Source organism: Pseudomonas sp. NMS19W (genome assembly GCF_051554255.1).
In the GTDB taxonomy this organism is placed as follows: domain Bacteria; phylum Pseudomonadota; class Gammaproteobacteria; order Pseudomonadales; family Pseudomonadaceae; genus Aquipseudomonas; species Aquipseudomonas kribbensis.
The window spans coordinates 3537649-4185000 of the sequence record NZ_CP136718.1 but is presented as its reverse complement, the minus strand read 5'-3'; the positions used below and the strand labels follow the sequence as shown (position 1 = coordinate 4185000).

Genomic DNA, 647352 nt, shown 5'->3' with positions numbered 1-647352 from the left:
AATGGGTGTGAAAAACACCCACGCCGAAAGACCAAGGTTTCCTGCGCAACGTTAATCGACGCAGGGTTAGTCGGTCCCTAAGGCGAGGCTGAAAAGCGTAGTCGATGGAAAACAGGTTAATATTCCTGTACTTCTGGTTATTGCGATGGAGGGACGGAGAAGGCTAGGCCAGCTTGGCGTTGGTTGTCCAAGTTTAAGGTGGTAGGCTGAGATCTTAGGTAAATCCGGGATCTTAAGGCCGAGAGCTGATGACGAGTTGCCTTTAGGCGACGAAGTGGTTGATGCCATGCTTCCAAGAAAAGCTTCTAAGCTTCAGATAACCAGGAACCGTACCCCAAACCGACACAGGTGGTTGGGTAGAGAATACCAAGGCGCTTGAGAGAACTCGGGTGAAGGAACTAGGCAAAATGGCACCGTAACTTCGGGAGAAGGTGCGCCGGTGAGGGTGAAGGACTTGCTCCGTAAGCCCATGCCGGTCGAAGATACCAGGCCGCTGCGACTGTTTATTAAAAACACAGCACTCTGCAAACACGAAAGTGGACGTATAGGGTGTGACGCCTGCCCGGTGCCGGAAGGTTAATTGATGGGGTTAGCTAACGCGAAGCTCTTGATCGAAGCCCCGGTAAACGGCGGCCGTAACTATAACGGTCCTAAGGTAGCGAAATTCCTTGTCGGGTAAGTTCCGACCTGCACGAATGGCGTAACGATGGCGGCGCTGTCTCCACCCGAGACTCAGTGAAATTGAAATCGCTGTGAAGATGCAGTGTATCCGCGGCTAGACGGAAAGACCCCGTGAACCTTTACTATAGCTTTGCACTGGACTTTGAATTTGCTTGTGTAGGATAGGTGGGAGGCTTTGAAGCGTGGACGCCAGTTCGCGTGGAGCCATCCTTGAAATACCACCCTGGCAACTTTGAGGTTCTAACTCAGGTCCGTTATCCGGATCGAGGACAGTGTATGGTGGGTAGTTTGACTGGGGCGGTCTCCTCCTAAAGAGTAACGGAGGAGTACGAAGGTGCGCTCAGACCGGTCGGAAATCGGTCGTAGAGTATAAAGGCAAAAGCGCGCTTGACTGCGAGACAGACACGTCGAGCAGGTACGAAAGTAGGTCTTAGTGATCCGGTGGTTCTGTATGGAAGGGCCATCGCTCAACGGATAAAAGGTACTCCGGGGATAACAGGCTGATACCGCCCAAGAGTTCATATCGACGGCGGTGTTTGGCACCTCGATGTCGGCTCATCACATCCTGGGGCTGAAGCCGGTCCCAAGGGTATGGCTGTTCGCCATTTAAAGTGGTACGCGAGCTGGGTTTAGAACGTCGTGAGACAGTTCGGTCCCTATCTGCCGTGGACGTTTGAGATTTGAGAGGGGCTGCTCCTAGTACGAGAGGACCGGAGTGGACGAACCTCTGGTGTTCCGGTTGTCACGCCAGTGGCATTGCCGGGTAGCTATGTTCGGAAAAGATAACCGCTGAAAGCATCTAAGCGGGAAACTTGCCTCAAGATGAGATCTCACTGGAACCTTGAGTTCCCTGAAGGGCCGTCGAAGACTACGACGTTGATAGGTTGGGTGTGTAAGCGCTGTGAGGCGTTGAGCTAACCAATACTAATTGCCCGTGAGGCTTGACCATATAACACCCAAGCAATCTGCAGACTCGAAAGAGGCCAGATTGCGGTGTGTGAAGACGAAAGAACCGAAAGTTCGACGCTTACAAAACACCGAAAACTATCCCATACCCAATTTGCTGAAGCGAGGCCAACCGGTCACGAGTCAGTACCCGAATTTCTTGACGACCATAGAGCGTTGGAACCACCTGATCCCATCCCGAACTCAGAAGTGAAACGATGCATCGCCGATGGTAGTGTGGGGTTTCCCCATGTGAGAGTAGGTCATCGTCAAGATTAAATTCCGAAACCCCAATTGCGAAAGCAGTTGGGGTTTTGTTTTGCCTGCAGGAAAGTGCTCGGCGCAGGGGCCGACTGTCGCGATCGCAACCATTGGGGAAATCCCTCTGAAATGACCGCCCGGTTTTTGGTATGGTGCAGCTCGTTTTTTAACGGACTGATGTCACGCCCAAGGATCGGCGCTCATTTTTGTCAAAGAGTTGCTGCAGAAATGCCTGAACCAATACCCATCAAGGATCACGAGAAAGAGAAGCGCCTGGTCAACAAGCGATTGATCGCCTGTGCCTTGTTCGTCGTTGCGATCAGCTGCGCGCTGGTGGTTCGCCTATACATCCTGCAAGTGGTGGAGTTCGACTACCACTCGACCATTTCGGAAAACAATCGTGTCCACGTCTTGCCCATCCCGCCAACGCGAGGGCTGATCTACGACCGCAACGGTGTACTGCTGGCCGATAACCGCCCCAGCTACAACCTGACGATCACTCGCGAACGTGCCACGAACGTCAATGAGGAGCTGGACGAAGTCATCAGCCTCCTGCATCTGCCCGCAGAGGACCGCATGGTCTTCGACAAAGCCATGAAACAGTCGCGCCATCCGTTTACGCCGGTAACGCTGTTCTATGAGCTGACCGAGGAGCAGATCGCCGTACTGGCCGTCAACGAGTTCCGCTTGCCGGGCCTGGATGTCGAACCGCAGTTCATCCGCAACTATCCGTTGGGTGCGCACTTCGCCCACTCGATCGGCTATGTCGGTCGCATCAACGAAAAAGAATCCAAGACCCTCGATTCAGTCGAATACCGCGGAACCCAATCCATCGGCAAGACGGGCGTAGAGCGTTTCTACGAAGCACAACTGCACGGCCACGTCGGTTACGAGGAAGTGGAAACCAACGCTCAGGGCCGCGTATTGCGTGTCCTCAAACACACCGATCCAGTGCCCGGCAAAAACATCGTCCTGAGTCTCGACGTCAAGCTCCAAGAGGCCGCCGAAGCTGCATTGGGCGACCGTCGTGGCTCAGTGGTTGCGCTGGACCCATCGACCGGCGAAGTGCTGGCCATGGTGAGTAACCCGAGCTTCGATCCCAACCTGTTCGTGACCGGTATCAGCTCCAAGGAGTACTCGGCGCTGCGTGACTCCATTGATCGGCCGCTGTTCAACCGCGTGCTGCGCGGCTTGTACGCGCCCGGTTCGACGATCAAACCCGAGGTGGCGATTGCCGGGCTCGACGCCGGCGTGGTCACGCCACAAACCCGCGTCTTCGATCCGGGCTACTACCAGCTGCCGGACTTCGACCACAAATACCGGAACTGGAACCACAGCGGCGACGGCTGGGTGGACATGGATGCGGCGATCATGCGCTCCAACGACACCTACTTCTACGACCTGGCGCACAAGCTCGGCATCGATCGCCTGCACGACTACATGGCGATGTTCGGACTTGGCGAAAAAGTCTCCCTGGATATGTTCGAAGAGTCTCCCGGCCTGATGCCGTCCCAGGCGTGGAAGCGCGCCACCCGGCGTCAAGCCTGGTTCCCCGGTGAGACGGTGATCCTCGGTATCGGCCAGGGCTACATGCAGGTCACGCCGCTGCAACTGGCTCAGGCTACTGCGTTGATCGCCAACAAGGGTGTCTGGAACCGCCCGCACCTGGCCAAGACCGTCGATGGTGTTGCCCCGGTGGATGAACACCCGATGCCGAACATTCTGCTCAAGGATCCGCGCGACTGGGATCAGGTCAACCACGGCATGCAGATGGTGATGCACGACGCCCGAGGTATCGCCCGCGCCGCTGCAGCCGGTGCGCAATACCGCATCGCCGGCAAGAGTGGTACGGCGCAGGTAGTGGCGATCAAGCAGGGTGAGCGCTACAACCGCGAGAAAACCCTCGAGCGCCATCGTGACAACGCCTTGTTCGTCGGATTTGCCCCGGCCGAACATCCGAAGATCGCGATCTCGGTGATGATCGAGAACGGCGAGGCCGGTGGCCGAGTCGCAGGGCCTGTAGTGCGGCAAATCATGGACGCCTGGCTACTCGACCAGGACGGTCACCTCAAGCCGCAGTACGCGGCGCCGACCAAGGCACCGGGCGATCCTCACGTGTAAACCTCATCAGCTTCACAGCACAGGCTCACGCAGGCTGAGCATGTGCTGGAAGCTGTCGAGGAACACGGTTTCCGCCTGAGTCATCTTCTGATCGCGATTCCACAGCAGCTGGATATCGAAATCCACCACACCGTCTTCTGGCGGCAATCGCCACAGCAAGCCCTGCTCGACATCCCGACGAACCAGATGAGTCGGCAGACAGCCAATGCCGAATCCTGCACAGATCAAGCGGTAAATCTCTTCGAAACTGGTGGAGGAGGCGACGATCTTGCCGGTAAAACCCTGTTGGTCACGAAACAGCGTCAACGGCGAAAGATTGCCGCCGAGCTGATCGCTGGTGAAGCTGACAAAATTCTCCGCCGCCAGTTGTTCCAGTGTCAGATTCTGCTGCCCGAACAGTCGATGCCGCTGCCCGCAAAAGTACGCATAGCGCTCACGAAACAGCACTCGTTGCTCCAGTCGAGGCTGTGGCAAGCGACATAAACCGACACCGACCGTGGCGGTCTTTTGCAGCAGTGAACTGATGATGTTCGAGCTGCCCATCACTTCGACTTCCAGCTCGATTTTCGGGTGAGTTTCGTGGAAGTCCGCAAGAAACTCATCGTAATGCCGCGCCTGCACACCACTGACGGTGAGGATGCGGATCTTGCCCACCACGTCGTCATGGCGGTTCTCTAATACGGTGCCCAAGCGGGAAATATCGCCGTAGATATCCGCTGCAATCCGCAGGACTTCTTCCCCGGTCTCCGTCAGATCAAAGCGCCGCCCGCTGCGCGCAATCAGCACACAATCCAGTTGTTCTTCGAGACGTTTCAACGCCTGACTGACCGCCGACTGAGTGATATGCAGTCGGGCAGCGGCGCGGCTCATACTGCCTTCCTGACCGATCACCAGATACGTGCGCAGCAGGTTCCAGTCGAGCCGGTCGTTGAGAAAACGTCGGCCGATCCAGGGATTCGAGGTCGAGTTCATGCAGTAGCCACGCTAATAGTAAAGATAAGATTTTGAAAATTGACTAATCCTGTCACGGAAGCGATAAAGCCCACAAGCGCCACAGAGCGCGACCGTCAGCCGCCTCGACACCTGCCCAAAACTATAAATACACAGGGTTCTTGCATGCACACCACCGCTCAGCCGCGTCGCGCCGCGGCCGCTGCCTTCATTGGCACGACCATCGAATTCTACGATTTCTACATCTACGCCACCGCCGCCGCACTGGTGCTCGGGCAAGTGTTCTTTCCCAGCAGCGACCCGGTGACCAGCACGCTCGCAGCGTTCGGCAGTTTCGCCGTTGGTTTCATCGCCCGCCCGATGGCCGGTATGGTGTTCGGACACCTGGGCGACCGACTCGGCCGCAAGAAAATGCTGCTGGTGACCATGGCACTGATGGGCTTGGCCACCGCTGGCATCGGTCTGCTGCCGAGTTACGCCAGCGTCGGCATCTGGGCGCCGATCGGGTTGATTGTTCTCCGTTTGATCCAGGGCATTTCCGTTGGCGGCGAGTGGGGCGGGGCGGTGCTGATGGCCAGCGAGCACGCCCCGGCCAAACGCAAGACGTTCTATGCCTCGTTCGCCCAGCTCGGCAGCCCGGCGGGTTTGCTGTTGGCACTGATCGCGTTCCGTCTGGTCACGTCGCTGTCGCCGGAAGACTTCCTCGCCTGGGGCTGGCGTCTACCGTTTCTCGCCAGCGGTGCGCTGATGATGGTCGGGTTGATGATCCGTTCCGGGGTCCATGAATCGCCGGAATTCGCCAAGGCCAAGGACAATAACGAAACCGCGAAATACCCGGTGAAGGATGTTATTCGTCAGTGCTGGCGACAGATCCTGTTCGCAGCCGCCGCAGTCACCATCGGCTCGGCCGGTTTCTTCTTCACCAACACTTTCATGATCACCTACGTCACCCAATATCAGGGCATTCCACGAGCGACCATTCTCGACTGCCTGTTCCTGGTGACGATCATCCAATTGCTCTCGCAACCGTTGTCGGCGCTGCTGGCCGAACGCATCGGCGAAGGGCGGTTCCTGATGCTGGTGGCGTTGCTGTGCATGGTCACGCCGTACCCGATGTTCCTGTTGGTCGGCACTCAGAACATCCTGTTGATGACCCTCGGCATCGCTGTCGCGGTGGTGATTCTCTCGGCGCTGTATGCGGTGATCGCCGGGTACATGACCCAGGCCTTCCCGGTGCATCTGCGCTATTCGGGCATTTCCATCGCTTACCAGTTGAGCTGCGCTGTTGCGGGGGGCACCACGCCGCTGATCGGCACGCTGCTGGCCAGCAAGTTTTCCGGACAATGGCTGCCGTTGGCGGTGTTCTTCACGCTGCTGTCCGCCCTGTCGCTGATCGGTGTCTGTGGCCTCGCGCGTCTGCGGGCCAACCCGGTCGTCCTTCACACAAGCAAAGAGGTGTATTCGTGAGTAAACCCGCCCACATCGACCCGATCGAATGGCAAGCCCGTTGCGAGCTCGCCGCGCTGTACCGCTTGATCGCGCACTTTCGCATGACCGACCTGATCGACACCCACATCACCCTGCGGATTCCGGGGCCGGAGCATCATTTCCTGATCAACCGGTACGGCGTGATCTTCGACCGCATGCGCGCCTCCGATCTGGTGCGCATCGACCAGGACGGGCGCATCGTCGACCCTGAATACGCCGGCCATCGGGTCAACGCCGCCGGCTTCGTGATCCATTCGGCAATCCACATGGCCCGACCGGATCTGAACTGCGTGATCCACACCCACACCGCTGCGGGCATGGCCGTCGCCGCGCAGAAACAGGGCCTGCTGCCGATCAGTCAGCACGCGCTGAAGTTCTACGGAAAACTTGCTTATCACACCTACGAAGGCATCGCTCTGTCGCTGGATGAACGCGAGCGTTTGATCGCCGATCTCGGCCCGCATCGGGCGATGATCCTGCGCAATCACGGTTTGCTGGTCGGTGGTTCCGGCGTGGCCCAGGCATTCCAGGAAATCCACTTTCTGGAGCGTGCCTGTCAGGCTCAAGTGCAGGCGTTGGCCGGTGGTTGTGAGTTGCATTTCCCGTCGCCGGAAGTCTGCACCCACACCGCCGAACAGTTCGACCGCGATGAACAGGACAACATCATCGACCTGGCCTGGGAGGCCGCACTGACCCTGATCGAATCCCAGCGCGAGTCCTATCTGTCATGAACACCGTTGCACTGATGTCCCGTGACATGCTGTTGCTCAAACAATTGCAGGAAGCCTTTGCCCGCCGCGCGCCGCAGCTCTCGGCGGTACTGGCCGATGATCCCCGGGCGGTGAATGCGCAGATCGCAGCGTGCTGGTTTCCGCTACCGGACAGCCTCGCCGCGTTGCCCAATCTGCAAGTGATTCACTCGGTCGCCGCCGGCATCGATCATCTGGAGCACGATCCGTCGTGCCCGGATCTGCCGGTGTGCCGGGTGGTCGATCCCGGCCATCGCCAGGGCATGACCGAATACGTGCGCTGGGCGGTGATTCACTACCATCGCGGCTTCGATCAAGTCCTTGAGCAACAGCGCCAACAGCATTGGGAGCGACCGCTGCAACGCCCGGCCCATGAGTTCCGGATCGGTGTGATGGGCCTCGGCTCACTCGGCAGCGCAATCGCCCAAGACCTGTCAACCGCCGGTTACGACGTACGTGGCTGGGCGCGCAGCAGCAAGGATCTGCCGGGCGTGCAGACCTTCGCCGGCACTGATGCCTTCAATCCATTTCTCGACGGCGTGGAATTGCTGATCAATCTGTTGCCGCTCACTCACGAAACACGCGGCATACTCAACCGCCAGACTTTCGAACGGTTAGCCAACGGCGCGGCACTGATCAATGTTGGCCGCGGCGGGCACCTGAACATCGAGGATCTGCAGCAGGCACTGGCCCGTGGAAAACTGCGCGGGGCGCTGCTCGATGTCTTCGAACAGGAACCGCTGCCCGCCGATCATCCACTGTGGAAAACCCCGGGCGTGACCATCACCCCGCACATGGCTTCGGCGGCGTCTCATGACTGCATCGCCGAGCAGATCGCCGAGAACTTCCGCCGTCTGAATGCCGGCGAACCATTGCTGAACAGCGCGGATCGGCTGCTCGGTTACTGATCCGCCAGACAGGCCTGCAAGCGCTCGATGAACAGCGTCTCGGCACGGCTCATGCGCTGCTCGCGGTTCCACAGCAGATGAATGTCGACATCAGCGATCCCTTCGTGGGGCGGCAGGCGCCAGAGCAATCCGGCCTCGACGTCCGCCGCCACCACGTGCTCCGGCAGGCAGCCGATGCCGAATCCGGCGATCACTAGTCGCCGCACTTCTTCCAGACTCGGCGATGAGGCGACGATGCGTCCGCTGAAGCCCTGTTGATCACGGAAAATCGTCAGCGGCGAAAGCATCCCGCCAATCTGGTCGCTGGTGAAACTGACGAAATTCTCCCGTTGCAAATCGCCCTCGACGACGTCCTTCCGACCAAATAATGCGTGGTGTTTGCCACAGAAAAACGCATAGCGTTGACGCAGGAACAGACGCTGTTCCAGACGCGGTTGTGGGCGGCGATTGAGGCTCAGGCCGAGGGTCGCGGTTTTCTCTTGCAGGGCGCTGACGATGTCCGAACTGCGCATCACATCGACCTCCAGATCCACCCGTGGATACTGCCGATGAAAGTCCGCGAGAAAGTCATCGAAACGCTCGGAGAAGATCCGGCTGATGATCAGCAGCCGCACCTTGCCGATCACTTCGTCGGCCGGTTGCCCCAGCAGGCTGCTGACTTGGGACATCTGTCCGTAGATCTCGCCGGCCAAGTCGAAGATCTGCTCGCCGACTTCGGTGAGGGCAAAGCGCGGACCGCGCCGGGCAATCAACTGGCGACCCAGTTGCTCCTCCAGACGTTTCAGCGCCTGGCTCACCGCCGGTTGGGTCAGGTGCAGACGCGCGGCGGCACGGCTGATGCTCAGCTCCTGGCCGATCACCCGGAAGGTGCGCAGCAGGTTCCAGTCGAGGCGGTCGTTGAGCAGGCGCTGGACGTCGCGTTCGGCCATGGGAATTCTCGATTATAAGGTGAGGTAATAGTCGGAATAATAAATAGAAAATTGACTAATCATAGCCCCGGGACGATAAATCACCCTCAGACAGGCGCCGTAAGAGTGCCTCGGATTTGCCGTTTCCCTCCTGCCAGAAAAACAATCAAAGGAGCCCGACCCCATGAAGCCCCACGCTTCGAACCAGCCGCGCCGTGCGGCCGCCGCAGCCTTCATCGGCACCATGATCGAGTGGTACGACTTTTACATCTACGCCACCGCCGCCGCGCTGGTGTTCGGCGCGCTGTTCTTTCCTTCCGACGATCCGCTGTTCAGCACCATGGCCGCGTTCGGCACCTTCGCCGTGGGCTTCTTCGCCCGGCCGTTGGGCGGAATCATTTTCGGCCATATCGGCGACCGCATCGGCCGCAAAAAATCGCTGATCATCACGCTGTTGATGATGGGCGTAGTGACGGTGTGCATCGGTCTGTTGCCGACTTATTCGCAGATTGGCGCGGCGGCACCGGTGCTGCTGATTCTGCTGCGTATCGTCCAGGGTATCGCCGTCGGTGGCGAGTGGGGCGGGGCGGTGTTGATGGCCGGCGAACATGCGCCAAAGGGTCGGCGCAATTTCTTCGCGTCGTTTGCGCAACTGGGCAGCCCGGCGGGGTTGATCCTGTCGCTGCTGGCCTTCAGTGCCGTGACCCGTTTGCCTGAAGAGGATCTGATGAGCTGGGGCTGGCGTCTGCCGTTCCTCGCCAGTGCGCTGTTGCTGCTGGTGGGCCTGGCAATTCGCCTGGGCGTGAATGAGTCGCCGGAATTCCTCGCCAGCCGCGAGCAGGCCACCCAGCAAATCAAGAAAGAACAGGCGCCGGTCATGGAAGTGCTGCGCACGGCGTGGCGTCCGCTGCTGCTGTGCATCGGCGCCAACACGCTGGGCATCGCCGGGGTGTATTTCACCAACACCTTCATGATCGCCTACACCACTCAGCAACTGGCGCTGCCGCGTTCGCTGATTCTCGAATGCCTGTTCTTTGTTGCGATCATTCAGTTCTGCATCCAGCCGCTGGCGGCGTGGATGGCGGAGAAAATCGGCGCGACGCGATTCCTGTGCCTGGTGTCGCTGCTGGCGATGGCCTCGCCGTATCCGATGTTCGTGCTGGTCAGCTCGGCCCAGGCGCCGCTGATCATCCTCGGCATCGCCCTGGCGGTGGTGTGCATGGCGTCGTTCTACGCGGTGATCGCCGGTTACGTCAGCGGCATGTTTGAGACCCGTGTTCGCTATACCGCAATCTCGCTCGCCTATCAGATTTGCGGTGCGGTGGCCGGCGGCCTGACGCCGCTGATCGGCACGATGCTGGCGCACAAATTCACCGGGCAGTGGTGGCCGATGGCAGTGTTCTACAGCCTGATTGCCGGCATTTCGCTGGTCTGCGTGCTGTCCCTCGCCCGTCGTCACGCCAGCGCCCATCGCGCGGAAATGGCCCGTGCCTAACCCGGAATTTCAGGAGAACCTCATGTTGAAAATCAATGGCGAACGCCTGTGGGCGAGCCTGATGGCCATGGCCGAAATCGGTGCGACAGCCCGGGGCGGCAGCTGCCGTCTGGCATTGAGCGAAGAAGACAAGGCCGGTCGTGAACTGTTCGCCCACTGGTGCCGTGAAGCCGGCATGACCTTGAGCGTGGATGCCATCGGCAACCTGTTCGCCCGCCGCGCCGGCACCGATCCGGACGCCGCGCCGGTGATGATGGGCAGCCACCTCGACACCCAGCCCGAGGGCGGGCGTTTCGATGGCGTCTACGGCGTGCTCGCTGGGCTGGAAGTCGTGCGTTGCCTCAACGACCTCAACATCCAGACCCGCAAACCGCTGGAAGTGGCGGTGTGGACCAACGAAGAAGGCGCGCGCTTCACGCCGGCCATGTTCGGCTCGGCGGTGTTTACCGGGATCATGGATCTAAGTGCTGCGCTGGCTGTTCGTGATGCAAATGGCATCAGCGTTGCCGAGGCCTTGCAGCGGACCGGTTACGCCGGTGAGCGTCCGTTGGGCGGCGCGGTGGATACGTATTTTGAAGCGCACATCGAGCAGGGCCCGATCCTTGAAGACAACGCCAAGAGCATCGGCGTGGTCACGGGTGGTCAGGCGATCCGCTGGCTCGACGTGCGCGTGGAAGGCATGGCCGCCCATGCCGGCACCACGCCGATGCCGCTGCGTAAAGACGCCTTGTACGGCGTGGCGCGGATGATCCAGGCAATCGAAGGTCTGGCGGCAGATTTTGCCCCCGAAGGCTTGACCACGGTTGGGGAACTGAGCATCAACAAGTCCTCGCGCAACACCATTCCGGGGCTGGTGAATTTCACCGTCGATCTGCGTCATCACCGCGACGACGCCATTGCTGCCATGGAGCAACAGGTCCGTGCCCGGTTGCAGGCCATCGCCGACGGTCGTGGCCTGAACCTGACGATCACCCCGCACTGGATCAGTCCGTCCACGCCGTTCGACGCCGAGTGCGTGGCGGCCGTGCAAGAGGCGGTGGATGCGCTGGGCTACGCTCAGCAGTCGATTGTCAGCGGCGCGGGGCATGACGCGATTCACCTGGCGCGCTACTGCCCGACGGCGATGGTGTTCATTCCGTGCGTCGGAGGCTTGAGCCATAACGAGGCCGAAGATGTGTTGCCCGAAGACGTGAAGCAGGGCACCGATGTTTTGCTCAACGCCGTGCTGGCCCGCGCCGGTCGAATCGAACAAGGAGTCTGAAGCATGCGCAGCTTTTTCCATCCCGAACAATTGCTCCACCACCCACGCAGTTATTACTCGCGCGGGCAGATGCGCACGCCGCAGGAAGTCCCCGAGCGCGCGCAACGTCTGGTGCAAGCCGCTCACGGTCTGGGCTTTAGTGTCGAGCAGCCCGCCGATGCCGGCCTCGCACCGTTGCTGGCGGTGCATGGCGCGCCGTATCTGACGTTCCTTCAGGAAGCCCATGCACGCTGGAAAGAAATCCCGGAAGACTGGGGTGACGAAGTGATGTCGAACATCTTCGTCCGCGAGCCGAATGCCTTGCGCGGCATCCTCGCCCAGGCTGCGCGTTACCTGGCGGACGGCAGTTGCCCGGTCGGCGAGCAGACCTGGCGTTCGGCTTATTGGTCAGCGCAAAGCGCAGTGGCCGGGGCTCAGGCGCTGATCGATGGCGAACCGGCGGCCTACGCCTTGTGCCGTCCGCCGGGACATCACGCTCGGGCCGAGGCGGCGGGCGGTTTTTGCTACGTGAATAACGCAGCGGTGGCGGCGCAGGTGCTGCGCGACAAGTTTGAAAAGGTCGCGGTGCTCGACACCGACATGCACCACGGCCAGGGCATCCAGGAAATCTTCTACGACCGCGACGACGTGCTCTACGTCTCGGTGCATGGCGATCCGACCAACTTCTATCCGGGCGTCGCCGGGTTTGCCGATGAACGCGGCAGCGGCGCGGGGGAGGGCTTCAACCTCAACCTGCCGATGGCTCATGGTTCAAGCGAGGCGGACTTCCTCGGGCAACTGGACGTCGCTTTGAGCGCGGTACGCGAGTTCGGCGCCGAGGTGCTGGTGCTGTCGCTGGGCTTCGATATCTATGAACTGGACCCGCAAAGCAAAGTCGCCGTCACCCGTGAAGGCTTCGCAACACTGGGTGAGCGCATTCGCAGCCTTGGCCTGCCGTGCCTGATCGTGCAGGAGGGCGGCTATCACCTGGAAAGTCTCGAAGACAACGCCCGGGCGTTTTTCGTGAATACCGAGGTTTGGCAGTGCTGAGACGATCCACCTGACGAAGCGCCCTGCGGTGCTTGCCATCGCCCTGACGTTAACGTAAACATTGGCGTCAGGGCGCTGAAGTAACGAAGCGCAAAGCGGACCGCTCCGGAGCGCTTGATGACTCTAATAAAAACAACCGATCCCAAGTCTCACCACGAAGCCCGGCTGGCCCGGGAAAAACTCCATCTCGAAGGGCAGGTCCCGGATGGCGTGTTGCGTGCGGAGATAGATGCTTCGTGGCGGCGCAGCCTGAGCCACGGCGTGCATTTCAATGGCAAGCATGAGCTGGCGCTGGAATCGAGCGCGAGTCTCGATGTGTTGCTGGCGAGCAATCGCCTGCTGATCGATGCGGCGATTCCGGCCATCGATTACCTGGCCGAGCGTCAGGGCAAGGAAGGCCTGATCATCCTCGCCAATTCCGACGCCACCATTCTCGCGGTCGAAGGACGTGCCGACCGGCTCAAGGGCAGCGGTTTGCAGGACATCACCCTCGGCGCCTGCTGGAGCGAAGCCGCCCGTGGCACCAACGCCCTCGGCACGGCACTGGTGGAAGCGCGGCCCACCCTGATCGATTGCGGCGAGCATTACCTCGATCGCCTCACGGATTTTTCCTGCACCTCGGTGCCGATCCATTGCCCTCAGGGCGAAATTCTCGGTGTCCTCGACCTGACCCGCGAAGGCCCGCTCGGCCGCGTCCACGACAGCACCGCGCTGCTGAGCATGGCGGTCAGCCAGATCGAGAGCCGGGTGTTCAACAACAGCTTTCCCGATCAAATTGTTCTCGCCTTCCACAGTCGCCGACAGTATCTGGAGTCGCCGTGGCAAGGCTTGCTCGCGGTGAGTCTCGGCGGGCAGATTCTGGCGGTCAGCGCCCAGGCCTGTCAGTTGCTGCGGGCCGAGCGTTCGGTACTGGTCGGCAAGCGCTGTGAGGAATTCCTCGGGGTCGATGGCGTGCAATTGCTGACCCGCCTGCAACAGGGCGGCGTCGGCAGTGTGCAGACCGCCAAGGGCGAGTTTTTCTACAAGACCCTGCGTGCTCCGGCGCGCTCGGTCAACCTCGGCGGCCCGCCACGCAGCGTGGCGAAAACCGCCAAGGCGCCACCGGATCTGGAGGCTCTGGCCAGCAACAACGCCCGTTATGCCCGAGCTCTGCGCATGGCCCGCCAAGGTCTGGCCAATGAGTTGCCGGTGTTGCTGCTCGGCGAAACCGGGACCGGTAAAGAAGTGATCGCCCGCGCCCTGCACCTGGCCGGCAGCCGCAGCGACAAACCGTTTGTAGCCGTGAACTGCGCGGCAATTCCCGAAGGCCTGATCGAGTCGGAACTGTTCGGCTACCGCGAAGGCGCGTTCACCGGATCGCGTCGTGGCGGGATGATCGGGCGTCTGCAACAAGCCCATGGCGGCACGTTGTTCCTCGATGAAATCGGCGACATGCCGCTGGCCTTGCAGGCGCGTTTGCTGCGCGTTTTGCAGGATCGCAAGGTCGCGCCGCTGGGTGCCGGGGAGGAGCAGGACATCGACGTCGCGCTGATCTGCGCCACGCACCGCGACCTCAAGCGTCAGGTCGAGGACAAGCAATTCCGCGAAGATCTGTTCTACCGGGTCAACGGCATCAGCGTGATGCTCCCGGCCCTGCGTGAGCGCGATGACTTCGCTGCGCTGGTCACTCGCCTGCTGAGCAAACTCGACGCGCCGAACGCCGTGCTGCACGACGACCTCAATCGCCTGCTCAGCGCGTATCACTGGCCGGGCAACATCCGCCAACTGGAAATGGTCTTGCGCACCGCTTTGGCGATGCGCGAACCCGGTGAAACCGTGCTGACCCTCGATCACTTGCCGGACAGCATGCTCGACGAACTCTCTGCCACCGAGAAACCCCAGACCGGCAGCATTCGCGAAAACGAACTGGAGATGATCCGCCAGTCCCTCGACACCCATCAGGGCAACGTCTCGGCCGCCGCCGACGCCCTGGGCATCAGCCGCGCAACCCTGTACCGCAAACTCAAACAGTTGCGCTCGTGATGCAGCGCCTGTTCGTGCGGCTGATCGACAGCCACAACCCCGCCGCGCTGCAAGCGGCGTTGCGCTGGCTCTACGGGTTCGTAAGGCCGCAACGGCTGGCGATTGCCGGCCTGCTCGGTCTGTCGGTGTGCGCCTCGCTGCTGGTGCTGGTGCAGCCGTGGCTGGTCAAGCTGCTGATCGACGATGGCCTGCTGGCGCGCAATTTCCCGATGCTGGTGCTGATCGCAGTGCTGATGATCATCGCCGGGTTGCTCGGCACGGCGTTGTCGGGGATCAACCGTTATCTGCACACGCGGCTGTCCGGGCGCATTCTGTTTGCCCTGCGTGACGACCTTTATCGGCATTTGCAGAAGCTGTCGCCAAGCTTCTACGGCCAGCGGCGGATCGGTGATCTGATGTCGCGGCTCGACGGCGATGTGGCGGAGATCCAGCGCTTCGCCGTGGACTCGTTGTTCTCGGCGGTATCGAGTGTGATCGGCCTGGTGGTGGCAATCGCTATGTTGTTCACGCTGTCGTGGAAACTCTCGCTGCTGGCGCTGGTGCTGATCCCGCTCGATGTGCTGTGGCTGCGCTGGATGCGCCGCAAGGTCGAGCGCGATGTGCGGCAGTTGCGCGAGCGCTCGGCGGACATGTCGTCATTCATGGTCGAGACCCTGCCGGTGATGAAATTCATCCAGTCCGCCGGCCAGCAACAGCGTGAAGCGCGGCGTCTGGAAAGCCTCGGGCAGGGCTACATGAACCAGTTGCTGCGCCTGCAAGTCACCGAGTTTTTCACCCAGGCCGTGCCCGGTACGTTGACGTCGTTGTCCCGTGCCTGTGCGTTTTTGATCGGCGGCTATTGGGTGGTGCAAGGCACCTGGCAACTCGGTGCACTGATCGCGTTTTCCACCTACCTGGGGATGGCGGTTGGACCGGTGCAGAGCCTGTTGGGGTTGTACGTGGCGATCCAGCGCATGACTGTCAGCCTGGGGCGGGTCATGGAGTTGCGCGGCGAAGAACCCACGGTGTTTTCACCGGTCACGCCGAAACCGTTTCCGTCTTCGGGCGAGCTGCGTTTCGACGCGGTGCACTTCAGCCATCCGGGCCGACCAAGCACATTGAGCGGCATTGAAGCAACGATTCCCTACGGTCTGAAAGTCGCCTTGAGCGGCGGTTCCGGCGTCGGCAAATCGACGTTGATCGATCTGCTGCAACGGCATCACGATCCGCAGTCCGGGCGAGTGCTGCTTGGCGAAGTGGATCTGCGTGAACTGGAGCTATTCGAGCTGCGCCGACGCATCGCCGTGGTCAGCCAGGACATCGTGCTGTTTCGCGGCAGCCTCGCCGACAACCTGGCTTACGCGGTGCCGGACGCCAGCCGCGCAGCCATCGCCGAGGTCGCACGGCTGGCGCAACTCGACAGCCTGATCGCGTCACTGCCCGAAGGCCTCGACAGTCCGCTGGGCGAGCGCGGTCAGCAGTTGTCCGGCGGGCAAAAACAGCGCATCGCGATTGCCCGGGCGCTATTGCAGGATCCGTTGATTCTGGTGCTCGACGAAGCCACGTCGGCCGTCGACGAAGCCACCGAGCGCGAGGTGATCGAAGCCATCGACCGGTTGTTTGCCGGGCGCACGCGGATTCTGATCAGCCATCGTCCGTCGACCCTGGCCGATGCCGATCTGCGCTTCGAATTGCTCGACGGTGTACTCATTTCGAAAACGGTGCTGCATGAAGCCTGAATTGCGTATCGGCGTGGTCGACAGCGGGCACTCGGCGGCGCAACGGGTGCAGGTGATTGCCGGGCGACGGTTCTCATTGCTGGAAGATGGTCTGGCGGAATCGGATTTGCGTGACGATCCCCTTGGCCATGGCAGCGCGGTGATCGAGGCGATCAGTCGTCGCACACCTGCCGCGCAGATCTGTGTAGCTCAAGTATTTGATCAGCGCGGCGTCACCAGCGCCTTGCAGATTTCTGCGGCTATCGATTGGCTGGTGGCGCAGGACGTGCGGCTGATCAATCTGAGCCTTGGCCTGCGGCAGGATCGCAGTCTGTTGCGCGAAGCGTGTGCGGCGGCAGTGGCCCTAGGTGTGTTGCTGTGTGCATCGAGCCCGGCGCAGGGGGCGGCGGTGTTTCCGGCCAGTTATCCGCAAGTATTGCGGGTGACCGGCGATGCCCGTTGCACCGATGAACAGTGGTCCTGGCTCGACAGCGCGCAGGCGGATTTTGCTGCCTGTGTTCGTGGCACCTACCCGGGGCAGTCCGGCGCCAGCCTGGGGTGTGCCGCGTTGAGCGGTCACATCGCCGGCTATCTGCTGGAACACCCGCTAGCGAGCAATGCCGAGGTCATCGCCTGGCTGAAACAGCACGCTCGTTATCGCGGCCCTGAACGGCGTTTTGGCCCATGACACCGATCCTGATTCTCGGTGCCGGGCCGGCCGGTGCAGCGGTGGCGTTGGGGTTGCGGCGGCTGGGTTACACCGTGACGCTGATCAGCGAATGGCGCCGGTTTTCGGCGCTCGAAGGCGTGTCGCAACGGGTGCTGGAGGCGTTGCGCGGTGCCGGGTTGGATCATGCGCTGGCGGACGCCACGTTGCCATCCCGGCGACAGGTTTCGTGGAATGGCCAGCAGCATGCGCAGAACATCGAGTTTCTGCTGGATCGCCCGGCCTTTGATCGCGGTCTGCGTGAAGACTTGCGAGTGGCCGGGGTCGAGGTGATTGAAGGGCGAATCCTCAATGTCCAGTCCTCGGTGGATGGTCATTGGGTTGAACTCGATGGCGGTCATCTGCTGACGGCGGATTTCCTGGTGGAGGCTCGGGGGCGACAGGCGCCGGCGCTCGGCAAAGGGCTGCGCGGGCCGGAGACGGTCAGTCTGCTCAATCGCTGGCAGGGTGCGCCGGGTGTGACGGCCAGCGCCGTGGAAAGCCTTGAAGACGGTTGGGCGTGGATGGCCCGGCGGGACGACGGCCAATGTTATTGGCAATGGACCGTGGACGTAGCCAGTGCCGGGTTGCCGGGAAAGGCGCAGATGCTCGATCACTGCCGTGCGCGGCGACAGGCCTCGGATTTTGCTCAAGCTTTCTTTGCTGGCGGCGTGGAGTCGGAGCTGCAACTGCACGCTCGCAGCAGTACGGCGATTCTCGCGTCACAGGTCTGCGGTGAAAACTGGATTCGTGTCGGTGACGCGGCGATGGCGGTGGATCCGCTGTCGGGCAACGGGATATTTCAGTCGCTGTCGTCGGCGTTGCAGGCGCCGGTGGTGATCAACACACTGTTGCGCAAACCTGAGCGGGCGTTGCTGGCCCAGCGTTTTCACCGTCAGCGTGTGGAGCAGTTGTTCCTGCGCTTTGCGCGGATCGGCCGGGACTTTTATGCCGATGAACAGCGCTGGCTAGATCAACCGTTCTGGCAGGCGCGGCGGCAATGGCCCGATGCTGAAGTGGCGCATGCGGCGGCAGATTTTGCAGCATTGCGCATCGAGCGAATGCCGGTGCTGCGTGACGGATTTGTCGACAAGGCCGAGGTGGTGATCACGGCGGATCAGCCGCTGGGGATTTGGCATGTGCAAGGCGTGGAGCTGGCGCCGCTGGTACGGCGGTTGCGCGATGAGCCGGCGGATCAGGTGCTGGCGGGGTTGACGCTCGAGCAGGGGCGAGCCGTTCGCGGGTGGCTGTTGGCTCAGGGTTTCAGACCCTGAGCCATGAGCCCAGTCATTACAACTTGATCAACACCGACTTCAACTCGGTGTAATGCTCGATCGCCGCATACCCCATCTCGCGCCCGACCCCGGACATCTTGTAGCCGCCAAACGGCAGCGCCGGGTCCAGCGCACTGTGGCAGTTGACCCACACCGATCCCGACTTGATCCGTGGAATCATCCGGTGCACCGCCGCCAGGTCGTTCGACCAGATGCTGGCGCCCAACCCGTAAGGGCTGTCATTGGCCATGCGTAGCGCATCGGCTTCGTCATCGAATGGAATCGCCACTAGCACCGGTCCGAAAATTTCTTCCTGAACCAGCGAATGCCGTTGATCGACATCGACAATCACCGTCGGTTTGACGAAGAACCCCGGCCCGAACTGCTCGCCACCGCAGGCGATGGTCGCGCCGCTTTCCCGGCCCATTTCGATGTAGTTGTAGACCCGCTCCTGCTGGCGCGCGGAAATCAGCGGGCCCATATCGATGCTCGGGTCGAGGCCGTTGCCGAGTTTCATCGCATTGGCGATGTCGCTGATGTCGGCCACCACGTTGTCGAAATGCTTGCGCTGTACGTACAGGCGCGAGCCTGCGCAGCAGACTTGGCCCTGATTGAAGAAAATCGCACTGGCCGCACCTGCTGCAGCGGTTTTCAGGTCGGCATCGGCCATGACGATGGTCGGTGATTTGCCGCCCAGTTCCAGGGTGACGCGGGTCATGGAGTCCATGGCGATCTTGCCGATCTGCTTGCCGACGGCGGTGGAGCCGGTGAAGGTCAGCTTGTCGACCAGCGGGTTGTGAGTCAGCGCGGAACCGGCCGTGATCCCGGTGCCGGTGACCACGTTGAACACGCCTTCCGGATAACCCGCCTCCAGCACCAGCTCCGCCAGTTTCAGCGCGGTCAGCGGGGTTTCGTCAGCCGGTTTGAGCACCACGGTGCAACCGGTGGCCAGCGCCGGGCCGAGTTTCCAGCAGGCCAAAAGCAGCGGGAAGTTCCAGGCGACGATGGCACCGACCACGCCCACGGCTTCGCGGCGGATGAAACTGTGGAACTGATCGCCGGGCATCAACGGTAGCGAAACGTCGACGCTGGAACCTTCAATCTTGGTCGCCCACCCGGCCATGTAGCGCAGGAAGTCGATGGCCAGTTGCACGTCCATCACTTGCGCCACGGCGGCGCTCTTGCCGTTGTTCAGGCATTCCAGTTGCGCCAGCAGTTCGGCGTCGCGCTGCATCAGGTCGGCAAGTTTCCACAACAAGTTTTGCCGTTCACGCGGACGGGTGCGGCTCCAGGCGGAATCATCGAAAGCCTGACGAGCGGCGAGCACCGCGCGGTCGACATCTTCCGGCGTGGCGCGAGGCACCACACACAGCACTTCGCCGGTGGCCGGGTTGTGCAGCGGCATGGTCTGGCCGTCGGCAGCTTCGACCCAGTCACCGCCGATCAGCATGCGCGGCGGGCGCTGGATGAAAGCCGAGGTGGCGGGGAGCAGATAGGGCAGGGGCATGGCGAAACCTCTTGTTGTTCGATGGGATCGACAAGGGCTTTCGCAATGCTTGTGCCAAATGCTCGAAGGTCGCGCACAGCCCCGTTTCACGGCCTGACGGGGGAAGTGTTCGATTGATAATGAGCGTGAATTTGTCTCAAAACGCGACAGTCATTGAGATGTAGGATACGCGTCCTACAAAGCCAATGCCGCTGCGACGGGGGCTGGGCGAAATCGCTCCGTTTCAGGGGTAGGAAAAGTCGCGCGTCTGACAGTTTTTACCGACTGGTGGAGGCATGAGGTACGAGCTAAGTTGCTTTGTGTATAGGGTTTTCCTGCCATGGATTTGGCGGGTCAGTGTTTTCACAAGGATGTCGATGAACAACTTAACCATTCGGTGGCTGACCAATTTCATGATAGGCGTGGGGACTGGATTTCTGGTGACGGGGTTTGCGGCGCTGTTGATCGGCGATCTGACCGATGTTGATACGATTCGGGCAGGTGCCTTGATGGCTACAAGCAGTATTTTCTTGATCGCCACCTCTTTCGCAGTTGCCATGCTCGAGGATAAATCATGACGGCTTTAATTCTGTGTTTTTGGTCATTGGGCTTTAGTTTGCTAATCACGTATGCGTTTTACCGCGAGCGTCGAATTCAAGCTGCCCTGCGTGATTCCGGGTCATTGGCAGCCAAGGCCGACACGCAAGCTGAATGTTCGATGGTTTGCGAGTTTTGTGGGCGTTACAAGGTTCACCCGGACAATTCCGTTCGCTAGGATCAGGCCATCAAGCCAATACAGGGCCCCGTCATGTACGGGGCTTGTTTATCAGTCACCTGGAGATTTCATCGCAGCTGATGCTGTCGGTTCCGCACGAACTGTCGCGCGACGCAATGTCGCCGAAGCCGCAACAACTATGCTTGTCTCAGACTGAAACAACTGTCGCGAAATTGGACGCAGGCAAGCATCGCCAGCACCGTCACTTCGCCTTGATCTTCACGTAACTGCTTGATTGAAAAGCTTATCGGCAAGCTGGCACGCTCCGTGTATTGCTCACCTCAGACGTTTCGCTTGCCTCCGTCCGTGCATCGCCGCGAACGGCAGAAACCATAAAAACGATAAGCCACAAAAATAAGAAAGCACCGTGCGAGGTTCGACGTTGATGAAGAGAAAACTCCGATCAGGCATGAGCGCCAGCCTGCTGGCCGTGGCCGCATGCGTGGCCCTGCATTCGCCCCACAGCCTGGCAGCCCGTGACGCCCAGACCATCCTCAAGGAAACCTGCCAGGGCTGTCACACCCCTGAAGCCGGCGACCAGTTGAGCCGCATCAGCCACCAGCGCAAGACCCCGGAAGGCTGGCTGATGAGCATTGCCCGCATGCAGACCATGCACGGTTTGCAGATCAGCGATGAAGACCGCCGCACGCTGGTCAAATACCTCGCCGACACCCAGGGCCTGGCGCCCAGCGAAACCGATGGCGTGCGTTACGCGCTGGAGCGACGGTTGAACACCGTCGAGCAGTTCGACGAGAAAACCGCGCAGATGTGCGGTCGCTGCCACTCCGGTGCGCGGATCGCTTTGCAACGGCGTCCGGCTCAGGAATGGGAGCGTCTGGTGAATTTTCACCTCGGCCAATGGCCGTCGCTGGAGTATCAGGCGCTGGCCCGCGACCGCGACTGGTTCGATATCGCCGGCAAGGAAATGGTCCCGCTGCTGGCCAAACGTTATCCGCTGGACAACCCGGCGTGGCAGGCCTGGGTCAAAGCCAAGCCGAAGGCCGAAGCGCTGGTCGGCGACTGGAGTTTCAGCGGCCACCTGCCGGGCAAGGGTGAACTGGCCGGCATCATGAGCGTCACCGCCGATGGCAGCGACACCTTCAAGGTTGCCGTCAAAGGTCTGTATGCCGATGGCAGCCCGTTCAACGGCGATGGCAGCGCGATTCTCTACAGCGGCTACGAATGGCGCGGCAACGTGACCGTCGATGGCGTGACCATGCGTCAGGTGTTCGCCGCACAAGGCAACGCGATGCAGGGCCGAATGTTCGAGGCCGAGCACGATGAGCGCGGTCTGGATTTCGTCGCTGCCAAACAGGGCTCCCAGCGTTTGCTGGCAGTGCAGCCGGGTTACGTGAAGGCCGGCAGCGAAACCGAAGTGACCCTGATCGGCAGCGGCCTGAGCGGCAAGCCGAATTTCGGCAAAGGCGTGGACGTGGTCGAAGTGGTCGAGCAGAACGCCGAGCGGATCAAGGTCAAGGTCAAAGCCGCGGCCAATGCCCAACCGGGCCTGCGCGCCGTCAGCGTCGGCAGCCTGAAAGGCCCGAGCCTGTCGGTGTACAGCACGATTGCCTCGGTCAAAGTGGTGCCGGAATTCTCGGTGGCGCGGATCGGCGACGGCGGCGGTTCGACGCCGAAAGTCCAGGGCCGTTTCGATGCCGAAGCCTGGGGCAAGGGCGCCGACGGCAAGCCGTATCGCATCGGCGTGTTCCCGGCGCAATGGAAAGTCGAAGCCTTCGACGAGCGCGCCAAAGAGGACGAAGACGTCAAGTTCGCCGGCACCATGCAGGCCGACGCGGGCGTGTTCACCCCGGGCGATGCCGGACCGAATCCGGCACGCAAGATGTCCACCAACAATGCCGGCAACCTCAAGGTGATCGCCGCCGTCGACGATGCAGGGAAATCCCTGACCGGCGAAGGCCACCTGATCGTCACCGTGCAACGCTGGAACAATCCACCCATTCCCTGATGTTGAAACGTGAGTTTTTCTGAACGACAGCGATTCAGACACTTTTCGGAATGACCGCAAGTCCCGCCAGGCGGGGCTTGCACAGGAGGTTTGCAATGGGCGCTATCTTGAATCTGGTCGAACGTAATCTGCACGAAGTGCACGTCGACGCCGACCGCATGCTGTTTCACATCCCCAGCAGTTCGCTGTTCGCCAGCGATGAACTGACCGGCACCATCATCGATGCGTTGCGCGGCCCTGGCTGCTCATCGGAAGACCTGATCCAGCGCCTCGGCGCGCGGTTCAACGGCGAGGAAATCAACGAGACCCTGCGCGAGCTGATCTCGCTGGAACTGGTCAGCGACGGCTCGCCGCTGACCCCGGACATCGCGGTCAAACGCGTCGAGCGCACCGCGATCAACACCGTGGTACTCAACGTCAACACCGGCTGCAACCTGAGCTGCACCTACTGCTACAAGGAAGACCTCGACAAGCCGTCCGCCGGCAAGAAAATGGATGTCGAAACCGCCATCGCGTCAGTGGAAATGCTGCTGCGTGAATCCCCCGACGAAGAACGTTTCACCGTGGTGTTTTTCGGCGGCGAGCCGCTGAGCAATCGCAAGCTGATCGAGTACATGGTCGATTACTGTGAGAAGCGTTTTGCCGAGGCCGGCAAGTTCGTCGAGTTCGTGATGACCACCAACGCCACGCTGCTCACCGAAGAAACCGTGGACTATCTGAATGCCCACCGCTTCGGATTGTCAGTGAGCATCGACGGACCGAAAACCGTGCACGACCGCAACCGTATCACCGTGGGCGGGCAGGGCACCTATGACGTGGTGCGGCGCAAGGCCGAAATGCTGCTGTCACGCTACAACAGCCGCCCGGTCGGTGCGCGGGTGACCCTGACCACCGGCGTCACCGACGTTGAAACCATCTGGGATCACCTGTTCAACGAGCTGGGGTTTGCCGAAGTCGGATTTGCCCCGGTGACGTCCGGCGATATCAGCAGCTTCAACCTGACCAACGACGAATTGATCGAAGTCTTCGCCAGCATGAAACGCCTCGGTCAGCGTTATCTGGAGGCTGCGCTGGAACACCGCAACATCGGGTTCTCCAACCTGCATCAGCTGATCACCGATATCCACGAGGGCCACAAAAAAGCCCTGCCGTGCGGCGCCGGGCTGAAGATGCTGGCGGTGGATCACAAGGGCGAACTGAACCTGTGCCACCGCTTCACCGGCTCGTCTCTGCCGACTTTCGGCAACGTCCACAGCGGGGTGAAACAGGTCGAGTTGAACGACTTTCTGTCCCAGCGCCTGGATCGCACCAACACCGGTTGCCATGACTGTCAGATCCGCAACCTGTGCTCCGGTGGCTGCTACCACGAGAGCTATGCCCGCTACGGCGACCCGGCCCACCCGACTTATCACTACTGCGAACTGATGCGTGACTGGGTCGACTTCGGCATCGAGGTCTACACCCGGATCATGGCCGCCAACCCTGCGTTCATCAGCAGCTACATCACTCCGCGCAAGGCTCACTGATATGAAACATCTCAAGGCAATCAATAACAAAGCGTTGAAGCTGGATCAGGCCGCGGACGAGAACCGCATTGAAGAGGTGGTGGCGATGAGCTCGGTCGCCGGCTGTGCCTCGACCACCGACCCGGGCTGGGAAATCGATGCGTTCGGTGGCGTATCGTCGCTGTGCCAGCCGATGGAAGCCGACCTGTATGGCTGCTCCGATCCGTGCTGGTGGCCGGCTCAGGTGCCGGACATGATGAGCACCTACCCGGACTGGAACAAGGATGCCCAGGCGTCCAACGACAACTGGCGCAACCTCGGCACTGTCTTCCCGAAAGACAAGTGATCCATAAGAAGAAGGATTCCAGCATGCACAACATCAAAGCCTGCGGCCTTGCCGCACTCGCGGTTCTGAGCGCCTGTGCGCTCCCGGTTCTGGCCGATGAAAACACCGCGCTGCAAGACGGTCACGAGTACATGTTGACCACCAATTACCCGAACAACCTGCACGTCATCGACCTGTCGACCGACAGCTTGTACAAGACCTGCAAGATGCCCGATGCCTTCGGCCCCGGCACCGTGCAGCTGTCGCCGGATCGCAAGACCGCGTACGTGCTGAACAACCATTACGCCGACGTTTACGGTGTCGAGCTGGACAGCTGCAAGCAGGTGTTCCACGCCAGCATCACCCAGCAGCCGGGCGAGAAGGCACGGTCGATGTTTGCCTTCACCGTTAGCCACGACGGCAAGGAACTGTACACCATCGCCAACCCGACTCTGATGCTCAACGACCATTACGAGGTCAAACAGCCGCGGCTGGACGTCTACGCCACCGACGCCGGAATGAACGCCAAACCGGTGCGCAGCTTCCCGGCGCCACGACAGTTGACGATCATGCAGAGCGGCGATGACGGCACGTTGTATGTGGCTGGCGCCGATGTGTACAAGGTCGATGTGAAGAGCGGCAAGTTCGACGTGCTGATCCCCAGCCGCCACTGGAAACGCCCGAACTACAGCGCCCCGGACGTGCTCTACGTGTGGAACCAGCAGACTTACCGCCACGATTTCTCGCTGCTGTACACGGCAGCGAAGTTCAAGGACAAGAAACAGGATCCGACCAGCGCTGAATACCTGTACGGCTTGTTCAGCGTTGATCTGAAAACCGGCAAGACCGAAACCACCGACTTCGGCCCGCTGACCGAAATCTATTTCAGTGGCATGCGCTCACCGAAGGATCCGAACCTGATGTTCGGTGTGCTCAACCGTCTGGCCAAGTACGACATCAAGCAGAAGAAGCTGATTCAGGCGGCCACGCTGGACCATTCCTACTACTGCATTTCGTTCAACAAGGATGGCAGCAAGATCTACCTGGCCGGGACGTTCAACGATGTGGCGATCTTCGATGCCGAGACCATGAAGCAGACTGGGAGCATCAAGTTGCCGGGTGGGGATATGGCGATTACTACGGCGCAGGTATTTGTTCGGTAATCAGGGCGTCAGGGATGACGCCTTCGCGAGCAAGCCCGCTCCCACATTTGAAATGCGGTTCAAATGTGGGAGCGGGCTTGCTCGCGAAGGGGCCCTCTAAACCGCTACAAAAATCAGGCCCCTGGCACCGGGCAACCCACATCCCCTTCCTCACACTTCAAATACTGCTTGAGCGCCTCGGTTCGATCCTTGGTCACGCGCGTAATGCATGAGCTGTAGATCATCGGGTACATACTCCCGCCCTTTACCCCGGATGCCGAAAATTCGCATTCGGCATCGCGAAAATCAATCCACGCCCGCTGAGCACTGACCAGCAGTTTTTTGCTGGCAGGCTCGCCTTTCAGGCGCGCGGCAATTTGCTGATACACCGCGTTCAGCTCTTTATCCGCCGCTTTGTTCTCTTGCCCGGCACACTGATTCATCGTCGCCTGATCGCTGGCATTGGCGCAGTCCACGGCAGCGTGGGCAACGGAAGTGAAAAGAAAAGGTGTCAGGGCCAGGAGCAGGCGTAGGGACATGAGTCATCTCGCTTTGATGAATGAAGGTGTCGGGCAGTTTAGCGACTTCGTGGCGCTATCAAGACTTGAGCTGTCTTGATGCGTTCAACAACCGTTCGGCAGTCGCTGCAATTTCAGCTCCGTCATGCAGCTTTTCCAGCCACCCGGACGGAATTCCCTGAACGCCATAATGGGCACCAGCCAACTGGCCGACAATAGCGGCCGTAGTGTCCGCATCATCGCCCAGATTCGCCGCCCGCAGGACGGCCGCGGCAAAACTGTCGGTGTGCTGGAAGCACCATAACGCCGCTTCCAGAGATTCGACGCAGTAGCCACTGCCGCGAATCTCCCTTTCAGACTTGTTCAGGTAATCGCCACGGGCAATCGCCGCCACCTTGGGCTGGTTGAAGGCACTTTGCGAGAGGTTGCGCATTTCCGCTTTTGATGCGCCTTCCAGGGCCTTGGCGAGCAACTCGGCAAACAACTGGCAGCATTCGACCGCCTCGGGCGCCGCGTGCGTGGTGCGTGAACTGTCGGCGGCGAATCGCCTGATTTGCCGAGCATCGGGGAAATAAAACATTACAACGGGCACCAGACGCATCAGCGAGCCGTTGCCTGCGCTGTAGGGATCAGTGGAGCCGGCAAACGGCTCTCCGGTGTGTTGATAGCGATCCAGCGCCTGACTCACGGTCATGCCGATATCGAAACATTCGCCGGTCGAACTCAGATAACCCCAGTGCCACCAGTTCAGATAGCGGCCCATTTGGTCGGCAGCATCGAATGCGTTTTTGTTCAGCAGGCTTTCTGCCAGACATAGCGCCATAGAGGTGTCGTCGGTCCATTGGCCCGGTTTCAGGTTGAACGGCCCGCCACCGACCATGTCGGTCAGGGACAGGAAGCTGCCCCGAGGCTGAAACTCGACGGTGGTTCCCACCGCATCGCCGCAGGCCAGACCGAGGAGGGCGCCTCGGTAACGTTCGGGGAGGGAGGGCTGCATGATGACGTCCTTGTGTCGTTCAATTCGCTGGGAACGTTATCAGTTTCACAGTGTTGATCCGTTCGGTTTCTGACGAACCGGCACCCCAACATACTGCCGGATATTTCCATTAGCTCAGACAGTTGCACTGGATTGATACAACTTCGCATTGGACATGTGGTCATACAAGCCTACTGTTCAAAACAGGAGGTGACGTATGAAACCAGTACCTAACAGCTTTGAACGTAAAATCATGCTCCGCTCGCCGCGCTCCCATGTCTGGCGTGCGCTGGTCGATGCCGAGGCGTTTGGCCAGTGGTTTGGCGTGGCCCTGGAAGGCCGGCGGTTTATCGCCGGCGAGTGGACGCAGGGGCAGGTCACGTACCCCGGTTATGAACATGTGCTCTGGAACGTGCTGGTGGAGCGAGTCGAGCCCCAGCAGTTGTTTTCCTTCCGCTGGCACCCGTATGCGGTGAACCCGAAAATCGACTACTCCCAGGAACCGACCACGCTGGTCAAATTCGAGCTGCAGGACTATGAGAATGGCACGCTGCTTAAGGTTTCCGAGTCAGGTTTCGCGCATATTCCCGATGTGCGTCAGAAAGAGGCCTACTACATGGACAGCCGTGGCTGGGAAGAGCAGTTGAGCAGGCTCGAACACTTTCTCGCCGAAACAGACAGGGCACGCGAGCGTGAAGGTGGCTGATAACGAGTGGTTTGACCCGTGGTTGAAGCGTTGGGCGCTGATGCCGGACGGCGTTCCGATCATCACGCCGGGCAGCAAGCTGTTGCCGGTGCGTCAGGGCGACGTACCGGCGATGCTGAAGGTCGCGGTGGACGACGAGGAAAAGTACGGCAACTTGCTGATGACCTGGTGGGATGGCGATGGCGCCGCCCGGGTGCTCGCTCATCACGAGGACGGCCTGTTGCTGGAGCGGGCCATGGGCCGGCGTTCGTTGATGCACATGGCGCTCAATGGCGAGGATGACGAGGCCACCCGGATCATGTGCCGGGCATTGGCGCGGCTGCATGCGCCGCGCCCTACGAAACCACCAACACTGGTGGAGCTGGCGCCGTGGTTTGCCTCGCTGCGAGTGGCCGCCACCCGATACGGCGACCAATATTCTATCTGCCTGCAAATGGCTGAAACCTTGCTCGCCGAGCCCCGTGACATCGTGGTTCTGCACGGCGACATGCACCACGACAACGTCCTCGATTTCGGCCCACGCGGCTGGCTGGCGATTGACCCGAAACGGGTGCGGGGCGAGCGTGGTTTTGACTATGCCAACCTGATCTGCAATCCGGAACTGCCGACGGCTGCCGATCCTGAACGCTTTCAACGGCAAGTCGATGTGATCTGTGAAACGGCGGGACTTGAGCGAAAATGCCTTCTGCAATGGGTACTGGCGTTTGCCGGACTGTCTGCCGCGTGGTTCATGGAGGATGACGACCAGAAAGCCGCCGTCGGACAGCTGAAAGTCGCGGATCTGGCGGCTTCTGCACTCAACGCCCGACACGCCTAAGGGTTTTCGGAAGGGGTGCTATGGCGAATGTCTTACACGCGCTGGTAGCTTTTTCGACTATTGCCGATTGGATCCACAGCGTAATCTAGCTTCATCAACTGAAGCACAGGGAGTGTTTCAGGATCATGGATGATCGACCATATGCAAGGATCGCTGCCGACAGGGAGTCGATAATGGTCTTGGGAAAAACCCGCTTCGGCGGGTTTTTTTTCGTCCGTAGAAAAGTGTCGCTCACAAACAAAAACACCGCCGATATGGCGGTGTTTCTGCATCTGCAGGTCTTACGAAGCGATCAACTGCCGCAACACGTAATGCAGGATCCCGCCGGACTTGAAGTACTCCACCTCGTTCAAGGTATCGATGCGGCACAACACTTCGATTTTCTCCTGACGCCCGTCTTCACGGGTGATCAACAGGGTCAGATTCATCCGTGGCGTCAGTTCGACACCGGTCAAACCCTGAATCTCCAGGGTTTCCTTGCCGGTGAGGTTCAGGCTCTTGCGGTTCTGATCCAGCTTGAACTGCAGCGGCAGCACGCCCATGCCCACCAGGTTGGAACGGTGAATCCGCTCGAAGCTTTCGGCAATCACCGCTTTCACCCCCAGCAGATTGGTGCCCTTGGCGGCCCAGTCACGGCTGGAACCGGTGCCATATTCTTGCCCGGCAACCACCACCAGCGGCGTGCCCGAGGCCTGATAGCGCATGGCCGCGTCGTAGATCGCCAGTTTTTCGCCGGTCGGAATGTAGATCGTATTGCCGCCTTCTTCGCCACCGAGCATTTCATTGCGGATACGGATGTTGGCGAACGTGCCGCGCATCATCACTTCATGGTTACCCCGGCGGGAGCCGTAGGAGTTGAAGTCCCGCGGTTCCACACCTTTTTCCCGCAGATAACGCCCGGCCGGGCTGTCAGCCTTGATGTTGCCGGCGGGGGAGATGTGGTCAGTGGTCACCGAATCGCCCAGTAACGCCAGTACTCGCGCACCTTTCACGTCGGTGATCACCGGCAAAGGCCCGGCAATGTCATCGAAGAACGGCGGGTGCTGGATGTAGGTCGAGTCATCCTGCCAGACATAGGTGGCGGCTTGCGGTACTTCGATGGCTTGCCACTGTTCGTCACCGGCAAACACCTCGGCATATTCCTTGTGGAACATCGCCGTGTTGACCTGATTCACCGCGTCGGCGATTTCCTTGCTGCTCGGCCAGATATCGCGCAGGTAGACCGGTTTGCCTTGCTTGTCTTCACCCAGCGGTTCGCTGCTGATGTCCGTGCGCACCGTGCCGGCCAGGGCGTAGGCGACGACCAGTGGTGGCGAGGCCAGCCAGTTGGTTTTCACCAGGGGATGCACCCGGCCTTCAAAATTGCGGTTACCGGACAGCACCGACGCCACGGTCAGGTCGGCTTTCTGGATGGCTTTTTCGATGGGTTCCGGCAGCGGCCCGGAGTTGCCGATGCAAGTGGTGCAGCCATAGCCCACCAACGAAAACCCGAGTTGATCGAGGTACTGCGTCAGTCCGGCAGCCTTGTAATAGTCAGTGACGACTTTGGAGCCCGGTGCCAGTGAGCTTTTCACCCACGGTTTACGGGTCAGGCCTTTCTCCACGGCTTTTTTCGCCAGCAGACCGGCGGCCATCATCACGCTCGGGTTGGAAGTGTTGGTGCAGGACGTGATCGCGGCAATCACCACTGCGCCGTTTTTCAGGCGATAGGTGTGGCCGTCGTACTCGTAATCGGTTTCACCGACCAGATCGGCATTGCCCACCGCGACACCGCCGCCGCCCTCGCTTTCCAGACGTCCTTCGTCCTTGCTGACGGGTTTGAACTGCAAGTCGAGGAAATCGCTGAACGCCTGGCCGACATTCGGCAGCGAGACGCGATCCTGCGGGCGTTTCGGCCCGGCGAGGCTGGCTTCGACGCTGCCCATGTCCAGCGCCAGGCTGTCGGTGAACACCGGTTCCTGACCGGGCAGGCGCCACAGGCCCTGGGCCTTGGTGTAGGCCTCGACCAGTTTCACCACTTCGGTGGGGCGACCGGACAGGCGCAGGTATTCCAGCGTCACGTCATCGACCGGGAAGAAACCGCAGGTCGCGCCATATTCCGGAGCCATGTTGGCGATAGTCGCGCGGTCGGCCAGCGGCAGGTCGGCGAGGCCGTCACCGTAGAACTCGACGAATTTGCCGACCACGCCTTTCTTGCGCAGCATCTGCGTCACGGTCAGCACCAGGTCGGTGGCGGTGATGCCTTCCTTGAGCTTGCCGGTGAGTTTGAAACCGATCACCTCAGGAATCAGCATCGATACCGGTTGCCCGAGCATCGCCGCTTCGGCTTCGATACCGCCGACGCCCCAGCCAAGTACGCCGAGGCCGTTGATCATGGTGGTGTGGGAGTCAGTGCCGACCAGCGTGTCGGGGAAGGCATAGGTGCGGCCGTCTTCATCCTTGGTCCACACCGTACGTCCGAGGTATTCGAGGTTGACCTGATGGCAGATCCCGGTGCCCGGCGGCACCACGCTGAAGTTGTCGAAGGCGCTCTGACCCCAGCGCAGAAAGGCGTAGCGTTCGCCGTTGCGCTGCATTTCGATGTCGACGTTCTGTTCGAACGCGCTGGCGCTGGCGAACTTGTCGACCATCACCGAGTGGTCGATCACCAGATCCACAGGTGACAGCGGGTTGATTCGCTGCGGATCGCCGCCGGCCTTGGCCATGGCGGCGCGCATCGCGGCCAGATCGACCACGGCGGGTACGCCGGTAAAGTCCTGCATCAGCACGCGGGCAGGGCGGTACTGGATTTCCCGGTCGGAGCGACGCTCCTTGAGCCACGCGGCAATCGCCTTGAGGTCGGCGCCGGTGACAGTTTTTTCATCTTCCCAGCGCAGCAGGTTTTCCAGCAGGACTTTCAGCGACATCGGCAGCTTGTCGAGATCGCCCAAGGTCTTGGCGGCATCCGGCAAGCTGAAATAGTGGTAAGTCTTGTCGTCGACTTTCAGGGTTTTAAGGGATTTCAGACTATCGAGGGACGGCATTACGATCACTCCTTTGAGTCCGCACGGCTACGGACTGAGGGGACGGGCAGAGCTATCAACGTAGCCCTGTTTTCAGTAGCTGGCTAATAACTGGACTCTATGGGCAAGTCCAAGGTTCCGACATCGGCTATCATGCGCCGGTTTTCGTGACAGGCTTTGCTTTGACGCAAGCCTGGACATCGCGCAGGGGATGAATGACCGCCCTCTGCCCAGGAGTAAGAATGAACACCCTATTCATGCATTGCCGGCCGGGCTTCGAAGGCGAAGTCTGCTCGGAAATTTCCGACCTCGCCGCCCAACTGAACGTGGCCGGCTACGCCAAGGCCAAACCGGCGACCGCTTGCGCCGAGTTCGTCTGCACCGAAGAAGACGGCGCCGAGCGCCTGATGCGTGGCCAGCGTTTCGCCGAGCTGATCTTCCCGCGCCAATGGGCTCGCGGGGTTTTCATCGATCTGCCGGAAACCGACCGTATCAGCGTGATCCTCGCGCACATGGCCGAATTCCCGGTGTGCGGCAGCTTGTGGCTGGAAGTCGTCGACACCAACGACGGCAAGGAACTGTCCAATTTCTGCAAGAAGTTCGAAGGCCCGCTGCGCAAGGCGCTGACCGGCGCCGGAAAACTGGTGGACGACGCCGACAAGCCGCGCCTGTTGCTGACCTTCAAGAGCGGCCGTGAGGTGTTCCTCGGCCTGGCCGATGCCGGTAACTCGGCGATGTGGCCGATGGGCATTCCGCGGTTGAAGTTCCCGCGTGAGGCGCCGAGCCGTTCGACCCTGAAGCTGGAAGAAGCCTGGCACCACTTTATCCCCCGGGATCAGTGGGACGAGCGCCTGCACAGCGACATGACCGGCGTCGACCTCGGCGCGGCGCCGGGCGGCTGGACATGGCAACTGGTCAATCGCGGCATGCTGGTGACGGCCATAGACAACGGCCCGATGGCCGAAAGCCTGATGGACACCGGTCTGGTGCAGCACTTGATGGCTGACGGTTTCACCTTCAAGCCCAAGCAGCCGGTGGACTGGATGGTCTGCGACATCGTCGAGAAACCGGCGCGCAACGCCGCGATGCTTGAAGAGTGGATCGGCGAGGGGCATTGCCGGGAAGCGGTGGTCAACCTCAAGTTGCCGATGAAGCAGCGTTACGCCGAAGTGAAGCGTCTGCTCGAACGCATTGCCGATGGTTTCAAGGCACGCGGGATCAAGGTCGATATCGGCTGCAAGCAGCTTTACCACGACCGCGAGGAAGTGACCTGCCATTTGCGCCGCCATGACGTGAAGAAAGCCAAAGCCCGCTGAGCGCGCGACAGGTGACCGAACACCCGGCATTGGGCGACAATGCCGGCCAGTTTCAGGAGTGAATCATGAGTGAAATGATCGATACGCCGGTCGACGGCACCCTCGACGCTACGGGCCTCAATTGCCCGGAGCCGGTGATGATGCTACACCAGCACATCCGTGACCTGGTGCCCGGCGGCCTGCTCAAGGTGATCGCCACCGACCCGTCGACCCGTCGCGACATCCCCAAGTTCTGCGTATTTCTCGACCATGAACTGGTGGGGCAGCACGAAGAGGCCGGGACCTATCTGTACTGGATTCGCAAGAAGTCCGGCTGATCGGAAGGCAAAAAAAGACCTGCAATTGCAGGTCTTTTTTTATGGCCGGTCAGCCCATCGAGCGGCTGATGCGGATGCGTTTGCGTGCGCTGCGCGTCAGGCGGATCGACAGCATCAGTGCCGCACAGCTCAGGCCGACGATCAGGCCTTCCCACAAGCCGCTCGGGCCGCGTGGCTCACCGAACCAGTCGGTCAGGCCGAGGGCGTAACCCACCGGCAGGCCGATGCCCCAGTAGGCGAACAGGGTCAGGATCATCGTCACCCGCGTGTCCTGATAACCGCGCAGGGCGCCGGCGGCGGTGACCTGGATCGCGTCGGAGAACTGGAACAGCGCCGAGTACACGATCAGCATCGCGGCGATGTGAATCACCATCGGATCCGAGGTGTAGATCGCTGCGATATGCTCGCGCATCAGCAACATCATGCTCGCCGACAGACAGGCGTAGGCCAGCGCAGTCCCCATGCCGACACCCGCCGCAAAACGCGCTTCGCGAGGTTCTTCACGGCCCAGGGCCTGGCCGACACGCACGGTCACGGCCATGCCCAGCGAGTACGGAATCATGAACACTAGCGAGCTGACGTTCAGCGCGATCTGGTGCCCGGCCACCACCGTGGCGCCGAGGCTGCCGATCAGCAGCGCGATTACCGCGAAAATGCTCGACTCGGCAAACACTGCAATACCAATTGGCAGACCGATGGCCAGCAGACGTTTGATCACCGCCCATTGCGGCCAGTCGAAACGGCTGAACAGTTCGCTCGACTTGTAGGCCGGCGCCCAGCGCTCATAACCGGCCAGACCCAGCGCCATGACCCACATCACGATTGCCGTGGCCCAGCCGCAACCGACGCCGCCCATGGCCGGCACACCGAAGTGGCCATAAATGAACACGTAGTTGAGCGGAATGTTCAGCGCCAGGCCGCACAGGCCCAACACCATCGCCGGCCGGGTGCGGCCGAGGCCGTCACTGGTGCAGCGCAGCACATGGTAGAAGGCCACCGCCGGCAGGCCGCTGGCAATGCCGTGCAGGTACTGCATGCACGGGCCGATCAGTTCCGGATCGACTTTCATCAGGTGCAGGATCGGTTCGGCGCAGAACAGTAGGGTGGTCGCCATCAGTCCGACCGCCAGCGCCAGCCACAAGGCCTGGCGCACGATCGGGCCGATCTCGCTGTGGGTGCCGGCGCCGAAGCGCTGGGCGACTTTCGGCGTGGTGGCCAGCAGGGTGCCGGTCATCAGCAGAAACACCGGTACCCAGATCGAGTTGCCCAGTGCCACGGCCGCCAGATCCTTTGGCCCGACGCGCCCGGCCATCACCGCATCGACGAAGCCCATGGCGGTGGTTGCCAGCTGCGCGATCATGATCGGCAGGGCCAGGCCGAGCAGATTCTTCAGCTCCAGGCGAACCCGGGCAGGGCGGTTGAGGGAAACGGCGGCAGGGCGTTCGGTTACGGAGTTCACAGGCAAAGCGTCCACAGGGGTTGATGCGCAAGGCCGGGCATTCTACGCCGCTGACGTTATGGTCAGGAAAAATCCTCTGTTGCGGATTTGTAATCAACAGCCTGCTGGCTCATCGCAGTCCCAGCGCCTACACTGCCGGTCCGCCCAAGGAGCCCCGCCATGCTGATTGTTGCCGACGAAAATATCCCGCTGCTCGATGCCTTTTTTGCCGGTTTCGGCGAGATCCGCCGGGTGCCGGGCCGTTCCATTGACCGGGCCACGGTCGAACAGGCCGACGTGTTGCTGGTGCGCTCGGTGACCAACGTCAACCGCGCGTTGCTCGAAGGCAGCCAGGTTCGTTTTGTCGGTACCTGCACCATCGGCACCGATCATCTGGATCTCGAATACTTCAACGAGGCCGGCATCACCTGGTCCAGCGCGCCGGGCTGCAATGCTCGTGGTGTGGTGGATTATGTGCTGGGCAGCCTGATGACCCTGGCTGAAATCGAAGGTGTCGATTTGAGTGAACGCACCTATGGCGTGATCGGCGCCGGTGAAGTGGGCGGTCGCTTGATCAAGGTGCTGAAAGGGCTGGGCTGGAGCGTGAAAGTCTGCGATCCGCCGCGTCAGGCGGCCGAGGGCGGCGACTATGTCAGCCTGGAGCAGATCATCCAGCAGTGCGACGTGATCAGTCTGCACACCCCGCTGACCCGCAGTGGTGAAGGCGCGACCTGGCACTTGTTCGACGAGCAACGTTTGCAGCAACTCAAGCCCGGCGCCTGGCTGATCAATGCCGCCCGTGGCCCGGTGGTGGATAACGCCGCGTTGCGCGAAGTGCTGCTGGAGCGTGAAGACCTGCAAGCGGTCCTCGATGTGTGGGAAGCCGAGCCTGAAGTCGATGTCGCCTTGGCCGAGCTCTGTGTGCTGGCGACTCCGCATATCGCCGGTTACAGCCTCGATGGCAAGCAACGCGGCACGGCGCAGATCTATCAGGCTTACTGCGATTACATCGGTCAGCCGGCCAGCATTCAGCTTGGCGACCTGTTGCCGGCACCGTGGTTGTCGGAAGTTTCCCTGCATGCCGACAGCGATCCGGCCTGGGCCCTGGCGATGTTGTGCCGGGGCGTGTACGACCCGCGCCGGGACGATGCGGATTTTCGCCGCACTTTGTTGGGTAGCGTCGGTGAGCAGCGTGCAGCGTTCGATGTGTTGCGCAAGCAGTATCCGGTACGCCGCGAGATTGAAGGGCTGAAAGTAAGAATCGAGGGGGATTCACCCGCCCTGCGGCAGATCGTGTCGGCGCTGGGCGCTGTGGCCGTATAAATCGCGGGCAGAAAAAACCCGGCCTACGGGGGCCGGGTCAGGAAGACGGTGGCTACATCACTTTTGTTCGGCAGGCTTGACCAATCGCTTCTCCAGTTCGCGGCAAGCGTTCTGGATCATGTCTTCAGTGATTGGCACTTCGCGCCCATCCTTATCGATAATCGAGCAACCCAGAGGTTGGCCGGGCTTGGTGCGGATCACTTGAATCTTGTCGTCGCTGCTGTGTTGCAAGGACATGGCCTGTCTCCTCATCAGGTTGTGTAAGCACAATAAAACCGTCAGGTGACCAGGCTGTGACAACTCCCTTCGATCTTTCCGGAACGGTATCTTCACTCAAGCAGAATTGACCGTTCGTCTCAACCCGGGCATTAGACCGATAGCATCTAGGGGGTAGTCTGGCCGGTCATAATTAACCTGACTCATTGTGATTTGCAGAGTTCCACCCCATTGAGTGTCCAGGCTGGCCCCATTAATCAGCATACGACGTGAACCTGAATGATCCCGATGCTTTCCTCGCGCCACCGCCGGGCCCTGCGCCTGACCAGTCATTTTCTCGCTCCTTATCGCTGGCAGGCCTTCGGCGCACTGCTCGCGCTGATCGTCACCGCCGGCATCACCTTATCGATGGGGCAGGGCATCAAGCTGCTGGTCGATCAGGGTTTCATGACCCAGTCGCCGCATTTGCTCAACCAGTCCATTGGCCTGTTCATGCTCTTGGTGCTGGGGCTCGCAGTCGGTACTTTTGCCCGGTTCTATCTGGTGTCATGGATCGGCGAGCGGGTGGTGGCCGACATCCGTCGGCAGGTGTTCAACCATCTGGTTTACCTGCATCCCGGGTTCTACGAGGACAATCGCAGTTCGGAAATCCAGTCGCGCCTGACCGCTGACACGACGTTGCTGCAATCGGTGATCGGTTCGTCGCTGTCGCTGTTCTTGCGCAATCTTTTGATGGTCATTGGCGGCGTCGTGCTGCTGTTCATCACCAATGCCAAGCTCACCAGTATCGTGGTGATTGCGCTGCCGCTGGTGATTGCGCCGATCCTGATTTTCGGGCGACGTGTGCGTAATCTTTCGCGATTGAGCCAGGACCGGATCGCCGACATTGGCAGCTATGTCTCGGAAACCCTTGGCCAGATCAAGACCGTTCAGGCTTATAACCATCAGGTGCAGGATGAACAGCGTTTCGCCTCGACCGTCGAGCAGGCGTTCGAGACCGCGCGCAAACGGATTTTCCAGCGGGCCTGGCTGATCACGCTGGTGATCGTGCTGGTGCTCGGCGCCGTCGCGGTGATGTTGTGGGTCGGGGGGATGGACGTGATTGCCGGGCGGATTTCTGCCGGTGAACTGGCGGCGTTCGTGTTCTACAGCCTGATCGTCGGCAGTGCGTTTGGCACGTTGAGCGAAGTGATCGGCGAACTGCAGCGCGCAGCGGGCGCCGCCGAGCGCATCGCCGAATTGTTGCGTTCGGAGAACATCATCCAGCCGCCGAAAGCCGGACTGGTGACCTTGCCGGCGCGGGTCAAAGGCGAGCTGGCGTTGCAGGACGTGCGTTTTTCCTACCCTTCGCGTCCCGAAAGCTTTGCCGTTGACGGCTTGAGTCTGACGGTCAACGCGGGCGAAACCCTTGCGCTTGTAGGCCCGTCCGGTGCGGGCAAGTCCACGGTGTATGACTTGCTGCTGCGTTTCTATGATCCGCGCGAAGGGCAAATCCTGATCGATGGCGTGCCGCTGACAAGTCTTGATCCCCTGGACCTGCGCCGCTGTTTTGCACTGGTTTCGCAGACTCCGGCGCTGTTCTTCGGCAGCGTCGAAGAAAACATTCGCTACGGTTGCCCGACTGCCACCCTGGAGCAGGTGCAGGAAGCCGCGAAAATCGCCCACGCCCACGACTTTATCGAACAAATGCCCGACGGCTACCAGACCCATCTGGGCGACGGTGGTCTCGGCCTGTCCGGTGGGCAACGCCAGCGCCTGGCCATCGCCCGGGCGTTGCTGGTCGACGCGCCGATCCTGCTGCTGGACGAAGCCACCAGCGCCCTCGATGCCCAGAGCGAACACCTGATCCAGCAAGCCCTGCCCAGTCTGATGCAAAACCGCACCACCCTGGTGATCGCCCACCGCTTGGCCACCGTGAAAAACGCCGACCGGATTGCGGTGATGGACCAGGGCAAGCTAGTGGCGATCGGTACGCATCAGGAGCTGATCGCCAGCAATCCGCTGTATGCGCGGTTGGCGGCGTTGCAGTTCAGTGATGGGCATCTGGCTTCGACCGACCCAGTAACCGACTAAGTAAGCGACCTAGTAACCGACCCAGTAGAGCGTCATAAAAAATGCCCGCATCTCTCGATGCGGGCATTTTTGTTTACGGCGATCTTTGCACGATCACTGATCGTCAAAGTACCGCTCATGCCAGTCCACCAGCGGCTGCGGCGAGTTGAGTTTCTGGCCGTAGATCACCGAGTAGGACAGCACGTTCTGCACGTATTGGCGGGTTTCGTCGAACGGGATGCTTTCGACCCACACGTCGAAGCTCAGGTGGTCGGCACCGCGCAGCCACTGGCGCACGCGGCCCGGGCCGGCGTTGTAGGCGGCGGAGGCGAGCACGCGGTTGCCATTGAACTGGCTGTGTACCTGGCTCAGGTAGGCGGCGCCGAGCTGGATGTTCTTGTCCGGATCGAGCACCTGCTGCGGCGAGGCCAGCGGAATGCTGAACTTGCGCGCGGTTTCCTTGGCGGTGCCGGGCATCAGTTGCATCAGGCCGCTGGCACCGACGCCGGAGCGGGCGTCGTCCATGAAGGCGCTTTCCTGACGGGTAATGGCGAACACCCAGCTCGAGTGCAGGCCACGGACCTTGGCTTCACGCACGAGGGTGTCGCGGTGGGCCATCGGGAAGCGGATGTCCAGGTCGTCCCAGTATTGCGCCTGGCTGATGGTGCGGATCGCCGGGAAATACCATTTCAGGTCGTAAGCCAGTTTGGCCTGGGCGACCATCTCGTCGCGGTTGAAGTGACGGCTGACGTGGTACCACTCTCGACGTCCGTCGACGATCTGCCCGCGGGCGTGGAATTCCAGTGCGCGGCGCACGCCGGGGGTGTTGCGCACCTTGTTGATGGTGGCCTGGCTGAGCACCAACGGTTTGTTGACCAGCGAATAAGGCAGTTGCGAGCGATCGGCGGCCAGGAAACCGTAGAAATCCCGCTCCCGTGCGAGGCTCTTGTACAGCGTCTGTGCTTCAGGGTTCTGTGGTTGCGCCAGTTCCAGGCTGCGGGCCTGCCAGTAGCGCCAGCGGTTGGTGGTGGCCAGATCCTGCGGCAGGCGGCGGGTCAACTGATAGGCATCGTCCCAGCGTGCCAGGCGCAGCAGCAGGCGCAGGCGCCATTCGGAAACGGTGTTGTCGCGCAGTTCCGGGTCATATTTGGTCATCACGTCCAGCGCGCGGCTGTCGAAGCGACGGGCCAGGGTCAGGCCGATTTCCCGGGCGATGGCGACTTTTTCATCCCGCGAGAAATGCATGCTGCTGGCGTAGCCATCAAGCAGATCCATGGCCTTGTCCGGATCCTGGCGGGCCAGACGGCGCAGGCCGAGGCTGACGATGTCCGACATCGGTTCGTCGGCCGGGGTGAAGCGCGATGGCTGGTTGAGCAGTTCCGGTTTCTGCGCAACATCCACCAGCAGACGCCCGCGTGGCGACAGTGTGGTCAGGCCGTTGACCAGGCTGTTGGCCAACGGATAGTTACGCGCCTGGGCGGCGAGTTTGGTGCGCTCCCAGCGTTTTTGCTCGGTCAACTGGCCGTCGGCGGCCCAGATCCCGAACAGCGCGTCACACGCGGCGGGTTGCGATTTGCCGGTCAGCCACAGTTTGTCGGCATTGGCGTAACCCTCGGCCTTGTGGCCGCTGCTGATCTGGTACTGCGCGTTCAGGCAGTCCAGTTCGGTGAAGTTAAGCTTCGGATCGTAATACTTGACGAAAGTCGCCCAGTCGCCACGGTCGGCGAGCCAGCGCAACCAGCGCAGCTTCATCCAGTTGGCCTGGGGCAGGTCACCGTGTTCGGCGAGGAATTTCTCGATTTCCGCGTTGCTGGCAGTCTTCAGGCGGGCGGTCAGCTCGTCGTAGGCCAGGTACGGCTCCAGCGGATAATCGGCGAGTGCCTGGCTGTAACGGAAATACGGGCCGGTATCGCCCTTGGCCAGGGCGCGCTTGGCCTCATCGTAATACTGGCGCTGGGTGGACAGGTCCACCGCCTGGGCGGATTGAGCAGCAGCGGCGGTGAGTAGCAAACAGGACAAAACACTGAGAAGGCGACTGCGCATGAGACATCCGGGCAGAGAAATCATGACAAGTGCCAGCGTGGGTGGCACTGAATTGTCTGTAGCTTAGCCTTTTGCCAGCAGACGGCGAAAGCTTTGCCGGCCTTGCGGCACAAGTTCGCAACAAATGTTGTGCAGAGTACGTCAGCGGCGAAATTGCCGGCCTGTTCGGCCCTCGATTCAGGTAGAATGCGCGCCCGGTTTTTGGAGAAGCTCATGACCCTGCTCAAATTCAGCGATGTGTCCCTTGCATTCGGCGCGATGCCGTTGTTGGACAAGGTGTCCTGGCAGATCGCCCGTGGTGAGCGGGTGTGCATCATCGGTCGCAACGGCACTGGCAAGTCCAGCATGATGAAACTGGTCAAGGGCGACCAGAAGCCTGACGACGGCGCCGTGTGGCGTGCCCCCGGTCTGAAAATCGGTGAATTGCCGCAGGAACTGCCGGTGGCCGACGAGCGGACCGTGTTCGACGTGGTGGCCGAAGGCCTCGACGGCGTGGGTGCGCTGCTTGCCGAATACCATCACCTGAGCCAGAACATCGTCACCGACGCTGATCTGGAAAAGCTGATGCACGTCCAGCATGACCTCGAAGCCCGTGACGGCTGGCGCTTGCAGACCCTGGTCGACAGCACTCTGAGCCGCCTGCAACTGCCGGCCGACAAGACCCTCGCCGAGTTGTCCGGCGGCTGGCGTCGTCGTGTGCTGCTGGCCCAGGCGCTGGTGTCCGAGCCGGATCTGCTGCTGCTCGACGAACCGACCAACCACCTGGACATCGGTGCGATTGCCTGGCTCGAAGAAGCACTGAAGGATTTCCAGGGCGCCGTGCTGTTCATCACGCACGACCGTTCCTTCCTGCAAAACCTGGCCACCCGCATTCTTGAACTGGATCGCGGTGGCCTGATCGACTGGAACGGCGACTACGCCAGTTTCCTGGTCCACAAAGAAGCCGAACTGGCCGCTGAAGAAACCGCCAACGCGCTGTTCGACAAGCGTCTGGCTCAGGAAGAAGTGTGGATTCGTCAGGGTATCAAGGCCCGTCGCACCCGTAACGAAGGCCGCGTGCGTGCGCTGAAGGCCCTGCGTGTCGAGCGCAGCGAACGTCGTGAACGCACCGGCAAGGCCAACATCCAGCTGGAAACAGCGGAGAAGTCCGGCAAGCAAGTGATGGTGCTGGATAACGTGAGTTTCGCGCATCCGGGCGGCCCGTTCCTGATCCGCGATTTCTCCATGGTGCTGCAGCGCGGCGATCGTATCGGCCTGCTCGGCGCCAACGGCACCGGTAAAACCACCCTGCTGAAACTGATGCTCAGCGGTCTGCAACCAACCAGCGGCAAGGTGGAAGAGGGCACCAAGATCGACGTGGCCTACTTCGACCAGTTGCGCCATCAGCTGGATCTGGAAAAGACCGTGGTCGACAACGTCGCCGAAGGTCGCGATTTCATCGATATCAATGGCCAGAGCCGCCACGTGCTGAGCTACCTCGGCGATTTCCTGTTCAGCCCGCAGCGTGCCCGCACGCCGGTAAAGGCGCTGTCCGGAGGCGAGCGTGCGCGTCTGCTGCTGGCCAAACTATTCAGCAAGCCTGCAAACCTGCTGGTGCTCGACGAACCGACCAACGACCTCGACGTGGAAACCCTCGAGCTGCTCGAAGAGGTGCTGCTGACCTTCAACGGCACCGTGCTGATGGTCAGCCACGACCGGGCATTCCTCGATAACGTGGTAACCAGCACTCTTGTCTTCGAAGGTGAGGGCAAGGTTCGCGAATACGTCGGCGGCTATCAGGACTGGATCCGCCAGGGCGGTTCGCCGCGTCTGTTGGGCGTGACTGAAAGCAAATCCGGCAAGGCCGACCTGAACTCGGCGGTGGTCACTGCTGAACCGGCCCCGGTTGCCGCGCCTGTCGCTGCGGCCCCGGCTGCGAAGAAGAAACTGAGCTACAAGCTTCAGCGCGAGCTGGAAGCGTTGCCGGGCGACATCGACGCCAAAGAGCAGCAGATTGCTGCGGTCGAGGCTGAAATGGCTGAAGCCGGTTTCTACCAGCGTCCGCCGGCCGAAACGGCCAAGGTGATTGCTTCTCTGGAGCAGTTGCAGGCTGAGCTGGATGCGCTGGTGGAGCGTTGGGCGGAGCTGGACGCCTGATTGTTTCCAGGTATGAAAAAGCCCGGCGTCCAGTGATGGACGCCGGGCTTTTTAGCTTTTCACAAGTGCCTGGGATCAGCGTTTGACCAGGTGCACCGCCAGCACATCGCAAGGTGCGCCGTGCAGGACATCGTTGGCGGTCGAGCCCAATAGCAGCGCCAGACCATGTCGGCCATGGCTGCCGACCACGATCAGGTCGCATTCCTGTTCCTTGGCGAAGTGGTGGATTTCCTGACGTGGCTGGCCGTAGGTCAGGTGGCAGTTGGAGCCTTCCAGTTCGGTGTATTTGTGCTTCAGGCGCTCAAGGCGTTCCTTGGCTTGATCGAACTGCTGCTGTTGCAGTTGTGACAGATCCATCGGCACGTCACCGCCAAAGGCCATGGCCATCGGTTCGACGATATGCACCAGCGACAGCTTGGCGCCATTGCTCACCGACAGCTCTCGGGCGCGGTGGATCACAGGGTCGCACTCTTCGGTCAGATCTACGGCGACCAGGATATGGTGGTAGGGCATGAGGTGCTCCTCGTGAGGGATCAATATTGTTAAGTATGGCTGGTTTCAAGCGCATTGGTTCCAAAGTGACGCAATGGGCTCATGACAAAACGGGAGTACACATATGACGGTCTGGCTGGTGGTGTCAATCCTGCTGGTGGTGTTGAGCCCCTTGGCGTGGTTGCGTCCGTCCCGTGCACAGAGTGGTCGGATAGCCTTGCGCACCGAGGCCCGGCGCATCGGGCTGGCCATGCAGCTGGCGCCCCAGGAGTGGCCGCACTGGCTGAGCCAGGAGCCGCCAAACCCGTGCGCGCAATACCATCGGCCACGGCGCGGCAAGCAGCCGGCGTGCTGGACGTATTGGCAGAAATCCCCGGGCGTGTGGGTCAATCAGTGGCAGGAAGTCTGTGAAGATGCGCTTCTGCTCAATCATTTCGAAAAATTGCCGGGCAACGTTTTCAAGGTTGAAGCCGACAAGCAGATGATCGCGCTCTATTGGGGCGAGAAGGGTGACGCTTCGGTTCTGCTGGACATTGATGCCACGCTGAAAGCGCTGGCATGACTCACGGACGTTTCGCGCTGCAACGGTGCGAAACGTCTGGCAGACGAGCAATAAAAAGCCCGACATGATTCATCGGGCGGGGTTGGCCAGGCAGGCCGGAAATTCTTTTTGGCGTTGAACCGGAGTGAGCCGGTCAGCAAAAGTGCGCCTGTTTTCCTTTGTAGTCCAGCCAGCGTAGCCTGTTAAACAAGGCTTGCGGCGAATTAGGGCGACTTTTCTAACTATTCATCTTATGAATGCCCTGGCATGCAAGCATGCGTGGGCGGGCTGCGTCTTACAGAAATGACCGCAAAGTCGCATTTCAACCCGTATTTAGGGCGATTGACAATTGTCGGAAATTCCGTGAAGGTGGCGTACCCAAATCAAACGGGCGTATGAATTGAGCGTTTGTATTGCAGACTGCTCCTACAGAATCCCGACTATCGCGTTGGCGGGTGTGCCGGGTGGATTGGTGTCAGCATTGACGAAAAAGCGTCCTGCCGAGCCATTCGCCTGCGTCCGACGTGTACTGTTCAGCTTCCATATCGTGGAGATCAGTTGATGATTTACGAAGGTAAAGCCATCACGGTTAAAGCTCTTGAAAGTGGCATCGTCGAATTGAAATTCGACCTCAAGGGTGAGTCCGTCAACAAGTTCAACCGTCTTACCCTGAACGAACTGCGTCAGGCCGTAGACACCATCAAGGCAGATGCTTCGATCAAGGGCGTGATCGTCAGCAGTGGCAAGGACGTGTTCATCGTCGGCGCCGACATCACCGAATTTGTCGACAACTTCAAGCTGCCGGATGCCGAGCTGGTTGCAGGCAATCTCGAAGCCAACAAGATCTTCAGCGATTTCGAAGACCTCAACGTTCCGACCGTGGCCGCAATCAACGGCATCGCCCTGGGTGGCGGTCTGGAAATGTGCCTGGCGGCGGACTACCGCGTCATGTCCACCAAGGCCAAGATCGGTCTGCCGGAAGTCAAGCTGGGTATCTACCCGGGCTTCGGCGGTACCGTGCGTCTGCCGCGCCTGATCGGTGCAGACAATGCCATCGAGTGGATTGCCGCCGGCAAGGAAAACCGTCCTGAAGACGCGCTGAAAGTCGGCGCCGTCGATGCCGTGGTTGCCCCTGAAAAGCTGCAGGAAGCCGCTGTTGAGCTGATCAAGCGCGCCATCTCCGGCGAGTTCGACTACAAGGCCAAGCGTCAGCCGAAGCTGGAAAAGCTCAAGCTGAACGCTATTGAGCAAATGATGGCTTTCGAAACCGCCAAGGGTTTCGTGGCTGGCCAGGCCGGCCCGAACTACCCGGCCCCGGTTGAAGCGATCAAGACCATCCAGAAAGCCGCGAACTTCGGTCGTGACAAGGCGCTGGAAGTCGAAGCCGCAGGTTTCGTGAAACTGGCCAAGACCTCTGCCGCGCAGAGCTTGATCGGTCTGTTCCTGAACGATCAGGAACTGAAGAAAAAGGCCAAGGCCTACGACGAAATCGCCAAGGACGTGAAACAGGCCGCCGTACTGGGCGCCGGCATCATGGGTGGCGGTATCGCCTATCAGTCGGCCTCCAAAGGCACGCCGATCCTGATGAAGGACATCAACGAGCACGGCATCGAGCAAGGTCTGGCGGAAGCCGCCAAGCTGCTGGTCGGCCGCGTTGATAAAGGCCGTATGACTGCCGCGAAAATGGCTGAAGTGCTCAACGGCATTCGTCCTACGCTGTCCTACGGCGATTTCGGTCACGTTGACCTGGTCGTTGAAGCCGTGGTCGAGAATCCGAAGGTCAAGCAAGCCGTTCTGGCGGAAGTCGAAGCTCAGGTCAAAGAGGACACTATCCTCGCGTCCAACACTTCGACCATTTCCATCAGCCTGCTGGCCAAGGCCCTCAAGCGTCCGGAAAACTTCGTCGGCATGCACTTCTTCAACCCGGTGCACATGATGCCGCTGGTGGAAGTGATCCGTGGCGAGAAGTCCAGCGAGCTGGCTGTTGCCACCACCGTTGCCTACGCCAAAAAAATGGGCAAGAACCCGATCGTCGTCAACGACTGCCCGGGCTTCCTGGTCAACCGCGTACTGTTCCCGTACTTCGGCGGTTTCGCCAAGCTGGTCAGTGCCGGTGTGGACTTCGTCCGTATCGACAAGATCATGGAAAAATTCGGCTGGCCGATGGGCCCGGCGTACCTGATGGACGTGGTCGGCATCGACACCGGCCACCACGGTCGTGACGTAATGGCTGAAGGCTTCCCGGACCGCATGAAGGACGATCGTCGTTCGGCCATCGACGTGCTTTACGAAGCCAAGCGTCTGGGTCAGAAGAACGGCAAGGGCTTCTACGCCTACGAGGCCGACAAGAAAGGCAAGCAGAAGAAGGTTGCCGATCCGTCGGTACTGGAAGTGCTCAAGCCGATCGTCTACGAGCAGCGTGAAGTCACTGACGAAGACATCATCAACTGGATGATGATCCCGCTGTGCCTGGAAACCGTGCGTTGCCTGGAAGACGGCATCGTCGAAACCGCCGCCGAAGCCGACATGGGTCTGGTCTACGGCATTGGTTTCCCTCCATTCCGTGGCGGTGCGCTGCGCTACATCGACTCGATCGGTGTTGCCGAGTTCGTTGCCCTGGCCGACCAGTACGCTGATTTGGGCGCGCTGTACCACCCGACCGCGAAGCTGCGCGAAATGGCCAAGAACGGCCAGAGCTTCTTCGGTTAAGCGCCCCCAACTAGAGTGAGAGTGAACTTATGAGCTTGAATCCTAGAGACGTCGTGATTGTCGACTTCGGTCGTACTCCGATGGGCCGCTCCAAGGGCGGCATGCACCGCAACACCCGCGCCGAAGACATGTCGGCGCACCTGATCAGCAAACTGCTGGAACGCAACACCAAGGTCGATCCTGCAGAAGTCGAGGACGTGATCTGGGGCTGTGTGAACCAGACCCTGGAGCAGGGCTGGAACATCGCGCGCATGGCGTCGCTGATGACCCAGATCCCGCACACTTCGGCCGGCCAGACCGTCAGCCGTCTGTGCGGCTCGTCGATGAGCGCCCTGCACACCGCTGCGCAAGCGATCATGACCGGCAACGGTGACGTATTCGTGGTTGGTGGCGTCGAGCATATGGGCCACGTGAGCATGATGCACGGTGTCGATCCGAACCCGCACATGTCCCTTTACGCGGCAAAAGCCTCGGGCATGATGGGCCTGACCGCTGAAATGCTGGGCAAAATGCACGGCATCACTCGCGAACAGCAGGACGCCTTTGGCGTGCGTTCCCACCAGTTGGCCCACAAGGCAACCGTGGAAGGCAAGTTCAAGGACGAAATCATCCCGATGCAGGGCTATGACGAGAACGGTTTCCTGAAAACCTTCGACTACGACGAAACCATTCGTCCGGAAACCACCCTGGAAAGCCTGGCGGCTCTGAAGCCGGCGTTCAATCCAAAGGGCGGCACCGTGACTGCCGGTACTTCGTCGCAGATCACTGATGGTGCTTCGTGCATGATCGTGATGTCGGCGCAGCGTGCACAGGACCTGGGCATCCAGCCAATGGCCGTGATTCGTTCGATGGCGGTGGCAGGTGTGGACCCGGCGATCATGGGCTATGGTCCGGTACCCGCGACTCAGAAAGCACTGAAACGTGCCGGCCTGGGTATCAACGATATCGACTTCTTCGAGCTCAACGAAGCGTTCGCCGCACAGGCCCTGCCAGTGCTGAAAGACCTGAAAGTGCTCGACAAGATGAATGAGAAGGTTAACCTGCACGGCGGCGCGATCGCCCTGGGTCACCCGTTCGGTTGCTCCGGTGCCCGTATTTCCGGCACCTTGCTGAACGTGATGAAGCAGAATGGCGGCACCTTCGGGGTGGCCACCATGTGCATTGGCCTCGGCCAAGGCATCTCCACCGTCTTCGAACGCGTTTAAGCGTCTCGTCGATGGAAGCCGGGGCCAAGTGCCCCGGTTTTTGTTTTTGCGGATTTATTTTTGTTTTTATTTTGAAAAAATTTGAGTGAGGGCCGAAGCATGCCGATACAACCTGGGCTCTACCAACATTACAAAGGTCCGCAGTACCGCGTATTCAGTGTCGCGCGGCATTCCGAGACCGAAGAAGAAGTGGTCTTTTACCAAGCCCTGTATGGCGATTACGGCTTCTGGGTACGTCCCTTGAGCATGTTCCTGGAGTCCGTCGAGGTTGACGGGGAGCAGGTCCCACGCTTTGCTTTGGTGCAAGCCGAACCGAGCCTTTTTTCGAAGCCGTAAGGCGAGTGCGCGCAAAACCCTGCGCTTGACCTCACCTTGTAGCCACTATATATAGCGGTGCCGCGTCAGGCGCCAACCGCCTTTCACTTCTAGAATTCAGGAATTTTCTGATCCATGGGCAAATCGCTGGTCATTGTGGAATCCCCGGCTAAGGCCAAGACCATCAACAAGTATCTGGGCAACCAATACGTGGTGAAGTCGAGTATCGGCCATATCCGAGACCTGCCCACCAGCGGTTCGGCTAGCGCCAGCAAGGAGCCTGCCGCCAAGCGTGGCAAGGCAGCTGCGGGCGAAGCGCCAGCGCTGTCGCCGAAAGAGAAGGCGCGCAAGCAGCTGGTCTCGCGCATGGGTGTCGATCCGGATCATGGCTGGAAGGCCAAGTACGAGATCCTCCCGGGCAAGGAAAAGGTCATCGAAGAGCTGCGCCGGCTCGCCAAGGATGCTGACACCATCTATCTCGCAACCGACTTGGATCGCGAGGGGGAAGCCATTGCCTGGCACCTGCGCGAAGCCATCGGTGGTGACGAAAGCCGCTACAAGCGCGTGGTGTTCAACGAAATCACCAAGAAAGCGATTCAGGAAGCGTTCTCGGAGCCGGGCGAGCTCGATATCGATCGAGTGAACGCGCAGCAGGCCCGCCGTTTCCTTGACCGCGTCGTCGGTTACATGGTCTCGCCGCTACTGTGGGCCAAGATCGCTCGTGGTCTGTCCGCCGGTCGTGTGCAGTCGGTGGCCGTGAAGCTGGTGGTGGAGCGTGAGCGTGAAATTCGCGCGTTCATCCCGGAAGAGTACTGGGAAGTGCATGCCGACCTCGGCACTGCAAAAGGCTCGACCGTGCGTTTCGAAGTGGCCCGTGAAAAGGGCGAAGCTTTCAAGCCGCTCAACGAAGCGCAGGCCATGGCGGCGCTGGAGAAGCTGAAGTCTTCCAGCTACAGCATCGTCAAACGTGAAGACAAGCCGACCAGCAGCAAGCCGTCGGCGCCGTTCATCACCTCCACGCTACAGCAGGCCGCGAGCAACCGCCTGGGCTTCGGCGTGAAGAAAACCATGATGATGGCCCAGCGTCTGTACGAAGCCGGCTACATCACTTATATGCGTACCGACTCGACCAACCTCTCGGCCGATGCCGTGGCGATGGCGCGTACTTATATCGAAGACGAGTTCGGCAAGAAGTACCTGCCGGAAACGCCGAACGTCTACAGCAGCAAGGAAGGCGCACAAGAGGCTCACGAAGCGATTCGTCCTTCCGACGCCAACACCACGCCAAGCAAGCTCGCTGGCATGGAGCGTGACGCTGAGCGCCTCTACGAGCTGATCTGGCGCCAGTTCCTGGCTTGCCAGATGCTGCCGGCGCAATACCTGTCGACCACCGTCAGCGTGGCCGCTGGCGACTTCGAGCTGCGTGCCAAGGGCCGTATCCTGAAGTTCGACGGCTACACCCGCGTTCTGCCGCAAATCACCAAGCCTGGCGATGACGACGTCCTGCCGGACATGGCGCAGGGTGACGTGATGAAGCTGATCAAGCTTGATCCGACCCAGCATTTCACCAAGCCGCCGGCCCGTTACTCGGAAGCCAGTCTGGTGAAAGAAATGGAAAAGCGCGGCATCGGTCGTCCTTCGACCTACGCGGCGATCATTTCGACCATTCAGGATCGCGGTTACGTGACCCTGCACAACCGTCGTTTCTATTCGGAAAAGATGGGCGACATCGTTACCGAGCGTCTGTCCGAGAGCTTCTCGAACCTCATGGACTACGGCTTCACCGCCGGCATGGAAGAGAATCTCGATGACGTGGCTCAGGGCGAACGTGACTGGAAGAACGTGCTTGACGAGTTCTACGGTGACTTCAAGAAAAAACTCGAAGTGGCCGAGAACCCGGAAGCCGGCATGCGTGCCAACCAGCCGGTGATGACCGATATTCCGTGCACCACTTGCGGTCGTCCGATGCAGATTCGTACTGCATCGACTGGCGTGTTCCTCGGTTGCTCGGGCTACAGCCTGCCACCGAAAGAGCGCTGCAAGGCCACGGTCAACCTGGTGCCGGGCGATGAAATTGCTGCGGACGACGAGGGCGAATCGGAATCCCTGGTGCTGCGCGGCAAGCATCGTTGCCCGATCTGCAGCACGGCGATGGACGCCTACCTGCTCGACGAAAAGCGCAAGCTGCACATCTGCGGCAACAACCCGGATTGCGCCGGCTACGAAATCGAAGAGGGCAGCTACCGCATCAAGGGCTATGAAGGTCCGAGCCTGGAATGCGACAAGTGCGGCAGCGAGATGCAGCTCAAGACCGGCCGTTTCGGCAAGTTCTTCGGTTGCACCAATCCGACTTGCAAGAACACTCGCAAGCTGCTGAAAAGCGGTGACGCGGCGCCGCCGAAGATGGATCCGGTGAAGATGCCTGAGCTGAAATGCGAAAAGGTCAACGACACCTATATCCTGCGCGACGGTGCTTCAGGCCTGTTCCTGGCGGCGAGCCAGTTCCCGAAAAACCGCGAGACCCGTGCTCCGCTGGTGATCGAGATTCTGCCACACAAGGACGAGATCGATCCGAAGTACCACTTCCTGTGCGAAGCGCCGCAGAAGGATCCAGATGGTCTGCCGGCAGTGATCCGCTACAGCCGCAAGACCAAGGAGCAATACGTCCAGACCGAAGTCGACGGCAAGCCGACTGGCTGGAAAGCGTTCTTCGACGGTGGCAAGTGGACCGTTGAAGACAAGCGTCCGGCGAAAGCCAAGGCTTGAGCAAGCGCTGATCCGAGGCTGTCTTGACCGGGTGACTTCAACACAAAAGGCCGCATGACAACCTTCTGGTTTTCATGCGGCCTTTTTTGTTTAAAGCTTGCGGTCGGGTTGGTTGATCCATGACACTGTCCGACCTGTATGAAGAAATTATTTCGCTGCGGAGAGTGCCGATATGGCCCACGAGCTCTATACCCGTACCAATCAGAAGATCTATTTCGCGGGTCTATCGCTGGAAGCGCTGGCCAGGGCTGAAGAGGGGCGGGCGATGAATTCGCTGGCCTTGATTCAGGCCGGGCGCGAATCGGCGCTGTTTCATCTATATGGAGCATTGCTGGGGTTGTGTCACGAAATTGCCGGGTTCTACCGCCTACCGCAGGCTAACGCGCCGCGAGCGGAAACGCTGTTGACCCGCGAAGTGCTTGAGTCGATTGCGATTCCAGAGTTGGCCGAGATGGTCGAGTTGGCGGGTAATCCGGAAACCTGGCTGGCTAAATTGCTGGCAGCGCATTCGGCGCTGTTTCAGCCACCGCGAGTGCCACACAAGCCAAAAGGCGATGTGACCCAGCCGCTGATTCAGGCGGTCAATCTGGATGAAGAGCAAGCCCCGGAGGAGTTGAGTCGTGAAGAGCTGGAGAGCTGGCGGCAGAATCTGAAGAGTCTGGCGATCCGTTTCCGTGAAGGCCTGAACGAGTGCTGATGGCTTCTTGACCGGCGGCGACGAGATGCATGCTGCTGGTCAAGATCCTGAGCGAATCCTGAACGATCTCTATATAATCCCTGCCTTTCGTGGAGAACAGACCTATATGCCAACGTCCTTTCTAGAAATTGTCGAGCTACCAGACGGCCGAATCGAACTGCGCAGGGCCGAGGACGAGGGTTCTCTGGTGACTCTGGATTTCTCCGAGGATGCCAAGGCATTTCTGCAGGGCCAGCACGTTGAAATTGCCAAGGCGATGCTCAGCGTTGGTGTGCAGATGGCTGGTCGAATGGTTGAGGGCGAGTTTGATAAGGAAGAGGGGCCGCGAGTTCTTCATTGAGCACCGCCCGTCGATTATCGCTTCGGTTCGGCTTCTCTGTCCTTTGAGAAGCCCCGCGCTCAAAGCAGCGCGTATCAAGTCAGCCCAATCGAATATTCAGACTTTGAGCGTCCCCGGTGCGGGCGGCGCTGATCAGTTGTTGGCGTGAGCCTGAGTTGAGCGGGTTCAACCATGTCACCACCGTATGGCTACGACCCAGGCGCAGGGCTTCGCAAGCCAGTTGCTGGGCACTCTGAGTCCCGCGCGGTTGCAGCAACAGAATGCGTTCACGATTCAGTCCTGCATCCCGCAGCCAGGCCTGAGTCAGGCTCGCTGGTGGCGCAATCAGGGTCAGCCAGCGCGCATCCTGATCCTCACTCAATTCACGAAGAATCGGTGCCAGCAAGTTCAGGCAGTTCCCGGCCGCACCGCGCAGCGACAGTTCACTAAACGCTTCGGGTTCGACATTCCATGGGCGTTCGGCTACATCCTTGAGGATGGGGGCCAATGGTTGCGCCAGAAAAGCCTCGAACAACGGCAGTTGTGTTTGCTGAGGTACGTGTGGGAACTGCATAAAGCCTCCTTTAGCGGCGGATTACGCCGACACTCAAGCCTTCGATCACCAGTTCCTGATCTTTCAGGTCGACTTCGATAGGGGCGAACTCGGGGTTCTCGGCGATCAACCAGACTTTGCTGCCATCGCGCTTGAAGCGTTTGACGGTCACCTCGTCGCCGATCCGGGCAACGACGATCTGGCCGTTGCGTGCTTCCCGGGTCGTGTGAACTGCCAGCAGGTCACCGTCGAAAATACCGATGTCCTTCATGCTCATCCCGTGGACGCGCAGCAAGTAGTCGGCGCGAGGATGGAAAAAGGCCGGGTTGATGTTGCAGGACTCTTCGATGTGCTGCTGGGCGAGAATCGGCGCACCGGCAGCCACTCGGCCGATGATCGGCAGGGTGGATTCGTCGACCTTGGCTTCAAAACCGGGGATTCGAATGCCCCTGGAGGCGCCGGGAGTCATTTCGATCGCGCCTTTGCGGGCGAGCGCCTTGAGATGCTCTTCGGCCGCGTTGGGCGATTTGAAACCCAGTTCCTGAGCGATTTCCGCACGGGTCGGCGGGTAGCCGTTGTCTTCGAGGCAGCGTTTGATAAAGGCCAGAATCTCGGCTTGGCGTGGCGTCAGCTTAAGCATATTGATCGCTCTGTTTTTTTATACAGTGACTGGGATTATATACAGTGAAGCGGTCTTGGCAATGATCGTTTTTTGCCAGGCCGCCGGACGGTCAGTGACGGCGTCGATTAATGTGGCGTCCTTGTTGTGGTTAAATATCTGACCGACCATTCCCAAAACGAACCGGCAGGCTTGACAAGGCCCAGGCTGAAACGTATGTTTCAAACAAGTGTTTGTCAGGCGGAGTAGCCATGGCCCAGTCGGAAACCGTTGAACGCATTCTTGATGCTGCAGAACAGCTGTTCGCGGAAAAAGGTTTCGCCGAAACCTCATTGCGTCTGATCACCAGCAAGGCCGGGGTCAACCTCGCAGCGGTGAACTATCACTTCGGTTCGAAGAAGGCGCTGATTCAGGCGGTTTTCTCGCGTTTTCTCGGTCCGTTCTGCATCAGCCTCGATAAAGAGCTGGAGCGCCGTCAGGCCAAGCCTGAGAACAAGCCTTCACTTGAAGAATTACTGGAAATCCTCGTCGAACAAGCGCTGGTGGTTCAGCCTCGCAGCGGCAACGATCTGTCGATTTTCATGCGCCTGCTGGGGCTGGCCTTCAGCCAGAGCCAGGGTCATCTGCGTCGTTACCTGGAAGACATGTACGGCAAGGTTTTCCGCCGCTACATGCTGCTGGTAAACGAAGCCGCCCCGCGCATTCCTCCTATCGAACTGTTCTGGCGTGTGCACTTCATGCTCGGCGCAGCGGCATTCAGCATGTCGGGTATCAAGGCCCTGCGCGCGATTGCCGAGACTGATTTCGGCGTCAACACCTCCATCGAGCAGGTGATGCGTCTGATGGTGCCGTTCCTGGCCGCCGGCATGCGTGCCGAAACCGGTGTCACCGATGCCGCGATGGCCACCGCGCAGTTGCGTCCTCGCAGCAAATCGACACCGGCGCCTGCCAAGGTTTAACTGTCCATGGGTGGGCGTGGCAGCGGACATCCGCTAAGCTAGCCGCCCATGCCGACTCTCGTTCTGAACCCGTTACTCATTGAAATCACCGACCTGCCGGGCAATGCCGCTGGTGGTGTTTTCGTGGGTGACGGGTTTTTCGTTTTCAAGGAATCTCTATGACTGCTGGCCTGCAAGGCTCGTTGATGGTGGACGTCGCCGGTACCTGGCTGACGGCCGAAGATCGCCAATTGTTGCGTCAGCCCGAAGTGGGCGGCCTGATCATTTTTGCTCGCAACATCGAGCATCCACGGCAGGTGCGCGAGTTGAGTGCGGCAATCCGCGCGGTTCGACCTGATCTGTTGCTGGCGGTGGACCAGGAGGGCGGGCGTGTCCAGCGTCTGCGCCAAGGCTTCGTGCGTCTGCCAGCCATGCGGGCGATTGCTGATAACCCGAATGCCGAGTACCTGGCCGAGCAATGCGGCTGGATCATGGCTACAGAAGTGCTGGCAGTCGGGCTCGACCTGAGCTTCGCCCCTGTGCTGGATCTGGATTACCAGCGCAGCGCCGTCGTCGGTACCCGTTCGTTCGAAGGGAATCCGGAGCGCGCTGCGCTGCTCGCCGGTGCATTCATCCGCGGCATGAACAGCGCTGGCATGGCTGCCACTGGCAAGCATTTCCCCGGTCACGGCTGGGCGGAAGCCGACTCCCATGTCGCCATCCCCAACGACGAGCGCAGCCTCGAAGAGATCCGCGCCAACGACCTGGTGCCGTTCGCCAGACTCAGCAAGCAACTGGCCGCCGTCATGCCGGCTCACGTCATTTATCCGCAAGTCGACGCACAGCCCGCCGGATTCTCCCGGCGCTGGTTGCAGGACATCCTGCGCGGCGAGTTGCAGTTCGATGGCGTGATCTTCAGTGATGACCTGTCCATGGCTGGCGCGCATGTGGTTGGCGATGCAGCCAGTCGTATCGAGGCCGCACTCAGCGCCGGTTGCGATATGGGCCTGGTGTGCAACGACCGTGCAGCCGCCGAACTGGCCCTGAGCGCCGCGCAGCGCATGAAGGTCAAGCCGTCGCCACGCATCGCGCGGATGCGCGGCCAGGCGTTCGCCAATACCGAATACCGTCAGGATCCGCGCTGGCTGACCGCTGTCGGCGCACTCAAAGACGCTCAACTGATCGATTAAGGATTTTTCGCTATGACGGTTTACGCAATCATCGGCGGCACTGGCCTGACCCAACTGGAAGGCCTGACCATTCGTCAGTCGCTGGCAGTGGATACGCCTTATGGTGCGCCATCGGCTGAAGTCCAGATCGGTGAATACGCCGGCAAGGAAGTGCTTTTCCTGGCTCGCCACGGCCACCCGCATCGCTTTCCGCCGCACAAGGTCAACTATCGCGCCAACCTGTGGGCGTTGAAGCAGGCGGGGGCCGAAGCAATCATTGCGGTCAACGCAGTGGGTGGGATTCATCCTGCAATGGGCACCGGACATTTCTGCGTACCGCATCAGATCGTGGACTACACCAGCGGTCGCGAACACACCTATTTCGCCGATGATCTGGAACATGTCACACACATCGACTTCAGCTTTCCCTACAGCGAGCCACTGCGTCAGCAACTGATTGCTGCGCTGGCCGCCGAAGGCTGCGAATACAGCGATCAAGGCGTTTACGCCTGCACCCAGGGCCCGCGACTGGAAACCGTGGCCGAGATCGTGCGTCTGGAGCGTGACGGTTGCGACATCGTCGGCATGACCGGCATGCCGGAAGCGGCGCTGGCTCGCGAGCTGGATCTGGATTACGCCTGCCTGTCGCTGGTGGTGAACCCGGCGGCGGGCAAGACCACTGAAGTGATCACCATGGCCGAGATCGAGCAGGCGCTGCATGACGGCATGGGCAAGGTGAAATCGACGTTGGCGCGTGTGCTCAAGGGCTGAGTCTGGCTCCGCAATGGCTTGAACGGACAGGCGCTGAGGATCTCAGCGCTTGTCGAACTTGTCCGGCAGCGGCGCAAACAGTGCTTCGATATCATCACTCTGCAACTTCCAGTCCCCGGCCTTGCGTCCATCCAGCACGCCGGCCGCCAGGTCGGATTTTTCCTTTTGAAGGTGCTGAATCTTCTCCTCGACCGTGCCCCGGGCAATCATCTTGTAAACGAATACCGGCTTCTCCTGACCAATACGATAAGCACGGTCGGTGGCCTGGTTTTCGGTCGCCGGGTTCCACCATGGGTCGTAGTGAATTACCGTGTCCGCTTCTGTCAGGTTCAGACCAACACCGCCAGCCTTCAGGCTGATGAGAAAGATCTGACGCTTGCCGCTCTGGAATTCCTTCACCGGTGTGCGCCGATCCCGGGTTTGCCCGGTCAGCAATGCATAGGGGACATTGCGCTTTTTCAGCTCGTCCTCGATCAACGACAGCATTGAAGTGAACTGCGAAAACAGCAGAATCCGCCGACCTTCCTCAAACAACTCCTCGAGCATTTCCATCAGGCTGTCGAGCTTGCCCGATGTGCTGCCGCGAGCGGGCAGGGTGGCGTCGTTGACCAGGCGCAAGTCGCAGCAGACCTGACGCAACTTGAGCAGCGCTTCGAGAATGATGATCTGGCTGCGCGCCACGCCCTTGCGAGTGATCTCGTCGCGCACCTTCTTGTCCATGGCCAGGCGCATGGTTTCGTAAACGTCGCGCTGGGCCTCGTTGAGATCGACCCAGTGGATGATCTCGGTTTTCGGCGGCAGCTCGGTCGCGACCTGTTCCTTGGTGCGGCGCAGCAGGAAAGGTTTGATCCGACCGTTGAGGTGTTGAAGTCTGACTTCGCTGGCGCGCTTTTCGATCGGCACGCGGTAATCGGCGTTGAAGCTTTTGACGTCGCCGAGCCACCCGGGCAGCAGGAAGTGAAACAGCGACCATAGTTCGCCGAGGTGGTTTTCCAGCGGCGTACCGCTCAGGCACAGGCGCTGGCGGGCGTTCAGTTCGCGGGCAGCCTGAGCGGCCTTGCTGTTCGGGTTCTTGATGTATTGCGCCTCATCCAGCACCAGCACATGCAGCGGTTGCTGCGCCAGGCGCTCGACATCCTTGGGCAGCAGCGCATAAGTCGTGAGGATCAGGTCGTAATCGGCCAGATGCTCAAAATGCTTTTTGCGGCTGGCGCCGTACAGGGCAACCACTTTGAGCTGAGGCGTGAAGTGCGCCGCTTCGTCCAGCCAGTTGGGGATCAGACTGGTAGGCATCACCACCATGCACGGGCGATCCAGTCGCCCGGCGTTTTTCTCGCTGAGAATATGCGCCAGAGTCTGTAGGGTTTTGCCCAGGCCCATGTCGTCCGCGAGAATCCCGCCCACCTCAAGTTGCCGCAGCGACTGCATCCAGCTCAAGCCTTCGAGCTGATAAGGGCGCAGTGTCGCGTTCAGCCCTTGTGGCGCTTCGGCGCTGTAGTCACGGATGTCGCGCAAGCGTTGGGCGAAGCTGCGGATCTGCTCCCCGCCTTCCCAAAGCAGGGGAATGCCTTCCAGCGAATTCAGGCGTGTGGCGTCAGCCTTGCTCAGTCGCAGGGTGGTTTCGCCCGGCTCCTGCAGATAGAACTCGCCCAGTGTTGCCAGCACCGGTTTCAACCGGCCAAGGGGCAGGGCGACTTGCAGCGGCCCGTGCTCACTGTTGCGTTGCGGAATGTTTACCAGAATCAGCTCATCGTCCCGTCGTCGGGCAAGGCGTTCAGGGTTGAGGATTTCCGTGTGCGAGCGCATCAGATTGAGCAGTATCGGCAGCAGGCTCAGGCGTTCGCCATTGACGATGATGCCCAGTTCCAGATCGAACCAGTCCCGTTCCGGCGTCTGCTCGACCGTGGCATACCAGTCATCGACGGCTGTCAGGTCGAAGCCGAATTCATCGTCGACCAACAGCTCCCAGCCTTGGGTGCGTAGCTTCGGCAGGTCGTTCAGGGTAAACGTCAGCCAGGCGCTGTCGTTGACCATTTCATAGAGTTCGCCAGCGCTTTCCGGCAGCGCCTTGCTCTGTCTTGTGGCAATGCGGAAGCCGAGAATCCGCAGTTGTTCGCGGTAGCTTTGCTCGATGTCCGGATGGCGTTTGACCCGCAGGGTCTGCGCTTCCTGGCGAATCAGGATGTCGCTGTTTTTCTGGCCGCTGACGTATTCGTCGAGGTAACTGAAAGACAATGCCGCACGATGCTGGATGTAACGCTGCATCTTGCCGTTGCGCGGTTCGAAGGCGCTGAACTCGACACTGGCCAGCCACAGGCGCGGCACCGGTTGCACGTTGTCCACCAGCACTTGCGGCGGCGCTTTCGGGCTGCGGTTTTCCAGTACGGCCTGGAGTTTTTCCAGCAGTTCGGCGTCCTTGGCGGCGGCCGGGTATTCGAGGGTTTCCTGCACCTGCAGCAAGACCGCCGCGCAGTGTTTGCAGTTGCTGTGAACCGGGCAGGTGCAGGTGGCATCGACCATCAGCAGGGTGCCCTTGGCCGACTCGCGTAGATGAATCGTCTGACGATAGATGTTGCCGCCAGAGCCTTCGCAGCTGGCGGTAATGGTCGCATCGCCGACCTGCACGATCCGCACACGGTTTTCCAAAGCGTAACGGCGGCCACGCTCCAGGCTTTGTTCCTGAACCGGCTGACCCAGGAGGAGGCCAGCGGTTTACTTAGAGGCGGGGACATAAGGACTTCGTTCAGTCCGGAATGGATTCAGGTGCTTCCCGAGGCGCAGGCGCCGTCAGTGAAGAGATCTTGATCAGCAGGGCCAGGTGGCCGTTGTCCAGGTAGTTGAGCTGGCCATTTTTGGTGTGGCTGTCCTGCTTCAGGCGTTCGCTGGCGCTGACCATGCCGTTGGCGTCGATCTGGTTGACCCAGAAATCGGCGTTTACATCGGTGAAACGCCCGAGCTTCATTTCGAGCGTGCCCTCGATGGGGAACTGGCCGAACTGCTCTTTCCCGTCGCTGATGGCAACTTTCGTCGGCGACTCGCCCAAAGTCTGTTGCCAGGCCTTGTGCATCAGCACGCTGTATTCACCGCTGGCGGTAAGTTTGCTGGCGACTTCGCCCAATGCCGGTGTGCGCTGGCTGGCATCGTCCAGACGCCGGGCACCGGCGGCCCAGTCTTCCGGCGCGGCGCGACTGATGATCGCCGGAACAGCGTTTTGGCGTACCAGAATCATTTCAACTTGATAAAGGTCATCGGCAAATGCCGAGGGTGCCGCCAGCGTTATCAAGAATGGTGTCAGCAGCAAAGTCAGAGAGCGAAACAGGCGCATGCGGCGTCCTTCAAGCAGTTTTCGGGAGGAGGCGCTCGAACAGCGCCTCTACAGTATTAAAGCGCTCTTCCGGGCGCTCCATCGGCACCTGGAATTTGAACATTGTGGCGCCTTCGAATTTGTAGCGTTTTGGCTGGCTCTGGATCAGTTTGATCAGGGTCATCGGGTCGACCGGCGTTTGCGCGGCGAACTCTATGCGTCCACCTTGCGGGCCACCATCGACCTTCTTGATGCCCAGCTGCTCGGCTTGCAATTTCAGCGCCGTGATGCGCACCAGATTCTTGGTCGGTTCCGGCAGCAGGCCGAAGCGGTCGATCATCTCCACTTGCAAATCCTTCAGGCCTTCCTCGTCGGTGGCCGAAGCGATGCGCTTGTACAGGATCAGGCGCGCGTGCACGTCCGGCAGATAATCTTCCGGAATCAGCGCCGGCACCCGCAGGTTGACTTCCGGGCCGCCGCCGAGCGGTTGATCGAGGTTCGGCTGTTCGCCCTTGCGGATCGACTTCACCGCGCGCTCGAGCATTTCCATGTACAGCGTGAAGCCGACCGCCTGAATCTGCCCGCTCTGACCGTCGCCCAGCAGTTCGCCGGCGCCACGGATTTCCAGGTCGTTGGTGGCCAGCACGAAGCCCGCGCCAAGGTCCTGTGTGTTGGCAATCGCCTCCAGGCGTTTTTCCGCATCGCCGGTGATCTGTTGACGAGGCGGGGTCAGCAGGTACGCGTAGGCCTGGTGGTGGCTACGACCCACGCGACCGCGCAACTGGTGCAACTGCGCCAAGCCGAACTTGTCGGCGCGCTCGATGATGATGGTGTTGGCGCTCGGCACATCGATGCCGGTCTCGATGATGGTCGAGGCAATCAGCACGTTGAAGCGCTTGTGATAGAAGTCGCTCATCACCTGTTCGAGTTCGCGTTCGCGCATCTGCCCGTGACCGATGCCGATCCGCGCTTCCGGCACCAGTTCGGCCAGCTCGGCGGCGCACTTCTCGATGGTCTTCACATCGTTGTGCAGGTAATAAACCTGACCGCCGCGCAGCAACTCACGCAGCAAGGCTTCCTTGACCGTGCTCTTGTTCTGCTCCATGACAAAGGTGCGCACCGACAAGCGTCGCGCTGGCGGCGTGGCGATGATCGACAGGTCGCGCATGCCCGACACCGCCATGTTCAGCGTGCGCGGAATCGGCGTGGCGGTCAGTGTCAGAATGTCGACTTCGCTGCGCAGGGCCTTGAGCTGTTCCTTCTGACGGACACCGAAACGGTGCTCTTCGTCGATGATCACCAGCCCGAGGTTTTTGATCTTGACGTCGTCCTGCAGCAGCTTGTGGGTGCCGATGACGATGTCGATGTTGCCCTCGGCCAGTTCGGCCACCGCCGCGTTCACTTCCTTGGCCGACTTGAAGCGGCTCATCACTTCCACGGTCACCGGCCAGTCGGCGAAGCGGTCGCGGAAGCTGTTATAGTGCTGTTGGGCGAGCAGGGTGGTCGGCACCAGGATCGCCACTTGCTTGCCGCCATGCACCGCGATGAACGCGGCGCGCATGGCCACTTCGGTCTTGCCGAAGCCCACGTCGCCGCAGACCAGTCGATCCATCGGTTTCGGCGCGAGCATGTCTTCGCGCACGGCTTCGATGGTGGATTGCTGGTCCGGGGTTTCTTCGAACGGGAAGCCGGCGCTGAACGTTGCGTAATCGGCTTTCGGATCGGCAAACGCATAACCTTCGCGGGCGGCGCGACGGGCATAGATGTCGAGCAGCTCGGCAGCCACGTCGCGCACCTGTTCGGCAGCCTTGCGCTTGGCTTTCTGCCAGGTCTCGGAGCCGAGTCGGTGCAGCGGGGCCAGTGCGTCGTCGCTGCCGGTGTAGCGGGCGATCAGGTGCAGGTTGGCCACCGGCACGTAGAGCTTGGCGTTCTCGGCGTATTCGAGGGTCAGGAACTCGGCAGCCTGATTGTCGATTTCCAGAATCGTCAGGCCGAGATAGCGGCCGACACCGTGGTCGATGTGCACCACCGGCGCGCCTTCGCGCAGCTCGGTGAGGTTCTTGATCACCGCATCGTTGTTGGCGTCGGCGCGTTTTTCGCGACGGCGACGCTGCATCACGCGCTGGCCGAACAACGGGCTTTCCGCGACCAGTGCCAGTGCCGGGTCATCCAGCATCAGGCCTTCGTCGAGCGGGGCAATGGTGATTGCCAGGCGATCCTTGCTCGCGACGAAGTCCGGCCAGCTGTCGACGGTTTTCGGTCGCAGCTTCAGACGGTCCAGCAGCTCCAGCAGCACTTCGCGTCGACCTGCGGATTCGGCGGTGAACAGCACGCGCCCCGGGAACTCGTCGAGGAATGCCGAGAGCGCGGCCAGCGGTTGCGTAGCCTTGGCTTCGATCGCCAGATTCGGCAAGGCCTGCGCCGGGAAGCGCTCACGGCCGACGCCGGTTTCCACATCCTGCTGGCTGGCGACCACGCGCGGCCAGTTCTTCAGGCGGGCGAAGCAGTCTTCCACCGGCAGGAACAGTTCGGCGGGCGGCAATAAAGGACGCGATGGATCGACGCGGCGTTCTTCATAACGATTGCGCACGTCGTTCCAGAAGTTTTCCGCCGCTTGCTCGATGCCCGGCAGCGAGAACACCTGGGTGTCCTGGGGCAGGTAATCGAACAGAGTCGAAGTTTCTTCGAAGAACAGCGGCAGGTAGTACTCGATGCCGGCCGGGGTAATACCGCTGCTCAGATCCTGAAAGATCGGGCAGCGGCGGAAGTCGACGTCGAAACGCTCGCGAAAGCGGGCCTTGAAGCGGGTGACCGCTTCTTTCTGCAGCGGGAACTCCTTGGCCGGCAGCAGCTTGACCGAATCGACCTTGTCGATGGAGCGCTGGTTTTCCGGGTCGAAGGTGCGCAGGGTTTCGATTTCGTCGTCGAACAGATCGATGCGATACGGCAGTTTGCTGCCCATCGGGAACAGGTCGATCAGTGCGCCGCGTACGGTGAACTCGCCGTGTTCGTAAACCGTATCGACGTAGCGATAGCCGCTGGCTTCAAGCCGCGAGCGCATTTGCTCGACGTCGAGCTTCTGACCGACATCCAGCACCAGGCTGCTGCCAAGCAGGAATTTGGTCGGCGCCAGGCGATGCAGGGCCGTGGTGATCGGCACCACCAGCACGCCATGCTCCAGCTCCGGCAGTCTATAAAGGCTGGCGATGCGCTGGGAGATGATGTCCTGGTGCGGCGAGAACAGGTCGTAGGGCAGGGTTTCCCAGTCCGGGAAATGCAGCACCGGCAAATCCGGGGCGAAGAAACTCAGCTCCTGCTCCAGCCGTTCGGCACTCTGGCTGTCGGCGGTCAGCAGTAACGTGAAGCGCTTGGCAGCGCTGGCAGCCTCGGCAATCGCCAGGCTCAGGGCGGCACCGGGGAGGTTGCCCCAGTGCTGTTTACCTGCCGCGGCAGGGAGAAGCGGTAGACGCAGAACAGGCACGGAAGGTTGAGCTCCAGGCGTTGCGACAAAGTCGGTAATTGTAGCGGCGTCCGGTGCCGCCTGTCAGTTGCAGACTGCGTCTATCTGCACGGTTTTGGCGAAATGTAGTGGTAACCATAAAAACCAGCACTTTTTTGACGGTTATGTAGTGCCGAAAGTAGGTGGTGTTACGGAGGGTTACAGACATCGTCTAACAGTCGTCGAAAAACCGGCCGCGCTGGAAGCCCCGGTTTTACTGGGCTGGCGGAGAGCGTTATTTTTTTGGAGCGAATTTTGTTACCGATTGCGCGACAAGCGCGCATTGCTACAAGAGGTTCTCGGCGGCATAATGTAGCCCCTTTTTTCTGCCCCTACATGTGGAAGGTTCCCGTGACTCAGAAGCCCGACCAGTGTCTTGGTGAATGGATCGACCGTGAAGCACTCGCAGAAGCGATGATTCCGCTTATCGGTCAGCTCTACCGCAATAACAACGTGGTGAGCTCGATCTATGGCCGCAGCCTGATCAACCAGTCTGTCATCGCGATTCTCAAAGCTCACCGCTTTGCTCGCCATCGTTCTTCCGACGATAGCGAACTCTCCGTCCACGAAACATTCCCTCTGCTGAAGGCCATGAGCGAGCTCAAGCTCGGCGCGGCTTCGGTGGACCTGGGCAAGTTGGCGTTCAAATTCCGCGCTGAAGGCAATGGCCGCACGGCCGAACAATTCGTTCGCGAAGAGTTGGCCGATGTTGTGGGTCAGCAAAACGCCTCCGCGCGTAAAGGCACTGATGTCGTGCTGTACGGCTTCGGTCGTATCGGCCGTCTGCTGGCGCGCATCCTGATCGAAAAAACCGGTGGTGGCGACGGCCTGCGTCTGCGCGCCATTGTCGTGCGCAAAGGCGCCGAGAACGATCTGGTCAAGCGTGCCAGCCTGCTGCGTCGTGACTCGGTACACGGCCCGTTCGATGGCACTATCACCATCGACGAAGAAAACAACACCATCACCGCCAACGGCAACCTGATCCAGGTGATCTACGCCAAGAGCCCGAGCGAAGTCGACTACACCCAGTACGGCATCGAAAACGCGCTGATCGTAGACAATACCGGTGTATGGCGTGATGCCGACGGTCTGGGCCAGCACCTGGCCTGCCCGGGCGCCGCCCGCGTGATTCTCACCGCACCGGGTAAGGGCGCGCTGAAGAACATCGTTCACGGCATCAACCACGGCGACATCACTGCTGACGACAAGATCATCTCGGCGGCGTCCTGCACCACCAACGCCATCGTACCGGTGCTCAAGGCCGTCAACGACCAGTACGGCATCGTCAACGGGCACGTCGAAACCGTTCACTCGTTCACCAACGACCAGAACCTGATCGACAACTTCCACAAGGGCAGCCGTCGTGGCCGCGCCGCGCCGCTGAACATGGTTATCACCGAGACCGGTGCCGCCACTGCCGCTGCCAAGGCGCTGCCAGTGCTCAAGGGCAAGCTGACCGGCAACGCGATTCGCGTACCTACGCCGAACGTGTCGATGGCCATTTTGAACCTGAACCTGGAAAAGGCCACCACTCGCGAAGAAATCAACGAGTACCTGCGCCAGATGGCCATGCACTCGGATCTGCACAAGCAGATCGATTACGTCAGCTCGCAGGAAGTGGTTTCCACTGACTTCGTGGGCTCGCGTCACGCCGGTGTCGTGGATGCCGAGGCAACCATCACCCAGGACAACCGCGTTGTTCTGTACGTCTGGTACGACAACGAGTTCGGTTACAGCTGCCAGGTGGTTCGCGTGATGGAAGACATGGCCGGTGTAAACCCGCCAGCATTCCCGCGCTAAGCCTTAGCTGCAAATGAAAACGCCCCGACATTGTCGGGGCGTTTTTGTTTGTGCGCGATTCGGGTTAGCGAGGGATAGCGGCTTGTGCCGTGCGCAGTTCGTGCTTGTTGCCACGGAACAGCACCAGGGTCGCGACCAGGCCCAATACGGCTGCGCCACTGAGCCAGATCCCCGGTGCCGCCTTGTTGTCGAGCACATGGATCAGGTAAGTGCAGGCAGCTGGCGTGAAGCCACCGAACGTCGCTGTGGCCAGGCTGTAGGCCAGCGAGAAACCGGTCGTACGCACTTCCACCGGCATGATTTCGGTCAGCGCCACCACCATCGCGCCGTTGTACGAACCGTACAGGAAGGACAGCCACAGCTCGACGATCAGCAGATGGCTGAAGCTCGGGTTCGCCACCAACCAGGACAGCGCCGGGTAGGCGGTCAGGATTGCCAGGATCGTTGCCCCCAGCAGCAGCGGTTTGCGGCCGATCTTGTCGGAAAGTGCGCCCATCACCGGCAGCCAGAAGAAGTTCGACAGGCCGATGCACACCGTTACCAGCAACGCATCGAAGTCCGACAGGTGCAGTTCCGCCTTGCCGAAGGTCGGGGTGTAGGCGGTGATCAGGTAGAACGACACGGTGGTCATCACCACCAGCGCCATGCCGGCAAGGACGATGCCGAAGTTCTGACCGATCGAGCGGACGATTTCCTGCAGGGTAGGGCGATGTTTACGCGCCTGGAATTCCGGTGTTTCCTCCAGCGAGCGACGAATGACGAAGATCACCGGAACGATCATGCAGCCGATCAGGAATGGCACGCGCCAGCCCCAGTCGCCCATCTGGTCCGGGCTCAGCCAGTGGTTGAGGCCGACACCCAGCAGGCCGGCGAACACCACAGCCGCTTGCTGACTGGCGGACTGCCAGCTGACGAAGAAGCCTTTGCGTCCCGGTGTGGCGATTTCCGCCAGGTACACCGACACGCCGCCCAGTTCCACGCCGGCGGAGAAACCTTGCAGCAACCGGCCGAACAATACGATCAGCGGCGCGGCGACACCGAGCGTGGCATAACCAGGGACGCAGGCAATCAGCACGGTGCCGGCCGCCATCAGTGCGAGGGTAATGATCAACCCCTGACGACGACCATGGCGGTCAATGTAGGCGCCAAGGAAGATCGCCCCCAGCGGGCGCATCAAAAAGCCTGCACCGAACGTGGCGAGCGAAAGCATCAGGGAGGCGAAAGCACTATCAGTCGGGAAGAAGGTCTTGGCGATGGCCGTGGCGTAGAAGCCGTAGACCATGAAGTCGAACATCTCGAGAAAGTTGCCGCTGACAACGCGAAAAATCGCTTTGCCTTTGCCCGTGGAGGAGGACATGTTCAGGTACTCACTTTTTTGATTTTGTATGAAAGCGGTGCAGCCGTTTGGGAGCGAGCGGGCTCTGTGGCCATAATGGCCGGCGCGGTTTTGCTCGGAGATGAAGAATTGTTAACTGGACGGTTTGTGGTTTTCGTGAGTCTGCTCGGCGTTTTGTCCGGCTGCGGCAATGGCGACTCCATGGAGAGCTTCGGTGGCCCGACCATGGGCAGCACGTATTCGATCAAGTACGTGCGTCGGGCCAATCTGCCGGCGCCGCAGGATGTCCGCGTCGAAGTGGAGAAGATCCTCGCCGACGTGGATCAGCAAATGTCCACCTACCGCGCCGACTCCGATATTTCGCGTTTCAACGCATTGCCCGCCGATCGCTGTCAGACCATGCCCGCACCGATCCTTGAACTGGTGCGGGTTGGCGAGCAGCTGTCACAACAAAGCGAAGGTTCCTACGACCTGACCGTCGAGCCACTGCTCAATCTCTGGGGTTTCGGTCCACAGGGTCGTGAAGAAAAAGTACCGAGCGCCGATGCGCTGGCCGAGGTGCAGAAGCGGGTGGGTTACCGGCATTTGCGTATCGAAGGCGACCGGTTGTGCAAGGACGCGGCGGTCGAGGTCGATTTCAACAGCATCGCTGCCGGTTATGCGGTCGACACCATTGCTGCGCGACTTGATGCCATGGGCATTCATGATTACCTCGCCGAGGCCACGGGCGAGCTCAAGGCGTCCGGGAAGAAGCTCGATGGCTCGTCCTGGCGCATTGCCCTGGAGGAGCCGCGTGACGATCAGCAAGTGGCAGAACGCGTCATTAATGTCGATGGCTATGGACTCTCCACGTCTGGCGACTACCGCAACTATTTTCAACAGGACGGAACACGTTATTCCCACACCTTCGATGCCCGCACTGGAGCGCCCGTCGTACACGACCTGGCGTCAGTCACGGTAATTCATCCTTCAGCCTTGATGGCCGACGGACTATCGACACTGTTGCTGATTCTCGGCCCGGAAAAGGCCTGGGACTATGCCGAAAAACACGACATTGGTGCATTCTTTGTGATTCGTGCCGATACAGGTTTCGTCACCCGCACCAGTCCGGCGTTCGAACGGCTCAGTGGCGCAAAAAATTGACCCGGAGCAATGCGAAAGCTGGCGTTGTAGTGCAGGCAAAAGTAGCCTACGACGCGACCAAGGGTTAATGTGCGCGGCGTTGACGCTTCTATAGACTGTGTCCGGGTTTTCAACTGGCCCCCAATTGTTCCTTCGCGCCGTCGTTCGGCGTGATTTAGCCGCCGGTGCTGCTGGCACCGCGGCCTGTTCTGAGGAGTACGCATGGCTGTCTACAACTACGACGTGGTGGTGCTGGGTTCCGGCCCGGCGGGAGAAGGCGCGGCAATGAACGCCGCCAAAGCAGGGCGCAAGGTGGCGATGGTCGACAGCCGTCGCCAGGTCGGCGGTAACTGCACCCACCTGGGCACCATCCCGTCCAAGGCCCTGCGTCACTCGGTGCGGCAGATCATGCAGTTCAACACCAACCCGATGTTCCGTGCTATCGGTGAGCCGCGCTGGTTCTCCTTCCCGGACGTGTTGAAGAGCGCCGAGAAAGTCATCTCCAAGCAGGTCGCCTCGCGTACCGGCTACTACGCCCGTAACCGCGTCGACGTGTTCTTCGGCACCGGCAGCTTCGCCGACGAGCAGACCATCGAAGTGGTCTGCGCCAACGGCGTGGTCGAGAAACTGGTGGCCAAGCACATCATCATTGCCACCGGTTCGCGCCCTTATCGCCCGGCGGACATCGATTTCCACCACCCGCGTATCTACGATAGCGACACCATCCTCAGCCTCGGCCACACCCCGCGCAAACTGATCGTTTACGGCGCCGGTGTGATCGGTTGCGAATATGCATCGATCTTCAGTGGTCTGGGCGTGCTGGTCGAGCTGGTGGACAACCGCGGTCAGTTGCTGAGCTTCCTCGACTCGGAAATCTCCCAGGCGTTGAGCTACCACTTCAGCAACAACAACATCACCGTGCGTCACAACGAAGAGTATGACCGCGTCGAAGGCGTGGACAACGGAGTGATCCTGCACCTGAAGTCCGGCAAGAAGATCAAGGCCGACGCCTTGCTCTGGTGCAACGGCCGGACCGGCAACACCGATCAGTTGGGGCTGGAAAACATCGGCGTCAAGGTCAACAGCCGCGGCCAGATCGAAGTCGACGAGAACTACCGCACCTGCGTGCAGAACATCTATGGCGCCGGCGACGTGATCGGCTGGCCAAGCCTGGCCAGTGCCGCCCACGACCAGGGTCGCTCGGCGGCCGGCAGCATTGTCGACAATGGCAGCTGGCGTTTCGTGAATGACGTGCCGACCGGTATCTACACCATTCCGGAGATCAGCTCGATCGGCAAGAACGAGCAGGAACTGACTCAGGCCAAAGTGCCGTACGAAGTGGGCAAGGCGTTCTTCAAGAGCATGGCGCGTGCGCAGATCGCCGGCGAGCCGCAAGGCATGCTGAAGATCCTGTTCCACCGCGAAACCCTGCAGGTGCTGGGCGTTCACTGCTTCGGTTATCAGGCGTCGGAGATCGTGCACATCGGTCAGGCGATCATGAACCAGCCGGGTGAGCTCAATACCCTGAAGTACTTCGTCAACACCACGTTCAACTACCCGACCATGGCCGAAGCCTATCGGGTAGCGGCATACGATGGCCTCAACCGGCTTTTTTGAGCGGCTCCGGCCGGTGGCCTGAGCCGGCCGGGGAGACCGATTTCAGCAATTCCCGAGGGTGGCAGTGGCCAAACCGGGAAAGTCTGTAATCAGGCTGTCAACGCCGAAGTCGGCGAGTCTGCGCATCAGCGCAGGCTCGTTGACGGTCCACACCGACACATGCAGCCCCTGACGCTGCGCCTTCTGCAGGCGTTCCGGAGTACACAGCGTCCAGTTCAACGCCAGAATCTCACAGCCGTAGCTTGCCGCGACCTTCAGCGGGTCGAGCCAGGCATACTCGGCCACCAGGCCCCGTGACACGTCCGGCACCAGATCCAGCGCCGCCTTCAACACTTCCCGAGAGCTCGAGGTGATCGTCACCTTGTCGAGCAGTCCGTGCCTGACCGCCATTTCACGGATGGCCAGAACGGTGGTGGCAGCGCGGGTGCGTGAAGCGCTTTTGACTTCGAGCTGCCAGTGATCGAAATCACATTTTTCGAACAGTTCTTCCAGGGTCGGAATCGGGCACGGCTTGATCCAGCCCGGGCCGCCCTTGCGGGCGTCGTAGGTCACCAGATCGGCGGCGGTGTGCTCGACCACCTTGCCACGGCGCTCGGTGGTGCGCTTGAGGGTCGGGTCGTGGATGACCATCAGCTCGCCGTCCTTGGACAGGTGCAGATCCAGTTCGCAACGGCGTACGCCGTGCTTGAGACATTCCTGAAAGCTGGTCAGGGTGTTTTCCGGTGCTTCGCCCTTGGCGCCGCGGTGGCCGTAGATAAGGGTCACGGTTCTTCCTTAATTAGATGCCTGATTCGTTCTGTTCGCGGGCCAGGCGTCGTTCCTGGGCCTGCTTTTGCAAGATATAGCGGGCGAGCAACTGGCGTTGGGCATCGGTCAAGTGTTCGAACTCGGTGCCGATGTCGTAGCCGTCGCCTTTGCGGTCGCAATGGGTGACCCGGGCGCGCAGCAGCAGGCCGTGGGCCTGTGGCATCAACACCATTTTTACCGACAGGCGCGAGCCGGCGGCTATCGGTGTCGGGTTCTGGAAGTCGACACCGCCCTCGGAAATGATCACCGGTTGCGGCTCGCCGATCTGTCCCAGTGCGGTCAGGGCGATGACCTGGCTGAGCAGGTCGATGCGTTTGTTCTGGGATTTCAGGAATGCCGCGATGGCACGGTCGCGTTCGTTGATCTGTCGCAACAGGTGCTGAGATTCGAATTCGCTCAGGTGCAGTTCACTGAGCACGTTGAATAACGGGGAAGCATCCTGCAACACTTCCTGGCCTGCGGCTTCGGCAGCGGACAGAGGCCGAATTTCCAGTGCGATCGAATCCTCGATACGGTAGTATTCGCGGCGATCTTCTTCATCTAATGTCGACATGGCGAACCCATGGTAGCGGCGGTGGTCTGAGTGTAAAGCTGGTTATCGACCCCCGCCACAAGGACGTTCCTTTTCCCTCCGAACAAGCCCCGACATGTTCAGACCTCTCTTCGTATTTATCGGCACGCGTTACACCCGTGCAAAGCGTCGCAATCATTTTGTGTCGTTCATTTCCCTGACTTCGATGATCGGGCTCGCCCTTGGCGTGGTCGTGATGATCGTTGTGCTGTCGGTGATGAACGGCTTCGATCATGAAATGCGCACCCGCGTGCTGGGTATGGTGCCCCACGCGACCATCGAATCCGGTGAAGCCATCAGCGACTGGCCGAGCCTGGCCGCCAAGGTCAAGCAGAACCCGCAGGTGGCGGCCGTCGCGCCGTTCACCCAGATGCAGGGCCTGCTGACCAATAACGGCCAGGTGTCCAAGGTGTTGCTCAATGCCATCGATCCGGCGCTGGAGCGCAACGTCTCGATCATCGACAACTTCATGAAGCAGGGCAAACTCGACGATCTGACGCCGGGCAGCTTCGGCATCGTGATCGGCGACAAGGCCGCGACCAAGCTCGGCGTAGGCATCGGTGACAAGATCACTTTCGTCGCGCCGGAGGTCAGCGTGACCCCGGCCGGGATGTTCCCGCGCATGAAACGCTTTACCGTGGTCGGCATCTTTCATGTCGGTGCCGGTGAACTGGACGGTTACCTGGGCGTCACCAACCTGCAGGATCTGGCGAAGATGCACCGCTGGAAGCCGGATCAGGTGCAGGGCCTGCGTCTGAAGTTCGACGATCTGTTCCAGGCACCGCGTGAAGCGTGGAACATCGCCCAGCGCCTCGGCGAAGACCATTATTACGCCCGCGACTGGACCCGCACCCACGGCAACCTGTATCAGGCGATCCGCATGGAAAAAGCCATGATCGGCCTGCTGTTGCTGCTGATCGTCGCGGTTGCCGCGTTCAACATCATTTCCACACTGGTGATGGTGGTGAACGACAAGAAGGGCGACATCGCCATTCTGCGCACGCTGGGCGCCACGCCGGGCACGATCATGCGCACGTTCATGGTGCAGGGCACGGTGATCGGCGTGGTCGGTACGGCCATCGGCGCCGTGGTCGGCATCCTTGCGGCGCTCAACGTCAGCGCCGCGATTTCGGCACTCGAAGGCTTGATCGGGCACAAGTTCCTCAATGCCGACGTGTATTTCATCGATTACCTGCCATCGCAGGTGCAGAGCCAGGATGTGATCATGGTCTGCGCCGCTGCGTTGGTCCTGAGTTTCCTCGCCACCCTGTATCCAGCCTGGCGTGCCGCACGCACCCAGCCGGCGGAGGCGCTACGTTATGAGTGAGTCGGGCATGAGTGAAAAAGCAATCCTGAGCTGCCGCAACCTGGGCAAGTCCTACGAGGAAGGCCCGGAGTCGGTGGAAGTGCTGGCCAACCTGCAACTGGAGTTGCACCCGGGCGAGCGCGTGGCGATCGTCGGCAAATCCGGTTCGGGCAAAAGTACCTTGCTCAATCTGCTGGGCGGTCTCGATACGCCGACCAAGGGCAGCGTCTGGCTCGACGGTGAAGAGCTGTCGGCGCTGAGCGAGAAGAAGCGCGGCCTGCTGCGTAACCGTGCGCTCGGCTTCGTGTATCAGTTCCACCACCTGCTGCCGGAATTTACCGCGCTGGAAAACGTCTGCATGCCGCTGCTGATCGGCAAGACCGCAATCCCCGAGGCGCGTCAGCGGGCCACGGCGTTGCTGGAGCGAGTGGGTCTGGGCCATCGCCTGGAACACAAACCGGCCGAGCTGTCCGGCGGCGAGCGCCAGCGCGTGGCCATTGCCCGTGCACTGGTGAACAACCCGGGACTGGTGATGCTCGACGAGCCGACCGGCAACCTCGACTCCCACACCGCCGAAGGCATCCAGGACCTGATGCTGGAACTCAGCACCTCGATGCGCACGGCGTTCCTGGTGGTGACTCACGACATGAACCTGGCTCGCCAGATGGACCGCGTCCTGCAGCTGCAGGAAGGTTGCCTGACCCCCATCTGACGGCTTGAAACCCGATGCCTGAAAAGGCGTCGGGTCTTTTATTTTTATACGGTGCCCCAGCGAATGTTCAGACCGTTATCGATCTTTATCGGCACGCGCTATACCCGCGCCAAGCGCCGCAATCGCTTTGTTTCATTCATCTCGATGACCTCGATGATCGGTCTCGCCCTCGGCGTGCTGGCGATGATCGTGGTGCTGTCGGTGATGAACGGCTTCCAGCGCGAGATGAGCTCGCGGATTCTCGGCATGGTGCCTCACGCGACCATCGTCGGCGTCAAGCCGATCGATGACTGGCAGCCGGTGGCCGCCGCCGCGCTGAAGAGTCCGGAGGTGACCGCCGCCGTGCCGTTCACCGAGATGGAAGGCATGCTGTCCTACAAGGGCATGATGCAGCCGATCCAGATCAGTGGCGTCGACCCGGCCCAGGAAGGCAAGGTGTCGATCGTGGCCCAGCACATTGTTCAGGGCCGTCTCGATGCCTTGAAGCCGGGTGAGTTCGGCGTGGTGCTGGGTGAAATCACGGCCCGGCGCTTCCGCCTGAACGTCGGCGACAAGATCACCCTGATCGTGCCGGAAGTCAGCACCGCACCCGGCGGCATCACTCCGCGCATGCAGCGCCTGAATGTGGTCGGCATCTTCAAGGTCGGCGCCGAGCTGGACGGTTCCATGGGCCTGATCCATGTGGCCGACGCCGCGACCATGCAGCACTGGGAGCCGAATCAGGTGCAGAGCGTGCGTCTGGCGGTGAAAGACCTGTACGCCGCGCCGAAGGTTTCGTCCGACATCGCTACCGGTCTGGGCACCGACTTCAAGGCTGACGACTGGACCCACACCCAGGGCAGCCTGTTCAGCGCGATGAAAATGGAAAAGACCATGATCGGCCTGTTGCTGCTGATGATCGTCGCGGTGGCGGCGTTCAACATCATCGCGACCCTGATCATGGTGGTGAACGACAAGGGCGCGGACATCGCGATCCTGCGCACCATCGGCGCCACGCCACGGCAGATCATGGCGATTTTCATGGTCCAGGGCACGGTGATCGGTATCGTCGGCACCATCATTGGTGGCGTGCTGGGCGTGATTGCTGCGCTGAACGTCAGTGAGATGGTGGGCTGGGTCGAGCGAGTGACCGGGCAGCACATCTTCAGTTCCGACGTGTATTTCGTCAGCAACCTGCCCTCGGAATTGCAGGGCGGTGACGTGCTGCTGATCTGCTCGGCGGGCTTCATTCTCAGCTTCCTGGCCACAGTCTACCCGGCGTGGCGGGCGGCGAAGATCGAGCCGGCGCACGCGTTGCGTTACTCGTAAGTTCACCCATTGAGGCCGGCATTGCCGGCCTCAATCGTTTTGCGGCAACTCAATCACAAACCGCGTCCAGCCCTGAGCCGATTCGCAATGAATCTGCCCGCCATGGGCCCTGATGATCGACTGAGTGATCGCCAGCCCCAATCCCGCATGTTCGCTGCTGCCTTCCTGGCGTGCCGGATCAGCCCGGTAAAAACGGTCGAACAAACGCGGCAACAACTCCGAAGAAATCCCCTCGCCACTGTTCTCGACGGTCACTCTCAAGGATTTCGCCTGCTCGGCTATCTGCACGCGCACATCGCCCGCTGCCGGGGTAAAGCGCAAAGCGTTATCCAGCAGATTCGACAGCGCCCGGCGCAGCATCGCGCGGTCACCTTCAAACCGACCCTCACCGTCACGGCTCAGGCTGACCTGAGCGTCTTCGGCCAGCGGTGCGAAAAACTCCAGCAACGCATCAGCTTCTTCCGCCAGTTCCAACGGTTCACGCTTGGGCACCAGCAATCCGTGGTCGGCCTTGGCCAGATAAAGCATGTCGTTGACCAGTTGCGCCATCCATTGCAGCTCTTCGAGGTTGCTGTGCAGGGCCTCGCGATAGTCTTCGAGTGGGCGAGGGCGGGTGAGGGTGACCTGTGTGTGGGTCAGCAGGTTCGACAGCGGGGTGCGCAGTTCATGGGCGATGTCGGCGGAGAATGCCGAGAGACGCTGAAAAGAATCATCGAGACGTCCGAGCATGGCGTTGAAGCTGTGGGCCAGTTCCGTGAGTTCTGCAGGCATTTGCGCTTCCGGCAGTCGGGCATTCAGCGATTGGGCGGAAATCCCGCGTGCCACGGCGCTCATGCGGCGCAACGGACGCAAACCGCTGCGTGCCGCCCAGGCGCCCAACAGGGCGGTGGCCAGCGCCGACAGACCGACGGTCAGCCAGATCAGATGCTGCATGCGTTGCAGGAAGTGCTGGTGATGGGTGATGTCCAGCAGCAAGGTCAATTGCGCGGAGTCAGGTTGTTCCGGCTGTAGCGGGGCGTTGAGCAGGCGATAATCCGTGCCGTTGTCGTTGACGGTGGCCAGACCGGGCTGCTGCGGCAGGTTTGCCGGCATTTGCAGGGAACGGCCGAACCAGCGCTGCCCCTCTGGGCCGCTTATGCGTAACGAGACATCGCCCTGTTGGCTCAACTCATCGGTGATATGTGCAGCGTTGCTGCCACTCAGCAACGTCTGACGCACATTGATCAGCTTGCTTTCGAGCAATTGCTGATCGAGTTCAATGAAGTGCGCCTCGCTGGCCCGATTGAAAACCACGCCCGCCACCAGCGAAACCGTCGCGGTGCACGCGGCGAACAGCAACGCCAGTCGACTGCCGAGTGACAGGCGGCGCATCAGGCAGGACGCTCTTCAAGCACGTAACCCATGCCACGCACGGTGTGGATCAGTTTTTCGGGAAACTCGTCGTCGATCTTCAGGCGCAGGCGGCGGATCGCCACTTCGATCACATTGGTATCGCTGTCGAAGTTCATGTCCCAGACCTGCGAGGCGATCAGGGATTTGGGCAGCACTTCCCCCTGGCGGCGCAGGAGCATTTCCAGCAGGGCAAACTCTTTCGCCGTGAGGTCGATGCGCTGGCCGCTGCGTTCGACCCGGCGGCGAATCAGGTCCAGGCGCAGATCGGCCAGTTGCAGGCAGGTTTCCTGCGGTGTGGTGCTGCCACGTCTTAGTAGGCTGCGCACCCGTGCCAACAGTTCGGAGAAAGCGAACGGCTTGACCAGATAGTCGTCGGCGCCCAGTTCGAGGCCGTGAACCCGGTCTTCCACGGTGTCTTTGGCGGTCAGAAACAGGATCGGCGTTTCCAGCCCGGCACTGCGTACCGCTTGCAGAATCTGCCAGCCATTGCGCCCGGGCAGCATCACGTCGAGGATCAGCAGGGCGTAGTCACCGCTCAACGCCAGTTGTTGTCCGGTGTTGCCGTCCGCCACCAGTTCAGTGTTGAAACCGGCCTCGGTCAGGCCCTGACGCAGGTAGTGGCCGGTTTTCGGTTGGTCTTCGACGATCAGCAGTTTCATGGGCAACTCGGGGTTGTAGGATCGAAAGCTTTATACCGTGGGACATTGTCACAAGCGCCAACCTGACAAAGTTGTAATCTGCCTGTCAGGTAGCTGCCAGCGCGGGCGGGCTAGAGTTTCCCACAGGCTGAACCTTTTCTTGTTGGAGTATGACTATGTTTTTGCGCAACCCTCTGGCCGTCGCCGCCTGTTTGCTGGCGTTGAGTTCATCCGTCTGGGCCGACCCTGCGCACACGTATGACTTCGGCCAGCCGGCCCCGGCCGCCAAGGCCAGTCGCAGCATTGAAGTGGTGATGGGTGACATGTCGTTCGATCCGAAGGCCATCGACATCAAGGCCGGTGAGACCATTCGTTTTGTTTTGGTGAATAAAGGCCAGTTGCTGCACGAATTCAACCTCGGCGATGCAGCGATGCATGCCAAACATCAGCAGGAAATGTTGCAGATGCAGCAAAGCGGCATGCTGACGCCGACCGGCATGAAAGAAATGTCCCACGATATGGCGGGGATGGATCATGCGTCGATGGGGCACGTCATGAAGCACGACGACCCCAACAGCGTGCTGGTCGAACCGGGCAAGACCGCCGAGTTGACCTGGACCTTCAGCAAGGCGACCAGCCTGGAGTTCGCCTGCAACATTCCCGGGCATTACCAGGCCGGAATGGTCGGCAAACTGACTGTCAGTCAGTAAGCACTCAAAGGCGGGAGCAAAGGCTGATAGAATCCGCTGATTATTCAGTCAGGTTTCCGCCATGCATCCCGCAGCCGAACATTCGCCGCTGGGCAAGTCCAGCGAATACATCGCCACTTACACACCGTCCCTGCTGTTCCCGATTCCGCGCACCGCGAAGTGGGCGGAGCTGGGCCTGACCGCCGAAACCCTGCCGTATAAAGGTGTGGATTTCTGGAACTGCTTCGAACTGTCGTGGCTGCTGCCGTCGGGCAAACCGGTGGTGGCGATCGGCGAATTCAGCATTCCGGCGGACTCGCCGAACATCATCGAATCCAAGTCGTTCAAGCTGTACCTGAACTCGTTGAACCAGACCCAGTTCGCCGATACAGCGAGCCTGGAAGAGACGCTGGTCAAGGACTTGTCCGCCGCTGCCGGCAAACCGGTGGGCGTGCGGGTACGCAGCCTGAAAGAGGTTGAAGCCGAAGGCGTGGTCGCGTTGCCGGGCGTGTGCATCGACGATCTGGATATCAGCGTCAGCAACTACGAACATCCGCGTCCTGAACTGCTGCGCTGTGATGATTCGCGAGTGGTGGAGGAGAGCGTGCACAGCCATCTGCTCAAATCCAACTGCCCGGTGACCAGCCAGCCGGACTGGGGCAGCGTGGTGGTGGAGTACCGTGGCGCGGCGCTGGATCACGCCAGTCTGCTGGAGTACATCGTCAGCTTCCGCCAGCATTCGGACTTCCACGAGCAATGCGTGGAGCGGATTTTCCTCGATCTGCAGCGTTTGCTGAAACCGGAAAAACTCACGGTGTTTGCACGTTATGTGCGCCGGGGCGGGCTGGATATCAACCCGTACCGCAGCACGGAAAGTGTGCAGTTGCCGAACCATCGTCTGGTTCGTCAGTAACCCGCCTCGCGGACATGAAAAAGCCCTGCCATCACTGGCAGGGCTTTTTTTGCATTCGCGAGCTTCAGATTCCCATGCTGACCAGGGAATTCACGATGTTGCGCAGGGTGCCGGCGATAGTGGGGTGTTCGAGTTCGAAGCGTTCGACGGCCAGGTTCACGCCATCGGCGAGATTGGAATCTTGGGTTTTGGTTTCCAGTTCAAGTTCCAGTTCGATCTGTTGCATCAGTGCGTGCAGGTCTGCGCGCTCGGCTTCCGACAGCGGCGGATTCTGATCCAGTTGCTCGCGCAGGGTATTGAGCTGTTCTTGCAGTTCGCGGGCGGGCATGGTGTTTTCCTTTTATCGAGAGGCACTGGCATAGACCGCAGCCGTGCGCCAAAGGTCTATGGCTCTCCTTAAGACTAATCCACTCTGCTGCAACCTGCATGATCCCGGTCAGGGCTTTTCGCCTTTGAGCCGGCGCAGGCTGATGTCGGCCAGGCAGGTGTCGAGTTCGCCCAGATGGTCGATCACCGAGTGCACGCCCAGGCCGAACAGTTGCACGGTGGCCTTGCCGCGCAGTTGTTCGCGTTCTTTCTGGCTGAGGGCTTGCCATTCGTTCGGGGCCACGCCGCAGAGTGAGCCGCAGGACGCCAGGCCAATGGTCCACAGCCCGGCATTCAAGCCCGATTGCAGCAGACGCGGTTCGCCACTGACCAACACGCAGCCGTCCAGTCGATCGACATTCAACGACATCAGGGCTTGCCAGCAGGCATTCGGTGCCGGCCAGGGATTGTGTGTTGCCGAATGTTGCGAAGGTTTGATCCAGCCCGGCAATCCGGATGCCAGCACCTGGGTCAGGGCAGGAGGTAAATCATCGAGCCAGGCGCAGGGGATCAGTTGGCGCTGCAGGCTGTGCAGGCTGTCGAGCGCGCCCGGCGTGGCGTCGGCGTGCTCCGTGCCGGGGCTGGCGTGATGACGGGCGCGGGCGCCGAAGTCCACCAGGCAGCCGCTGAGCCCGAACAGCACGGCTGTCAGGTTGGGTGCTGAAAGGGGCAAGGCTTCGGCTTGAGGCATGGAAAACGTCCCTGAAATAGAAGTCAGGCTAAGCATGGCCGGTGACAGTTGGATGACAAGTGCGTGACGATGCGTCCTACAGAGGTGTTCACGCCGGAAATGCCTAAAACCTTGTTTCCGTCTTATACTGCACCTCTTATGACCGTGGCCCGCATGCCGCGTATGTACAATCCAAGGAGTTTTTCTATGCGCTGGAGCAACCCTCTCGCTCAGCTTTGTGTATGCGCCAGCGTGATGCTGGTTCCGTTCGTTGCCCAGGCGGCAACGGAAGAAGACCCTTGGGAAAGCGTCAACCGTCCGATCTTCCAGTTCAACGACTTTGTTGATACCTACGCGCTGAAACCTCTGGCGCAGGGCTATGAATATGTAACGCCGCAATTCCTGGAAGACGGCATCCACAACATGTTCCGCAACGTGGGTGACATCACCAACCTGGCGAACAACATCCTGCAGGCCAAACCGGCCGCTGCCGGTGTCGACACCGCGCGTCTGATCTTCAACACCACCTTCGGCCTGCTGGGCTTCTTCGATGTGGGCACCAAGATGGGCCTGCAGCGCAGCGACGAAGACTTCGGCCAGACCCTCGGCTACTGGGGTGTCAGCAGCGGTCCGTACGTGATGCTGCCGTTGCTCGGCCCGAGCACCCTGCGTGATGCACCGTCCAAGTACGTGGATACCTACACCGCACCGTACCGCTACATGAACGACATCCCGGCGCGTAACACCATCTACGGCCTGAACATCGTCGACACCCGCGCCAGCCTGCTGTCCAGCGAGAAGCTGATCAGCGGCGACAAGTACACCTTCATCCGCAATGCCTACCTGCAGAACCGCGAGTTCAAGGTCAAGGACGGTCACGTCGAAGACGATTTCTGATTTCGACTTGTGAACCCCGAAAGGCGGCCAAAAGGTCGCCTTTTTTTGTCCGCGCGTCCTTCCATTGAGTTACGGTTTCGAACGTTCTTATAACTCTCTGTGATTTGACAAACAAAGTCGTCAAGTGGCGATCCGCGCATGCTTGAAACGCTCGAAGGATGGGAGTACCGTCTGCGCCTTAGAAGGGCACCTCTGGTGCATCCGTGTGCGGGGCAAACGCTCCGAAGCGGTGCAGCAGAGAGGCTAGAAAGCGAATCCAGTAGTCTGCGCCGGGCCTTTGCCCCGCCTGCTACGCCAACCTAATTCTGGCGCCGTTTGCCCACATGCCAAAAACCAGTGCCACGCTGCTGATAATCGATGATGACGAAGTAGTGCGCGCGAGCCTCGCGGCCTATTTGGAAGACAGTGGTTTCAGCGTCTTGCAGGCCAGTAACGGCCAGCAGGGTCTCCAGGTATTCGAGCAAGACAAGCCCGACTTGGTCATCTGCGATCTGCGCATGCCGCAGATGGGCGGTCTCGAACTCATTCGTCAGGTCACCGAGCGGTCACCTCAGACGCCTGTGATCGTGGTTTCCGGTGCCGGCGTGATGAACGACGCGGTCGAGGCCCTGCGCCTGGGCGCGGCGGATTACCTGATCAAGCCTCTCGAAGATCTGGCCGTGCTCGAGCACTCCGTGCGCCGGGCCCTGGATCGTGCGCGTCTGCTGCTGGAAAACCAGCGTTACCGCGAGAAACTGGAAAAGGCCAACCGGGAGCTCGAAGCGAGCCTGAACCTGCTCCAGGAAGACCAGAACGCCGGTCGCCAGGTGCAGATGAACATGCTGCCGGAAAGCCCCTGGACCATCGACGCGTTCAAGTTCGCTCACCAGATCATTCCGTCGTTGTACCTGTCGGGTGATTTTGTCGACTATTTCCGGGTGGACGAGCGGCGGGTCGCGTTCTATCTGGCGGATGTGTCGGGCCATGGCGCCTCTTCGGCGTTCGTCACGGTGCTGCTGAAGTTCATGACCACGCGCCTGTTGTTCGAGTCCAAGCGCAACGGCACCTTGCCGGAATTCAAGCCTTCGGAAGTTCTTGGTCATATCAACCGGGGGCTGATCAGTTGTAAGCTGGGTAAACACGTCACAATGGTCGGTGGAGTCATCGACGAGGAGACCGGTTTGTTGACCTATAGCATCGGCGGCCATCTGCCGTTGCCTGTGTTGTACACGCCTGACAGTGTTCGCTACCTCGAGGGGCGCGGTCTGCCCGTGGGGCTTTTCAATGAAGCCACCTACGAAGACCACGTGCTTGAGCTGCCACCGACGTTCAGCCTGACGCTGATGTCTGATGGCATTCTGGATCTTTTGCCAGAACCCACACTCAAAGAGAAAGAAGCTGCCTTGCCCCAACGGGTCAAGTCGGCGGGCGGCAGCCTGGATGGCCTGCGGCAGGTTTTTGGATTGGCCACGCTAGGGGAGATGCCGGATGATATCGCCTTGTTGGTGTTGAGCAGGAATCTTTAATGAGTACCGGTAGAATCCAGTTCGCCGAGCAGGATGGCACCTTCGTCCTGAAGTTCGTCGGTGAAGTTCGCCTGACCCTGTGTTCGGCGTTGGATGCGACTATTGAAAAGATCTTCACCGCGCTGAATTTCAACGCGATCGTGATCGATCTGACCGAAACCCGCAGCATCGACAGCACCACGCTGGGCCTGCTGGCCAAACTGTCGATCCTGTCGCGGCAGAAGGTCGGCCTGCTGCCGACCGTGGTCACCACCCACGATGACATCACTCGTCTGCTGCAATCGATGGGTTTCGAGCAGGTGTTCAATATCGTCAACCATCCCGTGCCTTGCCCGGAATGCCTCGATGACCTGCCGGATCAGGATCAGTCGGAGGAGGTTGTGCGGATCAAGGTGCTGGAAGCGCACAAGATCCTCATGGGCCTGAACGACTCCAACCGCGAAGCCTTTCATGATCTGGTGAATGCCCTCGAAAGGCATTGATTTCCCGGCCATCAGGCACAAAAAAGGGCGAACCTGTGAGGGTTCGCCCTTTTTGCGTTTGCCGTCAGCCCATTACAGCTTGGCTTGCAGCAGCGCCTCGAGTTTTTCCTGGTCGCGGGCAAACTGACGGATGCCTTCGGCCAGTTTCTCGGTGGCCATCGCGTCTTCGTTTGACAACCAGCGGAACTGCGATTCGTTGAGGCTCAGGCGTGCTTCGCCGGCGTGACCCGGGGCCAGTTTGCGCTCCAGTTTGCCGGTGTCTGCCGCCAGCTTGTCGATCAGGTCAGGGCTGATGGTCAGGCGGTCGCAGCCGGCCAGTTGCTCAATCTGATTGAGGTTGCGGAAGCTCGCGCCCATGACCACGGTCTTGTAGTCATTGGCCTTGTAGTAGTTGTAGATGCGCGTCACCGACTGTACGCCCGGATCATCGGCGCCGGTGTAGTCGTTGCCGTTGGCCTTCTTGTACCAGTCGTAGATGCGGCCCACGAACGGCGAAATCAGGAACACGCCGGCATCGGCGCAAGCAGCGGCCTGGGCGAAGGAGAACAGCAGGGTCAGATTGGTCTGGATGCCTTCCTTTTCCAGCACTTCGGCGGCGCGGATACCTTCCCAGGTGGAGGCGATCTTGATCAGCACGCGGTCGCGGCCGACGCCGGCCTTGTCGTACAGCTCGATCAGACGGTGCGCACGCTTGAGCATCGCGTCCTTGTCGAACGACAGGCGGGCATCCACTTCGGTGGAGATGCGGCCCGGGATCACTTTGAGGATTTCCTGACCCACCGCGACGCCGAAACGGTCGCTGGCCAGGCCGACATCGCCCTTGCAGTCGCGAACGGCGGCGTTCAACAGCTCGGCATAGGCCGGAATGGCCGCTGCCTTGAGCAGCAGGGAAGGGTTGGTGGTGGCGTCGACCGGCTTGACCCGGGCAATCGCTTCGAAGTCGCCGGTGTCGGCAACCACGGTGGTGAACTGTTTGAGTTGTTCCAGCTTGGAAGTCATGAGCGTGCTCTGTCCTATGGGTCTGACGACATTACCCGAGCGCTGACAGCCACTCAAGGGCATGTGGATGTATCGATAGCCCCGCAGGCAACAACCTGAAAACGGCTGTTTGAAAGGGCGGGGCGCGGTATCGATAGATACGATGCCGAATCGCAGCACAGGTTCAAAGCAACTGACTGATGAATATGAACGCTACTCGGACTCCAGTTGCGTCCTGGCGGCCGCTTCCGCCGGTTTTGGTTGCCCGCCTGCGGTCTGTAAGCCGAAGTTCTTTTCGCGGTCATCGCTGCCCGCATCATTGTTTTTCCACTCGTAGATCGACGTCAGTGGAATCTGCAGCCGTTTCACATCGGCAATGAACGCCGCGACCTTGGTGGCCTGCCCGTCGGGACCGCCGTTGGAGGCCAGTGCCGAAATCCCCCATTCACTGATGACGCCCGGCAGATGGAAATTCTGCTGGATGAAGGTCTGCGCATTGCCGATCTGCGTCGCCGTCATGCCATAGGGATGGTAGGAAATGGCGCTCAGGCATTTCGGATACGCACCGAGAATGCTGTTCAACGCTACGGTCGAGGCCGAACCGGCGCTCGGTGGACGGGCGAAGCCGAAACCGATCACGGGAGTGCTGGTGGGATTGTCTTGCAGCGCCTTGCACATCGAGCTCATGAACGGTGCAAAGGTGGTGCTGAAATTGCCCGTGGGCCAGTAGGTGTCCAGATCCGGTTCATTCCAGATTTCAATCGCGACCAGCTGAGAACCGTACGTCTGCTCCAGGCTGTTCACTGCACCGGCAAACGCCGTGCCGGCGGTGGCAGGGTCTGTCGAAAGCGGTTTGATGGCGCGCACCGTCATCAGCACCGGCAACCCGGCGGATCCGGCAGCGGCAAACGCATCGCCGAGCTGTTTCTGATAGGTCTTGTCGCCCAGGCTGTCGCTCCACGCGCCCAGGCGCACGAAGCTGAAGCCCGCTGCCTTGATTTGCGCAGCATCGGAAGCGCTAAAGCTCTGGACCTTGACCTGGATGCCGACCGTTCGGTGGGGCAGTGCGGGGAATAGCTCGCTGGCATCAACCTGAGCCGTTGAGCCGAACAACAAAAGGGAAAGGGCGCCGAGACGTTTGAGATGTGCTGCTTTCATGTCTGCTCTCCTGATGAGAAATGACATCTAGCCAATGTTTATCTCGTTACTTTCATGCGATGCCGAAAAGGCCGAAAAGTGCACGAATGTTATTTTTTGTCGGAAAACGTTCAGTGAAAGAGGCGCCGAAAATCACAGTTATTTTTAGTCCGGTAATTCTGGTTGGGTGACTTTTGGAGCCCGTGGTACTTAATGCACCGGTACTAACAGGCGAAACTGTTTCCGAGTGCAGGAAAGTTCTGTGGATTCATTTAAGTTCACGGGACATGTTGGCCGATTGACATTACACGGGAAAGTAAACCTTGTTCAAAAAGATCCTTGTCGTCTGCGTGGGCAATATTTGCCGAAGTCCGACAGCAGAGCTCTTGCTGCGAAACGCGCTGGCACCCTCGACGATTACGGTCAGTTCCGCAGGTCTGGCGGCACGGGTCGGCGAGTCCATGGAAGCCACGGCCCGCCAGGTTATCGAAGATCGTGGGCACAGTGCCGACGGGTTCAAGGCGCGGCAACTGACTTCGGACATCGTCAATGAATCGGACCTGATTCTGGTCATGGAAAAAGAGCATGTAAAACAGGTACTGAAGATTGCCTCTCACGCCAGGGGCAAAGTGTTTCTTCTTGGCAAGTGGCAGAGCGAGCGAGAAATAGCAGATCCGTATCGTCAGGGGCAGGCCGCTTTTATTCATGCCCACGCATTGATTGAAGATGCTGTCAGCTCATGGGCGCAACGCTTGGCGCGTTGATGAATATTCTTCAGATCAGTGAATGGTAAGAAAGACTTATGCAGTTACCGTCAGTAATCGGCACCCGCGACAACGATCAAGACAGTATTGATCTTCTCGGCATATTCGGCAGTTTGATTGATCAGAAATGGTTGATCGGTGCCTTCACCGGCGCGTTCATGATGACCGGCGTCGCCTATGCGATTCTGGCCACACCAGTGTATCTGGCCAACGCGCTGGTGCAGGTCGAGCCGAAAAAGAACGACATGCTCGGCTTCTCCGATCTCAACAGCATGCTGGGGGGCAGTCGCCGTCCGTTACAGAGATCGGCATCATCAAATCCCGTGCGGTAATCGGCAAGACCGTCGACGATCTGCGCCTGGACATTGACGTCACCCCCAATACTTTCCCGGTGATTGGCGGTTTTCTCTCCCGCCGCTATCGCGGTGAAACCGAACTCAGCGTCGCGCCGCCACGTTTCGGGCTGAGCAGCTACGCGTGGGGCGGTGAGCGTCTGGAGTTTGCCCGGCTCGATCTGCCCAAGGAACTGCTGGGCAAGAAACTCAGCCTGATCGCCGGCGAGCAGCAGCGCTTCCAGTTGTTCGACGACAATGACAATCTGCTGGCAGAAGGCACTGCCGGTGAAGCCTTCGCACAGGATGGCGTAGAAGGGCAGATCACGCATTTGCAGGCCAACCCAGGCACCCGATTCGAAGTGGTGCGCTACCCACGGATCGTGACCATTCAGGGCTATCAGGACGCGCTGGATATTTCCGAACAGGGCAAGGAGTCGGGGATTATCCGTCTGGCCCTGGCCAGCACCGACGCCGCTGAAGCGGTGAAGATCCTCAACAAGATCGCCTCGCTGTACGTGGACCAGAACGTACGCCGTACCTCGGCCGAAGCCGCGCAGAGCCTGGCCTTCCTGCAAAGCCAGTTGCCGCAGGTCAAACGCGACCTGGCCAAGGCCAGCGATGCGCTCAATGCCTACCAGACGCGCGGCAAGACCGTGAACATCTCCCTGGAAACCCAATCGGTGCTCGGCCAGTCCGTCGCCCTCGAAACGCGGATTTCCGAGCTGAAAATGCAGCAGGCAGAGATGGATCGCAAGTTCACCAGGCAGCATCCGGCCTATCGGGCACTGATGACCCAGATCGCTGAATTGACCCAGCAACAGAAGTCCCTGGAAGGCAAGGTTGGCGACCTGCCGGCCACGCAACAGGAACTGCTCAACCTGACCCGCGATGTCGAAGTGGCTTCGCAGATCTACACCCAGTTGCTGAACAAGTCCCAGGAACTGGACATCATCCGCGCGGGCGCCGTGGGCAACGTGCGTCTGGTGGATTCGGCGGATGTCGACCTGACCAGTCCGGTCAAACCAAAGAAAGCCCTGATCGTGCTGATCGCGACCTTCCTCGGTGCCTTCGTCGGCGTGGCGCTGGTGCTGTTGCGCAAGTCCTTGAGCAAGGGCCTGGAAGGGCCGGAAGCCATCGAGCAGCTCGGCTTGCCGGTCTATGCATCAATCCCTTACAGCGCCCTGCAACAGGAAGAGGACACCAAGAAAGTCCGTGCCAAGGTCACGGCGGACACTCCGGCCTATCTGCTGGCCCTGCGCAATCCGACGGACCTGTCCATCGAGTCGATCCGCAGCCTGCGCACTTGCCTGCATTTCGCGGCGCTGGATTCGACCAACAACCGCATCATGATTTCCGGCCCGAGTCCGCAGGTCGGCAAGACCTTTGTGTCGTCCAACCTCGCGGCGGTCATGGCCCAGAGCGGCCAGCGTGTGGTGTTGATCGATGCCGACATGCGCAAGGGGCATCTGCACAAGACGCTGAACACGCCGATCACCAACGGCTTGTCGGACCTGCTGGTCAAGCGCTGCACTTTGGAGCAGGCGATCAACAAGGTCGAAGTCGACAACCTGCATTTCATCAGCCGGGGCCAGGTGCCGCCCAATCCTTCCGAACTGCTGATGCACGCCAATTTCCGCGAACTGCTGGCGGAACTCAGCGAGCGCTACGACGTGGTGATCATCGACACGCCGCCGCTGCTGGCGGTGACGGACGCGGCGATTGTCGGTCGCGAAGCGGGCATCAGCCTGATCGTCGCGCGCTTCGGGGTGAACCCAGCCAAAGAGGTCGAACTGACGATTCGCCGCTTCGCCCAGAACGGCATCGAGTTGAAAGGCGCGGTGTTCAACGGCGTCGAGAAGCGTGCGGCCAGTTACTACGGCAACGGCGGCTACGGCTATTACAACTACGAATACGCGTCCGACAAATCCTGAGCTTCAGCGATTGTTCTTACAGGCAACAAAGTGGGTGGGTTGTGAAAAAAATACTGCACGTGGCTGAAACGATTAAAGGTGGCGTGGCGACGGTGATCCGCACGATTTCGGCGTCTCCGGACGATGAGCAAGCCAACTACGAGCTGGTGTATCTGGTGCCGCAGGATCAGGAAAAGGAACTGCACGGCATCGCCCCGCAACAGATCCGCACTTTCGAGCGAACCGGGCGCAATGTGCCGTCGTTGCTGCGTTTTGCCTGGCGACTGATGCAAGTGATGCTCAAGGAAAAACCTGATGTGGTGCACCTGCACAGCACGTTTTCCGGGGTGATCGGCCGTTGCGTGTGCGTGCTTCTGCGGCCGTGGCGCAAACCGAAAATCGTCTACTGCCCGCATGCCTTTTCGTTCCTGATGGAAAGCTCGCCGATCAAGCAGAAAGTCTATGCGTGGATCGAACGCGTGTTGCAGAAGGTCACCGACACGATCATTTGCGTCAGCCAGTACGAGCTGGATAAAGCAGCAGCGTTCGGCATCGAGCGCAAACGCATGCGACTGATCTACAACGGCATTCATCCCAAGGATGACCAGCGCAAGGCCGAGGATCCACAGCCGATTCACCTCCTGTTCGTCGGTCGACTCGACTATCAGAAAGGCTTCGACGTGCTGCTCAAGGCCTACGCCAAGACCGGGCGCAACGACCTGAAACTGACGGTGGTCGGCAGTGCGGTCAACGAGGCGACGGTCGAGTGCCCGCCAATGGACGGTGTTCAGTACCTGCCGTGGGTCACGCCGGCCGAGGTCAACGCGCTGTATCAGCAGGCCGATGCGCTGATTGTCCCGAGCCGCTGGGAAGGCTTTGCCATGGTGCCGCTGGAAGGCATGGCGCTGGGCCTGCCGGTGATCGCCAGCGACTGCACGTCGTTGCCGGAGCTGGTGACCCACGGGGTGTCCGGTTACGTGTTCCCCACCGGTGACCACCACGCGCTGGCCGATCGCCTGAAGCAGATCCAGAAACCCGCATTGTCAGCCCTCGGCATCGAAGGCCGGCGCATCGTCCGCGAGCGCTTCAGCGCCGCGTTGATGATCCGCCAGACCTACGACGTGTATTCCGCTCCCTCCTATTAAGTAGAACGCCGCTCATGAACGTAACGATTTTGCATGGCTACAGTGCCTCCAATTCCGGTGATGGTCTGCTGGTGGATCTGGCCATTGCGCTGGTGCAGCGCAACTTTGGCGAAGACACCGCGATCAGCGTCGTGGCCTCCGATCCGGATTCCTTCAAATACCTGCCGCACCCGCGCTTTGACGCGCCGGTCATGGCAGCCAAGGGCCTGGGCCGGGTCAAGCAGGCGGTATTCCTCAATCAGTCCTACGCCGGGCTGGCGGATCTGCTGAAGAAAACCGATCTGATCGTCGGCGTTGGTGGCGGCTACATGCGCTCCAAAAGTGCCTTCGAGCACATCAAGCTGAAACTGGGCCACGCCAAGCAACTGGAAACCGCGATCCTCAGCAAAGTCCCATCGGTGTACCTGCCGCAAAGCATCGGACCGTTCCATGGTGACAGCGACAGAATCGTCGGCCACTACGCCAGCGCCGATGCGGTGTTCGTGCGCGATAACCGCTCCTCGGCGTTGTTCGATGCCTGCGAGAATGTCTACCGCGCACCAGATCTGGCGGTGCAGGCCCTGGCCGGCAAAATCCTGCAGCAACCCAAGTTCACTCGCTGCGCCTCAACGCCGGCCACGGTGTGCGTGGTGCTGCGTAAACCGCCGGCCTGGAGCAAGGAAAAGAAGCTCGCCTACGTCGCCAACCTGAAGGTGCTGCTGCAGCGCTTGAAGAACAAAAGCAAAGTGGTCTGCGCGGTGCAGAGCGCTGTGCGCGGCAACGATGACGGCGCGTTCTATCGCGAATTGGGCATCACCGAAGACCTGCTGTCGTTGAAGGCCACGATTGCCAAATATCAGCCGGATCTGGTGATTTCCGTGCGTCTGCACGGGGCGATCGAATCGCTGCTCTCCGGCGTGCCGGCGTACCACATCAGCTACGAGCGCAAAGGCTTTGGTGCCTATCAGGACATGGGCGTCGAGGACTGGGTGATCAACGGTGGCGACATCGATGTCGACACCATCATCGACACGGTTTACGCGCCTGACGCGCTGTCGAATTTCGGCAAACGCCTGACCGACACCTGCCGTGAAATCGAAGCCAAAACCGTGGCCATGGACGACATCATCAAGGGCGTCATTCGATGATATTCCGCTTGTTGCTGCGCGGCGGAGCACTGGGCGCGAAGTTCCTGCTGGTGCTCGCCATCACCCATTACCTCGGTTACGAGGCGCTGGGCTTTTACGGCGTGGTGGTCGCGGCGTCGTTGATTGCGTCGAAGTTCTACAGCGTCGGTTTCAGTTCCGAGATCAATCGGTTGATCAGCGTGGGCGGCAGTTCGCGCCGGGTGGTGGACAAGGTTCTGCTGCTGTACCTGGCCGTAGGTTTGCTGTTGTCGGTGCTGACGGTGCTGATCTATTCACTTTTTCAGCAGGTCGAGGCGACGGCTGCACTGATCGCCTGTGTGACCCTGGTCCTGCTGACCGAGCATCTGTCGTTCGAAATCAACTCGTTCGTGTTTTCCGCGCAGAAAGCCACGGCGGGGGCGCTGCTGTTCTTCATCAAGACCGGCCTCTGGGCACTGCTGGCCGTGGGCGGAATGATGCTCGGCTGGGTGTCGGGGATCGCCAGCGTGTTGTGGCTGTGGGTCATCGCCAACGTGTTGGTGATCGTCGCCGGTTACCTGATTGTGGTGAACGTCCATCGCGGGCGCGAAGAGGGGACGCTGGCGACGGCGACCGTGTGGAAAGCCGGATTGCCGTTCTACCTGGGCACCGGCCTGATCGCCGTGAGTCAGTACGCCGAGCGCTTTCTGATCATTGATCTGGAGCCCTACGCCAGCCTCGGTAAATATGTGTACGCCTGGTCGGCGGCCAACACCTTGCAGGCGCTGTCCTATGCGGTGGTGGCGGTGGTCGGCATCCCGGTGCTCGCCAAGCGTTACCAGGCCGATCAGCAACCATTTACGGTCAGGCAATTGTTCGTGAACAAATGGGTCGCGCGTTCGCTGGTGGTGTCAGCGGCCGTCGCGGTGGCGATTTATCTGTTCTTCAATGTCGTGCTCGATTACGTCGGTGCAGCGGTGCCACGCCCGGACAACGGAATTCTTGGCGTGCTGATCTTTTCCTTCGCCCTGCGAGCCATCGGCGACATCGTCTGGGGCGGGTTGATCGCATCGAAAAACAGCCGGGTCTCCCTCGCCAGTTCGGCCCTTTGCCTGCTGATTTCGGTGCCGGTCAGCTACGTGCTGATCAAGCACTATTCGATTTATGGCGCGGCTTGGGGCAACGTCTTCGGGATCATTGTGCAGCTCGGCGTGATTGCGCTGCTGACCCGTGCAACGCGCGCGAAAAAGGCTGTCGTGTCATGGGCCTGAAACTGCCGTGCATCGAGTTTCGCGGCAAGAAACTCGATTCCTCTCTCTCGTTCCTGATCCTGTTCACCGGCCTGTTTCTGTCGGTGGCCATGCCGCTGCTGATCCCCCGCGATCCCGGCCCGGATGCGATGACCCTGTGGTCGTCCTATGCCCGGGCCGATAACTGCAATTTCTGGAACCCGTTCTCGCCGGATCGCTCGTCCTACGAGTGTTCGGCGTTCCTGCTGCGGCCCACCGGGATCAACCTGACCAACGCCTGGGCCTACGGGATGTTCTGCAATTTCTTCCTCACGGCGATTCCGGTGGTAGTGTTCCGGCGCATGCCGCTGGCGATCTTCGGGACCCTGTGCCTGTGGGGCGTGGTGCGTTCGTTCTTTCTGGAAAACCTGACCAAGGAAATCATCGTGTCGGTGGCGGTGCTGAGCATTCTGTTCAGTTCGCTGACGCGCAAATATCGCGGCGGGTTTTTCCTGTCGGCGGTGATCTACGGTGTACTGATCCGGCCCTACTGGATTCTGTTTTCGCTGTCCTGGGTCGGCGTCTGCATGATGAAGAAGTACGTGTCGCGCATGACCTTCTTCCTGATGCTGTTCCTGTTCTACCTGGCAGTGGCCATGGCCATCCAGTTGGCGCTGGGCTTTCCGGTGTCATCGATTCGCGCCAGTAACAACGAACTGCGCACGGCGGGCGAGGAGGGGTCCAAGTCGCTGATCGTCTCGTGGCTCAGTGGCAGCGACTTCGTTTCGCAGGCCCTGGACTCGATGATCATTTTCTTCCGGCTATCGTTCCCGGTTGAGCTGATCCTGCTCTCCGGGCCGGGCCAGGTGATCTTCGTGGCGCTGATGATCATGACCGCGCTGTTGTTGTTCAAAGTCATCACCTCGACCGATTACAAAGGCGCGCCGATCCAGACCAAACCCAAGGAACTGATCGCGATTCCCCTGGCGTTTCTGCTGGTTCAAGGCTTGTTCGAACCGGACTTCGGCTCGTTCGCCCGACACTTTTCGATGGTGGTGCCGGTGTTGTTCGTGGGCCTGGGGTTGATGCTGCGGGCGAACAAACCGGTGCGGGTCGAATCAAGAATTCTGAATTGAGGCGGGTGCTTTATGTCGAGCAAGAAAAAGTCCCTGGAGATCGAAACCCTGCGCGGGCTCGCTTGCCTGTTGCTGGTGCTCTATCACGTGATCGGCCCGTTGGGCGGCGGTTTGAAAATCGACATCGGCTCGCCGTTTCGGGTGATCGCCGATTCGATGGTGTACGTGCGTATGCCGCTGTTTACTTTCATTTCCGGCTACATCTATTCCATCTACAAGATTCGCGGCAATGACTTTTCGGCGTTCTTCACCGGCAAGGTGCGGCGGCTGATCGTGCCGCTGTTTTGCGTGGGCGTGCCGTTCTCGGTGTTGCAGGCAGTGGGGCCGGGTGTGAACAAGGATGTCGGTGTGATCGATGCGCTGTTGTCGTTCTATGTGCCGGTCAACCACTTCTGGTTCCTGCAGGCGGTGTTCATCATTTTCATGTTTGTCGGCCTGCTGGAATGGCGTGGTTGGCTGCGCTCGGCGACGCGTCTGTACCTGCTGTTCGCGTTTTCTGCAGCGGTGTTTCTGTTGCCGCCGTTCAAGTTCGATGCGTTCGGCATCAACGGTGCGACCTATCTGTTGCCGTTCTTTGTGGCGGGGATGATCGGCCAGGAAAATGTCAGTGCATTGAAGCAACGATTCAAAGTCGTCGGCCCGCTGGTGTTCGTGCTGATTTCTCTGACGCTGTTGTATATCGCGGCGCTGGATCGTGAGCTGATCATTGATCGCCGCAGTCTGATCGGTCTGACGGTGGGGTGCGTGTCCTGTTTCGCGCTGCTGTCGAGTGACATGCGTTCGAAGGCGCTGACCTGGCTCGGTGGTTACTCTTACGCGATTTTCCTGTTTCATGTGTTGTTCGCCGCCACCTCGCGCTCGGTGCTGGGGCGTCTGGGCATCAAGGACGAAAGCGTGCTGGTGTTCTGCGGCGTGGCGTGCGGGTTGCTCGGGCCGGTGTTGCTGTCGACGATCTTCAGCCGGTTCAACTTCACGTCGGTGCTGTTTCTGGGCGAGCGTGCGGCGGCGAAAAAACCGGCGGGGAACGTCTCCCCGGCGCAGGTTTCGGCTAAAGGAAGTGCCTGATGGTTGCAGTGGATGACGCAGCGCCGGTCGCGGCATCGGTGGTTGAAGTCGGCGATGCTCGTGAGCGGTTTGCCCAGTGGCGCGAAGGCAAGGCCGGGAAGGTGTTGTCGGTCTCGGTGATCGGCGACAGCTACAGCGCCGGGCAGGATTTTTACCTCAATAAACTGGTGCAGCGGCTGGTCGGCGAGGTCGGGTTTGCCGGCCCCGGTTATGTCGGCTTCAACCATGGCGCGGCGCTGGGCGGCAGCCATTTCAAGTACACCCGCAGCAGTGAAAAATACTTCGGCGGCGACTGGAAGGTGTCGGACCTCGGCGTGGCCAGTCCTGACAGCCGTACCGTGACGGGAAGTCCCGGTGCATGGCTGCAGGTCGATGCGCATCCGAGCGCAGCGATAAACACCGCTGTCACTCAGGCAAAGTTACTTTTTCTGGGCAACGGCGAATCCAGTGAACTGCGCTATCGCTGGTCGCCCTCGGCGGACTGGCAGCCGCTGAGTCTCTCCGGCGCGGGCGTTCAGGAAGTCCCGTTACCGGGCACATCCGCCGCGACGGATTGGTCGTTCAGGCTGGAAGTGGTGAAAGGCGCGCCAACCCTGTTCGGCCTGTGGATGAGCAACGAGCAGGCCGGTTTGCGGGTGTCGAAACTGGCGGCGTCGGGTGCGGCATCCGGCGATTTTTATCATGCCGACGGTCAGTGGCAGACGCAGTGGAAAGCGGTGGTGTCGAAGATTCCGGCTGACATCTACCTGATCATGCTCGGCGGCAACGATCAGGGTTTCGGCGTGAAGCCCGAGCAGTACCTGAAGAACGTTCAGGGGCTGGTCGGAATGATCCGCGAGATTCAGCCGGCAGCGAGCGTCAACCTGATCATGCGCCAGGACACCACGCGTTCCAGCGCCTATCCGATGTCGGCCTACGCGCAGATTCTGGAGCCCTGGGCTCGCGAGCAGCATCTGGGTTTCGCCAATCTGCAATGCGCGTTCGGTACGGACGTCAAACGTTACGCGGCGGCGATGATCGGTCCGGACAAGATACATCCGGTGCCGGCCACGGGCGGGAAGGTGATTGCCGATTACTTCTATCGGATGATCGTCGGCGGCAACCACGGGACTTCCTGCGGCGCCGCCTCGAAATAAGAACTCAACCCTTGTCGAAGGTGTCGACGTGACCCAGAAGCTCTGCGGTCTTCTGCGGCATCAACTGCGTCACACAACGGGTTTCCACATTGATGATGATTGCCGGCTCGTTGCAGCAGAGGCGCACGCGGAATCGCCAGTCGCCGAGAATCACCTTCAGGCCGTCGCGGTCATCGACCTCCAGCGCCTGCTCGCCATAGATCCGTTTCAGATGGGCGAGCAGGGGATAGGGATCACGCAGCGGCCGGCGAATGTCGCCGGACGATGGAAACACGCCGATCCGCTCCACCAGCAGAATCGTCCCGAGCCAGGATTCATTGGCGCTGGGCAACGGCTGATGACGAGACAACCAGCTCATCACCCCGAGGTTGCCCACCTCCCGTTCAATGTCTGTCGAATGTTGTGCAATGTTCATGGTTGCCTCGCCGGATGTGGGTGGGGCGCCTTTCAGCGGCCCTTGAGGTAGACGTTGTCGTAGCAGAAGTTGGTCGCCTGCAGGTAACCCTCGGCGTCACCGCAGTCAAAGCGCAGGCCCTTGAACTTGTAGGCCAGCACGCAACCGTTCTGCGCCTGTTTCATCAGGGCGTCGGTGATCTGGATTTCGCCGCCCTTGCCGGGCTCGGTGTCGGCAATCAGGTCGAAGATGTCGGGTGTCAGGATGTAGCGGCCGATGATCGCCAGGTTGGACGGAGCGTCCTGCGGCGCCGGTTTTTCCACCATGTGATTGACCCGGTAAATGCCCTCGGAAATCGCTTCGCCCGCGATCACGCCGTACTTGTGGGTCTGGTCCCGGGGGACTTCCTGGATGGCGACGATCGAGCAGCGGAATTTCTTGTAGAGCTCGATCATCTGGGTGAGCACGCCGTCACCTTCCAGGTTTAGGCACAGGTCGTCCGCCAGGACCACGGCGAAGGGCTCGTCGCCGATCAGTGGGCGACCACTGAGAATTGCGTGGCCCAGGCCTTTCATTTCCACCTGACGGGTGTAGGAGAAGGTGCAGGTGTCGATCAGTTCGCGAGTGCCGGCCAGGAACTTCTCTTTTTCGGTGCCGCGAATCTGGTGTTCGAGTTCGTAGCTGATGTCGAAGTGGTCTTCGAGTGCGCGCTTGCCCCGACCGGTGACGATCGCCATGTGCTGCAGACCGGCGTCCCGTGCTTCTTCAACGGCGTACTCGATCAACGGCTTGTTGACGATCGGCAGCATCTCTTTCGGCATGGCTTTGGTGGCCGGCAAGAAACGCGTGCCGTAGCCGGCAGCGGGGAACAAACATTTACGAATCATAGAAGTTTCCTGGACATTCATGGCATACAGCCATCGGTTACATTGCAATAAGGAAAAGTTGCAAGTTGATGAAGCTGTACTTTAATACCTGAGTCAGGTTATGAGTGACAACGTTAGCTTAGTGTAAAAGGGGATAATGTTATTAGATGTCGGTTTGATAAATAACAGTTATTTTTAGTCGGTATCTGTTGATAGTGGTGAAAGTGCGGGAGTGCTAATAAGTACCGGGCAATACAGTTTGGCCTTTAAAAATATTTTTGGCCAGCGATGGAACTGTTTTTGTTTTGGGTTGTTGTCGCCCTGTTTGTGTGAAGCAAGACACACATTAAACAAGTTGGGCTTGACACGCTAGTTGGCACTTTTCCCACTATGGACCGCGCTATGAAGATTCTGGTAACGGGTGGCGCCGGGTATATCGGCTCGCACACCACACTCGCATTGCTTGAAGCAGGTTATGAAGTTGTCGTTCTGGATAATCTTTGCAACAGCAGCGACGCGGCACTGCACGCCGTGGAAGGCATTTGCGGCAAAAGTGCGCTGATGATTCGCGGCGATGTGTGCGACCGGGCGTTGCTGGACCGGATATTCCAGCAGCATTCAATTGACGCCGTCCTGCATTTTGCCGGGCTTAAAGCGGTCGGCGAGAGCGTGCGCAAACCGCTCGAATATTACGAAACCAACGTCAGCGGCAGCATCACGCTGTGCCAGGCGATGGCGGCGGCGGGGGTCTTCCGGCTGGTGTTCAGCTCTTCTGCCACTGTTTACGGCGAGCCTGAGCAGATGCCGATCCGCGAGGATTTTCCGACCGGCATTCCGACCAATCCCTACGGCCAATCCAAGCTGATCGTCGAAAACGTTCTGCGCGACCTGAGCCAGGCCGAGCCGCGCTGGAGCATCGCGCTGCTGCGTTACTTCAACCCGATCGGCGCCCATGCCAGCGGTCACATGGGCGAAGACCCGAGCGGCATCCCCAATAACCTGCTGCCGTACATCAGCCAGGTAGCGGTCGGCAGCCTGCAGGAGTTGTCGGTCTTCGGCGACGATTACCCCACGGCAGACGGCACAGGTGTGCGCGATTACATCCACGTCGTCGATCTGGCGGACGGGCACCTGAAGGCCTTGCAGGCCATCGACGGGCGCACCGGCATTCATACCTGGAACCTCGGCACCGGCGACGGTTACAGCGTGATGCAAGTGCTGCGAGCCTTCGAACAGGCGTGCGGCAAGCCAGTGCCGTTTCGGGTGATGCCACGGCGTTCGGGTGATATTGCCGAAAGTTGGGCCGACGCTTCCAAAGCGGAAAAAGAACTGGGCTGGAAAGCCACACGCAACTTGCAGGACATGGTTACCGATACCTGGCGCTGGCAATCGAATCATCCCCGGGGTTACCTGGAATGATGGCCATTTAGTCCAATGTTATTTTCGGTCAGGTTGTTAGATATCGTCGGGAAATTACACTGGCAATGCCTTTTGCAAGTCCGTAGATATAAACCTGCCGTTCGACTTTTATCAGTTGCGTAGGACTGTGAAAGAACAACGGATCTTGTTCGCGCTTTTTGCGACTTGAACTCTACCACCTCTAACGAAACACCCGATGTAACGGTGCAATGTTAGAAAGGAGTTGATATGAAAAAAGTGATGGCGATTGCCTTGTTGACGATGTTGAGCAACTGGGCATCCGCAGCTGAAGCGCCGCTTACAGCGGTAACCAATGTATCGGGCAGTGTCGCGGCTTCTACAGCGCCCGCTGCCAGTACTGCAATGGTTGCCAGTGCCGTAGCGGCGTCCAACAGTGGTGGAAGTGCCAACGGCGGTACAACGGGTACCACCGGTACCACGGGTACAACCGGCACGCACAACTAACTGAAGTAACTGTTGGTGCAGTACAAGGTCGCCCGACGAAAGTCGGGTGACTTTGTTTTGGATTCGCCCTTGAATAGCGTAGTGCCATTATGACTCGTAGTTTTTCTCTTTTAATGCTGGCAAGTCTCGCTCTGCAAGGTTGCATGTTTTCCCCCGGTCAACACCTGAGCACCTTTGGCATCACTCGCCAGGGCGCCAGCGAAAGCAGCCGGGTCGAGTTGATTCCGATCACCCCCAAGCTGATCTCCATGAACCGCGCCACGCAAAAGCGTGAGTCAGTGCCCACGGAATTGCTGGCGACGCCAGCCGAGTACCGCATCGGCAACAACGACGTGCTGTACATCACCGTGTGGGATCACCCCGAGCTGACCGCGCCGTCGGGCGCGCAGCAGCAGATCGACGCCAACGGCCGTCTGGTGCGCTCCGACGGCACGCTGTATTACCCGTACATCAAGGAAGTCCAGGCCGCCGGCCGGACCATCCAGCAACTGCGCGACGACATCGAACAGCGGCTGTCGGCGTTCATCGCCGAGCCGCAAGTGGACGTCGCCGTGTTGCGTTTCGCCAGCCAGAAAGTCGTAGTTACCGGCGCGGTCGCCAAGGCTGGCCCGCAAGCGATTTCCACCAACCCGCTGAGCGTGGTCGAAGCCCTTGGTTCGGCGGGCATCGACACCAACAATGCCGACCTGTCCGGCTTGTTGCTGACGCGCAACGGGCGGGTCTATCCGCTGAATCTGGATACCCTCAACCAGCAGGATTCCGAGTTGCAGAACGTCTACCTCCAGGGTGGCGACAAACTGTATCTGCCGTACAACGACAACAAGCGCATCTACGTGATGGGCGAGGTCAACCAGCCGCGCGCCCTGAGCTTCAAGACGGCGACGATGAACCTGTCCGACGTGCTCGGTTCGGTCGGCGGCCTGAGCCAGACCACCGCCAACGGCAACGCCGTGTACGTCATTCGCGGGGTGGAAAATCTTGATGTCGAACCGGCAAAAATCTATCAACTGGAAGCCGAATCACCGACTGCCATGGTCCTTGCCACGCACTTCGAAGTGCGTCCCCAGGACGTCGTTTATGTAGGGCCTGCCAACGTGACTCGCTGGAACCGTCTGATCAGCCAGTTGGTGCCGTCGGCATCGATTGTCGGCACCGGCGCTTCCGCTGCGAAGAACTGGAGCGAATTCACCAACAACAGCAAATAAGGCCCGCCGACTTTGAAAATTTTGAATGTTGGCGTCTGCCTGATGGCGGCCTTGTTGCTGTGTGGCTGTAATCCGCTGATGGTTGCGTCGGTGACCAACCTCAAGTCGGCGGTGGTCGGCCCGGATGATATCGACGTGACGCCGGCCCAGGTGGCCGAGGTCAATTATCCGCAACTCAAACTCACCACGCCGTCCGGTTCCGGTGTGCTGGCGCTGGTGCGCAAGCGTGATGATCTGCAGTTCTGGGTGGCGTCCGGCAAGCAGGTCCTGCTGTTGCGTGACGGTCTCGCGGTACGCAGCATCGGCCTGGGCGCGGAGGGCGACCTGGACGGCACGCGTCTGTCCGATGCCTCGCCGTTCAAGCGCGGTCTGCAACACGTTACCGATGGCCAGACCAGCCAGCGCTGGATCGACCTCTACAAGGGCCAGGAAGTCGGACTGATCGTCAACAGCCGCTTCACCCGCAAATCCGTGGAAACCCTGAAGATTCTGAACAAGGAATACGCCGTGCTGCGTGTCGATGAACGTATCGACGTCCCGGCCATCGGCCTGCGGGCAACCAATCGTTATTGGGTCGACCCGGTGGACGGTTTCATTGTGCAGAGCGAGCAGCAACTGACCTCGCAACTGCGGGTGAAGATCGTGCAGCTGACTCCTGATCGCAGGCATTTGCCATGAAGCGCTTGAGGGTTCTGTCGGCGGGTTTGATGTTGCTCGCCGGCGCGAGTCAGGCGGCGGTCACCGTCAGCGGCGATGTCGCCAACCCCGGGCCGGTGACATTGCCGCCGGGCGGCCGATTGACCGATGTGATCAGCGAGGCCGTACCCAATGCCGAGGGTTACTGGCTGGCCGGTGTGCTGCTGCGGCAGTCGCTGCTTGAGGAGCAGACCCGGCTCAAGGTCGGCGTGCTGTTCGATCTGGACGTGTTGCAGCGCATGGCCGATCTGTTCGATCGACCGAGCCGCAAAGCCCTGGCGGTGCGCATGGCCGAGGACGTACGGCAGATGCCGGTCACCGGGCGCCAGATCGCGGACTTGGACCCGGTGGCGCTGGAAGTCGGCTTCGCCCGCAACATTCGTCTCGACGATGGCGATCGCCTGATCTATCCACCGCGCGTCGATGAAGTCGAAGTGTTGGGCGCGGTCGCCGGGAAATGCCGACTGCCTTATCAGCCGTTGCTCGAGGCTCGTGAATACCTCAGTAGCTGCATGCTGCTGGAGGACGATGCCGACGCCGATTACCTGTGGCTGATCCAGCCCAACGGGGTTTCGCGGCGCGTTGGCATTGCCCACTGGAATCGTGAGAGCGGGCAGTTCCCCGTTGCCGGCAGCAAGATTCTGGTGCCGTTGAAGAACGATGATCTGGATCCGCCTATCCCTGAACTGAATCAGCAGTTGGCCGAATTTATTGCCACGCAGTTGGCTGAGGTGGTTCGTTGAATTTGCGTTTTGCAGCTGTGTTGTTATTGCCGTGCGGCCTGGTCCATGCCGAGCCGCGTATTACCCAGGGCGATTTCGGTGGCACCGGTCTGTTGCAGACGCCCACCGCACGCATGTCCCCGGCCGGCGAGTTGAGCGTCAACGCCAACCGCACCGAGCCCTACAGCCGCTACAGCGTTTCGTTGCAGCCGCTGGACTGGCTCGAAGGCTCGTTTCGCTACACCGCCATTACCAACCGTCCCTACGGCCCGGAATCCATGAGCGGCAACCAGAGCTATAAGGACAAGGCGGTCGACGTCAAAGTCCGGCTCTGGGAGGAAACCCACTGGGCGCCCGACGTTGCTCTGGGCTTTCGAGACGTCGGCGGTACGGGTTTGTTCGCCAGTGAATTCCTTGTGGCCAACAAGCGCTACGACAACCTGGATTTCAGCGCCGGCATCGCCTGGGGCTACATCGGTAATCGCGGCGATATCGACAACCCGTTCGGCTATCTCGATGATCGCTTCAAGACGCGCCCGTCCCTGAAAGGCACCGGTGACGTCAACGCCGGTTCGTACTTTCGCGGCCAGCCGTCGTTCTTCGGCGGCGTGAGTTACCAGACGCCCTGGGATCGCCTGAGCCTGAAACTCGAATACGAAGGCAACGATTACAAGCACGAACCCAAGGACAACGTGATCAAGCAGGACTCGCCGATCAACCTTGGCGCGGTGTTCAAGGTGACCGACTCCCTCGACGTGAGCGCCGCGTGGGAGCGGGGCAACACGGCGATGTTCGGCGTCACCTTCCACACCAATTTCGTCAGCCGCAAGGCGCCGGCCAAGACCTTCGATCCACCGCCGGAGCCGCTGCCGGCGAAGGCACCGACTACGTCGATGGATCAGGTTGACTGGGCGAACGTATCGCAGCGTCTGCAACAGAATGCCGGTTATCGGGTCGAGCGCATTGCCCAGCGCGATTCCGAGTTGATCGTGTATGGCGAGCAGCAGCGCTACTTCCATTCCTCCAAAGCGGTGGGGCGTGCGAGCCGGGTGCTGGACAACAGCGTCAACGACGACATCGACTGGTTCACCCTGGTGAACAAGCGTTACGACCTGCCGCTGGAAGAAACCAGCGTGCCGCGCCAGACCTTCCGCGAAGTGATCAACAACGAGGAACCGCTGCAAACGTTGCACCGCACCACCGAGGTCAACCCGGCGATGCCGCACAACGAAAAGACGCTCTACACCCAGCCGCTGCAGCACTTCAGTTATGGCGCCGGCCTGGGCTTCAAGCAGAACGTCGGTGGCCCGGATGGTTTGCTCTATCAATTCAGCGCCGACCTCGACGCCGAATTCCGCTTCAATCGCAACACCTGGTGGAGCGGCATGCTCAGCCAGAACCTGACGAACAACTTCGACAAGTTCAAATACGACGCACCCAGCGGCTTGCCGCGCGTGCGTACGGATCTGCGTCAGTACCTGACCACGTCCGACACCACCATGCCGTTATTTCAGGTCAGCCATGCCGAGCAACTGGACAAGGATCTGTACGGCATGGTCTACGGCGGTTATCTGGAGTCGATGTTCGCCGGGGTGGGCGGCGAGGTGCTGTTCCGTCCGACCGGTGAGCGCTGGGCGATCGGTGCGGATCTGAACTACGTGCGTCAGCGTGAATTCGATCAGGGTTTCGGCCTGCGTGATTATTCGGTGCTGACCGGTCATATCACCGGTTACACGGATTTGCCTTACGAAACACTGGCGGCGGTCAGCGTCGGCCGTTATCTGGCCGGCGACTTTGGCGGCACGCTGGATATCTCCCGGGAGTTTTCCAACGGCGTGCGCTTCGGTGCCTGGGCGACCATCACCACGGCGGGCAGTACGGAATACGGCGAAGGTAGTTTCGACAAGGGCATTTATCTGTCGATTCCGTTCGACGAGATGATGAGCATGTCGACCATGCGCCGGGCCAACCTGGTCTGGGCGCCGCTGACCCGTGACGGTGGTGCGAGGCTCAGCCGCAGCTTCCAGCTGCACTCGATGACCGATAGCCGTGAAGACGACATGTTCTATCGCAACTTCGGGAAGATTACCGAGTAGGTCCGGGAGAGCGGGAAGCCAGAACGGGAGCCCTTGGGCTCCCGTTTTGGTTTGGTGTGGATGTCTTTGTTGATCCTTCTACCGTTGCCACAGGTTATCGGGTAATACCTGATCTTCAGCATTACCCGGAACCTTGTGGGAGCGAGCCTGCTCGCGATTGGCGTGAGTCCTGTCGACACCGATTCAACTGACCCACCGTACTCGCAAGCTACCCGCCAGCCCCCAAATCCCGCCCACAAAAAAGGGACTTTCGTCCCCTTGCGGTCCTGCCTTGTGAAGCTCTGCGTCTCAGTAAATATCCTTCGACAACAGGGTAAAGGGCGTCTTCACCAGAATCTTCACATCCAGCCACAGCGACCAGTTGTTGATGTACTTGAGGTCGATCTCGACACGCTTTTCCATCTTGTCCAGGGTATCGGTCTCGCCACGGCAGCCGCTGATCTGTGCCAGGCCAGTGATGCCCGGTTTGATTCGGTGACGCGCCATGTAGGCGAGGATCTTGCCCGAGTAATAGTTGTTGTGCGCCACGGCGTGCGGGCGTGGGCCGACCAGGGCCATGTGGCCTTGCAGCACGTTGAACAGTTGCGGCAGTTCATCCAGCGACGTGCGGCGGATGAAGCGCCCGACGGCGGTGATGCGCGAATCGTTGCGGCTGGCCTGTTTGACTTCGCGGTCATCGTGGACGCGCATCGAGCGGAACTTCCAGACCTGAATCACCTTGCCGTTCCAGCCGTGGCGATCCTGCTTGAAAAACACCGGGCCGGGAGAACTGAGTTTCACCGCCAGCGAGATCAGCAGCAGCACCGGACTCAACAGAACGATGGCCAGCAGTGCGACGCTTTTCTCCATCAGGCTCTTGCTCAGGGCGGCGGTCGGGCGGCTGGTCAGCGGGCTTTCATTGAGGTAGATCGCCGGCAGGCCGTCCACGACTTTTACCGAGTGATTGAGCAGCGTCAGGCTGTTCAGGTCCGGCACCCAGACCACGTCGACGTTGGCATCCAGCAGATCGACATACATCGCTTCGATCTTCGCCGCTTCGGACAGCGACAGCGTGATGTAGAGACGGCGGATATCGTGGCGTTTGATCAGCTCCAGCAAGTTTTCCTGATCGCCGACGACCCGTGGTGCGTCTGCGTCCAGAGCGGGCAGGGTGCCATTGCTGACCAGACCTACCAGCGGCAGATTTTCGTGTTCGCTGAGTTTCTTCGCCAGGCCCAGAGCCAGTTCGCCGGTGCCGACGATCAGGGTCTTGTGCTCGCTTTTGCGTGAACGCTGGTAGTACTTCGAAAACGCATGCAGTGGCGCATACAGCAGCGCCTGACCCAAGAAACCGTACACCGCCCAGTCAAGAATCACCTGGCGGGAAAACAGCTCGTCGGCCTTGCAGATGAACGCGATGAACGTCAGCCCGGCCATGGTCATCGACCAGCCCATCAGCAGCCGTCCGAGACCGGTCAGGTAGTTGTCACGCTTTCGGTAGGCGCCGCTGAACGTGTAGGCCGGAACCGAAGCCAGCACGGCCAGCATGGTGCACATCCGGTAATAGAACTCGACCGTTCCCGTGTGCTGCTCAGCCAATACAAATAACAGTGAAACAATAAAGCACTGTGCCAGTGCCCATTGGCCCCAGAAGGTAAGTCCCTTGAGGCCGGTGTTTCGGTTGATACGTAGAGTGAGATCCATATGCGATATCCCCAAAAGACTTCCATTCAGGTTTCGACAGTTGAAATCCGAGTTATCAAACAGACTTGTTTTTGTTGTGGGTGCCGGTGTCTTGAGGTAACAACATCGGTATTCCGAACTGTCGTCAGTGAATAGACTAAGTTATTGGGGAAGATGCTGTCTGACGAGTTCTAACAAGATGGCAGAGTGCCAATCAATTGATTGGGGAAATAATCAAACGTTAGAAAAGGTCAAAGGGCAAAGGGTGAACAAACAATAATCTGTTTGCTATCGTAGGAAGGGTGAGGAGGGAAGCATTACCGAAAAGGAGATTCAAACAAGCAAAGTGCGTTTTTATTTTTGTTGTTGCACTTGCTTCGATTTCTGGATGTGGAGGCTGTGCTTAGGCAACAACTTCCTGGATCAGGCAATAACCACGATTGCGCACGGCACGAAACAGCCGTTCACCATTGCTGGCACTTTTGAACTTGTCTTGAAGACGGCTCAGGCACATTTCCAGCCCGCGATATTGTTCCGGTTCCCGGCCGATGCTGAGGATCAGATCGTCGCGACTGACAACGCGTTCTTCGTGGTGCAGCATCTTTCTGACCAGTGCGGTTTCGAGGCCGGTGAGGCTGATCTCGACACCTTCCTTGACGAGTGCGCCCTGGTCATTGTCCAGATGCCAGGCCTGTGTGCAGGGAGCATTGCCTTCAAGGGAGCTGTTGTCTTCTGTCAGTGTTGGCGTGTTCTGGAGCGAGTTTACCGATTGTGCCGCCAGCCACTCGGACTCGAGGGTGGCCAATATACGCTGTGTATCGTGTTCAATACTGCGAGCGACGCTTTTCCTTGTGCCGCGTGGGTAAGTGAACTCCATGAGCGTGGGAGTGGAAGAGGGCGAAGCAACACCTTCAACAAACATTTGTGCCTGAGACGTACCGAACGAATTGAAACGTTCACTGGAGAGAATGCTCTCGAGTTCACGTTGCGAGGCGGAGTTATTGGTCACGACAACAAAATATTTTCTAGGAGGGTTGTACTGGTTTCCATGTCTCTCTCCTGAATAACGCACCAAATTTGGCTAAAAGGTAATCGGCAGACGAGTTATAACGCGCTCGGAAATAATCGACAGGCAGGGTCTGGGCCCAATTATGGCCCGCGACAAGTTCCACTGGGTCTGCTTTTAGAGTAATGATTTATTGTTATGTTTAAGTGTTGCAGCGCTCATTCAATTGACATCTTTTTATTAGGCAGGTGTTGCGAGTAAAGCGGTGAGACTTTGGATTGTTGTAGCGTTGCATCAGACGTTCCCTCGTATGCTGCAAATGGTGATTTCCTGACTCAGGCGGTCGAGATCAACCCCCTCATCAGGCGGTAGCCATACCCGCGAATGCTCTGTATGGCGTTCGTACCGTACACGTCCTTGATTTTCCCACGCAAGCGGCTGATGGATTTTTCCAGTGCGCGCGGGTCGTAGAAATGCGTGTTGAGCCCCATGATGCCGGCAATTTCGTCATGGCTGAGAATGTGATTGCTGGTTTGCGAAAACGCTTCCAGGATCTTCATCTCGGCAAAGGAAATGTCCAGTTTCTTGCTGGTGTCGGAGAGGCAGATACGGGTCGGGTCCAGTATCAGATCAATGTCACGCAGCCATTCTTCACTGCTGAAGAACTCATTCAGCAACTCGCCACCCTCATCGGAAAGGGTATTGAGCTTGATACAGAAGTCTGCCCCGGCAAGATGGTATTTGATCTTGTTGTGGGCGCCGCGACCGGTAATCACCGCACAAATGATCGGCTTCAAGTTCTCGGTGCGCAGGTTCTCCACCAGCGCCAGATTGTCTTCCAGTGCTTGCGGAGTATCGATGATGATGAAAATGGCGCGATAGGCGCCGTGATATTCGTTTGGTTGATATGAACTAGTGAAAGAGCCGGCTTCCAGCGCCAGACCGGTCTGCACATGCTGGGCAATTAGCGCTCTGAAGTGTTCGGCCACAGCACGGGTACGCGCCAGGGCAAGAACACCTGGCGCGTCGTTTGTCTGGTGCGAGCTTCTAGTCGCTAAGTTCCCTGTAAGCATCATGCCTTGACTCGAAAAAGTGCGGACATCGGGATGTTAAAGCACCGGTTCTCATCTGTGACTGACAATTGGTAACATTCGCGCGATTTTTAGACGTGGCTCCCGAGTTTTTTAACAATAATTAAGCTTTTCAAGCTTTTAGTTGATTTTCTCGGGGTGCTGAACTAACGAAACGAACGTCGTTAGATGGTGGCGATGTGCAATGGTGCCACTATTTTGTAATTATGGCGACCGGTTTTTATGTCCTATGGCCAGTATGGTTCGTCGCCAGAATCAGGGGAGTGTGAGGTGGGTCACATTTTAGGGGTGCAAGGTTATTTTTGCCACTAAGTGAACAAGTTCACAGACAGACGATTATTAACGTGGCTTGAGTGTGTCTTTTGATAAGACATATTCTCCGTCACCAAATCGGGCAATGACTGTAGATCTGCCAATTGTTTAATTGCAGATACTCAACGCCTGAATGCAGTTGACCGGGCGCTCTTGAAGAGCGTTCTGACGGAGGATTAATGGATTTACTGACCTTGTTCAAGGTGTTGGTTTTAGGTGCGGTAGAAGGTCTCACCGAGTTCTTGCCCATCTCCAGTACGGGCCACCAGATTATCGTTGCCGACCTGCTCGACTTCGGTGGCGAACGCGCGATGGCGTTCAACATCATTATTCAACTGGGCGCCATTCTCGCCGTCGTCTGGGAGTTTCGCCCGAAGATCTTTGAGATCGTCAAAGGCCTGCCGACCCAGCGCAATGCACAACGTTTCACCCTTAATCTGCTGATCGCATTTTTCCCGGCAGTGATTCTCGGCGTGTTATTCGCCGATGCCATTCATCATTACCTGTTCAACCCGATCACCGTGGCGGTCGCATTGGTGGTGGGCGGTATCGTGATGTTGTGGGCCGAAAAACGAAATCATGTGGTGAGTGTCGAGCACGTCGACGACATGGCCTGGTCCGACGCGCTGAAGATCGGTTTCGTACAGTGCCTGGCGATGATTCCCGGCACCTCGCGCTCCGGCTCCACCATCATCGGCGGCCTGCTGTTCGGCCTGTCGCGCAAAGCCGCCACGGAGTTCTCGTTCTTCCTGGCAATGCCGACCATGGTCGGCGCGGCGGTGTATTCCGGCTACAAATACCGCGACCTGTTCCAGGCAGGCGACCTGCCGGTCTTCGCCCTGGGCTTCGTCACCGCATTCGTGTTCGCAATGATCGCCGTACGCGGCCTGCTCAAGTTCATTGCGAACCACAGCTACGCCGCGTTTGCCTGGTACCGGATTGCGTTTGGTTTGCTGATCCTGGCGACGTGGGTGTTTGGCTGGGTGAACTGGACGGAAGCGGCGGCCTGATCAATGACTGCTGATCAGCGCGGCGACGGCGAGATCGCTTAAGTCCGTATCTGGTGATTCCTGACGAAAACGCTGCAAGGCTGACGTGAAATATGCGGCTTGCAGCATGCCGTCGCTGGCGAGGAAATAACGTGCTGCTTCTATTTCCTCTACCGAATACACACGTTTTTTCAGTCCGGAAATGTCCGACATCCCATCGACCGTGACCATTGTCGTCGTGAAAACCAGAAAACCAGACATCTGGGTAGATTGAAAAGGGCCATCTCCCCCCTCACCGCACCCCTTCAAAAAATCACAGGATGCATAGGCGTTTGTATAGAGAGTCGAGAGTAAAGCGAGGAGGGTGAAACGCTTGAATAAAACACAGCTGAAAGCGGGCATAACCAAAAGACATCCTGTCAGTACAGCAAAACACCGGGCAACGCTCATTCGTTGCCCGCACAATCAACGCATCAATCAACGACCCGCCAGCAACTCCGCCGCCTGATCCAGCAACGCCAGCGGATCCTTGGCCTTGTGAATATCCACCGACAACAACTGCCGAAACTTGCGCGCCCCCGGGAAACCGGTGCCCAGACCCAGCACATGACGCGTGATGTGATGCATCGCCCCGCCCGTCGCCAGATGCGCGGCAATATAAGGCCGCAACTGCGCCAGCGCCTCGGCCCGGCTGATCACCGGCGCGGTACTGCCGAACAACTGCTGATCCACCTCGGCCAGCAAGTAAGGATTGTGATACGCCTCGCGCCCCAGCATCACCCCGTCAAAGGTCTGCAAATGCTCGTGGCAGGCTTCCATCGTCTTGATCCCGCCGTTCAGAATGATCTCCAGCTCTGGAAAATCCGCCTTCAACCGCGCTGCCACGTCATAACGCAGGGGCGGAATGTCCCGGTTCTCCTTCGGCGACAACCCCTCCAGAATCGCAATCCGCGCATGCACCGTAAAACTCGTGCACCCGGCATCCCGCACCGTGCCGACGAAATCGCACAGCTCCTCATAACTGTCCCGCCCATTGATCCCGATCCGGTGCTTCACCGTCACCGGAATCGACACCGCATCACGCATCGCCTTCACACAATCCGCCACCAACTGCGGATGCCCCATCAGGCACGCACCGATCATATTGTTCTGCACCCGATCACTCGGGCAGCCAACGTTCAGATTCACCTCGTCGTAACCATGCTCCTGCGCCATGCGCGCGCAAGCAGCCAGGTCCAGCGGAACACTACCGCCCAACTGCAAGGCCAAAGGGTGTTCGGCTTCGTTGTGACGGAGGAAACGTTCGTGATCGCCGTTGAGCAGAGCGCCGGTGGTGACCATCTCGGTGTAGAGCAGGGCGTTTTTCGACAATAGGCGTAGGAAGTACCGGCAATGGCGGTCAGTCCAATCCATCATCGGCGCGACGGAGAAACGGCGGGAGAGTGGGGCGGGTGTGGCGGTGATTGGGGGCATTGGGGGTACGGAATCGGTGTGGCTGGGAGGTGGGGGAGTTTATCAGGAATGGAAGAGTGGGGCTTAAGGGGTATCTGAGTGGTGTGCTGACGGGGTTTGGAGGCTGACAAGGGGCGGGTCCTTCAGTCCCCATTCTTCTATGGTGCCGACGCGGATGAGGTTTTCGATATGGCGGGAAAGAGTGCCTAAGTCGTTTATGGCGTCGATGGTGGTGCTACTCGAGCGTGCGTACAGCTTCGTGTCTTTGTATGCTTAGGTACTACAACCGAGGATGCTCTAGTTCGATTTAATGGGTTCTCCTGATAAAAATGGAGTTTTATGACAAGCACTGAAACCGGTTCGAAAAGGCTATACCGCATTCTGGATTTCACTCGGGTAGTTCAAATATTTGAACGTGAGGAATTATATTTTGCGAATCCTGGTAAGTGGGATGATCCGTACGAACGTCGTATAAGTCACTCACGATCTCATGCGATTTTTGCTCAGTGCTGGTGTCAACTGGGGATTTCTGATGCGATGTGGCGGATATACTCGAAAAATGGAATGGGAGTTAGAATTTCAACTACAGACAAAAAACTTAAAGCTGCAGTTAAAGCGTTTGTCAAAGATAAAGGATATATATTTAGACTTGGTGAGGTTGACTATAAATCGCAGACTGATCTCAATGTTGAAGCAAGAGAAATCGCTGCAGAGTTACGAGAGGATTTTAAAATACAGCGGGCTGTAGACGTTCTGTATATGAAGCGAGAAGCTTTCCGGCATGAAAGTGAATGGAGAGCAACTATATTTTGCCCTGATGAAAAGCGTGTTAATGCTAAAGATGGCGTCGCTGTTAAGATTGACCCTCATAAGCTGATTGATAGAATTTTGCTTGACCCAAGAGCGCCCGAAGAGCTTGTTGACGCGTTCAAGTTTTATTTCGAAAAGAAGCTAGGTTTTAAGGGGCCTGTTATTCGATCTGTTTTGTATAAATCTCCAAAGCCGCTAGAGGTGGATGACGAGTTTATAACGTCTTCCGATCTTTAAGATTCAAAGGGGAATTGATCTGTTTTTTAATAAATAAATCTGTTCTCCTTTTTTCTTCATGGAAAGCCAAATCGGTGGTCTTTTGGTGAAGGTCGGAAAAAAAGGGAAAAAGGGGCGGATTTATTTGTTTTAAGCGGAAAATAAAATCGTCCCCATTTTTTTAGATTATTTTCGATAGTGCCTGGAGATTTCTTTCCATATGTATCTGTATCGAAACTCAAGCCAACGTATCAGCAGTTTGTCTATTTGGCGTCGATAACGGCTGCGCTTTCGGGCTTTCAAATTTTCCCTAATGTCAGACGTTAGTTGTTCTAGGTTGAAAGCAGACCAGATCATCGGGATGACTGTCTCAAGGTTCGAATGGCAGACAGGTGCGACTTCCTCGTAGAGAATTCGCTTTATCTCTTGCGGGTCGTAATCTTCGGTCTGGCGCGCGATGGATTCGTAGTTGACCTCGTTGTCTACAAACGCATCGGACAGTGCCCAATAGACGTGGGAGCGCTCCTTCTCAGTTGTTAACGCCCAGTCACGCTTGGTGGAGGATGTCTTCCGAGTAGTTGGTTCAGCCATTTTTGACGTCCTGTCATGTGATGGTGTCAGCCTTGCTTCTAAGGGCGGCCGTGAATGTAGCTGTGAAACAGCATCAAAAGGGGACAGGGGACAGGGGACAGGGGACAGATTTATTTTAATTGATGAATATATCTGTCTTAATTTTTTACTGTTTAATTGGTTGTTTTTTTTATGCTTTTTAAGATTTCTTTCCAAATATAGCGATAGCTGTAACGAAGCCAAAGAGACTTCAGTTTGTCAAAAGTTCGCCGCACTTTACTCCGTTGACGAGCTCGCAGTTCTTTTTCAATCTCGTCTAACAGCCACTCATCCTTGAATCCCGTCCAGATGGGAGGTACGGGCGTCTCAAGATTGCCAAAGCACACGGGAGCCACTTCTGAATACAGTATGTCTTCAACAATTTTCAGATCGTAGGATTTAATTCGCTCCGCGATGTATGCATAGTCGACTTCGTTATCAACGAAGGCTTCAGCCAATGCTATCTGGATCTTGGCTTTATCTTCCGGAGTTAAAATACTTCCCAATGGGAAAGCTCCTCTAATTCTTCGTCAAAGGTATCTGCGACTACGCTTCCGGCGATGCCACCTGCCATGCTGCCTAATAAGACCACAGCTACGGCGCATGCTGGCGCTGCTGGACCGCAAATTGCGCTCACACCCAGGCCTGCAAGGAAGCCGCCGGCGGCTCCAGCGCCTAGGATTGTTGCTTGTCGCGCGGTTTCTTTTACTTTGTTGTCGGCGTTCAGTATTTCGTAGGTAGCAAGGGCGGCCGTCATGATGATCCCGACCTTGCCCATGACGGTCATGATTTTTGTACCGGCTGTAAATTTAGTGTTGTCTCGGCCTGATCCTTCGAGGGCTTTATAAAGGATTTCTTTCTGCTGGGTCTTTGAAAGTTGGTTGTAATTTTTGTTGAAGCCGGTTCGAGATTTTTCATCAAGAATATCAGCATGCGTTTTTCCGCCTTTTTTCTTTTTTTCGGCAACGGCAACGCCTTGGGCGGAAGTGAATTTACGATGCTCAAACATTATTTTGTTGCGCATTCCGTTGCTGAATTTTGTACCGTCTTCAACGGTGATATTGCCAGCTCTAACGTCTGCCAATACCTGTTGCGCCATTCGTTTGATATTGCGCTGGTAGCTGGCGCGGACGCGTTCATCTTTGATCGCGTAAATCGAAAAACGTGTGGCGGCGCCTTCCATTCCCGCGATGGCCATTTCAAGTGGAGACTGGCTGAGAGTGTGTTCACTTTTGACAATATAAGAGCCGGTTACTAGGTACGGTTCAACAATAGGGGGGACCAACAATAGGGGGACAGATCTATTTAATCCGGAGGCGATGGCTTTGGGGCCGTGTCCGGGCATGGGGCAACTGGTGGGATCGGTGAGGCGTGCGGCGGGCTTTGCCATGTGTGACTTCCTGTCATCGGATTAGCTGGCACCGACTGTATCAGACTTGCTTTGGCGGGTGTCTGACGGCGACTTGCTCGGTGTATGTCGCCAATTTAAACAGCGAAATCCAAGAGTGTTTAAACGAAGCTCTCTGACACGACTTTGGACCTACACATCCTTGCGCCACCCCCTACACCTAAGACAGAATCCGCCGGCTTGTGCGTCTAGGCCGTGGCTTTTATCGTTCTCGGGTCACTGAAAACCAGTGATCGGGTTTGGTAGCCCGAGTGTTAGATGTACAGCGTCACCGTCTCCGGTCGTGCTTTCGATCGGGGTCTATGGTGGTCATGTACAGGGCGTCTTCGGGCGCGCCGGCTCCTAACACCCGGTCTACCAACCTGTTCATGGCCGCCACCCTTCGTTTGGTAGCGAAAGGGTGAAGCCTTCACTAAGAGTGTTAGGAGTTTCATCCATGATCAAACCAACCCCAAACCCACCCGAAACCGATCCGATTTCACCTTATCAATTCCCAGACTCCAAAAAGCTCAACGAAGCCGCCGAACGCGCCCTCGACCACTACCTCACCCCGCAACAACGCATCATGGGCAGTCACACCGAACACGACCCCATGTTCCTGGCCAACCCCGCCTACACCAGCGAATCCCTGTTGGCCAACGCCAGTGAGTCCCTGGATTCCGCCAGTGAAATGCTCAGTAACTTCGCCGCGATTCTGGAACCCGGTCATCGCAAAACCGCGCTGGGTATCGCGCAAGTGGTGATGGTTGCGGGGCTAGCGGTGAATCAGGCGCTGGATCACGTCGAGCCGAGGACGTAAGCGCAGAGAGAAACCACCGCTCTACCTGAACCCGCGCTGTCGATGGCGAAAGTTTCATGTTGTCGGCGCGCGGGGGCGCCTAGGATGCAGCGATAAGATCGTTTCATCCCAGGGGAGCCGTGCCATGAGTGCCAATGTCGTCAAAGTGCTGTTGATCGCTGCAGCTGTCTCGGTATTGAGTGCCTGTTCGGGCTCCGGTGGGTTGACCACCACCAGTTGTTTTTCTTCCGATTGCCAATCGCCGGAAGGCCGCGCCAGCGCCAATACGCTGAAGTTCGGCGGCACCGGTATTGGGGCCAGCCTCAACCAGTACAGCTCCGGCATGTTGCATGACGATTGAATAGAAAAGGGCGCCCATCGCGGGCGCCCTTTTTCGTATGGCCTAGATCGCGCCGATGCGCTCGACAACTTTCTGCAACGCCGGTCGTTTGGCCAGCCACTCATCCTTGGTAATTCCCAGCAGCACCACATCAATCCGCTCGCCGTCCTTGAGGATGTTCTGTCGTCTGATACCCTCCAGCTCAAATCCGAACTTCTGATGCATTTTCACCACGGCCGGATTGCTCGCCAGTACTTCGCAATTGAGCTTTTCCAGCCCTGCTTCGGCAAACGCGTAATCCAGCATCCAGAACTCGACCACGCTGCCCAGGCCTTTGCCTTGCAGTTGAACGTCGAGGTAAAACGCCCAATCAGCCGTCTTCTGTACGGTGTTGATTGCATTGAGTGAAACAACGCCAACCGCGCGCTCATCCTTGAGCACGACAAACACTTGCTGGCGCGAATTGCCTTTGAGGGACGTCAGCCAGTTTGCATGTTCCTGGTCGCTGATTTCGTGGGAGGTGTACATGTATTTGCGCACGTCTTCCTGGTTTCGAAGGGTGCGGACGTGGGCCTGGATGGCGGGATTGGCTTCGGTGAGGGGGACGAACTGCATGGTGCTTTCCTTGTCTCGCGGGCGCCTGAGCTGAGCCCGCGGGGCCTATCGTTGATGTTTCAGGTTGTGTTCCCGGGCAGGCGCGCGGGAGGGGTGGGATTTGGGGGTATCGTTTTTTCCAGAGCAATTGCGAAATAAACACCAAATGTTTCAAGGTGTTATTGAACTGTATCAGTGTTTTGCTCATAAAACGGCCGTCAATGGCCGGGCGCTGTTCGCCAGGTTGCAGATCGCTCGGGGTGTAGAGGTGGCTGGCAAGTTTGAGGCCGTTGCCGAGGAGCTGACGCGAGTTTTCATAGGAGCTCTCCACGGGTTTGTGCGGTGCCGCATCGGGCGGCAGACGACGCACAGATTGCCGTCGAGGGAGGGGGGCAAATAGAGCGCACGGTTCCTGGGAAAAATTTTCCTATGATAAAAGCTGCCTTCCTTGATTTGTACCCGCGCGCCATGATCGCCCCATGAATACAGAAAACAGCCCCAACGACCTCGGAGAATTCCTCCGGGCCCGTCGTTCCGAGCTTGAGCCGACGCAGTCCGGATTACCCAACGATGCAGGACGTACGTGCCGCGTCGCCGGTTTGCGCCGCGAAGAAGTGGCGATGCTTGCGGGCATCAGTGTCGATTACTGCACGCGGCTGGAGCAGGGCGTCTGTCACCGCTGGCAGATCGTTTCCTGCGCCGAAAGCCCGGATCAGGCGATCATCGGCCTGACGGCGGCGCCGGGCAGTGCGACCGACGAGGCCCTGAATCGACTCACGGCAGGTATCTTTCCCAGAAACGCAAAACGCCCGATGCAGTGCACCGGGCGTTTTGAGGGCGAAACGAGTGTAGACCGGTTTCAGAACCAGCCAGGCTACCTGGTGTGGTGACGAATCACTTATAGGCGCGGGGTGTCTGGATCGACTCGTAATGTGCGAGTGCGGCCAGCGCTTCGACATAACCGGCGATCTCGTGAGCTGCCTCGTCGTAGGCCTTGCGGCGTGCGGCCTGCTCCAGTGTCTGCGGTGCGCCGGTAGCGCCTCCGTAAGCGCGCGCCGCATTGCGGTACTTGGCCAGCGCGGCCAGGGCTGGGCCGAACAGTGTGACGTTCAGCGGTTCGAGAGGCTCGCTGTGCTTTTCGGGGATGCTCATTGCAGGATCACTTGCCTATATGGACTTTACGGATTGCTTTAGGAACTTTGATTTTTACGCGTCTACAGCCTGGCTGCCTTTCAGTTTTTGCCGGCGACGCAGTTCTCTGATTTGCAGACCAATGACGTAGACCACGGATCCAGCCAGGTACAACGGCCAGAACACGATCAGCACTACCTGGATCCAGACGTCCAGGGCATCGGCATTTTCATGAAATAAGGTCTTGATCACCCACGACATGACTGGATTTCGCTGGATTGGATGATCGTGGTCATCGATCCAGTTCCAGATCAGTTTCCAGACTTCGGCCAGCAACAGGACGGCTAACCAGACACCGATGAAAACGAGACTGGGAAGTGCGAGGTGCTTGAGTTCCACGAAAAACCTACTCCATGCCGTCACCGCGGCTACGATTTAATGGTGCTGGTATACGCTTCCATGCAGCGCATCTTGTAGGAAGATTCGCACAGGGGTCGCCATCATATCGCCAGATAAGTCACGATGCTTACAAAAAAGTATATTTTTTTTGAACTTTTCTCCCGAGTGTTGAACCGCGAGTCAGCACCTCGACCTCAGCCCCCCGGATTCACTGAACCTGCGGTCCCGCAAGCCATTCACCGAGGATGTTCTGATATTTCCCGGTGACCTTGCTCAAGTGCAGCCACTGATCGACATACAGCTTCCAGCTCATGTCATCACGGGGCAGCAAGTAAGCCTTTTCCCCGTACTGCATGAATTGCTCCGGATTGACCGCGCACAAACCGGGTTTCTGTTTTTGCTGATACCTCGCTTCGGAGGTGTCGGTGATCATCACGTCGGCCTTGTTGTCGAGCAGTTGCTGGAAGATCGTCACGTTGTCATGCAAAGCCAGTTGGGCTTTGGGCAGGAAGGCGTGGACGAAGGCTTCGTTGGTGCCGCCGGCGGGTTCGACCAGGCGCACGTTCGGCTGGTTGATCTGCTCGATGGTCTGGTACTTGGACTGGTCGGCGCAACGCACCAGCGGGATCTTGCCGTCGACGTCGAGGGTGTTGCTGAAGTAGGCCTTTTTCTGCCGCTCCAGGGTCACCGAAATCCCGCCCATGCCGATGTCGCATTTGCCGGCCTGCATGTCCGGCATCAGGGTTTTCCAGGTGGTCTGCACCCACTCGATCTTCACGCCGAGACTGTCGGCCAGCGATTGCGCCATGGCGATGTCGATGCCTTCGAAACCGCCGTCTTCGCGTTTGAAGGTGTAGGGCTTGTAGTCGCCGGTAGTGCAGACGCGCAACTGGCCTTGTTGCTGGATGGTGTCCAGGTGTGAAACCGGCTCTTGCGCATGAGCGGTGCCGGCCAGCGCCAGCAGACCGCAGAAGATCAACGTATTTTTTCGAATTGTCATTGTGATCGGGCTTGTGCAGTGGGAGTGCCGGCCAGTGTAGTGAAAGGGTTTGCCGGGTGTCATCCGGCGTCCGGCCCGAGCGTCCCCAGCCATGCCACCAACCCCACAATCAACAGCGCAATAACCAGCTCAAATAACACGCTGCGGCGTAGAGCATTGGTCGCCACCTGATGTTGCCCCGCGCGCAACGATTGTTCCAGCAACGGCCCGAGGTGAAAGCGGTTCAGCGCCGCTAAAACCAGCATGCCGGCGAACAGCACGATCTTGATCGCCAGCAGTATCCCGTAGGTGCCGAGCAAGACGTCGCCCGACTTCGGGCCGACGATGAACAGGTAGTTCGCCACGCCGGTCACCGAGAGGATGAGCACAATCGTCGCGCCCACGCCTTCGAAACGTTTGACGGCATCGGCCAGCGACCGAATACGCGCTTCGCTGTACAGAGCGTCGAGCCGCGACATCAAGATCAGCGCCAACATGGCGCCCATCCACGCACCCGCCGCGAGCAGGTGCAGGATGTCGCTGAGCAGGTGCCAGGCGCCATCCATCGCGCCGTGTCCGCTCCAGGCCAGAGAGGCGAGGGCGAGTGCGCCGGCCATCGACGCCAGCCACAACCCCGGCCAGATCATCAAGACGATCAGCGCAAACATCCGCACCGCCCACGCCACGCCGACATCGGTTTCAAACAGCATCATTTGCAGGTGTGGCCACAGTGCCGCGAATTCCGTTTCGCCACTCATGGTGCGGGTCATCAGCACCAGTCCGGTCACTGACAGCAATGCCCCGATCAACACCATCCCGCGCAGCATCGGCCGAAACCGCAGCGTCGCGCCAACGTTGTACAACCCGAACAACGCCACCCCGAACAACAACAGCAAATCCACGTACAACGCCATCCGCAGGAGAATGTTGATCAGGTCGGCCATCGATCACTTCACTTTGAACGTGACGTTGCCGGTGATCGGGTGAGTGTCCGACGACACCGCGCGCCATTCGACCTTGTAGGTGCCGGCGGGCAATGGCGAGAGCGGGCTGACGAGCATGGTTTTCGGGTCGCTGCCGGCGCTGACCTTGGCCTTCATCGGCATTGGCGAGTGGGCCATGCCGGGCATTTCGGTCATCACCAGTTTGGCGCCGGAGAACTGGGTCATCAGGTTCTCGGAAAAGTGCAGTTCGATCTTTTCCGGTGGTGCGCCGTCCGCGCCTTCGGGCGGGGTCGACGACAGCAGTTTCGGGTGGGCCTGTGCCAACGAGCTCAGGAGCAAACCGGTGGCGAGGACGAGGGAAATTTTCAATGTGCGCATGCAAGACCTCTGTGTTGTTTTTTAAAGGAATTCAGAACCACATCCGCACACCAAGGACGAGTCGCGCTTCGCTGCGATCCTCGCCTTCTTCCCGTGCGTAATCGGCGGTGTTGCCGTAGGTGCGGTTCCAGGTCACGCCGATGTACGGCGCGAATTCACGACGGATTTCATAGCGCAGACGCAAGCCGGCTTCGGTGTTCGCAAGGCCCGAGCCGATTCCGCGTTGCGGGTCGTTTTTGCCGTAGACGTTGAGTTCGGCGGTGGGCTGCAGGAACAGCCGATTGGTCAGCAGGATGTCGTAGTCACCCTCCAGCCGTACCGCGCTCTGGCCGTTTTCGCCGAGGAACGCCGTGGCTTCGGCTTCGAAGTTGTACAGCGCCATGCCCTGCAGACCGAACGCGGCCCAGGTTTGCGGGGCGCCGGGTTTGAAGTCCTGGCGCACGCCGCTGACCACGTCCCACCACGGTGAGATCGCGTGGCCCCAGAGCGCCTGGATTTCCGCATCTTCGGTCTTGCCGTTGCTGCGTTCGCCTTCGAGCGCAGCCACAGGCGATCGATGTCGCCGCCGATCCAGCCGGACACATCCCAGGCCAGGGTGCTGGCGTCGTCGCCGTTCTGCCATTCGAGTTTGTCGGCGAGGAAGTAAGTGTTGATCGAGCTGTCGTGCACCTGGTGGCCGCCATGGCTGGTGAACACGGCGGCGCGGTCGGCGTCGGTCAACTTCGGGATCGGCGTGCGGCTTTCGGTCGGCGCGGCGGGCTGCATCATGCCGTCGTCCATGCTTTGCAGATCGCCCATCTGGCTGTGGTCCATGCCCTGCATGTCGCTGGCGGCGAACGCCGAAGACAGCGACAGAAGTGACAACGAAAACACGGCAAATCGAGTCATGGTCGGCGTCCTCATTCTTCCACCCGCACTTCACGGAACATGCCCATTTCCATGTGATAAAGCAGATGACAGTGAAAGGCCCAACGGCCCAACGCATCGGCGGTCACGCGATAACTGCGGCGCGTGCCGGGGGGCATGTCGATGGTGTGTTTGCGCACCTGGAAGTTGCCGTCTTCGTCTTCCAGATCGCTCCACATGCCGTGCAGGTGGATGGGGTGGGTCATCATCGTGTCGTTGACCAGCACCAGGCGGATGCGCTCGCCGTACTTCAGGCGCAGCGGCTCGGCGTCGGAGAACTTGATGCCGTTGAACGACCAGGCGAATTTCTCCATGTGGCCGGTGAGGTGCAGCTCGATCGTGCGGCCCGGATCGCGGCCGTTGGGGTCTTCGAAGGTGCTGCGCAGGTCGGCGTAGCTCAGCACGCGGCGCCCGTTGTTGCGCAGGCCGAGGCCGGGGTCGTCGAGTTTCGGCGCGGTGGTCATGGCTTGCATGTCCACCAATGGGTTGTCCTTTTCGCTGTCGGGGTGCGACTGCATCGGGCCCATGTTCATGCTGGCGTGGTCCATGGCGCTCATGTCCATTGAGCCATGATTCATTCCACCAGAGCCCATGCCGCCCATGCCCATGTCGTCCATGGCCACCAGCGGGCGCGGGTCCAGCGCCGGCACCGGGGCCGACAAACCGGCGCGGGCGGCGAGGGTGCCGCGGGCGTAGCCGGTGCGGTCCATGGCCTGGGCGAACAGGGTGTAGGCGTCGGCGGCGGGCTCGACGATTACGTCATAGGTTTCCGCCACGGCGATGCGCAGTTCATCGACGGTCACCGGTTTGACATGCAGGCCGTCGGCGGCGACCACGGTCATTTTCAATCCGGGGATGCGCACGTCGAAGTAGGTCATGGCCGAGCCGTTGATCAGCCGCAACCTCAGTTTTTCACCGGGGCGGAACAGGCCGGTCCAGTTGGAATCGGGGGCGTGGCCATTCATCAGGAAGGTATACGTGGCGCCGCTGACATCGGCGATGTCGGTGGGATTCATCTTCATCTGCGCCCACATCGTGCGATCAGCGACGGTGGCGCCCCAGCCTTTTTCGCCGACGTCCTGGATGAAATCGCCGACGGTGCGCTTGTGGTAGTTGTAGTAGTCGGACTGTTTTTTCAGGGTTTTCATCAGGCTGGCCGGGTCTTCGTCGGTCCAGTCGCTGAGCATCACCACGTGCTCGCGGTCGTACTGGAACGGCTCCGGCTCCCGGGCGTCGATCACCAGCGGCCCGTAGACGCCGGCCTGTTCCTGCAACCCGGAATGACTGTGATACCAGTAGGTGCCGTGCTGGCGAACCTTGAATTGATAGACGTACACGCCACCGGGCTCGATGCCCTTGAAGCTCAGGCCCGGCACGCCGTCCATGTTGGCCGGCAGCAGAATGCCGTGCCAGTGGATCGAGGTGTCGGCCTTGAGCCGGTTGCGCACCCGCAGCGTCACAGTGTCGCCTTCGCGCCAGCGCAACAGCGGGCCGGGCACGCCGCCGTTGATGGTCATCGCGGTGCGCGACTGACCGGTGAAGTTGACCGGGGTTTCGCCGATGAACAGCTCGAAGTCGGTGCCGGTCAGTTCGTTGAGTTGACCGGGGCTGTTGAGTGCCCACGCTGGTGTGCGCCACAGGCCGAGGCCGCCGAGCAGACCGCCGGCGGCCAGGCCTTTGACGAAGGTGCGTCTTGAGGTGTTGGAAAGCATGCGCTGGAAGTCCCCGTTTGACCAATGACGGGGAGGCTAACCAGCGGCAGCTTTCAGTTGGCTGAGGCGCGGATTACAGTTGCGTCAGGTTGAACCTACAACCCGAGTCCTTCCTGGACTACCAGCAGCAGGTTGTTTTCCGTCAGTGCAATCGCGTCCAGTTGTTGGCCGGTCTCGATGGTCTGCAACCACCAGTGACTCTCGCCGTGTTCGTCGACGGTGCGCAGCAGCGATGTTTCCTTTCCCGGCAGGTTGATCTGCACACGCCCGGCGCCGTCTTCGGTAAATCGCGCAATGGGATCGAACGTCAGGCTGTGATGGTTGGCTTCGATGATCAACTGGTCGATGGCGTAGTCGTGGGGCTCGCCGTCCGGTGAACTTTCGCAAACATGGGTAGGATTTCGCCGAATCTTCAGTCCCACCTCGGTGACCGGTTGCAACCAGCCCTCGATGCGGTGATACAGGTCGTACACCACCGCTGGCCAGCAATCGATTTCCAGTTCGGCGCAGGTGATGTCGTCCGCGTGAGTGTGCCGGGTTTGCTTGAGCTTCGCGGCGAGTTCGTCTGCTTTACTCATTTCGGGATCCCTGTTTGTGGTGTCTGCTTATTAATCGTAGACCTTTCAACGTAGTACAGCTTTGCCTTGCGTCATGCGCCTGCAACACTGGCATGACTCAATCAGCCTCTGACCATTTGACGGTCAGACCACAAAAAACCACGGACGCACGCGTCCCAAGGAACGGGAACATGAAAAAGCTTTTTACAATTATGGCGCTGATTGCGCTGACGGTCGGTAGCATCGGCCTGAGTTCGGCGCGCCAGTCACACACCAACAAGGCACCGACGGAGTCGGTGGCGGGAGTGTTCGATTACTACCTGCTGACGCTGTCCTGGTCGCCGACGTTCTGCCTCACCCACAAGGACGACCCGCAATGCACCGGCAAGGGCTACGGTTTTGTCCTGCACGGCCTGTGGCCGCAATACGCCAAGGGCGGCTGGCCGGAATCCTGCCCGCCGCTGACCACGCTCTCGGCCGCTGAAACAGCCAAGGGCATGACATTGTTCCCGACGAAAAAACTCCTCGATCACGAATGGAGCAAGCACGGCACCTGCAGTGGTCTCGGCGCAATGGGCTACTTCGACGAAGCGGACAAAGCCGTGGCGGCGGTGACAATTCCGCAAGAGCTGCAACCGTTCAGCAACTCTTATTACTTCGAAGCGCAGGAAATCGCCGACCTGTTCCGCAAGAGCAACCCGGGCATCCCGGTCGACGGCATCGCCGTGATCTGCAGCGGCCCGGAACTCTCGGAAGTACGGGTGTGCATGGGCAAGGACCTGCAATTCGGCGCTTGCGGCAAGGGCGTGAAAACCCAGTGCCGGGCGGGGGATATTCGGGTACCGCCGTCGCGATAACGCAATCGGTCACCGGCCATAAAAAACAGGCGCCTTTCAGGCGCCTGTTTTTTTTGCGTGCAGATTTGATCAGCGTCGCGACTTTGTTCATGCTGCGCCCCCCACGGATGATGACGCGATACTGCAAGGAGCTTTTTCATGAGCGGAAAACCCGCTGCCCGAGTGACCGACCCGACAGCCTGCCCATTACCGGGACATGGCACCAACCCGATTGTCAGTGGTTCGCCGAACGTGAATTTCGACGGGCTGCCCGCTGCGCGTATGACGGACAAGTCGGCGTGCGGCAGCCCGATTACCGGTGGCGTTTCCTCGACGGTTTTCATCAATGGTCTGAACGCCGCCACCCTGGACAGCACCGGTGGTCACGGGAATGTGGTCATTGGTGGATCCGGCACGGTCATCATTGGCGATACCGTGACGAACGCACCCTTCAGCGGGCTGCTGCCAATGCCCGTGCACTTCACCGACAAATTGCAGTTGGTGAACGATACCACCAGTGAACCGATGCCGAATCATCCTACATGATCCAGCGTGCGGACGGTCGGATGGAGCACGGCGTGTCCGATGCTGGCGGTTTCACCCACACGATCAGTTCGCATCTTCCGGAATCCATCAAACTGTTTCTGGAGGAATGAGGCATGTGTGCGGAAACGGTTACGTGCGAGAAAGGCAACAATTACAAGCTGCACAAGGAACATACACTGACGGACAAGAAGGATGTCAGTGTGAAGGCTGTTCCGGTGGAGAGTACCAAGGCGGTTGTTGTGTTTGTCGGAGGCGCTGGGGATAAGGAGAGTTACTATTTTTCTGGGCCATATGGAAACATTCAAGAAGCACGTAAGTACTTCGATCAGCGCGTTCAGGATTTGGAAACGGAGGGGAAATATAAATCGGATTGGCTGGGGTACAACCAAGTCAAAGGAAAGAAAGATATTCAGCGGTATGTTCTGGGCCTGATCCCTTACAAGAGCTGCCCCGTATATATCGTGGGTCACAGCCTCGGTGGCTGGAATGGCGCGCACCTGACAAAGATCATGTCTGAGTGGGGATACCGGGTTCAGATGCTGGTTACCCTTGATCCTGTGGGAGAGGGCGCTTTGGTCTGGTTGGGCTCAGATATTTATTTTGATCGTCCTGACCCGGTTGCGGCCAATTGGGTGAACATCAAGGCTACGCCCAGCAAAAGAGACTCTTCAGATGGTGTCGCCGACTTTGGCGAGAAATGGCTTATCACTTGTGGCCCGTCACTGAACGTGAATGTGGATACCAATCATGCAAACGCTTTGGGTCTGTTTACCGCACGTATTGCGGGAAACAAGTCTGCTGGTGATCTGCTGTTTGACTCGATCATGGAGGAATTTTCCTGATGTTTAGATTGTTCGTTTGCCTGCTTATCGTGATCTGTTCGGGTTGTGCAAAAGACCATGCATGGCCTCCAGCGAACTTGAGCTATGTCTCAGTTGAGAGAGACAGGTCTTTATATGTAATCAGATATCAGTCGAATGTTGATGTCTTGGATCTTTTTGGCCGGGGAGAAAGGGTAGGAATGGCTTCAGGCATGCTTCATTGTGCCTTGGCTGAAGATCAGGATTTCTCGGTTGGTAACGCGATTCGGTTTTCAGCGTTTGGCCTGATATCGCCCGATAAAAGAGACGGAGCCCCAGCGGGATACTCTTATCTGACCCATGCTTTCATTTCCGAGACCTCTAGCGACCGAAGCTCGGAAAGATACTTGTCAGTGGCAGAAATCAACCACCTTCTCTCCGGCAAACAACAAATCCCCTGCAAAGTCGTCGTCACCGCTTACGGCTACAAACCCTACTACTCAAACACGATGAACCTCCCGGTCGCAGACCTGCTGCGCGAAGTCAACAAGCCCTGAGCTCAGTGCCAATTGGGGGATCAAGTTAATCCCCCCGCATCCACCCCCAGTTCCCCCCGCAGAAACTCCACCAACCCTCGCTGCAACCCGCTCAACACCCCCTCGCGGCTGACCAGCGCCAATTCCGTCGGCGGCAGCGGCGGCAAGTCCGTGCACACCCGATGCTCCGGCAACACTGCTGATGCTGGCAATACTGAAACGCCGAGTCCGGAAGCCACCGCCGCTTGAATGCCGGTCAGGCTGTGGCTGCCGAAGGCTACACGCCAAGGGCGTTGCGCCACGTCGAGTAGGCGGATTGCCCGTTGCCGGTACAGGCAGCCTTGGGGAAACAGCGCCAGCGGCAGTACGCCACCGGATGAATCGAACTCCGCACCCTTGACCCAAACCAGTCGTTCCGGCCACGTCGCCCAAGCGGGGCCGCTGTCGGGTTCGCGTTTGATCAGGGCGATGTCGATTTCGCCGCCGTCGAGGCGTTGGCGCAGATCGAGGCTCATGCCGCTGATGGTTTCCAGTCGCGCTTGCGGATGACTGCGGGTGAAGCCGGCGAGGATCAGCGCCATGCGCCGGGCGTCGAAGTCTTCCGGCATGCCGATACGCAGGATTTCCAGATCCAGATCGCTGGCCAGGGCTTCACTGGCCTCGGCCGACAAGGCCAGCAGGCGGCGCGCGTAATGAATCAGCAGTTCGCCGTGCTCGGTGACACTGACGTTCAGGCCGGTACGGTCGCGCAACAGCAGGGCGTGGCCGACCAGGTCTTCGAGTTTTCGTACCTGTTGGCTGACCGTGGATTGGGTGCGATGGACGCGTTCGGCGGCGCGGGTGAAGCTGCCTTCATCGACCACGCAGACGAAGGTTTTCAGCAATTCCAGATCCAGCATGGCAGCGGTCTCGATATTTGTTTGGCAACTGACGGTTGGCTATTTATTTAATTTCACACTATCACCCCGGGTTCATAAGCTGAAGTCCTCACTTGCAGAGGAATGCCCTCATGACGTTGATCAACACACCGCGCCCGCAATGGCTGACCTTCGATTGCTACGGCACCTTGATTCAATGGGACGAAGGCCTGCGCGCCGTGGCCGGGCGGATCCTGAGCGAGAAGGGCGAACACCGGGTCGGTGCCGGGCGCCTGATCGAACTCTACGACCGCCACGAACATCGTCTGGAGCAGACGCCGCCACACCGCTCGTTTCGCGAGCTGAGCACTCTCGGCCTGCAACTGGCACTGGAGGAACTAGGGCTGGCGAGTGCCAGTCAAGACAGCCAGCGCCTGGCCGCCGCAATCCCGCAGATGCCGCCGTTTCCCGAAGTCGTCGACACCCTCGCGCAGCTCAAGGCCAGGGGTTTCAAGCTGTGCATCGTCTCCAACACCGATGACGACATCATCGCCGGCAATGTCGCTCAACTCGGCGGCCATATTGACCGTGTAGTCACCGCGCAACAGGCCGGCGCCTATAAGCCGGCGCCCCGGCTGTTCGACTACGCTCATGAGCAATTGGGCGTCAGCCGCGAGCAGGTGGTGCACATCTGCGCCAGCCCCATGCTCGATCACACGGCAGCCCGCGACATGCATTTTCGCTGCGTATGGATCGACCGCGGGACCGGTCGTCAGTTGCTGCCGGACTATCGGCCCGACGCGATCCTCAACACGCTGGACGAAGTGTTGCCGCTGTTCTCGTCCCTCGGCTGGTAATGAACCTCGCCCGCCATCAAGGAGTTTCGCCATGGCCCATACCCTGACCGGCAGCGCCCGAGCTGCACGTTTCACCTCAATGAACCTCGACAGCGAAGCCATCATCACCGCCCGCCAGGAGCTGGCGGCGTGCTTTCAACTGGCGGCGCTGCACGGTTTGGAAGAGGGCATCTGCAATCACTTTTCGGCGATGTTGCCGGGGCACGATGACCTGTTTCTGGTCAACCCGTACGGCTATGCGTTTTCCGAAGTCACGGCGCACAACCTGCTGGTCTGCGATTTCGAAGGGAATGTGGTGGACGGCGAGGGCCAGCCAGAGGCTACGGCGTTTTACATTCATGCACCCTGCACCAGCGACTGCCTCGGGTGAAGGTCGCGTTCCATACGCACATGCCGAATGCGACGGCGTTGTGCCTGCTGGAGGGGCCGCCACTGTTGTGGCTGAGCCAGACCGCACTGAAGTTTTATGGGCGCACAGCGGTGGACGAGCACTACAACGGGCTGGCGCTGGACGAACGTGAAGGTGACCGCATCGCCGGGGTGATGGGTGATGCCGACATTCTGTTCCTGAAGAATCACGGCGTGATCGTCGCCGCGCCGACCATCGCCGAGGCCTGGGACGATCTGTATTACCTGGAGCGTGCCGCCCAGGTGCAACTATTGGCGATGGCCACGCAACGGGTACTGAAACCGGTGCCGCACGCGGTTGCGCAACGGGCGTACGAGCAGATGCGCGAAGGCGATCCCGAAAGTGCGCGGGCGCATCTGCACAGTGCAATGCGGCGGTTGTCGAGCCGGGGGTGAAGGCGAGGAAAACGGACAGGCAAAAATAAATCGTCTCGCAGGTCATCCATTTCCACTGCGCGCCGATATCAACGGGGTCGGGATTGTCTCGGTGGCGCTTGGTTGCCCCCTACAACCCGGTGGGCTACGCTCACAAAAAACAAGGGTTTCGGGCCTTTGCCCCTGTCGTACCTGCCCAGGACACGCTTTTGCCTATCCCCATTCACGATCCGCATCAGGCCCCCGGCGGCACTCTCAAGCGTTTGCCCCTGCGCAAGGCGGCGGTGTTGTTCATCGTTGCCGTGTGTCTGTGCCTGTCCGGTCTGCTGTATTTGCAGATTGAACAGTCGCGGCGGCAGGATCTGGCGAATGCGCAGATGGCCTCGGCCAACCTGACCCGGGCGATGGCGCAGCAGGCCGAAGACACGTTTCTGGCCGCTGATCTGGTGATGACCAGCCTGGTCGACTGGATTCAGGAAGACGGTTATGGCGCGGCGCAGAGACCGCGTTTGCAGAGAACCTTCGCACGCCGGGTGCAGCAACTGGAGCAGTTGCACGGCATGTTCCTGTTCGATCGCGAAGGGCAGTGGGTGATCACCTCATTCCCTGATCTGCCCCGCGGCAACGGCGTGGCGGATCGCGAGTACTTCAAATATCACCAGCAGAATGTGTCGTCCGTGGCGCACATCGGCCCGGCGATCCGCAGTCGCGAAAACGGTGAGTGGATCATCCCGATTTCCAAGCGAGTGAACGACCACGCCGGCAATTTTCAGGGTGTGCTGATGGCCGGCATCAAGATGTCGTACTTCGACCAGTTCTTCAAAAGCTTCAGCCTGGATGACAACGGCACCATGTTCCTCGGCCTGACCAACGGCACTTTGCTTGCGCGCCGGCCGTTCGACGAGTCCTTGATCGGCACCTCGCTGGCCAAGGGTGAGATCTACCAGACGTTGCTCCCCAACGCTGCTGCCGGCACGGCAATGATCGATTCGGTGGTCGACGGGGTCACGCGCCTTTATGGCTATCGGCAGCTCGAAAGTTATCCGCTGGTGGTGTCTGCCTCTTCATCCCGGGACACGATTCTCAAGGGCTGGCATGACCGTGCCTTTCAATCCAGCGTGATCGTGGCGCTGGTGATGCTCGGTGTGGGGCTGTTTGGCTGGGTGTTCATCCATCAGGTGCGCGACGGCGAGCGGATCGAGAAAAACCTGATCAAGGCCCAGCGGGCGCTGGAACTGATTGCCACGCACGACAGCCTGACCGGGCTGGCCAACCGGCGCCTGTTCGAGCAGTCGCTGGAGATTGAGTTCGCCCGGGGTGCCCGGCAGTCGAGCCCGGTCAGCCTGATCATGCTCGATATCGATTTCTTCAAACGCTACAACGATGCCTACGGCCATGTGGCCGGCGACCATTGCCTGACTCAGGTTGCTCTGGTGGTGAAGAACTGCTGCCAGCGCAAATCCGATCTGGCGGTGCGCTACGGCGGCGAAGAGTTCGCGGTGCTGTTGCCGGACACTGACATCAACGGTGCGCTGGCGATTGCCGGGCAGATCCGCCGCAGCGTCATGGACAAACACATCACCCACAGCGGATCGCCCTCCGGTTACCTCACCGTGAGCCTGGGCTGCTATTCGTTCATTCCGCTGGGCAACGACAGCCCGGAACTGTTCATCCAGCGTGCCGATGCGGCGCTGTATCAGGCCAAGCACGCGGGCCGCAATCGTGCGGCGGTGTTGTCCATGGACGGTGGAGTTGGTGAGTTGATGCGTTCGGATCGCTGACGGAAGAAGGGTTCAGACACAGGCCATGATGCGCTCACCATGGCCTGCTCTTGTTCGTTCAGCCGCCGGTACCGGCTCCAGAACCACCCGTTCCGCCACCCGCTGCGCCCGTTCCACCACCGGCGCCCGAACCTGAGCCGCTGGCGCTGCCGTTGGTTCCTGTTCCTGTTTTCATCCCGTCGGACGGGCCGTCGTTAGGTCGTTTAGTGGTGTTGTCCGGCGGCATGCTCGTTCCGCCGTTGGCGCCGGACTGGGTGCCCGACGTGTTGGCACCGTCATTGGCGGCAAAACTGGCGGCGGACGCTGTGGCCAACAAACCGGCCAGCAGCATCGAGGTCAAAGTGCGCGTTTTCATGGTACGTCTCCAGAAAGGGGATTTACCTGATATTGGTCTGAAGCGCGCATCGCTTGGTGCCGACCGGGTGACCAGTGGTATTCAGAAATCCACGGTCGCCGAAACCTTCAGCGTGCGCGGCGCGCCCTGGGTCAGGTAGCCGCCATTGGCCGAGGCCCAATAGGCTTCGTTGGCGACGTTTTCCAGATTGGCCCGCAGGGTGATCTGCTTTTCATCGAGTTTGAAGGCGTAGCGCGAGCCGAGATCGAAGCGGTTCCACGACGGGATGCTTTGGGTGTTGGCCGCGTTCAGGTACTGGCCGCCGGTGCGCAACATGCGGGCGCTGAGTGCCGCGCCTTCAAGACCTGGAACGTCCCAGTCGGCGCCGATGTTGAACTGGAAGCGTGGCACGCCGATGGCGCGGTTGCCGTCGTTGACGCCGTTGCTGCTGCCGTCGAGTTCAGTCTTCATCACGGTCGCGCCGCTGAGCAGGCGCAGGCCGTCGACAGGTTCACCGTAGACATTGAGTTCCACGCCCTTGTTGGTCTGCTGGCCGTCGACCCGGAAGATCCCGTCCTGGGTGTAGCTCGATGGTTGCTCGATGCGGTAGACGCCGAGGCTGGCGCCATAGCTGCCCATGTCCAGCCGTACGCCAGCCTCGACCTGTTTGCTGCGCACCGGGGCGAAGGTTTCGTCGCGGTTGATCGCGCTGGTCGGCGGCGTCGGGCCCTTGGCCAGGCCTTCGATGCGGTTGGCGTAGAACGACACGTGTTCCCAGGGCTTGATCACCAGACCGTAGACCGGAGTGGTGATCGATTTGTCGTAACTCGAGGTGCGCGCCCCGGTGGCGGTGGCCCAGCCATCGACTTTCATTTGCTGGCGGCGCAGACCGAGGGTCAGCAGCACACGGTCGTCGAGGAAGCCGAGGGTGTCGGAAATCGCTTCGCTGCGCAGGGTGTTCTTGCCGACGACACGCGGATCGTTGATGTCACCGGCGAACGAGGTGGCCGGCGGACGCGGCTTGTCGGTGACGTTGTACAGATTGGTGCTGTAGCGCGAGGCGTTGCCGATGGTTTCGAACGCCGAGCGCTGCTCGCCCCAGATGCCCGCCCAGCCGAGGTTCAACTGATGGCTGACGGGGCCGGTGTCGAAGTGACCGTTGAGGCCGGCCATTGCACTTTGGTTGTCCTCGTCGTGGGGCGGATAGAGCATGCCGCCACGGGCGTTGCCGTTGAGGTCGGTGACGGTCAGCGACGAGTACACGCCGTTTTCCCGGGTGTGCTTGGCGCCACCGGACACGTAGGCGGTCCAGTTATCGTTCAGGTCGTATTCGGCGCGGGCCATGCCGAAGGTGTCCTCGAGCTGCGAGTAGCTCCAGCTCTGGGCGTAGCTGGCGTTGGCGTGCGGCACCTTGGGGGCTTTGCTCAGGCTTGAGTCGACATAGATCACCGAGCGGCCCTGATTGATCACCTGCTTCTGATAGCCGAAGTCCGTCGAGACTCGCAGGCGTTCGCCGCGATAGTCGAGGCCAACGCTGAACAGCGACGAGCGCTGGTCTTCTTCATCGACGGCGGTGTCGCCTTCGCGCTGCATCAGGTTGACCCGCGCGCCGAAGCGGTTGTCTTCGCCAAAACGCTGGCCGAGGTCCAGATGCGTGCCGACCCGGCCGTCGGCGCTGTAGTCGAGGGTGATGCTGCGCGTTGGCGTGTCCATCGCGCGTTTCGGTTGCAGGTTGATCCCGCCGCCGATGCCGCTGCCGCTCGGAGTCACGCCGTTGACGAACGCATTCGGGCCCTTGAACAGCTCGACGCGATCCAGCGCTTCGGTGGCGATGATCTGCCGGGGCAGCACGCCGTACAGGCCGTTATAGGAAATGTCATCGGAGGCCAGCGGCAGACCACGGATCATGAACATCTGCGAGAAGTTGCCGAAGCCGTTGGACTGGCGCACCGAGGCATCGTTGAGCAACACATCGCCAATGGTTTGCGCCTGTTGGTCGGCCATGGTCTTGGCGGTGTAACTGGTGACGCTGAAGGGCAGGTCGTTGACCGCTTGATTACCGAGCATGCCGACCTGCGCGCGGCGGGCGACCTGTTCGCCGCCGTAGGTGTCATCGCTGCTGTCGCGGAGGGCGCTGATGGTGGTGGCGCCCAGTTCCAGCGCGCCGTCCGCCGCGACTTTCGGCGCCACGGTGTAGCCGTTGTCGCCGGTGCTGATCAGTTCGAAACCGCTGCCTTCCAGCAACCGGGCAAAACCGCTTTGCGCGGTGTAATTGCCTTGCAGGCCCGGGCTCTGACGATTACCGAGTTGCGCCGGATCGAACGACAGCGGCACGCCGACGCTGACCGCAAATTGCGCCAGCACATGGCTGAGCAGGCCGGGGCCGATGTTGACGTTCTGGCTGACACTTTCGCTGGCGCTGTTGGAGGCGAGGCCGACAGTCGGCAACAGTGCGCCGAAAGCCAGGGCCAGGCTCAGGGCTTTGAGTGGAAAAGTGGCGGGACGGGGCGAGGGCAATGCGGTCATTCGGCGATCCTGTCGGGCGCGTGGAATTAAAGGTCTATCCACTCACCGAACGAGGCGCGAAAAGGTATCAGTGAACATTGAAATTATTTTCCGAAGGCTCAGACGCGGGGCTCTACCGACAGCCAGTAATGGGTCAGGCTGTTGATGTTCAGCGGCAGGGTGTCACTGAGCAGACGCAGGCTGGCGTCGGTGTCGCGCAGGGAAAACGCCCCGGACACACGCATCGCCGCGACGTCCGGATGACAGCGCAGCACGCCCCGGCGATAGCGGCTCAACTCTCCAAGCAATTCATCCAGACGCATGTTGCTGGCCAGCAGCATGCCCTTGTCCCAGGCCAGGCTGGCGGTGTCAAAGGTTTCGGCGCTGTCGAAGCCGTTCAACTTGAAGCGCTGGCGTTCGCCGGCCTTGATGATCGCGTTTTGCTTGAGCAATTCCGGGGTGATTTGCACCTGGCCCTCCAGCACCGACACCAGGCTGCGCGAACCCTCGGTGCGCACGCAGAACCGCGTGCCGAGCGCGCGGGCGAGGCCTTGTGGGGTTTCAACAATGAACGGGCGGGCGGCAGCATCGCTGGCGGTGTTGATCAGCACTTCGCCGTTGAGTAACAAGACCCGGCGCTCGACCGGGCTATAAGCGATGTTCACGGCGCTGTCGGTGTTGAGCAGCAGTTGAGTGCCGTCCGGCAATTGCAGGTTCTTCTGCTCGCCGACGGCGGTGCGCTGGTCGGCGGTCCATTGCTGCCACGGCACATGTTGCGAGGCGATGCCTAACGGCCCGGCCATCAATAGCAGGCCGAGACGGGTGAGGGTCTGTCGACGACTGAGGCCTTCTTTGCGTGAGGCACGTTGCAGGGTCTGGATCGCGACGTTGGCCGGCACGCTGCGCAAATCCCCCAGCAAAGCTTCGGCCCGTTGCCAGGCGATGGCGTGTTCGGCGCTGCGGCTGCGCCATTGGGCGATGGCCTGATGATCGGACGGCGAGGCGGTGCCCGAATGCAACTGCACCAGCCAGTCGGCGGCTTCGCCGAGAATCTGCGGATTGATCATCGACGAACTCATCAGGCGACACTCAGGCAGGCAATGAACGCGGCGCGCATGTGGCGCTTCACGGTGATCAGCGAAACGTTCAGCCGCGTGGCGATCTGCGCGTAGGTCAGGCCTTCGATCTGCGACAGCAGGAAGGTGTCGCGGGTCTGCGGCGGCAACTCGCGCAGCAAGGCTTCGATGCGCCACAAGGTTTCGAGAATCAGGTAGCGGGTTTCCGGTGACGGCACTTCGGCGGCGGGCAGGCTGGCGATGGTTTCCAGGTAGGCGCGCTCGATGTCCTGGCGCCGCCAGCGGTCGATCACCAGACCTTTGGCGATGTGCGTCAGCAGTGCCCGGGGTTCGCTGCCCAGCGGTTTGACCACCTTACGGCTGAGCAGGCGCAAAAACGTATCGTGCGCCAGGTCGGCCGCATCGCAGCGATTGCCCAGCTTGCGCTGCAACCAGCCCTGCAGCCACCCGTGGTGTTCGCTGTAGAGCGTCTGGACTTGCTGATTCAATGGCGGATCGAAAGACGACATGGGCGGCAGATACTCGTTGCGGGCATCCGATGCCTGGCTGCAATTAGAGTGCAATTAAGAATGGATCGCATTCTAGTGGCGCGGAACGAGCGCTGGCAATTGCCCTGTTGCACTTTCTTTTCTGGCGCCAGAAAGGAGTGGCCTACCCGTCTTCCGGGAGATTGGCTATTTGTTTGGCCCGGCCCCGGGACTAACGTAGCCACACATTCACTCGCCCCGGAGAACCACCATGAAACCTCGTGCCGATTTCTACACCGCCTCCCCAGATGCCCTGAAAGCGATGATCGCCCTGGAAACCGCGGTCTCGAAACTGCCGCTGGAAAAGACCCTGATCGAACTGGTGAAACTGCGCGCTTCGCAAATCAACGGCTGCGCGTTCTGCATCGACATGCACACCGCTGACGCAATCAAGGGCGGCGAAACTCCACGCCGGTTGTTCGCCGTGACGGCCTGGCGTGAAGCGCCGTTCTTCACCGACCGCGAGCGCGCCGCACTGCTGTGGACCGAATCCCTGACCCAGTTGAGCCTGACCCACGCCCCGGACGCAGATTACGAAGCCGTCGCTGCCCAGTTCTCGCCAAAAGAAATGGTCGACCTGACCGTGGCGATCAGCACCATCAACAGCTGGAACCGTCTGGCCGTGGGCTTCCGTAAAACCCCGCAAGCCTGATCAGTCAATGTGCATCGGCACTCGGCGCGGCCGGTGGTTGCACCTTGCGCATCAAGGGCACCATCGCCGTGGCGATCACGAAGCACACCATGATCATCAGGAATGTGTCGCCGTAGGTTTGGGTCTGCGCCTCGCGGTAGGTCAGCAGCCATAACTGATGCAGGCCGGCGGTGATGCCCACGTCACCGCTCTGACCCAGTGCGGCGAAGTTGCCGCCGACCTGGGCCAGCCACTGGTTCAAGGCTTCGTTGCTGCTGTTCAGATGCTCGGCCAACCGGGTGAAGTGCAGGTTGGTGCGGTCGTTGAGAATGGTCGCGCACGCGGCAATCCCGATTGCACCGCCCAGGTTGCGCATCAGGTTGAACAGGCCTGAGGCGTGCTTCAACCGTGCCGGCGCCAACCCACCCAATGTCAACGTCACCGCCGGCGGCACCGCCAGTTGCTGGGCAATCCCGCGCAGGGCTTGCGGCAGCATCAACTGCCCGGCACCCCAGTCGTGGGTGATCGGACTGAATTCCCACATCGACAACGCGAACAACGCCAGGCCCGCCATCATGATCCAGCGCAGGTCGATGCGATTGGCCAGAAAGGCGTACAGCGGAATCGCCATGATCTGGAACACCCCGGTGGAAAAAACCGCCAGCCCAATGTCCAGCGCCCCGTAACCACGCACCCGGCCGAGAAACAGCGGCGTCAGGTAAATCGTCGCGAACAGGCCGATGCCGGTGACGAAGGAAAAGAAGCAGCCGAGGGCGAAATTGCGATCCTTGAGGGCGCGCAGATCGACGATCGGATTGGCCACGTGCAGCGTGCGGCCGACAAACGCCACACCTGCCAGCGCACTGATCCACGCGGTGGTGAGGATGGTCTGGTCGCTGAACCAGTTCCAGCGCGGGCCTTCTTCGAGGGTGTATTCCAGGCAACCGAGAAACAGCGCCAGAAACACAATGCTCAGATAATCCGCGCCCTTGAGCAGCGACAGTTCCGGCTGGTCGATCTTGACCAGCATCGGCACTGCCACGGCAACGAAAATCCCCGGCACCAGGTTGATGTAGAACAGCCAGTGCCAGGACGAAACATCGGTGATCCAGCCACCGATCACCGGGCCCAGTGTCGGCGCCAGCGAAGCCACGGCGCCGATGGTCGCGGCAGCAATCACCCGTTGTTTGCCGGTGAAGAAAAAGAACGCGGTGGTGAACACCAGCGGAATCATCGAGCCGCCGAGAAACCCTTGCAGCGCCCGAAAGGCAATCATGCTCTGGATGTTCCAGGCCGCGCCACACAACAGGCTGGCGAGGGTAAAGCCGACTGCCGAGGCGCAAAACAACCAGCGCGTGGAGAACACCCGTGACAGCCAGCCCGACAGCGGAATCACGATGATCTCGGCGATCAGGTAACTGGTCTGCACCCACGCCGTTTCATCGGTGCCGGCGGACAGCCCGCCGCCGATATCCCGCAGCGAGGCCGAGACGATCTGGATGTCCAGCAGCGCGATGAACATGCCGATGCACATGGTGGCGAAGGCGAACACTTTGGTCGCCGTCGCCATTTCGGCGGCATTGAACGGCTGTGCAGGGACGGCGAGGGCGCGGCTCATGGCGCGCTGGCCACGGCGGTGGTTTCAGGTTGGGCGCGGGTGTCGACTTCCGCAGTCACCGACAGGCCCGGACGCAGATGACCGAGCACGCTGTCGGCGGGGTCAAGGAGGATCCGCACCGGCACCCGCTGGACGATTTTGGTGAAGTTGCCCGTGGCGTTTTCCGGCGGCAGCACGCTGAACTGCGAACCGGTGGCCGGGGCGAGGCTGTCGAGGCGGCCATGGAATTCCTGGCCGGACAACACGTCGGCGCGGATGCTCACGCGCTGGCCGGGTTTCATCCGCGCCAACTGGTCTTCCTTGAAATTGGCATCGACCCACAGACCGCTGGCCGGCACCACCGACAACTGTTGCGAACCGGCCTGGGCATAAGCGCCGACCCGCGCTCGACGGTTACCGATCACGCCGTCGACCGGGGCGCGCAATTCGGTGTAGCCGAGGTTGAGTTGCGCCAGATCCCGTTCGGCCCGGGCTTGCTGGAGGGCGGCGCGGGCCTGTTGTTTCTGGGTTTCGATCACCGAGAGCTGGCGTTGCGCAGCGAGCAATTCGGCCTGGGCCTTGGCACTCAGGGCTTGGGCTGTCTTGAAGGTGGCGTCGGCCCGTTGTGCGGCTTCCACCGAGACTGCATTGGTGGTGACCAGACGTTTGTAGCGTGCGTTGTCGTCCCGTGAACGAGCGGTTTCGGCACCGGCGGCATCGATGCCGGCACGGGCCTGGCCGATCACCGCTTGTTGCAGTTGTTCAGTGGCGTCGAGGTTGGCCAACAGCGCTTCTTCGGCGGCGACAGCGCCTTCGGCCTTGGCCAGATTGGCGCGGTAGTCCCGGGCGTCGAGGCGGATCAGCACGTCGCCGGCCTTCACGGACTGGTTGTCGCTGACCAGCACCTCTTCGATGTAACCGGCGACTTTCGGCCCGATCACCGTGACATCGCCGCCGATGTAGGCATCGTCGGTTTCTTCGAGAAAGCGCCCGGTGCCCCACCAATGCGCGGCATACAGCCCGGCGAACACCAGCGCGGCCAGCCCCGCAGTGGGCAACAGCAGGCGTTTGAGCAGGGGAGGTTTGGGGGCGCTGACCGGAACGGCGAGGTCGGGTTCAACGGTGGGCATGCTGGTCATGGCGTAATACCTGCGAAGCGAGGGTGTTATTACGGCTGTAATATGACGTGAGTAATATTTTGTGGCAATTGATTTTTATCGCCGGTCGTCAGTTGCTTATCTGAGCCAGGTGCCGGGTGTGCTGCCGGTCATGGATTTGAAGAACGCTATGAATGCGCTGTCGCTGGCGAAGCCCAGTTCAAACGCGCAATAGCCGAGGTTGCGTCCGGTGGAGAGCAGTTCCATGGCGCGCATCAATCGCCACTGCTGGCGCCATTGCTGATAGCTCATGCCGGTTTCGCGCTGGAAGATCCGGCCGATGGTGCGGCTGCTGGCGCCGATCTGTTGCTCGAGCACTTGCAGTTCCGGCGGCAGTCGCTCGGGGTGTGTCAGCAGGGGAGCCAGGCGTTTGTCTTGCGGCAGGGGCAGGAGCATCGGTTGCTGGGCCGCTTCGCGGATTTCACTCAGGCACAGCCCCAGCAGATGAACGAATTTGCCCTGCTGCCAATCGGTGCCGAAATCAGCAATTGCCATCGGTTCCAGCACCGCGCGCAGCAGTGGGCTGACCTCGATCACGCAGACCTGTTGCGGCAGTTCGCGGCACAACTCGGGCGTCAGGTAGATGGAGCGGTAATCAACGCTTTGCTGCATCACCGCCCGATGCGTGACGCCACCGGGAATCCACGCCGCCCGCGATGGCGGCAGCAGGCACAACTGCTGCGCCAGGGTGATGCGGGTGCAGCCCTGACGGGTGTAGAGCAATTGCCCGCGCTGATGCCGATGCAGGCCGGAGTCGTGATCGCCGAGAGTAGAGGCGATACCGATCACCGGCGCCGGGAAGCGATCCGGGTCAAAACGCTCGTGGGCTTCAAGCCAGGCCATGGGTTGTCCGATTTCAACGATAAATTGTCTGGGTTCGGATAATACGCCAGCCACGGCTTTTTAAACTCCTCGGCGTTTTTGTTGAGGAGTCATGGTTATGAGCCATAGAACGTTTTTGATGTTGGCGATTGCTCTGCTGATGTTTCCGCAGATCGCCCAAACGTTGTTCAGCCCGGCGCTGGGGGATATTGGCCGTACGTTCGATGTTGCTCCGCGAGTGGCGGCGCAGACATTGTCGGTGTACTTCCTGGCGTTTGCCTTTGGCGTGGTGACGTGGGGGCGGGTATGTGACCGGATTGGCCGGCGGCCTTCGATGCTCGCCGGTCTGGCGATTTATGCGGTTGCCTGCGTGCTGGGCTTGAGTGTTCGCAGTTTCAACGGCTTGTTGATGGCCCAGGCACTGGCGGCATTTGGCGCTGCTGTTGGCTCGGTGGTGACCCAGACTTTATTGCGCGATCGTTTTCGCGGCACCGAACTGGCCCAGGTGTTTTCTCTGGTGGGCATGGCGCTGGCAGCCAGCCCGGCCATCGGTCTGTTCAGCGGGGCGAGTCTGGTTCAAGGCTTCGGCTATCGCGGCGTGCTCGTTGCGTTGTTGCTGCTGACATCGATCTTGTGGATCTGGAGTTGGCGCACCTTGCCGGAAACCCGTCCGCCACAACTTACATCCGTCGGCCTGTTCGCAACCATGGGCGACATGTTGCGTGATCCCGGTATCTGGCGTTCGGCGCTGTGGATCGCATCGTTCAACGTCGCGTTGTTCAGCTATTACAGCCTCGGACCTTTCCGGTTCGAACGTCTCGGTTTGAGCGGTGAGTGGTTCGGCTACAGCGGCGTGATGCTCGCGTTGGCCTCAGGGTTTGGAGCATGGCTGAACAAAAAATTGCTGCAAATCGGTTGCCGCCCGCTGCAGTTGATTCGCCTGGCAGCGCTGACCGGTTTGCTCGGTGGCATCGGCGTGTGGCTGCTGCAGGCGCACGTTTGGTTCGTGCTGCCGATGCTGCTTGTGGTACTGGCGTTTGGCATGGCAATCCCGAATATCCTCGGCGCAGCCTTGCGCAATTACACGGATCGTTTGGGTACCGCCGGCGCATTGCTGGGGCTGTTTTATTACCTGCTGATCGGGGCGGGATTGATGTTGGCCGCCTGGTCTCAGGCCCTCGGGGAAACCCTGATGGTCTGCAACTTGCTGGCGTTATCGCTGGCGATCCGCGCTAAAAAGGCATTTGTTTAAGAAATGTAAGCGATGTAGGAAGCGTCTTGCATTTGTGTAGGAAGGCTCTGACTATCACTGCAATTGATGGGATGGCATTAAGCCATTTGATTGCAAGGATGTTGAGTGCCGTATTCGATTCGCGCTGTTTCTCGTCGTAGTTATTTGCCTCGTCCGCTGTTGTCGGCCTTGTTGTTGAGTGTGTGTGCGCCCAGCGTTCTTGCCGCCGAACTGTCGAATCCAGGCCAGGAAGTGCTGCGCCAGCAGCAACAGCAACAGCGCGATCTGCAACAACTGCAACTCGAACAGCGCAAGCGGCAACTGGAGCGCGGCGCGTTCGGCCCGACGCCTGCCAAACCGGCCCTTCCCGATTCGATCAAACCCGACGAACGCTGCTGGCCCCTGAGCGGTACGCGCATCGGCGGCGTCACGCTGATCGACAAAGACAAACTCAACGCCCGCATCCAGCCGCTGCTGGCGCCGTGCATGGGCGTCGGCCAGATCAACCACCTGCTGGCGACCATCACCGCGCTCTACGTGGAGAAGGGCTACATCGCCAGCCGGCCATATCTGAGCAGCGCGCCGGCCGCGGGGCAGTCGCTGGATATCCTGATCGACGAAGGCTACATCGAGTCCATCGAACTGGCCGACCAGAGCCTGCCGGTGTCCCTCGGTGGAGCATTTCCGGGCATGCTCGGCAAGCCGTTGAACCTGCGGGATCTGGAGCAGGGGCTGGATCAGTTGAACCGTCTGCGCTCCCTTGATCTGACCGCTGACATCGCCCCCGGCAGCCAGCCCGGCGCCTCAAAGATCATCTTGCGCTCGCGTACTTCCGGGCAGTCACGCTGGGCACTTGGTGCCGGTTTCGACAACCTCGGCAGCGCCAGCACCGGGCGCGACCGCAACACGCTGACCCTGAGCCTCGACAGCCCGCTCGAACTCAACGACCTGTTGAGCGTGAGTGCCAGCGACACCCTCAACCAGGGCGACCGCTACAACCGCAACGCCAGCCTCTATTACGCAATTCCCTACGGCTATTGGACGTTCAGTACGTTTGCCAGCCACGCCGAATACCGTGCGCCGTTCAAACTTTCGGGCACGACGCTGTACAGCACCGGCATCACCGATCAGCTCAGCCTGCGCGCGGACCGCGTGTTGTGGCGCGACCAGAGCCATCAGCTCAGCGCCAACCTGCAACTGGCGCGCAAAGATGTCGACAGCTATCTGGAAAACGTCCGCCTCGGTATTCAGAGCCCGACCCTGACCGTGGCGGAGGCCGGGCTCAATCTGTTCTGGCTCGACCGCGCGGTGTGGAATCTGGATTTCAACTACGCCCAGGGCCTGCGCTGGCTCGGCGCCGACGACGATGCCGATCATCAGGTCAAGAACCTGCCCAAGGCACAGTTTCGCAAGTACCGCGCCGGCCTCAGCCAATGGCGCAACGGCCAGCTCGGCGCGCAAGCCTGGCAATGGCAGAGCCAACTGAACGTGCAGTACAGCCCGGATCCGTTGCCGGCCATCGAACAACTGCTCGGCACCGACGATTCCGCCGTGCGCGGTTACCGGGTCAGCAGCGCGTCCGGCGCCAGCGGTGCGATCTGGCGCAACACTTTGCGCCTGCCGCTGCGCAGCGATTTGCCGGTGCAGCTCACCCCGCGTGTCGGCCTCGACCACGGCTGGATCAAGGCTGACCACGGCGCTCCGCTTCAACGCCTGAGCGGCGCCAGCATCGGCCTCAACCTGGGCTGGAAAAACCTGCAGGTGGATGTCGATTACCAACGCAGCCTGAACACCCCGTCCGGCCTGCACCGCGAGCCTGAAACCTGGCTGATGCGGGTCGGATTACAGATATGAACGTCAGTGAACAACAGCCATCGGACCTGAGCGCGACAGCCGTGGCCTTCAACTCAACGCGCAACGTGATGCCGCACTACATGGAGAGTTTTTTATGCCAATGAATACCTTTGCGTTTCATCTTTCCCCACGGGGCAAACTGCGCTGGGCCATCGCCAGCCTGTTCCTGGTCGCTCACCTGCCGGGCGCCATGGCCGGCGGTGTGGTGGTCGCACCCGGCCCCGGCGGCACCGCGCAACTGCAAACCCAGGGCGGCGTCCCGATCGTCAACATCGTCGCGCCCAACGGTTCGGGCCTGTCGCACAACCAGTTCCTCGACTACAACGTCGACCGCCAGGGCCTGGTCCTGAACAACGCCTTGCAGGCCGGGCAATCGCAGCTCGCCGGGCAACTGGCGGCCAACCCGCAATTGCAGGGGCAGGCCGCGAGCGTGATCCTCAACGAAGTGATCAGCCGCAACCCGTCGGCCATCAACGGCGCTCAGGAAATCTTCGGTCGCGCTGCCGACTACGTGCTCGCCAACCCGAACGGCATTTCGGTGAACGGCGGCAGTTTCATCAACACACCGAACGCCAATCTGGTGGTCGGTCGTCCCGAGCTGAACGACGGCAAGCTGCAAGCCCTGAGCACCCGCGACGCCACCGGACAATTGCAGATTCAGGGCGGCGGCCTGCGTAATGGCGAAGGCTCGATCAACCTGATCGCACCGCGCATCGACAGCCAGGGCGCAATCACTGCCCGTGATCAACTGAACCTCACCGTCGGGCGCAATCAGATCGACTACGCCAGCGGTCAGGTGAAAGCCGTGGACCCGGCAGGCAACACCACCGATCAACGAATCGACGCCAGCCTGTTCGGCGCGATGCAGGCCGGGCGCATCAACATTGTCAGCACCGCCGAAGGCGCGGGTGTAAAGGTCGGGGCTGTGCAAGTCGCCGGGCGTGACGGCGTACAGATCCGTTCGGCTGGCGACCTGAGCGTCAGCGGTCAGGCGATCCCGGACAGCCTCGACGTGACCCGCGCCGGCATTCGCAGCAGCCAGGGCGACGTCGGCCTGCACAGCGGCAAGGACCTGACGTTGGCCGCCACCGATGTCAGCGGTCGCGACGTCAAGGTCGATGCCAAGCGCAACCTGACCCTGACCACTGTCGAAAGCCGCAAGCTCCAGGAGCAGCGCGAAAACTGGAACAACAGCACCATCGGCATCACCTGGGAAACCTACGAGCGCACCAAGACCGACAGCGATTCGCGCCAGCACGGCAGCCAGATCATTGCCAGCCGAGACGCGCAACTGTCGTCCGGCAAAGACACCGAACTGAAAGCCGCCAGGGTCGACGCGAAAAACAACCTCAGCGTGCAAAGCGGTGGCGACCTGCGCCTGACCGCCGCCACTGAAAGCCACGTGCAAACCGATCAGGGCAAGCACCGCAAACACCTGTGGAAAGCCGATTGGGACAGCAGCAGCGAAGAGCAGCGCAGCGTCACCAGCCAGTTGAAGGGCGGCAACATCGCCCTGCAAACCGCTGCGCTGCTGCGCTCCGAAGGCGCCGAAATCGACAGCGCCGGTGACCTGCAACTGGCCGGCAAACAGGTGGAAATCACCACCGCGACCCGCACCAACCGCAGCAGCGACAATCGCTATTCCGGTGACCTGGTCGGCGGCGGTTTCTTCGGCAAGACCGGCGACGCCGACAAGGGCCAGACCCAACATCAGGGCAGCAAGATCAACGCCGCCGGCAAACTGCTGGTCAAGGCTGACGACGTGCGCATCAGCGGCAGCCAGGTGCGTGGCGCCAAAGACGCCAGCGTAATCAGCGACAACGGTTCGCTGACCATCGACGGCGTGCAGGACACTTCGCACAGCAACAATCACGACAAGGACAGCAAGTTCTTCGGCATCACCAAGGACGAGTCCCGGCAGAACAGCAAGGACAGCACCACGGTGCGCAGCGAGCTGGCGTCCGACAGCAACCTCAAGCTGAAAAGCGCCAAGGACATCGAAGTCGCCGGCTCCACGGTCAAGGCTGGCGCTTCGCTGACGGCGGATGCGGCGGGTGATGTGAATGTGCATTCCACCCAGAACACCCACGACAGCAGCAACAGCACCCAGACTCGTGGCTTCGACGCTTACGCCAAGGAGCAGACGGCGGAGCAGTATCGCGCCGGCGTGCATTACGAAGACAAGGCGAAAACCGTCACTGCCAACGACGTCACGCAGCAGGGTTCCAGCCTTAGCGGCGGCACCGTGCAGGTGAAGGCGGGCGGCGACGTGACGCTCAAGGGCGCCGAGGTGAAATCCACCGCTGGCGACACCACGCTGAGCGGCAAGAACGTCTCGTTGTTGGCCGAGCAGGACAGCCACAGCACCTCGACCGAAACCCGCAGCACCGGCGGCGGTTTCTACTACACCGGCGGCCTCGACCGCGCCGGCAGCGGCGTGGATTTCTCGCACAGCACCTCGCAAGACACCACCGGCAAAACCACCGCGCAAACCACCGGCGTGCAGAGCAGCGGCAGTCTGAACATCAACGCTGACAAACTCGCCACCGAAGGCGCGCAACTCAAGTCCGGCAACGGCCTGAACGTTGCCGCCAACGAAGTGGACAACCGTGCTGCCAGCAACACCGAGAGCAGCACCCACAAGGAGAGCAACTGGTCGGCGGACATCGGCGCCAACGTCGAGTACAAAGACATCGCCCGGCCGATTGCCGGCGCGGTGAAAGAAGTGCTCGACGGCAAGGTGCCGGACAAGGACGCACTGGCCAATCTCGGTCAGCCGAACGTCGGTATCGACGTGGCGGTCGGTCACGCCAGCGCCGATAAGACCGAGCAGAACAGCAACGCCGTGGTCAGCCGGTTCGACGGCCAGACCGTGGACGTGAAGGTCGGCGGCACGCTGCACGATCAAGGCACGCAGTACAACGCCAGCGCCGGCAAAGTGAACATCAGTGCCGACAAACTGGTGGCCGATGCCGCGAACAACACCCGCAGCAGCACCGACAACGCGGTCGATGCCAAGGTCGATGTGCGCGTCTACACCAAGACCGGTGAGGACGTGAACGTGGCCGGCAGCGGCGCGGGTGGCAGCAGCCAGTCGAGCAAGGACAGTTCCACGGCCGTGGTCGGCGGTTACGCCGGCAATCAGGGTGTGAACATCAATGTCACCCGCGACGCACAATTCGAAGGCAGCCGTTTCGACGGCGGTCAGGGCGGTGTCAGCGTCAAGACCGGTGGTGACCTGGCCCTGAATCAGGCCAACGACCGCCAGAGCAGCGACAGCTCCAGCCTGCGCGGCAACGGCTCGCTGACCGTCGGCACCTTGCCGGGCACCGACGGCACCAACGTCGATCTCGGCGCTGGCTTCCAGCTCGATCACAAAGGCAACCAGACCACCGACACCCAGGCCCACGTCGCCAGCCTCAGCGGCAACGGTCCGGTACAACTGAGCAGCGGCGGCAATCAGGTTCAGCAGGGCACGAAGATCGACAGCGCTGGCGCTATCGACCTGAAGGCTGATGGCAAGCTCGACCTGCAAGCGGCCACTGATTCGCACATCGCCACAGGCAGCAATCTCGGCGGCGGTCTGAAGGCCGGCGGTAGCAAAACCAGCAGCGAGAAGAGCCGCGATCAGGGCGGCAACCTCAGTGGCAACTTCAACATCGGCCGGGTCAACGAGAACACGCAAACCCTTACCGGTGGCCAGCTCAACAGCCAGAACGGCATCGCTTTGAGCGGTGATTCGGTGCGCCTGCAAGGCACTCAGGTCACTGCGCCAAACGTCGGCATCGACGCGCAGAAGGGCGGTTTCGTTCAGGAGTCCGCTCAGTCCACCGACAGCCGCAACAACTGGAATGTGGCGTTGAATGCCGGTGGCAATCTGAGCAAAAGCACGCCGACCGCCGCCGATGAAAAAGTCAGCAGCGATCACGGCTTCAATGCCGGGGCCAAGGTGGGCGTGGATTACCTGCAAGGCACCACTCAGCAGAACAGCCAGATCAAGGCTGACACTGTGGTGCTGAACAGCGCGGGTGATGCGAGCCTGAGCGGTGCGCGGATTGATGCGCGCAATGTCAGCGGCAACGTGGCCGGTGATCTGTCGGTCGAAAGCCGTCAGGACTCCAGCACTCACGCCAAGGTCGATGTCGATCTGGGCCTGACCGCCAAGAAAACCCCGGCCGACGACAAAGGCAAACTGGCCGGCACCGACTACAAGCCGACGCTGAAAGCCGAAGGCGAATACGCGCACAAGGATAGCGTCAAACAGGCTTCCGGCATCAGCGGTAGCCAGGGTGTGAACCTGACCGTCGGCGGTGCTACGCAGCTGACCGGCGCGCGGATTTCTGCCACTGAAGGCAAGGTCGATCTGGGTGGTTCGAAGGTCAGCAGCAGCGACCTGAGCAACCGCGACTACGGCGTGAAAGCCGGCCTGGACCTGCCGCACAAAACCGAAGAAAACGCACCGAAGGTGTCCCTTGAAAACGGCAACCTGAAAGTCGGCCCGGTGACCTTGAGCGGTCATCTGGACAGTCAGTCCCTGCAAGCGGGGATTGACGAAAGAGGTTGATTCACCGTCAGTGAAACCGGCGGGGGCGAGCCAGCTCGCTCCCGCTTCTGATGTGCGCCTTTCTCAAAACGGCAGCCACTGTCGTTTCCCGTCAAGTCGATGAATGCATGCGCTCTACACTCGGGTGAAACCGGGAGGCCGCGCCATGCACGACAACGTCCAACACCTGAGAATCCAGCTGGCCTGCGCCCTGCGCTGGGCCGCGCGCTTGAACCTGCACGAGTCCATCGCCAATCATTTCAGCGTGGCCACTTCAGCGGATGGCCGCGAGTTTCTGATCAATCCTTACGGCAAGCATTTCTCGCGAATCCGCGCCAGTGACCTGCTGTTGCTCGACGCCGACGACCCGGCCAGTCTCGATCGCCCGGACGCCCCGGACATCACCGCCTGGGCCTTGCACAGCGCCTTGCACCGTAATCAGCCTCAGGCTCGTTGCATCCTCCATACCCACAGCAAATACGCGACGACCCTGGCTTGCCTGAAGGACTCGCACCTGCCACCGATCGAGCAGAACAGCATGCGGTTCTTCGAGCGGGTGGCGATTGATGACGGCTTCGATGGCATGGGGCTGGGTGAAGAAGCGGAGCGCGTGAGCAGGCTGCTCGGCGACAAACCGATCCTGCTGATGGGCAATCACGGATTGCTGGTCGCGGCGCCGAGCGTGGCCCAGGCGTTTGATGATCTGTATTACTTCGAGCGGGCTTGTGAGGTGTATATCACCGCACTGGCGACCGGACTTGAGTTGCGGGTGGCCAGCGATGAAGTGGCGCGCAAGACGTGTCGGCAGTGGCTGGATTATCCGGGGTTTGCCGACAAGCATTTCATCGCATTGATGGGCATCCTCGATGAGGAAGAACCGGCGTACCGGCAGTGACTCATTCCGGTGCCGAATGCGCCTTGCTCAACGGCTGGCGCATCACCGGTGCGCTCCACGCCTGACGCCGGTCCTCGCTCGGCGGGCAGCCGAAACGTGCGCGGTAAGTGCGGGAGAAATGCTCCAGCGAGCCAAACCCGGAACACGCTGCCACCTGGGCCACGCTCATTTGCGTCTGTTGCAGCAGGTTGTGCGCCCGGGCCAGGCGCAGGGTGATGTAGTACTTGAGCGGCGAGAGCCCGGTCTGATGTTTGAACTGGCGCTCCAGTTGCCGCCGCGACAAACCGACTTCACTGGCAATCGCCTCGCAGTCCAGCGGTTCTTCCAGCGCCTTTTCCATCAACTGCACGGCGCGGCGGATCTTGTTGCCGTACATCCCGCTGTTGCCCAGGCCGCCGTCGAGCTGATTGTCCGCCGGGGCGCGCATCTGGCCCATCAACAGATGCAGGCCGATCTCCCGGCCAGATCCGCATCGAAGCGCTGGCCGATCCAGCCCAGCAGCATGTCGAGAATGGTGGTCGCGCCGGCGCAGGTCAGGCGCTGGCGTTCAAGGGTGTAGAGCTGCGGTCGGGCGCGGACCTTGGGGTAACTTTCCTGAAAGCCTTGCAGGTTGTCCCAATGCACCGCCGCTTCGTAGCCGTCGAGCACACCGGCAGCGGCCAGCAGTTCGGTACCGGTTTCCACGCCGATCAACACCGCACCGAACAGCGCCTGCTTGCGCAACCAACTCTTGAGCGCGGGATTGCGGCTGTGTTGATGCACCTCGAAACTGGCCAGCACCACGCAGGCGTCGAAGGCCTGCTCAGTGTTCAAACCGTCCTCGGCGATGCTTGCCAGACCGTTGCTGGCCGCCACCGGGCCCGGCTGCAAGGACAACAGCGTCCATTCGAACAGCGTGCGCTGACTCAGCCAGTTGGCGATGGCCAGCGGTTCCAGCACCGCCGCCAGACCGAAGTTGGAAAACGCCGGCAACAGCAGCACCGCCACTCGCAGCGGTGCTTCATTGCGCGGTACAGCTTCAGCGGATCGGGTCATCGCCATCTCTGCTTTATCGTTGTTCGGTCTGCCAGTGCGGATGGGTCCACACCGGTACATCGGCGACTGGCAGCGGGGCGAGGTTGCGGATCAGGTCGCTGGCCTTTTCCGCGATCATCACCGTCGGCGCGTTGGTGTTGCCGCTGACGATCACCGGCATGATCGATGCGTCCACGACGCGCAAACCGTCGAGGCCGTGCACCCGCAGCTGCGGATCGACCACGGCTTCAGGGTCGCCAATCGGCCCCATCTTGCAGGTGCCGCTGGCATGGTAGCCGGTTTCCGTGACTTGCCGCGCCCAGGCGTCAAGCTCGGCGTCGGTCTGCACCGAGCGGCCCGGCACCAGTTCTTCACCCTTGAACGGAGCCATGGCCGGCTGGTCGAGGATCTCGCGCACCAGCCGTGCGCCGGCGCGCATGTCGGCTCGGTCCTGCGCGGTCTTCAGGTAGTTGAACAGAATCCTTGGCGGCCGCCGGGGTTCGGCGCTGTGCAATGTCACGCTGCCGAGGCTGGTGGGGCGCATCAGGTCGATGTGGATCTGGAACGCGTGGGTCGGCACCAGCTCGACGCTGCCGGGTTGCACCGCCAGCGGCATGAAGGTCAGTTGCAGGTCCGGGTGCTCGACGCCGGCCCGTGATCGCAGGAATGCACCGGCCTCGAAATGATTGCTTGCCGCCAGACCATCGTGACGCACGAACCAGCGCGCACCGATCCACCATTTGCCCGGCGCGGTGGTCCAGCGATACAGCGACACCGGTTGCTTGCAGCGAAATTGCACCACGGCATCCGGGTGATCGTTGAGGCGTTTGCCGACGCCGGGCAGGTCGTGCACGACGCTGATCCCGAGATCGCGCAACTCTGCCGCCGGTCCCACGCCCGAGAGCAGCAGCAATTGCGGTGAGTTGATCGCTCCGGCGGTCAGCAGCACTTCACGCCGGGCGCGGACAGTGTTCGTTTCGCCGTTCTGTTCATAGTCAATTCCGACCGCTCGCCGTCCCTCGAACAGGATGCGCAGCACCAAAGCATCGGTGACCACCCGCACGTTGCCCCGAGCCAACGCTTCGCTCAGATAACCGCGCGAAGTGCTCCAGCGCCGACCGTTGCGCGTGGTGCGATCCACCGGACCGAAGGCTTCCTGACGATAGCCGTTCAGGTCCTCGCTGACGCCATAACCGGCCTCGGCCCCGGCCGCGATGAACGCTGCGCACAGCGGTGTGCCGACTTCGCCAGGGGTGACGTGCAAATGGCCACCGGCACCACGATAGTCATCGCCGCCATCGGCGTGAGTCTGCGCACGCTTGAAGTACGGCAGCACCTCGCGATAGCTCCAGCCGGTGCAGCCCTGTTCGGCCCAGCCGTCGTAATCCCGGGCATGGCCACGGATGTAGACCATGCCGTTGATCGATGATGAGCCGCCGAGGGTGCGGCCTCTTGGCGTACCGATCCGCCGCCCGTCAAGGTACGGCTCCGGCTCCGACTGATAACGCCAGTTGTAGCGCGATCCGCCCACCACAAGGCCCACGGCGGACGGCATGTCGATCGTCCAGCTCTTGTCCTCGGGGCCGGCCTCCAGCAGCAGGATGCGCACGTTCGGGTCTTCGCTCAGGCGATTGGCCAACACGCAACCGGCCGAGCCGGCGCCCACGATCAGGTAATCAAACCCGGTTTCGTCCATGGTTTGCTCCGTTCTGACAAATGACGAGGGAAGGGCGGATCAGTCCACGGAATGGCCGTGAATGCCGTTGAACACCAGGCGATGAAAGTGATGCACCAGATGCTCGCTTTCATTGCTGCGCTGGGCGTCGATCATGTAGCGGCCCTGGTCGTAACCGAGCGAGCGCAGGCCTTTTTGCACCGAGATGTTCAGGGCGATGTCCTCGGGGCCGAGGTCTTCGTTCATCCACTTCATGCACGCCGTGCTGACGGCGGCGGTCTCGGGGTTGCTGGAGTAGTAACCGAAGCGCAACAGCGAGCGCTCGGCATCCAGCGGAATCATGATGAACGAGCCGAGAAACTCGGAGAACGGGAAGGTATAGAAGGTGTTGTTCGGCCACATGCCGATGTTGAAGAAGCATTCCTGCGGGTTCAGTTCGCTTTTCAGCGGCACGCCATAGGCCTCGGTCGCCGAGAGATTGGCTGGTGCGGCGTAGGTCCACCAGTTGTCGCGTTTGATCAACTGATAACCCTTGAAGTCGATCAACCGGGCGAGGTCGATGTGGCACGGACCGGACAATTTGAAGTGATAGCCCTCGATGGAATTGTCCATGATCACTTTCCAGTTGGCCGGCACGATGACGTCCTGTTCCTCGATCAGGCGCATGTCGGTCAGATCCGGGAACACCCGGCGCATTTCTTCGTCGGCACCGGGGAACAGATCCCGCAGCGACGGCGCATTCGGGTCGAGGCTGAAGTAGATGAAACCGCCGAGTTCTTCGGTGCGCACCTGGGGAATGTTGAACTGCGCCAGCTCGAAATTCTTCATCCGCTCGCAACGGGCGCACCGCGCAGGCTGCCGTCCATTTCGTAGCACCACGAGTGATAGGCGCAGCGCACCACGCCGCCGGTGGTGCCACGGCGTTCTTCGAGCAAGCGATTGCCGCGATGCTGGCAGACGTTGTGAAAGCCGTGGATCTGCCCCTGTCGGTTCTTCGCCACCACCACGCTCTGGTCGAACAGATCGGTGACCACGAACTGCCCCGGTTCGGCGAACTCACTGACATGCCCGGCGACATGCCAGGCCTTCATGAAGATGTTGTCGCGCTCGGCACGGAACAGGCTGTCGTCGTAGAAATAACGCGAGGGCAGGGTGAAGGCCTGCTCCGGATCCTGCTGATCCCAGGCGTCGACCGGGCTGTGCTGCTTGCGGGTCTGGAAACTGTGCATGAGGCGATCTCCACGGCGTGTTGTTGTGGGATCTAATCTAGGGTGCGGGGCGGTGTGGGGATTGATGGATTGCGACCAGTTGCAGGGCGGAATGATCAATCGCACGCTGGACCGGGGAGGCCTTGACAGCCCTGCGATAATGAAACTTCACCGCGATCATGATGCAGAGGAAATTTCTCCATGGACAATCAAGCACTCAAGGCTTTGTTCGACCAGCAGTCCGCTGTCTATGACAAACAGTGGAGCGGCATGGCGCCCGTTCGTGATGCTCTTTATTTGCTGCTGGATTCGGTGTTCGCGGGCCTGCCGGAAAATGCCCGGATACTCTGTGTCGGCGTGGGCACCGGTGTGGAAATGGCACACCTGGCCCAGCGGTTTCCCGGCTGGCAATTCACCGGGGTCGACCCTTCGGGCGCGATGCTCGACGTGTGTCGTCAAAGAGCAACCGAAGGCGGCTTCCTGGCCCGTTGCCGTTTTCACGAAGGTTATCTCGATACGCTGACGGATGAATCCGCTTACGACGGGGCGACCTGTTTTCTGGTGTCGCAGTTTTTGCTCGACCCACAAGCCCGTATCGGCTTTTTCCACGAGATTGCCCGTCGTCTGGTGCCGGGCGGGATTCTGGCGAACGCTGATCTCGCTTCTGACACCGCGTCGCCGGCCTATGAAGCATTGCTGCGTCACTGGATGACACTGATGGCTTCGGCCCAGGTGCCGGAGGAGATGCTCGAACGAGCGCGAGCGGCGTATGCCAGCGATGTGGCGATCCTGCCGGCGCCGCAGGTTGCCGGACTGATCGAGTCGGCCGGCTTCGAGGCGCCGGTGCAGTTCTTTCAGGCGGGGTTGATGCATGGGTGGTTTTGCTCGCGCAAAGCGGAGATTGCCGCGAGTTAGAGCGCTGGAGTTATTGGGGGAAAACAGTTTGGTCGGCATTCCCGAGGAATCCATTGCTTCGGCTTAATAGGAAGCATTACTATTCACGCCCCTTTCCTCAGCACGCCGCAATGATCCCCATGCTGCCCCGCAGACCCGGCTTTCTCGAGCATTACGAAGAGTTGATCGGCACCTGGACCCGTCGCCTGCGCAATCGCTCGCAGGCCGAGGATCTGGCGCACGACACCTTTGTGCGGGTGCTCGAATCCGATTCGTCTGCGGTGCAGCAACCCCGGGCGTATTTGCATCAGACGGCGCGCAACATCGCGGTGGACGGCTATCGGCGTGAGGACCGGCGGGGTGCCATGGAGTCGGAGGCGATCGATCTCAGTGAGTCGCCGACCGGCGACCCGGAGCATTACATGCATGCGATCCAGCTGGCCGACTCCATCGAACGCGCACTCACCGAATTGCCGGTCAACTGCCGGCGGATTTTCGTCTGGCAGAAGATCGAAGGCCTGACCCAGGCAGAAATCGCCGAACGCCTGGGCCTGTCCAAGAACATGGTGGAAAAGTATATGATCCGCACCCTGCGGCATCTGCGTGATCGCCTGGACGGGGCGCAATCATGAGCCGCGGCGTCTTTTCATCCCCAGCCAAACAGGACATTCCATGATGGATACTCGTGATTGCGCGTGCGGGCAAACAACGGTGCGCGATGAGGCGGCACGCTGGTTTGTGCGTTTGCAGGAGCCTGCTGTCGACGCCGAACAATATCGGAACTTCGAAGCGTGGCTGAACGAACATCCGCAGCACCGTGACGAATTCCAGTTGCTGCAAGGCCTGTGGACGGCGGCGGATCTGCTGCCGGCGCCACGGCTCAAGGCTCTGTGTGAAACCCCGCCAGCACGTCGCGAACGCCGTCCGTTGCTGCGTTATGCGGTGGCGGCCAGTGTGGTCGCGGTGGCTCTCGGGCTCGGTCTGTTCAGTGGCTTGAATCACCCGGCAGGTTACAGCGCCGAATTCGCAACGGCACTGGGCGAGCGCAGGCATGTCGCCTTGCCGGACGGCTCGGTGATTGATCTCAACAGCCGCAGCCGCCTGCAGGTGCGTTTCGAGAAGGATCGGCGCCTGATCGAGTTGACCGAAGGCGAGGCGATGTTCAGCGTCGAGCACGATACCTCGCGGCCATTCGTGGTAGAGGCCGGCAGCGGCAAGGTCACGGTCACCGGCACCCGCTTCGACGTGCGCCGCGACGTGACGCAAACCCGGATCGCCGTAGAGCAGGGCACTGTCAAGGTGCAGGGGCGGCATGCGCCGGACAATGAATTCATCAACCTGACGGCCGGCCTCGGCACCCATGTCGACGCCCATGGCGTTGTGGCTCAGGCCTACGCGGTCAACCCGGCGGAGCTGACGGCCTGGCGCAGCGGCAAACTGGTGTTCAACAACGCCAGTCTCAGTGAAGTGGTCGAAGAGGTGTCCCGTTACCGCGACAAGCCATTGACCGTCGCCAACCCGACTGTGGCCAGTCTGCGCCTGACCAGCGTGTTCAAATCCGACAACACCGACGCCTTGCTCAAGGCCTTGCCGAACATCCTTCCGGTGGCTGTGCGAACCCACGCCGACGGCAGTCAGGAAATAATTTCAAAATAAAATTCAGGTTTTTTTCGAGTTCGTCGTCTTCCTGTTCAACTGCAACTGGTTTGCATTAACAGCCGCACACTCTTGCGATCCACAGGACTCCGTACGACGTGAAAAACTCCTCTGCCAACAACAAAAAATCCCCCTGGTTGCCGCTGGCGCTCGCGCTCGCGGTCAACGCCGCGATGCCTCTGGCATTTGCCGCCGACGCCATTCATATCCGCGCGCAGCCACTGGGCCAGGCGCTGAGCGAACTGGGTCAGCAAACCTCGCTGCAAGTGTTTTTCAGCCCGGACCTGGTCGCCGGCAAACAGGCCCCGGCGGTCGATGGCAATCTTTCGCCGGAGGACGCGCTGCGCCAGTTGCTGCAGGGCAGCGGTCTGAACTATCAGATCAATGAAGGCTCGGTGACTCTGTCGCCAGCGCCGACCGCAGCCGCCAACGGCCCACTGGAGCTGGGCGTGACCGACATCAAGATGGTCGGTGACTGGCTTGGCGACGCCGATGCCGCCGTGGTGCAGAACCACCCCGGCGCACGCACGGTGATCCGCCGTGAAGCCATGGTCGAGCAGGGCGCAATGAACGTCAGCGACGTCCTCAAGCGTGTGCCGGGCGTGCAGGTGCAGGACTCCAACGGCACCGGTGGCAGCGATATCTCGCTGAACGTCGGCGTACGTGGCCTGACTTCGCGCCTGTCGCCGCGCTCCACGGTACTGATCGATGGTGTACCGGCGGCGTTCGCGCCGTACGGTCAGCCACAACTGTCGATGGCACCGATTTCCTCCGGCAACCTCGACAGCATCGACGTCGTGCGCGGCGCCGGTTCCGTGCGTTACGGGCCACAGAACGTCGGCGGCGTGATCAACTTCGTGACCCGTGCCATCCCGGAAAAAGCCACCGGCGAGATCGGCACTACCCTGGAAACCACTCGCTACGGCGGCTGGAAACACATCGACACCGCGTTCCTTGGCGGCACCGCCGACAACGGCATGGGCGTGGCGCTGTTGTACTCCGGCGTCAACGGCAACGGTTACCGCGAGCGCAACAACGGCAACGATATCGATGACGTGCTGCTCAAGACCCACTGGGCGCCGACCGATCAGGACGATTTCAGCCTCAATTTCCACTACTACGATGCCAGCGCCGACATGCCCGGCGGCCTGACGCAGAAGCAGTACGATGACAAGCCATACGACTCGGTGCGCGACTACGACAACTTCAGCGGCCGCCGCAAGGACGTGTCGTTCAAGTGGATCCGCCAGATCGACGAGCGCACCCAGGCCGAAGTGCTGACCTATTACACCGACAGCTTCCGTGGCAGCACCATCGCCGCCCGCGACCAGAAAACCCTGAGTTCGTACCCGCGTTCCTACTACACGCTGGGTATCGAACCACGTGTCTCGCGGGTATTCGATGTCGGTCCGACCACTCAGGAAGTCAGCGTCGGTTATCGCTACCTGAAAGAGGCCATGCACGAGCAGTCGAGCCGTCTGGCGCTGGTCAACAATGAGCCGGTGGTCACCAAGACGTCCGACGGCCACGTGTTCCAGGACCGTACCGGCGGCACCGAGGCCAACTCGGTCTACGTCGACAACAAGATCGACGTCGGCAAATGGACCATCACTCCAGGCATTCGCTTCGAGCACATCAACACCGACTGGCACGACCGCGCCGTGCTCGACACTGCCGGCAAACGCGTGCCGGAAAAAAACCGCAGCATCGAGAGCAACGAACCGCTGCCGGCGCTGAGCGTGATGTATCACCTGTCGGATGCGTGGAAGTTGTTCGCCAACTACGAAACCTCGTTCGGCAGCCTGCAGTATTTCCAGCTGGGGCAGGGCGGCTCGGGTGACCAGACCGCCAACGGCCTGGAGCCGGAAAAGGCCAAGACCTACGAGATCGGCACCCGCTACAACGATGACGTGTGGGGCGGTGAAGTGACGCTGTTCTACATCGACTTCGACGACGAACTGCAATACATCAGCAACGACGTGGGCTGGACCAACCTCGGCGCCACCAAGCACCAGGGCATCGAGGCTTCTGTGCATTACGACATGGCGGCGCTCGATCCGCGCCTCGATGGCCTGACCGCCAATGCCGGTTTCACCTACACTCGCGCGACCTATGAAGGCGAGATTCCAGGCTTCAAGGGCCGTGACCTGCCGTTCTACTCGCGTCAGGTGGCGACCGTCGGGCTGCGTTACGACATCAACCGCTGGACTTACAACATCGACGGTTTCGCCCAGTCCAAGCAGCGTTCACCGGGTACCGGCGTGAATGCCGATGGCAGCTTCAGCAACAACTACATCACCGAAGGCACGGCGGACGGCCAGTACGGCGACATCCCGGGTTATGTGACCTGGAACGTGCGCGGCGGCTATGACTTCGGTGCGCAGCTGTCGAACCTGAAGCTCGGCGCCGGGGTGAAAAACATCTTCGACAAGCAGTACTTCACCCGCTCCAGCGACAACAACTCGGGGATGTATGTCGGCGCGCCGCGTACGTTCTTCGTGCAGGCCAGCGTCGGTTTCTGACGCTGTTTGGCTCGTTCCCACGCTGCGTGGGAGCGAGCCGGTTCAGACCTTGAGGGCTTTGCCGCCTATCGCCACCGCCACCAGCAGCGTCGCCATCAACCCGAAGGCGAAGCTCAGGCTGCTGGCATGGGCGACAAACCCGATCACCGCCGGCCCCGCCAGAATCCCTGCATAACCCAGCGTGGTGATCGCAGGCACCGCGATGCTTTCCGGCATCACCGTCTGCTTGCCCACCGCCGTGTACAGCACCGGCACGATGTTCGAGCAGCCAGCACCGACCAGTGCATAACCGACCAGTGCCGCTTCCCAGCTTGGGGCGAACGTCGCCAGAAACAATCCCGCCGCCGCCAGCAGACCGCCAAACAGAATGATCCGCGTCGCACCCAGTGCGCGAACGATCCGGTCACCGGTCAAACGGCCCGCAGTCATCGTCAGCGCGAACGCGGCATAACCCAGCCCTGCATAGGCCGTATCGATCCCGCGCTCCTGCGCCAGAAACACCGCGCTCCAGTCCAGCGCCGCGCCTTCGGTGAGGAACACGATGAAGCACATGCCGCCGATGAACAGCACGATTCCGTGAGGGATCGCGAACGCCGGCCCCGAGCTTTCACTGCCGTAAGGCAACATGTGCGGCACAGCCTTGAACAGCGCCGCGATCAGCACCACGACCACCACCAGCATCGCCGCCAATGGCGACAACCCAAGGCCGAGCAGGGCGCTGACGCCTGCCGCGCCAACGATCCCGCCGAGGCTGAACAGGCCGTGAAACCCCGACATCATGTTCTTGCCGCTGGCCCGCTCGACGATCACCGCTTGCAGGTTCACCGTCGAATCCACCGTGCCGAGCCCGGCGCCGAACATGAACAACGTAGCGATCAACGCAGGTATCGACGACACCGTCGCCAGCAACGGCAACGCTGCACAGATCAGCAACGTGCCGCCGGTAGCCACGCGCCGGCAGCCGAACCGCGTGGCCAGAATCCCCGCCAGCGGCATTGCCAGAATCGAACCCACCCCCAGACACAACAGCAACAGACCCAACGTCCCTTCATCGAGCCCGGCCCGCGCCTTGGCGTAGGGCACCAGCGGCGCCCATGCGGCGATACCGAGCCCGGCGATGAAGAAGGCGATGCGCGTGGACATCTGTTGCAGGCGTCCAGGGACGAAGGTGTCTTTGGGCGTGAGACTGGTCATGGGAATCCTTGGCAAAAAACGTTTCAGCAGTGGGCATCCTTGCACAGCTCGCCCTTGCGGTGAATTGCGTTTTACAGTGACGTTTCAGATAGCAGGAAAACAAGGGCCGGTTCATGACGCAGTTCTACGATGCACGGGGCAATATCTACGGAGTGATTTCACCGCAGGCGCTGCGAGACTCCGGGATCGATCTGCCCGACACAGCCACGCAGTGTGCCTTGTCTCGACAGGTGTGGAGCCGCGCCGCGATTGCGCTGTGTTGTGACTGGCCCGATGGTCAGCGACCTGCCGGCAGCAAGGTCCACCGCAGCGATGGTTTGCTGATCGGCCCGTTCCAGGCCTCACCACCCTTTGATCTGCTGATCGTCAACACCGACGGCACGTTGGCCGAGCGCAGTGGCAACGGCTTGACGATTTTCTCTCAGGCCCTGCTTGAAGAAGGGCTGATGCCGGAAGAGGGCGCTTCGTTGCAGGTGCATTACGACAAACAGGATGCGTCATCGCCAGTGCCCGTTTCCGTCAGACCGGCAGAGGTGGCCGGCGTGCAAGGCTTCTGGCTGGATCTCGGGCAACCCGGTTTCGGTCCGGCAGTCGTCGGTGCAGTTGGTGTTGAACCCGTGCAGTTCAACAACGTGGAAGTCAGCCGCGTCCGGCCATTGGCGCAACTCGATCCTGCCTGGGCACACAGCCAGTTCGTGCGCATCGGCAATCCCCATTGCGTGACGCTGGTGCAGGACGAAGCCGCACTGCCGAGCAACGCGCAGATGCTTGAGTCGCCGCTGGCCGACAGCCTGACCGCCATCGCCTTCGCCATGCCCGTCGGCGCCGGCCAGCCATGCCCGGCCGGGGTCAATCTGCAATGGGCGATGCACGCAGGCGATCAACGCATCGCCGCGCAAGTATTCGAACGGGGCGAAGGCCCGACGGCGTCTTCCGGCACCAGCGCCAGTGCAGTGGCGTGTGCGGCGTGGCGGGCGGGCTGGGTGTCGGCGGGAGAGGTGCAGGTGGTCATGCCGGGTGGAACGGCACCGGTATTACTGGAAGAAGAGGGCGGTGAACTGACTGGCGTGCGTCTGTTCGGCACCGCGCATCAGGCGAAATGGTGAAGTCCCTTTCATGATCGTCCCCCCGGGAACGATGGATCCCTTGGACTTCACTGTGAGCCGGTTCGCTGCCGTTGTCGCCTGTCAGATCTGACAGGGCGGCTCTATCGTTTTGCGATAAGGCCGCCCCGGCCCATAACCATGAGTTCCCTCGATTCAGTGCGCCTTGAACAGTTTCACTGCAACCACGGCATCGGTGCCCACCGTCAGATACAGCAGTGTCTGCGGAGTGGTCTGCGCACCCTTGAAACATTCGACGATGACTGTTTGCGCCCCGCAGGCCTGTATCGCCAGCCGGTCAGCGTCGCGCAGTTGCCGTTTCACCGCCGCACTGACCGGGATCGGTGGGTGACTCTCGCGAACCGCTGTGCAGAATTTCACAGAGATTTCTCTTGGCGTGGGCGGTGGCGGGGAGGTAAGGCCTGCTTCTGCAAATAAATGATTGAGCTGCTCCGCCGCACTGACGGCTCGCGGAAAACCGGCAAAGGCTGAGGCTTGCAGCAGCACCTCGGTCATTTCGCCGGGCGCCAGGCCCGATGCGAGCCCGGTCTTGAGGTGCACGCTCAGCGGTGGCCCGACCATGCCCGATGCCACAACGGAGGCAAATGACACCGCTTCGCGCAATCGCGGGTCGAGACCGGGGCGCGAATGCAAATGCCCGTACACCACGCCAACCGCCAGTTTGGCCAATGCGGGAACGGTATGAAACAAGGCATCGAGCCGGGCGCCACCATCGGGCACCAGATCGATAAACGTATGGCGGCCTTCGCGATACAGCGTGGCCATGGGATGGGAAGCAGTTTTGGGGTTCATGTCGCGTCCTCATGCAGCAATGAGGATGGCAGCGGAGCAACTACGCGCGAACTACGGCATGACAGGGCGTCCATCGGGAAAGGTCGGCGCCGTTGCGACGCCGACCTCTACACCTTAGACGAACTCCACCACCGGCATCTGCCGCTTCACCAACACCTTGCCGTCACGGATCGAATACAGTGGCAGACCCTGGCTGCGGATCACTTCGTAATCACTGTCCGCTGACAGGATCAGCAGGTTGGCCGGGCGGCCCTGTTCCAGACCATAGCGCTCGCCCAGATGCATGGCTTTGGCGCTGTTGTCGGTGACCAGGTCCAGTGCGCTTTGCAGGTTGCGGTAACCGAGCATGTGGCAGATGTGCAGCCCGGCTTCGAGCACGCGCAGGATGTTGCCATTGCCCAGCGGATACCACGGGTCGACGATCGAATCCTGACCGAAGCAGACGTTCATGCCCGCTTCGAGCAACTCGTTCACACGGGTCACGCCACGGCGTTTCGGGAAGTTGTCGAAGCGGCCTTGCAGGTGAATGCTTTCGGTAGGGCAGGAGACAAAACTGATGCCCGAGTGCCCGAGCAGGCGGAACAGTTTGGCGCAGTAGGCGTTGTCGTAGGAGCCCATCGCGGTGGTGTGGCTGGCCGTCACGCGTGCGCCCATGTCGCGGCTGCGGGCCTCTTCGGCGAGCACTTCGAGGAAGCGTGAGTGCGGGTCGTCGGTTTCGTCGCAGTGTACGTCCACCAGGCAGCCAGTGCGTTCGGCCAGGTCCATCAGAAACTTCACCGAGCTGACGCCCTGATCGCGGGTGTATTCGAAATGCGGAATCCCGCCGACCACATCGGCGCCCATGCGGATCGCTTCTTCCATCAACTCGCGGCCATTGCGGAACGATTCGATGCCTTCCTGGGGAAACGCGACGATTTGCAGGTCGATCAGGTGACGGCTTTCCTCGCGTACTTCGAGCATCGCCTTGAGCGCGGTGAGTTGCGGGTCGGTGACGTCGACGTGGGTGCGCACATGCTGGATACCGTGGGCGGCCAAGGTCTGAATGGTTTTCTTGGCCCGGGCCTTGGTGTCTTCCTGGGTGATGGTGACCTTGCGCTCGCCCCAGCATTCGATGCCTTCGAACAACGTGCCGCTCATGTTCCAGCGCGGCTCGCCGGCGGTCAGGGTGGCGTCGAGGTGAATGTGCGGCTCGACGAAGGGCGGCACCACCAGATTGCCGCCGGCGTCGAGGTCGTCGGGACCCAGGGTCGGCGCTTCGGTCTGGCGCGCGATGCTGCGGATCAGGCCGTCTTCCAGGTGCAGTTCGTGCAGACCTTCCTGGTTGCGCAGGCGGGCGTTGATGATGTGCATCAGGCAAATCCTTCTTATAGGTCTTGTAGTGGCGCGCTGGCGCGGCGGGCGCCCAGCAGGCCGGTGACGATGACATACGTTAGCGCGGCAGCGGCGATCCCCACCAGCGGCGCGATCCACGGCGAGTGAAACGCAGCAACGGTGCCAACCGCGTAGGCCCCGAGCCCCGGCCAGTTGAAGGCCGGCAGCCGTGCGTCGGCCAGACGTGGATAGTGACCGCGCCAGCGGAAGAAAAAGTCGGCCATGATGACCCCGCCAATCGGTGGAATCACGGTGCCGAGCAGGATCAGATAAGGCACCAGCATGTCATACATGCCCAACAGCGCGAGCAGCGTGCCGATCACCGCACCGGCCAGGGTCACGGTCTTGCGGCGCCCGGTGCGCAGCAGGTTGCAGCCGGCGACGGCGAAGTTGTAGATGGTGTTGTCCTGGGTGCTCCAGATGTTCAGCAACAGCATGGCCATCGCCGCCATGGCGAAACCTTGCAGCAGCAACACTTCAACCACGTCGGGCTGCTGATAGACGATCGCGCCATAGGCACCGATCAGCACCATCAGACCGTTGCCAATGAAAAAGCCGATCAGGCTGGCCAGTACGGCGACCCGTGCCGAGCGTGAGAAACGCGTCCAGTTGGTGGCCTGGGTCGCGCCGCTGACGAAGGTGCCGAACACCAGGGTGATGGCGGTGGACCAGTCCAGCGAACCGGTCGGCACCACGGCCAGCAGACCATCAAGGCCACCGACCTTCACCGTGGCCACCCACATTGACAGCATCAGCAGCAACATCATGGCCGGCACCGCGATGTACGACAGAATCTCCAGCCCTCGATAACCGACATACGCCGTGGCGCAGAACGCCAAGCCGAACAGCACCATCAGCCCGAGCACCGTGCCGTCGTCCAGGGCGAAATATTTGCCGAGCACCACCGCTGCCGTGGCGGTGCCCCAGGCGTACCAGCCGATCTGGGTGAAACCCAGGATCAGGTCGCTGAGCTTGCTGCCCACTTCGCCGAAGCAGAAACGGCCCATCAGCACCGAGTTCAGGCCGCTCTTGTAGGCGATGTAACCCAGCGTTGCGGCGTACAGGCCCAGCAGCAGATTGCCGATGATGATCACCGTCATCATCTCGCCAAAGTCGAACGCTACGCCGAGCTTGCCGCCGGCAAACATGGTCGCGGTGAAGAAGGTGAAGCCCAGCAGCACCATCGCCGTCGAGGCCAGGCCTTTGCGCGCGTGCATGGGGACTTCGCTGAGGGGGTAGTCGTTGCCGGGATCGTTCTGCGTCATGGCGGGCGTTCCTTGCTGGAAAGGGAGGGCGCGAGGAGGTTGCAGCGGTCGTGCCAGTCACGGATTGACGGGGTTATGTATAGACGAGGTGGCGGATTTGGCGCGAAAGCAGTGCGCCTGCCTTCGCTGAAGCACAATGTGGGAGCCATCAGGCCGGTTGTTTTTCGGCTCAGAGAAAACGCAGCAGAGCGGCGACAATGGCCTCGGGTGCATCCTCCTGCACCAGATGCCCGGCATTCGGAATCGGGTGAAACTGCGATCCCGGAATCATGTTGTGCAACTCGCGTCCGCGTTCAATGGGAATCCACTGATCCTCCTCGCCCCAGAGAATCTGCACCGGGCAGCGAATCGTCGGGTACAGCGGCTGCACCTCCTGCGTGTAGCGCTGGTCCATCTGCGCGATCTGCCGGTAGAACGCCGCTTGCCCCGGATCACCCAGCCACGGCTGCACGTAGGGAGCCAGTTCATCGTCGGGAATGTCCCGGTGAATGGCCCCGCGAATGTAAGCCGGCACGATGGCGCGCTGGATGTAATCCGGCAGGCCGCTGAACGCCGCTTCATGCTGGCGCACATGCTGCACGAATGGCGAGCCCCAGGGCGTCAGCGCCACCGGGTCGATCAGGGTCAGGGTGCGGTAATCCTTGCCGTTGAGCAGGTGCGCGCGCAGGGCGGTGGCGCCACCGAAGTCGTGGGCGACCACGTCGGGGCGTTGCAGGCCCCAGTGATCCAGCAGTTGCGCGAGCAATTCGTTCTGCACGCCGAGGGAGACGTCGGCGTCCGGTTGCTCGGAGCGCCCGTAGCCCAGCAAGTCGAAGTAATGCACCCGATGCGTGGCAAAAAAATGCGGCGCGATGCGGTGCCACACACAGGAAGAGAAGGGCGTGCCGTGCACGAACACCAGCGGCGGGCCGTCGCCGCGTACCCCGTGGCGAATCTGTCGCCCGTTGAAATCAAAGACCTGATCCAGCAGCCAGTCCGTCATGGGCCTATCCTCTTGGCGGTTCGAGCCAAAAAGCATAGGCGTAAAAAAACCACCGGTCTCGGTGGTTTTTTGTGTCGCGGGATTTACTCGCCGCGATAGATGCAACCGCTGGTGCAGGTCTCGTGGATGCGGATCGCACTGAGTTCCGGCAGCAGGGGCTTCAATTCATTCCAGATGAACTTGGCCAGCACTTCGCTGGTCGGGTTCTCGAGGCCCGGAATGTCGTTCAGGTAGTTGTGATCCAGACGCTCGTACAGCGGCTTGAAAATCGCCTTGATCTCGGAGAAGTCACGGATCCAGCCAGTGTGCGGGTCGAGGTCGCCGCTCAGGTGAATCGCCACTTTGAACGAGTGACCGTGCAGGCGTCCGCACTTGTGGCCGTCCGGTACGTGGGGCAGGCGGTGGGCGGATTCGAACGTAAATTCCTTGAAGATTTCCACAGTGATTTCAGCTCTGTTCAGATGGCGTTCGCCGCAGCGAATTCGGGCAGGCGGCGAGTTTATCAGCTTGTTCCCGGCTGTGCTGACTAAAGGGTCAGCAAGCGCTCGGCGAGGCGACCATTGGCAGTCAGTTCGAGAAACTCGTCGCCCAGCCGGCGGCTCTCGTCCATCGCCGCGCGCCAGTATTTTTGCCGGCTCGGTGCATCGCCCATGAAACGCTTGAAGTCGTTACGGTCGGGGAGTTTGCCGTAGGGCAGGCGCGCCAGGTATTCCTTGACGGCGCGAGCAACAGCACGTCCTGCAAGCGCTCCACTGAGGCTTTGCGCCACGGCAGGGTCTTGTCGAACCAGCCCGGGATCACCCGGTCGGTGAAGTGCGGATAGAGCACGATGCCGTCGCCGCTGTAGGGCAGGTCGAGGTGATAGTCCAGCAGGCCGCCGTCACGAAAGGTGCCGGCGCCGGCACCCGGCAGGTCGCGCACGCCTTCCATGACCATCGGGATCGACCCCGATGCCAGCAGCGCCTGACGCAGATTGCCGGCATTGAGGGCAACGAAGCGCGACGGGAAATCGTTCAACGCGTGTACCGGCGGCGCCAGACGCGGGTCGTGGATGATCAGCCGTTCGAAGTGCCGCGACAGCCGCGCCCGGCCCCGCAGGTTGTCGGCGATCACCGAGCCCAGCGCCAGCCCGAGCCGGCCACGATGGTCGTCCGCCAGCCCGCCGTGGCTTTTGACCACCATGATGTTCAAGCGGTAATGGGCATTGTCGAGCAATACCGCATCGCGGCCGTCGAGCAGGTCGTCGAGCATGCGCTGCGAACTGCGGCTGACGTCGCTGATGGTTACGCCCTTGTTGAAGTTCTGCTCGGTGTACAGATGACCGAGGCGGCGAATACCTTCGGCGGCGTCCGGCAAACAGGCGCTGGCGAAGCGCCAGGAACCGACCGACGCACCGATCAGCGAACGCTCGCGCGGAGCCGCCGGCAGCCACTCGCCGAACAGCGCCAGATCCAGCCCCTGAATCCCCAGCGCCTTCGGCCCGCCGGCCGCACCGGGCAAAGTGCCGACATCGGCAGCGTTCAGGCCCTGGGCGCGGATGCGTGCCATGGCACGTGGGCCAGCCTTGAGGGTGAGGGCAGGGAACTTGATGTGGATGGCTGTCATACCGGTCTCGATCGTTAGCAAGCGAAAGATTATAAGCACATGTTGCCGGCCTTGCTGAAACTGGCCTGGTGATGGCCATTCAGCTTCAGTTAAGTTCGAATCACTAAGGTGGCGCTCAGGAAGAAATATCGGAAATCAGGAAAACCCATGAAAATTCTCGCGCCCCTGTTCATCGCGCTGCTCCTTTACAGTCTGACCTCCAACCTCGCCCATACCCGCGATCTGCTGGCGGATGAAGCCCGAAAACTGATCGACGCTGGTACCATTGTGCCGATTGAAACGGTCAAGGCCACGGTCATGACTCGCCATCCGGATTCGACCGTCATCGATATCGAACTGGAAAAGCGTTACGGCATTTATCTGTACCAGATCGAGCTGAAAGATTCGCAAGGCGTGGAATGGGAAATGGAACTGGACGCGAGCGACGGGCTGCTGCGCAGGGATCATCAGGACACTTAATGAAACTGTTTTTGCCGTATTCATCGACGCGCGCCACGGGACTTCTGGCCCTGGCGCTTGTTACGTTCTGCTCGGTGACGCTTGCTCGCGACCTGAATCAGGACGAAGCCCTGCGCCTGCGTCAGCAAGGCGTGATTCTGCCGTTGGAGCAGGTGCTGCATAACGCGATGGAACGCTACCCCGGTGCCAAATTGCTGGAAGCCGAGCTGGAAGAGAAACACGATGTGTACATCTATGAAATCGAGCTCCTGACCGCCGAAGGCGAGGCCCGCGAGCTGCATTTCGAAGCCGCCACCGGCCGTTTGCTGAAAGACAAGGAAGATTGATCGATGCGTTTGCTTCTGGTGGAAGACCACGTCCCCCTGGCCGATGAGCTGATCGCCGGCCTGCAACGGCAGGGTTATGCCGTGGATTGGCTGGCGGACGGTCGCGATGCGGTCTATCAGGGCCGCAGCGAACCGTACGACCTGATCGTTCTCGACCTCGGCCTGCCGGGGGTGCCGGGCCTTGAAGTGCTGGCGCAATGGCGCGCCGGCGGGCTGGCGATACCGGTGCTGATCCTCACGGCCCGGGATTCCTGGGCCGAACGCATCGAGGGCCTGAAGGCCGGCGCCGATGATTACCTGACCAAACCTTTTCACCCGGAAGAACTGCATCTGCGCATCCAGTCGCTGCTGCGCCGCTCCAAGGGGCAGGCCAACCAGCCGACGCTCAAGGCCGCGGGACTGCACCTGGACGAGGGCCGCCAGTGTGTCGTGCGTGACGGCGCCGACATTCAACTGACCGCCGCCGAATTCCGCCTGCTGCGTTACTTCATGCTGCACCCGGAGCAGATTCTTTCCAAAAGCCACCTCGCCGAACACCTCTACGACGGCGAGACCGAGCGCGATTCCAATGTGCTGGAAGTCCACGTCAACCACCTGCGGCGCAAACTCGGCAAAAGCGTGATCGAAACCCGTCGCGGCCAGGGTTATCTGTTCGGCGGACAGGCTTCGTGAGATCGATCCAGCGCCGCTTGAGCCTGGGCCTGATCAGCGTGATGGTAGTCGTCGGCGTGGTGCTGGCGCAAACCAGCCTGTGGTTGTTCGAAGTCGGTTTGCAGCGTTACCTCGAAGCCGGTCTGCGCAATGACAGTGAAAGCCTGCTGGTGGCACTGGTCCGTGGACCGCAAGGCTTGCAACTGGATGAGCGACACCTGTCGCCAGCCTACCAACGGCCGTTTTCCGGCCATTATTTCCGCATCGACTTTGCCGACAGTCACTGGCGTTCACGCTCCTTGTGGGATCAGGACCTGCCGCTGCTGCCGGAGCCCGGTCTGCACAGCAATCTGCAACTGGGGCCGGACGGGCAGCAACTGCTGGTGTTGCGTTCCGACTATCGACGGCTCGGCCAGTCGATCTCGATCAGTGTTGCCCAGGATTACACCCCGGTGCGCGAGAGCTTCCAGCGCATGCGCCAGATCGGTCTGGGACTTGGGCTGGCCGGGCTGCTGCTGATCCTGATTCTGCAGCGGCTGACCGTGCGCCGCGCCTTGCGACCGCTGGAAAAGGCTCGCGAACAGATCGCCCAGTTACAGCAAGGCCAGCGCTCACAACTCGATGAGCAAGTGCCGGCAGAACTGGAACCGCTGGTGGCGCAAATCAACCATTTGCTGGCCCATACCGAAGACAGCCTCAAGCGTTCGCGCAATGCCCTGGGCAATCTCGGGCACGCGCTGAAAACCCCGCTGGCGGTGCTGTTGAGTCTGGCCTCGAACGAAAAACTCGATGCCCATCCCGAGCTGCGCAAGATCCTCAAGGAACAACTGGAACAGGTTCAGCAACGCCTGAACCGCGAGCTCAACCGTGCGCGGCTTTCCGGTGACGCGCTGCCGGGCGCGCTGTTCGATTGCGACGCGGAACTGCCGGGGTTGCTGGCGACATTGAATATGATCCACGGCGAACACCTTTCGCTGAGTTACGTAGCGCCATCGGGACTGCAATTACCGTGGGATCGTGAAGACCTGCTGGAACTGCTCGGCAATCTGCTGGACAACGCCTGCAAGTGGGCGGATGCCGAGGTGCGGTTGAGCGTGGTCGAGACGGCTGAAGGTTTTGTGCTGAGCGTGGAAGACGATGGGCCGGGGATTCCCGAGGCGCAGCGCCATCAGGTGTTCAGTCGGGGCACGCGGCTGGATGAGCAGACCCATGGGCATGGGTTGGGGCTGGGGATTGTGCGGGATATTGTCGAGACTTGGGGCGGGGTTTTGGTGTTGGGGGAGAGTGAGTGGGGTGGGTTGAAGGTGGAGATTCAGTTGCCCCGGCGGTGAACCCGCCCCCACAGGAATCTGTGGTGAGCGGGTTTGAGCGTCAGACCCGAAACTGATCCATCAAACTCTGCTGCTGATTCGCCAGGCTATTGAGCGACTGACTCACCCGCGCCGACTCATTCGCCTGCCCCGACAGCGATTCCGTCACGTCACGAATCGTCGCCACGTTGTTGTTGATCTCTTCGGCCACCGCGCTCTGCTCTTCAGCGGCGCTGGCGATCCGCAGGTTCATGTCGCTGATCACCGTCACCGCATCGCCGATCTGGCGCAACGCGGTTACGGCCTGGCCGACCTGTTCGACGCTGCCCTGGGCCTGACGATGGCTGTTGCCCATCGAACCGACTACGTCCTGGGTGCCACTTTGCAATTGCTCGATCACCTGGCGGGTTTCTTCCACCGATTCCTGGGTGCGGCGGGCGAGGTTGCGCACTTCGTCGGCCACCACCGCAAAGCCACGACCGGCCTCACCGGCGCGGGCGGCCTCGATCGCGGCGTTGAGTGCCAGCAAGTTGGTCTGCTCGGCGATGGCGCGGATGGTTTCCAGCACCGTGCCGATCTTCTCGCTGTTGGCGGCCAGGCCTTCGACCTGAACCATCGCCGCGCTCATGTCGGCGGCCAGGGTGTCGATGCTGGCGGTGGTGCGGTCGATCACGGTCAGGCCCTGACGCGTGGCGCGGTCGGCATCCTTGGCCGCTTCAGCAGCTTGCGCAGCGCTGCGGGCCACGTCCTGGGCGGTGGCGCTCATTTCGTGGGACGCGGTGGCGACCTGATCGACCTGACGGTATTGCTGCTCCATGCCGGCGCTGGTCTGGGTCGCAATGGCCGAGGACTGGTCGGCAGTGTTGCGCGCATCCTGCACCGAGCGTTTCACCTCGGCGATGATCGGTTGCAGCTTGTCGAGGAAGCGGTTGAACCAACCGGCCAGTTGGCCGAGTTCGTCTTTCTTGTCATAGGCCAGACGACGGGTCAGGTCGCCTTCGCCGCTGGCGATGTCTTCCAGCATGTGCGCCACGCCGAGAATCGGCTTGGTCACGCTGCGTGCCATCAGCCACACCAGCAGCAGACCGAGCAGTGCTGCAAGCACGCCGAGGCTCAGTTCGATCAGGGTGCCCGAGGTGTTGCTGGCATCCAGTTGTTGCTTGAGCGCTTCGGCGCGACTCACCAGCACTTTTTCCGGCACATCGAGCAGCACGCCCCACGACGGGCCACCGGGAATCGGCTGGAACGGCGACAGCACTTTCAGCTGCGCATTGCTGTGCAGGCTGCTGACGGTGTGGCTCGAAGCGAGCAGGCGCAGCAGTTCGGCGCCGCTGGTGGTGTCTACGGCATCGAGACGCTGGCTGAGTTTGTTGGCGTCCGGGCTGTAACCGGCGAGCAGGCCGGCGGGGCTGATGATGCTCACGGCGGTCTGGCCGTCATAGAGCTTTTTGCTGGCGCCCTGGCTGATCGCCTGCAGGCTGTTGAGGTTGATGTCTACCGACAGCGAGGCGATGACTTTGCCGTTGACCATCAGCGGGAACACGATGCTGGTCATCAGCACCTTTTGCCCGTCGATCACATAGAAGTACGGCTCGATCACGCACGGTTTGAGCGTGGTGCGCGGGCAGGTAAACCAGGCATTGGCGGCCTGGCCGCTGGGGCCGGTGCTGGTGTCGGCCATGTCGCTTTCCGGCAGCGCCATCGAGGTCACTTTGCCCGGGGTCGGCTGCGACCAATACAGGGCGAAGCGGCCCTTGTCGTTGCTGCCTAATTCACTTTGTCCGGCGAACAGCTCGTCCTTGCCGTCCAGCGCATTGGCTTCGAACACCAGCGACAGGCCGAGCAGTTCCGGGTTGGCCTGCAACGCCGATTTCACCTGACGGGTCATGTCTTCGCGCAGGTCGAAGGCATCGAGAAAGCGCTTCTCGGCCTGTTCGCGCAGGAACAGCACCTGACGCGAGAAGCCGTGGCCATATTGGTAGGCGTCCATGAACTGCTGGCGAATGCCCGCGGCCTGAACTTCGCCCTGGGACTCGATGCGCGCCTGAGCCGATTCGGTGAGCATCTCCATGCTGGAGGCTTTGACCAGTTCGGAACTGTGCTCCATGCGATACAGCGAAAGACCCACCAACAGGGTCACGATACCAGCCAGGCAGAGGCCGGCGAGCAGGGTGATTTTCCATTGGATGGAAAGTTGTCTGAGCGACATGGAGACGTCCTTATTCGATAAATATCTGAGACTTTGCACTGTAACGGCCACGAAGCAGCTTTCTTGAGCTACAAGCCACAAGTCGCGAGCTTAAAACACAAAAGCTTGCAGCTTGTGGCTTGCAGCTTGCCGCTGCTTCCTTCACAGTGCGCGCCCTTCTAATAAGACCCTCTATGCAAATCCGCTGGCGACCTTCGTGGCTTGCCGGCCGGACTCATCCTGTCTGGCGGTGAATGGCTTTACCGTCGTGTTTTTGAGGTAGTGAAATGAATGCAGTGATTGCTGCGGTCGGCGTCATGCTGATCCTCAGCCTGTCCCGGGTGCATGTGGTGATCGCGTTGATCGTCGGTGCGCTGGTCGGTGGCCTGACCGGCGGCCTGGGCATCGACGCCACGCTCAAGGCCTTCAACAGTGGCCTGGGCGGCGGGGCGACGGTGGCGTTGTCCTACGCGTTGCTCGGCGCTTTCGCCGTGGCGATTGCCAAGTCCGGCCTGGCCCATGCGCTGGCCGACAAGGCCCTGGCGATGGTCGATCGTCAGCACGCATCCGGTGGCGGCAGCGTCAAATGGCTGCTGATCGGCCTGCTGTGGGTGGTGGCGATCGCTTCGCAGAACATCCTGCCGATCCACATTGCGTTCATTCCATTGCTGGTGCCGCCGCTTCTATATGTATTGACCAAACTGCAGCTGGATCGCCGGCTGATTGCCTGTGTCATGACCTTTGGCCTGATCACGCCGTACATGTTCCTGCCAGTGGGCTTCGGCAATATTTTCCTCAACGAAATCCTGCTGGCCAATGTCGCTCGCAGCGGCGTGGACGTCAGCGGCATCAACGTCACTCATGCGATGGGGATCCCGGCGCTGGGCATGCTGGCCGGCCTGGGCATGGCCTTCATCAGCTATCGCAAGAAGCGCGTCTACGATCTGGGGAAAATCGAGCAGGTCGAACAAGTGGCGGTGCAATACAACCCGCGCAGCCTGATGATCGCCGGTGTTGCCATTGCAGCAGCCTTCATCATTCAGTTGCTGCTGGACTCGATGATTATCGGTGCGTTGTCCGGTTTCCTGATCTTTTCGGCGTCAGGCATCGTCAAATGGCGCGAGACCGATGATCTGTTCACCGAAGGCATGAAAATGATGGCGATGATCGGCTTCATCATGATCGCTGCCTCCGGTTTCGCCGAAGTGATGAAAGCCACGGGCGAGGTGCAGACGCTGGTCGAGTCTTCAGCGTCGTGGATCAACCACAGCAAAGGCATCGGTGCCTTGCTGATGCTGCTGGTCGGATTGCTGGTGACCATGGGCATCGGCTCTTCGTTCTCCACGGTGCCGATCCTCGCGGCGATTTTCGTGCCGCTGTGCGTACAGCTAGGCTTCAGTCCGATTGCCATCGTCTGCATCGTCGGTACGGCCGGCGCGTTGGGCGATGCCGGTTCGCCGGCTTCGACTCGACCCTCGGCCCGACCTCCGGCCTGAACATCGACGGCCAGCATCACCACATCTGGGACACCGTGGTGCCGACCTTCCTGCACTACAACCTGCCATTGCTGGCGTTCGGCTGGGTGGCCGCGATGGTTTTGTAACACCCCAAACCGGATCGTTACTGCTCAGAACGTGGTAACGATCTGGTTAGACCTCAGCTCAACTTTTGCTTTCGCGTGCCGTTAACGCCTTTAACCACGCCAATAAAACCAAAAGAGTGAGCCCCTATGCGCCTGAGTCTCAAGGCTAAAGTCCTGTCCCTTGCCGTCCTTCCGGTCTTGCTCTTTGCGCTGGTGATCAGCCTGACCACGCTGTTCATCCTCCAGGAACAGGCGCACAAGGAAGTCGAACAGACCCGCGAACGCCTGCTCGGCGATGCCAAGGCCACTCTGGCCAGCTATGTCGCAGTGGCCATGACCACCATCAAACCGCTGTACGACGCAGCCGTTCCCGGTGACACCGACGCACGGGCGCAGGTGATCAAGCTGCTCTCGGGCATCAAGTACGGCAAGGACGGCTACTTCTTCGGCTACGATTCCGAGACCGTGCGCCTGTTCAAGTCCACCGATCCCGAAGGCGTGGGCAAAAGCTTCAAGGACAACCGCGACCCGAACGGCGTCTACGTCAATCGCGACCTGGTGAAAGTGGCGAAAGACGGCACCCACTACCTGCAATACAGCTCGCCGCTGCCGGGCAACGCGCAAGTGTTGGTGCCGAAACTCGGCTACACCGAATACCTGGCGAAGTGGGACATGGCGGTCGGTACGTCGGTCAACCTCGACGGTATCGAGGCGCAAGTGGCGTTGGTCCAGGCCCAGGTTCAGGAGCGCATGGAAGGTGTGGTGCTGAGCATCGTCGGCGTGGCGGTGGTCGTGTTGCTGCTGATCGCGGTGGCGGGGCTGGTGCTGGCCAATACCATTCTGCGGCCGCTGAACCTGATGAAAGCCAACCTCGATGACATCGCCGCCGGCGAGGGCGACCTGACCCGGCGCCTGACCATCACCAGTCAGGACGAACTCGGCGAACTGGCCGGTTCGTTCAACCGCTTCGTCGACAAGATCCACGGCCTGGTGCGGCAGATCACCGAGATGACCACACAACTGACCGGGCTGGTGACGCAAGTCTCGGATCAGGCCCAGCGTTCGGATCAGGCCATGGAGCGTCAGCGTCACGAAACCGATCAGGTGGCCACGGCGATCAACGAAATGTCCGCCGCCGCGCAAGAAGTCGCCAAGAGCGCACAGAACGCCGCCGTCGCCGCGCAGCAGACCGACGAAGAAGGCCAGACCGCCAAGCGCGTGGTGGCCGGCAGCATCAAGCAGATTCATGCGTTGGTGGACGACATCCGCAGCAGCGGTGTGTCCCTCGACAGCCTGCAGCAGGACGTGTCGTCGATTGTCGGCGTGCTTGGGGTGATTCGCTCGATTGCCGAGCAGACCAACCTGCTGGCGCTAAACGCCGCAATCGAAGCGGCCCGGGCCGGCGAGGCCGGGCGCGGGTTTGCGGTGGTGGCTGACGAGGTGCGGGCGCTGGCGTCGCGCACGCAGATCAGCACGCAGGAAATTCAGGGCATGATCGACCGTTTGCAGGCCGGTACGCAGTCGGCGGTTGAAGCGATGCGCCGGTCCAGCGAGGCGGGTGACGGTACCTCGGCCCAGGCCAATCAGGCGGGGGCATCGCTGGATGCTATGGCGGATTTGATTGCGACGATTAACTCGATGAACGCGCAGATTGCCAGTGCTGCCGAGGAGCAGACGGCTGTGGCGGAAGAGATCAACCGTAGCGTGCATCAGATTGCGGTGGCGGTGGATAACGTGGCGGATGAGACACAGTTGGGGGCGCAGACTTCGCGCAGCCTGGCGGATCTGGGGCAACGGCTGGGCAAGCTGGTCGGACAGTTCCGTATCTGACCCCTGAAAGCCCCCTCACCCTAGCCCTCCCGAAACGTCGGACCGCCCGGAGGGAGAGGGGACCGACCGCAGTGTCTTGCGTCATACATCGACCTGAAAAATCGTGTCGATTATGGATTCAAAGCCGATCGCTCACGTCGGCGTATCTCTCGAATATCCCCCAATCGGTCCCCTCTCCCTCCGGGAGAGGGCTAGGGTGAGGGTAGGCTTTTGATCTTCAGGGGCGATCCCAATAAGGCACCTCCCCAAAACACTCAACAAAGAAATCAATCACCGTCCGAACCTTCACCGACAACCGCCGACTCCCCGGCCACAGCACCGCAATCTGCTGCGGCTCCACACTGTTCGACACCTGATAATCCCCCAGCACCGGCACCAGCGTGCCCTCACGCACCGCCTCGCCAATCAGCCATGACGGAAACATCACCAGCCCCAGCCCCTGTTCGGCAGCCTGGGTCAGGGTGTCGGCGTGATTGCCGGTGATCGGGCCTTTGACCGAGTACGGCGTCCACTCGCCCTGATCCTGCCGGAAAAACCAGCGCTGCTGACCGGTCGCACCCTTGTAGGCCAGACATTGATGGCGGGCGAGGTCTTCAGGATGCTGCGGCGTGCCGAAACGTTTGAGATAGGCCGGGCTGGCCGCGACCTGAAACCGGTGCGGCGCGAGGATCCGCGCCTGCATGCTCGAATCGTGCAACGGGCCGATGCGGAACAGCAGGTCGGCGCCTTCCTGCAGCGGGTCGATGTAGTGATCGGTCTGCTGGATGTCCAGTTGCATCTTCGGATAGCGCTCGCACAAACGGCCCAGCCATGGCGTCAGATGGCGCTGGCCGAAGACCACCGGGGCATTGATCCGCACCAGTCCGGTGGGTTCGCTTTGCTGTTCCTGCAACGCCTGTTCGGCTTCCTCCAGTTGCACCAGCACCAGCCGCGCGTGGTGGCCGAGCATGCGCCCGGCTTCGGTCGGCGTTACCGCCCGGGTGTGGCGGTAAAGCAGTTGCTGGTTCAGTGCCTGTTCCATCAACTGGATCTGTCGGGAAATCGAGGAGGGCGCCACGCCTTCGCGGCGGGCGACTTCGGAAAAACTGCCGTGGTCGAGCACCGCCACAAACAGCCTTAGCGCCTTGAATCCCAGTTCGTTGAGCCCGTGCATTGAGTGTCCTGCTATGCGAGTTGCGCAAAAGTGTTGTCCGGATGCTCCCATTTATCGCACAGCTGCGCCAGCCGATAATCCGCGCCATCGTTTCCTTCAGAGGTTTTGTGAATGCAGTCGTTTGATGAAGTGAGTGCCGCGCCGGCTCCGGTCGCCCGGCCGGGTTTGCGCTTGTTGCTGTTGCCGCTGGTGATTCTGGCCGGCATGGGCCTGTCGGTGGAGGCCGGGTTGCTCGGGCCGTTGGGTGAGCAGGTCGGGCATCTGTGGGCGACCTTGAGCATCTTCGGCGTCGGCTCGGCGATTCTGTTTTTGCTGTTGCTGTTTGCGGGGCCGCAGAAAGGTCCGGCGCTGACCGATCTGCCGCGCTGGCAGTTGATCGGCGGGTTTCTGGGGCCGATGTACGTGGTGGTGCTGACCCTGGCGACGCCGCATATCGGGATTGCGATGACCATGATTGCGATTCTGTCGGGGCAGGTGGGCAAGAGTGTGCTGATCGACCATTTCGGCTGGTTTGGCGCTACGCGCAAGAAGGTCAACGGCGAGCGCTGGCTGGCGTTGGGGTTGATTGTGGCGGCACTGATTTTGATTGCGCGGGGTTGATGAGATGAGTCTGGTGATTTTGTTGGCGGTGGTGGTGTTGGCCGGTGCGGTGTTGAGTGTGCAGGCGGCGATCAATGGGCGATTGGGGGAGACCGTTGGTGTTCTGCGCAGCAGCCTTCTGACTTTCGTGGTCGGCGCGGTGAGTACGGGGCTGCTGATCCTGTTTTTCGAACCTGCGCAGGCGGTGAGTCTGCTTGAGGTGCCGAAATGGCAACTCAGTGGTGCGTTGTTTGGCGTGGTTTACATGATGGTCATGGTGGGAGCGGTGCCGCGCGTCGGTACGGCCGTGGCGACGGTGGCCGTGATTGTCGGGCAGTTGGGGATGGGGATGCTGATCGACAATTTCGGTTGGCTGGGGAATTCCGCCATCGAGCTGTCGGGCGCGCGGATTCTGGCGATGGTCTGTCTGGGGCTGGCGCTGGTATTCATGTATCGCAGCAGTGTGCGTCAGGCGGACTGACAGCTTCTACACTGGTGGTACGGCCTGGATATCAGGCCTCGGACAACCACCACCAAAGGAGTCTGTTCCATGGCCGATAGAAAATGCGATTGCCCGGGATGTAGCTGCAAGATCAAGGAAGGCGAGCATTCCTACGTGGCGCACGGCAAGCACTATTGCTGTGAAGCCTGCGCTCATCATCACAAGGGTGGTGAAGAGTGCTCTGGCAAGGGTTGCCATTGCGCGCACCCGAAATAACGGGCTGCATGAAAAAGTGGAGCCTAGTCGGGCTCCACTTGCAGTTTCAGGCTGTCGTCGTCCAGGCGTTCGGTGTGGCGGACGGTGCCTTGCAGGCGTCGGCCTTCGACCCGGACGTCGACGGTAACGGCCTGTTCGAGGTCTTCCGGCTGCGGGGGCGGACGCGCAGGGCGAAGCAGTAGGGATCGTTTTCGACGGGTTCCAGGCCAACCGGGCAGTCGATGCTTCGGGTGACCCGGCCGGTTGCGGTGTCCAGGCTGTAGTCCAGATGCGCCGGGCTGCTGATGGTCGTCATGTGTGTTCCCCCGAAAGAGTCCCCGCCTGCGCGCAAGCTTAGCTTGCCGGTCGCCACGTGACGTTTTCCACGCCGAATTTTTCTGCCATCGGCTTGCTGGTCTTTTGCACTTTCTCCCGGCCGAAGCGCGGGATGCGGCCCACCCCGGCGTCGCAGCTTGCCCAGTGCCACGCCTCGGTGTTGTCCATTTTGTCCGAGCGGATAATGAACGACTTTGGCGTGCCGTGAAGGGTGTAATCGATAACGTACAGTTTTGCGTTGTTCATAAAGCCGTTCTTCCTCCCTGTGGTAATAGAAGGATCGCTGCGCATCGGGAAAATTCACTCGGATTGTCCGACGGTATCTATCAATGGCGAGGAACCGGGCGCACTGGTTACCATGACGCCTTCGCCAACCCTGATGAATGTTCGCCATGGCCCTCGCTGCGCCCCCCGATCTGAGTGATACCGATGTGCCGGTGCAGCCGCTGGCGCGCACCTATCCGCGTGGGTTGTTCATCGAGCCGCACGAGCATGTCTGGGGGCAGTTGCTGTATGCGATGAGCGGCGTGATGTGGGTCGAAACCCCGCACGAGGCGCTGGTGGTGCCGCCGCAGCGGGCGGTGTGGTTGCCGCCGGGCGTGCCCCACGGGATTCGCGTGGTGTCGGATTTGCAGATGCGCAATATCTACCTGCGCCCGGCGCTGGCGGCGACGCTGGATGACACGGTGCAGGTGATCGAGGTCGGCGGTCTGCTGCGCGAGCTGATCGTCGGGCTGGTGGAGCAGGGCGACAGCGGTGATGCCGAGTATTACGAGGCGTTGGTCGGGCTGGCGCTGCTGGAGCTGAAACGCGCAAGGCGTTCACAGTTGAAGATCCCGCTGCCGGACGATGCCGACCGGCGGTTGATGAGTCTGTGTCAGGCGGTGATGGCCGCGCCATCGCTGGACATTCCTTTCGAGCAACATGCCGAGAACGCCGGAGCCAGCGTGCGAACGTTGGCGCGGTTGTTCAAGGACGGGTTGGGCATGGGCTTCGCCGAGTGGCGGCGTCAGGTGCAATTGGCGACGGCTGTGGCCGAATTGATCCAGGGCGTGCCTGTCAGCGCGATTGCCCGGGAGCTGGGTTATTCGCCGAGCAGTTTCAGCGACATGTTCCGTCGTGAGTTGGGTATCGCGCCTTCGCAGTTCGGTGCCGGGCAGCTTCCGGGCTGATTTGGCCGAAATTCAGAAGTCCTTGGCCGGTGCTTTCGCACAGCCTTCCCTAGACTTTGCCCATTCCCTTTATGTGGCGGAGTGATCCCATGAACTACCTGATTTCCCTGGGCATCGGTCTGGGCGTCGGCCTGTTGTATGGCGCGCTGGATTTCCGTTCCCCGGCGCCACCGGCCATCGCGCTGGTCGGCCTGTTGGGCATGCTGGCGGGCGAGCAGTTGTGGCCGCTGGGCCGGCAACTGGTCAGCGGCTGGTTGTCCTGAATTTCCTTTTTTCATTCGGTGGATGAACTCATGAAAGCACTGCAATTCGATAAAACCGGCGACCTGTCTTCCCTGCGCCTCGTCGAGGTGCCGACGCCGGTGCCGGGGGCCGACGAGGTGCTGGTGCAGATCAAGGCGGCGGGCCTCAATCCCAGCGATGTGAAGAACGTGCTCGGGCGTTTCCCGTACACCACGCTGCCGCGTATTCCAGGGCGGGACTTTGCCGGGGTGGTGGTCGAAGGGCCGCAGGCGTTGATCGGTCAGGAAGTCTGGGGCACCGGGCGCGAGCTGGGCTTTTTCGCCGATGGCTCCCATGCGCAGTTCGTCAAACTGCCGGCGAATGGCGTGGCGCACAAACCTTCGCACCTGAGTTTCACTCAGGCCGCCAGCCTCGGCGTGCCTTACACCACGGCGTGGGATGCGCTGGAACGCAGTCTGGTGAATGCCGAAACCCGTTTGCTGGTGATCGGTGGCGGGGCGGTGGCGACGGCAGCCTTGGCGCTGGCCAAAGTGCGTGGCGCGCAGTTACTGGCGGCGGCGCGGCGGCCGGAGCAGGTCAAGGATTTGCAGGCGCAGGGTTATCAGACGATCCAGCTGGACAAGCCTGAAGAACTCGGCGCGCAGGTCAACGCGGTGTACCGCGGCGGTGCCGATGTGATTTTCGACACCACCGGGTTCTGGCTGCCTGCCTCGGTGCCGGCGCTGGCACCGTTCGGACGCATTGCGATCATCGCTGCGCCGGTGGACGGTCATGTGCAACTGCCGGCGCTGGCCCTGTATCGCAAGGGTGGCTCCGTGGTCGGCATCAACTCGTTGCTGTACGGCGTTGAAGCCTGTGCGGCGATGCTCGAGCAGTTCGGCCGGTTCTTCGACGAAGACCTGCTGCCACTGCCGCAAGGACTGGTCGAAGCACCGCTGGTCGAAGGACTGGCGCGCTATGCCGATGTGAATCAGGGCAGCGGCGACAAGGTCATCCTGATGCCTTGATCCTTATGCGTCCGGCACGCCGTGCTCCCACGCCGACCAGTGCTTGAGGATGTCCTGCACCAGCGGATTCCCCGTGCGGTAGAGGTTTTCCAGTGCCGGTACGAATCCGCCCTGATCGGCGTACTTGAGCAGGTTGTCCACTTCGCTGCCGCCCGGCGCCGGGCGGTCGAAGTCGGAGCCGGCGCGCACCACGGCCAGGCGCTGCACGTCCACCAGGCCCTCGCGGCTGGCGCGCAACAACGCCTCGTAGGTGGAGTTGTCTTCCTGTTGGGTGGTGCAGTATTCACCCTTGTTGTCGGTCAGCACTTTGGTCCAGACCTCGGCACGTTCGCTCAGACGGGTGCCGGAGAACCAGGTGTTGCCCGCCAGCGTGTCGCAGCGGGTGACCACCGGCGGCTGATTGGCCGGTGCTGCCGGGTATTTCTGGCGCCACGCGGCCGACTCCTTGCTCTCGCTCAGTTCGACCTTGTGGCTCAGGGCGAAGGCCTTGGCCTGCAGTTTCGGGTTGAGTTCGAAGACCTCGGTCTTGTAGTCCAGCGGCGGTTTTTCGTTCGGGCCTTTGGTGTTGATGCCGAGGTAACCGGTCGGCCAGCTCGAGGGCGCATCGCGTGAATCCAGTTCCCACTGGGTGCCGAACTCCACCAGATAGTGCGCCCAGGCGGCGGTGCCGATGGTCCCGTGTTTCGGGCTGATGCCGGCAATCCCGGCGATCAGGAAGTAGCTTTTGCGCAGGTCGAATTTCGGTGACAGCGCCAGTGCCAGGGTCGAGGCAGCGGCGTTGGTCTGGCCCATGCCGGTGGTCATCAGGCACACCTGCTGCGTGTTGCAGCGGATGGTCGGGTACTCGGCCGACAGGCCCGGTACGCGGATTTCCTGCTTGAGTTCGAGGCGCTCGATCCAGTTTTGCGCCTCCGGGGCGAACATGGTGATCAGCACCACTTTCGGTTGAATCGGCGCCTCAGCCGCCCAGGCGGTGGAGGAGAGCAGGGCCGCAGCGGCCAGTGATACACGCGTCATTGCTTTCATGATGGCTCCTGAATTCAGAACTGATAACCGATGCCGGCGTAGTAACCCCAGCCATTGGAACGTGCGCGGAAGTTGCCGTCGCCGAAGTTCAGCTCGCTGCCGTCCTCCCAGTTGCCGCCGTTGTGGAAGTAACGGCCGACCAGGGTGAAACGCAGGTGGGTGAACGAGTACAGCAACACGTTGGTCGCCACCGTGGCATTGGCGGTGCGCGCCGGGTTGTCCTTGTGCAGGTCCGAGCCGAAGTCGAAGTTGGTGAAGCCAATGTAGGTCAGCGAGGCACCGTTGCTGAATTTGTCGATCGGCACGATGTACTTGAGCTGCGCACGGTAGCCGTCCCACGAGTATTCATTGCTGGCGCCGTAGTTTTCCCACTGGTAGCGCCCGTACAGGTTGGCCGACAGATTGACCCGTGAGTGGGTGTCGATGTCGGTCCCCAGACCGCTGTACAGCGTGTTGGCGCGGTTTTCCTTGCGGCTGCCGTGGTCGTAAATCCAGTCGAACGCCACGTACCATTCCTTGAACGGCCCGATGGCCAGGCTGCGGCCGGCGAGGTAGTCGATGGAAATGCGCGGTTCGTGCTCCATGAACACCGGCGAGCCGTGATCCCACACGCCTTTGTCGTGGCTGTTGCCGATGTTGAAGATCTTCGGAATGTCGATGTAGCCGTACAGCTCGAACGGACCTTTACGCCCGAAGTATTCGTATTCCAGGTAGATATCGTCGGCCGGTTGCGGGCCGAAGCTGATGTCTTTGCTGCCGATCAGCATCAGGTCCTGGTTGTACCAGTCCGACAGGTACGCGCCTTTTTTCGGCGGGCTGGCTTCGGGGCTGAGGGCTTCGCCCTGGGCGGATTCCTCAGGCAAGGCAGGTTGCGCCAGCGCAGGGTGGCTGAGAAATCCGGTAACGCCGGCCAGTAGCAGGGAAACAGCAAACGGTCGCGCACCACGACGGTGGCGGCAGGAAGAAACGTGCATTCAAAGTCCTTTTTGCGGATCAGGGCCCGGTTTTTCGGGGCTGTACGGTTTTGTTACGAAAATGCGGTCAACAGCGACTCGCAAACGTTTGCACAAGCCGTACCAATTTTCGCAATGCCCTGAAAAATCGATCAATTCGGTGGTTTATCTGGCGCCTCGGTCAGGTGCAGGCCAGGCCCGAATCAAGCACCTCAAAACCTTGTTCAGAACGGCTGGAAGTATCACCGCAGCGCCTTATCGCACAAAAGTATTAACACTATTTAATCAATGCCCCATCGCAGGGCATCAACTAGCGTGTGTCTGGAATAGACGGTTTATCTGATGACCGTCATACGCTTGATACGCGTGTTGGATCTTGCCGCCTTCGCACGCCTTCAAGGATGAAATTGGCCACGAAAGGAGTAACCCGTGGAAGCAAGGTTTGGTGTCGCCCTCGTTTCGCGCTTTTCCCCACTTTCCCTTGCAGTGCACCTGAGCGTCGCCGGACTTCTGTTCGGCGGGGTCAGCGAGCAGGCGTTCGCCACCTGCTCGGCCGCGGGCTCGACGATCACCTGTTCGGGTGTTCCGACCCTGCCGCTGTTCCTCAATGACTACAGCAGCGCCAGCAGCGGCGTGACGGTCAACGTCACCAATGGCGCGCAGATGAACGCGACGCTGGGCGGCAAGGTGATCAACCTGACCGGGGCCAACATCAATCTGAACAACTCCGGGACCCTCGACCCGGCCTTGCTCGGCCTGGTTTCGATTCTCAGTGGCGGTGCGTTCATCGGTACCGGCGCGACCAGCACGGTGAGCATCGCCAACAACACCACCGGGATCATTCGCGGCACCGGCATGTTGCTCGGCCTCAACCTGACCAGCATCGACGGTCTGGGGATTGCCGTGAACAACTCGGTGTCGGGCACCACGACCATCACCAACGACGGCACGATTACCTCGACCGGGCTGTCGGTCGGCGGCATTACCCTGGCTGATACCCCGGTGGTCGGGGTGTATGGCGGTTCGCAGGTCAACATGACCAACAGCGCCAGCGGCACGATCAACGGCCGGATGGCATTCGAAACGTCAGTGGCGGGCAACACCTTCACCAACGCCGGTAACATCACCGGCGGTTTGTCGATGGGGGCGGGCAGCACCAACACTTTCTACGCAATCACCGGTTCCAGCGTTAACGTCGGTGACGGTGTGCAAGTCTCCGTCGGACTCGGTGGCCTGATCGGCGTCAACCTGACCTTCGCCCCGACCGGGACGATCGATGGCGGCGCAGCCGGTACCAACACGCTGATCCTGCAAAACCCGATCGGCCTCGGCGGCGGCACCACCGGGACCGGCACGGCGTCCAGCGCGACCTACGTCAACTTCAACAACCTGACCCTCAACAGCGGCACCTGGACCTTGCAGGGCCCGTTGGTCAGCGGTGCGACCACCCTCAATGGCGGTGTCGCGCAGTTCAACGACAACGGCGCGTTCGGCAGCGGTGTGCTGACGTCCAATGGCGGGATCCTTCAGGCCAGCAACGCCGGTTTGACCCTGGCCAACCAGATCAACCTCGGTGCCGGCGGCCTGACCCTGCAGGGCATCAACGGCACGACCCTGAACGGTGTGATTTCCGGTTCTGGCGGCCTGACCAAGATCGGTAGCGGCCAGCTCAACCTCAACGGTATCAACACTTACACCGGCAACACCGTGCTCAACGGCGGTGTAGTGCTGGTGGGCAACAACCAGGCATTCAGCACCGGCGGCATCACCGTTGGCGGTTCTTCGAGCATTTCGGCGACGGCGCCGATTTCGCTGGCCAACGCGATCACGCTCAACAGCACCCTGACCGCGACCGGCACCGGTGCGCTGACCCTGGGCGGGGTGATCAGCGGCGCCGCCAACCTGACCAAGACCGGCAGCGGCAGCCTGACCCTCAACGGCATCAACACCTACACCGGGATCACCAGCCTCAGCGCCGGCACCTTGCGCGTGGGCAACAACAACGCCCTGGGCACCGGGGTCCTCAACACCAGCAACGGCACCAGCCTCGACAGCACCGGCAACGTGACCCTGGCCAACAACGTCGGCATCACCGGTGCGTTGAACGTGCTCGGCAGCAATGCCCTGACTTTGGCCGGCATCGTCTCCGGCACCGGCGCGATCACCAAGAGCGGCAGCGCCAGCCTGACCCTGACCGGCAACAACACCAACAGTGGCACCACCGCGCTCAACGGCGGCACCTTGTTCGTCGGCAGCAACACCGCCCTCGGCACCGGCGCATTGAACGCAGCGGCCGGCACCACACTGGATGCGACCACGGCGGTGACGCTGGCCAACGCTGTGGCACTGGCGGGAGGGCTGACCATCGGCGGCACTCAGGCGCTTGGCCTGAGCGGCGTCATCAGCGGCGCCGGCAGCCTGATCAAGGGCGGCACCGCGAACCTGACCCTCAGCGGCAACAACACCTTCTCCGGTGGTACGACGCTGAATAACGGGACGCTGATCGTCGGCTCCAACACCGCGCTCGGGACCGGCGCGCTGACCACGGCGGCAGGCACCACCCTCGATGCCAGCACCGCCGTGGCCCTGAGTAACGCCGTCGCCCTCGGCGGCAACCTGAACATCGCCGGCACCTCTAACCTGACCCTCGGTGGCGTGGTCAGCGGCAGCGGCGGACTGACCAAGAACGGCGCGGCCAACCTGATTCTCAACGGTGCCAACACCTTCAGCGGCGGCACCACGCTGAACGCCGGTACCCTGACCGTCGGCAACGCTGCCGCATTGGGCAGCGGCGACTTGACCGTCGCCAATGCCGCGACCCTCGACAGCAACACCTCGGTCATCCTCAACAACAACGTCGCCCTCAACGGCAACCTGTCCATCGCTGGCAGCAACGGCTTGATCCTGGGCGGCGTGCTCAGTGGCGCCAGTCAGCTGATCAAGAACGGCACCGCCAACCTGACCGTCAACGGCGCCAACACCTTCACCGGTGGCACCACGCTCAACGCCGGCAGCCTGACCGTCGGCAACGGCGCGGCACTCGGTACCGGCACGCTGACCGTGGGGGAGCGCAACGCTCAACAGCAGCGCCAACGTGACGCTGAACAACGCGATTGCGCTGAACGCCAACCTGACTGCCGGCGGCGCCAACCCGCTGACCCTCGGCGGCGTGATCAGCGGTGGCAGCAACCTGATCAAGACCGGTTCTTCGACCCTGACCCTGACCGGCAACAACACCTACACCGGCGCTACATCGCTGAACGCCGGGACACTGATCGTCGGCTCCAACACTGCGCTCGGCACCGGCGTACTCAACGCCGGCAACAACACCACGCTGGACGCCAGCACTGCGACCAGCCTGGCCAACAACGTCAACCTCGGCGGCAACGTGACCATCGGCGGCAGCAACGCGCTGACCCTCGCGGGCGTGGTCTCCGGTGTCGGCGGCCTGACCAAAAGCGGCCCCGCCGACCTGATTCTCAACGGCGCCAACACCTACTTCGGCAACACCGCACTCAACGTCGGCAAGCTGATTGTCGGCAGCAACACCGCGCTCGGCAGCGGCGCATTGAACGCCGCGGCGGGCACCACGCTGGACACCAACACCGCCGTCACGCTGGGCAATCAGGTCAACCTGGCCGGTGCGATGAACGTGGGTGGCAGCGCAGACCTGACCCTCACTGGCACTGTCGCCGGAGCCGGCAGTCTGGTGAAAAACGGCGCGGCCAATCTCAACCTCAATGGCACCAACACTTACGTCGGCGGTACCACGCTGAATGCCGGTACAGTGACCGCCGGCAACAGCTCGGCCCTCGGCACCGGCGCCCTGACCGTCGGTGGCGCAGCAACCCTCGACAGCAGTTCGCCGCTGGTCAGCCTGGCCAACGCGGTCGTGCTGAATGCGGCACTGAGCGTCGGCGGCACCCAGGACCTGACCCTCGGCGGTGTGGTCAGCGGCGCCGGCCAGTTGATCAAGAACGGCGCGGCCAACCTGACCGTCAACGGCACCAACACCTACAGCGGCGGCAGCACCCTCAACGCCGGTACGCTGACACTGGGCTCGGCCGCTGCGTTGGGCAGTGGCGGCCTGACCGTCGGTGGCGCTTCGACGCTGGACACCAGCGCCGGCATGAGCATCGGCAACAACATCACCCTCAACGCCGGCCTGACCCTGGCCGGCAGCAATACCCTGAACCTCAGCGGCGTGATTGATGGCGCCGGCAGTCTGACCAAGGACGGCTTCGGCGACCTGACACTCAGCGGCAACAACACCTTCACCGGTGCGCTGAACATCGCCTCCGGCAGCGTCACCACCGTGAGCAGCGGGGCTCTGGGCAACACCTCCGGCGCCAACATCAGCGCCGGCGCCAATCTCTATCTCAACAGCAGCGCCAGCCTCAACGGGCTGAGCGGCAGCGGCAGTGTGCAGATCGCCGGCGGTAACACCCTGACCGTGGGCGGCGTGAACAGCACCAGCACCTTCGACGGCGACCTCGGCGGCAGCGGTGCGCTGACCAAGGTCGGTACCGGGACGCTGAACCTCACCGGCAGCAGCGGCATTACCGGCAATACCAATGTCAACGCCGGCACGCTGAATCTCACCGGTTCCCTGGCCAGCACTCAGCTCAACGTCAACAACGGCGCCACGCTCACAGGTACCGGTTCGGCGCTTGGCGTCATCACCGTCAACAGCGGTGGTCATCTGGCGTTGTCCTCGGGCAATACCTTTTCCACCTCGTCGCTGATCCTCACCGCCAACAGCAACGTCGACGCAAGCCTCGCCACACCATCGACCAGTTCGCTGATGAACATCGGCGGCAACCTGACCCTCGACGGTAATCTCAACGTCACCGATGCCGGCGGTTTCGGTGTCGGCGTCTATCGGCTGTTCAACTTCATCGGTGCACTGACCGACAACGGCCTGACCGTGGCCGGCGTGCCGGTGGGTTACGGCCTCGGCGACATCCTCGTGCAGACCCTGGGTAATCAGGTGAATCTGGTAGTGTCGGCGCCGAACACCAACCTGCGTTTCTGGGACGGCAGCCAGACAATCCCGAACGGCACGGTGGATGGCGGCACGGGTACCTGGGATGCCGGCGGCACCAACTGGACCAATTCCAACGGCACGCTGAACCAGACCTGGGCCGGCGACTTCGCGGTGTTCCAAGGCACGGCGGGCACGGTGTCGGTCAACGGCACGCAACTGTTCACCGGAATGCAATTCCTCACCAATGGCTACAACGTGGTGAACGGTACGTCGGGTCTGCTGACCGCGGTCAACGGCAGTGGTGGCACCACGGCGATGCGGGTCGATCCGGGCGTGACTGCCACGGTCGGTGTGAACATCGATGGCGGCGGCATTCTCAACAAACTCGACGCCGGCACCCTGGTGCTCAACGGCGCCAACAGCTACACCGGCGGCACCCAACTGGATGGCGGCACCCTGGTTGTCGGCAGCAACACCGCACTGGGCACCGGCGCGCTGATCGCCAATGCCGGCACGCAACTCGACAGCAACACCGCCGTGACCCTGACTAATGCGACCACGCTGAATGGCAACCTCACCGTGCTCGGCAGCAATGCGCTGACCCTCAACGGTGTCATTTCCGGCACCGGCGGCTTGATCAAGAACGGTTCGGCCAGCCTGACCCTCGGTGGCAACAACGCCTTCCTCGGCCGGTGGCACTGAACGCGGGCGGTCTGATTCTGGCGTCGAACAGCGCGCTGGGCTCGGCCACCCTGAACGCGGCCAACGGCACCACACTCGATGCCAGCGGCGCCTTCAGCGCGAGCAACGCGATCAACCTGGCGGGCAACCTTGCTATCGTCGGCAGCAACGACCTGACATTGTCCGGCGCCATCAACGGCGCCGGCAACCTGACCAAGAACGGCGCGGCCAACCTGATCCTGAGCGGCGCCAACAACTTCCTCGGCGGCGTCACCCTCAATGCCGGCACCTTGACCGCCGGCAGCAACGGCGCCCTCGGTCTGGGCAACCTGACCGTGGCCGGTGCCTCGGCGCTGGACAGCAACACCTCGGTGTCGCTGGGCAACAACGTGGTGCTCAACGCCAACCTGACCAACACCGGTAACAGCGACGTTGCCCTCAGCGGCGTAGTCAGCGGCACCGGTGGACTGATCAAGAACGGCGCCTCCAACCTGACCCTCAATGGCATTAACACCTACAGCGGTGGTACCACGCTGAATGCCGGCACCGTGACTCTCGGCACCTCGGCGGGCTTGGGCTCCGGCGCGGTGACCGTGGCGGGCGCGTCGACCCTCGACACCACGGCGCCGCTGGTGTTGGCCAACAACCTCAACGTCAATGCCAACCTCAGCGTGGCGGGCAACAACAACCTGACCCTCGGTGGCGTGATCGCCGGGGCGGGCACCCTGACCAAGAACGGTCTGGCCGACCTGACGCTGACCGGCAACAACACCTTCAGCGGCACCTTCGATGTGCAGGCCGGCAGCCTCACCACTCTGGGCAACTCGGCACTGGGCAGCAACGCCGGGGTCAATCTCGGCGCTGCGGCGACCCTGAACCTCGGCGGTTCCGGCAGCCTCGCCAGCCTGACCGGTAGCGGTACAGCGCTGATCGGCGGCGGCAACACCCTGAGCATCGGCGGCAACAACGCCAGCAGCATTTTCGACGGTGTACTCACCGGCACCGGCGAACTGAGCAAACTCGGCACCGGAACGCTGACCCTGACCGGCCTCAACAGCCTGACCGGCAACACCACGGTCAACGCCGGCACCTTGAACGTCAGCGGTTCGCTGGACAGCGCCAGCGTACTGGTCAATAGCGGCGGCACCCTGACCGGCGGCGGCTCGCTCGGCGGGGCGGTGACCGTGGCGGATGGCGGTCATCTGGCCGGCGCCACCGGCAGCACCCTGTCGGTCAACTCGCTGGTGTTCAACGCCAACTCCAACTTCGACGTCGGCCTCGGCGCACCGGTGTCCGGTGGCGGTAACGCGCTGGTCAACGTCGGCGGCAACCTGACCCTCGACGGCACCCTTAACGTCAGCGACATCGGCGGTTTCGGCAGCGGCGTGTACCGGTTGATCAACTACACCGGCGGCCTGACCGACAACGGCATGCTGATCGGCACTGTGCCGGGCAGCGTCACGCCGGGCGACCTGACCCTGCAAACCGCGCTGGCCAACCAGATCAACCTGCTGGTCACCGCACCGGGCGTCACCGTGCAATTCTGGGACGGCAACCAACTGATCGCCAACGGTTCGGTGGATGGCGGCAGCGGCACCTGGGGTACCGGGACCACCAACTGGACCGACGTCAACGGCACCACCAATCAGGCCTGGACCAACAACTTCGCGGTGTTCCAGGGCGCGGCAGGCACCGTGACCGTCAACGGCGCGCAAACCATCACCGGCATGCAGTTCGTCACCGATGGCTACAGCCTGCAGAACGGCACGGCGGGTTCGCTGAATCTGGTCAACGGTTCGCTGGGCAATGCCACCGTGCGGGTCGATCCGAACGCTACGGCGACCATCGGTGTCGCACTCAATGGCGCCGGCACGCTGGGTAAATACGATACCGGCACCCTGGTGCTCAACGCCGCCAACGGTTACACCGGCGGCACCGCGCTCAACGGCGGCAAGATTGTGGTCGGCAACAATGCGGCCCTTGGCAACGGCGTATTGACCGCCGCCAACGGCACGGCGCTGGACAGCAACACGGCGGTCAGCCTGGCCAATGATGTGGTGCTCAACGGTGGGCTCACCGTTGCCGGCTCCAACGCATTGACCCTCGGCGGCGTGGTCAGCGGCAGCGGCAGCCTGATCAAGACCGGCGCATCGAGCTTGACGCTCAATGGCAGCAACACCTACAGCGGCGGTACCCAGCTCGCTGGCGGTACGCTGGTTCTGGGCAACAACAGCGCGATCAGCAGCGGTGCTCTGACTGTGTCGGGTAACGGCACTCTCGACAGCACCTCGGCGCTGCAACTGGCCAACGCCATCAACCTGGGCGCGGAACTGACCCTGGCCGGCAACCAGAACACCACGCTGATCGGTGCGGTCACCGGCAGCGGCAGCCTGGTGAAAAACGGCAATGGCGATCTGTTGCTCAGCGGTGCCAACACCTACAGCGGCGGCACCACGCTGAACGGCGGCACTACCCGTGGCGACACCAGCAGCCTGCAAGGCGCCATCGTCAACAACGCGACGCTTACCTTCGAGCAGAACAGCGACGGCAGCTACACCGGCAATTTGACCGGCGCCGGCATTCTGAACAAAACCGGCACCGGTGCCTTGCTGCTGACCGGCAACAACACCTTCACCGGCAACACCTCGGTTCAGGCCGGTACGCTGAACGTCAATGGCGTACTCAACAGTGCCAGTGTCAATGTCGCCAGCGGCGCGAAGATCGGGGGCGGCGGCCAGTTCGGTGGGGCTGTGCAACTGGCCAGCGGTGCGACCCTGCTGGGTGGCGGCAGCGCGACGCCGTTGTCGGTCGGATCCCTGGCGCTGTCTTCGGGGAGCAATCTGGACTTCACCCTCGGCTCGGCCGCCAGCTCCACGACCGTGGTCAACGTTGCCGGCAACCTGACCCTCGACGGCACGCTGAACATCACTAACTCCGGCGGCTTCGGCACCGGTGTGTATCAACTGTTCACCTACGGCGGCACGCTGACCGACAACGGTCTGGTCTACGGCAGCCTGCCGGTTTCTGCAGCCAACCTGACGTTGCAAACCTCGCTGGCCAATCAGATCAACCTGCTGGTTCAGAACACGCCTGGCGAGGTGCAGTTCTGGAACGGTGGCAAGACCAACCCGGACGGCAGCATCGGCGGCGGCAGCGGCGTGTGGGGGCCAGGCACCAACTGGACCGACCCGACCGGCACTCAGGCGCAGGGCTCCAACGGCCAGTTCGCGGTGTTTGGCGGGCAGGGCGGTACGGTCACCGTGCAGGGCAATCAGCAATTCACGGGACTGCAATTCCTTGTCAACGGTTACAGCCTGGTGCCGGATGCCGGCGATACGCTGACGCCGGTCAACGGTGCGGGCGGTACACCGGCACCGATCCGCGTCAACGCCGGTGCCAGCACGCAAATCGATGTGCCGCTGGTTGGCACTGGCGGGATCGAGAAACTCGACGCCGGCACGCTGATCCTGACCGGTGCCAACACCTACAGCGGTGGCACCACCGTCAGCGGCGGTACGCTGATCGGTAACACCACCAGCCTGCAAGGCAATATCGTCGACAACGCTTCGCTGGTGTTCCAGCAGAACACCAATGGCCAGTTCAACGGTCGTCTCAGCGGTATCGGTGCGATGGCCAAACGCGGTGCCGGAACCTTGTTGTTGACCGGTGACCAGCCGTTCAGCGGCACCGTTTCGGTCGATCAGGGCGTGCTGCAAGTCGGCAGCCGTGCGGCTCGGGCTTCCCTGGGCGGCCAGGTAACGGTGGCCAACGGCGCGGGTCTGAGCGGTAACGGCAGCGTCGGTTCGGTGGTCAACCACGGTGTGGTGGCCTCCGGTGGCGGTGACGGTACCCTGAGTGTGGCGGGCAACCTGACCAACGCCCCGGACGGTGTGCTGGCTCTGACGGTCAGCTCGCCAACCGCTACGCCTCTGGCCGTCGGCGGCACGGCAACCCTGGGCGGTGGCCTGCAAGTGAACAGCCTGGCGCCGTTCACCGGCAACACCGTGTACTCGCTGATCACCGCCGGCGGCGGCGTGAATGGCACCTTCAGCGCCGCCGATCTGCCGCAGTACGCGTTCCTCGACACGGCGCTGGTGTACAGCCCTGACGCGGTGAACCTGGTGGTCAGCCGCAACGGCAATTCGTTCGCCGACGTCGCCGCCACCCGCAACCAGCGCAACACCGCCTCGGCGTTGATGCGCAACGGTCCGGCGGGTGCTGCGTTGCAGAATGAAATCGTCAACCTCAGCGTAGCCGGTGCGCGTCACGCCTTCGACAGTCTGTCCGGGGAAATCCATGCCAGCACCGCCAGTGCGGTCCTCGAGGATTCACGTTTCGTGCGTGAAGCGGTCAATGACCGGATGCGTCAACCGACTTGCAGCGCGTCGGACGATCCACGTCGGACCCTGGCACCGAGCGACACCCAGTTGAGCAGCAACGGTTGCCACGGTGAAATGGTCGGCTGGGCCCGCGCCATCGGTGCCTGGGGCGACATGGGCGGCGACAGCAACACGGCGAAAGTCGATCGCAGCCTCGGCGGTTTCATGCTTGGCACCGACAAGCAGCTCGACGATCAATGGCGCGCCGGGATGGCCGCGGGTTACACCCGTGGCAACCTCAACGCCCACGATCGCAACTCCGATGCCAAGGTCGACAGCTACCACCTGGCGGCGTACCTGAGTTCGCAGTTCGATGCCCTGGCCGTGCGCCTCGGCGCGGCTTACAGCTGGCACAGCATCGAGACCAAACGCGACGTCAGCGTCGGTGCCTACAACGACCGTCTGAAGGCCGACTACGACGCCCGCAGTGCCCAGGTGTTCGGTGAAGTGGGTTATGCCATCAATGCAGCCGGCGTGGCCATCGAACCGTTCGCCGGCCTGGCCTACGTCAACTACGACAGCGATACCGCCAAGGAAAAAGGCGGGGTGGGGCGCCTGAAGGGCGATGCCGATCAGGACATCACCTACTCGACCCTCGGCGTGCGCATCGGCAAGTTGGTGACCCTGGCCAACGGCAGTCAACTGACCCCGCGCGCAGCCATCGGCTGGCGGCATGCCTACGGCGACACCAAGCCGGATGCCGACCTGACCTTCATCGACGGCGGTGCGTCGTTCAGCACCCAGGGTGTGCCGATCGCCAAGGACAGTGCGCTGCTCGAAGCCGGCGTGGACTTCCAGATCAGCCCGACCGGCAAGCTCGGCATCGGCTATTCGGGCCAGGTGTCCAGCGACAACAACGACAGCGCGATGACCATCAGCTTCAGCCAAAGCTTCTGATCGTGGTCGAAGCACTTTGACCGCCCGAAAGGGCGGTTTTTTTTGCTCGGCAATCCCCTCTGCTAGAATCCGCCCCATTCCCAGCCAGAGGTTGCCCCATGAGCGAACCCATCCGTCTGACCCAATACAGCCACGGTGCCGGTTGCGGCTGCAAGATTTCGCCGCAGGTGCTGGAAGTGATCCTTGCCGGCAGCGGCGCGCAGAACCTCGACCCGAAGCTGTGGGTCGGCAACGCCTCGCGCGATGACGCGGCGGTGTATGAAATCGATGCCGAACGCGGTGTGGTGTCGACCACCGACTTCTTCATGCCGATCGTCGACGATCCGTTCGATTTCGGCCGTATCGCGGCGACCAACGCCATCAGCGATATCTACGCCATGGGCGGTGACCCGTTGATGGCCATCGCCATTCTCGGCTGGCCGGTGAACGTGCTGGCGCCGGAAGTGGCGCGAGAAGTGATTCGCGGTGGTCGTGCGGTGTGCGACGCGGCGGGTATTCCCCTGGCCGGTGGCCATTCGATCGATGCGCCGGAACCGATCTTCGGCCTGGCCGTCACCGGTCTGGTGGAAAAGCGCTTCATGAAACGCAACGACACCGCCACCGCCGGATGCCTGCTGTACCTGACCAAACCGCTGGGGATCGGCATCCTCACCACCGCAGAAAAGAAGGGCAAGCTGCGTAACGCCGACATCGGTGTGGCCCGCGACTGGATGTGCACGCTGAACAAGCCCGGCAGCCGTTTCGGCAAACTGGCCGGCGTCACCGCGATGACCGACGTCACCGGTTTCGGCCTGCTCGGGCATCTGGTGGAAATGGCCGATGGCAGCGACCTCACCGCGCGCATCGCCTATGACCGCGTGCCGCGTCTGGACAGCGTCGAGTACTACCTTGATCAGGGCTGTGTACCCGGCGGCACCTTGCGCAATTTCGACAGCTATTCAAGCAAGCTCGGGCGCGTGCAGGAACTGCACAAGCGAGTGCTGTGCGATCCGCAGACCAGTGGCGGCCTGCTACTGGCCGTGACCCCGGAAGGCAACGCCGAATTCCTCGCCGTGGCCGCAGAGCTGGGCCTGAATCTCGCGCCGATCGGCGAACTGGTCGAGCGACAGACCCACGCAGTCGAGGTGATTTGATGCTCCGCGACTGCACCGATTACCGCGACATTTTCCTCAACGACCGACCGCTGATGGATGCCCGCGCGCCGGTCGAGTTTCACAAGGGCGCGTTCCCCGGGGCGGTCAATCTGCCGCTGATGAATGACCTCGAACGGCAAAAGATCGGCACCTGCTACAAACAGCATGGTCAGCAGGCCGCCATCGAGCTGGGCCACCATCTGGTGTCCGGCGCGGTGAAGGCCGAACGCATCGAGGCCTGGGCCGAATTCGCCCGGGCCCATCCTGACGGTTATCTCTATTGTTTTCGCGGTGGCCTGCGCTCGCAGATCACCCAGCAGTGGCTCAAGAGCGAGGCCGGGATCGACTATCCGCGCATCGGTGGCGGTTACAAGGCCCTGCGCAACTTCCTGATCGACACCCTCGAACAAGCGGTAACCCAATGTGATTTCGTGCTGCTGGGCGGCATGACCGGCACCGGCAAGACCGAACTGCTGGTGCAATTGCGCAACGGTCTGGATCTGGAAGGCCACGCCAACCATCGCGGCTCCAGCTTCGGCAAGCGCGCCACCGGCCAGCCATCGAACATCGACTTCGAAAACCGCCTGGCCATCGACCTCCTCAAGAAACGCGACGCCGGTATCGACCAGTTCGTCCTCGAAGACGAGAGCCGGGTGGTAGGCAGTTGCGCGGTGCCGCTGCCGTTGTATCAGGGCATGCAGCAGTACCCGATGGTCTGGCTGGAGGACAGTTTTGACGACCGGGTGCAGCGAATCCTGCGTGATTACGTGGTGGACCTGTCGGCCGAGTTTTCGACGGTGCATGGCGAGCAGGGTTTCGAGCTGTTCTCCGAACGTTTGCTCGAGAGCCTGAACAATGTGCAGAAACGTCTGGGCGGCGAACGCCACCGGCGGATGCTGCTGTTGATGGAGGACGCACTGGCCGAGCAGGGGCGCAGCGGTTCGGTGGACTTGCACCGGGGCTGGATCGAAGGCTTGCTGCGTGAATATTACGATCCGATGTATGTGTTTCAACGCGAGAAGAAGGGCGCGCGGATCGAGTTTGCGGGAGAGCGCGGGGCAGTGATCGAGTATCTGCGCCAGCGGTTGAATCAGAAGCGCTGAAGCGAGAGCCCCGGCAGGGGCTCCAAGGTACTCAGGTCGGGCAAGTGACCTTGCCGTTGTCCAGCCCTTGCTTGTAGCTGTGGCTTTGCAGGCTGGCCTTGCCGTTGTGCCAGGTCAGGGTCAGCACGTACAGCGAGTCATAGTCACCGGACGCCCAGTCTTCGGTGATGGTCTGCTTTTCGCCCACTGCTTTGCCGGCGACCTTGTTAATCAGCTCCGGCAGGTAACCGTGGGACCACGCGGTGTAGATGATCGAGTTGTGGTACTTGTCGGCGATCAGTTCCCGGGCCAGATCGCTGGTGTCATTGGCCGAGAACTCGATGTTCACCGGCAGGCCGAGCTTGATCGCGGCGGGGCTGATGGTCATCAGGGGGCGAATGTAGCTGTAGGAGTTGTCCAGCTCGCCTTCCTCGACATTGCGCGTCGGGTTGGCGGCGAACACGTAGTCGGCCTTGCCGAATTTTTCCGGCAGCAGGGTCGACAGCTCGATGGCGCGGTTCAGGCCCTGGCAGTTGAGCTGGCCGAGCCCGCCCGCGGGTTTTTCCCCGTGGCGCAGGAAGATCAGGGTCTGGGTGCCGTCCACCGGTTGCGCTCGGCTTTCGCTGGATTCGAGGGACAGGAACAGCGCGCTCATCGCCAGCAGCGAGGGCAGGACAACGTAGGTGCGATGTTTGAAGCGTCTGGCGACTTTCATCAAGTTCGTCATGAAATAAAGGGTCTTCAGTCTGTTCGGTTAAGGCTGACAAACCTCTGCACCGCAGGCTGCCGGGGCCGGGTGTTTTCCCTGTCTTGATCGGCTTTCTTGGAGCCCCCGCAGGCCTTTTGGTTCGATCCGTTTGCCGGGCGAACTCTAGCGGGACCGCTGAATGGCTGTTCAGAAGGTTAGCGACAGGATGTTGCGGATTTAAGTAAGTCTGGAGGTCGGGACAAAAAGAACCCGAGCCAGCGTGAAAAACGTGGATTATGCTCAGGCCTTTCATTTTGTGACTGGATGCTACCCATGACCGATCTGTCCGCGTTCCCGATCACCCAGAAGTGGCCGGCGCAGTACCCTGACTGGATTCAGCTCTATTCCTTGCCGACCCCCAACGGCGTCAAGGTCTCGATCATGCTCGAAGAGATCGGTCTGCCCTACGAGCCGCACCGCGTGGGCTTCGACACCAACGACCAGATGTCCCCGGAGTTCCTGTCGCTGAACCCGAACAACAAGATCCCGGCGATCCTCGATCCTCACGGCCCCGAGGACAAACCGCTGCCGTTGTTCGAGTCCGGCGCGATCCTGATTTACCTCGCCGACAAAAGCGGCCAGTTGCTGGCCCAGGACGGCGCACTGCGCTACGAAACCATTCAGTGGCTGATGTTCCAGATGGGCGGCATAGGCCCGATGTTCGGCCAGCTCGGCTTCTTCAACAAATTCGCCGGCAAGGACTACGAAGACAAGCGTCCCCGCGACCGCTACGTCGACGAAAGCAAACGCCTGCTCAGCGTCCTCAACACCCGCCTCGAAGGGCGCGACTGGATCATGGGCGAGCGCTACACCATCGCCGACATCGCCACGTTCCCGTGGGTGCGCAACCTGATCGGGTTCTACGAGGCGGGCGATCTGGTCGGCATCAAGGACTTCCCGAACGTCACCCGGGTGCTGGAGCGCTTCCTGGCACGGCCGGCAGTGGTGCGCGGGTTGACCATCCCTTCATAAGTCGGTGTGAGCCGGGTGCGCACATTATTGCGCGCCCGGTAATGCACTGTTGATTGATCCAGGTTTGTACCCCGTCCCCCGCAAGGCATAAGCTTCGCCCCCTACGACTTTCGTCTCATCTGCCCGTTTTTCAGGAAAGGCCCCATGTCCAGTCAGTTCCCCGAAGCACGTCCACGCCGTCTGCGCCGCAATGCGAGCCTGCGCAGCCTGTTCCAGGAAACCGAGTTTTCGCTCAACGATCTGGTGCTGCCGATCTTCGTCGAAGAAGAAATCGACGACTTTGTGCCGATCAAAAGCATGCCCGGCGTGATGCGCATTCCGGAGCGCAAACTGGCCAGCGAGATCGAGCGTTACGCCCGTGCCGGGATCAAGTCGGTGATGACCTTCGGCGTGTCCCATCACCTGGACGCCAACGGCAGCGACACCTGGCGCGAAAACGGTCTGGTGTCGCGCATGTCGCGGATCGCCAAGGACGCCGTGCCGGAAATGATCGTGATGTCCGACACCTGCTTCTGCGAATACACCGACCACGGCCATTGCGGCGTGATGCACAACCATGAAGTCGACAACGACCAGACCCTGATCAACCTCGGCAAGCAAGCCGTGGCCGCCGCCCGTGCCGGTGCCGATGTGATCGCGCCGTCGGCGGCAATGGACGGCCAGGTGCGGGCGATTCGCCGGGCACTGGACGATGCCGGGTTCACGCAGATTCCGATCATGGCCTACTCGACCAAATTCGCCTCGGCGCTCTACGGCCCGTTCCGCGAGGCCGGTGGCAGCGCGCTGAAGGGCGACCGCAAAAGCTATCAGATGAACCCGATGAACCGCCGCGAAGCCCTGCGCGAATCGTTGCTCGACGAGCAGGAAGGTGCCGATGCACTGATGGTCAAACCGGCCGGCGCGTACCTCGACATCATCCGCGACATCCGCGAAGCCTCGAACCTGCCGCTGTCGGCGTATCAGGTCAGCGGCGAGTACGCGATGATCAAGTTCGGCGCCCAGGCCGGGGCCATCGACGAAGATCGCGTGGTGCGCGAAAGCCTCGGTGCGATCAAACGCGCGGGTGCGGATCTGATCTTCACCTACTTTGCGATGGACCTGGCGCTGGCCGGGATCTGATCGATCAGGGGCAATTGAAAAACGGCCGGATCCCGTGATCACGAAAATACCGTTCGATCACCTTCGGATCCGCACTGTTGTCGGCAATCGCCACGTAGGTATCCGGGCGCAGCAGGTAAAAGCCGTTGCGCCCCAGTCCCGCCGTTTCAAACGCTGGCCGCCAGTCGAACACGTGCAGCGGCAAGTGATGTTCATTGCACCAGGCGATCATTTCGTCGCTGGTGTCGCCGTACACATGCACCTGCCAGCACGGGTTACGCAACGGTTCGTAATTGTCCCCCTCGCCATCATGGGCCCACGGCAAACGGTCGCCGCCGTGTACATGCCCGGCCACGCCTTCGCTCAATGCCATGCCCCGATAGTTGACGGTGATTTGCGATACCGTGCGAAACAGGAATTCTCGGCTGGTCTCGAATGAGGCCATTTTCGGGATCACGAAGGGTGCCAGTCGTGTGCGCAACAGATCGGCCATGCGGCCCTCGGCAGTCACAAAACTGAAGACTTTGTCAGTGGTCGAGACCAGCCGTCGGGCGAAGGCGATGCGCTCGGTTTCGTAGCTGTCGAGCAGCTTTGGCGTGGCTGCGCCGCCGAGCACCGCCGCGAGTTTCCAGGCCAGGTTGATCGCATCGCCGATGCCGGTGTTCATGCCCTGACCGCCGGCGGGGCTGTGCACGTGGGCCGCGTCGCCAAGCAGAAACGCCCGGCCCTTGCGAAAGTGATCCGCCACCCGGTGATGCACGCGATAGGTGGAGAACCAGTTGACGTCCTCGATGTGCACGTTCAAGTGCTCGATGGCGCGGCTGCTGACGTCGGAAAACTCCAGGGTTTCGGCGCGATCCGCACGTTCGTCGCGCACCGTGCCGATCAGCCGCGCGCGACCTTCGCCGGCCAGCGGGAACACCGCGAGAAAATCCGCCTCATCCAGATCCAGATGCAACTCGCCGTTGAGTGCCGGGCCGCTGGCCTGCACGTCGGCGACATAGAAAATCTGCTGATAGGTGCCACCGGGGAAACCGGTGTCGAGGGTCTTGCGCACCACCGACCGGGCACCGTCACAACCCGCCAGATAGCAGGCCTGGCAAATCTCCTGCTCGCCATCCGGCAGACGCAAATGGGCGGTGAGGCCGTCGCCGTTTTCCGTGAAGCTCTCCAGCGTCGTGTTGCGCTCGACGGTCACGTCATAGTCTTCGAGGCGGTCGATCAGCAGTCGCTCGTGTTCGTCCTGCGGGTAGATTTCCAGGAAAGCATAGGGCGTCAGCCCTTCGCCTATGCGGTTGAGCGGCAGTTGCGCCACGGCTTTGCCCTTGACCCAGAAATTCGCCGCCGCCACCCGATGCCCGTTGCGCACCACGGCTTCGGCGAGGTCCAGTTGCCGGTACAGTTCAAGCGTTCGCGCCTGCACCGCCAGCGCCCGCGAGGTCGTGCCGGGGCTAGAAGTCTTGTCGAGGATGCGCACGCGCACGCCCAGTTTGCTCAGCCACAGGGCCAGTACCAGTCCGGTGGGCCCCGCGCCGATGATCAGAACGTCACTGCGGTTCATGGTCTGTCCTCCTCGCGTGCCCTTTGCCACTGAGTGTGCAGCAGCAAGTATGGATCAGCGGGCGGACACGGCCAGTTGGCCTGCCAAACGGGACGATGGAACAGCGTCGCCGGCCCGCAGTCCTATCCTGCAACCCGGGATTGGGCGTAGGGTAAACCCGGCTCAACGGACTTTATGGAGCGTTATGCAAAGCCCTCGAATATTTCTCAGCCTCGTCGCGCTGCTGGTGCTGGCCGGTTGCGCCGGGCAGCGCAGCCAGGAACCGGCTCCGCGCCCGCCGGCCGAGGTCAAGGCGCAGATCGTGCGCCTGCTGCCGGCGAAAACCGCCGACCGCCAGGGCTGGGCCACGGACATCTACACCGCGTTCGCCGCCCAGGGCATCAGCCCGACCACGCAAAACCTGTGTTCGGTGCTGGCCGTTGCCGAGCAGGAGTCCAACTTTCAGGTCGACCCGCCGGTACCCGGCCTGGGCAAGATCGCCCGCGACGAGATCGACCGCCGCGCTGCCAAAGTGCACATCCCGAGCCTGCTGGTCAGTGGCGCCTTGCAGGTGCGTTCGCCCAACGGCAAGAGCTACAGCGAACGCCTGAGCGCGGCTCGTACCGAGAAAGACCTGAGCGCGATTTTCGATGACTTCATCGGCATGGTGCCGATGGGGCGCACGCTGTTTGGCGGCTTCAACCCGGTGCACACGGCCGGGCCGATGCAGGTCAGCATCGAATTCGCCGAGCAGCACGCCAAGGGATATCCGTATCCGGTCAACGGCACGATTCGCCACGAAGTGTTCACCCGTCGAGGCGGCATGTACTTCGGCATCGCCCATTTGCTGGGGTATCCGGTGAGTTATCGCGAACCGCTGTACCGTTTCGCCGACTTCAATGCCGGGTGGTACGCCAGTCGCAACGCGGCGTTTCAGAATGCGGTCAGTCGCGTGTCGGGTGTGCCGCTGGCGCTGGATGGTGACCTGATTCGCTACGACTCGATCATGCCGGGCACCACCGAACTGGCGGTGCGCAAGCTTGGCAAGTCATTGGGCATGCGCAATCCGGTGATCCGTGAGCAACTGGAGAAGGGCAACACCCTGGGATTCGAGGAGACCAAGCTGTATCAACGGGTCTTCGAACTGGCGGACAAGGCCGAAGGCAAATCATTGCCCCGGGCGGTGCTGCCGGGGATTGTCCTGCAAAGCCCCAAGATCACCCGCAAACTGACCACGGCGTGGTTCGCCAAGCGGGTCGATGAGCGTTATCGGCGCTGCATGGCCCGGGACTGACGCTTCAGTCATCGGCTCGCGGCGGCGATATCCGCCGCGCCTTCTACACTCCTGAGCAGACGGGGAGTCGCTATTTCGAGGGGGAATATGTATCAACTTTACGGCCACAGGAATTCAGGGGCGGCGGCTATCGAGGCAGCGCTCGAACTGTGCCAGATCGCTTATCGCTTCATCGACACCGAAGCCAGCGCCGAAGCGGCGCAGGAACTGGCCAGGCTCAATCCGCTCAAGCAGATTCCGACCCTGCAACTGCCCGATGGCAGTGCGCTCACCGAAAGCGCTGCGATCCTGATTCACCTGGGACTGAGCTTTCCCAAGTCAGGCCTGCTGCCGGTCGATGCCGCCGACCGTGACCAGGCGATTCGCGGCCTGGTGTACATCGTCAGCAATTGCTATGCGGCCATCGGCATCATCGATTACCCCGAGCGCTGGCTGGTGATGCCGGACGAAGCGGCACGGCAGAACCTGATGGCCGGCGCCCGGGAGCGATTGCACTGGATGTGGGAAGTGTTCGCCGACCAGTTTTCCGCCGAGCTGTATCTGGACGATGAAACACCGGGCGCGCTGGATGTGTTGGCGGCAGTGGTGACGCGATGGGCCGGCACCCGCGAACACCTGCGCCAGGCCCGGCCGGGGTTTTATGCGTGGCTGCAACGCATCGACCGGCACCCGGTGCTGGCGCCGGTTTTTGCAAGGCACTGGCCCGGTTGATCATTCCCCGCGAATGTACTGCTCCAGCTGTTTGATCAGCTCGGCCTGTTCGGCAATCGCTTCCTTGACCAGGTCGCCGATCGACAGCAGGCCCAGCAGTTTGCCGTTTTCCACCACCGGCAAGTGACGCAGGCGTTTGTCGGACATGATGCTCAGGCAGGTGTCGACGGTCTGGTGGGTGTCCACCGTGATCACGTTCGCCACCATGATGTCGCGCACCGGCGTGCCCACCGATGAGCGCCCGTGGAGCACCAGTTTGCGTGCGTAATCGCGCTCGCTGATGATGCCCACTACTTTTTCGTCTTCCACCACGAGCAAGGCGCCGACGTTTTTCTCGGCCATCTTCATCAGCGCTTCGAGCACCATGTGATCGGGCTTGATCTGGTGCACTTCCTGATTTTTCTGATCTTTGAGCTTAAGCAGCTGGGCGACGGTTTTCATGGCGGTTACTCAGGTGTTGTCGTTGTTCTCCAAGCATCGTAGACCGTGGCGCACAGAGCAAGGTCGCAAAACGGCAGATAACACGCAAAAAACGTCATTTCCCGGTAAATGGCTTCAACCCACTGCCGATTGCAGGTGTGACCGCAAGCACTCACAAGTTTCGAAACAGAGCCCGGAGCGAACGGCGCTGCGCTTTTTGTAGACTCCAGGGCCCTGAATGTCATGGAAGACAGCTTTAACATGCAAAACATACGGATCAGTCGCCAACAATCGCCCGACAACGCAACGGCCCGATCAATCGCAGGTTCAATTCCTTCCTGGTTGTTGAAGTCCAGAGACGCTCATCGTCTTGCCATGCGGACGGCGGCCAGGCGTGATTTGCCCTGGTATCACGAGGCGTCGGCAGCGCATCGCATGGCCCTCAAAAAGGCACTTGCGGCCAGTTGGCAGTCACGCAACGAGTCCGACAGGGTTTTTGGTCGTATCAAGGAAATCGAAGCGTTCGCCGAACCGTTGTTGGTCGAGGCGCTCAAGACCCGATTCAACGTCACGGTAGATATCAGAACTACCTTCCTCAGAACGTATCGTTCAACGGGCTTGGCGAGGGGATTCGAAGTCCGGACAGTGTCCTTGCTCGAAGCGGCGCTGAACAACTTCGAAGCAAAGGAAATCCGCGCTGGCTATTTCGACGCCGCCAGCCATTTCATTACCCGACCTTCGGTGACGGGACAGTTCGAGATCGTACCGATCAAGTCACGGCTTTCGGTCGAGGCCTTTGTCTCGCTCTGTCGCGAGCTGGACATCGGGCGTCGATACCAGACTTATCTCGACGGTTTTTTTGACTTCACTCAACCGTTGGTCAAGGCGCGGCTGAAACTGGCTTTCCAGGCCTGTGAAAAAGACGCTCTGGTGGTGGCCAGCGAACTCGCGCTCATGAAAGGAGACATTGATTCGCAGACCCATGCACTGCTTTTACGGCTGGCACAAGGAGATCGGTCGCTAACGCTCGGCGCAAAATCCCTGCATTGTCATACAGTCACGATGTTGGGCGTCGATCTGAGTTCAATCCTTCTGATCGCGGGAGATCTCGAGGGCAGTCGTTCGGTCGAACCCGTCATTGCCTACGTCCCTCATGACCCCCATCACCCGATCAGGCGCTATCCCTCGGCTGCACGATTCGCTGCAGTGTTGACTGAGCAGTTGCGGACTCCGGCTTACCAGCAGTTTTTCAGTCGTTTCGTTCCCCATCGGCACCGTGGAAATTTTTTCTTTCAGCTCAATGAGCGGCTTGTAGAAATGCAATGGCATGCGTCCGTCCCTGGCACGCAACAGCCGACGTGGCGCCCCGAGCCGGTTGCCAATCCAGATTTGAGACTGGTTGGTGCAAGAATTGCCGGTGACGTCTGGGACCACGCTTTTACCCGCCACTTGAACCAGTTGTTTGCCGACGCCAGGACCCGGGCCGTTCCTACCGGCGATGAAGACGCGAAGTCGCGTTGGGCACGTTGGGACAGCTTTCAGAAAGTCGTCGTCACGGTGCTGGAAGTCGGTGCATTCGTCGCAGCCCCTTTTGTGCCGGTGCTGGGCGAGCTGATGCTGGCCTGTACCGCCTATCAGCTGCTGGATGAAACGTTCGAAGGCATCGTGGAGTGGTCCGAGGGGCAGCGTTCCGAAGCGGCGGAGCATGTGCTCGGTGTGGTTGAAGACCTGATTCAGTTAGGGGCACTGGCAGCGGCGGGTAGTGTGCTGGGGGCTCTGAAACCGCTCGAGTCATCACCGTGGATCGAACGGATGGAGGTCGTTGATTCAGGCGAGGGTCGATCACGTTTACGCATCGCAGAACCAGAAACGATCCTCCCGCAGGACCCGGTGCGAATCGACGAGACGCCGCTGGGTACGGGAGATATGCCAAGTCTGGAGCAGAGGTTCAAAACGCTGTATCCGCAATCGACCGAAGAGTCGTTCAATGCCTTTGCCCGGGAGTCGGGCACACCTTCTCAGTTACGGCAACGCATTGATGAGCACGAACAAAGCTTTCAGGCACTGAACGACACTCTGGACGGGTGGGTGGCCATCGAAAGGGGCGATTTGTTACCGATGGATCAGCGCTACCACAAGGGGCGTTTTGCCGAGGCGATCAAGCGCTGCTGGCAAGCAGCTCATACTCCGTGGATGGACGGCTTCACTCTGGATCTGGACTTTCACTGGACCAGTGACTTCCTGGAATATTTGCCTGCGCTTGACGTCGAATTCCCGCATGTCAGTGCCTTGCAGTTTCGCTATGCGGAATTACGCGCCGATATCAGTCGTTTCCTCGGCTACTTCCCAAAGTTGAAGATTCTGGATCTAAGCGAAAATTCACTGACTGCGTTACCGCGTCTGCAAGGCAATCTGCGAATGCTGGAGACGCTGGCGTTGAGCAACAATCAGTTGACCCTGACTACAGAAAATGTAGTTGAACTTGGCCGCTTGACTTGTTTACAGACCCTGAGACTTGGCGGTAATCCGGAGTTGGCGAAGGTTCCAGACGTTAGTGCGATGGTAGAGCTTCAGGTGCTGGATCTGCACGACACCGGTATCACCGAGTGGCCGGCGGGCCTGTTCACTGTGCCCCGTCCACGGGCCTTTGATCTGGATCTCCAGGGCAATTCAATTGTACGGGTTCCTCAGGTGACACTTGGTTCTGAGCAGGCACGGCTGATCGCGCGAACCCGTTTGAGTCGTGACCGTTTGTCCGATGAATGCCGTGATCAATTTCAGGCCATCATGCGCTCGGTGGGCTATGACCCCGCCCGTAGCTATCCACCCAAAGGTGAACAGGCCAGTGTGCATTGGCTTGAAGGGGTGACGGATGAACCACGCCGGCACAAGCAAACGCGATGGGATAAGTTGGAGCGGGAGCCCGGCTCACAGGGATTTTTCGAGGTATTGGAGAAACTCACAGAGTCGGCCGATTACGTCGATGACGTCAGTCGTCCGGAGCTCACCGAACGGGTATGGCGAATGCTCGACGCTGCGACACAGGACACACCACTGCGAGAAGAACTGTTTCTCATGGCCAGCAACCCTGACTCCTGTGCAGATGCCGGGGCGCAGATTTTCAATGAGATGGGAATCAAAATTCTGGTGTATGAAGCTTGGCACTCCGGTAGTTCTGAGCAGATCGAATCCAACTTGTTGCGACTGGCTAAAGGTAAATCTCGCCTGGATCATGTAAATGACATTGCTCGCGCAGAACTTCAGGCCCGATTGCAGGCAGGTGAAACCTTTATTGCGATTGATGAAGACGGCGGCATCAGCGGTACCCTTGATGAAGTGGAAATCTATCTGGCGTTTCAAACCGGTCTGGCCGAACGGCTTGACCTGCCGTGGCAGTCGCGGGGCATGCTGTTCCGCAATCTTGCCGAAGTCAGTGAAGCGCAGATCGAGGAGGCCTATCAATCGGTGCTGGCGATAGAGGAGGGTGACGGACTTATAGACCGCATAGTCGGACAGCGTTTCTGGCGCAAGTACCTGAAAGGGAAACATGCTTTGGCGTTCGAGCAAAATACACAGGAGTACAACGTGAAGGTTGAGGCGCTGCTTGATCGCTATATAGCAGGCACCCTTGCACAGCAAGCGTATGAGCGCGAGCTTGTCGTACTGTTTGAAGGGCGCAAGCAGCTGATGAAGACGCTGACAAGGCAAATCATTGACAGCATAAATTAATGACTTGAGGCCTATGGGACCTTCCTGACTTCGATCACCTGCCAATGTTAGGGCCTTCGACTGCGTTGGCAGGTGACTAGCAACTTGCTTTATCCCGGGTAGTTTGTGACCGCTGTTTTCCATTTATCATAGGTTAAATCAACTCGTCCTGATGGAACGTTTATGCCGGGTTCATCTTTATAAGTATCTACGATGATGTTTGCACAATTGAAACATGCCGGAAATGAAACAGCTGCTGTCTGGTTCTGTAGATTCTGAGTAATGATCGTCAGGTTTTGCAGATTGCGCTCCAGATCTGGAGTCAATAGTGCGACAGTGTTCAGCACTCTGACTTCCGCATGAAATGCTGGGAGCCCGGCAAACTGGGGAATAAATCCGCCGGCGTTTTTGATGTGGTTTTTGGTGAGTTCTATCGTCAAAGGGTGTAGTACAGAGCCTTCATATTGAATTCCTCTCATGGATATGGGGGTATTACTTCCGGCTTTGTAAATATTGATCGGATATTTTTGATCGTTGTAGGCATCAACGTAGGAGGCTTTCAGTTCAGGGATGAAACGTTCGGCATCAATTTTCAGAATGCCGAGCTGAGCAGGATGGTTGGCAAGATTAGGGTTACGAGGTTTGTAGATAGTTACCGATTTATAAGCCTCAACGTCTTTGTCTGGTATTGAAATGTTGAACATATCGGTAATCGTCAGTTCGTGCGCCGGAGTGCCGTCCGAGTAGTGCGCGCCCGCATGGGCGGTCAGCCTGTTCAACTCTCTTTTTGTGAATTTCGCGTCTGGATATGTTTGCAGATGTTGAGCTTCTTCCCGCGCTATGACGTCCGGTTTGCCCTTTCTTGGGGGCAAAGGGTTCCTGAAGGCGCCCGTTAAAATAGACGTTGTTCTGTTACTCATCTTTGCGCTCAGATCTCCATTCAACCCGAATTGATCATCCAAACTTATCGGATTGTTTTTGACCATCGCATACAAATTCCATCCGTCCACCGCTCCTGTCGGGTCTGGACTCGTCCAGCGCTGCAGCCACGGTGCGTAATAACGTCGCCCGTAGTAATACAGGCCGCTGTCATCCATCTCCTGACCTGAATAGCGGATCGTCTTGTAGCTGACCTCAAGCTCCGAGTCTGCGGTCAAGAAGGCTGTGCCGCCGAACGGGTAGTATTCCTCACGGCTGATCAGACGGGCTGCCTGATCAAGTTCAATCAGGCTCGACCGTTGAGCGTCGTCGAGGCAATAACGCAGTTGATCGTTGGCGATCCCGCCGGGTTGTTTGTCCAGCCAGTGCAGGCAGCGTATGTTGCCGATCTCCTGCGGCAACGTGATGACATGCAGTCGCTCACCGTTGTCGCGGCTGCGAATCTCCAGACCGGGCAGATACAGGACTTCGTGAAAGTGAGTGGTCGAAGGTGTATAGGTCTGGTGATGTTTGTAGACCCTGATGCCTGCGCGGTAGCGATAGACCTCCCGGTCGTCGGGTGCGGTCTCGCGTTCAATCAGTGTGACGCTGGCCAATTCATTGTAGAGATTCCACTCCATTGGCATGCCCGGCTGAAGCTGTCGAAGATTGCCATGAGGGTCGAACAGCGTAGAAAAGTCCGGATCGGGATCTCCCTCCTGCCATTGCACACCCCGATTGCTGGAGGGCTGGATGAACATCTGCCGGGTATAGCCGCCCACCGCACGGGAATGAACCAGTTTGATCAGGTTGCCACCCGTGTCGTAATCATAGGTCTGGCGGTAATTGAGGTGCCGGGAAGGATCGCTTGGGGCCGGGCGGCCGGGAATGCCCGGGGCGGGCGGTGCATCGTGGCCGGTCGCGCTGGCGAGGCGGTAGAGCGAGTCGTAAGTGAAGTGGCGTTCTCCATCGATGGACTGGTTGGAAAAGAACTTCCGCTTGAATGTCAGATCCTTGATGCTCAGTACATTGCCGGTTCTGTCATGGGAGTAATGCAGATTCTGCCGAAGGGCCTGGCCCGGTATCCCGGACCTGATGCCTGTCACCCAGCCGTTGGCGTCATCATGGATCCATTGGCGCACCACCCCGTTGCCCAACGCGTATTCAATGGGCTTGCCCTCGGCGTTGTAGTGAGCCTGCCTGAGTATTTCCTGCACGACGCTGCTGTTGGCCAGCTGCAAGGTCAACAGTTTCAATTGTCCGGCAACGTCGTAGAGCGATTGCTGCCGATTTCCACCGGCATCTGTCTGGCTGAACGGCCTGCCGTCGGCATCGTATTGCCAACGAGTGGTGTAGACATTGCCATCCAATAGCGTCTGCTGCTCTGCAAAGGGCAGGTATTTCAAGCTGAAGGGACCGAATGCCGTTGAAGCCGATGTGTCGACCTTATTGATCAATTGACCGCGCACATTCAGATCGGGGGCGGCATCTGCCGGGCCATAGGTCAGCACCTCGACGTCAGGCAGGTTGTTCAATGCAATCGTCCGCAAACGCAGTTGCGTGTCATAGGTATTGCGCCAACGATTGCCGCGCTCATCCCAGCGATCAAGCACTTCGCCGGCAAGCCCGTAAAGTTTCACCTGCCGGCCGGAGTCAACGCTGTCCACCTTGAGTGGATATCCAGACAATCCGTAAACGGTTGTCAGATTGGCTTTCGAACTGCTGTCGGACAGGCGCGGATCCCGGTTTTCCCGGGGTCTGCCCAGCGCATCGTGATGGTGTCGGGTGATCAGAGCCTCCACGGGCGTGCCGGGCAACTTGCGCAGGTAGGCTACTTCCCGGGCAACCAGGCCCCGGCCGTCAAAGGCACTGATCGAGGGCGTACGCCAGTGAACGCTGATGTCCATGTTTCGGCTCCGATGGCGCAACTGCGCCAGCAGGGGTCCAGAATTTACAGAGGCTGATGCTATCAACGTCACGGCGCGTCGTAACCTGTCAGATTTGACAGGTGCGTTGGGTGTCAAGCACGCCAACACGAATGCACGAGGGCGCGTAGAATCGCCTCTTCGAATCATTTCCCGAGGTCGCAGTGGTGGATTTACAGCAGGGCTTCGTCCTGACCCGGCATTGGCGCGATACCCCGGCCGGCACCGAAGTCGAGTTCTGGCTGGCGACCGACGCCGGGCCGCGCCGCGTGCGCCTGCCGCATCAGCCGTCGGTGGCGTTCATCCCGGCTGTGCAGCGCGAGCAGGCCGAGCGGGTGCTGGCGGACGAAAAGAACGTCGAACTGCGCCCCCTGGCCCTGCAGGATTTCGAGCATCGCCCGGTGCTCGGTCTGTATTGCCAGCAGCACGGTCAGCTGATGCGTCTGGAAACGGCGCTCAACCGCCACAGTGTCGATGTCTTCGAAGCCGATGTGCGACCACCCGAGCGCTACCTGATGGAGCGTTTCATCACGGCACCGGTGTGGTTCAGCGGCACGCCCGATGCCGACGGTGTGCTGCTCGACGCCCACCTCAAGCCTTCACCCGACTATCGTCCGCAACTGCGACTGGTCTCGCTGGACATCGAAACCACCGAGCAGGGCGAGCTGTATTCCATCGCCCTGGAAGGTTGCGGTGAGCGACAGGTGTACATGCTCGGCGCGCCGAACGGTGATGACAGCCTTGTCGACTTCGATCTTGAGTACTGCGAATCGCGCACGCTGATTTTGAAAAAACTCAATGAGTGGTTCGCCCGCCACGACCCCGACGCGATCATCGGCTGGAACCTCGTGCAGTTCGACCTGCGCATCCTCCATGAACACGCCCGGCGCCTCGGCGTGCCGCTCAAGCTCGGGCGTGGCGGCGAGGAAATGCAGTGGCGCGAACACGGCAGCCGCACTCATTACTTCGCGGCAGCGGCGGGACGGTTGATCATCGATGGCATCGAATCCCTGCGTTCGGCGACCTGGAGTTTCCCGTCGTTCAGCCTGGAAAACGTCGCCCAGACCCTGCTCGGCGAGGGCAAGTCCATCGACAACCCGTACCAGCGCATGGACGAGATCAACCGCATGTTCGCCGAGAACAAACCGGCACTGGCCAAGTACAACCTCAAGGACTGCGAGCTGGTCACGCGGATCTTCGCCAAAACCGAACTGCTGAAATTTTTGCTGGAGCGCGCCAGCGTCACCGGTCTGCCGGCGGATCGCAGCGGTGGTTCGGTGGCGGCGTTCACCCATTTGTACATGCCGTTGATGCACCGTCAGGGTTTCGTGGCGCCGAACCTCGGCACCAATCCACCGCAGGCCAGCCCCGGCGGGTTTGTCATGGACTCGCAGCCGGGTCTGTACGAATCTGTACTGGTGCTCGACTACAAGAGCCTTTATCCGTCGATCATCCGTACCTTCCTGATCGACCCGGTGGGGTTGATCGAAGGTTTGCAGCACCCGAATGACGCCGATTCGGTGCCGGGTTTTCGCGGCGCTCGTTTCTCCCGCACTCGGCATTGCCTGCCGTCCATCGTCGCGCGGGTCGCCGAGGGTAGGGAGACTGCCAAACGCGAACACAACGCGCCGTTGTCCCAGGCGTTGAAGATCATCATGAACGCCTTCTACGGCGTACTCGGCTCCAGCGGTTGCCGGTTTTTCGATACGCGGCTGGCATCGTCGATCACCTTGCGCGGTCACGAAATCATGCTGCGCACCCGGCAGTTGATCGAGGCGCAAGGGCATGCGGTGATCTATGGCGATACCGACTCGACATTCGTCTGGCTGCGTCGCCCCCACGGTCAGGAAGAGGCGGCGACCATCGGCCGAGCGCTGGTGCAGCACGTCAACGACTGGTGGCGCGAGCATGTGCGCGAGCAATACGGGCTGGAAAGCGCCCTCGAATTGCAGTTCGAAACCCACTACAAACGCTTTTTGATGCCGACCATTCGCGGCGCCGAGGAGGGCAGCAAAAAACGCTACGCCGGTCTGGTGACCCGCGCCGACGGTAGCGAAGAAATGGTCTACAAAGGCCTGGAAACCGTGCGCACCGACTGGTCGCTGCTGGCCCGGCAATTCCAGCAGGAGCTGTACGAGCGGATCTTCCAGCGCAAGCCGTATCAGGATTACGTGCGCGAGTACGTGCGCAAGACCCTGGCCGGCGAGTTCGACGAGCGACTGGTCTACCGCAAGCGCCTGCGCCGAACCCTCGACGACTACGAACGCAATGTTCCGCCCCACGTGCGTGCGGCGCGACTGGCTGACGATTACAACGCGCAGCATGGGCGGCCACGGCAATACCAGAACGGCGGCTGGATCAGCTACGTCATCACTCTGGCCGGCCCCGAACCGCTGGAGGTGCGCCGCGCAGCCATCGACTACGACCACTACATCACCCGCCAGCTGCAACCGGTGGCGGATGCGATCCTGCCGTTTGTCGACGACGATTTCTCAACCCTGATCGGGGGGCAACTGGGCCTGTTTTGAGTCCAGCAACTGCAGGGTCCATTCATCCTGAATGCCGTGGAAGTAACGCTCCAGCGCCTGATGCCAGAGGCTGTCGTCGTCCGCGAACTGGGCGAACAGGGTCATCGATGAGTGGAATTTCAGGTCGTCCGGGTGGCCGAAAATCTCGGCAATCGAACGCTGCGGCACGTTCAGCACAAGCTGCGCGCAGGTGCGCAGCCGGGCGCCGAGCAGCTCATGGGCCAGATAAGCCCTGGCTTCACCGGCGGAGCTGATGGCGAAGCGCCGGGACATCTCACTGCCGCCGAGCCCGGCGAACTGCGGGAACACAAACCACATCCAGTGGCTGCGCTTGCGACCCTCGCCGAGCTCGCGCTGGACCCGCTCGAACACCGGGTCCTGGGCGAGCACGAAACGTTGCAGGTTGAATGGATCGTCCTGATCAGTGCTTCTCATGGCGAAGCCCTCTGTCAGTCGGCGGTGGCTCAGACCATGGCCAGCCGCTGCTTGCGTTGTGGCGCGTGAAACGCCTGGTCCAGCGCCGCCAGATCCCCGGCATCGAGTTGCAGCTGCGCCGCTTGTGCATTGAGCTGCACGTGTTCCGGGCGCACGGCCTTGGGAATCGCAATCACCCCATCCTGACGCAGAATCCACGCCAGCGAAACCTGTGCCGGGGTCACGCCGTGACGAGCGGCAATCTGTTTCAGCACCGGCTCGGCGAGCATCGCGCCGCCCTGGCCGATCGGGCAGTACGCCATCAGCGGCATGCGTTGTTGCTGGCACCACGGCAGCAGGTCGAATTCGATGCCGCGCTCTTCCAGGTTGTACAGCACCTGATTGGTCGCGCAGGCCGATGAAGACAGTTCTTCGAGATCGTCGACATCGAAATTCGACACGCCCCAGCGACCGATCTTGCCGTCCTCGCGCAGGCGCTCGAAGGCCTCGACGGTTTCCTCCAGCGGATACTGGCCGCGCCAATGCAGCAGATAGAGATCGATGTAATCGATGTCGAGGCGGCGCAGGCTGCGTTCGCAGGCCTGGGGAATGCCTTTGCGGCTGGCATTGTGCGGGTAGACCTTGCTCACCAGGAACACCTGATCGCGCAGGCCGGCGATGGCTTCACCGACCACGCTTTCGGCACCGCCCTCGGCGTACATTTCGGCGGTGTCGATCAGGGTCATGCCCAGCTCGATGCCGCTGCGCAGGGCCGCCACTTCACGCTTGTGCGCCGAGCGGTCTTCGCCCATGCGCCAGGTGCCCTGGCCAATCACCGGAACCTGCACGCCAGCCAGTTCGAGGGTACGCATTCAAACCTCCTATCTGAAAACGGTCGATACCTTTAAGTGGGCAGCAGGATAGCCCATGGGTTCCAAATGAGGTGTGTCGGCCCGTTGAGGCGATTATGGCGAGGTTCTGTTGTTGCGATGTATTGAAAGGGTGTTTAGGAAGTGCGCAAGAAGTTGCGCAGTTGTCCGTAATAAAATCACGGTCAAAACCCCGGCAGGCCTTGCCAATCAAGGCTTCCAGCCACGTGCGCAAGAAGTTGCACAGTACTGCGCAACTTCTTGCGCACTTTTTCGCTGTTTCCTACAGCAAAGGATGGAAAATTCTCACGCGAGATTCGTAAGCCCTTGATGGGTAATGGCCATGTGATGGCTGGCACGACTTTTGACTCCTCCTTTGCCGCCTGGACAGGCAATCACGCCTTCCGGTCCTGTCTTTTGAGCAAGGAGAGCATCCCATGGCAACACCAGCGTACATGTCGGTTACCGGCGAAAAACAAGGCCTGATCACTGCCGGCGCCTTCACTGCCGACTCCGTTGGCAACACCTACCAGGAAGGCCACGAAGACCAGGTCATGGTTCAGGCTTTCACCCACGACGTGATCATCCCGCGTGACCCGCAATCCGGTCAGCCAACCGGTCAGCGCGTGCACAAGCCAGTCGTGATCACCAAGGTCTACGACAAGGCTTCGCCTCTGCTGCAAGCGGCTCTGACCTCCGGCGAGCGCATGAGCGAAATCGTTATCCAGTGGTACCGCACTTCGGCTCAAGGTACCCAAGAGCACTACTACACCACCAAACTGGAAGACGCGATCATCGTCGCCATCAACAACAAAATGCACAACTGCCAGGATCCAGGCAACGCGCACTTCACCCACCTGGAAGAAGTGCAGTTCACCTACCGCAAAATCACCTGGACCCACGAAGTATCCGGTACTTCGGGTTCCGATGACTGGCGTGCTCCAGTCGTTTAATTACGGCTGATGGTTGTACCGCTTCGGCCGGTTTCGCCGGTCGAGGCACCTTTACAACTCAAGGATTTTTCGACGTCAGATCCTTACCGACCTGGCGTGTGTTGCAGCACTGCGCGAGGGACAAGGGAATGTTCTCACCGGCCAATCAGCCCCATTTCAATCTGACCATCGATGGCGCGGACAGCGATTTCCAGGTGCTGTCGTTCACCGGTCGGGAAGCCCTCAACACGCCCTTCGAATTCGAGCTGGAACTGGTCAGCGAAAAGGCCTCGATCAACCTCGAAAGCCTGCTGCACAAACTGGCGTTTCTTCAGCTGTCGCCGAGCGGCACCGGGATTCACGGGCTGATCTACAGCATCGCCCAGGGCGAGGCGGGCAAGCGCCTGACCCGCTACAAGATCTCTCTGCGCCCGCAGCTTTCCTACCTCGCGCACCGGTTCAACCAGCGTATTTTCCAGCAGATGACCGTACAGCAGATCATCAGTCAGGTGCTGGAAGAGCACGGCATCCTCGCCAGCGATTACCACTTCCAGCTGAGCGCGGTTTATCCCGAGCGCATCTACTGCACGCAGTACGACGAATCGGACCTGCACTTCGTCCAGCGCCTGTGCGAAGAGGAGGGGATTCACTACCACTTCCAGCACACCGCCAGCGGCCACAAACTGACCTTCGGTGATGACCAGACGGTGTTCCCGAAACTCGCGCCCGTGGCCTATCAGCAGGACTCCGGGCTGGTGGCGGACAAACCGGTGGTCAAGCGTTTCGGCCTGCGCCTGGCCACCCGCACCAGCCGCACCACGGGGCGCGATTACGACTTCATCAAACCGAAGATCGAGCTGGAAAGCGATGCCAAGAGCAGCGCTCAGCCGGACCTCGAGGATTACGATTACCCGGGCCGTTTCGTGGACCGCGAGCGCGGCAAACATCTGGCCAACCGTAACCTTGAACGCCACCGCAGCGACTATCGGCTGGCCGAGGGCAACAGCGACCAGCCGATCCTCGTCAGCGGGCATTTTCTGGCCCTGACCGACCACGCCAACCCGACGTGGAACGACCTCTGGCTGCTCACGGAAATCTTCCACGAAGGCAAGCAGCCGCAAGTGCTGGAAGAGTCGGTGACCAGCGACACCACCGACGACAAGGACGATTTCCACCAAGGCTATCGCAACCGTTTCAACGCCATCCCGTGGGACGTGCCCTACCGCCCGCCGCTGGATCACCCGAAACCCAAGGTCCTAGGTTCACAAAGCGCCGTGGTCACCGGCCCGGAAGGTGAAGAAATCTTCTGCGACCAATATGGCCGGGTGAAGGTGCAGTTCTTCTGGGACCGCGAAGGCCAGCACGACGACAAGACCACCTGCTGGATGCGCGTGGCCTCCAGTTGGGCGGCCGAAACCTTTGGCTCGATCAACATTCCGCGGGTCGGCATGGAAGTGCTGATCACCTTCCTCGAAGGCGATCCCGACCAGCCGCTGATCACCGGTTGCCTTTACCACGGCGCCAACCTGCCGCCGTACAAACTGCCGGACTTCAAGACCCTGGCCACGGTCAAGAGCAAGGAATACAAGGGCAGCCGCGCCAACGAACTGCGCATCGACGACACCACCAGTGAGATCAGCATCGCGCTGCGCAGTGACCACGGCGCCAGTGCGATCAACCTCGGTTACCTGACCCATCCGCGCCCGAGCGGCGGCCAGCCACGCGGTGAAGGGTTCGAACTACGCACCGATCGCCACGGCGCCGTGCGTGCCGGAGCCGGTTTGTTGATCACCACCGAACCGCGCCCGAACGAATCCAAGCACCACAAGGACCTGCCGGAAACCGCCGAACGCCTGGCCACCGCCAGCGATCAGCAGGACGGTTTTGCTACGCAGGCCAAAGAGCTGCAAGCCCAAGAGGCGGGCGATCAGGACGACGTGGCCAAAGCGCTGCACGCGCAGCACCAAGGCGTACTCGGCTCGGGACCTGCGAACCTCACCGCCAACGAATTCCCCGAGTTCACCGAACCGCATCTGGTGTTGGCGAGCCCGGCCGGCATCGCCCTGACCACACCGCGTTCCAGCCACATCGCCACTGGCGAACACCTGGCGCTGAGCAGCACCGGCCACACCAGTTTTTCCATCGGCAAACGCCTGCTCGCGAGTGCCAGTCGGGGCATGCGCCTGTTCGTGCAGAGCATGGGCTGGCGTCTGGTGGCGGCCTCCGGCGACATCGACGTCAAGGCGCTGAAGGACAGCATCAACCTGCTGGCCAAACTCAACATCACCGCCAACGCCGACCGAATCACCATCACCGCCAAGACCGAACTGGTGATCCAGGGCGGCGGCAGCGCCACGACCTACAACGCCGGCGGCATCACCCACGCCACCAGCGGTCCGTACACCGCCCACGCGGCGAACTTCGCCTACACCGGAGCGAAATCCCTGGCCGGCGTGTTCCCCGAGCCGCCGAAGCCAGGCAAGGGCAACCTCGAACTGTTCAACCAGTACGCCGGGCGTCAGGGCATCAAGGAGGGTGATTACGAAGTCATCGATGCCCTCGGCAAAAGCATCAAGGGCAAGCTCGATGGCAAGGGCTTCGCCAGCGTTGCCGGCGCCGCACCGGGGCCGGCGCGCGTGCTGTTCGGCAAGGATCCGGCAGACACCTGGAGTGAAGGCAGCTACATCGGCAAGCCGGAATGGCCGTTGAATCCACCGGGGGCCGAAGACGTGCCAAGTCAGGTGCAGGCGATGGTGGCGCAGGCGTTGCCGAGCAAGAACTGGGACATGTTGGAGAAGGGTAAGGAATTGGCACAGACAGGGATGGGTGCAATGCAAACGGCGCAGCAGGTGAAGGGCGTGATGCAGGGCGGGGTGGCCGGGTTGCCGAAATTGGCGAGTGCGGCGATGCCGAGTGCGTCGGGGATTCTCGGGGCGGCGAGCAAGGCGGGCAAGTTGCCAACGCTTCCGGCTCCAGCCCTGCCAAAAACTTCTATTAAAACCCCGGGCCTGCCGGCGGGTGAGATGCTGTCATGACCACTGAAACTGCTGTTGTGAAACGTGAGCCTCAGGTTGCCGTCGTTCCGCTCAATGTTATCGACGCAAAGGATGTTGGACGCGGAGCGGCTAAATTCGATGCCTGGCTCCAATCCATCAGCGGAGGTGTTGTTACGCTTGACCGGATTAAAAATGTTGCGGGCTCGTTGCCGGTGGTTGGCAACATCATGGCGCTGGTCGACGCATTGGGTGACATCGTTACGTTATCCAAGAGCAAAAAGCGCGAAGTGCTCGATTGGGTCAGTCTGGGCATCAACTTGATAGGCGTGCTGCCTGCACCACCTAGCATGGCTGCGGCACGCATGAGTCTGCGGCCCACGTTGTTCCTGGTCAGACAGGAGTTGCGTAGCAGCGCAAAGATGTTGCTCGGCGACTCATTGATCGAAGTCTTGATTGGTCATCTGAATGCCACGATCGTCGGTACTATTGACGACTTCGCGAAACAGGCCCAGGGAAAGTTGGCCGGCATACTTTCTGATGCAGGCAAGCTTGGTGAGAGTGCGATCAACGAGATTGCGAAAGGACTTGAAACCGTTGTCAAAGGGGAGCTCGATACAAAGGGCTCTGTGCAGGCTGCGAAGAAGCAGATCAGCGCTGCTGGCGACAAACTGCTCAGTGATCCGAAGGCTGCCATAGGCAACATTTTCGGAGCGGTATTCAGCGCATACAAAGCTGCTGGTAAAGGGCTGGCCAATAGCGCCTCGCGGGCTCTGATGCCTGACGAGGTCAAACACCTGGTACTGAGCCATACCTCTACCTTGCGAGCAATGGGGCCGGAACTGCGCGGTCAACTGACCAAGCTGAGTGACCCAGGTGTCCAGCATTCGATCGGTTGGTTGCTCGTCATGCTGACTGGGGCCGTTGCCAGCTGGCGCAAGCGTAATGCTCATGGACAGAGCGCCAGTGTCAAACCGGGTGCGACCAGTAAAGCTCAACGTCAGGGTACTGATGGTCAACTGGGCGCGAGCAGTAAGGAAAGCCCGGCAAGTCAGGCCGCGAAGGGGGATAAGAACGGTTGCTGTACCGGTACTTGCAACAGTATCAACTTTGCACTGGGCTCAGAATCCTTGAGCCACACCGACTTCAGCCTGCCCGGTCCATTCCCGATTGAATGGGTGCGTACTTACAGCTCTCGATTTGATGCATTTGACACGAGCGAGTTGGGAGCACGGTGGGTGACGGAGTTTTCCACCCGGTTTGACTGTCGGGGTGACGGATTAGTGTTTTTTGGCGCCGACGGTCGAAGTATTGACTTTCCATTGCCCAAGGTTGGCCAATTCCAATACAGCGCCGTTGAAAACGTCACACTCGTACGCTTGAGCGAAGATCAACTTTTGGTTTGCTTTGGTTTCGAGCGAAAAGAAACCTATGTGCGCCGTGGTCGCAGTTACTGGCTGACGAATGTGGTGATGCGTAATGGTGCCGGGTTGATGCTGCATTACGAGCATCGCCACGGTGATGTCTCTGTTCTTTCAGATCTGATCACTTATCAGGATGACGTGACTCAGGTTCTCCTACATGTAGGTACTCTCATCGACGACCATGGCCGGATAACAGGCCTTTGGGAAATTTGCGATGGTGCACCCCGTCGGCAACTCTGCAGCTATCAGTACGATGACTTCGGGGACTTGGTTCAGGCACAAGACGAGAACGGGGCGACCTGGGAATACCAATACCAACACCATCTACTCACCCGATATACCGATCGCACCGGCCGTGGCATGAATCTGCAATGGCAAGGGCACACCGCTGATGCCAAAGCTGTTCGCGAATGGGCTGACGACGGCAGTTTCGATACTCGCCTGGATTGGGACGAAAACATTCGTCTCACGTACGTTACTGACGCACACGGCAACGAGACCTGGCACTACTACGACATTTTGGGCTACACCTATCGAATTCGATACCCGGACGAACGATCGGAGTGGTTCTTCCGCGATGAAGCCAAAAATGTGATTCGTCACGTTCATACCGACGGAAGTACTGAACGTTACAGTTATGACGAGCGAGGTAACTTGCTCGAGCACATAAGTCCCGACGGAAGTGTGGCTCACTACGCTTATGACGATCAGAATCAGTTGATCAGGATCAGCGATGCGGAGGGGGGCAGTGGGAACGCGCCTACGATGACGCTGGAAATCTGGTGGAGTCCGTCGATCCATTGGGCAATAAGACGGAGTATGCCTATGACAAGGCTGGTCGACCTGTTGCTATCAAGGATGCCAATGGCAACGAAAAGAAACTCGAATACAACGATGCAGGCTTGTTGCTGAAATACACAGACTGTTCGGGTAAGGCCAGTGCCTGGGAATACAACGAACGCGGTCAGATGATCTGCTTCACTGATGCAGCAGGACAGAGTACTGAATACCAGTACGAGTCGGGACATGTTGTACTTGTTACGCATTCCGATAAAACTGAAGAACACTTTAAACGCGACGCCGAAGGGCGTTTGCTGACCCATGTTGATGGCCTGGATCGCTGCACGACCTGGACTTACACGGCAGCGGGCTTGATCGCCGAGAGAGTCGATGCTTGCGAACAGAGTCTTTGTTATCGCTGGGATCGGCTGGGGCGCCTGGTGGCACTCGAAAACGAAAACAATCAACGTACCCAGTTCCATTACGATCCGGCAGGACGACTCCTTGAGGAGACGGGGTTCGACGGTCGCACGACTCGATATCAGTACGATCCCGAAACTGGCCGATTGGCTCATGCTGTATCCGCAGAGCGCGTTATCTCAATGACGTTCGATCCGAAGGGACGATTGATCGGGCGTCACGCGAGTCTTGGCGAGACAGCTCAAAGCGAGACCTTTGCTTACGACGGCAATGGAAACATGGTCATGGCCACGAACGATCAGAGCCGCCTGCAGTGGTTCTATGATCCGGCGGGCAATCTGACGAGAGAGCACCAGCACTATCTGGGTCTTGAGCAGCCGACAGTTGCTATCTGGAAGCATGAGTATGACGTGCTCAATCAATGCGTTGCGACGACTCGCCCAGACGGTCACCGTGTCAGTTGGCTGACCTATGGCAGTGGCCACTTGCTTGCGCTGCGTCTGGATGAGCACGAGCTGGTCGGGTATGAGCGTGACGACCTGCATCGAGAGGTTGCCCGTCATCAGGGCAACCATTTATTGCAAACGCAGAAGTGGGACCCTGCTGGTCGTCTGCAAGAGCAATTACTGGCGCGAGTGGATGACAAGTCCACATTGCTCAAGCGCGAATACAAGTATGACGCTGTCGGCCAATTGTCCGAGCTCAACGATAGTCGCCGAGGCCCAGCAGTCTATCGCTATGATCCGGTCGGGCGTTTGCTCAGTGCCGTGAGCCGTAATGGGTTGGAGACATTCTCTTTCGACCCGGCCAGTAACCTGCTCGATGAAAAGGCTTCAGAGGTACGCAGGCCTCTGGAACTCGATCCTCCACGCAGCAAGCTTCTGGATAACCTGATACGCGAGTATGCCGGTACCCACTATGAATACGACGAGCGCGGAAATCAGACGCTGCGTTGGCACAATGGCAACCGCAGTCAAATGCGGTGGGATTTGTTTGATCGACTGGTTCATTTTGAAGACTCTCGTCTCTCTGTCGAGTTTGCTTACGATGCGCTGGGGCGTCGGATTTACAAGAATTCGACGGCGCACTTCAAGCATCGTCACGAAGCCGGTTCGCACTGGAATCGAAATGAACAGGGACGCATACAGCGTGAGCTCGGTTGCAGCCTGACACTCTACGGCTGGGATGGAGACAATTTGTCGTGGGAAAGCAACCCTGCCGACATGGACGGCGGTACCGGGCGTACCGTGCATTACATTTATGAGCCGGGCACGTTTATACCCATAGCGCAGGCGCTTCGACAGAGTCCGATCAATTTGGTTGGTCAGCCTGAGTACCTCGGGAGTTACAGCCTCGATGATGACCCGTTATGGGCTCATGAGCCGAAGGCGCAACCCTTCGATGTGTTGGCCTGGTATCAGTGTGATCATCTGGGGACTCCCCTCGAGCTGACAGACCAAAAGGGGCAGGTGGTGTGGGCAGCTCGTTACCAGGCGTGGGGACAAGTAAAGGAAGAGAAGACCGGTTTTGCTGTCCAGCACGGATTGACCAACCCCATACGTTTCCAGGGGCAATATCACGACCATGAAACGGGTCTGCACTATAACCGCTACAGATACTACGATCCGCAGGTCGGGCGCTTCATCTCGAAGGATCCGATAGGCCTGGCTGGTGGTATCAACCTTCACCAATACGCACCTAATCCAACCCAGTGGATCGACCCGCTTGGTCTGGTGAAAAAAGCCCCGTCAAAGGTCGCACTGAAAGATGGTCATGGAGCATCGGCTCAAGACATGGCGGCGAGCAAGGTCGGTGGTGGCAGTCGGAAAGGGCAGTCTGCTTGCCGCAAAAAGCTTATTGCCAAGAGCAAGCCTGTGGGTGTCTACAAGTGCTGGCGTTGTGGACATACCTCTACAAACCCGGATGACATGCACTTGGGCCACAAGAACGTGGCGACGTCCAATGGTGGCAACCTCGCCGATGTAAACGTGGATCTTGAGGGTGCATCCTGTAACCTGAGCGCTGGGAACAGTGGTTACGTGAAAGAAGGTATGTCGTGTGTTGAACGTGGAAGCTGCGGAGCACCGTATGGACGATAGAAGCGCACCTGTTTTGATTCAAGTATTCGTCGCAGATGACGATGGCCCGGTGTACGAGGAACTGCCGGCTCGACAGGTTGCGGAGGATACATATGAGCTGCTTTCCTCTCCGGGCCTGGCGCTGAATCTGGCACGGGGTGATGTGATCTCGATCAAGAACAAAAACGCCCATGCAGACGTGTTGAAGCGAGGTGGCAATTTTTGCATCCACATTTATGCCGATTACATTCCCCCTGAGGAAATAGACGGACTTGAACGAGGTGTCGGTCTTGAGCTGGGTGGAACACTGGACGGTGTACATGAGGGCAACCTCTCGCTAGCCGTCCCGGCGATCAATGGGATGGATAAGATCAATCAGTTTTTTGATCGGTTTAGCGAGAAAACCGGCATCCAATGGTATTACGCAAACATCTATAAAAACATTGATGACGACGAGGACGAGACGCTTCTGAACTGGTGGCTACAGAGTTGAAGTGATGGGCGAAGAACAACACGGTGGTCGGAGGAAAATCTCTTGAGCGAGCTTGAAACGACCACTCCTGACTCGTCTCAGAGAATACTCTGAGAAAAATATGGGCTCGCCATCCAGCCCCCTGAGGACATGGTTGCTGTCGCCCTGAAGACACTCGGCCGATCTCCCATTTACGGCAGTAGAGTGGAGCCGCCCGAGGGAGGAAATGTAAGTTGGTTCATAGTATTGCGCTGCGGCGGATGATTTTTACCAGGCTGTCCATGTTCGCCACTTGAATGAAATTCTGCCGCAGAAGGTGAGCTTTCTTTCTCTGCCCACAGGGGCAAAAATTATTACTGATGCGCAAGGGTATGAAGACGTATGGATGACTGAGAAACGATAAATATAGGAACCGGAGGAAAACCGGTTTCAATGCTGCTCAACACAACGTTGAAGTATGAGTAGTCAATACTTGTCAATGGAGTGACGTGATGAAAGACGCAATCCGCTTGGGCGACTCCACCACTCACGGTGGCCAGGTGCTCGAAGCATTCTCCCAAACCAACCTCAACGGTAAGCCAATTGCCGGGGTGGGTCACAAAGTCAGCTGTCCCTTATGCAAAGGGGTTTTCCCTATTGCCGAGGGCAGCAGCACCTACACCGTCGATGGCGTGCCCATCGCGCTGGACGGTATGAAAACCGCCTGTGGAGCCGCGTTGATTTCCAGTGGCCCGAAAGGCGCCGTAATCAGCTGAGTCCCTGAATTTCGGTTACTTCTGTCTGCCTTGATCGATATTTAGAGTGGGCAGGGCCAGTCCAAGGCTTCAAAAAGCAAAAAGGTCGCAGCCTGCGACAGCTCCGCATGAGGGTTGATTTTCCCCTGTAGACGCTGCCGCAGGCTGCGATCTTTTGCTTTTACTTCGCAGAAAACTTCAACACCACGCTCTGGCTGTAGGTCTGTCCCGGATCCAGACGGGTGCTCGGGAAGTTCGGCTGGTTCGGCGAGTCCGGATAATGCTGGGTCTCCAGGGTGAACGCACCCCAGTGAGGATAGACCTTGCCACCCTTGCCCTTGACCGTGCCGTCGAGGAAGTTGCTGGTGTAGAACTGCACGCCGGGTTCATTGGTGTACAGCTGGAGGTGGCGGCCGGATTGCGGGTCGCTGACTTCGGCGGCGAGTTTGCTGACGTCACCCTTGGTGTCCAGTGCCCAGTTGAAATCGAAACCGCCGTGTTGCGGTTCGGCGAATTTCAGTTGCGGGTGATCGACCTTGATGTGCTGGCCGATGGCGGTGGGTTTGGTGAAGTCCATCGGCGTGCCGGCCACGGGGGCCAGTTCGCCGGTCGGGATCAGTTTGGCGGTGACCGGGGTGTAATGGCTGGCATGCAGGGTGGCGACTTGCTTGAGGATGTCGCCGTTGCCAGCGCCGGCGAGGTTGAAGTAGCTGTGGTTGGTCAGGTTGAGCACTGTCGGTTTGTCGGTGCTGGCCTTGTAGTCAATGCGCAGTTCGTTGCTGTCAGTCAGGCGGTAGGTCACTTCGGTGGTGAGGTTGCCGGGGAAACCCATTTCGCCATCCGCCGACAAATACGTCAGGGTCACGCCCACCGAATCCTTGTCTTTGGTTTCCGTTGCCTTCCAGACCTTTTTGTCGAAGCCCTGAGTGCCGCCGTGCAAGGCATTGGTCTTGTCGTTCTGCGGCACTTGATAGCGTTTGCCGTCGAGCTCGAAGGCGCCATCGGCCAGGCGATTGCCGAAGCGGCCGATGGTCGCGCCGAAGTACGCGGTGCCTTTCTGGTAACCCTGTACATCGTCGAAGCCGAGGACGATGTCGTCGAGCTTGCCGTGCTTGTCCGGCACTTGCAGCGCCTGCAAGGTCGCGCCGTACGTGATGACCGTGGCCTGCATGCCGTGGCTGTTGCGCAGGATGTATTGCTCGACGGGTGTGCCGTCATTGGTTTTGCCGAAGGCTTTTTGTTCGCTGGACAGGCCGGCGGCCTGGGCGGTGAAGGTGGCGATCATCAGGGACAGTCCGACGCCGCAGAGTGAATGTCGGGATTGAAGCATGGTTGACCTTCCTTTTTGTTGTTGTTTTCAAAATCACTAAATAGTCATTCTAATTGTCGTTTGAATGAAAATTTATAGACGATTAAACGTTTATTGCAAAAATAAAGTCGGACTAAATGGTGAGTCATCAAACGCCGAAAGTCGGGAAACCGCTGCGGCACTGCACTTTTGCGCAATCCCCGGCTCTATCCATGGCCAGGTTGCGGTGACTCCCGCCGCACAGGAATGTGTCCGTCAAAGAATTCATGCCGAGAGTTTTGCCCCACATCGCTGCATTCATTCATCGCCTGTGCCTGTTGCTGGCTTGTCTGTCGACGCTGTTGCTCGGCGCTTGCAGTCATCAAGACGGCAACAATTTCATCAACCAGATGCGCGAGGGCAGGCCTCAGGAGTTTCTCCAGACCAGCGTCGACCGCATGGCCACCCTGGCGATGCGCGACAACCTCGACAGCCTCTATCGCCTGATGGGCAAGTTGTACCTGCGCAACCCGGACGAGTTGCGCAAATCCGGCTTCCTCGACATTCGCACGGCGGTCAAGCAAGTGCGGTTGGCCATTGAGCAGCAGCAACCGCTGCCGACCCTTGGCGGCAAAAAAGACCTGGCGGCACTGAGCTATGCGATGAGCCCGGAGTTTCTCGGTGACCGGGTCGGCGCCTTCATCTATGCCATCGGCAGCATGCTGGTCACCGCCCACGGCAATCGCACCGAGTTCTACATGACCGATGCGATCAACCCGACCTTCGTCAACAACGCCGCGCGCAACATCGAAAAAGCCACGTGGATCCTCGCCCAGCGGCAGAACAAGGAAGGCCAGCCGCTGCTGTTTTCCAACGAGATTTCGGAGGAGGGCAGCAACCTGAGCTTCGCCACGGAGTACGGCAAAGTCGTGGCGCGCCTCGATCTGCTGACCCAGATGCTCGACGAACGCTACCGGCGCATCGGGCTGAACTACGCCCAGAGCCTGCTGTTTTTGAATTTTTTGCCAGTGCAGTGAGTCAAGTCGGGTAGAGTGGCGGACGGCAAGATTTGTATACAATCTTTCGTCCGATTTGACTCAAAGGGAGCTGCACCCGTCATGACCGACCCCGCAAGCGCCGAATACACGAGCCTGGAAAGGGCCAGCCGCACCGACAAACTGCCTTACGCCGCGTTGCTGGCGTTTGCCATGACCGGCTTCATCGCCATCCTTACCGAAACACTACCGGCGGGTCTGTTGCCGCAGATCGGCGCGGGCCTCAACGTCAGTGAAGTGCTGGCCGGGCAACTGGTGACACTGTATGCGCTGGGCTCGATTGTCGCGGCGATTCCGCTGACGGTCGCCACCCGAGGCTGGGGGCGCAAGCGGGTATTGTTGATGACGGTCGGCGGGTTTCTGCTGTTCAACACCGTCACCACGTTTTCCACTCATTACGGCGTGACCCTGGCGTCGCGGTTTCTGGCCGGGATGGCGGCAGGGCTTTCCTGGGGGATCATGGCCGGTTACGCGCGCGGGATCGTGCCGGTGCATCAGCAGGGCCGGGCGCTGGCGATTGCCATGCTCGGCACCCCGGTGGCGTTGTCGCTGGGCACGCCGGCCGGCACCTGGCTGGGCAATGTGATCGGCTGGCGCGCCTCGTTCGGGATCATGTCGGCATTGGCTCTGGTGTTGGCGGCGTGGATCGTCATCGCGGTGCCGGATCGTCCGGGCCAGGCTCGCGCCGAGCGTTTGCCGCTGATGCAGTCACTGCGCTTGCCCGGCGTGCGCCCGGTACTGTTCGTGGTTCTGACCTGGATGCTCGGCCACAACATTCTCTACACCTATATCGCCCCGTTCCTGATGCAGGCCGGCCTCGCCGAGCGTGTCGATCTGGTGCTGCTGGTGTTCGGTCTGTGCTCGCTGCTGGGGATCTGGATCATCGGCCTGCTGGTGGATCGCTGGTTGCGCGGACTGGCCCTGATCAGCCTCGCGGTGTTTGCCGTGACCGCACTGGTGCTGGCGCTGGCCGCACCGTCGCCGTGGCTGATCTATGCCTGCATGGCGGTGTGGGGATTGTCGTTCGGCGGTTCGGCCACATTGCTGCTCACCGCCGCAGCGGACTCTGCCGGTGAACATGTCGATGTGGTGCAGGCGATGCTCACCACTTCGTGGAACGTGGCGATTGCCGGCGGCGGATTGTTTGGCGGGCTGCTGCTGGACCGGGCGGGGGCGATGTCGTTTCCGTGGGCGCTGTTGATTTTGTCGCTGATTGCGCTGGTCACGGTGTTGATCAATTCCACCCACAGTTTCAAACCTGGCCGGCGACAGCACTGAAGCACGAAATGGCATAACGATAGATCGGATCGATATAGGTGGTTATAAGAAAAATCGCTATGCTGCGGGCCAGATTTTTCCTGTCGTCTTCTGGATGTCTTCATGGAATTGGCAAATTTCGGCCTGGTGATTGCCGGGCTGGTGGTGGGCTTTATCGTCGGCATGACCGGGGTCGGAGGTGGTTCGTTGATGACGCCGATCCTGCTGTGGTTCGGCATCAATCCGGCCACGGCGGTGGGCACTGACCTGCTGTACGCCGCCATTACCAAATCCAGCGGCGTGCTGGTGCACAGGAAGAACAAGAACATCGACTGGGCCATCACCGGCTGGCTGACCCTGGGCAGTGTCCCGGCGGTGGCGATGACCTTGTGGTTCCTCAGCACCCTGCACACCGCGCCGGACGCGATGAACGCAATCATCAAGCAAGCACTGGGCTTCGTGCTGTTCGCCACGGCGCTGGCAATTCTGTTCAAGAAGCGCCTGCTGGAATTCGCCCATAAACGCGCCGGCGGCAACTACAACCCCAGCGGCACGCGCTTGAATATCATGACGGTGATCACCGGCCTGATCCTCGGCACCATGGTCGCCCTGACCTCCATCGGCGCTGGCGCCCTCGGCACCGTTGCGCTGTTCATCCTTTACCCGCTGCTGCCGACCCGCCGCCTGGTCGGCACCGAAATCGCCCACGCCGTACCGCTGACTCTGGTCGCCGGTCTCGGCCATGCAAGCATGGGCAACATGGACTGGGGCGTGCTGGGCTTCCTGCTGGTGGGTTCGTTGCCGGGCATCTGGCTTGGCAGCCATCTCACCGGGCGGGTCTCCGATGAACTGCTGCGTCCGTGCCTGGCGACGATGCTGGTGTTGATCGGTTACAAGCTGGCGTTCTGATCGGCAGGCAGCCATGAGCGAAACAACATTCCATTGCAATGGCCGCCTCGCCATCACGGTCGAGCCTCGAGAAATGCGCATGAGCCACTGGCTGTATGCGCCGCGGGTGGTCGATCGACAGCGCAATCAGACGCTGCTGGACTTGAGCGCAAGCCAGTGGGATCTGATCTCCAGCGAAGAAACAGACGACGGCATCGACCTGTTGCTGCGCAAGTATCCGGGCGACATGCCTGCGGTGACCTTGAGCGTCAGACTCGTTGACGGAGCGCTGCGGCTTGAAGGCCGACGTGTTGATTCGTCCGGGCTGGAAGCGGCGCTGGATTCGGCACTGCTCCAGGCGAGCACCTCTGGCTGAATCGTCATCCCGATACGGTCATAAAAGGTAATCAAATGCGCGACATGATCGAGCGCATCCGGTTGCGCAAAATCGTTGCTGACCTACGCTTTGAACAAGGCGAAACATATTTGCCGGGCAACCCCGGAACAATCGCCACGATGCGCAATCATTAGAGCGTGGATATCAAAAGGAGATGCGCATGCTCATCAGGTCATTGACCCTGACACTCTTGCTGGCGATTGCCGGCCCCTGTTCGCCGCCGACGGCGATTCCCTCTGGACGTCGACAAGGGCATCAACCGCCCGGTGATCGTGATCGCTTCCAGTACGGTCGATTCTTATTGGGTCAGCCTGAAAAAAGCGCTGGACGACCCGGCCAACAAACAAGGCATCGCCGACCGCAAGATCAAGGTTTACACCATCCTGAGCATGAGCGGTCAGGTCGATGGCAAAAGCATGGAGCAGCAGCAGACCATGGCGCTGCTGCGCTCGCTGAAACTGGGCGCCGGGGCGTATCCGAAGGTCTTTCTGGTGGGCAAGGATGGTGAGACCAAACTGACGGCTTCGGGGGAGGAAGCTGCGACGGTCGACCTGAAGAAAATTTTCGACACCATCGATGCGCTGCCTGCCGCCGAGAAAGAAACTACTTCCACTGTGGTCACGGCCCCGGCTGCTGCAGAACCGGCACCGGCCAAGGGTGCGAAAGGGACCAAACCGGCGAAGCCAACCAAACCGGCCAAGCCGCCGGAAATGCCGGATGATTGATTGAGGCAGGCTCTGAATGAAAATGGCGAACGTTTTAGCGTTCGCCATTTTTTTGCCCTCAGTGTTTTGATCTGAAGATGACCGCAGGCGGTCACGGCTGAAATTCCAACACAGTTCTGCGATGCCGGTTCCTATGTTTTTGATCCACATCTGGCCGGCATCGAATTTTCAAAGGCTGTTGCGTTCGTAAAGCTCGTCGTCATTCAGCACGTAAACCAGTGCATCTTTTGCCTCGCTTACGATCAAGGGAGACTGGGTCGTCAGCACGAATTGGCAGTTTTGAAATGTTTTACTCAATTGCTGAATAAGGTTGATCTGCCATTCCGGATGCAGATGAAGGTCCACTTCATCGATGAGGACGATGCCTTCGCCGTGGAGCGGATTGCCCAGTGACGGGTTCATCATGGCCAGTCGGCGGGCGATGTCACCGATCAGCGCCAGCATCGATTTTTCGCCTTGCGACAATTGGGCGACATTGAAAGTGACGCCGTCCTTGTCGATCGCCATTTGCAGGCGAGGTTGTCGCTGTATTCGCAGGTTGGTGAAGCCCGGCATGAAGGCCGCGATGGCGCAGCGGACGGCCGTCAGTTGGGAGTCACGAGACGAAGCCTTGAGCTCCGATAACGTCTTCCAGGCTTCGCTCTCAGCACCAAGCTTTTGAGCTATTTCGTTCAATGCTGAATCGGAAATGCCGGACTCGTTTTCGCTGTCTTCACGCTCTCGAAACCATTCAAAGAAGCGGCGAAAGTCGGTGCTGTGTTTCAGTGAGTTGTCGTAGCCCGCCAGTTGATCGAAGGTTTGTCCGCTGTTGATTTGCAGCGGGACTTCGAGAACTGATCGCTCAACCGGATAGTAGGCGATCAGGGGGAGTGAGGCGTTGTCATCGGCAGTCAGCAGGGTGCGATAGTGATCGGCGAGCAGATTTACGTCTTCCAGGGAGCTGCGTAGAGCCGTCTTCCCTTCCTGCTTGCTGTGTGACATACCCCATACGAATACATCGTCTTCTTCATCCGGATCAGACTCCGGATTGACTCGCGGATGTGCAGGTTCTGCTACCGCGATCGAGACGATGGCAGCTGGGGTTCCATTGCGAATGTCTTCCTCTGCGATATGGCTGCCATTGCCCTTCCGGGTGCGAATTCTTGCAATCAGCCAGCTCAGGCAGGTGGTGAGCGCTTTCAGCAGGGTGGTTTTACCGGCGCCGTTAATTCCCACGAAAACTGTGACGTTGGAATGGGATCCGAAGAGAGGAGCCAAATGAACGGTGATGTCATTGAACCGACCTACATTCGTGAGTTTGAGGCTGTCGATCTTCATTCATTCCCCTCTGTGTTTCAGTCGGTCAGGTGTTTGGCGAACGTCCTTTCATCCGCGATATCCCGGCAATGCGGTGCAGTTTAGATGCATCTCTTTCAGCCGGTCACGTTTGAAAATCATTGCTGAATGTGCCCGGAAATTTACGCGGTAACACCCTTCAAACCCGTCGGACGTTTCCTTCAAAACGCGGCGGCGTTGGTGAACTGGTGGCTTGAGTTATAGGCCGATAATCTATTTGGGTCGCTGCAAAATCAGCCTCCGGATGTGGAAGTCCGATGATCACCGAGAACGTATTTGCGCCAGTACCCGTTGGCGTGTTCCTTTAGTTATCGAGATATTCACACATGGAAAAATCAGATCCAAACGCACCCGAAACGCCGACGAACACAGACTCTCCCAAACCCCGCTACATCCCCATCACCGGCATCGACTGCCAGATTCCCTGTCTACTGATCGATCGCGAAGCTCCGGTAGACGTCTCCACGGCACCGCCGCCTACCGCTTGCGCAGCGTGACGCAGTTGTTGGAAACACTTTCATTGAGCGACGGCACCAGCCACGACGCCTTGCTGCTGCAGGATTTCGCCCGGGTGCTGGCAATCCCTCTGCGCGACAGCTGCGACCTGATGGATGTACTGGGCTGGAAGCTACAGGCATAGTTTTCAAACCCCCAAACAAAAACGGGCAACCTTCTTGGATCGCCCATTTTTCATTGCGTGATTACCGGGTCAATTCACCCAGAATCCTGTGCGCGATTTTCACCCGCTCTCCATTCGGGTAGTTGCGGTTCGCCAGAATCACGATCCCGACGTTCTTCGACGGCACGAACGCGACATACGCGCCGAAGCCACCGGTGGCGCCGGTCTTGTTCAGCAGCACATTCGCCGGCTCAGGTTGTGGCGGATTCAGCCATTTGACCTTGTGCGGTTCCATGGCCATCGGCGTCGAGTTGCCGTCCAGCAGGCGGTCGAGGCTGATCGGGTAGGCGTAGCGTTCCCAGCCCAGGCCCTGGGTCATGTCGCCGACGGTGTAGTAGCCGGTGTGGGTGAGGGCGATGGCTTTTTGCAGGGGTGTTTCGAGTTTGGCGCTGTCGAGGTTGGCCTGGACGAATTGCAGCAGATCTGAGGTGCTGGTTTTCACGCCGTAGGCTTCGGAATCGAGTGCGCCGGGGCTGACTCGAATCGGTTTGTTGTTCTTGTCATAGCCCTGGGCGTAGAGCTTTTGTTCAGACGCGGGCACCGACAGGAAGGTGTGCTTGAGCCCGAGTTTCGGCAGCAGGGTTTCGGTCATGATCTGATCGAACGGCTGGCCGAGGCTTTTCGCCGCCAAGTAACCGAACAGGCCGATGCTCGGGTTGGAATACAGGCGCTGGCTGCCGGCCGGATAAGTCGGTTTCCACTGTTGGTAATAGCCGAGCATCTTGTTGGAAGAGTCCGCGGCATCCGGGAATTGCAGCGGCAGGCCGCCGGCGCTGTAGGTGCCCAGTTGCAGCAGGCTGATCTGGTCGAAGGCACTGCCTTTCAGCTCGGGCCAGTGCTGGCTGGCCTTGTCGGAGAATTGCAGTTTGCCGCTGGCCTGGGCGTAGGCGCCGAGGGTTGCGGTGAAGGTTTTGCTCACCGAGCCGATTTCGAACAGGGTGTTTTCACTCACCGCTTGCCCGGTGCTCTTGTCGGCAACACCGTAGTTAAAGTAATGCGCTTTGCCATCGACGGTCACGGCCACGGCCAGACCGGCGATGTCCTGTTGCTGCATGACCGGTGTCACGGCAGCCTTTACCAGCGCCTGCAACTGATCGTCGGTTTGCGGGGCGGCCAGGCAGGTGGCGGCGCTGAAGAAAAAGTCCGAAAGCGCTGAGGGACTTGAGTTTGTTCAGGTTGATCGAAGGCATGCTTGATCCACTCTCCATGAGTGTTGATGGTGTTATCCCGCTACACTGCGAGCGTTTTCCGTCGGGCCGGCTGATCGGCGCCGCCAAATCTAGGCAGTCCGGCGTCTTTCGACAAACGATGAAAACTCGGACGAGCCATTAGAAAAATTTGGGACTGGGCATGATTCGACCTCAATTGCCTTTGAATGCTTTACGCGCCTTCGAAGCTTCTGCGCGTCATTTGAGCTTCACTCGCGCCGCCGTGGAGCTGTGCGTGACCCAGGCCGCCGTCAGCCATCAGGTCAAAAGCCTTGAGGCGCAACTCGGCGTGATCCTGTTCAAACGCTTGCCCCGTGGGCTGATGCTGACCGGCGAGGGCGAAACCCTGCTGCCGGTGCTGACCACGTCGTTCGATCATATCGCGCAGATGCTCGAGCGTCTGGCGGGCGGGCAGTATCGGGAAATGCTCACGGTCGGCGCGGTGGGCACTTTCGCGGTGGGCTGGTTGTTGCCGAGGCTGGCGGACTTTCAGGCGAAACATCCGCTCATCGATTTGCGGCTGTCGACCAACAACAACCGGGTGGACGTGGCCGCCGAAGGACTGGATTACGCGATCCGGTTTGGCGCCGGGGCGTGGCACGGTATCGAGGCGACCCGTTTGCTGGAGGCACCGCTGACCGTGCTCTGTGTGCCGGAAATCGCCCGGCAATTGCACACGCCGGGGGATCTTTTGCAGCAGCGTCTGCTGCGTTCCTATCGCACCGATGAGTGGCCGGAATGGTTTCATGCGGCGGGTCTGGCGACCCATGCCGCGCCGCCCCAGAGCATCGTGTTCGACTCGTCGCTGGCGATGATGGAGGCGGCGTTGCAGGGCGGCGGGGTGGCACTGGCGCCGCCTTTGATGTTTGCCCGGCAACTGGCGGCGGACCTGATCCGCCAACCCTTTGCCATCGAAATCACCACCGGCAGCTATTGGCTGACGCGGTTGCAGTCACGGCCGGAGACGTCGGCGATGGCGGCGTTCAGGCACTGGTTGCTGGAGGCCGCGCAGGCTTAGCGCACCAGGCACGGCCGCTTGTTATCGAACGTCCAGCCCGGAATCAGAAACTGCATCGCCACGCTGTCATCCCGCGCGCCCAGCCCCATGCCTTTATAGAGTTCGTGGGCCCTGGCCACCTGATCCATGTCCAGTTCCACGCCCAGTCCCGGTTTCTTCGGCACCTGCACGCAGCCGTCGACGATTTGCAGCGGTGCCTTGGTCAGGCGCTGGCCGTCCTGCCAGATCCAGTGGGTGTCGATGGCAGTGATGTCGCCCGGTGCTGCGGCCGCGACGTGGGTGAACATCGCCAGGGAAATGTCGAAGTGGTTGTTGGAGTGCGAGCCCCAGGTCAGGCCCCATTCGTGACACATCTGTGCCACGCGCACCGAACCCTGCATGGTCCAGAAATGCGGGTCGGCCAGCGGGATGTCCACCGACTGCAACTGGATTGCGTGACCCATCTCGCGCCAGTCGGTGGCGATCATGTTGGTGGCGGTTTTCAGGCCGGTGGCGCGGCGGAATTCAGCCATCACTTCACGGCCCGAATAACCGTTTTCCGCACCGCACGGGTCTTCGGCGTAGGCCAGCACATGATGCTGGTCGCGGCACAGACGGATCGCTTCTTTCAGTGACCACGCCCCGTTCGGATCGAGGGTAATGCGGGCGTCGGGGAAGCGCTCGGCCAGTGCGGTCACCGCTTCGATTTCGGCGTCGCCGCTGAGCACGCCGCCCTTGAGCTTGAAGTCCTTGAAGCCGTAACGCGCATGGGCGGCCTCGGCCAGACGCACCACGGCGTCGGCGGTCATGGCTTTCTCGTGACGTACGCGGAACCAGTCGTTGTCGGCATCCGGTTCGCTGCGGTAGGCGAGGTCGGTTTCCCGGCGGTCGCCCACGTAGAACAGATAACCGAGCATCTTCACTTCGTCGCGCTGCTGGCCTTCGCCGAGCAAAGCGGCCACCGGCACGTTCAGGTGCTGGCCGAGCAGATCGAGCAGGGCGGCTTCGAGGCCGGTGACCGCGTGAATGGTGATGCGCAGGTCGAACGTCTGCAGGCCACGGCCGCCGGCGTCGCGGTCAGCGAAGGTCTGGCGCACCTGGTTGAGGATCTTCTGATACGTGCCGATGGGGCTGCCGACCACCAGGCTGCGGGCGTCTTCCAGCGTTTGGCGGATGCGTTCGCCACCGGGCACTTCACCGACGCCGGTGTGGCCGGCGTTGTCCTTGAGGATGACGATGTTGCGGGTGAAAAACGGCCCGTGGGCGCCGCTCAGGTTGAGCAGCATGCCGTCGTGGCCGGCCACCGGGATGACTTGCATCTCGGTAATGATCGGGGCTTTGGCGATGTCGTGTGCGGTCATTTGGCGTTGTCCTTTCAAGCGTGTTTCGGCGCGGCATCGGCCACGGCGACGTCAGGTGCGGATTTGGGTGTCATGCGGGCGGCGAACACGATGATCGCGGCGATGATCGAGGTCGCGGCCAGACCATAGAGGCCGCCCTGGATCGAACCGGTGTGTTGTTCCAGCAAGCCGAACGTGGTGGGGGCGACGAAGCCGCCGAGGTTGCCCACCGAGTTGATCAACGCGATCACGGCAGCGGCGATCCGCGCATCGAGATAGGCCTGCGGGATCGGCCAGAACAGCGACGACGCGGATTTGAAACCCAGTGCGGCGAAGCAGATCGCGACGAAGGCAAAAATCGGCCCGCCAGTGGTGGACATGAACATTCCCGCAGCGGCGATCAGCAATGCCGTGGCCACCCACGCCTGCTGGTGTTTCCATTTCGCCGAGAACGAGGCGAATGCGTACATGCCGATGATCGACAGCAGCCACGGAATCGAGTTGAACAGGCCGACCTGGAAGTCGCTCATCTCGCCCATCTTTTTGATGATGCTCGGCAGCCAGAACGTCGCAGCGTAGATCGTCAATTGAATGAAGAAGTAGATCAGGCAGAACAGGATGATCTGGCGATCCTTGAGCAGTTTGCCCAGCGACGGCCGGATCGGTGTTGCGGCTTCGCGGGCCTTCTGTTCATCGTCGATGGCCTTGACCAGCGCATCCTGCTCGGCGTGGGTCAGCCATTTGGCGTCGTGGGGTTTGGCGTCGAGCCAGAACCAGACGAATACGCACAGGCCGACCGAGAACATCCCTTCAATGAAATACATCCATTGCCAGCCGTGCAGACCCAGGCCTTCGATCTGCAACAGCAGGCCGGACAGCGGGCCGGAAATCAGCGAGGCCACGGCCGAACCGCTGAGGAAGATCGCAATCGCCTTGCCGCGCTCGGCCCCCGGCAACCAGCGGGTGAAGTAGTAGATCACCCCGGGAAAGAACCCGGCCTCGGCCACGCCGAGCAGAAAACGCAGGATGTAGAAGTGGGTTTCGTTCTGGATGAACGCCATGCCGGCGGCCACCAGGCCCCAGGTGAGCATGATGCGGGTCAGCCAGATTCGCGCGCCGACCTTTTGCAGCAGCATGTTGGAAGGGACTTCGAACAGCGCGTAACCGATGAAGAACAGCCCGGCACCGAACCCATAGGCAGCGGCACCGATGCCGAGGTCATGTTCCATGTGGGTGCGGACGAAACCGATGTTCACCCGGTCAATGTAATTGACGATGAACATGATGACGAACAGCGGCAGGACGTGGCGTTTGACTTTGGCAATGGCGGAGGACAGCACCGAATCGGCGCCCTCGTGCATCCCGGCAATGGATGATTTCACTTGGTTTTCTCCCACTCGTTATTTTTATGCGGGGTGTGGCTGGGTGCTGCGTTGTTGATAGACATCATACAACTAGATTTTTTTGTCCTACAAGCGGGAGTGCTCAATCAAATTTATCTACGGCGAAGGGTTTTTATGCTTTTCTGGATTTTAAATGCCGTATTTGTTGGGCTTTAAAGGGGTGATGTGGGCCGATATGCAGAGTGCCAGGCCAGCGAATGTGGAGTGTTGGCGTGAAACCATTGAAAGTTTTCAAAGGAAAATCACTTGTTGTCATACAAGTTGAGCGCCTTAAATCATAGGAGCTCATACAAGTCATCGCCTGCAGTGCTACGATCGGCTTGCCCCGTTCACCGGATCCGACCATGCAAGAAGACCTCGACGCCCCCGCCCGCAAACGCGCCCACAACCTGGCCCATGACCTGGTGGAAAAACTCACCCAGAGCATCCTGCTCGGCCAGATGTTGCCCGGTGACAAGTTGCCGTCGGAGAACTCGATCGTTCAGGAGCACGGCGTCAGTCGCACCGTGGTGCGTGAGGCGATTTCCAAGTTGCAGGCGTCAGGGCTGGTGGAGACGCGGCACGGCATCGGCACGTTCGTGATCGAGCGCGCGCCGGAGCAGGGGCTGCGGCTGAATGTCGACACCGCGCTGGGCGTGCGCAGCATTCTCGAATTGCGCATGGGCCTCGAGACGCAAGCGGCGGCACTGGCCGCGCAACGTCGCAGCGAACAACAACTGGTGCAGATGCGCCAGGCGCTGGACGACTATCAGCGTCTATTGGCCAACAACGACAGTTGTGTCGAGGCCGACCGCCGCTTTCACCTGTTGATTGCCGAAGCCACCGGCAATGTCTGCTTCACCGAAATCATGCAGCACCTGGGCAGCGCGATGATTCCGCGCACCCGGGTCAATGCGGCCGAGCGCGGGGCGGTGGATTTGAGCAAGCTCGGGCAATTGGCGAATCTGGAGCATGAGGCGATTTTCAACGCGATCAAACGCCAGGATCAGGAAGCGGCGCGTGCTGCGATGTGGCTGCACCTGAGCAACAGTCGCGACCGGTTTTCGGCGGGCGGCGCCTGACGCCGCCGCGACTCAAGTCTCAATGGCCCGGACCACCGCCGGCCGCTCCAGATTCAACGCCAGCACACTGATCAACACCACCGCCGAACCCACCAGCACCAGCAGTGTCGGGCGTTCACCGAGGCCCACGGAAGCAATCCCCATTGCGGTCGGCGGAATCAGGTACAGCGTCATCGTCGCCCGGCTCAGATCGACATGCTTGAGCACGAACGCCCACGCCAGATAGGCAAGGGCGCTGGGAAATACCCCCAGAGCGAGCACCGCCCATTGCACCCGCAGCGGCGCACTGGCCACGCTGTCGGCCAGCCCCGGCAAGTAGATCAACAGCAACAGCGTGCCGGACCATACCGTGTAGCAAACCAGCGTCAGCCCGTCATAGCGCCGGGCGTGGTGTTTTTGCAGGGCGAAGTAAACGCTCCACGAAACGGCGGCCAGCAGAATCAGCAAACCGTGGGCATCGATACTGCCGAGGCCGCGATCGCCGCTCACCACAATCACCACGCCGACGAATCCCGTCAGCACACAACCCCAGCGCCAGACGCTGACCCGATCCTTGAACAGAAACCGCGCCAGCAGCGTGCTGAACAGCGGCGTCGATTGCGCCAGCACACTGGACGCGCCGGCGCTGACGCTTTGCTGGCCGATGTTCAGCACGACGTGATGCAGGCTCACGGCAAAAAAAGCCCAGGGCCAATAACAATGGCAAGTCTTGCAGGCGCGGCAGGTGAATGCCCTTGAAGCCTGCAATCACCGCCATGAACAGCGACGCCAACAGAAACCGCAGCAACGCCAGATGACCCGGATCGTAGGCTTGCAGGCCGATATGGATGCCGGTCGGCGAATAGGCCCAGCAGCCGACGACGAAGGCCATGGCCAACAGGATTTTCAAAGGCGAAGTGGAAGGCATGAACGAGGCACCGAGAGGGTTGATGCGCCGAGTATCCGGGTGGCTAATCATTCGCCACAACTGACTTATACTGCGCGAACCGTTCACTCAGAGTGATGATTATGGAGCTGGCGCAAATCCGCATGTTCAAGACCGTGGCCGAAGTCGGCAGCATCGCCAAAGCCGCTGAAAAGCTGTTTTGCGTGCCGTCGAACATTACGGCGCGGATCAAATCCCTGGAAGCGGAACTGGGGGTTGCGCTGTTTCTGCGCGAGGGGCGGGGGTTGCGGATCAGTCCGGCGGGACAGACCTTTCTCGCTTACGCGGAAAAAATTCTGGCACTGACGGCTGAAGCCAAACGCGCCGTCGATCCCGCCGCCGAGCCGTCCGGGCCGCTGCGCATTGGCGCCATCGAATCTTCGGCCACCGGGCGCCTGCCGCGCCTGCTGGCGAAATTTCACAAGCGCTATCCGAATGTGGCGCTGGAACTGACCACCGGCACCTGGGGCCAGTTGCTCGACGATACGGTCAGTCATCGTCTGGACGGCGCGATCGTCGCGGTGGACGTCGAGCGCTCCCAGCTCAAGCGTACGCCGATGTATCGCGAGGAATTGTTGCTGATCGCTTCAACTTCTTTCGGGCCGGTACGCAACTTCGACGATTTGCAGGACAAGACCGTGTTCATGTGGCCACAAGGCTGTCCGTATCGCGCCGCGCTGGAGCATTGGCTGTTGCGACAGGGCCTGGCGTTGCCGATTGTCAGCCTGGCCAGTTACGGGGCGATTGTCGGTTGCGTGAGTGCCGGCGCCGGCGTAGCGCTGGTGCCCAAGGGCGTATTCGAGCAATACGCCAAAGGCGCGGGGTGTGCGGGTTACGAATTCCCGGAGCTGACGGCCATCGACAACTTGTTCTACTGGCATGAAAACGCCGGGGTGCACCCGGCGCGTGAGGCGTTTGTGGCGATGTTGCGCGAGGAGTTTGCCTGAGCCGGATCAGGTCCCGCTCACGTCACGCATTAACAAGCCGAAGCGTAAATCCACCGCATCCGGAATCGGCAGGTACACGGTGTGCCCGTCCCCCGGCGCGATGTCGATAGCTTCGCCCTTGAGGCTCTGCAATTCATGCAGATCAAAATGGAAGTTGCCCTTGGGCGTCATCAGTTCCAGATGATCGCCCAGGGCAAAGCGGTTCTTCACTTTCACCTCGGCCAGCCGATCCCGGCGCTCGCCGGTCAGCTCGCCAACGAATTGCTGACGTTCTGACACCGAGCTGCCGTTCTGGTAGTTCTGGTATTCATCATGCACGTGCCGGCGCAGGAAGCCCTCGGTGTAGCCGCGTTGGGCGAGGGATTCCAGATCGGTCATCAGGCTGCGGTCGAACTCGCGGCCGGCCACCGCGTCGTCAATGGCTCGGCGGTAGACCTGGGTGGTGCGCGCGCAATAGAAGTGGGATTTGGTCCGGCCTTCGATCTTCAGCGAGTGCACGCCCATGCGGGTCAGACGCTCGACGTGCTGCACCGCGCGCAGGTCCTTGGCGTTCATGATGTAGGTGCCGTGCTCGTCTTCGAAGGCCGGCATCATCTCGCCGGGACGATTGGCTTCCTGCAACAGGAACACTTGATCGGTAGGGGCGCCGAGGCCGAGGGTCGGTTGCGGTTCGAAGGTCTGTACGATTTCGCCGAGCTGGTTTTCGGTGGCTTCCTGTGCCGAATATTTCCAGCGGCAGGCGTTGGTGCAGGTGCCCTGATTGGCGTCGCGCTTGTTCATGTAGCCCGAGAGCAGGCAGCGACCGGAATAGGCCATGCACAGTGCGCCGTGGACGAACACTTCCAGCTCCATGCCCGGCACCTGTTCGCGGATCTCGCCGATCTCTTCCAACGACAGTTCCCGGACAGGATGATCCGGCTCAGCCCCTGTTGCTGCCAGAACTCGACGCTCGCCCAGTTCACCGTGTTGGCCTGCACCGACAGGTGAATCGGCATCTGCGGAAAGTGCCGGCGCACCAGCATGATCAGGCCGGGGTCGGACATGATCAGCGCGTCCGGTGCCATGTCGATCACTGGCGCCAGATCCTTGAGGAAGGTCTTGAGCTTGGCGTTGTGCGGCGCGATGTTGACCACCACGTAGAAACGCTTGCCCTGGGCCTGGGCTTCACGAATGCCGAGGGCGAGGTTGGCGTGGTCGAACTCGTTGTTGCGCACCCGCAGGCTGTAGCGCGGCTGGCCGGCATAAACCGCATCGGCGCCGTAGGCGAAGGCGTAGCGCATGTTTTTCAGGGTGCCGGCGGGGGCGAGCAATTCCGGGGTGAAGGAGGGCGTCATGGCGGTGTCGGTCGCAAAAGCGCGGGAGGGTAAACGAGGCGCGGCGAGGGTCTATTGATCTGGATCTATGCTCCATGAACAAAGATGGCACTCGCGCGGACGCGGGCTGACTAAGTTGGGCGGGTGCGCGTGGCGCCTGACTGACATGGACCGGACATGAACCAAAAGAGTCTGCAATTCAAATCCCTCACCGTGCTGTTGCTGCTGGTGACAGTCGCCTTTATCTGGATCCTGCTGCCGTTCTACGGCGCGGTGTTCTGGGCGGTAATCCTCGGCATTGTGTTCGCGCCGATGCAGCGCCGGTTGCAGCAGAAGTTCGGCTGGCAACGCAACCTGACTTCACTGTGCACCCTGAGTGTCTGCGTGGTGATCGCGATTCTGCCGGTGATCGTCATCAGTGTGTTGCTGGTGCAGGAAGGGGCGACGCTCTACGACAATATCGAAAGCGGCAAGCTCGACATTGGCGCCTATCTGGCGCAGTTCAAGCACAGCCTGCCGCCGTACTTTCAGCATCTGCTCGACCGTTTCGGCATGGGCGAACTCAATGCCTTGCGCGAGAAAATCGTCAAGGCAGCGATGCAGGGCAGTCAGGTGCTGGCGACCCAGGCGTTCAGTTTCGGCCAGGGCACCTTCGATTTCGTGGTGAGTTTTTTCATCATGCTGTATTTGCTGTTCTTCTTTCTGCGCGATGGCGCCGAACTGGCGCGCAAGGTGCGCACGGCGGTGCCGCTGGAAGAGCATCACAAACGGCGTCTGCAACTGAAGTTCAATCGGGTGGTGCGCGCCACGGTCAAAGGCAACCTGCTGGTGGCCATCACGCAAGGTGCGTTGGGCGGGGCAATTTTCTGGTTTCTCGACATTCCCAGCGCGCTGCTCTGGGCGGTGTTGATGGCGTTTCTGTCGCTGCTGCCGGCGGTGGGGGCCGGGATCGTCTGGGCGCCGGTGGCGGTTTACTTCCTGCTCAGCGGAATGATCTGGCAGGGTGTGGTGCTGGGGCTGTTCGGGGTGTTCGTGATCGGCCTGGTGGATAACGTGCTGCGTCCGGTGCTGGTGGGCAAGGACACGCGCATGCCGGATTACATGATCCTGATCTCGACCCTGGGCGGGATGGCGGTGTTCGGTCTCAATGGTTTCGTGATCGGGCCGCTGATCGCTGCATTGTTCATGTCGAGCTGGGCGCTGTTCGTCGAAACCAGACCGAAGGTGCAGTTGCCTTAAGCCTTGAACGGGCCGTTGATCAGCTGTTGCGACAGCGCCTGGGCGGCTGGCAAAGAGGTGAGCGGGCCGCTGACCGGTTCGCCGTCGCGCACCAGATACCAGCAGGCGAGCAGTCCAAGCTCTCTGAGGGATGCGGGGACCGCGCTGCCGACAACGGACATGATTTGAACCTGAGCCATGAAAAGTACCTCCATCAATCTATGGAGCTACCTTAGGGGCTTGGCCGTTTCAGGGACAATCAACGCTTTCGATAGTGGACATTGATGCCGTTGAGGGCCGGATCAATCGACCACTTGATCGAGCATGTGCACGATCTCGTGTTCGTTGAGCAAACCCTTGCGCACCAGGTTTTCCGCCAGCAGCGACACAAACTTCGCCGTGCGGTGGCCTTCCAGGTGCTTGAGCTCGGTCAGGGCGTTGTACACCTTGCTCGAGGTGCATAAACCGACGATGCGGTGCGGATTCTGTGTTGGCATTCCTGTCGTCCTTGTTTTTATCAACCTGTTGTATGCGGACGGATTCAGATTGCGGTTCCGTCATGACAAATCGATGACCGTTTTGTGTTTCGGCCCGACGGTCGAGTCCATCATGCCGACTTTAACGGGTGAAACTGTCTCCACAGCGACCTTGGCGAGATTTTTTCAGACGTTGGCCGACGGACGGTTGGCTTTCTTGAGGCCAATAAAAAGCCCCGCTTTAAAAGCGGGGCTCTGTCTGTGTGCTTACCAGCGACCACCGTAGTAGTGCGGGTGGCCGTAATAACCACGGGGCGGACCGTAGTAGACCGGGCCTGGTACATAAACCGGTTGTTGTACGTAAACCGGGGCCGGCTGGTAGTAGACCGGTGGTGGCGGTTGTTGCACGTACACCGGCGCCGGTTGAGCGTAAACAGGCTGTTGAACATACACCGGACGATCCTGGTTGATGAGCGCCGAGCCGATGATGGCCGAGCCGACGATCGCACCAAATACCGCCGGGCCCTGCCAGCCACCGCCGTGGGCTTCTGCCTGACCCGTGATCGCGAATGCACCAATCAACAAGGCCACGATGGGGAGTTTACGAATCATGATTAATCCTCGGTTCTTCGACCCGGCGTCCGGGCCTGCATCAGGCTCGGGATAGCGCGGGGATACTTCTAAGACAGCAACATTTGGAAAAACAGCACGGCGGCTGGGTAAATTTTGTGTAAGGTCTGTACCGGCTTGCTTACCGGGTTTCAGGCAGCGGCTGTGATGCCCGGAACAGGCCGCCTTATGATCGTTCAGAACCCGATGGTCTGGCTAATCCCGTCCATCCGAAAGTGCATTCGAAGGAGACTCCCATGCAGATGAACCCCAACAAAGACACCCAATTGTGCATGTCCCTGTCTGGGCGTCCCGGGAATTTCGGTCTGCGTTTTCATAACCATTTGTACGAACAACTGGACCTGAATTTCTACTACAAGGCCTTCAGCAGCCAGGATCTGCCAGGCGCCGTCGGCGGGATCCGGGCGCTGGGCATCCGCGGTTGCGGGGTGTCGATGCCGTTCAAGGAGGCCTGCATTGCCCTGGTCGATGAGCTGGATGCCTCGGCAGCGGCAATCCAGTCGATCAACACCATCGTCAACACCAACGGCCATCTCAAGGCCTACAACACCGATTACATCGCCATCGCCCAGTTGCTGGACACCCACGCGGTGCCGAAGGACTCGACTTTCGCCCTGCGCGGCAGCGGCGGTATGGCCAAGGCCGTGGCCAGCGCCTTGCGCGATGGTGGCTACAAGAACGGTCTGATCGTCGCCCGCAACGAGCGCGCCGGCCGTGCGCTGGCCGATTCCCTGGGCTATCGCTGGCAGGCGGAATTGGGTGAGGAGCGCCCGCAGATGCTGATCAACGTCACTCCGGTGGGCATGGACGGTGGCCCGGAAGCGGGGCAACTGGCGTTTGAGGTGGATGTGATCAAGTCTGCTGACACCGTGTTCGATGTGGTGGCGATCCCCTCGGAAACCCCGCTGATCGTGCGCGGCCGCGCCGAAGGCAAAAAAGTCATCACCGGGCTGGAAGTGATCGCGATCCAGGCGCTGGAGCAGTTCGTGCTGTACACCGGCGTGCGGCCGACGGTCGAGCAGTTCGATGCCGCGGTGGCGTTTGCCCGCAGCTGATTGATCTCGGTGTCGGGGTTGGTCATTGCCTATACTGCCGGATCAGCAGGCACAGACTTGCCCCACGACAAAAACCGAGGTTTGCATGCACCCGCCCATTCTCAACCTGAATGATGTCGAACTCGAACCGTTGCCCGAAGCCCTGGCCCCCGAAGGCGAAACCGCCGGGCGCTATCAGCAGCGGTTCGCCCGAATCGGCCAGCAACTGGGCGCGCAGAAGCTCGGTTATCGCCTGTATGCGCTGCCGCCGGGCATGCGCGGCAGTCCGTTCCACAGCCATCGGGTCAATGAAGAGATGTTCTACGTGGTGGCCGGGGAAGGGGAGGTGCGTCTGGGGGCCGAGCGTTTCCCGATCCGCGCCGGCGACGTGATCGCCTGCCCGCCGGGCGGCCCGGAAAAAGCGCATCAAATCATCAACACCAGCTCGCAGGAGCTGCGCTATCTGGCGGTCAGCACCCAGCAGCAACCGGACATCTGCGAGTACCCGGACTCGAACAAATACGCGGTGATGGATAACTTCAGCATCGATGCCGAGGGCAATGCCTCGGGGTTCGTCGCGGTGGCGCGGCAGTCGGACGGGGTGGATTACTGGGACGGCGAGTAACGCCGCCCCATTACGCTTATTCGAGGCGGGCCAGACGCTCTTCCAGCGCCGCAATCCGCGCTTCCAGCTCTTCGATGCGCTCCACTGACACACCGCTGGCAGCGCCGCGATCACTCGGATTCTGTCGTGCCGCAATAATCGCCTCGATGTCCGCCGGATCACCCAGTGCATGGGTGTAGCGATCTTCGCGCTGGCCGGCCTGACGCGGAATCAGCACCGCCAGATCCCGGGCGATCAGGCGTTCCAGTTGATGCACCACTTGTTCGGCGTCTTCGAATTCATGCATGCGACCGCTGCGGGTCAACAGTTCGTTGACGGTCTGCGGGCCGCGCAGGAACATCAGCCCGGTCAGAATCATCTGTGCCGGCACCAGCTCCAGCGCCTTGTCGACCTTGTGCTCCCAGCGGTCGGCGCGGCTGCCCATCACGAGCTTGGCGAAACCGCGACCTTCGAGGGCACGCAGGCTCTGGCCGACCTGGCCCTGGGTCAGGTTCATCACCGGTTCCCGGCTGGTTTTCTGATTGCAGGCCAGCACCAGCGCGTTGAGGGTCAGCGGATAGGTTTCCGGGCTGGTGGCCTGTTTCTCGATCAGCGAACCCAGAATGCGGATTTCCGTGGCGTTGAGCCGTGGTTCGTTGACGTTGGTTTCAAGTTCTGTGGACATCGCGCGTTCCCTCTGCAGTCGAAGGCGCCTAGCCTAATCCTTGCTGGATAAAAGACAAGTCGCGCGGCCCGCGAGCATGGCTATAATCGCCCCACGATTCACCCAGCCACCACGTGAGACTGCCATGACCATTTCCCTGTATGCCGCATCCGTCCCGGTTTTCCAACAAATGCTCAACGCCCTGAGCGATGTGCTGAAAAAGGCCGAAACCCACGCCACCGCGAAAAACATCGACCCGAATGCCTTCCTGCAAGCGCGTCTGTACCCGGACATGTTCCCGCTGGTGCGTCAGGTGCAGATCGCCGTGGACTTCGCCAAAGGCGTTTCCTCGCGTCTGGCTGAAGTCGAAATCCCGAAATACGACGACAGCGAAACCACCTTCGCCGAGCTGCAAGCGCTGATCGCCAAGGTTCTGGCCTTCATCGGCGAGATCAAGCCTGAGCAAATCAATGGCAAGGAAGGCATCGAGATCGTGACCCGTCCGGGCACCCCGAAAGAGAAGCGCTTCAGCGGCCAGGCTTACCTGCTGAGCTACGGCCTGCCGCAGTTCTTCTTCCACGTCACCACCGCTTACGACCTGCTGCGTCACAACGGTGTTGAAATCGGCAAGCGCGATTACATGGGCGCGTTCTAAACCCGACGCATAAAAAAGCCCGCCAAGGTTTGCGCCTTGGCGGGCTTTTTTGTTGCGCTCGGTGTTTACGCCGGACGTTGGGCTTTCTGCTCTTCGCCCAGGCAAGCCGCAGCGGTGAACAGCACGTCGGTGGAGGAATTCAGCGCCGTCTCGGCCGAATCCTGCAGTACGCCAATGATGAAGCCGACAGCCACCACCTGCATGGCGATTTCGCTCGGAATGCCGAACAGGCTGCACGCCAGCGGGATCAGCAGCAGCGAACCGCCGGCTACACCGGACGCACCGCACGCGCAGATTGCGGCGACAACGCTGAGCAGGATCGCGGTCGGGATGTCCACGGCAATGCCCAAGGTATGCACGGCAGCGAGGGTCAGCACGGTGATCGTGATCGACGCACCGGCCATGTTGATGGTCGCGCCCAGCGGAATCGAGACCGAATAGGTGTCTTCGTGCAGGCCCAGGCGTTTGCTCAGTTCCAGGTTGACCGGAATGTTCGCCGCCGAGCTGCGGGTGAAGAACGCGGTGATGCCGCTTTCACGCAGGCATTTCAGCGTCAGTGGGTACGGGTTGCGGCGCAGCTTCCAGAACACGATCAGCGGGTTCATCACCAGCGCCACGAAGGCCATGCAGCCCAACAGCACCGCCAACAAATGGGCGTAGCCGACCAGTGCGCCAAAACCGGAAGTGGCCAGGGTCGAAGCCACCAGGCCGAAAATCCCCAGCGGCGCGAAACGGATCACCACGCGCACGATCAGGGTCACGCCGTTGGACAAATCGCTGACCACTTCCCGGGTGGTATCACCGGCGTGGCGGATGGCGACGCCCATGCCGATGGCCCAGGCCAGAATGCCGATGAAGTTGGCGTTCATCAGTGCAGTGACCGGGTTATCGACCACGCTCAGCAGCAGGCTTTGCAGGACTTCACCGATGCCGCCCGGTGCCGTCACGGCGACGTTGTCGGTGGACAGCACCAGATGCGACGGGAACAGGGTGCTGGCAACCACGGCCACCGCCGCAGCGCCAAAGGTGCCCAGCAGATAGAGGAACAGAATCGGCCGGATATGGGTTTCCTGGCCGTGCTTGTGGTTGGCAATCGATGCCATGACCAGCACGAATACCAGAATCGGTGCCACGGCTTTGAGCGCCGAGACGAACACCTTGCCGATGAACGCGGTGCCTTTGGCGGCCTCCGGTGCGAGCAGCGCCAGGGCGATGCCGGCAATCAGGCCGATCAGGATCTGCGTGACCAGGCTGAGGCTTTTCAGGCGTTGCATTAAAGAAGGGGATGAAGCGGTCATAACGGCATCTCTGCTTTTTATAGGGTGCAAGGTTGCGTGATCCGGGCGATGAATCGGGGGCAGGCCACAGACACGAACCGAAAGGAATGGCGCGACAGCCACGCCGTTAAACGGGCGGCTGAACAGGGTGTACGTTTTTCAGGGCGCGGACTTTATCACAGCGTAGGCCTTATCCTTCAGGCCTGTGACGATCTGCCACCGAAACGTTCGGCAACATAGACAGGTTTGTGCAAGTCACTCGGGAAACACTCTGTTAAGATTGCGCATCCTTATTTTCAAGTTCTGCCGGCGGGCCTTCGGGTCAACGCTGGTGTCGTCGTTTTGCTGGAGTTCCTCATGCTGTTGCCCATCCTTCTGTTGTCTGCCGCCGGATTCACGGTGCTGACCACGGAGTTCGTCATCGTCGGCCTGTTGCCGGCGATTGCCCGAGATCTGGCCGTCACCATCCCGCAAGCCGGGTTGCTGGTGACTCTATTCGCTTTCACCGTGGCCATGTTCGGTCCTTTCTTGACCGCCTATTTCGCCCGCTTCGAACGGCGCAAACTGTTCATCACCATCCTGATCATGTTCGGTCTGGCCAACACCGTAGCGGCATTGGCGCCGAACATCTGGGTCATGGCCCTCGCGCGGTTGATCCCGGCGCTGGGGTTGCCGGTGTTCTGGGCCCTGGCCAGTGAAACGGCCGTGGACATCGTCGGCCCGGACTTCGCCGGTCGCGCCATTGCCAAGATCGGCTTCGGCATCGTCTGCGCCACGGTGTTCGGCATTCCCGTCGGCACGCTGATTTCCGACGCGTTCGGCTGGCGCAGCGCGTTCGCCATTCTGGCGGTGATCGCGTTCGCCAAGGCCTTGCTGCTGTTTGTCTACCTGCCGAAAACCAGCCTGCACCAGCATCAGGTCAGCTTCGCTTCGCAGTTCAAGATCCTGCGCAGCCCGCTGATGCTTGGCCATGTATTGCTGTCGATCCTGGTGTTCAGCGGCATGTTCACGGCTTACACCTATCTAGCGGACATTCTCGAGCGTCTGGCCGGCTTCAATGGCACCGTGGTCGGTTGGTGCCTGATGGGCTTTGGCGCGGTCGGCCTGATCGGCAACTCGCTGGGCGGTCGCGCGGTGGATCGCCATCCGCTGATGGCTTCGGTGATGTTCTGTGCGTTCATGATCCCCGGGATGGTGGCGCTGGTGCCGAACATCAATTCGTCGCTGGGTCTGGCGGCGGCGATGGGTATCTGGGGTGTGACCCAGGCGGCGCTGTTTCTGGTCAGCCACGTGCGCTTGATGAAAGCTGCACCTGAAGCGCCGGCCTTCGCCGCGTCGTTGAACATTGCCGGGGCCAATCTCGGGATTGGTCTGGGCGCGATCATTGGCGGTCGAGTGATCGATAGTGCCGGCCTGGGCTTCGTAGGCTTCGCGGCCGCCGCGTTCATCCTGCTGTCGATATTCCTCGCCATGGTGTTGATGGTGCTCAAGCCGCGCGAGGTCTGCGCGCAGGCTTAAAACTCGGTAAACAGCTCGCGTCGGGCACCTTCGGTAATCGCTTTGATGCCGGGGTGCTTGACCTTGCGCTCCACCGAAATCGCGTAAAACGACTCGCTCACCGCATCGGTCTGACCGATCAACTCGACGCCGTACTGGCGCTTCACCTCATCGGCAATCACGCTCGGCCCGATGAAGATCCCGCTCCCGGATTGGCCGAACGCCTGCATCAGGGCGCTGTCATCGAACTCCCCGACAATTCTTGGCTGAATCTGCTGCTCGGCGAACCAGCGCTGCAAACGGCTGCGCACCACGGTCTCTGCGCCGGGGATCAACAGCGGCGCGCCGTGCAGGCTGCGCGGAAAATCCTGACCGTATAACGCCGCCAGCTCGGCGGTGGCAAAGAAACTGATCCCGCATTCTCCGAGTTTCTGGCTATAGCCCTTGATGTCCAGGTGCGACGGCATCGGGCTGTCGGAGATCACCAGGTCCAGGCGCTGGATCGCCAGATCCGCCAGTAATCGCTCTAGTTTGTCTTCGCGGCAGGTGATGCGCAGTGGCTCGCTCAATTCCATGGTCGGTGCGATCAGGCGATAGACGATGGACTTGGGCACCACGTCCGCCACGCCGACCCGGAACAGGATCTGCTGTTCGTTGGGCTGGGCACGCAGCATCAGTTCCAGTTCGCCACCGAGTTGAAACATCTGCTCGGCGTAGGGCAGGGCCTGGCGCCCGGCTTCGGTGAGTTCGAGTTGCCGGCCGACCCGCTGGAACAGCTCGATGCCGTAGGTCTGTTCCAGCAGGGAAATCTGCCCGCTGATGGTTTGCGGCGTGAGGTTCAGTTGCTCGCAGGCACGCACGATGCTTCCAGTCTTCGCTACAACCCAGAAGTAATGCAGTTGTCGGTAATTGAGCATGGCGTTCGGTCCGTCAAATACAGTTCGTATAAATCGAAGTATAGCCGCTAAAAATACGAATTTTCCTGAAGTGTTTGTCTCCCTAGAATGCCCAGCCATCGACGGGCGGTCTGCGACCCTCTCTGTTCATTCGAAGGAAACCTTATGAAATACACGATCCCGGCACTGATGTTTACGTCTTTACTGCTTATGACCGGTTGCGACCAGGCCGAAAAAAGCGCCCAGCAATTGATGGGCAAGGCCGCCGAAAGCGCCAAGCAGGCGATCGACGACACGCACAAAGCCGCCGAGCAGGCGCTCAGCGAGGCCACTGGCGGCCTGATCGAGAAAAAAGAAGCCCCGGAAAAAGATGCGGAAAAATCCGAATCTTCCTCCAAGACCATTTAAACCGTCTTACAAGAGTCAGGACTGACCCATGGAATACCTGTTAGAACTCGCTTCCAGCCCGACGGCCTGGATTGCCTTGGCCACACTGGTGGTGATGGAAATCGTGCTCGGCATCGATAACCTGATCTTCATCTCGATCCTGACCAACAAGCTGCCCGAGCAGTACCGGCAGAAGGCTCGCCGCCTCGGTATCGGCATGGCGCTGATCATGCGTCTGGCGCTGTTGAGCACTATCGCCTTCATCGTGCAGTTGACCGCGCCGGTCATCGAGATCCTGGGCCAGGCGTTCTCCTGGAAGGACATGATCCTGATCGCCGGTGGCCTGTTCCTGGTGTGGAAGGCGACGACCGAGATCCATCACAGCATGGACCCGGTGCCGGACGATCCGAAGTCGGCGACCTCGACGGTAACCCTGGGCTTTGCCGCCGCCATCGGGCAGATCCTGATGCTGGACATGGTGTTCTCGATCGACAGCATCATCACCGCGGTCGGCATGACCGAACACTTGCCGATCATGGTGATCGCGGTGGTGGTTTCGGTACTGGTGATGCTGTTTGCGGCTGACCCGCTGGCCAAGTTCATCAACGACAACCCGTCGGTGGTGATGCTGGCCCTGGGCTTCCTGATCATGATCGGCATGACGCTGATCGCCGAAGGCTTCGGCGCCCACGTACCGAAAGGTTATGTGTATGCCGCCATGGCGTTCTCGGCTGCGATCGAGGTGTTGAACATGATGTCCCGTCGCGCCAAGCAGAAGAAACTGGCTGCCCAGGCGTAATCGCTGGAAAATCGAAGGCCGCGTCACTCGAAAGAGTCACGCGGCCTTTTTCGTTTGAATCGGTTGAAAGACGTCAGTGCGCGGTGGCGTGACGGGCGCTGTGTTTTTCGATCTTCTTGATCGGTGCAGGTTGCACAGGGTGGTGATGGCGGCGGGAAATCCGCAGCACGCCCCACAACATGGCGGCGGCCACGGCCAGCCAGCCGGCAATCAACATCACAATGGTCATGGTCAGGCTCATCGGTGCCTCCTCTTTGCCCTGCATCGGGCGCTCACTCTTTTGCTGTCTTTCGAGTGACAGTCTAGTCGCTGGCGTGTTTCAGGCTATTGACCAAAGGTCGGTGGTGACCAATCACTTCGCTCTATGCAGCCGATGCATCTGCCCCTTTGGGCTATACCGCAGCGTTGCGCCGTCCTATGATCCTCGACCAAGCCGGAACACGATGACCGGTAACTGATCAAGAGAGTGACGATGGTGCAGCTATTTTCGCGGATTCGCATGGCACTGCTGGTGGCCGGTTGTGTGACAGCTTTGGTGGGGTGTGCGGGCAGTGTGGCGCCGGAAGTCCAGCGCCTGCCGGAACGTGTTGAACTCAGCGGCACCTTCTATCGGGGCGAAGCCAATCAGAGCGGGCCGCAGGTGTTGGCCAGTCTGCTGTCGCAGCAAGGCATCGTGATCACCCCGGGGTTGCTGGAAAAACCTTTGCACTTGCCGGGCGCCGAGGACAAGCTTCAGCAGAACATGCAGAACCTGGCCCGCGAATACGGCATGGTCGTGTACCCGGTAGATGCCCGTTTGCCGGCGCTGCTGACCCAGGTGGCGGCGGGTTACCCGGTGATGGTGCGTTTCAGCGAAGGATCGGCGTTCTGGGCCGAGCCGCGGTACGCGATCCTTTCCGGCTATGACCGCAAGAAGCAGAAGGTTCTGCTGCGCGCCGGGATGAATCGTCGTGAACTGATGAGTTTCAGTTCTTTCGAGTCGGCGCTCGAAAAGTCGGGTGGCTGGGCGGTATTGATTCAGAAGCCATCGCAGCTCCCGGCAGCGGTCGATCGTCAGCGTTGGCTGAAAGCCGCTGATGAACTGGCGCAGGCTGGCCAGGAACGCGAAGCGGCGCAGGCGCGCAAGGCGTTGGCGGGGCAGTGAGGTTCCGTCCGTCTCCTGACGGGCACCCTGGCGCGCAGCTACGCTCTTAAGGGTAACGCCCGGTTTTTTCGGGTGATTACCCGAATGAGAGGTGCGTATGAGTACCGATTCGAGCTTCGACGACCATAAACCGGACAGCGTGCCGACCACGCCGGAGCCGGACGTTGATCCAGTGCTGGATCCGGACAGTCCGCTACGCGATCCATTGGCGCGTCCTGCGGTAGTAACCCCGGAACATCGGCGCGACCCCAGTGCCGGCGACGGTATTCCCGATGATGACCAGATGCCGCTGCCCAACGACTGAACCGGCAGACGAAAAAAAGCCCCGAAGATTCGGGGCTTTTTCTTGTGTCGCGAATTACTTGGACGCTTCGACTACGCCGCTCTGGCGACCCTTGAGGTTTTTCTCGGCCTTGTATTGCTGGGCCACCGCCGGAACGTTGGTGCTCCGACCGGTTTCCACCCAGCTGCGGATGCGGCTGGCATCGGCGAAGTGGGTGTACTTGCCGAACGCATCGAGAATCACCAGGGCGACCGGGCGGTTGCTCATCCGGGTCACGAGCACCAGGCAATGGCCGGCCGGATTGGTGAAGCCGGTCTTGGTGATCTTGATGTCCCAGTCGGCCTTGTTCACCAGGTGGTCGGTGTTACGGAAACCCAGGGTGTAATTGGGTTTGCGGAACGAGACGGTTTTTTCCTTGGTGGTGGTGAGTTCGGTCAGGATCGGATGCTTTTGCGCAGCCATCAGCAATTTGCTCAGGTCGCGCGCGGTGGATACGTTTCGCTCCGACAGGCCGGTTGGTTCCACAAAGTGGGTGCTGGTCATGCCCAGCGCCTTGGCCTTGGCGTTCATCGCCGCGATGAAGGCTGCATAACCGCCCGGATAGTGATGGGCGAGACTGGCGGCGGCGCGGTTTTCCGAGGACATCAAAGCGATCAGCAGCATTTCGCGGCGCGGCAGTTCGCTGCGCAGTTTGACCCGGGAAAACACGCCTTTCATTTCCGGGGTGTGGCTGATGTCGACGTCAATCCATTCGTCCATGTTCTGGTGGGCTTCAACCACGACCAGGCCGGTCATCAACTTGCTGACGGAAGCGATCGGCACGATCACGTCCGGATTGCTGGAGTAGATGACTTTGTTGGTCTGCAGATCCATCAGCAGGGCGCTGCCGGAGGCAATCTTCAACTGTGAAGCGTCTCGTGGGGCAGCGGTGGTTTCGGCGGCGTTGACCGTTGGCGTGAGGAGCGTGCCTGAAAATGCAAAAACCAGGCTCAGGATGGACAGACGAATATTCACGCGGGCGAACTCATGAAGGTTGGAAATGCCGTTTTTTGTAACGGACTGTGTCGTAAAACGACGCATTCTAGGAGTATGGCTGAAGATCTGTCGATGGTTGTTTGAAGGGCATGAAAAAGTCGTGAAAAGCCCTGTAAAAATAGGGGTTTCCGGCGAACGGTAAAGGTTTTTTCGAGGATATGAAAAACCCCGCACAAGGCGGGGTTCTTTTGGAGCGGAAAAAGCGCTTTAAGCGTGCAGGGTTTCTGCCGCGTAGAGGGTGTTTTCCAGCAGGCAGGCACGGGTCATCGGGCCGACGCCGCCCGGTACTGGTGTGATCCAGCCGGCGCGGGGCAGGGCGGTTTCGTACACGACGTCACCGACCAATTTGCCGTCGTCCTGTCGGTTGATGCCGACGTCGATCACGATCGCGCCTTCCTTGATCCACTCACCCTTGACCAGACCCGGCTTGCCGGCGGCAACCACCACCAGATCGGCGCGGCCGACGTGGCCGGCCAGATCTTTGGTGAAGCGGTGGGTCACGGTCACGGTGCAGCCGGCCAGCAGCAGCTCCATGGCCATCGGGCGACCGACGATGTTGGAAGCGCCGACAACCACTGCATCCATACCGTACAGATCGACACCGGTGCTTTCCAGCAGGGTCATGATGCCTTTCGGCGTGCACGGACGCAGCAGCGGAATGCGCTGGGCCAGGCGACCGACGTTATAAGGATGGAAACCGTCGACGTCCTTGTCCGGGCGGATGCGTTCCAGCAGCTTGGACGCGTCCAGGTGCTCAGGCAGAGGAAGTTGAAGCAGAACGCCGTCGATTGCCGGGTCGTCGTTCAGTCGATCGATCAGATCGGTCAGTGCTTCCTGAGTGGTTTCGGAAGGCAGGTCGTAGGCTTGGGAGAGGAAGCCGACCTCTTCACAGTCTTTACGCTTGTGCGAGACATAAACCTGAGAGGCAGGATCGCTGCCGACCAGGATCACCGCGAGGCCGGGAGTGCGCAAGCCTTGCTCGCGACGTTCGGCTACCCGTTGGGCGATCTGCTGGCGCAGGCTGGCGGCGATTGATTTGCCGTCGATTAGTTGTGCAGTCATTGCGCGTGATTAACCATCGAGAGGGGAAAAAAAGAGAACGCATTCTCGCATGTCAAACGGTGAGGGCAAAGGCGCTTGGTCAGCAAATTCCCCTAAGCCCTTTAATTAAATGAATTTTTTTCAAAAAGGATTTGACGACCTGCAGGTCGCTCTATACTATTCGTCGCACTTGTCGGGCACAGCCTAGCACTGGTTAAGAAGGTCGAGCGAAATCAAGGTTTTGCGAGACTGGAAAGCACTTAGTTTGTAGTCCTCCAAGGGTACAGCTAACAAGGCGCCCGTAGCTCAGCTGGATAGAGCATCCGCCTTCTAAGCGGATGGTCGCAGGTTCGAGTCCTGCCGGGTGCGCCATTAGGCAGCTTTGGCACAAGTAACGCGATATGGTGGGCGTAGCTCAGTTGGTAGAGCACGGGATTGTGACTCCCGTTGTCGTGGGTTCGATCCCCATCGTCCACCCCATATTTCGAAAGGCGCCAGATGTAACAGTCTGGCGCCTTTGCTTTAAAAAGCTTCATCCGCGGATGTGGTGGAATTGGTAGACACACTGGATTTAGGTTCCAGCGCCGCGAGGCGTAAGAGTTCGAGTCTCTTCATCCGCACCAATCAAAGCTTCATTCATGCCGTTGGTAGGGTGAAGTTCTACAAAGAAGTTGTTTGGCTTCTTTGACACGCAATATGGTGGGCGTAGCTCAGTTGGTAGAGCACGGGATTGTGACTCCCGTTGTCGTGGGTTCGATCCCCATCGTCCACCCCATATTTCGAAAGGCGCCAGATTTAACAGTCTGGCGCCTTTTTTGTTTTAGGAATTCGAGTTTCTGGCGACTGCTGGTTTCGGGTCGCAGGGCGGGGCGCTTCGTCGTATCAATGTTGCTCGATGATGCCGCGCTGCCCGCCGACCTTGCTTGCGAGGTTGGCTGTCAGGGAGATGATTCAACTACCTCTATATATAGAAGAGGTTGGTGCAGAGCCCTGGCTTGATTGGCTGTATTTGCTAACAGGGCGAGGCGCAACCGTTTGTCCCCGCCTTCAATTTGCCTGCTGTTTTTTTACCCGTTTTCAGTAGGGTGACTTCTTGAGTTTGACCTACTAGAATGCTTGCCCTTGATTCTTGGGTCGGAAACGGCCGGCTAACGTCTGTGCAACGAGGAATATCCATGCAAGTTTCTGTTGAAAATACTACTGCTCTTGAGCGCCGCATGAGCATCACCGTGCCGGCTGAGCGCATCGAGACTCAGGTCAACAAGCGTCTGCAGCAGACTGCCCAGAAGGCCAAGATTGCTGGCTTCCGTCCAGGCAAAGTGCCTATGAGCGAAATCAAGCGCCGTTTTGGTGCTGATGCGCGTCAGGAAGCGATCGGCGATGTGATCCAGTCCTCCTTCTACGAAGCTGTGGTTGAGCAGAAGCTGAACCCGGCCGGTTCGCCGTCGATCGAGCCTAAGTCGCTCGAAGCTGGCAAGGACCTGGAATACGTAGCCGTGTTCGAAGTGTTCCCTGAGTTCACCGTTGCCGGTTTCGAAGGCATCACCGTTGAGCGTCTGAGCGCTGAAGTGGCTGACGCCGATCTGGACAAGATGCTGGACATCCTGCGCAAGCAGAACACCCGTTTCGAAGTGGCCGATCGCGCTGCCCAGAACGAAGACCAACTGAACATCGATTTCGTTGGCAAGGTTGACGGCGAAGTGTTCGCTGGCGGCTCCGCCAAGGGCACTCAGCTGGTACTGGGTTCCGGCCGCATGATCCCTGGCTTCGAAGAGGGCCTGGTTGGCGCCAAGGCCGGCGAAGAGCGCGTTCTGAACCTGACCTTCCCAGAGGACTATCAGAACCTGGACCTGGCTGGCAAAACCGCCGAGTTCACTGTGACCGTCAACACCGTTTCCGAGCCAAAACTGCCTGAGCTGAACGAAGAGTTCTTCGCCCAGTTCGGCATCAAGGAAAGCGGCATCGACGGTTTCCGCACCGAAGTTCGCAAGAACATGGAGCGTGAACTGCGTCAGGCCATCAAATCCAAGGTCAAGAATCAGGTAATGGACGGTCTGCTGGCCACCAACCCGATCGAAGTGCCTAAGGCTCTGCTGTCCAACGAAGTTGACCGTCTGCGCGTGCAGGCTGTTCAGCAGTTCGGCGGCAACATCAAGCCTGACCAACTGCCGGCCGAGCTGTTCGAAGAGCAAGCCAAGCGTCGCGTTGTCCTGGGTCTGATCGTGGCTGAAGTGGTCAAGCAATTCGACCTGAAGCCAGACGAAGCCCGCGTTCGCGAAATGATTCAGGAAATGGCTTCGGCTTACCAAGAGCCTGAGCAGGTCGTGTCCTGGTACTACAAGAACGAGCAACAACTGAACGAAGTCCGTTCGGTTGTGCTGGAAGAACAAGTTGTGGATACTGTTCTGCAGAAAGCTAGCGTGACCGACAAATCGGTCTCTTACGAAGAAGCGGTCAAGCCGGTAGAAGCTCCAAAAGCCGACTGATTGTTTCTGCGTTAGAAGCACACACCATAAGCCAGCCTTCGAGCTGGCTTATGCGTATTCAAGACATGACTATTTGGGAGTGACTGCAGAGCATGTTCCGTAATTCCTATATTCAGCAGAACTCTGATATCCAGGCCGCCGGCGGCCTGGTCCCGATGGTTGTCGAGCAATCTGCTCGTGGCGAGCGCGCCTATGACATCTACTCGCGTCTTCTCAAGGAGCGGGTGATCTTTCTGGTGGGTCCGGTAGAGGACTACATGGCCAACCTGATCTGCGCGCAATTGCTGTTCCTTGAAGCGGAAAACCCGGACAAGGACATCCATCTTTACATCAACTCCCCGGGCGGCTCGGTTACTGCAGGCATGTCGATCTACGACACCATGCAGTTCATCAAGCCAAACGTGTCGACCACCTGCATCGGTCAGGCCTGCAGCATGGGCGCGTTCCTGCTGACCGCAGGTGCACCGGGCAAGCGTTACTGCCTGCCGAACTCGCGAGTGATGATTCACCAGCCACTGGGCGGTTTCCAGGGCCAGGCGTCGGATATCGAAATCCACGCCAAGGAAATCCTCTTCATCCGCGAGCGTCTGAACACGCTGATGGCCAAGCACAGCGGTCGCACTCTGGAAGAAATCGAGCGCGACACCAACCGCGACAACTTCATGAGTGCAGAAGCTGCGAAGGAATACGGCCTGATCGACGAAGTGATCAACCAGCGTCCAGCTTAAAATAAGCAGCTCAAAACAGGCCTGATCGGCTGGTCCGATCAGTGGCGGGCTTGAAAAAGCCCGCAATAGCCTTCATCTTGTGTTGCAAGCCTATCGGATTTGGATCGAACGAATGACTGACACCCGCAACGGCGAGGACAACGGCAAGCTGCTCTATTGCTCCTTCTGTGGCAAAAGCCAGCATGAAGTGCGCAAATTGATTGCCGGCCCCTCGGTCTTTATCTGCGACGAGTGCGTCGACCTGTGCAACGACATCATCCGCGAGGAGGTGCAGGAAGCACAGGCCGAAAGCAGCGCGCATAAATTGCCTTCGCCTAAAGAAATCAGCGGCATCCTTGACCAGTACGTCATTGGTCAGGAGCGTGCGAAGAAGGTTCTCGCGGTAGCGGTGTACAACCACTACAAGCGTCTGAACCAGCGTGACAAAAAGGCTGACGACGTCGAACTCGGCAAGAGCAACATCCTGCTGATCGGCCCGACAGGCTCCGGTAAAACCCTGCTGGCCGAAACCCTGGCCCGCTTGCTGAACGTTCCGTTCACCATCGCCGACGCAACCACCCTCACCGAGGCGGGTTACGTGGGTGAAGACGTCGAGAACATCATTCAGAAGCTGCTGCAGAAGTGCGATTACGACGTGGAAAAGGCCCAGATGGGCATTGTCTACATCGATGAAATCGACAAGATTTCGCGCAAGTCCGACAACCCGTCGATCACCCGGGACGTTTCCGGTGAAGGCGTGCAGCAGGCCTTGCTCAAGTTGATCGAAGGCACGGTCGCTTCCGTTCCGCCGCAAGGTGGCCGCAAGCATCCGCAGCAGGAATTCCTGCAGGTCGACACCCGTAACATCCTGTTCATCTGCGGTGGTGCGTTCTCCGGTCTGGAGAAAGTGATTCAGAACCGTTCCACCAAGGGTGGCATCGGTTTCAACGCAGAAGTGCGCAGCAAGGAAGAAGGCAAGAAGGTTGGTGAATCCCTGCGTGAAGTCGAGCCTGACGATCTGGTCAAGTTCGGTCTGATCCCGGAATTCGTCGGTCGTCTGCCGGTTCTTGCGACGCTGGACGAGCTGGATGAGGCTGCATTGATGCAGATTCTCACCGAGCCGAAAAATGCCCTGACCAAACAGTACGCCAAGCTGTTCGAGATGGAAGGCGTGGATCTGGAATTCCGTTCCGACGCGCTGAAATCGGTCGCCAAACGTGCCCTGGAGCGTAAAACCGGTGCCCGTGGCCTGCGTTCGATTCTCGAAGGTGTGCTGCTCGACACGATGTATGAAATCCCCTCGCAGTCCGAGGTGAGCAAAGTCGTGATCGATGAAAGCGTGATCGAAGGCAAGTCCAAGCCACTGTATATCTACGAAAACAGTGAGCCGACGGCCAAGGCAGCGCCGGACGCGTAAGTGTCCACCCTGCCGGAACAAAGAAGGGGCCTTCGGGCCTCTTTTTTTTATGTCGTTTTTTACATCCGCTTTGCGCTTGTTTTTTTTCAAGGCAGCCCCCATCTTGGTTTCAAGCTTAATTCCATCTGATTACGGCCATATGGCCGCCGTAGAGGCGAAATCATGAAGACCACCATCGAATTGCCTCTCCTGCCATTGCGTGATGTCGTTGTGTATCCGCACATGGTTATCCCGCTGTTCGTGGGGCGCGAGAAATCCATCGAAGCCCTCGAGGCCGCGATGACGGGCGACAAGCAGATCCTCCTGCTGGCCCAGAGAAACCCGGCTGACGACGATCCTGGCGAAGACGCTCTGTATCGCGTCGGTACCATTGCCACCGTTCTGCAACTGCTCAAGCTGCCTGACGGCACCGTCAAGGTTCTGGTCGAAGGCGAGCAGCGGGGTACTGTCGAGCGTTTCAGCGAGGTCGATGGCCACTGCCGTGCCGAAGTCTCCCTGATCGACGAAGTCGACGCCGCCGAGCGCGAGTCCGAAGTCTTCGTGCGCACGCTGCTGTCGCAATTCGAACAATATGTTCAGCTGGGCAAGAAAGTCCCGGCTGAAGTCCTGTCGTCGCTCAACAGCATCGATGAGCCGGGCCGTCTGGTAGACACCATGGCTGCGCACATGGCGCTGAAGATCGAGCAGAAGCAGGAAATCCTCGAAATCATCGACCTGGCTGCTCGGGTCGAGCACGTCCTGGCTCTGCTGGACGCCGAAATCGACCTGCTGCAGGTCGAAAAGCGCATCCGCGGCCGCGTCAAGAAGCAAATGGAGCGCAGTCAGCGCGAGTACTACCTGAATGAGCAGATGAAGGCCATTCAGAAGGAGCTCGGCGACAGCGACGAAGGCCACAACGAAATCGAAGACCTGAAAAAGCGCATCGACGCTGCCGGTCTGCCGAAAGACGCCCTGGCCAAGGCCACCGCCGAGCTGAACAAGCTCAAGCAGATGTCGCCGATGTCGGCCGAAGCCACCGTCGTGCGTTCCTACATCGACTGGCTGGTGCAGGTGCCGTGGAAGGCCCAGAGCAAGGTACGCCTGGATCTGGCCCGTGCCGAAGACATTCTCGACGCCGACCACTACGGCCTGGAAGAGGTCAAGGAACGCATCCTTGAGTACCTCGCCGTGCAGAAGCGTGTGAAGAAGATTCGTGGCCCGGTGTTGTGCCTGGTCGGTCCTCCGGGCGTAGGTAAAACCTCGCTGGCGGAGTCGATTGCCCATGCCACCAACCGTAAATTCGTGCGCATGGCCCTCGGTGGCGTGCGTGACGAAGCGGAAATCCGTGGTCACCGTCGGACTTACATCGGTTCGATGCCAGGAAGATTGATTCAAAAGATGACAAAAGTGGGCGTCCGCAACCCGCTGTTCCTGCTCGATGAAATCGACAAAATGGGCAGCGACATGCGTGGCGATCCAGCGTCGGCGTTGCTGGAAGTGCTCGATCCGGAGCAGAACCACAACTTCAACGATCACTATCTGGAAGTCGATTACGACCTGTCGGATGTGATGTTCCTCTGCACCTCGAACTCGATGAACATTCCGCCGGCGCTGCTGGACCGGATGGAAGTGATCCGTCTGCCGGGCTACACCGAAGACGAAAAGATCAACATCGCCGTCAAGTACCTGTCGCCAAAGCAGATTGCCGCCAATGGCCTGAAGAAAGGCGAGCTGGAATTTGATGAAGAAGCGATCCGCGACATCATCCGTTACTACACCCGTGAAGCAGGTGTGCGTGGCCTCGAGCGGCAGATTGCCAAGGTCTGCCGCAAGGCGGTCAAAGAGCATGCACTGGAAAAACGCTTCTCGGTGAAAGTGACAGCTGATCTGCTGGAGCACTTCCTTGGCGTGCGCAAGTTCCGCTACGGTCTGGCCGAGCAGCAGGATCAGATCGGTCAGGTGACCGGCCTGGCCTGGACTCAGGTCGGCGGTGAATTGCTCACCATCGAAGCGGCCGTCGTGCCGGGTAAAGGGCAACTGATCAAGACCGGTTCGCTGGGCGACGTAATGGTCGAATCGATCACTGCGGCCCTGACCGTTGTGCGCAGCCGTGCCAAGAGCCTGGGCATTCCCTGGACTTCCACGAGAAACGCGACACCCATATTCACATGCCGGAAGGTGCTACCCCGAAAGACGGTCCGAGCGCCGGTGTAGGCATGTGCACCGCGCTGGTGTCCGCTTTGACGGGTATTCCTGTGCGCGCCGATGTCGCCATGACCGGCGAGATCACCCTGCGTGGTCAAGTCCTTGCCATTGGTGGCCTGAAGGAAAAACTCCTCGCCGCACACCGTGGTGGAATCAAGGTCGTGATTATTCCGGAAGAGAACGTGCGTGATCTGAAGGAGATTCCTGACAATATCAAGCAGGATCTGCAGATTAAACCGGTTAAATGGATTGACGAGGTCCTGCAAATTGCGCTGCAATACGCGCCGGAGCCCTTGCCGGATGTGGCTCCGGAGATTGTCGCGAAGGATGAAAAACGCGAGTCCGATTCCAAGGAAAGAATTAGCACGCATTAATACGTCTTTGGCTGGGGGGCTTGTTGACAGTTTTTTAGAGCCCTTGTTATAAAGCGGCTCTTAAGTGTCTGTAGGCCATTCAGCACTCGTTTTTGCTTTCACCAAAAAACTTAGAATCATCTCAAAATAGATATAAGGGGACTTAGAGTGAACAAGTCGGAACTGATTGATGCTATCGCTGCATCCGCTGATATCCCGAAAGCTGCTGCTGGCCGTGCGCTGGACGCTGTAATCGAATCCGTCACTGGCGCTCTGAAGGCTGGCGACTCCGTAGTTCTGGTAGGTTTCGGTACTTTCTCGGTAACCGATCGTCCAGCTCGCATCGGTCGTAACCCACAGACCGGCAAGACTCTGGAAATCGCGGCAGCCAAGAAGCCAGGTTTCAAAGCCGGTAAAGCCCTGAAAGAAGCCGTCAACTAAGTTTGATTCAGGTTTTTACCCATCCGGGTCGGGGTCATGCCTGACTTGGCAGCGGAGCGGTAGAGCAGGCAGTCTGGAATAATTGCCTGCTACACCGGGATCGAGGGTTCGAGCCCTGTCCGCTCCGCCAGTTACGAGAAGGCGCATCCTCGGATGCGCCTTTCTTCTATCCGGATTCTACCCACGCTCCACGGTTGCCTAATTTTTGAAGTTCAACCGTTTCTGGGGACGCATGCTGCAGAATATCAGGGACAATTCACAAGGCTGGATTGCCAAGACCATTATCGGGGTCATCGTTGCACTGATGGCCCTGACCGGTTTCGATGCCATTTTCAAGGCCACGACTCACACCAACGAGGCGGCCAAGGTCAATGGTGAAGAAATCAGCCAGAACGAGCTGAGCCAGGCCGTTGACATGCAACGCCGTCAGTTGATGCAACAGCTGGGCAAGGACTTCGATGCTTCCTTGCTCGACGAAAAAATGCTGCGCGAATCGGCCCTCAAGGGTCTGATCGATCGCAAGCTGCTGCTGCAAGGCGCAGAAAAATCGAAGTTCGCCTTCTCCGACGCGGCGCTGGACCAGGTGATCCTGCAAACGCCTGAGTTCCAGGTTGACGGCAAGTTCAGTTCCGACCGTTTCGACCAGGTGATCCGTCAGCTGGGCTACAGCCGCATGCAATTCCGCCAGATGCTGGCTCAGGAAATGCTGATCGGTCAGCTGCGCGCCGGTGTAGCGGGCAGCGGTTTCGTGACTGACGCTCAAGTGCTGGCCTTCGCCCGTCTGGAAAAACAGACCCGTGATTTCGCCTCGCTGAACATCAAGGCTGATCCGGCGGCTGTGAAGCTGACCGACGATGAGGTCAAGGCTTACTACGACGAACACGCCAAGGAATTCATGACCCCGGATCAGGTGGTCATCGATTACCTCGAGCTGAAGAAGGCTTCGTTCTTCGACCAGGTTGCCGTCAAGGACGAAGACCTGCAGGCGGCGTACCAGAAAGAAATCGCCAACCTGTCGGAACAGCGTCGTGCGGCGCACATTCTGATCGAAGTGAACGACAAGACCACTGAGGCCCAGGCCAAGGCGAAGATCGAGGAAGTCCAGGCACGTCTGGCCAAGGGCGAGAAATTCGAAGCGCTAGCCAAGGAGTTCTCGCAGGATCCGGGCTCGGCCAACAATGGCGGCGACCTGGGTTATGCCGGTCCTGGTGTCTACGACCCGGCCTTCGAGAAAGCTCTGTATTCGTTGAACAAGGATCAAGTGTCCGAGCCGGTTCGCACCGATTTCGGTTTCCACCTGATCAAGCTGCTGGGCGTCGAAGCGCCGGAAGTGCCGACCTTCGCCAGCCTGAAAGACAAGCTGACCCACGAGCTGAAAGCCCAGCAGGTCGAGCAGCGTTTCGTCGAAGCGACCAAGCAGTTGGAAGACTCCTCGTTCGAGGCGTCCGACCTGGCGCAGCCGGCGCAGGATCTGAAACTGACCGTACACACCTCCAAGCCGTTTGGCCGTGAGGGTGGCGAAGGTGTTGCAGCCAACCGCGCCGTGGTGACTGCCGCGTTCAGCAACGAAGTGCTGGATGATGGTGCCAACAGCACCGCCATCGAGCTGGATCCGGATACCGTGATCGTGTTGCGTGCCAAGGAACACCTCAAGCCTGCGCAACTGCCGCTGGAAGCCGTGGCGACTGCCATTCGCACCCAGTTGGCCAAAGAGCACGCCAGCGCGGCTGCCAAGACCAAGGCGGAGCAACTGATCGCCGGTCTGCGTGACGGCAAGACCCCGCTGGACAAGGCTATCGACGGTCAGAACTGGAAAGTGACCCAGGCCGCCACCCGCGCCCAGGAAGGTGTCGATCCTGCAGTGCTGCAAGCGCTGTTCCGCATGCCGAAACCGGCCGCCAAGGACAAGCCGACTTTCAGCAGCGTGACACTGCCTGATGGCAGCCTGACCATCGTGCGTCTGAACGCTGTGAACGAAGCTGCTGCGCCGACCGATGAAGAGAAAGCGCAATACCGTCGCTTCCTCGCTTCGCGTGAAGGTCAGCAAGACTTCGCGGCGTACCGCAAGCAGCTGGAAAGCGAAGCGGACATCAAGCGTTTCTGATGCCTGACTGAGCGATAAAAAAAGCCCCGGATGAAAGTCCGGGGCTTTTTTTGCCCGCTATTCAGCGCGTGGGAATCCATGTTGCCGGGCATTTGCGGTCGCCCAGAGGGTCAGAATCAACAAGCCCGCAACGATCCAGGGAAAGGCGCTGACGCCCGGATTCGCCAGCAACAGGCCACCCGCCAGTCCGCCACCGGCAATGCCGACATTCCACAGGGTCACCAGCATCGATTGTGCGGTGTCGGCGGCGTCCTTCGCGGTTTTTGCCGAGGCCGTCTGCAGCAGCGAAGGCATTGCGCCAAAGGCCAGCCCCCATACCGCCGTGGCGGCGTAGACCACGCCGGGCATTTCCCGCCACAGAGCCAGGGTCACGGCGGAAAGCATGAACAATGTGGTGCTGATCAGTACCAGCTCCCGCAGCCAGCGATCAATCAGGCTGCCGACGATCCACAGACTTAGCACCGACGCCAGGCCGAACACCAGTAACACCCGGTCGATTTCGGCACCGAGCCCGGAGGGTTCGAGGAACGGTGCGATGTAGGTGTACAGAAGATTGTGAGCGACCACATAGGACAGCGTCACAAACAACACGGATCGCACGCCCGGCAGGGTAAACACCTGACGCAGGGGCAGGCGCTTTTCGGTACGTTCGCCGGCAAAGTCTGGCACTTGCCAGCGTACCCAGATAACCAGCAGCACGGTCATTGCGCTCATGATCGCGAAGCTCAGCCGCCAACCGACCACCGTGCCGAGCAGCGTGCCGGCCGGTATGCCCAACGAAAGCGCGAGCGGGGCGCCAAGCATGGCCACGGTGATGGCACGACCTTGCAGATGCGGGGCAACCATTCGGCTCGCATACCCTGCCAGCAACGCCCAGAGCAGCCCGGCAAACACGCCGGCAATAAAGCGCGCAATCAATGTCAGCCAGTACCACTCCGACAACGCGGTGATGCTGTTGGCGATGGCAAAACCACCAATAGCCGATAACAACAGTGGTCGGCGACGCCAGCCTCGGGTGGCGATGGTCAGCGGAATGGCCGCCAGCATCGATCCGATGGCGTACAGCGTGACCAGTTGCCCGATCAGTGCCTGAGAGACATCGAGCCCTGCGCTCATCTGCGGTAACAGTCCAGCGGGCATGGCTTCGGTCAGCACGGTAATGAATCCGGCGGTGGCCAGTGCGAGCAGGGCACCCAACGGTAATCGCTCTGCGGGTTCGACCGGGTTGGCAAGCGTTGCAGAAGTGAGTTGTGCATCGTTCATGAGCCAGCATCCATTTTGCCGAGGGAGATGAAGGCCACAGGGTAGGGCGCTGCGCATTCGGGAAAAACAGGTTAGGGTTCCGAACATCTCGGACAGGAATGTCGTGAATCAGGGGGGAAGAATGGACAGTCTGGGCAGCATTTCGGTGTTCGTGCAGGTGGCGGAAACTCGCAGTTTTACTGAAGCGGGACGTTTGCAGGGCGTGTCTTCCTCGGCGGTCGGAAAAAGCATTGCACGTCTGGAAGCCCGGCTCGGCGTGAGGCTGTTTCATCGCACCACCCGCAGCATCACGCTAACCAGTGAAGGCGCGCTGTTTCTCGAACGCTGTCGCAAGATTCTCGCCGAGGTCGAGGCGGCTGAATTCGAGTTGTGTGATGCCGCATCGGCGCCTCACGGCAAGTTGCGGGTCAGCTTGCCCCAGGTGCATGAACTGGTGATGCCGGTCATGAATGAATTCATGGCGCTGTACCCGCAGATCGAGCTGGATCTGGACCTGACCGATCGCATGGTCGATGTCGTCGAGGAAGGCTTCGATGCGGTCATCCGCACAGGAAAACCTCGGGATTCGCGACTCATGGCCCGGCCGCTGGGAGAATTTCACATGGTGCTGGTGGCCAGTCCCGGGTATCTGCGCGAGCGCGGTGTGCCGCTGGTCCCCGCCGATCTGGCAGAGCACGCTTGTCTGCGCCACACGTTTCACGCCACGGGCAAACTGGAACCCTGGCCGCTGAAGCGCGAGGAGGGTGTTCCCGAGCCGAGCTTGCCGACACGCCTGGTCAGCACATCAATTGAAGCGGTCAGCCATGCGGCACTGGCCGGCCTGGGCATCGCCTGCCTGCCGGACTTCATGACCCATGAGGCGCAAAGGCAGGGGCGCCTGCAGCGGGTGCTGGATGAGCATCTGGAGCATGTCGGACAGTTCTGGGTGCTATGGCCATCAAGTCGCCATGCAACCGCCAAATTGCGGGTGTTCATTGATCATTTGTCGGCGCGACTTTTTCCGGTCGCCGAGGGTCAGTAGAGTTGTAACTGTTTTAAGACACTAATCCGTACGCCGCGGGGCAGCGATCTGTTGCACAATACGCCCCGGACCGTTTTCCCTCAGGATGTTTAATGTTGAATTCTATTCCCGTGCGTTTTTTCGGGTTGGCGTTGTTGCTGACCGCCGCTGCCGGCTGCTCCAAGGACAAACCTATCTACGAGCATGAGAACTTCGACGACTCCGGCACCTTTTCGCGTAACTATCCGGTCACCGATTCCGCCAGTTGCGAAGCGGCGCGCCGTGCGTTGCTCAGCCAGGGTTACATCATCACCAGCAGTGACCCGAAACTGGTCAGCGGACACAAGAGCTTCCAGCAGACCGGTGAAACCCACATGGAGATCAGCTTCAACGTGGTGTGTACCGATGACGGCAGCTCCGCGCACCACGCGACCGTATTCGCCAACGCCCTGCAGGACCGCTACGCGCTGAAGAAGACCAACAACTCGGCCAGCCTCGGGGTTGGCGTGCTGGGCTCGGTGTCGATGCCGATCGGCTCCTCTGACGACTCGATGGTCAAGGTGGCCAGCGAAACCGTATCCTCGCAGAAGTTCTACGAGCGCTTCTTCACCCTGGTCGAGCTGTTCCTGCCGGCCGATGCGAAGAAAGCCGCCCACATCACCGAGAAGCCGAAGGCCGATCTGGGCGTACCGGAACCCAAGGCGGCCCCTGCGCCGGCAGCGTTGGCCCCGGCGCCGGCTGCTGAAGCGACACCTGCCGCCGCGCCTGCAGCGCCTGCCGCGACTCCGGCGCCTGCGGCTGCAGAACCGACGCCGGTCAGCTCGAGCCGGTCGTTCCACCGGCCGAAGCGGCACCGATCACCCCGGCACCGGGTTCGGAACTGGTGCCAACACCAGGGCCGGCAACTGAAGTCATCACGCCACCGGCCAACCCGACCGACCTGCCGCCACCTTCCGAGCCGATCCCGGCCATGCCTGCCTCCGGGCAGTGATCTTCGCGCCGTGGATTCGACAGTTGTCGGACCCATGGCGTTATCACCGAAAAAACCTGCGATAAATTCCTGACCGCCTGCTACGTTTGTTTCATGAAGGCCGTGTTTCATTTTTCCTTCATACGGGCACTTTATGCTCGAGGCACTGGTCATTTGCTCCAGGCCATTTCAGCAAAGCAGTGAGGGGGGATTACACGATGGATGACTATCAAGAAGAACTGCTTGAATTCCAGGCCTACGAACTGGATTCGCCGGAGCCTGCGGAAGACGCCACCGAGCTCTGAAGCTTCAGCCCGTCTTGCGGTGACTGCGGCGAAACTCGCCCGGTGTCTGGCCATTCCAGCGCTTGAAGGCGCGCTGGAAAGCTTCGGCCGAGGCAAACCCCAGCAGGTAGGCGATTTCACCGAACGCCAGTTCGGTGTCGCGGATGTAGGTCATCGCCAGGTCACGGCGGGTGTCGTTGAGGATCGCACGAAACTGCGTGCCTTCTTCGGCCAGCTTTCGCCTTAACGTCCAGGTCGGCAGCTTCAGGCGTGCCGCCACTTCTTCCAGGTCGGGTTCCCGGCCGCCATTGAGCAACGGTCCGAGCAATTGCGTGATGCGTTCACGCAGGCTGCGGGTGCGGGTCAGTTGTTCCAGTTCCCGTTCACACAGTTGCAGCAGATGTTTCCAGGTGCTGGGGCAATGTTCCGGGTTGCGTGCGGCCAGGCTGGGGAGGCTCAGGCGCAGTTGATTGTGTTCGGCGCCGAACTGGATCGGGCACTCGCCGAGCACGGCGTAGGCGTCGCGGTAGTCCGGTGTGTCGAACTCGATTTCGATTCGTTCCGCGCGCAACGGTTCGGGGCTGACGCTGGACAACTGATGCAGCCACCCGGCGATGATCGAATCCACCACAAAGCGGTTATACGCGTTGTACGGGCTGATCGAGTAAAAGCGCAGCCACGCGCCGCTGGCGTCCTCGTGGAAACTCGACTGGCCACGATAATTGGAGCCGTACAACGGTTCGAAGCGCGTCAGGCAGCGGGCCGCCTCGCGCACGGTCGGCGCCTGCGCTGCCGTGACGCCCGCCAGTCCGGCCTGACTCAGACGACTGAGCTGGCCCATGCGCAAGCCGAGGGCCGGATCGCCGGTCAACTGAATTGCACCATGACCCAGGCGCATGTAGCGCGGGATCGACAGGCGTGCGCCGGCCTCGGCCAGTCTTGCGGTGTCGAGCCCATATTGTTCGAGCAACGGCTGCGGATCGGCGTCATGGCTGCGCACGGCATCGGCCAGGCTATGGACGAAGCCCACCGACAGATCCCCGAGACGCATCGGCAGCGGCTTCATGGTCTACAACCAGAGATTGAGCAGGCGTGCGCCACGGGCTTCGCCGTCGGCGAACTGCTGGCCATTGCTGCTGAGGAAACTCTGCCCGGAACTCGGTTTGTCCCAGAACTGCCCGCGCAGGAACACGCTCATGCCGGCAATCGCCCGGCTCGCTGGTGGTTGTGCCGTCAGGGTCAAACGGTGCCAGGCCTGGCCTTCGCTGACCTCTCCCGGTTTGAGGCTGACCGAGTCCGGCACGTTCAAGCCTCTGTAACCCTGCCAGGGCTGGTCCCACACACCATGACCAATGACGAACGCAGGCACCGCGATCATTTGCGCACCTTGCTCGTCGAGCCTGCGGTAGTTGTCCGGATACCAGCTGTCGCTACCGATCAGCACACCAAGGCGTCCGGCGGGGGTGTCGACCACATTGATCTGTGAAGCTTCGCCGGTGCCGGTCGCTTGATCCTGATCGAAGATCGGGCGCATCTGCCGCTGTGGCTGGCCGAGCGGGGCGCCGTCACGACCGAACACCACGCTGGTGTTGTACAGCGCGCCGCTGCCGGCCTTGAGTCGGCCGTCGATGATGTTCGGTTCCGGCAGCACGATCGAGCCGGCCACCAGCGTGATATGAAATTCCTGGCCAGGCCGCCGAACAGCAACTGATAGTCCTTGGCCATGTCTCGGGATTTCATCCGCAGGTGGGCGTCATCCAGACGGCTGCTGCCTTTGGCGGTGAGCCAGGCGCGGGCGAACTGCAACGGGTTGCTGGCGGCCAGCCAGTTCATTGCCTCTTCGAGGGTGGGGGCCTGGTACAACTCGTCTTTTTCGCCGCTGATCATCAGCCAGGTGCCGACATGCTCGGGCAGCACCACGATGGTTTTGTCATTGAGCAAACCCTGATCCTGCGCCTGCTGCAGATAGGCCGCGAGTTTGCGGTGCAGGCGTTCGGAGCTTTGGTAGTCGGTGGGGAACAGTTCCGGCTGAATGCCCAGCAGATTGCCACGATCGGCGCGGGTGCCCTGATCGACCGCCAGTTTGATCCGCAGGTCCGACAGGTAATGACCGGCCGGGCGGTCAGCCGCCCACATGGCGTAGAAGGTGAGCGCGGCAACGAGCGCCATGGAAAAGGTCAGGTACAGAAGTTTGCGCATGAAATCCAACAACAGCCGGGTACAGAGTGTGGGACTAGGGTAGGGCTCATGCCTGCGCTTGCCAAGGGGCGCTGCGCATTTGGATCAATAACTTGTCAGTTACGGTCATTGAGTGACAGCGATGCGACTCTTAGGCTGTCGAACATGACTGACGGGGGACGCAGAGCTCCCGCATTTTCCGTGATCGCTCGCTGTGGAGTTACCGATGACCGCCACTTACCCGCACCTGCTGGCCCCGCTGGACCTGGGATTCACCACGCTGCGCAACCGCACCCTGATGGGCTCGATGCACACCGGCCTGGAAGAGAAACCAGGTGGTTTCGAGCGCATGGCGGCGTATTTTGCCGAGCGCGCCCGTGGTGGCGTCGGCCTGATGGTGACCGGCGGTATCGGTCCGAACGACGAGGGCGGCGTGTACTCCGGTGCCGCCAAGCTGACCACCGAGAAAGAAGCCCTCAAGCACCGCATCGTCACCCGTGCCGTACATGAAGCGGGCGGCAAGATCTGCATGCAGATCCTCCACGCCGGCCGTTATGCCTACAGCCCGAAACAGGTCGCACCGAGCGCAATCCAGGCGCCGATCAACCCGTTCAAGCCCAAAGAGCTGGACGAGGAAGGTATCGAGAAACAGATCAGCGATTTCGTCACCTGCTCGGTACTGGCCCAGACCGCCGAGTACGACGGCGTGGAAATCATGGGTTCCGAAGGCTACTTCATCAACCAGTTCCTCGCGGCCCACACCAACCACCGCACCGACCGCTGGGGCGGCAGTTACGAAAACCGCATGCGCCTGCCGGTGGAAATCGTTCGCCGGGTGCGTGAAGCGGTTGGCCCGAACTTCATCATTATCTTCCGTCTGTCGATGCTCGATCTGGTGGAAGGCGGCAGCACCTGGGAAGAGATCGTCACCCTGGCCAAAGCCATCGAGCAGGCCGGTGCGACCATCATCAACACCGGTATCGGCTGGCACGAAGCGCGGATTCCGACCATCGCCACCAAAGTGCCGCGTGCGGCGTTCAGCAAGGTCACGGCCAAGCTGCGCGGTTCGGTGAGCATTCCGCTGATCACCACCAACCGCATCAACACCCCGGAAGTCGCCGAGCAGATCCTGGCCGAAGGCGATGCCGACATGGTGTCGATGGCGCGGCCGTTCCTCGCCGACCCGGATTTCGTCAACAAGGCCGCCGAAGGCCGCGCCGACGAAATCAACACCTGCATAGGCTGCAACCAGGCCTGCCTCGATCACACCTTCGGCGGCAAGCTCACCAGTTGCCTGGTCAACCCGCGTGCCTGCCACGAGACTGAACTCAACTATCTGCCGGTCATGCAGATCAAGAAGATTGCCGTGGTCGGTGCCGGCCCTGCGGGCCTGTCCGCTGCCACCGTGGCTGCCGAACGCGGCCATCAGGTGACGCTGTTCGATTCGGCCAGCGAAATCGGTGGCCAGTTCAACGTCGCCAAGCGCGTACCGGGCAAGGAAGAGTTCTACGAAACCCTGCGCTATTTCAAACGCAAACTGCAGACCACCAACGTCGAGGTGTGCCTGAACACCCGCGTCGATGTGGCAAAACTGGTCGAGGGCGGTTACGACGAAGTCATCCTGGCCACCGGCATTGCACCGCGAGTGCCGGCAATTCCAGGTGTCGAGAACGCCAAAGTGCTGAGCTACCTGGATGTGCTGCTTGAGCGCAAACCGGTGGGCAAGCGCGTGGCGGTGATCGGCGCCGGCGGTATCGGTTTCGACGTCTCGGAATTCCTCGTCCATGAAGGCGTGGCCACCAGCCAGGACCGTGCTGCGTTCTGGAAAGAGTGGGGCATCGACACCAATCTGGAAGCCCGTGGTGGCGTGGCCGGGATCAAGGCTGCACCGCACGCACCGGCCCGTGACGTGTTCCTGCTGCAACGCAAGAAATCCAAGGTCGGCGACGGTCTTGGCAAGACCACCGGTTGGATTCACCGTACCGGTCTGAAGAACAAGCAGGTGCAGATGCTCAACAGCGTCGAATACCTGAAGATCGATGACGAAGGCCTGCACATCCGCATCGGCGAAACCGGCGAGCCGCAAGTGCTGCCGGTGGACAACATCGTCATCTGCGCCGGCCAGGATCCGCTGCGTGAGTTGCACGACGGTCTGGTGGCTGCCGGGCAGAACGTGCACCTGATCGGTGGCGCCGATGTGGCGGCCGAGCTGGATGCCAAGCGTGCGATCAATCAGGGCTCGCGTCTGGCCGCCGAGCTCTGATCCACCCTAGAATGCCGGCTCTTTCTACAGAGCCGGCCTTCATGTTTCTGCCTCCCACCGACTGGCTGGCCCCAGCCCCCTCGAACCGCTTCATCTGGACTGGCTCAGTGCCGCCGGCATTGAAGTGGCGATCCTGCGTCTGGACCGGATCGATCCGCTGATCAGCGGCAACAAGTGGTTCAAACTCGTCGAACATCTGAAAGCCGCTGACCGTGCAGGTGCCGAAGGCATCATCAGCCTGGGCGGTGCGCACTCCAGTCATCTGCATGCGCTGGCCGCGGCGGGCAAACGCCTGGGATTCACAACGGTCGGGCTATTGCGCGGGCATCCGCAGGACACACCGACGATCAGGGATCTGCAGGATTTCGGCATGCAGTTGCACTGGCTCGGGTTTGGCGGCTATCGGGCGCGGCATGAACCGGGGTTCTGGCAGCCGTGGCGGGAGCAGTACCCGACGCTGCATCCGGTGCCCGAAGGTGGCGGCGGGTTGCCCGGTGCGCAGGGTTGCGCATCACTGAAGAATCAAGTGAGTAATCAACTCGGCAAGCTCGGTTGGGACAACCATGACGGCTGGTGGCTGGCCTGTGGCACCGGCACCACGCTCGCGGGACTGGTGCTGGCAGAGGCGGGTGAACACCCAGTGTATGGCGCAATGGCCGTGCCCGATGATCACGGCGTCGCGGCCAACGTCGAGGCGATTGTCGGTGATATCGGCGGCTACGAGCTGATCGACGCCAGCCGAGGCGGCTTCGCCAAAGTCGATGCGCCATTGCTTGAATTCATCGCGCAGACCGAACAGGTCAGTGGCGTTCCCCTCGAACCGCTGTACACCGGCAAGGCCTTGCTCGTGCTCAAACAAAACATCGAGGCGGGCCGTTTCAAGCGTGGAGCGCGCCTGGTCTTCATCCACACCGGCGGCTTGCAGGGCCGGCGTGGATTCGACGGTCAACCCTGATTGCGCTTGGGCATCATCCGCAGCAGCGTGTTATCGCCCACCACGTAATGGTGATACAGCCCGGCCAGTGCATGCAGGCCGATCAGCCAGTAGCCGATGTTGCCGATCAGTACGTGCCAGTGTTCAACCTGTTTGGCGAAGGCTTTGTCCTCGTGCACCAGCAACGGCAGGTCGAAACCGTAGAACATCACTTGATGCCCCTCGGCGCTGGTGATCAACCAACCGAGGATCGGCATGGCGATCATGAACAGGTACAACACCCAGTGCATCAGCCGGGCCAGTGCGGTCTGCCACTGCGGTGAGGCGGGGAAGATCTTCGGCGCCGGGCCGATGCTGCGGGCCAGCAGGCGAAACCACACCAGCACGAACACGGTCAGGCCAAGCATGTAATGCACTTCGCGGATCAGCGAGCGGCCGCCACTGCCCTTGGGAAAGATACCTCGCAATTCCATGCTGGCATACACCAGCACCAACAACACCAGCATCAACCAGTGCAACAGGACTGACACGGTGCTGTAGCGTGATTCGGAACTTGTCCACGGCATACGGTATTTCCTCACGGATCAGGGGCGAAACGTGCCGTTCTTGAGCGACGGCATGCTTTAACTGTAATCCGCTTTGGCCGAATTGCCCGCGTCTAAAAACTCTTTCATTGCGCGAAATCAGGGGTTTGCCCAAAAAAAACGCCAGTGTCGGGCAGACACTGGCGTTTTTGTTTGCTGCAGGCCGCGTTATCAGCTGCTTTGCGGCATCTCACCCTTGGCCAGGCGCTTGTTGATGTCGGCGATCACTTCCGGCAGGTCGGTGATGGTGTCGATCATGTAGTGCGGACGCGAGCCTTCGAACAGGGCGTGGATACGCTTGCGTTCGCTGGCCAGGGCGTCGCTGCCCAGTGCGCGGTAGCCTTCGTAATCCAGGCCCAGCGCGTTACCGGAGCAGATCAGCGCCACGGTCCACATCCCGGCGCGACGACCTTCGAGAATCCCCGGTACGGTGTCGTCGATCTTCACGCAGGCGGCGACATCGTCGATGCCCAGCGCAATCACGTTGGCCAGGGCCTGGGCCGGCCATGGGCGGCCGTTCGGCACTTCGTCGGTGGCTACCACATGGTCGGCGATGTAGCCGTTGGTGGCGGCCAGTGCCACGACCTTGTCCATGACCTGCTTCGGATAACCGGAGCAGGAACCGATCTTGATCCCTTGCTGGCGCAGGTTGGCGATGGTCTCCAGTGCGCCGGGAATCAGCGCCGAGTGCTCGGCGATTTTTTCGATCTGCAGCGGCATGAAGCGGTTGTAGATCGCGGTCACGTCATCGTCGGTCGGGGTGCGGCCGAATGCCTTGCGATAACGCTCGGCAACCTGCGGCTGGTCGCACAGGGTGCGGATGTGATCCCACTTGCCCATGCCCATCGGGCCCCGGGCTTCTTCGATGGAAACCTGGACATCGAATTCGGCGAAGGCTTCGACGAAAATTTGGGTCGGTGCGAAAGAACCGAAGTCGACGACGGTACCGGCCCAGTCGAGGATGGCGGCTTGCAGTTTGCTTGGGTTGTTGTAGTTCATGCTGGTCAGAATCCTGTGTTGGCAATGCAATTCAAATGAGGGAGCGGGCCGGGTGAATCAGATGTCGAGCACTTCCATCTCGCGCAACACTTCACCCACCGCCGCGACGGCTTCGCGCATCTGCGCCGGGGTGACGTGGCCGATGCAGCCGACGCGGAAGGTTTCGACCTGGGTCAACTTGCCGGGGTAGAGGATGTAACCCTTGGCCTTGACCCGTTCGTAGAAGTCCTTGAACTGGTAGCGCGGATCTTTCGGTGCGTGGAAGGTCGCGATGATCGGCGCCTGAATCGCGGCAGGCAGGAAGCTGCGCAAGCCGAGTTTGCCCATCTCTTCCATCAACGCCTGGCAGTTGGCGGCGTAACGCGCATGCCGGGCCGGCAGGCCGCCTTCTTCGTTGTATTGCAGCAGGGCTTCGTGCAGCGCCGCCACCACGTGGGTCGGCGGGGTGAAGCGCCACTGGCCGGTCTTTTTCATGTAGCTGTGCTGGTCGAACAGGTCCATCGCCAACGAATGCGAGTTACCGGCGGCTGCGGCCAGGGATTCCTTGCGGGCGAACACGAAGCCCATGCCCGGTACGCCTTCCAGGCATTTGCCCGAGGCGGCGATCAGGGCATCGAACGGGACTTTCTGCGCATCCACCGGCAACGCGCCGAAGGAACTCATGGCGTCGATGATCAGGCGTTTGCCGTGCTGTTCGACAACCTGGGCAATTTCCGGCAGCGGATTGAGGATGCCGGTGCTGGTTTCGCAGTGGATCAGCGCGACGTGGGTGATGTCGCTGTCGGCGCGCAGCAGGCGGTCGACGTCGGCGGCGGTGGTCGGTTCGTCTTCAGCGGTTTCAAAGGTGCTGAACGAGCGGCCGAGGACTTCGCAGATTTTCGCCAGACGCTTGCCGTAGGCGCCGTTGATCAGCACCAGCACCTTGCCGTCGCGAGGGACGAGGGTGCCGATGGCGGCTTCGACGGCGAAGGTGCCGCTGCCCTGCAAAGGCACGCAGTGGTGGCTGTCGGCGCCGTTGAGGATGGCCAGCAGTTGCTCGCAGAGGCTGGCGGTCAGTTGATTGAAGCGGTCATCCCATGAACCCCAGTCGACCATCATCGCCTGACGGGTGCGGGCCGAGGTGGTCAACGGGCCGGGAGTGAGCAGGATGGGTGCGGCAGTACTCATTCGTGTGTCCTCGCGATAGCGCTGTGGGATGAAGCTACGGGGCATACGTTGCAATTCGGCGGATCATCAATCAAATTGTTTGTTGTTATGCCAGCCATCAGTGAGGGTTATTCATGAACCTGTTCCAGCTCCGAGCCTTCGACGCCGTGGCCCGGGAAGGCAGCTTCACCCGTGCCGCAGCGCGGTTGTTCATCAGCCAGCCGGCGGTCACCGGGCACATCAAGGCGCTGGAGGAGCATTACCAGATCACCCTGTTGCGACGGACGGCACGCCGGGTCGAGTTGACGGAGGAGGGCACCAAACTGGCGGCAATCACCCGGGCGATGTTCGGCATGGCCGAAGAGGCCCAGGCGCTGTTGGAAGCCAATCGGCAGTTGCTGACCGGGCGTCTGGAGGTCGCGGCGGACGGCCCGCACATGGTCATGCCGATGCTTGCCAGCCTGCGGGCGCGCTATCCGGGGATCACGGTGAATCTGCGGTTGGGCAATGCCCAGGAAACCTTGGCGGCGTTGTTGTCCGAACATGCCGATGTGGCGGTGCTGACCGAGGTGGAACCGCGCAAGGGCCTGCATCTTCAAGCGTTGAGTGAATCGCGGATTTGCGCGCTGGTGCCGGCCGCGCACCCGTGGGCGGCTCGCAGTGGCGAGGTCAGGCTCAAGGAACTGGATCAGGTGATCATGGTCTTGCGCGAACCGAGTTCGATAACCCGGCGCACGTTCGATCAGGCCTGTGCGCAGGCGTCGGTCAGCCCACGGGTGTTGCTGGAGCTGGACAGCCGCGAGGCGGTGACGGAGGCGGTGGCAGCTGAGTTGGGAGTTGGGGTGGTGTCATCGGTGGAGGTCAGCCACGATCCCCGTGTCGTCGCGATTCCCATTGCGGGAGAGGGGCTGGTGAACCGACACATGATCGGCTGCGTGGAGCGGCGGCGGGATTTGCGCTTGATTCAGGCGTTCTTCGGTTTGGCGCCGGTCTGAACAAGACTTTCGCGCACCATCTCGAGAAACGTCGCCACCACCCGCCGCGAACTCTGCTCACGCAGGCACACCAGTGTCTCGGTCAACCGCCGGGTGCAATCGGTGATCGGCAGGGCGCAGACCCGTGAGTCCGCGCCAAACTCCGCCGCCGACACCACGCCCACGCCAATCCCCACCACCACCGCTTCCCGCGCCGCTTCCCGGCCTTCGACCTGGATCGCCGGGCGGATGCGGAACCCGGCGCGGGCCATTTCTTCTTCCAGGGTCTGACGAGTCACCGAACCGTGTTCGCGCAACACCAGCGGCGTGTCATCGAGGTCGGCCAGGCAGATCGACTCGCGCTCGGCCCACGGATGATTGCGCGAGACGAACGCCACCATCGGATCGTTGCGCAACGGCACGCACAGCAGGCGTTCATCGCTGACATCGCGCCCGAGCAATGCCAGATCGGCCTGATAGTTAAACAGGCGGAACAACGATTCATCGGTATTGCCGGTCTCGATCTTTACGCTGATCCCCGGGTAGCGTTCGCAGAACCGGGCGATCTGCGGCAGCACATGCACCGGCGCGTCCACCGCCAGAATCAGGCTGCCGGTCTGCAAGGCCTGGGACTCCTGCAACAACTCCTGGGCTTCGGCCTCGACCACGAACAGGCGCTGGGTGATTGCCAGGAGGCGTTCGCCCAGATCCGTCAGGCGTACCGAGCGTTTGTTGCGATGGAACAGGAGCACACCGAAGCGTTCTTCGAGCTTGCGCACCTGATCGGAAATCGCCGGTTGCGTCAGATAAAGCCGCTCGGCGGCCTTGGTGAAGCTTCCGTGCACGGCCACGGCGTGAAAGGCTTTGAGCTGGGCGTGGGAAACCGACATGACTGACTCCAGTAACAAGCTGAGCTTATGTGTGAAATACGATAAATCGATTTTATTTATTAAACAGTAATTGCTTTGATCCGCTCACGCCAACGCTGACTGCCCGGTCGGGCAGCGACGCTGGCCATGAGCCTGTGCGTGCAACAGCAGGACTCATCTGACCGGTATCGCCGAAGGGACGGGGTGATATCGCAGTGCTCAACAATAAAAAACACAGGCGTTTACTTAACGATTCTGCCGGCACACTCACACCCTGAGGTCAGAACCACAATGAACAAGCACATCGGCACCATTGCGCGTTGGCGCATGCAGATCTTCGCTGTCACCTGGCTCGCTTACGCCGCGTTCTATTTCACCCGCAAAGCCTTTTCGGTGGCCAAACTGGGCATCGCCGAAGACCCGAGTTTCATGCTCGACAAAATGGCCATGGCCAACCTCGACGCGATTTATCTGGCGGCCTACGCCATCGGCCAGTTCACCTGGGGCATGCTCGCCGACCGCTTCGGCCCGCGGGTCGTGGTGCTCGGCGGTTTGCTGATTTCCGCCGCTGCCGCGCTGGTGATGGGCAGCTTCGCGACTCTGCCGATCTTCGCCACCTGCATGCTGATTCAGGGCCTGGCGCAATCCACCGGCTGGTCGGGATTGTGCAAGAACCTCGGCAGTTTCTTCCCCGCCGAACAGCGCGGGCGAGTGCTCGGGTTATGGAGTTCCTGCTATGCGTTTGGCGGCCTGGTGGCGTCGCCGTTCGCCGGTTGGTGGGCTTACACGCTGATCGGTTCGTGGCACGCGGCGTTCATTTCCAGTGCGGCGGTGGTGGCCGTGGTGGCGCTGTTGTTCTTCATCTTTCAGCGCAACAAACCGGAAGATGTCGGCCTGCCCGCCGTGGAGCCGGAACCGGTCATCAGTGCCGAAGAAGCCGAAGCCAACAGCAAACTCAGCGTCTGGGAACCGCTCAAGGAAATCCTGCGCAACCGCACGGTGTTGGTGCTGGGGCTGGCGTACTTTCTGCTGAAACCGGCGCGTTACGCGATTCTGTTGTGGGGCCCGGTGATCGTCTTTGAACAAATGCCGACGGTCGGCAAGGTCGGGGCGGCGATCATTCCGACCGCGTTCGAACTGGCCGGGCTGCTCGGGCCGATCATGATCGGCATGGCCTCGGACAAACTGTTCGGCGCCCGGCGCATGCCGGCCTGCGTCCTGAGCCTGCTGGCGCTGACCGTGACCCTCGCGCTGTTCATGGGCGCCTTGCACACCGGCAGCGTGATGTTGGTAGTCGCGTTGTTGTTCGTGATGGGCCTGACCCTGTACGGCCCGGACTCGATGATCAGCGGTGCAGCCGCCATCGATTTCGGCAAGGCCAAGGCCGGTGCCACGGCGGCGGGATTCGTCAACGGCTGCGGCTCGGTCGGCGCGGTACTCGGCGGATTGCTGCCGGGCTATTTCGATTCGGTGACGGTGTTCATCGTGTTCGCCGGTTGCGCGCTGTTTTCCGCGCTGGTGCTGATACCACACTGGAACAGCCGCCCGGTCGGCGTCATGGAGCCCCGTGCCTCGGTGCCCAATCGGGCCCTGACCATCAAACCTCTGCGTAACTGAAAAACCTGCCTCGCGGCCTGCTGCGGCATTCGCGGCAGGCTGTGCCGTGGCCGATTGACTGGAGAATGTTCATGAGACCGTTTTGGCTGGAGCAGGCCTTACAACTCGATTCGTCCGAACCGTGTCCGCCGCTGCAAGGCGAAGTGCGCACCGACGTGTGCATCGTCGGGGGTGGTTACACCGGGTTGTGGACGGCGATCATGCTCAAGCAGCAGAACCCCGAACTCGATGTGTTGCTGATCGAGGCCGACATCTGCGGCGCCGGCGCCAGTGGGCGCAACGGTGGTTGTGCGCTGTCGTGGTCGGCGAAGTATTTCACCCTGGAACGGTTGTTCGGCGTCGAAGAGGCGGTGCGGCTGGTCAAGGAGTCCGAGCGCAGCATCCACGCCATCGGCGAGTTCTGCGAGCAGTACGGCGTCGATGCCGATTACCGGCTCGACGGCACGCTTTACACCGCGACCAACCGGGCGCAGTGCGGCTCGACCGATGCGGTGATTGCCGCGCTCGAGCGCAACGGCATCAACTCGTTCACCCAGCGTCCGATCGCCGATGTTCAGCGCATGGCCGGTTCCGACAAGCATCTGGAAGGCTGGTTTTCGCCGGCGGCCGCCAGTGTCCAGCCGGGCAAACTGGTGCGCGGGCTGCGGCGAGTCGCATTGCAGCTGGGCGTGAAAATTCACGAGAACACGGCGATGACCGGATTGGAGGAAGGGCGTCCGGCGCGCATTCAGACGGTCAGTGGCAGCGTAGTCGCCGACCGCGTGGTGCTGGCGATGAATGCGTGGATGGCCCGGGCCTTTCCGCAGTTCGAGCGCAGCGTGGCGATCGTTTCCAGTGACATGCTGATCACCGAACCGCGTCCGGAACTGTTGCAGGAAATCGGCCTGACCAGCGGCGTGACCGTGCTCGATTCGCGGATCTTCGTGCACTACTACCACAACACCCCGGACGGCCGGATCATGCTCGGCAAGGGCGGCAACACCTTCGCTTATGGCGGGCGGATGCTGCCGGTATTCGATCAGCCATCGCCTTACGCCGGGTTGCTCAAGCGCAGCCTCGACGATTTCTTCCCGGCCTTCGCCGATGTGAAAGTCGACGCAACGTGGAACGGCCCGTCGGATCGCTCGGTCACCGGCCTGCCGTTTTTCGGCCAGATGAGTGCCAGCGGCAATGTGTTCTACGGTTTCGGTTATTCCGGCAGCGGTGTCGGGCCATGCCACATGGGCGGGCAGATTCTCGCCTCGCTGGTGCAAGGCCTCGACAACCCGTGGACGCGTTCGCCGTTGGTCAACGGACCACTGGGCTATTTCCCGCCGGAGCCGATCCGTTATCTCGGCTCGCTGATGGTGCGCAACGCCATTCGCCGCAAGGAGCGCGCCGAGGATCACGGGCGGCGGCCACGGCATCTCGATGTGCGCCTGGCGAAATTCGCCGCCGCTGCCGGCAAGGCCGACAAGGGTTGAACGTCAGGACGAAGGCGGGGTGCGGTTGAGCAGCCAGTCGAGCAGCAGTCCGTCATCCTGTTGCTCCGGGGCTTGTCGCGCCGTACGGGCCTGGCTGGCGTCCAGGCACAGAATCGGCCGGTCCGGATCGCTGTCGAGAAAGCTCACCCACACTTCGCTACCGGCGCGAGGCAGCGCCTCCTGGCAATCGGACCGCTCCCCCGACCATGGCAATTGTCAGCCATAACTGGTCACTGTCGGCCTCCAGACCTCGCCGAGGCCATAACCGGACGGCAATACGCCCCTGATCATCCAGCTCGGGCGGCTGTCCGCGTGCGCCGAGTACCTGTGCGGGCTGATACCCGGGAATACTCGGGCGCGGCTGCCTGAGCGGCGGGCGAAACTCGGTCGACCACGGCTGCGCAGTAAAGTCGTTGTGATAGCGGCGGGATTCAGGCGCCGGGTCGAGAATCGAAGGTTGCTGTCCCTGATGCTGTAAATCGGTGATCAGCCACTGGTCGTTGAATGTGCCCACCGGATGATCCGTAATCTGCAACAAGCGACCACTGAGCAGTTGTGTGCAGTCGCTGCGGCCCTGAATGCACCGATGCTGGCAACGCTGGCGTTCCAGTTGGCGCCGGCTGCGTTGATCGGCGTAGCGTCGACTGCTTTGCAGGAAACCACGTTCGGGCCAGGTGTCCGCCAGCGGGTGGTTGGCGGCCTCATATTCGTTGCTTAGTTGCCCACGATCGCGGACGTTGGGTGAGACCTGAGCCATGACAGCGTCGTGGCGCTGGAAAAGGGCGCTGAGAGCGGGTGATGGTGGCTCGACTTCTGTATTGAAGGGCACTGGCAGTGGAGGCTGGGGCATGCTCAGACTGTCATCGGCAAACACGACGACATGGCCGTCCGGCTGATGTTCGAAGTGGTAGTGAATGCCTTCTTCCTCACACAGCCGGTGCAACAGTGCCAGGTCGGACTCGTCGTACTGGATGCAGAACGGGCGCGGTGGATAGTGTCCGGTCCTCAGGTCGAGCCGATAACCGTTCGGTGGCAGTCTATGTTCTGCGAGCAACTGTTCGAGAATGTCTGGCACGCTCGACTGTGTGAATACCCGGCGTCGCGCCTGCTGTTCCAGTTGTTGCAGGTGCGGTACCAGCTCCAGCCGGTAACTGATCCGGTGGGCTCCGCGATGCTCGCAACTGGCGCTGTGCAGGATGCCGTGGATGCCATGATCGTCACTCAGTTGCAGATAGGCTGAGCGGTGCAGCAAGGTGGCGGGAGCCAGAGCCGGGGCCAGGCCAATGACGTCTATCTCGAAGCGATAGGGCCGGTTCAGTGCCTCGTGGCCGCGAAAACGCAGCACCGTCAGGCACAGACCTCCGTCGATGAGCGTCAGGGTGAAGGGACTTTCCTTGTCATTGAGCATTCGGACGGGCTCTGTCGGGTAATACGGGCCACAGAGGGTACGAAACCGCAGTGCGAAATGGTCATGACAAACCGGTTTTTCAGAATCGCCCTACAAGGTGCGTAGAAGATGTCGACACGTGACGGAATTTTTGGTCGATTGCCGACTTTAGGCCGTATAAACTTGGCGCCACGCGTCGGCCAATAGATGTCTCGGCGCCACAGATCAAGAGAGTGAGTAATGGGCGCACAGTGGAAGGTTAAACACAAAGAAGCGGCAGCCAACGCCAAGGGCAAGATCTTCGGCAAACTGGTGAAAGAAATCACCATCGCTGCCCGCAACGGTGCCGATACCGCCACCAACGCACACCTGCGTCTGGTGGTCGAACAGGCCAAGAAAGCTTCGATGCCCAAGGAAACCCTGGATCGCGCGATCAAGAAAGGCGCGGGCCTGCTGGGTGAGACCGTTCAGTACCATCGCGTGACTTACGAAGGTTTCGCTCCGCACCAGGTTCCGTTGATCGTCGAGTGCGTCACCGACAACATCAACCGCACCGTGGCGGAAATCCGCGTGGCGTTCCGCAAGGGCCAGTTGGGCGCTTCCGGTTCTGTAGCGTGGGACTTCAACCACGTCGGCATGATCGAAGCCTCGCCGGACACCCCGGACGCCGATCCGGAAATGGCCGCGATCGAAGCCGGTGCCCAGGACTTCGAGCCGGGCGAAGACGGTGCGACCCTGTTCCTGACCGACCCGACCGACCTCGACGCCGTGCAGAAAGCCCTGCCGGAGCAAGGCTTCACCGTGTTGTCGGCCAAGCTGGGCTACCAGCCGAAGAACCCGGTCAGCGGCCTGAGCGACGAGCAGATGGCGGAAGTCGAAGCGTTCCTCGAAGGCCTCGACAACCACGACGACGTGCAGGAAATGTTCGTCGGCCTGGCCGGCTGATCCGCTGCGTCAATGATGCCGCCATCGCGAGCCCGGCTCGCGATGGCGGTGTAGCGGTTACAACGATTCCAGCTGCTGCACGACCTCGCTGAACCCCGGCCGCGCCAGCACATCCGGCTGACAGCAGCGCTGTTCCAGTGCCTCCAGCCGCACACGCCGATCCGCACTCAGCCCCGAGTCGATGCGCGCCAGCAATTCCCCCAGCAAAATCCCGAAGGCACGCACTTCGATGCGTTGCAGCGCGCGGGTTTCCAGGTTGTCGGTGGTGGCATGGAATGATGCCGCGCCAAAATCCCCCAGCAGACAGTCCCCCTGATCATTCAACAGAATGTTGTGACCATACAGGTCGCCATGGGTGATGCCCTGTTCATGCAGATGTTCGGCGACCGACGCAATCCCATTGGCGATGCGCAGGGCGACATCGGCACTGAACCGGCAGTCATCGGTGTAGATATCCCGCGAACAGGAGGCCAGGCTCGGCAATGCGGCGAGGTTGCGATAGCTCGGATCGATCAGTTGCATCACCAGCCCTTGCTGGCCCTCGGGATGATTGCCGATGCGGCCCTCGACCCGGATCAGGTTCGGGTGCAGCCCGGCCGTGATGCAGGCGTTCATTTCGTGCAGCGGTGAGCCGTCGCTGGTCATCTCGCCCTTGTAGAGCTTTACCGCGACAGAACGCTCAGGCTGGCCGACCGGCTGCCACGACGCACGGGAAATGACCCCGGACGCGCCTTCGCCCAGTCGCTGTTCGAGATGCAGGCTCGACCAGTCGATCAACGGCGTGGCTTCCAGCGCGGCGGCATCGGCCTCGGTCTCCAGCGGATTGCCGGCGTAGGCCAGCCAGGTCAGGCTCGGCAGGGTCAGCAGCCACTGCGGCAGTTCCGTCAACTGGTTGGCGGCGATGCGGATCAATTCCAGCCGATGGCACTGACTCAGTGATGGCGGCAACGCGCGCAGACGGTTACCGGCAAGCATGAGCTTTTGCAGGAGCGGCCGCTCGCCCAGTTCGGCTGGCAGGGTTTCGATGAGGTTGTCGGTCAGGATCAGCCAGCGCAGCTTCGGTGGCAGTGCAGCGCCGGACACTCGGACGATTCCGTTGGCCTTGAAGCCGATCATGCTCAGGGCCTGGCACTGACCGAGGCACTCGGGCAACTCTGTGAATTGGTTGTCGGAACAGAACAGCACCCGCAGACGAGACAAACGATGCAAATCGTCCGGCAGGCTGCTCAGGGCGTTACCACTGAGGTTGAGCACTTCCAGGGAATCGGCCAGGTCGAAGATCTCGCGGGGGAACTCGGTCAAGCCTTCGACCAGATCCAGCCGGGTGATACCCGACAGTTCGCCGGCGCGCAATTGAGCAAGGGTGTGCATGTAAAAAGGTCGCTATCGAGAGGGCGCCGTGACGCCGGGAATAACCGGCATGATAACGGCAAATCAGGCCGGTTCGCGCACTTCCGCCAATTGCCCCAGCCGGCTGCGGGTGCGGGCCAGGTCGATGGCGTTGCCGGCCAGGCTTTCATGCAGAGGCTGGCGCCCGAGCAGCGTCAGGTGTTTGTCCTGGTCGTAGAGCACGTCGATCAGGTTGATGAAGCGATGCTGGACGGCGATCGAGCATTCGTCCAGCTCCGGCAGTTCATCGATGATCCAGTGGTCGAAGCGCCGGCACAGTTCCAGATAATCCATCACGGCCGTGGGCTGTTCGCACAGGTCATTGAAGGTGAAACCGACGCGGCGACCTTCGCACAGACGCGCCTGCAAGACCCGGTTGCCAACCGTTATCGGTTGCGGCGCGGTATCCCGTGGCGGCAAATCCAGCGCCAGCCGTTGTGCCGGTGTGGCCGGCCACACGTAATGACCCTGGGTGAACAGCTGATGCGCGTGATTGCGCGCCTGGCTGCGGTAGTCGTGGGGGCCGCCGACTTCCATGACCTGCATGCGCGCGTTGATCAGGTCGATCACCGGTTTGAACCGCGCGTGATACAGCGGGTTGGGCAACAGGCCTTCCGGCGGATAGTTGGAGGTCACCAGCAACAGGATCCCACGCTGGAACAAGGCCTTGTACAACCGGGTGATGAGCATCGCGTCGCCGATGTCATGCACATGGAATTCGTCGAAGCACAGCACTCGGCAGTCCTGCAGCAATTCATCAAGAGTGGCGGCGAGGGCGTCGTCCAGTTCGCGATGCCGGAACATCCCCTGATGCAGGCGGGCGAAGAACTCATGGAAGTGCAGGCGTTGTTTCTGCTGGATCGGCAAGGCCTGGAAAAAGCCGTCGAGCAACCAGCTCTTGCCACGCCCGACGGCGCCGTGCAGGTACAGACTGGGCGGGGTTTGCGCGGCTGGACCGAACAACATTCCGGCCTGTTGTGCCATGCAGTCGATCACCCGCTGCTGGCTGTGGCTGAGGGTATAACCCTGGCCATGGGCCTTGAGCCGGAAGTAATCGCGGACTGACTGGGCGCTGGCGCAATGGCCGGCACTGGCCAGATTTCGCTTGCCGAACAAACGGCGCAACCCTGAAAGGCGCTGGGACAGACGCGAACGTTCGGGCGGTCGGGCGGGCACGGTGAGGTCACTCCGTCATCGTCGGGCCGGCTCCCCCGAGCGCGGCGGCATAGTGTAACCAGATGGGTAGTTTGCCTTCCACTGCGCTTTATCGGCCAACGGTCTTTCTGGACAGCAATCTGCGGCGCGTACAGGTTTTTTGAGTGCCATGGGGTAATGGATCGACAACTTTTCGAAACATATCCCGCACGTTCAGTGGATCCAATCGACTGGCGCAATCGGCGTCCGTTGCTAACCTGAAACACTGTAACGGCAGAGACGCTGTCGCCATCAAGGATCGGACGGTGAATGCAAGGGTGGTCTGGGCATTGCTGGGCGGGCTCGCAACACCGGTGCAGGCGGCCGACCTGCAGGTCGAAGTGCGGGTCGATGTGCAGCGCGGTTGCCAGTTGATCGGTCAGCAGCGCGGAGCCGGTATCGAGCAACTGGGCGTGCTCGACTTTGGCAGCACCGCGCGCCTTGACGATCCGGCCGGGCCACTCGGGGCAGCACTGATGAGTTCTCGATTGCCGCGCCTGGAATGCAACCCCGACACGCCGTATCAACTGCGCGTCGATGGCGGACTGCATGGCGGGACCGGAGAAGTGCGCTACATGACGGGCGAGGCAGGTGGAAAAGCCATTCCTTACCGTTTGTATCAGGACGCCGCGCGGCGGGTGCCGCTGGTGGTGGACGTGCCGGTCAGCGGACGGGTGCCGGACAGCGGTTCGGTGGACCTGCCGCTGTATGGCCGGATCGAGCGGATGGCCGAGGTGCCGAGAACCGGTCGGTATTCGGATCTGGTCAAGGTGACGGTGACCTGGTGATCGACCGGGAGCATGTGCGGAAGGAGCGTTCAATGACGAACGCGGTCAGGGATCGGAAGGAGTAGGGATGCAATGACAGGCAAGCACTGGCTGGTCATCACCGCAGGCGCATTGTTGCTCACCGAGGATGCCCAGGCGGCCATCAACGGGCAGATTCACGCTCGGTTGACCCTGATCGCCGGCTGCGAAGTGACCAATACATCCAGCCCCGCCAGCCCGGTGGGGGATTTCGGCAAACTCGATTTCGGCCAGCAGGGCCCGACCTGGAACGCCCCCATCAAGGCCAGCCTGGCCAACGACAGCAGCGGCAGGCTCAACGTGGCCTGCAACCCTTCGGTGACCGGTTTCACCGTGAGCATCGACGGCGGCACTCATGGCGACGGCAATACCCGTCGCCTGAGCAACGGTCGCCAGACCATCCCCTATCAACTGTTTCTCGATGCCTCGGTCAGCCAGAGCTACAGCATCGGCCAACAACACAATTTCGCTGTCACCAGCGGCGCGCAGATACCCATCCCGGTATTTGGCTCGGTGGTGGCGAACACCCGTGCGGTACCGGCCGGTGTCTATACCGACACCCTGACGGTGACGCTCGATTGGTAAACCGTAGAGGAAGGACACCATGGGTACGATTGCATCAAGGATAGGTTTGTCGTTGCTCGGCCTGACGCTGGCCACCAGCGCCAATGCCGCTACCACGGTCACCGGTCAGATCACTTCCAGCCTGATCCTGATCAGCAGTTGCCAGGTCAACGGTTCCGGCGGTTCCACAGGCCTGAACTTCGGTGCCCTGAACTTCGGCACAGCCAACAGCCTGTTCACCACCGCGACCGGGCAAGTGCTGGGCGGCGGTGGCGGGGCGTTGTCGATTCTCTGCTCGGCCGGCACCACGCCGTCGGTCAAGGTGCGGGCCGGCGCCCACGACGGGTTGTCGCCTGGCGGTACCCGTGCGCTTTACGACGGTGTTGCCAACTACGTGCCCTACGACCTGTACACCGATGCTGGGCACTCGCAATTGCTGGCTATCGACGGCGTGATCAACCTCGCCGCCAGTACCGGCGTGGCGCAAACGGTGAACATCTACGGTCAGGCGGTGGGCAAGGCCGGCCTGCCGGCGGGCACTTACACCGACACGATTTCCGTTGAACTGACGTTCTAGTGCCATGAACCAGCATGGCTGTGCAGTGCTGCTACTGCTGTGCGCGGGGGCTGTGCCGTTGCCGCTGGCGGCGGTGACCAGCCAGAGCTTTCAGGTCAGCGCGACGATCACACCGGGCTGCCTGGTGGTGGGGGGCGTGTCGAACTATGGCGGACTGAATTTCGGTTCGAGTTCGGCCCTGGCCACCGGCACGGTGCAAGTGGCATTGACCGGTGGCGTGCAGTTGCAATGCACGCCGGGGGTGACGCTGAACATGACGGTCGATGGCGGCCAGTACAACAGCGGCGGGCGGCGCATGCAGATCAGTGGCGGCAGCGCGAAGGTGGCGTATGCACTGTTTCGTGACGCGGCCTACAGCCAGAGCCTGGGCATCGGTCAGAGCGTGGCGGTGGCTTATAGCGACGCCAATAACATCAGCCTGCCGATCTACGGTCAGGTGCAGTTGCCGGGCAATCAGCCTGGGGGGGCGTACAGCGACGTGTTGCAGGTGCAGCTGTCGTGGTGATTAAAGGCACAAGGAGCGGGTGTATGGGGTTTATCACGTCACGGCAATGGCTCGTGCGTTGCGCGATGTTGATGTGGGTTTTACTTGCAACGGCCAAGGCACAGGCGGCCAGTTCGGTGCTGATCTGGCCGATCGATCCGGTGCTCGAAGCCGATCAGCAGGCCAGTGCGTTATGGCTGGAAAATCGTGGCAGTGAAACCGCCAACCTGCAGATCCGCGTGTTTGGCTGGAGCCAGAACGGCTTCCAGGAGCAATACCAGAACCAGCGTGACGTGATCGGCAGTCCGCCTGTGGCGAAGATCGAGCCGGGGCAGAAACAACTGGTGCGCCTGACCCGGACCAAAGACGTGCCGCCCGGCCAGGAGCTGGCCTACCGGATCATCATCGACGAAATTCCCTCGGCCCAGCCACCTGTCGCGGATGCAGGAAAGACGGCTGCGGCCATTCGCTTCCAGATGCGCTATTCGGTGCCCCTGTTTGCTTACGGTGCCGGCTTGTGGAGCAAGGAGGACACCACCCGTCAGCGTGATCCCAAGGGTATCGGCCTGCCGCAATTGAGCTGGCGCACGGTCTCGGTCGACGGCAAACCCTATGTGGAAGTGCGCAACCAGGGCGCGGTGCATGCGCGGCTGACCGATGTCGCGCTCAAGCAGGGCGGGCAGAGCAAGCCGTTGGCGGAGGGGCTGTTGGGTTATGTGCTGCCCGGCGCAGTCATGCGCTGGCCGGCGCCGGGGTCAACCACGGGAGAACTGGCCGGTCGGATCAATGGCGCGGCACAGGTACAGAGCATCGCGCCGTCGAAGTAAGGATTTCGGCCTGCGGGCCGGGTAGTGCGGGGCCGCCGGGCAAGCGACAGGCCGGCGGGCAGCAGCGGTTTCAGGAGGAACCAGTCCATTGACGGACGAAACACGCTAATGGGTCCGGGATGGGCTCGCCGTATTCAGCGTCCGTTGTGGCTTGTCACCGGCGCGTGTTGCCTGATGTTCATTCATCCATCCGGGGCCGGCGAACTGCCGCCGCCTCCCAGCGGCATGGAGGCCGTCAGCGATGCACAGTTGTTTCTGGAACTGGTGGTCAACCAGATGAATACCGGACGCGTAGTGGCGGTGGAGCAGCGCGGCGGGCGGTTGTTCCTGCCGGCCAGTGTATTGCGCGACACCGGCATGACACTGCCCGAGAGTGCCGGTACCGAAGTCGATCTCGACGGTCTGCCGGGGCTGCACAGCGACTACGACAGCGTCGGCCAGCGACTGCTACTCGACGTGCCGCCGGACTGGCTGCCGGAGCAGTTCATCGGCAATCGTCAGGTCTATCCACGTACCCCGGCGCTGAGCAGTTTCGGCGCGCTGTTCAACTATGACCTGTACCTCAACGACACCGATGACGCCGGGACTTATCTGGCGGCATGGAACGAGGTGCGGGTGTTCGACAGTTGGGGCACGCTCTCCAACACCGGGCAGTATCGGCGCACCTTGTCGGGGGATTCGGTCAGTACGCTGAGCAACGGTTATCTGCGCTACGACACCACGTGGCGTTACTCCGACGACGAGCGGATGCTGACTTACGAGGCGGGGGACGTGGTCAGCGGCGCCTTGCCGTGGAGCAGTTCGGTGCGTCTGGGGGGCGTGCAGTTCTCCCGGGATTTTGCGGTGCGCCCGGATCTGGTGACCTATCCGCTGCCACAGTTCGCCGGTGAAGCGGCTGTGCCGTCCTCGGTGGACCTGTTCATCAACGGCTACAAGTCCAGTAGCACCGATTTGCAACCGGGCCCGTACACCCTGACCAACATCCCGTTCATCAACGGTGCGGGCGAAGCCGTGGTGGTGACCACCGATGCGCTGGGTCGGCAGGTATCGACCACCGTGCCGTTCTATGTCACCAGCAGCCTGTTACAGAAGGGCTTGAGCGATTTCTCGATCAGCGCCGGTACGCTGCGCCGGGATTACGGGCTGAAGGACTTCAGCTACGGACCAGGTGTAACGTCCGGCAGCCTGCGTTATGGCATCAGCGACAGCTTCACGCTGGAAAGCCACGCCGAAGCAGCCGATTCACTGACCCTCGGCGGCCTCGGCGGCAATCTGCGGCTGGGCAATTTCGGGGTGCTCAACAGTGCGATCAGCCAGAGCCGTTTCGACGGCGACGGTGGTCAGCAATACAGCCTCGGTTATCAGTACAGCGCCCAGCGCTTCAGCTTTTCCTGGCAACGGTTGCAACGCCGCGACCAGTACGCCGACCTCACGGTGGTCGACAGTCCTTACACCAGCCTCAGCAAGCGCAGCGAGCAGGCGACCCTGAGCCTCAACCTTGAGCGCTGGGGCAGTCTGGGTGTCGGTTATTTCGATATCCGGGCGGCGGACGATTCCCGCACGCGGTTGCTCAACCTGAGCTGGAGCAAGCCGTTGTGGCGCAACAGCAGTTTCTACCTGTCGGCCAACCGCGAAATCGGCGACGCCAACTGGGCGGTGCAGGCGCAATTGGTGATCCCCTTCGACCTGCGCGGCAGTCTCGCCATCAGCAGCGAACGCAGCAAGACCGGGCAGACTCAACAACGCGTCAACTACAGCCGCGCCGTACCGTCCGAGGGCGGGGTGGGCTTCAACCTCGGTTACGCCAACGGCGACGGTCCTGATTACCGTCAGGCTGACGTGACGTGGCGTCTGCAATCGGTGCAATTGCAGGCCGGTGTCTACGGCACTTCGGACGCTGAAACCCGCTGGGCCGACGCCAGCGGTTCGCTGGTGTGGATGGATCACCAAGTGTTCGCGGCCAATCGCATCGATGATGCCTTCGTCGTGGTCAGCACCGATGGTTACGCGGATGTGCCGGTGCGTTACGAGAACCAGCAGGAAGGCCAGACCGACCGCAACGGCCATTTGCTGGTGCCATGGAGCAGCGCCTACTACCGTGGCAAATATGAAATCGATCCGTTGAACCTGCCGGCCAACGTGTGCAGCCCGAATGTCGAACAGCGCATTGCCGTGCGCCGTGGCAGTGGCTATCTGCTGGAATTTCCGCTGAGCCGGGTGATTGCCGCGAGCATCGTGCTGGTGGATGCGCAGCAGCAGGAATTGCCTCTGGGCAGCGGCGTACTCCATGAGGAGAGTGGCACGCGCACGGTGGTGGGCTGGGACGGGCTGGTCTACCTGGAAAACCTGCAGGCGCAGAACTCGCTAAGGGTGACGCTGGCCGATGGCAAGACCTGTCAGGCGCAGTTCAAAGTTGACCTGCAACAGGATCAGATCCCGCTGATCGGGCCGCTGGTGTGTCAATGACGTGGGTACGGCTCTGTCTGTGGCTGGCACTGATGCTGCCGGGGGCAGCGCAGGCGCTGTGTTCGGTGGTCACCACCACGCCGGCGGCGTTCGGCACGATCAGCTCGATTGCGGTGCGCACCACGTCGCAACCCAGTTCCACACTCAACGGCGGGTTGAGCTGTACGGGGTCGCTGTTGTCGCTGCTGGCCAACAACGATCACTTCTGGGCCACGATTACCTCCACCCAGAGCGGCTTGCTCGGGCCCACCGGAGACGTCATCGGCTACACGATCTACGCCAACAACAGCACCAGTTACCCGCTGACCCGGGGCACGGCTTATGACTTCGCCCGCAACGGCATTATCGATGCGCTGGGATTGCTGGGCGGCACGGTGCCGAAAACCGTGCCGCTGTACCTCGGCACCACGATTGGCAGCAACGTGGCAGCCGGGGTGTACACCGAAACCCTGAGTATTTTCTGGAACTGGAATTACTGTTCGGGCATCGGCGTCGGCGGGCTCTGCCTGGGTCGCGACATCAACAGCGGCACCACGACCCTGACGGTCAACCTGACCGTGTCCAACGATTGCACCATCACCGCGCCCAACATCGCGTTCGGCAGCGCTCCGGTGATCAGCGCGTTTACCCCGGTGACCGGGCAGACCATCAATCTGGCCTGCACCAAGGGCAGTGCCTACACCGTGGGTTTGGGCGACGGGCAGAATCCAGTGAGTGCGGGCGGGCGGCGACGGATGATCTCGGGCAGTAACTATCTGGCCTACGACATTTTCAAAAGCGCCGGCACCACACGCTGGGGCAGTGTCGGCGCAGCACGTCGGGCCAGCACCGATGCCGAGGTCAATCCCGGCAATGGTCTGGGCACTGGCAGCCAGATCTTCAACTACAACGCGAAGATCTACACCGACCAGAGCACGCCGCCCGCCGGCACCTATCTGGACAATGTGGTGCTGGATGTCGGGTTCTGAGCCGGTCAGAAGCGCTCGGTGTGCTGGAGCAACGGCGCCGCCGGGGTGTCGGTCGGGCTGACCATGGCGTAGTTGTAACCGTCGCCGGACCAGTACTCGGCCTGCAGATCCCCGTCGCGACGGCTACCCCTTGGCAGGAAGGTGTTTTTCGGCCCCGGCGGGCGCACGTAGAAACTGACTTTGTGCCCGTTTTGATCCTCATACATAACCATCGCTGCCGGGCCTTCATCGGTACTCAGCAGGCGCCCGCTGACCGGTTGAAATCCGGCTGCCGTCAGGTCCGGCAGCCGGCTGGCCTGCGTGAAATAGCGGTCGAGCCACCGCTGCATGTCAGCTGCGCCGCCGTCCTTGTAGTCCGCCGGCAGAATCCCTTGCTGAGCGATCAGTCGGTACGCCTGCAGGGCATCGCTCATCGGCGCTATCGAGCGCACGAGGGTCATTTCCCGGGCCTGCCAGCCACTGACACCGCCGAGGCTGACCGCTATCAGCAACACGGCGGCGCTGGCCCAACGTCGGCGTGATCGATGCTTGAGCCGCTGGCGGATCAGCGCCGGGTCCAGATCCGGGTTGGCCGGTTGTTGCAAGGCGCCACCGAGGGCCGCGCGCAGGTGCTGGGCATCCTGTTGCCAGGCGCGGATCAACGCGGCGTCTTCCGGGTGGCTGGCCAGCCAGTTTTCCAGCACACGCCGGTCGGCGTCGCTGAGCTGGTGGTCGATGTAGGCGTGCAAATCACGCTCACTGGGGGGCAGGCTGATCATTTGAGTATCCGCAAGGAAGGGCTGCTGATTTCGCCGTCGCTGAGCTGGCGCAAAGCCTGGCGGGCGCGGGACAGGCGCGACATCACGGTGCCGGTGGGGACGTCGAGGATCTCGGCGACCTCCTTATAGGTCAAGCCTTCCACCGACACCATCAGCAACAGGGCGCGCTGTTCGGTGGGCAGGCGATCGAAGGCTTGCAGGGTCGATCGGGCAATGACGGTGCGTTCCACCGAGGGTTCGGCGTCATCACGACCAGTGAAGAATTCGAGCATCCGGGCGTAGCGCCGGGAACGCCGGTGCGCATCGAGGAACTGGCGGTACAGGATCGAAAACAGCCACGCGCGCAGATCGCCCTCGGCGCGCTTGTCACCCCAACTGGAGAGGGCACGTTCAAGGCTGGCCTGGACCAGGTCGTCGGCGCTGCTGGCGTTGCGCGTCAACGACACGGCAAAGCGCCGCAATCTGGGAATGATTTCTCTCAGTTGTTCGTCGAATTCGCTCATGAAGTTCTGCTAGTCACTACGCTGTGGACTAGGAAGACGCCCGGCATTCGAGGTTATTCCACGTTCGGAAAAATAAATACCGGGCCGTGGAATAAATCCTGATGGCGTGCGTCTTGCTGATTCTTCCTACTTGTGGCCGATGGCCCTGGAGTCTTTCATGGTTGATCGCAGCTCACCGCCCGGCGGCCCACAACGCCCGCCATTGAGTGCCGCGAGCCTGGTGTTGCGTCTCGGCGGTATCGCCGTGGTTGTCGCAGCCGTGGCCGGGGCGTTTGCCTACGTTCACGGTAACTTTGACCCGCAACGACTGACGCCCAAGGCGTTGGTCGATGTGCTGGAAAAGAATAACGGCGTGCATCCGGGGTTTCGTCGCAATCACGCCAAGGGTGTTTGCGTCATCGGCCATTTCGAAAGCAGTGGCGAGGCGCGCCCTTACTCTGTCGCGCAAGTGTTCAATGAGCCACGTACTCCGGTAGTCGGGCGGTTCGCGCTGCCGGCGGGTAATCCTTATGCACCGGACACCGCTGTACCGATTCGTAGCCTGGCGCTGCGTTTCACTCAGGCCAACGGCCAGCAGTGGCGCACCGGGATGAACAGCATGCCGGTGTTCCCGGTGGGCACCCCGGAAGCGTTCTATCAGTTGCAGCAGGCGCAGTCGCCGGATCCGGCAACGGGCAAACCGGATCCGACCAAGGTCCCTGCGTTCTTTGCCTCACACCCGGAAGCCGTACCGTTCCTGACCTGGGTGAAGTCGGCCAAGCCGTCGGCCAGCTATGCCACGGAAACCTACAACAGTATCAATGCGTTCTATCTGGTTGATGCCAGCGGCAAGAAGCAGGCCGTACGCTGGAGCATGGCGCCGTTGGCGCAGGATACAGCGGGCGCTACGGCTCCGGAAGGTAGCGACTTTCTCGAAAAGGACTTGGTGCAACGTCTGGCCGAAGGGCCGCTGCGCTTTCAGTTGAACATTACGTTGGCCAATTCTGACGACCCGGTAAACGACGCGAGCAAGGTCTGGCCTGCCGGTCGCAAAATGCTGAACGCCGGCACCCTTGTGCTGGAAAAGACTCAGCCGCAGCTCAGTGGCGAATGCCGTGACATGAACTACGACCCACTGATCCTGCCCGCCGGGATTGAAGGTTCCGACGACCCGTTGCTCGCGGCTCGTTCAGCCGGCTACGCCGATTCCTACCTGCGTCGCACCAGCGAAGTCAGTCAATTGCCCACTGGCAAACAGGAGGCACGCCCATGAGAACGCCACCGACGCATTTCAATCCGCTGGCGCGACTGCTGCACTGGCTGATGGCATTCATGATCATCGCCATGTTGTTCATCGGGGCCGGCATGGTCACTTCGGTGTCGGCGCGGCATGAATGGCTGATCAACCTGCACAAGCCGCTGGGTATTGCGATCCTGTTGCTGGTGATCGTGCGCATTCTGGTGCGACTGGGCACGCGTCAGCCGCCACTGCCGGAGGATCTGCCGGGCTGGCAGGTGATGGCAGCCAAGGCGTCGCACCTGTTGCTGTACGCCTTGATGCTGGTGTTGCCACTGCTGGGCTGGGCGATGATCAGCGCGGCGGGCGATCCGGTGATGCTTGGCCATTCGTTGCAACTGCCGTCGATCCTGCCGGTAGATGCCCAGGTGTTTGCGCTGTTGCGCAAGGCGCATGGTTATCTGGCGTATCTGTTGTTTCTGACCGTGCTGCTGCACCTGGCGGCGGCGCTGTTCCATGGTTGGGTGCGTCGCGACGAAGTGCTCGACAGCATGCTGCGGGGACGCAATCGCAACTGACTGCAGACGTTAATCCGGCGTGGCGAGGGAGCACATTTGCTCGCCACGTTTTTGCGGTGCCAATGTTCGCCACCAGTACAGTAGCGCGACGATGTTGATTCCAGCACCCAGCCAGCAGACACCCGGCCATCCTGCCCAGGCGTACATGGCTGTCGAGGCGATTGAGCCCAGGGCGCTGCCAATCGAGTAAAACAGCATGTAGCCGGCGGTCAGTCGGCTTTGTGCCTCTGGGCGGACGCTGTAGATCATGCTTTGGCTGGTGACATGCACAGCCTGCAAACCCAGATCCAGGGTGATCACGCCGAGCAACAGCGCCCATAATGAGGATTGGGTGAATGCAATCGGCAGCCAGGAGCCGAGCATCAACAGCAGGGACAGGCCGCTGACCCATTGCCCGAATCCGCGATCCGCCAAGTGTCCGGCTCTTGCGGCGGCCAATGCGCCAGCTGCGCCGGCCAGTCCGAACAATCCAATTTCGCTGTGAGAAAGCGAAAGCGGCGGGGCGGCAAGCGGCAAAACCATTGGCGTCCACAGGACCATGGCACTGGCGAAGGTCAGCAGGGCCAGAATCGCCCGTTGCCGCAGCACTGTTTCCTCTCGAAACAGGCTGAACACCGAGGTAATCAACGCGGCGTAGGAGGTTGCCGGTTGCGGGCTCTCGTCCTTGGGCAGTACACGAAACAACAACAGCGCCATGACCAGCGTCAGCCCCGCCGACAACAGATAAATCGCCCGCCAACCGGCCAGATCCGCCATCCCGCCCGCCACGGTGCGTGCGAGCAAAATGCCGACCACGATGCCGCTGGTGATCACGCCGACGACACGACCGCGTTGCGCCGGAATGGCCAGGGTTGCCGCATAGGCCACCAACACCTGAGTAACGACGGCGAGCAGGCCGGTCAGGGTCATGCCGATCAGCAGCCAGATGCTGTTAGTTGCCAGGGCGATCATCAGCAATGCTGCGGCCGACAGCAGGGTTTGCGTGACAATCAAGCGTCGACGGTTGAGCAGATCGCCGAGCGGCACGAGCAAAACCAGCCCGACGCCGTAGCCGACCTGGGTCAGCGTGATGACGATGCCGATGCTCGCGGGCGACAGGTTGAAGGCGTCGGCCATGGCGTCCAGCAACGGTTGCGCGTAATACACGTTGCCCACGGCCAGGCCGCAGGCAATGGCGAACAGCAGTACGACACCACTGCCGAGATTTTGCGCGTTCATGTCCTGATTCCTTTTCTGGTTTCAAATGGAAACTGGAATGACGGTAGATAATCTGGTTTTGTTTTGCAACCTGATTGGGTAAAAGTGCGGCGCAAAAAAAGATCGCAGACAGGGCTGCGATCTTTCATGGGGCGAGAAACAGGGGGGATCAGCGCAGGGTGTCGACCATGTCGGCGATGGTGGTCAGCACGTCCTTGCCCAGTTGTTTCGAGCGTTGGCCCGACCAACCGGTGAGCGGGTTCGGCGCATCGTCGTGATCCTTGAACGGCATTTCCAGGGTCAACGACAGGCAGTCGAATTTCTGACCGACGCTGTTGCAGGCCAGGGTCATGTTGGCCTGACCCGGTTCGTCGCGGGTGTAGCCGTACTTGGTCTGGAAGTCTTTGGTGGTGTGTTTCAGATGGCTGCGGAAGTGCTCTTCGAGTTTCTCGATCCGTGGCGTATAGCCCGGATTGCCTTCGCAACCGGCGGTGAATACGTGGGGAATTTCTTCGTCGCCGTGTACGTCGAGGAACAGATCGACGCCGTACTTTTCCATCTGCTGCTGTACGAAAAGGACTTCCGGGCTGACTTCCTGACTGGCGCTCTGCCAGGCCCGGTTCAGGTCCTGGCCCATTGCGTTGGTGCGCAGGTGGCCGTGGAAGGCTCCGTCCGGGTTCATGTTCGGCACCAGATACAGATCGGCACTTTCCAGCAGTTTGTTCAGCACTGGATCGTTGTGATGTTCCAGACGTTCGATCACGCCCTCCATGAACCATTCGGCCATGTGTTCACCCGGGTGTTGCTGGGCGATGATCCAGATCTTGCGTCGACCTTCTGCGCCGGAGCCTTTGCGCAGCAGCTGGATGTCGCGGCCTTCGACGCTTTTGCCAGTGGCCAATAGTTCGGTGCCGGCCTTGGTCAGTGCTTGCTCGATCAGCCAGTCATGGCGACCGCGGCTGTAAGGTTCGAAGTAGGCGAACCAGGCGTGGGTCTGCTCGGCTTCAAGGCAGAAGCGCAGGCTGTCGCCTTCGAATTGGGTCGGAATGCGGAACCAGTTGACGTGGTCGTAGGAAGCGACGGCCTGATAGCCGGTCCAGGCCTTGTTGTAGGAGGACTGGCTGACGTTGACCAGGCGGAACCAGTGTTCCTGATGAACATGCAGGCCGCTGGCCTTGAAGTGGAACCACTGGAAGTGGGCGCTGCGGGTATCTGGCCGAATTGCCAGAACCGGGTTGAGCGGGTTGCTGATGTCGATGACTTGGATGTTGCCGCTGTCGAAGTTGGCGCTGATGTCGAACGAAGATTTGGCCACGGTCATAATCGGTTCCTGAATATGATTTTTATGGCGGCTACTTTACACGCAAGACAGGGGTGAAACCGAGGGAAATTGCGGGGTGTGGCGGGGGGCGTCTTCCATGACGCGGGTGCAGCTTAGTAGCTGTGCGATTGATTCTCAAGTGCTAATTGGCATTACTTTTCCCCAATGCGGACGGGGTTCCCTTGCCAAGCGATATTCTTTTGATATCATCCGCGCCACCGAATTTGCAGCACCCAAAGACTTCATTAGCCTGAAGCCACAAGCCAGAAAACTGGCAAAAAAAGACCCGGCAAAAAGCCGGGTCAAAAACCGTGATTAGCCTGATGAGGAGATAGTCCAGAAGACCGACCTAAGGTCTCTGGTCCATCGACTGATCTCGCGACCAGTTGCTTGCAATAATAATCATTATCATTTGCAAGTCAAACGTTTTTATCTGCGCGATTGGAAAATTCTTTCCTGTCCGTCTTCAGCGAACACCGCCGTCCAGCGAGTGATCGACCATCGCCCGTGCCATGTCCACCATGTGCACGACCGAAAACGCCAGATCCCGACTGACGCCTTGCAAGCCGTCTGCAGCCTTGAATGCGGTGGCCGCTGCACATCGCAGCAAATCCGAGGCGTGGACCAGGGATTCTTCGCCACTCAAATTACTGTTCACGCCGAAAAAACGTTCTTCCACTTCCTGTTCTGACACAGCTGGTTTCAAGTAATAGTCCAATGCCCGCTGTGCGGCAGCGCAACCCTGTGGAGACTTGAAAGTGGTATCCATTTGAAGGTCGGGCAGGTCGTTGCTGGTGATATTCATGGTGAAAGGTCACTCCTTGGTCGATTCAAATCCGTGACTCAAGAATAGTACCTAGAGTATTTGTGACCAGAATTTAAATACTACAATATGTGTTTTGCCGGCCGAAGGCGGGCACGTATGGTGCCGCACATGGATAAATGGATTGAATTGGTCAAGGCCAAAATGAGTGAACTCAATGTCACTCAAGTCGAGCTCGGCGAGCGCGTCGGCATGTCTCAGGGCGGTATCGGCCATTGGCTGAACAAACGCCGTGAGCCCGGCATCACGCAGATGAACCGCGTGCTGAAAGCGCTGGGTATGGAGTATCTCGAAGTCGCGGTGGTGATCCGCGAACCGCAAGTCGACAAGGACGACGAAATGCCGCTGGCGCAGAAGTACAACCCTTACTTCCGCTACCCGGTCAGCGATTGGAAGACGCCTATCGAGGCCCGTGAAGCCCAACCGGCCTATTCGAGCGGCAAGGACAAGCGACGTTTCGAACTGACGGATTACCACGCCCGTGGCCCGGCGTTCTGGCTCACAGTGGTGGGCAATTCGATGACCGCGCCTACCGGGCAGAGCATCGGCGAGGGGATGATGATCCTGGTGGACCCGGCGCTGGAGGCAGAACCCGGAAAACTGGTGATCGCCCAGTGGCCGGACAGCGACGAGGCGATTTTCCGCAAACTGATCGAAGAGGGCGGCCAGCGTTACCTGGTGCCGCTCAATCCGACCTGGCCGAAAACCTTGTTTACCGACGAGTGCCGAGTTATCGGTGTCGTGGTTCAGGCATCGGCCAAATACTAGTCAGATCGATCCTCGCCAGGCGTAGGATCGATCCACTTCTCAAGCCTCTTCCAGCTCGACCAGTGCACAGCCTTCGCTGACCATTTCGCCTTCCTGGCAATACAGCGCCTTGATCACGCCGGCATGGGGCGCGCGGATGCTGTGTTCCATCTTCATCGCTTCCAGCACCACCAGTTGTGCTCCGGCTTCAACCGATTGCCCGGCCTCCACCAGCACTCGCACGATGCTGCCGTTCATCGGCGCAGTCAGCCCGCCCTGATGACTGTGACTGGCTTCGACAGCGCTGATAGGGTCGTACGTTTCAACGCGCCGCAATTCGCCGTCCCATTGCAGAAACAGAACCTCTCCACGACGAATCGCCCGCAGCTGTCGACGCAAACCATCACGCTCGATCACCAATTGCTCGCCGATCAGTTTTGCATTGCCGCCAGCACCGAGCGTCAGCGCCCGATCCTGCCCCTCGCAGCTCAAATGTAGAGTGATTTCTCGTGGCAAACCTGCGCGCAAACCACTGTGAGTTGCCCAAGGCGAAGCCGGATCATCCACCCGAGCCGTCCCCGACAAGCTCTGCGCAAAAGCCTGCGCGGCCGCATCCCAGAACTCATCGCTCAGCGCGGCAGGCGCTGGCAGCAACTGTTCCTGATAACGCGGAATGAACCCGGTATCCAGTTCCGCCGCCGCGAATGCGGGATGGCCGATGATGCGCCGCAGAAAGTTGATGTTGGTCTTCAACCCGCCGATCGCGAACTCATCGAGCATGCTCAGCAGCCGCAAACGCGCCTGCTCACGATCCTCGCCCCAGGCAATCAGCTTGCCGAGCATCGGGTCATAGAACGGCGAGATCTCGTCGCCTTCCTCGACGCCACTGTCCACACGGCGCCCCGGGCCGGCGGCGGATTCGCGATACAGCTCCAGACGTCCGGTCGCCGGCAGGAAATCATTGGAAGGATCTTCCGCATACAACCGAACCTCAATCGCATGCCCGTTCAATGGCACCTGATCCTGAGTGATCGGCAACGCCTCACCACGGGCGACACGAATCTGCCAGGCCACCAGATCGAGCCCGGTGATGGCTTCGGTGACCGGGTGTTCGACCTGCAGCCGTGTGTTCATCTCCATGAAGAAGAATTCGCCGCGAGCATCCAGCAGAAACTCCACCGTACCGGCGCCGACGTAACCGATGGCCTGCGCCGAACGCACCGCTGCTTCACCCATCGCCCGACGCAGTTCCGGGCTCAGCCCTGGTGCCGGAGCTTCTTCGACCACTTTCTGATGCCGGCGCTGAATCGAGCAGTCGCGCTCATTCAAATACAGGCAATTGCCATGCTGATCAGCAAACACCTGGATTTCCACGTGACGCGGCTTGAGCAGGTATTTCTCCACCAGCATCCGCGAATCGCCGAACGACGACTGCGCTTCACGCTGTGCCGAAGCCAACGCTTCAGCCAATTGGCTGACATCTTCAACAACCTTCATGCCCTTGCCGCCACCGCCGGCAGTGGCTTTGAGCAGCACCGGATAACCGATGCGTTCGCAAGCATCACGGAAGGTGTCCAGATCCTGAGCTTCGCCGTGATAACCCGGCACCAGTGGCACGCCAGCAGTTTCCATCAATGCCTTGGCGGCGGATTTGCTGCCCATCGCATCGATGGCGGAGGCGGGCGGGCCGAGAAAAATCAGGCCGGCCGCTTCGATGGCGCGGGCAAAACCGGCGTTCTCCGAAAGAAAGCCATAACCCGGATGAATCGCCTGAGCGCCACTGGCCTTGGCCGCTGCGATCAGTTTGTCGATTTGCAGGTAGCTGTCAGCCGCTTTGCTGCCGCCTAGATCGACGCGGATATCCGCTTCACGGCTGTGCCGCGCTTCACGGTCGGTGGCGCTGTGCACGGCGACGGTGGTCAGGCCCAGCGCCTTGGCGGTGCGCATGACCCGGCAAGCGATTTCGCCACGGTTGGCCACCAGCAGGGTGGTGAGAACAGGTGAGCTCATCAACGCGGCTCCTTGGTGGTGGTTGCGGCTTGCCAGCTCGGCGGGCGCTTCTGCAAAAAGGCCCGCAGACCTTCCTGGCCTTCCGGGCTGACGCGGATGCGGGCGATGGCATTTTCGGTGTAGCGACGCAGGGCCGGCGTCAGCGCGCCGTTGCCGACTTCACGCAGCAGATCCTTGCTGGCGCGCATGGCGGCGGGGCTGTTGAGCAGCAGGTTGTCGATCCATTGTTCGACTTTCTGTTCAAGCTCGGTCGCCGGATAGCTTTCGGACAACAAACCGATTTCCCGCGCCCGCTGCCCGCCGAAACGCTCGGCCGTCAGCGCATAACGCCGCGCAGCGCGCTCGCCGATGGCTTGCACCACGAACGGGCTGATCACCGCTGGCGCAAGACCGATGCGCACTTCCGACAGACAGAACTGCGCGTCGTCGGCGCCAATCGCCATGTCGCAGCAACTGATCAGGCCCAGCGCACCGCCGAACGCCGCGCCTTGCACCACGGCCACGGTCGGGATTTTCAGCTTGGCGAGGTTGTACATCAGCTCTGCCAGTTCCCGGGCGTCGTCGAGGTTGGTGTGGTAATCGAGTTCGGCCGATTGCTGCATCCAGGCCAGATCCGCGCCGGCACTGAAGTGTTTGCCGCGTCCGCGCACCAGCAGGAAACGCAGGCTGGCGTCGCTGGCGACCTTGTCCAGCGCCAGGATCAATTCGCGGATCATCTCGGCGTTGAACGCGTTGTTCTTTTCTTCGCGGCTCAGCCACAGGGTCGCGAAACCCCGTGGATCGCTCTGCAATTCGAGGGTGTTGAAGTCGCTCATGAGGTTCTCCCGATCACATCCGGAACACGCCGAAGCGGCTCGGTTCGATAGGCGCGTTCAACGACGCGGACAAGGCCAGAGCCAGTACATCGCGGGTCTGCGCCGGGTCGATGACGCCGTCGTCCCACAGCCGTGCGCTGGAATAGTAGGGGTGACCCTGCTCTTCGTACTGGTCGAGAATCGGTTTTTTGATCTCGCTTTCTTGCTCGGCGCTGAAGGTCTGGCCGCTGCGTTCGGCCTGCTCGCGCTTGACCTGAACCAGCACGCCGGCGGCCTGTTCGGCACCCATCACGCCGATTCGCGCATTCGGCCACATCCACAGGAAACGCGGATCGTAGGCCCGCCCGCACATGCCGTAGTTACCGGCGCCGAAGCTGCCGCCGATGATCACGGTGAATTTCGGCACCTTGGCGCACGCCACGGCGGTCACCAGTTTCGCGCCGTGTTTGGCGATGCCACCGGCCTCGTACTTCTGACCGACCATGAAGCCGGTGATGTTCTGCAGGAACAGCAGCGGGATACCGCGCTGGCAGGCCAGTTCGATGAAGTGCGCGCCTTTTTGTGCGGCTTCGGCGAACAGGATGCCGTTGTTGGCGAGGATCGCGATCGGGTAGCCGTGCAAATGGGCGAAGCCGCACACCAACGTGGTGCCGAACAAGGCTTTGAATTCATCGAACACCGAACCGTCGACCAGTCGCGCAATCACTTCGCGCACGTCGAACGGCTGCTTGGCGTCCGCCGACACCACACCGTACAACTCATCGCTGGCGTACAGCGGCGCAATCGGCGTGCGCTGCTGCACTTCACCGAGCTTGCGCCAGTTGAGGTTGGCGACGCTGCGGCGGGCGAGGGCGAGGGCGTGCTCGTCGCTTTCGGCGTAATGGTCGGCGACCCCGGAAATCTTGCAATGCACATCGGCCCCGCCGAGGTCTTCGGCGCTGACCACTTCACCGGTCGCGGCTTTCACCAAGGGTGGGCCGGCGAGGAAAATCGTCGCCTGATTGCGCACCATGATTGCTTCGTCAGCCATCGCCGGCACGTAAGCGCCGCCAGCGGTGCAGGAGCCCATGACCACGGCAATCTGCGGAATGCCCATGGCGCTCATGTTGGCCTGGTTGAAGAAGATCCGCCCAAAATGCTCGCGATCCGGGAACACCTCGTCCTGACGCGGCAGGTTGGCGCCGCCCGAGTCCACCAGATAGATGCATGGCAGGCGGTTTTGCTGGGCGATGGTTTGGGCGCGCAGGTGTTTCTTCACGGTCAGCGGATAGTACGAGCCACCTTTCACCGTCGCATCGTTGGCGACGATCATGCACTCGACGCCCTCCACGCGACCGATCCCGGCAATCACGCCAGCGGCCGGCACGTCCTCGCCATAAACGGCATGGGCGGCCAGTTGGCTGATTTCCAGAAACGGCGAGCCCGGATCGAGCAAGCGGTTGATCCGCTCACGGGGCAGCAGTTTGCCCCGCGAGGTGTGCCGTTCCTGAGCTTTCGCGCCACCGCCCTGTGCCACTTGGGCGAGCAGGGTGTGCAGGGCGTCGACCTGTGTGAGCATCGCCGCGCTGTTGGCGGCGAACTCCGCTGAACGGGGGTTGAGCTGGGTATGCAGAATCATCGGCTACTCCGTAGCAGCTTCAAGTTTCAAGCTACAAGCTACAAGTTGAAGCAAGGGCACGTTCTTCTTGCCGCTTGAAGCTTGCAGCTTGCCACTGGCGAAATTCATTTCGTCTCGTTGAACAGTTCGCGACCGATCAGCATGCGACGGATCTCACTGGTGCCGGCGCCGATTTCGTACAGCTTGGCGTCACGCAGCAGACGGCCGGCGGGGAATTCGTTGATGTAACCGTTGCCGCCGAGAATCTGGATCGCGTCCAGGGCCATTTGCGTAGCGCGTTCGGCGGTGTAGAGGATCACGCCGGCGGCGTCCTTGCGCGTGGTTTCGTTGCGCTCGCAGGCCTGGGCCACGGCGTAGAGGTAGGCGCGGCTGGCATTGAGCTGCGTGTACATGTCGGCGACTTTGCCTTGGATCAGCTGGAATTCGCCGATGCTCTGGCCGAACTGTTTGCGGTCGTGGATGTACGGCACGATCAAATCCATGCACGACTGCATGATCCCGGTCGGGCCACCGGACAGCACGACGCGCTCGTAATCGAGGCCGCTCATCAGCACTTTCACGCCGCCGTTGAGCACGCCGAGGATGTTTTCTTCCGGCACTTCGACGTCATCGAAGAACAGTTCGCAGGTGTTGGAGCCGCGCATGCCGAGCTTGTCGAACTTGTTGCTGCGGCTGAAGCCTTTCCAGTCGCGCTCGACGATGAACGCGGTGATGCCATGCGGGCCTTTTTCCAGATCGGTCTTGGCGTAGATCACGTAGGTGTTGGCGTCGGGGCCGTTGGTGATCCAGGTCTTGCTGCCGTTGAGCACGAAACGGTCGCCGCGTTTGTCGGCGCGCAATTTCATCGAAACCACGTCGGAACCGGCGTTCGGCTCGCTCATCGCGAGGGCGCCAACGTGTTCGCCGCTGATCAGCTTCGGCAGGTACTTGGCTTTCTGTTCGTGGTTGCCGTTGCGGTTGATCTGGTTCACGCAGAGGTTGGAGTGAGCGCCGTAGGACAAAGCGACCGAAGCCGAGCCACGGCTGATTTCTTCCATCGCCACCACGTGCGCCAGGTAACCCAGACCAGCGCCGCCGTACTCTTCCGGCACGGTGATGCCGAGCAGTCCCATATCACCGAACTTGCGCCACAGATCGGCCGGGAACAGGTTGTCGCTGTCGATCTGCGCGGCGCGCGGGGCGATCTCTTTGGCAACGAAGGACTGAACTTGATCGCGCAGCATGTCGATGGTTTCGCCGAGGGCAAAGTTCAGGGATGGGTAGCTCATGGGTCACCTTTTGGCTTTTTTGTAGGGCGGGGAGGGCGGCGGTTTGGCTCTCACCTTTACGTTAACGTAAGCCTGTGACGAATGGCTGTCAATCACCCTTTACGTTAACGTCAACTTGAGCGAGAGTAGGGCCAGTTCTGAACGGTCGGAGCTCATATGGCTCCGGTCCAACACCCACTAATAAAGACAATAGGGGTCGTCATGGATCAACCCAGTGCAAACCCGCAGCGCAGCTACACCCGTGGTTCCCAGGACAAAGCCTTGCTGGCGATGACCATCGGGCAGAAGTTCGACGAGACCGTCGCGCAGTACCCGGGCGACGAGGCGCTGGTGGTGCGCCATCAGCAGCTGCGTTACACCTGGCGGCAACTGGCCGACGCGGTGGACGTGCATGCCAGAGCGTTGCTGGCGTTGGGTTTGCAGGCCGGTGACCGGCTCGGCATCTGGGCGCCGAATTGCGCACAGTGGTGCATCACTCAGTTCGCCACTGCGAAGATCGGCGTGATCCTGGTCAACATCAACCCGGCCTACCGCAGCTCTGAACTCGAATACGTGCTCAAGCAATCCGGCTGCCAATGGCTGGTCTGCGCCGGTGCCTTCAAATCTTCGAACTACCACGGCATGCTGCAAGGCTTGCTCCCGGAGCTGGCCGAGCAATCCATCGGCGAACTGCACAGCGAGCGCCTGCCGGAGTTGCGTGGCCTGATCAGCCTTGATTCCCAGCCGCCTTCGGGTTTTCTCCCGTGGTCGCAACTGGCAGATCTGGCCGCCAGTGTCTCTCCAGAACAATTGCGTGAACGCAGCGACAGCCTGCACTTCGATCAACCGGTCAACATCCAGTACACCTCCGGCACCACCGGTTTCCCCAAGGGCGCGACCCTCAGTCACTACAACATCCTCAACAACGGTTACATGGTCGGCGAAAGCCTCGGCCTGACCGCCGCCGATCGCCTGGTGATCCCGGTGCCGCTGTATCACTGCTTCGGCATGGTCATGGGCAACCTCGGCTGCATCACCCACGGCAGCACGATGATTTATCCCAACGATGCCTTCGATCCGCTGCTGACCTTGAACACCGTCGCCGAAGAAAAGGCCACCGCGCTGTACGGCGTGCCGACCATGTTCATCGCCATGCTCGATCAGCCGCAGCGCGCCGAGTTCGACCTGTCGACCCTGCGCACCGGCATCATGGCCGGCGCCACCTGCCCGATCGAGGTGATGCGCCGGGTCATCAGCGAAATGCACATGAGCGAAGTGCAAATCGCCTACGGCATGACCGAAACCAGCCCCGTGTCCCTGCAGACCGGGCCATCGGACGAACTGGAACTGCGCGTCACCACCGTCGGCCGCACCCAGCCGCAACTCGAAAGCAAAATCATCGATGAGGCCGGCAACCCGGTGCCACGCGGCACCATCGGTGAACTGTGCACCCGTGGCTACAGCGTGATGCTCGGCTACTGGAACAACCCGCAGGCCACCGCCGAAGCCATCGACGCAGCAGGTTGGATGCACACCGGCGACCTGGCGAGCATGAATGAAGAGGGTTACGTGTGCATCGCCGGCCGTAACAAGGACATGATCATCCGAGGCGGCGAAAACATTTACCCGCGTGAACTGGAAGAGTTCTTCTTCACCCATCCAGCGGTGGCGGACGTGCAGGTGATCGGCATTCCCTGCTCGCGCTACGGCGAGGAAATCGTCGCCTGGATCAAATTCCATCCTGGCCACAGCGCCACCGAACAAGAGCTGCAAGCGTGGTGCAAGGAGCGCATCGCCCACTTCAAGACGCCGCGTTACTTCAAGTTTGTGGAGGAGTTTCCGATGACGGTGACGGGCAAGATCCAGAAATTCCGGATGCGCGAGATCAGTATCGAGGAGTTGCGTAGCAACGAGGGCTGACACAGTTTCAACGTTCTATATCGATCAGAGCCTTCGAAGCCAGGGCGCGGACCCTGGCTTCGAAAGCGGCGCTTATTGCTTCTCTTCTATATTTTCCAACGCCTGATTCACTGCCAATTCCCCCAACATCACCACTTGCGCAATGCCCAGCAGGGTCTTGCGGTTCGGCCCTTCCAGCAGGCCGGCAAAGTCACCGAGCATGACCGTGGCTGATGCCAGGGATTCGCAGGCGTTGGCCAGCAGGGATTCCGTGTCGGTTTGCGGGTTGACCCTGAACATGTCATTGGGGGTGTAAGGCGTGGCCATGATCTTGGCTGCGGGGGTCAGGTAATAGTCGAGGGCGCGTTCGGCCGCGTCGTGGAGTTTTCTTGAATCGGGAAATTCGTAGGGGGACACCGGATCTTCTAACGGTGGAATGACGGTCTGGGACATCAGCTGAAACTCCGGACAAGAGTCGCTTGAGGATTGTGTAGACGGCTGCCAAACAGTGAGGGGACAAACCCCTCACCGAGGCGGCAACTACCGCGAGACGTGATGGTTATCCAGCACACGATTGACCAGCAGCTCACTCAGCATGATCACCTGCTGCAGTATCTGCATCGCCTTGCGCTGCGACGGATCGACGGTGTCGCCGATATCCCGGGCCATGTCACTGGCCGACGACAGCGTTTCGCACGCTTCGACCAGCAGCGTTTCGTCATCCACCGTTGGATTGACCAGATAGATCCTGCCCGGCTTGCGCGATGGCTTGGACGTCTTCTGCGCCCCAGGATCAAGGTAATGATTGATCGCCCGCTCGGTTGCCGTTTTTATGTTTTCGGCTTCGAGTGCGGCGTCATAGGGGATTGAATCGGTTTCTGGCGGGTTGGGTGTGGCTTTGAACATATGTGTAACTCCTATCGCAGACTTCAAGGAGCCATCACCCACGCTACCAAACAATGGGTGGCGGCCATACGCGGGTTGGTAGACCGGCTGCAATAGGAACCCGGCGCTCACGAATGAGCCCCACGCATGACCACCATAAAACAGAGCCCCAAAAAGGGACTGCATACGGTGTTGCCATACAGCTATTACAGACGGGCTACCAAACCCGATCACTGTTTTTCAGTGACAGGGAAACGATATAGCCCGCCCCATAGCCGCGTAAGCCGGCGGATTCTGGCGTATGCGTAGGCAACGACGCAAGGTGTTGTAGCCCTTATGGCGTAACGGTTCGTGTACTTTAAACGCCCATGCGCCGTCGTGTTTACACACAGCGAAAGCCGTGAACCCTCCGTGTTTTTGTTGAGGTTTGTATGTGGGGGAGCTGGATGTTGAGACGCGGCATCAATTGCCTCACTGAAATCTTGCCGAGTGAGCGCTTGCAGGAAGATCGAGATGGGGGAGGAGATCAGTCGCGGACAATTTCAGAACGCCAGACAGCACAAAGGGGAGCCGAAGCTCCCCTTTAATTTTGTCGTCGCGTGCTCTTTTTTATTATTGAGGGTCGGTCTGTTGTTGTTTTTGGCAACCGTGGCCCTTTACCGCTGTTTTTGGCGACCCCCATCCGGGGTCAAGAGCAAACGTATTTTTTTGAGCGCTGATCTGCTTTCTCGCCAGGCGATCCAACCGATTCGGGAGCTACCTGAAGGTAGTTTTATTGTTCTCTGCCCGGTTGCGGGTCATTCCGAGGAATACCCTGAAAAGCACACCTTCTCCAAAAAAATCTGTTAGCTGCGTCTCTGCCGTGTTGTTTTTGTTATGTCAGAGTCGGTACGTCTTATTTTTATTGGTTTGCTGCTTTTTATTCTTGTTATGCCATAGAGATAGCAGAAGCCGTGCCAACTTTTCAAAACCCTTGTAAATCAAGGGTTTGAGATTTTTTAAGGATTTTTCCTTCAGGCAAAACCAGACAATTTGTTTCCGTGTTACTCGCCTATGCCCACGTTTCGGACACAGCGGTAACACCTTCGTCCTCACTGTGCGCTACGGGCCTTGGCCACTCGCGAACCGGTCGGGCGACCCAGCACCGCACTGATCTGCTGGCCGGCGGCAATCAAGGCGTCGAGGTCGATGCCGGTCTCGATGCCCAGGCCGTTGAGCAGGTACACCACGTCTTCGGTGGCGACGTTACCGCTGGCGCCTTTGGCGTACGGGCAGCCGCCGAGGCCGGCGATCGAGCTGTCGAACACTGCGATGCCTTCCAGCAGGCTGGCGTAGATGTTGGCCATGGCCTGACCGTAGGTGTCGTGGAAGTGGCCAGCGAGTTTCTCTCGCGGCACTTGCTTCGACACTACTTCGAACAGACGGCGGGTGGCGCCAGCAGTGCCGGTGCCGATGGTGTCGCCCAGCGAAACTTCGTAGCAGCCCATCGCGTACAGCTCGCGGGCCACCATGGCCACCTGTTCCGGGGCGACCTCGCCTTCATAAGGGCAACCCAACACGCAGGACACGTAACCGCGCACGGTAACGCCGTGCTGTTTCGCGGATTCCATGATCGGTGCGAACCGCGCCAGGCTCTCGCTGATCGAGCAATTGATGTTGCGCTGCGAAAACGCTTCGGACGCAGCCGCAAACACCGCGACTTCTTTCACTCCCGCCGCCAGCGCATCTTCAAAACCGCGCAGGTTCGGCGCCAGTGCGCCGTAGGTCACGCCGGGCTTGCGCTGAATCTGCGCAAACACGTCGGCGGAACCCGCCATCTGCGGCACCCATTTGGGCGAAACGAAACTACCGACTTCTATATAGCCGAGGCCGGCGGCGCTCAGCGCGTCGACCAGTTGCACCTTGTCGGCAACGCTGATGGGCTGGGCTTCGTTCTGCAGGCCGTCACGGGGGCCGACTTCGATCAGGCGTACTTGGGAGGGGAGGGACATGGCGTTGACCTGTTGTAATTATCGGGAGGCTACTGCGCGACTTGCTGACTCTTGAGCGTCTGCTCCAGCGCCTGCACGCAGCGTTCTTCGGCGGTGTCGAGTTCCAGCTTCATCTGTTCGATGTCCAGCAGCTGCTGTTCAAGCTGTTCCCGGCGCTCGCTGATTTTCGCCAGCATGCTGTTGAGTTGTTTGGTGTTACCGCTGGAAGGGTCGTAGAGCTCGATCAGTTCGCGGCACTCGGCCAGGGAAAAACCGATGCGCTTGCCCCGCAGGATCAGCTTCAGGCTGACCTTGTCGCGCGGCGAATAGATGCGTTCCTGGCCTCGGCGCTCTGGGCTGAGCAGGCCTTGTTCTTCATAGAAGCGGATCGCCCGGGTGGTGATGTCCAGCTCGCGGGCGAGGTCGGAAATGCTGTAGGTCTGGCTGCTCATGAAAGCGCTCGAAATAAGGTCTTGGCGCTAAGCTAATGGCAGGTTGACGTTTACGTCAAGTGGCGGGCGCCTGCAGCTTGTCGAGCTTCTTCTCGTGCGCCGTCACTTGCTGGCATAGCTCGATCATCTGCTCGCGCATCCAGCGGTTGGCCGGGTCCTGGTCGGTGCTTTCGTGCCAGTACAGATGGGTTTCCACGGGTGGCACATCGTTGACCGGCAGATTGAACGCATGCAGCTCATGGCGTCGGGCGAAACGCTCCGGCACGGTCATCACCATGTCGGTCTGCTGCAATACCTGGGACGCCATCAGATAGTGCTGCGAGCGCAGGGCGATCTTGCGCTGGATGCCCATTTTACCCAGCGCCAGATCGACGTGGCCCAGGCCACTGCGACGGCTGGAAATATGAATGTGGGTCAGCGACAGGTAATCGTCGAGGGTGAATTTTTCCTTGGTCGCCAGCGGATGCCCTTTGCGCATCGCGCAGACGTAACGGTCTTCCATCAGCTTGACGTGGCGCACCTGCGGGTCGGTGTTGAGCGGTGCATCCACGGCGAAATCGAGACGTCCGGCGGCCAGTTCCTCGGTGGTTTCCCGGCGTTTGGACAGGAAGCTTTCGATGATCACCGTCGGCGCCAGGCGACGCAGACGCTGGAACAGTGGCGGCAGAATCACCGCTTCGGTCAGGTCGGTCATGCTGATGCGGTAGGTCTTGACCGCTTGCGAAGGGTTGAAGATGCGGCTTTCCTGAACCGAAACCCGCAGCAACGACAGCGCGTTGCGCACCGGGCCGATGATGTTTTGCGCCATGGGCGTCGGCACCATGCCCTGAGCCGTACGTACGAAGAGCGGGTCGTTGAAGGTCTCGCGCAACCGCGCCAATGCGTTGGACACCGCTGGCTGGGTAATGCCGACAATCTGCCCGGCGCGGGTCAGGTTGGCTTCGGTGTAGATCGCGTCGAAGACGATGAAAAGGTTGAGGTCGACCTTGCTCAGATTCATTACGCGGCTCTCTTTTTATAGGTGGATGGCGCGGGTCAGGGCGGCCAGGAAAATCAACCAATCATATATCGGTGATGAATGTTTATACACGCCGAGAATAGGCTAGGTAAATTATCAGCGCTGTTCTAGCATCGATTGCATGACCTAAACAACCTCTGCCACAGAAGGTAATTGCTCATGGATTTCGCTTATTCGCCCAAGGTTCAGGAACTGCGTGAGCGCGTGACCGCGTTCATGGACACTTACGTTTACCCGGCCGAAGCCGTGTTCGAACGGCAGGTTGCCGAGGGCGATCGCTGGCAGCCGACCGCAATCATGGAAGAGCTCAAGGCCAAGGCCAAGGCTGAAGGCCTGTGGAATTTGTTTCTGCCTGAGTCGGAACTGGGCGCTGGCCTGACCAACCTCGAATACGCGCCCTTGGCGGAAATCATGGGCCGTTCGTTGCTCGGTCCCGAGCCGTTCAACTGCTCGGCACCGGACACCGGCAATATGGAAGTGCTGGTGCGTTATGCCAACGAAGAACAGAAACAGCGCTGGCTCGAACCGCTGCTGCGCGGTGAAATCCGCTCGGCGTTCGCCATGACCGAGCCGGACGTCGCGTCCTCCGACGCCACCAACATGGCCGCCCGCGCCGTGCGCGATGGTGACGAGTGGGTGATCAACGGCAAGAAATGGTGGACCTCCGGCGCCTGCGATCCGCGCTGCAAGATCCTGATCTTCATGGGCCTGAGCAACCCCGACGCCCCGCGCCACGCCCAGCACTCGATGATACTGGTGCCGGTCGACACCCCCGGCGTGAAGATCGTCCGTCCGCTGCCGGTGTTCGGTTACGACGACGCACCGCACGGTCACGCCGAAGTGCTGTTCGACAACGTGCGGGTGCCTTACGAAAACGTCCTGCTCGGTGAAGGACGGGGCTTCGAAATCGCTCAGGGTCGCCTCGGCCCAGGCCGGATTCACCACTGCATGCGTTCGATCGGCATGGCCGAGCGCGCGCTGGAACTGATGTGCAAACGTTCGGTGAGCCGCACCGCGTTCGGCAAACCGTTGGCACGTCTGGGCGGTAACGTCGACAAGATCGCCGACTCGCGGATGGAAATCGACATGGCTCGCCTGCTGACCCTGAAAGCGGCGTACATGATGGACACCGTGGGTAACAAAGTCGCCAAGAGCGAAATCGCGCAGATCAAGGTCGTCGCGCCAAACGTCGCGTTGCGGGTGATCGACCGGGCGATCCAGATCCATGGCGGGGCAGGGGTGTCGAACGATTTCCCGCTGGCCTACATGTACGCCATGCAACGCACCCTGCGCCTGGCCGACGGCCCGGACGAAGTGCACCGCGCGGCGATCGGCAAGTTCGAAATCGGCAAGTACGTGCCGAAGGAAATGCTGCGTAGCGAGCGCTGATCCAAAAGCGCGTTACTGATCGTTCCCACGCAGAGCGTGGGAACGATCAGGACATCAGATTCAGTAAACCCAAACCTCAACCCGCCGATTCTTGATCCTGCCTTCATCCCCGCTGTTGGTCGCCACCGGCATCAGCGCGCCAAACCCGCGCACTTCGCGCAACACCACGCCGTTCTTCACCAGTTCCCGGCGTACCGCCATCGCCCGCAGCTTCGACAGCAAATCCGCCCGCGCCGGGTCATCCTTGGCATCGCCAAATCCCACCAGTGTTACCGCGCGGTCAGTCTTGTCGTGGTGCTTTATATAGTCGAACACCCGGGCCAGATCCTGCCGGGCCTTGTTGTCGAGGCTGGCGCTGCCTTCTTCGAAACGAAAATTCACCGTAAGACGTTGGGCATGCCGGCTGAGGGATTGATAACCCTCGGGCATCAGCGCATTCGGCGTGACCGAGATGGCGTGCACGGTCTGGGCGATAAAACCGTTGGCCGCGACAATCGCCTGGCCCTGGCGGCTTTGCGCAAAGTCCACCAAGGCGGTGGCCCACGGATTTTGATTATCGGGTGGCAAATAGAAGAACAGCCGACGGGACAGTGGATAGTCTTCGGTGGCAATCAGGCTGGCCAGTGGCAGCATGGCCTGGGACTGCCCGTCGACGATGGCCACGGCCTTGGCTTGGCGCACGTAAGGCAGGCCGATAAAACCGATGCCCTGCGGATCGGCGCTCACGGCGTCGGACAATTGCTCGCTCGACTCGAAACGTTTCGCCGAACTGTTCAGCGTTTTCCCACGACGGCTGAGGACCAGTTCCTTGAACGTGTCGTAGGTGCCGGACTGATCATCCCGCGCATACAGATGAATTGTCCCACCCTTGCCGCCGAGTTCTTCCCACGTCTTCGCCTCGCCGCTGAAGATCCGCGCCAGTTGTTCGGTGTTCAGTTGATTCAGCGGATTGTCGGGGTGAAGGATGATCGCCAGGCCATCGATGGCGATGACTTGCTCGGCGCCGGGGCTTTTCAGATCGCCAAGTGAAACAAGGCTGGCGAGTTCGCTGTCCTTGATCGGGCGGGAAGAGGCGGCCAGATCGGCGCTGTTGCTTTTGAGTGCCGAGAAACCGGTGCTGGAACCATGGGCGGCGATTTCCACCACGACCCGTCTACCTTGAGCCGTGAGGCCGACGACCCGTTGTTCGTTAGCGGTGTCTGGCGTTTCGCTATGGACTCTCAAAAGTCCCTGCTCTTTGAGCAGGCCTTCCACCAGCGCCGGGCCGAGGGCTGCGCCGATGGTGTTGGAACCCTGGATGCGCAATACCGCGCCGTTCTCGGGAATGGGCAATGCAGCGGCCGAAACCTGCAGCCAGGCACTCAGGAGAAAGACGAACAGAACGCGCAGGGTCATGCCGGCACCGAATGCAGCCAAGGGGATTGCCGGGGAGATTAAGTCAGGGACGTTTCTGAAAGATGACAGTGTTCAGGCTGTAGGAGCGAACTCCCACAGCCATTTGCGGTGATTGCGCTATCAGCTCAATTCAAGCCAGATCGGCGCGTGATCCGAAGGCTTTTCCATCCCGCGCAGTTCATAGTCGACACCGGCGGCTTTCACCCGTGGCAGCAAGCCATGGGACGCCAGGATCACGTCGATGCGCAGACCGCGTTTCGGCTCGTCTTCAAAACCACGGCTGCGGTAGTCGAACCAGCTGAAGACGTCGGCCACGTCCGGGTTCAGGTGACGGAAGCTGTCGGTCAGGCCCCAGTTTTTCAGGCGGGCCATCCACTCGCGTTCTTCCGGCAGGAAGCTGCATTTGCCGGTTTTCAGCCAGCGCTTCATGTTGTCCGGGCCGATGCCGATGTCGCAGTCTTCCGGGGAAATGTTCACGTCGCCCATCACCACCAGCGGCTGTTCATTGTTGAACTGGCTTTCCAGCAGCGCTTGCAGATCGCTGTAGAAGCGCTGTTTGGCCGGGAACTTGGTCGGGTGGTCACGGCTTTCGCCCTGTGGGAAATAGCCGTTCATGATCGTCACCGGCACGCCATTGGCGTCGGCGAAAGTGCCCCAGATAAAGCGCCGCTGCGCGTCTTCTTCATCGGTGGCGAAGCCTTTGTGCACGGCAATCGGCTCCTGGCGCGAGAGCAGGGCAACGCCGTAATGGCCTTTCTGGCCGTGGAAATACACGTGATAACCCAGGGCCCGCACTTCTTCCAGCGGGAACTGGTCGTCGTGGACCTTGGTTTCCTGCAGGCCGATGACGTCCGGCTGATGCTTTTCGATCAGCGCCGCCAGCTGATGCGGGCGAGCCCGCAGTCCGTTGATGTTGAAGGAAACGATCTTCATGGTCGGCAGTCCTGGCAAAAGGGCGATGCTAGCTGACATGTAGGATCTGGGCCAGCGTGGCGGTAGTCCATATGCGCTGCTAATGTCTTTCGGGTGTGGGAACGATCCCTTCAGCCCAAGGCTCGTATAACAAGAACGGGGCCTGTTGAGTCCCGTCCAGGGAGAATCACCGTCATGCCTGAAACCTCGACCGCCATCGCCGACATCCACATGCTCGACCGCGGCTATTCCCGTGAAGCGCGATCCCTGCTGTATCAGGCTTACCGTCACGAGCCGACCTTCGCTTACCTGTTCGAGGCCGAACGCCCGGGTTACGAACAACGGGTGCGTGCCACGGTGCGAGAGCTGGTCAAACAGCATTTCCTGCAGGATCTGCCGGCCATCGGCTTGTTGGTCAATGATCGGTTGATCGGCATTGCCCTGATCGCGCCGCCGCAACGGCGTCTGGGCGTCACCGAGAGTTGGGCCTGGCGTTTGCGTATGGTGCTGAGCACCGGTTTCCGCTGCACCCGGCGTTATCTGGAGTATCACGCCGCCGTTGAAGCCTGCGTGCCGACCGATTCGGTGCACATGCTGCCGTTGCTGGGTGTGCATCCACAATTTCAGGGCAAGCACTTTGGCGAGCAACTGCTGCAAGCCGTGCACAACTGGTGTGCAGTGGACGAAAGCTCCCAGGGCGTGATCCTCGACACCGGCAACCCGCGTTACCTGGAATTTTACAAACGTCAGGGTTATGAGGAGATCGGCGAAGTCGCCGTCGGCCCGGTACGTGAGCACGTGTTTTTCCACGCCAATCCACAGGTGTTACAAACTGCAACGGCATAACCATCGAACTTTTTCAGAAAAGTCTGGTTCTATCACGCTCCCAAGCACGTGATAGCATCCGCCCCTATGAAGTTTCCAGGAAGATTTACCAGTGGCGTGCTCATGCTGTTAACCAGCTGCGCGGCGCTGGCGCAAAGTGAATTGGATGTGCGGGTCAAACCGTCCAACGATGAACTCAAGGCCAATATAGAAGGCTATATCGGCAGCCTCGGCGATCGTGACGAAGAAGCCTTGCAGCGCTTCAGTCGCGGTGCCGAAGAGCAGGCGCGCAAGGCCGCCCAGGCCTTGGGCTACTACCAGCCGCAGATCGACAGCGAAGTGAAGGGCGGTGAAAAACCGCGCCTGGTACTGAAGATCGATCCCGGCGAGCCGATTCGCCTGCGCAATGTCACCGTACGGGTCGACGGACCTGCTGCCGCCCTCAAATCCTTTCGTGTACCGAAAAGCGACGTGCTCAAGCCCGGCGCGGTGCTCAACCATGGCCGCTACGAAGACGCCAAGCGCCTGATCCAGAATCAGGCCTCGCGTTTCGGATTTTTCAGCGGCCATTTCACCAGTCAGAAACTGATGGTCGATCCCCGCGCCGGGGTCGCCGATGTCGAATTGATCTACGAAAGCGGCCCGCGTTATGCGCTGGGCAAAGTCAGTTTCGAAGGCGATACGCCGTTCGACGAAGACCTGCTGCAACGCATGGTGCCGTTCAAACCGGGGAGCCTTACGACTCCGAGCTGATCGCCGAACTCAATCGCGACCTGCAATCGAGCGGCTATTTCGAGGGCGTACGGGTCGACGCGGCGCCGACCGCCGCCAAGGACGACGTGATCCCCGTTGCGGTCAAACTCGATACCCGCAAGCCGCGCACCATGGGCCTCGGTCTCGGTTACTCCACCGACGTCGGCCCGCGGATCAAGGCCAACTGGACCCGTCACTGGGTCAACCCGCAAGGCGACAGTTACGGCTGGGAGGCCGAACTCTCGGCGCCACGGCAGAACGTCGGCCTGTTCTACGACATTCCGCTGGATCCGCCGCTGACCGACAAACTGCGTTGGGCTGGTGGTTATCAGTACGAAGACATCGATGGCTCCGACACCCTGAGCAAACTGCTGACCTTCGGCCCGGAATGGCACAGCAAGTTGCCGAGCGGCTGGCAGCGGGTGATTTCGCTGAAATGGCAGCGCGAGGAATACCAGCTCGGTGACGATTCGGGCCTGAGTACCTTGCTGATGCCCGGCATCAGTTATTCCTACCTGAAAAGCGACAATCGCATTGACCCGCACAATGGGTATCGCCTGACCTTCGAAAGCAAGGTGGCAAAAGAAGGCCTCGGCTCGGACAACAATCTGCTGTACGGCACGGCGCTGATCAAAGGCCTGACCACGGTGTTCGACAACCACCGATTCCTCGGACGTGTCCAGGTCGGTGGCAGCGCCACCAACGGTTACAACTCGGTGCCGCCATCGCTGCGGTTCTTCGCCGGTGGCGACCAGAGTGTGCGCGGTTACGACTATCAGAGCCTGTCCCCGGAGAACTCCAAAGGCGACCGCATCGGTGGGCGCTACATGGTGGCCGGCAGCGTCGAGTACCAATACTCGATCGCCGAAAAATGGCGGGTCGCGACCTTCGTCGACCAGGGCAACTCTTTCAACAAACTCGAACTGCCGAACCTCAAGACCGGGGTCGGTATCGGTGTGCGCTGGGTCTCGCCGGTGGGGCCGATCCGCCTCGACCTGGCCCATGCGCTGGACGACGATGGCGGCATCCGGCTGCACTTTTCTATGGGGCCTGAGCTGTGAAGCGTGGTTTGAAAATTTCGGCGCTGGCGCTGTTGTCGCTGGTGCTGCTGATTGTATTGAGTATTGCCGCCGTGCTCGGCACCCAGGCTGGTAGCCGTTGGGTGCTGGGTCTGGTTCCGGGTTTGAGTGTCGACAATTTCCAGGGTCGCCTCGGTGGGCAGTGGAGCGCCGATCATTTGCTCTGGCAGCAGGATGGCAGCCGCGTCGAACTCAATAAACCGATCTTCGAATGGTCGCCGCTGTGCCTGACACGCATGACGCTGTGCATCGAACAGCTCAAGGCTGATCAGGTCATTCTGCAATTCCCGCCCGGCGAAGAAACCACCGAAAGCGGTCCGATCAAACTCCCGGACCTGCAATTGCCGGTGGCCATCGAGTTGGGTGACGTGCAAGTCGGCAGCCTGCTGTTCAACGGAAGCGAACAGCTCAAAGGCCTGCAACTGGCGGCGCACTGGACCGCCAAGGGCATGCAGATCGACAGCGTGAAACTGCAACGCGACGACCTGAGCCTGAACCTCTCCGGCCTGTTGCAGCCCACCGGCAACTGGCCGTTGAACATCGCCGGTGATCTGACCCTGCCGTCACCGGGCACCGGCCCATGGACGCTGGCGCTCAAAGTCGACGGTGATCTGCTCAAGACTCTCAATCTGCACGCCGACAGCCGTGGCTACTTCGACGGCCAGTTGAGCGGCGAACTGCAACCGCTGGCGGAAAACCTGCCGGCCAAGGTGCGGATTACCTCGGAGGCGTTCAAGCCGAGCGCCGATCTGCCGGACACCCTGCAACTCAATCAACTGGTATTGACCGGCGAAGGCGACCTGAAAAACGGTTACCAATTGCTCGGCAATGCGACGTTGCCTGCGGATAAAGGCCCGGTAGCGCTGTTGCTCAAGGGCAAGGTCGACGCCAAGGGCGCACAGATCGCCGGCCTTGATCTGACCGCCAATGACAAACAAAGCCTCAAGCTCACCGGCAATGTCGACTGGAGTAAAGGCCTCAGCGCCCAGGCCAATATCAACTGGCTGGATTTTCCCTGGCACCGGCTCTATCCGGAGATCGACGAGCCGCAGGTCACGTTGCGTACCTTCACCGGCGAAGTCTCCTACACCGACGGCCAATACCTCGGCAATTTCGCCGCCGCACTGGATGGCCCGGCCGGGGCGTTCAGCCTGAGCAGTCCGTTCAGTGGCAATCTCAAGCAGATCTTCCTGCCGCAATTCAAACTCGAAGCGGGGCAGGGCAAGGCCGAAGGGCATGTGAACGTGCAGTTTGCCGACGGTATTGCCTGGGACACGGCGCTGGAATTGTCTGCGCTCAATCCGGCGTACTGGATGGCGGAATTGCCGGGCACACTGGCCGGGCCGCTGAAAAGTACCGGCGAAATGAAGAACGAGCGCCTGAGCCTCAACGCCGACCTCGACCTCAAAGGCAAACTGCGCGGGCAACCGGCGGTGCTGCAAGCCAAGGCTGATGGCGCCGGTGAACAGTGGAATCTGAATGCCCTGCAAATCCGTCTCGGCGATAACAGCATCAACGGCAAAGGCAGCCTGCAACAGAAGCTCGCCGGGCAGATCGACATCAAGCTGCCGCGTCTGGCCCAGCTCTGGCCTCAGTTGCGCGGGCAGGTCAACGGTCGGGTCGATGTCGCCGGTACGCTGAAAGCCCCGCAAGGCAAACTCGATCTGCAAGGCTCGCAACTGGTGTTCCAGGACAATCGCCTGCAAAGCCTCAACCTCGACGCCACCCTCGACAGCGCGCAGCGGGCGAAAATCGATCTGAAGGGCAGCGGCATTCAGGCTGGGGACACGAGCCTGGGTGTGCTGACCGTCAGCGCGCAGGGCGATATCAAAAATCAGAAGCTCAACCTCGACCTGCTCGGTCCGAAGCTGAAACTCGCGCTGGGGCTGGACGGCAATCTGGACAAAGGCAACTGGCGCGGGCGTCTGGCCAGCGGTGACATTCAGGCCGGCGGTCAGGACTGGAAGCTGCAAAACCCGGCGAAGCTCGAGCGTCTGGCCGACGGCAAGATCAACTTCGGCGCCCATTGCTGGATGTCCGGCAATGCCAGCCTGTGCGGCGAAGACCAGCGCTTGATGCCGGAGCCGAAGCTGCGTTACCACCTCAAGCAATTCCCGATCGAAAGCCTGGCGCAATGGCTGCCCAAGGATTTCGCCTGGCAGGGCAAGCTCAATGCCGACCTGCAACTGGACCTGCCGGCCAGCGGCCCGAACGGCCAGATCAGCGTCGATGCCAGCGGCGGCACTTTGCGCATGAAGGAAAAGGACCAGTGGCTGGACTTCCCGTACCAGACCCTCAAGCTCACCAGCAAACTCACGCCGAAACGCATCGACACCGACCTCAACTTCGTCGGTGGCAAACTCGGTGAGCTGATGGTGCAGGCGCAGCTCAATCCGCTGCCGAAGAACAAACCGCTGAACGGCTCGTTCCGCCTCAGCGGGCTGGATCTGTCGGTGGCGCGGCCGTTCGTGCCGATGGTCGAGAAACTCACCGGGCGCCTGAACGGCAGCGGCACGATTTCCGGCGGCCTGCTCGCGCCGCTGGTCAACGGCACCGTGCAACTCAGTGACGGTGAAGTGTCCGGCCCGGAACTGCCGTTGCAGTTGCAGGATCTGCGACTGCAAGCGGTGATCGCCGGCGAATCGGTGCGCCTGGACGGCGGTTGGAAAAGCGGCAAGACCGGGCAGGGCAGCCTCAGCGGCAACGTCGCCTGGGGCCAGGCGCTGATGGTGGATCTGGCGCTCAAAGGCACGCAACTGCCGGTCACCGTCGAACCCTACGCCAAGCTTGAAGTGGCGCCGGACCTGAAGATTTCCATGGCCGGCGACGAACTGGCGATCGCCGGCAAGGTGTTGGTGCCCCGAGGCGAAATCACTGTGCGCGAACTGCCGCCATCGACGGTAAAAGTCTCCGATGACACGATCATCGTCGGCGCGCAAACCGAAGAGGGCAAACCACCGATGGCCATGAAGATGGACATCGATGTGGTGGTCGGCGAGGACAAACTGAGCTTTGCCGGATTCGGCCTGACCGCCAATCTGCAAGGGCACGTGCACATCGGCGACAACATGGACACCCGTGGCGAGCTGTGGCTCAACGACGGTCGTTACCGCGCCTACGGCCAGCGCCTGACGGTGCGCCGTGCGCGTCTGTTGTTTGCCGGGCCGATCGATCAGCCGTATCTGGATATCGAAGCGATTCGCCAGACCGACGATGTGATCGCCGGCATCCGCCTGAGCGGCAGCGCCGAGCAACCGACCACGCAGATCTTCTCGGAGCCGGCGATGAGCCAGGAGCAGGCGTTGTCCTATCTGGTGCTGGGGCGTCCGCTGAGCAGCAACGGCGAAGACAACAACATGCTCGCGCAAGCGGCGCTGGGTCTGGGGCTGATGGGCAGTTCCGGGGTGACCAGCAACCTGGCCAAGGATCTGGGCATTCAGGATTTCCAGCTCGACACCCAGGGCAGCGGCAACACCACCAGCGTGGTGGCCAGCGGCAATATCTCGGAGAAGCTCAGCCTGCGTTATGGCGTCGGCGTGTTCGAGCCGGCCAACACCATTGCCTTGCGCTACAAGTTGAGCAAAAAGGTCTACCTCGAAGCCGCCAGCGGCGTGGCCAGTTCGCTGGACATCTTCTACAAGCGGGACTTCTAGGCCTCGCTCCCACAGAGCCGGATCGTGTCACCACGATCCGGCTTTTTTTTGATGTATTAGACTGACCTCAGCTTCAAGGCTGCAGATTGCGACTGCCCGAAACGTCCCAGGGGCGCCCTATGGTCCGTTTGAGTATGGTCTTGCTCGGTAACGACTTTGTCCGCCGACGCTGGTCAGCACTGGCGTTGACCGGCATCGTCTGGGGCGCGGCCGGAGTGGCGATCTTCATCGATGCACTGGATGGCGTTCTGTACTTCCCGCTGCATGTGTTCGGCTATCTGTTGTTGCTCGAAGCCCTGATTATTCTGCTGGTGCCGGCCCCGCAAACCGGCACGGCGGCGGCGTTGCGCAAGGCGCGGGGGCTGGCTTTTCTGCTGTTGGGGCTGCTGATCGTCGACCGGCAACATGCTGCCGGGCTGATTCTCGCGGTGCTGTTCGGTGCGGCTTTTCTGCTCGACGGCGGTTTTCGACTGGCGGCTGCGGTGGTGGTGCGTTTTGTCGGTTGGCAAATGTCACTGCTGGCAGGGTTGTTCGAGATCGGTTTCGCGCTGTTCATCCTCGAACCCTATCCGACGCTTTACAAGGGGACGGTGCCGTTCTGCATTGGCATGAGCATTTTTCTCTCGGGTTGCGCCTTGTTGCAGCAGGCCTTGCGGTTCAGGAACGGGCATTCGCCGGTGACGCCTTCCCCGGTGTACGTACCGACAAACGGTGGTGCGCTGGTGATCCACGTCTGGACACCCAGCGGCACGGTTGACGACACCCTGGTGCGTAACCGGTTGCTCAACCGTTACATCGCCGCCGTCGATATCAACGGCGTTATCTCCGCCGGCCATGCGGCACTGGAATATGGGCCGGACCTCTATATCAGCCATTATCCGCTGGACGACATTGATCGTTCGGCGGGGGATTTCGTGCGGTTGCTGCGGGCGACGCCGAACAACGATGTTCCAGGCAGGTTTCTGCAGGACTATGCAAGCGAGGTCGCCGACTGGTGCCCGTCCTCGGTTCAGGTCAGTTTCGTGCATTACGACGCCGCACGGCTGCAGGCGTTCTGGGCGAATTATCGGCAGAACACCATCTACAACCTCACCAGTCGCAATTGCTCGAGTGCCGTCGCGCATAGCCTGGAAGCGGCGCTGGAAGGTGCGATGAACCGCGGCCATTCGAGCATGCTGGACTTTGCCCGGGTCATCATCAGCCCCGAGTTCTGGGTCGCGGCCCAGGTGCGCAAGCGCGCCGAAGCCATGGCCTGGACGCCGGGGTTGGTGCTCGATTATGCACTGGCATTGCATGCTGCCATCGAGCCGGCGCCCCCGGGTTGGCACGGTATTTACGCGGGAGCCCGACGCGCCTGCGGTTATGTGGCGACCGCTTTGCGTGGACAGGAAATCCATCCCCTTCAGCCACCCTCGATGAATCATCCCTCCGACAAATCCTGAACGGCTTCATGCCGAGTCGCTGCCCGGCAGAAAAACCCAGTCCGCCGGTCAACTAATTACAAAGCAACCTAACTATTACGTTGACATTCGCTGCCTAGGCAGTAACATCTCGACATACATTCACTGCCTAGGCAGTTATTAGGTGCGCACATGAAGCATTTCACCCCGGACGAATTCAAGCATTGCCATCTCGGCCTGTTACTCGGCCGTGCAGCCCTGCTCAAGGACAGGATCATCGACACCCACATGGAACCCCACGGCATCACCGCCGCGCAGTTCAAGGTGTTGATCATCATGGCCCAGTACGGCGTCGACACCCCGGCCGAGCTGTGCCGGCACCTGTCGCTGGACAGCGGTTCGATGACCCGCATGCTCGACCGTCTGGAGCAGAAAGACTTCCTGGTGCGCCAGCGCAGCGAAGGCGATCGCCGTCAGGTGCAGTTGAAGCTCACCGGGCAAGGTCAGGCGCTGGCCGATCGTCTGCCGCACATCGGTGCCGATGCCATGAACGAGTTGGCCGGCGGCATTACTCCGGACGAGTTGAAAACCCTGGAATACATCCTCAAGAAAATTTTGCTGGCGGCCGGTGACCCCATCACCATCCAGCGGTTAGGTGAACACAATGAGCGGTAAAACCTTGCGCAGCAGCCTGACACTGGTGCTGTCGGCGATGATTCTCGCCGGTTGCGCCAACTACAGTGGCCTCGATACCCATGGCAAAAACCTTGATGCGAAAAACCTCAAGGTCGGCCAATCCCTCAATGGCGTGACCCTGTCCCCGGCCGCGTGGCCGAAGAGCGACTGGTGGACCAGCCTCGGCGATCCGCAGCTCGACGGCCTGATCCGCGAAGCGCTGCACGACAGCCCGGACATGCAGATCGCCGACGCCCGCGCCCATCAGGCCAGCGCCGCCGCGTATGCCGCCGATGCCGAACGTTATCCGACCCTCGACGCCAGCGCCGGCATTACCCGTTCGCGCCTGGCCAAGGATCAGGACCCGCGAGGGCAGGGCGATGCCTACGCCACCGTGCGCAACATCAGCGCCGGCTTCAATTACAACTTCGACCTCTGGGGCGGTCAGCGTGACGCCTGGGAAGCTGCGCTCGGTCAGGCTCGCGCGGCTGAGGTCGACCGTCAGGCCGCGCAATTGACCCTCGCCGCCGACGTGGCCCGGGCCTACAGCGATCTGGGTCAGGCCCATATCGTTTATGACCTGGCCAACGAAGACCTCAAGCGCACCAAGCAAATGCTCGACCTGAGCCAGCGTCGTTTGAGCTCGGGGATCGACAGCCAGTACCAGTTCCAGCAGACCCAAAGCCTGGAAGCCAGCTCCGAAGCCAGCCTGATCGACGCCGAAAAGCGCCTGAACAGCGCGAAAATCGCTCTGGCCGTATTGCTCGGCAAAGGCCCGGATCGCGGCAATGAAATCGCCCGGCCGAAAGTCCTGCAGGCCAGTGCCGTCGCTGTTCCATCTGTTCTGCCCGCGGAACTGCTCGGCCGTCGCCCGGATCTGGTCGCCGCACGCTGGCGTGTCGAGGCCGCGAGCAAGGACATCGACTCGGCCAAAACCCGTTTCTATCCCAACTTGAACCTGTCGGCCTCCGCTGGTGCCGAATCGTTATTGGGTGACGCGATGTTCGGGTCCGCCAGTCGCTTCTTCAACATCGCCCCGACCCTTTCGCTGCCGATCTTCGATGGCGGACGCCTGCGCGCCAACCTCGATGCTCGCGATGCCGATTACGACCTGGCCGTGGCGCAGTACAACAAAAGCCTGGTGAAAGCCCTGGGCGATGTCGGCGACACCATCAACCAGTTGCGTGACATCGGCCGGCAGATCGGCGCTCAGCAGCACGCGACCGAGATTGCCCAGGATTCTTACAACACCGTGGTCCAGCGTTACGGTTCCGGAATCGGCAACTACCTGGACGTGCTCAGCATCGAGCAGCAATTGCTGCAGGCCCAGCGTCAGCTGGCGACCCTGAATGCCGAGCAGATCGACCTGTCGATTCAACTGATGCAAGCGCTGGGTGGCGGCTTTCAGGGGCAGACCCTGACCGCAAGCAACGCCAGCCCAGCCACCACGCACAACTAATTCAAGGTATTTGTCATGGCCACTGCCGAAAACACTCAAGCTCAAGACAACACCCCCGACACCGGCAATCCGCGCAAACGCAAAGTGATGCTGCTGGTGCTGGCCGTCGTGGTTGCCCTCGCCGGTGCCGGCGTCTGGGCGTATCACGAATTCATCGGTCGCTGGAATGAAAGCACCGACGACGCCTACGTCAACGGCAACGTCGTGGAAATCACCCCGCTGGTCACCGGCACCGTGGTCAGCATCGGCGCCGACGATGGCGATCTGGTCCACGAAGGTCAGGTACTGGTCAACTTCGACCCGAACGACGCCGAAGTCGGCCTGCAAAGTGCCCAGGCCAAACTGGCCCGCACCGTGCGCCAGGTTCGCGGTCTGTACAGCAACGTCGACGGCATGAAAGCCCAGGTCAACGCGCAACAGGCGAACGTGCAGAAAGCCCAGGACAACTACAACCGCCGGAAAAACCTCGCCGCCGGCGGCGCGATTTCCCAGGAAGAACTGTCCCACGCTCGCGACGACCTGACCTCGGCGCAAAACGCTCTGGCCAACGCCCAGCAACAACTGAAAACCACCAGCGCGCTGGTGGATGACACCGTGGTTTCGTCGCACCCGGACGTGATGTCGGCCGCGGCCGATCTGCGCCAGGCCTACCTGACCAACGCTCGCAGCACCCTGATCGCACCGGTTACCGGTTACGTCGCCAAGCGCACCGTGCAACTCGGCCAGCGCGTGCAGCCGGGCACCGCGCTGATGGCGGTGATCCCGCTGGATCAGCTGTGGATCGACGCCAACTTCAAGGAAACCCAGCTGCGCGACATGCGCATCGGCCAACCGGTGGACATCGAATCCGACATCTACGGCAGCGATGTGAAATTCAGTGGCACCGTCGACAGCCTCGGCGCGGGCACCGGCAGCGCGTTCGCCCTGTTGCCGGCGCAGAACGCCACCGGTAACTGGATCAAGATCGTGCAGCGTGTACCGGTGCGGATCCACATCAACGCCGAAGAACTGGCCAAACATCCACTGCGCGTCGGTCTGTCGACCAATGTCGAGGTCAACCTGCACGACCAGAGCGGCCCGGTACTGGCCCAGCAGCCGCCGCAACAGGCCTCGTTCAGCACCAGCGTCTACGACCGCCAACTGGGCGAAGCCGACGCGATGATCGCGCAACTGATCCACGACAACAGCGCTGCAGTCAGCAAGACCGCGCAACGCTGATTCGCCAATCCCTTCGCTGCGCCCCGTAACGGGCGCGGCGCCCGTCTCCGCTCCAGAAAATTCGGCTCCAAAGGATTCGCGATGAGCAATAACGCCTCTTTTTCGCCGCCCAGCCTGTTGCTCAGCACCATCGGCCTGTCGCTGGCGACCTTCATGCAAGTGCTCGACACCACCATCGCCAACGTGGCGCTGCCGACCATCTCCGGCAACCTTGGTGTGAGTTCGGAGCAGGGCACCTGGGTCATCACCTCGTTCGCCGTGAGCAACGCCATCGCGCTGCCGCTCACCGGCTGGTTGAGCCGGCGTTTCGGCGAGGTGAAGCTGTTTCTCTGGGCCACCATGCTGTTCGTGCTGGCCTCGTTCCTCTGCGGTATTTCCACTTCGATGCCCGAGCTGATCGGCTTCCGGGTCCTGCAAGGACTGGTGGCCGGGCCGCTGTACCCGATGACCCAGACGCTGCTGATCGCGGTGTATCCGCCCGCCAGGCGCGGCATGGCCCTGGCGTTACTGGCGATGGTCACGGTGGTGGCGCCGATTGCCGGCCCGATTCTCGGCGGCTGGATCACCGACAGTTACAGCTGGCCGTGGATCTTCTTCATCAACGTGCCGATTGGCGTGTTCGCGGTGATGGTCGTGCGTTCGCAACTGGCCAAGCGTCCGGTAGTGACCAGCCGTCAGCCGATGGACTACGTCGGGTTGATTACGCTGATCATCGGCGTCGGTGCGTTGCAGGTGATTCTCGACAAAGGCAATGACCTGGACTGGTTCGAATCGAACTTCATCATCATCGGCGCGGCGATTTCGGTGATCGCGCTGGCGGTGTTCGTGATCTGGGAAATGACCGACCAGCATCCGGTGGTCAATCTGCGCCTGTTCGCCCACCGCAACTTCCGCATCGGCACATTGGTGCTGGTGTTGGGTTACGCCGGGTTCTTCGGCATCAACCTGATCCTGCCGCAGTGGCTGCAGACCCAGATGGGCTACACCGCGACCTGGGCCGGTCTGGCGGTGGCGCCGATCGGCATTCTGCCGGTGGTGCTGTCACCGTTTGTCGGCAAGTACGCGCACAAGTTCGACCTGCGCCTGCTGGCCGGGCTGGCGTTCCTGGCGATCGGCCTGAGCTGCTTCATGCGCGCCGAGTTCACCAATGAAGTGGACTTCCAGCACATCGCCCTGGTGCAGTTGTTCATGGGGATTGGCGTGGCGCTGTTCTTCATGCCGACCCTTAGCATCCTGATGTCGGACCTGCCGCCAAGCCAGATTGCTGACGGCGCCGGTTTGGCGACGTTCCTGCGGACACTGGGTGGCAGCTTTGCGGCGTCGCTGACCACGTGGATCTGGATTCGCCGGGCGGACCAGCATCATGCGTACATGAGTGAAAGCATCAGCACCTATGAGCCGGCGACCCGGGAAGCGTTGAATCAGTTGGGCGGGGCGGGTAATCCGGCGTATGCGCAGCTGGATCATGTGCTGACCAGTCAGGCGTACATGCTCTCCACCGTGGATTACTTCACGCTGCTGGGGTGGGGGTTTATGGGGTTGATTCTGATTGTTTGGCTGGCCAAGCCGCCGTTTGCCGCTAAAGCAGGCCCTGCCGCCAGCGGTCACTGAGTCGACGAGATCGTTCCCACGCAGAGCGTGGGAACGATCATGCGGTTGGGGCGGGCAGTGCCGGCGGCGCTGCGAAATCGAACGGCGCCAACACAAACCCATTCTCATCCACCTGCAACGCCCAGCCCTGACGATCCCAGTCCCCCAGCACAATCCGCTTCGCCGCCTGATCGCCGATCTGCAACTTGTGGATGGCCGGGCGGTGGGTGTGCCCGTGGACCAGGGTTTTCACCCCGTATTCCTGCATGATCCGCGGAATTTCTTCCGGCGTGACATCGACGATGTCATTGGCCTTCATCCGCGTCTGCGCCCGGCTCTCACTGCGCAGCTTGCGCGCCAGTTTGTGGCGGGTGCTCAACGGCAGGTGCCGCAGGATGAACAGGGTGACCGGATTACGCAGGTAACGACGCAGCTTCATATAGGCTTCGTCGCGGGTGCAGAGGCTGTCGCCGTGCATCAGCAGCACTGGCTCGCCGTAAAACTGCACGACACTCGGATCCTTCAACAGCGTGCAGCCGGCTTCCTTGCAGAAAGCCTTGCCGAGCAGAAAGTCGCGATTGCCGTGCATCAGAAAAATGGCCGTGCCGCTGTCGCTCAATTCGCGCAGGGCCTGGCAGATGGAACGCTGGAAAGGGGTCATGGCATCGTCGCCGATCCACGCCTCGAAAAAGTCGCCCAGGATGTACAGAGCACTCGCCGAGCGGGCGCGTCCGGCGAGCAAATCCAGAAACGCCCGGGTAATGTCCGGGCGCTCCTCTTCCAGATGCAAGTCTGAAATCAGCAATATCACGCTTCGATGATCTCGGCTTTCTCGATGATCACGTCGTCGCTTGGTACGTCCTGGTGGCCAGCCTTGGAGCCGGTCGAGACTTTCTTGATGCTGTCGACAACTTCAGTACCGGCGGTCACTTTACCGAATACCGCGTAGCCCCAGCCTTGAACGTTCTTGCCGCTGTGGTTCAGGAAGCTGTTGTCGGCCACGTTGATGAAGAACTGCGCGGAAGCCGAATGCGGCTCCATGGTGCGGGCCATGGCGATGGTGTACTTGTCGTTGGAAAGACCGTTATCGGCTTCGTTCTGGATGCTTGGACGCTTGTCTTTCTTTTCCTTCATGCCTGGCTCGAAACCGCCGCCCTGGATCATGAAGTTACCGATGACACGGTGGAAAACGGTGTTTTCGTAGTGACCGGCTTTGACGTACTCGATGAAGTTGGCCACGGTGATCGGGGCCTTTTCAGCGTTCAGTTCGATGACGATGTCACCGTGGTTGGTGGTCAGTTTGACTTGAGTCATGGTCAGTACTCTTTATAGGGAATTCGTGGTCTTGGAGGCTAAAGCCCCGCAACCGGTTCAGCCTGTTTAGGCCAAGGTGCGCAGTTTAGCGTGACAGGCGCGAATTTCGAGGCAGTTTTTCAATTGCCGGCGATTAAATGCGCGCCTTTATAGGAGTGTGCTCTGTCAGGCCCTTGACAGCATCGGCTATGATAGCGGCTTTGTTTTGTCTGGCCCCCTTTGCGGCCGCGCACATGTAAGTCAAGGATCCTATGAGCAAGCCCACTGTCGACCCTACCTCGAATGCCAAGTCCGGCCCTGCCGTGCCGGTCAATTTCCTGCGGCCGATCATCCAGGCAGACCTGGACTCGGGCAAGCACACCCAGATCGTCACCCGTTTCCCGCCTGAGCCCAATGGCTACCTGCACATCGGCCACGCCAAGTCGATCTGCGTGAACTTCGGCCTGGCCCAGGAGTTCGGCGGCGTCACGCACCTGCGTTTCGACGACACCAACCCGGCCAAGGAAGACCAGGAATACATCGACGCGATCGAAAGCGACGTCAAATGGCTAGGCTTCGAATGGTCCGGCGAAGTGCGCTACGCCTCGCAATATTTCGACCAGTTGCACGACTGGGCCGTCGAGCTGATCAAGGCCGGCAAGGCCTACGTCGACGACCTGACGCCTGAACAGGCCAAGGAATACCGCGGCAGCCTGACCGAGCCGGGCAAGAACAGCCCGTTCCGCGACCGTTCGGTGGAAGAGAACCTGGACTGGTTCGCCCGCATGCGCGCCGGTGAGTTCCCGGATGGCGCCCGCGTACTGCGCGCCAAGATCGACATGGCCTCGCCGAACATGAACCTGCGCGACCCGATCATGTACCGCATCCGCCACGCCCATCACCATCAGACCGGTGACAAGTGGTGCATCTACCCGAACTATGACTTCACCCACGGTCAGTCGGACGCCATCGAAGGCATTACCCACTCGATCTGCACCCTGGAGTTCGAAAGCCATCGTCCGCTGTACGAGTGGTTTCTCGACGCACTGCCAGTGCCGGCGCACCCGCGTCAGTACGAATTCAGCCGTCTGAACCTCAACTACACCATCACCAGCAAGCGCAAGCTCAAGCAACTGGTTGACGAGAAACACGTCAATGGCTGGGACGATCCGCGCATGTCCACGCTGTCGGGCTTCCGCCGCCGTGGCTACACCCCGGCGTCGATCCGCAACTTCTGCGACATGATCGGCACCAACCGTTCCGACGGTGTGGTCGACTTCGGCATGCTCGAGTTCAGCATCCGTCAGGACCTGGACGCGAACGCTCCGCGCGCCATGTGCGTGCTGCGTCCGTTGAAGGTCGTGATCACCAACTATCCGGAAGACCAGGTCGAAAACCTCGAACTGCCGCGTCATCCGCAGAAAGAAGAGCTCGGCGTGCGCCAGCTGCCGTTCGCCCGTGAAATCTACATCGACCGCGATGACTTCATGGAAGAGCCGCCAAAAGGCTACAAGCGCCTGGAGCCGAACGGCGAAGTGCGTCTGCGCGGCAGCTACGTGATCCGTGCCGACGAAGCGATCAAGGACGCCGACGGCAACATCGTCGAGCTGCGTTGCTCCTACGATCCGGACACCCTGGGCAAGAACCCTGAAGGCCGCAAGGTCAAGGGCGTGATCCACTGGGTGCCGGCCGCTGCCAGCGTCGAGTGCGAAGTGCGTCTGTACGATCGCCTGTTCCGTTCTCCGAACCCGGAGAAGGCCGAGGACAGCGCGAGTTTCCTGGACAACATCAACCCTGACTCACTGCAAGTGCTGACCGGTTGTCGTGCTGAACCCTCGCTGGGCAATGCACAGCCGGAAGACCGTTTCCAGTTCGAGCGCGAAGGCTACTTCGTCGCGGATATCAAGGACTCGAAACCAGGTCAGCCGGTATTCAACCGTACCGTGACCCTGCGTGATTCGTGGGGCCAGTGATCAAGTCTTAAGGAATGACCGTGCTTTCGATCTACAACACGCTCACCAAGAGCAAAGAAGTCTTCAAGCCGCTGGATGGCAACAAGGTGCGCATGTACGTCTGCGGGATGACCGTGTACGACTACTGCCACCTGGGCCACGGCCGCAGCATGGTCGCGTTCGACCTGGTGACCCGCTGGTTGCGGTTCAGCGGTTATGACCTGACCTACGTGCGCAACATCACCGACATCGACGACAAGATCATCAACCGGGCCAACGAGAACGGCGAGTCGTTCGAAGCGTTGACCGAGCGCATGATCGCCGCGATGCACGAAGACGAAGCGCGCCTGAACATCCAGAAGCCGGACATGGAACCGCGCGCCACGGATCACATCCCGGGCATGCACGCGATGATCCAGACCCTGATCGACAAGGGTTTCGCCTACGCCCCGGGCAATGGCGACGTGTATTACCGCGTCGGCAAGTTCATGGGCTACGGCAAGCTCTCGCGCAAGAAGATCGAAGACCTGCGCATCGGTGCGCGGATCGAGGTCGACGAAGCCAAGGAAGATCCGCTGGACTTCGTGCTGTGGAAAGGCGTCAAACCGGGCGAGCCGAGCTGGGAATCGCCGTGGGGCGCCGGGCGTCCGGGCTGGCACATCGAGTGCTCGGTGATGTCCACCTGCTGCCTCGGTGAGACCTTCGACATTCATGGCGGCGGCAGCGACCTGGAGTTTCCGCACCACGAAAACGAAATCGCCCAGAGCGAAGCGGCCACCGGCAAGACCTACGCCAACGCGTGGATGCATTGCGGCATGATCCGTATCAATGGCGAGAAGATGTCCAAGTCCTTGAACAACTTCTTCACCATTCGCGACGTGCTCGACAAGTACCACCCGGAGGTCGTGCGTTATCTGCTGGTGTCGAGCCACTACCGCAGCGCGATCAACTACTCGGAAGACAACCTCAAGGACGCCAAGGGCGCCCTGGAGCGTTTCTACCACGCGTTGAAAGGTCTGCCGAACGTGGCGCCGGCTGGCGGCGAAGCGTTCGTCGAGCGTTTCACCACGGTGATGAACGACGACTTCGGCACGCCGGAAGCCTGTGCGGTGCTGTTCGAGATGGTGCGTGAGATCAACCGTCTGCGCGAGAGCGATCTCGATGCGGCGGCCGGTCTGGCAGCGCGCCTGAAAGAACTGGCCAGCGTGCTGGGTGTGTTGCAGCTCGAAGCCGATGACTTCCTGCAGGCCGGCGCCGAAGGGCGTGTCGATGCAGCCGAAGTCGAAGCGCTGATCGCTGCGCGTCTGGCGGCTCGTGCCGGCAAGGACTGGGCCGAATCCGACCGCATCCGCGACCAGCTCACCGCCATGGGCGTGGTGCTGGAAGACGGCAAGGGCGGTACGACCTGGCGCCTGGCTGACTGATTGCTGTGATTGGCTTCAAAACAAAACCCGCCTTGTGCGGGTTTTTGTTTTTCTGCTGTTTGGGAGATTTGTGCTGTTCCGAGATTACGCCCTCACCCTAACCCTCTCCCCCAGGAGAGGGGACCGATTGGGGGATGCTGGAGGCATTCGGTGGACTGAAAATAATGCTTTGAATCCATAATCGACAGGATCTTTCAGGTCGATGTAGTACGCCAGACACCTCGGTCAGCTCCCTCTCCCCCTGGGAGAGGGTTGGGGGAGGGGTTGCTTTTGGCGTTCGCGTAGGTCCTGATGTTGCACGCAGCAGGAAGCTCATTAGCGGCGAATCCAACAACGGAGAAATCATGGCAAACCACTATCGCGAACTCCTGACAACCCCCGGCGCAACGGGGTTGGTGCTCGCGAGCGCTATCGCACGATTACCGCAGGCGATGATCGGCATTGGCATCATTACCATGTTGGTGGAGCAAACCGGTATCTACTGGCTGGCCGGTGCAGTCGCCGGGACGTTCACCCTCGCCAATGCACTGATCGGCCCGTCCATCTCGAAACTCGTCGATCAGCGTGGCCAGAGCCGTGTGTTGCCCGTCGTGACGACTTTCAGCATCGGCATGTTGCTGGCGCTGATCTTTGCCGTTTATATGAGGGCGCCGGCGGCATTGCTTTTTGTGCTGGCTGCATTGGCGGGCACCATGCCGAGCATGCCGTCGATGATCCGTGCCCGCTGGACGCAACTGTTCCGGGGCAAGCCGCAGCTGCACACGGCGTTCTCTCTGGATACGGTGCTGACCGAACTCGCTTACATCATCGGCCCACCCTTGGCGATCGGTTTGAGCGTGAGCCTTTTTGCCGAAGCCGGGCCGCTGGTCGCGGTCGGGCTGCTGGCCGTCGGGGTGACGGCGTTTGTCCTGCAGCGTCAGACCGAACCCAAGGTTGTTGTGGGTCAAACGAGGCATACGGGGTCAACCCTGCTGATTCCCGGCGTTCCCACCATCGTGCTGGCGCTGTTGGCGATGGGGGCAATCGGAGGCTCGATCGATGTCGCCGTTGTCGCCTTCGCCAATGCGCAAGGCTGGCCTGCCTCAGCGACCTTCATCCTCGCCGCCTATGCGTTCGGCTCGCTGGTGGCGGGCCTGACGTTTGGTGCCTTGAGGGTTTCCCTGCCGATAGAAAAGCAGTTCTTTATCGGGATCCTGGTCACGGCCATCACCGGGGTATTGCCACTGTTCTCACCTGACGTTTATGTCCTCTCGGCGATGCTGTTTATCGCCGGCATATCGTTTGCGCCAACCATGGTCGTGGTCATGAAGCTGGGGACGATCATCATCCCGCCATCGAGGATTACCGAAGGGCTGACCTGGATGACCACCGGCATCAGCATCGGCGTCGCCCTGGGTGGTTTGCTCTCGGGTTTGATCGTTGATGCCTATGGCGCTCGGGCAGGTTTCGGCGTCGCCGTTTTCGCCGGGCTGGGGATGCTGATAGTGGTGCTGGCCGGGCTGCGTACCTTGGGTGCCGTATCAACGAGTGTTGAGCCGACCTGCCAGTAACCTGCGTTGTACGAAGGCACAAAAAACAAAACCCGCACCAGGCGGGTTTCGTTTATTGAGGTGGACCTTAACTCAAGAGCCCGGTGCTGACCGCGACAATCAGGAAAACCCCCAGTAACGCGCGGTAAATCACGAATGGCCAGGTGGAAAACTTCTCCAGAAAACGCATCAGGCCCCAGATCGCGAAAAACGCGGAGATACTGGCAATCACCAGACCGAAAATCAGGTGCGCCCAGGCCTGCGCCGGCAATTGCGCATGGAACAACACCCACAACTCCTTCAACCCCGCCAGCGCGATGGCCGGCAGCCCGAGCAGGAAGGAGAAGCGTGCGGCTTCCTCACGTTTGAAGTTAAGGAACAACGCCGCCGTCAGCGTCGAGCCGGAGCGCGAAACGCCGGGAATCAGCGCCCCGATCTGAGCGATACCCACGATCAGCGCATCGCGCAGACGCATTTCGCCCACTGTGCGGCGATGGCGACAGGTGAGTTCGGCGATGGCCAGCAGCACCGCCATCACCACGCAGGAAATCCCGATCACCATCAAACCGCGCAACGGCGAGTTGCAGGCATTGAGCGTCGACGACAGGGCGATGCCGGCAATACCGATGGGGATGGTCGCCAGCACGATGGCCACCGCGAGGATGAACCACTGATTGTTGAAATCCCGTTGTCGCACCGCCTCCAGACTGCCGGTCGCGACCTGTCTCACGTCGCGCCAGAAATAACTGACCACCGCAGCCAGCGCGGCCAGTTGCATGGCGGCGGAAAACGCCGAGCCGGGATCCGGCCAGCCAAGAAGGGCCGGAACGATGCGCATGTGGGCGGTGGAGGAAACGGGCAACAGCTCGGTGATGCCTTGAATGACGCCGAGGATGCCGATTTGCAGGTAATCCAGCGAGGCGAAGCCGATATCAAGGCCGGTAGAACAGATGTTGGTCAAAGAACTTACCCTGTGAGGATCAGGAAGAGGGGGCGAAAACCTGAAACATTTCGTCACAGTCTAGCGGGTACGGTCAATGGGTGCAGTGAAGGGTTTTTTAGGGTGATCGGGCTGACGCCTTCGCGAGCGGCAGTCAGCCCTCAGCCTGGCGCAAGCGCTTATAAAGGGTATTGCGGCTAACCCCCAACCGCCGCGCCAGATGGGAAATATTGCCCCCGGCCGCCAGCAGTTCCCGATTCAACGCCTCGCTGTCATTCAGATCGATCCCCAACGGTTCTGGCGTATCCAGCGGCTCCATCTCCAGATCGACAAAAAAATCATCCGGCAGATGCTCCGGTCGCACCGGTTGCTCTTCGGCCATGGCCAGTGCGACCTGCATCACGCTGCTGACCTGACGCAGATTCCCGGGCCATGGGTGACGATCGAACAACTCCAGCACTTCGCGGCTCAATCCCGCCCATTGCGTGGGTTCGCGATGCTGTTCCCACAAGCGTTTGAACAGCGCTTGCCTGTCACTGCGCTCGCGCAGCGGCGGTAACTCCAGGGTCAGGCCGCCGATGCGGTAGTACAAATCCTCGCGAAAGCGCCCCAGTTGCACCTGCTCGCGCAACGAGCGGTTGGTGGCGGAGATGATCCGCAGATCTACCGGAAACAACTCGCTGCTGCCCACCGGTTGCACGCAACGCTCCTGCAACACCCGCAGCAGGCGGGCCTGAGTCGGCAGCGGCATGTCGCCGATCTCGTCGAGGAACAACGTGCCCTTGTCGGCCTTGCGAATCAGGCCGATGCTGCCTTTCTGGTTGGCGCCGGTGAACGCGCCTTTCTCGTAGCCGAACAGCTCGGACTCCACCAGTTCGGCGGGGATCGCTGCGCAATTCACGGCGATGAACGCCTGTTTGCTGCGGGAACTGGCCTGGTGCAGGGCTTTGACGAAGACTTCCTTGCCGACCCCGGTTTCACCGTGGATCAACAGCGGAATGTCTTTTTCCAGTAGGCGCTCGGCCTGACGCACGGCTTTTTCCACGCGGCTGTCGCCGAAGTGCAGGGTGTTGAGGCTGATCGCCGTAGGTGGGACAGGTTTGGTTTCTTCGGCAAACACCCGCGCTTGAATCGGTGCCTGTTTAGGCCGTTTCAACAGGCACTGGAATCGATTGCGCCCCGAGGTCTGCAAGGAAAACGGCAAGCCGTCCGGCTGATTCAGCAACTCCAGCAACGACACCTTGAACAGACTCTCGACACTCACCCGCGACAGCCGCACGCCCAACAGATTGTCGGCCCGGCGGTTGGCCGACAACACTTCACCGCTCTCATCGAAAATCAGCAGTCCTGCCCACTGGCTGTCGAGGTTGTTCAACCCGGTGTTGAAGGTCAGTTGAAAGTGCTGGCCGTGGAACAAGTTGAGGATCAGCCGGTTCTCCACGGTCTGGCTCATCATCTTGACCATGCCGAGGGTATGGGAGGGCGGCAGGTAGCTGTCGCTGGACACATCGAGCACCGCGATGACCTTGCGTTCGGCGTTGAAGATCGGCGCGGCGGAACCGGTCATGAAGCGGTTGGCCTTGAGGAAATGCTCGTCGTGCTCGATGTGCACCGCCTGCTCGCAAGCCAGCGCCGTGCCGATGGCATTGGTGCCGCTGGCGTGTTCCATCCAGCTTGCCCCGGCCTGAAAACCCCGCGCCAGATTCGGCTCGATAAAGCGCTGGGTGCCCCAGGACGTCAGCACCTGGCCCTGATTGTCGGCCAGCATGATCAGGCAGTTGGAGTTGCTCAGGATGTTCTCGTAGTACGGCAGCACTTCCTGATGGGTGGTCTGCACCAGCGAATGGTGACTGTCGAGCAACTGCGCGATACCGGAGGCGGGCAACTGGTCGAACGCCGGTGCACTTTGATGCTTGAGACCGAAGGCGCGGCAACGGGACCAGGAGTCCTGGACGATAGCTTCGTGGGAAAGCGGCGGGGCAGGTGCGGACATGGCAGTCAGCCTCTGAAAGCAGCGTTTTTATTATTGTTATGAGGCCCGTCGGGGCCTGAAAAGCATCGATAGAGTGTTGTTCACTATTGTTCATTGTCAATCGTTGAACTGTTCAAATGTGTTCAGCAATGAAGGTGGTTTGCTCGCGTTTTCAGCGATTTTTGCGGCGAATCAACGGCTTGGGATTTCTGGCACGAATGTCGCTCTGTTGACACGTCGCTTGACTCCAATAATAAAAAAGGCCGAGCCATGTCACTCACCCTGGAGCACGTCAGCCGCACCGTCGAGGGCCAGACCTGGATCGATGATGCGAACCTGAAATTCGAAGCCGGATCCTTCAACGTCCTGCTCGGGCGCACGCTGTCCGGCAAGACCAGCCTCATGCGCCTGATGGCCGGTCTGGACAAGCCCGACAGCGGCCGGATCCTGATGAACGGTGTCGACGTCACTCAGCGCCCGGTGCGTCTGCGCAACGTGTCGATGGTGTATCAGCAGTTCATCAACTACCCGACCATGACGGTGTTTGAAAACATCGCCTCGCCGCTGCGCCAGGCCGGGATCTCCAACGAGCAGATCCAGAGCAAGGTGCAGGACACCGCGAAGATGCTGCGCATCGAGAAATTCCTGAAACGCTATCCGCTGGAGCTGTCCGGCGGTCAGCAACAGCGCACCGCCATGGCCCGGGCGTTGGTGAAAGATGCGGAGCTGATCCTGTTCGATGAGCCGCTGGTCAACCTCGACTACAAACTGCGTGAAGAACTGCGTCAGGAAATGCGCGAGCTGTTCAAGGCGCGCCACACCATCGCCATCTATGCCACCACCGAGCCTAACGAAGCGCTGGCGCTGGGCGGTACCACCACCATTCTTCACGAAGGCCGGGTGATCCAGAGCGGCCCGTCGACCGAGGTCTATCACCAGCCACAAACGGTGCTGGCGGCGGAATTGTTCTCCGAGCCGCCGATCAACCTGATGCCGGGGCGCATCGCCGGTAACGAAGTGAGTTTCGCCAACTTCGTGCACTTCCCGTTAAACGTCGACCTGCGCCCGGTGGGCGAGGGCGAGTTCCGTTTTGGCGTGCGCCCCAGCCACATCTCGCTGGTGCCGAGCAACGACGACGACCTCGAATTGGCGGTGACCGTCGAGGTGGCGGAGATCAGCGGTTCGGAAACCTTCCTGCACGTGCGCAACGAGCATTTCCTGCTGGTGCTGCACTTGCCCGGCGTTCACGAATACGACGTCGATGCGCCGATCCGCATCTATATCCCGACCCATAAACTGTTTGTGTTCGATGCGCAGGGCCGTCTGGTGCAGGCGCCGGGCCGGCGTGTCGCGAGGGTTGCCTGATGGCCGAAATCCGTTTGCAGCACCTTGCTCACAGTTACAGCAAAAGTCCGAGCGGGCCGGAAGACTACGCCATCCGCGAGATGGACCACATCTGGGAGCAGGGCGGCGCCTATGCCTTGCTCGGGCCGTCGGGTTGCGGCAAGTCGACCTTGCTCAACATCATTTCCGGCTTGCTCAGCCCGTCCCAGGGTCATGTGCTGTTCGACGGCAAAGCGGTCAACGACCTGACCCCGGAGAAGCGCAACATCGCCCAGGTTTTCCAGTTCCCGGTGGTTTACGACACCATGACCGTGTTCGACAACCTGGCCTTTCCGCTGCGCAACCAGGGCATGGCCGAGGCCAAAGTCCACAGCAAAGTGCAGGAAATCGCCGAGGTTCTCGACCTGCAAAACCTGCTGGGCAAGAAAGCACGCAACCTCACCGCCGACGAAAAACAGAAAGTCTCCATGGGCCGTGGCCTGGTGCGCGACGACGTCTCGGCGATCCTCTTCGATGAGCCGCTGACGGTGATCGACCCGCACCTGAAATGGAAACTGCGGCGCAAGCTCAAGCAGATTCACGAGCAATTCAACATCACCATGGTCTACGTCACCCACGATCAACTGGAGGCCTCGACCTTCGCCGACAAGATTGCGGTGATGTACGGCGGCCAGATCGTCCAGTTCGGCACCCCCGAGAATTGTTCGAGCGCCCGAGCCACACCTTTGTCGGCTACTTCATCGGCAGCCCCGGAATGAACCTGATCGAGGTGCAGCCGCAACCGGGCGGGGTGGGTTTCAACTCGACCCACCTGCCGCTGTCCGACGCCTTGCAACGCCATATCGAACACGGCCAATGGAAAAATCTGAAGGTCGGCATCCGCCCCGAGTTCATTCATGTGTGGGACGAGCCGTTCGATGACGCGATGCAGGCGCGGGTCGTACACGTCGAAGACCTTGGCACCTACAAGATCATGACCCTGGATCTGGACGGCGCACCGCTGAAAGTGCGTCTGGCCGAAGACAAACCGGTGCCCCAGGGCACGGCGTACATCAGCTTTCCGGCGCAGTGGCTGATGGTCTACGCCGATGAATTCCTGCTCGAAGCCAGCGAAGAGGTGCGGCCATGAACAAGGTGCAGAACAACAAGGCCTGGTGGCTGGTGTTACCGGTGTTTCTGCTGGTGGCCTTCAGTGCGGTGATCCCGATGATGACCGTGGTTAATTACTCGGTGCAGGACATTTTCGATCAGTCCAGCCGCTACTTCGTCGGCGCCGACTGGTACAAGCAGGTGCTGCTTGATCCGCGTCTGCATGACTCGTTGCTGCGCCAGTTCATCTATTCGGCGTGCGTGCTGCTGATCGAAATTCCGCTGGGAATCGCCATCGCCCTGACCATGCCGACCAAGGGCCGCTGGTCCTCGGTGGTGCTGATCGTGCTGGCGATTCCGCTGCTGATTCCATGGAACGTGGTTGGCACCATTTGGCAGATCTTCGGCCGCGCCGATATCGGTTTGATGGGATCGAGCCTCAATGCCATGGGCATCAGCTACAACTACGCGGCCAACACCATGGATGCGTGGGTCACGGTGCTGGTGATGGACGTGTGGCACTGGACGTCGCTGGTGGCGCTGCTGTGTTTCTCCGGGCTGCGGGCGATTCCCGATGTGTATTACCAGGCGGCGCGGATCGACCGGGCTTCGGCCTGGGCGGTGTTCCGTCACATCCAGTTGCCCAAACTGAAGAGCGTGCTGCTGATCGCGGTGATGTTGCGCTTCATGGACAGTTTCATGATCTACACCGAGCCGTTCGTGCTCACCGGCGGCGGGCCGGGCAATGCCACGACCTTTCTGAGTCAGACGCTGACCCAGATGGCCGTAGGCCAATTCGACCTGGGGCCGGCGGCAGCCTTTTCGCTGGTGTACTTCCTGATCATCCTGCTGGTGTCCTGGCTGTTCTATACCGCCATGACCCACAACGATGCCAACCGCTGAGGCCCGGCCATGAGCAAAAGAAAGCTTGTTCCGCTGCTGCTCTACATCCTGTTCCTGCTGGTGCCGATCTACTGGCTGCTGAACATGTCGTTCAAGAGCAACACCGAAATCCTCGGCGGCCTGACGCTGTTTCCCCAGGATTTCACGTTGCGCAACTACAAGGTGATCTTTACCGATCCGAGCTGGTACACCGGTTATCTCAACTCGCTGTACTACGTGAGCCTGAATACGGTGATTTCCCTGAGCGTGGCATTGCCGGCGGCTTACGCGTTTTCCCGTTACCGCTTTCTCGGTGACAAACACCTGTTCTTCTGGCTGCTGACCAACCGCATGGCGCCGCCGGCCGTGTTTCTGCTGCCGTTCTTTCAGCTGTATTCGTCGATTGGCCTGTTCGATACCCACATCGCGGTAGCGCTGGCGCACTGCCTGTTCAACGTGCCGCTGGCGGTGTGGATTCTCGAAGGATTCATGTCCGGCGTGCCCAAGGAAATCGATGAAACCGCCTACATCGACGGCTACAGCTTCCCGAAATTCTTCGTGAAAATTTTCATCCCGCTGATCGGTTCCGGGATCGGGGTGACGGCGTTTTTCTGCTTCATGTTTTCCTGGGTCGAACTGCTGCTGGCGCGCACGCTGACGTCGGTGAACGCCAAGCCGATCGCGGCGGTGATGACACGCACGGTGTCGGCGTCCGGCATCGACTGGGGCGTGCTGGCGGCGGCGGGGGTGCTGACCATCCTGCCGGGCATGCTGGTGATCTGGTTTGTTCGCAACCACGTGGCCAAGGGCTTTGCCCTGGGCCGGGTCTGAGGAACTGATGATGGAATGGATGAGCTGGACCGTCCCGACGGCGGCGTTTTTCATCGTGATTGGCTTGATTCTGGTGGGCATGACCACCTGGGAACTGCGCTCGCCGAGCATCCTGCGGCGCGGGTTTCTGCCGATTGCCACCACCCGTGGCGATCGCTTGTTCATCGGTCTTCTCGGCAGCGCCTACCTGCATCTGCTGGTGATCGGCGTGACCGACTGGAGCATCTGGGTAGCGTCCGCGTTGTCCCTGGTGTGGCTGTTGGCTGTGATGCGTTGGGGCTAGTCGAATCGCTCGGCAATCGTGCTCCAGAACTTAAACAGGAGGTCTCTATGTTCGACAAAAACAATAAGCTGCGACATAGCATTTCATTGGCAGCCATGCTGGCACTCAGCGGTTTGAGCGCAACCGCCTGGGCCGATGCGTACGAAGACGCGGCAAAAAAATGGATCGGCGCCGAGTTCAAGCCGTCGACCCTGACACCGGAGCAGCAACTTGAGGAACTGAAGTGGTTCATCAAGGCCGCCGAGCCGTTTCGAGGGATGGACATCAAGGTCGTCTCGGAAACTCTGACCACCCACGAATATGAATCCAAGGTGCTGGCCAAGGCCTTCAGCGAAATCACCGGGATCAAGCTCACTCACGACCTGCTGCAGGAAGGCGACGTCGTGGAAAAAATGCAGACCGTGATGCAGTCGGACAAGAACATCTATGACGGCTGGGTCAACGACTCGGACCTGATCGGTACGCACTTTCGCTATGGCAAGACCGAGTCGATCACCGACCTGATGGCCAACGAAGGCAAGAACTTCACCTCGCCGACCCTCGACATCAAGGACTTCATCGGCATTTCCTTCACCACCGCGCCGGACGGCAAGATCTATCAATTGCCCGATCAGCAATTCGCCAACCTGTACTGGTTCCGCGCCGACTGGTTCGAACGTGCCGACCTGAAAGCCAGGTTCAAGGAAAAATACGGCTATGACCTGGGCGTGCCGGTGAACTGGTCCGCCTATGAAGACATCGCCAAATTCTTCAGTGAAGACGTCAAGGAAATCGACGGCAAGCGCATCTATGGGCACATGGACTACGGCAAGAAAGACCCGTCGCTGGGCTGGCGCTTCACCGATGCCTGGTTCTCCATGGCCGGTGGCGGCGACAAGGGCCTGCCCAACGGTTTGCCGGTGGACGAGTGGGGCATCCGCGTCGAGGACTGCCACCCGGTGGGTTCCAGCGTGACCCGCGGCGGCGACACTAACGGCCCGGCGGCGGTATTCGCCACGCAGAAATACGTCGACTGGCTCAAGGCCTACGCGCCACCGGAAGCGGCAGGCATGACCTTCTCCGAGTCCGGCCCGGTGCCGTCCCAGGGCAACATCGCTCAGCAGATTTTCTGGTACACCGCGTTCACTGCCGACATGACCAAACCGGGCCTGCCGGTGGTCAACGCTGATGGCACGCCGAAATGGCGGATGGCGCCGTCGCCACGCGGACCGTACTGGGAAGAGGGGATGAAGCTGGGGTATCAGGACGTGGGTTCCTGGACCTTCATGAAATCCACGCCTGAGAAACAGAAACTCGCGGCCTGGCTGTACGCGCAGTTCGTGACCTCGAAAACCGTGTCGCTGAAGAAAACCATCGTCGGCCTGACGCCGATCCGCGAGTCGGACATCAACTCGCAAGCCATGACCGACCTGGCACCGAAACTCGGCGGTCTGGTCGAGTTCTACCGCAGCCCGGCCCGGGTGCAATGGACGCCGACCGGCACCAACGTACCGGACTATCCACGTCTGGCGCAACTGTGGTGGAGCCACATCGCCGAAGCTGCCAGCGGCGACAAGACCCCGCAACAGGCGCTCGACGGCCTGGCCAAGGATCAGGACGCGATCATGACCCGTCTGGAACGCTCCAAGGCCCAGGCCACCTGCGCGCCGAAAATGAACCCCGAGCGCGATGCGCAATACTGGTTCGACCAACCGGGTGCACCGAAGCCGAAACTGGCCAACGAGAAACCGAAAGGCGAGACCGTGAGCTACAACGAACTGCTCAAGTCGTGGGAGGCGGCACGCAAGTAAGCGTTTTTGCGGGACAGGACGGCACCTTCGGGTGCCGTTTTTTTCAGCCCTCGATTTCACGTTTCACCGCCCGGCGCACGGTTTTGAGGATGGCGCTTTCGAAGGCGTTGTGCCCGGCATGCAGCAGTCGGCAGTGAATGTCCATACGTTGTCTGAGCCAGCGCACGCTGGCCATGCCGAAGGTATCGCGGACGCCCTGGATCAGCAGGGTGTTGTCGTCGAGGGTCAGTCTCTGGTCCCTTGGCTGAAAGAAATAGCCTTGAAGGTGGTAATGCAATTCCAGACGGACGGCGAGTACCGCTTCCTGATCGACGAAGCTCTCCAGTGTGCCGGGGCAAACCGTCTGGCCCGTGCGGCGCAGAACAGCATTCAGCCATTCGATGGCGGCAACGCGCTGTTGCAACGGGCAGCCTTCGCCGAGTATCCGGAAGATATCCCGGGCGCGATGGCGTGACACGATTTGCGGCAGTTGTACCGGCCCCTCATTGAGTGCCCGGTCGTACGCCCGGACATTGGCTGTAAAAGGTACGAAAACCGAAACCAGTGTGGTTTTCAGCAGGTGCTGCGGATAGCGCTGCTGATACTGGATTGCCAGCCAACTGCCCCACGAAACGCCGAGCACACTGATCTTTTCGAAGCCGAAATGCTGGCGCAGAGCGTCGATGTCTTCGACACACAGGCCTGTGGTGTTGTCGCGCAATTCGCCGTAAGGCGTCGAGCGCCCGCAACCGCGTTGGTCAAACAGGATGATGTCGAAACGGCGCAGGTCGAAGAATTCCAGGTGATGGCGGCTGATTCGCCCGCCGGGGCCTCCATGCAGGAAAAACACCGGTTCGCCCCCAGTGATCCCATGCCGTTCCCAATAGAGTTGATGACCGTCGTCGGTTGGATAAAAGCCTCTGCCTTGCAGGGAAAAAGTCATGCTGAGTCGGCCGTCAGGTGATAACGGGTTTATGGATCGGGTTTGTGTTCATGCATCCAATGGCGCTCATGGTGTGTGTTTCCTGGTTGTCTGGTGAGTGAACGGTTTCAAGCAGGCGCCGAATCTAGAAGCACAGCGATGATGAGGTCAAAGATGTCCGGAGGTTTCCATTCGCGGTTTTTGGGAGCGTCGAGATACTTACTGACAAATCGTGATTGGACACGCCACGACCGACACAAAGGCTTGTTTTAGTGGGGTAGTACGGGGTGGCTGAACGCGAGCGAAGCGACGATGCATTAGTTTTCAACAAGGTTTTGTTTCATGCCTTCGTAAGACGTTTCATCGCTAGGTCGACGCAAATTCGCACTGATAGGTTTGCGAAGATTTATGGCGGATGTGTGCGGTGATTTTTCCGATGGAGATTGAGAAAACACCGCACAAATCTGCTTGAAGGTTTTAGTGCTTTTCCGCAACTAGGGAAAACCCAGACTGAAAACCGTCATCGCCCCTGGACGGCTTTGCACCTGCGCGGTGCCTGAATGCAGGCTCATGATCGAGCGCACGATGGCCAGCCCCAGTCCCGTGCTGCCCTGTGAGCGGGTGCGGCTGCTGTCGACCCGATAGAAACGGTCGAACAGATGTGGCAAGTGCTGCGCTTCGATACCCGCGCCGGGATTGCTGACCCGCAGTGCCACGTGTGTCGGTGACTGTTCAATGAACAGCGAAACGGTTTTGCCGGGCGGGCAGTGGCGCAGGGCATTGGACAGCAAGTTCGATATCGCCCGCTGGATCATCAAACGGTCACCCGATACCTGCGCGCTGCCGACCACCTTCAGATGGATCTGCCTGTCCTGCGCCGACAGGGAAAACAGGTCGGCTACCCGGAACGCCTCTTCTTCCAGTGCAATCGATTCGAACGACGCGTGCGCCATCGGCTGACTGGCCTGGGCCAGAAACAGCATGTCCGAGACAATCCGCGCGACGCGCTCCAGTTCCTCAGTGCACGATACCAACACGTCCTTGTAGTCCTCGACCGAGCGCTCTCGCGAGAGCGTGACCTGCGCCTTGCCCATCAGGTTGTTGATCGGCGTACGCAGTTCGTGGGCCAGATCATCGGAGAACTGCGACAACTGTTGCACGCCGCTGTCCAGGCGATCGAGCATGACGTTGATGCCTTGCGCCAGTTCGCTGAGCTCTTGGGGCATGTTCACCACTGACATCCGATGGTTGAGGTCCTGGGTGGTCACCTGGGCCGCCACCTTGCGAAACTCGCGCAGTGGCGCCAGTCCGCGCTGCACCGCACCCCACGCGGTGAGGCCGATGAACACCAGCAGCAACGGCAAGGCCATCAGCGTCGAGCGCAGGTAGGCGCTGAGTAGCGCCTGGTCGTGGGCGTTATCCATCGACAACAGCACCGGCACGTTGCTGCCGTCCTTCAGACGAATCAGCTTCGAGGCGGTGAGAAACTTTGCGCCTTCAGCATCGGCGCTGTCGGTGTAAGTCAGTTGATCGGTCGTCACCCGCACCGCTTTCAATTCAACCCGTGGGTCCGTCAATCCTGTTCCGGACTTGAGCAATGGCGAGCGCAAATTGCCCCGGTCATAAATCGTCAGCGTCAGGTTGTCATGCCCCATGACCTGATCGAGCAGAATGTGCGGCTTGCCACTGACCTCATTGGCATCGACGTACAGCGACAGGCTGTGCTCGACCTGCGCCATCTTCTTTTCCAGGCTGTCCCGGGACAACGCGTTCAGTTCATGGGTCAGGGCGAAATACGCGAGGATCGCCAGGAACACCACCAGCAGCGCACCGAGAATGCTGACGGTCAGGCCCAGTCGCAGCGACAGGCTGGCCGGCTTCATTCCCGTGCCTCCAGCACATAGCCGACGCCGCGCAGGGTGTGGATCAGCTTGCTGTCGAACGGGTCATCGATCTTCGCTCGCAAGCGGCGGATCGAGACCTCGACCACGTTGGTGTCGCAGTCGAAGTTCATGTCCCACACCAGCGATATGATCTGGGTGCGAGTCAGCACTTCACCGGACTGGCGCATCAGCAGGTGCAGCAGGGCGAATTCCTTGGTGGTCAGGTCGATGCGCTGCTGGCCACGAAACGCCCGGTGACGGCCCGGATCGAGCTCCAGATCAGCGACCTTGAGCACCTGCGGCACCGGAATGTTCTCGCTACGGCGCATCAGGGTGCGCACCCGGGCCAGCAGTTCCGGAAACTCGAACGGCTTGACCAGATAGTCGTCGGCACCCAGATCCAGGCCCCGGATCTTGTCCGCCAGCCGCCCGCGTGCGGTGAGCATCATCACCCGGGTGGAGTGCGTGCGACGCAGTTGTTCCAGCACACCCCAACCGTCGAGTTCCGGCAGGTTCACATCCAGAATGATCAGGTCATAAACCTGTTGTTGTGCCAGGTGCAAACCGTCAGCGCCATTAACGGCGAGGTCAACGATATAGCCACTTTCGGTCAGACCCTGATGCAAGTATTCGGCAGCTTTAAGCTCGTCCTCGACGACAAGGATTCGCATGATCTATCACCACTTTTATTCAATGGATATTTAATTAAGGTGGCCAGGAAAGTTGTTGTTTTTGTAAGGTCTTCCGGACGGTTTCTGTTACTGGATGGCGTGCAAGGTAAAGGCTGTAGTGGCTACAGAGTCAACGTTCAAGCCCTTTAAACCGGCTATCCGCGACAGCCTGTCGCAGCAGCAGAGCGGTTTTTTCATGACATCGATTTCGGCAAGTGCTGTTCGGCAGATAACTAATCAGTATTTGTTTCCATGTGTTGCTACAACGCCATTCGAATCCGGAATCCTAGAGCAAAACAACTTCGATGAACTGTTGATAACGGATTTGTAATTTTCCAGTCACCTTGTCGATAAGTTCAAAACCCTACCGTGGCGCAATCAAAGATTCTTGATTAAAGGAAGTCTTCCATTGCCCGGTTTAATAGAACGGACGGCGCGCTCACGCCTGAAAAAAACCGCCAGCGGCCTCTTGTTGCTGGCCTGTACAGGTCTTGCCAGTGCATCGACCCTGACCCTGGATCAGGCCCTGCAAACCGCCTTCGCGGGTAACCCGGATCTGGCGGCTGCGCAGTGGGAAATCGGCATTGCCGAAGGTGACCGCAAACAGGCGGGCCTGATCCCCAATCCAGAGGTTTCGTGGGAGGCCGAAGACACCCGGCGCCAGTCGCGCACCACCACGGTGATGCTCAGTCAGCCGATCGAGCTGGGCGGCAAGCGTGGCGCGCGGATTGATGTGGCGAGCCGTGCGCAGGATGCCGCCGGCCTCGAGCTGGAGCGCAAGCGCAACGCGTTGCGCGCCGATGTCATCCAGGCGTTCAACGGTGCGCAAACTGCGCAGCAACGTTTGCAACTGAGCCGTCAGTCACTACAACTCGCCGAGCACGGCTTGCGTGTGGCCCAAGGGCGGATCGAGGCGGGCAAGTCATCGCCGGTGGAAGGCACGCGGGCGCAAGTACAGCTCTCGGAAGTACGCCTGGAGCTGAGCCGCGCCGAGCGTGATCAGGCCAATGCGTACCAGCAACTGGCGCAGGTCATGGGCGCACCGTTACCGATTTCGACCACGGTGCAAAGCGCTGCTCAAAGCCTGCCCGGCGTACCACCGCCCACCCGTTTGCTTGAGCGTCTGAATGAAACGGCGGAGCTGCGTCTGGCGCAATTGCAGATCGATCAGCGCGAGGCATCGCTGGGGCTGGAGAAGTCCCAGCGGATTCCCGATCTCACCGTCAGCATCGGCAGTCAGTACAGCGAAACCGAGCGCGAGCGGGTCAACGTGGTCGGGCTGTCGATGCCGATTCCGTTGTTCAACCGCAATCAGGGCAATGTGCTGGCGGCGGCGCGGCGTGCCGATCAGGCACGGGACCTGCGCAACGCCACCGAGCTGCGTCTGCGCACGGAAATCCAGACCACCCTTGAGCAATGGCAGACCGCCAACGGCGAAATCCAGGCGTTCGACCGGACCATCCTGCCTGCCGCACAAAGTGCGGTCGACAGCGCCACTCGCGGATTCGAAATGGGCAAGTTCGGCTTCCTCGACGTGCTCGACGCCCAGCGCACGCTGATCAGCGCCCGCACCCAATACATCCAGGCGGTGAGCGAGGCGACCGACGCCCGGGTCCGCATCGAACGCATTTTCGGCGACCTCGGCGTCAGCCGTTGAATTTCAATTTTCTGATCACTGCGCGACGGCACGGCGCAGAGGAGTTTCCATGGATAAAAAACTGATCGTGGTCGCTGCGGCGACCTTGGCGTTGGGCATTGGTATCGGCTCGATGTGGGCGGGCAACTCGGGCATCGATGCGCATGCCGATGAAGCCTCTGAACATGCGGATCACGCAGAAGAGGGCGCCGCTGCCGAAGGCGAGCATGGCGAAGAAGGACACATTGAATTGACGGCGGAGCAGATCACGGCCGCGGGGATTCAACTGGCCGAAGCGAAGGCGCAAAGCATCAGTCTTGGCTTGCCGTTCCCCGGCGAAGTGCGCTTCGACGAGGACCGCACCGCCCATGTGGTGCCGCGTGTACCGGGGGTGGTCGAGTCGGTGTCGGTCAATCTTGGTCAGTCGGTGAAGAAGGGTCAGTTGCTGGCCGTGATCGCCAGTCAGCAGATTTCCGATCAGCGCAGCGAACAGGCAGCCGCGCAGCGCCGGCTGACCTTGGCGCGCACGACGTTCGAGCGCGAGAAGAAACTGTGGCAGGACAAGATCTCCGCCGAGCAGGATTTCCTCCAGGCGCGCCAGGCCCTGGAAGAGGCTGAAATTGCCGTGAGCAACGCCCGGCAAAAGATCAGCGTGCTCAGCGGCAGTGTGGTCGCCACCGGCGGCAATCGCTATGAACTGCGGGCGCCGTTCGATGGCGTGGTGGTGGAAAAACACCTGACGCCGGGGGAAGTGGTCGATGAAACCACGGCGGCCTTCACGCTCTCGGACTTGTCGCGGGTGTGGGTCACCTTCGGCGTTTCTCCAAAAGATCTCAACAAGGTGCAAGTCGGCAAACCCGTCACCGTCAGCGCGGCGGAACTGAATGCTGAAGTCAGCGGCACCGTGGCTTACGTCGGCAGTCTGCTCGGTGAACAGACCCGCACCGCGACTGTGCGCGTCACCCTGGAAAACCCGCAAGGCTCATGGCGCCCCGGCCTGTTTGTTACTGCGCTGGTCGCCACCGACAGCCGTCAGGCAAAGGTCGCCGTACCGGAAAACGCGATCCAGACTGTCGAGGACAAACCCACGGTATTCGTGCGCACCGACGACGGCTTCAAGGCGCAAGCGGTGGAACTGGGCAGTCGCGCGGCGGGGCAGGTGGAAGTCACCGCCGGACTGGAACCGGGCGTGCAAGTCGCCAGCGCCGGCAGCTTCGTCCTCAAATCGGAGCTGGGCAAAGCCTCGGCCGAGCACAGTCATTAATCGCGGAAGACTCCCATGTTCGAACGCCTGATCCAGTTTGCCATCGAGCAGCGCATCATCGTGCTGCTCGCCGTTCTGCTCATGGCCGGCCTCGGCATCGCCAGTTATCAGAAACTGCCGATCGACGCCGTGCCTGATATCACCAACGTCCAGGTGCAGATCAACACCGGCGCGGCCGGGTTCTCGCCGCTGGAAACCGAGCAACGCATCACTTTCCCGATTGAAACCGCGATGGCCGGCCTTCCGGCGCTGGAGCAGACCCGCTCGCTGTCGCGCTCGGGGCTTTCGCAAGTCACGGTGATCTTCAAGGACGGCACCGACCTGTTCTTTGCCCGGCAACTGGTCAACGAGCGGTTGCAGTCCGCCAAGGAGCAATTGCCCGAAGGCGTGGAGGCGGTGATGGGGCCGATCTCCACCGGGCTCGGCGAGATCTTTTTATGGACGGTCGAGACCAGGGAGGGCGCGCTGAAAGATGACGGTACGCCCTACACGCCGACCGATCTGCGGGTGATCCAGGACTGGATCATCAAGCCGCAACTGCGCAACGTCCCCGGCGTGGCCGAGATCAACACCATCGGCGGTTTTGCCAAGGAGTACCAGATTGCCCCCGATCCGAAAAAACTAGCGGCCTACAAACTGACCCTGACCGATCTGGTGACGGCGCTGGAGCGCAACAACGCCAACGTCGGCGCCGGCTACATCGAACGCAGCGGCGAGCAATTGCTGATTCGCGCACCGGGGCAAGTGGCGAGCACCGAGGACATTGCCAACATCGTCATGGCCAACGTCGACGGCACGCCGATCCGCATCAAGAACGTTGCCACCGTGGGTATTGGCCGTGAACTGCGCTCCGGCGCCGCCACAGAAAATGGCCGCGAAGTAGTTCTGGGGACGGTGTTCATGCTGATCGGCGAAAACAGTCGCACGGTTTCCCAGGCTGTCGCTGCCAAGCTCGAACAGATCAACAAGTCATTGCCCAACGGCGTGATCGCGGTGCCGGTGTACGACCGCACGCATCTGGTCGACAAGGCCATCGCTACGGTAAAGAAGAACCTCGTCGAAGGTGCGATTCTGGTGATCGCGATCCTCTTCCTGTTCCTCGGCAACATCCGCGCTGCGCTGATTACCGCGATGGTGATTCCGCTGTCGATGCTGTTCACCTTCACCGGGATGTTCAGTAACAAGGTCAGTGCCAACCTGATGAGCCTTGGTGCGCTGGACTTCGGCATCATCGTCGACGGTGCAGTGGTGATCGTCGAAAACACCCTGCGACGGCTGGCCCATGCGCAGCAGCATCATGGGCGGCTGCTGACCCGATCCGAGCGTTTCCATGAAGTGTTCGCGGCAGCGAAAGAGGCACGGCGACCGCTGATTTTCGGCCAGTTGATCATCATGGTCGTGTACTTGCCGATATTCGCCCTGAGCGGCGTCGAAGGGAAAATGTTCCATCCGATGGCGTTCACCGTGGTCATCGCGTTGCTGGGCGCCATGCTCTTGTCTGTCACCTTTGTGCCTGCCGCGATTGCGCTGTTCGTGACCGGCAAGGTCAAGGAAGAAGAGGGCGTGGTGATGCGCGGCGCACGTCGCATGTATGCACCGGCGCTGAACTGGGTGATGTCGCATCGTGCTGTGGCGGTCGGCGCGGCGCTGGGTGTGATCGTGCTCAGTGGCGTGGTCACCAGCCGCATGGGCAGCGAGTTTGTGCCGAGTCTCAGCGAAGGCGATTTTGCCTTGCAGGCGTTGCGTGTGCCGGGCACCAGCCTGACGCAATCGGTGGACATGCAGCAGCGACTGGAAACGTTGATCCTTAATAAAGTGCCGGAAGTCGAGCGCGTGTTTGCCCGCACCGGCACGGCGGAAATCGCCTCCGACCCGATGCCGCCAAACATCTCCGACAGCTACGTGATGCTCAAGCCCAAGGACCAATGGCCGGATCCGGGCAAGTCCCGGGAAACCCTGATGGCCGAGCTGCAACAGGCCGCCGCGACGTTGCCGGGCAGCAACTATGAACTGTCGCAGCCGATCCAGTTACGCTTCAACGAGCTGATTTCCGGCGTGCGCAGCGACGTGGCGGTCAAGGTGTTCGGCGATGACATGGACGTGCTCAACGCCACGGCGGCGAAGATTGCTGCTGCCATGCAGAAGGTCAACGGCGCGTCCGAGGTCAAGGTCGAGCAAACCACCGGTCTGCCGGTGCTGACCATCAATATCGACCGCGACAAGGCGGCGCGTTATGGGCTCAATGTCGGCGATGTGCAGGACACCATTGCGGTGGCCGTCGGCGGGCAGAAGGCCGGGACGATGTACGAGGGCGACCGGCGCTTCGACATGGTGGTGCGCCTATCCGACGCCATGCGCAAGGACATCGAAGGGTTGTCGGCGTTGCTGATTCCGGTGCCCGCGGCGGGTGGTGATGCCGCCAGTCAGATCGGTTTCATTGCACTGAAGGACGTCGCCAGCCTCGATCTGGTGCTGGGGCCGAATCAGGTCAGCCGCGAGAACGGCAAGCGCCTGGTGATCGTCAGCGCCAACGTGCGCGGGCGGGATATCGGCTCGTTCGTCGCCGAGGCGGGCGAAGTGATCGAGCGCGATGTGCCGGTGCCGGCGGGTTACTGGACCACCTGGGGCGGGCAGTTCGAGCAACTGCAATCGGCGGCCAAGCGTTTGCAGATCGTGGTGCCGGTGGCGTTGCTGCTGGTGTTCGGGTTGCTGTTCATGATGTTCAACAACCTCAAGGACGGTTTGCTGGTGTTTACCGGGATTCCGTTCGCACTGACTGGCGGGGTCATGGCGTTGTGGTTGCGGGACATTCCGCTGTCGATCTCGGCGGGTGTCGGGTTTATCGCGTTGTCCGGTGTGGCGGTGCTCAATGGCCTGGTGATGATCGCGTTCATCCGCAATCTGCGGGAGGAAGGGCGTTCGCTGTCCGAGGCGATCAACGTCGGCGCGCTGACACGGTTGCGACCTGTGTTGATGACTGCACTGGTGGCGTCCCTGGGCTTCATTCCGATGGCCCTGGCAACCGGGACGGGGGCCGAGGTGCAGCGGCCGCTGGCGACGGTGGTGATCGGCGGGATCCTGTCCTCGACCATTCTCACGCTGCTGATCCTGCCGGCGCTGTATCAGATTGCCCATCGCCGGGATGAAGAGGCTGCCTAGTCATTTTTTGCTTTAACAACAGGCCCGCAATTGCGGGCCTTTCTACATAACGGATATGTAATTTCGGCGCCACCGTCACGAAAGGTTCGGATTGTTACCTTGATCCCGTCAGTTACTTAAATGAGGAATCAAACATGAAACCTGTACAGATCGGTGCGTTTTTGTTGGCGTTGGCGGTGTCTTCCCTGGCGATGGCCGAAGGTGGGGGCGACCGCACTTTCGACCGGATGATGACCAACAATGACCGCTCCATGGAGTTGTTCGTTGCCAAGGAAAAGGCCCGGGATCCCGTTGTCGTCAATGACAAAAAAGGCGACAGCACACAGGACCTTTGAGCCCGCGGCACTGAGACAAGCCCGCTGTCGCATGCCGGTGTCGGGCTTTTTTTATGGAGGAGAAAACATGAAGTTGATCAAGTGGATGGCCTTCGCCGGCGTCATGACGATGTCCTTGAATGTGCTGGCCGAGGGGGCGGTGATCGAACCTTCGAGCGCGCGTTCAGCGCTAACGCAAAGGCCATGGAGCAATACGCGGCCGAACGAGGCAAAGCAGCTCCGGTGGTGAAGGACTACGAATACGGGATGAAGCTGGACGTGGTGAAAATAGTCAGCGTGGTGAAACCGCAGCCGGCCTGCAACGTCGTGCCCACCGCGATGACCTATGAAGACTCGAACGGGCAGCTCAATACGCTCAAATACAGCGTGGCAGGTGTTTGCCGAAACAGTGGCGGCTGATGCTGCGCACCGCCATGGTGTGCAGCCTGTCATCACGGCTGTGCGCGGAAGACTTTCGGGTCTGCCGCGCTTCGCCGTTTCCGGGCTATTTGACCGGCAATGGTTGTGTGTTCGTGCCGGCTGCTTCGGGGAGCGCTTCATGGCTGAGTTTGCGGCGGGCAATTTCGGCTCCACGCTGGCGCAGCGGCGTTTCGACCAGGCGGTAATTGAGCTCGCTCAGCACCACCAGCAGCCCCACCGACGTCAGCAACAGCTCAAGGGTAAAACGCCCGTCGAGGGGCACGCCCTGACTGGCGGCTACACGGGTCCAGATTTCGGTACTCAAGTGATTGGTGAAAACATGGATCACGTAAAGTCCATAGGACCGTGAGCCGAGCCACTGCATGAGACCGCGCATGAAAACCGGGCAGTAGATGTAGCCTTTCTGGTAACTCGCCAGCCAGACAATCAGCACCGCAACGATCGCAACGATACCGACTGCAATCGGCATGGCAATCAGCTGAATCGCGACGGAACCCAGCATGTAGAGCAGGAACAGTGTGCACAGCAGCGGTTTGAGCGTTCCCTGACCCAGCCCGACAGGTTCTATCTGTCGATAGAGGCGGGTTCGGGTAAACAGGCACAGGAGAATTCCCCAGAGCATTGCATCCAGACGAAAGTGCGTGAGTATGCTTCCGGGGTCGGGATAGGGGTTGCGATCGATACCGAACTGCAGGGCAATGAGCGCGAACAGGGCAATGATTCGCCAGCGGGGGACGTGACAAACAGCAGAAACAACGGGAATACGAAGTAGAACTGCTCTTCAAGCGCCAGGCTCCAGTATTGCGGGCTGGGGCCCAGCAGCGAGTTGAAATGCATCCCCAGATTACCGCTGAAGGTCGCGACGGCGGTGAAGCTGCGCAGATTGTCATACCACGAGCCAAAGGCGTTCGACTGGTTGTAAACGATGGAAAACAACAGCGGCACGAGTATCCAGAGCCAGGCTGTGGGCAACAGGCGGTAGGCACGGCGCAACCAGAAACACACCGTTGCCAGACCAGACTGACCTTGCGCGCGATGGTTGTCGAAATAATCCAGATAGGCCTTGCTGACGACGAAGCCGGAAATGCAGAAAAACAGATCGACCCCGGTCCAGGGCATGAAGATCGAGAAGATTCTCAGCAGGGTATCGGTATGGAACGGCAGCATCATGGTGACGTGACACAGGAAGGTCATGACAACCGCGGCCCCTCTCAAGTATTCGATTTCCAGGTTTTTACGGTTACTCATCAATCCCTCGTTATTCTTGTTTTTCAACGCAGGCGAAGATGGCAGTTCACTCTCTGTGCGGTCAAGAAAACGATCTTTTATCAAGGCAAAAAAAAGCGCCCCGAAGGACGCCAAAGGATTCACCTCTTACCAAAGGAGCAAGGAGCTTCTAAAGGTGAATGTGTGTTGCTCGTGAAACTCAGAGAATCGCCAGCGGGTATTCGACGATCACCCGTACTTCATCCAGATCCGACTCGAATGCCGTGGCGCGGGTGGTGGCCTGGCGCAGACGCAGCGACAGGTCTTTCATCGAACCGCTCTGCACCACGTATTTGACTTCGATGTCACGCTCCCAGCGCTTCTGGTCGGTCAGCGGATTGCCTTCGGCATCGCGGCGCATGTACACGGCGTTGGCGTTGGAGTAATCGGCGTCGGTGCCGCGGGCATAGCGGGTCATGAACGACAGGCCCGGCACGCCGTAAGTGCTCATGTCGAGGTCGTAGCGCACCATCCAAGAACGCTCTTTGGGCGAGTTGAAGTCGCTGTACTGGATCGAGTTGTCGAGGAAGATCGAATCGGACTGGCGCAGGTAATCGAAGTCGTCGTTGCCGTTGTTGCGCTGGTGGGAGAGGGCAACGGAATGCGCGCCGAGTTTCACGCCGACCCGGCCGCTCCAGATGTTGTTGTCGAATTTACCGAGCAGTTGTTTGCCTTCATCGACCGCCTTGTAATAGTTCAGGCCGCCGAACAGCGACAGGTCATCCGACAGCGGATACGTCCAGGCGCTGCCGGCGTAGTACTGGTTCCAGGCATCTTTCAGGCGACTGGAGTACAGGCTGAAACTGAGGTTTTTGTTCAGCGCATAATCGCCACCGCCATAAGCGATCCAGGGCGAGTTGACCGGGCCGGCATAGAAGGTCGCGAAGTTTTCGCGCATGTCGCTGGACACCGGCTGGCTCATCGCATGCAACCGGCCACCTTGGATCGACAGCCCCTCGATGCTGGTGTTGGTCGCCGTCACACCGCGAAAGCTTTCCGGCAGCAACCGTGAATCACCCGCTGCAACCACCGGGTTGGCCGGGAACACATCGCCGATTTTCACCACCGTATCGAAGGCCCGCACTTTGGCCGCACCACCGACCTTGGTGTATTCGTCCCGTGCTTTGCCTTCGCTGTCGACCGGCAAAACATCGAACGAACTGCGGCCACCGTTGCGGCCGTCACCGGTGTCGAGTTTCAGACCGATCATGGCAAACGCATCGACACCGACCCCAACGGTGCCTTGGGTGAAACCGGATTCGAACTTGCTGATGACCGCATGGACCCAGGCCTCGGAATAACCATTGCCCGTGGGGCTGGACTGGCCGTTGCGGTGATCACGATTGAAATAGAAGTTACGGTTGAGCACCGTCAGACTGCTGCCTTCGATAAACCCTTCGGGTTTGTCTTCTGCAAACACCGTGGACGGCCCGGCACCGACGACCACTGCTAAAGCGGCCATCGATATTTTTGTGTTGTTAACCATCAATCACTCCTGAGTTCGGCAGAACGGGAACGTGCTTCGGCGTGGGTTTTATTGTTCGACGGGCAAGGGCCCGCCGGGAGAGTCGCCGGGTGACATCGTTGCAGGCTGCGGATAACGGGGAGGTGATTGGGGGATTACAATTTCGTTAGATCCCGGAAGTCAGGTCAGAGCCGCAAGGTGGTCGATCGTTTGTGGAAAACGCTCGACCAGTCGAATGAGTGTCGTCGCTTGGGCATTTGGCGTTGCTCGACCTTGTTCCCAGTTTTCGAGGGTTCGAGTGTTGGTTCGCAGGTACATGGCGAAAACTGACCGGGAGAGGTTGAGTTGCTGGCGGATCGCAACCAATTCCTCGGCCGTGATCGGCAATAGTTTTGGTAACTGGACTTTGTGGGTGCGAAGGGTGACCTTGCCCTGGCGCTCGTCGGCCAGAGCCTCAAGGCCCTCCATCAGTTCGGAAAAAATGTCACGTTTCATATTTGGGTTCTCGTGTTGATTTCTTTATCCAGCGCCTGTTTGAAGACTCTTTTCTGGGAAGGCAACAGATCGTCTTGCTCGTTTTTGCTGTACACGGTGAACAGCCAGAATTGGTCGAAACCGGACCACCAGTAATAAATCACTCGTAATCCGCTGCGCTTGCCTTTACCGCGTCGTTGGTCGCTGAAGCGGATTTTGCGCAGCCCGCCCGTGCCTTCGATGAGATCGCCCGCTTCGGGATTTTTCAGCAACTCCAACTGAAAGCTGCGGAACAGATCATCATCCAGGTAATCGTCCCGGTGTTTCTGGAACGCGGGTAATTCGATAAAAAGAGCATCCATGTTCTGTACGCTACCTACGTATAGTTTTGTCCCGATGATCGAATTGGTCAAGGCCTCCAGGCCATCCTTTTCGCCCCCTTTTCAACGGTAGTCATCAATCGTAAAAACACCTGTAGGACGAATCGGCCAGTATGGCGGGAGCATTCGACTGAATAGGGAGGAACCTTGCAATTGACGTGACTGAACAATCCGCAGCACTATCCAGCCATGACTGCCCAACACCGAATGACCATGATGTGCTCCGCTATGACCGCTTCCGGCGGGCCATAGGGTCATGCATGTCTGGTCAATGACGTGTTACCCAAAGCCCCGCCAGAAATGGACGGGGCTTTTTCATTGCCTGTCCGCACATGGCTCATGGAGAGAGAAATGTTCGAAATCAAAAGAGCCAACCCGGTGGATGCCTGGATAGCGTTCGAGATCCGGCGACTGGCGATCCGTCACCAATGCATCGGTGCCTACAGCGAACAGCAGATGCTCGACTGGACAAACGGCTCGGCGCAGGACGGTTACGACACGCTCATGCAAAAGCATTTCTATCTGGGTTACGTTGAGGGTGAGCCGGTGGCAACCGGCATGCTCGATCTGGAGCATCGTGAAGTCGGCGCCATCTTCATCCACCCGGATTTCATGCGGCGCGGTCTGGGTAAACGGATGCTGAGCTTTCTTGAGGCGCTGGCACGGGATCTGGGAGTGGCAGAGGTTTGCCTGGATGCGACTTTGAATGCCGCCGATTTCTACAGGCGCTGCGGTTACGTCGGGGAGGGGAGTGCGGTTTATCAATCGCCTTCAGGTCTTCAACTGGCCTGCGTTCCGATGGTGAAGAAACTGTGATGGCATAAACGCAAAAACGGCACCCGAAGGTGCCGTTCCTGTTTGCAGCCATTCCAGCAGAGCAATCAGCCCGCCAGGCCCGCCTGCTGAACCAGGGTCAGCAATGGTTGCGGGTAGACGCCGAGGAAGAACGCGACCACGGCGATGGCCAGCAGCATTACGCCGCCTGCCTTTTGTTCCCAATGCAGCTGGGCGTCGTGGCGGCGCAGGTTCGGCTCGATCAGGTACAGGGTGACCATCACGCGCAGGTAGTAGAACACGCCGATGGCGCTGCCCAGTACCAGCGAACCGACCAGCCACCATTGGTGCGACTCGACACCAGTGGCGATGATGTAGAACTTGCCGATGAAGCCTGCAGTCAGCGGGATACCGGCCAGGGACAGCATCATCACGGTCAGTACGGCGGTCAGGTACGGACGGCGCCAGAACAGGCCGCGGTACTCGTACAGCGCGTCTGCGTCACGGCCGTTGTACGGCGAGGACATCAGGGTGATCACGCCGAAGGCACCGAGGCTGGTGATCACGTAGGTGACCAGGTACACGCCGATGGCTTCCACTGCCAGACCCTTGCTCGCCACCAGTGCGATCAGCAGGTAGCCGAAGTGCGCGATGGACGAGTAACCGAGCAGACGCTTGAGGTTGCTCTGGGTCAGGGCCAGCAGGTTACCGAACAGGATCGAGGCGATGGCGATGATGGTCAGCACGTTGCTCAGCACGCCACTGCTTGCGGCAGGGGAGATCTGGAACAGACGAACCATTACCGCGAACACAGCCACTTTCGACGCGGTGGCGAGGAACGCGGCCACCGGTGCCGGAGCACCTTCGTACACGTCCGGCGTCCACAGGTGGAACGGTACCAGCGACAGTTTGAACGCCAGACCGATCAGCATCATGCCCAGGCCCAGTTGCGCCAGCGAGCTCGGCAGATTGGTGGTGGCCAGTGCCTGACCGATACCTACGAAGCTCAGGGAACCCGAGTCTGCGTACAGCAGCGCCATACCGAACAGCAGGAACGCGGAACCGGCGGCCGACAGCACCATGTACTTGATGCCGGCTTCCAGCGAACGCTTGTTGAAGAAGGCGTAGGCCACCAGACCGTAGACCGGTACCGACAGCAGTTCCAGACCGATGAACAACCCGGCCAGGTGCTGCGCGCTGACCAGAACCAGGCCACCGGCGGCGGCCATCAGGATCAGCAGGTACAGTTCTTCACGGTTGCCCGGGTAACCCGAACCGCCATCGCCGAGGTAGGCGTGGGCGAGGGTGACGCAGGCGAGGGTGGCGACCAGGATCAGCGCCATGTAAAGGCAGGCAAAGGTGTCGATCTGCAGCAATGGCGTCACGGCCAGAGGCGCGACTTTCAGGGCTGGCAGGATCGACAGCAAGGCCAGGTTCAGACCCGCCACCGAAATCAGGAAGGTCTGCGAGTGGTTGCGGCGCCAGGCGATTGCCAGCATCACCACGATAATGGTGAGGCTGGTGATCAACAGTGGCGCTAGCGCAATAAAGTGTTGAATCGTGAATTCCATAGCGCTCTTACCGGGCCGAAGCGAGTTGAGTGAAGGCGGTGCCGAGCCACTGCTGCACGCCATGCATCGTGGCGGCAGAAGTGTCGAGGAACGGTTGCGGGTAGACGCCGAGGTAGATCAGCAGTACCGCAAGGCCCAGCACCATGATCAGTTCGCGACCGTCCATGCCGTGCAGGATCGAATCCGATTTGGACGGACCGAAGTAGGCACGGTGGATCATGATCAGCGAGTAGACCGAACCGAACACCAGACCGGAGGTGGCAATCGCGGTGATCCATGGAGCACTGGCGAACGTACCGATCAGGATCAGGAACTCGCCGACGAAGTTACCGGTACCCGGCAGACCCAGCGAGGCGGCTGCGAAGAACAGGCTGATCGCCGGCAGGTAAGCGATACGCGACCACAGACCGCCCATCTCACGCATGTCACGAGTGTGCAGACGCTCGTACAGCTGACCGCTCAGGATAAACAGTGCCGCCGCCGACAGACCGTGGGCCAGCATCTGGATCACGGCACCTTGCAGCGCCAGTTGGCTGCCGGAGTAGATGCCGATCAGTACGAAGCCCATGTGGGAAACGGACGAGAAGGCGATCAGACGCTTGATGTCGGTTTGCGCGAACGCCAGGAACGCACCGTAGAAGATCCCGATCAGACCGAGGGTCATGGCGATCGGCGCGAACTCGGCCGAGGCGTTCGGGAACAGCGGCAGGGCGAAACGCAGCAGACCGTAGGCCGCGGTTTTCAGCAAGATACCGGCGAGGTCGACGGAACCTGCAGTCGGCGCCTGGGCGTGAGCGTCAGGCAGCCAGGAGTGGAACGGAACCACCGGCAGCTTGACCGCGAAGGCGATGAAGAAGCCGAGCATCAGAATGTACTCGGTGGTCATCGACATCTTGGTCTTCAACAGGTCGGCGTAGTTGAAGGTGATCACGCCGGTGCTGTTGTAGTTGACCAGGACCAGACCGAGGATCGCCACCAGCATGATCAGGCCGGAAGCCTGAGTGAAGATGAAGAACTTGGTCGCCGCGTAGATACGGGTTTTCTTGCCGTCCGAAGAACTGTGACCCCAGAGCGCGATGAGGAAGTACATCGGCACCAGCATCATTTCCCAGAAGAAGAAGAACATGAACAGGTCGAGGGCGAGGAACACGCCGACAACGCCGCCCAGGATCCACATCAGGTTCAGGTGGAAGAAGCCAACGTGACGCTGGATCTCTTTCCACGAGCAGAGTACCGACAGGATACCCAGCAGACCGGTCAGCAGGATCATCAGCAGCGACAGGCCGTCGAGGGCCAGGTGCACGTTGATGCCGAAGCGCTGGATCCAGACATGCTTGAACTCAAGCGCCCAGGTCGGATCGGCGCCAGGCGCCGGAGCAAATGAATAGTCACCGTGGGCCCACAGCCAGAGGCCGAGGGCGAGTTCCAGGGTCATGGTCAACAGCGCAATCCAGCGGGGGAGGGTAGCGCCGAAGCGCTCACCCATCCAGCACAGCAGGCCGCCGATGAAGGGGATCAGGATTAGCCAAGGCAGAATCATGACGGGCTCGTTTCCTTTCGCAAATTCGCAAGGTTCATATCAGACCGCTACCAGCACGACAGCGCCGATTACCAGTACGGCACCAGCAGCCATCGAAGCAGCGTACCAACGCAGTTGACCGGTTTCGGTACGGCTCAGGGCAGTGTGACCACCCTTGGCCATGCGCGGGATCAGACCGATGGTCTGGTCGAGCGGGTCTTTGCGCAGCATGTGGCTGATCGCAAGGTACGGCTTGACGAACAGTTTGTCGTAGATCCAGTCGAAGCCCCAGGCAGCGAACCACCAGGCCGAAAGGAGACGGCCGATGCTGCTGTTGGCGATCGCGGTCACGAAGCGACGCTTGCCGAGGAACAGCAGGGCCGCCAGCAGGATACCGGCCAGGGCGATGGCGCCCGAGGCGATTTCCAGACTGTGCTTGGCTTCGCCACCGGCATGGCCAACGCTTTCCGGCAGTACGCCGTGCAGCGGTGGAACGATCATGGCGCCGACGAAAGTCGACAGCACGATCAGCACCGACAGCGGCAGCCAGTGAGCGATGCCGTGACCGGCGTGAGCTTCGGTCTTGGCTTCACCGTGGAACGCGATGAAGATCAGGCGGAAGGTGTACAGCGAGGTCATGAACGCACCGACCAGACCGGCGTACAACAGACCGTTGTGGCCGCTGGCGAACGCTTCCCAGAGGATTTCGTCCTTGGAGTAGAAGCCTGCGGTCACCAGCGGCAGGGCGGCCAGGGCGGCACCACCGACGATGAAGCTGGCGTAGGCCAGCGGCAGTTTCTTCCACAGACCGCCCATCTTGAAGATGTTCTGCTCGTGGTGGCAGGCAACGATCACCGCACCGGAAGCAAGGAACAGCAGGGCCTTGAAGAAGGCGTGGGTCATCAGGTGGAAGATCGCGCCTTCCCAGGCACCAACGCCCAGCGCCAGGAACATGTAGCCGATCTGGCTCATGGTCGAGTAGGCGAGGATACGTTTGATGTCGGTTTGAACCAGTGCGGCAAAACCTGCCAGAACCAGGGTTACACCGCCGACGATGCCGACAAGGTGCAGGATGTCCGGCGCCAGGGCGAACAGGCCGTGGGTACGGGCGATCAGGTAGACACCCGCAGTAACCATCGTTGCAGCGTGGATCAGTGCCGAAACCGGGGTAGGACCGGCCATCGCGTCCGCGAGCCAGGTCTGCAGCGGCAGTTGAGCCGATTTACCGACCGCACCACCCAGCAGCATCAGGGTTGCCAGCACGATCCAGAAATCGCCGACCTTGAAGTGCTCGGGCGCCTTCACCAGCAGTTCCTGGACGTTCAGCGTGCCCAGTTGCTGGAACAGGATGAACAGGCCGATGGCCATGAACACGTCGCCGATACGGGTGACGATGAAGGCTTTCAGTGCGGCGTTACCGTTGTTGCGGTTGCTGTAGTAGAAACCGATCAACAGGTACGAGCACAGGCCCACGCCTTCCCAACCGAAGTAGATGAACAGCAGGTTATCGCCCAGCACCAGGAACAGCATGCTGGCGATGAACAGGTTGGTATAGGCGAAGAAGCGCGAGTAACCGGCTTCACCGCGCATGTACCAGGAGGCGAACAGGTGGATCAGGAAACCCACACCGACCACCACACCGAGCATGGTCACGGACAGGCCGTCCAGGTACAGGGCGAAGTTAGGCTGGAAGCCTTCCACCGAGATCCACTTCCACAGCACATGCACGTACACGCCACCTTCCGGTGGAGCGACGTTGAACTGCCAGATCACGTAGGCGGCGACGATGGCAGACAGGCCGATGGAGCCGACACCGATCAGCGCCGACAGGTTTTCCGAGAGGCGGCCGCGCGAGAACGACAGCAACAGGAACCCGATCAGAGGGAATACGAAAGTCAGAAAGAGTAGGTTCATCCGCGCATCTCACTGGCAGCGTCGATATCGAGCGTGTGGAAGCGGCGATACAGTTGCAGCAGGATCGCCAGGCCAATACTGGCTTCGGCGGCTGCAAGGCTGATCACCAGGATGAACATGATCTGTCCATCCGGTTGCGCCCAGCGGGCGCCCGCAACGATGAAGGCCAGTGCAGAGGCGTTCATCATCACTTCCAGACTCATCAACACGAACAAAATGTTGCGGCGGACCATCAGGCCGACCAGACCAAGGCAGAACAGGATGCCGGCAACGGCCAGACCATGTTCGAGAGGGATAGCAGGCATGTCTTACTCCTTCGCCTCGTTACGGCCCAAATGGAACGCCGTGACGGCTGCAGCGAGCAGCAGCATCGAGGCGAGTTCGACCACCAGCAGGTACGGACCGAACAGGCTGATGCCCACGGCTTTCGCGTCCACGGTGGTTTGACCGATGGCCTGACCGCTCTGGTGAGCGAACAGCACATACAGCAGTTCGGCCAGCAGCAGGGCGGCGAGAATCACCGGTCCTGCCCAGATGCCGGGCTTGAGCCAGGTGCGTTCCTGCTGAACCGAGGCAGGCCCCAGGTTCAGCATCATCACCACGAACACGAACAGCACCATGATGGCGCCGGCGTAGGCAATCACTTCCAGCACGCCGGCGAACGGTGCGCCGAGGGCGAAGAAGGTCATGGCCACGGAGATCAGCGAAATGATCAGGTAGAGCAGGGCGTGCACAGGATTGGTGTTGGTGACCACACGCAGTGTGGACACAACAGCGATACCCGATGCGAAATAGAAAGCGAATTCCATCGTTCTTCCTTAAGGCAGCAAGCTCTTCACGTTGATCGGCTCGGCTTCGTTTTGTGCGGCGCCTTTCGGCTTGCCCGCAACGGCCATACCTGCAACACGATAGAAGTTGTAATCAGGGTTTTTGCCGGGGCCGGAGATCAAAAGATCTTCTTTCTCGTACACCAGGTCCTGACGTTTGAACTCGGCCATCTCGAAATCCGGGGTCAGCTGGATCGCGGTGGTCGGGCAGGCTTCCTCGCAGAGACCGCAGAAAATGCAGCGCGAGAAGTTGATACGGAAGAAGTCCGGGTACCAGCGACCGTCTTCGGTTTCAGCTTTCTGCAGCGAGATGCAACCCACCGGGCATGCCACGGCGCACAGGTTGCAGGCTACGCAGCGTTCTTCGCCATCGGGGTCGCGGGTCAGGACGATGCGGCCACGGTAGCGTGGCGGCAGGTAGACCGGCTCTTCCGGGTATTGCAGGGTGTCGCGCTTGCGAAAGCCATGACCGAAGATCATGACCAGGCTGCGCAACTGGGTACCGGTACCCTTAATGATGTCGCCAATATATTTGAACATGGGTCAAATCCTCACTGAACCGCAACTGCAGGCGTGTTCCACAACACGATTGCAGCGGTCACCAGCAAATTGATCAGGGTCAGTGGCAGGCAGAATTTCCAGCTGAAGTCCATCACCTGGTCATAACGCGGACGCGGGATCGAAGCGCGCAGCAGGATGAACAGCATGATGAAGAACGCGGTCTTCAGTGCGAACCAGACGAAGGACAGTTGCGGCAGGATGCCGAACGGACCGTGCCAGCCACCGAAGAACAGGGTGACCAGCAGCGCCGAGATCAGGATGATGCCGATGTATTCACCGACGAAGAACATGCCCCATTTCATACCGGCGTATTCAATGTGGTAACCGTCGGCCAGTTCCTGTTCCGCTTCCGGCTGGTCGAACGGGTGACGGTGAGTCACGGCCACGCCAGCGATGAAGAAGGTACAGAAGCCGAAGAACTGCGGAATGATGAACCACAGGTTCTGCGCCTGGTACTCGACGATGTCGCGCATGTTGAACGAGCCGACCTGCACCACGATGCCCATCAGGGCCAGGCCCATGAACACTTCGTAGGACACGGTCTGCGCCGAGGCACGCAAGCTGCCCAGCAGGGCGAACTTGTTGTTGCTCGACCAGCCGGCGAACAGCACCGCGTAGACCGACAGACCGGCCATGGCGAAGAAGAACAGCAGGCCGATGTTCAGATCCGCCACGCCCCAGGTCGGGGTGATCGGGATGATCGCGAACGCGATCAGCAGGGCGGACATGGCCACCACCGGTGCCAGGGTGAAGATCACCTTGTCGGCAAACGGCGGGGTCCAGTCTTCCTTGAAGAACATCTTCAGCATGTCAGCAGCGATCTGGAACATGCCGAACGGGCCGACGCGGTTCGGACCGTAACGGTCCTGCCACCAGCCCAGCAGGCGACGTTCGACAAAGCTGAGCAACGCGCCTGCGACCACAACGGCCAGCAGGATCACGATGGCTTTGATGACCGTCAGGATCACATCGATCACTTCAGGGGTGAACCAGGTCATTGCGCTGCCTCCTGCAGACCATCAACGGATACGCCGGCGAATGCCGGTGGAATGCCGGCGATGCCCGCAGGCAATGCCACCAGACCTGCGCCCAGCTCTTCATTGATGCGCAGCGGCAGACGCAGGGTCTGGCCGGCAACGTTGAGGCTCAGCAGTGCGCCGTCGTTGACGCCCAGACGGTCGGCTTCGGACTTGGCCAGAGCGACGTAGGCCGCCGGGATGCGTTCCTGAACCGGAGCGGCTTTCGAAGAGTTCTCTTCGCTGCCGAACAGGTGGAAGAACGGCACGGCTTGCCAGGTGCCCGGCGCCGGGTTGAATGCGCGTGGCGCGGCGGCGAACCAGTTCAGCGAATCACCGGTGCTTTCGATCAGGCGGGTGCCCGGATCGCCAGCGCGCAGATGACCGCCGACTTCGTCCTCGAACTTGTTCCAGGCTTGCGGCGAGTTCCAGCCCGGCGACCAGGCGAACGGCACTTGCTGACGCGGTTCGGCGGAGCCCGAGTAACCTTCCATCGAGAAGGCGAACGCGGTGTCCTTGTCTTGCGGGGTGCGCGGTTCGTGAACGCTGATGTTGGCGCGCATTGCAGTGCGGCCGGAGTAGCGCAGCGGTTCACGGGCCAGTTTCATGCCCTTGATACGGAACGCGGCGGACGGTGCAGCGTCGACGATGCCGGCCAGTTGCGCGGTGCTCGAGGCTACGGCGGAGGTGACGTGGTCGAGTTGCGTCCAGTCGATCGGCTGGTTCAGCAGGGTGGCGCGCAGGGCGTGCAGCCAGCGCCAGCCTTCGTGGACCAGAATGCTCGCGTCCATGTATTGCGGGTCGAAAACCTGGAAGAAGCGTTGGGCGCGACCTTCCTGGCTGACCAGCGTACCGTCGCCTTCAGCGAAGCTGGCGGCTGGCAGAACCAGGTGCGCGCGGTCGCTGGTGGCCGTCTTCTGATGGTCGGCAACGATCACCACTTTCGCAGCGTTCAGTGCCGCATCGACCTTGGCTTTCGAGGTGCGGGTGTACAGATCGTTTTCCAGCACGACGATGGCGTCGGCCTTGCCGTCGATGACCGCTTGCAGCGCGGCATCAACCGATTCGCCACCGAGCATGGCCAGGCCGAGGCTGTTGGCTTCCGGCACGATCAGGCTGATCGAACCGTTCTTCTCGCGCAGCTTCAGGGCCTTGGCGATGTTCGCAGCCGCTTCGATCAGGGCTTTGGAGCCCAGCGAAGTACCGGCGATGATCAGCGGGCGCTTGGCGGCGAGCAGTGCATCGGCGATGCGCTTGGCCAGTTCCAGGGCTTCGGCGTCCAGACCTTCGACGGCAGGGGCGCTGGCGTCCAGGGCGTGAGCCACGGCGAAACCGATGCGCGCCAGATCGTCAGGAGCGGCGTGTACACACTCTTCGGCGATGTCGTCGAGCTTGGTTTCAGCCAGGCTGGCGATGAACAGCGGGTTCAGCTCGTGCTGACCGATGTTCTTCACGGCGGCGTCGAGCCAAGGCTGGACGCGCATGGCTTCGGCCATGTCTTCGGCCTTGCCTTTTACCGACTGACGCAGGGCCAGGGCCATGCGGGCGGCGGTCTGGGTCAGGTCTTCACCGAGGACGAACACGGCGTCGTGGTCTTCGATGTCGCGCATGTTCGGCACTGGCAGCGGGCTGTCTTTCAGCACTTGCAGGACCAGACGGATGCGTTCCAGTTCGGAGGCTTCGATACCGGAGTAGAAGTGCTCGGCGCCTACCAGTTCACGCAACGCGTAGTTGCTTTCGAGGCTGGCACGCGGCGAACCGATACCGACGATATTGCGACCGCGCAGCAGGTCGGCGGCCTTGTCCAGCGCGTCGTCCAGGCTCAGCTTGGTGCCGTCGGCCAGCAATGGCTGACGTGGACGGTCGGTGCGGTTGACGTAGCCATAACCGAAACGGCCACGGTCGCACAGGAAGTACTGGTTCACCGAACCGTTGTAACGGTTTTCGATGCGACGCAGCTCGCCGTAACGCTCACCCGGGGAGATGTTGCAACCGCTGGAGCAGCCATGGCAGATGCTCGGCGAGAACTGCATGTCCCATTTACGGTTGTAGCGCTCGGAGTGAGTCTTGTCGGTGAACACACCGGTCGGGCAGACCTCGGTGAGGTTGCCGGAGAACTCGCTTTCGAGGGTGCCGTCTTCAACGCGACCGAAGTACACGTTGTCGTGGGCGCCGTACACACCGAGGTCGGTGCCGCCGGCGTAGTCCTTGTAGAAACGCACGCAGCGGTAGCAAGCGATGCAGCGGTTCATTTCGTGGGAAATGAACGGGCCCAGTTGCTGATTCTGGTGGGTGCGTTTGGTGAAGCGATAACGGCGCTCGTTGTGGCCGGTCATCACAGTCATGTCTTGCAGGTGGCAGTGACCGCCTTCCTCGCAGACCGGGCAGTCGTGCGGGTGGTTGGTCATCAGCCATTCGACGACACTGGCGCGGAACGCCTTGGATTCTTCATCGTCGATGGAGATCCAGGTGTTGTCGGTGGCCGGGGTCATGCAGGACATGACGATGCGACCACGGGTGTCGTTCTCGTCGGTGTACTGCTTGACCGCGCACTGGCGGCAGGCCCCGACGCTACCTAGCGCGGGGTGCCAGCAGAAATAAGGGATGTCGAGGCCCAGCGACAGACATGCCTGTAACAGGTTGTCTGCCCCGTCGACTTCGAGCGCTTTGCCGTCTACGTGGATAGTGGCCATGGTTCAAAGGTCTTCGTTGGCCCGGTGTCAGCGGGCGTGGCTAATGGAATCTTGTTATCCGTCCGAATCCAGTCAGCCCCGAAAGGCGTCATCGGACGAAAGGCGAAGGGCACGGACCCTTCGCCTTTTTTTAAGCGTTTACGCGCCGACTACAATCGGCTTCGCCAGAGGCGGGACGGCGGCGCTTGCAGGCGCGATACCGGCTTCGAACTCTGGACGGAAGTATTTGATGGCACTGCCCAACGGCTCCACGGCACCCGGTGCGTGAGCACAGAAGGTCTTGCCCGGGCCGAGGAAGTTGACCAGACCCAGCAGGGTCTCGATGTCACCTGGCTGGCCGCGGCCTTGTTCGATGGCCATCAGCAGCTTGACGCTCCATGGCAGGCCATCACGGCAAGGGGTGCAGAAACCGCAGGATTCGCGAGCGAAGAACTGCTCCATGTTGCGCAGCAGGGACACCATGTTGACGCTGTCGTCCACCGCCATGGCCAGGCCGGTACCCATACGGGTGCCCACTTTGGCGATGCCGCCGGCGTACATTTGTGCGTCGAGGTGTTCCGGCAACAGGAAACCGGTACCGGCGCCGCCTGGCTGCCAGGCCTTGAGCTTGTAACCGTCGCGCATGCCGCCGGCGTAGTCTTCGAACAGCTCGCGACCGGTCACGCCGAATGGCAGTTCCCACAGGCCCGGGTTCTTGACCTTGCCGGAGAAGCCCATGAGCTTGGTGCCCATGTCTTCGCTGCCGTCGCGAGCCAACGATTTGTACCAGTCCACGCCGTCGGCGATGATCGCCGGCACGTTGCACAGGGTTTCAACGTTATTCACGCAGGTCGGCTTGCCCCACACGCCAACGGCGGCAGGGAAGGGCGGCTTGGAGCGCGGGTTGGCGCGGCGGCCTTCGAGGGAGTTGATCAGTGCGGTTTCTTCACCGCAGATGTAACGCCCGGCGCCGGTGTGGACGAACAGCTCGAAATCGAAGCCGCTGCCCAGGATGTTCTTGCCCAGCAGGCCCGCTGCCTTGGCTTCTTCCACGGCACGGTTCAGGTGCTTGGCGGCGGTGGTGTACTCGCCACGCAGGAAGATGTAGCCACGGTAGGTTTTCAGCGCGCGGGCGCTGATCAGCATGCCTTCGATCAACAGATGGGGCAGTTGCTCCATCAGCATGCGGTCTTTCCAGGTGTTCGGCTCCATTTCATCCGCGTTGCACAGCAGGTAGCGGATGTTGATGGATTCGTCTTTTGGCATCAGGCCCCACTTCACGCCAGTGGGGAAGCCTGCACCGCCGCGACCTTTGAGGCCGGCGTCTTTCACGGTCTGGACGATGGCGTCCTGATCCATGTCGGCGAAGGCTTTGCGCGCAGCGGCGTAACCGTTCTTGGCCTGGTACTCGTCGAGCCACACGGCTTCGCCGTCGTCACGCAGGCGCCAGGTCAGCGGGTGAGTCTCGGCCGAACGCTGGATGCGGTTGGCCGGACCGAAAGAAGTCAGGGTCATACGTAGCCCTCGAGCAGTTTGGCGACGCCGGCAGGCTGGACATCGCCAAAGGTGTCGTCATCGATCATCAGCGCCGGTGCCTTGTCGCAGTTGCCGAGGCAGCAGACCGGCAGCAGGGTGAAACGACCGTCGGCGGTGGTCTGACCCAGGCCGATACCCAGGTTGTTCTGGATTTCGCTGACCACCGACTCGTGGCCGCCGATGTAGCAGACCATGCTGTCGCAGACGCGAATGATGTGACGGCCGACCGGCTGACGGAAGATCTGGCTGTAGAACGTGGCCACGCCTTCAACGTCGCTGGCCGGGATGCCGAGGATCTCGCCGATGGCGTACAGAGCGCCGTCCGGCACCCAGCCGCGTTCCTTCTGAACGATCTTCAGGGCTTCGATCGACGCCGCGCGCGGGTCTTCGTAGTGATGCAGCTCGTGCTCGATGGCCGAGCGCTCGGTTTCACTCAAGGTGAAACGGTCTGTCTGGATAAGCGTGCTGTTCATGCTTAGCGGTCCACGTCGGCCATAACGAAGTCGATACTACCCAGGTACGCAATCAGGTCCGCGACCATGCTGCCTTTGATCACCGAAGGGATCTGCTGCAGGTGGGCGAAGCTCGGAGTACGGATCCGGGTACGGTAGCTCATGGTGCCGCCGTCGCTCGTCAGGTAATAACTGTTGATGCCCTTGGTCGCTTCGATCATCTGGAAGGATTCGTTGGCCGGCATGACCGGGCCCCACGAAACCTGCAGGAAGTGCGTGATCAGGGTTTCGATGTGCTGCAGCGTGCGCTCTTTCGGTGGCGGCGTGGTCAGCGGGTGATCCGCCTTGTACGGGCCTTCCGGCATGTTGCGCAGACACTGGTCGATGATCCTGACGCTCTGGCGCATCTCTTCGACGCGAACCATGCAGCGGTCGTAGGCATCGCCGTTGGCGGCCAGCGGCACTTCGAACTCGAAGTTCTCGTAGCCGGAGTATGGGCGCGCTTTACGCAGGTCGAAGTCGCAACCGGTGGAACGCAGGCCGGCACCGGTGACGCCCCATTCCAGGGCCTCTTTGGTGTTGTACTGGGCAACGCCGATGGTACGACCCTTGAGGATGCTGTTCTGCAGGGCGGCCTTGGTGTATTCGTCGAGGCGCTTTGGCAGCCATTCAACGAAGTCTTTCACCAGTTTGTCCCAGCCGCGCGGCAGGTCGTGGGCGACGCCACCGATGCGGTACCAGGCCGGGTGCAGACGGAAACCGGTGATGGCTTCGATCACCGTGTACGCCTTCTGGCGGTCGGTGAAGGTGAAGAACACCGGGGTCATGGCGCCGACGTCCTGGATGTAGGTACCCAGGAACAGCAGGTGGCTGGTGATCCGGAAGAACTCGGCCATCATGATGCGGATGACGTCGACCTTCTCCGGCACCTTGATGCCGGCCAGCTTCTCGACCGAGAGCACGTACGGCAGGTTGTTCATCACGCCGCCGAGGTAGTCGATACGGTCGGTGTACGGAATGAAACTGTGCCAGGACTGACGCTCGGCCATCTTCTCGGCGCCACGGTGGTGGTAGCCGATGTCCGGAACGCAGTCGACGATCTCTTCACCGTCCAGTTGCAGGATGATACGGAACGCACCGTGAGCCGAAGGGTGGTTTGGACCGAGGTTGAGGAACATGTAGTCCTCGTTCGGGCCGGAACGCTTCATGCCCCAGTCTTCAGGGCGGAAGCGCGCGGCTTCTTCCTCGAGCTGTTGCTTGGCGAGGTTCAGGCTGAACGGATCGAATTCGGTGGCGCGCGCCGGGAAGTCCTTGCGCAGCGGGTGACCTTCCCAGGTCGGCGGCATCATGATGCGCGACAGGTGAGGGTGACCTTTGAAGTCGATGCCGTACATGTCCCAGACTTCGCGCTCGTACCAGTTGGCGTTCGGCCAGATGCTGGTGACGGTCGGCAAGCTGAGGTCGCTCTCGGACAAGGCGACCTTGATCATCACGTCACTATTACGTTCCAGCGACATGAGGTGATAGAACACGGTGAAGTCGGCGCCCGATGGCAGCCCTTGACGCTTGGTGCGCAGACGCTCGTCCACGCCGTGCAGGTCATAGAGCATGACGTACGGCTTGGGCAGGTTGCGCAGGAAAGTCAGGACTTCAACGAGTTTGGCGCGGGCCACCCACAGCACCGGCATGCCGGTGCGGGTCGGCTGAGCGGTGAACGCTTCGGCGCCAAAACGGTTGTTCAGTTCGACGACCACATCCTGGTCGTCTGCCTTGTAAGGCGGGATGTACAGAGCACTGCCTGTAGTCATGGTTATTTTTTCGCTTTCGGTCAACGTAAAGAATGAAGCCAGCTTCTCGTTTCTTTGAAACAGATCTGGATCAGACTTCGTCAGGGCTACGCAGATTGGTGACTGCGATTCGCTGTTCGCGGCGCTGTTCCTTCTGCGAAGGCATGTCGGCGCGATAAACGCCTTGATCGCCAACGACCCAGGAAAGTGGGCGACGCTCCTGGCCAATGGATTCCTGCAACAGCATCAAGCCTTGCAGAAATGCTTCTGGACGGGGCGGGCAGCCAGGTACGTAGACGTCCACGGGCAGGAACTTGTCCACCCCTTGAACCACGGAGTAGATGTCGTACATGCCACCGGAGTTGGCGCACGAACCCATGGAGATAACCCATTTCGGCTCGAGCATCTGCTCGTAGAGACGCTGAATGATCGGCGCCATCTTGATGAAGCAGGTCCCGGCGATAACCATGAAGTCGGCCTGACGCGGTGATGCCCGGATAACTTCGGCGCCGAAGCGCGCGATGTCGTGGGGCGCCGTGAAGGCGGTGGTCATTTCCACGTAGCAGCACGAAAGACCGAAGTTGTACGGCCACAGGGAGTTCTTACGTCCCCAGTTGACCGCGCCACTCAGCACGTCTTCCAGCTTGCCCATGAAAATGTTTTTGTGGACTTGATCTTCTAACGGATCGGAAACGGTTTCCCGCTGGCCGATCGGATACTGCTCGTTAGGAGCATCGGGGTCGATTCTGGTGAGATTGTATTGCATTGCCAAAGCCTCATTGTTTCAGCTTCGCCTGCCGCTTGCGACGAGCTTCCGGAGCCCAGTCAAGGGCGCCCACTCGGAACAGGTAGACAAGACCTGCCAACAGAATTGCTATGAAAACGAGAGCTTCGACGAATCCGGTCCAGCCGCTTTCGCGGACGGACACAGACCATGCAAAGAGAAAGAGGGCTTCGATATCGAAGATCACGAACAGCATCGCGACCAGATAGAATTTGGCTGAGAGTCGCAAGCGGGCGCCACCGGTAGGTAGCATGCCGGACTCGAACGGTTCGTTTTTGCTGCGGCCCCAGGCTTTTGACCCGAGGAGGCTGGAGACGCCGAGCATGAAGGCACACAGGCCGACTACACCCAGAAGGAAAATGGCAAAGCCCCAGTTGTGGGCCATGAGTCCTGTCGCTTCGGGCATGCTGGAAATCCTTAACAGAGAGCAAAGGTCTCTGAGCTTGATAAAGAAATAAGGCAGTGACGATATGTCGCAGCAATCAATCGCGCTGATTTTATGGCTAAACACCCTGCAAGTAAAATTCCTATAGCGAAATTATTTATTGGAATAAGGACATAGCGCACCTCTATGGCCCTGTAGCCCATGCGTTGCGGGCATTAGCCGGGATTTCACGAATTATGTTTTGTAGGAAATGTAACGAACATAGTTGCCGCTAAATGATAATTAGTATCGTTTGGAGTGGTTTTGTAACTGTTTAGCGACTGGGCAGTTGGGAAGTTGTCTTATATCCGCGTTACTGCAAGTAGCGGCGGCGCCCGTTTTAACCGATTTTTGTGACGCGGATACCGCTCTGGATCAATGTTTCGCCTGAAAGGCTGTGCCAGCTCTGGGGCGTTCAGCGGGTCGCAGGCAAAAAAAACGCCCCGAACCAGTCGGGGCGTCAGTCTTTCGGCTATGCGGTTAGCTTTCTATACGGTCCGCACAGGCCGTTTACTCGGTGAAGTCGATCAGTGGAACTGTTCTTCTTCGGTCGAACCGGTCAGCGCGGTTACCGAGGACGTGCCACCCTGGATCACGGTGGTCATGTCATCGAAGTAGCCAGTGCCCACTTCCTGCTGGTGCGCCACGAAGGTGTAACCCTTGGCGGCGTCAGCGAATTCCTGCTCCTGCAGCTTCACGTAGGCAGTCATGTCGTTGCGGGCGTAGTCGTGCGCCAGGTTGAACATGCTGTGCCACATGTTGTGAATGCCGGCCAGGGTGATGAACTGGTGCTTGTAACCCATGGCGGACAGTTCGCGCTGGAACTTGGCGATGGTCGCGTCGTCCAGGTTTTTCTTCCAGTTGAAGGAAGGCGAGCAGTTGTACGACAGGATCTGGTCCGGGTATTCCTTCTTGATCGCTTCAGCGAAGCGACGGGCTTCGTCCAGGTCCGGCTTGGCGGTTTCGCACCAGATCAGGTCGGCGTACGGCGCGTAGGCCAGGCCACGGGCGATTGCCTGGTCCAGACCGGCACGCACCTTGTAAAAACCTTCCTGAGTGCGGGTGCCGGTTACGAACGGCTGGTCGTACGGGTCGCAGTCGGAAGTCAGCAGGTCGGCAGCGTTGGCGTCGGTACGGGCCAGGATGATGGTCGGTACACCGGCAACGTCGGCAGCCAGACGAGCAGCGGTCAGCTTCTGCACGGCTTCCTGGGTTGGAACCAGTACCTTGCCGCCCATGTGGCCGCATTTCTTCACGGAAGCCAGCTGGTCTTCGAAGTGAACGCCGGCGGCGCCTGCTTCGATCATGCTCTTCATCAGCTCGTAGGCGTTCAGTACGCCGCCGAAACCGGCTTCGGCGTCAGCCACGATCGGCGCGAAGTAGTCGATGTAGCCTTCGTCGCCCGGGTTCTTGCCGGCTTTCCACTGGATCTGGTCGGCACGACGGAACGAGTTGTTGATGCGCTTGACCACGGTTGGAACCGAGTCCACCGGGTACAGCGACTGATCCGGGTACATCGATTCGGCGGAGTTGTTGTCCGCAGCGACTTGCCAGCCCGACAGGTAGATTGCCTGGATACCGGCTTTAACCTGCTGTACAGCCTGGCCGCCGGTCAGGGCGCCCATGCAGTTGACGAAATCTTTCTCTGGGCGGAAGGACGGCTTGGCACCCTGGGTGACCAGGTTCCACAGCTTCTCGGCGCCCATTTTCGCAAAAGTGTGCTCTGGTTGAACCGAGCCACGCAGACGGACGACGTCAGCAGCGGAGTAATTGCGAGTCACGCCTTTCCAGCGCGGGTTTTCAGCCCAGTCTTTTTCAAGGGCTGCAATTTGCTGTTCGCGTGTCAGTGCCATGGAGATAAACCTCGTCGCGTCTTTATGAAAAGTTGTTCTGCGGTGGAAAATTCCTTGCGCTCGCTGACCAGAAGCTTAGGTGGTCAGGTCGGGTTCGGCGGGGCAGGCGACGGGATGAACGATGGGCTCGAGGGGAAGTGAGCAGGTAAAGGCGAACTGGCGGGCGCATTCGGGCGTCGTGGGCCTTTGTGCGAACTACAGTGTAAAGCCGGGTTACCTAATTACGCTTCCGTCCCTCGGGACAACTTCGTTCCAGTCGGCAACCTCGTCAAACACACCTTGTGGGCGGTACAGACACGAAACGGCTCGCGGGGATGGTTGCGAGCATCGCTTCGAAGGCCCTTGCCAGGGCCTCTGATTAGCGGGAGCGAGGCCATCATGCCTTCGCTTTTTTGGCTCGTCAAACGTTTTGTAGTGCTTTTTTTAAAGCACTACATCTTTCGTCTAATACGACTAATCAGTCAGTTTTTGGTGCTTTAGTCCAACGTATCGACTTTCACCCGCAACGTCATGTCATCCCGGCCTTGAGTCGAGTAGCTGCGGGCCAGGCCCTGTTTGTCGGCCTGAGTTTCGCGGTTCACGCCGGCCAGGGTGATCCATTCGCCCAAGCGTCCGGTGACAGTTGTGTCGGTGCTTTGCACGTTCACTACATCGGGACGTTCCTGGCTCATGCGGTCACGGTTGGTACTGATTGCCAGGTGAACGGTGTCACCGGTGACGCTGGCAGTGACGTAGAAGCCCTGGGTGACATTGCGATATTGGGTCTGGCTGCTGTAATCGCCGTAAGAGTTGGTCTGGCTGCTGGTGATCGGCACGCTCTGGCCGACCTGGATCAGGGCGGGTGCGCCTTCGCTGGCCTGAATCTGCTGAATGCCGCCGTCACGGCTGGCAGTGCTGTAGTTGATGATCCTGGTTTGCTGGTCGCCGGTGTTCTGTTGATTGTTTTCGTTGGTGTCGACAGTGATCAGCAGGCGTTTGGGGGCGGTATCGAGCTGCGTGAGCAGGGCTTTCAATGCCTGGATCTTGTCCGGCTCGGACTTGACGATCAGTTGATTGCCATAGGCGCTGACCTGGCCGTCCTTGCCGATGAAGTCCTGAGCCACCGGCAGCATGTCGGCGCTGGTGTGGTACTTGAGAGGCACGATTTCTGTGGCTGCCAGCACCGAAAAGCTGCAACCGAGCAGCAGGGTGGTGAGCAGGGTGCGTAGGGACATGTCCGTTATCTCCGCTTTCGAAAGGCTTGATATTGCCAGTTTGTCGGCCCGGGGTGGGGCAAGTTGAATCCTAGACAGCAAAACGCCCCGGCATCGGTCGATGGCGGGGCGTTTTTTGGTGCTCATCAAGCGTTATGCAGAATGGCGAACCATGTCGACATGCGGAATCCCGGCTTCCAGGAACTCTTCGCTGACCAGATTGAACCCCAGACGCTCATAGAACGCCGTGGCCTGCACCTGCGCGCTGAGCATCTGCTGCTTCAGTCCGCGAGTTTCAGCTTCGGCGATAACCGCCTGCATCAGCGCATCGCCGACCTTCAGTCCGCGCCAGTCCTTGAGCACCGAAACCCGGCCGATGTGCCCGTCGGGCAGCAGGCGGGCGGTGCCGATCGGAAAGTCGCCTTCGAAGGCCAGGAAATGCACCGCCGTTGCGTCATCGGCGTCCCACTCAAGCTCGGGTGGGACCGATTGTTCGGCAATGAACACCGTTTCGCGAATGCGGCGGATCTCGGCGTTGTCCTTTTGCCAGTCTGCAACACGTACGCGAATCTTATTCATCGTCGGCGAACCCCAGGCTGCCCTGTTTGACCAGTTCGCACAGCAGGCCACGACCATCTTCGTCGCTCAGCCAGTCGCCGAGGTTGTCGGTGTGCAGGGCGTCAGCCGAGCAGATCAGCTTCAGCAGCTCGCGCAGCTTGCCCGGCAGGTAACGGCTCTGGCCGCTGGCGAACAGCAGCAGATCGTCATCGACTTCCGACCACGCCAGGCGTGCGCTCGGGTTGCGGATCAGGATGGCGCCGTCTTCGAGGGCGCTGAGGAAGTCTTCTTCTTCGACTTCTTCCGGGCCGACCACCAGCTCTGGATAACGCGGCTCGGTCATGTACTGGCCGAACCAGGTCAGCAGCAGACGTTCGTCGCTCATGTGCTCGGCGAGCAGTGCTTTCAGGCGGCCGAGTGCATCGTGCTGGATCTGGTGCGGATCATCGCTGACCGGCTTCGCATCGGCATCGGTGTAACGCTCTTCGTCAGTCAGGAACTGGCTGAGGAAGTCGGTGAAGTGGGTCAGCACTTCGGCGGCGCTTGGTGCGCGGAAGCCGACCGAGTAGGTCATGCAGTCATCGACGGCCACGCCGCAGTGGGCCAGGCGCGGCGGCAGGTAGAGCATGTCGCCCGGTTCCAGGACCCACTCTTCGGTCTCGTGGAATTCGGCGAGGATGCGCAGGTCCGCATGTTGCAGCAGCGGGCTTTCGGAGTCGCACATCTGGCCGATTTTCCAGTTGCGCTTGCCGTGGCCTTGCAGCAGGAACACGTCGTAGTTGTCGAAGTGCGGGCCGACGCTGCCACCCGGGGCGGCGAAGCTGATCATCACGTCATCGACGCGCCAGCTCGGCAGGAAGCGGAAGTTTTCCAGCAGCTCGCTGACTTCCGGCACGAACTGATCGACGGCCTGCACCAGCAGGGTCCACTCGCGCTCCGGCAGTTTGCTGAATTCGTCTTCGGCGAACGGTCCGCGGCGCAGTTCCCATGGGCGCTCGCCGTGTTCGATCACCAGGCGCGATTCGACTTCTTCTTCCAGGGCCAGGCCGGCGAGTTCGTCGGCGTCGATCGGGCTTTCGAAATCAGGAATCGCCTGACGGATCAGCAGTGGTTTTTTCTGCCAGTAATCGCGCATGAATTCGCGCGCCGTAAGACCACCCAGAAGTTGAAGAGGAATATCGGGATTCATATGTAACCTATTGAAAAAAAGCATTTTTCAGACGGGAATAAAAACGCCCGGCGCGGCCGGGCGTCTCAAACGGGTCAAGCAGTCGATCAGATGCGTTTGGCTTGCGCTACAGCGTTGCCGATGTAGTTGGCCGGAGTCAGTTGCTTGAGCTCGGCTTTCGCAGCGGCCGGCATGTCCAGGCCATCGATGAAAGTCTGCAGCGCTTCAGGGCTGATGCCCTTGCCGCGAGTCAGTTCTTTCAGCTTCTCGTACGGGTTTTCGATGTTGTAGCGACGCATCACGGTCTGGATCGGCTCGGCCAGGACTTCCCAGCAAGCGTCCAGATCGGCAGCGATCTTGTCAGCGTTCAGTTCGAGCTTGCTGATGCCTTTGAGGCTGGCTTCGTACGCGATCACGCTGTGAGCGAAGCCGACGCCGAGGTTACGCAGTACGGTGGAGTCGGTCAGGTCGCGCTGCCAGCGGGAGATCGGCAGTTTGCTCGCCAGGTGCTGGAACAGCGCGTTGGCGATGCCCAGGTTGCCTTCGGAGTTTTCGAAGTCGATCGGGTTGACCTTGTGCGGCATGGTCGACGAACCGATTTCACCGGCGATGGTGCGCTGCTTGAAGTAACCCAGGGAGATGTAGCCCCAGATGTCACGGTCGAAGTCGATCAGGATGGTGTTGAAGCGCGCAATGGCGTCGAACAGCTCGGCGATGTAGTCGTGCGGCTCGATCTGCGTAGTGTACGGGTTGAAGGCCAGACCCAGCTCGTCTTCGATGAAGGCGCGGGCGTTGGCTTCCCAGTCGATCTGCGGGTAGGCCGACAGGTGAGCGTTGTAGTTGCCGACGGCGCCGTTGATCTTGCCCAGCAGCGGAACGGCAGCGACCTGAGCGATCTGACGCTCGAGGCGGTAAACCACGTTCGCCAGCTCTTTGCCCAAGGTGGTCGGGGAAGCCGGCTGACCGTGGGTGCGCGACAGCATTGGCACGTCGGCAAAGCGCAGGGCCAGTTCGCGGATGGCGTTGGCGGTCTGGCGCATCAGCGGCAGCATCACGTCGTCACGGCCTTCGCGCAGCATCAGGGCGTGGGACAGGTTGTTGATGTCCTCGCTGGTGCAGGCGAAGTGGATGAATTCGCTGACCTTGGCCAGTTCCGGCAGCTTGGCCGCCTGCTCCTTGAGCAGGTACTCGATCGCTTTCACGTCGTGGTTGGTGGTGCGCTCGATCTCTTTCACGCGCTCGGCGTGCTCCAGCGAGAAGTTCTCGGCCAGTTCGTTCAGAACGGCGTTGGCTTCGGCGGAGAAGGCTGGCACTTCCGGGATGCCGGCGTGAGCAGCCAGGCGCTGGAGCCAGCGTACTTCAACCAGAACGCGGGCACGGATCAGGCCGTACTCGCTGAAAATCGGGCGCAGGGCCTGGGTTTTGCCGGCGTAGCGGCCGTCAACAGGGGAAACCGCAGTGAGCGAAGAGAGCTGCATGGGGTGTTCTCGGACAGTCGGGCAACGAAATGGGGCGCGTATCATACATGAAAAAATCCGCCGGTCCGTCGCCAACTGACCGGCGTATTACGCGTTACAGACTACAAAGCTTTTATTGCGCGGCGATTTACTCGCTGCGCATCAACGGATACAGCTCTTTGAGCAGCTTGCGACGACTGATCACCAACTGCCAGCGATGACCGCCGAGCTGACGCCACAGGCGTGCCGAACGAATGCCGGCGAGCAGCAGGGCGCGAATCTTCGAGGCGTTGCTCGGCTGCTGCAGGTTGCGCATGTCGCCGTGCACCTGAATGCGTTGGCGCAGCGTGCTCAGGGTGTCCTGATACAACGCGCCACACGCGGCAATGACGTTTTCGTGGGCCGGGCCGAAATGCTCGACCTGCGACTGGATCTGCGGCAGACGCTTGCCGATCACGTCGAGCATGTCGTTGCGCTTGGCCAGTTGCCGCTCGAGGCCGAGCATCGACAAGGCGTAGCGCAATGGCTCGCGCTGCAAGGTGCTCGGGTCGCGTTCGAGGGCACCGATCAGCGCGCGGTAACCCTCGCGCAGATTGATGTCGTCGCCACCGTACACGTCCAGCGTGTCTTTCGGATCGCGAACCAGCAGGCTGCCGAGCATGCAGCTCAGGCCGGCCTCGTTGGTCTGGCCGGTCTTGGCGATCCGGTCGACCAGTACGGCGGCGAGAAACACGCCACCCAGAGCCGTCAATTGCTCCTGAGTCGGGTTCATGCCTGGCCGCTCCACGGCTCGGCGACTTCGATCACGCCGCCACCGAGGCAGATTTCTCCGTCATAGAACACCACTGACTGGCCCGGCGTGACCGCGCGTTGCGGCTCGTCGAACACGGCACGATAACCGGTCGCGGTTTTTCCCAGGGTGCAGGCCTGATCGCTCTGGCGATAACGGACCTTGGCAGTCAGGCGCAGCGGCTGGCTCAAATCGATCGGGTTGACCCAATAGATTTCCGAGGCGAGCAGGGCGCCGGAGAACAGCCACGGATGGTTGTTGCCCTGGCCGACGATCAGCTCGTTGGTATCCAGATCCTTGCGCAGCACGTACCACGGCTCGTCGCCGGCGTCTTTCAGACCGCCGATGCCCAGGCCCTGGCGTTGACCGATGGTGTGGTACATCAGACCGTGGTGACGGCCGATGACTTCGCCTTCGGTGGTCTTGATCTCGCCCGGTTGCGCCGGCAGGTATTGCTTGAGGAAATCGCTGAAACGACGCTCGCCGATGAAGCAGATCCCGGTGGAATCCTTCTTCTTGGCGGTGGCCAGCTCGTATTTCTCGGCAATCGCACGGACTTCCGGTTTTTCCAGCTCGCCGACCGGGAACAGGGTCTTGGCGATCTGTTCGCCGCCGACGGCGTGCAGGAAGTAGCTCTGGTCCTTGTTCGGATCCAGGCCCTTGAGCAGTTCGGTGCGGCCATCGATGTCGCGGCGGCGCACGTAGTGGCCGGTGGCGATCAGGTCGGCGCCGAGCATCATGGCGTAGTCGAGGAACGCCTTGAACTTGATCTCGCGGTTGCACAGGATGTCCGGGTTCGGCGTGCGGCCGGCCTTGTATTCGGCCAGGAAATGCTCGAACACGTTGTCCCAGTACTCGGCGGCGAAGTTGGCGGTGTGCAGCTTGATACCGATCTTGTCGCACACGGCCTGAGCATCCGCCAGGTCGTCCATGGCGGTGCAGTATTCCGTTCCGTCGTCTTCTTCCCAGTTCTTCATGAACAGGCCTTCCACCTCATAACCCTGCTCGATCAGCAGGAGAGCGGAAACGGAAGAGTCCACGCCGCCGGACATGCCGACAATGACGCGCTTCTTGGATGTGTCAGAAGGGGCTGGATCACGCATAGGGATTCAATGAGTGTCTTGAAAAAGGACGCGATTCTATCAGGCTCACGGCCTCAAGGCTAAAGGGAAGGGCGGATCAGTTCGAGACCGAAGCGATTGCCGGCCAGATAATCATCGATGCAGCGGATGATCAGCTCGCTGCGCCAGTTGTCGCGCTGGGCCAATAATTCGTCGCGGGTCAGCCACTTGGCGCCGACGATGCCGTCGTCCAGTTGGTAATCCGGGCGGTGTTTGATGGCTTTGGCGCTGAAGCATACGCGCTGGTAAGTCACGCCGTTGCTCGGCGCGGTGTACAGATAAATGCCGATGACGGCGGTGGGTTCGACGTCCCAGCCGGTTTCTTCGAGGGTTTCCCGCACGGCGGCTTCGATCAGGGTTTCGTCCGGATCCAGATGGCCGGCGGGCTGATTGAGCACGTTACGGCCAGCCTTGTGTTCCTCGACCATCAGGAAACGACCATTGTCCTCGACGATAGTGGCGACGGTGATGTGGGGGAGCCATTGCATTGATTGAATCTCCTGGGCGGAAGGCAGAAACACAAACCCCGGCGCATGGCCGGGGTTTGTGATGTTCCCTTTACAACCTTATACCAGCGCAGCGATGGCCGCGTTGAGGGTTGCGCTCGGGCGCATGGCCTTGCTGATCAGCTCGGCATTGGCGTGGTAATAACCGCCGATGTCCACTGGCTTGCCTTGAACGGCGTTGAGCTCGGCGACGATGGTCGCTTCGTTCTCGGTCAGGGTCTTGGCCAGGGTTGCGAACTGCGCTTGCAGTGCGGCGTCTTCGGTCTGGGCAGCCAGGGCTTGTGCCCAGTACATGGCCAGATAGAAGTGGCTGCCGCGGTTGTCGATGTTGCCGACTTTGCGCGATGGCGACTTGTTGTTGTCCAGGAACTGGCCGGTGGCCTGGTCCAGGGTCTTGGACAGAACCAGCGCTTTCGGGTTGTTGTAGTTCACACCCAGGTGTTCGAGAGAGGCGGCCAGGGCCAGGAATTCACCCAGCGAATCCCAGCGCAGGAAGTTCTCTTCGACCAGTTGCTGCACGTGCTTCGGAGCCGAACCGCCGGCGCCGGTTTCGAACAGGCCACCGCCGTTCATCAGCGGCACGATCGACAGCATCTTGGCGCTGGTGCCCAGCTCCATGATCGGGAACAGGTCGGTCAGGTAGTCGCGCAGTACGTTGCCGGTCACCGAAATAGTGTCCTTGCCTTCGCGAGTGCGCTGCAGGGTGTATTTCATGGCATCGACCGGCGCCATGATCTGGATGTCCAGACCGGCGGTGTCGTGATCCTTCAGGTAAGCCTGAACCTTCTCGATCACCACGCCGTCGTGGGCACGCATCGGGTCCAGCCAGAAAATGGCCGGAGTGCTGCTTGCGCGAGCGCGGTTGACAGCCAGTTTGACCCAGTCCTGGATCGGCGCGTCTTTGGTCTGGCACATGCGGAAGATGTCGCCGGCTTCGACAGCCTGTTCCATCAGCAGGGTGCCCTTGCTGTCGGTCACGCGAACCACGCCATCGGCCTTGATCTGGAAAGTCTTGTCGTGGGAACCGTATTCTTCAGCCTTTTTGGCCATCAGACCAACGTTTGGCACGCTGCCCATGGTGGTCGGATCGAAAGCGCCATTGGCTTTGCAATCTTCGATCACGGCCTGATAGATGGTGGCGTAGCAGCGATCCGGGATCACGGCCTTGGTGTCGTGCAGTTGGCCGTCGGTGCCCCACATCTTGCCGGAGTCACGGATCATGGCCGGCATCGAGGCGTCGACGATGACGTCGCTCGGCACGTGCAGGTTGGTGATGCCTTTGTCGGAGTTGACCATCGCCAGCGACGGACGAACGGCGTAGACCGCTTGCACGTCAGCTTCGATCTGGGCTTGCTGCTCGGCCGGCAGGGATTTGATGCGGGCGTACAGGTCGCCGATGCCGTTGTTCAGGTTGAAGCCGATTTCGGCCAGCACGTCGGCGTGCTTGGTCAGGGCGTCCTTGTAGAACTCGGCAACGATCTGGCCGAACATGATCGGGTCGGAGACCTTCATCATGGTGGCTTTCAGGTGAACCGACAGCAACACGCCTTGTTGCTTGGCGCTGTCGATTTCAGCGGCGATGAACGCGCGCAGGGCTTTTTTGCTCATCACGGAGCAGTCGAGGATCTCGCCCGCCTGAACGGTGGTTTTTTCCTTCAGGACGGTAGCGGTACCGTCTTTGGCGATCAGCTCGATCTTCACAGCGTCAGCGGCGTCGATCAGGGCAGCCTTTTCGCTGCCGTAGAAATCGCCGGTGCTCATGTGAGCGACGTGGGACTTGGAGTCCTTGGCCCAGGCGCCCATTTTGTGCGGGTGCTTGCGAGCGTAGTTCTTGACCGACAGCGGAGCGCGGCGGTCGGAGTTGCCTTCACGCAGAACCGGGTTCACGGCGCTGCCCTTGACCTTGTCGTAACGCGCCTTGGCGTCTTTGTCGGCGTCGCTGGTCACGGTTTCCGGGTAGTCCGGCAGGTTGTAGCCCTGGGCTTGCAATTCTTTGATCGCGGCTTGCAGTTGCGGAACCGAGGCGCTGATGTTCGGCAGCTTGATGATGTTGGCTTCAGGCGTAACGGCCAGGTCGCCCAGTTCGGCGAGGTGGTCGGCTACGGCTTTGTCGCCCAGTTGCTCGGGGAAGCTGGCCAGAATACGTGCTGCAAGAGAGATATCGCGGGTTTCCACGGCGATATCGGCCGAAGCGGTGTAAGCCTCGATGATCGGCAGCAGGGAATAGGTGGCGAGGGCTGGAGCTTCGTCGGTGAAGGTATAGATGATCTTCGAGCGGGTGGGCATATTCGGATTAACTCTCTCTTCTTTGCTAAAGCGTGCGCAGAAACTCGAGGGGCGCCGGGTAAGCGCGTTCGTTCAAAGTCATCCATGAACCGAATGTCGAGAATCTTCGCGGTGATGTTGGGTGCATCAGTAGAGCGTCAAGCAGTCGGACTGCGGTAACAACCCGACCAATCAGGCGGAAAGTCTCGTGCTAGAGAGGCCAGCCGTCGTGACCCTTTGGTCAGCGGGCGGCATTATACATAGGTAGCTGGCAATCTGCCGATGGTTCATATGCAACGATTCTCGTCCATTGGTCTAAAGGTCGCAGGGCGGGGTGGGGCGTAGAGTCGCCGTGAATGCTTGAGATTGGCGCTTTTCCCTTTGCTTTCAGGCTTGTACGAAACGAGATGTGGCCGCGCCCGGAACAGAGGGTTTGCGTGTTGATTCAACTGGGTTACGCTCGAACCAAGCCAGATGTTCAATCCAAACAATGGAGTTCAGCATGGGTTACAAGAAGATTCAGGTTCCAGCCGTCGGCGACAAAATCACCGTCAACGCAGACCATTCTCTCAATGTCCCTGATAACCCGATCATTCCCTTCATTGAAGGTGACGGCATTGGCGTCGACGTCAGCCCTGTGATGATCAAAGTGGTTGATGCTGCCGTGGCCAAGGCCTACGGGGGCAAGCGCAAGATTTCCTGGATGGAGGTTTATGCTGGCGAAAAAGCAACTCAAGTCTATGACCAGGACACCTGGCTGCCCCAGGAAACCCTGGACGCCGTTAAAGATTACGTGGTTTCCATCAAGGGCCCGCTGACCACCCCGGTCGGTGGCGGCATCCGCTCCCTCAACGTTGCCCTGCGTCAACAGCTCGATCTCTATGTCTGCCTGCGCCCTGTGGTGTGGTTCGAAGGCGTGCCAAGCCCGGTGAAAAAGCCTGGCGACGTCGACATGGTGATCTTCCGCGAGAACTCCGAAGACATTTATGCCGGTATCGAATGGAAGGCCGGCTCTCCCGAGGCCACCAAGGTCATCAAGTTCCTGAAAGAAGAAATGGGCGTCACCAAGATCCGTTTCGACCAGGATTGCGGTATCGGCATCAAGCCGGTTTCGAAAGAAGGCACCAAGCGTCTGGTACGCAAGGCCCTGCAATACGTGGTGGACAATGACCGCAAGTCGCTGACCATCGTGCACAAGGGCAACATCATGAAATTCACTGAAGGTGCCTTCAAGGACTGGGGCTATGAAGTGGCGCGGGATGAATTCGGCGCCGAGCTGCTGGATGGCGGCCCGTGGATGAAATTCAAGAACCCGAAAACCGGTCGCGAAGTCATCGTCAAGGACGCCATCGCCGACGCCATGCTCCAGCAGATTCTGCTGCGCCCGGCCGAATACGATGTGATCGCCACCCTTAACTTGAACGGTGACTACCTGTCCGACGCCCTGGCGGCGGAAGTGGGCGGTATCGGTATCGCGCCGGGCGCCAACCTGTCCGACACCGTAGCCATGTTCGAGGCGACTCACGGTACCGCGCCGAAGTATGCCGGCAAGGACCAGGTCAACCCGGGCTCGGTGATTCTGTCCGCCGAGATGATGCTGCGCCACCTGGGTTGGACCGAGGCGGCTGATCTGATCATCAAGGGCACCAACGGCGCGATCAAGGCCAAGACCGTGACCTACGACTTCGAACGTCTGATGGAAGGCGCCACGCTGGTGTCGTCGTCGGGCTTCGGTGAGGCGATCGTCAAGCACATGTAAGAAAGGCAGCTGCAACGAAACCGCCCGGCTCGAGTGATCGAGCCGGGCGGTTTGTTTTCTGGCAGGTGTTCTGGTTGCTTCAGCTGGTCACTGACTGGTGATGAGCTGTTGGCGAGACGGCGTCTTTTGCGGCCTCGACATTCTGAATTTTTGTGGCGTGCAGGCCTTTGGGCCCTTGCACGATCTCGAATTTGACGATTTGCCCGGCTTTGAGGGTTTTGTATCCGTCCATTTCAATGGCGGAGTAGTGCGCAAAGAAATCGATTTCCTTGCCGTCCTCATCTTTCCCCTCGCGGGCGTCGGTGTTGATGAAACCGAACCCCTTGGCATTGTTGAACCATTTCACCTTGCCGACAACCATGCTCAAATCCCTCTGCAACAGTCTCCATCGCTGGAGTATCATCCAATTCATCCGCAATCGAATCCGTTAAAAAGATTGACTCCGCGGATCTTTTTTACCCACTGTGGGTTCTATTGGTTGTAACACCGTTTTCCCGATAGTCAAGGTGACCGGGCAGTCGGAGTTGAAAACGTGTCAAGCCGCCCCCACCACTGTATTTGCACAACTGACGAACCTTTCTTTCCATGCATGCAATCAGCCAGATTCGACTAACATTCAATCAGGATCGCCCGCTTCTCCAAAAGGATCTCCCACAGGAGCACGACGACGATTCGGCAGGCGTTGCTGTTCAGGAAGCAAAGCCTGCGTTACAGGCGCCGCCGATGTACAAGGTGGTTTTGTTTAATGATGACTACACACCGATGGATTTCGTCGTCGAAGTGCTCGAGGTGTTTTTTAACCTGAATCGCGAGCTGGCGACCAAGGTCATGCTGGCCGTCCACACAGAAGGGCGGGCAGTATGTGGAGTGTTTACCCGCGACATCGCCGAGACAAAGGCCATGCAGGTCAACCAGTACGCCAGGGAAAGCCAGCATCCGCTACTCTGTGAAATCGAGAAGGACGGTTAATCGCCGACCACTTGGGTATGAGGTGAAGCTATGTTAAACCGCGAGCTCGAAGTCACCCTCAATCTTGCCTTCAAGGAGGCTCGTTCGAAGCGTCATGAGTTCATGACCGTCGAACACCTGCTGCTGGCCCTATTGGACAATGAGGCTGCCGCCACCGTATTGCGTGCCTGCGGCGCAAACCTCGACAAACTCAAGCACGACCTGCAGGAGTTCATCGACTCCACCACGCCGCTGATCCCCGTCCATGACGAAGATCGCGAAACCCAGCCAACCCTGGGCTTCCAGCGTGTGCTGCAACGTGCTGTCTTTCATGTACAGAGCTCGGGCAAGCGCGAAGTAACCGGCGCCAATGTGCTGGTTGCAATCTTCAGTGAGCAAGAGAGTCAGGCAGTGTTCCTGCTGAAGCAGCAGAGCGTTGCACGAATCGATGTCGTCAACTATATCGCCCATGGCATTTCCAAAGTGCCGGGGCATGGCGATCACTCTGAAGGTGAACAAGATATGCAGGACGACGAGGGCGGTGAGTCTTCTTCTTCAGGCAATCCGCTGGATGCGTATGCCAGCAACCTCAACGAACTCGCACGCCAGGGCCGGATCGATCCGCTGGTCGGGCGTGAAACGGAAGTCGAGCGTGTCGCGCAGATTCTCGCGCGGCGTCGCAAGAACAATCCGTTGCTGGTAGGCGAGGCAGGCGTGGGTAAAACCGCGATTGCCGAAGGCCTGGCCAAGCGCATTGTCGACAACCAGGTGCCGGACCTGCTGGCCAACAGCGTCGTTTATTCCCTCGATCTGGGCGCCTTGCTCGCAGGCACCAAATATCGCGGTGATTTCGAGAAGCGCTTCAAGGCGTTGCTCGGAGAGCTGAAAAAACGTCCGCAGGCGATTCTGTTCATCGACGAGATTCACACCATCATCGGTGCGGGTGCTGCGTCCGGTGGCGTCATGGATGCCTCGAACCTGCTCAAGCCGCTGCTGTCGTCGGGTGACATTCGCTGCATCGGTTCGACCACGTTCCAGGAATTCCGTGGCATCTTCGAAAAAGACCGTGCCCTGGCACGTCGCTTTCAGAAGGTCGATGTGGTCGAGCCGTCGGTGGAAGACACCATCGGTATCCTGCGTGGCCTGAAAGGGCGTTTCGAGCAGCACCACAACATCGAGTACAGCGATGAGTCGTTGCGCGCCGCAGCAGAGCTGGCCTCGCGCTACATCAATGACCGGCATATGCCGGACAAGGCCATCGATGTGATCGACGAGGCGGGCGCCTACCAGCGTCTGCAACCGGTCGACAAGCGCGTGAAGCGCATCGACGTGCCGCAGGTCGAGGACATCGTGGCGAAGATCGCACGTATTCCGCCAAAACACGTCACCAGTTCCGACAAGGAGCTGCTGCGTAACCTGGAGCGCGACCTGAAGCTGACGGTGTTTGGTCAGGATGCGGCGATCGATTCGCTGTCGACTGCGATCAAGCTGTCCCGTGCGGGCCTCAAGTCGCCGGACAAGCCAGTCGGTTCGTTCCTGTTCGCCGGGCCTACCGGTGTCGGTAAAACCGAGGCTGCGCGGCAATTGGCCAAGGCGCTGGGGATCGAACTGGTTCGCTTCGACATGTCCGAGTACATGGAGCGCCACACCGTATCGCGTCTGATCGGTGCGCCTCCGGGGTATGTCGGTTTCGATCAGGGCGGTCTGTTGACCGAGGCGATTACCAAGCAACCGCATTGCGTGTTGCTGCTCGATGAAATCGAGAAAGCGCATCCGGAAGTCTTCAACCTGCTGCTGCAGGTGATGGATCACGGTACGCTGACCGACAACAACGGGCGCAAGGCGGATTTCCGCAACGTGATCGTGATCATGACCACCAACGCCGGTGCCGAAACTGCGGCGCGTGCTTCGATCGGTTTCACTCATCAGGACCACTCGTCCGATGCGATGGAAGTGATCAAGAAGAGCTTCACGCCGGAATTCCGCAACCGCCTGGACACCATCATTCAATTTGGTCGCCTCAGTCACGAGGTCATCAAAAGCGTGGTGGACAAGTTCCTCACCGAACTTCAGGCGCAGCTGGAAGACAAGCGGGTGCTGCTGGAAGTTACCGACGCGGCGCGCAGCTGGCTCGCGGCCGGTGGTTACGACTCGGCAATGGGCGCTCGCCCAATGGCGCGTCTGATCCAGGACAAGATCAAGCGTCCACTGGCGGAGGAGATTCTGTTTGGCGAACTGGCCGAGCATGGCGGTGTGGTTCACATCGACATCAAGGATGGTGAGTTGACGTTTGACTTCGAGACTACGGCGGAAATGGCCTGATGGTTGTTGGTCTGTTGTAAAGCGAAAGGCGCCTTCGGGCGCCTTTTTGTTGTCTGGTTGTTGGGTGTGAATATCCGTTTCTTCGGGTGCTGCGGCTTATGGTTCCGCCCTTACGGCGGGTCACTTTTGGCAAACGCCCGGAATGCCGGCCCAGCCAAAAGTAACCAAAAGGTCTCTACCCTGACGTACGGCCCCTCGCTGAGGCTCGGGGTTCCTTCGCTCCGGGATCGATCCGGGGGCATCGCCTACGGTTTGCTTCGCTGCACCTCCTCTCGATGCATGCGGCTTCGCCGCACGGTCGCTGCGCTCCCACCCCCGGATCAATCCCTCCACTCAGCCTGTCGACGGGCCCTGCGATCAAAAGCGGTACTCGAGCTAACGCTCATCGTTTTGAGTGGGGATGAGCGGGGCGTGTTCGGCTTTGGTTTTGTGGTGGGTTTACCCCTCACCCCAACCCTCTCCCCGAGGAGAGGGAGCCGATTTCTGTGCTTTTCAAAGCCTGAGTTCGACTCGGTATTGCACGTCGGCGTAGCTCTGCCATACGCCTCGATCAGTTCCCTCTCCCTCCGGGAGAGGGCTAGGGTGAGGGGCTCTTGATCTGGCTTTCGCTCTGGCTCTGGCTTTTGATTTTTTGCCCCTTCGGCAGGCCGAGCGGAGGTGTCCATCAGGGGGTAGGCGCGCAGCGACCGTGCGGCGAAGCCGCATACATCGAGAGGAGGTGCAGCGAAGCAAACCGTAGGCGATGCCCCCTGATGGACATCGTAGCGAGGAACACTGAGCCTAAGCGAAGTGCCGTACGCCGGGGCCAAGACTTTTTGGTTACTTTTGGCTGGGCCGGCATTCCGGGCGTTTGTCAAAAGTGACTCGCTGTAAGAGCGAAACCGCCAGCGGCAGCTCCCGAAGCAACGGATATGCCCCCAAAACTCAAGCGCAAAGAACCAAAACCCAGACAAACAAAAACGCCCGGCATTAAGCCGGGCGTCTTGTATTGACTTGATTAGCGAGCGCGGTAAGTAATACGCCCTTTGCTCAAGTCATAGGGCGTCAGCTCGACGCGCACTTTGTCACCGGTAAGAATACGAATGTAGTTCTTGCGCATCTTGCCGGAAATATGCGCGGTTACGACGTGCCCATTTTCCAACTCCACACGAAACATGGTGTTGGGCAGGGTGTCGACGACAGTGCCTTCCATTTCGAAGCTGTCTTCTTTCGACATGCAGTAAAGCCCTCGGTATCCAATGAATGGCCCGGTGCAACTGCGCCAGGCAAAAGCGGCGTGCATTGTGCCCGAAAAATGGGGTTTACGCCAAGGGGTTTAGGGCTTGCATTCAGTTCAGGATGACCCAGCGCTGATTAATCAGCAGTTCGATAGGTCGATATTGGGTCTTGTAGTTCATCTTTTTGCAGTTTTTGATCCAGTAACCCAGGTACACCGCGTCGAGCCCCAGCCGCTGGGCTTCGCCGATCTGCCAGAGGATGGCGTAGCGTCCCAGGCTGCGACGTTCTTCCTCTGGTTCGTAAAAGGTGTAGACCGCCGACAGGCCGTTGGGCAGCAGGTCGGTGACAGCGACGGCGAGCAACCGTCCGTCGAGCCGGAACTCGTAGAAGCGTGAGAAGGGCAGGTCGCGAACCAGAAAAGTCGAGAATTGATCACGGCTCGGCGGGTACATGTCGCCGTCGGCATGACGCTGTTCGATGTAGCGCTGATAAAGATCGAAATACTCTTCGCTGAAGGCCGGTTTGACCGGGCGTACCTGCAAGTCGGCGTTGCGTTTGAAAATGCGCTTTTGTTGGCGATTCGGGTTGAACTGCGCGACCGGAATGCGCGCAGGCACGCAGGCATTGCAGTTCTGGCAATGCGGGCGGTACAGATGATCGCCGCTGCGACGAAAGCCCATTTCCGACAGGTCTGCGTAGACATGCACATCCATGGGCTGGCTCGGATCGAGAAACAGGGTCGTGGCCTGTTCCTCGGGCAGATAACTGCAGGAATGAGGCTGAGTGGCATAAAACTTCAACCGCGCCAACTCGGTCATGATCAACCCTCAGGGAAGCTGGTGAATTAAGTGTAAGCCACGCGCGCAAAAGTCGCTCAGCAAACCCAGGTGGCCAGGTTGGGCCGATCGAGGTGCCGGGCCAGATATTCGGCAAAGGCGGGGCGGGAAATTGCCCGCGCGCCCAGGCTGTGCAGATGATCGGTAGGCATCTGGCAGTCGATCAGCACGAACCCCGAGTCTTTCAGGTGCCGCACCAGCGTGGCAAAGCCGTACTTGGAGGCATTGTCGGCACGACTGAACATCGATTCGCCGAAAAACAGCTGCCCCATCGCCAGACCATAGAGGCCGCCGACCAGTTTGCCCTCATCCCACACTTCCACTGAATGGGCGAAGCCCCGCTGGTGCAGTTCAATGTAGGCATCCTGCATCGCCTCGGTGATCCAGGTGCCATCGGCGTAATCCCGTGGTGCGGCGCAGGCGCGGATAACCGCTTCGAAGTCCTGATCGAAGGTCACTTGGTAGCGTTGCTGGCGCAGCAGTTTGCCGAGGCTGCGCGAGATATGCAGTTCGTCGGGAAACAATACGGTGCGCGGATCCGGCGACCACCAGAGGATGGGCTGTCCTTCGGAGAACCACGGAAAGCAACCGTGGCGATAGGCCTGGATCAGGCGATCGGCGGACAGATCACCGCCGGCCGCCAGCAATCCGTTGGGATCGCGCATGGCCTTTTCCAGTGGCGGGAAAGTCAGTGAATTGCGTTGTAACCAAGTCAGCATGGCGTCCAGGCTTGCAGAAGGGGAGGGCGGTGGGCGGCGGGGCCCGTTGCAAAGTGTGCCGTTAAATGACGCGAATGTCCTCCCGAACCTGCGCGAAGTCGACGCTGCTGCAACTTGCCTTCCGGGATGCGGTCGTAGACGGGCGACGAGCTTGAGGGTGCATGCTTCGCCACGTTCATCAAATACACCTCATAAGCCTTTGTCACAAAAGACAATGCATGCTCAAATTGCGTCGCAGGTTTGGTCTGCTTGGCTATCCTTGAACATGGGGTTCGAAGCATGGCATCGAACGCGCAAACCCGTACAATGCCGGGCTGTTACAGAATATTCGCAGTGTGCCGTGTTTATAAAAGACCGGGCGCAGTGTTAAAAGTAGTCTCAGTTGCGCCCGTCAATTTTTTACCTGCCTGGATTGGGCAGTTTTTTATCGTCATTCAATAGATGGACGCGCCGCTAGCGCAGGAAAAGAAGCGTTTTGAAGAAATCCACTGCAGCACCAAAAACAGTCGTCCCGCTCTGGCGTCAGCAATTGCACTACCGGCTCAAGGAAGGTGCATTGATCGCCATCGGCGCTCTGTGCCTGTTCCTGATGATGGCCTTGCTGACCTACGGCAAGGACGATCCGGGCTGGAGCCACAACAGCAAGATCGACGACGTGCAGAATTTCGGCGGCCCGGCGGGCTCCTACAGCGCCGACATCCTGTTCATGGTGCTGGGTTACTTCGCGTATATCTTCCCGTTGCTGCTGGCGATCAAGGCGTATCAGATCTTCCGTCAGCGCCACGAGCCATGGCAGTGGAGCGGCTGGCTGTTTTCCTGGCGCCTGATCGGCCTGGTGTTTCTGGTGCTGTCCGGCGCGGCGCTGGCGCACATTCATTTTCATGCGGCCACCGCATTGCCGGCCGGCGCAGGCGGGGCGCTGGGCGAAAGCCTCGGTGACCTGGCCCGCAACGCCCTGAACATTCAGGGCAGCACATTGCTGTTCATTGCCCTGTTCCTGTTCGGCCTGACCGTGTTCACCGACCTGTCGTGGTTCAAGGTGATGGATGTCACCGGCAAGATTACCCTCGACCTGTTCGAACTGTTCCAGGGCGCGATCAATCGCTGGTGGTCGGCGCGTACCGAGCGCAAGCAACTGGTGGCGCAACTGCGTGAAGTCGATGACCGGGTGCACGACGTGGTCGCACCGACCGTCACCGACAAGCGCGAGCAGGCCAAGGTCAAGGAGCGCCTGATCGAGCGCGAGCAGGCCCTGAGCAAACACATGTCCGAGCGCGAGAAGCAGGTTCCGCCGGTCATCGCCCCGGCCCCGGTCAAGGCGCCGGAGCCGAGCAAGCGCGTGCAGAAAGAGAAGCAGGTGCCGTTGTTCGTCGACAGCGCCGTGGAAGGCACCTTGCCGCCGATTTCGATCCTCGATCCTGCGGAAAAGAAACAACTCAACTATTCGCCCGAGTCCCTGGCAGCGGTCGGCCACTTGTTGGAGATCAAGCTCAAGGAGTTCGGCGTCGAAGTCACCGTGGACTCGATCCATCCGGGCCCGGTCATTACCCGTTACGAAATCCAGCCGGCTGCCGGTGTGAAGGTCAGCCGTATCGCCAACCTGGCGAAAGACCTTGCACGTTCGCTGGCGGTGACCAGTGTGCGGGTGGTGGAAGTGATTCCGGGCAAGACCACCGTCGGTATCGAGATCCCCAACGAAGACCGCCAGATCGTGCGCTTCTCCGAAGTGCTGTCGACGCCCGAGTACGACAACTTCAAATCGCCGGTCACCCTGGCCCTGGGCCACGACATCGGCGGTAAACCGGTCATCACCGACCTGGCGAAGATGCCGCACCTGCTGGTGGCCGGTACCACCGGTTCCGGTAAGTCGGTGGGCGTGAACGCGATGATCCTGTCGATCCTGTTCAAGTCCGGCCCGGACGACGCCAAGCTGATCATGATCGACCCGAAAATGTTGGAACTGTCGATCTACGAAGGCATTCCGCACCTGCTGTGCCCGGTCGTGACCGACATGAAGGACGCTGCCAACGCCCTGCGCTGGAGCGTTGCCGAGATGGAGCGTCGCTACAAGCTGATGGCGAAGATGGGCGTGCGAAACCTGTCCGGCTTCAACGCCAAGGTCAAGGAAGCCCAGGACGCCGGCGAGCCGTTGAGCGATCCGCTGTACAAGCGCGAAAGCATCCACGACGAAGCGCCGCTGTTGCAGAAGCTGCCGACCATCGTTGTGGTCGTGGACGAATTCGCCGACATGATGATGATCGTCGGCAAGAAGGTTGAAGAACTGATCGCCCGTATCGCCCAGAAGGCGCGTGCGGCCGGTATCCACCTGATCCTCGCGACCCAGCGTCCGTCGGTGGACGTGATCACCGGTCTGATCAAGGCCAACATCCCGACACGCATGGCGTTCCAGGTTTCGAGCAAGATCGACTCCCGGACCATCATCGACCAGGGCGGTGCCGAACAACTGCTCGGCCACGGTGACATGCTCTACATGCCGCCGGGCACCAGCCTGCCGATCCGGGTTCACGGCGCCTTCGTTTCCGACGATGAAGTGCATCGGGTGGTGGAAGCCTGGAAACTGCGCGGCGCGCCGGAATACAACGACGACATCCTCAACGGCGTCGAAGAGGCGGGCAGTGGTTTCGAAGGCAGCAGCGGCGGCGGTGACGGTGACGATCCGGAAGCCGACGCGCTGTACGACGAAGCCGTGCAGTTCGTGCTGGAAAGCCGTCGTGCCTCCATTTCCGCTGTACAGCGCAAGCTGAAGATCGGCTACAACCGTGCCGCGCGCATGATCGAAGCCATGGAAATGGCCGGCGTCGTGACGTCCATGAACACCAACGGTTCCCGCGAAGTCCTGGCCCCTGGCCCGGTGCGCGACTGATTCAAATGCAATGGACGGTGCATGAGGCGCCGTCCACTTTCCCACGCGTATTCAAGAGGACTCCCATGCGTCTTATCCGCATGCTGCTGCCGGTACTGGCTCTGACCACCCTCACGGCTCACGCCGATGACAAGGATGTGGCTCGCCTGACCCAATTGCTGGAAACATCCAAGACCCTGACGGCCAATTTCTCCCAGCTGACCCTCGACGGCAGCGGCACCCAGTTGCAGGAAACCACCGGCGACATGACCCTGCAGCGCCCGGGCTTGTTCTACTGGCACACCAATGCGCCGGCCGAGCAGACCATGGTCTCCGACGGCAAGAAAGTCACCCTGTGGGACCCGGACCTGGAGCAGGCCACCATCAAGAAACTGGACGAGCGTCTGACCCAGACACCGGCCCTGTTGCTGTCCGGTGACGTATCGAAGATCAGCCAGAGCTTCGACATCACTGCTAAAGAGGCGGGCGGCGTGATCGACTTCACCTTGAAGCCAAAAACCAAGGACACCCTGTTCGACAGCCTGCGTCTGTCGTTCCGCAACGGTCTGGTCAATGACATGCAACTGATCGACAGCGTCGGCCAGCGCACCAACATCCTGTTCACCGGGGTGAAGGCCAACGAAGCGGTCCCGGCCTCGAAGTTCAAGTTCGACATCCCCAAGGGTGCCGATGTGATCCAGGAATAAACACAGAGGTTTCAACGCTACGTGATGGATCTGTTTCGCAGTGCGCCGATTGCCCAGCCACTGGCCGCCCGCTTGCGGGCGACCAATCTGGATGAGTACGTCGGTCAGGAACACGTGCTCGCTCGCGGCAAACCACTGCGCGAAGCGCTGGAGCAGGGCGCCTTGCATTCGATGATCTTCTGGGGCCCGCCGGGCGTGGGGAAGACCACCCTGGCTCGGCTGCTGGCGGAAGTCTCGGATGCGCACTTCGAAACGGTCTCGGCCGTGTTGGCTGGCGTCAAAGAGATCCGTCAGGCGGTGGAAATCGCCAAGCAGCAGGCCGGCCAGTACGGCAAGCGCACGATCCTGTTTGTCGATGAAGTGCACCGCTTCAACAAGTCCCAGCAGGATGCGTTTCTGCCGTACGTTGAAGACGGCACGCTGATCTTCATCGGCGCGACCACCGAAAACCCGTCCTTCGAATTGAACAATGCATTGCTGTCGCGGGCGCGAGTCTATGTACTCAAGAGTCTCGACGAAGCGGCGTTGCGCAAACTGGTGCACCGCGCGCTCACCGAAGACCGTGGCCTGGGCAAACGTCATCTGACCCTCAGTGATGAAGGCTTTCAGATGTTGCTGTCTGCCGCCGATGGCGATGGCCGGCGTTTGCTCAACCTGCTGGAAAACGCCTCGGACCTGGCCGAAGACAACAGCGAGATGGGTACCGAGCTGCTGCAAAGCCTGCTCGGCGACACTCGCCGGCGTTTCGACAAGGGCGGCGAAGCGTTCTATGACCAGATTTCCGCGCTGCACAAATCGGTGCGCGGTTCGAACCCGGACGGCGCGTTGTACTGGTTCGCGCGGATGATCGATGGCGGCTGCGATCCGCTGTATCTGGCCCGCCGCGTGGTGCGCATGGCCAGCGAAGACATCGGCAATGCCGACCCCCGCGCCCTGAGCCTGTGCCTGGCCGCGTGGGAAGTGCAGGAGCGTCTTGGCAGCCCCGAAGGTGAACTCGCCGTGGCCCAGGCCATCACGTACCTGGCCTGCGCTCCGAAAAGCAATGCGGTGTACATGGGCTTCAAGACCGCGCTGCGCGCCGCCGCCGAACACGGTTCGCTGGAAGTGCCGCTGCATCTGCGCAACGCACCGACCAAACTGATGAAGCAATTGGGTTACGGCGACGAATACCGCTACGCCCATGACGAGCCGGACGCCTATGCGGCCGGCGAAGACTATTTCCCGGAAGAACTCGACCCGATTCCCTTCTACCAACCGGTGCCCCGTGGCCTGGAGTTGAAGATCGGCGAGAAGCTCAACCACCTTGCTCAACTCGATCGTTTAAGCCCCCGGCAGCGGAGAAAATAGTGGTCCCATTGATCGTTGCAGTCTCCGTCGGCGGGGTTGCCGGCACCTTGTTGCGCTTCGCCACCGGCAATTGGGTCAACGCCAATTGGCCGCGGCACTTCTATACCGCGACGCTGGCCGTTAATATCGTGGGCTGCCTGTTGATCGGCGTGTTGTACGGCCTGTTTTTGATACGCCCGGAAGTACCCATCGAGGTACGTGCCGGGTTGATGGTCGGCTTCCTCGGGGGCTGACGACTTTTTCATCCTTTTCACTGGATACGGTGCGTCTGCTGGAAAGCGGGCAAGTGCCGCTGGCCCTGGGCTATGCGGCTATCAGCGTATTCGGCGGGCTGCTCGCAACGTGGGCCGGCCTGTCCCTGACCAAACTTTGATAACGAGAAACCGACATGCTCGATTCCAAACTGTTACGTAGCAACCTCCAGGACGTAGCGGACCGCCTGGCTTCCCGTGGCTTTGCCCTGGATGTCGCGCGCATCGAAGCGCTGGAAGAACAGCGCAAGACCGTCCAGACCCGCACCGAAGCACTGCAGGCTGAGCGTAACGCGCGTTCCAAATCCATCGGTCAGGCCAAGCAGCGCGGCGAAGACATCGCGCCGCTGATGGCGGACGTCGAGCGCATGGCGGGCGAACTGAGCGCCGGTAAAGTCGAGCTGGACGCGATCCAGACCGAACTGGATTCGATCCTGCTGGGCATCCCAAACCTGCCGCACGAATCGGTACCGGTCGGCGAAGACGAAGACGGCAACGTCGAAGTCCGTCGCTGGGGCACCCCGAAAGCCTTCGACTTCCCGGTTCAGGATCACGTGGCTCTGGGCGAGAAATTTGGCTGGCTCGACTTTGAAACCGCCGCCAAGCTGTCCGGCGCACGTTTCGCGCTGCTGCGCGGCCCGATTGCCCGTCTGCACCGCGCACTGGCGCAGTTCATGATCAACCTGCACGTCACCGAGCACGGCTATGAAGAGGCTTACACGCCTTATCTGGTTCAGGCTCCTGCGCTGCAAGGCACCGGTCAACTGCCGAAGTTCGAAGAGGACCTGTTCAAGATCGCTCGCGAAGGCGAAGCCGATCTGTACCTGATCCCGACCGCCGAAGTGTCGCTGACCAATATCGTGGCCGGTGAAATCGTCGATTCGAAACAGCTGCCGATCAAGTTCGTCGCCCACACTCCGTGCTTCCGCAGCGAAGCCGGCGCGTCGGGTCGTGACACTCGCGGCATGATTCGCCAGCACCAGTTCGACAAAGTTGAAATGGTGCAGATCGTCGAGCCGTCGAAGTCGATGGAAGCGCTGGAAGGCCTGACCGCCAACGCCGAGAAAGTCCTGCAACTGCTGGAGCTGCCTTACCGCACCCTGGCGCTGTGCACCGGCGACATGGGCTTCAGCGCGGTCAAGACTTACGACCTGGAAGTGTGGATCCCGAGCCAGGACAAATACCGTGAAATCTCGTCGTGCTCCAACTGCGGCGACTTCCAGGCCCGCCGCATGCAGGCGCGTTTTCGCAACCCGGAAACCGGCAAGCCTGAGCTGGTGCATACCCTGAACGGTTCCGGTCTCGCGGTCGGTCGTACCTTGGTGGCCGTGCTGGAAAACTACCAGCAGGCCGACGGTTCGATCCGTGTACCGGACGTGCTGAAGCCCTACATGGGTGGCCTCGAGGTCATCGGCTAAATGAAATATCTGCCGCTGTTTCACAACCTGCGCGGCAGTCGTGTGTTGGTTGTCGGTGGGGGAGATTGCCTTGCGCAAATCCCGCCTGCTGGCCGATGCCGGTGCGCTGCTGCGGGTGGTCGCACCTGAAATCGAAGCGCAATTGCGCGAACTGGTTGCCGTCAGCGGTGGCGAATGCCTGTTGCGCGGTTACGCCGAGACGGATCTGGACGGTTGCGGGCTGATCATTGCCGCCACCGACGACGAAGCCTTGAACGCACAAGTTTCCGCCGATGCTCATCGGCGTTGCGTGCCGGTCAACGTGGTGGATGCGCCGGCGCTGTGCAGCGTGATCTTCCCGGCCATCGTCGATCGTTCACCGTTGATCATCGCGGTGTCCAGCGGCGGCGATGCGCCGGTGCTGGCCCGGCTGATTCGCGCCAAGATCGAAACCTGGATTCCTTCGACCTACGGCCATCTGGCCGGTCTGGCCGCACGGTTTCGCGATCAGGTCAAAGGCCTGTTTCCCGATGTGCAGCAGCGTCGTGCCTTTTGGGAAGATGTATTTCAAGGGCCGATTGCCGACCGGCAACTGGCCGGGCAGGGCGCCGAGGCCGAGCGTCTGTTGCAGGCGAAGATCGACGGCGAAGCGAGTATTACCACTGGCGAGGTGTATCTGGTGGGCGCAGGGCCGGGTGATCCGGATCTGCTGACCTTCCGTGCCTTGCGCCTGATGCAGCAAGCCGATGTGGTGCTGTATGACCGCTTGGTCGCTCCGGCGATTCTTGAGCTGTGCCGTCGCGATGCCGAGCGGGTTTACGTCGGCAAGCGTCGCGCCGATCACGCCGTGCCGCAGGATCAGATCAACCAGCAACTGGTGGATCTGGCCAAGGCCGGCAAGCGCGTAGTGCGGTTGAAGGGCGGGGATCCGTTCATCTTCGGCCGTGGCGGCGAAGAGATCGAGGAATTGGCGGCCCACGGCATTCCGTTCCAGGTGGTGCCGGGCATCACCGCAGCCAGCGGTTGTGCGGCGTATGCCGGGATTCCACTGACTCATCGCGATTACGCGCAGTCGGTACGTTTCGTCACCGGGCACCTGAAGGACGGTTCCACCGATCTGCCGTGGGCCGACCTCGTCGCGCCGGCGCAGACGCTGGTGTTCTACATGGGCCTGGTGGGGTTGCCGGTCATCTGCGAGCAGTTGATCAAGCATGGGCGTGCGGCCGATACCCCGGCAGCGTTGATCCAGCAGGGCACCACGGTCAATCAGCGGGTCTTCACCGGCACCCTGGCCGACCTGCCGCGTCTTGTGGCGGAGCATGAAGTGCATGCGCCGACACTGGTGATCGTCGGCGAAGTGGTGCAACTGCGTGAGAAACTGGCGTGGTTCGAGGGCGCTCAGGGTCAGGTCTGACTTTGAGGGGATCGTTCCCACGCGGTGGGAACGATCCTGCTCTCAACCTCTGCGCCAAACCCCTTTCCCGCCCAACCGGTCCCGGTCATGGGCAACTTTGAAATCCTGCTTCGGCCCCTTTGGCACAACCCCGGTCGGGTTGATGGTCTTGTGGCTGCCGTAGTAGTGATTCTTGATGTGCTGGAAATCCACGGTCTCGGCAACACCCGGCCACTGGTACATCTCACGCAGCCAGTTCGACAGATTCGGATAATCGCTGATCCGCCGCAGATTGCATTTGAAGTGCCCGTGATACACGGCGTCGAAACGAATCAGCGTGGTGAACAACCGCACGTCCGCCTCGGTCAGGTATTCGCCGGTCAGATAACGGTTGGCGCCCAGCACCTGCTCCAGATGATCCAGTTCGGCAAACACATCGTCGAATGCTTCTTCATAGGCTTTTTGCGAAGTGGCGAACCCGGCGCGATACACGCCGTTGTTCACGGCGGGGTAGATCCGCTCGTTCAGCGCATCGATCTCGCTGCGCAATGGCGCCGGATAGAAGTCCAGATCGTTGCCGGTCAAGTCATCGAAGGCACTGTTGAACATGCGGATGATCTCCGCCGATTCGTTGCTGACGATGCGCTTGAGTTTCTTGTCCCACAGCACCGGCACGGTGACGCGGCCGGTGTAGTCGGCGGTGTCAGCGGTGTAGCGCTGATGCATGAAGTCGAAGTGGTCGAGTTTGTCGCCGGTCGAGCCGAGGTTCTGGTCGAAGGTCCAGCCGTTTTCAAGCATCAGCCAGCTGACGACGGAAACATCGATCAGGCTTTCCAGGCCCTTGAGCTTGCGCAGGATCAGCGTGCGGTGCGCCCAAGGGCAGGCGAGGGAGACGTAGAGGTGATAACGCCCGGCTTCGGCGGCAAAACCGCCTTCACCGCTCGGGCCCGGCTCGCCGTTACGAGTGACCCAGTTACGGCGCTGCGCCTGTTCGCGCTGGAACGCGCCGTCCTTGCTGCTTTCGTACCACTTGTCCTGCCAGCGGCCGTCGACGAGTAAACCCATGATCAAGACTCCAGAAACCAATAATCGTTGGAGTGGAGTCTATTCCGATGAGTTCGAACAAAAAGCGCAAAGATCGGGCGTGAATGATCGGTTAAATCGATTTGTTCCGTGCAGCCCAGTATTGCTCGGCGGTTTCGAACGCCTGTTCCCGGCTTTGGCCAAGGCCACGCAATGCCAACGCCATGGTCGAAATCAGCGCCATTTGCGGGTAGCTGTCGACCACATCGCCGCGCCAGACGGTCTTCAGATGCTCGACATCCAGCGACGCCGGTTTGACGTGACGCTGCGCCGACAACTGCGGCCATTCCTCGTCCCAGCTCTCGCCGCCAGTGGTGCCGTACAAGTGACTGTCGGCATCCGGGTTGATCTCGATTTCGCCGCCGTCGCCCTTGATCACGATCGCCGTATCGCCGAGCAGACCGCTGGCATCGCGGTGCACCGCTTGGTAGCCGGGGTGGAAAATGCTCTGCAAACCGCAACGCGCGCCCAACGGATTGAGAATCCGTGCCAGCGAGTGGATCGGCGAGCGCAGGCCGAGGGTGTTGCGCAGGTCGATCATCCGTTGCAGTTGCGGCGCCCAGTCCACCAGCGGCATGAAGGCCAGGCCACCGTTATCCAGCGCCGCGCCGACCTGTTGCCAGTTGCGGCACAGCGGAATGTTCAGCTCGACGAGCAATTGTTCGGAATACAACCGCCCGGCCGTGTGCGCGCCGCCGCCGTGCATGAAGATGCGCACGCCGTTCTGCGCCAGGCACTTGGCCGCCAGCAGATACCACGGCAGGTGACGCTTCTTGCCGGCATAGGTCGGCCAGTCCAGATCCACGTTCAGCGCTGGCGCCTGCAGGCGTTCACGCAGGGCCTCGGTGAAACCGGCCATTTCCTCGGCGCTTTCCTCCTTGTGCCGCAGCAACATCAGGAAGGCGCCGAGCTGGGTTTCTTCGACGGCTTCGTCGAGCACCATGCCCATGGCTTCCCGGGCTTCCTCGCGGGTCAGGTCGCGGGCGCCGCGCTTGCCCTTGCCGAGGATGCGCACGAACTGGGCGAACGGATGCTCGGCGGGCGTTTCGAGGGTCAGCGCTGGATAGTCGGTCATAGGCAATTCGTCGGTTTGGGCAGGCCCGCCAGTTTCGCGGCGAGTTTGGCAGGGGTGCCTTTGAACAGTCGGTTCAGGTGCAGGCTGTTGCCTTTCTCCGCGCCGAGCTTGAGCGCGGTGTACTTGATCAGCGGCCGGGTGGCCGGCGACAACTGGAATTCGGCGTAGAAGCTGCGCAGCAGTTCGAGGACCTCCCAGTGTTCCGGGCTCAGTTCGATGTCTTCGGCAGCGGCGAGGGCGCTGGCGACTTCTGCCGACCAGTCGTTGAGATCGACCAGGAAGCCGTCCTTGTCCAGTTCGATGGCGCGAGCGCCGACGGTCAGCGCATTCATAACCAGGAATTGACCTTGTCGTGGTGGATCGACAGTTCGACGAAGGCCGGATAATCGATGGCCTCGGCCCAGTCTGGAACCTGCACGGCACGGGCTTGCGCATCTTCGGCCAGCACGAACAGTTTCACCCGGCGGGTTTCCAGCGCACTGAACGGCGCGGTGTCGGGTTGCAGCGCGTAAGCGGCATCACCGCACAGCAGCAGCGCGTCGGCAGTGCCGAGCAGACGCAGGCAACTGGTCAGGCGTTCGTCGCCGAACGGGGAATGAGACAACACATGCAAAGTCGACATCAGAGGGTGATCACCTGGTCGTAACGGTCAATGAGGGCGGTGATTTGCTCGGCGGCCAATGGCTGCGCCTCGTCCAGCGAACGATCGCCGAGGCCGCGAACACTGGCGCTGTCGGCGCAGTAGAACAACTCTTCGACACCGAACATCGGCAGCGCTTGCAGGTTGGCGCTCAGGTCTTTCTGTTGCAGGGCCTTGGCATTTTGCCCGGCGGCCAGTTGCAACACGCCGTCGTCGAGAAACAGCAGGCCGATCGGCAGATCGAAGGCACCGCCGGCCAACACAATGTCCAGCGCTTCACGGGCGCCGGGCCCGGACCATGGCGATTGACGGCTGATGATCAGAAGGGATTTGGCCATGTCATGCGCCTCCGAAGCAGATAAGGCGGTCGGCATCCTGCACCGCGTCATGCAACTGGCCGAGTCCGGACAATTCCCACGGTGCGCTGACGGCCACGGCATCGCGCTGATAACGCCCGCCTTCCTCGGCATTCAGCACGCCACGGCGCAGGGCGGCGGCGATGCACACCACGCCGTCGAGGTTTTGTTCGGTGATGAAGGTTCGCCACTGCTTGGGCAGGTCCAGTTCGTCCTGGGGCGTGACCACGGCGTCGGAAGCGTTGTAGACCCCGTCCTGATAGAAAAACAGCCGGACAATTTCATGCCCGCCGGCCAGCGCAGCCTGCGCGAACAGCAAGGCGCGGCGCGAGGAGGGCGCATGGGCGGCGGAAAACAGTGCGATGGCGAACTTCATGACGGACTCGATCAGCAAAACTGCGGCCATGATAAAGCTTTCTCGGCGGGGCGGCGAAGTCGATGTTGCCGCAGACGTCAGCGCGGCATGTAACCCAACTGCCAGCGCCGAGGGATTTTCAGCGAGACCAGGCCGATCAATGCAGCCAGCAAACCACTGGCGTACAGCGCTTTGAGCCCCAGGTGATGCTCCAGCACGGCACCGAGGATGGCGCCAATGAACATGCCGCTCCACGGCACCAGTTGCACGCGCCAGCCATTGCGTCGCTCGCCCATGATCCAGCGCCCCAGACCGCGGCCGAACCGTGAAAGTGCACCGGTGACATAAGTCAGCCCGACCGCCAGACCGTTCACTTCCTCTACCGCAGCATTGAGCATGCCCATGGCAATGATCGCCGCTAGGAGTGCCGGGAGTTGCACCTCGGACGGCCAGGCGGCGGCCCCGCAGAGCAGCGTCGCGATGCACAGCAGCAACGGCAGTGCGCGGCGCCCGCCGAGGCGACCGATCACCACACCGAGGGCGTTGCCGACGATGAACGTGGCGACGAGGATCACCAGCCGTAGCGTCAGACTCACATCGCCATCACTGATCGCCACCGCCAGCCGTGTGGTATTGCCGCTCATGAATGAAACGAAGTCGCCACTGGCCATGAAGCCGATGGCATCGGTCATCCCCGCCAGCACCGAGAGCGCAGCCACCATTGCCAGCCCTATGCGACCGCGCCATTTTTGCGTGTGCAAGTGGCCGGGGCTGGCGCGGTGAGTCGAGGCGGTTGGCAGCATTGGCGCAGATGTCCTTGCTTAGAGGTCAGGGTTCTATGCCATAAAGGTCGCAATATTCCAACCAGTCCATCCCAGCCATCTCCGCCACCTCGCGGTGCACTTCCAGGCGTTGCGCCTGATATTCCTCGGGAGTGGCTGCGGTCAGTTGCAGCGTCAGTTCCCAGGCGAACAAACCCTGGCTTTCGGCCTCGGCTTCGAAGGCTTCGTGCAGACGTTCCTCGCGGTACTGCGCCGGGGTTTCGCCCTTGGCCTGGGCCAGCAGCGGATTGAGATGGTCGAGGGTTTCGCGCAGCTCGGGGCGTGCGTCGAGAAACAGTTTCAGAGCATGTTCATGTCGCTGGTCGGTAGGCGCCATGGGGGTTCCTTGTGGGGCTGATGACCTTAATGTGCCGCAGCTGTCGGCGGGTGTCGCGCGCTAAATGCAGTAAAGCAGAACGATTTTGTGCGTTGCGGTGATACAGTCCGCTTTTTTCCGAATGAGCGAATGCAATGCGAATGCTGATGGTGGCACTGGCGGCAACCCTGCTGGCCGGTTGCGCGGGTTCGGTGATGGAAGACGCCCGCACTCAAACTCCTTACAAGGTCCTGAATTCGGACAAACCTGAAAAAGTCGTGGCCGAATGTGTGCAATTCGCCTGGCAGGACGAAGCGGTGTTCGGCGTGGATGCGGCGGCCTATCTGCAACCGGGCAAGAAGGGCGGCTCGACGGTTTATACCCGTTCGGCAGAGTCGTTCGTCGACTTGACCACTGATGCGTCCGGCACGGTGCTGAATTACTACGCGCAGAAGGACGACTTTGTCGCCAAGCGCCGGTTGGCAGCGTTGGCGACCTGTCTGTAACGAGCGGTTTAGTCCGCTGAAGTGTCTACGACCCTCGCCAGTCTGCTGGCGAGGGCGGCCGCTGAACTCAATCAATCAAGCGTTTCTGGAAAAAGTGCCGCTTGTGTCCCAGCGGATAATCCTTGATCTCGCCACACTCGACATAGCCAAGCTTCTTGTAGAACCCGGGCGCCTGAAACTCAAAGGTGTCGAGCCAGATTCCCACGCAGTCTTTTTCTCGCGCAAATTCCTCGACCATGTGCATCAGTTTCGAGCCGATACCCTGGCCCCGGCCTTCTTCCGGCACGGCCAGCAACTCGATGAACAGCCACCGATAGAACGTGTGCCCATAAAGGCCACCGAGGATCGCATCGTTATCGTCGCGCACCAGCAGCGCAACCGGCTCGTACAGCGAAGGCCCGGCCTTGGCGATGTTATAGGCACGCAGGGGCGCCAGGATGGCTGCGCGCTGTTCTTCGGTGGGGTCCTGTGACAGCTCGATCCGCAACGTCATGTTGTCTTCCTTGTAGTAATGAGTTCGCAGCCTATCGTGCGGCAGTCGATTGAAGCAATCGCCCGGAACCGTTGCTCCCGCGCCGGGGTCTAGCCCTTGAAGGCGTTCATTCCGAATGCGTCTGCCGAGGAGATTCCATGAATATTTTCGAAGCCCTTCGCGAGAGCCACGACCGCCAGCGCGGCTATGCCAAGACCTTGATCAAGACCAGCGGCGACACCCCGGAGCGCGTCGAAGCCTACAAGCAACTGAAGGCCGAGCTGCAAGCCCACGAGACAGCTGAAGAGCGCCATTTCTACATCCCGTTGATGGAGTTCGACAACGGCGTCGACCTCAGTCGCCACGCCATCGCCGAACACCATGAAATGGACGAAATGATGGAGGAGCTCGACGAGACCGAAATGTCCAGTCCAGCCTGGCTGGCCACGGCGAAAAAGCTCTCGGACAAAGTCCATCACCACTTGAAGGAAGAGGAGCAGAAGTTCTTCCAGATGGCCGGCAAGCTGCTCGACGACAAACAGAAAGAACAGCTCGCCGGGCAGTATGAAAAGGAGTTCAAGGCGCAACTTCCCTGAATGCTTGAATGCAGGTTTTTGTAATGACGCCGTGTAGGTTTTTTGCCATGCGTTGGGTGAGCGTCGTCGCAATGTACTGTATTTATATCCAGTGTTTTCGGTGTTTTACGGATGTCACTGCGGCAGGCTGCGACAAAACCGCCGATGGACAAAAAATCCCCCTCCGTTAGCTTGAAGACCTCTCCCCGGAAAGGAGAGTTCTTAAATCAATGGAGTGAAAAACATGAATCAACCACAAGCTCAAACCCAACTGCGACACGGTCGCGTCATTTCCCCTGCAAGCCGCGGTGCGGTGGCTATCGAACGAGGATTGCTCGGTGGCTGGCAGGTCAACGAGATGGAAGGTGGCAAGAACTTCCCGGCACTGGTGGCCGGCCCGTTCCCGGCGCCTTTCGAGTCGGATAACCCGAGTGTCGTGCCTCCGGCCGACGGGCACATTCTCAGCGGCGGCAAGGACGACGCCCGTGACTGTGTGAACTTCACCGACGAGGAAATGAGCAAGAAGCTCGGTCGCCCGTTCACCTGGCCGCTGCTCAACGTCACCCCTGGCCAGACCCTCGAAGTGAAATGGGAATACACCGCGCCGCACACCACTCGCGGTTACCGCTGGCTGATCACCAAGGATGGCTGGGACCCGAAACAACGCATCACTCGTGCGCAACTGGAAACAAAACCGTTCGCCGAGGACTTCTATCCGCAAGTGCCGTACTACAGTCATTCGGCGGAGCTGAAGGCTAAGGTCAATCACGCGGTGAAACTTCCGGCCAACAAGCAAGGTCGTCACGTCATCGTCCTGATGTGGATCGTCGCCAACACCGGCAACGCCTTCTATCAGGCCTTCGATGTGGACTTCAAATAAGTCCGCAACACCTACCTACACGTTCTGAAGGATTAGAACATGTCAAATATCGACTTCACGTTAATGCAAAACCAGGCGAGCGACGCGGCTTCGCTGATGCCGAGCATCGCCGGCAAGAAGATCCTCATGGGCTTCTGGCACAACTGGCCCGCCGGCCCGAGCGATGGCTACCAGCGCGGTCAGTTCGCCAACATCGCTCTGGAAAACGTGCCCAAGGACTACAACGTGGTTGCGGTCGCGTTCATGAAGGGCAGCGGGATTCCGACCTTCAAGCCGTTCAACGTCTCCGATGCCGAGTTCCGCCGTCAGGTCGGCGTACTCAACAGTCAGGGCCGGGCGGTGCTGATTTCCCTCGGCGGCGCCGATGCGCACATCGAATTGCGTGTCGGTCAGGAGCAACCGCTGGCCAATGAAATCATCCGCCTGGTGGAAACCTACGGCTTCGACGGGCTGGACATCGATCTTGAACAGAGCGCGATTGATTTCGCTGCCAACAAGACCGTGCTGCCGGCCGCCCTGAAACTGGTCAAGGATCACTACGCAGGCCAAGGCAAGCATTTCATCATCAGCATGGCGCCGGAGTTTCCATACCTGACCACCTCCGGCAAATACGTCGGTTACCTGCAGGCACTGGAAGGCTACTACGACTTCATCGCGCCGCAGTTCTACAACCAGGGCGGTGACGGCGTCTGGGTCCCCGAGGCCAATAACGGCAACGGGGCGTGGATCGCGCAGAACAACGATGCGATGAAAGAGGATTTCCTCTACTACCTGACCGAAAGTCTGGTGACCGGCACGCGCGGGTTCACGAAGATCCCTGCGGACAAGTTCGTCATCGGCCTGCCAGCCAACGTTGACGCCGCTGCCACCGGTTACGTGATCGACAAGAATGCGGTCGGCAACGCGATGAAACGCCTGGCGGTCAAAGGGCACCCGATCAAGGGCCTGATGACCTGGTCGGTGAACTGGGACAACGGCACCAGCAAGGATCGCGTGCCGTACAACTGGGAGTTCAGCCGGCGTTATGGACCGCTGATCAACGGCGTGGCGGCTGCCACGCAGGTGCCAGATACCGCAATGGCCGACATGGCCCGTCAGCGGTAATCGAATGAAAAAGCCCGGTAGCGCTGCCGGGCTTTTTTTCGCCTAACATGGGGCTTTTCCGGTCAAGACAAAGGATGAAGCGTCATGCCCAACACCGCCGAGCGGATCAACATCATCGACACTCAGGTGTTATCCCACGACTGGTATCTGCTGAAGAAAATCACCTTCGACTACCTGCGCAACAACGGTGAATGGCAACGCCAGACCCGCGAAGTCTACGACCGCGGCAATGGTGCGGCGATTCTGTTGTTCAATCGTGAGAAGCGCACGGTGGTGCTGACTCGTCAGTTCCGCTTGCCGGTGTTCGTCAACGGTCATGACGGTCTGTTGATCGAGGTGGCTGCCGGACTGCTGGAAGGCGCGGCGCCGGAGCAGCGCATCCGTGACGAGGCTGAAGAAGAAACCGGTTACCGTGTGCACGATGTGAGGAAGGTGTTCGAGGCGTACATGAGTCCGGGCTCGGTGACCGAGAAGCTGCACTTCTTCGTTGCCGAATACGATGCGGCGTCAAAGGTCAGCGACGGTGGTGGCCTGGAGGAGGAAACCGAGGAACTGGAAGTTCTGGAATGGCGCTTCGATGATGCAATGGCAGCGTTTCATCGTGGCGAGATCTGCGATGCCAAGACCATCATGCTGTTGCAGTACGCCGCGATGAATAACTTTTTCGACGCTTAAAACAGCTCGCCGGTTTTGCCGATGTCTGACCACTGGCCACCTTCCAGTGTCAGCAAGCGCTCCTTGGCTTCAAGGCCGCCGGCAAACCCGGTCAGTTTTCCCGAAGCACCAATCACCCGGTGGCAGGGCGCGATGATCGATATCGGGTTTCTGCCGTTCGCCGCACCGACGGCACGTACCGCGCTGGGATGGCCGATCTGTTCGGCAATCTGGCTGTAAGTGCGGGTTTCGCCGAACGGAATGGTCAGCAACGCGGCCCAGACTTTTTTCTGGAACTCGGTGCCGGCAAAGTCCAGCTCCAGGTCGAACGCACTTCGCGTTCCTGCAAAATATTCTTCCAGCTGTCGCGCGGTTTTCAGCAACACCGGATTGTCGGGTGCTTCGGTCATTGGTCCGAGGCGCACCCGGTTCGGTTTGTCGTTTTCCCAGAGGATGGCGGCCAGTCGTGAACCGTTCGCGACCAGCTTCAACTCGCCGACGGGCGAGGGCAGGGTGATGAACGTGTAGGCCATGGGAAAAACTCCGGGTCGGGTCGGCAACAGCGCCCAGCATACTGCCGGATCGGGGAGGCGCAAACCGCAATCACGACCATACTGGCTGATGCTCTTGAAGCGCTTTCCTACCTTATAAAAAGAAGAGACCGACTCATGAAGTACGAACCTTTTGCCAAATCGCTGATTGCGACCTCATTGGCGCTCAGCTGCCTCATGGCCCACGCCGCTTCGGTTGCCCCGGTCGCCGCCGAAAACGGCATGGTGGTCACCGCCCAGCACCTGGCCACCCACGTGGGTGTCGATGTCTTGAAAAGTGGTGGCAACGCGGTGGATGCGGCGGTCGCCGTGGGCTACGCACTGGCGGTGGTTTACCCGGCGGCGGGCAACCTCGGCGGTGGTGGTTTCATGACCATTCAACTGGCGGACGGACGCAAGACCTTCCTCGACTTCCGGGAAAAAGCCCCGCTGGCCGCGACGGCCAATATGTACCTCGACAAGGATGGCAACGTCATTCCTGATCTGAGTACCCGTGGCCACCTCGCGGTGGGCGTTCCGGGCACTGTCTCCGGCTTGGAACTGGCACTGACCAAGTACGGCACCAAGCCGCGCAAGGACATGATCGCCCCGGCCATCAAACTGGCGGAAGAAGGCTTCGAGCTGGAGCAGGGTGACGTCGATCTGCTGGACTACGCCACCGACGTGTTCAAGAAGGACATGAAAGATTCCGGCTCGATCTTCCTCCACAACGGCGAGCCGATGCAGGTCGGGCAGAAACTGGTGCAGAAGGATCTCGGCAAGACCCTGCGTACCATTTCCGAGAAAGGCGCCGATGGTTTCTATAAAGGCTGGGTCGCGGACGCCATCGTCACCTCCAGCCAGGCCAACAAGGGCATCATCACCCAGGCCGACCTCGACAAATACAAGACCCGCGAACTGGCCCCGGTGGAATGCGATTATCGCGGCTACCACGTGGTGTCGGCGCCGCCGCCAAGCTCCGGCGGAGTGGTGATCTGCCAGATCATGAACATCCTCGAAGGCTATCCGATGAAGGACCTGGGCTTCCATTCGGCCCAGGGCATGCACTACCAGATCGAGGCGATGCGCCACGCCTACGTGGATCGCAACAGCTATCTGGGCGATCCGGATTTTGTGAAAAACCCGATCGAGCACCTGCTGGACAAGAACTACGCGACCAAGCTGCGCAACGCGATCGAGCCCCAGAAGGCCGGTGTGTCGGCTGAGCTGAAACCTGGCGTTGCGCCTCATGAAGGCAGCAACACCACGCACTATTCGATCGTCGACAAATGGGGCAACGCGGTATCGGTCACCTACACCCTCAACGACTGGTTCGGTGCGGGCGTGATGGCGAGCAAGACCGGGGTGATCCTCAACGATGAAATGGACGACTTCACCTCGAAAGTCGGCGTGCCGAACATGTACGGCCTGGTGCAGGGTGAAGCCAACGCCATCGCGCCCGGCAAGGCACCCTTGTCGTCGATGAGCCCGACCATCGTCACCAAGGACGGCAAAGTGGTGATGGTGGTGGGCACGCCGGGCGGCAGCCGCATCATCACCGCGACCCTGCTGACCATGCTCAATGTCATCGACTACGGCATGGGCCTGCAGGAAGCGGTCGATGCACCGCGCTTCCACCAGCAGTGGATGCCGGAGCAGACCAACCTCGAAGACTACGCCGCCAGCCCCGACACCAAGAAAATTCTCGAGAGCTGGGGCCACAAGTTTGCGGGCCCGCAGGATGCCAACCACATCGCTGCGATTCTGGTCGGTGCACCGTCGCTGGGCGGTAAACCGGTGGGCAAGAACCGCTTCTACGGTGCCAATGATCCACGGCGCAACACCGGGTTGTCTTTGGGTTACTGAGAAGGGTAAAAAGGGGGCGGGCACACGTCCGCCCCTGTCTCAAGGACCGATCAAGGAAGGCTCACCATGACCACCGCATTGCTGATCATCGATGTCCAGCGCGCCCTGTGCACAGGCGAATACGAGTGCCACGACATCAAACGGGTGATCGACACCATCAATGGCCTCAGCGCCCGGGCGCGCAAGGCTGGCGTCACAGTCGTGCTGATCCAGCATAACGAGAAGGACAGCCCGCTTGCCTACGGCGCCGAGGGCTGGCAACTGGCCGATGGCCTGAATACCGCACCGAGTGACCTGCACGTCGACAAAACCGCCAACGACTCGTTCTACCAGACCAACCTGCAAAAGCTGATCCCCCGGGAAGACTTCGATCGCCTCGTGATCTGCGGCTTGCAAACCGATTACTGCGTCAACGCCACCGTGCGCCAGGCCCATCAACTGGGCTACGACGTGGAACTGGCGGCCGATGCGCATTCCACCGTCGACAACGGCAACATGAGCGCGGAAGACATCATCGCCGAACACAACAAGGACTGGTCGCACCTGACCGGTTCGGTGGCGCGGATTGATGTGAAGCCGGCGGCCGAGATTGTTTTCTGACGGGGTATCGCAGTCTTTGTGGGTCACGCCATTTGCAAGCGCCGCACCACGGCCTGAAACCGCTCCGAAGCCACCCACTGCGTATCCGCATCCTCCACCAGCAACATGATCCCCAGGTAATGCTCCAGGTGCAGGGTAATCATCTGACCGTCCACCGCCAGGTCCCAGTAACACTGATCCAGGCCGCTGGCCTGGGTCTTCCAGGTTCCGTTGAGCGTCTGCTGGAGCTCAGCGGCGATGCGCTTGAAGAGTTCTCCGTCCGAACTGTCCGACAGGTGAATATCTGACTCGGCCATGTGTTGCTCCTTGAATAACGGCAAGCGTGGGCGCAGGCATACTCCCACGGCCTGAAATCAAGTCGCAAACATCAACCTGCGAACATCACTCACCGGCTCGGACACCACACCGCCCAGCACCAGCCGCGTAATGGTATCCGCCGCCCTTTCGTAGTCCTCATCCTGCGGCACTTCGCGCCCGATGATGCGCCCCATCTGCCAGCCGATATTGGTGTAGGTGCGCGTCGCCGACCAGATGAACAACATCAAATGCTCGGGATCCACCGGGGCCAGCAAGCCACGCTCGATCCAACTGCGCAGACACTCGACATTGCGCCGGGCTTCGGCGTGCAACAGATCGCGGCATTCGTCGGGCAACTGGCGACCACCCAGCAGCAGTTCACCACTGAACACCTTGGCAATCGCCGGATGCTCGCGGGCGATGCGGATGCGCGCCGCGACGTAGGCACGCAGGCCGATCAGCGGGTCATCACTTTCGCGCAATACCGCCGAGGCCTCCAACAGTGGTTCGACAAAGCCGAGCAGTACTTTGCCGTAGAGGTTTTCCTTGCTCTGGAAGTAGTAATAGAGATTGGCCTTGGGCACCCCGGCGCGGGCGGCGATGTCGCGGGTCTGGGTCGCGTCGAAGCCGTTGGCGGCAAACTCTTCGCTGGCGGCCTTGAGGATCAGTTGCTGGTTGCGTTCGCGGATGCTGCTCATGGACGGCGTTGAAAGTCTGGCGATTTCGGGTTCGCAATATACAAAACTATATAGCGATTAAGCCAGCGAACTCGACGGACAGCGCTATGCTGCTGCAATCATTTGACGGGATCGGGGAGGGGATATGAGTCTTCAGGCAATACGCGCCAGTGCGGAACATCTGGATGCGGTGGCCTCACTGTTCGACGGCTATCGCGGCTTTTATGGCCAGCCATCGAACCTGGCGCAATCGCGGGCCTTCATCGCCGAGCGCCTGGCCGGCAATGAATCGGCGATTTTTCTGGTTGAAGATGAAAACGGCGAAGCGCTGGGGTTCGTGCAGTTGTACCCGACGTTTTCATCGATAGACGCCCACCGCACCTGGTTGCTCAGCGACCTGTTCACCACGCCGGCCGCTCGAGGCCGTGGTATCGGGCGATTGCTGATGAACACCGCCCGCGACTTCGCCGTGGAAACCGGTGCCAAGGGCCTGGTGCTGGAAACCGCCACCGACAATTTCACGGCTCAGGGTTTGTACGAATCCCTTGGCTGGGTGCGTGACACAGGCTATTACACCTACAACCTGGACCTGCGACAGGGCTGATCCGGTCAGTCGGCCGGGGCCAGCAATCGTTCGATCTGCGCCAGTTCCCAGGTGCTGAGCAGGCTGACCGGGTCGGTGCCGAAACGTTGAGTGGTGTCGAGCGTCCACACGCGACCTTCCGGGCACCAGCATTGCAGGCAGTGGTGCAGGCGTTGGCCGTCAAAGTCGAGCGACAGGAACCAGCCGTCGATCTCGACCGACATCTGGCCGACCCCGGATTCCTGTGCAATACGCCGTAATGCGCAAACGCCCAATGCCGCATCACGCAGGCGCTGGCAGACTTCGCGGGTGGATAGCGGTGACATGTTCAGATCCGTCGATCAACGAAGCGCGCAAGCATAAAGCGCCGGGCCGTCCCTGTCAGCGACCGCTGGCCCGTGCCCGGGCAATTGCGTAACATCCGCAACCCTCTTTTTCCCGCGAATACAGCGGCCGTCAGTATCGGCCGCGCTGTCAGGTAAACCATGAAACCGATTCGTCTGCGCGCCGATGTCCTGGCCGGACTCACCACCTCGTTCGCCCTGTTGCCCGAATGCATTGCGTTCGCGCTGGTGGCTCATCTCAATCCGCTGATGGGCCTTTATGGCGCCTTCATTATTTGCACGCTGACCGCATTGTTCGGCGGCCGGCCGGGCATGGTGTCCGGGGCGGCCGGTTCGATGGCGGTGGTGATCGTCGCGCTGGTGGTGCAGCACGGTGTGCAGTATCTGCTGGCGACGGTGTTGCTCGGTGGCCTGATCATGATGGCCTTCGGGCTGCTGCGCCTGGGCAAACTGGTGCGCATGGTGCCGCATCCGGTGATGCTCGGGTTCGTCAACGGTCTGGCGATCATCATTGCGCTGGCGCAACTGGAGCATTTCAAGAGCGGCGAGCAGTGGCTCAGCGGCACGCCGTTGTACCTGATGACCGGGCTGGTGCTGCTGACCATGGCCATCGTCTACATCCTGCCGCGCCTGACCCGCGCCGTTCCGCCGGCCCTGGTGGCGATCCTCGGCGTCGGGGCGCTTGTCTATCTGCTGGGCTTGCCGACCCGCACCCTCGGCGACATGGCGCACATTGCCGGTGGTCTGCCGACGTTCGCGTTGCCGGACATCCCGTACAACCTCGAAACCCTGCGCATCATCGCGCCTTACGCGATCCTGATGGCGCTGGTCGGCCTGCTGGAGACCCTGCTGACCCTCAACCTCACCGACGAAATCACCGAAACCCGTGGCTACCCGGATCGCGAATGCGTGGCGCTGGGCGCGGCGAACATGGTCTCCGGCGCGTTCGGCGGCATGGGCGGTTGCGCGATGATCGGCCAGACCGTGATCAACCTCAGCTCCGGCGGACGCGGACGATTGTCCGGTGTTGTGGCGGGCGTGCTGATTCTGCTGTTCATTCTGTTTCTGTCGCCGCTGATCGAGCGGATTCCGCTGGCGGCGCTGGTGGGGGTGATGTTCGTGGTGTCGCAACAGACGTTTGCCTGGGCCTCATTGCGAGTGCTGAACAAAGTGCCGCTCAACGATGTGCTGGTGATCATCGCGGTCACCACCATCACGGTGTTCACCGATCTGGCCACGGCAGTGCTGTGCGGGATCATCATCGCGGCGCTGAATTTTGCCTGGCAGCAGGCACGCGAGTTGTACGCCGATGAACATCTGGAAGCCGACGGCAGCAAACTCTATCGCCTGCACGGCACGCTGTTTTTCGCCTCGACCACGCCGTTCCTCAATCAGTTCGACCCGGCCAACGATCCACAGCGGGTAACCCTGGACTGCCGGCACCTGAGCTTTGTCGACTACTCGGCCATCGCCGCGCTGAAAACCCTGCGTGAACGCTACGCCAAGGCCGGCAAGCAGTTGCAGGTGTTTCACCTGTCCGAGCGCTGCAAGAAATTGCTGAAGCGCGCCGGGGTCGATCACGACTGAGATCGACCCCGGTCACGGATCAGGCATCGATTGCCGGGAAGTCGATGTCGGTCAGTGCAGTGTTGTTGAGGTAGTTGGTCAGGGTCTGCACGGCGACGATGGCGATCACTTCGATGATCTTCTTGTCGTCGATGCCGGCAGCGCGGGCGGCGGCGATCTGTTCATCGCTCAGATGGCCACGGGTTTCCGTCAGTTGATGGGCGAGGGCGGCGAAGGCATTCAGCCGACCATGACGCGCGTCGATGATTTCTTCTGCTGCCAGCCCGGCCTTGCTGGCAAACAAGGTGTGCGCTGCCAGGCAGTAATCGCAGCCGTTGACCTGCGACGTGGCAAGGTACACCGCCTCTTTTTCCTTGGCGCTCAGGGACGTCTTGCCCAGCGCGGCGGAGGCTTGCACGTAGGCATCCAGTGCAGCGGGGGCAACCGCCAGGGTCTTGAACAGGTTGGGCAGGAAACCGATTTTTTTCTGCACGCCTTCCAGGGTCGGGCGGGTGGCGTCGGTGGCGTTTTCAAGGGTGATCGGGGCAATGCGGCTCATGGTGATTCTCCGAAAGCCCGGTGCGAAGTGCGCCGGGGATGGAGGTCATGTTATTGAGCGAGGCTGGTGCCTTGGGTGCAAATCGTCGAGGATATGCGACAGATCGTCCAAACCTGTTGTCGAGGATTCGTCCATGGATCGCTTGTCCACGTTGCTCAGCCACTTCGGCGTGAATGCCGGCACCTTCCACAGCGGTACTTTCTGCGGCATCAGTGCCTACGGTGGCGATCAGGTCTGCGGTCATGTGCATCTGTTGCAGGCCGGGCAAGTGCTGCTCAAGCCGGGGAATGACCCCGAACTCACCCTCAGTGAACCAACGCTGATCTTTTTCCCACGCCCGTTTTCCCATCGACTGTTCGCCGACGAGAGCATGGGCGCGCAATTGGTGTGTGCCTCCCTGACCTTCGATGGCGGTGCGGGCAATGCGCTGGCGGCGGCGCTGCCGGATTATCTGGTGCTGAAACTCGCTGACCTGCCGGAAATGACCAGCACTCTGGAATGGCTGTTCAAGGAGGCATTCGATGGTCATTGCGGGCGCGAAGCGGTGATGGATCGACTGTTCGAACTGTTGGTAATTCTGCTGCTGCGCCATCTGATCAGCAGTCGCAACCAGCAGCCGGGCATGATGGCGGGACTGGCCGACCCGAAGATTTCCCGCGCACTGAGCCTGATGCATGACCAACCGGCCAAGGCCTGGAGCGTCGCCGAACTGGCCGCGACCGTGCATGTGTCCCGTGCCGGTTTCGCCGAGCATTTCCGGCGAGTGGTGGGGCAGACGCCGGTGGATTATCTGGTGAGCTGGCGCATCAGCCTCGCGCAGAAACGTCTGCGCGAAGGTCGACCGATTGCCTTGATTGCCGAAGAAGTCGGCTATGAAAGTCCTTCGGCGCTGGCCCGGGCGTTTCGACGCAAGACCGGGCTCAGTCCACGGGAGTGGAAAGCGGGAGTGAGTTGAAGGTCATTTGGCGAATTTCTTCGCCCCGGCCACACAGAGAATCACGCCCAACGTGACCACCAGCATGCCGACGCTGACGTGTTCATGCAGCAACGTCGCCGCCAGCGCCAGACCGAAAAACGGCTGCAGCAATTGCAACTGCCCGACCGCCGCAATCCCGCCCTGGGCCAGGCCGCGATACCAGAACACAAAACCGATCAGCATGCTGAACAGCGAAACGTACGCCAGGCACACCCACGCCGACACGCTGATGCCGCTGAACGAGGCGGGCGCCCGCCATACGCTGAGCACGGCCATCACCGGCAGCGACAACACCAGCGCCCAGCAGATCACCTGCCAGCCGCCGAGGCTGCGCGACAGTTTGGCGCCTTCGGCATAACCGAGGCCGCAGGCGAGAATCGCCGCCAGCATCAACAGATCTCCGGTGGGTGAGGCGGTCAGTCCTTGTGAAACCGCAAAACCGACCACCAGCGAGCTGCCCAGCACCGAAAAGATCCAGAACACCGGGCGCGGTCGTTCACCACCGCGCAGCACGCCAAAAATCGCCGTCGCCAACGGCAGCAATCCTACAAACACAATGGAATGCGCCGACGTCACATATTGCAGCGCGAGGGCGGTCAATAGCGGGAAGCCCACGACCACGCCCAGTGCCACGATCAACAACGAGAACCACTGATCCCGCGCCGGGCGTCGTTCACGAAACAGCCACAACAGGCACAACGCCAAGACCCCGGCGATGGTGGCGCGGATGACGGTGAGAAATACCGGGTCGAATTCCAGCACCGCCAGCCGCGTGGCCGGCAGCGAACCGCTGAAAATCACGACGCCGATGAAACCGTTGATCCAGCCACTGGTTTTTTCCAGGGCCGGTGCGGGCAGATTCGTGGTTCGTTCCATGTCGGTCATGCTCAAAAGTGGGGTTGCTTGCGGCTCATCCTAGGGTTGAGAATCAGCACAATCAAAGAATTGTCATGGATACATCCCGACATGCCGCGCTCCCGGTACAAGACCCTCGTTGATACCTATGCTGCCGACATTCGCAGCGGTCGCCTGTTGCCCGGCACGCGTTTGCCGACCCATCGACAACTGGCCGCCAGCGAAGGGCTGGCGCTGGTCACGGCGTCGCGGGTGTATGCGGAGCTTGAGGCCATGGGACTGGTCAGCGGCGAAACCGGGCGCGGCACGTTTGTCCGGGAAACCTCGTTGTTGCCGGGGCAGGGCATTGATCAGAAGGACATTGCTGTCGGCATGATCGACCTCAACTTCAACTACCCGTCGCTGCCGGGGCAGGCCGATCTATTGCGCGCCGCTTTACGGCAATTGGCGCTGTCCGGCGACCTCGAAGCGCTGCTGCGTTATCAACCCCACGCCGGACGCCAGCATGAAAGGGCCTCGGTTGCCCGGCATTTGCAGGCCCGAGGCTTGAACGTCGACGCCGAGCAGGTGTTAATAGTCAACGGCGCCCAGCAAGGGCTGGCGGTGACGCTGATGGCACAGCTCAACCCCGGCGATGTGATCGCGGCCGATGCGCTGACCTATTCGGGCTTCAAGGTGCTCGCCGAAGCGTTGCACCTTGAAGTGGTCGCGATCCCGGTGACCGGGAGCGGCCCGGATCTGGCGGCGCTCGACAGACTCTGCCGCAGTCGCCCGGTGCGCGCCGTGTACAGCATGCCGACCCTGCACAATCCGCTGGGCTGGGTGATGCCGATGGATCAGCGCGAACAATTGGTGGCGATTGCCCGGCAGCATGATCTGACGATCATCGAAGACGCTGCCTACGCCTTTCTGGTCGATAACCCGCCGCCACCGCTGGCGGATCTGGCGCCGGAGCGCACGGTGTACGTCTCGGGACTTTCGAAAAACATCGCCACGGGCCTGCGCGTCGGCTTCATCGCCGCGCCGCTGAAAATCGTCCCGGCACTGGAACGCATCATCCGCGCCACCACCTGGAATACGCCGGGGGTGATGACCGCGATGGCCTGCGGCTGGCTCGACGACGGCACAGTCACCTTGCTGGAGGCGCAAAAGCGCGATGACGCCCGGGCCCGTCAGGCGCTGGCAGCTGAAATCCTGAAAGGCCTGCCGATGGTTGGTCATCCGTCTTCGTATTTCCTCTGGCTGCCTCTGCCGGAGGACGCAAGGTCCGATCAGGTGGTGATCGAGCTGATGAAGGCGCAGATCTCGGTCACCAACGCCGAGCCGTTCACCGTATCGGCCCATGTGCCCCACGCGATCCGGCTGGCGCTGGGCTCGGTGGACATGCTTGTCCTGCGTCAAGCCTTGCTCAAAGTCCGGCAGGTGATCGCGGCTTACCTGTAGCGCAACGCTCCCCGCAGGATTACCCTTGGCGCCGCCGAAGATCTGGATGCTCCCGATGAAAAACACCGCGTTACTGACCCTCGCCCTGATCCTCAACGCAGGTCTGTTCAGCACACCCGCGCTGGCGGCCGGCGACGCCGAGGCAGGCGGCAAAATCTTCCCGCGCCTGTGCGGCGGCTGCCACCAGGTCGGCGAATCCGCCCGCCCCGGATTCGGCCCGCAACTCAACGGTATCATCGGCCGTCCGGCGGGGACGTCGGCGAACTATGTGTACTCCGATGCGATGAAGAACTCCGGTATCACCTGGAACCGCGAAACGCTGACGGCGTATCTGAAAGATCCGAAAGGCGTGGTGCCGGGGACGCGGATGATCTTCTGGGGGCTGAGTGATGAGGAGAAGATTGATAATTTGTTGGCGTATCTTCAGTCATTTCCCAATCAATGAGCTTAATGGCGGGGACCGCGCAACGCCGTTCCCGCGTTCAATTTTCCTGCTCGGCCTGACCGGCAAACCACCCCATCACCACCCCACACGCCGGATGCGCTGCCGCTGACGGCTGCAGGCACAACGAGTAAATCCCCCTGTTTTCAGCGGCTGTCCGAACGGCACCACCAACACCCCACGCTCGATGGACTCAGCCGCGAGCGTCATGTCCGTCACCGCCACACCCAATCCCCGCGCCGCCGCATCCAGTGCCAGTTCATCGAGATTGAACGGGATGTGCCGGTAATCCTCCAGCGGTTTGCCGTCGTTCGCGGCCAGCCATTCGATCCACGCCTGGCGATCCGCCGAGCGATGCAGCAAGGCAAAACGCTGCAGTTCTTCGACTGAAAGGGGGCGTCCACCAAACCGGGGGCGCACACCGGCACCAGGGTTTCCTGAAACAGCGTCAGGCAGTCCGGATCACTCGATGCCGTCGGCAAATAAAGGATGTACGCGTCGCTGTCACTGGTGGGCTCGACGACTTCGGTGGCGACGGTTTCGATGGCCAGCGAGACCTCGGGATGGTGCAGATAGAAGTCGCTGAGCCTGGGCAGCAACCAACGCACCGCGAGCGACACATGCAGGCGAATGCGGAACGGGCGCTTCTGCGGCGTGAGGCGTTCTTCGAGGTTTTTGAGTTGCTCGAAAATGCTCCGCGCGCTGGCCAGGACCTGTTCACCTTCCGGGGTCAGGTGCAGGTTGCGACTGGTGCGCACGAACAGCGCCACATTGAAGTGGCTTTCCAGTTGCTGGATCTGCCGGCTCACGGCGCTTTGGGTCAGGCACAACGTCTGCGCGGCCTGAGTGAAGCTGCCGCATCGGGCGACTTCGACCAGTGCCTGCATGGCTTGCAGGGACGGGACGTGGCGAATTTTATCCATGCGTTTTCAGAATGGCTCGATGATTTCTTAGCGTTGGTGAGGCGTTTGAAGACCCTATAGATTCTAGTTCTGGCGGCAATCTCCACAACACGGGCATGCGATTCACGCATGGGTATCCCAAGAAGGCAAGCCGCCGAACGACAGTCTTACGAGGTGATGCATGGACAATATCTGTGGCTGGATCGCGCAAGCCGGAAGCGCCCCGGCACGTGGCCGCCTGAGCGGGGCGCAAAAAGCCGACTGGCTGGTGATCGGGGCCGGCATCACCGGGCTCAGCGCCGCGCATAACCTCGCGCAATTGCACCCCCAGGCGCGGATTGTGGTGGTGGATCGGCAATCGGCGGCGCAGGGTGCTTCGGCGCGCAACTCGGGATTCGTGGTCGCCCATGAACACCCGGCCGACAGCGAACTGATCGGCGCCGCAGGCTTTGCCGGGTTTGAAGTCGACACGGCAATTTCCCGCGCCGCCAGCGAAGAAGTCCGCCAACGCATAGCCCGACACGCCATCGACTGCGACTTTCGTGACAGCGGTTATTTCTTTGCCGTCAACGACCCGGCCAAGCTCAATCAGGTCGACGCAAAACTGGCCACGCTGCGCGCCCTCGGTGCCCGCGCCGAGTTTCTGCAAGGCGAGGCGCTGAGCCAGAAGCTCGGCACTCGCCACTATCAGGCGGCGATCTGGTGCGGCAATGGCAATGCGCTGCTGCAACCGGCCAAGTATGTGAAGGGTTTGCTCAATGCGCTCCCGGACAACGTCACGGTGTTCGAGAACACCGATATTTCCGGTCTTGAGCGCGTGGGCCAAGGGCGCCTGCGTGCCCAAGGCGCCGAAGGCAGTATCGAAGCGAAACAGGTGCTGGTGTGCCTCAATGCCTTCATTCCCCGCGTCGGCATCCGCGACAGCGCCACGTTCCCGATGGAGTTGACTGCCAGTCTCACGCGTCCGCTCACGGATCAGGAATTCGCGGCCATCGGTTCGGTCGAGCCGTGGGGCGTGCTGTCGACCCGGCCGCTGGGCGCGACCGTGCGGTTGACCCCGGACCGCCGGGTGATGATCCGCAACACCGCCGAATACCGCACGCGAGACCTGTCCAACAGCGAACTGGTTTTGCGTCGGCAACACCATGTGCGCGGTCTGCAACGGCGTTTTCCGTTCCTTGGCGAACAAGACATTCGCTACACCTGGACCGGTCACCTGAGTGCGAGCCGTAGCGGCCAGGCCTATTTCGACCGGGTTGAGGAGGGCGTTTTCGCCGTGGCCGGTTGCAACGGTTCAGGCGTGGCGCGCGGAACCCTGTGGGGACGACTGTTGGTGGAGTTGGCATCGGGCGTCGACTCGCCCTTGCTGCAATCGGTGATGCAACGGGCCGAACCCGGCTGGCTGCCGCCGCGACCTTTCTTCGATATCGGTGCCATGCTTCGCATGCGCGTGGAGGCGGTCAGGGCCAGAACAGAAATCTGAAATTCCGCACATCCCACAAGAACAAAAGCCACTCAATTCAGGTGACAGAACATGCGCGTCCACACACTTCCCCTGGCGGTCCTGCTCGCGACGGCATCGACCGGCGCCCTGGCCGACGAAGCGGTCAACATTTCCAACTGGAACGGCTACATCGCCGACGACACCCTGGCCAACTTCACCCAAGCCACCGGCATCAAGGCCACTTACGACATCCATGACAGCAACGAAGTGCTGGAATCCAAGTTGATGACCGGCAATACCGGTTACGACGTGGTCAGTCCGTCAAACCACTTTCTGTCGCGGCTGATCAAGGCCGGCGCGATCCAGAAACTCGACAAGTCGCAACTGCCGAACTGGAAGAACCTCGATCCGCAGTTGATGAAGAAACTCGAAGTCAACGATCCGGGCAATCAATACGGTTATCCGTACATGTGGGGCACCGCCGGCATCGGTTACAACGTCGAGAAGATCAAGGCGATCTTCGGCAACACGGACGTTACCCGCTCGTGGAAGATGTTCTTCGAAGAGGACAACATCAAGAAGTTGAGCCAGTGCGGCGTGGCGATCATCGACAACCCGACCCAGGTGTTGCCGATCACCCTCAACTACCTGGGCCTGCCGCCACACAGCCATGAACCGGCGGATTACCAAAAAGCCGAGGCGGCCTTGTTCAAGATTCACCCTTACGTGCAGTACTTCCACGCGTCGAAGTACATCAGCGATCTGGCCAACGGCAACGTCTGTGCGGTGATCGGTTTCAACGGCGATGTGGTCCAGGCTGCGGCCAGTGCCAAGGAAGCGAAAAACGGTATCGACATCGCCTATTCGATCCCGGACGAAGGCACAACGCTGTGGTTCGACATGGTGGTCATGCCCAGGAACGCGCCCCACCAGAAGAACGGCTACACCTACATGAACTACCTGCTTGAGCCGAAAGTGATCGCCAACATCAGCAACAGCATTCACTACGCCAACCCCAACGCGGCAGCGAATGAGTTCCTGACGCCGGCGGTGGAGCAGGATCAGGCGATCTACCCGCCGAAAGAGGTGATGGACAAGTTGTTCACCGTGGAAGAGTTGCCGGCGGCGATTGCGCGGTTGACGACGCGGCTGTGGACCAAATTGAAGACCAATACCTGAAAAGACTCGTGATGCGCTGCTGGCAGCGCTTCATGAAACATTTCCAGATTGATACCAATGTGCCATTGCCTCCAGTAAAGTGTGCGCCGCCCGAGAGATGGATCCCGGGCGTTTACCCATGGAGTCTTGCAGTGAAATACCTCAGCAAAGTAGTCGCCGCCGCACTGTTCGGTGTGGTTCTGGCAGGTTGCACCGGCACCCCGATGAATACCAAGCACTACGACAGCAATCAGTACACCGTGATTGGCCACAGCGAAGCGACCGCCACCGGCCTGATGCTGTTCGGCGTGATCCCGATCCGGCAGAACAGCCGTTTCGTCCGCGCTCAAGAGGCCGCCATCCAGGCCAAGGGCGGCGATGCCATGATCAACACCCAGGTTCAGGAAAACTGGTTCTGGGCATGGGTTCTGAGCGGCTACACCACCAAGGTCTCCGGTGATGTGGTCAAGCTGAAAACCGTTCAGTAAGCGACGGTTGGATGTGAAAAAGCCCGGCTGATCAGGCCGGGCTTTTCTTTGTCTTGCGAAAGCGTTTTCAGGTCATGCGACGCGGCGTTCGATCAGACGATCCGAGCCGCCTTCAGCAACGCGGCGCTCTTGCAGACGATCCGAGCCACCTTCGGCAACGCGGCGTTCCAGCAGACGATCCGAGCCACCTTCGGCAACGCGGCGTTCCAGCAGACGATCCGAGCCACCTTCGGCAACACGGCGTTCGATCAGACGATCCGAGCCACCTTCGGCAACACGGCGTTCGATCAGACGATCCGAGCCACCTTCGGCAACACGGCGTTCGATCAGACGATCCGAACCACCTTCGGCAACACGGCGTTCGATCAGACGATCCGAACCACCTTCGGCAACACGGCGTTCGATCAGACGATCCGAACCACCTTCAGCTACACGCTGTTCGATCAATCGATCCGAACCGCCTTCGGCGATCATGGTGTGAGCGGGTTTGGCTGCAAAAGCGTTGACTGCAAGTACCGAGAAAGCGATGCCGAGAAGGATTTGGCGTTTCATGATCGTGTGCTCCGGGGTGTTGTTGGGTTGGTATGGAGCAGATGTTACGCCCGGGATTTTTTATGAGAACTTCATTGACGTGATGGTGACTATCGACGCCAGCGATGGATGCGTGGGCCCCGATTCACGGGGCTGTTGTCCGAATACAGAGTTCGCCGGTGGCACGGATCAGGGCCAGTTCATGCAACGCGTCGTGGGTCAAACCGCTGCGCGCCTTGGCCAGCCATGTCGGGCAATTCGAGTCATGACGATAGGGCGTAAAGTCGGCGTATTGCTGCAACAGCCGGGTTTGCAGCTCATCCAGGCGCGGACGAATCTGCTTGCCCAGGTCCGGACGCGGCGTGCCCGGCGCAGCGCCGGCCGCCTGCCACTTCGCGAGCAAACCGTATTGCACCAGTTTGTTGGCTTCCATTTGCGCGGCGATCAATTGCGCTACGTCTTCCGGATCGAGTTTGCGTTCGGTGGCCAGCGCCCGGGCATTGGCGATGACCTGGGCTTCCCGTGGGCTGTCCTGGATCGGCTTGCCGCTGTCCCATTTGGTCAGGGCGACGAGATCGCCGATGTTCAGACGTTCGTTCAGGGTTGCCAGCAATGGCTGCAGAGTCTCTGGAGCTGGAGAGGAAGTGGCAGCGCCGGCGATGCCGGCACATAGAGACAAAAGAACGACTGTAGCTAAACGCAAGGCGCGAGGCATGGAGCATGATCTCAAAGGTTATGGACAAGCCTGCGGTTTATCACGGTTAAGCAGAAGAGGGCAGATGCGATTTGCATTCAACTCCGTTCGCTGGCGACCGATACAGGCTTGTCTCTATTTTATGGCTCGGTGCTGATCTCCGAGAAAAAAGGAATTTCGATGCCTCGCAATCTGATGTCTCTGATGATTTTCTTTGTGTGTTCAATCGCTGTTGCCGAGACGGAGCCGCCCGGTACTGACTCGTTCAATCAGTACCTGACTGCATCCTGGGACTGGCAGACGCTGTCGAAGGAGCTTCTGTTGATGGCGACCGAAGACAACCCGGACAAGGCAAAAGCGAAAGCTGTGGGGGAAAAAATTCTTGAGAACAAAAACAAGGCTGAACGCTATCTGACTCAGTCGATCACGGAAGGTAATGCCGCCGCTGTATTTTACAAAGCCCGGATGACGGAGTTCGGCGACCCGATGAATCCCGATCTGCAAAAAAAACGTGAGAAGGCCTGCGAACTCTATGGCGATTCCGCCAGAAAAGGTCTGTTGGTCGGCGCCATCGTTTACGCAAAGTGCAGTGACACGGTTCCCAAGACGCCTCGTTACGACGAGAGCCGGGTACTTTTGCGTAATGCGTTGAACGCCGAGGACGCCTATCTGGGGTATTACCCATTTGCCGTCAGCCATGCGTACTGTTTTGAACGAACAGTTGAACCGCCAAAGGCTGATGAAGATCCACTCGCAAGGATAAGGTTACTGGCACAACCCACGTTGCTCGAAGCAGATCAGGCACGTGCCGAAGGCTTCTATTATCTGGCCGCCGATTACTCGTCCCCTGTCAGCGCTCAATCGCAACAGGATCTGCAGCACGCACTTGAGGCTGGGTGCCAGACAGACGGTTTACGGCTGAAACAAAAGAGTCAAAGCCCGAAGCAGCAATAGCTGGCGTGAGGGAAAACAATCAGCGATGAAGATGAATCTGTCGAGCCTTGAGGGGCACAGATGAAAACTTCTGCAATATCCGAGAAGTTCATTGCTCATCGCTCGGAAGTCACCGAAGCTATCCTCAACCTGTTCCCGGCAGTCGAGATGGACCTCCCTTCAATGCAAACCACCGCCCCAACACCGCTTTGGAAAACCTACCTGCTGTTCCTCGCCCCCATGGTGCTGTCGAACTTTCTGCAATCCATGTCGGGCACGGTCAACAGCATCTACATCGGCCAGATGCTTGGCACCCAGGCGCTGGCGGCGGTATCGGGGATGTTTCCGATCATCTTTTTCTTCATCGCGCTGGTCATCGGTCTGGGGGCCGGGGCAGGGGTGTTGATCGGTCAGGCCTGGGGCGCGCGTGAGTCGCATATGGTGAAGGCGATTGCCGGGGCGACGCTGTTGCTGGGGGTGTTGATCGGGCTGGTCGCGGCGGTGTTTGGCAGTGTGTTTGCGCGTCAGGCGTTGCAAGGGTTGGGTACGCCGGCGGATGTGCTGGATGACGCGGTTTCCTACGCCCGGGTGATGATGTGGACCTTGCCGTTTGTGCTGGTGTACGTGCTGTTCACCCAGCTGTTGCGCGGGGTGAGCGACACGCTGTCGCCGATGCTCGCGCTGCTGCTGTCGACCGTTGTCGGTCTGGCGCTGACCCCGGCGTTCATTCGCGGCTGGTTCGGCTTGCCGCAACTGGGCATTCAGAGCGCGGCGTTCGCCGGTCTGGCCGGTACGCTGGCGGCGATGGCGTGGCTGGCGTGGAGCCTGATCCGCAAGGGCCATCCGCTGGCGCCGGATCGGGAGTTCTTTGCGTCGTTGCGTCTGGACGGCGCGATTCTCGGCAAGGTGTTGCGCATCGGCCTGCCGACCGGGGTGCAGATGATCGTGCTGTCGCTGTCGGAGCTGGTGATCCTGGCACTGGTCAACCAGCACGGCTCCCAGGCAACGGCGGCCTATGGCGCAGTGACGCAGATCGTCAACTACGTGCAGTTTCCGGCGCTGTCGATTGCGATCACCGCGTCGATCCTCGGTGCCCAGGCGATCGGTGCCGGACGGCTGGAACGGATGGGGCCGATCCTGCGCACCGGGTTGTGGATCAACGTGTGCCTGACCGGTGGCCTGATCGTGCTCGGGTATCTGTTGTCGCACTGGTTGCTGGGGCTGTTCCTCACCGAAGACTCGACCCGGGCCATGGCCGAGCACCTGCTGCACATCATGCTGTGGAGCCTGTTGATCTTCGGCTTCCAGGCGATCATCGGCGGCATCATGCGCGCCAGCGGCACCGTGCTGGTGCCCGTCGCGATCGCGATCATTTGCGTGGTCGGCGTGCAGTTGCCGGCGGCGTACTGGCTGGACGGGCAGTTTGGTTTGCAGGGCGTGTGGATGGCGTTTCCGGTGGCGTATCTGGGGATGCTGGTACTGCAGACGCTGTATTACAAACTGGTCTGGCAGCATCAGAAAATCGAGCGGCTGGTGTAGGACTTACCGTCAGAATGCGCAGGGCCGTTCCCGGAGGAACGGCCCTTTTTTGCTTTCAGCGGCCAGCGTGAATCAGCGGCCGCTGGTGATGCCACGGCAACACCCGCTCCAGTTGCGCGGCCAGACGCAACAGAACATCGTCAGCCCCGAAGTGTGCCGCCAGTTGCACACCGATTGGCAGGCCGCTGTGTGACATCCCCAATGGCAGAGAGATGGCCGGTGTTCCCGCAACGTTGAACACCGGGGTGAAGGGCGAATGCTCGAACACTCGCGCCGTCCATTGCAGACCATCCAGCATGTCGGCGTCTCGATTGTAGAGGCCGATGGCTTGCGGCAGTTGCGGCAGGGTCGGGGTCAGCAGGATGTCGATGGACTCGAACCACGCGGCCACTTGCCGGGCGACGCTGTTGCGCACTTCCAGCGCGGCGGCGAAATCCGTGCCGCGCGATTGCTGGCCGAACGCGTAACAGGCGAGGGTGGCCGGTTCCAGGGTATTGCGATCGACTGGCCGCCGGGTAGCGGCGGCGAGATGGTCGATCCAGCGCACCAGACTCGCACACCAGATGTGCGCGTTGGCCTCGACGAACGCGTCCCACGACAGACCGAGCGGCGCTCGCACGGTTTCAACCTGATGGCCGAGGGATTCAAGCTCACGGGCAACACGGGCGGTGGCATCACTGATCTCGGGATCGACGCTGGCCCCGTTCCACGGTGCATCGAGCAAACCGATACGCAAGCGTCCTGGGTCGCGGCCGACCTGAGCCAGAAAACCTTCGGCCGGTGCCGCCGTGTAATAAGGATCTCCCGGCGCACAGCCCTGCACCACATCCATCAGCGCCGCGCTGTCGCGCACCGTCCGCGACAGGCCCAACTGCACGCCGAGCCCGGCGAACACCTCGTCCATCAATGGTCCGTGGGAGCTTCGGCCGCGCGTCGGTTTGAGGCCCACCAGCCCGTTGAAGGCGGCCGGAACGCGGATTGATCCTGCCGCGTCGGTGGCATGGGCGATCGGCACGATGCCCGCTGCGACCGCCGCACCGGCGCCGCCGCTTGAGCCCCCGGCGGACAGTTGCGGGTTCCACGGGTTGCGGGTCGGGCCTTGCAGGAGGGAGTCGGTTTCGGTGCTGAACGCCATTTCCGGGGTGGTGGTTCGGCCCAGATTGATGAGCCCGGCGGCGTTGAAGCGTTGCATCAGCGTGGAATCGCTTTGCGCGACCAGGCCTTGCGCGAGTCGGCTACCCAATTCATTGCGGCGCCCGGCTGCGGTGATCGCCAGGTCCTTGATCAGAAACGGCACCCCGGCCAAGGGGCCGCTGCCCGTGGTCGCGGTCGGTGTCCAATGCTCGATGACGGCGTTGATCGCCGGGTTGACCTGCTGTATCGCTTCGAGGGCCAGAGCGGTCAGCTCTTTGGCGTGGACTTCGCCTGAGGCAACCAATTGCGCGAGGCCGATGCCGTCATGTTCGGCGTATTCGTTGAGGTTCATGGATAGCACTCCGAGAGGGAGCGTCGATATTAGGTCGCAGGGTCTCAACTGATTAGCCCATAATCGCGGCATGAAATGTGCCATCAATGGCACAGTCAATTGCCCTCAGGCAGGCCCGAAATGATCCGTGACTTAAATGACACGCTGGTGTTTGTCTGCGTGGTGCGCCTCGGCAGTTTCACCGCCGCCGCCCATGCCTTGCAGATTCCGAAGACCACGGTCAGCCGCCGGGTGCGCGAGCTGGAACAGGCCATCGGGGTGCAGCTGCTGCGTCGCACCACCCGTCAGTTGAGCCTGACCGAGGCCGGGGCGGTGTATTACGAGCAGTGCAAATCCATCGACGACACACTCGAGCACGCCGAACGGGCGGTGCATCAATTGCGGGACGGGCCCCGTGGCTGGTTGCGGGTGACGGTGCCGTTTTCATTCGGGGTGAGTTGGTTTGCGCCGCTGCTGGCGGGGTTTCGTCAGGCGTACCCGGAAATTCGCCTGGAGATTCTTGCGTCCCACGTGCCGATGGATCTGGTGGGCGAGGAGATCGATGTTGCACTGCGGCTGGGGGCACTGCCGGACTCGAGTCTGATCGCCCGGCGACTGGCCAGTTTTGCCACGGGCATTTACGCGGCCCCGGAATGCCTCGCCCGCCACGGTACACCGCAAACGCCGGAAGAATTGCTTCACCATCAGACGTTGACGCTGCATCAGGCCCGGCGCGATGTCGGTTATGTCTGGCCATTGCGTCGGGAAGGGGCGCGACTGAAAGATTATCGTGTCGAGCCCGCTATCCTGGCCAACGACCCGGCGCTGTTGCACGATGCGTTGCTCGCCGGCGAGGGATTGAGTCTGGCGATGGACCAGAGCATGAAAGCGGATGTGCAGGCCGGACGCCTGATCCGGGTGTTGCCGGAGTGGATCGGTCCGCCGCAGGATCTCAACGCGGTCACGGCTCGCGAGCATCTGCCATCGCCCAAGGTGACGGCGTTGATCGGTTACCTGAAGACGCACATGCCGGACGGAGTGGCGTAAGCGGCGGTTGTTTGCTTAAGTCAATCGAGGCCCACCGAGGCGCCGGAGCATCCCATGTCGATTCGATTGTTGTTGGCTGCCGTGTGTTGCCTGATCGTCATACCGACGGCGCAGGCGGTGGAGTACACCCGGGTCAATACCGCCGCCAGCCAGATCAGCTTCACCTACAACCAGATGGGCTCGCGGATGTACGGCACGTTCGGCAAGTTCGACGCGACGCTGGACTTCGACACTGCCAATCTGAGCAACGCCCGCACCACGTTGCACATCGACCTCACCAGCATCGACGCCGGCAGCGAAGACGCCAATACCGAACTGGTAAAACCGGCGTGGTTCGACACGCAAAAGTTTCCGACGGCAGTGTTCGAATCGACCGGTTTCAGCCGGGTCGATGAAAATCATTACCTGGTGGCCGGCCGGCTCACCCTCAAAGGCATCACGCGCGAAGTGCAGGTGCCGGTGCATCTGAAACCGGACAACAGCATCGGCATCTTCGACGGTGAACTGGTGCTCAAGCGCGATGCCTTTGGCCTCGGTGCCGGCGAGTGGGCCGACACCGTGGTCTCGAACGACATCGCGATCAAGTTCAAGGTCGTTGCACCGGCCCAGTGACCGGACTCAATACGCCCGCCAGTGCCCCGGCACCCAGCGCCATTGGTTGCCGGCCCAGCGGTAATGCCCGGCGACCCAGTGATAGCCCGGCGCAGGCATCGCCGGAACCACTTCGACGATCGGTGGTGGGCGGTGCGGGCGCACCGGTTCGACGACGCAACCCGACAGGGTGATTGCCACCAGCGTGGCAGTGATCAAGGTTTTTAGGGTTTTCGACATGGTGATGTTCCTGGTGGGTAACGTTGGCGGACGGTTGCGCGATCAACGCACCCAATGGCCTTCAATCCAGTACCAGTTCGGTCCGCGCGCCTGCCAGTGGCCCGGTTCCCAGCGTGCGCCGCGGTGACGCACCGGTTGCCAGTGACCGGGCATCCAGACATAACCCCGGCCTTCCCAGCGCCAGTGGCCGCGATCCCAGGCATAACCTGCCCGTGGACCGGGCATCGGTTCCATGCGCATCGGTGGCGGTGCTTCGCGGATGATCATTTCGGGTTGGGCAAACACAGGGGAACTGGCCAGCGCGGCCAGCGTCACGGGCACCAGCAGCAGGGCTTTTCGCCATTTCAACAGGGAACGCAGAACGTTCATGACAACTCCTCAGGGCCTGCGTCGGGAAAATGAACGCAGTTGAAGAATTGGACGCCAAACGGGCGAAAAGTCCGCTCACCGGCAGATGAAATTTTTGTCAGGCTTGCACAAGGTATGATGTCGCGGTTCGCCGGTCGCTCAACCCGCCCGGCAACCTGTGTTTTACCGCCGGAGTTCACCCGCCATGCCCCGCATCACCCACTACAAATCCCCGTGCCCCGAAGGCGTCAACAGCCAGATCCTGCAGATGGTGGTCGACTACCTGACCGACATCAGCGCCATCGGTCTCGGCCCGAGCAACCTGTTGTACAACGTCTATCAGTACGCGGTCGGCTACGAGGTGCATTTGTATCTGGAGGCGCTGAACGGCGAGAAGGGCACCGAAGTGGAACTGCTGGTGGCCACCGACGACGATGATCCGGAACAGGTAATCGGCTTCTTGTTGTACTTGCCGGTGCAGGGCGATTGGGAGGCGTGCAATGTGGCCTATCTGGCGGTCGATCAGCAGCATCGCCGCCAGGGCGTGGCCCGTGCGTTGATTGCTGACATGGTTGCGCGTTACCCCCATGCCGAACTGACGTGCAGCGTAGGTAAAGTCCCGTATTTCGAGGCGCTGGGCTTTGAAGTGCTGGGCCAGTTGGAGACTCAAGTGCTGATGAGCACCCGGCATTACCGCAGCAACGGTTTGCGCGGTTTTATCGACACCACGCCGATCTACCGCTCGCTGGAGGTGCAGCAGATTCACACCTACCTGCTGCAGAAGCACGGCAAACGGGCGATGGTCGATGCCGAAAAACAGCGTGACCGGCACCTGGACCAAGTCACCCGTCACACCGAAAAATTTGTCCGCCAGCGCCTGACCGTGCACTGAGTCGGCCAACGGCAAAAAAGCCCTTGTTGCGAATGACCGCAACAAGGGCTTTTTTTGTGCCCGTGATTTCAGGACAGCTTCACGTTCATGGTGATTCGTGCCGTGAACACCTTCTTGCCCTCGGCGTCGTGGATGTCCACCGGCACGATCTTGTCGCCTTCGGTCTGCCAGTCCAGCCCTTCGCCATCGGCCACCGCGGTCACGTCGGATTTGGCCTTGGCCAGGTACTCGACGGTCATGCCTTTGGGAATCCAGCGGGCGCCGGCGGGGATCGACACGTCCGTCATCATCCCGGCCGCGAGTTCGGCGGCGTTGCACATGGCAATGGCGTGTACGGTGCCGAGATGGTTGGTGATCTCGCGGCGGAACGGCACCTGCACCGTCGCCGAGCCTGCGCGCAGATCACTGACCAACGGATTGATGCTGCTGAAATACGGCGCGACCTGACAAGCCATCTGGCTGAACGCTTGTGGGCCTGCGCTGGTGAACATGCTGAGAAACTGACTCATGGTGAAGCCTCGCGATTAGGGGAATTTACAGAATGATGTTCCGTTACAGAATATTGTTCTGTAACGGAACGGTATTCTGTCCGTGGGAAATCTGTCAACCTAGGCGCGTTTCGATCACCGGCACGGCCGTGCCTTTCAACCGGATTCACAAGGCCTTCAACCCCATGGACACCGCAGATCTACTCGAGCGCAGCTACCCCGGACGCCGGGCCGAACTCAAGCGCGACATCTTTCGCCAGGCCTTGCGCCTGTTCAACGAGCAGGGGATCGAGGCCACCACCATCGAAATGATCCGCGCCGAGTGCGACACCAGCGTCGGCGCGATCTACCACCATTTCGGCAACAAGGAAGGACTGGTGGCCGCGTTGTTTTTCACTGCGCTGGAAGATCAGGCGCGCTTGCGCGACGCCTATCTGGCCGAGGCGACAACGACCGAGGAGGGCGTGCAGGCATTGGTCTACAGCTATGTGGACTGGGTGGAAAACCAGCCGGAATGGGCGCGGTTCCAGTATCACGCGCGTTATGCCGTGACCCGGGGGCCGCACAAGGACGAGCTCGCCGACCGTAACAGGACGCGCAACCAGGGTCTGCGCACCTGGCTGAGCGAATCCGGGCGCGCCGCCGAACTCAATGAATGTCCGGCCGAGTTGCTGCCGTCGCTGATCGTCGGTCAGGCTGACAGCTACTGCCGCGCGTGGTTGTCGGGAAGAGTGCAGGGCAGTCCGAAGGCTTATCGCGAGTTGCTGGCGCAGGCCACGTGGCGCTCGATTCGCCGCGAACCGGAACGCTGATTTTCAGAGACAAAAAAAGAGCCTCAAGACTCTTTGATGGGGAGGAAGTAGAGCCCGTGAGGCTCAAGATGCGCGTGAAACAAGGTGCGGGCTTGATTGGGGTTCAGGGCACCCGCACCTACGCAGCGGTTTGGCGAACCAAGCGGCTGCGTATCTCCATCCTAGGAAGGTGCCCGGGCGGTCTCAAGTACCGTCAGTCACTTGCTTTGCGGCGCTGGCGGCGGCCCTTTCGACCATTGCGGTGATGGTTGCAAACAACTCGTCGCGGGCCTGCGCCGCGCTGATTTCGCCGGTGGCCGCAGCTTGAGATAGCGCCTCGGCGGCACCGAGCATGGCGCGCAATCCCGCTTGGGTAATGTCGCCACCGTCAGCGAACGGCAACAGCACACGGCGGCATTTCTCCAGGAAAATCGCCTCGTATTCGCGCTTGATCTTCTCCAGTTCCGGCGAACTGGCCAGGGCGGCGATCACCCCGGGAATCTCCTTGCCCTGAGTCAACACACAGTCGACATACGACGTGGCAATCACCGAGGCAGTGCCGCTCAATGTCGCCTCGCAATTGTCCAGCGCGGCGTCCATCAGTGCGGTCTGGCGCCTGTCGAAATCCTGATACAGCGCCGCCAGCAAACCGGCGCGGGTGGTGAAGTGGTCATACACCACCGGTTTGGTCACACCGGCCTTTTCCGCCAGATAGCCCAGGGTCAGGGCGTCGGTGCCTTCTTCGCGAATCAATTGCCAGGCCATGTCGAGCAACTGGCGCTGGCGGTCTTCCCGGGACAGGCGTCGGCGGGGTTGAGCGGATTCGGGGATTTCAGTGGTTGACATTGCTTATATACCAAACGTAACTTACTGAAGGTAACTTACTAAGTGTAGCTTATCAAAAGGATAAGCCCTTGGTCAGCAATCACCAACCGGAGATTTCCCCATGCACGCATTGATTGTTGTGGCTCATGACGATCCCCGTTCGCTGACTCATGCGCTGGCGCAGAAAATCGCCAAAGGCCTGTCGGAGAACGATCCGTCCAACACCTTCGAAATTGCTGACTTGCACGCCGAGGAATTCGACCCGCGTTTCGGCGTGGCCGACTGGGCGGTGCATCACCGTGAGTCAGCACCACCGGCAGACGTTTTGGCCGAGCAGGCTCGGATCGACCGCGCCGATGCGCTGGTGCTGGTCTATCCGGTGTTCTGGTGGTCGATGCCGGCGCTGCTCAAGGGCTGGATCGACCGGGTGTTCAGCAATGGCTGGGCGTTTGATTTCGACGGCGATTCGACCCTGAAGAAACTCGGACGCCTGCGCGTGCATCTGGTCGCACTCGGCGGGGCGGATGCACGGACCTACGACCGCCACGGCTACGGTGCGGCGATGAAGGCGCAGATCGATCACGGGATTTTCGATTACTGCGGGGCGACGGTGGCGGGCTCGGCGATGTTGCTGGAGTCCGAGTCGGGCGATCCTGCGGTGCAGTTGCAGGCCGCGCTCGAACTCGGACAAGGGCTTTTTCGCTAGTCGATGCGTTTGAAGACCAGCGCTTTCAGACCGCTTTCCGGATCAATATCCGGAAACTCCGGCGGGTTCTCCAGCCGCTGCTCGAAACGCAGGCTCGGCGCTTCCTGGGTCACGCCGTCGATCAGGAAGTCCGAACCGAACGACGGATCGTTCATGCACGCCAGCACCGTACCTTGCGCCGTCAGCAGTTCCGGCAGGCGGCGCAGCACGCGCTGGTAATCTTTGGTCAGCAGGAAGCTGCCTTTCTGGAACGACGGCGGGTCGATGATCACCAGATCGTACGGGCCGCTGTTGATCACTTTGCCCCAGGACTTGAACAGGTCGTGGCCGAGGAAACTCACCTTGCTCAGGTCATGCCCGTTGAGACGGTGATTGTCGCGGCCCCGGCTCAGTGCGGCACGGGACATGTCGAGGTTGACCACATGGCTGGCACCGCCCTCGATGGCCGCTACCGAAAAACCGCAGGTGTAGGCGAACAGGTTCAGCACCCGCTTGCCCGCTGCCTGCTCGCGCACCCAATTGCGCCCGTAGCGCATGTCGAGGAACAGCCCGGCGTTCTGCTTGCGGCCCAGATCCACGCGGTATTTCAGCCCGCCCTCGACGATGGTCATCTCGTCGATCTCGTCCCCCAGCAGCCATTCGGCGGTGCTTTGCGGCAGGTAACGGTGCTGGATCAACAGGGTGTGGGCGCCGGACTGTTGCCATGGCGCCGAGCCGGTGATTTCCAGCAACAGACGCTTGAGTTCTTCCAGTTGCGAAGCCTCGGGTTCCTTGAACAGCGACACCAGCACCACGCCTTGCATCCAGTCCACCGTGACTTGCTCCAGCCCCGGCCAGCAGCGTCCACGACCATGGAACAGGCGCCGGGTTTCGGCCAGGGCCGAGGTCAGCGCGGTGAGCAGATGGGCGTGGAGAACGGCGAGGGCTTGAGGGTTCATCAATCGGGATCGGCCAGCAAAAGGGCGGGCATTTTAACCACAAAAGCGCCGTGGCGATGGCCCGCCGAGCGGCGTTATCGAAAAGACCTGTATCAAAAATGAATTTATGTACAAGGCGCTGCTCATACCAGATAAGCAGCGGGATCATGCCGCTAAATCGTTCATGCAATTCAGGGAGTGCCAGTTCATGTGTCCAATTCCGACGTCGAGCGCGCACCTTCCTGGCGGGTTGATTCTGGTAGTGGAAGACGATCCGTTGATTCTGGAGTTTCTGTGCGAAATTCTTCAGGAGGAAGGGTTCAAGGTCGAGCCGCAGACCAGTGCCGATGCGGCGTCGCAATACCTGGAAGAGCACGCGCCGGAAGTCGCGCTGCTGCTCACCGACATCACCATGCCCGGCACCCTCAACGGCGCGGACCTGGCCAACCTGGTGGGCGAGCGCTGGCCGGAGAAACCGGTGATGGTCATGTCCGGCTATGAAACGCCGGAAACCTCCGGCGTCCGCCATCCGGTGGCGTTCATCAAGAAGCCCTGGGCCATCGGTCAGTTGCTCGATTGTGTGGACGGCGCCTTCAAATCCAAGGCGCCGCGTCTGCACTGAGGCCGGTGGCAGATGCTACATTGCCGGGCACATTTGCCCGGCTCTGCCTAAGGATGCGATCCCTTGTCTGCTCACGATGCTGTTTTCAATCGCGCGTTTGGCGCGTTCCTGTTCGACATGGACGGTACCGTCCTCAACTCCATCGCCGCCGCCGAGCGGATCTGGGCGGCCTGGGCCGAGCGTCATGGCGTGGATGTTGAGTCGTTCCTGCCGACCATCCACGGCGTGCGCGCCGTCGACACCATCACACGTCTGAACCTGCCGGGGGTGGACGCCGAGGCGCAAGCGGCGTTCATCACCGAAGCGGAAATCGAAGACGTTGAAGGCATTGTCGAGATTCCGGGTGCGGCGGCGTTTCTCAAGTCGTTGCCGGCAAATCAGTGGGCCATGGTGACCTCGGCGCCAAGGGATCTGGCGTTGCGGCGGATGGCGGCGGCGGGGATTCCGGAGCCGGCGGTGATGATCACTGCCGAAGACGTGACGGCAGGTAAACCAGACCCTGCTGGCTATCGACTGGCTGCGAACCGTCTGGGACTGAAACCGACCGATTGCCTGATATTCGAAGACGCGACTGTCGGTATTCAGGCCGCTGAGGCAGCCGGTGCGCCATTGATGATCATCACGTCGACCCACCAGCATCCGATCGAGACTGCACACGCGACCATCGCCAGCTACCGCGAGGTTGCGCTGAGTATCGACAGCGACGGCCAGTTGCGTCTGCAACCTCAGTAAACGCCCGGCAACAACCGCCAGCTGCGCGCGCAATAGGCGTCGTATTCGGCGCCGAACTGGGTGCGCAGCAAGGCTTCTTCCGAGTGGATACGGGCGATCAGCGGGATCAGCGTGAGCGCCGCCAGCAGGATCCCGACCACCGAACGAAATGCCAGGGCCCAGCCCAGTGCGTTGACGACCAGCCCCAGATAGCTGGGATTGCGCAGGCGTGTGTAGATGCCATCGGTTACCAGACGGTGCCCCGGCTGAATCGCCACCAGTCCGCTGAACCGATGCCCGAGTACGAACACCGGCCATAGCCGCAATGCCCCACCGACGATGAACAGCAACGCCCCCAGCCAGCGGGTGCCTTCGCTGCCCACGGTCCAGAAACCGATACGATCGCACCAGGCCGGGAGAAAACCACTGACCAGTCCGATCACGCCGAACGCCGGAAGCACCCAGCGATTGGCCCGGTCCTCGCGCTCGCCGGAGCTGAGGTTCACTTCGCTGAACAACGACACCACCACCATCACCAGCGTCGCCAGGGCCACGACCACCAGTGATCCGTGGGAGAAGAACACCGCCACGCCACCGATGCCCCACATCGCCAGACCCAGATAGGCAAGGGTGGCGAGCACCGCGACGACGGTCATTTGCGCTGACATTTTCATAGGCACCTCACGGCTGTTCCGTTCAGTGTAGATCCCGGCACGATCCCCGGCGTTTACCGTTCAGGGAACAGGGTGGACTAAGCTTCAGACAGGGACGTTTCGCTTTCATCCGTCCACGCTCCGACGCAGCGGTCGCCCGGACGTGGCCTCAACAGGAGCCCGCCATGCTGCACATCCGCACGCCGTTGATCCTCCATCCGACTCTGTCGACCACCTCCCGGCGTATCTGGTTGAAACTGGAAAACCTGCAACCCAGCGGCTCTTTCAAACTGCGGGGCATGGGCTTGTTGTGCAGTCAGGCGGCGGCGCAGGGCAAGCGCAAAGTCGTCTGCCCGTCCGGTGGCAACGCCGGCCTCGCCACGGCGGTGGCGGCGGCCAGTCTGGGTTTGCAAGCCTGCATCGTGGTACCGCACACCACCCCCGAAGCGACCCGTGCCCGCATCCGCCGCACCGGCGCCGAAGTCATCGTCCATGGCAAGGTCTGGGACGAAGCCAACCAGCGAGCGCGGGAGCTGGCCAGCGCGGCAGACACCGAATATGTCCCGGCCTTCGACCACCCGGTGTTGTGGGAGGGGCACAGCACCATGATCGATGAAATCCTCCAAGACTGCCCGCAGGTCGACACTGTGGTCACCTCGGTCGGCGGCGGGGGATTGCTCGCAGGGATTCTCACCGGACTGCTGCGCCATGATCGGCGTGACTGCCGGATCATCGCCTGCGAAACCCTGGGCGCTGCCTCGTTTGCCGCCGCCGTCGAGGCCGGCCACCCGGTGCGCCTGAGCAAGATCGACACCGTCGCCACCTCCCTGGGCGCCGCGCAGGTAGCGAAGTGGCCGGTGCAGCACATCGGCGAGTTCGATCACGAATGCCTGGTGCTGTCCGATGACGACGCGATCATGGGCGTGGTGCGTTATGCCAGTGATTTGCGGCAACTGGTGGAGCCGGCGTGCGGGGTGTCGCTGGCGGTGGCTTATCTTGATCATCCGGCGTTGGCGGAGGCTCGGGATGTGGTGATTGTTGTTTGTGGCGGGGTGAGTATCAGTGCGCAGTTGGTGGCGGGGTGGGCGCGTTTCGGGATTTGAATGCTCGGATTTCTGTGTCGACCGCTTTCCCTCACCCCAGCCCTCTCCCGGAGGGAGAGGGGGCCGACCGCAGTGTCTTGAGGGATACATCGACCTGAAAAACCGAGTCGATTATGGATTCACTGCAGATCTTTCAGGTCGATGTATTACGGCAATATCCCCCAATCAGTTCCCTCTCCCTCCGGGAGAGGGCTAGGGTGAGGGCGATTTCTGGATCAGGACCGCGATCTCAGATCCTCCGCGATCCTGACAATCTGCTCCAAAACATCCCCCATCTGCTGAATCACCTCAAGATTACTGAACCGCACCACCTCAATCCCAAGCCGCTGAAGATAGAGCGTCCGCCGCCGATCATGAACCTCTCCCGCCTCCTCATAATGCTGACCCCCATCCAGCTCCACCGCCAACCTCAACTCCACGCAATAAAAATCCAGTACAAACGGCGGAATCGGCACCTGCCGCCGAAATTTCAGCCCCGCCACCTGCCGCGCACGCAGCCTTTGCCAGAGCATCTGCTCGCAATCGGTCTGGCTGGCGCGCAACCGGTGGGCGAATCGGCGTTGGTCGAGGGTAGGGCGATTTTGCATGCTTCACGTCCTTGTGAAGTGGGATGGAAGATTCACTGTAGACCGGACAAACCGTCAGTGCCGGATCAACCTGATCATGGATTCACACTAGATTTTTCAGGTCGCTGCATCACGTCAATATCTCCCGATCAGTTCCCTCTCCCTCGGGGAGAGGGTTAGGCGGGCGGCGTTCCGATGAGGGGCCAGCGGATTATCTGGCGCCCGAGATGTCCGAGCCCGTCAGCACCGTCCTGAATGTCTCCACCAACGGCCGCAAATTGACCCGATGCCAAGCCGCCCACAACGGCGTGGTAAACGCCAGCCAAGGCACCTCCCGCAACACCACACCCGGCGGGGCGTTGTGGCTCAGGCCTCTCTGGATCATTGCAATCCCCAGCCCCGAAGCGACCAGCCCCAGCGCGGTAAACGGCTCGGTCGCCTGCATCCGCACATCCGGGGTGAAGCCGGCACGCAGACAGGCGCTGAGGAAGTCGTCGCACGCATCCTGGCGCGGTTGCACGCCGATCCATTCCTGAGTGGCCAGATCCTCCGGGCTCAGCGAAGCCTGAGTCGCCAGCGGATGCTGTTCCGGCAGCGCCAGCAGCATCGGGTCATCCAGTACCTGAAAACCCAGCAGATCCGGATCGTCCGCCGCCGGCGGTTCACTGACCAGCGCAATATCGAGGCTGCGCTGACGCAGCCCTTCAAGCTGTTCAGCGGAGTTGAGGTTGTACAGCGCAACATGCACGTTCGGCCGATCCACCCGCAGCACACGCAAGGCGTTGGGCAGGACGCCCGCGTGCATGGCGTTTTCGATGTAACCGATGCACAAACCACCTTCTTCGCCCCGGCCCAGGCGCTTGCCGAGGGATTCCAGGCGATTGGCGTGGGTCAGCAGGGCGCGGGTTTCGGCGAGGAATGTCTGGCCGTCACGGGTCAGACGGATGCGTTGCTGGCTGCGTTCGAACAGGGTCAGACCCAGGCGCTCTTCGAGCTGGGCGATCTGTCGGCTCAGGGGCGACTGGGAAATATGCAGGCGCTCGGCCGCGCGGCCGACGTGCTCTTCTTCGGCGACGACCACGAAGTAGCGCAATTGGCGGAAATCGATCATGTCAGACCTTTAGGGACTCAAGTGCTGCGCATTATGTCTTGGACGGTCTGAGTGTCGCAATCTAGGATCTGCTCAACGGTCAACCACGACCCAGACACTACGAGGAAATCCCCATGAGTTTGAAAGACAAACTGCCCGGCCAGCTCGGCTTCGGCACTGCGCCACTGGGCAACATGTTCCGCGCCATTCCTGAAGAAGAAGCCCAGGCCACCGTGCATGCGGCGTGGGATGCCGGCGTGCGTTATTTCGACACCGCGCCGTTCTACGGCTCGGGCCTGTCGGAAATCCGCCTCGGCGAAGCGCTGTCCCGCTACAAGCGCGACGACTATGTGCTGAGCACCAAAGTCGGCCGGGTGATTCTCGATGAAGTCGAAGACGCCGCCGCCCGGGATCTGGGCGAAAAAAGCGGGGTGTTCGAACACGGCCGCCCGAACAAGATCGTCAACGACTACAGCGCCGACGCCACGCTGCGCTCGATCGAAGACAGCCTCGAACGCCTGAAAACCGATCGCCTCGACATCGTCTGGGTCCACGACATCGCTCAGGATTTCTACGGCGATCAATGGCTGGAGTACTTCAACCAGGCCCGCACCGGCGCCTTCAAAGTCCTGACCCGTCTGCGTGAAGAAGGCGTGATCAAGGGCTGGGGCCTTGGCGTGAACAAGGTCGAACCCTGCGAATTGACCCTTGATCTGGCCGAAGCGCAGCCCGACGGCTTTCTGCTGGCCGGCCGCTACACTCTTCTCGACCACGAACGGGCCCTGCAGCGCCTGATGGATTCGGCGCGGGCGCAGAACGTTGAAATCGTTGTCGGCGGCCCTTATAGCTCGGGGATTCTGGCCGGTGGCGCGCACTTCGAATACCAGAAGGCCAGCCCTGAGATCGTTGCCAAGGTCGAGCAGATCAAACGCATCGCGGCGGCCCATGGTGTGGATGTAAAAGCAGCGGCGCTGCAATTCTCCCTGGCCAATCCGGCGGTGGCGGCGGTGATTCCCGGCGCGAGCAAACCCGGGCGGATCGCCGAAGACGTAGCAGCGCTGTCGGAGGTGATTCCTGCCGGTTTCTGGCAGGCCATGCGTGAAGCGAAACTGGTGTCCGAACGTGCACCATTACCTATCGATGAGGTGAAAGCATGAAGATCGATCTGAGCGGAAAACTGGCGATTGTCAGCGGCAGCACGGCGGGAATCGGTTTGGGCATCAGCCAGTCGCTGGCCGAGGCAGGTGCCACGGTGGTGGTGATCGGTCGCGACGCGGCCAAGGTCGAACAGGCACTGGCGAGCATTCGCGACAAAGTGCCGGGCGCGAAACTGCGCGGCCTGACGGCGGATCTGGGCACGGCCGAAGGTGCGCAGAAACTGTTCGCCGCCGAACCGAAAGCCGACATCCTGGTGAACAACCTCGGGATCTACAACGCCGTGGATTTCTTCGATGCGCCGGACGATGAATGGACGCGCTTCTATGAAATCAACGTGATCTCCGGCGTGCGCCTGTCGCGGCATTACGTGCCGGCGATGGTCGAGCAGGGCTGGGGCCGGGTGATTTTCCTGTCTTCGGAATCCGGCGTGGCGACCCCGGCCGACATGATCAATTACGGCGTGACCAAAAGCGCCAACCTCGCGGTGTCTCATGGTCTGGCCAAACGGCTGGCGGGCACTGGCGTCACGGTCAATGCGATCCTGCCGGGGCCGACCTTCACCGACGGCGTGGAAGAGATGCTCAAGGATGCCGCTGCCGAATCCGGTCGCAGCCTGCGGGACGAAGCCGACGCGTTTGTGCGCCGGGCCCGTCCGACCTCGATCATCCAGCGCGTGGCCAATGTCGAAGAAGTCGCGCACCTGGTGACCTACATCGCTTCACCGCTGTCCTCGGCCACCACCGGCGCCGCACTGCGCGTCGACGGCGGTGTGGTCGACAGCCTGGCAATCTGAATTTTTGAGAGAGACATTTATTTATGGCAACAGCAACAGCATCCATCGACATCCCGGCTTCGGCCGATCAGGTCTGGCAATTGATCGGCGGCTTCAACACGCTGCCGGACTGGCTGCCGTTCATTCCCAAGAGTGAACTGAGTGAAGGCGGGCGTGTACGCAGCCTGCAAACCGCCGACGGCGGGGTAGTGGTCGAGCGTCTGGAAAGCTTCGATAACGCCGGCAAGACTTACAGCTATTCGATCCTGCAGGCACCGTTTCCCGCCACCGATTATCTGGCGACGATTCGCGTCGAAGCCCAGGGTCAGGGCGCGAAGGTGACGTGGTCGGGGCGCTTCACGGCCAAGGGCGTGAGCGATGAGGAAGTGGTGGCGCTGTTCAGCGGCATCTATCAGGGTGGACTGGAGGCGCTGCGGGCCAATTACCCGGCCTGAGTTTCATGATCGTTCCCACGCAACGTGGGAACGATCACTGCCAAAAGTCAGGACTGTGAAATCAGACTCTGCCGACAATCCAGCACCAGTTTCGCCCCGCCCAGATCGCTGCGACCCACCTCAAGACTGAACCCGTGCAGGCTGACAATCGCTGCAACGATCGACAGCCCCAGTCCGAAACCGCTTTGCGGTTGCCCACCCTCTGCACGATAGAAACGCTGGAACACTGCTTCGCGTTCCGACTCGGGAATGCCGGGACCGGAATCGTGCACCTCGATCCGTGTATGCCCCGCATCATTCACCCCCGCAAAATCACCGTGCCTCCCGGTGGAGTGAACTTGATCGAGTTGCTCAACAGGTTGGCCAGCGCCTCGAACAACAGCGCTCGATCACCATTGAGCATCGGCAGGGTTTCCGGCATGTTCAGCTCGAAGCGCAGTTCGTCTTCTTCGGCCAGCGGCAGGTAGAACTCATGCAGTTCCTGTAGCAGCCGCACCGGATCGAGCTCGACGAAGCCGGAACGGCGCTGGCGATCTTCCAGTTCGGAAATCCTCAGCAAACCCCGAAAACGCGCCATCAGCGTATCCGCCTCGGCCAGCACCAGATCCAGTTGCGCGGCCTCCGGCGAGCCTTCGCCGGCCTGTTGCTGCATGCGATACAACTGCGCCCGCAGGCGGGTCAGCGGGGTGCGCAGGTCGTGGGCGATGTTGTCGCACACGCCTTTGACTTCGTTCATCAGGCGCTCGATGCGGTCGAGCATGGCGTTGACGATGGCGGCGAGCATGTCCAGTTCATCGCGGCGATTGGACACGGGCAAGCGGTGAGTCAGGTCACCGGCAACGATTGACTGGGCACTGGCCTGAATCGCGCGGATCCGCCGCAACGGCCGGCGTCGCAGCAAATGCCAGCCGATGATCCCCGGCACGATCGTCAGCGAAACACCCCAGAGCAGGGCGCGCAGAATGATCCGGGTCACGGCGAACAGCGAACCGTTGTCGCGCACCAGCACCAGCCAGCGACCGTCGCGGGTCGGCGTGGCGACCGCATCGCAGCTGTCGGCGGGCAGGGTCGGGTCGTCGGATTCGGAGCAGTCGCGCAGCTCGTGGATCTTGCCGTCCAGCGGCAGGCCGGCAGGCATCTGCTGCAAGGCCCCGCCGAGGTAGGTGTGGTCGGCGGCGAACAGGCCGTAGGCGTCGATGCCGCGAATGTCGAAGGTCATGCTGGCGGCGAGTGCGTCTTCCAGTTGCTCACCACGAAAGTGCGAAAACAGATGCTGACGCTGCATCAGCGAATGCTTGGCCAGGTTGTCGAGGTAACCGGACACCTCGAAATACATGACCCCCATGAGGATCCCGCTCCAGGCCACGAACAACGAACTGTAAAGCGCCAGCAGTCGGCTGCTGGAGGAACGCCAACCGTCAGACGGGTTCGGCAATGACATAACCCGAGCCTCGCACCGTGCGGATCAACGGGACATTGCCCGGCGGGTCGATCTTCTTGCGCAGACGACCGATGTGCACGTCGATCAGGTTGGTGCCCGGGTCGAAGTGATAACCCCAGACTTCCTCGAAAATCATCATCCGCGACAGGATCTGGCCGCTGTTGCGCATCAGGAATTCCAGCAACTTGTATTCGGTCGGCAGCAGCGTCAGCACCTGCTCGGCGCGGCTGGCTTCATGGCTGATCAGGTCCAGTTCCAGGTCCGCCACACGCAGGGTGGTGGGCTGGGTGCCACCGTTGTTCTGGCGGCGCAGCAACACTTCGACCCGGGCAGCCATCTCATCGGTGGCGAAGGGTTTGGTCAGGTAATCGTCACCGCCGGCGCGCAGGCCGCGTACGCGTTCGTCGACATCGGACAGGGCACTGATCATCAGGATCGGCGTGGACACACCCATCGTGCGCAAGGTAGTGACGATGGCCAGGCCATCGAGTTCGGGCAGCATGCGGTCGAGGGTAATCAGGTCGTAATTGCCGCTGACGGCGCGGTCGAGGCCTTCGCGGCCGTTGTCGACCCAATCCACGTCGAGGCCGTGGCTGCTCAGTTCGGCGACGATTTCCCGGGCGGTCACGGCGTCGTCTTCGATGGTGAGGATGCGAGTCATGGTGGGCCTGCTGATCGGTTCAAACGGAATGGCAGCATTTTGCCAAGATTTTGCAATAACGCTTTAAATTAACTTTCATGTTGTAGTTGATACAAACGGCCAGGGCCGGTTTTTTGTGCCAATGCATAAAACCCGCTGCGATTGCACCGTTGTTGCAAATTGCATGGTCCCGGGAAGTTCATTCTTTTTAACTCATTGAATTTCAACGATTTATTTAATGTTGTCGACTGGCACGGTCACTGCAATTCATCTGCTGACGAGTTGTAACACCATTTTTCATGCCGGGAGCAGAACAACAATGAATAGATCCTCTGATGGGTTTTATCCTGCCTTTGATGGCGAGTCGAGCAACGTCTCAGGGGTGTCCTGGGGCGCGATCTTCGCCGGGGCCGCAGCCGCTGCGGCACTGTCGATGATTCTTGTGCTGCTCGGCTTCGGTCTGGGCTTCTCTGCTGTTTCACCGTGGGCCGGGGAGGGTGTCAGCGCCAAGGGCCTGGGCATTTCGACAATCGTGTGGCTGGCGGCTACGCAAATCATCGCTTCCGGCCTGGGTGGCTACATTGCCGGTCGCCTGCGGGTGAAGTGGGCGAACATGCACGGTGACGAGGTGTATTTCCGCGACACCGCCCACGGCTTCCTCGCCTGGTGCGTGGCCACGCTGGTCACCGCTACCTTGGTGGTCGGCTCGGTCAGCAGCATCATCAGTGGTGGCGTGCAGGCCGGTGCGAGTGTCGCCGGTGGCGCGGCCAGTGCCATGACTCAGGCCGCCGGTACGGCTGCGGCCAACACCAGCAGCGATCAGTACGGTTACTTCGTCGACAGCCTGTTCCGCGATGACCGTCCTGCCGCCGTCAGTGATGACGCCGCTCGCGGCACCGTGACCCGGATCTTCGCCCAGAGCCTGGCCAACGGTCAGCTCAGCCCTGAGGATCGTACCTACCTTGCGCAACTCGTGGCGCAACGCACCAACCTGAGCCAGGCCGATGCCGAACGTCGCGTCGATGAAATCTACGCCCGCACGCAAAAAGCCATAGCCGACGCCAAGGTCAAGGCCCAGCAGGCCGCTGACACCGCCGCCAAAGTCGCTGCCTGGACCTCGCTGTGGATGTTCATCGCGCTGCTGGCCGGTGCGTTCTTCGCCAGCCTGTCGGCCACCTTCGGCGGTCGCCGCCGGGATGCCGTCGAGTACGTCGAAGTCGACACCTACACCACGACCACTGTGCCCCCAGTCCGTTAATCAAGGAGCATCACCATGCGCTCATTACTGCTGTTTTTCCTCGGCGTGCCAATCCCGATCATCATCCTGATCGCCCTGTTCGTGCACTGATCCCTCTGGGGCTTATGCCTCGGCCGCTTCCATCTTCGGGTGGAAGCGGCTTTTTGCTGTCCTGCCGATGGAGCGGCACAGAACCGTACAGTCATTTCCATGGCCTGGATCAATATTCGTCGGCGCGATATCCCCTACCGTGAAATTTCCCGGCCCTTGCCGCTGGATCGACTACATTGCTTGCGCGCACTTTGCTGCGCGATCAGAGCAGACCTGCCGGCCCGATAGAGAGATAACTTCCACGAGCCGGCGAGGTGTAGTGCAGCAAGGAGCTGTTTCAACCTCACCTGAACCTTTTCACGGATGATCATCGCAATGCACTGCCTAGAAAGAACCTTCGATATCCAGCCTTTGACGCAGGCGGATATGACTGTCCACATCAACGGCCAGCCGGTCACCGCCGCCATCGGCGAAACCGTGCTCAGCGTCATTCAGTCCCTCGGCGTGCGCCAGGTCGCGCGCAACGATCACAACCAGGTCAGCGGTGCCTATTGCGGCATGGGCGTGTGCCAGTGCTGCCTGGTGAAAATCAACGGCCGGCACAAGCGCCGCGCCTGCCAGACCGTGGTGCGTGACGGCATGCAGGTCGAAACCCAGGTCAACCGCATTCACGGACAGGAGGCGCCATGAGCCAGCATCCGGTCATTGTCGGCGGTGGGCCGGCGGGCATGGCGGCGGCCATCGAACTGGCGCGCCATGGCGTGCGCAGCACATTGCTGGAAGAGGCGTCGCGCCTTGGCGGCGTGGTCTATCGCGGGCCGCTGCGTGACGGTGTGCAGCTGGATTATCTGGGGCCGCGTTACTCCGAAGCGCTGAGCAAACTGCACGGCGACTTTCAGGAGCAGGCCGGGCTGATCGATGTGCGTCTGCATCACCGTGTAGTCGGCGCCGAAGGCACGCGTTCGCTGGTGGTGCTCGATGGCGATGAGCGACTGCATGAAATCAGCTATCCGCAACTGGTGATGGCCGCCGGTTGTCACGAACGCAGCGTGCCGTTTCCCGGCTGGACACTGCCCGGCGTGATCATGCTCGGCGGCCTGCAATTACAGATCAAAAGCGGCGTGGTCAAACCTCAGGGGCCGGTGGTCATCGCCGGCACCGGGCCGCTGTTGCCACTGGTGGCGACCCAGCTGCACGCGTCCGGCGTGAGCGTTGTCGGCGTCTACGAGGCCTGCGCGTTCGGCAAGATTGCCAAGGAAAGCCTGGCGCTGCTGAACAAGCCGCAACTGTTCCTCGACGGCTTGAGCATGCTCGCCTACCTGAAGCTGCACGGCATTCCGATGAACTATGGCTGGGGCGTCGTTGAGGCGCACGGCGAAGGCGAACTGAAAAGCGTCAGCGTGGCGCCGTACTCGGCGACGTGGGAGCCGGACATGAGCCGCGTCGAGCGCTTCGAAGCGAAGACGCTCGCGGTTGGCTACGGCTTCATTCCGCGTACGCAGTTGAGTCAGCAAATGGGCCTGGATCACGGCTTCAGTGATGACGGTTACCTGCGCGCCAATTCCAACATCTGGCAGCAGAGCAGCGAACCGCATGTGCACCTGGCCGGCGACATGGGCGGGATTCGCGGCGGTGAAGCGGCGATGCTGGCCGGCAAGATCGCCGCCACTTCGATCCTGTTGCAACGCGGTGTGCTGGAAGAAGAACTGGCGCGGGTCCGCCGCGACCGTTATCTGGGCAAACTCAAAGCCATCGTGCGTTTCCGTGCGGCGGTGGATCGCTACACCGAGCGCGGCGTCGGGCAGATCGCATTGCCAGCGGCCGACACCGTGATCTGCCGTTGCGAACACGCCACCCGCGCCGACATCGACCGGGCGCTGGAGCAGGGCGTGCAAGACATCGCCAGCCTGAAAATGCGTACCCGCGTGAGCATGGGCGACTGTCAGGGGCGGATGTGCGTCGGTTATTGCAGCGACCGCCTGCGTCAGGCCACCGGGCGCAAGGATGTCGGCTGGCTTCGGCCGCGATTCCCGGTCGATCCGATTCCCTTTTCCGCGTTCCAGTCCCTCGGCACGGAGGCCGTTTCCCATGAGTAAGTTCTATGACGTGGTCATCGCCGGCGGCGGTGTGATCGGCGCGTCCATCGCCTATCAGTTGTCCAAGCGCAAAAACCTCAAGGTCGCGATGATCGACGCCAAGCGACCGGGCAACGCGACCCGCGCCTCGGCCGGTGGCTTGTGGGCCATCGGCGAATCCGTTGGCTTGGGCTGCGGGGTGATTTTCTTCCGCATGATGTCGGCCAATCGCAAGCGCGAAACCCAGGGCGCGGCGGTGGCGGTGGATTCCAGCACGCCGCATATCCTGCCGCCGTCGTTCTTCGACTTTGCCTTGCAGTCCAACGCGCTGTACCCGGCGCTGCACCGTGAGCTGAAGGACAACCACGGGATGGATTTCAAGTTCGAAAAGACCGGGCTCAAGTTCGTCATCTATGACGATGAGGACCGGTTGTACGCCGAGCACATCGTCGGCTGCATTCCGCATCTGGCGGATCAGGTGCGCTGGCTGGATCAGGCGGCGTTGCGCGAGTCCGAGCCGAGCGTCAGCCATGAGGCGCGCGGTGCGCTGGAGTTTCTCTGCGACCACCAAGTCAGCCCGTTTCGCCTCGCCGACGCCTACGCCGAAGGCGCCCGGCAGAATGGCGTGGACATGTACGTCAACACCAACATCACCGGCGTTCTGCATCACGGCACGCGGGTGACCGGCGTACAAACGGCCGAAGCCGGGGTGTTCCACTGCAAGACCCTGATCAACGCCGCTGGCGCCTGGGCAGCGGACTTGAGTGAATGGGCGACCGGCATCCGCATTCCGGTGAAACCGGTGAAAGGCCAGATCCTGCTGACCGAACGCCTGCCGAAAATCCTCAACGGTTGCCTGACCACCAGCGATTGCTACATGGCGCAGAAGGACAACGGCGAAATCCTGATCGGCAGCACCACCGAGGACAAAGGCTTCGACGTCACCACCACCTGGCCGGAAATCGCCGGGCTGGTGCAGGGCGCGGTGCGATGCCTGCCGGAACTGGCGGACATCAACCTCAAACGCACCTGGGCCGGATTGCGGCCGGGCTCGCCGGATGAGTTGCCGATTCTCGGGCCGATGGCCGGGGTGGAGGGTTACCTGAACGCCTGCGGGCACTTCCGCACCGGGGTGCTGACGTCGGCGATCACCGGGGTGTTGCTGGACAAACTGGTCAACGATGAACCGCTGCCGCTGGACATCACGCCGTTTCTGGCGGACCGGTTTGCAGTGGCGCCTGTGCAGGAAGAGCGGGCGCTGGAGATGGCCTGATCAGAACCTTCCCGCGCAGTGCGCGGGAAGGCTTGATGGCGGGGCTCAGGACTTGCCGGATTGTTCTTCCAGTTGATCCGACTCGAACAGTCTGGCCAGTTCCGCCCGTGCTTCCTGGGCGGTCTGCAGGACTTTGGCCGCGTCGTCGTACACCGCGTGTTGAGCCTCGAGCACCTGTTCGTCGTGGTGCTTGAAGCGCTTGATCCGCGCATCGGCCTGGGCCTGGGTCAAACCGAGGCCAACCAAGGTGCGACGGCTCATTTCCAGGCTTGAGTAGTAGGTCTCCCGGATCGGGTCGGCACCGACATCCACCAGGCGATGAACGTGCTGCCGGTTACGGGCCCGGGCGATGATTTTCATGTGCGGGTAGAGCTTGCGCACGATCTCGGCAGTCTTGATGTTGGTCTCCGGATCGTCCGTGGCAATCACGAAATACTCCGCTTCCCCGACCTTGGCCGCACTGAGGATTTCCGGGCGCATCGGGTCGCCGTAGAACACCGGCACACCGCCAAAGCTGCGCGACAGTTCGATGGTTTCCACCGAGGTATCCAGCGCCACGAACTTGATGTTCTGCGCCCGCAGGATCCGCGCCACGATCTGGCCCATCCGGCCCATGCCGGCGATCACCACCCGTGGGGTTTCGGTGTCGATCTGGCGGAATTTTTCCGGCACTTCCACCGGCTGCACCTTCGGGCTGACCAGCCGTGCACAGATCAACAGCAGCAACGGCGTGACGGCCATCGACAGGGTGATGGTCAGCACCAGCAAATCGTACAGACGCGGTTCGAACAGGCCCTGATCGCGACCGATCTTGAACACCACAAAGGCAAACTCACCGCCCGCCGCCAGCACGATGCCAAGGCGAATCGCACTGACTTTGCTCAACCCGCCAGCCAGACGTCCGACCACAAACAGCAACGGCAACTTCAGGGCGATCAGCAGCAGCGTCAGCCCCAGCACTGTGATCGGCGCGCTGAACAACAGGCTGAGATTCGCCCCCATGCCGACGCTGATGAAGAACAGTCCCAGCAGCAGGCCTTTGAACGGTTCGATCTGCGCTTCCAGTTCATGGCGATATTCCGAGTCCGCCAGCAGCAACCCGGCGAGGAACGCGCCCAGCGCCATCGACACACCGACCATGTCCATCATCCACGCCGTGCCGATCACCACCAGCAACGCGGTGGCGGTGGAGACTTCCGGCAGACCGGTTTTCGCCACGATGCGGAACACCGGGCGCAACAGATAACGGCCACCGATCACCACCACAGCGATGCTGCCCAGCACCTGCAAACTGTGGCGCACATCGTCGGCGGTACTGGTGTGGTGATCGACACCCGCGAGCATCGGCACCAGAGCGATCAGCGGGATCGCAGCGATGTCCTGGAACAGCAGAATTGCAAACGCCAGGCGACCGTGGGGGCTGGTCAGTTCCTTGCGTTCTGCCAGGCTTTGCAGACCGAACGCAGTGGACGACAGGGCCAGACCGAGGCCCAGAACAATCGCGCTGTTCAACGGCTGGCCGAATACCGACAGTGCAAGCACGCCGATCACCGAACCGGTCAGCAGTACCTGCGCCAGACCGACGCCGAACACCGATTTGCGCATCACCCACAAGCGTCGCGGCGACAGCTCAAGACCGATGATGAACAGCAGCAACACCACGCCCAGTTCCGAGATATGGCTGACGCTCTGTGGATTGCCGATCAGGCCCAGCACCGACGGGCCGATGATCACCCCGGCAAACAGATAACCGAGCACCGCGCCCAGTTGCAGACGCTTGGCCAGGGGAACGGTGAGCACCGCCGCGAACAGAAACACGACAGCGGCTTGCAACAGGTTGCCTTCATGGGGCATGACACAACTCCATAACACGGTACGACGGGAGGGCAAGGATAAAGGCTCGCCCCATGCCATACCACCTGCGGGGGAAACTGATGTGGTGGGTGGTGATTTCTGATGAGGCTGTTCATCTTTGAACCGCCAGGCCGTATCTGGTCATGTAAAGTTCTACTTTGGTCTTAGAGAGTTGGAGAGTATTTCTCTGGAACAAGGACTCCAAAGTTCGTATTTGTGGGGAGGGTTTTATCCGGTCATGTAACTTGTATGACGAGTGTAATGTTGCGAATAGGGGGGCTTGAATCGCCGGTATTGCTCAATAAAAGCAGCGGCTGATTCGATAAATCAAAGTCTTTTTTATGGTTCTTGAAAACAGTGCAGGGTGGTTGTGTGGACTAGATAGTTCATGATTTTCTTTTGTTTATGAAACTTTCGTAACAATGATTGACAATGCAATTCTTCCGAACTTACTATTTTCCCCGCAAAAGCAGGTCGTTAAATGATCGTTGCAGGGAATTTGCAAATAACGATTGTTTATCCCGTTTCACCGCAAACAAGAAGTCTGCGGCGAGGCGGTTTCGATCACGCGCCTGTGTTGTGCTGGCCGCCTGGCAAGGTGCCGCGCAAGTATCAGGTCTCATTCGACAGGGTGGGCAGGAAAGCCCGCTTGAAGTTAAGTTTTCATAAGGATTTGAAACCTTGTACTCGAATTCCAAGGGGGCAGCACGCCCGCTATTTATGCCTGTCCGGCTCGCTTGCAACACGCCCCGCGTGGCAGCTGGCAAGCGTTTGCCCGCTGACGCGGCGCCCATCTTCAAAACATCCAACAACGTAATGTGCACTCGGCATCTCTCGACGTCGAACGTGCGCACTTTGCCCTTTGTCCGGCGAGCTACCGAGCATTCGTTCACTTTCAGCTCGCGTTTCAGGCTGCGGGCCGGGCACTTCTGATTTCCAGAATTTCAGTCAAACGTCTTTAAAGCACACTCTTGGTGACGGCCAGGTGCTGGACTTGATTTGAAACGTACGCACGAACTTTGGATTTTGTGTCCGGGCTTTTTTATTTATTTAAACCTACGGCAGTGGTCGGGAATTATTGGTTTTCGAATTTGCCGATGACTTGCGCAAGCGTACCGGGAAAGTTGTGCTCAGGGGTTGTTGGCTTGACGGAATAGTGGCGTCAATGATTTTGCGATGAATGAATATTCGAGCGGTTGCGAACCGCTTGTTTCAGGTCATGCAAGAGGGACCTGATGGCGAAGGTGTAACTCTCGGGATCTGAAGGAAGATCGCTGTAAGTACTGAATTCGCATTCGCTGTAGTGGGTAAGCAAGCACATTTAACGTGAAGTTTTCATAAGGATTTGAAACTGTGTACTCAGACGCCATTGATCCGGAACACCTGCGGCTTCAGTCCGACAAACACGCACAGGGGACGCCCACGGCAGCCGCCGGGAAAGGGGCCGATTCAGCATCGCCGTCGGGCCGCCGGCCAGAGGCTCACTCAATCTATTCCCGTGAATCCGCGACGCCAAACGGGCGCATCTTCCTGAGTGGTCAGCAGGCGCTCGTGAGGTTGCTTCTGTCCCAGTCGGCGCTGGATCGGGCCAACGGCCTGCGAACCGCCGGGTTCGTCAGCGGCTATCGCGGCTCGCCTCTGGGTGGCGTGGATCGGGAGTTGATGAAAAGCAAAGACGTGCTGGAAAGCGCAGATATCCGCTTTCTGCCTGCCATCAACGAAGATCTGGCGGCTACGGCACTGATCGGCACTCAACGCGTCGAGACCGATCCGAAGAAGCGTTACGACGGTGTCTTCGGGCTTTGGTACGGCAAAGGCCCTGGCGTCGACCGCTCCGGGGACGCGATCAAGCACGGCAACTTTTACGGATCATCGCCCAACGGGGGCGTCCTGGTGGTCACCGGCGATGACCATGGCTGCGTATCGTCGTCGATGTCCCATCAGTCCGACCGCACCCTGATGGCCTGGGGGCTGCCGGTAATTCACCCGGCCGGGCTGGCCGACTACGAACGCTGTGGCCTGTGGGGCTGGGCGTTGTCGCGGGTGTCCGGACTATGGGTCGGCTTCAAGGCCATCACCGAGACCGTTGAGGCCACCACCTCCGTCGCGTCGTCCCCGTTGCCAGTATTTGTCACGCCCGAAATCGACCCGGGGCCGGACGGCCTGCACTGGCGCTGGCCCGACCTGCCGGGCATGCAAATCGAGCGGCGGCTTCCCTATAAGTTCGACGCTGCCCGTGCATTTGCGCTGGCCAACCCGATCGACGTCGTCGTGACGGCACCGCAGCAGCCGAGGCTGGTGATCGGCGCAATCGGCAAGGCCTATGGCGATGTGCGCCAGGCCTTGCAGCAGGGCGGGGTTTCGCTGGAGCAGCTGGAAAGTGCCGGTGTGGCACTGTTGAAGATCAATCTGGTCTACCCGCTGTCACCGGTGCTGGAGGCCTGGGCGAAGCAGGCCGATCAGGTGCTGATCGTCGAAGAGAAGCAAGCCATCGTCGAAGAGCAGCTCAAGCAAGCGCTCTACAACGCAGAGTCCGGGCAGCGTGCTGTCATCCTGGGCAAGCGTGACGAAAGCGGTGCACCGTTGATTTCGGATCACGAAGAACTGAGGCCGTCGCGCCTTGCGACGATGCTTCAACAACGATTGCAAGGTCTGGGCATCACGCTGAGAGTGCCCGAGTACTGGTATCTGCCTGCGGTTAGCCGGACTCATGACTGGATCCGCCGTACGCCGTATCTGTGTTCGGGGTGCCCGCACAACACCTCCACCCGTGTGCCGGAAGGCAGCGAAGCGCGGCTCGGCATCGGCTGCCACGCGATGGCGGCGCGCATGCCCGAACGTGCAACCAGCGGCAGCGTGCAGATGGGGGGAGAAGGGGTCGACTGGCTGGGGCAGGCGCCTTTTGTCGAAACCCCTCACATATTCCAGAACATCGGCGACGGTACGTTTTTCCATTCTGGCTATCTGGCAATCCGTCAGGCCATTGCGGCCGGCGCGACCATCACCTACAAGCTGCTGCACAACGATGCGGTGGCCATGACTGGCGGCCAGCCGATCGACGGCAAGCTGACGGTCAAGAAAGCCGTCGAACTGATGCAGGCCGAAGGCGCCCACCGGGTCGTGGTGGTGGCAGACGATCCGCAACGCTTCGAAGCGCGGGGCAGCCTTCCGCAGGGCGTCGAACTGTTACATCGTGAGCGGCTGGAAGAGGTTCAGCGACAGTTGCGCGAAACACGGGGTGTCAGTGTGCTGGTGTTCGATCAGGTCTGCGCCATCGAGGGACGTCGGCGCAAGAAGCAGTTGCCGGCGCCTGTCATGAAAACCGAAGTAGTGATCAACGAAGCGGTGTGCGAAGGCTGTGGCGACTGTCAGGTCAAGTCCAATTGCCTGTCCGTGACGCCGGTCGCGACCCCGTTCGGCACCAAACGCCGGATTGATCCCCACGGATGCAACACCGATCTGTCCTGCATCAAGGGCTTCTGCCCGAGCTTCGTCACGGTGACCGGCAAACCACGGGCGCAATACCGTCGGCAGGCCGACAGCCGCCAGGTTCTGGCCCGCGCTGAGGCATTGGCGCTGCCGTCTTCGCGCTCACTCGAAACCCCGTATGAAATGCTGCTGGCAGGCATCGGCGGCACCGGAATCGTGACGGTGGCGCGCACAGTTGCCCTGGCTGCCCATCTGGACGGCCGGGCGGTCAGCGTGCTCGATTTCACCGGGTTCGCCCAGAAGGGCGGGTCGGTACTCAGCCATGTGCGACTGGCCAACGCGGCCGACGTGCTGCACCAGCATCGCATCGACCTGGGTGGTGCCGACCTGTTGCTTGCGGCCGATCTGGTGGTCGCCAGCGAAGACGATGCATTGACGACATTGCGGGCAGGTAAAACAGTGGTCATCGCCAACACCGCCCAGACCCAGACGGGAGCGATGCTGCGCAATACCGAATTGCGCATCGAAACCGCCGCGATTCAAGCCTTCCTCAAACAACGGGTGGGCGCCGAGCACTACCACGCGCTGGATGCGGCACAACTGGCCAACAGCCTCGTCGATCCGATGCAGGCCAACATGCTGTTGCTGGGTTATGCCTGGCAGCGGGGGACGGTGCCGGTGTCGCTGCAAGCGCTGAAAGACGCCATCGATCAGGCCGGCAGCGCCGCCGCCAACCAACTGGCGTTCGCCTGGGGGCGGCTGTGGGCTCAGGAGCCGGCGTTCGTCATGCCATATCTCGACCCGGCGAGTAACGACGTGTCACCGGTGTCGATCATTGACCTCTCAGCTCGGCGCGAAGGCATCGAACGGCTGGTCGAGACCCGCAGTGTGTTCCTGACCCACTATCAGGACGCGGCCTATGCGGCACGCTACCGTCAGGTGATCGACCGGCTTCGGTCAATGCCTGCGATCGGCGACGACAGTCCGCTCACCGAGGCCGTGGCGCGCAACCTGTTCAAGTTGATGGCCTACAAGGACGAGTACGAAGTCGCGCGGCTGCTCACCGACAGTCGCTTCATCGCACCACTCAAAACCCGCTTCGAGAGTGGCGTCAGGCTCAAGTTCCACTTCGCATTGCCCCTGATGCGCAACCGCAAGGACGGCAACGGCGAGCCGAAGAAAATCGCCGTCTCCGGTTGGGTGTTGCCGTTGCTGAAGGTGTTGGCCAAGGGCCGCGTGTTGCGTCACACCCGCTTCGATCCGCTGGGATGGTCCGCCGAGCGCCGTGAGGAGCGGCGCCTGTTGCTCGACTACGAGCAGACGCTGCAACGCCTGCTGCCAAACCTGAGCGCGGAGAACCTGCCGTTGTTTGTGGAATGGGCGAATCTGCCGGACTCGATTCGTGGCTATGGCCACGTCAAGGAACGGTCGATCGCCGCCGCACGACAGCGGGAAAAAGAGCTGATCGTGCAAATCGTCGCGGGCACCCACAGCCTGTCGGCGGCCCCGGTCGTCGAGACCTGGCTGCCGCAATCGACCCTCGCCCCGCAGGCCCGCAAAGACGAAGCGCGGGACGTCAAGCAGGCCTCGTAGCCGGCGGGGTTTCACCTGCCTTCAAGACAACAACGACCAGAATGAGTGGACCCGACATGAACAACGAATGCATTTCACCGGAGCTTTTGCACAAAGGCTCGGCCGATGACGTACTGATCTGCGCCCCGAGGGTCGCGCTGCCGCTACACATCGACGAAGCGCTGCTGCAGGCTGGCGACAATGACCTGCTGGCGCGCCGGTTTTCGGCCGGCAGCGGCTCGCAGCGAAGCTTTGAGCTGACACCCGATGTACAGAAAAGGAGCCGCATGGGCGGCACCGAGGCGGACGACGAATGGGGCCGGGTGAGGGCGCTGCCGTACCAGATCGTCACTCCGGCCCTGCTGGAGAACGCGGCTGCCAACGTCAGCCCGGAGCAGGCGGTGGCGCGTCTGTGCGATTCGGTTCCGGCCATCCGCCGTGCCAGTTCGTTCCGCTTCATCAACAACGCCGACAACTACTTTTTCTACCGCAAGTCCCACGAACATGTGCCCGGCACCATGTTCATCGAAGCGGCGCGCCAGGCGGTGTATCACCATCTGTATCACCACACCGGTTATGCGCGGGGCGATGTGACCGTCAGCGTCAATGAACTGAACGCGAGCTTCTTCGCCTATGCGGAGTTGATGTACCCGATCGAACTGGTGGTCGACAACATGACCCCGACCGACAGTACATCGCCGAAGAAAATCTTCTTCCGGGTGGCGTTCTATCAGCGGCAGACCCTGTTCGCCACCATCGATACCAAGGCTACGGTGATCGACATCCGCCTGTTCGAGAAAACCCGGAACATCTTCATTCAGTCCAGCGACTGGTTCGCGCCCATCCACCCCGCGAAACTGGTGTGCAGCGTCAGCGATGGCCAGGGCCGCGAGGCCGATGTGGAGTTGCTCGGCCTGGGCAAGAACGGCTGCGTGACGACGATGCCGGAGATTGACTTCATCGACTCGGCCAGGCTGCACATCCGTTATGAAGGCAAGCTGGAATTTTCCTCCGCCATCCTCAGTGGCGGCCAAGGTCGGCACGCGTCGTGGGAATTCCCGGCACTGGGGTTCGACGACCTGCAGACCCTGAGCGACATGATCAAGCGTGGCTTCGTTCATCTGGACGAGGCGGCCCTCGGGGCGTTGCGCGCATGAGCAATGACATCGACGAGCCGATGGTGGCCACCGGCGTGCTGCAACTGGGCGCGCAGGTGGTTGCGAAAAACCGGATGTACTTTTCGTCCCTGGGCATGGATCTGTGTGACGAACACGGCTTTCCCCGGCCGGCGTTCTTTGCGGTCTACCGATCGTTGATGGACGGCGGGGCCGGTTTCGGCTTTCTCGGCAACGCGAGCGTGGACGCCGACGCACGCTACAACAGTCGTGGCCTGAAGCTGACGTCGCCGGTGCACGCCGACGCCTTGCGTCCGTTGTTCGAGGCTGCTCGACAGCGAAGCTTTCCGCTGGGCGTGCAGCTGCAGCACTACGGCCCGCAGTCGATGCCGTCGGAGCAGGGCATCATTCTCAGTCCGAGCGGTATCGCGTCCGCTGCGATGCTCAAGGCCTATCCCCAGGCGCGGGCCGTGGCGATGTCGCACACGCAGATTCTGCGCTGCGTCGATCAATTCTCGGCTGCCGCCCGGCTCGCACAAGCGGCCGGTGCCGCCCTGATCCAGGTCCAGGCATCGAACGGCTATCTGGTCAGCAGTTTCCTGTCGCCACGAACCAACCACCGCGACGATGAATGGGGCGGCAGCCCGCTCAAACGGGCCCGGTTGCTGCTGGCCATCGTCGAAGGTATCCGTGCGGCCACCGGCGATCAGGTGCCGGTCACTGTGCGTCTGGGCATCGATGACGGGCTGGGTGAGGAAGGCCAGCGCGCGAGTCTGCTGGGCGATGTGGTGGTCGCGCTCGAGGCCGCCGGAGTGGCGGCCATCACCTGTTCCACAGGGGTCAGCGAAACTTTTCCGTTCTTTTTCAGGAACAAGGCGCAGGCGCTGGCCCTGTCGCGTGCGGGCTGCCGCTACCTCAAAGGTTTTGTGCAGATTCCGGTGGGTTTCACCGGTTCGGTCAGCGATGTGTCGCAAGCCAATGAAATCATCGAGAGCGGCGATGCCGATTTCGTCGGATTCGGCCGCGCCATGCTGGCCGACAACCATTTCATCGCCAAGGAACTCGCCGGTCAGGCCGGACGGGTCAACCGTTGCCGGGGCGATGCGTTCTGTTTCCGTGACAAGAAGGATCCCATGGCCGAGCGGGTGTACTGCTGCGTCAATCCTGACTACCGCCGGCCGGAAAAACTGCAATTGCACTATGAGGAAAGTCTGAAATGAACTTCACCGGAAAAATTGCCCTGGTTGTCGGGGGTACGCGCGGCATCGGTTTCAACGTCAGCCAGAAGCTCGTCGAAGCCGGTTGCATCTGCTACATCACCGGTCGCAACGAGGATGACGGCCTGACCGCGCAAAGCCGGCTCGGCGAACGCTGCACGTTCATCAAAAGCGATGTCACGGACGAGGCGTCGGTGGCCGAGCTGTTCAGGATCATCAACGACCGCCACGGGCGACTCGATCTGGCGGTGAACAACGCCGGCGTCACCTCGAAGCACGCACCGATCCGTGACATGGATTTCGCCGACTGGAAACGCGTGCTGGAGATCAACCTGCTGGGCCCGCTGTTGTTGCTCAAGCACCAGACGAACCTGATCTCGAAGCATCCGGGTGGCTCGATCGTCAACGTGTCGTCCTGTGCCGGCCTGCTGGGCGTCGCCAAACAGAGTGCCTATTCCACCAGCAAGGCCGCCCTGAACATGCTGACCCAGGTCTGCGCCATCGAGTCTGCGGAAGCGGCATTGCCGGAGCGCCATCCGGTTCGCGTCAACGCGGTGTGCCCTGGCCCGACGATGGGCGGCATGAACTCGGAAGAACGCTTGAAGGCCAACCCGGAGTCCACGAAACACAAACTTCAGGTCACGGTCATGAAACGATTCGCCGATCCGAGTGAAATTTCTGCGGCGATCCTGTGGCTGCTCAGCGATGCTTCGTCGTTCGTCACCGGCACTGTGATGCCGGTGGACGGCGGTTTCTCGGCCGGTAAATTCTGATGAGCACCACAGAGCGCGAGCTGTCTCATCCAACAGGCAAACGGGTGTTTATCACCGGCGTGAGCAGCGGCATCGGCGAGGCGCTGACCGAGTTGCACCTGAAACACGGCTATACCGTGTTCGGCACTTCCAGGCGCGAACCCTACCGCTTCATGTCGCATCCGAACTTCCGGTTCCGGTCATTCGATCTTTCGAAAACCGACGAAATGGGCGAGCTGTTCATAGGACCGTTCGCCGAGATCCTGAGCCAGGGTGTCGATGTGCTCTTTCTCAACGCAGGGATCAGCGGCAACGTGCCGGCCCGGGGCGAGGAGTTTTCGGTGGCGGAGGTACAGCATGTGCTTAACGTCAACGTGCTGGCGAACAAAGCCATTCTGGATCTGATCCTGGCCTCGGCTCATCGCCCGGCCACCTGCGTGCTGTCGGCTTCGATGGCCGGTGTGCGGTTTCGCGCGGGCACGCTGACCTACAGCCTGTCGAAAGCGGCGCTGGCGGCACTGGGCGGTGTCTACGCCGAAGAAAACCCGGACATCTTCTTTGCCGTGCTGGGCCTGTGCAACGTCGACACCGGGCTGTCGCGACAAGTGAGCTTCAGCCAGAGGACCGCCGATTTCCCTGACTTGCGTTCCTTGCAACAGCGGGCCCTTGCTCCCGGTTACATGATCTCCGCCGCCCAGCGTGCCGAGGACATCCGCGAGGTGATCGGTGCACCTGCCGACTATGGCTTGAAAAGCGGCGTGTTCGTCGACATGAGGACCGTGCTGACCCGTCAACCGAAGGCGAGCGAGCCGCTACCCCAAGCCTAGCGAACCCGTTGACGCACCCCCAATAAAGGAATGTTGGAATGCTGAACGAAGTCAAAACCCTGGTCGAAACCGCTGTGCGGCAACAGGATCTGTTACTGAGCGAACCCATCGACCTGTCCCGTGGTGAAGACAGCCCGTTGTATGGCGTCGAAGGCACCATCGACTCCATGACCCTGGTCTCGATCATCGTCGACACCGAAGAAAAGATCCGCCACCGATTCGGCGCCGAAGTGCACCTCGCCGATACCTCCGACCTGCCTGCGACCGCCACGCCGTTCGCGACACTCGGCACGCTGTGCGCGTATGTCATGAACCGGTTGGAGTCAGCCCTGACGGCGGCCGGTACAGAGGCTCTGGCCAATTGACTCAACGGTCGCCGTCGCAGGGCGGCGCCTTTATCGAGAGGTGGACATGCAAGTCGAAACGTTTCTGGAACATCTGAAGGCCGGCGCGGACAGGCCGGCGATCATCAGCGACGAAGGTCGCTTCACTTACGCCGAACTGTGCCGACAGATCGACGTCTATGCCGAGTCGCTGGCGGCGCAATCGGTCAGCGATTGCTGTGTGCTGCTGGTCGACAACTACAGCTTTAACAGCGTCTGCCTGTTGTTCGCTCTATGGCGGCGCAACAATGTCGTGGCGTTGTCGGTGCCCAAGAGCGGCGAGCAGCTGGTGAATCTGGCGCACGCTGCCGGTGCACGGTTTACCGTGACGGGGAACGGGCCACAAGGTTACTCGGTGGTGGCGAACGATGGCGCTGCGGTGCCGTCGACTGTCGGCGGTCTCGTGTCGCGCCGGCAGGCCGGTTTCATTGTGTTCTCGTCCGGCTCGACCGGGCCGGCCAAGGGCGTCGTGCACGACGTCGCACGTTTCTTCGAGCGTTATCTGAAGGCCGAGCAGTGTGGCGCGATTCTGGCGTTCCTGCTGTTCGACCACATCGGCGGACTGGTCACCGTCCTGCAGGCACTGGCCACCCACGGGACGCTGGTTTTGCCCAATGAGCGTTCGCCTCAGGAAGTCGGGCGCTGTATCGAAACGTTCAAGGTGCAAACGCTGCATGTGTCGCCGACGCTGTTGAACTTGGCGACGATCACCGGCGTGTTCCAGACCTGGGACATCCGCAGCCTGCAACGTATCTATTTCGGCTCCGAGCCGAGTTCGCCCGAAGCCATTCAACGCATCGCCCGCACATTGCCGCAGGTGCGGCTGAACCAGTTGTACGGCATGTCGGAAATCGGTGTGTTGCCCTGTCGGGGTCTGGATGGCGACAGCGCCTGGATGACCGTCGAGGATCCGGCCTACAGCCTGCGGGTGGTCGACGGCATTCTGCAGGTGCGCGGAGCGACCAATATGCTCGGTTACCTGAGCGGCCCAGGCGAGCTGTCCGATGATGGTTATCTGATTACCCAGGACCTGGCGGAAGAACGCGACGGCTACTTCAGGGTCAGCGGGCGGGCGGTCGATGTGATCAACGTCGGCGGCAAGAAGGTGTTTCCGTCTCACGTGGAGAGCGTGTTGATGGGCATCGACAACGTTTCTGACGTCGTGGTCTACGGTCAGCCCAACCCGTTGCTCGGTCAGATCGTGGCCGCGCGGTTCACCTTGCTGGAACCGGAAACGCTGGAAGCGTTCAAGCCGCGACTGTATGCAGCGATCCGCGACGTGTTGGCACCGGAGCAGTTGCCCCGGCTGATCTCCGTCAGCGACACGCCACTGTTCACCAGCCGCTTCAAGAAAATGCGCCACCCTGGCGTCCTCAGCGGGTCGTAAGACCTGATTACCACGTTATAAGGAAATGACAACATGGCCGTACTCGAAGCAATGCGCGCAAGCATCGCGGAAATCCTGACCCTGCCGCTGGATGAACTGAAGGGCGATGTCCGTTTGGAGAACAGCGACAACTGGGACTCGATGGCCAGGATCGGCATTGTCGCCCTGGTGTTCGAATCGACCGGCGTGACGGTGTCTGGCGAAGAGATGGACCGTATCGTGACGGTGCAGGACATCTTCGATCTGGTATCCCTGAAAATGAAGGAAACCGCATGACCCTGCGCACCCTTTGCGGAGTGACCGTGCGTGCGGTCACGTCCGCGTTGCCCGAACGGCGCGTGGGGCTGGACGACTTCGCCGAACTGTTCGGCGCCAAGGAAGTGGCCCGCATCGCCAAAAGCACCGGCATCGAATCGATCAGGAAGCCGGATCGCTGGACACGTCCGACCTGGTGATCGCCGCGTGCCGTCACCTGCTGGATCAGGGTGTGTGCGCAGCGCAGGAGATCGATGGTCTGATCGTCGTGACCCAGACCCCGGACTCGTGGGTGCCGGGTGTCGGTTTCCTGGTCCAGCAGGCGCTCGGACTGCCTCAGCACTGTCTGGTGCTGAACGTTTCCGCCGGTTGCTCGGGGTACGTCACTGCGCTGGTTCAGGCCGGCGCGCTGATCGCCGCCGGCGCCTGCAAAAAGGTATTGCTGTGCACCGGGGATGTGACCACCAAGCTGCTGGACGGTCGCGACCGGCATGTGAAGATGCTGTTTGGCGATGCGGCTTCAGCCACTCTGCTGGAGGCGGGCGAGGGGACGTTCGAGTTTCTGTGTGGAGCCGACGGCAGTGGTCGTGAGGCTCTGGAATCAGACATCGCCTACACGCCTGAGGGTGACAGCCAGACCCGCGCCTCGATCCAGCGTCTGCAGATGGACGGTACGGCGGTGATGAACTTTGCACTGAACCGGGTACCGCAGACCGTCAAGTCGCTGCTTGACGCGACGGGGTTGACGCCGGCGTCGCTCGACTTACTGGTGCTGCACCAGGCAAACGGGTTCATGCTCAACTACCTGCGGCGGATGATCGGCGTCGCGCCGGAGAAGATGCCGATCGACATCGACGATGTCGGCAACACCAGCTCCACATCGATTCCGATTGTCCTGTCTCGCCACGGTGCGGTTGGCACAGCGCAGGCACAGAACGTTGTGTTGTGCGGATTCGGTGCCGGTCTGTCCTGGGGCGCATTGAAACTCGACCTTCGGCGCACGCTCGCCGTGCCGCCGTGCTACGTGCCTGAAGAAGCCACGCAGGCCGCCGGCCCCGGCGAACGTCTGGAAGCCTGACGGGCCAATGCTGTCGGAGCTTTCGGGGATGTCTGCGGGCATTCCCGAAAGGACTCCGGATCTCTCCACCGGATGAAAAGGGACACCATTGCATGTTCGGGACATTCTGGAAAACACTCGGGATCTTTGGCGACGGAACCGATGCCCACGGGATTTCACCTTCACCGTTTCTTCCGCGATTCAACTTTTACGAAGTCCACCAATCGGGCGCGATTGATGCTCAGCCCGATGCCATCATTGCCGCGGTGTGTGCCCTGGACATGCGCGCGGACCGGGTGGCCGATGCCTTGCTGACCCTGCGCGAGCTGCCGGCAAAGCTGATCAGAACCATCGGCAACCGACCGCAACCCGCGCCCGCGCCGTTCGGTTTTGACACCTTCACCTTGCTGCGGCGCACTGACCACGAAGTGTCCCTGGGATTGGCGGGGCGTTTCTGGCGCCCGGATCTGGACGCTTGCCTTGTGGCCGATGCTCCGGCGTTCATGGCGCTGGACGATCCCCGCGTCGCCAGGCTGGTGTTGCGTTTTCAAGTCATCGAGCAAGCAGAAGGCGTACGTACGTTATGCACCGAAACGTTCGTGTTCTGCCCCAACACTCGAACCAGATGGTTGTTTACACCGTATTGGCTGGCGATCCGCCTGGCCAGCGGCTGGATCCGGCGTCGAACCCTGGCATCGATCCAGCGGCAATTTCCGGCACCCATCCCATAGGCCGGGGAGGGCCACCCTAAGGAGAGAGTCGAGGTTCTGTAATAATTTGCATCAATTGGTTACATTTATAGCCTCTGCGAATCAATTCCTCCCGAGTCTTCCATGGCCATCAACTTCGACCTCAACGACCTGCAAGCCTTTCGCGCGGTGGTCGAGCAGGGCAGTTTCCGCAAGGCCGCGGACACCGTGCGCATCTCGCAACCGGCCTTGAGCCGACGCATCGAAAAGCTTGAAGACGCCCTCGGCGTGAAGCTGTTCGAACGCACCACGCGCAAAGTCAGCCTGACCCAGGCCGGACGCGGTTTCATGCCAAGTGTCGAGCGTTTGCTGGACGATCTTGATGTGGCTTTGCTTGGTATCAGCGAAGTCGCCTCCAACCGTCAGGGCCACGTCACCGTCGCTTGCGTGCCGTCGGCGGCTTACTACTTCATGCCACGGGTGGTCGCCCGCTATCACCAGCAGTTCCCGCGTATCAAAGTCAAAGTCCTCGACTCCAGCGCCCACGACGTCCTGACGGCAGTGGTCAACGGCGAGGCGGATTTCGGTCTGAGTTTCATGGGCACTCAGGAGGTGGGCGTGGATTTCGAGCCGCTGGTGCAGGAGAGCTACGTGGTGGCCTGTCGTCGCGATCACCCTTTGGCCGGGCGCAGCAGCGTCAGTTGGGACGAGTTTTACCAGCAGGATTACATCTCGCTGGACAAGACGTCGGGCAATCGCTTTTTGCTCGATCAGGCGCTGGCGAAAGTGGTGCCGCAACGGCCGAGCATCTGCGAAACCCTGCACGTGACGACGATGATCGGTCTGGTGGAGGCGGGACTGGGTGTGGCGGCGGTGCCGTTGATGGCGATGCCGGCGGCGGATCATCCGATCCTGACGCGGGTGCCGCTGACCGAGCCGCAAGTGATGCGCAGTGTCGGCATCATCAAGCGCCGGGGTCGTACCCTGACCCCGGCGGCACTGGAACTGGAGCGGCTGGTGGTGGAAATGAAGGTCCAGCCGCCGAAGGTCAGCGCTTGACCGAATCCAGCCCGGTAGCCTGTACGTCGGCCTGGGCGGCAGGCGCGGCCAGATAGGCAAGCAACGCCTTGGCTTCCTGCGGATGCTGGGCACCCACCGGAATCCCCGCCGCGAAACGCGTTACCGATTGCACCGATTCCGGGATCTTCCCGACATACGTCACCCCCGGCACCGGCAGCAACTCGCTGACCTGCTGGAAACCCAGTTGATAGTCACCGGTGGCAACCACCGAGCCTACCGGAATTTTCGGGATCATCTTCGCCTTGGGTTTCAGCTGATCTTCGACGCCGAGCTTCTTGAACAACTGCTGCTCGATGTACACGCCGCTGGCGCTGTCGGAGTAGGCCACCGATTGGGCATCGAGCAGGGTTTTCTTCAGGGCATCGACGTTGCTGATGTCCGGTTTCGGCGCGCCTTCGCGCACTACCAGGCCGATCCGCGAATCCGCCAGTTCCACCCGCGAGGCCGGGTCGACCTTGCCTTGCTTGATCAAGTCGTCGAGGGCGTAGCCGACCATGATCACCACGTCGGCCTGCTCACCCCGGGCCAGGCGATTGGGGATCGCCTCCGGGGCCTTGCCCATCGACGGGCCGAGAATGGTGTCGAGGGTGTTGCCGGTGTTCGCGGCGAATTTCGGCCCGAGAATTTTGTAGGCGGCGGTGAAACCGCCGGAGGTCATTACCCGCAGTTCTTCAGCCTGGGCCGCAACGTTGAACGCAAGGCCGGCGAGCAGGGCAGTAACCGTCATGAGTTTTTTCATGATGCTCTCCTCAAACAGCGACAGGTTGCAGACGACCGCCCGCACGGCGATACAGATACAGCGTCGCGCACAACGCACACAGCGCGCCGACACTCATCCAGTAACCCGGCGCAGCCTTGTCGCCGGTGTACTGGATCAGGAAAGTCGACATTGCCGGGGTGAAGCCGCCGAAGATCGCGGTGGCAAGGCTGTAGGCCAACGAGAAACCGGCCACACGCACCTCAACCGGCATGATCTCGGTCAGCGCCGGAATCATCGCGCCGTTGTACATGCCGTAGATGAACGATAGCCACAGCAGCGACAGCAACATGTGGCTGAAGCTCGGCGCCTGCACCAGATACGACAGCGCCGGATAGGTGGTCGCCAGAGCCAGCAACGACATGGTGATCAACAGCGGGCGACGACCGAAACGGTCCGACAACGCGCCGCCAATCGGCAGCCAGAAGAAGTTCGAAACGCCCACCAGCAGCGTCACCAGCAACGCATCCGAGGTGCTCAGGTGCAGCACGGTTTTACCGAAGGTCGGCGCGTACACGGTGATCAGGTAGAACGCGGTGGTAGTCAGGGCAACCATCAACATCCCGCCGATGACCACGACCCAGTTCTGGCCGAGGGTGCGGAACACCTCTTTCATGCTCGGGCGATGTTTGCGGGTGGCGAACTCTTCGGTTTCCGCCAGGTTGCGACGCAGCAGGAAGATGAACGGCACGATCATGCAACCAACGAAAAACGGAATCCGCCAGCCCCAATCGGCAATCACATCCGGCGCCATCCACTGGTTCAGGGCAAAGCCCAGCGCGGCGGCAACGATGATCGCAACCTGTTGGCTGGCCGACTGCCAGGCGGTGAAGAAACCCTTGCGGCCCGGGGTGGCGATCTCCGACAGATACACCGACACACCGCCCAGTTCTGCGCCAGCCGAGAAGCCCTGCAGCAAGCGCCCGACCAGCACCAGCGCCGGGGCGAACAGACCAATGGTTTCGTATCCGGGCACCAGCACAATCAATATCGTGCCGCTGGCCATGATCGACAGGGTGACGATCAAGCCCTTGCGACGACCGACGTCATCGATGTACGCACCGAGCACAATGGCCCCCAGCGGACGCATCAAAAAGCCTGCGCCGAACACCGCGAACGTCATCATCAGGGAAGCGAACTCACTGCTCGCCGGAAAGAACACCGCCGCGATCTGCGTGGCGTAGAAGCCGAACAGAAAGAAGTCGAACTGTTCGAGGAAGTTACCCGAGGTCACCCGGAAAATGGCACCGGCTCGCGAGCCGCCGTGTGGGATTGAGGCTGTCATCGAAAAATACTCCACCGCTTTTATGACGTGCGCGACGGGGAGGCGGCGCACGGTTTTTATTGGGGCGGATAGTGGCGCAGGGGGATCGATCTGTTAATTGCATAGTTGGCATGGATTGATGCGTATGCTGGATCAATGCATCTGGAGGGGCGACTACACTTTCGAATCCGGCATCATCAAAAAACAAGGAATGATTCCAGAACCCCGCAGTCGGAGTTCAGGTATCACACATCTGAAGGAGGTTCACCGATGAACAATAAGACCCTGATCGCCAGCCTGGCCCTCGTCGCCGGCATCGCCGGGATCACCCCACTCGTTCAAGCGGCGCAACCCTCGACCGATACCGTCGAACGCTCGCCCACCGACGGCCGCGAACTGAAGGTCAACGACCGCGCCCCGGACGTCTATCAGCGCAGCGAAAAAGCCATCAAGAACTGGAAACAGAAAGGCCTCAAGCAACCCGATCCGCAGGCGCAGTGGGTGCAGATGAACGACAAGTACGTGATGGTGATGATCACCAACGGGACGATTGTGGATATCAAGCCGGTGGAGCGTTAACGCTCACATTCCAAATCCCGGTGCACTTGCCCGCACCGGGCTTTCGCCACCCAACCGATACTGATTATTCCCGCTGCGCTTGGCCTCATACATCGCCAGATCCGCAATATGCAGCAGCCGATCCATGGTCGGCGCATGGTCGGGGAATACCGCCACGCCGAGGCTGGTGCCGATGTGGCGTTGGTCGTTGCCGATGGTGATCGGCGGGGACAGTTCGATGAAAATTTTCTGACAGATGCTGCGGGCTTCGTCCTGCAGGTTCAGGCCGGGGGCGAGGCCTTGGAGAATGACCACGAATTCGTCGCCGCCGATCCGCGCGACGGTATCGCTGACTCGCAGGATACGTTTCAGCCGTGTGGCTGTGGTGATCAGGACGCGGTCGCCGGCGGCATGGCCGTAACGGTCGTTGATGCTTTTGAAACCGTTGAGATCGATAAACACCAGCGCCACCCGGGTCTCGGTAACGCGGGCATGTTCCAGTGCTTCTGACAGGCGTTCTTCCAGCACCAGTCGATTGGGCAAACCGGTCAGCGGATCGAAGTGAGCCAGGTGCTGAAGGTAACTGGCCGAGGCCTTTTCTTCGGTGATATCGCGCACCACGCCCATCATCTTGATCATGGCGTCATGATCGTTCTTCACCACGTTGCCGGTTTCCCGCAGCCAGCGAATCGTGCCGTCGGGCCAGACCACGCGGTATTCCTCGTCGTGGTTTTCACCGGTTTCCAGGCAACGCAATTCCCCGGCGCGCACCTTGGCGCGATCGTCCGGGTGGACGCAGGAGCAGAACAAGGCGTAGGAGGGCGTCACTTCGCCGATCTTGAACCCGAACATGCCGAAGATCGCGTCGGACCAATAGAGTCGATCCGTGTCGACTTCCCAGTCCCAAGTACCGATCCGCGCAAAATACTGACTGCGCTTGAAGCGCTCGGCATCGCCATCCTGGCGGATGTTCTGGCCTTCGGCCGCGCGAGTGAGCAATTCACGGTATTCGGCAAGTTGCCGACGCAGGGCACGCTCGCGACGAATCAACACGGCGATCACGACCATCAGCACAACGACAAGGGCAAAGCCGATCCAGAGTTGAGTCATTCAAGCATCGCTGACATGGCGTATCGATTCGGGGTTGGTGGCGGGTGGCTATCATTCATCACGGCCAACGCTGGGTCAAACGGTTGCCAATGTCCGGCATTTCTGGGAAAACGGCGGCCAGCGGAACAATAGAGTGAATGTTATGAATGATGAACTGCAGATAATCGAACTTCAGCCCGGCGACGGAAAAGCCGCCGTCAAAGGCGCATTGATCACCACCCAATACACCGGTTGGCTGGAAGACGGCACCGAATTCGATTCGTCCTGGAGCCGGGGCAAACCGTTTCAATGCGTGATCGGCACGGGCCGGGTGATCAAGGGCTGGGACCAAGGGATCATGGGCATGCAGGTCGGCGGCAAACGCAAACTGCTGGTGCCGGCGCACCTGGGGTACGGCGAGCGGACGATGGGCAAGATTCCGCCGAATTCGAATCTGGTGTTCGAGATTGAGTTGTTGGAGGTTTTGACGCGGGAGGATTGAATCTCGCGGGACGAGGGCGTTGTGATGAGGGAAGTCCCTGATCACAACGTCCGGCATGCAAGGATTCGATGAGTCAGGTGAATGCCTCAATATCGTCAAGCGTGTCTGCGATCACGCCTTCCAGCGAGGGGAAGCTTTTCTTTACATCTTCCAGCGCTGAGAGAACGGCATCTTTGTCCAGCTCGCCGTACCTGCGAGCGATGTGGCCGAGAGCGGTAATGGCGGAGGAGACTACGGCTTCATTACTGCTGGCGAAATACTTCAAGCAAGTCTGTTGGGCCCAAATCCTGTCTTCTTCATTGAGGCCAATAGAAATCAGAGCCTGGATAACGTCTGTGTCTGTGCGGCTTTGAAGAAGTCTCACTGCTTCATCATGGCTAATAGACGGGTCTTTATAGGTCAAGCTCACTTCTTGGCTCCCAGAATGTTGCCTTTGTTATCCGTTTTCTTGGCTTTGATTAGCGCGTTTTTCACAGTGAATGCAAAAAATGAACCCGCTGCCTCCGATCACGGAGCAGCGGGTTTTTTCTTGCCTTTTACCTGAGGCGTTACGCAGCCATCGCCATCTCATCCAGCGTCGCGGCAACCGTGCTGGTCAGGCTCGGAAATCTGCGTTTGACGCTGTTAAGTGCCGGCATTACGCGTTCCCGGTCCAGTTTGCCGTGATCGCGGGCGAGCTGGACGAGGGCCTCGAGGGCGGCGGTGACGATGGATTTTCTTTCGCTTTCGAGCAGCAGCAGACAGGCTTTTTCGGCCCATTGGCTGTCTTTCTCGTTGAGGCCGATGGAGATCAGGGCGGCGACGACGTGTGCATCGGATTTGCTTTCCATGGTGTGTTCCTCAGGTCGTGGCATCGAGGGTGTCCAGCGCCCGGTTCACGGCGAGTTCGCCACACATCACCACTTGGGCGATGCCCAGGACGGTGCTGCGGTAGGGCGGGTCCAGCAGCGCGGCGAAGTCGCTGAGCATCACGCTGGCCGAGGCCATCGATTCGCAGGCGTGGGCCAGCAAGGCATGTTGATCGATGTGGGGGGCGATGAGGAACATGCGGCCGGGGCAGTGCTGTTTCGGGGCGGTGGGTTTCAGGTAATGGTCGAGGGCGCGCTCGGCGGCTTCGTGGAGTTTTTTGAGTCGGTTGTGGAGTAGGGAGAGGTTGGGTCGGATTCGGACGATACGTCTGTTTCCGGAGGATTAGGCGTTGGCTTGATCATTTGCTTGGAAACCTCCAATAGAGGCTGACACGTTCTTGCGACTAAACAATAGGTGGCAGCTGTACGCAGGTTAGTCGACCAGTATCCAAGCACTACTGGCGCGCCCTAGAGCGCCCTACGCACAGCCGCCATTGAGTTCAGGCGTGGGAATGCCTGACTGAAAAACAGCTTGCGAGCTTGGATAAAACGCCGAGCGACTAAACCCGTTCACTGACCATTCAGTGATGCGAATCAAGTTACGGGGAGGCTCCAAACCGCACAAGCCGGCGGATTCTGGCGTAGTTGTAGGCAAAGGCGCAAGGCAATGTAGCCTCCCGGATGGGGGCAAAATGATGCGTCATTTTTCAGTCCGCCATCGCGAGCAAGCTCGCTCCCACAGGGTTCTGTGTCGGCTTGTCAGGTGTGCCGGCTCGCGCATTTCTGCTTTGTGATACTGGATATTTAATAAGCCACTTCTAGCTTGATTTATATCGGTTTCGATATAGCCTGCATGGCACATCCAGCAAAAGGAAACAGGCTAAACCATGAAGGATCATCAAAATCCACCCCAACGTTTCGCAAGCGTCTGGGATGCACTGGAAGACACGCCGCAGGAAGCGGCCAACATGCGCCTGCGGGCCAAACTGATGCGTACGCTCTGCGAAACGATTCGTGCCTGGGAGCTTTCGCAAAAGGAGGCGGCCAAACGTCTTGGCATCACCCAGCCGCGCCTCAACGACGTACTCAACGGCAAAATCGACAAGTTCTCTCTCGATGCGCTGGTCAACCTGTCGGCCGCAGCGCAACTGGACGTAGACCTCTGCTTCTCGTCGTCCCCGCCACTGCAATGGGCCTGACAGACGAGGGTTCCCAGCGGCCCTGCATCTGAAAATCCTTCTAGAGGCGGCGCTGTCTGAAGCGCCGCCTCATTCTCCCAAATCAAATTTTCAAGCTGCGACGGACGGTCTAAACCAGGCCTTGCCCCTTCCGACCGGAACAGCGACCATGCTCGCCATATAGGGGTAGGGGGTATAGGTATGTCGCACACGCATGAACACAAAGGCGAGTTGCTCAACCGCGTCCGACGCATTGCCGGGCAGGTTCAGGCGGTTGAGCGGGCACTGGAGTCCGAGGCCGATTGTGCCAAGACGTTGCACCTGATGGCGGCGATTCGCGGCGCGGTCAATGGCTTGATGGAGCAGTTCATCGAGGCCCACGCCCGCGAGCATGTCGCCCATCCCGACCTCAGCGACGAAGCCCGAGCCCTGGGCGTGGAAGAGTTGCTGCAAGCCATCCGCCGCTATTCCAAGTGAGCACCGACACCATGAATCTGACGACGCGTTCTGACGACTTTTCCCACGACCACCAGTTCCTCGGCGCGTCCCATGACGACAACGCCCGTCGCACCTTGTGGGTGGTGGCGCTGACGTTCGTGATGATGATCGGCGAAATTGCCGCCGGTTACCTCACGGGTTCCATGGCGCTGCTGGCCGACGGTTTCCACATGGCGACCCACGCCGGCGCCCTTGGTATCGCGGCGGCGGCCTATGGTTTTGCCCGGCGCAATGCCAACAACCGTCGCTACAGTTTCGGCACCGGCAAGGTCGGCGATCTGGCGGGTTTTGCCTCGGCCATGGTGCTGGGGCTGGTGTCGCTGGGCATTGCCGGGGAGTCGGTTTTCCGTCTGTTCGAGCCCACCAGAGTGGCGTTCGGGGAGGCTACCTTGATTGCCGTGGTCGGCCTGGGCGTCAACCTGCTCAGCGCTTTTTTGCTGGCCGGCCATCACGGTCATCATGACCACGGCCATAGCCACGATCATGGTCATCATCACCATCACGACAACAACCTGCGTTCAGCTTACGCGCACGTACTCGCCGATGCGTTGACCTCGGTGCTGGCGATTGCCGCGCTGCTGGCCGGTCGTTATCTGGGCTGGGTCTGGATGGACCCGGTGATGGGCATTGTCGGTTCCATCGTCATCGCCAAATGGGCCTGGAACCTGATGCGTGACAGCGCCGCCGTGCTGCTCGACACCACCGATGAACCGGTGGCCGAGGAAATCCGTGAGCTGCTGGAAACCTCCGACGACGTGCGCATCAGCGACCTGCACGTCTGGCAGGTCGGCCCGCAGGCGCGGGCGGCGATTGTCAGCGTAGTCGCGGCGGCTGGCGTGACTGCCGAAGCGATTCGCGAGCGGCTGGCACCGGTGCATGAGTTGTCGCACCTGACCATCGAATTACGTAGCGCTTAAGTCGTCGCCTCGCAGAACAATGGAATCCGCCCATTGAGGGAAGGGCGGTAATGCCAGGTGAACCGGCTCAGGTCGATGTCATGGGCGAGGATTTCACCGACGGTGGCGCTGGCAATGGTCATCGCCATCCTTTGCCCTGGGCATTGGTGACGACCGCTGCCGAACGTGAAGCTGCGGCGGTTCGGGCGATCCGGCAGAAATTGATCCGGGTTTTCATTAAGTGCCGGATCGCGGTTGGCCGAGGCGAGCAACACCAGAATCACGTCACCTGCTTCAAAGCGAACGCCGTCGATTTCGCAGGTGTTCGCGACAAATCGTCGGGTGTTCTGCACTGAAGGATCGAAGCGCTGGACTTCGGCAAGCAGCGAATCGACTGACACGTCGCGTAATTCCGGCTGACGCCGCAACGCCACCAGCGCATTGCCGATCAGGCCGGCGGTGGCTTCGAATGTCTGCGAGCAAAGTCCGATGAGGTTGGCGATCAGCACGTCCTCTTTGCCTGAAAAGCGCTGTTGAATGTCGGCGAGAAACGGGTTCGGATCTGCCAGTAATTCAATGAAGTAACCGTGCAATTGCTCGGCCGCTCGATGGGCTGCCGCCAGTTGCAGGTCATTGCTCAACGGCGAAAGGCACGCTGAAAAATCGGCGGTCAGCTCACTGATCGTCCGCGCTTGTGCCGGAGTGAATCCGAGCAAAGCCGCGACCACGCATACCGGCCCGCGAAACATGCCCTTATATAAGCCGTCGGCATCGTTTGTGATCAACCGCGCGGCGACCAGCGCTTTGACATCTTCGTCATTGATAAGCCCCAGCGGCGGCTCAACGGCCGAACGCGGGCAACGCTGAGCTTCGCCATCATTCATCCGCATCAACTGGCCGAACACCTTGCCCGCCATGCCATCGGCAATCGCCTTGGGCACCGGCTCCTGCACCGGACGCACCCGGCAATCCGCATGCGCCAAAACCGCGCAAACCGCCCGGGCACTGCTGGCCACCCACAGTTTCAGTCCGTGATGAAAGGTCAGCCCGCCCGCCGCGCGCAGTTCGGCGTAGTAAGGGTAGGGATCGGCGTGAGTCGCAGCGATGATCGGGTCCATGGATCGCAACCTTGTCGGTGGGGAAAGTGTTGCTACTATCTCCAGTCCTTGGGGGCGATGATTCGTCCGGGAGCGAAATATGCACGCAGAACATCAAGACATCGGCGTCTCGCAAGTGGCCGCCGCCATCGCGGAACCGGCGCGAACCAAAATGCTGTGCTCGCTGATGGACGGCCACGCCCGCACCGCCACGGAGCTGGCGACCCTCGCCGACGTCAGCGCCTCCACCGCCAGCGCACACCTGGCCAAACTCAAGGACCTGGCGCTGGTGCGCCTGCACGTGCAGGGCCGCCACCGTTATTACAGCCTCGCCGACAAGCGCGTGGCTCAGGCCCTCGAAGCGCTGATGGTGATCGGCCAGAACCCCGCACCGACCTTCAAACCCCACACGCCCGATCGCCTGCAATTTGCCCGCACCTGCTACGACCATATGGCCGGCACGCTGGCGGTGTTGCTGCATGACCGGTTGCTGGAGGGCGGTTGGCTGGTGGAAACCGATGAGCGGGCGTACCGCTTGAGCGAGAGCGGAGAGGCGCTGTTCGAAGGGTTGGGAGTCGAGGTCAGGGATCTTTCGACGTTACGCCGACGGTTCGCTTGCCCATGCCTGGACTGGAGCATGCGCCGGCCGCATCTGGGTGGATCGCTTGGAGCGGCGCTGTTGCAGATGGCGTTGAAGCGCAAATGGGTGACGCAGTATCTGGACAGCCGGGCGCTGACTTTGACGGCGGCGGGGCGTAAGGAGATGACGGCGCGGTTCGGGGTGAAATGGCCCGATATGACGCAGCCTGTCTCCGTGCGTAAATCCCCGGCCATCGCGCCCGCCAGCCGCGTGCAGTAAGCGCGACCGACGAAGGGTTGTTTTACGCCTTGTCGCCCGTGAGCGGACTCTATACTGTATATGCGAACAGTATAAGGTCCATGCCATGCAACTCATCGACAAGCTCAGCATCCTCGCCGACGCCGCCAAGTACGACGCCTCCTGCGCCAGCAGTGGTGCGCCCAAGCGCAGCTCCGAGGGCAAGAGCGGGCTGGGTTCGACCGATGGCATGGGCATCTGTCACAGCTACACGCCGGACGGGCGTTGTGTGTCACTGCTCAAGGTGCTGCTGACCAATTTCTGTCTCTACGACTGCCAGTACTGCGTCAATCGCCGTTCCAGCGACGTGCCGCGGGCGCGTTTTACGCCGGAGGAAGTGGTGACGCTGACCCTGGATTTCTACCGGCGCAATTGCGTCAGTGGATTGTTCCTCAGTTCGGGGATCATCCGTTCGGCGGACTACACCATGGAGCAACTGGTGCGTGTTGCGAAGCTGTTGCGTGAGGAGCATGAATTCCGTGGCTACATCCATCTCAAGACCATTCCCGAAGCGGATCCCGCGCTGATCGAAGAAGCCGGGCGCTATGCCGACCGCTTGAGCGTCAACATCGAATTGCCTACCGATGCCAGTTTGCAGACGCTGGCGCCGGAGAAGCAGATCGGCTCGATCAAGCAGGCGATGAACACCATCTACACCGGCGTGCAGACCGTGCTCAACGAACCCCGCGCCCCGAAGTTCGCCCCGGCCGGGCAGAGCACGCAGATGATTGTCGGTGCCGATGACACCGACGACAGCACCATCCTCCACAGTGCTCAGGCGTTGTATGGCAACTTCCGCCTGCGTCGGGTCTATTACTCGGCGTTCAGCCCGATTCCCGACAGCCCGAAAAGCGTGCCGCTGGCCGCGCCGCCGCTGATGCGTGAGCACCGCTTGTATCAGGCTGATTTCCTTTTGCGCGGCTATGGCTATACCGCTGGTGAATTGCTCAAGGGGCCGGGCAATCTGGCGTTGGACATCGACCCGAAACTGGCCTGGGCGCTGCAGAATCGCGAGGTGTTTCCGCTGGACCTCAATCGCGCCGAGCCGGCGTTGATCTCACGCATTCCCGGCATCGGCCTGCGTACCACCGAACGTCTGGTGGAACTGCGTCGACAACGGCGCATTCGTTACGAAGACGTGGCCCGCATGCGCTGCGTATTGGCCAAAGCCAAGCCATTCATCATCACCAGCGACTATCACCCGCAGCAGGCAGAAGTCACCAGCCAGATGCTCTATCAACAGTTGCGCGACCGGCCGATGCCGCAGCAGATGGGGTTGTGGGGATGATCAATCTCGATTGCGATGACTTGTTCGACACCTGGCGCCAACAGGCCCGCTGGCTGCTCAGCCATGAAATCGATCCGAGTCTGGTGAGCTGGGCGTCGGAAGGGGTAAGTGATCTGTTTGCCAGTGACGTGTCGGTGCCTGAAGGGCAGGGACCTTTTCAGGCGCGTATTCCGCGTGCATTGCTCGACACCCTGGAACAAGCGTCACGCTACCGTGGCGATCAGCGTTGGAGCCTGCTTTATGAGGTGCTCTGGCGCGTCAGCCATGGCGATCGCACGGCAATGATGGCCGGCGACAAACTCGGCAGTGAGTTACAGCGGCGGATCAAACAGGTGCAGCGTGAAGCCCATCATTTGCATGCGTTCGTGCGCTTCATCGAGCGACCGCCAGAGCTGCCGGGCCCGCAATACGTGGCGTGGCACGAACCGGCCCACGACATTCTGCACAGCGCCAGTGAACACTTCATCGGCCGCATGGGGCGCCATCGCTGGCTGATCGCTACGCCCCGCGACGGGGTTTATTACGATGGCGAACAGTTGATCCATCAGCGCCAGTGCCCGCTGGAATGGCAGCAATTGGCGCAGAACGTCGACGATCCGCAGGGCGAGTTGTGGCTGGCGTACTACAGCCACATCTTCAACCCGGCGCGATTGAACGAGAAGGTCATGCAAGGGCATTTGCCCATGCGCTTCTGGAAGAATCTGCCGGAGGGGGAATTGATCCCCGGATTGATTACCCAGGCGCGCATGGGCAAGCAGCAGAACGGGCAGGCCGGCGGCATCGCCGGGCGTGGCGGAAAGCGCATTGCCTTGAAACAGGTGGAGCGTGAATCGTCCGTTCAGCGCGTCGCCGAAGCCATCAACAAACCAAATCCGGCAAAGGTCACCCCCGAGACTTTCGCCGTCAGCCAGGACCCTTTCGGGCTCGACAGCCAGCCTTTGGCGGCATTGGCGAGCAGCGCATAGCTGCCGTGCACCAGAATCACCAGCACGGCATAAGAGGCCACCAGTTTGAAGAACTGTGGGAGGAAAGCCTGTGCGGTGTCGATGAACTGCGGGAACACCGCCAGAAAGAAGAAGATGGCTTTGGGATTGAGAAATTGCAGGGACGCGGCTTCCAGAAAACGGTAGCTCGGGCGCGATGGGCGGACGTCTTGCAGCGTACGGAAACGATCCGAACGCCAGCTCTTGAAACCCAGGTACAACAGGTAAGCGGCGCCGGCGTATTTCAGCACGGTAAAAGCCCTCGCCGAGGCGCTGAGGATCAGGCCGACACTGGTTGCACTGACGGCGGCAACCACGAAGGCTCCCGAGGCAATTCCCAGAATCCCTGGCACCGCGCCGGCCCAGCCCAGGCGTACGGCGTTGGACAGGGTCAACACCACGCCCGGGCCGGGGCTTAAAATGGTCAGGGTGGCAAAGAGTACAAAGAGTCCGTAGCTGTGCATGTCTGGCTCCGTCGGGGCTCGTGTTTGGGCGTGCGGGCAGATTGGCGTGGCGACAGACGTGTGACAAACGCTTTAAATGCAGCGCATACGTGACTAAATTAGACCCATGAACAAATCACTCCCGCCGCTCAATGCGGTTCGTGCCTTTGCGGTCGCCGCCCGTCACCAGAGTTTCACGCTGGCGGCCGAAGAACTGCACGTGAGCCACAGTGCCGTCAGCCGGCACATCAAATTGCTGGAAGAACACCTGGGTGTGTTGCTGTTCGAGCGGCGTATCCGGCAATCGCTACTGACGCCTGCCGGCCAGCGTTTTTATCAGCAGGTCAGCGCCGGTCTGGCGCAGATTGCCGACGCGGCTGCCGAGTTGCGGCAGCAGGCCGCACGGCCGACCGTGACCATCAACACCCGACCGTCCTTTGCCCAGTTGTGGCTGATGCCTCGGTTGGATGACTTCACGGCAGAACATCCAGACATCGAACCGCAGGTGATCACCCAGACCCGCTCTCCGGATCCTGCGCGAGACAGCTTCGACATCGTCATCCGCCGTGGCCGCGACGACTGGGCGCCGACCATCGAATCGCACGCGCTGTTTGAAGATGAGTTGCTGATGGTGGCGGCGCCCGAGCTGATCGAGCGAATCCCCTTGGCGGACCTTGCGGATCTGGGCCGGCACACTTTGCTGACCGTCAGGGCCCGACGCGAAGACTGGCACCACTGGGCGCTGCGTTTTGGCCAGAGTCAGAGTTCCAGCCAGGAGATTCGTCAGTTCGATTACATGCACCGAGTCATGGAGGCCGCCGTGGCGGGTGAGGGCGTCGCATTGTGCCCGACCACGTTGCTGGGCACGCACCTGTCGAGTGGTCGACTGGTCTGTCCGTTGCCTGATTTACGGATGCCGCTGCCCCGTTATTACTACGGCGTTGCACCGCAGGCCTCTGCAGCGGCCCAGGTGTTTCTGGCGTGGCTGCAAAAACAGACCCCATGAAAAAGCCCCCATCGATCACTCGATGGGGGCTTTTTTGCATCTGGGCGTCAGATCAAACCTTGACGATCCAGCCGGCTGGCGCTTCGACGTCGCCGGTCTGTACGCCGGTCAGCTCTTTGTAGAGCTTCTGGGTCACAGGGCCGACTTCGGTTTCGCTGTGGAACACGTGCAGGTGGTCGTTGTAGCTGATGCCGCCGATCGGGGTGATCACCGCAGCGGTACCGCAGGCGCCGGCTTCCTTGAAATCCGACAGCTTGTCGATGAACACGTCGCCTTCGACCACTTCCAGGCCCAGACGGGACTTGGCCAGTTCGATCAGGGACAGACGGGTGATGCCCGGCAGTACCGACGGCGAGTTCGGGGTCACGAACTTGTTGTCGTGGGTGATCCCGAAGAAGTTGGCCGAACCGACTTCCTCGATCTTCTTGTGGGTCAGCGGATCCAGGTAGATCGCGTCAGCGAAGTGCGCTTTCTTGGCCTGGGAGCCCGGCATCAGGCTGGCGGCGTAGTTGCCACCGACCTTGGCGGCACCGGTGCCTTGTGGCGCGGCGCGGTCGAAGCTGGAAATCTGGAAGTTGTGCGGGGTCAGGCCGCCCTTGAAGTAGGCGCCGACCGGGATCGCGAATACCGAGAAGATGAACTCCGGCGCGGTACGCACGCCGATGTTGTCACCCACGCCGATCACGAACGGACGCAGGTACAGCGCGCCGCCGGTGCCGTAAGGCGGGATGAAGCGCTCGTTGGCGCGAACCACTTCCTTGCACGCTTCGATGAATTGCTCGGTGGACACATGCGGCATCAGCAGGCGGGCGCAGCTGCGCTGCATGCGCGCGGCGTTCTGGTCCGGACGGAACAGGTTGATCGAGCCGTCCTTGCAACGATAGGCCTTCAGGCCTTCGAAGCATTGCTGGCCATAGTGAAGGGCAGTGGAACCTTCGCTGATGTGCAGCACGTTGTCTTCGGTCAGGGTGCCTTTGTCCCACTCGCCGTTGCGAAAGTACGACAGATAGCGTTTATCGGTCTTGATGTAGTCAAAACCCAGCTTGTCCCAATTGATGCTTTCGTTACCCATGACACCCTCTATCACTTAACAACCGTCGAAACGGTTCAAGGCTTCTGACGTTTTTTTGGATGGGCACAACAATACTTCATTCTTGAGCGGTTTCGCAGCCCGGGCGATGGGGGAGCAGCAGATTTATTAGCCTGCTTATGAAAAAACTTCCCCGCGTCGGTTCTTTTGATCGTTCCCACGCGGAGCGTGGGAACGATCTGAGGCTGAGAGTTACAGGTGCAACGCATGCCCGAGGGCACGCAACGCCGCTTCCTGCACCGCTTCACCCAGGGTCGGGTGCGCATGGATGGTGCCGCCGATGTCTTCCAGTCGCGCGCCCATTTCCAGGCTTTGGGCGAACGCGGCCGACAGCTCCGAGACCCCGACACCCACTGCCTGCCAACCGACAATCACATGATTGTCCCGACGAGCGACCACCCGCACGAATCCGGTTTTCGATTCCAGGGTCATCGCCCGGCCATTGGCCGCGAACGGGAAGTTCGACACGATGCAGTCCAGCCCAGCGGCTTTCGCTTCGTCCGGCGTCTTGCCGACGACCACCAGTTCCGGGTCGGTGAAGCACACGGCGGCGATGGCGGTCGGGTTGAACTCGCGGGTCTTGCCGCTGATCAGCTCGGCGACCATCTCGCCCTGGGCCATGGCGCGGTGGGCCAGCATTGGCTCGCCGCTCAGGTCGCCGATGGCGTAGACGTTGCGCATGCTGGTCTGGCAACGACTGTCGATCTTGATCGCCGAGCCGTTCATGTCCAGGTTCAGCGCTTCGAGGTTCCAGCCCTGGGTATTGGGTTTGCGACCGACGGCCACCAGCACCTGATCGGTTTCCAGGTTCAGGGTGTCGCCATTCGGATCACGCACCTGCAAGGTGCCGTCGAAACCCAGCACGCTGTGCTTCAGGTACAGCTTCACGCCCAGTTGCTTCAGCGCTTCGTGCACCGGTTGGGTCAGCTCGGCATCGTAGGCCGGCAGGATGCGATCCTGCGCCTCGACCACACTGACCTCGGCGCCGAGCTTGCGATAGGCAATGCCCAGCTCCAGACCGATGTAACCACCGCCGACCACGATCAGGCGTTTCGGAACCGACTTCGGCGCCAGCGCCTCAGTTGACGAAATGATAGGCCCGCCAATCGGCAGGATCGGCAGGTTGACGCTTTTCGAACCGGTGGCCAGTACCAGATGTTCGCACTGGATCCGGGTGTCGCCGACTTCAACGGTCTTGCCGTCGATGACCTTGGCCCAGCCGTTGATGACCTGAACCTTGTTTTTCTTGAGCAGCGCGGCGACGCCAGTGGTCAGGCGATCGACGATGCCGTCCTTCCATTCGACGCTTTTAGTGATGTCGAGGGTCGGCGCGGAAACGCTGATGCCCAGTGCCGAATGCTGATTGTGATGCTGAGTCTGGTGAAACTGCTCGGCCACATGAATCAGCGCTTTCGACGGAATGCAGCCGATGTTCAGGCAAGTACCGCCCAGCGATTCACCCTCGACCAGAATGGTCGAAATGCCCAGTTGCCCGGCACGAATGGCCGTTACATAACCGCCGGGGCCGCCGCCGATGATCAGCAGCGTGGTGTTCAGAGATTGCATGCCATCACTCCACAAACAGGGTCGCGGGTTGTTCGAGCAGACCACGAATGGCCTGGATGAAGAGCGCCGCGTCCATGCCGTCGACCACGCGGTGATCGAAAGAACTGGAGAGGTTCATCATCTTGCGGATCACCACCTGGCCTTTGACGACCATCGGGCGTTCGACGATTTTGTTCACGCCGACGATGGCCACTTCCGGCAGGTTGAGCACCGGGGTGCTGACGATGCCGCCAAGGGCGCCGAGGCTGGTCAGGGTGATGGTCGAACCGGACAGCTCATCGCGGCTCGCCTTGCCATTGCGGGCGGCGGTGGCAAGGCGGGAGATTTCCGCCGCGCTGTCCCAGAGGCTGCGCGCTTCGGCGTGACGCACCACCGGTACCATCAGGCCGACATCGCTTTGGGTGGCGACGCCGACATGCACCGCGCCGAGGCGAGTGATGACCTGGGCTTCGTCGTCGTAACGGGCGTTCATCTGCGGGAAGTCGCGCAGGGCGACGACCAATGCACGTACGAGGAACGGCAGCAGGGTCAGCTTGCCACGGCTGGCGCCGTGTTTTTCGTTCAGGTGGGCGCGCAGTTCTTCAATCGCGGTGACGTCGATTTCCTCGACATAACTGAAGTGCGCAGCACGCTGAGTGGCGTCCTGCATGCGCTGGGCAATCTTGCGGCGCATGCCGATCACTGGAATCTGTTCTTCATCGTTGCGCTGGGCGTAAGCGGCGGTGACCGGCGCCGAAGCGTTCGACTGACCTTGGGCCAGATAAGCCTCGAGGTCTTCGTGCAACACGCGACCGGCCGGACCGGAACCGCGCACCAGACGCAATTGAATGCCCAGGTCCAGCGCATGTTTGCGCACGGCCGGCGAGGCCAGTGGGCGCTCATCGGCTTCCCGGGCCACCATCGGGCCCTGGCAAACCGGAGCCATACGTGGCGCGGCAGGTTTGCTTTCAACGACCGCTTCAACTTTCGGTGCGGCAGGTGTTTCTTTCGCTGCAACAGGCGCCGGTTTGTCGGACTCTTTCAGATTGCCCGCACCTTCAACCTCGATGCTGATCAGCACACTGCCGACCGCCATCACTTCGCCCGGCTGACCGCCGAGCGCAATCACCTTGCCGTGTACCGGCGACGGAATATCCACCATCGCCTTGTCGGTCATCACATCCGCCAGCACTTGATCTTCAACGACCAGATCGCCGACCTTGACGTGCCACTGCGACAGTTCTACTTCTGCGATGCCTTCGCCGATGTCCGGCATCTTGATAACGTGCGTGCCCATTCAGACCTCCATGACCCGTTTCAGCGCCGCACCCACTCGGGACGGCCCTGGGAAATACGCCCACTCTTGCGCGTGCGGGTAGGGGGTGTCCCAACCGGTGACGCGTTCGATCGGCGCTTCCAGGTGGTGGAAGCAATGCTCTTGCACCAGCGACACCAGTTCGGCGCCGAAACCGCAGGTGCGGGTGGCTTCGTGTACCACGACGCAGCGGCCGGTTTTCTTCACGGATTTGACGATGGTTTCCAGGTCCAGCGGCCACAGGCTGCGCAGGTCGATGACTTCAGCGTCCACGCCGCTTTCTTCGGCGGCGACTTGCGACACGTAGACGGTGGTGCCGTAGGTCAGCACGGTGACGTCCTTGCCCGGACGGGCGATGGCGGCGACGTCCAGCGGCACGGTGTAGTAACCGTCAGGCACCTGTGCTGCCGGGTGTTTCGACCAAGGGGTTACCGGGCGTTCGTGGTGGCCGTCGAACGGGCCGTTGTACAGGCGTTTCGGCTCCAGGAAAATCACCGGGTCATCGTTTTCGATGGAGGCGATCAGCAGGCCTTTGGCGTCATACGGGTTGGACGGCATGACGGTGCGCAGGCCGCAGACCTGGGTGAACAGGGCTTCGATACTCTGGCTGTGAGTCTGGCCACCGTAGATGCCGCCACCGCAAGGCATGCGCAGGGTCATCGGCGCGGTGAATTCGCCGGCGGAGCGATAACGCAGGCGAGCCGCCTCGGAAATGATCTGGTCGTAGGCCGGGTAGACGTAGTCGGCGAACTGGATTTCCACCACCGGGCGCAGACCGTAGGCACCCATGCCCACGGCGGTCCCGACGATGCCGCTTTCGGAGATCGGCGCGTCGAACACCCGCGAGGTGCCGTACTTGGCCTGCAGGCCTTCGGTGCAACGGAACACGCCGCCGAAGTAGCCGACGTCCTGGCCGAACACCACCACATTGTCGTCACGCTCAAGCATCACATCCATGGCCGAGCGCAGGGCCTGGATCATGGTCATGGTGGTCGTGGTCATGGCGGTTTCCAACTGAATATTGTTGTTGTGGTCGTTCATGTCAGATCCCCAACTGCTGACGCTGGCGCTTCAAGTGCTCCGGCATCTCTTTGTAGACGTCTTCGAACATGGTCGCGGCGCTTGGAATCTGGCCGCCGGCGAGGGTGCCGTACTGTTCGGCCTGTTTCTGCGCGGCGATCACTTCGGCTTCGAGCTCGGCGCTGACGGCGGCGTGCTCTTCTTCCGACCAGTGGCCGACCTTAATGAGGTGCTGTTTCAGGCGGGCGATCGGATCGCCCAGCGGGAAGTGGCTCCAGTCATCGGCAGGACGGTATTTGGATGGATCGTCAGAGGTCGAGTGCGGGCCGGCACGGTAGGTGACCCACTCGATCATGGTCGGGCCGAGGCCGCGGCGGGCGCGTTCGGCAGCCCAGGCGGAGGCGGCGTAAACCGCGTAGAAATCGTTACCGTCGACGCGCAGGGAAGCGATGCCGCAACCGACGCCGCGTCCGGCGAAGGTGGTGGCTTCACCACCGGCGATGGCCTGGAAGGTCGAGATCGCCCACTGGTTGTTGACCACGTTGAGGATAACTGGCGCACGGTAGACGTGAGCGAAGGTGAGGGCGGTGTGGAAGTCCGATTCGGCGGTGGCGCCGTCGCCGATCCAGGCCGAGGCGATTTTGGTGTCGCCCTTGATCGCCGAAGCCATGCCCCAGCCCACGCCCTGGATGAACTGGGTGGCGAGGTTGCCGGAAATGGTGAAGAAACCGGCGTCCTTGACCGAGTACATGATCGGCAACTGACGACCCTTGAGCGGATCGCGCTCGTTGGACAGCAGCTGGCAGATCAGGTCGACCAGCGGTACGTCGCGGGCCATCAGGATGCTTTGCTGGCGGTAGGTCGGGAAGCACATGTCGTCGGTGTTCAAGGCCAGGGCCTGGGCACTGCCGATGGCTTCTTCGCCAAGGCTTTGCATGTAGAACGACATTTTTTTCTGACGCTGGGCGACCACCATGCGGTTGTCGTAGATCCGGGTCTTGAGCATGGCGCGCATGCCTTTGCGCAGGATCTCGACCGGTACGTTCTCGGCCCATGGGCCAAGGGCGTTGCCCTGGTCGTCGAGCACGCGGATCAGGCCACGGGCCAGGTCGGCAGTGTCGGCGGGTTCAACGTCGATGGAAGGTTTGCGCACCGTGCCGGCATCGGTCAGATGCAGGTAGGAGAAGTCGGTTTTGCAGCCTGGGCGGCCCGAAGGTTCAGGGACGTGCAGACGCAGCGGTTCGTACGCTTGGGTCATGGCTTCTACGCTCGATCTTGTGAATTTCTTGTAGTGAGCTGGCAGTCATTCTTCGATAAAAGAAATCTTGTCCTACAACAATCATAGGCCCGGGCAAGAAGAATATTTCTCTCTGTTTCGTTGCGCTGGAGATCATTTGCAGATAGAAAATCTGCATAAACATAAAAAACAGGTGGTTTTGTCTCATGCGCAAACTGGACCGTACCGACATCGGCATTCTCAACAGCCTTCAGGAGAATGCGCGCATCACAAACGCCGACCTGGCCCGTTCGGTCAATCTGTCGCCGACACCGTGCTTCAACCGGGTCAAGGCGATGGAAGAACTGGGGCTGATCCGTGAGCAGGTGACCCTGCTGGATGCCGATCTGCTCGGGCTGCACGTGAACGTGTTCATTCACGTGAGCCTGGAGAAGCAGGTGGAGGAAGCTTTGCAGCATTTCGAAGAAGCGATTTCCGACCGCCCGGAGGTCATGGAGTGTTACCTGATGGCCGGCGACCCGGACTATCTGATCCGGGTACTGGTGCCGACCATTCAGTCCCTTGAGCGCTTCATGATGGACTTCCTGACCAAAGTGCCGGGCGTGGTCAACATCCGTTCAAGCTTTGCGCTCAAGCAGGTGCGCTACAAGACCGCTTTGCCGTTGCCGGCGAACGGTTTGACCCTTGGCAACTGATCGCTGGCCGGGTTACAGGCGGTCATATCGATAATTCAGCTCCGTCGTATGGATTGCCTGCCCAACCGTGAATGTTTGGGCCCAGGGGGCGGGTTCATTCTCCGGGTGGAAAACCAGCGCAGTTTCATTCATTGCATCCGGATCGCCTTCACTGGACGTAAATGCCGGGAGGCGCGGATGTTGATGTTTCCAGCGCTCCCACAGCAGATCCATGTAGCAGTGATGCAGGAAGAAGATCGGGTCGTTCGGGGACGCCGCTTGTAGCATGTTGCCACCCACCCAGGCGTGAACCGGGTTGTGCAACTCTCTTTCCGCCACGTTTTCCCAACCCGCCGGCTCCAGCCAGTAGGGCGTCCTGTTGAGGGCAGAGATGACGACGTCTTCCGACGGCAAGGCGCCTTCTGCACCCAGGTTTCGAAGCAGGCCCGTGTTTCCCGGTGCCTCGTCCCACACCGCCACTTCAAATTGAGAATGCTCCCGGGAAAACGGGCCGGTGGTGACGCGCTGCTCCAGCGTGTTGTCGCCGTTTCCCCCATGAAGTCGGAGGTGAACGGGTTGTCCGCCCCCCGAGTTGCCAGTTCCAGTAGGGCAAGGTGATACCGGGATTATTGACGGCGGCTTGCAGGGCCAGCTCGAACTGGCGGATCAGAATCCGGTGCCAGGGAAAGAACAGCGGACTGCCGTGCGGATTGGGGACCAGCGGGTTGCCCCGGCCCATCGAATTCTTGTGGATCTGGACAAAGTCGTCGTAGCGGCTCTGCTGGCCGGGTCGCAGCACGCTGTCGACATTGTTTTTCAGCCTCAGAACCGCGTCGATGAAAGCGGATTTCTCATCCCGGGACAGATCCCGGTGGTTGCGGCGAATATCCATATTGCCAAAACTCCATTGGTTGATTGCCCAATGAAGTCTGCCTGCTGGCCGGAATTAAACCAGTTCATGGTTATCGACGCGTGATGTGGGAAAAGCTTCCTTCATCACGCCCTGTACAGTTTTTTCTTATAGCGCATTGATTGGAATCTTCAGGTACGTCACGCCATTTCCTTCCGGCGGCGGCAGATTCCCCGCCCGCACATTGACCTGGATCGCCGGCAGCAGCAGGGACGGCATGCCCAACCCGGCATCACGTTTGGTGCGCATCTCGACAAAAGCGTTTTCGTCGATGCCGTCATGTACATGGATATTGCTTTTACGTTGTTCGCCCACGGTGGTCTGGCACTGTGAGGCGCGACCTTGCGGCGGGTAGTCGTGGCAGACGTAGAGTTTCACGCTGGCGGGGAAGGCCAGCAGTTTGTGAATCGAATTGAACAGTTGATGTGCATTGCCGCCGGGGAAGTCGCAGCGGGCGGTGCCCACGTCGGGCATGAACAGCGTGTCGCCGACCAGGATCTGCTCGCCGTCGATCAGGTAGGCCATGTCCGCCGGTGTGTGGCCGGGAACGTGCAGGGCGGTGGCCTTGAGGTTGCCGATCAGGAAGGACTCGTTCGGCGCGAACAGGTGATCGAACTGCGAGCCGTCGACACGAAATTCCGGCTCGAGGTTGAACAGCGCCTTGAACACGTTCTGCACTTTGCTGATCGATTCGCCGATGGCGATCTTGCCGCCCAACTCGCGGCGCAGGTACGGCGCGGCGGACAGGTGATCGGCGTGGGCGTGGGTTTCCAGCAGCCACTGCACTTGCAGACGGTGGGCGCGCACGAAGGCAATGATTTTGTCTGCCTGGGCCGTGCAGGTGCGGCCGGCGGCGCCGTCGTAGTCGAGCACCGGATCGACGATCGCGCACTGTCCGCCATCGGCCTCGTAGACCACGTAGCTGTAGGTCGAGGAGGCGGGGTCGAGGAAAGCTTCAATCAGCGCGGGCATGGACAGGGTCCTGTGCAGGAAGGTGGAAAGTCAGGGTTGCAACACTTTATGTAAACACATAATGTCCGCAGCTTAAGTGACGTTGAAGGCATCCTGCAAATGCAATCCAGTCTGACCGAATGTGAAGTCGCCCAACTGCGCGCCTCGGCCTCCAAGGCCTGTTCGCTGCTCAAGGCCCTGGCCAATGAGGACCGGCTGCTGATCCTGTGCCAGCTGACCCAGGGCGAACGCAACGTCGGCGAGCTGGAGAAAATGACCGGCGTGCGCCAGCCGACCCTGTCCCAGCAATTGGGCATCCTGCGTGATGAAGGGCTGGTCGCGACCCGACGTGAAGGCAAGTACATTTTTTACGGTCTCGCCAGTCATGAGGTCATCCAGGTGATGAAAACCCTGTCCGGACTCTACTGCGGAGCCGTACTCAAAAGCTGGGCGCAATAGACCCGGCTATCCTTGCGTGCAGCAATAAGGAACAAGCAATGAACGATCAACACTGGGGCCCATCCATCAGTGCAGACATCGTGGTCATCGGCGGCGGCACCGCCGGCATCGGTTTTGTCGCCAGTCTGCTCAAGCGTGATCCGCACCTGAAAGTGACGGTGATCGAGCCGAGTGCCCAGCATTACTACCAACCGGCGTGGACGCTGGTCGGCGGTGGTGCCTACGACGCCAGAGACACCGCCCGACCGATGAACAAGGTGATGCCGCGTCAGGCCACCTGGATTCAAGCGGCAGTGACGGCCATCGATCCCGACACACGCCAGCTCACCCTCAACGATCAGCGTACCGTCAGCTACCAGAACCTGATTGTCTGCCCCGGCCTGCGCCTGGCTTGGGAGAAGATCGAGGGCTTGCAGGAAAACCTCGGCCAGCACGGCGTGACGTCCAACTACAGCTATCAGCACGCGCAATACACCTGGGATCAGGTGCAGAAACTGCGCGGCGGCAAGGCGCTGTTCACTCAGCCGGCAATGCCGATCAAATGCGCAGGCGCGCCGCAGAAGGCGCTGTACCTGTCCTGCGATCACTGGCTCAAGAACGGCGTATTGAACAAGGTCGAGGTTGAATTCAACCTGGCCGGCGCGGCGCTGTTCGGCGTGGCGACGTTCGTGCCACCGCTGATGAAGTACATCGAAAAATACAACGCCCGCCTGGCGTTCAATGCCAATCTGGTCAAGGTCGACGGCCCGGCGAAAACCGCCTGGTTCGAGGTCAAGGATGCCGACGGCAACGTCACTCAGGTGGCCAAGACCTTCGATCTGCTGCACGTCGTGCCGCCACAGGTTTCCCCGGACTTCATCGCACAAAGTCCGCTGGCCGACGCCGCCGGCTGGTGCGAAGTCAACCCGCACAGCCTGCAACATCCGCGTTACCCGGAGGTATTCGCACTCGGCGATATCTGCAACACCACCAACGCGAAAACCGCTGCTGCCGTGCGCAAGCAGGTCGTGGTGGTTGCCGAGAACCTGCTGGCCCAGCGCAAGTCTCTGGCGTTGCCGTTGAAGTACGACGGCTACGGCTCCTGCCCGCTGACGGTGGAGAAGGGCAAGGTGATCCTCGCCGAGTTCGGCTATGGCGGTAAGTTGCTGCCGACCTTTCCCCTCGACCCGACCGTGCCACGGCGTTCCGCTTGGTGGTTGAAGGCATCCCTGCTGCCGTGGTTCTACTGGAACGGCATGCTCAAGGGGCGTGAGTGGCTGACGAGTCTGTCCAAAGTCGACTGAGAACTCCCTATGTTGCTGGCAAGTCTGTTTGGCGTGGTGATGGGATTGATCCTCGGGCTGACCGGGGCCGGCGGCGGGATTCTCGCGGTGCCGGCGCTGGTACTCGGTCTGGGCTGGACGATGACGCAAGCGGCGCCGGTGGCGTTGTTCGCCGTGGGCAGTGCGGCGGCAGTCGGGGCCATCGACGGTTTGCGTCATGGACTGGTGCGCTACCGAGCGGCGCTGTTGATCGCGGCGCTCGGGGCGGTGTTTTCACCGCTGGGGATCTACTTCGCGCACCAGTTGCCTGAGAAAATCCTGATGATCCTCTTCAGCCTGCTGATGGTCATGGTGGCCTGGCGCATGCTGCGTCGCGAACGCCAGCAAGAGGGGCCGAGCGATCATGGCCACGCCAGTTGGGGCCAGAAGAACTGCATGCTCAATGAACAGACCGGCCGTTTCGACTGGACCGCCAAATGCACCGCAACCCTCGCAGCGTTGGGCGCGGTCACCGGTGTGGTGTCCGGGTTGCTGGGCGTCGGCGGCGGGTTTCTGATCGTGCCGGCCTTCAAGCAACTGACCGATGTGCAGATGCGCGGCATCGTCGCCACGTCGCTGATGGTGATCAGCCTGATTTCCGCCATTGGCGTGATCGGTGCGTTCCATGCCGGGGTGCGGATCGATCATTTGGGTGCGGCGTTCATCGTGGCCAGCATTGTCGGCATGATCATCGGGCGCAAACTTTGCGCGCGAGTACCGGCGAGGACATTGCAGGTGGGATTCGCCAGTGTGTGTCTGGTGGTCGCGGCTTACATGCTGCTGCGGGCCTGAGTCGTTGAGCAGAGAAAAATCGCAGCCTTGGCTGCGATTTTTCTGTCACTGGTTGTACGCCGCCTCGGTGTTGTCGATCAGCGGGTTTTTCTCGGTCAGCACCACCTGGGCAATCTGATCCTTGCGCATGAATGTCACCTTCGGATGGGATTGCGCATAACGGATAAAGCGCTCCATCGCCTCGACCATCGCCGGCGTGCCGCCGATGCGGTCGTGCAGACTCACCGACATCATCCGCCGCTTGCTCGCGCCTTCGGGGTAGAGGCGATCGAATTCCAGCACCAGTTGCTGATAGAACTGCTCGGCGGAGAAATGCCGGCCTTCGACCAGCACAATGTCGTTATTGCGCAGGGTGTAGGGCACCACGGCGAATTTGCGTCCACGAACCATGGTCACGAAAGGTTCGTCGCGGCTGACATCGTCAATGTGGTAGGTGAAGTTCAGATCCTGCAGCACCTTCAGCGTATTGGGACTGCGCCGCAGCCAGTTGGCGTTGTAGCCCACCGAGCGCTGGCCGGTGATTTTCTCTACCGCCGCGACGCCGTCACCGATGAACTGTTTTTCCTGGGCGTAGTTCATGTTGTACGAATCGGCCCAGCGCATGCCGTGGGCCGCCAGTTCATGGCCGCGCTCGGCAATCGCTTTGGCCAGTTCCGGGTGCTTGAGCGCCGCCTCACCGACCACGTGGGAGGTGACCTTGATGCCGGTGCGATCCCACAGATCGAGCATGCGCCACAGGCCTTCCTTGTAGCCGTAATCGAACCAGGTCTGCGCCGGTAAGTCCGGATAACCTTTGGGTAGCGGCGTGCCGGAGAACGGACTTTCTGCGCCCTCGGGCTGGCCGCCTGTTTCAAATTGCATCGACACCGAAATCACCAGTTGCGAGCCATCCGGCCACGGGCGTTCCTGGGCGAAGGCGAGGGCGGGCAGCAACAGGGTGGCTGCCAGCAGGTTTTTCAGCAGACGCGGGGAGCGTTGCCAGCGGGGCGTGGTCATAACGGGCACCTTGCAGGTTGAGAAGTGCGGCAAGGTTGGCATCCGCTACGCTTGGGAAAAATCCGCTGCGGGCGAGATGACCTTTAAACAAAATTTACGAATCCACCACTGACTTGTGGGAGCAAGCGCCCACAGGGATATGTGTTTGGCTGCCGTTTTGCGGCACACTCAAGCCATCACCGTACAAGGCCTTTCCATGGATCGATACGCCCCGCGCAACTGGCAGCCTCACGAGAAGCCCAGTCTGCCCGGATCCCCCTCGACGCCGTTGCATTCCAACCCCAAGCGCCTGGCGTATGCGCTGGTCGGGTTGCTGGTGGCGTTGACCGGCGGGTTGGGCAATTCGCTGGTGGTCGCCAACCTGCCTTATCTGCAGGGTGCACTCGGGGCGACCACGGCGGAGATGGCCTGGCTGCCGGCGGCGTATGTGATGACCAACGTGTCGATGAACCTGCTGCTGGTGAAGTTTCGCCAGCAGTTCGGGCTGCGGGCGTTCACCGAGGTGTTTCTGGTGCTGTATGCGCTGGTGACCTTCGGGCATCTGTTCGTCAATGACCTGAATTCGGCGGTTGCCGTGCGCGCGGCCCACGGAATGGTCGGCGCAGCGCTGAGTTCGCTGGGCCTGTATTACATGGTGCAGGCGTTCCCGGCCAAATGGCGGATGAAGGCGTTGGTGCTCGGTCTTGGCACTTCGCAACTGGCCTTGCCGCTGGCGCGGTTGTTTTCCGAAGACCTTTTGCAGATCGCCGAATGGCGCGGCTTGTATCTGTTCGAATTGGGCATGGCGCTGCTGTCGCTGGGCTGTGTGTTGATGCTCAAGCTGCCGCCCGGCGACCGTTTCAAGACCTTCGAACCCCTCGACTTCCTGACCTTCGCGATCCTCGCCAGCGGCGTGGCCTTGCTGTGCGCGGTGCTGTCCCTGGGCCGGATCGACTGGTGGCTGGAGGCACGGTGGATCGGCATTGCCCTCGCCGCGTCGATTGCCCTGATCCTCGCGGGACTGGCCATCGAACACAACCGCAGCAACCCGATGCTGATGACCCGCTGGCTCGGCAGCGGGGTGATGATCCGACTGGCGCTGGCGGTAATCCTGATTCGCATGGTGACCTCGGAGCAATCCACCGGTGCCGTGGGTTTCATGCAGAACCTGAACATGAGCAGCCAGCAGTTGCACAGCCTCTACGTGGTGATGCTGATCGGCAGCGTCGCCGGGCTGCTGGCCAGTGCGCTGACCATCGACCCGAAACATCTGTTGATGCCGCTGATCGTCTCGCTTGCGTTGATGGCCACCGGTTCGATCATCGACAGTTCCTCGAACAACCTGACCCGCCCCGAAAACCTGTATTTCAGCCAGTTCCTGCTGGCCTTCGGCAGCACATTCTTCCTCGGTCCGACCATGGTCCTCGGCACCCGCAACGTGCTGACCAATCCGCGCAATCTGGTGAGCTTTTCCGTGCTGTTCGGGATCTGCAACAACCTCGGCGGCCTGATCGGCGCGGCGTTGCTGGGGACCTTCCAGATCGTGCGCGAGAAATTCCATTCCAGCCATATCGTCGAGCAACTGGTGCTGTCCGACCCGTTGGTGGCCGCCCGGGTGCAGAGTGGCGGTTCGGCGGTCGGCTCCCTGATCGCCGACCCGAGCCTGCGCAATCTGCAAGGCATTCGCAGCCTCGCCAATGCCGCCACCCGCGAGGCCAACGTGCTGGCCTATAACGATGTGTTCATGCTGATCGCGGTGATTGCGATCCTCACCATGATCTGGATTTCCATCCGTGCGCTATGGCTGATCAGCACCACCAAAGCCGTCGCCCCGACACCTTCCGTACCTTCCAGCGGTGCCACTTCTTCATGACCGAACCGACCACCACGACCACCAATGCCATTGCCGCCACGCCCGAGGGCGTGGCGCCGCCGTCATCGCCGAACACCGAGCCGCGCTCGTTGCGGGTGCGGATCATCTCGTCGCTGGGCTTTGCCGCGATTGCCATCGTCGGCGTGCTGATCGTGCTGTATGCGTGGCAGTTGCCGCCGTTCAGCAGTGCGGTCGAAACCACCGAAAACGCTCTGGTGCGCGGACAGGTGACGATCATCGGCCCGCAGCTCAGCGGTTATGTCTATGAAGTGCCGGTGCAGGATTTTCAGTTCGTGAAGGCCGGGGATCTGCTGGTGCGTCTCGATGACCGGATTTATCAGCAGCGTCTGGATCAGTCGCTGGCGCAACTGGCGGTGCAGAAAGCTTCGTTGGCCAACGTGGTGCAGCAACGCAACAGCGCCGAAGCGACGATCAAGTTGCGGCAGGCGGTGGTGGCGGACAGCGAGGCGCAGCTGCGCAAAAGCGAGGCTGACCTGCGCCGCAACACCGCGCTGGTCAATGACGGCTCGGTATCCAAACGCGAGATGGACGTGGCGCTGGCCGCCAACGCGCAAAGCATTGCGTCCGTAGCGCAGGCCAAGGCCAATCTGGAAATCGCCCGGCAGGATCTGCAAACGGTGATCGTCAATCGCGGTTCGCTGGAGGCCGCCGTGGCCAGTGCCGAGGCCGCTGTGCAACTGGCGCGGATCGATTTGTCCAACACCCGGATTATCGCCCCGCGTGACGGTCAGCTCGGGCAGATCGGCGTGCGTCTCGGTGCCTACGTCAATTCCGGGGCGCAGTTGATGGCACTGGTGCCGGACCAGAAATGGGTGATCGCCAACATGAAGGAAACCCAGATGGACAACGTGCGGGTCGGGCAACCGGTGAGCTTCACCGTCGATGCGCTGAACCACCGCAAATTCACCGGCCACGTTCAGCACATCTCGCCCGGCACCGGTTCGGAGTTCGCGTTATTGCAGGCCGACAACGCCACCGGCAACTTCGTGAAGATCGCCCAGCGGGTGCCGGTGCGGGTGACCATCGATCCGGACCAACAGGAAATCGAGCGCTTGCGGCCGGGGATGTCGGTGGTGGTCAGCATCGATACGGCAAAGGGTGATACTCAGAAGCACTGACGTCAGGCCGCAATCATCGGCGGCAGGGTGCCGAGCACGGAAACCGCCGCCACCGCGCCGATCCCCAGCAGCCACTCCAGCATTACGCTGCGTTTAAGGGTGTCGACGCGCTGTTCGCAATCACGGATGCGCAAGCGATTGAACAGCGCCAGCCCCAGCATCCCGAGCACCAGCAAGGCCTTGATCAGCAGGATCAGGGCGAATCCCGAAAACAACGGCGTCGGCCACAACTGGCCGGTGAGGACACGCACGTTGATCAATCCGGTGATCAGCAGACCAGCAACCAGCACATAGCCGATCCCGCTGAAGCGCTGCAAGACGTAACGCACCGTTTCGCCGGATTGGCGCAGGATCATCACCAGCATCAGCAAACCGCCGAGCCAGGCGCCCACGCAAGTCAGGTGAACGACCTGATTAAGGATCAGCATCTGGCCGCTGAATCCGTCGAGCATCGCCCCGTGGCCGACCGGCGCGAGGGTCATCAGCAGCAATGCGCTCAGGCCCAGCCGCAATGGCTGGCTCGAACGCCAGGGCGTAAACAGCAACGCCAGCAACAGGGCATTGATCAGCAGATGCCAGCGCCACACCTGACCGAAAAACGTATGGCCCAGCACCAGTTCGACAGTGTCCGGGTCGAACGCCGCAGCCGCCGAACCGGCCATGCTCGCGGTGATCAGCAGCGCCCAGACAACGCCGCTGGCCAGCGCAATCGCCGTCAACCAACGAGCCAGCCGCGCCAGCTGCCGATCCAGCGCCGGCGCTTCACCCTTGAGCAGCAGCGGCCGGAACAGCCAGGCCCCGAACAGCATCAACACCACGATGAAATGCAGGAACCGGCACAGCACCAGCGCGTCGCTCATGAGTTACTGGCCAACCTTGAACTGATAGGCGCCTTCACTCTTGTGCGTATCGACCGACACTGCGTGCCATTCGACCTTGTATTGGCCAGCGGTCAACGGTGCTTCGGGGGTGACGATCAGGGTTTTCTTGTCGCCTTCGGTGGTCAGCGGCTTGATCTTCACCGGCGAGCCGTCGTGAGTCACGGTGACTTTGGTGAAGCTGGCTTCGACGCCTTCGGAAAACACCAGGCGCAGATTCGCAGGCGCGGCGACGGTGCTGTCGGCGGCCGGGGTTTCGCTTTTCAGATGCGCATGGGCAAACGCCTGGGAGGTGACGACCAGCGAAGCCAGCAGGGCGCCGGCGGTGAACAGTTTTTTCATCGACATGGGCAGTGTCCTTTCAGTGAAATGGCGGGCTGAGTATAGAGCGAGGTTCACAGGGTTTTCAGGCGCATGTGCACGACCGGAAAGGGCCGGCCTTCGCCGTCGAGTTCCGAGCGGCCGATGTCCTCGAAGCCGTAGTGCAGATAGAAGCCGTGGGCCTGGGGATTCTGTTCGTTGACGTCGACCTTCAGCAACGGGCGGCGGACATGGTCGAGCAAGCGTCGGCCGATGCCCTGGCCACGCTGAGCCGGGTCGATGAACAGCATCTGCACGGTGTCGTCGTCGGTGGCAATAAAGCCTGCCGGAGAGTTGTCGGGGTTCTCGAAGACCCAGACTTCCAGCGCGGGCAGGTAGGCGTCACGGACCAGAGGGAACAGTCGGTGAATGTCGTCTTCCGGAAGAAAGTCGTGGGTGGCGCGGACGGAACGTTCCCACAGGTCGGCAAGTTGCTGATCGTCCGCGGCAATACGTTTGCGAATGGTCATGGACAAGATCCTTCAGTGTCTGACAGGGAGAAGGGGGCGATCCTAAACCAGAAAAAAGCCCAAGTGTGTGAAGAATCGTTCTCGCCTGTCGCCCCTTGCCCAGAGCGGATGCTAGTCTTCAACAACGTTGTCTTCAGGGAGCCCTCATGGGCAATCACAAGATCGAAATACGCCGCACCAACGTCGACAAGATCCTGCTGGCGGCGGAAAAAGTCTTCGCCGAAAAAGGCTTCGGCGGCACCGCCATGGCCGACATCGCCGCCGAAGTGCAGCTGCCGCGTTCCAACCTGCATTACTACTTTTCAACCAAGAGCGAGCTGTACAGCGCCGTGCTGTTCGACCTGCTGGAAGTGTGGAAGCAGGACGCGCTGTGCTTCGAGATGTTCGACGATCCACGGGTGGTGCTCAGCAGCTACATCCGCGCCAAAATGAACCACTCGCGCAGCCGCCCCTACGGCTCGAAAGTCTGGGCCAACGAAATCATCCATGGCGCGCCGACCCTCGGTGAGGCGCTGGATGTCAGCCTGTACGACTGGGCGAAGATGAAAGAGGCGAAGATCCGTCAGTGGGTGGAGGACAAGCGGATTCTGCCGGTGGAGCCGTCGAGCCTGCTGTACATGATCTGGGCGTCGACGCAGCACTATGCGGACTTCGATCATCAGGTGAATATTTTGAATGAGCATCAGCCGTTGTCGGACATGCAGTTCGAGCGGGCGGTGCAGACGGTGACGAGTGTGATTTTGCGGGGGATCGGGTTGGAGCCTTGAAAGTCAAAAGCTGGCCCTCACCCCAGCCCTCTCCCGGAGGGAGAGGGAGCCTACGGAGGTGTCTTGCGGATTACATCGACCTGAACCACCGAGTTGATTATGGATTCAAAGCAGATCGTTCATGTCGGTGCAGTTCACCAATATTCCCCGGTCGGTTCCCTCTCCCAGGGGAGAGGGCTAGGGTGAGGGGGGCTTCTGGATCTGCAGGCGATCTAGACCGCAACGTGGTAGGGATTCCTCGGATCATGATTCCAGTCCAGAAACGGCTTCCCTGTCTCCATCGGCACCATCTCGATGCAGTCCGCCACCGGGCAGGTGATCTGGCACAAGTTGCATCCCACACACTCGTCATCGATCACTTCATATTTGTGCGTGCCATCGGCCTGTTTCAGGCTGCTGATCGCCTGGTGTGACGTGTCTTCGCAGGCAATATGGCAACGCCCGCAACCGATGCATGCCTCCTGGTCGATCTTCGCAATCACCTGATAGTTGATGTCCAGGTACTTCCAGTCCGTGGTGTTGCCCACCGCCCGCCCGGAAAACTCGGCGATGCTGGCGTAACCCTGACTGTCCATCCACCGCGACAAGCCGTCCTTCATCTCATCGACAATCCGGAAACCATGCAGCATCGCCGCCGTGCACACCTGCACCGCGCCGCTGCCCAGGGCGATGAACTCCGCGGCATCGCGCCAACTGCCGATGCCGCCGATGCCGCAGATCGGCAGGCCCTGGGTCTGCGGATCGCGGGCGATTTCCGCGACCATGTTCAGCGCGATCGGCTTGACCGCCGAGCCGCAATAACCGCCGTGGGTGCTTTTGCTGCCGACGGTGGGCAGGGCGACCATGTGTTCGAGGTCGACGCTGGTGATCGAGTTGATGGTGTTGATCAGCGACACCGCATCAGCACCACCCCGGTGTGCGGCGCGGGCGGCGACGCGGATGTCGGTGATGTTCGGCGTCAGCTTGACGATCACCGGCAGCGAGCAATAGGTCTTGCACCAGCGCGTGACCTGCTCGACGTACTCCGGCACCTGACCGACCGCCGCGCCCATGCCGCGCTCGGGCATGCCGTGGGGGCAGCCGAAGTTCAGCTCGATGCCGTCGGCGCCGGTGGCTTCCACCAGCGGCAGGATGTGTTTCCACGACTCTTCGACGCACGGCACCATCAGCGACACGATCAGCGCGCGATCCGGCCAGTCCTTTTTCACCTGGGTGATTTCCCGCAGGTTGATTTCCAGCGAGCGGTCGGTGATCAGTTCGATGTTGTTGATGCCCAGCACTTCGCGGTTGGCGCCGTAGTGTGCCGAGTAGCGCGAGGACACGTTGACCGCCGCCGGGTCTTCACCCAGGGTTTTCCAGACCACACCGCCCCAGCCGGCCTCGAAGGCGCGCACCACGTTATAGGCTTTGTCGGTCGGCGGCGCGGAGGCCAGCCAGAACGGGTTGGGGGCTTTGATGCCGGCGAAGACAATCGAGAGATCGGCCATTTACGCAGCCTCCACGTTGAGCATCAGTTGAGCGTTGATCGCCTCGGCGGCGCGCTTGCCGTGTTGCACCGCTTGCACGGTGAGGTCCTGATCGAGGCTGGTGCAGTCGCCGCCGGCATACACGCCGGGAATGCTGGTGCGCAGGTTGTCATCGACCTGAATCCGTTCGCCTTGACGCTTGAGTTCGCGGGCCAGCGGATCGGCGAGGGCGCTGGCGTCGAAGGCCTGGCCGATGGCTTTGAAGATCGCATCGGCCGCCAGCTCGAAGGTCTCGCCCGTGGTTTGCAGACGGCCTTCCACCAGATGGGTGCGGGCGAAGCGCATGCCGCGCACCTTGCCCTGAGCGTCGAGCAGCACTTCGTCCGGTTGTGCCCAGGTCAGCAGCCGCACCTGATTGGCCTTGGCGATGTCTTGCTCGTGACCGGTGGCGCCCATGTCCGCCGCGCCACGGCGATACACCAGATTGACGTCGCGGGCGCCGAGACGGGCCATTTGCACGGCCATGTCGATGGCGGTGTTGCCGGCGCCGAGGACGATGCAGTGTTCAGCCAGCGGCAGTTGCGACAAGTCATCGGCCTGGCGCAGTTCGCGGATGTAGTCGGTGGCGGCGAGCAGGCCGGGGGCGTCTTCGTGGGCCAGGCCAAGTTGTTTGCTGGCGTTCAGGCCGAGGCCGAGGAACACCGCGTCGAACTGTTGATGCAGTTCGCTGAGGGTCAGATTTTCACCGAGCTTCTGCCCGTGGCGGATTTCGATGCCGCCGATTTGCAGGAGGAAATCCAGTTCCTTCTGTGCGTAGTCGTCGACCAGTTTGTATTTGGCGATTCCGTATTCGTTGAGTCCGCCAGCCTTTTCGCGCGCTTCGAAAATCACCACGTCATGGCCGTGCATGGCGCTGCGGTGGGCGCAGGACAAACCTGCGGGGCCGGCACCGACCACGGCAATGCGTTTGCCGGTGGCGGCGGCGCGCTGGAACGGATGTTCGGTGAAATGCGCGTTGTCCACGGCGTAGCGTTGCAGCAGGCCGATCAGCACTGGCGCGCATTCCTGGGCGTTGTTGCGCACGCAGGCTTGCTGGCAAAGGATTTCGGTCGGGCAGACCCGGGCGCAACTGCCGCCGAGGATGTTCGCCGAGAGGATTTTCTGCGCCGCACCGGGCACGTTGTCCTGATGGATATTGCGGATGAACGACGGAATGTCGATCTCGCTCGGGCACGCATTCACGCACGGCGCGTCGTAGCAATACAGGCAGCGCGAGGCTTCCAGATGCGCCTGACGGTCGTTGAGCGGTGGTGCCAGATCGGTGAAATGGCCGGCGAGGGCGGCCGCACTTTCGTGCGGGTGCGGGAGATGGTTCAGGGTCTCGATCACGGTTTTTTGCCTCACGGTTAATTGAGGTTTTCTGCCTCTGTCGGGCAGTGGTTTGATCGTTCGGCTTGGGAACGATCAGGAGTCAGCGCTTGACGGCCACAGGCCTGTGCAACTCAGCCCGCTTGCTCAGCAAATCAAACACCGCCGGATACGCCGGCCGTTCGATATACCGGCCCGCCCCACGCTCGGCGCGCAGGTCGCCGTCTGCCCAGACCACTTTCCCCTGGCTGACGGTATGGCTCGGCACACCGCGCACGGTCTTGCCTTCGAAGATGTTGAAGTCCACCTGCTGATGGTGGGTCTTGGCGGAGATGGTGCGAGTGCCTTGCGGGTCCCACAGCACCAGATCGGCATCGGCGCCGACGCGGATCGCGCCCTTGCGCGGGTAGAGGTTGAAGATCTTGGCGGTGTGGGTGGAGGTGAGGGCGACGAAGTCTTGCATCGACAAACGTCCCGAATTCACTCCTTCATCCCACAACACTGCCATGCGGTCTTCGATGCCGGCGGTGCCGTTGGGGATCTTGCTGAAGTCATCGCGCCCGGCGGCTTTCTGCTCGGCGCAGAAGCAGCAATGGTCGGTGGCGGTGGTGTGCAGATTGCCGCTCTGCAGACCATGCCACAGTGCCTCTTGATGCCCGCGCGGACGGAACGGCGGGCTCATCACGTAACCGGCGGCGGTCTGCCAGTCCGGGTGCTGGTAGACGCTGTCGTCCAGCAGCAGATGCCCGGCCAGCACTTCGCCGTAGACCGGTTGGCCCTTGCTGCGGGCGTAGGTGATTTCGTCGAGGGCTTCCTTGGTCGAGACGTGCACCGGTACAGCGGCGTGCCGATGGTTTCAGCGATACGGATCGCCCGGCTGGCCGCTTCACCTTCCACCTGCGAGGGCCGCGACAGCGGATGCGCTTCCGGCCCGGTGATGCCCTGGGCCATCAACTTGCGCTGCAGGTGATAGACCAGCTCGCCGTTTTCCGCGTGAACGGTCGGTACCGCGCCGAGTTCCAGGCAGCGTTCGAAGCTCGCCACCAGCGTGTCGTCGGCGGCCATGATCGCGTTCTTGTAGGCCATGAAATGCTTGAAGCTGTTGATCCCGTGATGGCTGACCAGTTCGGCCATTTCCTCGCGCACCTGCTCGCTCCACCAGGTGATCGCGACGTGGAAGCCATAGTCCGACGCCGACTTCTCCGCCCAGCCGCGCCACTGATGAAAGGCTTCGAGCAGCGACTGCTGCGGATTGGGAATCACGAAATCGATGATCGATGTGGTGCCACCGGCCAGGCCTGCGGCAGTGCCGCTGTAGAAATCTTCGCTGGCCACGGTGCCCATGAACGGGAGTTGCATGTGGGTGTGCGGATCGATGCCGCCGGGCATCAGGTACTGGCCGCTGCCGTCGAGCACTTCGGCGCCGGCGGGAATATCAAGGTTTTCACCAATGGCTTTGATCACGCCGTCAGCGCAATAGACATCGGCGCGGTAACTTTCATCATGGGTAACAACGGTGGCGCCACGGATCAACAGAGACATTCCGAGTTCCTCGCAGGCATGACCGACTTGTGCCGGTTCTAGTGTTTTATTGTTTGCAGCGCCCAATGCGTAATCTTGTCAGCGCTGTCAGGAATAGACGCTAGTCGCAGTTCTGCAATTGATCAAGATTATTTTTTATAAGCTTATGATTGTTTTAACTGACTGATAAATAACGATAAAAAACATAAATCACCAAAATGGTGAGGCACTTCACCATTTTGACGCACTTGACAGGTTGGAAATATGAGCAAGATTTCCTATGTGAAATCAGCCGCTTGAAGTTGAGCTGCGGCTGAGCGCCCACGATGAAAAAAAGTGCAGTGCACCAGATTGAGTCCTGACAGTTCGGACAACTTGCCTGGCATTTAGCCTGAGTGTTCAGTCAAGTGTTCGCGGCCTCACCAGGTGAATAATTAAAACTGATAAACATCAGTCAGTTACACAAAGTTGAAAGCACGGCCCGATGCGCAAGCGGGGCACCCGGCACGTTTATTGATGCCGCCGCTGACACCATGGCCGGTGCATGAAAGTTGTCAGTTCCTCCGGCCATCGTCCGGCTCGCACCTGCGTGTGCAGCCGCCTGATGAGCAAAAAATAATCAGAAGAACAGTGGAGCGGCCATGCAACAGAACAGATCGCAAGTGACCGAGCGCGACGGCTTGTTCGAACTCGAAGCCGGCAGCGACGTCCTCGACAGTCCCCGTTACAACCACGACATGGCACCGACCAAGGTGCGCGAACGAACCTGGAACAAATGGCACATCACCGCGCTGTGGGTCGGCATGTCGATCTGCGTGCCGACCTACACCCTGGGCGGCGTGCTCACCGCGTATTTCGGTTTGACCGTCGGCGAGGCGCTGCTGGCGATTCTGTTCGCCAACATCATCGTACTCATTCCGCTGACGCTGAATGCGTTTCCCGGCACCAAATACGGCATTCCGTTTCCGGTGCTGTTGCGTTCGTCGTTCGGGATCCTCGGCTCCAACGTGCCGTGCCTGATCCGCGCGCTGGTGGCCTGCGGCTGGTTCGGCATCCAGACCATGTTCGGCGGGCTGGCGATTCACCTGTTTCTCGGCTCGATTTTCGAGGGCTGGAAATCCCTCGGCGGCACGGGGGAAGTGATCGGTTTCATGATCTTCTGGACGCTGAACCTGTGGGTGGTGATCCGTGGCGCCGAGTCGATCAAATGGCTGGAAACCCTGTCGGCGCCGCTGTTGGTGGCGGTCGGTATCGGGCTCCTGGTGTGGGCCATGCCCAATGTGTCGATGACCGAACTGCTGGCGATTCCGCCGAAGCGTCCCGAGGGCGCAAGCGTGGTCAGTTACTTCGCCGCCGGGCTGACGGCGATGGTCGGCTTCTGGGCCACGCTGTCGCTGAACATTCCCGACTTCAGCCGTTATGCCCGCAGCCAGAAGGATCAGATCCTCGGGCAGATTTTCGGCCTGCCGCTGACCATGTTTCTGTTCGCCGCACTGGGCGTGGTGATGACTGCCGCGTCGGTGAAACTGGTGGGCGTCAGCGTCTCCGATCCGGTGACTTTGATCGGCCATATCCAGAGCCCGGTGTGGGTCGCGGTGGCCATGGCGCTGATCATCATCGCCACGCTGTCGACCAACACCGCCGCCAACATCGTCTCGCCGACCAACGACTTTCAGAACATCGCGCCCAAGGTCATCAACCGCACCAAAGCGGTAATCCTCACCGGGTTCGTCGGCCTCGCGCTGATGGGCCATGAGTTGCTGAAAAAACTCGGGTGGATCGTCTCCGATGTCAGCCTGGAAACCGTGTATTCGAACTGGCTGCTGGGTTATTCCAGCCTGCTCGGGCCGATTGCCGGGATCATGGTGGTGGACTATTTCCTGATCAAGAAACAACAACTGGATCTGGCCGGCCTGTATCGCGATGACGTGTACCCGGCGTGGAACTGGTCCGGGTTCATCGCGTTCGGCGTGCCGGTGGTGCTGACCTTGCTGTCGCTTGGCAGCAGCGCATTCAGCTGGTTCTACAGCTACGGCTGGTTCACCGGCTCGGCGCTGGGCGGGTTGATCTATTACGGGTTGTGCGCGATGCGGACCAGCCCGGTCATCGTCAAATCGCCGTTGTAATTCCCATAAGAACTGCCTGAGGAGATCCCCATGAACGCAGCCGTAGACGTTCTGCAATCGACCCATCAGCACATCAACCGCGACCGCTTGTGGGCGTCGCTCATGGAGCTGGCCAAACTCGGCGCCACGGTCAAGGGCGGGGTCTGTCGCCTGGCCCTGACCGACCTTGACCGCCAGGCCCGCGACCTGTTTGTGCAGTGGTGCAAGGACGCCGGTTGCAGCGTCACGGTCGATGAAGTCGGCAACATCTTCGCCCGCCGCCCCGGGCGCAACCCGAACCTGCCACCGGTGATGACCGGCAGCCACATCGACACCCAACCCACCGGCGGCAAGTTCGACGGCTGCTTCGGCGTGCTGGCCGGCGTAGAAGTGCTGCGCACCCTCAATGACCTGGGGGTGGAAACCGAGGCGCCGCTGGAAGTGGTGGTCTGGACCAACGAAGAAGGCTCGCGCTTCGCCCCGTGCATGATGGGCTCCGGCGTGTTCGCGGAAAAATTCACCCTCGAAGAAACCCTGGCCAAGGTCGACGCCGACGGCGTCACGGTCGGCGAAGCGCTGAACGCCATCGGCTACGCCGGGCCGCGCAAGGTCAGCGGGCACAAGGTCGGCGCCTATTTCGAGGCACACATCGAACAGGGCCCGATCCTGGAGGACGAACAGAAAACCATCGGTGTGGTGCTCGGCGCACTGGGGCAGAAGTGGTTCGACCTGAAACTGCGCGGCGTCGAAGCCCACGCCGGCCCGACCCCGATGCATCTGCGCAAGGACGCCCTGGTCGGCGCCTCGGTGATCGTCGGCGCAGTCAACCGAGCCGCCCTCGGCCATCAACCCCACGCCTGCGGCACGGTCGGTTGCCTGCAAGCCTATCCCGGTTCGCGCAACGTCATTCCCGGCGAAGTGCGAATGACCCTCGACTTCCGGCATCTGGAACCGGCACGCCTCGACTCGATGATCGCGGAGGTCAGGCAAGTCATCGAAACCACCTGCGAAGAACACGGCCTGACCTACGAGTTGACCCCGACCGCCGACTTCCCGCCGTTGTACTTCGAAAAAGGTTGTGTCGAAGCCGTGCGCGGCGCCGCCAAAGGTCTCGGTCTGTCGCACATGGACATCGTCAGCGGTGCCGGTCACGACGCGATTTTTCTCGCCGAACTCGGCCCGGCCGGGATGATCTTCGTGCCGTGCGAGGGCGGCATCAGCCACAACGAAATCGAAAACGCCGCGCCGGACGATCTGGCGGCGGGCTGTGCGGTGTTGTTGCGGGCGATGCTGGCAGCTTCGGCAGCGGTGGCAGGAGGACAACGGGCCGCCTGACTTCAAACTGTCATCTGTTCGTGCGACGTTGCCGCCCCGGAAAAGGAAGTCAGGGACGCGCAATGTCGCCCATCAAAGTCATCACTTCAGGCTCGGCGTATCTGGACATCGACGCCTGGGCCTGCTGCATCGCCTACGCCGAACTGCTCAACCTGCAAGGCATTCCCGCCCGCGCCGTCAGCAGCGCAAAACCCAATGCCAGCGTTTCGAACACCGTGCTCGGCTGGGGCGCCGTTCTGGACGATTACCGTCCGACCTCCGACGATGAGTTCGTGCTGGTCGATGTCTCCGATTACCACCACTTCGACCCGATGGTCGCACTCGACCGGGTGGTGGAAGTCATCGACCATCATCCGGGCTTTGAAGACCACTGGGCGCAGAAGCTCGGATCTGCTGCCGATATCCGCCCGATCGGCGCGGCGGCGACTCAGGTTTTCCAGCGCTGGAAAGCCGCAGGTTTGCTGCCGAGGATCAGCGAGCAGAGTGCCGCGCTGCTGGCCACGGCGATTCTGGACAACACGCTGAATTTCACCGGGCAGATGACCACGGCGGCGGACATCGAGGCCTACGCCGAACTCGCGCTACACGGGAAACTCACGGCGGACTGGCCCGAGCAGTACTTCCTCGAATGTCAGGCGGCTATCGAATCAGACATGTCTGCCGCATTGGCCGCCGATCTCAAACGCATGAAACCCGAGAGTCGGTTGCCCGAGGTTTTCGCGCAGATGACCGTATGGGATGCCGATGCATTGATCGAGAAGTATCGCAGCGAGATTTGCCGCTGGATGGACGGACAGGGCGATGACTGGTTGCTGAACGTCATCAGCATCAGCCAACGCAAAAGTTGTTTGCTGGCCGAACCCGTGGTCAGCCAGCAGAAGTTGAGTCGTTTGCTGCCGATGGAATGGCAGGCTGGATTGGCGGTTCTAAAGCCCTCGATCTTGCGCAAGGAGCTACTGAGTCTGGGGCTGAATGCAAACTCAGGCGGGTGAACAGATTACCCGGGATTGTCGGTTTTACTCGCCGCGCCTTTTCGCCGTTCAACGCCATTCGGGTTGCCAACATCCAGCAATCGTCTTTCCACCATTACATTTTCAAGCGCCTGACGCTCGGCTGGCGCCATCTGGTGTTCGCGCTTTTTCAGCTCCAGCAGGATGGGGCTGGACCAGGTGCGATAGGTCTGTTCGATGAGGCGGTTGGATGTCATCAGTCTCTCCTTGATCAAGAGCCCGGTGTAGCTGGCAGGGGCTCAATCCGATGAGGTACTAACGTTAGTCGACAAAACGGGAAGTCGCTAATGCCGCCGGTGGAAGCCGACGAGACGAATCGTCGCACCGTGGCTTCCACCGGAGATGCATCAATCGTCGACCTTCATCATCGCCTGCACTCCCTCCCACGCCTCGGCCCGCATCCGCTCGATATCCAGCCCCGGAATCACCCCGTCATCGACCACGATCCGCCCACTCACCAGGCTGTATTTCACGGCAATCGGTTCACCTGCGACGACCGGTGCGACGGCGCTGTCGTGGAAGCCGTAGAAGCGTGGATGGTCGAGGCTGTAGATCACCAGGTCCGCTGCCTGGCCGACTTCCAGCGTGCCGATCGCGCCGAGGCCGAGCACTTGTGCGCCGCCGGCCGTGCCCCAGTGGATCACGTCTTCGGCGGTGGTGGCCGAGGCGCCTTGTTCGGCGCGGTGGATCAGCCAGGCGGTGTTGGCCTCGCCGACCATGCTTCCGGATTCGTTGGAAGCGACGCCGTCGACACCGAGGGAGATCGGCACGCCGGCCTCGTACATTTGCGGAATCGGCGCAACGCCGCTGCCCAGCCGGGCGTTGCTCACCGGGCAATGGGAGACGCCGGTGCCGGTCTGGGCGAGCATGCGGATTTCCCCCGGTTGCAGGTGCACGGCGTGGGCGAACCACACGTCCGGGCCGAGCCATTCGTGTTCGGCGACGAATTCCACCGGCAGGCAGTTGTACTTGTCGCGGCAGAAATTCACGTAGTTCTGGGTTTCCGACAGGTGCGTGTGCAAGCGCAACCCCATGCCTCGGGCGGTGTGCGCCAGTTCGCGCAGCAGCGTCGGCGGCAGCGAGAAGGTTGGCGTGGTTGGCGCCACGACTACACGGCGCAGTGCGTCCGGAGTGTCCTGGTGATAGCGCGATTTCAGCCGTTCGAGATCGCCGACCATTTGTTCCAGGGATTCCGGTTGCAGCGCGGTTTTCGAGAAACCCGGATGCGCGCTGGCAGACTCCAGCGCACCGCCACGGCACAGCACGAAGCGCAGACCGAATTCCTCGGCAAGGTCGAATAGCAAGTCGCCGGTCTCGGTGCTGCCATGGGCGTGGTAGAGGTAGTGGTGATCGGCGCAAGTGGTGACGCCGGACAGCAGCAGCTCGACCATCCCCAGCCGTGCGGCGATCCGCGCCAGTTGCGGGGTGAAGCGGTTCAGGCGCGGGTAAGGCACGCTGGCCAGCCAGCCTTGCAGATCCTGATTCAAGCCTTCGGGCACGGCTTTGAGCAGGTTCTGGAACAGGTGATGGTGGGTGTTGATCCAGCCCGGATAGACCACCGAGTTGCGGGCGTCGATCACTCGCTCACCGGGTTGTGGCTCAAGGTTGGCGGCCATTTCGGCGATGCGGCCGTTGACCACGCGGATGTCCACGGCGCCGGCCCGGGCCCGGGGACCGCGCAGGCCGGTCATCACCGCCACGGGATTTTTGATCAGGATGTTTTGAAGTCGAGTCATGGGCAGCTCCAGTCAGAGGATGTGCGAGGCGGATTTGCCGGGTGTGGTTTCTGGCACGCTGACGCCGTTGAGCGCCGCGTTGAGCAGCACCGACACCAGGCAGGCGATGACCACGCTGCTGTGCAGGAACGGCTGTGACCACTCGGGCAGTTGTTTGAAAAGGGTGGGGGCGAGCACCGGCACCAGGGCGGCGGCGATGGTGAAACCGACGATCAGCACGTTGTAGCGGTTGCGTTCGTAGTCGACCTTGGCCAGGGTCTGGATGCCCGCTGCCGCGACCACGCCGAACATCGCGATGCCGGCACCGCCCAGCGCGGCGGTCGGCATCGAGGCGATGATCGCCCCGGCTTTCGGCACCAGCGCAATCGAGCACATCAGCAGACCGCTGATCGCCACAACCCAACGGCTGCGCACGCCGGTCAGGATCACCAGCCCGACGTTTTCCATGAAGGCGATGAACGGGAACGCGGCGAACATCCCGGCGATGGTGCTGGCCAGGCCGTTGGCGCGCAGGCCGTTGATCACCTGTTTGTCGTCCACCGGTTTGTCGACGATGTCGCCGATGGCCACAAACAGGCCCATGGACTCGACCATCTGCACGATCATCACCACCACCATGGTGGCGATGGGAATCAGGCTGAAGGTCGGCAAACCGAAATAGAACGGGTAGGGCACGGTCAGCCACGGCGCGTCCTCGACGCTGTGAAAGTTGCCCATGCCCAGAGCGTAAGCCAGACCGGCGCCCACCAGCATGCCCACCAGCACCGCCATGTTGCGCAGCAACGGGCTGCCATAGCGGTTGACCAGCAGAATCGTCAGCAACACCAGCACCGCCACGGCGAGAAACGCCGGCGCGCCGAAATTGCTCGCGTTGCGCCCGCCACCGACCCACTCATAGGCGATCGGAAACAGCTGCAAACCGATCACCGTGACGATGCAACCGGTCACCACCGGCGGAAAGAATCGTCGCAAGCGACCCACGAACGGCGCCATCAGCAGGGTGAAAATCCCCGCGCCGATCACCGCCCCGCAGACCCCGGCGAAGCCCACCTCCGGGTTGCTGCCGATGGCGATCACCGGTCCGACACTGCTGAACGCTACACCTTGCAGAATCGGCAGGCGTACACCGAACTTCCAGAAACCGACGGTCTGTAACAGGGTGGCGATGCCGGAGCAGAACAGGGTGGTGCTGATCAGCACCACCGTGTCGGCGTGGGACATCTTCAAGGCACTGGCGACAATCAACGGCACGGCGATGGCGCCGATGTACGAGACGGCCATGTGCTGCAGGCCGAGGGTGAGCATCTGTCGCACCGGCAAGACGCGGTCGACGGGGTGGACGGTGGAGGAGGAACTGGCTGACGACATGGGGAATCACCTCTAGCTGTTGTTATTCGGTACAGAGGGGTATTCGTTCTGTGTGCCCGGAACCGCCATCCACCGGCTCCGATGCCGGGTTTCAGCCGGCCAGGCAGGCGGCGAAGCCCTGGTTCAGCGCCGCCCGATCCAGGTCGCGGCCGATGAACACGATCTTGCTCGAGCGCGGCTCGCTGCCCCACGCGGTCGAGGCGCGGAACTCCACCAGGCTGTGCACGCCTTGCAGCACGTAGCGCTGGTCTTCGTTGGCCACCGCCAGCACGCCTTTCATGCGGTACAGATTGTCGGCCTGAGCGCTGCGCAACTCGCTGATCCAGCGGTGGAACGCCATCAGGTTGACGGCGCCGTCCACGGCAATGCCCACCGAGGACACGCTCGGGTCGTGCTCGTGATCGGGCTCTTCAGCGTGATGGTCATGGTCGTGGTGATCGTGATCGTGCTGATCCGCGCCGATTTCCATCAGCTTCTGCGTGCATTCGAAGGCGCCGATGCCGAGGATTTTCGACAGGTCGATCTGCGCATGGGTCGAGGTCACCAGATCCGCCGTGGCGTTCAATCCACGAATCTTGCCGCGCAGGGTTTCCACCTCTTCAGGACTGACCAGATCGACCTTGTTGATGACGATGCGATCGGCGCAGACGATCTGGTCCACGGCCTGATTGTCGACGCCGTCCAGTTGCAGGTCTTCCAGGTGTTGGGCGATGTGCTTGGCATCGACCATGGTCACGATGGCGTCGAGTTCGACTTCCTCGGCAATCGGGTCGTTGATGAAAAAGCTCTGGGCCACCGGGTACGGGTCGGCCAGGCCGCTGGTCTCGATCAGAATGTGGTCGAGCCGCACCGGACGCGCCACCAGTTCGCGGACGATGCGCACCAGATCCTCGCGGACTTCGGCGGTGCAGCAGACGCAGCCATTGACCATTTCGTAGATTTCTTCGGTCTCGGAGCTGAGCACCAGATCGCCGTCGATGCCGACTTCGCCGAACTCGTTTTCGATCACCGCGATCTTGCGGCCGTGGTTCTCCTTGAGGATGTAGTTGAGCAGGGTAGTTTTGCCGGCACCGAGGAACCCGGTGAGGATGGTGACCGGGATTTTGGTGTTCGGGGTCGGGGCGTTGAAGGGGGTGTTCATGTGAGGCTCCTTGGTATTGATAGACCGGTGCACGATGAAGGGGAGTGAGGCTGGATTTGGCCGGTGGCCTGGGTTTCACCCCAGCGCAGCGCGGTGCCGGCATCGAGGTCGAACAGGTCGAGGACACGGCCGAGGCTGTGGTCGACCATTTGCGCCAGGCTGTCGGGGCGGGCGTAGAAGGCCGGCACCGGCGGGGCGATGATCCCGCCCATCTCGGTGACGGCGGTCATGTTGCGCAGGTGGGCGAGGGTCAGCGGTGTTTCGCGGGCCATCAGCACCAGGGTTCGGCGTTCCTTGAGGGTGACGTCGGCGGCGCGGCCGATCAGTCCCGATGAGGTGCCGGTAGCGATCTCCGCCAGCGTCCTCATCGAACACGGCGCAACCACCATGCCCAGGCAACGGAACGAACCGCTGGCGATCCCGGCGGCCACGTCATCGGCGCGGTGGTAGTTGCTGGCGAGGGCGGTGACGTCGGCCAGTTTGTAGTCGGTTTCGTGGGCCATGGTCAGCAGCGCGGCGCGGCTGATGATCAGGTGGCTTTCGATGTTCAGCCCGGCCAGCAACTCCAGCAGGCGCACGCCGTAGATGAACCCGGACGCGCCGCTGATGCCGACCACCATCCGCTGGCGGTTCACGATGGCAGACCGTCGAGCAGTTGCCGGGCGCGCTCGAGCACGTCCTGATCGAGCTGCGCCTTGATTCCGTCGAACCCCGAGCCGCGTGTGGCATCGAGGCCCATGCGCGAGGTGGTGCCATTGACCGAGGACGACGGGTCCAGCGGACTGCCGGGCAAACCATCGATGGTGAAGATATCCAGGTGCGGCTGGAAATGCGTGGCCAGTGCCCACAGCACCTGGCTGTCGTCGGTGAGGTCGATGTCGCTGTCCACCGCGATCACGGTTTTCAGGTACGGATCCCAGCCGAGCAGGGCCAACATGATCTGCCGGGCCTCGCCGTCGCGGCTCTGATCCAGTGCCACGTAGCAATGAAAGTGCGTGCCGGAATTCGGGTAATGCACGGCGGTGACGGCGGGGAAACGCGCCTTGAGCTTCTCGCTCATTTCCGCTTCGCGGGGCAGCCGCGCCAGGGTCAGGTGTTCGGCGTAACGTCCGCCCATCACGTCCACCAGCCAGGCGTCCTTGCGTCGTAACAGGGTGTCGACGCGCAGCACGTTGTTGGTCGAGCGATCCGAGGAGTAACCGCTGAATTCGCCGAAGGGACCTTCTTCGGCATAGGCCGCCGGGTCTATGGCGCCTTCGAGCACGAACTCGGCGTAAGCCGGAACGCCGATGCCATAGCGCGGGGTCTTGACCAGTTCCAGCGGCGCACCGAACAGCCCGCCGGCCACCGCGCGTTCGTCGCTACCGTAAGGCAAGCGAGCCGCCGCGGCGAGCATGAACAACGGGTGCGCGCCGACCACCATGGCCACGCGCAGTTCTTCGCCGCGTTCGCGGGCGGTCTGCAACATCCGCCACAGGTGCCCGCGTGAATGCAGGCTGGTGGCTAACGCCTGACGGGCGTGGCGCATCGAGCGGTGGTAGCTCATGTTGGCGATGCCGGTCTGCGGGTCCTCGGCGATGATGATCGCGTTGGTGATGTACGGGCCGCGATCACTGTCGAAATGCTTGAGCATCGGCAGCAGCGCGAGGTCCAGCGCTTCACCCTCGAACACCTCGTCGAGCACCGGGCCGGTTTCGACATAGCGTGGCGCGATCGGTTGGTTGGCGCGGGTCTGGAAGGTTTCGTGCAACTGCGTGGCGCTGACACCGAACAACCGGGCGATACGCCGGCGGGAGGCGAACAGATTGGTCGCCACCGGCACGCCGAGGTTGCCGACGTGTTCGCAGATCAGCAGCGGATCGCGGCCCTGAGTGGCGAGGGCATCGACCAGGGCGGTGACGTCCTGGTCGGCAGAAAGGGGTTGGGTGATGGTCAGCACATCGTCCGGGTACTGGCGGCGATAGGCGTCGATGAATACGTGAAAATCCTGAGAGTCGCCGAGCGTCGAACGGGTCATGGTTTCACCTCGTAAAAAGCAGGCGCGCAGGGGTGAGGGTGGCGTTCGATCGACAAGCCGTTGGCCTGCCGGTCGAGCGAACGCCGGATCATCTTCGCGCCTGTAAAGTCGCTGTGTACGGGTTTAGAGGTAGGTCGTGGTCAGACGAATGTCCGCCTCGGCCAGATCCTTGGGTGGCGGGGTCGGTTCGATCCCGCACAACCGGGCGATGTTGTTGCCCAGGTAATCCTCAAGGTGATCCTCGTCGATCCCCAGGCCCTGGGGTGCCGGCGAGCACAACACCTCGAGCTCGCGCAGCCACATGCCCGGTTCGTTCGGCGGCGAGTCGGTGCCGAACACGATCTTGTTGCGCGGCAGCTCCTTGGCGAATTCGACGATCCGCGACTGGAAGCACCAGCCGGATTCGCAGTACACGTTCGGCGTGTCCATCGCCATCCAGAACGCCTCGAACGAGTAGTTGCCGCCGGTCTGGATGCCGAAGTGGCCGATGATGAAATTGACCATCGGGAACTCGCGGATGATCGGGTAGAACATCGTCGGAATGGTGTACGGGCCGTCACCGGTGTGGATCAGCACCACGATGTTGTACTTGGCGCAGACTTTCATCGCCGGGCGCAGCCAGTCGAGTGCGCGGTCCGGGCGATAGCCGTGCATGTTGGCGTGCAGCTTGAGCATCTTGAAGCCGTATTCCTTGATGTGGAATTCCAGCTCTGCCGCGCCGTTTTCCGGTCCCCAGCGCGGGTTGAAGTTGAAGTTGCCGATGAAGCGGTCCGGGTACTTCACGCACAGTTCGGCGACGTAGGACATGTAGTCACGCACGCCCTCGCGGCCACGGCGGTTGCCGTCGCGATAACCGGTGTTGCCCGGTGGCGGCTGGATGAAACCCATGTCGATCCGGCGTGGTTTGCCGTTGATCATGTACGGGCCGTCCATCAACTTGAGCATGCGCTCGCCGGTGAACGGTTCGCCGGTGTGGCGCCAGGCCTCGTCGACCAGGTTGGTGGGATGCAGATGGGTGTCGATGATCATCGGTTCAGCTCCTGGCCAGTTGAGTGGTGACGGGGCGCTTGAGTTGCGCCTCTGCTTCGGAAACGGAACGCGGCGGCGGGGATGGCTGAAGGCCGATCATCCGTGCGGTGTTGTTGCCCAGGTAGTCTTCGAGGGTGTCCTCGTCGAGGTTCAGGCCCTGCGGCGGCTCGTGGCACAGCACTTCGAGCAGGCGCAGCCACATGCCCGGCTCGTTCGGCGGGGTGTCGGTGCCGAACAGGATCTTGTGGGTCGGCAGCACCTTGGCGAACTCGACGATCCGCGATTGCAGGCACCAGCCGGACTCGCAATAGACGTTGGGCAGCTCCATCGCCCATTGCATCGGTTCGAACACGTAGACGCCGCCGGTCTGCACGCCGAAGTGGGCCATGATGAAGTCGACGTTGGGGAATTCCTTGATCATCGGCACCCATTCCGACGGGATGCTGTAGGGCCCGTCGCCGGTGTGCAGCTTGACCGGAATGCCCAGTTCGGCGCATTTCTCGAAGGCCGGGCGCACCCAGTCCAGCGCACGGTCGGGACGGTAGGCGTGCATGTTGGCCTGCATCTGCACCATCTTGAAACCGTGTTCCTTGACGTAGCGCTCGATCGCCTCGACGCCGTTCTCCACGCCGCAGCGCGGGTTGTAGACGAAGCAGCCGATGAAACGGTCCGGGTAGGTCTGGACCATTTTCAGGGTGTAGGCCATGTAGGCGTCGATGGATTCGCGGCCCGACAATTCGCCGTCGGTCCAGGTGTAAATGGTGTTGCCCTGCGGTGGCTGGATGAAGGCTTTGTCGATGCGGCGAGGCTTGCCGTTGACCATGTACGGGCCATCCATCATCTCCAGCAGACGCTCGCCGGTGAACGGGTCACCGTCATGCCTCCAGGCGAGGTCCACCAGATCGGTGGGATAGCAGCTGATATCGATGATCATTGAAGTCGATCTCCTGATAGCGGGGAAGGGAGCCTTGCGGCTCACAGCATCCACGTCCCGGGCAATCGGCCGTTTCTATGCGCAGCACTCGCGCATTCCCTCGCCTGTTCGCATCCGGCCCGGGTGGGTGGTTGCTTGAGGCGAGTATTGGAAGGCGGGGGAGGGTTCGTACAATATTAATTGGGTGGGGTGGTGATATGTGTTCGATATGGACTCAGGATCAAAAGCCTTGCCCTCACCCCAGCCCTCTCCCGGAGGGAGAGGGGGCCTACGGGGGTGTCTTGCGCTTTACATCGACCTGAAAAAACGAGTCGATTATGGATTCACAGCTGAGCTTTCACGTCGGCGTAATTCGTCAATATTCCCCATTCGGTCCCCTCTACCTCTGGGAGAGGGCTAGGGTGAGGGCGGCATTCTCAAGCGTACCCAAAACCAACTCCCGAACCGCATCAACCACCGGCGCCACCCGCTCAGCCTGCCCCTGCGGCCACACCGCATACAGGTTGTAATGCGCCGCAATCTGCGCCTCGTTCAACGCCACCAGCCGCCCGCTGCGCAACGCATCGGCGGCCAGCAATCCACGCACCAGCCCGGCGCCAACGCCAGCCTCGGCCGCCGCAATCAGATTCGCCGCATTATCAAAAACCACCCGCGCCGGCGGTTCCGTCGGTGTCATCCCGGCCGCATCCAGCCACGGAATCCACGACCTGCGCGTATACCCCAGCAGCGGCAATTCAAGAATCTGCGCCGGGCTCAGCGGCACCTGCAAACCATGCCGCTCCAGCAACGCCGGAGACGCCACCGCCAGCACCCGATCCCCACAAATCTGGGTCATCTCGCAATCGTCCCAATCGCCGTAGCCATAGCGCAGCGACAGGTCCACCCGTTCGAACGTGCTGCGATCACTGCGCGGCATCGACAGGATCGTCACTTCGTAATCCGGCAAACCGTCGAGTAATTGCGGCAGGCGCGGATTGAGCCAGCTCTGGGCCAGTTCGCTGTCGACGTCGAGAGTCAGACGCTGGGCCACGCTGCGGTTTTTCACCGAAGACAACGCCCTGTCAATCTGCGCCAGCCCATCCGACAGCACGCTGGCAAACAACTGCCCGGCGTCGGTCAGGTTGCTGCCACCGCCTTCGCGCACGAACAGCGGCTGGCCGATGAATTCTTCCAGGGCGCGGATCTGCTGGCTGATCGCGCTGTGGGTCAGGTCGAGCTTGCGCGCGGCGCTGGAAAAACTGCCGCTGCGCGCCGCGTGGATGAACGCGCTCATGGACTGCACCGACGGGTATCGCTTGTACATGTTGTTAGTCCTGCTTACACCGGTTGGCAGAAATCGTCGCTGGCCGCGTGTTGCCCGGGCTTCCAATAATCGATGACCAGGCCCGCACAAAGACGGGCCGCTCTTTTGAGCCTGACAATGATTGCATTCACGGTTAACGGCGAACGACGCGAGCTGGATGAAGCGTCCCCCTCCATGCCCTTGTTATGGGTGTTGCGTGATCAGTTGAAACTCACCGGCACCAAATTCGGCTGCGGCATGGGCCTGTGCGGTGCCTGCACCGTGCACCTGAACGGGGTCGCAGTGCGTTCCTGCCAGTTGCCGCTGGCCGCCGTCGCGGGCCACAGCATCACCACCATCGAGGGCCTGTCGCCCAACGAAAGCCATCCGCTGCAACTGGCCTGGGTCGCCGAAGATGTGCCGCAATGCGGCTATTGTCAATCCGGGCAGATCATGTCCGCCGCCGCGCTGCTCAACACCGGCGCGCCGGTCAACGACGACTCGATCCGCAACGCCATGTCCGGGAATATCTGCCGTTGCGGCACTTACGGGCGCATCAACAAAGCGATCAAACGCGCGGCGAATGCGCCGAAGGAGGCGTGATGAGCCTCGTCGAAAATGCCGGTTTCGAACGGTCGCGTCGGGTGTTTCTAAAGCAGACGGTGACGGTGGCGTCCGGCCTGGCAATTGCGCTGTACCTGCCATCCGGTGCTGCCGCGACTGAGCCGAAAACCTCGGCTACCGAATTCGAACCCAACGCCTGGGTGCGGGTGCTGCCCGACGGCACGGTGAAACTGGTAGTGCACAAGCACGATTCCGGCACCGGAACCCAGACCGCGCTGGCTGCGTGCGTGGCCGAGGAACTGGATGTGAACCCGATGACCGTGCAGGTCATCACCCCGGAAGATCCGTTCTTCGAAACCTACATTCATCCGGTCTGGAAAGTCTTCTCCACCGGCGGCAGCACCAGTGTGTCGCTGGAATACGATCGCTTGCGCATGGCCGGCGCTACGGCTCGGGCACTGCTGATCGGTGCGGCGGCGCAGCAGTGGAAAGTCAGCCCCGAGAGCTGCTCCACCGAAGAAGGCCGGGTCGTGCATGCGCCGAGCAAACGCAGCCTCGGCTACGGCGAACTGGCCGGCGCGGCGGCGCAACTGCCGGCACCGGCCAACGTCACGCTGAAGGATCCGTCGCAGTTCAAATACATCGGCAAATTGCGTCATAAACGCGATGCGGCGGCCAAGGTCTGCGGGCGCTTCAAGTACAGCATCGACGTGCAGTTGCCGGGGATGCTGGTGGCGGTGATTCAGCGTGCGCCGGTGGTGGGCGCCAAGGTTGTCGCGGTGGATTCGGCGGCCGCGTTGCAGGTGCCGGGTGTGCGCAAGGTGATCGCGATTCCGGGCCGACCGGACGTGCTCGGCGGCAACCTCGAAGGCGTCGCGGTGCTGGCCGAAACCTTCTGGGCGGCGCAGCAGGGACGCAAACTACTGGAGATCAAATGGAGCGATTCCCCGCTGGCCGGTTTCGACAGCGCCGAGCTGCCCAAGGCACAGGTCGCAGCGATCAGCGATCCGGCAACGCAAACCGTCAAAGCCATGGCCCAGGGCGATGTCGCCGGACAATGGCCGGGTGCGGCGAAGCTGCTCGAAGCCGATTACACGATGCCCTACAAGGTGCAAAACCCGTTGGAGCCGATCTGCATTACCGCGCAGGTCAAGGACGATGCGATCATCTATTGGGGCGGCGTGCAGGTGCCGTCGTCGGCGCTGGAAGCGGCGCAGACCGTGTGCGGCATCGCCAAGGACAAAGTCACCATCCATGAGCTTGTCTCCGGCGGCAGCTTCGGTGCGCGGGAAGCCAAATACTGGTTGTTTGAAGTCGCGTATCTGGCGCAGAAAACCGGTGTGCCGGTGAAACTGCTCAACAGCCGCGAAGACGAAATGCACGCGCTGTTCAATCACCCGGCGACCTTGCACCGGGCAAAAGGCGCGCTGGATGCCCAGGGCAAACTCACCGCGCTGCAACTGCATGCGGTATCGCCGGCCTCGCCGGAACAGTGGGAGCCGGGCTATTTCGAGCGCCCGGATCACATGGATTACAGCACCACCGAAGCGATCACCGCGTGGGACTTCGCCTACCGTCCGCCGCACCTCGAACTGAACTGGGTCAAACACGAAAGCAACGTGCCCAGCGGCTGGTATCGCTCAGTGAGCTTCATTCCCAACGTGTTTGCCGTGGAAAGCTTCATGGATGAACTGGCCCATGCGGCCGGTAAAGATCCGCTGGCGTTCCGGCTGGCCAACATGCAGGAGCGGCCACGGCATGTCGCCGTGCTGAAGCAGGCAGCCGAACGCGCTGGTTGGGGCCAGAAACTGCCGCCGGATACAGCGCTGGGGATTGCCACCAATCAGGGTTACACCAGTTTCATCGCCGTGGTGGCGCGGGTTGCAAAAGTCGATGGCAAGGCGCGGGTCGAGAAGCTGACCTGTGTGGTCGACTGTGGTCTGGCAGTGTCGCCGGGCGGTGTCGAAGAGCAGATTTATGGTGGACTGATGTGGGGCTTGGGCCATGCGCTGTTCGACCGTCTCGACATTCAGCAGGGCAGGGTGGTGCAGAGCAATTTTCACGACTATCGCGTCACGCGCATGTCCGACATGCCGCCCGTGGACATCCTGGTGCTCGATGGCCAACCGGACAAACCGGGCGGTGTCGGAGAGCTGGGCAGCCCGTCGGTGGTTCCGGCGATTGCCAATGCGCTGTTCAGCCTGACCGGGGTGCGTCAGCGTTCCACACCACTGAATCTAGGGTAAGCCGCCATGGACCTGCGTTTGCTGCGGTACTTCATGGCCCTGGCCGATGAGCTGCACTTCGGCCGCGCCGCCGAACGGCTGCACATCTGCCAGCCGCCGCTGAGCCAGCAGATCCGTTTGCTGGAGGAGGAGCTCGGCACGCCGCTGTTCGAGCGCAGCCATCATCGGGTCGAACTGACAGCGGCGGGGCAGATGCTCAAGGAGCAGGCGCCGCTGGTGTTCGAACAACTCGAGCGGGCGCTGGACCTGACTCGCCAGACCGGGCGCGGGCAACTGGGCGAGCTGGAAATCGGCATGATCAGTTCGGTGATGGTCGGCGTGCTGCCCAAGGCGCTGCACCTGTTTCGCGAGCGCTACCCGCAGGTGACCTGGCGCCTGCATGAGATGACCCCGGCGGCCCAGGTCAAGGCGTTGAAGGAAAAACGCATCGACGCCTGCGTGTTCCGCGTCGGTTATGACGATCCGCAATTGCGCAATGAATTGCTGATCCATGAGCCGATCCATGTGGTGATGCCAGCGGATCATCCGTTGGCCCGGCGCGAAGTGCTGGCGCCCGCCGACCTGGCGCAGGAACCGTTCGTGGCGCTGGAATTGAAGCAGTCGCGCTTCGCCAATTTTCTCTATCAGTGCTGCATTCAGGCCGGGTTCACACCGCAGATCCGCCAGCAGGTGATCGAGGTGCAGACCTTGCTCAGTCTGGTACGCGCCGGGTTCGGCGTGGCGCTGTTACCGGCCTCCATCGAGCAACTGGCTCCCGCCGGGCTGGTGTTCCGGCGCCTGACCCCGGCGCTGCCGCAAGTGCCGCTGTACGCGACCTATCGGGCGGACGATGCCTCGCCGGTGCTCAAGCTGTTTCTCGATACGCTGCGGGAACTGATCGATCACACAGCGCGCTGACCAAGGGCAAAATTGCCCGGCACGATCGCGACGGCCAGCGGTCGTAATCTTCACATGCGTGTACTTGTGGAGAGCCAATGAGCCGGGACGTCCTGACCACCGAAACCAATCGCCGTCAGTTGCAGCAGATCATCGCCGGTCTGTCCGACGGAGTGATTCTGCTGGAACTCGACCAGACCATCCTCTGGGCCAACGAAGCCGCGCTGGCGATGCATGGCGTCAGTCGCATCGGCGAGTTGGGCAACAATGCCGCAGAGTATGCCGAGCGCTTCAACCTGCGCTATCGCAACAACCACACGCTGACGCCGGAGCAGTATCCGATCAGTCGCGTGGCGTCGGGGGAAACCTTCAGCGATGTGCTGGTGGAAGTCACCCCGCGCAGCGATGAAGAACGCACCTGGGTGCACAGCGTGCGCAGCATGGTGCTGACCGATCGTGACGGCGAGACCGAATCGCTGGTGCTGATCATGAGCGACGTCACCGATTGGGCCAACGCCGAGCAACGTTTCGAAAAGACCTTCAATGCCAACCCGGCGCCGGCGGTGATCTGCCGCCTCAGCGATCTGCGTTACATCAAGGTCAATCCGGGATTCCTGGAGATGACCGGCTACACCCGCGATCAAGTGATCGGCGCCTCGACCTATGAGCTGGACATTCTCGAACAGGCCGAGCGCAAGGAGCTGGCGATCCAGCGTCTGCGCGATGTCGCGACCATTCCGCAGATGCAGGCTGAATTGCGCCTGCCGGACGGTGGCAGCAAGCAGGTGATCGTCGCCGGCCAGCCGCTGGTGCTCAACGACGAGGACTGCATGCTGTTTTCGTTCGTCGACATGGAGCTGCGGCACAAGGCCGAAGTTGCCCTGCGCCAAAGTGAAGAGCGCTTCGCCAAGGCCTTTCGCCTGACGCCGGTGCCGATCCTGATCTGCAGCGCCGACGAGCAGCGGCTGATCGACGTCAATCAGGCCTTTCTCGATACGCTGGCTTACGAGAGCGACGACGTGCTCGGCAAGACCGTCGCGCAACTGGACTTCATCGATGAACCGGCGGAACGCGCCCGGTTGCTGGCGGCGCTGGAGAAGACCGGTCGGGTTGACCGTGTCGATATGCGGATCCGCAAGAAAGACGCCGAGTTGCTGGAGTGCGCGGTGTCCGCCGATACCGTGAACATCCAGGACACGGTGTGTTATCTGCTGGTGCTGATGGACATCACCGAACGCAAGCGCACCGAGCTTGAACTGGTGGCGGCGATTGAAGAGGTGATGAAGGATGCTTCGTGGTTCAGCCGTACGCTGATCGAGAAATTGGCGAATGTGAAGAAGGTCAATTCGCCGCAACTGCCCAGCGTTTCGTTTACCGATCTCACAGCCCGCGAGCGCGATGTGCTGGGGCTGATCTGTGAGGGGTTGGCGGACAAGGAGATTGCTGCGCGGTTGAAGCTGGCGCCGAACACTGTGCGCAACCATGTGGCGACGGTGTATTCCAAGCTCGATGTGCACAGTCGCAGCGAGGCGATTGTCTGGGCTCGCGAGCGTGGGTTGTTTTCGGGCAGCAGCCGGGGGCAGCGGTAAGGTGCAAATGCACTAGTTCATGGGGTGCAAATTCGGGTGTTTGATCGGGCAGGGTGTTTTTAGTCTGGTGAGGTGCGGTGCGGTTTTCTCCCGTGATCGCGTCCCTTTTGAACCTGCTAATGGATCAGCCCCTATGAATGTGTTGTTTGTTGTCGAGTCTCGTAGTGCGGAGCTGGCGCGATGATTTATCTGGCGCAGTTGCGGGCGCAGCTTGAGCGCAGTTTTTCGCCGTTGGCTTGTGAGTGTGTGGTGGATGGGGATCATTCGCTTACGGTGAAGTTGTATGAGCCGGTTTCGGGGCGGGTGGATCTGGTGATCAGTGGGTTGAGTCTGGGTGCCTTGCGTACGCCGGAAGCGGTGGATGCCTTGATTGATGAATTGCGGTATGAGCTTGAGAGTAATTCTTTGCGGTCGCCTGGGTGAATATCCGTTTCTTCGGGTGCTGCGGCTGGCGGTTCCGCTTTTACAGCGGGTCACTTTTGACAAACGCCTCAAAAGTAACCAAAAAGTCTTTACCCTGACGTTCGGCCCTCGCTGTGGCTCGGGTTCCTTCGCTCCGGGATTGATCCGGGGGCATCGCCTACGGTTTGCTTCGCTGCACCTCCTCTCGATGTGTTTGGCTTCGCCAAACGGTCGCTGCGCTCCCACCCCCGGATCAATCCCTCCACTCAGCCTGCCGACGGGCCCTGCGATCAAAAGCGGTACTCGAGCTAACGCTCATCGTATTGAGTGGTGAAGAGCAAAAGCAGGCTTTTTAACAATCCGAGTTCAACTCGATATTGCACGTCGGCGTATCTCCCACAAACACCTCGGTCAGTTCCCTCTCCCTCCGGGAGAGGGCTAGGGTGAGGGCTGGCTCTTGAGATTGTTCAAAGTTCGATCGAAACGCACGGTCCATTTCACAAACTCACCTCAAAATCGACAGCCATTTCCCCCCAATCCCACCATTCCACTGGCACTCACCCCCCACTGGTCTATAAGGAATGAGTGGTTCGGTTTCCATAACCGGGTATTTGCACGCTCGGCGACGGGAGTTTTTCTTCCATTTATCGCGGGTCATCCTATGAACAATCCTGGGAAACGCGTGTGTTTTTCGTTGTTGTCGGCTTTCGGTCTGGTGCTGCTCAGTGGCTGTGCCAGTCCTCCACCCCCTCCGCCGGCAGCGCCGCCACCGCCACCTGAACGCACCTGTCAGGTGATGGAAAATACCGAAGTCGCCGGTGACATGTATGCCGACGGGCAGGTAACCCGACACATCACCAAGACGCGTTGCGTCACTCAATAACGCACGCGCCGTCGAAGGCGCGGGTCGAGTGGATTGTGCTGGTGGCCGATCTGGTCGGCACCGCTGTGTTTGCCGTTGAAGGCGCCATTGCGGCGATGCACGCTCAACTCGATCTGTTGGGCGTGATGGTGATTGCCTTCATCGTTGCGCTCGGCGGCGGGGTGACCCGTGATCTGTTGATCGGCGCTACGCCGCCCAAGGCTGTGGCTGACTGGCGCTATCCGGCGCTGGCCTTTGCCATGGGCGGGGTGGCGTTTGTTTTTCATGAGCAGGTGCTGGGCTGGTCCGGTTCGACCCTGATCGTGCTGGACGCGGCGGGGTTGGCGCTGTTTGCCGTGGCCGGGGCGCAGAAGGCGTTGAATTTCGGCATTTCGCCGTTTGTGTCCATGCTGATGGGCACGATTACCGGCGTCGGTGGCGGGGTGCTGCGGGACATTGTGCTGGCGCGGGTGCCGGTGGTGTTGCAGGCGGATCTGTATGCCAGTTCGGCGTTTGTCGGCGCGGCGGTGTTGATCGTCGGGCGCAGGCTGGGCGTTTCGCCGGTGGCGGCTGCGTTGCTGGCGGGTGCGGCGTGTCTGTTGTTGCGCTTGTTGTCGGTGCATTTCGGCTGGCAATTGCCGAAGGTTCTGGAAGCATGAAAAAGGCAGCCCTTGGGCTGCCTTTTCGTTTGCATCGGAAGTGGATCAGGACAGGAAACCGCCGTCCACGTTCAGCGATACGCCGGTGGTGTAGCTCGAGGCATCGCTCGCCAGGTACAGCACGGCGCCGGCCATTTCGCTCGGGTCGGCCACGCGCTTGAGCGGGATCTGCGTCAGCGCCTGTTTCAAAATCGCGTCGTTCTTCACCAGGGCCGAGGCGAACTTGGTGTCGGTCAGGCCCGGCAGCAGGGCATTGCAGCGGATGCCGAACTGCGCGCATTCCTTGGCGAAGACTTTGGTCATGTTGATCACGGCGGCCTTGGTCACCGAGTAGATGCCCTGGAAGATCCCCGGCGAGATGCCGTTGATCGACGCCACGTTGATGATGCTGCCGCCGCCGTTTTCGCGCATCAGCTTGCCGGCTTCCACCGACATGAAGAAGTAGCCGCGGATGTTCACGTCGACGGTTTTCTGGAAGGCGCCGAGGTCGGTGTCCAGCACGTTGCAGAACTGCGGGTTGGTCGCGGCGTTGTTGACCAGGATGTCCAGACGGCCGAACTGTTCCTTGATCCCGGCGAAGACCTGGCTGATCTGTTCCATTTCGCCGATGTGGCAGGCGACGGCGGTGGCCTTGCCGCCGGCGGCGATGATGGCGTCGGCCACGTGTTGACAGCCTTCGAGTTTGCGGCTCGAAACGATGACGTGGGCGCCTTGCTGGGCCAGCAGTTTGGCGATGGCTTCACCGATGCCACGGCTGGCGCCGGAGACGAAAGCGATCTTGCCGTCGAGGTCGAACAACTGAGTCTTGGACATGGGATTCCCTTGTAGTGAGCCTTGTTATAACGCCGTCATCAGAGGCTGGATTTGGCAATGACCTGCAGGCTCATCTGCTCCAGCAGTTTGTTCATGTGAATGAACTGCGCGAAGCGTTTGTCCTGGGTCTGGCCATGGAAGAAGCGGTAGTAGATCTGCTGCACGATGCCGGCCAGGCGGAACAGGCCGTAGGTGTAGTAGAAGTCGAAATTGTCGATCTGGAGGCCCGAGCGCTCGGCGTAGTAGTCGACGAATTCGCGACGGGTCAGCATGCCTGGGGCGTGGCTCGGCTGGCGGCGCATCAGTTGCACCGGGGCCGGGTCGTCGGCCTGGATCCAGTAGGCGAGGGTGTTGCCCAGGTCCATCAATGGATCGCCGAGGGTGGTCAGTTCCCAGTCGAGCACGCCGATGATCTGCATCGGGTTGTTCGGGTCGAGGATGACGTTGTCGAAGCGGTAGTCGTTGTGCACGATGCTGGAGGTCGGGTGATCGGCCGGCATCTTGTCGTTGAGCCAGGCTTTGACCTTTTCCCAGTGCGGTGCGTCCGGGGTCAGGGCTTTTTCGTAGCGTTCGCTCCAGCCTTTGATCTGGCGGGCGACGTAACCTTCAGGCTTGCCCAGATCACCGAGGCCGCAGGCGTTGTAATCGACCCGGTGCAGCTCGACGAAACGGTCGATGAAGCTCTTGCACAGGGCTTCGGTTTTCGCTGCATCCAGGCCCAGTTCCGGCGGCAGGTCCGAGCGCAGGATGATCCCCTTGACCCGTTCCATCACATAGAACTCGGCGCCGATCACCGAATCGTCGGTGCAATGCACGTAGGCTTTCGGGCAGTACGGGAAGCCGTCGCGCAACTGGTTGAGGATGCGGAATTCGCGGCCCATGTCGTGGGCGGACTTGGCTTTGTGGCCGAACGGCGGACGGCGCAGGACGAATTCCTGGTCCGGGTATTCCAGCAAATAGGTCAGGTTCGACGCGCCGCCGGGAAACTGGCTGATCTGCGGCGTGCCGGTCAGGCCCGGAATGTGCGCCTTGAGGTACGGATCGATCAGGCTGGCATCGAGTTCTTCGCCAGAGCGGATACGGGTGGACTGGTCAGTAAGCGCCATGCTTATCCCTTCTGCTTATTTTGGAGGCCAGACATCATTGGCTAATCTAATGGCGCGCTCGGGCGGTCACAAGCGCGGTTCGGTCTTATAGGTTAGCGTGTTGGACGATAATCACCTTTGAGAATGTGCGCGGCGGGATGCCGTTGAGCGCTGCCAACAGCATGCTGATGCGCAACCGGGCAGCGATCATCGAGACAGGGATTCGATCCGACAGGACTTGGGAATAAGGCCGCTGAGCACGTTGTTTTCGGCAAACAACGAGTTGCGGCGCTCGTGGGCGTTGCTCGGCGTGCTTTAGTGCACGCGCTGGTTATTCTGTTTCGGCGGCAGGGCCAGGGGGGTCAGCACCGGCTCCCCGGTAAAGAACGCCACGAGGTTTTTCCCCACCAGTTCCACCGTGCCCTGGGTAGCTTCCGGTGAGAGGCCGGCCACGTGTGGCGTGAGAATCACATTGCTCAGGGTTTTCAGCGCATCCGGCACCCGGGGTTCGTGATCGAATACATCCAGTGCAGCACCGGCGATTCGTCGTTGTTCAAGGGCGCTGATCAGGTCGGCGGTGTTGATCACACTGGCGCGGGCGATGTTGACGATGAAGCCTTTTGGTCCCAGGGCATCGAGCACGGGGCGGGTCACCAGATGCTGACTGCCGATGCCGCCGGGTGTGGCGACCACGAGAAAATCCGAGGCCCGCGCCAGTTCGGTCGGGGTCGAGCAGAAGGTGTAGGGCACGTCGTTGCGCACCTGGCGGTTGTGGTAGCTGATTTCCATGTCGAAGCCCAGGTTCGCCCGTTTGGCGATGGCCATGCCCACTGCGCCGAGGCCGAGAATCCCCAGCCGCTTGCCCGCCAGGGACGGGCGCATGATCTTCGGCCATTCGCCACGGCGTACCGCCGCATCGCAGCGCGGAATATCGCGCACCAGTGCCAGCAGTAATGCCATGGCATGGTCGGCCACCGACGAGGCGTTGACGCCGGCGCCATTGGTTACGGTCAGGCCCCGGTTGCTGGCGGCTTGCAGGTCCACCTGTTCGTAGCCGGCGCCGATCACGCAGATGATTTTCAGCGCGGGCAATGCGGCGATTTCTTCGGCGTACAGCCCCAGCGGACCACGGGTCAGCACTGCGTCGATGCGGGCGCCGTGAGTGGCAATGGCCTGGGCGCGTTCGGCGGGCGTCGGGGCAAGAATCAGGTGAAAGCCCTGTCGTTCAAGAATGGGCAGGTAGTCATTGATGGTTTCAACCAGTACCAGAACGGTGGCGGGCATTGCTCGGCTCCTGTGATCGTCGGCGTGTCGGTCGCGAAAGTCGTGTCAGAGTGCTGATTGCAGAGCGGTTTGGCAATGGCCGACATTGCCCCGCACCAGCCAGTGTAGGAGCTGATGCGGGGAGTGCGCGGGCGCTTCGTCAGAAGGCGATGTCGGCGGTGTTGATCAACCGCGCGAACGCCGCGCCGAGGGTTGCGTTGTGGTGCTCGATGATCGCCCGGGCCGGCAGTGCGGGGGTGTCCATGCAAGTGTGGGCATCGGCTACCAGCCATGGCTTGAAGCCCAGCTCGGCAGCGGCACGGCAGGTGCTGTCGATGCAGAACTGGGTTTTCATGCCGACGATGTACAGGTCTTCGATTTTCGCGGCGTTGAGTTGCCGGGCCAGGTCGGTGCCGTGGAAGGCGTTGGGGCGGGATTTGTCGAAGAGGGTGGCGTTTGCGCTATCCAGCTCAAGCGCTGGCAGTAGTTGCCAGAACGCACTGCCGGCGGCAATCGGTGAGCCGGCCGGGCCGGTGTGGCGAACGGCAAAAATCGGCACCTGGCGGTGGCGTGCCTGAGCGATCAAGTGCTGGATGTTGGCGAGCATGCGTTCGCCGTCGTGAGGTTTTTCCTGACCCTGGAACAGGCCGACCTGCATATCGATGATCAACAGTGCTGCGGACATGGTGTTTCTCCTTGGGTACCAAACGTGCCGCACGGACGGGAGAAACAACAAGGCCCCGTCCATTGCTGGCGGGGCCTCGGGTTTGCTGCGCTGGTTTACCTCAGGCGCAAACACCACGACCCGCCGGTGGCGGTCGTGGTGGTACGGGTGAGGTGCAGCGCGCGAAGGTTCATGGGGCCGATCATGCTGGCGGCGTCAACAGGCTGTCAACTGGCGTATTGAGCAATGCCGTTGCCGAACGACCAGTTCTCTTTTTTCACCTCGACCAGATTGATGAATACATCTTCCAGACGGATCGACAGGTGCGTGTACAGGTTCTGGGCGATGGTTTGGTACAGCGCCTTTTTCTGCTCCAGCGTTCGGCCCTCATTGAGGGTGATCTGGATGATCACCAACTGGTCGCTGCGCTGGATCCCCAAGTATTGCGGATCGAAGACGAAATGCTCGCCGTCGTGCTCGGCCAGGATCTGGAAGTTGTCGTGCTCCGGGACATTGATCGTGCTGCGCATGGCGGCGTAGATCTGCTCGCCGACGCGTTTGGCGAAGGTCGGGTCGGGGTGTTTCTTGAGTTCTACGCGGACGAGAGGCATGAGCGGGCTCCATGGGGCAGGGGACTGGAAAGGGCCGTCAGTCGGTTCGCCATTGGGTATAGCTGAAAATGCCAATCTGTGAGGTTGTTTAAAAACGTTAGGAAACGGATGCCCGCGTCCTGCTGAATTTACGGATGTTGCCTACGAGTACTGCCGGATTTATCCGCTATACGGCGAGATGTGAAGCACGAAACCATAGAGAGCAGGACAGGGCGAGTTCTTCAGGATGAAGCGGCGGCCTGGACGGAAATTGCCATCAGCCAAGGAAGGCCAATGCTTCAGAACAACCGTGAAAACCTGGAACTCGACAGGCTGCATAACGAAACGCGAAAACTTGTGGCTGAACGGCAAAAGCTTCTGGCGGAAGAAAAGAAGCTGAAATGGGAGACGTATTTTTATCCAGTCGCGGTAGTGGCCGGTGTGTTAACGGCAAGCGCGGCATTGGCTGGCGTCTTTTTCAGGTTTTGAGCGTTCGTTTTCGCCATCTTCAGACACATGACCCAAAAGGAAATCAACATGAGTACCTATGACGCCAAAGCCAGAATGGAACAATTGGAACGGGAACACGATGAGTGGGCCGAAAAAATACGGATCAAAAACAGGAAAGAAATGCGCCCGATCTGGGGCTTGCTGGGTCTGGGCATCTTTTGCATGTCCCTTGGCTTCATGTTGGCCCGATCGATTTGATCGGGTTTCCCCCATGGCGCATTCGGCGCCAGAACGTGTCATAAAACGACATTTTACGTATCTGGTGCCGACAGCTATTTTCCCAAAAGCGACAACCTTCCAATCTGCTCCGCACAACCATTCCTCAGCTAAGTCTTTGCTTCCGCTCATTTATCGCGGAGAATCGCGCCCCTGTTTCGGCCGGAGCATGTCTGTCGGTTTTTTCCGACGCGTCCTGACCGAGTGGCAAGTGACCGGAATGCGGAGATCCGACCGGATGAATGATCAGGCCAATAGCGTCGAACAACGCTTTGAAACGGCAGCACCAGCCCAATTGTCGAGCTGGAATCGCCATGACACTACCTGGATGTTGGGACTGTTCGGGACGGCCATCGGCGCCGGCACCCTGTTTTTGCCGATCAACGCAGGTCTGGGTGGCTTCTGGCCGCTGGTGATCCTCGCGCTGCTGGCATTCCCCATGACTTTCTTCGCACACCGCGGCCTGACCCGCTTCGTGCTTTCCGGTCGCGAAGGCGCCGACATCACTGACGTGGTGGAACAGCATTTCGGCATCAAGGCCGGCGCGCTGATCACTCTGCTGTACTTCTTCGCAATCTTCCCGATCCTGCTGATCTACAGCGTTGGCCTGACCAACACCGTCGCCAGTTTCCTCGAACACCAACTGCACATCACGCCGCCACCGCGCGCGTTGCTGTCGTTCGTGCTGATCCTCGGCCTGCTGGCCGTGGTGCGTTGCGGCGAGCAGGTGATCGTCAAGGCCATGAGCCTGATGGTGTATCCGTTCATCGTTGCGCTGCTGTTCCTCGCCGTGTACCTGATTCCGCACTGGAACGGCGGCATCCTGAGCACCGCTTCGCAGGTGCCGGCGCCGTCGGCGCTGCTGCATACGCTGTGGCTGGCGATTCCGGTGATGGTGTTCTCGTTCAACCATTCGCCGATCATCTCGGCGTTCGCGGTGGACCAGAAGCGTCGTTACGGCGTTCATGCCGACGAACGCAGCTCGCAGATCCTGTCCCGCGCCCACCTGCTGATGGTGGTGATGGTGCTGTTCTTCGTCTTCAGCTGCGTGCTGACCCTGTCGCCGGAACAACTGGCTGAAGCCAAGGCACAGAACCTGTCGATCCTGTCGTACCTGGCCAACCATTTCAGCAACCCGACCATCGCGTTCGCCGCGCCGTTGATTGCGTTCGTGGCCATTTCCAAGTCGTTCCTCGGCCACTACATCGGTGCCAGCGAAGGCCTCAAAGGTTTGATCGTCAAGAGCGGCAAGCGTCCGGGTGCCAAGGCGCTGGATCGCATCGTTGCAGCGTTCATGCTGGTGGTGTGCTGGATCGTGGCGACCCTGAACCCGAGCATCCTCGGCATGATCGAAACCATCGGTGGCCCGGTCATCGCGGCGATCCTGTTCCTGATGCCGATGTACGCGATCCGCAAGGTACCGGCCATGGCGCGCTATCGTGGTCAGGCGTCGAACGTGTTCGTTACCGCTGTAGGTCTGGTGGCCATTTCGGCGTTGATCTATTCGCTGGCCGCCTGATTCCAGGCCGGCAGTTCCAGACGGGGGCGAGCCATTCGCCCCCGCTTCTGCAAGACCTCCTCAGTGCCTGATCCAGGGCACGCATCCCAAGGCATAAACGGCTACGCTTGAAAGGCACTTTTCCCCGGAGATGCCTCATGCCCCGTGCACGACCCCAATTGATCAGCGCCAAACTGGAAAAACTCCATCCCACTCAGCTCACGGTCGGCCTCGCCGAAGTCGCCGACAAGCGCCAGGAATGGAAAAAGCTCAAGCGCAAGGAGCGGGCAGCAGCGCTGGACAATCACTGGTTTCCCAGTGTGCTCGGGCCTGAAGGCGTCTATTACATCGTCGATCACCATCACTTTGGTCTGGCGCTGATCGAGGAAGAGGTCAAGAAGGCCTCCTTGCTGGTGCTCAAGGACCTTTCGTTTGTCGACACGGTGACCTTCTGGAACGTGATGAACTTCAACCAGTGGGCGCACCCTACGACGGTCGCGGTGTCCGGCGCACCTTTGAAGCCATTCCCAAGTCCATCGCCGATCTGCAGGACGATCCTTATCGCAGCCTCGCCGGACGCTTGCGCCGGGCCGGTGGCTACGCCAAGGACGCGACGCCCTACAGCGAGTTTCTCTGGGCGGACTTCTTTCGCAGCCGCATCGCCAGTGATCAGATCAACGACCTCAGTCCCAAATTGCAGACCAAAGCCATGAATCTGGCCCGCAGTCAGGAAGCTCGGTATCTGCCAGGGTGGGTGGGTCCGATTGTCAACTGAACCTCTGAGTGCCGCTTCCCGACCCGAAGTGCAAAGTCGTAGCCAGGACCTGCTGGCCGGGTTGTCGATTGCCGGTCTGTTACTGCCCGAGGCCGTGGCGTATTCCAGCATTGCCGCGTTGCCACCCCAGGCCGGGGTGATCGCGTTGTTCGCCGGGCTGCTGTGTTACGCGTTGATGGGCACCAGCCGCTTTGCGGTGGTCTCGGCCACGTCGTCCTCGGCGGCGGTGCTGGCGGCGGCGACCGCGTCGCTGGCTGGCGGGGATCCGGCATTGCGCCTGAGCCTGGCGGTCGGCCTGGTGATGATGACCGGGGTGTTGTTTCTGCTGGCGGGGTTGTTCAAGCTTGGCAGCGTGACATCCTTCATCGCCAAACCGGTGTTGCGTGGCTTTGCACTGGGATTGGCAGTGACGATCATCCTCAAGCAGGTGGCGAGCGTCGTCGATGTCCACCTGACTGAGAGCAACCTGGTTCGCTTTCTGCCGCAGTTGATCGAGCAGTGGCCAAAATGGAATCTGGCGGGCGCCGGAGTAGCGCTGGTGGCGTTGCTGGTGCTGATGGCCTGCGCCCGTTTTCGCCGGGTGCCGGGTGGCTTGATTGTTGTCGCATTGGGTATCGCCGCCAGCCAATGGCTGAACCTGCCGGCCTACGGCGTGAAGCTGATCGGAATCATCGACCTGGCGCTGGAGATGCCGCAGTTGCCGAACATGCCGTTTGCCGACTGGCTGCGGCTCGGCGAGCTGGCATTCGCCATGGTGATGATTCTGTATGCCGAGTCCTATGGCTCGATCAGCTCGTTTGCCCTGAAACACGGCGACCGGGTGTCCTCGAACCGCGATCTGCTGGCCCTTGGCGCGTCCAATCTGCTGTCGGGGCTGTTTCATGGCATGCCCGCCGGGGCCGGGTATTCGGCGACGTCGGCCAACGAAGCGGCGGGGGCTACATCGCGATTGGCGGGAGTTGTCGCAGCGGCAGTGGTGTTGCTGATCGTTTTGACCGTGCTGCCTTACATCGCCCTGACCCCGGAGCCGGTACTGGCCGCGATTGTGATTCACGCCTTGGGACGGGCGCTGAGCCTGCAACCGCTGGGTCGCTACTTCTTCTGGCGCCGTGACCGCTTGTTGGTGATTTGCGCGGTGGCGGCGGTACTGGTGCTGGGTGTGCTCGACGGTTTGCTGCTGTCGGTGGCGATCAGCGTGGTGCTGATGCTCAAGCAGATGTCCTCGGCGGATATCCAGGTGCTGGGGCAAATGGGCGGCGGTCACGATTACGTCGACGTGCAGCGCCATCCGGATGCCCGGAAATTCCCGGCGTGCTGATCGTACGGCCGAGTGAGGCGCTGTTTTTCGCCAACGTGGAACGGATTCTTGGCGGCGCGCTGCGGCTGGCTCGGCATGCGCCTACGACGGTGCACACGATCATCCTGAGCCTGGAAGAATCACCGGATCTGGATGGCACCAGCATCGAGGCGCTGGAAGCGTTCTTCCTGCAGGTGCGGGCCGAGGACAAACTGTTGATTCTGGCCCGTCTCAAACATGAGGCGCAGACCGTGCTGGCGCAATTGCCGGCGCTGGAGCGCGAGCAGGTGCTGTTGAGTGGTTTGAGTGTGGACGAGGCGGTTCAGCAGGCACTCAAGCTCAATGCATGAGTTTCCGCAGGCATAAAAAAACGCCGCTCATCTCGCGATGGGCGGCGTTTTTCATTGCGTTGCAGCGTTAGGCTTGAACGACCGGAATCTTGGCGTTCGCAGCAGCTTCACGGAACTCGGCAATCTGGTCGAAGGACAGGTAGCGGTAAACATCGGCCGCCATGCTGTCGATCTTGCCAGCGTATTCCATGTACTCCTCGACGGTCGGCAGGCGACCCAGGATCGAAGCCACGGACGCCAGCTCGGCCGAAGCCAGGTAGACGTTCGCGCCGTCGCCCAGACGGTTCGGGAAGTTACGGGTCGACGTCGACACCACGGTGCTGTTCGGCTCGACGCGTGCCTGGTTACCCATGCACAGCGAGCAGCCTGGCATTTCCATGCGGGCGCCGGCCTTGCCGTAGATGCCGTAGTAGCCTTCTTCGGTCAGTTGGTGAGCGTCCATCTTGGTCGGCGGCGACAGCCACAGACGGGTTGGCAGCTGACCCTTGACCTGATCCAGCAGTTTACCGGCAGCGCGGAAGTGACCGATGTTGGTCATGCACGAACCGATGAACACTTCGTCGATCTTCTCGCCAGCAACGCTGGACAGCAGACGGGCGTCGTCCGGGTCGTTCGGCGCGCACAGTACAGGCTCGCTGATGTCGGCCAGATCGATTTCGATGACTTCGGCGTATTCGGCGTCGGCATCGGCTTCCATCAGTTGCGGGTTGGCGATCCAGGCTTCCATCGCTTGAGCACGACGCTCCAGGGTACGCGCATCGCCGTAGCCTTCGCCGATCATCCAGCGCAGCAGGGTGATGTTGGACTGCAGGTACTCGGTGATCGATTCTTTCGACAGCTTGATGGTGCAACCGGCAGCCGAACGTTCGGCCGAGGCGTCGGACAGTTCGAACGCCTGTTCCAGGGTCAGACCTTCCAGGCCTTCGATTTCCAGGATGCGGCCGGAGAAGGCGTTTTTCTTGCCTTTCTTCTCGACGGTCAGCAGACCGTTCTGGATAGCGAAGTAAGGAATGGCATGAACCAGGTCACGCAGGGTGATGCCAGGTTTCATCTTGCCTTTGAAGCGCACCAGGATCGATTCCGGCATGTCCAGCGGCATGACGCCGGTGGCTGCGGCGAACGCGACCAGACCGGAACCGGCCGGGAACGAGATGCCCATCGGGAAACGAGTGTGCGAGTCACCACCGGTACCCACGGTGTCCGGCAGCAGCATGCGGTTCAGCCACGAGTGGATGATGCCGTCGCCCGGACGCAGGGAAACGCCGCCGCGGGTCATGATGAAGTCAGGCAGGGTGTGGTGGGTGGTCACGTCGATCGGCTTTGGATAAGCCGCGGTGTGGCAGAAGGACTGCATCACCAGATCAGCGGAGAAGCCCAGGCACGCCAGGTCTTTCAGTTCGTCACGGGTCATTGGACCGGTGGTGTCCTGAGAACCTACGGTGGTCATCTTCGGTTCGCAGTAGGTGCCAGGACGGATGCCTTTGCCTTCTGCCAGACCGCAGGCCTTGCCGACCATTTTCTGCGCCAGGGTGTAACCCTTGGTGCTTTCGGCCGGTGCTTCAGGTTTCTTGAACAGGTCGAACGCAGGCAGACCCAGTTCGGCGCGAGCCTTCTCGGTCAGGCCACGGCCGATGATCAGCGGGATACGGCCGCCGGCGCGGACTTCGTCCAGCAGGACCGGGGTCTTCATTTCGAAGGTGGTGATGACTTCGTCAGTACCGTGCTTGCAGACTTTGCCAGCGTGCGGGTACAGGTCGATCACGTCGCCCATGTTCATGTTCGATACGTCGAACTCGATAGGCAGTGCGCCGGCATCTTCCATGGTGTTGTAGAAGATCGGAGCGATCTTGCTGCCGAAGCAGAAACCACCGCCGCGCTTGTTCGGCACGTAAGGGATGTCGTCGCCGAAGAACCACAGAACCGAGTTGGTCGCGGATTTACGCGAGGAACCGGTACCGACCACGTCACCGACGTAGGCGATCGGGAAGCCTTCGCCGCGCATGGTTTCGATCTGCTTCATCGGGCCGGTCTTGCCTTGCTCGTCCGGAACGATGCCGTCACGGGCCATTTTCAGCATGGCCAGGGCGTGCAGCGGGATGTCAGGACGCGACCAGGCGTCTGGAGCAGGGGACAGGTCGTCGGTGTTGGTTTCGCCGGTCACCTTGAAGACGCGCAGGCTGATCTTGTCGGCCAGCACAGGGCGCTTCTTGAACCACTCGCCGTCAGCCCAGGATTGCAGCACGGCCTTGGCGTGAACGTTGCCGTTCTTGGCTTTTTCAGCCACGTCGTGGAAGGCATCGAACATCAGCAGAGTGTGCTTGAGTTCTTCGGCGGCCACTGGCGCCAGCTCGGCGTTGTCCAGCAGTTCGACCAGGGTCACGATGTTGTAGCCGCCCTGCATGGTGCCGAGCAGTTCTACAGCGCGTTTCTTGTCCAGCAGAGGGGAGGAGACTTCGCCCTTGGCCAGTGCAGAGAGGAAACCGGCCTTGACGTAGGCGGCTTCGTCCACTCCTGGTGGTACGCGATTGGTGATCAGGTCAACGAGGAAAGCTTCTTCGCCAGCCGGAGGATTCTTCAGCAGCTCGACCAGGCCTGCAGTTTGTTCGGCGTTAAGCGGCTGGGGAACGATACCCAGTGCTGCACGCTCTTCGATATGTTTGCGGTAGGCTTCAAGCACAGTTATTACCCTCATCAGTGGTCCCAAATGGGTGTCCGGGACGCTCATCCCGAAATTGCCGTACTCATGCTCCTCACGACGTTGTGGGTCGTTCGGCCAGAATTACCGGCAATTCCTTACAGAAGCTGCTTTCAAAGTTTTACGCCTGCAGAACGGGGAGCTGATGAGGGTTGGCGTTGGGCTTTTCCCCGCTGGAAAAACCCTTCGCCAACACCGCTCTGAAGGAACGACTGTGCTCGTGACGCTTTGAAAACAGCTTCTAACGGACATTGGCGCCTAAAAAGGCTGGCTGATTCTACGGCAAAAAAATTTAAAGGTAAGTCGGGCTCTATTGGACTTTGGTGGCGTTGTGCGTGGGTAGGCCAAACCCCGATCCAGCGCTTGCCCCTGACGTTTGAGGGGTGATGAATGCCGGACAAAGGGCTAACATGCCGACCTGTTCCGCGTTTCAAGTGTTCTGCCCATTTATGCCCAATCAGACCATCAAGACCCCCTGCGTCGGCCTCTGCTCCACTGTTTACGGTGATCTGGTGTGCCGTGGCTGCAAGCGTTTCCACCACGAAGTGATCCATTGGAACGGTTACAACGAGGAAGAAAAGCGCGCGGTGTGGCTGCGTCTTGAGCAATTGCTGTCACAAGTGATGGCGAGCAAGGTCGAGGTCTTCGATCCGGCGCGCCTGCGCCAGCAGCTGGAACAGCGCAAGATCCGCTTCGTGCCGCATCAGTCGGAATATTGCTGGGCGTATCAGCTGATCGCCCGGGGCGCGCGGGTGATCATCAATCTGGAAGCCTACGGGATGGTGCTGCTGCCGGAGTTTCGCGACTGGAACCTGCCGGAACTGCGCGATGCCATTGATCGGGAATTTTTCCTGCTGTCGGAAGCGCACTATCAGCGCTACATCGCACCGGGTTTCCTGAAGGATGCACTGGGCGAGTAAGCGTTACCTGTGGCAAGTGTCCTCGCCACAGGATGACAACAGTGCTTAATGCTTCACCGCCAACTCCACCAGATGGTCTTCAACCTCCTGCGGCTTGAGCACCAGCACATCACTCTCCAGCGCATCCAGCACCACTTCGGCGGTATTGCCGATCAACGCCCCTGACAAACCGGTGCGCGCCACGGTGCCGATCACTGTCACCGCCGCCTGTAGTTTGTGCGCCATGAACGGAATCAACACGTCCGCCGGACCTTCCTCGACATGCAAATGCTCGTCATCGACATCGAATTCAGCCTGGAACGCCCGGCATTGCTCGCGATAGCGCGCCTCGATGGTTTCCTTGAGCTGGAAAGTCGGGTCGGCGGCCGAGAGCATCGGTGACGGATGGGCGGTAATGACGTGCAGATGCCCTTTGGCCAGGCTGGCGATGTCATAGCCGTGGTCGATGATAGTGGTGTGCAGGTGACGGTGTTCGCCATCGGCGTTGCCCACATCGACTGCCGCCAGAATCACCCGGTCTTTCCAGGAGGCCGAGGTTTTCACCAGCAGCACCGGAGTAGGGCAGTGGCGCAGCAGTTTCCAGTCCGCCGGGGTCAGCAGGGCCTTTTTCAGCGAACTGTCGGGGAAATGTTGCTTGATCACCAGCCCGCAACCTTCGGCTTGCTGCACGTCGATGATGGTTTCGTGCAGGCTCTCGTTCCACGCCTGTTCGGTGGTGACGCTGTAGCCGTCCGCCAGCAGCGCGGCCTTGAGCACGCTGAGCATGCCGGCGTGATCGTGCTTCTTGTCGCAGACCAGCAGGTGCAGATGGGCCTGGGTCACCCCGGCGATCAGCTTGGCGCGCTTGAGCGCCAGACTTTCCGCGTGTTCGGGTTCGATGACCACCAGAATGCTGCGAATGGCTTGCATGAGTGAGTCTCCAGCAATGAAAAGGCACGGCGTTGCACAACTATAGTTGCTGCGCATCCGTCCGCGACTTGATGCATATCAAGGGCTGGCGCTGGTGGTCTGCGGGCAGGCCGGTATAATCGGCGCCCTTCGCTCGAACACCTTTGACCGTGAGCCCCATGATCCTTCCCGAAATCCACGAATTCCTTGGCTGCCGCACGCCAGACGCCTGGGTCCAGGCCGCGCTGGCCGATCAGGAAACCCTGCTGATCGACCACAAGAACTGCGAGTTCAAGGCTGCCAGCACCGCGTTGAGCCTGATCGCCAAGTACCATTCCCATGTCGATCTGATCAATATGATGTCGCGCCTGGCCCGGGAAGAACTGGTGCACCACGAACAGGTGATGCGCATCATGAAGCGGCGCAAGATCGAACTGCGCCAGCTCCACGCCGGTCGTTATGCCTCGAGCCTGCGCAAAGTGGTGCGTAGCCACGAACCGGTGAAACTGGTCGACACCCTGGTGGTCGGCGCCTTCATCGAAGCCCGCAGTTGCGAGCGTTTCGAAGCACTGGTGCCGCATCTGGACGAAGAACTCGGCAAGTTCTACTTCGGCCTGTTGAAAAGCGAGGCCCGGCATTTCCAGGGTTACCTGAAACTGGCCTACCAGTACGGTGACGCCAGGGACATTGCCCAAGTGATCGAGAAAGTCCGCGCCGCCGAGCAGGACTTGATCGAGTCCCCGGACGAGGAATTCCGTTTCCACAGCGGCGTACCCGTCGCGGCATGAATTGTTAAAAACTCTTAAGAGCATGAAACATCAACGAAAACCGGCCCAAGCGGCCGGTTTTTGCTGCCCGCGATAATCGTCTTGCCTGCGAATGCCGCCATAATGTCGCCCACTTCACTGAGGGTTGGCGACGGTCGTTATGGATAACCTGGGTTTTGGCAGAGTCCTGCTGGTGGAAGACGATGAGCGGCTGGCCGCGCTGATCGCCCACTTTCTCGAACAACACGGCTACGAGGTGCGCACGGTGCATCGCGGCGATCTGGCCGTGGCCGCGTTTCTTGAATTCAAGCCCAAAGTCGTGGTGCTCGACCTGATGCTGCCGGGGCAGAGCGGCCTGCACGTGTGCCGGGAAATCCGCAGCGTGTCGGACACACCGATTGTCATCCTGACCGCCAAGGAAGACGACCTCGACCACATTCTGGGCCTGGAGTCCGGGGCCGACGATTACGTGATCAAGCCGATCAAGCCGCCAGTGCTGCTCGCGCGTCTGCGGGCGCTGCAACGCCGGCAAGTGCCGGACAGCGGCGTGGTCAGTTCCCTGGAGTTCGGTCAGTTGCACATCGACCGCAGTTGCCGCGAGGTGCGGCTGGCCGGCGAACTGATCGAGCTGACCACCATGGAGTTCGAACTGCTGTGGCTGCTGGCCAGTGCCGCCGGCAACATCCTGTCGCGCGATGACATTCTCAACCGCATGCGCGGCATTGCCTTCGACGGCCTCAACCGCAGCGTCGACGTGTACATCAGCAAGTTGCGCAACAAACTCAAGGACAACCCCCGCGAACCGGTGTGCATCAAGACCGTGTGGGGCAAAGGCTATCTGTTCAATCCGTTTGCGTGGGAGTTGTAGATGCTGCGGTTATTTCTCGGGCTGTTTCTGGTGATGACCGTCGGGCTGGTGGCGGCGCTGCAAACCGTCGAACATACCTTCAACGCGCTGCTCGACAACCAGATGCAGGCCTACAACCGCGAGGCGGTGCGTGGCCAGGCCTGGTCGCTGATCGAGCACATGCGCGACCAGAAAGGCGCGGCGCGGGAGGCGCAACTGGACGCGCTGCGCCCGCACTACGGGCTGACGCTGAGTCTGGTCGAGGCCGATCAACTGAACCTCAGCGATGAGGAAAAAGCCGAACTGGCCCAGGGCCTGCTGGTGATCCGCCACGACTACACCCAGTTCATCAGCAACATCGACGGCGGCTCGCAACTGCTCAGCATCAAGCTGCCGCCGGAGCCGAGCCTGATGCCGTTCTACATCTCGGCGGCTTACATGATGCTGGCCGTGCTGCTCGGGATCGTCCTGTACTTCTGGGTGCGCCCGCACTGGCGTGATCTGGAAAAACTGCGCCTGGCCGCCGAGCGTTTCGGCGACAACGATCTCTCCGCACGTATCCAGCTTTCAAAACGCTCGAACATTCGCGATCTGGCCGAACACTTCAACCTGATGGCGGCGCGCATCGAAGGCCTGATCGCCAATCAGCGTGAACTGACCAATGCCGTGTCTCATGAACTGCGCACGCCGATTGCCCGGCTGTCATTCGAACTTGACCAGCTCAAGCAACAACCGGACGCCAGCCAGAACCGCGAACTGATCGCCGACATGTATGCCGACCTTGGCGAGCTGGAGGAAATGGTCTCCGAACTGCTGACCTACGCCAGCCTCGAACGCGGCGCGACGGTGATCACCCGGGAGAACATTCAGGCCGCCAACTGGCTCGACAGCGTGGTGGGCAGCGTGGCCCTGGAAGCCGAGGCGGCCGGCGTGCAACTGCTGATCGGCGAATGTCGGGTCGAAGAAGTACGGATCGAGCCGCGCTTCATGGCGCGGGCGGTGATCAATCTGCTGCGTAACGCCATTCGATATGCCGAGCAGCGGGTCGAGGTGTCGCTGGTGCGCATCGGCGATCAATACGAAGTGCAGGTCAACGACGACGGGCCGGGTGTGCCGCTGGCCGGTCGGGAGAAGATTTTCGAACCGTTCTCGCGCCTGGACGCCAGCCGCGACCGCCGCACCGGCGGTTTCGGTCTCGGCCTGGCATTGGTGCGACGTGTGTCGCAATCCCATGGCGGTCGGGTCGAGGTTGGTGATTCACCGTGGGGCGGGGCGTCGTTTCGCATGACCTGGGCGCATCTGGATTGATCAACTGAGCACGTAGTCCACCGGTTTCAGCGCCGGAGGCAAAGGCTCGACACCGAGTTCCGCCAGAATATCCCGCTCGATACCCCGCACCAGCGCATCGGTCGGCAGGTCGTTTTCATCGCGGCCGAACGGATCTTCCAGTTCATCGGCAATCGCATCCAGGCCAAAGAACGTGTAGCTGACAATCGCGGTGAACAGCGGTGTCAGCCAGCCCAGCGGTTCGGCCATGGCGAACGGCAGCAGGATGCAGAACAGGTAGATCGTGCGGTGCAGCAGCAGGGTGTAAGGGAAGGGCAGCGGGGTGTTCTTGATCCGCTCGCACACCGCTTGCGCCTGGGTCAGGCTGGTCAGGTGATTGGCCAGCAGCATGTAGCGCCATTCGCTGAGATCCCCCGCTTCGTGCAGGTCGGAACATTGCTGGCCGACGGCTTGCAGGATGCGCCCGCTGTAATCCGGCACCTGTGCGTCGTGTTGCGGGGTGATCCACTCGGCACTGGCGGCAGCTTCGTTTTCCCGGCGCAGCCGAGCATTCAGGGCATGGGCAAAACCGCAGAGGTTGAGCAACAGCAAGCGGCGTTGCGCCGATTCGCGGATGACATGGGTTTCGCGAATCACCGAGCGCACATGCACGATCACCTCGCCCCAGGCCTTGCGCGCCTCGTACCAGCGGTCGTAGCAGGCGTTGTTGCGAAAATTCATGAAGATCGACAGCGACAGGCCAAGCAGGGTGAACGGCGTGGCGTTGACCTTGGTGAAGTTGCTCGGGTGGAGGATTTCCACCAGCACGATGGCCGACGCCAGCAACGTGACCATCAGGGTGCGCAGGGCGATGCGTTTGGCAATCGAGCCCTTGAGGGTGAACAGGATGGCGAACTGGTTGACCTTGGGTCGGATGATCATGCTGTTTTTGCCTTGAAAACGTGGCGGCTCAACCGCCGGTCATGTTCATGAAACGCACCACTTGCACGTCGTCGTTCACTTCAAAGTTGTGCCGGTAAGGCTTGAGTTTCATCGCTTCGATGATCGCTTTCTCCAGCCGTTGCGGTTGACCCGGATGAGCCCGCAGCACCGCTTTCAGATCCACCGAATGCTCGTTCCCCAGACACAGTAGCAAACGCCCCTCGACCGTCAGCCGCACCCGGTTGCAGGTGCCGCAGAAGTTGTGGCTGTGGGGCGAGATGAACCCCAGCCGGATATGCGGCGCTTCTGCCAGCCGCCAGTAGCGCGACGGGCCCTGGGTCGATTCGGCGGAATCGATCAGGGTGTAGCGCTCGGCAATCCGCTCACGCACCTGGGCACTGGAGAAGAACGACTCGGCGCGGCTGTGTTCGCTGATGATGCCCAGCGGCATTTCCTCGATAAAGGAAATGTCCAGATCCCGCTCGATGGCGAACTGCACCAGATCGTTGATCTCGTGATCGTTGCGGCCCTGCATCACCACGCAGTTGAGTTTAGTGCGGGTAAATCCGGCCTCGCGGGCGGCATCGATGCCGTTGATCACTTGTGCCAGGTCGCCGGTGCGGGTCATCTGCCTGAAGCGTTCGGCATCGAGGCTGTCGAGGCTGACGTTGAGGCGTTTGACCCCGGCGTCGAACAGTTGGCTGGCGAGTTTGCCGAGCTGCGAGCCATTGGTGGTCAGGCACAGTTCGCGCAGGCCGGGCAGGGCAGCAATCTGCTTGCACAAGCCGACGACGCCGGGACGAATCAGCGGCTCGCCACCGGTCAGGCGGATCTTGCGGGTGCCCAGCGCAACGAAGCTCTGCGCCAGTTGATAGATCTCCTCCAGCGTCAGCACTCGCTGGCGGGGCAGGAACTGCATGTCTTCAGCCATGCAATACACGCAGCGGAAGTCGCAACGGTCGGTGACCGACATGCGCAGGTAGTCGACGCGGCGGTTGTATCCATCGATCAGGACGCGCTCTGACATGACAGCCTCGCTTGGGTGAAATCCGCTATTGAAGGGATTGGGTCGGCGCAGGTTATGAGCAACTTGGAACAGCGTCCAATCACTATTAATGACCGGCCGATTGATGCTGTCGATGATGAAATAATTATTCGGTTTTTTACCCTTCTTAGTTTTGCAAGTCACCGTATTTAAAGGGTTTAAGACCGTGATAGATGCTTTCGATAACGCAGTCATTAATAGCGATTAGACAAGTTTTTGCAGTGGTTCATATCCTTGGCCCCGTCAAACGAAACGACCGCTTTTGAACTTGAAAGTCAGTCGTCGCTGTTTAAATCCGATCAGGTTTTCGCCTGTGTGCATCGTCATGGAGAAGTCCCATGTCACAAGTCGATCGTTACAAACCCTACAAGGGCGCCGCTGCGGGTTGGGGCGCTGTGATCAGCCTCACCAGGAACTGGCTGGGCAGTGAAAACGCCCTGAAAAACATCCGCGCCATGCTCAAGACCAACCAGAACGGCGGCTTCGACTGCCCCGGTTGTGCCTGGGGTGAAGCACCTGGCGCAAGCATGCTGAAGTTCTGCGAGAACGGCGCCAAAGCAGTGAACTGGGAAGCCACCGGTCGCCTGGTCGATCCGGCGTTCTTCAACAAGTACACGGTGTCGACGCTGGCCGAACAAAGCGATTACTGGCTCGAATATCAGGGCCGGATCACCCATCCGATGCGCTACGACGCGCGGGTCGACCGCTATGTCGAAACCACCTGGGACGAAGCCTTCGCGCTGATCGCCAAGCACCTCAAAGGCCTGAAATCGCCCCACGAGGCCGAGTTCTACACCTCGGGTCGTGCCAGCAACGAAGCGGCGTTTCTCTATCAGTTGTTCGTCCGCGCCTACGGCACCAACAACTTCCCGGACTGCTCGAACATGTGCCACGAAGCCAGTGCGGTGAGCATGGGCGAGAGCCTCGGTGTCGGCAAAGGCACGGTGGTCTATGAAGACCTGCACCACGCCGACGCGATTTTCGTCATCGGTCAGAACCCCGGCACCAACCATCCGCGCATGCTTGAACCGTTGCGCGAAGCGGTAAAACGCGGCGCGCAGGTGGTGTGCATCAACCCGCTGAAGGAGCGTGGGCTGGAGCGTTTCCAGAACCCGCAGAACCCGATCGAGATGCTCAGCAACGGCTGGGAAGCGACCAACACTGCGTATTTCCGTCCAGCCTTGGGCGGCGACATGGCAATGATTCGCGGCATGGCCAAGTTCCTGCTGGAGTGGGAGCGCGAGGCCCAGGCCACCGGCGGCGAGCCGGTGTTCGATCACGCGTTCATTGCCGAGCACACCTCGGGTCTCGACAGCTATCTGGCCGAAGTCGAAGCCACGAGCTGGGAGCACATCGTCGAGCAGTCCGGCGTGCCGCTGCATGACATCGAACTGGCCGCGCGCATGTATGCCCGCGCCAAGCGCGTGATCATGTGCTGGGCCATGGGCCTGACCCAACACGTGCACTCGGTACCGACCCTGCAGGAAGTCATCAACCTGCAACTGCTGCGCGGCAACGTCGGCCGTCCGGGCGCCGGGCTGTCGCCTGTGCGTGGCCACAGTAACGTGCAGGGCGACCGCACCATGGGCATCAATGAGCTGGCGCCGAAAGCGCTGATGGACGCCCTGGAAAAACGCTTCAACTTCAAGGTGCCGCGTATGCACGGCCACAACACGGTGATGGCGATCGGTGCCATGGAGCGTGGCGAAGCCAAAGTGTTCATCGGGCTGGGCGGCAACTTCGCTCAAGCCACGCCGGACACCCCGCGCACCCACGCGGCGATGCGCAAACTCGACCTGAGCGTGCACATCTCGACCAAACTCAACCGCAGCCATCTGGTGACTGGGCGTGACGCGTTGATCCTGCCGTGCCTCGGCCGTACCGACATCGACGTGCAGGCCGAAGGCCCGCAAGGCGTGACCGTGGAAGACACCTTCAGCATGGTGCACTTGTCGTTCGGCCAGTTGAAGCCAAAGTCGGTCCATCTGAAATCCGAGCCGGCGATCATTGCCGGGATCGCTGCCGCCACGTTGGGCAAGCACCCGATCGACTGGGAATGGGCGGTGGGCGATTACGGGCGCATCCGCAACCTGATTGCCGATGTGATTCCGGGCTTCGACAACTTTAACGAGAAGCTGCTGATTCCCGGTGGCTTCCACCTCGGCAACGACGCCTCCGACCGTGTCTGGAACACCGAATCCGGCAAGGCTCAGTTCACCCCGTGCGTGCTGCCCGAACATCTGATCAGCGAAGGCGTGCGCAACCTCCCGGTCAAACCGCATCTGATCCTGCAAACCATGCGCTCCCACGACCAGTACAACACCACGCTGTACGGCCTCGACGACCGTTATCGCGGGGTTTACGGCATGCGCGACGTGGTGTTCGCCAACGAGCAGGACATCCGCCGGCTCGGTTTCGAACCCGGGCAGAAGGTCGACCTGGTGGCGCTGTGGGGCGACGAGCGCGAGCGTCGGGTCAGCGGTTTCACCCTGATCGCCTACGACATTCCTGCAGGGCAAGCCGCTGCGTACTACCCGGAGACCAATCCGCTGGTGCCGCTGGAAAGCTACGGTGATCGCACCTACACGCCGACCTCCAAGTTCGTGGCGATCCGCCTCGAAGCGGCCGAGGCGAGCAACCTGATTCCGTCGTCGGTGGCGTAACCGACCCACGCGATTCAACCCTTTTGCAATCTGACTGGCTGCATGCGTTCGCGCCTGGCGGTGGCCCGGTCGTGTGCTGCCGCTTTTCAGCCTTGATGAGGACATCATCATGTTCAACCTGGAGGCACTGGACCTGGCGCGAATTCAATTCGCGTTCACGGTTTCGTTCCACATCATTTTCCCGGCGATCACCATTGGTCTTGCGAGTTTCCTGGCGGTGCTCGAAGGCCTGTGGCTGAAAACCCGTAACGACACTTACCGCGATCTCTACCACTTCTGGTCGAAGATCTTCGCCGTCAACTTCGGCATGGGCGTAGTGTCGGGTCTGGTCATGGCGTACCAGTTCGGCACCAACTGGAGCGGGTTTTCCGACTTCGCCGGCAGCATCACCGGGCCGTTGCTGACTTATGAAGTGCTGACCGCGTTCTTCCTTGAGGCGGGGTTCCTCGGGGTGATGCTGTTTGGCTGGAACCGCGTGGGCCGTGGCTTGCACTTCTTTGCCACGGTGATGGTCGCCATCGGCACGCTGATTTCGACCTTCTGGATTCTCGCGTCCAACAGCTGGATGCAGACCCCGCAGGGCTTCGAAATCGTCGATGGTCGGGTGATGCCGCTGGACTGGCTGGCGATCGTGTTCAACCCGTCGTTTCCATTCCGTCTGGCGCACATGGCGATTGCCGCGTTTGTTGCCACGGCGTTCTTCGTCGGCGCCTCGGCAGCCTGGCATTTGTTGCGCGGCAACGACAGCAAAGCGGTGCGCAAGATGTTTTCCATGGCGCTGTGGATGGCGCTGATCGTGGCGCCGATTCAAGCAGTGGTCGGTGACGCCCATGGCTTGAACACCCTGGAACACCAACCGGCAAAAATCGCCGCCATCGAAGGCCACTGGGAAAACGCCGATAACGGGCCGACCCCGCTGGTGCTGTTCGGCCTCCCGGACATGCAGGCGGAAAAAACCAAATACGCCATCGAGATTCCGTACCTCGGCAGCCTGATCCTCACCCACAGCCTCGACAAGCAGATCCCGGCGCTCAAGAGCTTCCCGAAAGAAGACCGGCCGAACTCGACCGTTATCTTCTGGAGTTTCCGCGTGATGGCCGGGCTCGGAATGTTGATGATTCTGGTCGGTGTGCTGGGTCTGGCGTTGCGGCGCAACGGCAAGGTCTACCGTCATCGCGGCTTCCAGCGGCTGGTGCTGTTGATGGGGCCGAGCGGTCTGATCGCGCTGCTGGCGGGTTGGATCACCACTGAAGTCGGGCGTCAGCCATGGGTGGTGTACGGCCTGATGCGCACCCATGACGCCGCGTCCCATCACTCGGTGGCGCAGATGAGCACGTCGCTGGCGCTGTTCGTCGTCATCTACTGCTCGGTGTTCACCGTGGGCATCGGCTACATGATGAAACTGGTGAGCAAGGGCCCGCAGCCGCACCACGAACACCCGCCCGAAGGCACCCCGTTGCAGACCCCGCGCCGGCCACTCTCGGCGGTCACCGACAACCTCGAATCCGCGACCCGGGTCCACTGATAAAGGAGCGTTGAGTCATGGGTATTCAAGGTATCGATCTCTCGTTGATCTGGGGTGTGATCATTGCCTTCGGGGTGATGATGTACGTGATCATGGACGGCTTCGATCTGGGCCTCGGGATCCTGTTCCCGATGATCAGCGACGAGCAGGAACGCGACGTGATGATGAACACCGTCGCACCCGTGTGGGACGGCAACGAAACCTGGCTGGTGCTCGGCGGCGCGGCGCTGTACGGCGCGTTCCCGCTGGCTTACGGGGTGATTCTGGAGGCGCTGTATCTGCCGCTGATCTTCATGCTCGCGGGGCTGATTTTCCGTGGTGTGGCGTTCGAGTTTCGCTTCAAGGCGCCGGCAGAAAAACGCCATCTGTGGGACTGGGCATTTATCGGCGGTTCGTTGTTGGCGACGTTCTCCCAGGGCGTGGTGATCGGCGCGTATGTGGCCGGGATCCCCGTGGTGGATCGGCAGTTTGCCGGTGGCGGTCTCGATTGGCTGGCGCCGTTCCCGCTGGTCTGCGGCGTCGGTCTGGTGGTCGCTTACGCCTTGCTGGGCAGCACCTGGCTGCTGGTGAAAACCGAAGGCATGCTCGAGTCGAGGATGCGTCACTACAGCCGTCCGCTGGCGTGGCTGCTGCTGGCGATGGTGGTGGTGATCGGCGCGTGGACGCTGCAACTGCATCCTGAACTGGCCACTCGCTGGTTCAACCATGCGCACCTGACCGTGTTCGCCGGGCTGGTGGTGCTGGCGGCACTGGCGCTGTTCGGGTTGTTGCGCTCGTTGCGTCAGCGGCACACCCACTGGCCGTTCGTGTTCACCCTGGTGCTGATGTTCCTCGGCTACATCGGGCTGGCGCTGAGCATCTGGCCGAACATCATCCCGCCGTCGGTCAGCCTGTGGGCAGCGGCATCACCGGCCACCAGCCAGTTGTTCGCCCTGATCGGCGCGCTGTTCATCCTGCCGGTGATCCTGATGTACACCTTCTGGAACTACTACGTCTTCCGCGGCAAAGTGAGGATCGGTGATGGCTACCATTGAAATGCGTGAAGTGAAGAGCCGCTGGTACAAACGTCTGGGCTGGCTGCTGCTGATCTGGTCCGGCAGCGTGGTGTCGCTGGCGGTGGTGGCGAGTCTGCTGAAACTGGGGATGTATGCGGCGGGGATGAGAACCCACTGACCCATAAAAAAACCGGAGCCTGGCTCCGGTTTTTTGCATCCTCCTGATGGGAGGGCGCCTTGAGAATTATTCCCCGCCAAACATCGCGGTCCAGTAAATGCCGGCGCTGCTCTTCGGATCGACTGCGTAGGCTGCACCCAGTTCGCGGTACTGCGGGTTCATCAGGTTGGCGCAATGGCCGGGGCTGGCGAGCCAGCCGGCGACGACTTTCTGCACCGTGTCCTGCCCGGCGGCGATGTTCTCGCCGACCTGCTGACCGCTGTAACCGGCCAGTTCTGCGCGGTCGCCGGGGGTGCCGCCGTTGCGGTCCTTGTGGTCGAAATAGTTGTTGTTGGCCATCTCGCGGCTGTGATCCTGGGCGACACCGCCGAGCACTGCGTTCCACGCCAGTGGCGCCGCCGCGGAGAACGCCTGGCCGCCGCACTGGCGCGGCTGGCTGCGGGCGGCGTTGAGTTGCGTCAGAAGTTTCTGGCCCTCGGCCTGTCCGTCGCCCAGGCGTGCCGACAGCAGCGGTCGCGCCAGCGTGATGCGCCAGTCGCGGTCGGCGCGGCTGACGCCGATATCGACGAACTGCGGATCCAGCACCACCTGACAGAAGCTCTCCTGAATCGCCTTCATTGCCGCCGCCGCATCCCGAGGGCCGTTGAGGGTGATCGCCTGCACATTGACCATCGGGTAACTGGCGCTGGCCATGGCCTGTTGCAGATCGACGACACCGCTGGCCGGCAGATGCAGGCGCGGGTCGGCCGACAGCGGCGGCAATTCACTGGATGCCTGGGTACCGCAGCGCTGGGGCTGGCTGCGGTAGCTGTTGATCGACTCGATCAATTGCGACTCGTCACTGGCCATGGCCGAAGCGGCCAGCGCCAGGCCCGTGGACAACGCGGCGAATCGCAGAACGGATGGCATGAAGCGCATGGAATTCTCCCTTGGGCTGAGTGCGCCCATGATGCGCGATACGCCCCGGGGTCGTGCAATGTCTTTTTTCTTCATGGTGTGGTTTTCAGCACGGAACGTTGCGTCGGATTCTGCCGTCTACACTCTGCGAAGTCCCCGGAAACCGGGCGTCTCAGCCACGTAACACTTTGCCCGCGACGGGCGCTGCCGGAAGAATCGATCATGAAATTGCACGGGCTGATCTGTTGTCTTGTGTTGACCCTGCTGAGCGGCACGGTGCTGGCCACCGATCAGGCACCGATCAAGGAAAAGGCCGAAGCGAAAGCCGAGGTACTGGAAGAAAAAGCGGCCGACAAGCCCAACGCGCCCCCGGCGCCGAAGTCCGAAGCCATCACCCCGAAAGAAGTGCAAGCCGTCGACCCGGCCGGCACCGCGCCGCTGGACGACCCGATCACCTGCCTGGCACGCAGCATCTATTGGGAAGCCAAGGGCAAGGACACGGCGGAAATGGAAGCCGTGGCCCACGTGGTGATGAACCGTCTCGGCCATGACGGCTTCCCCGGCACCGTGTGCGAAGTGGTCAAGCAAGGCTCGGAAACCAAGAGTTGCCAGTTTTCCTGGTGGTGCGACGGCAAGTCGGATCAGGTCAAGGAAGACGCCGAATATGCGCTGGCCAAGGAGATTGCCGGCAAGGCCCTGAACCGTCAGCTCCCCGATCGTACCCACGGCGCTTTGTACTTCCACGACCACAACGTCGACCCGAGCTGGGCGAAGAAGTACACCAAGACCGCCGAGACCGGGAAATTCCTGTTCTACAAACCCAAGGACGGCGAGGCGCGTTAGGCGCAGACTTCCCGCACGCAGTTGCGCAACCAGCGATGCGCCGGGTCCGCGTCCATGCGCGGGTGCCAGAGCATCGACACGCTGATGTCCGGCATGCGCAACGGCAGGGCGAAACTGAACAGACCCGCTCGCAGTTTGCTGGTGTGGCGTTCCGGGACGGTGGCGATCAGGTCGGATTCTCGGACCAGTGTCAGCGCCGCGGAAAATCCACCGAACGAAGTGACGATGTCCCGCGTCAGGCCGAAGGCGAGCAGCGCTTCGTCCACCGGGCCGCTGCTGCGCCCGCGCCGTGACACCAGAATGTGCTGGCCCGAAGCGAAGCGTTTGGCGCTGACCTTGCCGCTGCTCAACGGATGCCCCTCACGCACCACACCGATCCACTGATCGCGGAACAGGATGCGACTGTGCAGCGTCGGGTCGGTGCTGTCGTCGACCACGCCGGTTTCCAGATCCACCCGACCTTCGCGCAGCAGCGTGCTGTCCTTGTCGGCCTTCTGCACAAAGCGCAGACGCACGTCGGGCGCCTCTTCGGCGATGCGGGCGAGCAGGGCGGCGGCGAAGGTTTCGACAAAACCGTCGGTGTTGCGCAGGGTGAAGGTGCGCCGCAACTGGCCGGGATCGAGCACTTCTGCCGGGCGCAAAACCGCTTCGGCTTCCTGCACCAGATAGCTGACCCGGTCGCGCAACTCCAGCGCACGCGGGGTCGGCACCAGCCCGCGACCGGCGCGTACCAGCAGCGGATCCCCGGTGGTTTCGCGCAACCGGGCCAGCGCCCGGCTCATGGCGGACGGACTCAGACCCAGGCGCGTGGCGGCCCGGGCCACGCTGCCTTCGCTCAGCAGCACGTCGAGGGTGATCAACAGGTTCAGATCCGGCGTATTCATGACATGGCGTTCCATGCAGGTATCAAGTGCAAAGCATGCGTCTTGCGCCTTGTATTGTCGAGGCTCAGGCTATGTCCCATGACTTCTGCCCTGTGAGCCCCCCATGCCCCGAGAACCCCTGAGCCCTTCAGCCCGCTGGGCGCTGACCAGTCTGGCGCTGTCGATGTTGATGCCGTCGCTGGACACCAGCATCGCCAACGCCGGACTGCCGACCCTGGCGGCGGCCTTTGATGCGACCTTTCAACAGGTGCAGTGGATCGTGCTGGCCTATCTGTTGGCGGTCACCACCTTGATTGTCAGCGTCGGACGGCTGGGTGACGGCTTCGGGCGGCGGCGACTGCTGTTGATCGGCATCGGTATATTCACCGCCGCTTCGTTGGCCTGCGCACTGGCGCCGAGCCTGGCCTGGCTGATCGGCGCGCGGGCGGTGCAAGGCGTGGGCGCGGCGATCATGTTCGCGTTGACCGTGGCGCTGGTAACCGATGCGGTGCCCAAAGCCCGGGCCGGCAGTGCGATGGGGTTGCTGGCCACGATGTCCGCCACCGGCACCACCCTCGGGCCGTCGCTCGGTGGATTGTTGATGGCGCATGTCGGCTGGGAGTCAATCTTTGTGATCAACGTGCCGTTGGGTTTGCTCAACGCATGGCTGGTGTATCGCTACCTGCCCAAGGACCGAATCGAACGCAAGCCTCTTGCGTTCGATTATCCCGGCACTGCGGTGCTGATGCTGACGCTGGCGGCCTATGCGCTGGCGATGACGGTTGAGGGATTCACCGGGACGTTGTTGCTGATCAGTCTTTTGGGCGTGGGGCTGTTCATCCTGATCGAGAAGAAGAGCAAGGCGCCGCTGATTCATTTGTCATTGTTCACCGACACGCGAATCAGCAGCAGTCTGGCGCTGACCTTGCTGGTGACCACGGTGATGATGACCACGCTGGTGGTCGGGCCGTTTTACCTGAGCCGAGGCTTGGGTCTCAGCAGCACTCAGGTCGGACTGGTGTTGTCGGTCGGGCCTTTGCTGGCGGCGTTCAGTGGTGTACCGGCCGGGCGTCTGGTGGATCGTTTCGGGGCGCGGCGGATGGTGCCGGGCGCGTTGCTTGGGCTGGCCTGCGGTTGCGCTTTGCTGGCGTTGTTGCCGGTGAGTCTCGGACTGCTTGCCTATGTGTTGCCGATAACGGTGGTGGCATTGAGTTATGCGCTGTTCCAGGCCGCCAACAATACCGGGCTGATGGCGGGCGTCGGGCAGGATCAGCGCGGGGTGGTCTCGGCCATGCTCGGGTTGTCACGCAATCTGGGGTTGATCACCGGGGCGGCGGCCATGGGCGCGGTGTTTGCCCTGACCACGGACGATCCGACCCGGGCGACGGCGGCGGTCATCGCGAGCGGTTTGCACATGACCTTCGGTGTTGCTGCGGCGTTGATGCTTGCGGCGCTCGCGCTCGGCGCCTTCACACACCTGCGTCTCGCGTCTCCCGCGCAGGAAAGAACAGCTCAAAGCAGGTGATACCGTCAACGCTGCTGACGCTGTAGCGGCCCTGATGCAATTGCATGATGGTCGCCACGATCGACAGGCCCAGACCGTTGGATTGGGCCGAACGTTCGCGGGACGGATCGGCGCGGTAGAAGCGTTCGAACAGCCGCGACAGATGCTCGGGGGGAATCGTTGCCCCCTGATTGCGCACCCGCAGGTAGCTGCCATCCGGCTCGGCGATGGCTTCAACCTGCATCGTCGAATCCGCCGCGCCGTACTTGATCGCATTGGCGCACAGATTGGCCAGGGCCCGGCGCAGCAGCATCGGCTCGGCCCAGATCACGCCGTTGCCACGGGCCTCGATGGTGACGCCGACATCCGCCGCAAGGCCTTCGAAGTAGTCGGCGATGCGCTGCATTTCATCGCAGGCGTCCAGCTCCTGACGCTGGCTCAAGGCACTGGCCGGGTCGGTACGGGCGAGAAACAGCATGTTGTCGAGCATCCGCGCCAGCCGCTCGAGTTCTTCGACGTTGGAGGCGAGCAACTGCTGATAGGCCTCGACGCTGCGGTTCTGTTGCAGGGCGACCTGGGTTTCGCCGAGCAGGTTGTTGATCGGCGTACGCAGTTCGTGGGCCATGTCGGTGGAGACCTGGCTCAGTTGGGTAACCCCTCTGTCGAGCCGGTCCAGCATCGCGTTGAAGGCTTCGATCATCGGCTGCAATTCACGGGGTGTGCCGTGACGGTCGAGGCGTTCACCGAGGTTGGCGATGCCGATTCCGTGGGCATGCCGGGCAAGCCGCCGCAACGGCAGCAGGCCGCGATACACCAGCAGGCAGCCGACCAGCGCCAGGACAATCGCCGCCAGTGACGCCAGGCCATACACGCTGAGCCGGTAACTGGCGAGCATCGCCGTGCGTTCGCTCATCACCTTGCCGATCAGCACTTGCAGATTGCCCTGATCGCCGGAGTCGATACTGGCCGCCACCGCCGAGAACGGCACGCCGTTGATACTCGGCAGATGCTGCACATCGTTGAGGGCCATCACATGGTTGATCGGCACGGCGGGTACGGTCGGCAAGGTCAGGTTGCTGGGATTGACCACGAACAGGGGTGGTTGCCCCGGCGCGCCGATGGTCAACAGCGCTTCGCGGTTGCCGAGCATGTTCTGGAACAGCGCCGGTTTGTTCTGGATCAGCTCCAGGGTGTTGCTGTCGTTGAGGATGGTGCGTAACTGATCGATGCGGCTGACCAGTTGAATGTCATCACGGCGGGTCAGTTGTTCATCCAGCGCGTTGTACAGCGCCGCGCCGAGGCCCGCCAGAGACGCAAAGGCGAGCACCGCGAACACCAGCGCCAGGCGCAGCGTCAGGGAATACGAGCCAGTGACTTTCATGGCTGGGTATCGAAACGGTAGCCGATGCCGCGCACGCTGTGGATCAGCTTGAGCGGGAACGGATCGTCGATCTTCGCCCGCAGGCGACGCACGGCGACATCGACCACATTGGTGTCGCTGTCGAAATTCATGTCCCACACCCGGGACGCGATCAGCGAGCGCGACAGCACTTGCCCTTCGTGGGTGGCGAACAGTTGCAGCAGCGCGAATTCCTTGTTGGTCAGGGTGATTCGGCTGCCGGCGCGGGTGACCCGGCGCTTGAGCACGTCGATCTGCAAATCGGCCACCTGCAATTGCTCTTCTTCATGGATCGGCCCGCGCCGGGTCAGGGTGCGCAGGCGCGCCACCAGCTCGGCGAAGGAAAACGGTTTGATCAGGTAGTCGTCGGCGCCCAGTTCCAGGCCTTTGACCCGGTCGGCGATGTCGTCACGGGCGGTGAGGAACAGCACCGGCGTGTCGGCTTCCTTGCGCAGCCGGCGCAGGACTTCCCAGCCATCCATTTTCGGCATCATCACGTCCAGCACGATCACGTCGAAGTCGTGTTCCAGCGCCAGGTGCAGACCGTCGGCGCCGTCCCGGGCCAGGCTCACGTTGTAACCCAGTTCCTGCAAGCCGTTGAGCAGGTAATTGCCGGCCTTGGGTTCGTCTTCGACGACAAGGATATTCATGGGCACTGCGCCTCACTGGTCAGTTGGTGCAACCGCTGCCTTGCACTTGGTAGTCCAGCACATGTTCGCGGCCCTGGTGGTCGAGGTAGTTCAGTCGTGCGGGAATGACGCCGCAAGCCTGGGAAATATCGGTGCTGGAGAGGACTTTGTCGACATCCAGGTGCACGTAGAAACCGTTGGTGTCGTGAATGACCGTACGCTCGGGCATTTCGGCGGCGAACACGGAACCGGTGGCGAGGAGGGCGGTGAAGGCCAGGATCAGGGTTTTCATGATGAGTCACTCGTGTCGGTGAAGTGGATCGGCAGGTGTGCCGGAACAACTTCAGGCTACCGAGCGATCCGCTCGGCAAACCGACAACTCAATGACAAAGTTGTAATGAAACCCTGAAAACACAAATCCCCTGTGAGAACAGGGGATTGTTTTGACCGCGGCTGTTTTCAACTGCCGTGGGTACTGAGAATGCTCGCAATCTGCTGCGGCTGGCAGTTGAGGTACGGCGAGGACTTAAGCCAGTGCTGGTCCGGGTACCAGGAAAACATGTACTGGCCGTCCTTCAGGCTGTCGATCACCCGTCTGGCGACTTGCGGACGCACCGCCGGGCAACCCTGACTGCGGCCCAGCCGGCCCGTACGTTTGCTCCAGAACAGATTCACGTAGTCGGCGGCGTGGATCACGATGGCGCGGTCCCGGGCCATGTCGTTGACGCCCGGCTCCAGGCCGTCCATGCGCAGCGAATAACCGTGAGTGCCTTCGTAACTTTCCTGGGTGCGGAACAAACCGAGGCTGGACTGGAAGCTGCCTTCACGGTTGGAGAACCGGGTGGCGAAGTTGTCCCCGGACTTCGAGCCGTGGGCGACCAGGTCGCGCAGGATCAGTTTTTTCTGCGTCAGGTCGAAGATCCACAGGCGTCGCTCGGTGGACGGTTGCGAATAATCGATGATCGCCAGGTGACGAGACTGCTTCGCGCCGTTGTTGATCGCGCATTGCATGGCGTTCAGGGCACCTTTCAGCGCCTGGGGATTGAGTTCCGGAGCGGCGTGGGCGAGGCTGTTGTACAGAACCGGCGAAGCGGTGCCGGCGGCAAAAACCTGACTGGTCCCCAGCCCCAGGGCAGCGGCAGTCAGCAGAAGTCGGCGCAAAAACGTCAACATTTAAAGTGAATCCTCACTGGCTACATGGTTGGCACTTTGGCTCCTGACGTCCAGTCGTCCCGGGCAGGCCCGCGAATCGGACCTGACTGTATCACCGCACCTGATGTAAGGTTGACCGTCAATCAAGACGGCCACGGATTGGAGTAAAGCAGTTGTTCAAAAAGTACGCATGCTACTTGAGCATTTGTCTGCTCGCTGCGCCGTTTGTCGTTTGTGCCGAAGAGCCGTTGCCGGCGCTCCCGACACTGCCGGCGGAGGTGCCCGTGGAGCCGCAAAGTCCGTTGCAGGCCGTGCTGATCGGTCTGCCGCAGGCTTGCCCGGCGATTGCCGCCCGTCTCAGTGGCCCGGCCCTGGAACAGTTGCAGGCGTTCTACCGGCAACAGGACTGGATGCCGGTCTGGGCTGCGGCGGGGCAATTGCCGGCCTTGCATGCACAATTGCAGCTGCTGGCCGACGATGGCCTCAATCCGAAACGCTATCCGGTCGCCGACACGGCTCCGCAGGATGGCGAACTGTGCGCCGACATCGACATCAGCCGCAATTACCTGCAAGCCCTGCAGGACCTGCATTACGGTCGTCTGCTGCAATCGCATTTCGAACCGTTGTGGCATTCCGACGACACGCCCCGTGACCGTCAGGCGGAGTTGCTCGCCATTGCCGTGCCGGGCATGCATGACGTTGCCGCCGCCTTCGATCTGGCCCGCCCGCGCCTGGCGCAATACCAGAACCTGCGCCATCTCTACGCCGCACAACGCCTGCAGGCCTTGCCGCACTGGCAATCGGTTGGCAACGGGCCGTTGCTGCGTCCGGACATGGAAGACAAACGCGTGCCGGAGCTGGCGCGGCGGCTGTACAGCGAAGGTTATCTGAGCAGTGTGGTCGGCACGCCGGACAACGCTTATCACGGTGTTTTGGTCGAAGCCGTGAAAAGCTTCCAGGCCAACCATTCGTTGCAGGCCGACGGTGTGGTCGGGCCAGGAACGATTGCCGAGATGAACATCAGCCCGCTGACCCGTCGCGAACAGTTGCGGGTCAACCTTGAGCGCTTCCGCTGGCTGGCCCAGGACATGGAGCCCGACGGCCTGCTGGTCAACGTCGCGGCTGCGGAACTGACCCTGTACCAGGGCGGCCTGCCGGTGTGGCAGACCCGCACCCAGGTCGGACGCGCCGAACGCCAGACACCGCTGCTCAAATCCCGGGTCACGCGCCTGACGCTGAACCCGACCTGGACCGTGCCGCCGACCATCTGGAAAGAAGACAAACTGCCGGAAATCCGCAAGGACCAGACCTTCCTCAGCCGTCAGAATCTGCAAGTACTCGACGCCAATGGCCAGCCGCTGGCCGCTGCCGATATCGACTGGGACAATCCCGGCAACATCCTTCTGCGTCAGGATGCCGGGCCGCGCAATCCGCTGGGGCAGATGGTCATCCGCTTCCCCAACCCGTTCTCTGTGTACCTGCATGACACACCGAGCAAGGCGCTGTTCGACAAGGGGCCACGGGCGTTCAGCTCCGGTTGTGTGCGGGTCGAGCACCCGATGAAGCTGCGCGATTTCCTGCTCAGCCCGGCGGAAAGAGCCCGCACCGACACCTTGCTCGCCACCGGCACCACCCATGAGTTCCGTCTGAGCAATCCGGTGCCGATCCTCATGACGTACTGGACGGCACAGGTCGACGGACAGGGCCGCGTGCTCTACGCGCCGGACATCTACAGCCGCGACAGCGCGTTGCTCGCGGGACTTGATCGGGCGCATTGATCCTCAACGGCTGGCGCGTTTCCAGTAAAACCGCGCCAGCCACGCATCCACGCTCAACTTGCCGGCCCCGGCGAACACCAGTGGCACCAGCGCGGCCAGGTAAATCGCCGGCAGCTTGAAGTTGCCGAAGCCTTTATTGGTGATCGCATAACCCTGGGCCAATTCGCTCAAGGATGACCAGTCTGCCGGCCAGTGCACGGCAGCGGTGGCGACCACTGTCACCACGATCAACGAAATCGCCGAGATCCGCGTGCCGAGTCCGATCAGGATTGCCAGCGCGCAGATCAGCTCGGCCCACATCGACAGCTCCCAGTTCAGCGTCGCCGGCAAGTGATCGAAGGGAAACGGGAAGCGGTCCTGAATGTCTTCGAACCAGTTCTGGCCGTTGAATTTTTCCAGGCCCGATTCGAAAAACTCCCAGGCGATGAACAGGCGCAGGGTCAGCGGCGCCAGCCATTGGCCGGCGCGGTCGAGGTTCAGGTGCAGGTCTTTGACGGCGGTCGAAAGAGCAGTGGTCATGGTGCGACTCCATTCAATTCAGTGGAAAACGGGGCACCGGCGTGCCCCGTGCAGAGGGTTATTCGCCAGCGCCGCACTTGCCTTCGCCGCATTTGCCTTCCGAGGTTTTTTCCGGGGTGTCGGCCTGCGCTTGAGTCTGGCTGTAACCGTGATCCAGTTGCTTGATGCTGAAGGCCTCGGAAGCCGACGCCGCGTTGGTCAGGGCTAGGCCACCGGCCAGCAGCAGGCCGAGGGTCAGGGAGGTTTTCGAGAGCTTGGTCATGGTGAATCTCCGATAAGAAATGTGAGTTCAAAGGCTTGATCGGGGTTGCCGATCGACAGGTTCATTTGAACGTCGGGCTGTATCGGGGATGTGTCGTCAGCGGGGGGATTTGTGCACGTGGTGTGTCCGGGCCTGCGCCGTATACAGTGCGATACACGAACGCGGTGTGATTCGGCCGGCGGGCGCAGCGTCTAGCCACCGTGTCCCCGCAATCCCATGGGGCGAGACTTCGAGACCCGGCATGCAAGCGCTGTTGAACGAGATCCTTGACGCTGTCCGGCCCCTGATCGGGCAGGGCAAGGTGGCTGACTACATTCCCGCCCTCGGCACCGTGCCGCCCGATCAACTGGGCATTGCCGTGTACGGCAACGACGGCGAAATGTATTGCGCCGGCGATGCCGAGACACTGTTCTCGGTGCAGAGTATTTCCAAGGTGTTCAGCCTGGTGCAGGCCATCGAACACTCCGGCGAGGCGATCTGGGAACGCTTGGGCCACGAGCCGTCGGGCCAGCCGTTCAACTCGCTGGTGCAGCTGGAATTTGAACGCGGCCGCCCGCGTAATCCGTTCATCAACGCCGGAGCACTGGTGATCTGCGACATCAACCAGTCGCGCTTCGCGGCGCCGGCCTTGTCGATGCGTGACTTCGTGCGACGGCTGTCGGGCAATCCCCAGGTGATGGTCGACGGCAAAGTCGCCGATTCCGAATACCAGCACCGCGCACGTAACGCGGCGATGGCTTACCTGATGCAGTCCTTCGGCAATTTCCACAACGACGTTGAAGCAGTGCTGCGCAGCTATTTCAGCCACTGCGCGTTACGCATGAGCTGCATCGACCTGGCCCGGGCGTTCTGCTTCCTGGCCAACGACGGCTATTGCAAGCACAGCGGCGAACAGATCCTCACCCGCCGCCAGACCCAGCAAGTCAACTCGATCATGGCCACCAGCGGCCTGTACGACGAGGCTGGCAACTTTGCCTACCGCGTCGGTCTGCCGGGCAAGAGCGGCGTCGGCGGCGGCATCGTTGCCGTAGTGCCGGGGCAGTTCACGGTGTGCGTGTGGTCGCCGGAACTGAACGCGGCGGGCAACTCGCTGGCGGGCATGGCTGCGCTGGAAATGCTCAGCTCGCGGATCGGCTGGTCGGTGTTCTGAACCTGTGTTGCTTTGAGGGTGGGCAAGCTATACATTTTCCGGCCGCCCTCAATATGGTGAATCCGCTCCATGTCTCTCGCGCTCGAACGTCTCGTCGCTGGCACGCCCATCCCTTTCGCCGGTAACCGCGTCACCGTGGTCAGCCCCGAACTGGCCGAGCGTTTCCGACCCGGCGACCACCTGTTGGTGGAGCAGGTGAGCGGCGAGCTGTTGCTGATTCCGGTGGTGGATCAGCAGGCCGCTGCGGTGGCGATCGAGCGTGCAGCGTCGGCGTTTACCGCGTTGTCCGCGGTGTCGGATGAAGCGATCAGCCGCTTCTTCGATCTGTTCGCTCAACGCCTGGAAAATCCGGACGCCTGGGCACTGATCGAAACCGCCAACCTCGCCGACATCGAACGGGCCAAGGCCCGAGGTCGGTCCACCACCCGTTTGCTCGCTGACGAGCGCATGCGCCGCGACATGATCGCCGGCCTGCGCGCCTGGCGAGATGCGCCCGCCACGCGCGGCAAGGTAATCAGCAGCGTCGAGCACGACGGCTGGAAGGTCGAGCAAGTGGTATCGCCGTTGGGCATCGTCGCGTTCGTGTTCGAAGGCCGGCCGAACGTCTTCGCCGACGCCGCTGGCGTATTGCGCACCGGCAACACTGCGGTGCTGCGCATTGGCAGCGATGCATTGGGCACCGCGCAAGCCATCGTCACCCACGCCCTGAACCCGGCATTGGCTGATGCCGGTCTGCCGGCCGGTGCAGTGTCTCTGGTCGAGAGCGTCAACCACGCCGCCGGTTGGGCGATGTTCGCTGACCGGCGTCTGTCGCTGGCGGTGGCCCGTGGTTCGGGCCGTGCGGTCAGTCAGTTGGGCAGCATCGCCCAGCAGGCCGGCACCGCCGTCAGCCTGCACGGCACTGGTGGCGCGTGGTTGATCGCTGATCGTGATGCCGACGCCAAACGCTTCGCCGCCGTGGTGCGTAACTCGCTGGATCGCAAGGTCTGCAACACCTTGAACGTTTGCCTGATCCAACGCGAGCGTGCCGCCGAACTGGTGCCGTTGTTCCTCGACGCCTTGCAGCAGGCCGGCACCGCACGCGGTCAGGGCTGCAAGTTGCACATCGTCGAAGGCAGCGAAAGCTACCTGCCGGGCGACTGGCAGAACGCGACGGTCGAGGTCTATCGCGCCGAGGGTTATCAGACCGAAGCCCTGGCCGAGCCATTGCCGGAGGCGCAACTGGGCCGTGAGTGGGAATGGGAAGAAACCCCGGAAACCAGCCTGATGATCGTCGACGATCTGGATCAGGCCATCGCGCTGTTCAACCGCTACAGCCCGCAGTTCACCGTGTCGCTGATCAGCGAGGACGCTGCCGTTCAGGAGCGTTTCTATAGTGCGGTCAACGCGCCGTTTGTGGGCAACGGGATCACCCGTTGGGTCGATGGCCAGTACGCGCTTAACAAGCCGGAACTGGGGCTTTCGAACTGGGAAAGTGGCCGGTTGTTTGCCCGCAGCGCGATTCTTTCGGGTGACGGTGTGTTCACTGTGCGCAGCCGCATGACCCAGGTCGATCTGGGCGTAAAACGCTAAAACCAGAACGCCGCGCCTGTCGCAATGACAGGCGCGGCGTTTTTGTATCACTTGGCGGTGGCGGCGGATTCGATCAGGCTGGCCACGGCTTTCGGATTCGACACCATCACCACATGGGATGCGCCCTTGACCACTACGGTCTTTTGGGCGTGCGCCCGTTCGGCCATGAACGCCATGGCTTGCGGCGGGATGTTCTTGTCCTTGTCGCCGTACACGAACCACGACGGAATCGTTTTCCAGGCCGGCTCGCTGGCGGCCTCGTTCAGCGCGGCCTCGGTGACCGGGCGCTGGGTGGCGGCCATCAGTTTCGCGTCGGCATTCGGTACGTCGGCGGCAAACTGGTCGTGGAACTTATCCTGCTGGATATACAGATCCTTGCCGCCGTCCTTCAGGGCAACGGGCGGCGCGAGGGTCGGGCCGAGGGTGCTTCCGGGGAATTTACCGGCCAGTCCGGCCACGGTTTCACCCGTTTCGGGCGCCAGCGCTGCCACATACACCAGCGCCTTGACGTTGGCTTTGCCGTACGCCGCTTCACTGATCACCGGCCCGCCATAGGAGTGACCGACCAGCACCACCGGCGATTTGATTCCGGCCAGTACGTCGGCGACCGATTGCGCATCACCCTTGAGCGTGCGCAGCGGGTTGGCCGCCGCGATTACCGGATAACCGTCCTTTTCCAGAATCTTCACCACACCGTTCCAGCTGCTGGAATCGGCAAAGGCACCGTGCACCAGCACCACGGTGGGTTTCTCGGCGGCCATCGCCGAAGTGGCGCCGGCCATGGCGGCGGCGAGGGCCAAACCTGCAAACAACTTGTTCATCGGGTGTTCCTTGTGTCGGGAGGAGGGATGCAGCGTTCGGGCTTATTCAAGGCGTCGGCTGTATCGGGGATGTGTCCGCCTCCCGGCGCGGGTGCATGGAACTGTGTCTGGCAGAGCGCTGGCTACACGCTGATACAAAGCAAACGCCCCGGCAGGTGCGGGGCGTTCAATTCAGGCGGCATTGACCGTTTGGCCATGCACTGCGCAGGTCGACGGTTGCTCGGCCAGCGAGACGAAGGTGCGGCGGTCGGCGGTGAGGGCATCGATGGAGCCGGTCTCGATGTCGTAGACCCAGCCGTGCAGGTTCAGCAGGCCTTTTTCCTGGGCCAGACGCACGCTCGGATGAGTCTGAATGTTAGCCAGTTGCGCGATCACGTTCTCGCGCACCATCGAACTGAGCTTGGCGGCGTCATTGGCGTGTGGCCGTGATTCGTTGACCACTTTCGCCGACTCGGCATGTTGCAGCCAGCCGCTGACGGCGGGCAGGTGATCCATGCATTTGCACTGGGCGATGGCGGTCATGGCGCCGCAATCGGAGTGGCCGCAGATCACGATGTCGGTCACGCCGAGCACGGCTACCGCGTATTCCACCGTCGCCGAAACCCCGCCCGGATGCGGGCTGTAGGACGGCACGATATTGCCGGCGTTGCGGATCACGAACAGTTCGCCGGGCTCCTGTTGGGTCAACAGTTCGGGCACTACACGGCTGTCGGAGCAAGTGATGAACAAGGTGCCCGGGGTCTGGGTAGTCGCCAGGTATTTGAACAGCTCGGTGCGTTGCGGAAACGCTTCGCTCTGGAACTTCAGGAAGCCTTCGATCAGGTTTTTCATGGTGTAGTCCTCTCAGTTCGAACAGCCAGTACCGAATTCGCTGTATTGAAGAATGTGTTTTGCGCCGTGACTGTCGAGGTAGGTCATCTCGACCGGCACTACGCCGCAGATGTCGGCCACCGGGGTGATGCTCACGACTTGGGCGATGTCCAGTTGCATGCCGTAGCGATAGGCGACGGCCTCTTCATCAGCCTGGGCCTGGGCGGCGAGGCCGGCGAGCAGGGCCAGGGACAGCAGGATTTTTTGCATGGGGTAGCCTCCAGACAGATGTGGTGACGACTTGGCAATTCAGGTTTGGATGGGCCCGCACGCGGGGTACGGGCCCGGAGGGATCAGAACGGACGCAGCGGGAGGAACTTGCCGTCGAGGGTGACCACGGCGCGGGAACCGCCTTCAGGGTCTTCGATTTTCTTGATGTCGAGCTTGAAGTTGATGGCGCTGATGATGCCGTCGCCGAACTGCTCGTGAACCAGTGCCTTCAGGGTGGTGCCGTAAATCTGGATCATCTCGTGGAAGCGGTAGATGGTCGGGTCGGTCGGCACGCCGTCGAGGCTGCCGCGCAGCGGAATGATTTGCAGGGCGGCGACGTCTTCGGCGCTCAGTTGCAGCTTGTCACCGACCACTTCGGCAGCGGCTTTCGGCAGCGGGTGCTGGCCGAGGAGGGCGGCGGTGACGTAGGCCAGGCTCAGGCCGGTGCCGTCGGCCAGGTCCTGCCACGACAGGTTTTTCTGTGCCTTGGCATCCAGGGCACGAGTGGTCAGGGCGATGCGGCTGTCGTTGTAGGCTTGGGATTGCATGGTGCTTCTCCTTTCGGGGTTGGCTTGCTGTGTGGGATTCATCTTCTGCCGATTGATCCATAGCGTCCAAGACCGATATACAATGCAAAGCATAAGCACTGCCTATAGATGGAGAGCCCCATGCTGCTGCGACATTTGCGATACCTGCTGGCCGTGGCCGATCACGGCGGTTTCACCCGGGCGGCCGAGGCGCTGCATGTGTCGCAGCCGACCCTGTCGCAACAGATCCGCCAACTGGAGGAAAGCCTCGGGGTGGATCTGTTTGATCGCACCTCGCGTTCGGTCAAACCCACTGACGCCGGGCAGGCTTACATCGAATGCGCGCGGCGGGTGCTGGTGGAACTGGAGGCGGGCAAGCGCGCATTGCATGACGTGAAGGACTTGTCCCGAGGCTCGCTGCGCCTGGCCATGACGCCGACATTCATGGCGTATCTGGTGGGGCCGTTGGTGCGTGACTACGTGGCGCGGTATCCGGGGATTCACCTGGAGATTTTCGAGTTGTCGATGGATGACATCGAGGCCGGGCTGGCGGATGACTCGCTGGATATCGCGATTGCCTTCACACCGGTGCGCAATCCGGACGTTGAATGTATTCCGGCGTTTGTCGAGACGCTGGGCGTGATGGTCGGGCGGGAGCATCCGTTGTATGACAGCTCATTGGTTCTGCGCCCCAATGACATCGCGCAGCTTGATTTCGCACTGTTGGCGCCGGGTTACATCACCCGGGTGTCCGTCGATGAATACTTTCGCCAACACGGCATCACGCCCAAGGTGCAGATCGAGGTGAATTCGGTGAGTACCTTGCTCGAAGTGATCCGGCATGCGCCGTTGGCGACCATGTTGCCGGAGGCGATTGCGATCGAGGATCGGGCATTGCGCCGGTTGCGTGTGGAGAGTGAGGCGCCGCAGCGAGGGGCGGCGTTGTTGCGGCGCAAGAACAATTATCACAGTGCGGCGGCGGTGGCGTTCATGGAGATGGTGTTGGAAAGCCGTTCATGAGCACTGTTTGTTATCTATAAAAAAGGGCCTGCTCCTTATCGGAAGCAGGCCCTTTTGTTTATTGAAGTTTCAACTTAGCAGAACCGATCAATCACCCGGACTTCGTTGTTGTTCTGCATCGAGTCCCACGCCTGTTTCAGCGTTTGCAGAACATTACCGATGAAGTCCTTGTCGGCCGCGGCTTTCTTGCCGACATAGCCGTGGCCGCGGCGGTACATCTTCAGGCGGGCCAGCAGGTTCTGGTTGTTCCGGTCGAACTCTTCTTCACCAGCATGGGGCGACAGGCAGTCGATATGGACCTGACCCGACTTGCTGATCCACAGAATATGGCTGTCGTGGCTGTCTTTTTGCGCAGCGAACATACGAGCCAGTTCTTCGATAGTAGGTTGATTGTTCAGATTCATGATATTGCCCCTTGACCAGTCTGGTGATCTTTCAAAGTTGATTCGCTAATACAGGTAGCCCATCGGTTAGTTGATCCCTGGCACCGAAACCAGGACGTCAGCGGTCGCCCGTGTGAAGTACGGGGTCATGCGTCTGTTGCATGTAGTCGTGTTGAATAACTGCTACGCAATAGCGTCACAACGAGGAGAAGCAGCGAAAACCGGGAGGCTCCTTGACGACGTTTTCAGGGTCGACCACAAGCGTCTTGAGAATTTTCGCCAGCGCTTCTCGTCCTTGTACTGGACGTTCAGGCCAGGTCAGCTTCTTCAATCTGCCTTGTGGGCAGCGTGTATCCGGAAAAAACAGCTCGGCGGTCAGACGAGCTTGCTCAAGCGTGTTGCCAGTGCTCCCGATCGGGGAGACGTCTGCATCATGCAAAAGCCAAACGACGCCGTCAACGGTTTTGTAGTGATTATTTTTGCTCACTACATATTGTCGGACAAAGTCATTCTGGAATGAGAAAAGGGCCGTTCAGGCAGCGTGAGAAGGGCTGCGCAGGCAGTAGAGGGTGCAGGGGTAACCGTCTACGGTTCTCTGCTGTCGAGTGAAGTCGCCGCCGCTCACCTCAGGGATGACCCTGGCCCAGAACCGCTGCGCAGGCAGGTTGGCGTCGACATGGAAAATCTGCCATTGACCGGGCAAGTGGCTCAATAGGGCAGAGGCGACAAACTGCGCGACGCCTTGGCCACGCCAGCGTCGACTGACAAAGAAATAACCGATGTTGTAGTCGGCGCCTTCGATGAGGATGTGGTCATCCACGGTCACGAACCCCGCCAGCTCGCCGTCGACGTGGATCAGGAACGGTCGGGTCGCAGGCTGGCGCCAGTAATCGTCCTTCAACTGGATCGGGAAGAAACCATGCCCGCCCAGCTTCAGCGGCAGCCATTCGCTGAAGTCGTAGGTGTAGAACTGCATCAGGTTTTCGATGGTGTCCAGTTCGTCGCGCCGGGCGACGCGCATTTCGATGACAGACATGCCGCAGGCTCCTGACATTCACTGCAGAAACAGTAGTCCGCTGCGGGCTATTTGGCAGCCGGTTTCGCCGCGCGTTTGCTGGTACCTGTGGTTTTGCGCCGGGTGGTCTTGCGCTTGTTTTTCCACGGCGCTGCGGCTTTGCCGGCGGGTGGCGGGCCGCTGATGGTCAGGCTCAGCCCGGCACAACGGGTCACTTGCTTGCTCATCCACGCAGCCTGCTTGGTGACGAACTCTTCCAGACTCATTTCGCCGCTCTGCACCATGTCCAGCGCCTGTTCCCAGATCGCCGTGGTGCCGGGGTCGGCAATCGCCCTGGGTACCGCGTCGATCAGGCTGAACGCGGCGGGTGTGGCGGACAATGCCTTGCCGTTCTTCACCAGATAACCGCGATCCAGCAAGCCCTGGATGATCGAGGCACGGGTGGCTTCGGTGCCGATGCCGGTGGTGTCCTTGAGTTTCTGCTTGAGCAGCGGGTCTTCCACCAGTTTGGCGACGTTTTTCATCGCCTTGATCAGATCGCCTTCGGTGTAGGGCTTGGGCGGCTGCGTCCACAGGTCCTTGAGCTTTAGGTCAGCGATAGCGCACTCGGCACCCTGGGTCAGCGTCGACAGGGTTTGTGGCGCGGGGGCCTCACGGCCCTTGGCCGGGGCCAGTGCCTCCGGCAGCGCACGTTTCCAGCCCGGTTCGATGATCTGCTTGCCGACGGCACGCAGGGCTTCACCGGCGCAATCGAAATCGGCCTGGGTGCGATCGTATTCATGGTTGGGCAGGAACTGCGCCAGATACCGCGCACGAATCAGCGTGTAGACCGCACGGTGTTTGCCGGTCAGGCGTTCGAGATTCTTGGCGGCGGCGGTGGGGATGATGCCGTGGTGGGCGCTGACCTTGGCGTCGTTCCAGGCGCGGGAGCGGCGCTGCGGCTCCAGATGATCGCGCAACGCTTCGAGGCCCGGATCGGCCTGACGCAACGCCGCGAGAATCCCCGGCGCCTCGCTGTGCTGGCTCAGGGGCAGGTAGCCGCAATCGCTGCGCGGGTAGGTGATGACTTTGTAGGTTTCGTAGAGGGCCTGAGCGATGTCGAGGGTTTCCTGGGCGCCGAGGCCGAGCTTCTTCGAGCAGACTTCCTGCAAGGTGCCGAGATCGAAGGGCAGGGGCGCCACTTCGCGTATGCGCTCGGTGCGCAGCTTGACCACCCGGGCGCTGGCGGCGCTGCTGATTGCCGCGGCCGCTTGCTGGGCGAGCGCCTGATTGAGGCAGCGATCCTGATCGTCACAGGCATCGCTCGGCGCACGCCATTGCGCAGTAAATGCGGTGCCGTCATGCAGCAGTTGCACATCGATGGCCCAGTACGCGACGGGTATGAAATCGGCAATGCTGCGGTCGCGATCCACCACCAGCCGCAGGGTCGGCGTCTGCACCCGGCCCACCGGCAGCACGCCCTGATAGCCCGACTGCCGACCGAGCAGGGTGAACAGGCGACTCATGTTCATCCCGATCAGCCAGTCCGCTCGCGAGCGCCCCAACGCTGAGTGATACAGGCTGAAGGTTTCAGCGCCCGGTTTCAGCGCCGCCAACGCCTTGCGGATCGATGCTTCGTCCAGCGCCGACAGCCACAAGCGGCGGATCGGCCCGCGATAGCGGCAATGCTCCACCAGTTCCCGGGCGATCATTTCGCCTTCGCGGTCGGCGTCGGTGGCGATGATCAGCTCGCTGGCCTCGCCGAGCAGGCGCTTGACCGCTTTGTACTGGCTGGCGGTGCGCGGCTTGACGGTCATTTTCCATTTGTCGGGGATGATCGGCAGGTCCGCCAGCACCCAGCGTTTGTAGCGTGCGTCGTAGGCGTCCGGCGGAGCGGTTTCCAGCAGGTGGCCGATGCACCAGGTTACCGTGACGTCCGTTCCCAGCCAGCAGCCGTCGCCTCGACGCCTGGCGCCCAGCACGGCCGCAATATCCTTGGCCTGGGAAGGTTTTTCACAGAGGTACAGCCGCATAACCACCGTCGTCGATCATTGCCCGAAGAGGTGCACAGAATGGCCTGAGTCGGGCGTTGGGGCAACTTTTATCTGTATGGATATACAGATAAAAGGATTGCCGGTCATGACAGCCCGCGTCGGGGCAATCGGGGACGCTATCGAGAAATTGAATAGCGCTCGCGCCCGGCGCTGTGTCAGGTTCGAATCGCCTCAACAGGGCGAGTGACAGGACGATCTCGCCAGAAGATCGCCGTTTTACTGTCTGACACTGACTCTTCAGCAACAAGGACGTACACCATGTCTCAACCTTCCTCCCAGGCCAGCAGCGCCTTCACCGCGGTCGACACCTTCAGCCACCTGTATGACCGTGGCACCGGGACCGTCAACGGCAAACCGTCGTTCACCGCCGACCAGGCCGCCGACGAAATCCTGCGCAAGGGCGTGTCGTGGCAGGACAAGAACGCCGACGGCAAGATTGATCTGACTTACACCTTCCTGACCGACAAACCGTCGAACTACAACCCGAAACTCGGCAATTTCAGCGAGTTCAGCGCCCAGCAGAAAGCCCAGGCCGTGCTGTCGATGCAATCGTGGTCGGACGTGGCCAAAGTCACCTTCACTGAAGGCAAGGGCGGCGACGGTCACATGACCTTCGGCAACTACGACGTCAGCACCGGCGGCGCGGCGTTCGCCTACCTGCCACAGGGCAGCAGCTATGACGGCCAGTCGTGGTACCTGATCAACGACCAATACCAGGTCAACAAGACCCCGGACACCAACAACTACGGGCGTCAGACCCTGACCCACGAAATCGGCCATACCCTCGGCCTGTCGCACCCGGGCGCCTACAACGCCGGCAACGGCAACCCGACCTACAACGACGCCAAGTACGCCGAAGACACCCGTGGCTACAGCCTGATGAGCTACTGGAGCGAAGCCAACACCGACCAGAACTTCAGCAAGGACGGCAGCGGCGCCTACGCTTCGGCTCCATTGCTGGACGATATCGTCGCCGTGCAGAAACTCTACGGGGCCAACCTCGAAACCCGCGCCGATGACACCGTGTACGGCTTCAACTCCAACGCCGACCGCGACTACTACAGCGCTACTTCGAACACCTCCAAAGTGGTGTTCTCGGTATGGGACGGCGGCGGCAACGACACCCTGGATTTCTCCGGCTTCAGCCAGAACCAGAAGATCAACCTCAACGAAGGTTCGTTCTCTGACGTCGGCGGTCTGGTGGGCAACGTGTCCATCGCTTATGGCGTGACCGTGGAAAACGCGATTGGCGGTTCGGGCAATGACCTGTTGATCGGCAACAGCGCGGCCAACGAACTGATCGGCGGTGCCGGCAACGACATCATCTACGGCGGTGGCGGCGGTGACACGCTGTGGGGCGGTGAAGGCGCGGACACCTTCGTGTTCGGCGCAGCCAGCGACTCGACCATGACCGCGCCGGACTGGATCATGGATTTCACCAGCGGCCTGGACAAGATTGACCTGTCGGGCATCGCCGGGTTTGCCACCGGCGCGGCCACGCTGAACTTTGTCAGCGGCTTCACTGGGCACGCGGGTGACGCGATCCTCACGTTCTTCGCAGAGACCAACCAGACCAGCCTGATGATCGACCTGACCGGCCAGGGTTCGGTTGATTTCGCAGTAGGAATGGTTGGGCAGGCCGTGGCGACCGATATCGTCGCCTGATCTGAAAACGGAAAAGCTGAAACGGGAAAACCGCAGCCTTTACCGGCTGCGGTTTTTTTTATGAGCGGAAAAACCGTTCGGCTGCGAACCCGACGTGATCCGGCCGCATGGGTTATACCTGAAGCGCTCTCTTCGCCGCAGTCAGGAGAAACCGATGAAAACCTCCGGTCCCAGCCCCGTCATCACCATCGCCGAGCAGCCAGGTTGTGTGTTGGTGAAGTTCCATGGCATCCAGGTCGCCGCCTCGGCCCGAGCACTGGTGCTGCTCGAAGCCAATTACCCGCCGGTCTACTACATCCCCCGCGAAGACATCGACGAAAAGTACTTCGCCCGCACCGACCACACGAGTTATTGCCCGTACAAGGGCGACGCCAATTATTTCAGTCTGCAAGTGCCCGGTCATGAGGGCGCGAACGCGGTATGGACGTACGAACATCCGAAGATTTCGGTCAGCCAGATCAAGGATTACGTTGCGTTCTATCCCGATCAGGTGAAGTTTGAATTGCTTGAGGCGGAGGTTTGAGTTTTGCCGGCCGTATTTATTCGGCCGGCAAACCATCATTTCCGGGGTTTCAAATGGCGCGCAGTCAGGGTTGTTTGCCTGTTTCGGCATTCAACAGTAACAGCGCAACCATTGGGTAGCGTTTGTTGTCGTGACTTGGGGTTTTTTGAGCTTTGGCAGGACAGACCCAGGCGAGCGCGTCGCTGGGCAGAGCCTGAAGCATTGTCTGGAAGGCCTGGATCTGCTCATCGTTTGCCTGATCGCCGAGCGAATAGGGTGCGATAAATACGGCCCCCAATTTAGGCTCGTTGTAGTCGAGCCTGCCGGCATCGACAGTCGCCGATTTGCATTTACCCAGGATCCAGTTGCGGGCGTGTGTCAAATTATCGATCGGTACGTAAGCGACCTTGGCTTCAATGCAAAAGCCGTTGGTGTCATCAGCAATGTACAAGTCGTTACGACCTATCGATGTGATCCTTTCGTTCGCCTCGGTGGCGATCTTGTTGATCTGATATTCCCCAATGGCCGTCCAGTCGGCTTTCCACGCAGCACCAGCGAGGATGCTGACGTTGGCCTGTTCGTTGTACCAGTAGGGAAGATCATTGCCGTCCCATACACCGATGTAGCGCTCGGTGCAGGATATCCAGCTGTGAAGCACCGGCTCGATTGCCTGCAATCCAGGACAGGTAATGCGAACGCGTTTGTCATTGAACATGGCGATACTCGTTCAGCAGACCGGATTAGAGAAAGTAGCTGAAAAAACCTTTTGATTGTCGGGCGCTGATCTCTTCGGCAAACAGATCATGGGTGGCCCTGAAAAAGTCTCGTTCGGTATCGAATGTCTCGCCCTCGGCTACACCTATCAACTGATAGGCCTTAATGGTTGGGTCGGAATAAGCCTGTATTTCACCGAGGAGTTTTTCCTGCTCCTGTGGCTTGTCGAAACGCGTGGATACCAGTTTGCGCAACAACCCCATCATGTCTTCTGCTTGGATGGGATCGGTCAACGAAGCCTTGCTTTCCTGCAGTCTGAGGTTGATATCCGCGTGTTTTTCATCGCGTGCCTTGGCCAGTACCCTGAACTTCTTATAGGTGCCGGTTACCAGTGCCAGCTCTTCGTACTTGATGTAGAGCTCCGTGTTGCATTTGGAGACAGCGAGAGCGAGTTCCGGAGTGGTTTTGGCGAGTTCCTGAGTGCGGGTCCAGATCGCCTTTGGAATTTCGTTGTAGTCTGCCTGGGCGTTCAGTTCGGGATGGCCCTGCATATGTTTCAGCTCATTGAATTGCAGCTGGTAATTGGCTGCCAGTTGGCTGTATTTACCGACCAACTGGTGATGTTGGCTGGAGCAGGACGCTTGTAGTGCACGCATGGGGCGATAGTAGCTGTCGATGATGTCTTTCTTGTCACCCAGCGAACTTTTGTAGCCTTCAAGAATGCCGGTGAAGAGGAAGGAACCCAGTACTAATGGCAGGATTACCTGACCAGCCCAAGCCAGGACCTTGTCCCTTTTAGCGTGATCGTCAGGTCCAGGTTTGCCTGGAGCGGGTTTACTTGAGGGTGTTTGTGAGGCGGGAGGCTTGTTCGCCATATCCTGTTCCTTAGGATGATTGGAGTCGATGCTACGGCTGCGTTTTGGGCATGACAGTAGGGGCATGCACGATCGCGCCGGGATGATATGGAAGTGCCATCACGCTGTCGACAATTAATCTCAAAGGAACAGTCCGCTTCAGGACGGACCTGAAGCGGACAGGCGGATGCAATCAGTTCTTGTCGAGATCGATATTCTTCGTCTCACGCAGACAGATCATCCCCACCACCAGGCTCACCCCGGTAATCAGCACCGGGTACCACAGCCCGTAGAAGATATCCCCGGTGTACACCACCAGCGCAAACGACACGGTCGGCAGAAAACCGCCGAACCAGCCGTTGCCGATGTGGTACGGCAGGGACATCGAGGTGTAGCGGATGCGGGTCGGGAACAGTTCGACCATCAGTGCCGCAAGCGGGCCGTAGCACATGGCGGAGATGATGATCAGGGCGACGATCAGGGCCACGATCATCGGCTTGTTGATGTGCTGCATGTCAGCCTGTTGCGGGTAGCCGGCGAGGGTGATTGCGCCACGCAGTGATGCCTCGTCGAAACCGTCGAGTTTCACATCGCCGACGCTCACCTGTACCGCGCTGCCGGCCGGCGCTGCGACGCTGGAGTAGGGCAGACCCTGCTTGACCAGGAAGGTCTTGACCTTGTCGCACGGGCTGTCGAATTTGGCCTTGCCCACCGGATCGAACTGGAAGGTGCAGGTGGCCGGGTCTGCCACCACGGTGATCGGTGCCTGTTGGCTGGCGTGGTCGATGGCCGGGTTGGCGTAGTGGGCCAGGGATTTGAAGATCGGGAAGTACAGCGCGGTAGCGAGCAGCAGGCCGAGCATCAACACCGGTTTGCGCCCGACCTTGTCCGACAGCCAGCCAAAAATGATGAAGAACGGCGCGCCGATCACCACGCTGATGATCAGCAGACTGTTGGCCACCGCCGGGTCCATTTTCAGGAACTGGGTGAGGAAGAACAGCACATAGAATTGCGCGGCGTAGAAGGTCACCGCTTGCCCGGCGTTGATGCTGAACAGGGCGATCAGCACGACTTTGAGGTTTTCCCATTTGCCGAAGGATTCGCGGATCGGCGCCTTGCTGGCCTTGCCTTCCTCTTTCATCTTCAAGTACGCGGGCGATTCGTGCAGGCTCAGGCGAATCCAGGTGGAAATCCCCAGCAGCACGATCGACAGCAGAAACGGAATGCGCCAGCCCCAGACTTCGAACTGGTCACCGGTGAAGTAACGGCAACCGAGCACCACCAGCAGCGACAGCAGCAGACCGAGGGTTGCGGTGGATTGAATCCAGCTCGTATGGAAACCCCGTTTGCCGATCGGCGCGTGCTCTGCCACGTAAGTCGCGGCGCCGCCGTACTCGCCGCCAAGGGCCAGGCCCTGGAGCATGCGCAGCACCACCAGAATGATTGGTGCGGCGATGCCGATGCTGGCGTAGGTCGGCAGCAGGCCAACGGCGAACGTCGCCACGCCCATCAGGATAATGGTCGCAAGGAATGTGTATTTGCGTCCGATCATGTCCCCCAACCGACCGAACACCAGCGCCCCGAACGGCCGCACGATGAAGCCTGCGGCAAATGCCATCAGCGCGAAGATGAACGCTGTGGTGTCGTTGACCCCAGCGAAGAACTGCTTGCTGATCACCGCCGCCAGGGCGCCGTAGAGAAAGAAGTCATACCACTCGAACACCGTCCCCAGGGACGAGGCGAAGATGACCTTTCGGGTATCGGAGCCGGCGTCCGTGCTGCGCACGGCGTCCAGCGGCTGAGCGTGTTCTGACATATCGGTATCCCTCACAGTGATTGTTTTTGTTGTTTCCACTGGTGTTGCGTGTCCGGGTGATGCGCGATGTCTACAGGGTGTGGGCCATTTCCGTTTTCGGTGTGATATTCCTGGTCTCGGGGTTGAGCATCAGCTGTGCCGCTTTTTCAGCAATCATCAGCGTAGGCGAACACGTGTTGCCGGAGGTAATGCGCGGCATGATCGACGCATCGGCAATCCGCAGCCCCGGCACGCCATGCACCCGCAACTGCGCATCGACCACCGCGTCCGCGTCATTGCCCATGCGGCAAGTGCCGACCGGGTGGAAAATCGTCGTGCCAATCTTCGCCGCCGCTTCGTGCAATTGTTCTTCGGTTTGCAGGCTGGCGCCGGGCAGGTATTCCACCGGGTTGAAGGCTTGCAGGGCCGGGGCGCTAACGATGCGGCGGGTCAGGCGGATCGCGTCGGCGGCCACGCGCAGATCTTCGGGATGGCTAAGATAATTGGGCTGAATCAGCGGTGCTGCTTGCGGATCGGCGGAGCGGATCTCGATCCGGCCACGGCTCTGCGGCCGCAAATCACACACCGACGCGGTAAACGCGGGGAAGCTGTGCAGCGGTTCGCCAAAGCGTTCCAGCGACAGTGGCTGCACGTGGTATTCGAGATTGGCCGAAGTCTGCTCCGGCCCCGAGCGGGCAAACGCGCCCAGCTGACTCGGCGCCATCGACAACGGCCCGCTGCGGTCATACAGATAGCGCAGGCCCATGCCCATCTTGCCCCACACGCTGCCAGCAATCTGGTTGAGGGTGCGGGCGTTTTCCAGTTTGTAGATCAGCCGCAGTTGCAGGTGATCCTGCAGGTTGCCGCCGACGCCTGGCAGCTCATGTACCACGCCGATCCCGAGCTTTTCCAGCAGCGGACGCGGGCCGATCCCTGAGCGCTGCAGAATGCTTGGCGAGCCCACGGAGCCGGCGCACAACACGATCTCCTTGCGCGCCTTGAAGCTTTTCACCTGACCCTGCCAACGGGCACTGACTTTCGAGGCGCGACCGTCCTCGAACAGCACGCGATCCACCTCGACGTCGGTCAACACCGTGAGATTGGCCCGATCGCGAATCGGCTTCAGAAACGCCTTCGCCGCATTCCAGCGTACCCCGGCCTTCTGATTCACCTGGAAGTAACCGCAACCCTCGTTGTCGCCCTGGTTGAAGTCATCGATGCTGGCGATGCCGCTTTGTTCGGCAGCACTGCGGAAGGCATCGAGAATCGGCCACGACAGGCGCTGGCGTTCGACCCGCCATTCGCCCTTGTCGCCATGAAAATCCGCCGCGCCGGCAAAGTGGTTTTCGCTCTGCTTGAACAGTGGCAGCACGTCGTTCCAGGCCCAGCCCGGATTGCCCTCGGCGGCCCAGCGGTCGTAGTCGTTGGCCTGGCCGCGCATGTAGATCATGCCGTTGATCGACGAGCAGCCGCCCAGCACTTTGCCACGCGGATAACTCAGTGCGCGGCCATTGAGGCCCGGTTGTTCTTCGGTCTTGAAGCACCAGTCGGTGCGCGGGTTGCCGATGCAGAACAGGTAACCCACGGGGATGTGAATCCACGGATAGTTGTCGCGCCCGCCGGCCTCCAGCAACAGTACGCGCCGCTGCGGATCCGCCGACAGCCGATTGGCCAGCAAACACCCGGCCGGCCCGGCGCCGACCACGATGTAATCGAATTCATCGAGGGAAGTCTGCATTCCCTGACCTCGCTTATTGTTTTTGTTGTCAGTCATCCTAGTTGTTAGCTTTCGTCAAAAGAATGTTAGTTTTTGCGCAGCCGCTGTGCGTTTTCAAACAGCGCTTACTGACGATAGCCGACAAGGACAAGCCATGTTCGACTGGAACGACCTGCGGTTCTTTCTCGAGTTGCAGCGCAGCGACCGACTGCTTACCGCTGCCCGCCGCCTGAACACCACGCACGCCACCGTCGCCCGGCACATCGAAGCCATCGAAAAAAGCCTCGGCACCGCGCTGTTCGTCCAGCACGCCCAAGGCTACGAAATGACCCCGGCGGGGGAGGCGCTGCTCAAGCATGCCGAGGCCATGGAAAACGTCGCGCTGCTGGCCCAGGAGGAAATCACCCAGTCCACGGCGCCACTGGGCAAGATTCGCGTCGGTGTGACGGAAGGGCTGGGCATCATGTTCCTCGCCAGCCGCATGACCGGGCTGTTCGAGCGCTATCCGGGGCTGGAAGTGGAACTGGTGGCGGTGCCGCGCTTCGTCAGCATCCTCAACCGCGAGGCGGAAATCAGCATTCACCTGGAACGGCCGGCGGCGGACATGCTCGTCACCCGCAAACTCACCGATTACCGACTCGCGCTCTATGCCAGCCGCGCTTACCTCGACAATGCGCCGCCGCTGCGTACCCGCGAGGATCTTGGCCGGCATGCGTGGATCGGCTATGTGGATGATCTGCTGTTCAGTCAGGAGCTGATGTTTCTCAACAGCTTCTGCCGCAATCCACGCGTGGTGTTTCACAGCACCAGAGTGATCGCCCAGCAGCAGGCGGCACGTTCGGGGCTGGGGATTGCGGTGCTGCCTTGTTATATGGCGGCGTCGGATCCGGATCTGGTGGCACTGCTGCCGGATGAGAGCATCGAGCGCAGTTACTGGATCAGCACGCGGCGGGAGTTGCACAAGTCGGTACGTTTGCGGGTGGTTTGGGATTATGTGGTGGGGTTGTGTGAAGGCGAGCGCGAACTGTTGATGGGCCCGTAAAGGGCGGCTGTTCCATGCAACTAAAATCCCCCGCAAAAGGTCATTCGATTTGCAGAGGTTGAGTCATCTCGAAGAACCTCCACAACGAAGACGCATGCCGTGGCCACTCACCTCGATCGCCGCAATAACCTGTCCCTCGACAGCCTGAATTTCTTCCTCGCCGATGTGCGTGACGGGCTCGGTCCCTATCTGGCGATTTACCTGCTGGCGGTTCACCACTGGGAGCCGGCGAGTATCGGTCTGGTCATGACGATTGCCGGAATCGCTGCGCTCATCACGCAAACCCCGGCGGGTGCGCTGGTCGACAGTACACGTTTCAAACGGGCGCTGATCGCGATTGCCGCGCTGGTGGTCACCGGAAGTTGTCTGCTGCTGCCGTTCGTGACCTCATTTAGCCTGGTGGCCCTGACGCAAGCCATCAGTGCCGCTGCTGCTTCGATCTTCGCCCCGGCCATTTGCGCAATCACCCTCGGCATTACCGGGCCTCGCGCCTTCACGCGAAGAACCGGGCGCAACGAAACCTTCAACCACGCCGGCAACGCCTGCGCCGCACTGCTGGCTGGTTTGTCCGCATACATGTTCGGCCCCGTCGCGGTGTTTTATTTGATGGCGGTCATGGCGCTGGCCAGTGTGATTGCTGTCTCGTTCGTATCGGCCGACGCCATTGATCACGATCTCGCCCGAGGTCTGGAGCCCAGCGAATCAGGGCAGGGCAAGCAGCCTTCGGGACTTTCCGTTTTGCTCACCAACCGGCCGCTGCTGATGTTCGCGATTTGCTGTGCGCTGTTTCATCTGGCGAACGCGGCGATGCTGCCGCTGGTGAGTCAGAAACTGGCGCAAGCCAATCTGCAGATGGCCACGCCGCTCACGTCCGCCTGCATCGTTGCAGCGCAAATGGTGATGGTGCCGGTCGCGTTGCTGGTTGGGGCCAAGGCCGATCTGTGGGGGCGCAAGCCGTTGCTGCTGGCGGGGTTCCTGATCCTGCCGCTGCGTGGCGTGTTGTATGTGCTGTCCAACGATCCGTGGTGGCTGGTTTCGGTGCAACTGCTCGATGGCATCGGCGCGGGAATTTTCGGCGCGCTGTTTCCGGTGGTGGTGAAAGACCTGACGCAGGGGACCGGGCACTTCAACGTCAGCCTCGGGGCGATTTCGACGGTGTTCGGTCTGGGGGCGGCATTGAGCAACAGCCTGGCGGGGGTTGTGGTTCAGGAGGCGGGGTACAGCGCTGCGTTTCTGACATTGGCCGCGGTGGCGATGGCAGCGCTGGTGCTGCTTTGGGGGGCGGTGCCGGAGACGGTGTCGCGGTCTGGTGTTGAACCTGACGGGTTGTCAGGACCTGTGCCGCCGATCGTTGCACCCTGACGCATGCTTGCACTGGACGAGGCGACCAACCTGGCCTTCAATCTGTGAGTTCATAAAACTCCGTCGCAAACAGGGAGCTTGCAGCATGACCGAAGACGCAAAAGTAAAAGGCCCGGCATCCTACTTTCCTTCAATCGAAAAGAAGTACAGCCAACCGATTGACCATTGGTTGAAGCTGCTGGCCAGCATCACCGACAAGAAACACATGGAACTGGTCGCCTGGCTCAAGACCGAACACGGCATGGGCCACGGGCATGCGAACGCGCTGGTCGCTCATCATCTGGCAAGCGGCAAGAAGTGAGGGCAGGGCACCGATGAACTTGAAACACAGGCCAGTGACGGCCGTCGACGTCAAAACGATTTGCGGCTTTCCGCAGGGCGTACAGGAGTTGTATTTCATGTTCCCGAAGGCGGAATTTCCGTTGACGGAAGCGCAAATGAGCGCTGCGATCAGTCAGCGGTTTGACTCCACGGTGGTCGAGGCGGATGGCGAGATTGTCGGGTTCGCCAACTTCTATCGTGCCGAGCGCCAGGGCATTTGCTGCATCGGCAATGTGATCGTAGCGCCGAGCGCCCGAGGCAAAGGTGTGGCGCGATTTATTGTCGAGACCATGACTGAGCTGGCCTTCGAGCGTTGGGAGGCGAAGGAGGTGCAGTTGTCCTGCTTCAATGAAAACACGGCCGGGTTGCTGCTGTATCCGACGCTAGGATTTGTACCGTTTGATATCGAGGAGCGTGCTTCGCCGGGTGGAGGGCGGACGGCGTTGATTCATATGAAACGCAGCAGAAGACAGGCCGGACTGTTTTCCGCTGGTCAAACAGCGTATTGACATATCGAACAATCTCGATATTCTCGCGGCATGGACCTGATCGAAGTATTCAAAGCACTCTCAAACCCGGTACGGCTTGAAATCCTGAAAGGCTTGAAGGACCCCGAAAAGAACTTCCCCCGCAAGACGAGGGCGACGTTCACACGGTGGGCGTGTGTGTGAGCAGCATTCAAGAGGGCATCGGACTCTCGCAGTCAACGGTGTCCGGCTATCTTGCAACGCTGCAGCGCGTGGGCCTGGTTGAAGTCAGGCGCATCGGTCAGTGGACCTACTACAAGCGCAATGAAGCCAACATCAGCGCCTTGGCTGAGGTCATAGGGAAAGAGCTGTAAAAAAATTTACCGCATGATATCGAGATATCTCGATATCCCTTATTGTCGATACGAGGATTCACCATGAAAGCGATGCTGCTTGAATCATTTGGCAACCCGGAATCGTTCGAACTCTGCGACGTGCCAAAGCCAGTGCCGGAAGCGGGGCAAGTGCTGGTCCGGGTACACGCGACCTCGATCAATCCGCTGGATTACCAGGTCCGACGCGGCGACTACCCGGACCTGGTGCAACTGCCGGCCATCACCGGACATGACGTCTCCGGCGTAGTCGAAGCGGTCGGCCCCGGCGTGACGGCTTTCGCGCCCGGAGACGAAGTCTGGTACACGCCGCAAATCTTCGACGGCCCCGGCAGCTATGCCGAATACCACGTGGCGTCCGCCAGCATCATCGGCAAAAAGCCGCGCTCGCTGAGCCATCTCGAAGCGGCCAGTCTGAGCCTGGTGGGCGGGACGGCGTGGGAAGCCCTGATCGTGCGGGCAGCGCTCAGAGTCGGCGAGAGCATTTTGATCCACGGCGGCGCAGGAGGCGTCGGACACGTCGCCATCCAGCTCGCCAAAGCGATGGGCGCCAAAGTGTTCACCACCGCACGCGAAGCAAACGCCGAGTTCGTTCGCCGCATGGGCGCCGATGTGATCATCGACTATGAAAAGGAAGACTACGTTGACACCATCCTGCGCGAAACCGATGGCCTCGGAGTGGATGTGGTGTTCGACACCATCGGCGGCGACACCCTGTCGCGCAGCCCCGACGCCCTGGCACAACTCGGCCGCGTGGTCTCGATCGTCGACATCGCCAAACCACAAAACCTCGTTCAGGCCTGGGGCAAGAATGCGAGCTATCACTTCGTTTTCACCCGCCAGAACCGCGGCAAGCTCGATGAGTTGAGTGCCTTGGTGGAACGCGGTCAATTGCGGCCACATGTTGGCGCGGTGTATTCGCTTGCGGAGATTCCGCTGGCCCATGCACGGTTGGAGAGCCCCAATAACGGTCTTCAAGGGAAGATTGCGATTGCGGTCGAGCCGTCGCTTTGTGCGGGTTCTATGGGGGATGCGTCATGATTTATGAGATCGCTTTGCTGCCCGTTTATAAAGAACGTGTTGATGAGTTCAGACGTGCACTTGCCGAGGTTGCGCCTTTGCTCCGCCGCGCAACAGGGTACGGCGGGCACATGCTTGCGCAGGGGATTGAAACGCCGGAGCGGTTCAATCTGATCGTGCGGTGGGAGTCGCTTGAGGCTCATACGGAGTTTGAGGCGGGGGAGGATCACAGGGTCTTTATGTTGGGGCTGGAGGGGTATTTTTCGGAGGAGCCGCAGGTTTATCACATTGAGGGGGCGGGTTTTACTGCCCGTGAAGGTGATGAGCCTATTTGGCCCGGAAACTGAAACATGCTTTTGTGATGAGGGCCGGACTGGGTGACAGTCCGGTTTTTGTCTGGAGTTAAACGTGATGCGCATTGGTTGTTTAAATCAGTCCTTCAGTCACACCCGGATGCCCACAGCGCCTTGCGCCGTCCCCTACACCTAAGACAGAATCCGCCGGCTTGTGCGTCTGGACCTCCGACCGTAACTTGATTCCCGTCACTGCCCATCAGTGATCGGGTCTGCAAGCCCGCCGGAAACCAGTCTCACAGCCTGCCAAAAGGATGCTCGTTCGCGTCCGCTCAATGGCGGCTTTGTGCGGGAGACCCTCGGGTCTGCCGGGTGCCTGGTTTCCCGGTCTTGCAGACCCGCACATGGCTGCCACCCATCATCTGCAGTGATGCTGGTAGCTCCTATTGAGAATCAGGAGTTTCACCATGATCAAACCCACACCGAATCCCCCGGAAGCCGATCCGGTTTCCCCCTACAAATTCCCCGACTCCCGAACCCTGAACGAAGCCGCCGAACGCGCGCTCGATCATTACCTGACCCCGCAACAGCGCATCATGGGCAGCCACACCACACACGACCCCATGTTCCTGGCCAACCCGGCCTACAACAGCGAATCCCTGTTGGCCAACGCCAGCGAATCCCTCGATTCCGCCAGCGAAATGCTCAGCAACTTCGCTGCGATCCTCGAGCCCGCTCATCGCAGGACTGCTCTGGGCATCGCCCAAGTGGTCATGGTCGCAGGGCTGGCCGTGAATCAGGCGCTGGATAAAGTAGAGCTGAAAGCGTAGAGGCTGTACGCAAGTAAAAAGGGAGCAGATCCATTACCTGAATCTGCTCCCTTTTTTGTTCGATGAGCTCAGCCGTTGGCGTCTGCTCGCTTTTGCGCCGTCACGATACAAGCCTTGTAGAAATTGGAATGGAAATCGCTGATCGCTTTCTGCTGCAAGCTCTCGCTTGAGTACTGCGGAATCTCGTACGCCTCGCGGATCAACGTCTTGAACACTACACCCACATACTCGTTCTGCTTACCTGCCGCTTCGGCCAGTTCCCACACCGAATCCATGGGCACGCCTTGCTGCCTGCTTTTCATGACCTGTTTGGCCGAGTTTTCTATTCGCTGGCACTCTTCGAGCTCTTCCTGCGGAACAGGAGAGGCGAGAGCGGAAAGGCTGATGGTGAAGGTTATCGCGGCTGCAGCAAGAGATTGTTTGTGCACGAGGTGTCGTCCGTGATTTTGAGGCTGAACCTTATCATTCATGGCGTGGCGCCACCATTGCATGAAGCCAAGCGCTGGCACAGGGCCACGGCTTGCGCCACCCAGCATCGACTGTCACCCTTCGGCCCGTTCTCAAGGATCAGAACGAGGAATCAAGGATTGAGTGGCTACATTCCCAACCCGCCTAAAAACTATCGCAACACCGGCACCAAACCCGTCGATATTCATGCCCAGCGTTGGGCCGAGTATGAGAAACACGGGAAAGAGCCTGCGCGTGCGCCCGAAAAAATCGGCATAGCCCTGCGGATCGGAGTGTTCTTCGATGGTACGGGGAATAATGCAAACAACGCTGCGGCCGGACTTCTGTGCGGCGCTCATCATCCGATTGCGGCTAAAGATATCGATGCCAGTTGCAAGCCGTATATGAGCGATCCGGATAGTAGTTATGGCAATGATGTCAGCAATGTGAAGAAACTGAGCGATCTGTACGAGGCTCCGCGAATTGCTGAAGGTGAGGGAGTTCGAAAGCGTGCCTCCCGCATGATCTACATCGAAGGCATCGGCACTCGTGCAGGTCAAAAAAGACAGCAAGTTGGGCGCAGGTGCCGGGCGAGGTGAAACAGGGGTCGCAGGGAGAGTTCAGTCTTCGTTTACGGCAATTGAGCAACGTATCAGGCAAGTACTGAATGACAATCCGGGCAGTGAAATCAGCTCGCTGACGTTCGACACCTTTGGGTTTAGCCGTGGTGCGGCCGCCGCGCGACATTTCGCCAATGAAGTGGTGCGCTGCAAGCAGGGCCCCTTAGGCGACATTCTTCGCAGCAACGCTGATGCTTTTAGCTCGACTTTCAGTGATCAGTACAAAAGCGATATCAATATGGGCTTTATTGGCTTGTTTGATACCGTTCCCTCCATTGCCGGTTGGTCGAATCTCGGCAATATCAAAAGTTCTGTTGCAACGGGTATCAAGCTCTATCTTGACCGGCGTTATTTCACGGACGTCGTTCAACTGGTTGCGCGGGACGAATGCAGGGCCAATTTCGCCCTCAGTCGCGTGAAGCCTGACCATCAAGAGATTATTCTTCCGGGCGTTCACTCTGATATCGGTGGAGGCTACCTTGAAGAGGCAGAAGAGTGTGTACTCGTCAGCCCGATGCAGACATTGTTGGTGTCAGTAAGCACGGATGTCGTTACAACTTCGATTTACCGGGACGCCATGACGGTGAGAAACGAGTGGTTGGCCAAAGGTTGGCCTTCTGAACTGCTTGAGATTGTGACGCCACCAGCGCTCCTGATGCCAGGCAACCCGGAGGATCGATTAGGCCCGAAAACAAAACGTATATTTGTCGGCGTGCAGCTCAAGCGCCAAGTGAACGGGATGCTGTCGAGAGTTTATTTGCGCGTGATGCACAAACTGGCGAAAGAGAAAGGGGTGCGTTTCAGCGACATTCCCGATACGCCGGAATTATCTATTCCGACAGAGCTTCAGGACCTCAGCGACCGATTTATTTTGGGCAACTACGAAACAACCGCCCAAGAGGAGCAGATGCTCAAGCTGAAGTACATTCACACCTCTGCCAACTGGAACCACCCACTCGGCAGAAGGGATGGTAGTGGCATAAGTGCGGTGTACATTAATGCCCCTACATCAGATGGAATACGGGTGCAGCATCCCCACGTACCGGATTGGACGCTTTGGTAATGAAACTACTTGTAGCCTTGCTCTGCGCAGCGTTGGTGACCGCTTGTCACGCCGACCCACTTTCGGCAAAAAAAGATCCCAAGTCCCCATGGTGGGAGCTGGCATTTACAGAACCTGATTACATGAAGGTTTGGGTTGAAGACACGTCTGTTGAAGACGTTAATGGGGAAGTCTTCTCGCACACTGGCGGAGGATCCGCCGCTGGCGGACAACCTGAAGACGGGACAGACTCCGCCCGAGGTTGGCACGGTGTAGGTAGTACCGGAAAACCAGTGATCGGTGCTGGGCTCCCCAAACGAATTTTTGTTCGTTGGCAATCCATCGTAGAACCGCAAACCTACAAGGTCTGGTTGGACATCCCCGAGGAAGCAAGGCAGCTGATGTATTCAGCTGTCAACCAGCGTTGTGCTGAAACTCCAAACCAGACTGCGAGTTATATGGCTTCTATTTATTTGGGTCTGGCTCCAGGCGGGGTTGTCCAGGTATGGGTCAGAGATTCATGCCACCGTCCGATCAAGGTGGCTAGAGCCCAGGCAGAAATTGAGCCCCTAGGCCCAAGCCAAGGTAAAAATCAGGGACGTTACGCCTATCCGGTCAGTGAAAAATCCAAGCGTTATATCGAAAAATTCGGCATTCCCTTCGGAAGTTGGTAGCTACTAGCGAATGAAGCGATTCATCACCCTGTTTTGTGCATTTTTGATTGCTGGCTGTCATTCGACCGACCCGCTGTCCGGCAAAAACGCCCCCAAATCCGAATGGTGGGAGATGGCTTTTATTGAGCCTGATTACATGAAGGTCTGGGTGGAAGACAGCTCTGTGCAAGATATCACCGGCAAAGTCTTCTCAAGGACTGGCGGCGGCACCGCCGCTGGCGGTGAACCTGAAGACGGCACAGAGTCCGCAAGGGGCTGGAAGGGCGTTGGCGGCAGTGGAAGAAAAGTAGTGGGTGCCGACCTACCCATTCGTATTTACGTTCGCTGGCAATCCATCGTAGAGCAGAAGACATGGCAGGCTTGGGTGGACATTCCTGAGGAGGCCAGGCAACTGATGGTGTCATCTACCAATCAGCGTTGCCCGCAGACGCCTGATCAAAAAGCAAGATATATGGCGTCGATCTATCTGGGGCTGGCGCCTGGTGGTGTCGTGCAGGTTTGGGTCAGAGACTCGTGCCACCATCCGGTGAAAGTGGCCCGAGCCCAAGCCGAGATCGAGCCGTTGGGACCTAGTCAGGGCAAGAATGAAGGGCGTTACGCATATCCGATCAGTGAAAAGTCCAAGCGCTATATCGATAAATTCGGTATTCCGTACGGAAATTGGTAATTCTTGAAGGTCAGGAGTAGGGAAAAATCCATCCCCACTTTTTGAGGACTAAACAGATATATACCAAGGAGCTGCAGTGTCGGTATGAACGTGCTTCAGCTTTTCAGGCAGGAACGGCGTATCGAGCGTGCCCAGTGCTATCGAAACCCAGTCGGCAAACTCACCTTGTGATCGTGACCAGAACAAAGTCGAACCGCATTCCGAGCAGAACTCGCGTAATACCGTCTCCGAAGAAACATAGGATTTAATGCTGGCGGAGCCACGGAGTATGCGAAGTGTGCTTTGCGGAACACTGCCGTACGAAGCGAATGCGGCCCCGTGACCTTTACGACATTGACTGCAATGGCAATGGCTAACTGCTTTTGGTGAGGTGGTTAATTCGTAACCGACGACTCCGCACAAACAGCTTCCCTGGTACACCTCTGACATACGCTTTCCGTTCAGGTGAAAAACGTCAGCGTAACCGTCTCAGTCTGATCAGTCGACCAATCGCTTGATGCCTGAAGTTGGGATTCGGGAAATTAAAACTTTCGCCAGGAGCATCCCGGACAACAGGCTGTTACTGATCAGGCGTGCTCCCCGATACACCACCACTGAACTTCGACTTCATCATCGTCCTGGGTTACATCATGCCCATGCTCAATGAAGTTCTCGGGCACATCCAACGCAAGCCTTTCGCTCAGGTGTATCGGGGCAAGCGAGTTATGCTGCCCCAGAAAACTCAAGTAGTACTCACGGTCATAGAACACTGTCACTTCGCTCTGGTGTAACCAGGGCCATACCACCAGGCAGGCAATGCGGTAGTAACCTTGGCTGCGATCCGCTGCGCGGGAAAGATGAGCCGCTGCTTCGAGCAATTGCTGAACACAGAAGGCCTGCACTTCGATACGTGCTTGCGGACCTTGAACGAGGTTGTTGAGTACCGGGATTTTCCAGTGTGTATAACGCTCTTGCTCATCGCTGCGAGGATGGAACTCGCCGCTAAAACTCGCGGCCCAGTGCTCCAAGGAGCGGAGGTGACGGGGGATGTTTCGGACTTTTTTGTTACTGAGGAACAATCTTCGCAAGGGGATATCCTTATGTGGCTTGATGACCAAACTATTTTTTATACTTATGAAACGAGGATGTTAACGGCAGCCGTCCCCAACCACTCCCCATTAATCGTTACATGCACCGCATGCTCCCCCGCATAGTGCTTCCGCGTAGTGAAGTCCTTAATCACCTGCCGCCGCGCCACAACCTCACTCCCAAACCCCGCCAACACCAACGTCTTCAACTTGAAAACCTTGGCCGAAGTCCCGCCATTCGCCTTCACATAGTCAATCGCATAATCAATCACCAACCGCTGTTCCACTGGCACCACCGACCGCACGGTGAATGACAAAGTGATCGTCTCCCCAAGCCGCACAACCGCCGGTTCAACCTTCACATCCAGCAACTCAACCTCAGCCTTGGCCCCCGCACCAATAACAGTGAGCGCCCGCACATCCCCCTGTTTGATCAAGTTCCGCAACGCATGCTTCGCAATCCACGCGGTGTGTTTGTTTTCCAGCGCCCAGCCCTCAACCGTATCCAGCACCCACTCCGGGTGCTCTTTGGTCACGTCATTCAAATGATTCGCCACGGACTTGCGTACGTACAAACTCTCATCCGCCTTCAACCGATCAAGAATCCCGGCGGCCAGGCGCGGATCGGCCTGCACCGATTCCAGGCGAAACGACCATGGCAGGCGAGGGCGGCTGCCTTCGCTGGCGAGGCGGCGGACGTGGTGGTTTTCGTCTCGGGTCCAGTCGTGCATCCGTTCCAGCGAGCGTTCCAGGTCGCTGCGCAGGAAGTGGCGGATGGCGAATTCGGAGGAGCCGAAGGTGGTGAAGTACTTCAGGGCTTCCATCGAGGTGTCGAATGCGTGCGCGCCGTAGCTCGCGACGTAGTGCGGCAGGCTCATGCTCACGAAGCCGCTGTTCAGTCGTGGGGCGAGTTCGCGCAGTACGGCGAGGGAGTCTGTGTAGTCCAGTGGCAGCACGGCGTGCAGGCTTTCGCTGACGCGGGCCATGCGCTGCATGACCGAAAGGTCGGCGAGGCCGTCGTTGGCGTGTTTGATAAAGGCCTTGGCCTTGAACGCCGGGTACACGGCGCTCATTTCTCTGGCGATGTGTTGCAGGCGTTCGGTATTGAAGATTTCTTTCAGGGCCGGGGCGGTGGTTTCGGTTGTGCTCATGATCAGTTCATCGGGGTGCTGATGAACGCCTGAAGGCATTCGGCGTACGCGGTGTACTGGGCGATGCGTGGGAAGCGTCCGGCGTCGATCTGATCGGGAACGACCAGGCCGGTGAAGCTCCAGGCGATGGCGAGGGTGATGCCGTCCTGCTGGAGGGTGCCATCGGTGGGTAGTGGATGTTTTTGCAGTTCATTTTCGAGGGCGGTGAAGGCGGCAGCGAGTTGGCCTTCGACGCGCTCGACCCACGGCTGATATTGAAGGTCGGCCGGGCGCAGATTGCGTTCATAGTAGAGTTGCACGGCTTTTTCGCAGGCGGCGAGGCCGAGGCCGATCAGGCGCAGGGCTTTTACCCTTTGCGGCAGGTCAGTGGGCAGCAGGGTTTTGCCGGACAGGGCTTCGAGGTAGTCGAGGATCAGCGTCGAGTCGATCAGCACTTCGCCATCGTCGAGGACCAGGGTCGGCGCCTTGACCACCGGGTTGATCTGCTGGAAACGCTCAAAGTGGCGAAACACCGACACCGGATCGTGTTCCAGTTCGATCCCCAGGCACCTGGCGGAGATTGCCACGCGGCGCACGTAAGGGGAGTCCAGCATGCCGATCAGTTTCATGACGCGTTCCTTCAAGTCAAACCGGGGGAGGGCATAACGTAGCCGAGGTTGGGACGATTGTCAGTCCCGGGAACGGGGTTGTTTCTGCCGTCGGCGATTGTAAGGAAATGCGACAAAGCGCCGCTCATCCGCCGTTTGTCTTCTATATACAGCCGCTCGACTGAATTTCTTGCTATAAACGCACTCCGATGAGCGCCGTGGGGCCTGTGTCAGAGCACTTTCCGGGCTTTGTCGGACAAATTCCCTGTATTTACAGTTGCTGAGGCCTCAAACGGGCCTTAGACTGCCGCCCCTTCGTAAATTGAGTGCCGGGTGGCGTTTGCAATAAACGATGCCTTTCCGATGACCGCAGGCGGTTCGCCGGAACGCTCCCTAATTCGCCTTAATGCACGTTTTTTTTATAGAGATATCAATGACAAAGGACAAGTTGCTGGCCATGCCGGCAGATGACTACATGAATGCCGAGCAACACGCTTTCTTCAGCGAGCTGTTGCAGAACATGAAAGTCGAAACCCACGAGCGCATTGAGCAAAACCGTATTGCCATCGAGAGCCTGGACACCCCGGCTGACCCGGCGGACGCCGCCTCGGTGGAAGAAGAGCGCACCTGGCTGGTAAACGCGATCGATCGCGACCAGCGCATGCTGCCTCAGCTGGAACAAGCCCTTGAGCGTATCAAGGAAGACAGCTTTGGCTGGTGCGACGACAGCGGCGAGCCTATCGGCTTGAAACGCCTGCTGATCAGCCCGACCACCAAGTACTGCATCGAAGCTCAAGAGCGTCACGAGCAGATCGACAAGCACCAGCGTCAGGCCTGATTCCTGAGGCGACCCCTTCAATGCGGGTCGTCGCGAAAAGATCGCAGCCTTCTGCAGCTTTTGTTTAAAGCGGCAGAAGGCTGCGATCTTTGCTTTTTCTCGTCTGCCGGAAATCCCCGTGCCGTTCCATTGACCTGCCACAGACCCACGACTAACGGACCATGGATAATGGCCTTGTAGTGGCGTTTAATGCAGTCACAACAATGAGAACAAGCGTGGGGTAACAAAATGACGAGAGATGGATCTCTGGTTGCGGCTCTGCCTGCACCAGTTGTTTTGCCGAAGAATCGCTGGCTGTCGCCGACCCTGCAAAGCATCGCCCTGATGCTGTTGCTGGCCGGGATGACCTTCGGCGCATGGCCGTTATACGTGGACATGCCGCTGGCGGTGCTTATCATCTGGCTGCCGCGCCTGCGCTCCCGTGCAGTCCCCGAAGCGCAGCCGGTCGATAGCAGCAACGCGATGTCCGAGCTGACTCGCGACCTTTCCTACACCACCAGTCATAACGCGCTGTCAGCCGCCGGCGTGGCGTTTTCCGTCAAGGAGCTGGCCGGCAAGCTGCAATCGCAACTCGATGCTGCCGCACAGATCGTCAATAACGCCGAAGTGATGATCGCCACCGAGCAAGCGACATCCCAGCTGAGCCGCGAGGCGCTCGGCGCCGCGAGCGAAGCCCATCACAGCAGTGCGGCGGGGCGCACCGAGCTGGTGGATTCGATTTCGCGCATGCATCAACTCAGTCAGCGCGCCAATGCCAGCCGCGAATTGATCGAAGCCTTGAGCGAGCGCAGCGACGACATTCAGCGCGTGACTCTGGTGATTCAGTCGATTGCCAGCCAGACCAATCTTCTGGCACTGAACGCTGCCATCGAAGCGGCCCGGGCCGGGGAGCACGGTCGCGGTTTTGCGGTGGTGGCAGATGAGGTGCGTGGTCTGGCGGCTCGTACCGCGACGGCCACCGGTGAAGTGGGCGAAATGGTCGCCGACATTCAGCAGCGTACGGCGCAAGTGGTGGAGCAGATCCGCCAGCTCTCCGACGATTTGCACACCGGTGTCGAGCAGGTCGAACACACCGGTCAGCACCTGGAAAACATCGCGCGGCTGGCGGCCGGAGTTGAAAACCAGGTCGGCGAAATCGCCCGGGGCGCCGAAACCAATCGCGAACAACTCGACAGTCTGTTCACCGCCATCGAGCAAATGCGCAGCGATCTGGCGATCAGCGACCAACAGACCCGGCGCCTGGCCGAAGCAGCGGTGCAGATGGAAGGGCAGGCGGAAACCATTAGCGAGCGCTTGGCCGAAGTCGGGCTGGATGATTATCACCAGCGCATCTACGACCTGGCCCGTGAAGGTGCGGGACAGATAGCCGCGCGTTTCGAGGCCGATGTTGAGCAAGGGCGGATCAGTCTCGAGGACTTGTTCGATCGCCAGTATCAGCCGATCCCGAACACTCAGCCTGCCAAGTTCCAGACCCGTTTCGACCGCTACACCGATCAGGTGCTGCCGGCGATTCAGGAACCTTTGCTGCCGCGCCACGAAGGTCTGGTGTTCGCCATCGCCTGTACGCAGCAGGGTTATGTACCGACCCACAATCAGGCATTCAGCCAGCCGCTGACCGGTGATGTGCAGGCCGATACCGTGCACAACCGCACCAAGCGCAAGTTTGCCGATCGCACCGGCATACGTTGCGGCAGTCATCAGCAACCGGTGCTGTTGCAGACCTACACTCGCGATACCGGCGAACTGATGCACGACCTGTCGGTGCCGATCATGGTCAAAGGGCGGCACTGGGGCGGGCTGCGCCTGGGGTACAAACCCGAGAACCCGCGCTGAAGCATTGTTGCCGGAATTGCAATGAAGCTGTACGCGCGTGTTGCTGTTTCCTCTTGATCCAAATCATTAATATGCCTGCATAGTTAGGTAGCTAATGAAGTTGGGAGGTCAGCATGCAATGCAGAGTCGATGTCGCGGTGATGATCGGCAGCGGTGTTCCGGCCGGGCTGCGTGCGATGGGGCAAAGTGTCTGCTGGGTGGTGTTGCTCAACGGTGAGCGGCGGGGCACGGCGTTCGCCAGTCGTGACGAGGCCGAAGAGTGCAGGGCTGCGTGGCTCGCGCAGTTGAAAGACGAGCCAGGCAGCCTGCACTGATTGCGTTTAATGATCGTGGGCCACCCGTGATTCCAGCGAGCGGGCGAGGGCACAGGCAGCGTTGTGATCCTCACGGAAACCTCTTACACGGCCGGTCGACTTTTCCCTGATATGGAAGAAGGCGTTACCGGCCGGAATCACTTGAAACCGCGGTTCCCGGCCACATGACTCTGGTGCGGCGTCAGTGCCAAGGCCTGGGGTATCCAGGACAAAGGGTTGTTCGTAAGCCGCGGCAAAATGCGTCAAAGTGCACATATGAAGTCCTTTTCATGGATTGACCCGCATTTACAGACGGTTGCGGGTAGTCGCAAGCAGCGTCGCTGCTCTAGAATCGCCAACACCTGTTGACGGCATGGCGTTATCTAAAGCAATTTTTTGCGTGCGATATGTCGGAAAAGTGCTTTTCTTGGTGAGTATTTTCCCTAAAGTTTGTAGTCAGTTTTCCCTGGCCGACCGTGAAGCTTTTTCCTTCAACATTTGGAGAACGTCTTTGCAGGTTTCGCGAGCGCCATTCCAGTAGTCTTGTGAACCTCGCGCTGAACAAGCACTTTGCCCGTTCAGGCTTTTATTCGAGTCATTGCGCAATACCATCGGCCTGGCCGTTTTTAACGTCGTGCGCGTTTTTCGCGTGTGGCACTCTTTCAAGTGTGGGGATGTTTCTTTGGCAGTCAGTAACCTCGATATGCATGCTTTGTTCGTGCTGGGTGATTTGCGGGCAAAGCTGGTCAAGCAGTTTCAGTCGCGTTTTGTTTACATCACCGAGCAAAACGCTGAAGGCATTTACGTTGCCGAAATCGACACCGAAAGCGCATTGGTGGTCGATGACAAGCCCGGCCTCAAGCTCAAGGTCGGCGATCACTTCAGCGCTTCGGTATTGCCCAGCCGTGAAGGCGGCAAGATGGATATCCGTTTTCGCGAGATCAAGATGACCGTGTACGGACTGGGCGACTATGCCTTCGTCAGCACCGCCGACGGCCATGCCATCGTGTTCAAGGAAGGCCACAGCGCAGTCACTGTGTTCGCTGCCAATGAGCAATTGCAGGAAGGCCTGACCAAGACCCTGAAAGCCGTCACCGCCAAAGCCGCCAAGTGGCGCAAGGGTGAACTGGTGACCTTCAAGGCCAGCGAGTGACGGCTGTGAGTCGCGCCGATTTCCATTTGCAGAACCTCGACAGCGCCCGCGATGAAGCCCGGCGCCTGTTCGATGCGAAGGCTGAATTGAAGGGCGCCTGGCTCGGCTGGGTCGCCTCGCAGATCTACGCTTTGCAGCCTGCGGAATACGCCAGCATGGTCAGACGCGAGCTTCAACGCTTGCAGGAAATGTCTGAAAAGTAGCCTCGACCGTGGCATGCCCCTGAAAAAGCAGGAACCTCGTCTACAGTCAGTTGACTGAGTATTCAGAGGCTTGTGGTCTTCTGTCAGGCCATCCTGCTATTGCTGTGAACAGCACGAGGTGCAAAGCATGAACGGATTTCGACGGTTGCTGGCCGCTGGGCTGGCCACAATGGGCTTGATGGCTGCAGTGCCGGCGGCCAATTCGGCACAGACCCCGATCCACTTCGCCGACCTGAACTGGGAAAGCGGCAGCCTGATCACCGATGTCCTGCGGATCATCGTCGAGAAGGGTTACGGCCTGCCGACGGATACGTTGCCGGGCACCACCATCACCCTGGAAACCGCGCTGGCCAACAATGACATCCAGGTGATCGGCGAGGAGTGGGCCGGGCGCAGTCCGGTGTGGGTCAAGGCCGAGGCCGAAGGCAAGGTCGCCAGCCTGGGCGATACGGTCAAGGGCGCCACCGAAGGCTGGTGGGTGCCGGAGTACGTGATCAAGGGCGACACCGCCAAAGGCATCAAGCCGCTGGCGCCGGACCTGCGCAGTGTCAGTGACCTGAAGAAGTACAAGGACGTGTTCAAGGACCCGGAAACTCCGAGCAAGGGGCGGTTCCTCAACAGCCCGATCGGCTGGACTTCGGAAGTGGTGAACAAACAGAAGCTCACGGCGTACGGTCTGCAGGATGACTTCACCAATTTCCGCAGCGGTTCCGGTGCGGCGCTGGATGCCGAAATCAGTTCGTCGATCCGCCGGGGCAAACCGGTGTTGTTCTATTACTGGTCGCCGACGCCGTTGCTCGGCAAGTTCAAACTGGTGCAACTGGAAGAGCCGCCGTTCGACGCCGAGGCCTGGAAGACCCTGACGGACGCCGACAACCCCAACCCGAAACCGACCCGTTCACTGGCTTCGAAGCTGTCGATCGGGGTGTCTGCGCCATTCCAGAAGCAATACCCACAGATCGCGGCGTTCTTCAGCAAAGTCGATTTTCCGATCGAGGATCTGAACAAGGCACTGGCTGATATGAGCGAGAAGCACACTCCGCCAAGGCAAGCGGCGGAGGCGTTCATGAAGGCCCATCCGGATGTGTGGCAGGCGTGGTTGCCGAAGGATGTGGCGGACAAGGTTCAGGCAGGTTTATAGCCGTGTGGCGAGGGAGCTTGCTCCCTCGCCACTGTGGTTCAGAAGCGGGTCTGCACGGCCAGTTCAAAGGTGCGCGGCGTGCCCAGGTAATACGCCGGCGACACATGGGCGAATTCGGCATAGACCTCGTTCGTCAGATTGCGCACCCGGCCCGTGACGGTGGTGTGCGAATCGACCTTGTAGCTGAGGAAACTCCCGAACAACGTGTAGGACGGCACGGTCATGGTGTTGGCATTGTCCGCATACACCGACGCCACGTACCGCGCGTCAACCCCGCCTTGCCACTGTGGGGAGAAGTCATAGGTCAGCCACAGATTACCGACCCGGTCCGGCACATTGGTCGGCGTGTTGCCCTTGCGTGAAACCACCACGCCGGCGGCGTTCTTCTCGTTGAACTCATCGTATTGCGCATCGACCCAGGCGAAATTGCCCTCGGCCAGCAGCTTGTCGGTGATCCGCAGGGAGCTGGCGATCTCGATGCCTTTGGAGGTCTGCTGGCCGACCGGAATGCTGTTGGTCGGGTCGAGTGGGTCCGTCACCGCGAAGTCTTTGCGCTCGATGGTGTAAGCAGCCACCGTCGCCGACCCACGTCCGTTCAGGTAGTCGAACTTGCTGCCGATTTCCCATTGCTTGCCCGTTGAAACGTCGAAGTCCTGAGTGCCATTGGGTTGTTCGGCGGCGGTGCTGTATTGCACATAGACGTTAGCTGACGGGATGAACTGGTAGGTCAGGCCGACACGCCCGGTGACCGGTTCCCAACTGCGCTTGAGATGGCGCGGGTTGCTCGCCGTCACCGTGCGATGGTTGGTCACGTCCAGGTCGATGGCGTCGTAGCGCAGGCCGGTGAGCAACGAAAGCTTGTCGGTCAGCGCCAGGCGGTTCTCTGCGAACAGCGCCTTGGTGGTGACCTCGTTGGTCTTGTCGCTGACAAAACCAGGCTTCGTCCCCGGAATGTCATAGAAGTGCCCCGGACGATAATTGTTCGGGTCCACGGTGCTGGCGCCTTTGACATTCAGCGGCGAATTGGTGGTCTGGTTGACCTTGTATTCGAAGCCGCCGGACCAGGTGGTGGCGAGGCCGAACAGGGTGTTGTCGTGGCGCAGTTCGAACTGGTTGCCGTCCTGCTCACCCTGATGCCGCACCTGATAGGCCGTGGAGCGGTTCACCGCGCTGTTGTCGGCGTTGTACTGGTAGGTTTCCAGGTTGCGGTAATCACGCTGGCTGTCGAGGTGATAGAGCGTGTTGCGCAGGGTCGTGCTGTCGTTGATCCGGTAGTCGATGATCGAGCGCACCCAGATCGTCCGCTGCTCGTAGCGACCGTCCTCGACGTTGTAGTTGTTGAAGCGGTTGTGTCTGTCGATCTTCAGTTCGCCAGCCTTGGGATTGAGCACCGGGGTGCCCCAGTACGGGCTGTCTTCGTGTTCGTCCTGATATTCCAGGGCCAGGGTGTGCGACAGGTTCGGCGTCAGATCGCTGAGCAACGAGAACGCCATGCTCCAGGCATCCCGTTCCTGACGGTCGATGTAGCCGTTGCTGGTGTTGTGGCTGACGTCGAGGCGCGCGTAATGCTGCACGTCGGCGCCGGGCTGGCTCAGGGCGTGGTTGAGGCCGAACGCGGTTTCGGTGGTGTCGTAGGTGCCGTAGCTGACCCGGCCTTCGGCGACTTGTTCGTCGCGAGTGGCCAGTTTGGTCACGTAGTTCAGCGAGCCGCCGACCGAGCCGGCTCCGTTGATCAACGACGACGGACCGCCGACCAGTTCCACCCGGTCATAGATCCACGAGTCCACCGGCCGTGCCAGTCCGCCAGAGACATTGATGCCGTTGAACATCTGGGTGATCTGGCTGCTGGTAAAGCCGCGATAGGAGACGAAGCCGCCAAAGCCCGGTGGGGCACTAGCGTTGACGCCAGGCAAGGTGTTGGCTGCGTCCTGGAAGTTTTGCGATCCATGACGCTCGATGTCGTTGCGATTGGCGATGGCCACCGAGGCCGGGGTGTCGCGCACGCTCAAACCAAGGCGTGAAGCCATGCCGCTGGACTGGTCGAGGCTCAGCCCCGGCTCGGCGGCGGACTCGCCGTCAATGGTGATCGGCGCCAGATCCACGGTGGATTGGGCCCAGGTGTTGACGGACAGGCAGCCGCACAGGCTCGCCAGCAAGGTAAGTTGTTTCATCGATTGAATCCTGAATGCTTGTCTAGGAGTCAGCGCACAGGCGAACGCCGCGCGTTGGCGCAGTGAGCTGACAAATCAAAAAGGCAAAGGCACTCAGGCGAGCGGCGGGGCGCGGGGATTGGCCGAAGGCCAGGTGAAGCGGGCAGGGAGGTCGGCACTGACGATGACCGGCAGCGGCGGGCTGTGTTGTTCCGGCAGGATCGCCAGCGTCAGGCTGGAGTTGAACGCCGGGCCCATGCCGCCGGTGGAGCACAGCGGGCAACCGAAAGCCTTGGCCAGGGTTGGCAGTTTTTCTTCCGCGGGATTGGACGCGAGTGGCGCCTGGGTGCTCGAGTCGACGGCGCAGAACTGACCGCCGATACCGTTGAGCTGCATCCCGACCATTTGCCCGTGACCGATGCTGCAGGCGAACACGTTGAACAGGACGCAGCAATAGAGCATCCAGGCCAGCAGTGAGCGATCGGAACGGGTGAATTTCATGGGGCGGCACTTTACCGCACCGCCGACCGGTCGTGCACATGGAAAAATGCCGGCTAGGATGTTTTGTTCAAGCCTCTTGAAAGGATTCTCGACCATGACCTTTGTGTTGGCTCAATGGCTGGTGACGATATTTGCGGCGATCAGCCTGATGCATGTGTATTGGGCGATGGGTGGGCAGTGGGCGGCCGTGGCGGTGATACCGCAGGTTCCGGTGGATAACGGCGGGCAGGCCCTCAGGCCGGCGTTCAAGCCGTCAGGCTGGATCACGCTGGTGGTGGCGGTGGCCCTGCTACTGATCGCCGCACTGGTGTGCATGAGGGTGGGCTGGTGGTTTTCGCCGGTGCATCACTGGGCGTTGCAATGGGTGATCAGTGCGATTGCGCTGTTGATGTTCGCGAGGGCGATCGGCGATTCGGAGCTGGTGGTTTTTTTCAAGGAAGTGAAGGGATCGCGGTTTGCCCGGCTCGACACTTGGGTCTACTCGCCGCTGTGTCTGATATTGGGAGCCGGGCTGTTGGCCGTTGCCTGGATCTGGCTGCCGCTCTCGGTGCGTCGGCTGCTCACTTCAGCCGGCACATCGTCCCCGGCCATGCGCTTGCGGAACAACGCCGCTCGCGCCAGCAGCAGGGTGGTTACCGGCACGGTGATCGCCAGCAGGATCGGGATCAGCCACGCGTGCAGCACCGGCCCGGACTTGAGCGCGGAAAAACAGATGATCGACGCCAGTGCCACGCACCACGCGCCGAGGGTCGAGGCCAGCGCCGGCGGATGCATGCGCTGGAAGTAGTCCTTCATTCGCAGCAGACCGGTCGCGCCGATCAGGGCAAACACCCCGCTGAGCACCAGCAGGATCGCCACCGGGATTTCCACCCACAGAGACAATTCAGCGTTCATTCGATCACCTCGCCACGCAGGAGGAATTTCGCCAGGGCAAACGAGCCGACAAAACCGAACAGCGCGATCAGCAGTGCCGCTTCGAAATAGGTGTCGCTGGAGTAACGAATTCCCAAGGTCAGCATCATCAGCATGGCGACGATGTACAGGTAGTCCAGCGCCAGTACCCGGTCCTGTGCCGACGGCCCTTTGAACAGGCGAATCAGCGTCAGCACCATCGCCAGCGAGAACAGGAACAGCGTCAGCAGAATCGCATTCGACAGCAGCGGGCTCATTCGAAAATCTCCATCAACGGCTGCTCGTAAGTGACCTTGAAGTGCTCGATGAATTGCGCCTCGTCATCCAGATCCCAGACGTGCAGCAACAGAATGCTGCGGTCCAGCGCCAGCTCCGACCACACGGTGCCGGGCACTACCGTACAGATCATCGACAGCGCCGCCAGACCGTTGGCATCGCGCAGGTCCAGCGGCACCTTGACGAATCGTGAGCGGGGCGGCCGGCGACCGGCGTTGAGAACGCCCCAGGCAACCTGCAGGTTGGAGACGATCACGTCACGCCCGACCAGCAGGAACAGGCGCAGGATTGTGCCGGGGCGGCGGATATGGATCTGTTGCGGGCGCAACTTGCGCATCATCAGTGGCGCGCAGAAACCCAGCGCCGCCCCCAGCAGCAAATTGCCGGGGCTGATCGACAGGTTCAGCACCAGCCACAGCAACCACAATGCCAGCGACAGCCACGGAGCAGGAAACAGGCGCTTCATGGTTGCACCTCCAGCAGCGCTGCCTTGGCTTCCGGGCTTGGTACGGCGCGGGTGCCAAGCACCGCCATCACGTATTGCTGCGGGTTGTTCAACGCGTCTGCGGCGGCCTGGGTGTAACGCAGCAGCGGTTCAGCCTTGAAGGTCAGGGCGATGCTCAGGCCGAGCAGCAGGAAAATCGGCGTGCATTCCAGTTTGCGCAGCACGGGCGACGGGCGCTCCTCTGGCGACCAGAAGCGCTGGATGCCCAGTCGCGAGAAAGCCATCAACGAGCCGAGTCCGGTGAGGATCAACAGTGCCAGCAACGCCCATGCAGCATTCGAGATCGGTTCGCCGGTGCCGAGCCCCAACGGATTGAGCAGGGCGCCGATCAGGCTCAGCTTGCCGATGAACCCCGACAGCGGCGGCATGCCGATGATCAGCAGTGCGCAGGCAATGAAGCTCAGACCGAGAAACGCCATGGTCCACGGAATCACTTGGCCGACCACGGCTTTCTGGTCATCGTCGAGGTTGATGCCCTTGACCGGCGGCTGCCATTGCTGCGGACGCGGCAGCAGTTCGTTTTCGTCTTCCAGCGGCACTTCGACGGCGGTGCGCGAACGTTCGATCAGTTCCGCCAGCAGGAACAGTGCGCTCAGTGCCAGGGTCGAGCTGACCAGATAGAACAGCGCAGCGCCGATAAGGTTCGGCTGGGCGAAACCCACCGCTGAGAGCAGAATCCCCGCCGACACCAGAATGCTCAGGCTGGCCATGCGTTCCAGGCGCTGTGCGGCGATGATCGCCACGCCGGCGCAAAGCATGGTCGCCATGCCGCCGTAGATCAGCCAGTCGCCGCCAAAGTAGGCGGAAGCGCCAGCCTGTCCGGAGAACAGCAGCGTCCACAGGCGCAGCAAGGTGTAGACGCCGACCTTGGTCATGATCGCGAACATCGCCGCCACCGGGGCGCTGGCCGACGAATAGGCCGGCACCAGCCAGAAGTTCAGCGGCCACATCCCGGCCTTGGCCAGGAACGCCACCGCCAGAATCGCCGCGCCGGCATGCAGCAAACCACGGTCGGCTTCCGGCACCAGCGGAATCTTCATGGCGAGGTCGGCCATGTTCAGCGTGCCGGTGACGCCGTAGATCAGCGCCGCGCCAATCAGGAACAACGACGAGGCCAGCAGGTTGATCGAAATGTAATGCAGCCCCGACGACACCCGCGCCCGGCCCGAGCCGTGGAGCAGCAAACCGTAGGACGCCGCGAGCAGCACTTCGAAGAACACGAACAGGTTGAACAGGTCCGCCGTCAGGAACGCGCCGTACAGGCCCATCAACTGAATCTGGAACAACGCGTGGAAGCTCGATCCGGCGCCATCCCAGCGGGCCATGGCGAACAGCAGGGCGCTGACGCCGATGATCCCGGTCAGCACCAGCATCAACGCCGACAGCCGATCGACCACCAGCACGATGCCGAATGGTACTTGCCAGTTGCCCGGCAGGTAGACGCCGATGGAACCGGGTACACCGGTGGTCTGGGTCCATTGCAGCAACAGCAGGGAAACCACAAGGCCCAGCATGGTGGAGAACAGGTTGATCTTCGCCTTCAGCGGCCGGTGCTTTTCGCCGAGCATCAGCATGATGGCGGCGGTCAGCAGCGGCAGCAGGATCGGTGCGGCGATCAGGTGTGTCATCGCCGTCATTCCTTGGGCTCCCTACCGTCAACGTGGTCGGTGCCGGTCAGGCCCCGCGATGCGAGCAATACCACGAGGAACAGCGCGGTCATGGCGAAGCTGATGACGATGGCCGTCAGTACCAGTGCCTGGGGCAACGGGTCGGTGTAGTTGAGCAGGTCCTGCGGTACGCCGTCCTTGATGATCGGCTCCTTGCCGATGAACAGGCTGCCCATGCTGAAAATGAACAGATTGACGCCGTAGGACAGCAGGCACAGGCCCATGACCACCTGGAACGTCCGTGGTCGCAGGATCAGCCAGACCCCGGACGCAGCGAGTACGCCGATGGCGATTGCGATGACTTCTTCCATCAGACGGCTCCTTTGATGGCAGCGGTTTTGTGACCCCGGACCGATTGGTGGGCGAGGGCGGTGAGGATCAACAGTGTCGAACCGACCACCACCGCGTACACGCCGATGTCGAAGAACAATGCACTTGCGATATGGATATCGCCCAGCACCGGCAGACTGAAGTGCCAGGTATGCGTGGTGAGGAACGGATAACCCACCAGCATTGCGCCGAGACCGGTGACCGTGGCGAGCAGCAGTCCGGTACCCATCCAGCGCAACGGTCGCAGGCTCATTTGCGCCTCGACCCACTGGGTGCCGGCGACCATGTATTGCAGGATGAACGCCACCGACATCACCAGACCGGCAACGAAACCGCCACCCGGCTGGTTGTGCCCACGCATGAACAGATAGAAAGACACCACCAGTGCAATCGGCAGCAACAGGCGCACCAGCACCGCCGGCACCATCATGAAGCCGAGCGCGGTGTCGCTGGCCGAACGCGGGTTGACCAGATCGGTGACCACGTCCGGCGCCAGCAGGCGTTGCTGGGCTGGCAGTTGCAGGCTTTCTTTCGGCGGGCGGAAGCGGCGCAGCAGGGCGAACACGGTCAGCGCCACGGCCACCAGTACGGTGATTTCGCCGAGGGTGTCGAAGCCACGGAAGTCCACCAGCATCACGTTGACCACGTTGCTGCCGCCACCTTCAGGCAAGGCGCGGCTCAGGTAGAACGAGGAAATGTCGTTGGGTGTCTGCCGGGTAAGCATCGCGTAGGACAGCAAAGCCATGCCACCGCCGACGGCAATCGACAACAGCAAGTCGCGCAGACGACGCACACGGGCCTTGCGCAGACTGCTTGGCAACGGCGAAACCTCTTCGATCCGCCGTGGCAGCCAGCGCAGGCCGAGCAGGATCAGTACCGTGGTCACCACTTCGACTACCAGTTGCGTCAGGGCCAGATCCGGCGCCGAGAACCAGACGAAGGTCACGCAGGTCATCAGACCACAGACGCTGACCATGGTCAGGGCGGCGAGACGGTGATACTTGGCCTGCCACGCGGCGCCGAGGGCGCAGGCGATTGCCAGCAGCCACAGGGTCACGAACACGATGGAGCCCGGAATTTTCGGCCGGTCGCCCCAGCTCAGGCTGCTGTGCAGCATCGGGATCAGACCGGCGAGCACCGCCGCCAGCACCATCAGGAACAGCTGGGTTTGCAGGCGTTTGGTACCGATCCGCCGCTCCAGTCGCCGAGCCAGACGCATCATCGCGACGAGGCTGCGCTCGAACAGACGCTTGCCGTTGAAGCGGCCCACCAGTGGCGGGAACTTGAAGCGACCGCGTTTGAGCTGATTACGCAAGAGCAGATAGACCACGATGCCGCCGGACATGGCGATCAGGCTCATGATCATCGGGGCGTTGAGACCGTGCCAGATCGCCAGGCTGTACTCCGGCAGCACGCCACCGACTACCGGCAGCGCGGCGGCCGCCAGCAACGGGCCGACGATCTGGGCCGGGAAGATCCCGACCAGCAGGCAGGTGAACACCAGCAGCTCAACCGGTGCGCGCATCCAGCGTGGTGGCTCGTGCGGGGTGTGAGGCAGGTCGGTGGCGGTGGGCCCGAAGAACACGTCGACGGTGAAGCGCAACGAATAGGCAACGCTGAACGTACCGGCGATGGTCGCCACGATTGGCAACGTCGCTTCAACCCACGCGGTGGCGTTGATGAACACGGTTTCGGCGAAGAACATCTCTTTCGACAGGAAACCATTGAGCAGCGGCACGCCGGCCATGGACGCACTGGCCACCATCGCCAGGGTGGCGGTGAACGGGATCAGTTTGAACAGGCCGTTGAGCTTGCGGATGTCGCGGGTGCCACTTTCGTGGTCGATGATCCCGGCGGCCATGAACAGCGAAGCCTTGAAGGTCGCATGGTTGAGAATGTGGAACACCGCGGCGACCGCTGCCAGAGGACTGTTCAGGCCCAGCAGCAACGTGATCAGGCCGAGGTGGCTGATGGTCGAGTAGGCCAGCAGGCCCTTGAGGTCGTTCTGGAACATCGCGCAGTACGCGCCGAGCAACAGAGTGGCGGCGCCAGCGCCGCTGACGATGTAGAACCATTCTTCGCTGCCGGACAGCGACGGCCACAATCGCGCAAGCAGGAAGACTCCGGCCTTGACCATGGTCGCCGAGTGCAGATAGGCCGAAACCGGTGTCGGCGCCGCCATCGCGTGGGGCAGCCAGAAGTGGAAGGGGAACTGGGCGCTTTTGCTGAGGGCGCCGATGAGAATGAGGGGAAGCAGGATGGGGTAGAGGGCATGTGCACGAATCAGATCGCCGGCGGCCAGGACCTTGTCCAGGTCATAGCTGCCGACCACATGGCCGAGGATCATGACCCCCGCCAGCAGGCATAGTCCTCCCGCGCCAGTGACCATCAACGCCATGTAGGCGCCGCGCCGGGCGTCGTGACGGTGGTGCCAGTAGCCGATCAACAGGAACGAGAAGAGGCTGGTCAGCTCCCAGAAAAACACGATCTGGATCAGGTTGCCGGAGATCACCAGCCCGAGCATGGCGCCCATGAAGGCCAGGAAGAACGCGAAGAAACGCGGCACCGGGTCATCCGGCGACATGTAATAACGGGCATATAAGGAAACGAGGGTGCCGATGCCCAGCACCAGCATCGAGAACAGCCAGGCGAAGCCGTCCATGCGCAGGACGAAGTTCAGCCCCAGGCTGGGCAACCACGTGAATTCTTCGCGGATCACGCCGCCGTGGGCGATTTGCGGGTACAGCAAGGCGACCGAGACAGTGCCGATCAGGGCGACCAGGCCTGCCAGCAGGGATTCGGCGTTACGTGCGTTGTGCGGCAGCACGGCTGCCAGACAGCTGCCCACAAAAGGCAGAAGCAGTAGAACTATCAGGGACATAGGCTTCTAATCTGCGGAAGTTTGTGAAGCATCATACGTGCCAGCTCCCGGATCGCCAAACGCGAGGATGTCTCTGAATCCTACAAGGTAGTCGTAAAACCCCCGCTTAGCCTTGTGTCTCGCGCTCGAACTCTTCTGTGACCGCTTGTGTCGCTTTGCCCTTGGTCTTTAACTCACTGACAATCACCGCCGCCACGATCAGCCCGGCGCCCACCAGCGCAATCGCTGGCAGACGCTCGCCGGCAATCCGTCCGGCGATCCCGGCCCACACCGGCTCACCGGCGTAGATCAAGGTCGCGCGGGTAGGTGAAACACTTTTCTGCGCCCAGTTCATGGCCACCTGAATCGCCGCACTCATCGCGCCCAAGCCCAGGGCTGTACTCAGTAGCAGCCAGGAAAAGTCGGGAATCGCCTCACCGGTCGGCACCACCATCAGAAACGACAATGCCGAAGTCGTTGCCAGTTGCACCACTGTCACCCGGCGCACATCGACCTGGCCCGCATAGGTGCTGATCAGGATGATCTCGGCCGCTATGGCGATGGCGCTGATCAGCGTGGCGATTTCCCCGGGACTGAAATTCAATGACGCGCCGGATGGCCCCGACAGCAGCATCAACCCGGTAAACGCCAGCATGATGCCGATACTTGGCATCAAACCCGGACGCCGGCCCAGCACCAGCCATTGCAGCAATGGCACAAACGGCACGTAAAGCGCGGTGATGAACGCCGATTGACTGCTCGGAATGCTCTGCAAGCCAACGGTCTGCAAACCATAACCGAGCAGGATCGCCACACCGATGAAGGCGCCGGCCTTGATTTCGAACAGGGTCAGCTCACGCAGGTGCTTCCACGAAAACAGCGCCACGATGCTCGCCGCTGCGGCAAAGCGCAGGCCGACGAAACACATTGGACCGCTGACGGTCATCGCGTGCTGCACCAGCAGAAAGGTGCCGCCCCAGAGCATGGTGATCAGGACCAGCACGCACTCGGCTTTGCTGAAACGGGAAAACCGCAGGGGCGTTTGGGGGGAGCTGGCTGACGTCATGATCTTGCGCACTTTTGAAGAGGGGACGCACAATGCGCCAAATGTTGCGCAGTATACTGCCCAACCCCAGCCAGTGAGCAATATAGTGCACAAAGATTCTGTTCAGCGGGCCTCGGTCCTGCAACACGTCAGCCAGAACGTCCGACGCCTGCGCCACGCTGCCGATATGAGCCAGACGACTCTCGCGGAAAAGTCCGGGGTCAGTCGGCGCATGTTGGTGGCGATAGAAGCCGGCGAGAAAAACGTCAGCCTGACCACCCTCGACCGCGTCGCCGAAGCCCTCGAAGTGGCCTTCAGCGATCTGATCCAGGCCCCGGACAATCGCGACCCGAGCCGGATCAACGAACTGGCCTGGGCCGGCAGCATTCCAGGCAGCAAAGCGGTGCTGTTGTCCAAGGCAGCGGCCACCCGGGAAGTGGAGCAGTGGGAATGGTGTTTGCAACCAGGGGAGGTCTATCCCTCGCAAGCGGATGCCGAAGGCTGGAGCGAACAGATTTTCGTGTTTGAGGGCTGCCTGACCCTGATGCTCGGCGACCAGCCGCAGCACATCGCCGCCGGGGAATTTTTCATGTTCGCCAGTAACCAGCCACACACCTATCGCAACGATGGGGAAGTCGCGGCGCGCTTTGTGCGTAATGTGGTGATCTGACTGTTGCGGGGCCGACAGCAGTTGAACAGTTTGTTCTTTTCTGCGTGCAGATTGCTTTAGGTTTGCATCTCAATCTATTGATACATAAAGAAAATATATTCAGGCATGACTCCTGCTATGGGTTGTGGATCCTCATCCGGAACCACGGAGTCGCCTCACATGACCGCTTCAAATCAAACCTCTAAACGCCTCCCGAAAATCGGGAGTGCCGACTGATGGCTCGTGAAATCCGTCTCAACGCCTTCGACATGAATTGCGTCGGCCATCAATCACCGGGCCTGTGGGCGCATCCGCGTGACCGCTCCTGGCAGTACAAGGATCTGGAGTACTGGACCGATCTGGCGAAAATCCTCGAGCGGGGCAAATTCGACGGGTTGTTCATCGCCGACGTGCTCGGCATCTACGACGTGTACAACGGCAATGGCGAAGCAGCTATCCGGCAGGCGGCGCAGGTGCCGGTCAACGATCCGCTGCAATTGATTCCGCCGATGGCGCTGGTCACCGAGCACCTGGGATTCGGCCTGACTGCTTCGTTGTCCTTCGAGCATCCGTATCCCTTCGCCCGACGCCTGTCGACCCTTGATCACCTGACCAAGGGCCGTGCCGGCTGGAACATCGTCACCTCTTATCTGGAGAGCGGCGCGAAGAACATCGGCCAGCAAGCCCAGACCGAGCACGATGCGCGCTACGACTTCGCCGAGGAATACCTGGAGGTCTGCTACAAACTCTGGGAAGGCAGTTGGGAAGAGGGCGCGATTTTGCGGGATCGCGAGCGGCGGATCTTCAGCGATCCGAGCAAGATCCACGAAATTCGCCACCACGGTAAACACTTCCAGGTGCCGGGCATTCACCTCTGCGAGCCGTCGCCGCAGCGCACGCCGGTTCTCTATCAGGCAGGCGCATCCAGCCGGGGCAAGCAGTTTGCCGCCGAGCATGCCGAATGCGTGTTTGTCGCGGCACCGTCGAAGGTACTGCTCAAGAAAACCGTGGCCGACATCCGCCGCCGCGCCGCCGAGGCCGGGCGCGATCCGTCGAAGATCCTGATCTTCAACCTGCAAACCGTGATCCTCGGCGAGACCGATGCCAAGGCCAAAGCCAAGTTTGAAGAGTACAAATCCTGGGTGAGTTACGAGGGCGCGATGGCGCTGATTTCGGGGTGGACCGGCATCGACTTCAGCCGCTTCAAACCGGACGAAGCGCTCAAGCACGTGCACACCAACGCGATTCAATCGGCGGTCGAGGCGTTTTCCACCGCGGATCCGAACAAGGTCTGGACGCCTAACGAACTGGCCGACTGGGTCGGCATCGGCGGTTTCGGCCCGTTGTTCGTCGGCAGCCCGGAAACGGTGGCGGACCTGTTGCAGGAATGGGTCGACGAAACCGATGTCGACGGCTTCAACCTGGCCTACGCACTGACCCACGAAACCTTCATCGACGCCGTGGAATTGCTGGTGCCTGAGTTGCAGAAGCGTGGCGTCTACAAGACCGATTATGCACCTGGGACGTTGCGCGAAAAGCTGTTTGGCGAAGGAGCAAGGTTGCCGGAGATCCATCCGGGCAGCGGTTATCGAAACCTCGGCGAGCTGCATCGGCAGGAGAAAAAGGTCGCGTCTGTCTAGACTCGCTCGCAGCGTCTGCACGACACTGACTTGAGCAAACCCTTGGCAGCGAGAACGGCATGACTCAAACCGATACGACTGCGATCCGTCACGCCGACATCCTGATTGTCGGCGGCGGCCTCAGCGGCGCAATGCTGGCGGTGCAACTGCTGCGCCTGCCGGGCCGGCGACAGATTCTGGTGATTGAACCCCGGGCCGAGCTGGGCCGGGGTGAAGCGTACAGCGCGGTTGAACTGGGCCACACGCTCAACGGTAACGCGGCACGGATGAGCGTCGACCCCGACAATGCCGACGACCTGACTCAATGGCTGACCGAACACATTGCCGGCGGCGGCTGGCCGGAGTCGGATCAGCAGCATGTGCCGGTCAGTGAACTGTTTCCGCCACGGGGGCTGTTCGGTGTCTACGTGCAGCAGCGACTGGCTGAAGCGCAGCAGGTGGGCGCGCAACACGGGTCGACGGTCGAGCATGTGCGCGCCGAAGTTGTCGATGTTCAGGTTTCCAGCGATTCCGTGGAGCTCACCTTGAATGACGGTCAGCAACTGCACGGCGCTTTTGCAGTGTTGGCGACCGGTATGTTCCCCGCCGCCCGTACGCCGCAAAAGCAATCCAGCGGCCTCAACGCCGCCGGGCTCGATCCGTGGGATGTAAGCGCCATGCGCCAGCTCGATCCGCAATCCACGGTACTGATCATCGGCTCCGGCCTGACCATGGTCGATGCCGTGGTTTCGCTGGAGCAGGCTGGTCATCGTGGGCCGATCGAGGTGTTTTCCCGGCATGGGCTGCTGCCTCATGTGCGTCGGCAACCGCCGGCGTGGGTGGACTTTCTCGCCGAGGATCACAGCATCCGCACGCCACGTCAGTTAGTGCGTGAGTTGCGCCGGCATTGTCTGGAAGCAATCGAGCAAGGTATCGACTGGCAGGCGCCGCTGGATACGGTGCGCGCGCATATTGGTCGGCTGTGGAGCCAGGCGAGCGACGTGCAGCGCCGGCAATTCGTGCGGCATGTGCGGCCGTGGTGGGAAAGTCATCACCATCGTTCGCCGCCGCTGAGTGCCGAGCTGGTCGAGCGTCTGCATCGCGAAGGGCGTCTGCGGATTCACGCCGGGTCCTATAAAGGTCTTGAGCCGGTCTCGGGCGGTGGTGTCGGCATTCGCGTCCGCAGTCGGGGCGAGAGTGAAACGCATGTGGTGCAAGGCGCGGCGCTGATCAATTCCAGCGGTATCGAATACGATTGGCGCCGGGTCGACCGGCCTTTGCCGCAGCAGTTGCTGGCCCGTGGGCTGGTGCAACCGGGGCCGTTGGCGCTGGGGATTGCGGCGGCAGTGGACGGTGCGGTGCTGGATGCGCAGGGGAAGGCGTCACAACGACTGTTCGCGATGGGCCCGCCACTGAGAGGGATGTGGTGGGAAAGTACGGCGGTGACCGATGTTGCGTCGCAGGCCAAGGCGCTGGCCGCGCGGCTGGTGGCTCAATAGTCGTAGGCGAATCCCGAGTCGTTTTGCGCGACGTAAAGATTCTGCTCCACACTGCCCCTGGCCTCACGGTCAATGCCAACGGTTTCGACATTCAAGGTGCCGGTCATGGCGACAGCCGGCCCGTGGCCATGTGCGCTGGCGATTGCGGCGGAAGTGGCACCGATCAGGGCGACGATAAACCCAAGGGCAATGAAGTCTTTCATGGGTCTGTACCAGAAAGTGGGAGGAAGATGACTGCCACTTTAGGGCTACGGGCACCAGAAGAAAAAACACCTTTTCAGATAGTTGTTATCAAAGACGTTGATGCGTGATCAGCGCGGCAGGGTATTGCTCAGCCAGCGCTGGCGTATTTTCTCCAGACGACCGTCGGCGCGCAGCGTGTCCAGCGCTTGCTGCCAGCGTGCGACCTGTCTGGGATCGGTCTGGCGGGAGAACGCGATATAAGTGTCGCGCTTCATCAGCGGTATCTGATACTGCAAACGCCCCGGCTCCATGCCTTGTTCTCGGGCGAGGGCCGCGCTGGACAGCGTGTCGGACACCACGAAGTCCGTTCGCCCGAGACTGAACAGACGCATCATCTGTTCCGGGGTTTCCACACCATAGAGGTTGCTCAGGTCCTGTTCCTGCAGATAGCTGTAGACCAGCCATTTGCGCGGCACGGTGATCCGCCCCAGATGATCGGCCTCGCGCAGGCTGCGGACCGGCGGCTGGAAGTTGTCATGGGCATACAGCGCGGTTTCCACTTCGATCAGCGGCCCGACCCATTGGTAGCGGTCATCCCGTGCGTCGGTGCGCAGCACGGTAAATACGCCGGTGTCCGGGGTCTCGCTGGCCATGCGCAGGGCACGCAGCAGCGGCACTTGTTGCAGATGAATGCGATCGCCGGTCTGCGCCGCCAGGGCCTGCACCACATCCACGCCGAAGCCCACCAGTTGATCGCCCTGAAGGAAATGCAGCGGAGGATGGTTGTCGGTGAGCAGTTGCAGATCTGCCGCATTGGCTGTCAGGGCCAGAAGAGACAACAGGCAGGCGGCAAAACGTTTCATGGATCGTCCCTGAAAATTCAATCGCCCAGCTTAGTACGCGCGCGCGGTGGCTGTCGTGGGGAATCAGCGGGGCTTTTGTGTCAGAGAACAGGGCGGTTTGGTAGTGGCGATGCGCCTTGAGGGAGCGCGTTTGCTCCCACAAGGCTGCATCCATCACGTAGGGTCAGGACACCACGCGATAGCACGGCACATACGCCGCGCCACCCGGCAGTTTCATCCGGTGCTGGGCGACGAAGGCTTTGAGCAGCAGATCGAGCGGTTGCATGATCGCGGCGTCGCCACGGATCTGGTACGGGCCGTGCTCTTCGATCAGGCGAATGCCCTTGTCCTTGACGTTGCCGGCAACGATCCCGGAGAACGCGCGGCGCAGGTTGGCCGCCAGTTCATGGGCCGGCTGATCACGGTGCAACTTGAGGTTGGCCATGTTTTCGTGGGTCGGGTCGAACGGGCGCTGGAAGCCTTCGTCGATCTTCAGCAACCAGTTGAAGTGGAACGCGTCGTTGCGCTCGCGGCGGAATTGCTTCACGGCCTTGAGGCCCGCCGTCATCTGCCGCGCCACTTCGGCCGGGTCGTCGATGATGATTTCGTAATGTTGTTTCGCTGCCTCGCCGAGGGTGGCGGTGACGAAGGCGTCGAGCTGTTCCAGATACGGCGCGGCATGTTTCGGCCCGGTCAGGATCACCGGGAACGGCAGGCCCGCGTTGTCCGGGTGCATCAGGATGCCCAGCAGGTACAGGAATTCTTCAGCGGTGCCGGCGCCGCCCGGGAAGATGATGATGCCGTGGCCGACGCGGACGAAGGCTTCCAGGCGTTTTTCGATGTCCGGCAAAATCACCAGCTCATTGACGATCGGGTTCGGCGCTTCGGCAGCGATGATGCCCGGCTCGGTCAGGCCCAGGTAGCGGCCGCCGTGGATACGTTGCTTGGCGTGGGCGATGGTCGCGCCTTTCATCGGGCCTTTCATCACGCCCGGGCCGCAACCGGTGCAGATGTCGAGGCTGCGCAGGCCCAGTTCGTGGCCGACTTTCTTGGTGTATTTGTATTCTTCGGTGTTGATTGAGTGGCCGCCCCAGCACACGACGATTTTCGGCTCGACGCCCGGGCGCAGGGTGCGTGCGTTGCGCAGCAGGTGGAAGACGTAATCGCTGATGCCCTGGGAGGTGCTGAGGTCGATGCTCAGGGCGTCGAGCTCGTTTTCGGTGTAGACGATGTCGCGCAGGGCGCTGAACAGCATTTCCCGGGTGCTGGCGATCATTTCGCCGTCGACGAAAGCGTCGGCCGGGGCGTTCAGCAGTTCCAGGCGCACGCCGCGATCCTGCTGGTGGATGCGGATTTCGAAGTCTTTGTAGGCTTCCAGAATGGTTTTTGCGTTGTCGACATGGGCGCCGGTATTGAGGATGGCCAGGGCGCACTGACGAAAGAGGGTGTAGGTGCTGCCGGTTCCGGCCTGGCTCAGTTGCTGAACTTCACGTTGGGAAAGGGTTTCCAGGCTGCCTTTTGGGCTGACCGAGGCATTGATTACGTGTCGTTGGGTCATGCAGTGATCCTTAAAACGATGTCATTGCCGGCCTGGCCAATGGCATCCGAATAGAGTGTATCCATGAATGAAGATGGCACGATCTGCGTGGTATCGCCATGTCCCCTGCTGGACGATGAAAAGATGAAAAGGAGCTCCAGCATAGCTAAATCCGCCTCAGAGGCGATAATGCGCCGGCCTCTTTTTATTTCAAGCCATGGAAGCCTGTCACGATGTTCGAGATTCAACCGATCGATGCCATCACCTATCGCCAGCAGACCCGGCGCAGCACGCTGATTATCGCGGTGCTGTTCCTGGTGCTGGCGATGGCGTTTTCGACCGTGGCGGTGGCGCTGTTCGGCGAGCCGGGTGGCGATAACCTGCGGTTCAATGTCGGCGGGGTGTTCGGCGCATTCCTGTTGACGGCAGCGTTGTTGCGCGGACGTTTCTGGAACCAGACCTGGATGGCCCCGGCGGTGTATGGCTGGCGGCTCAAGCGCAGCCTGATGAGCGTCACCAATGTCATGCATCAGGTGACGGCGGCGGTCGAGAAGGGCGATCCGACGGCGATGAAAGTACTGCGTTTCTATCACCTTGGCCTGACGCAAATGCATGAACTGGATGGCAACTCCAGCGATCACGGGCAATTGCACCGGGAAGTCGAAGCACATAAGGCTCGGATGGATACGCTCGGTCTGGACACCGATCAGACGCGCCTCGACCCGGCCTGGCTGGAAGCCTTGAAGTCGCGTTAAAACGGAATGCGTGCAGCGCGGCGCAGTTGCCACTGGCGGATCAGACGCCCGTACACCAGCAGGTTGATCACCAGCACCACGCTGCCCAGCGCTAGTTGAATCTGCGGGGTCAGCCCCGCCGGGTAGATGATCGGCCAGACGTAATGTTCGATGAAACCGCCGGCGTATTCAGTCTGCCCGGCGGCGTGGCGCATCAGGTTTTCCCAGTAGGTCAGCGGGCAGGTCAGGTGCAACACCTCGACCATCACGCCCCAGGTTGCGGCCGGCAGATGCAGCCAGACCACTCGGTGCCACTTGAGAACCAGCAGCCCGCCGAACAGCACGAACAGAATGAAGGAAAGGTGGAAAAGCACCAGCCCGTCGGCGGCAATTCGATACAGCATGTCGTCTCCCTGACGCAGATGTGAATGGCTGTCATGGTACGCCGCTAATCGGTTTGCAGCTGGGCGATTTGCGACAACTGCGCAAGATTGTTCAAGCCATGAAAAGGCATTTGCTGGCAGAGTCCGGGGTCTTGTCTCACGGTTGAAGAGCGTTATGTCTGACTCATTAATACCGCGCAGTGCCTTTCTTCGCGGAGCCGCGGCGATCATGCCGTTATCTCTGGCGACCGCGCCGTGGGGGCTGCTGGCCGGTTCCATGGCGATCGAAGCCAACCTCACGCCACTGCAGGGGCAGGGCTTGTCCACCATTGTGTTTGCCGGTGCTGCGCAGCTGGTGGCGATCGGCATGCTCAAGGGCGGTGCCGGGATTTTCTCGATTCTTCTGACCACGCTGCTGCTGACGTCGCAGCATTTGCTCTACGGCATGAGCATGCGCCACGTGATTTCGCCATTGCCGGGGCGCTGGCGCATCGGTCTGGGTTTTTTGCTCACCGACGAGCTGTTCGCCTTGACCAGCCAGCACGACCGTCAGCAATTCAATCGCTGGTATGCCCTTGGCGTCGGTCTGACGTTCTACGTCGCCTGGAACCTCTTCACCCTGGCCGGCATCGTGCTCGGCAGCAGCATTCCGGGACTTGAGCACCTGGGGTTGGACTTCTCGATTGCCGCGACCTTTATCGCGCTGATCACCCCGGTGGTGCGCAATGTGCCGACCGTGGTTTGCGTGGCGGTGTCGCTGTTCTGCTCGGTGCTGTTCAGTTACTGGCAGTGGGGTTCGGCGCTGGTGCTGTCGGGGCTGGCGGGAATGATGGCCGGGTTTATCTGCAACAAGCTGTATCGGGAGCGCACATGATGATCTGGGCAGTGATTTTCGGCATGGGAATTCTGGTGTTCCTCAACCGCTATGTGTTTCTCGAGCCGCGCCTGCCGGTGCGTTTGAGCAGCAATGCGCGGCAGTTTCTGGGTTTCGCCGTTCCGGGCATGTTGACCGCGATTTGCGGGCCGATTGTGTTCATGCCGGACAAGCAGCTGAATTTGCAGTGGGACAATCCCTATTTGCTGAGTTCGTTAGTCGCTATAGCACTCGTGATCTACACGCGTAATACGTTGCTTAGCATGCTGTTGAGCATGGCGTTTTTCTTTCTGTTGCGCTGGTGGTTGTAAGTTGCCTGTCTGAATCTGTTCTACGCTGTAAGGATGACTGATGACTTATGACGGCGAGGTGAACATGGCAACGGAGCAGCAACGTCCCGAAGAAGATGAAGAACCGAGCGAAGAAGAGATCGAGCGGGAGAAACACAAGGAGCAGACCTGGAAACATGACGACAGCCGCGAGTTGTCCGATCGCGACCAGGAACGCCCGCTGAAACCCTGAACGCCACAACGAAAAAGCCCCGCGATGGCGGGGCTTTTTCGTTTCATCAAAGATCGTCCAGCTGTGTGAAATCGGGGTGTGAGGCCCGATAGCCCAAGGTCTTGTCGATCCAGGCATTCAGCTCGTTGACCATCACCGGCGGGTGGCAGGGATAGTTTTGGAGAGTGGTGCGCAGGAGGCGGTCGATCTCGGGTACGTCACGCAGGTTTCGAGTCTTTATGTAGTGGGCGATAAAACAGTCGAGTTGAAAGCGTTCTGTCATGGACAGATAAATACACTCCAGGCCGTTGGCCTGTTTGATTGCAAAATCGTCGCGCAACTTAGTTCTCTGCAAGGCTTGTAAGTTTGTAGGGTATTCCCGGTTTGTTGACTCTTTGGTCAACTGGTATGCCAATAGGAAATGCGGCGCGCATGCTATCTGTAGTGTTACTAAATGTATGTATGACGATTGAAATGTCAGACAGGCGGTTGGTTTGAATCAAACGACCGATTCAATGATTGTTTCGAGTTTGAAACACTGACTGTAACGAACGGTTCTCACTTGCTGCGTGATATCAATTTGATTTACGTCTCCCGACTATTCGATAGACGTGCCGGCCCACAAAATATTTAAGCCACTACTTCAATCAACTCCGCCCCTGATTGCGTGAGTTGCCGACAGCTTTGCCGACTCTGTGCCATTCGAACGCTTCGCTGCCCAACCCTTCGAACAGCAACATTTGCTCGGCACGCTCAGCGGGCGTGGCCGGGTCGAGCCATTCCCGCGCGCCCTCGGCAGACAATACGATGGGCCGGCGATCATGCAGATCGAGCAGGCCGCCTGCGCTGTCGGCAGTGATGATCACGAAGCCGTCGTCTTCCCTTGGTTCCGATCCGGGTGTCGGAAACTGGCCGATGGCGGCGCAGAAAACCGGTTGATGGTCGAGTCGATGGATCAGCCAGGGTTGGCGGCTCTTGTCCGGCCCGTCGACCCACTCGAACCAGTTATCGACCGGCACGATCAGGCGATGACGCCAGATCGCCCGAAAGAACGGGCCGTGGACGACTTTTTCGACCCGCGCATTGATCGGTGCCGCGCGATCCCTGGCCCAGTGCGGGCGCCAGCCCCAGCGCAGGTTGTCGGCGTACAGGCGTTGTTCGTGTTGATGCAGAATGGCCAGCGCGGTGGTGGGCGCCGCGTTGTAGCGCGCCAGCGGTGCATCGCCGACGTGATTGATCAGCGCATCGGGAATGCTTAGCACCGCGACGAAATCGTGGATGCCCCGGTACTGCGAGAGTCTTCCGCACATTGGCCGAACCTCCGGCGAACACTGCCTGAAGGTTCAGCTTAGTTGTGCGAGTCAGTCCTTGCTGCTTTGGCCGGTGAAAGTGTCGCGCCAGGCCAGCCAACGGCGTTCGAGGGCGGCGAGCAGGCCGTCGCTGAGTTTGCCCAGCAGCGCCAGAACGATGATCGCCGCCAGCACGATGTCCGGCCGCGAGGTTTCGCGCCCGTCACTCAACAGGTAGCCCAGGCCTTTGGTCGCCGCGATCAGTTCGGCCGCCACCAGAAACATCCACGCCAGACTCATGCCGCTGCGCAGCCCGGTGAACAGGCCGGGCAGGGCGGCGGGCAGCAGAATCCGCCGTACCAGTTGCAGGCGACTGAAACCATAGATGTGGCCGACCTCCACCAGTTTGCGGTCGATATTGCGGATCGCCGCGACCACGTTGACGTACACCGGGAAGAACGCGCCGATGGCAATCAGGACGATTTTCGAGGTCTCGTCGATGCCCAGCCACAGCAGCAACAGCGGCACCCAGGCCAGACTGGGAATCGAGCGCAGCGCGGCGAACGTCGGCTCCAGGTACGCCTCAGCCTCGCGGCTCAGGCCGACCCACGCGGCAAACACCAGCGCCAGACTCGCGCCGATGGCAAACCCGATCAGCACGCGGATCAGGCTGGCGCCGATGTGTTTCCACAGTGCGCCTTCGGCCAGATCGGTGAGGGTCACGGCGACCTCGCTCGGCGCAGGCATCTGATAGGACGGCAGCCAGCCGACGCGCACGATGATTTCCAGGGCGATTACGATCAGCAGCGGCAGGGCCAGTCCTTTAAGGCGCCGCCGCCAGAGCGGATTCAGCGGCCGGTTTTGTCGGCGGGGCAGCGGCAGGGCGAGGCGGGCGGGCAGGTCATTGCTCATGGGCGGTTCTCCGCTCACGACAAATCCGCGACGGGCGCGGATTCGTTGTGAGCCTGATCGGTTACTGGGCGGCGGCGACTTGCTGGAAACCGGTGTCGATCAATTGATCGATGACCTGATCGACATTCACCCCACGACGCACCAGTTCTTCGGAGACCAGAATCGGCGCGGCGGCTTTCGAGGCGAGCACGTCGGCGGCGGTGAGTTGCGGGCTGCTCAGGTCGGTACGCGACAGTTGCAGTTTGGCCACATCCAGCGGCAGGCCGGATTCACTGGCGAGCAATTTGGCCAATTCATCGGGATTTTTCACCGACCACTCGCGAGCCTGTTCATAGGCCTTGATCACGGTATCGATGGTTTGCGGATGTTCCTTGGCGTATTGCTCGGTGACGCTGACCACGCCGTAGCTGTTGAAGTCGCGGTTGCGGTACAGCAGGCGCGAACCGGCCTGCACCTGGCTGGCGGCCATGTGCGGATCGAGGCCGGCCCAGGCGTCGACGTCGCCTTTTTCCAGCGCGGTGCGGCCGTCCGGGTGTTGCAGGTGCACCAATTCCACGTCGTCCTTTTTCAGCCCGGCCTGTTGCAGGCTACGCAGGGTGAACAGGTACGGGTCGGTGCCTTTGGTGGCGGCGATTTTCTTGCCCTTGAGGTCGGCGACGGTCTGGTACGGCGAGTCTTTGCGCACCACCAGCGCGGTCCACTCGGCGCGGCTGTAAACGTACACCGATTTGATCGGGCTGCCGTTGGCGCGGCTCAATACTGCCGCGAGACTGGCCGACGAGGCGAAATCCACGCCGCCGCTGTTGAGGTATTCCAGCGAACGATTGCTGCCCTGGCTCAGTACCCAGCTGACCTTGCTCTGGGGCAGGGCTTTTTCCAGATAACCCAGATGTTTCAGCGCCAGGCTGACGGGGAGTAATAGGCATAGTCCAGATGCACTTCGGCGGGCGGGGTTTCCGCCGCGTGGGCGAGCGGTTGCAGGCTCAGGGCCACAGCGCAGGCCGCGAGCAGCGTTTTGACTCGGGAAAACGGTAAGCGGGATTTCATGGGCACGCTCCGGCAAGGCAACAGTTTCTTATGTCCAGAAAGACATTTTTATCGAATGCTTCCTGCATGAATGGAATATTGCAGGCTCTGTGCCATATGCCCCGAGTCCCATGTTTACGGGGTTTTGATGCGATTTGTGCGCTTTGAACTGTTGCCGGGAAAACACTGTGCCGCGCCACTGTTGCCAGGCCAACAGCGGTTGTCGGCGGTGCTGAGCTTATTCATTAATCGAATTTCAAATGCGATTTATAAGAGCGTTATGGTCTATAGAAAATCCCCTTTGCAGGAATTGCCATGAAGCTCTCCCGTTTCCTACGCGCTGCGTTGACCAGCGCCCTGATTGCCTCGCCTCTGACTTACGCTGCCGAACCTGTCGTCCTGCACGTCGGCGACCAGAATTACTACAACATCCGCGCTTCGGTAGAGGCTTCCGGGGTATTGAAGGGCGCGCCTTACACGGTCGACTGGAAACACTTCCAGGCCGCCGCACCGTTGGCCGAAGCGTTACAGACCGGTTCGCTGGATCTGGGCTTTCTCGGCGATTCGGGTTTTCTGTTCCTTGCCGCGAAACAGGCACCGGTGAAACTGATCGGCGTGTCGCGGCAGAACCCGGACACCATTGCATTGTTGGTGCCCAAGGATTCGCCGGTGAAAACCATTGAGGACCTCAAGGGCAAGAAAGTCGCCTACTGGCCGGGCGCCTGGAGCCAGCAGTTGACCTTGCGCGCACTGGAGCAGAATGGGTTGCCGGAGAATTACGTCGACTTCGTCAAACTGATGCCGATCGACGCCGCGGCGGCATTACCTCAGGGCAGCATCGATGCCTTCCCGGTGTGGGAACCGTACATTTCCCAGCAGATCGTGTTCTCCGGTGCACGACCGATTCTGACTGCAAAAAACCTGATGCCGGGGTTGAGCGCCATCGCCGCTTCCGCGCCGTCCATCGACAGCAAGCGTGAGGCGATTGCCGATTTTCTCAAGCGCCTGAAGCAGGCCCGGGCCTGGGTCGACAGCCACACTGACGAATACGCGGATCTGTGGGCGAAGAAAGCCAATCTCGATCAAGAGGTCTCGCGACACTGGTTGCGCCAGGCGCACATGACGGTCGGCCCGGTGGATCAGCAAGCCGCTGCCGACCTGCAAGGCACTGCGGACTTCCTGTTCAAGGTCAAGGCGTTGCCGGCTCCGCTGACCACTGCGGGGATTATCGATACCTCGTTCCAGCAGGCGCTGGCGCACTGAGTGAGCACCGGAACAAAACCCTGTTATCTTTATCCAACCTCGGCCCATTTTGGTGGGCCGCAGGGAGGCAGCAGCGGCGAGGGAGTTTTGCCAATCGACAATGTGACCGCAACGGTCGGGCTCAAGGCAAAACATGAAACTCTGGTTCAAGCTTTTCTGCGCTGCGTCCATCATCACCGGGCTGGCCGGTTGCATTGCCGCTCCCATCGAACTCACCGCGCAAACCCGCTCGCGGCTGGATGCGCAGGCGCCGGTCAGGTTTCTGCTGACCTTCGATGACGGCCCCAGTGCTTCGAGTTTCTACAACCCCACCGAAACCGTGCTCGACAGCCTGAAAGACAACCCGCTGCAACCGAATATCAAAGCGGTGTTTTTCGTCCAGACCCGTGCGCCGAGGGCCGGCAACAGCGAGATCGGCCGGCGCATCATGCATCGCGAGCACGATGAAGGGCACATTCTGGGCTTTCACACCGCCACGCACTGGCACACCAACCACCGATCGCTCGATCCGCAGGAGCTTGAAACCTCACTGACCAACGGCACGGCGGATATCGCAGCGATCACCGGTGTGCCACCGATTTTGCTGCGCCCACCTTTCTGGAACTACGACAAACGCACGTTTGCGGCCTATCAGCGACATGGTCTGCATGTATTGCTCACGGACCTGAGCGCCAACGACGGCAAAATCTGGGGCTTCAACGGCAGCCCCAGACGCCGCGCGAACATGCTGCGTCAGCTCTCGGAGGTGCGCGAGCGGATTGCCCTCGGTGAATTGCCGACGGTGGACGGGGTGATTCCGGTGGTGGTGACCTTCCATGACCTCAACCGCTATACCGCGCGACATGCCCGCGAGTATCTGCAAATTCTGCTCGACAGCGCTGCTGCCACAGGCGTGCGCCTGGCCGATAAACCCTTCTACGACGATCACGCACTGCTGGAAAAAGCGGCACTGGCGCGTACGGTGCAGAAGAGCTCGGATCCGGTGCAATTGCCGGGCATCTGGAACTGGATCTGGGGGCGCGACGCCAACTGATCGATGTTGCGCAAGGATGTGAAGCGGTTGGCATTTTCTGCGATCGAGCGCTCGCGCAAGGTCGAAAAAGCTCATCTATGCTCAATCGATCGACCGAACCTTCGCCCGCGAGGCGTCCGCCCATGCTTGCCATTGCCGACATTTGCCGCATCGTCGAGTCCGGCTTTTCGCCCCTTTACTGTGACTGCACGGAAACGGGGCAGGGGCTGTTGCAGATTAAGGTTTACGAACCTGACAGCGGGCGGGTCGATCTGCTGCTCAACGGTGTGTCGCCGGAGCATCTGGTCACCATTCGTGACATCTCCAACTTCATCGGTGAATTGCGCACTGAAATGAGTGCCGGGCGTCGGGCGTTCGCCGGTTGACTCAGAGCCGGCGCTGAAAGGCGCGGACGATTTGCAGGGTTGCTTCACTGACACTCAGGTTCTGCACCGCATTCAACGGATGCCAGATGCAATCGATGATCTCGTTCTGTGGCCGTACTTCATCAATATTCAGTACCGACGCCTCGTAGACATGGTGGCGCGTGCCGCCAGCCTCCAGCTCCATCAGATACAGCATGCCATCGGCGAGCAGGCCGGTTTCTTCCTCAAGTTCACGCGTCGCGGCGTCGGCCCTGGTCTCGCCGGGCTCGACCTTGCCGCCCGGCAAATTCCAGCGGCATCGGGGTTTGCGCACCAGGAGAATGTGTCGATCCTGTTCGCAGATGATGGTTGCACGTACTTTCATTTGTTACCCGATTGCCGGTTGTCATGAATCGGTCATGAAAATGCAATATTCAAGCCGTGCCTTGGTTTAGAGGCGCTTGTGATGTCAGAGTGGTCGAAAAGCGCAAAAGTGCCAGACGCTTGACACCGCTGTGGGGCGACGTCTGGTCGGCACACCCTGTCGCACCCGGTGTAAGGTGCAAAAGTGCAGTTGATCGATAGTCGACAGGAGGTGCCTATGAGCATGGCGATGCTGAACAAAATGCACATGAATGGCTACGACGTACTCAGCGTGAACAACGGCCCGTGGCGGGTCTGCACGCAGGGTGATCGACTGGCGTCTTTCGCCAGCCGGGAGGAAGCACTGGCGTATGCCGCTGCACTTCCGGGTTACAAACGCCGCACCCACGGCCGCAAGACAGGCTGAAGGCCTGCAATGAAAAAGCCCCGGATTGTCCGGGGCTTTTTGTTTGGGGGATGGCGTCAGTGGATTTTGGTTCGGCTGATGGCGCGGGCTTTCACTTCCCTGGCATAAAGTTGCAAACGTTCTTCATCGCTTTGCAGCACCTCGCAGGACCTGAGTACGCTTTGCGCATCCGCCTCGTTACCGGATTTGCGTAACTGCTCGGCAATGCGCTTGAGGTCGACCGCCGACCATCTCAGGTCCGATGCAACGCTTTGCAGGTCACGTTGAAGTTCGTGTTCGTATTCATTGAGCCGCATGATCACCTCCGGAACATTCTCGGTAGAAAATAGTAGCCGCATTTTTCGGGAGCGGGGCAAGAGGTTCTGGTCAATGAGCTGAACGGCCGTGAACAAACTGCCGTTGGTCGGAGCAATTGTTTGCTGTGGCGCGGGAGAGCCCGGTTTTCCGGGTCAAAGCATTGCGCCACGATGGATGTTCAACCAGTAACAAGTTAAATTCGCGCTTTTTAAGATGAAGGATTCAATATGCGGATGTTGATCGGGGGCCTGCTGATAGCCGCGTTGGCCGGGTGTTCACTTCCGGCATCGCTGGTCCCGGGCGAGCCGAATCTCAGCAAGGTCAGTGGCAAGGCTCCCAAGGACTACGCCGCATGCGTGTTGCCGTTGTGGCAGCAGGATATTCCCAAGACTTCGCAGGTTGCGATTTCCAACGGTTACCGGATCACGGCGCCAAGTATCGTCACGGCCGACGAGATTCTCGATATCGTCAAGTACAAGGATGGCAGCCGCGTGTCGCTGTACCAGGGGCCGCCGTGGGCCAAGTCCGGCTCGCTGCGCAAATCGGTACGCGATTGCCTCTGAGGCAGAACGGCGGAAATGAAAAAGCAGAAACCGTGTGATCGGTTTCTGCTTTTTTTGCCTGTCAGTCGGTGATGTCGGTGAGCGGGATGCCCGAGCCGGCGGTCTTCTTGTCGCGACGATCCTGAATCCAGCTTTCTACCTGGCTATTGAACTCCGCCGGCGCCTTGCGCCCGACCTTTCTGGCGATGTCGAGAATGGTCTGCTGGGCCAGGGCTTCTTCCATGCGCTTCTGCGCAACCATCATCGCCCCGTGAATCGAACAGGTTCCGTCCACGGCCCAATCCGGCGGCGAGCCGTCGAACAGCGCGCAGCGGCCGCGGATGTCGCGGCATTCGAAAATGTTCTTCGGGCCGTCGATGGCATTGACGATATCGAGCAGGGTGATCTCGTCTGCCGGACGCGCCAACGTAAAACCGCCACGTACACCGCCGGTGGCCACCACCAGTTTGCCCTTGGCCAGTTTGGTGAAGATCTTCGCCAGGTAATCCAGCGGCACCCCCTGCAAGTCCGCCAGGTCGCGCACGCTCGCTTCGCGACTGTCACCACCGCTGCCCACCAGAAACGCCAGGCAATGGATGCCGTACTCGACGCCCGCACTGTAAAGCGACATAGCTATCTCCGACTGTAGTTGTCGCAGATGTTAGCAGGGTAATGCGTGGTGGACAAATCTGATAAGTGCCTGAATCGTTGCCTTGAAACCCGTATTTGCTCGGTTTGCGGCGACTTTTATGGTTTCGAAAGCCTCAGAAGGGATTAGGCCAGCTATCGAATATTTCGATTCGAATGATCGGATAATCTGACTTGTTGGATATAACGGCGACCAATACAGTCGCCGTTATCCGGTGAGCAGTGTTCAGCACTTTCAGAAACCCCAAGCGTGCCGACTCCCGATAAACGTGAATTCTTGATCCTCTTTCTACGACTTGGCTTCGGGCCTGGAGACAACAATGAAACAGCACATTCTGGTAATCGGCGCAGGTTTCGGTGGCATGTGGACGGCGCTGAGTGCGACTCGTCTGGTCGACATTCACAACCGCGACAACATCGACGTGACCGTGCTGGCGCCGCAGGCTGAACTGCGTGTGCGTCCGCGTTTCTACGAGCCGAATGCCCACACGCTGGCTGCGCCGCTGGGCGACCTGTTCGACGCGGTAGGCGTCAACTTCATCAAGGGCGCCGCGAACACCATCGACGTGAACGCCAAAACCGTGGGTTACACCGACGCCAGCGGCGCCGCTCAGGTTTTCCACTACGACAAACTGGTGCTGGCTTCCGGCAGTGGTCTGGCGCTGCCGGATACCCCGGGCGTCGCAGAACACGCCTTTGACGTTGACCAGATCGAAGCCGCGATTCGCCTGGAAAACCACCTGAAATCCCTGGCCGATCAACCTGCGAGCCAGGCGCGCAACACCGTGGTGGTGGCCGGCGGCGGCTTCACCGGAATCGAAACCGCCACCGAAATGCCGGCGCGTCTGCGGGAAGTGTTGGGCGAGCAGGCTGACGTTCAAGTGATCATCGTCGACCGCGGGCAGAAAGTCGGCGCGGCCATGGGCGAAGCCATCAGCGTGTCGATTGCCGAAGCGAGCGAAGCACTGGGAGTCGAATGGCGACTGGGTGTGTCGGTGCTGTCGGTCGATGAAAACGGCGTGACCCTGTCGGACGGCCAGCGCATCGAGGCAAAAACCGTGGTCTGGACCACCGGCGTGCGCGCCAGTAGCCTGACTGAGCAGATTCCGGCCGAACGCGATCGCCAGGGTCGTCTGCATGTGGATGCGCACCTGAAAGTCATCGGCCAGGACGACATCTTCGCCACCGGCGACGTGGCTTATGCCGCCACCGACGATGTCGGCAACTTCGCCTTGATGACCTGCCAGCATGCGATTTCCCTCGGCCGACATGCCGGCAACAACGTGGCGGCGCAGATTCTCGGTGTCGACCCGACCCCGTACAGCCAGCCGAAATACGTGACCTGCCTCGACCTTGGCGCCTGGGGCGCGGTGTACACCGAAGGGTGGGATCGTCAGGTGAAACTGGTGAAGGAGGAGGGCAAGTCGCTCAAGACCCAGATCAACACCCAGTGGATCTACCCGCCGGCGGCTGACCGTGCCATTGCGCTGGCGGCTGCTGATCCGATGATCCCCGTCGTCGCGTAATCGACGCAGTTCGAAAATCCCGCTCCCGAGCGGGATTTTTTTCGTCATCACATAAGGCTATGACTAAAAGTCATTGCCCCATGATTTTTAATGGTTACGGGTGCCCTGATACCCGGTGTTAAAAAATCGCAAACACAGCTCATCAATAACAACCAGAGAGCGTTTGCAGCCATGTCCCGATTCTCCCTTCGCGTCTCCCCGTGTCCGTTATTGATCCCGTTGGCCTCTAGGTCCGCGTGAGCTGTCGATCACCCCAAAAAATCCCTCTGCATCGCAAAGAGTAATGACTGATGAAAGAACTCGACCTGTACATCGGTGAAGGTTTCGAAGGCCCGGGCGTGAACGCCGCGCACATCAATATCCTGATCGGCCCGCGCAACGGCCCGGCGGGGCAGGCGTTCGCCAACAGTCTGGCGTCGCCGAGCCAGGGCCATTGCCCGTTCATGGTGATTGCCCAGCCGAACATTCCGGTCAAGCCGATGACCCTGTACGTCAACAAGGCTGCGATCAGCAGCGACCTGCATGGCAACGCAACCTGGGGCGCTTCCCAGGCCGGTATCGCCAAGGCTGTGCTCGAAGCGCTGCTCGACGGCACGCTGCCGCCGGAAGCCGAAGACGAGTGGGCCATCGTCACCGCCAACTGGGTCAACCCGGCCTGCGATGACCTCGATGCCGTGTACCTGAACAACTACAACGCCTGCCGCACCGCGATCCGCGCCGCCCTGACCGGCAAGCCGGAAACCGCGCAGCTGAAGGATGTGGTCAACCACATCAGCAACCCTTTCTACACGCCAAAAGCCTGAGGTCCGCGCCATGCAATACATCCGTTTGGGCAACTCCGGCCTGCAAGTTTCCCGTCTGTGCCTGGGCACCATGAACATGGGTACCCCGGACTGGAAGCCGTGGATCTTCAATGAAAAACAAAGCGAGCCGATCGTTGCTCATGCCCTCAACAACGGTGTGAACTTCATCGACCTGGCGGACTTCTATTCCGCCGGTGTCGGCGAAGAAGTGGTAGGGCGCATCGTCAAACGTCTGGCCCGTCGCGAAGACCTGGTGATCACCACCAAGGTCGGCTACGGCACCCGCAACGCAATCAATGCCAGCGGCCACTCGCGCAAGCACATCATGGACAGCATCGATGCCTCGCTGAAGCGTCTGGACATGGATTACGTCGACGTGTTCATGCTGCATTACTTCGACGTGAACACCCCGGTCGAAGAAACCATGGGCGCACTGAACGACATCGTGCGCTCCGGCAAGGCGCGCTACATCGGTGTGTCGACCATGCTCACCGGTCAACTGGCGAAAATCCTCATGGCCTGCGAGCGCAACGGTTGGGTAAAACCGATCAACATGCAGCTGCAACTGAACTGCGCCTATCGCGAAGAAGAGCGCGAGATGATTCCGTTCTGCCGCGATCAGGGCATCGGTGTGTCGGTGTTCAGCCCGCTGGCCCGTGGTCTGTTGACCGGTGACGTGCAATCGACCCGCAACCAGACCGACTTCTTCACCCAGCAGATGTACAGCGACGAAGCCTCGTTCGAAATCGCCCATTCGGTGCAGCGCGTGGCCCGTGCCCGTGGCGTGTCGAACGCGCAGATCGCCCAGGCCTGGGTCGCCAACCATCCGGGCGTGGATTGCATGCTGGTCGGCGCCGACACCACGGCGCAGTTCGACAGCGCACTGGCGGCATTGGAAACCAAACTCGACGCCGAAGAACTGCACGAGCTGGAGCGCAACTACACCCCTTGCGACGTGATCAATGACTACACCGCCGGCAAACGCATCCTGCGCACGGCCCGTCCGGGGCATGAACGCTTCACGTTGCAGGGAGCGGTGGCATGAGCGGGTTGATTCGTCACGGCAACTTCATCGACGGCCAGTGGGGTTCGGGCGGCGCCACTTATCCGGTGCGCAACCCGGCCAATGGCGAGTTGATCACCGAGGTGCAGAAGGCCGGTGCCGAGGAAACCAACCTCGCCATCGAGGCTGCGAATCGTGCCTTGCCGGCGTGGCGCAAACTTACCGCGAAGGAGCGCAGCCAGCGTCTGAAACGCTGGAGCGATCTGATGCTCGCCAACCAGCAGGAACTGGCAACCTTGCTCAGCCGCGAACAAGGCAAACCGCTGGCCGAAGCCAAGGGCGAAGTGGTCTATGCCGCGAGCTTTCTTGAGTGGTTCGGTGAAGAAGCCAAGCGTGCCTACGGCGATGTGATCCCGAGTCACAAGGCCGATGCGCGGATCATCGTGACCAAGGAAGCCATCGGTGTGGTCGCGGCGATCACTCCGTGGAACTTCCCGCTGGCGATGGTCACCCGCAAGGTCGGCCCGGCGCTGGCGGCGGGTTGCACGATGATCCTGAAACCTTCGGAAGAAACCCCGCTGTCGGCATTTGCCCTGGCAGTGCTGGCCGAGCAGGCCGGGATTCCGGCCGGTGTGTTCAACATCGTTTCCGGCGACGCGGTGGCGATCGGCGGCGCGCTGCAAGCGTCCAGCGTGGTGCGCAAGCTGTCGTTCACCGGCTCGACCCGCACCGGCAAACTGCTGATGCGTCAGGCTGCCGACACCCTGAAAAAGGTCTCGCTGGAACTGGGCGGCAACGCGCCGTTCATTGTCTTCGACGATGCCGACATCGATGCGGCCGTCAAAGGCGCGATGGCCTCGAAGTTCCGCAACACCGGGCAGACCTGCGTGTGCGTCAACCGCTTCTTTATTCAGGACGGCGTCTACGAAGCCTTCACCGGAAAACTCGCCGAAGCCGTGGCGGCGATGCGCGTGGGCAGTGCGCTGGACGGTGAAACCGAGCAAGGTCCGCTGATCAACGCCGCTGCGCTGGCCAAGGTCGAAGCCCATGTGAGCGATGCGCTGGAGAAGGGCGCCACTTTGTTGTGCGGCGGTCGTCGGCATGCGCTGGGCGGCACGTTCTACGAACCGACCATCCTCACCGAAGCCAACGGCGACATGCTGATCGCCCAGGACGAAACCTTCGGCCCGGTGGCCGCGTGCTTCCGCTTCAAGGACGAAGCCGAAGTGCTGGCGCGGGCCAACGACACGCCGTTCGGTCTGTCGGCGTACTTCTACAGCCGCGACATCGGCCGGGTCTGGCGCATGGCCGAAGGGCTGGAAGCCGGGATGGTCGGCATCAACGAAGGGATCATCTCCACGGAGGTGGCGCCGTTCGGTGGCATCAAGGAATCGGGCCTTGGGCGTGAAGGTTCGAAGTACGGTCTGGATGACTATCTGGAGATCAAATACCTGTTGATGGGCGGCCTCTGAACCTTCACTGAAATCTCCATGTGGGAGCGGGCTTGCTCGCGAAAGCGGTGGATCAGCTGGAGCAAATGTTGACTGACACACCGCCTTCGCGAGCAAGCCCGCTCCCACAAAAAACCAGCAAGAGCTTTCCGTTTCTCCGTCAATAACAACAATTGGAGACGAACATGTCCGCTCAACCCGTAAAGATCGATGACCTGCCCATCGGGCGCTTCCATATCAAGATCGCCGGCCTGACCTTCGGCGCGCATTTCACCGACGGCTACATCCTTGGCCTGATCGGCATCGCATTCACTTTGCTCAGCCCGCAGATGCAGCTTGATGCGTTCTGGCAGGGCCTGATCGGCGCGTCGGCGTTGATCGGCCTGTTTCTCGGCAGTCTGTTTTTCGGCTGGATCTCGGACAAGGTCGGCCGGCAGAAAATCTTCCTGGTCAGTTTTGTGCTGATCACGCTCGCTTCGGTGATGCAGTTCTACGTTGAAACCGCCATGAGCCTGTTCCTCTGCCGGGTGCTGATCGGCATCGGTCTGGGCGGGGATTTCAGCGTCGGTCATGCGATGCTCGCCGAGTTCGCACCGAAGAAACATCGCGGCGTGTTGCTGGGTTCGTTCAGCGTGATCTGGACCTTCGGCTACGTGGCGGCGACCTTCGTCGGCACCGCCATGCTCAGCCTCGGTGATGATGCCTGGCGCTGGATGCTGGCGTCGTCGGCGATCCCGGCGGCGTTGATTCTGATCGCCCGAATCGGCACGCCGGAATCTCCACGCTGGCTGGTCAATCAGGGCCGCGTTGCTGAAGCCCGTGCCATCGTCAAAAAGCATCTGGGCGACAACGTCGAACTGGATGAAACCCGCTCCAGCGAAACCCGCTCGGGCTACGCGGTGCTGTTCAGTCGCGAATACCGCAAGCGCACGGCGTTCAACTGCCTGTTCTTCGTCTGCATCGTCATGCCGTACTTCGCCATCTACACCTTCCTGCCGTCGATCCTGCAGAAGATGGGCCTGGCCGAAGGCTTCGGCACCGAGCTGATGCTCAACATGCTGCTGATCCTCGGTGCGTTGATCGGCATCTGGTGCACGATCAAATTCACCCGACGCGGATTCCTGATCAACTCGTTCATCATTCTGGCGGTGGCGTTGTTTCTGCTGGCGGTGCTGCCGGGCAGTGCGGCGTGGCTGATGGTGCTGGTGTTCGGTATGTTCACGCTGGTGCTGTCGGCGGTGAGCAATCTGGTGGGCGTGTTCCCGGCGGAGAGCTTCCCGACGGAAGTGCGGGCCAGCGGGATTGGTCTGGCGACGGCGGTCAGCCGTCTGGGTTCGGCGGTCAGCACGTTCCTGTTGCCGGTGAGCGTGGCGGGGATCGGCTTGAGCCCGACCATGGGGATTCTTGCGGCGATCCTGGCGATTGGCGCGTTGCTGTCGTGGGCCTGGGCGCCGGAGACCAAGTCGTTGACGTTGAGCCAGGCGTGCAAGGCGCAGAGTCCGGTGGAAGTCGCGGTAGGGACGGTCGGGAAAGTCGCTACCCCCGTCTGATGAGTGCAGGTCAGAGGTTGCTGACAACCCCTAGCCACTCGGTAAACAACCTCACCTTCGACAGCCCCTGCTTGTCATTCGCCACATCCAGCCAATAGCCATAAGGGCCGATCACCTCAATCGGGGTGATCGGCAGCAGGCTGCCGTTGGCCAGTTCCTTTTCGATCATCTGCCGGTCGATCACTGCCAGACCGCCGCCAGCCAGTGCTGTGTGGATCACCTGATCCAGGGTGCTGAATTCCAGCCCTTGCCCGGCATCGATGTCATCCCGGCCCATGGCCGCCAGCCAGTTCTCCCAGACCTTCAAACGCTTGCCGTCGTGCAGGATGTGCAGCAATGGAAATTGCCGCAGATCCGGCGGCTGATCGCCGTTGAACAGCTCCGGGCTGGCCACTGCGATGTGCCGTTCCATCACCAGCAATTGACTGACGCAGTGCGGTGCTGCCGCGAGGCCGAAGCGGATGTGGCAGTCGACTTCCGTGAGGCTGTCGTGGCCGATCTGGTTGGTGACGCTGAGGTTGATGTCCGGGTAGCGCTGACAGAATGCGCGCAGGTGTGGCGAAAGCCAGCGGGTGGCCCAGGTCGGCGGTGCGAGCACTTTCAAACGCTGGCGCAGATTCGGCACGCGCACCGCTTGCAAGGCGCGTTCGATGTGGTCGAAGGCCTCGGCCAGATGTGGGGAAAGATTGCTGCCGGCTTCGGTCAGCGACAGCCCATGAGGCGTGCGCACGAACAGCGCCACGCCGAGGTAGTCTTCAAGCTGTTTGATCTGGCGACTGACCGCGCCCTGGGTGACGTTCAACCCGATGGCGGCCTGACTGAAACTGCGATGACGGGCGACTTCTTCGAACACGCGCAGGGTGTTGAGCGAGGGCAGTTGACGCATGGAGGCGAGACTCCGGATCGGGCGGTTTATTGTTGTTTTGGGGTGAGGGCTATCTGACTATCGGGACGGTGCGGATGCAAGGTGAATTCGCAACGGGCAGGCAAAAAAAATCGCAGCCCTGGCTGCGATTTTTTCGAGCGTCAGAAGTAATACCCGACGTTCACATATAACTGGTTCTCCCACTGATCCAGCCCGCCCGCGCCAAGGCTCTGGGTGTAGCTGCTGCCGCCGATGTACGGATCGTTTTTGCCGAACAGCCATTCCGTGGCCACCCACAATTTACTCACGGAAAACGAGGTGCCGAGGATCACCCGCTCGGACGTCTTGAAGCCGCTGGCGGACTTGTCGAAGGCGCTGTAGTTGGCGTACAGCTTGATCCCGCTGATCTGGTCGAACAGGTATTTGCCGCCTACGTCGTAACTCAGGTCGGCCACGTACAGATTGCCGCGACTGGCTACGTTGTAGGTGCCGTCGTAGCCACCGAGGGTGACCACCTCATCGCTGCCGGGATTGCGCGGTGACATCTGCTGCCGCGCTGCCTGCAACTGCACGCCCCACGGGCCGTTCTTGCCCATGTAGTGCACGGCCACGGCGTTGCGCCGACCGTCATTGTCGGTGTCCTTGTTTTCGAGGGTCGAGGTCAGGCCGGAGATCCCGACTTCGGATTTCCACGACCCCAGATCCATCGCCTTGGCGACCCGCAGCACCACCGTGTTGCGTTCCTGGTTGTTGCTGCCGTCGGCCACGTAGCTGTCGGCTTCGGACACCACGCTCGAATACGTCACGCCTTTGCTGGTGCCTTTGCCTTGCCAGGCCGGGCGCAGGTAATAGCCGGCCTGAAGGTTCCAGTCGCCGCTTTGCTGGATGTACTTGGCGCCGACCTGTTGCACATCTTCCAGGCCGATGACGTTGCCCAGGGTTTCGTAGAAGGTGCTGCCGAAGTACGGCTGCAAACCGAACGGCACGGTGTTGAGGCCCACTTGTCCTTGCTGATCCGGGTTGAACTTGTAACCGACCCACGCGAACTTGGCGAAGCGGATGTCGCCGTAGTTCTTGGTGTACTGATAGGGGTAGGAGCGACCGTAGAAGCGGTATTGCGCTTCGCCGATCCACGAATCGGAGTTGTACTTGGCGCTGAGGAATACCGTGTCGAGGCCGAACTTCTGGATGTCGCGATCCGGGTCCACATCCCAACGGGCACGAATGGCGCCGCCAAGGTCGAGATTGTCGGTGACCTGGACCGCCATGGCCGGGGCGGCAAAGCTGCAGAACAGAGCGATGGAGGTGGTACGCAGGCGCAAAGATGCAGGGAAGGGCATGGAGCGGCTCTCGATTGTTTTTATTAGAGATGCCGCGCAGTTTTGCCATCCGCCCGCTGCAGAACAAACGATAAAAACGTCAGGGAAACCTGCATCGAATGCATGTTACTCGGAAAATCCTGTAGGACAATTCGCCGGTGTCGTGGGATGCTTTGCGTCTTGTCAGTGGTTTTCGAGTGCCTTGTATGAAACGCAAAATGCCCGGCCTGAATGCGCTCAAAGCATTCGAAGTGGCCGGCAGCACCGGCAGCTTCACCCGCGCCGCCGAGTTGCTCAACGTCACCCAGAGCGCGGTCAGCCGTCAGGTGCGGCAGTTGGAAGAGCAGCTCGGCGAGAGTCTGCTGGAACGCCGTCATCACCATCTCGAACTGACGGGTGCCGGCAAGATTCTGCTGCGGGCGCTGCATCAGTCGTTCGACAAGATCGAGCTGACAGTGCGCAGCATCCAGCAGAAGACCCACGCCAATCGCCTGCACATCAATGCGCCGCCGACCTTCACCAGCCGCTGGTTGATGCCGCGCCTCGGGCGCTTGCGCGAGCAGCATCCGGAGCTGGAACTGAGCATCACCACCCGTTTGCAGGACAGCCTCGCGGAAACCAGCACCCTTGATTGCGCGATCCGTTTTGGCGACGGCGAGTGGGACGGGCTCGACAGTTCGCTGCTGATTCAGGAACGACATATCGCCGTGTGCGCGCCGACCCTGTATGCGCGGGAGGGCGGCGATCAGGGCATCGACCTCAATCGCCTGACCCTGCTGCATGTGCTGGCCCGGGAGGATCAGCGCTACCTGACCTGGAAACACTGGCTCGACGCAGCGCGGATCACGGGCGTCGATACCCAGGGCGGCTATGAATTCGACCTGCTGGACCTGGCGATTCAAGCGGCTGTCGATGGTCTGGGGATCGCCATTGCCGACTGGCACATGGTCGCCTCGGAGCTGGCCAGCGGGCAGTTGACCCAGGTGCACAACGTGCATGTGGAAGGGCACCAGTCCTACTGGCTGGTGACCCGCCCGGAACAGACGCAGATGCCGCAATTGCAGGCGTTCAGTCAGTGGCTGCAGGAAGAGATCTGGCTGGCGCAGCGCCAACTTGAGCCTTCGAAGGCGATTTTCTGAGTAACGTGCCTTTTTCGAATGTTTGATCGCCGGATAAATCGTTTGTTGAACCCGCTGTCGATGACAAGACTGGCGCCATCGATAAAAACAAACGATGGGCGATGCACATGCGAGTCGAGCGAAATTTTGTTAACGGCCACTTCATCGAGCCGGCCAGCGCGGCGCTGATCGCGGTCTACAACCCGGCCACCGAAGCGTTGATCGGCCAGGTGTCGGCCGCCACTGCCGAAGAAGCCACGACGGCAGTCGACGCCGCCGCCAAGGCGCAAAAGACCTGGGGCAAACTCACCAGCATCGAGCGCGCCGAGCACCTGCGAGCGTTTGCGGCGGCCCTTGAAGATCGCGCCGAAGCCATCGGCGCCGCCCTGGCTGCCGAGTCCGGCAAAAGCCTGAGCGACGCCAGCAACGAAGCCCGTTATGCCGCGCAGATCACCCGTTACCACGCCGAATGGGCGCGCCGCATCGAAGGCGAGATCATTCCCAGCGACAGCCCCGACGAAAACCTGTTCCTGCACCGCGAGCCGATTGGCGTCGTCGCGTGCCTGATTCCGTTCAACTACCCGGTCTACACCTTGCTGCGCAAAATCGCTCCGGCGCTGATTGCCGGCAATACCGTGGTGGTGCGCCCGAGCAACAACACCCCGACGTCGGCGTTCGAAATCGCCAAAGCCGTGGAGCAATCGGGCATGCCGGCCGGTGTGATCAACATCCTGACCATGGATCACGCCACCGCCGCAGCGGTTTGCACCCATAAAGCCGTGGGCCTGATCACCCTGACCGGCAGCGTCAACGCCGGGCGCATCGTCCTCGACTATTGCAAGGCCAACATCGCCAAGCCGTCGCTGGAACTGGGCGGCAAGACCCCGGCAATCATCGAGGCCGACGCCGATCTTGAAGCGGCCGCGCGCGCGATCATCGCCTCCAAGACCACCCATTGCGGCCAGTTGTGCACGGCGGTGGAGCGGGTCTACGTGCAGGAAAGCGTTTACGACCGTTTCCTCGCGCTACTGAAAGCGAAAATCGCCGCCGTGAAGTTCGGCGACCGCGCCACGGATGCCAGCCTGATGGGCCCGCTGGTCAACGCCAGTTCGCAGAAGAACATTCACGCGATGGTCGAACGCGCGATTGCCGATGGCGCTGTTCTCGAAAGTGGCGGCGTGCTGCCGGAAGGTCCGGGACACTTTTATCCGCCAACGCTGCTGAGCGGCTGCCGCCAGGACATGGAAATCGTCCAGGAAGAAATCTTCGGCCCGGTGCTGCCGGTGCTCAAGTACCGCGACATCGACGAAGCGCTGGCCATGGCCAACGACCACCAGTTCGGTCTGTCGTCGGTGCTCTACACCGAGAACTACCGCACCGCGCAGAAAGTCGCCAATGCCATCGAAGCCGGCGAGTTGTACGTCAATCGCACCCCGGCCGATCCGTACCAGGGCTACCACGCCGGCTGGAAACGCTCGGGCCTGGGAGGCGATGACGGCAAGCACGGCATGCTCGAATTCACCCAGACCCGTCTCGTGGTCATGAAGTACTAGAGGGGCAGCTACGAGCTGCAAGCTTCAAGCCGCAAGCAAGTGCACTGCGGTCAGCTTGCCGCTTGTAGCTTGCCGCTTGAATCTGCTCCTCTCCTATAAAAACAATTATCAGGGGCGCCCGGAGCACGGGTCGCCCGAGGTCATTTCAATGTCCAAGCATGCATCCTCTGCTGCCGCTGTTCAGGGTTCCGATTCGGCTTCGAAAATCCGCAGCGACAAGGGAAGTCGCTATTTCCAACTGATGTTGCTGGTGCTCGCCGCCGGTGCGATCTACCCGATTCTGTACCTGCGTCAGGTCTACCAGACCACCATGCTCGAGGTGTTCCAGATCAGCCACAGCGAGCTGGGTTATCTGTACTCGATGCTGGGGACGATTTTCCTGCTCAGCTACTTGCCGAGCGGCTGGCTGGCCGACCGTATCGCGCCGCGTTTCCTGATCTTTTTCTCGCTGGTGGCAACCGGTGCGCTGGGCCTGTGGTACTCGACCGCGCCTTCAATGACCGGGTTGATGATCATCTTCGGTTGTTGGGGGCTGACCACCGGCCTGACGTTCTGGGCCTCGGTGCTCAAGCGGGTGAAGATGATTGCCCATCACACCGAGCAGGGCCGTTTCTTCGGCATCCTCGATGGCGGTCGCGGGCTGGTTGAAGCGCTGCTGGCAACAGTTGCGCTGGCGTTGTTCGCCTTCGCCACTGAAACCCGTGGCGAGTCCACCGCTGAGGGTTTCCGTCATGTGGTTTATCTCTACGCCTTCACCTGTATTGCCATCGGCTGTGTGCTGGTGCTGATCAAGGACCCGAAGTCGATGGAAGACACGCCGCCGGTGGAGAAGGGCAAGTTCAACCTGCTCACTGATCTGGCGACGCTGGTTAAGATCCCTGAACTGTGGCTGGTCACCGCGATCGTGTTCTGCGGTTATCACATCTTCTGGGCCACCTACAGTTTCTCGGACTACCTGCAAGGCAGCGGCCTGACCGCCGTCATGGCCGGCACCATCACCACGATCAAACTGTGGATGCGCCCGATCGGCGGCATCGGCGGCGGTTGGTTGGGAGACAAGTTTTCGAACATCTCGGTGCTGATCGTTGCGCTGTTGCTGGCGAGTCTGGCAATCGTCGGCCTGATCGTGTTCCCGGCACTCAACAACATGGGGCTGCTGATCGCGACAGTGATTTTCATCGGCCTGATGACCTACGCGATTCGCGGTCTGTACTGGGCGATCCTCGACAGCTGCAACATTCCGCTGCGCATTACCGGACTGGCCATCGGCATCGTCTCGGTGGTCGGTTACATGCCGGATGCGTTTATCCCGTTGATCAACGGCTACCTCACTGAGCATTTCCCCGGCGCCCTCGGCTACAAGCTCTATTTCGGCTACATCGCCACTATCGGTCTGATCGGCACTCTGGCTGCCGTGACCCTGCGTGCCCGGATCAATCGCAAATCCTTGAACAAGACCTCTTTGAACAAGACAGGTGCCTGAGATGAAAATCGTCGCCCTTGAAACCCATATCGTCGCCGTACCGCCACCGCACATCGGCGGCATGTACTGGCTGTTCGTCAAGCTCAAGACCGGCTGCGGCATCGAAGGCGTCGGCGAGATCTACGCCGCCACCTTCGGCCCCAAAGCCATGCTGCCGATCATCGAAGACGTGTTCGAACGCTACCTGTTGAATCAGGATCCGCACCACATCGAACGTTTCTTCCGTCAGGCCTATTCGAGCGGTTTCACCCAACGTCCCGACCTGACCATGATGGGCGTGGTCAGCGGTCTGGAAATGGCTTGCTGGGACATCATCGGTAAAGCTGCGAACAAACCGGTCTATGAACTGCTCGGCGGCAAGGTTCACGAACGCCTGCGTTCCTACACCTATCTGTACCCGGTCAACAGCCGTGGCGAATACGACTACGACGACCCGGACCTGGCCGCCGAGTGCGCCATCGAGAACATGAACAAAGGCTTCACCGCCGTGAAGTTCGACCCGGCCGGGCCGTACACCGCGTACTCCGGGCATCAGATTTCGCTGGAAGTGCTGGAGCGCTGCGAAACCTTCTGCCGCAAGATCCGCGAAGCGGTGGGCAACAAGTGCGACCTGCTGTTCGGCACTCACGGGCAAATGGTGCCGTCTTCGGCGATTCGCCTGGCCAAACGCCTGGAAAAGTACGACCCGCTGTGGTTCGAAGAACCGGTGCCGCCGGGCCAGGAAGAGGCCATGGCGCAAGTCGCCGCCAAGACCAGCATTCCGATTGCCACCGGCGAGCGCCTGACCACCAAGTACGAGTTCTTCAAGCTGTTGCAGGCCGGCGGTGCGTCGATTCTGCAGATGAACGTGGCGCGCTGCGGCGGCCTGCTCGAAGGCAAGAAGATCGCCAGCATGGCCGAAGCCTATTACGCGCAAATCGCCCCGCATCTGTACAACGGGCCGATTGGCGCGGCGGCGAGTTTCCAGCTCGCGGCCTGCACGCCGAACTTCCTGATCCAGGAAAGCATCGAGACCTGGGGCGGCTTCCACGCCGAGGTCCTGAAAAAGCCGTTGCAGTGGGAGGACGGCTACATCATCCCGTCCACCGAGCCGGGTCTGGGCGTGGAGCTGAACATGGACGTGGTGCGCAAGCATTCGCCGTACACCGGCGAACGCCTGCACTTGCAGATGGCCCCGACCCCGGCCGACGTCAAAGACACATCGCCGGCCAAGGGCTGACGGGATTTCCCCGCCCGGTAACGGGCGGGTTCGATAAAAAGACTTACGCGGTAACCGTGCATGACATACGACTACATCATCGCTGGCGCAGGCGCCGCTGGCTGCGTGCTGGCCAACCGGCTTTCGGCCTCGGGCCAATACACGGTGTTGCTGCTGGAGGCGGGCGGCAAGGACAGTTCCCTGTGGTTCAAGATCCCGGTCGGCTTCGCCAAAATGTATTACAACCCGACCTTCAACTGGATGTACTACAGCCAGCCACAGAAGCAGTTGGGCAATCGCGAAATCTACGCCCCGCGCGGCAAGGTCCAGGGCGGTTCGGGCTCGATCAACGCGATGATCTACGTGCGTGGTCAGGCTCATGATTTCAACGACTGGGCGGCCAACGGCAACGACGGCTGGGGCTTCAAGGATGTGCTGCCGTACTTCCGAAAACTGGAAAACCACCCACTGGGCGACAGCGAATACCACGGCGGTAGCGGCCCGATCAGCATCACCCCGATGGCCGGCCAGACCCACCCGATCTGCGACGTGTTCCTCAAGGGTTGCGATGAACTCGGCTACCCGCGCAGCGACGATTTCAACGGGCCGAAATTCGAAGGCGCGGGCATCTACGACGTCAACACCCGCAATGGCCAGCGCAGCTCCAGCAGCTTCGCCCATCTGCACCCGGCATTGAGCCGGCCGAACCTGACAGTCGAGCACTACGCGCTGGTCGACCGTGTTCTGTTCGATAAAAGTCAGCAGCGTGCCACCGGTATTTCCATCACCCAACATGGTGTGGTGCGGACCTTCACGGCACGCAAGGAAGTGATCCTGTGCGCCGGCGCTGTCGACACGCCGAAGATCCTGCAACTGTCCGGTGTGGCGGATCGCGCCCTGCTGGCCAAGCATCAGATTCCGCTGGTCAAACACCTGCCGGCGGTGGGGCAGAACCTGCAGGATCACCTGTGCGTCAGCTACTACTACAAGGCCAATATCCCGACCCTGAACGATGAGCTGAGCTCGCTGTTCGGCCAGTTCAAGCTCGGCGTGAAATACCTGCTGACCCGCAAGGGTGCGCTGGCGATGAGCGTCAATCAGGCCGGCGGATTCTTCCGGGGCAACTCGGAACAGAGCCATCCGAACCTGCAGCTGTATTTCAACCCGCTGTCGTACCAGATTCCGAAAAACAACAAGGCCAGCCTCAAGCCCGAGCCGTATTCAGGCTTTCTGCTGTGCTTCAACCCGTGCCGCCCGACCAGTCGCGGGCACATCGAGATTGCTTCGAAGAATCCTCGCGATGCGGCGTTGATCGACCCGAACTACCTGAGCACGCAGAAGGACATCGACGAAGTGATCCAGGGCAGTCGCCTGATGCGCAAGATCATGGGCGCTCCGGCGCTGAAGGGCATCACGGTTGATGAAGTCTTGCCGGGGCCAGCGGTGGAAACCGACGAGCAGATGCTCCAGTACTTCCGTGACAACTGCGGCTCGATCTATCACCTGTGCGGTTCCTGCGCGATGGGTGCGGATGAGCAGAACTCGGTGGTCGACAAGCGCCTCAAGGTGCATGGCCTTGAGGGCTTGCGGATCGTCGATGCGTCGATCTTCCCCAACGTCACGTCGGGCAACACCCATGCGGCGGTGCTGATGGTGGCGGAGAAGGGCGCGGATCTGATTCTGCAGGATGCGTAATGCGCGGTGACACTTGATCGCAGACGGTTCTCCAGCTTGCGCTAGCCTTTGAATGCCGGCCCATTACGGGCCGGCATTGCTGTTTCTGGAGGGGTGGTTTTTGATTCAAGGAGCGACCGATCATGGATGATCTGGTGAAAGACGTGATTCCGCTGTTGCAATACCTGATCCCGGGGTTTGTCTCGACCTGGATTTTCTACACCCTGACGGCTTTCAAACGGCCGGATACGTTCGGGCAGATTGTGCAGGCGTTGATTTTCACGTTTGTGATTCACGGGGTGGTGTTGGGGATCGGGGCGGTTTGTGTGTGGGTGGGAGAGAAGGGATTTTCTGTAGGAAACTGGGATGCCAAGGCTGAAGCGTGCTGGGCATTTTCTACTTCGTTGCTGCTGGGGTTGATCGCTTGTTGTCTGGCTACCAATGGCAAATTGCATAGGTGGTTGCGCAGCAGAAACGTAACGAAACAATCTTCCTATCCCAGTGAATGGTTCTGCGCTTTCGCTCAATATGATCGATTCATCACCCTTCATCTGGATGATGAAAGGCGCGTTCTAGGCTGGCCAGTCGAGTGGCCACCGGAGTCGAACACCGGGCAGTTTTTAATGAAGTTTCCACGCTGGCTCAACGACGATGGCAAATTGGATCCTATTGGTGCCGAATTTTTGCTGATAGATTCCGCAAAGGTTAAATGGGTCGAGTTCAGCCCAGCATCAGAGGAATCATCATGACTGCCAGAGCACCGCAACCAATGCCGAAACATTTGGAGCGCCTATTCGTCGGACCTGACGGGAAGTTGCTGGAGCAACCATTGATCAAGGGGCCAAAGGCACCGCCACCGCTGAAGCGTTAGCCGATACAAGGGGCGATTAATCGCCCCGGTTGCCAACTCCCCGGTTCAGGCTCGCCAACTCAGAGCGTCTGCACCAGCCAATCCCGAAACGCCTTCAACGACGCCAGCGACTCATTGCGCGCCGGGTACACCAGGTAATAGCTGCGCCGACTGCTGATGGGTTCTCCCAGTTGCACCAGCTCACCGCTGTGTAGTTCATCCTCCACCAGAATCCTCGGCACCAGTCCGATACCGATATTGGCGCGCACGGCCTGGATCAGGTGCGAGGTCATCTCGAAGCTCGGCCCGATGCGCATGCTGCGATGGGGCAGGGCGTGATGGCTGAACCATTCACTCCAGGCCTGAGCATTGCTGCTGACGTTGAGCAGCAGTTGCCCGGCGATATCCTTGTCGGCCGCCCGCCGTTCGGCATCGGACAGTTGCGCGCTGGCGATCACTACCAGTTCTTCGGTATGCAGGCGGTGGGCGGTCAGTCCCGGCCAGTCACCGCCGCCGACACAAATCGCCGCGTCGATTTCACTGGTGTCGAAGTCGATGGCTTCGATGCGCGAATGCAGGTGCACGGTCATGCCCGGGTGCGCCGTGTAAAAGTCCTTCAGGCGGGGCAGCAGCCATTTCGAGCCGAAGGTCGGCAGGGTCGCCAGGCGCAGGCTGTGAATCCCCGAGCCAAACGCCATGGCCTGCAGCGTTGCGCTACGGATCTGGCCGAGGGCTTCGGACAGCTCGCGTTGGTACATGCGCCCGACGTCGGTAAGGATCACCCGCCGGCCCTCGCGGCTGAACAGGCGCATGCCGAGCATCTTTTCCAGAATCTGCACCTGACGGCTGACCGCACTCTGGGTCAGCGACAGTTCGTGGGCGGCGCGGGTATAGCTTTCATGGCGTGCGGCGGCTTCAAACGCCAGCAGCAACGACATCGAGGGAGTAAGAGTTCGCGGATTCATTCGTTTTAGTCATGGATTGCAGGTCGATTTTACGGTTGTCCCGGCATCGCTCTGCAATGAACATAAGGCCTATGAGATGGCGGGAGCGTGACGCAATCATTCATTGCGCACAACTGTTCACCGCCACACGGCCCGTTTTTGACCGAGATTGCACGCCCGATGATTGCCCAGCTGTCGCCTTCCACCGCGTTGAACACCGATTACCAACAGTTTCTCAAAGCCCTTGAAACCAGCGGTTTTCGCGGCGAAATCAGTGCCGACTACGCCAGCCGCGTGGTGCTGGCCACTGATAACTCGATCTACCAGCGCTTGCCGCAAGCGGCGGTATTCCCGCGCGACGCCGACGACGTGGCGTTGCTGGCACGCCTGATCGCTGAGCCGGCGTACCAGAAAGTCGTGATCACCCCTCGCGGCGGTGGCACCGGCACCAATGGTCAGTCGTTGACCGACGGCATCGTCGTCGACCTGTCGCGGCACATGAACCGCATTCTCGAAATCAACGTTGAACAGCGTTGGGTGCGGGTGCAGGCCGGTGTGGTGAAGGATCAACTGAACGCCGCTCTGAAATCCGCCGGGCTGTTTTTCGCTCCGGAGCTGTCCACGTCGAACCGCGCCACCGTCGGCGGCATGATCAACACTGATGCCAGCGGCCAGGGCAGTTGCACCTATGGCAAGACCCGCGACCACGTGCTGGAACTGCACATGGTCCTGCGCGGTGGCGAGCGCTTGCACGGTCGCCCACTGGAAGAAAGCGAACTGGCAGCAGAGTGCGCCCGCGAGGGCCGGGCTGGCGAGGTGTACCGCTGCGCGCGGCAGATCATCGATGAGCAGGGCGAGCTGATCCGGGAAACCTTCCCCGACCTCAACCGCTGCCTGACCGGCTACGACCTGGCGCACCTGCGCGAAGCCGACAACCGTTTCAACCTCAACAGCGTGCTGTGCGGCGCTGAAGGTTCGCTGGGGTTCGTGGTCGAGGCCAAGCTGAATGTCTTACCGATTCCCAAGCACACGATGCTGGTGAACATTCGCTACGCCGGCTTCATGGACGCGTTGCGCGATGCCCGTGCGCTGATGGCGCTCAAGCCGTTGTCGATCGAAACCGTGGACTCCAAAGTGCTGTTGCTGGCGATGCAGGACATTGTCTGGCACGGCGTCGCCGAATACTTCCCGGAAAGCGCCGAACGGCCGACGCTGGGAATCAACCTGGTGGAGTTCTGCGGTGACGATCCCGAAGAGCTGCAAGGCCGGGTCGAGGCGTTCGTCCAGCATTTGGGCACCGACGCCACGGTCGAGCGCCTGGGCCACACGCTGGCCGTCGGGCATGCGGCGGTGAATCGCGTTTACGGCATGCGCAAACGCGCAGTGGGTTTGCTCGGCAACGTTGCCGGTGAAGCGCGGCCGCAGCCGTTTGTCGAAGACACCGCCGTGCCGCCGCAACACCTGGCCGAGTACATCGCCGAACTGCGCGAACTGCTCGACAGCCACAATCTGCAATACGGCATGTTCGGCCATGTCGATGCCGGCGTGCTGCACGTGCGGCCGATTCTCGACATGAAGGACCCGCAACAAGCCGCACTGGTGCGCCCTGTTTCGGACGGCGTCGCCGCGCTGACCCAGCGTTACGGCGGTCTGTTGTGGGGCGAGCACGGCAAAGGCCTGCGCTCGGAATACGCGCCGGCCTTCTTCGGTGAGCTGTACCCGGCGCTGCAAGCCTTGAAGGCGGCGTTCGATCCGTTCAACCAGTTCAATCCGGGCAAGATCGCCACACCGAATGTTCCTGGCGCTGCATTACTGAAGATCGACGAAGTGACCCTGCGCGGTGAGCTCGATCGGCAGATCGACGAAAAAGTCTGGCAGGACTACGGCGCGGCCATGCACTGCAACGGCAACGGCGCCTGCTACAACTTCGATCCCGACGATGCCATGTGCCCGTCGTGGAAAGCCACCCGCCAGCGCGCGCAATCGCCCAAGGGTCGCGCCTCGCTGATTCGTGAATGGCTGCGTCTGCAGGGCGAGGCGGGTGTCGATGTGTTGTCCGATGCCAGCCGCCGTCCGCCGTTTTTCAGCACGTTGCTGCAGCGCTGGCGCAACAGCCGCGCCCAGGAAAAGGATTTCTCCCATGAGGTGTACGACGCCATGGCTGGGTGCCTGGCGTGCAAGTCCTGTGCGGGGCAGTGCCCGGTGAAGGTCAACGTGCCGGACTTCCGTTCGCGATTCCTCGAGCTGTACCACACCCGTTACCTGCGGCCGGCGCGGGATTATCTGATCGCTTCGCTGGAGTACACGATTCCGTACATGGCGCGGATTCCGTTTCTCTATAACGGTTTGATGGGCGCCTCGCTCAGCCGTCGTTTGATCGAGCGTCTCGGCGGCATGGTCGATGTGCCGTTGCTCAGTCGTTTCGACTTCCACGCGGCGATGCGCCGCTGGCAGGTTCAGCCGGCGTCGGTCGAGGTGCTTTCGACACTGACTCAAGCACAACGTGAGCGCAGTGTGGTGCTGGTGCAGGACGCGTTTACCCGGTATTTCGAAGCACCATTGCTGGCGGATCTGATCGAGCTGATTTCGCGACTGGGCTATCAGGTTTATCTGGCGCCGTTCAGTGCCAACGGCAAGCCGCTGCATGTGCAGGGCTTCCTGTCGGCGTTCAATCGCGCGGCGTTGCGCAATGCCGGGCAACTGCGCGCACTGGCCGAGATCGGTGTGCCGCTGGTGGGGCTCGATCCGGCGATGACGCTGGTTTATCGCCAGGAATATCTGAAAGTGCCGGGGATGGAAAAATGCCCGGAGGTGGCGCTGGTGCAGGAGTGGCTGCTCAAGGTCATTCCGGAGCAAGCCGATCAGCGCCGCGAGGAAGCCTTCCGTCTGCTGGCGCACTGCACCGAAAAAACCAACGCCCCGGCCGCGACCCGGCAATGGGAGCAAGTGTTCGAACGTGTCGGTTTGAAGCTGACGACCCAGGCCACCGGTTGCTGCGGGATGTCCGGCACCTACGGCCACGAAGCGCGCAATCGCGAGACCTCGGCGGTGATTTACGAGCAGTCCTGGGCGAAGCAGATCGAGGCGCCGATGGAGAAGGGTGAAGCGCTGGCCACCGGGTATTCTTGCCGCAGCCAGGTCAAGCGCCAGGCCGACCGGACGGTGCGCCATCCGTTGCAAGTGCTGCTGGAGCGATTGCGTTCTGCTTGAGAACCGTTGGCAATTGAAGCGATTTTTCGTGTTATAAGGTAACGCAAATTTCCGGGCTGTTTACATGCGGCCCGATCGAACTCTTCACTCGATTGCGAAACCTTCATGACCCTTGCTGTTCCCCGAAACGTCCCGCCGGCGACTGGCCGGTTGTTGTCCATTGATGCGCTGCGTGGCCTGGTGATTCTGTTCATGTTGCTGGATCACGTGCGCGAAACCTTTCTGTTGCATCGTCAGGTTTCCGATCCGATGGACATCGCCAGCACGGAACCGGTGCTGTTTTTCAGCCGCACTCTGGCGCATCTGTGCGCGCCGGTGTTCGTGTTGCTGACCGGATTGTCGGCGTGGCTGTTCGGGGAAAAATACGACGGCAAGGCTGACGTCAGTGCCTTTCTGTTCAAACGTGGTCTGTTCCTGGTGGTACTCGAATTCACCCTGGTGAATTTCGCCTGGACGTTTCAGTTGCCACCGACCGTGATCTACCTGCAAGTGATCTGGGCCATCGGCCTGAGCATGATCGCGCTGTCGCTGCTGGTCTGGCTGCCACGCTGGCTGCTGTTGACGCTGAGCCTGACGATCATCGCCGGGCACAACCTGCTCGATGGTGTGCACTTCGGAACCGAGTCGGCGCTTCATGTGCCGTGGGCGATCCTGCATGACCGCGGCTGGATCGAGGCGGGCGAGACCTTGCGCCTGCGCACCTCATACCCGTTACTGCCGTGGATCGGTGTGATCGGTCTGGGTTATGCGCTGGGGCCGTGGTTCGCTCGCGCTGCCGATTCAGGTGTGCGCCAGCGCCACTTGTTGGTCGGTGGCATCGCCGGACTGCTGGGTTTTGTGGCGCTGCGGCTGGTCAACGGTTACGGCGAAAAACCGTGGTCGATCAATGACAGCAGCCTGCAAACCCTGATGAGCTTTTTCAACATCACCAAATACCCGCCGTCGCTGTTGTTCATCACCCTGACGGTGAGCGTCGGGCTGCTGCTGTTGCTGGTGTTCGAGCGCTCGCAGGAGCGACGCTGGATTCGCTGGCTGACGGTGTTCGGTTCGGCGCCGATGTTTTTCTATCTGCTGCACCTGTATGCGCTGAAGGTGCTGTACCTGATTGGCGTGGCGTTGGTCGGGCTCAATCAGGGCAGCTATTTCGGTTTTTCGTCGGTGGCGGCGGTGTGGCTGGTGGCGATGGTGCTGGCGATTGCGTTGTTCCCGGCAGTGAGATGGTTCTCCGCACTGAAGGCCCGGCGCCGCGACATCGCCTGGTTGAAGTACCTGTAACTACCCGGTTTTGCCGTCGCGAACATTGCGGGCAAAGTCGATGAAAGCCTTGAGCGGCGCCGGTACATGGCGCCGACTCGGGTAATACAGGTGCAGCCCGGGATAGTACGGGCACCAGTCCGCCAGCACCTGCACCAGACGCCCGGCCGCGAGGTGTTCGCTGACCATGTCTTCGAACACATAGGCCAGTCCCAGGCCTTGCAACGCCGGGCCGACCATCAGGCTGACATCGCCCAGGGTCAGCGGGCCGTTGACTTCGATTTCCTGTTCAATGCCTCCGCATTCGAACTCCCAGCGGTACATCGAACCGCTCGGGAACCGATGACGGATGCAGGGCAGGGCATGCAGGTCTTCCGGTTTCTGTGGTGCGGGATGGCGCTGGAAAAACGCCGGCGAGCCGACCACCACGGAGCGAAGGTTCGGCCCGATGGGCAGCGATACCATGTCAGCCTCCAGCCGATTGCCGAAACGTACGCCGGCATCGAATCCGGCGGCAACGATATCCAGCAGCGCGTCACTTTCGACCACTTCCAGACGAATGTCCGGGTAGGCCTGCAGAAACTCGCTGGCAATCGGCAGCAGCACCAGTTCGCACGCCTGGCGCCCGGAGGTGATGCGCAGGTTGCCCGAAGGTTTGTCGCGAAAATGGTTGAGGTCTTCAAGTGCATCTTCGATATCGCGAAACGCCGGTTTCAGCCGCGCGTAAAGCCGTTCGCCGGCCTCGGTCAGCGCCACGCTGCGGGTGGTGCGATTGAACAGGCGCACACCAAGTCGGTTTTCCAGAGCCCGCAACGAGTGGCTCAGTGCGGAAGGTGTCAGGCCCAGATCCATCGCCGCACGACTGAAGTTCAGATGCTGGGCGATGCTCAGAAAGATCGACAGATCCGCCGTGGACGGACTTTTCATTGATGAGCACCTTTCATAAAGCCATGTAATTTTGTTGGGATTATCGCATCAGTAGCACGGCTTTAAAGTCGCATCAACTCATCGAGAAGGCCCGGCAAAACGTCAGGGTCACTGACAGGAGGAGTTGCTATGCGTACCTGGCTGATTACCGGAGCTTCCCGTGGTTTTGGCACCCTCATCGCGGAACGCGCCCTGCGTGCCGGTGATGCGGTGATTGCCACCGCGCGCAAACCGCAGGACATCACGGATCGTCTCGGCGAGCACCCGAACCTGCTGGCGCTGCGTCTGGACGTCACCCGTGAAGACGAGGCCCACCAGGCGGTGGCAGAAGGGATCAAGCGTTTCGGCCGCATCGATGTGCTGATCAACAATGCAGGCTTCGGCGTATTGGGCGCCGTCGAAGAAACCAGCGCCAGCGAAACCGAGCGCCTGTTCGCCACCAACGTCTTCGGCTTGCTCAACGTCACTCGCGCCGTGCTGCCGCACATGCGCGCCCGGCGCAGCGGACGGGTCATCAACATCTCATCGATTGGCGGTTATCAGGCCTACATGGGTTGGGGTGTCTACGGCTCGACCAAGTTCGCGGTGGAAGGCATCAGCGAAGCGCTGCATCAGGAACTGGCGCCACTGGGCATAAATGTCACGGTGGTCGAACCGGGTTTCTTCCGCACGGATTTCCTCGACGAACAATCGCTGGTCAAGACCGCGCTGGTATTGCCGGACTACGACGAAACCGTGGGCAAGATGCGTACTTTCGCCGAAGCCGCCAATCATGCGCAGCCGGGCGATCCGGTGAAGTTTGCCGAAGCCATGCTGGCGCTGGTCAATGCACCGAACCCGCCGCAACGGCTGCCGCTGGGCAGCGACACCGTCGCGCGAATCGAGGCGAAGAACCGCTTGGTGACGCAGGAGTTGGCGCAGTGGAATGAGCTGGCACTGTCCACGGATTTCAAGGACTGACACAACCCCCGTTGAAGCCATCACAGGCTGCGCTCTGTTGATCGCAGCCTGATTTTTTTCATTGGATGAAATCATGAAAACCGTCTCCCAATACCATGGCGCCCGCGACAAACTGCTGATCCTCGCAGCCATTTGCCTGTCGGCACTGGTCCTTCCGTTAAGTTTTACCGGTGGCGCAGTGGCGACGCCGGCCATTGGCCGTGACCTGGGCGGTAGCCCAGTGGCGCTGACCTGGATCACCAATGCGTTCATGTTGTCGTTCGGCAGTCTGCTGATGGCGGCGGGGGCGTTGGCTGATGTCTATGGACGCAAACGCCTGTTCACCGCCGGCATGCTGCTGTTCACCGGGGCATCGATTGCCCAGAGCCTGGCGCCTTCGGTGTACTGGCTGGATGTGCTTCGGGCGATTCAGGGCGTGGCCGGGGCGGCGGCGCTGGCCAGTGGTTCGGCAGCGCTGGCGCAGGAGTTCGAAGGCCATGCGCGCACTCGTGCCTACAGCATGCTCGGTACGACGTTTGGCATTGGTCTCGCGTTTGGGCCGTTGGTGGCAGGCGCGTTGATCGAGGCGTTCAGCTGGCGCGCGATCTTTGTCTTCACCGCGCTGATCGGTGTGATCGCGATGGTCTTCGGTCTGCCACGCATGCGTGAAACCCGCGACCCCGACGCCACCGGTCTCGACTGGCCAGGCACCGTGACGTTCAGTTCGATGCTCGCGCTGTTCACGTTCGGTGTGATCCAGGCACCCGAAAGCGGTTGGGGCAGTCCGTTGGTGACCGGTCTGTTGGGCGCTTCGGCGTTGTTGCTGGCGCTGTTCGTCCTCATCGAAATGCGCGTCAAACGCCCGATGCTCGATCTGACCCTGTTCCGTTTTCCGCGCTTCATCGGGGTGCAGATGCTGCCGATCGGCACCTGCTATTGCTACATCGTGCTGGTGGTCATGCTGCCGCTGCGGTTTATCGGTGTCGAAGGCTTGAGTGAAATCGACGCCGGCCTGCTGTTGCTGGCGCTGTCGGCGCCGATGCTGGTGGTGCCGATGCTTGCGGCGTCCATGACCCGTTTTGTCTCGGCCGGTGTTTTGTCAGGCGTAGGCTTTTTGATTGCCGCCGTGGGCCTGCACTGGCTGAGTCTGTACAACGTCGGCGAATCGAAATTCGCGTTGGTGATGCCGATGGTGTTGATCGGGATCGGCGCAGGTTTGCCGTGGGGCTTGATGGACGGACTGTCGGTCAGCGTGGTGCCGAAAGAGCGCGCCGGCATGGCGGCCGGGATCTTCAACACGGTGCGGGTGGCGGGTGAGGGGATTGCATTGGCCAGCGTGGCGGCGATGCTTGCCTCGCTGCTGCATACCGATCTGCAATCGGTGGCCGGCAGCGCCGACGTTGCATTGATTGCCGAAACCGCGCACCGGGTGACGACGGGCGACATGGCTCACGCAATCAACACGATTCCAGGGTTGGCCAATGAACGTCTGGTGCAAGGCTACGCTTCGGCGTTCCAGTACCTGCTGCACATCCTGACGCTCATCACCCTGGCGTCGGCAGCCGTGGTGTTGGGGCTGTTGAGCAAGGATCGGACGGTATCGGAACCACAACAGGCTGCGGCATAAATAAAAAAAGCCCGGAAGCGCAAAACGCTTCCGGGCTTTGTTCATTGGATCAACGGCGATCCAGCCACACGGTCTGCGCATTGCAGAACTCGCGTACGCCGAAGTGCGACAGCTCGCGGCCGAAACCGCTTTTCTTCACGCCACCGAAAGTCACGCGCGGGTCGCTGGCGGAGTAGCCGTTGATGAACACCCCACCGGTTTCCAGTTCGCTGGTCAGTTGCTGGGCTAGGGCCACGTTGGCGGTGTAGATCGTGGCGGTCAGACCGAACTCGCTGTCGTTGGCCAGTGCTACGGCGTGAGCGCAGTCGCGAGCGGTGATGATCGAGGCTACCGGGCCGAATAGTTCCTGCCTGAACGAGGTCATGCGGTCGGTGACATCGGCCAGCACGGTCGGCTCATAGTAGTTGCCTGCGCCCTCGACCTTGCCGCCGCCGAGCAGCAGGGTGGCACCTTCTTCGAGGGTGTCGCGCACTTGTTGATCCAGCTCGTCACGCAGATCGAAGCGAGCCATCGGGCCGATGTAGTTGTCGGCGGACAACGGATCGCCCATCTTCAACTGACGGGTGGCTTCGACGAATTTGCGGGTGAATTCTTCGACCACGCCTTCTTCGATGATCAGGCGTTTGGCGGCGGCGCAGACCTGGCCGGAGTTCTGGTAACGACCGATCACTGCCGCTTGCACGGCTTCATCGATATCGGCGTCGTTGAGCACGATGAACGGATCGGAACCGCCCAGTTCCAGCACGCATTTCTTCAGTGCGGCACCGGCCTGTGCGCCGATGGCCATGCCGGCGCGGACGCTGCCGGTCAGGGTTACGGCAGCGATGCGCGGGTCAGCGATGGCGCTGGACACGCCTTCCGGAGTGACGTTGATCACTTCAAATACGCCATCGGCAAATCCGGCGCGCTTGAAAGCATCGCGCAGTAGATAGGCGCTGCCCATCACGTTCGGCGCATGCTTGAGCACATAGGTGTTGCCGGCAATCAGCGCCGGAACTGCACCGCGCAGTACCTGCCAGATCGGGAAGTTCCACGGCATCACGGCGAGGATCGGCCCCAGCGGACGGTACTCGATGCGCGCCTTGCCGCCTTCGACCAGGGTCGCCTCGGCGTTGAGCATGGCCGGGCCGTGTTCGGCGTACCACTCGCAGAGCTTGGCGCATTTCTCGATTTCGCCTCGGGCCTGGGCGATCGGCTTGCCCATTTCCTGAGTGATCATGGTCGCCATGGCTTCGCTGCTGTCACGCAGGGCGCCGGCCAGTGCGGTCAGGGCGCGGGAGCGGTCCTGCAAAGGCTTGCGTTTCCATTTACCGAAACCGAATGCGGCACGGGTCAGCGCGGCATCCAGGGCTTCAGCGGATTCGAAGGCGTAGTGACCGATCTGCTCGCCGGTGGCGGGGTTGATCGAGATGGCGTGGGTCTGGCTGGAAATCGGGCTCATGGCATCGTCCTGCGAGGTCAGTGGATGCGCTCAGAGTAGGGTGGCGTTTGATTTCTGGAAACTGAATAATAAAGAGCGTTTCTTTCACGATTGGAGAATGACTGTGGATCTGGTGCAACTGGAAATCTTCAAGGCTGTTGCCGAGCACGGCAGCATCAGCGCCGCGGCGGCGCAGATCCATCGCGTGCCGTCGAACCTGACGACCCGCATCAAGCAGTTGGAGGAAGATCTGGGCGTCGACCTGTTCATCCGTGAGAAAAGCCGCTTGCGTCTGTCGCCCGCCGGCTGGAGTTTTCTGGAGTACGCGCGGCGGATTCTCGATCTGGTGCAAGAGGCTCGCGCCACGGTGGCCGGCGAGGAACCTCAAGGTGCATTCCCGCTGGGCTCACTGGAAAGCACGGCGGCAGTACGGATTCCGGGTTTGTTGGCGACCTACAACCAGCAACATCCGAAGGTCGATCTGGATCTCTCGACCGGCCCTTCCGGGACGATGATCGACGGAGTGCTTTCCGGGCGCCTGGCGGCCGCGTTCGTCGACGGCCCGGTGTTGCACCCGGCCCTGGAAGGCATTCCGGCATTCGAAGAGGAAATGGTCATTATCTCGCCGCTGCATCACGGGCCGATCAAACGTGCTGCGGACGTGAATGGCGAGAATATCTACGCGTTCCGCTCGAACTGCTCCTATCGCCATCACTTCGAAAAATGGTTCAGTACCGACGCGGCGGTGCCCGGCAAGATCTTCGAAATGGAGTCCTATCACGGCATGCTCGCCTGTGTCAGCGCGGGGGCCGGCCTGGCCCTGATGCCGCGCAGCATGCTGCAGAGCATGCCGGGTTGCGCGACGGTAAGCGTCTGGCCGCTGGCGGCGGACTTTCGCTACTTGACCACGTGGCTGGTGTGGCGGCGGGGTACGGTATCGCGCAGTCTGAGCATGTTTGTGCGCTTGCTCGAAGAGCGCGGCGTGGTGCGTGCAGAAGAGAATTGACACTTTGTGTCATGGTTGTATCTTAGGCGTCCTGTTTCGCAATATAAAAAACTATACAGCGCAAGCGATTAGCCAGAAGGAATCAGCGATGACCACAGCCCTGAGCGGTAAAGAAGCAGTAGGTGAGCGTTTTGTGCTGGAGACCATGCGCCACGCCCAGCAGTTGACCTGGAAGGCCGTGGACGAGATCGCCAAGGTGATCAAACCCGGCATGCGCGAATCCGAAGCCCATGCACGTGGCAAGGAAATCCTCGTCGAACTGGGTATGGACCGGATCTGGCATCCACTGCTAATTCGCTTCGGCGCCAATACGCTCAAGACTTTCAAGGAGCGCTCCGAAGGCGACCCGGTACTGGGTGAGGAAGACATTTTCTTCATCGACATGGGCGTGGTGTGGGAAGGCCACGAAGGCGATGCCGGGGCGACGTTCGTCACCGGGTCTGATCCGCAAATGATCGCTTGCGCGGCAGCCTCCAAGGAGCTCTTCGACAAGGTCGAGGCCTTCTGGCGCCAAGGTGTAACGGGTGTCGAGCTGTACCGCTACGCCACCGATCAGGCCGAGGCCATGGGCTGGAAGTTGAACCTGGGCATCAAGGGCCACCGGGTCAGCGATTTTCCCCATGCGATTTATCGTGGCGGCAATCTCGGTGATTTCGATCAGGCGCCGAATGCCGGTGTGTGGATTCTGGAAATTCAGATCGAACACCCTGAGCTTCCTTATGGCGCGTTCTATGAAGACCTGTTGATCTGATTCACATTGGCGGTGCTAGAGTCAGGAGTCGATGTTCAAAGAGGTGCAGCGCTGTAGTTGTAACTACATAGCGCTTGTCACGATGATGCAGGCCGTTTCCTAACTTCAAAGTCAACAAAAGGACGTCCATCATGAAAGTCAGTGCCCGCAACGTGTTCAAAGGTCAGGTCAGCCAGGTTCAGGAAGGCTCGGTCAATGCGGAAGTCGTCCTGACCCTGCCGGGCGGCGAGAGACTGGTGGCGGTCGTGACCCTGGCCAGCCTCAAGAGCCTGGGCATTGCGGTGGGCAAAGAAGCCGTCGCCCTGGTCAAGGCACCTTGGGTGATGCTGATGACCGAATCCAGCGACATTCGCCTGTCGGCCCGTAACTGCCTGCAAGGCAAGGTGCTGAGCGTGACCGATGGCGCCGTCAACGCCGAGGTGGTGATCGAGCTGGCCGGCGGTTCGAAGGTCTACTCGATCGTGACCCGCGACGCGGTGAACGAATTGGGCCTGGCGGCTGGCGTCAGCGCCACTGCTGTGATCAAGGCTTCGCACATCATTCTGGGTGTGCCGGCCTGATCTATCCGCCGGTTCAATGACTGTAAGAAAAAGTGCCGGGCTCAAGCGAGCCCGGCACTTTTTTTGTTTCAATGCCCGGATAAAGCCAGGGACTGGAGAACGGCGAATGACGGCTCAGAAACATCTACCGGATCAAGCGGCATGGAGCCCTTGGACACCCACTGATTTATTCCAGCGACTCGAACACGTCGATCGGCCCTGGTGCATCGTAGGTGGATGGGCGCTTGATATCTGGCAGGGACAGCAAACCCGAGCGCATGAAGATCTGGAATTCACCATCCTGCGCGAAGACTTCCCGGTATTTCGCGCGGCACTGGGACCACTGGATTTCTATATGGTCAAGGGCGGCGTCTTTGAACTGCTGGAATCAAATCGCGAACCTGCTGCCGACATTTTTCAGATCTGGTGTTTTGATATCGAGGCGCACGCCTGGCGGGTCGACATGATGATTGAACCGGGTACGCCAGACAGGTGGGTTTACAAGCGCGATACGTCGATCACTGGCGAACGCAGTGAAATGGTCCGCACCAACGATGCGGGCATTCCCTACCTCAGGCCTGCGGCCATTTTGTTGTTCAAGGCCAGACACCTCAGGGCAAAGGATCAAGCGGACTTCAATTTCACCTTGCCCGGACTTTCGCTCGGGGAGCGGCAATGGTTGATGGAGCATCTGGCCCAGGTACACCCGGGGCATGAGTGGCTGGCGAAAATCTGAAGGTAGAGATCATGGTCGGTGTTCGTTGCGTGGATCAAAGCAACCAGCTCAAAGACGCCTGCCTGGTCAGTGTCGGCTCGTGCGAGGCGTTCAAGGGTGACTGACGTCGATCACGGCGTGCCGTTGCGCCCGTGAAGCAAATAGCTGGGGCGCTGGCTCAACCGTTCGTAGTAGGCAGTCACCGCCGACAGGTGCGGATGCTCCACCGGCGTCTCGAACCAGCGATTGACCGACAGGCCGATAGGGATGTCGGCGAGGGAAAACTGCTCGCCGCTGACATAGGCGCCGGTCTTTTGCAGCTGTCGGTCGAGGATCTCCATGTGCCTTGCCCACTCCCGGCAACCGGCCGCAAGAGCCAGGCTGTCCTGATGCGCGGGTGACTGGCGTACCAGCGACATGAACGCATACGACCAGGACTTGTTCAGCTCCGAAGCCTGCCAGTCGATCCATTGGTCCACCCGCGCGCGGGCGCGCGCCTCGCTCGGGTAAAGTTGTTCGCCGACATAGCGCGACGCGAGATAACGAATGATTGAGTTCGATTCCCACAACGTGAAGTCATCGTCTTGAATCACCGGCACCATCGCGCAGGGATTGAGTGCGAGGAACTCCGGTGTCAACGTCGATTGAAAACCTGAGCCCCAGTCTTCGCGTTCGAAGGAAAGGTTCAATTCAGCACAGGTCCACAGCACTTTACGCACGTTGATCGATGAGGCTTTGCCCAGAATTCGCAGCATTGGATTTCCATCTCCGGTTATGGTCGGGCGTAAAGAAATAGCACAACGCAAAGCAGAAGGCCCGCACATGGCGGGCCTTGTTTGTTCAGCTCGTTAACTTCAGAGACTGCCCGCCAGTTTCCCGGTCATCAGCCGCCGACGATAAGCACTGTCACGACTGGCCAGCCAGAAATACAGCGGCGACGTCACCAGCAATCCCACCAGCCAGGAAAGGTCCGCGCCGTTGATATGCGCCGACACCGGGCCGACGTACAGCGGTGTGTTCATGAACGGAATTTGCACCACGATGCCGATCGCATACGCCAGCAAGGCCTGCGGGTTATAGCGGCCGTAGATGCCGCCGTCGACCTGGAAGATCGAGGCGATGTCGTACTGACCTTTGTGGATGGCGTAGAAGTCGATCAGGTTGATCGCTGTCCACGGCACCAACACCACCAGCAGCACCAGCACCATGTCGACGAAGTGCCCGATGAAGTCTGACGACGCGCCCACGGCAGCGAAGCAGCAGGCCAGCAGCACGATCAGCGAAATCACCGCGCGGCTCTTGGCGGTCGGAATCCAGCGGTAGGCGAAGGTCTGCACCAGGGTGATCAGCGACAGCACGGCGCCGTACAGGTTGAGCGCGTTGTGGCTGATTACGCTGAGCAGGAACAGCACCAGCATCAACGGGCCGATCGAGCCGGTGGCGAGTTTCACCGCGTCCATGGTGTCCATGCCCACCGGGGTTGCCAGCACGGCGACTGCCCCGAAGATGAACGACAGGCTGGAGCCCAGTGCGGAGCCGAGGTAAGTGGTCCAGAACGTCGCGGCCACCGGCACATTGGCTGGCAGGTAACGCGAGTAATCCGACACGTACGGCGCAAACGCAATCTGCCACAACGCTGCCAGCGACACGGTGGCGAGCCAGCCCGAAAGATTGAAACTGCCACGGGTGAGGAAGTCAGCGGTCTGCACGTGAGTCAGGATGTAGCCGAAGCCGACCACGATGCCGATCCCCAGCACCCAGGTGCCGATGCGGTTGAGCACGTGGATGAAGCGGTAACCGATGATCCCGATGATCCCCGAACCCAACGCGCCGATGACGATGCCGACCGGCACCGGAACACTGTCGACCACGCCATGCAGGGACTTGCCGGCCAGCACGATGTTGGAGGCGAAGAAGCCGATGTACATGACGCCGGCAATCAACACCACCAGCAGTGCGCCGAGGGAGCCGAATTGTGCGCGGCTCTGGATCATCTGCGGGATGCCCATCTGCGGGCCTTGGGCCGAGTGCAGCGCCATCAGCACACCGCCGACCAGATGGCCGACCAGAATGGCAACGATGCCCCACACCAGGTTCAGGTGAAACAACTGCACGCCGAGGGCGCCGGTGACGATGGGCAACGGCGCGATGTTGCCGCCGAACCAGAGGGTGAACAGATCTCGAACCTTTCCGTGGCGATCTTCGGGCGGCACGTAGCCGATCGTGTGTTTCTCAATGAGCGGTGCGGACGTTGTTGCAGAGGTGGCCATGACGAACTCCAAGGCAAGGACGAGTACGTGGACGTACTTCAGTGAGCGCCGGCACGGACGGCGCATTTCTTGTTGGGGTTGATCATGGGCAAGGAAAGGGGAGAGATAAATTAGTAGTTTTGTTGCTTCAGGCGTTAAAAAAACGAGGCTCTCCGGTCAGATATAAACGCTCTGTCTCGGGCGTTTCAGCGCCATGAACGACAATGCAGCTGACCTCCATTGGAGCAGCTGTCTGTCGGTGTTATTGCGGCTTGGCTGCGGACTTTTATCCAGCAGCCAGACCGTTTTTTCAAAGGCGAATCGACGCCAGCATCCGTTGCAGCATCGCATCGCAGGCCGTGAGCTGATCGCGGCTGACGAACTCGTCCGGCTTGTGGCCCTGATCCATGCTGCCAGGCCCGCACACCACCGTGGGAATCCCCACGGCGTCGAACAATCCGCCTTCGGTGCCAAAAGCCACGGTGCCGAAATCGTCCGAGCCACAGAACGTGGCGATCAATTGCGCAGCTTGGCTCCGGGCATCAGTCGCCAGTCCCGGATACGCCGACAGTTCGCTGAAGCGGATATCACTCTGCCCGCTGACGGCCCGCATGCGCGGCAGCATCTGCTGCTCGGCGTAAACCTTGAGCTGCTGGGCGACGACCGCCGGATCCTGCGAGGGCAGGGCGCGGATTTCGAAGTCGAAACGGCAGTCGGCAGGGACGATGTTCAGGGCTTTTCCGCCACTGATCACACCGGTTTGCACTGTGGAATACGGCGGGTCGAAACGCGGATCGAGGTGCTCATCCTTGAGTTGCCGGCCGATGCGTCCCAGCTCGCCGATCAATTCGGCGGCGCATTCGATGGCATTGACCCCAAGCGGCGCATAGGCCGAGTGACACGCGTGCCCCTGGACATCGCAACGCATCGCCAGTTTGCCCTTGTGCCCGAGCACCGGTTTGAGTTCGGTCGGTTCGCCGATGATGCACAGCAGCGGTTTGACCGGACGCTGCTCCAGCACCTTGAGCAACGAGCGCACACCGAGGCAGCCGACCTCTTCGTCAAAGGACAAGGCAATGTGCACTGGCATACGCAACGGTGCTTTGACCAACGAAGGCACCAACGCCAGCACGCAGGCGATGTAGCCCTTCATGTCCGCCGTGCCACGACCGTAAAGCTTGCCGTCACGCTCGCTGAGTTCGAACGGTGGCACGGTCCATGGCTGGCCATCGGCAGGCACCACATCGGTGTGCCCCGACAACACGATGCCCGGCTGATCGGCCGGGCCAATCGTGGCGAACAGGTTGGCCTTGCTGCGCTCATCGTTGTAGATCAGCTCGCACGGCACATCGAACCGTTCGAGGTAGTCGCGCACGAAGTCGATCAATTGCAGGTTGGACTCGCGGCTGGTGGTGTCGAACCCCACCAGCGTCTTGAGCAACGCGACGCTGTCGCTCATCGGTCGTCTCCGGCAACCCCGTAGCCCGGCGCCTTGGCCGGATCGAGGGCGCGGTCGATATAGTCCTGCAGCTGCGGGCGATAGGCGTCCCAGAGTTTCTGCAGCTGGCCGATCGGGTCTTCATCGGCCCAGTCCACCCGCAGATTGACGATGGGCCAGGTCAGTTCGCCGACCACGACCACGGCTGCCGAATGCACCGGGCCTGCTTCACCGCCCAGGGCCTGGGCGGCATGCAAGGCCTTGAGCAGGCGATCGGCCAATTGGCCTTCGCCATCCTCGAAGGCGCTGACCATGGCTTCGATCACCGAGCGCCCGGCGAGCATGTTGCCCGCCGCCACGCATTGCTCACCCGACACCGCGTTGTGTACTCCAAGAGTTTGTGCACCGCTGAAATGCGCGGTCTGGCCAAGGTGGTTGATTGCCGTGATCTGCCGGTACTGACTGTAGCCATTGCGGGTCAGCACCGTGTCCAGCGCCGCCTCTGGCGACAGGCCTTGCTCCATCAGGGCGAGCACTTCCGGGCCGAGGGAGGGCAGGGTGATGTTCTGGCTCGACACCGCGCCGACCCCCGGCAACAACCACGGGCAGCGGGCGCCGACGGCGATGCTGGAGGAACTGATGGCGATGCCGAACTGACCGGTTTCGGGGCAGCGGGCGGCAATGGAAAATGTCATGTGTGGCCTCCTTTCGCTAAGGTCTAATTACTCGGGAATCACCGCAACCACATCGATCTCCATCAGCCACTGCGGCTGACCCAGCGCCGACACCACCAGCCCGGTGGAGATCGGGAATACGCCTTTCAGCCATTTGCCGACTTCCTGATACACCGGCTCGCGGTAGCGCGGGTCGATCAGGTACGTGGTGGTCTTGACGATGTGGCTCAGGTCGCTGCCGGCCTCTTCGAGCAGTTGCTTGACGTTGCGCATCGCCTGTTCGGCCTGCGCGCGCGGGTCGCCGAGGCCGACCAGTTCACCATCGAAATTGGTGCCGACCTGACCACGGACATACACGGTATTGCCGGCACGCACGGCCTGGCACAGATCGTTGTCCAGGGTCTGATTCGGGTAGGTGTCCTTGGTGTTGAACATGCGGATGCGGGTGTGGGTTGGCTGACTCATGTGGGGCTCCTGACGAAATCGGACCCGGCGCGACAGGCGCCGGGATTGAAGAGGGAAATCAAGCGTCGACGGTGTCGGCGGTTTTGTTGTGCAGTACGGCTTCGCGTTGCTCGGCATCGCGATAGGCCAGGTATTTGCGCTGGGTGGCGATGTGATCGGCCACGTGCTTGGCGTCGTGCCACACGCCCCAGATGAACGACGAACCGCGTCGCGACTGCCACGGCAGACCGAGGAAATACACACCCGCTTCGCTGGACACACCGCGCTGGTGTTGTGGTTTGCCGTTGTCGTCGAACGCGGCAACTTTCAGCCAGGAATAGTCCACGGCAAACCCGGTGGCCCAGATGATCGAGGTGATGCCGGCGGCGGCCAGATCGAGATCGGCCAGCGGGTTTTTCACGCATTCAGGGTCCGGATAGGTTTCCCGGGCTTCCGGTTCCAGCGGCAGATCCAGACCGTTGCGTTCGATGTAGGCGTCGGCGGCATCCAGCAGCGCAAGGTAGTTCTCGTCGCCACGCTTGAGGTTGTCGCGCAGGTCTTGCTTGAAGGTCACCACGCCGTTGCTGAACGACTCGGTCACACCGACCAGAGTCATGCCGCGATGGGCCAGACCACGGAAGTCGATAGTGCGGCCACCGTGGGCGCCGCTGACGGCGATGGTCACGTGCTCGCGGCCGGGTTTCATTGCGGCCTGATCCCACTCGCCGAGCACGCCGAGCCACCAGCAGAAATCACGGTTGCGATAAGCGCGAGGCGGGCGGTCATGGGCGCCGACCGAGAGATACACCTGCTTGCCCGAACGCTGCAGTTCATCGGCGATCTGCACGCCCGACGAACCGGCGCCGACCACCAGCACCGCGCCGGCCGGCAGTTGTTGCGGGTTGCGATAGTCGGCCGAGTGAATCTGCAGCAGGCGTTCATCTTTCGGCGCAATGGCCGGAATCACCGGGCGCTGGAACGGGCCAGTCGCAGCGACGACGCGGGCGGCTTCGATCACGCCTTCGGAAGTCTCGACGGTGAAGCCCGGACGACCGACATTGCGCACTACGCTCTTCACATCCACGCCGGTGCGGATCGGCGCGTTGAATTTTTTCGCATAGGCTTCGAAGTAGTCCGCAACGCGTTCCTTGTGGGCAAAACCATCCGGATCGACATCGTCGAATTCCATCCCCGGAAAGCGGTCGTGCCACGCCGGACCGTTGGCCACCAGCGAATCCCAGCGCCCGGTGCGCCAGCGTTCGGCGATGCGGCTGCGCTCCAGCACCAGGTGCGGCACCCCGAGTTTGCTCAGGTGTTCACTCATGGCCACACCCGCTTGACCGGCGCCGACAACAAGCGTGTCTGTTTTTATTATTTCAGTGGTCATCTCTGATCCCTTCTCACGAGGCCGTTGGATTCAGGCCGCTGTCGACCTGTTCTCTGTGCTTGGGATCAGACTAGGGAGGGGGTGGTTATCGGTAAAATATTATTAAGCTGGCATGTGAAGATAAAAACGTGATGCAGAGGCTTCAAAGCCCCGTAAATGCTGGGCCTCGCCATGGCACCGGAATCCGGGACAACGAAAAAAAAGGGCCGTCGACAGGGTAGTCGGCAGCCCTTTGCAAGGCGTGTTCGGATCACTCGGACTCAGCGATCGAGAAACGCCAGCAGGTCTTCATTCAATTGCTGCGCATGGGTCACGGCGAAGCCGTGCGGTGCGCCGGCATACACCTTCAATTCGGCGCCCTCGATCTGCGCGGCGGCGCGTTTGCCGGTGGTTTCGAACGGCACGATCTGGTCGCCATCGCCGTGAATCACCAGGGTCGGCACATCGATTTTCGCCATGTCCGGGCGGAAGTCGGTTTCCGAAAATGCGGTGACGCAATCCACGGTGCCCTTCAGCGAGGCGAGCAGGGCGATATTCAGGGTTTGCGTCAGCACGCCTTCGGAGACTTTCTGGCCCTGATTGGTGCCGTAGAACGGCGCGGCGAAATCGGCGATGAACTGCGCGCGGTCCTTCAGCAGGCCGGCCTTGATCCCGTCGAACACCGATTTGTCGACGCCCTCGGCAAAGTCCGGTTTCTTGCCGAACAGCGGCGTCACTGCGCCCAGCAGCACCAGACCGGCAACGCGTTCGCTGCCGTGGCGTGCGATGTAGCGGCTGACATCGCCGCCGCCCATGGAGAAGCCGACCAGAGTCACGTCACGCAGGTCGAGGTGCTCGATCAACTGCGCGATGTCGTCGGCGAAAGTGTCGTAGTCGTAGCCGGTCCACGGCTGCCCGGAGCGGCCGAAACCGCGACGGTCGAAGGCGATGGTGCGGTAGCCACGACTGCTCAGGTATTCCATCTGGTATTCCCACATGTCGGCGTCCAGCGGCCAACCGTGGCTGAACAGCACGGGCCTGCCGCTGCCCCAGTCCTTGAAATAGATCTCGGTGCCGTCTTGGGTGGTGAACGTGCTCATGGAAACTCCTTGGGTGTGGGCCTGTGTGGATGCCGTGATGGCAGCGATCACTATCGCTACAAAGCGCATTGGCCACTTGTACGCAGGTGCTAAGTTCGAGGTGTACGGCGTTATCGGTTTTGTAGCCTGAGTTGTAAGATGCAACCGCATCCCATCTTTCGTTTGCTGGAGATATACGAAATGAAGCGCAAAAGCCTTGCCGGCGATGTCTGCCCGGTCGCCCGGGCGCTGGACCTGATCGGCGACTGGTGGTCGTTGCTGATCGTCCGTGATGCGCTGGAAGGCATCCGCCGTTTCGGCGATTTCGAGAGAAGTCTGGAAATCGCCAAGAACATCTTGAGCGTTCGCCTCAAAGGCCTGGTGGAGCGCGACATCCTGCGCCTGGTGCCGGCTTCCGATGGCAGTGCTTACAAGGAATACGTACTGACGGAAAAGGGCCGGGCGCTGCAAACCGTGATCGTCGCGCTGTCGCAGTGGGGCGGGGAGTTCATGTTCGAGCCCGGTGAGTCGGGGTCAGTGATGGTGGATGCGCAGAAGGGGAAGCCGATCAGGAAGCTTGAGCTGTTGTCGGCTGATGGGCGCCAGTTGGCTGCGGAAGATATCGCGACAACCTCGACTGCGTACTGACACCTGCGTCAGGTGGAAAAAAGCGCCCCGACGTTCTGCTCGGGGCACTTCTGCATTCAGGGCCGCTTGGCGTATTTAACGAAACGCCGGCACCACATGCTTGATAAACAACTCCAACGACTTCTTCTTCTCCGCATGCGGCAAGCTGTTATCGCACCAGAAACTGAACTCATCCACTCCCAGTTCCTGGTAGTACTTGATCCGCGGAATGATCTCTTCCGGCGTACCGATCATCGCGGTCTTGTGCAGGCTCTCCAGCTCAAACTCCGGCCGACCGGCAAATTTCTCTTCCGGGCTCGGGGCGAGGAAGCCGTTCACTGGCACTTCCTTGTTGCCGAACCACGCATCGAAGGTGCGGTAGAAACGTGAAATCGCCTTGGCGCCGACCTTCCAGCCTTCAGGGTCATCCACTGCATGTACGTGGGTATGACGCAGCACCATCAATTGCGGACGCGGTACGTCGGGATTGTTGTCCAGCGCGGTCTGGAATTTGTTCTTCAGGTCGAGGACTTCTTCATCGCCCTTCATCAACGGCGTGACCATCACGTTGCAGCCGTTGGCTACGGCGAAGTTGTGTGAGTCCGGGTCGCGGGCGGCGATCCACATTGGTGGGTTGGGTTTCTGGATCGGTTTCGGCACGCTGGTCGACGTAGGGAATTTCCAGATGTCGCCATTGTGGGCGTAGTCGCCTTGCCACAGGGCGCGGACCACCGGGACCATTTCCCGCAACGCCTGGCCGCCGCTGGAAGCAGGCATGCCGCCGGCCATGCGGTCGAATTCAACCTGATAGGCGCCACGAGCCAGGCCGACTTCCATCCGGCCGTTGCTGATGACGTCGAGCAGGGCACATTCCCCGGCGACCCGCAGCGGGTGCCAGAACGGCGCAATGATGGTACCGGCGCCGAGGTGAATGGTGGTGGTTTTGGCGGCGAGGTAGGCCAGCAGCGGCATCGGGCTCGGCGAGATGGTGTATTCCATGGCGTGGTGTTCGCCGATCCACACGGTGCTGAAACCGCCAGCCTCGGCCATCAACGTCAGTTCGGTCAGGTCTTCGAACAGTTGACGGTGGCTGACGCTTTCGTCCCAGCGTTCCATGTGTACGAACAGGGAAAATTTCATGACGCTACCTCGGATCTCTTGTGGTCGGCCGGTCGCATGCAGGCCTGTTTAAATGCAATCGTGCGGATCAGGCGAAGGCGGGCAGGGCGCCCATCTTGCCGTGGCAATACACCAGGGGGCCGGCGTCCTGTTGGGGCACGATGAGGTTCTTCACCGCACCGACCATGATCGCGTGGTCGCCGCCTTCGTATTCGCGCCACAGCTCACATTCGATGATAGCTGTCGCGTTGGCCAGGATCGGGTTGCCCAGTTCGCTCAGCGTCCACTCGATGCCCTGGGCCTTGTCCTTGCCTTTGCGGGCGAACGCGTAGGCTTCGCTCTGCTGGCCGCCGGACAACACGTGAATGGCAAAACGTTTGTTCTTGATCAGAACGGGATAGGAATCGGAGCTGTAGTTGGGGCAGAACAGCACCAGGGCCGGGTCCATCGACAGCGAACTGAATGCGCTGGCGGTCAGGCCGACGATCTGGCCGTCGTCATCCAGCGTGGTGATGACGGTGACGCCGGACGGGAACGAGCCCATGACTTGTTTGTAGACGGCAGCATCGATCATTGGTCAATCCTCGAGTGCGGTGAAGCGTGTTTTTATTCGTTTGTGGGTCTGATGGTATACCGTAATACATCGATTGCAAGCGCTTTTTTGGTGAAACGATAAACGTGGTGCATTCGTCGGAAACTCAACATTTACGGGGCTTTCGTCTAGCCGTAAAGCCTGGCTATCGGGGAG

The 647352-nt window shown here is 60.7% G+C and carries 573 protein-coding genes, 4 tRNA genes, 2 rRNA genes and 43 pseudogenes (1 of these 622 only partly in view); 334 read left to right on the top strand and 288 right to left on the bottom strand.

What is annotated here, in order from left to right; all coding sequences use genetic code 11:
* The 3 genes from R1A29_RS19045 to mrdA all read left to right on the top strand — a co-directional run.
* Nucleotides 1-1630: ribosomal RNA gene (locus tag R1A29_RS19045) — 23S ribosomal RNA — on the top strand (it extends 1261 nt beyond the left edge of the window).
* Between the two features lie 155 nt (nt 1631-1785).
* Nucleotides 1786-1901: ribosomal RNA gene (gene rrf, locus R1A29_RS19040) — 5S ribosomal RNA — on the top strand.
* Between the two features lie 214 nt (nt 1902-2115).
* A complete protein-coding gene (gene mrdA / locus R1A29_RS19035) occupies nt 2116-4008 on the top strand; it encodes a penicillin-binding protein 2 (protein ID WP_438299236.1) in 1893 nt (630 codons plus the stop codon).
* 12 nt (nt 4009-4020) lie between these two features.
* Here mrdA and R1A29_RS19030 read toward each other — a convergent pair whose 3' ends face one another.
* Complete coding sequence (locus R1A29_RS19030) at nt 4021-4980, bottom strand: LysR family transcriptional regulator (protein ID WP_438299235.1); 960 nt, start codon at nt 4978-4980, stop codon at nt 4021-4023.
* A 144-nt stretch (nt 4981-5124) separates the two neighbouring features.
* Here R1A29_RS19030 and R1A29_RS19025 point away from each other — a divergent pair, with 144 nt between their 5' ends.
* From R1A29_RS19025 to R1A29_RS19015, 3 genes are read left to right on the top strand one after another with little or no spacing between them, the layout of a single operon-like run.
* Nucleotides 5125-6426 carry an MFS transporter gene (locus R1A29_RS19025; RefSeq protein ID WP_438299234.1) on the top strand — a complete coding sequence of 434 codons (1302 nt, stop codon included), beginning with the start codon at nt 5125-5127 and terminating at the stop codon, nt 6424-6426.
* Entirely contained in the window at nt 6423-7178 is a 756-nt protein-coding gene (locus tag R1A29_RS19020; RefSeq protein WP_438299233.1) for a class II aldolase/adducin family protein, read from the top strand. The genes R1A29_RS19025 and R1A29_RS19020 overlap by 4 nt, the downstream gene beginning before the upstream one ends.
* Nucleotides 7175-8104, top strand: coding sequence for a 2-hydroxyacid dehydrogenase (locus R1A29_RS19015; protein WP_438299232.1), 930 nt, complete (start codon nt 7175-7177; stop codon nt 8102-8104). The genes R1A29_RS19020 and R1A29_RS19015 overlap by 4 nt, the downstream gene beginning before the upstream one ends.
* Here the strand turns inward: R1A29_RS19015 and R1A29_RS19010 are convergent.
* Nucleotides 8098-9033, bottom strand: a complete 936-nt coding sequence (locus R1A29_RS19010) for a LysR family transcriptional regulator (RefSeq protein ID WP_438299231.1) — start codon at nt 9031-9033, stop codon at nt 8098-8100. The genes R1A29_RS19015 and R1A29_RS19010 overlap by 7 nt on opposite strands.
* A 163-nt stretch (nt 9034-9196) precedes the next feature.
* Between R1A29_RS19010 and R1A29_RS19005 the strand changes: the two genes are divergently transcribed.
* The 7 genes from R1A29_RS19005 (at nt 9197) to qhpG (ending at nt 18496) form a co-directional block, all read left to right on the top strand.
* Nucleotides 9197-10507 (top strand): MFS transporter, encoded by a 1311-nt coding sequence (locus tag R1A29_RS19005; RefSeq protein WP_438299230.1) that lies wholly within the window; start codon nt 9197-9199, stop codon nt 10505-10507.
* A 22-nt stretch (nt 10508-10529) separates the two neighbouring features.
* A complete protein-coding gene (locus tag R1A29_RS19000) occupies nt 10530-11768 on the top strand; it encodes a Zn-dependent hydrolase (RefSeq protein WP_438299229.1) in 1239 nt (412 codons plus the stop codon).
* Nucleotides 11769-11771: 3 nt separating this feature from the next.
* Nucleotides 11772-12797 (top strand): histone deacetylase family protein, encoded by a 1026-nt coding sequence (locus R1A29_RS18995; protein WP_438299228.1) that lies wholly within the window; start codon nt 11772-11774, stop codon nt 12795-12797.
* A 117-nt stretch (nt 12798-12914) separates the two neighbouring features.
* Complete coding sequence (locus tag R1A29_RS18990) at nt 12915-14819, top strand: sigma-54-dependent Fis family transcriptional regulator (protein WP_438299227.1); 1905 nt, start codon at nt 12915-12917, stop codon at nt 14817-14819.
* Nucleotides 14819-16537 (top strand): ABC transporter ATP-binding protein, encoded by a 1719-nt coding sequence (locus tag R1A29_RS18985; RefSeq protein WP_438299226.1) that lies wholly within the window; start codon nt 14819-14821, stop codon nt 16535-16537. Before R1A29_RS18990 ends, R1A29_RS18985 begins: the two co-directional genes overlap by 1 nt.
* On the top strand, nt 16527-17204 hold the full coding sequence (gene qhpE, locus R1A29_RS18980; protein WP_438299225.1) for a subtilisin-like serine protease QhpE: 678 nt from the start codon (nt 16527-16529) through the stop codon (nt 17202-17204). Before R1A29_RS18985 ends, qhpE begins: the two co-directional genes overlap by 11 nt.
* The gene (qhpG, locus tag R1A29_RS18975) at nt 17201-18496 is read left to right on the top strand and encodes a flavin-dependent monooxygenase QhpG (protein ID WP_438299223.1); all 1296 of its coding nucleotides are present in this window, start codon (nt 17201-17203) and stop codon (nt 18494-18496) included. The genes qhpE and qhpG overlap by 4 nt, the downstream gene beginning before the upstream one ends.
* A gap of 16 nt (nt 18497-18512) precedes the next feature.
* On the opposite strand, the gene R1A29_RS18970 is transcribed toward qhpG, so the two are convergent.
* Complete coding sequence (locus R1A29_RS18970; protein ID WP_179694248.1) at nt 18513-20003, bottom strand: aldehyde dehydrogenase family protein; 1491 nt, start codon at nt 20001-20003, stop codon at nt 18513-18515.
* A 356-nt stretch (nt 20004-20359) separates the two neighbouring features.
* Here R1A29_RS18970 and R1A29_RS18965 point away from each other — a divergent pair, with 356 nt between their 5' ends.
* From R1A29_RS18965 to peaD, 5 genes are all read left to right on the top strand, one after another.
* Nucleotides 20360-20560 carry a hypothetical protein gene (locus R1A29_RS18965; protein ID WP_085686895.1) on the top strand — a complete coding sequence of 67 codons (201 nt, stop codon included), beginning with the start codon at nt 20360-20362 and terminating at the stop codon, nt 20558-20560.
* 582 nt (nt 20561-21142) lie between these two features.
* Nucleotides 21143-22723 (top strand): quinohemoprotein amine dehydrogenase subunit alpha, encoded by a 1581-nt coding sequence (gene peaA, locus R1A29_RS18960; protein ID WP_438299222.1) that lies wholly within the window; start codon nt 21143-21145, stop codon nt 22721-22723.
* 95 nt (nt 22724-22818) lie between these two features.
* Nucleotides 22819-24249 (top strand): quinohemoprotein amine dehydrogenase maturation protein, encoded by a 1431-nt coding sequence (gene peaB / locus R1A29_RS18955; RefSeq protein WP_438299221.1) that lies wholly within the window; start codon nt 22819-22821, stop codon nt 24247-24249.
* Between the two features lies 1 nt (nt 24250).
* Nucleotides 24251-24574, top strand: coding sequence for a quinohemoprotein amine dehydrogenase subunit gamma (gene qhpC, locus R1A29_RS18950; protein WP_008016081.1), 324 nt, complete (start codon nt 24251-24253; stop codon nt 24572-24574).
* A 23-nt stretch (nt 24575-24597) separates the two neighbouring features.
* Nucleotides 24598-25716: a quinohemoprotein amine dehydrogenase subunit beta gene (peaD, locus tag R1A29_RS18945; protein ID WP_438299220.1), complete on the top strand. Its 1119-nt coding sequence runs from the start codon at nt 24598-24600 to the stop codon at nt 25714-25716.
* A 113-nt stretch (nt 25717-25829) separates the two neighbouring features.
* On the opposite strand, the gene R1A29_RS18940 is transcribed toward peaD, so the two are convergent.
* Both R1A29_RS18940 and R1A29_RS18935 read right to left on the bottom strand, forming a co-directional pair.
* The gene (locus R1A29_RS18940) at nt 25830-26234 is read right to left on the bottom strand and encodes a lysozyme inhibitor LprI family protein (protein WP_438299219.1); all 405 of its coding nucleotides are present in this window, start codon (nt 26232-26234) and stop codon (nt 25830-25832) included.
* A gap of 58 nt (nt 26235-26292) precedes the next feature.
* The gene (locus R1A29_RS18935) at nt 26293-27210 is read right to left on the bottom strand and encodes an ADP-ribosylglycohydrolase family protein (protein WP_438299218.1); all 918 of its coding nucleotides are present in this window, start codon (nt 27208-27210) and stop codon (nt 26293-26295) included.
* A gap of 196 nt (nt 27211-27406) precedes the next feature.
* On the opposite strand from R1A29_RS18935, the gene R1A29_RS18930 reads away from it, so the two are divergent.
* Nucleotides 27407-27895 carry an SRPBCC family protein gene (locus R1A29_RS18930; RefSeq protein WP_085713126.1) on the top strand — a complete coding sequence of 163 codons (489 nt, stop codon included), beginning with the start codon at nt 27407-27409 and terminating at the stop codon, nt 27893-27895.
* Between the two features lie 40 nt (nt 27896-27935).
* Nucleotides 27936-28712: an aminoglycoside phosphotransferase family protein gene (locus R1A29_RS18925; protein ID WP_438302068.1), complete on the top strand. Its 777-nt coding sequence runs from the start codon at nt 27936-27938 to the stop codon at nt 28710-28712.
* 32 nt (nt 28713-28744) lie between these two features.
* Here R1A29_RS18925 and R1A29_RS18920 read toward each other — a convergent pair whose 3' ends face one another.
* Both R1A29_RS18920 and acnA read right to left on the bottom strand, forming a co-directional pair.
* Nucleotides 28745-28984 carry a hypothetical protein gene (locus tag R1A29_RS18920; RefSeq protein WP_438299217.1) on the bottom strand — a complete coding sequence of 80 codons (240 nt, stop codon included), beginning with the start codon at nt 28982-28984 and terminating at the stop codon, nt 28745-28747.
* Nucleotides 28985-28993: 9 nt separating this feature from the next.
* Entirely contained in the window at nt 28994-31735 is a 2742-nt protein-coding gene (gene acnA, locus R1A29_RS18915) for an aconitate hydratase AcnA (protein WP_438299216.1), read from the bottom strand.
* Nucleotides 31736-31956: 221 nt separating this feature from the next.
* Between acnA and rlmM the strand changes: the two genes are divergently transcribed.
* A complete protein-coding gene (gene rlmM / locus R1A29_RS18910; RefSeq protein WP_114884403.1) occupies nt 31957-33030 on the top strand; it encodes a 23S rRNA (cytidine(2498)-2'-O)-methyltransferase RlmM in 1074 nt (357 codons plus the stop codon).
* A gap of 65 nt (nt 33031-33095) precedes the next feature.
* Nucleotides 33096-33347, top strand: a complete 252-nt coding sequence (gene tusA, locus R1A29_RS18905; protein WP_007953079.1) for a sulfurtransferase TusA — start codon at nt 33096-33098, stop codon at nt 33345-33347.
* A 49-nt stretch (nt 33348-33396) separates the two neighbouring features.
* Here tusA and R1A29_RS18900 read toward each other — a convergent pair whose 3' ends face one another.
* A complete protein-coding gene (locus R1A29_RS18900) occupies nt 33397-34806 on the bottom strand; it encodes an MATE family efflux transporter (RefSeq protein ID WP_438299215.1) in 1410 nt (469 codons plus the stop codon).
* 159 nt (nt 34807-34965) lie between these two features.
* Here R1A29_RS18900 and pdxB point away from each other — a divergent pair, with 159 nt between their 5' ends.
* Nucleotides 34966-36108, top strand: coding sequence for a 4-phosphoerythronate dehydrogenase PdxB (gene pdxB / locus R1A29_RS18895; RefSeq protein ID WP_438299214.1), 1143 nt, complete (start codon nt 34966-34968; stop codon nt 36106-36108).
* Between the two features lie 57 nt (nt 36109-36165).
* Here pdxB and R1A29_RS18890 read toward each other — a convergent pair whose 3' ends face one another.
* The gene (locus R1A29_RS18890) at nt 36166-36345 is read right to left on the bottom strand and encodes a PA1571 family protein (protein WP_065260694.1); all 180 of its coding nucleotides are present in this window, start codon (nt 36343-36345) and stop codon (nt 36166-36168) included.
* A gap of 258 nt (nt 36346-36603) precedes the next feature.
* Between R1A29_RS18890 and R1A29_RS18885 the strand changes: the two genes are divergently transcribed.
* Nucleotides 36604-38397 (top strand): ABC transporter transmembrane domain-containing protein, encoded by a 1794-nt coding sequence (locus R1A29_RS18885; protein WP_438299213.1) that lies wholly within the window; start codon nt 36604-36606, stop codon nt 38395-38397.
* A gap of 93 nt (nt 38398-38490) precedes the next feature.
* Here R1A29_RS18885 and R1A29_RS18880 read toward each other — a convergent pair whose 3' ends face one another.
* Nucleotides 38491-40419, bottom strand: a complete 1929-nt coding sequence (locus tag R1A29_RS18880; RefSeq protein WP_248741238.1) for a transglycosylase SLT domain-containing protein — start codon at nt 40417-40419, stop codon at nt 38491-38493.
* Between the two features lie 213 nt (nt 40420-40632).
* Here R1A29_RS18880 and R1A29_RS18875 point away from each other — a divergent pair, with 213 nt between their 5' ends.
* Nucleotides 40633-42555, top strand: coding sequence for an ATP-binding cassette domain-containing protein (locus R1A29_RS18875; protein ID WP_085713134.1), 1923 nt, complete (start codon nt 40633-40635; stop codon nt 42553-42555).
* Nucleotides 42556-42630: 75 nt separating this feature from the next.
* Here the strand turns inward: R1A29_RS18875 and R1A29_RS18870 are convergent, their stop codons facing one another.
* Nucleotides 42631-43068, bottom strand: coding sequence for a universal stress protein (locus R1A29_RS18870; RefSeq protein ID WP_119426999.1), 438 nt, complete (start codon nt 43066-43068; stop codon nt 42631-42633).
* A 103-nt stretch (nt 43069-43171) separates the two neighbouring features.
* On the opposite strand from R1A29_RS18870, the gene R1A29_RS18865 reads away from it, so the two are divergent.
* From R1A29_RS18865 to R1A29_RS18835, 7 genes are all read left to right on the top strand, one after another.
* Complete coding sequence (locus R1A29_RS18865) at nt 43172-43609, top strand: hypothetical protein (protein WP_438299212.1); 438 nt, start codon at nt 43172-43174, stop codon at nt 43607-43609.
* A 540-nt stretch (nt 43610-44149) separates the two neighbouring features.
* The gene (gene fadB, locus R1A29_RS18860) at nt 44150-46297 is read left to right on the top strand and encodes a fatty acid oxidation complex subunit alpha FadB (protein ID WP_438299211.1); all 2148 of its coding nucleotides are present in this window, start codon (nt 44150-44152) and stop codon (nt 46295-46297) included.
* Nucleotides 46298-46326: 29 nt separating this feature from the next.
* Nucleotides 46327-47502 carry an acetyl-CoA C-acyltransferase FadA gene (gene fadA, locus R1A29_RS18855; protein ID WP_085613118.1) on the top strand — a complete coding sequence of 392 codons (1176 nt, stop codon included), beginning with the start codon at nt 46327-46329 and terminating at the stop codon, nt 47500-47502.
* A gap of 99 nt (nt 47503-47601) precedes the next feature.
* Nucleotides 47602-47838 (top strand): DUF1653 domain-containing protein, encoded by a 237-nt coding sequence (locus tag R1A29_RS18850; protein ID WP_007953059.1) that lies wholly within the window; start codon nt 47602-47604, stop codon nt 47836-47838.
* Nucleotides 47839-47952: 114 nt separating this feature from the next.
* Entirely contained in the window at nt 47953-50583 is a 2631-nt protein-coding gene (topA, locus tag R1A29_RS18845; RefSeq protein ID WP_438299210.1) for a type I DNA topoisomerase, read from the top strand.
* A 172-nt stretch (nt 50584-50755) separates the two neighbouring features.
* On the top strand, nt 50756-51280 hold the full coding sequence (locus R1A29_RS18840; protein ID WP_085713138.1) for a DUF6586 family protein: 525 nt from the start codon (nt 50756-50758) through the stop codon (nt 51278-51280).
* Nucleotides 51281-51386: 106 nt separating this feature from the next.
* The gene (locus R1A29_RS18835) at nt 51387-51620 is read left to right on the top strand and encodes a hypothetical protein (protein WP_003226592.1); all 234 of its coding nucleotides are present in this window, start codon (nt 51387-51389) and stop codon (nt 51618-51620) included.
* Nucleotides 51621-51699: 79 nt separating this feature from the next.
* Here the strand turns inward: R1A29_RS18835 and sulA are convergent, their stop codons facing one another.
* Complete coding sequence (gene sulA / locus R1A29_RS18830; RefSeq protein ID WP_085713139.1) at nt 51700-52173, bottom strand: SOS-induced cell division inhibitor SulA; 474 nt, start codon at nt 52171-52173, stop codon at nt 51700-51702.
* Nucleotides 52174-52183: 10 nt separating this feature from the next.
* Complete coding sequence (gene lexA, locus R1A29_RS18825) at nt 52184-52792, bottom strand: transcriptional repressor LexA (RefSeq protein WP_085713140.1); 609 nt, start codon at nt 52790-52792, stop codon at nt 52184-52186.
* Nucleotides 52793-53022: 230 nt separating this feature from the next.
* On the opposite strand from lexA, the gene R1A29_RS18820 reads away from it, so the two are divergent.
* From R1A29_RS18820 to R1A29_RS18810, 3 genes are all read left to right on the top strand, one after another.
* Nucleotides 53023-53730, top strand: coding sequence for a TetR/AcrR family transcriptional regulator (locus R1A29_RS18820; protein ID WP_438299209.1), 708 nt, complete (start codon nt 53023-53025; stop codon nt 53728-53730).
* 158 nt (nt 53731-53888) lie between these two features.
* Nucleotides 53889-54899, top strand: a complete 1011-nt coding sequence (nagZ, locus tag R1A29_RS18815; RefSeq protein ID WP_438299208.1) for a beta-N-acetylhexosaminidase — start codon at nt 53889-53891, stop codon at nt 54897-54899.
* 12 nt (nt 54900-54911) lie between these two features.
* A complete protein-coding gene (locus R1A29_RS18810; protein ID WP_438299207.1) occupies nt 54912-55649 on the top strand; it encodes an S-methyl-5'-thioinosine phosphorylase in 738 nt (245 codons plus the stop codon).
* Nucleotides 55650-55691: 42 nt separating this feature from the next.
* Here the strand turns inward: R1A29_RS18810 and R1A29_RS18805 are convergent.
* The 3 genes and pseudogenes from R1A29_RS18805 to mfd form a co-directional block, all read right to left on the bottom strand.
* Nucleotides 55692-58381 (bottom strand): annotated as a pseudogene (locus R1A29_RS18805) (SNF2-related protein).
* An 11-nt stretch (nt 58382-58392) separates the two neighbouring features.
* Complete coding sequence (locus tag R1A29_RS18800) at nt 58393-58974, bottom strand: CsiV family protein (RefSeq protein ID WP_438299206.1); 582 nt, start codon at nt 58972-58974, stop codon at nt 58393-58395.
* A 10-nt stretch (nt 58975-58984) separates the two neighbouring features.
* Nucleotides 58985-62434 carry a transcription-repair coupling factor gene (mfd, locus tag R1A29_RS18795; RefSeq protein ID WP_438299205.1) on the bottom strand — a complete coding sequence of 1150 codons (3450 nt, stop codon included), beginning with the start codon at nt 62432-62434 and terminating at the stop codon, nt 58985-58987.
* A 354-nt stretch (nt 62435-62788) separates the two neighbouring features.
* Between mfd and R1A29_RS18790 the strand changes: the two genes are divergently transcribed.
* On the top strand, nt 62789-64252 hold the full coding sequence (locus tag R1A29_RS18790) for a glyceraldehyde-3-phosphate dehydrogenase (protein ID WP_085713147.1): 1464 nt from the start codon (nt 62789-62791) through the stop codon (nt 64250-64252).
* A 64-nt stretch (nt 64253-64316) separates the two neighbouring features.
* Here the strand turns inward: R1A29_RS18790 and R1A29_RS18785 are convergent, their stop codons facing one another.
* Nucleotides 64317-65609, bottom strand: coding sequence for an MFS transporter (locus tag R1A29_RS18785; protein WP_085713148.1), 1293 nt, complete (start codon nt 65607-65609; stop codon nt 64317-64319).
* A gap of 75 nt (nt 65610-65684) precedes the next feature.
* On the opposite strand from R1A29_RS18785, the gene R1A29_RS18780 reads away from it, so the two are divergent.
* Together R1A29_RS18780 and sthA are read left to right on the top strand one after the other, a co-directional pair.
* Complete coding sequence (locus R1A29_RS18780; protein ID WP_438302067.1) at nt 65685-66731, top strand: FAD:protein FMN transferase; 1047 nt, start codon at nt 65685-65687, stop codon at nt 66729-66731.
* Nucleotides 66732-66932: 201 nt separating this feature from the next.
* Nucleotides 66933-68327 (top strand): Si-specific NAD(P)(+) transhydrogenase, encoded by a 1395-nt coding sequence (gene sthA / locus R1A29_RS18775; RefSeq protein ID WP_065260713.1) that lies wholly within the window; start codon nt 66933-66935, stop codon nt 68325-68327.
* A gap of 42 nt (nt 68328-68369) precedes the next feature.
* On the opposite strand, the gene R1A29_RS18770 is transcribed toward sthA, so the two are convergent.
* Complete coding sequence (locus tag R1A29_RS18770) at nt 68370-69092, bottom strand: glycerophosphodiester phosphodiesterase (protein ID WP_085713151.1); 723 nt, start codon at nt 69090-69092, stop codon at nt 68370-68372.
* Nucleotides 69093-69105: 13 nt separating this feature from the next.
* Entirely contained in the window at nt 69106-69687 is a 582-nt protein-coding gene (locus R1A29_RS18765; protein ID WP_085713152.1) for a PilZ domain-containing protein, read from the bottom strand.
* A 94-nt stretch (nt 69688-69781) separates the two neighbouring features.
* Between R1A29_RS18765 and R1A29_RS18760 the strand changes: the two genes are divergently transcribed.
* The 3 genes from R1A29_RS18760 (at nt 69782) to R1A29_RS18750 (ending at nt 73031) form a co-directional block, all read left to right on the top strand.
* Nucleotides 69782-71032 (top strand): lipoprotein-releasing ABC transporter permease subunit, encoded by a 1251-nt coding sequence (locus R1A29_RS18760; RefSeq protein ID WP_085713153.1) that lies wholly within the window; start codon nt 69782-69784, stop codon nt 71030-71032.
* A gap of 7 nt (nt 71033-71039) precedes the next feature.
* The gene (lolD, locus tag R1A29_RS18755) at nt 71040-71723 is read left to right on the top strand and encodes a lipoprotein-releasing ABC transporter ATP-binding protein LolD (RefSeq protein ID WP_167443782.1); all 684 of its coding nucleotides are present in this window, start codon (nt 71040-71042) and stop codon (nt 71721-71723) included.
* 63 nt (nt 71724-71786) lie between these two features.
* Nucleotides 71787-73031: a lipoprotein-releasing ABC transporter permease subunit gene (locus R1A29_RS18750; RefSeq protein WP_438299204.1), complete on the top strand. Its 1245-nt coding sequence runs from the start codon at nt 71787-71789 to the stop codon at nt 73029-73031.
* 30 nt (nt 73032-73061) lie between these two features.
* On the opposite strand, the gene R1A29_RS18745 is transcribed toward R1A29_RS18750, so the two are convergent.
* Both R1A29_RS18745 and R1A29_RS18740 read right to left on the bottom strand, forming a co-directional pair.
* Nucleotides 73062-74402, bottom strand: coding sequence for a heavy metal sensor histidine kinase (locus tag R1A29_RS18745; RefSeq protein WP_438299203.1), 1341 nt, complete (start codon nt 74400-74402; stop codon nt 73062-73064).
* On the bottom strand, nt 74402-75082 hold the full coding sequence (locus R1A29_RS18740; RefSeq protein ID WP_438299202.1) for a heavy metal response regulator transcription factor: 681 nt from the start codon (nt 75080-75082) through the stop codon (nt 74402-74404). Before R1A29_RS18740 ends, R1A29_RS18745 begins: the two co-directional genes overlap by 1 nt.
* 155 nt (nt 75083-75237) lie before the next feature.
* On the opposite strand from R1A29_RS18740, the gene copI reads away from it, so the two are divergent.
* Together copI and queF are read left to right on the top strand one after the other, a co-directional pair.
* Nucleotides 75238-75771, top strand: a complete 534-nt coding sequence (gene copI / locus R1A29_RS18735; protein WP_085713158.1) for a copper-resistant cuproprotein CopI — start codon at nt 75238-75240, stop codon at nt 75769-75771.
* A 61-nt stretch (nt 75772-75832) separates the two neighbouring features.
* Nucleotides 75833-76663, top strand: coding sequence for an NADPH-dependent 7-cyano-7-deazaguanine reductase QueF (gene queF, locus R1A29_RS18730; protein ID WP_438299201.1), 831 nt, complete (start codon nt 75833-75835; stop codon nt 76661-76663).
* A 64-nt stretch (nt 76664-76727) separates the two neighbouring features.
* Here queF and R1A29_RS18725 read toward each other — a convergent pair whose 3' ends face one another.
* Both R1A29_RS18725 and R1A29_RS18720 read right to left on the bottom strand, forming a co-directional pair.
* Nucleotides 76728-76991 carry a DUF4404 family protein gene (locus R1A29_RS18725; RefSeq protein ID WP_085713160.1) on the bottom strand — a complete coding sequence of 88 codons (264 nt, stop codon included), beginning with the start codon at nt 76989-76991 and terminating at the stop codon, nt 76728-76730.
* 108 nt (nt 76992-77099) lie between these two features.
* Nucleotides 77100-77720 carry an HAD family phosphatase gene (locus R1A29_RS18720; RefSeq protein ID WP_438299200.1) on the bottom strand — a complete coding sequence of 207 codons (621 nt, stop codon included), beginning with the start codon at nt 77718-77720 and terminating at the stop codon, nt 77100-77102.
* Between the two features lie 186 nt (nt 77721-77906).
* On the opposite strand from R1A29_RS18720, the gene R1A29_RS18715 reads away from it, so the two are divergent.
* The 3 genes from R1A29_RS18715 to rssC all read left to right on the top strand — a co-directional run bounded on the left by R1A29_RS18715 (nt 77907) and on the right by rssC (nt 80583).
* Nucleotides 77907-78596 carry an MlaA family lipoprotein gene (locus tag R1A29_RS18715; RefSeq protein WP_085713162.1) on the top strand — a complete coding sequence of 230 codons (690 nt, stop codon included), beginning with the start codon at nt 77907-77909 and terminating at the stop codon, nt 78594-78596.
* 323 nt (nt 78597-78919) lie between these two features.
* A complete protein-coding gene (gene rssB, locus R1A29_RS18710) occupies nt 78920-80101 on the top strand; it encodes a two-component system response regulator RssB (protein WP_085713163.1) in 1182 nt (393 codons plus the stop codon).
* Complete coding sequence (gene rssC / locus R1A29_RS18705) at nt 80101-80583, top strand: anti-sigma factor antagonist RssC (RefSeq protein ID WP_042560140.1); 483 nt, start codon at nt 80101-80103, stop codon at nt 80581-80583. The genes rssB and rssC overlap by 1 nt, the downstream gene beginning before the upstream one ends.
* A 72-nt stretch (nt 80584-80655) precedes the next feature.
* Here rssC and tal read toward each other — a convergent pair whose 3' ends face one another.
* Together tal and R1A29_RS18695 are read right to left on the bottom strand one after the other, a co-directional pair.
* The gene (tal, locus tag R1A29_RS18700; RefSeq protein ID WP_114884366.1) at nt 80656-81582 is read right to left on the bottom strand and encodes a transaldolase; all 927 of its coding nucleotides are present in this window, start codon (nt 81580-81582) and stop codon (nt 80656-80658) included.
* 192 nt (nt 81583-81774) lie between these two features.
* Complete coding sequence (locus R1A29_RS18695; protein WP_438299199.1) at nt 81775-82719, bottom strand: glycosyl hydrolase family 5; 945 nt, start codon at nt 82717-82719, stop codon at nt 81775-81777.
* Nucleotides 82720-83021: 302 nt separating this feature from the next.
* Between R1A29_RS18695 and R1A29_RS18690 the strand changes: the two genes are divergently transcribed.
* The 8 genes and pseudogenes from R1A29_RS18690 (at nt 83022) to R1A29_RS18655 (ending at nt 92503) form a co-directional block, all read left to right on the top strand.
* The gene (locus R1A29_RS18690; RefSeq protein WP_438299198.1) at nt 83022-83462 is read left to right on the top strand and encodes a low molecular weight protein-tyrosine-phosphatase; all 441 of its coding nucleotides are present in this window, start codon (nt 83022-83024) and stop codon (nt 83460-83462) included.
* A 38-nt stretch (nt 83463-83500) separates the two neighbouring features.
* A pseudogene (locus R1A29_RS18685) lies at nt 83501-85728 on the top strand (polysaccharide biosynthesis tyrosine autokinase).
* A 41-nt stretch (nt 85729-85769) separates the two neighbouring features.
* Complete coding sequence (locus R1A29_RS18680; RefSeq protein WP_318653959.1) at nt 85770-86852, top strand: glycosyltransferase; 1083 nt, start codon at nt 85770-85772, stop codon at nt 86850-86852.
* Nucleotides 86853-86866: 14 nt separating this feature from the next.
* Entirely contained in the window at nt 86867-87979 is a 1113-nt protein-coding gene (locus R1A29_RS18675; RefSeq protein ID WP_248743338.1) for a polysaccharide pyruvyl transferase family protein, read from the top strand.
* Nucleotides 87976-89208, top strand: coding sequence for a phosphoribosylaminoimidazole carboxylase (locus tag R1A29_RS18670; RefSeq protein ID WP_438299197.1), 1233 nt, complete (start codon nt 87976-87978; stop codon nt 89206-89208). The genes R1A29_RS18675 and R1A29_RS18670 overlap by 4 nt, the downstream gene beginning before the upstream one ends.
* Nucleotides 89199-90302 (top strand): hypothetical protein, encoded by a 1104-nt coding sequence (locus R1A29_RS18665; protein WP_119426978.1) that lies wholly within the window; start codon nt 89199-89201, stop codon nt 90300-90302. The genes R1A29_RS18670 and R1A29_RS18665 overlap by 10 nt, the downstream gene beginning before the upstream one ends.
* 12 nt (nt 90303-90314) lie before the next feature.
* Nucleotides 90315-91367, top strand: coding sequence for an acyltransferase family protein (locus tag R1A29_RS18660; RefSeq protein ID WP_438299196.1), 1053 nt, complete (start codon nt 90315-90317; stop codon nt 91365-91367).
* Nucleotides 91367-92503, top strand: a complete 1137-nt coding sequence (locus tag R1A29_RS18655; protein ID WP_438299195.1) for an SGNH/GDSL hydrolase family protein — start codon at nt 91367-91369, stop codon at nt 92501-92503. Before R1A29_RS18660 ends, R1A29_RS18655 begins: the two co-directional genes overlap by 1 nt.
* A gap of 4 nt (nt 92504-92507) precedes the next feature.
* Here the strand turns inward: R1A29_RS18655 and R1A29_RS18650 are convergent, their stop codons facing one another.
* Nucleotides 92508-92918, bottom strand: coding sequence for a mannose-1-phosphate guanylyltransferase (locus R1A29_RS18650; RefSeq protein ID WP_438299194.1), 411 nt, complete (start codon nt 92916-92918; stop codon nt 92508-92510).
* Nucleotides 92919-92950: 32 nt separating this feature from the next.
* Nucleotides 92951-93784, bottom strand: a complete 834-nt coding sequence (galU, locus tag R1A29_RS18645) for a UTP--glucose-1-phosphate uridylyltransferase GalU (RefSeq protein WP_007951629.1) — start codon at nt 93782-93784, stop codon at nt 92951-92953.
* 381 nt (nt 93785-94165) lie between these two features.
* On the opposite strand from galU, the gene galE reads away from it, so the two are divergent.
* The 6 genes from galE (at nt 94166) to R1A29_RS18615 (ending at nt 100366) form a co-directional block, all read left to right on the top strand.
* Entirely contained in the window at nt 94166-95182 is a 1017-nt protein-coding gene (gene galE, locus R1A29_RS18640) for a UDP-glucose 4-epimerase GalE (RefSeq protein WP_438299193.1), read from the top strand.
* Between the two features lie 228 nt (nt 95183-95410).
* A complete protein-coding gene (locus tag R1A29_RS18635; RefSeq protein ID WP_003226528.1) occupies nt 95411-95647 on the top strand; it encodes a hypothetical protein in 237 nt (78 codons plus the stop codon).
* A gap of 89 nt (nt 95648-95736) precedes the next feature.
* The gene (locus R1A29_RS18630) at nt 95737-96852 is read left to right on the top strand and encodes a polysaccharide export protein (RefSeq protein ID WP_114884344.1); all 1116 of its coding nucleotides are present in this window, start codon (nt 95737-95739) and stop codon (nt 96850-96852) included.
* A gap of 12 nt (nt 96853-96864) precedes the next feature.
* A complete protein-coding gene (locus tag R1A29_RS18625) occupies nt 96865-97530 on the top strand; it encodes a YjbF family lipoprotein (protein ID WP_432217264.1) in 666 nt (221 codons plus the stop codon).
* Nucleotides 97527-98291: a capsule biosynthesis GfcC family protein gene (locus tag R1A29_RS18620; RefSeq protein ID WP_438299192.1), complete on the top strand. Its 765-nt coding sequence runs from the start codon at nt 97527-97529 to the stop codon at nt 98289-98291. Before R1A29_RS18625 ends, R1A29_RS18620 begins: the two co-directional genes overlap by 4 nt.
* Entirely contained in the window at nt 98288-100366 is a 2079-nt protein-coding gene (locus R1A29_RS18615) for a YjbH domain-containing protein (protein WP_085713179.1), read from the top strand. The genes R1A29_RS18620 and R1A29_RS18615 overlap by 4 nt, the downstream gene beginning before the upstream one ends.
* A gap of 288 nt (nt 100367-100654) precedes the next feature.
* Here the strand turns inward: R1A29_RS18615 and R1A29_RS18610 are convergent, their stop codons facing one another.
* The 3 genes and pseudogenes from R1A29_RS18610 to R1A29_RS18600 form a co-directional block, all read right to left on the bottom strand.
* Nucleotides 100655-102049 (bottom strand): undecaprenyl-phosphate glucose phosphotransferase, encoded by a 1395-nt coding sequence (locus tag R1A29_RS18610; protein ID WP_438299190.1) that lies wholly within the window; start codon nt 102047-102049, stop codon nt 100655-100657.
* A 382-nt stretch (nt 102050-102431) separates the two neighbouring features.
* A pseudogene (locus R1A29_RS18605) lies at nt 102432-103078 on the bottom strand (winged helix-turn-helix domain-containing protein).
* A 291-nt stretch (nt 103079-103369) separates the two neighbouring features.
* Nucleotides 103370-104110, bottom strand: a complete 741-nt coding sequence (locus R1A29_RS18600; RefSeq protein ID WP_438299188.1) for a winged helix-turn-helix domain-containing protein — start codon at nt 104108-104110, stop codon at nt 103370-103372.
* Between the two features lie 506 nt (nt 104111-104616).
* Between R1A29_RS18600 and R1A29_RS18595 the strand changes: the two genes are divergently transcribed.
* The gene (locus tag R1A29_RS18595) at nt 104617-105447 is read left to right on the top strand and encodes an undecaprenyl-diphosphate phosphatase (protein WP_134827547.1); all 831 of its coding nucleotides are present in this window, start codon (nt 104617-104619) and stop codon (nt 105445-105447) included.
* Here the strand turns inward: R1A29_RS18595 and R1A29_RS18590 are convergent, their stop codons facing one another.
* Both R1A29_RS18590 and dusA read right to left on the bottom strand, forming a co-directional pair.
* Nucleotides 105448-105828 (bottom strand): DUF2388 domain-containing protein, encoded by a 381-nt coding sequence (locus R1A29_RS18590; protein ID WP_438299187.1) that lies wholly within the window; start codon nt 105826-105828, stop codon nt 105448-105450. It lies immediately after the preceding gene.
* Nucleotides 105829-105903: 75 nt separating this feature from the next.
* Nucleotides 105904-106899: a tRNA dihydrouridine(20/20a) synthase DusA gene (gene dusA / locus R1A29_RS18585; RefSeq protein WP_438299186.1), complete on the bottom strand. Its 996-nt coding sequence runs from the start codon at nt 106897-106899 to the stop codon at nt 105904-105906.
* A 318-nt stretch (nt 106900-107217) separates the two neighbouring features.
* Here dusA and R1A29_RS18580 point away from each other — a divergent pair, with 318 nt between their 5' ends.
* Nucleotides 107218-107925: a DUF2971 domain-containing protein gene (locus R1A29_RS18580; protein WP_438299185.1), complete on the top strand. Its 708-nt coding sequence runs from the start codon at nt 107218-107220 to the stop codon at nt 107923-107925.
* 165 nt (nt 107926-108090) lie between these two features.
* Here the strand turns inward: R1A29_RS18580 and R1A29_RS18575 are convergent, their stop codons facing one another.
* From R1A29_RS18575 to R1A29_RS18560, 4 genes and pseudogenes are all read right to left on the bottom strand, one after another.
* The gene (locus R1A29_RS18575) at nt 108091-108495 is read right to left on the bottom strand and encodes a DUF7079 family protein (protein ID WP_438299184.1); all 405 of its coding nucleotides are present in this window, start codon (nt 108493-108495) and stop codon (nt 108091-108093) included.
* A gap of 152 nt (nt 108496-108647) precedes the next feature.
* Nucleotides 108648-109019 carry a DUF7079 family protein gene (locus tag R1A29_RS18570; protein ID WP_438299183.1) on the bottom strand — a complete coding sequence of 124 codons (372 nt, stop codon included), beginning with the start codon at nt 109017-109019 and terminating at the stop codon, nt 108648-108650.
* Entirely contained in the window at nt 109004-109786 is a 783-nt protein-coding gene (locus R1A29_RS18565) for a hypothetical protein (RefSeq protein WP_438302066.1), read from the bottom strand. Before R1A29_RS18565 ends, R1A29_RS18570 begins: the two co-directional genes overlap by 16 nt.
* Before the next feature lie 36 nt (nt 109787-109822).
* Nucleotides 109823-109903, bottom strand: a pseudogene (locus tag R1A29_RS18560) (PAAR domain-containing protein); the annotation flags it as partial.
* A gap of 454 nt (nt 109904-110357) precedes the next feature.
* Here R1A29_RS18560 and R1A29_RS18555 point away from each other — a divergent pair.
* Both R1A29_RS18555 and R1A29_RS18550 read left to right on the top strand, forming a co-directional pair.
* On the top strand, nt 110358-110720 hold the full coding sequence (locus R1A29_RS18555; RefSeq protein WP_438299182.1) for a DUF6124 family protein: 363 nt from the start codon (nt 110358-110360) through the stop codon (nt 110718-110720).
* 124 nt (nt 110721-110844) lie between these two features.
* A complete protein-coding gene (locus R1A29_RS18550; protein WP_085712578.1) occupies nt 110845-111060 on the top strand; it encodes a hypothetical protein in 216 nt (71 codons plus the stop codon).
* A 42-nt stretch (nt 111061-111102) separates the two neighbouring features.
* Here the strand turns inward: R1A29_RS18550 and pseH are convergent, their stop codons facing one another.
* Nucleotides 111103-111654 carry a UDP-4-amino-4,6-dideoxy-N-acetyl-beta-L-altrosamine N-acetyltransferase gene (pseH, locus tag R1A29_RS18545; RefSeq protein WP_438299181.1) on the bottom strand — a complete coding sequence of 184 codons (552 nt, stop codon included), beginning with the start codon at nt 111652-111654 and terminating at the stop codon, nt 111103-111105.
* A gap of 458 nt (nt 111655-112112) precedes the next feature.
* Here pseH and R1A29_RS18540 point away from each other — a divergent pair, with 458 nt between their 5' ends.
* A complete protein-coding gene (locus R1A29_RS18540) occupies nt 112113-112523 on the top strand; it encodes a helix-turn-helix domain-containing protein (RefSeq protein WP_438299180.1) in 411 nt (136 codons plus the stop codon).
* Between the two features lie 4 nt (nt 112524-112527).
* Here the strand turns inward: R1A29_RS18540 and R1A29_RS18535 are convergent, their stop codons facing one another.
* The 8 genes and pseudogenes from R1A29_RS18535 to R1A29_RS18500 form a co-directional block, all read right to left on the bottom strand.
* Complete coding sequence (locus tag R1A29_RS18535) at nt 112528-112785, bottom strand: hypothetical protein (protein ID WP_438299179.1); 258 nt, start codon at nt 112783-112785, stop codon at nt 112528-112530.
* Between the two features lie 54 nt (nt 112786-112839).
* Complete coding sequence (locus R1A29_RS18530; RefSeq protein ID WP_438299178.1) at nt 112840-113163, bottom strand: hypothetical protein; 324 nt, start codon at nt 113161-113163, stop codon at nt 112840-112842.
* Nucleotides 113164-113371: 208 nt separating this feature from the next.
* A complete protein-coding gene (locus tag R1A29_RS18525; RefSeq protein ID WP_438299177.1) occupies nt 113372-114163 on the bottom strand; it encodes a transporter substrate-binding domain-containing protein in 792 nt (263 codons plus the stop codon).
* 59 nt (nt 114164-114222) lie between these two features.
* Entirely contained in the window at nt 114223-115086 is an 864-nt protein-coding gene (gene copD / locus R1A29_RS18520; RefSeq protein ID WP_438299176.1) for a copper homeostasis membrane protein CopD, read from the bottom strand.
* Between the two features lie 3 nt (nt 115087-115089).
* Nucleotides 115090-115464 (bottom strand): copper homeostasis periplasmic binding protein CopC, encoded by a 375-nt coding sequence (gene copC, locus R1A29_RS18515; protein WP_438299175.1) that lies wholly within the window; start codon nt 115462-115464, stop codon nt 115090-115092.
* 31 nt (nt 115465-115495) lie between these two features.
* Nucleotides 115496-116352: pseudogene (locus R1A29_RS18510) on the bottom strand (copper resistance protein B).
* Nucleotides 116353-116363: 11 nt separating this feature from the next.
* A complete protein-coding gene (locus tag R1A29_RS18505; RefSeq protein WP_438299174.1) occupies nt 116364-118082 on the bottom strand; it encodes a copper resistance system multicopper oxidase in 1719 nt (572 codons plus the stop codon).
* 95 nt (nt 118083-118177) lie between these two features.
* A complete protein-coding gene (locus tag R1A29_RS18500) occupies nt 118178-118660 on the bottom strand; it encodes a hypothetical protein (protein ID WP_438299173.1) in 483 nt (160 codons plus the stop codon).
* A gap of 170 nt (nt 118661-118830) precedes the next feature.
* Between R1A29_RS18500 and R1A29_RS18495 the strand changes: the two genes are divergently transcribed.
* The 4 genes and pseudogenes from R1A29_RS18495 to R1A29_RS18480 all read left to right on the top strand — a co-directional run bounded on the left by R1A29_RS18495 (nt 118831) and on the right by R1A29_RS18480 (nt 121378).
* Complete coding sequence (locus tag R1A29_RS18495) at nt 118831-119496, top strand: ribonuclease T2 (RefSeq protein ID WP_438299172.1); 666 nt, start codon at nt 118831-118833, stop codon at nt 119494-119496.
* A gap of 138 nt (nt 119497-119634) precedes the next feature.
* A pseudogene (locus R1A29_RS18490) lies at nt 119635-119926 on the top strand (PAAR domain-containing protein); the annotation flags it as partial.
* Nucleotides 119927-120134: 208 nt separating this feature from the next.
* Nucleotides 120135-120863: an alpha/beta hydrolase gene (locus R1A29_RS18485; protein ID WP_438299171.1), complete on the top strand. Its 729-nt coding sequence runs from the start codon at nt 120135-120137 to the stop codon at nt 120861-120863.
* The gene (locus R1A29_RS18480; RefSeq protein ID WP_438299170.1) at nt 120863-121378 is read left to right on the top strand and encodes a hypothetical protein; all 516 of its coding nucleotides are present in this window, start codon (nt 120863-120865) and stop codon (nt 121376-121378) included. The genes R1A29_RS18485 and R1A29_RS18480 overlap by 1 nt, the downstream gene beginning before the upstream one ends.
* A 20-nt stretch (nt 121379-121398) precedes the next feature.
* Here the strand turns inward: R1A29_RS18480 and R1A29_RS18475 are convergent, their stop codons facing one another.
* On the bottom strand, nt 121399-122256 hold the full coding sequence (locus R1A29_RS18475; RefSeq protein WP_438299169.1) for a LysR substrate-binding domain-containing protein: 858 nt from the start codon (nt 122254-122256) through the stop codon (nt 121399-121401).
* Between the two features lie 110 nt (nt 122257-122366).
* On the opposite strand from R1A29_RS18475, the gene R1A29_RS18470 reads away from it, so the two are divergent.
* The 3 genes and pseudogenes from R1A29_RS18470 (at nt 122367) to R1A29_RS18460 (ending at nt 125635) form a co-directional block, all read left to right on the top strand.
* Nucleotides 122367-123071, top strand: coding sequence for a haloacid dehalogenase type II (locus R1A29_RS18470; protein ID WP_438299168.1), 705 nt, complete (start codon nt 122367-122369; stop codon nt 123069-123071).
* Nucleotides 123072-123102: 31 nt separating this feature from the next.
* Nucleotides 123103-123875: pseudogene (locus R1A29_RS18465) on the top strand (aldolase).
* 188 nt (nt 123876-124063) lie between these two features.
* Nucleotides 124064-125635, top strand: a complete 1572-nt coding sequence (locus R1A29_RS18460; RefSeq protein WP_438299167.1) for a sensor domain-containing diguanylate cyclase — start codon at nt 124064-124066, stop codon at nt 125633-125635.
* Between the two features lie 58 nt (nt 125636-125693).
* Here the strand turns inward: R1A29_RS18460 and R1A29_RS18455 are convergent, their stop codons facing one another.
* From R1A29_RS18455 to R1A29_RS18440, 4 genes are all read right to left on the bottom strand, one after another.
* Nucleotides 125694-125990 (bottom strand): hypothetical protein, encoded by a 297-nt coding sequence (locus tag R1A29_RS18455; RefSeq protein ID WP_432217240.1) that lies wholly within the window; start codon nt 125988-125990, stop codon nt 125694-125696.
* 81 nt (nt 125991-126071) lie between these two features.
* On the bottom strand, nt 126072-128495 hold the full coding sequence (locus R1A29_RS18450) for a TonB-dependent siderophore receptor (protein WP_438299166.1): 2424 nt from the start codon (nt 128493-128495) through the stop codon (nt 126072-126074).
* Between the two features lie 98 nt (nt 128496-128593).
* On the bottom strand, nt 128594-129553 hold the full coding sequence (locus R1A29_RS18445) for a FecR domain-containing protein (protein WP_438299165.1): 960 nt from the start codon (nt 129551-129553) through the stop codon (nt 128594-128596).
* A complete protein-coding gene (locus R1A29_RS18440; protein ID WP_438299164.1) occupies nt 129553-130059 on the bottom strand; it encodes a sigma-70 family RNA polymerase sigma factor in 507 nt (168 codons plus the stop codon). The genes R1A29_RS18445 and R1A29_RS18440 overlap by 1 nt, the downstream gene beginning before the upstream one ends.
* 229 nt (nt 130060-130288) lie before the next feature.
* Here R1A29_RS18440 and R1A29_RS18435 point away from each other — a divergent pair, with 229 nt between their 5' ends.
* Entirely contained in the window at nt 130289-130729 is a 441-nt protein-coding gene (locus R1A29_RS18435) for a carboxymuconolactone decarboxylase family protein (protein ID WP_438299163.1), read from the top strand.
* A 4-nt stretch (nt 130730-130733) separates the two neighbouring features.
* Here R1A29_RS18435 and R1A29_RS18430 read toward each other — a convergent pair whose 3' ends face one another.
* The 3 genes from R1A29_RS18430 to R1A29_RS18420 all read right to left on the bottom strand — a co-directional run bounded on the left by R1A29_RS18430 (nt 130734) and on the right by R1A29_RS18420 (nt 134305).
* Nucleotides 130734-132326, bottom strand: coding sequence for a DHA2 family efflux MFS transporter permease subunit (locus R1A29_RS18430; RefSeq protein WP_438299162.1), 1593 nt, complete (start codon nt 132324-132326; stop codon nt 130734-130736).
* Nucleotides 132323-133444 (bottom strand): HlyD family secretion protein, encoded by a 1122-nt coding sequence (locus R1A29_RS18425; RefSeq protein ID WP_438299160.1) that lies wholly within the window; start codon nt 133442-133444, stop codon nt 132323-132325. The genes R1A29_RS18430 and R1A29_RS18425 overlap by 4 nt, the downstream gene beginning before the upstream one ends.
* Before the next feature lie 96 nt (nt 133445-133540).
* A complete protein-coding gene (locus R1A29_RS18420) occupies nt 133541-134305 on the bottom strand; it encodes an AraC family transcriptional regulator (RefSeq protein WP_438299159.1) in 765 nt (254 codons plus the stop codon).
* 97 nt (nt 134306-134402) lie between these two features.
* Here R1A29_RS18420 and R1A29_RS18415 point away from each other — a divergent pair, with 97 nt between their 5' ends.
* The 4 genes from R1A29_RS18415 to R1A29_RS18400 all read left to right on the top strand — a co-directional run bounded on the left by R1A29_RS18415 (nt 134403) and on the right by R1A29_RS18400 (nt 142807).
* Nucleotides 134403-135536, top strand: coding sequence for an MFS transporter (locus R1A29_RS18415; RefSeq protein WP_438299158.1), 1134 nt, complete (start codon nt 134403-134405; stop codon nt 135534-135536).
* Between the two features lie 105 nt (nt 135537-135641).
* Complete coding sequence (locus R1A29_RS18410; RefSeq protein ID WP_438299157.1) at nt 135642-137369, top strand: ShlB/FhaC/HecB family hemolysin secretion/activation protein; 1728 nt, start codon at nt 135642-135644, stop codon at nt 137367-137369.
* Between the two features lie 94 nt (nt 137370-137463).
* Nucleotides 137464-141933, top strand: coding sequence for a hemagglutinin repeat-containing protein (locus R1A29_RS18405; protein WP_438299156.1), 4470 nt, complete (start codon nt 137464-137466; stop codon nt 141931-141933).
* Between the two features lie 145 nt (nt 141934-142078).
* Nucleotides 142079-142807: a class II aldolase and adducin N-terminal domain-containing protein gene (locus R1A29_RS18400; RefSeq protein ID WP_438299155.1), complete on the top strand. Its 729-nt coding sequence runs from the start codon at nt 142079-142081 to the stop codon at nt 142805-142807.
* A 1-nt stretch (nt 142808) separates the two neighbouring features.
* Here the strand turns inward: R1A29_RS18400 and R1A29_RS18395 are convergent, their stop codons facing one another.
* From R1A29_RS18395 to R1A29_RS18380, 4 genes and pseudogenes are all read right to left on the bottom strand, one after another.
* Nucleotides 142809-143243, bottom strand: coding sequence for a helix-turn-helix domain-containing protein (locus tag R1A29_RS18395; RefSeq protein WP_438299154.1), 435 nt, complete (start codon nt 143241-143243; stop codon nt 142809-142811).
* A complete protein-coding gene (locus tag R1A29_RS18390) occupies nt 143243-143842 on the bottom strand; it encodes an AraC family transcriptional regulator (protein WP_438299153.1) in 600 nt (199 codons plus the stop codon). Before R1A29_RS18390 ends, R1A29_RS18395 begins: the two co-directional genes overlap by 1 nt.
* A gap of 13 nt (nt 143843-143855) precedes the next feature.
* The gene (locus R1A29_RS18385) at nt 143856-145517 is read right to left on the bottom strand and encodes a choline dehydrogenase (protein WP_438299152.1); all 1662 of its coding nucleotides are present in this window, start codon (nt 145515-145517) and stop codon (nt 143856-143858) included.
* 39 nt (nt 145518-145556) lie between these two features.
* A pseudogene (locus R1A29_RS18380) lies at nt 145557-146725 on the bottom strand (aromatic ring-hydroxylating oxygenase subunit alpha).
* A gap of 180 nt (nt 146726-146905) precedes the next feature.
* Here R1A29_RS18380 and R1A29_RS18375 point away from each other — a divergent pair.
* The 4 genes from R1A29_RS18375 to R1A29_RS18360 all read left to right on the top strand — a co-directional run bounded on the left by R1A29_RS18375 (nt 146906) and on the right by R1A29_RS18360 (nt 151776).
* Nucleotides 146906-147619 (top strand): class I SAM-dependent methyltransferase, encoded by a 714-nt coding sequence (locus R1A29_RS18375; RefSeq protein ID WP_438299150.1) that lies wholly within the window; start codon nt 146906-146908, stop codon nt 147617-147619.
* 110 nt (nt 147620-147729) lie between these two features.
* Nucleotides 147730-148230 (top strand): sigma-70 family RNA polymerase sigma factor, encoded by a 501-nt coding sequence (locus R1A29_RS18370; RefSeq protein WP_045121794.1) that lies wholly within the window; start codon nt 147730-147732, stop codon nt 148228-148230.
* 40 nt (nt 148231-148270) lie between these two features.
* Nucleotides 148271-149254: a FecR family protein gene (locus R1A29_RS18365; protein ID WP_438299149.1), complete on the top strand. Its 984-nt coding sequence runs from the start codon at nt 148271-148273 to the stop codon at nt 149252-149254.
* Nucleotides 149255-149352: 98 nt separating this feature from the next.
* On the top strand, nt 149353-151776 hold the full coding sequence (locus tag R1A29_RS18360) for a TonB-dependent siderophore receptor (RefSeq protein ID WP_438299148.1): 2424 nt from the start codon (nt 149353-149355) through the stop codon (nt 151774-151776).
* 42 nt (nt 151777-151818) lie between these two features.
* On the opposite strand, the gene R1A29_RS18355 is transcribed toward R1A29_RS18360, so the two are convergent.
* A complete protein-coding gene (locus R1A29_RS18355; RefSeq protein WP_438299147.1) occupies nt 151819-152970 on the bottom strand; it encodes an MFS transporter in 1152 nt (383 codons plus the stop codon).
* A 113-nt stretch (nt 152971-153083) separates the two neighbouring features.
* Between R1A29_RS18355 and R1A29_RS18350 the strand changes: the two genes are divergently transcribed.
* A complete protein-coding gene (locus R1A29_RS18350; protein ID WP_438299146.1) occupies nt 153084-154076 on the top strand; it encodes a diaminopimelate epimerase in 993 nt (330 codons plus the stop codon).
* A gap of 153 nt (nt 154077-154229) precedes the next feature.
* Here R1A29_RS18350 and R1A29_RS18345 read toward each other — a convergent pair whose 3' ends face one another.
* The 6 genes and pseudogenes from R1A29_RS18345 to R1A29_RS18320 all read right to left on the bottom strand — a co-directional run bounded on the left by R1A29_RS18345 (nt 154230) and on the right by R1A29_RS18320 (nt 160109).
* Complete coding sequence (locus R1A29_RS18345) at nt 154230-154886, bottom strand: carboxymuconolactone decarboxylase family protein (protein WP_438299145.1); 657 nt, start codon at nt 154884-154886, stop codon at nt 154230-154232.
* A 114-nt stretch (nt 154887-155000) separates the two neighbouring features.
* A complete protein-coding gene (gene codA, locus R1A29_RS18340) occupies nt 155001-156236 on the bottom strand; it encodes a cytosine deaminase (RefSeq protein WP_438299144.1) in 1236 nt (411 codons plus the stop codon).
* A 14-nt stretch (nt 156237-156250) separates the two neighbouring features.
* Nucleotides 156251-157522: a cytosine permease gene (gene codB / locus R1A29_RS18335; RefSeq protein WP_438299143.1), complete on the bottom strand. Its 1272-nt coding sequence runs from the start codon at nt 157520-157522 to the stop codon at nt 156251-156253.
* A gap of 169 nt (nt 157523-157691) precedes the next feature.
* Entirely contained in the window at nt 157692-158504 is an 813-nt protein-coding gene (locus tag R1A29_RS18330) for an alpha/beta fold hydrolase (RefSeq protein WP_438299142.1), read from the bottom strand.
* Nucleotides 158505-158587: 83 nt separating this feature from the next.
* Nucleotides 158588-158944: a 6-carboxytetrahydropterin synthase QueD gene (gene queD / locus R1A29_RS18325; protein ID WP_007955941.1), complete on the bottom strand. Its 357-nt coding sequence runs from the start codon at nt 158942-158944 to the stop codon at nt 158588-158590.
* Between the two features lie 86 nt (nt 158945-159030).
* Nucleotides 159031-160109 (bottom strand): annotated as a pseudogene (locus R1A29_RS18320) (patatin-like phospholipase family protein).
* A 147-nt stretch (nt 160110-160256) separates the two neighbouring features.
* Here R1A29_RS18320 and R1A29_RS18315 point away from each other — a divergent pair.
* Genes R1A29_RS18315 through R1A29_RS18300 form a run of 4 tightly spaced genes read left to right on the top strand, consistent with a single transcriptional unit; the run spans nt 160257 to nt 162876 of the window.
* Nucleotides 160257-160568, top strand: coding sequence for a PepSY domain-containing protein (locus tag R1A29_RS18315; RefSeq protein ID WP_438299141.1), 312 nt, complete (start codon nt 160257-160259; stop codon nt 160566-160568).
* Nucleotides 160568-160894, top strand: coding sequence for a PepSY domain-containing protein (locus R1A29_RS18310; RefSeq protein WP_085712535.1), 327 nt, complete (start codon nt 160568-160570; stop codon nt 160892-160894). Before R1A29_RS18315 ends, R1A29_RS18310 begins: the two co-directional genes overlap by 1 nt.
* Before the next feature lie 3 nt (nt 160895-160897).
* Nucleotides 160898-161566 carry a response regulator transcription factor gene (locus tag R1A29_RS18305; protein WP_438299140.1) on the top strand — a complete coding sequence of 223 codons (669 nt, stop codon included), beginning with the start codon at nt 160898-160900 and terminating at the stop codon, nt 161564-161566.
* Nucleotides 161563-162876: a sensor histidine kinase gene (locus tag R1A29_RS18300; RefSeq protein WP_438299138.1), complete on the top strand. Its 1314-nt coding sequence runs from the start codon at nt 161563-161565 to the stop codon at nt 162874-162876. The genes R1A29_RS18305 and R1A29_RS18300 overlap by 4 nt, the downstream gene beginning before the upstream one ends.
* A 40-nt stretch (nt 162877-162916) precedes the next feature.
* Here R1A29_RS18300 and R1A29_RS18295 read toward each other — a convergent pair whose 3' ends face one another.
* Nucleotides 162917-163672 carry a methyl-accepting chemotaxis protein gene (locus R1A29_RS18295; protein WP_438302065.1) on the bottom strand — a complete coding sequence of 252 codons (756 nt, stop codon included), beginning with the start codon at nt 163670-163672 and terminating at the stop codon, nt 162917-162919.
* Nucleotides 163673-163774: 102 nt separating this feature from the next.
* Nucleotides 163775-163921: pseudogene (locus R1A29_RS18290) on the bottom strand (HAMP domain-containing protein); the annotation flags it as partial.
* 1409 nt (nt 163922-165330) lie between these two features.
* Here R1A29_RS18290 and R1A29_RS18285 point away from each other — a divergent pair.
* The 3 genes and pseudogenes from R1A29_RS18285 to R1A29_RS18275 all read left to right on the top strand — a co-directional run bounded on the left by R1A29_RS18285 (nt 165331) and on the right by R1A29_RS18275 (nt 168455).
* Nucleotides 165331-166646 (top strand): annotated as a pseudogene (locus R1A29_RS18285) (Na+/H+ antiporter family protein).
* 126 nt (nt 166647-166772) lie between these two features.
* Nucleotides 166773-167549 (top strand): annotated as a pseudogene (locus R1A29_RS18280) (cache domain-containing protein); the annotation flags it as partial.
* Between the two features lie 84 nt (nt 167550-167633).
* The gene (locus R1A29_RS18275; protein ID WP_371856523.1) at nt 167634-168455 is read left to right on the top strand and encodes a methyl-accepting chemotaxis protein; all 822 of its coding nucleotides are present in this window, start codon (nt 167634-167636) and stop codon (nt 168453-168455) included.
* Between the two features lie 217 nt (nt 168456-168672).
* On the opposite strand, the gene R1A29_RS18270 is transcribed toward R1A29_RS18275, so the two are convergent.
* The gene (locus R1A29_RS18270; RefSeq protein ID WP_438299137.1) at nt 168673-169608 is read right to left on the bottom strand and encodes a LysR family transcriptional regulator; all 936 of its coding nucleotides are present in this window, start codon (nt 169606-169608) and stop codon (nt 168673-168675) included.
* A gap of 111 nt (nt 169609-169719) precedes the next feature.
* Here R1A29_RS18270 and R1A29_RS18265 point away from each other — a divergent pair, with 111 nt between their 5' ends.
* The 3 genes from R1A29_RS18265 (at nt 169720) to R1A29_RS18255 (ending at nt 170905) form a co-directional block, all read left to right on the top strand.
* Complete coding sequence (locus R1A29_RS18265) at nt 169720-170208, top strand: DMT family transporter (RefSeq protein WP_114884216.1); 489 nt, start codon at nt 169720-169722, stop codon at nt 170206-170208.
* Nucleotides 170209-170212: 4 nt separating this feature from the next.
* Nucleotides 170213-170668: a DMT family transporter gene (locus R1A29_RS18260; RefSeq protein WP_438299136.1), complete on the top strand. Its 456-nt coding sequence runs from the start codon at nt 170213-170215 to the stop codon at nt 170666-170668.
* 69 nt (nt 170669-170737) lie between these two features.
* Complete coding sequence (locus R1A29_RS18255; RefSeq protein WP_085686659.1) at nt 170738-170905, top strand: metallothionein; 168 nt, start codon at nt 170738-170740, stop codon at nt 170903-170905.
* 23 nt (nt 170906-170928) lie between these two features.
* Here R1A29_RS18255 and R1A29_RS18250 read toward each other — a convergent pair.
* Both R1A29_RS18250 and R1A29_RS18245 read right to left on the bottom strand, forming a co-directional pair.
* A pseudogene (locus R1A29_RS18250) lies at nt 170929-171200 on the bottom strand (hypothetical protein).
* A 38-nt stretch (nt 171201-171238) separates the two neighbouring features.
* Entirely contained in the window at nt 171239-171466 is a 228-nt protein-coding gene (locus R1A29_RS18245; RefSeq protein WP_064597962.1) for a DUF6555 family protein, read from the bottom strand.
* Between the two features lie 146 nt (nt 171467-171612).
* Between R1A29_RS18245 and R1A29_RS18240 the strand changes: the two genes are divergently transcribed.
* The 3 genes from R1A29_RS18240 to R1A29_RS18230 all read left to right on the top strand — a co-directional run bounded on the left by R1A29_RS18240 (nt 171613) and on the right by R1A29_RS18230 (nt 173642).
* On the top strand, nt 171613-172392 hold the full coding sequence (locus tag R1A29_RS18240; RefSeq protein ID WP_438299135.1) for an AraC family transcriptional regulator: 780 nt from the start codon (nt 171613-171615) through the stop codon (nt 172390-172392).
* An 89-nt stretch (nt 172393-172481) separates the two neighbouring features.
* Nucleotides 172482-172655 carry a DUF1427 family protein gene (locus tag R1A29_RS18235; protein ID WP_085712525.1) on the top strand — a complete coding sequence of 58 codons (174 nt, stop codon included), beginning with the start codon at nt 172482-172484 and terminating at the stop codon, nt 172653-172655.
* A 30-nt stretch (nt 172656-172685) separates the two neighbouring features.
* Complete coding sequence (locus R1A29_RS18230; RefSeq protein WP_438299134.1) at nt 172686-173642, top strand: quinone oxidoreductase family protein; 957 nt, start codon at nt 172686-172688, stop codon at nt 173640-173642.
* A 3-nt stretch (nt 173643-173645) separates the two neighbouring features.
* Here the strand turns inward: R1A29_RS18230 and R1A29_RS18225 are convergent, their stop codons facing one another.
* Together R1A29_RS18225 and R1A29_RS18220 are read right to left on the bottom strand one after the other, a co-directional pair.
* Nucleotides 173646-174668 (bottom strand): purine-nucleoside phosphorylase, encoded by a 1023-nt coding sequence (locus R1A29_RS18225; RefSeq protein ID WP_438299133.1) that lies wholly within the window; start codon nt 174666-174668, stop codon nt 173646-173648.
* 14 nt (nt 174669-174682) lie between these two features.
* Nucleotides 174683-175642, bottom strand: a complete 960-nt coding sequence (locus tag R1A29_RS18220; protein ID WP_438299132.1) for a nucleoside-specific channel-forming protein Tsx — start codon at nt 175640-175642, stop codon at nt 174683-174685.
* Between the two features lie 408 nt (nt 175643-176050).
* Here R1A29_RS18220 and R1A29_RS18215 point away from each other — a divergent pair.
* The 3 genes and pseudogenes from R1A29_RS18215 (at nt 176051) to mnmH (ending at nt 188801) form a co-directional block, all read left to right on the top strand.
* Nucleotides 176051-186565, top strand: a pseudogene (locus tag R1A29_RS18215) (autotransporter-associated beta strand repeat-containing protein).
* A 98-nt stretch (nt 186566-186663) separates the two neighbouring features.
* A complete protein-coding gene (gene selD / locus R1A29_RS18210) occupies nt 186664-187698 on the top strand; it encodes a selenide, water dikinase SelD (RefSeq protein ID WP_438299131.1) in 1035 nt (344 codons plus the stop codon).
* Nucleotides 187698-188801 (top strand): tRNA 2-selenouridine(34) synthase MnmH, encoded by a 1104-nt coding sequence (gene mnmH / locus R1A29_RS18205; protein ID WP_438299130.1) that lies wholly within the window; start codon nt 187698-187700, stop codon nt 188799-188801. The genes selD and mnmH overlap by 1 nt, the downstream gene beginning before the upstream one ends.
* A gap of 31 nt (nt 188802-188832) precedes the next feature.
* Here mnmH and R1A29_RS18200 read toward each other — a convergent pair whose 3' ends face one another.
* Entirely contained in the window at nt 188833-189507 is a 675-nt protein-coding gene (locus tag R1A29_RS18200) for a histidine phosphatase family protein (protein WP_432217201.1), read from the bottom strand.
* A gap of 294 nt (nt 189508-189801) precedes the next feature.
* On the opposite strand from R1A29_RS18200, the gene R1A29_RS18195 reads away from it, so the two are divergent.
* Nucleotides 189802-190500 (top strand): glutathione S-transferase family protein, encoded by a 699-nt coding sequence (locus tag R1A29_RS18195; RefSeq protein ID WP_438299129.1) that lies wholly within the window; start codon nt 189802-189804, stop codon nt 190498-190500.
* A gap of 144 nt (nt 190501-190644) precedes the next feature.
* Complete coding sequence (gene hemB, locus R1A29_RS18190; protein WP_003223551.1) at nt 190645-191619, top strand: porphobilinogen synthase; 975 nt, start codon at nt 190645-190647, stop codon at nt 191617-191619.
* 4 nt (nt 191620-191623) lie between these two features.
* Here hemB and R1A29_RS18185 read toward each other — a convergent pair whose 3' ends face one another.
* The gene (locus R1A29_RS18185) at nt 191624-193159 is read right to left on the bottom strand and encodes an FAD-dependent oxidoreductase (protein ID WP_438299128.1); all 1536 of its coding nucleotides are present in this window, start codon (nt 193157-193159) and stop codon (nt 191624-191626) included.
* 184 nt (nt 193160-193343) lie between these two features.
* Here R1A29_RS18185 and R1A29_RS18180 point away from each other — a divergent pair, with 184 nt between their 5' ends.
* Both R1A29_RS18180 and R1A29_RS18175 read left to right on the top strand, forming a co-directional pair.
* Nucleotides 193344-194432, top strand: coding sequence for a DUF1615 domain-containing protein (locus R1A29_RS18180; protein WP_438299127.1), 1089 nt, complete (start codon nt 193344-193346; stop codon nt 194430-194432).
* Nucleotides 194433-194519: 87 nt separating this feature from the next.
* On the top strand, nt 194520-195143 hold the full coding sequence (locus R1A29_RS18175) for a glutathione S-transferase N-terminal domain-containing protein (RefSeq protein WP_438299126.1): 624 nt from the start codon (nt 194520-194522) through the stop codon (nt 195141-195143).
* On the opposite strand, the gene R1A29_RS18170 is transcribed toward R1A29_RS18175, so the two are convergent.
* A complete protein-coding gene (locus tag R1A29_RS18170; protein WP_085712511.1) occupies nt 195144-195584 on the bottom strand; it encodes a CBS domain-containing protein in 441 nt (146 codons plus the stop codon).
* Between the two features lie 222 nt (nt 195585-195806).
* Between R1A29_RS18170 and R1A29_RS18165 the strand changes: the two genes are divergently transcribed.
* Nucleotides 195807-199292 (top strand): NEL-type E3 ubiquitin ligase domain-containing protein, encoded by a 3486-nt coding sequence (locus tag R1A29_RS18165; protein WP_438299125.1) that lies wholly within the window; start codon nt 195807-195809, stop codon nt 199290-199292.
* 89 nt (nt 199293-199381) lie between these two features.
* On the opposite strand, the gene R1A29_RS18160 is transcribed toward R1A29_RS18165, so the two are convergent.
* Nucleotides 199382-202096 (bottom strand): RHS repeat-associated core domain-containing protein, encoded by a 2715-nt coding sequence (locus tag R1A29_RS18160; RefSeq protein ID WP_438299124.1) that lies wholly within the window; start codon nt 202094-202096, stop codon nt 199382-199384.
* Nucleotides 202097-202281: 185 nt separating this feature from the next.
* Here R1A29_RS18160 and R1A29_RS18155 point away from each other — a divergent pair, with 185 nt between their 5' ends.
* Nucleotides 202282-204642 carry a DNA polymerase II gene (locus tag R1A29_RS18155; protein WP_438299123.1) on the top strand — a complete coding sequence of 787 codons (2361 nt, stop codon included), beginning with the start codon at nt 202282-202284 and terminating at the stop codon, nt 204640-204642.
* On the opposite strand, the gene R1A29_RS18150 is transcribed toward R1A29_RS18155, so the two are convergent.
* Entirely contained in the window at nt 204607-205077 is a 471-nt protein-coding gene (locus R1A29_RS18150) for a DUF1810 domain-containing protein (protein ID WP_438299122.1), read from the bottom strand. The two genes, R1A29_RS18155 and R1A29_RS18150, sit on opposite strands and share 36 nt — an antisense overlap.
* 29 nt (nt 205078-205106) lie before the next feature.
* Nucleotides 205107-205928, bottom strand: a complete 822-nt coding sequence (locus tag R1A29_RS18145; protein ID WP_438299121.1) for an aldo/keto reductase — start codon at nt 205926-205928, stop codon at nt 205107-205109.
* 434 nt (nt 205929-206362) lie between these two features.
* On the opposite strand from R1A29_RS18145, the gene R1A29_RS18140 reads away from it, so the two are divergent.
* From R1A29_RS18140 to R1A29_RS18110, 7 genes and pseudogenes are all read left to right on the top strand, one after another.
* A complete protein-coding gene (locus R1A29_RS18140) occupies nt 206363-206878 on the top strand; it encodes an Hcp family type VI secretion system effector (RefSeq protein ID WP_007949952.1) in 516 nt (171 codons plus the stop codon).
* A gap of 128 nt (nt 206879-207006) precedes the next feature.
* Nucleotides 207007-209892 carry a type VI secretion system tip protein VgrG gene (locus tag R1A29_RS18135; protein WP_438302064.1) on the top strand — a complete coding sequence of 962 codons (2886 nt, stop codon included), beginning with the start codon at nt 207007-207009 and terminating at the stop codon, nt 209890-209892.
* A pseudogene (locus R1A29_RS18130) lies at nt 209889-214214 on the top strand (RHS repeat-associated core domain-containing protein); the annotation flags it as partial. The gene R1A29_RS18135 and the pseudogene R1A29_RS18130, both read left to right, overlap by 4 nt.
* Nucleotides 214215-214562: 348 nt before the next feature.
* Nucleotides 214563-215045 carry a DUF4265 domain-containing protein gene (locus tag R1A29_RS18125; protein WP_065259374.1) on the top strand — a complete coding sequence of 161 codons (483 nt, stop codon included), beginning with the start codon at nt 214563-214565 and terminating at the stop codon, nt 215043-215045.
* 129 nt (nt 215046-215174) lie between these two features.
* Nucleotides 215175-215288: a hypothetical protein gene (locus R1A29_RS18120; RefSeq protein WP_438299120.1), complete on the top strand. Its 114-nt coding sequence runs from the start codon at nt 215175-215177 to the stop codon at nt 215286-215288.
* A 28-nt stretch (nt 215289-215316) separates the two neighbouring features.
* Complete coding sequence (locus R1A29_RS18115) at nt 215317-215427, top strand: immunity protein Imm33 domain-containing protein (RefSeq protein ID WP_438299119.1); 111 nt, start codon at nt 215317-215319, stop codon at nt 215425-215427.
* Between the two features lie 88 nt (nt 215428-215515).
* Entirely contained in the window at nt 215516-215779 is a 264-nt protein-coding gene (locus R1A29_RS18110; RefSeq protein ID WP_438299118.1) for a PAAR domain-containing protein, read from the top strand.
* A gap of 160 nt (nt 215780-215939) precedes the next feature.
* Here the strand turns inward: R1A29_RS18110 and R1A29_RS18105 are convergent, their stop codons facing one another.
* Nucleotides 215940-217088: an aldose epimerase family protein gene (locus R1A29_RS18105; protein ID WP_438299117.1), complete on the bottom strand. Its 1149-nt coding sequence runs from the start codon at nt 217086-217088 to the stop codon at nt 215940-215942.
* A gap of 245 nt (nt 217089-217333) precedes the next feature.
* Between R1A29_RS18105 and R1A29_RS18100 the strand changes: the two genes are divergently transcribed.
* The 5 genes and pseudogenes from R1A29_RS18100 (at nt 217334) to R1A29_RS18080 (ending at nt 221368) form a co-directional block, all read left to right on the top strand.
* On the top strand, nt 217334-218083 hold the full coding sequence (locus tag R1A29_RS18100) for a hypothetical protein (RefSeq protein WP_438299116.1): 750 nt from the start codon (nt 217334-217336) through the stop codon (nt 218081-218083).
* Nucleotides 218084-218164: 81 nt separating this feature from the next.
* Entirely contained in the window at nt 218165-219379 is a 1215-nt protein-coding gene (locus tag R1A29_RS18095; protein ID WP_438299115.1) for an MFS transporter, read from the top strand.
* Nucleotides 219380-219481: 102 nt separating this feature from the next.
* On the top strand, nt 219482-220267 hold the full coding sequence (locus R1A29_RS18090; RefSeq protein ID WP_169431041.1) for a sulfite exporter TauE/SafE family protein: 786 nt from the start codon (nt 219482-219484) through the stop codon (nt 220265-220267).
* A gap of 13 nt (nt 220268-220280) precedes the next feature.
* Entirely contained in the window at nt 220281-220622 is a 342-nt protein-coding gene (locus R1A29_RS18085) for a hypothetical protein (protein ID WP_438299114.1), read from the top strand.
* Nucleotides 220623-220803: 181 nt separating this feature from the next.
* A pseudogene (locus R1A29_RS18080) lies at nt 220804-221368 on the top strand (DUF4174 domain-containing protein).
* A gap of 168 nt (nt 221369-221536) precedes the next feature.
* Here the strand turns inward: R1A29_RS18080 and R1A29_RS18075 are convergent.
* A complete protein-coding gene (locus tag R1A29_RS18075) occupies nt 221537-222685 on the bottom strand; it encodes an AAA family ATPase (RefSeq protein WP_438299113.1) in 1149 nt (382 codons plus the stop codon).
* A gap of 344 nt (nt 222686-223029) precedes the next feature.
* On the opposite strand from R1A29_RS18075, the pseudogene R1A29_RS18070 reads away from it, so the two are divergent.
* Nucleotides 223030-223343: pseudogene (locus R1A29_RS18070) on the top strand (hypothetical protein).
* 61 nt (nt 223344-223404) lie between these two features.
* On the opposite strand, the gene ampC reads toward R1A29_RS18070, so the two are convergent.
* Entirely contained in the window at nt 223405-224499 is a 1095-nt protein-coding gene (gene ampC, locus R1A29_RS18065; RefSeq protein WP_438302063.1) for a class C beta-lactamase, read from the bottom strand.
* Nucleotides 224500-224732: 233 nt separating this feature from the next.
* On the opposite strand from ampC, the gene R1A29_RS18060 reads away from it, so the two are divergent.
* The gene (locus R1A29_RS18060; protein ID WP_085712495.1) at nt 224733-225608 is read left to right on the top strand and encodes a LysR family transcriptional regulator; all 876 of its coding nucleotides are present in this window, start codon (nt 224733-224735) and stop codon (nt 225606-225608) included.
* Here R1A29_RS18060 and gudD read toward each other — a convergent pair.
* On the bottom strand, nt 225605-226948 hold the full coding sequence (gene gudD / locus R1A29_RS18055; RefSeq protein ID WP_438299111.1) for a glucarate dehydratase: 1344 nt from the start codon (nt 226946-226948) through the stop codon (nt 225605-225607). The genes R1A29_RS18060 and gudD overlap by 4 nt on opposite strands.
* A gap of 14 nt (nt 226949-226962) precedes the next feature.
* The gene (locus tag R1A29_RS18050; RefSeq protein ID WP_438299110.1) at nt 226963-228309 is read right to left on the bottom strand and encodes an MFS transporter; all 1347 of its coding nucleotides are present in this window, start codon (nt 228307-228309) and stop codon (nt 226963-226965) included.
* A 365-nt stretch (nt 228310-228674) separates the two neighbouring features.
* Between R1A29_RS18050 and R1A29_RS18045 the strand changes: the two genes are divergently transcribed.
* Nucleotides 228675-229391, top strand: coding sequence for a FadR/GntR family transcriptional regulator (locus tag R1A29_RS18045; protein WP_438299109.1), 717 nt, complete (start codon nt 228675-228677; stop codon nt 229389-229391).
* 12 nt (nt 229392-229403) lie between these two features.
* Here the strand turns inward: R1A29_RS18045 and R1A29_RS18040 are convergent.
* Nucleotides 229404-230298 (bottom strand): annotated as a pseudogene (locus tag R1A29_RS18040) (DMT family transporter).
* Between the two features lie 101 nt (nt 230299-230399).
* On the opposite strand from R1A29_RS18040, the gene R1A29_RS18035 reads away from it, so the two are divergent.
* On the top strand, nt 230400-231263 hold the full coding sequence (locus R1A29_RS18035) for a LysR family transcriptional regulator (protein WP_438299108.1): 864 nt from the start codon (nt 230400-230402) through the stop codon (nt 231261-231263).
* Between the two features lie 6 nt (nt 231264-231269).
* Here R1A29_RS18035 and trhP read toward each other — a convergent pair.
* Nucleotides 231270-232597, bottom strand: a pseudogene (gene trhP / locus R1A29_RS18030) (prephenate-dependent tRNA uridine(34) hydroxylase TrhP).
* Nucleotides 232598-232753: 156 nt separating this feature from the next.
* Between trhP and R1A29_RS18025 the strand changes: the two are divergent.
* Nucleotides 232754-233815 carry an AI-2E family transporter gene (locus tag R1A29_RS18025; protein WP_119427996.1) on the top strand — a complete coding sequence of 354 codons (1062 nt, stop codon included), beginning with the start codon at nt 232754-232756 and terminating at the stop codon, nt 233813-233815.
* Here the strand turns inward: R1A29_RS18025 and R1A29_RS18020 are convergent.
* The 3 genes from R1A29_RS18020 to R1A29_RS18010 form a co-directional block, all read right to left on the bottom strand.
* Complete coding sequence (locus R1A29_RS18020; protein ID WP_065259359.1) at nt 233812-233994, bottom strand: hypothetical protein; 183 nt, start codon at nt 233992-233994, stop codon at nt 233812-233814. The genes R1A29_RS18025 and R1A29_RS18020 overlap by 4 nt on opposite strands.
* Before the next feature lie 102 nt (nt 233995-234096).
* Nucleotides 234097-234291: a hypothetical protein gene (locus R1A29_RS18015; RefSeq protein WP_085712486.1), complete on the bottom strand. Its 195-nt coding sequence runs from the start codon at nt 234289-234291 to the stop codon at nt 234097-234099.
* A gap of 246 nt (nt 234292-234537) precedes the next feature.
* Nucleotides 234538-234882: a hypothetical protein gene (locus tag R1A29_RS18010; protein WP_025108898.1), complete on the bottom strand. Its 345-nt coding sequence runs from the start codon at nt 234880-234882 to the stop codon at nt 234538-234540.
* A gap of 254 nt (nt 234883-235136) precedes the next feature.
* Here R1A29_RS18010 and R1A29_RS18005 point away from each other — a divergent pair, with 254 nt between their 5' ends.
* The gene (locus R1A29_RS18005) at nt 235137-235955 is read left to right on the top strand and encodes a shikimate 5-dehydrogenase (protein ID WP_438299107.1); all 819 of its coding nucleotides are present in this window, start codon (nt 235137-235139) and stop codon (nt 235953-235955) included.
* Between the two features lie 85 nt (nt 235956-236040).
* Nucleotides 236041-236559 carry a cupin domain-containing protein gene (locus R1A29_RS18000; RefSeq protein WP_114884155.1) on the top strand — a complete coding sequence of 173 codons (519 nt, stop codon included), beginning with the start codon at nt 236041-236043 and terminating at the stop codon, nt 236557-236559.
* 16 nt (nt 236560-236575) lie between these two features.
* On the opposite strand, the gene R1A29_RS17995 is transcribed toward R1A29_RS18000, so the two are convergent.
* A complete protein-coding gene (locus R1A29_RS17995) occupies nt 236576-237223 on the bottom strand; it encodes a YceH family protein (protein WP_085712483.1) in 648 nt (215 codons plus the stop codon).
* A gap of 124 nt (nt 237224-237347) precedes the next feature.
* Here R1A29_RS17995 and R1A29_RS17990 point away from each other — a divergent pair, with 124 nt between their 5' ends.
* On the top strand, nt 237348-237857 hold the full coding sequence (locus R1A29_RS17990) for a DUF1993 domain-containing protein (RefSeq protein WP_438299106.1): 510 nt from the start codon (nt 237348-237350) through the stop codon (nt 237855-237857).
* A 65-nt stretch (nt 237858-237922) separates the two neighbouring features.
* On the opposite strand, the gene sstT is transcribed toward R1A29_RS17990, so the two are convergent.
* The gene (sstT, locus tag R1A29_RS17985) at nt 237923-239155 is read right to left on the bottom strand and encodes a serine/threonine transporter SstT (protein ID WP_408984606.1); all 1233 of its coding nucleotides are present in this window, start codon (nt 239153-239155) and stop codon (nt 237923-237925) included.
* Nucleotides 239156-239491: 336 nt separating this feature from the next.
* On the opposite strand from sstT, the gene R1A29_RS17980 reads away from it, so the two are divergent.
* Entirely contained in the window at nt 239492-240652 is a 1161-nt protein-coding gene (locus R1A29_RS17980; protein ID WP_248741116.1) for an MFS transporter, read from the top strand.
* On the opposite strand, the gene nhaR is transcribed toward R1A29_RS17980, so the two are convergent.
* Nucleotides 240649-241548, bottom strand: a complete 900-nt coding sequence (nhaR, locus tag R1A29_RS17975; RefSeq protein WP_085712480.1) for a transcriptional activator NhaR — start codon at nt 241546-241548, stop codon at nt 240649-240651. The two genes, R1A29_RS17980 and nhaR, sit on opposite strands and share 4 nt — an antisense overlap.
* Nucleotides 241549-241692: 144 nt before the next feature.
* Between nhaR and R1A29_RS17970 the strand changes: the two genes are divergently transcribed.
* Nucleotides 241693-241935: a hypothetical protein gene (locus R1A29_RS17970; protein ID WP_134827433.1), complete on the top strand. Its 243-nt coding sequence runs from the start codon at nt 241693-241695 to the stop codon at nt 241933-241935.
* Between the two features lie 28 nt (nt 241936-241963).
* Nucleotides 241964-242713, top strand: coding sequence for a TerC family protein (locus tag R1A29_RS17965; RefSeq protein ID WP_134827432.1), 750 nt, complete (start codon nt 241964-241966; stop codon nt 242711-242713).
* A gap of 73 nt (nt 242714-242786) precedes the next feature.
* On the opposite strand, the gene R1A29_RS17960 is transcribed toward R1A29_RS17965, so the two are convergent.
* A complete protein-coding gene (locus R1A29_RS17960) occupies nt 242787-242954 on the bottom strand; it encodes a hypothetical protein (RefSeq protein ID WP_167443780.1) in 168 nt (55 codons plus the stop codon).
* A 231-nt stretch (nt 242955-243185) separates the two neighbouring features.
* Between R1A29_RS17960 and R1A29_RS17955 the strand changes: the two genes are divergently transcribed.
* Together R1A29_RS17955 and R1A29_RS17950 are read left to right on the top strand one after the other, a co-directional pair.
* Nucleotides 243186-243857, top strand: coding sequence for a peptidase C39 family protein (locus R1A29_RS17955; protein WP_265813888.1), 672 nt, complete (start codon nt 243186-243188; stop codon nt 243855-243857).
* Between the two features lie 97 nt (nt 243858-243954).
* Nucleotides 243955-244161 (top strand): hypothetical protein, encoded by a 207-nt coding sequence (locus R1A29_RS17950; RefSeq protein ID WP_102621718.1) that lies wholly within the window; start codon nt 243955-243957, stop codon nt 244159-244161.
* 54 nt (nt 244162-244215) lie between these two features.
* On the opposite strand, the gene pbpG is transcribed toward R1A29_RS17950, so the two are convergent.
* Nucleotides 244216-245154: a D-alanyl-D-alanine endopeptidase gene (pbpG, locus tag R1A29_RS17945; RefSeq protein WP_085712474.1), complete on the bottom strand. Its 939-nt coding sequence runs from the start codon at nt 245152-245154 to the stop codon at nt 244216-244218.
* A 228-nt stretch (nt 245155-245382) separates the two neighbouring features.
* Nucleotides 245383-246237, bottom strand: a complete 855-nt coding sequence (gene folD / locus R1A29_RS17940; protein ID WP_085712473.1) for a bifunctional methylenetetrahydrofolate dehydrogenase/methenyltetrahydrofolate cyclohydrolase FolD — start codon at nt 246235-246237, stop codon at nt 245383-245385.
* 274 nt (nt 246238-246511) lie between these two features.
* Between folD and R1A29_RS17935 the strand changes: the two genes are divergently transcribed.
* The 10 genes and pseudogenes from R1A29_RS17935 to R1A29_RS17890 all read left to right on the top strand — a co-directional run bounded on the left by R1A29_RS17935 (nt 246512) and on the right by R1A29_RS17890 (nt 255908).
* Nucleotides 246512-246588: transfer RNA gene (locus tag R1A29_RS17935), tRNA-Arg, on the top strand.
* Nucleotides 246589-246620: 32 nt separating this feature from the next.
* Nucleotides 246621-246696, top strand: a tRNA-His gene (locus R1A29_RS17930).
* Between the two features lie 58 nt (nt 246697-246754).
* Nucleotides 246755-246839 (top strand) — tRNA-Leu (locus R1A29_RS17925).
* 76 nt (nt 246840-246915) lie between these two features.
* Nucleotides 246916-246991, top strand: a tRNA-His gene (locus tag R1A29_RS17920).
* Nucleotides 246992-247391: 400 nt separating this feature from the next.
* Nucleotides 247392-248702: a trigger factor gene (gene tig / locus R1A29_RS17915; RefSeq protein WP_085712472.1), complete on the top strand. Its 1311-nt coding sequence runs from the start codon at nt 247392-247394 to the stop codon at nt 248700-248702.
* A gap of 92 nt (nt 248703-248794) precedes the next feature.
* Complete coding sequence (gene clpP, locus R1A29_RS17910) at nt 248795-249430, top strand: ATP-dependent Clp endopeptidase proteolytic subunit ClpP (protein ID WP_053161532.1); 636 nt, start codon at nt 248795-248797, stop codon at nt 249428-249430.
* 112 nt (nt 249431-249542) lie between these two features.
* Entirely contained in the window at nt 249543-250826 is a 1284-nt protein-coding gene (gene clpX, locus R1A29_RS17905; RefSeq protein WP_016775335.1) for an ATP-dependent Clp protease ATP-binding subunit ClpX, read from the top strand.
* A gap of 162 nt (nt 250827-250988) precedes the next feature.
* Nucleotides 250989-253384 (top strand): annotated as a pseudogene (lon, locus tag R1A29_RS17900) (endopeptidase La).
* A gap of 147 nt (nt 253385-253531) precedes the next feature.
* A complete protein-coding gene (locus R1A29_RS17895; protein ID WP_002552737.1) occupies nt 253532-253804 on the top strand; it encodes an HU family DNA-binding protein in 273 nt (90 codons plus the stop codon).
* Nucleotides 253805-254036: 232 nt separating this feature from the next.
* Entirely contained in the window at nt 254037-255908 is a 1872-nt protein-coding gene (locus R1A29_RS17890; RefSeq protein ID WP_248743238.1) for a SurA N-terminal domain-containing protein, read from the top strand.
* A gap of 57 nt (nt 255909-255965) precedes the next feature.
* Here R1A29_RS17890 and R1A29_RS17885 read toward each other — a convergent pair whose 3' ends face one another.
* Nucleotides 255966-257171: an MFS transporter gene (locus tag R1A29_RS17885; RefSeq protein WP_438299105.1), complete on the bottom strand. Its 1206-nt coding sequence runs from the start codon at nt 257169-257171 to the stop codon at nt 255966-255968.
* 121 nt (nt 257172-257292) lie between these two features.
* Here R1A29_RS17885 and R1A29_RS17880 point away from each other — a divergent pair, with 121 nt between their 5' ends.
* Nucleotides 257293-258192, top strand: coding sequence for a LysR family transcriptional regulator (locus tag R1A29_RS17880; protein WP_438299104.1), 900 nt, complete (start codon nt 257293-257295; stop codon nt 258190-258192).
* Nucleotides 258193-258284: 92 nt separating this feature from the next.
* Nucleotides 258285-259162, top strand: a pseudogene (locus R1A29_RS17875) (DUF2242 domain-containing protein).
* A gap of 288 nt (nt 259163-259450) precedes the next feature.
* Here R1A29_RS17875 and R1A29_RS17870 read toward each other — a convergent pair.
* Nucleotides 259451-260491, bottom strand: a complete 1041-nt coding sequence (locus tag R1A29_RS17870; protein ID WP_305833991.1) for an AraC family transcriptional regulator — start codon at nt 260489-260491, stop codon at nt 259451-259453.
* A 3-nt stretch (nt 260492-260494) separates the two neighbouring features.
* Nucleotides 260495-261624 (bottom strand): annotated as a pseudogene (locus R1A29_RS17865) (carbon-nitrogen hydrolase family protein).
* Between the two features lie 205 nt (nt 261625-261829).
* Between R1A29_RS17865 and R1A29_RS17860 the strand changes: the two are divergent.
* Nucleotides 261830-263866 carry an FAD-dependent oxidoreductase gene (locus R1A29_RS17860; protein ID WP_438299103.1) on the top strand — a complete coding sequence of 679 codons (2037 nt, stop codon included), beginning with the start codon at nt 261830-261832 and terminating at the stop codon, nt 263864-263866.
* Nucleotides 263867-263907: 41 nt separating this feature from the next.
* Nucleotides 263908-264821: pseudogene (locus tag R1A29_RS17855) on the top strand (1-aminocyclopropane-1-carboxylate deaminase/D-cysteine desulfhydrase).
* Here R1A29_RS17855 and R1A29_RS17850 read toward each other — a convergent pair.
* The 3 genes from R1A29_RS17850 to R1A29_RS17840 all read right to left on the bottom strand — a co-directional run bounded on the left by R1A29_RS17850 (nt 264812) and on the right by R1A29_RS17840 (nt 267550).
* Nucleotides 264812-265366: a cytochrome b gene (locus R1A29_RS17850; RefSeq protein WP_085712462.1), complete on the bottom strand. Its 555-nt coding sequence runs from the start codon at nt 265364-265366 to the stop codon at nt 264812-264814. The pseudogene R1A29_RS17855 and the gene R1A29_RS17850 overlap by 10 nt on opposite strands.
* A 189-nt stretch (nt 265367-265555) precedes the next feature.
* Nucleotides 265556-266383 (bottom strand): phosphonoacetaldehyde hydrolase, encoded by an 828-nt coding sequence (phnX, locus tag R1A29_RS17845; RefSeq protein WP_085712461.1) that lies wholly within the window; start codon nt 266381-266383, stop codon nt 265556-265558.
* Between the two features lie 57 nt (nt 266384-266440).
* Nucleotides 266441-267550, bottom strand: coding sequence for a 2-aminoethylphosphonate--pyruvate transaminase (locus R1A29_RS17840; protein WP_102687143.1), 1110 nt, complete (start codon nt 267548-267550; stop codon nt 266441-266443).
* Nucleotides 267551-267663: 113 nt separating this feature from the next.
* Between R1A29_RS17840 and R1A29_RS17835 the strand changes: the two genes are divergently transcribed.
* Nucleotides 267664-268524, top strand: coding sequence for a LysR substrate-binding domain-containing protein (locus R1A29_RS17835; protein ID WP_438299102.1), 861 nt, complete (start codon nt 267664-267666; stop codon nt 268522-268524).
* Here R1A29_RS17835 and R1A29_RS17830 read toward each other — a convergent pair.
* Nucleotides 268494-269393, bottom strand: a complete 900-nt coding sequence (locus R1A29_RS17830; protein ID WP_438299101.1) for a LysR family transcriptional regulator — start codon at nt 269391-269393, stop codon at nt 268494-268496. The two genes, R1A29_RS17835 and R1A29_RS17830, sit on opposite strands and share 31 nt — an antisense overlap.
* Before the next feature lie 270 nt (nt 269394-269663).
* Between R1A29_RS17830 and R1A29_RS17825 the strand changes: the two genes are divergently transcribed.
* Nucleotides 269664-270989: an MFS transporter gene (locus R1A29_RS17825; RefSeq protein WP_423203854.1), complete on the top strand. Its 1326-nt coding sequence runs from the start codon at nt 269664-269666 to the stop codon at nt 270987-270989.
* 65 nt (nt 270990-271054) lie between these two features.
* Nucleotides 271055-272452, top strand: coding sequence for an FAD-dependent oxidoreductase (locus R1A29_RS17820; RefSeq protein WP_438299100.1), 1398 nt, complete (start codon nt 271055-271057; stop codon nt 272450-272452).
* A gap of 3 nt (nt 272453-272455) precedes the next feature.
* Here R1A29_RS17820 and R1A29_RS17815 read toward each other — a convergent pair.
* Nucleotides 272456-273860 (bottom strand): annotated as a pseudogene (locus tag R1A29_RS17815) (type VI secretion system Vgr family protein).
* Between the two features lie 219 nt (nt 273861-274079).
* Between R1A29_RS17815 and R1A29_RS17810 the strand changes: the two are divergent.
* Nucleotides 274080-274784 (top strand): YebC/PmpR family DNA-binding transcriptional regulator, encoded by a 705-nt coding sequence (locus R1A29_RS17810; protein ID WP_085732202.1) that lies wholly within the window; start codon nt 274080-274082, stop codon nt 274782-274784.
* Nucleotides 274785-274841: 57 nt separating this feature from the next.
* On the opposite strand, the gene R1A29_RS17805 is transcribed toward R1A29_RS17810, so the two are convergent.
* A complete protein-coding gene (locus tag R1A29_RS17805) occupies nt 274842-276155 on the bottom strand; it encodes a leucine-rich repeat-containing protein kinase family protein (protein ID WP_438299098.1) in 1314 nt (437 codons plus the stop codon).
* Nucleotides 276156-276218: 63 nt separating this feature from the next.
* Nucleotides 276219-277349 carry a cell division protein ZapE gene (zapE, locus tag R1A29_RS17800; RefSeq protein ID WP_438299097.1) on the bottom strand — a complete coding sequence of 377 codons (1131 nt, stop codon included), beginning with the start codon at nt 277347-277349 and terminating at the stop codon, nt 276219-276221.
* A 284-nt stretch (nt 277350-277633) separates the two neighbouring features.
* Here zapE and R1A29_RS17795 point away from each other — a divergent pair, with 284 nt between their 5' ends.
* The 7 genes from R1A29_RS17795 (at nt 277634) to R1A29_RS17765 (ending at nt 284059) form a co-directional block, all read left to right on the top strand.
* On the top strand, nt 277634-278155 hold the full coding sequence (locus R1A29_RS17795; protein WP_438299096.1) for a Csu type fimbrial protein: 522 nt from the start codon (nt 277634-277636) through the stop codon (nt 278153-278155).
* Nucleotides 278156-278227: 72 nt separating this feature from the next.
* On the top strand, nt 278228-278758 hold the full coding sequence (locus R1A29_RS17790; protein ID WP_438299095.1) for a Csu type fimbrial protein: 531 nt from the start codon (nt 278228-278230) through the stop codon (nt 278756-278758).
* 19 nt (nt 278759-278777) lie between these two features.
* A complete protein-coding gene (locus R1A29_RS17785; protein WP_438299094.1) occupies nt 278778-279314 on the top strand; it encodes a Csu type fimbrial protein in 537 nt (178 codons plus the stop codon).
* Nucleotides 279315-279318: 4 nt separating this feature from the next.
* On the top strand, nt 279319-279819 hold the full coding sequence (locus tag R1A29_RS17780) for a Csu type fimbrial protein (protein ID WP_438299093.1): 501 nt from the start codon (nt 279319-279321) through the stop codon (nt 279817-279819).
* A 23-nt stretch (nt 279820-279842) separates the two neighbouring features.
* Nucleotides 279843-280625, top strand: a complete 783-nt coding sequence (locus R1A29_RS17775) for a fimbrial biogenesis chaperone (protein ID WP_438299092.1) — start codon at nt 279843-279845, stop codon at nt 280623-280625.
* Between the two features lie 108 nt (nt 280626-280733).
* A complete protein-coding gene (locus tag R1A29_RS17770; RefSeq protein ID WP_438299091.1) occupies nt 280734-283091 on the top strand; it encodes a fimbria/pilus outer membrane usher protein in 2358 nt (785 codons plus the stop codon).
* The gene (locus tag R1A29_RS17765) at nt 283088-284059 is read left to right on the top strand and encodes a Csu type fimbrial protein (protein WP_438299090.1); all 972 of its coding nucleotides are present in this window, start codon (nt 283088-283090) and stop codon (nt 284057-284059) included. Before R1A29_RS17770 ends, R1A29_RS17765 begins: the two co-directional genes overlap by 4 nt.
* Before the next feature lie 5 nt (nt 284060-284064).
* Here R1A29_RS17765 and R1A29_RS17760 read toward each other — a convergent pair whose 3' ends face one another.
* On the bottom strand, nt 284065-284817 hold the full coding sequence (locus R1A29_RS17760; RefSeq protein WP_438299089.1) for an anti-sigma factor family protein: 753 nt from the start codon (nt 284815-284817) through the stop codon (nt 284065-284067).
* A complete protein-coding gene (locus tag R1A29_RS17755; RefSeq protein ID WP_119428031.1) occupies nt 284814-285320 on the bottom strand; it encodes an RNA polymerase sigma factor in 507 nt (168 codons plus the stop codon). The genes R1A29_RS17760 and R1A29_RS17755 overlap by 4 nt, the downstream gene beginning before the upstream one ends.
* 157 nt (nt 285321-285477) lie before the next feature.
* Between R1A29_RS17755 and R1A29_RS17750 the strand changes: the two genes are divergently transcribed.
* On the top strand, nt 285478-286572 hold the full coding sequence (locus tag R1A29_RS17750; protein ID WP_438299088.1) for a catalase family peroxidase: 1095 nt from the start codon (nt 285478-285480) through the stop codon (nt 286570-286572).
* Nucleotides 286569-287114 (top strand): cytochrome b, encoded by a 546-nt coding sequence (locus R1A29_RS17745; RefSeq protein ID WP_438299087.1) that lies wholly within the window; start codon nt 286569-286571, stop codon nt 287112-287114. The genes R1A29_RS17750 and R1A29_RS17745 overlap by 4 nt, the downstream gene beginning before the upstream one ends.
* Nucleotides 287115-287123: 9 nt before the next feature.
* On the opposite strand, the gene R1A29_RS17740 is transcribed toward R1A29_RS17745, so the two are convergent.
* Nucleotides 287124-288332, bottom strand: a complete 1209-nt coding sequence (locus R1A29_RS17740; protein WP_438299086.1) for an MFS transporter — start codon at nt 288330-288332, stop codon at nt 287124-287126.
* Nucleotides 288333-288480: 148 nt separating this feature from the next.
* The gene (locus R1A29_RS17735; RefSeq protein WP_438299085.1) at nt 288481-289632 is read right to left on the bottom strand and encodes a M14 family metallopeptidase; all 1152 of its coding nucleotides are present in this window, start codon (nt 289630-289632) and stop codon (nt 288481-288483) included.
* A gap of 97 nt (nt 289633-289729) precedes the next feature.
* On the opposite strand from R1A29_RS17735, the gene R1A29_RS17730 reads away from it, so the two are divergent.
* Nucleotides 289730-289951 (top strand): hypothetical protein, encoded by a 222-nt coding sequence (locus tag R1A29_RS17730; protein WP_438299084.1) that lies wholly within the window; start codon nt 289730-289732, stop codon nt 289949-289951.
* Between the two features lie 147 nt (nt 289952-290098).
* Here R1A29_RS17730 and R1A29_RS17725 read toward each other — a convergent pair whose 3' ends face one another.
* The gene (locus tag R1A29_RS17725) at nt 290099-290437 is read right to left on the bottom strand and encodes a DUF6124 family protein (protein ID WP_114884082.1); all 339 of its coding nucleotides are present in this window, start codon (nt 290435-290437) and stop codon (nt 290099-290101) included.
* A 129-nt stretch (nt 290438-290566) separates the two neighbouring features.
* Here R1A29_RS17725 and R1A29_RS17720 point away from each other — a divergent pair, with 129 nt between their 5' ends.
* Nucleotides 290567-291223: a LexA family protein gene (locus tag R1A29_RS17720; protein WP_438299083.1), complete on the top strand. Its 657-nt coding sequence runs from the start codon at nt 290567-290569 to the stop codon at nt 291221-291223.
* A 39-nt stretch (nt 291224-291262) separates the two neighbouring features.
* Here R1A29_RS17720 and R1A29_RS17715 read toward each other — a convergent pair whose 3' ends face one another.
* The 4 genes from R1A29_RS17715 to R1A29_RS17700 all read right to left on the bottom strand — a co-directional run bounded on the left by R1A29_RS17715 (nt 291263) and on the right by R1A29_RS17700 (nt 296913).
* Nucleotides 291263-293212 carry an acetyl/propionyl/methylcrotonyl-CoA carboxylase subunit alpha gene (locus tag R1A29_RS17715; RefSeq protein ID WP_438299082.1) on the bottom strand — a complete coding sequence of 650 codons (1950 nt, stop codon included), beginning with the start codon at nt 293210-293212 and terminating at the stop codon, nt 291263-291265.
* Nucleotides 293212-294027, bottom strand: coding sequence for a gamma-carboxygeranoyl-CoA hydratase (locus R1A29_RS17710; RefSeq protein ID WP_085712437.1), 816 nt, complete (start codon nt 294025-294027; stop codon nt 293212-293214). The genes R1A29_RS17715 and R1A29_RS17710 overlap by 1 nt, the downstream gene beginning before the upstream one ends.
* 13 nt (nt 294028-294040) lie before the next feature.
* Nucleotides 294041-295645: a carboxyl transferase domain-containing protein gene (locus R1A29_RS17705; protein WP_438299081.1), complete on the bottom strand. Its 1605-nt coding sequence runs from the start codon at nt 295643-295645 to the stop codon at nt 294041-294043.
* Nucleotides 295646-295749: 104 nt separating this feature from the next.
* Complete coding sequence (locus tag R1A29_RS17700) at nt 295750-296913, bottom strand: isovaleryl-CoA dehydrogenase (RefSeq protein WP_438299080.1); 1164 nt, start codon at nt 296911-296913, stop codon at nt 295750-295752.
* A gap of 201 nt (nt 296914-297114) precedes the next feature.
* Between R1A29_RS17700 and R1A29_RS17695 the strand changes: the two genes are divergently transcribed.
* Nucleotides 297115-298812, top strand: coding sequence for an AMP-binding protein (locus R1A29_RS17695; RefSeq protein WP_438299079.1), 1698 nt, complete (start codon nt 297115-297117; stop codon nt 298810-298812).
* Nucleotides 298813-298884: 72 nt separating this feature from the next.
* Here the strand turns inward: R1A29_RS17695 and R1A29_RS17690 are convergent, their stop codons facing one another.
* Nucleotides 298885-299244, bottom strand: a complete 360-nt coding sequence (locus R1A29_RS17690) for a DUF6124 family protein (RefSeq protein ID WP_438299078.1) — start codon at nt 299242-299244, stop codon at nt 298885-298887.
* 87 nt (nt 299245-299331) lie between these two features.
* A complete protein-coding gene (locus R1A29_RS17685; RefSeq protein WP_179694406.1) occupies nt 299332-299697 on the bottom strand; it encodes a DUF6124 family protein in 366 nt (121 codons plus the stop codon).
* Between the two features lie 492 nt (nt 299698-300189).
* Between R1A29_RS17685 and R1A29_RS17680 the strand changes: the two genes are divergently transcribed.
* Nucleotides 300190-300525, top strand: a complete 336-nt coding sequence (locus tag R1A29_RS17680; protein ID WP_438299077.1) for a hypothetical protein — start codon at nt 300190-300192, stop codon at nt 300523-300525.
* A gap of 242 nt (nt 300526-300767) precedes the next feature.
* Here the strand turns inward: R1A29_RS17680 and R1A29_RS17675 are convergent, their stop codons facing one another.
* The 3 genes from R1A29_RS17675 to R1A29_RS17665 are packed head-to-tail and all read right to left on the bottom strand — an operon-like array spanning nt 300768 to nt 303098.
* Entirely contained in the window at nt 300768-301667 is a 900-nt protein-coding gene (locus R1A29_RS17675; protein ID WP_007951509.1) for a hydroxymethylglutaryl-CoA lyase, read from the bottom strand.
* A gap of 29 nt (nt 301668-301696) precedes the next feature.
* Nucleotides 301697-302098: a MerR family transcriptional regulator gene (locus R1A29_RS17670; protein ID WP_007951507.1), complete on the bottom strand. Its 402-nt coding sequence runs from the start codon at nt 302096-302098 to the stop codon at nt 301697-301699.
* Between the two features lie 55 nt (nt 302099-302153).
* A complete protein-coding gene (locus R1A29_RS17665) occupies nt 302154-303098 on the bottom strand; it encodes a LysR family transcriptional regulator (RefSeq protein ID WP_438299076.1) in 945 nt (314 codons plus the stop codon).
* Between the two features lie 177 nt (nt 303099-303275).
* Here R1A29_RS17665 and R1A29_RS17660 point away from each other — a divergent pair, with 177 nt between their 5' ends.
* A complete protein-coding gene (locus R1A29_RS17660) occupies nt 303276-304505 on the top strand; it encodes an acyl-CoA dehydrogenase (protein ID WP_041075051.1) in 1230 nt (409 codons plus the stop codon).
* Between the two features lie 60 nt (nt 304506-304565).
* Here the strand turns inward: R1A29_RS17660 and R1A29_RS17655 are convergent, their stop codons facing one another.
* A complete protein-coding gene (locus R1A29_RS17655; protein WP_438302062.1) occupies nt 304566-305900 on the bottom strand; it encodes a substrate-binding domain-containing protein in 1335 nt (444 codons plus the stop codon).
* A gap of 120 nt (nt 305901-306020) precedes the next feature.
* Entirely contained in the window at nt 306021-306833 is an 813-nt protein-coding gene (gene xthA, locus R1A29_RS17650) for an exodeoxyribonuclease III (protein WP_438299075.1), read from the bottom strand.
* Between the two features lie 174 nt (nt 306834-307007).
* Here xthA and R1A29_RS17645 point away from each other — a divergent pair, with 174 nt between their 5' ends.
* From R1A29_RS17645 to R1A29_RS17610, 8 genes and pseudogenes are all read left to right on the top strand, one after another.
* The gene (locus R1A29_RS17645; RefSeq protein ID WP_085712429.1) at nt 307008-307658 is read left to right on the top strand and encodes a GNAT family N-acetyltransferase; all 651 of its coding nucleotides are present in this window, start codon (nt 307008-307010) and stop codon (nt 307656-307658) included.
* 66 nt (nt 307659-307724) lie between these two features.
* Nucleotides 307725-309451, top strand: a pseudogene (locus R1A29_RS17640) (autotransporter assembly complex protein TamA).
* Nucleotides 309448-313122 carry a translocation/assembly module TamB domain-containing protein gene (locus R1A29_RS17635; protein ID WP_438299074.1) on the top strand — a complete coding sequence of 1225 codons (3675 nt, stop codon included), beginning with the start codon at nt 309448-309450 and terminating at the stop codon, nt 313120-313122. Before R1A29_RS17640 ends, R1A29_RS17635 begins: the two are co-directional and overlap by 4 nt.
* A gap of 119 nt (nt 313123-313241) precedes the next feature.
* Nucleotides 313242-314564, top strand: a complete 1323-nt coding sequence (locus R1A29_RS17630) for a hypothetical protein (protein WP_438299073.1) — start codon at nt 313242-313244, stop codon at nt 314562-314564.
* Nucleotides 314565-314714: 150 nt separating this feature from the next.
* Nucleotides 314715-315197 carry a MarR family winged helix-turn-helix transcriptional regulator gene (locus R1A29_RS17625; RefSeq protein WP_085712425.1) on the top strand — a complete coding sequence of 161 codons (483 nt, stop codon included), beginning with the start codon at nt 314715-314717 and terminating at the stop codon, nt 315195-315197.
* On the top strand, nt 315187-316656 hold the full coding sequence (locus R1A29_RS17620; protein ID WP_438299072.1) for an efflux transporter outer membrane subunit: 1470 nt from the start codon (nt 315187-315189) through the stop codon (nt 316654-316656). The genes R1A29_RS17625 and R1A29_RS17620 overlap by 11 nt, the downstream gene beginning before the upstream one ends.
* 15 nt (nt 316657-316671) lie before the next feature.
* On the top strand, nt 316672-317874 hold the full coding sequence (locus R1A29_RS17615) for an HlyD family secretion protein (protein ID WP_085712423.1): 1203 nt from the start codon (nt 316672-316674) through the stop codon (nt 317872-317874).
* Nucleotides 317875-317955: 81 nt separating this feature from the next.
* Complete coding sequence (locus tag R1A29_RS17610; protein WP_085712422.1) at nt 317956-319485, top strand: DHA2 family efflux MFS transporter permease subunit; 1530 nt, start codon at nt 317956-317958, stop codon at nt 319483-319485.
* A 37-nt stretch (nt 319486-319522) separates the two neighbouring features.
* On the opposite strand, the gene lpxH is transcribed toward R1A29_RS17610, so the two are convergent.
* Together lpxH and R1A29_RS17600 are read right to left on the bottom strand one after the other, a co-directional pair.
* Entirely contained in the window at nt 319523-320275 is a 753-nt protein-coding gene (gene lpxH / locus R1A29_RS17605) for a UDP-2,3-diacylglucosamine diphosphatase (RefSeq protein WP_438299071.1), read from the bottom strand.
* Nucleotides 320272-320778, bottom strand: a complete 507-nt coding sequence (locus R1A29_RS17600) for a peptidylprolyl isomerase (protein WP_085712420.1) — start codon at nt 320776-320778, stop codon at nt 320272-320274. Before R1A29_RS17600 ends, lpxH begins: the two co-directional genes overlap by 4 nt.
* A gap of 251 nt (nt 320779-321029) precedes the next feature.
* Here R1A29_RS17600 and R1A29_RS17595 point away from each other — a divergent pair, with 251 nt between their 5' ends.
* The 3 genes from R1A29_RS17595 to R1A29_RS17585 all read left to right on the top strand — a co-directional run bounded on the left by R1A29_RS17595 (nt 321030) and on the right by R1A29_RS17585 (nt 325683).
* A complete protein-coding gene (locus tag R1A29_RS17595) occupies nt 321030-322730 on the top strand; it encodes a glutamine--tRNA ligase/YqeY domain fusion protein (RefSeq protein ID WP_438299070.1) in 1701 nt (566 codons plus the stop codon).
* A 20-nt stretch (nt 322731-322750) separates the two neighbouring features.
* On the top strand, nt 322751-324133 hold the full coding sequence (cysS, locus tag R1A29_RS17590) for a cysteine--tRNA ligase (protein ID WP_085732169.1): 1383 nt from the start codon (nt 322751-322753) through the stop codon (nt 324131-324133).
* A gap of 344 nt (nt 324134-324477) precedes the next feature.
* Complete coding sequence (locus R1A29_RS17585; RefSeq protein ID WP_438299069.1) at nt 324478-325683, top strand: MFS transporter; 1206 nt, start codon at nt 324478-324480, stop codon at nt 325681-325683.
* 67 nt (nt 325684-325750) lie between these two features.
* Here R1A29_RS17585 and R1A29_RS17580 read toward each other — a convergent pair whose 3' ends face one another.
* Nucleotides 325751-326623, bottom strand: coding sequence for an undecaprenyl-diphosphate phosphatase (locus R1A29_RS17580; protein WP_438299068.1), 873 nt, complete (start codon nt 326621-326623; stop codon nt 325751-325753).
* Nucleotides 326624-326756: 133 nt separating this feature from the next.
* The gene (locus R1A29_RS17575; RefSeq protein ID WP_438299067.1) at nt 326757-328595 is read right to left on the bottom strand and encodes a sigma-54-dependent Fis family transcriptional regulator; all 1839 of its coding nucleotides are present in this window, start codon (nt 328593-328595) and stop codon (nt 326757-326759) included.
* Nucleotides 328596-328844: 249 nt separating this feature from the next.
* Between R1A29_RS17575 and R1A29_RS17570 the strand changes: the two genes are divergently transcribed.
* From R1A29_RS17570 to R1A29_RS17545, 6 genes and pseudogenes are all read left to right on the top strand, one after another.
* Nucleotides 328845-329939, top strand: a complete 1095-nt coding sequence (locus tag R1A29_RS17570) for an ABC transporter ATP-binding protein (protein ID WP_085712414.1) — start codon at nt 328845-328847, stop codon at nt 329937-329939.
* Nucleotides 329939-331047, top strand: a pseudogene (locus R1A29_RS17565) (ABC transporter ATP-binding protein). Before R1A29_RS17570 ends, R1A29_RS17565 begins: the two are co-directional and overlap by 1 nt.
* Complete coding sequence (locus R1A29_RS17560; protein WP_438299066.1) at nt 331044-331910, top strand: carbohydrate ABC transporter permease; 867 nt, start codon at nt 331044-331046, stop codon at nt 331908-331910. The pseudogene R1A29_RS17565 and the gene R1A29_RS17560 overlap by 4 nt, the downstream one beginning before the upstream one ends.
* 9 nt (nt 331911-331919) lie before the next feature.
* Nucleotides 331920-332720, top strand: a complete 801-nt coding sequence (locus tag R1A29_RS17555; RefSeq protein ID WP_438299065.1) for a carbohydrate ABC transporter permease — start codon at nt 331920-331922, stop codon at nt 332718-332720.
* Between the two features lie 10 nt (nt 332721-332730).
* Entirely contained in the window at nt 332731-333003 is a 273-nt protein-coding gene (locus R1A29_RS17550; RefSeq protein ID WP_039767461.1) for a DUF2160 domain-containing protein, read from the top strand.
* A gap of 47 nt (nt 333004-333050) precedes the next feature.
* Nucleotides 333051-334793 carry an ABC transporter substrate-binding protein gene (locus R1A29_RS17545; protein ID WP_438299064.1) on the top strand — a complete coding sequence of 581 codons (1743 nt, stop codon included), beginning with the start codon at nt 333051-333053 and terminating at the stop codon, nt 334791-334793.
* A 43-nt stretch (nt 334794-334836) separates the two neighbouring features.
* Here the strand turns inward: R1A29_RS17545 and R1A29_RS17540 are convergent, their stop codons facing one another.
* From R1A29_RS17540 to R1A29_RS17530, 3 genes are all read right to left on the bottom strand, one after another.
* The gene (locus R1A29_RS17540; RefSeq protein ID WP_438299063.1) at nt 334837-335715 is read right to left on the bottom strand and encodes an alpha/beta fold hydrolase; all 879 of its coding nucleotides are present in this window, start codon (nt 335713-335715) and stop codon (nt 334837-334839) included.
* A 473-nt stretch (nt 335716-336188) separates the two neighbouring features.
* Nucleotides 336189-337577, bottom strand: a complete 1389-nt coding sequence (locus tag R1A29_RS17535; RefSeq protein WP_438299062.1) for a heavy metal sensor histidine kinase — start codon at nt 337575-337577, stop codon at nt 336189-336191.
* Entirely contained in the window at nt 337574-338248 is a 675-nt protein-coding gene (locus R1A29_RS17530; RefSeq protein ID WP_438299061.1) for a heavy metal response regulator transcription factor, read from the bottom strand. Before R1A29_RS17530 ends, R1A29_RS17535 begins: the two co-directional genes overlap by 4 nt.
* A 409-nt stretch (nt 338249-338657) precedes the next feature.
* Between R1A29_RS17530 and R1A29_RS17525 the strand changes: the two genes are divergently transcribed.
* The 5 genes and pseudogenes from R1A29_RS17525 (at nt 338658) to R1A29_RS17505 (ending at nt 345041) form a co-directional block, all read left to right on the top strand.
* Entirely contained in the window at nt 338658-339905 is a 1248-nt protein-coding gene (locus R1A29_RS17525) for a TolC family protein (RefSeq protein WP_438299059.1), read from the top strand.
* 49 nt (nt 339906-339954) lie between these two features.
* Entirely contained in the window at nt 339955-341148 is a 1194-nt protein-coding gene (locus tag R1A29_RS17520) for an efflux RND transporter periplasmic adaptor subunit (RefSeq protein WP_438299058.1), read from the top strand.
* A 15-nt stretch (nt 341149-341163) separates the two neighbouring features.
* Nucleotides 341164-344307 carry a CusA/CzcA family heavy metal efflux RND transporter gene (locus tag R1A29_RS17515; protein ID WP_438299057.1) on the top strand — a complete coding sequence of 1048 codons (3144 nt, stop codon included), beginning with the start codon at nt 341164-341166 and terminating at the stop codon, nt 344305-344307.
* A gap of 134 nt (nt 344308-344441) precedes the next feature.
* Nucleotides 344442-344642: a co-regulatory protein PtrA N-terminal domain-containing protein gene (locus R1A29_RS17510; protein ID WP_438299056.1), complete on the top strand. Its 201-nt coding sequence runs from the start codon at nt 344442-344444 to the stop codon at nt 344640-344642.
* Between the two features lie 67 nt (nt 344643-344709).
* Nucleotides 344710-345041 (top strand): annotated as a pseudogene (locus tag R1A29_RS17505) (DUF2790 domain-containing protein).
* A gap of 85 nt (nt 345042-345126) precedes the next feature.
* Here R1A29_RS17505 and R1A29_RS17500 read toward each other — a convergent pair.
* The 5 genes from R1A29_RS17500 to R1A29_RS17480 form a co-directional block, all read right to left on the bottom strand.
* Complete coding sequence (locus R1A29_RS17500; RefSeq protein ID WP_438299055.1) at nt 345127-345684, bottom strand: hypothetical protein; 558 nt, start codon at nt 345682-345684, stop codon at nt 345127-345129.
* A complete protein-coding gene (locus tag R1A29_RS17495) occupies nt 345627-346310 on the bottom strand; it encodes an acyltransferase family protein (protein ID WP_438299054.1) in 684 nt (227 codons plus the stop codon). The genes R1A29_RS17500 and R1A29_RS17495 overlap by 58 nt, the downstream gene beginning before the upstream one ends.
* Before the next feature lie 178 nt (nt 346311-346488).
* Nucleotides 346489-347814 (bottom strand): OprD family porin, encoded by a 1326-nt coding sequence (locus tag R1A29_RS17490; protein WP_438299053.1) that lies wholly within the window; start codon nt 347812-347814, stop codon nt 346489-346491.
* A 159-nt stretch (nt 347815-347973) separates the two neighbouring features.
* A complete protein-coding gene (locus tag R1A29_RS17485) occupies nt 347974-348288 on the bottom strand; it encodes a helix-turn-helix domain-containing protein (protein WP_438299052.1) in 315 nt (104 codons plus the stop codon).
* Nucleotides 348285-348629 (bottom strand): toxin, encoded by a 345-nt coding sequence (locus tag R1A29_RS17480; protein ID WP_438302061.1) that lies wholly within the window; start codon nt 348627-348629, stop codon nt 348285-348287. The genes R1A29_RS17485 and R1A29_RS17480 overlap by 4 nt, the downstream gene beginning before the upstream one ends.
* A 369-nt stretch (nt 348630-348998) precedes the next feature.
* Between R1A29_RS17480 and R1A29_RS17475 the strand changes: the two genes are divergently transcribed.
* Entirely contained in the window at nt 348999-349463 is a 465-nt protein-coding gene (locus R1A29_RS17475; RefSeq protein WP_438299051.1) for a GNAT family N-acetyltransferase, read from the top strand.
* Between the two features lie 65 nt (nt 349464-349528).
* On the opposite strand, the gene nuoN is transcribed toward R1A29_RS17475, so the two are convergent.
* The 22 genes from nuoN to R1A29_RS17365 all read right to left on the bottom strand — a co-directional run bounded on the left by nuoN (nt 349529) and on the right by R1A29_RS17365 (nt 375416).
* Entirely contained in the window at nt 349529-350992 is a 1464-nt protein-coding gene (nuoN, locus tag R1A29_RS17470; protein ID WP_085712396.1) for an NADH-quinone oxidoreductase subunit NuoN, read from the bottom strand.
* A 7-nt stretch (nt 350993-350999) separates the two neighbouring features.
* The gene (gene nuoM / locus R1A29_RS17465) at nt 351000-352532 is read right to left on the bottom strand and encodes an NADH-quinone oxidoreductase subunit M (protein WP_007951464.1); all 1533 of its coding nucleotides are present in this window, start codon (nt 352530-352532) and stop codon (nt 351000-351002) included.
* Nucleotides 352533-352571: 39 nt separating this feature from the next.
* Nucleotides 352572-354425, bottom strand: coding sequence for an NADH-quinone oxidoreductase subunit L (nuoL, locus tag R1A29_RS17460; RefSeq protein ID WP_438299050.1), 1854 nt, complete (start codon nt 354423-354425; stop codon nt 352572-352574).
* Nucleotides 354422-354730, bottom strand: coding sequence for an NADH-quinone oxidoreductase subunit NuoK (gene nuoK / locus R1A29_RS17455; protein WP_003180046.1), 309 nt, complete (start codon nt 354728-354730; stop codon nt 354422-354424). Before nuoK ends, nuoL begins: the two co-directional genes overlap by 4 nt.
* Nucleotides 354731-354733: 3 nt before the next feature.
* Nucleotides 354734-355234 carry an NADH-quinone oxidoreductase subunit J gene (gene nuoJ, locus R1A29_RS17450; RefSeq protein ID WP_085690004.1) on the bottom strand — a complete coding sequence of 167 codons (501 nt, stop codon included), beginning with the start codon at nt 355232-355234 and terminating at the stop codon, nt 354734-354736.
* Nucleotides 355235-355243: 9 nt separating this feature from the next.
* Complete coding sequence (gene nuoI / locus R1A29_RS17445) at nt 355244-355792, bottom strand: NADH-quinone oxidoreductase subunit NuoI (RefSeq protein WP_085712394.1); 549 nt, start codon at nt 355790-355792, stop codon at nt 355244-355246.
* An 11-nt stretch (nt 355793-355803) separates the two neighbouring features.
* Complete coding sequence (gene nuoH / locus R1A29_RS17440) at nt 355804-356811, bottom strand: NADH-quinone oxidoreductase subunit NuoH (RefSeq protein ID WP_007951460.1); 1008 nt, start codon at nt 356809-356811, stop codon at nt 355804-355806.
* Nucleotides 356808-359522 (bottom strand): NADH-quinone oxidoreductase subunit NuoG, encoded by a 2715-nt coding sequence (gene nuoG / locus R1A29_RS17435; RefSeq protein WP_438299049.1) that lies wholly within the window; start codon nt 359520-359522, stop codon nt 356808-356810. Before nuoG ends, nuoH begins: the two co-directional genes overlap by 4 nt.
* Nucleotides 359523-359660: 138 nt before the next feature.
* Nucleotides 359661-361016, bottom strand: coding sequence for an NADH-quinone oxidoreductase subunit NuoF (nuoF, locus tag R1A29_RS17430; protein ID WP_064380702.1), 1356 nt, complete (start codon nt 361014-361016; stop codon nt 359661-359663).
* Nucleotides 361013-361510 carry an NADH-quinone oxidoreductase subunit NuoE gene (gene nuoE, locus R1A29_RS17425; RefSeq protein WP_003223804.1) on the bottom strand — a complete coding sequence of 166 codons (498 nt, stop codon included), beginning with the start codon at nt 361508-361510 and terminating at the stop codon, nt 361013-361015. Before nuoE ends, nuoF begins: the two co-directional genes overlap by 4 nt.
* Nucleotides 361511-361512: 2 nt before the next feature.
* Nucleotides 361513-363297: an NADH-quinone oxidoreductase subunit C/D gene (gene nuoC, locus R1A29_RS17420; protein WP_085712391.1), complete on the bottom strand. Its 1785-nt coding sequence runs from the start codon at nt 363295-363297 to the stop codon at nt 361513-361515.
* 70 nt (nt 363298-363367) lie between these two features.
* Nucleotides 363368-364042 carry a NuoB/complex I 20 kDa subunit family protein gene (locus R1A29_RS17415; RefSeq protein ID WP_007951456.1) on the bottom strand — a complete coding sequence of 225 codons (675 nt, stop codon included), beginning with the start codon at nt 364040-364042 and terminating at the stop codon, nt 363368-363370.
* A 10-nt stretch (nt 364043-364052) separates the two neighbouring features.
* Nucleotides 364053-364466: an NADH-quinone oxidoreductase subunit A gene (locus tag R1A29_RS17410; protein ID WP_003223812.1), complete on the bottom strand. Its 414-nt coding sequence runs from the start codon at nt 364464-364466 to the stop codon at nt 364053-364055.
* Nucleotides 364467-365011: 545 nt separating this feature from the next.
* Nucleotides 365012-366337, bottom strand: coding sequence for an isocitrate lyase (gene aceA / locus R1A29_RS17405; protein ID WP_011334956.1), 1326 nt, complete (start codon nt 366335-366337; stop codon nt 365012-365014).
* Between the two features lie 476 nt (nt 366338-366813).
* Nucleotides 366814-367551: a secretin N-terminal domain-containing protein gene (locus R1A29_RS17400; RefSeq protein WP_438299048.1), complete on the bottom strand. Its 738-nt coding sequence runs from the start codon at nt 367549-367551 to the stop codon at nt 366814-366816.
* Nucleotides 367552-367683: 132 nt separating this feature from the next.
* Complete coding sequence (locus tag R1A29_RS17395) at nt 367684-368109, bottom strand: GNAT family N-acetyltransferase (RefSeq protein WP_438299047.1); 426 nt, start codon at nt 368107-368109, stop codon at nt 367684-367686.
* Complete coding sequence (locus tag R1A29_RS17390; RefSeq protein WP_114884016.1) at nt 368102-369277, bottom strand: ribosomal protein uL16 3-hydroxylase; 1176 nt, start codon at nt 369275-369277, stop codon at nt 368102-368104. Before R1A29_RS17390 ends, R1A29_RS17395 begins: the two co-directional genes overlap by 8 nt.
* A gap of 86 nt (nt 369278-369363) precedes the next feature.
* The gene (purB, locus tag R1A29_RS17385; protein WP_085712387.1) at nt 369364-370734 is read right to left on the bottom strand and encodes an adenylosuccinate lyase; all 1371 of its coding nucleotides are present in this window, start codon (nt 370732-370734) and stop codon (nt 369364-369366) included.
* A 127-nt stretch (nt 370735-370861) separates the two neighbouring features.
* Nucleotides 370862-371485, bottom strand: coding sequence for a high frequency lysogenization protein HflD (hflD, locus tag R1A29_RS17380; protein WP_438299046.1), 624 nt, complete (start codon nt 371483-371485; stop codon nt 370862-370864).
* On the bottom strand, nt 371482-372606 hold the full coding sequence (mnmA, locus tag R1A29_RS17375) for a tRNA 2-thiouridine(34) synthase MnmA (RefSeq protein WP_438299045.1): 1125 nt from the start codon (nt 372604-372606) through the stop codon (nt 371482-371484). Before mnmA ends, hflD begins: the two co-directional genes overlap by 4 nt.
* A gap of 59 nt (nt 372607-372665) precedes the next feature.
* Nucleotides 372666-373112, bottom strand: a complete 447-nt coding sequence (locus R1A29_RS17370) for an NUDIX hydrolase (protein WP_438299044.1) — start codon at nt 373110-373112, stop codon at nt 372666-372668.
* A 78-nt stretch (nt 373113-373190) separates the two neighbouring features.
* Nucleotides 373191-375416, bottom strand: coding sequence for an NADP-dependent isocitrate dehydrogenase (locus R1A29_RS17365; protein WP_114884013.1), 2226 nt, complete (start codon nt 375414-375416; stop codon nt 373191-373193).
* Between the two features lie 481 nt (nt 375417-375897).
* Between R1A29_RS17365 and icd the strand changes: the two genes are divergently transcribed.
* A complete protein-coding gene (icd, locus tag R1A29_RS17360; protein WP_085712383.1) occupies nt 375898-377154 on the top strand; it encodes an NADP-dependent isocitrate dehydrogenase in 1257 nt (418 codons plus the stop codon).
* A gap of 79 nt (nt 377155-377233) precedes the next feature.
* Here the strand turns inward: icd and R1A29_RS17355 are convergent, their stop codons facing one another.
* Nucleotides 377234-377515, bottom strand: a complete 282-nt coding sequence (locus tag R1A29_RS17355; protein WP_438299043.1) for a cold shock domain-containing protein — start codon at nt 377513-377515, stop codon at nt 377234-377236.
* Nucleotides 377516-377739: 224 nt separating this feature from the next.
* Between R1A29_RS17355 and clpS the strand changes: the two genes are divergently transcribed.
* Together clpS and clpA are read left to right on the top strand one after the other, a co-directional pair.
* On the top strand, nt 377740-378123 hold the full coding sequence (gene clpS / locus R1A29_RS17350; protein WP_011334948.1) for an ATP-dependent Clp protease adapter ClpS: 384 nt from the start codon (nt 377740-377742) through the stop codon (nt 378121-378123).
* Between the two features lie 30 nt (nt 378124-378153).
* Nucleotides 378154-380424 (top strand): ATP-dependent Clp protease ATP-binding subunit ClpA, encoded by a 2271-nt coding sequence (clpA, locus tag R1A29_RS17345; RefSeq protein WP_085712381.1) that lies wholly within the window; start codon nt 378154-378156, stop codon nt 380422-380424.
* Nucleotides 380425-381421: 997 nt separating this feature from the next.
* On the opposite strand, the gene infA is transcribed toward clpA, so the two are convergent.
* The 3 genes from infA to aat form a co-directional block, all read right to left on the bottom strand.
* Nucleotides 381422-381640 carry a translation initiation factor IF-1 gene (gene infA / locus R1A29_RS17340; protein ID WP_002553999.1) on the bottom strand — a complete coding sequence of 73 codons (219 nt, stop codon included), beginning with the start codon at nt 381638-381640 and terminating at the stop codon, nt 381422-381424.
* Nucleotides 381641-381752: 112 nt separating this feature from the next.
* Nucleotides 381753-382460, bottom strand: a complete 708-nt coding sequence (locus tag R1A29_RS17335) for an arginyltransferase (protein ID WP_438299042.1) — start codon at nt 382458-382460, stop codon at nt 381753-381755.
* Nucleotides 382461-382516: 56 nt separating this feature from the next.
* Nucleotides 382517-383197: a leucyl/phenylalanyl-tRNA--protein transferase gene (aat, locus tag R1A29_RS17330; RefSeq protein WP_438299041.1), complete on the bottom strand. Its 681-nt coding sequence runs from the start codon at nt 383195-383197 to the stop codon at nt 382517-382519.
* A gap of 475 nt (nt 383198-383672) precedes the next feature.
* Here aat and R1A29_RS17325 point away from each other — a divergent pair, with 475 nt between their 5' ends.
* The 6 genes and pseudogenes from R1A29_RS17325 (at nt 383673) to cysG (ending at nt 391176) form a co-directional block, all read left to right on the top strand.
* Nucleotides 383673-386081, top strand: a complete 2409-nt coding sequence (locus R1A29_RS17325; protein WP_438299040.1) for a DNA translocase FtsK — start codon at nt 383673-383675, stop codon at nt 386079-386081.
* A 65-nt stretch (nt 386082-386146) separates the two neighbouring features.
* Nucleotides 386147-386767, top strand: coding sequence for an outer membrane lipoprotein chaperone LolA (gene lolA / locus R1A29_RS17320; RefSeq protein ID WP_011334944.1), 621 nt, complete (start codon nt 386147-386149; stop codon nt 386765-386767).
* Between the two features lie 24 nt (nt 386768-386791).
* On the top strand, nt 386792-388114 hold the full coding sequence (locus tag R1A29_RS17315; RefSeq protein WP_114884005.1) for a replication-associated recombination protein A: 1323 nt from the start codon (nt 386792-386794) through the stop codon (nt 388112-388114).
* Nucleotides 388114-388487 (top strand): annotated as a pseudogene (gene crcB, locus R1A29_RS17310) (fluoride efflux transporter CrcB). Before R1A29_RS17315 ends, crcB begins: the two are co-directional and overlap by 1 nt.
* A 15-nt stretch (nt 388488-388502) precedes the next feature.
* Nucleotides 388503-389783 (top strand): serine--tRNA ligase, encoded by a 1281-nt coding sequence (gene serS / locus R1A29_RS17305; protein WP_085687383.1) that lies wholly within the window; start codon nt 388503-388505, stop codon nt 389781-389783.
* A pseudogene (cysG, locus tag R1A29_RS17300) lies at nt 389784-391176 on the top strand (siroheme synthase CysG).
* A 42-nt stretch (nt 391177-391218) separates the two neighbouring features.
* Here the strand turns inward: cysG and R1A29_RS17295 are convergent.
* The 8 genes from R1A29_RS17295 to R1A29_RS17260 all read right to left on the bottom strand — a co-directional run bounded on the left by R1A29_RS17295 (nt 391219) and on the right by R1A29_RS17260 (nt 395822).
* The gene (locus R1A29_RS17295) at nt 391219-392220 is read right to left on the bottom strand and encodes a glutathione S-transferase family protein (RefSeq protein WP_438299039.1); all 1002 of its coding nucleotides are present in this window, start codon (nt 392218-392220) and stop codon (nt 391219-391221) included.
* Between the two features lie 91 nt (nt 392221-392311).
* Nucleotides 392312-393313 carry a glycosyl transferase family protein gene (locus tag R1A29_RS17290; RefSeq protein ID WP_438299038.1) on the bottom strand — a complete coding sequence of 334 codons (1002 nt, stop codon included), beginning with the start codon at nt 393311-393313 and terminating at the stop codon, nt 392312-392314.
* Nucleotides 393310-393645 carry a TusE/DsrC/DsvC family sulfur relay protein gene (locus R1A29_RS17285; RefSeq protein WP_007958196.1) on the bottom strand — a complete coding sequence of 112 codons (336 nt, stop codon included), beginning with the start codon at nt 393643-393645 and terminating at the stop codon, nt 393310-393312. The genes R1A29_RS17290 and R1A29_RS17285 overlap by 4 nt, the downstream gene beginning before the upstream one ends.
* A complete protein-coding gene (gene tusB, locus R1A29_RS17280; protein WP_438299037.1) occupies nt 393642-393935 on the bottom strand; it encodes a sulfurtransferase complex subunit TusB in 294 nt (97 codons plus the stop codon). The genes R1A29_RS17285 and tusB overlap by 4 nt, the downstream gene beginning before the upstream one ends.
* Entirely contained in the window at nt 393935-394291 is a 357-nt protein-coding gene (tusC, locus tag R1A29_RS17275; RefSeq protein WP_039767393.1) for a sulfurtransferase complex subunit TusC, read from the bottom strand. Before tusC ends, tusB begins: the two co-directional genes overlap by 1 nt.
* A gap of 1 nt (nt 394292) precedes the next feature.
* Nucleotides 394293-394685 carry a sulfurtransferase complex subunit TusD gene (gene tusD / locus R1A29_RS17270; protein WP_438302060.1) on the bottom strand — a complete coding sequence of 131 codons (393 nt, stop codon included), beginning with the start codon at nt 394683-394685 and terminating at the stop codon, nt 394293-394295.
* Nucleotides 394686-394762: 77 nt separating this feature from the next.
* A complete protein-coding gene (locus R1A29_RS17265) occupies nt 394763-395467 on the bottom strand; it encodes a YoaK family protein (RefSeq protein ID WP_119427043.1) in 705 nt (234 codons plus the stop codon).
* Between the two features lie 25 nt (nt 395468-395492).
* Nucleotides 395493-395822 carry a DUF6388 family protein gene (locus R1A29_RS17260; protein ID WP_085712368.1) on the bottom strand — a complete coding sequence of 110 codons (330 nt, stop codon included), beginning with the start codon at nt 395820-395822 and terminating at the stop codon, nt 395493-395495.
* A gap of 134 nt (nt 395823-395956) precedes the next feature.
* Between R1A29_RS17260 and R1A29_RS17255 the strand changes: the two genes are divergently transcribed.
* Nucleotides 395957-396307, top strand: a complete 351-nt coding sequence (locus tag R1A29_RS17255) for a hypothetical protein (RefSeq protein ID WP_085712367.1) — start codon at nt 395957-395959, stop codon at nt 396305-396307.
* Between the two features lie 67 nt (nt 396308-396374).
* Here R1A29_RS17255 and R1A29_RS17250 read toward each other — a convergent pair whose 3' ends face one another.
* Nucleotides 396375-396800 carry a GNAT family N-acetyltransferase gene (locus R1A29_RS17250; protein ID WP_438299036.1) on the bottom strand — a complete coding sequence of 142 codons (426 nt, stop codon included), beginning with the start codon at nt 396798-396800 and terminating at the stop codon, nt 396375-396377.
* Between the two features lie 137 nt (nt 396801-396937).
* Here R1A29_RS17250 and R1A29_RS17245 point away from each other — a divergent pair, with 137 nt between their 5' ends.
* The 4 genes and pseudogenes from R1A29_RS17245 to R1A29_RS17230 all read left to right on the top strand — a co-directional run bounded on the left by R1A29_RS17245 (nt 396938) and on the right by R1A29_RS17230 (nt 400013).
* Nucleotides 396938-397375, top strand: coding sequence for a hemerythrin domain-containing protein (locus R1A29_RS17245; protein WP_085712365.1), 438 nt, complete (start codon nt 396938-396940; stop codon nt 397373-397375).
* Between the two features lie 223 nt (nt 397376-397598).
* Nucleotides 397599-398234, top strand: coding sequence for a lytic polysaccharide monooxygenase auxiliary activity family 9 protein (locus R1A29_RS17240; RefSeq protein WP_438299035.1), 636 nt, complete (start codon nt 397599-397601; stop codon nt 398232-398234).
* Nucleotides 398235-398273: 39 nt separating this feature from the next.
* Nucleotides 398274-399302 (top strand): annotated as a pseudogene (locus R1A29_RS17235) (chitinase); the annotation flags it as partial.
* A 120-nt stretch (nt 399303-399422) separates the two neighbouring features.
* On the top strand, nt 399423-400013 hold the full coding sequence (locus R1A29_RS17230) for an NUDIX domain-containing protein (RefSeq protein ID WP_438299034.1): 591 nt from the start codon (nt 399423-399425) through the stop codon (nt 400011-400013).
* Here the strand turns inward: R1A29_RS17230 and R1A29_RS17225 are convergent.
* Entirely contained in the window at nt 400010-400525 is a 516-nt protein-coding gene (locus R1A29_RS17225; RefSeq protein WP_438299033.1) for a methylated-DNA--[protein]-cysteine S-methyltransferase, read from the bottom strand. The two genes, R1A29_RS17230 and R1A29_RS17225, sit on opposite strands and share 4 nt — an antisense overlap.
* 135 nt (nt 400526-400660) lie before the next feature.
* Between R1A29_RS17225 and ggt the strand changes: the two genes are divergently transcribed.
* On the top strand, nt 400661-402388 hold the full coding sequence (ggt, locus tag R1A29_RS17220) for a gamma-glutamyltransferase (RefSeq protein ID WP_438299032.1): 1728 nt from the start codon (nt 400661-400663) through the stop codon (nt 402386-402388).
* 66 nt (nt 402389-402454) lie between these two features.
* Entirely contained in the window at nt 402455-402988 is a 534-nt protein-coding gene (locus R1A29_RS17215; RefSeq protein ID WP_438299031.1) for a cysteine hydrolase family protein, read from the top strand.
* 23 nt (nt 402989-403011) lie between these two features.
* On the opposite strand, the gene R1A29_RS17210 is transcribed toward R1A29_RS17215, so the two are convergent.
* Nucleotides 403012-403284 carry a DUF3630 family protein gene (locus R1A29_RS17210; protein ID WP_438299030.1) on the bottom strand — a complete coding sequence of 91 codons (273 nt, stop codon included), beginning with the start codon at nt 403282-403284 and terminating at the stop codon, nt 403012-403014.
* Between the two features lie 57 nt (nt 403285-403341).
* Nucleotides 403342-403983 carry a TetR/AcrR family transcriptional regulator gene (locus R1A29_RS17205; RefSeq protein WP_438299029.1) on the bottom strand — a complete coding sequence of 214 codons (642 nt, stop codon included), beginning with the start codon at nt 403981-403983 and terminating at the stop codon, nt 403342-403344.
* Between the two features lie 124 nt (nt 403984-404107).
* On the opposite strand from R1A29_RS17205, the gene R1A29_RS17200 reads away from it, so the two are divergent.
* Nucleotides 404108-404566 (top strand): N-acetyltransferase family protein, encoded by a 459-nt coding sequence (locus R1A29_RS17200; RefSeq protein ID WP_438299028.1) that lies wholly within the window; start codon nt 404108-404110, stop codon nt 404564-404566.
* 5 nt (nt 404567-404571) lie between these two features.
* On the opposite strand, the gene R1A29_RS17195 is transcribed toward R1A29_RS17200, so the two are convergent.
* Nucleotides 404572-404871, bottom strand: a complete 300-nt coding sequence (locus tag R1A29_RS17195; protein ID WP_438299027.1) for a DUF7693 family protein — start codon at nt 404869-404871, stop codon at nt 404572-404574.
* Between the two features lie 159 nt (nt 404872-405030).
* On the opposite strand from R1A29_RS17195, the gene R1A29_RS17190 reads away from it, so the two are divergent.
* On the top strand, nt 405031-406476 hold the full coding sequence (locus R1A29_RS17190; protein ID WP_248740747.1) for a SulP family inorganic anion transporter: 1446 nt from the start codon (nt 405031-405033) through the stop codon (nt 406474-406476).
* A 19-nt stretch (nt 406477-406495) separates the two neighbouring features.
* Here R1A29_RS17190 and R1A29_RS17185 read toward each other — a convergent pair whose 3' ends face one another.
* A complete protein-coding gene (locus tag R1A29_RS17185) occupies nt 406496-407014 on the bottom strand; it encodes a carboxymuconolactone decarboxylase family protein (protein ID WP_438299026.1) in 519 nt (172 codons plus the stop codon).
* A gap of 133 nt (nt 407015-407147) precedes the next feature.
* Between R1A29_RS17185 and R1A29_RS17180 the strand changes: the two genes are divergently transcribed.
* Nucleotides 407148-407969 carry a cupin domain-containing protein gene (locus tag R1A29_RS17180; RefSeq protein ID WP_438299025.1) on the top strand — a complete coding sequence of 274 codons (822 nt, stop codon included), beginning with the start codon at nt 407148-407150 and terminating at the stop codon, nt 407967-407969.
* Between the two features lie 3 nt (nt 407970-407972).
* Here the strand turns inward: R1A29_RS17180 and R1A29_RS17175 are convergent, their stop codons facing one another.
* Entirely contained in the window at nt 407973-408866 is an 894-nt protein-coding gene (locus R1A29_RS17175) for a DMT family transporter (RefSeq protein ID WP_438299024.1), read from the bottom strand.
* Between the two features lie 90 nt (nt 408867-408956).
* Here R1A29_RS17175 and R1A29_RS17170 point away from each other — a divergent pair, with 90 nt between their 5' ends.
* Complete coding sequence (locus R1A29_RS17170; RefSeq protein WP_438299023.1) at nt 408957-410288, top strand: PLP-dependent aminotransferase family protein; 1332 nt, start codon at nt 408957-408959, stop codon at nt 410286-410288.
* 55 nt (nt 410289-410343) lie between these two features.
* Nucleotides 410344-410733, top strand: a complete 390-nt coding sequence (locus R1A29_RS17165; RefSeq protein ID WP_438299022.1) for a c-type cytochrome — start codon at nt 410344-410346, stop codon at nt 410731-410733.
* Nucleotides 410734-410770: 37 nt separating this feature from the next.
* Here R1A29_RS17165 and R1A29_RS17160 read toward each other — a convergent pair.
* Nucleotides 410771-411653: pseudogene (locus tag R1A29_RS17160) on the bottom strand (LysR substrate-binding domain-containing protein).
* Nucleotides 411654-411813: 160 nt separating this feature from the next.
* Between R1A29_RS17160 and R1A29_RS17155 the strand changes: the two are divergent.
* The 3 genes from R1A29_RS17155 (at nt 411814) to R1A29_RS17145 (ending at nt 414722) form a co-directional block, all read left to right on the top strand.
* On the top strand, nt 411814-413115 hold the full coding sequence (locus tag R1A29_RS17155) for an NAD(P)/FAD-dependent oxidoreductase (RefSeq protein WP_438299021.1): 1302 nt from the start codon (nt 411814-411816) through the stop codon (nt 413113-413115).
* Between the two features lie 51 nt (nt 413116-413166).
* Entirely contained in the window at nt 413167-414255 is a 1089-nt protein-coding gene (locus tag R1A29_RS17150) for a polyamine ABC transporter substrate-binding protein (protein WP_438299020.1), read from the top strand.
* A 131-nt stretch (nt 414256-414386) separates the two neighbouring features.
* Nucleotides 414387-414722, top strand: a complete 336-nt coding sequence (locus tag R1A29_RS17145; RefSeq protein WP_085711582.1) for a hypothetical protein — start codon at nt 414387-414389, stop codon at nt 414720-414722.
* A 72-nt stretch (nt 414723-414794) separates the two neighbouring features.
* Here R1A29_RS17145 and R1A29_RS17140 read toward each other — a convergent pair whose 3' ends face one another.
* Both R1A29_RS17140 and R1A29_RS17135 read right to left on the bottom strand, forming a co-directional pair.
* Nucleotides 414795-415274, bottom strand: a complete 480-nt coding sequence (locus R1A29_RS17140; protein WP_438299019.1) for a phage infection protein — start codon at nt 415272-415274, stop codon at nt 414795-414797.
* Nucleotides 415275-415398: 124 nt separating this feature from the next.
* Nucleotides 415399-415968: a chorismate mutase gene (locus R1A29_RS17135; RefSeq protein WP_438299018.1), complete on the bottom strand. Its 570-nt coding sequence runs from the start codon at nt 415966-415968 to the stop codon at nt 415399-415401.
* 159 nt (nt 415969-416127) lie between these two features.
* Between R1A29_RS17135 and R1A29_RS17130 the strand changes: the two genes are divergently transcribed.
* The gene (locus R1A29_RS17130; RefSeq protein ID WP_438299016.1) at nt 416128-416901 is read left to right on the top strand and encodes a hypothetical protein; all 774 of its coding nucleotides are present in this window, start codon (nt 416128-416130) and stop codon (nt 416899-416901) included.
* A 162-nt stretch (nt 416902-417063) separates the two neighbouring features.
* Nucleotides 417064-418419, top strand: coding sequence for an MATE family efflux transporter (locus R1A29_RS17125; RefSeq protein ID WP_438302059.1), 1356 nt, complete (start codon nt 417064-417066; stop codon nt 418417-418419).
* A gap of 55 nt (nt 418420-418474) precedes the next feature.
* Here the strand turns inward: R1A29_RS17125 and R1A29_RS17120 are convergent, their stop codons facing one another.
* Nucleotides 418475-419905 carry an amidase gene (locus tag R1A29_RS17120; RefSeq protein WP_438299015.1) on the bottom strand — a complete coding sequence of 477 codons (1431 nt, stop codon included), beginning with the start codon at nt 419903-419905 and terminating at the stop codon, nt 418475-418477.
* 120 nt (nt 419906-420025) lie between these two features.
* On the opposite strand from R1A29_RS17120, the gene R1A29_RS17115 reads away from it, so the two are divergent.
* The gene (locus R1A29_RS17115; protein ID WP_438299014.1) at nt 420026-420931 is read left to right on the top strand and encodes a LysR substrate-binding domain-containing protein; all 906 of its coding nucleotides are present in this window, start codon (nt 420026-420028) and stop codon (nt 420929-420931) included.
* Nucleotides 420932-420985: 54 nt separating this feature from the next.
* Nucleotides 420986-421543 (top strand): YceI family protein, encoded by a 558-nt coding sequence (locus R1A29_RS17110; protein ID WP_438299013.1) that lies wholly within the window; start codon nt 420986-420988, stop codon nt 421541-421543.
* Between the two features lie 6 nt (nt 421544-421549).
* Here the strand turns inward: R1A29_RS17110 and R1A29_RS17105 are convergent, their stop codons facing one another.
* Both R1A29_RS17105 and R1A29_RS17100 read right to left on the bottom strand, forming a co-directional pair.
* On the bottom strand, nt 421550-421762 hold the full coding sequence (locus R1A29_RS17105) for a YXWGXW repeat-containing protein (protein WP_438299012.1): 213 nt from the start codon (nt 421760-421762) through the stop codon (nt 421550-421552).
* A 42-nt stretch (nt 421763-421804) separates the two neighbouring features.
* Nucleotides 421805-422131: a YXWGXW repeat-containing protein gene (locus R1A29_RS17100; protein WP_085711572.1), complete on the bottom strand. Its 327-nt coding sequence runs from the start codon at nt 422129-422131 to the stop codon at nt 421805-421807.
* A 184-nt stretch (nt 422132-422315) separates the two neighbouring features.
* On the opposite strand from R1A29_RS17100, the gene R1A29_RS17095 reads away from it, so the two are divergent.
* Nucleotides 422316-423002 carry a GNAT family N-acetyltransferase gene (locus R1A29_RS17095; protein WP_438299011.1) on the top strand — a complete coding sequence of 229 codons (687 nt, stop codon included), beginning with the start codon at nt 422316-422318 and terminating at the stop codon, nt 423000-423002.
* A 68-nt stretch (nt 423003-423070) separates the two neighbouring features.
* Here R1A29_RS17095 and R1A29_RS17090 read toward each other — a convergent pair whose 3' ends face one another.
* A complete protein-coding gene (locus R1A29_RS17090; protein ID WP_438299010.1) occupies nt 423071-423511 on the bottom strand; it encodes a hotdog fold domain-containing protein in 441 nt (146 codons plus the stop codon).
* A gap of 164 nt (nt 423512-423675) precedes the next feature.
* Here R1A29_RS17090 and R1A29_RS17085 point away from each other — a divergent pair, with 164 nt between their 5' ends.
* On the top strand, nt 423676-424302 hold the full coding sequence (locus tag R1A29_RS17085) for a TetR/AcrR family transcriptional regulator (protein ID WP_248740765.1): 627 nt from the start codon (nt 423676-423678) through the stop codon (nt 424300-424302).
* Between the two features lie 183 nt (nt 424303-424485).
* Here the strand turns inward: R1A29_RS17085 and R1A29_RS17080 are convergent, their stop codons facing one another.
* Nucleotides 424486-425127: a TetR/AcrR family transcriptional regulator gene (locus tag R1A29_RS17080; protein WP_438299009.1), complete on the bottom strand. Its 642-nt coding sequence runs from the start codon at nt 425125-425127 to the stop codon at nt 424486-424488.
* Nucleotides 425128-425227: 100 nt separating this feature from the next.
* Between R1A29_RS17080 and R1A29_RS17075 the strand changes: the two genes are divergently transcribed.
* On the top strand, nt 425228-425812 hold the full coding sequence (locus tag R1A29_RS17075; protein WP_438299008.1) for an NAD(P)H-dependent oxidoreductase: 585 nt from the start codon (nt 425228-425230) through the stop codon (nt 425810-425812).
* Here the strand turns inward: R1A29_RS17075 and R1A29_RS17070 are convergent.
* The gene (locus R1A29_RS17070; protein ID WP_438299007.1) at nt 425809-426750 is read right to left on the bottom strand and encodes a class I SAM-dependent methyltransferase; all 942 of its coding nucleotides are present in this window, start codon (nt 426748-426750) and stop codon (nt 425809-425811) included. The genes R1A29_RS17075 and R1A29_RS17070 overlap by 4 nt on opposite strands.
* A gap of 187 nt (nt 426751-426937) precedes the next feature.
* On the opposite strand from R1A29_RS17070, the gene R1A29_RS17065 reads away from it, so the two are divergent.
* Both R1A29_RS17065 and R1A29_RS17060 read left to right on the top strand, forming a co-directional pair.
* The gene (locus tag R1A29_RS17065; protein ID WP_085711565.1) at nt 426938-427351 is read left to right on the top strand and encodes a response regulator; all 414 of its coding nucleotides are present in this window, start codon (nt 426938-426940) and stop codon (nt 427349-427351) included.
* Nucleotides 427352-427414: 63 nt separating this feature from the next.
* The gene (locus R1A29_RS17060) at nt 427415-428083 is read left to right on the top strand and encodes an HAD-IA family hydrolase (protein WP_438299006.1); all 669 of its coding nucleotides are present in this window, start codon (nt 427415-427417) and stop codon (nt 428081-428083) included.
* On the opposite strand, the gene R1A29_RS17055 is transcribed toward R1A29_RS17060, so the two are convergent.
* Nucleotides 428077-428736, bottom strand: coding sequence for a methyltransferase family protein (locus R1A29_RS17055; RefSeq protein WP_438299005.1), 660 nt, complete (start codon nt 428734-428736; stop codon nt 428077-428079). The genes R1A29_RS17060 and R1A29_RS17055 overlap by 7 nt on opposite strands.
* 164 nt (nt 428737-428900) lie before the next feature.
* Between R1A29_RS17055 and R1A29_RS17050 the strand changes: the two genes are divergently transcribed.
* Nucleotides 428901-429818 carry a pyridoxal-phosphate dependent enzyme gene (locus tag R1A29_RS17050; RefSeq protein WP_438299004.1) on the top strand — a complete coding sequence of 306 codons (918 nt, stop codon included), beginning with the start codon at nt 428901-428903 and terminating at the stop codon, nt 429816-429818.
* A gap of 215 nt (nt 429819-430033) precedes the next feature.
* Here the strand turns inward: R1A29_RS17050 and R1A29_RS17045 are convergent, their stop codons facing one another.
* Nucleotides 430034-430405: an endonuclease domain-containing protein gene (locus R1A29_RS17045; protein WP_438299003.1), complete on the bottom strand. Its 372-nt coding sequence runs from the start codon at nt 430403-430405 to the stop codon at nt 430034-430036.
* Nucleotides 430406-430595: 190 nt separating this feature from the next.
* Complete coding sequence (locus tag R1A29_RS17040; RefSeq protein WP_438299001.1) at nt 430596-431495, bottom strand: LysR substrate-binding domain-containing protein; 900 nt, start codon at nt 431493-431495, stop codon at nt 430596-430598.
* A 113-nt stretch (nt 431496-431608) separates the two neighbouring features.
* Here R1A29_RS17040 and R1A29_RS17035 point away from each other — a divergent pair, with 113 nt between their 5' ends.
* Genes R1A29_RS17035 through R1A29_RS17025 form a run of 3 tightly spaced genes read left to right on the top strand, consistent with a single transcriptional unit; the run spans nt 431609 to nt 433859 of the window.
* Nucleotides 431609-432631, top strand: a complete 1023-nt coding sequence (locus R1A29_RS17035) for an aldo/keto reductase (RefSeq protein WP_438299000.1) — start codon at nt 431609-431611, stop codon at nt 432629-432631.
* Nucleotides 432628-433425, top strand: coding sequence for an SDR family NAD(P)-dependent oxidoreductase (locus tag R1A29_RS17030; RefSeq protein ID WP_085711559.1), 798 nt, complete (start codon nt 432628-432630; stop codon nt 433423-433425). Before R1A29_RS17035 ends, R1A29_RS17030 begins: the two co-directional genes overlap by 4 nt.
* A 23-nt stretch (nt 433426-433448) precedes the next feature.
* Nucleotides 433449-433859 (top strand): SRPBCC family protein, encoded by a 411-nt coding sequence (locus tag R1A29_RS17025; protein ID WP_248742102.1) that lies wholly within the window; start codon nt 433449-433451, stop codon nt 433857-433859.
* Between the two features lie 47 nt (nt 433860-433906).
* On the opposite strand, the pseudogene R1A29_RS17020 reads toward R1A29_RS17025, so the two are convergent.
* Together R1A29_RS17020 and R1A29_RS17015 are read right to left on the bottom strand one after the other, a co-directional pair.
* Nucleotides 433907-435300, bottom strand: a pseudogene (locus R1A29_RS17020) (sensor histidine kinase).
* On the bottom strand, nt 435278-435961 hold the full coding sequence (locus R1A29_RS17015; protein ID WP_085711556.1) for a response regulator transcription factor: 684 nt from the start codon (nt 435959-435961) through the stop codon (nt 435278-435280). The pseudogene R1A29_RS17020 and the gene R1A29_RS17015 overlap by 23 nt, the downstream one beginning before the upstream one ends.
* Nucleotides 435962-436259: 298 nt before the next feature.
* Between R1A29_RS17015 and R1A29_RS17010 the strand changes: the two genes are divergently transcribed.
* From R1A29_RS17010 to hcnC, 4 genes are all read left to right on the top strand, one after another.
* On the top strand, nt 436260-437198 hold the full coding sequence (locus tag R1A29_RS17010; protein ID WP_438298998.1) for a hypothetical protein: 939 nt from the start codon (nt 436260-436262) through the stop codon (nt 437196-437198).
* Between the two features lie 405 nt (nt 437199-437603).
* Nucleotides 437604-437918, top strand: coding sequence for a cyanide-forming glycine dehydrogenase subunit HcnA (gene hcnA / locus R1A29_RS17005; protein WP_114886732.1), 315 nt, complete (start codon nt 437604-437606; stop codon nt 437916-437918).
* Nucleotides 437915-439324 carry a cyanide-forming glycine dehydrogenase subunit HcnB gene (gene hcnB, locus R1A29_RS17000; protein WP_134826278.1) on the top strand — a complete coding sequence of 470 codons (1410 nt, stop codon included), beginning with the start codon at nt 437915-437917 and terminating at the stop codon, nt 439322-439324. The genes hcnA and hcnB overlap by 4 nt, the downstream gene beginning before the upstream one ends.
* Entirely contained in the window at nt 439317-440576 is a 1260-nt protein-coding gene (gene hcnC, locus R1A29_RS16995; RefSeq protein WP_085732086.1) for a cyanide-forming glycine dehydrogenase subunit HcnC, read from the top strand. The genes hcnB and hcnC overlap by 8 nt, the downstream gene beginning before the upstream one ends.
* 45 nt (nt 440577-440621) lie before the next feature.
* Here the strand turns inward: hcnC and R1A29_RS16990 are convergent, their stop codons facing one another.
* Nucleotides 440622-442430, bottom strand: a complete 1809-nt coding sequence (locus tag R1A29_RS16990; protein ID WP_114883912.1) for a monovalent cation:proton antiporter-2 (CPA2) family protein — start codon at nt 442428-442430, stop codon at nt 440622-440624.
* A 1353-nt stretch (nt 442431-443783) separates the two neighbouring features.
* Between R1A29_RS16990 and R1A29_RS16985 the strand changes: the two genes are divergently transcribed.
* The 12 genes from R1A29_RS16985 (at nt 443784) to R1A29_RS16930 (ending at nt 456172) form a co-directional block, all read left to right on the top strand.
* Entirely contained in the window at nt 443784-447452 is a 3669-nt protein-coding gene (locus tag R1A29_RS16985; protein WP_438298997.1) for an indolepyruvate ferredoxin oxidoreductase family protein, read from the top strand.
* 56 nt (nt 447453-447508) lie between these two features.
* A complete protein-coding gene (locus tag R1A29_RS16980; RefSeq protein ID WP_438298996.1) occupies nt 447509-448588 on the top strand; it encodes an AfsA-related hotdog domain-containing protein in 1080 nt (359 codons plus the stop codon).
* Nucleotides 448585-449766 (top strand): NADH:flavin oxidoreductase, encoded by a 1182-nt coding sequence (locus R1A29_RS16975; RefSeq protein ID WP_438298995.1) that lies wholly within the window; start codon nt 448585-448587, stop codon nt 449764-449766. The genes R1A29_RS16980 and R1A29_RS16975 overlap by 4 nt, the downstream gene beginning before the upstream one ends.
* On the top strand, nt 449763-450536 hold the full coding sequence (locus tag R1A29_RS16970; protein WP_438298994.1) for an SDR family NAD(P)-dependent oxidoreductase: 774 nt from the start codon (nt 449763-449765) through the stop codon (nt 450534-450536). The genes R1A29_RS16975 and R1A29_RS16970 overlap by 4 nt, the downstream gene beginning before the upstream one ends.
* Nucleotides 450536-451342, top strand: coding sequence for an SDR family oxidoreductase (locus R1A29_RS16965; RefSeq protein ID WP_438298993.1), 807 nt, complete (start codon nt 450536-450538; stop codon nt 451340-451342). Before R1A29_RS16970 ends, R1A29_RS16965 begins: the two co-directional genes overlap by 1 nt.
* A gap of 38 nt (nt 451343-451380) precedes the next feature.
* Nucleotides 451381-451707, top strand: a complete 327-nt coding sequence (locus tag R1A29_RS16960) for a hypothetical protein (protein ID WP_438298992.1) — start codon at nt 451381-451383, stop codon at nt 451705-451707.
* A gap of 46 nt (nt 451708-451753) precedes the next feature.
* The gene (locus R1A29_RS16955) at nt 451754-453112 is read left to right on the top strand and encodes a class I adenylate-forming enzyme family protein (RefSeq protein WP_438298991.1); all 1359 of its coding nucleotides are present in this window, start codon (nt 451754-451756) and stop codon (nt 453110-453112) included.
* A gap of 33 nt (nt 453113-453145) precedes the next feature.
* Nucleotides 453146-453388, top strand: coding sequence for an acyl carrier protein (locus R1A29_RS16950; protein ID WP_438298990.1), 243 nt, complete (start codon nt 453146-453148; stop codon nt 453386-453388).
* Nucleotides 453385-453567, top strand: coding sequence for a hypothetical protein (locus tag R1A29_RS16945; RefSeq protein ID WP_438298989.1), 183 nt, complete (start codon nt 453385-453387; stop codon nt 453565-453567). The genes R1A29_RS16950 and R1A29_RS16945 overlap by 4 nt, the downstream gene beginning before the upstream one ends.
* Complete coding sequence (locus R1A29_RS16940; RefSeq protein ID WP_438298988.1) at nt 453564-454445, top strand: 3-oxoacyl-ACP synthase III family protein; 882 nt, start codon at nt 453564-453566, stop codon at nt 454443-454445. Before R1A29_RS16945 ends, R1A29_RS16940 begins: the two co-directional genes overlap by 4 nt.
* Before the next feature lie 92 nt (nt 454446-454537).
* Nucleotides 454538-455155 carry a hypothetical protein gene (locus R1A29_RS16935; protein WP_438298987.1) on the top strand — a complete coding sequence of 206 codons (618 nt, stop codon included), beginning with the start codon at nt 454538-454540 and terminating at the stop codon, nt 455153-455155.
* Nucleotides 455156-455257: 102 nt separating this feature from the next.
* Nucleotides 455258-456172: a LysR family transcriptional regulator gene (locus tag R1A29_RS16930; RefSeq protein ID WP_438298986.1), complete on the top strand. Its 915-nt coding sequence runs from the start codon at nt 455258-455260 to the stop codon at nt 456170-456172.
* Here the strand turns inward: R1A29_RS16930 and R1A29_RS16925 are convergent.
* Nucleotides 456162-456932 (bottom strand): substrate-binding domain-containing protein, encoded by a 771-nt coding sequence (locus R1A29_RS16925; protein ID WP_438298985.1) that lies wholly within the window; start codon nt 456930-456932, stop codon nt 456162-456164. The two genes, R1A29_RS16930 and R1A29_RS16925, sit on opposite strands and share 11 nt — an antisense overlap.
* 10 nt (nt 456933-456942) lie before the next feature.
* Nucleotides 456943-458235 (bottom strand): MFS transporter, encoded by a 1293-nt coding sequence (locus tag R1A29_RS16920; RefSeq protein ID WP_438298984.1) that lies wholly within the window; start codon nt 458233-458235, stop codon nt 456943-456945.
* Between the two features lie 249 nt (nt 458236-458484).
* On the opposite strand from R1A29_RS16920, the gene R1A29_RS16915 reads away from it, so the two are divergent.
* Nucleotides 458485-458793: an RcnB family protein gene (locus tag R1A29_RS16915; RefSeq protein WP_085711544.1), complete on the top strand. Its 309-nt coding sequence runs from the start codon at nt 458485-458487 to the stop codon at nt 458791-458793.
* 3 nt (nt 458794-458796) lie between these two features.
* On the opposite strand, the gene R1A29_RS16910 is transcribed toward R1A29_RS16915, so the two are convergent.
* On the bottom strand, nt 458797-459882 hold the full coding sequence (locus tag R1A29_RS16910; protein ID WP_438298983.1) for a diguanylate cyclase domain-containing protein: 1086 nt from the start codon (nt 459880-459882) through the stop codon (nt 458797-458799).
* Between the two features lie 142 nt (nt 459883-460024).
* Here R1A29_RS16910 and R1A29_RS16905 point away from each other — a divergent pair, with 142 nt between their 5' ends.
* Nucleotides 460025-460363 carry an FKBP-type peptidyl-prolyl cis-trans isomerase gene (locus R1A29_RS16905; RefSeq protein WP_438298981.1) on the top strand — a complete coding sequence of 113 codons (339 nt, stop codon included), beginning with the start codon at nt 460025-460027 and terminating at the stop codon, nt 460361-460363.
* A 73-nt stretch (nt 460364-460436) separates the two neighbouring features.
* On the opposite strand, the gene R1A29_RS16900 is transcribed toward R1A29_RS16905, so the two are convergent.
* From R1A29_RS16900 to R1A29_RS16890, 3 genes and pseudogenes are all read right to left on the bottom strand, one after another.
* Nucleotides 460437-460772, bottom strand: a complete 336-nt coding sequence (locus tag R1A29_RS16900; RefSeq protein ID WP_438298980.1) for a hypothetical protein — start codon at nt 460770-460772, stop codon at nt 460437-460439.
* Between the two features lie 139 nt (nt 460773-460911).
* Nucleotides 460912-461193: a hypothetical protein gene (locus R1A29_RS16895; RefSeq protein ID WP_408984728.1), complete on the bottom strand. Its 282-nt coding sequence runs from the start codon at nt 461191-461193 to the stop codon at nt 460912-460914.
* A gap of 10 nt (nt 461194-461203) precedes the next feature.
* A pseudogene (locus R1A29_RS16890) lies at nt 461204-461574 on the bottom strand (DUF6124 family protein).
* A gap of 524 nt (nt 461575-462098) precedes the next feature.
* Here R1A29_RS16890 and R1A29_RS16885 point away from each other — a divergent pair.
* The 3 genes from R1A29_RS16885 (at nt 462099) to dmeF (ending at nt 463804) form a co-directional block, all read left to right on the top strand.
* Entirely contained in the window at nt 462099-462410 is a 312-nt protein-coding gene (locus R1A29_RS16885; RefSeq protein WP_438298979.1) for a helix-turn-helix domain-containing protein, read from the top strand.
* A gap of 180 nt (nt 462411-462590) precedes the next feature.
* On the top strand, nt 462591-462866 hold the full coding sequence (locus R1A29_RS16880; RefSeq protein ID WP_438298978.1) for a metal/formaldehyde-sensitive transcriptional repressor: 276 nt from the start codon (nt 462591-462593) through the stop codon (nt 462864-462866).
* A gap of 11 nt (nt 462867-462877) precedes the next feature.
* The gene (gene dmeF, locus R1A29_RS16875) at nt 462878-463804 is read left to right on the top strand and encodes a CDF family Co(II)/Ni(II) efflux transporter DmeF (RefSeq protein WP_438298977.1); all 927 of its coding nucleotides are present in this window, start codon (nt 462878-462880) and stop codon (nt 463802-463804) included.
* Here dmeF and R1A29_RS16870 read toward each other — a convergent pair.
* Nucleotides 463801-464901: a cytochrome P450 gene (locus tag R1A29_RS16870; protein WP_438298976.1), complete on the bottom strand. Its 1101-nt coding sequence runs from the start codon at nt 464899-464901 to the stop codon at nt 463801-463803. The two genes, dmeF and R1A29_RS16870, sit on opposite strands and share 4 nt — an antisense overlap.
* Nucleotides 464902-464980: 79 nt before the next feature.
* Here R1A29_RS16870 and R1A29_RS16865 point away from each other — a divergent pair, with 79 nt between their 5' ends.
* The 3 genes and pseudogenes from R1A29_RS16865 to R1A29_RS16855 form a co-directional block, all read left to right on the top strand.
* On the top strand, nt 464981-465739 hold the full coding sequence (locus R1A29_RS16865; protein WP_438298975.1) for an ArsR/SmtB family transcription factor: 759 nt from the start codon (nt 464981-464983) through the stop codon (nt 465737-465739).
* Nucleotides 465740-465824: 85 nt separating this feature from the next.
* Nucleotides 465825-467045 carry a putative DNA modification/repair radical SAM protein gene (locus R1A29_RS16860; protein WP_134826288.1) on the top strand — a complete coding sequence of 407 codons (1221 nt, stop codon included), beginning with the start codon at nt 465825-465827 and terminating at the stop codon, nt 467043-467045.
* Nucleotides 467042-467860 (top strand): annotated as a pseudogene (locus R1A29_RS16855) (TIGR03915 family putative DNA repair protein); the annotation flags it as partial. The gene R1A29_RS16860 and the pseudogene R1A29_RS16855, both read left to right, overlap by 4 nt.
* Nucleotides 467861-467883: 23 nt before the next feature.
* Here R1A29_RS16855 and R1A29_RS16850 read toward each other — a convergent pair.
* Nucleotides 467884-468492, bottom strand: a complete 609-nt coding sequence (locus tag R1A29_RS16850) for a LysE family translocator (RefSeq protein ID WP_438298974.1) — start codon at nt 468490-468492, stop codon at nt 467884-467886.
* Between the two features lie 106 nt (nt 468493-468598).
* Between R1A29_RS16850 and R1A29_RS16845 the strand changes: the two genes are divergently transcribed.
* On the top strand, nt 468599-469477 hold the full coding sequence (locus tag R1A29_RS16845; protein ID WP_438298973.1) for a LysR substrate-binding domain-containing protein: 879 nt from the start codon (nt 468599-468601) through the stop codon (nt 469475-469477).
* Nucleotides 469478-469529: 52 nt separating this feature from the next.
* Here the strand turns inward: R1A29_RS16845 and R1A29_RS16840 are convergent, their stop codons facing one another.
* From R1A29_RS16840 to R1A29_RS16820, 5 genes are all read right to left on the bottom strand, one after another.
* Nucleotides 469530-470549, bottom strand: a complete 1020-nt coding sequence (locus tag R1A29_RS16840) for a branched-chain amino acid aminotransferase (RefSeq protein ID WP_085711531.1) — start codon at nt 470547-470549, stop codon at nt 469530-469532.
* Nucleotides 470550-470759: 210 nt separating this feature from the next.
* Complete coding sequence (gene lpdA, locus R1A29_RS16835) at nt 470760-472133, bottom strand: dihydrolipoyl dehydrogenase (protein ID WP_438298972.1); 1374 nt, start codon at nt 472131-472133, stop codon at nt 470760-470762.
* Nucleotides 472134-472137: 4 nt separating this feature from the next.
* Nucleotides 472138-473409 carry a dihydrolipoamide acetyltransferase family protein gene (locus R1A29_RS16830; protein WP_438298971.1) on the bottom strand — a complete coding sequence of 424 codons (1272 nt, stop codon included), beginning with the start codon at nt 473407-473409 and terminating at the stop codon, nt 472138-472140.
* The gene (locus R1A29_RS16825) at nt 473410-474468 is read right to left on the bottom strand and encodes an alpha-ketoacid dehydrogenase subunit beta (protein WP_085711528.1); all 1059 of its coding nucleotides are present in this window, start codon (nt 474466-474468) and stop codon (nt 473410-473412) included.
* Nucleotide 474469: 1 nt separating this feature from the next.
* Entirely contained in the window at nt 474470-475705 is a 1236-nt protein-coding gene (locus R1A29_RS16820) for a 3-methyl-2-oxobutanoate dehydrogenase (2-methylpropanoyl-transferring) subunit alpha (RefSeq protein WP_114883893.1), read from the bottom strand.
* Nucleotides 475706-475890: 185 nt separating this feature from the next.
* Between R1A29_RS16820 and bkdR the strand changes: the two genes are divergently transcribed.
* Nucleotides 475891-476379 carry a Bkd operon transcriptional regulator BkdR gene (gene bkdR, locus R1A29_RS16815; protein ID WP_438298970.1) on the top strand — a complete coding sequence of 163 codons (489 nt, stop codon included), beginning with the start codon at nt 475891-475893 and terminating at the stop codon, nt 476377-476379.
* Nucleotides 476380-476391: 12 nt separating this feature from the next.
* Here the strand turns inward: bkdR and R1A29_RS16810 are convergent, their stop codons facing one another.
* From R1A29_RS16810 to R1A29_RS16800, 3 genes are all read right to left on the bottom strand, one after another.
* A complete protein-coding gene (locus R1A29_RS16810) occupies nt 476392-476772 on the bottom strand; it encodes a tyrosinase family protein (protein WP_438298969.1) in 381 nt (126 codons plus the stop codon).
* A 67-nt stretch (nt 476773-476839) separates the two neighbouring features.
* Nucleotides 476840-477250, bottom strand: a complete 411-nt coding sequence (locus tag R1A29_RS16805; protein ID WP_438298968.1) for a tyrosinase family protein — start codon at nt 477248-477250, stop codon at nt 476840-476842.
* Between the two features lie 126 nt (nt 477251-477376).
* The gene (locus tag R1A29_RS16800; RefSeq protein WP_438298967.1) at nt 477377-478240 is read right to left on the bottom strand and encodes an MBL fold metallo-hydrolase; all 864 of its coding nucleotides are present in this window, start codon (nt 478238-478240) and stop codon (nt 477377-477379) included.
* A 99-nt stretch (nt 478241-478339) separates the two neighbouring features.
* Here R1A29_RS16800 and R1A29_RS16795 point away from each other — a divergent pair, with 99 nt between their 5' ends.
* The 3 genes from R1A29_RS16795 to R1A29_RS16785 are packed head-to-tail and all read left to right on the top strand — an operon-like array spanning nt 478340 to nt 480771.
* Nucleotides 478340-478678, top strand: a complete 339-nt coding sequence (locus R1A29_RS16795) for an ArsR/SmtB family transcription factor (protein ID WP_007952897.1) — start codon at nt 478340-478342, stop codon at nt 478676-478678.
* 38 nt (nt 478679-478716) lie between these two features.
* Entirely contained in the window at nt 478717-479961 is a 1245-nt protein-coding gene (locus tag R1A29_RS16790) for an FAD-dependent oxidoreductase (protein ID WP_438298966.1), read from the top strand.
* A gap of 9 nt (nt 479962-479970) precedes the next feature.
* A complete protein-coding gene (locus tag R1A29_RS16785; RefSeq protein WP_438298965.1) occupies nt 479971-480771 on the top strand; it encodes a sulfite exporter TauE/SafE family protein in 801 nt (266 codons plus the stop codon).
* Nucleotides 480772-480816: 45 nt separating this feature from the next.
* On the opposite strand, the gene R1A29_RS16780 is transcribed toward R1A29_RS16785, so the two are convergent.
* Complete coding sequence (locus R1A29_RS16780) at nt 480817-481767, bottom strand: polysaccharide deacetylase family protein (RefSeq protein WP_438298964.1); 951 nt, start codon at nt 481765-481767, stop codon at nt 480817-480819.
* A 196-nt stretch (nt 481768-481963) separates the two neighbouring features.
* Here R1A29_RS16780 and R1A29_RS16775 point away from each other — a divergent pair, with 196 nt between their 5' ends.
* Entirely contained in the window at nt 481964-483619 is a 1656-nt protein-coding gene (locus tag R1A29_RS16775; RefSeq protein ID WP_438298963.1) for an MFS transporter, read from the top strand.
* The gene (locus tag R1A29_RS16770; RefSeq protein ID WP_265814037.1) at nt 483616-484758 is read left to right on the top strand and encodes an HlyD family secretion protein; all 1143 of its coding nucleotides are present in this window, start codon (nt 483616-483618) and stop codon (nt 484756-484758) included. The genes R1A29_RS16775 and R1A29_RS16770 overlap by 4 nt, the downstream gene beginning before the upstream one ends.
* A gap of 2 nt (nt 484759-484760) precedes the next feature.
* Here the strand turns inward: R1A29_RS16770 and copD (R1A29_RS16765) are convergent, their stop codons facing one another.
* The 3 genes from copD (R1A29_RS16765) to R1A29_RS16755 are packed head-to-tail and all read right to left on the bottom strand — an operon-like array spanning nt 484761 to nt 486466.
* Complete coding sequence (gene copD / locus R1A29_RS16765; RefSeq protein WP_438298962.1) at nt 484761-485618, bottom strand: copper homeostasis membrane protein CopD; 858 nt, start codon at nt 485616-485618, stop codon at nt 484761-484763.
* 3 nt (nt 485619-485621) lie between these two features.
* Nucleotides 485622-485984, bottom strand: coding sequence for a copper homeostasis periplasmic binding protein CopC (gene copC, locus R1A29_RS16760; RefSeq protein ID WP_438298961.1), 363 nt, complete (start codon nt 485982-485984; stop codon nt 485622-485624).
* Between the two features lie 47 nt (nt 485985-486031).
* A complete protein-coding gene (locus R1A29_RS16755) occupies nt 486032-486466 on the bottom strand; it encodes a GNAT family N-acetyltransferase (protein ID WP_438298960.1) in 435 nt (144 codons plus the stop codon).
* A gap of 146 nt (nt 486467-486612) precedes the next feature.
* Here R1A29_RS16755 and R1A29_RS16750 point away from each other — a divergent pair, with 146 nt between their 5' ends.
* Nucleotides 486613-487233: a TetR/AcrR family transcriptional regulator gene (locus R1A29_RS16750; RefSeq protein WP_007952885.1), complete on the top strand. Its 621-nt coding sequence runs from the start codon at nt 486613-486615 to the stop codon at nt 487231-487233.
* A 212-nt stretch (nt 487234-487445) separates the two neighbouring features.
* Here R1A29_RS16750 and preA read toward each other — a convergent pair whose 3' ends face one another.
* The 3 genes and pseudogenes from preA to hydA form a co-directional block, all read right to left on the bottom strand.
* Nucleotides 487446-488720 (bottom strand): NAD-dependent dihydropyrimidine dehydrogenase subunit PreA, encoded by a 1275-nt coding sequence (gene preA, locus R1A29_RS16745; RefSeq protein ID WP_011334812.1) that lies wholly within the window; start codon nt 488718-488720, stop codon nt 487446-487448.
* A complete protein-coding gene (locus tag R1A29_RS16740) occupies nt 488721-490088 on the bottom strand; it encodes an NAD(P)-dependent oxidoreductase (RefSeq protein ID WP_438298959.1) in 1368 nt (455 codons plus the stop codon). It lies immediately after the preceding gene.
* Nucleotides 490089-490170: 82 nt separating this feature from the next.
* Nucleotides 490171-491609, bottom strand: a pseudogene (gene hydA / locus R1A29_RS16735) (dihydropyrimidinase).
* Nucleotides 491610-492229: 620 nt separating this feature from the next.
* Here hydA and R1A29_RS16730 point away from each other — a divergent pair.
* The 3 genes from R1A29_RS16730 (at nt 492230) to R1A29_RS16720 (ending at nt 496020) form a co-directional block, all read left to right on the top strand.
* The gene (locus R1A29_RS16730) at nt 492230-493714 is read left to right on the top strand and encodes an NCS1 family nucleobase:cation symporter-1 (protein ID WP_248742062.1); all 1485 of its coding nucleotides are present in this window, start codon (nt 492230-492232) and stop codon (nt 493712-493714) included.
* A gap of 30 nt (nt 493715-493744) precedes the next feature.
* Entirely contained in the window at nt 493745-495028 is a 1284-nt protein-coding gene (locus tag R1A29_RS16725; RefSeq protein ID WP_438298958.1) for a Zn-dependent hydrolase, read from the top strand.
* A gap of 71 nt (nt 495029-495099) precedes the next feature.
* Complete coding sequence (locus tag R1A29_RS16720; protein ID WP_438302058.1) at nt 495100-496020, top strand: DHH family phosphoesterase; 921 nt, start codon at nt 495100-495102, stop codon at nt 496018-496020.
* 5 nt (nt 496021-496025) lie between these two features.
* Here the strand turns inward: R1A29_RS16720 and R1A29_RS16715 are convergent, their stop codons facing one another.
* The 9 genes from R1A29_RS16715 to R1A29_RS16675 form a co-directional block, all read right to left on the bottom strand.
* The gene (locus R1A29_RS16715; protein WP_305833814.1) at nt 496026-496235 is read right to left on the bottom strand and encodes a hypothetical protein; all 210 of its coding nucleotides are present in this window, start codon (nt 496233-496235) and stop codon (nt 496026-496028) included.
* A gap of 150 nt (nt 496236-496385) precedes the next feature.
* Nucleotides 496386-497774: an amidohydrolase family protein gene (locus R1A29_RS16710; protein ID WP_438298957.1), complete on the bottom strand. Its 1389-nt coding sequence runs from the start codon at nt 497772-497774 to the stop codon at nt 496386-496388.
* A gap of 12 nt (nt 497775-497786) precedes the next feature.
* A complete protein-coding gene (locus R1A29_RS16705; protein WP_114883861.1) occupies nt 497787-499142 on the bottom strand; it encodes a nucleobase:cation symporter-2 family protein in 1356 nt (451 codons plus the stop codon).
* A gap of 91 nt (nt 499143-499233) precedes the next feature.
* Nucleotides 499234-500283, bottom strand: coding sequence for a CobW family GTP-binding protein (locus R1A29_RS16700; RefSeq protein WP_432217025.1), 1050 nt, complete (start codon nt 500281-500283; stop codon nt 499234-499236).
* A complete protein-coding gene (locus R1A29_RS16695) occupies nt 500280-500903 on the bottom strand; it encodes a UbiX family flavin prenyltransferase (RefSeq protein ID WP_438302057.1) in 624 nt (207 codons plus the stop codon). Before R1A29_RS16695 ends, R1A29_RS16700 begins: the two co-directional genes overlap by 4 nt.
* An 11-nt stretch (nt 500904-500914) precedes the next feature.
* Nucleotides 500915-502300: a UbiD family decarboxylase gene (locus R1A29_RS16690; RefSeq protein ID WP_438298955.1), complete on the bottom strand. Its 1386-nt coding sequence runs from the start codon at nt 502298-502300 to the stop codon at nt 500915-500917.
* A 123-nt stretch (nt 502301-502423) separates the two neighbouring features.
* Nucleotides 502424-503329: an amidohydrolase family protein gene (locus R1A29_RS16685; protein WP_007952854.1), complete on the bottom strand. Its 906-nt coding sequence runs from the start codon at nt 503327-503329 to the stop codon at nt 502424-502426.
* A 4-nt stretch (nt 503330-503333) separates the two neighbouring features.
* Complete coding sequence (locus R1A29_RS16680; RefSeq protein WP_011334798.1) at nt 503334-504263, bottom strand: amidohydrolase family protein; 930 nt, start codon at nt 504261-504263, stop codon at nt 503334-503336.
* A gap of 379 nt (nt 504264-504642) precedes the next feature.
* The gene (locus R1A29_RS16675; RefSeq protein ID WP_438298954.1) at nt 504643-505566 is read right to left on the bottom strand and encodes a LysR substrate-binding domain-containing protein; all 924 of its coding nucleotides are present in this window, start codon (nt 505564-505566) and stop codon (nt 504643-504645) included.
* Between the two features lie 117 nt (nt 505567-505683).
* Here R1A29_RS16675 and R1A29_RS16670 point away from each other — a divergent pair, with 117 nt between their 5' ends.
* The 6 genes from R1A29_RS16670 to R1A29_RS16645 all read left to right on the top strand — a co-directional run bounded on the left by R1A29_RS16670 (nt 505684) and on the right by R1A29_RS16645 (nt 512743).
* Nucleotides 505684-506148, top strand: coding sequence for a (2Fe-2S)-binding protein (locus R1A29_RS16670; RefSeq protein WP_085711504.1), 465 nt, complete (start codon nt 505684-505686; stop codon nt 506146-506148).
* Nucleotides 506148-508355, top strand: coding sequence for a molybdopterin cofactor-binding domain-containing protein (locus tag R1A29_RS16665; protein WP_438298953.1), 2208 nt, complete (start codon nt 506148-506150; stop codon nt 508353-508355). The genes R1A29_RS16670 and R1A29_RS16665 overlap by 1 nt, the downstream gene beginning before the upstream one ends.
* Nucleotides 508356-508361: 6 nt before the next feature.
* Entirely contained in the window at nt 508362-509252 is an 891-nt protein-coding gene (locus tag R1A29_RS16660; protein WP_438298952.1) for a LysR family transcriptional regulator, read from the top strand.
* Between the two features lie 77 nt (nt 509253-509329).
* On the top strand, nt 509330-510820 hold the full coding sequence (locus R1A29_RS16655) for a helix-turn-helix transcriptional regulator (protein ID WP_438298951.1): 1491 nt from the start codon (nt 509330-509332) through the stop codon (nt 510818-510820).
* Nucleotides 510821-511000: 180 nt separating this feature from the next.
* Complete coding sequence (locus R1A29_RS16650) at nt 511001-511243, top strand: DUF1652 domain-containing protein (protein WP_085711500.1); 243 nt, start codon at nt 511001-511003, stop codon at nt 511241-511243.
* Between the two features lie 846 nt (nt 511244-512089).
* Nucleotides 512090-512743, top strand: a complete 654-nt coding sequence (locus R1A29_RS16645; RefSeq protein ID WP_248742052.1) for a trimeric intracellular cation channel family protein — start codon at nt 512090-512092, stop codon at nt 512741-512743.
* Nucleotides 512744-512788: 45 nt separating this feature from the next.
* Here the strand turns inward: R1A29_RS16645 and R1A29_RS16640 are convergent, their stop codons facing one another.
* The 5 genes from R1A29_RS16640 to R1A29_RS16620 form a co-directional block, all read right to left on the bottom strand.
* Nucleotides 512789-513556: an SDR family oxidoreductase gene (locus R1A29_RS16640; RefSeq protein WP_085687598.1), complete on the bottom strand. Its 768-nt coding sequence runs from the start codon at nt 513554-513556 to the stop codon at nt 512789-512791.
* A 38-nt stretch (nt 513557-513594) separates the two neighbouring features.
* Complete coding sequence (locus R1A29_RS16635) at nt 513595-514662, bottom strand: phosphotransferase family protein (RefSeq protein WP_438298950.1); 1068 nt, start codon at nt 514660-514662, stop codon at nt 513595-513597.
* 294 nt (nt 514663-514956) lie between these two features.
* Entirely contained in the window at nt 514957-515925 is a 969-nt protein-coding gene (locus R1A29_RS16630; protein ID WP_438298949.1) for a 2-hydroxyacid dehydrogenase, read from the bottom strand.
* A 139-nt stretch (nt 515926-516064) separates the two neighbouring features.
* Nucleotides 516065-516589, bottom strand: a complete 525-nt coding sequence (locus R1A29_RS16625) for a cysteine hydrolase family protein (RefSeq protein WP_438298948.1) — start codon at nt 516587-516589, stop codon at nt 516065-516067.
* Between the two features lie 206 nt (nt 516590-516795).
* Nucleotides 516796-517179 carry a tautomerase family protein gene (locus R1A29_RS16620; RefSeq protein WP_438298947.1) on the bottom strand — a complete coding sequence of 128 codons (384 nt, stop codon included), beginning with the start codon at nt 517177-517179 and terminating at the stop codon, nt 516796-516798.
* A 180-nt stretch (nt 517180-517359) separates the two neighbouring features.
* Between R1A29_RS16620 and R1A29_RS16615 the strand changes: the two genes are divergently transcribed.
* From R1A29_RS16615 to R1A29_RS16595, 5 genes and pseudogenes are all read left to right on the top strand, one after another.
* A complete protein-coding gene (locus tag R1A29_RS16615) occupies nt 517360-517647 on the top strand; it encodes a hypothetical protein (protein ID WP_371320928.1) in 288 nt (95 codons plus the stop codon).
* A 48-nt stretch (nt 517648-517695) separates the two neighbouring features.
* The gene (locus R1A29_RS16610; protein WP_167443778.1) at nt 517696-517866 is read left to right on the top strand and encodes a hypothetical protein; all 171 of its coding nucleotides are present in this window, start codon (nt 517696-517698) and stop codon (nt 517864-517866) included.
* 256 nt (nt 517867-518122) lie between these two features.
* Nucleotides 518123-519403, top strand: a complete 1281-nt coding sequence (locus tag R1A29_RS16605) for an HAAAP family serine/threonine permease (protein ID WP_438298946.1) — start codon at nt 518123-518125, stop codon at nt 519401-519403.
* 137 nt (nt 519404-519540) lie between these two features.
* Nucleotides 519541-520157 (top strand): annotated as a pseudogene (locus R1A29_RS16600) (ParB-like protein).
* Between the two features lie 4 nt (nt 520158-520161).
* A pseudogene (locus R1A29_RS16595) lies at nt 520162-521804 on the top strand (SulP family inorganic anion transporter).
* A gap of 67 nt (nt 521805-521871) precedes the next feature.
* Here R1A29_RS16595 and acnB read toward each other — a convergent pair.
* Complete coding sequence (gene acnB, locus R1A29_RS16590) at nt 521872-524481, bottom strand: bifunctional aconitate hydratase 2/2-methylisocitrate dehydratase (RefSeq protein ID WP_119427309.1); 2610 nt, start codon at nt 524479-524481, stop codon at nt 521872-521874.
* A 467-nt stretch (nt 524482-524948) separates the two neighbouring features.
* Between acnB and R1A29_RS16585 the strand changes: the two genes are divergently transcribed.
* On the top strand, nt 524949-525419 hold the full coding sequence (locus tag R1A29_RS16585) for a DUF1289 domain-containing protein (RefSeq protein ID WP_085711613.1): 471 nt from the start codon (nt 524949-524951) through the stop codon (nt 525417-525419).
* A gap of 45 nt (nt 525420-525464) precedes the next feature.
* On the opposite strand, the gene R1A29_RS16580 is transcribed toward R1A29_RS16585, so the two are convergent.
* Entirely contained in the window at nt 525465-526328 is an 864-nt protein-coding gene (locus R1A29_RS16580; protein ID WP_085711476.1) for a universal stress protein, read from the bottom strand.
* A gap of 158 nt (nt 526329-526486) precedes the next feature.
* Here R1A29_RS16580 and R1A29_RS16575 point away from each other — a divergent pair, with 158 nt between their 5' ends.
* From R1A29_RS16575 to R1A29_RS16565, 3 genes are all read left to right on the top strand, one after another.
* Entirely contained in the window at nt 526487-527095 is a 609-nt protein-coding gene (locus R1A29_RS16575) for a tRNA-(ms[2]io[6]A)-hydroxylase (RefSeq protein ID WP_266200049.1), read from the top strand.
* 139 nt (nt 527096-527234) lie between these two features.
* Nucleotides 527235-527942: a response regulator gene (locus R1A29_RS16570; RefSeq protein WP_085711475.1), complete on the top strand. Its 708-nt coding sequence runs from the start codon at nt 527235-527237 to the stop codon at nt 527940-527942.
* On the top strand, nt 527943-529229 hold the full coding sequence (locus tag R1A29_RS16565; RefSeq protein ID WP_134826337.1) for an ATP-binding protein: 1287 nt from the start codon (nt 527943-527945) through the stop codon (nt 529227-529229).
* Here the strand turns inward: R1A29_RS16565 and R1A29_RS16560 are convergent, their stop codons facing one another.
* The gene (locus R1A29_RS16560; protein ID WP_438298945.1) at nt 529230-530129 is read right to left on the bottom strand and encodes a bestrophin family protein; all 900 of its coding nucleotides are present in this window, start codon (nt 530127-530129) and stop codon (nt 529230-529232) included.
* A gap of 28 nt (nt 530130-530157) precedes the next feature.
* Nucleotides 530158-531156, bottom strand: a complete 999-nt coding sequence (gene moaA, locus R1A29_RS16555; protein ID WP_438298944.1) for a GTP 3',8-cyclase MoaA — start codon at nt 531154-531156, stop codon at nt 530158-530160.
* Nucleotides 531157-531512: 356 nt separating this feature from the next.
* Between moaA and R1A29_RS16550 the strand changes: the two genes are divergently transcribed.
* The 4 genes from R1A29_RS16550 (at nt 531513) to R1A29_RS16535 (ending at nt 536535) form a co-directional block, all read left to right on the top strand.
* Nucleotides 531513-533837, top strand: coding sequence for an FdhF/YdeP family oxidoreductase (locus tag R1A29_RS16550; protein ID WP_438298942.1), 2325 nt, complete (start codon nt 531513-531515; stop codon nt 533835-533837).
* A gap of 109 nt (nt 533838-533946) precedes the next feature.
* Complete coding sequence (locus tag R1A29_RS16545; protein ID WP_438298941.1) at nt 533947-535362, top strand: cytochrome ubiquinol oxidase subunit I; 1416 nt, start codon at nt 533947-533949, stop codon at nt 535360-535362.
* 17 nt (nt 535363-535379) lie between these two features.
* Complete coding sequence (cydB, locus tag R1A29_RS16540) at nt 535380-536396, top strand: cytochrome d ubiquinol oxidase subunit II (protein WP_438298940.1); 1017 nt, start codon at nt 535380-535382, stop codon at nt 536394-536396.
* Nucleotides 536383-536535, top strand: a complete 153-nt coding sequence (locus R1A29_RS16535; RefSeq protein ID WP_438298939.1) for a DUF2474 domain-containing protein — start codon at nt 536383-536385, stop codon at nt 536533-536535. Before cydB ends, R1A29_RS16535 begins: the two co-directional genes overlap by 14 nt.
* A gap of 66 nt (nt 536536-536601) precedes the next feature.
* On the opposite strand, the gene R1A29_RS16530 is transcribed toward R1A29_RS16535, so the two are convergent.
* On the bottom strand, nt 536602-537453 hold the full coding sequence (locus tag R1A29_RS16530) for a CAP domain-containing protein (protein ID WP_085711469.1): 852 nt from the start codon (nt 537451-537453) through the stop codon (nt 536602-536604).
* 201 nt (nt 537454-537654) lie between these two features.
* On the opposite strand from R1A29_RS16530, the gene R1A29_RS16525 reads away from it, so the two are divergent.
* Complete coding sequence (locus R1A29_RS16525; RefSeq protein WP_438298938.1) at nt 537655-538275, top strand: cell wall hydrolase; 621 nt, start codon at nt 537655-537657, stop codon at nt 538273-538275.
* On the opposite strand, the gene R1A29_RS16520 is transcribed toward R1A29_RS16525, so the two are convergent.
* Nucleotides 538272-539159, bottom strand: coding sequence for a LysR family transcriptional regulator (locus tag R1A29_RS16520; RefSeq protein ID WP_438298937.1), 888 nt, complete (start codon nt 539157-539159; stop codon nt 538272-538274). The two genes, R1A29_RS16525 and R1A29_RS16520, sit on opposite strands and share 4 nt — an antisense overlap.
* 103 nt (nt 539160-539262) lie before the next feature.
* On the opposite strand from R1A29_RS16520, the gene R1A29_RS16515 reads away from it, so the two are divergent.
* On the top strand, nt 539263-540663 hold the full coding sequence (locus R1A29_RS16515) for an MFS transporter (protein WP_438298936.1): 1401 nt from the start codon (nt 539263-539265) through the stop codon (nt 540661-540663).
* Here R1A29_RS16515 and R1A29_RS16510 read toward each other — a convergent pair.
* The 4 genes from R1A29_RS16510 to R1A29_RS16495 form a co-directional block, all read right to left on the bottom strand.
* Nucleotides 540608-542023 carry a heavy metal sensor histidine kinase gene (locus R1A29_RS16510; protein ID WP_438298935.1) on the bottom strand — a complete coding sequence of 472 codons (1416 nt, stop codon included), beginning with the start codon at nt 542021-542023 and terminating at the stop codon, nt 540608-540610. The genes R1A29_RS16515 and R1A29_RS16510 overlap by 56 nt on opposite strands.
* Nucleotides 542020-542691, bottom strand: a complete 672-nt coding sequence (locus tag R1A29_RS16505) for a heavy metal response regulator transcription factor (RefSeq protein WP_085711464.1) — start codon at nt 542689-542691, stop codon at nt 542020-542022. Before R1A29_RS16505 ends, R1A29_RS16510 begins: the two co-directional genes overlap by 4 nt.
* A 19-nt stretch (nt 542692-542710) precedes the next feature.
* Entirely contained in the window at nt 542711-542962 is a 252-nt protein-coding gene (locus R1A29_RS16500; RefSeq protein ID WP_248740846.1) for a DUF2790 domain-containing protein, read from the bottom strand.
* 167 nt (nt 542963-543129) lie between these two features.
* On the bottom strand, nt 543130-543843 hold the full coding sequence (locus R1A29_RS16495) for a murein L,D-transpeptidase catalytic domain family protein (protein ID WP_085711462.1): 714 nt from the start codon (nt 543841-543843) through the stop codon (nt 543130-543132).
* Between the two features lie 152 nt (nt 543844-543995).
* Between R1A29_RS16495 and R1A29_RS16490 the strand changes: the two genes are divergently transcribed.
* A complete protein-coding gene (locus R1A29_RS16490) occupies nt 543996-545600 on the top strand; it encodes a L,D-transpeptidase family protein (RefSeq protein WP_114883785.1) in 1605 nt (534 codons plus the stop codon).
* 3 nt (nt 545601-545603) lie between these two features.
* On the opposite strand, the gene R1A29_RS16485 is transcribed toward R1A29_RS16490, so the two are convergent.
* A complete protein-coding gene (locus tag R1A29_RS16485; protein ID WP_438298934.1) occupies nt 545604-546119 on the bottom strand; it encodes an HvfX family Cu-binding RiPP maturation protein in 516 nt (171 codons plus the stop codon).
* Nucleotides 546120-546177: 58 nt separating this feature from the next.
* Entirely contained in the window at nt 546178-546381 is a 204-nt protein-coding gene (locus R1A29_RS16480; RefSeq protein ID WP_438298933.1) for an HvfA family oxazolone/thioamide-modified RiPP metallophore, read from the bottom strand.
* A gap of 241 nt (nt 546382-546622) precedes the next feature.
* Here R1A29_RS16480 and glsB point away from each other — a divergent pair, with 241 nt between their 5' ends.
* Nucleotides 546623-547531: a glutaminase B gene (gene glsB, locus R1A29_RS16475; RefSeq protein ID WP_085711458.1), complete on the top strand. Its 909-nt coding sequence runs from the start codon at nt 546623-546625 to the stop codon at nt 547529-547531.
* A 69-nt stretch (nt 547532-547600) separates the two neighbouring features.
* Entirely contained in the window at nt 547601-549103 is a 1503-nt protein-coding gene (locus R1A29_RS16470; RefSeq protein WP_438298932.1) for an aldehyde dehydrogenase family protein, read from the top strand.
* A gap of 47 nt (nt 549104-549150) precedes the next feature.
* Here R1A29_RS16470 and R1A29_RS16465 read toward each other — a convergent pair whose 3' ends face one another.
* The 4 genes from R1A29_RS16465 to cynS form a co-directional block, all read right to left on the bottom strand.
* Nucleotides 549151-549924: an alpha/beta fold hydrolase gene (locus R1A29_RS16465; protein ID WP_438298931.1), complete on the bottom strand. Its 774-nt coding sequence runs from the start codon at nt 549922-549924 to the stop codon at nt 549151-549153.
* 171 nt (nt 549925-550095) lie between these two features.
* On the bottom strand, nt 550096-550755 hold the full coding sequence (locus R1A29_RS16460) for a carbonic anhydrase (RefSeq protein ID WP_119427328.1): 660 nt from the start codon (nt 550753-550755) through the stop codon (nt 550096-550098).
* A gap of 12 nt (nt 550756-550767) precedes the next feature.
* Entirely contained in the window at nt 550768-551004 is a 237-nt protein-coding gene (locus R1A29_RS16455) for a DUF2790 domain-containing protein (protein WP_114883776.1), read from the bottom strand.
* 83 nt (nt 551005-551087) lie between these two features.
* Nucleotides 551088-551552 carry a cyanase gene (gene cynS, locus R1A29_RS16450; protein WP_438298929.1) on the bottom strand — a complete coding sequence of 155 codons (465 nt, stop codon included), beginning with the start codon at nt 551550-551552 and terminating at the stop codon, nt 551088-551090.
* 120 nt (nt 551553-551672) lie between these two features.
* On the opposite strand from cynS, the gene cynR reads away from it, so the two are divergent.
* On the top strand, nt 551673-552551 hold the full coding sequence (gene cynR / locus R1A29_RS16445; protein ID WP_438298928.1) for a transcriptional regulator CynR: 879 nt from the start codon (nt 551673-551675) through the stop codon (nt 552549-552551).
* A gap of 74 nt (nt 552552-552625) precedes the next feature.
* Here cynR and R1A29_RS16440 read toward each other — a convergent pair whose 3' ends face one another.
* Nucleotides 552626-552955, bottom strand: a complete 330-nt coding sequence (locus tag R1A29_RS16440) for a hypothetical protein (protein WP_011334739.1) — start codon at nt 552953-552955, stop codon at nt 552626-552628.
* Nucleotides 552956-553082: 127 nt separating this feature from the next.
* Between R1A29_RS16440 and R1A29_RS16435 the strand changes: the two genes are divergently transcribed.
* A complete protein-coding gene (locus R1A29_RS16435) occupies nt 553083-553454 on the top strand; it encodes a hypothetical protein (protein WP_085654241.1) in 372 nt (123 codons plus the stop codon).
* A gap of 12 nt (nt 553455-553466) precedes the next feature.
* Here R1A29_RS16435 and R1A29_RS16430 read toward each other — a convergent pair whose 3' ends face one another.
* Entirely contained in the window at nt 553467-553970 is a 504-nt protein-coding gene (locus R1A29_RS16430) for a GNAT family N-acetyltransferase (RefSeq protein WP_438298927.1), read from the bottom strand.
* Between the two features lie 47 nt (nt 553971-554017).
* Nucleotides 554018-555961: a DNA topoisomerase III gene (locus R1A29_RS16425; RefSeq protein WP_438298926.1), complete on the bottom strand. Its 1944-nt coding sequence runs from the start codon at nt 555959-555961 to the stop codon at nt 554018-554020.
* Nucleotides 555962-556240: 279 nt separating this feature from the next.
* Here R1A29_RS16425 and R1A29_RS16420 point away from each other — a divergent pair, with 279 nt between their 5' ends.
* On the top strand, nt 556241-557647 hold the full coding sequence (locus R1A29_RS16420) for a serralysin family metalloprotease (protein WP_438298925.1): 1407 nt from the start codon (nt 556241-556243) through the stop codon (nt 557645-557647).
* A 154-nt stretch (nt 557648-557801) separates the two neighbouring features.
* Nucleotides 557802-558170, top strand: a complete 369-nt coding sequence (locus R1A29_RS16415; RefSeq protein ID WP_085731987.1) for a DUF427 domain-containing protein — start codon at nt 557802-557804, stop codon at nt 558168-558170.
* 64 nt (nt 558171-558234) lie between these two features.
* Here R1A29_RS16415 and R1A29_RS16410 read toward each other — a convergent pair whose 3' ends face one another.
* The 4 genes from R1A29_RS16410 to R1A29_RS16395 all read right to left on the bottom strand — a co-directional run bounded on the left by R1A29_RS16410 (nt 558235) and on the right by R1A29_RS16395 (nt 563250).
* Nucleotides 558235-558864, bottom strand: a complete 630-nt coding sequence (locus R1A29_RS16410) for a hypothetical protein (protein WP_438302106.1) — start codon at nt 558862-558864, stop codon at nt 558235-558237.
* Nucleotides 558865-558889: 25 nt separating this feature from the next.
* The gene (locus R1A29_RS16405) at nt 558890-559738 is read right to left on the bottom strand and encodes a hypothetical protein (RefSeq protein WP_438298924.1); all 849 of its coding nucleotides are present in this window, start codon (nt 559736-559738) and stop codon (nt 558890-558892) included.
* A 172-nt stretch (nt 559739-559910) separates the two neighbouring features.
* Complete coding sequence (locus tag R1A29_RS16400; RefSeq protein ID WP_438298923.1) at nt 559911-561533, bottom strand: MFS transporter; 1623 nt, start codon at nt 561531-561533, stop codon at nt 559911-559913.
* A gap of 70 nt (nt 561534-561603) precedes the next feature.
* Entirely contained in the window at nt 561604-563250 is a 1647-nt protein-coding gene (locus R1A29_RS16395) for a GMC family oxidoreductase (RefSeq protein ID WP_438298922.1), read from the bottom strand.
* 133 nt (nt 563251-563383) lie between these two features.
* On the opposite strand from R1A29_RS16395, the gene R1A29_RS16390 reads away from it, so the two are divergent.
* From R1A29_RS16390 to R1A29_RS16355, 8 genes and pseudogenes are all read left to right on the top strand, one after another.
* On the top strand, nt 563384-564271 hold the full coding sequence (locus R1A29_RS16390) for a LysR family transcriptional regulator (protein WP_438298921.1): 888 nt from the start codon (nt 563384-563386) through the stop codon (nt 564269-564271).
* A 99-nt stretch (nt 564272-564370) separates the two neighbouring features.
* Nucleotides 564371-565633 carry an MFS transporter gene (locus R1A29_RS16385; protein ID WP_438298920.1) on the top strand — a complete coding sequence of 421 codons (1263 nt, stop codon included), beginning with the start codon at nt 564371-564373 and terminating at the stop codon, nt 565631-565633.
* Between the two features lie 85 nt (nt 565634-565718).
* Entirely contained in the window at nt 565719-565934 is a 216-nt protein-coding gene (locus tag R1A29_RS16380; protein WP_438298919.1) for a DUF4287 domain-containing protein, read from the top strand.
* A 13-nt stretch (nt 565935-565947) separates the two neighbouring features.
* Nucleotides 565948-566463, top strand: coding sequence for an N-acetyltransferase family protein (locus R1A29_RS16375; RefSeq protein ID WP_438298918.1), 516 nt, complete (start codon nt 565948-565950; stop codon nt 566461-566463).
* 30 nt (nt 566464-566493) lie between these two features.
* Nucleotides 566494-566795: pseudogene (locus R1A29_RS16370) on the top strand (ArsR/SmtB family transcription factor).
* Between the two features lie 63 nt (nt 566796-566858).
* Nucleotides 566859-567854, top strand: coding sequence for a zinc-dependent alcohol dehydrogenase family protein (locus R1A29_RS16365; protein WP_438298917.1), 996 nt, complete (start codon nt 566859-566861; stop codon nt 567852-567854).
* The gene (locus R1A29_RS16360; protein WP_438298915.1) at nt 567851-568180 is read left to right on the top strand and encodes an antibiotic biosynthesis monooxygenase family protein; all 330 of its coding nucleotides are present in this window, start codon (nt 567851-567853) and stop codon (nt 568178-568180) included. The genes R1A29_RS16365 and R1A29_RS16360 overlap by 4 nt, the downstream gene beginning before the upstream one ends.
* Nucleotides 568181-568593: 413 nt before the next feature.
* Nucleotides 568594-568956 carry a DUF6124 family protein gene (locus tag R1A29_RS16355; protein ID WP_438298914.1) on the top strand — a complete coding sequence of 121 codons (363 nt, stop codon included), beginning with the start codon at nt 568594-568596 and terminating at the stop codon, nt 568954-568956.
* A gap of 68 nt (nt 568957-569024) precedes the next feature.
* On the opposite strand, the gene R1A29_RS16350 is transcribed toward R1A29_RS16355, so the two are convergent.
* Nucleotides 569025-569492 (bottom strand): hypothetical protein, encoded by a 468-nt coding sequence (locus tag R1A29_RS16350; protein WP_438298913.1) that lies wholly within the window; start codon nt 569490-569492, stop codon nt 569025-569027.
* Between the two features lie 51 nt (nt 569493-569543).
* On the opposite strand from R1A29_RS16350, the pseudogene R1A29_RS16345 reads away from it, so the two are divergent.
* From R1A29_RS16345 to R1A29_RS16335, 3 genes and pseudogenes are all read left to right on the top strand, one after another.
* Nucleotides 569544-571086 (top strand): annotated as a pseudogene (locus R1A29_RS16345) (phospholipase effector Tle1 domain-containing protein).
* The gene (locus R1A29_RS16340; protein WP_438298912.1) at nt 571086-571739 is read left to right on the top strand and encodes a DUF2931 family protein; all 654 of its coding nucleotides are present in this window, start codon (nt 571086-571088) and stop codon (nt 571737-571739) included. Before R1A29_RS16345 ends, R1A29_RS16340 begins: the two are co-directional and overlap by 1 nt.
* 10 nt (nt 571740-571749) lie before the next feature.
* Nucleotides 571750-572406 carry a DUF2931 family protein gene (locus R1A29_RS16335; protein WP_438298911.1) on the top strand — a complete coding sequence of 219 codons (657 nt, stop codon included), beginning with the start codon at nt 571750-571752 and terminating at the stop codon, nt 572404-572406.
* A gap of 48 nt (nt 572407-572454) precedes the next feature.
* On the opposite strand, the gene R1A29_RS16330 is transcribed toward R1A29_RS16335, so the two are convergent.
* The 4 genes from R1A29_RS16330 to R1A29_RS16315 all read right to left on the bottom strand — a co-directional run bounded on the left by R1A29_RS16330 (nt 572455) and on the right by R1A29_RS16315 (nt 575232).
* Nucleotides 572455-572835 carry a GFA family protein gene (locus R1A29_RS16330; RefSeq protein WP_438298910.1) on the bottom strand — a complete coding sequence of 127 codons (381 nt, stop codon included), beginning with the start codon at nt 572833-572835 and terminating at the stop codon, nt 572455-572457.
* Between the two features lie 137 nt (nt 572836-572972).
* Complete coding sequence (locus R1A29_RS16325) at nt 572973-573473, bottom strand: DUF3916 domain-containing protein (protein WP_438298909.1); 501 nt, start codon at nt 573471-573473, stop codon at nt 572973-572975.
* Between the two features lie 44 nt (nt 573474-573517).
* Nucleotides 573518-574624 (bottom strand): DNA alkylation repair protein, encoded by a 1107-nt coding sequence (locus tag R1A29_RS16320; protein ID WP_438298908.1) that lies wholly within the window; start codon nt 574622-574624, stop codon nt 573518-573520.
* A gap of 2 nt (nt 574625-574626) precedes the next feature.
* Nucleotides 574627-575232, bottom strand: coding sequence for a glutathione S-transferase (locus R1A29_RS16315; protein ID WP_438298907.1), 606 nt, complete (start codon nt 575230-575232; stop codon nt 574627-574629).
* Between the two features lie 412 nt (nt 575233-575644).
* Here R1A29_RS16315 and R1A29_RS16310 point away from each other — a divergent pair, with 412 nt between their 5' ends.
* The 3 genes from R1A29_RS16310 to R1A29_RS16300 all read left to right on the top strand — a co-directional run bounded on the left by R1A29_RS16310 (nt 575645) and on the right by R1A29_RS16300 (nt 578196).
* On the top strand, nt 575645-576049 hold the full coding sequence (locus tag R1A29_RS16310) for a TraR/DksA family transcriptional regulator (protein ID WP_007935965.1): 405 nt from the start codon (nt 575645-575647) through the stop codon (nt 576047-576049).
* A 228-nt stretch (nt 576050-576277) separates the two neighbouring features.
* Nucleotides 576278-577882 (top strand): methyl-accepting chemotaxis protein, encoded by a 1605-nt coding sequence (locus R1A29_RS16305; RefSeq protein WP_438298906.1) that lies wholly within the window; start codon nt 576278-576280, stop codon nt 577880-577882.
* Between the two features lie 113 nt (nt 577883-577995).
* The gene (locus tag R1A29_RS16300; RefSeq protein ID WP_134826374.1) at nt 577996-578196 is read left to right on the top strand and encodes a hypothetical protein; all 201 of its coding nucleotides are present in this window, start codon (nt 577996-577998) and stop codon (nt 578194-578196) included.
* A gap of 6 nt (nt 578197-578202) precedes the next feature.
* Here R1A29_RS16300 and R1A29_RS16295 read toward each other — a convergent pair whose 3' ends face one another.
* A complete protein-coding gene (locus tag R1A29_RS16295; protein ID WP_438298905.1) occupies nt 578203-578451 on the bottom strand; it encodes a hypothetical protein in 249 nt (82 codons plus the stop codon).
* A gap of 406 nt (nt 578452-578857) precedes the next feature.
* On the opposite strand from R1A29_RS16295, the gene R1A29_RS16290 reads away from it, so the two are divergent.
* The 3 genes from R1A29_RS16290 (at nt 578858) to R1A29_RS16280 (ending at nt 580672) form a co-directional block, all read left to right on the top strand.
* Nucleotides 578858-579328, top strand: coding sequence for a hypothetical protein (locus R1A29_RS16290; protein ID WP_085711422.1), 471 nt, complete (start codon nt 578858-578860; stop codon nt 579326-579328).
* Between the two features lie 5 nt (nt 579329-579333).
* Nucleotides 579334-579531 carry a hypothetical protein gene (locus tag R1A29_RS16285; RefSeq protein WP_119427404.1) on the top strand — a complete coding sequence of 66 codons (198 nt, stop codon included), beginning with the start codon at nt 579334-579336 and terminating at the stop codon, nt 579529-579531.
* Between the two features lie 127 nt (nt 579532-579658).
* Nucleotides 579659-580672: an ABC transporter substrate-binding protein gene (locus R1A29_RS16280; protein WP_438298904.1), complete on the top strand. Its 1014-nt coding sequence runs from the start codon at nt 579659-579661 to the stop codon at nt 580670-580672.
* A gap of 38 nt (nt 580673-580710) precedes the next feature.
* Here R1A29_RS16280 and R1A29_RS16275 read toward each other — a convergent pair whose 3' ends face one another.
* Both R1A29_RS16275 and R1A29_RS16270 read right to left on the bottom strand, forming a co-directional pair.
* Nucleotides 580711-582843, bottom strand: coding sequence for a TonB-dependent receptor (locus R1A29_RS16275; protein WP_438298903.1), 2133 nt, complete (start codon nt 582841-582843; stop codon nt 580711-580713).
* 93 nt (nt 582844-582936) lie between these two features.
* Nucleotides 582937-583323, bottom strand: a complete 387-nt coding sequence (locus R1A29_RS16270) for a DUF2946 domain-containing protein (RefSeq protein ID WP_438298902.1) — start codon at nt 583321-583323, stop codon at nt 582937-582939.
* A gap of 94 nt (nt 583324-583417) precedes the next feature.
* On the opposite strand from R1A29_RS16270, the pseudogene R1A29_RS16265 reads away from it, so the two are divergent.
* A pseudogene (locus R1A29_RS16265) lies at nt 583418-583855 on the top strand (DUF3995 domain-containing protein); the annotation flags it as partial.
* Here the strand turns inward: R1A29_RS16265 and R1A29_RS16260 are convergent.
* From R1A29_RS16260 to R1A29_RS16230, 7 genes are all read right to left on the bottom strand, one after another.
* Nucleotides 583801-584217 carry a Na+/H+ antiporter subunit G gene (locus tag R1A29_RS16260; RefSeq protein WP_438298901.1) on the bottom strand — a complete coding sequence of 139 codons (417 nt, stop codon included), beginning with the start codon at nt 584215-584217 and terminating at the stop codon, nt 583801-583803. The pseudogene R1A29_RS16265 and the gene R1A29_RS16260 overlap by 55 nt on opposite strands.
* Complete coding sequence (locus R1A29_RS16255) at nt 584214-584492, bottom strand: K+/H+ antiporter subunit F (RefSeq protein ID WP_003225959.1); 279 nt, start codon at nt 584490-584492, stop codon at nt 584214-584216. The genes R1A29_RS16260 and R1A29_RS16255 overlap by 4 nt, the downstream gene beginning before the upstream one ends.
* Nucleotides 584489-584977: a Na+/H+ antiporter subunit E gene (locus R1A29_RS16250; RefSeq protein ID WP_114883726.1), complete on the bottom strand. Its 489-nt coding sequence runs from the start codon at nt 584975-584977 to the stop codon at nt 584489-584491. The genes R1A29_RS16255 and R1A29_RS16250 overlap by 4 nt, the downstream gene beginning before the upstream one ends.
* Entirely contained in the window at nt 584974-586653 is a 1680-nt protein-coding gene (locus R1A29_RS16245) for a monovalent cation/H+ antiporter subunit D (protein WP_085731959.1), read from the bottom strand. The genes R1A29_RS16250 and R1A29_RS16245 overlap by 4 nt, the downstream gene beginning before the upstream one ends.
* Nucleotides 586650-586994 carry a Na+/H+ antiporter subunit C gene (locus tag R1A29_RS16240; protein ID WP_003192163.1) on the bottom strand — a complete coding sequence of 115 codons (345 nt, stop codon included), beginning with the start codon at nt 586992-586994 and terminating at the stop codon, nt 586650-586652. Before R1A29_RS16240 ends, R1A29_RS16245 begins: the two co-directional genes overlap by 4 nt.
* Nucleotides 586994-589894, bottom strand: coding sequence for a monovalent cation/H+ antiporter subunit A (locus tag R1A29_RS16235; RefSeq protein ID WP_438298900.1), 2901 nt, complete (start codon nt 589892-589894; stop codon nt 586994-586996). Before R1A29_RS16235 ends, R1A29_RS16240 begins: the two co-directional genes overlap by 1 nt.
* 106 nt (nt 589895-590000) lie before the next feature.
* Nucleotides 590001-590939 carry a DMT family transporter gene (locus R1A29_RS16230; RefSeq protein WP_438298899.1) on the bottom strand — a complete coding sequence of 313 codons (939 nt, stop codon included), beginning with the start codon at nt 590937-590939 and terminating at the stop codon, nt 590001-590003.
* 85 nt (nt 590940-591024) lie between these two features.
* On the opposite strand from R1A29_RS16230, the gene R1A29_RS16225 reads away from it, so the two are divergent.
* The 3 genes from R1A29_RS16225 (at nt 591025) to R1A29_RS16215 (ending at nt 594685) form a co-directional block, all read left to right on the top strand.
* Nucleotides 591025-591588 carry a helix-turn-helix domain-containing protein gene (locus tag R1A29_RS16225; RefSeq protein WP_085711410.1) on the top strand — a complete coding sequence of 188 codons (564 nt, stop codon included), beginning with the start codon at nt 591025-591027 and terminating at the stop codon, nt 591586-591588.
* Between the two features lie 215 nt (nt 591589-591803).
* Nucleotides 591804-593207, top strand: coding sequence for an LLM class flavin-dependent oxidoreductase (locus R1A29_RS16220; protein WP_438298898.1), 1404 nt, complete (start codon nt 591804-591806; stop codon nt 593205-593207).
* Between the two features lie 59 nt (nt 593208-593266).
* On the top strand, nt 593267-594685 hold the full coding sequence (locus R1A29_RS16215) for an FAD/NAD(P)-binding protein (protein ID WP_438298897.1): 1419 nt from the start codon (nt 593267-593269) through the stop codon (nt 594683-594685).
* On the opposite strand, the gene R1A29_RS16210 is transcribed toward R1A29_RS16215, so the two are convergent.
* From R1A29_RS16210 to ppnN, 3 genes are all read right to left on the bottom strand, one after another.
* Nucleotides 594679-594888 (bottom strand): hypothetical protein, encoded by a 210-nt coding sequence (locus R1A29_RS16210; RefSeq protein WP_438298896.1) that lies wholly within the window; start codon nt 594886-594888, stop codon nt 594679-594681. The genes R1A29_RS16215 and R1A29_RS16210 overlap by 7 nt on opposite strands.
* A 108-nt stretch (nt 594889-594996) precedes the next feature.
* Entirely contained in the window at nt 594997-595731 is a 735-nt protein-coding gene (locus R1A29_RS16205) for a substrate-binding periplasmic protein (RefSeq protein ID WP_438298895.1), read from the bottom strand.
* A 163-nt stretch (nt 595732-595894) separates the two neighbouring features.
* Entirely contained in the window at nt 595895-597268 is a 1374-nt protein-coding gene (gene ppnN, locus R1A29_RS16200; protein ID WP_085711405.1) for a nucleotide 5'-monophosphate nucleosidase PpnN, read from the bottom strand.
* Nucleotides 597269-597480: 212 nt separating this feature from the next.
* Between ppnN and R1A29_RS16195 the strand changes: the two genes are divergently transcribed.
* Entirely contained in the window at nt 597481-598002 is a 522-nt protein-coding gene (locus R1A29_RS16195; RefSeq protein WP_438298894.1) for a DUF3087 domain-containing protein, read from the top strand.
* Here R1A29_RS16195 and R1A29_RS16190 read toward each other — a convergent pair.
* The gene (locus tag R1A29_RS16190) at nt 597999-598385 is read right to left on the bottom strand and encodes a DUF2784 domain-containing protein (protein WP_438298893.1); all 387 of its coding nucleotides are present in this window, start codon (nt 598383-598385) and stop codon (nt 597999-598001) included. The genes R1A29_RS16195 and R1A29_RS16190 overlap by 4 nt on opposite strands.
* A gap of 154 nt (nt 598386-598539) precedes the next feature.
* On the opposite strand from R1A29_RS16190, the gene R1A29_RS16185 reads away from it, so the two are divergent.
* From R1A29_RS16185 to R1A29_RS16175, 3 genes are read left to right on the top strand one after another with little or no spacing between them, the layout of a single operon-like run.
* Nucleotides 598540-599238: an AzlC family ABC transporter permease gene (locus tag R1A29_RS16185; RefSeq protein ID WP_438298892.1), complete on the top strand. Its 699-nt coding sequence runs from the start codon at nt 598540-598542 to the stop codon at nt 599236-599238.
* Entirely contained in the window at nt 599238-599549 is a 312-nt protein-coding gene (locus R1A29_RS16180; RefSeq protein ID WP_139831893.1) for an AzlD domain-containing protein, read from the top strand. Before R1A29_RS16185 ends, R1A29_RS16180 begins: the two co-directional genes overlap by 1 nt.
* A 40-nt stretch (nt 599550-599589) precedes the next feature.
* The gene (locus R1A29_RS16175) at nt 599590-599760 is read left to right on the top strand and encodes a hypothetical protein (RefSeq protein ID WP_167748741.1); all 171 of its coding nucleotides are present in this window, start codon (nt 599590-599592) and stop codon (nt 599758-599760) included.
* Nucleotides 599761-599806: 46 nt separating this feature from the next.
* Here R1A29_RS16175 and R1A29_RS16170 read toward each other — a convergent pair whose 3' ends face one another.
* From R1A29_RS16170 to R1A29_RS16155, 4 genes and pseudogenes are all read right to left on the bottom strand, one after another.
* Nucleotides 599807-600079 carry a hypothetical protein gene (locus tag R1A29_RS16170; RefSeq protein ID WP_085711400.1) on the bottom strand — a complete coding sequence of 91 codons (273 nt, stop codon included), beginning with the start codon at nt 600077-600079 and terminating at the stop codon, nt 599807-599809.
* Nucleotides 600080-600386: 307 nt separating this feature from the next.
* Nucleotides 600387-601049 carry an SOS response-associated peptidase family protein gene (locus tag R1A29_RS16165; RefSeq protein WP_438298891.1) on the bottom strand — a complete coding sequence of 221 codons (663 nt, stop codon included), beginning with the start codon at nt 601047-601049 and terminating at the stop codon, nt 600387-600389.
* Nucleotides 601050-601100: 51 nt separating this feature from the next.
* Complete coding sequence (locus R1A29_RS16160) at nt 601101-601940, bottom strand: ABC transporter permease (protein ID WP_438298890.1); 840 nt, start codon at nt 601938-601940, stop codon at nt 601101-601103.
* Between the two features lie 61 nt (nt 601941-602001).
* Nucleotides 602002-602987 (bottom strand): annotated as a pseudogene (locus R1A29_RS16155) (aliphatic sulfonate ABC transporter substrate-binding protein).
* Between the two features lie 294 nt (nt 602988-603281).
* Here R1A29_RS16155 and R1A29_RS16150 point away from each other — a divergent pair.
* A pseudogene (locus tag R1A29_RS16150) lies at nt 603282-604148 on the top strand (ABC transporter substrate-binding protein); the annotation flags it as partial.
* On the opposite strand, the pseudogene R1A29_RS16145 reads toward R1A29_RS16150, so the two are convergent.
* Nucleotides 604122-604229 (bottom strand): annotated as a pseudogene (locus tag R1A29_RS16145) (hypothetical protein); the annotation flags it as partial. The pseudogenes R1A29_RS16150 and R1A29_RS16145 overlap by 27 nt on opposite strands.
* Nucleotides 604230-604362: 133 nt before the next feature.
* Between R1A29_RS16145 and R1A29_RS16140 the strand changes: the two are divergent.
* Together R1A29_RS16140 and R1A29_RS16135 are read left to right on the top strand one after the other, a co-directional pair.
* Nucleotides 604363-605262: a polysaccharide deacetylase family protein gene (locus tag R1A29_RS16140; RefSeq protein ID WP_438298889.1), complete on the top strand. Its 900-nt coding sequence runs from the start codon at nt 604363-604365 to the stop codon at nt 605260-605262.
* Between the two features lie 122 nt (nt 605263-605384).
* On the top strand, nt 605385-605627 hold the full coding sequence (locus R1A29_RS16135; RefSeq protein ID WP_096820123.1) for a DUF1652 domain-containing protein: 243 nt from the start codon (nt 605385-605387) through the stop codon (nt 605625-605627).
* A gap of 1 nt (nt 605628) precedes the next feature.
* Here R1A29_RS16135 and R1A29_RS16130 read toward each other — a convergent pair whose 3' ends face one another.
* Complete coding sequence (locus R1A29_RS16130) at nt 605629-605991, bottom strand: NUDIX hydrolase (RefSeq protein ID WP_085711393.1); 363 nt, start codon at nt 605989-605991, stop codon at nt 605629-605631.
* 216 nt (nt 605992-606207) lie between these two features.
* On the opposite strand from R1A29_RS16130, the gene R1A29_RS16125 reads away from it, so the two are divergent.
* Nucleotides 606208-606396, top strand: coding sequence for a DUF2188 domain-containing protein (locus R1A29_RS16125; protein ID WP_438298888.1), 189 nt, complete (start codon nt 606208-606210; stop codon nt 606394-606396).
* 56 nt (nt 606397-606452) lie between these two features.
* Here R1A29_RS16125 and R1A29_RS16120 read toward each other — a convergent pair whose 3' ends face one another.
* Complete coding sequence (locus R1A29_RS16120) at nt 606453-606692, bottom strand: hypothetical protein (RefSeq protein ID WP_085711391.1); 240 nt, start codon at nt 606690-606692, stop codon at nt 606453-606455.
* Between the two features lie 228 nt (nt 606693-606920).
* Here R1A29_RS16120 and R1A29_RS16115 point away from each other — a divergent pair, with 228 nt between their 5' ends.
* On the top strand, nt 606921-607256 hold the full coding sequence (locus tag R1A29_RS16115; RefSeq protein ID WP_438298887.1) for a hypothetical protein: 336 nt from the start codon (nt 606921-606923) through the stop codon (nt 607254-607256).
* A gap of 61 nt (nt 607257-607317) precedes the next feature.
* On the opposite strand, the gene R1A29_RS16110 is transcribed toward R1A29_RS16115, so the two are convergent.
* Nucleotides 607318-607866, bottom strand: coding sequence for an RrF2 family transcriptional regulator (locus R1A29_RS16110; RefSeq protein WP_438298886.1), 549 nt, complete (start codon nt 607864-607866; stop codon nt 607318-607320).
* Between the two features lie 337 nt (nt 607867-608203).
* Between R1A29_RS16110 and R1A29_RS16105 the strand changes: the two genes are divergently transcribed.
* The 5 genes from R1A29_RS16105 to R1A29_RS16085 all read left to right on the top strand — a co-directional run bounded on the left by R1A29_RS16105 (nt 608204) and on the right by R1A29_RS16085 (nt 614216).
* Complete coding sequence (locus R1A29_RS16105; RefSeq protein WP_438298884.1) at nt 608204-609409, top strand: NAD(P)/FAD-dependent oxidoreductase; 1206 nt, start codon at nt 608204-608206, stop codon at nt 609407-609409.
* A 290-nt stretch (nt 609410-609699) separates the two neighbouring features.
* On the top strand, nt 609700-610212 hold the full coding sequence (gene fae / locus R1A29_RS16100) for a formaldehyde-activating enzyme (protein ID WP_007950493.1): 513 nt from the start codon (nt 609700-609702) through the stop codon (nt 610210-610212).
* Nucleotides 610213-610222: 10 nt separating this feature from the next.
* The gene (locus R1A29_RS16095) at nt 610223-611257 is read left to right on the top strand and encodes an aldo/keto reductase (protein ID WP_085731936.1); all 1035 of its coding nucleotides are present in this window, start codon (nt 610223-610225) and stop codon (nt 611255-611257) included.
* Nucleotides 611254-612687, top strand: coding sequence for an NAD-dependent succinate-semialdehyde dehydrogenase (locus tag R1A29_RS16090; protein WP_438298883.1), 1434 nt, complete (start codon nt 611254-611256; stop codon nt 612685-612687). The genes R1A29_RS16095 and R1A29_RS16090 overlap by 4 nt, the downstream gene beginning before the upstream one ends.
* 164 nt (nt 612688-612851) lie before the next feature.
* Nucleotides 612852-614216, top strand: coding sequence for an MFS transporter (locus tag R1A29_RS16085; protein WP_438298882.1), 1365 nt, complete (start codon nt 612852-612854; stop codon nt 614214-614216).
* Between the two features lie 10 nt (nt 614217-614226).
* Here R1A29_RS16085 and R1A29_RS16080 read toward each other — a convergent pair whose 3' ends face one another.
* Together R1A29_RS16080 and R1A29_RS16075 are read right to left on the bottom strand one after the other, a co-directional pair.
* Nucleotides 614227-615102, bottom strand: a complete 876-nt coding sequence (locus R1A29_RS16080; protein ID WP_438298881.1) for a LysR substrate-binding domain-containing protein — start codon at nt 615100-615102, stop codon at nt 614227-614229.
* Nucleotides 615103-615242: 140 nt separating this feature from the next.
* Nucleotides 615243-616421: a hypothetical protein gene (locus tag R1A29_RS16075; RefSeq protein WP_438298880.1), complete on the bottom strand. Its 1179-nt coding sequence runs from the start codon at nt 616419-616421 to the stop codon at nt 615243-615245.
* Between the two features lie 185 nt (nt 616422-616606).
* On the opposite strand from R1A29_RS16075, the gene R1A29_RS16070 reads away from it, so the two are divergent.
* The 6 genes from R1A29_RS16070 (at nt 616607) to R1A29_RS16045 (ending at nt 624175) form a co-directional block, all read left to right on the top strand.
* On the top strand, nt 616607-617539 hold the full coding sequence (locus R1A29_RS16070) for a LysR substrate-binding domain-containing protein (protein ID WP_438298879.1): 933 nt from the start codon (nt 616607-616609) through the stop codon (nt 617537-617539).
* 107 nt (nt 617540-617646) lie between these two features.
* Nucleotides 617647-619071 (top strand): aldehyde dehydrogenase, encoded by a 1425-nt coding sequence (gene aldA / locus R1A29_RS16065; protein WP_438302056.1) that lies wholly within the window; start codon nt 617647-617649, stop codon nt 619069-619071.
* A 148-nt stretch (nt 619072-619219) separates the two neighbouring features.
* On the top strand, nt 619220-620554 hold the full coding sequence (locus tag R1A29_RS16060) for an MFS transporter (RefSeq protein WP_438298878.1): 1335 nt from the start codon (nt 619220-619222) through the stop codon (nt 620552-620554).
* A gap of 1 nt (nt 620555) precedes the next feature.
* A complete protein-coding gene (locus R1A29_RS16055) occupies nt 620556-621773 on the top strand; it encodes a mandelate racemase/muconate lactonizing enzyme family protein (protein ID WP_438298877.1) in 1218 nt (405 codons plus the stop codon).
* Between the two features lie 60 nt (nt 621774-621833).
* On the top strand, nt 621834-623447 hold the full coding sequence (locus R1A29_RS16050; protein ID WP_438298876.1) for a GMC family oxidoreductase: 1614 nt from the start codon (nt 621834-621836) through the stop codon (nt 623445-623447).
* A gap of 122 nt (nt 623448-623569) precedes the next feature.
* Nucleotides 623570-624175, top strand: a complete 606-nt coding sequence (locus R1A29_RS16045) for a DUF6338 family protein (protein WP_438298875.1) — start codon at nt 623570-623572, stop codon at nt 624173-624175.
* 181 nt (nt 624176-624356) lie between these two features.
* Here the strand turns inward: R1A29_RS16045 and R1A29_RS16040 are convergent, their stop codons facing one another.
* Nucleotides 624357-625241: a LysR substrate-binding domain-containing protein gene (locus R1A29_RS16040; RefSeq protein ID WP_423203685.1), complete on the bottom strand. Its 885-nt coding sequence runs from the start codon at nt 625239-625241 to the stop codon at nt 624357-624359.
* A gap of 159 nt (nt 625242-625400) precedes the next feature.
* Between R1A29_RS16040 and ydiJ the strand changes: the two genes are divergently transcribed.
* Both ydiJ and R1A29_RS16030 read left to right on the top strand, forming a co-directional pair.
* On the top strand, nt 625401-628430 hold the full coding sequence (gene ydiJ, locus R1A29_RS16035; protein WP_438302055.1) for a D-2-hydroxyglutarate dehydrogenase YdiJ: 3030 nt from the start codon (nt 625401-625403) through the stop codon (nt 628428-628430).
* 105 nt (nt 628431-628535) lie between these two features.
* Complete coding sequence (locus R1A29_RS16030) at nt 628536-629705, top strand: DUF1624 domain-containing protein (RefSeq protein ID WP_438298874.1); 1170 nt, start codon at nt 628536-628538, stop codon at nt 629703-629705.
* Here the strand turns inward: R1A29_RS16030 and R1A29_RS16025 are convergent, their stop codons facing one another.
* Nucleotides 629706-630611 (bottom strand): LysR family transcriptional regulator, encoded by a 906-nt coding sequence (locus tag R1A29_RS16025; RefSeq protein ID WP_438298873.1) that lies wholly within the window; start codon nt 630609-630611, stop codon nt 629706-629708. It lies immediately after the preceding gene.
* 129 nt (nt 630612-630740) lie between these two features.
* Here R1A29_RS16025 and R1A29_RS16020 point away from each other — a divergent pair, with 129 nt between their 5' ends.
* Both R1A29_RS16020 and R1A29_RS16015 read left to right on the top strand, forming a co-directional pair.
* A complete protein-coding gene (locus R1A29_RS16020) occupies nt 630741-631571 on the top strand; it encodes an oxidoreductase (protein ID WP_438298872.1) in 831 nt (276 codons plus the stop codon).
* A 73-nt stretch (nt 631572-631644) separates the two neighbouring features.
* The gene (locus tag R1A29_RS16015; protein ID WP_438298871.1) at nt 631645-633177 is read left to right on the top strand and encodes an MFS transporter; all 1533 of its coding nucleotides are present in this window, start codon (nt 631645-631647) and stop codon (nt 633175-633177) included.
* Between the two features lie 49 nt (nt 633178-633226).
* Here the strand turns inward: R1A29_RS16015 and R1A29_RS16010 are convergent, their stop codons facing one another.
* Complete coding sequence (locus tag R1A29_RS16010) at nt 633227-634618, bottom strand: aldehyde dehydrogenase family protein (protein ID WP_438298870.1); 1392 nt, start codon at nt 634616-634618, stop codon at nt 633227-633229.
* A gap of 103 nt (nt 634619-634721) precedes the next feature.
* On the opposite strand from R1A29_RS16010, the gene ptrR reads away from it, so the two are divergent.
* From ptrR to R1A29_RS15990, 4 genes are all read left to right on the top strand, one after another.
* Nucleotides 634722-635603 (top strand): putrescine utilization regulator PtrR, encoded by an 882-nt coding sequence (gene ptrR, locus R1A29_RS16005; RefSeq protein ID WP_085711607.1) that lies wholly within the window; start codon nt 634722-634724, stop codon nt 635601-635603.
* Nucleotides 635604-635691: 88 nt separating this feature from the next.
* Nucleotides 635692-636354: a M24 family metallopeptidase gene (locus R1A29_RS16000; RefSeq protein ID WP_438298869.1), complete on the top strand. Its 663-nt coding sequence runs from the start codon at nt 635692-635694 to the stop codon at nt 636352-636354.
* Nucleotides 636355-636485: 131 nt separating this feature from the next.
* Entirely contained in the window at nt 636486-636914 is a 429-nt protein-coding gene (locus R1A29_RS15995; RefSeq protein WP_438298868.1) for a TOBE domain-containing protein, read from the top strand.
* 106 nt (nt 636915-637020) lie between these two features.
* Nucleotides 637021-637629 carry a nucleotidyltransferase domain-containing protein gene (locus R1A29_RS15990; protein WP_438298867.1) on the top strand — a complete coding sequence of 203 codons (609 nt, stop codon included), beginning with the start codon at nt 637021-637023 and terminating at the stop codon, nt 637627-637629.
* 110 nt (nt 637630-637739) lie between these two features.
* Here R1A29_RS15990 and R1A29_RS15985 read toward each other — a convergent pair whose 3' ends face one another.
* The 7 genes from R1A29_RS15985 to R1A29_RS15955 all read right to left on the bottom strand — a co-directional run bounded on the left by R1A29_RS15985 (nt 637740) and on the right by R1A29_RS15955 (nt 644879).
* A complete protein-coding gene (locus R1A29_RS15985) occupies nt 637740-638363 on the bottom strand; it encodes a glutathione S-transferase family protein (RefSeq protein WP_438298865.1) in 624 nt (207 codons plus the stop codon).
* 99 nt (nt 638364-638462) lie between these two features.
* Nucleotides 638463-639878 carry a purine-cytosine permease family protein gene (locus R1A29_RS15980; RefSeq protein ID WP_085711370.1) on the bottom strand — a complete coding sequence of 472 codons (1416 nt, stop codon included), beginning with the start codon at nt 639876-639878 and terminating at the stop codon, nt 638463-638465.
* A 289-nt stretch (nt 639879-640167) separates the two neighbouring features.
* The gene (argE, locus tag R1A29_RS15975) at nt 640168-641316 is read right to left on the bottom strand and encodes an acetylornithine deacetylase (RefSeq protein WP_438298864.1); all 1149 of its coding nucleotides are present in this window, start codon (nt 641314-641316) and stop codon (nt 640168-640170) included.
* Entirely contained in the window at nt 641313-641990 is a 678-nt protein-coding gene (locus R1A29_RS15970) for a DUF1028 domain-containing protein (protein WP_438298863.1), read from the bottom strand. The genes argE and R1A29_RS15970 overlap by 4 nt, the downstream gene beginning before the upstream one ends.
* A 27-nt stretch (nt 641991-642017) precedes the next feature.
* Entirely contained in the window at nt 642018-642434 is a 417-nt protein-coding gene (locus R1A29_RS15965; protein WP_085711367.1) for a RidA family protein, read from the bottom strand.
* 58 nt (nt 642435-642492) lie between these two features.
* On the bottom strand, nt 642493-643800 hold the full coding sequence (locus R1A29_RS15960) for a flavin-containing monooxygenase (protein WP_438298862.1): 1308 nt from the start codon (nt 643798-643800) through the stop codon (nt 642493-642495).
* A gap of 260 nt (nt 643801-644060) precedes the next feature.
* Nucleotides 644061-644879 (bottom strand): alpha/beta fold hydrolase, encoded by an 819-nt coding sequence (locus R1A29_RS15955; protein WP_438298861.1) that lies wholly within the window; start codon nt 644877-644879, stop codon nt 644061-644063.
* Between the two features lie 180 nt (nt 644880-645059).
* On the opposite strand from R1A29_RS15955, the gene R1A29_RS15950 reads away from it, so the two are divergent.
* Nucleotides 645060-645506, top strand: coding sequence for a winged helix-turn-helix transcriptional regulator (locus tag R1A29_RS15950; protein WP_438298860.1), 447 nt, complete (start codon nt 645060-645062; stop codon nt 645504-645506).
* Nucleotides 645507-645581: 75 nt separating this feature from the next.
* On the opposite strand, the gene R1A29_RS15945 is transcribed toward R1A29_RS15950, so the two are convergent.
* Together R1A29_RS15945 and R1A29_RS15940 are read right to left on the bottom strand one after the other, a co-directional pair.
* Nucleotides 645582-646625: an LLM class flavin-dependent oxidoreductase gene (locus tag R1A29_RS15945; RefSeq protein WP_438298859.1), complete on the bottom strand. Its 1044-nt coding sequence runs from the start codon at nt 646623-646625 to the stop codon at nt 645582-645584.
* A gap of 67 nt (nt 646626-646692) precedes the next feature.
* Nucleotides 646693-647178 (bottom strand): flavin reductase family protein, encoded by a 486-nt coding sequence (locus R1A29_RS15940; RefSeq protein ID WP_007950450.1) that lies wholly within the window; start codon nt 647176-647178, stop codon nt 646693-646695.
* Nucleotides 647179-647352: the final 174 nt, after the last annotated feature.

Bases quoted from the DNA above. Each gene is read 5' to 3' on its own strand.
- R1A29_RS18225 (WP_438299133.1), bottom strand. From the start codon at position 174,668: ATGAAAGCAATGACGCGTGTATCACTGGCCGCTGCGGCCCTGCTCTCC.
- R1A29_RS17135 (WP_438299018.1), bottom strand. From the start codon at position 415,968: ATGCCTCGCGCCTTGCGTTTAGCTACAGTCGTTCTTTTGTCTCTATGT.
- clpX (WP_016775335.1), top strand. From the start codon at position 249,543: ATGACTGACACCCGCAACGGCGAGGACAACGGCAAGCTGCTCTATTGC.
- R1A29_RS17740 (WP_438299086.1), bottom strand. From the start codon at position 288,332: ATGAACGCGCAAAATCTCGGCAGTGGTGTCGTACTGCTGTTCGCCATT.
- R1A29_RS18005 (WP_438299107.1), top strand. From the start codon at position 235,137: ATGCAGATGAACCCCAACAAAGACACCCAATTGTGCATGTCCCTGTCT.
- R1A29_RS18420 (WP_438299159.1), bottom strand. From the start codon at position 134,305: ATGGCCTGGCTTGAAGCCCACGAGCGTTTTGACCCGGATCGCTTCCCG.
- R1A29_RS17820 (WP_438299100.1), top strand. From the start codon at position 271,055: ATGTTCATGAGACCGTTTTGGCTGGAGCAGGCCTTACAACTCGATTCG.
- R1A29_RS16550 (WP_438298942.1), top strand. From the start codon at position 531,513: ATGTCACAAGTCGATCGTTACAAACCCTACAAGGGCGCCGCTGCGGGT.
- R1A29_RS16565 (WP_134826337.1), top strand. From the start codon at position 527,943: ATGCTGCGGTTATTTCTCGGGCTGTTTCTGGTGATGACCGTCGGGCTG.
- R1A29_RS18400 (WP_438299155.1), top strand. From the start codon at position 142,079: ATGCACGACAACGTCCAACACCTGAGAATCCAGCTGGCCTGCGCCCTG.
- R1A29_RS17010 (WP_438298998.1), top strand. From the start codon at position 436,260: ATGAATAGATCCTCTGATGGGTTTTATCCTGCCTTTGATGGCGAGTCG.
- R1A29_RS17250 (WP_438299036.1), bottom strand. From the start codon at position 396,800: ATGACGTTGCGGATCGAGCTGTCACAGGACCCCACCGAAGAACAGCGC.
- R1A29_RS17475 (WP_438299051.1), top strand. From the start codon at position 348,999: ATGTTCGAAATCAAAAGAGCCAACCCGGTGGATGCCTGGATAGCGTTC.
- R1A29_RS18405 (WP_438299156.1), top strand. From the start codon at position 137,464: ATGCCAATGAATACCTTTGCGTTTCATCTTTCCCCACGGGGCAAACTG.
- R1A29_RS18120 (WP_438299120.1), top strand. From the start codon at position 215,175: ATGGTTGCTGTCGCCCTGAAGACACTCGGCCGATCTCCCATTTACGGC.
- R1A29_RS18750 (WP_438299204.1), top strand. From the start codon at position 71,787: ATGTTCAGACCGTTATCGATCTTTATCGGCACGCGCTATACCCGCGCC.
- R1A29_RS18590 (WP_438299187.1), bottom strand. From the start codon at position 105,828: ATGCCCGCTTTCAGCTGTGTTTTATTCAAGCGTTTCACCCTCCTCGCT.
- R1A29_RS18435 (WP_438299163.1), top strand. From the start codon at position 130,289: ATGAAACCTCGTGCCGATTTCTACACCGCCTCCCCAGATGCCCTGAAA.
- R1A29_RS16990 (WP_114883912.1), bottom strand. From the start codon at position 442,430: ATGCCCCATGAAGGCAACCTGTTGCAAGCCGCTGTCGTGTTTCTGTTC.
- R1A29_RS17030 (WP_085711559.1), top strand. From the start codon at position 432,628: ATGAAGATCGATCTGAGCGGAAAACTGGCGATTGTCAGCGGCAGCACG.
- R1A29_RS17870 (WP_305833991.1), bottom strand. From the start codon at position 260,491: ATGAAGCCGCTGCCGATGCGTCTCGGGGATCTGTCGGTGGGCTTCGTC.
- R1A29_RS17155 (WP_438299021.1), top strand. From the start codon at position 411,814: ATGGACAATATCTGTGGCTGGATCGCGCAAGCCGGAAGCGCCCCGGCA.
- copC (WP_438298961.1), bottom strand. From the start codon at position 485,984: ATGTCGATGAAAAAACTGTTCACCGCCGGCGCCCTGCTGGCTTCGCTG.
- R1A29_RS16300 (WP_134826374.1), top strand. From the start codon at position 577,996: ATGCAATGCAGAGTCGATGTCGCGGTGATGATCGGCAGCGGTGTTCCG.
- topA (WP_438299210.1), top strand. From the start codon at position 47,953: ATGGGCAAATCGCTGGTCATTGTGGAATCCCCGGCTAAGGCCAAGACC.
- R1A29_RS17620 (WP_438299072.1), top strand. From the start codon at position 315,187: ATGAGCGGTAAAACCTTGCGCAGCAGCCTGACACTGGTGCTGTCGGCG.
- R1A29_RS18940 (WP_438299219.1), bottom strand. From the start codon at position 26,234: ATGTCCCTACGCCTGCTCCTGGCCCTGACACCTTTTCTTTTCACTTCC.
- R1A29_RS16410 (WP_438302106.1), bottom strand. From the start codon at position 558,864: ATGTTCAATGACAAACGCGTTCGCATTACCTGTCCTGGATTGCAGGCA.
- R1A29_RS16055 (WP_438298877.1), top strand. From the start codon at position 620,556: ATGAAAATCGTCGCCCTTGAAACCCATATCGTCGCCGTACCGCCACCG.
- R1A29_RS18305 (WP_438299140.1), top strand. From the start codon at position 160,898: ATGCGTTTGCTTCTGGTGGAAGACCACGTCCCCCTGGCCGATGAGCTG.
- galE (WP_438299193.1), top strand. From the start codon at position 94,166: ATGAAGATTCTGGTAACGGGTGGCGCCGGGTATATCGGCTCGCACACC.
- R1A29_RS18160 (WP_438299124.1), bottom strand. From the start codon at position 202,096: ATGGACATCAGCGTTCACTGGCGTACGCCCTCGATCAGTGCCTTTGAC.
- R1A29_RS17555 (WP_438299065.1), top strand. From the start codon at position 331,920: ATGAGCAAAAGAAAGCTTGTTCCGCTGCTGCTCTACATCCTGTTCCTG.
- R1A29_RS17760 (WP_438299089.1), bottom strand. From the start codon at position 284,817: ATGATCAGCCTGCCCCCCAGTGAGCGTGATTTGCACGCCTACATCGAC.
- R1A29_RS18880 (WP_248741238.1), bottom strand. From the start codon at position 40,419: ATGCGCAGTCGCCTTCTCAGTGTTTTGTCCTGTTTGCTACTCACCGCC.
- R1A29_RS17570 (WP_085712414.1), top strand. From the start codon at position 328,845: ATGTCACTCACCCTGGAGCACGTCAGCCGCACCGTCGAGGGCCAGACC.
- lolD (WP_167443782.1), top strand. From the start codon at position 71,040: ATGAGTGAAAAAGCAATCCTGAGCTGCCGCAACCTGGGCAAGTCCTAC.
- ppnN (WP_085711405.1), bottom strand. From the start codon at position 597,268: ATGACCCAACGACACGTAATCAATGCCTCGGTCAGCCCAAAAGGCAGC.
- cynR (WP_438298928.1), top strand. From the start codon at position 551,673: ATGCTGCTGCGACATTTGCGATACCTGCTGGCCGTGGCCGATCACGGC.
- R1A29_RS18395 (WP_438299154.1), bottom strand. From the start codon at position 143,243: ATGGGCCAGATGCGCGCCCCGGCGGACAATCAGCTCGACGGCGGCCTG.
- R1A29_RS17880 (WP_438299104.1), top strand. From the start codon at position 257,293: ATGGACAGTCTGGGCAGCATTTCGGTGTTCGTGCAGGTGGCGGAAACT.
- R1A29_RS16705 (WP_114883861.1), bottom strand. From the start codon at position 499,142: ATGTCGTCAGCCAGTTCCTCCTCCACCGTCCACCCCGTCGACCGCGTC.
- R1A29_RS16465 (WP_438298931.1), bottom strand. From the start codon at position 549,924: ATGAACAAGTTGTTTGCAGGTTTGGCCCTCGCCGCCGCCATGGCCGGC.
- R1A29_RS16315 (WP_438298907.1), bottom strand. From the start codon at position 575,232: ATGAAACTGATCGGCATGCTGGACTCCCCTTACGTGCGCCGCGTGGCA.
- R1A29_RS17035 (WP_438299000.1), top strand. From the start codon at position 431,609: ATGAGTTTGAAAGACAAACTGCCCGGCCAGCTCGGCTTCGGCACTGCG.
- R1A29_RS18245 (WP_064597962.1), bottom strand. From the start codon at position 171,466: ATGAACAACGCAAAACTGTACGTTATCGATTACACCCTTCACGGCACG.
- nagZ (WP_438299208.1), top strand. From the start codon at position 53,889: ATGACTGCTGGCCTGCAAGGCTCGTTGATGGTGGACGTCGCCGGTACC.
- dmeF (WP_438298977.1), top strand. From the start codon at position 462,878: ATGAATCTGACGACGCGTTCTGACGACTTTTCCCACGACCACCAGTTC.
- R1A29_RS16495 (WP_085711462.1), bottom strand. From the start codon at position 543,843: ATGTTGACGTTTTTGCGCCGACTTCTGCTGACTGCCGCTGCCCTGGGG.
- R1A29_RS17245 (WP_085712365.1), top strand. From the start codon at position 396,938: ATGAATATTTTCGAAGCCCTTCGCGAGAGCCACGACCGCCAGCGCGGC.
- R1A29_RS16920 (WP_438298984.1), bottom strand. From the start codon at position 458,235: ATGACAGCCTCAATCCCACACGGCGGCTCGCGAGCCGGTGCCATTTTC.
- R1A29_RS16680 (WP_011334798.1), bottom strand. From the start codon at position 504,263: ATGATCATCGATATCAGCTGCTATCCCACCGATCTGGTGGACCTCGCC.
- R1A29_RS17850 (WP_085712462.1), bottom strand. From the start codon at position 265,366: ATGCCGTGGACAAGTTCCGAATCACGCTACAGCACCGTGTCAGTCCTG.
- R1A29_RS18675 (WP_248743338.1), top strand. From the start codon at position 86,867: ATGAACGTAACGATTTTGCATGGCTACAGTGCCTCCAATTCCGGTGAT.
- R1A29_RS18095 (WP_438299115.1), top strand. From the start codon at position 218,165: ATGACCGACCCCGCAAGCGCCGAATACACGAGCCTGGAAAGGGCCAGC.
- R1A29_RS16195 (WP_438298894.1), top strand. From the start codon at position 597,481: ATGTTCGAGATTCAACCGATCGATGCCATCACCTATCGCCAGCAGACC.
- clpA (WP_085712381.1), top strand. From the start codon at position 378,154: ATGTTAAACCGCGAGCTCGAAGTCACCCTCAATCTTGCCTTCAAGGAG.
- R1A29_RS15995 (WP_438298868.1), top strand. From the start codon at position 636,486: ATGAAAGTCAGTGCCCGCAACGTGTTCAAAGGTCAGGTCAGCCAGGTT.
- R1A29_RS16040 (WP_423203685.1), bottom strand. From the start codon at position 625,241: ATGAATCCGCGAACTCTTACTCCCTCGATGTCGTTGCTGCTGGCGTTT.
- R1A29_RS18355 (WP_438299147.1), bottom strand. From the start codon at position 152,970: ATGACCAGTCTCACGCCCAAAGACACCTTCGTCCCTGGACGCCTGCAA.
- R1A29_RS17240 (WP_438299035.1), top strand. From the start codon at position 397,599: ATGAATCAACCACAAGCTCAAACCCAACTGCGACACGGTCGCGTCATT.
- R1A29_RS16925 (WP_438298985.1), bottom strand. From the start codon at position 456,932: ATGAAAAAACTCATGACGGTTACTGCCCTGCTCGCCGGCCTTGCGTTC.
- R1A29_RS16270 (WP_438298902.1), bottom strand. From the start codon at position 583,323: ATGAAATTCACCCGTTCCGATCGCTCACTGCTGGCCTGGATGCTCTAT.
- infA (WP_002553999.1), bottom strand. From the start codon at position 381,640: ATGTCGAAAGAAGACAGCTTCGAAATGGAAGGCACTGTCGTCGACACC.
- R1A29_RS16980 (WP_438298996.1), top strand. From the start codon at position 447,509: ATGAACAACGAATGCATTTCACCGGAGCTTTTGCACAAAGGCTCGGCC.
- R1A29_RS16610 (WP_167443778.1), top strand. From the start codon at position 517,696: ATGAGTACCTATGACGCCAAAGCCAGAATGGAACAATTGGAACGGGAA.
- R1A29_RS18695 (WP_438299199.1), bottom strand. From the start codon at position 82,719: ATGAAAGCAGCACATCTCAAACGTCTCGGCGCCCTTTCCCTTTTGTTG.
- R1A29_RS16535 (WP_438298939.1), top strand. From the start codon at position 536,383: ATGGCTACCATTGAAATGCGTGAAGTGAAGAGCCGCTGGTACAAACGT.
- R1A29_RS17860 (WP_438299103.1), top strand. From the start codon at position 261,830: ATGACCGCCACTTACCCGCACCTGCTGGCCCCGCTGGACCTGGGATTC.
- R1A29_RS16785 (WP_438298965.1), top strand. From the start codon at position 479,971: ATGTTGCTGGCAAGTCTGTTTGGCGTGGTGATGGGATTGATCCTCGGG.
- R1A29_RS16585 (WP_085711613.1), top strand. From the start codon at position 524,949: ATGCCCAATCAGACCATCAAGACCCCCTGCGTCGGCCTCTGCTCCACT.
- sstT (WP_408984606.1), bottom strand. From the start codon at position 239,155: ATGACCGCTTCATCCCCTTCTTTAATGCAACGCCTGAAAAGCCTCAGC.
- R1A29_RS17510 (WP_438299056.1), top strand. From the start codon at position 344,442: ATGAAACCTGTACAGATCGGTGCGTTTTTGTTGGCGTTGGCGGTGTCT.
- aceA (WP_011334956.1), bottom strand. From the start codon at position 366,337: ATGGCACTGACACGCGAACAGCAAATTGCAGCCCTTGAAAAAGACTGG.
- R1A29_RS17500 (WP_438299055.1), bottom strand. From the start codon at position 345,684: ATGCTCTGGGGAATTCTCCTGTGCCTGTTTACCCGAACCCGCCTCTAT.
- R1A29_RS18575 (WP_438299184.1), bottom strand. From the start codon at position 108,495: ATGGCTGAACCAACTACTCGGAAGACATCCTCCACCAAGCGTGACTGG.
- R1A29_RS19010 (WP_438299231.1), bottom strand. From the start codon at position 9,033: ATGGCCGAACGCGACGTCCAGCGCCTGCTCAACGACCGCCTCGACTGG.
- R1A29_RS18240 (WP_438299135.1), top strand. From the start codon at position 171,613: ATGGCCCTCGCTGCGCCCCCCGATCTGAGTGATACCGATGTGCCGGTG.
- R1A29_RS18995 (WP_438299228.1), top strand. From the start codon at position 11,772: ATGCGCAGCTTTTTCCATCCCGAACAATTGCTCCACCACCCACGCAGT.
- R1A29_RS16715 (WP_305833814.1), bottom strand. From the start codon at position 496,235: ATGACATCCAACCGCCTCATCGAACAGACCTATCGCACCTGGTCCAGC.
- R1A29_RS17680 (WP_438299077.1), top strand. From the start codon at position 300,190: ATGGGGGAGGAGATCAGTCGCGGACAATTTCAGAACGCCAGACAGCAC.
- R1A29_RS17295 (WP_438299039.1), bottom strand. From the start codon at position 392,220: ATGGGTTTACTCGTCGACGGCCGCTGGCAGGACAAGTGGTACGAAAGC.
- R1A29_RS17695 (WP_438299079.1), top strand. From the start codon at position 297,115: ATGGATCAACCCAGTGCAAACCCGCAGCGCAGCTACACCCGTGGTTCC.
- R1A29_RS16545 (WP_438298941.1), top strand. From the start codon at position 533,947: ATGTTCAACCTGGAGGCACTGGACCTGGCGCGAATTCAATTCGCGTTC.
- R1A29_RS18990 (WP_438299227.1), top strand. From the start codon at position 12,915: ATGACTCTAATAAAAACAACCGATCCCAAGTCTCACCACGAAGCCCGG.
- pdxB (WP_438299214.1), top strand. From the start codon at position 34,966: ATGCTGATTGTTGCCGACGAAAATATCCCGCTGCTCGATGCCTTTTTT.
- R1A29_RS17655 (WP_438302062.1), bottom strand. From the start codon at position 305,900: ATGACCCTGCGCGTTCTGTTCGTCTTTCTCCTGAGTGCCTGGCTGCAG.
- R1A29_RS16525 (WP_438298938.1), top strand. From the start codon at position 537,655: ATGAAATTGCACGGGCTGATCTGTTGTCTTGTGTTGACCCTGCTGAGC.
- preA (WP_011334812.1), bottom strand. From the start codon at position 488,720: ATGGCCGATCTCTCGATTGTCTTCGCCGGCATCAAAGCCCCCAACCCG.
- R1A29_RS17315 (WP_114884005.1), top strand. From the start codon at position 386,792: ATGGATCTGTTTCGCAGTGCGCCGATTGCCCAGCCACTGGCCGCCCGC.
- R1A29_RS18100 (WP_438299116.1), top strand. From the start codon at position 217,334: ATGCCGAGAGTTTTGCCCCACATCGCTGCATTCATTCATCGCCTGTGC.
- R1A29_RS18260 (WP_438299136.1), top strand. From the start codon at position 170,213: ATGAGTCTGGTGATTTTGTTGGCGGTGGTGGTGTTGGCCGGTGCGGTG.
- R1A29_RS16670 (WP_085711504.1), top strand. From the start codon at position 505,684: ATGATTGCATTCACGGTTAACGGCGAACGACGCGAGCTGGATGAAGCG.
- R1A29_RS16220 (WP_438298898.1), top strand. From the start codon at position 591,804: ATGGCTCGTGAAATCCGTCTCAACGCCTTCGACATGAATTGCGTCGGC.
- R1A29_RS16500 (WP_248740846.1), bottom strand. From the start codon at position 542,962: ATGAAAACCCTGATCCTGGCCTTCACCGCCCTCCTCGCCACCGGTTCC.
- R1A29_RS16805 (WP_438298968.1), bottom strand. From the start codon at position 477,250: ATGGATATTCGCCGCAACCACCGGGATCTGTCCCGGGATGAGAAATCC.
- tusC (WP_039767393.1), bottom strand. From the start codon at position 394,291: ATGGCCAAATCCCTTCTGATCATCAGCCGTCAATCGCCATGGTCCGGG.
- R1A29_RS16975 (WP_438298995.1), top strand. From the start codon at position 448,585: ATGAGCAATGACATCGACGAGCCGATGGTGGCCACCGGCGTGCTGCAA.
- icd (WP_085712383.1), top strand. From the start codon at position 375,898: ATGGGTTACAAGAAGATTCAGGTTCCAGCCGTCGGCGACAAAATCACC.
- R1A29_RS18180 (WP_438299127.1), top strand. From the start codon at position 193,344: ATGCAAAGCCCTCGAATATTTCTCAGCCTCGTCGCGCTGCTGGTGCTG.
- R1A29_RS16800 (WP_438298967.1), bottom strand. From the start codon at position 478,240: ATGCCCGCGCTGATTGAAGCTTTCCTCGACCCCGCCTCCTCGACCTAC.
- R1A29_RS17115 (WP_438299014.1), top strand. From the start codon at position 420,026: ATGATCCGTGACTTAAATGACACGCTGGTGTTTGTCTGCGTGGTGCGC.
- R1A29_RS16185 (WP_438298892.1), top strand. From the start codon at position 598,540: ATGTCTGACTCATTAATACCGCGCAGTGCCTTTCTTCGCGGAGCCGCG.
- R1A29_RS18370 (WP_045121794.1), top strand. From the start codon at position 147,730: ATGATCCCCATGCTGCCCCGCAGACCCGGCTTTCTCGAGCATTACGAA.
- R1A29_RS18150 (WP_438299122.1), bottom strand. From the start codon at position 205,077: ATGAGAAGCACTGATCAGGACGATCCATTCAACCTGCAACGTTTCGTG.
- copD (WP_438298962.1), bottom strand. From the start codon at position 485,618: ATGAGCGACGCGCTGGTGCTGTGCCGGTTCCTGCATTTCATCGTGGTG.
- gudD (WP_438299111.1), bottom strand. From the start codon at position 226,948: ATGACCGCACACGACATCGCCAAAGCCCCGATCATTACCGAGATGCAA.
- R1A29_RS16620 (WP_438298947.1), bottom strand. From the start codon at position 517,179: ATGCCTCTCGTCCGCGTAGAACTCAAGAAACACCCCGACCCGACCTTC.
- R1A29_RS18790 (WP_085713147.1), top strand. From the start codon at position 62,789: ATGTGGAAGGTTCCCGTGACTCAGAAGCCCGACCAGTGTCTTGGTGAA.
- mnmH (WP_438299130.1), top strand. From the start codon at position 187,698: ATGCTCCGCGACTGCACCGATTACCGCGACATTTTCCTCAACGACCGA.
- R1A29_RS18850 (WP_007953059.1), top strand. From the start codon at position 47,602: ATGCCGATACAACCTGGGCTCTACCAACATTACAAAGGTCCGCAGTAC.
- R1A29_RS17535 (WP_438299062.1), bottom strand. From the start codon at position 337,577: ATGAAGCCGGCCAGCCTGTCGCTGCGACTGGGCCTGACCGTCAGCATT.
- R1A29_RS18970 (WP_179694248.1), bottom strand. From the start codon at position 20,003: ATGCCCCTGCCCTATCTGCTCCCCGCCACCTCGGCTTTCATCCAGCGC.
- R1A29_RS17025 (WP_248742102.1), top strand. From the start codon at position 433,449: ATGGCAACAGCAACAGCATCCATCGACATCCCGGCTTCGGCCGATCAG.
- R1A29_RS17515 (WP_438299057.1), top strand. From the start codon at position 341,164: ATGTTCGAACGCCTGATCCAGTTTGCCATCGAGCAGCGCATCATCGTG.
- tusB (WP_438299037.1), bottom strand. From the start codon at position 393,935: ATGTCGACTTTGCATGTGTTGTCTCATTCCCCGTTCGGCGACGAACGC.
- fae (WP_007950493.1), top strand. From the start codon at position 609,700: ATGAAAGAACTCGACCTGTACATCGGTGAAGGTTTCGAAGGCCCGGGC.
- R1A29_RS17715 (WP_438299082.1), bottom strand. From the start codon at position 293,212: ATGAGCTCACCTGTTCTCACCACCCTGCTGGTGGCCAACCGTGGCGAA.
- R1A29_RS18170 (WP_085712511.1), bottom strand. From the start codon at position 195,584: ATGAAAACCGTCGCCCAGCTGCTTAAGCTCAAAGATCAGAAAAATCAG.
- R1A29_RS16700 (WP_432217025.1), bottom strand. From the start codon at position 500,283: ATGAACACCCCCTTCAACGCCCCGACCCCGAACACCAAAATCCCGGTC.
- R1A29_RS16380 (WP_438298919.1), top strand. From the start codon at position 565,719: ATGACCGAAGACGCAAAAGTAAAAGGCCCGGCATCCTACTTTCCTTCA.
- R1A29_RS17965 (WP_134827432.1), top strand. From the start codon at position 241,964: ATGGAATACCTGTTAGAACTCGCTTCCAGCCCGACGGCCTGGATTGCC.
- R1A29_RS16575 (WP_266200049.1), top strand. From the start codon at position 526,487: ATGATCCTTCCCGAAATCCACGAATTCCTTGGCTGCCGCACGCCAGAC.
- R1A29_RS16880 (WP_438298978.1), top strand. From the start codon at position 462,591: ATGTCGCACACGCATGAACACAAAGGCGAGTTGCTCAACCGCGTCCGA.
- R1A29_RS16140 (WP_438298889.1), top strand. From the start codon at position 604,363: ATGAAACTCTGGTTCAAGCTTTTCTGCGCTGCGTCCATCATCACCGGG.
- R1A29_RS17575 (WP_438299067.1), bottom strand. From the start codon at position 328,595: ATGTCCGCACCTGCCCCGCCGCTTTCCCACGAAGCTATCGTCCAGGAC.
- R1A29_RS18445 (WP_438299165.1), bottom strand. From the start codon at position 129,553: ATGAGTTCGTCGATGATCAATCCGCAGATTCTCGGCGAAGCCGCCGAC.
- R1A29_RS18660 (WP_438299196.1), top strand. From the start codon at position 90,315: ATGTCGAGCAAGAAAAAGTCCCTGGAGATCGAAACCCTGCGCGGGCTC.
- R1A29_RS18275 (WP_371856523.1), top strand. From the start codon at position 167,634: ATGACCACACAACTGACCGGGCTGGTGACGCAAGTCTCGGATCAGGCC.
- R1A29_RS17685 (WP_179694406.1), bottom strand. From the start codon at position 299,697: ATGTTCAAAGCCACACCCAACCCGCCAGAAACCGATTCAATCCCCTAT.
- R1A29_RS16365 (WP_438298917.1), top strand. From the start codon at position 566,859: ATGAAAGCGATGCTGCTTGAATCATTTGGCAACCCGGAATCGTTCGAA.
- cydB (WP_438298940.1), top strand. From the start codon at position 535,380: ATGGGTATTCAAGGTATCGATCTCTCGTTGATCTGGGGTGTGATCATT.
- R1A29_RS17755 (WP_119428031.1), bottom strand. From the start codon at position 285,320: ATGAGCGAATTCGACGAACAACTGAGAGAAATCATTCCCAGATTGCGG.
- R1A29_RS17810 (WP_085732202.1), top strand. From the start codon at position 274,080: ATGGGCGCACAGTGGAAGGTTAAACACAAAGAAGCGGCAGCCAACGCC.
- R1A29_RS17090 (WP_438299010.1), bottom strand. From the start codon at position 423,511: ATGAGTCAGTTTCTCAGCATGTTCACCAGCGCAGGCCCACAAGCGTTC.
- R1A29_RS16825 (WP_085711528.1), bottom strand. From the start codon at position 474,468: ATGAACGACCACAACAACAATATTCAGTTGGAAACCGCCATGACCACG.
- R1A29_RS16400 (WP_438298923.1), bottom strand. From the start codon at position 561,533: ATGTCAGAACACGCTCAGCCGCTGGACGCCGTGCGCAGCACGGACGCC.
- R1A29_RS17770 (WP_438299091.1), top strand. From the start codon at position 280,734: ATGGGTCCGGGATGGGCTCGCCGTATTCAGCGTCCGTTGTGGCTTGTC.
- R1A29_RS18110 (WP_438299118.1), top strand. From the start codon at position 215,516: ATGAAAGACGCAATCCGCTTGGGCGACTCCACCACTCACGGTGGCCAG.
- R1A29_RS17140 (WP_438299019.1), bottom strand. From the start codon at position 415,274: ATGAAACGCCAAATCCTTCTCGGCATCGCTTTCTCGGTACTTGCAGTC.
- R1A29_RS17095 (WP_438299011.1), top strand. From the start codon at position 422,316: ATGCCCCGCATCACCCACTACAAATCCCCGTGCCCCGAAGGCGTCAAC.
- R1A29_RS17560 (WP_438299066.1), top strand. From the start codon at position 331,044: ATGAACAAGGTGCAGAACAACAAGGCCTGGTGGCTGGTGTTACCGGTG.
- R1A29_RS17745 (WP_438299087.1), top strand. From the start codon at position 286,569: ATGAGAACGCCACCGACGCATTTCAATCCGCTGGCGCGACTGCTGCAC.
- R1A29_RS17825 (WP_423203854.1), top strand. From the start codon at position 269,664: ATGAACAAGCACATCGGCACCATTGCGCGTTGGCGCATGCAGATCTTC.
- R1A29_RS17265 (WP_119427043.1), bottom strand. From the start codon at position 395,467: ATGCTGCCAACCGCCTCGACTCACCGCGCCAGCCCCGGCCACTTGCAC.
- R1A29_RS17370 (WP_438299044.1), bottom strand. From the start codon at position 373,112: ATGCAATGGCTCCCCCACATCACCGTCGCCACTATCGTCGAGGACAAT.
- R1A29_RS16895 (WP_408984728.1), bottom strand. From the start codon at position 461,193: ATGGAAAGCAAATCCGATGCACACGTCGTCGCCGCCCTGATCTCCATC.
- R1A29_RS18600 (WP_438299188.1), bottom strand. From the start codon at position 104,110: ATGATGCTTACAGGGAACTTAGCGACTAGAAGCTCGCACCAGACAAAC.
- R1A29_RS15985 (WP_438298865.1), bottom strand. From the start codon at position 638,363: ATGCTGCGAATTCTGGGCAAAGCCTCATCGATCAACGTGCGTAAAGTG.
- R1A29_RS18440 (WP_438299164.1), bottom strand. From the start codon at position 130,059: ATGTCGTCTTTCGATCCGCCATTGAATCAGCAAGTCCAGACGCTCTAC.
- R1A29_RS18345 (WP_438299145.1), bottom strand. From the start codon at position 154,886: ATGAACCCCAAAACTGCTTCCCATCCCATGGCCACGCTGTATCGCGAA.
- R1A29_RS16335 (WP_438298911.1), top strand. From the start codon at position 571,750: ATGAAGCGATTCATCACCCTGTTTTGTGCATTTTTGATTGCTGGCTGT.
- nuoI (WP_085712394.1), bottom strand. From the start codon at position 355,792: ATGTTCAAATATATTGGCGACATCATTAAGGGTACCGGTACCCAGTTG.
- R1A29_RS18175 (WP_438299126.1), top strand. From the start codon at position 194,520: ATGTATCAACTTTACGGCCACAGGAATTCAGGGGCGGCGGCTATCGAG.
- R1A29_RS16010 (WP_438298870.1), bottom strand. From the start codon at position 634,618: ATGAGCCCGATTTCCAGCCAGACCCACGCCATCTCGATCAACCCCGCC.
- R1A29_RS17750 (WP_438299088.1), top strand. From the start codon at position 285,478: ATGGTTGATCGCAGCTCACCGCCCGGCGGCCCACAACGCCCGCCATTG.
- R1A29_RS18670 (WP_438299197.1), top strand. From the start codon at position 87,976: ATGATATTCCGCTTGTTGCTGCGCGGCGGAGCACTGGGCGCGAAGTTC.
- lolA (WP_011334944.1), top strand. From the start codon at position 386,147: ATGCGTCTTATCCGCATGCTGCTGCCGGTACTGGCTCTGACCACCCTC.
- R1A29_RS16105 (WP_438298884.1), top strand. From the start codon at position 608,204: ATGAAACAGCACATTCTGGTAATCGGCGCAGGTTTCGGTGGCATGTGG.
- R1A29_RS16830 (WP_438298971.1), bottom strand. From the start codon at position 473,409: ATGGGCACGCACGTTATCAAGATGCCGGACATCGGCGAAGGCATCGCA.
- R1A29_RS18450 (WP_438299166.1), bottom strand. From the start codon at position 128,495: ATGACCGCATTGCCCTCGCCCCGTCCCGCCACTTTTCCACTCAAAGCC.
- R1A29_RS17995 (WP_085712483.1), bottom strand. From the start codon at position 237,223: ATGTCCACAGAACTTGAAACCAACGTCAACGAACCACGGCTCAACGCC.
- R1A29_RS17110 (WP_438299013.1), top strand. From the start codon at position 420,986: ATGTCGATTCGATTGTTGTTGGCTGCCGTGTGTTGCCTGATCGTCATA.
- R1A29_RS16935 (WP_438298987.1), top strand. From the start codon at position 454,538: ATGTTCGGGACATTCTGGAAAACACTCGGGATCTTTGGCGACGGAACC.
- R1A29_RS16530 (WP_085711469.1), bottom strand. From the start codon at position 537,453: ATGCGCTTCATGCCATCCGTTCTGCGATTCGCCGCGTTGTCCACGGGC.
- R1A29_RS18870 (WP_119426999.1), bottom strand. From the start codon at position 43,068: ATGCCCTACCACCATATCCTGGTCGCCGTAGATCTGACCGAAGAGTGC.
- R1A29_RS16275 (WP_438298903.1), bottom strand. From the start codon at position 582,843: ATGAAACAACTTACCTTGCTGGCGAGCCTGTGCGGCTGCCTGTCCGTC.
- R1A29_RS17180 (WP_438299025.1), top strand. From the start codon at position 407,148: ATGGATCGCTTGTCCACGTTGCTCAGCCACTTCGGCGTGAATGCCGGC.
- R1A29_RS16750 (WP_007952885.1), top strand. From the start codon at position 486,613: ATGGGCAATCACAAGATCGAAATACGCCGCACCAACGTCGACAAGATC.
- R1A29_RS17540 (WP_438299063.1), bottom strand. From the start codon at position 335,715: ATGACTTTTTCCCTGCAAGGCAGAGGCTTTTATCCAACCGACGACGGT.
- nuoN (WP_085712396.1), bottom strand. From the start codon at position 350,992: ATGGAATTCACGATTCAACACTTTATTGCGCTAGCGCCACTGTTGATC.
- R1A29_RS16790 (WP_438298966.1), top strand. From the start codon at position 478,717: ATGAACGATCAACACTGGGGCCCATCCATCAGTGCAGACATCGTGGTC.
- R1A29_RS17840 (WP_102687143.1), bottom strand. From the start codon at position 267,550: ATGAGTACTGCCGCACCCATCCTGCTCACTCCCGGCCCGTTGACCACC.
- argE (WP_438298864.1), bottom strand. From the start codon at position 641,316: ATGAGCGACAGCGTCGCGTTGCTCAAGACGCTGGTGGGGTTCGACACC.
- R1A29_RS17410 (WP_003223812.1), bottom strand. From the start codon at position 364,466: ATGCCCGAAGCGACAGGACTCATGGCCCACAACTGGGGCTTTGCCATT.
- R1A29_RS18000 (WP_114884155.1), top strand. From the start codon at position 236,041: ATGCACCCGCCCATTCTCAACCTGAATGATGTCGAACTCGAACCGTTG.
- R1A29_RS16845 (WP_438298973.1), top strand. From the start codon at position 468,599: ATGAACAAATCACTCCCGCCGCTCAATGCGGTTCGTGCCTTTGCGGTC.
- R1A29_RS17480 (WP_438302061.1), bottom strand. From the start codon at position 348,629: ATGGATGCTCTTTTTATCGAATTACCCGCGTTCCAGAAACACCGGGAC.
- R1A29_RS16690 (WP_438298955.1), bottom strand. From the start codon at position 502,300: ATGACCCGTTCGACGCTCGGCGACTCTCAGGATTTTCACGTATTCATC.
- R1A29_RS17015 (WP_085711556.1), bottom strand. From the start codon at position 435,961: ATGACTCGCATCCTCACCATCGAAGACGACGCCGTGACCGCCCGGGAA.
- R1A29_RS18185 (WP_438299128.1), bottom strand. From the start codon at position 193,159: ATGAACCGCAGTGACGTTCTGATCATCGGCGCGGGGCCCACCGGACTG.
- R1A29_RS17700 (WP_438299080.1), bottom strand. From the start codon at position 296,913: ATGAGCTACCCATCCCTGAACTTTGCCCTCGGCGAAACCATCGACATG.
- R1A29_RS18765 (WP_085713152.1), bottom strand. From the start codon at position 69,687: ATGTCGACATTAGATGAAGAAGATCGCCGCGAATACTACCGTATCGAG.
- R1A29_RS18780 (WP_438302067.1), top strand. From the start codon at position 65,685: ATGGCCGGCGCGGTTTTGCTCGGAGATGAAGAATTGTTAACTGGACGG.
- R1A29_RS18550 (WP_085712578.1), top strand. From the start codon at position 110,845: ATGAGTGCCAATGTCGTCAAAGTGCTGTTGATCGCTGCAGCTGTCTCG.
- R1A29_RS16020 (WP_438298872.1), top strand. From the start codon at position 630,741: ATGCGTACCTGGCTGATTACCGGAGCTTCCCGTGGTTTTGGCACCCTC.
- R1A29_RS18800 (WP_438299206.1), bottom strand. From the start codon at position 58,974: ATGCGCCTGTTTCGCTCTCTGACTTTGCTGCTGACACCATTCTTGATA.
- R1A29_RS15965 (WP_085711367.1), bottom strand. From the start codon at position 642,434: ATGAGTCAGCCAACCCACACCCGCATCCGCATGTTCAACACCAAGGAC.
- R1A29_RS16930 (WP_438298986.1), top strand. From the start codon at position 455,258: ATGGCCATCAACTTCGACCTCAACGACCTGCAAGCCTTTCGCGCGGTG.
- R1A29_RS16955 (WP_438298991.1), top strand. From the start codon at position 451,754: ATGCAAGTCGAAACGTTTCTGGAACATCTGAAGGCCGGCGCGGACAGG.
- nhaR (WP_085712480.1), bottom strand. From the start codon at position 241,548: ATGCTCAATTACCGACAACTGCATTACTTCTGGGTTGTAGCGAAGACT.
- R1A29_RS16000 (WP_438298869.1), top strand. From the start codon at position 635,692: ATGACCACAGCCCTGAGCGGTAAAGAAGCAGTAGGTGAGCGTTTTGTG.
- R1A29_RS17210 (WP_438299030.1), bottom strand. From the start codon at position 403,284: ATGGCCGAGTCAGATATTCACCTGTCGGACAGTTCGGACGGAGAACTC.
- R1A29_RS16240 (WP_003192163.1), bottom strand. From the start codon at position 586,994: ATGGAAGAAGTCATCGCAATCGCCATCGGCGTACTCGCTGCGTCCGGG.
- R1A29_RS16850 (WP_438298974.1), bottom strand. From the start codon at position 468,492: ATGCACAGCTACGGACTCTTTGTACTCTTTGCCACCCTGACCATTTTA.
- R1A29_RS17085 (WP_248740765.1), top strand. From the start codon at position 423,676: ATGGACACCGCAGATCTACTCGAGCGCAGCTACCCCGGACGCCGGGCC.
- R1A29_RS18105 (WP_438299117.1), bottom strand. From the start codon at position 217,088: ATGCTTCAATCCCGACATTCACTCTGCGGCGTCGGACTGTCCCTGATG.
- R1A29_RS16480 (WP_438298933.1), bottom strand. From the start codon at position 546,381: ATGACCAAGCTCTCGAAAACCTCCCTGACCCTCGGCCTGCTGCTGGCC.
- R1A29_RS16695 (WP_438302057.1), bottom strand. From the start codon at position 500,903: ATGGTGGTCGGCATCAGCGGCGCGTCCGGGTTCATCTACGGCGTGCGC.
- R1A29_RS16160 (WP_438298890.1), bottom strand. From the start codon at position 601,940: ATGAGCAATGACCTGCCCGCCCGCCTCGCCCTGCCGCTGCCCCGCCGA.
- R1A29_RS16045 (WP_438298875.1), top strand. From the start codon at position 623,570: ATGGATGATCTGGTGAAAGACGTGATTCCGCTGTTGCAATACCTGATC.
- R1A29_RS16235 (WP_438298900.1), bottom strand. From the start codon at position 589,894: ATGTCCCTGATAGTTCTACTGCTTCTGCCTTTTGTGGGCAGCTGTCTG.
- R1A29_RS16485 (WP_438298934.1), bottom strand. From the start codon at position 546,119: ATGACCACTGCTCTTTCGACCGCCGTCAAAGACCTGCACCTGAACCTC.
- R1A29_RS18315 (WP_438299141.1), top strand. From the start codon at position 160,257: ATGAAAATTCTCGCGCCCCTGTTCATCGCGCTGCTCCTTTACAGTCTG.
- R1A29_RS18025 (WP_119427996.1), top strand. From the start codon at position 232,754: ATGAACCAAAAGAGTCTGCAATTCAAATCCCTCACCGTGCTGTTGCTG.
- R1A29_RS16320 (WP_438298908.1), bottom strand. From the start codon at position 574,624: ATGAGCACAACCGAAACCACCGCCCCGGCCCTGAAAGAAATCTTCAAT.
- R1A29_RS18350 (WP_438299146.1), top strand. From the start codon at position 153,084: ATGACGCAGTTCTACGATGCACGGGGCAATATCTACGGAGTGATTTCA.
- R1A29_RS18075 (WP_438299113.1), bottom strand. From the start codon at position 222,685: ATGAAGATCGACAGCCTCAAACTCACGAATGTAGGTCGGTTCAATGAC.
- folD (WP_085712473.1), bottom strand. From the start codon at position 246,237: ATGACTGCACAACTAATCGACGGCAAATCAATCGCCGCCAGCCTGCGC.
- R1A29_RS17215 (WP_438299031.1), top strand. From the start codon at position 402,455: ATGACCACCGCATTGCTGATCATCGATGTCCAGCGCGCCCTGTGCACA.
- R1A29_RS15955 (WP_438298861.1), bottom strand. From the start codon at position 644,879: ATGAGCACGTTCACCACCCAAGACGGCACCGAGATCTATTTCAAGGAC.
- R1A29_RS16675 (WP_438298954.1), bottom strand. From the start codon at position 505,566: ATGTACAAGCGATACCCGTCGGTGCAGTCCATGAGCGCGTTCATCCAC.
- R1A29_RS16860 (WP_134826288.1), top strand. From the start codon at position 465,825: ATGCAACTCATCGACAAGCTCAGCATCCTCGCCGACGCCGCCAAGTAC.
- R1A29_RS16060 (WP_438298878.1), top strand. From the start codon at position 619,220: ATGTCCAAGCATGCATCCTCTGCTGCCGCTGTTCAGGGTTCCGATTCG.
- nuoM (WP_007951464.1), bottom strand. From the start codon at position 352,532: ATGATTCTGCCTTGGCTAATCCTGATCCCCTTCATCGGCGGCCTGCTG.
- R1A29_RS18390 (WP_438299153.1), bottom strand. From the start codon at position 143,842: ATGACCCGATCCGCTGAAGCTGTACCGCGCAATGAAGCACCGCTGCGA.
- tig (WP_085712472.1), top strand. From the start codon at position 247,392: ATGCAAGTTTCTGTTGAAAATACTACTGCTCTTGAGCGCCGCATGAGC.
- aldA (WP_438302056.1), top strand. From the start codon at position 617,647: ATGCGAGTCGAGCGAAATTTTGTTAACGGCCACTTCATCGAGCCGGCC.
- R1A29_RS16730 (WP_248742062.1), top strand. From the start codon at position 492,230: ATGCAACAGAACAGATCGCAAGTGACCGAGCGCGACGGCTTGTTCGAA.
- R1A29_RS18140 (WP_007949952.1), top strand. From the start codon at position 206,363: ATGGCAACACCAGCGTACATGTCGGTTACCGGCGAAAAACAAGGCCTG.
- R1A29_RS16775 (WP_438298963.1), top strand. From the start codon at position 481,964: ATGGATCGATACGCCCCGCGCAACTGGCAGCCTCACGAGAAGCCCAGT.
- R1A29_RS16415 (WP_085731987.1), top strand. From the start codon at position 557,802: ATGAAAACCTCCGGTCCCAGCCCCGTCATCACCATCGCCGAGCAGCCA.
- R1A29_RS15950 (WP_438298860.1), top strand. From the start codon at position 645,060: ATGAAGCGCAAAAGCCTTGCCGGCGATGTCTGCCCGGTCGCCCGGGCG.
- R1A29_RS17075 (WP_438299008.1), top strand. From the start codon at position 425,228: ATGCACGCATTGATTGTTGTGGCTCATGACGATCCCCGTTCGCTGACT.
- R1A29_RS16120 (WP_085711391.1), bottom strand. From the start codon at position 606,692: ATGCGGCTCAATGAATACGAACACGAACTTCAACGTGACCTGCAAAGC.
- rssB (WP_085713163.1), top strand. From the start codon at position 78,920: ATGCCAAAAACCAGTGCCACGCTGCTGATAATCGATGATGACGAAGTA.
- R1A29_RS18740 (WP_438299202.1), bottom strand. From the start codon at position 75,082: ATGAAACTGCTGATCGTCGAAGACCAACCGAAAACCGGCCACTACCTG.
- R1A29_RS17355 (WP_438299043.1), bottom strand. From the start codon at position 377,515: ATGGTTGTCGGCAAGGTGAAATGGTTCAACAATGCCAAGGGGTTCGGT.
- R1A29_RS18720 (WP_438299200.1), bottom strand. From the start codon at position 77,720: ATGCCTCAAGCCGAAGCCTTGCCCCTTTCAGCACCCAACCTGACAGCC.
- R1A29_RS18885 (WP_438299213.1), top strand. From the start codon at position 36,604: ATGATCCCGATGCTTTCCTCGCGCCACCGCCGGGCCCTGCGCCTGACC.
- R1A29_RS17205 (WP_438299029.1), bottom strand. From the start codon at position 403,983: ATGAGCAGCATCCGCGAACGCAACCAGCAACTGATCCTCAAGGCCGCC.
- R1A29_RS17335 (WP_438299042.1), bottom strand. From the start codon at position 382,460: ATGACCGAGTTGGCGCGGTTGAAGTTTTATGCCACTCAGCCTCATTCC.
- R1A29_RS16430 (WP_438298927.1), bottom strand. From the start codon at position 553,970: ATGTCTGTCATCGAAATGCGCGTCGCCCGGCGCGACGAACTGGACACC.
- nuoJ (WP_085690004.1), bottom strand. From the start codon at position 355,234: ATGGAATTCGCTTTCTATTTCGCATCGGGTATCGCTGTTGTGTCCACA.
- R1A29_RS17190 (WP_248740747.1), top strand. From the start codon at position 405,031: ATGAAACCGATTCGTCTGCGCGCCGATGTCCTGGCCGGACTCACCACC.
- R1A29_RS18665 (WP_119426978.1), top strand. From the start codon at position 89,199: ATGGGCCTGAAACTGCCGTGCATCGAGTTTCGCGGCAAGAAACTCGAT.
- copC (WP_438299175.1), bottom strand. From the start codon at position 115,464: ATGCGCACATTGAAAATTTCCCTCGTCCTCGCCACCGGTTTGCTCCTG.
- R1A29_RS18865 (WP_438299212.1), top strand. From the start codon at position 43,172: ATGACGGTCTGGCTGGTGGTGTCAATCCTGCTGGTGGTGTTGAGCCCC.
- R1A29_RS16650 (WP_085711500.1), top strand. From the start codon at position 511,001: ATGATTTATCTGGCGCAGTTGCGGGCGCAGCTTGAGCGCAGTTTTTCG.
- R1A29_RS15940 (WP_007950450.1), bottom strand. From the start codon at position 647,178: ATGATCGATGCTGCCGTCTACAAACAAGTCATGGGCTCGTTCCCGTCC.
- lpdA (WP_438298972.1), bottom strand. From the start codon at position 472,133: ATGCAATCTCTGAACACCACGCTGCTGATCATCGGCGGCGGCCCCGGC.
- bkdR (WP_438298970.1), top strand. From the start codon at position 475,891: ATGCGCAAACTGGACCGTACCGACATCGGCATTCTCAACAGCCTTCAG.
- R1A29_RS18580 (WP_438299185.1), top strand. From the start codon at position 107,218: ATGACAAGCACTGAAACCGGTTCGAAAAGGCTATACCGCATTCTGGAT.
- R1A29_RS18085 (WP_438299114.1), top strand. From the start codon at position 220,281: ATGAGCGAAACAACATTCCATTGCAATGGCCGCCTCGCCATCACGGTC.
- R1A29_RS18135 (WP_438302064.1), top strand. From the start codon at position 207,007: ATGTTCTCACCGGCCAATCAGCCCCATTTCAATCTGACCATCGATGGC.
- R1A29_RS16435 (WP_085654241.1), top strand. From the start codon at position 553,083: ATGCGTCTGTTGCATGTAGTCGTGTTGAATAACTGCTACGCAATAGCG.
- R1A29_RS16230 (WP_438298899.1), bottom strand. From the start codon at position 590,939: ATGACGTCAGCCAGCTCCCCCCAAACGCCCCTGCGGTTTTCCCGTTTC.
- R1A29_RS17485 (WP_438299052.1), bottom strand. From the start codon at position 348,288: ATGAAACGTGACATTTTTTCCGAACTGATGGAGGGCCTTGAGGCTCTG.
- R1A29_RS16180 (WP_139831893.1), top strand. From the start codon at position 599,238: ATGATCTGGGCAGTGATTTTCGGCATGGGAATTCTGGTGTTCCTCAAC.
- cynS (WP_438298929.1), bottom strand. From the start codon at position 551,552: ATGCAATCCCAAGCCTACAACGACAGCCGCATCGCCCTGACCACTCGT.
- R1A29_RS17735 (WP_438299085.1), bottom strand. From the start codon at position 289,632: ATGACCGTGGCCAAATCTTCGTTCGACATCAGCGCCAACTTCGACAGC.
- R1A29_RS17490 (WP_438299053.1), bottom strand. From the start codon at position 347,814: ATGGTTAACAACACAAAAATATCGATGGCCGCTTTAGCAGTGGTCGTC.
- R1A29_RS18270 (WP_438299137.1), bottom strand. From the start codon at position 169,608: ATGCACGGGCTCAACGAACTGGGATTCAAGGCGCTAAGGCTGTTTGTG.
- R1A29_RS16725 (WP_438298958.1), top strand. From the start codon at position 493,745: ATGAACGCAGCCGTAGACGTTCTGCAATCGACCCATCAGCACATCAAC.
- R1A29_RS18595 (WP_134827547.1), top strand. From the start codon at position 104,617: ATGGATTTACTGACCTTGTTCAAGGTGTTGGTTTTAGGTGCGGTAGAA.
- R1A29_RS18525 (WP_438299177.1), bottom strand. From the start codon at position 114,163: ATGACAATTCGAAAAAATACGTTGATCTTCTGCGGTCTGCTGGCGCTG.
- R1A29_RS16205 (WP_438298895.1), bottom strand. From the start codon at position 595,731: ATGAAACGTTTTGCCGCCTGCCTGTTGTCTCTTCTGGCCCTGACAGCC.
- R1A29_RS16390 (WP_438298921.1), top strand. From the start codon at position 563,384: ATGTTCGACTGGAACGACCTGCGGTTCTTTCTCGAGTTGCAGCGCAGC.
- clpS (WP_011334948.1), top strand. From the start codon at position 377,740: ATGCATGCAATCAGCCAGATTCGACTAACATTCAATCAGGATCGCCCG.
- R1A29_RS18125 (WP_065259374.1), top strand. From the start codon at position 214,563: ATGGACGATAGAAGCGCACCTGTTTTGATTCAAGTATTCGTCGCAGAT.
- R1A29_RS16580 (WP_085711476.1), bottom strand. From the start codon at position 526,328: ATGCAAGCCATTCGCAGCATTCTGGTGGTCATCGAACCCGAACACGCG.
- R1A29_RS16840 (WP_085711531.1), bottom strand. From the start codon at position 470,549: ATGGGTAACGAAAGCATCAATTGGGACAAGCTGGGTTTTGACTACATC.
- aat (WP_438299041.1), bottom strand. From the start codon at position 383,197: ATGCTGACTTGGTTACAACGCAATTCACTGACTTTCCCGCCACTGGAA.
- R1A29_RS16685 (WP_007952854.1), bottom strand. From the start codon at position 503,329: ATGATCATCGACACCCATCTGCATCCCACCAACCTGGTCGACGAGGCC.
- R1A29_RS17495 (WP_438299054.1), bottom strand. From the start codon at position 346,310: ATGAGTAACCGTAAAAACCTGGAAATCGAATACTTGAGAGGGGCCGCG.
- R1A29_RS17785 (WP_438299094.1), top strand. From the start codon at position 278,778: ATGGGTACGATTGCATCAAGGATAGGTTTGTCGTTGCTCGGCCTGACG.
- peaB (WP_438299221.1), top strand. From the start codon at position 22,819: ATGGGCGCTATCTTGAATCTGGTCGAACGTAATCTGCACGAAGTGCAC.
- R1A29_RS17040 (WP_438299001.1), bottom strand. From the start codon at position 431,495: ATGATCGATTTCCGCCAATTGCGCTACTTCGTGGTCGTCGCCGAAGAA.
- hcnB (WP_134826278.1), top strand. From the start codon at position 437,915: ATGAGCCAGCATCCGGTCATTGTCGGCGGTGGGCCGGCGGGCATGGCG.
- R1A29_RS16510 (WP_438298935.1), bottom strand. From the start codon at position 542,023: ATGAAAGTCACTGGCTCGTATTCCCTGACGCTGCGCCTGGCGCTGGTG.
- R1A29_RS16015 (WP_438298871.1), top strand. From the start codon at position 631,645: ATGAAAACCGTCTCCCAATACCATGGCGCCCGCGACAAACTGCTGATC.
- R1A29_RS16440 (WP_011334739.1), bottom strand. From the start codon at position 552,955: ATGAATCTGAACAATCAACCTACTATCGAAGAACTGGCTCGTATGTTC.
- R1A29_RS16425 (WP_438298926.1), bottom strand. From the start codon at position 555,961: ATGCGGCTGTACCTCTGTGAAAAACCTTCCCAGGCCAAGGATATTGCG.
- R1A29_RS17195 (WP_438299027.1), bottom strand. From the start codon at position 404,871: ATGTCACCGCTATCCACCCGCGAAGTCTGCCAGCGCCTGCGTGATGCG.
- R1A29_RS18195 (WP_438299129.1), top strand. From the start codon at position 189,802: ATGACCGATCTGTCCGCGTTCCCGATCACCCAGAAGTGGCCGGCGCAG.
- R1A29_RS18495 (WP_438299172.1), top strand. From the start codon at position 118,831: ATGAAAAAGCTTTTTACAATTATGGCGCTGATTGCGCTGACGGTCGGT.
- R1A29_RS18725 (WP_085713160.1), bottom strand. From the start codon at position 76,991: ATGCCCGCCCGCGAACTGCAAGAACAGCTCAATACCCTGCGCGAGCAA.
- R1A29_RS17615 (WP_085712423.1), top strand. From the start codon at position 316,672: ATGGCCACTGCCGAAAACACTCAAGCTCAAGACAACACCCCCGACACC.
- R1A29_RS18480 (WP_438299170.1), top strand. From the start codon at position 120,863: ATGTTTAGATTGTTCGTTTGCCTGCTTATCGTGATCTGTTCGGGTTGT.
- R1A29_RS16635 (WP_438298950.1), bottom strand. From the start codon at position 514,662: ATGGCGCTTACTGACCAGTCCACCCGTATCCGCTCTGGCGAAGAACTC.
- R1A29_RS17225 (WP_438299033.1), bottom strand. From the start codon at position 400,525: ATGGCCTACACGTTCATCACCCTGCCCTCGCCCGTCGGCGAGTTGAAG.
- R1A29_RS17775 (WP_438299092.1), top strand. From the start codon at position 279,843: ATGGGGTTTATCACGTCACGGCAATGGCTCGTGCGTTGCGCGATGTTG.
- lexA (WP_085713140.1), bottom strand. From the start codon at position 52,792: ATGCTTAAGCTGACGCCACGCCAAGCCGAGATTCTGGCCTTTATCAAA.
- R1A29_RS18540 (WP_438299180.1), top strand. From the start codon at position 112,113: ATGAATACAGAAAACAGCCCCAACGACCTCGGAGAATTCCTCCGGGCC.
- R1A29_RS18220 (WP_438299132.1), bottom strand. From the start codon at position 175,642: ATGCACGTTTCTTCCTGCCGCCACCGTCGTGGTGCGCGACCGTTTGCT.
- R1A29_RS18415 (WP_438299158.1), top strand. From the start codon at position 134,403: ATGAGCCATAGAACGTTTTTGATGTTGGCGATTGCTCTGCTGATGTTT.
- R1A29_RS16520 (WP_438298937.1), bottom strand. From the start codon at position 539,159: ATGAATACGCCGGATCTGAACCTGTTGATCACCCTCGACGTGCTGCTG.
- tal (WP_114884366.1), bottom strand. From the start codon at position 81,582: ATGACTTCCAAGCTGGAACAACTCAAACAGTTCACCACCGTGGTTGCC.
- R1A29_RS16340 (WP_438298912.1), top strand. From the start codon at position 571,086: ATGAAACTACTTGTAGCCTTGCTCTGCGCAGCGTTGGTGACCGCTTGT.
- R1A29_RS17045 (WP_438299003.1), bottom strand. From the start codon at position 430,405: ATGCAAAATCGCCCTACCCTCGACCAACGCCGATTCGCCCACCGGTTG.
- R1A29_RS16950 (WP_438298990.1), top strand. From the start codon at position 453,146: ATGGCCGTACTCGAAGCAATGCGCGCAAGCATCGCGGAAATCCTGACC.
- R1A29_RS17230 (WP_438299034.1), top strand. From the start codon at position 399,423: ATGCCCAACACCGCCGAGCGGATCAACATCATCGACACTCAGGTGTTA.
- sthA (WP_065260713.1), top strand. From the start codon at position 66,933: ATGGCTGTCTACAACTACGACGTGGTGGTGCTGGGTTCCGGCCCGGCG.
- R1A29_RS17185 (WP_438299026.1), bottom strand. From the start codon at position 407,014: ATGAGCCGCATTGCCCCGATCACCCTTGAAAACGCCACCGACGCCACC.
- R1A29_RS16355 (WP_438298914.1), top strand. From the start codon at position 568,594: ATGATCAAACCCACACCGAATCCCCCGGAAGCCGATCCGGTTTCCCCC.
- R1A29_RS16070 (WP_438298879.1), top strand. From the start codon at position 616,607: ATGAAACGCAAAATGCCCGGCCTGAATGCGCTCAAAGCATTCGAAGTG.
- R1A29_RS15990 (WP_438298867.1), top strand. From the start codon at position 637,021: ATGACGGCTCAGAAACATCTACCGGATCAAGCGGCATGGAGCCCTTGG.
- R1A29_RS17400 (WP_438299048.1), bottom strand. From the start codon at position 367,551: ATGTCCCTACGCACCCTGCTCACCACCCTGCTGCTCGGTTGCAGCTTT.
- R1A29_RS18985 (WP_438299226.1), top strand. From the start codon at position 14,819: ATGCAGCGCCTGTTCGTGCGGCTGATCGACAGCCACAACCCCGCCGCG.
- codA (WP_438299144.1), bottom strand. From the start codon at position 156,236: ATGCACATCATCAACGCCCGCCTGCGCAACCAGGAAGGTCTGCACGAA.
- R1A29_RS18010 (WP_025108898.1), bottom strand. From the start codon at position 234,882: ATGATTCGTAAACTCCCCATCGTGGCCTTGTTGATTGGTGCATTCGCG.
- R1A29_RS19000 (WP_438299229.1), top strand. From the start codon at position 10,530: ATGTTGAAAATCAATGGCGAACGCCTGTGGGCGAGCCTGATGGCCATG.
- R1A29_RS16660 (WP_438298952.1), top strand. From the start codon at position 508,362: ATGGACCTGCGTTTGCTGCGGTACTTCATGGCCCTGGCCGATGAGCTG.
- pseH (WP_438299181.1), bottom strand. From the start codon at position 111,654: ATGCAGTTCGTCCCCCTCACCGAAGCCAATCCCGCCATCCAGGCCCAC.
- R1A29_RS18090 (WP_169431041.1), top strand. From the start codon at position 219,482: ATGGAATTGGCAAATTTCGGCCTGGTGATTGCCGGGCTGGTGGTGGGC.
- R1A29_RS16330 (WP_438298910.1), bottom strand. From the start codon at position 572,835: ATGTCAGAGGTGTACCAGGGAAGCTGTTTGTGCGGAGTCGTCGGTTAC.
- R1A29_RS16915 (WP_085711544.1), top strand. From the start codon at position 458,485: ATGAACAATAAGACCCTGATCGCCAGCCTGGCCCTCGTCGCCGGCATC.
- R1A29_RS18745 (WP_438299203.1), bottom strand. From the start codon at position 74,402: ATGCGCCGCCTGTCACTCGGCAGTCGACTGGCGTTGCTGTTCGCCGCG.
- R1A29_RS16965 (WP_438298993.1), top strand. From the start codon at position 450,536: ATGAGCACCACAGAGCGCGAGCTGTCTCATCCAACAGGCAAACGGGTG.
- R1A29_RS19005 (WP_438299230.1), top strand. From the start codon at position 9,197: ATGAAGCCCCACGCTTCGAACCAGCCGCGCCGTGCGGCCGCCGCAGCC.
- R1A29_RS17885 (WP_438299105.1), bottom strand. From the start codon at position 257,171: ATGAACGATGCACAACTCACTTCTGCAACGCTTGCCAACCCGGTCGAA.
- R1A29_RS16605 (WP_438298946.1), top strand. From the start codon at position 518,123: ATGAATGATCAGGCCAATAGCGTCGAACAACGCTTTGAAACGGCAGCA.
- R1A29_RS16090 (WP_438298883.1), top strand. From the start codon at position 611,254: ATGAGCGGGTTGATTCGTCACGGCAACTTCATCGACGGCCAGTGGGGT.
- R1A29_RS16165 (WP_438298891.1), bottom strand. From the start codon at position 601,049: ATGTGCGGAAGACTCTCGCAGTACCGGGGCATCCACGATTTCGTCGCG.
- R1A29_RS16570 (WP_085711475.1), top strand. From the start codon at position 527,235: ATGGATAACCTGGGTTTTGGCAGAGTCCTGCTGGTGGAAGACGATGAG.
- R1A29_RS16780 (WP_438298964.1), bottom strand. From the start codon at position 481,767: ATGACCACGCCCCGCTGGCAACGCTCCCCGCGTCTGCTGAAAAACCTG.
- R1A29_RS16310 (WP_007935965.1), top strand. From the start codon at position 575,645: ATGACAAAGGACAAGTTGCTGGCCATGCCGGCAGATGACTACATGAAT.
- R1A29_RS18505 (WP_438299174.1), bottom strand. From the start codon at position 118,082: ATGCTTTCCAACACCTCAAGACGCACCTTCGTCAAAGGCCTGGCCGCC.
- R1A29_RS16260 (WP_438298901.1), bottom strand. From the start codon at position 584,217: ATGAACGCTGAATTGTCTCTGTGGGTGGAAATCCCGGTGGCGATCCTG.
- R1A29_RS18875 (WP_085713134.1), top strand. From the start codon at position 40,633: ATGACCCTGCTCAAATTCAGCGATGTGTCCCTTGCATTCGGCGCGATG.
- nuoG (WP_438299049.1), bottom strand. From the start codon at position 359,522: ATGGCCACTATCCACGTAGACGGCAAAGCGCTCGAAGTCGACGGGGCA.
- R1A29_RS18365 (WP_438299149.1), top strand. From the start codon at position 148,271: ATGATGGATACTCGTGATTGCGCGTGCGGGCAAACAACGGTGCGCGAT.
- R1A29_RS16795 (WP_007952897.1), top strand. From the start codon at position 478,340: ATGCAATCCAGTCTGACCGAATGTGAAGTCGCCCAACTGCGCGCCTCG.
- R1A29_RS16130 (WP_085711393.1), bottom strand. From the start codon at position 605,991: ATGAAAGTACGTGCAACCATCATCTGCGAACAGGATCGACACATTCTC.
- R1A29_RS17395 (WP_438299047.1), bottom strand. From the start codon at position 368,109: ATGAATAAGATTCGCGTACGTGTTGCAGACTGGCAAAAGGACAACGCC.
- R1A29_RS16865 (WP_438298975.1), top strand. From the start codon at position 464,981: ATGCACGCAGAACATCAAGACATCGGCGTCTCGCAAGTGGCCGCCGCC.
- phnX (WP_085712461.1), bottom strand. From the start codon at position 266,383: ATGAACTACAACAACCCAAGCAAACTGCAAGCCGCCATCCTCGACTGG.
- R1A29_RS17290 (WP_438299038.1), bottom strand. From the start codon at position 393,313: ATGACCGACTATCCAGCGCTGACCCTCGAAACGCCCGCCGAGCATCCG.
- xthA (WP_438299075.1), bottom strand. From the start codon at position 306,833: ATGAAGATCGTTTCCTTCAACATCAACGGACTGCGGGCTCGCCCGCAT.
- R1A29_RS18035 (WP_438299108.1), top strand. From the start codon at position 230,400: ATGGAGCTGGCGCAAATCCGCATGTTCAAGACCGTGGCCGAAGTCGGC.
- R1A29_RS18455 (WP_432217240.1), bottom strand. From the start codon at position 125,990: ATGAAAACGCGCACTTTGACCTCGATGCTGCTGGCCGGTTTGTTGGCC.
- copI (WP_085713158.1), top strand. From the start codon at position 75,238: ATGTTTTTGCGCAACCCTCTGGCCGTCGCCGCCTGTTTGCTGGCGTTG.
- R1A29_RS16885 (WP_438298979.1), top strand. From the start codon at position 462,099: ATGAAGGATCATCAAAATCCACCCCAACGTTTCGCAAGCGTCTGGGAT.
- R1A29_RS17260 (WP_085712368.1), bottom strand. From the start codon at position 395,822: ATGGCGCCTACCGACCAGCGACATGAACATGCTCTGAAACTGTTTCTC.
- nuoH (WP_007951460.1), bottom strand. From the start codon at position 356,811: ATGACCTGGTTCACCCCTGAAGTGATCGATGTGATCCTGACGGTCATC.
- R1A29_RS17710 (WP_085712437.1), bottom strand. From the start codon at position 294,027: ATGAGCGACTTCAACACCCTCGAATTGCAGAGCGATCCACGGGGTTTC.
- R1A29_RS18535 (WP_438299179.1), bottom strand. From the start codon at position 112,785: ATGAGCATCCCCGAAAAGCACAGCGAGCCTCTCGAACCGCTGAACGTC.
- R1A29_RS16820 (WP_114883893.1), bottom strand. From the start codon at position 475,705: ATGACCCAAGCGTACGAACCGCTGCGTCTGCACGTCCCTGAACCTTCG.
- R1A29_RS17990 (WP_438299106.1), top strand. From the start codon at position 237,348: ATGACCATTTCCCTGTATGCCGCATCCGTCCCGGTTTTCCAACAAATG.
- fadA (WP_085613118.1), top strand. From the start codon at position 46,327: ATGAGCTTGAATCCTAGAGACGTCGTGATTGTCGACTTCGGTCGTACT.
- R1A29_RS17630 (WP_438299073.1), top strand. From the start codon at position 313,242: ATGGTCCGTTTGAGTATGGTCTTGCTCGGTAACGACTTTGTCCGCCGA.
- R1A29_RS18165 (WP_438299125.1), top strand. From the start codon at position 195,807: ATGGAAGACAGCTTTAACATGCAAAACATACGGATCAGTCGCCAACAA.
- ggt (WP_438299032.1), top strand. From the start codon at position 400,661: ATGAAGTACGAACCTTTTGCCAAATCGCTGATTGCGACCTCATTGGCG.
- sulA (WP_085713139.1), bottom strand. From the start codon at position 52,173: ATGCAGTTCCCACACGTACCTCAGCAAACACAACTGCCGTTGTTCGAG.
- R1A29_RS16630 (WP_438298949.1), bottom strand. From the start codon at position 515,925: ATGCCCGCCACCGTTCTGGTACTGGTTGAAACCATCAATGACTACCTG.
- R1A29_RS18235 (WP_085712525.1), top strand. From the start codon at position 172,482: ATGAACTACCTGATTTCCCTGGGCATCGGTCTGGGCGTCGGCCTGTTG.
- R1A29_RS17530 (WP_438299061.1), bottom strand. From the start codon at position 338,248: ATGCGAATCCTTGTCGTCGAGGACGAGCTTAAAGCTGCCGAATACTTG.
- R1A29_RS18835 (WP_003226592.1), top strand. From the start codon at position 51,387: ATGCCAACGTCCTTTCTAGAAATTGTCGAGCTACCAGACGGCCGAATC.
- R1A29_RS16210 (WP_438298896.1), bottom strand. From the start codon at position 594,888: ATGAAAGACTTCATTGCCCTTGGGTTTATCGTCGCCCTGATCGGTGCC.
- R1A29_RS18385 (WP_438299152.1), bottom strand. From the start codon at position 145,517: ATGGACGAAACCGGGTTTGATTACCTGATCGTGGGCGCCGGCTCGGCC.
- R1A29_RS18295 (WP_438302065.1), bottom strand. From the start codon at position 163,672: ATGGAGCAGCAATACCGTCAGGTCGATCAGGTCGCCACCGCGTCCCAC.
- nuoK (WP_003180046.1), bottom strand. From the start codon at position 354,730: ATGCCTGCTATCCCTCTCGAACATGGTCTGGCCGTTGCCGGCATCCTG.
- dusA (WP_438299186.1), bottom strand. From the start codon at position 106,899: ATGCCCCCAATCACCGCCACACCCGCCCCACTCTCCCGCCGTTTCTCC.
- R1A29_RS17415 (WP_007951456.1), bottom strand. From the start codon at position 364,042: ATGCAATACAATCTCACCAGAATCGACCCCGATGCTCCTAACGAGCAG.
- R1A29_RS16360 (WP_438298915.1), top strand. From the start codon at position 567,851: ATGATTTATGAGATCGCTTTGCTGCCCGTTTATAAAGAACGTGTTGAT.
- R1A29_RS17835 (WP_438299102.1), top strand. From the start codon at position 267,664: ATGAACCTGTTCCAGCTCCGAGCCTTCGACGCCGTGGCCCGGGAAGGC.
- R1A29_RS16030 (WP_438298874.1), top strand. From the start codon at position 628,536: ATGACCCTTGCTGTTCCCCGAAACGTCCCGCCGGCGACTGGCCGGTTG.
- R1A29_RS19015 (WP_438299232.1), top strand. From the start codon at position 7,175: ATGAACACCGTTGCACTGATGTCCCGTGACATGCTGTTGCTCAAACAA.
- glsB (WP_085711458.1), top strand. From the start codon at position 546,623: ATGCAAGCGCTGTTGAACGAGATCCTTGACGCTGTCCGGCCCCTGATC.
- R1A29_RS16710 (WP_438298957.1), bottom strand. From the start codon at position 497,774: ATGACTCGACTTCAAAACATCCTGATCAAAAATCCCGTGGCGGTGATG.
- R1A29_RS17720 (WP_438299083.1), top strand. From the start codon at position 290,567: ATGGATAAATGGATTGAATTGGTCAAGGCCAAAATGAGTGAACTCAAT.
- R1A29_RS16905 (WP_438298981.1), top strand. From the start codon at position 460,025: ATGAATGATGAACTGCAGATAATCGAACTTCAGCCCGGCGACGGAAAA.
- R1A29_RS16625 (WP_438298948.1), bottom strand. From the start codon at position 516,589: ATGTCCGCAGCACTGTTGATCATCGATATGCAGGTCGGCCTGTTCCAG.
- R1A29_RS17125 (WP_438302059.1), top strand. From the start codon at position 417,064: ATGCAAACCACCGCCCCAACACCGCTTTGGAAAACCTACCTGCTGTTC.
- hcnA (WP_114886732.1), top strand. From the start codon at position 437,604: ATGCACTGCCTAGAAAGAACCTTCGATATCCAGCCTTTGACGCAGGCG.
- galU (WP_007951629.1), bottom strand. From the start codon at position 93,784: ATGATTCGTAAATGTTTGTTCCCCGCTGCCGGCTACGGCACGCGTTTC.
- R1A29_RS18620 (WP_438299192.1), top strand. From the start codon at position 97,527: ATGAAGCGCTTGAGGGTTCTGTCGGCGGGTTTGATGTTGCTCGCCGGC.
- copD (WP_438299176.1), bottom strand. From the start codon at position 115,086: ATGGCCGACCTGATCAACATTCTCCTGCGGATGGCGTTGTACGTGGAT.
- R1A29_RS16405 (WP_438298924.1), bottom strand. From the start codon at position 559,738: ATGGCGAACAAGCCTCCCGCCTCACAAACACCCTCAAGTAAACCCGCT.
- R1A29_RS16910 (WP_438298983.1), bottom strand. From the start codon at position 459,882: ATGACTCAACTCTGGATCGGCTTTGCCCTTGTCGTTGTGCTGATGGTC.
- R1A29_RS17660 (WP_041075051.1), top strand. From the start codon at position 303,276: ATGGATTTCGCTTATTCGCCCAAGGTTCAGGAACTGCGTGAGCGCGTG.
- codB (WP_438299143.1), bottom strand. From the start codon at position 157,522: ATGACGCAGAACGATCCCGGCAACGACTACCCCCTCAGCGAAGTCCCC.
- R1A29_RS18650 (WP_438299194.1), bottom strand. From the start codon at position 92,918: ATGAACATTGCACAACATTCGACAGACATTGAACGGGAGGTGGGCAAC.
- R1A29_RS17980 (WP_248741116.1), top strand. From the start codon at position 239,492: ATGCTGTTGCCCATCCTTCTGTTGTCTGCCGCCGGATTCACGGTGCTG.
- R1A29_RS17120 (WP_438299015.1), bottom strand. From the start codon at position 419,905: ATGAACCTCAACGAATACGCCGAACATGACGGCATCGGCCTCGCGCAA.
- R1A29_RS18200 (WP_432217201.1), bottom strand. From the start codon at position 189,507: ATGACGAACTTGATGAAAGTCGCCAGACGCTTCAAACATCGCACCTAC.
- R1A29_RS17765 (WP_438299090.1), top strand. From the start codon at position 283,088: ATGACGTGGGTACGGCTCTGTCTGTGGCTGGCACTGATGCTGCCGGGG.
- R1A29_RS16110 (WP_438298886.1), bottom strand. From the start codon at position 607,866: ATGTCGCTTTACAGTGCGGGCGTCGAGTACGGCATCCATTGCCTGGCG.
- R1A29_RS16215 (WP_438298897.1), top strand. From the start codon at position 593,267: ATGACTCAAACCGATACGACTGCGATCCGTCACGCCGACATCCTGATT.
- R1A29_RS16125 (WP_438298888.1), top strand. From the start codon at position 606,208: ATGAGCATGGCGATGCTGAACAAAATGCACATGAATGGCTACGACGTA.
- R1A29_RS17960 (WP_167443780.1), bottom strand. From the start codon at position 242,954: ATGAGCCTGACCATGACCATTGTGATGTTGATTGCCGGCTGGCTGGCC.
- R1A29_RS16470 (WP_438298932.1), top strand. From the start codon at position 547,601: ATGTCTCTCGCGCTCGAACGTCTCGTCGCTGGCACGCCCATCCCTTTC.
- R1A29_RS16115 (WP_438298887.1), top strand. From the start codon at position 606,921: ATGCGGATGTTGATCGGGGGCCTGCTGATAGCCGCGTTGGCCGGGTGT.
- peaD (WP_438299220.1), top strand. From the start codon at position 24,598: ATGCACAACATCAAAGCCTGCGGCCTTGCCGCACTCGCGGTTCTGAGC.
- R1A29_RS17955 (WP_265813888.1), top strand. From the start codon at position 243,186: ATGGTGCAGCTATTTTCGCGGATTCGCATGGCACTGCTGGTGGCCGGT.
- R1A29_RS18375 (WP_438299150.1), top strand. From the start codon at position 146,906: ATGGACAATCAAGCACTCAAGGCTTTGTTCGACCAGCAGTCCGCTGTC.
- R1A29_RS16375 (WP_438298918.1), top strand. From the start codon at position 565,948: ATGAACTTGAAACACAGGCCAGTGACGGCCGTCGACGTCAAAACGATT.
- R1A29_RS16665 (WP_438298953.1), top strand. From the start codon at position 506,148: ATGAGCCTCGTCGAAAATGCCGGTTTCGAACGGTCGCGTCGGGTGTTT.
- R1A29_RS17150 (WP_438299020.1), top strand. From the start codon at position 413,167: ATGCGCGTCCACACACTTCCCCTGGCGGTCCTGCTCGCGACGGCATCG.
- R1A29_RS17100 (WP_085711572.1), bottom strand. From the start codon at position 422,131: ATGAACGTTCTGCGTTCCCTGTTGAAATGGCGAAAAGCCCTGCTGCTG.
- R1A29_RS17625 (WP_085712425.1), top strand. From the start codon at position 314,715: ATGAAGCATTTCACCCCGGACGAATTCAAGCATTGCCATCTCGGCCTG.
- R1A29_RS18255 (WP_085686659.1), top strand. From the start codon at position 170,738: ATGGCCGATAGAAAATGCGATTGCCCGGGATGTAGCTGCAAGATCAAG.
- R1A29_RS17170 (WP_438299023.1), top strand. From the start codon at position 408,957: ATGCCGCGCTCCCGGTACAAGACCCTCGTTGATACCTATGCTGCCGAC.
- R1A29_RS18610 (WP_438299190.1), bottom strand. From the start codon at position 102,049: ATGGATCTCACTCTACGTATCAACCGAAACACCGGCCTCAAGGGACTT.
- R1A29_RS16455 (WP_114883776.1), bottom strand. From the start codon at position 551,004: ATGCAAAAAATCCTGCTGTCCCTGGCCCTGCTCGCCGGCCTCGCCGCC.
- R1A29_RS18840 (WP_085713138.1), top strand. From the start codon at position 50,756: ATGGCCCACGAGCTCTATACCCGTACCAATCAGAAGATCTATTTCGCG.
- mnmA (WP_438299045.1), bottom strand. From the start codon at position 372,606: ATGCGTGATCCAGCCCCTTCTGACACATCCAAGAAGCGCGTCATTGTC.
- R1A29_RS17165 (WP_438299022.1), top strand. From the start codon at position 410,344: ATGAAAAACACCGCGTTACTGACCCTCGCCCTGATCCTCAACGCAGGT.
- R1A29_RS18555 (WP_438299182.1), top strand. From the start codon at position 110,358: ATGATCAAACCAACCCCAAACCCACCCGAAACCGATCCGATTTCACCT.
- R1A29_RS18820 (WP_438299209.1), top strand. From the start codon at position 53,023: ATGGCCCAGTCGGAAACCGTTGAACGCATTCTTGATGCTGCAGAACAG.
- R1A29_RS18935 (WP_438299218.1), bottom strand. From the start codon at position 27,210: ATGCAGCCCTCCCTCCCCGAACGTTACCGAGGCGCCCTCCTCGGTCTG.
- R1A29_RS16075 (WP_438298880.1), bottom strand. From the start codon at position 616,421: ATGCCCTTCCCTGCATCTTTGCGCCTGCGTACCACCTCCATCGCTCTG.
- R1A29_RS17890 (WP_248743238.1), top strand. From the start codon at position 254,037: ATGCTGCAGAATATCAGGGACAATTCACAAGGCTGGATTGCCAAGACC.
- R1A29_RS18045 (WP_438299109.1), top strand. From the start codon at position 228,675: ATGCAAGAAGACCTCGACGCCCCCGCCCGCAAACGCGCCCACAACCTG.
- R1A29_RS17805 (WP_438299098.1), bottom strand. From the start codon at position 276,155: ATGCACACCCTTGCTCAATTGCGCGCCGGCGAACTGTCGGGTATCACC.
- R1A29_RS18230 (WP_438299134.1), top strand. From the start codon at position 172,686: ATGAAAGCACTGCAATTCGATAAAACCGGCGACCTGTCTTCCCTGCGC.
- R1A29_RS17595 (WP_438299070.1), top strand. From the start codon at position 321,030: ATGAGCAAGCCCACTGTCGACCCTACCTCGAATGCCAAGTCCGGCCCT.
- R1A29_RS16755 (WP_438298960.1), bottom strand. From the start codon at position 486,466: ATGACCATTCGCAAACGTATTGCCGCGGACGATCAGCAACTTGCCGAC.
- R1A29_RS15980 (WP_085711370.1), bottom strand. From the start codon at position 639,878: ATGGCCACCTCTGCAACAACGTCCGCACCGCTCATTGAGAAACACACG.
- R1A29_RS17670 (WP_007951507.1), bottom strand. From the start codon at position 302,098: ATGAGCAGCCAGACCTACAGCATTTCCGACCTCGCCCGCGAGCTGGAC.
- R1A29_RS16175 (WP_167748741.1), top strand. From the start codon at position 599,590: ATGACTTATGACGGCGAGGTGAACATGGCAACGGAGCAGCAACGTCCC.
- nuoC (WP_085712391.1), bottom strand. From the start codon at position 363,297: ATGACTACAGGCAGTGCTCTGTACATCCCGCCTTACAAGGCAGACGAC.
- R1A29_RS16350 (WP_438298913.1), bottom strand. From the start codon at position 569,492: ATGCTGGGTGGCGCAAGCCGTGGCCCTGTGCCAGCGCTTGGCTTCATG.
- R1A29_RS17175 (WP_438299024.1), bottom strand. From the start codon at position 408,866: ATGGAACGAACCACGAATCTGCCCGCACCGGCCCTGGAAAAAACCAGT.
- R1A29_RS18470 (WP_438299168.1), top strand. From the start codon at position 122,367: ATGACGTTGATCAACACACCGCGCCCGCAATGGCTGACCTTCGATTGC.
- selD (WP_438299131.1), top strand. From the start codon at position 186,664: ATGAGCGAACCCATCCGTCTGACCCAATACAGCCACGGTGCCGGTTGC.
- R1A29_RS18965 (WP_085686895.1), top strand. From the start codon at position 20,360: ATGAACAACTTAACCATTCGGTGGCTGACCAATTTCATGATAGGCGTG.
- R1A29_RS17080 (WP_438299009.1), bottom strand. From the start codon at position 425,127: ATGTCAACCACTGAAATCCCCGAATCCGCTCAACCCCGCCGACGCCTG.
- R1A29_RS16560 (WP_438298945.1), bottom strand. From the start codon at position 530,129: ATGATCATCCGACCCAAGGTCAACCAGTTCGCCATCCTGTTCACCCTC.
- serS (WP_085687383.1), top strand. From the start codon at position 388,503: ATGCTCGATTCCAAACTGTTACGTAGCAACCTCCAGGACGTAGCGGAC.
- R1A29_RS16460 (WP_119427328.1), bottom strand. From the start codon at position 550,755: ATGAAAAACCTGATCGAAGGCTTCCTGAAGTTCCAGAGCGAAGCGTTT.
- R1A29_RS17130 (WP_438299016.1), top strand. From the start codon at position 416,128: ATGCCTCGCAATCTGATGTCTCTGATGATTTTCTTTGTGTGTTCAATC.
- R1A29_RS18760 (WP_085713153.1), top strand. From the start codon at position 69,782: ATGTTCAGACCTCTCTTCGTATTTATCGGCACGCGTTACACCCGTGCA.
- R1A29_RS17665 (WP_438299076.1), bottom strand. From the start codon at position 303,098: ATGAATCTGAGCAAGGTCGACCTCAACCTTTTCATCGTCTTCGACGCG.
- R1A29_RS17545 (WP_438299064.1), top strand. From the start codon at position 333,051: ATGTTCGACAAAAACAATAAGCTGCGACATAGCATTTCATTGGCAGCC.
- nuoF (WP_064380702.1), bottom strand. From the start codon at position 361,016: ATGACCCTGACTTCTTTCGGTCCGGCCAACCGCATCCAGCGTTCGGCC.
- R1A29_RS17690 (WP_438299078.1), bottom strand. From the start codon at position 299,244: ATGTCCCAGACCGTCATTCCACCGTTAGAAGATCCGGTGTCCCCCTAC.
- R1A29_RS16255 (WP_003225959.1), bottom strand. From the start codon at position 584,492: ATGAGCCCGCTGCTGTCGAATGCGATTCTGCTGACGCTGTTCCTGTTC.
- R1A29_RS18020 (WP_065259359.1), bottom strand. From the start codon at position 233,994: ATGGCTCAGGTTCAAATCATGTCCGTTGTCGGCAGCGCGGTCCCCGCA.
- nuoL (WP_438299050.1), bottom strand. From the start codon at position 354,425: ATGAACCTACTCTTTCTGACTTTCGTATTCCCTCTGATCGGGTTCCTG.
- mrdA (WP_438299236.1), top strand. From the start codon at position 2,116: ATGCCTGAACCAATACCCATCAAGGATCACGAGAAAGAGAAGCGCCTG.
- R1A29_RS17520 (WP_438299058.1), top strand. From the start codon at position 339,955: ATGGATAAAAAACTGATCGTGGTCGCTGCGGCGACCTTGGCGTTGGGC.
- R1A29_RS16515 (WP_438298936.1), top strand. From the start codon at position 539,263: ATGCCCCGAGAACCCCTGAGCCCTTCAGCCCGCTGGGCGCTGACCAGT.
- tusD (WP_438302060.1), bottom strand. From the start codon at position 394,685: ATGAAGTTCGCCATCGCACTGTTTTCCGCCGCCCATGCGCCCTCCTCG.
- R1A29_RS17105 (WP_438299012.1), bottom strand. From the start codon at position 421,762: ATGTCGAAAACCCTAAAAACCTTGATCACTGCCACGCTGGTGGCAATC.
- R1A29_RS16095 (WP_085731936.1), top strand. From the start codon at position 610,223: ATGCAATACATCCGTTTGGGCAACTCCGGCCTGCAAGTTTCCCGTCTG.
- R1A29_RS18430 (WP_438299162.1), bottom strand. From the start codon at position 132,326: ATGAGCCGCGCCCTCGCCGTCCCTGCACAGCCGTTCAATGCCGCCGAA.
- R1A29_RS16945 (WP_438298989.1), top strand. From the start codon at position 453,385: ATGACCCTGCGCACCCTTTGCGGAGTGACCGTGCGTGCGGTCACGTCC.
- acnA (WP_438299216.1), bottom strand. From the start codon at position 31,735: ATGCCGTCCCTCGATAGTCTGAAATCCCTTAAAACCCTGAAAGTCGAC.
- ydiJ (WP_438302055.1), top strand. From the start codon at position 625,401: ATGATTGCCCAGCTGTCGCCTTCCACCGCGTTGAACACCGATTACCAA.
- hflD (WP_438299046.1), bottom strand. From the start codon at position 371,485: ATGAACCCGACTCAGGAGCAATTGACGGCTCTGGGTGGCGTGTTTCTC.
- R1A29_RS18015 (WP_085712486.1), bottom strand. From the start codon at position 234,291: ATGCCAACACAGAATCCGCACCGCATCGTCGGTTTATGCACCTCGAGC.
- R1A29_RS17255 (WP_085712367.1), top strand. From the start codon at position 395,957: ATGCGAATGCTGATGGTGGCACTGGCGGCAACCCTGCTGGCCGGTTGC.
- R1A29_RS17780 (WP_438299093.1), top strand. From the start codon at position 279,319: ATGAACCAGCATGGCTGTGCAGTGCTGCTACTGCTGTGCGCGGGGGCT.
- R1A29_RS18925 (WP_438302068.1), top strand. From the start codon at position 27,936: ATGCCGGACGGCGTTCCGATCATCACGCCGGGCAGCAAGCTGTTGCCG.
- hcnC (WP_085732086.1), top strand. From the start codon at position 439,317: ATGAGTAAGTTCTATGACGTGGTCATCGCCGGCGGCGGTGTGATCGGC.
- peaA (WP_438299222.1), top strand. From the start codon at position 21,143: ATGAAGAGAAAACTCCGATCAGGCATGAGCGCCAGCCTGCTGGCCGTG.
- R1A29_RS16250 (WP_114883726.1), bottom strand. From the start codon at position 584,977: ATGAAGCGCCTGTTTCCTGCTCCGTGGCTGTCGCTGGCATTGTGGTTG.
- R1A29_RS15970 (WP_438298863.1), bottom strand. From the start codon at position 641,990: ATGACATTTTCCATTGCCGCCCGCTGCCCCGAAACCGGTCAGTTCGGC.
- R1A29_RS16245 (WP_085731959.1), bottom strand. From the start codon at position 586,653: ATGACGGCGATGACACACCTGATCGCCGCACCGATCCTGCTGCCGCTG.
- queF (WP_438299201.1), top strand. From the start codon at position 75,833: ATGCATCCCGCAGCCGAACATTCGCCGCTGGGCAAGTCCAGCGAATAC.
- R1A29_RS17675 (WP_007951509.1), bottom strand. From the start codon at position 301,667: ATGTCCCTCCCCTCCCAAGTACGCCTGATCGAAGTCGGCCCCCGTGAC.
- R1A29_RS18330 (WP_438299142.1), bottom strand. From the start codon at position 158,504: ATGACGGACTGGCTGCTGGATCAGGTCTTTGATTTCAACGGGCGACAG.
- qhpE (WP_438299225.1), top strand. From the start codon at position 16,527: ATGAAGCCTGAATTGCGTATCGGCGTGGTCGACAGCGGGCACTCGGCG.
- rlmM (WP_114884403.1), top strand. From the start codon at position 31,957: ATGAACACCCTATTCATGCATTGCCGGCCGGGCTTCGAAGGCGAAGTC.
- R1A29_RS18145 (WP_438299121.1), bottom strand. From the start codon at position 205,928: ATGCGTACCCTCGAACTGGCTGGCGTGCAGGTTCCGGTGATTGGCCAG.
- R1A29_RS18655 (WP_438299195.1), top strand. From the start codon at position 91,367: ATGGTTGCAGTGGATGACGCAGCGCCGGTCGCGGCATCGGTGGTTGAA.
- tusA (WP_007953079.1), top strand. From the start codon at position 33,096: ATGAGTGAAATGATCGATACGCCGGTCGACGGCACCCTCGACGCTACG.
- R1A29_RS18425 (WP_438299160.1), bottom strand. From the start codon at position 133,444: ATGACCAGCATGCCCACCGTTGAACCCGACCTCGCCGTTCCGGTCAGC.
- R1A29_RS17055 (WP_438299005.1), bottom strand. From the start codon at position 428,736: ATGAAAATGTCAGCGCAAATGACCGTCGTCGCGGTGCTCGCCACCCTT.
- R1A29_RS18635 (WP_003226528.1), top strand. From the start codon at position 95,411: ATGAAAAAAGTGATGGCGATTGCCTTGTTGACGATGTTGAGCAACTGG.
- R1A29_RS15945 (WP_438298859.1), bottom strand. From the start codon at position 646,625: ATGAAATTTTCCCTGTTCGTACACATGGAACGCTGGGACGAAAGCGTC.
- R1A29_RS16970 (WP_438298994.1), top strand. From the start codon at position 449,763: ATGAACTTCACCGGAAAAATTGCCCTGGTTGTCGGGGGTACGCGCGGC.
- R1A29_RS16295 (WP_438298905.1), bottom strand. From the start codon at position 578,451: ATGTGCACTTTGACGCATTTTGCCGCGGCTTACGAACAACCCTTTGTC.
- R1A29_RS17970 (WP_134827433.1), top strand. From the start codon at position 241,693: ATGAAATACACGATCCCGGCACTGATGTTTACGTCTTTACTGCTTATG.
- R1A29_RS17610 (WP_085712422.1), top strand. From the start codon at position 317,956: ATGAGCAATAACGCCTCTTTTTCGCCGCCCAGCCTGTTGCTCAGCACC.
- R1A29_RS18475 (WP_438299169.1), bottom strand. From the start codon at position 122,256: ATGCTGGATCTGGAATTGCTGAAAACCTTCGTCTGCGTGGTCGATGAA.
- R1A29_RS17550 (WP_039767461.1), top strand. From the start codon at position 332,731: ATGGAATGGATGAGCTGGACCGTCCCGACGGCGGCGTTTTTCATCGTG.
- clpP (WP_053161532.1), top strand. From the start codon at position 248,795: ATGTTCCGTAATTCCTATATTCAGCAGAACTCTGATATCCAGGCCGCC.
- R1A29_RS17950 (WP_102621718.1), top strand. From the start codon at position 243,955: ATGAGTACCGATTCGAGCTTCGACGACCATAAACCGGACAGCGTGCCG.
- qhpG (WP_438299223.1), top strand. From the start codon at position 17,201: ATGACACCGATCCTGATTCTCGGTGCCGGGCCGGCCGGTGCAGCGGTG.
- R1A29_RS17725 (WP_114884082.1), bottom strand. From the start codon at position 290,437: ATGAATATCACCAGCAACGACCTGCCCGACCTTCAAATGGATACCACT.
- R1A29_RS19025 (WP_438299234.1), top strand. From the start codon at position 5,125: ATGCACACCACCGCTCAGCCGCGTCGCGCCGCGGCCGCTGCCTTCATT.
- R1A29_RS15960 (WP_438298862.1), bottom strand. From the start codon at position 643,800: ATGACCACTGAAATAATAAAAACAGACACGCTTGTTGTCGGCGCCGGT.
- R1A29_RS17730 (WP_438299084.1), top strand. From the start codon at position 289,730: ATGACGCGGGTGCAGCTTAGTAGCTGTGCGATTGATTCTCAAGTGCTA.
- R1A29_RS18920 (WP_438299217.1), bottom strand. From the start codon at position 28,984: ATGCAGAAACACCGCCATATCGGCGGTGTTTTTGTTTGTGAGCGACAC.
- R1A29_RS19030 (WP_438299235.1), bottom strand. From the start codon at position 4,980: ATGAACTCGACCTCGAATCCCTGGATCGGCCGACGTTTTCTCAACGAC.
- moaA (WP_438298944.1), bottom strand. From the start codon at position 531,156: ATGTCAGAGCGCGTCCTGATCGATGGATACAACCGCCGCGTCGACTAC.
- R1A29_RS16420 (WP_438298925.1), top strand. From the start codon at position 556,241: ATGTCTCAACCTTCCTCCCAGGCCAGCAGCGCCTTCACCGCGGTCGAC.
- R1A29_RS17705 (WP_438299081.1), bottom strand. From the start codon at position 295,645: ATGATTCTGCATACCCAGCTCAACCCCCGTTCAGCGGAGTTCGCCGCC.
- R1A29_RS17050 (WP_438299004.1), top strand. From the start codon at position 428,901: ATGCTGCACATCCGCACGCCGTTGATCCTCCATCCGACTCTGTCGACC.
- R1A29_RS16655 (WP_438298951.1), top strand. From the start codon at position 509,330: ATGAGCCGGGACGTCCTGACCACCGAAACCAATCGCCGTCAGTTGCAG.
- R1A29_RS18715 (WP_085713162.1), top strand. From the start codon at position 77,907: ATGCGCTGGAGCAACCCTCTCGCTCAGCTTTGTGTATGCGCCAGCGTG.
- R1A29_RS18310 (WP_085712535.1), top strand. From the start codon at position 160,568: ATGAAACTGTTTTTGCCGTATTCATCGACGCGCGCCACGGGACTTCTG.
- rssC (WP_042560140.1), top strand. From the start codon at position 80,101: ATGAGTACCGGTAGAATCCAGTTCGCCGAGCAGGATGGCACCTTCGTC.
- nuoE (WP_003223804.1), bottom strand. From the start codon at position 361,510: ATGAACAGCACGCTTATCCAGACAGACCGTTTCACCTTGAGTGAAACC.
- R1A29_RS17830 (WP_438299101.1), bottom strand. From the start codon at position 269,393: ATGTCGGTTTCCCACGCCCAGCTCAAAGCCTTTCACGCCGTGGCCGTG.
- R1A29_RS18890 (WP_065260694.1), bottom strand. From the start codon at position 36,345: ATGTCCTTGCAACACAGCAGCGACGACAAGATTCAAGTGATCCGCACC.
- R1A29_RS16025 (WP_438298873.1), bottom strand. From the start codon at position 630,611: ATGAAAAGTCCGTCCACGGCGGATCTGTCGATCTTTCTGAGCATCGCC.
- R1A29_RS17600 (WP_085712420.1), bottom strand. From the start codon at position 320,778: ATGACTCAAGTCAAACTGACCACCAACCACGGTGACATCGTCATCGAA.
- R1A29_RS17645 (WP_085712429.1), top strand. From the start codon at position 307,008: ATGCCTGAAACCTCGACCGCCATCGCCGACATCCACATGCTCGACCGC.
- R1A29_RS18060 (WP_085712495.1), top strand. From the start codon at position 224,733: ATGATTCGACCTCAATTGCCTTTGAATGCTTTACGCGCCTTCGAAGCT.
- R1A29_RS18630 (WP_114884344.1), top strand. From the start codon at position 95,737: ATGACTCGTAGTTTTTCTCTTTTAATGCTGGCAAGTCTCGCTCTGCAA.
- R1A29_RS16135 (WP_096820123.1), top strand. From the start codon at position 605,385: ATGCTTGCCATTGCCGACATTTGCCGCATCGTCGAGTCCGGCTTTTCG.
- R1A29_RS17200 (WP_438299028.1), top strand. From the start codon at position 404,108: ATGAGTCTTCAGGCAATACGCGCCAGTGCGGAACATCTGGATGCGGTG.
- R1A29_RS16085 (WP_438298882.1), top strand. From the start codon at position 612,852: ATGTCCGCTCAACCCGTAAAGATCGATGACCTGCCCATCGGGCGCTTC.
- R1A29_RS17585 (WP_438299069.1), top strand. From the start codon at position 324,478: ATGGCAAACCACTATCGCGAACTCCTGACAACCCCCGGCGCAACGGGG.
- R1A29_RS17065 (WP_085711565.1), top strand. From the start codon at position 426,938: ATGTGTCCAATTCCGACGTCGAGCGCGCACCTTCCTGGCGGGTTGATT.
- R1A29_RS18810 (WP_438299207.1), top strand. From the start codon at position 54,912: ATGACGGTTTACGCAATCATCGGCGGCACTGGCCTGACCCAACTGGAA.
- R1A29_RS17285 (WP_007958196.1), bottom strand. From the start codon at position 393,645: ATGAATGCGCTGACCGTCGGCGCTCGCGCCATCGAACTGGACAAGGAC.
- R1A29_RS17365 (WP_114884013.1), bottom strand. From the start codon at position 375,416: ATGCCCACCCGCTCGAAGATCATCTATACCTTCACCGACGAAGCTCCA.
- R1A29_RS16190 (WP_438298893.1), bottom strand. From the start codon at position 598,385: ATGCTGTATCGAATTGCCGCCGACGGGCTGGTGCTTTTCCACCTTTCC.
- qhpC (WP_008016081.1), top strand. From the start codon at position 24,251: ATGAAACATCTCAAGGCAATCAATAACAAAGCGTTGAAGCTGGATCAG.
- R1A29_RS17790 (WP_438299095.1), top strand. From the start codon at position 278,228: ATGACAGGCAAGCACTGGCTGGTCATCACCGCAGGCGCATTGTTGCTC.
- R1A29_RS18265 (WP_114884216.1), top strand. From the start codon at position 169,720: ATGCAGTCGTTTGATGAAGTGAGTGCCGCGCCGGCTCCGGTCGCCCGG.
- R1A29_RS17070 (WP_438299007.1), bottom strand. From the start codon at position 426,750: ATGAACCCTCAAGCCCTCGCCGTTCTCCACGCCCATCTGCTCACCGCG.
- R1A29_RS16395 (WP_438298922.1), bottom strand. From the start codon at position 563,250: ATGCAGACTTCCCTCGATGAATTCGATTACATCGTGGTCGGCGCCGGG.
- R1A29_RS16640 (WP_085687598.1), bottom strand. From the start codon at position 513,556: ATGTCCAAGACTCAGTTGTTCGACCTCGACGGCAAGATCGCTTTCGTC.
- R1A29_RS16280 (WP_438298904.1), top strand. From the start codon at position 579,659: ATGAACGGATTTCGACGGTTGCTGGCCGCTGGGCTGGCCACAATGGGC.
- purB (WP_085712387.1), bottom strand. From the start codon at position 370,734: ATGCAGCTCTCTTCGCTCACTGCGGTTTCCCCTGTTGACGGCCGCTAC.
- R1A29_RS18500 (WP_438299173.1), bottom strand. From the start codon at position 118,660: ATGAGTAAAGCAGACGAACTCGCCGCGAAGCTCAAGCAAACCCGGCAC.
- R1A29_RS16050 (WP_438298876.1), top strand. From the start codon at position 621,834: ATGACATACGACTACATCATCGCTGGCGCAGGCGCCGCTGGCTGCGTG.
- R1A29_RS16305 (WP_438298906.1), top strand. From the start codon at position 576,278: ATGACGAGAGATGGATCTCTGGTTGCGGCTCTGCCTGCACCAGTTGTT.
- R1A29_RS16080 (WP_438298881.1), bottom strand. From the start codon at position 615,102: ATGCGTCAACTGCCCTCGCTCAACACCCTGCGCGTGTTCGAAGAAGTC.
- R1A29_RS18930 (WP_085713126.1), top strand. From the start codon at position 27,407: ATGAAACCAGTACCTAACAGCTTTGAACGTAAAATCATGCTCCGCTCG.
- R1A29_RS16770 (WP_265814037.1), top strand. From the start codon at position 483,616: ATGACCGAACCGACCACCACGACCACCAATGCCATTGCCGCCACGCCC.
- hemB (WP_003223551.1), top strand. From the start codon at position 190,645: ATGTCCAGTCAGTTCCCCGAAGCACGTCCACGCCGTCTGCGCCGCAAT.
- R1A29_RS16960 (WP_438298992.1), top strand. From the start codon at position 451,381: ATGCTGAACGAAGTCAAAACCCTGGTCGAAACCGCTGTGCGGCAACAG.
- fadB (WP_438299211.1), top strand. From the start codon at position 44,150: ATGATTTACGAAGGTAAAGCCATCACGGTTAAAGCTCTTGAAAGTGGC.
- R1A29_RS16505 (WP_085711464.1), bottom strand. From the start codon at position 542,691: ATGAATATCCTTGTCGTCGAAGACGAACCCAAGGCCGGCAATTACCTG.
- R1A29_RS18485 (WP_438299171.1), top strand. From the start codon at position 120,135: ATGTGTGCGGAAACGGTTACGTGCGAGAAAGGCAACAATTACAAGCTG.
- R1A29_RS17390 (WP_114884016.1), bottom strand. From the start codon at position 369,277: ATGAATCCCGATATTCCTCTTCAACTTCTGGGTGGTCTTACGGCGCGC.
- R1A29_RS18785 (WP_085713148.1), bottom strand. From the start codon at position 65,609: ATGTCCTCCTCCACGGGCAAAGGCAAAGCGATTTTTCGCGTTGTCAGC.
- R1A29_RS16870 (WP_438298976.1), bottom strand. From the start codon at position 464,901: ATGGACCCGATCATCGCTGCGACTCACGCCGATCCCTACCCTTACTAC.